This window comes from Pseudomonas sp. B21-019, from assembly GCF_024749225.1.
GTDB lineage: Bacteria > Pseudomonadota > Gammaproteobacteria > Pseudomonadales > Pseudomonadaceae > Aquipseudomonas.
Genome location: NZ_CP087193.1, coordinates 4,178,128 through 5,100,873, shown reverse-complemented (window position 1 = coordinate 5,100,873; position 922,746 = coordinate 4,178,128). Strand labels below are relative to the sequence as shown.

Sequence of the window (922,746 nt, the reverse complement as noted above, 5' to 3'; positions counted from 1 at the left end):
ATCCGCTGGCGTCGAAAGTGCGCTCTACATTGCGCCGCGACTACGGCTTCTCCCGTACCGTGACCCGTCACTACAGCGTGCCGTGCGTGTTTTCCACCGAGCAACTGCGCTATCCAAAACCCGATGGCAGCATTTGCCTGCAGAAGAGTTTTGTCGGGGACGGCGTGAAGCTCGACTGCGCCGGGGGCTTTGGCGCGGTGATGATGGTGACGGCGACGTTTGGCATGGTCGCGGCGACCAAGGCTGTGGATAAGATTGTGGCTGGGGTTCGACGCCCGGCGGATCGGGTCAAACCTCAGGTTTAATGGTTGTGGTTCGATCGTTCCCACGCAGAGCGTGGGAACGATCAGTGCGCTAGCTCACGCATCCGCTGCAACACCGCATTCAAGCCATTGCTACGGGACTGGGACAACTGGCGACCCAGCCCCAGCTGACTGAACCAATCCGCCAAATCCACCTGTTGCAACTCAACTGCAGACAACCCGTTGACCCGCGCCAGCAGCAACGCCACCAATCCGCGAATCAATCGCGCATCGCTGCTGGCGCTGAATTGCCAGTGTCCGTCCTGCAACGTGCCGACCAGCCAGACCTGGCTTTCACAGCCATGCACGCGGTTGGCGTCGACTTTATCCATATCGCTCAACGCTGGCAGACGGTCGCCCCATTGCATCAGCAACCGCGCCCGCTGTTCCCAGCTCGCCGCCTGCTGAAACGTATCCAGTGCTGTAACGGCATCGACGGGCAAGGTCATCGCAACAACTCCAGGGCCTGATCCAGTGCTTCGAAAAAGCGCTCAAGGTCTTCGGAGTCGTTGTACAGCGCCAACGACACCCGAATCGCCCCGGCCAGTTCAAAGCTTTTGAGCAACGGCATGGCGCAATGATGACCGGCGCGCACGGCGATGCCTTGTTCAGTCAGCAAATGCGCCAGATCCGAGTTATGCACACCCTCGACGACAAAACTGGCCAGGGCCAGTTGCGGTTTGCCCAGCAGGCGAATGCCGTTGCGCGCTTCCAGGCCTTTGAGTAAATAGTCATGCAGCGCCGCTTCGTGGGCGGACACGGCGTCCTGATCCAGCCCGGTCAGGTAGTCCAGCGTTGCGCCCAGGCCGATCACACTGGCGATCGGCGGCGTACCGGCCTCGAACCCCAGCGGTGCGGACCGAAAGCGAGCATCGTGGTAGTTGGCGTCCAGCACCATTTCGCCGCCGAACTGCCAGGGGCGCAGCTGTTGCAGCGCTTCGTTGCGCCCGAACAGCACGCCCAGGCCATCGGGGCCGTAGAGTTTGTGGCTGGAAAACACGTAGAAGTCGCAGCCCAGTGCCTGCACGTCGTGCCGACCATGAACCACGCCTTGGGCGCCGTCGATCACGGTCAGCGCGTTGTGTGCCTTGGCCATCGCCAACAGCGCGGGCAACGGTTGCCAGGCGCCCAGCACGTTGGACAGCTGGCTGACTGCCAGCAAACGGGTTCGCGGACCGATCAACTGCGCGGCGACATCCAGGTCGATCAAACCGTCGACATTCAGCGGCAGGATCACCAGCTTCAGGTCGCGACGGTGAGCCAGTTGCTGCCACGGCAACAGGTTGGCGTGATGCTCCAGAGCGCTGATGACAATTTCATCACCCGGATTGAAAAGGTGTTCCAGGCCATAGGCCAGGAGGTTCAGCGCGGAAGTCGCACCGTGGGTAAAGATAATCTGCCCGCAATCGCCGGCATTGAGCCATTGCGCAACTTTGCGGCGGCTGTCCTCGAACGCCTGGGTGGCATGGGCGCCGGGCAAGTGTTGCGCCCGATGCACGTTGGCCGCGCCGTTGGCGTAGTAATGCGCCAGGGCATCCAGCAGGGCTTGAGGTTTTTGCGTGGTGGCGGCGTTGTCCAGATAAGTCTGGTCTTGCCGTTGCAGTGCGGCGATGGCCGGAAAATCGGCGCGCCAGGGAGAAGGAATCATCATGTTGTTCGGCCCTGGTGACATGGGCGGGTGTACGCCTGACCTGTGTAGGAGCGGAGCTCGCTCCTGCACAGGTGATCGTTTGACGCTCTGCTTAGTTGTGAGCGTGCAGCGCTTCGTTCAGTTCGATAGCCGATTTGTGGGTTTTGCACTCCACGGCACCGGTTTCCGAATTGCGGCGGAACAACAGGTCAGGTTGACCGGCCAGTTCACGGGCTTTAACCACTTTGACCAGTTTGTTGTGCTCGTCCAGCAGCGCAACCTTGGTACCGGCCGTCACGTACAGGCCCGACTCAACGGTGTTGCGATCGCCCAACGGGATGCCGATACCGGCGTTGGCGCCGATCAGGCAGCCTTCGCCAACCTTGATCACGATGTTGCCGCCGCCCGACAGGGTGCCCATGGTCGAGCAACCGCCGCCCAGGTCCGAACCCTTGCCGACGAACACGCCAGCCGACACACGGCCTTCGATCATGCCCGGGCCTTCGGTGCCGGCGTTGAAGTTGACGAAGCCTTCGTGCATCACGGTGGTGCCTTCGCCCACATAAGCGCCAAGACGAATACGTGCCGCGTCAGCGATACGCACGCCGGCCGGTACCACGTAGTCGGTCATTTTCGGGAACTTGTCCACCGAGAACACTTCCAGCAGCTCGCCACGCAGGCGGGCTTCCAGTTGATGCTCGGCCAGCTCGGACAGGTCGATCGCACCCTGGCTGGTCCAGGCCACGTTCGGCAGCAGCGGGAAGATCCCGGCCAGGTTCAGGCCATGCGGCTTGACCAGACGGTGGGACAGCAGGTGCAGCTTGAGGTAGGCCTCAGGCGTGGAGGTCAGTTGCGCGTCTTCGGCCAGCAGTGTGGCAACCAGCGGCTTGTGGCTCTCGGCCAGACGGGTCAGCAAGGCAGCCTGAGCTGCGTCGACGCCTTTGAGCGCTTCAGCCAGTTGCGACGCCTGAGCGGTGCTGAAGGCGATGGCCTGATTGCCTTCGGTGTAGCCCAGGATCGGGGCAATGGCCGCGACCAGTTCGGCCGAAGGGTTGAGCAGTGGCTGCGCGTAAAACACTTCCAGCCATGCGCCTTGACGGTTTTGAGTGCCGACACCAAAGGCCAGGCTGAACAGGGTAGTGGACATGTTGATACCTCTAACAAAATGGAACGGGCTGCCTTACTTGAGTGCGGCCGCGTAGATATCTGGCTTGAAGCCAATCAGGGTTCGGTCACCGAGATCGAGCACCGGGCGCTTGATCATCGAGGGTTGTGCGAGCATCAGTTCGATGGCTTTCGGCTGGTCGAGATCGGCTTTGCGTTCGTCGTCGAGCTTGCGAAAGGTCGTGCCTGCACGGTTCAACACCACTTGCCAGCCGTGCTCCTCGCACCATTGGGTCAGGTGTTCACGGTCGATTCCGACCGCTTTGTAATCATGGAAGTCATAGCCGACAGCGTGTTCATCGAGCCAGTTGCGCGCTTTTTTCATGGTGTCGCAGGCTTTGATGCCGAAAAGGTGCAACGTTTTGCTTGAAACGGTCAAGGAATTGCCCCCTTTGCAGGTGCTGAAAATAAAAGGTGACGGATTATGCCATGACCCTTCAGTTAAAACCCAAAACCCTGTGTGAGCGGAGGTGCGACATTGGTGCGACGGTCAGCCGGCAGTCTAAGCGGCTAATATGGCACTTCAATGCTGTCGGTTGCTTGGGAGCCGTGCTTTATGCCAGGTGTTCAACGATTCGGCCGAAGCCCAGGCATGGGCCTTTGAGATGGATTTGTTGGAGCGGCGTCTGCGATTGAAGGCGCTGCGGGCGCAGCGCCTTGAGTTGTATAGCCTGAGCCATCATCACCAGATGGGTGATGACGTGTTGCGCGAAGTGTTGAGGGCGCGGATTTGAGTGAGGCTTGGATCAGGTCAAATTAGCGCGGCTCGTCAATGAGATGCTTGCTCGTTTTCTGCGGTGGGATATGGGTAAGCCTTGGACATGAACGCTTTGTCTTTTTCGCTGAGGACCAAGTTGAGGTGGATTTTGAAGTCGCCGTGAGTCCATTCCTGGTGGATGGCATAGTGCATGATTGACTGCGGATCATAGGGCGAGTAATTGACCTCGCTCGCGTCGAGTAGATTGAAGTAGCGTTGATCGACTTCGCGTCGTATGTAACTGTCCTCATCATCGTCTTCGCTAGTGCCATGAAGCTCGTAGACAGCTTGTTTGTTCCAAGGGATGTTCATTTCAGGGTGCAGGTGTTCGTGTTCGGCACCCAGAGCGTGGCCAAACTCGTGCATCACATTGGCAGCAAAAAAACCGGGCATGCGCAGATCCGGTGAGAGCAACATCGTCGGGCCTTCTGTTTCCAGTAAAGCGTTGGTGCCGATGTAGGACCAGTAAACCCCAGGCTCGCTACGGATGCGGATATCACCTTCTGTCCCTTCTACAAAATCGAACTTCAGATTGACATGGGGCAACCAGTTGTCCGCGGCTTTCTTGACTGCATCTTTGAACGCTTGATTGCCGTTCAAAAACGCAATGCGCAATGTGCGGCCTGGCGCCCAGAATTTAGTGTGTCGGGCCACCGCTCTTTTTTGCCGGCCGGAATGAGAGTCATGGCGATTGGCAGGGTTTTCTGCAATGGCGGCTTGGTAGGAAGCATTAATGTCCGTTGGCTTTTCGTTGAGGCAAAACAGTCCGTTGTTCATTATAAATTTCCCTGTTTTTTGAATTAAAGGTTGCAGTAAGTTGTGGGTGTCTTAGTCAGTTTGTGCTGTGCTGGATGCCAGAAGCGTCAGTGAGGGTTTTATTTAGGGTAAAGGCTTTGGATGGCGAAGATATCCGTAGTGCTGAGTTCCGAATTGATGCCCACTTCAAAAACGCCGTCAGTCAGCTCTTTGTCGACCGGATAATGCATGATGGAGGTCTGGTCATACTCTGTGATGGTCAGATTTCCATCCTGCAGTGTTTCAAAGAAGTTTGCATAAGTCTTGTCTTTGCTCCACCCCATCGATCTGCCCAATTCATAAACTTTTGCTTCATTCCACGGAATATTTGCCTTGGGATGCTGATGTTCGTGCTCCAGGCCCAGCGCATGACAGAATTCATGGAGGATCGTCTGCCTGAAAGCCGAGTCCCCTTGTTTTACTCCGAGGTACATCGTCGGTTGGTCCGCTTCGACAAGGAGTGCATCTGTACCTACGGCAGAGGCATTATGAGTTGTATTCGTTGAAATCCTGATATCGGCATTGTCCCCTTTGTACAAACCGAAGAGGAGGTTGACGTGTGGATCCAGTTCCCAGATAACTTTTTCGATAGCGTCCTGTAAGGCTTCTGGAGGGTTATCCATGAACTTGATGGTCAGCCATCGATGTTGTTTCCACAGCCTTGTATGGTCGGCCACCACGAGTAGCTGGAACTCGTCAGGATTTTTCTTGGGCGCGTTGTCTGGGTTTTCAGTTATCGCGGCAAGATACGATGCTTCTTTACTTGCAGGTTTAAGTGTTGCGCAGTAGTGCGTGCCCGTCATGGGGAACTTCCTTGTTCCGGTTTAAATGAGTTAGTGCCTTTTAGAAGACGAACGAATAGTAAGCAATGGCGGGTTTTTAATGAAGGGGTGTTTGTTGCGGAGTTGTTGCTTGTTGTTTTCGTTTGAATGTCGCCCCTCTTGTTGCAAGAGGGGCGACATTGCTTAGTTACTTGTGGCGGGTAATGAAGGCGCGAATCCGTTCAGCCGCCTCAACGCACTCCGCCAGTGGTGCGACCAGCGCCATCCGCACACGCCCGGCACCCGGGTTGACGCCATCCACCTCTCGGGACAGGTAAGAACCCGGCACGACGGTCACATGCTCTTGCTCGAACAGATCCCGGCAGAACGCCGCGTCGTCGCCTTCAACGCTTGGCCACAGATAGAAACCGCCATCCGGGCGCTGCACATCCATCACCGGGCTGAGGATTTCCAATACCGCATCGTACTTCTCACGGTACAGCGCACGGTTGGCCCGCACATGCACTTCGTCGTTCCACGCGGCAACGCTGGCCAGTTGCGTTTGAACCGGCATCGCACAGCCGTGGTAAGTGCGATACAGCAGGAAGCCCTTGAGGATGTCCGCATCGCCGGCCACAAAGCCTGAGCGCAGGCCCGGCAAGTTGGAGCGTTTGGACAGGCTGTGGAACACCACGCAGCGTTTGAAGTCCTTGCGGCCCAGCTCGACGCAGGCACTCAGCAGGCCCGGTGGCGGGGTTTGTTCGTCGAAGTACAGTTCGCTGTAGCACTCGTCAGCGGCGATCACGAAGTCGTATTCGTCGGCCAGGGCGATCAGTTTTTTCAGGGTTTCAACCGGGATCAGCGCGCCGGTGGGGTTACCCGGCGAGCACAGGAACAGGATCTGGCAACGCTTCCAGATGTCTGGCGAAACAGCGTCGAAATCCGGGTTGAAGCCGTTTTCGTCCAGGCATGGCAGGTAATGTGGCTTGGCTCCTGCCAGGAACGCCGCACCTTCATAGATCTGATAGAACGGGTTCGGGCTGACCACCAGCGCGTCTTCACCACGGTTGACCACGGTCTGGGTGAATGCGAACAACGCTTCGCGGGTGCCGTTGACCGGCAGCACGTTGCGCGCCGGGTCGAGCCAGCCATTCGGAACGCTGAAACGGCGTTCGCACCATGCGGCAATCGCTTCACGCAGGGCCGGGATGCCGAGGGTGGTGGGGTACACGGCCATCTGATCCAGATTGCTTGCCAGGGCTTCGGCGACAAAGCTTGGCGAGCGGTGCTTCGGTTCGCCGATGGACAACGCGATGGCGCGTTTGTCCGGGTTTGGCGTGACGCTGCCGAGCAGGGCGCGGAGCTTTTCGAACGGGTAGGGCTGCAACTGGTTCAGAGCGTTGTTCATGGGGGCCTCGTTCAATGTGGGAGGACTAATGTGGTGTAGGGGCTTGTTGTGGCGAGGGGGCTTGCCCCCGTTCGGCTGCGCAGCAGTCGTAAACCTTTGCATGCGGTGTATCTGATACATCGCGGTGTAGGTTTTGGGGCCGCTTCGCAGCCCAGCGGGGGCAAGCCCCCTCGCCACAACAAGCCCCCTCGCCACAGGCGCTCCCACAGGGGGAAATTGGTTAATTCAGATGCTGATGCGCGAATGTTTGATATCGGGTTCCTGGTTGACGCTCAGCTGTTCGACGATTGCATCCTGCAAACGGCTGCACAGCAACGGGTCGGATAGCGGCTGATTGTTGGCGTCGGTGATGAAGAACACGTCTTCCACACGCTCGCCCAAGGTGGCGATCTTGGCGTTCTGCAGCGACAGGTCGAACTCGAGGAAAATTGTACCGATCCGCGCCAGCAACCCAGGACGGTCGGGTGCGCTGAGTTCCAGCACGGTCACCGGACGCTGGGCATCGTTGTGGATCGTCACCTGTGGCGCAAAGGCAAAGTGCTTGAGCTGACGCGGCACCCGACGCTGGATAATCGTTGGGTAGTTGTCCGGGTTGCGCAGAGCTTCGGTCAGGCCTTCGCGGATCTGCTTGACCCGCGCCGGGTTGTCGCCGATCGAGTCGCCATCGGTGTCGAGCACGATATAGGTGTCGAGGGTGAATTGGCTGCTGGAGGTGATGACCCGGGCGTCGTGAATGTTCAGGTTGAGCTGGTCCATCGCCGCCACGGTCACGGCGAAGAAGTCGTGCTGGTCCGGCGCATAAATGAAGATCTGCGTACCGCCCTCGAACTCGCGCTGGGTGGTTTCCTTGATTAGCACCAGCGGGCCGCCGTCGGCCGGCTGCTGCAAGATTGCATCAGTGTGCCAGGCCACGTCGCCGGCTGTGTGACGCAAGAAGTAGTCATCGCCCAGTTGCGCCCACAACTGCTCGACGTCGTCCGGGTCGGTGCCGCCGCGCACCAGAATGTCCAGCGCTGCGCTTTGGGTCTGGCGGATCTGCTCTTCGCGATCCACCGGGTTTTCCAGGCCGCGACGCAAGGCGCGCTTGGTCTCGGTGTAGAGTTGGCGTAACAGGCTCGCGCGCCAGGAGTTCCACAGCGTCGGGTTGGTCGCGTTGATGTCGGCAACGGTCAGCACATACAGATAATCGAGGCGGGTTTCATCGCCGACAATCTGCGCGAAATCGTGGATCACATGCGGGTCGGACAAGTCCTTGCGCTGGGCGGTGGTCGACATTACGAGATGGTTTTGCACCAGCCAGACGATCAGGCGGCTGTCCCAGATCGGCAACTGATGGCGCTGGCAAAAGGCTTCGGCATCCACTGCGCCGATTTCCGAGTGGTCGCCATGCCGGCCCTTGCCGATGTCGTGGTACAGGCCGGCCAGGTAAATCAACTCCGGCTTGGGCAGTTTGGCCATGAGCTTGCTGGCCAGCGGAAATTTTTCCGACACCTGGGTGTACTGCAACTTACGCAGGTGCTTGATCAGGTTCAGGGTGTGCGCATCGACCGTATAGATGTGAAACAGGTCGTGCTGCATCTGTCCGACAATAAAGCCGAACTCCGGCAGATAACGCCCAAGAATCCCGTAACGGTTCATCCGCCGCAGGTTGCGGTGGACGCCGATCTTGCACTTGAACAATTCGATGAACAGGCTGGTATTGCGAATATCGTTGCGGAAGTCGTCGTCGATCAAATGACGGTTCTCGCGCAGCAGGCGGATGGTATCGGCGCGTACGCCTTTGATTTCCGGCTGCTGGGCCATCAGCACGAAGATTTCGAGCATGGCGAATGGTGTGCGGCGGAACACATTGTTGTTGCGCGCCTCGATGTAGCCATCGTGCAGCTGGAATCGCGAGTTGATCGGCTGGGGCGGTGCTTCGTCTTCGGGGGCCAGGATCACTTCTTCGAAGTGCTGGATGATCAAGTCGCTGAGCTGGGCAATGCTCATGACCACCCGGTAGTACTGCTGCATGAAGTTTTCGATGGCGTGCTTGGCGTCGTTGCCGACGAAACCCAGCAGCCCGGCAATCGTGCGCTGGTGATCGAACAGCAGGCGGTCTTCGGCGCGGCCGGCGAGCATGTGCAGCGCGTAACGCACTTTCCACAGAAATTCCTGGGACGAAGCCAGCAGGGCGTTCTCGCTCTCCACCAGGAAACCTTCGCCGGCCAGGGCCCGCAGGTTCAGGGTGCCGTACTCACGACGGGCGACCCACAGAATCGTCTGGATATCCCGCAGGCCACCGGGCGAGCCCTTGACGTTGGGTTCCAGGTTGTACTCGGTGTCGTTGTACTTGTGGTGACGGGCTTTCTGCTCGGCGCGCTTGGCCAGGAAGAACTCCTTGCTGGGCCACATGTGCGCGGTGCTGGTCACGTCCAGCATGCGCTGGCGCAGACGCTCGGGGCCGGCAATGGTGCGGCTTTCCATCAGGTTGGTGATCACCGTCAGGTCGGCGCGGGCTTCCTCGGCGCATTCGTCCACCGAGCGAACGCTCTGACCGACTTCCAGCCCTATGTCCCACAGCAACGTCAGAAAACGCTCGATGGAATCGCGGAAAATTTCGTGATCGGCGCCGTCCAGCAGGATCAGCAGGTCGATGTCGGAGTAGGGGTGCAACTCGCCACGACCGTAGCCGCCGACCGCGACCAGCGCGATGTCGGCTTCGAAGTTCCAGTTGAATTGCTCCCAGGCCTTTTGCAGGATGTTATCGACGAACCAGGCACGATCCTCGATCAACCGGCGAATCTCCCGACCGGCGCGAAACCGCTCGTCGAGCACTTCGCGGGCCTGACGGATCGCCTTCTTGAAAGCAGCGATAGGGCTTGCCTTCAGGGCCAGTTCAGCCTGGAACTGGCCGCGGTCGAAGAGTTCGGGATCCACCTGCGGCATCGATTAGCTTTCCTTTCTATAAGGCTGGGAACGGAGCGGGCGGGATCAGGCCGAAACGCGCGGGATGGTGTCGTCGCTGCGCAGGGTGAAGATCTCGTAGCCGGTATCGGTCACCAGCAGGGTGTGCTCCCATTGCGCCGACAACTTGCGGTCCTTGGTGATCGCAGTCCAGCCATCGCCCAGCACCTTGGTGTCGGCCTTGCCCTGGTTGATCATCGGCTCGATGGTGAAGGTCATGCCGGATTTCAGTTCCATGCCGGTGCCGGCGCGGCCGTAGTGCAGGATCTGCGGTTCTTCGTGGAACACCTTGCCGATGCCGTGGCCGCAGAACTCGCGAACCACCGAGAAACCGTTCTTTTCCGCGTGCTTCTGGATCACTTCACCGATATCGCCCAGGCGGCAGCCGGGCTTGACCAGCTCGATGGCCTTGTACATGCATTCCTGAGTCACCTGGGACAGACGCTCGGCCCAGACCGGCACGGTGCCAACGTGGAACATACGGCTGGTATCGCCGTGGTAGCCATCCTTGATCACCGTGACGTCGATGTTCAGCGTGTCGCCATCCTTCAACGGCTTCTCGTTCGGGATGCCATGGCAGACCACGTGGTTGATCGAGGTACAGATCGACTTCGGAAAGCCCTTGTAGTTGAGCGGGGCAGGAATGGCTTTCTGCTCGTTGACGATGTAGTCGTGGCAGATGCGGTCCAGCTCTTCGGTGGTAACGCCCGGTTTGACATAATCGGCAATCATTTCCAGCACATCGGCGGCCAATTTGCCGGCGATCCGCATTTTTGCGATGTCCTCTGGGGTTTTGAGGGTGACGGTCATACAGGCTCTCTCTGCGCTCAATGGCGCCTTCTAAAACGAAATGGGCACTGCGCGAACGATCGTCGCGGCCCTGAAAAACGCGATTCTACCAGACGATCAGGGCAAATCTGAGCTTCTGTGCATCGCTTCTCTCTATAGGATGGCGCATTCTTGGGGGATTCCAAGGGCGGGATCAAAAGCATTCGCCAGGTTTTCAGAATCCGGGTTCCGTTTTTTCCGGCCTTGTGGTATAAAATGCGCCGCTTTCCGGGGATACCCTGAAAAGCTTAAATCCACACACGTGTCGACACGATGACCTGGGTGCCTTCAGCTGATGCTGCTGGTTGGTCATTGGGATACGTGGAGGCCAAACCCGACTTATTAAGGAACTATCATGTCCCAAGTCAACATGCGCGATATGCTGAAGGCCGGTGTGCACTTCGGTCACCAAACCCGTTACTGGAATCCGAAAATGGGTAAGTACATTTTCGGCGCGCGTAACAAGATTCACATCATCAACCTTGAAAAAACCCTGCCAATGTTCAACGAAGCTCTGACTTTCGTAGAGCGTCTGGCCCAGGGCAAAAACAAGATTCTGTTCGTTGGCACCAAGCGTTCCGCTGGCAAGATCGTTGCTGAAGAAGCAGCACGTTGCGGTTCGCCGTACGTCGATCACCGCTGGTTGGGCGGCATGCTGACCAACTTCAAAACCATCCGTGCTTCCATCAAGCGTCTGCGTGACCTTGAAGTGCAAGCCGAAGACGGTACTTTCGCCAAGCTGACCAAGAAAGAAGCGCTGATGCGCACTCGCGATCTTGAGAAGCTGGATCGTTCCCTGGGTGGTATCAAGGACATGGGCGGTCTGCCAGACGCTCTGTTCGTTATCGACGTTGATCACGAGCGCATCGCGATCACCGAAGCCAACAAGCTGGGCATCCCGGTTATCGGCGTAGTCGATACCAACAGCAGCCCGGAAGGCGTTGACTACATCATCCCAGGCAACGATGACGCAATCCGCGCTATCCAGCTGTACATGGGTTCGATGGCTGACGCTGTTATCCGTGGTCGCAACAATGTTGCTGGCGGCACTGTAGAGTTCGTAGCTGAAGAAACTCAGGCTGCAGCTGAGTAATTGACGCCCTGGCGTTGACTCAGTAAGCAAAAAGGGGGCTTGGCCCCCTTTTTGCCACCTCGAAAACCATTTGTCGGCGCCCACTGCTTTATCTGTAACGTGCGGCAGCTAACAAGGGTGGTTCGGGAAGAATTGATCGCCCGTTCGATCGGGTGGAATGGTTGAAAACCTATCCAAGAGGAATTTGAAAATGGCAGAGATTACTGCAGCGTTGGTCAAAGAACTGCGCGAGCGTACCGGCGAAGGCATGATGGACTGCAAAAAGGCCTTGACCAAGGCTGGCGGCGACATCGAAAAAGCCATTGATGACATGCGCGCTTCGGGCGCCATCAAGGCTGCCAAGAAAGCCGGCAACGTTGCCGCTGAAGGCGCAATCGCTCTCAAGGAAGACGGTAAATCCGCCGTTCTGCTGGAAGTGAACTCGCAGACCGACTTCCTGGCTCTGCAGGACGACTTCAAGGCATTTGTTGCTGCCAGCATTGAAAAAGCGTTCGCTGACAAACTGACCGATGCTGCTCCGCTGATCGAAGCGCGTGAAGCTGATCGTCTGGTTCTGGTTGGCAAGGTTGGCGAAAACGTCAACATTCGTCGCCTGGCTCGCGTTGAAGGCGATGTTGTTGGTGGCTACCTGCACGGCAACAAGATCGGTGTTGCGGTTGTTCTCAAGGGCGGCGACGTTGAGCTGGCCAAAGACATCGCTATGCACGTAGCGGCTACCAACCCTGAATTCCTGCTGCCGTCGGAAGTTTCCGCTGAAGCGATCGAGCGCGAGAAGGGCGTGTTCCTGACCCTCAACGCTGACAAGATCGCTGGCAAGCCAGAAAACATCGTTGAAAACATGGTCAAAGGCCGTATCAGCAAGTTCCTGGCTGAAGCGAGCCTGGTTGAGCAGGCGTTCGTCAAGAACCCTGAAATCAAGGTCGGCGACCTGGCCAAGAAAGCCGGTGCTGAAATCGTTTCTTTCACCTACTTCAAAGTAGGCGAAGGCATCGAGAAGCCAGTAGACAACTTCGCAGAAGAAGTTGCTGCCCAGCTGGCTGCCAGCAAGCAATAAGACGGTTTTTTAACTGTCGCCCTGAAGAGGCTGCCCGCTTACGCGCGCAGCCTCTTTTCAGATGGGGTTGCCAATTTCATTTGGTTTCCTTTTGGAACTGGCTTACAAAGCCATGTTCCGATGGTGCTGAAGCAGCGCCAAGCTAGAGTGAACGCCAGCTGTAAACAGCTCGCAAAGAATTTTTAAAATACGCCGCAGGAGAGATTCGCAATGGCTCAGCAGGGCAGTGGTTATCAGGCTCGCTATAAACGCATTCTACTCAAGCTTAGCGGCGAGGCCCTGATGGGCTCGGAAGAGTTCGGGATCGATCCGAAAGTTCTGGATCGCATGGCACTGGAAGTTGGCCAGCTGGTTGGCATCGGTGTTCAGGTCGGTCTGGTGATCGGCGGGGGTAACCTGTTCCGCGGCGCAGCGCTCAGCGCAGCCGGCATGGATCGGGTCACTGGCGACCACATGGGCATGCTGGCCACTGTGATGAACGCCCTGGCGATGCGCGATGCGCTGGAACGTGCCAATATCTCGGCCATCGTGATGTCGGCCATTTCCATGGTTGGCGTGACTGATCACTATGATCGCCGCAAAGCCATGCGCCACCTGAACTCCAAGGAAGTCGTGATTTTCGCGGCCGGTACTGGCAACCCGTTCTTCACTACGGACTCGGCTGCCTGCCTGCGCGCAATCGAAATCGATGCCGATGTGGTGCTCAAGGCAACGAAGGTTGATGGCGTCTACACCGCTGACCCGTTCAAAGACCCGCATGCCGAGAAGTTCGATCATCTGACCTACGATGAAGTGCTGGATCGCAAGCTGGGTGTGATGGATCTGACGGCCATTTGCCTGTGCCGCGACCACAAGATGCCGTTGCGCGTGTTTAATATGAACAAACCCGGTGCCCTGTTGAATATCGTACATGGCGGCGCTGAAGGAACCCTGATCGAGGAAGTTCAACAATGATCAACGAAATCAAGAAAGACGCTAAAGAGCGCATGCAGAAATCCGTAGAATCGCTGGCGCACAACTTCGGCCGTATCCGTACCGGCCAGGCGCACCCAAGCATTCTGGAAGGCGTGATGGTTCCGTACTACGGCGCCGACACTCCGATCAAGCAAGTGGCGAACATCACCGTTAAAGACGCCCGTACCCTGCAGGTCGTTGCCTTCGAGCGCAACATGCTGGGCGCGGTCGACAAGGCCATCGGTAGCGCTGGCCTGAACCTCAACCCGACCAACCTGGGTGAGTTGCTGCTGATCTCCATGCCAGCCCTGACCGAAGAAACCCGCCGGGGCTTCACCAAGCAGGCTCGTGATGTGGCTGAGGATGCCCGTGTTGCCGTGCGCAACATCCGTCGCGATGCAAACAGCTCGCTGAAGGACCTGGTCAAGGAAAAGGAAATCAGCGAAGACGAAGAGCGTCGCGCCACTGGCGAGATCGACGATCTGACCAAGAAATTCGTGGCTGAAATCGACGCTAAGTTGGCGGAAAAAGAAAAAGACCTGATGGCCGTATAAGGGTCGAGTTTCAAATGGACAAGACCAAGCAGACTGCGCCGTCCGCGGTGCCGCGCCATGTCGCGATCATCATGGATGGTAATAATCGTTGGGCGAAAAAGCGCTTTATGCCGGGTGTCGCCGGGCATAAAGCGGGTGTGGATGCTGTTCGTGCGGTCATCGAGGTGTGTGCGGAGTCCGGGGTTGAGGTACTGACCCTGTTTGCATTCTCCAGTGAGAACTGGCAGCGCCCGGCCGATGAGGTCAGTGCCTTGATGGATCTGTTCTTCAGGGCGCTGCGTCGCGAGGCCAAGCGCCTGAACGACAACAACATCAGTTTGCGCATCATCGGCGACCGTTCGCGTTTTCATCCGGAGCTTCAAGCTGCCATGCGTGAAGCCGAGGCGATGACTGCCGGCGCCAATCGTTTTATCCTGCAGATTGCCGCCAACTACGGCGGTCAGTGGGACATCGCGCAGGCCGCGCAGCGTCTCGCGCGTGAAGTTCAGGCCGGGCATCTGCGCCCTGAAGACATCACTCCCGAGCTGTTGCAAACCTGTCTGGCGACCGGCGATCTGCCGTTGCCGGACTTGTGCATCCGTACCGGTGGCGAGCATCGCATCAGTAACTTCCTGCTGTGGCAACTGGCTTACGCCGAGTTGTACTTCTCCGACCTGTTCTGGCCGGACTTCAAACACGACGCCATGCGCAATGCGCTGGCTGATTTCGCTTCTCGCCAGCGTCGCTTCGGTAAAACGAGCGAGCAGGTCGAGTCTGGAGCCCGGGTTTAATGCTTAAACAACGAATCATCACGGCACTGATTCTGCTGCCGATTGCCCTGTGCGGGTTTTTCCTGCTTGAAGGGTCCGGTTTTGCGCTGTTTATCGGGCTGGTGGTGACGCTGGGGGCATGGGAATGGGCACGCCTGGCAGGTTTTGCTGGCCAAGCGATCCGTGTTGCTTTTGCGGCTGTGGTCGCGTTGATGCTGTTTGTCATGCATATCCTGCCGGGGCTCGCGCCTTGGGTGCTGGGCGCCTCGGTGCTCTGGTGGGGCGTGGCCACCTATCTGGTGCTGACTTATCCACGGTCCAGCGAACACTGGGCCAGCGCTGCCTGCAAACTGGCGATCGGTTTGTTGATTCTGCTGCCGGCCTGGCAAGGTTTGATCCTGATCAAGCAGGAGCCCTTGGGCAACTGGCTGATCATGGCCGTGATGGTGCTGGTCTGGGGCGCCGATATCGGTGCGTACTTTTCCGGTCGAGCCTTCGGCAAGCGCAAGCTGGCACCACAGGTCAGCCCTGGCAAGAGCTGGGAGGGCGTGTACGGCGGCTTGCTGCTGAGCCTGGTGATCACGGCAATCGTCGGTTTTGCGCGGGACTGGAGTTTCGCTCAGATGCTGATGGGCCTGTTCGGTGCTGCGATCATTGTGTTCATTTCGGTGGTGGGCGACCTCACTGAAAGTATGTTCAAGCGCCAGTCGGGGATCAAGGACAGCAGTAATCTGCTGCCGGGGCACGGCGGTGTGCTGGACCGCATCGACAGTCTGACAGCGGCGATTCCGGTGTTCGCCGTGCTGCTGTGGATGGCGGCATCGTGAGTCGCCCACAACAGATTACCGTGCTGGGGGCGACCGGCTCGATTGGTCTGAGCACTCTGGACGTCATCGCCCGTCACCCCGAACGCTATCAGGTATTCGCCTTGAGCGGTTTCACTCGTTTGAGTGAGCTGTTTGCGCTGTGCGTGCGTCATACGCCACGTTTCGCGGTCGTGCCGGAATCTGGCGCTGCCCGAGGCTTGCAGGACGAATTGCATGCGGCTGGCCTGTCGACCCGTGTTCTGGTGGGAGAGGAGGGCTTGTGTCAGATTGCCTCGGATCCAGAAGTCGATGCAGTGATGGCGGCGATCGTCGGGGCGGCGGGTTTGCGTCCGACCCTGGCGGCGGTCGAGGCCGGCAAAAAGATTCTTTTGGCCAATAAAGAAGCGCTGGTGATGTCCGGTGCGCTGTTCATGCAGGCCGTGCGTAAAAGCGGTTCGGTACTGCTGCCTATCGACAGCGAACACAACGCGATTTTCCAGTGCATGCCGCAGGATTTCTCCCGTGGTTTGGGTGCGGTCGGTGTACGCCGGATTTTGCTGACAGCCTCTGGTGGTCCATTCCGGCAGACGCCCCTGGCCGAACTGGCGCATGTTACCCCCGAGCAAGCGTGTGCTCACCCGAATTGGTCCATGGGGCGCAAGATTTCGGTGGATTCGGCCAGCATGATGAACAAAGGGCTCGAGCTGATCGAGGCCTGCTGGCTGTTCGACGCTACGCCCTCTCAGGTCGAAGTGGTGATTCACCCGCAAAGCGTGATTCATTCGCTGGTCGACTATATCGATGGTTCGGTGCTGGCGCAGTTGGGTAATCCGGATATGCGCACGCCGATTGCCAATGCCCTGGCCTGGCCAGAGCGGATCGACTCGGGTGTTGCTCCGTTGGACCTGTTCGCCATCGCTCGCCTGGATTTCCAGGCACCCGATGAAGAGCGTTTCCCTTGCCTGCGCCTTGCGCGTCAAGCCGCCGAGGCTGGTAACAGCGCGCCGGCCATGCTCAATGCCGCGAATGAAGTGGCTGTGGCGGCCTTTCTCGACGGACGGGTTCGCTATCTGGAAATCGCGAGTATTATCGAGGAAGTATTGAACCTCGAGCCTGTGGTTGCGGTTGATGATCTCGAGGCAGTGTTTACGGCCGATGCGAAAGCACGGGTACTGGCCGGGCAATGGTTGAGTCGTCACGGCCGATAAGTGCTGCAATACGTTGGCCCATGCAGCACCGATAGGATTGCGGAGAAAGTAGATGAGCGCGCTCTATATGATTGTCGGCACCCTGGTAGCGCTGGGCGTGCTGGTCACCTTCCACGAATTCGGCCATTTCTGGGTCGCACGTCGCTGTGGGGTCAAAGTGCTGCGTTTCTCCGTGGGCTTCGGCATGCCGCTGCTGCGCTGGCACGACAGCAAAGGCACTGAATTCGTGGTTGCCGCCATCCCGCTGGGTGGCTACGTGAAAATGCTCGACGAGCGCGAGGGTGAGGTGCCGGCCGATCAGCTCGATCACGCCTTCAATCGCAAGTCCGTCCGTCAGCGCATTGCTATCGTGGCAGCCGGTCCGATTGCCAACTTTCTATTGGCGATGGTGTTTTTCTGGGCATTGGCAATGCTGGGCAGCGAGCAGGTGCGCCCGGTTATCGGCGCGGTCGAATCCGGCAGTATCGCCTCCAGGGCAGGTTTGAGCCCGGGGCAGGAAATTATTGCCATCGATGGCGAGCCAACTTCCGGCTGGGCTGCGGTGAACCTGCAACTGGTCCGCCGCCTGGGCGAGAGCGGTTCCCTTCAAGTGCTGGTCCGCGAACAAGGCTCCACCGTGGATTCGCCTCGTGAGCTGGTGCTGGACAAGTGGCTCAAGGGTGCTAACGAGCCGGATCCTATTCACTCGCTGGGTATTCGCCCCTGGCGTCCGGCATTGCCGCCGGTGCTGGCCGAAATTGATCCGAAAGGGCCTGCGAAGGCTGCGGGACTGAAGGCCGGTGACCGTCTGTTGGCCCTTGATGGCAAGGCACTGGATGACTGGCAGCAAGTAGTCGACATCGTCCGTTTGCATCCAGATACCAAAATCATGCTGCGCGTTGAGCGCGACGGTGCTCAAATCGACGTCCCTGTGACGCTGGCCACGCGCGGCGAGAGCAAGGCACCCAGTGGCTATCTGGGCGCAGGGGTGAAAGCGGTCGATTGGCCACCAGAGATGATTCGCGAAGTCAGTTACGGTCCGGTGGCCGCGATTGGGGAGGGTGCCCGACGCACCTGGACCATGAGCGTACTGACCCTCGACTCGCTCAAGAAAATGTTGTTCGGCGAGCTCTCGGTAAAAAACTTGAGTGGACCGATAACCATTGCTAAAGTGGCGGGCGCTTCTGCCCAGTCGGGCGTCGCTGATTTCCTGAATTTCCTTGCTTATCTGAGTATTAGCCTGGGTGTTCTGAATTTGCTGCCCATTCCTGTACTGGATGGGGGCATTTGTTGTTTTATCTGATCGAGTGGGCGCGTGGTCGTCCCTTGTCGGATCGGGTGCAAGGTTGGGGGATACAGATCGGTATCAGTTTGGTGGTCGGGGTGATGTTGCTTGCTCTGGTCAATGATCTGGGTCGACTGTAACGCTTCGCTGAATTGCGAATCTGCCGCATTTTGCGGCAGTTTTTATTGCCAGTTGGAATAAGAAAGGACTTCATGAAACGTCTGCTGCTAACTGCGGTTCTCACCGTATTGATGATCGCCGAAGTTCACGCCGAGTCCTTCACTATCTCTGATATTCGCGTCAATGGCCTCCAGCGGGTCTCCGCGGGTAGTGTCTTTGGTGCCTTGCCGTTGAACGTCGGCGAGCAGGCGGATGATCGTCGCCTGGTGGAATCCACTCGTGCGCTGTTCAAAACCGGGTTCTTTCAAGATATCCAGCTGGGCCGTGAAGGCAACGTCCTGGTCATCACTGTAGTCGAGCGTCCGTCGGTCGCCAGTATCGAGATCGAAGGCAACAAGGCGATCTCCACTGAAGACCTGATGAAGGGCCTCAAACAGTCCGGTCTGGCCGAAGGCGAGATCTTCCAGCGCGCGACCCTCGAAGGTGTGCGTAACGAACTGCAGCGTCAATACGTCGCTCAGGGCCGCTACTCGGCTACCGTCGACACCGAAGTGGTACCGCAGCCGCGTAACCGCGTTGCCCTGAAGGTCAACATCAACGAAGGCACCGTAGCGGCGATCCAGCACATCAACGTGGTGGGCAACACGGTCTTTCCTGATGAAGACCTGATCGACCTGTTCGAACTCAAGACCAGCAACTGGCTGTCGTTCTTCAAGAACGATGACAAGTACGCCCGTGAAAAGCTCTCCGGTGACCTGGAGCGTCTGCGCTCCTATTACCTGGACCGTGGCTATATCAATATGGATATCGCTTCGACCCAGGTGTCCATCACCCCGGACAAGAAACACGTCTATATCACCGTCAACGTCAACGAAGGCGAGAAGTACACCGTTCGTGACGTGAAGCTCAGCGGCGACCTGAAAGTGCCTGAAGACCAGGTCAAGTCCCTGCTGCTGGTGCAGAAAGGCCAGGTGTTCTCGCGCAAGCTGATGACCACCACCTCCGAACTGATCACCCGCCGCCTGGGTAACGAGGGTTACACCTTCGCTAACGTCAACGGCGTGCCTCAGCCTCACGATGAAGATCACACGGTCGATATCACGTTCGCTGTCGATCCGGGCAAGCGTGCTTACGTGAACCGCATCAACTTCCGTGGCAACACCAAGTCCGAAGACGAAGTGCTGCGCCGTGAAATGCGTCAGATGGAAGGCGGCTGGGCTTCGACCTACCTGATCGACCAATCCAAGACCCGTCTGGAACGTCTGGGCTTCTTCAAGGAAGTCAACGTCGAAACGCCGGCCGTGCCGGGTGTCGACGATCAGGTTGACGTGAACTACAGCGTTGAAGAGCAGGCTTCCGGTTCGATTACCGCCAGCGTCGGTTTCGCCCAGAGCGCCGGTCTGATCCTTGGTGGTTCGATCACTCAGAACAACTTCCTGGGTACCGGTAACAAGGTCAGCATCGGCTTGACTCGCAGTCAGTACCAAAGCCGTTATAACTTTGGTTATGTCGACCCCTACTGGACTGCTGACGGTGTGAGCCTGGGTTACAACGCTTTCTATCGTACGACCGACTACAAAGACCTCGATGTCAACGTAGCCAGCTACGCCGTAGACAGCCTGGGCGCAGGTGTCAACGTTGGTTACCCGATCAGCGAGACTTCGCGTCTGACGTTTGGTTTGTCTGCACAACAAGACAAGATCAAGACGGGTCTTTACACCGTCGACGAAATCTTCGACTTCGTTAACAAGGAAGGTGATCAGTACCTCAACTTCAAGGCATCGGCCGGTTGGTCTGAATCCACCTTGAACAAAGGGGTACTGGCGACCCGTGGTCACTCCCAGAGCTTGACCGCGGAAGCCACGACACCGGGCAGCGACTTGTCGTTCTTCAAGCTCGATTATCGCGGTCAATTGTTCCAGCCGTTGTCTGAAAACTACACCATGCGCCTCCACACCGAGCTGGGCTATGGCGATGGTTATGGTTCGACCGACGGCTTGCCGTTCTATGAAAACTATTACGCAGGTGGTTTCAACTCGGTTCGTGGCTTCAAGGACAGCACCCTGGGGCCTCGTAGTACGCCGAGCCGGGGCGTGAACCCGGGCACCGCAACCGACCCGGACCAGGATCCACTGCCGTTTGGTGGTAACGTCCTGATTCAGGGTGGTGTAGAAGTTCTATTCCCTATGCCGTTCGTGAAAGATCAGCGTTCCTTGCGCACTTCGGTATTCTGGGACGTGGGTAATGTGTTCGATTCGACTTGCAAGCAGAGCACCAACGCCGATGGTTCCAAGTCCAATACTCAGTGTAACGACGTCAGCCTGAGCAATATGGCCAGTTCGGTGGGTGTCGGTGTGACATGGGTTACCGCCCTTGGTCCGTTGAGCTTCGCCTTGGCGATGCCGGTCAAAAAACCGGACAGCAATGCAGAGACTCAAGTGTTCCAATTCTCCCTCGGCCAGACGTTCTAAGCGTCTGACCCAAGATAATGACAATGGATTTTGTAGGAGTGCATCGTGCGTAAGTTGACTCAATTGGTTCTCCTGGCGACCGTGCTGGTTGCAGGTCCGGCTTTTGCCGACATGAAAATCGCCGTTCTGAACTATCAGATGGCACTGCTGGAATCCGATGCGGCGAAGAAATACGCCGTGGATGCCGAGAAAAAATTCGGCCCGCAACTGACCAAGCTCAAGAGCCTGGAAAGCAGCGCCAAGGGTATCCAGGACCGTCTGATGGCCGGTGGCGACAAGATGCAGCAAGGCGAGCGTGAACGTCTGGAGCTCGAGTTCAAGCAAAAGGCCCGTGATTTCCAGTTCCAGTCCAAGGAGCTGAACGAAGCCAAAGCCGTTGCCGACCGTGAAATGCTGAAGCAGCTCAAGCCGAAACTGGACAGCGCTGTGGAAGAAGTCATCAAGAAAGGTGCTTATGACCTGGTCTTCGAGCGTGGCGCAGTGATTGATGTCAAGCCTCAGTACGACATCACTCGCCAGGTTATCGAGCGCATGAATCAGCTGAAGTAACCCATGACAGCGACTATAAAGCTCGGCCAGCTGGCCGAGTTCCTCGGCGCCACCTTACGTGGCGACCCGGAGAAAGAAATTACTGGGCTGGCCACTTTGCAAGAGGCTGGCCCAGCTCAGTTGAGCTTTCTGGCAAATCCTCAATACCGTAAATACCTGGCTGACAGTCAGGCCGCAGCCGTGTTGCTGAAGGCCGCTGACGCTGAAGGTTTTGCTGGTGATGCGCTGGTGGTGGCTGATCCATATTTGGCTTATGCGCGCATTTCCCATCTGTTCGATCCCAAGCCCAAGGCGCCGGCCGGTATTCATCCGACAGCGGTAGTGGCAGTGGATGCGGTGGTCGATCCGGCGGCGAGCATCGGTGCCTTTGCGGTCATCGAAAGTGCGGCGCGTATTGGCGCCGGTGTGACCGTTGGTGCGCATTGCTTCATCGGTGCACGCTGCGAAATTGGCGAGGGCGGCTGGTTGGCCCCGCGCGTCACGCTGTATCACGACGTGCGCATCGGCAAACGGGTGGTGATTCAATCCGGTGCCGTGCTCGGTGGTGAAGGCTTCGGTTTTGCCAACGAGAAAGGTGTCTGGCAGAAAATTGCCCAGATCGGTGGCGTCTCGATTGGAGACGACGTGGAAATAGGCGTAAATACCGCTATCGATCGTGGCGCGCTGGCCGATACCGTCATTGGTAATGGTGTGAAGCTCGACAACCAGATTCAGATTGCCCACAACGTCCAGGTTGGTGACCACACGGCCATGGCCGCGTGCGTGGGAATTTCCGGCAGCACCAAAATCGGCAAGCATTGCATGCTCGCCGGTGGCGTAGGGCTGGTGGGGCATATCGACATTTGCGACAACGTTTTCCTGACCGGGATGACCATGGTGACTCACTCGATTACCGAGCCGGGTTCCTATTCTTCCGGTACGGCGATGCAACCGGCAGCCGAATGGCGCAAAAGCGCGGCACGTATCCGTCAGCTCGATGACATCGCGCGACGTCTGCGACAGCTGGAAAAGCGTGTAGGGGACGTGACCCCTGACGGTAATGCTTCATCAGATGGCTGATACCATTTCCATATCAAGTGTGCACAGCCGCTAGACTGCCTCCCTTGATTTGCTAGAGGAGTGCGCGTCAGTCGCGCGCTCCCAATCTTTACATAGGCTTCCCCCCGAAATGATGGACATCAACGAGATTCGCGAATACCTGCCTCACCGTTACCCGTTCCTGCTGGTGGACCGGGTCGTGGATCTGGATGTGGAAGGCAAGCGCATTCGCGCCTACAAGAATGTCAGCATCAACGAACCGTTCTTCAATGGTCACTTCCCTGCGCATCCAATCATGCCGGGCGTACTGATCATCGAAGCAATGGCTCAGGCTGCCGGGATCCTTGGTTTCAAAATGCTCGACGTGAAACCGGCCGATGGCACGCTTTACTACTTCGTCGGCTCCGACAAGCTGCGCTTCCGTCAGCCTGTGCTGCCGGGCGATCAATTGATTCTTGAAGCCAAGTTCATCAGCTGCAAGCGTCAGATCTGGAAGTTCGAATGCCAGGCTTCGGTCGATGGCAAGCCAGTCTGCTCCGCTGAAATCATCTGTGCGGAACGCAAACTATGAGTTTGATTGACCCTCGCGCAATCATCGATCCGACGGCCATCCTGGCCGACGACGTCGAAGTCGGCCCTTGGTCGATTGTCGGCGCAGGTGTGGAAATCGGCGAGGGGACAGTGATCGGGCCGCATGTGATTCTCAAGGGCCCGACCCGAATCGGTAAGCACAACCGCATCTACCAGTTTTCTTCGGTAGGTGAGGACACGCCCGATCTGAAATACAAGGGCGAGGAAACCCGTCTGGTCATCGGTGACCACAACGTCATCCGTGAAGGCGTGACGATTCACCGCGGGACCATTCAGGACCGTTCGGAAACGACCCTGGGTGATCACAACCTGATCATGGCCTATGCCCACATCGGTCACGACAGCGTTATCGGCAATCATTGCATCCTGGTCAACAACACCGCGTTGGCGGGGCATGTGCACGTTGAAGACTGGGCGATCCTGTCCGGCTTCACCCTGGTTCACCAGTATTGCCACATTGGCGCCCACAGCTTTTCCGGCATGGGCACTGCCATTGGCAAAGACGTTCCAGCGTACGTCACGGTATTCGGCAACCCCGCTGAAGCTCGTAGCATGAACTTCGAAGGCATGCGCCGTCGCGGCTTCAGCGAAGATGCGATCCACGCGCTGCGTCGTGCCTACAAGGTGGTTTACCGCCAGGGCCTGACAGTCGAGCAAGCGCTCGCCGAGCTGGCCGAACCCTCGCTGCAGTTCCCGGAAGTCGCGGTGTTCCGTGATTCCATCCAGTCTTCGACCCGCGGCATCACCCGCTAATCATGGCCAATCTGCGTATTGCGCTGGTGGCGGGTGAGGCTTCCGGTGACATTCTGGGTGCGGGTCTCATGCGTGCGCTCAAGGCACAGCATCCGGCGGTCGAGTTCATTGGTGTCGGCGGTCCGCTGATGCAGGCCGAAGGCCTGACCTCGTATTTCCCGATGGAACGCCTTTCTGTCATGGGGCTGGTGGAAGTGCTGGGCCGTTTGCGCGAGCTGTTGGCCCGTCGCAAGAAACTGGTTGCGGACCTGATCGCCGAGAAGCCGGACGTGTTCATCGGTATCGATGCCCCGGACTTCAACCTCAATATCGAACTCAAGCTGCGTCAGGCCGGGATCAAGACCGTGCATTACGTCAGCCCGTCGGTCTGGGCCTGGCGACAGAAGCGGGTGCTGAAGATTCGCGAAGGTTGCGACCTGATGCTGACGCTGTTCCCGTTCGAAGCTAAATTTTATGAAGAGAAGGGCGTGCCGGTACGGTTTGTCGGGCATTCCCTGGCCGATGCGATCCCGCTTGAGGCCGATCGTGCCGCCGCGCGGGCTGAGCTCGGTTTGCCGGACGGGCCGTTGGTTGCCCTGATGCCGGGCAGTCGTGGCGGTGAAGTCGGGCGCCTCGGTGCGTTGTTCCTCGACACTGCTCAGCGCCTGCGGGCCATGCGTCCGGGCGTGCGATTCGTCATGCCGTGCGCCAGTCCGGAGCGTCGGGCCCAGTTGGAAGAGCTGCTGGCTGGTCGCGATCTGCCGCTGACCTTGCTCGACGGCAAATCCCATCTGGCGCTGGCGGCGTGCGACGCGGTGTTGATCGCTTCGGGCACCGCCACTCTGGAAGCATTGCTGTACAAGCGGCCGATGGTTGTCGCTTATCGCCTGGCACCGCTGACGTTCTGGATTCTCAAACGGATGGTGAAGAGTCCCTACGTCTCGTTGCCGAATTTGCTGGCCCAGCGCCTGCTGGTGCCAGAGTTGTTGCAGGACGATGCGACAGTCGAAGCCCTGGCCCAGACTCTGTCGCCGCTGATCGAAGGTGGCGAGGAGCAGACCCGAGGCTTTGACGAAATCCACCGAACCCTGCGACTGGACGCCTCCAATCAGGCAGCGGACGCGGTACTGAACCTGATTGGCAGAGCATAATGAGCAAAGCAAGCAAGCAGCTGGGCCTGGATTTTATGCTGGTCGATGAAGTTGAAGATCTGGTGGCGGGTGTTGATGAAGTCGGTCGCGGCCCGCTATGCGGTGCCGTGGTGACGGCGGCGGTGATCCTCGACCCGAGCCGGCCGATCCTTGGCCTCAACGATTCGAAGAAGCTCACCGAAGCCCGCCGCGAAAAGCTCTACGACGAGATTTGCGAAAAAGCCCTGAGCTGGTGCATCGCTCGCGCCGAAGTCGAAGAAATCGACGAGTTGAACATTCTTCATGCCACCATGCTGGCCATGCAGCGTGCGGTCGAGGGCCTGCACATTCAGCCGAAACTGGCGATGATTGATGGCAACCGGTGCCCGAAGCTTTCGATGCGCGCCGAAGCGGTGATCCAGGGTGATGGCAAGGTCCCGGCCATTGCGGCGGCGTCAATTCTGGCCAAGGTCAGCCGTGACCGTGAAATGGCGGCGTTCGAACTGATTTACCCCGGTTACGGTATCGGTGGCCACAAAGGCTACCCGACGCCCGTTCATCTGGAAGCGCTGACGCGTCTGGGGCCGACACCGATTCACCGTCGTTCGTTCGCCCCGGTACGCCTGGCGTATGAAGCGCGGGAAAACCTGATCGAGGGTTAGTCGCAGGCTGATGTTTTACTCAAGGCCCGGTACAATCCGGGCCTTGTTGTCTTCACGTTTCTAGTTTCTAGACAGGATCACTATGCCGGCTTCATTCGTTCATCTACGCCTGCACACTGAATATTCCCTGGTCGACGGTCTGGTGCGGATCAAACCGCTGGTCAAGACCCTGGTCGGCATGAACATGCCTGCCGTGGCGGTCACTGACCAGAACAATATGTGTTCCCTGGTCAAATTCTATAAAGCCGCCATGGGCGCCGGGATCAAGCCGATCTGTGGCGCCGACCTGTGGCTGTCGAACAAGGATCCGGACAACCCCTTGAGCCGGATCAGCCTGCTGGCGATGAACGCCACGGGTTATCGCAACCTCACCGAACTGATCTCCCGTGGTTTCATCGACGGCCAGCGCAATGGTTCGATCATCATCGAGCGCGAGTGGGTGGCCGAAGCCAGCGAAGGCTTGATCATGCTGTCGGCGGCGAAAGAGGGTGAAATCGGTCTGGCGATGCTCGGCGGCAACCCGGACGAAGCCGAAACCCTGGCTCGCGAGTGGATGGCGGTGTTCCCGGATCGTTTCTACCTGGAAATCCAGCGCACCAACCGCCCCAACGACGAAGAACAACTGCACGGTGCAGTGGCCCTGGCCGAGAAAATCGGCGCGCCGCTGGTGGCGACCAACGACGTGCGCTTCATCAAGCAGGAAGACTTCGAAGCCCACGAAACCCGCGTTTGCATCGGTGAAGGCCGCGCCCTCGACGATCCGCGGCGTTCGAAGAATTACAGCGATCAGCAATACCTCAAAAGCGCCGAGGAAATGGCCGAGCTGTTCAGCGACCTGCCTGAGGCGCTGGAGAACACGGTCGAGATCGCCAAGCGCTGCAACATCGAAGTGAAGTTGGGCAAGCACTTCCTGCCCAACTTCCCGATTCCCGATGGCATGACCATCGACGAGTACTTCCGCAAGGTTTCCTTCGACGGTCTGGAAGAGCGCCTCACGGTTCTGCTGCCCAAAGACACCACCGAAGACTACGAAGCCAAGCGTCAGGTCTATGTCGACCGGCTGAATTTCGAGCTGGATATCATCATCCAGATGGGGTTCCCCGGTTACTTCCTGATCGTGATGGACTTTATCCAGTGGGCCAAGAACAACGGCGTGCCGGTGGGGCCTGGCCGGGGGTCGGGTGCCGGGTCGCTGGTGGCCTATGTGCAGAAGATCACCGACCTTGACCCGCTGGAATATGACCTGCTGTTCGAACGGTTCCTTAACCCGGAACGGGTTTCCATGCCCGACTTCGACGTCGACTTCTGCATGGACGGTCGCGACCGCGTGATCGATTACGTGGCCGAGAAGTACGGCCGTAACGCGGTAAGCCAGATCATCACCTTCGGTTCCATGGCGGCCAAGGCTGTGGTCCGTGACGTGGCGCGGGTGCAGGGCAAGTCCTACGGCCTGGCGGATCGTCTGTCGAAGATGATTCCGTTCGAAGTCGGCATGACCCTGGAAAAAGCCTACGAACAGGAAGAAATCCTGCGCGACTTCATCAAGGTCGATGAAGAAGCCGCGGAAATCTGGGAAATGGCGCGCAAGCTCGAAGGCGTTGTGCGTAACGTCGGTAAACACGCCGGTGGTGTGGTCATCGCGCCGACCAAGCTGACCGACTTCTCGCCGATCTATTGCGACGAAGCGGGCGACGGTCTGGTAACCCAGTTCGACAAGGATGATGTCGAGGCTGCCGGTCTGGTGAAGTTCGACTTCCTGGGGCTTCGGACCCTGACGATCATCGACTGGGCACTGAAAACCATCAACCGCGACCGCGCCAAGGTCAACGAACCGCCGCTGGACATTGCGTTCATCCCGCTGGACGACAAACCGACTTACACGCTGCTGCAAAAAGCCGAAACCACCGCGGTGTTCCAGCTCGAGTCGCGGGGCATGAAAGAGCTGATCAAAAAGCTCAAGCCCGACTGCCTGGAAGACTTGATCGCACTGGTGGCCCTGTTCCGTCCGGGCCCGCTGCAATCGGGCATGGTGGACGACTTCATCAACCGTAAGCACGGTCGCGCCGAACTCGCGTACCCGCACTCGGACTACCAGTACGAAGGCCTCAAGCCGGTATTGGCGCCGACTTACGGCATCATCCTGTATCAGGAACAGGTGATGCAGATTGCCCAGGTCATGGCTGGTTACACCCTTGGCGGTGCGGACATGTTGCGTCGAGCCATGGGTAAGAAAAAACCCGAAGAAATGGCCAAGCAGCGCGGCGGTTTCATTGAAGGTTGCGCCACCAACAATATCGACGCTGACCTTGCCGGTAACATTTTCGACCTGGTAGAAAAATTCGCCGGTTACGGCTTCAACAAATCCCACTCCGCTGCCTACGGCCTGGTGTCGTACCAGACCGCGTGGCTGAAAGCCCACTATCCGGCGCCGTTCATGGCCGCGGTACTGTCGGCGGATATGCACAACACCGACAAGGTCGTGACCTTGATCGAAGAAGTGCGGACCATGAAGCTGCGCCTCGACGCGCCGGACGTGAACACCTCGGAGTTCAAGTTCACGGTGAACGACGAAGGCCGCATCATTTACGGTCTGGGCGCGATCAAGGGCGTGGGCGAAGGCCCGGTCGAAGCGATTACCGAGGCGCGGCAAGACGGGCCGTTCAAGGATCTGTTTGATTTTTGCGCCCGGGTCGACCTCAAGCGTATCAACAAACGCACCCTCGACGGCTTGATCCGCAGTGGTGCCCTGGACCGCCTTGGTCCGTATTTCCACGATGAGCAGAAAGCCTATCAGGCCAACATCGACCGCAACCGCGCGGTGTTGTTGACGGCCATGGAAGAGGCGATCAAGGCTGCCGAACAAACCGCTCGTACCCACGACAGTGGGCATGCCGATCTGTTTGGCGGTCTGTTTGTTGAAGAAGACGCCGACGTCTACGCCAATCACCGCAAGGCCAAGGAACTGACCCTCAAGGAACGCCTGAAAGGCGAGAAAGACACCTTGGGCCTGTACCTCACCGGCCACCCGATCGACGAGTACGAAGGCGAGATCCGTCGCTTCGCCCGTCAGCGCATCATCGACCTGAAGCCGGCTCGCGACACGCAAACGGTCGCGGGCATGATCATCGCCCTGCGAGTGATGAAGAACAAAAAGGGCGACAAGATGGGCTTCATCACCCTCGACGACCGCTCCGGGCGGATCGAAGCCTCGTTGTTCGCCGATGCGTTCCATTCCGCGCAGTCACTGTTGCAGACCGATGCGATGGTGGTGGTCGAAGGCGAAGTCAGCAACGACGACTTCTCCGGTGGCCTGCGGTTGCGGGTCAAGCGGGTGATGAGCATGGAAGATGCGCGCACCAACCTGGCCGAAAGCCTGCGCCTGAAGTTGCATGCAAAGGACCTCAAGGGCGATCAGCTACGCTGGTTGGGCGAGTTGTTGAAGCGTCATCGCGGTGCGTGCCCGATCACCATGGACTACACCAGCCCCGATGCGAAGGCCTTGTTGCAGTTTGGCGAGACCTGGCGGATCGACCCGGCGGATGCCTTGATTCAAGCCCTGCGTGACCAGTTCGGGCGAGACAACGTCTTCCTCCAATACCGTTGACGGTCAGGCGCCATTCCTTACCATGGGAACACGCCTGATCCCGACCCGAATTTTTAATCTCGACCTGAACGCGCCTGTCCCTTAAGGTAGGGCGCGAATAGACAACCGGCCGGCCCAAGCTTTCTTGGACGCGACCCTAGACGGACGCCTATGAACCCGAATTTTCTAGATTTCGAACAGCCGATCGCCGACCTGCAAGCCAAGATCGAAGAGTTGCGCTTGGTCGGTAATGACAATTCGCTGAATATCGGCGATGAGATCTCCCGCCTACAGGACAAGAGCAGCACGCTGACCGAAGACATCTTCGGCAAGCTGACCAGCTGGCAGATCGCGCGTCTGGCGCGTCACCCGAAACGTCCGTACACCCTGGACTACATCGAACACATCTTCACCGAGTTCGATGAGTTGCACGGCGACCGTCACTTCTCCGACGACGCTGCCATCGTTGGCGGTGTTGCTCGCCTGGACGACCAGCCGGTGATGGTTATCGGTCACCAGAAAGGTCGCGAAGTGCGTGAGAAGGTTCGCCGCAACTTCGGCATGCCGCGCCCTGAAGGCTACCGCAAGGCGTGCCGCCTGATGGAAATGGCCGAGCGTTTCAAAATGCCGATCCTGACCTTTATCGATACCCCGGGCGCTTACCCTGGCATCGACGCCGAAGAGCGCAACCAGAGCGAAGCGATTGCCTGGAACCTGCGCGTCATGGCTCGCCTGAAAACCCCAATCATCGCCACTGTGATCGGTGAGGGTGGTTCCGGTGGTGCGCTGGCAATCGGCGTCTGCGATCAGCTGAACATGCTGCAATATTCGACCTACGCGGTGATTTCGCCGGAAGGTTGCGCTTCGATTCTGTGGAAAACTTCCGAGAAAGCCCCGGATGCCGCTGAAGCGATGGGCATCACTGCCGAGCGTCTGAAGGGTCTGGGCATTGTCGATAAAGTGATCGGCGAGCCGTTGGGCGGCGCTCATCGTGATCCGGCCGCTGCCGCTGCCTCGATCCGCGCCGAGCTGAGCTCGCAACTGGCGATGCTGAAGAAGTTCGACAACGACGCGCTGCTGGCCCGTCGTTACGAGCGTCTGATGAGCTACGGTCTCTGATCTGATCGCGCTATAGCCTTGTGGGAAGAGCCGGGCGACGTTCGTCTGCTCGCGATTGCGGTATAACAATCAACAAATATGTTGATTGTTAAGCAGCCTTCGCGAGCAGGCTCGCTCCCACAATGGGTCTATGTGAAGCGACTGACGTCTATGAGCCCTAAGACGATTGATTTGCCAGCCAGGCTTCTCCAGGGGCTGGTTCCGTGGCGTAACGCCACAACCTGGCGCATCGCCTTCTCCGGTGGTCTCGATTCCACCGTCCTGCTGCACCTTCTCGCGTACCTCGCAAAAACCGAATCCTTGCCGGCGCTCACCGCCATACATGTCCACCACGGCCTGCAGGCTGCGGCTGATGCGTGGCCGGAGCATTGTCAGTCGGTCTGTGATGCGTTGGGTGTGCCGCTGGAGGTTGTGCGTGTTCAGGTTGAACCCGGCGCGAGCCTTGAGCGTGCGGCGCGGGATGCGCGTTACGGCGCCTTCATCGCGGCGACTCACGCCGGTGAAGTGCTGCTCACAGGTCAGCACCGTGACGATCAAGCGGAAACCCTGTTGTTTCGGCTGATGCGCGGGGCAGGGGTGAGAGGTTTGTCGGGGATGCCGAGTGAGCGTCCTTTGGGGCATGGGCATCTGCTGCGACCACTGCTTGATGTCACTCGCGCCGAGCTTGAGGCCTACGCCACGGAATATCAGCTGAACTGGATCGAAGATCCGTCGAATCAGGACCGGCAGTTCTCGCGCAATTACCTGCGTCATCAGGTGTTCCCCGTGTTGACCGCGCGCTGGCCGCAAGCAGTGGCGACCATAGCTCGCAGCGCTGCGCATCTGAGTGAGGCGCAGGGGTTGCTCGACGACCTGGCGCAAATTGATCTGGCCCAGGCCGGCACCGTCAGTGATTTCGATTGGCTGGGGTTGCCGTCGCTGGAACTGGCGCCCCTGGAAAAGCTCTCTGATGCACGCCAGCGCAATGCCCTGAGTCATTGGCTCAAACCGCTGACATCTTTGCCAGACAGTGACCATTGGTCGGGTTGGGAGAGTTTGCGCGATGCGACCGGCGATGCACGTCCGATCTGGCGATTGGCGGCGGGCGAACTGCATCGCGCTGGTGGGCGTCTCTGGTGGTTGTCAGGTGGATGGTTGCGCACTCCGCCATCCCCGGTGTCCTGGGCTGACCCCGCGGTATTGCTGGCGTTACCGGATAATGGCGTGCTCACACTCACCGGCCAGATCCCCGATGGCCCGTTGCAGATCCGCTATCGTCAGGGCGGCGAAGTCATGAGTTTGCCCGATCGCGGTCACCGTGACTTGAAGCGTTTGCTCAACGAAAGCGGTGTGCCGGGCTTCGCCCGTGGCAGATTGCCGCTGGTCTACAAGGGCCCGCAATTGCTGGCGGTGGCGAACCTGCGGGGGCTGAATGGCAGTGAGTGCAGTGGCTGGTATTTGCATTGGCAGCCGCCGATCGAAGATCAAGGTTTGAGCTGAAAGGGGCTTTCCGGTAGACTACGCTCCCTTCTTGATACAACTTCTGTGGATTCGCCTGAATCGCAGGAGTTGCCGATTACCAAGCAGTCTTTGCTGGGCGATTCCAAAAAATGTGTAGCGAGCAACCTACCGGTGTTTCATCTTCCGGTCTGTCCCAACGCGGCGGTTTTTTTGAAAGGTGCACTGTGATTAATGCAGGTGATCGGGGGCTTCGGCCTTCCTTCGCTTTCCCCGGCGGCTCGGACCGCTTTAACGCAGACTTCTAGGGTTTTTCATGACGCGCTACATATTCGTCACGGGCGGTGTTGTTTCTTCATTGGGGAAAGGCATTGCCTCGGCTTCATTGGCGGCCATCCTGGAGGCGCGGGGACTTAAGGTCACCATGCTGAAGCTGGACCCGTACATCAACGTTGACCCGGGCACCATGAGCCCGTTCCAGCACGGTGAAGTGTTCGTCACCCACGACGGCGCCGAGACCGACCTGGACCTGGGCCACTACGAGCGGTTCATCCGCACGACCATGACCCAGAACAACAACTTCACCACTGGCCGTGTCTACGAACACGTCCTGCGCAAAGAGCGCCGTGGTGATTACCTGGGCGCAACCATTCAGGTGATCCCGCACATCACCGACGAAATCAAGCGCCGGATCATCAAGGGCGCCGGCGATGCCGACGTGGCCATGGTCGAGATTGGTGGCACCGTGGGTGACATTGAGTCGCAACCGTTCCTCGAGGCGATCCGTCAATTGCGTTTCGAAGTCGGCGCCAAGCGCGCGATGCTGATGCACCTGACACTGGTGCCGTACATCGCCACTGCCGGCGAAACCAAAACCAAGCCAACCCAGCACTCGGTCAAGGAACTGCGTTCCATCGGCCTGCAGCCTGACGTGCTGGTGTGCCGCTCCGATCACCCGATCGACATTTCTTCGCGTCGCAAGATCGCGCAGTTCACCAACGTTGAAGAACGTGCGGTGATCGCGCTGGAAGACGCCGACACCATCTACAAGATCCCGGGCATTCTGCACTCCCAGGGCCTGGATGATTTCGTCGTCGAGCGTTTCGGCCTGCAATGCGACAGCGCCGATCTGTCCGAGTGGGAAGCGGTGGTTGATGCCAAGCTGAACCCGGAGCACGAAGTCACCATCGCCATGGTCGGCAAGTACATGGAACTGCTGGACGCCTACAAGTCGCTGATCGAAGCGATGAGTCACGCCGGCATCAGCAACCGCACCAAGGTCAACCTGCGCTACATCGATTCCGAAGACATCGAAAACCAGGGCACTGCTCTGCTGGAAGGCGTCGACGCGATTCTGGTACCGGGCGGCTTCGGTCTGCGTGGTGTTGAAGGCAAGATCACTGCCGTTCAATACGCTCGCGAAAACAAGGTTCCTTACCTGGGTATCTGCCTGGGCATGCAAGTGGCCGTTATCGAGTTCGCTCGTAACGTCATGGGCTGGAAAGATGCCAACTCCACTGAGTTCGATCGCACCAGCGGTCACCCGGTGGTCGGTCTGATCACCGAGTGGGAAGATGCCACCGGCGCCGTCGAAACCCGTACCGAATCGTCCGATCTGGGCGGCACCATGCGCCTTGGCGCTCAGGACTGCCTGCTTGAGCCAGGTTCCCTGGTGCACGATTGCTACGCCAAGGATGTGATCGTCGAGCGTCACCGTCATCGCTACGAAGTGAACAACAACCTGCTGCCGCAAATCATTGAGGCCGGCCTGAAAATCTCCGGTCGTTCCGGTGATGGCGCGCTGGTTGAAGTGGTTGAAGCACCGGATCACCCATGGTTCGTCGCTTGCCAGTTCCACCCAGAGTTCACCTCGACGCCACGCGACGGTCACCCGTTGTTCAGCGGTTTCGTTAAAGCCGCTTTGGCTCAACACCAGAAGAAGGCGTAAACCTGATGGCGCAGAAGATCATCCGCGTAGGCGATATCGAGATTGCCAACGACAAGCCAATGGTGCTGTTCGGTGGCATGAACGTGCTGGAAAGCCGTGACATGGCGATGCAGGTCTGCGAAGAGTACGTAAAGGTCACCGAAAAACTCGGTATCCCTTACGTGTTCAAGGCCAGTTTCGACAAGGCGAACCGTTCTTCTGTGACCTCTTACCGTGGCCCTGGCCTGGAAGAGGGCATGCGGATTTTCCAGGACATCAAGCAAGCCTTTGGCGTACCGATCATCACCGACGTCCACGAGCCTGATCAGGCCGCGGTCGTCGCTGAAGTCTGCGATATCATCCAGTTGCCGGCCTTCCTGTCGCGCCAGACCGACCTCGTGGTCGCGATGGCCAAGACCGGCGCGGTGATCAACATCAAGAAAGCCCAGTTTCTCGCGCCTCAGGAAATGAAACACATCCTGAACAAGTGCGTGGAAGCCGGTAACGATCAGTTGATCCTCTGCGAACGTGGTTCGAGCTTCGGCTACAACAATCTCGTGGTCGACATGCTCGGCTTCGGCATCATGAAGCAGTTCGAATACCCGGTGTTCTTCGACGTGACCCACGCGCTGCAAATGCCTGGCGGTCGCTCCGATTCCGCCGGCGGTCGTCGTGCCCAGGTCACTGACCTCGCCAAGGCTGGCATGAGCCAGTCGCTGGCCGGGCTGTTCCTCGAAGCGCACCCGGACCCGGACAATGCCAAATGCGACGGCCCTTGCGCCTTGCGTCTGGACAAACTGGAGCCTTTCCTGGCCCAGCTCAAAGCATTGGACGAACTGGTGAAGAGTTTTCCGACGGTAGAAACCGCGTAAACCTCATTTCTCCGGTAAAGTACCGCACGGTATAAATGCTCAAGCCCTCGGGCTTGAGCCTTATCGTCCGCAAGCCTGCCCGTTGTCTGTCGCTTGCCGACGATAAAAGATTTCCTTCAGCTGCGTCGTTTTCGTCAACTTTGGAGTGTTTACAACAATGGCAAAAATCGTCGACATCAAAGGTCGTGAAGTTCTCGACTCCCGTGGCAATCCCACTGTGGAAGCAGACGTGCTTCTCGATAACGGCATCATCGGCAGCGCTTGCGCGCCATCCGGTGCTTCCACTGGCTCGCGTGAAGCGCTCGAGCTGCGTGATGGCGACAAGAGCCGTTACCTGGGTAAAGGCGTGCTCAAGGCCGTAGCCAACATCAACGGTCCGATCCGTGACCTGTTGCTGGGCAAAGACCCAAGCGACCAGAAAGCGCTGGATCACGCGATGATCAAGCTTGATGGCACCGAAAACAAAGCGACCCTGGGCGCCAACGCGATCCTCGCCGTTTCCCTGGCCGCAGCCAAGGCAGCAGCACAGGACCAGGACCTGCCGCTGTACGCTCACATTGCCAACCTGAACGGTACCCCGGGTGTTTACTCGATGCCGGTTCCGATGATGAACATCATCAACGGTGGCGAGCACGCCGATAACAACGTCGACATCCAGGAATTCATGGTTCAGCCGGTTGGCGCCAAGTCTTTCTCGGAAGGTCTGCGCATGGGCACCGAGATTTTCCATCACCTCAAAGCCGTTCTGAAGGCCCGTGGCCTGAGCACTGCCGTTGGTGACGAAGGTGGTTTCGCGCCGAACCTGGCTTCCAACGAAGACGCTTTGAAAGTGATCTCCGAAGCCGTGGCCAACGCCGGTTACAAGCTGGGCACCGACGTGACCCTGGCCCTGGACTGCGCGGCCAGCGAATTCTACGAAGATGGCAAGTACAACCTGTCCGGCGAAGGCCAGGTGTTCACTGCTGAAGGTTTCGCCGACTACCTGAAAGGTCTGACCGAGCGTTACCCGATCATCTCCATCGAAGACGGTCTGGACGAGTCCGACTGGGCTGGCTGGAAAATCCTCACCGACAAGATCGGCGAGAAGACTCAGCTGGTAGGCGACGACCTGTTCGTGACCAACACCAAGATCCTGAAAGAAGGCATCGACAAAAAGATCGCCAACTCGATCCTGATCAAGTTCAACCAGATCGGCACCCTGACCGAAACCCTGGAAGCCATCCAGATGGCCAAGGCCGCTGGTTACACCGCCGTGATCTCGCACCGCTCCGGCGAAACCGAAGATTCGACCATTGCCGACCTGGCCGTGGGCACCTCGGCTGGCCAGATCAAGACCGGTTCGCTGTGCCGTTCCGACCGCGTTTCCAAGTACAACCAACTGCTGCGTATCGAAGAGCAGTTGAATGGCAAAGCCAAGTACAACGGCCGTAGCGAATTCCGCGGCTGAGTGGTAAACGATAAAAAGACACCGGATTGTGTCGGAAAAATCGCGACAGCGACGGATTTGCCACTAATCTGATGCCTTAAGAGCACAAGCCTGGTTCTTCCAGGCTTCGTGCTATCAGAAGCTTCAAAGTTTGGCATGGCTGTCTTTTTTCACTGGATACCTGATATTCGATGCGCAGTCCCAATTGGTTGTTCCTCGTCTTGCTCTTGCTGCTGGCCGGCCTGCAGTACCGCCTGTGGGTGGGTAATGGCAGTCTGGCGCAAGTGGCCGAGCTGAAGCAGCAGATTGCGGATCAACACGCCGAGAACGAGGCGTTGCTGGAGCGCAACCGAGTGATGGACGCCGAAGTCAGTGAGTTGAAAAAGGGCATGGAGACCGTTGAAGAACGGGCTCGCCATGAGTTGGGCATGGTCAAGGATGGTGAAACCCTTTACCAGTTGGCCCAATGATTGAGTCGTTACCGGCCTTCTGGGCCGTGATTCCTGCCGCGGGCGTCGGTGCCCGTATGGCCGCGGACCGTCCCAAGCAATACTTGCAGCTGGGCGGGCGCACTATTCTCGAACACAGCCTTGGCTGTTTCCTCGACCATCCTGCCCTGAAGGGGTTGGTGGTCAGTCTTGCCATCGACGATCCTTACTGGCCGAACCTGGCCTGTGCTGCCGATTCGCGTATTCAGCGGGTTGAAGGCGGCGCCGAGCGTTCCGGATCAGTGCTCAACGCCTTGCTGCATCTGCATGCCCAGGGCGCTGACGATGAGGATTGGGTGTTGGTTCACGATGCCGCGCGACCGAATCTGGCGCGCGATGATCTCGATAAATTGCTCAGTGAACTGGCTGACGATCCGGTGGGCGGCCTATTGGCGGTGCCTGCGCGCGACACCCTCAAACGGGTCGACAAGCACGGGCGTGTGTTGGAAACAGTGGATCGCAGTGTGATCTGGCAGGCTTATACACCACAGATGTTCCGCCTTGGAGCATTGCATCGGGCGTTGGCGGATAGCCTGGTGGCGGATGCGGTCATCACCGATGAAGCCTCGGCGATGGAGTGGGCAGGTATGGCACCCCGTTTGATCGAAGGTCGATCCGATAACATCAAAGTCACTCGCCCCGAAGACCTTGAGTGGTTGCGCCAGCGCTGGGCTAACCGCCGTTAAAAGATCGCAGCCTATGCAGGAACTGCCGCAGGCTGCGAACTTTTGCTCTTAAACCCGATACTCCGGCCGTTCGGCCAACCCTTCCTTCAAATAATCCACTAACTTGCGCACTTTTGGCGACAAATGCCGCTGCTGCGGATAAAGCGCCCAAACCGCTGTGTTCGGCGGTTGGTGGGCTTCCAGCAGCGAGATCAATTCGCCGTTTTTCAGGTGCTCCAGCACGTAGTAGTCCGGTAACTGACACAACCCAACCCCTTGTAGCGCGGCATCCAGCACCGCCTGCCCACTGTTGCAGCGCCAGTTTCCCTGTACTCGCTGGGAAAATTCCCGGCCGTTCTGTTCCAGTTGCCAGATATCCGAGCTGCCGATAAGGCAGTTATGACGACTCAGCTCCGACAAACTGTGTGGGCGACCATACCGTTCCAGGTAGGACGGCGAGGCGCACAGATACATGCGCCGTGGTGCCAAACGGGTCGCGACCAATCTTGAATCCTGCAGGCGGCCGAGGCGGATGGCCAGGTCCAGCCCTTCATGCACCAGATCGAGCGGGCGGTTGCTCAGTTCGATGTCGACACGCAGTTGCGGATACATGCCCATGAAGCGAGTCACCAGCGGCACGATGAATCGTTCGCCGTAGGCCACGGCGCAAGTCATGCGCAGCATGCCCTTGGGTTCGCTGGTCAGGTCGCCGACAGCGCGCAACGCTTCTTCGCGGCCGTCCTGCAAACGTTGGCAATGTTGCAGAAAGGTTTGCCCGGCTTCGGTCAGCGTGACCCGGCGGGTGCTGCGATAGAGCAAGCGGGTTTGCAGGCGCTCTTCCAGTCGTACGATTTGGCGACTGATGTGGGAGGACGACACTCCAAGGCGTTCAGCAGCGGCGGTGAATTGGCTGCACTCGGCCACGGCGACGAACTCATCGATGCCTTCCCAGCGGTTTTCGGACATCAGGATTATCCCTGCATGGCAATAATGTTTTGCTTTTGTCCTGATTATTCATCGTATGCCGCTGTATTACACTCATTGTCTCGTTTTTATTCACTGGAGAGTCAGCATGATCAAGTCGCGCGCCGCCGTTGCCTTCGAGGCCAAGAAGCCCCTCGAGATCGTTGAAGTCGATGTCGCCATGCCCAAGGCGGGCGAAGTCCTGCTGCGCGTCGTCGCTTCCGGTGTCTGCCATACCGATGCCTACACCCTCTCGGGCGCGGACCCGGAAGGTATCTTCCCGTCGATCCTGGGCCACGAAGGTGGCGCGGTGGTCGAAGCGATCGGCGAGGGCGTGACCTCGGTTGCTGTGGGTGATCATGTGATCCCGCTGTACACCCCGGAATGTGGCAAGTGCAAATTCTGTCTGTCGGGCAAAACCAACCTCTGCCAGGCGATTCGTGCAACCCAGGGTAAAGGCCTGATGCCGGACGGCACTTCGCGCTTTTCCTACAAGGGCGAAACGATTTTCCACTACATGGGCACCTCGACGTTTTCCGAGTACACCGTGCTGCCGGAAATCTCTGTCGCCAAAATTCCTAAAGAAGCACCGCTGGAAAAAGTCTGCCTGTTGGGCTGTGGCGTCACCACCGGCATCGGTGCAGTGATCAACACTGCCAAGGTCAAACCGGGTGACACCGTCGCCATCTTCGGTCTGGGCGGCATCGGACTGTCTGCCGTGATCGGCGCGGTCAAAGCCAAGGCTGGCCGGATCATCGCCATCGACATCAACCCGGCCAAGTTCGAAATCGCCAGGCAATTGGGCGCTACCGACTGCGTGAACCCGAAAGACTTCGATCGTCCGATTCAGGAAGTGATCGTCGACATGACCGATGGCGGCGTCGACTTCTCGTTCGAATGCATCGGTAACGTGCAGTTGATGCGTGCCGCACTTGAGTGCTGCCACAAAGGTTGGGGCGAGTCGGTCATCATCGGTGTGGCCGGCGCAGGCCAGGAAATCTCCACCCGTCCATTCCAGTTGGTCACCGGTCGTGTCTGGCGCGGTTCGGCGTTCGGTGGCGTGCGTGGCCGTACCGAGTTGCCAAGCTATGTCGAAATGGCCCAGACCGGCGAGATCCCGCTGGATACCTTCATCACCCACACTATGGGCCTGGAAGATATCAACAAGGCGTTTGACCTGATGCATGAAGGCAAAAGCATCCGTAGCGTCATCCATTTCTGAGGTCGGTCATGAGCCTGGAAAATATCTCCTGCCAGAAAAGCTTCGGCGGCTGGCACAAGCGCTACCGGCACCGCTCCGACGTGCTCGGCTGCGACATGGTGTTTGCCGTGTACCTGCCGCCGCAAGCGGAGCAGGGCGGCAAGCTGCCGGTGCTGTACTGGTTGTCCGGCCTGACCTGCACCGACGAGAACTTCATGCAGAAGGCCGGTGCCATGCGCATGGCCGCCGAGCTGGGGCTGATTATCGTCGCACCGGACACCAGCCCACGCGGTCCCGAAGTACCGGGCGATCCGGATGGTGCCTGGGACTTCGGTCTCGGTGCCGGGTTTTATCTGAATGCCACGCAGGAACCGTGGTCGCGGCACTATCGGATGCATGACTATGTCGTGCAGGAATTGCCGACATTGGTCGAGGCGCATTTCCCGGCTTCGGAAAAGCGTGGCATCAGCGGCCACTCCATGGGTGGCCACGGTGCGCTGGTCTGCGCCTTGCGTAATCCGGGGCGTTACCAGTCGGTGTCGGCGTTCTCGCCGATCAACAATCCGATCGATTGCCCATGGGGGCAGAAAGCCTTTTCCCGCTACTTGGGTGAAGACCGGTCGAAATGGCGCGAGTGGGATGCCTGTGCATTGATCGCCGAGGCCGGCGAGAAGCTGCCGCTGCTGGTGGATCAGGGTGATCGCGACGATTTCCTCGCCACCCAGCTCAAGCCTGAAGCCCTGCAACAAGCGACCAAACTGGCCGATCATCCGCTGACGTTGCGTTTGCAACCGGGCTACGACCACAGCTATTTCTTCATCGCCAGTTTTATCGACGACCACTTGCTGCATCACGGACGCGCTCTAGGCCTCTAATGCAGGTAGAATCACGCCCTGACAAAAATCGGGGCGTTTTTTTATGCGTATTGGCCACGGCTATGATGTGCACCGTTTCGGTGAAGGCGATTTCATCACGCTGGGCGGTGTGCGGATTGCACACAGCTTCGGGCTGCTTGCCCATTCCGACGGTGATGTCCTGCTGCACGCCTTGAGCGATGCGTTGCTCGGCGCTGCCGCGCTGGGTGATATCGGCAAGCATTTTCCGGACACCGACCCGCAATTCAAGGGCGCCGACAGCCGTGCGCTGTTGCGTCATGTCGTCGCACTGATCCACGCCAAGGGCTGGAAAGTCGGCAACGTCGATAACACCATCGTCGCCCAGGCCCCGAAAATGGCCCCGCATATCGAATCGATGCGCGCGCTGATTGCCGCGGATCTTCAAGTTGAGTTGGATCAAGTGAACGTGAAAGCTACCACCACCGAGAAGCTTGGCTTTGTCGGTCGCGAAGAAGGTATTGCCGTGCACTCCGTTGCCTTGTTGCTGCGCGCATGAACGAGGCGCAATTGCTCGGCCCGCGGGCCTATGGTGACGCTCTCGGCAGCGCGGTGCTGAAAGCCACGGCGGAAGATTTCCAGGTCGATGAAGTCCTCGATATTCCCCTTAGCGGCGACGGCGAACACCTATGGATCTGGGTGGAAAAGCGCGGTCTGAATACCGAAGAAGCGGCACGGCGGATTGCCAAGGCTGCGGGCGTGCCATTGCGTACCGTCAGCTACGCGGGCCTCAAGGACCGTCAGGCGTTGACTCGCCAGTGGTTTAGCGTGCAACTGCCCGGCAAGGCTGATCCAGATCTGTCGGCAGCGGAAAACGACACGCTGAAGATTCTCAAGACCGGTCGGCACAGACGCAAGCTGCAACGCGGTGCCCATTCGGCCAACGGCTTCACGTTGCGCCTGACTCAATTCGCTGGCGACAAGGCAGCGATCGAGGAGCGTCTGCAACTGATCGCCAGGCAAGGTATTCCCAATTATTTCGGCGCCCAGCGTTTCGGGCATGACGGCGGCAACGTCGTCGACGCCCGTGCCTGGGCGGTGCGCAAGGCCCTGCCGGAGCAACGCAATGTGCGTTCGCGCCTGCTCTCAACCGCGCGCAGTTTTCTGTTTAATCAGGTGCTGGCGGCGCGTGTCGCCGATGGTACCTGGCAGCGTGCTCAGGTCGGCGATCTGCTGGCGTTCACCGATAGCCGCAGTTTTTTCCCGGCAGGTGAGGCCGAATGCAGCGACCCGCGCCTGGCGATTCTCGACCTGCACCCGACCGGACCGCAGTGGGGCGAAGGTGACTCGCCGGCGTCGGGGGCTGTCCATGAACTGGAGCAGGCAATCGCTGCGCGCGAAGCGGACCTGCGCGATTGGTTGATTAACGCCGGAATGAGCCACGAACGTCGCATCCTGCGGCTGCCCATTGGCGGGTTGACGTGGCATTATCCCGAGCCTGACATTCTGCAACTGGAATTCGTCCTCCCGGCCGGATGCTTCGCCACCGTATTGGTGCGTGAACTCGTCGATCTGGTGCCGGTGGGGCAGACGGACAGCCCATGCGTATTCTGATTTCTAACGACGATGGGGTAACCGCACCCGGTCTCGCCGCGCTTTATGCTGCGCTGGCGGATTACACCGAATGCGTGGTTATCGCCCCGGACCAGGACAAAAGCGGCGCCAGCAGCTCGCTGACGCTCGACCGTCCGTTGCACCCGTATACCTTGGCCAATGGCTTTATCAGCCTCAATGGCACACCCACCGATTGCGTGCACCTGGGCCTTAACGGCTTGCTGGAGTTTGAGCCGGACATGGTGGTTTCCGGTATTAACCTGGGTGCGAACCTGGGGGACGACGTGCTGTATTCCGGTACTGTGGCGGCCGCCCTTGAGGGCCGTTTCCTGGAACGTCCTTCGTTTGCCTTTTCGTTTGTCTCACGGCAAGTGGAGAACCTTCCCACGGCGGCCTATTTTGCGCGCAAACTGGTAGAGGCCCACGCGGACCTCGATCTGCCACCGCGCACGGTACTGAACGTGAACATTCCCAACTTGCCGCTGGAGCATATCCGCGGTATCCAGCTGACCCGCCTGGGCCATCGCGCCCGCGCTGCTGCGCCGATAAAAGTGGTCGATCCGCGTGGTAAATCCGGTTACTGGATCGCTGCAGCGGGGGACGCCGAGGATGGCGGCCCGGGCACCGATTTCCATGCGGTGATGCAAGGCTATGTTTCAATCACGCCACTGCAACTGGATCGCACCTTTAATGATGCCTTCAGTAGTCTCGATGGCTGGCTGGAGGGGCTGCGCTAATGGCTCGTGAACAAGACGATATTCTGCACCGCGGCATCGGGATGACCTCCCAGCGGACCCGTGAGCGTCTGATTCAGCGCCTCTATGAAGAAGGGGTGTCCAACGCCAAGGTGCTGGAAGTCATCCGCCGCACACCGCGTCACCTGTTCGTCGATGAGGCGTTGGCCCACCGCGCTTATGAAGATACGGCGCTACCGATTGGCCATAACCAGACCATCTCCCAGCCTTATATGGTGGCGCGCATGAGCGAGCTGCTGCTGGAAGCCGGCCCGTTGGACAAGGTGCTGGAAATCGGTACCGGTTCGGGTTACCAGACGGCGGTGCTGTCGCAACTGGTCGAGCGGGTTTTTTCCGTCGAGCGCATCAAGGTTCTGCAAGATCGAGCCAAGGAGCGCCTGGTGGAGCTGAACCTGCGCAATGTGGTATTTCGCTGGGGCGATGGCTGGGAGGGCTGGCCGGCGCTGGCGCCTTACAACGGCATCATTGTTACCGCCGTGGCCACCGACGTGCCTCAGGCGCTGCTCGATCAATTGGCACCGGGCGGGCGACTGGTGATTCCGGTCGGCTCTGGTGAAGTTCAACAATTGATGCTGATCATCCGTGAAGAGCAGGGCTTTTCCAGGCGTGTTCTGGGGGCAGTGCGCTTTGTGCCACTACTCAACGGGCCGCTGGCCTGAGCATTTGTTTCAGCGCGCTGAATTCTCTTCGATTGCCCGGGTCTTACAGCGGCATCGATGGGTTAAACAGAATTAATCGTCAGGCAGCAAACGTGTGCGTGAAGCGAATCCGCTTCATTAAAGGTAAAGCCTGTTCGGCCCGTTATACTTGCGACATTTCGTGCCGAAACACGGCAATTCATATTTTCAGCCACCACAAAGGGAGCGGCGGGTGAGTCTCACAGTCGTTGCGCAGCGAATGGGTATAACGAGCTTTCAGCGTCTGGTGACTGGTCTTGTCTTGAGTACCTTGCTGGTCGGTTGTTCCAGCACCAAATCGAGTAGCGCGGGAGTTGTCGATCGCAACAATGCGGTCGCCCAGCGTCCGGCCGTAACCACCGGCCAGTACGTTGTTCGACCCAAGGACACGTTGTTTTCCATCGCCTTTCGCTACGGCTGGGACTACAAAGCCCTCGCGGCAAGGAACAACATTCCTACGCCTTACACGATCCATCCGGGTCAGACGATTCGCTTCGACGGTCGCAACGATTCAACGCCGGCAGCGGTGGTGAGTTCGTCCAGTTCCTCGCCTTCGTCGTCGAGCAAAACCACGGTAATTCGGCGTCAGGCAAATGGCACAACGACCAGTACAACGGTGCTCGCACCGTCCGTCGCCAGCAAACCGGCACCCGCTCCACTGCCTCCTGCCGGTCCGGCCCCGACGGGCTGGGGGTGGCCTTCTAATGGCATTCTGATTGGAAAATTCTCTTCAAACGGTAGTTTGAATAAAGGAATTGATATCGCCGGAGATTTGGGACAGCCTGTTTTAGCTGCGTCTGATGGGACGGTGGTATACGCCGGGAGTGGCTTAAGGGGCTACGGCGAATTAGTCATCATCAAACACAGCGATACCTACGTCAGTGCCTACGGTCACAACCGCAGGCTGTTGGTTCGGGAGGGGCAGCAGGTCAAAGTCGGACAGACAATTGCCGAAATGGGGTCAACGGGTACAGACCGGGTGAAACTGCATTTTGAGATTCGCCGACAAGGTAAACCTGTAGATCCGCTGCAGTTCCTGCCACGTCGTTGATTTGTTAGCCAAGCCTGTTCCGTCACGTAGAGGGAACAGGCTCCAGCGTTGCCAGGGATCAAGGCGCCGCTTGAGCTTGAGGTCGAACTCACCAAAGGACTATAACAATGGCTCTCAGTAAAGAAGTGCCGGAGTTTGACATCGACGATGAGGTTCTCCTTATGGAGACCGGCATCGCTATGGATTCGATGTCGAATGATGAAGGGGATGCACCACCTTCCGTTCGTGCCAAATCCAGACACTCCGCTTCGTTAAAGCAACACAAGTACATCGACTACACCCGGGCACTCGATGCCACGCAGCTGTACCTCAATGAAATCGGCTTTTCCCCATTGCTCTCCCCGGAAGAAGAAGTTCATTTTGCGCGCCTGTCGCAAAGTGGTGATCCGGCCGGACGCAAGCGCATGATTGAAAGCAACCTGCGGCTGGTGGTGAAAATCGCCCGGCGTTACGTCAATCGTGGGCTGTCGCTGCTGGACCTGATCGAAGAGGGTAACCTCGGCCTGATCCGGGCAGTGGAAAAGTTCGATCCAGAACGCGGCTTCCGCTTTTCGACCTACGCCACCTGGTGGATTCGTCAGACCATCGAACGCGCGATCATGAATCAGACCCGGACCATCCGGCTACCTATTCATGTGGTCAAAGAGCTCAACGTGTACTTGCGGGCTGCACGGGAGCTGACTCAAAAGCTCGACCATGAACCCTCACCCGAAGAAATTGCCAACCTGCTGGAGAAACCGGTAGGCGAGGTCAAGCGCATGCTTGGCCTGAACGAGCGGGTTTCTTCGGTCGACGTCTCGCTGGGTCCGGATTCGGATAAAACCCTGCTGGACACCCTGACCGACGACCGCCCGACCGATCCATGTGAACTGTTGCAGGATGACGACCTGTCGCAGAGCATCGATCAATGGCTCTCGGAGCTGACCGACAAGCAACGCGAGGTGGTCGTACGCCGCTTCGGCTTGCGAGGTCACGAGAGCAGTACGCTTGAAGATGTCGGCCTGGAAATCGGCCTTACCCGGGAGCGGGTCAGGCAAATCCAGGTTGAAGGCCTCAAGCGTCTTCGGGAGATTCTCGAGAAAAATGGCCTGTCGAGTGAGTCGCTGTTCCAATAAGCCATTCGCTCAACCGGTAACAAAAAGCCCCGACTGGTTCGGGGCTTTTTGTTACCGGGAAGATGAGAGGTGCGTTGGTATTGGCGCCACCTCAGGTTTGTAGTCTCGTGGTGTAAGTCATTGCTTACTCTTTCGTAAGTGTTCATTATTTTTACACCCTGGTAGTTGTCTATTCGAAGGATGCTGTATTTATAAGTTATTGATTTATATATTTATTTTATTAAGTTAACAGCATATTGCAGATGATTTCAGCCATGGAGGCCGATTGCTCTTGGTGGGGAATCCTCTAGTATTTGAACTGTGTCGACGGATAGACACGCCCTTCAAGGAAGAGGGGAACGGACATCGCAGGATGCGATTCATCAGGACGATGAAAAGGAATACATGGAATAGGGAAAAAATGTGGGCGGGTCAAACCGCCCCTTTTTTTTGCCTGCAGAAAAGCAAAAAGGCCCGCAAGGGGCCTTTTCGGGAACGCGAGGGAAATCAGCGTTCGAGGTGTTCGATCTTGCCTGGCTTGCCATCCCATTCAGCGGAATCGGGCAATGGATCTTTCCGTTCAGTGATGTTTGGCCATACCTCGGCCAATTCCATGTTCAGCTGAATGAAGTTTTCCATGCCGGCGGGAACTTCATCTTCAGAGAAGATGGCCACGGCAGGGCATTCTGGTTCGCACAGTGCGCAGTCGATGCACTCATCCGGGTGAATCACCAGGAAGTTCGGGCCTTCGTAAAAGCAGTCCACCGGACAGACTTCTACGCAGTCGGTGTACTTGCACTTGATGCAGTTGTCGGTGACGACGAAGGTCATTTCTAATTTTCTCCTCAGGCGGCGGCAGCGGAGCCCCTTCAGGACGGGGTCGCCAGGTTCGGGAGCGATAGTCTGCAGGCCAGGCTATGAGCCTGCAGCATCCCAAACCGCGCGAGATTCTAACAGCTTGCAGGCAAGTGCGTTAGATCCGTGTCTTTAATGTATAGAGCATTTCCAAAGCCCTGCGTGGTGTCAGGTCATCCAGATCAAGTTTGGCCAGTTCATCCAGCACCGGATGCGGCAGGCTGGCGAACATGTCGCTCTGCTGCGGCGCAACGGATTTGCCTTTGGCCGGCGTCGGCACTTCATGGGGCAGCGCCGTGGATTCCAGCCGGCTCAAGTGTTCACGGGCACGCACGATCACTTCGCTCGGCACACCGGCCAACTGCGCAACCGCCAGGCCATAGCTCTGGCTGGCAGGCCCAGGCAGCACGTGGTGCAGGAACACGATACGTTCGTTGTGCTCGGTGGCATTGAGGTGCACGTTGGCTACTAGCGGTTGGGCTTCCGGCAGCACCGTCAGCTCGAAATAGTGGGTGGCGAACAGTGTGTAGGCCCGCAGCTGCGCCAGACGCTCGGCCGCGGCCCAGGCCAGGGACAGACCGTCGAAGGTGCTGGTGCCGCGACCGACTTCGTCCATCAGCACCAGGCTGCGCTCGGTGGCGTTGTGCAGGATGTTCGCGGTTTCGCTCATTTCGACCATGAAGGTCGAACGCCCGCCCGCCAGGTCGTCGCTGGAACCGATCCGGGTGAAGATCCGGTCGACCAGGGACAATTCGCAACTGGCTGCCGGCACGAAGCTACCGATATGCGCCAGCAGCACGATCAACGCGGTCTGGCGCATGTAGGTGGATTTACCGCCCATGTTCGGACCGGTGATCACCAACATACGGGTGCTGTCATCGAGGCTCAGGTCGTTGGCTACGAACGGCGTGGTAAGTACCTGCTCGACCACCGGATGACGGCCCTGGCTGATGCGCATGCACGGCTCGCTGACGAAACGCGGGCAGTTCAGGTCCAGATTCAGTGCACGCTCGGCGAGGTTGCTCAGCACGTCCAGTTCGGCCAGTGCGGCAGCGGTGTCCTGCAAGGGCGGCAATTGGGCGATCAGGTCTTCGAGCAATGCTTCGTAGAGCATCTTCTCGCGCGCCAGGGCACGGCTCTTGGCCGACAGCGCCTTGTCTTCGAACGCTTTCAGTTCCGGGGTAATGAAACGCTCGGCACCCTTGAGGGTCTGGCGACGGATATAGTCGGCGGGTGCCGATTCGGCCTGCTTGCTCGGCAACTCAATGAAGTAACCGTGAATGCGGTTGTAACCGACTTTCAGGTTGGCCAGGCCGGTGCGGGCCTTCTCCCGGGCTTCCAGATCGATCAGGAACTGCCCGGCGTTTTCGCTGAGCGATTGCAGCTCGTCGAGTTCGCTGTCGTAACCGGTTTTCAACACGCCGCCGTCACGGATCACCGCTGGCGGGTTGTCGATGATGGCTTTCTCCAGCAGCGCCGCCAGTTCCGGATAGGTGCTGGTGGTCGTTGCCAGTTGAATGATGTGCGGAGCTTCAAGCTCGGCCATTGCCACCTGCAACTCTGGCAGCGCGCCGAGGGCATCGCGCAGACGCGCCAGGTCACGAGGACGGGCATTGCGCAGGCCGATCCGCGCCAGAATCCGCTCGATGTCACCGATTTCCTTGAGCTGCGGTTGCAGTTTCTCGAAGCGATAACGATCAAGCAGGCAGGTGATCGAAGTCTGACGTGCCAGCAATACGGTCAAATCCCGCAGCGGACGGTTCAGCCAGCGGGTCAGCAAACGGCTGCCCATGGCGGTCTGGCAGCGGTCGACCACCGATTGCAACGTGTTGTCGCGACCACCGGCCAGGTTGGTATCCAGTTCCAGGTTGCGCCGGCTGGCGCCGTCGAGCACCACGGTGTCGTCCAGGCGTTCATGACGCAGGCTGCGCAAGTGCGGCAGGGCAGTGCGCTGGGTTTCCTTGGCGTAGCTGAGCAGGCAGCCAGCAGCGCCGATGGCCAGGGTCAGGTTCTCGCAGCCGAAACCCTTCAGGTCCTGGGTGGAAAACTGCTGGCAAAGACTTTTCAGCGCCGAGTCGCGCTCGAAATCCCACGGCGCACGGCGACGGACCCCACGACGTTTCTCCGCCGGCAAGTCCTTCGGCCAGTCGTCCGGGATCATCAGCTCAACCGGGTTGACCCGCTCCAGTTCCGCCAGCAGGTTTTCCCAGCCCTTGATCTCCAGCACCGTGAAGTTGCCGCTGGTGATGTCCAGCACCGCCAGACCGAACAGACGCTCGTCCCCCAGCACCGCAGCGATCAGGTTGTCCCGACGCTCATCCAGCAGCGCTTCATCGCTGACCGTGCCGGGCGTGATGATGCGCACCACCTGACGATCCACCGGGCCTTTGCTGGTGGCCGGGTCGCCGACCTGCTCGCAGATCACCACCGATTCGCCAAGCTTCACCAGTTTCGCCAGGTAACCTTCCGCAGCGTGGTAAGGAATCCCACACATCGGAATCGCCTGACCCGCCGATTGCCCACGAGCTGTCAGGGTGATGTCCAGCAACTTGGCGGCCTTCTTCGCATCTTCATAGAAGATCTCGTAGAAGTCGCCCATGCGATAGAACATCAGCTGGTCGGGGTGCTGATTCTTCAGGCGCCAGTATTGCTGCATCATTGGCGTGTGGGAGGACAGATCGGAGACGGCTTTATTCATCGGATATAGGCAAATTCGTTGAAAGGTGTGGGGCAAAGGAGGGGCATCGGCCCGGCTTTTCCGCGATGGGCGCAAGGTTACCATGGGCGGTCCGCCCGACGCAGGCATGAAAGCCTCAACGCTATTTTTCGTGGGTCTATGCACAAATTATGCAATTTGGCATTTGTCTTCCGAAAAAAGATCAAGCACTATTCGCGTTATGCAAAAACGCAATGTTTCTACCGTCTTAAGAGCGCTGCTCGATCAGCACGGGATCTCCCCCACGGAGCTTCACCGTCGCACCGGCGTGCCTCAATCCACTCTCTCGCGCATCCTCAGCGGGAAGATCGTCGATCCTTCGGATAAACATATCTCGAAGATTGCCGAATACTTTGCTGTGAGCACCGATCAATTGCGGGGCCGCGCGGATGTCGCGCCGGCCGCCAGCGCCGGGCGCGATCAATTGCATTCGGAACTCAAGGACATAAGCCTGTGGGACGACGATACGCCTGTCGATGACGACGAGGTGTCGGTCCCCTTTCTTCGCGAGGTTGAATTGGCTGCTGGATCAGGAAGATTCGTCATCGAAGAGAGCGAGCGCTCTAGCCTGCGCTTCGGCAAGCGCAGTTTGCGCCATAACGGTGTGCAGTTCGACCAGGCCAAATGCGTGACTGTGCGTGGCAACAGCATGTTGCCGGTACTGCGCGACGGTGCCACGGTGGGGGTGAATGCCGGTAAATGCGGGATTGGCGACATCATCGACGGCGACCTGTACGCCATCAACCACAACGGCCAGTTGCGGGTGAAACAGCTTTATCGCCTGCCGACCGGGATTCGCCTGCGCAGCTTCAATCGCGATGAGCATCCGGACGAGGACTACAGCTTCCAGGAAATCCAGGAAGAGCAAATCGTCATCCTTGGTCACGTCTTCTGGTGGGGCATGTACGCCCGCTAACCTCACCACTGTCAGATAAAACCCGTCGCCCGACGGGTTTTTTTTCGCCTGCCAAAAACCGCCAACGCCTTTGTCTGTGGGACTTTCATGCGCCTGTGCATTTCTTGTGCATAAATAAATGCATTTATGCATTGACTGTATATGCATCCATGCATATTCTTTGTCTCAAGCCGCTCAACAAAGCGGCTCGAAACGAAGCTCTTTAGTTCCACCACAAAGGCAGCGATGAATCGGCCTCAACGGTTCAGAGGGTTGGCAACTGACCCGGGTGTGCAGCGTAAAGCACCAGAAGCAGTTATCCGGCGGGCAGGGACCGCGGTCGGAAAAACAATTTGAATGGACTCGTACCGCGCCAGTAGCGCCGAAAAGTCAGCTTCCTTTTTGACACGGGATTAAAGGAAGGCGAAGGAGCGCATTACTGAAAAGCCCGGTTTCACACCGGGCTTTTTGGAATGCCTACCTGATGCAGGCAGATCAACGTGTGCCGGGATGCCCGGCGATCAATAAGGATATGAAAATGAAGAAATACGCACGTGTAGTAAACGGAAAAGTCGACAACATCTACGAGACGGTCAATCCGATCACTGACGAGTTCCCAGTCGATCAACTCTGGGTCGACGTCACCGGCAGTTCGAGCAATCAGGTTGACTACGGCTACAACGCAGTCAACAGCGATGGCCTCTGGTCGTTCAATTCCGGGTTCCCTTGGCCGCAATCTGCGCTAGGTGAACAAATGCGCAATGAAAAAACCAAGCGGCTCGACAGTGTCATGACCAGCGTGGCGTCGTCGGGATTGCAATTCAAAGTTGATCTGGGCGTGGCCACTGCTGCCGAGCAGGCTTACCTGACTGCCTTCAAGGAGTATTGCGTTGCCTTTACTCAGGTCAACAAACAGCCAGGTTTTCCGCTGACCATCGTTTGGCCTGAGCTGCCGTAAAAACGGAGCGCATTACTGAAAAGCCCGGAATGCTCCGGGCTTTTTGGAATGCCTACCTCAAGAGACATCGATTGAATCCAACACACATCACTCATCAATCACCCCAGGAGGCGTGACATGACAAACGAGCAACAAGCGTTGCTGGACATGCCGATCTGGCTGGTCATCCTCCTCGCCGTGGCGGGCGGGGTGTCCGGCGAAATGTGGCGCGCCGACAAGGAGGGCGCCCGTGGCTGGTCACTGCTGCGGCGCCTGGCCCTGCGGTCCGGGGCCTGCATGATCTGCGGCGTCTCGGCGATCATGCTGTTGTACGCCGCGGGCCTGTCGATCTGGGCCGCCGGCGCCTTTGGCTGCCTGACGGCGATGGCCGGGGCGGACGTGGCCATCGGACTTTACGAACGTTGGGCCGCCAAGCGGATTGGCGTTTGTGAAGTGCCACCGCGCGATTCTCGTCCCGATCAACAGTGAACCGGCGTCGCTGATCTTCGTATTGCCATAGGAATAGGAGGCCATTGATGCCTGCTGTCATCGAAAAACCGTCGCAGCTGTTTTCTGCCATTGCCGAGACGTTGCGTACCGCCATTCCCGGCTTGAAGGTCGGGAGTCATCAAGACTTCGACGGCACTGTCGATCTGCCCTGGGTGCTGATCGCCATCGAACGCGATGCGCCGGGCATCCGTGCCAACGACGGACGTATCGCTCATGTCCTGACGGTTTCCTTGCAAGCCGTGTTGCCCGGTGCAGGGTTGGCAGTGTGCGATCTGGCCAGTGAGTTGAAAAGCCTGGTCGTCGATAACCGCTGGAAACTGCCGGGCGAGCAATGCGATCTGCCGATGAACATTGATGGCATCCCGTCCACGTTTATCAGCGATGCACGGGAGTACACCGCCTGGACCGTTTCATTTACCCAAACCCTGTACCTCGGCCCGACGCTGCTCGAAGACCCGTTGGGTATCCCGAAATTTGCCCGTACCTGGGAGGTGTCGAACATCGACGACCCGGATCAATACACCGCACTCGAGGGCTGATCCATGTTTGATGCGCTGTTACGTATGCAACTGGGGCCGATCATCGAGCGTTTGGCCGAGATGGAAACCGAGCTCGAAGACCTGCACCGGCGTGCCGACAGTTTCTGTCGCATCGGCGTGTGTCAGGAAGTCGATGCGGCCAGCAATACCTGCAAGGTCCGTCATGGGGAACTGCTCACCCCGGCGATCCGGTTTTTCAACCCAAGCGCCGGGGCACAGAGCGAGTCGCGGATTCCTTCCGTGGGTGAGCAGTGTTTGCTGCTGAACCACGGCGGTGGCGAGGGCGGCGGGCAGTCGGTGGCGTTGTTCGGTCTCAACGGCGGTCAGTTCCCGCCCGTCTCGACACAGGCATCGCTGACGCGTCGCCTCTATCAAGACGGCACGGAAAGCGGTTACGACCACGCCAGTCATGTCTTGCGCTGGAAGAACGGCCCGGCGGCGTTCACCGGCTCCCGTGAATCCCTCGAGTTGAACATCGGCCCGGCGAGGCTGGCGATGAGGCCAGAGGCCATCGAATTGCAACTGGGCGCCGTCGGCCTGCGGCTCGACGCTTCCGGTGTGCATCTGAGCGGCCCGTTGGTGGATCACCAGGGTCGCGTCATCAGTACTGCATAAAGAGCTTCCCATGATCGGAATCGATAGAAACACCGGCACAACGGTCGACGACTGGCTGCAGTTCGTGCAGCGCGCCACCCGGGCGCTGACCACGCCGTTGGGCACACGTCAGAAGCGCCCTTTGTATGGTTGCGCACTCACTGAGTTGCTGGGGCAGAACCTCGGCGACGACCTGCTGATTCTCGCCCAGAGCCATGCGGCCCAAGCGTTTTACAACAAGTACAACGGCATCGACGATTTCGAGCCGCAGGTCATTGTGGCCAGCCGCTACGGTGCCGGGTTGTTATTGCGTTTCGCCGGCATCTGGAAAAACCGCCAACAGACCTTCGAGGTGGTGGCATGAGTATGTTGATACCTGGCCAGAACCAGTTGGCCGAACCGGCAATCGTCACGGTCGAAGTGTTCGAGGATCTGCTCGCAGAGTTCAAGACCTTCGTTGTCGAGTATGTCGGTGCCCGTTCCTCCGAGAGCGCGGCCAAGCTTGCGGTCAGCCTGGAAAACGAAAGCGAGTTGCTGACCCTGGCCCTTGAGGCGTTTTGTGTACGGCTGCAAACCCACGAACGCAAATACAACGCCCGCATCAAGCAGATGCTGGCGTGGTGGGCCACCGGCACCAACCTCGACGCCCGCCTCGCGGACATGGGGCTTGAGCGCCAGTTGCTGGACCCGGGCGATCCGGCGGCATTCCCGCCGATCGATCCGGTCTACGAGAGCGATGACGACGCCCGGTTGCGTTATTACCTGGCGCCCCATGCCCCGGCGGCGGGCTCGCGGATGCAGTATCGGCGCGAGATTTTCACCCTTGGCGAACGGCCTGCCGTGAAGGTGGAAACCACCGCGGCGGGAGTGGTGACGGTCACTTACACCTTCGACCCGGACGGCTATGTCGCGCAGGTCAAGGACGGCAACGGGCGCCGGACCGCGCCCGGCGAAGTCACGGTCACGGTGCTTTCCCGAGAGGGCGATGGCACGCCATCCCAAGCGCTGCTCGACGATGTTCGCCAGCATTTCGCCCGGCCTGATGTCCGGCCCGAAACGGACCTGGTCACTGTGCAGGGCGCGCAAATCAAGAACTACAAAATCCGGGTGATCGCGAAGATCAACCCGGGCCCCGATTCAGGGCTGACCAAGGTTGCCGCGCAACAGCAGCTGCAGGCGTATGCCGATGCCTGTCATCGCCTGGAAGGGCGAGTGGACCCGAGTTGGATCGACTACACGCTGCACAGCGCCGGGGCGGTTCAACTGCAGATCCTTGAGCCGGTAGCGCCGATTGTGACGAGCGCTTTTCAAGCGCCGTATTGCACGGGCGTCGAGGTCGAGGTGGATACGTTATGAGTGACGACACACCTCGCCCGAGCCTGTTGCCAGCCAACAGCTCACCACTGGAAAGGGCGCTTGATCTCGGTTTTGCCCGATTGCTTGAGCGTATCGACCCGCCGTTCCCCGAACTGATGAACCCCGCCAAAACACCGCTGGCATTCCTGCCGTACCTGGGCGCGGATCGCGGGGTCAGCGAATGGAGCTCCGAGGCGACAGAGGCGGAAAAACGCCTGACGGTGGAACTCGCCTGGCCTACCGCACGGCAGGCCGGGACGCGAAAAGCACTGGAAAATGCGGCCAAGGGTTTGCAATTGATGCCTGAGGTGCGCGCCTGGTACGAACAAACACCACCCGGCCCGCCTTACAGCTTTTCCGTCAGGGCCTTCACCGAACAGCCCTACAGCGAAGAAATCGACGCCCGTCTCGACCGACGCCTGGCCGATGCCAAAAGCGAACGCGACACCTTGAAGGTGTCCGTCGGCTTGAGCGCATTCGGCAGTCATGTCATCGGCGCCGCCACCGTATGCGGCGAGCTGACCACGGTTTATCCGATCGTCATCGAAGGGCTTGAAGCCTCGGGTCAGGCCTTTATGGCCGCAGGGCTCTACACCGTCGAAACCTCCACAATTTATCCTCAGGGGTCCTAAATGGCCGACTATTACACCCTGCTCACCAATGCGGGGATCGCCTACGAAACCGCCTGCAAGGCGGCGGGCACACCGATCAAGCTGTCGCAGATTTCCGTCGGCGACGGCGGCGGCGCGGTTTACAACCCGGCCGCAACCGCCACGGCGCTCAAGCGCGAAGTGTGGCGCGGGCCACTCAATGCACTGTTCCAGGATGAGAAGAATCCGAGCTGGTTGCTGGCCGAAGTGACTATCCCGCCTGAAGTGGGTGGTTGGTATGTACGTGAGGCCGGGATCTGGACTGATACCGGGATTCTTTACGCCATCGTCAAATATCCGGAGTCGTTCAAGCCGGTGCTGGCGACTTCGGGCTCGGGGAAAGAGTTCTACATTCGTTCGATTTTCGAGACCAGTAATGCGGCGCTGGTGACGTTGTTGATTGACGACACGGTGGTCAAGGCGACGCGGGCGTGGGTGATGGGCTATCTCGCTGATGAGTTGGCCAAGCTTGATGGTAAGCAATCAGTTCGCGCGGCGGCTACGGGCAATGTTGTGTTGAGTGGGGCTCAGCAGATTGACGGTGTCGCGTTGGTCGCCGGAGATCGTGTGTTATTGCCCTATCAGACATCGGCCAAAGACAGCGGCATCTGGGTTGTGTCCAATAGCGGTTGGTCTCGGGCTTTCGATGCCAATAGCAGTATCAAAGTAACGCCCGGCTTGACGGTCATGGTCGAAGAAGGGATAGCCAACGGCGACTCTCTGTGGCACCTGACAACCAATGGACCCATCACGCTGGGTACTACCGCACTGACCTTCGAAATGCTCGCGGGCAGGACTGGCATTCAGCCGGGTAGCTATCGAGGGCTGACCGTTGATAAGTACGGCCGGGCCATTGCGGGGGACAACCCGACCACGGTGGCAGGTTACGGACTGACAGATGTTTACACCAAGGCGCAGGTCGAGGCATTTGCACTTGGCGTGGCGGGTGATCGTGTGGGGGAGGTCACGCACTTCGCCATGGCAACGCCGCCGGCTGGCTTTTTGAAACGCAATGGGGCAGCCGTATCGCGAACGACCTATGCCGCGCTGTTTGCCAGGATCGGGACACTGTACGGGGCGGGGGATGGTTCTACGACGTTCAACCTGCCGGACTCTCGTGCTCATTTCGATCGGGGGCTCGATGACGGGCGAAACGTCGATCCGGGTCGTGTGCTCGGCAGTGCTCAGACGAGTCAGAACGCCGCTCACGTGCATGCGGGTAGTGCAGCAGTAGCCGGGAATCATACGCACTCGATTTGGATAAACCTGGATCGTGGGCCGGGCACCGACGGCAATGCGGTGTGGGGTGACGAGCCCTACTACGGGTCTGCGGGGGCGCCGACCAGTGCCGCCGGTGATCACACTCACGCGATCACCATTGCCAGTTCCGGTGGCACTGAAGCCAGGCCACTCAACACGGCTTTTCTCGCCTGTATCAAATATTAATCAGAACCACATTGGAGTTTTTGAGAATGTCAGACGAACGCATGGCCGTTGAAGGCGAGGTGTCCTGGTGGCTCGCCGATGAGGTCGCACCACCGACGATCTGTAATGTGCACCCCGTTACCGGTGAGTTCATCGGCGCGGGGGTAGCAGACCCGAGTCCTCTGGAACCTTTCACCTGGTTGATCCCCGCGCATGCTTATCAGTGTGAGCCGCCAACGCTGGAGCCTGGTCATACAGCGGTCAGGGTTTCAGGCGACGGGTGGAAAATTGTTGCGGACTACCGTGGAACGACGGTCTACAGCACCGAGACCGGTGAGGCGCAAGTCTGGGAGACGTTGGGTGACTTGCCCGAAGGTTATACACGTGAAGCTCCAGCGACCCAGTTCGATAAGTGGCAGGACGATCAATGGGTCGTCGATGAGGTCGCAACTACAGACGCCCTGAAAAAGAAAGCAGCCAGGAAGAAAGCGCTGCTGACGCAGTTCAGCACAAACATGATTGCCACATTGCAAAACGCAGTGGATTTGGATATTGCCACTGAAACCGAGATCGCGGATCTGCGCTCCTGGAAAATCTACGGCGTTGAACTCAATCGTGTCGATACCGTTGGAGGGGTACCCCAGGAATGGCCGATCAGCCCGAACGATGCCTTGGCGGCTGCCTGGCTGGTGGCTCAGGGCTTCGACGACCCACCTCGGGAAACCCTCACCGTTTCCGAGTAACGCCCCGCACCGTCGGGGCGTTTTCTTTTCCGTCAAGCACCCAACAACCCCTGACAGCCCCTTCCTCAAAAGGGGCTTTTTCGTATCTGGAGAACCCCAAATGGCACTACGCCAAACCTACACCGTGCTCGTCCCATTCCCCACCGGGGGTGGCCACTGGTCGAGCATCGGTCAAGAACTCGACCTGCTCGATGTGGAGGCCAGTGCGTTGCGCAGCGCTGGTCGTCTGGAGCTGAAAAAAACCGAGGCTGCCGAATCGGCCTCTACAACCACCCCGGCCAAAAAGGCCGCTGCCAAGAAGGCTGAATAACCATGGCTGAGGTTTTGAACTTCGAGCACAACGGCATTACCGTCAATGCCACTGAATCTCCCGAGGCCATGGGTGGCCTGGGCGACAACGTCATCGGTCTGGTCGGCACCGCGCCGAAAGCGGATCTGCTGATTCCGCGTAACGCCCCGTTCCGCATCAACAGCTTCACCACCCAGGCACTATTGGACCCGACCGGTACCGAGTCGGGCACGTTGTTCCACGCGGTATTCCAGATCCTCAAAGTGGTCAAGGTGCCGGTCTACGTGGTCATCGTCGAAGAGGGCGCAACCCCCGCCGACACCCTGAATAACGTGATCGGCGGCATCGAACCAGTGACCGGTCGCAAACTGGGTCTGGCCGCACTTGGCGGCGTGCCTGAAGACCTGACGATCATTGGTGCACCGGGTTTCACCGGCACCAAAGCGGTGGCCAGTGAGTTCGCCTCGTTCGGCAAACGTATCAAGGCTCGCGTGGTACTCGACGGCAAGGATGCGGCAGTCGCCGATCAAGTGACTTACAGCCAGGAGCTGGGCGGTGCGGACCTCGGTTTCGACCGTTGCCTGCTGGTGCACAACATGCCGTCGGTGTACTCCAAGGCGGCGAAGAAAAACGTGTTCCTGGCGCCATCGAGCCTGGCCATCGCCGCGCTCGCCAAGGTCAAGCAATGGGAGAGCCCGGGCAACCAAGTGACCTACGCCGAAGACGTTTCGCGCGTCGTGGAATACAACATCCTCGACACCTCCACCGAAGGCGATCTGCTCAACCGTTACGGCATCAGCTACTACGCCCGGACCATCCTCGGCGGCTTCTCGCTGCTGGGTAACCGCTCCGTCACCGGCAAGTTCATCAGCTACGTCGGCCTTGAAGATGCGATCAGCCGCAAGCTGGTGAAGGCCGGTCAGAAAGCCATGGCCAAGAACCTGACCAAGTCGTTCATGGATCAGGAGGTCAAGCGCATCAACGACTGGCTGCAAACCCTGGTCGCCGACGAAACCATCCCCGGCGGCAGCGTGTACCTGCACCCGGAATTGAACAGCGTCGAGAAGTACAAAAACGGTACCTGGTACGTGGTCATCGACTACGGCCGCTACGCACCGAACGAACACATGATTTATCAACTCAACGCCCGCGATGAAATCATCGAGCAGTTCCTGGAGGACGTTCTCTAATGTTTACCAACCGCGTAAGACAGGCCATCGCGGCCACCCTGCAAGGCCTGCCGTTGTCGGCGACCGTGGAAGAGTTCACACCGCCGAAGATCGAGTTCGACATGGAAAACATGGTCGGCGGCCGCTTCATCGTCGAGGAGATGGCCAAGAGCGCCAAGGCCCTGGGCGCCAAGTTGATCCTGCAGGGCGCCGGTCCCGAAGTGATGCTGGCGCTGGGCGTGAAGCTGGGCGACGACATCCTGCTGAACGTGCGTGAAGCCGGTCAGGATCAGGACGGTAACACCTGGTTCACCTACCACACCGTCGGCGGCAAGCTGAAGGTCCTCGAGGAAGCCATCGTGAAAATGGGTGAAAAACCCAAGACCACCCTGGAGCTCTCTTGCCGCACCTACAACCGCCTGGAAAACGGCGTTCCAGTGATCGATGTCGACGTGCGCACCCAGAAGTTCGTGCTCAACGGCGTCGACATTCTCGGTGATGCCCGCCGCGCCGTGTTGCTGCCGTAACACGAAGGCCAACCAAGGCGCACAACCTGTGGGAGCGGGCAGGCTCGCTCCCACAAGGATTGTGGCAAACAGATCCCTGCGCAGCAGCCTTTCATGAATCACCAAGGAATTTCTTACATGTCCTGGATACCTCCCAAGCATGTCCTGTTGTCACCAATTACCGGTGATGACGGATCCGAGATCGAGCAGATCCAACTCAAACCGTTGTACTACGCCGCGCAAAAAGAGGCCCTGGCCCGTGCCGGCGATGATGAGGACGATCAGTTCTTCGAGCTGGCCATATTGGCCACGGGGTTGTCGGTCAAGGAACTGGACCAGCTCAAACGCCCGGACTACGTGAGCATCGCGCAGTACGTGCATGAGATGTCGACTCGCCCGGCTTCGTACTTTCTGGAACAGCAAGCGCAGGGCGAACAATCGGTAGACCCCGATCAAGTGTCACTGCTGCAACCGCTCAACGTGGCAGGCCGCAGCATGACCTCGCTGACCCTGGAAATGCCGGTGCTGCGCGCCACCAAGGCGATGAAAAAACTGAAGACGGCCAAGGAACGCGCCGAGTTCATCACCGCCCATTGCACCGGGCTGATGCTGCCCGATCTGGACCTGCTGACCGTGCCCGACTGGACACAGCTTCAGGTACGCATCGACGATTTTTTAAACAAACCGGCGGACTTCTTTCGGAGCGCGACATCGAAGTAATCCTCGATGTGGTGCCGCTCATTTACTCGGTAAGTGAGGCGGAAATTCTGGAGTGGGACGCCGGCAAGGCATTGCGCCGCTACGACATCGCGATCACTCGCCTTGGCGTGAAACAGGAGTAGAGCAGGATGGCAGACAGTAAGTATTCGCTGTCCGGTGCGGCAAGCATCGAATTGCCGCAACTGGGCAGCGCCTCTGAAACGTCGGGCCTGAACCTGGCACTGACCACGGCCAGCCTCGACATCCGTCTGCTGGTGTCTGAACAGGTCAAGCTTCGCGAAGCGCTGGCGTTGTTGAACATTGCCCTGTCGTCGCAGCAGTCGCTGCTCAAGGCGAATGCTTCGGTGCCCGCGGCAAGCAGTGAACCAAAGTCCAAGTTAAAGGCTGAGGTTGATCAGCGCACGCCGCCGGATTTGCTCAAGTCGGCGATGGCGACCGAATTGGCGATGGTTGAGCTCAACCAAGTGCTGAAACTGGACAACGTCCAGTTGCAGAAACTGTCGGAGGCCAACCTGAAAATGGCCACTGACAAGCAGGTTGCTCCGAGCGGGGCAACGGCGGTTCAACTGGCTCAGGTCGAGTTGGCGGCGGCGAAGGCGGGTATCGGGGACGGGCTCGACCCGGCTAAAAAGCAGGACGAACTGCTGAACTTCACCCGAGATAGCGCGGTGACGGCGTCGGCGTTCAATCTCGACGTCAAGGCCGCCAGCGAGATGCTGTTGGGTTGGCGTAATTCGATGAAGCTGGATCGCGGACAAAGCCTGAGTCTGGCGGATGCAACCAACCATCTCGGCAACAGCGGTCTGAATGTCAAAGCGGCAGACATCGGTTCTGTGGTGCAACGCAGTGGCGAGGCGGGCATCGCCGCGGGCATGACGCCGGAACAGATGGCGGCCCTCGCGGCGGCGTTCTTGAACAGCGGCGCGGACAAGTCCGGTGCCGGTGAGGCTTTGAAAGGTTTCACCACGGTTTTGGCCAAGGGGGACGCGGCTTCACCGGAACAGCGCAAGGCTTGGTCTGACCTGGACGGCAAATTCAATCCAGGGATGTTGGCTGATGGCCTGCGCAAGGACGCGCCGGGAACGATCAACCTGGTGCTTGAAGCACTGAAGAAAAAACCTGCAGAAGAACAGCAGTCACTGACCAAGACATTGTTTGGTGATAACGCGGCGATTCTTGAACTGTTGAAAAAACCGGAAGACGTCCAAAAGGCTTTTTTACTGGTGTCCGAGCGGACATCCGACGGGACGTTGCCGAAGTTCAACGGTTCCGTAGCGAAATCCGCCGAGGCGCTTGGGGAAACCTCGCAAGGGCGCTGGAATGCGCTGGATGCGAGTAAGAACCGGATGTTCGCGGCGGGCGGCAATGCCCTGGCGCCGTTGACTGATGGTTTGATGGTGTCGCTCGGCGCATTGGCCGATGGCTTGAGCGGGGTCGCTGAAGCACAACCGAAAGCTACTGCAGGATTGCTGGTGCTCGCGGGAGCCATTGCGTTGGCGCGTGGTGCTGAAATCAAGGTCGCGATGGCCTCGGCCATCACCGCCGCAGCAACAAAACTTCTGGTTCTGGCAGGTGCGCGACCGATTTCCGAAACGGGGGATCTGACAGCCGATGCCAAGGAACGCGGTCGTAAGGGCAAAAAGCAATCCCGAGGCGCAAGGGCCGGAAAAAGCGCAGCTCCTGGAAAAGCCGCGATCAAGCCCATCCCAAAAAGCGCAGCCAAACTGCCACGTATGTCGACCGGGAGTCGCTTGCTGGGTGCCGCCAGAATGGGCTCGGCAGTCACCAAGCGGGTCGCGCCGCTGATGCTGCTCAGTGCTGGTTACGATGCCGTCAAAGGCTTGCAGGCGGGTGATACCAAAGCGGTCGGCGGGGCGCTGGGCTCGGCCGGTGGCGGACTCGCCGGTACTTATGCTGGCGCTGCTGCCGGCGCCCTGATCGGCAGCGTGGTGCCTGTTCTGGGCACGGCGGTCGGTGGCGTAATCGGTGGTTTGTTGGGGGGAATGGCGGGCAGTTGGGGAGGGGAATGGCTGGGTGAGAAACTCGCTACACCCGCCGACAAGCTCGCCGCTCCAGATCAGGTCAGCAAAGACCTGACCAACGCCCAGACGAGTAATCAACAGAACACGGTTAACGCGAACATCTACATCAACGGCCAGGATCAGGCCAGCGCCAGTCAATTGGCGAACCTGGTTGTGCAACAGATCACGGGTCAATTCGGACTCATGACCATGCCCAACTCACTCGCCATGCGAAGTGATGCGGCCCTGACTGATGGAGGTACGTGATGCGTCAGCAAATGGCACTCGGCAGTTTCATTTTCGGCCTGTCCAGAAACTTCGCTTACCACAGTCTGGTGCGCACCTCGGACGGCGGCTGGAAGAGCATCGACATCCTCACCAGCAAACCCAAATCCAGTCAGGTCGGCCAAGGCCTGCAAGGGCTGACGATAACAGGCAAGTCGATGTACGCGACCGCCATGGATCGGCTCGATGAGCTGCGTGCCTTGCAGGCGCTGCGCATCCCTTTGCCCTTGGTTGACGGCATCGGCCGCAACTGGGGTCTGTGGCAGATCAACAAGGTGTCGGAAACCCAAAACAACATCCTTGATGACGGCACCGCGATGGTGGTCGATTGGATTATCGAGTTGACGGAGTTCGCCAATGCGTAGGGTTCGAAGTATCGCCGGTGATTCGGTGAATCTGTTGCTGTACCGCGAGCTTGAGCGTGGTGACGATGCCACCGAAGAAGCGCTTTGGCGTCTTAATCCGGAGCTTGCCGAATGGGGGGCAATATTGCCGGCGGGGTTGTGGGTTGTGCTGCCGGAAGTGGATTCGAAACCCGTCGCACCCACACCGGTTTCGGCCTGGGATTAAGGAGGCAGCATGTCACTGGGTTTCACGCCTGCTGTGGAAATTTACGGCGCGAATGCTGCGCTGCTCAACGAACGATTAATCAGTTGGACACACATCGACGCAGCGGGAATTGAATCCGATCAACTGACGCTCGTGATCAGTCTGGATGGGCTTGAAGGGTTGCCCAGCCTGGGCGGAAAAATCGGCCTGCGGGTCGGTTATCTGGAATCGGGGCTGGTGGATAAAGGCGAGTTCGTCATTACCCGGCGCACGCCGACTCTGTTTCCCCTGCGTCTGACGCTGGTGGCCACGGCGGCGCCGTTCAGTGCGACGGATCAGACCGGGTTCAAACAGCGCCGATCGGTCAGCCATGGTCCGACGACCTTGGGTGCCTTGTTCCGCCAGTTGACATCCAGGCACGGGTTTTCCCCTCGTGTGGCCCCGGACCTGTCGCTGATAAAAATCGCGCACATCGACCAGTCCAACGAAACCGACATGGGTTTTCTGACGCGACTGGCCTACCTGCATGATGCCGTCGCCAAACCGGTCAACGAGCTGTATGTGCTGGCACGGCGCGGTCAGGCGAAATCGTTATCGGGCAAAGTTCTGCCGACCATAAAGCTGTCGGTGACGACCAACAATCGCCCAGGCGATCACGCCTTTATCTCCGCCGTCCTGGATGAAACCGCCCGGGCGAAATACCAGGGCTGCAAGACCAGTTGGTGGGACGCGGCGGCCGGTAAAGTGCGGGTCGAGGAGAGCGGCATCGCGCCGTTCAAGACCCTTCGCCAGCGGTTTCAGAGCGCGGACGATGCCCGGGCCGCCGCCGAAGGCGAGACCCGCCGGATGATGCGCGAAGCACTCAAGGTGACGGTCGAATGCCCTGGCAATCCGGGGTTATCCGCTGAAGGGATCGTTTTGCTGGACCCCACCTGGCCGGATTTCATGCGCGGGCGTTGGTCAATCGACAAAGTCACCGCCAGCGGCGACCGGGAAAAAAGCTATCGCTGCAAGATTGACGCGACCTGCCTGGACGCCAAGGCATAGCCCACACCCAAAATCACCCCCGCCCCGTAGCAGCTGCCGAAGGCTGCGTTCGGCTGCGCAGCAGTCGTAAATCCTGATACCCGGATTTGTCTGAAACACCACGTCGCCTGGTTCACGACTGCTGCGTCCGAACGCGGCCCGAGCCGAACGCAGCCTTCGGCAGCTGCTACAAAAATTTGCGTCGCTGCTCACTCATTTCATTCGATTCTGGAGCGCCCTCATGAAGATCACGCCGATCCTCACGCAGCTGCGTGAGCAATGCCCGACCCTGGCCAATCGTGTGGCGGCGGGCATTGACCTCACCACCCTGCAAGCCAACAACCCGCTCGCCACGCCTTGCGCCTACGTCGTCCCCATCGCCGATGTGGCGAGCAAAAGCGTGGCGCAACACCTGATGCTGCAACCGATCCGCGACCGCTTCGAAGTCACCCTGGTGCTCGACACCACGGACGCCGCCGCAGCGCTGGATCAACTGCACGACCTGCGCGCCGAACTGTGGCGCGCACTGGTGGGTTTCAAGCCCGGCAATGACTACAGCGCCATCGCCTACGACGGCGGCGAACTGGTTTCCATCAACAGCAGCCGCGTGCTCTATCGCCTGCGCTTTTTCGCCGAATTCCAGCTCGGCCGCAATCTGCCGGGGCAACCGGCGCAGAGCTGGCACGAGCGTGAACTGGACGGCTTGTCGTCCTTTACCGGGGTCACCGTGCGGGTCGATGCGATCGACCCGGCGGACCCCAATCTGCAACGCCCGGGCCCCGACGGGCGCCTGGAACTGACTTTCTCTGGAGACGTAACCCTATGAGCAAACGCATCACCGTGCTGCCGGCCCCGGGCCGTGTCGTGCCGGACCCGGAAGCGGGCGATCTGTTGCCCCTCGAGGGCCGTGAAGTGCCGGACAACGCCTGGTGGCGTCGACGTCTGGCCGATGGCGATATCACTACCAAAGCCGTGAAAGCGGCGAAACCACAGGGAGCCAAATAATGGCGATCGGATTCAGCAACATCCCCGCGGACATTCGTGTTCCGCTGTTCTATGCCGAAATGGACAACTCGGCCGCCAATAGCGCGTCGTCGGCCATGCGCCGCCTGATCGTCGCTCAGGTCAACGACAACATTGCGCCGGCCGATGCCGGCAAACTGGTGCTGGTGTCCAGCGTGGCGCTGGCCAAAAGCATTGGCGGCCAGGGCTCGATGCTCGCCTCGATGTACGAAACCTGGCGCAAGACCGACCCGATCGGCGAGATCTGGTGCCTGCCGCTGCACAGCACCGAAGGCAGCATTGCCAAAGGCGTGCTGACTCTGACCGGTGCGGCGACCCAAAGCGGCGTGCTCAACCTGTACGTCGGCGGCGTTCGCGTTCAGGCGGCTATCGTCAACGGCGCCACCGCGGCGCAAGCGGCCACCGCCCTGGCGTTGAAAATCAATGCCAGCGCCGATCTGCCGGTCACTGCGGCGGCGGTCGGAGGTGTGGTCACCCTGAGCGCCAAATGGACTGGCGACAGTGGCAACGACATCAGCCTGCAATTCAATCGCCTGGGCAAGAGCAACGGCGAAGAAACCCCGGCCGGCCTGACCTCGGCGATCACCGCCATGACCGGCGGCGCCGGTGTGCCGGATCAAGTGGCTGCCGTGGCGGCGCTGGGCGATGAACCGTTCGAGTTCATTTGCATGCCGTGGTCGGATCTGTCGACCCTCAACACCTGGCAAGCGGTCATGGATGACAGCACCGGTCGTTGGTCCTGGGCCAAGCAATTGTTCGGTCACGTCTACAGCGCCAAACGCGGCACCGTCGGTACGCTGGTGGCGGCAGGGCAAGCGCGTAACGACCAGCACATGACCATCCAGGCGCTGGAACCGGGCGTACCGCAACCGTTTTGGGTGCAGGCCGCCGCACTGGCTGCGCGCACCTCGGTGTTCATCTCGGCCGACGCCAGCCGTCCGACCCAAAGCGGCAGCCTGCCAGGTCTCGACCCGGCCCCGGCGAGCGAGCGGTTCACCCTGACCGAGCGTCAGTCGCTGCTCAACTACGGCATCGCCACCGCGTATTACGAAGGCGGCTACGTGCGCATTCAGCGTTCGATCACCACCTATCAGAAGAACGCCTACGGCCAGGCAGACAACTCCTACCTGGACAGCGAAACCATGCACCAGTCGGCGTTCATCGTGCGTCGTCTGCAAAGCGTGATCACCAGCAAATACGGTCGCCACAAACTGGCCTCCGACGGCACCCGTTTCGGCGCCGGCCAGCCAATCGTTACCCCGAGCACCATTCGCGGTGAGCTGATCGCCCAGTACGCCAAGCTCGAACTGGAAGGCCATGTGGAAAACGCCGAGCTGTTTGCCGAATACCTGATCGTCGAGCGCGACACCCAGGACCCGAGCCGGGTCAATGTGCTGTTCCCGCCGGACTACATCAACGGCCTGCGCGTGTTCGCGCTGCTCAACCAGTTCCGTCTGCAGTACGACGACGCAGCCTGATCGCTGCCTTTGACTGTGTGAATTCGGCCCACCGCGCGTGGGCTTTTTATTTGAAGGGAGAAACACCATGGGGCAACTGATTGCGGGCACCTGCTACGTCAAAGTGGACGGCGCTCAACTGACCATCAACGGTGGCTGCGAAGCACCATTGATGGCCGTTAAACGGGAAACCGTCGTGCCGGGCTTTTACAAGGAAACCGACATCGCGCCGTCGTTCAAAGTGACGGCGCTGCACACCGCAGACTTCCCGCTCAAGCAACTGATCGCAGGCTCCGACATGACCGTCACCTGCGAATTCAGCAACGGCAAAGTCTACGTACTGGCCGGCGCCTACCTGGTGGAAGAGCCGGTATCCAAAGGCGATGACGCCACCATCGAACTGAAATTCGAAGGCATCAAGGGGACCTGGCAATGAGCAACGCCGTGAAGCTTCAAGTTGCGATCGAAGCCCACGGCGAGCCCTTGACCGAGCTCAACCTGCGCCGCCCGACGGTGCAGGAAGTGCGGGCGATCAAGGCGCTGCCGTACAAGATCGACAAGAGCGAAGAGGTCAGCCTCGACATGGACGTCGCGGCCAAATACATCGCCGTGTGCGCCGGCATCCCGCCGTCATCAGTCAACCAGCTGGATCTGGCTGATCTCAACACGCTGAGTTGGGCGGTCGCGAGTTTTTTCATGAGTGCGGCATCGGAGCCATCACCGACCTGATCGCAGTCGCCTATGACCTGGCCTGGTTCTGGAAGGTTGACCCCGAACAGATGATGGCCAGGCCACTGGATGTGCTCCGCGAATCGCTGGAGCACGCGCAACGGATCAATGCGATGCAGCAGGTGCAGTGATGGCAGACACACAAACGAAAGGGAAAACATCGGTGCTGCTCACGGGCATCGACGAACTGTCACCCAAACTCGGCGCCCTTCGGGAAAAAGTCGAGAGCTTCAAGAAAAACCTGGAGCAGACCGGCCTCGGCAAACTGGACATCAGCGGTCTGTTCAAGGGCGGTAGCGTGATCACGCCGTTCGTGGATGCAATCAAGGTGTCCGACGCGTTCAAGGGCAAATTGACCGAGGTCAGCGAATCGGCTGAAGGCGTTGATTTACCGAAGGCGCCGGCAAGCGCTACGCAAAACATGAATGTGTTCAGTCGCTCGATGGAGCAGGTATCGATCGCGGCCAACACGGCCTTGCAGCCTGCTGTCGCGACCGTAACGGCAGGTCTTCAACCGTTGTTGGTTGGATTTGGCAGCCTGCTCGATGACAACCCGAAACTGGTCGAAGGGCTGGCGGCAGGTGCCATCGCATTTTCGGCAATGCAAACGGCCGTGACTGGCGCGACGCAAGTGTTCGATCTGATGAGCATGGTGCTCAAGACCAATCCGATCATGCTGATTGCCATGGGCATTGCCATGGCGGCCGGTGTGATCATTGCCAACTGGGAGCCGATTTCGACGTTTTTCGCCGGGCTCTGGCAAAAGGTTGTCGGTTATTGGGCTCCGATCAGCGGCGTTTTCTCGGCAATTTTTGATCAAGTCAAAGCAGTCGTGAGTGCGGGATTCGACTTCCTCAAGGCGTGGTTTGCCTGGACGCCCTACGGAATGATCCTGAACAACTGGGGGGCCGTTGTCGGTTTGTTTGCGGCGATCTGGGATCTGCTCGTGGCACTGACTGTGCCGGTGAAGGAGAAACTGCGCAGCCTGTTCGACTGGGTGCCGCTGGACGCCATTGCCGCCGCTTGGGATCAGGTCCCTGCCATGTTCTCGGGCTACTGGGAGTCGATCAAGCTTGGAGCGCAGGCGTTCTTTTCCTACCTCAGCGGGCTGTTCACTTGGTCGCCCTTGGATGCACTGAGCGAAACATGGGCATCTGTGGTTCAGTTTTTCAGTGAAAAAGCGGAAAAGCTCCGGGCCATTCTGGCGCCCATCCAGGAGATGCTTGGCGGTAGCTTTGGTGGTTTTATCGCCCAAATTACCGGCAAGGTCGAAAGCTTCACCGAGGTGCAAAAGAAAACCAATGCTGAAGGCAAGGGGGAGTTTGCGCCGGTGGCGGCGTTCATCAATGCCGCTTCCGAGCAGCCCTCAAACGCGCTGGCGACTCCCGGCAGTTTGCCGCTCAAGTCGTCGTTGTTGCAGCCCGGTTCTCTGACTCAAAACTCCAACGCCTTGATCCAACAAAGCGCCGCCAACAATCGCACGCAACTCGAAGGCGGCCTGACGGTTCGCTTCGAAAACGCGCCGGCCGGGCTGCGCACCGATCAACCGCAAACCAATCAACCGGGGCTGTCGCTCAACTCGCGCATCGGCTACCGCTCACTTTCCCTGGGAGGCTCCAATGAGTTGGCGTGACCGTTTGTTGCCGGCGTCCTTTCGCGGTGTCGGTTTCTGGGTCGATCAGGCGAAAACCCCGGTCGGTAAAAAGGGCCAGTTGCACGAGTATCCGCAGCGGGACCTGCCGTTTTTCGAGGGCCTTGGCCAGCAGGCGAAGATCCACGATCTGACGGCGTTCATCGTCGGCCCCGATTGCCTGGAGCAACGCGACAAGCTGCTCAAGGCGCTGGAGCAGGGCAGTGGTGAACTGGTCCACCCGTGGCTGGGACGGCTACAAGTCAAGGTCGGCGAATGCGACATGACCCACACCCGCCAGGACGGCGGGCTGGTGACCTTCGCGCTGAAGTTTTACCCCGATGAACCGCTGCCGTTTCCGACGGCCACGATCAGCACGCAGAAGGTGCTGCTGGCCAAGGCCGACACTTTGCTGGGTTCGGCGGTGGCGCGGTTCGAAGAGGTCATGATCCGGATCCAGGCTGCGCGGATAGGTATCAACAATCTGCGCAACAGCCTGACCGGGGTGTATGACGTGATCAAGGAACAGCTCAAACCGTTGATCGAGGAGTACCGGCAGATCACCGAGCTGGTCAAAGCGGTCAAGGAGCTGCCCAAGGAAGTGGCGGCGGAATTCAAGGGCTTGCTCGGCGATATCAAATCGCTCAAGGACTTCGCGAAGGAGGGTTATCGCGGCGTGATTGCCGACGTGTCCCAACAGCTCGAAGCCATCCGCAAGGCCGATGCGCCGAAGCTCACCACCGGCAAGGACACCACGGCCGCGGCGCAAGCCATGGCCGATCTGGTACAGGACACGCTGCTGGTCAAAGTGGCGCAATGGGTCGCCTCGATGCCGGTCGCGTCGACACCGGTGAAACTGTCGTCGACACCATCGCTGGAGCAGCAGGCGAACCTGCCGGTCACCCGGCAGGAAGTGCCGGTCACCGACGATTTGAAAGCGCTGCAAAAGGCGCTTGTCGAGGCGATCAACCCGATGCTGGACAAGGCCAGTCCCGCGCATTATCAGGCCATCGACGATGTGAAGCAGGCGCTGCTTGCGCATCTCAAGGCAGTGGCTTCGTCGGGTGTACGACAGGTCAGCAAGTCTTTTCAGGAAAGCCTTCCGGCGCTGGTCGTGGCGTACAAGCAATTTGCCGACGCAACGCGGGTCACCGAAGTGATTCAGCGCAACGGGATTGCCCATCCAGGGTACGCGCCGAACGATGTGAAAGTCTCCGGGAAGTGAACCATGAACGAGATGGATAACCGCGTCACGTTGACGGTCGGCGGCCTGGAATACGGTGGCTGGAAAAGCGTGGAAATCACGGCGGATCTGGAGCGTCAGTTCCGCACCTTTAAACTCAACATCACCTGGCAATGGCCGGGACAGACCGTGGACAAGCGCATCCAGCCCGGTGATGCCTGTGAAGTGCGCATCGGCCAGGATCTGGTGCTGACCGGGTATGTGTTCAAGGCGCCGATCAGTTATGACGGGCGACAGATCAGCCTGAACATCGAAGGCAGTTCTTGTACTCAGGACCTGGTGGATTGCGCCGCGACCAACCGCCCGAACCAATGGCATGAGCAATCGCTGTTGAGCATCGTCGAAGCGCTGGCGATTACCTACAAGGTCTTTGTGGTCAGTGAAATTCCCGAGACCGCCCGGCTCAGCAGTCACACCATCGTGCCGGGGGAAACGGTGTTTCAATCCATCGACCGATTGCTGACGTTGTTCCGGGTGTTTTCTACCGATGATGCCCAGGGCCGGTTGGTGTTGGCCCGGCCTGGCAGTGGTGGCCGAGCCAGCGATGCGCTGGAGTTGGGCAAGAATATTCTGTCGGCCAACGCGCCGATGGATTACAGCCAGGTGTTTTCCGAATACCGGGTCATCGGTCAGCAAAAGGGCACGGACAAGAAGAGCGGGGCGGCGGTCAGTGAGGTTGAAGCGGTGTCTGCCGACCTGAGCTACAAGCGTCGGCGGGTCACGGTGATCAACGAAGGCATGCAGATCAATCCCGATCTCGCCTTGCAACGGGCCAACTGGGAAAGCGCCACCCGCGTCGGCAAGGCCAAAACCACCACCTATCAGGTGCAGGGTTGGCGGCAATCCAACGGCGATCTGTGGCGGCATAACACGCTGGTGCGGGTCAAGGATCCGGTGCTGGGGTTCGATGACGACATGCTGATTTCCAAGGTGACCTACTCGTTGTCGGCGCAAGGTTCGGTCACCACCCTGCAAGTCGCACCGCCGCACACCTTCGATGCCAATCCCGAGCCCCCGAAGAAAACCTGATAGCCCCTTAAAAGGTCGCAGCCTTCGGCCTCGCCCCTCCAAGGAATTCAACATGAGCCTACTGACACGCCTCCTGGCGCGCGGCACTGTCGTGCTCGCCAACTCGGCCACCAAGCTTCAATCGCTGCAAATGCGCCTCACCGCCGGCGAAGTGAACGACGACATGGAGCACTTCGAACCCTACGGTTTCACCAGCAATCCACTGGCCGGTGCCGAAGGTGTCGCCACGTTTCTGGGCGGTGATCGCTCCCACGCCATCGTGCTGGTGGTCGCCGACCGCCGCTACCGCCTCCAGTCCCTGGCCGCGGGCGAAGTGGCGATCTACACCGACGAAGGCGACAAGATCCACTTCAAGCGCGGGCGGATCATCGACATCGAAACCGCCACCCTGAACATCCGCGCCAGCAGCGCGGTGAACATCGACAGCCCGGTGATCAACCAGACCGGAAAAATCGTCTCCACCGGCGATCAGATTGCCGGTGGCATCAGCCAGATCAAACACGTACACGTCGGCGTGCAAGCGGGCAGCGGCCAGACCGGCGTACCGGCGGGAGGGCAGTGATGTTGATCAGTCAAAACCTCCACGCCGCACTGACCCGCGCAGTTCTGATCAGCCTGTTCACCTGGCGCCGGGCCGCCGATGACGATGCCCTCGACGACGAAGAGCGTTTCGGCTGGTGGGGCGACAGCTTTCCTACGGTGGCCGACGACCGCATAGGTTCGCGGCTGTGGCTGTTGCGCCGGGTCAAGCTGACCCGCCAGACCCAGATGGACGCCGAGTTCTACGCCCGCGAAGCCCTGCAATGGCTGATCGACGACGGCCACTGCAGCGCCATCGACATCATCAGCGAACGCCTCGACGCCCAGCGCCTGAACCTGCGCACGGTCCTGACCCTGGCCGACGGCGAACGCCTGGACATCAACCCCGATAACAGTTGGCAGGTGATCTATGCCGTTTGAAACCCCTTCGCTGCCGGTGCTGATCAAGCGCACCCAAAGCGACCTGGCCAGCGATTCGCTGCGCCAGTCCGATGCGCAAGTGCTGGCCCGCACCCTCGGTGGCGCCGCCTACGGCCTGTATGGCTACCTGGACTGGATCGCCGAGCAGATCCTCCCGGACAAGGCGGATGAGTCGACCCTGGAACGGATCGCCGCACTGCGTTTGAACCAGCCGCGCAAATCCGCACAAGCGGCCAGCGGCAGCGTCAGCTTTACCGCCAGCGCCGGTGCCGTGCTGGATGTCGACACCCTGCTGCAATCAAGCGACGGTCGCACCTACAAAGTGACCGCCGCGCGCACCACCAGCAACGGCCTCAACAGCACCACCATCGCCGCGCTCGAAGCCGGTAGCCTGGGCAATGCCGAGGCCGGCATGACGTTGATTCCGGTGCAACCGATCCTGGGCATTGCCGGTAACAGTTTCACGGTGCTGGCACCGGGATTGACCGGCGGCATTGCGCGGGAAAGCCTGGAATCCCTGCGCTCCCGGGTCATCAGTTCCTATCGCATCATTCCCCATGGCGGCTCCGCGCAGGACTATGAAACCTGGGCGCTGGAATGCCCCGGCGTGACTCGCGCGTGGTGTCTCGGCAGCTACCTTGGTCCTGGCACCGTCGGGCTGTTCATCATGCGCGATAACGACCCGGAACCCATCCCGACCGCCGCGCAACTGGCCGAAGTTCAGGCTTACATCGAACCGCTGCGCCCGGTTACTGCCGAGTTGCACGTGCTGGCACCAGTGCAAGTGCCTGTCACTTACCGATTGAGCCTGACCCCGGACACCACCGCTGTGCGCGCCACTGTCGAAGCACAACTACGCGATCTGCATAACCGCGAGGCGGGCCTCGGCGACACGTTGCTGCTGACCCACATCGCCGAAGCCATCAGCAGCGCCACCGGCGAAAACGACCACAAACTCTTGTCGCCGATCGCCGATGTAGCAGCAGCCAACAACCAGTTGCTGACCTTTGGAGGTTGCGTATGGCAGGCATAAGAACCGCCGCGCAATACCACACCCAACTGCGCAGCCTGCTGCCCAGCGGGCCGGCCTGGGACCCTGAACAAGTTCCTGAACTCGAAGAAGTGCTCGAAGGTGTGGCACTGGAGCTGGCCCGCCTCGACGCCCGCGCCGCCGACCTGCTCAACGAAATGGACCCGGCTGGGGTCAGCGAACTGGTACCCGATTGGGAGCGGGTAATGAACCTTCCCGACCCATGCCTGGGCGCCACGCCACTGTTCGATGACCGCCGCCTGGCCGTGCGCCGGCGACTGCTCGCAGTCGGTAGTCAGACCATCAGCTATTTCGTCGAGATTGCCCGCACCCAAGGCTACCCGAACGCCACCATCACCGAACTCAGGGCGCCGCGTATTGGGCGCTCGCGTTTCGGTGCGGCGCACTTCGGTACCTTGCAGGCGCAGTTCATGTGGACCCTCAACACCGGCGGCCGCCTGCTGCTTGGGCGGCGTTTCGGTGCCAGCTACTGGGGCGAGCGTTTTGGCATGAACCCGGGCAATGCCTTGGAATGCTTGATACACCGCAGCGCACCAGCGCATACGCTGGTTTACATCAATTATGACTAGAGGATAGAAAAGTGGATTATCCAAAGAGTGTGCCCGGCGTTGGGCTAGTGAATGGACAGTTTGTGGATGAGAGCCCGGTCACCGGGACGCCGGGATCTTTGATTCCGTCGACATGGGGCAACGCAATCACGAGCGAGGTGTTGAATGTGATTGCAGCGGCGGGAATGGCACCCAGTGAAGTTGACCTGACGCAGTTGCTGAAAGCCATCGGTACCCTTGGCCAATCTGCTGCAAGCAGCTTTGCCATCGACACCGGCACGGCCAATAACTACGTCTGCAACTTCACGCCGGCGATCACCGCCCGCGTCGAAGGCCAGCCCCTGCGCTTCAAGGTCAAGACGGCGAACACTGGCGCCTGCATGATCAACGACGGCCTGGGGGCCGTCGCTATGGTTGGGGGTGCCCATTCAGCCCTTCGAGGTGGCGAGCTGGTCGCCAATGGTGACGCATGGGTGCAGTGGAACACCTCTATCGGCGGCGGCTCATACATCCTGCTGTTCTGCACTGGCGCGGCTGAGCAAATCGCTCCAGCAACGCAAAGCCAGCACGCGGCCCAACTGGGCCAGATAACCGGCAATGTCACCAGTATCAGTGCGGATACCACGCTGACCGCCGCGCAGAGGGGGTTGGTCATTATTGACGCGACGGCGTCTAACCGGACGATCACGCTGCCTGCCGCCAACACGGCACTTGGCGTGACTGACTTCATTGTTCGTCGCTTGGATAACACCGCCAATACTCTTGTTGTCACTGCGTCAGGGACCGACAAAATCAAATTTCACACCCACCTGAATGCGGCTGGATATTCATTCTTGGTCCTGATGGGGGCGTGCGATTACTGGCATTTGCGCAGTGATGGCGCGGGCAACTGGTGGCCGATAAGTCGTTACGACGGTACTCCGCTGGGTCGGTCGGTACTTGAAACCACGTCCTCGTTTAATCCCGGTGGTTACGGCGCCATGAACGGTGCGCTGTTGGCGCGGGCCTCCTTCCCCTGGTTGTGGGACCACGCGCAACAGTCAGGAATGCTGACCACGGAAGCCGCTCGCGCCGGCATGGAGGGTGGATGGACTTCTGGCGACGGTGCCACCACGTTCCGTTGTCCAGATGCCCGGGGGCGATTCCAGCGCCCCGCTGATGAGTCTCTCGGAATTGACCTGAATCGTGCGGCGGGTAGCTCGCAGGCCAGCCAACTCGGATCTCACAACCACTCCCTGCCCGGTGCAGGCACATTTGGCACGACAATGATGGGTGGTGGTACTAACAACTACGCGCAGTGGGTTGCCGGGGCCTCGGGGTACGCCGGAGGTTCTGAGACTCGCCCGATAAACATTGCCTACCCGGGCCGAATTAAATTGATCTGAGGTGTTTTATGTCCATTTACGTGTTTGATGCACTGGGTGTCTTGGTTGGCCCGGTTTCTCTTCCCGAAGTTCCCGGCTTGGGCTGTCAGTTGCCGAGCAATGCCGTCGAGCTGGCCGACTTGTTGCCGACGCCTGATCCGGGCAATGTTTGGGTGCTCGTCAACGCTGCGCCGGTTCAACTCGCCGATCATCGCGGGACGGTGTACAGCGTGACCACCGGCGCAGCGCAGGAGTGGTCCGAACTTGGCGAGCTCCCCAGCGAATATACGTTGCTCCCTTGTCCCGGTGCTTACTACGTCTGGAGCGGTACTGCGTGGCTGCTTGATGTCGCTGCGGTCGCTCAGGCTCAGTGCAATGCGCTAATGTCGGCGGCCAATCAAGTCACTGCCGGCATGGTTGACGCCTACATTGCCGGGTTGCTCGATGCAGCGGATACGGCGACCTTCGAGGCCTACGCGGCCTACCAGTTAGCGCTGAAAAAGATTGAGCAGCAACCTGGTTACCCAACCACTATTGCGTGGCCGACCTCTCCATAGCCGAGAGCGCAACTCCGATGCCCGCCAAGTGCCGGATTATTTTTTCCCGGAGAAAAGTATGCCCATCACCCAGCAGCAGTTGCTGCAGATCCTCCCGAACGCCGGCCCAGTTGCCGGCGTTTTTGTTCCTGTCCTGAATACAGCCATGGTCCGGTTTCAGATCATCACGGCTAGGCGTATTGCGGCCTTCATCGCGCAGATAGGACATGAGTCCGGACAACTCACCCGCGTCGTTGAGAACTTGAACTACGATGCGCCGGGTCTGATGGCGACGTGGCCAAGCCGGTTCCCGGCTGATTTGGCTGCTGCGCGCGCGCGTCAGCCGGAGAAGATCGCGAACATTGCCTATGCCTCGCGCATGGGTAATGGCAATGCCGCGAGCCGTGATGGGTGGACATATCGCGGTCGCGGTCTGATCCAGATCACCGGCCGAGCAAACTATCAGGAGTGCGGTGATGACCTCGGTATCGACCTTATCGGCAATCCAGATCTCCTGATACAACCGCAGTACGCCGCGCTGTCTGCGGCCTGGTTTTGGGAATTGAACGGTTTGAATGAACTGGCCGACCGCGACCAGTTCAACAGCATCACTCGTCGCATCAACAGTGGGCTTAACGGCCTGCAAGATCGTCTGTTGTTGTGGGCGCGGGCGAGGGCGGTGCTATGCCAGTCTTCGGTCTGATGCCGGTTTCTTGCCGGGCAATTGGGCTTGTTGTGTTTCTGGCTATGTTGGCCGGAAGCTCGGCGGCGCTGGCCTGGCACTTCCAGGATTGGCGGTATGGCCGGCAATTGGCGGAACAGGCTCGCGTGCACACCGAGACGTTGAGTCGGCTGGCGCTGGCAGCGGCAACGCAGCAACAGGCCGAGCAGGACAAGCGTCTGGCGCTTGAACAGCGTCTTTCAGCCAGTGAACAAACCCATTATCGAGCGCTTAGCGATGCCGAACGTGATCAAGGTCGCCTGCGCGATCGTCTTGCCACTGCTGATGTGCGCCTGTCAGTCCTCCTCGATGCCCATGACGCTGCCTCAACCTGTGCAGTGCCAGCCGCCTCCGGTGCCGGCGGCGTGGATCATGGCGCCGCACGAGCCCGACTTGACCCGGCGCATGCTCAACGAATTATCGCCATCACCGACGCCGGTGACCGTGGACTGATCGCGCTGGCTGCATGTCAGGAGTATGTGAAGACCATATCTGTCCGACAATGAAAGCAGTAGGTGAATTTTGATTGCACAAACGTTGATTTGCTACCGTTTGGTATTGTGTTCTAATTGATACATTCACAATGCCCTATCTCGCCCAAATGACCACATTGAAGGTGAGCGTTCCTTATTAAGAAAGGATGCTGTATGAGTCGTGTTGCGCTCGAACAAGAAAATAATAAGTTGTGGTTTTTGCAGTTTCTACGTGGCGTGGCCTGTCTACTCATTGTGTACGTGCACTGGCAGACATTTCTGATGAATCCCGGAGTGTTAAGCGGATTTATTTATCAGTCGGGAATGCCCGCAGATTACGTTGCCCCAGCGTTGGTCGGGGTAATCGGAAACATTGTAGATCAAGTCAAGCCATTTGAGATTAGGGAAGTCTACCTTGGGCTTGCGCTGTTTTTTATGATTAGTGGGTTTGTCATTCCTGTATCGCTTGAGCGCGGAACTAAGGCTAATTATATTATTCGAAGGGTTGCGAGAATACTTCCGACGGCGGTGGCGTGTACCATCCTAACCGCAGGTGTGATAGTCGTTGGGCGATACATGGAGGGGAATACCGTTGCACCATTTTCAATTAAGACGATCATTGCGAATGCTACGTTTGTTCGCGATATTTTAGGTCATCCATATATCGATACCGCGATATGGACGTTGGAGGTTGGGGTTCATTTTTACATAATTTGTTTTGTTCTCTCGTTTTTTTCGGGGCAAAAGAAGGCTTCCGTGATACTGGCACTGGCTCTGGCTTTTCTGCTGGTGAGCATCGCTCTTACAAAAGATATGGGTAAGTTTGAATACTATCGACAGTATATAAATCTTGTTGCGTTGAATGGGTGTTTTATTGTTCTTATGTTTGTTGGTATGGCTTTGTATAATTATCATTCGGGGAACTGGCCTGTTGCCAAGACTGCGTTTGTGACTTTTGCGCTGTTGGTTATGAATAATTTTACTCTTCAGTATTATTCGAGTGCTACGTCCGGGATGATGTATGCAAATCATGTGTATGCGGCTCTTATATTTATAGTTTTGATGCTGCTGGGGGCGAAGCTTCCATACTCCAAGTTTATCGACAAGGTCGCAGAAATTTCTTATCCGCTTTATTTGCTGCATGGTGCGTGTGGTTATGTTCTTTTTTATATGGCCTACAAATTTTTGCACTCAACCTATGCAGCATTTGCTTTGTCTGGGTTTGCAGTTGTCGTTTTAACGATTCTTGTTCATCTGATAATTGAGCGTCCCTCAACACCGGTAGGAAAGCGTATTGCAAAAATGGTTGAAGATTTTCGTTTTCCGATAGGTATTAGGTCTCGGGATACGTGACCAGATTATAATTTTCAAGTGCCGATCGGCGCCTTTTCTACGGGCAGAAGTAAAAGGGCGGAAACTACGCCATGAACCCCGCATTCAAGGCTGTAAATTGATACCGCATGCTGCCCGATTTCTTTTCGGAGCAACCCTCCCATGATGTGGCGCATGCTCAACGAATTATCGCTATCACCGACGCCAGCGACCGCGGACTTTGCCTTTGCAGGCCTGTCAGGCCTATGTCAGGGCTCTCGCTCACTAACATTTTGATCGATCCTGAACCTTGCAAGTGCGATTCGCTCGTGTACGGTAGGCCTCATTCCGCTCGATCAGGAGAGAGCCGTGAAAGAGATCACTCATCTGGCCGATCTACTCGGCAGACGCTTGCAGCTTCTCAATGCCCACGTCACTGCCGCCGAGTCCTGCACCGGCGGCGGGATCAGCGAGGCGATCACCCGCATTCCGGGGAGCTCGGCGTGGTTCGAGGCCGGTTATGTCACCTACTCAAACCGTCAGAAAACCCAGCAATTGAATGTCCCGGCCGAGTTGTTTTCAACCGTCGGGGCGGTCAGTCGCGAGGTGGTCGAGGCCATGGTCCGAGGCGCACAGGAAAAAAGCCGGGCGCGTTTTGCCGTGGCGGTCAGCGGTGTGGCGGGGCCGGATGGCGGTTCGCCGAACAAGCCCGTGGGCACGGTGTGGCTGGCCTGGGGCGTCGGTGAGCAGGTGTTCAGCGAGGTCCAGCACTTTGCAGGTAACCGCGACGAGGTCCGCCGACAAACGGTGAAGGCCGCGCTAGAGGGGCTGCTGCGGCATACCGCTGGAGAAATCTCAAATCAGGGGTAGGCGATCCTGAAACGCTGTGGAATAATACTGGCTACTTATACAGGTGTTGGCCGTCAGGCCTTATTGATTACGTGAGGACTTTAATGGACGACAACAAGAAGAAAGCCTTGGCTGCGGCCCTGGGTCAGATCGAACGTCAATTCGGCAAGGGTGCCGTAATGCGTATGGGCGATCAGGACCGTCAGGCGATCCCGGCCATTTCCACTGGCTCTCTGGGTCTGGACATCGCGCTCGGCATTGGCGGCCTGCCAAAAGGCCGTATCGTTGAAATCTACGGTCCTGAATCCTCCGGTAAAACCACCCTGACATTGTCGGTGATCGCCCAGGCTCAAAAAGCCGGCGCGACCTGCGCATTCGTCGACGCCGAACACGCTCTCGACCCTGAGTACGCCGGCAAACTGGGCGTCAACGTCGACGACCTGCTGGTTTCCCAGCCGGACACCGGCGAGCAGGCCCTGGAAATCACCGATATGCTGGTGCGTTCCAACGCCGTTGACGTGATCATCGTCGACTCCGTGGCCGCTCTGGTGCCAAAGGCTGAAATCGAAGGCGAAATGGGCGACATGCACGTGGGCCTGCAAGCCCGTCTGATGTCCCAGGCGCTGCGTAAAATCACCGGTAACATCAAGAACGCCAACTGCCTGGTGATCTTCATCAACCAGATCCGCATGAAAATCGGCGTGATGTTCGGCAGCCCGGAAACCACCACCGGTGGTAACGCGCTGAAGTTCTACGCATCGGTTCGTCTGGACATCCGTCGTACTGGCGCGGTGAAAGAAGGTGATGAAGTCGTCGGTAGTGAAACCCGCGTCAAAGTCGTGAAGAACAAGGTGGCTTCGCCGTTCCGTCAGGCCGAGTTCCAGATTCTTTACGGCAAGGGCATCTACCTCAACGGTGAGATGATCGACCTGGGTGTGCTGCACGGTTTCGTCGAGAAGTCCGGTGCCTGGTATGCCTATAACGGCACCAAGATCGGTCAGGGCAAGGCCAACTCGGCCAAGTTCCTGGCAGACAACCCGGAAGTCGCCGCGGCCCTCGAGAAACAGCTGCGCGACAAACTGCTGACCCCAGCACCGGACGTCAAGGCTTCGGCCGTCAGAGAGACCGAAGACGACCTGGCTGACGCTGATATCTGATCGATCCGATGACCGCCGTACTCGATACACTCGTCGCGGTGCGGCGAACCGCCATGGACCTGCTCGCGCGACGCGAGCACGGTCGAGTCGAGCTGACGCGTAAACTGCGTCAGCGCGGCGCCCCCCCTGAAATGATCGACACAGCACTCGACCGCTTGACGGAAGAGGGCTTGTTGTCCGAATCCCGTTACCTCGAAAGCTTCGTTTCCTACCGTGCGCGTTCCGGTTATGGCCCTTTGCGCATTCGCGAAGAGCTGAGCCAGCGTGGCCTGCAACGTACCGACATTGAGCTCGCCTTGCGCGAGAGTGGTATCGATTGGCAGGAGCAACTGGAAGACACCTGGCGGCGCAAATTTTCCGGGCATTTACCGATAGACGCTCGAGAACGTGCCAAACAGGGCAGGTTCCTGAGTTATCGGGGATATTCCATGGAAATGATCAGCCGCTTGTTCAGCGGCCGAGGGATGGACGATTGACTGAAACGGCTCGCTATTTCGATAGCGGGCCGTTTTTTTGCATCACGTTACCTTGGACGGTTCCCGTGTGCGTTGCTGCGCCTGGGGTCTGGACTGGACCCAGTTTTCCGGCAGGTTGATGTAATCCACCAATTCCCGCAGACGGCCATGATCACGAGCGTTGAAGGTAAAGGACAAGCGCGCCAGATGGCTGAACTGCGCTTCGTCGTGCTCCTCGCCACTGTAGGAATGCTGATGGAAATGATCGCTCAGGCACAGGTCGGCGAATGCCTCCTGCATGTGTTCAAGCGCTCGGTCGCTGAGCTTATGGTTCATGCGAATCACGAACTGATGCTTGAGCCAGCGGCTGGAGTGGAAGTTGCTGTAGAACTGGTTGATCTGCTCCACAGCCTCTTCGACGCTGTAGACCAGGCTCAACAGCTTCATGTCGGTCGGCAGGATGTAGCGATTTTCCTCCAGTTGATGGTGAATGAAGTCCAGCGCGCCTTGCCAGAACGTGCCGCCTGGTGCATCCAGTAACACCACGGGCACCAGCGGGCTTTTGCCGGTCTGGATCAGGGTCAGCACCTCTAGTGCTTCATCCAGAGTACCGAAACCGCCTGGGCACAGGACCAGCGCATCGGCTTCCTTGACGAAGAACAACTTGCGGGTAAAGAAAAAGTGGAAGGGCAGCAGGTTGGCGGTGCCATTGACCGTGGGATTGGCATGTTGCTCGAAGGGCAGGGTGATATTGAATCCCAGGCTGTGCTCCAGGCCGGCACCTTCATGGGCTGCCGCCATGATGCCGCCACCGGCGCCGGTGATGACCATCATGTCCGAGCGCGCCAGGGCGGCACCCAGTTCTCGGGCCTGAGCATACAGCGGGTGTTCTATCGGCGTGCGGGCCGAGCCGAAAACGGTAACTTTACGCCGTCCCTTGAACTGCTCCAGCACACGGAAAGCGTGCTCGAGTTCGCGCAGGGTTTGCAGGGTGATCTTGGCATTCCAGCGGTTGTGATCTTCCTGAGCCATGCGCAGCACGGTCAGGATCATGTCGCGGTAAATCGGGATGTTGGGGCTGTTGGGTGAAACCAGGTTGAGTTGTTCTTCGACCTTGCTGGTGAGGTCGTGGCCGCTTTCTTGAAAATGACGGCTCAGTAGGTCATTCGGTTGGTAAGGCATTCAACTTCTCCTTCTGCACAGAACCCTTGGCCCGACAAAACAATCGTCGGCGCCGCGACACCCCTTGTGTCGCTGTCTGCCCAAGCCCATGCCTGGGCGCTCTACCTGACTCGGTTGCAATCAAGTCATCCATACGGGCTCTGCTTATCCCTTGAATGAAAGAAACGTTCGCACAATAAGACACCGTAATGGGCAGCCCCTTTTCTGCCCTCGAAAAATCAACGTGAACACATTGAATTTAGACCCTCGCAACGATTTTCGCTGGCTTGATCATTGCGCCGCAAAGTCTTTCCTGGCAACCGCTTATTGACGATTTGCAAGGTGCTTTCACCGCTCGTCTGAACGCAAGCCGCATGTCTCGCGCTCTGATTTACTAAGTTACAGGCGTGACACGACAACTTTGCGTCAACGGCAGGACGCAACATTCAAGCAATTCAGGGATTTATCGCGTGATCAACGGCGATCAATGCATGCAGGGAGGCGGGAAACCATGCCCAGAGTGACTCTGGAGATCGATGCGCAACTGTATCGATTGCTGAAAGCATCAGCCGAGACCCATCATTTGAGTCTCGAAGAAGAGTGCTGCCGACGTCTGGAGGGTGGGGAGCGACGTTCGCGTTACTTGCAGGCGCTGTTGGCAGAGCTGCGCGCCGAGGATGAACAGCGGCGCGCCAATGCCAGGTAATTATTTCTTCTTCGCGGGAGTCTCTTTCGGGCAGTCCGAGTCCTGGAAGCTGGCGGAGCCGACCGGACGGTTGGTCTTCACCTCGGTGAAGTCGTAACGCATGATCGCGCCCTTGGCCATCAGCTTGCGGAACCCTGGGTTTCTGCATACGGAGGCGCCAAGCTGGAAGTACACAGCTTTGGGATCGGCGCGCATTTTTTCGGCGTGGCTGCTTTGCACGCTCAAGTGGTTGATCAGCACTTTTCCTTCGGCGGTGTAGCCCTGATCAAGAATGTCTTCGTTGATCGCCCGTGGAGTGCCAACGCTGCTTTGTACGGCGACGTTTCGCAGCTCTCTGTTGAGATTCTGCTCACTCAAGGATGCAGCCTGAGCGCTAAAGGACGACGCCAGCAAAATGGCAGCGGTGGGAACGATAAGGCGCAGCATGAAACTCTCCTGGTTCAGTGACTGGTGGTTCGACCAGGCACATGACTGTGCGTTCAGTGGCGGCGAATTATAGGGGAGGAGGTCTGAGCGGTACAGGCTTGCACCGGCTGCTCTGATAAACTGCCGCGACTTTTTGCCCTTGCGAGTGTTTTTCGTGTCGATTTTCCATCCACTACGGTGCTGCCTGCGATGAACCCTGTCACCCCGCGCTTTGCCGCAAACGCCGTCGCCCGCTTGCGCGATCAGCGAGAGGAGGAGGGCATCAAGCCGATTCAGGCCCGTGGCTGGAGGGCGCCGCGATGCCGTAATTGCCGCGTGATTGAAAGTCATTGCCTGTGTGCCTGGCGCCCATTGGTCGAGGCCCGCTCGGGCGTGTGCCTGATCATGACCAACAAAGAAGTGTTCAAGCCAAGTAACACCGGTTGGCTGATCGCTGATGTGGTGCGTGACAATCATGCATTCATCTGGTCGCGTACCGAGATTGATGAGCAACTGCTGGCGCTGTTGGCCGATCCGCAATGGCAACCGTACCTGGTGTTTCCGGGCGAATACGTCGAACCCGAGCGAGTTACCCACAGTGTCGCGGTCGATAGCACCAAGCGCCCGCTGTTCATTCTGCTGGACGCCACCTGGACCGAAGCCCGGAAGATTTTTCGCAAGAGCCCGTATTTTGATCGCTTGCCGATCTTGAGCCTGCTGCCCGAAAAACTGTCACGTTATCGACTGCGCCGTTCCACCCGTAGCGAACATTTATGCACCGCTGAAGTGGCTGCACTGTGTCTCGATCTGGCTGGTGATACCGAGGCTGCGTCAGCGCTGGACGCTTATTTCGACGTGTTCAGTCAGCATTATCTGGACGCGAAAAACCAGCTGGACATGAACCTCGCCACACCGGCCCACGCCGAGCTGATGCCGTTTGTTCATAACGACGTCCCCGCCATGTTCTGATTGTCGCCCATACTGCAAAGAACTGTACCGGTTATGTATCTTGACCACCCCGGTTTCGCTGGGCATGCTTGGCGCCGATTGGGGCGCGGCCATCGTTTGATACGCCGTATTTTTACGTGAATAGCCATGTGATTGGCGTTGAACGTGCCCTGTTGGTGCATCTGCGTGGCTGCACCTGGAGTTGTTTGAAAAACAGGATCATTTGAAAAATGGCCACATACGAAATCCTGATTGCCGATGACCACCCTCTTTTTCGTAGTGCCTTGCATCAAGCATTGACCCTGGGCCTGGGCCCGGATGTCCGGCTGGTGGAAGTGGCGAGCATTGCCGAGCTGGAAAACCGTCTGACCGAAAAGGCCGATTGGGACCTGGTGTTGCTGGACCTGAACATGCCAGGGGCCTACGGTTTTTCCGGGCTGGTGCTGTTGCGTGGTCAGTACCCGCAGATTCCGGTGGTGATGGTGTCGGCGCAGGAAGAAGCGTCGATCATGGTGAAGTCTCGTGAGTTCGGCGCCAGCGGTTTCATTCCCAAGTCCAGTGACTTGAGTGTCATTCAAAAAGCCGTGCGCGCGGTGCTCGATGGTGACGTTTTCTGGCCGCCCCAGGCCTTCGAAGCGGTCAGCGTTTCCGACGAAGCCAAGGCGGCCAGTGAAGGCCTTGCCAGCCTGACGCCCCAGCAGTTCCGGGTGTTGACCATGGTCTGTGAGGGTTTGCTGAACAAGCAGATTGCTTACGAATTGAGCGTGTCCGAAGCGACGATCAAGGCCCACGTCACGGCGATTTTCCGTAAGCTGAATGTACGGACCCGGACTCAGGCGGCGCTGCTCTTGCAACAACTTGAGTCAATTTCGAGCCACTAAGGTGTTATGTATTCACGCTTTTTTGACTTTGCTTAATCTAGCTTTCCCACTCCTTTTTGGTCAGTTGCTTACTCTATGTCACCTTTCAAAGGCCAGACCGGCCTAAAACGCATCCTCAACGCCTCCGGTTACTCCCTGGACGGTCTGCGCGCGGCCTTCACCGGTGAAGCGGCTTTTCGGCAACTGGTGTTGCTCAATGCGGTCCTGATTCCGCTGTCGTTCTTCCTGAGCGTCAGCCGTGTCGAGCGGGCGCTGCTGATTGCAGTCTGCCTGTTGGCGCTGATCGTCGAATTGCTCAACTCGGCGGTGGAAGCGGCCATCGACCGCATTTCCCTGGAGTTGCACCCATTGTCCAAGAACGCCAAGGACATGGGCAGCGCCGCTCAACTCGTAGCGTTGAGCATGATCGCGCTGGTGTGGGCGGTGATCCTGCTTTAAGCGATGGCGGGCAGAACGATCTCGTCGCTGCGCTGAACCCCGGCGGTGAAGGCGCGGCACAGTTCGAGGAACTCGCGCATCGCCGAGGTCTGATATTTCTGTTTGTGCCAGATGAAATAGAACTGCCGCGCCAGGTCCAGATCCGGTGTCTCCACCGGCACCAGGCTGCCACGACGGAACGCATCGCGCAGCGCCAGGCGCGAAATGCAGCCAATCCCCAACCCTGACTCCACCGCGCGCTTGATCGCTTCGGTGTGTTCCAGTTCCAGGCGAATGTTCAGCGCGCTGCGGTGGTGACGCATGGCCTGGTCAAAGGTCAGCCGCGTGCCCGAGCCTTGTTCTCGGAGAATCCACGCCTCATGACTCAGCTCCTCCATGGTGGCAATACCGCGTTGAGCCAGCGGATGTTGGGGCGCGCAGAACACCACCAGTTCATCTTCGACCCAGCTCTGTACTTCGATGTCCGGATGGCTGCAGTCGCCTTCGATTAGACCCAGATCAATTTCATAGTGAGCCACTTGTTGCACGATGTTGGCAGTGTTCTGCACATGCAGCTTCACCTGGCTTTCCGGATGACGCTGCATGAAGCTGCCGATCAGCAGGGTGGCCAGGTAATTGCCGATGGTCAGCGTCGCGCCGACCGCCAGGGAGCCGAAACCGGACTTGCCGTTGAGCAAGTCTTCGATTTCCTTGGCCTGATCGAGCAGGGCCACCGCTTGCGGCAACAGCTGTTTGCCGAGGGCGTTGAGGCTCAGCCGTTTGCCGGCGCGATCGAACAGCTGACAGCTGCACTGGCGCTCTAGCTCGGTGATCGAGGTGCTCGCCGCCGATTGCGAGAGGTTGAGCAGGCCCGCAGCACGGGATACGCTTTCCTGCTGGGCGACGGCGACGAATACTTGAAGTTGACGGAGAGTAAATCGCATATCGATATAACCGATAACCCTTATCTTAATAATCCATTTAACAGATATTGTCGCTGCCATTAGAATGCGATGCAATTGTGCACATCATTGGCGCAGGCAAAATCTCCAGGAGTCCCACGTACATGAGCAACATGAACCACGAGCGTGTCCTCAGTGTTCATCACTGGAACGACACTCTGTTCAGCTTCAAGTGCACCCGCGATCCGGGCCTGCGCTTCGAGAACGGTCAGTTCGTGATGATCGGCCTGCAACAGCCCAACGGCCGGCCGCTCATGCGCGCTTACTCGATTGCCAGCCCGAACTGGGAAGAGCATCTCGAGTTCTTCAGCATCAAAGTGCCTGATGGCCCGCTGACTTCCCAGTTGCAGCATCTGAAGGAAGGCGACGAGATCATCATCAGCAAGAAGCCTACTGGCACCCTGGTGCTGGATGACTTGAAGCCTGGCAAGCATTTGTACCTGCTCAGCACCGGTACCGGTCTGGCGCCGTTCATGAGCGTCATCCAGGACCCGGAAACCTACGAGCGTTTCGAAAAGGTGATCCTGTGCCACGGCGTGCGTTACGTCAACGAAGTCGCTTACCGCGAATTCATCACCGAGCACCTGCCGCAGAACGAGTTCTTCGGTGAGGCCCTGCGTGACAAGTTGATCTACTACCCGACCGTGACCCGCGAGCCGTTCGAAAACGAAGGCCGCCTGACCGACCTGATGCGCAGCGGCAAGCTGTTCAGCGACATCGGCCTGCCGCCGATCAACCCGCAGGACGACCGCGCCATGCTGTGCGGCAGCCCGAGCATGCTCGACGAGACCAGCGAAGTGTTGAACAGCTTCGGCCTGACTGTTTCGCCGCGGATGCGCGAGCCGGGTGATTACCTGATCGAGCGTGCGTTCGTCGAGAAGTAAGAACACCGCATCACTGAAAAGCCCCCATTGCCTGTGCAGGCAATGGGGGCTTTTTTATGCCGGACACAAACCTTGTAGGAGCTGTCGAGTGAAACGAGGCTGCGATCTTTTGATCTTGTTTTTAAAAGTAACATCAAAAGATCGCAGCCTCGTTTCACTCGACAGCTCCTACAGGTTGGAGGCGGGGATGACTTCCAGGACACGGATAACCCCGGCTTCGGGGTAATGCCAGCGCACATCCAGATCCCAGAACTGCGCGCCGTATTCGCGCTCAGGCGTAGGAATCTGGTACGCCGGGCGTGGGTCTTGTGCCAGGCATTGCTCGATCAACTCGACCAGAGGCTCGCCAAGCCGTTGAGCGTGGCCGTGGGCCTGTTGCAGGGCCGAGTCCGTCCACTGCACGGGAATCAGCAGCGGCGGGGCGCTGGCGATGTCGTTGGACGCCGTGTCGATGATGTCGGCGTAGGGCACGTAAGGTTTGATGTCGAGAACTGGCGTGCCGTCCAGCAAGTCGATGCCGGAGATCCACAGTCGATTGGCTTCGACCTTGTCCAGTTTGACCACCGACAGGCCGATGCCGTTAGGACGATGCGTCGCGCGGGTGGCGAACACGCCCATGGATTTGTTACCGCCCAGACGCGGAGGGCGGACTTTGAGGCGTGGCTTTTCTTCCAGCGCTTGATGGAACAGGAACAGCAGCCACACATGGCTGACCTGCTCCAGCCCCTGCACCGCATCACCCTGATCGAACGGCGCCACCAGCTCCAGTACGCCCCGAGCGGCCGGGGCCAGTTGCGGTTGACGCGGAATGGCGAACTTCTCCTTGAAGCAGGAGCGCACGAAGCCGATGGGGGAAACGCTGTAGGTCATGGTCTGGGGTCGAGGCCGGGATTAGGGCGGCATGATAACCCGAGCGGCCTCGAGATCGGTGCTGCCTATTACTCCGTCATCGCGGGCAAGCCACGCTCCCACAAGGTTCTCGAGTGAACGCAAATGTTGTGTACGGCATAAAACCTGTGGGAGCGTGGCTTGCCCGCGATAGCCGCGCCGCCGATCTAGAGACTAAACCCGCCATCCAAAGGAATGACATTCCCGGTCATATACGCCCCGGCCGTACTCGCCAGGCTAATCGCCAGCGCCGCCATTTCTTCCTCCCGGCCCCAGCGCTTCATCGGAATCAACGCCGTGTCCTCGGCCAGCGCCTGCTCATCGTTGCCGATGTGCTGAGTCATCTTGCTCGGGAAACGTCCCGGTGCGATTACGTTGACGTTGATGTGCTGGCTCACCAACTCTCGCGCCAGAATCCGCGACAGTTGGTGCAGGGCGGCTTTGCTCGGGCCGTAGGCATACGCCTGTTCGCCGAAGGAAGAAATCCCGGCCACCGAACCGATGTTGATGATCCGTGCCGGATTCGCCGCCGAACCGGCCTTGCGCAGCAGCGGTAGAAATTGCTGGATGCAGTTGAACACCGAGGTCACGTTGAGCTGCATGACCTTTTCCCAGCCCTTGACCGGGTAACTCTCCAGCGGCGCACCCCAGGTGGTACCGGCGTTGTTCACCAGGATATCCAGCTGACCGATCTGTTCGCTCAATTGCGCAGCCAGTTGTTGAATGCCTTCTTCATGAGCCAGGTTGGCGGCCACGGCGTGGCAAATCCCGAAGGCACTCAGCTCATCGGCAGTTTGCTGACAGGCTTCGGCATCCCGGGCGCACACGTACACGATGGCGCCGGCCTCGACATAAGCCTTGGCGATCATTTTGCCGATACCGCGGGTGCCGCCGGTCACCAGAGCGGTGCGGCCTTGCAGAGAGAAGTAGGGATGCATGGCGAGTCCTGAGAGCTGAGGGTCAATACACCCTAGTCTTCAGCCGCCGGAAGCGGAGCCACTATTTTTGCGCGGAATGGGGGGCTATACAGCCCTGCAGGAGCTGTGTAGGAGCTGTCGAGTGAAACGAGGCTGCGATCTTTTCTTCCAAGCGAAAGATCAAAAGATCGCAGCCTCGTTGCTCTCGACAGCTCCTACAAAGTAGATCCGTCTCGCACGTTACTGCGGGCGCACGCGCAGGGTCAGGCCCTTGAGGAAGTTGCGCAGCAATTGATCGCCGCACGGGCGGTAGTTGGTGTGGCCGAATTTGCGGAACAGCGCACTCAGCTCAGGCTTGGATACCGGGAACTCGGCGGCCTTGAGGATGGTGTGCATGTCGTCCTCCTTCAGTTCGAAGGCGACGCGCAATTTCTTCAGGATGATGTTGTTGGTCACCGGCACTTCGATCGGCTGCGGCGGACGGCTTTCGTCCTTGCCACGCTTGAAGATCACCAGGCCATCGAGGAAATGCGCCATGACTTCGTCCGGGCAGCGTACGAAACCTTCCTCGTCTTCTTCTTTCTTGTCGAGGTACGTCACCAGGTCTTCCAGCGTGACGTCCATGCCGCCGAGCTTGATGATCTCGATGACTTTCTTGTCGCTGATGTCGAGCATGTAGCGCACGCTGCGCAGTACGTCGTTATGAATCATGTGTGCAGTCCTGATATTTCGCTGTGGGCGCCGCATGAAGCTGCGGCGCCGAAATGTATGGCGGCGGGAAAAGCCTTAGAACTTCTCTTTGCCGGACAGGTAGCGCCATTGCCCCACGGGCACTTTGCCGATGGACACGCCGCCGATGCGGATGCGGCGGATGGCGACGACCTTGAGGCCGACGGCCTGGCAGAACAGGGCGATCACGCCCGGTTGTGGATTTTTCATGGCAAAGCGCAGGCGGTTTTCGTTCTGCCAGCTGGCCTTGACCGGCGGCAGTTCCTTGCCCTTGTACGTCAGGCCGTGGTTCAGGCGGTTGAGGCCGTGAGCCACCATGTCGCCTTCGACCTCGACCACATATTCCTGCTCGATCTTGCTGGCATCGGCGGTGAGTTTGCGCAGAATCTTCCAGTCCTGGGTGAACACCAGCAGACCGCTGGCGTTGGCCTGCAGGTCGGCGCTGGCGGTCAGGCGCAGGAAGTGGCCCTTGAGCGGACGTTTGCCGTAGCGGTGTTCTTCGCTCAGGGTCGCGGCACTGAGGGTCGCCATGGCGCTGTCCGCGTCCATGCCTGCCGGAACGTTCATCAGGATGGTCACCGGCTCCGGCGCAGTGGCCTTGGCCTCTGGGTCGAGCTCGACTTTCTGGGTGTCGACCTTGAACTGCGGCTCGTCGATGACTTCACCGTCGACGGTGACCCAGCCGCCCTCGATGAACAGCTCAGCCTCCCGACGGGAGCAGCCGACGAGTTCGATGAGGCGTTTGGAGAGACGAATCGGGTCAGTCATGACAGGGCCGTAACAAAAAAGGGGTGGGCATTGTACCTGCCTGGCGCCGGTTAATCGCGGGTCCATTTGCCTCATGTGTTTTTAATGCGTTGTGTCAGCCATGCTGTGAACGTTGCTGGCGCAAACGCATGTGCAGCAACGGATAGGGCTGGCCCATGCCGTCATGCTCCGAACGACCAATCACCTCGAAGCCCTGCTTGAAGTAAAAACCCAGGGCCTGTGGGTTCTGCTCGTTGACGTCCAGCTCATCGGCGTTCAGGTGTTCCAGGGCATAGCGCAGTAATTGCTTGCCCAGGCCTTGGCCACGGTGATCCGGATCGATGAACAGCATTTCGATCTTTCCCGCCGCCACGCCGGCGAACCCGGTGATGCGCTGGCGCGAGTCTTTGGTGCAGATCAGCATGACGGCGTCGAGGTAGCGGGTCAGCACCAGGTTCTTCAGCAGGTCGATGTAGCTGTCGGGCAGAAAGTCATGGGTAGCGCGCACCGAGGCTTCCCACACGTGGGTGAGCTCTTCGTAGTCGCTCTGTTTCGGTGTGTAAATGACCGAATGTTGGCGCATGGCCGCTTGCTCCTTCTGTTAAGAGCCGTTCCCGTAAGGCTGCGAGTTTTTTCTCCCACAAAACGATAGACGTAAAAAAGCCCCGCATCTCGTCAAGAGAGCGGGGCTTTTCGTATTTTTTGCGTTTAGATCTGTTCAGCCCACAGGTCGTATTCGTCGGCGTCGGTGACTTTGCACCAGACCTTGTCGCCCGGCTTCAGGTTGCTGCCGTTGTCGATGAACACGTTGCCGTCGATTTCCGGGGCATCGAAGAAGCAACGGCCGACCGCGCCTTGCTCGTCGACTTCGTCCACCAACACTTCGATCTCACGGCCGATGCGCATTTGCAGGCGTGCCGAGCTGATGGCCTGCTGGTGCGCCATGAAACGCTCCCAACGGTCTTGCTTGACCTCGTCCGGAACGATCTCCAGGTCCAGATCGTTGGCCGGTGCGCCTTCTACCGGCGAGTACTGGAAGCAGCCGACGCGGTCCAGCTGGGCTTCGGTCAGCCAGTTCAGCAGGTACTGGAAGTCTTCTTCGGTTTCGCCAGGGAAGCCGACGATGAAGGTCGAACGGATGATCAGGTCCGGGCAGATCTCGCGCCAGTTCTTGATCCGCGCCAGGGTCTTGTCTTCGAAGGCCGGGCGTTTCATGGCTTTGAGGACTTTCGGGCTGGCGTGCTGGAACGGAATGTCCAGGTACGGCAGGATTTTCCCGGCGGCCATCAGCGGGATCAGCTCATCGACGTGCGGGTATGGGTAAACGTAGTGCAGACGAACCCACACACCGAGGGTGCTCAGGGCTTCGCAGAGTTCGGTCATGCGGGTTTTCACCGGCGCGCCGTTCCAGAAACCGGTGCGGTATTTCACATCGACGCCATAGGCGCTGGTGTCCTGGGAAATCACCAACAGCTCTTTGACGCCGGACTTGACCAGGCGCTGGGCCTCGTCGAGCACGTCACCGACCGGGCGGCTGACCAGTTTGCCGCGCATCGAGGGGATGATGCAGAAGCTGCAGCTGTGGTTGCAGCCTTCGGAAATCTTCAGGTAGGCGTAATGACGCGGGGTCAGTTTGATCCCTTGCGGCGGCACCAGGTCGATCAGCGGGTTGTGATCCTGACGCGGCGGTACGACGTCGTGCACGGCGTTGACCACTTGCTCATACTGCTGCGGACCGGTCACGGCCAGAACGCTTGGGTGCACGTTGCGGATATTGCCTTCTTCCACGCCCATGCAGCCGGTCACGATGACCTTGCCGTTTTCCTTGATGGCTTCGCCGATCACTTCCAGAGACTCAGCCTTGGCCGAGTCGATGAAGCCGCAGGTGTTAACCACCACGACGTCGGCGTCCTGATAAGTGGACACTACGTCATAGCCTTCCATGCGCAGCTGGGTAAGGATGCGCTCGGAGTCGACCAGTGCTTTCGGGCAACCCAGGGATACGAAGCCAACCTTTGGATTGGCCGGCGCAGGAGTGGTGGACATGTCTAACCTCGGTATTTGTGACGCCTCCAGCCGATGACGGCAAGGCGACAGACGGGCGCTATGTTGCACCCTCTGGTCAAAAAGTGCGCAATTCTAACGATGGGCGGCGCACTTGACCAGCTTTATGCAGGGAAATACGACGAGTGCTGCGCTATGCTTCGCGCCGTTACGCTTTACCGATTTTTTACAGTCAATAAAACGTCTGTAACAACAAGTAAAACAGTGCATGCTGCACGATAAAAGCATAGTGCTTCTTCGAAGAAGCCCGGGTCTGAGTAGTAGGAGTGATGGATGGGGCAGGCAAGTAGTCAGGCGATAGCCGGCGGACATTCGGCGGCGAAGCCGATCGGCATGCTGGTCGCGGCGGTCGGAGTGGTTTATGGCGATATCGGCACGAGCCCGTTGTACACCCTCAAAGAAGTGTTTTCCGGTGGCTATGGCGTGCCCGTCAACCATGACGGCGTGCTGGGCATTCTGGCGCTGATCTTCTGGTCGCTGATCTGGGTCGTCTCGATCAAATACATGATGTTCGTGCTGCGTGCCGACAACCAGGGCGAAGGCGGGATCATGGCCTTGACCGCGCTGGCGCGACGAGCGGCGGGAGGGCATGCAAAATTGCGCACGCTGCTGGTGGTCTGCGGGCTGATCGGTGCGGCGCTGTTCTACGGCGACAGCATGATCACCCCGGCGATTTCCGTGCTTTCGGCGATTGAAGGGCTGGGGCTAGCCTTCGAAGGCATCGACCATTGGGTGGTGCCGCTGTCGCTCGTGGTGCTGGTGGCGCTGTTCTTGATTCAGAGCCACGGTACGGCGCGGATCGGCATTCTGTTCGGGCCGATCATGGTCACCTGGTTTCTGGTGCTCGGCGCGTTGGGCGTGTATGGCATCAGCCAGCATCCAGAAGTGTTGCAAGCGATAAACCCGGTGTGGGGCGTACGCTTCTTCATGGATCACCCAGGCATGGGCGTCACGATTCTTGGTGCCGTGGTGCTGGCGTTGACCGGTGCCGAGGCGCTGTACGCCGACATGGGCCACTTCGGTCGCAAGCCGATCGCTCGGGCCTGGTTCATCCTTGTGCTGCCCGCGCTGGTGCTGAACTACTTCGGCCAGGGCGCCTTGCTGCTCGGTGATCCGGAAGCCGCCCGCAACCCGTTCTATCTGCTGGCACCAAGCTGGGCGCTGATTCCATTGGTGGGGTTGTCGACCATGGCCACGGTGATTGCCTCGCAAGCGGTGATCTCTGGCGCATTCTCCCTGACTCGTCAGGCGATCCAGCTTGGCTACATTCCGCGCATGCACATTCAGCACACGTCGAGTGCCGAACAAGGGCAGATTTATATCGGCGCGGTGAACTGGTCGCTGATGGTCGGCGTGATCCTGCTGGTAATTGGCTTCGAGTCCTCCGGCGCCCTGGCCTCGGCCTACGGCGTGGCAGTGACCGGGACCATGCTGATGACCACGATTCTGGTGTCGGCGGTGATGCTGCTGCTGTGGAAATGGCCACCGGTTCTCGCAGTTCCGGTGTTGCTGGGCTTTTTGTTGGTAGACGGTCTGTACTTCGCCGCCAACGTGCCAAAAATCGTTCAGGGTGGTGCATTCCCGGTGATCGCCGGTATCGCACTGTTCGTCCTGATGACTACCTGGAAACGCGGCAAGCAACTGCTGGTCGATCGCCTGGACGAAGGCGGGCTGCCGCTGCCGATCTTCATCAGCAGTATCCGTGTGCAACCGCCACATCGGGTCCAGGGCACCGCTGTGTTCCTTACCGCTCGCCCGGATGCCGTGCCCCACGCGCTGTTGCACAATCTGCTGCATAACCAAGTGCTGCACGAGCAAGTGGTGTTGCTGACAGTGGTGTACGAAGACATCCCGCGCGTCCCGCCGCAACGACGTTTCGAGGTCGACTCTTACGGCGAAGGCTTCTTCCGGGTCATCCTGCACTTCGGTTTCACCGACGAGCCGGACGTGCCGCAAGCGCTGAAACTGTGTCATCTCGATGACCTGGACTTCAGCCCGATGCGCACCACGTACTTCCTCAGCCGCGAGACAGTTATCGCCTCCAAGCTCGAAGGCATGGCCCGCTGGCGCGAGGCGTTGTTCGCCTTCATGCTGAAAAACGCCAACGGCAACCTGCGCTTCTTCAATCTGCCGCTGAACCGGGTGATTGAGTTGGGTACCCAGGTCGAGATGTAAGCCCCCATGAGAAAGCCCCCGTTGCCATGAAGGTAGCGGGGGCTTTTTTGTGTCTGTGCCTTTACTTGCTTTCAGGCAACTCTTCTTCAGATTCGGTCTTTGTTCGGGCGGGTCGCGGTGTCAGTACCTTCACCACATCATCAATCACCGCCTTACTCATCGCCGTCAGGTAATGCGCGGCCCAGGCGTGGCGGTCGGTGTCTTTTGCGTAGGCTGCATCCTCGGTAAATGATCTGACGAGGAACAGCAGGTCGGAGGCTTGTGACAATGCATCAACGATGGGGACGCCGGCGCGGACGTTGAATAGCGCCTGATCCGAGCAGTAGATGAGAGGGGTGAAGCCGAGGGTTTTTAGTTCTGAAATCGCGGAAACATCAATTTTAGTCATAGTCAAAAATCCTAGTTGAGGAGCTGACTCATTCGTTTCCAAGCGAATGGGTGACAGCTGTACGCAGGTTGGAAACCGGGAACTAGGAAACCGGCACGCCCGAGGGCGTCCCACGCACAGCTGCCATAACTCATGATCACAAAAAGCGAATGCAATCATGAAAGGGCGCTGTTGCGGCTAGTATCCGACGGGTTTCCAAGCCCGATCGCTGAATGGTCAGCGACGTCCGGAGAGTATCCCGTCGAAGAAAAACGCAACAAGGCGGCAAAGTGCCCAAAAAGCGAGATTCGGAGTTTGCCTACAAGGTCTGCGGGCGTCATCCGATATTGCGATACCTTGAGTAAACGAAACTAAACGTGACGAGCGATTTTACAAGTCACTGAATTTTTGCGTTGTTGCGGCAGACGAATGAAACGGAGTTGTCACTACCCCCCAGCTGTTCGCGAATTAGCAGATGATTCGTAGGGTTTCCCAGTTAAACCTGATAAATCGAAAGGGCTTGACGGTTCGATATTTTCAATGAGGCAAGTGTCCACGTTTTATGGAATGTGGACACTCGGCGTTTCTAGCTTCATGAAGAGTCAAGACATTTTGCTTTTGTTCAAGATGGCCAGCCTGCACGCCCAGGAAGAAAATCTTTCTGGACAGATGGAATCTGAGTCGAATTCGAACATGGTTGAGGAATTGTTGAAGCCCCGGCTGATAAATTGAATGACGGCTGGTGGCGCTTCATGTTTGTACATGTAAAAAAGCCCCCGCAACCTTAAGGTTACGGGGGCTTTTTGTGTTCGGAAGCTCAGATCACTCCTGAGCCGCCGTCTCCTTCGTTTGACGCTTCACGATCGCATCCACCAACCGCTGGGCCAACGCCGGGTAGTTTTCGTCGAAGTGATGGCCGCCAGGCAGTTTCATCGCTTCGCCCACGGCGGTCTTGTCGGTGCAGCCGCTCTCGTCGACTTCTTCCTCACCGTAGATGCACACCACTTTCGCCGGCGGCAGCTTGGCCATTTCCGGGCCAGTGGCGGCTTCTTTGCCGGCGTTGCCGAGCCAGCCTTCGACTTCGATCTCGAAGCTGCCGGTGCGGGCGAAGGCCAGCAGGATGATTGCATCGACCCGCTGCTGTTCGGCTTCCGGCAGGCGGTTGTAGATGGCGGGCAGCACGTCGGCGCCGAACGAGTAGCCGGTCAGGATGAAGCGCTTGGTGCCCCATTTCTGCCGGTAGTGCTGCATCAGTTCGGTCAGGTCCAGGGCGCTTTGTTCCGGGCTCTTGTGCTGCCAGTAGTAGCGCAGGGTGTCGATGCCGACCACCGGGTAGCCGATCTTGGCCATCTCGCCGGCCACGTCGCGGTCCAGGTCGCGCCAGCCACCGTCGCCGGAGAGGAACAGGGTGACGGTGTCCTTGGCCTGACCGGCCGGCACTTCGACCACCGGGATCTGCAGGCCGCCGGCGGCTTTATCGCCACCGACGAGGGTTTTGCGCAGTTCGTTGTTCAGCACTTGCGGCAGGTTGATGTCGTAGTCGCTGATGCTGGTTTCGGCGTTGGGCTGGTCACGCACGAAGCCGGCGCTGGTGTCGTCCGGGTTGTCGTTCCAGGCCACCAGCCAGTGACCGTGGGCAGCACTTTTTGGCAACAGGTGGGTGCAGCCGGGTTTTTCCAGGGCCAGGTCAACCGAAATGGCCTGGGCCTTGTCGTCCTTCTGCTCGGACAGCCAGCGCCACGCCAGCACTGCGCCAGGGCCGATACCGCTGACCAGGGTTGCCGGGCCTTTTAGTTCTCTGAGGCCTGCTTGCAGGGCACGACTTTGCTGGATGCAGTCCTTGGGCAGAATCACCTGGACGATCTGCGCCGAGCCGCTGCGGCTCAGGGTCATCAATTGTTTATCGCTGAGCTTCTGCTCTTCATTGACCGCCACCAGCACCTGCGCGCGCGGCGTGGTGCCGGGGATGACGCGGGTCATCACGGCGCCATCGGCCGGCGTCAGCAGTTCAAGGGTCGGTTCTGGCGCCGGGCGTTTGAGGTACCAGTAACCGCCACCGACAATCAGGGCCAGCACTACCAGTGTGGCCAGTACGTACCGCAGGGAGCGTTGAATCATCAGCGTTTCACCAATCCAGTCAAGCCGCCCGCAATCAGGGCGGCAGTGTCGGCCAGGGCCACCAGCGGATCGAGTCCGGCGGGCACGGCCATATAACGGGGTTCCCAGTCAGGCTGGAACTTGTCTTTGAAGCGGCGCAAACCTTGGAAGTTATACAGCTGCTCACCACGGCGGAACACCATCGAGCCCAAGCGCTGGGTCAGTGGTGCGCCGCGCCGGGGTTGCAACCCCGACAATGGCACCATGCCCAGGCTGAAGCGCGCGTATCCATGATTTTTATAATGTTGAATCAGGCCGACCATCATGAATTCCATGGTCAGCTTAGGGGCGTCGGGGTGCGCGCGCATCAGGTCGAGGCTGGCCAGTTCATGGCCGTAGGTCTCGAGCAAGTTGGCGAACGCCACCGGGCGCCCTTCGAAACGAATCACCGCGACACGGAAGTGCTTGAGGTAGTCATCGCTGAAACGCCCGAGCGAGAAGCCTTTCTCGCGCACATTCTTGCCGGTCAGCCAGGCATCGGAAATCACCTTGAGCTCGTCCATCGGCGCTTGCCCCGGCTCATGGATCTCCAGCGACAGCCCGTCACGGGTGCCACGGTTCCAGGTGTAGCGCAGGTCCTTCATCTCTTTGCCTTTGGCTTCGAGATCGAAACGCTTGAGATCGACCCGGGCTTCTTCGCCGAGCTTGATCGCGGTCAGGCCGATGTCCATGTAGTACGGCAGGTTCTCGGCACGTACTTGATAAAACACAGGGCGAGCGTGATGGATATCGCACAGGTCACGGAACTGCCAGATCATTTCCGCCCGTTGCTGGGTCGGGCCGATCGGGTCATACAGCGCTACCAGGCTGCGGCCACGGCGGGCGTACATCAGGAACGCCTCATCGTTGGGGTGAAACAGCAGCGCTTTGTCACCGGTCAGGGCCAAGCCGCCATCCGGTTGGGAGGAGGCCATGAGGATATTAGCCGCGCGCTCCAGCTCATCGGAGGTTGGCAGGTGGATTATCGGACGCGCGGTGCGCAGCAGCCACGTCAGGGACACCACCACCAGCAGCACAGCGGCACCCAGCAACGAACGCAAACCTCGCGGGGCATCGGCGTCGAGGGTGAACTGCCACCAGAGCTGATGGCTGTACGGAACGTCCTGATAGGCGAACAGCAGCAACCAGATTGATGCGCCGAGTACGCAAAGACTCGACACCAGATACAGCGGCGAAAACGGCAGCTCGGTCAGGCGGCTGGGGCGGTAGAACGAACGCCGGAAAACCCCCAGCAAACTTGCTGTCAGGGTCATCAGGCTGGCTTCTTCCCAATCGAAGCCTTTGAGCAGAGAGAGCACGGCGCCGACCAACAACAGAATGGTGGTCAGCATCCACGCGGCCGACAGGCGGCGACGCAAGCCCTGGGCCAGCAGCAGGCAGAGAACCCCCACCAGGCTGGCGCCGAAGTGCGAGGCGTCGACCAGTCGATGCGGGATCAGAAAACCGATGTGTTCAAGGCGCGTATCGATCTCCGGCGTTACGCCAGAGAACAGCAACACTACACCGGACAGGAACACCAGCACCGCCAGAATCGGCGCGGCCAGGCCTGAGGCGGCGCGTAGCGTCTGGCGTGTCTGAAACAGGCGCTGGCCTTCGTTGATCAGCAGCAGTACGCAAGCCACCAGCAGCGGCAAGATCACGTAGATCAGGCGGTAGAGCAGCAGGGCGGCAGCCAGTGGCGCGGCACCGAGCTTGTCGGCGAAGGCCGCCAGCAAAATCGCTTCGAACACCCCGACACCGCCGGGTACATGGCTGAGCACGCCAGCGGCCAAGGCCAATAGATAGACCAGCAGGAACGCACCGAAGGGCGGCGCTTCGGGCAGCAACAGATAGAGCACTGTCGCGGCGGCGGCCACGTCCAGGGCGGTGATGACCAGTTGCAGGAAGGTCAGGCGGCGGCCCGGCAGGCGCAAGGTGCGGCGGCCGACCTTGACCAGCAGGTTGTCCGGGTAAGGCTGTTCCGGCAAGCGCCGGCGGTAGATGCCGATCGCCAGTACCGTGGCGAGCAGCAGCACGGCCACTGCAATCGCACCCAGCAACGTCTCGGAGAAACCCAGGGCCAGCGAGGCGGCGGGCAGGTTGCTGAGGGTGGCGAGGGCGGCCAGGGGCGGGAGGGCGCAGCCGAGCGAGAGGCTGGCAAACAGCGTCATGTGCGCGACTTCCGAAGCCCCCACGCCATGCCGTGCATATAGACGGTAGCGAACCGAGCCCCCCGACAGCAGCGACAGACCGATGGCATTGCCGATGGCGAAGGCGGTGAAGCCCCCCAGCGCCACGACTCGCGGCGCCAGCGTCACGCCGGCATAACGGCTGGCCGACCATTCGTAACCCAGCAGAATGATGAAGCCGACGACGGTCGCGCCCAGTGCTCCCAGCAAGGCGGGTCTCGGCACTTCCAGGATCGAGTCGTGCAGCGCGTACAGATCGAGTTCGCTCAGCAGGTGACGACAGGCAATCAGCGCGATGGCGAACAGCAGCAAAGTGACCGCCAGACCGATGGGTTGACGGTATTTGCTGATTCGATCCAGCAAGCGCAGACGCTCGGCTTTGATCGGTTGTGTCGCTGTGACGGTGTCTTGTGGATCAGACGAGTTGGCGCGCATCAATCACCTCTTGGATTGTGCGCGACAGGATGGGGGTATCCAGCCAAGTTACCAATCCCTGTAGAAAAAAATAATCACAAATATTAACGCGTCTCACCGGGTATCGGCGATGGCGCATCACCAGTCGTCGAGGGTTTTCCTTGCGGTTCAGCCTAGGTCTGAACTCACAGTCTGGCGACCCTGAACGGCTCACTGCACAGTGACAGATCATTGTTGCGAAAGGACTTTTTCAACAGATACAAAAAAGGCCACTCTTTCGAGTAGCCTTTTTTGATGTTTGGTTGCGGGAGCCGGATTTGAACCGACGACCTTCGGGTTATGAGCCCGACGAGCTACCAGACTGCTCCATCCCGCGTCTGTGTGGCGGCATTCTACAGGCGAATGCCGGAGTGTCAACCGTTAATCCAAGTATGGGTCAAATAAACAAGAATCAGCGCTGAACGGTCGCCGAGGAACGCTAAGTTTCGGAATCAGAAGGATTTCTCGTTTCTGCTCGGTAAGGCATGAAACGCTGATTTTTTATAAAATAGGCGCGCACAAAAAAGGCCACTCTTTCGAGTAGCCTTTTTCGATGTTTGGTTGCGGGAGCCGGATTTGAACCGACGACCTTCGGGTTATGAGCCCGACGAGCTACCAGACTGCTCCATCCCGCGTCTGTGTGTCGGCATTCTACAGAGGATCGCCGGGCTGTCAACCTTCAATCTCGGTAAAATCTGTTCCTGTTCAATCGCTTAGGTGAAAAAGTGGGGTGTGGATCGGGCTGAAACGCAGGCAGGGCAAGGCTTTCGGCTCTATCGGTAGGTGGCTTTCGATTGAGAAAATAAATTCCTCCAGTACTTTTCCTACCGCTTGAAAAGAAGATTCAGACTACTGGTGCTATATACAGGTGTCAGTGAGATACTGCCGGTACGACACGCCGATACTTCATTTCTTCGCCATGAACACCGCTTTTATATGACGCAGCGAAAAATCATCCACGTCGATTGTGACTGCTTCTACGCCGCCATCGAGATGCGTGACGACCCGCGCCTGGCTGGTAAGCCTTTGGCGGTGGGCGGCTCGGCGGATCGGCGTGGGGTGATTGCTACCTGTAACTATGAAGCGCGGGCGTATGGCGTGCGCTCGGCCATGTCTTCCGGACATGCCTTGAAACTGTGTCCGGACCTGACCATCGTCAAGCCGCGCATGGAAGCCTATAGAGAAGCGTCGAAGGAAATTCATACGATCTTTCGCGATTACACCGACCTGATCGAGCCGCTGTCCCTGGACGAGGCGTATCTCGACGTGTCGGACAGTGCGCATTTTGGCGGCAGCGCCACGCGAATCGCCCAGGACATTCGTCGCCGGGTGTCCAATCAGTTGCACATCACCGTGTCGGCCGGCGTGGCGCCGAACAAGTTTCTTGCCAAGATCGCCAGCGACTGGAAGAAGCCCAATGGCTTGTTCGTGATCACGCCTGATCAGGTGGAAGACTTTGTCAGCGGCTTGCCGGTGAGCAAGTTGCACGGTGTTGGCAAAGTGACCGCTGACAAACTGGGCAAGCTCGGCATCGTCGATTGCGCGCAATTACGCGAGTGGAACAAATTGGCGTTGGTGCGTGAATTCGGCAGCTTCGGCGAGCGACTCTGGAGCCTGGCCCGTGGGATCGATGAGCGGTTGGTGCACAACGACAGTCGTCGGCAGTCGATCAGCGTTGAAAACACCTATGACGTGGACCTGCCGGATCTGGTGAGTTGCCTGGATAAGTTGCCCGAATTGCTGGAGTCCCTGAATGGCCGCATGGCGCGGATCGACAGCAGTTATCGTCCGGGCAAGCCGTTCGTCAAAGTGAAATTCCACGATTTTACCCAGACTACGTTGGAGCAGGCCGGGGCAGGGCGGGATCTGGGGAGTTATCAGCTGTTGCTGACCCAGGCCTTCAATCGCGGCGGGAAACCGGTGCGGTTGTTGGGGATTGGGGTGAGGCTGGAAGATTTGCGGGGCGGGTTTGAGCAGTTGGAGTTGTTTGATCGGTGAGATTTAAAAGCAAAAGATCGCAGCCTTCGGCAGCTCCTACGCGCCTGTGGGCGCTGCCGAAGGCTGCGATCTTTTAATGGGGCTTAATTCGCCCCCGGATCCGCCACCAGTCGCCCGGCATCCTTGGTCAGTGACTTGAGGAACTCAGCCTGCAACTCGGGATCGTTGCGGGTCAGTTCGATCAGGCTCTGTTCCAGTTCGCTGGCCTCTTCTTCCAGACCCAGTTCCGACAGACGTTTGACCCGGTGCACCCACTGGCTCACTTCGTCGTCTTCGAGGTCGTCGTAAATCAGCTCATGCGCTTCGAGCAGCTTGCCGCGCAAGTTGTTGCTGATCGCCAGGGACGAGTCGGTGTGCACATCGTCCTTGTTGTCCTCGACACTGATCTGCAGCTTGCCCAGATGATTGAGGTCATGTTCGGCGAACGGGCTGTCCAGCAGGTTCAGGCGCAACACACCGTTGCGGTCGGTGTTCAGCTCGAACGTGTCCTTGCCGGCCTTGACCTGCACCGGACGCTCGCTCCAGGGCAGGCTCGAGTATTCCGTGCGCTTGTCACGCTGGACTTCGTCGATGCCCGCCAGGTTCTGCTGCGCGCGACCGTGAGACTGCACGTTCATGAACGGGTTGAGCCCGGCAAAACCATAGCTGAGCCAATCCTTCGTCACGCTGTCCGGCAGATTACCGAGGGCGAACACGTTGACCACGTTCGCACCGACGCCGGCCACTACGGCCACCGCCCCCAGCGGGATCTCATAGATCTCCCTCCAGGGTTGGTAAGGCGTGTAACGGTCATAGTGGCGTGTGACTTCGAATTCGGTGACTTCGAAGGTCTTCTGCTCGTGGATTTTCACCCGGCGTTGCGGCAGCTCCAGCACTTTGGGTTCGCCGACATCGATCTGCAGGCTGTGATCGAGCAACTTCCGCTCGACCCGCTCCTCGTGTTCGCTGCGTTGTGACATGTGATTGGCACAGCCGCTGACCAACAGGGTGCCGCACAGGGCGGCACCACCGAGGCCTAAGGTGTTTCGCTTGAACATGACGTCTCTATCTGGTGTCAGCGGCGGATACGGGCCTGGAGGAAAGACAGCACGTCAGCAACCGGCAGCGCTTGCGCCTCGGCTTCGGTGCGGCTCTTGTATTCCAGATTGCCGTCGGCGAGGCCGCGGTCACTGACCACGATCCGGTGTGGAATGCCGATCAGCTCCATGTCCGCGAACTTGATGCCCGGGCTGGTTTTCTTGTCGCGGTCGTCCAGCAGCACGTCGAAGCCGGCGGCAGTCAGTTCTGCGTAGAGCTTGTCGGTGGCTTCGCGAACCTGTTCGGTTTCGTAGCGCAGCGGTACCAGAGCAATCTGGAACGGGGCCAGAGCATCGCTCCAGATGATCCCGTTCTCGTCGTTGTTCTGTTCGATGGCGGCAGCTACTACGCGGGATACACCAATGCCGTAGCAGCCCATTTCCAGGGTCACCGGTTTACCGTTCTCGCCCAGCACTTCGCACTTCATCGCTTTGCTGTACTTGTTGCCCAGCTGGAAGATGTGCCCGACTTCGATGCCGCGCTTGATTTCCAGGGTGCCTTTGCCGTCAGGGCTCGGGTCGCCAGCGACAACGTTGCGCAGGTCGGCAACGGTCGGAACCGGCAGATCGCGCTCCCAGTTCACGCCAAAGTAGTGCTTGTCGTCGATGTTGGCACCAATGCCGAAGTCGCTCATCAGCTCGACGGAACGGTCGATGATGATCGGCAGCGGCAGGTTCAGCGGGCCGAGGGAACCGGCACCGGCGCCAATGGCGTCGCGCAGTTCGGCTTCGGAAGCCATGACCAGCGGGCTGGCAACGCCAGGCTGGTTGGCGGCCTTGATTTCGTTCAGTTCGTGGTCGCCACGGATGATCAGGGCAATCAGCTTGCCTTTCTCTTCAGCGTGCACCACCAGGGTCTTGATGGTTTTTTCGATCGGCAGGTCGAAGCCTTCGACCAGTTGCGCAATGGTCTTGGCGTTCGGCGTGTCGACCAGGCGCAGCTCTTCGGCAGGCAGCGGGCGAGAGGTTTCCCGCGGTACGGCTTCGGCTTTCTCGATGTTCGCGGCGTAGTCGGAACCGTTGCTGAAGACGATGTCGTCTTCGCCGGATTCAGCCAGCACGTGGAACTCGTGGGAACCGGCGCCACCGATGGAGCCGTTGTCGGCTTCAACCGGACGGAATTTCAGGCCCAGGCGGGTGAACACGTTGCAGTACGCCTGGTGCATGCGGTCGTAGGTGACCTGCAGCGATGCCTGGTCGGCGTGGAACGAGTAGGCGTCCTTCATGATGAATTCGCGGCCACGCATCAAACCGAAGCGTGGGCGGATTTCGTCACGGAATTTGGTCTGGATCTGATACAGGTTGATCGGCAGCTGTTTGTAGCTGCTCAACTCGTTGCGCATCAGGTCGGTGATGACCTCTTCGTGAGTCGGGCCGGCGCAGAAGTCGCGACCGTGGCGATCCTTGAAGCGCAGCAATTCAGGGCCGTATTCTTCCCAGCGACCCGATTCCTGCCACAGCTCAGCCGGTTGAGTGCTCGGCATCAACACTTCGAGAGAACCGGCGGCGTTCATTTCTTCACGCACGATGGCTTCGACCTTGCGCATCACTCGCAAGCCCATCGGCAGCCAGGTGTACAGGCCCGAGGCGAGTTTGCGGATCATGCCGGCGCGCAGCATCAGCTGATGGCTGATGACGACCGCGTCGGAAGGCGTTTCTTTCTGTGTGGCGAGCAAAAATTGACTGGTGCGCATGGTTGGCCGTTGTCGGTTGCTGATAACGAGAAGTAATGGGGCATTGTACGGGCGAGATCTGCTGGCGTACAGGCGTGCGGCCGGCTGTGTGGCTGGAGGGCGAGAATCTGCTCGCCCTCTGCGACCTGTATCAAAGAGGCTGCGATTCTTCCGTGACCGGGGTCTGAGCCGGTTCAGGCGTCGGGGTCGGACCGGCACGGCGGTTTTCCTGGAACCAGTGCAAGGCGATCAACAGCAGCGTCGGAACGCCCAGCAGGGCAGTGATCAGGAAGAAGTTGTGGTAGCCGAATTTTTCCACCATGACCCCTGAATAGCCGCCGATCAGGCGCGGCAACAAGAGCATGATCGAGCTGAGCAGGGCGTACTGGGTCGCGGAGAATTTGAGGTTGGTCAGGCTCGACAGGTAAGCGACGAACGCCGAAGTCGCCAGGCCCGAGCTGAAGTTGTCCAGGGAAATGGTGACGATCAGCATCTGCAGATTGGCGCCCATGTCCGTGAGCATCAGGAACAGCAGGTTAGTGGCCGCCGATGCGGCACCGCCGATGAACAGAATGGGCAGAATGCCGAAGCGCACGATGAGCAGGCCGCCCATGCCGGCGCCGACCAGCGTCATGATCAGGCCGAAAATCTTGCTGACGCTGGCGATCTGATCCTTGGTGAACCCTTGGTCGATGTAGAACACGTTGGCCATCACACCCATGACCGTGTCGGACATCCGGTAGGTGGCGATCAGCCCGAGCAGCAACAGGGCTTGCCAGCGGTAACGCAGAATGAAGTCGTTGACCGGTGTCAGCACCGGCGCCAGGCCACGGCGGCCCATGGCCGACAAGCACAGGGCGGTGAGCGTGGTATAGAGGATTGCCCGCAGGAATGCGCGGTCTTCGAGCAACAGGTCGAGCAGGCTGACACCGTTGAACAGTACGCTGGCGAAGTCGGTGTTGTAGAACTGGGTGAACATGGCCGGTACGGACACCAGCAGTACGATCAGCACGAACACCGACGCCAGCTGGTGCACGAAGCTGTAGCGTCCGGCTTGAAGCTGAGTGCGCAGTGGCACCGGCGGTTCGCGCATGAAGAGGGAGGTCAGCAGCGCCGGGATCATCAAGATGCCGAACAGCAGATAGGTGCCAGTCCACGCCGCATGTTTGTAGTTGAAACCGGTGGAGCCGAAGCCTTCGGCAAAAAACAGCGCACCCGCCGTTGCCAGCAGGGCCGCGACCCGATAACCGGCCATGTAGCTGGCCGCCAGTGCAGCCTGGCGGGTATCGTCGACGATTTCCAGGCGATAGGCGTCGATGGCAATGTCTTGCGTTGCCGAAGCAAAGGCGACTACCACCGCGATGGCGATCAGCCAGGACAGGTGTTTTTGCGGGTCGCAGAAACCCATGCCGATCAGGCCGAGGATCACCAGTGCCTGAGCCAGCACCAGCCAGGAGCGTCGTCGGCCAAGTTTGCCGAGCAGTGGCAGGCGCCATTGGTCGAGCAGCGGGGACCAGACCCATTTAAAGGCGTAGGCCAGGCCGATCAGGCTTGCATAGCCGATGGTTTCGCGGGCAACACCGGCCTCGCGCAGCCAGACTGAAAGCGTCGAAAACACCAGCATGTAGGGCAGGCCGGCGGCGAAACCAAGCAGCAACAGCACGAGCGTCGAGGGGCTGGCATAGGCGGCGAGCGCGGCGCGCCAGGTTTTACGGGGCATGGGCTGGAGTCTGCCTCAAGAATTACGGAAACAAAGCGCGCACTCTAACCGCTGTGCTCTACCGGGCGCCAGCCATGGCGCTGAATATCCACACGATTGTTCAGAACACTGATGCCTTCCATGCGCAATCGGGCCCGCTGTTCATCTCCCGAAGGGCTGCCTGCGGGCAGACTGATCCGACCACCGGCACCCAGCACACGATGCCAGGGCAATTTAGTGTCACCGGGCAGTTGGCTCAATGTTCGCCCGACCCAGCGGGCGGCGCGACCCAGTCCCGCCAGCTCGGCGAGCTGACCGTAACTCACGACTTTGCCCTCGGGCACTTGTGCCAGGGTCAAGTAGAGCGCCGTGCGTCGGATTTGCGCCGCGCTTTCGGTTTCAGCGGTTGAGTCGGTCACGTCCGGGGTTCCTGAAAAAAATGCGCATTGACCGTCTGTAGAGTAAATCCTTGATTGTCAGTTGAGAAATGAACTCAATAGAAATAGTCGGGTCAGTCCTTGCCAGGGCCTTATTTCCAAGAATAATGCCGACTTTTTTTCGCAAAGTTGAGCCTTTGATTCGCTTATGTTGTCCAGAACCTTGCTGTGCCTCGCTGTCGTCAGTGCTTCCACTCCCTTGCTCGCCGATACGGTCTGGTTGAAGAACGGTGACAAGCTGAGCGGCAAGATCACCCTCTTCGATGGCGGCAAGCTGTTGATCCAGACCGCGTATGCCGGTGCGGTCCCGATTGACTGGAAAGAGGTCAAAACCCTGGAAAGCGATCAGCAATTGCTGGTCAAGCAGGATGCCTACACCGGCGAAAAGGCCAAGTCGCTGCACGCGGCAGAGGACGGCAAGGTCACGCTGGCCAATGGCGAGACGCCCAAGACCGTGGAACTGGCCAGTATTCAGCAGATCCTCAAGCCCAAACCGGTGGTCGAGGATTTGGTGTTTAAAGGTAACGTCGACCTGGCGCTGGATTATCAGCGTGCAGAAAAAGATACCGATGATTACGACGTCGGCTTCAAAACCACCGCGCGTCACGGTCGGTGGCGTCATACGGCGGAAGGTGAGTACAACCGCGAGTTTCAGGATGACGTGGTTACCACTGATAACTGGCGTGCCGAGTATTCTCTCGACCGCTTCCTCACCGAGAAGTGGTTCTGGCAGGGGCGTTTGAATTACAAGCGCGACAAGGTCGAAGAGCTCTCCCGTCAGCGCACCGTCGGTACCGGCCCTGGTTATCAATTCTGGGATGACGAACTGGGTGCCTTCTCCCTGGGCTCGCTCCTCAACCGTACGGACTACGAATTTTCCGATGGCGGAAAGCAAAACTTCTATTCCCTGGCCGTGAAGTGGGACTACAACCGCTACCTGATTGGCAAGAAGGTCGAGTTCTTCACCAAAGGCGAAGTGGGCAAGCCGCTGTCGGGTGTCGCCGATTACGCACTCGATACCGAGGCCGGCCTGCGCTACAAAGTCACCGACTGGGCGTCGCTGAACCTGAAGGCCGAGAAAGACATCATCAGTGGTACTGACAATGCGGACCTGAACAAGACCCGATATACCGCAGGGTTTGGCGTGGCCTGGTAACACGCTCGAAGATCAAAAGATCGCAGCTTTCGGCAGCTCCGCACTTGTGGGCGCCGCCGAAGGCTGCGATTTTTTGTTGCCACACAAAACACACAGGCACAAAAAAGCCCCGCTTTTAAGGGCGGGGCCTTTTACTAAAGCAAGTACAAGTTAGATAACTTGAACTTCTTCAGCTTGCATGCCTTTCTGACCGCGGGTAGCGATGAAAGAAACCTGTTGGCCTTCTTTCAGGCTTTTGAAGCCGTCGGATTGGATAGCTTTGAAGTGAACGAACAGGTCGTCACCGGATTGTGGAGTGATGAAGCCGAAGCCTTTTTCATCGTTGAACCACTTAACGGTACCGGTTTGGCGATTAGACATGGTGTAACTCCTTGAACAAAGATAACTGCGACTCAGGAAGAACCCTGGCCGAGACTGAGTGCAAAGAGCAGGAAAAATTCTTGTAGATGGTTGGATCGAAATTCAACATATCGTGTAGAGATTCTCAGTGACACAAGCAGCACAGTGGCGCCACCTTAACCCTTTTTCCGGAACGTGCCAATGGTTCTTGCGAAGGTTTCTCTTTTTTAATGACTGACGGTTAATAACATGGCGGTGAGGCCCCGGAATTCACGGGGAAACGGCGAGAATTGTCTCCCGGACTTTGAACCCGAGCGACTGCCCGGTAAGATGCCGGACAGAATTTTTCCACCTCGCTATTCAGGACTCCCGCCATGAGCATCAAATCGGACAAGTGGATTCGCCGCATGGCGCAAGAGCACGGCATGATCGAGCCCTTCGTGGAGCGTCAGGTGCGCGGCAGTGACGACAGTCGTGTGATCTCCTATGGTGTGTCGAGCTACGGCTACGATGTGCGTTGCACCAATCATTTCAAGGTGTTCACCAACATCAATTCGGCCATCGTCGATCCGAAAAACTTCGACGCTGGCAGCTTCGTCGACATCCACAGCGACGTGTGCATCATCCCGCCAAACTCCTTCGCCCTGGCCAGTACCGTCGAATACTTCCGCATTCCGCGCAACGTATTGACCATCTGTCTGGGCAAGAGCACCTACGCCCGCTGCGGCATCATCGTCAACGTGACCCCGCTCGAGCCCGAGTGGGAAGGCCATGTGACCCTGGAGTTCTCGAACACCACCAACCTGCCGGCGAAGATCTACGCCAACGAAGGCGTGGCGCAGATGCTGTTCCTCGAGTCCGACGAGGAATGTGAAGTGTCCTACAAGGACCGTGGCGGCAAGTATCAGGGCCAACGTGGCGTGACCCTGCCGCGTACCTGAGTCAACCGTCTGACAAACCGTTGGAATTCCTGGGCGGGCGTACACTCTATGGGGTGTACTGCTCCGATTCGCGCAAGGCGGATCGGGCCATCGCTCAGGAGTGCTTCATGAAGATCGATCCGCGAATAAGTGCCGAACTGGCAAGGCTCGAGCCCAATCAGGTTGGCGTGCTGGCCTGGTCCTTGTTGGCGCATCCGCCAGTCAGCATGGCAGGGGGCATCCCCCATCAGCCTGATCCCGACAGCCCCAATGAAGATCCGACAGAACCTGGAGAGCCCACCCTGCCGGATGAGCCACCTCCCGCGCCTGTGGTCTGATACCCGCTTTTGTGGGGGCGAGCATCGCTCGCTCCCACGGGAAGGTGGCGTTTTACTTGAGGTTGCCGCTCAAAAACTGCTTCAACCGCTCACTCTTCGGATTGCCCAGCACGTCTTCCGGCGCGCCTTCTTCTTCCACCAGCCCCTGATGCAGGAACAGCACCTGGCTCGACACTTTGCGGGCGAAGCTCATTTCATGGGTGACCATGATCATGGTCCGGCCTTCCTCGGCCAGGCCCTGAATTACCTTGAGTACTTCGCCTACCAGTTCCGGGTCGAGTGCCGAGGTTGGTTCGTCGAACAGCATGACTTCCGGTTCCATGGCCAGTGCGCGGGCAATGGCTACCCGTTGTTGCTGGCCGCCCGACAGGAACGCCGGGTACTGATCCGCCACACGCGCCGCCAGGCCAACCTTGTCGAGGTAACGTCGGGCACGGTCTTCGGCTTCTGCCTTGCTGCAACCGAGCACCCGCCGCGGGGCCATGGTGATGTTTTCCAGCACCGTCATGTGGCTCCACAGGTTGAAGTGCTGGAACACCATGGCCAGGCGGGTGCGGATCCGTTGCAGTTCATGCGGGTCGGCCACATGGATGCCGTGACGGTCCTTGACCATGCTGATGTTCTGGCCGTCCAGGCTCATGGTGCCGTCGTTGGGCTGTTCGAGAAAGTTGATGCAGCGTAAAAAGGTGCTTTTGCCCGAGCCGCTGGCGCCGATCAGGCTGATGACGTCGCCGGTTTTGGCCTTGAGCGAAACGCCTTTGAGCACCTGATGATCGCCATAGCTTTTATGCAGGCCTTCGATGGTCAGTTTGTACATGGGGCATGCATCCTCAAGGCGAAAGTAGGTAGCCGCTGCGATAGGCTTCGGTGCCCGCGACGTGGGCGATTACCATGCCGGCAGTGGCCATGCGCCGCAGCGAACGGGCGTACATCAGCCCGGCGACGGTGCAATGAACAGGGGTGACGCGATCATTGATCGGGTCGATGACTTCGGCGATCAGTTGCCCGGCCTCCAGGTATTCCCCGGGCAGGGCGGTAAACACCAGCAGTCCGCCCACGGGTGTCGCTACCGGCTCGACGCCGGCCAGCGGCGTGGCCGGGTAGGGCAGTTCCGGTAAGGGCGCCGGCTCACCGGCAATCGCGCCGAAGTGAATCAGATAATCGATCAACGCCTGGCAATCGAGGCTGGCCAACGGGTGATTGACGTCGCCCTGGCCGCGTAACTCGACGGTGACCGAAAAGCTGCCCGGCGGAATATCGAAATGCTCGCCGAAGCGTTCTTTCAACTGCCACCAGAGCAGGGTGAAGCATTCATCGAACGACTGGCCACCAGAGTCGGTGGCCAGCAGGCTGGCTTCGGCACCGATGTAACGCGCCAGAGGCTCGACCTGAGGCCAGGCCTCGGGCGTGGTGTAGAGGTGCGCGACGGCTTCGAAATCGCAATGCAGGTCCAGCACCATGTCCGCATCGCAAGCCAGCCGTTGCAGGGTCAGGCGTTGGGATTGCAGTTGCGTGCCGGCGGTCTGGCGCGCCAATACGTTGCGCAGGCTGCTGCGGATCAGTTCGAGGTTGCGTTGTGGATTGTCGCCCAGCAGGCCTTCGATCTCATTGCCGACTTCTTCACTCAAGTCGATGAACCAGCGATTGAAGTTCTGCCCGCTTTCCAGCTCGTAACGGCCCAGTGGAACGTCCATCAACACTTGTTCCAGGCCGACCGGGTTGGCCACGGGCACCAGAACGATTTCGCTGCGCAGCCGGCCGGCGGCTTCCAGCTCCGCCAGACGCTGCTTGAGGTGCCAGGCCACCAGCATGCCGGGTAATTCATCGGCATGCAGGGAGGACTGGATGTAGATCTTGCCTTTGGCCGCCTGGGGGCCGAAGTGAAAGCTGTGGATCTGTCGCACGGTCCCCGGCAGTGGGGCCAGCAGGTCATGAATCTGGTGGCGCATGTACGAATTGTCCTAGTGAGTCGGCCCGAGGAAGGCCAGCCATCGGCGTTCGGCGAGGCGGAACAGGCCGACCAGCGCAAAGGTAACGGTCAGGTAGATCAGCGCGGCGATGCCGAACGACTGGAACGTCAGAAAGGTCGCAGAGTTCGCGTCGCGAGCAACTTTCAGGACATCCGGGATGGTCGCGGTGAACGCTACGGTGGTCGAGTGCAGCATCAGGATCACTTCGTTGCTGTAATAAGGCAACGAGCGACGCAGTGCCGACGGCATGATCACGTAGGCATAGAGCTTCCAGCCTGACAGACCGTAGGCCTTGGCCGCTTCGACTTCACCGTGAGCCAGGCTGCGAATCGCCCCGGCGAAGATTTCCGTGGTGTAGGCGCAGGTGTTCAGGGCGAAGGCCAGGATCGTGCAGTTCATCGCGTCGCGAAAAAACGCATCGAGAACCGGCTGGGCACGCACGGCCGCCAGACTGTAGATGCCGGTGTAGCAAATCAGCAGTTGGATGTAGAGCGGTGTACCCCGGAACAGGTAGACGTAAAACTGCACTGGCCAGCGGATGTAGAACCTGGACGAAACCCTGGCGATGGACAGCGGGATCGACACCAGAAAACCGATGCAGATCGACGCACTGAGCAGCCACATGGTCATGGCCAGGCCGGTGATGTTGTAGCCGTCGGTATAAAGGAAGGGTTTCCAGTATTCCTGCAAGAGTTCGATCATCGTACTGCCTCCCGGGCACCGGCGGCGTAGCGACGTTCGAGCCAGCGCAGGACAACGTTGGAGGCACTGGTGATCAGCAAGTAGATCAATGCGGCCAGCACCAGGAAGTAGAACAGTTGATAGGTGCTTTTACCGGCATCCTGCGCAGCCTTGACCAAGTCGGCGAGGCCGATGATCGAGACCAGCGCGGTGGCCTTGAGCATCACCATCCAGTTGTTGCCGATGCCCGGCAGGGCGAAGCGCATCATTTGCGGGAACACCACGAATCGAAAACGCTGGCCGCGTTTGAGGCCATAGGCGGTGGCGGCTTCGACCTGGCCCCGTGGCACGGCAAGGATCGCCCCGCGGAACGTTTCGGTGAAGTACGCGCCATAAATGAAGCCCAGGGTGATGACCCCGGCGCTGAATGGGTTGATCTCGATGTATTCCCATTCCATGAAGTCGGTAAACGAGGTCAGCCAGGTTTGCAGGCTGTAGAAGATCAGCAGCATCAGCACCAGGTCCGGTACCCCGCGAATCAGCGTGGTGTAGCACTGGGCCGGTATCCGCAGCAGTTTGACTTTTGACAGCTTGGCACTGGCGCCCAGCAGGCCGAGCAACACGGCCACCAACAGCGACATCACCGATAATTTGATGGTCATCCAGGTGCCTTCCATCAGCAACGGACCGAAACCCTGAAGGCTGAAGGCAGAGAGCCCCAAGTGTTGTAATAGGTTTTCGAACATAAATCAGCAACCTGATCGGATGAAAAAAGCGCCCACCGCGAGATGGGCGCCGGGCATTATTTGCCGCTGTACAGATTCAGATCGCCAAAGTGTTTCTTCTGAATGGTGGCGTAGGTGCCATCGTCGTGTAACGCTTTGATACCTTTATCCAGAAGTGCTTTCAGCTCTTTGTTACCTTTCGAGATACCGACTGCTGTTTTGGCCGGCAGCAATTCGCTGTCGACGGGCTTGCTGACTTCGTAATCGGCGCCTTTTGGCGATTTGATGAAGCCAAGTTCAGCTTGCAGCATGTCCTGGATCGCGGCGTCGAGACGACCGGAAGTCAGGTCGGAATACACCTGATCCTGGTTGGCGTAGGCCTGGGTTTTCACGCCGGCCTTGTCCAGCACGGCTTTGGCATAGGCTTCCTGAATGGTGCCTTGCTCATAACCGACGGTTTTGCCCTTCAATGAGGCGACGTCTGCGCTCAGGCCGGAGCCTTTCTTGAACACGTAGGCGGTAGGGCCGGAGAACAGCTCGCTGGAGAAGTCGATGACTTTTTCGCGGGCCGGAGTAACGGTCATCGAAGAGATCACACCGTCGAATTTATTGGCTTTGAGGCCCGGAATCATGCCGTCGAAATCGCTTTCGACCCATTTGCACTTAACCTTCAGCTCGGCACAGATTGCATTGCCCAGGTCGATGTCGAAGCCCACCAGGCTGCCGTCGGCTGCTTTGGACTCGAACGGCGCGTAGGAAGGGTCAACGCCAAAACGCAATTCTTTGTATTCCTTTGCCAGCGCGGAGCCGGCAGCCATGCACAACGCCAGTGCAGAAAGGGTCAGCAATGCTTTTTTCATTATTCAATCCCTAAGAACCAATATGAGCGCTTGTGGCGCAGAAGTACTGTTACTGAAAAGCGTAAGACCTATTAAAAGTAGCAATTTCCGAACCAGAGTCCCGAACAAGCGTTTTAAAAGGTGATACAAGAAATGGCAAAGTTCGATTTGTGCACGAAAACGGGCATTGCCAGATTCTTGCGTCTGGATGGTGCACAGGGAAGCTGATACCCATTAAATCTTGATGCTATTTATGTAGCAGCTGTCGAGCCTGCGAGGCTGCGTTCGGCTGCGCTGCAGTCGAAAAATCAGAACTTGCGGTGAGTCAGGCGGACCGCATCAGCTGGATTCACGACTGCTGCGCAGCCGAACGCAGGCTTCGCCAGCTGCTACAAAGGCAGGGCCACAAGAGTCGGGTCAAGCCAGTAAATCCTGCAACGTCGCCAGGCTGTCAGCTTCTTCCACCGACTTGTCCTGCCGCCAGCGCAATATCCGCGGAAACCGCACCGCAATCCCGCTCGGGTGTCGTTTCGACGGGGCAATGCTCTCGAATCCCAGCTCAAACACCAGGCTCGGTTGCACACGGATCACCGGTCCGGATTTTTCAATCGTGGTCTTGCGTACGATGCTGTCGATCTGGCGGATTTCTTCGTTGGTCAACCCGGAGTAGGCCTTGGCGAAAGGCACCAGTGTCCGCTCGCGGGCATAGGGTGGGCCGTCCCACACGGCGAAAGTGTAATCAGTGTAGAGACTGGCCTGGCGGCCATGACCCTGCTGGGCATGGATCAGCACTGCATCGACACTGAACGGGTCGACTTTCCATTTCCACCACACGCCCGTGTCTTTATTCCGCCCGACGCCATAATGCGCATCGCGGGCCTTGAGCATCATGCCTTCGACCCCCAGTTTGCGAGACGCTTCTCGTTGGCGGGCGAGGTCGAACCAGTCTTCGCCGATCAACATGGGCGAGGCACGTAACACCGGGTTTGCGCAGGCGGTGACGAGGTTTTCCAACTGAGCGCGGCGCACGGCCTGAGTCTGGTTGCGCAAATCCTGGCCCTGCCATTCCAGCAGGTCAAAGGCCTGGAGGACCACGGGCACCTCATGGAGGATTTTCTTGTCCAGCGTGTTACGGCTGCTGCGTTTTTGTAGCAGGGCGAAAGGCGCCACCGCCAGCGATGTTGGCGATTGCCGGTCAGAAGCGTTCCCAGAGCCCGAGGGCGCGGTTTTCCAGGCGACGATTTCACCGTCGAGCACCGTGCCGTCGGGCAAGTCGTGAACCAGGCTGCCCAGTTCGGGGAACCGTTCGGTTACCAGTTCTTCGCCTCGCGACCAGACCCACAAGTGCCCATCGCGCTTGACCACCTGGGCGCGGATGCCGTCCCATTTCCACTCCGCTTGCCATTGGCTGGCCGGGCCGAGCAGGACTTCGAACTGCTCAACCGGTTGCGACAACGCATGGGCAAGGAAAAACGGGTAGGGCTGGCCATCCCGTTGGGCGTGTTCATCGGGTGCTTCGGGGGCAATCAGCTTCAGGTAACTGGCGGCGTTCGGGCGGTGCGACGGGGCGGTGTAACCCACCAGCCGCTGGGCCACGTGTTTGCCGTCGAGCCCGGCCATAGCTGCCACGGCGCGGGTGACCAGCGATTTGGAGACACCGACACGGAAACTGCCGGTGATCAGTTTGATGCACAGCATCAGGCCCTGGCGATCCAGTTGCGCCCACAGCGCGGGCAGACGTTCGGCGAGGATCCGCGGGGGCGCGCTGCGCAGCGGCAACAGTTTGTCTTCAATCCACACCGTCAGTCTGTCGGTAGACGTGTGAGGCGTTTCGGGCAGCACCAGCGAAATGGTTTCCGCCAGATCACCCACCGCCTGGTAGCTTTCCTCGAACAACCAGGGCGAGAGCCCGGAACACGCGATTGCCATGTCGCGCAGCACCCGTACCGGCACCCATTGCCGAGACCTCCCGCCGGCCAGCAAATACACCGCCCAGGCGGCATCTTCGGGCGTGGCCTGGGCAAAGTAATGCTGCATCGCCGCCAGTTTGGCGTTGCTTGAGGTGGTGGCATCGAGTTCGGCATACAGCTCGGCGAAGGCTTTCATGCCTGCACCTCGGCGCTCTCGGGTTCGAAGGCTGCATTGTTCTCATCGTCGCCGTATTCGGTGCGCAATCCCATGGCATCGAGGCCCTGTTCACGCAGATGCCGCACCAGCACTCCGATCGATCCATGGGTGACCTTCACCTGCTCGGCTCCGGACTGTTCGATGGCCCAGAGCAGGCCGGGCCAATCGGCGTGATCGGACAGCACGAAACCACGATCCACGCCATGCCGCCGCTGCGTGCCGCGCAAACGCATCCAACCGCTGGCGAGGGCATCGCTGTAGTCGCCGAAGCGCCGTACCCAATTGCTGGTACCCGTTGCAGGCGGCGCGAGGACCAGAGCTTTGCGTATCATCGGATCCTGCTTTTTTACTTCGCTGGCATAAATCGTTGGCGGTAAATGAATGCCGCTCTGACGATAAAACTGATTGATCGGTTCAACCGCGCCATGCACCAGGATCGGACCCAGGCTGGTATCGAGGCCATGAAGAATCCGCTGAGCCTTGCCGAAGGCATGGCAGAGCAGCACGCTGGTTTTATCGACTGCGGCGTTGGCCCGCCACCACTGATTGATCTCGGCAAGGATCTGCGCCTGGGGTTGCCAGCGGTAAATCGGCAGGCCGAACGTCGATTCTGTGATGAAGGTGTGACAGCGCACCGGTTCGAACGGTGTACAGGTGCCGTCGGGCTCTGTTTTGTAATCACCGGAGGCGACCCAGACCTCACCGCCGCATTCCAACCGCACCTGGGCTGAGCCGAGCATGTGGCCTGCGGGGTGAAAACTCAGTTTTACGCCATGGTGCAGCAATTGCTCGCCATAAGGCAGCGTTTGCAGGTTGATGTGCTGGCCCAGCTGCGCGCGCAGAATGCCCGCACCCGGGGCCGCAGCCAGATAATGTTGATTACCACGGCGAGCATGGTCGCTATGAGCGTGGGTGATGACTGAACGTTCGACGGGGCGCCACGGGTCGATATAGAAATCCCCGGGCGGGCAGTACAAACCTTCAGGACGTGCGATAACAAGGTCCATATTGTTACCAGAATGGAGAGGCCTGTTAGCTAGGAGGTTTGCCCGAAACGAGAAGTTCTATTTATTTTTACAGAGATTAAAAACAAAAGATCGCAGCCTGCGGCAGCGCTTACAGATGGGGGCGAATGCCCTGTAGGCGCTGCCGCAGGCTGCGATCTTTGTTACTTGCCAGGCGTCAGCGTCAACCGCGTCTTGCCATACACCTTGTCAAAGTTCTGCGGCTGCATCGGCAAGCTCATGTATTGACCCTTGAGCCATGGATCGACGCTGTCGAGATAGTGCGGGCTGGCCGGGTTGCCGGATTGGCCGGTAGCGTTCTGACCCATCAGCGGTTCGGCCTGGCCGAAATCGACAATAAAGCGCATGGCCGGGGCCTGCGTGGTGTTGAAGTCCTGACCCCAGGCGAACGAGGCGGTGTTGAGCGTGGTGTGATCGCCGCCGGCCGCCAGCGGGCCGCGCACGGTCTGGCCGCTGGCGTTTTTCCACTCGTAGCGGTGCAGTTTGCCCCACTGCCAGGCTTTGTGATCGCCGCCCAACTGGCTGTCACCCGCGCTGATCGCCGCCGCCAGGCTACGGGCCAGGATCGCCGGTTTGTCTTCTTTCTGTGTGGTGCGCACGTCATCCCAGAACGGACTGTCCTCACGCCCAAGCAGGTGATCGGCCTGGGCGGCGTAGGATAATTTGCCGTTGGCGATAAAGGCTTTCCACGCCGGGCTGCTTTCCGGGCCCAGTTCGTCGAGGAAAATCTGTTTGGTGCTTTCCTGCAGGAACAACTCGTAAATCGCCGCGTCGGCGGAAGTCGGGCTGAGTTTGCCGTCGAAGGCCATCAAGCGGGTATACGCCTCGCGAGCCTTGCCGCGATCGGCCACCGGCAACGCTTCGATGGCCTGTTTGAGCGGCTGGGACATGCCCGGCGCTTCAAACATCTTCTTCAGTTTGGCGGCGAAAGTGGTGGTCTGGTCGTATTGCATGGCGATCAGGCTGCGGGTGTCGTGTTTGCCCACGCCCGCCAGTTCGGCCATGCGTTCGCCACGCTCCGGCGCCGCCCAGGAATTGGACAGCTGCATGCCGTAGCCATGGGGAATGACCCGCTGGTTGGCGGTGCCGAGCCAGCCCTGCGCCGGGTCCTGGTCATACGGATGGAGCATCGGGTCGGCGTAACCGTCCCAGTCGTAGCGACCTTCCCAGCCCGGCGACGGCAGCAAGCCTTCGCCTTCGCGACGATTCGGGTAGCGACCGGTGACTTGCCAGCCGATATTGCTGGCATCGGCAAACACCAGATTCAGGGCGATGGCGCGGATTTCACGGCTGGCGTCCGATGCTCTCTCGGTGCTTTGTGCCCGGGACAGGTCGAAAAACGCATCCAGGGTTTTGTCGTCAGTGAAGTCCGGCGCTTGCAGGGCCAGGCCGAAACCATTCGCCAGCGCCATGCCTTGGGCGCTGTTGAGCAGTGGCCCGTGGCGGGTTTCGTACACGGCTTCGCGAATCGGCCGCTGGCCTTTGACGAAATAGGTTTCGTTGCGCACGATCGCCGGCTGCCATTTGCCGCCCACTTCGTAGGAAAGGCCATTGCCCTGGCGTTTGATTTTTTCCAGGAACACGTCCTGGTTGTCGCCCATGACCGTGGTCATGCTCCACGCCACTTTGCCGTTGAAACCAGCGAGCACCATCGGTAACCCGGCAATGGTTATGCCGGAGGCCTGGTATTTCGGCGCGCGAATCTGCACGTAACTGAACAACGACGGGACGCCCAGCGGTCCGTGGCTGTCGCTGGCCAGCAGGCTCTTACCGCTGCGGCTGCGTTGCGGGGCGATCGCCCAGTTGTTCGAGGAGGTAGCGCCCAGCAGATTCAGATCCGACAGTTGACCAGTGGCTTTGCTGATTTCGCTCAGCCCCGGGATTTGCCCGGTGAGTTTGATGCCCTGAAGTTTTTCAGCTTCAGCCACCGGCAGTTTTTCGTCGGGAGCGGACGGGGTCAGCCACGCCAGTTTGTCGGTGCTGACGGTCTGGGCCAGCATCAGCGAGGAAATTTCTTCCGGCAGGTTCGCCGATTGGCTGAAGTTCAGCAGGCAGAACATCAGCGCCGAATCTTCCGGTTTCCAGTACTCAGGCTTGTAGCCGGTGGCCGCGAGGTCCGCCGGCAGCTTGTCGCGGTAGCGGAACAGATAGGCGTTGACCCCGCGGGCATAGACTTCGAAGAAACGCTTGAGGCGTGGCGACGAGGCCTTATACAGCTCATCCGCGCTTTTCTTCAGGTTGACCGCACGCATGTAGCGGTCGGCATCGAGCAGGTCCGCGCCGGACATCTCCGCCAGTCGGCCCTGGGCCAGCAGGCGCAGAGTGACCATTTGGCTGATGCGGTCGCTGGCGTGCACGTAGCCGAGGGTGAACAGCGCATCGTGGAAGCTGTTGCTCTCGATCAGCGGCATGCCCATGGCATTGCGGCGGACTGAAACGTTTTGCGCCAGGCCCTTCAGCGCTTGCACGCCAGAGGTGGGCGGGAGGGTGTCCTGGGCATTCCAGGTCTGACAACCGGTCAGGCTCAAAACACCGGCCACTGCTGCGGCAACGCCGAACCGGGGAAGAAAATGTGTAAGGGCTGGCGAGGCCATGGCAAAGCTCCTGCGGGGGTAGTGACGCGACGAAGGCGCTACGTTAGTGAGCAGGAGGTGGACGCGCAAGCGGCGGCTGGGTTATTTCTTTTCGGTGATCGCCGGCATCAGGTTGTCCTGTTTGCGTTTGATGGCTTGCCGGTAGCAAGAGGCGATGCTGAAGTGCGGCAAATTCAATAGCCTCGCATGGGAAAAGTCGGCATGGAACTTAAGACAAACGCGGCGCTGATCATCATCGATCAACAAAAAGGCATCCTGCATCCCAAGTTGGGCCGTCGAAACAACCCTCAGGCCGAAGAGCGCATCCTGGAGTTATTGGGGCATTGGCGTCGCACCGGGCGGCCGGTGATTCATGTGCAGCACCTGTCCCGCTCTGTGGATTCGGTGTTCTGGCCGCAGCAATCGGGGGTGGAGTTTCAGGAGCGCTTCCAGCCATCGATCGGTGAGTGGCTGATACAGAAACAAGTGCCGGATGCGTTTTGCTCGACCGGGCTGGAAGCGAGTTTGCGCGAGGCGGGGATCGATCAGTTGATCATCGTTGGCGTGGCGACGCACAACTCGGTGGAATCCACGGCGCGAACGGCTGGGAATCTGGGGTTTGAGGCGTGGGTTGTGGAGGATGCGTGCTTTACCTTCGACAAGGCGGACTTTTTCGGCAATGCCCATTCAGCTGAAGAAGTGCATGCGATGTCGCTGGGGAATCTGCATGGGGAATATGCGACGGTCGTTAGCGCCGCGAGCATTCTCATGATCGACTGAAACCTTGAACTGACCCCAAAATTAGGATTGGTGTCCAACTTTTGGGGTGCAGATCAACTTGTAGGAGCGAGGCTTGCCCGCGAAGAACGATGACGCGGTTTTTCTGATTGATCGTGGCGCCCTTTTCGCGGGCAAGCCTCGCTCCTACAGGGATTGGCGATTCAACAGGCGAAGAAGTTATTCGCCCGAATCCTCAAGCCCCGTGGCACTTCTTGAATTTCTTGCCGTTGCCGCAGGGGCAAGGGTCGTTGCGACCGACGTCTTTCAGGGCGTTGCGCACCGGTTCCTGGTGGGCGTGGCCGCAGTTTGGGCCGTGGACATGGCCATGGTCGTGATCATGGTGGTCGTGATGGTCATGATCGTGGTTGCAGTCAGGGCCATGGACGTGGGGTTGCTGGGTCATCGGGGTCACTCCGGAATTAAATCGGCGGCGATTATCACGCCATTGCGCGCCAGGTGCACGTAGTGCGCGATGAATAAACCGGTTTCAAGTGTGCCTTCCAGACGATAGGGAATCGGTTGCTCGGGTTTTTTCAGCAGTTTCACCACATCCCGAACCCTGGGCCACAGGTTGGTTCGGATCGGCACCTTGAAGTAGGCACTGTGCTTGGGGCCGACGGTGAACCAATGTTCGTGCTCGCCTTCGGTCAGCAGGACGTCCCCCAGATGAATGCGATATTCCAGGGCGCGCACCGTCAGGTCTTCGTCATTGGGGTTGTCGACGCGAAAATGCAGCAGGAATTTCTGCTCCAGCAACTTGGCCCGGACCACCTCGACCTTGACCAGATGCACTTGCGGGTCTGGCAAGTCGTTGCTGAACCATGAGGCGCAGCCGCCGACTCCTGAAAACAGAAGCAGCAAAGTGAACAGATAGAGCGCGAATCGTCCAGTGATCATGGTCGTGTTTCTCCCTTTGTAGCAGCTGCCTCGCTGTAGCAGTTGCTACGGCCGAACGCAGCTTTCGGCAGCTGCTACAGGGGGCACCTCAAGCGCCGAAATAACTCGCGCAGCACTTCTTGAACTTCTGCCCGCTGGCGCACGGGCACGCATCGTTGCGCCCGGCCTTGAGCGGCACCGTAGGGTCGATGAAGTACCAGCGGCCGGCGTTCTGCACGAATGACGAACGTTCGCGGTGGCTGTGTTCGCCGCTGCCGTCGTGCCAGCGAGCGGTGAAGGTGACGAAGGCGTGCTCCGGCTGGCCGCCGAAGACCTCGGCGCCTTCCACTTCCAGGCCCAGCCAGGTGCTCTGAGCGCTCCAGTCGCTGATCGACTGGCGATCCAGGCCGGCCTGTTGCGCGGGCAGGGTGGTCGCTACCAGATAATCGACCAGCCCCAGCACATAGGCGCTGTAGCGCGAACGCATCAGGACTTCGGCGCTGGGGGCCGGATGGCCGGCATGGTAATGACCGCAGCAGGCATCGAGCAGCGTGCCGCTGCCGCAAGGGCAAATGGATGTACTCATTGCGTTACCACCAGTATTTCCCGAAGTTTTCCGGATTGGCCCAGAAGCGTGAGTTGAGCCAGTCGGGTACCTGTTTGTAGTCAAGCAGATCGTAGGTAAACAACGTCAACACTTGATCGTCGCGCTGGAAGCGTTCGCTGGCTTGCAGGGCCAGGGAGAAAAAATCCGTCTCCTGCCAACCGCTGGCGGGCAAGTCGGCCAACACCGCAATGCGACTGGCATTGAGGTTGCGTATCCCGCCGAGCAGATTCAGGCCGTCGCGCTTGGGCAAGTGTTCGAGGCAATCGACCACCAGCGCCAGATCAAACCGCTGCGCCGCCAGTTCGGCCGGCAATGCTCCGGGTGCGGCAAAAGCCACGATGCTATCCGGGTGCGCGAGTTTGAATGCCTCGAGCGCGGGGAACTCACTGGCGCCAATCAGCAACAGACGCGTCGGGGCGTAACGATCAAGCAATGCGGCCAACGCCTGCTGGGGCGTGCGCGAAGAAATACTTGCAGTCATCGAAGATCCTCAATCAGAACGCCAAGATTAACGTGTCTTGTCGAGCGTGTTTAAGCAAAAAGCGCCGATCTTCCGTGAACATAAGGCAAAACAGCAATGGCCTATTGCTGGCGGAGATTAAAAGTCCGGTCTTTACTCCTTGAAATCGGTTATTAGCCGATCCCTCAGGAGAAAACTAGATGAGCATAGTTCGGACAGCATTACCTTTGGTTCTGCTAACCAGTGTGTTGACTGGTTGCGCAGGTTTGCAGAAAACCGACTGGCCGACCTGTGCTGCGGTCGGTGGTGTCGTCGGTGCAGGGCTCGGTGCGACAGAGAGCTCTTCATGGGCGGGGTATGGCGCACTGCTGGTCGGCGGCACGGCAGCGGCTTATTGCTGGGTGCATGGCGATGGCGACGAAGACGGCGATGGCGTGCCGGATAGCCGCGACAAGTGCCCGCACACACCGAGAGGCGTGCGAGTCGATGCCGACGGCTGCCCTCCACCCGCGCCTGCGCCGGTGGTCGAAGAGAAGGCGGTGGTCAAGGAAGAAGTCATCGTTATCCGTGATGTTCACTTCCAGTTCGACTCGTCCAAGCTCACCCCTTCCGATAAAGAGGTACTCAACACCGTCGCCACGCGTCTGAAACAGGAATCCGCCAGCGCCCGGTTGACCGTGACCGGTCATACCGACAGCGTCGGCAGCGATAAATACAACCAGAAACTGTCGGACAAACGCGCCCATTCGGTGGTGGAGTACCTGATTTCCCAAGGCGTGCCACGCAGCAGTTTCGTGTCTGTGACCGGTGCAGGTGAAAGCCAGCCTGTGGCCGATAACAAAACCGCTGAAGGCCGTGCGCTGAATCGGCGTACGGAAATCAAAATCGACCGCTAACCCCCTTGTATTCCGCGGCTTGTGCAGTCGCGGATGCGGGTCTTTACTCCTGTGTGACCGGTATGGGCCGGTGACACAGGAGCATTCACAATGAGCGTTCTCACAAGGACCGTCTTGCCGGTTCTACTGCTTGGCAGTCTTCTGACCGGCTGCGCGACTCACAGCGATGGCACCGCCCCCTTGAATCAACGTACCTGGCCGATCTGCAGTGTCATTGGCGGACTGGTTGGCGGCGGTCTGGGCGCGATCGAAAGTGGCGGTTGGGCGGCAGGTGGAGCGGCGCTCGGTATCTTGACCGGTGGCTTGGTCTGTTACGCCCAGGATGGCGACGAGGACGGTGACGGTGTTTTCGATCGGCGCGATCGTTGCCCCGATACGCCTGCCAATACACCTGTCGATCATCGCGGTTGCCCGCTACCGCAATATCCGGCCAGCGTAAAACCTGCTGAACCGCCGGTATCCGAAGTCATCACGCTGAGCAGTAATGTGTTGTTCGCGTACAACAAATCCGACCTGACGCCCGAGGCACGCAGCGAGCTGGATTCGTTGATGCCCAAATTGCAGAGTGCCGATGTGGTGAGCGTCAAGGTCGTCGGCCATACCGACAGTCAGGGTTCGGACGCCTATAACCAGAAACTGTCGGAACGTCGTGCCAGCAGCGTGGCGGCCTACCTGTTGAGCCGGGGGCTGGCGCCGAACAAACTCACCAGCGAAGGACGGGGTGAAACCCAGCCGGTGGCTGACAATGATACGGAAGAAGGGCGGGCAAAAAACCGTCGTGTGGAGTTGCACATCAATCGCTAGGCTCCGTGATCAAGAGGCCCGTGATAGAGCCGTCGGATGATCGTCAAGGTTGATCCGGCGGCCATTCGATGCCTTTCGGAAGAATTTTCCGTTGCCCTCTGGCTTATCCCGCGTGTAAGCCGTTACTGTGCGTGCAAATAATAATTCTCGACGGGGGAGCGTATGAAGGTGTTTTGGGGGCTGGGGAAGTTGTTGACCCTGCTGTTCTGGTTGGTGGTGCTGGTCAATCTGCTCATACCGTTTGTTCGTCCACTGCACCTGTTGGTCGATCTGGCTGGCAGCCTGTTGGCGCTGGCTCATCTTCTGGAGCTGGTGTTCTGCAATCGCAGCCTCAAAGGTCGAGCCCACCCCTGGCGTGATCGCCTGAAAATTGTCTTTTTCGGCGTTTTCCACCTGCAAACCATTCCGGCCCCTGCCACTGCGAAGGCTTCCCATGCGTAAACTCTGTCTGCTCGCCGCACTCATCAGCCCATTGGCCTGCGCTCAGGTGGTGAGTGTTGAAACCAACTCGCTGATGCGTTTGCCCAACACCGCCAGTTCCCTGCAACTGGAACGACTGGAAGTCGCCGATTACGGCACCTTGCTGATTCCCTCGAACGTGACCGAAGTGACGGTCGGCGAGCTGCACCTGGGACGCGAAGCGCGGATCGCCATTGTGCCGAGCGAACAGGCTCTGGCGTTGAAGGTCAGCCGGGCCGAATTGGCTGAAGGCAGCCAGATCACCGCGCGGGGCGCCCCCGGGACTTATCTCAAGGCTGCCCGCTCCGGGCGCAATCTGAATTTGCAGATCAAAGCGCTGAAAGCGCCGCAATTGTTGGTAGACGCTCGCGGTGGCGCGGGTGCCCCGGGTTTTGTCGGCCTCGACGGGGCCAACGGTCAAGCACCGGGTTGCACCTGGGGTCAGGCCGGTCACGGTTTTGATGGCAGTGACGGCAGCGACGGCCAGCCTGGTGCGCCGGGGGCGCTGGTTCGGCTGGAAGTGCCGCGTGACTATCCGGCGGAGCAGATCAAGGTCGAGGTGGCGGGCGGAGTCGGTGGCGCGGCCGGACCGGGTGGCAAACCGGGGGCGGGCGGCAAGGCCAAGGGCTGCATTGTCTATAAAGCCGATGGCGGCAAGAACGGTCGCCCCGGTGTCGACGGCCAGCCAGGGCCTGCTGGAGCGGCAGGTTCGGTGAGCATTCAGCGGTTGTAAGAGCGACCGAGAACCCCTGTGGCGAGGGAGCTTGCTCCCGCTGGGTCGCGAAGCGGCCCCAAAGCCGGCGACTCTGTTCTTTCAGAACGTGCGCAGTGATCGATTACGACTGCTGCGCAGCCGAGCGGGAGCAAGCTCCCTCGCCACAGAGACTATGCATTGCTCAGAACATCGGCCGAGCCGCAGCAATCGCCACCAGCGCCAACCCGACCATCAGGTTAATCCCCACCAACCGGCGAATCTTGCCCAGCGTCGCCGCGCCCGTCGGCCAATCCTGAGCCGTTACCGCCGTGCGCAGTTCCGGCAGCAGCAACGCCTGAATCCGGATAAACAACGCGGTCATCACCACATACAATCCCATCATCACCTGCACATACCGCGGCGCCGCTTCGAACCCGGCGAACTGCAAATGAATCATGCCCACACCGCTGATCGGCAAAAGCACCACCGCGACCCAGACCCAGCGGAAAAAACCTTGAAACACTTCTACCCACAGCTTCAACCGGGCAGGGCCTTCCAGCGCCTTCATCGCCGCGGGGCGCAGGACCATCCAGGCGAAAAACATGCCGCCGACCCATACCAGGGCGGACAGGACATGCAGGGTATAAACGATGCCAAAAGGTGTCATTGGGGTACTCCGTTCTGCGCGGGATTAATTAGCGGGGTATGATAGCGGCCGATCCCAACTACTGAAAATTTATCCAGCGTTTTTGCGCCCGACAATCCATGATCAGCACCGAACTAAAAACCACGATCCAGGGCGCCTACTCGCGTTTTCTCGAAGCCAAGAGCCTCAAGCCGCGCTACGGCCAACGCCTGATGATCGCCGAAATCGCCAAAGTCCTCGGTGACATCGACACCGACGACGAAGGCCGGCGCAGTGGCGACCCCGCGATTGTCGCGGTGGAAGCCGGCACCGGTACCGGCAAAACCGTGGCCTACAGCCTGGCGGCGATCCCCGCTGCCAAGGCCGCCGGCAAGCGTCTGGTGATCGCCACGGCCACGGTGGCCCTGCAAGAGCAGATCGTCTACAAGGATTTGCCCGACCTGATGCGCAACAGCGGGTTGAATTTCAGCTTCGCCCTGGCCAAGGGCCGGGGGCGCTACATGTGCCTGTCCAAGCTCGACATGTTGCTCCAGGAAGGTCACGCGCAAACCGCCACCGCGCAGCTGTTCGAAGAAGAAGGCTTCAAGATCGAGGTCGATGAGGCCAGTCAGAAGCTGTTCACCAGCATGATCGAGAAGCTCGCCGGCAATAAGTGGGACGGCGACCGCGACAGTTGGTCCACCGCGCTCGAAGACGCCGACTGGGCGCGCCTGACCACCGATCACAGCCAGTGCACCAACCGTCATTGCCCGAACTTCGGCCAGTGTGCCTTCTACAAGGCCCGCGAAGGCATGGGCAAGGTCGATGTGATCGTCACCAACCACGACATGGTCCTGGCCGACCTGGCCCTGGGCGGCGGCGCGGTTCTGCCGGACCCGCGCGATACGATCTACGTGTTCGACGAAGGCCATCACCTGCCGGACAAGGCCATCGGCCACTTCGCCCATTACACACGTCTGCGCTCCACCGCCGACTGGCTGGAGAGCACCGCCAAGAACCTCACCAAATTGCTCGCCCAACACCCGCTGCCGGGGGATCTGGGCAAGTTGATCGAGCAAGTGCCGGAACTGGCCCGGGAGATCAAGACCCAGCAGCAGTTCATGTTCAGTGCCTGTGAGCAGGTTGCCGACTTCAAGCCCGGCGAAGACGTCGAAGGTCGCGAGCGACCGCGTCACCGCTTCGTCGGCGGGGTGATTCCCGAACACATGCGCGAAATGGGCATCGAGCTGAAAAAGGGCTTCGCCCGGCTGACCGATCTGTTCACCCGGCTCACCGAACTGCTCAAGGAAGGCATGGACGGCGAGGTCAACATTGGCATCGCCAGCAACCAGGCCGAAGAGTGGTATCCGCTGTTCGGTAGCCTGCTGTCGCGTTCTTCGGGCAACTGGGAGTTGTGGACCGCCTTCACCGTCGAAGACCCGGAAGACAACCCGCCCATGGCCCGTTGGCTGACGCTGGCCGAAAGCGGTTCGCTGTTCGACATCGAGGTCAATGCCAGCCCGATCCTCGCGGCGGAAATGCTCCGGCGCAACCTGTGGAACGTGGCTTACGGGGCGCTGGTGACCTCGGCGACCCTGACCGCTCTCGGCACCTTCGACCGTTTCCGCATGCGCGCCGGCCTGCCTAAAACCGCCGTGACCGCAGTGGTCCCGAGCCCGTTCCATCATGCCGACGCCGGTGTGCTGCGGGTGCCGGACCTGAAAGCCGACCCGCGCGATGCACCAGCTCATACGGCGGCGATCATTCGCGACTTGCCGGAACTGGTCGAGGGCTCCCGTGGCACTCTGGTGCTGTTCTCCTCGCGTAAACAGATGCAGGACGTGTTCGACGGGCTGGATCGCGACTGGCGCAAGCAAGTGTTCATTCAAGGCAACCTGTCGAAGCAGGAAACCCTGAACAAGCACAAGGCTCGGGTCGATGGCGGGGATTCCAGCGTGCTGTTCGGCCTGGCGAGTTTTGCCGAAGGTGTGGATTTGCCCGGCGCCTACTGCGAACACGTGGTGATCGCCAAGATTCCATTCTCGGTGCCTGACGATCCGGTCGAAGCCGCGCTGGCTGAGTGGATCGAGGCTCGCGGCGGCAATCCGTTCATGGAAATCTCCGTGCCGGACGCCTCGCTGAAACTGGTCCAGGCCTGCGGTCGCCTGCTGCGAACCGAAGAAGACCGCGGCACCATCACCTTGCTTGACCGTCGTTTGGTCACGCAGCGCTACGGCAAAGCTATTCTCAATGCGTTGCCGCCATTTCGTCGTGAAATTTCCTGATGCGCCGGTGGGCAAATTTGCCCACCGCGTTGTCTACCTCACTGCCACTGCCTTTCCACTGGCCCATTGATGGTCGTTAGGGAGAACCACGTTCTTATGATTCGCCGTTCGTTGCCCGCTGTTTTTGCCTTGATGTTCGCAGCCCCTTTGCTGGCGGCCCCTGCCGGCCAGCAGACGCTGTTCAACTTTGTGCGTCCCGCCGACGTGGTTCAGGTGGCGACCCAGGACGCCAGCCTGCCGCAATCCAATGCGGAGCAAACGGCCGAAGGCGAAGTGTTGCGTCGCGTGACCTTCAACCCGGCTGCCCAGCCTACCTTGCGCCTGACACCACAGACCGGTGCCTGGGATTGGTCGCAGTCGGGCGTCATGAGCCTGCGGATCCAGAGCGCGATGAACTGGGCCGTGACCCTGTACGTGAAAATCCAGAGTAACGACGGCAAGACGCTGGTCAGCCGTGTCGATCTGCCGGCCGGCCCGGCGCAGACCTTGTTGGTACCGCTGCAGCCGAGTTCACCGCTGAGCCAGGGTATGAAAGCCGGCCCACCGATGCCGATCAATTTCGAAGGGCAGCGTGTATTGCTGGCCAGCAGTACCGGTGAGCTGGACCGCAGCCAGGTGGTGTCGGTGACCTTGTCGATGGATCAGCCGAAAGTCGCCCAAAGCATTCTGCTTGAGCGCTTCGGCGTGCAGGACGGCGAGGCCGTGACCAAAGCCGCTTATGGCGGTCTGGTGGACGCTTATGGCCAATCGACCCGGGCCAAATGGCCAGAGAAGATCAGCAGCGATGAACAACTGAAATCCGCCGCCGCCAAAGAACAGCAACAGCTGAAAACCTGGCTGGCCGAGCGTGAGAAGGCATCCCTGGACAAGTTCGGCGGCTTGAATAAAGGCCCGGTGTTCAAGGCCAGCGGCTTTTTCCGCACCGAAAAGCGTGATGGTCGCTGGTACCTGGTGACTCCAGAGGGGCATCCGTTCTATTCCCTCGGCGTCAACACCGTGACCCCGAGCGTCAACCAGACTTACGTCGCCGGGCGCGAGTGGATGTTCGAGTCCCTGCCCAAACCCGACGAAGCCTTGGCCAGCCACTATGGCGAAGGCGACAACCGTGGCGGCAATGGTGTTGATCAGGGCCGAGCCTACAACGCCGGTCGTTGGTACGATTTTTATGGCGCCAACCTGCAACGTCTGTATGGCGACCCTTGCGCGCCGGGCAGCGACACCAAGGCTGGTGTTGCCGAAGCAGCCAAGGCCGATGCGGTTGAGGCGACGGTCGATAAGGCCGCCGTCGAACCCTGCAAAGTGGCTTTCAACGAACAACGCTGGGCCAGTCATACCCTCGATCGCCTGCAAGCCTGGGGTTTCAACACCCTAGGCAACTGGAGCGCACCGGTGTTGGGTAACGCTGACCGTGTGCCGTACACCTTGCCGCTGTCGATCGTCGGTGATTACGCCAGCATCAGCACTGGCACCGATTGGTGGGGCGGCATGCCTGACCCGTTCGATCCACGTTTCGCCATGGCCACCGAACGCGCCGTGGCCATCGCCGCCCGCGACCATCGCGACGATCCGTGGCTGATCGGTTACTTCGCCGACAACGAGCTGGCCTGGGCCGGTCCCGGCAATGACCCGAAGGCCCGCTATGCGCTGGCCTACGGCACCTTGAAAATGACCACCGACGTGCCGGCCAAACGCGCCTTCCTCAAGCAACTGCGCGACAAGTACCGCAACCAGGCGGGGTTGTCGAAAGCCTGGGGCATTGATCTGCCGGCCTGGGAGTTGATGGAAGACCCAGGCTTCGTGCCGCCGGAGCCGAGCGCCGAACACCCGGAAATCGAAGCCGACTTCAAATACTTCCAGAAGGTCTTCGCCGACACCTACTTCAAGACCGTTTCCGATTCGCTCAAATGGCACGCGCCGAACCAGTTGTTGCTGGGTGGTCGCTTTGCCGTCAGTTCCCCGGAGGCAGTCGAGTCCTGTGCACAATACTGCGACGTGTTGAGCTTCAACATGTACACCCTGCAACCCCAGGACGGTTACGACTTCGCCAAACTGCGCAGTCTGGACAAACCGGTGCTGATCACCGAATTCAACTTCGGCTCGACAGATCGTGGCCCGTTCTGGGGGGGCGTGACGCAATTGGCGAAGGAGGAAGACCGCGGCACGGCTTACGCTCACTTCCTCAAACAAGCGATGAGCGAACCGTCGATTGTCGGGGTGCACTGGTTCCAGTACCTCGACCAGCCGGTGACCGGTCGTCTGCTGGATGGCGAGAACGGGCACTTCGGTCTGGTGGGCATTACTGATTTGCCGTTCCAGGGCTTTGTCGACAGTGTGCGTAAAAGCAATGTGCAGATCATCGATCAGCTTGGCAAAGAGGCGGAGAAGGCCAGCGCTGAAGCGGATAAAGCCAGTCACGATGTCGAGGGCGGCAGGAAAGGCGAGGCAGGCAAAGGCCCGGGCAAGGGCGCTGGGCATGCGGGTGGGCATTCTGCTAATGGCCATTGATTCCTGATCGACCTGTGGCGAGGGGGCTTGCCCCCGTTGGGCCGCGAAGCGGCCCCCATGCTTACAGATGCACCGCGAATACAGGTTTTTGCGACCGCTTCGCAGTCGAACGGGGGCAAGCCCCCTCGCCACGGGGATTGCATTGTTGATGTCTGTGGCATTTCCATAACCGGGCGACCACCCGGCCCAACCCTGTTCCCAAATCCCTCAAGGGCTGGAACAATGCGGGCCACTTTGTAGAGCGTTTATCCGGGAGAGTTGCGGGTGCAGATTCAGGGTCATTACGAGCTTAAGTTCGAAGCGGTGCGTGAAGCGTTTGCAGCGCTGTTCGACGATCCTCAGGAACGCGGCGCGGCGTTGTGCATCCGGATCGGTGGTGAAACCGTCCTCGACCTTTGGGCCGGTACCGCCGACAAGGACGGCCATGAGGCCTGGCACAGCGATACCATCGCCAACCTGTTCTCCTGCACCAAAACCTTCACCGCCGTGACGGCGCTGCAATTGGTGGCTGAAGGCAAGCTGCAACTCGATGCCCCGGTCGCCCGCTACTGGCCTGAGTTTGCCGCCGCCGGTAAAGAATCCGTGACGCTGCGCCACTTGCTCTGCCATCAGGCCGGACTGCCGGCCCTGCGCGAGTTGCTGCCCCCCGAAGCGCTTTACGACTGGCAGACCATGGTCGATGCCCTGGCCGCCGAAGCGCCGTGGTGGACGCCGGGCGAAGGTCACGGTTATGCGGCGATCACCTATGGCTGGCTGGTCGGTGAATTGCTGCGTCGTGCCGACGGTCGTGGGCCGGGCGAGTCCATCGTGGCGCGGGTCGCCAAGCCTTTGGGGCTGGATTTCCACGTCGGCCTTGCCGACAAAGAGTTCCATCGTGTGGCGCACATTGCCCGTGGTAAAGGCAACGTCGGCGATGCCGCGGCCCAGCGCTTGCTGCAGGTGACCATGCGCGAACCGACGGCCATGACCACTCGGGCCTTCACCAACCCGCCGTCGATCATGACCAGCACCAACAAGCCGGAATGGCGGCGCATGCAGCAGCCGGCCGCCAATGGCCACGGCAACGCCCGCAGCCTGGCCGGTTTCTACGCCGGACTGCTTGATGGCAGCCTGCTGGAAAGCGAAATGCTCGACGAGCTGACCCGCGAACACAGCGTTGGCGAAGACAAGACTTTATTGACCCGGACCCGCTTCGGTCTGGGTTGCATGCTCGATCAACCGGACGTACCCAACGCCACCTACGGCCTCGGCCCACGGGCGTTCGGTCACCCGGGTGCTGGCGGCTCCATCGGTTTTGCTGATCCGGAACATGATGTGGCCTTCGGTTTTGTGACAAATACCCTTGGGCCGTACGTCTTGATGGATCCACGAGCGCAAAAGCTTGTGCGAGTACTGGCCACTTGTCTGTAAATCACGTTTAAGGGGGCCAGGGCTGGAACCCGAAAGCCTTTGTGGTTTCAAAGCGTCAGTTTTGGCCGGGGTCAACCCGGTCTGACTTTTAATTACCTCATTTTGTGGATACCCAATGTCGTCCAATAAAACCCTCGCCCTGGCCCTGTGCTTCGCTATCACCGGTTGTGCACAAACCCCACAAAATGATGCCGCAGGTGGCAGCAGTTGGTGGCCGTTCGGCTCTTCCGACAAGGTCGCGACTAAAGAACCCGCCCCGGCCCCGGCGCCCCTGAAACCTGCTGCCGCAGCACCCGTCGCCAAGGCTGAAGCCGATACCGGTGGCAAATGGTGGTGGCCGTTCGGCGGCAAGGAGCAGAGCACCAGCACCGCCAAAGCAGCCGTGCCGATGCCCGATCCGAAAGTTACCCAAGCCTGGCTCGACGACTACGAACCGCGCCTGCGCGAGGCGGTCAAGGGCAGCAACCTGCAACTCGAGCGCCGTGAAAACGTGCTGGTCGTCACAGCTCCGGTAGAAGGCTCGTTCAACCCGGACCGCCCGGCCATGCTGCTGCCGGTGACCCTCGCTCCGTTCACCCGTGTCGCGAAAATCCTCGAAGCCGATCCAAAGACTGCCGTGCTGGTACTCGGTCACAGTGATACGTCGGGTGCCGCACCGGCCAACGTGAAACTGAGCCAGGAGCGCGCCCAGGCGGTGGCAGCGATCTTCCGTCTCAGCGGTCTGCAGCGTGATCGCCTGATGTTGCGTGGCATGGGCGGTGACGCACCGCGCGCCGCCAACGACAGTGCTGAAGGTCGTGCCTTGAACCGTCGCGTCGAGCTGTTGTTGACGCCGCAAAACACCATGGCCGCGCTGCTGAGCAAGTACAATATGCCGGCTCCGGCACCGGTAACCAAAGTCGTCGCGCAAGACGTCAAGCCAGTGGCCAAGCCTGTGACCCCGGAACCGGCTGCGAAAAAAGCGGCTGCCTCGTCGAAGAAAAAGGCACCGGCCAAGAAAGCGGCCGCCAAGGCTCCAGCCAAAAAGGCACCCGCGAAAAAGGCCGCACCGGCCAAAGCCGCTGTCGACTCGAAGAGCGCCACCGCCACCGATGCCACAAAGAAGTGATTCGTTAACCAAAAGGAATGCGCCATGACCCGGCCCTTGGCAGATATGCGTCGCGATTACACCCGAGATGGCTTGACCGAGGCGCAAGCCCCGGCCGAGCCGTTCGCACTGTTCCATCAGTGGTTTGCCGATGCGGTGAAAACCGAGCAAGTACCGGTGGAGGCGAATGCCATGACGCTGGCCACCGTCGACCAGGACGGTCGGCCGCATTGCCGCATTCTGCTGCTCAAGGGCCTGGACGAGCAGGGCTTTACGTTCTTCACCAACTACGAAAGCGACAAGGGTCAGCAATTGGCAGCCAATCCATTTGCGGCCATGACGTTCTTCTGGCCGGCCCTGGAGCGCCAGGTGCGCATCGAAGGGCGGGTGGTGAAGGTCACGCCTGAAGAGTCCGACGCCTACTATCAGGTTCGTCCTCTGGGCAGTCGTCTCGGTGCCTGGGCGTCGCCCCAGAGCCGGGTGATCGCCGATCGCGGCGAACTGGAAGCGCTGCTCAAGGACACCGAGCAGCGTTTCAGCGACACTCAGCCTCACTGCCCCGAACACTGGGGCGGTTATCGCTTGCTACCGGAACGCATCGAATTCTGGCAGGGCCGTCCGAGCCGTCTGCACGATCGCCTCAACTACCGCTTGCAGGGTGCGGACTGGGTGCGTGAGCGCCTGGCCCCGTAAACGGTCTACCGATCGGGATACCCTGCCGCAGCGGCCTCAAGCCACTGTGGCAGGTCCCGACGCTTGATCTTCTGCGCTTGAGCGTTCGCCAATTGCTGGAGCATGAAGGCTCTTTTTTGTTGGTCTTTACCCGCCAGTGACAACGCCAGATCGCGGTCCACCCAGCGTTTTATCCGCACGTACAACCACCAATGGAAATACAAACCGGCGATGGTCGTGACGACAATGATGAAGTAATCCATGATAATCCTTGGGTCAGCGGCGCAGATTTTGTAATTTGACGCTACTGTGGTGAGTTCGAGAAGTGCCTGTACCAGGCCTGAATGAAACCAATTTTATCCGGGCGATGCCGTGACAGGCGTCAAGCTGCGGGTTTTAATGGATACCTGTCCTATGGAGTTTGATGCTATGCGTAAGTCTGTTTTGCTGGTTGCTTCCTTTTCCACGATGGCGATGTTGCTCTCCGGTTGCCAATCGAGCCTGACCGGTGACTCCTACTCCCGTGACGAAGCGCGTCGCGTGCAGACGATTCGCATGGGCACCATCGAAGCTCTGCGTCCGGTGAAAATCGAAGGCACCAAAACCCCAATCGGCAGCGCTGCGGGCGCAGTCGTGGGTGGTGTCGGCGGTAGCGCCGTCGGCGGCGGTCGCGGCAGCATCGTTGCGGCGGTCATCGGCGCTGTAGCGGGTGGCCTGGTGGGCTCGGCTGCCGAAGAAGGCCTGACCCGTACTCAAGGCGTTGAAATCACCGTACGCGAAGACGATGGCAGCATGCGCGCCTACGTGCAGGAAGTTCAGCCAAACGAAGTGTTCCGTGTGGGTGAGCGTGTGCGGATTTCCACTGTGGGTGGGACCAGCCGCGTTTCGCACTAAGCGGGAATGTAGGGTAAAAGAAAACCCCGATCAGGTGACTGGTCGGGGTTTTGTATTTTTGGAAATTACCATACTTGCCGATATCGGAATGCAACCTGGTAATCATAAGCGGCACTATTGATTTTATGCGCGAACAGAGGCTGGAGTTCAGGTATCCAAGCCGGTAAAACATCAAATCTGCCGTCGTAGATTTCGCTTTCCGCCATCAGACCTAATGCATCGATTATTGATCCGTCATCACCGAGGTCAGCGGAGTATTCTTTTCCGGCTCCTATTTCCGTTTCTTTGTCATACCAGTCCAATCTGACCTTCAGTCCCATCTTGCCCTCACAAATACTTTTTAATGCTGCGGTTTTTTTTAGGTGGGTCTATTTGCTCGCCTGTTTATTGATCGTTCCCACGCTTTGCGTGGGAATGCATCTCGTGACGCTCCGCGTTACCAGTGCGCAGGATTCAAGCCTAACGTCGCCATCGGAGCGCAGAGCGTCCCCGGCGGCATTCCCACGCGGAGCGTGGGGACGGATCAATGTTCGAAAGTCCTTGGTCGTGTGAAATCTACCAGCTGTCACGATAGACAAACGCTACCTGATAATCATAAGAGGATAAGTTAATGATGTGATGGAAGTGGGGCTGAAGAATACTGACCCAGTTGGAATTCACATCAAACCCGCCGATATTTATATTGTTTTCAATTGGCATTCCCAATGCTTCAATTACCGAACCGTCATTACCAAAGTCTTTCGATAACTCCTCTCCTTGGCCTATTTCAGTCTTTTTGTCATACCATTCAAGTCTTATTTTTAGTCCCATAGAATCCTCATAAATATTTTTTGATGCTGCGGTTCTTCTTGGGTGGGTCTAGTTGTTCACCAGTTTTATGGTCGAATGAGCCTAGGTGACTGCCATCACTTGAGCGATACGCCTCAAGCTCGCCGTGTAGAAAGTCCCACTCGTAGATTGTTCTACCCTTTGCATCCATCCAGCGATCTCGGAGGCCTCCCTTGTACGGGGTTTTCTTTTTTACTCTCGTTAGGTCAGGAAATGCAGTGATGTCCTTGGTTTCGGGAGCCGGGTGGTAGGTATGACCTGCTTCGGCCGTACCTTTGCGGCGAACACTCACCACAATATAAACCGGCAACACCCCCGAATCCGCCGGAAACACCAGAATGAAATCCTTGTACTCAGGCGGATACACCGGGTTCACGATGATGCTGTCAGCCGCCTTCGTCGGCGGGTAAACCCAGATGTGCGGCGCTTGTGGCGCAGATTCCAAAGCGGGGATGCCGAGAATTTCTGAACCGTCCTCGGCCGGCGTCCAGATCAGCTCAACGCCGTCCCCGAGATCAGCCACTTGCTGACTGCCGCGCAAGCTGAATTGCACGACGTCGACCATCTCCCAGTCACGGTTCTTGCCGGTGTAGAAACCGTATCCCTTGAGACTGCCATCAGCCTGTTGCTCGACCCGCAGACGCACGCGAGTGCGGGCCTGTTTGAGGGATCGCAGTTGTTCTTCGGTGTAGAGAGAGCTGTCGCCAAGGCTTGACGGTATGACCAGAGCCACCAGGCCTGCCAAGGTAGCCGCAGCGGTGCTGGCGGCGACGGTGGGTAATGCGGCGAACGCTGAGCCACCCAGGGCGAAGCTGCCGAAACCCGCAGGGATGGCGGTGCCACTGATTTTCTTCAGCGGCACCACACCGGTTTCATCAGCCTCGCGGGCGCCGAGCAGAACCAGTTCGCCGTAGTCTTTCAGGCTGTCGGTCGGAACAACTCCGGAGGTGTTCGTGTAGTCGATGATTGCATCAGGCAGTTTGCAGGACTTGGCGAATACGCATCCCGCGCGGGCAACGTTGTCCTTTCTCGCTGCGACTTGAAGGCTGTCTTCGAAGGTTTGCTGCCTTGCGAGCATGGCGTCGTAGGCGTTTTGTCTGGCATCACGCTCGGCCAATTCGGTGGCCGTCATGAATCGGTGAGTGACGTGATGCCCGTCACCTGACGGTGGGTTTTGCACCCGGGGGATGTCCTTGTGGCCAGCCACTGATTGTCCTTTCGCTCGTCCATCGGCAGCCCCCAAAGAGGGGCTGCACGACGTTAACGAACGTGGCTAATCGTGGCTGTAGGACGAATCCTCAATGTCGCTAAGAGTGTTCTCTATCGCTCAGGAAGGCAGCGCAGCGCTCTTGCGACTCGCCGCCGCCGTCACTGCATAACCGATCAATGCCGCCAGGATCGAGCCGGTCAAAATCCCCATCCGATCCATCCCGGCGAATTCACTGGCGCCGGGCACGAAGGCCAGGGAGCCGACAAACAAACTCATGGTGAAGCCGATACCGCAGAGGATCGCCACCCCCATGATCTGGCCCCAGTTGGCGCCTTGGGGCAGGGCGGCGATGCCGATTTTTACCGCCAGCCAGGTCAGGCCGAAGACACCGACGGTCTTGCCCAGCAACAGGCCGACGGCGATGCCCATCGGTACGTGATGGGTGAAGCTTTCGACGGTCACGCCGCTCAGGGACAGGCCGGCGTTGGCGAAGGCGAACAGCGGCAGGATGCCGTAGGCCACCCACGGATGCAGGGCATGCTCCAGGGTCAGCAGCGGCGAAGGCTCGGCGTTTTTCGTGCGCAGTGGAATGCAGAAGGCCAAGGTCACACCCGCCAGCGTCGCATGCACGCCGCTCTTGAGCACGCAGACCCAGAGGATCAGCCCGATGATCATGTACGGCCCGAGTTTCACCACACCAAGTCGGTTCATTCCGATCAAGGCCGCGATGCAGGCCGCGGCCAGCGCCAGGGACAGGGTCGACAGAGCGCCGGAATAGAAGATCGCAATGATGATGATTGCGCCAAGGTCATCGATGATCGCCAGGGTCATCAGGAACAGTTTCAGCGACACCGGCACGCGTTTACCCAGCAGGGCCAGTACGCCGAGGGCGAAGGCAATGTCGGTGGCCGTCGGGATGGCCCAGCCACTCAGTGCGGTCGGGTTGTCGCGGTTGAGGAACCAGTAGATCAGCGCCGGCACCACCATGCCGCCAATTGCGGCCGCGCCGGGCAGGACGATCTGCGATGGTTTCGACAGTTGGCCGTCGAGGACTTCGCGCTTCACTTCCAGGCCGATCAACAGGAAGAACAGGGCCATCAGGCCGTCGTTGATCCACAGCAGCAGCGGCTTGGCGATCTTCAGCGCGCCGATCTGAGCCACCACGGGGGTGTCCAGCAGGCCGTTATAGAGCCACGACAGCGATGAATTGTTGATGATCAGGGCCAGGACAGCTGCGGCGATCAATAGCAGACCGCTGGCAGCTTCCAACTGAAAGAAACGCGTGAACGTGCTACGCAGAGGCAAGGTCGCTCTCCATCGATGAATTCAAAAGGTGACACACCCTAACCCGTACTGTTAGTTGTTAAAACAAAAGTTATATTCTTTTTTGTTATATGTCGTTACAACGTGGGCGGTCAGCAAAGGCCTGAGCCTAGCAGTTGCCGGACGTATTGGACCCCAGCTGTATCTGTGCGTGGTGTAGGTTTTTTCCTAAGCTTGTGGGCTGAGCCTTGCGACAAGGCCAACTCTTGCCCGATTCAACGAGAAAACCACCATGAGCGACAACCGACAGTGGTCCCGCGAAGCCATCCGAATCATCGAAGCCGACTTCCAGCGCAGCGCCGACACCCACCTGATCCCCTTGCCGCTGCCGGGGTTGCCGGGCATCGAGTTGTACTTCAAGGATGAGTCGAGCCATCCCACCGGCAGCCTGAAACATCGGCTGGCGCGCTCGTTGTTCCTCTATGCGCTGTGTAACGGCTGGCTCAAGCCCGGTGCGCCGGTGATTGAAGCGTCCAGCGGTTCGACGGCGATTTCCGAGGCGTATTTCGCCCGTTTGCTGGGTTTGCCGTTCATTGCGGTGATGCCCGCGAGCACGTCCAAAGAAAAGATCGCGCAAATCGCTTTCTACGGTGGCAAGAGCCATCTGGTGGACGATCCGACGCAGATTTACGCTGAGTCCGAACGCCTGGCTCACGAACACGACGGGCATTTCATCGACCAGTTCACCTACGCCGAACGCGCCACCGACTGGCGAGCGAACAACAACATCGCCGAATCGATCTTCCATCAGATGCGCTTCGAGCAGCACCCGGAGCCGAGCTGGCTGATTTCCAGCCCTGGCACCGGCGGCACCACCGCGACGCTGGGCCGTTACGTGCGCTATCGCCAGCATTGCACCCGTGTGCTGTGCGCCGATGCCGAGCGTTCGGTATTTTTCGATTACTACAAGACTGGCGACGCCAGCCTGCGCCTCGATCACGGGTCACGGATTGAAGGCATTGGACGGCCGCGTGTCGAAGCGTCGTTCTTGCCCAAAGTCATCGATGCAATGGTCAAGGTGCCGGATGCGTTGTCGCTGGCGGCCATGCATTATCTGGCGCAACGTTTGGGGCGACGGGTTGGCGGTTCGAGCGGGACTAACCTGATCGGCGCCTTGATGGCAGCCCAGCAGATGGCGACGGCGGGGGAGTCGGGATCGATCGTGGCGATTCTGTGCGATGGCGGCGAGCGCTATGCCGACACCTATTACGATCAGGCCTGGCTCAAGGCCCAGGGGTATGAGTTGAGTGGTTTGATGGACGCGGTGGCAGCCAGCGTCGAACGCGGCGAGCCGCTGCCAGCGACCGTGTTGCGCGCCAATATCTGAGGAAAGCTAAAAGATCGCAGCCTTCGGCAGCTCCTACAGGGAGTTCACCATCCCACGTAGGAGCTGTCGAAGGCTGCGATCTTTTGATGTTAAGGCTTAAGCCTCAAGCCCAAGAATGTCTCGGGCCACTGCTTCGGCAATGCGAATCCCGTCGACGCCCGCCGACAGAATCCCGCCCGCATAACCCGCGCCTTCACCGGCCGGGAACAAGCCCTTCACGTTCAGGCTCTGCATCGACTCGTTACGGGTAATGCGCAGTGGCGAAGAGGTGCGCGTCTCGATCCCGGTCAACACGGCGTCGTGCAGCGAGTAGCCACGAATCTGCTTCTCGAATGCCGGCAAGGCTTCGCGAATCGCTTCGATGGCGAACGCCGGCAGGGCCAGGGCCAAGTCACCCAAGGCAACGCCCGGTTTGTAGGACGGCTCGACGCTGCCCAATTCGGTGGACGGCTTGCCGGCAATGAAGTCGCCGACCAGCTGCGCCGGTGCTTCGTAGTTGCTGCCGCCCAGCACAAAGGCGTGGGATTCCAGGCGTTCCTGCAACTCGATGCCGGCCAGTGGGCCGCCCGGATAATCGACTTCCGGGGTGATGCCGACGACGATCCCGGAGTTGGCGTTGCGCTCGTTACGCGAGTATTGGCTCATGCCATTGGTAACCACGCGATTCGGCTCGGAGGTCGCCGCCACTACAGTGCCGCCCGGGCACATGCAGAAGCTGTAGACCGATCGACCGTTTTTGGCGTGGTGCACCAGTTTGTAGTCGGCAGCGCCGAGTTTCGGGTGGCCAGCATATTTGCCCAGGCGCGCGCGGTCGATCAGCGACTGCGGGTGCTCGATGCGGAAACCCACCGAGAACGGCTTGGCTTCCATGTATACGCCACGGCCGTGCAGCATGCGGAAGGTGTCCCGGGCGCTGTGGCCGAGGGCCAGAATCACGTGTTTCGAATGGATCTGTTCACCGCCATGGAGTTCGACGCCCACCAGTTGGCCGTCGTCGATCAGCACATCGGTCACCCGTTGCTGGAAGCGCACTTCGCCGCCCAGGGCGCGAATCTGCTCACGCATGTTTTCCACCACACCGGTCAGACGGAACGTCCCGATGTGCGGCTTGCTGACATAGAGGATTTCTTCTGGCGCGCCGGCCTTGACGAACTCGTGCAGCACCTTGCGACCGAGGAATTTCGGGTCTTTGATCTGGCTGTAGAGTTTGCCGTCGGAGAACGTTCCCGCGCCGCCTTCACCGAATTGCACGTTGGATTCGGGGTTGAGCACACTTTTACGCCACAGGCCCCAGGTGTCTTTGGTGCGCTGGCGCACTTCGGTACCGCGTTCGAGGATGATCGGCTTGAAGCCCATCTGCGCCAGCACCAGGCCGGCGAAGATCCCGCACGGGCCGAACCCGACCACGATCGGACGCTGGCTCAGGTCGGCCGGTGCCTGGCCGACCACTTTGTAGCTGACATCCGGCGCCACGTTGACGTTACGGTCATCGGCGAACGTGCGCAGCACCGCCGCCTCATCGCGAACGTTGAGGTCGATGGTGTAGATGAAACACAGTTCGGAGGACTTTTTGCGCGCATCGTAGCTGCGCTTGAACAAGGTGAAGTCGAGCAGGTCATCACTGGCGATGCCCAGGCGCTGCACGATGGCAGGGCGCAGGTCTTCTTCGGGATGGTCGATCGGCAACTTGAGTTCGGTGATTCGTAACATGGCGGGATCCGGTTCGCGGGGCGCACAACTGCGCCAAGGCGTTTGAAGCCCGCGATTATAAGCCTCAAAGGATGATTCCCGTGAGGCTAAAACGATCAGTCGTCACGCGATCCGCCGAAATACCCGCAGCCGCGTTGCACCTGGCCGTCGATACGCAACTCGGCGCTCATGTGCTGCACGCTGCCGGTGCTGCTGTCGACGCAACGTTGCGGCGCGACCCAGAGCTCGATGCGCTGATTATTGGCTTCGGTGCTGAGGTTGAAGCGGCCATCGCCCAGTTGCTCTTCAACGTACGGCAGGGCCAGGGGCGGCTGACCAGCGCGGTCGATGATCATGCCCTTGCCACTGACCTTGACGTTCCACTCCGGGCCGTGGCCGGCGGCGCGCAGGATCAGCTGCTTGAAATTGGGATCGTCGCACGCCGTGCCCGAGCGCTCGACGCGGTACAGCTGCGTAAGGTCGAGTTGGCTGTCAGCACCACTGGTAACGATCCGGCCGCGCACATCGGCGAACAGCTTGCCCTGATCATCGGCCAGGGTCGCGGCCTCTTGCAGGATGCTGGTGCCACCGATGTCATTGACCACGAAACTGCGCTGCTCATTACACGGCTGGAACAGCAGCTTGCCGTCGGCCGCCGTCAATTGGCCCTGCATGCGGGTCTGGCCCACATGGGAAGCACTTTGCCGTGGGCCATCGAGCAGTTGGCAAGCGGCGAACAACGGAAGCAGGGCAACAAGTACCAGGGATCGGGCAACACGCATCTTTGAGTCTCCAGACAAGTGTCGCCACGTTACTCAGCCTGACCGTTCATCACAACCCTGCGATGCCCTCGCTTTTCCGAAATCAAGATCAAAAGATCGCAGCCTGCGGCAGCTCCTACTGGGTGTACGCCGAGCCTTTTGTAGGAGCTGGCGAAGCCTGCGATCTTTTGATTCTGGTGGTTTAGCCGACGCGATAGGTCTGGCCGGTCTGCAGGCCTTCCACGCTTTTGGCGTAGGCCAATGCCACGTCGGCGGCGGGAACCGGTTTGAAACCACGGAAGTACGGCGCATAGCTGCCCATGGCTTCGACCAGCACGTTCGGGCTGACCGAGTTGATGCGCAGACCGCGTGGCAGTTCGATCGCCGCCGCACGAACAAAGGCGTCGAGGGCACCGTTGACCAGCGACGCGGAGCTGCCGGTACGAATCGGATCGTGACTGAGGATGCCGGTGGTGAAGGTGAATGACGCACCGTCATTGGCGAATTCCCGGCCGATCAGCAGCAGGTTGACCTGGCCCATCAGCTTGTCGCGCAAGCCGAGTTCGAAGTCTTGTTCGGTCATGGTGGCCAGCGGCACGAAGTTGACACTGCCGGCAGCGCAGATCAGCGCATCGAAGTTGCCGGTCTGTTCGAACAGTTTGCGGATCGAGGCGCTGTCACTGATGTCGACCTGGAAATCACCGCTTTTACGGCCGATACGAATGATTTTGTGGCGCTGGGACAGTTCATGGTCAATGGCCGAACCGACGGTGCCAGAGGCGCCAATCAACAGAATTTTCATCGTGCTGTTCCTTAAATGGGTTGGATTTAAAGTTAAGTCTAGTGTGGTTTTTTTTATAAATAAGCGTGCTAATGGGCAACCTTTGGTTTTCAAATGGAAACAATCCATGAGTGAAATGGACGATCTGGCAGCGTTCGCGGTATTGATCGAGGCGGGCAGTTTCACCTTGGCCGCCCAGCAACTGGGTTGCAGCAAGGGGCAACTCTCCAAGCGCATCAGCCTGCTGGAAACGCGCTTTGGCGTGGTATTGCTGCAACGCACCACTCGCCGCTTGAGCCTGACGGCGGCGGGTGCGGCGTTGTTACCGCAAGCCCAGGCACTGGTGGTGCAAGTGGAGCGTGCGCGTCAGGCGTTGGCGCGGCTGAAAGACGACATGGCCGGCCCTGTGCGGATGACGGTGCCGGTTTCACTGGGGGAAACGTTCTTTGACGGCGCACTGCTGGAATTTTCCCGGCAGTACCCCGAGGTGCAGATCGAGCTGGAGCTCAACAACCACTACCGCGACTTGTCCCGGGACGGGTTTGACTTGGCGATCCGCTCGGAAGTGGCCAACGACGAACGCCTGGTCGCCCGACCGCTGTTGGCCTGGCACGAAATGACCTGTGCCAGCCCCGCGTATCTTGAGCGATTCGGTGAGCCGCTGACGCCTCAGGCACTGGCCGAACACCGCTGCCTGCTCAACAGCCATTACAGCGGTCGCGAAGAATGGCTCTACCACCAACAGCACGAATTAACGCGGGTGCGAGTGTCGGGTCCGTTCGCCAGCAACCATTACAACCTCTTGAAGAAAGCTGCACTGACCGGTGCGGGCATTGCGCGTTTGCCGTCCTATCTGTTGCAAGAGGAATTGGCTGATGGACGTTTACGCTGGCTCCTGCGTGATTATCAAACCCGCAGCATGCCGATGTATCTGGTGCATCCGTATCAGGGCGGGCTGCCGAAGCGTACCCAAGTGCTGGCGGACTATTTGATCGGTTGGTTCAAACGCAGTGGTGAGGCGTTGGATCGGTTGTAGGGTTAACCGTGATTGGTGCAATTGGCTTGGCTGACGGTGATCGATGTATTTGGATCGGCTGATGGTAATCGGCGTAGGAGCTGCCGAAGGCTGCGATCTTTTGATCTTGCTCTTTTCGGAGCCGCTGAAAATCAAGATCAAAAGATCGCAGCCTTCGGCAGCTCCTACAAGGGGATCTCTATCCAGCGTTTAGTGGGCGTAACGCCGGGCAATCAGGTGATCGATCGACAACTTGCCAGGTCCAGTCGCCATCAAGTACAGCAACACCGCCGCCCAGGTGCCGTGGGTCGGATACGCATCCGGGTACACGAACAGCTGAATGGTCAGGGTCATGCCCAGCAGCGCCAGGGCCGAAAAGCGCGTGGCGAAGCCGATCAGGATCAGCACCGGAAAGAAATGCTCGGCGAAGGCCGCCAGGTGCGCCGCCAGTTCCGGGGAGAGCAACGGCAGGTGATATTCGCTCTGGAATAACGGGATGGTCGAGTCCGCCAGCCTTGGCACGCCGAGTTCAAAGGTGCCGTCGATCAAGTCGATGGCCAGGCCTTCCACCTTGGTTTGCCCGGACTTCCAGAACACCGCGGCAATGGAAAAACGCGCGATAAAGGCGATCAGGCTGTGGGGGATTTTTTCCAGCAGCACGATGGCGCGGGCGATGGGGTTGTGCTGAATGTTCATAGCGATACCTGGTTGTGGTGTAAATGAGTGATGGCGTTGTGGCTGATCAGCAGTGCCAGGGTTTGGCTGAGATCGAAGGCAGACGCGCTTTCCAACGCTTGGCTCAAGGGCTGGCCGAGTCGCAGGTTCTGAATGAAGGTGCTGGCGCCGTGGTCGATGGCGAAGACCTCAACCTCCAGTTCATTGCGCAACACCAGCGCGTTTTGCCCGTGGCCGAGGTCGATTCCGGCCAGCGTCGCGTCCTGTTGATGCGCTGCCCAGATCGAGACCACGGCGAAGGCTGAAGTCAGCAGATTGAGGGAGGGGTGAAGCCCAAGCGTCAGCTCGCTCAGTGCCTGTGGGTTCGACAGCACGGCGGCGATTTGCTCATGGCCCAAAGGCTGCGCATCAGCGGCGTGATAGGCCTGAACGCGCAAGCGCTCCAGCCGCGCCACATCGGCCAGATAAGGCACGCTGGCTGCCGGTTCAAAACTGTCGATGAACTCGGCGAAGTCCTTGCCGTAGTCGTTGAGGAGTGGGCTCTGCGGTGGGCAACTCTGCACATACAGCCGTGCCATCGCCCGGAAAAACTCATCACCGACCAGCTGCACAACCACCGGATAACTGTCGGCCAAGGCGTCGATCAGCGAGCTCTGCACATTGTTGCGATACACCGCGAAACGGCTGGCCGGATCGGCACCGTTGGCGCTGCACAAACCCTCGGGGCAGGACCGTTGCGGATCGAGCAGGGCGGCGGTAAAAGCGGCTTGAATGCTCATTGCCGGCTCCCGGCGCGGTGCAACAACTCATCGGCATGCCGGGCTTCGGCGTGCAGCACGTTGAAGGCCGGTAACCGGTTGTCGCGTTCGATCAACGTGGCGATCGGGCCGACCCGCTCCAGCACCCGCGAGTACAGCGCCCACACCGCGTTATCGACGGGCGCGCCGTGATCGTCGATCAGCAGTCGGTCACCAAGGCTGTCGGTGTCTTCGGCAAACCCCGCCAGATGAATCTCTGCCACCGCGTGCAGCGGCAGGGCGTCGATGTAGACCAGCGGATCTTTTTGGTGATTGATGCAGGAAACGTAAACGTTGTTGACGTCCAGCAGCAGGCCGCAGCCGGTGCGGTGAATGACTTCACCGATGAAGTCGGCTTCATCGATTGTCGAGTGCTGGAACGCCAGGTATGTCGCCGGGTTTTCCAGCAGCATCGGGCGTTTGAGGGTGTTCTGTACCTGATCGATGTGCTCGCAGACGCGGTTCAGCGTCGGCGCATCGTAGGCCAGGGGCAGCAGGTCATTGAGAAACACCGGGCCATGGCTGGACCAGGCCAGGTGTTCGGAAAAGGAGTGGGGTTGATAGCGCTCGATCAGCGCGGCCAGCCTTTGCAGGTGCCGACCATCCAGCGGACCTTCGGCACCGATGGACAGGCCAACACCGTGCAGCGACAGCGGATACTGCTCGCGGATCAATCCCAGAAAATGATGAAACGGGCCGCCGGCCACCATGTAGTTTTCGGCGTGGACTTCGAAGAAACCGATGTCCGGTTGTGCACCGAGCACTTCACGAAAGTGCTCGGTCTTGAGCCCCAGCCCGGAGCGGGGCGGGAGCCCGGAGAATGAATGGTTCATGGTCGACACTCAGGCTGGGGGACTGATTACGACTTGGCTTTGTAGGCTTCCATCTGGCCGAAACCGGTTGGCGAGGTCTTGCTCATTGTGGTGGCGCAGGTGCCCTTGGGGACGAGCTTCCAGGCGTTGGCCTGGTAGTCGGTTTTGGCGGTGCCAGCGCAAGTGGTGCCAGCACCAGCGGCGCAATCGTTATGACCTTTCATGGCCACGCCGAAGCATTTTTCCATGTTGGCGTCAGCGGCATGGGCCGTGGAGACAACGGCGATGCTCAGGGCAGAACCAAGGGCCAGAACCAGGGCGGTGGCGGACAGGGTGCGGGTGGTAGCAGTCATGATGTTTCTCCGAAATTGAGCTTGGGTTGGCAAGCGTTTGTGCTTGCTTACCGCTCTAGAGAAACGACAGGGCGAGGTGTTACAGCTGACTGCAGATTTTTTTCAAAAATCCTCAAAACACCATCAATCCCCTGTGGGAGGGCGCGCGATAGCGTCATGACATTTAGCATTGATGCTGACTGACAACGGATTCGTGCTATCGCGCCGATAAGACAGTCATGCAATGCTGATTTTATTAACGCTAGTGATCTGGCCGTTCCAGATCATCTCGTAGTGGGCTGTTTGAATGACTGATGAGACTGGTCTGGGAGTCATCAGCGCCCAGCAGTAGTTGCCATGCATACGCACGGAGTTGTATCGCAGGCCAAGGCCCCCTGCATCCTTGACTGCCTTACCCAAGCGATGTGAGTGCGTGTAGTCGACGGGATCGTAGATAGGATCGTGCATCGGAATGGATACGGCATCCCTCATTGCTTCGTCAACGAAAGTGCAGGATAACCCCCGGAAAACAAACCTCTCGTAATTGAGACTCTGGACATTCGACCAATACTGGTTTTGGTGATGCTGTACCTCAGCCAGAGCAGTTTCCATCGAGGCAGCCAAGTACAACACGCCGAAACTGCCATCGCTGAAACGCGAGCCAGTTGGGTTGACGTGGGTGAAAGGGGCTGTCGCATAAGAGCATCCAGGGATGCCAAAGGGAATTTCCGCACGCGGTATCAGCTCAAGCCGACCTACCTCATTTTGCAGCCTCGGATTTGTGAGGGCCTGTATCTGATACAGAACATCAAATTCGTTCGCGTCCGCCACGTCGTCAAACAACGCAATGGGCGGAAACTTTGAATTGATCAATCGGTAGGCCTGCAACTGCTCACCGGCCAATACTGGCAACTGGCTCACCATTACCATTGTGCGCCTCGCAGCACGTCGATCCGCCGAAACGTCTCGTACAAGGAAATCATATCCCCCTGGGACATGATTTCGAGCGGGGTACGCCCGTTGAAGAACTCGTTTTCGTTCGCCATCGTCGGAAAACCATAGACGTTCTCAGGGTTATCAAAGACAAGACGCAGAGCGGCATGGATGTTGAGAATAAAACTGATGCGCTGCATCTGGTCTGAATCCAGGTTTACGGACCAATCGGGATCGCGCTGTTTTGCCCGTGAGTACGTACTGCGGGAAATGCGCAGGATACGACAGGCCTGATCGCCCGATGCCTGCCACTTTTCGAGTATGCCTACAGCTGCTCGCAAACCAGTCACGCACTGGTCTTTGGTGAATCCTTGTGCCTGGGAGGTTGCTGTCATGGTGATCACTTCTTGTTTGTCTGTAGATACAAATATATTCAAGATGACTCTATAGATCAATGGCGTTTATGAGGCGGGGCTCCTCCGACAGGGCTTCTTCTTTATCATTCAGGTTGTGCTAAAGATACACAGCCCCCCGTAGAAGCAGCCTTCGGTGAGGTTTGTGCCAGGCACAAAAAACGGCCCGAAGGCCGTTTTTTGTTTACCGCAAAGGCTTAACCGCCGAGGTACGCTTCGCGCACTTTCGGGTCGGTCAACAGCGCTTCACCGGTCCCGCTCATCACCACCCGGCCGTTTTCCAGCACGTAGGCACGGTCAGCGATTTTCAGGGCCTGGTTGGCGTTCTGCTCCACCAGGAACACTGTCACACCGTCCTTGCGCAGCTGTTCGATGATGTCGAAGATCTGCTGGATGATGATCGGTGCCAGGCCCAGCGATGGCTCGTCGAGCAGCAACAGCTTGGGCTTGCTCATCAGCGCGCGGCCGATGGCGAGCATTTGCTGTTCGCCGCCGGACATGGTGCCGCCGCGTTGGGCAAAGCGTTCTTTCAGGCGTGGGAAAAGTCCCAGAACCTTGTCCATCTGTTCCTGATAGTCGCCCTTGTCGGTGAAGAACCCGCCCATGGCGAGGTTTTCTTCGACGGTCAGACGGGCAAACACCCGACGGCCTTCCGGAACCACGGCGATGCTTTTACGCATGATGTGCGACGAGTCCTGGCCGACGAGCTCTTCGCCCATGTAGCGGATGCTGCCGCTGTGGGCTTGCGGCGAACCGCAGAGGGTCATCAGCAGGGTCGACTTGCCGGCACCGTTGGCGCCGATCAGGGTCACGATCTCGCCCTGGCGGACTTCGACGTTGACGCTGTGCAGCGCCTGGATCTTGCCGTAGAAGGTGGAAACGTTTTCGAACTGCAGCATTTACGCTTCCCCCAGGTAGGCTTTGATCACTTCAGGATTGTCGCGGATCTGCTCAGGCGTGCCGTTGGCCAACGGTGTGCCCTGGTTGATCACGAAGATATGGTCGGAAATGCTCATGACCAGTTTCATGTCGTGTTCGATCAACAGCACCGTCACATTATGCTCTTCACGCAGAGTGCCGATCAGCGCCTTGAGGTCGTCGGTTTCCCGCGGGTTGAGGCCAGCGGCCGGTTCGTCGAGCATGAGGATGCTTGGACGGGTCATCATGCAGCGGGCGATTTCCAGGCGGCGCTGCTGACCATAAGCCAGGGTGCCGGCCGGACGGTTGGCGAACTCCTTGAGGTTGACCTTTTCCAGCCAGAACTCGGCGTATTCCATGGCCTCGCGTTCGCTGCGGCGAAACGCCGGGGTCTTGAACAGACCGGCCAGGAAGTTGGTGTTCAGGTGGCGGTGCTGGGCGATCAGCAGGTTTTCCACGGCGGTCATGTCTTTGAACAGCCGCACGTTCTGGAAAGTCCGCACCACGCCTTTGCCGGCGATCTTGTGGCCGGGCAGGCCTTCGATCGCTTCACCATTGAGCTGGATAGTGCCAGCGGTGGGTTTGTAGAACCCGGTCAGGCAGTTGAATACAGTGGTCTTGCCGGCGCCGTTGGGGCCGATCATCGATACCACTTGTTTCTCTTTGACGCTCAAGGCTACGCCATTGACCGCCAACAGGCCGCCGAAGCGCATGCTCAGGCCATCTACTTTCAGGATCTCTCTGCTCATTTACGCAGCTCCATGTGAGGGCGTTGCATGGGCAGCAGACCTTGAGGACGCCAGATCATCATCAGCACCATCAAGGCGCCGAACATCAACATGCGGTATTCGCTGAAGTCACGCATCAGTTCGGGCAACAGGATCATCACGACAGCCGCGAGAACCACGCCCAACTGCGAGCCCATGCCGCCCAACACCACGATGGCGAGGATGGTGGCCGACTCGATGAAGGTGAACGACTCCGGTGTGACCAGCCCTTGACGCGCGGCGAAGAAGCTACCGGCGAAACCGGCGAAGCAGGCACCCAGGGTGAAGGCCGACAGCTTGATCACGGTCGGGTTCAGGCCCAGGGCACGGCAGGCGATTTCGTCTTCGCGCAAGGCTTCCCAGGCACGGCCGATCGGCATGCGCAGCAGGCGGTTGATCACGAACAGCGCGAACAGTGCCAGCAACAGCGCCACCAGGTAGAGGAAAACCACCTTGCTGACCGGGTTGTACGTCAGGCCGAAGAACTCGTGGAAGGTCTGCATGCCTTCGGCGGCCGTTCTTTCGAAGGTCAGGCCGAACAGCGACGGTTTGGGAATGTTGCTGATGCCGTTCGGTCCACCGGTGAGGCCCGTCAGGTTGCGCAGGAACAGACGGATGATCTCACCGAAGCCCAGGGTCACGATCGCCAGATAGTCTCCGCGCAAACGCAGCACCGGGAAACCGAGCAGGAAGCCGAAAGTGGCCGCCATCAGCCCGGCAATCGGCAGGCAGATCCAGAAGCTCAGGCCGTAGTAGTGCGACAGCAGCGCATAGCTGTAGGCGCCCACGGCGTAGAAACCGACGTAACCGAGGTCGAGCAGACCCGCCAGACCGACCACGATGTTCAGGCCCAGGCCGAGCAGCACGTAGATCAGGATCAGCGTGGCGATGTCCACCGCACCGCGTGAACCGAAGAACGGCCACACCAGTGCCGCGACGATCAACGCCATGATGATCCAGCGCTGGGTGGTCGGCAGGGTCAGGAAGTGGCTCGCGCTGGCCGGGATCAGTTTGCCCTTGGGCACGGAGCTCATGGCCGCCGAGTATTCGCGGTCGAACAGCACACGCAGGAACATCAGCACCGAGCAGGTGGCGATGATGATCAGCGTGGAGGTGCTGGCGCCTTCCACTTCGAGGTTGATCCCGGCGATGGACAGTTTCAGGCCGAGTACCGGATAGGCCACGGCCCATACCAGCAGGGCGCTGAACAGCGCCTGTTTAAGATTCCTAGTCATACTTTCTCAACCTCCGGACGACCCAGCAGGCCGGTTGGCCGGAATAACAGCACCAGGACCAGAAGGCCGAAAGCCACCACGTCCTTGTACTGGTCACCGAATATATCGGCGCCGAATGCTTCGGCTACCCCCAGCACCAGACCACCGAGCATGGCGCCCGGAATGCTGCCGATGCCACCCAGTACCGCCGCGGTAAAGGCTTTGAGGCCTACCAGGAATCCGGCGTTAGGGTTGATCACGCCGTACTGCATGCTCAGCAGTACTGCCGCCACGGCCGCCAGGGCGGCACCGATGACGAAGGTCAGGGCGATGATGTTGTTGGTGTTGATGCCCAGCAGGTTGGCCATCTTGATGTCTTCGGCACAGGCCCGACAGGCGCGTCCCAGACGTGAACGCGAGATGAACTGGGTGAGACAGAGCATCACCACCAGGGTCACCACGAACACCAGGATCTGCATGTAGGAGATCAGCACTTCCTCTGCGCCGCCTGGACCGAAGCTGAAGCTGCCCGGAATCAGGTTGGGGATCGATTTGTCCTTGGAGTCCTGCGAGAGCAGTACGGAGTTCTGCAGGAATATCGACATGCCGATGGCCGAGATCAGCGGGATCAGACGGTTACTGCCCCGCAGAGGGCGGTAGGCGATCCGTTCGATACTGTAGCCGTAGGCACTGGTCACTACGATGGTCGCCAGGAAAGCGGCGGTCATCAACAACGGCAGAGAATGGATACCCAGCATGGCCAGTCCGGCAAGGACAATGAAGGCCACGTAGGAACCGATCATGTAGACCTCGCCATGGGCGAAGTTAATCATTCCAATAATGCCGTAAACCATTGTGTAGCCAATGGCTATAAGGGCATAGGTGCTGCCAATGGTCATCCCATTAACCAGCTGTTGGAAGAAGTGATAGATCTCAGGCATTACAGCGCTCCTAAAAACCTGATACGCATTTCACTGGTGGAGTCATGTTCCGGCCCGGGCTGTGTGGTCTGTGGCCACCTTCGCACGAGCGTTTGCCAGCGAACCGCTGGTGACGGTTTTAAGATTTTCAGGTAAGCCAACTCCCGGATCGCGGGACTCTGACTCATTAATCTCGTAAAACAAAGCCCACTGCTTGCGCAGTGGGCTTTATTAATCATGGAGCTAGCTTACTGAGGGGAAACTTCGGTTTTTGGTTTGCCGAAGTGCCACTCATAGACCACGAATTTGAAGTCTTTCAGGTCGCCCTTGCTGTCGAACGACAGATCACCGGTCGGGGTCTTGAAGGTGCCTTTGTGAATGGCTTCAGCCACCTTGGCGGTGTCTTCGCTCTTGGCAGCCTTGATACCTTCGGCAATCACTTCGACAGCCGAGTAGGCCGGGAACACGAACGGACCGCTTGGGTCCTGCTTCTTGTCGGCAAAGGCTTGTACCAGTGCTTTGTTGGCCGGGTCCTGGTCGAAGGATTTCGGCAGGGTGACCAACAGGCCTTCGGAAGCATTCTGGGCAATTTGCGAGATGGAGTCGTTGCCGACGCCTTCAGGCCCCATGAACTTGGCTTTCAGACCTTTTTCCTGGGACTGGCGCAGGATCAGGCCCAGCTCCGGGTGGTAGCCGCCGTAGTAGACGAAGTCGACGTTGGCTTGCTTGAGCTTCTGGATGATCGAGGAGAAGTCCTTGTCACCGGCGTTCAGGCCTTCGAACACGGCAACCTTGACGCCTTTCTTCTCAAGGGTCTGTTTCACGGCGGTGGCGATGCCTTCACCGTATTGCTGTTTGTCGTGCAGCACAGCAACGATCTTCGGTTTCACGTGATCGGCGATGTAGTTGCCGGCGGCAGGGCCCTGGGCGCTGTCCAGGCCGATGGTACGGAACACCAGCTTGTAACCACGGGTGGTGATGTCCGGGTTGGTGGCGGCCGGGGTGATCATGATCACGCCTTCGTCTTCGTAGATGTCCGAAGCTGGCTGGGTGGAGCTGGAGCACAGGTGGCCGACAACGAATTTCACACCATCGTTGACCACTTTGTTGGCGACGGCCACGGCTTGTTTAGGGTCGCACGCGTCGTCGTATTCCTTGGCTTCGAGCATCTTGCCGTCGACGCCGCCTTTGGCGTTGATCTGCTCGATGGCCATCTTGGCGCCGATGAACTGCATGTCGCCGTATTGAGTGACCGGGCCGGTTTTAGGGCCGGCGATGCCGATCTTGATGGTGTCGGCGGCGAACGAATGGCTGGCAACCCCGGCCAGAACCATAGCGGCAAACAGTTTGGAAATCTGCTTAGTAGCCTTAGTCATAGTGCTCCACTCTTGCTGTTGTAGTTTTTATAGTCCTGGCGCCGTAGCAGCAGAACCGGGTCAGATATCGTCGATATCCTCCGGAAAATGCCCCCGGCAACTGTACCGGTACAGTGTAGAGCGCCGATTGTTAGCCTGGGAAGCTGGCGCCAGGGGGCAAACCCTGAGGGTGTCGCTTTGTTGAAAGAAAAAGACAGAATCGCGGCAGGATGTTAGCTGGCTAATACTTGAAGCGACAGCATTCCCTGGCTTTCCCGGGTTTTTCAATCGGTGACGCAATTGCATCCGGGTTTTTCTGGCGCAATACCGACGTTATCATTCACATCGATTTCTTTTGCGGACAGCAACCCATGACTCAAGAACCTAGCACCCTCTATGCCAAGCTGCTTGGTGAAACCGCATCTATTACCTGGAAAGAGTTGGAGCCGTTCTTTGCCAAGGGTGCCCTATTGTGGGTCGATCCTGGTCTGGATTTGATCGCGGTGGCGGAGGCCGTAGCGACGGATGAAGGCGAGAAAGTCGCTGCCTGGCTGGCCGCCGACAAGGTCGCCAAGCTGTCTGAAACGCGGGCGCTGGATATTTTCGAGCGTGATCCGGAGCTGTGGGCCGTGGTTGTTTCGCCGTGGATTATGATCCAGGAAAGGGCGACGGCTTGAATGCTCGCACCGATATGGTGCTTGGTTTTGTCGGGCAAAAGTGTGTAGCCGAGTAGCGTGATGGCACGTTGCCGTGGAGAAAGGCCACAGAAAGGCCGGTATAACGGTGACGTAAACGTAACGGGAACAGTTTATTGAGCAGCCGATGGGCTGCTCAATTGTTTCTGGGTGTTGGAAAAAAAAGATCAAAAAATCAGATCAAAAGATCGCAGCCTGCGGCAGCTCCTACAGAGGAATTGCGTACACTCCGTAGGAGCTGCCGAAGGCTGCGATCTTTAAAGGCTCGACCTCAATAAGCCGTCTTGCCCGTATGGTTATTCAGCGAAATAACCTTGGTCTTGCCAATCCGGTGACGGTAGATCTCGCGTAGGTACTTGATCGCCTTCTTCACGCAATCGCGCGACAAACGAATGTCATTGATCGAGACGAACTTGTCCTTGTCGTTGATCAGCTCGCGGTACTTCTTCTCGTACATCGGTTTGATCGCGTACCAGTTGGTGTCGAGGATCTTCGCCGGGTTTTCGAATTCGTTGAGCAGGTCGTCGATCCGGTCTTCGTCGAAGTCTTCATGGATGATGAAGTCCAGGATCGAGTTATCCAGCGTTTCGTCGAAGCGATACGGATTTTTTGCGAAGCAACGCTTGATGAACGCCACGATCAGCGTCAGGAAGTCGTCCGACAGGCACGGGCTCTTGGCGATCAGGGTGGTCAGCGACAGGTTGGCCGAGGCGCCGATCACCAGTGCATAACGCTTGAGCGTGGTGTTGGGGAACAGGCTGTTGAGGTGGGTCTTCAACCGGTTCAGGTCCATGTAGGACAGCTTGTAGTCTTTCGGCAGGGAGACGATCGATACCACCGACGAGCAATTCTTGAAGAAGTGCAGGTCGTGCAGAGCGGCCGCGTCATAGCCCGAATTCTTGTACTGCTCGAGCGAGGCGCGGTAGCGCTTGGACTCGATTGGCAACAGGCTGATGCCTTCGATTGCCTGGGTGACTTTGTTGAAGTGCGGCAGGTCGATGGAGCGGAAGAACAGGTCGTCGATGTTCAGGCGCTGCGGCTCTTTGTCGAACACCTTGAACTTGTCGCTGCTTGGCGGCGGCGTTTCCGGCACCACGGACTCGGCGTAGGCAATGGCCACCGGGCCGGCCAGGCTCATGAACAGGTCGTTGGCGTCCAGGCGAATGGTTTCGCCGATGTCGATGCCGGCACGACGGAAATAGTTCTGGTCGTAGTCGGTGGTCACCGCCTGCGCTGTCAGAATGTTGAAGATCTGCTGTGAGATGTACTGGTTGGCGTGCTTTTCCATCGCGTTGACGTCGATGTTCTGGATGTTGCCGTCATCGCTTTCTTCGGCATAACGCATGATGTCGTTGGAGATCAGCATCATCGCGTTCCATGGGCGGATACGGCCCATGACGCTGGCTTCGCTGCTGTCTTCGTTGGCGAAGTTGTATGAGAAGTCCCATTCTTCCGACAGGTATTTGCACAGCAGGCGACCGGCGTTGATGTGCAGCGCTTCGGACATTTCACTGCGGTGATCGGAAATGTTCGGCAGTACGCAGATACCGCTGGTGAAGATCGGCTCGAAGACGAAGGAATGGCCGCTCTTGCCGTCGTGTTCGTCCATCGGCTTGGTGTCGAACGTCTTGTTCATGTACGAGTGCTGCTGGGCCAGGCCGAATTCCGAGGCCATGCCCGAACCGGTACCGCCACCGGCACTGAAGATCGAGAAGTACAGGCGCGACTGGTTGGCCTTGATCCCGCAGCTGTCGATCAGGTACGAGTGAATCATCTTCCAGTCGGGGCTGGAGAAGCGCTGGGTGTCCTTGTTCAGGATGATCTTGGCCAGGTACTGGCCGAGGATCGGCGCGTTACCGGCGCCACCAGCGTGGACTTCCGACAAGTCCATGATTTTCATTTTGCTGTAGTCGCGCAAAAAGCCGCTTTTTTCGCCCTTGCGCGAGAAACGGATGCGACCGGCGATGTCCTTGTCCAGGTCGCCGAGCATCACCAGCGGTTCCACCAGGAACACCGGTTTGGTGGCCTTGTTCGGCCCCAGGCGCAGGTTGTTGCGAATCCACTGCGCCGGGCTGTAGCCCTTTTCGGCGTAGCGTTTATCCGGCGACAGACGGTCTTCGTTGTTGAATTCGTTGAGGTAGAACTTGCGGGCGTTGTACACCAGCTCCGCCACGTCCAGCGCGATGTTCGAACCGCAGCGGCCCAGGCCGATCAGGCACACCGAGGGGAATTCCTGGTCGTTGTGCTGTTCGTTGTCGCCTTCCAGATGGGGCGGGCGCGGGAACACCAGGTCGCGCAGGCCGTCGAGGTTGTCGAGGATGCGGTCGGTATTGGTTTCGGTGAAGTACAGGTATTGCTGAGTCGACAGCGGACGCGACGGGGGCAATGGCTTCGACGATGAGGGGCTGTTCGCCGCGGGGCTCAGGGTCAGGTCGGATACCGCGGTGGCCGGATTGTTTTTAGAAGTCATTGTGCGCCATATACCTGGACTGGTCGGCTCGGCGACAAGTGTCATCGAGTCATCACGGAATGGGATCTCGCGTCTTTTTTTAGCGCGAATGTGGCCCAAGCGTCAGGGCCTTGGCCTGAACATCGCTCGGGGGAATCCTTTCCTTAACCATGATGAATCGGCCAATATTCGATGATCTTTAATCAAAGGGAGGCTAAATGATGGCAACGTTGCCTGCGCTGGGGTTCGCCGGAATCGGCCTGATGGGTTTGCCGATGTGCCGACGCCTGTTGGCGGCTGGTTATCCACTGACGGTGTGGAACCGCAACCCGGCCAAGTGTGCAGCGCTGGTCGAGGCTGGTGCGCGGCAAGTGGCGACACCGGCCGAGCTGTGTCAGCACGCCGACGTGGTGATGTTGTGCCTGGCCGATACCGCGGTGGTTCGTGAGGTGGTGTTTGGCGCGGCTGGCGTTGCCGAGGGGGCGAAAAGCGGCCAGTTGCTGGTGGATTTTTCCAGCCTGGAGCCCACCGCAACGCGGGAAATGGCCACAGCACTGGCCAATAAAACCGGGATGGGTTGGCTCGATGCGCCAGTGTCCGGCGGGGTGGTCGGCGCCGAGGCCGGCAGCCTGGCGATCATGGTCGGTGGCGAGGCGGCAGACCTTGCGCGCGTGCGGCCGGTGTTGCTGACCCTTGGCCAGCGCGTGACCCACATGGGTGCGGTCGGCGCGGGGCAGGTGACCAAGGCCTGCAATCAGATGATCGTCGCCTGCAATGCCTTGGTCATTGCTGAAGTGGTGGCCCTGGCCGAGCGCTCCGGGGTCGATGCCAGCCTGATTGCCGAGGCGCTGGCCGGTGGTTTCGCTGATTCAAAACCGTTGCAGATTCTCGCGCCGCAAATGGCCGAAAGTCGTTTCGAACCCGTGAAATGGCACGTACGCACGCTGCTTAAGGATCTCGATACCGCCGTGAAGTTTTCCCGCGAACGGGGTTCGGCCACGCCGATCAGCGGATTGGCCGCACAACTGATGCGCCTCCATGGGGGGCAGGGGTTCCTGGAAAAGGATCCCTCGACGTTAGTGCAGTTGTACCGTGAGCCAGACTCAACGGATTGACGGCATGCGTGTGCTGGTTGATTTCGGCCAGCACCGGCCGCAACTCGGCCAGCGGCACCGGATGGCTAAGCAGGTAGCCCTGGACGAAATCGCAGCCGTGGCGTTGGAGAAAGTCGTATTGCTCGAGGGTCTCGACACCTTCGGTGACGACCTGCAAATGCAGGGTATGGGCCATGACGATAATGGCCTGGACGATTTCCATGTCCTGGGTGGCCATGGGAATGTCCTGAATGAACGAGCGGTCGATCTTCAGCGTGTTTAATGGCAGGCGCCTGAGGTAGGCCAGGGATGAATAGCCGGTGCCGAAGTCGTCGATCGACAACGAAACACCAAGGGCGCGAATCTGCCGCAGCAACACCAGGGTGTTGGAAATATTGCCCATCAATGCATTCTCGGTCACCTCCAGCTCCAGTCGCTGGGGCGTCACCCCGTAGATGCGCAGGGCGTGTTCGATTTCATCGGCCAGTTCTTCTCGCGCCAGGTTCAGGGGCGAGCAATTCACTGCGATCTTGAGGTCTTCGCAATCGTGGCGGGACAGTTCGCCCAGGTCTGCACAGGCTTTGCGCAATACCCAATTGTCCAGTTCGGCGATCAGGCCGTTGGCCTCGGCGATGGCGATGAACCTGTCCGGCGTCAACAATCCGTGAACCGGGTGTTGCCAGCGGACCAGCGCTTCAAGTTTGCTGACTCGGCCGATTCTCAGGTCATAGATCGGCTGGTAATACAGCATCAACCCGGAGTCTTCGCGCAGGGCGTGACGCAGTTCTTCTTCGAGTTGCAACTCCAGGGTGGCGCGGGCTTTCAGGTTTGAACTGAAAAAGTGCAACCCGTTACGACCGCTGCCCTTGGACTGATACAGCGCCAGGTCAGCGTTCTTCAGCAGTTCTTCGCAGGTTTTGCCGTCTTCCGGAAACAGGCTGATGCCGATGCTGGTGGTCATGACCATGCGCCGTCCGGACAACTCGATGGGGTCCTTCATTTTCAGCATGATGCGCTGGGCCATGTGCCGCGCTTCTTCACGGTCGTACAAGTTGATGAGGAGGCAGAATTCGTCGCCTCCGAAACGCGCCACCACGTCTTCGTGGCTGCGCACCGAAGCCTTGATATGGCTGGCGAGGACTTTGAGCAATTCGTCGCCGGCGTCATGGCCAAGGCTGTCGTTGATCCGCTTGAAGTGATCGATGTCGAGGAATATCACCGCGAGCATGCCGCCTTCGTTGGTTTTTTCGATGAGTTTTTCGGCGAAGAGCTGGTTGAAGCCCCGGCGGTTGAGCAGGTTGGTCAAGGGGTCGTAATGCGCCACCTGTTGCAGCGACATGCGTGCCTGATCCAGTTGACCGAGCAGGGCGTTGACCCGCTGCAGGTCGGACTCCTTGTGTTGCAGCTTCTTGTCCGCCAGTGCGGCACTGATGCTGCTGCCGATGATCAACAGCGCCATCACTGCCACTGTCAGCCCCAGTTGCAGGTGATTGTTGTCGCCGGGCAGCGGTTGAAGGCTGTCATCGGGCAGCACCAGGTTGAGCGATGCCATGCCGGTGAAATGCATGCTGACGATGCCGGCCCCGAGCACCAGGCTGGCGGTGTATTTGAACAGTAGATGATACGCACCGGTGTCATCGCGCAAGTGACTGGAAATCAACAGGGCAGCCAGACTGGCACCGATGGCGATCACCACGGAGAGCACGAACAGGGCGGGTTGGTAATAGACCAGCGCATTCGATCGCAGTGCGGCCATGCCCACATAGTGCATGGTCGCGATGCCCAGGCCGATCCACACCGCGGCCCGCAGGTATTGCCAGAAATTCAGTTGGGGATGGCTCAGGGTGTACATGGCCAGCCACGAGGCGGTCAGGGCGAACAACAGCGAGATCAGGGTGGTGGGCAGGTGGTAATGGATTTCGATCGGCACCTGGAACGCCAGCATGCTGATGAAGTGCATGGACCAGATACCGCCCGCCAGACACCCGGCGCCGACCCAGCGCCAGAGTCGTTGAGAGGCGGACTTTTCCACATGACCCACCCGCTCGGTCATGTCCAGCGTGGCGAAACCGGCCGTGCAGGCGACCAGATAGGCCAGCAACACCAGAAACGGGTTATGGGTGCAATTGAGTATGACCTGCCCGCTTTCCGGCAGCCCGGTCATGAAATGCAAACCAAGCCACTCCATAGCATGTCCCGTCTGTGAGTCATCTTGGCCTGCGTCATGCGCGCTGGCGAATGCTGGCAGTATAGAGGGCTTACACGGAGCGCAAGGGATGATAGCGCAATGATGTCAAATATTTTTCGAATGGCTTGATTGCGGTCGTTGCCAAGCCTTAGGCGATCTGCTCAAAAGGCGTTTCGAATTCAGGTTGCAGGGCGGGTAGCCCGAACGCGGCCCGTGCCGCATCGCAATCCACGTTCGCCTCGCCATTGGCCCAAGAGGCGTCGAACTCCCGACAAGTGCTGGAACGCTGATCGTAAATCGAGCACTGCACGGTGCTGCCCACTTCACCCACCAGACCGACACAGCGAACAGGTTTGCAGTCTGTGCCCAGCATGGCCACCCGGCTGGGGCTGATGGATGCGACCAGTTCGTCAGGCACCGTGCCCCCGGCCGAGGTGCATTCACCCCAGAAAAAAGATACGCGGAAATGAGAACAGCAGGCACCGCAATTCAGACACGGACTGGCTTCGGACATGGGCAATGATCAAAGGAGGAATGGGAACGGGGTGGGCAGACAAGGCCGCTATTCTAGGCTTCGCCATGCCGTTGGGAAGGGGGGCGCAGAGGTATTTTTCCAGCCTGCGACTGATGGTGAAAAAACTGGCTTCCTGACAGCACTGATCCCACAGGTTATGCGTGGCGCCATGGGCTGATATCAGCCTTGCGAATAATGACAGACAGCCCTGACGGGCCTGACTAGATTGGAGGTTCCGGGGACAGTGACGGCCCCAACAACAATAAAAAGAGACGGACCCATGCAGAACTCGACCCAAGCGGCGAATGCCTGGCGCATTCTGTTCCTGTTGTTCCTGGCCAACCTGTTCAACTTCTTCGATCGCACCATTCCGGCGATCATCATCGAGCCGATCCGCATGGAATGGCACCTCAGCGACTTTCAGCTGGGGATCATCGGGACTGCATTCACCATCGTCTACGCCATTGCCGGCCTGCCTCTGGGGCGATTGGCCGATACTGGCTCGCGCAGCAAACTGATGGGCTGGGGCCTGGCGGCATGGAGCGGGCTGACCGCGGTCAACGGGTTGGTGGGCAGTTTCTGGAGTTTCCTGATCGTGCGGATGGGCATCGGCATCGGTGAAGCCAGTTACGCGCCGGCTGCCAACTCGCTGATCGGCGACTTGTTCCCGGCGCATCGTCGGGCGCGGGCCATGGGCATTTTCATGCTCGGCTTGCCGCTGGGCCTGTTGCTGGCGTTCTTCACCATTGGTGCGATGGTGAAGGCGTTCGACAGCTGGCGTGCGCCGTTCTTTATCGCGGCGGTGCCGGGGTTGATCCTGGCGGTCTTCATGTTCTTCATCAAAGAGCCGAAACGTGGCGCGGCGGAAAGCGTGCAGGTTTCACAGGAGCGCGTGGACCGGCCGATCCGTCGAGTGCTGGCGGTGCCGACTTTTCTGTGGCTGGTGATGGCGGGGCTTTGTTTCAACTTCGCCACCTATGCCTGCAACTCGTTTCTGGTGCCGATGCTGCAGCGTTATTTTCTGATGTCGTTACAGGACGCGGCGGTGGCGACCGGGCTGATCGTCGGAGTGACCGGGTTGTTCGGCCTGACATTAGGCGGATGGATTGCCGACAAGATTCACCAGCGGGTGGCCAACGGGCGACTGCTGTTCGCCGCGTTCAGCCTGATCATTTCGACGTTGTGCACGGCTTGGGCGCTGCATGCCGGGCGGATCGAGATCGGGGTATTTGTCGCGGTGTTCAGCCTGGGGTGGTTGTTCGCCTACAACTTCTACACCTGCGTGTACACGGCGATCCAGGACGTGGTCGAACCACGCCTGCGGGCGACGGCGATGGCGTTGTTCTTTGCCGGGTTGTATCTGTTGGGCGGTGGTTTGGGGCCGGTGGTGGTGGGCGGTCTGTCCGATCACTTCGCCCATACCGCGATGCTCTCGGCGGGTGCCGAGCAGATGACCGAGGCGTTCAAGGCAGTTGGCTTGCATGACGCGATGTACCTGATCCCGGTGGCGCTGTTTTTCACCATGGTGTTTCTGTTTTTGGCGTCGCGGTGTTTTGTCAGGGATGCCAAGCGGATGAAGGAAGGGTTGGTGGCGGTGGTTGAACCCGGGATTGCAGCGGCGCCCGCGGTTTAAGATCAAAAGATCGTCCGATCGCGGCCCGAGCCTTCGGCAGCTCCTACAAGGGCATCGTGATCGGCGCGGCCCCTGTAGGAGTTGCCGAAGGCTGCGATCTTGGCGGCGGTTGTTTCACCACAGATCCTCAGAAAGCAAAAAGGCCCGCATCGCTGCGGGCCTTTTCATTTTTGGCGATGGAGCAGGGCGGTTTAGCCCGCTACCAACACCCGAATCGCTTCCAGTCGCAATGCCGCTTTGTCGAGCATGGCCAGGCCTTGCTCGCGCTGCTTGCGCAGGGCAACCAGTTCGCTGTCGCGCACGGTCGGGTTGACCGCTTGCAAGGCGGTCAGGCGCGCCAGTTCTTCGTCGGTATCGGCCGCCAGGCGACGTTGTGCCTCGGCCACGCGCTCGGCGTGACGCGGGGTGATCTTCTCTTCGCCGGCGTTGATCCGTGGCGTCAGCTGGTCGCGCTGGGCCTGGATGAACTTGTTGGCGCTGGCGCGGGGCACGCTTTCCAGTTGATCGTTCAGGGTTTCGAACGACACCCGGGCCGACAGGTCATTGCCATTGGCGTCGAGCAGGCAGCGCAGGGCGGCCGGCGGCAGGTAACGGCCCAGTTGCAGCGAACGCGGGGCAACCACTTCGCTGACGTAGAGCAGTTCCAGCAACACGGTGCCCGGTTTCAGCGCCTTGTTCTTGATCAGCGCCACGGCGGTGTTGCCCATCGAGCCGGACAACACCAGGTCCATGCCGCCCTGAACCATCGGGTGTTCCCAGGTGATGAACTGCATGTCTTCACGAGACAGCGCCTGGTTGCGGTCGTAGGTGATGGTCACGCCTTCGTCGTCGCCCAGCGGGAAGCTGGCGTCGAGCATTTTTTCGCTGGGCTTGAGGATCAGCGCATTTTCCGAATGGTCTTCGCTGTCGATGCCGAAGGCGTCGAACAGGGTTTCCATGTAGATCGGCAGGGCGAACTGATCGTCCTGTTCAAGGATGTCTTCGACCAGCGCATCGCCTTCACCCGCTCCGCCGGAGTTGAGTTCCAGCAAGCGGTCGCGACCGGTGTGCAGTTCGTCTTCCAGACGCTCGCGCTCGGCGCGGGCCTCGTCAATCAGCGCTTTCCATTCGCCATCGTCGGTCTCTTCCAGCAGCGGCAGCAGGCGCGGGCCGAACTGATGCTGCAAGGCGTTGCCGGTCGGGCAGGTGTTGAGGAATGCGTTCAGCGCTTCGTGGTACCACTGGAACAGCCGCTCTTGCGGGCTGGTTTCCAGGTACGGCACGTGCAGTTCGATGACGTGCTTCTGGCCGATCCGGTCGAGACGACCGATACGTTGCTCCAGCAGGTCCGGGTGCGAAGGCAGGTCGAACAGCACCAGATGGTGCGAGAACTGGAAGTTACGGCCTTCACTGCCGATTTCCGAGCAGATCAGCACCTGGGCGCCGAATTCTTCGTCCGCGAAGTAGGCGGCGGCGCGGTCACGCTCAAGGATGTTCATGCCTTCGTGGAACACCGTGGCCGGAATACCGGAACGCACGCGCAGGGCGTCTTCCAGGTCCATGGCTGTTTCGGCGTGGGCACAGATCACCAGCACTTTGGTGCGCTTGAGCATTTTCAGGGTGTCGATCAGCCACTCGACGCGCGGGTCGAATTTCCACCAGCGTTCTTCTTCGTTGGCGTCCGGCTGGGACTGGAAGCTGACTTCCGGGTACAGCTCGATGTGATCGCCCAGCGGCAGTTCGAGGTATTCGGCCGGGCACGGCAGCGGGTATGGGTGCAGTTTGCGCTCCGGGAAACCCTGCACGGCGGCGCGGGTATTACGGAACAGCACGCGGCCAGTGCCATGGCGGTCCAGCAGTTCACGGACCAGACGGGCGCTGGCTTCGGTATCGCCATCGTTAACGGCGGTCAGCAGAGCTTCGCCTTCGTTACCGAGGAAGCCGTGAATGGTCTTGTGCGCTTCAGGCGACAGGCGCCCTTTATCCAGCAGCTCCTGAACGGCTTCGGCCACCGGGCGATAGTTTTCGCTCTCGGCGCGGAAGGCGTGCAGGTCATGGAAACGGTTCGGGTCGAGCAGGCGCAGACGGGCGAAGTGGCTGTCCTGGCCCAGTTGTTCCGGGGTCGCGGTCAGCAGCAATACGCCGGGAATGACTTCAGCCAGTTGCTCCACCAGGGAGTACTCAGGGCTAACCTGGTCTTCGTGCCACACCAGGTGGTGCGCTTCGTCGACCACCAGCAAATCCCAGCCGGCGGCGAACAGCGCGTCTTGGGCTTTCTCGTCTTCCACCAACCATTCGAGTGCAACCAGGGCGAGCTGGGTGTCTTCGAACGGGTTGGCGGCATCGCTTTCGATGAAGCGTTCTTCGTCGAACAGCGCAACTTGCAGGTTGAAGCGGCGGCGCATCTCCACCAGCCACTGGTGCTGGAGGTTTTCCGGCACCAGGATCAGCACTCGGTTGGCGCGGCCCGAGAGCAGTTGGCGATGGATCACCAGACCGGCTTCGATGGTCTTGCCCAGGCCCACTTCGTCGGCCAGCAGAACCCGCGGCGCGATACGGTCGGCGACTTCACGGGCGATGTGCAACTGGTGCGCGATCGGTTGCGCGCGCACGCCGCCCAGGCCCCAGAGCGATGACTGCAACTGGCGGCTGGTGTGTTCCAGGGTGTGATAACGCAGGGAGAACCAGGCCAGCGGGTCGATCTGGCCGGCGAACAGACGGTCGCTCGCCAGTCGGAACTGAATGAAGTTCGACAGCTGGGTTTCCGGCAGGGTGACCACTTCGTTCTGCCCATTGAGGCCGTGGTAGACCAGCAGGCCGTCGATGTCGTCGACTTCCTGTACGGTCAGTTTCCAGCCTTCGAAGTGAGTAATCGAGTCACCCGGCGAAAACCGCACGCGGGTGAGGGGCGCATTCCGTAGCGCGTACTGGCGAGTGTCGCCAGTGGCCGGGTAGAGCACGGTCAACAAGCGGCCGTCCTGTGCCAGAACGGTGCCTAAACCCAGCTCGGCTTCGCTGTCACTGATCCAGCGTTGCCCCGGTTGATACTGCTGCGCCATGCTGCCTGACTCCCACCTTGAAAAAGCGGGCTATCTTAACGGAATGAGCCTTCAGGGCCAAAGGATTACTCAGTAGGAGCTACCGAAGGCTGCGATCTTTTGATCTTCAAGCCCTGAAAAGATCGCAGCCTTCGGCAGCTCCTGTCTGTGCGTTGGGTTACAAGTTTTCGACCGATGGCTCAAGTCGCCATCCCCGCAGCCGACAGCCTGCTGACAGGAGACTAATAATATGCTGCCACCGATGCTCCCCTTGAGCGCCGTGCCGATCACTTCACAGCAGGATCCGATCCGCCAGCGCCCGGATATTCCCCCCGTGGTGCCGGTGCAGGAAAGCTCCAATGAAAGCACGATCGACCTGCAAAACCGCGACCCGGAAGAGGCGGGCCTGCAGCTGCGCGAGGAGCAGCGTCGGCAACAGGAACGGGAGCGGCGCCGTCGCGAGGCCGATGAGGATCCTGAAGAGCATCTGGCGATCCCCGGTAATGAGCTCAATGCCGACAATACCGTGCCGGTGGTGCCGTTGATGGAGAATCAGCCACGTCAGGGGTTGTGGGTCGATATTGAGATCTGAAGTGTCGGAGACTGGTCAGCGCCCGCGCCAGACCGCATTATTGGCGCAATCCTGTCGCCTTTAGCCGGCAGCTGAATTCATTTCCAAGCGATGCACTGAACGCCATGAGCCAAGATGACAAGCTGATCGACCTCAATTCTGAACGTGCCAAACGGGTTCATGACCTAAATGAAAAGCGCCTGAACGAAGTGCGCCAGGCATTTGAGCAGGCCATGCCGTTGGGTAAAGCGAAGAAAAAGCCGAAGAACAAACCGAAAAAGCGTTGAAACACCCTGCATCCGTTGATGCAGGTCAGTTATTTCCCTTCCTTTACGCCCAGTCTCGGGCGGCATTGATCCCGGTCAATTTTCTCTCCTGCCCGATTGGTTAACTTAGCCCCATCGCAACAGGGCAAGTCCAGGAGGCCAGTCATGTTTTTCGATAACGTGGTGATCGCCGGAGTGCTGACAGTCGGCCTCATGGTTCTGTTTTTTGCAGGGTTTGGATTTTTTATCTGGAAGGATTCGCATAAGCGGAGAAAACCGTAGTTCTTTCTGGAGCAATGAGCACGCAAGGCATTTTGGGCGACTTCGGTCGCCCTTTTTTTTTTGTGCGATCGAAAGGGACGCGGAGCGTCCCGGGCTGCATTCCCACGCAGAGTGTGGGAACGATCTAATACCGAAATGCGGGCAATAAAAAAGGCGCGAACCTCACGGAACGCGCCTTTTTCAGTAGCGGTGTATCAGCTACCCAGTGCCTTGGAGGCCAGCCAGAACAGGCCGGCCGACAGGCCTACGGTGGCTGGCAGGGTCAGGACCCAGGCCAGCAGGATGGTTTTGACGGTGCCGCCTTGCAGGCCGCTTTTGTTCGCGACCATGGTGCCGGCCACGCCTGAGGACAGGACGTGGGTAGTGGAGACGGGCAGGCTGAAGATGTTGGCCAGGCCGATCATGCTCGCCGTGGTGATCTGCGCCGACATGCCTTGGGCATAGGTCATGCCTTGCTTGCCGATTTTCTCGCCGATGGTCAGTACCACGCGCTTCCAGCCGACCATGGTACCCAGGCCGAGGGCCAGTGCGACCGCCAGAATCACCCAGAACGGGGCGTATTCAGTGGTGGTGGTCAGGTCCTTGCGCAGTTTGTCCAGGTCAGCCTTTTCACGGGCAGCGAGGCCAGGCAGCTTGCTGACTTTCTTAGCCGTGTCGTCCAGGCAGAGCAGGTAACGACGCACTTCGATGCGGCTTTCCGCCGGCAGCGAGTGGTAGTCGGCTACACCCTTGAGGGTGTCGAGCAGGGCGGCGATGGTCGGTTCGGTCTGTTGCGGGTTGCAACGGAATTTCTCCGGCAGATCACCTTCCACGCTTTTGCCCAGGGCCAGGAAATCACCCAGCGTATCGGCATTGCGCTTGTAGAACTGGCTCAGGTGCAGGGTTGCATCGCGCGTCCGTTCGATCTGGTAGGTGGTGCTGCCCAGGTCGAGTACGAATTGCGCCGGGACGATACCGATCAGCACCAGCATGATCAGGCCGATACCTTTCTGGCCATCGTTCGAGCCGTGCACGAAGCTGACCGCCATCGCCGAAATCACCAGTACCAGACGGTTCCAGAACGGCGGGTGTTTCTTGTCGTCGATCTTGCGGCGCTGTTCCGGTGTCTTGTGCATCTTGGACAGCGGACGCCACCATTTAAGGCCGATCAGCACCAGGGCGGCAACAAGGAAGCCGGCCATCGGCGAGAACACCAGGGACGCGCCGATGTCGATCGCTTTCTGCCAGTTCACGCCGTCGGCCAACGGAATGTCGTTGATCAGGGCGTTGGCCAGGCCGACACCGAGGATCGAACCGATCAGCGTATGGGAGCTGGAGGCCGGGATACCGAAGTACCAGGTGCCCAGGTTCCAGGTGATGGCGGCGGCGAGTAACGAGAACACCATGGCCAGCCCGTGACCGGTGTTCACATTGATCAACAGTTCTACCGGCAGCAGATGGACGATGGCATACGCCACCCCCACACCGCCCAGCAGCACGCCGAGGAAGTTGAACACACCGGAAAAGAACACCGCCAGATGAGGCGGCATGGCTTTGGTGTAGATAACAGTGGCCACCGCGTTTGCGGTGTCATGAAAGCCGTTGATGAACTCGAAGGCGAGGACAAAGGCCAGGGCGAGCAAGAGGCTCACAAGCACCCAAGCATCCAGTCCGCTGAATAAATCGATCATGAAGGTTTTCTGACCCGTTCGTAAGGGGGCGCGATTATGCCAGAAAAGACTGATAATCGATGCACTTGCTGCTCATCGGTTACATTCTTCAATGAATTAGTAGGTGGCAATCCCCTGAATCCCAGGGTTTTTCAGGGGCCTACAAGTCATTGAATTCGCTTGGAAAGGCAGCTGCCACAAGGGTTTCTCTCGTTGGGACGAGAGGCTTGAACGCTTGTGTGAAATATCTGAGAAGAAGGTCAGGCAAGAGCCGTTTGCCTCATCGAATGGATGAGGAAGCCGCTGCCCGCTTGTAGCGGGCGCGAAAAGCACCATCGATACAACCCGCTTTTAACGGGTGCAGACGCAGGCTCTTGAAAGGATTCAAGTCGAGGCGGTCATGGCTCTTCGGCTTTGAGTTCCTTTTCCATCTTCTGCAATTCCTGGGTGAAGGCCTGATCCTGAACGGTGGCGCGTTTACGCCAGGGTTTGCGTTCGGGTTCGGGCTGAGCGGCGTAGGTGGTGACTTCCCCGCCGTAAACTTCCTTGTAACGTTGTTCCTGGCGCTCAAGTTCCGCGCGCAGTTCGTCTTTCGTCACAGTGCTACCTGATTGAGTTGAGATTAATTCTGGTGAAACGCGCTGCATCGATCTATTGACCATGCTCGTCGAAAGGACAATGCCTGATACGACATCGTTCCCACGGCACAATCAATACTTCAATGTTGCAGGCGGCCACGGCACCAGAGCAAAACAGCTGACGCAGCATCAGTCTCCTGTTTCAGCGAGCGCGTTGGCGGAACATATTAAATGAGCGTCAAGCGCTTGCTGCGGACAGCGGCGATGGATATCGCGCTGCCGGCGGGCGGAATCGGTACAAAAAACCGGTCGCCTCTGAAATGCATTATAGCGGTCGATTCGAAGAACACTATCTCTTGGCAGTTAAAAGTAGTTCCTCATGTGTGATTGTTTTGTTGCTCGCAACTTGCCGGTAACTACGGTGGACTGATGCCAGTTGCAGTGGTGACTTTCTGGCGCCATTAAGCCGGACAAATTATTACATCGTTCTCCTTTAAACCAGTGACCGAAAATAACAACCGTATTGTGGGTGAGTGAAAGCAGGATGGCTGAATGTACGCAGCACGATTGCGATTATCGGCCTGTGGTTCGATAATCGCCCAATCCTGGCGGCCGCTGGCTTGTGTGTCAGACCGGGGCCGCTTGTAATAGTCGCTGATCCGAGTGGGGAACCTGATATGAACGATCAAATGCGCAATTCCTTCGCTTCAGTGGCGCCGCCGATCGTCGCCTCGCCCGCCAAGCGAATCCAGGCCCTGACCGGTGACCCGGATTTCATGACTTCCCTGGCCCGTGGCCTGGCGGTGGTGCAAGCGTTCCAGGAGCGCAAGCGGCACCTGACCATTGCACAGATCAGCCACCGTACGGAAATTCCCCGCGCCGCTGTGCGACGTTGCCTGCATACCCTGATCAAGCTCGGCTACGCCACCACCGACGGGCGCACCTATTCGCTGCTGCCCAAAGTCTTGACCCTGGGCCATGCCTATCTGTCGTCGACTCCACTGGCGGTGTCTGCTCAGCCGTACCTGGACCGCATGAGCGAGCAATTGCACGAGGCCTGCAACATGGCCACGCTGGAGGGCGATGACATTTTGTACATTGCGCGCTCGGCGACTACCCAGCGGCTGATTTCTGTCGACCTCTCGGTGGGTGGGCGCTTGCCGGCCTATTGCACCTCCATGGGCCGGATTCTGCTCGCCGCGCTGGACGACACGTCGCTGCGCGAATACCTCGACCATGCAGACTTGCAAGCCAAGACCAGTCGCACCCTGCATACCCCCGAAGCCTTGCTCGAATGCCTTCAAGAAGTACGGCGACAAGGCTGGTGCATCGTCGATCAGGAACTGGAGCAGGGCCTGCGATCGATTGCCGTGCCGGTGTATGACGCTTCTGGCCAGGTAGTGGCGGCGCTGAACGTCAGCACCCATGCCGGCCGGGTCAGCCGCAGCGAGTTGGAGCAACGTTTCCTGCCAGGTTTGTTGAGTGCCAGCCGCGACTTGAGTGCGCAGCTGTTCGCCTAAGCTCTTCGCCTAAGCTGTTCGATAAACGCACAGAGTCGCGTTTATCGAATTGACGCTGTTTCTCTCGGATCATTAATGTCGCGGCAGCGTCATCCGGCGCTGCTGGCCCTCGGCCGGTTGCCGGACGACGACCCAATAATAATGAGAAGAGGCATCGTCATGTGCACGTTTCCCCACTGTCGCTGTTCCCACCGGCTTAGCTGCCGAAACCGGATCGCCTGATCCCGACCTTCTTTTCTTGTGACAGCGTCAGCCTCGGCTGGCACTTGTTCGACTGCGTTCTTTGCGTGGAATAAAAATAATGAACCAGCCTCAGTCTGCTGTAGGGAACTGCCTCGACGTGCAGTCCTTCATCAACGCTCAACCCATTTCGCGCTACCAATGGCGGGTGGTGATCCTGTGTTTCCTGATTGTCTTCCTCGATGGCCTCGACACCGCGGCCATGGGGTTTATCGCGCCGGCATTGTCCCAGGACTGGGGCATCGATCGCGCCAGCCTCGGCCCGGTGATGAGTGCGGCACTGATCGGCATGGTCTTTGGCGCCTTGGGTTCCGGGCCGTTGGCTGACCGCTTCGGGCGAAAAGTCGTACTGGTAGGCGCGGTGTTGTTGTTCGGTGCGTTCAGCCTGGCATCGGCTTACAGCACTAATGTCGATCAACTGCTGGTGCTGCGTTTCCTCACCGGCCTGGGCCTGGGCGCCGGCATGCCGAACGCGACCACGCTGCTGTCCGAATACACCCCGGAACGCAAGAAATCCCTGCTGGTGACCAGCATGTTCTGCGGCTTCAACCTCGGTATGGCCGGGGGCGGGTTCATCTCGGCCAAACTGATCCCGGCCTTCGGCTGGCACAGCCTGTTGATGATCGGCGGGATTCTGCCGCTGATACTCACCGTCGTTTTGCTGTTGTGGTTGCCTGAATCGGCGCGCTATCTGGTGGTGCGCAATCGCGGTACCGACAAAGTGCGCAAGGCCCTGGCACCGATCGACCCAGCGGTGGTGGCCCAGGCTTCGAGCTTCAGCGTGCCGGAACAGAAAACCGTGAAGGCACGCAATGTGTTCGCGGTGATCTTCTCCGGCACTTACAGCACCGGCACATTGTTGCTGTGGCTGACGTACTTCATGGGGCTGGTGATTGTTTATCTGCTGACCAGTTGGTTGCCGACGCTGATGCGTGACAGCGGCGCGAGCATGGAGCAGGCCGCATTCATTGGTGCGCTGTTCCAGCTGGGTGGGGTGTTGAGCGCAGTGGGCGTGGGTTGGGCGATGGACCGGTTCAATCCGCACAAGGTCATCGGCACTTTCTACCTGTTGGCCGGAGTGTTTGCCTACGCGGTAGGGCAGAGCCTGGGCAACATCGCCGTGCTGGCGACCCTGGTGCTGGTGGCCGGGATGTGTGTCAACGGCGCGCAATCGGCAATGCCGTCGCTGGCGGCGCGTTTTTACCCGACGCAAGGGCGGGCGACCGGTGTGTCGTGGATGCTTGGGATTGGCCGCTTCGGCGCGATTCTGGGGGCGTGGATGGGCGCGACGTTGCTGGGCCTGGGCTGGAACTTCGAACAGGTGCTGACGGCGCTGGTGATTCCGGCCGCGTTGGCGACCACGGCGGTGGTGATCAAGGGCATGGTCAGCCATGCGGATGCGACCTGATCAGGTTTGAGATAGCGGGGTAGCAGAAAAGATCGCAGCCTGCGGCAGCTCCTACAAAGGAAAGCGAACACCCGTAGGAGCTGCCGCAGGCTGCGATCTTTTTGCAGGCGACAGAGAACGATAGTGAGGTAACAATCTGTTCGATAAACGAACACTCAGTCGATTATCGGATTGTTTGGGTCATTTCAGGGGCTTAATCTTCAGTCATTCCGGCGCTGCGCATCGGCGCCTTTTTCCCACACTGTCGGTTAATAATAAACGGGAGCCTGCCCCATGGCTGAAATCCTTTCGCTGCATGACGCGGTGAAGCAGTTCGTCAACGACGGCGATACCGTCGCGCTCGAAGGCTTCACTCACCTGATTCCTACGGCGGCTGGTCACGAAATCATTCGTCAGGGCAAGAAAGACCTGACCCTGGTGCGGATGACGCCCGACTTGATCTACGACCAGTTGATCGGTGCCGGTTGTGCTCGCAAACTGATTTTCTCCTGGGGCGGCAACCCCGGCGTCGGTTCGCTGCACCGTCTGCGTGACGCAGTCGAGCGACAGTGGCCGCATGCGCTGGAAATCGAAGAGCACAGCCACGCCGACCTGGCCAATGCCTACGTCGCGGGCGCTTCGGGCTTACCGTTCGCGGTGCTGCGTGCCTACGCCGGTTCCGACCTGCCGAAGGTCAACCCGCTGATCAAGACCGTCACGTGCCCGTTCACCGGCGAAGTGCTGGCGGCGGTGCCGTCGGTGCGTCCGGACATCACCGTGATTCACGCGCAGAAAGCCGACCGTCAAGGCAACGTGCTGCTCTGGGGCATTCTCGGGGTGCAGAAAGAAGCGGCGCTGGCGGCCAAACGCTGCATCGTCACCGTCGAAGAAATCGTCGACGATCTCAATGCACCGATGAACGCTTGCGTGCTGCCGACCTGGGCTCTGAGCGCGGTCTGCCACGTACCGGGCGGCGCGCATCCGTCCTACGCCCACGGTTACACCGAGCGTGACAACCGCTTCTACCAGGCCTGGGACCCGATTGCCCGCGACCGTGAAACCTTCACCGCGTGGATCAACGAGTACATCCACGGCTGCGCTGACTTCAGCGAGTTCCAGGCCAAGCTGGCCGCTGCTTCGGAGGCCAAGTAATGACTTACACCACCAATGAAATGATGACCGTCGCCGCCGCCCGCCGCCTGAAAAACGGTTCGGTGTGCTTCGTTGGTATCGGCCTGCCGTCGAAAGCCGCCAACCTGGCGCGACTGACGTCCTCGCCCGATGTAGTCCTGATCTACGAATCGGGTCCGATCGGTGCCAAGCCAAGCGTATTGCCATTGTCGATCGGTGACGGTGAGCTGGCGGAAACCGCCGACACCGTCGTCCCGACCGGTGAGATTTTTCGCTACTGGCTGCAGGGCGGGCGCATTGACGTCGGCTTCCTCGGCGCCGCGCAAGTCGATCGCTTCGGCAACATCAACACCACGGTGGTCGGCGACTACCATCAGCCGAAAGTTCGCCTGCCGGGTGCAGGTGGCGCGCCGGAGATCGCCGGTTCCGCCAAGAGCGTGCTGATCATCCTCAAGCAGTCGGCGCGTTCGTTCGTCGACAAGCTCGACTTCATTACCTCGGTCGGCCACGGCGAGGGCGGTGATTCGCGCAGACGTCTCGGCCTGCCAGGCGCCGGTCCTGTCGGCATTATTACCGACCTGTGCATCATGGAACCGGAAGCCGGCACCCATGAATTCGTGGTCACCGCGCTGCACCCAGGCGTGACCCGCGAGCAAGTGATCGCGGCCACCGGTTGGCCGATTCGTTTTGCCGACACGGTTGAAAACACTGCCGAGCCAACCGAGGTCGAGCTGACCGCGCTGCGAGATCTGGAAGCCCGCACTGCGGCGGCCCACGGCCAAGCACCCGGAGAAGCCTGATGCGTGACGTTTATATCTGTGACGCGATTCGTACCCCCATCGGCCGTTTCGGCGGTGGCCTGTCGGCGGTTCGCGCCGATGACCTGGCCGCCGTGCCGATCAAGGCGCTGATGGCGCGCAACCCGTCGGTGGACTGGAACGCGGTGGACGAGGTGTTCCTCGGCTGCGCCAACCAGGCCGGCGAAGACAACCGCAACGTGGCACGCATGGCGTTGCTGCTGGCGGGGCTGCCGGAAACCATTCCTGGCGTCACCCTCAATCGCCTCTGCGCTTCGGGCATGGACGCTATCGGCACTGCGTTTCGGGCCATCGCCAGCGGTGAGATGGAGTTGGCGATTGCCGGTGGCGTCGAATCGATGTCCCGCGCGCCATTCGTGATGGGCAAGGCGGACGCGGCGTTTTCGCGCAACATGAAGCTGGAAGACACCACCATCGGCTGGCGATTCATCAACCCGCTGATGAAAGCCCAGTACGGCGTCGATGCAATGCCGCAAACCGCCGATAACGTGGCCGACGATTACCAGGTTTCCCGCGAGGATCAGGACGCTTTCGCACTGCGCAGTCAGCAACGGACAGCCGCCGCGCAAGCCGCAGGATTTTTCGCCGAAGAAATCGTTGAAGTGCGCATTGCCCACAAGAAGGGTGAAACAGTGGTCAGCCAGGACGAACATCCTCGCGCCGATACCACACTCGAGACCCTGGCCAAACTCAAACCGGTCAACGGCCCCGACAAAACCGTCACCGCCGGCAATGCCTCCGGTGTGAACGACGGTGCTGCAGCGCTGATCCTGGCTTCGGCCGAAGCCGTGAAAAAACACGGCCTGACCGCCCGCGCCAAAGTGCTCGGCATGGCCAGCGCCGGCGTCGCACCACGGGTGATGGGTATCGGCCCGGTGCCGGCGGTGCGTAAATTGACTGAGCGCCTGGGCCTGGCGGTCAACGATTTCGACGTGATCGAACTCAACGAAGCCTTCGCCAGCCAGGGTCTGGCGGTGCTGCGTGAACTGGGACTGGCGGATGACGCGGCCCAGGTCAACCCGAACGGTGGCGCCATTGCCTTGGGCCATCCGCTGGGCATGAGCGGTGCGCGTCTGGTACTGACTGCACTGCATCAACTGGAAAAGACGGGCGGCAAGAAAGGCTTGGCGACCATGTGTGTCGGTGTCGGTCAGGGCCTGGCCCTGGCGATCGAACGGGTCTGACGCACAGAAGCGACTAATAAGAATTGAGGAAAGCGCAATGACTGACAAACCAGGTTACCGTCGCCCGCAGGCGGGCACTCAGCCGGAATACCTGCACCCTCCTTATCAATCCACCAACCTTCGCTCGCCGTCCAAGCCGTTGGTGTTTTTGCCTCATTCGCTGTCGGAAATCACCGGCCCGACCATCGGCGCCGAGCGTATTCAGGAGCGGGACAACGACCTGACCGCCCAGCACTCGGGCGAGCCATTGGGTGAACGGATCATCATCCACGGCCGTGTGCTGGATGAAGACGGTCTGCCGGTGCCGGGCATTCTGGTGGAGATCTGGCAGGCCAACGCCGCCGGTCGTTACAACCATGCCCGCGATCTGCACGACGCACCGATGGACCCGAACTTCACCGGCACCGGCCGCACCGTGACCGACGCCGATGGCTGGTACCAGTTCCAGACCATCAAGCCTGGCGCCTACCCGTGGGGTAACCACCACAATGCCTGGCGTCCGGCGCACATCCATTTCTCCCTGTTCGGGCCGAGCATTCTGACGCGCCTGGTGACCCAGATGTATTTCCCGGGCGACCCGTTGCTGGCTTACGACCCGATCTACAACTGCGTGCCCGATACCAGCGCCAAAGAGCGTTTGATCGCCAGTTTCGATCTGGAAAAAACCATCCCGTCCTATGCCCTCGCTTATCGTTGGGACATCGTTTTGCGCGGCCGCGACGCCACGCCGATGGAGAAATAAGATGACGCTGAACGCGACCACGTCCCACACCGTCGGACCGTACTACCACATCGGCCTGACCTGGCTGAACCGTGAAGACCTGACCGTTGAACAGACCCTCGGCGAGCGTGTGGCGATCACCGGGCAAGTCGTCGACGGCAATGGTGACTTCGTCAACGACGCCATGCTCGAAGTCTGGCAAGCCAACGCCGCTGGCAAGTACGACCACCCCGAAGACGATCAGGACAAACCCCTGGACCCGAACTTCGAAGGGTTTGGCCGGGTGCCGGTGGATGCGCAAGGGCGCTTTCGCTTTACCACGATCAAGCCGGGCACCGTGGAAGGCCTGAAGGGCACGACCCAGGCGCCGCACCTGGTGGTGCTGGTGTTTGCTCGCGGGTTGGTGAAACACTTGCTGACGCGGATTTACTTTGATGGTGAGCCAGCCAACGTGGCGGACCCACTGCTCGAATGCGTGCCCGCCGAGCGTCGTGGCACCTTGTTGGCGAAGCAGGATGCTGCGGGTGTTTATCAGTGGAATGTGATTCTGCAGGGGACGGATGCGGAGACGGTGTTCTTCGATTACTGAGTGATCGTTGCTCTTGTGGCGAGGGAGCTTGCTCCCGCTGGCTTGCGAAGCAAGCCCAAACCCGGCTGACATGATGTATCAGGCAAACCGCGCCAACCGGTTTTACGACTGCTTCGCAGCCGAGCGGGAGCAAGCTCCCTCGCCACAGAGATTGCATTGCTCTCAGGTTATGCATCCATCTGCGGAACGGGACTATTGCGAAATATGTCTAGACTCTCACGGTCCCCACAGAGTGAAAAAACAATGACAACCTCCACAGCTGTCTACACCGGTGAAGAACGCAGCAAAAGAATCTTTGCGATTGTCGGCGCCTCGTCCGGCAACCTGGTCGAGTGGTTCGACTTCTACGTCTACGCCTTCTGTGCGATCTACTTTGCCCCGGCCTTTTTTCCGTCCGATAACCCCACGGTGCAGTTGGTCAACACCGCGGGCGTGTTTGCCGCCGGGTTCCTGATGCGCCCCATCGGCGGCTGGATCTTCGGTCGGCTGGCGGACAAGCACGGGCGCAAGAACTCGATGCTGATCTCGATTCTGATGATGTGCTTCGGCTCGCTGCTCATCGCTTGCCTGCCGACCTACAACAGTATCGGTGTCTGGGCGCCGATCCTGCTGTTGTTCGCGCGCTTGCTGCAGGGCTTGTCGGTGGGCGGCGAATACGGCACCACCGCGACTTACATGAGCGAAGTCGCCCTCAAGGGCCAGCGTGGGTTCTTTGCGTCGTTCCAGTACGTGACGCTGATTGGCGGACAGTTGCTGGCGGTGTCGCTGGTGGTGATCCTGCAGCAGTTCCTCAACGAGGATGAATTGCGTGCCTACGGCTGGCGGATTCCGTTCGTGGTCGGTGCGGCGGCGGCGTTGATTTCGTTGTTCCTGCGTCGTGCGCTCAAGGAAACCAGCAGCAAGGAAATGCGTGAAAATAAAGACGCCGGCAGCATCGGTGCGCTGTTCCGCGATCATAAGGCCGCCTTCATCACCGTGCTGGGTTACACCGCCGGCGGTTCGCTGATTTTCTACACCTTCACCACGTACATGCAGAAATACCTGGTGAACACCGCCGGCATGCACGCCAAAACCGCCAGCTACATCATGACCGGCGCGCTGTTCCTTTACATGTGCATGCAGCCGTTCTTCGGCATGCTCGCCGACAAGATCGGCCGGCGCAATTCGATGCTCTGGTTCGGCGCTCTCGGCACGCTGTGCACCGTACCGATCCTGCTGAGCCTGAAAAGTGTCAGCAATCCATTCCTGGCCTTTGTGCTGATTACCGTGGCGCTGGCGATCGTCAGTTTCTACACCTCGATCAGCGGTCTGGTGAAAGCCGAAATGTTCCCGCCAGAAGTGCGCGCCTTGGGCGTAGGCCTGGCGTATGCGGTGGCCAACGCGATCTTCGGCGGTTCGGCGGAATATGTAGCCCTGAGCCTTAAAGCCGGAGGCATGGAAAACTCGTTCTACTGGTACGTGACGGTGATGATGGCGGTGGCGTTCCTGTTCAGCCTGCGTCTGCCGAAACAGCCGAAGTATTTGGAAAACGACCTTTGATCTTTATGCGGGGGCCTCACTGGCCCTCGCCTGCAAGGACTGTTTATGAATCAGCGACCGGGCAATCAATTGTTCGATGCCTACTTCACGGCACGCGATATGCGTGGGGTGTTCTGCGATCAGGGCCGGGTTCAGGCCATGCTGGATTTCGAAGCCGCACTGGCCCGGGCCGAGGCGCGGGTGGGCCTGATTCCGCAAGCGGCTGTCGCGTCTATCGAAGCGGCCTGTAAGGCCGAGCATTACGACTTCGCCGCTCTCGGCGAGGCAATTGCCACGGCGGGCAATTCGGCGATTCCGTTGGTCAAGGCGCTGGGCAAGCAGATCGCCAAAAGCGATGCTGAAGCCGAGCGCTACGTGCATCTGGGCGCGACCAGCCAGGACGTGATGGACACTGGCCTGGTGTTGCAATTGCGCCGCGCGCTGGAGCTGATCGAAGCTGATCTGGCGCAGCTGGGGGAAACCCTCGCGACCCAGGCCAAGCGATACGTCGCCACGCCGCTGGCCGGACGCACCTGGTTGCAACACGCGACACCGGTCACCCTTGGCATGAAGATCGCCGGTTGGCTGGGCGCGGTGACCCGCAGCCGCCAGCGTTTGCTGGAACTCAAACCGCGCCTGCTGGTGCTGCAATTCGGTGGCGCCTCCGGCACCCTCGCGGCCCTTGGTGAGCAGGCGATGCCGATTGCCGAAGTCTTGGCCGCGGAGCTGCAACTGACCTTGCCGGAACAACCCTGGCACACCCAGCGTGATCGTCTGGTGGAGTTCGGCGCAGTGCTGGGCTTGATCGCCGGTAGCCTCGGCAAACTCGGCCGCGACATCAGCCTGTTGATGCAGACCGAAGCTGGCGAAGTGTTCGAACCGTCGGCGCCGGGCAAGGGCGGTTCCTCGACCATGCCGCACAAACGCAACCCGGTGGGCGCGGCGGTACTGATCAGTGCGGCGACGCGGGTGCCGGGTTTGCTTTCGACTTTGTTCAGCGCGATGCCCCAGGAACACGAACGTAGCCTGGGCCTGTGGCATGCCGAATGGGAAACCCTGCCGGAGATCTGCTGCTTGGTGTCGGGCAGCCTGCAGCAAGCGCTGTTGGTGGCCGACGGACTGGAAGTGGACGCGATGCGCATGACCCGCAACCTCGACCTGACCCAGGGCCTGGTGCTCGCCGAAGCCGTGAGCATCGTCCTGGCGCAACGGGTCGGTCGCGACACCGCGCACCATCTGCTGGAGCAATGCTGCAAGCGCGCCGTGGCCGAGCAACGTCATCTGCGCGCGGTACTCGGCGACGAGCCGCAAGTGACCGCCGAGTTGTCGGACACTGAACTCGATCATCTGCTGGACCCCGCCCATTACCTCGGTCAGGCCCATACCTGGGTCGAGCGAGCGGTGGCTGAACATTTTGCGTTGACTGCCTGAAGGAGACTGCTGTGGCATTCGTACAACTCGCCGATGGCGAACTGCACTACCAAATTCAAGGGCCGCAACTCGACGGACCGGCGGATGCGCCGGTACTGGTGCTGTCCAACTCACTGGGCACCGACCTGCACATGTGGGACGCGCAGATCCCGGCGTTCGCCGAGCATTTCCGGGTGCTGCGTTTTGACACCCGTGGTCACGGCAAGTCATTGGTGACGCCGGGGCCGTACAGCATCGAGCAACTGGGCCGCGACGTGCTGGCGCTGCTGGATGCCTTGCACATCGAGCGCGCGCATTTCTGTGGTCTGTCCATGGGCGGGTTGATCGGTCAATGGCTGGGGATCAACGCCGGTCAGCGTTTGAACAAACTGATCGTGTGCAACACCGCGGCGAAAATCGGCGATCCATCGGTGTGGAACCCACGAATCGAAACCGTGCTGCGTGACGGCGCGGCGGCAATGGTGGCATTGCGTGATGCGTCGATTGCACGCTGGTTTACCCCGGATTTTTCCGCCGCCAATCCGGCAGCGGCGAAGCAGATCACCGACATGCTCGCGGCTACCTCGCCTGAAGGTTACGCGGCCAATTGCGCGGCGGTGCGCGATGCCGATTTCCGCGATCAGTTGTCCTCGATCAAGGCGCCGCTGCTGGTGATCGCCGGCACCGAAGATGCGGTCACACCGCCGTCTGGCGGGCATTTCATTCAGGAACATGTGCGGGGCGCCGAGTACGCCGAGTTCTACGCCGCGCACCTGTCCAACGTCCAGGCCGGCGCTGCGTTCAGCGAGCGGGTGCTGGCGTTTCTTTCAGGTCATTGAGGAATTTTTTGTGGACGAGAAACAACGTTACGACGAGGGCATGAAAGTCCGTCGCGCAGTGCTCGGTGACGCCCACGTCGACCGCAGCCTGAACGCGCTGACCGAGTTCAACTCGGAGTTCCAGGAGATGATCACCCGCCACGCCTGGGGCGACATCTGGACCCGTCCGGGCCTGCCGCGCCACACCCGCAGCCTGATCACCATCGCCATGCTGATCGGCATGAACCGCAACGAAGAACTCAAACTGCACCTGCGCGCCGCCGCCAACAACGGCGTGACCCGCAGCGAGATCAAGGAAGTGATCATGCAGAGCGCGATCTATTGCGGAATTCCGGCGGCCAACGCGACGTTCCACCTGGCCGAGTCGGTGTGGGATGAGTTGGGGGTTGAGTCGCGGGAATAGGGTTACGGCTAAAAAAGATCGCAGCCTGCGGCAGCTCCTACAGAGGAATGGTGAACCCCTGTAGGAGCTGCCGCAGGCTGCGATCTTTTGATTTATGTTTACAACAAACTGATCGGATAGCTGACGATCAAGCGGTTCTCGTCGAACTCGTTGTTGCTGAAGTCACGGCGGATGGTGGAGTTGCGCCATTTGACGTTGAGGTCTTTGAGTGCGCCGCTTTGCACGGTGTAACCCAGTTCGCTTTCGCGGCCCCATTCCTTGCCGTCGCTGGTGGTGGCGGTGTGGACGTTGTCGCCGCTGATGTAGCGGTTCATCAGGGTCAGGCCCGGCACGCCCAGAGCGGCGAAGTTGTAGTCGTGGCGCACTTGCCAGGATTTTTCCCTGGCGTTGTCATAGCTGGAGTTGTAGCTGTCGTTGGCCAGGGTGCCGCCGCTGGTGCCGTTGACCCGCATCCAGGCGTTGTCGCCGGTGAGTTTTTGCAGGCCGACGTAGAAGGTGTTGCCACCGTATTTGGCCGAGAACAGGCCCGACCAGGTCTTGTTGTCCAGCTCGCCCGCCCGGGCGCTGCCGTCATCCTTACCGTAGAAGAACCCGAGGTTGGCGCCCAGCGTCCAGTCGCCCAGCGGTTGGGTGTGGATCAGGTTGACGTATTGCTGGCTGTAGATGTCTTTGAGTTCAGCATTCCACAGGCCAATCTGAGTGCGCTTGTCGTTGAAGACGTATTCGCCGCCCTGGAAGTTGAAGCGGTCTGACTTGAAGGCCGCTTTGCCGGTCATCGACATATCGCTCATGCTGCTGTCGTCGCGCGGGCTGTTGGCGCGGAACTGGCCGCCGTAGAGCGTCAGGCCATCGATTTCCTTCGAAGTGATCTGGCCGCCACGGAAGGTCTGCGGCAGCGAGCGACCGTCGTCCGAACGCAGGATCGGCAGCACCGGCATCCATTCGCCGACCTTCACTTCGGTCTGGGACAGCTTCGCCTTGAACGCCACGTTGGCGCGACCGAAGTTGTCCGCCGGGCGACCATCGTGATCCAGCGGCAGCAACTGCGTCCCACCGGTGCCTTTACCGCCGTCGAGCTTGACCGAATACAACCCCAGCACGTCCATGCCGAACCCGACGGTGCCCTGGGTGAACCCGGATTTGGCGTCGAGGATAAAGCTTTGCGTCCACTCTTCAGCCTTGCCCTGGCTCTTGGTCGGATTGGTGAAGTTACGGTTGATGTAGAAGTTACGCAGGTTCAGGTTGACCTTGGCACCTTCGACAAAGCCTGCTTCCTCGGCCAAGGCGGGCAGGGCCGCGCCGGCCAGTGCGATGGCGATCAGACTGGGGAACAAATACTGCGTGGTGGAGGAAGTCATGGACTCGGGTCTCTCTAATTGTCAGGGATAAGGCAGTACACAGCCGCAACCAAGGGGTCGCAGACAAAAAATCGAATTCGGATAAGGGGGCGGGCGAGATCAGCCGGAGCGCAGAGGGCGCGTAGTCATGGTGTCGGACCTTGTTGTTATTGATTTTTGCAGGTGCGGACAATGGTGCGAGGGATGGGCGGGGGATTCAATTGGGGGGGGTGGGGTTTTGGGCGATTAACGAACACTAATCGACGCCAGCCTGGGCGCGGACGGTATGAGGCATTCTTAATAAAATCCCATAGTTATTCAGGTTGATAAGGGGTATCCACGGATGTGTTCTATTAATGGCGCCTTGTTGTTTTGTTGATGTTAGATGGAAGTGTTTATTGCTTTAGTTGTAAGACGTTTCCTACAGTGTTGGCTGTCATTAAAGGTAGATCAATAATCGCCGGTTAAACTTAAGAATTGGTGTTGTCGGTTATCGTAAAAAGATTTAAAGGGAGCCATGGGCTTGGCTGGAAAAGAAAAGAGGTCTTGCTATATTCAAATTCCTCAGGCGGGCAAAAGAAACTCTCTTGCTTCGTCAGGGGATGTTTTTCGTCATGCCGAAATAACAAGGAGAAGTACCATGGGTAATAAAGTCAATCAGGAACGTTTGGCCTCGGTTCTGGGACGGGCCGTGCTGGACGAAAAATTTGCCAGCGCCTTACACAGTGATCCGGCAGGGGCGGCTAAAAATATTGGCGTGCACTTAAGTACTGACGAGATCGCGGCGGTTAAAGGTATTGATGCTGCAAAACTGACGGCAGCTTCCTCCAGCATTCGGAACAACCTGGGGATACGCGCGGTATTTGATACACAGAACCAGCAGCAACAAGCGCGCATGGATTAACGGTGGGTGATGCCATTTGGCGTGCCACGAAAGGTGGGCTTTTACGGTGGTACGCCGAATGGCCTTATCAGACTCATGACCTGAAGCGCTCGGGCGCGGCTCGGGCGCGGAGTGAATGACGCATGTCTGTCACCTTGGCTCCAATGAATGACGCGGACTTTGTGACGTTCGCCGAAAGAGCCCTTGCTGAATATGGCGACGGGATGGTCGCCGCCGGCGAGTGGGGCCAGGAGGAGGCGTCGCAAAGGGCACGAAGTGTCTTCGAGCAATTGTTGCCGCAAGGGCGACTGACTGAAAAGAATCAACTCTGGGTGATCGAGGATCAAGCGCGGCGTATCGGTGAGTTATGGGTCGCCGAACGCCACGCTGGCGCCGGTCGGATCGCCTTCATTCTGGATATTTACATTGACCCCGGCGAACGCCGCCAGGGTTATGCAAAACAATCGCTGCTGGCCCTGGAGTCATGGGCGAGCCAGGCGGGATGCAGGGAAGTGCGGTTGCATGTCTTTGGTCGCAACGATGCGGCGCGTCGTCTTTATGAACAACTGGGTTATGGCATTGCCAGTCTGACAATGGCGAAGCCGTTGCCGCCAACCTAAGGGAAGGTTGAGAAATGGACATCGGTAACAGTGGTCAACGTGAGCTCTCGGTCGAGGATTTATTTCAGGGCACGACCTTCCTTGCGGATTCGGAGCCTTCGCGATTTGAAGTCTTGCTGGAGCGTGTCAGTCGAAATCGATACACCAGCTTTGTTGCGCTGTACACCGAACTTTTTCAGTTGTTTCCCAACGCTCCACATCTGGCAGAGTTCTTTGAACAGGCGTTTAATCTTATCGTTCCTCCGACCCGTGAACAGCGCTTGATTATTAATGATCCGGTGTTTCAAGTGTGGAATGTACTGACGGCTCATCATGCCAATCTGGTCATCACGAAAAAGACCGAGGACAGGAGTGAGCTGGAAAAAATGCTGTTTGAATTTCCAGAGATGTTAGTGCGTGTCAAAGCATCCGATAGTTCCCGCGTGAATCATTATTGCCCCCCTGTGCATCGGTTTGATGTCGATCCGCTGGTGGCGATAGTGATGCCGCCCAGCTATGAGTTTCCGGAGGATGAAGCCGTCCGCAAACAGTTGGAGCGTAGCGGTTACTCCGTACGGTTTTTTTGCGACGTGGTGAATATTGCCCTGTTGCGCATAGAGCACACATGGCCCGCCTGCCGTGAGCAAATCAAAAAACTGGTCAAGTCGATTTTTTATTTACCCGATGGTTCATTTCGAAGCTGTTCGGCGTCCCGTTTCACCGGAATCATCCTGTTGTCGAGCCGGGATGATTCGATACTCGATCTGGAAGAGTCCCTGGTGCATGAGGCCACCCATCAGTTGCTCTATCACATTGTCGAGGCGTGCCCGGTCGTTAAGGAAGAAACCTCGCGGGAGCCGTTGTACACCTTGCCGTGGTCGGGACAGAAGCGTGACTTTTATGGCTACTTCCACGCGTTTTACGTGTACATCGCATTGGTCAAATACCTGGGGCGGGTACGTTCGCGTTCGACCGAAGAGCTGCAACGGGCGCAAAACCGTCTTTTGTACATTCTGCGAGGCTTGATCAAGGCATTGCCGGACTTTGAGGCCAGCACTGAATTCACCCCACAAGGACGTCAACTTCTGGAAAACCTCGCCAAAGAGGTCAGAGCACAGGAAAACCAATATGCCGGGCTGTTGGCGATATCGGGGACTGATACTGAGCAACAACGCTTGCTGGGTCTGACCGCCTGAAGCCGGGGAGGCTCACATGGGGATGTTTGATGCCTCGTCCTATCCTGAGGCCGGAGTAGGGCTGGAATACCATTTGCCACGGCGCAGGGCACAGGATGACCGGTCGGAGGATGGACTTGACCCGACGGTCGAGCGAATTCTCGCTGAGGGTTTGCCGCATTTCGATTACGTCGAGTTTCAGCCGACGCACTGCATTCTTCAGCCTCGTTTACTTGACGTCAGCGCTCAAGTACCGAGCCTGCTGCATTCGTCCAGTTTGTCCCTGGGCAGCGTAGGCATCGCGATGGATCGCGAGTTTCTGCACATGACGCGGCGACTGTGCGACAAAACCCGCTCGCCGTGGCTGGCCGAGCATATTTCCTGGTCGCGTTTCCACGGTGGCGACACGCAGCATTTCATTTTGCCGACCCTGGCCCAAGAGGTGGCTGACACGGTGGTGGCCAATGCCATCGAATTGCGCGAGCTCACGGCCACACTGCTGGTGCTGGAAAACGCACCGCGGTTGTTTTCATTGTCGGGCGCACAAGAGCAGTCCGAAGGCGAGTTCATTTCCAGTGTGGTGGAGCGCAGCGGCTCGGGATTTTTGCTGGATCTCGACAGCGCGATCACGACCGCCAGAACCCAGGGTTACGACCTGAACGACTATTTGCGTTCGTTGCCGCTGGACCGGTTGATTGAAATTCACACCGGCCATCCGCGGCGGGATTGGGACATTTTGCGTGAACTGTTCAGGTCATCCCCGGTGAAAGCGATCACCCTGGAGTGGGATATTTCGCGCAAAACCGATGACGCGGAACTGTTGACCTTGATCAAGGCCATCAAGTCCTTGAGGCCCAAGGCCCTGTTCTGGCAGGGGCTTGATCAACAGGGCGATCAACAGACGCCGTCGGAGGGCGCGCAGACCCTGCTGAAACTCAGGGAAAGCACCTGGCTCAGCGTTGGCTCGGCGTCGTTTTTTATCCGGGACCGGCAGCAGGACCTGAGCCTGGAGTTTGACGTGACGTTGCTGCCGTTACTGCGCCACTTCCTGAGCCCGCAGACGCTGGAGAGTGCCTTGTTGCTGCCGGGGGTTTTGCAGAGTCCGGCACAGGACGACAACCTGGCATTCCTGAGAACGCTGGTCAGCCACGGTGTTTTGTTGCCCGTCGCCAATCAATCGGACAGCGCCCCGTCCGAGGAGGATAAACATCCGCTCAACCTTTGGAACCGCTGGGATGCGGCGCTGGAGTTTTACCTGAGTACCCGGACCGGCTCGCACACGCCCTACATCAGCGTTGCCGAGCTGGAAACGGAGCTGGAGCAAAAGGCTTCGGCGCAACGCCAGCCGTCGGCGTTCAAGGACTATTGGTCCCATCCGTTCATTGCCCTGGAAAACCCGCTGTTGCCTGCCTGCGCGATCGCTCAGCCGACGCTGCTGGACTCGCTGTGCAATCGCCGCACGTCGCGAACCTTCAGTGATCAGCCGTTGAGTTCGGCGCAGCTGTCTTTGTTGCTCTATTACACCTGGGGCGCGACGGTCATGGAGCACAACCGCATGGGCGACTACTTCCTGAAGAAAACCTCGCCGGCCGGCGGTTCGCTGCAGGGCACCGAGGTGTATGCGGTGCTGATGAATGTGCAAGGTTTCGAGCGGGGTCTTTACCATTATTCGGTGCGTCGTCACGGGCTGGAGCTGCTTTCCTTGGAAGACCCGCGAGCCTGGATCAGCGAGGCTTGTGGCAGTCAGACATGGATCAAGGATGCGGCAGCGGTGTTCGTTTCCACGGCGCGGGTCGAGCGAATGGCCTGGAAATACGAATTCAGCCGCGCACTGCGGGTGGCGCTGATGGATGCCGGGCATCTGAGTCAGACCTTTTCCCTGCTGGCCACCGCGCTGGGCCTGGGCAGTTTCACTACCGCAGCGTTACGCGACGAAATGTTCGAAAACCGCTTGGGGCTCGATTATCTGGAAGAGCCGGTGTTTCTGGTCAATGGCGTCGGGGTGTGAAGTGAACAGGCTGGTTTATTCACGGCCAACAAAAAGCCCACCAAGTGGTGGGCTTCGTGTTTACGGCGCTATCAGAACAACTTCATCTTCGGCGCTTCTTCTTTCAACGGCTCGTTCTTCGCCGTCTGTTCATTCCAGCCACCGCCCAACGCCTTGTACAGGTTGACCGCGCTGGTCAGCTGCGCCAAGCGGTCGGTGATCAGCGCCTGTTGGGCACTGAACAGCTGACGCTGGGCATCGAGGAAGGTCAGGTTGCTGTCGACCCCGATGCGATAACGACGCTCGGCCAGACGGTAGTAGTCCTGGTTGGCGCTGACGAAATCACGCTGAGCCTGCAACTGCTCGGTGTAGGTCTGGCGTGCAGCCAGGCCATCGGCGACTTCCTGGAAGGCCGTTTGAATGGACTTCTCGTAGTTCGCCACGCTGATGTCTTTCTGGATCTTGGAGTAATCCAGGCTGGCGCGCAGGCTGCCGGCGTTGAAGATCGGCAGGTTGATTTGCGGCTGGAACAACCAGGTGCCCGAACCACCCTTGAACAGACCGGACAGGTCCGGGCTCAGGGAGCCGGCATTGGCGGTCAGGCTGATGCTCGGGAAGAACGCCGCCCGTGCCGCGCCGATGTTGGCGTTGGCGGCCTTGAGGTTGTATTCGGCCTGGAGGATGTCCGGGCGACGTTGCAGCAAGTCCGACGGCAGGCCGGCTGGCACGTCGCTCAGCAGGTCGTCCGACAGTGGCTTGGCTGCTTGCAGATTGGCCGGGATACCGGTGCCGAGCAGCAACACCAGGCTGTTTTCATCCTGGGCGACCTGACGGGTGTATTTGGCCTGTTGCGCACGGGCGTTTTCCACCGAGGTACGTGACTGGGCCAGATCCAGCGCCGAGGCTACGCCCACTTCGTTGCTGCGCGAGGTGAGCTTGTAGCTCTCCTCGAAGGCACCGAGGGTTTCCTGGGTCAGTTTCAGCAGTTCCTTGTCGGCCTGCCAGGTCAGATAGGCATTGGCCACGCTGGCCACCAGACTGATCTGCGTGCTGCGCCGTGCTTCTTCAGTGGCGAAGTACTTCTGCAGGGCCTCTTCGCTCAGGCTGCGCACCCGACCGAACAGGTCGAGTTCATAGGCGCTGATGCCGACGGTGGCCGAGTAGGAGCTGCTGATGGTCGCATTACCGGACTGCGAGGACCGTGCCGGAACCCGCTGACGACTGCCGCTGCCGGTGGCCGAAACCGCCGGGAACAGGTCGGCGCGCTGGATGCGGTATTGAGCCGCATAAGCGTCGATGTTCAGCGCCGCGACGCGCAGGTCACGGTTGTTCTCCAGCGCGGTCTGAATCACCTGTTGCAGCGCCGGGTCGTGGAAAAACTGCTTCCAGCCCTGTTCAGCGGCGGCCTGGTTGGGCGCCTGGGCCGGCGAATACGCCGGGCCTTGCGGGTATTGGCCCGCCACCGGTGCTTCAGGCCGCTGATAATCGGGTATCAGCGAGCAGCCACTCAGCACGAAAGCGGTGACTGCCAGGGAGAGTAGCGACTTGCTCATTAGCCAGCCTCTTGAGAAGTTTCAATGGCGTCATCCTGGTCGGCGACTTTGCGCTGGCCCATGGACGACACGGTGACGAAGAATAATGGGACCCAGAAGATCGCCAGGATCGTGGCCGTGAGCATACCGCCAATCACCCCGGTACCGATCGCATGTTGGCTACCCGAACCTGCGCCCGTGGAAATGGCCAGCGGTACCACGCCGAGTACGAACGCGAGCGAGGTCATGATGATCGGTCGCAGACGCATCCGGCAGGCTTCGATCGCTGCATCGCGCAGGCTACGCCCTTGCTCATGCAGTTCCTTGGCGAACTCGACGATCAGAATGGCGTTTTTCGCCGCCAGACCGATGGTGGTCAACAGCCCCACCTGGAAATACACGTCGTTGGACAGGCCGCGCAGGCTGGTCGCCATCAGCGCACCGATGATCCCCAGCGGCACGACCAGCATGACCGCGATCGGGATCGACCAGCTTTCATACAACGCCGCCAGACACAGGAACACCATCAGCAGCGACAAGGCGTACAGCGCTGGCGCTTGCGAGCCGGACAGACGTTCTTCGTACGACAGACCGGTCCAGGAAATACCGACACCGGCCGGCAGTTTCTTGGCCAGGGCTTCGACTTCGGCCATGGCTTCACCGGTGGAATATCCGGGCGCCGGGGCACCGAGGATTTCTATCGCCTCCACGCCGTTGTAACGGGCCAGTTTCGGCGAACCGTAGATCCATTCACCCCGGGCGAAGGCCGAGAACGGAACCATGGTGCCGGCGCTGTTGCGCACGTACCACTTCTTCAGGTCTTCAGGGCTCATGCGAGCGCCAGGCAGGCCTTGCACATAAACCTTCTTCACTCGACCACGGTCGATGAAGTCGTTCACATAGCTACTGCCCAGGGCAATCGACAGGGTGTTGTTGATGTCGGTGAGGGTCACGCCCAAGGCGCTTGCCTTCTCATCGTCGATTTCCAGCTGGTATTGCGGCTCGTCGTTCAGACCGTTCGGACGCACTTGCGACAGGACCTTGCTTTGCGCCGCCATGCCGAGGAACTGGTTGCGTGCCTGCATGAGCTTCTCGTGACCGATACCTGCACGGTCCTGAAGGAACACGTCGAAACCGGTGGCGTTACCCAATTCCAGTACTGCCGGTGGCGCGAAGGCAAACACCATGGCGTCGCGGAAGGTAAAGAAGTGCTGTTGGGCACGGGCCGCCAGTTTGAACACGCTGTTGTCGGCGTTACGTTCGTCCCACGGTTTGAGCATGATGAACGCCATGCCCGAACTCTGGCCACGGCCGGCGAAGTTGAAGCCGGTCACGGTAAACACCGAGGCCACCGCATCGCCTTCGCCGCCATCCTTGCTCGGACGCAGCAGGAACTCGCGCATTTCATCCACGACCACCTGCGTGCGCTGGGAGCTGGAACCGGCCGGGGTTTGCACCTGGGCAAACAGTACGCCCTGGTCTTCTTCCGGCAGGAACGCCGTTGGAATGCGGGTGAACAGCCAGATCATGCCGACCACGATAATCAGGTACGCCAGCAGGTACGGAGCCTTGTACGCGAGCATGTTGCCGACGCCGCGCTCGTAGCTTTTGACGCCACGGTCGAAGTTGCGGTTGAACCAGCCGAAGAAGCCGCGTTTCGGCGTGCCGTGCTCGCCTTTCGGAATCGCCTTGAGCATGGTGGCGCAAAGCGCCGGGGTGAAGATCAATGCAACCAGCACCGACAAGGCCATGGCCGAAACGATGGTGATCGAGAACTGCTTGTAGATCACACCGGTGGAGCCACTGAAGAACGCCATCGGCAGCAGTACCGCCGACAACACCAGGGCAATACCGACCAGAGCACCCTGGATCTGCCCCATGGATTTCTTGGTGGCCTCCTTGGGTGACAGGCCTTCTTCGCTCATGACCCGTTCGACGTTTTCCACCACGACGATGGCATCGTCCACCAGCAAGCCGATGGCCAGCACCATACCGAACATGGTCAGGGTGTTGATGCTGAAGCCGAATGCCGCGAGGATCCCGAATGTACCCAGCAATACCACCGGCACGGTCATCGTGGTGATGACGGTGGCGCGGAAGTTTTGCAGGAACAGGAACATCACCAGGAACACCAGCACGATCGCTTCGACCAGGGTTTCAACCACACCCTTGATCGACTCGGTCACCACCGGGGTGGTGTCGTACGGGAACACCACTTCCATCCCTTGCGGGAAGAACGGCTTCAGGTCGTTGATGGTTTTGCGCAAGGCTTTTGCGGTGTCGAGGGCGTTGGCACCGTTGGCCAGCTTCACTGCCAGACCGGAAGCCGGGCTGCCGTTGAACTGGGCGCTGACGCTGTAGTTCTCGCCACCCAGGCCTACTTCGGCGACGTCTTTGAGGCGAACCTGCGAGCCGTCCTTGTTGACCTTGAGCAGGATTTCCTTGAACTGCTCGGCGGTCTGCAGACGGGTCTTGCCGATGATCGTAGCGTTCAGTTGCTGGCCGGGCAGGGCGGGCAAGCCGCCGAGTTGACCGGACGAGACCTGGACGTTCTGCGCCGCGATGGCGGTTTTCACGTCCACCGGGGTCAGGTTGAAGTTGTTCAACTTGGCCGGATCGAGCCAGATCCGCATCGCGTACTGGGCACCGAAGACCTGGAAGTCACCGACACCGGCGGTCCGCGAGATCGGGTCCTGCATGTTCGACACGATGTAGTTGGACAGGTCGTCCTTGGTCATGCTGCCGTCGCGCGACACCACACCGATGACCATCAGGAAGTTTTTCACCGACTTGGTCACGCGGATACCCTGCTGCTGCACTTCTTGCGGCAGCAGCGGGGTGGCCAGGTTCAGTTTGTTCTGGACCTGAACCTGCGCGGTATCGGAGCTGGTGCCTTGCTCGAAGGTCGCGGTGATGGTCATGCTGCCGTCGGAGTTACTTTCCGACGAGACATAACGCAGGTTGTCGATACCGTTGAGCTGTTGCTCGATCACCTGCACCACGGTGTCCTGCACGGTTTGTGCAGACGCGCCAGGGTAAGTAACGGAGATCGCAATGGCCGGAGGCGCAATGCTCGGGTATTGGTTGATCGGCAGCTTGAGGATCGATAAAGCCCCGACCAGCATGATCACCAGGGCAATTACCCAGGCGAAAATCGGACGGTCGATAAAAAATTTCGACATGGTTTACTCCCCTTTGCCGCCGACAGCGACTTTGGCTGCCTGTGCGGGGACCGGGCTCTTGGCGTTGACGTTGGTGGCTTCAGTGGCCTTGACTTCAACACCAGGTCTGACGAATTGCAGCCCTTCGGTGATCAGGCGATCGCCTGCCTTCAAGCCGTCTTCAATCAACCATTGGTTGCCGACAGTACGGCTGGCCTTGAGCTGACGCAGTTCGACCTTGTTGTCTGGCCCGACGACCAGCGCGGTCGGGGTGCCTTTGAGGTCGCGGGTCACGCCTTGTTGCGGCGCCAGAATCGCCGCGCTGTTCACGCCGGATTGCAACTGAGCGTGAACGAACATGCCTGGCAGCAGGGTGTGATCAGGGTTCGGGAACACCGCGCGCAGGGTCACGGAACCAGTGGTCTGGTCTACCGAGACTTCAGAGAACTCGAGCTTGCCGTCCACGGCGTACTGGCTGCCGTCTTCCAGGGTCAGCTTGACCGCGGCGGCGTTGTCGCCGGCCTTTTGCAGGCGACCGCTTTCCAGTTCGCGGCGCAGCTCAAGCAGCTCCACCGAGGACTGGGTCACGTCGACGTAGATCGGGTCCAGTTGCTGGATGACCGCCATGGCGTCGGTCTGGCCGCTGCTGACCAGTGCGCCTTCCGTCACCGACGAACGGCCGATGCGACCGGAGATCGGTGCGTAAACCTTGGTGTAGCGCACGTTGATCTGGGCGGTCTGCAGGGAGGCTTCCGATTGCAGGCGGTTGGCCAGTGCCGTGTCGTATTCCTGACGGCTGACGGCCTGTTCGTCGACCAGTTGCTTGTAGCGATCGGAGATCGACTTGGTCGAACGCAGGTTGGCTTCGGCGCTCTTCAGGGTCGCGTCATAGACCGACGGGTCGATCTGATACAGCTGCTGACCGGCCTTGACGTCGCCGCCTTCCTTGAACAGTCGCTTGAGAATGATGCCGTTGACCTGTGGGCGAACTTCGGCAATGCGGAACGCACTGGTGCGCCCCGGAAGTTCAGACGTCAGGGTGAAGGCTTGTGGTTGCAGGGTTACGACGCCGACCTGAGGGGTGGGTGCGGCAGGTGCCGCCTCTTCCTTTTTACATCCACTGAGCAGCGATGCCAGGGCGAGGGCAGTAACCAGAGCGGTAACAGCTGGCTTGAATTGCATGAAGATCCTCGGGTCAGGCGCGCAAGTTGCGCACAAGAAAGGTGGAAGGTTAAAAAATTTTACCGGGTGGATAAGTAGCTTGCTAAGGAATATACTTACATTCATGCTTGTTTGTAAATACCTTGGCGGCGTACCCACACCGTTACAAAAGCCGTCCAAAGATTTGAATTGTAGGCCTGGGACGAAGCCCGAAAGCGCTCGCCTCACTTCTATTCAGCGGATGTTCAGACATCGCTGAGGCACCCTGATTGAGGTTTTACTGCCATGGTCCGTCGCACCAAAGAGGAAGCTCAAGAAACCCGAAGCCAGATACTCGAAGCGGCAGAAAAAGCCTTTTTCGAGCGGGGCGTGGCACGCACGACGCTGGCGGATATCGCTACCCTGGCCGGGGTGACTCGCGGGGCTATCTACTGGCATTTCAGTAACAAGGCGGATCTGCTGCAGGCGATGCTCGATACCCTGCATGAGCCGCTGGATGAAATGGCCAAGGCCAGTGAAAGCGAAGACGAACTCGACCCGCTGGGCTGCATGCGCAAGTTGCTGATTCATTTGTTTCATCAAGTTGCACTGGACCCGAAAACCCGACGCATCAACGAGATTCTGTTTCATAAGTGCGAATTCACCGATGAAATGTGCGACCTGCGCCAGCAGCGCCGAACGGTCAGTCTCGATTGCAATGTGCGAATCGCGCTGGCCCTGAGTAATGCGGTGAATCGTGGGCAGTTACCGGAAAACCTCGACGCTGCCCGCGCGGCCATCAGCTTGCATGCCTACATCGATGGCATCCTGTATCAGTGGCTGTTGGCTCCCGACAGTTTTCAACTGCACATCGAAGCCGAGCGTTGGGTCGACACAGGTTTGGATATGCTGCGCTTGAGTCCCAGCCTGCGCAATTGAAACAAAATGCGTAATTGGATCCGTTTATGTCAAGGCATGACGCAGGGAATATCCCTGCTTCGCGCGCCTTTTTGCAATGGGATGCTTTTATATACGTACGTTCGCCAGGTTGATAGGTAGCGAGCTACGTATTTTGTAGGGATTTTGTGTCGAGTATGTGAATGAGTGTGAACGCCCCGGCTACAAGGGCGCCGAATAGCCGACCAAAGGCATCGCATTTGCCTCGGTGACCTTTGATCTTCCATACGCCAAAGCCCCGGCTCTTTCGAGTCGGGGCTTTTGCATTTCAACGGTCGAGGCTTACAGCGTCGGATAGTCGATATAACCGACCGGGCCCTTGCCGTAGAACAGTTCCGGGCGCGGCTCGTTCAGCGGTGCATCGGCCTTCAAACGCGCTGGCAGGTCCGGGTTGGCGATGAACGGCACACCAAACGCCACCGCGTCGGCCTTGCCACTGGCCAGCCACTCGTTGGCGCTGTCTTTGGTAAAACGCTCGTTGGCGATGTACGGGCCGCCGAAGGCTTCTTTCAATTGCGGGCCGAGGCTGTCGGCGCCTTCTTTTTCGCGCGAGCAGATGAACGCGATGCCGCGTTTGCCCAGTTCACGAGCGACGTAGGTGAAGGTCTCGGACAGGTTGTCGTCGCCCATGTCATGGGAATCGGCACGCGGTGACAGGTGCACGCCGACGCGGCCAGCGCCCCAGACTTCGATTGCGGCATCAGTCACCTCCAGCAACAGGCGCGCACGGTTTTCCAGGGAGCCGCCATAGTTATCGGTGCGCTGGTTGGTGCTGCTTTGCAGGAACTGGTCGAGCAGGTAACCGTTGGCGCCGTGGATTTCCACGCCGTCGAAACCGGCGGCCTTGGCATTCTCGGCCCCCACACGGTAAGCGTCGACGATGTCGGCGATTTCAGCGGTTTCCAGGGCGCGCGGGGTTGGGTAGTCGGCCAATGGACGAACCAGGCTGACATGGCCTTTAGGCTGGATGGCACTCGGTGCGACCGGTGCTTCGCCGTTCAGGTACGAAGGGTGGGAAACCCGACCCACGTGCCACAGTTGCAGGAAGATTTTGCCGCCCGCGCCGTGGATCGCTTTGGTCACGTTGCTCCAGCCGCGCACCTGGTCGTTGGACCAGATGCCGGGAGTGTCCGGGTAACCGACGCCCATCGGTGTGACTGACGTGGCCTCGCTGAGGATCAGGCCGGCAGAAGCACGCTGTACGTAGTACTCGGCCATCAGCGCGTTCGGCACACGGCCTTCATCGGCGCGGCAGCGGGTCAGCGGCGCCATGATGATGCGGTTGGCCAACTCGAGGTCGCCCAGTTTGATCGGATCGAAAATAGTCGTCATGAAATACAACCCTCGTGAGTGATTAGTTAATCAGTTAGTAACAGGGGCCAGTTCGGCATCGCCGCTCTGACGGAAAGTAATCAGGGTCACCAGCAGGGCGAGCACCGCCAGTGCGGCTGCCGCGAGTGGCACGCGAGTCAGGCCGAAGCCATGGGCGATGACGCTGCCGCCGACCCAGGCACCGAGTGCGTTGCCGACGTTGAAGGCGCCGATGTTCAGGGTCGATACCAGGTTCGGTGCCGCCTTGCCGAAGGTCACCACGTTGACTTGCAGTGCCGGCACGGCGGCAAAGCACGCGGTGGCCCAGAGGAACAGGGTGATTTCGGTCGGGATCAGGGCCACGCTGGTCCAGGTCAGCACGGTGGAGACCACCGCCATGGTGATGAACACGCCGATCAGCGTCGCCGCCATGCCTTTGTCAGCCAGCTTGCCGCCGATGATGTTGCCGACTGTCAGGCCCAGGCCGATGAGCACCAGGGTCCAGGTCACTCCACGCGGGGAAACACCGGTGACTTCGCCCAGCAGGGGAGCGACATAAGTGAACAAGGTGAAGACCGACGCGGCGAACAGGGCGGTCATGCTCAACGACAACCAGATACCGGCCCCCTTGAGGGCGCGCAGTTCGGCGCGCATATCGAGTTTCTCTTCATCGCGCTTGGCTGGCAGGAAGCGGATCAGGCCGATCAGCGCAATCACACCGATCACGGTCACTGCCCAGAAGGTCGAACGCCAGCCAGCTTCCTGACCGAGCGCGGTGCCCAGTGGTACGCCGAGGACGTTGGCCAAGGTCAGGCCGGTGAACATCAGGGCTACGGCCGACGCACGTTTGTTGGCCGGCACCAGGCCTGCCGCCACCACCGAGCCGATGCCGAAGAACGCGCCATGGCACAAGGCGGTGACTACACGGGCAAACATCAGGACGTTGTAGTCACTGGCCAGGGCGCAGAGCAGGTTGCCGATGATGAAAATCCCCATCAACGCTACCAATGCGGCCTTGCGCGGCAGCCTGGCGGTGGCCAGTGCCATGAACGGCGCACCGATGGCCACGCCCAGGGCGTAACCGGTCACCAGCCAGCCGGCGCCGGGGATCGACACGCCTAGGTCCGCCGCCACATCGGGCAGCAAGCCCATGATGACGAACTCGGTGGTGCCGATGGCGAAGGCGCTCAAGGCCAGAATGAGTAGCGAGAGGGGCATTATCAGTTCCTTGTCGGAGCGCTGAGCTCTTTGACGATGGCGTCGAGGAACGCCTGAATCACGTCCTCGTTGCGTTTGAAGAAGTGCCATTGACCGGCTTTCTGGCTGCTGATCAGTCCCGCCCGTTGCAATGTCGCCAGGTGGGCGGAGACGGTCGACTGCGACAGGCCGCAGCGTTGATCGATCTGTCCGGCGCAAATGCCGTACTCATGGTTGTGGATCTGTTCCGGGAACTGGACCTTGGGGTCTTTCAGCCAGATGAGGATGTCTCGGCGTACCGGGTGTGCCAGGGCTTTTATTATTTCGTCGAGGTCGAGGTTCATGGCTTGGGACTCGTGATGAGTAAAACGTTATATCGCGATGGGGCGAACTTTAAATCGGTATTTCGCGATATACCAATATGATTTCGGTCTGATGACTGCGTAAATCGGTATATCGGGTTATAACGATATGATGTATGTAAAGACAAGTATGGGCAGTGCTAAGCTGCGCGGATGAACTATCTCGCACATCTGCACCTCGGTGGCCAACGCCCCGGTCAAATGCTCGGCAGTCTGTATGGCGATTTCGTCAAGGGACGGCTGCAAGGGCAGTTCGATCCAGAGATCGAAGCGGCCATCCAGTTGCATCGCAGCATTGATGTCTTTACCGACCGTCATCCGTTGGTGGATGTCTCGTTGTCACGGTTTTCCATCACGCGCAGGCGTTATGCGGGGATCGTGCTCGATGTGTTTTTCGACCACTGCCTGGCGCGGGACTGGGCGCTGTACGCCGACCGTCCGCTGGGGCAATTCACCTCGGATGTTTACCGGGTGCTGCTGGCCGAGCCGCAGTTGCCGGAGCGCCTGGCGAAGATTGCGCCGCACATGGTGGCCAATGACTGGTTGGGGGCTTATCAGGAGTTCGAAGTGCTTGAGCAGGTGCTGCGGGGGATTTCACGCAGACTGACGCGACCCGAGGAGCTGGCCGCGGCAATGCAAGAGTTGCGGCGGTTGTATGAACCGTTGAGCGAGGATTTCCGGTTGTTCTATCCGCAGCTTCAGGATTTTGTGGCGCGTCGAGTGTAGAAAAGATCGCAGCCTTCGGCAGCTCCTACAGAGGTACGCCATTCCAATGTAGGAGCTGCCGAAGGCTGCGATCTTTTTCTATCAGGCAGCGATCAGCTCACCGGTACGCCGCGGCTCGGCAGGTTTCGCGACTTCACCAAACAACGCCTTCTGCACCGCCTGCTGTGCTTCGAATGCCAGCGCCGCGCGTTCCCGGTCCTGGCAAGCGATCGGCTTGAGCAGATGAATCTCCACCTCACCCCGATCATTGGCGAACAGGCGCATCAGGTGTGACAGCAAATCATCATCGCCAATGAACGGTGCCAGGGTATCCAGCTCGCCGTTGCGCAGATAACGAATCGCCACCGGTTGCAGCGCCACTTCGGAATCGATCGCCGCTGACAGCAAACGACCATGAAACGTGCGCAGCGAACGCCCATCGGTGGTGGTGCCTTCCGGGAACATCAGCAGCGGGTGTTCCTGTTCCAGATGGCGAGTCATCTGTTTGCGGATCAACTGACTGTCGCCTGAACCACGGCGAATGAACAGGCTGCCAGCCTTGGCCGCCAACCAGCCCGCCACCGGCCAGGTGCGCACTTCAGCCTTGGACAGGAACGACAGCGGCGTGAGCATGCCCAGCAGCGGAATGTCGGTCCAGGACACATGGTTGCTGACCCAGAGCATCGGCGCCTTCGGCAATTGACCATGGACGGTGACATGAAAGGGCAGGGCATTGCTCAGCCGCGCCATGAAAAACCGCGACCAGCGCTGGCGACGGACCATCGAATGGGCAATCCCCAGTCGTTCGAACGCGCCGAACACACTGGCCATGCTCAAGCCCAGCGCCACCACCATCAGCACTCGCGCAATTCGCGCGTACACCCGCAAGCGGCTCATTACACAGCCGCCTTGAAGTGCTTGGCGTAACGCGGGCAGAGCTCGTCGCGCTTGAGCAGGATGAACACGTCGGCCACCTGGAAGTCTTCGTCCCAGCACGGCTCGCCGCAGATTTTCGCGCCCAGGCGCATGTAGGCCTTGAGCAGCGGAGGCATTTCGGCGATGACGTTCGATGGAATGTCCAGCGTCGGCAATGGCTTCTTCGGCTCGGCCCGCAGGTGTTCGGTGCACAGGTAACGTTCGCGCAGGCGTTGCATGATCGCGTGGGCCTGGATGCCGCCGTCCTGCATTGGAATGCTCGCGCACCCCATCAAATAGCTGTAGCCGCCCTGGTTCAGCACTTCGGCCAGTTCACCCCAGAGCACGGCGATGGTGCCGCCGTTGCGGTAGGCCGGGTCGACACAGGTGCGACCGATTTCCAGGATCGGGCCTTTCAGATGGATCAGGCCATGCAGGCTGAATTCTTCTTCGCTGTAGAACTTGCCCAGGCTGCTGGCGGCTGTGTGGTCGAGCAAACGAGTGGTCGCCACCAAGCGCCCGGTGTTCAAGTCACGCACGCCGATGTGGGCGCAGTGAACATCATAGTCATCCATGTCCAGACCCAATTCCGCGCCTTTCAGCCTGGCGTTGAATTCGCCGCTGAACACGTTGAAGCGCAAGGCCTGGGCTTCCTGCAGTGCCTCGGCGCCCACCAGGCGTTCGGCTTGCAGGCGGCGTTCATTGCCGGTGTCGCTGATGCGGGCGATCTGAGTCATTGCGAATCTCCGTACGGGCTGGCCACCCGTCTTGGGTTGCAGCCGATCGACTTTCTTTATGCAGCCGTGTTGTGCAAAGTCAGGCTATGTAGCCCCGGTGTCATCGCCATGAAGCTTTGGTGATGCTTATATGACAGCCCACAAGGAGCCTCTTATGCCCTGGCAAACCCTGTTGAACCGCAGCGATCGCCTGCCCGCCGATACCGACCTTGGCGAAGGCTTCGCGACCTTGTTGCACCGCTTGGGCACGGTCACCCCGTTCGAATTGGCGGTGAACGGCGGACGGCTGATGGCGACTCCGGGGTTGGCGTTTCTGGTGGGGTATCAGGCGGCGTTGCGCATGCTCTGGCCGAGCGCGCCGCTGAGCCTCGGTGCGTTGTGCGCGACCGAACAGCGCAGTTTGCGGGTGGCGGACATGCAGACCCGGCTGCGGGATCTGCGTCTGAGCGGACGCAAGGATTTCGTCACCGCCGGCGATGCCGCCGACTGGCTGCTGGTCGCCGCTCGCAGCGAAGAGCCAGGCAGCGACCCGCGCCTGAGTCTGGCGGTGGTTTACCCCGGCGAACCAGGCGTGCGTCTGGAGAAACTCGCGCCGTTGCCGTTGATGCCCGAGATCAGCCACGGTCGGCTGTTTCTCGACAACGCGCTGTGCGAATTGCTGGCGGGGGACGGCTGGGATGCTTACGTCAAACCGTTCCGCACCCTGGAAGACATTTATGTGCTGAGTGCGATGACCGCGTGGCTGTTCGGCATCGGCCAGGACAACGACTGGCCGCACACCTTGCAACTGCGTTTGCTGGCGCTGCTGGCCGGGTGCGCGGAAGTCAGCCGCCAGGCGCCGAACAATCCGGCCGGGCATGTGTTGCTGGGCGGTTTGTTTGCACAGTTCGATGGGCTCAAGGCTGAAGTGAATCAGGCCATGACCGATGGCCCGCCCCAATGGGCGGCGGTGTGGCAGCGCGATCAGGCCGTGATGGATCTGGCGGCAGGGGCGCGGGGCAAGCGGTTGGCCAAGGCGTTGATGGGATCTTCGTTAGGGTGACGGGCCTCGCCGGATTCTGACGTTCCCCCGTAGGAGCTGCCGAAGGCTGCGATCCTTTGATCTTGATCTTTTCGAAACCGCTGAAGATCAAAAGATCGCAGCCTTCGGCAGCTCCTACAGTGACCGTGTTTAGCGTGAGACTGTCATGTATTTCGACTAGCGTGAGCAGATCTGTCTCCCGGGCACCCCACCATGTTCAAAGGCTTGTCCCTGACGTTCATCCTGCTGTTCAGCTTCACGGCCCAGGCCGAAAGCTGGCCGGCCGAGCAATGGTTGCCCGGCCCGACAGTCACCGGCCCGGCCGTTCAAGCCCTGGAAAACTACGCTTTCCCACTCCGCAACGACACCACCCGCGAGGGCATCCGCACCGATGCCTTGCTGGTGATCCATGACGGCCAACTCGTCTACGAGCGCTACGCCGGCCCGACCCGTGCCAACACCCCGCACCTGACCTGGTCGATCAGCAAAAGCCTGATGGCCACGGTGCTCGGCGTGGCTTATGGCGAAGGTCTGTTCAACTTGCAGGACCCGGTGGTGCAGTTCTATCCAGCGCTGGAAAAACACCCCGCCATGACCATGGCCGACTTGCTGCATTGGGCCTCGGGCCTGGATTGGCAGGAAGACTATGAGTACGCACCGTTGAAGTCCTCGGTGGTGGCCATGCTCTACACCCGAGGTCATCGCGACATGGCCGCGTTTACCGCCGACCACGACGCGTACGCCAGACCCGGTCAGGCCTTCCGCTACTCCAGTGGCGACAGCAACCTGCTTTCCGCTGCGTTGAAAAACATCGTCGGTCCCGCCCGTTATCCGGATTATCCGTGGACCGCATTGTTCGAACCCCTGGGCATTCGCGGCGCGGTTTGGGAAGCGGATGCCACGGGGACATTTGTCGCTTCGTCCTATGCCTACCTCACCGCCCGGGACCTGGCACGGGTCGGCCTGTTGATGGCGCGCGACGGTCGCTGGCGCGAGCGGCAGCTGCTGCCCAAGGCGTGGGTCGACTTCAGCCGTGAGCCGTTCGCCCACTACCGAGCCAACCAGGATGAAGCGGTGCCCGGCGGCCATTGGTGGCTCAATCGAGCGGTGGACGGTGCAGCACAACCCTGGCCCGATGCACCCGTCGACACCTTCGCTGCGCTGGGCCATTGGGGCCAGGCGATGTACGTGATTCCCAGCGTAAAGCTGGTGATCGTCCGCTACGGCGATGATCGCGATGGAAGTTACCGGCATAACGAACTGCTCAAACTCGCGCTCAAGGCGTTTGCCATGAAGGTGCAGCCATGAGCCGTCGCAGTTTCATTCGCCGTCGGCCGATCAGCGCATTGTTGCTGGTGCTGCTGATCGCTTTGCTCGGCTGGGGCTGGCAGGAACGTGTGGCGTTGTGGGCTTTTCCCGACATCATCAGCGCTTACACCGCCAAGGAGTACTGCTCGTGCCGGTATGTGATGAACAATCCGGCGGCGTATTGCCAGGGTTATGTGAAGCAGTATTTACCCACCAGCGGGTTCATCGATGATGCCGCGAGCAAGCGGGTGACGGTCGGCGGTATGGGGCGCAGCAATAGCGCCGCTTGGGTTGGCGAGCGGCAGGGATGTCGGTTGATCCCTTGAAAAGATCGCAGCCTTCGGCAGCTCCTACATTGACCGAGTGAAAACCCGATCCTGTAGGAGCTGCCGAAGGCTGCGATCTTTTGATCTTTTGATCTGCGCGGTTTGCAATGCGCCCACGGACAGTTAAGGTTCGCTCAGGTTTATCTGCCCCCGAGTTTCTATGTTCAAGCGGTTCGTCTACAAAACCCTCGCTTCCCTGCTGCTGGCCGGTGTCACCGTGTCGGCCCAGGCCAATTGGTATCTGGACGGCGAGTCCTCGCGGCTGTCGTTTGTCAGCACCAAAAACGCCAACATCTCCGAAGTGCAGCGCTTTCTGGTGCTGCATGGCAAGGTCGACCCCAAGGGGCTGGCCGAGGTGGAAGTCGAGCTGGAGTCGGTTAATAGTGGCATTCCGCTGCGTGACGAACGCATGCGCAAGGAACTGTTCCAGATCCAGACGTTTCCCGAAGCGCTGATCACCACGCAGATCGATTTGCGGCCAATCAACGACCTGGCGCCCGGTGCGCAACTGGAACTGCGCTTGCCGGTGACCGTCAACCTGCATGGCAAGCAACACCAATACAACGCCGAACTGCTGGCGACCCGTCTCGATGACCGGCGCTTTCAAGTGGTGACCCTCAAGCCTTTGGTGATCAGCGCCGAAGATTTCGACCTGGCCCCAGGCCTGGAAAGCTTGCGCAAGCTCGCCGGTTTGTCGGCCATCAGTCTGTCGGTACCGGTGGGTGCGGTGCTGATTTTCACGGCGCGCTGAAATGCGTGGTGCAATTTTTCCGTGGCGCGAAGGCAATCGCTTCGAACTGCTGATCGACGGCCCGCAGTTTTTCCCGCGCATGCTGGTGGCGATTGCCCGCGCCGAAGAACAAGTCGAGCTGGAGCTGTACCTGGTGGAGGCAGGGGCCTGCGCCGAGGCGATGGTTCAGGCGCTGGTCCAGGCGGCCGAGCGTGGCGTGCGGGTACGCTGTCTGTTCGATGACTATGGCAGCCTGGCCTTCACCCTGACTTTGCGTCAGCGCCTGATGGCCGCCGGGGTCGAGTTGCGTTTTTACAATCGGCTGAGCTGGCGACGCTGGGTGGGCAACTTCTATCGCGATCACCGCAAGTTGCTGCTGGTGGATCAATCCCTGGCGGTCGTCGGTGGCACCGGGGTCACCGATGAGTTCTGGTCACCGGGCGAAGACACCTGCGAATGGCACGAAGTGATGGTGGAAATCACCGGTCCCCTGGTGATCGACTGGCAATTGCTGTTCGACCGCCAATGGATCGCCAACCGCTATCGGCGCGCCTGGAAACCCGTTTCGCACTTCGGTTTACCGCGCCTGCCGCGAGTGCCGGTGATGGGCGAGGGCATGGGCCGGGTCGCTTATGCCGACGCACGCCAGCACCGGGACATTCTGCAATCGCTGATTCGCGCGCTGAACAGCGGCAAACAGCGAATCTGGCTGGCCACGCCGTATTTTCTGCCAACCTGGAAAGTCCGCCGCTCGCTGCGTCGGGCGGCGAATCGGGGCGTCGATGTGCGTCTGCTGCTGACCGGGCCGCGTACCGATCACCCGTCGGTGCGCTACGCCGGGCATCGCTACTACCCGCGACTGCTCAGGGCCGGGGTGAAGATCTTCGAATACCAGCCGTGTTTCCTGCACCTGAAAATGGTGTTGATCGACGATTGGGTGAGCATCGGCTCATGTAATTTCGATCACTGGAATCTGCGCTTCAATCTGGAGGCCAACCTCGAAGCCCTGGACCCCGGGCTGACCCGGGCGGTGGCGGCGAGTTTCGAGAATGACTTTGCCTTGAGCCAGGAGGTCAGTCTTGAGGCGTGGAAGCGCCGACCGTTGTGGCGGCGGGTCAAGCAAAGGGTATGGGGATGGGTGGATCGGGTGGTGGTGAATCTGCTGGATCGGCGGGGGTAGGTTCTTCAGGATCAAAAGATCGCAGCCTTCGGCAGCTCCTACACAGGTTAGCTGCCGAAGGCTGCGATCTTTTGCTTTCAAACGGGGTTACAGCAACTCAAAGCTCTGCTGCGTCACGTCCTGGGAGTCCAGGCCGATCTCCACGTTGAACTTGCCTGGTTCCGCAGCGTACTTGAGCTGGGCGTTGTAGAACTTCAGGTCATCCTCGGTGATGGTGAAGTGCACGACTTTCTGTTCGCCGGCCTTGAGCAGCACTTTCTGGAAGTTCTTCAATTCCTTGACCGGGCGGATCATCGAACCGGTCACGTCCTGGATGTACAACTGCACCACGGTTTCACCATCACGCTTGCCGGTGTTCTTCACCACGACGCTGGCATCGAGCTTGCCGGTCTTGTTCAGCGTGGTCGACGACAGCGCCATGTCGGTCAGGCTGAACTGGGTGTAGCTCAGGCCGTAGCCGAACGGGAACAGCGGCCCGGTGGTGTCTTCGAAATACTGCGAGGTGTAGTTGCCCGGTTTGCCCGGGGTGAACGGCCGGCCAATGCTCAGGTGGTTGTAGTAGGTCGGAATCTGACCCACCGAACGCGGAATGGTGATCGGCAGTTTGCCCGACGGGTTGTAGTCGCCGAACAGCACGTCAGCGATGGCGTTGCCGCCTTCGGTGCCGCTGAACCAGGTTTCCAGAATCGCGTCAGCCTGCTCTTTCTCTTCGAGAATCGACAGCGGACGGCCGTTCATCAATACCAGCACCAGCGGTTTGCCGGTGGCTTTCAACGCCCTGATCAGCTCGCGCTGGTTGCTCGGGATATTCAGATCGGTGCGGCTCGACGATTCGTGGGACATGCCACGGGATTCGCCCACCGCAGCCACTACCACATCAGCATCCTTGGCGGCTTTTACCGCTTCGTCGATCAACACGTTGGCCGGGCGCGGATCATCCACCACTTCCGGTGCGTCGAAGTTGAGGAAGTTCAGGTAATCGAGGATTTTCTTGTCGTCGGTGATGTTCGCGCCACGGGCGTAGATCAGCGTCGATTGCGCGCCGAGTGCGTGGGTCATGCCGTCGAACAGAGTGACCGATTGCGCAGGACGGCCAGCGGCGGCCCAGCTGCCCATCATGTCGATCGGAGCCTTGGCCAGTGGGCCGACCAGGGCGATTTTTGCGGTTTTCTTCAATGGCAGGGTGTCGCCCTGGTTCTTCAGCAGCACCAGGCTGCGGCGCGCGACATCACGGGCCTCGGCGCGGTGCAGGCGGCTTTCGGCGTAGGTGTCGGCCGGGTCATCCTCGGCCTTGCCGATGCGCAGGTACGGGTCTTTGAACAAGCCCATGTCGTATTTGGCGGCGAGCACTTCGCGCACGGCGTTGTCGATGTCTTTCTGTTCGATCTCGCCGGATTTGAGCAGCCCCGGCAGCTCTTTGCCGTAGAGCGTGTCGTTCATGCTCATGTCGATGCCGGCCTTGATCGCCAGCTTCGCCGCTTCACGACCGTCGCGGGCGACGCCGTGTTTGATCAGCTCGAAAATCGCCCCGTGGTCGCTGACCGCCAGGCCCTTGAAGCCCCATTCCTTGCGCAGCAGGTCGTTCATCAGCCAGGTGTTGGCGGTGGCCGGCACGCCGTTGATCGAGTTCAGCGCAACCATCACCCCGCCGGCACCGGCGTCGATGGCGGCGCGGTACGGCGGCAGGTAATCCTGGTACATCTTGACCGGGCTCATGTCGACGACGTTGTAGTCGCGACCGCCCTCGACCGCGCCGTACAAGGCAAAATGCTTGACGCTGGCCATGATGCTGTCGGCCGCGTTCGCACCGCTGCCCTGGAAGGCCTTGACCATCACACCGGCGATTCGCGAAACCAGGTAAGTGTCTTCACCAAAGCCTTCGGAGGTGCGGCCCCAGCGTGGGTCGCGGGAGATGTCGACCATCGGCGCGAAAGTGATGTCGAGGCTGTCAGCCGCGGCTTCCTGGGCGGCGATGCGCCCGGAGCGGCCAATGGCGTCCATGTCCCAGCTCGAGGCCAGGGCCAGGGGGATCGGGAAAATGGTCCGGTGGCCGTGGATCACGTCGTAGGCGAAGAACATCGGGATCTTCAACCGGCTGCGCATGGCCGCGTCCTGCATCGGACGGTTTTCGGCGCGGGTGATCGAGTTGAATGTGCCACCGATATTACCGGCCGCGATTTCCTTGCGGATCAGCTCCCGAGGCATTTCCGGGCCGATGCTGATCAGGCGCAACTGGCCGATTTTTTCATCGAGGGTCATTTGTTTCATCAGGTGGCTGATGAAGGCGTCCTTGTTCTCTATCGGTGCGGGCGTCGTGGCGGCCAATACAGTATGACTGGCCAGGCTGACGAACAGGCCCAGCAAACACAGCTTCTTCATGAATGTTCTTCTCAAAAGGCCCAAGCGGCAGTGAATACGCGCCGGTCAGCCAAAATTTTGGGAGCGACTATTGTTGTTTGGGTGTTGCTTAGAAAAATGCAGCACACTTCTTACTGTTTTTCCGCTGGGCATCTTTTAGCCCATTGGCTCGATGCAATCCAGTAGCGGCGCAGATTATGCCCCAAGAGCCGGGGTCAAAGTTCGCCGGTTGTTTTATCAACGTAGTGTGCAAGGGAGCATCAACCAGATGAATGTACGACACCCCTATCGGTCGAGCCTGCAGGTTGCAGCCTTGATGTTGCTGACCACACTGCTGGCGGGTTGCGGCATCAACACGATCCCGACCCTCGACGAACAGGCCAAGGCTGCCTGGGGCCAGGTACAGAACCAGTACCAGCGTCGCGCCGACTTGATCCCCAATCTGGTGGAGACCGTCAAGGGTTATGCCCGGCATGAGGAAGAAACCCTGACCGCCGTGGTCGAAGCCCGGGCCAAGGCGACGTCGATTCAGGTGGATGCCAGCACGCTGGACAATCCGGAAAAACTCAAACAGTTCCAGCAGGCGCAGGATCAGCTGACCGGCGCGCTGAGTCGGTTGATGGTGGTGTCCGAGCGCTATCCGGACCTCAAGGCCAACCAGAACTTCCTGGCGCTGCAATCACAACTCGAAGGCACCGAGAACCGCATCGCCGTGGCGCGTCGCGACTTCATCCTCGCGGTGCAGAAATACAATACCGAGCTTCGCACCTTCCCCGGTCGCTTGTGGCACACCGTGATGTACAGCGATTTGCCGATCCGCGAAACTTTCGAGGCCACCAGCCCCGGTGCCGAGAAAGCGCCTGAAGTGAAGTTCCAGTAGGCGCCGGACCGGGGTTTGAAGTGCCACCAAGGATGAGGTTGCCAATGCGCGTGATGAAAGTGGGCCTGATGCTGTTGCTCTGGGTCTTTGCCCTGTCGGCCCAGGCCGGGTTGAAGTTTCCGGAACTGACCGGACGGGTGGTGGACAACGCCCAAATGATCGAGCCAGCGGTCCGCGAGCAGCTGGTTCAGCAGCTTAATGCCCACGAGAAATCCACCGGCGAGCAGTTGGTGGTGGTCACGTTGCCGGACCTGCAGGGCGCCGACATCGCGGATTTCGGTTATCAACTGGGACGCTACTGGGGCATTGGCCAGAAGGACAAGAACAACGGCGCGCTGCTGATTGTCGCGCGTGCCGAGCGAAAATTGCGGATCGAAGTCGGTTATGGCCTGGAAGATCGCCTGACCGATGCGCAGAGTTCGGTGATCATCAATCAGGTGATCACGCCGGCATTCAAGGCCGGCAATTTCAGCAAGGGCATCAGCGATGGCGTTTCGGCGATGCTGGTGGTGCTGGGGGGCAATCCGCTGAACGAGCCGTCGACGGTGTATGAGCCGCGTGGCAATCAGGAGAGCGATTTCGTTGCGCGGCATCCGGGGGTATTCGTGTTCCTGGTGCTGCTGTTTATCCTGACGATCTTCGTCGGCCAGATGTTCGGTATTCTGCCGAGCGGAGGCGGGGGAGGCCGGGGCCGTTCGGGAGGTTTCGGCGGTGGAGGTTTTGGCGGCGGTGGCGGTGGCGGGGGCTTCAGTGGCGGCGGGGGCAGTTTCGGCGGCGGTGGTTCGTCGGGCGGCTGGTGATGACACGGCAGGAAACACAACAACAATAGCGAGCAGGCATTCATAAACATGGCATTACTGACTGAACACGAACAACGCAAAGTCGCCGAGGCGATTGCCCGGGTCGAGCGCGATACCGACGCCGAACTGGTGACGGTGCTTGCGGCCCGCGCCGACGACTATGCGTATATCCCGCTGCTCTGGGCCAGCCTGTTGGCGCTGGTGGTGCCGGGTATCGTGCATTACCTGACCGGTTGGCTGACCATGCACAGTTTGTTGCTGGTGCAATGGGTCAGCTTCATCGTGTTGTGCCTGGTGTTCCGGATTCCGAAAGTCACCACGCGCCTGATCCCGCGCTCGGTCCGTCACTGGCGTGCGTCGAACCTGGCGCGTCGGCAGTTCCTGGAGCAGAACCTGCACCACACCGTGGGCGGCACCGGCATGCTGATTTTTGTCTCCGAGGCCGAGCGCTATGTGGAGATTCTGGTGGATGAAGGGATTTCAAAACGGCTGGACAACAAGAATTGGGACGCGATTGTGGCGACGTTTACCCAGCAGGTGAAGCAGGGGCAGACGTTGCAGGGGTTTGTGACGTGCATCGAGGCGTGCGGCGAGTTGCTCAAGGTGCACGTGCCGGTGACCCAGGTGCGCAATGAATTGCCGAATCGGTTGGTGGTGTTGAGCTAAAAACCAGATCCCGGCAATGACGCGTTCTTGTAGCAGCTGGCGCAGCCTGCGTTCGGCTCGGGCCGCGTTCGGACGAAGCAGTCGCTAATTCGCCTGGATACGGTCTATCTGATACACCGCGTATTTTGATTTTACGACTGCTGCGCAGCCGAACGCAGGCTGCGCCAGCTGCTACGGATCGCACCGTTTGGTAAATAACTGCGTGTCCCGAACGGCCATCCCCCCTAAAATACCCGCCATTCCCCGATTCGCACCGCCCGAGGCCGTTTTTCCATGTCTGTCACCGCCACTCCCGCCAGCCTCGCGCCGGATCACCACGCCCAATTCATCGACCTGCTGCAAACCAGCCTCGACGCCAACGCCTTCATCAAACTGGTGCTGGCCAAGTACGTTGGTGGCGAAGCGGACTTGCAGCGGTTGATCATCAAGCAGCTGACGGTCAAGGATCAGCCGTGCCTGTCCTTCGTCTACCGCTACAAGACCCGCGACATCACCAAGAACCTGCCGATTGCCGAAGGTGTGGCGACCATTGCCGCGCTGTTGCCGGCATCGTTCAAAAATGCGCATTTACTGTCACTGACCGACGAAGCCCAGCTCGAATACAGCAAAAAGGGAAAATCTTCGCTGTTTAAGAGCAAACCACAGCAATTGCGCGAAGTGCCGTCCGCCGAGCACAACCGCGAGAAGAACCGCTTCCTCGACCTGAACCGGCCGTTCCTCAAAGACCTCGGCGTGACCAACGCCCAGCATGAGCTGATCCCGGCGATGTCGCGCAAGTGGAAGCAGATCAACAAGTTCATCGAAGTCTTCAGCCATGCGCTGACCTCCTCGCCGCTGGCGCTGGACAAACCGGTGCGGGTGGCGGATTTCGGCTCGGGCAAGGGTTACCTGACGTTCGCGATCCATGACTACCTGCGCAACACCCTGAAAGCCGAGGGTGAGGTGACCGGCGTCGAGCTGCGCGAAGACATGGTCACACTGTGCAACAGCGCGGCGGCGAAGCTGGAGCATCCGGGGCTGGTGTTCAAATGCGGTGACGTGCGCAGCGTGGCGCCGAGCGAGCTGGATGTGATGATCGCGTTGCATGCCTGCGACATCGCCACCGACTATGCGATTCACACCGGCATCCGTTCCGGCGCTGCGATCATCATGTGCTCGCCGTGCTGCCACAAGCAGATCCGCCTGCAGATCCAGAGCCCGGCGCTGCTCAAGCCGATGCTGCAATACGGCCTGCACCTGGGCCAGCAGGCGGAAATGGTCACCGACAGTTTGCGTGCGTTGTTCCTGGAAGCCTGCGGCTACGAGACCAAGGTGTTCGAGTTCATCTCACTGGACCACACCAACAAGAACAAGATGATTCTGGCGGTCAAACGCGCCGAGCCGGTGGACCCGGCTCAGTTGTTGGTGAAGATTCAGGAGCTGAAGGACTTCTACCACATCAGCGAGCATTGCCTGGAAACCCTGCTGCGGGCTGACGGGTTCCTGGTCGCTAAGGCTTGAGCTGAACCCCCGCCGGTAACGTGCCCGGTTGCGCCGGGCGCACTGCGGTCTTGCGCCCCAACATCACTGTCACGATCACCCCGGCCGCAAACAGCCAGGTAATCGGCTCGACGTGCTCACCGAAGAACAACGCCGAAAACGCGATGGTGAAGAAGATCTGCAGCAACTGGATCTGACTGACCCGGGCAATGCCGCCCATGGCCAGCCCGGCGTACCAGGCAAAGAAGCCGATGAACTGCGAAAACAGCGAGACATAACCGAAGGCCCACCAGGTCCTGGCCGAAATCTCGCCCTGATGTTGCAGTGCCAGGTACAACACCGGCCCGATCAGCAGCGGCGTCGACAGCACCAGCGCCCAGCAGATCACCTGCCAGCCGCCCATCTCCTTGGCCAACCGGCCGCCTTCGGCATAACCCAACCCGCCCACGGCAATCGCCCCGAGCATCAGCAAGTCACCGGCCTGAATGCTGCCGGCGCCGCTGATCAGCGCATAACCGAGCACCAGCGCACTGCCCAGCGCAGCGCAGGCCCAGAAGGCTTTCGACGGGCGCTCATGGGACAGCCACGCGGCATACAGCGCCACGCACAGCGGTTGCAAACCGTTGACCAGTGCGCCGTGGGAGGCGGGCAGTGTCTGCATGGCCCAGGCCGACAGCACCGGGAAGCCGAGGATGACCCCGGCGATCACCAGTGTCAGGCCTTTGACCTGTTTCCAGGTGGGCCATTTTTCCCGGCGCCACAGCAATAACAGCGCTGCCGGAATCGCCGCGAACAGCGCCCGGCCCAAGCCGTTGAGCAGCGGATGGAGTTCCTGCACGACGATCCGTGTGAAGGGTAGGGTCAGGCTGAAGATAACGACGCCGAGCAGGCCGAGGGCCATGCCGGTGTTTTCGCGCGAGGACATGATGGATGACCAGAATTCAGGGTGGCGGGAAGTTTCTTTATCTAGCCATAAACCTGAGGCTTTCCGCTGTTACAGCTGGGTGCAGAGTTATCCGTACAGTTAAGCGCGGTCCCTGTGGCGAGGGAGCTTGTCGGATCGCCGCACCGTCCCGTTCGGCTGCGCAGCAGTCGCAAAACCAGAGACCATCGATTGATTGACGAAGCCGGTAGGGCCGCTTCGCGCCCCAGCGGGAGCAAGCTCCCTCGCCACAAAAAGCCAATCCAGTTCATATCGTTCGTAGTAGTCGGTTATTACCCGACCCGCCGGATAAGGACTACCTTGAATACTCCTGCAGGCCCACGCATTTTCCAGAGGAGTCCTCCCCATGGCTGCTAAAAAAATTCTGATGCTGGTCGGCGATTACGTCGAAGACTATGAAGTGATGGTGCCCTTCCAGGCGCTGCTGATGGTCGGCCACACGGTGCATGCCGTTTGCCCGGACAAAACCGCCGGTCAGACCGTGCGCACGGCGATCCATGACTTCGAAGGCGACCAGACCTACAGCGAAAAACCCGGTCACCTGTTTGCCCTGAACTTTGATTTCACCAAGGTCGATGCGGCGGACTACGACGCGCTGCTGATCCCGGGCGGTCGTGCGCCGGAGTACCTGCGCCTGAACGAAAAAGTCCTGGCGCTGGTGCAAGCGTTCGACAAGGCTGGCAAACCGATCGCCGCCGTATGTCACGGCGCGCAATTGCTGGCCGCCGCCGGTATTCTTGAAGGTCGCGAGTGCAGCGCCTACCCGGCCTGTGCCCCGGAAGTGCGCCTGGCTGGCGGCACGTACATCGATATCCCGGTGACGGAAGGCCACGTTCAAGGCAATCTGGCCACAGCCCCGGCCTGGCCGGCGCACCCGAGCTGGCTGGCCGGTTTTCTCGGGTTGCTGGGCACCAAAATCACGCTGTAACGAGGGACCTGTCCATGTGCGAGCTCTACGTCAAGGCTGATCCGATTCTCTACGAGTCGCGCTCCCGCTCGCTGCGCATCTGCGGGGTGGTCACCACCCTGCGGCTGGAGAATCAGTTCTGGGATATCCTCAGCGAAATCGCCGAGGTCGACGGCATGACCACCAATCAGTTGATCGCCAAACTGTATGAAGAGGTGATGGACTACCGCGGCGAGGTGGTGAATTTCGCCTCGTTCTTGCGGGTCAGCTGCATGCGCTATTTGAGCCAGCGCCGGGTGCAGGCACCTGAGTTGTCGGTGGTGCGGGCGGTGGTGAAGTAGGGCGGTTTTTGTATCGATCCGACTTGCCCGCGAAGAGGCCGATACAGGCGACAGAAAACCTGGCTTGGTCTTTACTCTGAAGCGCGAAACCTCTCAATCGCCAAGGAGAACAAGCATGTCTGGATGGTACGAAGTGAGCAAAACCAGCAATGGTCAGTTCAAGTTTGTGTTGAAAGCGGCCAACGCCGAAACCATTCTGGTCAGTGAGCTGTACACCACGCGCGGTGCGGTCGATAGCGGAATCGCCTCGGTCCAGGCCAATAGCCCGCTGGACGAACGCTACGAGAAAAAAGCCACCAAGGATGGCCATCCTTACTTCAACCTCAAGGCCGCCAACCATCAAATCATCGGCAGCAGCGAGTCTTATTCATCCGATGCCGCGAGGGAAAAAGGCATCGCCAGCGTCAAGGCCAACGGCCCGACCACGGTGATCAAGGACAAGACCTTGCCGGTGTTCTAAACACACCGCATACCCAATGTGGAAGCGAGCCTGCAGGCTCGCTCCCACTGTTGTTTTGTGTGTTCCCGACGATCAGCGCAACGCGTTCAACAAACCCTGCAACTGACTGTGGCCAGTCTCGCCGAGTGCAAACACCGGCAACCGCGGGTCGCCCGCTTCCAGCCCGGTCAGGCGCAAACCAGCCTTGATGGTCGCCGGCAGACCGCCCTTGAGGATGAAGTCCAGCAACGGCAACTGGCGGTAGAACAGTTCGCGAGCCTTGCTCAGATCATTGGCCAATACCGCTTCGTACAAGTCGAGATTGAGCTGCGGGATAAGGTTCGGCGCCGCTGTGCACCAGCCTTTGGCGCCGGCCGCAAACGCTTCCAGCGCCAAGGGATTGCAGCCGTTATAGAACGGCACCCGGCCTTCGCCCAGCAGTTGCAGTTTGTGCATGCGCTGAATGTCGCCGGTGCTCTCCTTGACCATGGTGACATTGTCGACCGCGTTGAAAATCCGCAGGATCAACTCCACCGACATGTCGGTGCCGCTGGTGGCCGGGTTGTTGTAGAGCATGATCGGCACGCCGATGTTCTCGCCGATGGCGCGGTAGTGGGCAAGGATTTCCGCCTCGCTGAGTTTCCAGTACGACGCCGGCAGCACCATCACCACGTCGGCGCCGTGGGCCTCGGCAAAACGCGCGCGGCGCACGGCTTTGGCGGTGGTCAGGTCGGACACGCTGACGATGGTCGGGACGCGTTTGGCGACGTGGCGGATGCTGAATTCGCTGACTTGATCCCATTCCGCGTCGCTCAGGTAAGCGCCTTCGCCGGTGCTGCCCAATGGGGCGATGGCGTGGACACCGCTATCGATCAGGCGGTCGATGGAACGCCCGAGCGCGTCGAGATCAACGCCTTCGCCCTGGGCGGTGAACGGGGTGATGGTGTAGCCGATGATGCCGTGAATGTTTGCGGTCGACATAGCGTCTCTCCTGTCAGGAATGCGTGGGGTCAGTTCAGGCAATCGGCGTGTTGGCGCAGATTCTGCCGGGCGTAGTAGTTGAACGCGGCGGCGTGGCGCTTGGGCTTGGATATCCAGTCGTGGGCTTCACGGCCCAGCTCGGGAAGAATCGGTTTGATTGCACCGGCGGCCATGGCCAGCAACTGCAACTTCGCTGCACGTTCGATCAGTTGCGCAATGACACAGGCCTCTTCGATGGTCGCGCCGGTGGACAACTGGCCATGGTGGGAAAGCAGGATCGCCCGCTTGTCGCCCAAGGCCCCGGCAATCAGTTCGCCTTCTTCATTGCCCACGGGCACCCCCGGCCAGCCTTCGAGAAACGCGCAGTCGTCGTAGAGCGGGCAGAGGTCCATGTGGGAAATCTGCAGCGGTACTTCCAGCATCGACAGCGCCGCGACGTGAGTCGGGTGCGTGTGAATGATGCAGTTCACGTCCGGCCGGGCGCGGTACACCCAGCTATGGAAGCGGTTGGCCGGGTTGGGCATGCCATGGCCTTCAAGCACTTCCAGGTCTTCGTTGACCAGCAACAGATTGCCTGAAGTGATCTCGTCGAAACCCAGGCCCAGTTGCTGGGTGTAATAGGTACCCGGCTGCGGGCCGCGAGCGGTGATTTGCCCGGCCAGGCCGGAGTCGTGGCCGTTTTCGAACAGAATGCGGCAGGTCAGGGCCAGCTTTTGCCGGTCGGTCCACGTATTATCCGCCAGGGTGTTTTGCATCTGTGTCAGCGCTTGCTTGACCAGTTGCTCTTTGGGTAGTGCTAATGTCTTGGCCATATCGGTGTCCTTTGGGTGGGGCATGCAAATGACACTAAAGAGGCTATATGACACTTTGTGTCATTGGCAAGGACAAATCGTTGCCTCCTTGATGGATTAACCGTTCTACATGTCTATCCGTTTGAAATTACTGAGAAAAAAACTCGGCGTGACGCTGGAGGCCTTGGCCGAAAAATCCGGCATGACCAAGAGCTATCTGTCGAAAGTCGAGCGCGGGTTGAATACCCCCTCGATCGCCGCTGCGCTGAAACTGGCCAGGGCGCTGAACGTGAAGGTCGAGGAATTGTTTTCCGAAGACAACGTCAGCCTCGACAGCTACAGCCTGGTGCGCAGCGACGAACGCCAGTCCCTGGCCGCCAACGACCAGAGCCCGGGTTATGCGGTACTGGCCCATCAGGTCAGTGAGCGCAGCCTGTTGCCGTTCATCATTTACCCGCCGACCGAGTTCACCGACAAAACCTTCAAGGAACACCTGGGGGAAGAGTTTCTGTTCGTCCATGAAGGGCAGGTGGAAGTGGACTTCATGAACGAGCGGGTGCTGCTCAATCGTGGAGATGCGCTGCACTTTAATGCGCAGAAACCGCATCGCCTCAGGTCAGTGGGCGAGGTGCAGGCGCAGTTGTTGGTGGTGGTGCATAGCAGCGAGGAATGAGGTTATCGGGCCTTTGTGGCGAGGGGGCAAGCCCCCTCGCCACAGGTCAGACCTCGACCGGCACGGTCAGCTCAGGATTACCGAGCGCATGCGTCTTCGAATCAAAAAAACGCAACGCCACACCCGTCCCCTCGAACGCCTTCGCGTAATGCCGCTTCTGATGCTGGATGAACGCCTTGCTGCGCGGGTAAATCGAGATCGCTACGACTTTCGGCTTTGCCTGGCGCAACGCATGAGCGATGTGACTGTCCTGCTCGCCAAGGGCATGCCCGAAGATGCACAACCCGTCACCGTGGCCGAGTAACTGGTCGTAGCAGAACGACAGGTAATCCGAACTGCGAATGGTCTTGAGTTTGTCTTGCGCCGGGCCTTCGTTGACGAACAGCGGCACGTCGTCGAGGGTCTTGATCGTATTGTTGATCGCGAAATTGCCGAGCAACGTTCCCTCGGTCGACATCAACTTGCGCGCGGTGCCGTCCTGATTGCGCACCAGATGCAAGCCGCCGTGCAGGTACAGCAAACGCGGTTTGTCGGTGGCGCTGGCGCTCAGATCGAAGCCGGGTTCGGCACCCTGGAACAGGTCGGTCACGACGTCCGGCCGATGCTGGATCGCCCAATAGCTGAGCAAGTCGTAGTTGGTGGTGAACACCGTCCGATAGCTGCCCAGTTCCTGATTGATCGTCGCCAGCGTCGAAGGCTTCACCAGCCGCCACGGGATATGCACCGCGTGCACGGTGTTGATCAGCGCTTCCTTGATCGCGTAGTAGCGATTGCGCGGTGCTGCGGAGCTGACGGCCAGGGCCTTGTTGACCCGGCTGGTGGTCTTCAGCGCCCCAAGCACTTGTTCAAAACTGCGCGTCTGCATCGCGTCGAACACGCTCAGCTCGGACTGGCTCAGCGGTTTTTCTTCGACGGTGCGGGCATTTTCGAACAGCGAGTCGTAGCCGAAGTCGTCCCACACGGCGCGGCTGGCGCCGTTACCCACCAGCAGGCCGCCGAACGAGGCGGTGGTGCGCAAGGCGTTCCAGTCTTCAAGTTGGGCATCGACATCCTGGAAATCGGTCATTGCGTTTGTCGTCTCGAAGCAAAAGGTCTGATGGACGGCGACTTTATCACGCCCGGGCGTTGAGCCAGATCAACATACCGCGTGACTGATCGGTCGACCCTGTGCGCACCCGCCGAATCGGCATTGCCGATTTGGTTTCAGCCAGGAGACTCGCGCATGAGCAGTACGTTTTTCATCCCCGCCGTGAACATCATGGGCACCGGTTGCCTCGACGAAGCCATGGACGCCATTGGCAAGTATGGTTTTCGCAAGGCGCTGATAGTCACTGACGCCGGGCTGGCCAAGGCTGGCGTGGCATCGAGGATTGCCGAGAAACTGGCGTTGCAGGACATCGACTCGGTGATCTTCGACGGCGCCAAGCCGAATCCGAGCATCGCCAACGTCGAGCACGGCTTGGGCCTGCTCAAGGAAAGTCGCTGTGATTTCGTGGTGTCTCTGGGCGGCGGTTCGCCTCACGACTGCGCCAAGGGCATCGCCTTGTGCGCCACAAACGGTGGGACGATCCGTGACTACGAAGGTGTCGATCGGTCGGCCAAACCCCAGCTACCGTTGATCGCGATCAACACTACCGCCGGCACTGCCAGCGAGATGACCCGTTTTTGCATCATCACGGATGAATCGCGCCACGTAAAAATGGCCATCGTCGACCGCAACGTTACGCCGCTGCTGTCAGTCAACGACCCGGAACTGATGGTCGCCATGCCCAAGGGCCTGACCGCCGCCACCGGCATGGACGCATTGACCCATGCCGTCGAAGCCTACGTCTCCACGGCAGCCAACCCGATCACCGATGCCTGTGCGCTGAAAGCCATCACATTGATCAGCGACAACCTGCGCCAGGCCGTGCAGGACGGCAGTGACATGATCGCGCGGGAAAACATGGCCTACGCGCAATTTATGGCGGGCATGGCGTTCAACAATGCGTCCCTTGGTTACGTTCACGCGATGGCCCATCAGTTAGGCGGGTTCTACGACCTGCCCCATGGCGTGTGCAACGCGGTGCTGCTGCCTCATGTGCAGAGTTTCAACGCACTGGTTTGCGCCCCTCGCCTGACCGATATTGCCCACGCGATGGGGGCCGACATTCGCGGGCTCAGTCCGGAAGAGGGCGCGCAGGCGGCGATCGCGGCGATTCGCAGCCTGGCCAGGGATGTGGACATTCCCGCCGGTTTGCGTGAGCTTGGTGCCAGGCTCAATGACATCCCGGTCCTTGCCGGCAATGCCCTGAAAGACGCCTGTGGACTGACCAACCCTCGGGCGGCGGATCAGCGGCAGATCGAGGAGATTTTCCGCAGCGCGTTCTAAGCGGTTCGACGGCCGGGCGCGAGCGCTACGCAAAGCAACGCGCCCAAGGCCAGCAAGGTGCATAACAGCGACAACGGCCATGCCTGCTGGCTGGCTATCAGGCTGGCGATACCGCCGATAACGGCGGCCATCAGTTGATGAATGAAACCGCTCAACGCCATCGCATAAGCACCGCCGACCGGCGAACCGTGGTTGGCCAGGGACAAGCTGATCGGGTAAATCAGCGATTGGCCGAATACTGAAAAACAATAGGGCAACCAGAACAGCAGCGCGATAGACGTGCCTGCGAGGCTACCCAGCAACATGACTGCGCTGCCGGCCAGTATCAGCCCGACGCCCGCCGTCATCAGCCATTGCTGACCGGTTTGCAGTACGAAGCGATTGACCGCCACGGCCCCGAGAAAGTACGCCGCGCTGATGGGCCAGCCCAACAAGCCGTATTCCACTGCCGACCAGTTGAAGGCGCCTTGCAGAATCAGCGGTGCAGCGGTGTTGAACGCGACAATCACCCCATACCCCAAGCCACCGGCGAGGGCCGGTAACAGGAAGGCCCGATGACGCAGAATGTACCCGTAGCTCGTCCAGGCCGATGATGGTGTGTTCTCTTCTGCCAGCATCGGGAACGTGACCCGCGCCACCACCAGCGCCATCAACAGGCTCACACCACCCAATAAGTAGAAAATCGCTGACCAGCCCAGTGTCACCTGGATGATCGACCCCAGGTATTGACCGATACCCAGCGCCACCACAAAGGAAATCGATATCCAGGACAACGCCTTGGCCAGCAGATCGCCGCGAAAACTGTCGCGGATCAGCACCCGGGCCATGACTGAAATCCCGCTGGCGCCAATCCCCTGAATCAGGCGAAAAACCAGGAACGATTCAAGTGTCTGGCCCAGAGGCAGGGCCAGGTTGCCCAGCCCATAGAGGCCGAGCGCCGCGAGCAATACCGGCTTGCGGCCAATGCGCTGGCCCAGGCTGCCCCAGAACAGCATCGGCAGCGCCATGCCGATCAGATACACCGCCAACCCCCATGAAACCTGTGAAGCATCTGCGGACAGATCCCGGGCAATATCCGGCAGCGCCGACAGATAAATGCTCATGCCCAATTGGGCGAGAAAAACCGTACAGCAGGTGATCAGGAGGGTGGTGCTGCTCTTCATTTAATCTTCCCTGTTTTTTCAGCCGCCGATGTCCCGGCCGTGAGCACGTAAAAGCTCGGTGATGAGTCCACAGAAATGGCGGATCAGCGTCGTCCCCATGTCGGCGCGCAGGGTGATTCTGATGGCTGCCTTGCCTTGTGCAACCACCGGGAAAAAGACTGCCGAGGTGAAGAATCCGTGATTGGCCAGTTCAATGGCGATGTTGTTGGCCAGCGATGCCTCACCGCAATTGACCAGTCGAATCGCCATGTTGCTGTTGTGTTGTGCGGTTCGTATGAGGCTGTCAAAGAGGCGGATATTAACCTGAAGTTTTTCCTGCAGCGCGGCGAATTCCAGGGTGTGGTGTAGCTGGATGGATGCCCGGCCCGCGCCAATGGCTGCACTGTTCAGGCTTTGCGACCAGTTGTTGGGGCCGCCGTAACGCGCAATGAGCTTCTTCTGCCGTTCACTGCCCAGCATCACCAGACCGCCGCTGGCGCCGAACGACTTGGCCAGCGAGGCGACGATGAGGCAGTCATCATCCAGGGTATGCAGCCTGGGACGCACAAGACCGACGCCGAATGTTCCTACAGAGGAAAGCGCGTGGGAATCGTCCAGATAGAGAAACAGCCCATAGCGGTCCTTCAGATACAAAAGGCTGTCCATGTCCGCAACCCCGCCCATGCTGTAGGCGCCGTCGGCGACATACGCGACCCTGGTGTGTCGTTGACACAGCGTCTCGAGGAAGTCCATGTCGTTATGCGGGCACGTCACGACCTTCGTTTCATCGGCACAGGCGGCTTTGAGGTGATTCATCGAGTAATGCGCCAACCGGTCGAAAGCCATCACCGGAGGGCGATTTTCCGTGAATACGCCGCTGGCCAGCAGCGGCAGGATCCCGGCACTCGCCGCGCTGCACGACAGAGTGCTCAGGCAACTGGTGCCGAACAACTCGGACAGTTCGGTTTCGTATTGGTCCAGAATCGCCAGCTTGCAGCGGCTCCTGGAATTGGCGATGCGAAGTGTGCCGGTTTCCCACAGCGTGGTCATGGCACCGTCGAGAATATCGGGATGGTGATCCAGACCCAGGTATGACGTCGTACAGAAATGATGAAACGCTCTCCCGTACTGATCGAGCATGCGGTTGGCACTTTTTATCTCAACGTTGAGCCCCGCGATTTTTCCGGTTTCGGCGGTCTCCCAATCATGATCGGCCAATGAAACGAGTTTGCGGTAGTTGGTGAAAGTGTGCGCCGTGTACGGTATCTGGCTCATGTGTGAGTGACATTCCTTGAGTGAATCTATCCGTGGGTTTGTTGCAGTTTGTGTGTGTTGCCAGACTTTACAGAGAGTCCCGATGGGCTTTGAATCGGCTGTTTCCGGTAGTACTGAGAGTTGTAAGAGAATTAGTTGTAGGGCGATGCCCCGGAGTGCTGTGGGTAATTGGATGGCGGACACGAATCTAATCCGGGCTATCCTGCCGACTCAGTCGAACCGAAATCATCGAGCCCTGCCATGCTGCAAAAAAGCCTGATCCGCCGCCTCGACCTGATCACTCTCCAGCTGTTTGTGGCCGTCCACGAAGAGGGCACCTTGACCCGCGCCGCCGCCCGCGAAGCGATCGCGGTGTCGGCGGCCAGCAAGCGGTTGATGGAGCTGGAGGAGGCGCTGGGCATCAGCCTGTTCGTGCGCCAGGCCAAGGGCATGACGCTGACACCGGCCGGTGAAACCCTGCTGCACCATGCCCGGCAGATGCTGTTTAACGTCGAGAAAATGGGCCTCGAACTGGGCGAACACAGCCACGGTGTACGCGGTTATGTGCGGATGCTCGCCAACCTGTCGGCGATCATTCAATTCCTGCCCGAAGACCTGCGGGACTTTTCCGCGCGCCATCCGCAGGTCAAGACCGACCTCGAAGAGCGCCCCAGCAGCGGGGTGATCCAAGGCGTGCTCGATGGCGTGGCGGACCTCGGGATCTGCTCCAGCGACAGCGACGTCAAGGGGCTGCACAGTGTTGTTTATCGTCAGGACAAACTGGTCGTCCTGATGCCGGCCGATCATCCGCTGGCGAGTCGTTCGGCCTTGGCTTTTGCCGACACGCTGGACAGCGATTACGTCGGTCTGCATTCGGCCAGTTCCATCAACATGCGCACACATGCGGCCGCGCGCAAGGCCGGCAAGGTGCTGAGGTTGCGGATTCATGTGCCGGGGTTCGACGCCATGTGCCGGATGGTCCAGGCCAACATGGGCATCGGCATCCTGCCGCTAAAGGCCTACGAACTGTTTGGCCGGGCGCTGGGGTTGCACGCGGTGCCGCTGACGGATGACTGGTCGGATCGTGCGTTGATTCTGGTGGTGCGCGATGAAGTGGCGCTGTCGCCGGTGAGCCGGATGTTGTTTGAGCATTTGCGCGGCCAGGCCTGACAGTTTTCGATTGCATGGACGGGCCTCTTCCCGGGCAAGCCTGACTTGAGGTCGCGGTAATCTCCAGCCAGGCATTCGCGTTTCGCGAACGGTCGTTGCCAACAGAAGGTTGGATTCCATGCCACTCGGTCCTCTAGCCTTGGCGCATATTCCAAGAACAAGAGGTACCCCCGCGATGACTGCCCCCTTGAGTGCAATCAAAGTGATCGAGATCGGCACGCTGATCGCCGCGCCGTTTGCTGCGCGCATGCTGGCCGAGTTCGGCGCCGAAGTGATCAAGATCGAAGCCATGGGCCAGGGCGATCCCCTGCGTAAATGGCGCAAGCTGCACGAAGGCACTTCGTTGTGGTGGTACCTGCAATCGCGAAACAAGAAGTCCCTGGCGCTGAATCTGAAATCCCCTGAAGGCATCGAACTGGTCAAGCAACTGGCGAGCGACGCCGATGTGCTGATCGAAAACCTGCGCCCCGGCGCCCTGGAGAAGCTCGGCCTGGGCTGGGACGTGTTGCATGCCCTCAATCCCAACCTGACGCTGGTGCGCATTTCCGGTTACGGCCAGACCGGCCCGTACCGTGATCGTCCGGGTTTCGGGGCGATCGGCGAGGCGATGGGCGGGATTCGCTATACCACCGGTACTCCCGGTTCGCCGCCGGCCCGAGTGGGGGTCAGCCTCGGTGATTCCCTGGCTTCGCTGCACGCGGTCATCGGTGCCTTGATGTCGCTGCTGCGGGTCAAGACCGGGCAGGGCGGCGGGCAAGTGGTCGATGTGTCGTTGGCCGAAAGCGTGTTCAACGTCATGGAAAGCCTGGTGCCGGAATACGACATGCTCGGTCATGTGCGTGAGCGCAGTGGCGGGGCGTTGCCGGGTATTGCGCCGTCCAATACTTACCTGACTGCCGACGGTGCCTACGTGGTGATCGCCGGCAACAGCGACCCGATCTACAAGCGTCTGATGGCGGTGATTGGCCGGGCCGACCTGGCCGAAGCGCGGGAGTTTGCGCATAACGATGGCCGCGCCGCCAAAAGTAATGTGCTCGACGCAGCCATTACCCACTGGACCAGCAGCCTGCCGATTGATGAGGTGTTGGCGGCTCTGGAAGCTGCTGAAGTCCCGGCCGGGCGCATCTATTCGGTGGCCGACATCGTTGCCGATCCTCACTATCAGGCGCGGGGCATGCTGCTCAACGCCGAACTGCCCGGCGGTGCCTCGGTGAAGATGCCGGGCATCGTACCGAAAATGTCCGAGACCCCTGGTGGCGTGAACTGGTCGGGGCCGAGCCTGGGTCAGCACACCGACGGCATCCTCGCGGGGCTGGGCCTGACTGACCAGGACATCGAACGGTTGAAAGCTGAAGGGGTGGTGCAATGATCACTGATTATTCCCAGACCCTGATCGTTCAGGAGGTCTCCCCGCGTGACGGCTTGCAGATCGAGCCGACCTGGGTCGAAACCGCCGACAAGATTGCGCTGATCGATCAGTTGTCGCTGGCGGGGTTCAGCCGCATCGAAGCCGGCTCGTTCGTTTCTCCCAAGGCGATTCCGGCCCTGCGCGATGGCGAGCAAGTGTTCAAGGGCATCGCCCGACAGCCGGGCGTGATCTATGTCGCGTTGATCCCTAACCTCAAAGGCGCACAACGAGCACTGGACTCGGGGGCCGACGAGCTGAACCTGGTGATGTCCGCCAGCCAGACCCACAACCTGGCGAACATGCGGATGCGCTGCGAGGCGTCATTGGCTGCGTTCGGCGAGATCGTCGAGTTCGTTCGCGGCACGCCGGTGCGGCTCAACGGCAGCATCGCCACGACTTTCGGTTGCCCGTTCGAAGGCAAGATCGATGAGGACCGCGTGCTGCAAATTGTTGAGGCTTATCAGGAGCTCGGCATTACGGGGATTACCCTGGCCGACACCACCGGCATGGCCAATCCACGCCAGGTCGATCGCTTGGTGCGACGGGTGTTGCAACGGGTTTCACCGGCTGATCTGACCCTGCATTTCCACAACACGCGCGGCCTCGGTCTGTGCAACGTCCTGGCAGCTTACGAGGCCGGAGCCGGGCGCTTTGACGCAGCCCTCGGAGGCCTTGGCGGTTGCCCGTTTGCACCGGGTGCCTCGGGCAATATCTGCACCGAAGATTTGGTCAATCTGTGCGATGAAGTCGGCATTCACACCGGCATCGACTTGCCGTTGTTGCTGCGATTGTCGCGAGGCTTACCTGCATTGCTGGGCCATGAAGTGCCCGGGCAGCTCGCCAAGGCCGGACGTAACTGCGACCTGCACCCGACACCGTCCTGAACCCACCGAACAAACTCCTGAAAAAGCCGCAACGAACCAGACAACAAAAACAATCGGACGCCCACGGGACGTCTGCCTGGAGAAACCACGATGAGCCTCAATGTTCTGGAGGCGGGCGTGAGCCCGTCCGTTAGTCACGACGCCGAAAAAGCCCTGGTCCGCAAAGTCGCCTGGCGACTGATGCCGCTGATCATGGTCTGCTATCTGTTCGCATTTTTCGACCGCATCAACATCAGCTTCGCCAAGTTCCAGTTGCAGGCCGACCTGAGCCTGAGCGATACCGCTTACGGCCTCGGCGCCGGGCTGTTTGTAGTCGGTTATGTGATCTTTGAAGTGCCGAGCAACATGATGCTTTACAAGGTGGGTGCCCGGCGCTGGATCGCCCGGATCATGATGTCGTGGGGGCTCGCGACGGCGGCCATGGTCTTCGTCAACAGCGAATGGCAGTTCTACGCCCTGCGTTTCGTGATCGGTGCGATGGAGGCGGGTTTTGCGCCGGGCGTGCTGTATTACCTGACGCTGTGGTTCCCGCAGCACTATCGCGGGCGCATCACCTCGATGCTGTTTCTCGCGTCGGCATTTGCCGGGCTGGTTGGCGCACCGTTCTCCGGGTTGGTGCTGCAACACCTTGATGGCTTCCTCGATATGCGCGGCTGGCATTGGCTGTTTCTGCTCGGTGGCGTTCCTTGCATCGGCCTTGGCTTGTTGGTGCTGACCGTGCTCAAGGACCGCATCGAAGATGCCCATTGGTTGACCCCGTCGGAGAAGACACTGCTCGCCAGCCGTATCGCACACCACGAACCCCACAAGAGCGGCGGCTCCTTGCTGGCCGCACTCCGGATTCCGGGTTTCCTGATGCTGGGGCTGATCTACTTTCTGATTCAGGTGGCATCCTACGGCTTGAATTTCTGGGCGCCGCAACTGATCCGCAGTGCCGGCACCGAGAGCCCGGTGATGATCGGCTTGCTGACCGCCATTCCCTACATCTGCGGCGCCATCAGCATGGTGGTGATCGGGCGGTTATCCGACGCCACCGGTGAGCGGCGCAAGTTTGTCGCAGGTCTGGTGGCGGCAGGCGCGGTGGGTTTCTTCTGCGCAGGAATTTTCGCCAACCACACGACTTTCCTGATTGTTGCCCTGGGCTTGCTCGGTGCGGGGATCATCGCGTCCATCCCGAGCTTCTGGACCCTGCCACCGAAACTCCTGGCCGGTGCCGGGGCAGGCGCCGCTGGCGGGATCGCGGTGATCAATACCCTTGGCCAGTTCGGTGGGATCGTCAGCCCGGTCATGGTCGGGCGGATCAAAGACCTGACCGGCAGCACCACCCCGGCGCTGTACGTCATCGGCGTCGCCGCACTGATTGCCGCTGCATTGTTGCTGTGGGGGTTGCCGCAGAAGCTGCGCACGCTCGACAAGTTCTGAAACGTGCAGTGCTGGGCCGTATTCCATCGCGAGCAGGCTCGCTCCCACAAGGTTTGGCGTCGGACACAGATCCTGTGCCTGACGCGGTCAATGTGGGAGCGGGCTTGCCCGCGAAGACTGATTCACAGCCAACAAAGCCCTGGTGGTTCTACGCTTAAGGGCGTTTCAGTTGTACTCTCCGTTTGCAACCACCCAGAGCGACTCAAGGTTACTGGATCCATGCTGACCGGCCTCAACCACCTGACCCTCGCCGTCACTGACCTGAACCGCAGCGTGGCGTTCTATCGCGATCTGCTGCAACTTCAGCTTGAAGCCACTTGGGACACCGGCGCCTATCTCTCGCTACCCGGTCTGTGGCTGTGCCTTTCTCTCGATCCACTGCGCGAGTCCGCGCCGGCCGCCGACTACACCCATTACGCCTTCAGCCTCGAAGCTGTGGACTTCCTGCCGTTCGTCGAACGCCTGCGATCCGCCAACGTGCGGGAATGGCGGGATAACCGCAGCGAAGGTGCGTCGTTCTATTTTCTCGACCCGGACGGGCACAAGCTCGAGGCGCATGTCGGGTCTCTGGCGTCGCGGCTGGCGGCTTGTCGGCAGCGACCCTATGCGGGGATGAAGTTCTTCGACGATCAGTGAGTCGATGTTCGGCGTCCTGAGATAGAATTGCGCCCCTTCACCCGGCGTCCTCAGGAATTTCCATGACTCCATCGCTGCTAATGGCCGTTCTCGCCTCGGGCTTCATTTATGGCATTACGCCGGGGCCCGGTGTGTTGGCGGTGTTCGGCATCGGCGCGGCACGCGGACGGCGGGCCGGGGCGGGGTTTCTGTGCGGGCATTTGCTGGGCGACGTGGTCTGGTGCAGCACTGCACTGATTGCGATTGTCGGTGCGCGGGAAATCGGCAGCACTGCCTTCGATGTGCTGGGTGTGCTCAGCGGGCTTTACTTGTTCTGGCTGGGCCTGCGCGCGGTTCGCGCTCGTCGCGCCAGTGCCGAGGCGCCTCAGGGGCCGGCGCGGCAGCCGTTCTGGCACGGCATCCTGTTCGGCCTGACCAATCCCAAGGCTTATCCGGTGGCGGTGGCGACCTTTACTGCGCTGTTGTCCAGTCGAGCAGAGTTGCTGCATTGGTCCATGTTGCCCTGGTTGATCATGTTGAGCTTCATTGGTGGCCTTTTGGCCTACGCTATTCTCATTGGCATCGTCGGTGCGCGTCAGGTGCGCACGTTGTATCAGCGTCATGAACTGGCGATCACCCGCTTGTGCGGGGTCATGTTCATCGGTTTCGCCATCAATGCCCTGGTGCATGCGCTTCCGGGGCTGGTGACGAACAAGGCTTGAGGCTGAACGCAGGGAAGCGTCGGCTGCACAGTCATCGCTCGGGCGTATGACCGGTCAGGGAGGGTTGTTCAATGTTGCATTATCCGGACATGCTCTCGGCATCATGGAAACCAGAAATTCCGCGCCACTGGCGAGTTACATCGATCTCTTGCTGGACGCCGTCTGTGCGGTGGACAAACAAGGTCGCTTCGTATTTGTCAGCGCGGCCTGCGAGCGCATTTTCGGTTACACCCCCGACGAGCTGATCGGCCAGTCGATGATCGACCTGGTTCACCCTGCCGACCGACAGCGTACCCTCGATGCCGCGCGAGAGATCATGGGGGGCGAACCCAAGCTCAACTTTGAAAATCGTTACCTGCGCAAGGACGGCCGGGTGGCGCACATTCTCTGGTCGGCACGCTGGTCGGAGGTCGATCAGTTGCGTATCGCCGTGGCGCGCGACATCACCGAGCGCAAACAGGCCGAGTCCCGACAAGCGGCGCTGTATGCGATCTCCGAAGCGGCCCACGCGGCGGAAGATTTGCTGGCGCTGTTCAAACGCATCCATTCGATCATCGGCGAATGGCTGCCGGCGTTGAATTTCTCCGTGGCACTGTATGACGAGCACTGTGCGCAGCTGAATTTCCCCTATCACGTCGACGACCATGAGCTGCAACCCGAGGATCCCGGGACTGTTACCGGGCGTTTGTGCGCAGAAGTGATTCGCAGTGGCTTGCCGATTCTGCTGACCCCGGATCAGGACAATCTGCCGGAGGGGTTTGCAGCGTTGGTCGAGGGCCAGGATTCACCCTGCTGGCTGGGCGTGCCATTGAGTTCGCAGAACGGCACCATTGGCGCGCTGATCGTCAAAAGCGTGCCGGGTGGCGAGCGCTACACCGAACAAGACAAGGAGTTGCTGCAGTATGTTTGCGCCCAGGTCGCGACCGCGATCGAACGCAAGCAATTGCACGCCCGGCTCCAGCGCATGGCCCAGTACGATCAACTGACTCAGCTGCCCAATCGCGAATTGTTGCGCGAACGCCTCAAAGCTTCGCTGGCGCTGGCCCGGGCAGACTCCGGTCGAATGGCGTTGCTCTATGTCGACCTCGACCGCTTCAAGCAAGTCAATGACACCTTCGGTCATGCGGTCGGCGACATGCTGCTGCAAGCGGTCGCCAATCGACTCAAGGGCTGCGTGCGCGAAACTGACACGGTGGCGCGCATTGGCGGTGATGAATTTGTCGTGTTGTTGCACAACATCCACGCCGCCGAAGATGCCGAGAATGTGGCGGGGAAAATCCGCCAGGTGCTGGTTCAGCCCCTGCGTCTGGACGGGCACAACCTGACGATCCAGCCGAGCATCGGCGTCGCGCGATACCCCGAGCATGGCACCGAAGAAAAGCAGTTGTTCAGGCATGCCGATGAGGCAATGTACGCCGCCAAGCGCCAGCACCATTCACGTCTCGGGGTCTGAAAATCCGTCACCGTTCGTCGCGGCGTTGCCAGGTTTTCTAAACCTTTTTGGGCATGGAAATTCATATCCTATGCGGGCGATTGCTCGCTGTGATCATCACCAAGAGGATGAGAACCATGCCTACTTCAAAAAATCCGAACCCGGGAGGCTTCGCCAACGATCGAACCAAGGCGTCTGAAGCGGGTCGCAAAGGTGGGAAAACCACCACGACGACCGTTGATAAAGACCCTTCGAAAGGAAGCATGGGCCGCAAAGGCGGTCAGAAGTCTCGGTAACAGGTGAAGGTGGTTTTGTTTAATAGACGGGGGCGCAAGCTCCCGTTTGAATTTCAAGAAGGAGGGCGCGACCATGAGCTGGATGGCCACCCGTTTACGCAATGCCGGTTTTGCCACGTTATTGGGCCTGTGCGCCACCAATGCCTTTGCCCAGTCTCCCGCCGAATTCGTCAATGAGGCGTCGGCCCAAGGCATGGCCGACATCGAAGCCAGCCGCCTGGCGCACCAGAAAACCGCATCCAAGGAGGTCAAGGATTACACCATCGTGGTGATCAACGATCGCACCACCGCCAACCAGCATCTGGCGAAAATTGCCAGGCTACTCGATTTACCGGTCGCACCACGCGAAGAGGTGGTCGACAAGGCCAAAGCCTTGATACCGGAGATTAAGGACGATACCTCTTTCGATCAGGCGTACGTCGACAGTCAGGTAAAAACCACCCAAGAAGCCATCGAGCAACTTCAACAACAAGCGCAGACCACGGACGTGCCGCAAATCAAAGCGTTCGCCGAAGAAACCCTGCCCAAGCTGCAAAACCATCTGCAAATGGCCAGGGCGCTGCAAGCCAGTCGTTAGCTGCATGCCCCGCGATTGACGTTGGTCACTCGCGGGGGCATGGCTCAGCATTGATTCAAATCTCCAATTGGATCGGTTGATGAGATTTACGATTATTCGGACCACTTGAAGAAGACTGTTGGCTATTACGACTAGCACTGTTGGATGCGTACCATAAAAAGAACCGGCCTTTGAGGCCGGTTCTTTGTGGTGCGCCGTAGAGATATTGAATGCATCTTAGAGGCCTGACGTTTGACATGAGAGACTTGGCCAGGCTTGCCAGAACAGCCTTCGATGGAAGGGTTAGACCTCAGGGGGGCACACAGCGCTCTCAGCCTTAGGGGCAGGTAGCCAGAGGCCAACCGATGCGCGCAGCACGGAGGAGGCTGGCCTTAACAACCAAGCGGTGAAATGGGGCAATAACGAAGATGTAGGCCCGGCCTAGACGGTTGTGGCACTGGACCACGGTTGAAAAAACGAGTTGGCGACGGCCTTCTGGCTCTGCCCCTCCAGAACATAGGATCGATATCCGGAAGTCGAGGTGTTTGTCGTCCTCTCCCAACACGATTTCAGTCTGGTTCGTGCTGTAGACCTTGAAGATTCCAATCCGATTAGCAAGTGATGCCAAATGTTTGGCGGTCTTGAGACCAAAACAGGCAGCGATAGTGTCTCGGACTTTCATGAGCCATCCGATCCAGGATGGCTGGTGGGAAAGGATGAATCGAGCTAGCAAATCTGGATTGCCAGATGTGCCCGCTGGGAGCCGAATCGCAAAAGCGTCCGCCAGGTTCATCGACTTGTAAAGGTGGGTGATGCCGGACGTCGAGGGGACTGGCACGGACATAATGAGCTCAAATTCTCGGGGCATCGGGGATCTCTCCTGAGTTCTAACTACCAATTAGACGACATGCCATGTCGCGTTTCTTGTTGCGATGATGTTGTTGAGGCGCCAACTTCTCCTTGTCGGATACTGAGCCCGATCAAGGCATCATAGAGCTCTTGCTGCCCGGCTGGCAGAACAGGGAGCAACGTCGCACGGCGCTTGTCGACATCGAACCAGGATTCAACCAACCATCCCACCAGATAGAGCGCCGAAAGGCATCCGCCAGCGGTTGCAACGTTCCCCTGGCAGACAAGAGGCTGGTCCATGGACTCAAGTCCCAGAGCTTGCAAGTTCGATCGTGCATCCGGGTGTGTAGTTGCTTGGCCGCTGAGCAGCCCAAGCCGTTCGAGAATGAAAGCTCCGGCGCATATTGAGCCGATTCGCTGGCGTCTGGAGTCAAGTTCAAACGACGGCAGGAAATCTGGGGCGGCAAGTGCAGCGGGTATCCCTTCCTTGCCGCTGACGAACAATACCGCGTCGGCGCTATTGGCCTCGGAAAGCGGACCGTGCACCGAAACAGGCAGGCCGTGCGCCGATCTCACGATAGAGCTGGAACCCAATATTCGGACGTGCCAGTCCTCGGTGTTGCGGCCTAAGATGTCCCACATCAGGAATAGGTCGATATCAGTGAATTGGTCGAAAGCAACCAGAACGATTTTCTTCAAGGCGAGCTCCATGAAAAGTGCTGGCGTGCAAAACGCAACGGCCATCTTTGCTGGTGTTCGCAGCGTATCAATCGGTTGTGCACCATACACAGTCTGTATGGCGCTAAACATGGAGCGAAATAACGGGTGAGAAAACTAACTCGTAACCATTGGATCGCGGCTGGTTTTGAGGCCCTCGACCAAATAGGGCATATCGGCGTTTCGGCCGAGAGTCTATCGCGCCGATTGAATGTGACCCGCGGATCGTTCTATCACCATTTCCGCAATCGCGAAGACTTTGTCCGCACCTTGCTGGCCGCTTGGGAAGAAGACTACACGGAGCGCATGCTCGCTTATGCGGCGCAGGGTCGTAGCGCGGGCGAAACCTTGAAACGCTACTTGAGTATTGCCGCTGAGAAACAACCTGGGCGGGAAATTTCCATCCGAGCCTGGTCGCTGCATGATCCGTTGGTAGGCGAGTTTCAGCAGCGTGTTGATACAAGACGACTGGACTTCGCGATACGCACGTGCCGCCGCTTGGTCCATATGCCAGGCCAAGCAGAAGTGATTGCTCAGGTGGCCCATCTGTGCCTGATTGGTGGTCAGCAGGCAGGGCTGCGGCGTGATGCCGCTCGCTTCAACGGTTTCCTGCATCGAGCCTTTTCACTTTTCGAAGGGGCTCTTCCACCGTGGCGGGCCTAGGTCATGAGCTAAATGGGGTAACTGAATAAATAGAGTTCGCGTGCCACTGCAAATGCGCGCCACTGCTCTCCTGGGTCTAAAAACAGGACAAATGAGGTGAGGGTTGACTGGCGAATGCAATCAGGTGCGCAACTGGAGTGCAGTTTCGCACCTGAAAACTATTGGAGGTTGATTGACACTCCAAAGAGACCTGACGAAATGCTGGATTAATGCAATAACGAGCGGCGTCTCGCATAGGCGAAGTAGATCACCAGGCCAATTGCCAACCACGCCCCAAATGCCAGCCAGGTCGTCTGTTTGAGGAAGGTCATCAAGGTTACGCAGAACGCGATGGCGAGCAATGGAACAATGGGCACGCCCGGGCATCTGAATGCGCGAGGGAGATCGGGTCGGGTCTTGCGCAAGACGATCACTGCCACCGAGATCAGACTGAATGCGGCCAACGTACCGATGTTGATCAACTCGGCGAGGACGTTCAGCGGAATCAGTGCCGAGATCAGCCCGAAGACTATTCCGACCATCCAGGTGGCGAAAAATGGGGTGCCGAATCGTGTATGAACCCTGGAAAGGCGCTGGGGAAGCAGTCCGTCGCGCGACATCGCGTAGATGATCCTGGTTTGACCGTAAGCCATCACCAGAATGACAGTCGTCATGCCAACGATTGCGCCTAAATCAACGAACCCGGCAACCCAGCTTTCACCGGCATGTTGCAACGCCAATGAGACCGGATGATCAACGCCAAGGAATTGGGCATAGGGCACGATGCCGGTCATGATCATTGAAACGGCAACGTACAACACCGCACAAACGGCCAAGGAACCGATAATACCGATGGGGAGGTCACGCGCCGGTTTTTTCACTTCTTCGGCGGCAGAGGAAACCGCATCGAAACCAATAAAAGCAAAAAAAACCAAGGCAGAAGCACTCAAAATGCCATTGACGCCGAAGGGAGAGAAAGGTTGCCAGTTAGCCGGCTGAACATGTCGCGCACCAACGGCGATGAAGAGCAGCACCACGGCGATTTTGATGATCACCATCACGTTGTTTACGCGCGCGGATTCCTTGATGCCTATAGAAAGCATCCAGGTAATCGCCAGCATAATCACCAGCGCGGGTAGGTTGAACCAGGTTTCCACGCCAGGCAAAGAGCCTGGAGCCGCCGTAAGTACAACCGGAAGACTCAGCCCGAATCCGCTCAGCAGGGACTGGAAGTAACCCGACCACCCAACAGACACAGCCGAGCTGGCCAGTCCGTATTCGAGCATCAGATCCCAGCCGATCATCCAGGCCACCAACTCTCCCAGCGTCGCGTAGCTGTAGGTGTAAATAGAGCCTGCTACCGGTACAGATGAGGCGAACTCGGCATAACAGAGCGCTGCAAATGCACAGGCCAACGCCGCTAACAGGAATGAAACCGTGAGGGCTGGTCCCGCAGTCAATGCGCCGGTTCCGGTCAATACAAAGATGCCAGTCCCCACGATTGCACCGATACCAATCAGGACCAGATCCATCGGTCCCAGCACTTTTTTCAACCCGGCAGGAGCTCGGGTAGCAGCAATCATTGCGTCCAGGTCTTTTGTTCTGAAAATGCTCAATATTGCCTCCGTTGTTACTTATTTTTATTGTCAGAGCCAGTGGCTTGGGTGTCGGAAACGACAAGAAATTGTATTTCAGCGCCTCGAAAATTAGCTTTCGAAACGGCTCTGTATTTGATTTTTTTTCAGTCGTTAATTATCCAAAACGTGCTCTTTATGTAATTTTCTTTCTAATATTTGTAGTTTCTGGAAATGGATGCTTGATCAAGGACCTGCGGGATGGGGCCAATCGCCCTACCGCGTACTCATTGTTAAACGGAGAGAACACATGGCGGAAATGGATAAGGTTGATCGTTCAATTCTGGAAATTCTGCAAATGAATGGTCGCCTGACGAACGCCGAGATCGCCGCTCGTGTTTGCCTGTCAGCGCCAGCCTGCTGGAAGCGCCTGAAGCGCCTGGAAGAGGAGGTGATTGTCGGGTATCACGCGCACTTGAACCCGAAGACCATAGGGCTGGGACTTTTTGCTTTCATCAGCGTCACCCTCGATAGTCACTCCGAGCAAGCCATGGAACATTTCGAAGCGGGCGTCCTGGCGCTGCCCAACATTATTGCCTGTCACAAAGTGTCGGGGAAATACGACTACCTCCTGCAGGTAGTCGTCAAAGACATGGAGGCATTCCATGAACTCGCCATGCATCGCGTACGTACGCTCGGCAATATTAAGGAAATGTACACCGGTTTTTCGCTCAAGGAGATCAAGCACTGCAATACCTTGCCACTGTAAGTGCCTGGACTTGCTCGTCTCCGTACCTACGGTGGTGTGAGAGGACGACGGCTGTTAAGCCGCCTCCTACTCGATAATCTCTATTCACGCCGACAGCGTCACCTCGGTCTTCCAGCTGAAATACCCAAGCGCTTCGCAGCGCTGGTTGATCAGCATGAAGCTCAGTTCGCAGGTTGCCACGCCCGTGCTCAGTTGCGAGCACTCCCAATAATGATCATCGGCCTTGTGGCTGCCCGGCTGGTTCGGGTTGGCGGGGTCGGGCGCGGGGACGGTCTGGTCGCCATGGACGATCAGCTTGGGCGGAGAAAGGATCCCGGTATCGTCCACCGTGATGTTGTGGAATACCACGCTGTGTTCGGCCAGCAAACTGACGGTCCTGCCGCGAATATGAAAGACTTTTCCGTTGTTGGTGGTCAGTGTAATTTTGCTGTCATTTTTAATGTTTTCTGTGGCTGATGTAGCGCTGATGCCGAAGATGAAACCATCTTCAATCACGGTCGGCTTTTGCGGGTCAAGGCTGGGTTGCGGATAGCGCGAAAGCAGCGATTCGGCATCGACGACCAGCAGCACGCTATTGGCGGTCAGGGTACTCGCCGAAGGGGGGGTAATCGGTTCGGAAGTCATCATGGATTCCTTTCATGATGTTGACGCAAAACGGTAGCCGCTTCGGTTTCAAGCAAGACATCCTGTTCCAGCCGAGGCGGCAACGAACTGGGGTGACCCCTCGTTGCCGAGGGGTCGATTCCATCATCAGTTATGGATGGAAATGAATGGGTCCCACGAGCAGCAGCCGATGATCTGGCAGTTGCGGTCGACGATCAGGAAGTTGAAGTGGTAGGTCACACGACCACACGCCAGGGTTTCCGAGGACCAGTAATGGTTGTCGACTTTCTGGCAGCTAGGCACTGACGGATTGCTGGTGTTGGGGACTGCAACGCACGCGGTAGCGCGGCGCGGCGAGGGTGGGGAGATCAGCTCGTTGCCTGCGTTGCCGATGAACTTGTAGAAAATTACGGCGGTTTCGAAGCTCTGGGACAGGCTGGTTTCACGCCAGCGAATCAGATCGCCAACCTGGGCCTTGAGGTCCAGCTCGCCACCGGCCTGGCCGCTGACCACGTTGTCCTGATTGGTGACCATGTAGACGTGCTTCCAGTCGATCAGCGTCGGCGAAGCAGGGTTTTTGCTGATGTTCGGGTAGTTTTTCAGAATGGTTTCAGTGTCGATGGAAACAAGTACATCCGTGACTCGAGACATAGTGAAGCTCCTTTTAACATAGTGATTGTCTGGCTACTTACCAGGCACGACAACGCTTGTTTGCCTTGTGGCCGTTGCGAACACACTACTGGGGAACCCACTCGATCTCGGGGACGAGCTAGCCTTGCTCCTTGCCTTGAAATGACGAGTCGGGTTCCTTCCAACAGGCCGCGATAGGACTATAGATGCCATTTTTATACTGTCAAAACTGCTTTGCCGGTCGGTCGACGAACGGTCATTTTGGTTATGGCTTCCAACGATTTGGCGATAAAAAAGGCTCATCCAGATCCCCTGTGTTTTTCCGTCATCAAGTGATCCGGGTTCAGGCAATAGACAGATAAGACCTGTTAAAAAAGCAGTGAACCAGGCAGGAGCATGGTGAAAAAGGGGGGCGTTTTTTTGCTGGTTCACTCAACTTGGCTTTCAAGCCAGAGGAGGCGGCATGTTGTTACGTTACATGGTGTTGCTGGCAGTGGTGGTTAGCGCAGCGGGTTGTGTGCAGGAACGGGTTGTTCATGACCGGCGTCCGGTGGAGCGTGAATATGTTGAGGTCATCGCACCGCAGCCGCCACCGGAACGCGTTATCGAGGTAGAGCCCGCGGGGCGACCGGGTTACCTCTGGTCCAGGGGGTACTGGCGTTGGGAAGGCGGGCGTTATGTCGCGGTTCATGGCCATTGGGTCCCGGAGCGACCGGGGTATCGTTATGTGCATCCGCACTGGGAGCAACGTAACGATGGCTGGCATTGGCGGGTGGGGGCGTGGGTTAACTGACGCGGACGATGTATCGTAGCCAACCGGTTGTCTGCCCCTGGCGACAACAATGCACCCGACAGGAGAGCGATATGAGTTGGTCCGCCAAACAATACGTAGCTTTCGAAGATGAGCGCACGCGCCCGGCGCGTGACTTGCTGGCCGCCATCCCTGCGGTGGATGTCCGTTCGGCCATCGACATCGGTTGCGGCCCCGGTAATTCGACCGAGTTGCTGGTGCAGCGTTTTCCCGATGCCGCGGTGCGTGGGTTGGACAGTTCGACCGATATGATCGAGGCCGCCCGCAAGCGCCTGCCTCAGGTACGTTTTGACACCGCTGACATTGATACCTGGAACGAGACCGGCCCGTTCGATGTGATTTTCGCCAATGCGGTGCTGCAGTGGGTGCCGGATCACGCCAGGCTGCTGCCATCGCTGGTAAACAGGCTCACGCCCGGCGGCAGCCTGGCGATCCAGATGCCCGATAACCTCAACGAACCGTCGCACCGGTTGATGCGCGAGGTCGCAGCGAACGGCCCTTGGGCCGACAAGCTGGCAAAGGCTGCTGGCCAGCGAACGGAAATGGAGGGTGCAAGCGGCTACTACTCAATGCTGCGTGCTCACTGCCGCCGGGTCGATGTATGGCGCACCACTTACTATCATCCGCTCGCGGACGGCGCATCGGGCGTGGTCGAGTGGTTCAAGGGCTCCGGTTTGCGGCCTTTTCTCGAACCACTGGATGATGCGGAGCGGGCGCACTATCTCAAGCAGTATCAGACGGCAATCGAGCAGGCCTATCCGGCGCTGAGCGATGGTTCGGTGCTGCTGCCGTTTCCGCGGTTGTTCATGGTGGCGACGCGCTGACGAACAAAGGGACACGCTTGGTCGATTGTCCCATTGGTGGGTTTCGTAAAAGCATTCAAATGCGAATACGTATCAAAGGCTAACGATACGGTATATCATGCGCCGAAAATTATTGGCACGTATGCCGTCCCATTTGGCCTCTCCACCAAGGTTCATCATCAATGCGTCGTACTCTGTTTTCTATCTGTGTGCTCCAGGCGTTTTCTCCGTCTATATGGGCAGAGCAAGCCGCTACGGAAAACACCAGTCTGGAGTTGCAAGCGACTGACATCATCGGTACGACGGACTATGAAACGGCACAAGGGCCGGTGAAGGGGTATCACGCAACGCGCTCGGCCAGTGCGACACGAACCGACACTGCGATTCACGAAACGCCACAGTCCATTAGCGTGGTGTCCAAGGATGTTGTAGAGGACATCGGCGCAACTCGCCTTCAGGACGCACTCGATTATGCCGGCGGAGTGGGACGGGCCAACAACTTCGGTGGTCAGGGGCTGACCACCTTCACGGTGCGTGGATTCACCACCGGAGAGTTTTATCGCAACGGTTTTCCGATCAACCGTGGTTATCCGAACATGCCTGACGCAAACACCATCGAGCGACTGGAGGTGCTGCGCGGCCCAGCGACCATGCTCTACGGTCGAGGCGACCCGGGTGGCACGTTTAATGTGGTCTCCAAACAGCCGCTGGCTGAGCGCTCCGTCACTCTGGGGAGTCAGCTCGACGACCAGGGTATGCAGCGCGGTACGCTGGATGCCTCAGGCCCGCTCGATGAAGAAGGTCGCCTGGCGTATCGCCTGAATGTGGTGGGCGAGGGCGGGGAAACCTTCCGTGATCATGTCGAAACCGAACGTTATGGAGTGACGCCGGTTCTTTCCTGGCAGGCCAGCGACGACACCAAGGTGATTTTCGAGGGCGACTTCATGCGCAACAATCACCCTCTGGACCGCGGTCTGACGCGCTATCCGAATCAAATTGGCACAGCGTCCCGTGACACCTTCTTCGGTGAAAAAGACGCGGGCAAATTACACAACGACAACAACATGGCGCAGCTGCGGTTCGAGCACTTGCTAAGCGATAACTGGACATTGGGTGGCGGTTTTCAATGGCTCGATGGCACCTTGCAGGGCAACGCAATTGAAGCCAATGGTGTTGCCGCTGATGGGCGCACGCTGGGTCGTAACTTCAGTTACCGCAAGTTGGAGTGGACGGATAAAGACACTCAACTGAACCTCACCGGGCATTTCTCCACCGGCGGCTTCGAGCACACGCTGTTGACCGGTGTCGAGTACGAGGATTACGACTACAAGTCCATCATCCAGCGCTCCAGCGGAGCGGTCGGCGCCTATTCGATCGACCTCTTCAATCCGGTGTACGGCCAGCCGCGTCCAGCCTTGACCCGTACCCCGACCAACGACAAGGAAAACCTCAAGACATACGCAGCCTTCGTTCAGGATCAGGTGGCGTTGACCGAGCGTTTAAAAGTCTTGGCGGGCGCCCGCTTCGAGCGCTTTGAGCACGACTACGAAACTTTTGTGCCGGGTGGCAGGAGCTGGGCGGCGAGCGACAATGCGGTGACGCCGCGTCTTGGGGTGATTTACGATCTTACCGATACTGTAGCGGTGTATGCCGATGCAGCGCGCTCCTTCAAGCCCAATACGGGGGCCAGCCGTCAGGGCGGAGGTTTTGACCCGGAAAAGGGCAAGTCTTATGAGATGGGTATCAAATGGGAAGCCCTGGATCGCCAGTTGAGTGTTGATGCGGCGATCTACCAGATTGAAAAACGCAACGTCCTCACCACCGATCCTGTGGACTCTACATTCAGCGTAGCGGCCGGCGAGGTGCGCAGCCGTGGCTTTGATCTGAACGTGGCCGGCAATCTGACTCCGGAATGGCGAGTGATTGGCGGCTATGCCTATGTCGATGCCGAGGTCACCAAGGACAATGTGATCCAGTCGGGAACCCGGCTGATGAACATTCCGCGGAACAGCTTCAGCCTGCTCAACGTCTATGAATTCCAGGATGGCACGTTCAAAGGGCTAGGCTTGGGCGTGGGTGGTAAGTACGTCGATGAGCGTGCGGGCCAGACTGCTAACACGGCGTTTTCTATGGGCAGTTACACCGTTGTCGATCTGCTCGGTTTCTACAAGGTCAATGACAAGGTCAGGCTCAATCTCGATGTGAAGAACCTGTTCGACCGTGACTATGAAGAAGGCGCCTTTGGCAATGTCTATGCCTACCCTGGTGAGCCGAGAACCGTCCAGGTCGGTATTTCTTACACGCTCTAGCCGATCTTCAAGGCATCCTTGCGAGCAACACGCGCTCCCCTTCAAGAGGAATGCCAGTCAGGCTGACTGGCATTTTTATTTCCAGGCGGATACTTCGGGGCGCTGCTAAAGCAACTGATCAATCAAAACCGCATTGCTATAGATCAAGCTGCCATCGCTCGCTCGATGCCCGACCAAATGGAACTGACCGCGCTCGTCATGCAAATAGACGCGCATTTGGCAGTCGGACAAGGGAGCGTATCCCTCAGGCAAGATCAACTCCATTGAGCTCATGTCGACATCGACCATTGCTTCTCGCTCATGGGTCTTCTGCAGGCGTTCTTCAGCATCCTCCAGGCGCAGATGGAGGGGGCCGTCGACGTAAAAATGGATCTCACCGATCGGAATGGACTTCTGGTCGGGTCTGGGCTTGCACCAGCCTTCGATCGTCAGGGTACTCATGACGAAACCTCCGTCGTGGACTGCTGGACTCTGTGGCTCTTGTCTCCCCTCAAGGCCATCACTTTTCTGACTACTACGCATGGGCAGGGTTGGTCTTTTGAGCCGCTTCTGGCCGATCTCTGCCGTCCGTAATCTGAAATTGAGTATAGCTGGCAACCGGGCCTCGCTTGCCCACCTCACGGTACAGCCCGATGGCTCTATACTTCTTACTGACTTTGCCACCGGGATGGGTGGCAGTTGTCTGCCCTGCTTGGACGTCAGTGGCGATGCTTTGGCATAACCAATGAGCAACAGGAACAGGATGAAGAGAACATGGCAATAGCAATTATCTTGATACTAATCGTTATTGCATCAGTACTCTTCCATATACTCGCGCCTTGGCATGCAACACCGGCAGCTTCCAACTGGGGATCAATAGATACCACCCTGTTTATCACCCTGATCATTAGCGGGATATTCTTCATCGCCATTACGGTTTTTATGGCGGTGGCGGTGATGCGTTATCGTCACAAGGAGGGATCCAGGGCGCACTACCAACCAGAAAGTAAAAAACTGGAACTATGGTTAATTATCGTTACCTCCGTAGGTATTGCCGCCATGCTGGCGCCAGGCCTGGTTGTTTACGATGATTTTATCCGGGTACCGAAAAATGCCTATGAACTTGAAGTGATCGCCCAGCAGTGGCAGTGGGCCTTTCGTTTCCCTGGCCAAGACGGGAAGTTGGGTAAGTCGGATATCAAGTTTGTTGATTCCACCAACCCCCTCGGCCTTGATCCCAATGATCCTGCCGGGCAGGACGATGTACTGATAAAAAGCAATGAAGTTCGTCTTCCGCTCGATAAGCCGGTGAAAGTTTTACTGCGATCCAAAGATGTATTGCACGATTTCTATGTGCCGCAAATGCGCAGCAAGATGGACATGGTGCCAGGGATGGTGTCGTATTTTTGGTTTACGCCGACTAAAACCGGTAAGTATGAAGTTCTTTGCGCTGAATATTGTGGCGTAGGTCATTACAACATGCGCGGCCATATGATCGTGGAAGAACAGGACGTCTTCGATCAATGGTTGGCCAGCCAGCCGACGTTTGCGCAGACATTAGCGACAGCTGCCAGGCCCAGTCAGGACAGCGTGCTGGAAAAGGGCCGCCAGTTGGTCGAAAAATACGGTTGCGGGGCCTGCCATAGCCAGGATGGCAGTGCCAGTCTCGGCCCGGGATGGAAGGGCTTGTATGGCCGCACTGAACAGCTTGCCGATGGCAGCAGTGTGCAGGTCGATGAGGCTTACCTGAAAGAGTCGATCCTCGATCCGAAGGCTCGCCTGGTACAAGGCTACCCGCCGGTCATGGTGACCTATACTCTCAATGACGATGAACTGGGTGCGCTCGTCGCCCTGATCAAATCACTGGGTGCTGCGCGACAAGGCGACGAATCTGCTGCCGGCCAAGCGCCGGGCCCAGGTGAGGACCTGGCGGCGCAGGGACAGCAGTTGGCCGAATCGCTCGGCTGCCTGGCCTGCCACAGTGTCGATGGCAGCAAGGGCATCGGTCCCAGCTGGCAGGGTCTGTACGGCAAGACCGAAACCCTTGCCGACGGTACGAGCATCAAGGTCGATGAGGGCTATATAAAAGATTCGGTTCTTAATCCCGCTGCCAAAATCGTCAAGGGTTATGCACCCGTCATGCCGGTCTTTGCTCCCAGCGATAAGGAGTTGAATGCACTGATCGCTTTTATCAAATCCAAAGCGAATGCCGACGCTGATACGAGCAAGGCGCAGCCAGGGAAATAGCCGTAAGCAGCCAGCAGTACACCGAAACTTCGACAGGAGGATGACGTGATGGCCTATGCGGAGCAAGCCGAAACAGAAGCACTGCACGAGCCTAAAAGCTTCCTGACCAAATATGTCTGGAGTCAGGACCACAAGGTCATAGCCATTCAATATTCGTTGACGGCTCTGTTCGTGGGGCTTATCGCTGTGGTGTTGTCCGACTTGATGCGCTTACAGATAGGCTTCCCCGGCAGTTTGGCGTTCATGGACGCCAATACTTACTATCAGGCGATGACCATGCACGGCATGATCATGGTCATTTATTTGCTGACGGCCCTGTTTCTGGGCGGCTTCGGTAACTATCTGATCCCGCTGATGGTGGGCGCCCGCGACATGGTCTTCCCCTACGTCAATATGCTGAGCTACTGGTTCTACCTGGTGGCGGTACTGGTATTGCTCGCCGGTTTCTTTGTGCCGGGCGGTCCCACCGGGTCGGGCTGGACGCTCTATCCGCCACAGTCCATTTCTCAGGGGACACCGGGGGTCGAGTGGGGCATTGTCCTGATGCTCATCTCACTGGCGATTTTTATTGTCGCCGCCACCATGGGCGGTTTGAACTACGTCACCACGGTGTTGCAGGCGCGCACGCACGGCATGACCTTGTTTCGCATGCCGCTCTCCGTATGGGGAATCTTCATGGCCTCGATCATGGCCTTGCTGGCCTTCCCGGCGCTGTTTGTCAGTGCGGTCATGATGCTGTTCGACAAGCTGTTGGGCACCAGCTTCTTTATGCCGGCGATGATCTCGCTGGGGCAGCAGCTCAATCATCAGGGCGGTAGCCCGATCTTGTTCCAGCACCTGTTCTGGTTCTTCGGCCACCCGGAGGTCTACATCGTTGCTCTCCCTGCGTTTGGCCTGGTCTCCGACTTGATCAGCACCCATGCGCGTAAAAATATCTTCGGCTACCGAATGATGGTGTGGGCGATTATTGCGATTGGCGTGCTCAGCTTTGTGGTCTGGGCGCACCATATGTATGTCAGCGGAATGAACCCGTACTTTGGCTTTTTCTTCGCCGTCACCACCTTGATCATCGCGGTGCCGACCGCACTGAAAGTCTATAACTGGGTGCTGACCCTGTGGCGGGGCGACATTCATCTGACCGTGCCGATGCTGTTTGCCCTGGCCTTTATCGTCACCTTCCTGGTGGGTGGTCTGACCGGGTTGTTTCTCGGCAATGTGATTGTGGACATTCCGCTCTCGGACACCTATTTCGTCGTCGCCCATTTCCATATGGTCATGGGAGTCGCACCGGTACTGGTGGTATTCGGCGGCATCTATCATTGGTTTCCGAAAGTCACCGGGCGCATGTTTAACGACACCCTGGGCAAGCTGCATTTCTGGATTACCTTTCTGGGTACCTACGCCATTTTCTTCCCCATGCACTACTTGGGTTTCCAGGGTATGCCGCGCCGTTACTACGCCTATGAAAACTACGCGTTCATCCCGCAGTCGGCGCAAGAGTTGAATGCCTTCATTACGGTGGTCGCATTGATCGTCGGCGTTTCCCAGTTGCTGTTCGTGTTCAACCTGGCCTGGAGTGTATTTAAAGGTAAGCCCGCAGGCAGTAATCCCTGGGGCGCGGCCAGTCTGGAATGGCAAACGCCGAACACCCCACCGGTACATGGTAACTGGGGAGCGAAACTGCCGGTGGTGCATCGCTGGGCCTATGACTACAGCGTGCCGGGGATAGAGCAGGATTTCGTGCCGCAAACGGTCTCTGTCGAGGAGCTGGAGCAAATGCGGCAACTCAGTGCCGGAACCAAGATAGCGGACGTTAAAACATGAACAGACTGCTATTGAGAAATGCCGACGACGCTGACCCCGGCGGCAGTTGGAATCGCGATCCTGAAGGTATTCAGGCCGACGCCGATAGAAGCCGAACCGCAAGGGTAGGCCTGCGCTTGTTTCTGGCTGTGGTGAGCTCGTTATTCTTTCTCTTCCTGCTCGCCTTCATTGCCCGCTCACAAATGGCCGACTGGCTACCCCTGACAGACCCCTTGGCGCCGTTAGCCAACCCATGGCCGTTGTGGGTGAATTCGGCTTTTCTGGTACTGAGTTGCATCGCACTGCAGTGGTCGCGCATGGCCGCCCGACAGGCTCGACTGGACGCAACGGTCATGGGTTTTGTCGTGGGGGGGGTATTTGCAATTGCCTTTCTGACGGGACAAGTCTGGGTCTGGCAGCAGTTTGTCGCCTGGGGCTACTTTGTCGCCAGTAATCCGGCCAACAGTTTCTTCTACCTGTTGACCGGTGTGCATGGCCTTCACCTGCTGGGCGGGCTGATTGCCTGGGGCATAACCGTCGCTAAATTCCTGCGTCACGTGCCGTTGCCGCAACTGCGCGTCAGCGTAGAGCTCTGTACCACCTATTGGCACTACTTATTGGGTCTTTGGTTCGTGCTCTTCGCGCTGCTGACCAGCACGCCGCAAACCTATGAAGCCATCGCCAGATTCTGCGGCCTGAGGTGAAAAGCCATGGCATCGCACCCACAAGAAGCCCCAAGCGAGTCAAGTTCATCCAACCCACCAGGCTTGCCGCCTGCACCCGGATGGCAGGGCATCGCCAGTGACTGGGCCTCGGATAGGGAGGCTTTCAGGCAGGTCCCCTGGGGCAAGGCGATGATGTGGATATTCCTGCTCAGCGATACGTTTATATTCACCTGCTTTTTAACCGGCTACATGTCGGTCCGCATGACCATCACCGCCCCTTGGCCGAACCCCAGTGAAGTGTTTGCATTGACGATCGGCGGTAGAGAAATCCCGCTTATTCTGATTGCCATCATGACCTTTGTACTGATCAGCAGCAGCGGCACCATGGCCATGGCCGTTAACTTCGCCTATCGCCGTGATCGTGCGAAAACCACGGCCCTGATGCTGGCGACCGCGGCCTTGGGCGTGACCTTCGTCAGCATGCAGGCATTTGAATGGAGCAAGCTCATCGCCGAAGGCGTGCGTCCCTGGGGGAATCCCATGGGGGCGGCGCAATTCGGGGCCAGCTTCTTCATGATTACCGGTTTCCACGGGCTGCATGTGTCCATCGGCGCCATCTATCTCAGCATTGTGGCGATGAAAGTCATGCGAGGAGATTATGAGCGCTCCGGAAACTATCAGAACGTTGAGATAGCCGGGCTTTACTGGCACTTCGTGGATTTGGTGTGGGTGTTTATTTTTGCTTTCTTCTATTTATGGTAGAGGAGCACGGGTGATGGCGCATGCTCAGGGTCAACAACATCCGATTAGTTTGTACCTCAAAATCTGGGGGCTGTTATTCGTCCTCAGCACAATGTCGTATCTGGTCGACTATTTTCACTTCCATGGCTACCTTCGGTGGGCCCTGATTATCACTTTCATGTTGTTGAAGGCAGGTTTGATTGTCTCCATCTTCATGCACATGGCCTGGGAACGGTTGGCCATGGTCTACGCCATACTGGTGCCACCGTTGTGTTTGCTGGTGCTCGTCGGGCTGATGGCCACCGAGGCGGATTATGTTTTCCTCAGCAGGGTCATTTTCTTCGGTCAATAAGCAGCTTACGGATGGCCTTGAGCCTCCGGCGCTAACCCGCAATAGCAATAAATGGCGTTATATCGTTCGCTTGAACTGATGCCATTTGTGCAGCCAGGCGACTGTCCAGTGAGGGGATGCCGTACCCGTGCCGGCGATCTTCAGTTTTGGATGATGTTCAATGACCCGATCCAATACCGGCTCCTGATTCGGATCAACATCCACGAAGAAGATATGTTTGCCGTCTTCCACCATCTGTTTAAAGTTGCGGAAGTGCGCGTTAGGTACCTGAATACCAAAAAAGCCGCCTTCCCAGATGCAGAAGCCAAATATAACAATGGCAAGGAAGATAAAAGGTACCCAGCCTGCGGCGGTTTCGGTCCAGCCCAGCCAATAGGCACCGCCAAGGATCAGCGCTGCGAGTGGCACTCCAACCGCTGCACCAATCTCGCCAGAGTGAACAACATCCTGTTTCATCAACGAGTTGACCTCGTGGAGGTGATGTTCTTCAACATCAGCCACTTGTTCACTGAGCACATGAATTTGTTCGGTATTGATGCCGTTGGCTTCCAGTTCGGTTTCAAGGGCTTCGAGATCGTCGAGATTGTCACTGATGTAATAGTGTCGGTTCATGCCACACCTCCCATCTCGTGTTGGCCGTAGGCCTCCTCTGTCCCGCAGCCGTAAACTGAGATTTGCAGTCGGTATCTGCGCCCGTGGGGAACGTTGCACACTTCATGCAATCCGTAGGAAGTATAGCATTCGCTAGTATGCGGGGCCGGAGGTGGCAAGGTCTGGAGGGCCGCTAAACCACAGAGGGTTTCATCGTTTGAATCCTTCTCTCAGGTCGCAGGGCGAGTGAGGGGCGACGGCTTGAGCTTTGTGCAAGCAGCGGACGCAGCAATGGCAAATGTGTGGGAAATTCTGACACCCTTTTTGGGATGCACGAAGTTCCGGACTAGGAGAGCATTCCTAAGCGGAACATATTGGCGTTCCCCATCGAAGAGGAAATTTGTCTTGAGTGCACTGAGAATCAAGCTTGAGAAGCTGTACAGCTACACCCAAACATCCTTGGCCAAACGCATCGTCGCGTTCCTGGTTTTGCCCTATGTACTGCATAAGGTCGTGGAAAAATCGCATGAGGTTTTCCAAGCCACCGTTGATCTGGTTCAAACAATGGGCTTCTGGCAATCATTGCCCTATGCCGTGGCCTGCTCATTAGTGATGGTTATTACTCGTCAGGCGGTGGTCATTGGTCGCAATCTGCGTAAGGCTCTCATGCTGCGTTTAGGATCCCGCTAACCATTCGTTAAATGGACAGTTGGCGCTACCCAAGGTACTGTTCCCCCGGGTACAAAAAAACGGCTATCAAGGCCGTTTTTTCTAATCAACCCAGCGCCTTACCCAGATTCGCCGAAAAAACCTTCTTCGCCTGCACCCATCTCTCGATCCTCAAACGCAGAACGCACAGCCTCCACAACGCGTTCCGCCATGCGCTCATCTTCAAGCTGCGGGTACCCTTTCTTTAGCTTGCCGGACACCACCCAGCCGTTCTCCTTGATGGAGCGGATGATGCGGTTCGCATCCAGGTCTGGCATTTCCAGTACCTCTTTCAGCTGTTCCTGAGCTCGCTGAAAGATCACCAGTACTCTGGCTTCATCCGCCATTTCCTTTCGAATCGTGTGCTCGACGACACGTGCGGTGTACAGGACGTGTTCGGTCAGATCGGGATAGCGCCAGGCGAAACACGCGTCCTCGTATTCATCGAAGATGAAGTTGCTGCGAGTCCCGTCCTCGTAGGTCACGAGTTCGCCGAACCGATAGGCCGCTGCGTAACGTCGCATGAACGGTCGCGAGAACACTTCGAGCGTACGGTCGTAGCCGGCCCTGAAGTCGATCGAGCTCGTGATTGTGGCTGACACCGGCAGTATCACGCCGTCGGGCACTGCCTTATCCCGAATCAGGGTGTCGTTGATCAGGAAACGATGAATCCGGCCATTGCCATCGCGCATGGGATGGATGTACACGAAGCCAAAGGCCAACACAGCGGCACGTGCCAATGATTCCGCGCCACGCGTTGCAACTTCAAACTCGTTGAGTCCTGCCAATAGCTGAGCGAGATCCGCGAAATGTGGGGCAATGTAATGCACGATGTCCTCGCGCATCGTGGCTTGTCCCACAAACACCGGAGAGCGCCGCAGGCCCAGTCCAATGGCATCACGCCCCAGAATGCCGGCTTGCAGGGAGCGCAGGCTGTCGTTGCTCAACGGGTCTTTGATATGTCCGCAGTACTGGGCGATGACATGGGCAAACCGCTGGATACGATCGGCCTGGTCGGCTTCCTTTTCGATGAGAAAGCTCGCGCGCGATTCCTTGAACGTCAGCCAACTGGCGGTACGCATCAGGATGTCGGGGCCAAAGGCCTGATCCAATTCATCCAATGCCTCGCGTAGATCGAATTGCAGGGCCTCCTGCACTGGCACCGTACGACGAACCAAGGGGCAGAACTCAGCCGTCCCCGGCAGGTTGTTATTGACTCGCCAACGCCGAGTTCGCAGTGACTCGCGACGAGTCAGGTAATCTTTTGGCGAAAGTACATCAACATAGCCGCCATTGGTTACGTCTGGCACATCCAGACGTTGCCCTGTCAGCCATTCGTAGAGGAATCCCGTGCGACGGGCATACTGACCGAATGGCTCCCGTCGACACCAGTCTTCGACAGGCTGCGGACCTATGGTCGCAAACAGGCGGGCGAAGAACTCGAGATGGATCTCTTCGTACTTGAGGCCGAATTCGAAATGTCCTGCGAAATCGTCTGCGGGCCGATAGCTTACCGGATACCGGTTCTCCACATTGCCGTCACTTTCGCGACTGACACGTACAGTGCCGATCATCGAGTCGACTCGTAGAGGCTGTGCCAGTGCGATGTCGTAACGGTTTGCGAGGGTCTTGAAACCGACTTGCATTGACGAAATCCTTTACTGGGGCAAGAAAAACGCTAACAGAACGTCGATCATATGCGAAAACGCTAATTTCCGTAGATATGAAAATATTAACGCTTGATGAAATTCGATAATAAATCCGTATTTTTCGAAAAAAACGCTAACGGATTTCAGGATAGTCGCTAACGCCCCGAGAGCACTTACTCATCGATCAGCGAACAACGGACGACAAAGGGGAGATGCCTCATAGCCCGATTCCACCAAACCCCAGGCACAAAAAAACCGGCCATCAATGCCGGTTTTTTTTACCTGCATCCCCCGTCAAAAAACGACGTGAGACTGAAATCTGATTGGAGCGGGTGAAGGGAATCGAACCCTCGTTATCAGCTTGGGAAGCTGGAGTAATGCCATTATACGACACCCGCTCAGAGCGGCTGACTTTGTACCAGATGTGAGCGCGGATTTGAAGTTTTTCTTTATGCGCGATGGCTTTAGCGCCGGGTGAAACACAAACAGGGACCGCTTGGCGGTCATTCGCGGGCAAGCCTCGCGCCTACGGGAGTGCGTTCAACACAGTAGGGCGGGGCTTGCTCGCGATGACTCTGTTTCAGATTGCCAATGCATGGTGGTCCTGGACGTAGTGGTAACGCGGCCGGCTTTCGTGTTGCGTCGGCTTCAGGAAGCCCAGCAATGCGTTACGGCTGTCTTGGCAGGCAGTTTTATGTTCCATGTCGAGGAAGTGGCCGGTGGCCTGAAGGGTGCTGAAGGTGCTGTGTTGCACATGGCCGGCGAACAGCCTGGCATCGGCGGGGGCGGTGTACTCGTCCCATTCGCCGTTCATGAACAGCACTGGCACATTGATTTTCTTTGCCGCGTTCAGGTAGCAGTTGCGGTCGCTGTTGAGCACGTCGCTGATGTGAAAGTGCATCTGCCCGTATTCGTGTTCGGCCAACGAGCTGACGTGACGGTGGTTGAAGCGCTTGAACAGCGAAGGCAGGTGTTTGCCGATGGTGCTGTTCACCAGATGGCCGACGCGGTCACCGTCCCGGTTGCCGAGGTAATCGACACCGCGCTGAAGGTAGTCGAGCATGTGCTCGTTGACCACCGGCGAGAACGAACTGATCACAGCCTTTTCGATGCGCCGTGGCCGGTGGGCGAGGGCGACGAGCGTGGCGGCGCCACCAAAGGAAAACGACAGCACGTGTTCTGCCGCGAAGTGGTCGATCAGCTCCAGGAGGATCTGCCCTTCGATTTCCTTGGTCAGCATTTTCTCATGCAGGTTGTGGGCCTTGGACTTGCCCGCGTAGGGCTGGTCGTAGCACACCACATTGAACTGCGGATAAAGGTTTTTCACGGTTTGGGCAAACGACGCAGTCGTGGACATCGAGCCGTTGACCAGAATGATGGTCTTTTCTGCGGCGTCTGCGCGATAGAACTCCGTGTAAACCCGATACTGACCCTGTATATCCAGCACAGCGATTTCTGGCCTCATGACATAAGACTCCTGGCAAGCGGGTATGCGCGCAAATCAGATTGCACGAGCTTTGTGACAGGTAGGCATACGCCTGGAATTTTTGAAGGCCCATGTCGATCCATTGCAGGCCGGTCGACGGGTATTGTTATAAGCGGGCAGTTTGCCGGGGGAAGGCGGAACCTGAGGGTTCTCTGCCGGCAAAAAGTTTCTTAGAGTAGTTTTGGTGACTCGTCGGTCACATTTCGCGCCGACGTCCTGATTCAAGCAGGGGTCACGTCATCGCGCAAGTATCTTTCGAAAAATGTTCGACAACTTCTGCTGAGCGGTCGTCGGCTTAGATCAATCGGATCTCTTCGACGCTCAACGGCCGGTATTCGCCGGGCTTCAGCGCGTCGTCGAGCAGCAGCGGCCCCATGCGTTCGCGGTGCAGGCGCAATACCTTGTTGTCGAAGTGGCCGAACATCCGTTTTACCTGATGATAACGGCCCTCGACGATGCTCAGGCGCGCCGATTTTGCCCCGAGCAAGACCAGTTCGGCAGGTTGGGTTGTGAGGTCTTCGAAGGCGAAGTACAGGCCTTTGGCGAATGTGATCGCGTAGTCGGCAGTGATCTCCTGCTCCGTCTCGACGTAGTAGACCTTGGGCAGTTTGGTCTGCGGCTGGGTCAGGCGTCGCGACCAGGTGCCGTCGTTGGTGATCAGCATCAGGCCGGTGGTGTTGAAGTCCAGGCGACCGGCGATGTGCAGGTCATCCTTGTCCGCTTCATGGATCAGGTCGAGCACCGTCGAGTGTTGCGGGTCGCGGGTGGCACTGACGCAACCGGGCGGTTTGTGCAGCATGAAGTAGCGGGCCGGTTTGCCGACCTGCAGCACTTCGTCGTCGACTTCCACCCGGCTGAACTCGAGAACCTCGGCGTGAGGGTCGCTGACGATGTTTCCGTCGACCCTGACGCGCTTTTCCACCAGCAACAGGCGTACCTGCTTGCGGTTGAAGCGGGGCAGGTTGCTGAGGAAACGGTCAACGCGCATGGCCAGGGATCGGTGGGAAAAGGGCTGTGTATGTTACGTGATCGGCCAGGCGGCTGCTTGCAACTGCGCCTCGACCCGGGCGCAGGCCGGGCACAGGCAGGACTTGTCGCGCAGCTCGGCCGGCAGCGTTTCGAACACCGCCGGGTCGATGCTGACGCCGTAGCACCAGCAGGCACGATCGACGGTTCGTGGGTCGGCCAGGCTGCAGTCGTTGGAGGCGCCGCAGGCCGGGCAGAGATCAGGCTTATTCATGAAAGGGGCATTCGGTAATGGCCGGTTTGCTTGGCCCGAGCTGCGCATGATCGTCCCGCAAGCCGCCATGTGCAAGCTAACGCCCGCACATTCCTGAAGGAGTCTTGCCGGTGATCAGGCGATCAACCCAGGCTTTTCAAATACGCCCGCCACCCGCCCAAATGACTGATTTCCACCGCCCCGTCCAACCCATACGGCTCACAGATAAACCCGCTCTCCCAACGCCCATCCGCCAGTTGCACCTTGCCCAGCCCCAGCGGTGCCGGAATCCCGGTCAGGAACGAACCCAATTCACTGCTCGGCAATTCCCAGACTTCCACCGCAATCGCCACGCCGCCCTCTTTAACGCGGACCATGCCGGGGCGATACGGTGGGCCGCCGGCCAAGGCATACAGCTGATAGTCGGGAGAGCTCTGAGTTGTTTCTACCAGCCGCGCTCCACGCTGTTTGAGTTGCCAGTTCAGCGCCAGCCCCTCCAGGTGCGCGCCGCAGACCACCAGTCGTGCCCGGTCATTGTGCGCGATGGCGGCCGGTGCGGGTGACGCCAGGCCCTGCTGACGTTGCAGGGCATCTGCCACGCTCAACAGATACTGATCGGTAAACGCGCGACCAAACAAGGTCACGCCCCATGGCAAACCATTGCCCATCAATCCGCTGGGCACGGCGACGGCAGCGTAATCGAGCAGGTTCATGAAGTTGGTGTAGTAGCCCAGTTCCGAGTTGCGCAGTACCGGTTCGGCGGCAAGTTCCGCCAATGTCACCGGACGGCCAATGGTTGGCGTCAGCACGCAGTCGAGGCCCTCCAATACTCTGTCGCACAGCGCCTTCAAGGCTTGCAGTCGGTAGTGGGCGCGGAAGGTTTGCACGCCGGTCACTGCCGGGGCCTTGGCCAGCACGGCACGAATCACTGGCAATACGGCTTGAGGATTTTGCTCCATCAATTTGCCGGCCACGCTGTAACGCTCGGCCACCCATGGCCCTTCGTAGAGCAACCGCGCCGCTTCAAGGAAGGGCGACAAATCCAGTTCGACCGCTTCACCGCCTAGGGCTTTAAGCTGGTCGATGGCGTCGCCAAACAACAACGGGCCTTCAGGGCAGCCGAAGAACGCCAGGTCCTGCGCACGGGGCACACCGAAACGAAACGCGCGCGGCGTGCCGAAGGCCGAGCCGTCATTCCACAGCGGATTGCTGCGGCTGTATTCATCCCGTGGGTCGAGATGAGCGGTCAGTGCCAACAACTGACTGGCTTCCCGAGCCGTGGCCGTAAAGGTCGTGACGCAATCGAGCGTGCGACAGGCCGGAACCACCCCGGCCGTGGAGATCAGCCCTTTGGTGGCTTTCAAACCGACCAGATTGTTCAGCGCCGCCGGTACGCGTCCGGAACCTGCGGTGTCGGTGCCCAGGGCAAAACTCGCCACGCCGAGCGCCACCGCCAGTGAAGAGCCGGCGCTGGAACCGCCCGACGGATATTCCGGCAACACGCTGTTCGGGCAAGCGCCATACGGCGAGCGGCTGCCGTTGAGGCCGGTGGCGAACTGGTCGAGATTGGTCTTGCCCAGCGGGATCGCGCCCAGCGCCAGCAGTTGCTCGACGATGGTCGCCGAACGCTCCGGCACGTAGGCAAACGCCGGGCACGCCGCGGTGGTCGGAATGCCCGCCAGATCGATATTGTCCTTGATCGCGAACGGCACGCCGTACAGCGGCAGGCTGCCTGGGTCACGACCATCGAGGGCGGCGAGGTACGGTTCCAGTTCCTCCGCGCTGAGTAAATGGATGAACAAGTGATAGTCCGGGTTCAGCGCCGCGGCTTTTTCCCGCAGGCTCGGCAGCAATTGCCGAGGCGTGATGTGGCCATCACGGTAAGCGTTGCGCAGGGCGTCGAGTTGCAGATTGATGTTCATGGTTCAGATCCTTGTTGAAATGGCTTCAGTCGAGTTCCAGCACCACGACGCGTTGTCCGGCGCGCACTGGCGAGCCTGGTTGCACACGAATCTCGCGCACCACACCGGCCATGGGCGCGAGCAGCGGGATTTCCATCTTCATCGACTCCAGAATCACTAGCACATCTCCGGCGACCACTTGGCTGCCGACCTCCACCTGAACCTGCCAGAGGTTGCCGGCGATGTGGCTGTCGATGCTCTGCTGACCGTCGGCCAACAGTGCCTCTTCGGTCACTTGCGGCGCCGGTTCTTCACTGTCGAAATGCGCCTGACCGCTGGCAATCCAGCGCTCGCGCTCGGCGTTGAACGCACCTTTTTGCTGATCTCGAAACGCCGCAATGCTGTTGGCTTCCTTCGCCAGAAACGCCTGGTAATCCGCCAGGTTCAACTGACTGTGCTCGATGTTCAGCGCGAAGTGCCCGAGCGGGAAATCCCGTCGAATGCGCAGCAGTTCGTCGGCGCTTACCGGGTAGAAGCGGATTTGATCGAAGAACCGCAGCAGCCACGGTTTGCCATCGAACGCGGCGACCTCGCGGTAGCGATTCCACATCTGCAAGGTCCGGCCGACGAATTGATAACCACCGGGGCCTTCCATGCCGTACACGCACATATAGGCGCCACCGATGCCTACCGAGTTTTCGGCGGTCCAGGTGCGGGCCGGGTTGTATTTGGTGGTGACCAGACGATGCCGTGGGTCGAGCGGGGTGGCGACCGGAGCGCCGAGGTAGACATCGCCCAGCCCCATCACCAGATAGCTGGCGTCGAACACCGTGCGCTGCACTTCGTCGAGGTTCGGCAGGTCGTTGATGCGCCGGATGAACTCCAGATTGCTCGGGCACCATGGGGCGTCCTTGCGCACGGTGGTCATGTATTTCTCGATGGCCAACTGGCAAGCCGGGTCATCCCAGGACAGCGGCAGGTGCACGATGCGCGAGGGAACCTGCAAGTCTTTGGCGGCGCACACGGCGTCCCACTCACCGGCGACGATGCCCAGCAGATCGGCGAGCGGCAGTTGCTCCGGTTGGTAGTGCACTTGCAGCGAACGGATGCCCGGCGTCAGGTCGATTACCCCGTGCAGGCGTTTGCCTTCCAATGCCTGCATCAGCGCGTGGGCGCGGAAGCGCAGGACCAGGTCCAGTTCAGGTGCGCCGATTTCCAGTAACAGGTGAGTATCCCCCGACAACCGGGCGACCAACCGTGTATCTCCCTGGCCGATATCCAGCATCACAGGCGACACAACCCCCTGTGGGAGCTGGCTTGCCTGCGATGAAGCTGATGCGGTGTCTGATCGGGCCTCATCGCAGGCAAGCCAGCTCCCACAGGAATCCCATTTCAAGGCGAGGTTACGGGCGGTCTCGAGATCGACCGGTTGGAACTGCACCTTGTCTCCAGCCTTCAGTTGCCCGAGCTGCCAAAGATCCGCTTCGATCACCGTCACCGGGCAGACAAACCCACCGAGGCTCGGACCATCGGGACCGAGGATCACCGGCATATCACCGGTGAAATCCACCGCGCCAATGGCATACGGATTGTCATGAATATTCGACGGATGCAGTCCCGCCTCACCCCCATCGGCCCGCACCCATTCCGGCTTCGGCCCGATCAGGCGCACACCGGTGCGGCTGGAGTTGAAATGCACTTCCCATTGGGTGGCGAAGAACGTGCCGATGTAGTGTTCGGTGAAGTATTCCGGCGCGCCATGGGGGCCGTAGATCACCCGGATTTGCCGCACCGCCGGTAACTCGGTGACCTGTTCGTCAGGCAATTGAATACCCGCGCTACGGTCGATCAAGGCTGGTACATGCAACACGTCCCCGGCCCGCAACGCACGACCGCCATGGCCACCGAACTGACCGAGGGTGAAGGTGCTTTTGCTGCCCAGATAATCCGGCACTTGCAGGCCGCCGCGCAGGCACAGATAGCTGCGAGCGCCTGCACCGGTGATTGTGCCGAGATGCACTGTGGCACCGGCCGGAACCAGCAGCGAGGTGTTCATCGGCGCCGCTTCGCCGTTCAGCGTCAATGGAATCTGCGCACCGGTCACCGCCACAACCGCATCACAATTGAAGCGCAACATCGGCCCGCTCATGGTGATTTCCAGCGCTGCAGCACCCTCGTCGTTACCCAGCAAAAGGTTGCCCAAACGCAACGCTCGGTTGTCCATCGGCCCCGACGGCGGCACGCCGACCGCCCAGTAACCGAGACGCCCCGGATAATCCTGAACGCTGGTCTGGGTGCCGGCGCTGATCACCTCAAAGGTGTTGGCCTGGTAGACCAGCGCTTCCAGGCAACGGGTCCACGGCTGGCCGCTGGTAAAGGGCACATCGAGCAGAATTTGCCGCAGGTAATCACGGTTGGTTTCCACCCCGTACAGCAGGCTGTCGCCCAGGGTTTGAAGCAGATCGGCGCGGGCTTCTTCGCGAGTCGGCGCCCAGCGGATGACCTTGGCAATCATCGGGTCGAAGTACGGCGGGATCTCGCAACCGGCCTCGACCCACGTGTCGATGCGCAGGTGTTTGCCATCGGCGACGGGGAAACTTACCGCCGTCAGCAGGCCGGGGCTCGGTTGAAAATCCCGCCCCGGATCTTCGGCGTAGAGCCTTGCCTGGATCGCGTGGCCGTCGGCTTTCAAGCCTTGGCTCAATGCGTTCAATGGCGGTAAATCTCCGGCCGCCAGTTCCACCATCCAGCGCACCAGATCCACGCCCCACACTTGCTCGGTGACACCGTGCTCCACCTGCAAACGGGTGTTCACTTCAAGAAAATAGAAACGCTGGGCGTCACTGTCGAAGACGAACTCCACGGTGCCGGCGCTGCGGTAATTCACTGCCTTGGCGAGTTTGATCGCGGCAAGGCAGAGCGCTTCGGCCATGCCGTCGGGCAGGTTGGGTGCCGGGGTTTCTTCAAGGACTTTCTGGTTGCGCCGTTGTACCGAGCAGTCGCGCACGCCGAGGGCAATCACCTCGCCCTGGCCGTCGCCGAACACCTGCACTTCCAGATGTCGCGCGCGCTGGATGTACTTCTCGATGAACACACCGGCGTCGCTGAAGTTGTTCTGCCCGAGGCGTTTGACCGCTTCGAAGGATTCGCCCAATTCGGCGGCGCTGCGGCACACGCGCATACCGATGCCGCCACCGCCGGCGGTGCTTTTGAGCATCACCGGGTAGCCGACCTGTTCGCCGGCGATCAATGCCGCGTCAAGGCTGTCGAGCAGTTCGGTGCCTTCGAGCATCGGCACGCCGTGTTGTTTGGCCAGGGCGCGGGCGGTGTGTTTGAGGCCAAACACGCGCAGTTGCTCAGGCGTGGGGCCGATGAAGGCGATATTGGCTGCTTCGCAGGCCTCGGCGAACGCGGCGTTTTCCGAGAGGAATCCGTAGCCGGGATGGATCGCCGTAGCGCCGGTGGATTTGGCGATGGCGAGGATTTTGTCCACGGCAAGGTAAGTGCCGGCCGCCGCGCCTTCGCCCAGGCTGTGGGCTTCATCGGCTTGCAGGATATGCAGGCTGGCGGCGTCGGCTTCGGAGTAAACCGCGACGCCCTTGACCTGCAACTCTCGCAGGGTCCGCAGAATGCGGCAGGCAATGGCGCCACGGTTGGCGATGAGGACTTTTTTGAACATGGCATAACCCCTGGAGGCGATAGCGCATCAGCCTCGACCTGGGATGCGGGCCGTCCCGCAGTTTTTCGAGATGCACCCGGGCCGTCCCGGATGAACAAAATTCACGCTTTTTTGTGGCGAGGGAGCTTGTCGGATCGCCGCACCGTCCCGCTCGGCTGCGCAGCAGTCGCAAAACCTGCTGCTGTGGTCCGTCAGACATAGCGCGATAGCAGGGTTTGGGGCCGCTTCGCGACCCAGCGGGAGCAAGCTCCCTCGCCACAGGGATCAGCGTTGTTTGAGGCACTGGCCGGAGCGGGCCTGACACAGGGCAAACAACCACCGCCGCAAACGCGCAAGTTTCAGTTCCATACCAAAAGCTCCGCAGGCGTGGGGTTGTAGGCGTTGCACGGGTTGTTCAGTTGCGGGCAGTTGGAGATCAGCACGATCACGTCCATCTCGGCGCGCAGGTCGACGTATTTGCCGGGCGCTGAAATCCCGTCTTCAAACGTCAGCCCGCCATCGGCCGTCACCGGCACATTCATGAAGAAATTGATGTTCGGCCCGATGTCGCCCTTACCCAGGCGCCCGTCGTGGGCGCAGGCGCGCAGGTAGTTGTCGCGGCAGCTGTGCATGTAGCGTTTTTCCAGGGCGTAACGCACGGTGTTGCTCTCTTGTGCGCAGGCACCGCCGAGGGTGTCGTGACGCCCGCAGGTGTCTTCGACGATGGTCAGCATTGGCTTGCCGAGGTTGGAATAGAGCACGCTGCCAGTGCTCAGGTAGACGCTGTTCTGCCGACGCAACGTGCGTTGCACGTCATAGCGTTCCCTGGGATTGGCAAGGCTGTAGAACAAAGTGTCGACCGCCTGATTGCCTTCCAGGTCGAGGATACGCAGGGTCTGGCCGGCCTTGACCTCCATCAGCCAGGGTTCACCGGCCGGGATGGTGGCGCGGTAGACCGCTGTTTCTGGTTGCTTGTGGGCGGTGGCGATAGCGAGTGACATGGCAGCGATCCTCAGGCGAACAGACGGTCGGTGTTGATGAAGCCGCGCTCGTTTTCCGGGCGCGAGGTGCGGCAGTGTTCGGCGACGCTGGCATCGGCGTTCATCCAGCTCAGCTTCAGCGGTTTCGGTGCGTATTCCGGCGACGGATCCATCGGGTGTTGCAACGCGGTGAGTACCACCAGGGTGTCCATCGGCGCGTACAACTCGATGTAATCACCGGCCTTGGAATTGCCTTCGACGAAGTGGAAGCGGCCAGCCTCATCGACGTTCACCCGGCTGAACAGGTTGAGCGTCATCAGCAGGTCGGACAGGCCCAGTCCCCACTTGCCCAGCTCCACCAACAAGTTGTCGGTGCCGTTGCGGAAGAAGCCGTTGCGCAGTTCCTGATAGCGGCCCTGGCCATATTTTTGTGCGACTTCTTCAGCGCAGAGCACGCCGCCGAGGCTGTCGCTCCAGCCACAGGTGTCGGCGGTGATGGCCGCCAGCACGCGACCCATGTCCGAGTACAGGCAATGGCCGCTGGTGAGCTTGGCGGTGTGTTGGCATTTGAGGCTGTCGGGCAGGTTCAGGCGTTCGGTTTTTTCGTTGGCGTTGAGCAACGTCAGGCTGACGTTGGCACCGCCGCGCAGGTCAGTCAGGCGCAGCAATTGGCCGCGTTTCAGGACGAATGAACGATGGCCGCCGCCGGGGAGCATTTCTTCGGCGAACGGCGGGAACAGTTGGGTCGAATCAGTCATATGCAGATTCCTCTAAGCGATACGAAGCGTGCCTGCCAACTGAGCTGGCAGGGCGTCGACGGCGGCGCGGTTGGCGCGGCGGTCGCTGTTCAAAGGGATGTCGTAGGTGATGCGTGCGCCATAGGCGCCGGGGGCGTGCGGGTCGACACGGACCTTGTCGAACACCAGCAAACGGGTGCCGAGACTGAAACCTTCGGACAGGTCGTGGGTGACCATGAACACCGTCAGTTGCGTCTCGCGCCACAGCTCCAGCAGCAGGCTGTGCATGTCTTTGCGGATGCCCGGATCGAGGGCGCCGAACGGTTCGTCGAGGAGCAAGACCCGCGGCTTCATGATCAATGCCTGGGCAATCGCCAGCCGTTGTTGCATGCCACCGGAGAGTTGCGCCGGGTACTTGTCCAGCGAGTGACCGAGACCGACTTTGTGCAGCAACACTGAGGCGTGTTCGCGTGCCTCTTTTTTAGCGCTGCCGAACAACCGCCCCAGTAATGGCGAGCGCGGGAGTTCGAGGCCGAGGGCGACGTTGTCCAGCACGGTCAGGTGCGGGAACACCGAGTAGCGCTGGAACACCACGCCACGGCTCGAATCCGGTTCGCCAGCCAATGCCTGACCGTCCAACAGAATCTCGCCGCGACTGGCGCGTTCCTGGCCGAGCAATAGCCGCAGGAAGGTCGATTTGCCGCAACCTGACGCGCCGACCAAGGTGCAAAACTCACCTTCGTTGACGCTCAGGTTCAGCCCTTCAAGCACCACTTGATCGGCGTATTGCTGCCAGACGTTTTTCACTGTGATGAAGCTCATGCCCGCGCCCCTTCATAACTCATTTGGAGGCACCTTGGTGCCAGGGAAAGGCCCGTTGGGTCAGGCGCTTGAGGCCCCAGTCCATCAGCCAGGCGAGTAGGGTGATCCACACCACGTAGGGCAGAATCACGTCCATCGCCAGGTAGCGGCGCACCAGGAAGATCCGGTAACCCAAACCGTCCGTGGAGGCGATGGCTTCGGCGGCGATCAAAAACAACCACGCCGAGCCGAGCATCAGTCGCAACGAGATCAGCAGGCGCGGCAGCAATTGCGGCAGCACCACACGCAGCATCAGAGTCCAGGTTGAAGCACCGAGGGTCTGCGCCTTGATCAGCAATTCCACAGGAATTTCCCGGGCGCGCTGTTCCAGATCACGGGCCAGGCACGGAGTGATGCCGATCACGATCAGCATCACTTTCGACAACTCTCCCAACCCGAACACGATGAACAGAATCGGCAGAATCGCCAGCGGCGGCACCATCGACAGCACCGTCAGCACGGGCGACAACGGTGCGCCAAACAGCGGCAGCGTACCGGCGGCGATGCCCAGGCACAGCCCGGCCAACGCACTGATGCCGAGGCCGATGGCCAACCGCCGCAGGCTGGAGGCGGTGTCTTGCCAGAGCAGGTATTCACCGGTGCGGGTGTCGGCGGTGAAGGCCAGGCGCTTCACCGCGTCGGTCATCTGCACGGCACTGGGCAGCAGTTTGTCGTTGGGGTTGTCCATCAGCCGTTCGGCCGAGCCCATGAAGTAGGCGAACAGCACCAGGGCGAACGGCAGGATCACCAACAGCAGGCGACTCGGGCGATCCGGGTGGCGATTGATCAGGCGCATGGCCAGCTCCTCCTGTCTTACAGCTTGGCGTCGGCGGCCATCTGCACGTAAGTCGGGTCGAAGCGCAGCTTGAGGTTGCCTTTATCGCCGCTGGTCACGCCATTGGCGAAGGCCATGCCGATGGCGCTGGTGTCCTTGGCACCTTCACCCAGCAAGCCGTGCTGGAACGAGAACTCGGCGACCTTGCGCATGGTGTCGGGCAGTTGCTTGCTGGTGGAGAACGCCAGGGCTTCTTTGGGCGTGGCGAACAGTTTGGTGGTGTCGAGTTGCGCCTGGAAACCGGCCAGGTCAGTACCCGAGGCTTTGGCCATGTGTTCGAGGGCGGCTTGGCTGGCGGCGTTTTTCGCGTTCATCAACTCAACCACTTCGAACCAGGCGCCGGTCAGGGCTTTACCCAGGGCCGGGTTGTCTTTGAGGGTGGCGCTGTTGACCACCATCATGTCCATGATTTCGCCGGGGATCTGGCTGGAATTGAACACTTCGGTCACCGCAGGCTTGGCCTTGATGTCCGAGAGCATCGGGTTCCAGGTGGTGACGGCGTTGACCTGTTCGGTGTTGAACGCGGCGGAGATGTCGGCGTCGGAGGTGTTGACCACTTTCAGGTCTTTCTCGGTGAGGTCTACCGAATCCAGAGCACGGGCCAACAGGTAATGGGAGACAGACAGCTCAACCAGATTGACGTCCATGCCTTTGAGGTCAGCGACTTTCTTGCCTTCGCCTTTAAGCACGATGCCGTCGTTGCCATTGGAGAAGTCGCTGACGATCAGCGCCGTGCTGTCGACGCCACCGGCAGCCGGAATGGTCAGCGCGTCCATGTTGGTCATGGTGCAGCCGTCGAATTGGCCGGCGGTGTATTGGTTGATGGATTCGACGTAGTCGTTGAGCTGCACCACATCAATCTTGATGCCGTACTTTTTCGCCCATTTGTCGACGATGCCCTGGCTGCCGGCATATTCCCAGGGCATCCAGCCGGCGTAGATAGTCCAGCAGACGCTGAAATGGTCTTTCTGTGCGGCCTGGGACGAGACACTTACAAGAGCTGCAAAAGCAGCGGCGAACAGGGCGGGTAAACGAAGTCGGGACATGGGATGGTTCTCCAGTTGATCAAGGGCGGACAGGAAGGCAGCGGCACCGCGAACGGTGGCTTGTCTCCCGGGCTTTTGTCCCGCCGTGTAACCTCAACTGGAGGTCGCCAACTCTCGGACCAGTCACTCGCGATTGCGAGCCGGAACCCTAGTCAGCCATTGCAAATTGTGGTGCCGCGAACCTGTGATGACTCCTGCACGCCTTTGGTTAAGCGAGAGCCGTGCCAAGTTGGCTTGAGCGCTCTGGCTGGGGCATGGAAGGGTGGGGGGAGATCAAAGGGACAGGGCGCTTTGCCTTGTCATGGTGCGCTGCGCATGGGCATGCACCGTAGAAGGACGGCTAGCCGCTGATCTGAAGGTCGATGCGATCAGGCACTCGGAGCCTGTTTTAAAGTCAAAACAGGTGTGACTCGACTGCCGTTGCAGGTCTTTCAGGAGGCCTCCATGTTCTGTCAGAAAAAGCTCCGCCAAATACTGCTCAGTGTGTTTTTTGGTTTGGGTCTGTCCGGGTGTTACTACTACGTAGGTCCTGCCGATGCTTATCCGGCACCTTATTACTACCCCGGCTATTACTCGCCTTACTATTACGGCGGCTATTACGGGCCGCGTGTTTACGGTGGCTATCGCTATTATTACTACGGTGGACACGGACCTGGTCATTACGGCGGTGGATACAATCGCTGGCACCATTAATCAGCTCATGAATACAACGGCGCGTCCGTCTTGCGGAGGCGCCGTTTTCTTTTGCGCAGGATGAAAAACCTTTCATCGGCTACTTGTTTCTACGTGTTGCAGAAACGCACCAGATCCCGATTTCACTGTCTGATCTTTCGACAGTCGCCGAACAATTGACTGTCGCCTGCCAGCGTCGCTGGTATGGCTCACTCGCGGTCCAGGAGGCCGCCATGCTCTGTCGAAAACAGCTCCGCCATATTCTGCTGATCGTTCTATCGGGATTGTTTCTTGGTGCGTGCGTGCCCTATTCCGATGGCGACAGCTACTACCGCTCGGATGTCTACACGTCCCCGGCGCCGTATTACTCCGATGGTGGTTACTACACAGCTCCGCGCAGGTACTACTCGCCGCCTGCACGGTATTACCAGCCATCGCCACGTTATTACTACCAGCCGCGGGTTTATCAACCGGCACCGCGCTATTACGACTACCGCGGCAACCAGAATCGCGGATGGGACCGTCATGACCGCGGTGGTTGGGATGGTCGTCGCGACGGTTGGGGCGGCCATAGTCGCGGCAACTGGAACGACGATTCTCGGGGCCACAGTGGACGGGATCACCATGGCGGAAGAGGCGATCATGGCGATAACGATGGCCGAGGCGGCCGTCGCTAACTCCTCAATAGAAAGCGGCGCATGAAGCGCCGCTTTTTTGTGCCTGGATATCAGTATTCCGACAGATCCGCCAACGGATGCCGACCTTCCCAGACCTTGTGAAAATGCGCTTCCACCGCAGCTTCCGGCACCGTATTGATATCCGGCCAGTGCCAGTGAGGTTTCTGGTCCTTGTCGATCAACCGCGCACGCACGCCCTCGCTGAATTCCGGATGACGGCAGCAATTGAGGCTCATGGTGTATTCCATCTGAAAGACTTGAGCCAGTGACAGGTGCCGGGCGCGGGCGATCTGTTCCCACACCAGATGAGCGGTCAGGGGTGAGCCTTCGATCATGGTGCAGGCCGCACGACTGAGCAGCGGGTCTTTATGAACGCGTAGCGCACTGATGGCCTTCCAGGCACAACGAACATCGCTGACATCCAGCAACTCGTCGATCTGCTGGCGTCGTGGCAGCCACTGCGCTTCCGGCATTTTTACGAGTGCTTCTTGTTGCAAGGCCTTGAGCAGGCTGTTGAGCTGCATGGCGGTCTGTTCCTGCCAGTTCAATTGCAGCAAGCCTTCGATCAGCTCTTGCTGTTGTTCGTCGAGCAAAAAGCGATCGGCCAGGTCCAGATCGATCGCATCGCGACCGTTCATCCAGGCGCCGGTCAGGCCGAGAAACAACCCGAGCTTGCCGGGCAGCCGCGACAGAAACCAACTGGCGCCGACGTCCGGGTACAAGCCGATGCCAATCTCCGGCATCGCCAACCGGCTGCTCGGCGTGACAACCCGAATGCCCGCCCCTTGCAGCAGCCCCATGCCGCCACCCAACACGTAACCATGACCCCAGCAGATCAACGGTTTCGGGTAGGTGTGCAACTTGAAGTCGAGGCGATATTCTGCCGCGAAGAAGTGCGCAGCCAAGGGCGGTACTTCCCCGGGATGGGCGCGACACGCTTCCACCAGACTGCGCACTTCACCGCCAGCGCAAAAGGCCTTGTCGCCATTGCCGCGCAGCAGTACACAAACGATCTGTGGTTCCTTGGCCCAGGCGTCCAGTTGATCGCGCAAGGCGTTGATCATCGGCAAGGAGAGGGCGTTGAGGGACTTTTCGGCATCCAGGCTGGCGATGCCGATGCGTGCGCCGTCGGTGCCGGTGAGTTCTTCGAAGTGCAGATTCATCATGACCTCGATCGGGAATTTGAGCGTTCAGTATGATCGCTCTATAGGAAAATGCCGGATCTGCGTCAGATCAATTGACAAGCGTGATGGGCTTTCCTAGGGTTCGCCCCATTGTTTTTGCCGGATGTAACCATGACTGCTGACGACCGTATCAAACTCGAACCGAGCTGGAAGGAGGCCCTGCGTGCCGAATTCGACCAGCCTTACATGGCAGAGTTGCGCACATTCCTGCAACAGGAGCGCGCGGCGGGCAAGGAGATCTATCCGCCGGGACCGTTGATTTTCAACGCGCTCAATTCCACGCCGCTGGACAAGGTCAAGGTGGTCATCCTCGGGCAGGATCCATACCACGGCCCCGGTCAGGCCCATGGGTTGTGCTTCTCGGTGCAACCGGGCGTACCGGCGCCGCCGTCGCTGGTGAACATCTATAAAGAGTTGAAACGCGACCTGAACATCGACATCCCCAACCACGGCTACCTGCAGAGTTGGGCGGAGCAGGGCGTGTTGATGCTCAACACCACCATGACCGTGGAACGAGCGAATGCCAACGCCCATGCAGGCAAGGGCTGGCAGTATTTTACCGACCGGATTATCGAAGTGGTCAGCGAGCACCAGCCACATCTGGTGTTCCTGCTGTGGGGGGCGCATGCCCAGAGCAAGCAGAAACTCATCGATGCCACCAAACACCTGGTACTGACGTCGGTCCACCCGTCGCCGCTGTCCGCTTATCGCGGCTTCCTCGGCTGCGGGCATTTCAGTCGGGCGAACAAGTTTCTGGAACAGAATGGCGAGACGCCGATTGAGTGGCGCTTGCCGCCGGTTTGAGCGGCTTTGATGGCTGATTGTCCAGGTCGCAGGAATCAGGGTGTTAGCGATTGTTTCGTTAACAACGCTTTTATGATGAATCTTGCCATCGTTTCCGCAGCTGGATAGTCGGATTGACTGAGTGCAAAAAAGGCTGACACGCACGAACTGAACGGACTTTCGGGACCGCACATCAATGAGATTGTGTCGTCATACATCTGCTTGTCTTGTGGGTTGTTTTTGGACATTTGCAGTGCTAACCAAAGTGTCCTAATTTCTACGGCCCTGCGTGAAGTGAGATCTTCATGGTTAAGTTGGAAGAACTCGATATTGGTGACTGCACGCTCGTAGGCTGGTCCGGCGCTGTGTTTTGGAACTGCTAGCACCCCTTCAAAGGTGATGATGTCTTGAGGGTCGTCGGGGTCGGTCAATGAAACTGGATAGAGCAACAATGCCGACTCGCCCTGCATGTTCGCCGGATTGCCGTTCTGAGTGTCGCGGTTACCGCGAATCGGAAAATAGCTGGATTTAAGTGTCGAATTGCAGCGGGTGCAAGCAATGGCATAGTTCTGGGGATGGTACGCAAGCTTGTAGTAACCGATGTTGCTGGCTGTCCCAGTGGCCCAGGCAGGCGTAAAGTCTTTCCAGTGAACAACGTTGTGGTTGGGCCACGCCTTGACTTCACTTTTGGGTCGATAGTGTTCTACTTCGTGGACTTTGCTCGCCAGTACCGCCCCTTGAAGTTTGGTTTCGCAGTACGCGCATTTTTCATGCTGTAGCGTAATGTAGACCTGTTTGATCTCCCCCCAGAAATCCGTGTCATCGGTATAGCCGCCCGCAGCGATATAGCTCTGGATTCGTTGCTGGGCGCGACCCATCCAGCTTGGTTTTTCGCTGTTGATCAATGCAATCAGGTCAGACTCTGAGATGGCGTAACGAATCATTTTGCCGGCCTCGACGGCTTTTTGGGCGCGCGTCGAGCTGCGGTCGCCTTCGGTTTATCAGGTCCGGCCATTTCTTCGAAACTCATGCCTTCGGCGAGAATTCTCAGGTAGTCGACAGACGCTTTGGTATTTCCGGAAACAGCACTGCGCGCCAGTTGACTGAGGGCGGTTGCGGTGGGGGTGGCCCGGGTGCTTTCAAGGCCGAAATAAGGCGACAGCAGAATTTGCTCTGCGCTTTTTCCACGTACATGTTCAGGCAGACGTTTGACAATAGTCGAGCCGTTTTCCTCGGCCAGCACAAACAGGTTTTGCGACATCAATGAGCCGACAACCAGCGGACTATGGGTCGTCAGAATGAACTGAACGTTGGGGAGCGCCTTGGCCAGCGTGGGAACTACGCTGCGCTGCCATTCGGGATGAAGGTGCAGATCGATTTCGTCGACCATGACTATTCCACGCATTTCACGTAGTTTTAATCCGGATGCTACACCTTGGCAGACATGGAACAGCATGTCGCCGATCCAGCCGATATAGGCTCTGAAACCATCCGATAACGCTCCGAAAGGCAATGCAATGCCATTTATTTCGAATAGGTGTTCTCGTCCATACTGAGTCTGGGTTGCCGTTTTTTGAATTTTGCACTTTGCGGGAAGCAAATCGTTAATCAAGTTTATGACTTGCGTGTATCGCCCTTTGTTTTGTTCTGCAAACGCGGGAAGCCAATAAGAAAGCGGCATGAGCGTCACATGATCTTCAAATAGACTGGCGACGCGTTCATATCGACGAGCCCGTGACTTGGTCCGAGCACTCTCATCAACCCGCGATGAACTCTCCACCCGCCGGGTTGCCCCGTAACCGACTATGAAAAATGCAGGGGATTGTTCATCGAACTGCATGTGCTCGATGGCATCTATTGACGTTTTTGGTGAGATATTCCACGTCAGTCGCTCGGAGGTGCTAAGAGCGCGTATAGACGTTTTTATCGCATACCGTTCAGGCATGGACCATGATGTTTTTTTTGAGTTTTTTTCTTCTACCGTTGAAATGATGCCTGCATCAATGCTGGTTGGCTCATGCTTCGTGAGATCGAGGAGTGGTGCATTTTGGGGGCGGGGATGTTGCCGAATAAATCCTGCGGGGACGAATCCAGAGGAGCCGCTGAGGAGTGGACTCAAAACTGCTAAGGCCACCGCTCGCAGAACACTAGTCTTCCCCAGGCCGTTGTCCCCCAACAAGACATTCACATTGGGATATTGCAGGTTCTCGGTATCGGGCAGATTGAATTCGACGGTTGCGGTTTCGAAGCAACGAAAGTTTTGTATCTTCAGCGTTTGAATATGCATAGGTTCAACCTCTCCCGAAGCTAGAGATGGTAGCAAACTCTACGGCAGCAAGTATGAGATGCTCTGCTGAACCTCCGTTTTTTGTCATTCAGGGCTGCTTGGCCCAATACCTGAACAACGGCTCCGCCAAAAACAACACGAACAACAGCCGCATCACCTGCATCGCCGTCACCAGCGGCACCGACAATTGCAGGGTCTCAGCCGTCAAACTCATCTCGGCAATCCCGCCGGGCATCATGCCCAGCGTCAGCGAACGCAGATCCAGATGGGTCAATACACTCAAACCCAGCGCCGCCAGCGTGGCGATCAACATGGTCAAGACCGTGCCGATCAGGGTCCGGCCCATGAAGGACGGCGCCCGTCGGAAGAACTGTCGATTGAAGTGGCAGCCCAACCCGCTGCCGATCAGCCACTGGCCGATCTGACTGCCGCCGTTGGGCAGGCCGATGTGCAGGTCCCAACCAATGCTCACTGCCGTACTCACCAGCAACGGCCCGAACAGCCAGGGGTTGGGTTGCCGCAGGCGCTCCCAGATCCAGGCGGCCAGGGCGCCCGCCGGGAACAGAAGGGCCAGCCACCACCAGTTGACGGTCGCAGCATGCAAGACCGGCGCACCGTCGCCCAACAGATATTTGAACGCCGCCGGCACACACAGCACCACCACCAGCACCCGCAAGCTTTGCCCCGCGGCAACACGGCTGAGCACCGCGCCGTTGCGGGCGCCGAGGTTGACCATCTCCCCGGAGCCACCGGGCATGCTGGAAAAGAACGCTGTGGCGCGATCTTCGCCGGTACGCCGCATCAACCAGACCCCGACCACCGCGGACAGGCTGGTGACTAACGCACCGAAGAAGATCAGACCAAAGTGGCTCAGCACCTGCTCCATCACCACCGGGGTGAAGTGCAGGCCGATGCCGATGCCGACAACCCACTGGCCGCACTTGCGCCCGCCAGGGATTTCCGCCAATTGCCAGGGGGTCAGGCAGCGGACGAGGATAATCGCCAGTAACGAGCCGACCATCCACGGTAGAGGCCAGCCGATCTGGCTGGCGAGATAACCGCCCAGCAGACCGACCAGCGGTGTACCCCACCAGGCTTTGAAAGGTGTTCGATCAGACATCGGCGATAGCGCGCCGGGCGACCGAACGTTTGCGCCAGATGCGCAGCAGTGGCATCAGCAACATGATTGCAGTCAGCACCCAGCAACCGAATGTGATCGGGCTCGACCAGAGGATTTCCAGAGCACCGTTGGAAATCGATAGCGCGCGGCGCAGGTTCTGCTCCATCAGACCACCGAGGATGAAGCCCAGCAGCACTGGCGACAACGGGAAGTCCAGCTTGCGCAGGATGTAGCCGAAGATGCCGATGCCGATCATCAGGAACAGGTCGAAGGTTGTAGCGTGTACGGCGTAGACGCCGATCCCGGTGATGATCGCGATCACCGGCACCAGTGCCCAGTTCGGCACGGCGAGGATGCGGGTGAAGACGCGGATCATCGGGATATTGAGGATCACCAACATCACGTTGGCGATGAACAACGACGCAATCAGGCCCCAGACGATGTCCGGTTGCTGCTGGAACAACAGGGGACCCGGGGTGATGTTGTACAGCGACAGTGCGCCGATCATCACTGCCGTGGTACCCGAACCCGGAACACCAAGAGTCAACATCGGCACCAGGGCACCGCAGGCCGCGCCACCGATGGCGGTTTCCGGAGCCGCGAGGCCACGCATGTCGCCTTGGCCGAAAGTGCCCTTGGCACCGGCGATACGTTTCTCGGTCATGTAGGCCACCGCGCTGGCCAGCGTCGCGCCGGCACCCGGCAACACGCCCATGATGAAGCCCAGCAAACCGCAACGGATGTTCACCACGAACACCGCCGAGGCTTCCTTGAAGTTGAACATCATGCGCCCGGTGGCTTTCACCGCTTCCTGGCCACGGTGGGTTTTTTCCAGCAGCAACAGGATTTCGCTGATGGAGAACAGGCCCAATACCAGCACGACGAACTGAATGCCGTCCGTCAGATGAATGTTGTCCCCGGTGAAACGGTATACGCCGCTGTTGGCGTCGATCCCGACGCTCGACAGAAACAGACCGATCAGCGCTGCAATGAAGGTCTTGAGCGGTCGGTCGCCGGCCATGCCACCGAGACAGACAATCGCAAACACCATCAGCACGAAATACTCCGCCGGTCCGAAGGCAATCGCCCATTTCGCCAGCAACGGGGCGAACAGCACCATGCCGCAAGTCGCGATGAAGGCACCGATGAACGAACTCCACGCCGACAGCGACAGTGCCACACCCGCCAGCCCCTTGCGGGCCATCGGGTAACCGTCGAGGGTGGTCATGACGGTGGAGGCTTCGCCCGGAATGTTCAGCAGGATCGAGCTGATCCGGCCGCCGTATTCGCAACCCAGGTACACCGCCGCCAGCAGGATCAACGCCGACTCCGGTGGCAGGCCGAGGGCGAACGCAATCGGAATCAGCAACGCCACGCCGTTGATCGGACCCAGCCCCGGCAGCAGGCCGACGACGGTGCCGATCAAGGTGCCGCACAGTGCGGTCACCAGGTTGTACGGGCTCAGCGCAACGCCGAAGCCCTGACCCAAATAGCCAAGAGTATCCATATCAGTTCTCCAGAACGTCGAGCACGCCCAACGGCAGTGGCACGTCCATCAACTTGTCGAACAGCAGATAAAGACCGATGGCCATCAGGCTGATGATCACCGCGCTGGGCAGCCAGCGGCCGCCATACAGGCGTGCCATCGGGACCCCGATCAGAATGCTGGCGACGATGAAACCAAGGGGTTCGAAGGCCCCGGCGAACACCAGCAACAGCGCCACGCAGATGCCGATCTTGATCAGGGTTTCGCGGTCCAGTTTCGGGTCGTCATCGCTGTGCACGATCGGTGCCGGCCGAAACACCATGTACAGCAAAGCCAGGCCCATCAGGCCGAGCATCAGCAGGGGGAAGGCGCGAGGCCCGACCGGTTCGTAGGAAAAAGCCGCTTGATACGGCCACGCCATCAGCGCCAGGCCGACACAGGCCAGCAACAGCACCGAAGCAAAAATGCGTTGTATGAGCATGGGGAACTCCTGGGCCACGACCCCGAGAACCGGGGCCGTAGCCGCTAGACAGAGGCGATCACTGGATCAGGCCGAACTCTTTGGCCAGCACTTTGTAGTCCGCGACCTGCTTCTTCACGTAGGTGTCCAGCTCCGGGCCGGTCATGGCGAACGGGAACAGTTCACGCTGATCGCGCAGCTTGGCGAAATCCTCGGAGGCCAGCAGTTTGTCGAAGGCGTTTTTCCACCAGGCGTAGTCTTCGTCGCTGACTTTTGGCCCGAGGTAGAAGCCGCGAACCACCGGCCAGACGATGTTGTAGCCCTGCTCTTTAGCGGTCGGAATGTCTTTCATTTCCGGCTCGTCCAGACGCTTCTCGGAGAACACCGCCAGCAGACGCATGTCACCGCTCAGGATGTGTGGCATGGAGTCGGAGATATCGGTGCTGCCAACCTGGATGTGGCCGCCGAGCAGGGCGGTGGCGATTTCACCGCCGCCTTCGAGGGCGACGTAACGCAGGTCGCGCGGGTTGATCCCTGCTGCCTTGGCGATCAGGGCGGTTTGCATCCAGTCCTGGCTGCCGACAGTACCGCCGGAACCGATCACCACCGAGCTCGGATCTTTCTTCAGGGCTTTGACCAGATCGTCCAGGGTCTTGTAGGGCGAATCGCTTTTCACCGCGATGGCGCCATAACTGGTGCCAACGGCCGCCAACCAGCGCACGGCGCTTTCATCGAAACGCCCGAATTTGCCTTGCGCCAGGTTCAGCAGCGAACCGCTGGACCAGGCCACCAGCGTACCGGCATCGGCCGGGCGCTGAGCGACCACAGCGTTGTACGCCACCGCGCCGACACCGCCGGGCATGTAGGTCACGCGCATCGGTTTGGTCAGCAGTTTTTCGTTGACCAGCGCGCTTTGCGCCAGTTTGCAGGTGAGGTCGAAACCGCCGCCCGGCGAGGCCGGGGCGATGCATTCCGGGCGTTTGGGTTCGGCCATCAATTGGCCGGCGAGCAGCATGATGCCGGTGGCCAGAGCAACTTTACGCAGTGATAGGTTCATTCAAGTCTCCTTAAGTTTTTGTTATGGACGTACTGAATTACCAAAGGGCAACGCTATAGCTCACCAGCAGACGCACTTCATCGGCATCGCGAGCGGAGTAGTTGGAACGGTAGGTGGCATTGCGCAGGCGTACGGCAACGTCCTTGAGGGCGCCGCTTTGTACGACGTATTTGATCTCGGTGTTGCGTTCCCACTCTTTGCCTTCGTCGCCATTCTTGAGCTTGATGTTGTCACCGCTCACGTAACGACTCATGAAGCTCAGGCCGGGGATGCCGAGTTTGGCGAAGTCGTAATCGTAACGTGCCTGCCAGGAGTGTTCTTCGGCGCCTGCAAAGTCGTTGATCTGCACGAAGTTGACCAGGTACGGATCGCTGCCATCGACGTAGGGGAAGGCACTGTCGCCGGACATGTGCTGATAGCCGGCGCTGAGTTTATGCCCGTTCAAGGCGTAGCTCACCAGCCCGATCAGGGATTTGTTGTCGATTTTGCCGCCGCGGGCCGCGCCTTCGTCGTCGCTGATGGCAAATCGCAGATCGGTACCGAAAGTACCGGGGCCGAACGGTTGCGAAGCGACAACACCGAGGAAGTGCTGGTTGTAGACTTCATCGAGTTGAGCGAAGTGGTAGCTGCCGGTGATCTTGTCGGTGAACTTGTAGTCCACGCCGCCAAAATCAAAATGCTTGCCTGCCACGGTGCCGGCGAAGCGGCTGTTCTTGTTGTTGAGGGCGATGTCCTCGAAGTCGGTGCTGTCGCGGTCCTTGGCTTTCTCCAGACGCCCGCCGGTGAAGGTCAGGTTCTTGATCTCTTTGGAGGTCAGCATCCCGCCTTCAAAGGTCTGCGGCAGAATGCGGCCGTCGTTGGGCTTGAGGATCGGCAGTTCCGGAATCAGGCTGCCGATTTTCAGTTCCGTGGCGGAGATCTTCACTTTGCCGGTCAGGCCGAGCTTGGAATACTCGTTCGCCGCGCGCCCGTCGTCATGGGTTGGCAGCAGGCCGGTACCGGTGCGGTCCGGACTCGAATCGAGTTTTACCCCCAGCATGCCCAGCGCATCGACACCGAACCCCACGGTGCCGTCGGTGTAACCCGATTGCAGATTGAGCATGAACCCCTGGGCCCATTCGTCCCGCTTGGATTGCTGGGCGCTGGTGCCGTCGCGAAAGTCGCGATTGAAATACATGTTGCGGGTTTCGAAGGTTGCCTTACTGTCTTCGAAGAAGGCAGCCTGGCTCAACGGCGAAAAGCCGGCGAGGGCGGCGGCACTGACAAGGGCGGTCTGGCTGAGGCGGGAAAAACGAACAGGCGGGCGAGCCTGAAGCTGCATGGACAGCATGGTGACATACTCCGTTTATTGTTCTTATTTGGCGAAAACGCTTCGAGGCGTTTTTCGTACGCTATGTGCGGTAGCGACGGCAGTCGAAACTGTCCGTGGCTGGACTCTAACCGGCTTACCTTTCGCTAACCTTTCAGCTGACTTTCACGGTTTTCGGGCTTCACAGCGACGGATGCGGCTGTAAACTCCGCGCCAAAGAATGGCGTCGACCATCCCTGAATGAGGTAAAGATCCATGCGTGTTCTGCTCGTCGAAGACCATCTGCAGCTTGCCGAAAGTGTCGCCCAGGCGCTCAAGAGCACCGGGCTGACCGTGGATGTGCTGCACGACGGTGTGGCGGCCGACCTGGCCTTGAGCAGCGAGGAATACGCCATGGCGATCCTCGATGTCGGCCTGCCGCGCATGGACGGTTTCGAAGTGCTGGCGCGCTTGCGGGCCCGGGGCAAGAACCTGCCGGTGCTGATGCTGACCGCCCGCAGCGACGTCAAGGACCGGGTCCATGGCCTGAACCTGGGGGCTGACGATTACCTGGCCAAACCTTTCGAACTGACCGAACTCGAAGCCCGGGTCAAAGCCTTGCTGCGCCGCAGTGTGCTCGGCGGTGAACGCCAGCAGCGCTGTGGCGTGCTGGCCTATGACCTGGACACCCGGCGCTTCACCCTCGGAGAAGAGTTGCTGACCCTGACCTCCCGCGAGCAGGCAGTGCTCGAAGCCCTGATCGCCCGTCCCGGCCGGGTGATGAGCAAGGAGCAATTGGCGGCTCAGGTCTTCGGCCTGGACGAGGAGGCCAGTCCCGATGCCATCGAGATCTACGTCCACCGCTTGCGCAAAAAACTCGACGGCCAACCGGTGGCCATCGTGACCTTCCGTGGCCTTGGCTATTTGCTGGAAAGCCGCGATGCATAAGCTCAGCAGCCTGCGTTGGCGGTTGCTGTGGAACCTCGCGCTGCTGCTGGTGGTGTTGATGATCGCCAGTGGCTTGAGTGCGTACTGGAACGGTCGCGAAGCCGCCGACACCGCGTATGACCGGACCTTGCTGGCCTCGGCGCGGACCATCGCCGCCGGCCTGTCCCAGCGCGACGGCAGCCTCAGCGCCAACGTGCCCTACGTGGCCCTCGACACGTTCGCCTACGACAGCGCCGGGCGGATTTTTTACCTGGTCAACGACATCAATCAGAAGCTGATTTCGGGCTACGAAAACCTGCCGGCACCGCCACCGGGAACGCCGCGCACCGATGACTATCCGGCGCTGGCGCGTTTCTACAATGCTACCTATCAAGGGCAGAACGTGCGGGTGGTCAGCCTGCTCAAAGCGGTCAGCGAACCGAACATGAACGGCATGGCGGAGATCCGCGTGGCGGAAACCGATGAGGCGCGGGTCCGCATGGCGCGCAGCCTGATGGCCGACACCTTGTTGCGCCTGGGCATGCTGGCGATCGGTGCGTTGTTGCTGGTGTGGTTTGCGGTCAGTGCGGCGCTGCGTCCACTGGAGCGCTTGCGTACCGCGGTGGAAGAGCGTCAGCCCGACGACTTGCGGCCCTTGCCGCTGGTGGAAGTGCAGCACGAACTGGGGCCGCTGGTGCGCGCGCTTAATCACTTTACCGAGCGGTTGCGCGGGCAGTTCGAGCGCCAGGCGCAATTCATCGCCGATGCCGCCCATGAACTGCGCACACCGTTGGCAGCGCTCAAGGCACGACTCGAACTGGGCTTGCGCTCGAACGAACCCGAAACCTGGCGCAGCACCCTGGAAACCGCCGCCCAGGGTACGGATCGCCTGACTCATCTGGCCAATCAATTGCTCTCGCTGGCACGGGTCGAGAACGGCGCCCGGGCCATCGCCGAGGGCGGTGCGCAGTTGCTCGACCTCAGTCAGTTGGCCCGTGAACTGGGCATGGCCATGGCGCCGCTGGCCCATGCACGTGGCGTGGCACTGGCGTTGGAGGCTGACGAGCCGGTGTGGATGCGTGGTGAGCCGACGCTGCTGAACGAGCTGTTGAGCAATCTGGTGGACAACGCACTGGCCCACACGCCACCGGGCGGCAATGTGATTCTGCGGGTCACGGCGCCGGCGGTGCTGGAGGTCGAGGACGATGGTCCGGGAATTCCCCTTGAGGAGCGGGAGCGGGTGTTCGAGCGTTTTTACCGGCGTAACCAGCAGGTGGCGGGATCGGGATTGGGGCTGGCGATTGTCGGCGAGATCTGCCGCGCCCACCTGGCGCAGATCAGCCTGCACGATGGCGAGTTGGCGGGACTGAAAGTGCGGGTGAGTTTTATTGCGGGGGAGTGAACACACTCACACCTGTGGAGAGAGGCTTGTTGTGGCGAGGGAGCTTGCTCCCGTTGGGCTGCGAAGCGGCCCCAAGAAGGGACTGCTGCGCAGTCCAACGGGGGCAAGCCCCCTCGCCACAGAAATCAGTAAAACATCGACCGCGACTCTTCCAGATCCTTGCACATCGCCTCGTTCTCCGGATCGATTCCCAGCTTCTTGAAGGCTGGCACACTGAACGGGTCGATACGGGCCAGGGGATGATCGGTGTCCTTGTGGCAATACAGGCTGGCCACTTGCACCAGATCGACATAGTCGACCCGCGCCGATTGCCGCTTGAAATCCAGATACAGCCCCGGCAATTGCACCAGCATTTCCGGAAAATCCCAGACCCTGAGCAATTTATCGCCGAGCAGCGGATGGATGCGTTCGATCACATGGTTGAGGCTGACCGGGTCTGACAGCAATTCATAGTGATCTTCGGCGTAGGTCAGGATCGGCAGCACGCCAATCTGATGCACCAGCCCGCCGAGCGCCGCTTGATCAGGCTTGAGTTGTGTGTAGCTGCGGCACAACGCATAGCTGACGCCGGCGATTTCCAGGCTTTTGCGCCAGACCTCGCGCATTTTCTGTTCCACCACTTCGGAACGGGCATTGAAAATCTGTTCCATCACCAGGCCGATGGCCAGGTTGCTGCTGTAATTGACGCCCAGCCGGGTGATGGCCGTGTGCAAGTCAGTCACTTCCTGGGTCGCGCGCAGCAACGGGCTATTGACCACTTTGATCAGGCGCGCCGACAGCGCGGTATCGCGGCCGATCACTTTGCTCAGGGTGCTGACACTGATTTCCGGGTCTTCGGCGGCCTTGCGAATCTGCAGGGCCACTTCCGGTAATGTTGGCAGAACCAGGTCATCATTATCGATGGCCTCAACCAAATCCTGTTGGACCTTATCCGCCAGCTCACTCATTTCTTTTCTCTAGGGTATTGCGACAAGTGCTGCTGTTAACGCTGGATTTCGCGATCACGATCCAGTTGGTAAGGCAGGTCGAGCAGATGCAGGCCCGGACCTTCGAGTGCGCCAAGGTGCAGGTTGCCATCTTCTGCAGCTTCGGCTTGCAGCACGGCCAGGAGTTCAATGTTTTGCTCGGTGCGAGCCGCGATCACCACTTCACCAATCGAACTGCCGTGAGTCGGGGAGAACAGTGGTGTGCCGGGTTCAGGCAGTTCACTACCTTCCAGTTGCAAGCGATACAGGCGACGCTTGAGTTTGCCCAGGTATTGCATGCGCGCAACGATTTCCTGACCGGTGTAGCAACCCTTTTTGAAGCTCACGCCGCCGACGGCTTGCAGATTGAGCATCTGCGGGATGAACAGCTCGCGGGTGCTCGGCATGACCTGGCCGATCCCTGCGCGGATCTGGCCCAGCAGCCATTGATTCAGTTCGCCTTCGGCCAGCAGGGCGGACAGCTTGCCCTTGATGGTGTCGGCTTGATCGGCGTTCACCCAGAGTTCAGCGCGCTCAGGCGAGACGCGAAGGGCGATCAGGCCGTCATTACGCACAACGCTGTCGGTGTCGACCGGTAGCGCCAGGCCCAGGCTGGCCAGTGCCGCATCGCCATGCTCAAGGCCAAAACGAACCCAGCCGGCACTTTCGTCGGTCAGTTTCGATTTGGAGAACACTGCGTACTTTTTCAGGTCCGCCAGTTGCGGCTCCAGCAGTTCGCTGGCCATCGCCATGAGCACACCGTCGCCTTCCAGCAGAATGCGGAAGCTCGATTGCATCCGGCCTTTCTGCGTGCAGCGCGCACCAAGGCTGGCCTGTGTGTCGCTCAGGTAATTGAGGTTGCAAGTCAATTGGCCTTGCAGGAATTTGCTGGCATCCGAGCCGCGTACCGCGAGAACGCCTTCGTGAGACAGTGTGCAGAAAAAAGCAGAATCGGCCATGGGTCATCGCAGGGTAAAGAGTCTGAGGGACATCATAAGGGGACGCCCTTGAAATGGGTAGTTCACAAAGGATCGTCAGTGCCGACCAAAGCCGACTGTTCGGCTCGCCTCGGGGCTGTATACTTGCGGCCTATTTGAGGAGCGCTCCATGGTCGATAACGTTGAACTGAACCGCCTCTTTTGGCACAGCCGTCGCGGCATGCTGGAACTTGACGTGCTTCTGGTGCCGTTCGTGAAAGAGGTTTACGCGAATCTGAACGAGGTAGATCGCGCGCTGTATGTCCGCCTGCTGGAGTGTGAGGATCAGGACATGTTCGGCTGGTTCATGGAACGCGCCGAATCGGAAGATCCGGAGCTGCAGCGCATGGTTCGCATGATCCTGGATCGTGTCCAGCCCAAGTAACGCGTTCGAATGCCGCTGGCATGCCTCACGGCAGTTGCTGGCGGCTTATCTTCTCGCCCAGCTGTTCGCGTTGGGTTCGCTGTTTCTTCTCTCGATACCGCTCTGGGCCAACCTGTTCGGCGTAGCGTTGTGCGTGGCTCACAGCATGTGGGCATTGCCGCGACAGATTCTGCTGACACACCCACAGGCCTTTCGCGGCTTGCGTCGCGATGCCGATGGCTGGCAGTTGTGGAGCCAGGCGCAAGGTTGGCAACCCGTACAGCTACGGCCGGACAGCCTGGCGCTGCCGTTGGTTGTGGTGCTGCGCTTTCGTCTGCGGGGCGAGCGACGTATCAGGGCGATATGCGTGCCGCGGGATTCGCAGGCGGCGGATGTGCACCGACGCCTGCGGGTTCGGCTCAAGTTCAGTCGGCGTAGGTGGGCGGCACCAGAATAGTGTCCAGGGCGACCGGCAGCAGATTCGGGTAGTCGAGGGTGTAATGCAGGCCGCGGCTTTCCTTGCGCTCCATGGCCGACCGGATCATCAGGTCGGCTACCTGAGCCAGGTTCCTCAGCTCGATCAGGTCTCGGCTCACTTTATAGTTGCTATAGAACTCGTCGATTTCATCCAGCAACAACTGCACTCGGTGCTGGGCTCGTTGCAGGCGCTTGTTGGTGCGTACGATGCCCACGTAGTCCCACATGAATCGCCGCAGTTCGTCCCAGTTGTGCGCGATGATCACGTCTTCGTCGGAGTCGGTGACCTGGCTGGCATCCCAGACGGGCAGGGCGGTCGGAACCGACACTTCTGGCAACTGCTCAAGAATGTCCGCCGCCGCCGAACGGGCATAAACGAAACATTCCAGCAGCGAGTTGCTGGCCATGCGGTTGGCGCCATGCAGGCCGGTGAAGCTGGTTTCACCAATCGCATACAGGCCCGGCACGTCGGTGCGGCCCCGCTGATCGACCATCACGCCGCCGCAGGTGTAGTGCGCCGCCGGCACCACCGGAATCGGTTGTTTAGTGATGTCGATGGAGAATTCCAGGCAGCGTTCATAGACCGTCGGGAAGTGCGTCTTGATGAAGTCTTCGGGCTTGTGGCTGATGTCCAGGTAAACGCAGTCGATACCCAGGCGCTTCATCTCATGGTCGATGGCGCGGGCGACGATGTCCCGTGGTGCCAGTTCGGCCCGTGGATCGAAGCGCTGCATGAAGCGTTCGCCGTTGGGCAGCTTCAGGTGTCCGCCTTCGCCGCGCAGGGCTTCGGTGATCAGGAAGCTCTTGGCTTGCGGGTGATAAAGGCAGGTCGGGTGGAACTGGTTGAACTCCAGGTTCGCCACCCGGCAGCCGGAACGCCAGGCCATGGCGATGCCATCACCGCAGGCGCCATCAGGGTTGCTGGTATAGAGGTAGACCTTCGCCGCGCCGCCCGATGCAAGGATCACGAAGCGCGCGCCGTAAGTGTCGACTTCACCAGTGCTGCGGTTGAGGACATAGGCGCCAAGGCAGCGGTCGCCTTCAAGGCCCAGGCGCTTTTCGGTGATCAGATCGATCGCGACCCGCTGCTCCAGCAGTTCGATGTTGGGTCGCTGTATGGCTTGGTCGAGCAGGGTTCTGAAGATCGCCGCGCCCGTCGCATCGGCGGCGTGGATGATGCGTCGATGGCTGTGACCGCCTTCGCGGGTCAGGTGAAACTCGAAACCGCCGTCTTCGGTGCCGGACTGTTCGTCGCGGGTAAAGGGTACGCCTTGGTCGATCAGCCATTGAATCGCTTCTCTGCTGTGCTCGACGGTAAAGCGCACGGCGTCTTTATGGCACAGGCCACCCCCGGCGTTGAGGGTATCGTCGACGTGGGACTCGACAGTATCGGTGTCATCCAGAACGGCGGCGACACCGCCCTGGGCCCAGAAGGTCGAGCCATTGGCGAGGTCGCCTTTGCTCAATACGGCGATACGCAAATGACCGGGCAAGGTCAGCGCAAGACTCAAGCCGGCAGCGCCGCTGCCAATTACCAGAACATCGTGTTGAAACTGTTGGCTCATTTCAGGATTCCGCTCAAAGCGACCCGGGTCGGGGTGGCGCTGGACATCTGGACAGGCGAGGTCAGACAACCGCACAGCCCTCTAGTATATAGAGGGGGGGAGCGGCACAATAGTCGAGCCCACATGGCATTGTGAAACTACTGTGACGGAAAAGACTGGACGCTTCGTCGGAAGTTTTTTTGCATGCTTTGGCGACAAGGCGACTGTATCGTGGATTTAACAGTCTTTTTCGCTTCACGGTTGCACAATGTCGGTGTCAGGCGGCTATAAATATGGAACTTTTGCCAAAGGCTCAAGATCAATAGAAGGTTGCCTGAAACAAGGAACAGTGTCGGTTTCGGTGCGGGACTTGCGGTTAGGTCCTTGCTGACGAATCCGATGACAAGATTATTCGCGCAGCCTGGGTTTCCCGCGCTGCGTTTTTCGTGCGTGCCAAATCAGAGCCCGCAGGAAACTTGCTTGAAGGGGGAGAACTTTTGCGAAAAGCCCGAGTCTATGTTTGCAAGTCTGGTCGTTCAGTAATGCAAGCCTCCTTCGAGCTTATCGAGGAGTGTTCATGCTAACCCAGGAAGAGGATCAGCAGCTGGTCGAGCGCGTTCAACGCGGCGACAAGCGAGCTTTCGATCTGCTAGTGCTGAAATACCAGCACAAAATTCTCGGGTTGATCGTGCGTTTCGTGCACGACACCCATGAAGCCCAGGATGTCGCACAGGAAGCCTTTATCAAGGCATACCGTGCACTTGGTAATTTTCGCGGAGACAGCGCGTTTTATACGTGGCTTTACCGTATCGCCATCAACACGGCGAAAAACTATCTGGTTTCACGCGGCCGTCGGCCGCCGGATAGCGATGTCAGTTCCGAGGATGCAGAGTTCTACGATGGCGATCATGGCCTCAAGGATCTCGAGTCGCCAGAACGTGCATTGCTGCGGGATGAGATCGAAGGCACCGTCCATCGAACCATTCAGCAACTGCCAGAAGATTTGCGTACGGCTTTAACTTTACGTGAATTCGATGGTCTGAGTTACGAGGACATTGCCAGTGTCATGCAGTGTCCGGTGGGTACCGTGCGCTCCCGGATTTTCCGCGCCCGGGAGGCCATCGATAAAGCCCTGCAGCCGTTGTTGCAGGAAAACTGAGACAGCGGCGACAGCCAAGAGAGGAACGCCATGAGTCGTGAAGCCCTGCAGGAATCGCTGTCCGCAGTGATGGATAACGAAGCGGACGAACTGGAATTACGTCGGGTATTGAATGCCTTTGACGATGTTGAAACCCGCGATACCTGGGCTCGTTACCAGATCGCTCGAGCGGTCATGCACAAGGACCTGCTGCTTCCTCGTCTGGACATCGCCGCGGCAGTCTCTGCTGCGCTGGCTGACGAAGCCGTACCGGCAAAAGCCTCTCGTGGTCCATGGCGCAGCCTGGGTCGTCTGGCAGTCGCTGCTTCGGTGACCATTGCCGTGCTGGCAGGTGTACGTCTGTACAACCAGGACGAGATCGCAGGTGTCGAACTGGCTCAGCATTCGAATCAGCCAGGTCTGACCACTCCTCAGGTCAAGGGCCCCGCTGTATTGGCAGGCTACAATGAGAGTTCGGACGCCACTGGCCCAATGGCCAACGGCGTATTGCAAGGTCAGCCAGGCTGGCACGATCAGCGTCTGCCAGGTTACTTGCGCCAACATGCTCAACAGGCTGCACTGAAAGGTACTGAGAGCGCTCTGCCTTACGCTCGTGCAGCAAGCCTGGAAAACCGTTAAGGAGGATCATGCGCGCCATACCTCTACTTACGCTTCTGCTCAGTGGCTGGTTTATTGTTCCAGCCCACGCCGATGAAGCCCAGGACTGGCTGAAGCGTCTGGGACAGGCGGAGCAAACGCAGAGCTTTCACGGTACTTTCGTCTACGAGCGTAACGGTAGTTTTTCTACCCATAACATCTGGCATCGCGTCCAGGATGGCAAAGTCCAAGAGCGTTTACTTCAGCTCGACGGTTCGGCGCAGGAAGTCGTGCGCATTGATGGGCATACTCAATGCGTCAGCGGCACCCTGATAGCAGGGCTGGGGGACTCACCCAACTCCGCCGCTCGTGCACTCGATCCACAAAAGCTAAAGAATTGGTACGACCTTGCCGTCATCGGCAAGTCGCGTGTGGCCGGGCGTTCGGCGGTGATCGTCTCGTTGACGCCTCGCGATCAGCACCGCTATGGTTTTGAGCTGCATCTGGACAAGGAAACCGGCTTGCCGTTGAAGTCATTGTTGCTCAATGACAAAGGGCAACTGCTGGAACGGTTCCAGTTCACCCGGCTGGATACTGCCGAGGTGCCTTCCGACAGCGATTTGCAGGCAGGTTCCGAGTGCAAGCCCATTAACCTGGACAGTGACAAGGCGTCCGCCGTCAAGACTGCGCAGGTCTGGCATTCGGACTGGTTGCCGCCAGGTTTCGAACTGACCAGCAGTACCTCTCACAAGGATCCGGATACCAAAGTCCAGGTCAGCAGTCTGATGTTCGACGACGGTCTGGCCCGATTCTCGGTGTTCCTTGAGCCATTGAATGGGGCAACAGTCACCGACACCCGTACTCAGCTGGGGCCAACAGTCGCTGTGTCCCGTCGCTTGACCACTCCGCAAGGCGAAATAATGGTGACCGTGGTCGGTGAAATACCGATTGGCACCGCCGAACGGATTGCGCTGTCCATGCGCAACGATGCCGCGGCTACCAGCAAGCAGTGAGCTGATCAGCCATGCTCATCAATCGGGGCCGGATGGTGCGCAAGGTCGCAATGCTGCCCCGTCGTTGAGGCCTCGAAATGTTTTGCCGAGCATTTTCATTTGCAAATATCCCGAAAATTTTTTATAGGTCAGAGCCCCTCGGCTCTGGCCTTGTTTGTTGTTCCCGGAACAAAAATACCGGCGTATCTTTTCCGGTGTTCCTTGCTCCATATCGCTTAACCATGCTCGTCGTAACGGGAGCCGTATGTCGATACCACGCTTGAAGTCTTATCTCTCCATTTTTGCCACCGTGCTGGTGCTCGGTCAGGCGGTCACTGCGCAAGCGGCCGACTTGCCTGACTTCACGCAACTGGTCGAGCAGGCCTCGCCCGCGGTGGTGAATATCAGTACTACCCAGAAGTTGCCGGAACGCAAAGTGTCCAGCGAGCAAATGCCGGACCTTGAAGGCTTGCCGCCGATGCTGCGCGAGTTCTTTGAGCGTGGTATGCCGCAGCAGCCACGCTCACCTCGTGGCGATCGCCAGCGTGAAGCGCAGTCCCTGGGGTCAGGTTTCATCATTTCGCCTGACGGCTACATCCTGACAAACAACCATGTGATCGCCGATGCCGACGAGATTCTCGTGCGCCTCGCCGATCGCAGTGAGTTGAAAGCCAAGTTGATCGGTACCGATCCGCGTTCCGACGTCGCCTTGCTGAAAATCGAAGGCAAGAACCTGCCGGTTCTGAAGCTCGGCAAATCGCAGGATCTGAAAGCCGGTCAGTGGGTCGTGGCCATCGGCTCGCCGTTCGGCTTTGATCACACTGTGACCCAAGGCATCGTCAGTGCCATCGGTCGCAGCCTGCCGAACGAAAACTATGTTCCGTTCATCCAGACCGACGTGCCGATCAACCCGGGTAACTCCGGTGGTCCGCTGTTCAACCTGGCCGGTGAAGTGGTCGGCATCAACTCGCAGATCTACACCCGCTCCGGCGGCTTCATGGGCGTGTCGTTCGCGATCCCTATCGATGTGGCGATGGACGTATCCAATCAATTGAAAAGCGGCGGTAAAGTCAGTCGTGGCTGGTTGGGTGTGGTGATCCAGGAAGTGAGCAAGGATCTGGCCGAGTCGTTCGGTCTTGAGAAACCGGCCGGTGCGTTGGTGGCTCAGATCCAGGATGATGGTCCGGCAGCCAAGGGTGGCCTGCAAGTGGGCGACGTGATCCTGAGCATGAACGGTCAACCGATCGTCATGTCCGCCGATCTGCCGCACTTGGTGGGTGCGCTGAAAGCCGGCTCGAAAGCCAATCTTGAGGTGATCCGCGAAGGCAAACGCAAGAATGTCGAGCTGACCGTCGGCGCTATCCCTGAAGAAGGCAAAGAGCTGGACGCCCAGCCTAAATCTGGCGCAGAGCGCAGCAGCAATCGCCTGGGTGTTTCCGTGGCCGAATTGACTGATGAGCAGAAGAAAGCCTACGACCTTAAAGGTGGTGTGGTAATCAAGGACGTGCAGGACGGTCCTGCTGCCCTGATCGGCTTGCAGCCTGGTGATGTGATCACTCACCTGAATAACCAGGCGATCGGCTCCACGAAGGAGTTCACCGAGATTGCCAAGGCGTTGCCGAAGAACCGCTCGGTGTCGATGCGGGTTCTGCGCCAGGGTCGCGCCAGCTTCATTACCTTCAAACTGGCTGAATAAACCGGTTGTTGGCTGAATAAAAAACCGCCTCGAAAGAGGCGGTTTTTTTGTGCCTGAATTTTGACCTCGAAGCAGTCAGCCCATCATGTCCTTGACCATGCGTTCCTGCTCCATCAGCTCGCGTTGCCGTGCGTCTATCCGCGATGACAGCGGGAAGTTGCTGCCCGCCTTGCGCTTGGCGAAGTCCAGTTGCTGGATTGCCTGGCGATAATCGCCGATCAGTGCGAAGTACTCTGCACGAGCCTGATGCAGGCCGATGATGTTGCCCGACAGGCCGCGAGTCTCGGCCACCAGGTACCAGACGTCCGGATCTTCGGGGCGGGTCTTGAGCAGGTTCTCCAGCGCTTTTTCCGCATCGGCTGCTCGATTCTGCTTGAGCAGCAGATCGACACGCACCTGATTCAGTGGGTAGTTGCCCGGATACTGAGTCAGCATCCGGTCAACCCGTGACTGAGCATCGGGCAGACGATTATTGGTGATGTCCAGATCGACCTGCGCCAGGTTGTAGATGATCTCGTTCGGCGACTTGGTCAGCAGCTGCTTGAGGTTCTCGCGAGCTTCATTCAGCTGGCCGCCCTTGATCTGGGCGATTGCCAGGCCATAGCGCGCGACGTCGTTTTTCGGGTTTTCATCGAGTTGGGCGCGGAAGCGCTTGGCACCCAAGCCTGGGGTTTCTTCATAGATCAGCTGCACGCGTGCACGAATCAGCTGATAACGCATGCTGTCTTCGATACCGCCCGGTTTGGCCTGTTCGGCACGGTTGCGGGTGTCGGCGATACGCGATTCGGTCACCGGGTGAGTCAGCAGGAATTCCGGCGGCTTGGCATCGTAGCGGTACTGGCGCATCAGCCGTTCGAACATGGTCGGCATCGAGCGCGGATCGTAACCGGCCTTCTCCAGATTCATGATGCCGATACGGTCGGCTTCCTGTTCGTTCTGGCGCGAGAACCGTCGTTGTTCCTGCATCGCCGCCGCCTGGGTGCCGGCAATGGTTGCGATCCCGGCATCGCCTGCGCCGGCAGCGGCAATCACGATCCCGGCCAGCAATGCAGCCATCATAGGCACTTGCATGCGTTGCGAGGCTTCGACACCACGGGCGAAGTGACGCTGCGACAAGTGGGCCAGTTCGTGGGCCAGGACCGAGGCATATTCGCCTTCGGTCTGGGCGTTGAGGAACAAGCCGCCGTTGACGCCGACGATCCCGCCCGGCGCGGCGAAAGCGTTGAGCTGTGGGCTGTTGATCAGGATGAACTCCAGGCGCCGGTCATTGACCTGGCTGGTTTCCACCAGCCGATAGACGCTGGACTCGACGTAATCCTTGAGTTGCGGATCGTTGAGTTGCGACACCTGGCTGCGCAGCATCGCCAGCCACGCACGGCCCAGTTGGTATTCCTGTTGCGGCGAGACGATGGCAGAACTGGCGTCACCGAGTGACGGCAAGTCGTCGGCGAAGCCCGGTGAGGCGAGCAGGCAAGCGAGCGTCAGCAGGGTAGGGCGCAAAAAAGTCATGCACAAAGCCTTAGTCGACAAAGACGTTACTGTAGCCGGACACTACGCTTGGGACCAGATATTCTAGACGGCTAAACCCCCAGCCCCGGAGTGATTCGATGACTGACGCTGTAACCCACGACGCCGAGCTGGACGCCAGCGGTCTGAATTGTCCGCTGCCGTTGCTCAAGGCCAAGATGGAACTCAACCGACTGGCCAGCGGAGCGGTGCTCAAGGTGATTGCCACGGATGCGGGCTCTCAGCGCGATTTTCGCACCTTTGCCCGATTGGCCGGTCATACGCTGCTTCGTGAAGAAGATGAAGCGGGCGTTTACCGCTATTGGTTGAAAAAAGCCTGAAACCTGCTGTGTTCGTTCTTAAGGATTATTGATGTTCAAAGTGTTACGCGACTGGATTCAGCGCTACTTCTCGGATGAAGAGGCTGTGGTGCTGGCGGTGCTGCTGTTTCTGGCATTTACCGCCGTACTCACCCTGGGTGGAATGCTTGCGCCAGTGCTGGCCGGGATGGTGCTGGCGTATCTGATGCAGGGGTTGGTGGTGATCCTCGAGCGCCTGCGTCTGCCGGGTGCCGCGGCGGTGGGGCTGGTCTTCGCGTTGTTCATGGGGGGGCTGCTGGTATTCATCATCGTCGTGGTGCCACTGCTCTGGCATCAGTTGATCACGCTGTTCAACGAATTGCCCGGCATGCTCGCCAAGTGGCAATCACTGCTATTGCTGCTGCCCGAGCGTTATCCGCATCTGGTGTCGGACGAGCAAGTACTACAGGCCATCGAAGTGGCGCGGGGCGAGATCGGTAAATTCGGCCAGTGGGCGCTGACGTTCTCGTTGTCGAGCTTGCCGCTGCTGGTGAACATCATGATCTACCTGGTACTGGTTCCGATCCTGGTGTTCTTCTTCCTCAAGGACCGGGAAATGATCGGCCAGTGGGTGCGCGGTTACCTGCCGCGGGAGCGAGCGCTGATCACTCGGGTCGCCCAGGAAATGAACCGGCAGATTGCCAATTACATTCGTGGCAAGGTCATCGAAATCTTCATTTGTGGGGGCGTGACCTACATCGCTTTCGTGGCGCTGGGGCTCAACTATGCGGCGCTGCTGGCGTTGTTGGTGGGTGTGTCGGTAGTGGTGCCCTATGTCGGGGCGGTGGTGGTGACCGTGCCGGTGCTGCTGATTGCACTGTTCCAATGGGGCTGGAGCGATCAGTTCATCTATTTGATGGCGGTCTACGGGATTATTCAGACGCTGGACGGTAACGTGCTGGTGCCGCTGCTGTTCTCGGAAGCGGTCAACCTGCACCCGGTAGCGATCATCTGCGCGGTGCTGCTGTTTGGCGGGTTGTGGGGCTTCTGGGGCGTGTTCTTTGCGATTCCCCTGGCGACGTTGTTCAAAGCCGTGCTGGATGCCTGGCCTCGCAAGGAGCCGGAGGTGTCGCCGCTGCTTTGATCGTCGACTTGAGGGTCTCTTCGCGGGCAAGCCCCGCTCCCACAGGGTTCATACCATCCCAGTGGAAGCGGGCTTTCCCGCGAAGGCGTCCGAATAGACGCCCAAAAAATCAGGCCTTGTTCAGCGCCTGAGCAGCCGACAAAACCGCATCCACGTGCCCCGGCACCTTCACGCCGCGCCATTCCTGACGCAGCACGCCATCCTTGTCGATCAGGAACGTGCTGCGATCAACCCCCATATATTCCTTGCCGTAGAGCTTTTTAAGCTTGATCACGTCGAACAGCTGACAGATGGCTTCGTCCTTGTCGCTGATCAGCTCGAAGGGGAACTCCTGCTTGCACTTGAAGTTTTCGTGAGACTTCAGGCTGTCGCGAGATAGGCCGAACACCTCGGTGTTGGCCGCCTTGAACGCCGCATACTGGTCGCGAAAACCCTGGCCTTCGGTGGTGCAACCCGGCGTGCTGTCCTTCGGGTAGAAGTAAATCACCACTTGCTTGCCTTTGAGGGCCGCGAGGCTGACGGTCTGCCCGCTGGTGGCGGGTGCTTCGAAGTCGGCAACCGGTTGGTCGATGGCTACGGCCATGAAAGCTTCCTTACATTGGGTTTTGTGGGCGCCACGGTTCAATCAGTGCGTCCAGGTTCATGGCGTCGGCGAAATCCAGGAACTGGTCACGCAGCCAGCTGATCTGGGTGCCGGCCGGCAAGGTCACGGTGAACGTGGCGTTGAGCATGGTGCCGCCGGTCTGCGGAGCCTGATAGGTGTCGCATGTCAGATTCTCCAGCTCGACGTTGTGGTCCATGAAGAATTGGCACAGCTCGTTGATGATGTCCGGGCGGTAGGCCGAGCTGACGTAGGCGACGTACGGCAAGGCCTGGGGACGGTTCTCCAGGGCTGCGCTGCGCACCACGTTGACGGTGAAGGCGTGCCGTTTGGCCAGCACTGGCAGGCTGCCTTCGAGGCGCGCCAGGGCGTCCCAGCTGCCGGAGATCTCGAGGATCAGCGCGCTGCATTCGCCATGACGCGTCAGGCGAGAGGTGACCACGGCGCAGCGGTTTTCATGGCTGGCGCGGCACAGGACGTTAGTCAGCTCCATGGGGTTGGCGCCGAGGGCACTGATGACAAGGAATTGTTCGCGAACTGTGGGGGTGGACATGCAGCATTCCTAAAGCGATGAGCGGTCGATACTGTTTATGGGCATTTTTACCGGGGACGAGCCTGCGGATGCGAATTCACAAACCCCCAGCCGAAGGTTGCAACGTGCTCCAGTATGGCAAGAGCGAGGGGTGGCAACGCTGGATCGGGGCTTGTGATGCCGAAAATGGAGGCTGGAACCCGGCGTACGAGCTTATCAGTACCGATCAAAGTCTGAAGGGTAGCGAAAAGCAGCGCCAAGGGGAATGGCGGCAGCGCAGTACTTCGCTTGTACAAGCATCTTGGCGCCAGTACCATTACCGCTCTCTTTTTCCGGCAGGAGCGGTTGCATGATTGCGGGCAGTATGGTGGCACTGGTCACACCCATGGATGCACAGGGTCGTCTCGACTGGGACAGCCTGAGCAAACTGGTGGACTTCCACCTGCAAGAGGGCACCAACGCCATCGTGGCGGTCGGCACTACGGGTGAGTCGGCCACGCTTGACGTGAACGAGCACATCGAAGTGATTCGTCGCGTGGTTGCCCAGGTTGCAGGGCGTATTCCGGTGATCGCCGGTACGGGCGCCAATTCGACGCGTGAAGCGATCGAACTAACGACCAACGCGAAGAACGCTGGCGCCGACGCGTGCCTGCTGGTAACCCCTTATTACAACAAGCCGACGCAAGAAGGCCTGTACCTGCACTTCCGCGCCATCGCCGAAGCGGTCGATATCCCGCAGATTCTTTACAATGTGCCGGGTCGTACAGCGTGCGACATGCAGGCCGAGACGGTAATCCGCCTGTCGACCGTGAAGAACATCATCGGCATCAAGGAAGCCACGGGCGACCTGCAGCGCGCCAAGGACATCCTGGCCGGCGTGAGCAGCGACTTCCTGGTCTACTCCGGTGACGATGCGACCGCGGTCGAGCTGATGCTGCTCGGTGGCAAGGGCAACATTTCGGTGACCGCCAACGTTGCGCCGCGCGCCATGAGCGAGCTGTGCGCCGCTGCGATGGCCGGTGATGCCGTCAAAGCCCGGGCGATCCACGAAAAGCTGATGCCGCTCAATAAAACCTTGTTTATCGAATCCAACCCTATCCCCGTGAAATGGGCGCTGCATGAAATGGGCCTGATGCCGGACGGTATCCGTCTGCCGCTCACCTGGCTCAGTGCTGCCTGTCACGAACCGCTGCGGCAGGCCATGCGCCAGTCCGGCGTCCTGGTTTAATTGAGGAAGTACTACGCATGAAGCGAATGGCCGGACTTTCCGCACTTGCCTTGATTATCTCCAGCACCAGTGGCTGCGGATGGATCTGGGGCCCGGAAGGTTACTTCCGTGACCGTGGTAGCGATTACCTGGAAGCGCAACAGACTGCACCGATGCAACTGCCACCAAACGTCAGCACCTCCAAGCGTCTGGATCCACTGTTGCCGATCCCGCGCAATGTGGCTGACGATACAGCCAAGGGCGAATATGTCGTGCCTCGTCCGCAGCCGCTGTCGGCGGCGGCTGATATCAGCGCCTACTCCTTGCAGAAGAGCGGCGATTCGCGTTGGATCATGGCTCAGAACCCACCGGCCGAAGTCTGGCCAGTGGCCGTGCAGTTCTTCCAGGACAACGGTTTCCGTCTGGACGAACAGCGCCCGCAAACCGGTGAGTTCACTACCACCTGGCAGCATTCCGACGAACTGTCCGCAGCCATGGCCAAGCGCCTGAGCGCGGCCGGTGTCGGCGCCGACAGCGAAACCCGCGTGCGGGTGCGTATCGAGCCAGGTGTGCAGCGCAACACCAGTGAAGTCTACGTGGTCAGCGCCGAGCGTCCTGCCGGCAGCACCGCCAACGTCGATTTCACCAATCGTTCGGTCAACACCGGCCTGGACGCAGCATTGGTCGACGACATGCTCGCGAGCATGAGCCGCACTTCGGAGAAGGGCGGTTCGGTCTCCATGCTGGCCTCGCGTGATTTCGACACGCCAAGCCGTGTCAGCCTGACCGAGGATGGCAGTGGCAACCCGGTGCTCAACGTCGGTACCGACCTGGATCGTGCCTGGTCGAGCGTCGGTCGTGCGCTGGAACAGGGCGAATGGCGTGTTGAAGACATCAACCGCAGCCTGGGCCTGTACTACATCAACCTCGCCGAAAAGGCCGAGAAGAAGGATGAGCAGCCAGGTTTCTTCGGCAGCCTGTTCGGCAGCAAGCCGAACAAGGAAGAAGTTGAAGCCCGCGCCGAGCGTTATCAGGTTCGCCTGAGCAAGGTCGGCGAGAACGTACAAGTTACCGTCGAGAAAAACATCAACACCGTGGCGCCAGCAGACGTGGCGCGCAAAGTGTTGACCGTGATTCAGGACAACCTGGGCTGATCACATGCGTTTTGCCGTTCTCGGCAGCGGTAGCCAAGGGAACGGCACGCTGGTAGCCAGCGATGACACGTATGTGCTGGTGGATTGTGGTTTCTCCTTGCGGGAAACCGAAAAACGCCTGCTGCGCCTTGGGGTAAACCCTGCGCAGTTGAGCGCGATACTTGTGACCCACGAACATGCCGATCACGTGCATGGCGTGGGTTTGCTGTCTCGGCGATACAATCTGCCTGTCTACCTCAGTCGCGGGACCCTGCGCGGGATGCGCAAACCGATTGAACCCGCGGGCTTTCTGGCTGGCGGCGAGCAACTGCAAATCGGCCCTCTGAGCATCGGCGTCATTGCCGTGGCCCATGATGCACAGGAGCCGACGCAGTATGTCTTCAGCGACGGTCAGCGGCGTTTCGGCCTGCTGACCGACCTGGGCTCATACTGCAACAAGGTGCTGGACGGCTATCGGGACCTCGATGCGTTAATGATCGAGGCCAACCATTGCCGTGACATGCTGGCTCGCGGTCACTACCCGTACTTTCTCAAGCAGCGGGTGGGCGGTGAATTGGGACATTTGAACAACCATCAGGCGGCATTCCTGGTGGCCGAGTTGGGCTGGCAAGGCCTGCAACACCTGGTCCTGGCCCATCTGAGCAGCAAGAACAACCTGCCGCAGCTGGCCCGGCAATGTTTTGTCGACACCCTCGGGTGCGACCCGGACTGGCTGCAACTGGCCGATCAAGATTCAGGGCTCGACTGGCGACACATCGCCTAGCCCACCTACTTAGCAAGCGGAGCCCATCATGGAAAAACGTGAAGAACTCTACCGCGGCAAAGCCAAATCGGTTTACAAGACCGACGACGCTGACCGCTTGATCCTGCTGTTTCGCAACGACACCTCGGCGTTCGACGGCAAGCGTATCGAGCAGCTCGACCGCAAAGGCATGGTGAACAACAAGTTCAACGCCTTCATCATGCAGAAACTCGAAGCAGCCGGCGTGCCGACTCAATTCGACAAACTGCTGGGCGACAACGAATGCCTGGTGAAAAAACTCGACATGATCCCGGTCGAGTGCGTCGTACGTAACTACGCCGCCGGCAGCCTGGTCAAGCGCCTGGGCGTTGAAGAGGGCATGAAGCTCAACCCTTACACCTTCGAACTGTTCCTGAAGGACGACGCCAAGGGCGACCCGTTCATCAACGAATCCCACGTCGTGGCATTCGGTTGGGGCACCGCCGAGCAACTGGTTCGCATGAAAGAACTGTCGCTCAAGGTCAACGAAGTACTGAGCAAACTGTTCGACGACGCCGGCCTGCTGCTGGTCGACTTCAAACTCGAATTTGGCGTGTTCTCCGATGGCTCCATCGTTCTGGGTGACGAGTTCAGCCCGGACGGCTGCCGTCTGTGGGACAAGGCCACCAAGAAGAAAATGGACAAGGACCGCTTCCGTCAGGGCCTCGGTGACGTCATCGAAGCCTACGAAGAAGTCGCCAACCGTCTGGGCGTACCGCTTTAATCGACGCAAGCATCTGATAGCACGGAAAAAAATCGCTAAAGGGGGTTCGCTTCCGGCGATTGTGCTGTTATGATGCGCGCCGTTGGAGAGATGCCAGAGTGGCCGAATGGGACGGATTCGAAATCCGTTGTACCTTCACCGGTACCTAGGGTTCGAATCCCTATCTCTCCGCCATACATAGAAAAGCCCCGTAGATGAAAATCTACGGGGCTTTTTCGTTTCTGGTTTTTTGGTTTAGGGCATTTTTAGGGCAAGAGCGAAGGTTGGTTGGCTTGGTTACATCGTCGATGAAGGAGAAGGCCCAAACATAGTGCTGATGCGCTAAATGGAGCCGCATCCTTCCCCAGTAACTCATATTGCTCATAAGCGATCATGATGCCCGATGGCCCTAGGTGCGCGGCTGCTAGTTTTGATAGGCACACGTCAAATATGAAGATCATGAAATTTCATAATTTCCTTCCAAATGTACCTATAGCTGTAACGTAGCCACGTAACCTTTAGAAGGTCGAATGTGCGTCGCAACACACTGATCTCTCGTGCTTTGATTTCCTTCTCTATTTCGCTCAGTAGCCACTCATCCTTGAAACCTGTCCAAACAGGAGGGACTGGCGTCTCAAGGTTGCCGAAACAGACAGGCGCTACCTCTGAATACAGGATGTCCTCCACGACTTTCAGGTCATAGCCCCGGATTCGTTCCGCTATAGAGGCATAATCGACAGTGCTATCTACAAATGCCTCTGCCAACGCTATCTGAATGCGCGCTCTTTCTGCCGGGGTCAGAATATGTCCCAATGGGCCAGCTCCTCTAGCTCTGAGTCGAACGTATCGGCAGCGATCCCGCCCGCTATGCCACCGGCCATGCTTCCAATGAGCACCACGGCGATGGCGCAGGCAGGCGCTCCTGGACCGCAAATAGCCGAAATGCCCAAGCCAGCAAGAAATCCTCCCGCTGCACCGCCGCCCAAGATGGTTGCTTGATGAGCCGTTTCTTTGGCTTTGTCGTCAGCGTTCAGTATTTGGTAGGTGGCCAGCACTGCCGTCATGATGATGCCAACCTTGCCCATGACAGACATGATTTTGGTGCCGGAGGTGAACTTGGCATTGGCACTGCCTGAGCGCTCTAGTGCTCTGTACAGGACTTCTTTTTGTTGTGCTTTTGAAAGTTGCTCGTAGTTCTTATTAAACTGGGTTTGAGATTTTTCGTTCAAAACGTCAGTGTGCGTTCTGCCAGCTTTTTTCTTCTTTTGCACGATGGCCAGGCCCTGTGCAGATGTAAGCTTTCGGTGTTCGAACATGATCTTGTTGCGCATCTCATTGCTGAACTTTGTGCCATCTTCAACACTGATGTTGCCAGCTCTTACCTCAGCAAATATCTGCTGTGACATTCGTCGAATATTTTTCTCATAGCTTGCACGGACCCGTTCGTCTTTGATGGCATCGATGGAAAAACGACTTGCAGCTCCCTCCATACCCGCAACCGCCATCTCAAGGGGGGATTGATCGAGGGTATGTTCACTTTTGACGATATAGCTTCCGGTTACCAGGTTTGGTTCCGTCACGAGAAAATCCTTATCCCAAGATGTCGTTCAGTAGTCCGTCGATACCTGCGGTTGTGCAGGTGTTCTCGTGCTGGGCGAATGCCAATGTATGGCAAGCCTTTCCGGTGGGATTGGAGAATTTGACTGAGTTATTTGAGTCGAATACCCCGGACATTGAAGACCCGTCGTCAAAGTGAGCCGTGCAGGCAAATCCTTCATAGCTCTCTGTTGCGGGAATTTTAAAGCCGATCCAGTTCCCGTGGATGGTCATCGGGGTAGGCGGAATGAACGGTGCTGGCGTATGGGAGTCACCAATGATCACCGTGCCCGAGCCGCCAATCACGACGTCGCCATGGGTGCCGACAGTGCCGACCAGTGCGGCATTCTTACCATTGATGAACACGGTACCTGACACAGCCGAGGCTAAAGTACTGCCGCAGGTGCAGGTGTCGCCTTTGGTCGCGGCTGCAAGTCCATCGAAGAACACATCAGGAGAACCGGAGGCGATGGCTTTGGGGCCGTGCCCGGGCATGGGGCAACTGGTGGGGTCGGTGATACGTGCGGCGGGCTTTGCCATGTGTGACTTCCTGTCAACGAATTTACCGAGGCTGACTGTATCAGACTTGTTTTGGATGGTGGCTCACGGCTATGAACTCCAATTTATCTCCAAAATTTTTACTCGCACAGGTGCCGCAAAAGCTAGGGCAAGATCAGTATCGATTTGAGTCGCTTCTTTTTCGTTTGCACAGCTTTTTCCATCAGACCACTTTCGCATCCGTCCTGCTTTTCCCCGGGTTTTTGGTGTCGGAAAATTCAGCACAACAATGTAAGAAAGATATGTCCGTCCACAGGAAAAGTAACTCCACCAAGTCGTTCTAATTACCGTCCCCCGTATTCATTGATCGTTTCGGCAATCAAGGTTTTTCCTTCGAAATATCCCCTGACATTGAAAGACGTTGCCGCAAAAAATCCTCATCTACTCTGGTTTCGCAGGTCACTGATCTGTCGTAATCAGCCATCGCAAGGAGCGATCAATGTACTTTGAGATTTACAGGCAAACCCGTGGCACCTCACAGACCGGCAAGGGCCAATGGCGCTGGCGTTTGCGGGCGGGGAATCATGAAACGATTGCCAGTGGGGAGGCTTACGTCAACAAGTCTGATTGCGTGCATGCCATCGGTTTGATCAAAGGGACTCAAGAGCAGACACCGGTCAAGGAGATATAGGTTCCAGGCGGTGAAGCTGCTCAGTCAGGGCAGCTTCGTTTTAGCCGGGCGCTCTTGAGTTGTGAGCGCCCTCGGTTTTTATGGATCGGGTCGTTTGCCAACCTGCATAGACGCCGATCGCGACACCTCCCTAAACTGTCAGCCAGTCTTGGGGACCGGGGTGCAACGGATGAATCGCAACGAACTACGCAAGGCCGACATCAACCTGATGGTGGTGTTCGAGACATTGATGCTCGAACGCAACGTCACACGGGTGGCGGAGAAGCTGTTCCTCGGTCAGCCGACCATCAGTGCGGCGCTGAACCGCTTGCGGACGATGTTCAACGATCCGCTGTTCATTCGGGTCGGCCATCGCATGGAGCCAACAGCGCGGGCCGAGGAGATCATTCAGCACCTGTCGCCGGCACTGGATTCGCTGTCGGTGGCCTTGAGCCTGACCCACGATTTCGATCCGCTCAGCAGCACCATGACGTTTCGCATCGGTCTGTCGGACGATGTCGAGTTCGGTCTGTTACCGCCACTGCTGCGTTCTTTGCGCCAGGAAGCGCCGAAGGTGGTGTTCGTGGTCCAGCATGTCGACTACTGGCGCATTCCCGACTTGCTGGCGTCTGGCGATATCACCGTTGGTATCAGCCAGACCCGTGGCTTGCCGGCCAACGCCAAGCGCAAATTGTTGCGACATATCCAGCCCAGTATTTTGCGTGCAGACGCATCGGACACTCCGTTGACCCTCGATGAATATTGCGCGCGGCCGCACGTGCTGGTGTCCCACACCGCCAATGTCAGTGGATACGCCGATGAATGGCTGGCAGAGATCGGCCGTACGCGCCACGTAGTGCTGTCCGTTCCGCAATACAGCTCATTGCCAGCGTTGCTCGCCGGCACCGATTTGATCGCCAGCCTGCCGGATTACACGGCGGAGGCGATGGCCGCGTCAGGCCAACTGTTCAAGGAGCCATTTCCGTTCAAGACGCCGACCCTGGACCTGTCCATGGTCTGGCTCAGCCATGTCGACAGCGATCCGGCCGAACGCTGGCTGCGCTCGCGTCTGGAGGCGTTCATGAGTGAGCGTCCTATCCTTCCGCTGTCCAGTGAGTAGGGCGGCTCTATGTTATATCTACGACCTTTCTGCCAATCCTCAGGAACCCCGTCATGCCCCACCTGCACATGGAATACACCGCCAACCTGTCCGAACTGAATGCCGATGTGGCATTGATGCGACTCAATAACGCGCTGGTCGCTTCGGGGCAGTTTGAAGAGTTCGACATCAAGGCCCGTGCGGTGAAGGTCGAGACTTTCAGGGTGGGTACCGCACCGGGCGAGCGGGCGTTCATGCATGTAAAACTGTCGTTGTTGAGCGGTCGCTCGCCGCAGATCAAGAAGCAGTTATCAGACAGCCTGCTGGCGGTGGTGCAGGATGTGTGCGAATGGCCGGTCGGTGTTGAGGTCCAGCTATGTGTGGAAATCATCGACATCGATCGAGAGTCCTACACCAAGACTGCTATCGGCCTCTGAATTTCAGGCTATTTCCTGCTCGGCGCAGGCCTTGATCACTTGCTCACGCAGCCAGGTGTTGGCGCTGTCCTGGTCGACGCTTTGACTCCACTGCATGTTCAGGGTGAAGCCCGGCAAACCATTGGGCGCTTCGCAGTGATTGAAGATCGCCTCATTGGCCAGCAATTGCTGGATGCGCCGGGGCAAGGTCAGGATGAAGTCGGTGCCGGTGATCATCTTCAGTGCCGCGCTGTAGCTGTTGGAGCGCGCGACAATCTGGCGTTTGTGGGCCTGTTGAGCCAGCCAGCCGTCAACCATGTTGGTGGTGGACGTCCAGGGCGTCGGGAACACATGCCGACGTTCAGTGAACGCTTGCAGGCTCAAGCGCGGCTCCAGCGGCGTGGCGCGTTTGTCGAAGACGCAGACCAGATCGTCCTCCAGCAGCCGCCTGGAGTTGAAGTCGGTGTGGCTTCGATGAAAGTCCGGGCCGAAACAGATCACCAGGTCGAGGCTGCCGTCGCGCAGTTCTTCGGCCGGGATGTCGGTTTCGAACTTGTGCATGTTGACCATCACTGGCAAGTCGGCGAAATCGAAGCTCTTCAACAGGCGCGGCAGGACCAGTTGCTCGAAGTATTCCGGCGCGCAGATATTGAAGGTGACCGGTTGCAAGGTCGGATCGAACGTCGGTGTCCCGGCGTGACACAGGTTGATGCTTTCGAGAATCTTCAGCACATGGGCATACATGGTGCTGGCTTTGTAGGTGGGGCGCATACCCGTGCGGGTATTGATGAATAACTCGTCTTCGAAACTGGTGCGCAGTTTTTTCAGGCAGTAGCTCACGGTGGACTGGCTGACGCAAAGTGCCTCCGACACACCGGTGACGCTGCTTTGCTCATACACGGCGACAAACACCATGAGGTCTTGCATATCGAGCTTTCTAAGCAAGTTACTGTTCAGCATCCGTTCTGTCTCGCTGTGCTCCTTGCGCTGACCGTGCGCAAACGTGTGCGAATGATCTTAGCGGAACGATAGTACCAAGAGAATGCCTTGTAGGATGTTTCATGGTCAGTTGTGGGACAGATAGTGTTATGAACACGACCTGTGAATTCAATCCCCCGAAACATGGCCAGAGGCCTTCAGCGCTGATTGCTGTGCAGGCATCGCATCGCGGCTGGATATTAACAGCGCCAACATGCCGACGCCCACCAGCAACGCACCGATGATTTCCAGGGCGCGTGGCGACTGGCGTAGCCACAACCAGTGGAACAGTGTGATGAACAGGGTGCTCAGGTAGATGTAGGAAATGACTGAGGAAGGGGCGATCACGCCAATGGCTCGATGCAGCAGCCAGAAAGTCGCCAGGGTGGCGAACAGTGCCAGGTAGATCAACCACCAGAGATCGCTTGCGCTCAGCAACAATGCCGAACGCCAGCCGCCGCTGAACCCACAGAACACCAATAGAAACAGTGCGCCGAACAGCATGTTCCAGAAGGTCATGCCCACCGGACCGCGCCCCTTGAGGCTGTTGGCCTTGAGCCGTTGACTCAGGGGCGAGTAGAGCGCCATTGCCAGGCAACCGACCGCATACACCAATACCGCATACAGCGACGGCAGTTCGCCGGGGTCTGCGCCTTTCAATACCAGCAGCACGGCGCCGGCCGCGGCAACCAGCATGGGCAACACGCGTTGTTTCAGGCGGCTGTCGGGTGTCAGGATGGCTTCGAACAGCAGTGTCAGCAACGGCACCAGAGTGAACATCGTCCCGGTGTTCACCGCCGAGGTGTAACGCAGTGCTTCAAACAACGAGCCGAAGTACAGCGCCAGCAGCATGCCGAGCACGGCATGACCGAGCAGGCCGCGGGCGGTCATGGCGGTATCGCCCTTGAACAGCAGCAGGGGCAAAAACACCAGGGCGCAACACAACAGGCGCAACCCGGTCAGCAGAATCGGGTCGATGGCCTGGCTGACCTGGGCTGCCGCGGAAAACGAGACGGCAATCAACAGCGCCCATAGCAACATGCCGACGTGAGCGGCAGCAAAACCTGTGCGTTTCATGATGGGGGTTCCGGGTTAATGAATGTGTTTGGCGTAATGCCGCGGATCGAAACGCAGAACCATCAGGATCATCAGTGCCATGACGCCCATCAGTGACCACCAGGCCCATTCGAAACTGCCCAGTTGATCGCGAATCATCCCGGCGATCAGCGGCGAGAGGCCGGCGATCAGGTAACCGATGCCTTGCACGAAGGCGGTCAACCCGCCCGCGCGTTGGGGATTGTCCAGATGATCCAGCGACACGATCAGGCTCATCGGGAACAGCCCGCCGATGCCCAGTCCCAGCAGGCACGGCCACAGCAGGCTCAGGTGTCGTGGGCTTAGAATCAGCCCGCAAAAACCGGCCATGATCAGTGCCAGCAACACCACCAGCACCAGGCGCCGGTCACGGCTGCGGTTGGCGATGGCGGGTGTCAGCAACCCCGACAACACTTCCATGGCCGTCAAAAAGCCCAGCAACAAGCCGGCCTGTTGCTCGCTCCAGCCTTTTTCCACGTAGTACGGCGCCAGCCAGGCCAGCACACAGGTGTAGGACGCCGTGCCCAGGCCGAAGAAGATCGCGAGTAACCAGGCGCGGGAATTGCTGAAAAAAGATTCTTTGCGGGACGACTTTTCCCCCAATGTCGGCATTCCCGTGCGTTGAACGCACCAGAACAGCAACGCCGCCAGCGCCAGTGCCGCCCAGATCGCCAACCCCACTCGCCAACTGTCGGTGCGGGTCATCACCAGCGGCGCGAATGACGCCGCAATTGCCGCGCCAGCCATGATCGACGTCACATAGAGACCCATACACACGGAAACGTTGTCGCTGAAACGGGACTTGATCAGGGCTGGCATCAACGCTTGAATCAGCGCAATGCCGACGCCGGCCAGTACGGCGCTCAGGATCAGTTCCGCCGCCGAATCAAGGAACAACCGCGACACCGTGGCGAGGCCGATGATCAGCAGCGACAGCACTACGGTGCGCTGCTCGCCCAGGCGCTGACTGATGCCGATACCAAAGAACATCGCCAGTCCCATGGCCATGACTGGCAGCATGGTCAACAGCGAGGCCAGGCTGAAATTCAGCGGGATGTCACCGCGAATGGCAGACAGCAACGGGCCGACAGCGGCCATGGACGGACGCAGATTCAGGGCGACAAGAATGATGCTGAACATCAGCCAGAGGGCAGGGCGGGAGGTTGCGCGAACGTTTTCCATAATCGGACCTTCAGGAACAAGGAGCCGATTAGGCGCGCGAGCCTTGGAGGCGGCAAATCAGAAAGTCCGGAGCAGTATTTAGAAATTAAATAACTGTACCGCCCGCCTAATCCCCCGGTCGCGAATAGTCAATTGTTTAGCCAATCCACACCCAAGGTTCTTCAAATCCCGATTTAACGGCTTAACCGCCCGTGTGACGCTGCTGCGCATCTGTTTACTGCGGTCTTCTCTATGGACGGTTGTCCAGTCGCACTCCCTTCCGAACTCGCCTTCTGGGCCTTGTGGCACTGCCGTCACGCGCGCCCGCCGGATTCCTGCATCTCCCGCTGATTGTTCTGACAGGTCCCGCGCTGTGCGCCGGGATCAACCCGGCGGCGCCTGTGCGTTTGCCTGACGCGGATAGACGAGAATTCCCATGAGCTGTGCCACGACATCCTTCGCTACGAAAGAACAAGCCCTGACGTTTCTTGAACAGAACCCGGATATCGAAATGTTCGAGCTGTTCATCCTCGACAATAACGGTGTGCCACGCGGCAAATTGTTGCATCGCGATGAGTTGCTGGCGGTGTATGAAAGCGGTCGGCCACTGCCGAGTACCATCCTGGGACTGACCATCAATGGCGATGACGTGGAAAACTCCGGTCTGGTCTGGGACGTCGGTGATATCGATTGCCGCGCTTATCCCGTCAGCGGCAGTTTGCAGCGCATGCCGTGGCGATTGATTCCCACGGCGGCGGTGCAGGTCAGCATGCATCCGCAAGAGGGCATGCCCGCAACCATCGCCGACCCACGGCACCTGCTGGCCAAGGTCGTCGAAGGCTTGCAGGCCGAAGGTTATTACCCGGTGATGGCGGCGGAGCTGGAGTTCTATCTGCTGGATCAGCAGCGCGACGGCAACGGTCGGCCGCAACCGGCGCGGGATGCCGATGGCGGGCGGCCACGCGGGACTCAAGTCTACGGCTTGCGTGAACTGGAACAGATCGAGCCGTTTCTGGCCGACCTCTACAGTGCCTGCAAGCTCCAGGGCATTCCGGCGCGCACGGCGATTTCCGAATACGCGCCGGGGCAGGTGGAAATCACTCTCGAACACCGCACCGACGCTTTGCAGGCGATGGACGAAGCCGTGCGCTACAAGCGGCTGGTCAAGGGCGTGGCGCACAAGCACGGGATGACGGCTTGTTTCATGGCCAAGCCGTTCGATGATCTGGCCGGCACCGGCATGCACATGCATGTCAGCCTGGCGGACAAGGACGGCAATAACCTGTTCGCCAGCGAGGCCTCGGACGGCACGCCGCTGCTCAAGCACGCGGTCGGCGGGATGCTCGCCACATTGCTCGATGCGTTGCTGTTGTTCTGTCCGAATGCCAACTCGTACCGTCGTTTCCAGACCAACAGCTACGCACCCCTGGCGGCCACTTGGGGCGTGGACAACCGCACCGTGAGTTTGCGAGTGCCCGGCGGGCCGGCATTCTCCCGGCATATCGAGCACCGTATTTGTGGTGCCGACGCCAATCCGTATCTGGCGGCGGCGGCGATCCTGGCCGGTATTCATCGCGGCATCCGCGAGCAACTTGACCCCGGGGCGCCGGTGGAGGGCAACGGTTACGCCCAGGCTGCGCAATTGTTGCCGACCGACTGGTTGACCACGTTACGAGCGCTGGAAGGCTCGAATTGGGCCAGGGAAGCATTCGGCAGTGAGTTTCTTGGCGTCTATCTGGCAGTGAAACGAGCCGAATACCGGCAATTCATGGGCGAAGTCGGTGAGCAGGATTGGCGCTGGTATCTGCATCAGGCTTGAAACGGGTCGCCAGTATTGAAAGTTTTGGCCTAATGCCAGAAGCCAACTATTCGTTGGCTTCTTTTTCACGAAATATTGATGGTTGACTGATTAAGATTTGTGGCGTCTCGGTCAATGAAATTTTCACATTTGCCGCGGGCACTTCTTTTCAGGAACAGCCGATCACATGTTGAAGTTCAAAGCCGTGCGCCCCGAATGGGTGACGTTGGTTTCCAGTGCCTTTCTATTGGCAGGGTTCAATTTAGTTCTCTGGCAACACCTCTTCGATATCACCGCTGCAGACGGTCAAGGCATCGTCATGCGTGTCGCGTTCGGGCTGATGATCCTGGCGGCCTTCAACATTGTGCTGACCTTGCTGGCATTCCGACCCGTGATGAAACCCGTGTTGACGCTGATCTTTCTGATCAGTGCCGGTGTGGCGTACTTCATGAGCCAATATGGCGTGCTGATCGACGCCGGTATGTTGCGTAACTTCGCCGAAACCAATGCCACGGAAGTACGCGACTTACTCTCGCTAAAACTGTTTGTTTATATCGTGCTGCTCGGCGTCTTGCCGTCGTGGTTGTTGTGGAAAATCCCGGTTAATTATCGTCGCTGGCACCGTGAGTTATTAAGTAAAGTGCTGGTGAGTGTCGCGTCGGTTGCGGTGATCGGCGGTGTCGCATTGGTCAACTATCAAGGCCTGTCGTCGTTGTTTCGCAATCACCATGAATTGCGTCTGATGGTGGTGCCGAGCAACTACATAGGTGCCTCGTTCGGTTATCTGCGTGAGCAAGTGGTGTCTGCACGGCAACCATTCGCCAAACTGGGTGAAGATGCCCAGAAAAAACCGGCCTGGCAGGCCCATGACCGTAAATCCCTGACGGTACTGGTAGTGGGCGAAAGTGCCCGGGCCGAGAACTTCGGCATCCTGGGTTATGACCGCGACACCACGCCGAAACTGAGTAAGGAATCCGGCCTGATTGCCTTCACCGATGTGCATTCGTGCGGCACGGAAACGGCGGTGTCGGTGCCCTGCATGTTCTCCAACATGGGCCGCAAGGATTACGACGCCAGCAAGGCGAAGAACCAGGAAGGCCTGCTGGACGTGCTCAAGCGTGCCGGTCTCGAGGTGATCTGGCGCGATAACCAGTCGGGCTGCAAAGGCACCTGCGATCGGGTCACTGTCGACGACGTGAGTGACCTGAAAGACCCGGTGCTGTGCGCCAACAGTGAGTGCCGCGATGAAATTCTCCTGCAAGGCATGCAGCACTTCATCGACACGCTGAATAAAGACACCGTGCTGGTCCTGCACCAAATGGGCAGTCACGGTCCGGAATACTTCAAGCGCTACCCGAAAGAGTACGAACACTTCACGCCTGTGTGTGAAAGCAATGCGCTGAACAATTGCAGTCGCGAAAGCATCGTCAATGGCTACGACAATACGCTGGTGTATACCGACCACGTGCTGTCGACCCTGATCGATCTGTTGCGCAGCAACCAGGGCAAAGTCGATACCGCGATGCTGTATCTGTCGGACCACGGCGAGTCGCTGGGCGAATACAACCTGTTCCTGCATGGCACGCCTTACATGCTCGCACCGGAACAACAGAAGCATGTAGCGATGCTGGCGTGGTTCTCCGACAGCTATCAAAAGTCGTTCTCGGTGGACACCCATTGCCTGCAGCAGAATCGTGAAAAGCCCTTGAGCCAGGACAACCTGTTCCATTCGATGCTCGGTCTGCTGGAGGTCAACAGCACGGTCTACAACCCGGGGCTGGATATGTTCGCCGGATGCCGCGGCGCAATGGGCGACGGTGTGCTGGCCAAAAAATGAGCGACACGACCTTTTTTTCACGTAACGACCGCTAATCTGCGGCGCCTGGAACATCCAACAAGAGCCATTAAACATGTCCGCGCAGCCCCCATCCGCCTTCGAGCTTGAGTTCGCCCGGCGCTACGATCAGGAACACGCCCGCGTCTGTAAACAGCCGCGACCGCGCGGCCTGGCGGGGCGTTTGACGTTCTGGCGCGAAGAGCAATTGGTGCGTAACGCGCTGCAGGTCGCTGGCGAACCGGGATTGATTCTTGATGTGGCCTGCGGGGTCGGGCGTTTCTGGCCGGTGCTGGCCGAGCATGCGAACCGGGTGATCCTCGCGACCGATCCATCTCAGGACATGCTCGATCATGCTAGCACCCACCATCCGCAGAACCTGCTGAAACGGATCAAGACCTTTCAGAGTTCAGCCTTCACCATCGGCTTGTCGGCGAATGCGGTTGACTGCATTTTTTGCCTGCAACTGTTTCAACGCATCGCCTGTCCCGAGCATCGATTGGCCATGTTGCGCGAGTTCCACCGGGTCAGTCGCGATACGGTGATTGTGGCGGTGCGGGTTGATGGGCGTTTCAAGCTCGAGCGTTCGGACGTGGAGGGCGCACAGGCCCAGCCACAGGCCAGCAAGGCCGAGCTTGAGGCCGAGTTCAGGCAGGCGGGTTTCTGCTTGCTCAGTCACCAGGACTTGGTACCGGGTTGCACGCGGATGCGGGTCTACGTGTTGCGTAAGGACAGCTAGTCTCCAACTGTCAGACAATTCTTGCTGTTCGGCAGGTATTTTCGCTAAAGCTCTTGTTCAGTGAATGCGCGGAAATCGCCGGGGGCGATATATACTGCGCGCCATTCTTCAAGGGAGAGCCGTGTGGCCATCGATATTCACTGGATTCGCGACAACGATAGCCTCGGTCAGTTTTGCACCGAGTGGCAGCAGCTGCCATTCGTTGCCCTCGACACCGAATTCATGCGGGTCGACACCTTTTACCCGATCGCAGGCCTGCTGCAGATCGGCGATGGCGTACGCGCTTACCTGATTGACCCACTGACCATCGACAACTGGCAGCCCCTGGCCGCGTTGCTGGAAAACCCGGCCGTGGTCAAGGTCGTGCATGCGTGCAGCGAAGACCTCGAAGTCCTGCTGCGTCTGACCGGCAGTCTGCCGGCGCCGCTGTTCGACACCCAACTGGCCGCTGCTTACCTGAACCTGGGTTTCTCCATGGGCTATTCGCGGCTGGTGCAGGACGTGCTCGGCATCGACCTGCCGAAGGGCGAGACCCGTTCCGACTGGCTGCAACGTCCACTGTCCGAGACTCAGATCAGTTACGCGGCCGAAGATGCCGTGCATCTGGCGGAGGTTTTCGTACAGCTGCGTCCGAAGCTTTCTGACGAAAAATACGCGTGGGTCCTGGAAGACGGTGCCGAGCTGGTCGCCAATCTGCGGCGCGAGGTCGACCCGTACGAGGTCTATCGCGACGCCAAACTGGCCTGGAAGCTGTCCCGCGCCCAGCTCGCCGTGTTGCGTGAACTCTGCGCCTGGCGCGAGCGTGAAGCCCGCGCCCGTGATCTGCCGCGCAACCGCATTATCCGTGAACATTCACTGTGGCCGTTGGCACGCACCCAACCGGACAACCTCGGCGCACTGGCGAAAATCGAAGACATGCACCCGCGCACCGTGCGTCAGGACGGCGAATTTCTGCTTGATCTGATCAAGCGCTCTGGCAGTGTGTCGCCTGATCAGTGGCCGCCAGCGGTGCCGGAGCCATTGCCGGTGGAAGCCGCCGCGCTGGTCAAACAGCTGCGTGCCATAGGCCAGGCCGAAGCCGAGCGCCTGAACATCGCACCGGAGCTGATGCTGCGCAAGAAAACCCTGGAAGCGCTGCTCAAGAGCGGCTTCCCCAATGGTCCTTACCAATTGCCTGATTCGCTGCGTGGCTGGCGCCGCGAATTGATGGGCCAGGCGCTGCTCGACAGCCTGGCCACCGCCGGAGAACAGCCTTGAAACGTATTTGCTCGATTTATCGAAGCTCGAAGAAAAACGGGATGTACCTCTATGTGCTCAAAAGCGATGCACTGGAGCGCGTGCCTGAACCCCTGATGGCGGCTTTCGGCAAAGCCATCCACGCTTTCGACCTGGTGTTGACCCCCGAGCGCAAGCTGTCGCGCGAAGACATTGCTGTAGTACTGGAGAACCTCGACAAGCAGGGCTACCACCTGCAAATGCCACCGGCCGAGGATGAATACATCGAACACTTGCCGGAAGAATTGCTGCGCCGCAACGACCCGATGTAATCGGCAGACAGGCTCTGTTCAGAGCCTTATGAAACACTGGAATGATTTTGGCGATGGCCGTGACGATGGAGTGATCCTCCGTCGGCGGTCGTCTGCACTGTTTTTGAAAGGTTTGAAACATGCGCGTTCTGATTGCTGAACACGACCACCCTGTGTATGCCCAACTGTTGCGTCAGGCAGCGCCTGATCTGGAAGTATTGACCAGCGGCGACTCCGCCGAACTGGCCCGTCAGGCCGCCGACTGCCAGGTCTGGCTCGGTCAGCCGGACCTGCTGGCGACGCTGTTGCGTCAGGGCCACACGCCTGCATGGCTGCAGTCGACCTGGGCCGGTATCACGCCGCTGCTGGCCGATGGCTTGCCACGGCACTATCGGCTGACTCGCGCGGTAGGGATTTTCGGTCAGGTCATGGCTGAATATGTGCTGACTTACATGCTCGGCCACGAGCGCGAAGTGTTGGCGCGGCTGGTCAGCCAGGTCGAGCGCAAATGGGACAATCGCCAGGGTCAAAGCCTGGCTGGACGCAAGGTGCTGATTGTCGGCACCGGTGACATCGGTCAGACAGTGGCGCAGTTTCTGCTGCCGTTTGGCGTCGAGTTATACGGCATCGCCAGCACCGCCCGGGAGCAGGCGCCCTTTGTCGAAGTCGGCGCGCTGAGCGATTTGCCGCGCCTGGTCGGTGAGGTGGATTACGTGATCAATCTGCTGCCGAATACCCCCAATACGCACGACCTGTATGACGCTGCCCTGTTCAAGCAGTTCAAGGCGACCGGGTTGTTCATCAACGTCGGGCGCGGCGTTGCGGTGGTCGATGCGGATCTGGTGGAAGCCTTGAAGGAAGGGCATCTGGCCGGGGCTGTGATCGACGTCTGCCGTCAGGAACCACTGCCGCAACGTCATCCGTTCTGGACCGCGTGGGGCCTGCTGCTGACCGGCCACAGCTCGGCACCGACCTCGCCACCGGCGATGGTGAAGCTGTTTGTCGAGAACCTGCGGGCGTATCAGGCGGGTGAAGCGTTGCGTGGGGAAGTGGATTTCGCGCGCGGGTATTGAGGCGCAGCTGAAAAGATCGCAGCCTTCGGCAGCTCCTACAGGGTTTTGTGAACACCTGTGGGAGTTGCCGGAGGCTGCGATCTTTTGCTTTTACAGGGTGAAATCACCCTCGGCCGCCAACTCGCTCAGCGGACGACGCGGGCTTGGCTCTTCACGTGCTTGCAGGTACTCGGCCAGTGTCGCCTTGTCGCCCAGCTTGCCGATCGCCACGGCGGCGTGCAGCGCATAACCCTCAGGAATGTTCAGCTCCTTGCGGGTCAGCTCCTGATCGAAACCGGCCATGCCGTGGGTGTGCCAGCCGCTGATGCTCGCTTGCAACGCCAGGTGGCCCCAGGCGGAACCGGTGTCGAAGGTGTGCCACAGCGCCGGGGTTTCTTCGCTGGCGCCAGGTGCCACGAAGGTAGTTTTCGAGATCACGATCACCAGCGCCGAGGCGTGCTGTGCCCAGCTGCGGTTGAACTCGTTCAGCAGGCCCAGGTAACGCTCCCAGTTCGGCGTGTCGCGACGCGCATAGAGAAACCGCCAAGGCTGCGAGTTGTACGCCGATGGCGCCCAGCGGGCGGCTTCGAAGAAGCTCAGCAGGGTCTCTTCGGGGATGGTTTCGCCGGTGAAGGCGCGGGGCGACCAGCGATCGGTGAACTGAGGGTGAATGGCGTAGTCGGCAACGCGTGGATTAGCACTCATCAAGAGATTCCTTTACGTTTGAAAGTGAGGGTTGTCGTAAAAACCGGCAGATACAGTTGAGTTGAGCGCCAGGTTTTTTTGAGCCGGCAGTTCACCTGAATGCAACGCGGTTGAGCGTTAATGGCACTTGGGCAGGGTTCCTTGCGACTGGCAAAGCTACTGGGTGGCGCAGAAACTGACAAGTGCCGTCGTACCGGCAGTCGCCAATGCTTGGCCCGCCGGTGCCTTGGCACTAGACTGGCGGCCTTTTCACCACCTGATGTTGATGCTTGAGCCATGGCCGCCAAAGTCGAACCGTTCTGGATACGCAAAACCCTCGATCAACTCGATCAAGAGGAATGGGAATCGCTGTGCGACGGCTGTGGCCTGTGCTGCCTGCAAAAGCTCGAGGACGAAGACGACAACGCCGTCTACTACACGCGTATCGCCTGCAAACTGCTGGACCTCAAAACCTGTCAGTGTACCGATTACCCCAACCGTCGCGACTTTGTCCCCGATTGCATCCAGCTCACGCCGGGCAAGGCCGATGAGTTCAAATGGTTGCCGCCGACCTGCGGTTATCGACTGGTCAGCGAAGGCAAGGACCTGCCGCTCTGGCATCACCTGGTGTGCGGTGATCGTGATGCGGTACATCACGAACGTATCTCCCAGTCCGGGCGCATGCTCGCCGAAGGCAGCGTGGCCGAAGACGATTGGGAAGATCATCTGATTTTTCGCGCGGGTTAGTGCACAGCGCACACAAAATCGGCGGTAATTACAAGAAATTGGGGCCGCTACGCAGCCCAGCGCGAGCAAGCTCGCTCGCCACAATAGGAGTGTGTATGGCGGTGGGAGTGCTGCGGGTGTTGGCTGTAGGGCTGCTGGCCCTGAGTTCGCCCGTGTGGGCGGCGAAGAAAGTCGATCTGGATTATCACGTGCGCCTGTTGCCGCAAAGCGATCAGGCCGAAGTACGCCTGACCCTGGCCCAAGGCTCGGCGGTGCGCAGTCTGGATTTCGATTTGGGCGATGGCAGTCACTACAGCGATTTCAAGGCCGACGGCCAATGGCAGCTCAAACCGGGCACGCAGGCCCGTGGTGTCTGGCGCCCGGCCGCCGACAAGGCCAGCCTGACCTACCGCGTGCGCATCAGCCATGGGCGCAAGAACGGCAGTTTCGACACGCGCATGACACCAACGTGGGCGCTGATGCGTGGTGATGACCTGGTGCCCGCGGCCAAACTCGATCAGCAGGACGGTATCGAGCTGGTGTCACGCCTGGAATTCGAATTGCCCACGGGTTGGAAAAGCGTCGAAACCGGCTGGCCGCGGATCGGCAAAAACAAGTTCCGCATCGATAACGTCTCGCGCCTGTTCGACCGTCCTACCGGTTGGATGCTCGCCGGTAACCTCGGCAGCCGTCGCACGCGACTGGGGGAAACCGAAGTCACCGTGGCCTCGCCCCAAGGCCAGGGGATGCGCCGCATGGATGTGCTGACGCTGCTGACGTTCGTCTGGCCGCAAGTGCAGGAGGTTTTTCCGCGTCACCCCAGCAAACTGCTGATCGTCGGCGCCAATGACCCGATGTGGCGTGGCAGCCTCGCCGCGCGGGAATCGATCTATCTCAATAGCCGCCTGCCGCTGGTCAGCGAAAGCGGCACCAGTGCCTTGATGCGTGAATTGGCTCAGGTGTTCGGGCGGATCAACGATAGCCAGCGCAGCGACTGGATCAGCGAAGGGTTTGCCGAGTATTACGCCATCGAACTGGTGCGCCGAGCGGGCGGCATGAGTGATGAGCGGTATGAGAGCCTGCAGAGCAAATTGACCAAGGACAGCCAGAAGGTCACCACCTTGCGCGGGGAGCAGATCAATCCGGCGCAGGTGGCCAAAGCGGTGGTGTTGCTGCAGGAACTGGATCGCGAGATTCGCCTGAAGACCCGCAACAAGCGTTCGCTGGATGATGTATTGCGTGGGGCGATGCGTTTGGAGAGTGTCGATACCAAGGAATTCGTTCAGCTCAGTGAGAGCGTTATTGGCGAGTCTTCCAAGGTGCTCGATACCGGGTTGTTGCAATAGAAAATCAAAAGATCGCAGCCTTCGGCAGCGCCCACAGGCGCGTAGGAGCTGCCGAAGGCTAGGGCCGTGTTCGGACGATCTTTTGACCTTAAAAGGTTAAACCCCGGCTTTCGGCGACTTCAAAGAATCATTGCCCGTCACGGTCGCAGTTTTGGTCGCCGCCTCGGCATTGGCCTTCAACCGACTCAACTCTTCCCCGGCACGCTCAATCCTGGCCCGAGCGTTAACCATGTCCTGACGGCTCTTTTCCAGAAAGCTTTTCGCCGAACTGTGCCCGGTAATACCCCGCGCCATCGCTACGCCGCCAATGGCCACTTGAAGCAACCCGAACACACCACCGCGCCGCAGGCCTTTGCCGACCATTACCACGCCGCCGGCCAGGGAACCGATGCGCTCCCAACCCTGGACGTTCTGCGCGGGCTGAGTCTGGAACGGGGTGGATTCGATGCGCTCTACGCGTTTGAGGTCGCTCATGATCTGTCTCCAGGCTTCAAGAATGGATAATTAAGCTGACTGCCGAGGCGGTCGGCTCGTTCCATCGGATGTGCGGTGATTCAGCGGAATTTCGGGCCTGAGCGGGTGTTGTTGCCCTTGGCCATGCGGTCGTACAGCACCACGTTGACCGTGGCCGCCAGGTTCATGCAGCCGGTGGTCGGGATATAGACCACGTCTTCGCACCAGTCGCGGATCTCTTTATCCAGCGAACCGTCTTCGGGGCCAAAGATGTAGAGGGCGCGATCCGGGTGCGTGTATTCCGGCAGCGAGCGGGCGCCGTCGACCAGTTCCACGGCAACCGGTACACAACCCAGCGGCAGGATTTTCTTCAGGTCGTCAATGCCGATCAGGGGAATGTCGTAGTGGACTTTCTTGGTGTCGGTGACGAAATCAGCGGCGCGTTCATAGCGCTTGCCGGTGTAAAACACCGACGCCACGCCATAGCAACCGGCGGCGCGCATCACCGAACCGACGTTCTCCGGTGATTTGGGGTTATACAAACCAATGCAGCTGTACCGTTTGTCTGCCACGAGCGGGGTGCCTTCGGGAAAAAAGCGCGATTATACGGGGATTGGGGAGGGGTGTTCAGTTTGGAGATGATCGTACCCACGCTCTGCGTGGGAATGCCGCCAGGGACGCTCCGCGTTCCGCTTTCGAATGTGACGCAGAGCGTCACGGGATGCATTCCCACGCAGAGCGTGGGAACGATCAGCAGATCTTCAGTCTTCTTTCTTCATCAGTCCGGCCAACGCCGCAAACGGGTTATGCGTTGCCTTGGCGATCTTCGGCGTACTCAGCGAGCCTTCGTCGAAATACTGCTGATCGGTGTAACGCGAATGCTCGTTGTCATGGCAATACAGGCACAACAGCTCCCAGTTCGAACCGTCCTGCGGGTTGTTGTCGTGGTTGTGGTCGCGGTGGTGCACGGTCAGCTCGCTCAGGCGTTTACCGGAGAACTCACGGGCGCAGCGGCCGCACACGTGCGGGTACATCTTCAAGGCCTTGTCGCGGTAACCCATTTCCTTGTCGCGCTGGTTATCGGCAAGGATGCGGTCCAGCTTCGACGTGTTGGTTGGGGTGGACGAACTCATGGGTTCACCTTTGTAAAAGACTAATGACGGTTATGTGTTGAAGTTTAGCCTAGCCCTTGAGCTTCTCGGCAATCCAGATGGTGTGGCGGGTGCCTTTGTTGCCGTGGGCGAAGACCTGCACTTCTTCGGCCTTGAAGCCGGCCTTTTTCAGCTTGTCGGAAAACTGCCGGTCAGCGCTGGCCGACCACACCGCCAGCACGCCCTTGGGTCGCAGGGCCTTGGCGCAGGCGCTCAGGCCACCGGCGGAGTAGAGCCAGCTGTTGGCCTTCTGGGTCAGGCCTTCGGGGCCGTTGTCGACGTCGAGCATGATTGCGTCGAAACCCTGCGGCTCGGCTTGCAGCACCTTGGCCACGTCTTCCATGCGGATCACCGTACGCGAGTCGAGCAGCGGGTTGCCGGCTTTTTCGCCCAACGGCCCACGGTTCCACTCCACCACGCCGGGCACCAGTTCGGCGACCACCACTTCAGCGGTCTTGCCCAAATGCTTGAGCGCCGAGGCGAGGGTGAAGCCCATGCCCAGGCCGCCGATCAATACCCGCGAATTCGGCCGGCCGGCGACCTTGCGGCAAGGGATTTCGGCCAGGGCATCTTCGGAGCCGTGCATGCGGGTGTTCATCAACTGCCCGCCATCGCCGCCCTGGATCTTGATGACGAAGTCCTCGCCGTATTCGAACAGGCACAGGGCACCGCCGTTTTCAGGAATGGGGGTGGTGTCGAGCAGAACGAAACGTTTCATGGGGCTCTCTTGGGGGGAAATGGACAGACGGAAGAAGGCAAACGAACGCGGTTGGGAGTAGCCTGCAAAAGACCACAAGGCCAACGGAGCCATTGATGAAGCGCACCATTCTAACGGCCATTGCCCTGGCCGCGCTCTCGATAACTGCAGTGCAGGCCCAGGAGCAGCAAACCATCCCCACCGGCCCCACGCCGATACCCGGTTCGCCCGGCACTGCCACGCCGACGCCGTACCCGCAGATTACCCCGACCACTGTGCCCAAGACCGGCAACGGTGGGCCACCATTGTTGCCGCCGATCGAAATGCCCAACCCGCCCAAGGACCAGACCTTGCCGGGCCTTGAGCCGAGCACGACGAAAATCAAAACGCCGGGCGGATAGTGTCTAAATCTGCTGCGAGAGCAGTTGCCCGTCGGCCATGCGCAAGCGTTTGGAGAGGGAGACGGCGAGGGCGCGGATGATCTTGGCGGCGATTTTCGGTGCCTCGTTGAGCATCTTTTCCAGGGAGTCCTTGCCCAGGTTGAGCAACTGGCAGTTGCTCGCGGCCACACAACTGGCTGAGCGCCGTTCGCCGTCGAGCACGGCCATTTCGCCGAACGCCCGACCGCTGCGCAAGGTCGCCATGGTCACCCGTTGCCCTTCGCTGTTGGTCTTTTGCACCGCGACCTGGCCGGTGTGGATGATGCACATGAAACTGCCGGCATCGCCCTCATGGAAGATCTCTTCGCCTTCGGCGATGGTGCTGATGCTGAAGTAACCCGAAGCCGCCACGAAGTCCGCCGGCAGCAGTTGATCGAACAGGCCACAGTCCATCAGCCAGTCGCGAATTTCTTTGTTCAGTAAGGTCGGTTCTGACATATCGTCACGGTCTTTTTCTTGTGTCTGTTGCTGTTCCAGGCGCGCCCGGCGTCTGGTGTTAAGACCGGGACTCCGGGCCAAGTTCCTCAGGCAATGCCCAAAACCTTCAAAACAAATGCGTATTCGAGGGCTACGTCACGTAATCCCTGGTAGCGACCGCTCATCCCGCCATGCCCGGCGCCCAATTCAGTCTTGAGCAGCAGCGGGGTGGTGTCGGTTTTGGTCGCGCGCAATTTCGCCACCCACTTGGCCGCTTCCCAGTACTGCACGCGACTGTCGTTGTAGCCGGCGATCACCAGCGTTGCCGGATAGGCTTGCGCGGTGACGTTTTCATACGGGGCGTAGGCCTTGATCCGATCATAGACGTCTGGTTCTTGCGGGTTGCCCCATTCGTCGTATTCGGTGACGGTCAGCGGCAACTCCGGGTCGAGCATGGTGTTGAGTACGTCGACGAACGGCACTTCGGCAATCGCCACGCCGAACAGCTCCGGCCGCTGATTGAGCACCGCGCCGATCAGCAGGCCACCGGCGCTGCCGCCACTGATTGCCAGCTGCGATGAGGTGGTGAAGCCGTTGGCGATCAGGTGTTCGGCGCAGGCGATGAAGTCGCTGAAGGTGTTGTGCTTGTGTTCCTGCTTGCCGGCGCGATACCAGGCTTCGCCCAATTCACCGCCACCGCGCACATGCGCGATGGCAAACGCCATGCCGCGATCCAGCAGGCTCAGGCGGGCGTGGGAGAACCACGGGTCGAGGCTTTCGCCGTAAGCGCCGTAGCCGTACAGATAAAGCGGCGTCGGCTTGCCGAGGAATTCGCGTTTGACCACCAGGCTGATCGGCACTTGCGTACCGTCCGGGGCCGTGGCCCAAAGCCGCTGGCTGACGTACGCGTCGGCGTCGAACGGGCCGAGTACCGGGGTTTCCTTGAGCACTTTCTGCTCGCCGGTGGCCAGGATCAGTTGGCGGATTTGCGCCGGACGGTTCAAGGCCTCGTAGCGCAGACGGATTCTGTCGCTGATAAATTCCAGGCTGTTCTGCACATGCAGGCTGTAAGCCGCATCCGGTAATTGCACGCGATACGGCACCAAGTCCCGTGGGTAGACTTCGATGATCGGCAGGCCTCCTTCACGCAGGCTCAGGGTCATGGCCTCGGCGTTCAGGCTCATGCCATCGATCATCACCGTGTCGCTGTGGGGGATCAGGTTCTGCCAGTCGGCTTCGGTCGGCGCGACGCCGGTGTCGGCGGCCTGGTACAGGGCGAAGTTGATGCCGTCACGGTTGGTGCGGATCAACCACGTCCACTCGCCATCGAGTTTGCCGTGATCGACGTCGTATTCATGGTCTTCGACCCGCGGCGCCAGGCAGGTAAAGGCCTGGTGCGGCAGCGAGGCGTCGAGCGCCCAGACTTCACTGGTGGTCTTGCTGCCCAGTGACAGCAGCAATTGCCGTTCGGAACTTGAGCGGTAGCAATGCAGGAAGAATCGGCCGTCCGGCTCATGGAACACTTCTTCGGCGGCGGTGCCGTCCAGTCGATAGCGGAACAGTTTGTGCGGGCGATGGGTGTCGTCGAGTTCACCGAAGAACAGCGTCAGGCTGTCATTGGCCCAGGTCATGCTGCCGTCGCAGTCCTGGAATTCCAGTTCGCTGACGCGGCCGCTGGACAATTCCTTCACGAACAGCGTGTAAACCTCCTCGCCACTGGAATCGATGCTGTAGGCCAGGCGCTGGTGGTCCGGGCTGACGCTGAACGCGCCCAAGGAAAAGAAACCGCCCTTGGCCAGCACGTTCGGATCGAGCAGCAGGAGTTCCTGGCTTTCGTCGATGCGCAGGCTGCCATCGGTCGGACGTGGGCAGCGGTAATGGCGGGCGTATTCGTCGCCGGCCGTGGTGCGGGTGTAATACAGGTACGGGCCCCAGGGCGAGGGCAGCGACAGATCGGTTTCGAGAATCCGCCCCTTGATCTCTTCGAACAGGGTTTCGCGCAGCCCGGCCTGATCGGCGGTTTGCGCCTCCTGATAGCGGTTTTCAGCTTTCAAGTAATCGAGCACTGCGTCGGTGTCGCGCTCCTGCAGCCAGGCATACGGGTCATCGCCGTCGGCCTTGTGGGCAATGGGCGCGTCGGAAACGTTGGCGGATAAGGGCATGAATGGCTCTCGAACAAAGTACGGAATAGGGCTTCGCAACCTTTGGAAGCGGGCTTGTGTGGCGAGGGAGCCTGCTCCCGTTGGGCTGCGAAGCGGCCCCCAAAAAGGAACTGCTGCGCAGTTCAACGGGAGCAAGCTCCCTCGCCACAGACAAGCCCCCTCGCCACATCTGCCGCTCCCACATTGGGACAAGCCTGAAGTGCGAAAAGTCGTTACTATAAGCGCCTCTTTGCCTGCCTTGCCATGGACACCATGACCGAGAACGACTATCTGATCGCTTGGGGCCTCTACGCCTTTGCCGCTTTAGGCTGCCTGTTGGTGTGGATGCGCATCACCCGCTGGATGTGGCGCTGGCTGCGTGAGCCGCTGCGGCTGCTGATGGCGGTGTTGCTGTTCAGCCCGACCATCATCGACCCGGTGAAGGAAAAGGTCGCCCCTGCCATTGCCATTACTGCGCTGGATCTGCTGTTCAAGGTCGGCAACAACGCCTGGCGGGCGATTTCCGATCTGTTCATGTACGGCATGATTGCCTTCGGCCTTTACCTGGTGCTCGTGGCGATCCGTTTCCCGATCGAGCGCGCATCCAAGGCTCGCAAGGAGCGGGCGGAGGCCGCCAAGGCTGCGGCGCGGGCCGACGAGCCTGAAGGCGATCAACCGTTCGGCGGTGCCGGTGATGATCGTTACGGCCGGCCACCGGTACCGAGCAACCCGCAGCGTTTGCGGGTTGAACCACGTCTGTAACAGTGCCCCTGCCTTTCATCGAGAGTCCGAGCATGTGTGAGTTATTGGGCATGAGCGCCAATGTCCCGACCGATATCGTGTTCAGCTTCACCGGGCTGATGCAGCGCGGCGGCCGCACCGGACCGCACCGTGACGGTTGGGGCATCGCTTTCTATGAAGGCCGTGGCCTGCGGTTGTTTCAGGACCCGGCGGCGAGCAGCGAGTCGGAAGTGGCGAACCTGGTACAGCGCTATCCGATCAAGAGCGAAGTGGTGATCGGGCACATCCGCCAGGCCAATGTCGGCAAGGTCTGCCTGTCCAACACCCATCCGTTTGTGCGCGAGTTGTGGGGACGCAACTGGTGTTTCGCCCATAACGGGCAGTTGGCCGATTTCAACCCGACCGCCAGTTTCTACCGCCCCGTCGGCGATACCGACAGCGAAGCGGCATTCTGCGATTTGCTCAACCGGGTGCGTGCTGCGTTCCCTGAGCCGGTAGAGATCGAAGAACTGCTGCCGGACCTGGTGGCCGCTTGTGCCGAGTACCGCAGCAAAGGCGTGTTCAACTGCTTGCTCAGCGACGGCGACTGGCTGTTCTGCTACTGCTCGACCAAACTGGCGCAAATCACTCGCCGTGCCCCGTTCGGCCCGGCACGCTTGAAGGACGTCGATGTGATCGTCGACTTCCAGGCCGAAACCACGCCCAACGATGTGGTCACGGTGATCGCCACCGAACCCTTGACCGAAAACGAAACCTGGACCCGCTACGAACCGGGCCAATGGAGCCTGTGGCGACGCGGTGAATGCGTCAGCCAGGGCAAGACCGAATAAGGATCTCCCCCCCCATGTTGCTCAGTTATCTACGGCTGGTGTTGTTCGCGGCAGGCCTGTTGATCGGTGTCCAGGTGCCTGGTTTCATCAGTGACTATGCCAAGCGGGTCGAGGCGCATCTGATCGAGGCGCAAAGCGGTTTGAGCGGTTTTCAGGGCACTGCCAATCAGTTTTTCAAGGGCGATATGCAGGCGCTGGTGGCCCATTACCGTGCCAGCGAAGACCCGATCTTTCGCAGTGATGCCGACAGCCTGAGCGCTTTGCTCACCCGTCAACTGGCCCTCGACAAGCAATTCCAGGCCATGCAGGGCCCGTGGTACATCCGCTTCCTGCAAGTGGTGCTGGCGGCCGACCCGGACATTCGCAAGGAAACCTGGAATGGCTACAGCTACCAGATTCTGCTGACGCCGGAAGCGATGATCTGGGGCATGAGCGGCGCGTTGCTGCTGTCGTTCGGCATTGAATGCCTGTTCCGACTGATCGACTGGGTGGTGCTGGGCGGCAAACGCCTGCGCCAGAGCCGACCGATCGAAGAGCGGGATTTGCGCGGGTTGTAAGAAAAAGATCAAAAGATTGCAGCCTTCGGTAGTGCCCACAGGCGCGTAGGAGCTGCCGAAGGCTGCGATCTTTTGATTTTGATATTGATCATCAACGACTCAAAACAATGTAATCCTCACCCATCTGCCGCGCATACCGCTCCAGCACCTGCTGGCACAGTGCAACAATCTCCTCGACCCACTCCACGCCAACCCGCCATGACACCACCACCTGCAAATTCGGCGGCCGTTGATCGATGGCCAGCAAGGTCAACTCTCCTCGGGCCAGTTCCTCGGCCACCAGCACCGGTGGCAGGGCGCCTATACCGAAGCCGTCCCGCAGTAAACGGGTAATCGCCGACACTGAGTTCACGCAGTTCAGTCGTGGCGCCATGACCCCGTTGGCTTGCATCAGGCTCACGATGTCCTGGTGCGGACGGGAGTTTTTCGAATAGGTAATGATCCGCTCCCGCGCCAGGTCGGCGACACCTGAATACTCACGGTTGTAGATGGAATTGCTGGCCACGATCCAGCCCATCGGATGACTGGCCAGCTCCAGGCTGCGCACGCTTTCCTGGCGTAACAGGTCGGTTTGCAGAATCAGATCGAGAAAGCCTTTTTGCAGCTGATCGCAGAGGTTGAGCGCGGTATCGGCCACCAGCTCGATTTCCACCAGCGGGTAGTGATCCATCATCTGTGCCACCAACGGGCTGAGCCAAGTGTGGATCACCGTGTCCATGACACCGATCCGCACCCGTCCGGCCTTGCTCGAACGCGTCTCGATCGCCTGCTTGAGCGCCTGCATCGTGTCCATCATCTGCTCGGCATACTCGAGCACTTTCAGGCCTTCGGGGGTCAGGCTCACACCGCGGGAGTCGCGCAGAAACAGCTTCACCCCGAGCTCGCTCTCGAGCACGGCGATGCGGCTGGAAATCGACGCCTGGGTGGTGAAGAGCTTGTCTGCCGTCAGGCGAAAACTCTTGAGTCGGGCGACCCAGACAAACGTCTCGAGAAACTTCAGGTTCATGGGGGCAGCTCGTGGATAAAGTTTTTCTTATGTCTAGGGCGGGGTTTTATTAGTTGGACGCAGCGGGGCCAACCGCCCAAAAATCAGGCCATCCGGTTCCCACGATAGGCGTCGTCGGGGCTCAGAACAATACCAATAAAATATGCACGGAGATTTTGCCATGAGTGCGCCCGACACCCTCGATATCCCCAAGTCCACGGCTCGCCCGGGACCTTTTGACTGGTACCGCAACATCAACAAACAGGAGCGTCGCACGTTCTGGAGCTGCAAGATCGGCTATGGCCTGGATGGCATGGACACCCAGATGCTCAGCTTCGTCGTGCCGACCCTGATTGCCATGTGGGGCATCACCACCGGCCAGGCCGGGCTGATCCACACCAGCACCCTGATCGCCTCGGCCATCGGTGGTTGGGTGGCGGGGATTCTCTCCGACCGCATCGGTCGGGTGCGCACTCTGCAACTGACGGTGCTGTGGTTTGCGTTCTTCACTTTCCTCTGCGGCTTCGCGCAGAACTACGAGCAACTGCTGATTGCGCGCACCTTGATGGGCTTTGGTTTTGGCGGTGAGTGGACGGCCGGCGCAGTGCTGATCGGTGAGGTGATTCGCGCCAAGGACCGTGGCAAAGCCGTCGGCATGGTGCAGTCGGGTTGGGCATTGGGTTGGGGGCTGACAGCCATTCTGTATGCGCTGCTGTTCTCGGTGTTGCCGCCGGAAGACGCCTGGCGTGCGCTGTTCATCCTTGGCATCGTGCCGGCGATTTTCGTGATCTTCGTCCGTCGCCTGGTCAAGGATCCGGAGATTTACCGCGAAGCCAAAGCCAGGCAAGAGCCAAGCAACCCGGCGAAGTTTTACGAGATTTTCGCCCCTGGCATCCTCTTCACCACGATTCGCGCATCGATACTGACCACCGGCGCACTCGGCGGTTACTACGCGATCACCTCCTGGCTGCCGACGTTTCTGAAGAACGAGCGGGGCTTGAGCGTACTCGGCACGGGCGGTTATCTGGCGATGGTGATCATCGGGTCTTACGTCGGTTATGTAATCAGCGCGTATCTGACTGACATCCTTGGTCGTAAAAAGAACTTCATTCTGTTTGCCGTCGGCTCGTTCACCATTGTTTTGCTGTACACCCAATTGCCGGTCAGCAACGGCGTGATGCTCTGGCTGGGCTTCCCCTTGGGCTTCTTCGCTTCGGGGATTTTCAGTGGCATGGGGTCGTTTCTGACCGAGTTGTTTCCAACGCGGATTCGCGGCTCGGGCCAGGGTTTTTGCTACAACATCGGTCGGGCACTGGCGGCGTTGTTTCCGCTGCTGATCGGCTTGCTCAGTCAGAAGGTGCCGTTGAGCGTGGGAATCGGGGCTTTCGCGGCGGTGTCCTACGGGGTGGTGATCCTGGCGGCGCTCAGCTTGCCGGAAACCCGTGGTAAACAACTCGACGCCGAATAACCGAATGTCCGGTAACTGATAATCTGAGGGGCAGATGCCCTTCAGCTAAAAAGATAAAAGCCTACAGGAGTGTTCACCGTGAACCGCCTGCTATTGAACTGCGACATCGGCGAGAGTTTCGGCAACTGGACCATGGGTCTGGACGCCGAGGTCATGCCCTTCATCGACTGCGCCAACATCGCCTGCGGCTTTCATGCCGGCGACCCGAGCATCATGCGCAAGACCGTCAGCCTGGCCCTGAGCAACGGCGTGCAGATCGGCGCGCATCCGGCCTATCAGGATCTGGTCGGTTTCGGCCGCCGCTCCATGGTGTATACCGCCCAGGAACTGCAGGACCTGTTGCACTACCAGATCGGTGCCCTCGACGGCATTTGCCGGGCTCAGGGCGGGCGGGTGAGTTACGTCAAACCCCACGGCGCGATGTACAACGACATGATGGCCAACCCGGCGCAATTGCGTGCGGTGATCCAGGCCGTGGCGGCCTATGACCGGACACTGCCGCTGATGCTGATGGCCACTCGCGACAACAGCGCCGCCCAGCAGTTGGGCGACGAATACGGCGTGACCCTGTGGTTTGAAGCCTTCGCCGATCGCGCTTACGACAGCGCCGGAATGCTGGTCTCGCGGCAACTACCGGGGGCCGTGCATCACGATCCCGAGAAAATCATTGAGCAGGCGCTGATCATTGCCCGCGGTGACAACCTCACGGCCAGCGATGGCAGCGCCTTGCACTTGCAGGCCAATACCTTGTGCGTACACGGCGACAACGCCAGTTCGGTGGCCGCTGTGCAACGCATTCGCGAGGCCTTGAATCAGCAGAGCGCATCATGAAACCACGGGTGGAAGTGGTGGCGCTCGATTGCCTGATGGTGCGCCTGTTCGATGAAATTGCCGAGGCCAACATGCCGTGGATGCTGGCTGCCAGTGAGCGTTTGCGAGAAGCATTCGCCAGCCATTTGATCGATCTGGTGCCGTCCTACACGACGCTGATGGTGCATTACGATCTGATGGCATTGACCCCGGCCCAGGCCCGGGAGTTGATCGCTCAAGCCCTGATCGATCTGACGCCCAACGCTCGGGCCAAGGGGAAATGCCATGTGCTGCCGGTCTGGTATGACTTGAGCGTTGGGCCGGAGTTGAACCTGTTGTCCCAGCGTAGCGGCTTGGCGGTGAATGAAGTGATCCGCCGTCACAGCGAACACGAGTATCAGGTGTTCGCGTTGGGCTTTGCGCCGGGGTTCGCGTTCATGGGGTTGGTGGAAGAAGTGTTGGCCGCACCGCGTCTGAGTACCCCGCGCAAAAAAGTCGCCGCCGGCAGTGTCGGCATCGCCGAACGCCAGACGGCGGCTTATCCGGTAGTGTCCCCCGGCGGCTGGAACCTGATCGGTCGCACCCCGGCCAAATTGTTCGACCGTGAACGCGACGGCTACAGCTTGATGCAACCGGGCGACACGGTGCGCTTCGAGGCGGTCAGTCATGCCGAGTTCATCAACCTGGGCGGTGACGACACGCCGTTGGAGACCTTGGCATGAGCCGACTGACGATTGAAGCAAGTACACCGCTTTGCCTGTTGCAGGACGCCGGGCGATTTGGTGTGCGGCATCTGGGCGTGACCCAGGGCGGCGGGCTGGATTGGCGGTCGATGTCGTGGGCCAACTGGTTGCTGGGCAATGGGCTGGATGCATCGGTGATCGAAATCACCCTCGGCGGGTTCAGTGTGGTGGCCGAGGACGATTGCTTGCTGGCATTGGCGGGTGCCGATCTTGGGGCGCAGATTGATGGCCAGCCCCTGGCGCCGTGGCGCAGTTTCAAACTGGGCAAAGGTCAACGATTGCAATTCACGCAACCGTTGCTTGGCGCTCGGGCGTACCTCGCGGCACCAGGCGGGTTTGATGCGCCGAAGGTGCTGGGCAGCACTGCGACTGTGGTGCGTGAGGAACTCGGCGGCCTCGACGGCATGGGCCGGGCGTTGGCCAAGGGATCGTCGTTGAAGTACTCCACCGAGGCGCCGCTGCTGGTACGGGAACTGCCTCGCGAGCACGTTCCGGATTTCAACCTCGATACGCCGCTGGACCTGGTGCTTGGTGCGCAAATCGGTGAATTCAGCGGGCAGAGTCTGTTTGACACATTCAACAGCGTCTGGACCCTCGACAGTCGCGCCGATCGCATGGGCATTCGTCTGTTGGGAACGGCTTTGCAGTATCAGGGCAAGCCGATGATTTCCGAAGGCATCCCGCTGGGGGCGGTCCAGGTGCCGCCGGATGGGCAGCCGATTGTGCTGCTCAATGACCGGCAGACCATTGGCGGTTATCCACGGTTGGGAGCATTGACACCGTTGGCATTGGCGCGATTGGCGCAGTGTTTGCCGGGGGCGAAGGTGCGGTTGAAACCGGTGGTGCAGGATGTCGCGCATCGCGAACAAGTCGAGTATTTGCGCCGGTTTATTTGAGGATCAAAAGATCGCAGCCTGCGGCAGCTCCTACAGAGTTGTGTCCGCCCGATGTTTCACGGGTGTACGCAAATCTCCTGTAGGAGCTGCCGCAGGCTGCGATCTTTTTAGGCGGTTATTTGGAAAGAAACCGCATCCCTTCCTCCAACCCCCGCAACGTCAGCGGATACATCTGATCATCGATCAAGTCCCGCACGATGTTGGTCGACGAGGTGTAGCCCCAGGTGTCTTTCGGGTACGGGTTGATCCAGATGAGCTTCTTGTATTTTTCCTTGAAGCGCTGCATCCACACGTAACCGGCTTCTTCGTTCCAGTGCTCGACGCTGCCGCCGGCCTGGGTGATTTCATAGGGCGCCATGGCGGCGTCGCCGATGAAGATCACTTTGTAGTCGGCGCCGTACTTGTGCAGCAAGTCCTGGGTGGCGGTGCGCTCGGAGGTGCGGCGCATGTTGTTCTTCCACACCGATTCATAAATGAAGTTGTGGAAGTAGAAGTACTCCAGATGCTTGAACTCGGTCTTGCAGGCCGAGAACAACTCTTCGCATATCTTCACGTGGGCATCCATCGAGCCGCCGATGTCGAACAGCAGCAGCAACTTGACGGTGTTGCGCCGCTCCGGACGCATCTGGATGTTCAACAACCCGGCATCGCGCGCGGTGTGGTCGATGGTGCCGTCGATGTCCAGTTCTTCCGCCGCGCCCTGACGGGCGAATTTACGCAAGCGACGCAGGGCGACCTTGATGTTGCGCGTGCCCAGCTCCACCGAATCGTCGAGGTTCTTGTACTCGCGCTGATCCCAGACTTTCACCGCTTTGCCCTGGCGCTTACCGGCATCGCCGACCCGAATGCCTTCCGGGTTGAAACCGCCGGAACCGAACGGGCTGGTGCCGCCGGTGCCGATCCATTTGTTGCCGCCGGCATGGCGTTCTTTCTGTTCTTCCAGGCGTTTCTTGAACTCTTCGATCAGCTTGTCCAGGCCGCCGAGGGACTGGATCGCGGCCCGCTCTTCGTCAGTCAGGGAACGTTCGAATTCCTTGCGCAGCCAGTCTTCGGGGATCAACGCCTGAAGGTGATCGTCGAGCTTTTCCAGACCGTTGAAGTAGGCACCGAACGCCCGGTCGAACTTGTCGAAATGCTTTTCGTCCTTCACTAGAATCGCCCGGGACAGGTAATAAAACTCGTCCATGTCGGCGAAGGTCACGCGCTGCTTCAGCGCGTTGATCAGGTCCAGCAGCTCACGCACCGAGACCGGCACCTTGGCTGCGCGCATTTCGTTGAACAGATTGAGCAGCATGGCGATCGCCCTTATTGGTACTTAGCGAGTGCCGCGACGGCTCATGAACGCCAGACGCTCAAGCAATTGCACGTCCTGTTCGTTCTTCACCAGGGCGCCTGCCAGCGGCGGAATGGCCTTGGTCGGATCGCGTTCGCGCAGCACCGCTTCGCCGATGTTGTCGGCCATCAACAGTTTCAGCCAGTCCACCAGTTCGGAGGTCGAGGGCTTTTTCTTCAGGCCCGGCACTTTGCGCACGTCGAAGAACACATCCAGCGCTTCGCTGACCAGGTCTTTCTTGATGTCCGGGTAGTGCACGTCGACGATCTTTTGCAGCGTCACGCGATCGGGGAACGCGATGTAATGGAAGAAGCAGCGGCGCAGGAAAGCGTCCGGCAGCTCTTTCTCGTTGTTGGAGGTAATGATGATGATCGGACGCTTCTTGGCCTTGATGGTCTCGTCGATCTCGTAAACGTAGAACTCCATCTTGTCGAGTTCTTGCAGCAAGTCGTTGGGGAACTCGATGTCGGCCTTGTCGATTTCGTCGATCAGCAGAATCACCCGCTCTTCGGACTCGAAAGCCTCCCAGAGCTTGCCCTTTTTCAGGTAGTTGCGGACGTCGTGAACCTTGTCCACGCCCAGTTGCGAGTCCCGCAGGCGGCTGACCGCGTCGTACTCGTACAGGCCTTGATGCGCTTTGGTGGTGGACTTGATGTGCCAGGTGATCAACTTGGCGCCGAAGGACTCGGCCAGTTGCTCGGCGAGCATGGTCTTGCCGGTGCCTGGCTCGCCCTTGACCAGCAGTGGCCGCTCCAGGGTGATGGCGGCGTTGACCGCCAGCTTCAGGTCATCGGTGGCGACGTAGGCCTGGGTGCCTTCGAACTTCATCTGCTAATCCTCGAACGGTAACGCCGACCTGAACGAGGCAGGGCGGGGCGCAATAAATTGTCAGGCTCGACTATAACGCGCAGGTCGGTCGACTGTGAACGCAGACGGCTTATTCAGTCTCTGAATGGGGCGTCACATCTTGACTCAGTCTCGGCTGCTGGCCAGTATTGAGATATCGCCATTTTGGCGATAGCTTGCGGGGCATGTCTACTAAATATCGATTTCGCGATACGTACCGCATTCAATTGCGCGAGAAGGATCATCCGCCACCCCATGTCCACCTGACCGGTGGCGGGTTGGACGTGATGCTTAGCCTCGAAACTGTCGAAGTGATGAGGGGCAAGGCGCCGCCGCTGATTATCAAGGAAGCGCTGGAGTGGGTCAGAACTCATCAGGTGCAATTGTTGGAGGATTGGAAACGATGTTACCCATGAAACGACCACGGCTGTCGGCCGTGCTGGCGTTGCCGGATCACCGTCTGGCGCTGACTTTTATCGATGGCCAGCAACTGAGCCTCGATTTAAGTCGCGACCTGCGCTCATACCCGGGGTTGCAGCCATTGCTGGAGAGCGGTGCTTTTGAAGGCGCAACCCTGGGTGACGATGGCTGGAGCGTGGAGTGGCCCGAGCTGGATATCCAGATCGGCGCGGACACGCTGTACCTGGATGCGCTCGCGCAGAATGCAACGGATGAAAACACTCGTATTTTTATCGATTGGCGTGCTCGCACCGGGTTGCCGCTGAATCAGGCGGCCGAGGCGCTGGGAGTCAGTGCCCGCAGTATTAGTCGCTACAGCAGCGGTCGTGAAGCAGTGCCTCGGTCGCTGGCGTTGGCTTGTCTGGGTTGGGACTTTTTGCAGCAGCAATCGAACCCGGCGCGGGCGGCGGAAGAAACCGGTCGTTACACCGTTACACGAAAATCTTAGCCAGAATCCGGCTTGGATCGTTCGTACTGGGCATTGAATGCTTCAATGAAACCATTACGTAAAATCTGCAAAAAAGCCTCGAACGCGCTGATATCTCGCTGATGCACGTTGCCCTTGAGCTCGACGCGAGTGGCGAACTGGTTTTTCTGCTGGTTCTTCAGCACGTTCTCGGTGCCGCCGACGAGCGCTTCCCAGATGGAACGGAAAATCCCTTTGTCTTTGTTTTCCACGTCCTGTTGCCAATTGAATACATCGACGTCGTGCAACAGCGGTTTGATGTAGCCGGTGAGTTGACCCTTTTTGGCCTCGGCTTCGATGACCAGGTCACCATGGCCGGCATTGAAGTCGAACTTGCCGTAGGCCGCGGCGAAGTCGTTCATGCGTTTGAGTTCGAGGTCCTTGACGCGCAGGCGGAATTGGAAGTTTTGGAAGTCGCTCAATGGATCAAAAGTTGCCGTGGTTTCCAGCGGCGCATCCCCGAGCAACAGGGCCTTGCCGTCGAAACGTGCGTCGCGTTTGCCTTTTTTGTCGACCACGTTGGTCAGGTTGTAAATGGTGGCATTGACCTGGGTGGCATTCATATTGACAGGCGGTTTTGAATTGAAGTTACGAAAGGTGATCCGGCCATCGTTGATCCGCACTTCGTTCAGGGTGATCGGCAGCAATTTCTCCAATTGTGCTCGCCAATCGGTGCCTTCACCGGTCTGGGAGTTTTTCTTGTTGGCGCCACCATCGACGAAGTTCACTTCGGGTTTGTCGAACTCGGCCTCGCCCACCACGGCATGGTCGTACCAGAGCGAATGCCAACTGACGGAGAGGTCGATCAATGGCGCGTTAACGAAAGGCACCGGGACCTTGCCCTCGACCTTGACGACTTTCAGCCCATTGATTTTGTAGGCACCGCGCCACAGGGCCAGGTCCACGTCGGTAATCTGCCCGCGATAATCACCCATATTCGCCAATCGGTCGTTCAGGTAATCACGCACGATGTAGGGCAGGGCGATGTGCACGGCAACCAGCAGCATGAGGAGGCCCGCGAGGGTCACCAGGGGCCAACTGTATCGACGCTTCATGGCGGCAAATCTCTGGCGGTGTAAAGCGGTTGACTGCTGTGGCAGCCGGACGTTCGACTGACTGGACGACCACGAGCAACAGGCATACCTTGGTGGGCTAATTCAACGCGGTATAAGGACCCAGCCATGAGCCGTATCTATGCTGACAACGCCCACTCCATCGGCAATACGCCGCTGGTGCAGATCAACCGTATCGCCCCGCGCGGTGTCACCATTCTGGCCAAGATCGAAGGACGCAACCCCGGTTATTCGGTCAAGTGCCGAATCGGCGCGAACATGATCTGGGACGCTGAAAGCAGCGGTAAACTCAAGCCCGGCATGACTATCATCGAACCGACCTCGGGCAATACCGGTATCGGCCTGGCATTCGTTGCCGCCGCCCGTGGTTATCGGCTGATGTTGACCATGCCCGCGTCCATGAGTATCGAGCGACGCAAGGTGCTCAAGGCCCTTGGCGCCGAACTGGTATTGACGGAGCCGGCCAAAGGCATGAAAGGCGCGATCGAGAAGGCCGCCGAAATCCTCGCCAGTGACCCATCCACCTACTTCATGCCGGGGCAGTTCGAAAACCCGGCCAACCCGGCCATTCACGAAAAAACCACCGGGCCGGAAATCTGGAACGATACCGACGGTGCAGTCGACGTGCTGGTAGCGGGCGTCGGGACGGGTGGAACCATTACCGGGGTTTCGCGGTATATCAAGAATACCCAGGGCAAACCGATTCTCTCGGTGGCGGTGGAGCCGGTGGTGTCGCCGGTTATCACCCAGGCGATCGCCGGGGAAGAGATCAAACCGAGCCCCCACAAGATCCAGGGCATCGGCGCTGGTTTTGTGCCGAAGAACCTGGACCTGTCGATGGTCGATCGGGTGGAATTGGTCAGCGACGACGAATCCAAGGCGATGGCCCTGCGCCTGATGCAAGAAGAAGGGATTTTGAGCGGCATCTCTTGCGGCGCCGCCATGGCGGTGGCCGTACGCCTGGCCGAAACCCCGGAAATGCAGGGCAAGACCATCGTGGTGATCCTGCCCGACTCCGGCGAACGCTACCTGTCGAGCATGCTGTTCAGCGATTTGTTTACCGAGCAGGAAAATCAGCAATAACGTTTTATGACTGCTTTGCAGCCGAACGGGGGTTGATTCAGGTCAGCCCCCGTTCAGGAACCTTATGTTAAGAAGTGCTTTATTGCACAATCCTTAACACTGAATGTTGAGTTATGCGGGTTTTTCCCGAGGCCGGTAGTGTTTATCATGGCCGACTGCCACGTCGGGTAAATGACGTTGTGCGGAGTTTCCTATTCTCAAGGAGTCGTAGATGAGCTTTTCCTTTGTCGCGAAGGCGTCGGTGTTGCTGCTGTTCCTCGGCAGCACGCTCTATGTGCATTTGCGTGGCAAGGCGCGTTTGCCGGTCTTGCGTCAGTTCGTCAATCACTCGGCCCTGTTCGCGCCCTATAACGCCTTGATGTACCTGTTCTCCGGTGTGCCGTCCAAGCCCTATCTGGACCGCAGCAAGTTTCCGGAACTCGACGTGCTCAGGGACAACTGGGAAGTTATCCGCGACGAAGCCATGCACCTGTTCGACGAGGGCTACATTCGCGCCGCCGAGAAGAACAACGATGCCGGTTTCGGTTCGTTCTTCAAGAAGGGCTGGAAGCGTTTCTACCTCAAGTGGTACGACAAACCGTTGCCGTCGGCCGAAGCCTTGTGCCCGAAAACCGTGGCCTTGGTCAGCGGCATCCCGAATGTCAAAGGTGCCATGTTCGCGCTGCTTCCCGGTGGCAGTCACCTCAATCCGCATCGTGACCCGTTCGCCGGTTCCCTGCGTTATCACCTGGGGTTGTCGACGCCGAACTCCGACGATTGCCGCATCTTCGTCGACGGTCAGGTCTACGCCTGGCGTGATGGCGAAGACGTGATGTTCGATGAAACCTACGTGCATTGGGTCAAGAACGAAACCGAGCAAACCCGCGTCATCCTGTTCTGCGACATCGAACGCCCCTTGAGCAACCGCCTGATGACCCGCATCAACCGCTGGATCAGCGGCTGGCTGGGGCGCGCTACAGCGCCACAGAACCTTGACGATGAACGCGTTGGCGGGATCAACCAGGCCTATGCCTGGAGCAAGAGCTTCAGCGACAAATTCAGCGGTGTGGTCAAGCAGTGGAAGCGCCGCAACCCCAAGGCCTATCGCGTGCTGCGACCGGTGCTGGCGGTGGTGGTGTTGACGTTGTTGGGGTACTGGTTGTTTGGTTGAGGCTGACCATGGAATGAAAAAACCGCTCCTGGGGAGCGGTTTTTTATGAGGACAAGCTGAGAGATGCCCCGGCGAGAACACCGACAGGCTCTTCAACTATGGGGTTAGCCAGCGCCTCTTTGATACGACGCAAATGACTTTCGGGTAGCTCCATGGAAGGACGTTTCCGACTTGTCTTGATTGATTGTCTGTCTGAAGCATTGCTTTCAACGAGAGCTTTCATTGAACCTCCAGCGTTGATCGTTAAATGAACAATTGGTCCGATACTAGTCGCACTCTACGAGCATCACAAGCCGACCCTCTACGTTGAATTCGAAACCAAGTTTTTGGTATATCGCGATAGCACCTTCTAAGGGCTCCTGAATTTCGATCTGTTTGCTGCCAATGATTCGCGCATAGTGGGTAACTGCGGTCAATGTCAGCGTTGCAATCCGGCTCTTCAGGGGATGATCTTTATCTGGTTTACCTTCCAGTCGCACGATTTTTACCCTCAACCGGCTCTGGTTTGGATTCGCAAAGCAAAGCCCACATAACTCAAGGTCAAACCAGATCGCCAGGTCGAAACCCATCGGCTCTCTGGTCTTCCATCCAACGACTTCACTCCATGAAAAATGTGGATCGTTCCAGTGATCGTATGCATCCAGTGCCTGCGCGCTAATCGCTTCGAAGCGAACCCTGGATAAATCCACGTCGATTGGTCCTGCCTGACCCAACTCATGGTGCAGCCGAGCGATGGTAGCGGTGGCAAGCTTTCTAGCCCTTGACCGATACAACTGATACCGAAGATGAGTCCGTTCCCTTGGCATTTGATCTCTTGCATTCCATGACCCCCATAGCGGGCGATTCCATTTCTCCCAGAGTAAGCAGCACTTCCCTGGCTGTCGTTACTGGCCATTTGGTCAAGTCATTGCAATCCATGTCACGCGCTGGTTATAGTCGGCGCTCGGTGGTTTTCTGAGCCACCGTTCCACCCATCAAAAAAGATCAGCCCATGCCAGCTTCCCTTATCAACGCGGTAGTCGATTCAGCGGTCAACGCTGGCGTCGTGCCGTGCGGGAATCAGCAGCCTGCGCAGATCAGTCATTACCCTCCACCTGTCAGTAGCACGCCGGTGTGCGTCGTCGTATCACCGCCAGGCGTTGGCTTCTCGGGCTGATCAGCTTTTTCCGCTGTCCCCCTGTGCCCGTCTGAAAACGACTGAATTTCAGCTTCGGCTGAGTTGGCTTTTTGCCTGACTACAGGTGGTATTCATGTTTGTCCTTTCGAAAAAGTCCGCGCTTGCGGCGGCGTCCACGTGCCTGTTCGTTCTGCTGTGGAGCAGCGGGGCGATTTTCTCCAAATGGGGGCTGGCCCACGCCTCACCCTTTGCCTTTCTGCTGGTTCGCTTCGCCATCGCCTTATGCGGGTTGGTGCTGCTGGTGCCGTTGCTCAAGCTGAAGCAGCCCAAGGGCGGCAAGCCGATGTTGTATGCGATGGCAACGGGCGTGGTGTTGCTGGGGGCTTATCAGATTTTCTACTTGCTGGCCCTCGACTCGAACGTCACGCCGGGGGTGATGGCAACCATCATGGGCGTTCAACCGATTCTCACCGTAGTGATCATGGAGCGGCACCGATCAATAAGCCGAATGTTCGGCCTGGCGCTGGGCTTGGCCGGGTTGATCATGGTGGTCTATCAGGGCATTGGGTTGGCAGGCATGTCGTTGGCCGGGATGCTCTGCGGACTGTTAGCACTGGCGAGCATGACGTTCGGTTCGATCATGCAGAAACGCATCACCGACAATCCTCTCGGCACACTGCCGGTGCAGTACCTGGCCGGGCTGTTGCTGTGCGGGGTGTTTGTGCCGTTCCAGCCGTTTCACGTCGAACGCAGCACAGGGTTCATTGTGCCGGTGTTGTGGATGGGGTTGGTGGTATCGGTGCTGGCGACGCTGCTGCTGTATCGGCTGATTGCCCGGGGCAATTTGGTGAATGTCACCAGTCTGTTTTATCTGGTACCGGCGGTGACTGCGGTGATGGATTACCTGATATTCGGCAACCGGCTGGCGGCGTTGAGCCTGCTGGGCATGGGGCTGATCATTGTCGGTCTGGTGTTTGTGTTCCGTAAGACTGCTTGAAACAAACAAGGCCCGGGGCATGAGCTCCGGGCCTTGTAGGTGATCCGACTTGCCTGCGAAGGCGGTTTTATCGGGCAACCACCTCAACCGGCTTCACTACCGCCGGCTTCAACACCAGCCACAACGCCGCCGCAATCAACACTCCGCCATAGAGGTGCGCCATCGACAGTGGCTCATCCAGCAACAGCGCGCCCCACAACACCCCGAACGGTGGAATCATGAAGGTCACGGTCATCGACTTCACCGGGCCGATCGAGCTGAGCAAACGGAAGTAAACGATGTAGGCAAACGCGGTGCAGCCCAAGCCCAATCCCAGCAACGACAACCAGACACTCCAGCCGCCCCAGCTCGCCGGTGGCTGGTTGATCACGCTGTAGCCGAACAGCGGCAGCAAAAACAAGGTGGCGCCGAGCATGCTGCCCAGGGCCGACAGGCGACTGTCGAGGCCGCCGGCCTGGTCGAGCCAGCGGCGGGCGAGGAAGCCGGCAAAGCCATAGCAGGTGGTGGCCATCAGGCACGCCAGTGCGCCCATCAGCAGTTGCATATCGAACGCCACCGGACCTGCGCGGGTGAGGATGCCGACGCCGAACAGGCCGAGAAACACCCCGCAGACCTTCGCTCCGGTGAGTTTTTCACTGAAGAACAACCCGCCGATCAACACGCCCATCAACGGCGTGGTGGCGTTGAAAATCGCCGAATAGCCGGCCGGCAGCACTTGCGCGGCCACGGAATAGAGCGTCGCCGGAACCCCGGAGTTGATTACTCCGAGCAGCATCACCGTCTTGAGTTTGCCTTTGAAATCCCAGCTGATACGCAGCAGCCCGACGATCACCAGCAGCCCGACAGCGGCGATCGATACACGGAAAAAGGCAGTGGGGATTGTGCCAATCACTGGGGCGATAATGCGCATGAACAAGAAGCTCGCACCCCAGATAGCCGCCAACGACAGCAAACGAAAAATATCGACAGGGCTCACGGTGCACTCCTCTTGATGGGGACGAGAGTGTTGCCGAGTGCCTTATCGATGGCAACCGAAAAACGAGCATTGAATTCGCCGGTCGCGACAGCGCGGGTCTGGCTCGAAAATTAGGCTTTTCCTGCACCCGGTTCACTGGATAAGCTCAGCCTTCCGGAATATCCGCAGAGGTTCCATCATGCCGCAGCAATGGCCAGCCGCCGACATCGCCCGAATGATCCTCGATGGCTTTGACGATTACCGCGAGCATTTCCGTCAGATCACCGACGGTGCCCGAGGCCGCTTCGAGCAAGCCCAGTGGCAGGCGACACAAGTCGCGTCGGCGGCGCGGATCAACCTCTACGAAGAGAAAGTCGGCGAAACGGTCGGGCGCCTGCATCAGTCGTTCGCCGCCGATGTGCTGATGGACGTCAGCAGCTGGCCGTTGGTCAAAAGCGCCTATATCAGCCTGATCGACCTGCGCTTCGACGATGAACTGTCCGAGACCTGGTACAACTCGATTTTCTGCGGGCTGTTCAGCCACGACCTGATCAGCGATGGCTGCATGTTCATCCACACTACGCGGCCGAGTTTGCGCCGCGCCCGGGCGGCACAAACCCGCACTTACAAGCCCCATGGCCAGTTGTCGGGCATGCTCGCGAGCATCTTTACCGACTTCCGCTTCAGCGAGGACTACGCCGATTTGCCCGGCGACCTGCGCCGCCTCGAAGCGCAACTGCGCGAGAACCTGCCGGACTGGGTCTGCAAGGACCCGGAACTGAGTGTCGAGCTGTTTTCCTCGGTGCTCTACCGCAACAAGGGCGCCTATCTGGTGGGGCGCATTTATACTCAGGACGATCAATGGCCACTGGTGATTCCGCTGCTGCATCGCGAAGGCCGGGGCATCCAGATCGATGCCTTGATCACCGACGAGGCGGAGGTGTCGATCATCTTCTCCTTCACCCGTTCGTACTTCATGGTCGATGTGCCGGTACCGGCGGAGTTCATCGGCTTTCTCAAACGCATCCTGCCAGGCAAACACATCGCCGAGCTGTACACCTCGATCGGCTTCTACAAGCATGGCAAGTCCGAGTTCTACCGGGCGCTGATCAATCACCTGGCCAACACCGACGACCAGTTCATCATGGCCCCCGGCGTGCGCGGGATGGTCATGAGCGTGTTTACCCTGCCGGGCTTCAACACCGTATTCAAAATCATCAAGGACCGCTTCTCGCCGTCGAAAAACGTTGACCGTGCCACGGTGATCGAAAAGTATCGCCTGGTGAAAAGCGTCGACCGGGTCGGGCGCATGGCCGACACCCAGGAGTTCGCCGACTTCCGTTTCCCCCTGAGCAAGTTTGAGCCGGCATGCCTGGAAGAACTGCTTGAAGTGGCGCCGTCCACGGTGTCGGTGGAAGGCGATACGGTGCTGATTCGTCACTGCTGGACCGAACGCCGGATGACGCCGTTGAACCTTTATCTGGAACACGCCAACGAAGCGCAGGTGCGCGAGGCGCTGGAAGATTATGGCCTGGCGATCAAGCAACTGGCGGCGGCGAACATTTTCCCCGGCGACATGCTGCTGAAAAACTTTGGCGTCACCCGTCATGGTCGCGTGGTGTTTTATGACTACGACGAAATTTGCTTCCTGACCGAAGCCAACTTCCGCCACATCCCGCAACCGCGCACACCGGAAGACGAAATGGCCTCCGAACCGTGGTACTCGATCGGGCCACTGGATGTGTTCCCCGAGGAGTTTCCACCGTTCCTGTTTGCCGATTCCGGGCAGCGAAAGTTGTTCGATCAGTTGCACGGCGAGCTGTACAACGCCGATTACTGGAAGGGGCTGCAGGAAGCGATTCGGGCGGGGAAGGTGATTGATGTGTTTCCGTATCGGCGCAAGGGCCTGGATAACGAATAACATTACTCCCCTGTAGGAGCTGTCGAGTGAAACGAGGCTGCGATCCTTTGATCTTGTCTTTAAAAATCAAAATCAAAATCAAAATCAAAAGATCGCAGCCTCGTTTCACTCGACAGCTCCTACAGTAGAACCACCCGCAATCCCTGCCAAATCTGCGACAATCCGCCTCCTGCGCCACTAGACGACTTTTGCGTACCTGATGACTGACGAATCGCCTTCCATCGACAAACTGCTGAAAAACCTCGATCACGCCATGCTCGCCGACCGCCACCGGCTGCGGCGGCAGTTGCTTGAGCTGCGCAAGAAACCTGACGAGGCCAAGCTGGCCCAGTGGGTGACGCGCACGCAGGCGTCCTGTGATCAGGTGTTGGCGCGGCGCGCCAGCCTGCCGGTGATTCGTTACGACGACAGCCTGCCGATCGCCGCCAAGCGCGACGAAATCAAAGCGGCGTTGCTCAAACATCAGGTGCTGATCATTGCCGGCGAAACCGGTTCGGGTAAAACCACCCAGTTGCCGAAGATTTGCCTGGAAATCGGTCGCGGCCAGCACGGCCTGATCGGCCACACCCAGCCGCGTCGAATCGCCGCCCGCAGCGTGGCGAGCCGGGTCGCTGAAGAGTTGGCGACACCTTTGGGTGCGCTGGTCGGCTATCAGGTGCGGTTCGAGGATCAGAGCGATGCCAACACCCTGATCAAACTGATGACCGACGGCATCCTGCTGGCGGAAACCCAGAACGACCGCTACCTCGAACGCTACGACACGATCATCGTCGACGAAGCCCACGAACGCAGCCTGAACATCGACTTCCTGCTCGGTTACCTGAAAACCCTGCTGCCCCGTCGTCCGGACCTGAAGGTCATCATCACCTCGGCCACCATCGACCTGGAGCGCTTCTCCAAGCACTTCGACGATGCGCCGATTGTCGAAGTCTCCGGCCGCACCTTCCCGGTGGAAACCTGGTATCGCCCGCTGACCCTGGAGCAGGACGAGGAGGGCAACCGTGTCGAGGATGACCTGACCGTGGATCAGGCGATCCTCGCGACCCTCGACGAAATCGCCGCGTTCGAACGCAGTGAGCGCAAGAGCCCCGGCGACGTGCTGGTGTTCCTGCCCGGCGAGCGCGAGATTCGTGACGCGGCGGACATGCTGCGCAAGGCTCAGCTCAAGCACACCGAGATTCTGCCGTTGTACGCACGGCTGTCGCCGGCCGAGCAGCAGCGGATTTTCCAGTCGCATCCGGGGCGTCGAGTGGTTCTGGCGACCAACGTTGCGGAAACCTCGCTGACGGTGCCGGGCATTCGTTACGTGATCGACAGCGGCACCGCGCGCATCAGTCGCTACAGCTACCGCGCCAAGGTCCAGCGTTTGCCGATCGAAGCGATTTCCCAGGCCAGTGCCAACCAGCGTAAAGGTCGCTGCGGGCGGGTCGAGCCGGGTATCTGCGTGCGCTTGTACAGCGAAGAAGATTTCATCGGTCGGCCGGAATTCACCGACCCGGAGATCCTGCGGACCAACCTCGCGGCGGTGATTTTGCAGATGCTCCATCTGCGTCTCGGCGAGATCACTGATTTCCCGTTTATCGAACCGCCGGATGGCAAGGCCATCAGCGACGGTTTCAACCTGTTGCAAGAACTCTCGGCGGTGGATCGCAACAGCCAGCTGACCCCGCTCGGTCGGCAACTGGCGCGACTGCCAGTGGACCCACGCATGGGCCGCATGCTGCTGGAAGCGGCGAAACTCGGCAGCTTGCAGGAAGTGCTGATTGTCGCCAGCGCCATGTCGATCCAGGACCCGCGCGAGCGCCCGCCGGAGCGTCAGCAAGCCGCCGATCAGGCCCACGCCCAGTGGAAAGACGTGGACTCGGACTTCGCCGGGCTGGTCAATCTGTGGCGAGGTTTTGAAGAACAACGCCAAGCCCTGACGGCCAGTCCGCTGCGCAACTGGTGCCGCAAGAATTTCCTCAATTACCTGCGCCTGCGCGAGTGGCGCGACTCCCATCGCCAGTTGAGCCTGATCTGCCGCGATATGCAGCTGAGCCTCAACAAAGAGCCGGCGGATTACCCGAAACTGCACAAAGCCGTGCTTTCGGGTTTGCTCAGCCAGATCGGCCAGAAAACCGAAGACGGCGATTACCTCGGCGCCCGTCAGCGACGCTTCTGGATTCACCCATCCTCAGGCCTGGGCAAGAAGCGCCCGCAATGGCTGATGACCGCCGAGCTGGTGGAAACCACCAAGCTTTACGCGCGGATGGTCGCCAAGATCGACGCCGACTGGATCGAGCCGCTAGCCGGGCACCTGATCAAGAAAAATCACTTCGAACCCCATTGGGAGAAGAGGCGTGGACAGGTGGTGGCCTTCGAGCAAATCACCCTGTTCGGGCTGATCGTGGTCGGACGCCGGCCGGTGCATTACGGCCCGGTCGACCCGGTGGTGTCCCGCGAATTGTTTATCCGCGAAGCCTTGGTGCGCGGCGAGATTCAATCCAAAGCCAAGTGCCTGACAGCCAACAAGCAACTGCTGGAACAGCTAGACGAACTGGAAGCCAAGGCGCGCCGCCGGGACATTCTGGCCGACGAAGAAACCCTGTTCGCCTTCTACGATGCGCGCCTGCCGGCGGAGATCCATCAGACCGCGACCTTCGACAGTTGGTATCGGATCAACAGCCAGAAAGACCCGCAGCTGCTGATCATGCGCGAAGAAGACGTGCTGGCCCGCGAAGCCAGTGAAGTCACCGCCGCGCATTACCCCGACACCCTGCACATCGGCGACCTGGAACTGGCGCTGAGTTATCACTTCGAGCCCAACCATCCGCGTGACGGCGTGACCTTGCGCGTACCCGCACCGCTGTTGCCGATGCTGCCGCCGGAACGCCTGGAATGGCTGGTGCCGGGCGTGATCGAGGCCAAGTGCATTGCGCTGGTGCGCAACCTGCCCAAGGCCCTGCGCAAGAATTTCGTGCCGGTGCCGGATTTCGTCAAAGCCGCGATGCAGCGCATGACTTTTGGCGAGGGCTCATTGCCTCTGGCGCTGGGCCGCGAGTTATTGCGCATGACCGGCGCGCGGGTCAGCGATGAGGCCTGGGCCGAAGCGTCGCAGCAGGTCGAAAGCCATTTGCGAATGAACCTGGAAATCGTCGACGGCCAGGGCAAGTTCCTTGGCGAAGGGCGTGATCTGGCGGAGTTGACCGCACGCTTTGCCGAGGCCAGTCAGGCCGCCTTGGCCGTGCCGCAAACCGCGAAAAGTCAGCAACCGGTGGAGGCGAAGGTCTTTGCCGCCGTCGCCGAGAAAACCCAACAGAAGATTGCCGGGCTGTCGATGACGGTGTATCCGGCGCTGGTGGAAGAGGGCGGTACAGTCAAGGAAGGACGTTTCTCGACCCCGGCCGAAGCCGAGTTCCAGCATCGCCGGGCCTTGCAGCGCTTGCTGATGCAACAACTGGCGGAGCCGGCGAAGTTCTTGCGCGGCAAGTTGCCGGGGCTGACCGAGTTGGGCCTGATGTACCGCGAACTGGGGCGCATCGACAGCCTGGTGGAAGACATTCTGCTGGCCAGTCTGGACAGTTGCATCCTCGACGGTGAAGAGCCGTTGCCACGCGATGGCGCTGGATTGGCATCCCTGGCCGAGCGCAAACGTGGCGCCTGGACCGAGCACGCCGAACGTCTGGCCAGGCTGACTTTGGAGATTCTCAAGCACTGGCACGGCCTGCAAAAACGCTTCAAGGGCAAGATCGACCTGGCACAAGCCGTGGCCTTGAACGACATCAAGCAGCAGCTCAGCCATCTGGTGTACCCGGGATTCGTGCGGGAAACGCCGATGCTGTGGCTCAAGGAACTGCCGCGTTATCTCAAGGCCGTCGAGCAGCGTTTCGAGAAACTCGGCGCACAGGTGCAGAAGGACCGGGTCTGGAGCGGAGAATTGTCCGGGCTCTGGACCCAATACCAGACCCGTGCCAACAAACACGCTCAGGAAGGCAAACGCGATCCGCAGCTGGAGCTGTATCGCTGGTGGCTGGAGGAGTACCGGGTTTCGCTGTTCGCGCAGCAATTGGGAACCAAGGTGCCGATCTCCGACAAGCGCTTGAGCAAGCAATGGAGCCAGGTCGAGGCATAAACCCGATCTCCTTGAGCCTCTGCGGTCTACTGTAGGTATTGCATTACATCGCTTGGCAAAAGGGGCCAAAAGCCAGCGTTTATGGCAAACTTCGCGCCTATAAACGCCGGCCCCGCGGTTTTGAGCCTTCCGGGCCTGGGCGGATCGGAATAAAGCGATGCCAGGTTTGCGTCTGGAACCTGGAATAGACCCTTTGTGTGTTGGTACGTCGGTGCCAGCGCTTTCTGCCTGAACGGATTAGAGAAACGACCATGCATAACGTCGTCATCAGCGGCACCGGCCTATACACCCCGGCCAACAGCATCTCCAACGAAGAGCTGGTGCAGTCTTTCAACGCTTACGTCGCGCAGTTCAACGCCGACAACGCCGAGGCCATTGAGCGCGGCGAAATCCAGGCATTGACCGAATCCAGCGCAGCGTTTATCGAAAAAGCCTCCGGCATCAAAAGCCGCTTTGTCATGGACAAAGAGGGCATCCTCGACCCGCAACGCATGGCGCCACGCTTGCCCGAGCGCTCCAACGACGAGTGGTCGGTGCTGTGCCAGATGGCCATTGGCGCGGCCGAGCAAGCCTTGCAGCGTGCCGGCAAGACCGCCGCTGACATCGACGGTGTAATCGTCGCCTGCTCCAACCTGCAGCGCGCCTACCCGGCCATCGCCATCGAAGTTCAGGAAGCACTGGGTATCCAGGGTTTCGGTTACGACATGAACGTGGCGTGCTCCTCGGCAACCTTCGGCATCCAGGCCGCCGCCAACAGTGTGCAACTGGGCCAGGCCCGGGCGATCCTGATGGTTAACCCGGAAGTCTGCACCGGTCACCTGAATTTCCGTGACCGCGACAGCCACTTCATCTTCGGCGACGCCGCCACTGCGGTGATCATCGAGCGCGCCGACCTGGCGACGTCCAAGTACCAGTTCGACGTGGTCAGCACCAAACTGCTGACCAAGTTCTCCAACAACATCCGCAACAACTTCGGCTTCCTCAACCGCGCCGCGGAAGAGGGCATCGGTGCCCCCGACAAGCTGTTCGTCCAGGAAGGCCGCAAGGTGTTCCGCGATGTCTGCCCGATGGTCGCCGAGCTGATCGCCACGCACCTGGAAGAAAACCAGCTCAACGTCAGTGACGTGAAGCGTTTCTGGCTGCACCAGGCCAATCTCAGCATGAACCACCTGATCGTCAAGAAGCTGCTGGGCCGCGAAGCTACCGAAGCAGAAGCCCCGGTGATTCTCGATACTTACGCCAACACCAGCTCTGCCGGTTCGGTGATTTCGTTCCACAAGAATCAGGACGATCTGGTCAGTGGTTCGCTGGCCGTACTGAGCTCGTTCGGCGCTGGTTACTCGATTGGCAGCGTGATTCTGCGCAAGCGCTGATATAGCCTGAAAAGATCGCAGCCTGCGGCAGCTCCTACAGCATTGGATTTCAACCCGGTATCGTGGTTGGATACGATCGAACTGTAGGAGCTGCCGAAGGCTGCGATCTTTTTTTGTGTCCCCACTGATTCGGACAAGAGGCATCAATGGCTGCTGCTGACGACACCCTATTGCTCGAACGCCTGCTGACGGGCGAGCAGAAGGCTTTCAAGGAACTGGTCAGTACTTACCAGAGCGCCATGCGTGCGGTGGCTTATGCGATCGTCGGTAACCGGCATGCCGACGAAGTGGTGCAGGACGCATGGCTGTCAGTAGTGCGTAATCTGGGCGGGTTCGAGGGGCGTTCGAGTCTCAAGACCTGGCTGCTGACCATCACCGCCAACTCGGCCAAGAGTCGCTACAAGCAAAACCGCCGGGAAGTGTTGCTCGATGACCTGCCGTCGCCTCACGGTACGATCGATGACGATCGTTTTTCATCGAGTGATGGTCATTGGCTGGTGGCGCCGTTCGCCTGGCATCAGGACACGCCAGAGGCGCTGTTGACTGAAAACGAACTGCGCGAATGCCTGGAACACACATTGCTCAGCCTGTCGGAACTGCAAAGCAGTGTCTTGCTGTTGCGCGAGCGACAGGGGCTGGAGTTGGAAGAGATCTGTAATCTTCTGGAAATCTCACTCTCCAATGTTCGTGTGCTGCTGCATCGGGCACGGTTGAAGGTCTTTGCGACCGTAGAACATTTTGAGGAAACCGGCGAATGCTGACCTGTAAGGAACAAGTGGCGCGCTCCAGTGATTATCTCGATGGCCAGTTGAGTTTTCGCGAGCGTCTGATGATGCGGCATCACTTGATGTTTTGCCCCAATTGTCGGCGATTCATTCGGCAGATGCGGTTGATGCAGGCGACCTTGCGGGTGATGCCGCAGAAACCGGTCGAGGATGTGGAGGCACTGGCCGAGCGGCTGGCGGCGCAGCGGCGTAAAGATCGTTCCTGAAGGAAAGCACAGGCCGGCGCGGGTGAAACGAACGGATGATGGGGATCGTTGCCCCGCGCCAGACTGTTGAACCTCTTCAAACGACACGACCGTATGTAAACCGCATCGTTTGAAGTGTATTGCTTCGCAGCTTAGAACTTCGCTTCTGCGTCCAGTTGCAGCGTGTTGGTGTTGGCATCACGCTGGGTACGGCTGGAGAAGTCGGCTTTGGTCAGGAAGTAAGTGGCACCGAGGGCGAAGTTCTTGTCGATGTCGTAACCGACTTTGAACTTGTGACCGCGAGAACCGGTGGTGCCGTTGGCGAAGTCCGAGTCGGTGAAGGCACCGACCACGGCGTTACGCTGCACGTCGCGGTAGTTGTAGTCGAGGTTGAAACCGAAGACTTTCGACTTGGCACCGACCAGCCAGGCAGTGTCCTGATCGGTCACGGCATCGTTGTTCTTCACATACTGGCCGTAGAACGACAGTGGCATCGGCAGGCCGCCGATATCGATCTGGCTGAAACCTTCGTACAGACGGAACTCGTTGTTGGCGGAGTTGCCGTTGACGGCCAGGGCGCACGGCGTGGACGTGCCGGTGCAACGGCTGTCTTCGTCGTTCTGGTAGGCATAGACGCTGCCGCCGACGGTCAGTTTCAGGTTGTCGGTGATGGCGAAACGGCTGCCCAACTGGCCGGCGGTCAGACGCAGGTCGTGACGAAATTGCACGCCTTCGCCGTCGACGTTGTCCTTGAGGTTGTAGTTGCCCAGGCTACCGAACAGTTCGGCACTGCTGCCCAGTGGGTATTTGTAGGTCACTGCCAGACCTTCCGGGTTGATGTCGCTGTCCCAGATCACATCACCCATGCTGACCCATGGTTGCAGCATCTTGCCGCCGATCACATGCAGGTTTTTGATGGCGTCCGGGTGGTAGTCGATGTAGCCCAGATCCAGCCAGATCTGCTTCTTGTCGAAGTAGTTGTCCATGTCCTGGTTGGTCGAGCGAGCATCGTCACCGCCGCCGGTGGCAATGCGGATGCCGGTGTCCACTTGCGGGTTGATTTCGCTGTAGGCACCCAGACGGGCGCGGATGCGTTGACGATCCTTGTCACGGCCACCGTTGTTGGGTTCGCCGTCGATCTTGACCGTTTCCTGGCGTACGCGAACGTCGCCCTTGAACTGGGTCTTGGCGGCCCAGGCCAGTTTCTGGTCGAAGGCGCTCAACTCGTTGGCTTTCTTCGCGGCGACCGCTATTTGTTCGTTGGTCTCTTGCTGCGCCTGCTGCGCGATTTGCTGAGCCTTCTGATCCTTGGCAAGTTCGGCTTGCAGTTCAACGTACTGCGCCTGGGAAATAGAACCGTTAGCCTTGAGCATGTCGAGCAGTTTGGCGTCGACTGCGGCACTGGCCGGAACACTCATGGCCAGCAACAGGCCACCACACAAGGCCGCCGCAGTTTTCGTGGAAGCAAGACGCATAGCAATCTCCGAAGATGAGAGGGATGGCTGAACCATCCTGGACACAACCGACAGTTGAAGGTCGGAAAACAGTGGCCGGGTAGAACCCGACGCTCTAAAAACAGGCGCCAGTATCGCGATGGTTTATGACAGGTCAGTGGCGAAGTGATGGCAGGTCGATGACGATACAAACGTTTCTGAAATGCCCGATTCAGAGCCTTGTATCGGATTGACGCGTGTGGATCGCCCTGCGATCGGCGATACTCGTGGAGCTGTCACGCCAAGATGTGGAGAGGAAAATGCCGCTGCAATGTCTGCATACACTGTCGCAAATCGCACCCTGTACCTGGGATGCCCTGGTGCCGGAGAATCAGCCGTTTCTGCGCCATGCGTTCCTCGGTTCACTGGAAGACAGCGGCAGTCTGGGCCCGCATTCCGGCTGGCAGCCCGAGCATCTGCTGCATGTCGAAGGCGAGCGCCTGATCGCCGCGCTGCCCAGTTACCGCAAATGGCATTCCTACGGCGAATACGTGTTCGACCATGCCTGGGCCGATGCCTGTGAGCGTGCGGGCATCGACTACTACCCCAAACTGTTGACGGCGGTGCCGTTCAGTCCGGTCAGCGGGCCGCGATTGCTGGCGGCGACGATCGAGGACGGTTTCGAACTCTTGCAGAGCCTGCCGGGTTATCTGGAGATAGAAAAACTTTCCAGCGCCCACATCAATTTCACCGATCCGTTCACCGACGCTGCATTGGCCGAACAGCCAGGCTGGTTGCAGCGCATTGGCTGTCAGTACCACTGGCAGAATCGTGATTACCGGGATTTTCAGGACTTTCTCGACGCCCTCAGTTCGCGTAAGCGCAAGCAAATGCGCAAGGAGCGTGAGCAAGTGGCAGGGCAGGGCATCGACTTCGAATGGCTGGAAGGCCGGCAGCTGACCCAGGCGCAGTGGGACTTCGTGTACGCCTGCTACGCCAATACCTACGCGGTGCGTCGGCAGACGCCTTACCTGACGCGGGAATTTTTCAGTCTGTTGGCCGAGCGCATGCCGGAGTCGATTCGCGTGGTGCTGGCCAAACAAGGTTCACGGCCGGTGGCCATGGCCTTCAGCCTGGTCGGCGGCGACAGCTTTTATGGTCGTTACTGGGGTTGCCTGGCGGAGTTCGATCGCCTGCACTTCGAGACCTGTTTCTATCAGGGTATGGATTACGCCATTGCCAACGGCTTTCAGCGTTTCGACGCCGGCGCTCAGGGCGAACACAAACTGATTCGTGGCTTTGAACCGGTGATCACCCATTCCTGGCATTACCTACGCCATCCGGGCTTGAAGTCGGCGGTGAAAGACTTCCTCGAGCGCGAACGCGTCGGGGTGCTGGGGTATGCAGAAGAGGCGAAGACCGCCTTGCCTTATCGACAAGGCTGAGCTTCGCCGTTGATTGCAGGCTCAGTCGCGCAGATTAACTGTCTTCTTTGCCCAGCCAGCGATACATCACACCACCGATGACCGCCCCCAGAATCGGCGCCAGCCAGAACAGCCACAGTTGTTGAATCGCCCATCCGCCGACAATCAGCGCCGGACCCGTACTGCGGGCCGGGTTGACCGAGGTGTTGGTGACCGGAATCGAGATCAGATGGATCAGGGTCAGCGCCAGGCCGATGGCGATGGGTGCCAGCCCGGCCGGGGCGCGTTTATCGGTGGCGCCGAGAATGATCAGGATGAACATGGCGGTCATCACCAGTTCACTGACAAACCCCGCCGCCATCGAGTAGCCACCTGGCGAGTGTTCGCCGTAGCCATTGGACGCCAGGCCGCTGGCCAGTTCGAAGCCGGGTTTGCCACTGGCAATGAAGTACAGCAAGGCCGCTGCGATGATCCCGCCAATCACCTGGGCGATGATGTAGGCGGGCAGTTCTTTGGCAGGGAAGCGTCCGCCGACGACCAGTCCGACCGAAACCGCAGGGTTTAGATGACAACCCGAGATGTGGCCGATGGCGAAGGCCATCGTCAGTACCGTCAAACCGAATGCCAGGGACACCCCCAGTAAACCGATCCCCACGTTTGGAAACGCTGCCGCCAGAACCGCACTGCCGCAACCCCCCAATACCAGCCAGAACGTACCTACCAATTCTGTAGCCGAACGTTTGAACAAAGACATAGCGAGTTTCCCTATCGAGATAACACTGTCGTTGTGCATCCAGCAGATGGACTTCGGAACCTCCAGTACCTTGGCTGAGTACAGCAGGATTTTTACGGAACTCCAGTGACCATAAAAAACCGCCAGAGCCCGTGGTTGGCGGGTTCTGGCGGTTTCTGGTGTTCTGCTGTGTGGTTGATGGCGCCAAGATCTTTTGATCTTTTGATCTTTTGATCTTTTGATCTTTTGATCTTCGCGGGCTCAATCGATCCCGACAAACCCGCCGGTCTGGTGCTGCCACAACCGCGCATACAAACCGCCATGGGCCAGCAGTTCGGCGTGGCTGCCGGTTTCGGCGATCTTGCCGTTTTCCAGCACCACCAACCGGTCCATCCGGGCAATGGTCGAGAGACGGTGAGCGATGGCGATCACGGTTTTGCCCTGCATCAGGGTTTCGAGGCTTTCCTGGATCGCTGCTTCGACTTCCGAGTCCAGCGCCGAGGTGGCTTCGTCCATGATCAGGATCGGCGCGTCCTTGAGCAGCACCCGGGCGATGGCAATCCGCTGACGCTGGCCGCCGGAGAGTTTCACCCCGCGCTCACCCACATGAGCATCGAAACCGGTGCGGCCTTCGGAGTCCGACAGCAGCGGGATGAACTCGTCGGCACGGGCCTTGTGCACCGCTTCCCAGAGTTCGGCGTCGGTGGCGTCGGGTTTGCCGTACAGCAAATTGTCGCGGATCGAACGGTGCAGCAGCGAGGTGTCCTGGGTGATCATGCCGATGCGTTCGCGCAGGCTTTCCTGCCCGACTTCGGCGATGTTCTGGCCGTCGATGAGGATCCGCCCGCCCTGCACGTCATACAGGCGCAGCAGCAGGTTGACCAACGTCGATTTGCCGGCGCCGGAGGGGCCGATCAGGCCGATTTTTTCGCCGGGCTTAATGGTCAGGTTGAGGCCGCCGATGATCCCGCTCTTCTTGCCGTAGTGGAAATCGACGTGTTCGAAACGCACCTCGCCACGGGCCACCGCCAAGGGTTTTGCCTGTTCGCGGTCGGTGACGCTGACTGGTTGGGCGATGGTCTGCAAACCGTCCTGGACCATGCCGATGTTTTCGAAAATGCCGTTGACCACCCACATGATCCAGCCGGACATGTTGACGATGCGGATCACCAGCCCGGTGGCCAAGGCAATCGCGCCCACGCTGATCAGCGACTGCGTCCACAGCCACAGGGCCAGCCCGGTGGTGCCGACGATCAAGAGGCCGTTCATGCTGGTGATGACCACGTCCATGCTGGTGACCACACGGCCGGCCAGTTGGGCTTTTTCGGTCTGTTCCGCGATGGCTTCGCGGGCGTACTGCTGTTCGAAGTTGGTGTGGGCGAACAGCTTGAGGGTAGTGATGTTGGTGTAGCCGTCGACGATCCGCCCCATGAGTTTGGAGCGTGCATCGGAGGACACCACCGAACGCTCTTTCACCCGCGGCACGAAGTAGTAGAGCGCGCCGATGTAGGCAGCGATCCAGATCAGCAGCGGGATCATCAAGCGCCAGTCGGCTTCGGCGAACAGCACCAGCGAGCTGATCGCGTAGATCAGCACGTGCCACAGCGCATCCACCGCTTGCACGGCAGAGTCGCGCAGGGAGTTGCCGGTTTGCATGATGCGTTGGGCGATGCGCCCGGCGAAGTCGTTCTGGAAGAAATTCAGGCTCTGTTTGAGCACGTAACTGTGGTTCTGCCAGCGGATCAGGCTGGTCATGCCGGGGCTCAAAGTCTGGTGCACCAGCATGTCATGCAGGGCGAGGAACAGCGGCCGCAGAATCAGCGCAACCGCCGCCATCCAGGCCAATTCCACGCCGTGGACCTTGAAGAAGTCGACGTTGGATGTGCTCTGGGTCAGGTCGATGATGCGACTCAGGTAGCTGAACAGCGCCACTTCGATCAGCGCGCCGAACAGGCCGACGACCAACAAAACGGCGAAGATTGGCCAGACCTGCTTCAGGTAGTAGGTATAGAAGGAGAGAACCCGGCTCGGTGGAGCCGCCGTCGGGGCATCGCGGAAAATGTCGATCAGTCTTTCGAAACGGCGATAAAGCATCGGTTCTCCGCCCGCGTACGGGCTCTCCTTTAAACGATATGAGCGGCGCCGGATATCGACCGGCCACCGCTCAAGACTGCCGGTGTACTCAGTCGATGCGCTTGGCCGACTTGATCAGCACCGGGTCGACAGGCACGTTCTGCATGCCTTGTTTGGTGGTGGTCTGAGAGTTGACGATGATGTCCACCACGTCCATGCCCTTGACCACTTTGGCGAAGACGGCGTAACCGGCGTCGCGACCCGGATCGAGGAAGGCGTTGTCGGCCACGTTGATGAAGAACTGGCTGGTGGCCGAATCCGGGTTCGAAGTACGCGCCATCGACAGTGTGCCACGCACGTTATGCAGGCCGTTGCTGGCTTCGTTTTTGATCGATGCCTTGGTTTCCTTCTGTTGCATCTGTGCAGTGAAACCACCGCCCTGAGCCATGAAACCTGGAATCACACGGTGAAAAATCGTGTTGTTGTAGAAGCCACTGTCGACGTACTCAAGGAAATTCTTGGTACTGATCGGCGCCTTGACCGGGTCCAGTTCGATTTCGATCTGGCCGTTGGTGGTCTCCAGCAGCACGTGCGGTGCCTTGGCCGGCGTGGCGGCCATCAGGTTGGCGGCAAACAGAACGGAGCCGGCGACGAGGGCGATTTTTTTCAGCATGGGTCAGTGATCCTGAGTGGTGATGTCGACTGCGGTGAGAAACTCGAGCAGGGTTTGGTTGAAACGTTCGGGTTGATCCAGCGGGGTGGCGTGGCGCGAATCGGCGATCACCACCAGCCGCGCATCGGGCAGCAGTTTTACATAGGTTTCTTTCAGCGCGACCGGGGTGTAGTCACGGTCGGCGCTGACGACGAGGGTTGGACACGAAACCCTGGAAAGTCGTTCCTGAACCCCCCAGCCAACGATGGCATCGAAGCTGGCGAGATAAGCATGTTTGTCGTTTCTTGCCCAGCGCGCCGCTATTTTTTGTCGTAACGAAGCTTGTTCCGGCTTGGGAAACAGTTTGGCGCCCAGGGCCTTGCCGATGGTGCCCATGCTCAGCACGCGCATCAGGCTCCAGCGTTTGAACCACTGCCAATAGTCGTTGCGGCTGCGCCGTTTGACCTCGGGCGCGCTGTTGACGATGCACAGACTCTTGAGCAGTTGCGGCTGGTCCACTGCCAGTTGAAAAGCGATCATGCCGCCCATCGAAAGCCCCACAAGATGAGCAGGGCCAAGGTTCAAGTGTTCGATCAGCGCGATCAGGTCGGCGCTGAACCCGGCGATGCTGTAACGCTCGCGGGGCTTGTCGGAGCGCCCGTGGCCGCGCACATCCGGCACGATCACCCGATGGTGGGCGGCGAGCGCCGGGATCTGCATTTCCCAGTCCAGGGTGCTGGAGCCCAACCCGTGAACCAGCAGCAACGGCGTGCCGTGACCATATTCCTCATAGTGCAGGTTGCAACCTTCATGTTCGAAATAGGCCATGGGTACACTCCGTGTCAGGCTTGTTCGGGCGCGGCGAAGGGCGCATCCAGCGGCGCGGTGTCAAAGGTGCGCAGCAGTTCGATGAGAATCTGCGTGGCCGGGCCCAAGGGTTTGTCCTTGTTCGAATACAGATAGAAACTCGGGTTGCGGCTTCCGCCCTGATCCAACGGTAGCACTTTGAGCGTGCCTTCTTTAAGTTCGCGCTCGATCATGTGCCGGGGTAGCCAGGCGAAGCCCAGACCGCTGCTGACGAAGGTCGCAGCAGTGGCCAGGCTGCCGACGGTCCAGCGCTGTTCGGCACCGAGCCAGCCGACATCTCGCGGTTGCTGACGGCCTGAGTCGCGGATCACCACTTGCATCTGAGTCTCCAGGTCCTGGAAGTTCAGTTCGCGGTTCAGACGATGCAGCGGGTGTTCGGGGTGGGCGACCGCGACGAATTCGACGTCGCTCAATTCCGCGCCAAGGTAACCGGGAATACTGAGACCGGTGATGGCCAGATCGGCCACGCCTTCAAGCAGGACCTCTTCGACACCCGATAACACTTCTTCGCGCAGCCGCACCCGGCAGCCACGACTTTGCGGCATGAACGCGGTCAAGGCGCGGACGAGGCGGGCGCTCGGGTACGCGGCGTCGACCACCAACCGCACCTCCGCTTCCCAGCCTTGTTCCATGTGGTGGGCCAGGTCTTCCAGTTGGCTGGCCTGTTTCACCAGTTGCCGGGAGCGGCGCAGCAGCACGCCGCCGGCCTCGGTGAGCACCGCTTTACGGCCATCGATGCGCAACAGCGGCACGCCGAGCTGGTCCTGCATGCGCGCGACGGTGTAGCTGACCGACGATTGCGAACGGTGCAGCACTTCGGCGGCCTGGGCGAAACCGCCGTGATCGACCACGGCCTGCAATGTTCGCCATTGATCAAGGGTCACGCGGGGCGCTTTCATGTTGAGCTCCTCTTGTCCTAAGCTGGCAGTTCTTATTGGAGACTGCGGAATGAAAAAAATCTGTTGTGTGATGGCAGGGTGTGCGTTGTTGGCGATGTTGCCTCTGACTGCGTTTGCCTATCCGATCGATGTCAATAAACAGCTCAACGGTTTGAAGGTCGACTACAACGCCTACGACACGGACGCCGACATCGGCTCCATTCAGGTCAACAACTACGGCGACACCGACGTCACTTGCAAAGTGGTTTTCAATAACGGTCCGGAAGCGCCACGCACCCGCAAGATCGACGTACCCGCCGGCAAACACAAAAACGCCACGGCCAAGTTCACCCGCACCATCATCAAGCTGCGTATCGACCTGACTTGCACCCCGAAATGACCTCAAGCGGAGCATGTCGCCTGGGCATGCTTCGCTTATAAACGAATTTATCGATGCTTTATAGCAGTTATTTGCGCTTTTTCATCGATATGACTCTGTTTAACCTTCACTCCATCGACCTACAGCATTCTCAGATGGAGGCTACATCCCATGTCCCGCGTTCTGATCATCGAAAGCAGCGCCCGTCAGCAAGACTCGGTTTCCCGCCAGCTGACCCAGACCTTCATCAGCCAGTGGAAAGCCGCACACCCAGCCGACCAGATCACCGTCCGTGACCTGGCCGTCAACCCGGTGCCGCACCTGGACATCAACCTGCTGGGCGGCTGGATGAAACCTGTCGAACAACGCAACGAGATCGAACAGGCCTCGCTGGAACGCTCCAACCAATTGACCGACGAACTGCTGGCCGCCGACGTGCTGGTGATGGCAGCGCCCATGTACAACTTCGCGATTCCGAGCACCTTGAAAGCCTGGCTCGACCATGTGCTGCGTGCCGGCGTGACTTTCAAATACACCGAGACCGGTCCGCAAGGTTTGCTCAGCGGCAAGCGCGCCTACGTGCTGACCGCTCGCGGCGGGATCTACGCCGGCAGCACCGCGGATCATCAGGAACCTTACCTGCGTCAGGTCATGGGCTTTATCGGCATCCACGACGTCACGTTCATTCACGCCGAAGGCATGAACCTGGGCGGTGACTTCCAGGAGAAAGGCCTGAACCAGGCCAACGCCAAACTGGCCCAGGTCGCCTAAGCCGTTAATCGCCAGATAATCACTGGATGGTCTAGTGACCTGGCGCAACCCTTCAAGCCTGCACGCGCATCGAACCTCCCTTTGCACTTATTGCTCCTGAGTGCTCTAGCCCGATTGAACGCTTTAGCGAGATCGGGCTTTTTTTTGCCTGGGATTTAATGGGCACTGATGGACCTGTGGGCGCGGGCTTGTGTGTTGGCTGACCGTTCGCGATAACGGGCAAAAAACGCTATCGTCGCCGCCATTCAAAACGAGGCGAGCATGGGCTATCTACTTTTTGTCACGCTGATCCAGGCGTTTTCCTTCAGTTTGATCGGCGAATACCTGGCCGGTCATGTCGACAGCTACTTCGCAGTGCTTGTGCGAGTGCTGCTGGCGGGGCTGGTGTTCATTCCGCTGACACGCTGGCGTTCGGTCGAGCCGGCATTCATGCGCGGGATGTTGTTGATCGGCGCGCTGCAGTTCGGTGTGACCTATGTCTGTTTGTATTTGAGCTTCCGCGTGCTGACGGTGCCGGAAGTGCTGCTGTTCACCATCCTCACGCCGCTGCACGTGACCCTGATCGAAGACGCGCTGAACCGGCGCTTCAATCCGTGGGCCTTGATTGCGGCATTGGTGGCCGTGGCGGGTGCGGCAGTGATTCGCTACGACCGGATCAATCCGGACTTCTTCATGGGCTTTTTGTTGCTGCAACTGGCCAACTTCACCTACGCCGCCGGGCAGGTGCTCTATAAACATCTGGTGGCCCGCCATCCGAGCGATCTGCCGCATTATCGGCGATTCGGCTACTTCTATCTGGGCGCATTGGCGGTGGCGTTGCCGGCATTTCTGCTGTTCGGCAAACAGAACTTCCTGCCCGAAGCGCCGCTGCAATGGGGCGTGCTGCTGTTCCTCGGCCTGGTCTCGACCGCGCTGGGTTTGTACTGGTGGAACAAGGGCGCGTGCCTGGTGAATGGCGGGATGCTGGCGGTGATGAACAACCTGCATGTGCCGGTGGGGTTGCTGATCAATTTGCTGATCTGGAATCAGCATGAAGAGTTGGGGCGGTTGTTGTTGGGTGGATCGGTCATTCTGGCGGCGGTGTGGATCAGCCGGTTGGGTGTACGCCAACCCGTCATTGCACACTAAACCGGGTTAATTCGGCGCCAACTGCGCCACCAGAAACTCAATAAACGCCCGGGTCTTTTGCGGTACGCGACGCGAGGAAGGGTAAACCGCGTTGATGGTAATCGCTGGTGCCTGCCACTCGCACAGCACCGGCACCAGCCGGCCTGCCGCCAACGCGTCTTCCACAATGAAATCAGGCAGCAGGGCGATGCCCATCCCGGCTTCGGCGGCCTGAGCGAGCAAGTCGCCGTTGTTGGCGTGCAACGGGCCGGAAACGTTGACCCGTTGCGTCTCCTTGCCATTGCACAACTGCAGGCTCACGCCGCTTTGCAGATACCCGTAATTCAGGCATTGATGCGCGCGCAAGTCTTGCGGGGTCCGCGGTATGCCTGCACGCGCCAGATAGGCGGGGGAGGCCACCATGATCCGCGGTGCCGGTGCCAGTTGCCGGGCGATCATGGTCGAGTCTGGCATGCTGGCGATGCGAATCGTCACATCGAAGCCGCCACGCACTGGATCGACCTGTTGATCGCTGAGCACCAGTTGAAGCTCGATGTTCGGATGCTGCTCATGGAACAGCGGAATCAACCGTCCAAGGCGATGCAGGCCGAACGACATCGGCGCATTCACCCGCAACACCCCGCGTAGCTCGCCGATGCCGTCTCGAGCGCGCTGCTCGGCCTCGTCCAGCGCGGACAACACCTCCCGCGCCGCCTCGAAATACTCGGCGCCAGCCTCGGTCAAGTGCAGGCTGCGCGTGGTGCGCTGCAGCAATTGCACGCCGATTGCTTCCTCCAACGCCTGAATCTGTTTACTCACCTTTGATCGCGGCACGTCCATCGCGCGAGCGGCAGCTGCGAAGCCGTTCTCGCCAACCGTCACGACAAAGGCGCGCATGCATTCGATCCGATCCACGATTGTCCCTTTTTTAGAATCAATTATTCTCGATTTTAGGGAATTGTCCCTTTTTTATCTAGCCCGTAAAGTTACTTCCAAGCCAGCAAGCAAACAGCTTGAGGCAAGTGACTCACCCAATACTCATTAAACAAATCGACATCAAAAGGAACGCGCCATGTCTAACCGTGAATTGCTCAACCCAACCAACTCCGCCCTGATCCTGATCGACCACCAGCCGCAAATGGCGTTCGGCGTGCAGTCGATCGACCGTCAGACCCTGAAGAACAACACCGTGGGTCTGGCGAAGGCCGCGAAGATTTTCAACGTGCCGACGATCTACACCTCAGTTGAAACCGAAAGCTTCAGCGGCTTCATCTGGCCGGAGTTGCTGGCTGTTCACCCAGAGCAGAAGCCGATCGAGCGCACCTCGATGAACTCCTGGGAAGACAAGGCGCTGGTTGACGCGGTGAAAGCCACCGGCCGCAAGAAGCTGATCATTGCCGCGCTCTGGACTGAAGTCTGCCTGACCTTCCCGGCGCTGGAAGCCCTGGCTGAAGGCTACGAGGTGTACATCGTGACCGACGCGTCTGGCGGCACCACCAAAGAAGCTCACGACATGTCGGTGCAGCGGATGATTCAGGCCGGCGCGGTGCCGGTCACCTGGCAACAAGTGCTGCTGGAATACCAGCGTGACTGGGCACACAAAGACACTTACGAGGCGGTGATGGAACTGGTGCTGGAGCACAGCGGCGCGTATGGCATGGGCGTGGATTACGCCTACACCATGGTGCACAAGGCGCCGCAGCGTCAGGTCAAATAACACCGTTACCCTTGTAGAAGCATGGCTTGCCCGCGAAGGCGGAGTATCAGTCGATAACTATGTTGACTGATACTCCGCCTTCGCGGGCAAGTCGGATCGCCGCACCGCTCGCACAGGGGCGGTGTTTACATGATGTGTTTTTCCGGCTCCGGAATGTGGCTCGCGCCTAACATGGCCGGAAGCAATCCGGCCCTTAAATCCCCGCCACTCGGCTGCTGATAAAGACTCAATCCGAACTCCGGCAGTACCGCCAGCAGATAATCGAAAATATCCCCCTGAATCCGCTCGTAATCGGCCCACACCGTGGTGCGGGTGAAGCAGTAGATTTCCAGCGGAATACCCTGTGCAGTGGTCTGCATCTGGCGAACCATGCAGGTCATGTTCTGCTGAACCTCCGGGTGACTTTTCAGATACGCCAGCGCATAGGCGCGGAAGGTGCCGATGTTGGTCATCCGCCGACGGTTGGCCGCCATCGCCGCGACGTTGCCCTGGGCTTCGTTCCAGGCCTTGAGCTCGGCTGTCTTGCGGCTCATGTAGTCGGTCAGCAAATGTACCTGGGACAGTTTCTGCTCTTCATCATCGCGAATGAACCGCACGCCGCTGGCGTCGATGAACAGGCTGCGCTTGATCCGCCGTCCGCCGGACTGCTGCATGCCGCGCCAGTTCTTGAACGACTCGGACATCAGGCGCCAGGTCGGGATCGACACAATTGTCTTGTCGAAATTCTGCACCTTGACCGTGTGCAAAGTGATGTCCACCACGTCACCGTCGGCACCGACTTGCGGCATCTCGATCCAGTCGCCGACCCGCAGCATGTCGTTGCTGGTCAGTTGCACGCTGGCGACGAATGACAACAGGGTGTCCTTGTAGACCAACAGAATCACCGCCGACATGGCGCCCAGACCCGACAGCAGCAACAGCGGCGAACGGTCGATCAACGTGGCGACGATGATGATCGCGCCAAACACGAACAACACCATTTTCGCCAGTTGCACATAGCCTTTGATCGAGCGGGTGCGGGCGTGTTCGGTGCGGGCATAGATGTCCAGCAGGGCATTGAGCAACGCGCTGATGGACAGCACCAGGAACAGGATGGTGAACGCCAGCGCCACGTTGCCGAGGAAGTTCATGCTGGTCTTGCCCAACTCCGGCACCAGGTGCAGGCCGAACTGGATCACCAGCGATGGCGTCATTTGCGCCAGGCGATGAAACACTTTGTTGTGGCGAAAGTCGTTGACCCAGTGCAACGCCGGCTGGCGACCGAGCATTTTGGTCGCATGAAGAATGAGGTAACGCGCCACTCGTCCGAGCACCAGCGCCACCACCAGCAGCAACATCAGCGCGAGTGTGGAATGCAGGAGCGGGTGCTGATCGAGGGCACCCCAGAGGTCTTGGGCGTTGAGCCAGAGCTGTTTGATATCCATGGGTGAAAACGCTTCTTCTGTAGGGCGCGACGGGGCGATTAGAGCATTTAAGAGGTTGCGGATGACGTTTTGAGACAAATCAGGCAACAAAAAAGCCACTGTTTGCAGCCGTTTGTATAAAGAAACTCGGCCTTCGCGCTCGAAACCGTTACCCTATGCAGCTGTTTTTTTGTATTTCTTCGAGGTAGCACCCGTGTTTTCCCAATTCGCCCTGCACGAACGCCTGCTCAAAGCCGTGGCCGAGCTTAAATTTGTCGAGCCAACGCCTGTGCAAGCAGCGGCTATTCCGCTGGCGCTCCAAGGGCGTGACCTGCGGGTGACAGCGCAAACCGGCAGCGGCAAAACCGCAGCCTTCGTTTTGCCGATCCTCAACCGCTTGATCGGCCCGGCCAAAGTCCGCGTCAGCATCAAGACCCTGATCCTGCTGCCGACCCGCGAGTTGGCCCAGCAAACCATCAAGGAAGTCGAGCGCTTCGCGCAGTTCACTTTCATCAAGTCCGGCCTGATCACCGGCGGTGAAGACTTCAAGGTCCAGGCCGCCATGCTGCGCAAGGTGCCGGACATCCTGATCGGTACACCAGGCCGGATGATCGAGCAACTGAACGCCGGCAACCTCGACCTCAAGGAAGTCGAAGTGCTGGTGCTCGACGAAGCCGACCGCATGCTCGACATGGGTTTTGCCGAAGACGTGCAGCGTCTGGTGGACGAGTGCACCAGCCGTCAGCAGACCATGCTGTTCTCCGCCACCACCGGCGGTTCGGGCCTGCGCGAGATGATCGCCAAGGTCCTGAACAACCCTGAGCACTTGCAGCTCAACGCGGTCAGCCAGCTGAACGACACCACTCGTCAGCAAATCATTACCGCTGACCACAACCAGCACAAAGAACAGATCGTCAACTGGCTGCTGGCCAACGAGACCTACCAGAAGGCCATCGTCTTCACCAACACCCGGGCCATGGCCGACCGTATCTACGGCCGGCTGGTGGCACAGGAATACAAAGCGTTCGTCCTGCACGGCGAGAAAGACCAGAAAGACCGCAAACTGGCCATCGACCGCCTGAAGCAGGGCGGGGTGAAAATCCTCGTCGCCACCGACGTCGCCGCCCGCGGTCTGGACGTGGAAGGCCTGGACCTGGTGATCAACTTCGACATGCCGCGCAGCGGCGACGAATATGTTCACCGCATCGGCCGTACCGGCCGCGCCGGCAACGATGGCCTGGCCATCTCGCTGATCTGCCACGGCGACTGGAACCTGATGTCGAGCATCGAGCGCTACCTCAAGCAGAGCTTCGAGCGCCGTACCATCAAGGAAGTCAAAGGCACCTACGGCGGACCGAAAAAGGTCAAGGCCTCGGGCAAAGCCGTTGGCGTGAAGAAGAAAAAGGTCGACGCCAAGGGTGACAAGAAGAAAACCGGCGCCAAGGCTCCGACCAAGCGCAAGATCGCCAACCGCCCGAAGACCGACGCCCTGTCGCTGGTCAGCAAGGACGGCATGGCGCCTTTGAAACGCCGTAAGCCGGAAGCGCCGGCGGCTGAATAAAGCACCGTAGCGATTCAATAAAAACCCGGACAGTGTCCGGGTTTTTTTACGTCAAAAGATCTTGCCATCTAACCCCCGGCTTTGTTCTTCGCCGATTCCAACTCCTTCAAACGCTGATCGATCACCTGGCACTTGTCCGGCAAATCCTTGCTGGCCGTCTCCAGGTCCATCTTCTGCAACTCGTCATTGATCTCCTTGGCCTTGGCCGGGTTCTGCTCAGTGATCTTGGCGACTTCCTTGGCCAGTTGTTCACGCTTGGCGGTGGCTTCCTCGGGAGGGCACGCCCAGATGGGGAGGGTGCAGGTGAGGGTGGCGGCGAGGGTGGCGAAAAGTTCAGCTTCCGAGAGCCACAGGCATGTTTGCGGGGTTGGCATAGGAGATTTACTAATGCTTATCGCCAACCCTACCGTTCGTCGACCTCCCCACCAGAATGGATCCATTTGTTGACGTCAAAATAGTGGCCATCTAATATCGCGCCACTATTGTGCTATCAGTCTCCATTCGAGGGATCGAACATGTACCCACCCGCCCTCGTGGCGAGGTTGTGCCTGGCTTTGCTGTGCCTTTCTCCGCTGAATCTTGCTCACGCCGCCCCCACCCCCGGTGAAACCGATCTGATCCGCGAACGTCAGGATCGCTTGCTCGACGAGCAGCGTCGGCGTCTCGAGGAGCTCAAGGAATTACCCGGCAAGGCAGCCAAACCCGCGCCTCCGACGGCCCCGGCCGACGCCCGTTGTTTCCCCATTCAGGACATCGAGCTCAAAGGCGCCGACAGTCTTTCGGACGGCGAGAAAAATCGCCTGCTCAAGCCTTACATCGGCCAGTGCCTGGGCGTTACGCAGCTCAACGAGTTGCTGAAAGTCATCACCGATCTGTACATCGAGAAGGGCCTGGTCACCAGCCGGGCCTACTTGCCGCAGCAGGATTTGTCCGCCGGGCATTTGAAGGTACTGGTGGTCGAGGGCCGGCTCGAAGGGTTGAAGGGCGCGGAGGGCAGCCAGCTGTCGGACCGTGAACTGGCCATGGCTTTTCCCGGCAAGAGCGGGGAGCTGGTCAATCTGCGGGAAATCGAGCAGATGGTGGATCAGCTCAACCGCTTGCCGTCGAATCAGGCGCAGATGGAGTTGTCGCCGGGCAAGAACGTCGGTGGCAGTGAAGTGCTGGTCAAGAACACGCCGCAGAAGCCGTGGCGTGCCGGGTTGTCGCGCAGCAACGACGGCCAGCGTAGCACCGGCGAGCAGCAGTGGGGCACGACGTTCGATTGGGACAGCCCGCTGGGCCTGGCCGATCAGTTGATGCTGCGTGGTGGTCACGATGCGATGAGCGATCACCAGCACACCTCCAATAACGCGATGCTCAATTACAGCGTGCCGTGGGGCTGGTGGAACTTCAGTTACACCTACAGCCAGAGCGAATACCGCTCGCAAGCCCAGGCCAACGGTTTCAATTTCAAGCAGACCGGCGACAGCGAAAACCATCAGTTGCGCGCCGAGCGGGTGATCCATCGCGACGCCCTGAGCAAGACCTCCCTCAGCACCGGTCTCTCGTACCTGCGCACCAACAACTTCATCGAAGACAGCAAGCTCAAGCTGAGCAGCAACCGCATCAGCGAAGCGCAGTTCGGCATCAACCACGGTCGGCGGGTCGGCAGTGCCTTCGTCAACCTCGACCTGGGCATGCAACAAGGCATCGGCGCGTTCGACGCCCAGGGTAACGGTGATCCGGGCCCCGGCGAGCCGAACGCGCGTTACCGCAAATACACCGCCACTGCGAGTTATCTGCAGCCGTTCAAGCTGTGGGGCGAGTCCTTCAGTTTCAGCAGCCTGATGACCGGCCAGCGCAGTGAAGACGTGCTGTTCAGCCCGCAGCGCACCAGCCTCGGCGGGCAGTCGTCGATTCGCGGTTACAAGGACCAGTCGTTGTCCGGTGACAGCGGCGGCTACTGGCGCAACGACCTGCGCTGGAGCCGTCCGGTGACCCTGGAATGGCTGCGCCCGGTGTTCGCTGAATACGGCACCAGCCTCGGTTATGACCAGGGCGTGATCCGTGGCGACCGCTACAACGGCGATCAGCACGGGCGGATGTCCAGCGACTCCGTGGAGTTGTTCGCCCGGGGTCAGCATGTGGCCGCCAGCGTGACTTTTGCCCATTCCCTGGAACGCCCTGACGTGCTGACCGAGCGCGAAGCGCCGATCTACTTCCGCGTGGATTTCTTCCTCTAATTACGCCTCTTCGAGAACACTGACATGGACGTTCGCCATTACGCCTTCCTCGCTAGCCAGCCCTCGGCTGCGGTCAAAAATCGCGAGCACTTCTGGGGCATGCCCAAGCGCGGGTTGGCGTTCCTGTTGGCCAACGTCATGTTCTGGCAGCCGATGTGGGCGCAGGCCGACGGGATCGTGGTGGCTACGCCCGGCACCAGCCTCGGCCAGGCGGGCAATGGCGTGCCGATCATCCAGATCGCCACGCCCAATGGCACGGGTCTGTCGCATAACCAGTTCCACGATTACAACGTCGGCAGCCAGGGGGTGATCCTCAATAACGTCGCCGCGCAGACCGGCGCGACGCAACTGGGTGGGATCATTGTCGGCAACCCGAACCTGACCAACGGGATCGCGGCGCAAACCATCCTCAACGAAGTGGTCGGCGGCAGCCCCAGCCAGTTGCGCGGCTACACCGAAGTGGCGGGGCAGTCGGCGCGGGTCATCGTCGCCAACCCCTACGGCATCAGCTGCAACGGCTGCGGCTTCATCAACACCCCGCGCGTGACCCTGACCACCGGCAAACCGGTGCTGGACAACGGTCGTCTCGATCGCTTCCAGGTCGATCAGGGCAGCGTCTCCATCGACGGCGCCGGGCTGAACGCCAACAACGTCGACCGCTTCGAAATCATCACCCGCAGCGCGAAGATCAACGCCGAGATTCAGGCGAAAAACCTGACCATCATTGCTGGTCGCAACGACGTCAACGCCGACAGCCTCAACGCCACCGCCCGTGCCGATGACGGCAGTGCCAAACCACAACTGGCGATCGACTCTTCCGCGTTGGGCGGCATGTACGCCGGGGCGATCAAACTGGTCGGCACCGAAGCCGGGGTCGGGGTGAAACTCGACGGCAACCTGGCCGCCAGCGGTGGCGATATCCAGCTCGACGCCAACGGCCATCTCAGCCTGGCGCAGACCTCGGCGGCGGGGGCCGTGAACGTCAAAGCCGCCAGCCTCGATGCGCGCGGCCCGGTCTACGCCGGCACCGTCGTCAACGTGCAAACCCAAGGTAACCTGAGCAACCAGCAAACCCTCGCCGCGCGGGACAGCATCGCGCTGACGGCCGGTGGTGTGCTGACCAACAACGGCATCATCGAAGCCGGGGTCAACGCCGATACCAGCCGCAATGCCAGCGGCGATGTGAACCTGAATGCGCAGAATTTCACCAACACTGGCAAGAGCGTGGTGGCCAGCCGCAATCTGACGGTCAATACCGCGCAGACGTTGAATAACCAGGGCGGCACTTTAAGCGGGCAGAAAAAAACCAGCATCACTGCTACTACGCTGGATAACCAGAACAAGGGCCGAGTATTGGGCAGCGGCGCTCTGGAGCTAAAAGCTACGCAGGTCCTCAACACCCAGGGCGTCATTACCAGCAACGGCAACCTCACGGCCAATCTCGGCCACCTGAACAACCACGATGGTGAAGTTTCCAGCGCTGGCAACACCACCCTCACCGCAACAACACTGGACAACAGTGACGGCCAGGTCACGGGCGACGTTGCCCTGAACATTGGCTTGATCGGCGCCCTGAATAACCAGAACGGCGTGCTGGGTTCCGGCCAAAGCGTGAGCATCAGCGCCGCCAGCCTGGATAACAGTCATGGCGGCAGCCTGGTTAGCGATGGCAGCTTCACCGCACGCATCAATGGCTTGTTCGATAACCAGAATGGCGACCTGAGTGCCAAAGACGTGGTCGACCTGCAAACCGGCAGCCTCGACAACCGCAATGGCAGCCTGACCGGCAAGGATCGCCTGACCCTGCGCAGCGATTCGCTGGATAACCGCACCGGCAAAGTACGCGCTGGCAAAGACCTGCAACTGACCGTCGGACAACTCGATAACCGCCAGCAAGGTCTGCTCAACAGCCAGGCCGCCATCAACTTCAATGGCACTCATCTGGATAACCGCGGCGGCTTGCTCAGCGCGGCGGGGGCGGTGCAACTGCAGGCGGCCAGCGTCGACAACAGCGGCGGTCGTATCTCCGGCACAACCGATCTGACGGCCAAGGTTGCGCAATTCACCAACCAGGGCGGCGAGCTTGTCGCTCAAGGAACGTTGAGCCTCAATGGCAACGGACTCGATAACCGCAACGGCGGACTGGTAGGCGCGACAAAAGCGCTGAAACTCAATGTCGATGAGGTGGACAACCGCGGCGGCGAGATCTCCAGCGCCGTTGATGTGGCCATTGAAGGCCAAAGCCTGAACAACAGTGACAACGGCAAGATTCTGGCTGGCACCGAGCTGGGCCTGAAAGTGGCGCAGATCATCAACCAGACCAAGGGGCTGTTGTTCGGCAAGGGCGCCACGACGGTAACGGGGCAGAGTCTGGACAACAGCGGTGGCAGCCTGGTCACTCAGCTTGGGCTGGATATCCGCCTCGACAACGCGCTAAGCAACATCGAAGGCCTGATCAGCAGTGAAGGCACCCTGACGGTCAACGCGGCGAGCCTCGACAGCACCCGTGGCAGCGTGTCGAGCGCCGGCGCGTTGGCGCTGACGACGACAGGAGTGCTGAACAATCAGGGCGGGTCGATCACCACCGACAGCGGCTTGACCCTCAACAGCCAAAGCCTGAACAACAGCCAGAACGGCCTGATCAGTGGTAAGAGCGCGACCGCCGTCACCACGGGTACGTTCGACAACACTCAGGGCGGTCAATTGATCAGCGGCGATACGCTCGACCTGACCGCGACCCAGGTCAGTAATGGCGTTGCCAGCCGAATCGCCAGCGATAAGGCCCTGACCGCCAGTGTCACCGGTTTCGATCAGCAGGGCGGTCAGCTGTTCAGCAAAACCGTCCTGAGCCTGGACTTGAATCACGGCCAACTGAACAACCAGAACGGGCTGATCAATGCACCGTTGCTGATGTTGAAAAATCTCAAGGACGTCAACAACCGGAACGGTGAAATCTCCAGCGCCCAGGCCTTCACACTGGCCGCCCAGAACCTGGATAACAGTAACGGCAAGCTGATCAGTAATCAGGGTCTGACGCTGCACATCGATCAACTGCTCGCCAGCATCAAGGGCCTGATTTCCGCACAGACCCTGGAGGTGCGCAGCGCGCGCCTGGACAACACCGGCGGCTTGATCAGCAGTCATGGCACCCTCGGGATGACGGTGGACGGTCAGATCGTCAATCAGGATGGCACTTTCATCGCTGACGGTGATGTGCATCTCAGCGCCGATAGCCTGGACAACACCCATGGCCAGATCGCCGGTAAAGCCGATGTCACGGCCAACGTTGCGACCCTGAACAATCAGGGCGGTCAACTGATTGCCGCCGGTGGCCTGACATTGACCAGTACCAGCCTCGACAATCGCAACAGCGGCCTGGTTGGTGCAACCAATGCGCTGCAACTGAACGTTGGATCGGTCGACAACCGTGGTGGCGAGTTGTCGAGCAAGTCAGATGTGACCCTGGTCGGTAATAGTCTGGACAACAGCGATGGTGGCCAGGTATTCGCCGGCGGCGCTTTGTCCCTGACGGTCGAAAACATCATCAACCGCGCCAAAGGCCTGCTCTCGGGCAAGGCCGACCTGTCATTGACCGGCCGCGACCTCGATAACAGTGGCGGCTCGCTGTTGAGTCAGAAAAACCTGACGCTCGATCTCAGGGGGGACCTGAACAACAGCCAGGGTCTGCTCAGCGCTGAAGGCTCACTCGGGGTCACGGCCGCCAGCCTGACCAACACCCTGGGCAGTGTTTCCGCGGCAGGGCCGCTGACGTTGACCACCACCGGAGCCATTCTCAACCAGGGCGGCGAGATCGTCACGGATGCTGGCATCACACTCAACAGTGCCAGCCTCGACAACCGCAATAACGGCAGCATCAGTGGCAAGGGGGCGGTGATCGTCAACACTGGTGCACTGGATAACAGCCACACCGGTCGCTTGAACAGCGGCGCCAGTCTGGACCTGACCACCACTCAACTGACCAACCAGGACGGCGGCCGCATCGCCAGTGTCGGGGCCCTGACGGCCAGTGTCACCGGCCTGGATCAGCAAGGCGGGCAACTGTTCAGCAACACGTCTCTGACACTGGATCTGAACAAGGGTCAGCTGAACAACCAGAACGGTCTGATCAGCGCGCCGTTGTTGATGCTCAAAAACCTCACCGACGTTAATAACAACGGCGGCGAAATCTCCAGCGCCGAGGCTTTCACCATCGCTGCTCGCAGCCTGGATAACAGCAACGGCAAACTGCTGAGCAATCAGCCCCTGACCCTGCGCATCGATCAGGCGCTGACCAACCTCAAAGGCTTGATCGCCGCCGCAGCACTCGACGTCAAAGCCGCCAGCCTGGACAACAGTGGCGGCACGCTGACCAGCCGCGCCAACCTCGACCTGAACCTCGACGGGCTGCTGACAAACCAGAGCCAGGGACTGATCAACGCCACCACGGGGCTGACGGTCAATAGCAGTGGCCTGAATAACCAGAACGGTTCTTTGCTGGGCAGCGCCATCGCCATCGACTTCGGGGCGGCCACCGGCGACCTGAACAACGGCGCCGGGCTGATCACCACCACGGGTTTGCTGAGCCTCAAGCACCTGCGTGACCTGAATAACCGGAACGGCGAAATCTCCAGCAGCCAGAGCCTCGATCTGACGGCCCGTGCACTGGATAACAACAACAACGGCAAATTGATCAGCAATAACCTGCTGACGGTCAACGCCGACACGGTACTCAACCAGGGCGGTCTGATCTCCGGCTGGCAGGGCCTGAGCCTCACCGGCAACAGCCTGGACAACCGCAACAAAGGTACGCTGTCGAGTCATGACAGCGATGTGGCCGTCACCGTCAGCGGTGCCATTCTCAACAGCGGCGAAGGTGCACTGGTCAGCCGGAAAACCCTGAGCGTCAACGCGTCGAGCCTGGACAACAGCAACGGCGGCATTCTGTCCAGCGGCGGCAATCAGACCCTGACCCTCAGCGGCCTGCTGAACAATGCTCAGGGCGGCTTGATCGACAGCGGCGCAACCCTGGCGATGCAGGCGATGACCCTGGGTAATGCCGGCGGCACCGTCAACGCAAAACAGGACCTCAGTTTCACCGGCACCACACTGGATAACACCGGCGGCAATCTGATCGGCAACGGTGCCGTGACCCTCGACCTGCTCGGCGCCCTGACCAACACCAACGGCAAACTGGCCAGCGCCGGCCCACTGCTGGTGCAACGCGCCACGCAAATCAATAACCAGGGCGGTCAAATCGCCAGCCAAGGCTTGATGACGCTGCTCACCGGTGGCCTGGACAACCGCAATCTCGGCACCATCGCGGCCAATGATCTACTGACCATCACCACGGGCGGCACGCTACAGAACAGCGCCGACGGCCAGATCTACAGCCAGAATGGCGACCTGCAAATCCAGGCCGCCAGCCTCGTCAACGCCAAGGGCACTCTGCAAAGCCAGGGGGCTTTGAACCTCACCATCGGCGGCGATATCGACAACCAGAGCGGCCGCATTGTCGCCAAGGACGGTGACCTGTCGATCAAGGCCGGCAATCTCGATAACCGCGGCGGGGTGCTCGCCAGCCTGCAAGCTGCGTTCACGGCCAACCTGACGGGTGTGTTGAAAAACGGCTATGACCTGAACAACAACCGCCGCAGCGGCGTCACCCAGGCCCAGCGCCTGAACCTGACTGCGCTGGCCGGTATCGACAACTACGGCGGGCGTATCGCTGCGCAAAGCGGCGACGCGATTATTGCCACCGGTAACTTCGACAACCGCAATGGCGGCCTCTATGCCAAAGGCAAGGTCAGCGTCACCGGCAACAACTTTGACAACAGCGGCGACAACGACGGCCAGATCGCCGGTCAACAGATCGACCTCACCCTCAGCGGTGCCCTGAACAACCGACTGGGCATCATCGAGAGCGACAGCACCCTGTCGATCAAGGCTGCCAGCCTCGACAACCAGACCGGCCAACTGCGCGCCCTCGGCGACAAAGGCAAAACCAGCTTCCAGATCGGTGGCCTGTTCGACAACCGCAACGGCACCCTGGAAAGCGCCAACACCGACCTGACCATGGCGGTGGGCGGCTTCCTCAACGGTGGCGGCAGTCTGCTGCACGTGGGCAACGGTACTTTCGACATTTCCACCGCCAACGTCACCGGCGCCGGTGGCACCATCGTTACTCGCGGCGGCCTGACCCTCAACGCCGACAGCTGGACCAACAGCAACGTCATCCAGGCTGGACGCCTGACCGTTAACGTCAATAGTTTCACCCAGACGGCGAGTGGTCAGTTGCTGGCCTCGGATAGCCTCGTCGGTACCGGTGTCAACTGGTTCAACGAAGGATTGATTGCCAGTGACGGCAGCATGAACGTGGGGCTGAGCGGTGCTTACTGGGGTGCTGGTCGTCTTAGCAGCCAAGGGGCCCTTGGCCTGAATGCCGCGCAAGTGAGCCTCAATAGCGTCACCTCCAGCATCGCTGGCGGTGGCAACACCACGCTCAATGTCAGTGGTCAACTGGACAACGCCGGTCGCCTGACCTCAGGCGCCAACCTGACGGTTAACGCCGGCGGGATCAACAACTTCGGGACGCTGGCCAGTGCTCAACAACTGACTGCCACCACCGGATCGCTGGGTAACTACAGCGGGCTGATCTTCAGCGGCGGCAACATGGGCTTGCGGGTCAATGCGCTGAACAACAGCTACGCCAACATCTACAGCCTGGGCAACCTGACGATCGACCGTAACGGTCAAGGCGCCCAGGCCGCCAGCATCATCAACAGCTCATCGTCGATTCAAAGCGACGGCAGCATGAGTCTGGCGGCGAGCACGATTCAGAACATTCGCGCGGTGCTGACCACCAATAACCAGGGCATCTACACCGCCCGGATTGGCGAAATCACCTGTATCGAAGGGGTGAACGCGGGCGACTGCAGCGGCAAGCAAAACCATGTCTGGGAGATCGTGCAGCGCGACAAATTTGAAGTCACTGAGGCCAGTGCCGCGTCCAGCATCACGGCGGGCGGGGACCTTACCCTGACCGGCGGCGACCTGCTGAACCAGAGCAGCACCATCGCCACCGGCGGCAATCTGAGCGCCTCGCTGGTCAACCTGACCAACAGCGGTATCGAGACCGGCGAAACCGAGACCTCCCGGGTATTTCGCTCCGAACGAACCCGCAACGCAGGCGGACTGTACAACGCGGCCGGTAGTTTCACCGACAAGTACTGGTTCGAAAGCGCGGGCTACACCCCCAACGACCTGGGGGGGCTTGAGGCCGGGATGGCCAACTTTATTGGCATGACCGAAGCTGAACTGCCTCAGTTCGCTACGACCACAAAAATCTCGTCCAGCGACCAAAGTTACGCCGCCGTGATCCAGGCTGCTGGCGCGGTCAACATCAACGCCCAGAACAATATCGATAACAGTGTCGTACGCCCTGGCTACACCTACGTGGGCAGTGGTCCGCGCACGGGCACCGGTGCTGCGGGCAGCCAGTTCTCCACCCGCATCACCCTCAATCAACAATTGCCGCCCAACCTGGCCCAACAGCAAGTCAACCCGCTGGCCTTGCCCGGCTTCGCTCTGCCCACCGGGCAAAACGGTCTGTTCCGCCTGAGCGGCCAAGACAGCAGCACTCCAGTGGCCAGCGGTCCGCAAAGCTGGACCATGGGCGGCGGCAGCGTCAGCACGACCCAGCGTCAGCAACCGGTGGTTAACGTCCAGCCAAGGAACATTCTACCGGTCAGCAACACTCAGGCCTCCGCCAGCAGCGTTGACCTGAAGCCCGTTGATTATGTGGCGTCGAACGTGGGCGCCGGCGCCAGCGCGATCGACGTCAGCGCACCGGCTGCCAATTCAACCGGCTCGGCGCTGCCGGGTCGTTCCACGGCCTTTACCATCAATCGCGTCCAAGGGTTGCCGGCCAGCAGCGGCCAGTCCAAACCCCAGAAATACCTGATCGAAACCAACCCGGTACTTACCGACCTCAAGCAATTCATGAGCTCGGACTACCTGTTGTCGAACCTGGGCTACGACCCCGACCAAAGTGCCAAGCGCCTGGGCGATGGCCTCTATGAACAACGCCTGATCCAGCAAGCGGTAGTGGCGCGTACCGGTCAGCGCTTTATCGATGGCCAGACCAGCGACGAAGGCTTGTTCAAATACTTGATGAACAACGCCGTCGCCAGCAAAACAGAACTCAACCTGTCGCTGGGCGTCAGCCTGACCTCCGAACAAGTCGCGGCCCTCACCCACGACATTGTCTGGATGGAAAATGCCGAGGTAAATGGCGAGCAAGTACTGGTGCCGGTGCTGTACCTGGCCAACGCCAACAATCGCCTGGCCGCCAACGGTGCCTTGATCCAGGGCAGCGACGTGACCCTGATCGCCGGCAAAGACCTGAACAACGCCGGCACCTTGCGCGCTTCCAACAACCTGTCGGCCACCGCCACCAACGACCTGGTCAACAGCGGCCTGGTGGAAGCCGGCAATCGCCTCGACCTGAAAGCCGGCAACAACATAGTCAACAAGGCCGGCGGCATCATCGCCGGCCGTGACGTCACGTTGACCACCACCCGGGGCGACGTGATCAACGAACGCACCGTCACCACTCATGAAAGTGGCAGCGGCTATCGCGACGAGCGGACTGACTTCGCCGACAGCGCCGCGCGCATCGAGGCCGCCAACGACCTCACCGTGAAGGCGGGGCAAGACATCAACATTGTCGGTGGTGTCATGCAAAGTGGTCGGGACATGAGTCTGAATGCAGGTCGAGACCTCAATGTGGTCTCGACGCAGGTCACCAACAGTGTGTTCAAGGATAGCAATCACAACAGCAGCGACATCACTCAACTGGGCGCCAGCATCAGCGCCGGACGTGACCTGTCGGCGGATGCCAAGCGTGATATCAACGTCATCGCCAGCCAGATCGATGCCAAGCGCAACATCGCCATGACGGCGACCGACAACCTGACCATCAGCTCAGCAGCGGATGAAGAACACTCCCTGTCCAAGAGCAAAAAACTCACTGTCCAGGAAGACCACGTCAGCCAGGTCATGTCGGGTGTCACGGCGGGCGGCAACGTGAATTTGAAAGCCGGTGAGGATCTCGCCGTCATCTCCAGCCGCATTACCGCGGGCAATGAGGCTTACCTGGTGGCGGGTGACAGCCTCGATATTCTTGCGGCGAAAGACAGCGACTACTCGCTGTATGACATGAAGAAAAAGGGCTCCTTCGGCGCGAAGAAAACCAAACGTGATGAAGTTACCGACGTGAAATACATCGGCAGTGAAATCACCACAGGCGGCAACTTGACGCTGGCCAGCGGCGGGGATCAGCGCTATCAGGTGGCGAAGTTGGAGAGTGGCAAGGACATCACGCTGGACAGTGGTGGCTCCATCACGTTTGAAGCGGTCAAGGACCTGCATGACGAGAGCCACACCAAGAGCGACAGCAACGCTGCCTGGAACTCGATGAAGGGCAAAGGCAACACGGATGAAACCTTGCGTCAAAGTGAGTTGGTGGCCAACGGCGCGTTGGTGATCAAGGCGGTGAATGGTCTCAAAATCGATATCAAGCAAATCGATCAGAAGAGCGTCAGCCAGACCATCGATTCCATGGTGGCGGCCGATCCTAAGTTGGCCTGGTTGAAAGAGGCCGAACAGCGAGGCGATGTTGATTGGCACCGTGTGGAAGAAATCCACAAGAGCTTCAAATACTCAAGTTCGGGACTCGGCGTCGCCGCACAACTGGCCTTGGCAATCTTGTTGGCAGCGGTCACGGGCGGGGCAGGAGCCGGGTTGATAGGTGCCACAGCGGGTACCTTTTCAGCAGGCTTTGCCAACGCGGTATTGATCGCGGTGGAAACTACGGCAGCCAACAGCGCCATCAGTAACAAGGGCAACTTGGGGGCAGTCTTAAAAGACACCTTCAGCAGCGAAAGCCTCAAAGGTTACGTGCTCTCCGGGGTGTTGGGTGGAATTGGCAGCAGCACCAGCCTGGGTTATGACCCAAGCAAAATTGGGTTCGACTTGGACAGTCTTGGCCAAGTCGTTCTCAAGGCCAGTGCAGACACCGTGGCCCAAACCGTCCTCCAGGGCGGCAGTCTGAGCGACAACTTTGTCGACAACCTGCTGGGTGCCATCGTTAATATTGGTGGTGCCATTGCGGCCAATAAAGTCGGCAACCTGAATCTAGTCGACGGCAGCCCGACAAAGATCGCGGCGCATGCGCTGGTCGGTGGTTTGAAGTCGATGGCCATGGGGGGCGACTTCAAGACGGGCGCGTTGGCCGGCGGCGCCAACGAAGCGATGGTGCAGTACCTGGCGGATTTGATCCTTCCGGACAACTATGACCCGAACATGCCGGGTGCCGATCAGGCCAAAGCCAACTTGTTGGCGATGTCGCAGTTGCTGGCGGTACTCACGGCAGTCGTTTCAGGCACTGATCCCAACATTGCGGCGAACATCGCTGCCACGGCCACCCAATACAACTACCTGTCTCACTCGGATCTGGAGAGGGCGGCAAACGAGTTGAAGGGCTGCGGGAGTGACTCCGCATGTATAAACAAGGCGTATGCCGACTATCACGAACTGAGCCGCCAGCAGGATATTGATGCGGTCGCGCAATGTGCAGCGAATCCTGCCAACTGTGCTTCCATCTCCAAGCGTGTCGCCGAGGCTGAGAAGCAAACCCAAAGTCTCAAAGACATGGCCGCTTCGGCATCGCCTGAAGCCGTCAAGATCTTTGATCGGTTGATCACGGAGAACAACGGCTTCCAGAACATGCTCGCGGGAGTTACCGCCGGGCATTCGGTCGATGCGATTGCCGATACCCTTGTTCAAAAGTTTGGCTTCAGCCACGAGGCCGCCGTTGCTGCCGTCGAGAATTTTGCGACGTTCGTGGCCGGGTGGAATCCGATCGTCAAGCCTGTGGGGGTGGGTGGTGGTAAGGGCCCGACCAAAGAAGGCGGATCGGGGACGAAAGGTGGGACGGATGCTTCCGGGAATGGCACTGGTGGTGTAAAAGGCGGGGTACGGGAGCCAGTAGCCAACCCGACACCTGCGCAGGTTGCCACTGCTGATAAGTTGGGTGTTGATCCTCGGTGGGTGAAACCTGACGGAAGTCCCGATTGGCCAACAAAAGCAAATAATGGTTTTGACGGAGGGTTCAATGGGCCTCCGACGATTACTGCGCTTCAGCCGGGCCATACGTTTGACAGGTATGGTGGCCGTTTTGATGAGAAAGGTAACTTTACTGATCAGGGTAAATTTGTGGCCCCGATAGACGTGCCGTTTGATCAGCGCGCCTTGCCTGACTCAAGTCTGAAATCACCCTATAGGCAGTATGAGGTCTTAAAGCCTATCCCAGAGGTAAACTCTGGAAGCGCGGCTCCTTGGTTTGGAAAGCCTGGCATGGGGACTCAGTATCAATTACCTATGAGCATTGATGAGTTGGTGAAGGAAGGTTTCATCAGACCGATAAAATAACCTGAGGGTAGCAACAATGGATCTTGAGCAGTTAGCCGATTATTTTTTCAAATATGCGCGTGAGCAGGGAAATCCATATGAGAAATTTCCTTTAGGAACTGAAGTGGATGAGTTTGGTGCTCCCTATATTGAGATTTCTGAAGCTGGGAAGCTGTCCATTGTTGCGAAAGATCGCGGTGAAGAATGTCTAAGAAAAGAAACGACGTCACCGGAAGTGTTGGCCAAATGGGTGTATGAGATTTTCAATAGGGAATAATAAAGCGACTTAAAGGTAAGAAATGGGGGCGGATTTGAATGGCACTTACCTAACATGTTTAGCGTGCCCATTTTTCCTGACATCCACCCTTGCTGACCGACGTGATTTGGTCAGCAAGGGGTAGGCTTGAGGTCTTCGTTTTATGGCTCGCGGCTCGATACGACCGGGTTGGTTTCCAACGCGCCTTTGAGCGATCAGCGTCAATAAATTTGACAGGCCATCCTCTTCGTCAGAGCCGCCATATTGTCGCAGCGCCAGCCATAGCTGAAGGCTGTGTTTGAAGCTCAGTTCGCGAGGTAAGCAGTCAGCTAATAGAGCCGATTGAGAAAAACGGGGACAGCCCCTGAGAAATCCCCGCTTTTTCCTACGAGAAATCAAGAAGTTGGGAATTGTAGAGACCTGCATGGGGCGGCAGCTTGTATTGCACCACACAAAAACAAGATCCGAACCCATGCAGGCCATCCGATTCTTACACAGCGCGCTCGCTCAAGCACTTCCCACTGTCCATTCTCGTCGTCTGAAAACATTGATGTGTTGTGTCAGCGCATTACTCCAAGGACGTCGGCTCACTCTGACGGGGCTTGGTCGATTCATGTCAGGCAAGGCTTACCCCAAACACGCCATCAAACGAGTAGATCGGTTGCTGGGTAATCGGCATCTGCAAACCGAGCGCTCGCTGTTTTACTGGGTCATGTTGCGAGCCTTGCTGGGGTCGCTGAGACATCCGTTGATCCTGGTCGATTGGTCGCCGATCGATGCGGCTGGAGAGTTCTTTTTGTTGCGCGCTGCCATTCCTTTGGCAGGACGTTCGTTCCCCATTTACGAGAGTGTTCATGAACGCGAGGGTTGTCCGAAATATCAAAAACGGTTGTTGCAAACCTTGGCCGAAATGCTCCCCAAAGACTGCGTTCCGATCCTTGTCGCTGATGCGGGTTTTCGCCGGCCATGGATCAAAGCCGTCGAGGCGAAAGGTTGGTATTACGTGGGGCGAGTGCGTAACCGGGACCTTTACCGCAACGACGCACACACTTGGCTGCCGGTTAAAAACCTCTACGCTCTGGCGTCGTCCTCACCGAAATCACTGGGTCAGATCGAGATGACCCAAAGTGCTCCGCACTTCATCCATTTGTACTGCGTCAGGCATTCGGCAAAGGGTCGTAAACACCAGCGTGTCACCGGTTCAATCGCTAAAAACAAACTCAGCAGACAATCGGCTAATCGTGAACGAGAGCCTTGGTTATTGGCCAGCAACCTGCCGGAGGATCAATGGAATCCATCGAGAATCGTGGCCATTTACAAGCAGCGTATGCAGATAGAAGAAGGCTTCAGGGATGTAAAAAACGAGTACTTTGGAGTTGGCGTGGCTCGCCATCGGAGTCACTGCCCGCACCGAATCGAAGTGCTTTTACTGATCTCAGCTTTGGCTAACTACATCATTTGTTTAACGGGGTTGCAGGCCCGTGAAGCGGGTCATGAACATCGCTTTCAAAGCAATAGCCTTAAACGCCGACGGGTGTTGTCGCTGTGGCGGCTGGGTTTGGAATACTGGCGTAGCGGACGCGGCTCGAACTCTCGAAAAACCTTGGAGAGACTTGAGCACGTATTGCGAGCCGAGGTACATCAACAGGCGCAGGCGCTGGGGTAGATTTGTGGGGATCCCTCAGGGTCTGTCCCCGTTTTCCCGCAGGTGTTAGAAATACTGTAGAAACAGACATGTTTCCAAGGCAGTTAAATAATGCGCTGCAAAACGGGACTGCCGTGATCGTGCAAGTTAAAGCTGGTGATGGTTGCCACTTTATGATTGTTGATAGTGTTCGGGCTGAGGGAGGCGCGACATATTATATGACGCGAGATTCATATACCGGGCCACGTGGTGTCATGGCCAGTATCTTGGATGGTGCAATGTCGCATGGTGTCAATGCTATCGTGATAGGTAAGTGATTATGGATGTTAGTGAACTGTATGGTCGTGATCAAATAGAGCAGTTAATAAAGAGTAGGGAATTGGTGGAGGTAACAGGCTGGCTTGTCGTTATTGATGCTGAGTTGTATGTGATCGAAGAGCGGTTTCCTGATCCATATAAGTCTGGTAAAAAGATAAAGATAGCGAATTCCGATATCGCATTTTCGGTTCGAGATAGTATCTCTCCTTTGGGAGGAGGGAAGAGTTTTGTTTTTCATCGGGTCAAGGTGATAGGCTCTTTTTCGGAGGGGGATGGTGCGGTATTTGAAGTAAAAGCTTTGTCGTTGGAAGATGAGCGCTCGGCGTTTATAGAAATTAATCTAAAGCCAGAGTATGTTGAGCTGGCTAAAAATAAATATCCTGACCTGATGAAGAAAACGTTTATTGATTCGAATGATTGGTTGGACTATTTTTAATTTTAATGGCGAGAGGTGCTGAGAAAGAAAAGTGGGGAGGGCGCGCTTTTGGAGATGGCAGTCCCCCTATAGCGAACTCAGTGTTTATGACGCGCCGCTTTGACAGATATTTTCTCATCAGTCGACCATACGCTTTAAAGGGCATTCAGACGTGAAAAGAGTCAGAAAAGGAGTCAGAAAAGGGGACGGATTTATTTGTTTGGCTCGTGCGGTGGCTAGGAAATAAATCTGTCCCCTTTTCCCTTAACTGGGGCACCCTTTGTTCAGGCGGATGAGGTCTTAAAAACAGCAACGGCGGTGACCCCGGATAGGATGGCTGGATTCTATCGTTATACGAATGGTTCGATGGAGATGGTTTATAATCCTGTAACTAAAGAAGTTTGGCATATTCAGCCTTTAAGGTGGTTTATAAATGTGTGAAATCACCCTGCAGATTATTTATTTCTTATTTTTGCATCAAAAAGGAAGGCGGCTTCCTGTTCTAGAATTCTGCATAAATTATATCGATGGGAGCTTCGTTTTTTCGGAGGATTTTGTCCGTAACGAGCCTGCCATGTACCAGGAGCTTTTCTCTTCAGAGTGCAACGGTTATGTGCTAAATTTGCTGAAAAATCTGATGGCGGAGATGAAGGTGTTAACTTTTGAGGGTTCAGAAGATATTTTAGATGGGCTGGAGTTTATCCAGAATGTTGGCGCAACGGCGTTGTGGAAGTTTAATTGTGATATGGCTTCTGAGATGGAGAGCTTTGTCAGGGAGTTCGACCGGTTGGATGTTATTGGGGAAAGAGAAAGATTGTATTTGTTAACGCAATCTTAATGATGCAAAGACTAAAGAGGGTGGATTTATTTGAGTGCGCATAGAGAGCTCCCAAATAAATCTGCCTACTTTGTAATACGCCTTTTACAGGAAGATGGAGCCCGCTTTTGGCGAAGCTGGGTTGTTCAAATGGCGGATTGAATACGACGTCGCGAGGTTTCAATCCAGCCACTGGACCGTCGAAAGGGAAATAGCAATGAACACCGAAAATTTAACACCTGAACTCGCGTATCTTGCAATGTATGAATTTCTAGTAGATGTGTATAAGCGAACAAAGTCGGATGAGTTGGGTTCACTGTTGGGCAGTATGAGTTATCTTGCAGATGGTGAGACTGCCGATCCCGCAGTTTGGAAGGATTGGATGCGCTGCTTGAACGAAGTCTTGGCAGGGCAAGGCGATGCGCAACTGAAACTGGAGTGATTTTTGTCTAGGGAATTTGCATAGGAAAGGCTAGGAAAGGGGACGGATTTATTTGTTTGGCTCGTGCGGTGGCTAGGAAATAAATCCGTCCCCTTTTCCTGTTGGTCAATTAATAATGGCGAAGTTGAAGTGAGGTTGTTGGGGTGAATTCATTTGAGAGTTATGGTCCGGGGAAGGCGAGGGCTAAAGACAGGCTGGAGCACACCAAATCCCATCTAGATGGTGGGTTTGATGTGGATGGCTATATAGTCAATATTGAAAGCAATCAAGGTAATCCTGTTGCATGTGCAGGAAGGCTTTCGTCGTATGCTTTCGCGAAAGGCATATATGCGTGGTTTGAAGGCGCCGATCTTGAGGTTATGAAAAACTGGTTTTACGTCTCTGGATGTCTGCATAAATACCAGTTTATGCTTCAAAGCGATAAAATGAATTTGCTTCCAAAAACAATGGACTTTATGAGGGCGCTTGTCTCGGATAATGCTTCACTTATTGACTGGTTTTGTCACTGTAGTGAAATTATTGACGAAAAAAGAGTTCAGTCGACGACAACCGCAGATTTTTTAGCCTACCAGATAATCTTGGCAGTTAAAGGGGACTTTTCTCAATTAGTCGAGCGTTGCTTGCGGATGAGTGCCAATCCACCAAAAGGGCCGAAAAAAATGTTTTTTCTGGATAATGATTTCTTTATGGCGCTTGCGAACGGTGATGTAGCTGGAATGGAGGCTGCTTTGATAGAGTTAAGCTCGCCGGCTTCAATAAAGAAAAGACTCAGTATTGAAAGTGGCTTTTCCGAAGGTCTGATTTCTACTTTTGGCGTGATTTATGCCAAAATTGCCTGGCGTCATGGTTATGAAGTCCGGGTTGACACACCTTACATACCTGTTGAGTGGCTTCCGGTTAAACCCCTGGCTAATTACAATCCAATTTACAGTTTTCTGAAGTGAGCTTCTAATTGGCTCGGGAGCGTTATTATGAATAATCAGCCGGAGCAAGCGATACTTCGAAGTCGGCTATTTGAGTCCTTAGTGCAAAGATATGGCGCTGTATTGATTCCAGGTCAATATGGTGGAGACTTCAATAACGATCAGTTGGGATTCTCTGAGGTCGATGGGGAAGTGACTTTGCTTCTTGGATTGAAGATTCTTGATGATGACGGTGGGTTGCAGTTAGATAATTCATCTTTAGGCCCACATGTGCAATATTCGACATCCTGGTTAAAAGCCCTGGTTCAATGTCTGAAACTTGACTCTGAGACTATTGGATATTCTATGAAGATAGAGGCTGCAATGAGTAGGGGGGCTTTGGTGGCAGGTGTAATCTGTATGAATGGTAAGTCTCAAGAAATAAAAATGTTGCGCGTTGCAGTGTGATCACCAGTGCCGCCACTACGGGTAAAGATACGCAGAGCAATGGAGCTTTGAGCGGAAAAGTAGAAGAAGGTACGGATATATTTGTTTAGTTTTATGAAAAACGGGGACAGACCACGTTTATCCTGAGAATGGCAAAAAATGGGGCGGTGCCTTGTTCTTACTCTATATGCGATTGGACCTTAAAGGTCTGCATACGGAGAATTCAGAATTTATGAAACTCCGCTTTGACAGATATTTTCTCATCAACTGAACATACGCTTTAAAGGATATTCAGACGTGAAAAGAACCACATTACTAGCACTCACCCTGATTCTGGCATTACCGGGCTGCCATTCCAACGTCCGGGACTCTTCCCCCAGCCTGTTGACGGACGGTATTCAGCTGCACCAGAACAAAGTGGCCGTCGATGCGCAACACGCCAAGATCATCATGAAAGCATCAGGTAGCACTACCCCGGTAGAGTTCTCGATCCTTCGCGCAGCGGATCCCGACAAGCGTATGGAGGTGCTTGGAACCGTGGTGGACTCAGGTCAGGGCAAGGTCTTCGGCTGGATCGCCAAACTCAACGAAGCGGCCAACAGCGCCACGCTTAAACGCTTCCCGCAGCTGGAAGTGCAGGCGGATGTCGATCAGCCATTCCAGGTGTCGGGTTATTCGAATGGCGCGGGTGTTGGGAGTATCTATAGCTGCGGCCCGATCAAAACCACTTTCACACCAGAAAGAAGCAAGGTCTATTTGGTGGAGTTCCAGTTTGTTGGTAGCCGCTGTGAGCAGCATGTCTACGATATAACTCAGCTTCAGGAACGCATTCCCGTGAAGAGCATGCCTTCTGCGTAAAGGACACTCAGTTATTTGTAATCACTAGGCAAATTGGGCGACCCATATATCTATCCATGGGTGGAATCTCTGTCATAGATAGGGACTCTTTGTGGTTGGGTTGCCAAACCCGGTCGCCTTTTGGGCTACCGGGCTGACTATAGTCTTCATCCTTCAGCATTCCCCCCATGGCAGCAACTAGCTGACACCTTGTCTTCATACCGATCGTGATGCCTCACCCAATCCATGATCTCCTCTTCATTACGCCCCTTAGGCGTGAGGTCGAGGTAGTTGTAGGCGCCGACCAGCAAATCCAGGCCGCGGGCATACGTAGAATAGGTATGGAAAATCTCCCCCGCTTCGTTGCGATAAAACACGCTAAGCCCTGGAAGTTCTTCCTCAACGCCGTCAGTTTTTTCGTAGTTGTAAGTCGCTTTCCCGGCGGTGACGTCTTCGGCCCGGGCGCAGACACCGAAGTCGTAGTTGAAGTCGCAGCCTTCAGATGAGACCCAATCGAATTTCCAGCCCATGCGCTGTTTGAACGGTTGGAATTCGGCGAACGGTGCGTGGGAAACCGCGACCACGGCGACGTCGTGGTGGGCCAGGTGTTGGTTGGCGCCGTCGATGTGGTCGGAGAGGAACGAGCAGCCGGGGCAGCCTTCGTCCCAGCCGGCGGCGAACATGAAGTGGTAGACGATCAACTGGCTGCGGCCGCCGAACAGGTCGGTCAGGCTCAGTTCGCCGTTGGGGCCCTGAAAGCGGTAGGGTTTGTCGATTTTTACCCAGGGCAGGGCGCGGCGTTCGGCGCTGAGTTTGTCTCGTTCTTTGGTGAAGGCTTTTTCGTGGGCCAGGTGTTGTTTGCGGGCCGCGACCCATTCTTCCCGGGACACGACCGGATGATTCTGTATGTTCATGCTGATTTCTCCTGCTTGCTGTGGCGATAGTCGATCCGCGCAGAGGGGTAAACCGTCTTACACAGCCTAGTCGTTTGGCCTGCGCTCAAATCGACAGGCCGCCGGTCGGTTGGGGGAAAGAACTCGGCTGAACGGCTGCACTCCCTGTCGGTCACAACCTATGAAGGCCATTTCACTCGTGGGCACTGGAGGTTGATCAGGATGACGACTTATAACTGGGATTTGATCGAGCATTTACTGCACGAAGTGCAGAACAGTGCTGGCCGCAGTTTCACTCCACGGCCTTATGCCGAGCAGTATGCGGCGGCGAAAGCCTCCGCGGGCGAGCCGTTCGAGAATCTGGATCGCCTGAAAACGATGGCCGGTGAGTACGAAAAAATATTACTGTTGCGGGGGTATATCGAGCCTCGGCCGGAGGATCAGGGTGGCAATGGCGAGAATTACATTTTGACACCCCGGGGCTCGAGTTTGTTGAGCCTGATCGACAGCAGCATCCCGGGAAATGAGCATCCGCGCCAGGTGCTGGATGAGCAGGAAGATGCGCTGGATGAATTGACGTTTGATGAAGTGGCGTCGAAGGCTCAGATTGCGTGAAGCTTGCAGCTTTAGAACCTATCCTCGTTGCGCCGCTTTCAGACACTTCAAATCAGTGAAATCCTTGCGCATGTCCTCAATCTTTTGCAGCAACCGTTGACGCTGAAACGGCGTGCTCTCGGCCATCAAGTCCACCAGCAATGCCCGAGCCTGGGCTTCGGTGTTGGCATAGGCCACACGGTAAGCGGGGGTCCATAAACTCTCGCGATCAACCAGAAGTGTCTCGATTTGCTGTGGGAATTGCGGACTCTGACGTTGCGCTACCGCCGCGCTGAATTGCTGTTGCCAATGGACGCGGTTGGCAATCCATTCCTTGTTCTGATCCCCCAGGGCGTTCGACCAGGCCATCACCCGTTGCTGTTGGGTTGGGCTGAGTGGTCCGAGCCAGGCATTCAGGCGTTTTTCCATGCGCTTGCTTCGCTCTTTGATCTGTTGCTCTAGAGGTGGCTTGAGGTATTCCTCCTGGCGTTTGCGCAGGTCCTTGGCGAAAGCGTCGTTCATTTCCGCGACTTGCTTGTCATCCAGCCCTTGCAACAGTTCGATGGCCGATGGGGTGATTTCCCGGGCGGTTTCGGCGATGGCTTGTTTGGCTTCCTGGGTACGGGCTTGCAGCTCAGAGTCGGTGATCTGGTTGGTCTCGATCATGGTCTGTAAACGATTCAGCCAGTCGAGGTAACCGGGTAATTGTGTGGTGCAGTGCCAGCGCAGGTGTTCCTTGAGCCGCTCGTTCAACCAGTCTTTTTGCTGGCGGTTCATGTCCAGGTAGTCGCTGAGCGTCCAGGGAATGATCACGTCGAGGTTGCGGTAAGCCAGACCCACGCGGGTGCAGGCGGCGATGGTGAGGCTGAGCGTGAGGATGACGGTGATCTGTTTCAGCCAATGAGACATGGCGAGTCCTTGCGAAGACCTGGCTTCTTATTGGGTTCTCTTATGTGATCGTGGGGCGAGCCCGGCAGTTCAGCCGATTAGCCCAATTCGCGCTGGAAGACTTGCGCATGGGCGACCGAACACCACAACAGGCTGGCGAGCAGGAAAAGAGAGGGTTTGAGCATGCGTCACTCCATGAGCTGCGAGGAGCAGGTGGTGAAAACCTGCTGAAAGGCTTGATCCAGACACGTGCAAGCATACCGGCGAATGTTCGGCATCGAGGGCCGTTCGTCGATTGTTGAAATATTGATTTGTTTTATGGGGTGTTGCTGGAGGGTTCCAGTCCAAGCGCTTCGAAGCTCAAAGCGCTTAGGGACCAGTTAAAGCGGGGGAATTACTTTTTGCCCAGCGTGATCTGCTTGGACGGGCCGAACGTCTGGCCGCTGACGCCTTTGGCAATTTGCTGGATCTCGCCACCGGACTTGAGGAACGCAGCGATCTGATTGTTGATCGATTCACTGGTTTCAACGGCTGGAGCTGGCTTTGCTTTGCTGTTGGATGCTTTTACACGCATGGCGGCCATTAACCTGTAGAAATTAACTTGGCCAGGCATCGTACAGGAAATACTTGACAATTGCTTGGTAAATATCCTCCCGAAATACACACGGCAGGTGCGCGAATAATCGCAAGTTATTATTTGGAATAGTCCCCTAAGCTGCTGTTTTAACTAAAAACCTCAGTGGAAAAATAGTGCTTTTCGGATGGGCTGGCCACGGTCCAGACCGCCCGAACGGCCTGACGAGCGGCCAAACACGCCCGCCAAACCCAGGGAAATTAGGGCCTTGCGCGGATTTTCTCGCGCCACCGGGCCGGCCCGCCGAACGCCGCCCGCAAAACCGGGTAGAATGCCGCCCACGCAATGAGGGTATTGGACATGGCTTTAGTCGGGCGCTACAACAGTTTGCAAGTGGTTAAACACACTAACTTCGGTTTATATCTGGACGGTGGCGCGGATGGCGAAATCCTTCTGCCTAATCGTTATATTCCCAAAGATATTCCCAGCGAAGATGAAGATTGGCTCAACGTTTTTATTTATCTGGACAGCGATGACAAACTTATCGCCACCACCGAAAAGCCGAAAGTTCAGGTCGGTGAATTCGCCAGTTTGAAAGTCGTTGAAGTCAACAGCATCGGCGTGTTCCTGGATTGGGGCTTGCCGAAGGATCTGCTGCTGCCGTATTCCGAAGAAAAGCGCCAGATGACCGCCGGCGAATATGTCGTGGTGCACGTCTACCTCGACAAACACACCCGGCGCATCACCGCGACGGCACGTCTGGACCGTTACCTGGACAAGACGCCGGCCAACTACACCCCGGGCCAGGAAGTTGATTTGCTGGTAGCCGAAGCGACCGATATGGGCTTCAAGGCAATCATCAACAACAAGCACTGGGGCTTGATCCACAAGAACGAAATCTTCAAGTTCATGCGCGCCGGTAAAGAAGAGAAGGGCTTTATCAAAGAAGTCCGTGCCGACGGCAAGATCAGCTTGAGCCTGCAACCGGTGGGCGAAGCCGCCGCCACCAGTCTGAACTCGAAGATTCTCGCCAAGTTGCGCGACAACAACGGCACCCTGCCAGTCAGCGACAAGAGCGACCCGACGCTGATCAGCAGTATGTTCGGTGTCAGCAAGGGCAACTTCAAAAAGGCCATCGGTGCGTTGTACAAGAACGGCCAGATCGTCATTCACGCTGATCGTATCGAACTCAGCTGACCTTACGCCGGCCCCCGTAGGAGCTGCCGCAGGCTGCGATCTCTTTTAAAGTCAAAAGATCGCAGCCTGCGGCAGCTCCTACGGTAGCCGTTGGACGCAAAAAAACCGGGCTCACCACGAATTTCATGTGCGAGCGAGCCTGCTCGCGATCGACTGCGTAGCAGTCACCCATCTCTTTGTATACATAACGTCCTGCACCGTTTGCAGGCGCGGACGCCCTGTTCATGGGCATTATCACCCCCTCTACGTCTTGAAGGTTGTGCTCTGAACAGGGCCGAAAGCCAGATTTGTCACACCTTTAGATCGTATGGCACGCATTCTGCGTAGTAACTCGTATACAAACCATGCCGGCTCCCGTACGCAGTGTGGTCGCCGCATCAATCTCGGGGGCCGCGCCTGTACTTTCGAGGAGCCCCGCGATGACCGAACAATTGCCCAACGGCTACAGCCCACGCCTGTATAACCAGGACCTGGGGCCGCTGCCGCAGAAATGGAATTGGTACAACATCTTTGCCTTCTGGATGAGCGACGTGCACAGCGTCGGCGGCTATGTGTTCGCCGCCAGCCTGTTTGCGCTGGGGTTGGCGAGTTGGCAGGTGTTGATTGCCTTGCTCGGCGGGATTTGCATCGTGCAGTTGATCGCCAACCTGGTGGCCAAGCCGAGTCAGCAAGCCGCGGTGCCTTACCCGGTGATCTGCCGACTGGCGTTCGGGGTGTTCGGGGCGAATATTCCTGCGGTTATTCGCGGCCTGATTGCGGTGGCCTGGTACGGGATTCAAACGTACCTGGCGTCCAGTGCACTCATCATCGTCGTGCTGCGGTTTTTTCCTTCGATGGCGACCTACGCCGAACCGCACTTTGCCGGTTTGTCCTACCTCGGCTGGTTCGGTTTCCTCAGCCTGTGGTTCGTCCAGGCGCTGGTGTTCTGGACCGGCATGGAGTCGATCCGCCGCTTCATCGACTGGGCCGGCCCCGTGGTCTATGGCGTGATGTTCCTGCTCGCCGGCTGGATCGTCTGGCAGGCCGGCTGGAGCAACATCAGCTTCACCCTGGCGGAGAAATCCCTGTCTGGCTGGGAAGCCTTTGGCCAGGTGATCGTGGCAACGGCATTGGTGGTGTCGTACTTTTCCGGTCCGACCCTGAACTTCGGTGATTTCAGTCGCTACTGCCGCAGCATGAATGACGTGCGTCGCGGCAATTTCTGGGGGCTGCCGGTAAACTTTCTGGCGTTCTCGCTGGTGACCGTGGTGATCGTTTCCGGCACCTTGCCGGTGTTCGGTGAAATGCTTCACGACCCGATCGCCACCGTGGCGCGCATCGACAACAGCGTGGCGGTGCTGCTCGGCGCCTTTGCCTTTGTCACCGCGACCATCGGCATCAACATCGTCGCCAACTTTGTGTCCCCGGCGTTCGACTTCGCCAACGTCGCCCCGAGCAAAATCAGTTGGCGTGCGGGTGGCATGATCGCCGCCGTGGCATCGATCTTCATTACCCCGTGGAATCTGTTCAACAACCCTGAAGTGATTCACTACACCCTCGACGTGCTGGCGGCGTTCATCGGCCCACTGTTCGGGATTCTGCTGGTGGATTACTACCTGATCAAAAAGCAGCAGATCGACGTCGATGCGCTGTTCAATGACGGCCCGAGCGGGCGTTATTACTACAGCGGCGGGATCAACTGGACGGCGGTCAAGGCGTTGATTCCAGCCACCCTGATGGGCGTTGCGATCACTTTCATCCCGGTGTTGCAGCCGATGGCCAACTTCGCCTGGTTCACCGGCTGCTTCCTCGGCGGCGTCCTGTACTTCGCGCTGGCCAGGCGAGAGCAGGCACAGCAATCGGCGGCTCTGGTCATCGCTGGATGACGTACGTGGCGATTTAAAGGTCTTTTGCAGGCACCTTTTTCTGTCCATCTGGTTAATAATCGACAGCATAATTTTTCGCCCCGGCACCCTCTGTTCAGCAGGAACGCCGGGGCTTTGCTTTTACTGTCGAGTCACTGCCATGGATTGTGTTGTCGAGGTGTTCCGGTGAGCGCCACCCGGCGTAGCGCCGATGGGTTTGCCCTGCAAGTGATGGTCGGGCTGTGCCTGATCTGGGGTGTGCAACAGGTGATGATCAAATGGGCGGCGCCCGACATCGCTCCGGTCATGCAGGCGGCGGGGCGGTCGGGTATTTCCGCGTTGCTCGTAGGATTGTTGATCTGCTGGAAGGGCGGCTGGGATCAGGTCGGGACTACCTGGCGCGGCGGCTTGCTGGCCGGCGCGTTGTTTGGCCTGGAGTTCTTCTTCATTGCCGAAGGTCTGCAACTGACCACGGCGGCGCACATGTCGGTGTTTCTCTACACCGCGCCGATCTTTACCGCGTTGGGCGTGCATTGGTTGCTGCCGAGTGAGCGTTTAAGACCGGTGCAGTGGCTGGGGATTTTTCTGGCGTTCATTGGCATTGCCATTGCGTTTGCCGGTGGGGTGTCCTGGGACAATCTTGACCACCGCATGTTGATGGGCGATGCCCTGGGTGTACTGGCCGGCGCGTCGTGGGGCGCGACCACCGTGGTTGTGCGTGCCTCGCGTCTGTCGGAAGCGCCAGTGACCCTGACGCTGTTTTATCAACTGATCGTCGGCTTCGTCGGCCTGCTGCTGATCGCGATCCTCAGCGGTCAGGTCACCCATGTCAGCCTGACCACGGTGGCGGTGGCCAGCGTGCTGTTTCAGGGATTGGTGGTGTCGTTCTTCAGTTACCTGACGTGGTTCTGGCTACTGCGCCGTTACCTGGCGTCGAACCTCGCGGTGTTTTCGTTCATGACGCCGTTGTTCGGCGTCACGTTCGGCGTGGTGCTGCTGGGTGAAGAGCTGAGCCTGAACTTTGTGATCGGCGCGGTACTGGTTTTGCTCGGGATCACTTTTGTGAGCGCAGAGCAGTGGGTGCGCCGTCGTTTGCGCAAAGCACTTGGGCAACCCTGATCGGGCGCAGCAGCAAACCTGCGGCAATGATAAAACCGCCGCCGGCGATCACCAGCGCGGGTTGCAAGCCACCGCTGAAATGGCTGCTCAACGCGGCTAGCAACGGCCCGCTGAACTGACCCACGGCGAAGCACGCGGTCAGCAGCCCGGCATTGCGCTGGGTGGCGTGGGGCGCCAGTTCCCGGGAGCGCTGCATCACCAGTTGCATGCAGGCCAGGAACGGCCCGCCACACAGAATCACCCCCAGTGCCAGGCCGGCACCGCTGCCCAACATGCAAGCAAACACCCCGGCGGCCTGTAGCCATAGCGTCACCATCAGCCAATGACGAGTTGCGTTCGGGTTGTGCCGACGCAGGCTCACCAACACGACCCCGACCGCCGCCGCCAGACCAAAGCACGGCCAGAACAGATCGGCTTGCCATTGCCCATGGAACTGCGCGCTGGCCATTTGTGAGAGGAAAGTGGCCGGGATGATGTAGCCCAGACCGTACAACCCATAGATTACCGGTAAGCGTCCGACGCCTTGGGCGGCCGACTTGGTGGCAAGCGGTGTCACCCTTGAAGTGGCGGCCGGCTGCGGCAGGAACGGCAGAATCGCCAGCAGCATCACCAGCCCGACAGCGGCATACACCAACCACAAGGTCGCGGATGTTTGCCCCAGCAGGTTCGAGCCCAAGGCCAACAACCCTGTCAGAAAAATCCCCAGACCCGGTCCGGCAAACACCAAGGCGCCGAGTCGCGGACGACCGGCCGCCGCTGCCAGCGGTTGGCTCAACGCGGTAATCATCACCAGCACCCAGGCACTGGCCACGCCCGTGCCGAAACGCAGCGCCAGATGCGCCCAGAACCCGTTGGCCCAGAACGAGGCCAGGGTCAGCAATACACACAACCACAAACCGCCGAGCAGGCGCCTGCGAACCTGATCGGGGCGACGGGCGAACATCGCATCCACCGCGCCGACGAAGTAACCAAGGTAGTTGGCGGCGGCAATCAGACCAGCGGCAGTCAGGTCGATCTGACCCTCGCTGAGCAAGTGCGGCAGTTGTGGGGTGAGGGCGAAACGCCCGATGCCCATGGCCATCATCAGGGCGACAAAGCTGGCGGTTAAGCGAATCAGCGGGGACATGGTCTGAGTTCCGTTTCGAGGATCAATGACCGTCAGGCTAGGACTGATTGACTTTCTTTAAAAATGAATAATAGTGAGAAACTTGTTCTGATTTGGAGAATGGCGTGGAATTCAGCCAATTGCGGATCTTCCAGGCAGTGGCGGAGGAGGGGTCCATTACCCGAGCCGCCGAACGCCTGCATCGCGTGCCCTCCAACCTGTCGACCCGGCTTAAACAGCTCGAAGAGCAACTCGGTGTCGAATTGTTCGTGCGCGAGCGTCAGCGTTTGCAGTTGTCGCCTGCGGGAAAAGTCCTGCTGGACTACACCGCCAAGCTGTTCGCCTTGCACGACGAAGCCCACGCGGCGGTGCAGGGCGGGCAACCGGCCGGGGATTTTGTACTGGGCACCATGTACAGCACCGCCGCGATTCACTTGCCAGAGCTATTGGCGCTTTATCACCGGCGCTACCCGGCGGTGAATCTGCAAGTGCAGTCGGGGCCCAGCGGCGAATTGCTCGAAGGGCTGCTCACCGGGCGCCTCGATGCGGCACTGGTGGACGGTCCGCTGGAACTGGCCGGGCTCGATGGCGTGCCGTTGTGCGACGAACGGTTGGTGTTGATCAGCGAGGCCGATCATCCGCCGGTGCGCAGTGCGCTGGATGTCGAAGGGCGTTCGGTGTTTACGTTTCGCCAGGGCTGTTCCTACCGAATGCGCCTGGAAGCCTGGTTTGCCCATGACCATGCGGCGATGGGCCGGGCCATGGAGATCGAGTCTTATCCGGGAATGCTGGCCTGCGTGATTGCCGGCTCTGGCGTGGCGCTGATGTCGGAGTCGATGCTCGCCAGCCTGCCGGGGCGTGAAAGCGTGGCGTTGCACCCGTTGGCCGAGCCGTTTGCCAGCGCGACCACCTGGCTGATGTGGCGCAAAGGCATGGTCGGGGCCAATTTGAATGCGTGGATCGAGCAGCAGCAGGCGGTGTATCCGTCGGCAACGGTCCAGGCCCAGGCAAATGTTTGAACGAACGTCCAAGGATTTGGATCAATTCAGTAACAGATCATTGCGATCTTGAGCGAGCATTGCGTAGGACTTCGGACTATTATCAGTGCGAAGGGGCTACAGAACTTCGGCCGCTCGGCACGACCCTGAAGGGGGGCATCATGAAAGAGAAAATCCAAAACTGGCTGCATGACCTGGGTGTCGCACTCGGTTTGATTGAACCGCCTCTGCAACCGGTGCCAATTCGCACTGATGACGAACAACGTCGCCGCCAGCAGCGCCGTCGGTAAACGCCTGGGCCTATTTGGTTAGCTGGCTTGTTGTGGCGAGGGGGCTTGCCCCCGTTCGGCTGCGAAGCAGTCGTAAACCGGCGCACCGCATTCTGTCTGATACGCTAGGCTGAATGGTTTTGGGGCCGCTTTGCGGCCCAACGGGGGCAAGCCCCCTCACCACAGGTAATTGCATCCGCCACAAAAAATGTATTTAGCAATCCGTTTCAATACCGCCCAATCTCAATCAAAAACCGGGTCAAGTCATTCGCCGTCCTGGCCGTCTTGAGTATCCGGTCTTCTTCGGCGGTAAACGCCGTCAACCCCAACTGATCCTCCAGACGGAAGATCAGCTCTTCAATATCCTCTTTGTCCAATCCCAACTGCATCAGGTTGGTGTTGTCGTCGAAGTCATCCTGGTTTTCCAGCAGGCGGCGGATGCGACGATGCACGGCGGCGCGAACGGCGGCTCTTGTCATGAGGTCCTTCTTCGAGAACGTTATGAGGTCCCTGACGCTGAGTACAGCAGGCTTCAGGCGTGTCGGCGCTGCCACTCGTCAATCATCGAGCGCAGATACTTCCCGGAAAAACTCCCGAAATGCCCGCCGTGCACCGTGCGGATCGGCATCGCGCGCAAGCGTTGCAGGCTGCGGGCGTAGTCATTGAGGTTGGAGTGGTAGGCGTTTTCGATCAGCGGCCCGTCGTAGATGATGTCGCCACTGAACAGGGTTTCAGTCGCCGCTTCATACAGGCTGATGCCACCGGGTGAATGACCCGGCGTGTGCAGCACTTGCAGGACCCGATTACCGAGATCGAGCACGTCGCCGTCTTCGATAAAACCGGTGGCCGGCGCGGCTTTGACCCGGTATTCGGCGTAGCACAATGGGCAGTCGGGGTGAGCCTCGAACATGTCGTCACCGACGAAAGCCTTGCTCAGGGTGTTGTCTCCGTCGGGCTCGGCGAGGATCTGCGCTTCGGCCGGATGCACCAGCCGTTCGGGGAACTCGTGATGGCCAGCGATGTGGTCGAAATGGCAATGGCTGGCCACCGCTACCAGCGGTCGTTCGGTGAGCCATGGCAATTGCTCGCGCAGGCTGACCAGCCCGGAACCGCTGTCCAGCAGCAAGTCCTTGTCGCGGCCCTGAATGTGCCAGAGGTTGCAGCGGTAAAAAGGCCGAATGTATGGCTCGTGAATCAGGCGGATACCGTCGCTGAGCTGTTTGACCTCGAACCACTGATCGCGGCTGACGATCTTCATGGGCAAATTCCTTCAGGCGAAAAAAAACGGGTGTGGCAACCGACGCCACACCCGCCGAAGAAAGCATCAGGTCGTTATAGAAATCTTAGGCAGCGCTCGCCACTACGGCCGGGCGACGGGACAGAAGGCTGACCACCACGAAACTCACCAGGCCCACGCCGAGGCTGTAGTAGATCGGAGTATTGGCGTCCATACCGTCCTTGATCATGAACAACAGCGCAGTGGCAAAGCCCAGGCCCATGCTGGCGATGGCGCCGGCTGTGGTTGCGCGTTTCCAGAAGATCGCGCCGATCAGCGGGATCAGCATGCCGCCCACCAACAGGTTGTAAGCCAGGGTCAGCGCGCTGATCACGTCATGTACGACCAGAGCGATGCCGAGTACGACGATGCCGGTCAACAGGGTGAACAGGCGGTTCATGCCCAGGCTCGACTGTTTGCCTCCACGCAGTTTCGGCAGCAAGTCTTCGGTCAGTGTGGTGGCAGCGGCGAGCAGGCCGGCGCTGGCAGTGGACATCATGGCCGCCAGGGCCGCGGCGATCACCAGACCACGGATACCGTCCGGCAGGGACAGTTTGACGATGGCGGCGAAAGCGTTGTTGACGTTGTCCAGGTCCGGGATCAGCACGTGAGCGGCCATGCCGATCAGGGCGCAGGCCAGGCCGTAAAGGATGCAGTAGAAGCCTGCGAAGGTACCGGCGACCTGAGCCACTTTGGCGCTCTTGACGGTGAACACACGCTGCCAGATGTCTTGGCCGATCAGGATCCCGAAGAAGTAGATCATGAAGTAGGTGATGATGGTGTCCCAGCCAATCGTGGTGAAGCTGAAGGCAGTGGCCGGCAGTTTCAACACCAATTCATCCCAGCCGCCAACGCGGTACAGGCAGATCGGCAACAGGATGAACATCAGGCCCACGGTCTTGATCACGAACTGGACGATGTCGGTCAAGGTCAGGGACCACATGCCGCCGATCGCAGAGTAGATCACAACCACGCCACCGCCGAGCAATACCGAGACCCAGAACGGCAGGCCGAACAGCACTTGCAGCACGGTGCCGATTGCCAGGATCGAAACTACGCCGATCATCAGCGCATACGCCAGCATAATCACCGCGCTCGCGGAGCGGGCCATCGGGTTGTAGCGTTTTTCCAGCACTTGGGTAACGGTGTAGATTTTCAGTTTCAGCAGCGGTTTGGCGAGGAACAGGTTCAGCGCCACGATCCCGCAGCCGAGTGCCGCGCACAGCCAGAAACCGGAGATGCCATGGACGTAGCCCAGGCGCACGGTGCCGACAGTGGACGCGCCGCCCAGAACGGTGGCGGCCATGGTGCCCATGTACATGCTCGGGCCGAGGTTGCGACCGGCGACCAAAAAGTCTTCGTTGGTCTTGGCCTTGCGCATGCCGTAATAGCCGAGCATCAGCATCGCGGCGGCGTAGATGAGTACGACGAATAAATCCAAAGCCATGATGGCGTGTCTCCGATTGTCTTTTTTATGGTGAGGCTGAATAGCAGTGATGCGATGGAACACTTAATTGTGGCGAGGGGGCTTGCCCCCGTTGGGTCGCGAAGCGGCCCCAAAACCTGATAGCGCGGTTCTTCAGTCAGAACCGGTTGTTTGTATTGCGACTGCTGCGCAGTCGAACGGGGCGATGCGGCGTTCCGACAAGCCCCCTCGCCACAAAAGCTCCTCGACACAATTTCTGCGAGTTGAATCAGGCGGCTTGTCGCATCGCCGGTTTACCGAGCGAATCCGTGCCCTTGCTGCGTGCATCGTTGGGGCCGAACACCGCAGCCGATTCCGGGAACAGGCTCAGCAGCGTCAGGTACACCAGCGAGGCCAGGCCGAGGGTTACCGGCAGGCTGATGTCGATCCCGCCGGCCAGATCTCCGAGCGGCCCGACAAACTGCCCCGGCAGGTTCACGAAGCACAAACCGACCGCGGCACTCGGGATCCAGGCGCCCAGGCCACGCCAGTTCCAGCCGTGGGTGAACCAGTAGCGGCCACCTTTTTCGCCACGGGTGAACACTTGCAGGTCATCCGGGCAGTAGAAGCCGCGACGCACCAGCAGGCCGATGATCATGATCACCATCCATGGAGTGGTGCAGGTGATGATCAGCACGGCGAAGGTCGACACGCTCTGCACCAGGTTCGCCGCAAAGCGCCCGATGAAGATGAAGGCAATCGACATCACACCGATCAGCAGCGTCGCTTTAACCCGCGACAGGACCCGTGGAAACACACTGGACATGTCCAGCCCGGTGCCATACAGCGACGTGGTGCCGGTGGACATGCCGCCGATCACCGCAATCAGGCACACCGGCAGGAAGAACCAGCTCGGCGACACCGCCAGCAGGCCGCCGACGTAGTTGTTGGCCGCGATGTAGTCCGGTGCCTTGATCGCTACGATGGTGGCGGTGGCGAGGCCGAACAGGAACGGGATGAAGGTCGCGATCTGCGAGATCACCACGGCGGCCATGATCCGGCGCTTGGAGGTGTCACGCGGGATGTAGCGCGACCAGTCACCGAGGAACGCCCCGAAGGAAATCGGGTTACTCATTGCCACCAGCGCAGCGCCGATGAAAGCCGCCCAGAAACCCGGTTGACCGAGGCTGACGCTGCCGGCGTAGTTCACATCGAAAGGACCGGCGAAGGCGAAGACGCCCAGCAGGAACAACAGGCTGGCGCTCCACACCGCGATCTTGTTAACCCACAGCAGGAAGCGGAAGCCGTAGATGCACACCGTCAGCACCAGGATCGCGAACAGACCGTAGGCCAGGCCCAGGGTCAGGTCGGTTTCTGGCAGGCCGATCAGGCGTTTCGCACCACCGATCAACGCATCACCCGAACTCCATACCGAGAGCGAGAAGAAGGCGATAGCAGTCAGAAGCGACAGGAACGAACCGACGATCCGCCCGTGCACGCCGAAATGCGCACCGGACGACACCGCATTGTTGGTGCCATTGATCGGTCCGAACAGGCCCATTGGCGCGAGGATCAGCGAGCCCAGCAACACACCCAGCACAATCGCCCAGACGCCCGCCTGAAAAGACAGGCCGAACAGTACCGGAAAACTGCCGAGCACGGCGGTGGCGAAGGTATTGGAACCGCCGAAGATCATCCGGAACAAGTCCGTCGGGCCTGCGGTGCGTTCGTTGTCCGGGATCTGCTCGACCCCGTAGGTTTCAATTTGCGTAAGGCTTTGGTCTTTGTTGTTGTTATTCATGATCTGCTCCGATCATAAAGGCGCGCTCATCGTGCGTGAGCGTCACCTGTTTGGCTAAGGGGTTGGCAGCCCTTCCGGCATTGCGGACAAATGTTCGTGGCAGGCCAGCCATAGGCCTTGTTGTTCTTGGCCAGACGCCTGTTTCTTGAAAACAATCGTCTCGCGTTCCTGGCTGAAGTGTTGCTCCCCTTGCATGCGCAGCTCGGTGGCCACGTCATGGATGAAAATCGCCACGTCACCCTGCAGGCTGACAAAGGCGTTGCTCGAGGTGCACGACAGCACCTCGAAGCCGTCCTCGGCGCGCCAGCTGTCCCACAACGCCTGGTAGGCATCGCGCGACAGCAGAGGCTGCTCGAGGGTGTAGAACACGAAGCTTGAGTCGATGCTGAAAGCGCCGAAGTAGGCTTCGCGATCGTTTCGGGCAAAGGCCGACACCAGTTCGGCGGCGGCATTGAGTACCTGATCACGTTCGTTCATGACCGATCCTCAGCGATGGACCACGCCTGGCAGTACGCAGAGCATTTCGTACAACAGGTTGGCGCCCAGCAGCGAGGTGTTGCCGGTGGTGTCGTACGCTGGCGAGACTTCTACCAAATCGCAGCCGACCAGGTCGAGGCCTTGGCAGCCGCGCACGATTTCAATCGCTTGAATGGTCGTCAGACCGCCGATTTCCGGGGTGCCGGTGCCAGGTGCCCAGGCCGGATCGATGCCGTCGATATCGAAACTCAGGTACACCGGACCGTCGCCGACTTTCGCGCGAACTTCGGCCATCAGCGGCGCCAGGGATTTGTGCCAGCATTCTTCAGCCTGAACCACACGGAAGCCTTGATTGCGGCTCCAGTTGAAGTCATCAGCGGTGTAACCCTGAGCCCGCAGGCCAATTTGCACTACGCGGTCGCAATCCAGAAGACCTTCTTCTACAGCGCGACGGAAGGTGGTGCCGTGGGCGATTTTCTCGCCGAACATGTGATCGTTCACATCGGCGTGAGCATCGATGTGCACCAGGCCGACCTTGCCGTGCTTTTTATGGATGGCACGCAGGATCGGCAGGGTGATGGTGTGGTCGCCACCCAGCGTCAGGGGGATCACATCGTGTTCGAGGATATTGTCGTAGGCCTCTTCGATGATCCGCACGGCGTCCAGCAGGTTGAAGGTGTTGATCGCCACGTCACCGATGTCGGCAACCGACAGCGAGTCGAACGGCGCAGCGCCGGTGGCCATGTTGTACGGACGGATCATCACCGATTCAGCGCGGATTTCACGCGGCCCGAAGCGGGTGCCGGGGCGCAGGGACGTGCCGATGTCCAGCGGGATGCCGATAAAGGCAGCGTCCAGGCCGGCAGCAGATGGCAAATGGGGGAGTCGCAGCATGGTGGCGATGCCGCCGAAGCGCGGCATTTCATTGCCGCCCAGTGGTTGGTGAAGAATCTTGTCCACGGGTAAGGCCTCATCGTCGTTGTTTTATTTATGCAGGTAGCCGCTCGGGGAGAGACGGGTACCGCTGTGGGCCGATTCTGCGAAATGTAGTGACCGGGAAGAATCGCTACGGGCAAATACTTAGTTCAGATTTTTCTAAACTAATGGCGGGCGGAAAGATAGACTCCCCACCATGCACCGAACCCGTGTGGCGAGGGAGACCACTGTGGCGAGGGGGCTTGCCCCCGTTCGGCTGCGCAGCAGTCGTAAACCTGCCAACTCGGTCTGTCTGATTGCACCGGGGTGAATGGTTTTGGGGCTGCTGCGCAACCCAACGGGGGCAAGCCCCCTCGCCACAAAGCAACATGCACTACCTTGCAATGGAGCCCCCCATGGCCAACGCTTTACCCGACCTGAAACTATTGCGCATCTTCGTCAGCGTGGTCCGCCATCAGGGGTTCGCCAACGCCCAGCACGAGCTCAATCTCTCGACGTCGGCCATCAGCACCTATATGAGCCAGCTCGAAGCGGCCCTCGGCCTGGTGCTGTGCCATCGTGGTCGCGGCGGTTTCAGCCTGACCAGCAAGGGCGAGCTGTTCCATCAGGAAACCCTGCGTCTGTTGGCCGAACTCGAAGGTTTCGAACAATACGCCGCCGCCCTTAAAGGCGAGTTGCGCGGTACTTTGAACCTGGGGGTGATCGATTCCACCGTCAGCGACAAGGCCTTGCCGTTCGCCGAAGCCATCGGCGCCTACAGTCAGGAACACCCGGCGGTGCACTTGCATCTGTCGGTCATGAGCCCTTACGAACTGCAACTCGGCGTGCAGGACAACCGCCTCGACCTGGCCATCGGTGCCTTTTCCACGCGCATGAGCGGTCTGGTCTACATGCCGCTCTACCGCGAGCAGCACTGGCTGTATTGCAGCAGTCGTCATCCGCTGTTCAACGAGCGGCGCATCCCCGAGCAGGTCATCACCCAGCAACGCATGGTCGGTCGAGGCTATTGGAGCCAGGCCGAACTGGCGCGTCATGGTTTCAAGCACAGCGCGGCGACCGTGGAAAGTATGGAGGCCCAATTGATTCTGGTGCTGTCCGGCGCCTACATCGGTTACCTGCCGGAGCACTACGCCCAGGCCTGGGCCGATAAGGGGGATTTGCGCGTGCTGCTGCCGGCGACGTTCGGTTATCAGGCGCCATTCTCGATGATCGTGCGCCGTGGCCGTAGCCGCGAGCCGCTGATCCAGACTTTCCGTGATTTGCTCAAAGCACAGCTCAATCAGGCTTAAGAAAATGTCCAGAATCCAGTGTCCGCGCTGTCTTCGTCCGCAAACTCATTGTCTGTGCCCACTGATCCCGAGCCTGGATAGCCTCACGCGGGTTTTGCTGTTGCAGCATCCGAGTGAAGTGAACCATGCGTTGAACACCGCACGATTGGCTGCGTTGGGACTCAAGAATGCCGAGTTGATCGTGGGCGAGGTGTTTGAGGATTTGCCGGCATTGTTGAATCAACCGGGTTATCAGGCGCGGCTGTTGTTTCCCGGTGAAGATGCTCAGCCGATGCAGGCGTACACCGTGAGTGATAAGCCGCTGCTGCTGGTGGTTCCGGACGGTACCTGGCGCAAGGCGCGCAAGATGCTGCACCTCAATCCGTTGTTGGCGGCGTTGCCCAGAGTGACATTGGCCGAGGGCGGGGTGTCCCGTTATCGCTTGCGCAAGGCACCTGGGCCAGGGGCGTTGTCGACGGTGGAGGCGATTGTGCAGGCGTTGCAGACTCTCGAATCACCGAGCAGTTTCGAGCCGTTATTAAAGCCGTTCGAGGCGTTGATCGAGGGGCAGATTGCGGCGATGGGGGAGGAGACCTATCAGAAGAATCACGGGCAATGATTCCCTGTGGCGAGGGGGCTTGCCCCCGTTCGGCTGCGAAGCAGTCGTAAAACCGACTAACGTGGTTTACCTGTTACAACCGGGTTGAATGGTTTTGGGGCCGCTTCGCGACCCAACGGGGGCAAGCCCCCTCGCCACGGGGACAGCGTGAGACTTAGCGTTCGCGCATCGCCTCGGTCCGTGCTTTCAACACCGGTTTAAGCAGGTAATCCAGCACGCTTTTCTCCCCGGTAATAATGTCCACCGTCGCCACCATCCCCGGAATGATCAGCAGCGGTTTCACATCCCCGCCCAAGTGATTTTTGTCGGTCCTGACCTGAATCAGATAAAAGCTGTTGCCCTTGTCATCGGTGATGGTGTCAGCCCCGATCAACTCAAGCCTGGCACTCAACCCGCCATAAATCGTGTAGTCATAAGCGCTGAACTTGACCATGGCTTTCTGGCCCGGGTGCAGGAACGCCACGTCCTGAGGGCGGACCTTGGCTTCGATCAGCAGGTTGTCCTCCACGGGCACGATTTCCACCATGTCGCTGCCCGGCTGGACCACGCCGCCGATGGTATTAACCTTCAGCACTTTGATGATGCCGTGAACCGGTGACACCACGGTGGTGCGGGTTACCCGGTCGTCGATGGCAATGCTCGTGGCGGTGATTTTCGACAGGTCGGTGCGTTTCGTATTCAGATCCTTCGCCGCGTCCGAGCGGAAGGATTGTTCGGACTCGTCGATCTTGCTTTTGATTTCATTGATCGCCGATTCCGCCCGGGGAATCGCCAGGGTCGTGGCATTCAGCGAGCCGCGGATTTCCACCGCGCTGCGTTTTAGCCGCAGGATTTCCACCGGCGACACCGCCCCGGTGCCCACCAGCGGCGCCGACATGTTCATCTCTTGTTGCAGCAGCGCCAGGCTGGAACTGAACTGCCCCTGTTTGGAGCGGAACTCCGCCAGCTCCTGGGTTTTTTGCCGAAGTTGTTCGGTCAAGGTGCGCTGTTCGCTGGCCAGTCGGCGCTGGCGTTGTTCGTACAGCGAGCGTTCGTCCTCGGCCACTTGCGGAGCTTTGGCGATCACTTCCGGCGACAGCGTGAATGGCCGGCCTTCCGCTTCGGCGGACAGCCGTTCGACTTGCGCGATCAAGGCATAGCGGTCCGCTTCGCTTTCCCCCTTGTTCGACAGGAATCGCGTGTCATCCAGACGCAGCAAGGTGTCGCCCTTGTTCACCATTTGCCCTTCACGCACGAAGATCTCGGTGACTATGCCGCCTTCCAGGTTCTGGATCACCTGAATCTTGCTCGACGGAATCGCCTTGCCTTCGCCCATGGTGACTTCCTGCAACACCGCGAATTTGGCCCAGACCAGCGCGGTGATCAGCAGCGCCGCCGCCAGCCACACGGTGATCCGCGACCAGCGCGGTGAATCCTGCAACGAGGCGCCGGCGGTTTCCGGCATGAACTCGCTCTCGGCACTTTTGCTGAAACTGCCGAAGTAGCTTCGGGTCGCTGAATCCGGTGTTTGAGCAGACATGAGGCGATACCCGTCAGTTAAGAGAAATAAGGCCGATCAAAAACTTGTGGCGAGGGAGCTCCTGTGGCGAGGGGGCTTGCCCCCGTTCGGCTGCGAAGCAGTCGTAAACCTGCCAGCTCGATCTGTCTGATACAACGGGGTGAATGGCTTTGGGGCCGCTTCGCGACCCAACGGGGGCAAGCCCCCTCGCCACAGGAGCCCCCTCGCCACAGGTATGTATTGGCATCGAGTGGGCGCTCCTAGACCGTCGCAGAGCCGACACGGCCCTTGCGCAATGCATCGATCACCGCTTCTTTCGGGCCATCGGCGACGATCCGCCCGTTGTCCAGCACCACCAGCCGATCCACCAGGCTGAGCATCGAGCTGCGGTGGGTGACCAGCAGCACGGTTTTACCCTGGACCCAGCCATGGAGTTTCTGCCGTAGAAGGTCTTCGCTGCTGTTGTCCATGGCGCTGGTGGGTTCGTCGAGCAGCATGATTGGCGGATCGAGCAACAAGGCCCGCGCCAGCAACACCGCTTGCCGTTGCCCACCCGACAGCAACTGACCGCGCTCGCCTACTGGCCGATCAAACCCTTGTGGATGCTGACGCGCCAGTTCAGTCACGCCGGTGAGCTCAGCGACTTCAAGCATCCGGGCATCGCTGACATAACGGGCGCCGAGGGTCAGGTTGTCGCGCAGGCTGCCGGCCAGCAAGGGCAGGTCGTGGGCGACGTAGCCGATCTGTTGACGCAGGTCGGCGACGTCCAGTTGCCGCAGGTCCAGGCCATCGAGCAGCAACTGGCCTTCTTCGGGTGCGTAGAAACCCATCACCAACCGCGCCAGCGTGCTTTTGCCCGAACCGCTGCGGCCGATGATGCCGATCCGCTCGCCCGGCTTCATGCTGAAGCTGACATTGGCCAGGGCCGGCGCATTCTGGCCATTGTAGTGGAACGTTACGCCGCTGACGTCCAGGGCGCCTTGCAGTTGCGTGCGCTCCAGCGGCCGCTGCCTGGCGTCGCGTTCTTGCGGCAGCGACATCAGCGAATCGGTACTTTTCATGGTCAGTTGCGCTTGCTGGTAACGGGTGATCAGCCCGGCGATCTGCCCCAGCGGCGCGAGCACGCGGCTGCCGAGCATGTAGCTCGCCACCAGCGCACCGACGCTGAGGTTGCCGGCGATGATGCTGTAGACCCCGGCGACGATGGTCGCCATGCCGGAGAACTGCTGAATGAACAGGGTGCCGTTGGTGGCCAGCGCCGAGAGGTTGCGCGCATGGCTGTCGAGGCGGGTGAGGGCGCCGTGGGTGCTTTCCCATTTGTGCTGGCGCTCGCTTTCAGCGCTGCAGGCCTTGAGGGTTTCCAGGCCGCCGAGGGTTTCGATCAGCAGGGCCTGGCGTTCGGCACCGAGGCTCAGGCTCTTCTGCACGGTGTCGCGCAGGCGCGCCTGAATCACCATGGCGAAGAGAATCGTGATGGGGAAGGCCAGCAGTGGAATCACCACCAGCCAGCCGCCGAGCAGGCCGATCACCACCAGCATCAGCACAGCGAAGGGCATGTCGATCAGGCTGGTCAGCGTGACGGCGGTGAGAAACTCCCGCAGGCCCTGGAAGTCATGAATGCTTTGGGCGAAACCACCGATGGTTGCGGGTCGCGCTTTCATCGCCATGCCGGTGATGCGTTCGAACAGGGTCGCTGAAAGAATCACGTCGGTTTTCTTCCCGGCAGTGTCCAGCAAGTGCGCACGAACCACCCGCAGCACCAACTCAAAACCGGTGCCGATCAGCAAGCCGATCGACAGCACCCACAAGGTTGAAGTGGCCTGGTTCGGCACCACCCGGTCGTAGGTCTGCATCACGAACAGAGGCACCATCAGGCCCAGCAGGTTGATCAGGAAACTTGCCAGAATCGCATCGCTGTACAGCCATTTCGACAGCTTCAGCGTGTCGCGAAACCACGCCTCGACCCGCGGCACCAGCGGCGCGCGCAAGTCTTCGAGTTCATGCCGTGGCCGGGCGAACAAGGCCTGGCCGCTGTAGCTGGCGGCCAGCTCGTCCGTGCTGACCCACTGTTCTCCGCCGTCGGCTTCGCTGGGCAGAATCAGCGCCTGACCGTCATCGCCCCAACGGCGCAAGACCGCGCAGCGGCCATGGTTGAGGATCAGCATCACCGGCAGGTTGAGCGCGGAAATATCCGCCAGTTCACGGCGCAGCACCCGCGCCTGCAAACTGGCCCGGGCCGCTGCGCGCGGCAGCAGGTCCAGGCTCAAGCGTTGGTGTGCCATTGGCAGCCCGGCACTCAGGCTGGCGCGACTGACCGTCGCGCCGTGGAGTTTGCAGAGAATCAACAGGCCGTCCAGAAGCGGATCATCGAAGCTCAGACGCGGATCGACACCCGTGTTGCCGGTTTCCATGCTGGTCACATTGATCGCTCCTACACGGCGTTACTTCATTTGAGTTCAGGCAAGCGCGCTTCGTTTTTCACTTCGGTGGCGGCGATCGCATCGGCGGGCAGCACCACCCGTTGCTTGCTCAACAACTGGCCCATGTTCGCCAGCACGCGGTACATCGAGAACTCCTCGGTGTAGCGCACTTCGGTGTAGCGGCGGTTGGCGTTGTAGAGCTCGTTTTCGCTGTCGAGCAAATCGAGCAGGGTCCGTTGACCGAGACCGAACTGATCCTGATACGCCGCCCGTACACGGGTGGTGGTTTCGGCGTATTCACGGGCGGTCGGGGTTTGTTTCTTGGCGTTCTGCATGGCGTTCCAGGCCAGGTGGATGTTCTCGTTGAGCTGGCGCAATGCGTTGTTGCGGATGTCCATCGCCTGGTTGATCTGATGCGCATCGGAGGCCAACCGGGCCTTGTCGCTGCCGCCACGGAACAGGTTGTAGTTCATCACCACGCCCACTCGCCATTCGTTGTCGTGGCCTTGATCGCCCTGCACATTGTTATTGGCGCCCACCGCTGCTTCGGCGTCGAAGCGTGGGTAGAACGGCGACTTGGCGACTTCGTACTGGCTCTCGGCCGATTGCACGTCAGCCTGGGCGGATTTCAGGTACGGGTTGTTTTCCACCATGCTCTGTTGGGCTTCGGGCAGGGTGGCGGGCAGTTCGCCGCGGGTCGACGGCGGCGCTTCGAGTTCATCGGGCATGCGCCCCACGACGCTGTAGAAATTCGCTTCGGCATCGGCCAGATCGACTTCGGCGGTGTCGAGGTTGTTTTGCGCCAGTGCCCGGCGAGCGGTGGACTGGTCGGCGTCGGCGTTGCTGCCGATCCCACGCTGGGTACGCAGGCCGATCTGATCGTTGACCCGCATGTGCGCTTGCAGGTTGTTCTTGGCCAGGGTCACCAGTTCGCGGCGCTTGAGCACTTCGAGGTACACCTCGATGGTGCGCAGGGCCAGGTCCTGGGCGGTGCCTTGAGCGTAATAGGCCCGCGAGTTGGACACGCCTTTGGTACGCGCGACCTCGTTGGCGGTATTGAAACCATCAAACAGCATTTGCCGCAGGCGCAGTTCCGACTGGGTGTAGGTGAGGATTTCGGTGTTGTGATTGCCCCGCGACCGGGTGGTGGTGTTATCGCTGTAGCCGCGCCCGTAGGCGGCGTTCAAATCCACCGATGGATAAAAGCCCCCTTTAGCGACTTTAATCTGCTCGTCGGCCGAGAGCCGGGCATCGACCCGAGACGCCAGTTCCGGGTGGGTCGCAATGGTGCTCTGGATCGCCTCGGTCAATGACATCGCCTGAGCCTGAGAAGCGCAGGCCATGGCCAGCAGAATCGCACTGCAAAGGGGGGTTAAAACGCGCATGGGTGCATCTCCCTGATTCCTGATGGTGCTTAGCGGTCGCCATTTTTTTGACGATATTTTTAGATGAAACCGTTTCATGCCTGTAACAACAGAGCTAAGAACATCCTGAAGCGTAGCTAAGAAAAATTTTTCATAAGGGCTATGCCAAAAAAAACTTATGTACTCCGTAAAATCCGGCACATTGTTCAACTCGAAAGCCTTTGTTTTACGTGCTCTCGACAGTGCGGACAGGCTTGAAGACAGTTCCACTCACTTTGAGACATACAGCGGAGTAATGCTGAAGGGGAGGGACGCGTAACGGGTTTTGAGCGACATTTTTTTGTCACTCGGATGATTCACCACCGTTACGTAGCGCTCGCAGGCCTGCTGCACCGCAAGGCTTGCGAACGAACTGCCGAGGTGTGAGCGTCACCCGGCAACCCGGTTGAGCCATGGGCGAGCTTCGCAGACCAGTGCCGGCGCGGTGATCGGCAGCGGAGGAATGCACATGGCAACGCTCATCGGTATCGTCAGTAAGGTCATCGGTCAGGTGTACGCAGTGGCGGGTGACGGCACTCGACGGGCGCTGATCGAGGGCGATCGGCTGTTTGCCGGCGAGCAGCTGGTCACCGGGGCCGAAGGCGCGGTAGCGGTCCATTTGCATAACGGTCAGGAGCTGACGCTGGGGCGTGACAGCAGCCTGCAAATGACTGCCCAGCTACTGGCGCACCAGGTGCCGCATGTGGAAACCACCGATGCGGTGACGCCGAGCCAGGCGCAACTGACCGATGTCGAGCAACTGCAAAAAGCCATTGCCGCCGGTGCCGATCCGACCCAGACCGCTGAGGCCACCGCCGCCGGACCGGGCGCAACGGGCGCGCCCGGTGGTGCGCTGGGTGGTGGCCACAGTTTTGTGCTGCTGGAGGAAGTGGGCGGGCGGGTCGATCCCACGATTGGTTTCCCCACCGCCGGCTTCAACGGTATTCCTGAATTTCCCCTGGAGCGCCGGGACGCTGCGCCGGACAACGGCGATAAAGGCGTCGTTACGCCGTTTGCCGCGGACGCGCCGAATAACCCGGTCACCCTCACCGGCCTGTCGGTGGCGGGCGGCGAACTGACCCTCAATGAAGCCAACCTGGCGGACGGTTCGGCCAGCAACCCGGGAGCACTGACTCAGCACAGCACGTTCACGGTGTCTGCGCCCGACGGGCTGAGCAGCCTGAGCATCGGCGGGATCAGTGTGATCAGTGGCGGGGTGCCCATCGGTTTTCCTCAGTCGATCACCACTCAACTGGGCAACACCCTGACGATCACCGGCTACAACCCGGCCACCGGCGTGGTCAGTTACAGCTACACCCTGGTCGGCAACGAAACCCATTCCGCCGGCGATGGCGCCAACAATCTCACCGAACATTTCACCGTGGTCGCGAGCGACAGCAACGGCGATACCGCCACCGGTTCGCTGGACGTCAATATCACCGACGATGTGCCCAAGGCCATCGACGACACCAATACCCATACCGCCTCGGAAACCCTGCTGACCCTGACCGGCAGCGTGCTGCCCAACGACATCCAGGGCGCCGACCGCATTGCCACCGGCCCCGACAGCGGGCCGATCATCGGCGGCACCTTCACCGGGACGTTCGGCACCCTGGTGTTGAACGCCAACGGCACATACACCTACACCCTGAACACCAGCGACGCCGATTTCAAAGCCTTGCACGGCGGTGGCAACGGCACCGAAAATTTCGTCTACACCCTTACCGATTCCGATGGCGATACCAGCACCGCGACGCTGGTGCTGAACATCCATAACAACGACGACCTGGTGACGCTCGATGGCCTGAACGTCAACGGCGGCGAATTGACCGTCTACGAAAAAAACCTTAGCGACGGCAGCAGCCCCAACACACCGGCGCTGACCCAGAGCGGCACCTTCACCGTCACCGCGCTCGACGGTTTGCAAACACTGACGGTGGGCGGCATCGCGGTGGTCACCGGTGGCGTGGCCGCAGGCGTCCCGCAGTCGATCGTCACTCCGCTTGGCAGCACGCTGACCGTCACCGGTTACGACAGCGCGACCGGCGTGGTCAGCTACAGCTACACCCTGGTGGATCACGAAACCCACCCGAACGCCGACGGCACCAACAGCATCACCGAGAACCTCAACGTCGTCGCCACTGACGTCGACGGCAGCACGGCGTTGGGCCAGATCAACGTCAACATCGTCGATGACTTGCCCACCGCCAACCCGGATCACGCCTCAGTGGCCGAAGGCGCGACGGTCTCGGGCAACGTGCTGGGCAACGATATCGGCGGCGCCGACGGGCCGGCACTCGGTGGCGCGGTGGTCGGCGTGCGCGCCGGCAGCGACACCTCGACTTCAGCCATCGGTGGCTTGAACAGTCAAATCAACGGCACCTATGGCTACCTGACCCTGGATGCCAACGGCGATGCGGTCTATCACAGCAATCCAAATGCTGTGAACGGCCCTGGTGCTACCGACGTGTTCACTTACACCGTGCGCGATGCCGACGGCGATGAAAGCACCACCACCATTACCATCGATGTGGCCAACTGCACCCTCGTAGCTGCCACTGACACCGACGTGACGGTTAATGAAAAAGCGCTGGACCTGACCAAGGACGGGCAGGACCTGGCGGCGGGCACGGTCGTCGGCAGCGAGCCTGGCAACACCGGCGAAACCGCCTCGGGCACGCTGGTGGGCTCAGTCACCGGCACCAGCGACACCATCACGTACAGCCTGGTCGGCAGCGCCAACGGAACCTACGGGCAAATCCTGCTCAACCCGGACGGCAGCTACACCTACACCCTGACCTCGCCCCCCACGACCACCCCTCACGCCAACGACGGTGCGAACACCCTGAGCGAAAGCTTCACCTATCAGGCCACCGATTCTCTGGGCAACAGCGTCACCGGCAGCATCGTGATCAACATCGTCGATGACGTGCCAACCGCTCATGCCGATGTCGTCTCAGTGGCGGAAGGCGGCACGGTCAGCGGCAATGTGTTGGGCAATGATGTGCTCGGTGCTGACGGCCCGGCCTTGGGTGGCGCGGTGGTTGGCGTGCGCGCCGGCGGCGATACCTCGACTTCGGCTATCGGTGGTTTGAATACGCACATCAACGGCACCTACGGCTATCTCACTCTGGATGCCAACGGCAACGCCGTGTACCACAGCAATCCGAACTCGGTCGGTGAACCGGGCGCCACGGACGTGTTCACCTACACCGTGCGCGATGGCGACGGCGATGAAAGCACCACGACCATCACCATCGACATCTCCAACTGTTCCCTCGTGGTGGCCCCCGATAACGACGTGACCGTTTACGAAAAGGCGTTGGATCTGACCAAGGACGGCCAGGACCTCGCGGCGGGCACTGTCATCGGCAGCGAGCCTGACAACACCGGTGAAACTGCTTCGGGCACGTTGGTCGGTTCAATCAATGGCGGCACTGGTGCAATTACTTACGCCCTGGTCGGCAGCGCCACCGGCACCTATGGGCAAATCCTGCTCAACCCGGACGGTTCCTACACTTACACCCTGATTTCTGCGCCCACGACCACGCCGCACGCCAACGACGGACCGAACACCCTGAGCGAAAGTTTCACCTATCAGGCCACCGATTCTCTGGGCAACAGCGTCACCAGTACCATCGTGATCAACATCGTCGATGACGTGCCGACGGCCCATTGCGATTCGGTTTCGGTGGTGGAGGGCGGCACGGTCAGCGGCAATGTGCTGGACAACGATGTGCTCGGCGCTGATGGCCCGGCCTTGGGTGGGGCAGTGGTCGGCGTGCGTGCTGGCAGCGACACCTCGACTTCGGCCATCGGTGGCTTGAACACGCAAATCACCGGCACCTACGGCTACCTGACCCTGGATGCCAGCGGCAACGCCGTGTACCACAGCAACCCGAATTCGGTCGGCGAAGCGGGCGCCACGGACACCTTCACCTACACCGTACGTGATGCCGACGGCGATGAAAGCACCGCCACGATCACCGTTGACGTGTCCAACAACTGCCTCGTAGCGACTACCGATGCCGATGTGACTGTCTACGAAAAGGCGTTGGATCTGACCCAGGGTGGGCAGGACCTGGCGGCGGGCAGCGTCACCGGCAGCGAGCCCGGCAACACCGGTGAAACCGGCTCCGGTACGTTGGCAGGCTCGGTCTCTGGCGCCACTGGCGCGATCACCTACACCCTGGTCGGCAGCGCCACCGGCACCTACGGGCAGATCCTGCTCAATCCCGACGGTTCCTACACTTACACCTTGACCTCGGCGCCGATAACTTCGCCCAACGCCAACGATGGCGCGAACACCTTGAACGAAAGCTTCACCTACAAGGCCACCGATGCCATCGGCAACAGCACCACCGGCACCCTTGTGGTCAACATCGTCGATGACGTGCCTCACGCCGTCGCCTCGGAGCGGTCGGTGCCGGCGGTGCAGATCGACTCCAACCTGATGCTGGTGATCGACGTATCCGGCAGCATGGACGACCCCTCCGGCGTATCGGGCCTGTCGCGGCTGGAGCTGGCCAAGCAGGCGATCAGCGCGCTGCTCGACAAGTACGACAATCTGGGTGACGTGAAGGTACAGATCGTCACCTTCAGCAGCAGCGCCACGGACCAGACTTCGGTGTGGGTCGATGTGGCGACGGCCAAGTCGATCATCGCTACGCTGACGGCAGGTGGCGGCACCAACTACGACGCGGCCGTGGCAACCATGGAGAGCGCGTTCGATACCTCGGGCAAACTCACCGGGGCGCAGAACGTCGGCTACTTCTTCTCCGATGGCAAACCCAACGAAGGCGACATCGGCACTGCGGACGAGATCGCGCTCAAAGCTTTCCTCGACGCCAATGGCATCAAGAACTACGCCATCGGCCTGGGCAGCGGCGTCAATAACGCCAGCCTCGATCCGGTGGCCTATGACGGCAGCACGCACACCGACACCAACGCTGTGGTGGTGACTGACCTCAACCAACTCAACTCGGTCCTCTCGGGCACCGTGCAAGGCGCGCCGGTCACCGGGTCGCTGCTGGGCGAGGGCGGTACGTTCGGCGCCGATGGCGGATTCATCAAGACTCTAACGGTCGACGGCACCACCTATACCTACGACCCGAAAGCCAACAGCAATCAGGGTTCGCTGAACTTCAGCGGCGGCGCCAACCACGGCACCTTCAACACCGCCGACAACACCCTGAGCATCGCCACCAACAACAGCGGCACGTTGCTGGTGAACCTCGACACTGGCGAGTACACCTACACCTCGCAGAAAACCACGGCCGTGCAGATCACCGAAAACATCGGCTTCACCGCCAGCGACAACGACGGCGACCTCACCAGCTCGACCCTGACAATCAACGTGATTCCGAATTCGCCACCGGTGGCGGTCGATGATCACATCATCACCAACGTGCTGTCGGGCAGTATCGTGGTGCCGGGCGAGCTGCTATTGGCCAACGACACCGACCCCAACGGTGATGCGCTCACGGCATCGCCGACTACCTTCAACACGGGTTGGACGGCCAGGGGGGCGGACTTTACCGGCACCAACTCGAGCTTCAGTTTCACCGGCAATAACCTCCAGGCCGTGACCATCGCCCGCAGTGCATTCGTCGCCAACGCTGCCGCCATGACCGCCATGCTGGTGGTCAGCGGGGCATTGGGGTCGGTCAGCACCAACAATACCAACGATGAGGACCGCATCACCGTCAACCTCAAGCAGGGCGAAACCCTCAACCTGGACCACAACCTGGCGGCCGGCCACATCACCATGGAGTACTCGGTCAATGGCGGCGCTTACATGGCTCTCGCCGATGGCCAGACCATCACCGCCGCAGCGGACGGCACGTACCAGATCCACATCACCAACATCGACGACGGGGGACCTGGCAACAGCGGGAAGGGGGCGGAAAACTATCAACTGACCATGACCGTCAACTACGCCGGAGCCCAGGACTCTACGCCAGACTTCCACGGCACCTACACCGCCAGCGACAACCACGGCGGCAGCGACAGCGCGGCAGTCGACATCACCTATCAGGCTGGCCATACACTGACCGGCACCTCGGGCGATGACGTGTTGATCGCGGGCACCGGCAACAACATTATCAATGCGGGTGACGGCAACGATGTGCTCACCGCAGGCTCAGGCAATAACGAGATGCATGGCGGCGCCGGTAACGATCTGCTGTTCAGCGGGCCGGGCAACGATTGGCTCGACGGCGGCACCGGTAACGACACCGTGAGCTACGCCCATGCCACCGCCGGCGTCACTGTCGACCTCAGCCTGCTCACCGCGCAAAACACCGTTGGCGCAGGCACCGATACCCTGACCGGCATCGAAAACCTCGCGGGCTCGAACTTCAACGACAGCCTCACGGGCGACAACAACGGCAACATCATCAACGGCGGTCTGGGTAACGATGTGCTCAACGGCGGGGGCGGCGACGACTTCCTGATCGGCGGCCTGGGCGACAACACCCTCACCGGCGGCAGCGGCGCCGACACCTTCCAGTGGCTTAAAGGCAACAGCGGCCACGACGTCATCACCGACTTCACCCCGGGCACCGACAAACTCGACCTGTCGCAACTGCTGCAAGGCGAGAACGGCACCGCGGCATCGCTGGATGACTACCTGCACTTCAAAGTCACCGGCAGCGGCGCGACCCTGGTCACCAGCATCGACATCAGCGCCATGGCCGGCGCCACGCCGAGCCAGACCATCGACCTGGCGGGGGTGAATTTGGCCAGCCATTACGGCGTCACCCCCGGAGCGAATGGTGTGATTGCCGGCGGTCACGATACCGCGACCATTATCAACGGCATGTTGAACGACCATTCGTTGAAGGTGGATACCGTGTGATCTGAAACGACAAAACCCGCCATCCCGGTGAAAGGGGATGGCGGGTTTTTTGTTGTTTGGGGGGATCTGCCTACGCTGCATCCCGGCACACCTCCTGTGGCGAGGGAGCTTGCTCCCGCTGGGCTGCGAAGCGGCCCCAAAATCCGCAATCACGGTTTGTCTGGCAAACCGCATGCACAGGGTTTACGACTGCTGCGCAGCCGAGCGGGAGCAAGCTCCCTCGCCACAGGGATCAGCGTCTGACCTCAGGTCACAGGGCCGGGTCAGCCTTCAGCTCAAGACTATCCAGCGCCCGATTCACCGCCAGCTCACCAAACATGATGAGCTGAGCGACGCCCAATATCGTATTGCGCTGCGTCCCCTCCAGAAAACCGGCACAGTCACTGGCGATCACCTTGGCCGAGGCAAAGGACTCGCAGGCATTGGCCAGTAGCTCTTCGATGTTGATGTCCGGGGCAACGGTGTAAATCGTGCTCGGTTTGCGTGGGGGCTTGGGGGCGGACGGTTTGAGGTAGTAATCGAGGGCGCGCTCGGCGGCTTCGTTGAGTTTTTTGGAGTCCGGGGTTTCGTAAGGGGAAACGTCGTCGGTTTCGGGTGGGTTGGGTGTGATTTTGAACATGGTGAAACTCCTACAGGAAATGGAGCCACCAAGACCTGTCGCTAAACAGGTAAGGGTGGCGGCTGCACGCAGGTTAGCGAACCGGGTGTAGGCGCCCGGCAGACCCGAAGGTCTCCCGCGCACAGCCGCCATGACATCAATCGCAGACATGAACAATCTGCAAGAGAGTTTGGAGCGCTGTTGCGCCTACAAAGGTTCGGGTCGCTAAACCCGATCGCTGATTCGTCAGCGACCGGGAAACAATAGAACCCGACCCGAAAGCGCACAAGCCGGCGGATTCTGGCGCAGTCGTAGGCAGCGGCGCAAGGATGTGTAGCCTGAGTGAGTGTCTGGAGATGTCTTTTAAACATCGGCGTTTATTTCTCACTCAGGTAGCGTCGAGAGAGGAGTGATAAATATACCCCCTTTATTTCGTACGACCCATGGTGAAATAGTCAAAGGTAATCAAGTCATATACGCTCGTAATGATGTCAATAAACCAAATGGAGTTGGTTGAAGTGGAGAAGAAAACAGGCAGTGGGCCAGGGTTATTGACGAGATGTTGATCGGATAGACTTCTCCCGCTTTTATCCAGGAAACGAACCAATATCCCGTTGGTTTGAACAAATCTGTAGTAGAAGCCGACAGAAGAGTAACCCCAACGGAATTCGAGGCGCATATGTTGCCCGTGACCCAATATGTTCGTATGCATCTCCAAGACTTGTGCCGCGCTTTGGTTATGTATTGGGGGGTAAGGGCCGGTGAGTATTGTATTGATAGAGTTTATACCTAGAAGACCCTCTCCTCCGAGATGGTGTATCTTCATGCTGGGGATTGATATGGAACCACCCGATGATATAAAGCGAGAGTGTTCACTATCAAGGTTTTCTGACAGGATGGGAGGTTTGTTTTGAATGATATAGATTAAGGAGGCTGGGAATTTGAGTGTCCAGGGTGTAGTTTCTTTGAAGTGAACTTCTGTCTTGATATCTAGATTTGAACTGTCCTTGAGCAATAACAACTTTGCACGTGATAGTGTCCTGCTGAAACCATTTTGCTCCTCTGCAGGTGTTAGGGAACCTCTTTTGACAATTGAAATCACAAACGCATTTCCATTGGTATCAGTGCCTGTGATATTTATGTCAATGCTATAAACTCCACCCCGCAATGGCCAGTTCTTGTGAGAGACGGTGGCATCACCTTTGAATTCATTGGTGTCCACAATCCGTGCACTATCAGCCTGATCAATTACACCGACCTTTAATCGAGCATCCCCATTGGCGATTTTATTAATCGTGAGCACCAGCGGCAACGACTTGCCTACTGGCTGACCATTGCGTATCAACTGCCAGGACAAATTAACTTCGCGCCCCATCCAGCTCAATAGTAGCGCAGGGTTTAGTTTGAAGTTGGCTCTTTTGTTTTGATTGAACGGTCGCGCAGGAAACGGTTTGTCGTCGACGCCCGGATTCTCAATAATCAGAAGTGCTTGATCATTCAACTCCGCTGTCTGATGTTCAATTTGAACAGTGACTCCATCCGTGTAAGCCAATACATCAATTGGAGTCCTCGCCGGGGTCAACAAAATCGGTGTTTGCAACTTGATACGGTCGAGGTGGATGTCCAGTCGTTTCTCCGGGGATTTGACCCGATTGCCCAACTGATCGATGACATGGAACTCGGCCACCGCATTCAGGTTGTCGCCCGCCTTGCGGAACGTGTCGGTGAACAGGGTGTGGGTGATCGGCGCCGTGCTGTCGGGGACGTCGAACCTGACCTGGGTGTCGCCCAGCCGAAACTCGATGCGGTCATACTTGCGCCGGTTGGCATAGGTGAACCCGAACGCCACCCCTTGCGCCGCCCGTTCGGCGCTGACGCCGCCCTTGAGCACGTCGGCCGGGATCACCAGATTCAGGCTGTCCGCAGGCCGCAGGTGGTACAGCACTAGCAGATCCCGAGAGGGTTCACTGTTCCCGCTGACTCGGGTGACCACGTAATGCAACGTATTGACGCCCTGGTTCAGGTAACCATGTGGCAGGTACAGACGTAGACGCAGTTGTTCCTCCCCCGGTTTGACGGTCTGGCCTGCTCCTGGGACGAAATTGCCGTTGCAATACAAATCCACGCGATCATCGGCCGCCATGGTCCAGGAGCCCAGCAGTTCGATCAAGGGCTCGACCAGGCATTCAAGGCCCCGGACCTGGCCGTCATAAAGGGCATTGGGGATACCGCCGTGGGCGATGCCGTCCGGTTTCACCGGGGTGACCCAGCCCGGGATGATCACGGGAAACAGCACGAACAATTTGTTCAACTCGGCGGACTGGATATCCATCATGTTCTCCTGGAAGGTGACAAGCCCTGAGTCCTCTCGGGACGCGGGCTTATCACACACCAGGTAGGGAAGACTGGCTACTGTCAGATCTGACAGGTAGTGCATGGTTTAAGATGAACGGTCGAATCCCTCACATAGGCTCCGGCGGCCCAATCAACCGCCCCATCACCCCAAACAACCCCAACTCCCGAATTACCTCCAATTCCGCCTGCGTCTCCACCATCTCCGCAATCAACGGCAAATCAATGCTGTTGGTCGCGCGAAAAATCGCCTCGATGAACAACCGCTTATCACTCTGCTCATCGATACCCCGAATGTAGGCAGCATCGATTTTCAAGTAAGCCAACCCCAGTTGAGTCAGGTTGCCGATCTGGCTGAAGCTGCCGCCGAAATGCTGTAGACCGATGCGGTAACCGGTTTTGAGCAGGCTGTGGCTCAGGCGTTGCAGTTCTTCGGGGGGCGGCAGTTGGCGTTCGTCGATTTCCAGGGTCAGCAGAGGCGCCAGTTCCGGCAATGATTCGAGTATGTCGCAGATCAGTTTCAGCTGGGTCTGATCGCGCAGGGTGCTGCCGGACAGGCTCAGCGCGAGCGGCCAGCGGTTGGCGGCGAGGTATTCGAGGGTGGTTTCGAGCATCGCCAGGTCGAACCGCGCCGACCAGCCGAGGCGTTCGATCCACGGCAGGAAATGCCCGGCGGCAATCGCCTCGCCTTGCGGGTCGAGCAAGCGTGCGAGGACTTTGTGGTGCAGCACCTGGCTGGTGTCGGCGCACTGTACCACCGGTTGGAAATACAACTGCATCTTGCCTTCGGTCAGCGCGTCGTCGATCCAGTTGCGCCAATCATGCTGCGAGTGATTCGGCGCAGAATCGACCTGGGCCTGGTATATCCATGGCCGCTCGGGATGTTGCCGGGCCTGGGTCAGCGCCTGATCGAGGCGCAGCAGCACATCATTTGCCGGTTCGCCCGGGTGGTAGGCGACGATACCCAGATGTGCCACGGGCATGCAGTCGCTGGCGCCGGTCAGGCGCAGGTTTTCCAGGGTGGCGCTGATTTCGGAGGCCAGGCGCGCGGCATCCTTACTGTCCAGGCCCGGCGTCAGCAAGCTGAATTCGCCACCGCGATTACGCGCCGCGAGCCAGGTGCGACGTTCCGCGGGTTGCGTCAGGCGCTTGAGCAATTCGCCGACGGCGCTGATCAGGGCATCGGTGCGCTGGCCACCCAGGCGTTGATTGAGACCGATCAGGTCGTTGATCCGCAGCATCAGCAAATGACCGTCGCGGCTTTGCTCGGAATCCAGTAATTGGTCGGCCAGTTGTTCATCCAGCAAGCGCCGGTTGGCCAGGCCCGTGAGGTTGTCCTGATAGGATTCGGAGCGTAGTTTTTCGCTGCGCGCGGCCTCTTCGGCGAACAGCGCTTTGAGTTTTTCGACCATCTGGTTCATGGCCAGCACCACGCGTTTGAGCTCCGGCGTGCGCGGCAGTTTCGGCAAACTGCGGAACTCGCGTTTGCTGATGGCTTCCGCCTGTTTGACCATGTTGTCGAGCGGCCGCAGCTGCCGGCGCAACAGCCAGCCACCAAACACGGCGCTGAGCAGTCCGCAAATCAGCAGCCAGATCAGGCTGCCAAGGGTGCTGTCCCAGAGTTTGGCCAGGGCGAACTGCGGGTTGCTCAGCACTTCGACCCGGGCTGCCTGGTCCCAGCCACGCGTGATCAGCGCGTCGCCACCCTGTGGGTGCAGGTTCACCAGGCTGACGAACCAGTCCGGAACACCCTCGATTTGCGTCGGCACGCTGCGTTCCACCAACACCCGTTCATCCACAATACTGACGACCCGGATGTTGCTGAAATAGCCACTGTCGAAAATCGAGCTGACCATCAATTCGATCATCGCCGGGTCGTCGATCTGCGCGGTCAACGACAGGCCCAGCGCCGTGGCGGCGTCCTGGGCGTGGGAGCGCAATTGGCTGAGCATCTGTTCACGGGAGCTTTCCAGGCTGACAAAAAAACTGCCGCTGAAGGCCACCAGCAAGAACAGGCAAATGGCGAGGAACAACTGTTTGCGCAGTGACATGAAAACACTCCTTGCATTGGCGGCTAGCCTTCGCCCACGGCGAACCCTTCGATTTGCATCTTTTTCAATACGTCTTGCCAGCGCGACAGTTTTTTCGAGTCGCTGCTGCGTTTACCGCCATTGGCTCCCGGCAAGTACAGGCCTTCGGCGTTGAAGGCGTACACCGGCAGCAAGTCTTTGCGTTGGGAGGCGGGGCGGATCTCGTCGATCAGGTTGTCCAGCACCAGCGGATCGGCCGTGGGGCTGCTGTAGAAGGTCAACACCATGTGCGCCTGGTTCTGGGTCAGGGCCTTGACGTAGGTGATGCGCAGTTTTTCGCTGGGAATCCCGAGATGACGCAGGCTGAAATATTTCGCCAGGGCGTAGTCTTCGCAGTCGCCTGCGGCTTTGATCAAGGATTCCACGGGCGTGGCCCAGTAATCGGTCTGATGCCAGATGCGCGTGTCATCCTGAAAACTCAGTTGCTGATTGAAGAAGTGATTGACCGCGTTCAGCTGTTCGCGCTCAGGCTGGTTGCGTTCGCTTTGCAGCATTTGGCTCCAGGCCTTGATCCGCCCCTGTGCCTCGCCAAGGGGGCCGTAGCGTTTTTCGGCCGTTTGCAGGACCTGCGCAAAATCCCAGTCGGCCCAGACACTGCCCAACCCGGCCAGCAGAAAACTCGCCAGCAGCAGCCATCCGCCGAACCGAAGTCGGAGCGTTGACCATCCTGGACTACGCGGACTGCGGGGCATGTCTGGCTGCTCGGGTGCAGATGCCTGAAGTCTAGGTGGTGTTTACGGCGAGGGAGGGCAGGTCGTCGGACGAAAGGACGTCGACGGGTTGTTTTCCGTGGCGAGGGGGCTTGCCCCCGTTGGGTTGCGAAGCAGCCCCAAAACCTGCAACCCACCTTCTCCTGACACACCGCATTGATCGGATTGGCGACTGCTTCGCAGCCGAACGCAGCCTCGCTGGGGCTCGACAGCTGCTACGGGGATCAGGGTTGATGCAGGGTTTTCTGTTTGAGGATGTAGATCGTCACCAGCACCGCACTGGTCAGCATGAACCCGCGCGCCCACGGCAGGGGCACCAGGTAGCAGGAGAACAGGATGCTCGCCCACATCAACCCGATGGTGTAGACCTTGCCCTTGAGCGGAATGCCGTTGCCGTCCAGATAGTCGCGAATCCAGGGGCCAAGCCGTGGATGTTCAACCAGCCAGTGATAGAAACGCGGCGAACTGCGGGCGAAGCAGGCTGCCGCCAACAGCAGGAACGGTGTGGTGGGCAGCACCGGCAGGAAAATCCCGATCACCCCCAGCACTACGTTCAGCCAGCCGATGGCCAGCAGCACGTAGCGCAACATCAGGGGGCGGTTGCCTATGGGGTTGTCCATAGGCAAAACCTTAGTGGTGACGTGGCTTGAGGATCGCCGGTTTTTCGTCTGGCGCGTTGCACAGCAAGTACAGCGCGGTCAGGGCTTCCGGGATTTGCACGATCATGTCGTCCATCAGGTTGGCGTCGGCCGCGATGTCGGAGAACTCAGGCTGTTCGTCGAACAGACCCGAACCGACCATGATCGGCAGCAGCATTTCACTGACTTCGTCTTCGGCAGTTTCGAACCAGGCGGCCTCGCGCAGGAACACGCCTTCCATGAAACCGATGCACCAGCCACGCAGGTCGGAATCGTCCGGGTCATCGCCCAGGTCGAGGTCGCACGGCAGCTCGAACTCTTCGTCGGACGCCAGTTGGCGGGCGATGTGAGCCTTGAGCAGCACCAGGGTGGATTCGATCGCTTCACGCTCGGTGTCGTCGGCGTAATGCGGTTCTTCGGCGAACAGCGCATCGATCCATTCGCGGTCGGGAACGCTTTCGGAACAGATCGACAGCGCGGTGAGGTAGCCGTGGGCGGCCACGTAGTCCAGCGCCTCGTCATGCAGCTCGTCGGCGTCGAGGAAGACTTGCAGGCGGGTTAGTTGCTCAGCGAAGGACATTAAAGGGCTACCTTGGGGAATATACGATGCGGGAATTCTAGGCCTTCTTGAGCGCTCAGGCCAGCCGCGCGGCATATTTGCTCCCGCGGTTGGCTTGTGTGCGTCTTATCAGCGGCGCCCTTTGCAGGGGAGGGCTCGGGTATACTCGCGCGTTTTGTGATGCCCTGCTGGCGTCACGGCTGAAATATGCAGCGTCACGCAATGCGCACTTACGATTTGTCTGTGCAGCTTTCGTGGTTCTGAACCAGCCTTGCAGGGATGTTTCGGTGATTTTTGGAGTTTTTATGCTCGAACAGGCTCAACGCGTCCTCAAGGACATCTTCGGCTACGACAGTTTCCGTGGCCGTCAGGGTGCAATCATTGAGCGCGTGGCCAGTGGCGGCGACGCCCTGGTGCTGATGCCTACCGGGGGCGGCAAGTCCTTGTGCTTCCAGGTGCCGGCGCTGCTGCGCGAAGGCCTGGCGGTGGTGGTGTCGCCGCTGATCGCGCTGATGGACGATCAGGTCGCCACCCTCGAAGAGCTGGGCGTCGCCGCAGCGTCGTTGAACTCCACCCTCAGCGCCGAGCAGCAGCGTGATCTTGCTGCACGGATCAAGCGCGGCGAGGTGAAAATGCTCTACCTGGCGCCCGAGCGCCTGGTGCAGCCACGGATGCTGGCCTTCCTGCAAAGTCTCGAAATCGCCTTGTTCGCCATCGACGAAGCGCACTGCGTGTCCCAATGGGGGCACGATTTCCGCCGCGAATACCTGCAACTGGGCCAGTTGGCGGAATTGTTCCCCAGCGTCCCGCGCATCGCCCTGACCGCCACCGCCGACAAGCGCACCCGGGAAGAAATCGTCGATCGCCTGCATTTACAGGATGCCGAGCGTTTCCTGTCGAGTTTCGACCGCCCGAATATTTTCTATCGCATCGTGCCCAAGGAGCAGCCGCGCAAGCAGTTGCTGGCGTTCCTCGCCGAGCGGCGCAGCGATGCCGGCATCGTTTACTGCTTGTCGCGCAAAAAGGTCGACGAAGTGGCGGTGTTCCTCAGTGAGCAAGGCTTCCCGGCGCTGCCGTACCACGCCGGTCTGGCCAACGAAACCCGGGCGCATCACCAAAAACGCTTCCTCAACGAGGAAGGCCTGATCATGGTCGCCACCGTGGCGTTCGGCATGGGCATCGACAAGCCCAACGTGCGTTTTGTGGCTCACCTCGACTTGCCGAAGTCCCTTGAGGCGTATTACCAGGAAACCGGTCGCGGCGGTCGTGACGGTCTGCCGGCGGATGCCTGGATGGCGTACGGCCTGCAAGACGTGGTGATGCTCAAGCAGATGCTGCAAAACTCCGAAGGCGACGAACGCCACAAGCGTCTGGAGCAGCACAAGCTCGACGCCATGCTCTCGCTCTGCGAAGAAACCCGTTGCCGCCGCCAGACCCTGCTCGCGTACTTCGACGAAGACATGCCCGAGCCCTGCGGCCACTGCGACAACTGCGTCGACGGCGTGCAGACCTGGGACGCTACCGAGCCGGCCCGCCAGGCGCTGTCGGCGATCTACCGCACCGGCCAGCGCTATGGCGTCGGCCATCTGGTGGACGTGTTGCTGGGCAAGGACAACGAAAAGGTCCGCAGTTTCGGCCATCAGCATTTGTCGGTATACGGCGTAGGCAAAGCGCTGGGCGAAAGTGAATGGCGCTCCTTGTTCCGACAACTTGTTGCTCGCGGTCTGGCGGACATCGACCTCGAAGGCTACGGCGGGCTGCGCCTGAGCGATACCTGCCGGCCGCTGCTCAAGGGCGAAGTGACCCTGGAACTGCGCCGCGACCTCAAGCCGCAAACCACCGCCAAAAGCAGCAAGAGCCAGGCGAGCCAACTGGTCCGTTTCGAGGAGCGCGAACAGTGGGAAGCGCTGCGTGCCTTGCGCCGCAAACTGGCCGAAGAACATGGCGTGCCGCCGTATGTCATCTTCCCCGATTCGACGCTGCTGGAAATGCTCCGCAGTCAGCCGACCTCGCTGGCGGAAATGGCCACGGTCAGCGGTGTCGGCGCGCGCAAACTGGAACGTTACGGCGAGGCTTTCCTCGAAGTGCTCGGCGGTCAGGTCGAGGCGCCGAAAGTGGTGGCCGATGTGCGCCACGAGCTGATCACGCTGGCCCGGGCCGGCATGACACCGCTGCAGATCGCCGGTCAGCTGCAATGCTCGGAAAAGAACGTCTACACGATGCTCGCCGAGGCCATCGGCAAGCAGCAGCTGTCACTGGAACAGGCGCTGGACCTGCCCGAAGAGTTGATGGGCGAAGTTCAGGACGCCTTCCTCGACGGCGAAGGCGAGTTGCCGCCGGTGGCGGAGATCGCCGCGTTGTTCGCAGGGCGGGTGCCGGAAGGCGTTTTGTATTGCGTACGTGCCGCGCTGCAGTCGGAATTCGAAATTTGAATGGCCTGTCGCGCAGATGTAACGATTCAGTACAGAGCAAACCTTGCCTATAGCCAAAGGTCATGCTTAGCTGACTAATAATTAGTTTTTCTCTATTTCAGTCTAATCATGAGTGTTTTATGCCGTTAACCGATCAACACCGCTTTGGCATGCAACTGGCCCAGATGTCTCGCGGCTGGCGTGCCGAACTGGACCGCCGACTGGCTGGCCTGGGCCTGTCCCAGGCGCGCTGGCTGGTGCTGCTGCACCTGGCGCGTTTCGATGATGCTCCCACCCAGCGTGAACTGGCGCAAAGCGTCGGCGTCGAAGGGCCTACCCTGGCTCGGCTGCTCGATAGCCTGGAAAGTCAGGGCCTGGTGCAACGCCAATCGGTGCTGGAAGACCGTCGGGCGAAAAAAATCGTCCTCTGTGCCCCGGCCCGCCCCTTGATCGAACAAATTGAAACCATTGCCACGCAACTGCGCCACGAATTGTTCGAAGGCGTTGATGAGGCGGATTTGAAGGTCTGCATGCGTGTCCACGCGCACATCCTGGGCAACCTGGAAAAATCTTGAGGCACAACCACGCGTCGGACTTTTGAGATACCCCGTTGGGCAGACTATAAAGAACTACTAGGCAATATCGTGTTCGTACCGGATGTGCGAATGCATACAGGTTGGTTCTGGTTATCTAAGGGATGCTCATGCTCGAGAGTTGGCACGTTGTATTGCGGTGTTGCACCCGGCTGCTGCTGGTCGGTGGTGCCGTCACTTACTCGGCATTGGCCCCCGCGCTAGGCTTGGGTGAGATCACCCAGCATTCGGCGTTGAATCAGCCGTTCAGCGCCGATATCGCCCTGCTGGATGTCGGGGGGCTGGAGGAGGGCGAGCTGTCGGTCAGCCTGGCGACGGCGGAAGAATTCAGCCGCGCCGGTGTCGAGCGGGTGTTCTTCCTCAATAACCTGAAGTTCACGCCGATCCTGCGGGGCAACCGCAACCTGATCCGGGTGACGTCCAGTAAACCGGTCAAGGAACCCTTTCTGAATTTTCTGGTGCAGCTCAATCAGCCCAATGGGCGTTTGCTGCGCGAGTACACCGTGCTGATCGATCCGCCGGGTTCACCTGGGATTGTTCCCGTCAACGACGACCCCGCGCCGAGCCCTCAGGATTCCGCGTTCCCGTCTGTTGAACCGGCTGTTGCACCGCCACCTGCGGTGAATAGTTCGGCACCCAAGCCTGATGTCGATAAACCAGCCGCCACGCCGGCGAATGATCCTGTTGCCGAACAACTGGCCACCAGCGTGCTGCAAAACCAGCAGCTGCAAAAGACCATCGATGAACTCAATGCGAAGCTGCAGGCGCAGGACGAGCAGATCGCCGTTCAGAAAAAACAGGTGACTGAGCTGCAAACCCAACTGACGGAAGTCAAGCAGGCGTCGGCGGCGCCTGCCGCACCCGAGGTGCCGGCGCCGGTTCCGGTGGTTGTCGAGACGTCCGAAGCATCCCATTGGCCGTTGATCATCGGGTTGCTGTCGTTGGTGGCCTTGGTGTCGCTCGCAGTGTTCATTCGCCGTCAACGACAGCAGGTTCAGGCCTTACCCGAGCCGCTACCCGCGCAGTCGTCACGTCATGAACCGGTGCTCAACCGCACGGCAGAAACAGCCAGGCCAGCCACCCAGACGCAATCGGTGGCCGGCTCGGCGGATGAGACTGCTGCAGGCGACGTGCTGGAAGGGGTGAGTATCTACCTCGCCTATGGCCGTTTGTCCGAAGCTGCCGGTTTACTGCGAGAGGCGTTGGTCAAGGAACCCCAGCGCACCGATCTGGCCGTACAGCTGCTGGAAATTTTTGGCAAACAGGGTGATGTGCAAGCATATGACGCGCAGGAAAGTAACCTGCGTGAGGCTGGGTTTGACGCGCAGCAACTTCGGGACATTCGCGCTCGCCATCCGAAACTGATTGGCGCCGTCGCACCGGCGGTCGCTGCCGTAGCGGTGGCTCCACCGACGGTAGCCGCTCCTGAAGCGGCACCTGGCGATGAGTTCCAGCTGAACCTCGACGACCTGTCGATGGATGCGAACTGGGACCTGATCAGCCCCTTCGACAACTCACCGCCCAGCGCCAAACCGTCGAATCAGCCATCACCGGCAGACGAGCCCGGATTCACCTCGAACCTGCATGTGTTGCCCGATGTCTTCGAAATACCCGACGAGCCGACGCTGGATGAGCCCGAGCTTGAATGGGTCGCCGAACCTGACTCGCAATCTCTGGACGAGACCTTTCTCAACGAATTCAGCGATCCGGGCCAGTCGCTGGAGCTTGAACCGCTGACTGCTGAATTGATCGATCTTGAACCGGCCGAGCCGAGCAGCGCGGGCAAACTCGAACAGGCCCAGACCTGCATTGACGACGGCGATCTGGACAGCGCCATCGAGCTGCTGAACGAGTTGCTCAAGGAAGGCGACGAACCACTGAAGGAGACGGCCCGAACGCTGTTGGCGGGTATTCGCTGAAGATCATTTCGGTTATGCGGTTTATCATGGCGACGCCTTCAGGCAGAGGAGTTTTGCCAATCATGACCGCACGTAAACCGGAAATCGTCATCACCTACTGCACGCAATGCCAATGGCTGTTGCGCGCCGCCTGGCTGGCCCAGGAACTGCTCAGCACCTTCGGCGACGACCTGGGCAAAGTATCCCTGGTGCCCGGCACTGGTGGGGTATTCCACATTTTCTGCGACGATGTGCAGCTCTGGGAACGCAAGGCCGACGGCGGTTTCCCCGAGGCCAAGGTGCTCAAGCAGCGGGTCCGCGATCAGATCGATCCGGACCGCGACCTGGGCCACAACGACCGCACTCAGTGAGACGGCGCTTGCGCGGCAACGGTCTTGTGGCTTGAACCGCCGGACAACCGGCTGGAGACCACGATGGCCACGATGATCAACGCGCCGCCGATCAGCATGCGCAGCGTCGGGTTTTCATCGAACAACAACCAGGCCAGGGTGATGCCGTAAACCGGCTCCAGGGCAAACACCACTGACGCGGTCCGGGCCTTGATCACCGCCAGGCTGGCGACGAACAGGCTGTGAGCGACGCCGGTGCAGAACACCCCGAGCAGGCCAATCCACAGCCAGTCGATGGCGCGTACTTCGTTCAACTGCGGCATCGCCACCGGCAGCAGGCAGATCGCAACCACTACGTTCTGACACAGCGCCGCCTGCACCGGCGGGATTCGCCCGGAGCTGGCGCGGTTGGTCAGGGACAGCAGGGAGAACAGCAGGCCGGAGGCTACTGCCCACAACAGGCCGGTGGTGGCGCCGCTGGCCAGATCGAAGTCCGGTGTGACCAGTACCAAACCAATGCTGACCAGCACCACCAGCAGAATTTCATTGGCGCGGATGCGCTCGCGGAAAATCAGCCCTTCGAGGATCACGGTAAACGCCGGGAAACTGGCAAAGCCCAGGGTCGCGATCGCCACCCCGGCCACCTTCACCGCAATGAAGAAACTCACCCAGTGCCCGGTCAGCAGCAAGCCGCTGAGCAACAGGCGGCGCCAGTCCACGGCGTCGAGTGTCTGCCAACGGGTATTACTGGCGAACCGGGCGAAAAACGCCAAGGCGAGGACGGCAAACGCGGCACGACCGAACACGATGATTGCCGGTGAGGCAGCGGCAAGTTTGCCGAACACGCCGGTCAGGCCGAACATCAGTGCACCGATATGCAGAGCGCCAAGGGCGGTACGGGGAGTCATTGCAGTCCTTGAATAACGCATCGAATCTGGCCGACGACACCGTCGGCCCCTGTAGGAGCTGCCGAAGGCTGCGATCTTTTGACCTTGATCTCCAAAAGCAAGATCAAAAGATCGCAGCCTTCGGCAGCTCCTACATTGAATCGTGCTCAGCCGGTTATGTCTGTCGCCAGACTCGCGTCATTTGTCGCCAGCCTCGCGGCGCAATTTACCGGGTGAGGCGCCGAATTCACGTAGCACTGCTGCGGCGAATGCGCTCTGGGAGCTGTAGCCGACCCGACACGCGATCTCGCCAATGGGCAGCGCCGAATCGCGCAACAAGCGCACGGCGATGTGCAGCCGGCGACTGCGGATGTAGTCCATCGGTGTTTGCCCGCATTCCGCCACGAACCGCGCGTGCAAGCGAGCGCTGGACAGGCCGACAATGCGCGCCAGATCGGCGACTTGCAGTGGATAGGCCGCGTATTGATCGATGTGAGCATTGAGCGCCGCATACGGTAGACGCCGACCGCCGACCGTGTCGGGCTTGGCGTTGTTGAGGCTGGCCAGCAGTAACACCGCGCCTTGCTGGGCGATCAGCGGATCGCTGATCGGGCTGCCGGCCAGCCAGCTCACCAATTGGCTTTGCCCGGCGTCCAGCGACAGGCGCCCGGCGTTGTCGAGCAAGCGGCGGCTGGCCTCGGCGTGGTCCCCCAGTGACTGAGACACCCACTGATCGCTCGGCACATCCAGCACCAGGCAACGACTGCCATGGGCACTGTCGCAGGCATGATGCGCCCCGGACGGCACCACCACGAAACTCTGCTGAACCACCTGACTGCCAAGCCCCTCGACCTCGAAATCCAGTGCGCCCGACAGCCCGAATACCAGTTGCGCGTGGTCGTGGCTGTGGACGATCAGGTCGTGGGTGTATTGGCGCAGTGTGAGGATCGGTCTCATCGCAGGTCTCGTGGCGATATTGATGAGTGAAGCCGCCAGTCTACACCGAGGCCCTGCGTTCGCGCGTTGTCACAGGACTGACTTGCGATTGTCATGGGCAATTAACCCGACCGGCGCAAGCTTGCCAAAACTTGTCCAGAGGGTTGCCCATGACCAGCGCCGAGCTCGCCAAACCCAGCCGTAAGCAACGTGTGCGGACCTTATGGATTTCCGACGTGCATTTGGGCACACGGGACTGCCAGGCCGAACACCTGTCGCAGTTTCTCAAGGGCTACCATGCCGACAGGATTTACCTGGTCGGTGACATCATCGACGGCTGGAAGCTGCGTAGCGGCATGTATTGGCCCCAGGCGCACACCAACGTGATTCGTCGCCTGCTGACCATGAGCAAGCGCGGCACAGAAGTTATCTACGTCACCGGCAACCATGACGAATTCCTGCGCCGTTATTCGAAACTGATGCTGGGCAATATCCAGCTGGTGGACGAAGCCGTGCACGTGACCGCCGATGGTCGTCATCTGCTGGTGATTCATGGCGATCAGTTCGACGTGATTACTCGCTATCACCGCTGGCTGGCGTTCCTCGGCGACTCGGCCTACGAATTCACCCTGACCCTCAACCGTTGGCTCAACCATTGGCGGGCCCGTTATGGCTACGGCTATTGGTCGTTGTCGGCGTACCTCAAGCACAAGGTCAAGACCGCCGTCAGTTTCATCAGCGATTTTGAGGAAGCCATTGCCCACGAATGCGTCAAACGCGAGTTGCATGGCGTGGTGTGTGGGCACATTCACCATGCCGAGATTCGCAAGGTTGGTGAGGTGGATTACCTCAATTGCGGGGATTGGGTGGAATCGTGCACGGCGCTGATCGAGCATTGGGACGGCTCGATCGAGTTGTACCGGTTGGCCGATGCGCAGGCGCGGGAGGCGGAATTGAAGGCAATTAAAGTCGCTGAGCCGGCGTAAAAGCAAAATCAAAAGATCGCAGCCTGCGGCAGCTCCTACAGGAGATCGCATTCCCATGTAGGAGCTGCCGAAGGCTGCGATCCTTTGATCTTCAGGCTGGCGCTTGTTCTTCCATCGCCGCCTTGTAGATCGAGTTCTTCGGCTGCGCAAACAACCGTTCCATCATCGGTTCGAAGAAGCTCAGCGGCAGTGTGTCGTATGCCGGATCGAACGCCGCTGCATCGTACCGGGCGCAAAAATCGATGGTCGCCTGATACTGCGGATGAGCGCTGAATTGCTCGCGCAAGTGCCGGTCCATGCCCAGGTGATGGAAGAAGTAATAGCCCTGGAAAATCCCGTGTTTCTCCACCATCCACAGGTTCTCGGCACTGACGAACGGCTTGAGGATCGCCGCGGCGATGTCCGGGTGGTTGTAGGACCCCAGTGTGTCGCCGATGTCATGGAGCAAGGCGCAGACCACGTACTCTTCGTCGCGGCCATCGCGCCAGGCACGGCTGGCGGTTTGCAGCGAGTGGGTCAGGCGATCCACCGGGAATCCGCCGAAATCACCTTCCAGTAATTTCAAATGCGCCACGATCCTTGTAGGCAATTGCCGGGCATAGGCACTGAAGTCTGCGGCGATGATCGCCCAGTCTTGCTGCGTGCCGTCCTGCATGTGGGTAAAACGGGCGCGGGCATTCATCGGCTATCCTCTTGTTCTTATCGAAAGGGATGTTTGGAGTGTAGGACTCGGATCCAGAGCGCTGCACTGGCTGCACAGGACGCTTTTGTGGCCAAAGGAGCCTAGAACGGCACGCGACCTACAATCATGTCGCGGTACATGACGAAATCGCCGAGCAGGCTGTAAAAAGGATGCTGAAAGGTTGCAGGACGATTCTTCTCGAAGAAGAAATGCCCGACCCAGGCGAAGCTGTAACCGGCCAGCGGCAGGGCCAGCAACAGCCACCATGGGCCTTTGGCGATGGTCAGCGCCAAAATGAAAATAACCAGCGTGGTGCCGACAAAGTGCAATCGTCGACAAGTGCTGTTGCGGTGTTCGCTGAGGTAATACGGGTAAAACGCAGCGAAGCTGTTGAAACGTTTGATGTTTTCCACGACTGCGATCTCTGTGGTGTGTGCGCAGGCGACAAGTTGCGCTGCGGGTAGCCTATTTAAGTCTAGAGTGATCATTGGCATCAGCCAGTGACAATAGGCGCCACTTTAGTATCCTTCGGAATTGGGTCGTGGCATGCGGCCATCACGTAGTAAACGCCATGAGCGAAAGAACGACTTCTGCAAGCTGGGCGATGGGGATTGTCAAAGCACTGGAAATGGACGGCCTGGATTGCCGGGTTTTGTTCAAACAGCTAGGGCTCGACTATGCGGCACTGGATGATCCGGATGCGCGGTTCCCGCAAGATTCCATGACGCGGCTATGGCAGCGCGCGGTCGAGCTGTCCGGCAACCCGGCGATCGGCCTGAACATGGGCAAGGTGGTGCGACCGGCGTCCCTGCACGTCGCCGGTTATGCCTTGATGTCCAGCCGGACCCTGGCCGAAGGCTTTCAACGTCTGGTGCGTTATCAGCGAATCATCGCCGAAAGTGCCGATCTGAGTTTTCGCATACTGGACGAGGGTTATGCGCTGATTCTGACGGTGCATGGCGACCACTTGCCGCCGACCCGACAAAGCGCCGAAGCATCGATGGCCTGTGCCCTGGCGTTTTGCGGCTGGTTGACCGGGCGCACGCTGTGTCCGCGCAAAGTGCTGCTGCAGGGCGATCAACCCGACGACCTCGAACCGTATAAGCAAGCCTTCCACGCGCCGATGATGTTCAATGCGCCCTATGACGCCTTGATTTTCGAGCGCGCTGACCTGGAGGCGCCGTTGCCCACCGCCAACGAGGCCATGGCGCTGCTGCACGACCGCTTTGCCGGTGAATACCTGGCGCGGTTTGCCGAGAGCCGCGTGACCCACAATGCGCGGCAGGTGTTGTGCCGCTTGCTGCCCCAGGGCGAACCCAAGCGCGATGCAGTGGCGCAGGCGCTGCACCTGTCGCAACGCACCTTGCAGCGACGCTTGCAGGAAGAGGGCACGAGTTTTCAGTCGTTGCTGGATGACACGCGGCGTGAACTGGCCGAGCAATACCTGGCGCGACCAAGCATGACGCTACTGGAAATTGCCTACCTGCTGGGGTTTGCCGATCCGAGCAACTTCTTCCGCGCTTTCCGACGCTGGTTCGATACTACCCCCGGCGAATACCGGGCGCGGCTGACGGAAGCGCTCACGCCGGTCAGTGACGCCAGAACGCAGGGATACACAGAACAAACACCGTAATGATCTCCAGTCGGCCCAGCAGCATGCCGAACGAGAGAATCCACTTCGCGGCATCCGGCAGGCTGGCGAAGTTACCCGCCGGGCCAATGGTTTCGCCCAACCCTGGGCCGACGCCGGACACCGTGCTGGCCGCGCCGGTCAGGGCGGTCATCCAGTCCACGCCGAGCAGCGACAGCAGTAGAGCGATCACGCAAATGGTGATGGCGAAAAAGAACGAAAAGGTCAGGATCGAACGCACGATTTCTTCGTCGAGACGGTGGCCGTTGTACTTCTGCTTGATCACCGCGCGCGGGTGAATCAACTGGTTAAGGTTGGCCTTGAGCAGAATGTAGGCCACCTGGAAGCGGAAAATCTTGATCCCGCCAGCGGTCGAACCCGAGCAGCCGCCAACAAACCCCAGGTAAAAGAACAGCATCAGCGAGAAGTTGCCCCAGAGGCTGTAGTCCCCCAGTGCAAAACCTGTCGTCGTCACCACCGAAGTGACGTTCAGCGCCACATGCCGCAAGGCGTCCAGCCAATGCAATTGGGTGGTCCACCAGTACCAGGTGCCGAGCACCAGCCAGGTCACCAGCAGCATGCCGAGCAAGCCTTGCACCTGTTCATCCTTGATCAGCGCCCGACGGTTACCGCGCAATGTGGCGACATACAGGGTGAACGGCAGGGCGCCGAGAATCATGATGACGATCGCGACCCAATGCACCGCAGGCTCTGGCCACTTGGCCAAAGACTGGTCGGAGGTGGAAAACCCGCCGGTGGAAATCGCCGACATCGCATGGTTGATCGCGTCGAACGGGCTCATCCCGGCCCACCAGAACGCCAGGCTGCCGAAAATGGTGATGCCGACGTAGGTCGCAACGATCAAACGCGCCACCATGTGCGAACGGGGCATGACCTTTTCGGAACGGTCTGACGACTCGGTCTGAAACAGCCGCATGCCACCGATGCGCAGCAATGGCAGAATCGCTACCGCCATGCCGATAAAGCCGATCCCGCCGATCCAGTGCAGCAAGGAGCGCCATATCAGGATGCCGGGGGACATGGTGTCCAGGCCCGTGAGCACCGTCGAGCCGGTGGCGGTGATGCCGGACATGCTTTCGAAGAACGAGTCGGTGTAGCTGATGTTCTGGGTCAGCAGGAACGGCAGGGCGGCGAAGATGCACACCACCAGCCAGCTGCTGACGGTCAGCAGGTACATGTCTCGCGGGCGCAGATGGATGTGTTCGGGGCGCCCCGGAATCACCAGGGCCAGGCCGGCGACAAAGGTAATCATGCTGGCCCAGAGGAATGACGGCAGGTCGCTGGTGCGCTCGAAGATCACCAGGGTAGCCATGGGCACGGCCATGGAAATGGCCAGCGTGATCAGGAAGATGCCGATGATGAAACCAATGATCCGTAAGGTCGGCAACGCCATGAAGTCCGCTCGGGCTGAAGTAGGGAAGGGCGCCATTCTACCTGCGGGGCAGGGCATGTAAACCGACAGCCCTGTGCCGGATACCGCTAGAATAGGCAGACATTTTTTTCAGGAGGTGGCCGATGCAGGCTCTCGACGCTTTGCTCAACCGTGTTTCCGTTCCACGACTGCTTGATCCGGCGCCCACTGCCGAGCAACGCGAAGTGCTGTTTGCCGCCGCGATGCGTGCGCCAGACCACGGCCATTTGCAGCCTTGGCGCTTCCTGACAGTCGAAGGCGAAGCGCGCGAGCAAATGGGCGAGTTGCTGGCCGAAGCGGCGAAACTGCAAGACAGCGAGGTGTCAGAAGCCGCGCTGGACAAGGCCCGTAACGGCCCGCTGCGTGCACCGCTGGTGGTTGTGGTGATCGCGCGTTTGCAGGATCACGTCAAATACCCGAAATCCGAACAATTGTTGGCGGCAGGCTGCGCGGCTCACGGGATTTTGCTGGCCGCTTACGCGCAAGGCATTGGCGCCGTGTGGCGCACTGGTGAGCTGGCCTATTCGCCGCATGTAGCCAAAGGGTTGGGCCTGGCTGAAGGGGAAGAGGTGATTGCGTTCCTTTATCTCGGTACACCGCAGAAAGAACCGCGTGTGGCGGAGAAGGTTGATCTGGCCGAGTTTGTCAGCGCCTGGCCTGGTAAGGCCTGAAGATCAAAAGATCGCAGCCTCGTTGCACTTGTAGGAGCTGTCGAGTGAAACGAGGCTGCGATCTTTTTGCATCACCCCCGATTTACGGCTGCACCACCGCCCCCGGCACCAACGGCAATTCCAGGCTGGCAATAAACCCGCCCCCAGGGTGATTGGCCAGCACCAGGCTGCCGCCATGGCGTTCCGCCGCACGGCGTGCGATGGCCAGCCCCAGGCCATGCCCGGCCGTTGTCTGCCCCGGTGCCCGATAGAACGGCTCACCCAGCTGATTCAAATGCTCGTTTTCTACTCCGGGGCCGTGATCGCGCACGCTGACCACAATCCTGTCGCCCTGACGCGACGCCTGCATTTCGATCGGTTGCCCGACCGGGTTAAAGCGCTGGGCATTGCGCAGCAGGTTGTCCACGGCGCGCTCGATCATGGTCGGCCAACCTCTGAGGTTCAGTTGCGGCTCGGCCTCAAGGCGCACGTTCTGCTCCGGCGAACTTAGCTGAGCATCCTTTTGCAGGGTATTGAGCAGTGCATTGAGATCCACTTCTTCGGCACTGGCGTTGTCGGCATCGACCCGCGCCAACACCAGGATTTCGCTGATCAGTGCTTCCAGTCGATCACATTCACGGGTCAGGCGCGGCCAGAGTTTTTCCCGCTCCTGGGGATTGGCCCGCTCGGCCAGTGCCAGCGCAATGCGCAGTCGGGCCAAGGGCGAACGCAACTCGTGGGACACATCGCGCAGCAATTGCCGCTGACTGCCGATCAGGCTTTGCAGGCGCGCGCCCATGCGGTTGAAGTCGTTGGCCAGCACACCGAATTCATCGCGGCGGTTAGCCAGTTGCGCCAGGCTGTTTTGCTGATACGTCGTCTGCCCCAACTCATGCACTGCGCCACGTAAACGGCTCAGCGGTCGGGTGATGGAAAAGGTCACCAGCAGGCTGAACAGGGTCAGTACCACCAGGGCAATACCCAGCGCACTCAACGGCCAGAGCAGGCTCTCACGGTGCCAGGCGTCCAGTTCCGGGTGGGGAATGCGATAGATCAGCAGGTAGGTGTCGCCCGTCTTGGCGCTGGTGTATTCATCGGTCAGGCGTCGCCACGGCAGGCGCCGATCATCGTTTTGCTGCCGTGCTTCGAAGGCGGCTGCACGCCGAGGGAAGGTGCCGCGTACCACCGGGTCTCCTGCCTCGTTGAGCACCTGAACGTCGATGTGATATTGGCGCTTGCGCTGCTCCAGGATGTCCTGGGCGGCTTCTTCGCCCTGGCTTTCGTAGGTTTGCGTCCACTGTTCGGCCAGGGTATTGAGGCCCGGGTGGCGACTGAGAATCCACGCGTCCTGGTTGAGCATGTGCCCCAGCAAAATGGAAAGCCCTGCAACCAGAGCGATGGCCAGCCAGAAGCTGGCCAGGATACGCCAGAACAATGAGCGCACAGAAAATCCTCGAACAAGCCCAAATCAATGTGTGGCGAGGGGGCTTGCCCCCGTTGGGTCGCGAAGCGGCCCCGGCATCTCAACGCTAAACCGCATGCAACGGGTTTATGACTGCTTCGCAGCCGAACGGGGCGATGCGGCGTTCCGACAAGCCCCCTCGCCACACAATGAACTGAGTGACATCAGACCCAACGGTGATTAACCGTTGGGTCCGGGGTTAACGCATTATTGCGCTTTTTGCGCTTGCTGCGCTTTCCAGGCCTGGAACTCGGCCCATTCGGCGCGACGCTCAGCTTGTTTCTTCTGGATCTCGTCGAATTGCTTCTGTTGATCCGGTTTCAGCAGGGCGCGAACGTCGGCTTCGGCTTTCTTGTGCTTGGCCTCCATCTCGTCTTTCAGGGCTTTCTGGTCGGCTGGCGAGAGTTTTTCCAGGTACTTGTCGACCAGTTGCTGACGCTCGTGCATCTGCTCGCCCATGATTTTGCGGATCTGCTCGCGCTGTTCGCGGCTCAGGTCCAGTTGGCTGTAAGGGCCTTTACCGTGCATGCCGTGCATCTGACCGCCGTGGCGTGAGCCGTCCATGTGATCACCCATAGGGCCTGTGCCTTCAGGCATGGCCATGGCAACGGTCGGCAGGGCGGCAGCAAACATCAGAGCGATAAGAGTCTTGCGCATGGTGTATCTCCTTGTCTCGTTCCCGGTACGTTCCGGATGTGTGCAGATTACGCAGATCAAGGTCAACGGCGGTCAGCGGAGCGTAAAGCTTGGGTAAAGACGGTTTTCTGCCTTCCTGACAATTCCGACACGGTCCACGTAGGAGCTGCCGAAGGCTGCGATCTTTTGATTTTCGGCGTAAGTGATGACGCTGAAGATCAAAAGATCGCAGCCTTCGGCAGCTCCTACAGGGGGATCGCGTTGGATTCAGAGGCTGTAGTAGTAACCGCGACTGCGCAGGGCCACGATGCGTGGGCGGCCGTCGGGGTGTGGGCCGATTTTTTTGCGCAGGTTGCTGACGTGCATGTCCAGGCTGCGGTCATACAGGGTCAGTTTGCGACCGAGGGCGATTTGCGCCAGTTCCTGCTTATCCAGCGGTTCGCCGGGTTGCTTGAGCAGGGCTTCGAGCAGGCGGCTTTCGGAAACGGTGAGGGTGAATTCCTGTTCATCGATGCTGACCACCCCGCGCACCGGGCTGAAGCACAGGTCGCCCAGCTCGAGCTGGCTGGAGACCGCCGTCGGATGACTGCGGCGCAACACCGCGCGCAGGCGGGCGGTCAGTTCCCGTGGGTCGCACGGCTTGGCCAGATAATCGTCGGCGCCCAGTTCCAGGCCGAGGATGCGGTCCAGCGGTTCGCCACGGGCTGACAGCATCAGCACCGGCAAATCCGGATGGTCGCTACGCAGTTGCTTTAGCAGTTCCAGGCCGCTGCCGTCCGGCAGCATCACGTCCAGCACCACGGCCGCCGGAGACGTTTCGGCCAACGCGCGACGGGCGCTCTGGCCATCGTGGCAGGCGCGAACCTGAAAGCCTTCCTGGCTCAGCCAACTGCTCAGGAGCTCACACAGCTCCTGGTCATCATCAATTAGTAACAGCTCGCTCATGACTCACTCAATTTAGCCATTGCCTACGTTTTCTGGTGGCACCACTGGCGAAGATACCGCAGAGCAGGGCCAATAGCGCTACTGCCGCCCCAATAACGAACCACTGCTGCTGGTCGGTCAGCAGGCGCGGTAGCGGGCTGGCCAGGGCTTCCTTGAGTTGCAGCTTCAGGCGCTGATTCTCCTGGCGCAACCGGCTCAGCTGGGCGCTTTCGCGTTCGCCATCGGTGGTTTGCAATTGTTTGCTCAGTGTTTCTCGTTGCTGCTCGCTTTCTTTCAAGCGCTGCTGCAACTCGGTGATCTGGCTACCGGCGCTCAAGGACAGCGGCGTCGAATTACCGCCATTGGCGCTTTCTTCACCATGGGCGGGTGCCATGATCGACAACGTCACCAACATCAGACACAACGGACCTTTGCGCATCGCAACTCCTGATTCCAATACGAGTATTGGGCAGGTTGTCGGCCGGTAAACGAGAATAATGAGCGATTGAACGTGCGATGAATCAATGAGATTCACCGCACGCGAGAACTTTACGGCAGGACTTGCTTGAACGGCTTGACCAGAACATTGGCGTAGACGCCTGCGGCAACGTACGGATCGGCGTCGGCCCAGGCCTTGGCGGCGCTCAGGGACTCGAATTCGGCGACGATCAGGCTGCCAGTGAAACCGGCTGCGCCCGGATCATTGCTGTCGACCGCCGGGTGTGGACCGGCCAATACGATACGACCTTCGCCCTTGAGCACTTGCAGACGCTCAAGGTGCGCAGGCCGTGCGGCCAGTCGGGCTTCCAGGGAGTTGGCGACGTCTGTGGCAATGATTGCGTAAAGCATGTCAGTCCTCGGTTTTTGGCGTTTTGGTGTCGGCGTCGTGCAGGTGGCGGGACAGATAGATGCCCTGGCCGACCAGGAACAGCAAAGTCATGCCCAGGCTGCCGAAGACCTTGAAGTCTACCCAGTAGCTCTGGAAGGTGAACGCGACGAACAGGTTGGCGGCACCGCAAAACAGGAAAAAAACGATCCAGGCGATGTTCAGCCGGGTCCAGACCGGCTCCGGCAGGGTCAGCGCGTGGCCCATGATGCGTTTGATCAGCAGTTGGTCACCGACAAAGTGGCTGCCGATGAACGCGAGGGCGAACAGCCAGTTGACCACCGGGGCTTTCCATTTCAGGAAGGTTTCGCTGTGGAACGCCAGGGTCAGGCTGCCGAAGACCAGGCAGGCAATTAGGGTCAGCCACTGGCTCTTCTCCAGCTTGCGCTGCTTGATGTACAGCGTGCCGTAGACCACCAGGGAGCTGATGATCAGCATCGCGGTGGCGCTGTAAATACCACCGACAGACAGTTGATGACCGCCAATGTCGACGACCCGCGGGTCGATTTTGAAGACGATGAAAAACAGCAGAAGCGGGATGAAGTCGATGAATTGTTTCACAGTGGCAGCCAGAAGCAGGATGTGGCGGCATAATAACAAACATATTGACGCGCGATAGCGTCCGCTGATTTGAGGTTACATAGTCCTGTGAATGTTGATTTGCACTGCCATAGCACGGCCTCCGATGGCGCCCTGGCGCCTGCGGCACTGGTTGCGCGTGCGTTCGAGAAAGGCGTGCGAGTCCTGGCCTTGACTGATCACGACACCCTTGAAGGCCTCGACGAGGCCCGTAGCGCCGCGACGGCGCTGGGGATGCAACTGGTCAACGGCGTCGAATTGTCCTGCACCTGGGGCGGGGCGACCATTCATGTGCTGGGCTATGGTTTCGACGTCAATGCCGCGCCGTTGGTCGAGGCCATCGCCAAACTGCACGATGGCCGTTGGCTTCGGTCCGAAGAAATAAGCCGCAAGTTGGCGCTGAAAGGTATGCCGGGGGCGCTTGACGGCGCCCGGGCGATTCAGCAGGAGCTGGGCGACAGCGGCAACGCGCCGGCCCGTCCGCACTTCGCCGACTGGATGGTGCGCGAAGGTTTCGTCAAGGATCGCGCCGAAGCGTTCCGCAAATGGCTGGGCGCCGGCAAGCTGGGAGACGTCAAGCTGCACTGGCCGACCCTCGAAGACACCGTCGAGACCCTGCGCGCCGCGGGTGCCTGGGTCAGCCTGGCGCACCCCTGGCACTACGATTTCACTCGCAGCAAGCGTCGCCGCCTGATTTCTGACTATATTCAAGCCGGGGGCCACGCGATTGAAGTGGTCAATGGCCATCAGCCCGCCGAGCAAGTGGGCAGCCTGGCGATTCTTGCCCGCGAGTTTGGTCTGCTGGTCAGTGCCGGCAGTGATTTTCATGGCCCTGGAGGCTGGTCCGAGATCGGTGAATACCGCCCGCTCCCGGAGGATCTGCCACCACTGTGGTGTCGATTCAAACATGACCCAATTATTGCCGCCGTCTGAACAGGTAGAGAATGTGAGTCAATTTTTCCAGATTCATCCGGAAAACCCGCAAGCGCGCCTGATCAAACAGGCTGTCGAGATCATCCGCAACGGCGGGGTGGTGATTTATCCCACAGACTCTTCCTACGCCATTGGTTGCCAGATCGGTGACAAGACCGCCGTGGAGCGTGTGCGTCGTTTGCGTCAGCTGGATGAGAAGCACAACTTCGCGCTGATCTGCAGCGACCTGTCGCAGCTGGGGCTGTTCGCCAAGATCGACACCGGTACTTTCCGTTTGCTCAAGGCCCATTTGCCAGGGCCTTACACCTTCATTCTCAACGCCACCCGCGAAGTTCCGCGGCTGTTGCTGCACCCGAAAAAACGCACCATCGGCCTGCGCGTGCCGAGCCATCCGATTGCGTTGGCGCTGCTGGAAGAACTCGGCGAACCGCTGATGAGCGTGACCCTGATCATGCCCGGCGATACCGACCCGTTGACCGATCCCTACGAAATGCGCCAGTTGCTGGAGCATCAGGTGGACCTGATCATCGACGGCGGTTTCGGCGGGATCAAGGCGTCCACCGTGATCAACCTCGCCGACGGCGAGCCGGAAGTCATCCGTGTCGGTTGCGGCGACCCAACGCCATTCATGGCCGAGGCGTAGATGTCTGCAGTAGAACCAGAACCCGTCGACAGCCAGGCCGGCGCCCAGCAAGAACTGCCTTTCGCCATGGTCTATGGCCAGGCGGTCATGGAAATGCCGCTGGACCTGTACATCCCGCCGGATGCGCTCGAGGTCTTTCTGGAAGCCTTCGAAGGCCCGCTCGACCTGCTCCTGTACCTGATCCGCAAACAGAACATCAATATTCTCGACATCCCGGTGGCGGAAATCACTCGCCAGTACATGGGCTATGTCGAGCTGATGCAGTCGGTGCGCCTGGAACTGGCCGCCGAGTACCTGGTAATGGCCGCGATGCTTGCCGAGATCAAGTCGCGGATGCTGCTGCCGCGAGCCGAAACGATCGAAGACGAGGAAGACGACCCTCGCGCCGAACTGATCCGCCGCTTGCAGGAGTACGAACGCTTCAAGGCCGCCGCCGAAGGTATCGATGGCCTGAGCCGCGTCGGCCGCGATGTCGTGGTGCCCAAGCTCGACGCGCCGGAAGCCCGGGCGCGCAAGCTGCTGCCGGACGTGAGTCTGGAAGAGTTGCTGATGTCCATGGCCGAGGTCTTGCGCCGGGGCGACATGTTCGAAAGCCACCAGGTCAGCCGCGAGGCACTGTCCACCCGCGAACGCATGAGCGATGTACTGGAGCGGCTCAAGGGTGGCGGTTTCGTGCCCTTTGTCGAGCTGTTCACCGCTGAAGAAGGACGTCTGGGGGTAGTGGTGACCTTTATGGCGATCCTCGAACTGGTCAAGGAATCCTTGGTCGAGCTGGTGCAGAATGAGCCGTTCGCGGCGATACATGTGCGAGCCCGAGCCGAATAACGAGTTGAATCATGAACCTGACTGAACCCCGCGAGCTGGCGCCGCTGCTTGAAGCCTTTCTGTTGGCCTCGGGAAAACCGCAATCGCTTGAGCGCCTGTTCGAACTCTTCGAAGAAGGCGAGCGGCCCGAACCAGCGGTTTTCAAGAAAGCGCTGACAATTCTGGGCAAATCCTGCGACGGCCGAGCCTTCGAACTGAAGGAAGTCGCCTCCGGGTATCGCCTGCAGATCCGCGAAAAGTTCGCGCCGTGGGTCGGGCGCCTGTGGGAAGAACGGCCGCAGCGTTACTCGCGCGCCATGCTCGAAACCATGGCCCTGATCGCCTATCGACAGCCGATCACCCGGGGCGAGATCGAAGACGTGCGCGGTGTGGCGGTCAACAGCCACATCGTCAAAACCCTGCTGGAGCGTGAGTGGATCCGCATCGTCGGTTACCGTGACGTGCCCGGCAAACCGGCAATGTTCGCCACCACCAAGGCCTTTCTCGATCACTTCAACCTGAAGAACCTCGACGACCTGCCGCCGCTGGCCGAGCTTCGGGAGCTGGAGCCCGAGCCGATGCTCGAGTTCGACGACGCACCGGTGCCGGCCGGGTTGCAAGAGTTGGCAGATGCCAGCGCCGAGCCGGAAGAGCCCAAGGAAGAAACCAGCTTCCACACTTTGTTGCTGGAACTGGACACCATGGAGGAGGGGCTCAAGACTGATTTCGACGATTTGCTGCGCGATGGCGAGTTGACCGAGACTGAAGAGGTATCGGAGCAGCCGGAGCCGGAAGTCGAGCTAGAGCTTCAGGTTGAGGCGTCAGTTGCTGACGAAGAAGAGCAGGAACCAGAGCTTGAGGATGACATTCTTGGCGTTGCCGAGGCTCGCGAGAAACTGCTGGCCGCGGTTGCCGCGCTTGAACAACCCAAGCCCGAACCTGAACTCAGCGATGAAGAAGCCGAAGCCCGGGCCCTGGCCGAAGCGATCGAGGCCGAACGCCGCCAGTTCGAGGATTGAAGCCGTCAAAAGATCGCAGCCTGCGGCAGCTCCTACGGGGGCGGTGTTTACCCGCGATATTTCGGCGAACATCGATCCTGTAGGAGCTGTCGAGTGAAACGAGGCTGCGATCTTTTGATCTTGTTCCTCCATCCACCACCGGCCGGCGGAAAAACCAATAACTGACGGTCGATCAGCTAGTCTCTGATGCGCGAACGCTTCCATGAGCGTATGATTCGCGACCCTTTGACGATCCCTTCGTCAAACGACCAGATTTCACATCTTCAGGCCAAGGCCTGAACTTGATCACACCGGGAGGTGCCCAGATGAGTATCAACGACCAGAAAGACGACCAGGAAATCGGCCCAGCAGGCGAAAAACTGCAGAAAGTCCTCGCCCGTATCGGCGTCGGCTCGCGCCGTGACGTAGAAGCCTGGATCAGCCACGGCCGCATCAAGGTCAATGGCAAAGACGCCACCCTTGGCCTGCGCGTCGACCTGCATGACGCCATCACCATCGACGGCAAGGTGATCAAGCGCGAAGAAGCCGCCGAGTCGGTTCGCCGCGTGATCATGTACAACAAGCCCGACGGTGAAATCTGCACCCGTGACGACCCGGAAGGCCGTCCGACCGTGTTCGACAAGATGCCGCGCCCGAAAGAAGGTCGCTGGATCAACATTGGTCGCCTGGACATCAACACCACAGGTCTGCTGATGTTCACCACCGACGGTGAGCTGGCCAACCGCCTGATGCACCCGTCTTACGAAATGGACCGTGAATACGCCGTCCGTGTACGTGGTGAAGTCGACGACGAGATGATCGAGCGTCTGAAGGCAGGCGTGGTGCTCGAAGACGGCCCGGCCAAATTCACCGACATCAAGCAGGCACCAGGTGGCGAAGGTTTCAACCACTGGTACCACTGCGTGGTGATGGAAGGTCGTAACCGCGAAGTTCGTCGTCTGTGGGAGTCCCAGGGCCTGGTGGTCAGCCGTCTGAAGCGCGTGCGTTTCGGTCCGGTGTTCCTCAACTCCGACCTGCCGATGGGTCGCTGGCGCGAAATGAGCCAGCAGGAAGTCGACATTCTGAGTGCTGAAGTCGGCCTGACGCCGGTGGCGATGCCGCAAATGAACGCCAAAAGCAAAGACAAGCTCGAGCGTATGCAGCGCAAATCGTCCCGCCCGGTGGGCAAGACCGAACGCGTACGGACCTTGCGTCCAGCCGCTGGCGCTCCAGCTGCCGGCCCGCGTCCATCTCGCGAGCCGCAGATCGAAGGCGAGCGCCCGGCCCGCAAGCCAGCGCCACGCCAGGACGGCGAGCGCGGTCCACGCACGCCACGTCCGGCCAACGGTCGTACTGAGCGTGGCGAAGGCCGTGGCGCTCCGTCCGGTGGTCGTAGCGATCGCGGTGCGCCTGCCGGCCGTGGTACGCCAGTGGCAGACCGCCCGGCCGACACCAAGCGCCCGGCCAAGCCGGCGCCGAAGAAACGCCCAGGCATCGTGCTGGTCGACAAGGACGCGCCATCGGGCAAGCGCCGCGGCGCACCCGCCGGCTCCGGCCAGCGTCCGGGCTTCGGTCGTCGCAAGCCTGAGTAATCGGTAAGCGCCCCATGAAAAACGCCATCCCTCGGGATGGCGTTTTTTTGTGCCTGGCAGAACCGGTTCTCAATATGTAGGTAGAGTTGTGGCGAGGGAGCTTGCTCCCGCTGGGTCGCGAAGCGGCCCCAAAACCATTCACCTCGTTATGTCAGGCAAGCCGCGTCGGCAGGTTTTGCGGCTGCTGCGCACCCGAGCGGGAGCAAGCTCCCTCGCCACAGGGGCCGGTGTTGCTCAGAAGACAAACCGCCCATCAAACACCGGCTCATCATCCAGCGCCAGCACGCCGCCAGAGAAGATCAGGTCCAGATGATGGCTGCCCTTGGCGCCTCCGCCCAACCCCAAGTGCAAACCGCAATGTCGCTCTTCGAACCCGGCATTGCGCGCATACAACTCTTTCACACCTTCGTTGGTGCCGATCCCCAACTCCTCGATGCGCCGGTTGGACGGATTGGCGTCCAGGTATTTGTTGAAGTCATGTTCCAGTCCCGGCACATCGGTGGCGATTTTGCTGATGGTCGAGTTCTCGATCCACAACTCCAGCGGTGATTCGAGTACGCCGTACTTGCGGGCAAACGGAATCGTGCTGAGGAACGTCCCCATGAACTTCACCCGGCCATTAATCGCCTCGCTATGGGTGGCAATCTCGCCGGGCGCCAGGTCGAAGTTGCCGACACCATTGATGTCGGTCCACTTCTTGATACTGCTCAACGGTGTTTCGAACCACGAGCCATGATCATCTTTGAAACTTAAAGTGGTGGCCTGGGACATGCGCTGGATCAGGTGGCTGTTCAACCCGGCAATCCGCTGTGGGGTGACACTGAACGTGTCGTAGAAATAATCGCCGTAATCCTTGAACAGCAGCGACTTCTTCCAGTTTTCCGCCATCACGCCTTGCAGCGCGCGGACAAAGTCCGGGCCGTCGGGACGCGGGTTGGGCAGGGTAGAAGAGTCGTAGAAGAAAATGTACAGATCGCTGTCGGCAATCGCCTGGGCCAGTAATTCGGTGGGTTCGAGGTCCAGGCGCACTGCGCTGAAGCTGAACCTTGGGCTGTTGCCGGCCTGTTCGGCGATGGCGCCGGTCAGCGCCTCGTAATCAGCGGTATGGCCGAGCAAGACCTTCGCCGGGTTGATGCCGGCAACGGCTGGGTGATGTTCGAGGTAGTAAAGGAAATGCGAGATGGCGCGCTGCTTATCCATGGAGTCCTCCCTGACAAACCTGGTAAGTGGCGGGCACGACCGGCCGGATCGTACCCGCCGGGATGTCTTACAGAGGCCACATCGCCGTGCCGAACGGAACAACCGCGTCGGCTTGCATCATTTCAACGGCGGCTTCATGGGTCGGTGCTTCAAACCAATCGTCCAGTTGCAGTTCAGTGTCCAAGTCTTTGTCCAGTGCTTGCATGGTGAATCTCCTGAATGACTTTTTCGGTAAGAACAGCGGCGCGTTTTTCATTCATTGAAGAGCGCGTCAACTTGCCGGTCGATGCGGCTCGGCAAGTCGCTGAAAACCTAGTTCACAGGTTTTTGAAATGCAAAAAAATAATTAAACAATTTTCATTTGAACTAATTATTCCATTTTGTAGAAAGTAAATTTCTTAATAAAAAACAGAAAACTAAGTTGGAAAACTCCTTAGGAAGCTTCCTATCGTCAATTTACAGTCAGCGGGTCTCTGGATCTGATTTGGAAAACTTGCGTTACGCACTGTAAATAAATCCTTACGAAAAGCGCCCCCAAACCCCGTGGAATGCCGCTGAGGAAAGGGCTGTAAGGAAAACCTGCCGTCCGCCGCCGCGATGGTGCTGTTCAAGGGCTCTGGCGCGCTTGTCTCGGCCTCGATTGAAAGGTGAGATGCGCCCCATGCCTGTCGTGCAGGTGCATAACAAGAAGGAGGCGCAATGAACGCCGTGACTCATCTCCATCTCTCTCCGTGGGGCGATTTTTCCGCTGCCCCCGTCGAAGACCTGCAAAGGTCTGACTCAATTTTTGCAGCCGCCCGAGACCCTCGAGGCGGACACAGGCAATCCCGGCAACCGACGCGCTGATCCAGCGGTGTCTGGCAGCAGGGGGTTACAGGTGTACAATGCGCCGCGTTTTAACTGTGACCCTCTGCGCAACAGCGCAAACCTCAAGGCTATCCGCTTTGTTCACTCCGCCGCGTCACGAGCGTGTCGGGTTCGATTTCGTCACAGATAAAAACAAACAGGTGACGCATGACTGTCGTAAAAACGCTGAACTCCTGGTGCCTGCGCTGGGGTTTGATCGGCGCTGCTTGAAATCGCAACCGAGCAGCAACGTCTACTGAACATCATCAAACCTTGCGTGAGACCCTTTTCATGAGTGGACAAAACTCGCATTCAGGCGAGCTGAAACGCGGCCTGAAAAATCGCCATATTCAACTGATCGCCCTCGGTGGCGCGATCGGTACCGGGTTGTTCCTCGGCTCGGCCGGCGTGCTCAAATCCGCCGGCCCGTCGATGATTCTCGGCTACGCCATTTGCGGCTTCATCGCCTTCATGATCATGCGCCAACTGGGCGAAATGATCGTCGAAGAGCCGGTGGCCGGCTCCTTCAGCCACTTCGCGCATAAATACTGGGGTGGTTTTGCCGGTTTCCTGTCGGGCTGGAACTGCTGGATTCTGTACATCCTGGTGGGCATGTCGGAGCTGACCGCGGTCGGCAAATACATCCACTACTGGGCGCCGGATATCCCGACCTGGGTCTCCGCTGCTGCGTTCTTTGTGCTGATCAACGCGATCAACCTGGCCAACGTCAAAGTCTTCGGTGAGGCCGAGTTTTGGTTCGCGATCATCAAGGTCGTGGCGATCGTTGGCATGATTGCTTTGGGTAGCTATCTGTTGGTCAGCGGCCACGGCGGCCCGCAAGCCTCGGTGACCAACCTGTGGTCCCACGGCGGTTTCTTCCCGAACGGTGTCAGCGGCCTGGTGATGGCCATGGCGATCATCATGTTCTCCTTCGGCGGCCTGGAAATGCTCGGTTTCACTGCTGCTGAAGCCGACAAGCCAAAAACCGTGATCCCGAAAGCCATCAACCAGGTGATCTACCGGATCCTGATTTTCTACATCGGTGCGCTGGTGGTCCTGTTGTCGCTGACCCCTTGGGACAGCCTGCTGACGACACTGAATGCGTCTGGCGATGCCTATAGCGGCAGCCCGTTCGTGCAGGTGTTCTCGATGCTCGGCAGCAACACCGCCGCGCACATCCTCAACTTCGTGGTCCTGACCGCGGCGCTGTCGGTGTACAACAGCGGCACCTATTGCAACAGCCGCATGCTGCTGGGCATGGCCGAGCAGGGCGATGCGCCGAAAGCCTTGTCGAAGATCGATAAGCGTGGCGTGCCGGTACGTTCGATCCTGGCGTCGGCTGCTGTGACGTTGATCGCGGTGTTGCTGAACTACCTGATCCCGCAAAACGCGCTGGAACTGTTGATGTCGTTGGTGGTTGCGACCCTGGTGATCAACTGGGCGATGATCAGCTTCTCGCACTTCAAGTTCCGCCAGCACATGAACAACACCAAGCAGACGCCGCTGTTCAAGGCCCTGTGGTACCCGTACGGCAACTACATCTGCCTGGCGTTCGTAGTGTTCATTCTCGGCGTGATGCTGCTGATTCCGGGCATCCAGGTCTCGGTGTATGCGATTCCGGTGTGGGTCGCGTTCATGTGGATCTGCTACGGCATCAAGCACAAGCGCAGCGCCCAGCAGGCGTTGCAGGTTGCGGTGAAATAACGCAACGCGCAGAAACACCAAACCCGGCCAATGCGCCGGGTTTTTTGTGGGCGATGCAATACCTGTGGGAGCGTATTCCTTCTGTCTATTCGCGGTATCCTGCGCGCTCTGAATACGGACGCTTTTCCATGCTGGTGATTTCCAACAACGTGCATCTGCCGGATGCCGAGATCGAGTTGACAGCCATTCGCGCCCAGGGCGCCGGAGGGCAGAACGTCAACAAGGTTTCCAGTGCGGTGCACCTGCGCTTCGACATTCCGGCCTCGTCCCTGCCCGAGTTTTACAAGGAACGGCTGCTGGCGTTGCGCGACAGTCGCATCACCAGCGAAGGGGTGTTGATCATCAAGGCCCAGCAATACCGCACGCAGGAGCAGAACCGCGCCGACGCGCTGGAGCGTCTGACCGAGTTGATCCTCAGCGCTACCAAAGTGGAAAAGAAACGCCGCCCGACCAAGCCGACTCTGGGCTCGAAAAAGCGTCGGCTCGAATCCAAGACCAAGCGCGGCAGCATCAAGGCCGGGCGGGGCAAGGTGGATTTTTAGCGGGCCTCACGCTCTTCCCGATACTTGGGTGCCTGCCGGTACAAGTAAACGCTCAACATCAATCCGCTCAAAGCGGCGAGGGCGGCAAACAGGAAGATCGAGGCAAAACCAAATCCTGCAGCAATCGCACCCGCCAGCGGTCCGGTAATCCCCAGTGACAAATCGATAAACAGCGAATAGGCCCCAACGGCTGCGCCACGGCTGGAGGCCGGCACCAGATTGACCGCTTCCACGCCCAAGGCCGGGAACACCAGCGAAAAGCCGAAACCGCTCAGCGCCGCACCGGCCAGTGCCCAATGAGCATCTGGCGCCAGCCACAGCAGCAACAGCCCGAGGGTTTCCACCGAGAGGCAGGCAATCGCCACGCGAAAGCCGCCGAGGCGGTTGATCAGATTGCCGAACAGCAACCGTGCGCCAATGAAACTGGCGCCGAACAAACTCAGGGACAGCACCGCGTTGGACCAATGCTGAGTGGCGTAATACAGGGTGATGAAGGTCGCGATGGTGCCAAAGCCGATGGAGCCCAGTGCCAGGCCGCAGCCATGAGGGAACACCCGTCCCAGCACATGCATGAACGGCAAACGCTCACCGGCGACAATCGGCGCCGCGGTTTTCGGCCAGGCCAGCGCCACGCCCAGCACGGCGAGCAGCACGATGCTCACGCCCATGCTCCACAAACCCAATTGACTCACCAGCAGCACCCCCAGTGGTGCGCCGACCGCCAACGCGCCGTAACTGGCGATGCCGTTCCAGGAGATGACCTTGGCGGTGTTCGCCGCGCCGACCCGGCCGATGCCCCAGCCGATCGACCCGGAGCCGACCAGGCTTTCCGCGCTGCCGAGGATCAGGCGGCCAATCAACAGGCTGATCAAACTCAGCATCGGCAGGCTTTGCGTCCAGGCCGAAATCAGCATGAACACGCCGCTCAAACCACAGCCGGCGAGGCCATACATCACCGCCAGTTTGCTGCCCTTGTTATCGATGATGCGCCCTGCGTAAGGGCGGCTGAGAAGGGTGGCCAGGTATTGCACGCTGATCACCAGCCCGGCGATCACCGCGCCGAAGCCGAGGTCGCTGTGGACGTAGCCCGGCAATACGGCCAGGGGAATACCGATATTGAGGTAACCGATGAAAGTGAACAGGACGATGGAAACGACTTGCAGCGTGACCGCCAGGGGGCGCTGGGTTTCAGACATGGGTAAAAGGTCCACGGGGCAGCAGGATAGATAGGCTGCTTATGATAGCGGCGTGGACGGTCGCAGGGCGTGAAAAAGTAAAACTAATTGCCGAACGGGATGAATCAGGATTTTGCGGGGGCGACCAGTTGCGTCGTGACCAGGGCGGCCAGGGCATTTTCTTCGCTGCCGAAGCGGGTCAGCAGGGCGGCTTGTTTCTCGGGGGAAAGGCGATTCCAGATCTCGATCATCTTCTCGGCGGTGCCGATCAGGACGCTGGCCTGGGCTTCAGTGAAATCATCGCTCATGGTGCGGGCTCGCGGTTCAGGCAGTGTGGAAAGCGCATGTTAGCGCTTTCCACACGGTCTGGCATTGCAGGTGTATCAGTCTTCTCTGTCGGCCTGGCGGCGTTCAGGTGCTTCTTTCGGCTCGGGCTGTTGGGCGCCGGCTTGTTGCGTGGTTGTCTGCTCAGTTTCGTGCAGGCTTGGGAAGGGGAGATTAGGGATCTCGTGCATGTTTCGCGCTCCTCGCTAAGTCTGTTGATAGATCTGGTAGATCCGCGCTTTTAAAAAAGCCTGGGCAGGATACAGCAGGAAAAATGACAAATAGACTTTATATCCATTTGTTACGACGGATGGGATTGTCTAGACAGGTCTGCAGGAGGCAAAGACCCACTGTGGCGAGGGAGCTTGCTCCCGCTGGGTCGCTGAGCGGCCCCAATGCAGGCAATGGGTTCTTTGCGTTAGAAATCGGTTGCAGTTTTTGCGACCGCTACGCGCTCGAGCGGGAGCAAGCTCCCTCGCCACAGGGAGCTCGCCATTGCATCGTGTTACTTGCAGACGTCAGCGATGGCCTCGGCCAGCAGGTCCAGGCGTGTCGCATCGATCCCCGCCACGTTCGCCCGGCCCGAGCTGACCATGTACACACTGTGATGTTCGCGCAGTTGCTTGACCTGCTCCGGCGACAAACCGGTGTAGGAAAACATCCCGCGTTGCACACCAATGTGCGCAAACCGCTCGCGCAAGCCGTGGGGTTCGAGCGCTTCGACCAGGCCACTGCGCAGCTGGGCGATGCGCAAACGCATGGCTTCCACTTCGTCGGCCCAGCGGCTTTTCAGCTCTGGATCGCCAAGGATGGTCGCGACCACGGCGGCGCCGTGATCCGGCGGTGTCGACCATAGGTTGCGGGCGATGTTGGCCAATTGGCTGCGGATGTCCACCAGCTTGTCGGCGGTTTGTGCGCAGACAATCAGTGCGCCGGTGCGGTCGCGGTACAGGCCGAAGTTCTTCGAGCAGGAACTGGTGATCAGCACTTCCGGCAACTCGGCGGCGAACAGCCGGGTCGACCAGGCATCTTGCTCCAGGCCATCGCCGAAGCCCTGATAGGCGAAGTCGATCAGAGGCAGCAAGTCGCGACTGCGCACCACGTCCAGCACCCGGCGCCAATCGTCATGGGACAGGTCGAAACCGGTCGGGTTGTGGCAGCAGGCGTGCAGCAGCACCACATCGCCCTTCGGTGCTTGATTGAGCACCGCCAGCATCGCTTCGACATCGAGGCGGTTATCGCTGCCCACGTACGGGTAGTGACTGACCTTGACCCCGGCTGTCGCGAAAATCGTTTCGTGGATCGGCCAGGTCGGACTGCTCAGCCACACGCCACGGCCCGGCAGGCACTGGGCGATGAAGTCGGCGCTCAAGCGCAGTGCGCCGGTGCCGCCCGGCGTTTGCGTGACGCCGGCCCGTTGCTCGGCGATCAGCGCCGAATCAGCACCCAGCACAAGCTCGTTGATGACTTTGCCGAACGCCGCATCGCCGTGGCCGCCGATGTAAGTCTTGGTGGCCTGGCGATCCACCAGGCGCTGCTCGGCAAGCTTCACCGCTTCAGGGATTGGCGTCAGGCCCTGGGCGTCTTTGTAGACACCCACGCCAAGGTCGAACTTGCGCGGGTTAGGGTCCTGCGCATAGGCCTCCATCAGGCCGAGAATCGGGTCGCCGGGTACTCGGCCGATGGCGTCGAAATGCATTATTTGCGGCCCTCGGCGTCTTTGGCTACTTCGTCAGTGCGCGCGGCCATGATGAAGTCGTTGCGGTGCAGGCCCTTGATGGAGTGGCTCCACCAGGTCACGGTGACTTTGCCCCACTCGGTCAGCAGACCCGGGTGGTGACCTTCGGCCTCGGAGATTTCGCCAACGGCGTTGGTGAACGCCAGCGCGTGTTTGAAGTTTTTGAACAGGAAAACTTTTTCCAGCTGCATCACGCTGTCGCGCACTTCGATGTTCCAGTCAGGGATCTGCTTGATCAGGATCGGCAGTTCTTCGTCGCTGACCTGAGGGGCATCGGCGCGGCAGGCTTCGCAATGGGCTTGGTTCAATGTGGACATGATGGGTTCCTGAAATCGAATTATTGGAAATCGGCCGTCAGTGACACCACGCTAAACCAAAGCGCTGGTTCCTGACAGGCTCACTTGATTCTAAAAGCTGCGGGTCACGCAGCTTTTGGCGGAAATTTCGGTGCGTGCAACCCAAGCTGCATGCCTTGTTTGACCATGCCCATGATGTCTTCGTGGGCCAGATCGAACAGGCGCTTGAGGTTCGGCAGGACAAAGTACAGCGGCTGCAGAATGTCGATGCGATAAGGCGTACGCATGCATTCCAGTGGGTCGAAGGCCTGATGCTCAGGTGCGTCCGACAGGGCGTAAACAGTTTCTTTCGGCGAGGACAGAATGCCGCCGCCATAGATGCGCAGGCCTTGCGGCGTGTCGACCAGACCGAACTCGATGGTCATCCAGTACAGGCGCGCCAGGTACACGCGTTCTTCCTTGGAAGCCTGTAGGCCGAGTTTGCCGTAGGTGTGGGTGAATTCGGCGAACCAGGGGTTGGTCAGCAACGGGCAGTGGCCGAAGATCTCGTGGAAAATGTCCGGCTCTTGCAGGTAATCCAGCTCTTCGCGGGTACGAATAAAGGTCGCCACCGGAAACTGCTTGTTCGCCAGCAATTCGAAAAAGGTCTGGAAGGGAATCAGCGCGGGCACCCGGGCAACTTGCCAGCCGGTGGTTTCACCGAGGACTTTGTTGATTTCGCCGAGTTGCGGAATGCGGTCGTGGGGCAGACCGAGTTTTTCAATACCGTCCAGGTATTCCTGGCACGCACGACCCTCGACCACTTTCAGTTGGCGAGTGATCAGCGTATTCCACACCGCGTGTTCTTCAGCGGGGTAGTCGATAAAACCTTGCGCATCGGGCTCGCGAGCCACGTATTGCGTGTGCTTCATACTGCTCTCCTGCTAGGGGATACGTTCTTGTTTTATGTCCTGCTCTGGAATTAGAGATACGCCAAGGTGTGCGACTTTGCAGCAGGTGATCCGCGCGCTATGTAGGAAAAATCAAAGCTTTTCGTAAAGTATTCGTTACGGTTTTGCTGCTGTGGCGTAAGTATTGATATTTCCGTGTTTGAAATGGATCACGAGTGTCACATAATCTTGACGACTAACTTGGCGTTCGCGCAGAAATTTCCTTGCGTCGGGCCTCAATCACCCCTGTTACGGGCCTTTATATGCGTATCAAAGTTCACTGCCAGAACCGCATCGGTATCCTGCGCGACATTCTCAACCTGTTGGTCGAGTACGGGATCAACGTCGCTCGCGGCGAGGTGGGCGGTGAGCATGGCAATGCGATCTATCTGCACTGCCCGAACCTGATCAACATTCAGTTCCAGGCGTTGCGACCGAAGTTCGAGGCGATTGGCGGGGTGTTCGGCGTCAAGCGTGTAGGGCTGATGCCCAGCGAGCGTCGGCACATGGAGCTCAATGCCTTGCTCGGTGCTCTGGAGTTTCCGGTGCTGTCGATCGACATGGGCGGTTCCATCGTCGCGGCCAACCGTGCGGCGGCGCAATTGCTCGGGGTGCGGGTGGATGAGGTGCCGGGGATTCCGCTGTCTCGGTACGCCGAAGACTTCGATTTGCCGGAACTGGTGCGCGCCAACAAGTCGCGGATCAACGGCTTGCGGGTGAAGGTCAAGGGTGACGTGTTTCTCGCCGACATCGCGCCGCTGCAATCGGAGCATGACGAAAGCGAGGCCATGGCCGGTGCGGTGTTGACGCTGCACCGGGCGGACCGGGTGGGCGAGCGCATCTATAACGTGCGCAAACAGGAGTTGCGCGGCTTCGACAGCATTTTCCAAAGTTCGAAAGTGATGGCAGCGGTGGTTCGCGAAGCACGGCGCATGGCACCGCTGGATGCGCCGCTATTGATCGAAGGCGAAACCGGCACCGGCAAAGAGTTGTTGGCGCGGGCCTGCCACCTGGCGAGCCCGCGTGGGCAATCACCGCTGATGGCGCTCAACTGCGCCGGCCTGCCTGAGTCCATGGCCGAGACTGAATTGTTCGGCTACGGCCCCGGCGCCTTCGAAGGGGCGCGGGCCGAAGGCAAGCTCGGGCTCCTGGAGCTGACGGCGGGCGGTACGTTGTTTCTCGATGGCGTCGGCGAAATGAGCCCGCGCTTGCAGGTGAAATTGCTGCGCTTTCTGCAGGACGGTTGCTTCCGTCGTGTCGGCAGCGATGAAGAGGTTTATCTGGATGTGCGGGTGATCTGCGCGACTCAGGTGGACTTGTCCGAACTGTGTGCTCGCGGTGAGTTTCGCCAGGACTTGTACCACCGCTTGAACGTGCTCTCGCTGCACATCCCGCCGCTGCGCGAATGCCTCGATGGACTGGCGCCGCTGGTGGAACACTTCCTCGATCAGGCCAGTCGACAGATCGGTTGCCCACTGCCGAAACTGGCGCCGGCGGCGATGGAACGGCTCAGTCATTATCACTGGCCGGGTAACGTGCGGCAGTTGGAAAACGTGCTGTTTCAGGCGGTTTCCCTGTGCGAGGGCGGCACCGTCAAAGCCGAGCACATTCGTCTGCCGGACTACGGCGTGCGTCAGCCGCTTGGCGATTTCTCCCTCGAGGGTGGGCTGGACGAGATTGTCGGGCGCTTCGAGAAAGCCGTGTTGGAGCGCTTGTATTCCGAGTATCCGAGCAGTCGGCAACTGGGCAAGCGACTGGGGGTTTCCCATACCACCATTGCCAATAAGTTGCGCGAGTATGAGGTGGGTAAGGACAGCAGCATTTAAGATCAAAAGATCGCAGCCTTCGGCAGCTCCTACAGGGGGATCGCATTCCAATGTAGGAGCTGTCGAGTGCAACGAGGCTGCGATCTTTTGCTTTGTTGCCGCGAAGCGGCATGACACCGCCGGTTTTTCGTCTTTGATTCATTCCCCCAATCCCCTCTAAACCCCTCAAGTCCTTTGTTTGCCGGGCCCGGCGCCGCCAGAAAAAAGTTGGTCTGCAAATTGCTTATGGCTCAGCAGTACAGCGGTGGGCGGCAAACGTCCGGCATGCAGAGGAAAGAGTGTGGACAAGTACCTTTATGTGGCAATGACCGGCGCCAGCCAGAATGCACTGGCGCAGAAGGCCCATGCCAACAACCTGGCGAACATCTCTACCAATGGTTTTCAGAAGGACCTGGAGCAGGCCCGTTCGATGCCGGTGTTTGGTGACAGCTTTCCGGCGCGTGCGTTTGCCATGAGCGAACGTCCGGCCACCGACTTCTCCCCGGGCGCCCTGGTGCAAACCGGTCGCGACCTTGATGTCGCGGTGCAAGGCAACGGCTGGATCGCCGTGCAAAACCCCGATGGCGGTGAAAGCTACGTGCGCACCGGCAGCCTGAACGTTGACGCGCTGGGCGTACTGCGCGCCGGCAACGGCATGCCGGTGATGGGCAATGGCGGGCCGATTGCCGTGCCGCCCGAGCAGCAGATCGAAGTCGGCGAAGACGGCACCGTCAGCATCCGTGCGATGGGCGAGGGCCCGCGTGTGATGGCCGAAGTCGACCGCATCAAGCTGGTCAACCCGGACTTCAAGAACATGACCAAAGGCCTGGACGGTTCGATCCACACCAAGGACGGCAAGCCGGCGCAGGCCGATGCCGGCGTCAAACTGGTGTCTGGGTTTCTCGAGTCGAGCAACGTCAATGCCGTGGAAGAAATGACTTCGGTACTGGCGCTGGCCAAGCAGTTCGAGCTGCACGTCAAGATGATGAACACCGCCAAAGACGATGACCAGGCCATGGCTCGGGTCTTGCAGATCAGCTAATTATCAGAACGTCGCGCCGTAAAACAGGCGCACGAGGAGAAACGAATGCTTCCGGCTCTATGGGTTGCCAAAACAGGTCTGTCCGCCCAGGACACCAACCTCACCACCATTTCCAACAACCTGGCGAACGTATCGACCACGGGTTTCAAACGTGACCGCGCCGAGTTCCAGGACTTGCTGTATCAGATCAAACGCCAGCCAGGCGCCCAGTCGACCCAGGACAGCGAACTGCCGTCGGGTCTGCAAGTGGGTACCGGTGTGCGCATCGTCGGCACCCAGAAAAACTTCACCGCCGGCAGCCTGCAAACCACCGAGCAGCCATTGGACATGGCCATCGACGGTCGCGGTTTCTTCCAGATCCTGCAGCCCGATGGCACCACGTCCTACACCCGTGACGGTACCTTCCACCTGGATTCCAACGGTCAGATCGTCAACGCCAGCGGCTTTGCCCTGGAGCCGGCCATTGTCATTCCGAACAACGCCCAGACGTTCACCGTTGGTCGTGACGGCACCGTGTCCATCACCGTTGCCGGCAACCCCGCCTCCCAAGTGATCGGCAACCTGCAAACCGCCGACTTCATCAACCCGGCCGGTCTGCAAGCGGTGGGTAACAACCTGTTCCTGGAAACCGCTGCCAGTGGCGCGCCGCAAGTCGGCACCCCGGGCCTGGCCGGTTTTGGCACCACGCTGCAGAACACTCTGGAAACGTCCAACGTCAGCACCGTTGAAGAGATGGTCAACATGATCACCACTCAGCGCGCCTACGAGATGAACTCCAAAGTGATCTCCACCGCCGACCAGATGCTCTCGTTCGTAACGCAGAATCTGTAATCAAGTCTATGAGGCGGCCATGAGGTCGCCTGCAACACCGTGAGGTAGGGTCATGAATCGCTTCGTATCTGTTCTGGCACTGAGTGGGGTCGCCGCGCTGGCGGGGTGCGTCGGTCCGACGCCAAAGCCCAATGACCCTTACTACGCCCCGGTGTTGCCGCGCACGCCGCTGCCGGCTGCCGCCAATAACGGCTCGATCTACCAGGCCGGTTTCGAACAGAACCTGTACAGCGACCGCAAGGCGTTCCGGGTCGGTGACATCATCACCATCACCCTGAACGAGCGCACCCAGGCGAGCAAGAACGCCAACTCGCAGATCGACAAGACCAGCGACACCAGTGTCGGCCTGACCTCGCTGTTCGGCTCCAGCCTGACCACCAACAACCCGATCGGTGGCAACGACTTGAGCCTGAACGCCGGCTACAAAGCTGATCGTGCAAGCAAGGGCGACAGCAAGACCGGCCAGAGCAACAGCCTGACCGGTTCGATCACTGTGACCGTTGCCGACGTGTTGCCCAACGGCATCATCGCTGTGCGCGGCGAGAAGTGGCTGACTCTCAACACCGGTGACGAATTGGTACGGATTGCCGGCCTCGTTCGTGCCGATGACATCGCCACCGATAACACCGTGTCGTCGACCCGCGTCGCCGATGCACGCATCACCTATTCGGGCACCGGTGCGTTTGCCGATGCGAGTCAGCCAGGCTGGTTCGACCGTTTCTTCCTCAGCCCGCTGTTCCCTTTCTAGGTGGCTATGTTGAATCTTAAACACCTGATGGTGGGCGCTCTTTTGCTGTGCGCAGCCTTCGATGCTCAAGCCGAACGGCTGAAGGACATCGCCAGTATTTCCGGCGTGCGTTCCAACCAATTGATCGGCTATGGCCTGGTAGTCGGGCTTAACGGCACCGGTGACCAGACGACCCAGACCCCGTTCACCCTGCAGACCTTCAACAACATGCTCTCGCAGTTCGGCATCAAGGTGCCGCCAGGTTCCGGCAACGTGCAATTGAAGAACGTCGCGGCCGTGTCGATCAGCGCCGATTTGCCAGCGTTCGCCAAGCCAGGTCAGCAGATAGATATCACCGTAGCGTCCATCGGTAACTCCAAGAGCCTGCGCGGCGGCACCTTGCTGTTGACGCCGCTCAAAGGTATCGATGGCAACGTCTACGCCGTCGCTCAGGGCAATCTGGTGGTCGGTGGTTTCGATGCCGAAGGTCGTGACGGTTCGAAGATCACCGTCAACGTTCCGTCGGCCGGTCGCATCCCCGGCGGTGCGTCGGTCGAGCGTGCAGTGCCGAGCGGCTTCAATCAGGGCAACAGCCTGACCCTGAACCTCAACCGTTCGGACTTCACTACGGCCAAGCGCATCGTCGACAAGATCAACGACATGCTTGGCCCTGGCGTCGCTCAGGCCATCGATGGCGGCTCGATCCGCGTGACTGCGCCACTCGATCCGAGCCAGCGGGTCGACTATTTGTCGATCCTCGAAAACCTCGAAGTCGATCCGGGTCAGGCGGTGGCGAAAGTCATCATCAACTCGCGCACCGGCACCATCGTGATTGGCCAGAACGTCAAGGTTTCCCCGGCCGCCGTGACCCACGGCAGCCTGACCGTGACCATCACCGAAGACCCGATCGTCAGCCAGCCCGGCCCTCTGTCCAACGGGCAGACGGCGGTCGTGCCGCGTTCGCGGGTCAACGCTCAGCAAGAAGCCAAGCCGATGTTCAAGTTCGGCCCGGGCACCACCCTCGACGAGATCGTTCGTGCGGTGAACCAGGTCGGCGCAGCGCCGGGTGACTTGATGGCGATCCTCGAAGCGTTGAAACAGGCCGGCGCGTTGCAAGCCGACCTGATCGTGATCTGAGGACGGCGAACATGGATATGCGCAAAAGCGGTCTGGTCAGCAGCAGCGATTCGGGTTCTTACTCGGACCTGAATCGTTTGAATCAGCTCAAGGTCGGCGACAAGAACAGCGATGCGAACATGCGCAAAGTGGCGCAGGAATTCGAGTCGCTGTTCCTCGGTGAAATGCTCAAGTCCATGCGCTCGGCCACCGAAGCGTTGGGCAAGGACAATCCGCTCAACACGCCGGCGGCCAAGCAATACCAGGAAATGTACGACCAGCAGTTGGCCGTTTCCCTGTCCCGTGAAGGCGGCGGTATCGGCCTGGCTGACGTGCTGATGCGCCAGATGTCGAAGAACAAACCGTTGGCACCGGGTGAGGCTGCTGCAGCGTCTGCCGCCAAGCAAGCCGCCGCGAAGGCCGCCGTGGAAACACCGATTGCCGCCGGTACGGTCGCCACCAATGGGCCGCTGTCGCGCCTCAACGGCGAGCGCCCGTTGTGGGCTTCACGCGCGGTGCGGGCGCCGGCAGGTGCGGGCGAGGGCGCACACCGCAACGACATGGCGCTGATCAATCAGCGGCGTCTGGCGCTGCCACCGAAACTGGCCGACCGTTTGCTCGCCGGGCTGGTGCCATCGGCATCGACCACGGCAACGACCGCCTCCGCAACGCAAAACAAAATCCAGGTGCCGCCGAGCACCACGACCGGTTCCGGCCCGCTGTACAACGGCGACTGGCTGGCTTCCCAAACGGATACGACCTCCAGCGGGCGCCTGCAGATTTATGGTCGTGCCATGGCTCAAATCCCCCTGGCGCCGGCGAAGAAAGCCTTCAGCTCCGCCGACGAATTCGTCAACACCATGCTGCCAATGGCCAAAGAAGCCGCCGACCGTATCGGTGTCGATCCGCGTTACCTGGTGGCTCAGGCCGCCCTGGAAACCGGTTGGGGCAAATCGGTCATGCGCGCCCAGGATGGCAGCAGTAGCCACAACCTGTTCGGGATCAAGGCCAGCGGTAACTGGAAGGGCGATTCGGCGCGGGCAATCACCAGCGAATTCAGAAATGGCCAGATGGTCAAGGAGACGGCCGAGTTCCGTTCCTACGCCTCTTACAAGGACAGTTTCCATGACCTTGTGACGCTGCTGCAAAGCAACAATCGCTATCAAGATGTGCTGAAGTCGGCCGATAACCCAGAACAGTTTGTACGCGAGTTGCAAAAAGCCGGGTATGCAACCGACCCGGATTACGCAAGCAAGATTTCGCAGATAGCCAAGCAGATGACGAGTTACCAAAACTACGCTGCAGCGGGCGCTTCCACTACGCCTTTATAGGCACAAGGCATAAGGTTTGAATCATGAGTTTGCTCAACATCGGGATGTCGGGTTTATCCGCAGGCCAAAGCGCGTTGATGGTGACCGGTAACAACATTGCCAACGCCGACACCGCAGGCTACTCGCGTCAGCAAACCGTGCAGGGCAGCAAAGCCTCGAATCAGTTCGGCAATGTCTACATCGGCACGGGTACGACCTTGGCCGATGTGCGTCGGGTGTACAACAGCTACCTCGATGCGCAACTGCAAACCACCACCTCGCTCAACAGTGACTCGGCTGCCTATGCCGGGCAGATCAGCCCGCTCGATAAGTTGCTGTCGGACAGCGGTACCGGCCTCAACGGCGCCCTGACCAAGTTCTTCGCCTCGGTACAGAACGTCAACGCGAAACCGGGCGACGATGCTTCCCGCCAACTGCTGCTCAGCGATGCGCAAGCCCTGAGTAACCGTTTCAACTCGATCTCCAGCCAGTTGACCGCGCAGAACGCGGACATCAACGGCAACCTGACGAACATGGCCGATCAGGTCAACAAACTGGCGGCCACCGTGGCCCAGTTGAACCAGAAGATCTCCGAAGTTTCCAACGCCGGCGGCCAACCCAACGACTTGCTCGACGCGCGCAACGAGACCGTGCGCCAGTTGTCCACCTTCACCGGTGCGCAAGTGATCGAGCGTGACGGTAACCTCGACATTTACCTGGGCAGCGGTCAGCCGCTGGTCATGGGCAGCACTGCCAGCAAGCTGGAAGTGGTGCCGAGCAAAGACGATCCGTCGCGCTCGGCCATTCAGCTCAATCGCGGTTCGAGCACCATCGACATCACCTCGGTGATGACCGGTGGCGAAATGGGCGGCTTGCTGCGTTATCGCAGCACCGTGCTGGACCCGGCCATGAACGAGCTGGGGCGTGTGGCGCTGGTCGTCGCCGATCAGATGAACACCGTCCAGGCCCAGGGCATCGACAAGAACGGTGATTTCGGTTCGAACCTGTTCAATAGCATCAACACCGCAGCGCAAATGGCTCAGCGCAGCGTTGCCACGGTCGGCAACAGCGCCGGCTCAGGCAACTTCGATGTGAGCATCGAGGACAGCGGCAAGCTGACCATCAACGATTACAAGGTCACCTTCACCAGCGCCACCAACTACACCGTGCAGCGTCTGCCTGAAGGCACCGCCATGGGCGCGTTCAGCACGCTGACCACGCCACCGCCGGTGATCGATGGTTTCTCCATGACACTTTCCGGTGGCACAGCAGCCGCCGGCGACACGTTCAAGATCACCCCGACCCGCAACGCGGCGACCAACATCAAGACCGAGATGACCGACTCCAAACGTCTGGCCATCGCGGCACCGTTGGGCGCGGCCATTGCGGCGGGCGGCAGCGGCACGCTGACGATTCCGGCCAGCGGTCAACCGACCCTGACCACCAAGTTCGATATCTACGACACGGCGACCACCACCACAATCCAGAACGGCCTGAAGACTTCGACGCCGGTCAAGATCGTGTTCGGTGCGGCCGGTGGTACGACTCAGACTTACCAAATGCTCGATGCCCAAGGCAATTCGCTCAGCAGCGGCACCATCGTGCCGGGCCAGAACAATACGCTGAGCCTGACCATTCCGCTGGTCGACGGCACCGGTGCCGCGATCAATGATCCGGGACCGCCCGTTGTGCAGCGCACTGTGTCGTTCGACATGACCGTGGCCGGTTCGCCAGGTAACGGCACCGCGATCAACGTATCGCTCAGCCAGCCGGGTTCGCTGGATAACCGTAACGGCACCACACTGGCCGCCTTGCAGACCAAGCAGGCCGTGGACACCGGTTCGGCCAGCAACGGTATTTCCCTGAACGATGCCTACGGCAAACTGGTCTCGGGCGTCGGTGCCAAGGCCGCGCAAGGCAAGCTCGACAGTGCTGCGACCACCGCGATTTTGGCCAACGCCAAGGGCGCTCGCGACTCGTTGTCCGGTGTCGACCTCGATGAGGAAACCGGCAACCTGGTCAAGTATCAGCAGTACTACACCGCGTCTTCGCAGATCATCAAGGCTGCGCAGGAAATCTTCAGCACACTGATCAACAGTCTTTAAGGAGTCGTAGCCCATGCGCATTTCTACCGCCCAGTTTTACGAGTCCTCTGCTGCCAACTATCAGAAGAACTTTTCCAACGTGGTCAAGAGCAGCGAAGAGGCCAGCAGCCTGGTTCGCGTGAATACCGCGGCCGACGATCCGGTCGGCGCTTCGCGTTTGCTGCAATTGGGTCAGCAGGCTTCGATGCTTGACCAGTACTCGGCCAACATGACCACCATCAAAGGCACCCTCGGCCAGACCGAGTCGGTGATGACCAGTATTGGCAACGTGCTGCAGCGCGCCAAAGAGCTGGCGCTCGGCGCAGGCAACGCTGGCTATACCGATGCCGACCGTCAGGCGAACGCTTCCGAACTGGGGCAGATTGAAGAGCAACTGCTCAGCCTGATGAACACCAAGGATGAAAACGGCAAGTACATCTTCTCCGGGTCCAAGGGCGATGTGGTGCCGTTCACCCGCAACACCGATGGCAGCTACGCCTATAACGGTGATCAGGTCACGCTGGATCTGCCGATTGGCGATACCCAGTCGATGGCCACCAACAGCACTGGTTGGGATGTGTTCCAGCAGGCGATCAACACCAGCCGTACTCAGACCACGCTCACCGCGCCTGCGGTCGATGACGGTCGTGTGGTGTTGTCCAACGGTCAGGTCGGCTCCGATGTCACCTACAACGCCAAGTTCCGCAGCGGCGAGCCTTACACCGTGGATTTCGTCAGCGGCACGCAGTTGAAAATTACCGATTCGCTAGGTAACGACGTCACCGCCGAGGCCAGTCAGAACGGCGCGTTCAGCTCCACCAACGGTGCGGCCACACAGACTGTCAATTTCCGTGGCGTTGATCTGAAGTTGAACATCAACCTGCAAGCGGGTGACGTCCCGGGTACAGTGATCACCGGGCACAGTTTCACCCTGGCGGCCAAGCCGGACAGCTTCACTACGTCTCGCAGCCCGGGGAATCCTTCGGCGGCACTGGTCACCGGTACCGCGGTCACCAACAGCGCCAACTACCACGCCAGTTTCCCGAACGGTAGTGCGATCCTCAAGTTCACCAGCGCCACGAACTACGATTTGTACGCCGCGCCACTGACCGCCAGCAGCAAACCGGTGTCCAGCGGCACCATGGCCGGTGCCACGGCAACCGCGTCCGGCGTTACCTTTACGTTGGCCGGTACACCGGCTGCGGGTGACCAGTTCTCCGTTGCAGTCAACACACACCAGACACAGAACGTTCTGGATACCGTCAGCCAACTGAAGACCGCACTGGCGACACCGACCAACAACAACCCGATCGCCATCCAGCAATTAAACGCGGCGATCGGTTCAGGCATTGGCAATCTGTCCAGTGGCATCGACCAGTTGGCGGCCGGCATCAGTTCCGTGGGGGGGCGCGGTTCGTCATTGACTACTCAGACCGAGATCAACCAGAGTCTGGCGCTGGCCAATACCCAGACCCAGTCGTCGATTCGCGATTCCGATCCGGCCGAAGTGATGACCCGCCTGACCCTGCAGCAAACCATGTTGCAGGCCTCGCAATTGGCGTTCAGCAAGATCGCTCAGTTGGGGCTGTTCAACAAAGTCTGAATCTAGGCCTTCGCGATTTATCGCGAGGGTTGCAGATTGCCGAGTGCAAACCGTCTTTTTTCAGCGGTTCCGGGGGGCTCCACTCTTTTTAGAGTGAGCTTCCGCCGCTCGAGAGTTCCCCTGCCGTGAAACCAGTCCCTCTTGTCAGCATCGCCATCCCCGCCTTCAATCCGCAGTTCTTTCAGGCGGCGTTGCAAAGCGCGCTGAATCAAACCTACAGCAACCTCGAAGTGATTGTCTGCGACGACAGTGTCGGCGACGAAATCCGCCGGATCGTCGAGGATTGTGAGGTGCCGCAGTCGATCCGGTTACGTTATGTGCGCAATGATCGACGCTTGGGGTTTCAGGGTAACCTCATGGCTTGCGCACAAGAGGCCAGCGGCGATTATCTGAAGCTGCTGTGCGACGACGATCAACTGTTGCCTGAGTGCATCAAGCAGCAGATCGAAGGTTTTATCGATCGTGATGATGTGAATCTGGTCATCGCCCAGCGACAGTTTTGCGACGGCGATTACATCCTGTTGTCCGAGCGGCTGGAAAACTGCTGTTTTTCTACTGGCATCACGCTGTTCAAGGGTGAGGATCTGTTGGGGATTCTGGAAAGCACCCTGGTCAACTTCCTCAGCGGTTTGAGCGGGGCGCTGCTGCGTACCTGTCATGCGCTGGAGTATTTGCCGGCGTTGACCCAGGTCGGTGAAGGTTTCGTGGCTCGCCTGGACTTCGCCTTGTTTGCCTGTTTGTTACGTCGCGGCAATCTGGTTGTCGTCAGTCAGGTTCTGAGTCTCGAGCGCCTGCACCCGGCGCGATTGAGTAATCAGCCACACGTCAGGAATGCGCTGGCGACAGAGCTCGACTGGCTCAAACAGATGCTTGCATTGCGCAGTGGCGAGCCGGCACCTGCACCAGGCTGGGTGCGCTATATGGCTCTGGCCGATGCAGTCGATGGTCAGCCCTATGCCTGGGAAGAGTCGGGGTTGGGCCGATCCCTGAGTTTCATACACACCCTGGTGCTTTCCCGGGTGGGTGACGACTGCGACAGTTTTGTCGACCTGTATCGTGAATGGTTGTCTTGCCGCACATTGAACCCCGCTCAACAGCGTCTTTTGCCTGCCCGCCTGCAGGGGTGGGCCTGGCGTCCGCGGATTGTGCCGATCGTCATCGATAGCGAAGGTAATAGCGTAGCGCTGGAAGATACGCTCAAGAGCATTCGTCAGCAGGTTTATGCCGCCGAGCAGGTGGTGGTGATTTCCCGTTCGGAGCATGCGCCCTGCGAAGGTGTGCGTCATGTACGTTTGCAGGAAGAACCGGTCGCTCAGTTCAATCGACTGCTGAGGCAACTGGATGAGGCAGACTGGATCTATCTGGTCCGGGCGGGCGATCGTTTGAACGAGCTGGCCTTGTTGCTGCTGGCCGAGCGCATGGTCGAAATGCCGGACGTGCGCTGTCTCTATAGCGATGAGGGAGGGCTGCGCGATGAGGTGTCGATCGAGCCCGTGTTCAAGCCGGACTTCAATCTTGACTTGATGCGTAGTTATCCTTACATCGGCCGGGTCCTCGCTTTGCAGCGTCAGCGGGTGCTCGAGCTTGGTGGCATTGTTGCGGGCTACGATGAGCTGGGTGTTCACGATCTGGTCTGGCGTCTGGTGGAGAGCAATGGCCCGCACGCCATCGGCCATGTGAGCGAAGTGCTCGTGGAGTCTGCTTTGCGCCTGTCTCAGTGGCTCTCGCAACCCCAGGTCATCGAGCAGAATCCTCGGGTACTTGCCGCGCATCTACAGCGTATTGAGGCGCCACACCGCATCCGTAGCGGCAGTCTGGCGCTGATCAATCGTGTTGACTACCTCCATGACCAGCAGCCTCTTGTATCGATCATCATCTCCACCAGGGACCAGATCGGTTCTTTGCAGCGCTGTGTTGAAAGTCTGTTGGAAAAAACGGCCTATTCGCGTTACGAGATTTTGATTGCCGATAACGCCAGCATTGCCGCAGATGCCTGTAGCTGGCTGGCGGCCATGGAGCAAATGGGCAGCGACAAACTGCGAGTGCTGCGCTGTGACTATGGCGACAACCAGGCAGCGGTGCATAACTTCGCCGCGGCCCAGGCGCGGGGCGACTATCTGCTGTTGCTCAGCCCCCACAACATCATCGTCAATGCCGACTGGCTGGACGAGTTGCTGAATCACGGCCTGCGCCCAGAGGTCGGTGTAGTTGGCGGGCGGATGCTGAGTCCGCAGGGCCGGATCGAGGGTTCGGCACTGGTTCTGGGGTTGCGGGGGGCCATTGGTGTCCCCAATCGCGGAGAGTTGCTCAACGCCCCTGGCTACATGCAGCGTCAGCAAACCGTACAGAACTTCAGTGCGGTCGGCGTCGATTGTCTCCTGGTACGCAAGCAGGTTTTCGACGATTTGCAGGGGTTGGACGAACAACATTTGGCCCAGGCGCTTAATGGTCCTGATTTTTGTCTGCGTGTACGGCAGGCCGGCTACCTGGTGGTATGGACACCATACGCCGAGCTGGTGCAGGCGATCCCGGCTTCCACTGTCGGGCCTGCACCCAAAGTGCTGCAGGCTGAGCAGAAACACTTCTACCGGAACTGGTTGCCCCTGGTTGCCAGGGATCCGGCGTATAACCGGAACCTGAGTCTGGGCACCAGCAATTTCAGTCTGGAGCCTGGGTTCAAGGACGGGTGGGATCCCTTCACCCGTCAGCCCCTGCCCAAGATCCTGGCGATTCCGATCAACGCCACGGCGGTGGGGCATTATCGGGTCAGCCAGCCGTTCCTCGAGCTGGAGGCGGCGGGGCGAGTGGTAGGGCATATGACCTACCATACGCCGACGGACATTGAACTTGAGCGGTGTTCGCCCGACGTGATCATCCTGCAGGGGCGCTACAGCCAAGGGGCTGTCGATGAGGTCGAGCGAATCAAAAACTGTTCGCAAGCCTTCCGGATTTTTGAGCTCGACGATTACGTGATCGATGTGCCGAAAAAGAACGCACACATCCGCAAGGCCGAAGTGGGTGTCGACAAACTGGTGCGGCGTGGTGTCGGATTGTGTGATCGGGTCGTGGTATCGACTCAGCCGCTGGCGGATGCCTTGCGTGACATGCATCACGACATTCGGGTGGTGCCGAACATGCTTGCACCGCATCTGTGGACGGGGCTCACCAGTCATCGACGTACTTCGCGCAAACCCCGTGTAGGCTGGGGTGGCGGCACCAGTCATGACGGTGACCTGGCAATTATTGCCGACGTGGTGCGTCTGCTTGCCAATGAAGTCGAATGGGTGTTTTTCGGAATGTGCCCCGAGGCGCTACGGCCATTTGTGCATGAGTTTCACACGGGCGTCGCTCTTGAGGCTTACCCCGCCAAACTGGCCAGCCTGAACCTCGACCTGGCACTGGCTCCTCTGGAGTTCCACATCTTCAACGACTGCAAGAGCAACCTGCGTCTGCTGGAGTACGGCGCCTGCGGTTACCCGGTGATTTGCACCGACACCGAGGCCTATCGCGGTTATCTGCCGTGTACCAAAGTCGTGAGTAACAGTACCGAGGAGTGGCTTGAGGCAATCCGCATGCACCTGTCCGACCCTGATGCGAGCTACCGCATGGGCGATGCGCTGCGCGAAGAAGTGCTGCGCGATTACATGCTCAAGGGCAATAACCTCAACTACTGGGCCGAGGGTTGGTTACCGAACTGATTGAATCTGGATGTACAGCTGCAAGCGGTCTTGGGCCCGCTTTACGCTTAGGGACGAACCCGGTGTGCATGATCCGGATTCGTCCCTTTTTTGTGCCTTCTATCTGGATTCATGAGCTGGCGCGTTTCCTGCAAGTCCTCCTCATATCGCCATAAAACGAGCGCTTGCGGCCGGTACGCCAGCGCCTGACACGGCAGAGCGTTTTAGCCAGACAGCCCGAAAAAGCTTGAAACAGCTTGGCCGAGCTCTGTGAAGAACAAGAGGGGAGACGATGAAGGCAGTAATTCTGGCGGGTGGCCTGGGCACGCGCATCAGCGAAGAATCGCACCTGAAGCCCAAGCCGATGATCGAGATCGGTGGCAAGCCAATTCTTTGGCACATCATGAAACAGTACTCCGCCCACGGGATTCATGACTTCGTGATCTGCCTTGGCTACAAGGGCTATGCGATCAAGGACTTCTTCGCCAACTACTTCCTGCACACCTCCGACGTCACCTTCGACATGTGCAACAACCGTATGGACGTTCACCAGAATTACAGTGAGCCGTGGCGCGTCACGCTGATCGACACCGGTGAGGAAACCATGACTGGTGGTCGTTTGCGACGGGCCGGCCGCTATCTGGAAAACGAAGAAGCGTTCTGCTTTACCTACGGCGACGGCGTGTCTGACTTGAACATCAGCGCCCTGGTGGACTTTCACCTTTCCCACGGCAAGCTTGCCACGGTCACGGCGGTCCAGCCGCCTGGTCGTTATGGCGCCCTGGAGCGCGAAGGTTATCTGGTTCGCGGTTTCACTGAAAAACCTCGTGGGGACGGTGGCTGGATCAATGGTGGTTTCTTTGTGCTGTCGCCTAAGGTGCTGCCGCTGATTACCGCGGATGAGACGGTTTGGGAGTCCGAACCTTTGACCGGCCTGGCCAGCGATGGCCAGCTTGCTGCTTTCCAGCACGATGGCTTTTGGCATCCGATGGACACCCTGCGCGACAAGAATCACCTTGAGGCGCTGTGGCAGAGCGGGGAGGCCCCATGGAAGCAATGGGACTGAGTCCGCAATTCTGGCGCGGCAAACGGGTGCTGCTGACCGGCCACACCGGTTTCAAGGGCAGCTGGTTGACGTTGTGGCTGCAAAGCCTCGGGGCCGAGGTCAGCGGGTTTTCGCTCGATCCATCCACCGAGCCGAGCCTGTTCGATCTGGCGCGGGTGCACGAAGGCATCAATGATCAGCGCGGCGACCTGCGTGACCTCGGCGCCTTGCTGGAACTGATCGCCGAAACCCAGCCGGAAATCGTCCTGCACCTGGCGGCCCAACCGCTGGTGCGCGAAGGCTATCGCGATCCGCTCGGCACCTATTCCAGTAACGTCATGGGCACGCTCAATCTGCTCGAAGCGATCCGCCAGGTCGGCGGCGTGCGCGCCTGTGTGCTGGTGACCACCGACAAGGTCTACGCCAACAAGGAATGGCTGTGGCCGTACCGCGAAGACGAAGCCTTGGGCGGTCACGATCCTTACAGCAGCAGCAAGGCTTGCTGCGAATTGTTGGCGCAGTCTTACGCCGCATCGTTTTTCCCGGCCGACAAGTACGCCGAGCATGGCTTGGCGTTGGCCACCGCGCGTGCCGGCAATGTGCTGGGCGGCGGTGACTTCGCGCCTGAACGCCTGATTCCCGATGTGCTCAAGGCCTGGTCGGCCGACCAACCGGTAACCCTGCGCTACCCGCAGGCCGTGCGCCCATGGCAGCACGCCTTGGAGCCGCTGGCCGGTTATCTGCAATTGGCCGCCGGTCTCTATGAGCAAGGCCCGCAGTTTGCCGGCGCGTGGAACTTCGGCCCGAGCGAAGCAGACATGTGCAGTGTCGGCGAAGTGGTCGAGTTGCTTGCCAGCCGCTGGCCGCAAGCACGCGGATTGCGCATTGAACCGAGTGATTTGCATGAGGCCGGTCTGCTGCGCCTGGACAGCAGTCGCGCCCGTCAACTGTTGGCCTGGCAACCGCGCTGGTCGTTGCAGCAGTGCCTGACCCAGACCCTCGATTGGCATCTGGCGTGGCAGAACGGTGATGACATGCGTGAAATCACCCTGCGTCAGTTGAACCTGTATCGAGGCGCGCTGTGAGCGAGTTTTTATTGAAGACCTTGCCGCTGGCCGGACTGTTCAGCGTGCAGCACAAACGCTTCGAAGATGATCGCGGGCACTTCGCCCGGTTGTTTTGCGAAGGCAGCCTGAGCGCTTTCAGCCAGCCGTTTCATATCCGCCAGATCAACCACTCCTGCACCCGTGAGCGGGGCAGTGTGCGCGGTCTGCATTTTCAAAATTCCAATGCGCCGGAAGCCAAGTTGATTACCTGCCTGCGCGGCGAGGTCTGGGATGTGGCGGTGGACTTGCGCCCCGATTCCGAAACCTTTCTGCACTGGCACGCCGAGCACCTGAAGGCCGGTGACGGTCGCAGCCTGCTGATCCCGGCCGGGTTCGCCCACGGCTTCCAGACGCTGACCGATGACGCCGAATTGCTCTACCTGCACAGCGCCGATTACACGCCTGCGCACGAGGGCGGGTTGTCGGTGAACGATCCACGGCTGGCGATTGCCTGGCCGTTGCCTGTCAATAATCTGTCGGCCAGGGACTCCAGCCATCCCTTGATCGATGAACACTTCGCTGGAGTGCGTCTATGAACTGCCGTGGTTGCGGTACTCCTCTGGCCTTGCCGCTGATCGATCTCGGCACCTCGCCGCCATCCAACGCCTATGTGCACGCCGATCGCCTGGAACAAGCCGAGCAATGGGTACCATTGAAGGTCGCGGTGTGTCAGCAATGCTGGTTGGTGCAAACCGAGGATTACACCAGCGCCGACAGCCTGTTCGATGCCGAGTATGCGTATTTCAGTTCGTTCTCCAGTACCTGGCTGGCCCATGCCGAGCGCTATGTCGCGGAGATGGTCGAACGCTTCGGCCTGACGGCCGACAGTCGCGTGGTGGAAATCGCCGCCAACGACGGTTACCTGTTGCAGTACGTCGCCGGGCGCGGCATCCCTTGCCTGGGTGTTGAACCGACCCGTAGCACCGCGCAAGCAGCGCGGGAAAAAGGCCTGGAGATTCGCGAACTGTTCTTCGGTCGCGACACCGCCGCGCAACTGAAAAACGAAGGCTGGGCCGCCGACCTGATGGCCGCCAACAACGTGTTGGCGCATGTGCCGGACATTAATGATTTCCTCGGTGGTTTCTCCACCTTGCTCAAGCCGACCGGTGTGGCGACGTTCGAGTTTCCGCAACTGCTGACGTTGATGGCCGGGCAGCAATTCGACACGCTGTATCACGAGCACTATTCCTACCTGTCCCTGACCGCCGTGCAGACCTTGTGCGAGCGCAATGGGCTGGAAGTGTTCGATGTCAGTCTGCTGAGCACTCACGGTGGATCACTGCGGGTATTCGTGCAGCGTAAGGACGGTGAGCGCCGCGTGGTGCAACCGACCGTGCAGCAACAATTACAGGCTGAGCTGGACGCCGGGGTGAAAACGCCCGAGTACTACGCGACTCTCGCGCCCGCCGCTGAACGCATCAAGCACGAACTGCTGCGTTTCCTGCTGCAAGCCAAGGCCGACGGCAAGCGCGTGGTCGGTTATGGCGCGGCAGCCAAGGGCAACACCTTGCTCAACTACGCCGGGGTCAAACCGGACCTGTTGGCCTGGGTGGCCGATGCCAACCCGCACAAGCAGGGCAAGTATTTGCCGGGCAGTCGAATCCCGGTGGTTTCGCCCGACCGCATCGATCTTGAAAAACCCGACTACATCCTGGTTTTGCCCTGGAACCTGTTGACTGAAATCACCCAACAATTCGCCTCGGTCAAAGTGTGGGGCGCGCGGTTTGTTGTCGCCGTTCCGGAGTTGAGCATTCAATGAGCAGAATTCATTACACCAAGCCGAGCGTGGGCGAGTTGGAAGCCCGGTATGCCCTGGACGCCGTTCAGAACGGTTGGGGCGCACGTTGCTACGAATATCTGACGCGTTTCGAGCATGGTTTTGCCGAGCATCTTGGCGCCACCTACGCCATCGCGACCTCCAGCTGTACTGGCGCCTTGCACATGGGGATGGCGGCGTTGGACATTGGTGCTGGCGATGAGGTGATCCTGGGCAACACTAACTGGATCGCGTCGGCGGCGCCCATTACCTACCTGGGTGCCACGCCTGTATTCGTCGATGTTCTGGCGGATAGCTGGTGCCTGGACCCGGAGCAGGTCAGGCGTGCAATTACCCCGCGAACCAAGGCCATTCTCGCAGTGCACCTCTACGGTAACCTGTGTGATATGGACGCCTTGCTGGCGATCGGTCGGGAACACAATATTCCGGTGATCGAAGACGCCGCTGAGGCCATCGGCTCGCAATGGCGTGGTCGGGCGGCCGGTTCTCTAGGCGCATTCGGTGCGTTCTCGTTTCATGGCACCAAGACCATGACCACCGGCGAGGGCGGGATTTTCGTCACCTCGGACAAAGCCTTGTACGAGCGCGTCCTGACCTTATCCAACCATGGCCGGGTCGCTGGCAGCACCAAACAGTTCTGGCCTGAGTTCATCGGCTTCAAATACAAGATGAGCAACCTGCAGGCTGCCGTCGGTTGCGCTCAGGTCGAGCGTATCGATGAGCTGATCAATCGCAAGCGTGAGATTTTCGCCAATTACGCCCGCGCCCTGACATTACTGCCGGGTGTTTCCCTGAACCCTGAGCCTGAGCACTCGCGTAACGGCTACTGGATGCCGACAGTGGTGTTCGATGCCGAGACAGGGATTCGTCGGGATGAGTTGATCGCCGCTTTCCAGGCTGCCGATATCGATGCCAGGGTGTTCTTCTGGCCGTTGTCGTCGTTGCCGATGTTCAGCGAACACTCTGTCGACACACCGGTTGCTTTCGCCTTGCCGGAGCGCGCATTCAACCTGCCGAGTTATCACGATATGACCGACGCCGATCAGCAACGAGTGGTGGATGTCGTGCGTGCCCTGCTCGCAAAAAGGCAGCTGTCGTGAAGATTTATTTGCTGGGCGCGGCCAACCCCGAAGCGGTGCGCATGCTTCACGCGGTGAAGCGCAGCACCCCCAACGTCGAATTCGCCTTTCTGGATAACGACCCGAGCAAGCAGGGCACGCTGTTTTATGGGGTACCGGTGATCGGCGGCTCGGATCGGGTGAGCGAACTCAAAGGGCCTCAGGCGCGCTTCGTGAACCTGATCACCGGCAGTACCCGGCTGCGCTACGAGACCACCCGCCAACTGGTCGAGGCCGGCGCCACTCTGGGCCAATTCGTTCACCCGGGTATCGACCTGACCATGATTCGCATGGGGCAGGGCAGTTATCTACAGGAAGGCGTGCTCATGCAGGCCGAAGTAACGCTGGGTGACAACACCAGTATCAGTGCCGGCAGCGTGGTGGGGCATGAAGGACGGATTGGCCACTCGGTTTTCATGGCACCTGGGGTGTGTATCGCCGGTTGCGTGGAAATCGGCGACGGGACATTTATCGGTACCAACGCCACCATCCTGCCGCGCCTGCGCATCGGTCGCTGGGTCACCATCGGCGCCGGCGCCGTTGTCACCAAAGATGTTCCGGATTATTCGGTCGTGGCGGGCAATCCCGCCAGGATCATCAAGACCAACGCGGTGCCTTACCCCGACGGTAAGGTATTCAAGTAAGCCGTTTCCCTATTTTTCTGGAGAGTTGCGATGAATCCCCATGAGCAGTTTCGTGAAGAAGTAAAAGGCAACATCGAAGGTTTGAAGAAAGACAAAGCGCTGCAGGCCGAGTCCCTGGACTGGGTCGGCACCACGGCCAAACACAAGTACACCTACAACTTCAGCTGGATGGGCCGCCCGATCATTCAATTCCCCAGGACATGGTGGCCATGCAGGAAATCATCTGGAACTTGCGCCCGGATGTGATCGTGGAAACCGGGATCGCCCACGGCGGGTCGTTGGTGTTTTACGCCTCGATGCTGGAGCTGATCGGCCATGGTGAAGTACTGGGTGTCGACATCGATATTCGTCAGCACAACCGCGAAGCGATCGAAGCCCATCCGATGAGCAAACGAATCCAGATGATTCAGGGTTCGAGCATCGACACCGCGATCGTCGATCAGGTGCGCGAGCGCATTCAGGGCAAGAAAGTGCTGGTGGTGCTGGATTCCAATCACACCCATCAACACGTGCTGGAAGAGTTGCGTCTGTATGCACCGATGGTCTCGGTCGGCAGCTACTGCGTGGTCATGGATACGGTGGTCGAAGACATGCCGGAAGACGCCTTTCCGGACCGTCCATGGGGCAAGGGTGATAACCCTAAAACCGCCGTTTGGGCGTACCTGGAAGAAAACCGGGATTTCGAGATCGATCAGGCGATTCACAGCAAACTGCTGATCACCGTTGCGCCGGATGGCTACCTGCGCCGGGTGCGTTAAACGACAACTTCATTCAAGTGTTCATCAGGCAATAGGTCTGTGGCGGGGAAGGATATGCAAGGCATTTACGGTTCTGAAAACACGTTGCCCCTGAGTGAACTGTTCACTCTGGTGCTGATTACGCACAATCGTCCGGCGTTTTTGCGCAGGGCGTTGCAGTTCTACAGCACGCTGCCTTGCAGGATCCTGGTCCTTGATTCGTCAGCCGTTGCTCTGGATGGCGCGGCGACGGTTGCGGACACCATCGACTATCGGCATTTGCCGCAGTTCGGCTATTGGGGCATCCAGGCCAAGCTGGTATACGGTGTCGAACAGGTCACCACGCCGTACATGGTGTTCGCCTCCGACGATGATTTCCTGTTGCACGGTGCTCTCACCGAATCGGTGAACTTCCTCGAAGCCAACCCCGACTACGGTTTGTGCCACGGCTATTGCCTGATGTACCTGACCCACGCCAATTATGTGCAGTACTACCGTCGTGACAAGAAGGTGCAGGAGGACTACAACGCCGAGCAAGGCCAGGACCGTGTACTCGATTACATGGGGCAGTACATTCCGCCGTTCTATGCCGTGCATCGGACCTCGCTGTTGCGGGACTGGTACGCAGTGATGCCGGAAGGCACGATCTTCCAGTGGCAGGAAATCGGCCACGTGTACTACATGCTGGCGCGGGCCAAGGCGCGAATTCTCCCGGCACCCTATGTGGTACGTGAAGTCAATTACGGACGTTCGGATCACAACACCGAAATCATGACGACCTTGAGTTTCAAGGACGCCCGCTCTGTCGCCGAGCGCGAGCGCTTTGCCGGGTTCCTGTCATCGCTGCCGACGGGTATCACCGGTCTCGACCAACAGCAGACCGCCCAGTTGGCCCTGCAAAGCTTCGCCGCTTTGGCCGACAGCCTGACTGCCCGCAACGCGCTGACCATCGAACCGATATTCGAGTCTTACTGGACCGATCCGACGGTCGGCCCGAAGCGTGTCTTCGGCCCCGAGCAATACGTCGAGATGCCGTTCTACAACAGCGCCTTCTTCGAGCAACTGGCGGAGTGCGAGTTTCTGCTCCATGCAATGCCGGCCGGCCGTTTGCAACTCGAGGAAATGGAAGGGACATTGCTCAAGCAGCAGACACTGCAGCGTACTTACTCCAATGACAGTCCGGCGACGATCCAGACGCGCCTGCTTCAAGCCGTGGAACTCGGCGCCTTCAACCGTCGAGTCGTGCAAAAGCTCGCTCAGCAACTGGTGGACATGGGGGAAACGGCTGATGCCCAAGTGTTGGCCGATTGGGTGCAGCGCCTGGACAGTGTGCCGACCCACGACAGTCGTCAGTTGCTCGACACGATGCCGTCGGGACGTCTGCTCAACTGGTTGCAGGCACGGGAGCCAAATGAGACTGCGGTGAGGAAAATCAACCAGCATCTGGCAGCCAATGACGGTGGACCTCAGTTCGGCATTTTGTTGCTGGACCTGGACGCAGACATGGACAAGCTTCAGGCCAGCTTCGATAGTCTGATGGAGAGCGCGTTCCGGGCCTTCAAAGTGGTGGTCTTCACCACCGGCGATCTGCCGGCAGTCACCACCGAACAAAACACCCTGCATTTCGTCAAGGTCACCACCAGCAACTATGTCGATAAGCTGAACCAGATTGCTCGCCAGTCGACCTCGGACTGGTTGCTGCTGGCCGAGGCGGGCGACGAGTTCACCGCCGCGGGTCTGTTGCGTGCCAGCCTGGAGTTGCAGAACGCCGAGGGTTGCCGTGCGGTGGCGGTGGACGAGATTCATCGTCAGGCCAATGGCACGCTGGTCGATGTCTTCCGTCCCGCCTTCAACCTCGATTTGTTGCAGAGCCTGCCGGCGCTGACTGCGCGGCATTGGCTGATCCGGCGTGAGGTGTTGGTGGAAGTCGGTGGTTTTGCTCGTGAGTTCACTTCGGCGCTCGAGTTCGACCTGTTGCTGCGCCTGATCGAAGCCGGCGGCCTGGCCGGGCTCGCGCATCTGGCAGAGCCTTTGCTGATCACCCAGGCACCGCTGCCGGGGCCTATTGAACACGAACGCCAGACTCTGGTTCGTCATCTGGCGACCCGCGGATATCAGGCCCAGGTCAGTGCCGAAGCGTCGGGAGGCTACCGTATCGACTACCGTCACGCCGATCGTCCGAAGGTTTCGATCATCGTTCACAGCCAGGACAACCTGGAGTGTTTGCAGCGCTGCCTGGTCAGCGTGTTGCAACGCACGCGCTATCAGAACAATGAGATCGTGATCGTCGACAATCACAGCCAGTCCGCCGAACTGCTCGCCTGGCTGGAAAGCCTGGAGCAGAACGGTCGTGGCCGGGTTCGTCTGGTCAGGGCAGAGCAGCGTCTGAGCACTTCGGCACTACTTAACCTGGCTGTAGAACAGGCTCAGGGCGAATACCTGGTGCTGCTGGCGGCGGACGCCGAGGTCGTTAACGCCAACTGGATCGAGGCACTGCTTAACCAGGCGCAGCGTCCTGAGGTAGGAGTGGTCGGGGCCAAACTGGTGGATGCCAATGGCAATGTGACGGGGGCCGGTTTGATTCTGGGCCTCAATGGCGGGGTCGCTTCACCTTTCGCAGGCGAGAAAAAAGATGCCCAGGGCTACATGCGTCGCTTGGTCGTCGAACAGAACTATCAGGCGGTCTCTGGTGCTTGTCTGATGATTCGCAAGCAAGTGTTTGATGACGTCGGTGGATTGGACCAAGAGCATTTCGACGAGGCTTACGCCGATGTCGATCTGTGCCTGAAAGTTGCCGACGCAGGTTTGCTGACGGTCTGGACACCACAAGTGCAGATTACGCACCCCGGGACTTTGCCGGACAATTCGCAGGCGGCAGCTGCCCTGCGTGACAAGTGGCAGGCCCGTTTCGAGCAGGACTCAGCCTACAACCAGAACCTGGCCTTGACTGGCAAGGGCTTTACCCTCGGCGAACCGACCAGCATTGACTGGGCGCAGTTGCTCGCATAAGCCTGGCTGACAGGTAAAAGGACTCAAGGCATGTTCAACGGTAAATCGATTTTCATCTCTGGCGGCACCGGTTCGTTCGGGCGCAACTTCATCCGCCGCTTGCTGGAGCAATACCAGCCCAAGCGGGTGGTGGTGTTTTCCCGCGATGAGCTCAAGCAGTACGAGATGCAGCAGACGTTCAACGCGCCGTGCATGCGTTACTTCATCGGTGATGTGCGCGACGCCGACCGTTTGCGTCAGGCCATGCGCGGTATCGATTACGTGGTGCACGCCGCGGCGCTGAAGCAAGTGCCAGCGGCGGAATACAACCCCACCGAATGCATCCGCACCAACGTCAACGGCGCGGAAAACATCATTGCCGCGGCCATCGACAACGGCGTGAAAAAAGTTGTCGCGCTGTCCACCGACAAGGCTGCCAGCCCGATCAACTTGTACGGCGCGACCAAGCTGCTGTCGGATAAATTGTTCGTTGCTGCCAATAACATTGCCGGCGAACAACAGACCCGGTTTGCCGTGGTGCGCTATGGCAACGTCGCCGGCTCGCGGGGTTCGGTGGTGCCGTTCTTCAGCAAACTGATTGCCGAGGGCGCCAAAGAGCTGCCGATCACCGATGAGCGCATGACGCGGTTCTGGATCACCCTCGATCACGGCGTGAAGTTTGTGCTCGACAGCTTCGCCCGCATGCACGGTGGTGAAGTGTTTGTGCCGAAGATTCCGTCGATTCGCATCGTCGATCTGGCGCAGGGCATGGCTGAGCATTTGCCGCACAAACACGTCGGCATTCGTCCGGGTGAAAAACTCCATGAGCTGATGGTGCCACTGGACGACGCGCGCATGACCCTGGAGTTCGACGATCACTACACCATTCAGCCGTCGATCCGTTTCACCAGCGTCGACGTGGATTTTGCCGTGGACAAACTGGGTGAGCAGGGCCGGCCGGTGGGCGAAGATTTCGAGTACCGTTCCGATACCAACCCGCACTTCCTGTCAGTCGGCCAGATCGCCGACCTGCACGCGGAACTGTCGGCATGATTCCCTACGGTCGGCAAAGCCTCGATCAGGCGGACATCGATGCGGTGGTCGCCGTGTTGCAGTCTGACTGGCTGACCCAAGGGCCGACCATCGAGCGTTTCGAACAGGCGATGGCCGAGCGGTGCCAGGCCGATTTCGCGGTGGCGGTGTGCAATGCCACTGCGGCGTTGCACATTGCCTGTCTCGCCGCGGGCCTGGGGCCGGGCGATCGGTTATGGACCACGCCGAACACCTTTCTGGCCTCGGCCAATTGCGGTCGTTACTGCGGCGCCGACGTCGATTTTGTCGACATTGACCCGCTGACCTGGAACCTCGATGCCTACACCTTGGCGTCGAAGTTGGAAATCGCCGAGCGCGACGGCAAGCTGCCGAAAGTGCTGGTGGCGGTAGCGTTCTCCGGGCAGAGCTGCGATATGCGCATGATCGCCGAACTGGCCGAGCGTTACGGTTTCACGGTGATCGAGGATGCCTCTCACGCGGTCGGCGCATCCTATGCCGGGCGCCCGGTGGGTTGCGGTGAGTTCGCGGCAATGACCGTGTTCAGTTTCCATCCGGTGAAGATCATTACCAGCGCCGAAGGCGGCATGGTGCTGACCAATCGCCCGGAACTGGCCGAGCGCTTGCAGCGCCTGCGCAGCCACGGCATGACTCGTGACCCCGGGCAGATGACCGAACCCAGCCACGGCCCGTGGTACTACCAGCAAGTGGAACTGGGCTTCAATTACCGGATCACTGACCTGCAAGCGGCCCTCGGTCTGTCGCAGCTGAACAAGCTCGATGGCTTTATCGAGCGTCGACGCGAACTGGCGGCGCGTTACGACCGGTTGCTGGCGTACTTGCCGCTGACCTTGCCCAGCACGCAGCCTGAAGCCGAATCGGCGTGGCATCTGTACGTGGTGCGCTTGCAGACGGAGCGGATCAACCTCAGTCATCGACAGGTGTTCGAAGGCTTGCGAGCAGCCGGTGTCGGGGTGAATCTGCACTATATTCCGCTGCACTTGCAGCCGTACTATCGCGACCTGGGTTTTGCCGTGGGTGATTTTCCCCAGGCCGAACGTTATTACGCCGAGGCCATCAGCCTGCCGCTGTTTCCTCTGCTGAGCGATGAACAACAGGACTATGTGGTCGAGCAATTGCGACGACTGATCCTTGAGGAGTAGTGACTCTTGAGCTGTGTTGCGATCATTCCGGCCCGTGGTGGCAGCAAGCGAATCCCGCGCAAGAACCTCAAGCCGTTCGACGGCGTGCCGATGATCGTCCGTTCGATTCGCACGGCGCTGGAGTCGCACCTGTTCGACCAGGTGATCGTCAGTACCGACGATGAGGAAATCGCCGAAGTCGCACGAGCCAATGGCGCTCAGGTGCCGTTCATGCGGCCTGCGGCACTGGCTGACGATTTCACCGGGACTGCGGCAGTGATTGTGCATGCCTTGAATCAATTGCCGCCGTTCGACCATGCCTGCTGCATCTATGCGACGGCGCCGTTGTTGCAAGCGCGTTATCTGCGTCAGGGGCATGAGTTGCTGGTGCAGCACCCGGACAAGTCTTTCGCGTTTTCAGTCACCGGTTTTGGTTTTCCGGTGCAGCGTGCCTTGACCCTCGACGAGCAGGGCGCCCTGACCTCGCTCTATCCGGAGTTTCGTGACACCCGTTCCCAGGACTTGCCCGAAGCCTTTCAAGATGCCGGCCAGTTCTACTGGGGGCGCAGCGAGGCCTGGTTGCGTGGTGATGCACTGTTTTCGCCGGCGAGCCTGCCGGTGATTCTGCCGCGCTACCTGGTACAGGACATCGACACCCTTGAAGACTGGAAACGCGCCGAATACCTTTACGCCGCATTGAAGGCTGGTGGTGAGTTGCAATGAGGGTACTGATCCGCGCTGACGCGTCGCCAACCATTGGCAGCGGCCATATTGCCCGCTGCCTGACCCTGGCCAGGGTGTTGCGCAAGCAGGGCACGCACGTTGCCTTCGCCTGTCGCCTGCTGCCGGGGCATCGACTGGACAGCCTGGCAAGCGAGGGCTTCGAGACCTTCGCGCTGCCTGCGCGCTACCCCGATGAAGATCCGCAGCAGGCCATCGAATCGATGCTGCCGTGGCAGGCGGACATCGCCGCGCTGGCGCAAGCCTTGGAAAGCCATCCGGCTTTCGACTGGATCATCGTTGACCACTATGGCCTCGATCATCACTGGCAGACTGCGGCCCGTCGCTGGGCACCACGGATCGCCGCGGTGGATGACCTGGCCACTCGGCAGTACCGCGTCGATCTGCTGCTCAATCAAAATCTGTCGGGCACCCCAGAGGCTTATGCCACGCTGCTGACGCCCGACTGCCAGACCTTGCTCGGCCCACGTTTTGCGATGTTGCGCGATGAGTTCTGCTGCCCGGCGGTCGAAATCAAGCCTCGGGCCAGGCGAGTGTTGGTGAACTTCGGCGGCTTCGATGCGGCCATGCAGACCCACCACGCAATGTTGGCGCTGGCGGACCTTCATGAGCTGGAGGTCGATTTCGTGGCGGGGGCCGACAACCCGGCCTGGGAGCAGATGCAGGCGCTGGCGGCGTATCGTCCGAACTGGCGCCTGCACAGTTTTGTCAGCGACTTCTATCGGCTTATGACCGAGGCCGACCTGTTTATCGGTGCCGGTGGCGGTACCAGTTGGGAGCGGGCAGCCATGGGGCTGCCGACAATCTGCATTGCAGTCTCGAATAATCAGCAGGCCAACGGCGAGGTGATGGCGACCTCGGGCGCTCATGTGTTCCTGGGCAACCGCGAGCATGTCAGCGTCGAGCAATTGCGCCAAGCCATTGGTTTTGTCGTAGGCAATCAAGGTTTTCGTCAAAGTTTGGCCGAACGCTCACGGCAGTTGGTCGATGGCCGTGGCGCGCAGCGGGTGGCGGCAGCACTGGCGGGAGCGGTACTGCAGGTGCGTCGGGCCACTGCGGACGATGCGCATTTGTTGTTCGAGGGACGTAATGCCGAGGCGGTACGGCGCTGGTCGCTGGACACCCACGCCATCGATTGGCAACGGCACCAGGTTTGGCTGGCTGCGAGCCTGAACAATCCCCAGCGACTGCTGTTGATTGCCGAGGCGGATGACGGCCCGGTCGGTATGCTGCGCTATGACCTTGACGGTACTCGGGCCGAAGTCTCGATCTATTTGTTCGAAGGCCGATTCGGCCTGGGCTGGGGCAGGGCGCTGCTGGCGCGGGGCGAAGCGTTCGTCACGGCGCATTGGCCACAACTTGAGGCCATCACGGCTCAGGTGCTGCCGGCCAATCAGCCATCGCTGAAGGTTTTCCGCGAGGGTGGTTTTACTCAGAGTGCTTGCGCGTTCACGCGTGTATTGAAGGATCCAGAACAATGACCAGTTTCAAGATCGGCAACCGCTCGATCGGTGCCGATGCGCCGCCGTTCATCATTGCCGAGATGAGCGGCAACCATAACCAGTCGCTGGACATGGCGATAAAAATCGTCGAAGCCGCGGCCAAGGCCGGCGCCCATGCCTTGAAGCTGCAAACCTACACCGCCGAGACCATGACCCTGGACTTGTCCGAAGGCGAGTTCTTCATCAAGGACCCCAACAGCTTGTGGGCCGGTTCTTCGCTGTATGCGCTGTACGAAAAGGCCCACACGCCGTGGGAATGGCACGCGCCGATTTTCGCCCGGGCCAAAGAGCTGGGCATGCTGGCGTTTTCCACACCGTTCGATGACACCGCGGTGGACTTCCTCGAAAGCCTCGATGTGCCGGCCTACAAGATCGCCAGCTTCGAGAACACTGATCTGCCGTTGATCCGGCGGGTTGCGGCCACCGGCAAGCCGCTGATCATTTCCACCGGCATGGCCAGCATCGCCGAACTCGATGAAACCGTGCGTGCCGCCCGTGAGGCCGGTTGCAAGGACCTGGTGTTGCTCAAGTGCACCAGCACATACCCGGCAACGCCGGCCAACAGCAACGTGCGCACGATTCCTCATCTGCGCGAGTTGTTTGGCTGTGAAGTTGGTTTGTCCGACCATTCGATGGGCGTCGGGGTGTCTGTCGCCGCCGTAGCGCTGGGGGCGACGGTGGTGGAAAAACACTTCACCCTCGACCGTGCCGCCGGAGGTGTGGACGCCAGTTTCTCCCTGGAACCAGCCGAGCTTGCCAGCCTGGTGGTCGAAACCGAGCGCGCCTGGCAGGCCATGGGCCAGGTGCATTACGGCGTGACTGACGCCGAGCGCAAGTCCCTGGTGTACCGCCGGTCGCTGTATGTCACCCAGGACATGATCGCCGGTGAGCCTTTTACCGCCGCTAATCTGCGGGCCATCCGTCCAGGCCTGGGGCTGGCCCCGAAACACGCTGAAACCCTTCTGGGCCGCCGTGCCCGCCAGGCCATCAAGCGCGGAACGCCGCTGGACTGGTCGCTGGTCGAATAACCGCTTGTGGGGCTGATTCGGCAAAATAGCGTGACCTGCGAGTCATTACGCGCATCTTCACTGTATTGTATAAATAGGGAAGAGGGCGCCTGGCCTGCTTTTGGCTCAGTGATGGCCTTTTACTCTTCCCGCTGTCACCTCCTTGAGGGCGACGTTATTCGTTGTTTGTCGGCGCCCCTCGATTCCTTGCGAGCGGTGGTATTGGGCTGTTTATTATTGGGAAGCCGTAATGATTGGCATAAAGAGCATTGCGAGCTACGTTCCTGTAGCCGGCGTGGACAATTACGCACAAGGTGCAAAATTCGAGAAGGATGAAGAGTTCATCCTGGGCAAGATCGGTTCGGCCTTCCTGCCGCGCAAAGACGCCGGGCAAGAAACTTCGGACCTGTGTGTCGAAGCAGTCAACGCGCTGTTCGCCAACAACCCTGAATTGAAGCGTGAAGCGATCGACGTGCTGATCGTCGTGACCCAGAACGGCGACGAAGAAGGCCTGCCGCACACCGCCGCCATCGTTCAGGACAAGCTGGGCCTGCCAACGACTGTGGCCGCGTTCGATATTTCCCTGGGCTGCTCCGGTTACGTCTACGGCATCTACGCCATCAAGGGCTTCATGGAAGCCGCAGGCCTGAAGAATGGCCTGCTGGTGACCGCCGATCCGTATTCGAAGATCGTCGACCCGGAAGATCGCAACACCACCATGCTGTTCGGCGATGCCGCCACCGCCACCTGGATGGGCGAAGACGCGCCATGGCAGTTGGGCAAGGCCAAGTTCGGGACTGACGGTTCCGGCGCGCCGCACCTGAAGGTTACCGACGGGGTGTTCTTCATGAATGGCCGTCAGGTGTTCAACTTTGCGCTGCTCAAAGTGCCTGCGCATTTGCATGAGCTGCTCGCTGACTCGGGCCTGACGGCCGACGATATCGATGCTTTCTGCATTCACCAGGGCAGCGCGGCGATTGTCGATGCCGTGGCGCGACGCTTCGAGGGCGAGCCCGAGAAGTTCCTCAAGGACATGGTCGAGACCGGTAACACCGTGTCGTCGAGCATTCCATTGCTGCTGGAAAAGCACGTGCTCGACTCCAAGTGGAAGCGTGTGGCACTCAGCGGTTTTGGTGTTGGTTTGTCCTGGGGTTCGGCGATCATCTATCGCCCTTGATCTTCTAAAAGCCGGACACAAAAAAAGCGCTCAAGGTGTAACCTTGAGCGCTATTTTTTTGCCCGAATCACAGCGAGGCGCCATGAGCGAGTTTTTTCAACCCAACGCCGAACTCATCCAGCGTCGCTGGCCGGCCGTGGCTGAGCGTCTGCTGTCTGAAGATCCGGGCCCGTTGCAGGCCGATCTGGTGGAAGGGCTCGGCTCGACCCTGAGCATCAACGGCATTCAGCTGACCAGTCGCCATGACCGTACCCGCGAAGCGCAGCTTCAGGCCGCAAGCCTGCCGGTCGACAGCCCGGTGTTACACGTTTACGGCACAGGGCTGGGTGATCTGCAACTGGAGCTGCTACAGCGTTCGGGGCTGATTCAGTTACACGTACATATACTTAACGGCGCAGTGTTTGCGCTGGTGTTGCAATTGCTCGATCAGCAGTCGTGGCTCAGCGATTCGCGGGTCGAGCTGCACTACGCCGGTGATTTGGCTGAAATTTGTTTGCCGTTCTTTGCCCTGCCTTCAGAGCTGGTGCTGGCCGATGACTTCAACGCGAAGATCCGTGACCGCTTGGTCAGCGAAACCCATCTGACGTTCAACAACTGTGAGTTTGATCCGGACAATCCGGAAATCGCCGCGCGCTTGCTGGAAAGTGTCGAACAGATCCGCGTCGATAGCGACGCCGCACAATTGTTCGCCACACACGCTGGCCAGCCGATGTTCGTCATCGCCACCGGGCCGAGCCTGGAACAACACTTCGTAACCTTGCGATCAATTCGCGGCCAGACCCAGCGACCGCTGTTCGTTTGTGTCGATACCGCTTACCGGCCGCTCATCGAGAACGGTATCAAACCGGATGTCGTCGTCACGATCGACCAGCGTATCTCGCAGCGCCATCTGCCGCCCGAGGACAGCGCAGACATCACGCTGGTCTACATGCCGCTGGTGGCTCCTGCGGTCTTGCAGGCCTGGCAAGGCAAGCGCTATGTCGCCTACTCGGCAAGCCCGGTCTTTCGCGATCTGCGCAAGCAGCTCCCACGGGCAGGGTTGTTTGCAGGCGGCAGCGTGATTCATCCGGCGGTGGACCTGGCGGTGAAAATGGGTGCCAGTCAGATCACGCTGTTCGGGGCGGACTTCGCGTTCCCCAACAACAAGACCCATGCCGGTTGGGATGACGGCGACCTTGGCCCGCAATTGGTCGCGGCTCGTCATTGGGTGTTGGATGGGCATGGGCAGCGGGTCAAGACTCAGCTCAATTTCCGTAGTTACTTGTGTGAGCTGGAGCGCTATATCGCTGCGCATCCACACGTCGTCTTCTACAACAGCAGTCGAGCTGGGGCCATGATTGTCGGCACGACATTTCATCCGGAGTTCAGTCGATGAGCGAAGAGCTACTCGTTGATCAGGCCCGGCAATGTTCAGCGTTGTTTCGTCTGGGAAGGGATGTCGAGGCGGCGCTGGTCATGGTCGAGGTAGCGGAGCAGGTGCAGTCGCGGGTCGGCGGGGCAGACAGCCAGATCGCGGCCCGGTGGATGGCATTGCTGACAGGCATGCTGGATAGCCAGGAGCGACAGGACTGGCTGGCGCTCGCGGATTACCTTGAATACGAACTGGTTGATTTACTGATGGCTGTCAATTCCGCGTAATGCCGTGGCAGGTCAACGCAAGCGGGGCGTAAGGAAGGGTTGTGGCAGTTCTCTGGCGTCATTTTTTGGTGGTTGGATCGTCGCTATGGCTTGGTTTTACAGGGGGTGGCAGTGTGATGGCAAAAAATTTCAAAAATCCCCTCAAGCAACCTGCATTCGCGACGATAACTATTACGAAGGTTCTCTAGGCCATACCGGGCGGTTGCCAGGGCCGGAAGCCGTAGTACCCAACCAACGAGGAATTCGTCATGGCTTTAACAGTAAACACCAACACTACATCTCTGGGTGTTCAGAAGAACCTGAACCGTGCTTCCGACGCGCTGTCGACTTCGATGACTCGCCTGTCTTCCGGCCTGAAAATCAACAGCGCCAAAGACGACGCCGCCGGCCTGCAGATCGCTACCCGTATGACCTCGCAGATCCGTGGTCAGACCATGGCTATCAAAAACGCCAACGACGGTGTTTCGATCGCTCAGACCGCTGAAGGCGCTCTGCAAGAATCGACCAACATCCTGCAGCGTATGCGTGAAATCGCAGTTCAGTCGCGTAACGACTCCAACGGCACTGCTGACCGTACCGCTCTGGACAAAGAATACCAACAGTCGGTTGCTGAACTGACCCGTATCGCTCAGTCGACTAACCTGAACGGCAAGGCGCTGCTGGACGGTACCGCTGGTGCGATGGAGTTCCAGGTTGGTTCCAACACCACCTCCGACAACCAGATCACTCTGACCCTGGCTTCGAGCTTCGACTCCAGCGCCCTGGGCATGACCGGTACTACCATTTCCGGTACCTCCAACGCAGCCAACCACTCTGCTGTAGCGTCGGCTATCTCGGCTATCGACGCCGCTCTGTCGCGAATCAACAGCACTCGTGCTGACCTGGGTGCTGCACAAAACCGTTTCTCCAGCACCATCTCCAACCTGCAAAACATCAACGAAAACGCCAGTGCTGCACTGAGCCGCGTACAAGATACCGACTTCGCTGCTGAAACTGCACAGCTGACCAAGCAACAAACTCTGCAACAAGCTTCCACCGCAGTTCTGGCTCAGGCCAACCAACTGCCATCCGCTGTACTGAAACTGCTTCAGTAATAGCCGATGAGTTTTAGCGGGGGAGTGCGCTTGTCGCGCTCTCTCGCTTTTTACTTTAAGAGGTGATGGACATGGATATGAGCGTCAAGCTGAACTTGTCTTATCCTGCGGCCCAGCAGGCGACGACTGTTGCCGATAAGCCTGCGGAAAAGCCTCGAGCGGAAACTGCGCCAGTGGTTGCCGTCAAGGAAGAAGGTAAAAAAGACCAGACCGAGCAGGAAAAACTGAAGATGGCCGTTCAGGAAATCGAAAAGTTCGTTCAGTCGGTCAAGCGTAACCTGGAGTTCTCGATTGACGAGCCTTCAGGCAAAGTTGTGGTCAAAGTGATTGCCAGTGACTCCGGTGAGGTGATTCGTCAAATCCCCAACGAAGAAGTCCTTAAGCTGGCGAACAGTTTGAATGATGCAAGCAGTCTGTTGTTCAGCGCAAAAGTCTGACAACTGGCACGAATTTTGTTGCTATGTTCTTTTGGGCGTTGTAGTGGTCAAAAGGCCGGCGACACACTGAAGGGAGTTCCACATGGCAAGTCCAATTCTACCGGGCACGGGCTTAGGCTCCGGTATTAATACCGGTGATATCGTCAAGGCTCTGGTCAACGCCGACAAGGCGGCCAAGCAGAATCAGATCGATCGTCAGACGACCACCAATACTGCGCAGATTTCCGGTATTGGTACTCTCAAAAGTGTCCTGGCGAACTTCCAGGCTGCAATCAAGAAGCTGCAAGATACGCAAGCTCCGCAGTTCCTGGGTTACAACGCCACGTCCGCCGACGCGAAAGTATTGACCGCTGTGGCCAGCAACACGGCCGTCAACGGTTCCTACGTGGTCAAGGTCAATAACCTTGCGACCTCGTCCAAAGTGGCCACCGCGGCCTTTGCCGGCGGTGCCAGCAGTGCCGTTGCGAGCGGCACGCTCAATATCACGCAAAATGGCGTATCCAGTTCTGTCACCATTCCGGCCGGCGCGACGTTGCAGTCGGTTCGCGATGCGATCAACACCCAGCAGGGTGCGAACGGTTTCAGCGCGAACATCGTGACCGACTCGTTTGGCTCGCGTCTGGTGATGGGGTCCACGGCGACCGGTGCGGGCTCCGACATCACCCTCAGCGGTATCGCGGGTCTGGAGATTAATGCCGGCCAGCAAATGGGTGCAGCACCGACAGCGACTTCGGCGGGTGCCATCGGCGATTTCGCGGTGGACGCCAGTTTCACCGTGGACGGGCTCGCGCTGACTAGCAAAAGCAACAAGGTTGACTCGGCTATTTCCGGCTTGACCCTGAATTTGGTCGCCGGTGGTACCACGACGGTGACGGTTGGCCCGAACAGTGATGGCCTGAAAAAATCCATCCAAGCTTTCGTTGATGCCTATAACCAGGTTGTGACCAATGTTAATACGCTGACCAAGCCTTCCCTGGATAGCAATGGCAAGCCGACCGTTGCTGCAGCACTGACCGGTGACCCGTTGGCGCGCAGCGTTCTGGCATCGATTCGTACGCCGTTGGTCACAACGGGGGCGGGTGACAAACTCACTGTTCTGTCGCAATTGGGTATCACCACCAATCAGAAAACCGGTGCGCTGGATTTCGATAGCACCAAGTTCTCGACCGCGATGGATACCCAGAAGCTCGGTGGTGAAGTTCAGAAGCTGTTCCTGGGCGATCCGACGGCGACTGGCGATGCCTCCATGGGTCTGTTGACGCGCATGAACGATGCAATCACCCCTTACACGGTCACTGGCAGTGATGGGATCCTGGATACCCGTTCGACTAACCTGGCCAAGGCCAAGACGAATCTGGCCAGCCAGCAGGCAGCCCTGGATCGTCGGGTCGAGACGCTGACGGCGGTGTTGACCAAGAAGTACAACGACATGGATTCCCTTGTCGGCAAGCTGAAGGCAACGGCGAGCAATATTACTTCGATGTTCGATGCGATGAACGCACAGAAGAACGCTTCATAGCGCCTAAACGCCAAAAGCCCGGCAGCGGATTCCGCTTGTCGGGCTTTTTTAGTTTCGGATTAAAGATTTTTGACGCTATGTCGATAGCTTGATTATACGAATCACAGAGTTTTGGATGAGGTAAACATGAACCCGATGTTAGCCCTTCGGCAGTACCAGAAGATTGGCGCGCAAGCCCAGACTTCCGAGGCCAGTCCTCATCGTCTGGTGCAAATGCTCATGGAAGGCGGTCTGGATCGCATCGCTCAGGCCAAAGGTGCCATGGAGCGCAAGGACGTCGCCAATAAGGGTGTTTTTATCGGCAAGGCCATCGGCATTATCGGTGGTTTGCGAGAGGGGCTGGACCTGGAGAAGCAGGCGGAGTCCGTCAGTGAGCTGGATAGTCTCTACGCTTACATGATGAAGCGTCTGGCGGAAGCCAACCTCAGGACCGATCCAAAAATCCTCGACGAAGTCGCCGACCTGCTTCGCACGGTCAAAGACGGTTGGGATGCCATTGGCGCACCTGCTCCCCAGTTTTAAGGAGATCACCATGAGTCTTGTATTGCAGCGAATCGAGCATACCCGGGACGCCCTGGTCGAGGCATTGGCCGAGCGTAACTGGGAGGCCATCGGTGAATTGGACCTGGCTTGCCGTTCCTGCATGGAAGACGTCTTGAGTGAAGCTTCGGTGGACGAGACCGCGTTGCGCGAAAACCTGGAGGAGTTGCTGGGGGTGTATAAACAGCTCCTGGAAGCGGCGACGGGGGAGCGACAAGCGATAGTCGACGAGATGTCGCAGATCCACCAAGCACAGAACGCGGCAAAGGTTTACCATCTGTTTGGTTAATTAACCCTCAGTTAATCCAAACATAGTGCGCCATAAATTTGACTGTGCACGGTTTTTTGACTTAACTAGTGGCTGGTTCCAGATTTCAGGCGTCTACAGGCACAACGTGTCTGCAAGCGTCTAGCTTGCCCCTCATTTTGGGCATTGAGTTGACTAGGGAAGTTGCTATTGCATGTGGCGTGAAACCAAAATTCTGCTGATTGATGACGATAGCGTCCGCCGCCGCGATTTGGCGGTGATTTTAAATTTTCTTGGCGAAGAAAATTTACCCTGCGGCAGCCATGACTGGCAGCAGGCGGTCGGCTCTCTGTCATCAAGTCGTGAAGTAATCTGTGTCCTCATCGGGACGGTAAATGCTCCTGGTGCACTTTTGGGCCTGTTAAAGACACTCTCAACCTGGGATGAGTTCCTTCCAGTTTTGTTAATGGGCGATAATTCTTCCATTGACTTGCCGGAAGACCAGCGTCGCCGAGTGCTTTCGACGCTCGAAATGCCGCCCAGCTACAGCAAACTGCTCGATTCGCTGCACCGTGCCCAGGTCTATCGCGAGATGTATGACCAGGCCCGTGAGCGCGGTCGTCACCGTGAACCGAATCTTTTCCGCAGCCTTGTCGGCACCAGCCGGGCGATTCAACACGTCCGTCAGATGATGCAGCAAGTTGCCGACACCGACGCCAGCGTGCTGATCCTCGGTGAGTCCGGCACTGGCAAGGAAGTGGTCGCGCGCAATCTGCACTACCACTCCAAGCGTCGTGAAGCGCCGTTCGTTCCGGTCAACTGCGGGGCGATTCCGGCCGAGTTGCTGGAAAGCGAATTGTTCGGTCACGAGAAGGGTGCCTTCACCGGGGCGATCACCAGCCGTGCCGGGCGTTTCGAGCTGGCCAACGGCGGTACGCTGTTCCTCGACGAAATCGGCGACATGCCGCTGCCGATGCAGGTCAAGCTGTTGCGCGTCTTGCAGGAGCGCACGTTCGAGCGCGTGGGCAGCAACAAGACCCAAAGCGTCGATGTGCGGATCATTGCGGCGACCCACAAGAATCTCGAAAGCATGATCGAGATCGGCACGTTCCGCGAAGACCTCTACTATCGCCTGAACGTGTTCCCGATCGAGATGGCGCCGTTGCGTGAGCGCGTCGAAGACATTCCGTTGCTGATGAACGAGTTGATCTCGCGCATGGAGCACGAGAAGCGCGGTTCGATCCGTTTCAACTCGGCGGCGATCATGTCGCTGTGCCGTCACGGCTGGCCGGGCAACGTTCGCGAGCTGGCCAACCTGGTGGAGCGCATGGCGATCATGCACCCGTACGGGGTGATCGGCGTGGTCGAGTTGCCGAAGAAATTCCGCTACGTCGATGACGAAGACGAGCAGTTGGTCGACAGCCTGCGCAGTGATCTCGAAGAGCGGGTGGCCATCAACGGTCATACCCCGGACTTCACCGCCAATGCGTTGCTGCCGCCGGAAGGCCTGGACCTGAAGGACTACCTCGGCGGTCTGGAGCAAGGGTTGATTCAGCAGGCGCTGGATGACGCCAACGGCATTGTGGCGCGGGCGGCCGAACGGCTGCGTATTCGTCGCACGACCCTGGTGGAGAAGATGCGCAAGTACGGCATGAGTCGTCGTGATGGTGATGAACAGGCGGATGATTGACGCCTGTTTTTCAACTCCTTCATTTATAGGCAGTTTTTTTTAGGCACGGGTATTGCTACATCCCTCGCAACGTTCCGTTTAACTGACGGTCAACCACGCGAGAGAGCACAATGCCCCAAGCCGCCCAGATGTCTCCTGTCCCTGATGTTTCGGGGCAACCGTCGTCCGTAGAGCAGGCAAGCCGGCTTGGCCTTGAGCAGGCGTTTGCGCTGTTCAACCAGATGTCGAGCCAATTGACCGATTCCTACAGCATGCTCGAAGCCCGGGTCACCGAGCTCAAGGGTGAGCTGGCGGTGGTCAGCGCCCAGCGCATGCAGGAGCTGGCGGAAAAAGAGCGTCTGGCCAACCGGCTGCAAAACCTCCTCGATCTATTGCCCGGCGGCGTCATCGTCATCGACGCCCAAGGCATCGTGCGTGAAGCCAATCCCGCCGCGTGTGAGTTGCTCGGCTTGCCCCTCGAAGGCGAGCTGTGGCGTCATGTCATTGCGCGATGCTTTGCGCCGCGCGAAGACGATGGTCACGAAATCTCCCTCAAGGACGGTCGACGCCTGTCGATCGCTACCCGCTCGCTGGATGCCGAACCCGGTCAGTTGGTGTTGCTCAACGACCTGACTGAAACCCGTCATCTGCAAGATCAACTGGCCCGCCATGAGCGCCTGTCGTCGCTCGGTCGCATGGTCGCCTCGTTGGCCCATCAGATTCGTACGCCGTTGTCCGCCGCGTTGCTCTATGCCAGTCATTTGACTGAGCAGGAACTGCCGGTCGCCACGCAGCAGCGTTTTGCCGGCCGCCTGAAAGAGCGTCTGCATGAGCTGGAACACCAGGTGCGCGACATGCTGGTGTTCGCTCGCGGTGAGCTGCCGTTGACCGATCGCGTCACCCCAAAAATGCTGATGCAGTCGCTGCAGGCGGCGGCGCTGACTCATGTTCAGGATCTGCCGGTGCGCTGGCAATGCGACAGTCATGCCGGTGAGTTGCTGTGCAATCGCGACACGCTGGTCGGAGCGATCCTCAATCTGATCGAAAACGCCATTCAGGCCAGCGCCGGCAACGTCCGTTTGAAGGTTCACCTGTATACCCGCGACAACAACCTGCGCATATCGGTCAGCGACAGCGGCAGTGGTATCGACACGAAGGTGTTGGCACGTTTGGGCGAGCCGTTTTTCACCACCAAAACCACCGGTACCGGTCTGGGCCTGACCGTGGTCAAGGCAGTGGCCCGTGCTCATCAGGGGGAATTGCAGTTGCGTTCGCGGCCGGGTCGCGGCACTTGCGCGCAGGTGATCCTGCCGCTTTTCGCGGGTGAGCAGCCCAGCGCTCAGGGAGTGAAGTGAAGGATATGACCATCAAGGTTTTACTGGTCGAGGATGATCGCGCGCTACGGGAAGCACTGGCCGATACGCTGTTACTTGCCGGACACGATTACAAGGCGGTCGGTTCGGCGGAAGAGGCGCTGGCTGCAGTTGGCGCCGAGGCATTTAGCCTGGTGGTCAGTGACGTCAACATGCCGGGCATGGACGGTCATCAGCTGCTTGGATTGCTGCGGGCTCGTCAGCCGCAACTGCCGGTGTTGTTGATGACCGCTCACGGTGCGGTCGAGCGTGCGGTCGACGCCATGCGTCAAGGTGCGGCGGATTACCTGGTCAAGCCGTTCGAGCCCAAAGCCTTGCTCGACCTGGTGGCGCGTCACGCCTTGGGCAATCTCGGCGCGACCGAGAGCGAGGGGCCTGTGGCGTTCGAGCCGGCCAGTGCGCAATTGCTGGAATTGGCTGCGCGGGTGGCGCGCAGTGATTCCACGGTGTTGATCTCCGGTGAGTCCGGGACCGGCAAGGAAGTGCTGGCGCGTTACATCCATCAGCACTCCCATCGCGCCAGTCAGCCGTTCATTGCGATCAACTGCGCAGCGATTCCGGACAACATGCTTGAAGCCACTTTGTTCGGTCACGAGAAGGGTTCGTTCACTGGCGCCATCGCGGCGCAGGCCGGCAAGTTCGAGCAGGCCGATGGCGGGACGATCCTGCTCGATGAAATTTCTGAAATGCCCCTCGGCCTACAGGCCAAGTTACTGCGCGTATTGCAGGAGCGTGAAGTCGAGCGAGTCGGCGCACGCAAGCCGATCATGCTGGATATTCGAGTGGTCGCTACCACTAACCGTGACCTGGCCGGTGAAGTGGCGGCGGGGCGTTTCCGCGAAGATCTTTACTATCGCCTGTCGGTGTTCCCGTTGGCCTGGCGTCCGCTGCGCGAGCGCACCGCCGACATCCTGCCGCTGGCCGAGCGCCTTCTGGCCAAACACGTCAATAAAATGAAGCATGCCGCGGCAAGGCTTTCGCCTGAGGCGCAGGCGTGCCTGATCGGCTATCCGTGGCCGGGCAATGTGCGTGAGCTGGATAACGCGATTCAACGTGCCTTGATTCTGCAACAGGGCGGTTTGATCCAGCCGCAGGATTTCTGCCTGGCCGGGCCTGTGGCGTGTGCGCCATTGCCGGCATTGGCGCCGGTGCCTGCACGAGCAGTGGAAGTCGACACCGAATCGGCGGGCGCTCTCGGCGATGACCTGCGGCGCCGTGAGTTCCAGATGATCATCGACACCTTGCGCTCCGAGCGCGGTCGTCGCAAGGAAGCCGCCGAGCGACTGGGCATCAGCCCGCGCACCTTACGCTACAAGCTGGCACAGATGCGCGATGCCGGAATGGATGTGGAAGCGTATTTGTTCGCCACGTAACGGTCGGCAAAAAAAGCACATGAGAGCTTTTGTTTAGAGCGGCCACGGAGCTGGCACCCTTGTTGCTAACACCTCACTACTCGCCGAGTGAGTGTCAAAAAATTGCGAGTAGCCAAAGAGAGCAGACCATGAGCCAAGGTATTGAATTCAACCGGTTGATGCTGGATATGCGCGCCATGCAAATGGATGCCATGTCTGCGCCGAAATCGACTGCCGCAGTTCCTGAAATGGGTGGCAGCAGCTTTGCCGACATGCTCGGTCAGGCCGTCAATAAAGTGAACGACACCCAGCAGGCATCCAATCAGTTGGCCAGTGCCTTTGAGATCGGTAAAAGCGGCGTCGACCTGACGGACGTGATGATTTCCTCACAGAAGGCCAGTGTGTCTTTTCAGGCACTGACCCAAGTGCGTAACAAGCTGGTTCAGGCTTACCAAGACATCATGCAGATGCCGGTTTAAGGACGAGATTGAGTCATGGCAGAAGCAATCGCCGATAATGTTCCGGCCAAGGCCACTCCAATAGACGGCAAACCGCCGTTGTTCGGGTTGTCTTTCCTGGAAAACCTCTCCGAGATGACCATGTTGCGTCAGGTGGGCCTGTTGGTCGGCCTGGCTGCGAGCGTGGCGATTGGTTTTGCCGTCGTGTTGTGGTCCCAGCAGCCGGACTACCGGCCTCTATACGGCAGCCTTGCCGGCATGGACGCCAAACAGGTCATGGAAACCCTGGCCGCCGCCGACATTCCCTATACCGTCGAACCGAATTCCGGTGCCTTGCTGGTCAAGGCCGATGACCTGTCCCGTGCGCGGCTCAAGCTCGCGGCCGCTGGTGTCACTCCCAGCGACGGCAACATCGGTTTCGAGATTCTCGACAAGGAACAGGGGCTGGGTACCAGTCAGTTCATGGAAGCGACCCGTTATCGTCGCGGCCTCGAAGGCGAACTGGCCCGGACCATTTCCAGCCTGAACAACGTCAAGGGTGCCCGCGTGCACCTGGCGATTCCGAAAAGTTCGGTGTTCGTGCGTGACGAGCGCAAGCCAAGCGCTTCGGTTCTGGTTGAACTGTATTCCGGTCGCTCGCTGGAGCCAGGCCAGGTCGTCGCCATCATCAATCTGGTGGCGACCAGCGTTCCCGAACTGAGCAAATCGCAGATCACCGTCGTCGACCAGAAGGGCAACCTGCTGTCGGATCAGGCGGAAAACTCCGAGCTGACCATGGCCGGCAAGCAGTTCGATTACAGCCGTCGCATGGAAAGCATGCTGACTCAGCGCGTGCACAACATCCTGCAACCGGTGCTGGGCAACGACCGCTATAAAGCCGAAGTCTCGGCCGATGTGGATTTCAGCGCCGTCGAATCGACTTCCGAGCAGTTCAACCCGGATCAACCGGCGTTGCGCAGCGAGCAGTCGGTCAACGAACAACGTACCGCCAGCAATGGCCCGCAAGGTGTGCCGGGTGCCTTGAGCAACCAGCCGCCGTCGCCTGCCTCGGCGCCGCAAACCACTGGTGGCGCCACCGCGTCGGCCGGCATGGTGCAGCCAGGCCAGCCACTGCTCGATGCCAACGGTCAGCAAATCATGGACCCGGCCACCGGTCAGCCGATGCTGGCGCCGTACCCGGCGGACAAGCGTCAACAATCCACCAAGAACTTCGAACTCGACCGTTCCATCAGCCACACCAAGCAACAGCAGGGCCGTTTGAATCGCCTGTCGGTGTCGGTGGTGGTGGACGATCAGGTCAAGGTCAACGCGGCCAATGGCGAAACCACCCGTGCGCCGTGGAGCGCCGATGAATTGGCGCGCTTCACTCGCCTGGTGCAGGACGCGGTCGGTTTCGACGCCAGCCGTGGCGACAGCGTCAGCGTGATCAACATGCCGTTCTCCGCCGAGCGCGGTGAAGTGATCGCCGATATTCCGTTCTATTCCCAGCCGTGGTTCTGGGACATCGTCAAGCAAGTGCTGGGTGTGTTGTTCATCCTGGTGCTGGTGTTCGGTGTGCTGCGTCCGGTGCTCAACAACATCACCGGTGGCGGCAAAGGCAAGCAACTCGCGGCCTTTGGCAGCGACGTGGAACTCGGTGGCATGGGCGGCCTGGACGGCGAACTGGCCAACGACCGCGTCAGCCTCGGTGGCCCGACCAGCATCCTGCTGCCGAGCCCGAGCGAAGGCTATGACGCACAGTTGAACGCAATCAAGAGTCTGGTGGCAGAAGATCCGGGTCGCGTGGCCCAGGTCGTGAAAGAGTGGATTAACGCAGATGAGTGATAACCGAGCCGCTGTCGCCAAACTGTCCCGGGTTGATAAAGCCGCGATTCTGCTGCTGTCCCTGGGTTCTACGGATGCCGCACAAGTGCTGCGCCACATGGGGCCCAAAGAGGTCCAGCGTGTGGGCGTGGCCATGGCCCAGATGGGTAACGTGCACCGCGAGCAGGTCGAACAGGTCATGAGTGAGTTCGTCGACATCGTCGGCGACCAGACCAGCCTGGGCGTCGGCTCCGATGACTACGTGCGCAAAATGCTCACCCAGGCCCTGGGCGAAGACAAGGCCAACGGCCTGATCGACCGGATCTTGCTGGGTGGCAACACCAGTGGCCTCGACAGCCTGAAGTGGATGGAACCGCGCGCCGTCGCCGACGTGATCCGTTACGAGCACCCGCAGATCCAGGCGATCGTGGTGGCGTACCTCGATCCGGACCAGGCCGGTGAAGTGCTGGGCAACTTCGACCATAAGGTGCGGCTGGACATCATCCTGCGTGTGTCTTCGCTGAACACCGTGCAGCCGGCGGCCCTGAAAGAGCTCAACCAGATTCTCGAGAAGCAGTTCTCCGGCAACTCGAATGCCTCGCGTACCACCCTGGGTGGCATCAAGCGCGCGGCAGACATCATGAACTTCCTCGACAGCTCGATCGAAGGTCAGCTGATGGACTCGATACGCGAAGTCGACGAAGACCTGTCCGGTCAGATCGAAGACCTCATGTTCGTGTTCAACAACCTGTCCGATGTCGACGACCGTGGTATTCAGGCGCTGTTGCGCGAGGTGTCCTCGGACGTCCTGGTGCTGGCCCTCAAAGGCTCGGACGAGGGCGTCAAGGAAAAGATCTTCAAGAACATGTCCAAACGAGCGGCCGAACTGTTGCGCGACGACCTCGAGGCCAAAGGCCCGGTGCGTGTCAGCGACGTGGAAACGGCGCAGAAAGAAATCCTCACCATTGCCCGCCGTATGGCCGAAGCCGGAGAAATCGTTCTCGGCGGGAAGGGCGGCGAAGAGATGATCTAAGGTCACTATGTCGTCCAAACATGATGAGTCCCAGACCGACCTGATCCGTGGCAAGGACGTCGCAGGTTTCGACGTCTGGGCGCTGCCCAGCTTCGACCCGTTTGTGCCGGAACCCGAGCCGGAACCGGAACCCGAACCGCCGGAAATGGAAGAAGTGCCGCTGGAAGAAGTCCAGCCACTGACCCTCGAAGAGCTCGAAAGCATTCGCCAGGAGGCCTACAACGAAGGCTTCGCGGTTGGCGAGAAAGAAGGTTTCCACAGCACCACGCTCAAGGTCCGTCAGGAAGCCGAAGTGGCCCTGACGGCCAAGATCGCGGGCCTGGAACAGCTGATGGCCAACCTGTTCGAACCGATTGCCGAGCAGGACACCCAGATCGAAAAGTCGCTGGTCGACCTTGTGCAGCACATCACCAAACAGGTTATTCAGCGCGAGCTGGCCATCGACTCGACGCAGATCGAACACGTCATGCGTGAAGCGCTCAAGCTCTTGCCACTGGGCGTGGGCAATGTGCGGTTGTACGTCAACCCGCAGGATTTCGAACAGGTCAAAGCCCTGCGCGAGCGCCATGAAGAAACCTGGCGCATCGTCGAGGACGAATCCTTGTTGCCGGGCGGTTGCCGGGTCGAGACCGAACACAGCCGTATCGATGCGACCATCGAAACCCGTGTGACCCAGGTCATGGCCAAGCTGTTCGACCAACTCCACGATCAGGCGTTGCACCCGGCCGCGCCGGACCTCAGCCTGGAATTGCCGATCGACAAGAAGCCTGCCGTCACCCCGGTCGAACCGGAACTGGACGATCCCGATGCGCCTTGATCGCACCAGCTTCGCCAAACGCCTCGGCAGCTATGCCGAGGCCACGGAGCTGGCTGGCGCGCCGATCCTCGAAGGTCGCCTGTTGCGCATGGTCGGCCTGACCCTCGAAGCCGAAGGCTTGCGCGCCGCCATGGGCAGCCGCTGCATGGTCATCAACGATGACAGCTATCACCCGGTGCAGGTCGAAGCCGAAGTCATGGGCTTCTCCGGCAGCAAAGTCTTTCTGATGCCGGTCGGCAGCGTCGCCGGCATTGCGCCAGGCGCACGCGTGGTTCCCTTGGCGGACAACGGTCGATTGCCGATGGGCATGAGTATGCTCGGGCGGGTGCTCGATGGCGCCGGTCGTGCGCTGGATGGCAAGGGCGGGATGAAGGCTGAAGACTGGGTGCCAATGGACGGCCCGACCATCAACCCGCTCAAGCGTGACCCGATCAGCCAGCCGCTGGACGTGGGCATTCGCTGCATCAACGGTTTGTTGACGGTCGGTCGCGGTCAGCGCCTCGGGTTGTTCGCCGGTACCGGCGTCGGCAAGAGTGTGCTGTTGGGCATGATGACCCGCTTTACCGAAGCCGACATTATCGTCGTCGGGCTGATCGGTGAGCGGGGTCGAGAAGTTAAAGAGTTCATCGAACACATCCTCGGTGAAGAGGGGCTAAAGCGTTCAGTGGTGGTGGCGTCGCCGGCGGACGATGCGCCGCTGATGCGTCTGCGCGCTGCCATGTACTGCACGCGGATCGCTGAGTATTTTCGCGACAAGGGCAAGAATGTCCTGTTGCTGATGGATTCCCTGACCCGTTTCGCCCAGGCCCAGCGGGAAATCGCCCTGGCCATCGGCGAACCGCCGGCGACCAAGGGCTATCCGCCGTCGGTGTTTGCCAAGTTGCCGAAACTGGTGGAGCGGGCCGGTAACGCCGAAAAGGGCGGCGGTTCGATCACTGCGTTCTACACGGTATTGTCTGAAGGCGATGACCAGCAGGACCCGATCGCCGACTCGGCGCGGGGCGTGCTTGACGGGCACATCGTGCTGTCCCGGCGTCTGGCCGAGGAAGGGCATTACCCGGCCATCGACATCGAGGCATCCATCAGCCGGGTCATGCCATCGGTGGTCGGCATCAAGCACTTGAACCACGCACAGATGTTCAAGCAATACTGGTCGCGCTATCAGCAGAGCCGCGACCTGATCAGCGTTGGCGCCTATGTGCCCGGCGGGGACCGGGAAACCGATACCGCGATCAATCTGCAACCGGCCATGACCATGTACCTGCGTCAGGGCTTGAACGACAACATCAGCATGGGCGCCAGCGAAAACCATCTCGCGTCGGTCTTCGCGCCAGCGCCGGGCGGTTAACCGGTCATGGCCCCGAGTCGCGCAACACGTCTGGCGCCCGTGGTGGAAATGGCTGAAAAGGCCGAGAAAACCGCCGTCCAGCGCCTGGGGCACTTCCAGGGCCAGGTTCGTTTGGCAGAAAGTAAACTCGCCGACCTCGAAGCCTTCCGTCTCGACTACCAGGAACAATGGATCGTGCGCGGCAGCGGCGGCGTTTCGGGTCAGTGGCTGCTGGGCTATCAGGGTTTTCTCGCGCAATTGGGCACGGCCATCGACCAGCAGCGCCAGAGCCTGAACTGGCATCAAAACAATCTGAACAAGGCCCGAGAAGCCTGGCAGCAGGCGTTTGCCCGGGTCGAAGGCTTGCGCAAACTGGTTCAGCGCTACATGGATGAGGCACGGCAACTGGAAGACAAGCGCGAGCAGAAGCTGCTGGATGAATTGTCCCAGCGGTTGCCGCGTCAGGATTCGTATTGAGTGTTGGTCTCAAAGGATTGCAGCCTACGGCAGCACCTGCACGGGTGCATGCAAACCTGATTCCGGAGACGCTGTCGAAGGCTGCGATCTTTTGACCTTGCTCCAGCCCCCGGCAAGTGCTAAACCTTGTACACGTACGTTCGCCAATGACAAGGAAGCCGTGAAATGTCAGTCGTTACAGAAGTATCCCCGGATGGGCAAAAGTTGACGATTTCGGTTAAGGGGCGATTCGATTTCGGTCGTCATCAGGAGTTTCGTGAGTCCTACGAGCGACTCAACCAGAAACCCGAGTCCATCGTCGTAGATCTGAAGGAAGCCACCTATCTCGACAGTTCGGCGCTTGGCATGTTGCTTTTGCTGCGCGATCACGCCGGTGGCGACAACTCCGATATTCGTGTCGTCAACAGCAGTAGCGATGTGAAGAAAATCCTCGCCATCTCCAACTTCGACAAGCTGTTCGACATCAGTTGACTGTCATGCAGCCGCTCGAGCCGCTGACGATTCTGATCGCCGAAGACAGTGCGGCCGATCGTATGCTGCTGTCGACTATTGTCCGTCGTCAGGGGCATGAAGTGCTGACAGCCAGTAATGGCGCCGAGGCGGTCGAGGCGTTTCGCTCGCAGCGGCCGCACCTGGTGCTGATGGACGCCATGATGCCGGTGATGGATGGCTTCGAGGCCGCGCAGCAGATCAAGGCGCTGGCCGGCGAAACCCTGGTGCCGATCATCTTTCTGACGTCGCTGACCGAAAGCGAAGCCCTGGCTCGTTGTCTGGAGGCGGGGGGCGACGACTTTCTGGCAAAGCCTTACAACCAGGTGATCCTTGCGGCCAAGATCAAGGCAATGGACCGCTTGCGGCGTTTGCAGGCCACGGTGCTGGAACAGCGCGACCTGATCGCCAGGCATCATGATTACCTGCTCAACGAACAGCGAGTGGCCAAAGCCGTGTTCGACAAGGTGGCCCACTCCGGTTGCCTGAATGCGCCGAATATCCGTTATCTGCAATCGCCCTATGCGCTGTTCAACGGCGATCTGTTGCTGGCCGCGTTTACCCCGGCCGGCGACATGCATGTGTTGCTCGGTGATTTCACCGGTCATGGTTTGCCGGCCGCTGTCGGTGCCATGCCGTTGGCCGAAGTTTTCTATGGCATGACCGCCAAGGGTTATGGTTTGTCCGAAACCCTGCGCGAGATGAACGCCAAGCTCAAACGTATCCTGCCGGTCGACATGTTCTGCTGCGCGACCCTGTTGCGCCTGAGCTTTCAGCGAGGGTCGGTGGAGGTCTGGAACGGCGGGATGCCGGACGGCTATTTGCACAACGCCACCAGTGGCGAGCGTACAGCGCTCACGGCACGGCACTTGCCGCTGGGTGTGCTGAGCCCGCAAATCTTCGATGACCGCACCGAGGTGTTCCCGATGGCCGTCGGGGATCGGGTGTTCCTATTGTCTGACGGAGTGATTGATACCTGCGATGCCAATGAGCAGTTGTTTGGTGTCGAGCGACTTGAGCAGGTGTTTGCAGTCAATCGTCAGCCTGATGCGCTGTTCGAAGAAATCGAGCAGGCCCTGCGGGACTTTCGCGGCGAGGCTCGCGATGACGTGAGCATGGTTGAAGTCCGTCTGCTGGAAGCTGCGCAACTGAGCCCGCCGGCGCTGGTGTATTCCGACAGCGGCCAGTCGAGCCCGCTCGACTGGTCGGTAAGTTTCGAGTTCCGCGCCGCCACCCTCAAACGCTTCAACCCGCTGCCGTATCTGTTGCAATTGCTGTTTGAGGTGCATGGCTTGCGCGCTCAGAGTGGTGCGCTCTACAGCGTGCTGGCAGAGCTTTACTCCAATGCCCTGGAGCATGGCGTGCTAGGTCTGGATTCGAGTCTCAAACGCGATGCTTCGGGTTTTGCGCGTTATTATCAGCAGCGCAGTGCGCGCCTGGACGAATTGCAGGACGGCTATGTGCGCGTACATTTGCAGGTGACGCCAAAAGGCGAAGGCGGTTGCCTGACTGTTCGAGTCGAAGACAGTGGCAAGGGCTTCGATGTGGTACGGGTGATGGAGCGTCCCGTCGATGATGTCCGTTTGTCGGGACGTGGCGTCAGTTTGATCCGACAGTTGAGTCATCATGCGAGCTGGTCCGATAATGGGCGCAGTGCTCGCGTGGAGTTTTTCTGGGAGGCTCAGGCATAATCCCAGGCATTCTTGATCAAAGGAGTGAACAAGTGGACGACACACATCTGGATCGCGACGTGCTGAGCGCGTTGCAAGAAGTTATGGAGGACGGGTATCCAGAATTGCTCGATACCTTTCTCAGCGATTCCGAAGAGCGATTGAGCTTGCTGCGCAAGGCTGACGATGCCGATCGGTTAGGTGCCACGGCACACAGTTTCAAGGGCAGCAGCAGCAACATGGGCGCGACTCGGCTGGCTGAGCTGTGCCATGAACTGGAACAGCGAGCCAAAGAGAAAAAACTCGAAGGCATAGAAGCGCTGGTTGGAGAGATCGACGGCGAATTCGCGATTGTTCGACCGCTTTTCGAGGCAGAGCGCCAGCGCTCCCTGGCTGAATAAGACAACCACCAGTCACTACGGATTGCATTACAGCTTAACCATCCGGCGCTTTTGGCGGCCAGCGAACAAAGCTGGCTCGACCCTTGCAGTCAACTCACTCAACTGTACCTACGATCCCAGTGCAGCGGAGACCGTTCCATGCCCGTTACCCCAAACATTCTTCTTCAGGCCGCGGCTGCGGCCAAGACTCAAGCCGCGTCCGCCAATACCCCGGCGTCTACGGCCGAGCCCGGGGACAAGGCGTCCAGCTTCGCTCAGGTCTACGCCAATCAGGCCCAGAACAAGCCTTCGGTTACGGCGGACGGATCGGCTAAACCCGTACGTGACAAAGCCTCGGACAACACTGGCAAAAAGGACGTGGGCAACGACTCGTCTGCCGCCCAGGAACCGACGGTTGCCGATAGCGGCAAATCCTTGCCCGCCGATAAACCGGCGCAGACCGATGACAAGACCGCTAACGATGGCGCGCCCGATACCGCTGAGCCGACGACGCCGATAGCCGATAGCGCGCCTGTCGATCCAGCCCTTGATCCGGCGTTGATGCAAGTGGTGCAGCCGGTGCTGCCAGCCCCTGTGCCGGAAACCTCGCCGGTTGTCGCCGCCGTGCAGTCAACCGTTCAAACACCCGTCGCGGCCGCCGTTACCACGGCAGCGACGCAAGCCGCTGCGACCACCGATCCTGATTTCGATCCCGAAGCCGATCCTCTCGATGCACTGCCGGCCGTGCGCATGGCGATGGAGCAGAGCGGGCACGTTTCGGCCGCCAGCCAGGCTCAGCCAAAAGCGGCGCCGACTCAGGCTCACGTCGACGGCGAGCTGACCTCGGCACAGACTTTTGCCGCGGGCATGGCGAGCATGCTCGACGTGCAAGCCGATCAGGACAGCACCAGCCAGGGCGGCGAGAAGGCGTTCAGTGGCCTGATCGATGACGGCCTCAAGGATCTCAAGTCCGCCAGCAGCGACACCCGTGTCGATGACTTCGCCAATCGTCTGGCGGCTCTGACCCAGGCAGCAACACCCAAGACTGCCAATGCATTGCCGGTGAACCAACCGATCGCCATGCATCAGAGCGGTTGGACCGAAGAGGTGGTCAACCGGGTCATGTACCTGTCCAGCGCCAATCTCAAGGCGGCGGATATACAGTTGCAACCGGCCGAACTGGGACGCCTCGATATTCGGGTGAACATGGTTCCGGATCAGCAGACCCAAGTGACCTTCATGAGCGCTCACCCAAGCGTTCGCGAAGCACTCGACGGGCAAATGCATCGCCTGCGGGACATGTTCGCGCAGCAGGGCATGGGCCAGGTCGACGTCAACGTTTCCGATCAGTCCCGTGGCTGGCAGGGCCAGGGGCAGGGGCAGGAACAGGCTCAACAGGGGCAGGGCGGGCGCACCAATGCCAGTGGCGGTCGACTCGATTCGATGGATGAAGAGCTTCCTGCGACGGTCGCTGATGTGGCCGCCAACGCCACCAGCGTGATCGGCACCAGCGCGGTCGATTACTACGCCTGATAAATCAGGACGCCCCTCAAAAGATCGCAGCCTTCGGCAGCTCCTACAGGGTGTACACCATCCAGGTGTAGGAGCTGCCGAAGGCTGCGATCTTTTGATTTTCGGTGTCTGCCTGCTGTCGCCCATATGTCCCCAGACACTTCTGGCATAACACTTGCTCTTGCCTTGCCGTGCGACTGTGAAAACCCGAATAGTGACGGATTATTGGCATGGCGAAGAGTGAAGCAGTAGTAAAAGACCCCGCAACCAAAGGCAAAATCAAGCTGATCATTGTGATCGTCGTGGCCCTGCTGCTGGCGATCGGCTTGTCCGTGGGGGCGACCTGGTTCTTCATGCACGGCGCCCAGAGCAAGCCTGCCGCCGCGGCTGAAACCGCTGTGGTCGGCAAGCAGCCGGCGATCTTCGAGCCAATGGCTCCAGCCTTCGTAGCCAACTACACCCAGAACGGCCGTCAGCGCTACATGCAGGTGAGCATCACCATGCAGGGGCGTAATCAGGCTGATCTGGAGGCGCTCAAAGTCCACATGCCAGTGATCCGCAACAACCTGGTCATGCTGTTTTCCGGTCAGGATTTCGCCACGCTGGCGACCCCGGTTGGCCAGGAGATGTTGCGTCAGAAAGCCACGGCCAGCGTTCAGGAAGTGGCGCAGAAAGAGCTGGGCAAAGTGGTGATCGAACAGTTGCTTTTCACTAATTTCGTACTGCAGTAGGAACACGACATGGCCGTGCAGGACCTGCTGTCCCAGGATGAGATCGATGCGCTGTTGCATGGCGTCGACGATGGTCTGGTACAGACCGATAACGCTGCCGAACCCGGCAGTGTCAAAAGCTACGACCTGACCAGCCAGGATCGCATCGTCCGTGGACGCATGCCGACGCTGGAAATGATCAACGAGCGTTTCGCCCGCTACACCCGCATCAGCATGTTCAACATGCTGCGCCGCTCGGCGGACGTTGCCGTCGGTGGCGTGCAGGTGATGAAGTTCGGCGAATACGTGCACTCGCTGTACGTGCCGACCAGCCTCAACCTGGTCAAGATCAAACCGCTGCGCGGCACCGCGCTGTTCATCCTCGACGCCAAACTGGTGTTCAAGCTGGTGGACAACTTCTTCGGCGGCGACGGCCGTCACGCGAAGATCGAAGGGCGTGAATTCACCCCCACCGAACTGCGTGTGGTGCGCATGGTGCTGGAGCAGGCTTTCGTCGATTTGAAGGAAGCCTGGCAGGCGATCATGGAAGTGAACTTCGAGTACATCAACTCGGAAGTGAACCCGGCCATGGCCAACATCGTCGGCCCGAGCGAAGCCATTGTGGTGTCGACGTTCCACATCGAACTCGATGGCGGTGGCGGCGACCTGCACGTGACCATGCCGTATTCGATGATCGAGCCGGTGCGCGAGATGCTCGATGCCGGCTTCCAGTCGGACCTCGACGATCAGGACGAACGCTGGATCAACGCCTTGCGCCAGGACGTGCTGGACGTCGACGTACCGATCGGTGCCACCGTTGCCCGCCGCCAGCTGCGCCTTCGCGACATCCTGCACATGCAGCCCGGCGACGTGATCCCGGTCGAGATGCCGGAAGAAATGATCATGCGCGCCAACGGCGTGCCGGCCTTCAAGGTCAAGATGGGTTCGCACAAAGGCAACCTCGCGTTGCAAGTGATCGAGCCGATCGAGCGCCGCTGACAGGCGCTCGTACCCCCTACGCATTTAACTGAATTGTTGCCCGCCGAGGACAAATGATGAACGACGATATGAACGCCCAGGACGACCAGGCACTGGCCGACGAATGGGCTGCGGCCCTGGAAGAAACCGGTGACGCCGGGCAGGCCGACATTGATGCGCTGCTGGCGGCCGATGCCGGTACGTCGGGCTCCAACCGTCTGCCGATGGAAGAGTTCGGCAGCGTGCCGAAGAACAACGATCCAGTGACGCTGGACGGTCCGAACCTGGACGTGATCCTTGATATCCCGGTGTCGATTTCCATGGAAGTCGGCAGCACCGACATCAACATCCGCAACCTGCTGCAACTCAACCAGGGTTCGGTGATCGAGCTCGATCGCCTGGCCGGTGAGCCGCTGGACGTGCTGGTCAACGGCACGCTCATCGCCCACGGCGAAGTGGTAGTGGTCAACGAAAAGTTCGGCATCCGCCTGACCGACGTGATCAGCCCAAGCGAACGCATCAAGAAGCTGCGCTGAGTGAACAAGGTTCTTGCGGTTCTGTTGGCCTTGCCATCCAGCGTGCTGGCGGCCGAGTCGGTGACGACTGCTGCGACAGCGGCCGCCGCGCCAGCCGTCAGCAGCGGTGTGGCCGGGCAATTGACGCAGTTGGTGTTTGGCTTGCTGCTGGTGCTGGGGTTGATCTTCTTCCTCGCCTGGCTGCTGCGCCGGGTCCAGCAGGCCGGGCCGGCCGGCAAGGGGCAAGTGATCGAGTTGATCGGTTCCCGGGCCCTCGGCCCCCGTGACCGTTTGATGCTGGTACAGGTCGGCAACGAACAGATTCTGCTCGGCCTGAGCCCCGGTACCATCACCGCGTTGCATGTGCTCAAGGAGCCGGTACAAGTGCCGAGCACAAACGAGAAAGCGACTCCGGAGTTTGCCCAGCGTCTGTTGGAGATGCTTGGCAAGGATCAGAAGGATAAGAAGTAATGGGTGCGTTACGCATCGTCTTGACGCTGGCCCTGATGCTGGCTGCGCCACTGGCGTTCGCCGCCGATCCGTTGTCGATCCCGGCGATCACCCTGGGCACCAATGCCAATGGTGCCCAGGAATACTCGGTCAGCCTGCAAATCCTGCTGATCATGACTGCGCTGAGTTTCATCCCGGCGTTCGTCATGCTGATGACCAGTTTCACCCGGATCATCATCGTTTTCTCGATCCTGCGTCAGGCCCTGGGCTTGCAGCAGACACCGTCGAACCAGATCCTCACCGGTATGGCGCTGTTCCTCACCATGTTTATCATGGCGCCGGTGTTCGATCGGGTGAATCAGGATGCCTTGCAGCCGTATCTGGCGGAGAAACTCACCGCTCAGGATGCAGTCGCCAAGGCTCAGGTGCCGATCAAGGACTTCATGCTGGCCCAGACTCGCAGCAGCGATCTGGAGCTGTTCATGCGCCTGTCCAAGCGCACTGATATTGCTACGCCGGATCAGGCGCCGCTGACGATTCTGGTGCCGGCGTTCGTGACCTCGGAACTGAAAACCGCGTTCCAGATTGGCTTCATGATCTTCATTCCGTTCCTGATCATCGACCTGGTGGTGGCCAGTGTGCTGATGGCGATGGGTATGATGATGCTCTCGCCACTGATCATTTCCCTGCCGTTCAAAATCATGCTGTTCGTGCTGGTGGATGGCTGGGCGTTGATCATCGGCACGTTGGCCAGCAGCTTCGGCGGTGTTTCACCATGACGCCCGAAGTTGCCGTAGACATCTTTCGCGAAGCGCTGTGGCTGACCACCATGATGGTCGCCGTGCTGGTGATTCCGAGCTTGCTGGTGGGGTTGTTGGTGGCAATGTTCCAGGCGGCCACCCAGATCAACGAACAGACCCTGAGCTTCCTGCCGCGCCTGCTGGTGATGCTGGTGACGCTGATCGTTGCCGGCCCGTGGCTGGTGCAGACATTCATGGAATACATCCTGCAGCTGTACCACAGCATTCCTCAGGTCATCGGTTAAGCCATGTCGCTGCTGCAGCTGACCGATACGCAGATCAGCACCTGGGTGGCGACGTTCATGTTGCCGCTGTTTCGCATCGGCTCGTTGCTGATGGTCATGCCGATTTTCGGCACGACGCTGGTGCCCAAGCGCGTGCGTTTGTACTTCGCGCTGGCGATTACTGTGGTCATCGCGCCGGGTCTGCCGCCCATGCCTGCGGTCAATGCGCTGGACCTGAGCGCGCTGTTGCTGATCGCCGAGCAAATCATCATCGGCGCGGTGTTGGGCTTCTCCTTGCAGCTGTTTTTCCAGGCGTTCGTGGTCGCCGGGCAAATTGTCGCGATCCAGATGGGCATGGGTTTCGCTTCGATGGTCGACCCTACGAACGGTGTGTCGGTGGCGGTGATCGGGCAGTTCTTCACCATGCTGGTGACGCTGTTGTTCCTGTCGATGAACGGCCATCTGGTGGTGTTCGAGGTCCTCACCGAAAGCTTTACCACGTTGCCGGTCGGTGGTGGCTTGGTGATCAATCATTTCTGGGAGCTGGCCGGCAAGCTCGGCTGGGTATTCGGTGCGGCGCTGTTGCTGGTGTTGCCGGCGATCACTGCGTTGCTGGTGGTCAACATTGCGTTTGGCGTGATGACCCGGGCAGCACCTCAGCTGAACATCTTCTCGATCGGCTTCCCGCTGACCCTGGTACTTGGGCTGTTCATCGTTTGGGTCGGCCTGGCGGACATTCTCAATCAGTATCAACCGCTGGCCGTCGAGGCCTTGCAGTTGTTACGCGAACTGGCACAGGCGCGCTGAGTCATGGCTGAGAGCGAAAGCGGTCAGGACAAAACAGAAGACCCCACGGAGAAACGCAAAAAGGACTCCCGTGAGAAGGGCGAGATTGCGCGCTCCAAGGAGCTCAACACCCTGGCGGTCATGCTCGCCGGCGCCGGTGGGCTGCTGATTTTTGGTGGCGCCCTGGCCCAGGATTTGATGGAGCTGATGCGCATGAACTTCTCGCTCTCGCGAGAGGTGATTCTGGATCAGCGCTTTATGGCGACTTATCTGCTGCACTCGGGGCAGATCGCCTTGTACGCGATTCAGCCGCTGATGATTACCTTGCTGTTGGCCTCGCTGATCGGCCCGATTTCCCTGGGGGGGTGGCTGTTTGCAGCCGGCTCCATGGCGCCCAAGTTCAGTCGCATGAACCCCCTCGCGGGCCTGAAGCGGATGTTCTCGACCAAGGCGCTGGTGGAGTTGCTCAAGGCTCTGGCGAAGTTTTTCATCGTGTTGTTCGTGGCGTTGGCGGTCTTGTCGTCAGACATCGACGATCTGCTGCGCATCGCCCATGAGCCGTTGGACATGGCGATCATTCACAGCCTGCAAGTGGTCGGCTGGAGCACTTTGTGGATGGCTTGCGGGCTGATCATCATCGCGCTGGTCGACGTGCCGGTGCAGCTCTGGGAAAGCCACAATAAGCTGCTGATGACCAAGCAGGAAGTGCGTGACGAACACAAGGACCAAGAGGGGCGGCCGGAGGTCAAGCAACGCATTCGCCAATTGCAGCGCGAGATGTCGCAGCGGCGAATGATGGCCGCGATCCCCGACGCCGACGTGGTCATCACCAACCCGACCCACTACGCCGTAGCGCTCAAGTACGATCCGGAGAAGGGCGGGGCGCCGATGCTGATCGCCAAGGGTAGCGACTTCCTGGCCTTGAAGATCCGCGAAATCGCCGTGGCCAACCAAGTGCAGTTACTCGAATCGCCCGCCCTGGCGCGTTCGATTTACTACTCCACGGAACTGGATCAGGAAATTCCAGGCGGGCTGTATCTGGCGGTGGCTCAGGTATTGGCTTACGTCTATCAGATCCGCCAGTACCGCGCGGGCAAGGGCAAACGTCCGGATCCGCTGAAGGATGATTTGCCGATTCCGCCGGATCTGCGTCGCGATTCCTGATCGGGTCTACGGCTCTGAAATCAAAAAGATAGCCGCCTTCGGCAGCGCCTACGGGCGCTGATGCCGCCTATTGGCTTTTTCATTGCCGGGCTCTTTCGCAATACTGTTTTCCTGTTTCTTCCTGTCGTCCTGTTGCTTGGGCGCAACCAGATCGAAGCCTTTGGCATCGTTGAATGACTTGACCGCTTTCTTGGGCATGATCGCTGCTCCGGCGCTTGGTATTACCAACGCTGATGATCACCATCCAATACCCATAAGGCCGTTTTGGCTACTATCAAAACTTACGGCTGTGCAGGTCTCTGGACGAATGGCAGGGCAGTGAACTTGAGCGATGTCATGCCCCGCCTCTGATCCACCCTGTTCGTAGCAGCTGCCGAGCCTGCGAGGCTGCGTTCGGCTGCGCAGCAGTCGTAAACCTTTGCGAGGACTGCGTCCTCGAACGCAGCCTCGCAGGCTCGGCAGCTGCTACCCCGGGCTCAACAAATCTATCTATTTCCCTCCTTGGCAAAAGTTGGAAGGCTTCTTGCAATAGCCGCCCTGCGCCTGCTTCAGGCGTCAAAAGTTTGCTTTAAAGGAACGGGGAAAACCGGTGGATCGCTCTCAGTTAATCAACAGTGCCCGCACAAACGTCGCCGACCTCAGTCGGGGCAATCTGGGCGTGCCGCTGTTGCTGCTGGTCATGCTGGCCATGATGATGTTGCCGGTGCCACCGTTCCTGCTGGACGTGTTTTTCACCTTCAACATTGCCCTGTCCATCGTCGTGTTGCTGGTCTGTGTATACGCCTTGCGACCACTGGATTTTGCGGTGTTCCCGACCATTCTGCTGGTGGCGACGTTGCTGCGACTGGCGCTGAACGTGGCCTCCACGCGGGTGGTGATGCTCCACGGTCAGGACGGCCATGCCGCCGCCGGTAAGGTGATCCAGGCCTTCGGTGAAGTGGTGATCGGCGGTAACTACGTGGTCGGTATCGTGGTCTTCGCGATTTTGATGATCATCAACTTCGTCGTGGTAACCAAGGGCGCCGGGCGGATTTCCGAGGTGAGCGCGCGTTTCACCCTCGACGCGATGCCCGGCAAACAGATGGCGATCGACGCCGACTTGAACGCCGGCCTGATCGATCAGAACCAGGCGAAACTGCGCCGGATGGAAGTCGCCCAGGAGGCCGAGTTCTACGGTTCCATGGATGGTGCCAGCAAATTCGTGCGCGGTGACGCCATCGCCGGTCTGCTGATTCTGTTCATCAACCTGATCGGCGGCATGGCGGTGGGTATCTTCCAGCACGGCATGAGCTTTGGTGATGCCGGCAAGGTGTATGCGCTGTTGACCATCGGTGACGGTTTGGTGGCGCAATTGCCATCACTGCTGTTGTCGACCGCCGCCGCGATCATGGTGACCCGTGCTTCCGGCTCGGAGGACATGGGCAAGCAAATCAATCGTCAGATGTTCGCCTCGCCGAAAGCCTTGGCGGTGGCCGCAGGCTTGATGGCGGTGATGGGCCTGGTGCCCGGCATGCCGCACGTCTCCTTTCTGTCCATGGCAGCCCTGGCGGCCGGTGGTGCTTACCTGTTCTGGAAAAAGCAGAACGCGGTCAAGGTTCAGGCCCTGCAAGAGGTCAAGCGTCAGCAGGAGTTGCTGCCGTCGCCGGCTCGGGCTCAGGAAACCAAGGAGCTTGGCTGGGATGACGTGACGCCGATCGACATGATTGGCCTGGAAGTGGGCTACCGCCTGATTCCGCTGGTGGATCGCAACCAGGGTGGGCAGTTGCTGGCGCGGATCAAGGGGGTGCGTAAAAAACTCTCCCAGGACCTGGGCTTCCTGATGCCGACTGTGCATATCCGTGACAACCTCGACCTGGCGCCTAGCGCCTATCGCCTGACCCTGATGGGCGTGATCCTGGCTGAAGCGGAGATTTACCCGGAGCGCGAACTGGCGATCAACCCGGGTCAGGTCTACGGCACGCTCAATGGCATCACCGCCAAAGATCCGGCTTTTGGCCTGGAAGCGGTGTGGATCGAAATCAGCCAGCGTGCCCAGGCGCAATCCCTCGGTTACACCGTGGTCGATGCCAGTACGGTGGTAGCGACCCACTTGAACCAGATTCTGTACAAGCACTCCAGCGAGCTGATCGGCCACGAAGAAGTCCAGCAACTCATGCAATTGCTGGCCAAAAGCTCACCGAAGCTGGCCGAAGAGCTGGTGCCGGGGGTGGTTTCGCTGTCGCAACTGCTCAAAGTCTTGCAGGCGTTGCTGGCCGAACAGGTGCCGGTGCGGGACATCCGCAGCATCGCCGAAGCCATCGCGAACAACGCCGCCAAGAGTCAAGATACCGCCGCTTTGGTGGCCGCGGTGCGTGTCGGCGTATCCCGTGCAATCGTGCAAAGCATTGTAGGCACTGAGTCGGAGCTGCCTGTGATCACCTTGGAACCAAGGTTGGAACAAATATTGCTCAATAGTCTTCAGAAGGCAGGACAAGGCTCGGAAGAGGGCGTTCTGCTGGAGCCAAGCATGGCGGAAAAACTGCAACGCTCGTTGATCGATGCGGCGCAGCGTCAGGAAATGCAAGGTCAGCCGGTGATTCTGCTGGTGGCCGGTCCGGTTCGCGCGATGCTCTCGCGATTCGGTCGGCTGGCAGTGCCGGGTTTGCACGTGTTGGCTTACCAGGAAATTCCTGACAACAAGCAAGTGACCATCGTTGCGACAGTAGGGCCCAACGGCTGAGGTAGTGGTTTATGCAAGTTAAGCGTTTTTTCGCCGCCGATATGCGTCAGGCCATGAAACTGGTTCGTGATGAGTTGGGCGCTGATGCCGCCATCATTGGCAATCGCCGGATCGCCGGCGGTGTCGAGCTGACGGCTGCCCTGGATTACAAATTGTCGGCGCTGGCCCCACGTGTTCCGAACATGGAACTTGAGGATGAGCTGCGCAAGACCCAGTCGCGGATCGTCACCGCCCAGGCCGAACTGAGCCTGCGCGGCGATGGCGAGAGCGACAAGACCACCAATCGCCAGTTGTTCGCCGGCCTGCCGTTGACCGCTGCCGAACCGCTGATCGAACCGGCGCTCGCCGAACCTCGGCGTCCGGCCCCCGCGCCTGCTGCGGCGACCGGTGTCGATCCGCGCGCATTCGATTCGATGCGTTTCGAGCTCAACAGCCTGCGTGAACTGATGGAAGTGCAGCTTGGCTCGCTGGCCTGGAATCAGCTGCAAGGCAGCCGTCCGGCGCAGGCCAACCTCTGGCGTCGCCTGCAACGCATCGGCCTGTCCGGCCCGTTGTCGCGCGATCTGCTGGCACTGATTACCGACATTGAAGAGCCGCGTCAGGCCTGGCGCATGTTGCTCGCGCACCTGGCGCGGATGATCGCCACCCCGGAAGTCGAGCCACTGGAAGAGGGCGGGGTGATTGCCATGGTCGGCCCCGCCGGCATGGGCAAGACCACCACACTGGCCAAGCTCGCGGCCCGCTACGTGCTCAAGTACGGCGCGCAGAACATCGCGCTGGTGAGCATGGACAGCTATCGCATCGGTGCCCAGGAACAGCTCAAGACGCTGGGCCGGATCCTCAATGTGTCGGTGACCCACGTCGACCCGGGTCAATCCCTGGTGCAGGCGCTGGAGCCCTTGCTGCGCAAACGCGTGGTGCTGATCGATACCGCCGGCCTTCAGGCCAGCGACCCGGCACTGCGCATGCAGCTCGAGAGTCTGGCCGGGCGCGGCATCAAATCAAAAAATTATCTGGTTTTGGCAACCACCAGCCAGAAACAGGTTCTAACCGCCGCTTATCACAGTTACAAACGCTGCGGCCTCGCCGGCTGCATCCTGACTAAACTGGATGAAACGGCAAGTCTGGGTGAGGTGTTGAGCCTGGCGATCAGTCATGAGTTGCCGGTGGCTTACCTGACCGATGGTCCGCGGATTCCGGATGATTTACATCTGCCACGTCGTCATCAGTTGGTCAGTCGCGCCGTTAGCGTGCAAATGCAGGAAGAACCCAGCGAAGAAGCCATGGCTGACATGTTCGCTGATATTTACCACAGCCCGACCAAGCAGGTTGGCTGAGGTGTTAATGAACATTTTTTGTACCTACATCGATGGTCTGCCATGCATTGTTCCGATGGTGAACGCGCAGCCAGTAATGTGGCCTCCGTCTAAGTAAGACAAGGTAAAGAAATAACATGGGCAGCATGCATCCCGTACAGGTGATCGCGGTGACCGGCGGCAAAGGTGGCGTCGGGAAGACTAACGTGTCAGTGAACTTGTCCCTGGCTCTAGCTGAGCTCGGCCGGCGCGTCATGCTGCTGGATGCCGATCTGGGGCTGGCGAACGTCGACGTTCTGTTGGGACTGACACCCAAACGCACGCTGGCCGACGTGATCGAAGGCCGCTGTGAGCTGCGCGACGTGCTGTTGCAAGGGCCTGGCGGTATCCGCATCGTCCCGGCCGCCTCCGGCACCCAGAGCATGGTTCATCTGAGCCCGGCCCAGCATGCCGGCCTGATCCAGGCATTCAGCGACATCGGCGACAACCTCGACGTATTGGTGATAGACACCGCTGCGGGCATTGGTGACTCGGTAGTCAGCTTCGTGCGCGCCGCGCAGGAAGTCTTGCTGGTGGTGTGCGACGAGCCGACCTCGATCACTGACGCCTACGCGCTGATCAAACTGCTTAACCGCGACTACGGCATGAACCGCTTCCGCGTCCTGGCCAACATGGCGCAGAGCCCGCAGGAAGGCCGCAACCTGTTCGCCAAGTTGACCAAGGTCACGGATCGCTTCCTCGACGTCGCCTTACAATACGTCGGTGCGGTGCCTTACGACGAAAGCGTGCGCAAGGCCGTGCAGAAGCAACGCGCGGTGTATGAAGCCTTTCCGCGTTCCAAGTGCGCCCTGGCGTTCAAGGCCATTGCGCAGAAAGTCGATACCTGGCCACTGCCGGCCAACCCGCGTGGGCACCTGGAATTTTTCGTCGAGCGCCTCGTGCAACAAACGGCAGGACCCGTGCTATGACAGCCAGCGGTTACAACCTCTACAAGCAGTCGGCACGTGACGCGCAGTACGAGCTGATCGAGCGTTACGCGCCACTGGTCAAACGCATTGCCTACCACTTGCTGGCGCGTCTGCCGGCCAGTGTCCAGGTCGAAGACCTGATCCAGGCCGGGATGATCGGCCTGCTTGAAGTATCAACCAAATATGACGCCAGCAAGGGCGCGAGTTTCGAGACGTACGCGGGCATTCGAATCCGCGGCGCGATGCTCGATGAAGTGCGCAAGGGGGACTGGGCGCCACGTTCGGTCCACCGCAATACCCGCATGGTCAGCGACGCGATTCGCTCGATTGAAGCTAAAACCGGCCGTGACGCTAAAGATCACGAAGTTGCGGCCGAACTCCAATTGAGTCTCGACGATTATTACGGGATTTTGAACGACACCCTGGGCAGCCGGTTATTCAGTTTCGACGATCTGTTGCAGGACGGCGAACACGAAGGGCTGCATGAGGATGGCGCGAGTGCTCATCTCGAGCCGTCACGCGATCTGGAAGATGAACGCTTCCAGGCGGCGCTGGCGGACGCGATTGCCAATTTGCCGGAGCGTGAGCGACTGGTGTTGGCGCTGTACTACGACGAAGAGTTGAATCTCAAGGAAATCGGTGAGGTCCTGGGGGTCAGCGAGTCGCGGGTCAGCCAGTTACACAGCCAGTGCGCGGCCCGTTTGCGGGGGCGTTTGGGGGAGTGGCGAGCGCGCTGAAGGCAGTGTGGGGACACTGCGAATGGAGCCGGTGTGGGGTTGAACTGCACCGGTCTCGATCTGTTGTGCTCCAGACAGTCATTGAGTGCTTTGCCGGATTGATTGAAATGGCGCGTCCAGGTGCTGGGCGCGTTTAAGACTGCTTGGAGGTCGAATTGGACAAGAACATGAAAATCCTCATCGTTGATGACTTCTCAACGATGCGGCGGATCATAAAAAACCTGTTGCGTGACCTTGGGTTCACCAACACCGCCGAAGCCGATGACGGGCTGACCGGGTTGCCGATGCTGCAAAGCGGTAACTTCGATTTTCTGGTTACCGACTGGAACATGCCCGGTATGACCGGCATCGACCTGCTTCGTGCGGTGCGCGCCGATGAAAGGCTCAAGCACCTGCCGGTGCTGATGGTGACCGCCGAAGCCAAGCGCGAGCAAATCATCGAAGCGGCCCAGGCCGGTGTTAACGGCTATGTGGTCAAACCCTTCACAGCCCAGGCGTTGAAAGAAAAAATCGAGAAGATTTTCGAACGCATCGGCTGATGTACTGCGCACGGGGGAGCTATGGAGCATAACGAATCTTCACAGGGCGATTTTGAGTCGACCCTGAAAAAACACGCGGTCGAACTGGTCGACAGCCTTGAAAAAGGCAAGTTTGGCGACGCTGTGCAACTGATCCATGAGCTCAACCAGACCCGTGACCGCGGCCTGTATCAGGAAGTGGGCAAGCTCACCCGCGAGCTGCATAGCGCGATCGTCAATTTCCAGATTGACCCGCACATGCCGCAAGCCGAGGAAGTGTCTCAGATCACGGATGCCACCGAGCGCCTGTCCTATGTGGTCAAGCTGACCGAGGCCGCGGCCAACCGCACCATGGACCTGGTGGAAAACGCCACGCCGCTGATCAACAGCCTGAGCGATGAAGCCCAGGCGCTGAGCACGGATTGGGGACGGTTCATGCGTCGCGAAGTCGGGGCTGAAGAGTTCCGCGAGCTGGCCCGGCGGGTCGACGGTTTCCTGACACGCAGCAGTGAAGACAACCGCGTCGTGTCGAGCAACCTCAACGACATTCTGCTGGCCCAGGATTACCAGGACCTCACCGGTCAGGTGATCAAGCGTGTGACCCAATTGGTCACCGAAGTTGAAAGCAATCTGCTCAAGCTCGTGCTCATGGCCAGTCACGTAGACCGCTTTGCGGGTATCGAACACGACCGTGAGGCGATGCTTGCTGAAAAAGATCCACAAAAACATCTCTCTCAGGGTGAAGGTCCGCAGATTCATGCCGATAAAAGAGAAGACGTTGTGTCCGGTCAGGACGATGTGGACGATTTGTTATCCAGTCTTGGATTTTAGTTTTCTGGGTTTTTAGACCTGTAGGAGCACCCCCTTAATGAGCTTCGGCGCCGATGAAGAGATCCTTCAGGATTTCCTGGTTGAGGCCGGCGAGATTCTAGAGCAACTGTCCGAGCAGCTGGTCGAGCTGGAAAGCCGACCTGATGATGCGGACTTGCTCAATGCAATTTTTCGCGGTTTTCACACTGTAAAAGGGGGCGCCGGCTTCCTCCAGCTCAACGAGCTGGTGGAGTGCTGTCACATCGCCGAGAACGTGTTCGACATCCTGCGCAAGGGTGAGCGTCGCGTCGACTCGGAACTGATGGACGTGGTTCTCGAAGCGCTGGACGCGGTGAACAGCATGTTCAGCGAAGTCCGCGAACGCAGCCCGATCACAGCTGCCACGCCTGAATTACTCGCGGCGCTGGCCCGTCTGGCCGAGCCGCAAATGGAAGCCGCACCGGAACCGGTCGCTGAAGTGGTTGAAGCTCCGGTCGCCGAAAGCGAATCGGGCGACATTACCGATAACGAATTCGAACAACTGCTGGACTCGCTGAACGCCGTCAAGGCCCAGGCCGAGGCGCCCGTAGCGGCTGCGCAGCCTGTTTCGCAGCCTGCCGCCGATGCAGCAGCCAGTGACGAAATCACCGATGCCGAGTTCGAGTCGTTGCTCGATCAACTGCACGGCAAAGGCCAGTTCGCCGCCGATGCAGTGGCCGCAGCGCCCGCCGCACCGGCTGCTCCGAAAGCCGCCGGCGACAGCTCCGACATCACAGACGACGAGTTCGAAGCACTGCTCGACCAGTTGCACGGCAAAGGCAACTTTGCGGTCGATGCGCTGGAATCGGCAATCGCTTCGGCGCCAGCCCCGGCTGTGCCAACCGCCGCTGCGGCCGGTAGCGATCTGATCTCCGATCACGAATTCGAATCGCTGCTCGACGAATTGCACGGCAAGGGCAAGTTCACTGAAGTGGGCACTGCTTCTGCTGTTGCTTCGGTAGCGACTCCAGTTGCCAAGGCACCAGCACCTGTGGCCAAGGCACCCGAGCCAAAAGCCCCCGAGCCCAAAGCAGAAGCACCGAAGCCTGCTGCCGCCGCAGCGCCGGCTCCTGCTCGTGCCCCGGCCGCGCCGCCCGCGGAAAAGCCAACCAGCGAAGCCGAGACCACCGTGCGGGTCGACACCGCGCGTCTCGACGAAATCATGAACATGGTCGGCGAGCTGGTACTGGTGCGTAACCGCTTGGTCCGTCTGGGCCTCAACAGCGGCGACGAAGCCATGTCCAAGGCCGTGTCGAACCTCGACGTGGTCACGGCCGACCTGCAAACCGCGGTCATGAAGACCCGGATGCAACCGATCAAGAAAGTCTTCGGGCGCTTCCCGCGTCTGGTTCGCGACCTGGCTCGCCAGCTCAAGAAAGAGATCAACCTGGAACTGGTCGGCGAAGAAACCGACCTCGACAAGAACCTCGTCGAGGCCCTGGCCGACCCGTTGGTCCACTTGGTGCGCAACTCGGTCGACCACGGTATCGAAGAGCCGGCTGATCGCGAAGCGATGGGCAAGCCTCGCAGCGGCAAAGTGATCCTGTCCGCAGAACAGGAAGGCGACCACATCCTGCTGTCCATCTCCGATGACGGCAAGGGCATGGACGCTGACGTTTTGCGCGGTATCGCCGTGAAAAAAGGTTTGATGGACAAGGATGCGGCGGACCGTCTCAGCGAGTCCGATTGCTTCAACCTGATCTTCGCGCCGGGCTTCTCGACCAAGACCGAGATCTCCGACGTGTCCGGTCGTGGCGTGGGCATGGACGTGGTGAAAACCAAGATCGCCCAGCTCAACGGCACCATCAATATCTACTCGACCAAGGGCAAAGGCTCGAAGATCGTCATCAAGGTCCCGTTGACCCTGGCGATCATGCCGACGCTGATGGTCATGCTCGGCAACCAGGCGTTCGCGTTCCCGCTGGTGAACGTCAACGAGATCTTCCACCTCGACCTGTCGCGCACCAACGTGGTGGACGGCCAGGAAGTGGTGATCGTGCGGGACAAGGCGCTGCCCTTGTTCTACCTCAAGCGCTGGCTGGTCAGCTCCGCCGCTCACGAAGAGCAGCGCGAGGGCCATGTGGTGATCCTTTCGGTGGGCACTCAGCGGATCGGCTTCGTCGTCGATCAGTTGGTGGGCCAGGAAGAAGTGGTCATCAAGCCATTGGGCAAAATGCTCCAGGGAACCCCGGGCATGTCCGGCGCCACCATCACCGGTGACGGCCGCATTGCGCTGATTCTCGATGTTCCGAGCATGCTCAAGCGTTACGCCGCACGGCGTATTTGATTCTGGGGGAGCGGGGCGCCAGAGCCTCGCCCCGTCTAACGGAGTGTTTATGGCAGTCAAAGTCCTGGTGGTGGACGATTCGGGGTTTTTCCGCCGCCGCGTCTCGGAAATTCTTGCAGCGGATTCAAACATCCAGGTCGTCGGTACGGCGACCAACGGAAAAGAGGCGATCGATCAGGCCCTGGCCCTCAAGCCAGACGTGATCACCATGGACTACGAGATGCCAATGATGGATGGCATCACGGCGGTGCGGCACATCATGCAGCGCTGCCCAACCCCGGTGTTGATGTTCTCCTCGCTGACCCACGAAGGCGCCCGGGTCACCCTCGATGCGCTGGACGCCGGCGCGGTGGACTTCCTGCCGAAGAATTTCGAAGACATCTCCCGTAACCCGGAGAAGGTCAAACAGCTGCTGTGCGAGAAGATTCTCAGCATCTCGCGCAGTAACCGTCGTGTCAGTGCCTACACACCTCCGGCGCCGGTCGCCGCGCCGGCCCCGACGCCTGCTCCTGCGCCTTCGAGCGTCGGCAGCTATGGCGGCAGCGCACCTGCGCGTCCGGCACCGGCACCGATTCCGGCACGCACCCATGCTGCGGCGCCGTCGTCTCCTGCACCGAAACGCAAAGCCTACAAACTGGTCGCCATCGGTACCTCCACCGGCGGCCCGGTTGCGCTGCAACGGGTGCTGACGCAGTTGCCGGCCAACTTCCCAGCACCCATCGTGTTGATCCAGCACATGCCGGCAGCCTTCACCAAGGCTTTCGCCGAGCGCCTGGACAAGCTGTGCCGCATCAGTGTCAAGGAAGCCGAGGATGGCGACATCCTGCGTCCGGGCCTGGCGCTGCTGGCACCGGGCGGCAAGCAGATGATGATCGACGGCCGTGGCGCGGTGAAAATCCTGCCGGGCGACGAGCGTCTGAACTACAAGCCGTGCGTGGACATTACCTTCGGTTCCGCGGCCAAGTCCTACGGCGACAAAGTTCTGGCGGTGGTACTGACTGGCATGGGCGCCGACGGTCGCGAAGGCGCGCGTCTGCTCAAGCAGGGTGGCAGTGCGATCTGGGCCCAGGATGAAGCCAGTTGTGTGATCTACGGCATGCCAATGGCCATCGTCAAAGCCGAACTCGCGGACGCTGTGTACAGCCTCGACGACATCGGTCGGCACTTGGTTGAGGCTTGCATCTGATGGATGTGCTCAGCCTTATCGGGATCATCATGGCGTTCATCGCCATCATCGGCGGCAACTACCTTGAAGGCGGTCACCTCGGCGCGCTGGCCAACGGCCCGGCGGCGTTGATCGTCCTCGGTGGCACCATCGGTGCCGCGCTGCTGCAATCGCCGATGAGTGCCTTCAAGCGCGCCATCCAGATTCTTGCCTGGATTCTGTTTCCGCCTCGCGTGGACCTGGCCGGCGGCATTGATCGCGTGGTGAACTGGAGCCTGACCGCCCGCAAGGAAGGTTTGCTCGGGCTGGAAGGAGTGGCCGACGCCGAACCCGACAGCTACTCGCGCAAAGGCCTGCAACTGCTGGTCGACGGTGCCGAGCCGGAAGCGATTCGCAGCATTCTGGAAGTGGATTTCTACACCCAGGAAAGCCGCGACATCGAAGCCGCCAAAGTCTTTGAAAGCATGGGCGGCTATGCGCCGACCATCGGTATCATCGGTGCGGTGATGGGCCTGATCCACGTCATGGGCAACCTGGGCGACCCATCGCAATTGGGCAGCGGCATTGCCGTCGCCTTCGTCGCCACCATCTACGGCGTGGCCAGTGCCAACCTGGTGCTGTTGCCGATTGCCGCCAAGCTCAAATCCATCGCGTTACGGCAGTCGCGCTATCGCGAAATGTTGCTGGAAGGGATCCTGTCGATCGCCGAAGGTGAAAACCCTCGCTCTATTGAGTTGAAGCTTCAGGGCTTCATGGATTAAGGGACTAACCTCATGGCACGTCGTCGCCAGCATGAAGAACACGTCAATCACGAACGCTGGCTGGTGTCCTACGCGGACTTCATCACCTTGCTGTTCGCGTTCTTCGTGGTGATGTACTCGATTTCTTCGATCAACGAAGGCAAGTACAAGATCATTTCCGAGGCGTTGATCGGGGTGTTTACCGACACTGACCGCGCCCTCAAGCCAATTCCCATCGGCGAAGAGCGACCGAAGACCGTGACTCCGGCCAAGCCATTGGTCAAGGACAGCGAGCAGATCGACGCCGGCATCGCCCAGGCCGCCAAAGATCCACTCAAAAGCATCGCCGATGACATCAGCGCGGCGTTCGGCGACTTGATCAGTTCCAACCAGATGACCGTGCGCGGCAACGAGTTGTGGGTCGAGATCGAACTCAATTCCAGCCTGTTGTTCGGCAGCGGCGACGCGATGCCCAGCGACATCGCGTTCAACATCATCGACAAGGTCGCCGCGATCCTCCGGCCGTTCGACAACCCGATCCACGTCGAAGGCTTCACCGACGATCAACCGATCCGCACCGCGCAATACCCGACCAACTGGGAACTGTCCTCGGCCCGTTCGGCGAGCATCGTGCGCATGCTGGCGATGCAGGGCGTGAACCCTGGTCGCTTGGCATCGGTGGGTTATGGCGAATTCCAGCCAGTGGCCAACAACGCCACCGCCGAAGGCCGTGCGCGCAACCGTCGGGTGGTGCTGGTGGTGTCACGCAATCTTGATGTACGCCGTAGCCTCACCGGTACCGGAACGGCTCATGCACAACCGGATGCCGCATTGAAGCGGGCTGGCACACAAACTGCACCGACCCCGGTCAAGTCGCCGGGACGCGAGAGTGCCGTCAATTCTCCGTCACCCGCATTAATACGTTGAGCTATTTCTCGGTTGGCCTTTTCGACCGGGAGGAACAATCCGAATGAGAGTCTGGGCAGTTGCCAATCAAAAGGGTGGTGTCGGTAAAACCACTTCCTCCATTGCTTTAGCCGGTTTACTGGCGGAGGCGGGCAAGCGCGTGGTTGTGGTCGATCTCGACCCCCACGGCTCCATGACCAGCTACTTCGGTTACGACCCCGACAGCCTGGAGCACAGCAGCTACGACCTGTTTCTGCACAAGGGCAGCGTGCCGCAAGGCTTGCCCGGTCAGTTGTTGATGCCCACCAGTGACGAACGCATTTCCCTGTTGCCATCGAGCACCGCGCTGGCCACCCTTGAGCGCCAGTCGCCGGGCCAGAGCGGTTTGGGCCTGGTGATCGCCAAGAGTCTGGCGCAGTTGTGGCAAGACTTCGATTACGCCGTGATCGACAGCCCGCCGTTGCTCGGCGTGCTGATGGTCAATGCCTTGGCGGCCAGCCAGCAGTTGGTGATTCCGGTGCAGACCGAGCACTTGGCGGTCAAAGGCCTGGAACGCATGGTCAACACGCTGGCGATGATCAACCGCTCGCGCAAACTGGCGTTGCCGTTCAACATCGTGCCGACCCTGTTCGACCGCCGCACCCAGGCTTCGCTAGGCACTCTGCGCGTGTTGCGCGACAAGTACCCGGAAGAAATCTGGCAAGGCTACATCCCGATCGACACCCGCTTGCGTGACGCGAGCCGGGCAGGGCTGACGCCGTCGCAATTCGATGGCAAGAGTCGCGGCGTTCTCGCCTACCGCGCACTGCTCAAGCATCTGCTCGCTCAGCAACTTGTTCCGCAGGTGGCTTGAGATGAGCCTGATCCCTACGATGGTATTCGCATGACCCGGCCGGTGAAGATCACCTCGCGCCCGCAATTGGCCCTTCAGTCTTATCTGGATGGCTTGCTGCAGGACGCGACCGAAGAGCTGTTGCCTGAAGTCGAGGCGCTGCCCGAGGTTGTCGAGGCTGGAGCTGCCCTGGACGAGTTTCAGGCGGCGGTGCTCGAAGAGCAGGCGCGCGATGCGCAGAAGCCGGCAGTGGTCGCGGCCCCCGTTGTTGCGCCAGTGGCGAAGGCACCGGTGGCCGTGATCGAAGCGCCGGCACCGATTCTGGCGTCCGTGTCGACGATTGCGCCGTTGCTGCAAGCGTTGGTGCCGCCGGTGGTGGAAGTTCATCTGCCGCCGAGCAACACGCCGCCTCCGGTGGAAAATGACGATCGTCCGGCCTGGGCGGCCGAGCCGTTCGAATGCCTGTTGTTCGATGTCGCCGGGTTGACCCTGGCGGTGCCGCTGGTGTGCCTGGGCTCGATTTATTCCCTGGCCGGCCACGAGCTGACGCCGTTGTTCGGTCAGCCGGAATGGTTCCTCGGGATCCTGCCGAGCCAGGCCGGCAACCTGAAGGTGCTGGATACCGCACGCTGGGTCATGCCGGACCGCTACCGCGACGATTTCCGCCAGGGCCTGCAATACGTTATTTCAGTCCAGGGCTATGAGTGGGGGCTGGCGGTGCATCAGGTCAGCCGCTCGTTGCGCCTGGACCCGAATGAAATCAAATGGAGAAGTCACCGGGGGCAGCGGCCATGGCTCGCCGGCACGGTGATTGAACACATGTGCGCCTTGCTCGATGTCGCCGCACTGGCCGAATTGATCGCCAGCGGCGGGGCGAAGCACATGGGCGGCAGTAAGCCGAACCACAAACCGACATAAAAAACACGCATCGGCATTCAAGTGCCGGTGCACTGAATACACACCGCTAGGGCGGTTTTTCGAGGGGTCTGGGTATGAATGACAAGGCGACGGCGGCAAAAGGTTCCGAAGATCCGATCCTGCAATGGGTCACCTTCAAGCTGGACAATGAAACCTACGGCATCAACGTGATGCGCGTTCAGGAAGTCCTGCGCTACACCGAAATCGCACCGGTGCCGGGTGCCCCGAGCTACGTGCTGGGCATCATCAACCTGCGCGGCAACGTGGTCACCGTGATCGACACCCGCCAGCGTTTCGGCCTGGGCACGGTCGACGTCAGCGACAACACCCGCATCGTCATCATCGAAGCCGACAAGCAAGTGGTCGGGATCATGGTCGACAGCGTGGCTGAAGTGGTTTATCTGCGTCAGTCGGAAATCGAGACCGCGCCGAACGTCGGTAACGAAGAGTCCGCCAAGTTCATTCAAGGCGTGTGCAACAAGAACAATGAACTGCTGATCCTGGTCGAGCTGGACAAGATGATGAGCGAAGAAGAATGGTCGGAACTGGAGAGTATCTGATTGATTCTTGAGGTGGCTGTGATTGTCCTGTTCCTCTTGTGGGCAGGCACGCTGGCGATGTTCCTGGCGTACATCCGCGCTCAAAGGCAGGTCGCCGCACAACAGGCTTCGGGCGATGCGCTGCGTGATCAGCGCATCAAGGAGCTGGCCAAGCGCGTCGACGACTACCAGAACGGCAATGTGCGCATGGGTGAAGACCTGCACGAACTGCGTGCGGTGGTCGGGCCGTTGCCGGACAAGCTGGCGCAGTTGGAGCAGCGTGATCCATCGAGCCTTTCATTCGCCCAGGCCGCGCGTCTGGTGGGGATGGGGGCCAGCGTCGATGAGCTGACTCAGTCTTGCGGCTTGACCCAGGCTGAGGCGGAGTTGATGAGCAAGTTGCACAGAAACTGAGAAGAGCAAAAGATCGCAGCCTCGTTTCACTCGACAGCTCCTACAGGGCGTACACCATCCCAATGTAGGAGCTGTCGAGTGAAACGAGGCTGCGATCTTTTTACATTCAACAAAGATTCAATAATCACCCCCGCGCTCGGTGACGTCCTTCTCCACCGTCACCGCATGCGGATCATGCCCCGCCGGAAACTTGCCTTTCAGATTCCACGCAAACGCGATGATCTCGGCAATCGTGCGATACAACTCTTCCGGAATACTCTCGCCCAATTCCATCCGCGCCAGCAGTTTCACCAGTTCGGCGTTCTCGTAAATCGGCACTTCGTAGTCACGGGCAATCCGCAGAATTTCTTCAGCCAGTTCCTCGTCACCTTTGGCCGTAAGGGTAGGGGCGTGGCTGCCGTCGTATTTGAGGGCGATGGCCTGGCGCGGTGCGGTGGATTCGTTCATGCGGTTTCGTCGACCCAGCGTTGTTCGAGACGGGTTTGAGGGCCTTGTGGCGGTGTGCCGAGGTGGCAATCCAGATCGCCGACGTTCAGCCCTGACGCCAGCAGGCGTTCGCGCAGCGCGGCCAGATTGCTTTCAATCAGGCTCGCGGTGTAAGGCCGTTCGGCCCACAGCTGACTGGAGAGGCTGCCTTTGATCAGTTGGGCCTGAATCTGCAACGGCCCCAACGGTTCCATGTCGAACGCCAGCTCGACGCGCCATAGCGGTTGCTTGGGTTCGCGTTCATCGCGGCGTTCGCGCGGTTGTTCTTTTTCGGGGGCTTCTTCGCGCTGGAATTTGACCTGCAACGGCACGATGTCCTGCAGGTTGCGCATGGGGATTTCCAGTTGCCAGGTGCTCATCAACCGCCCGTCACTGGTGACGCCAGTCTGCTCAAGGCTCGACAGCTGATGACTTTGCAAACGTGAAACCGCCGCCGCAGCCAGGCGCAGCAGGTGCTCGAGATCATCTTCGCCTTCCGCGCTTTGCAGCAGGCGCTCGGGCAGCGGAAAACTGGTCGGTGACGGCTTGGCGCTGACTTGCCCGAGCATGCCGAGGGCATTGCGCACGAAACTCGGCATCGCCTGGGCCAGGGTGTTGGCGGCGATGATGGCGTTGAGATTGGTGTTGGCCGGCAGGCTCGGCGTCAGCTGGGCGATCAGCTTGAGCAGGTCGCCTTTCATGTCTGGCGCCAGCGTCGGGTTTTGTCCGGTCAGCAATTTGGCTTCGAGGAACAGGCCACTGTTGGCCAGTGCCTGGGCCAGGCCTTTGGGCGTACTCAATTGTTGGACGTCCGGCAGGCCGGAGAGCAATTTGTCCACGGCGGCGCGCAGGTCGCTGGAGGTCTGATCCGACGGCGGCAGGTTTTGCAGGAGCTTGATCAAGCCATCCAGAGAACCCTGGCGACTTTGCTGGCTGACCAGTTGTTGCGTCACCGCCAACTGTTCCTGACGGCTGCTCAGCGGCACGAATTTGAGTGTCTGGGTGTCCTGCACCAAGGCGCTCAGCAAGGTGCCGATGCGCAGCGGTGTCGGGCTGTCGATGCTCAACGTGTTGCCGCTCAGCGCGGTGTTGAGCAGGCTCACCATCGAGCGAAACACCGTCGGCTGGCCCGGCACCTGCGGCATCACCTGAGAGGTCAGCACTTTGCCTTGCAGCAGGGTGCCGACCGGCAGTTGCGCGGTATCGATACGGGTGAGGGTGGCGACGCTGGAGGCGATGGCCTGTTGCACCGTAACCGCCAGACTGCCCGCCGACGGCTGGGTGATCGACAGGCTGGTGCCCTGGGGCAACGGCTGAGTGCTGGTGGCCTGGACTGTGGTCTGGCGGCCGCTGTCGAGAGTGACCTTGAGCAACAGTTGAAAGGTCTGATCCGCCTGCTTGAGCGACAGCACTTCAGCCTTGGCGGTCTGACCGGGCGTGATCAGGCCCTCCATCGGCGTCAGCAGCTTGAGCAACTCGCCGCTGATCACCAAAGGGCGCGAAGTCGCCGGGGTGGTTGGCGGGAGCGGGAAGATGTTCATTTCGCCTGTCATACGCGGACACAACCTGAGGAAATTGCACTCTTGAGAGTAGGGAACGCCATGTATAATGCCGCCCGTCTTTCGCTGAGTGGCGAAAACATTGCAATTGATTGACGCAGCTCTCTAGAACAAGTCGTCATAGCATCTATGCTGCATCTCTTTAACGGCCGCGCCAGAGCCGACTTGAACCGCATAAGGCCCGTGAACCCTTGACCAGTCCTGTCCTGCAAACCGTTGCCCTTGCCTGTGAGCGAGACCTTCGGCTGCTCTTCGAAAATCTCGAATTGCGACTGGCCAGTGGCGAAATGTTACAGATCAGCGGCCCTAACGGCAGTGGCAAGACCAGCCTGTTACGTCTGCTTTGCGGCTTGATGCACCCGACCGCCGGTCAAGTGTTGCTCAACGGCCAGCCACTGAACGAACAACGCAGCGAACTGGCGCGCAACCTGCTGTGGATCGGCCATGCCGCCGGCATCAAGGACCTGCTGACCCCCGAAGAAAACCTCAGCTGGCTCTGCGCCTTGCATCAACCGGCCTCCCATGAGGCGATCTGGCAAGCACTGGCGGCGGTGGGGCTGCGCGGTTTCGAGGATGTTCCCTGTCACACCCTGTCTGCCGGCCAGCAACGTCGTGTGGCGTTGGCGCGGTTGTACCTGGACAGCCCGCCGCTGTGGATCCTCGACGAGCCGTTCACCGCGCTCGACAAACAAGGCGTGGCGCAACTCGAAGAACACCTGGCCGCGCACTGCGAGCGCGGCGGCATGGTGGTGCTGACCACTCACCACACGCTGAGCCGGATGCCGGCCGGCTATCGCGACATTGATTTGGGGAATTGGGCCGTATGAGTGTTTTCGGCCTGTTGGTCGCCCGTGAGGCTCGCTTGCTGTTCCGCCGCCCCGCCGAATTGGCGAACCCGCTGGTATTTTTCGCCATCGTTGTTTCCTTGTTCCCGCTGGCGGTCGGTCCCGAGACTCAATTGTTGCAAACCTTGTCTCCGGGGCTGGTCTGGGTGGCGGCGCTTTTATCGGTTTTACTCTCGCTGGACGGGCTCTTCCGCAGTGATTTCGAAGATGGATCCCTTGAACAGTGGGTCCTTTCGTCGCACCCCTTGCCTCTTCTGGTGTTGGCCAAGGTGCTGGCACACTGGGCCTTTTCCGGCCTGGCACTGGTTTTGCTCGCGCCGTTGCTGGCGCTGATGCTCGGTTTGCCTGCCGCTTGTCTGCCGGTGTTGCTGCTTTCTTTATTGCTCGGTACACCGGTGTTGAGCCTGCTCGGTGCGGTGGGCGCGGCGCTGACGGTAGGATTGAAGCGTGGTGGCCTGTTGCTGGCACTGCTGATTCTGCCGCTGTACATCCCGGTGTTGATTCTCGGCAGCGGCGCCTTGCAGGCGGCATTGCAGGGCATGCCGGCGACCGGTTATCTCTTGTGGCTTGGTAGCCTGACCGCCCTGGCGATAACCCTGGCACCTTTTGCAATAGCTGCTGGCCTGAAGATCAGTGTCGGCGAATAATGAGGTCTGGTTAAAATTTAACCAGTAAAGACCCTTTGGCTGTTTCGTGATAACGAACAGCAACCGTGATGGAAACAGCAATGAACTGGACCTGGTTTCATAAGCTCGGCTCGCCCAAATGGTTTTACGGCATCAGCGGCAAATTGCTGCCATGGCTGAGCGTCGCGGCGTTGCTGCTGATTAGCGTCGGCGTGGTCTGGGGCCTGGCTTTCGCGCCGCCGGACTACCAGCAAGGCAACAGCTTTCGAATCATCTATATCCACGTTCCTGCCGCCATGCTGGCGCAGTCGATCTATGTGATGCTGGCCGTGTGCGGCGTTGTCGGGCTGGTGTGGAAAATGAAGCTGGCCGACGTCGCCCTGCAATGCGCCGCCCCGATCGGTGCCTGGATGACCGCCGTGGCGCTGGTCACCGGGGCGATCTGGGGCAAACCGACCTGGGGTTCGTGGTGGGTCTGGGATGCGCGACTTACGTCCATGTTGATTCTGCTGTTTCTGTACTTCGGTCTTATTGCGCTGGGCAACGCCATCAGCAATCGTGACAGCGCGGCCAAGGCCTGCGCGGTGCTGGCGATTGTCGGCGTGATCAACATCCCGATCATCAAATACTCGGTGGAGTGGTGGAACACCCTGCACCAGGGCGCGACGTTCACCCTCACCGAAAAACCGGCGATGCCCGCCGAGATGTGGCTGCCACTGCTGCTGACGGTGCTGGGGTTCTACTGTTTCTTCGGCGCGGTGCTGTTGCTGCGCATGCGCCTTGAAGTGCTCAAGCGCGAAGCCCGGGCGAGCTGGGTGAAATCCGAAGTGCAGAACAGTCTGGAGGCCGCTCGATGAGTTTCGCTTCATTCGGCGACTTTCTCGCCATGGGCCATCACGGCCTGTATGTCTGGTCAGCCTATGGCATTTGCCTGGCGGTGCTGGCCCTCAACGTGGCGGCGCCGATCCTGGCCCGCAAGCGGTATCTGCAACAAGAGGCGCGTCGTTTGCGCCGGGAGAACGGCCAGTGAATCCGCTGCGTAAAAAGCGTCTTGTCATCATTCTCGCGATCCTGGTCGGTGTCGGCGCTGCCGTCGGCCTGGCCCTGAGCGCCCTGCAGCAGAACATCAATCTGTTTTACACCCCGACCCAGATTGCCAACGGCGAAGCGCCGCAAGACACGCGCATCCGTGCGGGCGGCATGGTCGAAAAAGGCTCGCTGCAACGTTCCGGCGATTCCCTGGACGTGAAATTCATCGTCACCGACTTCAACAAATCCGTGACCATCAGCTATCGCGGCATCCTCCCGGACCTGTTCCGCGAAGGGCAGGGCATCGTTGCCCTCGGCAAGCTCAACGCTGACGGCGTGGTGGTAGCCGACGAAGTGCTGGCCAAGCACGACGAGAAGTACATGCCACCGGAAGTGACCAAGGCGTTGAAAGACAGTGGCCAGTCGGCACCTACGCAAGCCAAGGAGGGCTAACGGATGACTTCCGCACTTTACAGTTCAGGGCTGTTCATTCCCGAACTCGGCCATCTGGCCATGATCCTGGCGCTGTGTTTCGCGCTGGTGCAGGCCGTGGTGCCGTTGCTCGGTGCCTGGCGCGGCGACCGTTTGTGGATGAGCCTGGCCCAGCCGGCCGCGTGGGGGCAGTTCGCGTTTTTGCTGTTCGCCTTCGGTTGCCTGACCTATGCGTTCATGACGGACGACTTCTCCGTCGCCTACGTGGCCAGCAACTCCAACAGCGCGCTGCCGTGGTACTACAAGTTCAGCGCCGTGTGGGGCGCTCACGAAGGTTCGTTGCTGCTGTGGGCGTTGATTCTCGGCGGCTGGACCTTCGCGGTGTCGGTGTTCTCCCGACAGTTGCCGCAAGTGATGCTGGCCCGGGTGCTGGCGGTGATGGGCATGATCAGCACCGGCTTCCTGCTGTTCCTGATCCTGACGTCCAACCCTTTCGCCCGGATCCTGCCGCAGATGCCGGCGGACGGGCGCGATCTTAATCCTCTGCTGCAAGACATCGGCCTGATCGTTCACCCGCCGATGCTGTACATGGGTTACGTCGGCTTCTCCGTGGCCTTCGCCTTCGCCATCGCCGCGCTGCTGGGCGGTCGTCTCGATGCGGCGTGGGCACGCTGGTCCCGTCCGTGGACCATCGTCGCCTGGGCCTTTCTTGGTATCGGTATCACGTTGGGTTCCTGGTGGGCCTACTACGAACTCGGCTGGGGCGGCTGGTGGTTCTGGGATCCGGTGGAAAACGCGTCCTTCATGCCTTGGCTGGTGGGCACGGCACTGATTCACTCGTTGGCGGTCACGGAAAAACGTGGCGTGTTCAAGAGCTGGACCGTGCTGTTGGCCATTGCCGCGTTCTCGTTGAGCTTGCTGGGGACCTTCCTGGTACGTTCCGGCGTGCTGACCTCGGTTCACGCCTTTGCGTCCGACCCTGAGCGCGGCGTGTTCATCCTGATTTTCCTGCTGTTTGTGGTCGGCGGTTCGCTGACGCTGTTCGCCCTGCGCGCCCCGGTGGTCAAGAGCCATGTGGGCTTTAACCTCTGGTCTCGGGAAACCCTGCTGCTGGGTAACAATCTGGTGCTGGTGGTGGCTGCTTCGATGATCCTGCTGGGCACCTTGTATCCGCTGATCCTTGATGCGATGACCGGTGCCAAACTGTCGGTCGGCCCGCCGTATTTCAACGCGCTGTTCATTCCGTTGATGGCGATCCTGATGGTGGTGATGGCGGTCGGCATGCTGGTGCGCTGGAAAGACACCCCGGTCAAATGGCTGATGAGCATGCTGACCCCGGTGTTGCTTGGCAGCGCCGCGTTGGCTGTCGTGGCGGGTGTCGCCTACGGCGATTTCAACTGGGCGGTGCTGGCGACCTTCATGCTGGCTGCCTGGGTGTTGCTGGCCGGTGTGCGGGACATTTTCGACAAGACTCGCCACAAAGGCCTGATCAAAGGTCTGCCGACCCTGACCCGCAGCTATTGGGGCATGCAACTTGCGCATTTGGGCATCGCCGTGTGCGCGTTGGGTGTCGTGTTGTCGAGCCAGAACAGTGCCGAGCGCGATCTGCGCCTGGCACCGGGTGAGTCCATGAGCCTGGCCGGTTATCAGTTTGTGTTCGAAGGCGCCAAGCACTTCGAAGGCCCGAACTTCACCTCCGACAAGGGCACCGTACGGGTGATCCGCGATGGTAAGGAAGTCAGCGTGCTGCACCCGGAAAAACGCCTGTACACCGTGCAGAACTCGGTGATGACCGAGGCCGGGATCGACGCCGGTTTTACCCGTGATCTGTACGTCGCACTGGGCGAGCCGTTGGGCGAGGGCGCCTGGGCGGTTCGGGTGCACGTCAAACCGTTCGTGCGCTGGATCTGGTTCGGTGGGCTGCTCACAGGTGTAGGCGGGTTGCTGGCGGCGCTGGATCGCCGTTATCGGGTCAAGGTAAAAAGCCGCGTGCGTGAAGCGCTCGGCATGACGGGAGCCACTGCATGAGACGTTGGTTGATGCTGTTGCCGCTGGCGATTTTTCTGGTGGTTGCTGTTTTTCTGTATCGGGGGCTGTACCTGAACCCGGCCGAGTTGCCCTCGGCGATGATCGACAAGCCGTTCCCGGAGTTTTCCCTGCCCTCGGTGCAGGGCGACAAAACCCTGACCAAAGCGGACATTCTGGGTAAACCGGCACTGGTCAATGTGTGGGGCACCTGGTGCATTTCCTGCCGGGTCGAGCACCCGGTACTGAACAAACTGGCCGAGAAGGGCGTGGTGATCTACGGCATCAACTACAAGGACACCAATGCAGACGCCTTGAAGTGGCTGACCGAGTTCCACAACCCCTATCAACTGGACGTCCGTGACGATGCAGGTACCCTGGGCCTGAACCTCGGCGTGTACGGCGCCCCGGAAACCTTTTTCATCGACGCGAAGGGCATCATCCGCGATAAATTCGTCGGGGTGATCGACGAACAAGTCTGGCGTGAAAAACTGGCGGCCAAGTATCAGGCGCTGGTCGACGAGGCTAAGCCATGAAGCGCTGGATTGCCGCCGCCGTTCTGGGGTTGAGCATGGCTGGCGTGGCCCACGCCGCCATCGATACCTATGAGTTCGCCAAAGAAGGCGATCGCGAGCGTTTTCGCGAGCTGACCAAAGAGCTGCGTTGCCCCAAGTGCCAGAATCAGGACATTGCCGATTCCAACGCACCGATCGCCGCCGACCTGCGCAAAGAGATTTTCCGCATGCTCGGCGAGGGCAAGGACAATCAGCAGATCATCGACTTCATGGTCGACCGCTATGGTGATTTCGTCCGTTATAAACCTGCTCTGAATGCCAAGACCGCATTGCTCTGGTTCGGCCCGGCCGGCCTGCTGCTGGGCGGTTTTGTGATCATCGCCGTGATCGTCCGCCGTCGTCGCGTGCAACGCGCTGACAGCCCGGACACGCTTTCTTTTGATGAGCGCGAGCGCCTCGACCACCTGTTGGATAAAACCAAGCATGATTGATTTCTGGCTCGCTGCAGGCCTGCTGCTTCTGGTAGCCCTGAGTTTTTTGCTGATCCCCGTTCTGCGCGGTCGTCGCGCCCAGCTTGAAGAGGATCGTACGGCGCTTAACGTCGCGCTGTATCAGGAGCGCGTGGCTGAGTTGCAGACTCAGCAGGAAGAAGGCGTACTCAACGCCGAACAAATGAATGCCGGTCGCGCCGAAGCCGCCCGTGAACTGCTTGCCGACACCGAAGGCGTCGAGGCACCGCGAGTGTCGCGCCTGGGCAAGCCATTGCCGTTGCTGGCGGCAATTCTGGTGCCTGTGCTGGGCCTTGGGCTGTATCTGCATTTTGGTGCCAGCGACAAAGTCGAGCTGACCCGCGAGTTCGCCCAGGCGCCGCAGTCGATGGAAGACATGACCCGTCGCCTGGAGCGTGCGGTTGCGGCCCAACCGGATTCGGCCGAAGGCCTGTACTTCCTCGGCCGCACTTACATGGCTCAGGACCGCCCTGGCGATGCGGCGAAGATCTTCGAGCGTACCGTGAACCTGGCCGGTCGCCAGCCGGAACTGCTCGGGCAGTGGGCTCAGGCCCAATACTTCGCCGATGGCAAGAAGTGGTCGGACAAGGTCCAGGCCCTGACTGACGAAGCACTGAAAGCCGATCCGAAGGAGGTCACCAGCCTCGGTCTGCTGGGCATCGCGGCCTTCGAAGGCGAGCGTTACCAGGAAGCCATCGACTACTGGAATCGTCTGTTGGTGCAACTGCCGCCGGATGACCAGTCCCGTGTCGCGCTGCAAGGCGGCATCGCCAAGGCCGCCGAGAAGCTTGAAGCCAGCGGTGGCAAGGTGGCTCAGGTTCAGGCTCCGGCAGTGAAGGTTGCAGCGCTGCTCAAGGTGCGTGTCGATCTGGCGCCCGACTTGAAAGCCAGGGTCCAGCCCGGCGACAGCGTGTTCATCTTCGCCCGCGCCATTTCCGGCCCACCCGCGCCGCTGGCCGCCAAGCGTCTGACCGTTGCCGACCTGCCAGCGACCGTCGAGCTGGGCGATGCCGATGCAATGATGCCCCAGTTGAAACTGTCGAACTTCCCCGAAGTCCAACTGGTTGCGCGCATCTCCCGCGCCGGCCAACCGACTGCCGGCGAATGGATCGGTCGTAGCCAACCTTTGGCCACCAGCACCAGCGCGCCACAAAAACTGACCATCGACAGCCCGGATAAATAACAGGAAACGCCACCATGACCGCCTTCGCTCGTATCACTCTCCTCAGCATGATGGTTTTGGGGCTAAGCGCGTGTGCGGTCCAGGAGTACGAACCGGAACGGTTGCCGCCAATCCCGCCCTCGCAGCCGAGCACCAAACCGACCACACCGAGCAAACCATCGAAGCCGGTGCCACGCACCTCCGCCAGCTTCGCCCCGCCACCGGGGGGCAACAGCCATTGGGATGCGAAACTCGGTGTTTACGTCCTCGACAATCAAACCAACACCTTCTACCGCCAGCGCACCTACTACCGCTGGGACAACGGCTGGAGCCGCTCGATCAGCCCTAACGGGCCGTGGGAAGAGACGGATATCCACGGTGTGCCGGGTGGGCTGGGCAGACAATTCGGGCAGTGAATGGAAACGGCGATCTTGGGATCGCCGTTTTGCTTTCTGAGATTTGAAAAGATCGCAGGCTTCGCCAGCTCCTACAGAATCGCGTACGACGATGATCGCGCGTGTACGCGGTTAATGTAGGAGCTGGCGAAGCCTGCGATCTTTTGATCTTGATTGAATGCTGCCTCAGACCTTCTCACCAACAACCCCTGCACATGGCCAACCCGATCAAATCAACACCCTGTAAAACAACCGAGCGTCGCGATCCGGATTTTTGTGCTTGAGTAAAGGTAACCCTAGGGTTATTTTTGTTGGGCCGGAGCAAGGAGGCTGGTGGTGCAGAGCAGGTTATTGATCAAGGAACTGATGGAGGCGGGCTGGACACTGGACCGGGTCACCGGCAGTCATCACATCTTCACTCACCGTTACAACCCTTACACGATACCCGTCCCTCATCCGAAGAAGGATTTACCGATCGGGACGGTCAAAAGCATCAGGAGGCGAGCCGGACTTTATTGCCCGGGAGCCAGTTTGGCAGGAGATCCATAATGCAATACCCAATCTGTATCGAGTGGGGCGACGAGAACACCGCCATCGGTATTCAGATCCCCGATATTCCTGGTGCCGTGACGGCCGGGGATACGTTTGAAGATGCTTACAACGCGGCAGTCGAGATTGCCCACATCATGCTGCAGGAGATCATGGCGGACGGGGAGTCAATTCCGATGCCGACCTCTGCGGCCGCGCACCGCGAGAATCCGGAATTTGCCGACATGGGTTGGGGAATGCTGGAGCTGGACATCTCGCCGTATCTGGGCAAGACCGAGAAGGTCAACGTGACGCTGCCTGGCTACGTGATTCAGCGCATTGATCGTTATGTGCGAGAGCACAAAGTCAAAAGTCGTTCCTCCTTTCTCGCGGATGCTGCGCTGGAGAAGCTGATTCGGCATTGAGGAGGGTCAGTTACATCGCCTTCGCGGGCAAGCCTCGCTCCTACAGGATTAATGCAAGACTTTGTAGGAGCGAGGCTTGCCCGCGAAGCTTTTAGCGTCTTAAGCAGTCGTCAATGCAGCCTTCTCCGACACACTCAAAAACCGCAACAACGCCAGCAACGGAAACACGCTGCCGACAATCACGATCCACAACCAGCCACCGTGTTCGTACACCGCACTGGCCACCGATGAGCCGAACGCGCCGCCGATAAAGATGCTGGTCATGTACAGCGCATTCAGACGGCCGCGGCTCTTGGCGTCGAGGGTGTAGACCGCGCGCTGGCCGAGGACCATGTTCATTTGCACACAGAAATCCAGCACCACGCCCGTCACGGCCAGACCGATGACGCTGTAGGCCGGGTGGATGAAGGCCGGCAGGAAGCTCAGGCTGGCGAACAGCATCGCCAGCAGCGAGGCGAGGCGGGTGTGGCCGGCATCGGCCAGTCGACCGGCGATGGGCGCGGCAATCGCGCCGATCGCTCCGACCAGGGCGAAGATCGCGATCAGGGTTTGCGACAAGCCATGATTGCGCGTCAGTTCCAGCGGCACGGCGGTCCAGAACAGGCTGAACGTGGCGAACATGCAGGCTTGGTAAAAGGCCCGTTGACGCAACACCGGTTGCTGGCGCAGCAGCGTCCAGAGCGAACCCAGTAACTGGCCATAAGAGGCGCTGTGATCAGGCTGGCGTTTGGGCACCGTCAGGGCCAGGACGATGCTGATTGCAGCCATCAACACTGCAGCGATGACGAACATCGCACGCCAGCCGAAGTGGTCGGCCACTACGCTGGACACCGGCCGGGCCAGCAGAATCCCCAGCAGCAAACCGCCCATGATCCCGCCGACCACGCGGCCACGCGACGCTTCCGGCGTCAGGTGGGCGGCCAGTGGAATCAGGATCTGTACCGACACCGAGCTGAAACCCACCAGCAACGAGATCAACAGAAACACGTTCGGCTGATCGGTGAACGCCGCGCCCATCAGACTGGCAATTGCCACCACGGTGGTGATGATCATCAAGCGGCGGTTTTCCAGCAGATCGCCCAGCGGCACCAGGAAGAACAGGCCCAGCGCATAGCCAATCTGCGTCAGCGAAACGATCAGGCTGGCCATGGTGTCGGTCAGGCCGATGTCCGGCGCGATCAGGCCGATGATCGGCTGGGCGTAGTAGATGTTGGCGACGATCGCGCCGCAGCAGAAGGCGAAAAGCAGCACCATGCCCCGGGTCATTGTCGCGGCACCGTGGGGCACCTGAGTCGCTGAATTCATAACGTGGCTCGCTGAGCAAGAAGAAAGTGAGCAGAGGCTAATCGGCTGGCTAGAGCGGCGGAAGAGGGTTTGGATTGATAGTAATCATTCCTTTGCGGAATGAGTGACGCCGGTATGCGCTGACTGCCGATGAACCATGCATCCGAACAATGGGATCCGATGATACATTCACTTACATCTTCTTCGATAGCGTGCTTATGTTCTCCTGCGCTCCATAAACCGGAAGGTACTTCGATATGAATGCGATGTTCCGTCACCTGATTCGCGGCGCTTGCGTTGTTACCTTGATCAGCTTGTTCACGGCAGGTCTTGCCCAGGCCGCCGATGTGCCGCCGGGAATGCGCATTGGCGTGCGCGGCGAGATCACCGGCATCAGCGCCGACGTCATGAAAGTCCATGTCAACAGCGGCGAAAACGTGGTGATCAGCCTGACCAAAGACACCAAAATCCGCGCCGTCACCCTGGCCAATATCGAAGACATCAAGCCCGGCAGCTACATCGGCTCGGCTGCCGTGCCGCAGGAGGATGGCACGCTCAAGGCGCTGGAAGTCCACGTCTTCCCGCCGGAACTGGCCGGCAGCGGCGACGGCCATCGGCCTTTTGATCTGGTCAAGGGCAGCAGCATGACCAACGGCAGCGTAGGCGATCTGGTGGTCAGCAACGGCCGGGTTCTGACCGTCAATTACAAGGGCGGCCAACAGACGATTCTGGTGCCGGAGGATGTGCCGATCGTCAATCTGGTGCCGGGGGATCGCAGTTTGCTGAAGGTGGGCGTGAAGATCGTGACGTTTGTGACCCAGAGTGCCGACGGGACACTGACCGCTCAATCCATTTCGGCCGGTAAGGACGGTGTGACACCGCCGATGTAACGGTATCCCACAAAAAAAGGCGACCTTCACAGGTCGCCTTTTTCATTTGAACTCAGTGATTACTGGCCGTTGTAAATCTGGTCGAAAACCCCACCATCATTGAAGTGAGTCTTCTGCACGGTGCGCCAGTCACCAAAGGTCTTCTCCACCGACAGGAAATCCACTTTCGGGAAGCGATCGGTGTATTTCGCCAACACCGCCGGGTCACGCGGACGCAGGTAGTTGGCAGCCGCAATTTCCTGACCTTCCGGCGACCACAGGTACTTCAGATATTCCTCGGCAGCCGCGCGAGTGCCTTTCTTGTCGACGGTTTTGTCGACCACCGACACCGGCGGCTCGGCTTGCGCGGAGACACTCGGGTAAATCACTTCGAACTGATCACGACCAAACTCGCGAGCAATCATTTCCGCTTCGTTTTCGAAGGTCACCAGCACGTCGCCGATCTGGTTGGTCATGAAAGTAGTCGTGGCGGCGCGGCCACCGGTATCCAGCACCGGCGCTTGTTTGAACAGTTTGCCGACGAAGGCTTTTGCCTTGTTTTCGTCACCGCCGTTTTTCAGCACATAGCCCCAGGCCGAGAGGTAGGTGTAGCGACCGTTACCCGAGGTTTTCGGGTTGGGGACGATCACCTGCACGCCGTCCTTGAGCAGGTCCGGCCAGTCTTTCAGGGCTTTCGGGTTGCCTTTGCGCACGATGAATACGGTGGCCGAAGTGAACGGCGCGCTGTTGTTCGGCAGGCGTGTGACCCAGTTGTCCGGAACCAGTTTGCCGTTGTCCGCCAAGGCGTTGATGTCGGTGGCCATGTTCATGGTGATGACGTCAGCCGGCAGGCCATCGATCACCGAACGCGCCTGTTTGCTGGAGCCGCCGAAGGACATCTGCAGCGTGATGTTTTCGTTGTGTTCGGCTTGCCAGTGTTTCTGGAAGGCAGCGTTGTAGTCCTTGTAGAAATCTCGCATCACGTCGTAGGAAACGTTAAGCAGGGTCGGTGCGGCCTGAGCCATGCTGCTCAAGGCCAGGCCAGCGGCCAGAAGTGAGGCGCCAAAGAGTTTTTTCACTGCGCATTCCTTGTTTTATCAAACGTGTTCGATGGAAAGTGTTGGCAATTTGCCAGCGACTATAGCCGGGCTCTCATAGTCGTTTAAAGATTAAAAAGCACTTTGCTTATTCCATTTTCTTGAACAGCGCATTGCCGCAACGAGAGCAGAACGCCGCGCTGTGTTCGTGGCTGTTTTTCTTGCAGGTCGGGCAATCGTGTTGCAGTTGTTCACCGCGCATGGCGTTGGCCAGTTCCGCGGTGAAGATTCCTGTCGGCACGGCGATGATCGAGTAGCCGGTGATCATCACCAGGGATGAAATCACCTGACCCAACGGCGTCTTGGGCACGATGTCGCCAAAACCCACGGTGGTCAGCGTCACGATAGCCCAATAGATCCCTTTGGGAATGCTGGTGAAACCGTGCTCCGGGCCTTCGATCACGTACATCAGCGTGCCGAATACCGTCACCAGGGTGCTGACGCTGAGCAGAAACACCACGATCTTCTGTTTGCTGCCGCGCAACGCCGACATCAAATAGTTGGCTTGTTTCAGATACGGGCTGAGCTTGAGCACGCGGAAAATCCGCAACATCCGAATGATCCGGATGATCAGCAGGTACTGCGCATCGCTGTAATACAGCGCGAGAATACCCGGCACGATCGCCAGCAAATCCACCAGCCCATAGAAGCTGAACGCGTAGCGCAGCGGCTTGGGCGAGCAATACAGGCGCAGGCCGTATTCGATGATGAAAATGACGGTGAAGCCCCACTCGATGTACGCCAGCACGTCGGCGTAGTTCTGGTGAACGCTGTCGATACTGTCCAGAACCACGATCACCAGGCTGGCGAGGATGATCAACAGCAAGATGCTGTCAAAACGCCGACCGGCCCGGGTGTCGGTCTGGAAGATCATGACGTAAAGCTCTTCACGCCAGTTTTTGCTGCTGTCCATGGATAACGCCTGAATCGAGAATCAGCGCAGCCTAGGGTGATTCTCCCCGCTAGCGCAAGGTGCGCTGTCCATGGCGGCCTGACGCAACACCCGAATGCCTGCGCGAATCAGCCAGCAGGCAAGGATGAACGGCGCGGTCAGCGTTGCCAGGCCCAGTGCGGCGAACCCCGGCGTGAGCAATACCGCGAGCAGAATGCCGAGCAGCGGCAGCCAGGGTTGGCGACGTTGCGGGCTGAAGGCGAGGGCGGCGAGTACCGCGTTGTAACCGCTCAAACCCTGCAAGGCATTTGAAGTTTCGCCATGCAGAAGGGCAAATCCGAGGCCGGCAGCGGAGCCCAGCAGCGCCCACACAAAGGCGTGGCGATCGGCGATCAGCAACCCGGTGGCAATCAGCGCGCCGGCCAGGGGATGGCCGAGAAACATGACTTGCCCCAGGCCTTTCAATTCGGCGACGAGCAGGTTGAGGGTGTTCAGTTCGATCAGCGGAACGGGTTGCTGTGGTGCGGCAAAGCCGAGCAATAACCAGCTCAACCCAACGAAGGGTGCGGTGTACGCCGGTAGACATTGATCATCGCGAGCACCTTTGAGCCATTGCTGAGTGAGCATGGCACTCAGGCCGCCGCAGGCGATGATCAGCGGTGGCAACAGTGCTGACCATGGGAAATACAGGCTCAGCAGCAGGCCGAGCAAAATACCGTTGTAACTGAACAGCCCGGCCTGACGATCCGCCTTGGCATACCCGCGACGTTGCGCGGTAAGCAACCCGGCGACACCGCCCAACAGCGCACCGCCGAGCAGAGCGGGCGCGGTGAAAAGAATCGCTAACAGACACAACAGCCCGCACAGCGGATGGCGCTGGAGAAAGATCTGGCTGAAGCCGTTAAGCAGGGCGGTCGCCCAGTCGGGGCAGTGGGTGTTGAAGTGGTTGGCAGGCATGGGTGGGGTCTAGGGCAGAGGAAAATCCAGGGTCTTGCACAAATCTGTGGCGAGGGAGCTTGCTCCCGCTGGGCTGCGGAGCAGCCCTGAAATCAGCAATGCGGTCTTTCTGTTGAAACCGTCATGCCAAAGCGACGACTGCTTCGCAGCCGAGCGGGAGCAAGCTCCCTCGCCACAGGGGTAGTTCTTACCGGAGTAGCTCTTACAGGGGTAGTTCTTTAGAGCAATGTCTCGATGCGCAACGAATTGGTTGACCCCGGCTGTCCAAACGGCACGCCCGCGGTAATCAGCAACGTATCCCCGCGCTGAGCCATCCCCTGTGCCTGGGCGATTTCCAGCGCCGTCGAGCACACTTCATCCACCTGGCGCAGTCGATCGTTGACCACCGAATGCACGCCCCACGCCACCGTCAATCGCCGGGCGGTTTGCAGGTTCGGCGTCAGGTTGAGGATTGGCACCGTCGGCCGTTCCCGCGCCGCCCGCAGGCTCGAGGTGCCGGACTCGCTGTAGTTCACCAGCACCGCCACCGGCAGCACGTTGCTGATGCGGCGGATCGCGCAGCTGATCGCGTCCGACACCGTGGCCTCGGCTTTTGGCCGGCTCACGTCCAGTTGGGTTTGATAGTCCGGGCCGTTTTCCACCTGACGGATGATCTTGCTCATCATCTGCACGGCTTCCAGTGGGTACTCGCCGGACGCGGTTTCCGCCGACAGCATCACCGCGTCCGCGCCTTCGGCCACCGCGTTGGCAACGTCGGTGACTTCGGCACGGGTCGGGGCCGGGGAGAAGCGCATCGACTCCAGCATCTGCGTCGCCACCACCACCGGTTTGCCGAGTTGGCGGCAAGTGCCGATGATATTTTTCTGAATCTGCGGCACGCTCTCGGCCGGCACTTCCACGCCCAGGTCACCGCGGGCGACCATGATCGCATCGCTCAATTCAGCGATTTCCCGCAGCTGAGTCACGGCCGATGGCTTCTCGATCTTGGCCATCAAGAACGCCTTGTCGCCGATCAGCGCACGGGCTTCGCGGATGTCCTCCGGGCGTTGCACGAACGACAGCGCGACCCAGTCCACCCCCAGCTCCAGACCGAAGCTCAAGTCGCGACGGTCCTTGGCGGTCAGCGGGCTCAGGTCGAGCACCGCTTGCGGCACGTTGACGCCTTTGCGGTCCGACAGCTCGCCACCGTTGAGCACCGTGGTGTCGATGGCGTCGGCGTACTTGGTCACCACCCGCAGGCGCAACTTGCCGTCATCCAGCAGCAGGTCCATGCCGGGCTCCAGCGCGGCGATGATTTCCGGGTGGGGCAGGTTGACCCGGCGCTCATCCCCCGGCGTCGCATCCAGATCCAGGCGCAGCGCCTGGCCGCGATATAGCTGCACTTTGCCCTGGGCGAATTTGCCGACCCGCAGTTTCGGGCCTTGCAGGTCCATCAGAATCCCCAGCGGATAATTCAGCTGGCGCTCGACTTCACGAATCCACTGATAGCGCTGCGCATGGTCGGCGTGATCGCCGTGGCTGAAGTTCAGGCGAAAGATATTGACCCCGGCCCGCACCAGTTCACGGATATCGTCGATCCCGTCGGTGGCCGGGCCGAGGGTGGCGAGGATTTTGACCTTCTTGTCAGGCGTCATGTTTAGGGCTCTCGAGAATCAGGATGGCGCGGAAGTCGTTGACGTTGGTGCGGGTCGGCTCGGTGACGATCAGTGCATCGAGCGCCTCGAAATAGCCGTAGCCATTGTTGTTATCCAGTTCATCGCTGGCGCTCAAACCGAGGGCGGCGGCACGGGCATAGCTGTCCGGAGTCATGACGGCGCCGGCGTTGTCTTCGGAGCCGTCGATGCCGTCGGTGTCACCCGCCAGGGCGTAGACGCCGGGCAGGCCTTTGAGGCTGTCGGTCAGGCTCAACAGGAATTCGGCGTTGCGCCCGCCACGGCCATTGCCGCGTACGGTGACGGTGGTTTCGCCGCCGGACAGAATCACGCACGGCGCCGCCAGCGGCTGGCCGTGCTGGACGATCTGCCGCGCAATGCCGGCGTGGACCTTCGCCACTTCCCGGGATTCACCTTCCAGGTCGCCGAGAATCAACGGGCTGAAACCAGCCTGACGGGCTTTCACCGCTGCCGCTTCCAGCGATTGCTGTGGGCGGGCGATCAATTGGAAATGACTGCGGGCCAGGCTCGGATCGCCGGGTTTGACCGTTTCCGACTCGGGGCTTTGCAGCCAGTTGCGCACCGAGGTCGGGACTTCGATGGCATAACGCTTGAGGATCGCCAACGCTTCAGCCGAGGTGCTTGGGTCGGCCACGGTGGGGCCGGAGGCGATGACCGTGGCGAGATCGCCCGGCACATCGGAAATCGCATAGGTGTAAACCGTGGCCGGCCAGCAGGCTTTGCCCAGACGCCCACCCTTGATCGCCGAGAGGTGCTTGCGCACGCAGTTCATCTCGCCGATGGTCGCGCCGGATTTGAGCAGCGCTTTGTTGATCGATTGCTTGTCGGCCAGGGTGATGCCAGCGGCGGGCAAGGCGAGCAGGGCAGAGCCACCGCCCGAGAGCAGGAAGATCACACGGTCGTCTTCGCTCAGGTTGCTGACCAGTTCCAGAACCCGTTTCGCGACGGCCAGACCGGCAGCGTCCGGCACCGGGTGCGCGGCTTCGACCACTTCGATTTTTTCGCACGGGGCGCCGTGGCCGTAGCGGGTCACCACCAGGCCAGACACCTCACCCTGCCAGCAGCGTTCGACCACCTGGGCCATGGCTGCGGCGGCTTTACCGGCGCCGATGACGATCACCCGACCGCTGCGGTCAGTTGGTAAATGGGCTTCAAGGACATGCTGCGGATGGGCCGCGTCGATGGCTGTGGCAAACAGCTCGCGCAGCAATTGTTGCGGATTGACCGACATGGCGGGCTCCCGGAATTCTTGTTATTGGAGGGCGACTCGGTTCCCTGTGGGAGCCCCCTCGCCACAGGCCCGCGCCCACAGGTTTTTGCGCAGGGCGTTACTTACCGCGAATCGAGAAATTCGCCATGTGTTCCAGGCCCTTGATCAGCGCCGAGTGATCCCAGTTACTGCCACCGATCGCCGCGCAGGTGCTGAACACCTGTTGGGTATTGGCGGTGTTCGGCAGGTTGATGTTCAGCTCGCGCGCACCGGCCAGGGCCAGGTTCAGGTCCTTCTGGTGCAGGCTGATGCGGAAACCCGGATCGAAGGTGCCTTTGATCATGCGTTCGCCGTGAACTTCCAGGATCTTCGACGAGGCGAAACCACCCATCAGCGCTTCACGCACCTTCGCTGGGTCGGCACCGTTTTTCGAGGCGAACAACAGCGCTTCGGCCACGGCCTGGATGTTCAGCGCGACGATGATCTGGTTCGCCACTTTCGCGGTTTGCCCATCGCCGTTGCCACCGACCAGGGTAATGTTCTTGCCCATGGCCTGGAACAGCGGCAGGGCGCGTTCGAAGGCATCGGCTTCACCACCGACCATGATGCTCAGGGTCGCAGCCTTGGCGCCGACTTCACCGCCGGAAACCGGGGCGTCGAGGTATTGCGCGCCTTTTTCGTTGATTTTGGCGGCGAAGGTTTTGGTGGCCGTCGGCGAGATCGAGCTCATGTCGATCACGACTTTGCCCTTGCTGACGCCCGCTGCAACGCCGTCGGCGCGGAACAGCACGTCATCGACCTGCGGGGTATCGGGAACCATGACGATGATGAATTCGGCTTCCTGGGCGACTTCTTTCGGGTTCGCCAGCGCGACGGCGCCAGCGGCCACCAGGTCGGCAGGCGCAGGGTCGTGGTGCGCCGACAGGAACAGGCTGTGACCGGCTTTCTGCAGGTTCAACGCCATTGGGTGGCCCATGATGCCGGTGCCGATAAATCCGATTTTAGCCATGAGAAAATCCTCTTGTTTTTGTGTCGCCAAATAATGTGCGCGTAGCGGAGGTAGACCACATTCTGTGGCGAGGGAGCTTGCTCCCGCTGGGTTGCGAAGCGACCCCAAACCAACCGCCGTGGTGTGCCAGATAAAACTTGCTCGCAGGTTTACGACTGCTTCGCAGCCGAACGGGGCGGTGCGGCGTTCCGACAAGCCCCCTCGCCACACGTCAGATCGCGTTATGGGTTTTCAACCAGCCCAGACCCGCTTCAGTCGTGGTCAGCGGCTTGTATTCACAGCCGACCCAACCCTGATAACCGATGCGGTCCAGGTGTTCGAACAGGAAGCGGTAGTTGATTTCACCGGTGCCCGGTTCGTTGCGCCCTGGGTTGTCCGCCAATTGCACGTGGTTGATCTCGTCCAGGTGCGAGGCCATGGTGCGAGCCAGGTCGCCCTCCATGATTTGCATGTGATAGATGTCGTATTGCAGGAACAGGTTGGCGCTGCCGACCTGTTCGCGAATCGACAGGGCTTGCGCCGTGTTGTTCAGGTAGAAGCCCGGAATGTCGCGGGTGTTGATCGCTTCCATCACCAGTTTGATGCCCGCCGCTTGCAGCTTGTCGGCCGCGTACTTGAGGTTGGCGACGAAGGTTTTTTCCACGGTGGCCTCGTCGACGCCTTGTGGACGAATACCGGCCAGGCAGTTGACCTGGGTGTTGCCCAGCACTTGGGCGTAGGCAATGGCCAGATCGACACCGGCGCGGAACTCTTCGACCCGATCCGGCAGGCACGCGATACCGCGTTCGCCCTTGGCCCAGTCACCGGCTGGCAGGTTGAATAGCACCTGGGTCAGACCGTTGGCATCGAGCCTGGCCTTGATTTCGGCAGAGCTGAAGTCATAGGGGAACAGGTATTCGACACCACTGAAGCCGGCCTTGGCGGCAGCGTCGAAACGGGCAAGAAAATCCTGCTCGGTGAACAGCATGGACAGGTTGGCTGCGAAACGCGGCATGGTGATCTCCTGTAAAAATATGTGCCTGTAGCAGCTGCCACGGCCTCGTGCCTCGGCAGCTGCTACAGGTGTCAGGTCATTCTTAATCGAGCAACGAAATCGCCGTTGGCGCATCGTTGCCGACCAGCGCCAGGTCTTCGAATTCGTTGACGGCGTTGATCTCGGTGCCCATGGAAATGTTGGTCACGCGCTCCAGAATGATCTCGACGATCACCGGCACCTTGAACTCCTCGATCATCTCCTGAGCCTTGCGCAGGGCAGGCTGGATCTGACCCGGTTCGAATACCCGCAGCGCCTTGCAACCCAGGCCTTCGGCGACCGCGACGTGGTCGACACCGTAGCCGTTGAGTTCCGGAGCGTTGAGGTTGTCGAAGGACAGCTGCACGCAGTAGTCCATGTCGAAACCGCGCTGCGCCTGACGGATCAGCCCCAGGTACGAGTTGTTCACCACGACGTGGATGTACGGCAGCTTGAACTGCGCGCCCACCGCCAGTTCTTCGATCATGAACTGGAAGTCGTAGTCGCCCGAGAGCGCCACCACCTTGCGGGTCGGATCCGCCTTGACCACACCGAGCGCGGCCGGAATGGTCCAGCCCAACGGGCCGGCCTGGCCGCAGTTGATCCAGTGACGCGGTTTGTAGACGTGCAGGAACTGCGCGCCGGCAATCTGCGACAGACCGATGGTGCTGACGTAGCAGGTGTCCTTGCCGAACACCTGGTTCATCTCTTCGTAAACGCGCTGCGGTTTGACCGGCACGTTGTCGAAGTGAGTCTTGCGCTGCAGGCTGGCTTTGCGTTGCTGGCAATCTTGCAGCCAGGCGCTGCGGTTTTTCAGTTTGCCAGCGGCTTGCCACTCGCGAGCGACTTCGATGAACACGGTCAACGCGGCAGCGGCATCGGACACGATGCCCAGGTCCGGGGTGAACACGCGGCCGATCTGGGTCGGTTCGATGTCGACGTGAATGAATTTGCGGCCTTCGGTGTAAACGTCGACCGAACCGGTGTGACGGTTGGCCCAGCGGTTACCGACGCCCAGCACCACGTCGGACTTCAGCATCGTGGCGTTGCCATAACGGTGCGAGGTTTGCAGTCCGACCATGCCGACCATCAGCGGGTGATCGTCCGGGATGGTGCCCCAGCCCATCAGCGTCGGGATGACCGGAATACCGGTCAGCTCGGCGAACTCCACCAGCAACTCGCTGGCGTCGGCATTGATGATGCCGCCACCGGCCACCAGCAATGGGCGTTCAGCCTGGTCGAGCATGGCCAGGGCTTTTTCCACCTGCACGCGGGTCGCGCTCGGCTTGGCCAATGGCAGCGGCTGGTAGGCGTCGATGTCGAATTCGATTTCGGCCATCTGCACGTCGAACGGCAGGTCGATCAGCACTGGGCCGGGGCGGCCGGAGCGCATCTCATAGAAGGCTTTCTGGAACGCGTAAGGCACCTGGCCCGGCTCCAGAACCGTGGTCGCCCACTTGGTGACCGGCTTGACGATGCTGGTGATGTCGACGGCCTGGAAGTCTTCCTTGTGCATACGGGCCCGCGGTGCTTGCCCGGTGATGCACAGGATCGGGATCGAGTCGGCCGAGGCGCTGTAGAGCCCGGTGACCATGTCGGTACCGGCAGGGCCCGATGTGCCGATGCACACGCCGATGTTGCCGGCCTTGGTGCGGGTGTAACCCTCGGCCATGTGCGAGGCGCCTTCAACGTGGCGAGCGAGGACGTGATCGATGCCACCGACCTTCTGCAAGGCGGAGTACAGCGGGTTGATCGCGGCGCCCGGGATGCCAAAAGCGGTATCGACCCCTTCACGGCGCATCACCAGAACGGCGGCTTCGATTGCTCTCATTTTGCTCATGGTTTTGTGCCTCTTACGTTTTGTAATTGTATACAAGTGGCTTTGCGCAGAGTGTATTCACGGCGGACGGCGCAGGTCAATCCATTTTCTCAAGCGGCTGTTTCATTCGTCGGAAGCCCAAATAACTGTGGCTTTTCGTCGCATGTCGCGCCTTTCGAAAATTATTGTATACAAAAAAATAATTCATTGTGTTCTATTTGTTGCATCGGATTGCGCAACACAAAGCAGTCCAACGGCTTTCCCTATAACAAAATGAGGACGGCACCATGAGCGCTTTAACCTTGAAAGTCGCAGTCAACCTGGCCGATCAGGCCATCACCGCGGGGCGGGCGATCTCTGCCGCGCCATTGACCGTTGCAGTACTGGATGCCGGCGGGCACCTGATTACGCTGCAACGTGAAGACGGCGCCAGTCTGCTACGCCCGCAGATCGCCATCGGCAAGGCCTGGGGCGCGATTGCCCTGGGCAAGGGCTCACGCCTGCTGGCACAGGACGCCCAACAACGCCCGGCCTTCTTCGCCGCGCTGAATAGCCTGGGGCAGGGCAGCGTCGTCCCGGTGCCGGGCGGCGTGTTGGTTCGGGATCAGGACGGGACTGTGTTGGGAGCGGTGGGCATCAGCGGGGATCTGTCAGATGTCGATGAGCAATGTGCAATCCGCGCGATCGAGGGGCAGGGGTTGAAGGCGGATGCGGGGGTGGCTGGTTGATCTTCGGAGCCTGATTTACCGCTTTCGCGAGCTTGCTCGCGAAAGCGTCTTGCGGACGAAAACAGCTTTTTAGCTGCCTGCTTTCTCCGTTGAAATTTCCATCCGGTAAATTCCGGTTTTTTAGAATTTTGTGCGAAACATTTGGCTGTTGCCGAATATTTTCGCAAGAAAATTCATAGGTATCACTCGTATCATTCTCTCGGAACAGGCCGAGAGCTTTACAATGAAAACAACACTGTCGTGGTGGGATATCAGCCCGCCTCTGAGCACCGCTACACCTACCTGGCCGGGTGACACACCTTTTCAGGAAGAGCGCGTCTGGAGCTTCGGACCCGAGTGTCCGGTGAATGTCGGGCGTATCACCCTGTCGCCTCACACGGGGGCCCATGTCGACGCGCCGCTGCATTACAGCGCAGACGGTGCGGCCATCGGCGATGTGTCGCTCGATGTCTATATGGGGCCTTGCCGTGTGCTGCATTGCCTGAACAGCGGCCGGCTGGTGCACCCCGAGCAGCTTGAAGGTCGCTTGCAAGATCTGCCTGAACGGGTGCTGCTGCGCACCTGGCAACAAGCGCCATTGAGCGCCTGGGATCCGGATTTCACCGCCGTCGCCAAAGAAACCATCGACCTGCTGGCGACCCTCGGTGTGCGCTTGATCGGTATCGATACGCCGTCGCTGGACCCTCAGCAATCCAAAACCATGGATTCGCACAATGCCGTGGCCCGACATGGCATGGCCATCCTCGAGGGCATCGTGCTCGATGACGTCCCGGAAGGGGACTATGAACTGATCGCGCTGCCGCTGCGTTTTGCCCATCTGGACGCCAGTCCGGTCAGGGCGATTTTGCGTCCACTGAATAAACCGCAACTTGAGGAGCCGACTCTATGAGCCAATGCCCCTATTCACCTGCAAACCAGACGGAAGAATGGCATAACGCCGAGCTGAATTTTTCCGACTCCATGAGCTACGGCGACTACCTGGATCTGGGGCGCATTCTCAGTGCACAGCATCCGTTATCTCCGGACCATAATGAGATGCTGTTCATCATCCAGCATCAGACGTCAGAGCTGTGGATGAAGTTGATGCTGCACGAGCTCAAAGCCGCTCGTGAACACATTCGACTCGCAGAGTTGCCGCCCGCGTTCAAGATGCTGGCACGGGTCTCGCGGATTTTTGATCAGCTGGTGCATGCCTGGACGGTGCTGGCCACCATGACACCCACCGAGTACCACGCGATACGGCCGTTTCTGGGGCAGTCATCGGGCTTCCAGTCGTTCCAGTACCGCGAGATCGAATTCATTCTGGGCAACAAGAGCGCGACCCTGTTGCGCCCCCATGCGCATCGGCCGGAACTGTTGCAGGCGCTGGAAAAGGCGATCGCCACACCGTCGCTGTATGACGAGGCGATTCGCTTGATGGCCAGCGCAGGCTTGACCATCGACCCACAGCGTTTCGAACGCGATCCGAGCAGTCCGACGGCGCATGATGCGTCGGTCGAAGCCGCCTGGCGCGAGGTCTACACCGACCCATCGCGTTATTGGGATCTCTATCAGCTGGCGGAGAAACTCATCGACCTTGAGGATTCGTTCCGTCAATGGCGTTTCCGGCATGTGACCACGGTCGAGCGGATTATCGGCTTTCAACCAGGGACCGGTGGCACAGAAGGTGTCGGTTATCTGCGCAAGATGCTCGATACCGTGCTGTTCCCGGAGTTGTGGCGAGTGCGCTCAACTCTTTAAATTACCGAGAATGATGTCTGAACGCTTAAACCGAGCGGCAATTGAGTAAATTGACGCATTCAAACCATGCCTGACCATAACAATTAGAAGGTAACCAGATGGCGGATGAAATCTTGAGGCAAGGCGAACTCAAGCGAGGGCTGAAAAATCGTCATATTCAGCTGATCGCATTGGGCGGAGCGATAGGTACCGGGTTGTTTCTCGGCTCTGCCGGAGTACTCAAATCGGCCGGGCCGTCGATGATCCTCGGCTATGCGATTGCCGGCTTCATCGCCTTTCTGATCATGCGCCAGCTGGGCGAGATGATTGTCGAGGAACCGGTGGCCGGCTCCTTCAGTCATTTTGCCCACAAGTATTGGGGCGGCTATGCCGGCTTTCTGTCCGGCTGGAACTACTGGGTGCTGTATGTGCTGGTGGGCATGGCCGAGTTGACGGCTGTCGGCAAGTACGTGCAGTTCTGGTGGCCGGAAGTCCCCTCCTGGGTCAGCGCGGCGGTGTTCTTCGTCCTGGTCAATTTGATCAATATGATGAACGTCAAAGTCTTCGGCGAGATGGAGTTCTGGTTCGCAATCATCAAGGTCGTCGCGATCATTGGCATGATTGTCCTGGGCTGCTACATGCTGTTCAGCGGAACGGGCGGCCCGCAGGCCTCGGTCAGCAATCTTTGGAGTCACGGCGGCTTCTTCCCCAACGGCACCACCGGATTGCTGATGTCCATGGCGTTCATCATGTTCTCCTTCGGCGGTCTGGAGCTGGTCGGCATCACCGCCGCTGAAGCCAGCGAGCCGGGTAAGGTGATTCCCAAGGCGATCAACCAGGTGGTTTATCGCGTGCTGATCTTCTACGTCGGCGCACTCACCGTGTTGCTGTCGCTGTATCCGTGGGATCAACTGCTGCAGACACTGGGCGCTTCGGGCGATGCCTATAGCGGCAGCCCGTTCGTGCAGATTTTCTCCTTGATCGGCAGTGACACCGCAGCGCACATCCTCAATTTCGTGGTGCTCACCGCGGCGCTCTCTGTCTATAACAGTGGCGTCTACTGCAACAGCCGCATGCTCTATGGCCTGGCCGAACAGGGCGACGCACCCAAGGCGCTGATGAAACTGAACAAGCAGGGCGTGCCCCTACTGGCGCTGGGTGTATCTGCGTTGATCACCATGCTGTCCGTGCTGGTTAACTACCTCGCCCCGCATCAAGCGCTTGAGTTGCTCTTTGCACTGGTGGTCGCATCGCTGATGATCAACTGGGCGATGATCAGCCTGACGCACCTGAAATTTCGCAAAATCATGGGCCAGCGAGGTATCGTGCCGGGCTTCAAGGCGTTTTGGTTCCCTTACAGTAATTACCTGTGCCTGGCCTTCATGGCCATGATCGTCTGCGTCATGCTGATGATTCCAGGGATACGCGCTTCAGTCTTCGCGATACCGGTGTGGGTGTTGATCATCTTCGGTTTTTACCGGATGCGTATGGCCAAGGATCGGGCCTTGCCGATAGTTCAATAGCCTTTGCCGTGGGTGCGCCGTGATGAGTAGCAACGCTGATCCGCAGTTTCGCGACATTCGTATCGATCACTATGACCTCGAGGGTGCGAGGAACTGGATGTCTGGTATCTGCGGGCCGCACCGCCTGCAGACTTCGACGCCCGAGCGGATCTGCTTTCATCACAGCGCCAATGTGTTCAAGTCGATGGCCACGACCCTGGGCACGCTCTCATACGGCACCGATGTCACCATCGATATCGAAGACGCCGAGCACTTCAGCAGTTACAGCCTGAGTTTGCCTTTGGTGGGCGAGCAGGAGCTGAGCAAGAACGGCAGTGTGTCGAAATCCAACCGCGACCAAGGGGTGATCATTTCCCCGAACGAGAACCAGATGCTGGCGATCTCCGGCGACTGTCGCAAAGTTCAGGTGGTGATCACCCGCGCCGCCATGAGCGAGTCGCTGGAGGGCATGCTGCAGCGACCGCTGGATACGCCGCTGCGTTTCGAGCCGGTGATGGATGCGGTGGACGGCGCGTCGGCCTCGTGGTGGCGCATGGCGCGTTATTTCATCGCGGAGCTGGAACGCAGCAATGAACTGTACGAACAGGTGGTCTTCACTCGGGACATCGAAAGCTCATTGATCAAAGGCTTGATCCTCGCCCAGCCGAACAACTACTCCGAAGAATTGCGCAACGTGCTCGGGGTGAAACTGCCGCACTACCTGATCAGGGCCAAGCAATACATTCACGACAATGCTCGCGAAGCCTTGCACCTGGAGGACATCGAGGTCGCGGCCGGGGTCTCGCGTTTCAAGCTGTGCGAGGCGTTCAAGAAGTACTTCGCCCTGTCGCCGATGGTCTACCTGAAAAAGTACCGGTTGAACGCTGTGCGCCAGGAAATCCTCGAACACGGCTCGGCGCGCAATATTTCCGCGATTGCCATGGGCTGGGGCTTTACCCATCTCGGACGTTTTTGCGCCGATTACCGCAAGCTGTTCGACGAGTCCCCCAGCATGACCTTGCAGCGTAACGAAGCCCGGCGCATGCGCGGGGGCTGAATATTTGTGGCGAGGGAGCTTGCTCCCGCTGGGCTGCGAAGCAGCCCTAAAGCCTGCGATGGGGTGTCTCTGATAAACCTCGGTTGCAGATTTCAGGACCGCTTCGCGCTCCAGCGGGAGCAAGCTCCCTCGCCACAATTGATCACCTGATAATCGATACCCATTAACTGGCGCTCACTTACGCACCACCAAATCAAGCAACGTCTCCCGCTCCTTGATTTTCTGCAACACGATTTCCGAGCGGATATCAGTCACCCCCGCCGTGCGGTTGAGGTGGTTGACGATGAAGTCGGAGAAGTGTTTGACGTTGCGCGCCTGGACCCGCAGCACATAGTTGCTCGCCCCGGTAATCACGTAGGCGGTGACCACTTCCGGCCACAACTGGACCTTCTTGATGAAGGTCTCGTGCCAGTCCTCGACGTCCTGTCGCAATGACACATGGACGATGGCTTCCAGTTCTACTCCCAGCTTTTCGGCGTTCAGCATCGCGCGATAGCCGGTGATGATTCCTTCACTTTCCAGCAGGCGTAAACGGCGCAAACAGGCCGACGGCGACAGTGCGACCTTCTCTGCCATTTCGTGGTTGCTGATACGGCCGTCCCGTTGCAAGAGGTGCAGGATCCGCAGGTCTGTCGGGTCGAGAGTCATGACTAGAATAAATCCGCGATATTTGGAGTTGGATTCGAATTTTCTTCGAGATAAATACTAGATGGCTGCTTACTTTGCACGAAAATTCTCTAAAGCTTCGTTCATTATTTCCTCACCGTGAAGGCGCAAATACCGCCTGAAACACGACACTCACACCCGACTATCGCGATTTGCCCGGACGGCACTTCTTTCAAAAAGCAGGACACCCAATGACTACAAGAAACGATTGTCTGGCGCTTGATGCGCAGGATGCTCTGGCCCCTCTGCGTCAGCAGTTTGCGCTCCCTGAAGGCGTGATCTATCTCGACGGCAACTCCCTCGGCGCGCGCCCGGTCGCATCGCTGGCGCGTGCTCAGGCAGTGATCGCCGATGAATGGGGCAATGGCCTGATCCGCAGTTGGAACAGCGCCGGCTGGCGCGACCTGCCTGAACGTCTGGGCAATCGACTGGCAGGGCTGATTGGCGCCGGTGACGGCGAAGTAGTGGTGACCGACACCACCTCGATCAACCTGTTCAAGGTGCTCAGCGCCGCCCTGCGCGTGCAGGCCACGCGGGCGCCTACGCGGCGGGTGATCGTCAGCGAGACCAGCAACTTCCCGACTGACCTGTATATCGCCGAAGGTCTGGCGGACATGCTGCAGCAGGGCTACACCCTGCGTCTGGTCGACAGCCCGCAAGAGCTGGCGCAAGCGATTGACCAGGACACCGCGGTGGTCATGCTCACCCACGTCAACTACAAGACCGGCTACATGCACGACATGCAGGCCCTGACCGCGCTGACCCATGAATGTGGCGCGCTGGCCATCTGGGACCTGGCGCATTCCGCCGGGGCGGTGCCGGTCGACCTGCATCAGGCGCGCGCCGACTACGCCATCGGTTGCACCTACAAGTACCTCAATGGCGGTCCGGGCTCGCAAGCTTTCGTCTGGGTTTCCCCTGAGTTGTGCGATCTGGTGGCGCAACCGCTGTCCGGCTGGTTCGGTCATTCGCGGCAGTTCGCCATGGAGTCGCATTACCAGCCGAGCAGCGGAATCGCCCGCTATTTGTGCGGCACCCAGCCCATCACTTCATTGGCGATGATCGAGTGTGGTCTGGATGTCTTCGCCCAGACCGACATGGCCAGCCTGCGCAGCAAGTCCCTGGCGCTGACGGACCTGTTCATCCAGTTGGTCGAGCAGCGCTGCGCCGCTCACGAGCTGACCCTGGTCACTCCACGCGAACACGCCAAGCGTGGCAGCCATGTCAGCTTCGAACATCCCCAGGGTTATGCGGTGATCCAGGCCTTGATCGCCCGTGGCGTGATCGGCGACTACCGCGAGCCGCGGATCATGCGGTTCGGCTTCACCCCGCTGTACACCAGCTTCACCGAGGTCTGGGATGCGGTGCAGATCCTCGGCGAAATACTCGATCAGAAAACCTGGTCGCAAGAGCAATTCCAGATCCGCCACAGCGTCACCTGATACCCCCCGACGCCTTTGTCTTGCTGCCGCGAATTTCCCGGCAGCAGGGCTTCGGTCGCCTCCGATAAGCACTTCTGTGAAAACACAATAATAAGGAACACGCAGAATGAAACTGTCCCTCTGGCCCGCCTTGCCGCTCGCCATTACCAGCTGTCTCGGCCAAGTGGCCTATGCCGCACCCGACAATGGATTCGTTGAAGACAGCAGCCTGACCCTGACCAATCGCAATTTCTATTTTTACCGCAACAACCTCAACAATCCGGGCGGCCAGAACTATCGGGAGGAGTGGGCCCACGGGCTCATGCTCGATTACCGTTCCGGCTATACCCAGGGCACTGTGGGTTTCGGAGTCGACGCCTACGCGCAGTTGGGTCTCAAGCTCGACAGCGGCAGGGGGCGTACCGGCACCGGTTTGTTGCCGGTCGATTCCGATGGACGCGCCGAGGATGAGTATTCCGAAGCGGGTGGCGCGCTCAAGGCGCGGATCTCGAAGACCGAACTCAAATACGGCAACCTGACACCGCTCAACCCGGTGTTCGGCACCGGCTCGGCGCGCCTGTTCACCACCTACGCCAATGGTTTCCAGCTGACCAGCAACGAGTTGAAAGGACTGCAACTCGATGCCGGGCACTTCACCTCAGGCAATGACAGTGCGTCGACCAACGACGATGGCGCTCTCAAGGCGCTGTATGCCGGGGTCGAGACCCGCAGCGTCGATTATCTGGGCGGCAGTTATGCCTTGAGCGATCAATTGAGCGTTAGCCTGTACGGTTCACAGTTCGCTGATATCTGGCGGCAGTACTACGCCAACGCCAACTACAGCTATGCCCTGAGCGAAAACCAGTCGCTGAACCTGGATTTCAACCTCTATCGCACCACCGACTCTGGTCAGAGCCTGGCCGGCAAGATCGACAACACCACCTGGTCGCTGGCCGCCGCTTACAAGGTGGGTGCACACCGCTTGACCCTGGCCTACCAACAGGTCGATGGCGATGAGCCGTTCGATTATCTCGGCTTCGATCAGCAGCCGGGCACCTCGGTATTCCTTGCCAACTCGGTACAGATCCTCGACTTCAACGCGCCCAATGAGCGTTCCTGGCAGCTGCGTTATGACCTGGACATGGCGCCCTTTGGCGTGCCGGGCCTGAGTTTCATGTCGCGCTATGTGAGTGGTGACCATATCGACGACAGCCACTACGACGGCGGCCCCAATGGTGCCTATGGACGTTACGGCAGTGACGGCAAGCGCTGGGAGCGTGACCTTGAAGCGCGCTACGTGGTGCAGGAGGGCAAGGCCAAGGACCTGTCGATACGTGTGCGCCAGGCCAGTATACGTTCCACCGGCCAGGTGGCCCGGGCGGACACCACCGACAACAACGAAGTCCGGGTGATCGTCGAGTATCCGCTGAATATTTTCTGATCCGTGGCTGATCCCCACCGGCAACCCAAACGATTTGCTCTCTTCAAGAAAGACAATATTCAGAGGAAAGAAAAATGACCGATAACGCCGGTTTTGAAAACATCTCCAAGCGTGAGCAGGGCCTACGGCGCCAGCTCACCTCGGGTCAGATGAGCATGATCGCCATTGGCGGCGCGATTGGCACCGGGCTGTTCATGGGCAGTGCCTACGCCATTGGTTATGCCGGGCCGAGCGTGCTGCTCAGCTACGCCATTGGCGCGATCATCACCCTGCTGTTGATGGGCTGCCTGGCGGAGATGACGGTGGCCCATTCGACCTCCGGCTCGTTCGGCGCCTATGCCGAATTCTATGTCAGCCCATTGGCCGGGTTCCTGGTGCGCTATGCCTATTGGGCGGCGATTGTGCTGGCAGTGGGTACGGAAGTGACGGCGGTGGCGATGTACATGAAGTACTGGTTCGCCAACGTGCCGGAATGGATCTGGATTGTTTCGTTCTCGAGCATGCTGATCGTGCTCAACGCCATCAGCGTGAAAACCTTTGGCACCTTCGAGTACTGGTTCTCGACCATCAAGATCGGTGCGATTGTCGGCTTCATCATCCTCGCGGTGTATGTGGTGTTCGGTTCCGGCAACGCGGATTACGGCATGCACAATTACACGGCCCACGGTGGCTTCTTTCCCAATGGTCTGCAAGGCATGTGGATTGCGGTGATCGTCTCGATCTTCAGCTATCTGAGCGTGGAAATGATCGCAGTGGCCGCCGGCGAGGCGCAGGACCCGGAGCGGGCGGTGAAGAAGGCCTTTCGCGCGACCATCGTGCGGCTGGTGGTGTTCTACCTGCTGACCCTGGCCCTGATGCTGGCGATTGTGCCGTGGGTCCAGGCCGGTCAAGCGCAGAGCCCATTCGTCACCGTCATGCAGACCATCGGCATTCCCGGCGCAACCGGCGTGATGAACTTCGTGATCCTGATTGCGGCGTTGTCGGCGATGAACAGTCAGCTCTACATCACCACCCGCATGATGTTCAGCCTGTCCCGCGGCGGTTATGCACCCAAGTCCATGGGGGTGTTGAGCAAGACCGGAATCCCGCTGAATGCCTTGTTGCTGTCGAGTTCCGGCATTGCCCTGGCAACGTTGCTCAATGTGCTGTACCCGGAAAGCTCCTTCACCTTGATGATGGCGATCTCGATGTTCGGCGCGATCTTCACCTGGTTCATGATCTTCCTGACCCACTACTGTTTCCGTCGCTACCACGAGCGCAACGGTGAACGGAAACTGTCCTTCCGCATGCGCCTGTTCCCGTACACCACGCTGTTGGGGCTGCTGCTGATGGGCGCGGTGATGATCACCACCTACTTCACCGATGCCTTCAAAATGACCTTGGTATTCGGTGTGCCTTTCCTGCTGATCCTCACGATTGTCTACTGGATCTTCTTCAGAAAACCCAGGGCAGCCGTGGCGTTGAATCCGCTGCCGAAGGTTTAGAGAGCGCAAACATGCAATGCCGACCGGCAGTTTTCATGGACTGCCGGTCGGCATTGATCCTGGGCCGCTATCAGTCCGGCTCACACCCTTTGAGCACCAACCGGATAATCGTCTGTGCCGCCGCCTCATAATCAGCCTCATCCAGCTTGGCCTTGCCGGTCACTGCAGAAATCTGCCAGTCGAAATCGGCGTAGGTCTGGGTCGCGGCCCAAATACTGAACATCAGGTGATTGGGGTCGATCGGGGCGATCTGGCCGCGGTCGATCCAGGTCTGGATGCAGTCGATGTTGTGCCTGGCCTGGCCGTTGAGCTGCTCGACCAGGTCGGGGCTCAAATGCGGGGCGCCGTGCATGATTTCGCTGGCGAACACCTTGGAGGCGAAGGGCAGGTCGCGGGAGATGCGGATTTTCGAGCGGATGTAGCCACTGAGCACTTCGCTGGGCACGCCGTCGGCGTTGAACGGCGTCGAGGCTTGCAGGATAGGCTCGATGATGCTTTCCAGGACCTCGCGGTAGAGGTTTTCCTTGGATTTGAAGTAGTAGTAGACGTTAGGCTTGGGCAGCCCGGCCTTGGCCGCGATGTCACTGGTTTTGGTCGCAGCGAAGCCCTTGTCGGCAAATTCTTCACTGGCGGCACGCAGGATCAGTTCTTTGTTGCGCTCGCGGATAGTGCTCATAAACCAAGGGGTTCCTTGCCTGTTCTGGCGGTTGCGCATGGTAGCACCGGCCTCGCGCGGCGCTCAAGAATGCCCCGTGTGGCCTCGGGTCGCGTTATGCTGCGCACCATTCATTCAAGAAGGAAACCCGATTCATGGCAGGAAGCAGTTTGCTGGTGCTGATCGACGACATCGCCACCGTACTGGACGATGTAGCGTTGATGACCAAAATGGCCGCGAAGAAGACCGCCGGTGTGCTGGGCGACGATCTGGCGCTCAACGCCCAGCAGGTTTCCGGCGTGCGTGCCGAACGGGAAATCCCGGTGGTATGGGCAGTCGCCAAGGGCTCGTTTCTCAACAAGCTGATCCTGGTGCCGTCGGCATTGGCCATCAGTGCGTTCATTCCGTGGCTGGTCACACCGTTGCTGATGGTCGGTGGCGCTTACCTGTGCTTCGAAGGCTTCGAAAAACTCGCCCACAAATTCCTGCACAGCAAAGCCGAAGATCAGGCTGAACACGCAGAGCTGGTCGAGGCCGTGGCCAATCCGGCAGTCGATCTGGTGGCGTTCGAGAAGGACAAGATCAAAGGGGCGATTCGTACCGATTTCATCCTCTCGGCGGAAATCATCGCCATCACCCTGGGCACGGTGGCTGACGCTTCGCTGACTCAGCAAGTGATCGTGCTTTCGGGCATCGCCATCGTCATGACTATCGGCGTCTATGGCCTGGTTGCCGGCATCGTCAAGCTCGACGACCTTGGCCTGTGGCTGACCCAGAAGCCGGGCCAGATGGCTAAAAGCATCGGCGACGGGATTCTGCGCGCGGCGCCGTACATGATGAAAAGCCTGTCGGTGATCGGCACGGCGGCGATGTTTTTGGTTGGCGGCGGGATTCTGACCCATGGCGTGCCGGTGGTTCATCACTGGATCGAGAGTGTCACCGCAGCGTCTGGTGGGGCCGGGTTTATCGTGCCGACGTTGCTCAATGCAGTGGCCGGGATTGTGGCAGGGGCGGCGGTGCTGATTGGGGTAATGGCTGTCAGCAAGGTTTGGAAGACAGTGAAAGCCTGAAGCCTCGCTCCTACAGTGATTGGTGGTGTTTGATACGCCGCGCATGAAAAAAGGCCATTCGACGCAAATCGAATGGCCTTTTTTATTGCCGATGAAGTTACTCGGCGATCTGCAGCTTGCGCGCCTCGGTATACACGTAACGCACTTTTTCATACTCGAACGGTGTGTTCATCTGCCCGTAGCGGAAGCCGTTCTGATAGCGCTTGTCGATGCCGCGCAGTACCCAGATTTCCGGGTGGTTGGAACTGACTTCGGACACGTTCAGGAAGTTGATCGCCGATTCGCCGGTGTAGTCGACCGCCAGGCCTGCGGTGTCACGCAGGTTCGACGGGCCGAGGATCGGCAGCACCAGGTAGGCGCCGCCCGGTACGCCGTAGAAGCCCAGGGTCTGGCCGAAGTCTTCATTGCGGCGCGGCAGGCCCATGGCGGTGGCCGGATCCCACAGGCCGGCGACACCGATGGTGGTGTTGAGCAGCAGGCGAGCGGTGGTGTCCAGCGAGCGCTGCCCCTTGAATTGCAGCAGGCTGTTCACCAGGTTCGGCACATCGCCGAGGTTGTTGAAGAAGTTGCTGACGCCGGTGCGCAGGAAACTTGGGGTGACGTAGCGATAGCCGTTGACCACGGGCAGGAACACCCATTCGTCGAACCGGTAGTTGAAGTGGTAGACGCGGCGGTTCCACTCTTCCAGCGGGTCATAGACGTTCAGTGCGTTGAGCGATGAGCGTTCGAACTCGCGCTGGTCCAGCCCCGGGTTGAATTTGAGTTTGCTCAGCGGTTCCTTGAAGCCGTCTTTATCGATAACCACTGGGGCGTTGGCTTTGCTGTTGTCGGCATTGGCGACGCCTGCACAGAGTAACGCTGCGATCAGCAGGAGGTATTTAGCCACGGAAAAACTCCAGCATGGCGTCGCTGTTGACGCGATAGTTGAGGTTGCCGCAATGGCCGCCCAATGGATAAACAGTCAAGCGGTCGCCAAAGGTGCGGCGCAGAAAGCCCAGGTCGCCAGGGCCGAGGATCACGTCGTCGGCGTTGTGCATGACGGCGATTTTCGGGCTGTCGTGCAGGTAGTCCTTCAGTGCATACAGGCTGACCTGATCGATCAGTTGCAGCAGGCTGCCACCGTCGGTGCGGGCGCGCCACATCGGGATGACCTGCTCGGTGATGTAGCAATCGAAGTCGCACTGCAGCGCGCGTTTAAGGAACGGCGTGAGGGTGGTGCCTTCGGTGATCGGGAATTTCGGTGGCGTGATCAGGCCGCGACGGTTGATCAGGTCCGAGGTAAAGGCGATGTCCGCCGCCGAGAAACGGAACGAAGTGCCGATCAGCATTGCCATCTGCTCGTTGCTCAGGTGTTGCTTGGACTGCTGGAAGTCGTAGAGCAGGGCATCGTTGAGGTCGATGTAGCCCTTTTGCTGGAAGTAGCGGGTCAGTTTCCCCAGCACCAGCTCATAGAAAGTGGTGGTGTTGTTGATGCCCTTGACCTCGGTCTGTACCAGCTTGTCCAGGTTAGTGACCGAGGTGTAAAGATTGACCGGCGGGTTGAGCAGCAAGACTTTCTTGAAGTTGAAGCTGCGACGGGTTTCATCCAGGTGTGCAACGAAAGCCGCATCCAGGGCGCCGAGGCTATAACCGGTCAGGAAATAATCGGTGACCGGCAGTTTCGGGTTTTGCGCCCGCACGGCCTGCATCACCCGGTACATGTCTTCGGCATCTTCCTTGGTTACGCCCGGGGTGGCGAAGCGCGAGGCGGCGCTCATGAAGTCGAAGCTGGTGGGCGACGACAGCTGCACCACGTGATAGCCGGCCTTGTAATAGAGCTTTTTCAGGTATTCGTTGAGGGTGCTGTCATAGCGTGCACCGGTGCCGGAGATCAGGAAGATCAACGGTGCGGCATGATCCTGCGTGGCGATGCGATAGGTGAGTTTTTTCACCGGCCAGAAGTTGTCCGGCAGATTGAACTCACGCTCCGGGCGCATCGTGACACTGCGGTCTGACTGATTGATGTCTTCATCCAGCGGCAATTCCGGGCGCAAGTCGGGCGGTGTCGTGGCGATGGTCGCCTCGAACGGGTTGGTCAGGGGGTAGCCATAACTGGCGGCGTCAATATCGGCCGCCAGTACGGACGCACTTAAAAGCAAGCCGCCAAACAGGGCGACGAAGCGCAAGGAACGGAGCATGACTAGATCCCTTAGAGGAAGGTGCCAGATGAAGTTCGCAGGCTATGACCATCGGATTTGGGCCAAAGTGCCATGCATTGGCCGCAAACAGGCCTGATTTCGGAGCAACGGTAGCGGGACGATACACTTTGCAGTTATTTCATGAACAGTTAATTGATGTTATTTGCTTACCACGGGCGGGGGATTAAGCTGGCGGCCGATTTCGTTTATTGGAGTGCTTCATGTCCCGCCGTCTACCCGTGATTCTGCTGCTCGTTCTTCTGCCATTGTGGCTGGCCGCCAGTTATGGCGCGCGTTATGGCTTCATGGAGGATGCTCAATGGGTCGGCATCTGCGTTGACGAGGCCAGTCGCTGGGAATGCCAGGTGCGCTCGAACCTGGGCTTGATGATTCACTTCAAGGTGCTGGGCTGGGCGGCAGTGGCGGCAGCCGTGACCGGTTTTGTGCTGTCGGGGCGGGCAGGGTGGTGGTTGGCGGTATTGGCGCTGGTGTTCGGGTTTCCGGCGCTGGCGTTGTACACCACCACGTTGGCGGTGTTTGCGGTGGTGATTGCTGCTTTGCGTCTGGTCCGGGCTTCTCGTAGCGTCTGATAAAAAAGATCGCAGCCTTCGGCAGCTCCTACAGGGAAACGCATATCCCCGTGTAGGAGCTGCCGAAGGCTGCGATCTTTTGATCTTGCTGTGTTGATTACCCTTTGCGAACCCGCAAACTGCGCCACAACGCCGCGACCATCAACACACTCACCAGCGTCCAGCCCCAAGCCTGCTGATTCTGCAGACCTTCACGAAACAGCTGCGGCGCAATGCCGGCGCCGATGATGAAGGTCAGCGCGGCGATTTCCCGACGCGGCACGCTCACCGGCCGGCACAGGTACACCAGCGCCGGCAGGATGAAGGCGACACTCGGGAAGCTGCGATAACGCGGGTCGAACACCAGTTCCAGCATCATCACCGCCGCGGCAAAACCTGTCGCTGCCAGCCACCAGCCGGCTCGACGTTCGAGTGCATTGAAGGCGCGCCCACGCCAACCGGTGCGGGCGCTCAAGGTCAGCGCGGCATGGGCCAGCACCAACAGGTTCAACCCCGTCAGCAACGCTACCCACAACCATTCACTGGCAAAACGGGTGGTGACGCGGGCCAGGTCGCCCCAGGCGCCAATCGAGCAGGCCGCCAGGGCACCGAGCAGTGGCAGCACCAACGCTGCGCGGGTGCTGCGAACTAGACCGCCGAGGATCAGCGTGCCGATGAAGATCAAGCCACCCACCGCCAGCCATTGCGACCAGTACGGCACGTTCGAGACCGGCCCGGCGAGCACGCCCTTGTCCTGGCGATCGGCGTCGAACAGTCCCCAATAACCGCCCACCGCACCTTCGCTGGCGCGTTTCCAGGGCTGGTCGAACGCCTCGATCAGGTTGTAATGCCAGCCTTGCTGCTCGGCCATGATCACAAAGCTGCGAATGAACTTGGCTTCATTGACCCGGCTCGGCAGCGCCGTTTCGCGCTGACGACCTTCGCTCGGCCAACCGGTTTCGCCAATCAACACGTCCTTGGGCGCGAACTTGTTGCCGAACACCTGGCGCACTTCTGCCACATGTTGCAGCGCGGCGTCGATGTTCGACGGATCGTCTTCCCAGTACGGCAATAAATGGATGGTCAGGAAATCCACTGCCGGGGCGACTTCCGGGTGTTTGAGCCAGAACTCCCAGACGTCGGCGTAGGTCACTGGTTGCTTGATCCGGCTTTTGACTTTATTGATCAGCGTTGCCAGTTGCGCGCCGGTGACTTCCTTGCGCAGCAGGGCTTCGTTGCCGACGATGACCGAGGTCACCACATCCGGGTTGGCATTGGCCGAGGCGATCAGCAGGTCGACTTCCTTGGCGGTGTCCACCGGGTTGCTGTTGACCCAGGCGCCGATCATCAGCTTCAAGCCGTGCTTGCGCGCCAGGTCGGGCAGATCCTGGAGGCCGGTCATGGAATAGGTGCGGATGCATTCGAAGCGGGTCGCCAGCAGGGCGAGGTCGGCGTCCATGCGCTCGGGGCGCAGTTTGAACGGCACGTCGAATGGCGATTGGTCCTTGTCGAACGGGGTGTAGGAGGCGCATTGCAGCTTGTGCGTTGCGCTGGCCACGTCCGGCAGGATCACTGGTTTGCCGAGGCCGTACCAGAAGCCGCCGAGGGCAAACAGCCCCAGCAGGCAAGCGAAAAGATAAGCCAAAAAAGGAAAGCGTGATGTCGCGGGCATGTTCAGGCCGTCTGGGAGCAAAGCCGGGCATGTTACCTGCATTTGGCCTACGCTTGGTGGGCTGCTTGGTTTTGACATGCAAAGTTCAGGCGGGATGGCCTGTGCATTTTTAGCGGTCGCGATTAATGGCCTTCTGATGTCGTTTCTCGATGTCTTGAGGTCGCTGGCAGAGCAGGTCACTGTTGGCGTCAGGTTGATGATCGACACGTCAGTACTCCACTGATAATCGAGCGAGTTTGCGGTCGGCGTGATGGGGGCGCTGTGCACCATAAAAATACGTTGAGCGACTCGGCATCCGTCGAGTGCAGCACTTTCGGGGAAGTAACGATGAAGATGCGACGACTCTTGGGCGCAGGTGCCGCTTTGGTGCTGGCAATCAGTTCTACCGTAGCCAGCGCTGAAGGCAAGGCAGTAACGATCGGTTATGTGGACGGCTGGTCGGACAGCGTCGCCACGACCAACGTGGCTGCTGAAGTGATCAAACAGAAACTCGGTTATGACGTGAAACTGCAAGCGGTTGCCACCGGGATCATGTGGCAAGGTGTGGCCACCGGCAAACTCGACGCCATGCTGTCGGCGTGGCTGCCCGTGACTCACGGCGAATACTGGGCGAAGAACAAGGATCAGGTCGTCGACTACGGCCCGAACTTCAAGGATGCGAAAATCGGCCTGATCGTGCCGGAGTACGTCAAGGCCAAGTCCATTGAGGATCTGAAAACCGACGAGAGCTTCAAGGGCCGTATCGTCGGCATCGACGCCGGTTCAGGCGTGATGCTCAAGACCGATCAGGCCATCAAGGATTACGGTCTGGACAATTACACCCTCAAGGCCAGTTCCGGCGCCGGCATGATTGCCGAGCTGACCCGTGCCGAGAAGAAAAACGAATCCATTGCCGTCACCGGTTGGGTGCCGCACTGGATGTTCGCCAAGTGGAAACTGCGCTTCCTGGAAGACCCGAAAGGCGTTTACGGCGCAGCTGAAACCGTGAACAGCATCGGCAGCAAAGAACTGGCAACCAAAGCGCCTGAAGTCGCGAAGTTCCTGAAGAACTTCCAGTGGGCGTCGAAAGACGAAATCGGTCAAGTCATGTTGGCGATTCAGGACGGTGCCAAGCCTGAAGCCGCAGCGAAAGACTGGGTAGCCAAACACCCGGATCGCGTTGCCGAATGGACCAAATAATTTGAGCTGAAGCGTCTGGTCAGCACTTCTCAAGGCCCCTTGGCTTAAATGCCAAGGGGCTTTTTGCTTTCTGTGGGAGCAAGGCGGGGCGAAACAGTCATGTCGTTCTAATACTAAGGTCGTCTGGAACCTGTCCGGTAGCCGCATAGAGTGGATAACGTTCCAACTAAAATCTGTGCTGCGAGGATAAAAACAATGAACGACAGCATTTACCTCTCGATTCAAAACAGCCCGCGCTTCAAGGAGCTGGTTAGCAAGAGGGAACGATTCGCCTGGATTCTTTCAGCGATCATGCTTGGGCTGTACTCCGGATTCATCCTGTTGATTGCTTACGGGCCGCATATTCTGGGCGCGAAAATCAGCCCCGAGTCTTCGATTACCTGGGGCATTCCGATCGGTGTCGGGCTGATTGTTTCGGCCTTTATCCTGACGGGCATCTACGTGCGACGCGCCAACGGCGAATTCGACGACTTGAACAATGCGATTCTCAAGGAGGCTCAGCAATGATCCGGCGTCTAATCGCTCTCTTGAGCATCGCAGCCTTTGCACCGGGCGCCTGGGCGGCTGAGGCCCTGACGGGTGCAGTGCAGAAACAACCGCTCAACGTATCCGCGATCATGATGTTCGTGGTGTTCGTCGGGGCAACCTTGTGCATCACCTATTGGGCGTCCAAGCGCAACAAATCGGCCGCCGACTACTATGCGGCGGGCGGCAAGATCACCGGTTTCCAGAACGGTCTGGCGATTGCCGGTGACTACATGTCCGCGGCGTCCTTCCTGGGTATTTCCGCCCTGGTGTTCACCTCCGGCTACGACGGCCTGATCTACTCGATCGGCTTCCTGGTGGGCTGGCCGATCATTCTGTTCCTGATCGCCGAGCGTCTGCGTAACCTGGGCAAGTACACCTTTGCCGACGTGGCGTCCTATCGTCTGGGGCAAACTCAGATCCGCTCGCTGTCGGCGTGCGGTTCGCTGGTGGTGGTGGCGTTCTACCTGATCGCGCAAATGGTCGGTGCCGGCAAGCTGATTCAGTTGCTGTTCGGCCTGGACTACCACGTTGCGGTGATCCTGGTCGGTATCCTGATGTGCCTGTACGTGCTGTTCGGCGGCATGCTGGCGACCACCTGGGTACAAATCATCAAGGCAGTGCTGTTGCTGTCCGGTGCCTCGTTCATGGCGCTGATGGTGATGAAACACGTCAACTTCGACTTCAACACACTGTTCTCCGAGGCGATCAAGGTTCACGCCAAAGGTGAAGCAATCATGAGCCCGGGCGGCCTGGTGAAAGACCCGATCTCGGCGTTCTCCCTCGGCCTGGCACTGATGTTCGGTACCGCTGGCCTGCCGCACATCCTGATGCGCTTCTTCACCGTGAGTGATGCGAAAGAAGCACGTAAAAGCGTGCTGTATGCAACCGGCTTCATTGGCTACTTCTACATCCTGACCTTCATCATCGGCTTCGGCGCGATCCTGTTGGTGAGCACTAACCCGGCCTTTAAAGATGCAGCTGGCGCGCTGTTGGGCGGCAACAACATGGCGGCGGTGCATTTGGCCAACGCGGTGGGTGGCAGTGTGTTCCTGGGCTTCATCTCGGCGGTGGCGTTTGCGACCATTCTGGCGGTGGTGGCTGGCCTGACCCTGGCCGGTGCCTCGGCAGTGTCCCATGACCTGTATGCCAGCGTGATCAAGAAGGGCAAGGCCAACGAGAAGGACGAAATCCGCGTCTCGAAAATCACCACCATCGCTTTGGCGGTGCTGGCGATCGGCCTGGGCATTCTGTTCGAGAAGCAGAACATCGCGTTCATGGTGGGCCTGGCGTTCTCCATCGCGGCGAGCTGCAACTTCCCGGTGCTGCTGCTTTCCATGTACTGGAAGAAACTGACGACTCGCGGTGCGATGATCGGCGGTTGGTTGGGGCTGGTCAGTGCGGTTGGCTTGATGGTGCTGGGGCCAACCATCTGGGTGCAGATCATGGGTCACGAGAAGGCGATCTTCCCGTATGAATACCCGGCGCTGTTCTCGATGATCATTGCCTTTATCGGGATCTGGTTCTTCTCGATCACTGACAAATCTACTGCGGCTGACAATGAGCGGGCGCTGTTCTTCCCGCAGTTTGTCCGTTCGCAGACCGGGTTGGGGGCGAGTGGGGCGGTTTCGCACTAAGGCTTCTTATATATAAGCTGCACTGACACGAATGCCCCGGTCGAGAGATCGGGGCATTTTTATGGGTGGTTATCGCCCTTTGTGTGTACATATCCGTTTCTGAGGTAACGGCCGCCTATGGTTTCGCTCTTACAGCGAGTCACTTTCGAAAAGCGCGAAAGTAACCAAAGCGCTTTTGCCCCTTTCGTTCGGTGCCTCGCCCGGGCTCGGCATGCCCTCGCTCCGGTCCTGCTCCGTGGGCCCGCCGCCATCGGCCATCCATGGCCGGGGGCGGCTAACCCGGCATCCATGCCGGGTTGCCCACTGCGCAGAACCTCCACTCGGCCTCTCGAGGGGGCGTGCACCGCAAAAGCAAAAGCGAGGCGGCCTACCGGCCGGCCTGACTTCAAGTGAACGCGTTCCCCTGTAGGAGCTGCCGAAGGCTGCGATCTTTTGATCTTGCCGTTGCTTTGGCTTTTGATCTGTCTGCCCCTTTCCCGGAGGTCGAGCCGCCGTTACCGAAGAAACGGATATGCACACAACCAAAGCGCACAAACAAAAACGGCCTCTATCTACATAGAGGCCGTTCTCGGTGCAACTTAAGACGTTATCGCAAGACAGGTCTTATTTGCGGTCTTCAAGCGGGGTGATGTCACGCGACTCGTAACCGGTGTACAGCTGGCGCGGACGGCCGATCTTGTACGGGCTGGAGAGCATTTCTTTCCAGTGGGAGATCCAGCCGACGGTCCGCGCCAGGGCGAAGATCACGGTGAACATACTGGTTGGAATACCGATCGCCTTGAGGATGATCCCCGAGTAGAAGTCGACGTTCGGGTACAGCGAGCGTTCGATGAAGTACGGGTCGGTCAGGGCGATCTCTTCCAGGCGCATGGCCAGTTCGAGTTGCGGATCGTTGGTGATGCCCAGTTCCTTCAACACTTCGTCGCAGGTCTGCTTCATGACGGTAGCGCGTGGGTCGCGGTTTTTGTAAACCCGGTGACCGAAGCCCATCAGTTTGAACGGATCGTTCTTGTCCTTGGCCTTGGCGATGTACTTGTCGATGTTCGAGACATCGCCAATTTCATCGAGCATGGTCAACACGGCTTCGTTCGCACCGCCGTGGGCAGGGCCCCACAGTGCAGCGATACCGGCGGCGATACAGGCGAACGGGTTGGCACCCGACGAACCGGCCAGACGTACGGTGGAGGTCGATGCGTTCTGCTCGTGGTCGGCATGGAGGATGAAGATCCGGTCCATGGCCTTGGCGAGTACCGGGCTGATCGGTTTGATCTCGCACGGGGTGTTGAACATCATGTGCAGGAAGTTTTCCGCGTACGACAGGTCGTTGCGCGGGTACATCATGGGTTGGCCCATGGAGTACTTGTAAACCATTGCAGCCAGGGTCGGCATCTTGGCAACCAGACGGATCGCGGAGATTTCGCGATGCTGCGGGTTATTGATGTCGAGGGAGTCGTGGTAGAACGCCGAGAGGGCGCCAACTACACCGCACATGACGGCCATTGGGTGGGCGTCGCGACGGAAGCCGTTGAAGAAGGTCTTCAACTGCTCGTGGACCATGGTGTGGTTCTTCACGGTGCCGACGAACTGGGCCTTCTGTTCTGCGGTCGGCAGCTCGCCGTTGAGCAGCAGGTAGCAGGTTTCCAGATAGTCCGACTTTTCAGCCAGCTGTTCGATCGGGTAGCCGCGGTGCAGCAGAATACCGTTGTCGCCGTCGATGTAGGTGATCTTCGACTCGCAGGAGGCGGTCGACATGAAACCAGGGTCAAAGGTGAAACGGCCCGTGGCCGTCAGGCCCCGAACGTCGATAACATCGGGACCAACGGTGCCGGTTAAAATGGGCAGCTCGACGGGGGCTGCGCCCTCGATGATCAACTGCGCTTTTTTGTCAGCCATGTGGCCTCCTATTTATGCTTGAAATCATCAGACAGACCCCCCACGCAGGGCCCGCACCACTATAGTGAGATAAATTCGAATGTCAATTTGCCTAAAGTCTTGCTCCAGAAGGCTTTAACCGGACTTTTTTCTCGAAATTGCCTGCCGTTTACGCCTTTTATATCACTTGTGCAATCCGCTATTAGGGGAAGGTGAACGCGTTGTCATTAGTAGCCTAACTGTCTATACTCGGCCACCGACCGCCAGGGGCTTTTGGGCCTGCTTTATTGGGGGTCGCATCCCTGGGTGGTGGTTACCTGACCAGTGCACTCCCCAACAACTTTGCCCTGATTGTTAGGGGCTCTTCAGTGTGAAAAAAAAGCCGTGAAAAGCCAACGACCTGTAAACCTAGACCTAAGGACCATCAAACTCCCCATCACCGGCGTTACGTCGTTTCTTCACCGTGTTTCCGGCATCATCCTCTTCCTGGGCCTTGGCTTCATGCTTTATGCATTGGGCAAGTCTCTGGGTTCCGAGGAAGGTTTTGCCGAGGTGAAGGCATGCTTGACCAGCCCGCTGGCCAAGTTCGTAGCATGGGGCCTCCTGTCCGCTCTTCTGTATCACCTGGTAGCCGGTGTGCGCCACTTGATCATGGACATGGGCATCGGTGAGACGCTGGAAGGCGGCCGCCTGGGCTCGAAAATTATCATCGCCGTTTCCGTGGTGTTGATCGTTCTGGCAGGAGTTTGGATATGGTAACCAGCGTTACGAACCTTTCGCGTTCGGGCCTCTATGACTGGATGGCGCAACGTGTGTCTGCGGTTGTTCTCGCGGCTTATTTTATTTTCCTGATCGGATACCTCGCTGCGAATCCTGGCATTGGCTACGCCCAATGGCATGGCCTGTTCGCCCACAACGGGATGCGTATCTTCAGTCTGCTGGCCCTTGTGGCCCTGGGCGCTCACGCCTGGGTCGGCATGTGGACCATCGCGACCGACTACCTGACGCCGATGGCGCTGGGCAAGTCCGCGACTGCAGTACGTTTCCTTTTCCAGGCAGTATGCGGCGTTGCGATGTTCGCTTACTTCGTCTGGGGTGTGCAGATTCTCTGGGGTATCTGATCCATGGCTAACATTCCAACGATTTCTTTCGACGCCATCATTATTGGTGGTGGCGGTGCCGGCATGCGCGCTGCGCTGCAATTGGCACAAGGCGGTCACAAGACTGCCGTGATCACCAAGGTTTTCCCGACTCGTTCGCACACCGTATCGGCCCAGGGTGGCATCACCTGCGCCATCGCGTCTGCCGACCCGAACGATGACTGGCGCTGGCACATGTACGATACCGTCAAGGGTTCCGACTACATCGGTGACCAGGATGCTATCGAATACATGTGTCAGGAAGGCCCGGCTGCCGTTTACGAGCTGGACCACATGGGTATGCCGTTCTCGCGTACCGAGCAAGGTCGTATCTACCAGCGTCCGTTCGGCGGTCAGTCGAAGGATTACGGTAAAGGCGGGCAGGCTGCCCGTACTTGCGCCGCTTCCGACCGTACCGGTCACGCGCTGCTGCACACCCTTTATCAGGGCAACCTGAAAGCCGGCACCGTGTTCCTGAACGAATACTACGCTGTCGATCTGGTAAAGAACGGTCAAGGCGAGTTCGTCGGTGTGATCGCGATCTGCATCGAAACCGGTGAAACCACCTACATCCGTGCCAAGGCCACCGTACTGGCCACCGGCGGTGCAGGTCGTATCTACGCTTCGACCACCAACGCCCTGATCAACACCGGTGACGGCGTTGGCATGGCGCTGCGTGCCGGCGTACCGGTACAAGACATCGAAATGTGGCAGTTCCACCCGACCGGCATCGCCGGCGCCGGTGTACTGGTAACCGAAGGTTGCCGTGGTGAAGGTGGTTACCTGATCAACAAGCACGGCGAGCGTTTCATGGAGCGTTATGCTCCGAACGCCAAAGACCTTGCCGGTCGTGACGTGGTTGCCCGTTCGATGGTTAAGGAAATCATCGCCGGCAACGGTTGCGGTCCGAATGGCGACCACGTAATGCTCAAGCTCGACCACCTGGGCGAGGAAGTGCTGCACAGCCGTCTGCCAGGCATCTGCGAACTGTCCAAGACTTTCGCGCACGTTGATCCGGTCGTCGCTCCGGTTCCGGTTGTTCCGACTTGCCACTATATGATGGGCGGCGTTGCCACCAACATTCATGGCCAGGCGATCACTCAGGACGCCGAAGGCAAGGACACCATCATTCCTGGCCTGTTCGCGGTTGGTGAAGTGGCTTGCGTATCGGTTCACGGTGCCAACCGTCTGGGCGGCAACTCGTTGCTCGACCTGGTGGTTTTCGGTCGTGCGGCCGGTCTGCACCTGGAAAAAGCGCTGACCGACGGTATCGAATACGACGACGCCACCGACGCCGACATCAATGCGGCCCTGTCGCGTCTGTCCGCTCTGAACGAGCGTACCGATGGTGAAGACGTGGCAACCCTGCGTCGCGAGCTGCAAAGCTGCATGCAGAACTACTTCGGTGTATTCCGTACTGGCGAATACATGCAGAAGGGTATTGCTCAACTGGCTGACCTGCGTGGCCGTATCGCCAACGTCAAGATCAACGACAAGAGCCAGGCGTTCAACACCGCGCGTATCGAAGCGCTGGAACTGCAGAACCTGCTGGAAGTGGCCGAAGCTACCGCCATCGCTGCAGAAGTGCGTAAAGAGTCCCGCGGTGCTCACGCCCGTGAAGACTTCGAAGATCGTGACGATGAAAACTGGCTGTGCCACACCCTGTACTTCCCGGGTGAGAAGCGCGTTGCCAAGCGTGCAGTGAACTTCTCGCCGAAGACTGTTCCGACTTTTGAACCTAAGATTCGGACTTATTAAGGGTGGCCACCATGTTGAAAGTCAGTGTTTATCGTTACAACCCTGATCAGGACGCTGCGCCGTTCATGCAGGAATTCCAGGTTGATACCGGTGGTAAAGACCTGATGGTGCTGGACGTGCTGGCCCTGATCAAAGAGCAGGACGAAGGTTTCTCCTATCGTCGCTCTTGCCGTGAAGGTGTTTGCGGTTCCGACGGCATGAACATCAACGGCAAAAACGGTCTGGCGTGCATCACGCCGCTGTCTGCCGTCGTAAAAGGTAACAAGCTGATCGTTCGTCCTCTGCCAGGTTTGCCGGTTATCCGTGACCTGGTCGTCGATATGAGCATCTTCTACAAGCAATACGAAAAGGTTAAGCCATACCTGCAGAACGACACGCCGGCTCCGGCCATCGAGCGTCTGCAGTCCCCTGAAGAGCGTGAAAAGCTCGACGGTCTGTACGAGTGCATCCTGTGCGCTTGCTGCTCGACTTCGTGCCCGTCCTTCTGGTGGAACCCGGACAAGTTCCTGGGCCCGGCTGCCCTGCTGCAAGCGTACCGCTTCCTGGCAGACAGCCGCGACACCAAGACGTCCGAGCGTCTGGCTTCGCTGGATGACCCGTTCAGCGTATTCCGCTGCCGGGGCATCATGAACTGCGTCAACGTTTGTCCGAAAGGCCTGAACCCGACTAAGGCCATCGGTCACATCCGTAACATGCTGCTGCAAAGCGGCGTGTGATTCAGCTGCTGTACCCGTAGAACCGCTGTACCCGTAGATGCTGCGGCGCAGGCTTCAACCGGCGCCGTAGTTTTAACCTGAGCAGCAGCCCATAAGGCTGCGGCTCTTATTTTGAAGAAATGAGACAAGCAGGGGCATCCGGGCTGGTACCCGGACTATCAGCGTGATCCTAAGTGGCTTGTTTTAGTCGCTGCATTCGGACTTCTGCAAGTTTGCTCGGTGTCGACGCCGGTGGTGTTCCCCTAACCGAGGGTGACCAAGCATGCAAGAAAGCGTGATGCAGCGCATGTGGAACAGCGCCTACCTTTCCGGTAGTAACGCTGCCTATGTGGAAGAGCTCTACGAGCTCTACCTGCACGACCCTAACGCTGTGCCAGAAGAGTGGCGCACCTACTTCCAGAAGTTGCCTGCTGATGGCAACACTGCCACCGATGTTTCGCACTCCACAATTCGCGATCATTTCGTCTTGCTGGCAAAGAACCAGCGCCGCGCCCAACCGGTTTCCGCCGGTAGCGTGAGCAGTGAGCACGAGAAGAAGCAAGTTGAAGTGCTGCGATTGATCCAGGCCTACCGTATGCGTGGCCACCAGGCAGCCCAGCTTGACCCGCTGGGGCTGTGGCAGCGTCCTGCACCTGCAGACCTGTCAATCAATCATTACGGCTTGACCAATGCCGATCTTGATACGACCTTCCGTGCCGGCGACCTGTTCATCGGCAAAGAGGAGGCGAGCCTACGCGAAATTCACGAAGCGTTGCAGCAGACATATTGCCGCACCATCGGCGCTGAATTTACGCACATCACCGATTCCGAGCAGCGCCAGTGGTTCCAGCAGCGTCTGGAAAGCGTGCGCGGCCGTCCGACGTACTCCGCCGACATCAAGAGTCACCTGCTCGAGCGCGTCACTGCCGGCGAGGGTCTTGAAAAATACCTCGGGACCAAGTATCCGGGTACCAAGCGTTTCGGTCTGGAAGGCGGCGAGAGCCTGATTCCGATGCTCGATGAACTGATCCAGCGTTCCGGCTCCTACGGCACCAAGGAAATCGTCATCGGCATGGCCCACCGTGGTCGTCTGAACGTGCTGGTCAACACCTTTGGCAAGAACCCGCGCGAGTTGTTCGACGAGTTCGAAGGCAAGAAGAAGGTCGAGCTGGGTTCCGGTGACGTTAAATATCACCAGGGCTTCTCGTCCAACGTCATGACCACCGGCGGTGAAGTTCACCTGGCCATGGCTTTCAACCCGTCTCACCTGGAAATCGTTTCTCCAGTGGTCGAGGGTTCGGTCCGTGCCCGTCAGGATCGTCGTAACGATCCTACCGGTGAAAAGGTTCTGCCGATCTCCATCCACGGTGACGCGGCATTCGCCGGTCAAGGTGTGGTCATGGAAACCTTCCAGATGTCGCAGACCCGCGGTTTCAAGACCGGCGGCACCGTGCACATCGTGATCAACAACCAGGTCGGCTTCACCATCAGCAACCCGCTGGACTCGCGCTCCACCGAGTACGCGACCGACGTTGCGAAGATGATCCAGGCGCCGATCCTCCATGTGAATGGTGATGATCCGGAAGCCGTGTTGTTCGTGACCCAGTTGGCCATCGACTACCGCATGCAGTTCAAGCGTGACGTGGTGATCGATCTGGTCTGCTACCGTCGTCGCGGCCACAACGAGGCTGACGAGCCAAGCGGTACCCAGCCTCTGATGTATCAGCAGATCACCAAGCAGCGCACCACCCGTGAGCTGTATGCCGATCGTCTGACCCAGAGTGGTGTACTGGACGCAGAGCGTGTTCAGGCGAAAGTCGACGAATACCGCAATGCGCTGGACAACGGTCTGCATGTTGTAAAAAGCCTGGTCAAAGAGCCGAACAAAGAGTTGTTCGTGGACTGGCGTCCGTATCTGGGCCACGCCTGGACCGCGCGTCACGACACTCGCTTCGATCTGAAAACCTTGCAGGAACTGTCTGCCAAGCTGCTGGAAATTCCGGAAGGCTTCGTGGTGCAGCGCCAGGTCTCGAAAATCTACGAAGACCGTCAGAAGATGCAAGCCGGCGGCCTGCCGATCAACTGGGGTTACGCCGAAACCATGGCGTACGCGACCCTGGCGTTCGAAGGTCACCCGATTCGCATGACGGGTCAGGACATCGGTCGCGGTACGTTCTCGCACCGTCACGCTGTCTTGCACAACCAGAAAGACGCGGGTACCTATATCCCGTTGCAAAACCTCTACAAGGGGCAGCCACGTTTCGACCTGTACGATTCGTTCCTGTCTGAAGAGGCGGTTCTGGCGTTCGAATACGGTTATTCGACCACCGAGCCAAACGCTCTGGTTATCTGGGAAGCCCAGTTCGGCGACTTCGCCAACGGTGCCCAAGTGGTTATCGACCAGTTCATCACCAGTGGCGAGCACAAGTGGGGCCGTCTCTGCGGTCTGACCATGCTGCTGCCGCACGGTTATGAAGGTCAGGGTCCTGAGCACTCCTCGGCTCGTCTGGAGCGTTACCTGCAGCTGTGCGCCGAGCACAACATTCAGGTAGCCGTGCCGACTACGCCGGCCCAGATCTACCACTTGCTGCGTCGTCAGGTGATTCGCCCGCTGCGCAAACCATTGGTAGTCCTGACTCCGAAGTCGTTGCTGCGTCACAAGCTGGCCATCTCGACCCTGGAAGATCTGGCCGAAGGTTCGTTCCAGACCGTGATCCCGGAAATCGATGCGCTTGATCCGAAAAAGGTCACTCGCATGATCCTGTGCAGCGGCAAGGTCTACTATGACCTGCTGGAAAAACGCCGTGCCGAAGGTCGTGAAGACATCGCCATCGTGCGTATCGAGCAGCTGTATCCGTTCCCTGAGGACGACCTGATGGAGGCGCTCGCCCCTTACACCAACCTCGAAAACGTGGTTTGGTGCCAGGAAGAGCCGATGAACCAGGGCGCCTGGTACAGCAGCCAGCATCACATGCGTCGCAGCCTGACCAACCATAAACAAGGCCTGGTCCTGGAATACGCTGGTCGTGAGGCGTCTGCCGCACCTGCTTGCGGTTACGCTTCGATGCACGCCGAGCAGCAGGAACAACTGCTGCAAGATGCTTTCACTGTTTAACGCCTTCGCGCACCTGAAACCGAATTTAAGGACCCACAGATAATGGCTATCGAAATCAAAGCCCCCACTTTCCCGGAATCGGTTGCCGATGGCACCGTTGCCACCTGGCACAAAAAACCGGGCGACGCCGTCAAGCGTGACGAACTGATCGTCGACATTGAAACCGACAAAGTCGTACTGGAAGTTCTGGCCACCGCTGATGGCGTGCTGGGCGCGATCGTCAAGAACGAAGGCGACACCGTTCTGTCCGACGAAGTTCTGGGCTCGATCGGTGAGGGCGGTGCTGCTGCCGCTCCAGCCGCTGCTGCACCTGCCGCTGCTGCCGCTGCTCCTGCCGAAGTAGGCGAAGACGATCCTGTTGCTGCACCGGCTGCTCGCAAGCTGGCTGAAGAAAACGGCATCAACATCGCTTCCGTTGCCGGCACCGGCAAAGGCGGTCGTGTGACCAAGGAAGACGTGGTAGCCGCTGTTGCCGCCAAGAAAGCCGCTCCGGCTGCTGCGCCTGCCAAGGCTGCTGCACCTGCTGCCGCTGCTCCGGTATTCGCTGCTGGCGACCGCGTAGAAAAACGCGTTCCGATGACCCGTCTGCGCGCCAAGGTTGCCGAGCGTCTGGTTGAAGCTCAATCGAACATGGCCATGCTGACCACTTTCAACGAAGTCGACATGACCGAAGTCATGGCCCTGCGTTCGAAGTACAAGGACCTGTTCGAGAAGTCCCACAACGGCGTACGCCTGGGCTTCATGTCGTTCTTCGTGAAAGCGGCTACCGAAGCGCTGAAACGCTTCCCGGCTGTCAACGCGTCGATCGACGGTGCCGACATCGTTTACCACGGCTACGCCGACGTTGGTGTAGCTGTTTCCAGCGACCGCGGTCTGGTTGTACCGGTTCTGCGTAACGCCGAACTGATGAGCCTGGCTGAAATCGAAGGCGGCATCGCTACCTTCGGCAAGAAAGCCCGTGACGGCAAACTGTCGATGGAAGAAATGACCGGCGGCACGTTCACCATCACCAACGGCGGTACTTTCGGTTCGATGATGTCGACTCCGATCGTCAACCCGCCACAGGCTGCGATTCTGGGTATGCACAACATCATCCAGCGCCCTATGGCGATCAACGGTCAGGTAGTTATCCGTCCGATGATGTACCTGGCGCTGTCCTACGATCACCGTCTGATCGATGGCAAAGAAGCTGTGACCTTCCTGGTGACCATCAAGAACCTGCTGGAAGACCCGGCTCGTTTGCTGCTGGATATCTGATTTCGTTGCACGGGCCGTTCAATGATGGACGGCCCTTCTGTAATGACCAGCTTCGTCCCACGACGGTCCTCAAAAGGGGCCGTCCGGTTTGATTCGAGAAGGAATGACACATGACTCAGAAATTCGACGTGGTAGTGATTGGTGCGGGCCCTGGCGGCTACGTGGCTGCCATTAAAGCAGCGCAACTGGGCCTCACCACTGCCTGCATCGAGAAATACACCGACAAGGAAGGCAAACTGGCCCTCGGCGGTACTTGCCTGAACGTCGGCTGCATTCCATCCAAGGCGCTGCTGGACAGCTCCTGGAAGTTTCACGAAGCGCAAGACGGCTTCGCGATCCACGGTATCAACCACGCTGGCGTGACCATGGACGTGCCAGCAATGGTCGGCCGTAAAGCCAACATCGTCAAAGGCCTGACCTCCGGCGTTGCAACGCTGTTCAAGGCTAACGGCGTCACTTCGATCCAGGGCCACGGCAAACTGCTGGCTGGCAAGAAAGTCGAAGTCACCAAGCCTGACGGTTCGGTTGAAGTCATCGAAGCCGAAAACGTCATCCTGGCTCCGGGCTCGCGTCCGATCGACATTCCACCGGCTCCGGTCGACCAGAATGTGATCGTCGATTCGACTGGCGCTCTGGAATTCCAATCCGTACCAAAACGCCTGGGTGTAATCGGCGCTGGTGTTATCGGTCTGGAACTGGGTTCGGTATGGTCCCGTCTGGGCGCTGAAGTCACCGTTCTCGAAGCACTGGATACCTTCCTGATGGCAGCGGACACCGCTGTTTCCAAGGAAGCGCTGAAAACCCTGACCAAACAGGGTCTGGACATCAAGCTGGGCGCTCGCGTGACCGGTTCCAAAGTGAACGGCGACGAAGTCGTTGTGAACTACACCGATGCCAACGGCGAACAGAACATCACTTTCGACAAGCTGATCGTAGCCGTTGGTCGCCGTCCGGTGACCACTGATCTGCTGGCTGCCGATTGCGGCGTGACCCTGGACGAGCGCGGTTTCGTGCACGTTGACGATCACTGCGCCACCACCGTACCGGGCGTTTACGCCATCGGTGACGTGGTTCGCGGCATGATGCTGGCTCACAAAGCCTCGGAAGAGGGCATCATGGTTGTCGAGCGCATCAAGGGCCATAAAGCCCAGATGAACTATGACCTGATCCCTTCGGTTATTTATACTCACCCGGAAATCGCGTGGGTCGGTAAAACCGAGCAGGCCTTGAAAGCTGAAGGCGTAGAAGTTAACGTCGGCACCTTCCCGTTCGCAGCCTCTGGCCGTGCCATGGCCGCCAACGATACCGGTGGTTTCGTCAAGGTCATCGCTGATGCCAAGACTGACCGCGTATTGGGCGTCCACGTGATTGGCCCGAGCGCCGCAGAACTGGTTCAGCAGGGCGCGATCGGCATGGAATTCGGCACCAGCGCTGAAGACCTGGGCATGATGGTTTTCTCCCATCCGACCCTGTCTGAAGCCTTGCACGAAGCAGCGTTGGCAGTGAATGGCGGCGCCATCCACATCGCCAACCGCAAGAAACGCTAAGCGGATAATAAGAAACCACGGCGGTACGGCCCGTCGTGAGCCTTGCGAGCAAGACTCACCGCGGAATGTCCGCTGGACGCAGTCTTGCGTAGCTGCACCGGGTACCCGGAAAGGTTACGCAAGCAGCAGTCACAGGTGGTGCGGCACTTGAATGAGTGCAGCACCGAATGCGCAGTACCTAACGAAGACGGTAATAAGCATGAATCTTCACGAGTATCAGGGTAAGCAGCTGTTCGCTGAGTACGGCCTGCCAGTATCCACCGGTTACGCGGTAGACACCCCGGAAGCAGCAGCAGAAGCTTGCGACAAAATCGGCGGCAGCGAATGGGTTGTCAAAGCCCAGGTTCACGCCGGTGGTCGCGGTAAAGCGGGCGGCGTAAAGCTGGTTCGCAGCAAAGAAGACGCTAAAGCATTCGCACAGCAGTGGCTGGGCAAGCGTCTGGTGACTTACCAGACTGACGCCAATGGTCAGCCAGTCACCAAGATCCTGGTTGAATCGTGCACTGATATCGCTAAAGAGCTGTACCTGGGCGCTGTCGTTGACCGTTCGAGCCGTCGCATCGTGTTCATGGCTTCCACCGAAGGTGGCGTGGACATCGAGAAAATTGCTCACGACACTCCAGAAAAAATTCTGAAAGCCACTATCGATCCACTGGTTGGCGCTCAGCCATTCCAGGGTCGCGAGCTGGCATTCCAGCTGGGTCTGGAAGGCAAGCAAGTTGCTCAGTTCGCCAAGATCTTCGTAGGTCTGGCCAAGCTGTTCAAGGATCACGACCTGGCTCTGCTGGAAGTGAACCCGCTGGTGATCAAGGCTGACGGCGATCTGCACTGCCTCGATGCCAAGATCAACATCGACGCCAACGCCATGTACCGTCAGCCTAAGCTGAAGACTTTCCACGATCCGTCGCAAGACGATCCGCGCGAAGCGCACGCTGCCAAGTTCGAACTGAACTACGTAGCACTGGAAGGCAACATCGGTTGCATGGTCAACGGTGCTGGCCTGGCCATGGGTACCATGGACATCGTCAACCTGCATGGCGGCAAACCAGCCAACTTCCTCGACGTGGGCGGCGGTGCTACCAAAGAACGCGTTACCGAAGCGTTCAAGATCATCCTGTCCGACACTAACGTCGCTGCAGTACTGGTCAACATCTTCGGCGGCATCGTTCGTTGCGACATGATTGCCGAAGGCATCATCGGCGCTGTGAAAGAAGTCGGCGTGAAAATCCCGGTTGTTGTTCGCCTTGAAGGCAACAACGCTGAGCTGGGCGCTAAAGTACTGGCAGAAAGCGGTTTGAACATCATCGCTGCTACCAGCCTGACCGACGCTGCTCAACAAGTTGTCAAAGCTGCGGAGGGCAAATAATGAGCGTCCTGATCAATAAAGACACCAAAGTTATCTGCCAGGGTATTACCGGTTCGCAAGGTAGTTTCCACACCCAGCAAGCCATCGAATACGGCACCAAGATGGTTGGCGGCGTAACTCCAGGCAAAGGCGGCACCGAGCACCTGGGTCTGCCAGTGTTCAACACCGTGAAAGACGCTGTAGCTGCCACTGGCGCCACCGCCAGTGTGATCTACGTTCCAGCTCCTTTCTGCAAGGACTCCATCCTGGAAGCAGCCTTCGGCGGCATCAAGCTGATCGTTTGCATCACTGAAGGCATTCCTACCCTGGACATGCTGGATGCCAAGGTCAAGTGCGACGAGCTGGGCGTAGTCCTGATCGGTCCTAACTGCCCAGGCGTGATCACTCCAGGCGAATGCAAGATCGGTATCATGCCAGGTCACATTCACTTGCCAGGCAAGGTCGGTATCGTTTCCCGTTCCGGCACCCTGACCTACGAAGCTGTGAAGCAGACTACTGACGCCGGTTTCGGTCAGTCGACTTGCGTCGGCATCGGTGGTGACCCGATCCCGGGTTCGAACTTCATCGACATCCTGAAGCTGTTCCAGGAAGACCCGAAGACCGAAGCGATCGTGATGATCGGCGAGATCGGCGGTTCGGCTGAAGAAGAAGCGGCTGCCTACATCAAGGCACACGTGACCAAGCCGGTTGTTTCCTACATCGCTGGTGTGACTGCTCCTCCGGGCAAGCGCATGGGCCATGCTGGCGCAATCATCTCTGGCGGCAAAGGCACTGCAGACGAGAAATTCGCTGCTCTGCAAGACGCAGGCGTTAAAACCGTGCGTTCGCTGGCAGACATCGGCAAGGCCCTGGCCGAGCTGACCGGTTGGGCCGTCAAGTAAGCCTCGCGCTTAACTGACGCTCCACCAAACAAAGGCCACCTTCGGGTGGCCTTTGTCATTTCCGAAGATCAAAGATCGCAGCCTTCGGCAGCTCCTACAGTTGGAATGCGATCCCATGTAGGAGCTGCCGAAGGCTGCGATCTTTTGATCTTTGCTGTTTTCGATGAAATTTAGATATGTAAACACGACACTGAAATGTCGCGTATCGGATAGTTCGCCCTGTAATAGTGCGTTTGGCGGGCAAATTCGGTAGGCTAGCCGCCATTTTGCGTTTGCGGCCCACAAGGCTGCGGCGCGCTAAACGGGTCAGTCCTATACGGATCGACAGCATTTCCCTCACCCATAAGGGAAATCCCTCTCTAAATTCCGATTCAGTAGTGTGGTATTTCCTTAATGAAAGTGTTGAAAGGCCAGGACATCCTGGCACTGGGCTTCATGACATTTGCCCTGTTCGTCGGGGCTGGCAACATCATCTTCCCGCCTATCGTCGGTTTGCAGTCCGGGCCTAATGTCTGGATGGCGGCGCTGGGTTTTCTGATCACCGCAGTCGGTCTGCCGGTGATCACCGTGGTCGCCCTGGCCAAGGTCGGCGGTGCAATGGATGCCTTGAGCAGCCCGATTGGTAAAATCGCCGGGGGCCTGCTGGCAGCCGCGTGTTACCTCGCTGTCGGCCCATTGTTCGCGACACCGCGCACCGCGACCGTGTCGTTCGAAGTGGGTCTGGCGCCGCTGACTGGCGAGAGCCCGCTGGCGCTGTTTCTCTATAGCTCGGTGTACTTCCTGCTGGTGTTCTTCATCTCGCTCTATCCGGGCCGTCTGCTGGACACCGTAGGACGGTTCCTCGCACCACTGAAGATCATCGCCCTGGCCGTTCTCGGTATAGCAGCGTTCGCGTTGCCGGCCGGTAACATTGGCGTGGCTACCCCTGAATATGTGGCGGCACCGTTCTCCCAGGGCTTCATCAATGGTTACCTGACCATGGATACCCTGGGTGCGCTGGTATTCGGCATTGTCATCGTCAATGCGATCCGCTCCCGTGGCGTGGAATCGCCGGTGTTGATCACCCGTTACGCGATCATCGCCGGGCTGATTGCCGGTGTAGGTCTGGCGCTGGTTTACGTCAGCCTGTTCCGTCTCGGCTCGGGCAGCCATGAAGTGGCCGCCGGTGCCACCAACGGCGCGGCGGTATTGCACGCCTACGTGCAGCACACCTTCGGTTCGCTCGGCAGCGGTTTCCTCGCGGTGCTGATCTCCCTGGCCTGCCTGGTGACTGCGGTCGGTCTGACCTGCGCCTGTGCCGAATACTTCAGCCGTGTGCTGCCACTGTCCTACAAGACGCTGGTGATTATCCTGGCCGCGTTCTCCCTGCTGGTGTCCAACCTGGGCCTCACCAAGCTGATTGCGTTCTCGATTCCGGTACTGACCGCCATCTACCCGCCGTGCATCGCCCTGGTGGCCCTGAGCTTCTGCAAGGACTTCTGGCATGAGCAGGGTCGCATCGTCGGTCCGGTGATGCTGGTGTCGTTCATTTTCGGCATGATCGACGCGCTCAAGGGCGCCGGCCTGGCCGACTGGATGCCGGCTCAACTGGCTCACCTGCCGCTGAGCGAGCAGGGCCTGGCGTGGCTGGTGCCGTCGTTCATGACCCTGGTAGTTGCCGTGGTTTGCGACCGTCTGCTGGGCAAGCGCGAAGAAGCGCTGGCTTAAGTTGCTTCATGGCCCGCCACAAGCGGGTTTGAGCTACAAATGGAAATGCCCCGTATCAATCGATACGGGGCATTTTTTATGGATGCGGTGCAGTGTCTTTTTCCTTGGGCTAACGTCGAAGCACTATCCGAAGGTTTCATCATTGTCTACACATCACAAGGAACTGCATGTCGTTCATCCACGCCAATCTGATCCACATCCTCGCCGCGCTCTGGTTTGTCGTCTGCTGGGGTGGCTACACCCGTTACGCGACATGGAAGGGCCGTGACACCGCATGCCTGGCCAGTGTGCTGCACCTGTACCGCGAAGACTGGATGCGCCGCATGCTGTTGCGCGACAACCGCATCGCCGATGCCAGCGTGATCGGTAACCTGGAGCGCAACGCCTCGTTCTTCGCTTCCAGCACGTTGATTATCCTGGCCGGTATTCTCACGGTGTTGGGGGCGTCCGAAAGAGCCGTGTCGTTGCTGGCGGATATCCCGATGGTGCAACAGGCTTCCCAAGGCATGTCGGAGATCAAGTTGTTGTGCCTGGCGCTGGTGTTTGTCTATGCGTTCTTTACGTTCAGCTGGTGCATGCGTCAGTACAACTTTGCGGCCATTCTCGTGGGTTCGGCGCCAATGATTGGTGAGCGGCATGTGTCCGAGCAAGAGCGTAACGCCTTTGCTTCCCGAGCCGCCCGTGTCATCTCCCTGGCGGCCAACCAGTTCAACTTCGGTCTGCGTTCCTATTACTTCGGCATGAGCATGCTGGCGTGGTTTGTCAGCCCCTGGTTGTTCATGTTGATGAGCGCCGGTGTCGTGTTTGTGTTGTATCGCCGCGAGTTTCACTCCGACGTTCTTGACGTGATGGTCTATACACCTACAGAGGCGCCATTGCCTGAGCTGAACAAAGAGGCGGCTTGATGAGTATTTGCCTGGCAGCGCAGTCTGGTGTGGTTTCTGGATTTAGTGTGTTCGTTGTTGCTGATGATTAGTCCGACTTTTAGAACCGTTTTGCTCTAATGCACCAAGTAACAGGCAAAAGAAAACCCGCACATGGCGGGTTTTCTTTTATCACGCTAAAAACTGTTTTAGTTTTTAGGTGCTTCTGTAGGCGCTGCCGGAGCGGCTGCGTTCGATTCGGTCTGAGCTTTGGCAGCTTCAGCGTTTTCTTTTGCTGCTTCGTTCACTTTATCCTGAGCTTGGCTCATTTTTTCCTGAACTTGCTCGGTTTGTTTGGTGGCATCTTGAGCTTTGTCCTCGGGTTTTTTACCGCAGGCGGCGAGACCGAGGGAAGCGGTCAACATCAAGGCAATAGCTAAAGTCTTACGCATGGGGTGTTTCTCCTGATGGAAAATATCTACTGGCCTTTCGAGCACCGTTATCAGGGTTAAGTTCCTCAATTCACACAGATATATATGTTTGTTTTGCAACGGAACTTTTGCCCGCTAGCCTGCTACTTTGTCCGGACACTAAGAAGAGTTTTATCAAATGGCCGAAAACCCCGTTTTTGAGCGTGCGACGCGATTCCTGTCGGCGTTGCGCCATTGTCAGGTACTCGGCATGCGCGTTCACAGCGCCAGCAGCGAAGGGCTGACGGTGATTCTGCCGTACAGCCCGCGGATCGTCGGTAACCCGCAAACGGGGGTGATTCATGGCGGTGCGCTGACCTCGCTGATGGACACTGCCTGCGGCATGGCCACCCTCTGCGTGCTGCCTGAGTTCGAAGTCTGCCCGACGCTCGACTTGCGCATCGACTACATGCACGCCGCCGAGCCACACAAGGACGTTTACGGCTTCGCCCAATGCTACCGAGTGACTACCGATGTGATTTTTGCGCGCGGTTTTGCCTATCAGGACGACCCCGAACAGCCCATCGCCCACGTGGTGGGCACCTTCATGCGCATGGGTAAGGGCATCAAAGGTACCAAAAACTTTGGCGGTGTCATTGCCGGTGCCATTGTTGGAGTTGCGAAATGACCGACACGTTCAAGGAACAGCTTCAACAGGCCCATGCTCAGGGGGACTACGCCGCGCTGCTGCAGCTGATTCCTTACGCCGAGCTGATCGGCGTCGAATGTTCGCGGGTAGGAGATGAGCTGCTGTTTCGTCTGCCGGCCAACAAGGACAACATTGGTAACCCTTTACTGCCAGCGATTCATGGTGGGGTGATTGCCGGGTTCATGGAGCTCTCGGCAGCGCTGCACCTGTTGATTTTCACCGGCTCGCCCGGTGTGCCGAAGATTATCGACTTTTCCCTCGACTACCTGCGCGCAGGGCAGTTTCGCGATACCTGGGCCCGATGCCAGGTTTGTCGCCAGGGGCGGCGGGTGGCAAACGTGGCGATTACCGCCTGGCAAAGCACCGAAGCCGAGCCCATTGCCACGGCCCGGGCCCACTTCAAAATCGAAGAGCCCTTGAAATCCTGATCTCAGCCCCCAACTCTGAGGACAACCCGCCGCCGACCCTCAAGGTCGCGGCCACTGCCATCTGATTGGAGTTTGATGACCATGAGTGTGGAAACTCAAAAGGAAACCCTGGGCTTCCAGACCGAGGTGAAGCAGCTGCTGCACCTCATGATCCATTCGCTGTATTCCAACAAGGAAATCTTCCTTCGCGAATTGATCTCGAACGCCTCTGACGCTGTCGATAAATTACGTTTTGAAGCGCTGGCCAAGCCTGAATTGCTGGAAGGCGGCGCTGAACTGAAAATCCGTGTGAGCTTCGACAAGGACGCTAAAACCGTCACCCTCGAAGACAACGGCATCGGCATGAGCCGTGAAGATGCGGTCACTCACCTGGGCACCATCGCCAAGTCCGGCACCGCCGATTTCATGAAGCACCTGTCTGGCGATCAGAAAAAAGACTCGCACCTGATCGGTCAGTTCGGTGTCGGTTTCTACTCGGCGTTCATCGTCGCCGATAAAGTTGATGTATTCAGCCGCCGTGCCGGCCTCGCTGCCAGCGAAGGTGTGCACTGGTCGTCCAAGGGCGAAGGCGATTTTGAAGTTGCCACCGTTGATAAAGCCGAGCGCGGCACTCGCATCGTTCTGCACCTGAAGTCCGGTGAAGACGAGTTCGCCGATGGCTGGCGTCTGCGCAACATCATCAAGAAGTACTCCGACCACATCGCTCTGCCGATCGAGTTGCCGAAAGAAGTGGCAGCCGTTGAAGGCGAAGAGAAGCCTGCCGTTGAGTGGGAAACCGTCAACCGCGCCAGCGCCCTGTGGACTCGCCCTCGCACTGAAGTGAAGGACGAGGAATACCAGGAGTTCTACAAGCACGTCGCTCACGATTTCGAAAACCCGCTGAGCTGGAGCCACAACAAGGTCGAAGGCAAGCTCGAGTACACCTCGCTGCTTTATGTGCCGACCCGTGCTCCGTTCGATCTGTACCAGCGTGAAGCGCCGAAAGGCCTGAAACTGTACGTGCAGCGCGTGTTCGTCATGGATCAGGCTGAGTCGTTCCTGCCGCTGTACCTGCGCTTCATCAAAGGCGTGGTTGATTCCAACGACCTGTCGCTGAACGTGTCGCGGGAAATCCTGCAGAAAGACCCGATCATCGACTCCATGAAGTCGGCGCTGACCAAGCGCGTTCTGGACATGCTGGAAAAACTGGCGAAGAACGAGCCTGAGCAATACAAAGGCTTCTGGAAGAACTTCGGTCAGGTCATGAAAGAAGGCCCGGCAGAAGACTTCGCCAACAAAGAAAAAATTGCCGGTCTGCTGCGTTTCGCGTCCACTCAGGGCGACGACGGCGAGCAGGTTGTAGGTCTGGCCGACTACCTGGCCCGTGCCAAGGAAGGTCAGGACAAGATCTACTACCTGACCGGCGAAACCTACGCGCAAGTCAAAAACAGCCCGCACCTGGAAGTCTTCCGCAAGAAAGGCATCGAAGTGCTGCTGCTGACCGACCGTATCGACGAGTGGCTGATGAGCTACCTCAACGACTTCGACGGCAAGAGCTTTGTCGACGTGGCGCGCGGTGACCTGGACCTCGGCAACCTGGATTCGGAAGAAGACAAGAAAGCCGCGGAAGAAGTCGCCAAGTCCAAAGAAGGTCTGGTTGAGCGTCTCAAGACCGCTTTGGGTGAGTCCGTTGCTGAAGTGCGGGTTTCCCACCGCCTGACCGATTCCCCGGCGATTCTGGCCATCGGCGAGCAGGACCTGGGCCTGCAAATGCGTCAGATCCTGGAAGCCAGCGGTCAGAAGGTTCCGGATTCGAAACCGATCTTCGAATTCAACCCGGCTCACCCGCTGATCGAGAAACTCGACAACGAGCAGAGCGACGAGCGCTTCGGCGACCTGTCGCACATTCTGTTCGATCAGGCAGCCCTGGCGGCCGGCGACAGCTTGAAAGACCCGGCCGCTTATGTGCGTCGTCTGAACAAGCTGCTGGTTGAACTGTCGGTTTAACCATGTTGTATAAAAACCCGCTTCGGCGGGTTTTTTCATTCTGGTGCTTTTTTACTGGGAGTCAGTCATGAGCCAAATCACTGTTCGATCCGTCGCCTATCAGATCGACGGCCAATCGTATGAAAGCCGTCTGGCCTTCGATGCCGACCATAAAGGCCCGCGTCCGGGTCTGTTGATGGCGCCGAACTGGATGGGCGTCAGCTTTGGCGCCGAGGAGATTGCCAAATCGGTGGCATCCAAGGGTTATGTGGTGCTGATCGCGGATCTGTACGGGCAATCGGTTCGTCCGCAGAACGGCGACCAGGCAGGCGCGGCGATGATGCCGTTGAAGAATGATCGCGCCTTACTGCGCAAACGCATGCAGGCAGCTTTCGAACAACTGCAAGGGCAGGGCGAGGCGGCGGTCGATACCTCGAAACTGGCGACCTTTGGTTTCTGCTTCGGTGGTTGCTGCGCGCTGGAATTGGCGCGTAGCGGTGCGCCGGTGAGAGCGGCGGTGTCGTTCCACGGCACACTGGATACGCCGAACGTGAACGATGCGAAAAGCATCAAGGGTTCGGTGCTGGTGCTGCATGGCGCTGCCGATCCGTTGGTGCCGAAAGAGCAACTGCCAGCGTTTGAAGCTGAGATGAATGCCGCCGGTGTGGATTGGCAATTGCTGAGCTATGGTGGCGCGGTGCATTCGTTCACCGACCCGCATGCCAACGTGCCGGGCACGATGATGTATGACGCGAAAACCGCGGCTCGCGCGTTCACGTCGATGCATAACTTGCTGGATGAAGTGTTCAAGGGCTGATTGCCCCTCGGATCAAAAGATCGCAGCCTCGTTTCACTCGACAGCTCCTACAGGGGGCGCGTACCTCTGTAGGAGCTGCCGAAGGCTGCGATCTTTTGATGTTTACGCGCTACGGCAACTCAATCCGCTCACTTTCCCCCGGCACCGTCGGCCAATCCCCGGCCGCCCAGCGCCGACGTGCTTCATCAATCAATGCCGGATCGCTGGCCACGAAGTTCCAGTTGATCCGTCGTGGCCCGTCCAGTGGCGCTCCGCCAAACAGCACGGCATGGCAGTCACTCTCGGCGAACAGCGTCATCTCTTCCCCGGCCGGCAGCACTACTAGCGTGTAGGGCTCCAGCAGCTCGCCATCAAGCTGCGCCTCGCCGCTCAACACATACAGCGCCCGTTCTTCATGCTCGGTGGGAATCAGCAGCGTGGTTGCCGTTTGCAGGTTCAATTCGGCATATAGCGTAGGCGAAAGCACCGGGACCGGCGATTCGAGGCAAAAGCCCGTCCCGGCGATCATCCGTATCTTCACTCCAAGGTTTTCGCTGACGGGCAGCGTGGCAGCGGGATGGTGGCTGTAGTGTCCCGGGCCGTGTTCACGGTCCTTGGGCGAAGCCAGCCAGATCTGTAAGCCGTGCATCGTACCGCCGCTGTCCCTCAATGCTTCGGGCGTGCGTTCGACATGAGCAATCCCACTGCCGGCGGTCATCCAGCTGACATCGCCGGCATTCACCACCTGATCGGAACCGAGGCTGTCCTTGTGCTGGATTTGCCCTTCGAACAGGTAGGTGAGGGTGGACAGGCCGATGTGCGGGTGCTGACGGATGTTCATGCCTTTGCCCGGTGGATAACGGGTTTCGAGCATGTGGTCGAAAAACACGAAGGGCCCGACGTTGCGGCATTTGGCTGACGGCAAAGGGCGAAGGATCGGCTGGCCTTCGACATCTTCGGCGCGGGGACGGATCACGAGCGGAGTGTTCATGGTGCATTCCAGGCTGAGCGGGTGACGCAGGGAGCATAACCCGCTTGCGCAGCCGTTGCCGCTATTGGCTGAAGGCGCCTTCGGACAGATGAGTCTCGATGCTGACTTCAGAGGTGGTCATCAGCTTGTGTACCGGGCAGTGGTCGGCCACGCGGTGCAGTTCGTCGCGCTGGGCGTCGGTGAGTACGCCCTTGAGCGTGAGTTTGACGTGCAGGGCATATTTGCCTTTCAGCTCTTCACTGTTGTCTCGCTTGACCTCGACCCCGACGCCGGTCAGTGGAATGCCCTTCTTTTTAGCATACAGTTTCAAGGTCAGGGCCTTGCAGGCACCGAGGGCTGCGTCGAAATAGTCATGGGGTTCAGGCGCCGTGCCTTCGCCACCGCTGGATTTGGGGACATCGGCAAACAGTTCATGGTCATCGATCTGGACGCTGTGACGAAAGCCTTCGGCGGAGACAGTATTGACGGTAACAGTCATGGGAAACCTCGCTGGGATCAGGAAAAAGTCATTCGATCAAAAAAGACCCTGAATTTATAGAGCATTCCTTCACGTTCGCGTTCCACTTTCTTGCCTGACGATTTGGCCACAACATCTGTGGCGAGGGGGCTTGCCCCCGTTGGGTTGCGAAGCGGCCCCAAAACCAGGCAACGCGGCGAATCAGGGAAAACGCGGACACAGGATTTACGACTACTGCGCAGCCGAACGGGGGCAAGCCCCCTCGCCACAGTTCAAAGTTGTTTAAGCACCAGACGAAAAAAAGCCCCGCGTTTGCGGGGCTTTCATGTCGGTCCGGATCAGCTGCCTTTGACCGTCTTGCCGTTGACCGTACCGTCGAGGAGCATGATGTTGTACTCCTTGCCGTCGGTTTCGACCTGTTGCAGACGGACCAGCAGGTAATCCCAATCCTTGGCGAACCACAGCACGGTGATGCGCTTGCTTTGTGTCGGATCGCGCACGCGCTCGACCTTGACCGCATCGATCTGGCCTGCCTTGGTGTCGACTTTCTCCGAACCCAGCACGCGGAAGTCATAGGTATCGACTTCGCCGGCATCGACGACCTGATAGCTCATGCTTTTCTTGCCGGAGGCCACGTCATGCTGCAGCGCCAGCTGATAGGTGGACTTGTCGACCATGCCGCGGTTGAGCGGGAGCTTGACGGCGTCACCGCGATCGGTGCCGGTGACCATTTTGTTGGTCCAGTCGAAATCCAGATCAGCCTTCTTGGCTTTGCCCAGGCCACCGCGTTCGAAGTGGTAGGACTGCGGCAGCAGCGTGTCCTTGTCCAGGGTCAGGGTGCTTTCTTCGGTCAGGCTAGCGATCATCATCGACGCCTTGAAGCTGAGTTTCCAGACGCCGTTGGCTTCCTTGGTCAGGCTGCGTTCGGCGGTGCCGCTCATGGGCAGTTGCTTCCAGTCGGCGGTGTAGCTGGCGGAGAAGGGTTGAAGGTCCGCGGCCTGCGCAAACGGCAGGGCGAGCAGAGCGCAAGCGAAGAGCAGGGCACGACGCATAAAATCTCCTAGGTTCGAATCAAGTGGCCGCTGGCCGCGAGTAACTGTCCGTCCAGTAAAGCACCTTGTTCGCCGAGTGATAAACGGCCTTCGGCAAACCAGCGTACGGCCATCGGGTAGATCAGGTGTTCCTGGGTGTGGACTCGCTGCGCCAGACTCTGCGGCGAATCGTGCAACTCTACCGGTATTACTGCCTGTACGACCAGTGGTCCGCCATCGAGTTCCTCGGTGACGAAGTGCACGGAGCAGCCGTGTTCCGTATCCCCGGCCTCCAGCGCGCGCTGATGAGTGTGTAACCCTTTGTATTTGGGCAACAGCGAGGGATGGATATTGAGCAGGCGACCCTGGTAATGGCGCACGAAGCCAGCGCTGAGAATGCGCATGAAGCCGGCCAGTACCACGAGTTTGGGGTTGAAGGCGTCGATCAGTTCGATCAGCGCGGCATCGAAGGCCTCGCGGCCCTCGAAAGCCTTGTGATCCAGGGTGCGGGTGTCGATACCCGCGTCCCTGGCGCGTTGCAGGCCGTAGGCATCGGCGCGGTTGGAAATCACCGCAGCAATGCGGGCCGGGCTGTCGCCGGTCCGCGTGCTGTCGATCAAGGCCTGCAAGTTACTGCCGGTGCCAGACAGCAGCACCACCACATCACAGGTCTGGGACATTAATGAGCCTTGAGGTTCTTCAGTTCGACCTGGGCCGCGCCTTCGGCAGCGGTGGCGATCTGACCGATAACCCATGGCTGCTCGCCAGCTTCACGCAGGACATTCAGCGCGGTTTCAACGTGTTCTTGAGCCACGCAGATAACCATGCCGACGCCGCAGTTCAGCACGCGGTGCATTTCGGTTTCGTCGACGTTGCCTTTCTCTTGCAGCCAGTCGAACACCGCCGGGCGGGTCCAGCTCGCGACGTCAACCACCGCTTGAGCGCCTTTTGGCAGTACACGCGGGATGTTGTCCAGCAGGCCGCCACCGGTGATGTGGGCCATGGCTTTGACGGCGCCGGTGTCCTTGATCAGCTTGAGCAGCGGCTTCACGTAGATACGGGTCGGAGCCATCAGCAGGTCGGTCAGCGGTTTGCCGTCGAGCTGGATGTTCTCGATGTCGGAACCCGACACTTCGATGATCTTGCGGATCAGCGAGTAGCCGTTGGAGTGCGGGCCGGAAGACGGCAGGGCGAGCAGGGCATCGCCGGCAGCGACTTTCGAACCGTCGATGATTTCGGATTTTTCCACGACGCCGACGCAGAAGCCGGCCAGGTCGTAGTCTTCACCTTCATACATGCCAGGCATTTCAGCGGTTTCGCCGCCGACCAGGGAGCAGCCGGACAGTTCACAGCCGGCGCCGATGCCGGTTACAACCTGAGCAGCGGTGTCGACGTTCAGTTTGCCAGTGGCGTAGTAGTCGAGGAAGAACAACGGCTCAGCGCCGCAGACCACCAGGTCGTTCACGCACATGGCCACCAGGTCGATGCCGATGCTGTCGTGCTTGTTCAGGTTCAGCGCCAGGCGCAGCTTGGTGCCGACGCCGTCAGTACCCGAGACCAGCACCGGTTGTTTGTAACCGGCCGGGATTTCGCAGAGGGCGCCGAAACCGCCCAGGCCGCCCATGACTTCCGGGCGCGCAGTGCGCTTGGCGACGCTCTTGATGCGTTCGACCAATGCTTCACCGGCGTCGATGTCTACACCGGCGTCCTTGTAGCTCAGGGAGGGTTGCTTGCTCATGATCCAGGCCTTTAGGGGGGATTCAGGGGTAACGACCGAGTTCAGCGGGCCTGTCGAAATTGATGAGGCAATTGCCTCACGCGCTATTTCGACACCACCCGGCTGTAGCCGGTCTGCGAAGGCGCGCGATTTTATCAGGCTTGAGGGGCAGCGGCCATCCTCGTGCCGACGGGCAGGGGCATATCGCGTTAAAAAAACTGATATTGCCCGTGTTGGCGGCGTCCCACATGGCTGTATAAGGTACGACGTTAACCGTCTATCGTTATGACAGTGCGAAAACTTACCGCGATCGTGTGAATGTTTTGCTTGGGCGTGTGGTCACAGCCCTGGCTCAATCGTCTTCATGCGGTCTGTTCCAGCCGCTCTTGTCGTCAGGAATCTTTCATGCGTTTTCTTAAATTCTTGTTCGTGGGCTGTTTATCCGTGGTCAGCCTGGCCAGCCATGCCGAAACCGTCAAAGGCCTCTATCAAGTGCGCCAACCGGTCAGCGGCCAGACACCGGAGGAGCGCGATCAGGCGACTCAGCAGGCGCTGGAAACGCTGGTGTTGCGCTTGACCGGCGATCCCAAGGCGGCGCAAAGCCCAGGGCTTGCGGCCGTGCGCAAAGACCCTCAGCAGATCATCAGTCAGTTCGGCTACGACGCCGGGCCACCGCAAGTGCTGAAAGTCGATTTCGATCCGGCCACCACCGAGCAGGCCTTGCGTCGTGCCGGGTTGGCTGTGTGGGGGGCCAATCGGCCGTCGATCCTCGGCTGGTGGTTGAACGATTCCACCGAAGGTTCGAGCCTGGTCGGTGATGGTCAGGCCAGCGCTGCGCCCCTGCGTCGGGCGGCTCAGCACCGTGGCCTGCCGCTGCGTTTGCCGCTGGCTGACCTGAATGAACAGATCGTCGCTACGGCACCGAATCTGGAAGGCGCCGACCCTGCGCCATTGCGCAGTGCCTCCGATCGTTACAATGCCGATGCCTTGCTGGCGGTGCATGCCCGTGAAGAAGGGGGGCAATGGCAAGCCAAGTGGCGACTGTGGCTGGGCGATCAGAAAGAGGCCGGTAGCGTGCAGGGCGCCGATACCGCCGCCGTGGCCGATGCGGTGATGCTGGCGGTCAGCGAGCGTCTGGCGTCGCGTTTCGTCGCCAAGCCAGGTGCGTCGGGCGAGCAATTGTTGGAAGTGCAGGGCATGAATCTGGAGCGTTATGCGACGCTTGGGCGTTTGTTGGAGCCTTTTGGCGCGCGTCTGCAAAGTGTCGATGGCGACCGCGTGCTTTATCGCGTCAACGGCAGCGCCGATCAGCTGCGAGCTCAGTTGTCCCTGGCGCAATTGCAGGAAGTTCCGGCCAGTCAGGCGCCGGCACCTGTTCAGCCGGTGACTGCGGGTTCGGCGCCGGCCGCAGCGCCAGCGCCTGCCCCGACGCCGGAGTTGCATTTCCGTTGGTGAGTTTTTTCTTTATATAGAAGCAGGAGTGGTACATGGCCGATACGCGGCGTTGGTTCTGGCTCGGTGGGGTGGCCCTGCTTTGCGCGTTTGTTTACCTGTTGCATCCGATCCTGACGCCGTTCCTGGTGGCGCTGTTGCTGGCCTATCTGTTCGACCCGCTGGTGGATCGGCTGGAGAAGCTCGGCTTGTCCCGGACATGGGGCGTGGTGGCGGTGTTCGCGTTGTTCACGATGGTCCTCACCACGCTGTTGTTGGTGTTGGTGCCGATGCTCGCCAAGCAGCTGTTTCGCTTGTATGAACTGGCGCCGCAGATGCTCGACTGGTTGCAGCACACCGCGTTGCCGTGGGCGCAATCGAAGTTGGGTTTGTCGGAGGGCTTCTGGAAGTTCGACAAGCTCAAGGCGGCGATCAGCGAGCACATGGGCCAGACCACCGACATTGTCGGCGTGGTGCTGAGTCAGGCGACGGCTTCAGGCCTTGCGCTGATCGGCTGGCTGGCCAATCTGGTGCTGATCCCGGTGGTGAGTTTTTATCTGCTGCGCGACTGGGACCTGATGATGGCCAAGATCCGCAGCTTGCTGCCGCGTGATCGTGAAGAGCGGGTCATGACCCTGGCCGGGGAATGCCATGAAGTGCTTGGGGCGTTCGTGCGCGGACAGTTGCTGGTGATGCTGGCGCTGGGTGTGATCTACGCCGCTGGCTTGATGATCGTCGGACTGGAGTTGGGGCTGTTGATCGGTCTGATTGCCGGTCTGGCGGCGATCGTGCCGTACATGGGGTTTGTCATCGGGATTGGCGCGGCGTTGATTGCCGGTCTGTTCCAGTTCGGTGGCGATCTGTATCCCATGATCGGTATCGTCGCGGTGTTCATGGTCGGCCAGGCGCTGGAAGGCATGGTTCTGACGCCGTTGCTGGTGGGTGATCGGATCGGCCTGCACCCGGTGGCGGTGATCTTTGCGATTCTGGCCGGCGGCGAGCTGTTCGGTTTTACCGGTGTGCTGCTGGCATTGCCGGTGGCGGCGGTGATCATGGTCCTGGTGCGCCATGTACATGATTTGTATAAAGATTCGGATATCTACGGTGGTGTCGACGAGTCTGAGAAGTAAGGCTTCTTGATCGCTCGTCGCGGGCAGCCTGGTTTCACACCGGGTTTGCCCGTATCCCTCGCGCGGCTGTCACATGCACCGCCAAAGAAACTGTCATAAAACCAGCATGTTAACGCAAACCTTTGATTTTGCTTGTGGTCTGTCGCATTGTGCCGTCAGCTTCACGGGTATAAACTTCGCAAACTTTACACAGAGGCCACTAACGGTTCCTTTGGAACTGTTCAGTCAGCATGAAACCGATTCAGCTGCCCCTAGGTGTGCGTCTGCGTGATGACGCCACCTTTATCAATTACTACCCAGGCGCCAATGCCGCTGCACTCGGCTATGTCGAGCGGCTGTGCGAAGCCGACGCCGGCTGGACGGAAAGCCTGATTTACCTCTGGGGCAAGCACGGGGTAGGGCGCACGCATTTGTTGCAGGCGGCTTGCCTGCGTTTCGAGCAGATGGGTGAACCGGCGGTGTATCTGCCGCTGGCTGAGTTGATGGACCGCGGCATCGAAATCCTCGACAACCTCGAACAATACGAACTGGTTTGCCTGGATGATTTGCAGGCGGTCGCCGGCAAAGCGGATTGGGAAGAGGCGTTGTTCCATCTGTTCAATCGTCTGCGTGACAGCGGTCGGCGTCTGCTGATCGCCGCCTCGACATCCCCGCGCGAACTACCGGTGAAGCTGGCGGACCTCAAGTCTCGGCTGACACTGGCACTCATCTTCCAGATGCGTCCGCTCTCTGACGAAGACAAGTTGCGTGCCTTGCAGTTGCGCGCCTCCCGTCGTGGCCTGCACCTGACTGACGAAGTCGGTCATTTTATTTTGACTCGCGGTACTCGCAGCATGAGTGCGCTTTTCGAGCTGCTTGAACGTCTCGATCAGGCCTCTCTTCAAGCTCAGCGCAAGCTGACAATCCCGTTCCTGAAGGAGACGTTGGGCTGGTAAAGGCCAGGTTTTTCGCGGGTTCCGGCATATTCCAGGCGTCAACAAATCCGCTTTCCTGCAGGGGGCAGGCTGCGCAAAGGTTCAAAATGGGCTTAAGCGCTTAGATGGAAACGAGAAACCGATAAGTCACATAAAGATCGATTGAATTTGCAAATGAGATCGATAGCGGGCATAGTCTCGGCTTCTTTACAACTATCAGCCACGGTCGTGCCCATGCTAAATCGCTTCGCACCCCTCGTGCCTCTCGCACTCGTCACCCTGTTGTTCGGTTGCGCTGCTCACTCTCCAGTGTCCCAGCAAGAGCCACAGCATCAGGTTTCAAATTCAGTTACCGCACAGTCTTCTTCCGTTCTTTTCCAGGAAGAGCTAGCAACCAATAAAGAACTGGCAGACTTCGCCGGCGGCAAGTCGTACCAGCTTCCGGTTCTGGCTGACAGCATCCTCGAACGTGGCATGTCCCTGATCGGTACCCGTTACCGTTTCGGCGGCACCTCCGAGGCAGGCTTCGACTGCAGCGGCTTCATCGGTTATCTGTTTCGTGAAGAGGCTGGCATGAACCTGCCGCGCTCCACTCGCGAAATGATCAACGTTGACGCTCCGCTGGTGGCTCGCAGCGCCCTCAAGCCGGGTGACCTGCTGTTCTTCGCCACCAATGGCCGTCGCGGTCGTGTCAGTCATGCCGGGATCTATGTGGGTGACAACCAGTTCATCCACTCCAGCAGCCGCAAAAGCGGTGGTGTCCGGGTCGATAGCCTGGGCGACAGCTACTGGAGCAAGACCTTCATCGAAGCCAAGCGTGCACTCGCAATGGCACCGGCTGCAGCGCCTATCGTCACTGCGCGCAAATAAGCGGACAGTTTACAAGGCGAACTTAAAGTCTTACTTGAAGTTTGCCGCGTAGCCGCTAGAATCCTGATCTATTATTGATGGCAAACCGCCTGCGTTCTGCGCAGGCGGTTTTCTTTTCTGTCTTTGTGGCAGAAAAAAGCCGCAGCCAGATCAGGATGTTCTGTTTATGACGATGTCGGCCCGCCTCGCACTCATGTTCTTCGCAGCGCTGCTCAGCGCCTGCGCCAGCCGCACACCGCCTCCTGCGCCGGTGGTTCGTGCACCGATTGTTTTCGGCTCTCCCCAAGCCTTTTCCCCTGCGGCAGAAGACGTGCTGTTTCGCGCGCTCGGTCTGGTGGGGACGCCTTATCGTTGGGGCGGCAACACGCCGGATTCCGGGTTCGATTGCAGCGGTTTGATCGGTTACGTCTATCGCGATGTCGCAGGCATTTCCTTGCCGCGGTCCACACGCGAGATGATCGGCATGCAGGCTCCCAACGTCGGCAAGGAAGGCCTGCAAACCGGCGACCTGATTTTCTTTGCCACCAATGGTGGCTCCCAGGTCAGCCATGCCGGGATCTATGTCGGTGAAGGGCGCTTCGTCCATGCGCCAGCCACGGGCGGCACGGTCAAGCTGGACAGCTTGTCCAAGGCTTACTGGCAGAAAGCCTACCTGAGCGCCAAGCGCGTCCTGCAGCCCGAGCACTTGGCACATAATCCATAGCGTAGGCGCCTGTTGAAAAAAGATCGCAGCCTTCGGCAGCTCCTACATTGGATGACGTACACCCTGTAGGAGCTGCCGAAGGCTGCGATCTTTTGACGTTTATTTAGCCGCGGAAACGCGCCACACCTTGTTCCCCACATCATCCGCCACCAACAAGCCGCCCTGCTGATCGATCACCACACCCACCGGCCGACCCATGGCTTTTCCCTCGTCGTTGAGGAAGCCGGTAAGCACATCCAGCGGCTGCCCGCTCGGTTTGCCGGCGCTGAATGGCACGAAAATCACTTTGTAGCCGCTGTGCGGTTTGCGGTTCCACGAGCCATGCTGGCCGATGAAGGCGCCTTGGGTGAACGGAGCGGGCAACTTGCTGCCTTCGGCGAACGTCAGGCCCAGCGATGCGGTATGGGGGCCCACTGCGTAGTCCGGTGCAATGGCCTTGGCGACCAGATCAGGGTTTTGTGGCTCGACGCGAACATCGACATGTTGCCCGTAATAGCTGTAAGGCCAGCCATAGAACCCGCCGTCCTTCACTGAAGTGATGTAGTCCGGCACCAGGTCGCTGCCGATTTCGTCACGCTCGTTGACTGCGGTCCACAGAGCACCGCTTTGCGGCTCCCAGGCCAGCCCGTTCGGGTTACGAATCCCCGAGGCGAAGATTCGATGGTTGCCGGTGGCGCGATCGACTTCCCAGATCGCCGCGCGGCCTTCCTCCTGATCCATGCCGTTTTCGCCGACGTTGCTGTTCGAGCCCACGGTGACGTACAGCTTGCTGCCGTCCTTGCTGGCGATGACATTTTTGGTCCAGTGGTGATTTTGCGTGCCGCCCGGCAAATCGACCACTTTGATTGGCTGTGACTTGATCGCTGTCTCGCCGTTTTCATAGTGAAAACGCAGCAAGCGGTCGGTGTCGGCGACATACAGGTCTTTGCCAACCAGGGTCATGCCGAAAGGCGAGTTGAGGTTTTCCAGGAACACCGTGCGGGTTTCGGCGACGCCATCGTGGTCCTTGTCCCGCAGCAGAGTGATGCGGTTCGGGCTGGGGACGCCGGCCCCGGCGCGACCCATGACTTTGCCCATGATCCAGCCGCGAACGCCGTTGCTGTCATCGGATTTGGACGGTGCGTTGGTTTCGGCCACCAGTACGTCGCCGTTGGGCAGCACGTAGAGCCAGCGCGGGTGTTCGAGGTTTTCGGCAAACGCTACTACTTGAGTGCCTGCGGCGGCGACGGGTTTTTTACCTTGAGGCCAGCCGATCGCCGGGGCGATGTTCACCGTCGGGATCAGGGTTTTGTTCGGTTCCGGCAGCTTGGGCGACGGTCCGGTGCCGTCCGAAACTTGCAGGCTGGAGGTTTCACCACAGGCGGCGAGCCCTCCGGCGAGCGCGATGATGAAAACGAGCTGAGGTTTGTGCATTACTGATCTTCCCTATGAATGCATTGACGTAATCATAGAGAAGCGTAAACACCCGATGGTTCAACCGGTCAGCCGCGGGCTTCCTTGAACAGTACGGCGATCCCCGGATGGTAGTTGCCGGCTTCATTGCGCAACTTGCGATAGGCGTAAGGGAAATACCAGGCCACGGCGCAGGTGTGTTCCTTTTGCAGGTCGTCGAGCATGTCCTGGAGTTCTTCCGGGGTGGCGCTGTGCTGGGCTTTTTGTGGGGCGACAAACAGGCAGCCGAGTTTCAGGTCGCTGGCGTAGCTGATGCGCTTCGCGTCGCTGGTGATGTCCGCCAGTGCCTGCGTCAGGTTCAAGCTATTGACCCGTGGCCAGCGCTGGGTGGCCTGCAGGTACGCGCGTTCTTCGCTGGTGGCGATAAACAGATCGGCGCGGGCGTTGCGTTCGCCTTCTTCGGTCTGTTTGCGCGACGGTGTTTGCTGCAGCGTGACCATTTCCGCCATCCAGGCCGCGGCAGAGAGCAGGCCGAGGTTGGCGTTTTCGTCGTACCAGTAAGGCGTATCGTTATCGCCGCGCACGGCGTTGTAGCGGTCGATACAGTCAAACCAGCGTTCCAGCACCGGGCGCAGGAATTCCAGCTTCGGATTGCTGATGATCATGCCTTGCATGTGGCTCACCCTTGTTATTGTGTTATGAGGTTGTGGCTCTTTGATATCACTGCTGGCAGTGTGGCACAAGATTGGCGTCAGATAATTGATCGGCGGCAGTTATTCGCCGGAAGGCGTCCCGTCTTTAATTGACGCTCCACCCCCAACCCTCTAACCTTCGCGGCTTGTTTCAGGTGCTCTGTGGCCTTGGTCGACAGAGTGAAACAGGGAAGCCGGTGAGTGGATTTCTTCCTGCGAAGAATGATCACGATCCCGGCGCTGCCCCCGCAACGGTAAATGAGTGAAGACTGCGCCTAGAGCCACTGTGTCGAGTTTCGACATGGGAAGGCGCGCAGTTGGCCTTGAGGCCGCTCATGAGCCCGGAGACCGGCCTGATCCATTCAGCGGCATCACGGTGGGCGATGCCAGGCTTCTTGCCGTCTATTCTTGTGCCTGCCCGCCGTTATCCAGCCTCAACGGAGAGCTCCCCCATGACTGATACCCCTGATCGTGACGAACGCCATCTGGCGCGCATGCTGCGCAAAAAAGCCGTGATCGACGAACGCATCGCCAATTCGCCGAATGAATGCGGCCTGCTGCTGGTGCTGAGCGGCAACGGTAAAGGCAAAAGCAGTTCGGCGTTCGGCATGCTTGCGCGCTCCATGGGCCACGGCATGCAATGCGGCGTGGTGCAGTTCATCAAGGGGCGCAGCAGCACCGGCGAGGAGCTGTTCTTCCGGCGTTTCCCGGAGCAGGTGCGTTTTCATGTGATGGGCGAGGGCTTCACTTGGGAAACCCAGGACCGCCAGCGTGACATCGCCGCTGCCGAAGCTGCGTGGGCGGTGTCCCGCGAACTGCTGAGCGATCCGTCGATCGGCCTGGTGGTACTTGATGAGTTGAACATCGCCCTCAAGCACGGTTACCTCGATCTCGATCAGGTGCTCAGCGACTTGCAGGCCCGTCCGCCGATGCAGCATGTGGTGGTCACTGGCCGTGGCGCCAAACCGGAGATGATCGAACTGGCTGACACCGTCACCGAAATGGGCATGATCAAGCACGCCTTCCAGGCCGGGATCAAAGCGCAAAAAGGCGTCGAGTTGTGATTCAACCACATCATTGCCCGGCGGTACTGATTGCCGCGCCGGCTTCCGGTCAGGGCAAGACCACCGTCACCGCCGCGCTCGCCCGTTTGCATCGCAATCAGGGGCGCAAGGTGCGCGTGTTCAAATGCGGCCCGGACTTTCTCGATCCGATGATTCTCGAGCGCGCCAGTGGTGCGCCGGTTTATCAACTGGACATGTGGATGGTCGGCGAGCAGGAAAGTCGTCGGCTGTTGTGGGAAGCCGCTGGCGAAGCCGACCTGATTCTCATCGAAGGCGTCATGGGGCTGTTTGACGGTACGCCGTCCAGCGCTGACCTGGCGCGGCACTTCGGTGTGCCGGTGCTCGGCGTGATCGACGGCACCGCGATGGCGCAGACCTTTGGCGCGCTGGCGTTGGGCTTGGCGCGCTATCAGCCCGATTTGCCGTTTGCCGGCGTGTTGGCCAATCGGGTCGGCACCCTGCGTCATGCACAATTGCTCGAAGGCAGCCTGACGGAAGGCTTGCGCTGGTACGGCGCGTTGTCCCGGGAAACCGGCATCGAATTGCCGAGTCGGCATCTCGGCCTGGTTCAGGCCAGTGAACTGAATGACCTCGATCTGCGCCTCGATGCGGCGGCCGCCTCACTGGCCAGCAGCTGCGATGTGGCGTTGCCGCCGGCCGTGGAGTTCGCCGCGCCTGAAATGATTGCCGCCGAACCGTTGCTGGCCGGTGTGCGGATTGCCGTGGCCCGGGACGAAGCCTTTGCGTTTACCTACGGCGCGAGCCTGGATCTGCTGCGGGCGATGGGCGCCGATTTGTCTTTCTTCTCGCCGATTCGCGACCGCGAGTTGCCGGAGGCAGACAGCCTTTATCTGCCGGGCGGTTACCCTGAATTGCACCATGTGGCGTTGTCACAAAACACGCCAATGCTGACCGCCATCCGCGCTCACCACGCAGCGGGCAAACCGTTGCTGGCCGAGTGCGGCGGCATGTTGTACCTGCTGGATTCGTTGACCGATGTCGAGGGCACTCGCGCTGAACTGGTTGGCTTGCTGACCGGTGATGCGGTGATGCAGAAGCGTTTGGCGGCGTTGGCCTTGCAGGCGGTGGAACTGCCTGAAGGTTTGCTGCGTGGACACACTTATCACCACTCGCTGACCAGCACCGAGCTTGAGCCGATTGCGCGTGGCCTGAGCCCCAATGGCGGGCGAGGGGCAGAGGCGGTTTATCGTGAGGGGCGGATGACGGCCTCTTATGTGCACTTTTATTTTCCGTCCAATCCGGCGGCGATTGCTGCGTTGTTGGCGCCCGATCGTGAACCCGCCATCGCGAGCAGGCCATGACGGACAACGCCTTTTCCGAAGCTGAGCGCGATGCGGTCTACCGAGCCATCGGCGAACGCCGTGACATGCGCCACTTCAGTGGCGGCACGGTCGAGCCCGAGTTACTGAGGCGCCTGCTCGAAGCCGCGCACCAGGCGCCGAGCGTCGGCCTGATGCAGCCCTGGCGGTTCATCCGCATCAGCGACCGGGCGCTGCGCGGCAAGATCCAGCAACTGGTGGAAGAAGAACGCATCCGCACCGCCGAAGCCCTCGGCGAGCGCTCCGACGAATTCATGAAGCTCAAGGTCGAAGGCATCCAAGACTGCGCCGAAGTGCTGGTCGCTGCGCTGATGGACGATCGCGAACGGCATATCTTCGGCCGTCGTACGTTGCCGGAAATGGACATGGCCTCGCTGTCCTGTGCCATCCAGAACCTTTGGCTGGCGTCCCGCGCCGAAGGCCTGGGCATGGGCTGGGTGTCGCTGTTCGAACCGCAAGCCTTGGCGAACCTGTTGGGTTTACCAGTCGGGGCCAAGCCTTTGGCCGTTCTTTGCCTGGGGCCGGTCAAGGAATTCTATCCAGCGCCGATGCTGGTACTCGAAGGCTGGGCGCAAGCGCGTCCGCTCAACGAGTTGCTGTATGAAAATTATTGGGGAGTGAGTCAATGAGTGTGGCGTTGTTGAGTGTCGCCGCGGTCGCGCTGGATGCGCTGCTGGGTGAACCCAAACGCTGGCATCCGCTGGTGGCGTTCGGTCGTTTTGCCGATCGCATCGAACAACGTTTCAACTCCGCTGGCCGCGGTTGGCGCAGTCACGGGGTGACGGCCTGGGTGATGGCGGTAGTGCCGCTGACCTTGCTGGTCACCGCGCTGTCCTGGGCACCTTATGTTGGCTGGATCGTCGAGATTCTCGCGCTCTATTGCGCGCTTGGCATGCGCAGCCTCGGCGAGCATGTCGAGCCGGTGGCCAAGGCCCTGCGCAGCGATGATCTGGTTGAGGCGCGCACACGCGTCGGTTATCTGGTCAGCCGTCAGACCAGCGAACTGGACAAAACCGAAGTCGCCCGCGCCGCCACCGAATCGGTGTTGGAGAACGGCAGCGATGCAGTGTTCGCCGCGCTGTTCTGGTTTGCCGTGGCGGGTGCGCCCGGTGTGGTGCTCTATCGTCTGAGCAACACCCTGGATGCGATGTGGGGTTATCGCAACGAACGCTTCGAGCGTTTCGGCTGGGCTGCCGCAAAGATCGACGATGTCCTGAACTACATTCCTGCACGCCTGGTGGCGTTGACCTACGCACTGTTGGGCAAAACCCGACTGGCGCTGAAATGCTGGCGCACCCAGGGCCCGACCTGGGACAGCCCGAATGCCGGGCCGGTGATGGCGGCTGGTGCCGGTGCGTTGGGTGTCGAGTTGGGCGGGGCGGCGATTTATCACGGCGAACTGCATCAGCGTCCGCAGTTGGGCGAAGGCGTGCCGGCGGATGCCGATTCCATCGACCGTGGCTGGCAATTGGTCCAGCGCGGGGTATGGTTATGGCTGCTGATTCTCTGCGTGGGGGCTGAATTCTATGCTTGAACACGGTGGCCGGTTGCGCAAGGCAGCACTTGAATACGGTATCGCCGAAGCCGATTGGCTCGACTTGTCCAGTGGTCTTGCGCCCTGGCCATTCCCGGTTCCGGATATCCCGCTGCGGGCCTGGGCACGCCTGCCGGAAACCGATGACGGTCTGGAGCAAGCCGCCTGCGACTATTACGGTGCGGCCCAGGTGTTGCCCGTGGCCGGTTCGCAAATGGCGATTCAGTTGCTGCCGCGTTTGCGCCGGGCCGGCAAGGTCGGTGTGCTGTCGCCGTGTTACGCCGAGCACGCCGAAGCCTGGCGTCGCAACGGTTATGTCGTGCGTGAAGTCCTGGAGTCGGAAGTCGATTTCTTTCTCGACAACCTTGATGTGCTGGTGGTGGTCAATCCGAACAATCCCACGGGTCTGAGCCTGACCCCGGCCCGCCTGCTGGATTGGCATGCGCGGCTGGCCCAGCGCGGTGGCTGGCTGGTGGTGGACGAGGCGTTCATGGACAACACACCGCATTTGAGTCTGGCGCCGTTCACCAACCAGATCGGCTTGATCGTGCTGCGTTCCTTCGGCAAGTTTTTCGGCCTGGCCGGTGTGCGGCTAGGGTTTGTGCTGGCCGAGCGCAAGTTGCTCAAACTGTTGGCCGAGCAGGTCGGACCTTGGGCGGTCAGTGGGCCGACCCGCGTACTGGGCCAGGCTTGCCTGACGGATACGGACGGGCACACCCGACAGCGCATTCGCACTGACGAAGCTGGCGAGCGTCTGGCGTTGCTGCTTGAGCAGTATGGTTTCAAGCCTCAGGGCGGTTGCGCGTTGTTCCAGTGGCTGATCACCGAGCGCGCCCAAGCGCTGCATGAATTCATGGCCCGGCGTGGCATTCTGCTGCGGTTGTTCACCCACAACAGCAGCCTGCGTTTTGGTTTACCTGCGGATGAAGCGGACTGGTCGCGCCTCGAACAAGCCCTGCAAATCTATGCCAAGGAAAACCCATGACAACGTTGATGGTGCAAGGCACCACATCCGACGCCGGTAAAAGCACACTGGTGACGGCGCTGTGTCGCTGGGTCACGCGCCAAGGCGTGAGCGTGGTGCCGTTCAAGCCGCAGAACATGGCCCTCAACAGTGCGGTGACCGCCGACGGTGGCGAGATCGGTCGTGCTCAGGCGGTGCAGGCCCAGGCTTCAAACCTTGAACCGCACACCGACATGAACCCGGTGCTGCTCAAACCCAACAGCGATACCGGCGCCCAAGTGATCATTCATGGTCGCGCCGTCACCACCATGAATGCTGTCGCCTATCACGACTACAAAGCCATCGCCATGCAGGCGGTGCTGGCCTCCCATGAACGCCTGAGCGCGGCGTATCCGCTGGTGATGGTTGAAGGGGCGGGCTCGCCGGCCGAGATCAACCTGCGCGCCGGCGACATCGCCAACATGGGGTTTGCCGAGGCGGTGGACTGCCCGGTGGTGCTGATTGCCGACATCAATCGCGGCGGAGTTTTCGCGCATTTGGTCGGTACGCTGGAGCTGTTGTCGCCGAGCGAACAGGCGCGGGTCAAAGGCTTCATCATCAACCGCTTTCGCGGCGACATCGCTTTGCTGCAACCGGGGCTGGACTGGCTGGAGGCGCGCACCGGCAAACCGGTGATCGGCGTTTTGCCTTATGTGATGGACCTGCACCTGGAGGCCGAGGACGGCCTCGATCAGCGTCAGACCGACAAGGCCGATCAAGTGCTCAACGTGGTGGTGCCGGTACTGCCGCGCATCAGCAATCACACCGATTTCGATCCACTGCGCCTGCATCCGCAAGTGGACCTGCAATTCATCGGCCCTGGCCAGGCGATTCCATCGGCCGACCTGATAATTCTCCCAGGTTCGAAAAGCGTACGCAGCGACCTCGCGTACCTGCGGAGCAACGGCTGGGACTCGGCGATCGCGCGGCACTTGCGCTACGGCGGCAAAGTGCTGGGAATCTGCGGCGGCCTGCAAATGCTCGGCGAGCAGGTGCATGACCCGCTGGGCCTCGAAGGCGCGCCGGGTTCTAGTGCCGGTTTGGGTTTGCTGGCATTCGAAACGCAGCTCGAAGAAGAGAAGCAGTTGCGCAACGTACGTGGGCGTCTGGCGCTGGAGGATGCGCAGGTCAGCGGCTATGAAATTCATGCCGGCGTGACCACCGGGCCGGCGCTGGAAAACGCCGCCGTGCAGCTGGACGATGGTCGCTGCGATGGTGCGCGAAGTGCCGATGGGCAGATTTTCGGTACGTACCTGCATGGCCTGTTCGAATCACCGGCGGCGTGCAGTGCACTGTTGCGCTGGGCTGGTTTGCAGGAGGTGCAGGAGGTGGATTACCACGGGTTGCGCGAGCGCGATATCGAGCGGTTGGCGGATCTGGTGGAGAAGCATCTGGATACCTCGCTGTTGCGTGAACTCTGCGGGTTTTGAGGTGGCTGCACTGGCCTCATCGAAGATTTTAAGGAATGAACCATGCTGCAACTGATCCTCGGCGGCGCCCGCTCCGGCAAAAGTCGTCTGGCTGAAAAGCTGGCGACTGACAGTCAGCTCCACGTCACTTACATCGCCACCAGCCAACCCCTGGACGGTGAAATGAACGAGCGGGTGGCCCATCACCGTGCCCGTCGTCCGGCCAAATGGGCGTTGATCGAGGAACCGCTGGAGCTGGCCCGCGTACTGCGCGAAAGCGCCAATGCCGATCGTTGCTTGCTGGTGGATTGCCTGACGCTGTGGCTGACCAATCTGCTGATGCTCGACGACGCCGAGCGCCTGTCGGCCGAGCGCGAAGCCCTGCTGGACTGCCTGGCGTCGTTGCCGGGTGAAATCATTTTTGTCAGCAACGAGACCGGAATGGGTGTCGTGCCGCTGGGCGAATTGACTCGCCGCTATGTCGATGAAGCCGGTTGGCTGCATCAAGCCTTGGCCGAGCGCTGCGAACGTGTCGTCCTGACCGTCGCCGGCCTGCCCCTGACTTTGAAAGGAACTGCGTTATGACTCACACCTGGTGGCTGAACCCGTGCAAGCCAATCGATACGCAAGTGGTCGAACAGGCGCAGGCACGTCAGCAGCAATTGACCAAGCCCGCCGGTTCCCTCGGCCAGCTCGAAGCGGTGGCGGTGCAACTGGCCGGGTTGCAGGGGCAGGTCAAGCCGACCCTCGATCAGCTGTGGATCGCGATTTTCGCCGGTGACCATGGCGTGGTCGCCGAAGGGGTGTCGGCGTTTCCGCAGGAAGTCACCGGGCAGATGCTGCACAACTTCGTCAGCGGCGGCGCGGCGATCAGCGTGTTGGCGCGGCAGTTGGGGGCGTCCCTTGAAGTGGTCGACCTCGGCACCGTTACGCCGTCGTTGAATCTGCCGGGTGTGCGTCACCTGAACATCGGCCCGGGCACGGCGAATTTCGTCCAGGGCCCGGCGATGACTCAGGCCCAGGGCGAACTCGCCTTGCAGGCTGGTCGCGACAGTGTGCAGCGCGCCATTGCAGCAGGCGCGCAGTTGTTCATCGGCGGCGAAATGGGCATCGGCAACACCACGGCGGCCAGCGCCTTGGCTTGTGCTTTGCTCGATTGCCCGGTGGTGCACCTGGCCGGGCCGGGCACCGGCCTGAACGCTGCAGGTGTCAGCCATAAAGCCCAGGTCATCGAACGCGCCTTGGCGTTGCATGGCGCTCAACGTGGCGATGCGCTGCAAACCTTGTTCAACCTCGGCGGTTTCGAAATCGCTGCGCTGGTTGGCGCGTACCTGGCTTGTGCTCAGGAAGGTGTCGCGGTGTTGGTCGACGGGTTTATTTGCAGCGTCGCCGCGCTGGTGGCGGTGCGTCTGAATCCGGCCTGTCGTGAGTGGTTGCTGTTCGGTCATCGTGGTGCCGAACCTGGTCATCGCCATGTGCTGGAAACCCTGAACGCCGAACCGTTGCTGGACCTCGGTCTGCGGTTGGGCGAGGGCAGTGGTGCGGCATTGGCCGTGCCATTGCTGCGCCTGGCCTGCGACCTGCACGGGCAGATGGCAACATTCGCCGAAGCCGCAGTGGCGGATCGCCCGGCATGACCTTGCGCCTGGACCTGTTGCGTCATGGCGAAACCGAACTCGGTGGCGGCCTGCGCGGCAGCCTCGATGACGCGCTGACCGGCAAGGGCTGGGAGCAGATGCGCGCTGCGGTGGTTGAGCAGGGCCCTTGGGATCGCTTGGTCAGCTCGCCGTTGCAGCGTTGTGCACGCTTTGCTGAAGAGCTTGGGGCGCAACTGGGGTTGCCGGTGCAGCTGGAAAAGGATTTGCAAGAGCTGCACTTCGGCGCCTGGGAAGGGCAGAGCGCCGCGGCGTTGATGGAAACCAGTGCCGAGGCGTTGGGCTTGTTCTGGGCCGATCCCTATTCGTTCACGCCGCCTGATGGTGAGCCGGTTGCCGACTTTTCGACGCGGGTGTTGGCAGCTATCGAGCGGCTGCACGCGGTCTATGCGGGTGAGCGGGTCCTGCTGATCAGCCATGGCGGCGTCATGCGATTGTTGCTGGCGCAAGCGCGCGGATTGCCGCGTGAGCAGTTGCTCAACGTTGAGGTTGGCCATGGCGCGTTGTTCTCGTTGACGGTTGAATCTGGCGCCTTGTTAAGGGAAGCGATCTGATCATGTTGCCGTTCTGGATCGCCCTGCAATTTCTCAGCAGCCTGCCGATTCGCCTGCCGGGCATGCCAACACCCGAGGAATTGGGCCGGTCGCTGCTGTTTTATCCGCTGGTCGGCGTGCTGTTCGGTGCCATTCTGTGGGCGTTGAACGGGCTGTTGCAGGGCGCGCCATTGTTGCTTCACGCGGCGTTGCTGCTGACCGTGTGGGTGTTGCTCAGTGGCGCATTGCACCTGGATGGCCTGGCTGATAGCGCCGATGCGTGGCTCGGCGGTTATGGCGACCGTGAGCGCACTCTCACGATCATGAAAGACCCGCGCAGCGGGCCGATCGCGGTGGTAACGCTGGTGCTGGTGCTGCTGCTCAAATTCGCCGCGTTGCTGGCGTTGATTGAGCAGCAGCACAGCGTAGTGTTGATCATCGTTCCACTGATTGCTCGCAGCGCGCTGTTGGGATTATTCCTGACCACACCTTACGTGCGTCCCGGTGGATTGGGGCAGGCGCTGGCCGATCATCTGCCGCGTTTGGCCGGGAAACAGGTGTTGCTGATCAGTGCGGTGACCTGTGTGTTGATCGCGGGCCTCAGCGGTGTGTGGGCGCTTGCGCTGGCAGCTGTGGTGTTTGTCTGGTTGCGGCAAGTCATGATGCGGCGATTGGGCGGGACGACTGGCGACACTGCCGGGGCGTTGCTGGAATTGCTGGAAGTGGCGCTGCTGGTGGGGTTGGCGCTGCTCTGAATCCCCGTCGAGAAAATGTGTCGAAATATTTGCTTTCATTTAACCGCGGGTATATACACGCACCATGCTTCCTTCTCAATGTTTGTGCACTAACCTGCGTCGCGCCGCTCGTGGCGTCAGCAGGCATTACGACGGCGCGCTCGACGGCTTCGGGATCAACGTTGCCCAGTATTCTCTGCTGTGCAACCTGCAGCGTCTGGATCAGCCGAGCATCTCGACACTGGCCGAGGCCATGGGCCTGGATCGCAGCACCCTGGGGCGCAATCTACGGGTGCTGGAAGGTGAAGGTCTGGTGACGCTGGTCGAGGGCGAAGACATGCGCAATCGCATCGTCCTGCTCACCGAGACAGGGCGCGAACGTCTGGCAGCTGCCTTGCCGGCCTGGGAAGCGGCGCAGCAGCGGTTGATCGACCGCCTGGGTGCCGAGAAGCGTGAAACCTTGCTGAAACTGCTGGACGAACTGGCTTGAGGCCAGTTTGTTCGATCTTAAGCGGGTATATACCCGCTACCGGAGAACAACAATGACATCGATGTGGCGTACGTGCGGTTGGGTGCTGTTGGGCAGTGCGCTGATTCTGGCGTTGTCCCTTGGGGTGCGACACGGCTTCGGGTTGTTTCTGGCGCCGATGAGTGCCGAATTCGGCTGGGGCCGCGAAGTGTTTGCCTTCGCCATTGCCCTGCAGAACCTGATCTGGGGCCTGGCGCAGCCATTCACCGGCGCATTGGCCGACCGCTTTGGCGCCGCAAAGGTGGTGTTGATCGGTGGTGTTCTGTACGCCCTGGGTCTGGTGTTCATGGGGTTGTCCGATTCGGCGGTGACCTTGTCCTTGAGCGCCGGGTTGTTGATCGGTATCGGTCTGTCCGGCACCTCGTTCTCGGTGATTCTCGGCGTGGTCGGCCGTGCCGTACCACCGGAAAAACGCAGCATGGGCATGGGGATCGCCAGTGCTGCCGGTTCCTTCGGTCAATTCGCCATGTTGCCTGGCACGCTGGGGCTGATCGGCTGGCTGGGCTGGTCTTCGGCATTGCTGGTGCTGGGCCTGCTGGTGGCGCTGATCGTGCCGCTGGTGAGCATGCTTAAAGACAAGCCGTTGCCGGTGCTCGGGCATGAGCAAACCCTCTCTGAAGCGCTACACGAAGCCTGCTCCCATTCAGGGTTCTGGTTGTTGGCGTTCGGCTTTTTTGTCTGCGGTTTTCAAGTGGTGTTCATCGGTGTGCACTTGCCGGCGTATCTGGTGGATCAACACCTGCCAGCCTCCGTCGGCACCACGGTGCTGGCGCTGATCGGGCTGTTCAATATCTTCGGTACCTATACCGCAGGCTGGCTTGGCGGACGGATGTCCAAACCGCGCTTGCTCACCGGTCTGTATCTGTTGCGGGCGGTGGTGATTGCACTGTTCCTCTGGGCACCCGTCACTCAGGTCACGGCCTATTTGTTCGGCATGGCCATGGGTTTCCTCTGGCTGTCGACGGTGCCCTTGACCAACGGCACGGTGGCAACCTTGTTTGGTGTCCGAAATCTGTCCATGCTGGGTGGGATTGTTTTCCTGTTCCATCAGCTGGGCTCGTTCCTCGGCGGCTGGTTGGGCGGGGTGGTGTATGACCGAACCGGGAGCTACGACTTGATCTGGCAGGTGGCGATTCTCTTGAGTCTGATGGCCGCAGCCTTGAACTGGCCAGTGCGCGAGCAGCCGGTGGCGCGCCTGCAAACCCAGGTGAGTGCCGCATGAACAGTCTTTGGCCGCGGATGGCAGCCATCGCCGTCGGCGTATTGCTGCTGGCCCTGGTTTGGTGGGGCTGGCATCAGGGTGGGCTGGCATTGATGCAGCTGGGCATGGGGGCTTGCTAGCGAGCTGCTTGCTAGCGAGCGGCGAAGGCGAGTAGTTTCGCGTTCTGACGATTGCTCAAGGATGCACCGACATGCCGATGCGCTGGCTTGCAGTTCCTGCGTTGCTGATGGTTTTTTCCGGGCTGGTTCAGGCAGCAGAATGCCCGGAGCTGTTGCAAGGCTCATTGCCGAAGCTGCGCGCCAAGGAATCCATCGATTTGTGCCAGCGCTTCGCCGGCAAACCGCTGGTGGTGGTCAATACCGCAAGCTTCTGTGGCTTCGCCCCGCAGTTCAAAGGTCTTGAGGCGCTGTATCAGCGCTACAAGGATCAAGGGCTTGAGGTGGTCGGTGTTCCATCCAATGACTTCAGGCAAGAGTCCAAGGATGGCGCAGAGACTGCCAAGGTCTGTTACGTGAATTACGGCGTGACCTTCACCATGACCGAACCGCAGAAAGTCCGCGGCGATGATGCCACGCATTTGTTCAAGGTCCTTGCCGAGCAAAGCAGTTCGCCGAAGTGGAATTTCTACAAATACGTGGTCGATCGCCAAGGCAACGTGATCGCCAATTTTTCCAGCCTGACCAAGCCCGACAATCCCGAGTTCATTGAGGCGGTGGAGAAAGCCCTGGCCTCGAAACCCTGATCGACGCGCACTAAAAAGCCCCGCCTCTGTACAAGAGTGCGGGGCTTTTTCAATTCAGGCGGCGAGGGGTTCAGGTTCGCCGTGAATGATCAGAAACGGTAGGTCGCGCCTACACCGAAACCGTTCGCCCAGTTTTCATACTTGGCGTTGTAGCTCTGGCGGCCGTTGCTGTTGTTGACCTTGACCGACTCTTCGCGCAGGTACGAGTACGCTACGTCGATGGTCAGGTCGTCGGTCGGACTCCAGCCCGCGCCAAGGCTGAAAATCTTGCGATCGCCAGTCGGAATGCGCGGGGAGCGGTTTTCGTTGTTGGTTGGTGCCTGGTCGACGGACAGACCGGTACGCAGAACCCATTGTTTGTTCAACTGGTACGAAGCACCGATGGCGTGAGCCCAGGTGTCATGCCAGTTCTGTTCTTCGGTGATGGTACCAAAACGGCCGTTCAGGGCAGCAGGAACGCCACTGTTCTCAACGGAGATTTCTTTCAGGCGGCTCCAGCGAGTCCAAGTGCTGCCCGCGTAGAGGGTCCACTTGTCATCCAGTTGATGAGTGAGCGAGATATCAACCGATTCAGGAGTCGTTATGTCCAGGGATGCATCGTACTTCTGGTTAGGGTTCTGACCCAGAGCCCCGAGGAGGCTGTAGTTGACCTTGGTGTCACCTTCGAGCTTGTACTTCACTTTCGAGTGATAGGTCAGGCCAACGCGAGTGCTGTCGGTCGCTTGTACCAAGATGCCGATGTTGTACCCCAGCGCGGTGTCGTCACCCTTGATCTTGACGTTACCGTCCGCTGCGCGCGGGTTTAGCGACAGGTTCGATTCCAGGGTGCCGTCAATGCGGTTGATGGTCGGACCGAAACCGATCGACACCTTGTCGTTGAAGGCATAGCTGATGGTTGGCTGGAGAGTCACGATTTTGACTTCGCTTTTACTGCCGAAGTAACGGCCGGCGAAGCCGTTCTCGTAGTCGGTCACCAGACCGAATGGAGCATAGACGCCGAAACCGACTGCCCACTGGTCATCGAGTGGCTTTACGTAGTAGCCCATGGGCACGCCCATGAAAGGGACCATGTCACCTTTGTTGGTACCACCATTCGGGCGGGAGCTGGCATCACTGATGTCAGCGTGCGCGTCGATAAATGCAACACCGCCGGTCACTTGTTCGCGCTTGAGGCGAGACATGCCGGCAGGGTTACCAAAAACAGTGGATGCGTCGTCGGCAGAAGAAGATCGCCCGGCAAAACCTGTCCCCATCCCGCTGATGCTTTGTTCGTTGAGGGCAAAGCCACTGGCGAAGATCTGGGTGGATGCCAAGGCAACGGCGAGGCTAAGGGTGGTTTTGAGCATTACTTTTTTCATTATTAGAACTCCTGGTGATCACCGGAGCGAAAATTACCAACATTTTCGTCCGGGCGCCATAGCCCGTATCGCTTGATTTAGAGCGGTTTTGTAGGACAATCCGACCAAAATCGCGACCTGTTGGGCGATCTTCGGAAATGGGGGGGATCAGCAGGCGACCTGATTCAACGATGAAACACAGGTTTGCCAGGCGTAAGTGAAGTCTCGCAAACGACCTTGGGGCTGGAAGGTCTGGCGCCAGATTCGGGCCATTCCCAGCAAGTCATCGGAGGCGGGGAGGGGAGTGTTCTGTTCTTCTACCAGCAGCCAGGCGATGGCTGTGGCGTAACGCAGGTTGACGGTCAATTCCAGGTGCGGTCCGCTGAGAAAAGCATGCTGGCTGGCCAAGCCGCGAACCAGGCTCGCCCGCTCCGGGTCCAGGGCCAGGTAGTGATCCCAGAGGGCCTGGTGGCGGGGTTCGGCGATTCGGTACAAGCCGTGTCCACGGCGGTCATGCAGGGCTGAACCAAGGGCTGACTGGCTGGCGGCGATGCCCAGCAGCAGGGATTCGGCAGTCGCGCTATGGCGTCCGAGGTAGATCAATGTCGGACGGATCACATAACGGCACAGTTCGCTGGCAGCGATACCCATAACACCCTCGAAACATGAAGTGGTCGGCGATACCTGAAGGGGGCCTTGGCAGCTGTGGATCGAATCAGGCTCGCCGGAAGCGGATCAAGCCGCTTGAGTTGAAGTGTAGTGTCATTATTTTGCTGTAAAGGACTGTTTTTAAAATATTTCTGGCTTCGAGTTATAACCGTTATATCGGTTGGTGCTTAAGCAATGGCGGCTAAAAGAGAAATATCGGGCGATAAAAACCCCGCTTTTCAGGGTAATGCTGTTCACCTAAGCGGAGCCGCCTTACGGTCCATTGGAAACCGGGTCTTTGATATTTTCACCGTCCTTGGCCTTGAAGGCCTTGGGCGGTGCAGACGCGACCCACTCTATGGGGATGTTTTGGATGAGGGTGCTCAGGAGTCGGCGTACGCGGCTACGAAGCCCTGGAAGGAGTTGTCCTTGCTCTTCATGTTGACATTGCAAAAGCAAACAGCGACGACACCAGAATCAGCGACACGGTCAGCAGCAGCGTGTAGTCCGGCAACTTGACCGGGCATTCATAGGGTTTGTTGATTTACGCGCCTTTTCATGAATATTTTTTTTCTTGGATAAATTGCAGGTGCTTCATTTGACATTTGGGATCCAATGTCTAGAATCGATCGCATGAGCCCCTCGGATGGGCCAGAAAGAATAAAAGTAAAAAGGAAGATACAATGCATGGAAGCTATCCGTATCAGCGTATTGCAGTCTGCAATACCTTCAAATTGCATCTCGCAAAAATCATCACTGAATTTCCCGCCTCGTCGCATTGTGCTGTGAATTATTTTGCTCGCGCACGGTTTTAATTAATTTCGACCTTCATGCATCTAACAGTTTGGATTGTTGATATCCCAAACTTATGGTGCCTGGCTTGCTGTGGGCCGTTATTGGCAGGTTCGCACTTTCGATATTAAATAATCGAAGTGGACGTTCGTCCCAAAAAAAGTTGGCTGATCAAATGGAATTCCGATTCTCGCTAAAGGAGTGGCTTGGCCATGTTTAAAAGACGCAAGCGCACCGCGCTGGATGATCCCAGTCTGGAACGTGTGAAGTTAACACCCCAGATGCTCACCTACGATCAATTCGCCAGTCGCAGTCGTTCCCAGTACTTGCCTTATGTGATGGGTTTCAATGCCGCCGATTACCGTTCGGAAGCGATCAATACCGATCGGCTCGGATTTCGCCTGGCCTATGATGCGCAAGGTCGGCCGGTCAGTGTCGGCACCCTCGAGGCCAGCACGCTATCAGAGGTGAATTTACTGGTCGGGGCCTCGTCAGCCTTGGGTTACGGGGCTTCCAGTGATGCCGCCTCGGTCGCGAGCCGCCTGTCCACGCACGATCCCGACGCTACGCCATGGCTGAATTTCGCGGGGCATACCTTTAATGCGACCCAGGAATTGATGCTGTTCGTGCTGCATGCTCATCGACTGCCCAAAGTGCGACGCATCGTGATCATGGGCGGCTTCAATACTCTGGTCATGGCGCGTCTTCCTGAGTTCATTCGAGGTGATCTGCCACCGTTCTACTTCTGCGGTGACTATTACGAAAAGTTTGATGAAATTGCTGAGGAAAATGGTGCAGAACTGCCGCCTGGCAAACTTCCAAAATGGCCGAACGAAACGACTGAGGTTCCGCCTGTTTCGCAAACTCTGGTACGCGCTCTGCAAGACACCATGAATTGTCTGACTACCTGGAAACGCCTCGCGGATTCTTTGGGTGCAGAACTTACGTTTGTTCTCCAACCCTTGGCGACTTGGGTAAGAACGCCGTGTGCCGAAGAGCAGAAGCTGTTCAATGAGCTTGATCGGATTTCCCGGTTTGGTACCTGGCAGCATTTATATGGCGACATATCCGCTCCCACTGTCGCGGAATATTACGCCGATAGTCTGGCCAACAGTTGTCATGACTTGGGTATTCGATTTGCCAGTTTGATCGATGATTTTAGAGAGCGTCCGGATGATGAATGGTTATACGTTGATCGCGCGCACTTTACCGACCTTGGCAGTGATGTCGTAGCACGCGCCATTCATCGATACCTGCAATGAAAATTTAGGGGGCTCTATGTTAAAGCGAATTCGCAAGGCACTTGGTTCTTTGTTCAAGAAAAAGAAAAAAGCCAAGAAGAAAAACAATTCCTCCATATATCCAATGCACTGATGAAAACTAATAGGCAAATCTTTTCCAGCTTCCTCGGGGCAGAGACCGGGGGAGAGGCCAGGCGCATGTTCACGCCGGTCAACCTGCGCACTTGCCTGGGTGCGGTGCATGGGACGGACTTGGTGGACGTTGACTTCACCAGCCCGGCGGCTTTGGCGGGGCTGGCGAGCGGTGCATGCGAGCGGCTTGGGCCGTTGCGGGACGGATTCCGAAGGTTGGCACAGACAATCGAGGGGAGCGAAGCGAATGCCCAGGCGTTGCGTGCCAAGGCGGCGTTGGAGTCGGCTCCCTTTCTGATCGGCAGTCAGCACCTGATTCATGGGGTGTGCGGCAGCTGGAATAATGAAGCGCGCCATGCCATGGCAGCGCTGAGTATCCATGCGGCGGATGTGGGTGCCGGTCAGCCAGGGGCCAGTCGTATCCAGCGCTACCTGGAATTGCTGCGTCAGCATGCGCTGGCAGATGCTGGCGAAGATCTCTTGCGGGCAGTGGCCGACCCAAGGATCTCGGACGGAGCCTTCAACTTTGCCTCGACCCTGCTCGTATTGGGGCATTTTCCGGAGTCGCTGACGGCCCAGATCCTGGGGATCAACCTTTACCTGCGTCATTGCGGGCTGTTGCCCTCGTTTGAGTTCATCGCCCATAACGAGCCGTCTGCCCGCCAATTTCTCGATCTGCGTCGCGATCCCGCTGGTAGTGCCGATGATCTTGCCGTGCTCGCCGAAACGGCAGTCCGGGAATTTCTCGTGCAAATGGGCGCTGCCGGAAACGATGGGGTACGCCAAGGCTACCTGTGGGCGCGCCGGCAGGCCGAGGAGATGAACGAAGCGCTGCTCGATGTGCTTGAGCGCTGGCTCGATCCGAGAGAGGCGGCGCGCCACCTGATCAGCCGACGTCGGCTGGATGCTTGTCAATACCATGACAAGACTCAGTTGAATAAGGTGCCGATGAAGCCCTTGCTCGCAGTCGACGACTCCTTGAAGTTTCTCGACCATCTTGCCGCCAGCGCCTACGTGCGGGCGGGCAGGCCGGAATCGAGTCCACTGCTCACCAGCCTGATTTCGCCGCGGGGCAAGATGTTCCGAATCTTCAGTCGCGACGATATTGCCATTCTTCACCGCTGGATCTGCGGCTTGCCTTACTCCGATGCGCCCAGGCAGACCCCGGCTTTCCAGGTATGGAAAGACGACGGCAAACTCGCCGGGGCTCTTCGCGATGTCGCTGAAACCCAAGCGTTGGTCGCCAGATTCAGCCCGCGACAGGCCTATCCGCGCCTGTTGCGAATGGAGCTCACGCCGTCGGAGGAATCCTATGCCGGTCACTACGTGAAGAGCTGGCTGGCCAGGGCCGCCCGTGGCGTCACCAAGGGGCATTGCTCGTTGCCGGAGCGTTGGGCTCCCGGTGTCCTGCAGCAGTGGTTGCAGGGCCAGCATGAAGCTTCCAACCAGGCACTGGAGCCGGACGAAGAGCTGCCGTCTCGCGATGAGGTGGTCGCCGATATCCTGTCCCTGGCGCCGCTGACAATGATCGACGGGGCCTGGCTGGCCGGGTTCGCCCACCCGGCTGTAGCCTCCACGGCGTACGGCAGCAGACTGTTCGAAACGCTTTTCGATGAGTTGGGCAACGGAATCGAGGCGCAGAACCATCCCGTCATCTACCGCCATCTGCTCAAGGCAGTACATGGCGAGTTGCCGGCCACCGCTGACCCCGGATACGCCAACGCCGCTTGCTTCAACGACGAGAACTTCGAGCTGCCCGTGTTCTGGTTGTCTATCGGGCGATATCCCCAAACCTACTGCCCGGAGATTCTCGGGCTGAACCTGGCGATGGAGCTGTCCGGAGTAGGGGGCGGTTATCGGCGTACCCACAAGGCGTTGGTTGCCTACGGCTATCCGACGATGTTCGTCGATCTGCACAACTCCATCGACAACATCTCCACCGGGCATACGGCATGGGCTGCCGCGAGTCTGGATACCTACCTTTGTGCTTTTTCTCGTAGTGACCGTGATGAACTCTGGGCGCGCGTCCGTAATGGATTCGTCGCGCTCAATCCACCCAGGGAGCAAACAATGCTGGATAAGTTTCGCGAAAAAGTGAGGTCGCTGCTATGACGATTACGCTTGGCATCTCTGCCTTTTATCACGACAGCGCGGCCACTCTGGTAGTGGACGGCAAGATCGTTGCCGCGGCCCAGGAAGAGCGTTTCAGCCGGCTACGGCATGACCCGGGTTTTCCACGCAAGGCCATCGAGTACGTCCTGAGGAACGCAGGTATAAACCTGGCCGATGTCGACCATGTCGCCTATTACGAAGACCCTGCACTGAAGTTCCGTCGGGTACTCTCGACGGCCGCCGTGGCCGGGTTTTCGGCAGCGCGCACCTACGCACCGGTGCTTGGCGAATGGCTATCAACCAAGCGCCGGATGGACCGTGAGGTCGTGCGTCATCTCAGAGCGATGGGAGACCGGGACGGTCGCCGAATCGAAGTGCATGGTCACCACGAGTCCCACGCCGCATCGGCATTCTTCCCCAGTCCTTTCGAGAGCGCCGCGATCCTGTGTATCGACAGTGTCGGCGAATGGGCGACGACCACCATCTGGCACGGCAGGCCAGAAGGTATCAAGCTGGTTGCCGAGTTGTCCTTTCCCCATTCGCTGGGCCTGCTCTATTCGGCCTTCACCTATTTCTGCGGCTTCAAGGTGGACTCCGGCGAATACAAACTCATGGGACTTGCGCCATATGGCAAGCCTCATTACGTCGACACGATCCTCTCGCATCTGATCGATGTGAAGCCCGATGGCAGCTTCAGGCTCGACTGGACCAAGTTTGAGTTCATCAAAGGCCAGGTCATGACGGGCGATGCCTTTGAGCAGCTGTTCGGTGGCCCCCGGCGCTTGCCCGAGGCCCCCCTTACCGATCGCGAGTTCGATTTGGCCGCATCGGTGCAGAAAGTCACGGAGATCGTCGTTTCGCGCCTGGCCAAGACCGCCCGTGAGCTCACTGGCGAGACCGCGCTGTGCATGGCCGGGGGCGTTGCCCTTAACTGCGTAGCCAACGGCGTGATCTCGCGTGAGCGGATATTCGACCGTCTGTGGGTGCAACCGGCGGCTGGCGATGCGGGTGGCTCGCTGGGCGCCGCGCTGCTGACTGACCGCAAGCATCGCAGGGTGGCAAGCCGCGAACTGCCTGCTGGCGTGCGTGATGGCATGAGCGGAGCATTGCTTGGGCCGGAGTACAGCGAAGAGCAGATCAGGGATGAACTGGAAGCCTGCGGCGCTGTTTTTCACAGGCTTTCGCCGGAAGAGCTCGACCAGCGGGTGAGCACCAGCATCGAGGACGGCGGGGTCATCGGCTGGTTCCAGGGGCGAATGGAGTTCGGTCCGCGATCGCTTGGCAGCCGTTCGATCCTGGGTGATCCGCGCCGTTCGGACACCCAGTCAAACATGAACCTGCGCATCAAGTTCCGCGAGTCCTTCCGCCCCTTCGCTCCCGTGGTGCTTGAGGAAAAAGCGGCAGACTACTTCGACATCGTCGAGGAAAGCCCCTACATGCTGGTGGTCTCGCCAATTGCAACGGGCATTCGCAAGGCGATCCCACAGGAGAGTGCGCGGCTTACCGGGATCGACTTGCTCAAGTTGGTGCGTAGCGATCTGCCGGCAATCACCCACGTGGACTTCTCGGCAAGGGTGCAGACCGTGGACCGGGAGCGCAACCCGCGGTTCCGGGCGCTGCTTGAACACTTCTATCAGCGTTCAGGGTGTCCTGTATTGGTCAACACCTCGTTCAACGTGCGCGGTGAGCCGATTGTGAACACACCGTTCGAAGCTTATCGCTGCTTTATGCGTACCAACATGGATGTGCTGGCGATTGGCGACTTCTACCTCGATAAATCGGAGCAGCCTCAGTTCGAGGAGGCGGTCGACTGGCGCGAGACAGTACCGCTGGATTAACTCTTTCATACACTAGGGAAGGTGCACTATGGATTATGTTCTGCTCTACCTGATCCTGCCGTTGGGGATGTTTATCCGACGAACCAAGGCGTTCGCCCATCAGCCGGACCCCAAGGTCACCTCATACCTGAACCGCAAATCATGAGCGTCATGGCCATGGATGTTCAGGAGGCTTCATTGGTACAGGTGGTGGTCGTCAATGATCCCGACCTGACCGGGCTGGAGGGCTGTCGCGTGAGGCTGGCCGAAACGCCGCACTGCGCTGAGAGTGTGGGAGCAGTCGGCGGGGATTGGCTCGGCACAGTGTTGGGCCGGGACATCGTCGAGGCAATTCGCGCATTTCCTGACAGCCCGCACAAAGCGCTGCTCATCAGAGGCATTTCGCTCTCTACGGACGTCGCGACGCCGCGCAATGGTTTCCTGCCCAACGCCGAGTGTGTTCTTGACTTCGATCTGCTGCACTTTGGCATGTTGTGGCTGCTGGGTGTCAGGCCGCATGCAGTCGAGTATGAGAACTTCGGCAAGCTGGTCAGAAACGTCGTTCCGGTTCCGGAGGCCGCGGGCACCACCAGCTCTTGGGGCGCGGATGTGGAGTTTTTCTGGCACACCGACAATCCCAACTGGCCCTTCGCCGATCAAAGCCGAAATGTCGCGACCGCGGTGCCGAACTTCTTGGCCTTTACCGCCGTGCGCAACTTTGAAGGCGCCTCCACCGACATTGTTTGTGTGGATCATGTCCTTTCAAAGCTGCCCGGCTGGGCGATCGCCCAGTTGCAGAAGTCTGCCTACACCTTTGGTGCCCCTGCCTCCAACGAGGGCTTCGATGGCCAGCCGAGGGTGCTGCCGGTGCTGGAGCACGATGAGGGCGGTTATCGCCTGCGCTTTGACGATGGCATCGTGGCCGCCCTCGACCTGGACAGCGAAAAGGCACTTGGGCTCCTGCGCCAGTGCCTGCGCGATGCCCAGGGTATAGAGGTGGTGTTGCAACCAGGCGACTTCTTCATTTTCAAAAATGCCCGCGTGCTGCACCGCCGCAAGGCGTTCCAGCCTCTGCTCAACGGCAAGGCGCGCTGGCTGCGCCGGGTGTACGGCAGTTGAGCCTTTGCTTCAAGAACCATCACACAACAAACATCACAGTAGACAGGGAGTTCATGCATGAATAAGCGTATCGCAGTAGTCGGTGGTCGTCCCTCGCCCATTCATGGTGCCAAGGAGCTGGGCATCGACGTAGTGCTGGTGCATCAGGAGGGTGACTACGAGCAGGAAATCCTCGCCCATTGCGAGCAGGTGGTGCATGCCAGGATTGACGACGCCGAGGCCATCATCAAGGTCCTCGAGCCCCTGCACCGCGACCGTCCGTTCGATCGCATCATGACCACTACCGAAGTGGCCGGCGAGTCAACGGGCAAAGTGGTCGATCACTTCGGCCTCACCGGGGTTTCCTATAAGACTGCGCGCCTGCTCAAGGACAAAGTGGCCATGCGCGAGTTGCTGGTCGAGCACAACCTGAGCCCGGTTGCCTATCGCCATGTCACCCGTGCGCAGGATGCCGTCGCGTTCGTCAAAGAGCATGGCAAGTCGGTTCTCAAGCCCGCCGAAGGCGTGGCCAGCCTGCATATACATCCCTGCGATGACGCAGCCTCTGCTTCCAAGGCCTGGCAGGCGCTTCAGGATGCCGACGTCAAGCACATTATCATCGAGGAGTACCTGGAGGGGCCGGTCGTCAGCGTCGACTCCTTCTCGTTCAAGGGGCGCCACCTTCCCATTGGTTACTCCCAGTACCGCATGAACGACAAATATGTTGAGTGGGAAGTCAGCACGCCGAGCACCGAGGCCAGGAAATGGCTGAGCGAGCTGAAAGAAATGACCTGCCGCCTGCTCGACGCCGTAGAGCTGGAAGAGGGGCCCTCTCATAGCGAGTTCGTGCTGACCCCCAAGGGGCCTCGTGTACTCGAATCCCATGCTCGCCTGGCGGGCTCGGGTGCCCCTGAACTGGTGCGGCGTGCGTTCGGCCTGGACCTGAACCGCATGTTCCTGACTGTGCCGCTGGGTATCGACACTCTGCCGGATGTGTCGCCCGAGCCGAAAGCGGGTGCCGCGATCCAGTTCTTCGTACCGACACCTGGCAAGGTCAGAAAGGTCGAGCTCGATCTCAAGCCTGACGTCGATGTGCGCCATACCAAGTCAGGCGAGACTCCACGGGTGTTCTTGCCGTTCCTGTTCGAACTGGGAGCAGCCGAGCGTGCCGTAGTCATCCAGAAGCATGAGGGCGATACGATTCCACCGCTCGACACCGTTGCCGACTGCGTTTCAGGGTATGTCCTGGCAACTGGCACCTCGCGCGAGGATGCCGTGCGTATCGGTGACGAACTGGTGGCGGCGGTCAACTTCATCGTGGATCCCACGGCATGAAATATGTCCTCTGCTTGCACCGTTGGGTCGGTAGCCAAGCGCTATACGACCGATACGAACTGCCGGCAGGAATGCAGATTCGGGCGATCTGTACGCCCGAATCCTGCGCGTCCCTGCCAAGCGAGCGCCTGGCGTCAAGCTCGGTGCTCGTCTCACTGGACGATGCTGAGGCGGTCATGGCTGAGGCCGAGCGTCTGGTCGAGCAACATGGGGTTCCAGCGCTGGTGGTTGCCCTCAATGAGGGCGACCTGCTCAATGCGGCTTCTATCCGTGAGCGATGGCAGGTACCGGGAGATCTTGTCGCGTGGACCGAGCGGTTCCGCGACAAGCTCACCATGCTGGAGGTCGCAGGCCGGCAATCGTCGATCGGCGTGCTGCCCGCGTCGCCTGCTGATTCCCGCGAAGCGGTGGAGCGACTGGCCGCTGAACACGGCTATCCGCTGGTGCTCAAGCCGCGCTACGGCACGGCGAGTCGCGGCGTAAAGTTTCTTCGTGGCCCAAGGGATCTTGATCAGATCAGACAGGCCACGGAGCCGATGATGGTCCAGGCTTGCTGCGCGGCCCCCATCCTGCACGTTGACGGCTGGTGGGATGGGCAACGGATTGTGGTAGTCACGGCGTCGCGTTATGTGAACAGCTGTGCCGATTTCGGTCCGGATAGCCCGCTGGGCAGTATCGAACTCGAGGAGGGCGACGACGAACGGCGGATTGCGGGGCGCGTCGAACAACTGCTGGCAGTCTTCGCGCCTGAGCGAGAAATCGTCTTCCACCTCGAACTGTTCGACCTGGATGACAAATTGCTGTTCCTGGAAATCGGTGCCCGGGTCGGTGGCGCCGAAATCCCGTTCCTCTGGCGAGAGGTTAGGGATATCGACCTGCTGGGGATCGCTTGGGAAATCCAGACCGGGGCGTCTACCCGCTACCGGGACCTTGCGCGCAGCCTTAGCAAGGAGGGCAGGCCATTGCACCGCGAGCGGGGGGCATGGGTGATCGCCCGCCGCAACAGCTCGCCGCGTGAAGGCTTGGGTACCCTGTACTGGGCTCAACCGCAGAACCTGGATCGCTTCGCCAGCGGTGTTTATGAGGGCGCTGGCACGCGCCTTCGTCTGCGCAGCTTCGATCGTCCCGCGCTGGTACGTGACGTGGGGAAGATTTTCGAACAGTTATCCGAATCATGGGGAGCTCAATCTTGAAAACAGCAGTTGTTACCGGTGCAAGCAGTGGCATTGGCGAGGCATGCGCTCGTACCTTGGCCAGTCGTGGTTGGCGGGTATTCCTTGTGGCGCGCAGGGGGGATCGGCTCGAGCAGATTGCCGGCGAAACCGGCGGACGCGCCATTGTGCTGGATGTGACACAAGCGCGAGAGGAGGACTTGGTGCAGGTTTCCGAGTGCGATCTTCTGGTGAACTGTGCGGGCGGGGCGATCGGCCTGGATGGGGTAGACGCGGCCAGTGCCGAGGACTGGACGAACATGTTCAACAGTAACGTCCTTGGGACTTTGCGGATGACCCAACTGCTATTGCCTAGGCTCATCGCGTCCCAAGGGTGCATCATCAATATCACCTCAACGGCTGCGCTAGCCGGTTATGAGGGGGGAGGCGGCTATTGCGCGGCCAAGAGTGCCCAGCGCGCACTGACCCATTCCTTGCGACTGGAGATGAAGGGTATACCGGTGCGCATCACCGAAGTGCTCCCCGGCATGGTGCATACGCCAGAGTTTTCCTTGAATCGTTTTCGCGGCGACGCCGAACGGGTCAGTGCCCTCTACAAGGATGTCGACCGGCCTTTGAGCGCGGACGATGTCGCCCAGGTCGTGGCTTGGGTTGCCGATCAGCCCGCACATGTCAATGTCGATGAAATCGTGGTTCGGCCAGTGGCACAGCGTGCTCAGCATGCGCTGTTCCGCGGCAGCCTCGGCTGGTTCGAGCCGCAGCGGGCCGACACATCCCCTTTGAACGATGGAGCACGCCAATGATGGCGCTGGAAAGCCTGGCCGGTGTGGCCATCATCTCCTTGGGCATGGTGCTGACACCGGGTCCCAATATGGTCTACCTGACCTCGCGGGCGATTTCCCAGGGGCGGCTGGCCGGGATGATTTCGCTGGCGGGTGTGGCGCTAGGCTTCGTGTGCTACTTGTTGGCGGCGGGACTGGGACTGGCCGCTTTGTTCAAGGCAGTGCCAGTCGCCTACGATGTCGTCAGGATCGCAGGCGCATTTTATCTGGGCTATCTGGCCTGGAACATGCTGAAGCCCAGGGGGAGTTCCCCCTTCGAGGCGCGGGAGCTGCCACCTCACTCGCGGAGACGGCTGTTCACCATGGGGCTTGTGACGAACCTGCTGAATCCGAAGATTGCGCTGATGTATTCCGCGCTGATCCCGCAGTTCATCGACCCTTCCGCAGGATCTACCTTCCAGCAATTCATCCAGATGGGGCTGGTACAGATCACCATTGCCGTCACCGTGAACGGCATGATCGTTCTCGCCGCCTCCCGGGTCAGTGGATTCCTGGCCAAGCGACCTTCTGCCATGCGCACCCAACGCTGGGTGTCCGGGACTGTCCTGGGCGTCTTCGCGGTCGATATCCTGCTGCGCAAACCGCTCACCTGATAAGGAGCGAGTGTTTCGCCTGACCGTAATGCTGTTCACTTGAGTATTTGAGCCTCAGCCGGACTTCCTCGAAAATCCGATGCCAGACCTCTGGCGTCGGATTTTTATGGGTGCGCCAGGCATGGGCGTAATCTTGTGCGTAGATCCGGCGGTTGTGCGGGGACATTGCCATGCAACTGATCGTGATGGCCGCGGCCAACCCGATTTCAGGTACAGGCAGATGATTGGCAGAGTTGAGAACCGGTATCGGAGGGGTGTTTCTGGATCACCGTCCAAGGCCTTCAAGGCCTGGGACGGTGAAAATATCAAAGCCCCGGTTTCCAGTGGACCGTAAGGCTGCTCCGCTTAAGTGAACAGCATTACGCTTTTCAGCAGGGCTTTTGAGGTTTTCAGCCTTTCTGGCGTCTCAGGCAACCAGTGCCTGGCGAGTACGCTCGATCACTGCCTGCAGCGGCTCGGCGCTGGAGTATTGATCGGGGTACAGGCGTTCGCTGTGACGAGCGATGCCGTGTTCGTTGACCAGAGTGAAGCTGAAGCAGCCTTTGCGAGCGGCCATGATCAGGCAGTTCATTGGTGCAAAAGCGTTGGTTAGGGTGCGAATGGCATCCTGAGTGTGGATTTGAGTAGACATAATCGGGTGTTCCTACAAGCGACACGGATAAGAGCCGTGCAAAATTAAAACGTTCCAGTGACGACGACCACCATTGGTCGAACGAAGAACCCGACTGGAACAAAGCAGCCAGTTTGAAGCGCTGATAAGTTGGCGCGCTTGGGCTGGCAGGTAGGTACTTAGGAGGGCAGGCAACACATCAGGGGCAAAGGTTCTGGGCCCGGGGTGAAGATCCTGATCAATTTGCAGGTTGGTTCGGTCAGAGTAAGTGAACTTCGCAACACCCTTTGCTTTCGATTCAAAGGCTGTGTTGACGCAAGATTTACCTGGAAACCATCGAGGTGGTCGATCCCGCTTTGTCGGTGAAGGCTTCTCTCAGGGAAGGCTGACCGGGGGGATTTGTTCGACCAGAATTGACTTTCAGCTTGGTACTAACGCCGCGGATACTAACGGATTGAATGGCCGAAGGGAAGCCTGCTCGCAAAAAAACACTGAAGTGCCGGCCGACCACATCCGCAAGTGCTGTCGGAAAATGTCATCGGCCGACACGTGCCCCGCAATCGCCCAAAAAACGGCCGTTGATCCGAGAGGGCGATCGAGCCAGGATCAATCTGTGGCGCGGGTTGCGGGGTTTATCCCCAGGCGTTACCGTAAAAACGCGCCGAAAAAGCGCACCGATATAACCGCCTCGCAGGTACTTGTGCACATTAGTTGCACGCACTGTCATCCCACTGTCATCCTCGCTTCACCGAGGGTGGGTGCCTGTAACGAAAATTTAAGTCAATGAAAAACATCGCTTTTTTTTACTGGTGAAAAAATCGTCAGTTTGACTGCGAGCCCCATTCCACACGGCTTTGCGCGACTTCAAGGGCGGTTGTCCACTGAGTTATCCACAGCTTCTGTGGATTGTCCCGAGCGCTTGCTCTAGGACGGGCGTGCAGGCTTTTTTCGACTTTACCTGTGCGAAAAAAAGAGTAGAGTGGCGCGCCTTCCGATTTGCCCCACAGTGCTTTATGAAGTTTCGCTCAGTACCAGTCTCTGCTGCCTCAGCACCCTCCAGCATTAACCCACCCAAGCGCTTTTCGATGCGTGTGGCCGAGTGGCTACTGGACAGCCCGCGCCTGGGCGAAAACCCCAACGTCAAACACTTCGCCGGACGTTTACTCAAGCAACCTGCCCGTGAAGGCGTAGTGGCCGCGCAAAGCCGCCTCGGCCAATTGATGTGCCGCGAATGCGGGAATGCCCGGGATCGCCGTATTGGCCAGGACCTGTTGCGCCAGGCTGCGCGCGCCGGGGACCGACGCGCCCAGCAGGAACTCGGCCTGATCGAAGACTGAGCTGTCCAAGACCTGACGCCTTGGTTAACCTTCACGCTTTATCTAATCGGCAGGAGTGGCTATGGCGATGGACTTGACCAGCGCATTGCTGGGGCTGGCGGGCGCTGCACTGCCGTTGCTGGTACTGGCCTGGCAACTTCAGCGTCGGGCGAGTACGGGGCAGGCCGAACTGGCATTGCTGGAAGAGCGCCTGGCCATGGCCCAGCTGACGCAGGATGGCTTGAACGCCCAGCTCGACACCTGCCGTGATGAAGTCGCTGACCTGAGCCAGGCCAACGCCGCCAAACAAGCCGATCTGGCAGCCCTGCGCCGTGAAGTCGAGTTGCTGCAGATCGAACGCGACGATGCCCGCGACGCAGCCCACGCCTGGAACATCGAACGTGCCGGCAAAGAAGCTGAGTTGCGTCGCCTGGACGCTCAGGCTGCCTCCCTCAACGCCGAGTTGCGTGAGCAGCAGGAAAGCCATCAGCAGCGCCTCAACGACCTGCAAGGCTCGCGAGACGAGCTGCGAGCGCAATTCGCCGAGCTGGCGGGCAAGATCTTCGACGAGCGCGAACAGCGTTTTGCCGAAACCAGTCAGCAGCGTCTGGGGCAATTGCTCGACCCGTTGAAGGAGCGCATCCAGTCATTCGAAAAACGCGTCGAGGAAAGTTACCAGGCCGAAGCCCGCGAGCGCTTTTCCCTGGCCAAGGAACTGGAGCGTCTGCAACAACTGAACCTGCGCCTGAGCGACGAAGCCACCAACCTCACCCGCGCCTTGAAAGGGCAGAAAACCCAAGGCAATTGGGGTGAACTGATTCTTGAACGGGTGCTTGAACACGCGGGCCTGGAGAAGGGGCGCGAGTACCAGACCCAGGTCAATCTAAAGGGGCCGGACGGCGAGCGATTCCAGCCGGATGTGATTATTTACCTGCCTGGCGACAAGCAGGTCGTGGTCGATTCCAAGGTCAGCCTCACGGCTTATCAGCAATATGTGGCCGCCGAAGACGACGGCATCGGCCAGATCGCCATCAAGCAGCACGTGCTGTCCCTGCGCAATCATGTCAAAGGCCTGGCCGGCAAGGACTACAAGCGGCTCGACGGGTTGCACAGCCTGGATTTCGTCCTGCTTTTCGTCCCGATCGAAGCGGCGTTTTCCGCGGCGTTACAGGCAGAGCCGACGTTGTTTCAGGAGGCCTTCGACCGCAACATCGTGATCGTCAGCCCGACCACGTTGCTGGCCACTTTGCGGGTCATCGACAGCCTGTGGAAGCAAGAGCGCCAGAGCCAGAACGCTCGGGAAATCGCCGAGCGCGCCGGATGGCTGTACGACAAGTTCGTGTTGTTCATTCAGGATCTGGATGAGGTCGGCAATCGCTTGCAGCAACTGGACAAGGCCTACAGCTCTGCCCGCAATAAGCTGACAGAAGGCCGTGGCAACCTGGTCAGTCGCAGCGAACAGCTCAAATTGCTTGGCGCGCGGGCCAGCAAGAGCTTGCCGGCGGACCTGCTGGAGCGGGCCATGACGGATGTCGATGGCTTGGCCGAGTTGCCCGAATAAGCCATCTTTTACGATGGCATCTGTGGCGAGGGGGCTTGCTGTGGCGAGGGAGCTTGCTCCCGTTGGGCTGCGCAGCAGCCCCCGTTTCCCGTAAAGCAATCCGCGTTGCGTGTTTTGCGACTGCTGCGCAGTCTAGCGGGAGCAAGCTCCCTCGCCACAGGTTCTGGGCTAGCCAGACGCATTTATTACAACGGCAAATGCCGACTCAACAACGCTCGCAACGCTGCCGGCTTCACCGGTTTGGCCAGGTAATCCAGGCCCGCTGCATGCACCTGGGCCACGGTCTCCGGCCGTCCATCGGCGCTGATCACCACCCCCGGCACCGGCTCGCCCAATTGCGTGCGCAACCACGCCATCAAGTCGGTTCCGGTCTCGCCATCGTCCAGGTGGTAATCCACCAGCGCCAACTGCGGCCGCATCCCGTCGTTGAGCAGCGTCGCGCATTCATCACGGTTGCGCGCGGTCCAGACCTGGCAACCCCAGCGCGTGAGCAGGCTGTTCATGCCGATCAGAATGCTGTCCTCGTTATCGATGCACAGCACCTGCGCGCCGCCGAGCAAATGGCCATTGAGTTCGGCAACCTTGGCCGGCACCGCGGCTTGTGCCCGAGCCAATGGCACGCTGACACTGAATACACTGCCGCGTCCCGGCCAGGAGCGTACGCGCAAAGTGTGACCGAGCACGCGGCACAGTCCATCGGCAATCGCCAGTCCCAGGCCCAGGCCTTTCTCGGCCCGGGTCTGGTGGCTGTCGAGGCGTTTGAACTCTTCGAAAATCACCTGTTGTTTGTCTTTCGGAATACCCGGTCCACGGTCCCAGACCTCCAGGCACAGCTCGCCGTTGCGCCGCCGAACGCCGAGCAGCACGGGGCCTCTGGCGTAGCGGAAGGCATTGGTCAGGAAGTTCTGCAAGATCCGTCGCAGCAGTTTGATGTCGCTGTCGACCCGTAGCGTGCTGCCCCGGACGCGGAATTTCAGCCCCTGTTCCTGAGCAAGTGCCTTGAACTCGGCCCCCAGCGTGTCAAACAACTCATTGAGCACGAAGGGCTTGCGATCAGGGTTGATCTTGCCGCTTTCCAGGCGGGAAATATCCAGCAGATCACTGATCAGGTCTTCGGCCGAACGCAGTGAGCTGTCCAGGTGATGAACCAGCTTCTGCGCTTCGCTGGACAAACCCTCTTCCTGATGGGAGAGGGCGGCAGAGAACAGCCGCGCGGCGTTCAGCGGTTGCATCAAGTCATGGCTGACGGCGGCCAGGAAACGGGTTTTCGACTGGTTGGCCGATTCGGCGGTGCCCTTGGCTTCGGTCAGGGCAAGGTTGAGTTGCGACAGTTCGTGGGTCCGTTCGGCGACCCGCCGCTCAAGGCCTTCATTGGCTTCGGTCAGCGCCTGCTCGGCTTCGCGGAACGCGGTGATGTCGGTGAAGCTCATGACGAAACCGCCGCCGGGCATCGGGTTGCCGATCAGCTCGATCACTCGGCCATTGGGGAATAGTCGTTCGGAGGTGTGGGCGCGGCCCTGACGCATCCAGTGCAAGCGGCGGGCGACATGCACCTCAGCTTCGCCGGGGCCACACAGGCCGCGTTCGGCGTTGTAGCGAATGATGTCGGCAATCGGCCGGCCGACGCTGATCAAACCGTCGGGGTAGTTGAACAGCTCCAGGTAGCGCCGGTTCCAGGCCACCAGTTTCAGCGACTGGTCGATCACGCTGATGCCCTGGGTGATGTTCTCGATGGCGCCTTGCAGCAGGGCGCGGTTGAATTGCAGCACTTCCGAGGTTTCGTCGGCGATCCGTACGACGTCCTCCAGTTGCATTTCTCGACCTTCGATGGCTGCTTTTACCACCGCCCGAGTCGAAGAGGCACCGAGTACACCGGCCAGCAAGCGTTCGGTATGGGCGATCCATTCACCGTCGGCGTTCTGGTTCGGGTTGAAACCTTTGCCCTGGCGGTAGGCGAAACGGATGAAGCTCTGACGGGCCCGTTCTTCGCCGACAAACCGGGCAGCCAGTTGCAGCAAGTCGTCGATCTGTACCGCCAGCATCGAGCGGGCGCTGGGGCGGGGGCTGATTTCCTGGCCGATGAAACGACCGGCCTGCCAGTGCTCCGAAACCCGCGTGCGTGACAGCACCGAGACCCAGGCGAATAAGGTGAAGTTACCCGCCAGGGACAACACCACGCCTTGAGTCAGCGGCGTGATCGGCAGGTTCAGCGGGTTGCTTTGCAGCCAGGCCAGGCCCGGAAAACTGCTCAAGGGCAAGCCGAGGCTGTTGGCGGCAACCGGCAACACCAGGGTGTAGAACCAGAGGAATGTCCCGGTGGCCAGCCCGGCGAACACGCCACGGCGGTTAGCCTGTTTCCAGTACAGCGCGCCGAGCATGGCCGGGGCCAGTTGGGTCACGGCGGCGAATGCTATCTGGCCGATGGTCGCCAGGCTCGCGGTCGAGCCCAGCAGGCGATAGCTGACGTAGGCCAGCAGCAGAATGACCACGATGCTCACCCGGCGCACCGAAAGCATCCACTGGCGGAACACTTCGAATGGCCGTTCAGCGTTGTTGCGCCGCAGCAACCATGGCAGCAGCATGTCGTTGGAGAGCATGGTCGACAGCGCCACGCTGGCGACGATCACCATGCCGGTCGCCGCCGAAGCGCCGCCAATGAACGCCAGCATCGCCAGGGCAGGGTGAGATTGGGCCAGAGGCAGGCTGATAACGAATGAGTCCGGCAGCACCGAACTGGGCAGCAACATCTGACCGGCCAGTGCAATCGGCACCACAAACAGCGCCGCCAGCGCCAGATACGTCGGGAACACCCACTTGGCCAGGCGCAAATCCTGGGGGTCGATGTTTTCCACCACGGTCACATGGAACTGCCGGGGCAGGCAGATGATCGCCATCATCGCCACACCGGTCTGCACCACCATGGACGGCCAGTTGATGGTTTCCTTCCAGTACTCTTCCAGGCGCGGGGCGAGCATGGCCTGGTCGAACAGGTCGTCGAAACCGTCGTACAGGCCGTAGGTCACGAACGCGCCGACCGCGAGAAAAGCGAACAGCTTGACCAGCGATTCAAAGGCAATCGCCAGCACCATGCCGCGGTGGTGTTCCGTGGCGTCGAGGTTGCGGGTACCGAAAACGATGGTGAACAGCGCCAGCACCAAAGATACGATCAGCGCCGTGTCCTGCGCGCGCGTGCCCATGGCGTCGGCGCCGGCGCCGATCAACAGGTTCACGCCCAGCACGATGCCCTTGAGCTGCAAGGCGATGTAGGGCAGCACGCCGACCAGGCAAATCAGCGCGACGACTACCGCCAGGGACTGGGATTTACCGTAACGGGCGGCGATGAAGTCGGCGATGGAGGTGATGTTCTCCTGCTTGCTGATCATCACCATTTTTTGCAGGACCCACGGCGCGCACACCAGCAGCAAGATCGGCCCGAGGTAGATCGGCAGGAAGGACCAGAGTTGTTCGGCCGCCTGGCCCACGGCGCCAAAGAACGTCCAGCTGGTGCAATAAACCGCCAGCGACAGGCTGTACACCCAGGCACGCACCCGTGGCGGCAACGGCGTGCTGCGACGGTCGCCGTAAAAGGCGATGGCGAACAGGATGGCCATATAGGCCAGGGCGACAGTGGCGATCAGCCCGGTGGACAGCGACATGGTAACTCCAGACAAAAGACATCCGGGACTGTGCCCGATCCAGACAGTCTCGCATGACCGCCTGAGTTAGTCAGTGTCGACCAAGGTCGTGGCGTGGCGGGGTGTCGCAGGTTGGCAGTCAGTTGGATTGCTGGAGTCTTTTCGGGCCTCTTCGCGGGCAAGCCTCACTGACTCAACGCAATATCGATCAGCCGATGCAACTCTTCAACCTCCAGCGCCTGCGCCGCAAACAGGATGCGAAACACCGTCGGTGCCACCACCATATTGATCAGCCGGTCGACACTTGGCCGTGGTTGATCGGGATAGCGATCCAGAATCGTCTGCAACTGCCCGCCAATGATCGTCACGCAATAGCCCGGCGTGGCGCTGGATTGCACGTCGCGCATCATGTTGCGCCCGGGTTCGGAACTCATTTCATCCAGATACTGCTCGGCCCAAGCCCGCACGTCCCCGCGCAAGCTGCCGGTATTGGCCGGCTCACTGTCGGGGCGCATGCGGGCGAGGGCGACATCAGCCAGCAGTGCTGACAAATCACCCCAGCGCCGGTAAATAGTCGACGGCGTCACCCCGGCCCGGGCAGCAATCTGCGGCACAGTCACGCAGGCGCGGTCCTGCTCTTGGAGGAGCGTGCGGACAGCCGAATGAATCGACTCTTGAACCCTGGCACTTCTGCCACCAGGGCGTAAACCTTCTTTAATAGCCATGCGGCGGACCTTAACACAAAGAATTTGCTTTAAGCGCTGACCAGTAGCAGACTCCGCAAAAGCAAAAAATTAGCTTTTGCGGAGTGTGCTCATGTCTCTTCCAGCGACAAATCGTTCCAGCCTGTGGTTTCTGGCGATCACCTTACTCAGTTTTCTCGCCGCTTCCACCGCGCCGACCCCGTTGTATCACCTCTATCAGGAACACCTGCAATTCTCGGCTGCGATCCTGACCCTGATTTTCGGTGTCTACGCCCTCAGCTTGCTGGCGGCGCTGCTCACGGTCGGTTCGCTGTCGGATTATCTGGGGCGCAAACCGGTGATTTTTACCGCCGTGTTGCTGAATATGCTGGCGATGTTGCTGTTCATCAACGCCGACAGCGTCGCCTGGTTGATCGGAGCGCGGGTACTTCAGGGGTTTGCGACGGGAATGGCCACCGCCGTCTTGAGTGCGGCGCTGCTGGACACTGATCGCCAGCAAGGACCGATGGTCAACAGTGTTGCGCCGTTGCTGGGCATGGCGCTGGGGGCCATGGGTTGCGGATTATTGGCCGAGTTTGCGCCCCTGCCGCTGCAATTGACCTATTGGGTGTTGTTCGCGCTGTTTGTGATGCAAGCGCTGTACGTCTGGCGCCTGCCGGAAAGCGTCAGCCGACAACCGGGTGCCTGGGCCTCGCTGCGCCCGACCCTGCATGTGCCGATTCAGGCGCGGCGTATGTTGTGGCGCGTGCTGCCGATAGACCTCGCTGTGTGGGCGCTCGGTGGCTTTTTCGCCTCCCTGGCGCCGTCCCTGGTGCGGACAGCCACCGGGTCCACGTCGAACCTGATTGGCGGTGCGACGGTGGCCGTGTTGACGGTGACCGGCGCCTCGATGATCTACACCTTGCGCAATCGGCCGGCCGACAAGGTCTTGCTGCTGGGCGCGAGCTTGCTGCCCGCAGGCGTTGCGCTGATTTTGTTGGCGGTCCACAGCGCCAGCCTGCCATTGTTTTTCTTCGGCACGCTGGTGGCGGGCGGCGGTTTTGGTGCGGGTTTCCTGGGTGCCTTGCGCAGCCTCGTGCCGCTGGCCTTGCCCCATGAACGGGCCGGGTTGATGTCGGCGTTTTATGTGCTCAGTTATCTGGCGTTCTGCTTGCCGTCGTTGCTGGCCGGTAATCTGACCCGCACCTTTGGGCTGGTAGCGACCACCGACGGTTACGGCGCGATACTGATCATCCTGTCGCTCGCTGCGCTGATCGGCTTGCTTCGTGAGCGGCCCGTCAAAGCCTGTGGCGTCGATGTTCGATGACCGTTAGCCTAGGCACCGCCATTCATTTCGACGGACCGACCCATGAAGATCATCCGCAGCAAATCCTTCACCGGTGACCGCGCCTGGGCAGCGCTGGATATCGCCAACATGAACGGCATCACCACCCGTTTGCACTGGACCGATCAGCCGTATAAATGGCACGTCAACGATGGTCAGGAAGTGTTCGTGGTGCTCGACGGTCAGGTGCAGATGCGTTATCGCGAAGCAGGCCTCGAAAAGGAAACCCTGCTGGAGGTCGGCGATATTTTTTATGCCTCGGTGGGCACCGAACATGTGGCTCATCCGCAGGGCGTGGCGAGGATATTGGTGATCGAGACTGAGGGCAGCGTCTGATGCTATATCTGTAAAACAGATAACAGTTAGAGAAATTACCCGTTATATCGATATTCTATTCAGATCTATCATGAGCGCCTACCTCATTAGAGGACAGGAGTTCACCATGACCTGCACCCGTAGCGTTAAACCCGGTATCAAACCGCTCAGTCATCTGCAGCACCCAAGAGAAGCCATCCGCCAATTCACCCCGAACTGGTTCGCCGCGACCATGGGCACCGGGGTATTGGCACTCGCGCTCGCGCAACTGCCCCTCGCAATACCCGGCCTGCGTGAGTTGGCCGAAGGTTTGTGGCTGTTCAATATTGTTCTGTTTGCGTTGTTCACGGCCATGTATGCCGCGCGTTGGGTCATGTTCTTCGACGAGGCGCGGCGGATTTTCGGCCATTCCACGGTTTCGATGTTTTTCGGCACCATTCCCATGGGCCTGGCGACCATCATCAATGGCTTTCTGCTGTTCGGCCTGCCGCGTTGGGGCGACGGTGTGATTCATCTCGCCGAAGTGCTGTGGTGGCTGGACGTGGCGATGTCGCTGGCCTGCGGCGTGCTGATTCCCTACATGATGTTCACCCGTCAGGAGCACAGCATCGACCAGATGACCGCCGTTTGGCTGTTGCCGGTGGTGGCGGCGGAAGTGGCGGCTGCCAGCGGTGGCTTGCTGGCGCCGCACCTGGCCGATGCTCATTCCCAGTTGGTCGTGCTAATAACCAGCTACGTGCTCTGGGCTTTTTCCCTGCCGGTGGCGTTCAGCATTCTGACCATCCTGTTGCTGCGCATGGCGTTGCATAAATTGCCCCACGAAAACATGGCCGCCTCGAGCTGGCTGGCGCTTGGGCCGATTGGCACGGGTGCGCTGGGCATGTTGTTGATGGGCGCCGACGCACCGGCGATCTTTGCCGCCAACAGTCTGCCGGGGATCGGTGAAATAGCTGAGGGGCTTGGGTTAGTCGCCGGTATCACGCTGTGGGGCTTCGGGCTTTGGTGGATGCTGATAGCGCTGCTGATCACTGTGCGTTACTTGCGCGCCGGTATCCCGTTCAATCTCGGCTGGTGGGGGTTCACTTTCCCGCTGGGTGTCTATTCCCTGACTACGCTGAAACTGGCCAGCACCTTGAACCTGACGTTTTTCAGTGTCTTTGGTTGCGTGTTGGTGGCCATGCTGGCGGTGATGTGGCTGATTGTCGCCAAACGCACGGTACAGGGCGCGTGGAAGGGCGAATTGTTTGTCTCGCCGTGCATCGCAGGATTAAACAAATAACCGGCAAAGATTAGGTAATGTGTGTGGCCTGGATCGACGTTCGACATTCCAATAACAGTATCCACGCCGCTCTCTACCCAAAATCAGCTACCCAATATCAGGGACACATGGAAGATGAGTCACCCCTCGCAGTTCACCTTGCTTCGCACTCGGCGCTTCCTGCCTTTTTTTGTCACGCAGTCCCTTGGGGCCTTTAACGACAACATCTTCAAGCAGTCGCTGATCCTCGCCATTTTGTACAAGCTGACCATCGAGGGTGACCGTTCGATCTGGGTCAACCTGTGTGCGCTGCTGTTTATCCTGCCGTTCTTCCTGTTCTCGGCCCTGGCCGGTCAGTTCGGGGAGAAGTTCGCCAAGGACGCGCTGATTCGTCTGATCAAGATCGGGGAAATCGTCATCATGACGGTGGGCGCGGTCGGTTTCATGTTCGATCACCTGTCGCTGATGCTGTTGGCGCTGTTTGCCATGGGCACCCACTCGGCGCTGTTCGGGCCGGTGAAGTACTCGATCCTGCCGCAGGCCTTGCGCGAAGAAGAGCTGGTGGGTGGCAACGGCCTGGTGGAAATGGGCACCTTCCTGGCAATTCTCGCCGGGACGATTGGCGCCGGGATCATGATGTCTACCAGTAACTACGCGCCGGTGGTGTCCACGGCAATCATCGGCATCGCGGTGCTCGGTTACCTGGCCAGCCGCAACATTCCCCGGGCCGCGGCGGCATCGCCGCAAATGCGCCTGAACTGGAACATCTTCAGCCAGTCCTGGGCTACGTTGAAGCTGGGCCTGGGGCAGACCCCTGCGGTCTCGCGTTCGATCGTCGGCAACTCATGGTTCTGGTTTGTCGGGGCGATTTATCTGACGCAGATCCCGGCGTATGCCAAGGAATGGATGCACGGCGACGAGACCGTGGTGACGCTGATTCTTACAGTGTTCTCGGTCGGTATCGCACTGGGTTCGATGCTCTGCGAGAAACTCTCCGGGCGCAAAGTCGAAATCGGTCTGGTGCCGTTTGGCTCATTCGGTCTGACGGTATTTGGCCTGTTGCTGTGGTGGCATTCCGGTGGAATTCCGGACAGCGTTACCGGCCATGGCTGGATCGAAATCCTTGGGTTCGGTCACACCTGGCTGGTGTTGATCGACATCCTCGGGCTTGGAGTTTTCGGCGGTTTCTACATCGTGCCGCTGTATGCGCTGATCCAGTCCCGCACTGTCGAGAACGAACGGGCCCGAGTGATCGCCGCCAACAACATTCTCAACGCCCTGTTCATGGTGGTGTCGGCGATTGTGTCGATCGTCTTGCTGAGCATCGCCAAGCTGTCGATCCCGCAGCTGTTCCTGGTGGTGTCGTTGCTGAACATCGGCGTTAACGCCTACATCTTCAAAATCGTCCCCGAGTTCAGCATGCGTTTCATGATCTGGCTGCTCGGCCATTCCATGTACCGCGTCGAGCATCGCAACCTTGAACTGATTCCCGATGAGGGTGCCGCGCTGCTGGTTTGCAACCATGTGTCGTTCGTCGATGCGTTGTTGATTGGCGGCGCAGTGCGTCGGCCGATTCGCTTTGTGATGTATTACAAAATCTACAACCTGCCGGTGCTGAACTTCATCTTCCGCACGGCCGGGACGATTCCGATAGCCGGGCGCCAGGAAGACATTCAGATCTACGAAAAAGCCTTCACCCGCATCGCCCAGTATCTGAAGGATGGCGAGTTGGTGTGCATTTTCCCTGAAGGCAAGTTGACCGCCGATGGTGAGATCAACGAGTTCAAGGGCGGGCTGACGCGAATTCTCGAAGAAACGCCGGTGCCGGTGATTCCGCTGGCGTTGCAGGGGTTGTGGGGGAGTTTCTTCAGCCGCGATCCGAACAAGGGCTTGTTCCGTCGGTTGTGGTCGCGGGTGACCTTGGTGGCAGGGCCGGCGGTGGCGGTTGAAGTGGCGGAGCCAGCGAAGTTGCAGGCGTTGGTGGGGGATTTGCGTGGGGCCGTTAGATAGTTGGTAAGTGGGTGGGCGCCATCGCGGGCAAGCCCGCGATGGCGCCATAAGCCTAAGCGCTAACCTTGAGCCCGACCAGCCCGGTAATGATCAATGCCACACTGGCCAGCCGAAACAGCGCCATGGACTCACCAAACAGAATGATCCCGGCGATCACCGTGCCCACCGCACCCACGCCGGTCCAGATCGCATAGGCCGTGCCCAGCGGCAATTCCTTCATGGCAAGGCCCAGCAGGCCAAGGCTGATCGCCATGGCGGCAACGGTCAATGCGGTAGGGAGAGGGCGGCTGAAGCCGTCGGTGTATTTCAGGCCAACGGCCCAGCCGACTTCGAACAGGCCGGCGAAAAACAGAATGATCCAGGACATGGAAGACCTCCATCGATGGATGGGGTCGTCCCCGGATTAAGCACTCGATCGAGCCGCGAGGTCGTCCCCGCGTTGCGCAATAGAGTGCCCATCATTAACCCGAGGATCAAGTTTTCGGATCAGTCAGCCACCTGCTGAGCAGCGATTTTCCGATCCTCTTTCTCGCTCATGCGACGGAAATACGTCGAGAGCAGCGCCCCGGAAATGTTGTGCCAGACGCTGAACAGCGCGCTCGGCACCGCCGCCAGTGGCGAGAAGTGCGCACTGGCCAGCGCCGCACCCAGGCCGGAGTTCTGCATACCGACTTCCAGTGCCAGGGATTTGCGTTGGGCCAGCGGCAGGTTGAACAGGCGCCCGGTGAAGTAACCCAGCAAGTAGCCGAAGCTGTTGTGCAGCATCACCACGGCCATGATCAGCAGACCGGATTCGGCAATCTTCGCCTGGCTGGCAGCCACCACGGCCGTGACGATGATCACGATGCTCACCACCGACACCAGTGGCAACACTTCTACCGCGTGACGAACCCGATCACCGAGCACGCGTTGGGCAACCACGCCAAGTACGATCGGCAACAGCACTACTTGCAGGATCGACCAGAACAGCTCCATGAACGACACCGGCAACCAGGCCGAGGCCAGCAGCCAGATCAGCGCCGGTGTCAGCAATGGCGCGAGGAGGGTGGTGACGGCGGCAATGGCCACCGACAACGCCAGGTCGCCGCGAGCCAGCCAGGTCATCACGTTCGACGAAGTGCCACTCGGGCAGCAGCCGACCAGAATTACCCCGACGGCAATCTCTGGCGGCAGGTGGAATACCTGGCAGAGCAACCACGCCATGCCGGGCATGATCACGAAATGGGCGACCACGCCCAGGGCCACGCGCCACGGATGGCGAGCGACTTCGGCGAAGTCTTCGAGCTTGAGGGTCAGGCCCATGCCGAACATCACCAGCCCCAGCAGCGGCACGATTGCGCCTTTCAAGCCGATGAACCAGGCCGGCTGCAGAAACGCCACGATGGCGAAAATCAGTACCCAGTAAGCGAAGGTGTTGCCGACAAAACGACTCAATGCAGCGAGTGCGCGCATGGCCTGATCCTTGTTATGTGTTTAAAAGCGGGTAGGGCTTGGAACTTGGGTTGCCTGCAAAAAGATCGCAGCCTTCGGCAGCTCCTGCATTTGAAATGCGATCCTCTGTAGGAGCTGCCGAAGGCTGCGATCTTTTCTTACCAGGCGCCGCCGATCAAGGCCGGCGCCCTAAGGCAATCAGATACCCTGTGGGGTCTCTTCACCACCCAACGCATCAACCAGTGCCGGCAGGAAGTCGCCGAAGGTCAGCATCATCAGGGTGAAGCTGGCGTCCAGTTGGCCCAGAGCTTCGTCGCCACCGTCCTGTTCCGCCTGATCTTGCAGCAGGTCTTCGAACTTCAGGCGCTTGACCACCATTTTGTCGTCGAGCACGAACGACAGTTTGTCCTGCCAGGCCAGCGACAGTTGAGTGACCACTTTGCCGGTGCTCAGGTGCAGCTGGATTTCTTCGCTGGTCAGGTCCTGACGCTTGCAACGCACGATGCCGCCGTCTTCGTGGGTGTCGCGCAGTTCGCACTCGTCCAGCACAAAGAAATCGTCCGCAGCTTTCTGAGTGGTAACCCACTCGGTCATGGTCGCGGTCGGGGACATCTTCACTGTCAGCGGACGTACCGGCAGCGAGCCGATCACTTCACGCAGGGTGGACAGCAGGTCTTCGGCACGTTTCGGGCTGGCCGAGTTCACCAGGATCAGGCCCTGTTTCGGCGCGATGGCGGCGAAGGTCGACGAGCGACGGATAAAGGCGCGGGGCAGGAAGGCCTGGATGATTTCATCCTTGATCTGATCGCGCTCCTTTTTATAGACCTTGCGCATTTGTTCGGCTTCGATCTCTTCGACCTTTTCCTTCACTGCGTCACGCACGACGCTGCCCGGCAGAATGCGTTCTTCTTTACGGGCGGCGATCAGCAGGAAGTCTCCGCTGACGTGTACCAGCGGTGCGTCTTCGCCCTTGCCGAATGGCGCGACGAAACCGTAGGTGGTCAACTCCTGGCTTGCACATGGACGCGCCAGTTTGGTGGCCAGTGCAGTTTCCAACGCCTCGGCATCAAAAGGCAGATCTTGGGTCAGGCGATAGATAAGCAGGTTTTTGAACCACATGGGGTGAGTCTCTCCTTTATACAAAGGGGGGCATTATTGTCTTCGCCGGGTCATAGGCCAACCCTTCTCTAAGCCTTTGGAAGGCCTGAGAAAATTATTTAAAAAAGTGCTTGCCAGAGGTTGGGTCGCTCCGTAGAATGCGCGCCACACCGAAGCGAAGGGTGATTAGCTCAGCTGGGAGAGCGTCTGCCTTACAAGCAGAATGTCGGCGGTTCGATCCCGTCATCACCCACCATTCGTTTCAAGTGTTTAGCGCAGCGGTAGTTCAGTCGGTTAGAATACCGGCCTGTCACGCCGGGGGTCGCGGGTTCGAGTCCCGTCCGCTGCGCCATATTCGGTAACCTGGAACACTGAACGCCAGGTCACTACGGAAAAACCCGCTGATGCGGGTTTTTTTCTGTCTCAAGTTTGTACCTTGTTCAATCGGGTTGTGTCGTTTCACCGGTTTTCGGATTTTTTTGAAAAAAACTTCAATTAAATCAACACTTTACGAAAACTTGTGGCATAATGCGTCCCGTAACGAAGCGAAGGGTGATTAGCTCAGCTGGGAGAGCGTCTGCCTTACAAGCAGAATGTCGGCGGTTCGATCCCGTCATCACCCACCATTCGTTTCAAGCGTTTCGCGCAGCGGTAGTTCAGTCGGTTAGAATACCGGCCTGTCACGCCGGGGGTCGCGGGTTCGAGTCCCGTCCGCTGCGCCATATTCGGTATCTGGAACACTGAACGCCAGATCACCACAGAAAGCCCGCTTAATGCGGGCTTTTTGCTGTCTGGGATTTGGCTTTTTACCGGATTCACTGAATAAAGCGACCTGTTCCGGTCGCTTTTTTCGTTTCTGCCTTATTTATTGTTCGGCGTTGCGGCTGTGTCGATAGTCGCTGACGGCCTCGTACACCGCTTTGCGCAACCGGTTGATCCCACCAATCGGCCGATGGGCTTCAAGGCCGAACCATGGATTGAACGACAGGTTGTCGCATTGCAGGTTCAGCGCCGGGGTGTCGAAATCCTGGGCGGGCAGCTTGATCCTGGCCACGGTTTCAAAGGGCGCGTCTCGTTCACGCCACTCGATGCTGGTGTCTTCGATCGGCATGTATTGGCTCGGATCCTGGCGCTGGACCTGTAACACGAAGCAGGCCGGCACCCGATCAGTCGACAGCTGCTGGTTCAGCGCACTGCGCAGGAAGTTCGGCAGGTTTTGATTTTGCGTGGGCAGCGTGTAGGTCGGGCAGCTCTCCGGATCCGGTATTACCCGGAATTTGACGTTGGCCTCACCAAACTTGTACGGCGAAACCGAAAAGTAGGTGGTCTGGGTCGGGCTCGCCGGGGCAGGGGAGAGTGTCGCCAGCGCAATAAACAGATGACGAACCTGCCAGGTGCGCGGGTCCCAAGCCGGGAAGAACGCCATTATCGTTTTGCCGTCAGCCTGAGCGGCCACATTCTGACGATACTCGGCGACATCGCTGACAAAGAAGTTCGGATGGTTGAACATCACGAAATCCTGTTCGCTGCGCCCTTGTCGATCACTCAGCAACTGTTTACCCGGCACATTGAACAACTTGATCGCCATGCCCCGGGCATCGCGGATGCTGTCGAACTGCGGATAGGCATTGCCGTTGGACAGCCGCATCGTCGCTTGCCAGGTTTTGCCGGGTTCGCTGAACACGCCTTGGCGCAACGCCGTCGCCAGATCCGGCAGCACCTGAACCTCGGCCTTCACGCAGCCATGGGCCTTGGCGTGAGCGTCGCGCAGATAGCGAGTACTTTCGCGGTGTTGATCGACGATCCGTACCGCCGTCTGGATGATGTCCCGGGTCATCGCCGCTTCGCCGTCCGGAATCAGTTCTTCAGCCGATACCGGGCCGCGATGTTGCCAGGCGAGCCATGCCATGGTCAGCGCCCAGCCGAGGACCCCCAACCCCAGCAACCACAGCAGGGTTTTACCAAGGAAGGCACCCAGACGCAGCCAGAGCGTGATCAGCATGGGTCATTCCTTTTGACTGATGAGGTGGTCTGGCAATTGCGACTCCAGCGGGCCGCCCAACACTTTCAGGTATTCCAGCAGCGCCCAGCGTTCCTGCGGCTGCAGCAGACGACCGATCACGCCATTACCGCGCTCGCCGTCGCGGAATTCGTGGCCGCTGTTGTGATTGCCGGTAATACGCGTGTCGAACACAAAACCGTTGGTGAAGGCTTCGGTGCGATAGCCCAGGTGTTTGGGGTCGTATTCGAAGGTGCCCTTGTAGAACGTTGTTGCGCGTTCATCCTGGGGCGAGAGCAGTTGATAAATGCTCGGCACCGAACCGTTGTGCAGAAACGGCGGCGTGGCCCAGACGCCTGCCAGTGGTCGGGCTTTATAGCTGCGTAATTCCTGGACACCGATAGGCAGGCCGAAACCGTCCAGGTTCGGACGCTCCGCCGGTGTCACATTGGCAGCGCGATAGGCCTGGTTCCCCACGAAAGCAGTGACGTAGGCCAGCCCCTTGGCCACTGACAACTGGCTCAAATCCAACGGTTCCGTGGGTTTTGGATGCAGTTGCACGTCCAGTTGCGCAAGCTCTGCCGGATCCCACTTCAAGGCCGTCAGGTCGAAGCGATGGTCGGCAATATTGTTGGCGGCGCCGGGGTCTGTGCCAATCACCTCCACGGGCAGCAATTTCAGATGTTGCACCGGTCTGCCGTCGCTTTGGGTGACGCGGGGGACGTGGCACCCAGCGCAGTTTTCGGTGAATAGTGCGCGGCCTTTTGCGGCCAACGGCTTGTCGATGGTGCCCAGCAAGGCTTCCGGCCAGACGGGCGGCTTGAGTCGTTGCAGGGTTTGTTCGATCCGGTGCAGATTGCGCACCCGGACGCTGGACGGATAGCGGTCGTCGCCCTTGAGGGGCTGCCCGCTGGCGTCGAAGAAATTCAGCGTGGCGCCAACACCCAAGGCCTCGCCGATGTTGCGGGCCATCGGTTGCTGCGCCGAGCCGTTCCACTGCACCCAGTCGAAGGTCCACATGTCCCACAGTTGCGGGTAGTCCACCGGCGCGTTGGCCACGCGGTAGTTGGCGGGCGAAATGGCGTCGCCGAAGCTGGCGTTGGCAATGCGCCCGAAGGCGTCGGTACGGCCGGGGCCTTCTTCGGTGGGGTAGAGCCCGCGATGGGTATCGTTCCAGGCCACTTTCAAGAAGGTATCGAGTGAGCTTTTAAAGTCCTGGCGTAGCTGTTGATGCCGGGCGTCATAGTCCTGGCCCAGAACGTTGCGCGCGAAACGTTCGAATTTCCACGGGTTGTAGTAAGTCGAGGCAAGGCTGGCCACCAGTGCCTGGCCGAAGCTGCCGCCGCGCAGGGTCGGGACGCTGGACGGCAACACATGCTGGGCCGAGCCGCCGTCGATGCGCACGGCCTGGCCATTGAAGCGTAATTCGCCGGTGTGGCAGGCGGCGCAAGTGATGTCCAGAAACTCTTCCTGGCTGCCCGGATTCTGATGACGGGCGAAACCGACGGGCAGGTTGCCAGGGTTGTCTGGCGTGGCTTTCTGGCCTGGATCGATCAGAAAACCAAAGCGTGCGAGGTATTCGGGGGCGGCGAATCGTTTTTGCGAGAACGGCAGTTCCAGGGCGTTGAACCAGTCATAGCGCAAGCCTTTGACTTGGGTGCCTTGGGGCGTGAAGTAGTAGGCCTGGCGGTCTGCGGCGCTCCATTGCTCCAGGTAATGCACCTGTTGCGCCGGTGACCAGGCCGGTAATTTCGGGTTGGCGACGTAGTACAGCACCACGGCGAGGCCTAGCCCCAGCAGTGCTACGATCAGAATCAGCAAGCGGATTATGAGGCGCACGATAAACATCCTTGTCAATTTGTAGCTCTCTTATGCCTCAGCTGATGAAGTGCGGCAAGAGGCCATTACGCCAAGGGCTGTGGGAACCGGCGTCGGGGTCTGTGAGAGCCAGATGACAGAAGCTTCATCGTTCTAATCCCGAAATGCGTTTAAACACCTGAACTTATCGGAAGTTTCCTGCTCTCATGCCGGTAGCCATTGGTCGTGGCCGCCTGATAAGCTCGCGGCTTTACTCGATTGCCCTTTAGGCGCATGAACAAGGAAATAGCATGAAACAGCATCGGTTGGCGGCGGCGGTGGCCCTGGTTGGCCTGGTACTTGCGGGTTGTGATTCGCAGACCAGCGTAGAGCTGAAAACCCCGGCGCAAAAAGCTTCCTACGGCATTGGCCTGAACATGGGCAAAAGTCTGGCTCAGGAAGGCATGGATGATCTGGACTCCAAAGCCGTAGCCCAAGGCATCGAAGATGCCGTCGGCAAGAAAGAACAGAAACTGAAGGATGAGGAACTGGTTGAAGCCTTCGCAGCGCTGCAGAAGCGTGCCGAAGAGCGTTTGGCCAAGATGAGCGAAGAGTCGGCAGCCGCCGGCAAGAAATTCCTCGAAGAGAATGGCAAGAAAGCCGGTGTCGTCACCACGGCTTCCGGCCTGCAATACGAAGTGGTCAAGAAGGCCGATGGCGCACAGCCTAAGCCGACCGACGTAGTGACTGTTCACTACACCGGTAAACTGACCAACGGCACCGTTTTCGACAGCTCCGTCGAGCGCGGCAGCCCGATCGATCTGCCGGTCAGCGGTGTGATTCCGGGTTGGGTCGAAGGCCTGCAACTGATGCACGTTGGCGAGAAGTACAAACTGTACATCCCTAGCGACCTGGCTTACGGCGCCCAAAGCCCTAGCCCGGCGATTCCAGCCAACTCGGTGCTGGTATTCGACCTGGAGCTGCTGGCCATCAAGGATCCAGCCAAACAAGACGACGCCAAGTAATCCGCGTCTGCTCGAAAAAACAACGCCTCGCTTATGCGGGGCGTTGTTGCATCTGGGGTTTGGTGAAGGTAAACAAAGCGAACGGATGCGGTACGCTGGAGTCATAGCCAGTGAGAGTGCCCGAGCTAGACGGACCGGTGCGCCAAGTCAATGAAATCTTGGGTTTTTTTATGTGAGTAAAAAACGCCCGATCTGAGCAAGACCCTTGTGAAACGGGGCTTCCAGCGGTGAAATGCAGCTCTGTTCACAAGGTTATCCACAATTTGTGTGGATAACATTTCAGTGGGAGGAAAAGATGAAAATGCCCTGGAATTTCGCCCGCTTCCTGCCAATGGCCGGGCGCCTGCTCGCCCGTGGTCGTTTGCCGACCCTGCTGTTCGCGGTTGCCAGCAAAGGCGCGAGCCAAGGTAATCGTCTGGGCAAACTTAAGGACGATCTGCGCTTGTTACAGGCACTCTGCCTGGCCTACTGGCGTGGCGAGTACCGGGCCATCAGCCCGAAAGCGATGGTTTCGGTGGTGGCCGGCCTGATGTATTTCCTGAGCCCGGTGGATGCGATCCCGGATTTCATCCCGGTGTTCGGCATGCTCGACGACATTGCCGTGCTGGCCTGGTTGATGAAAGTCCTCGATGACGAACTCAACGCCTTCCGCGCCTGGCGCAAACATCAGGCGCCGGAAAAACTCGCGGTGGTTGAACGCCTGCCCGATACCCCGGAACAGCTGCAACTTCAGGGCCCGAAAAAAAACTGAACCGATTCAGGATCATCCATATTCATACCCCCCCGCGACCTTGGCCGCTGTTAGGATTACACTTCTAGGGAAAAGTGCCGACTCGCTACGTGTCGTTGTCCTACGGGGTAGTCATGGATATTCAGATAATTACACGCGAAGGCGAACCAGAATATGCGGTTCTGCCATGGGCTCAGTATCAGGCTCTACTGAAAGCAGCAGGCATCAACGAACAACCACCGCGCGAAGCCTCAGTGCGTCCCGCGGCCACATCAGACCAGACTCTTCCGGGTCTGGATCAACTACGCAGTTTGCGCGAAGGGAAGGGCATCGCCATTGAGGCGCTTGCCCGCACGGTAGGCATCAGCCCGTCATATCTCGCCTTGATCGAAAGCGGTGAGCGTCAACCTGACGCTGCTATTCGCCGCAGCCTCGCCTGGGAATTGACGGTGCCGGGATGGAGGGATGAATCGTGAGCGTACGCATCAGTCGTCAACATTGGGATGGATTGTTGGGGGAACTGGATCAGGCGCGCCGTCAGCGCCATCTTTTGACTTATCGGGCGTTGCTGGAGCGTTTGCAGCTACCCACGCCCGCCATGCAAACCCTGACCGCCGCCCTTGAACACCTGGCCGCGCTGGATGCCAAGGCCGAGCAGCCGCTGCGCAGCTCACTGGTAATCAGCCAGGGCGCCAGCCGCTTGCCGCGCACCGGCTTCTTCGAATGTGTCGAGCGCCTCGGGCGCTTCTCCGGACCGTCCGATGGCGTGGCTGCCGCGTCCTGGCATGCCTCGGAAGTGGTGCGGGTGTTCGAATACGAGTACCCCGAGTCGGCGGAAGCCTGAGTGTTTCTACGACTCAAGGCGCGGACCGGTTACTGGCTGGCCCGCCGTTTGTTCCACTGGTCGTGGTTTGTGCGCCAGCCACGAGGCTGGCGCTGGCTCGAAGGCCAGTTCGCGCGCATGGCGAACCTGGGCGACGTCGGCGCCCAGAGCTTCTACGGCCACATCCTGACCTTTCGCGGTGTCGGTCTTGGGGCTCGCGAGGAAGGCGTACGACTACTGCGCCTGGCTGCGTTGGCGGGGGATGGCAAGGCGGCGTATCAAGTGGGCGTGATCTGCCTCGCGGGGACGCCGAGCAAGGCGCCGGATCCGGTGGAAGCGGCGCGGTTTTGGCGTATTGCCTTGAAGGCCGGGCATCCGTTGGCTGAGATTAAGTTGAAAGGGTTGGCGAGTGGTGATGTTGAGCAGTGATTCGATGTTCTTCGATGAGCAAGCGTTGTGGGGGGATCCTAACGATGGTCAATTATAAATTCTATGGTGAGCTGCTTTCGGCTAATTGCAGCCCTTAGTAACAGCCAGCAATCGGCCATTTCCGCTACCGGCTAGTCTCACCCCAATATTTTTTTACTACAGCGAAGGGCTTGTACCTATATCTAAGTATGTCAAAGATTTTTTTGCCCGAGCACTAAGCTCGTCCCTCATCTAGCCCCCATTGCTAACTTCTGAATCGCGCGAACCATTTTTCTATAATCCAAGCGCTTCGTTAACCTTGTCAATGACGTTGTCCCCAATCACAAGCCTAAATGGCATGCCTGGTACGCTCAATATTTTGCTCGAAAGCGATACTTCGAGGATGTCCTGTGATACTTTAAATTCAAAGAGTTTTGCTTTATCTCCGACCAGTGATTGAGCCAAGATTTTGAGTTCATCACCTTGGGCATTAGAATGAAGTCCCGCCAAAATTGGCGCGACAACTGATAACAAGATATTGCGTATTGACTCACTCTCGTTAATTGGCAGTGTATCTGCTGCAAATACAATACATCTAGCAATGTCAGCGTAGTGATCTTGGATCTGCGCGGGCTCAAGTTGATCTATATATTCCATTTCTACTGCAGCTGCGCTTGGTTTTTCTTGCGATGTTAATTGATCGGAGGACTGATAATAAGACTCAATAGATCCCCGGCGTAGTACAAAACAATCTGCACTCTCTAACAAAACCAGTAGTGCCGACAGCCGGCTTTTCATACCTAACCAAACCTGCCTATTATCTAATGTAACCAACTGTGCATCTGAGTTAATAAATAACGTGCAAAATGCTGCACGTCGCTTCGCTTGCTTTTCATCTTCGGCAGAACGATTTATCCAATACGGGTGAGTCTCTGCCATAGATCTAAGCGCCGTCCACTCCACATCCACGAAATCGCAAAAATCCGAAAATATAGTTTTCGCCATCCTCAATGCAGTGGGAAAACCATTAATGCTGGCTCTAGCATCTGCGACGGTATTTTCGAAAAGCACATCTGATATCAATTCCATACCATCAGCGATAGCGTCTGCGTCTACTAGAATAACTGGTTGTTTCCCAAGCAATTGTAGCAGTTTTCTAGTAACTGGCATTTGCCCCTTACCGACTACTGGCAATAATTGCGAACCAGCAGCTTCCAAGTGCATATCCATTTTTGCAGCAATTGCTGTACAAATAATTACATCTGAGGGGCCTTCTACTAACAAGGGACGTTTACAAAATAAAGACAGCTTATGTTCTTGTCCAAGGCGGGCAACCAGTGCTTTTATTTTTTTTCCTTGTAGTTCATCAGTGGAGGGAGCTAACTGAATGGGGTTTTCTTTTACGTCATAACAAAACACCAAATTAGATAAGTCACTTGGTTTAGTGATATGAAGCATTTCCGTGGAATGGGTTGCTATCACGACAAGTTTTTTGGTGGGGCCTTCTTGCGGTAACCCCGCGACTAATCTAATTTCCTTTGCTAGAAAGGCCTGCAATTGTGGATGGAGAGAAACCTCTGGCTCATCGATGAGCAATGATCCTACCTCATCATCATAAAGCGCTGTAAGTATCCCAATAAGATGTAACAATCCTGACGCTTCCCGGCCAGAAGAGTATGGTTTTGCGCCAGCTTCAAGCCTGGCAAATCTAACATTTAAATTGCCACCATCCCAATCGACAATCAAATCACGACGAAAAAGTTTTTTAAGTCGCTCTTGTATTTTTACTTGAATATCTGGCCGCTGTGAAAGTGTTTGAAAATCACCATTCAACGTTTCATTGATGTGGCGTCTTTCTATATCGCTCTTACTTCCAAAATTTGCTTGGTCATACATGATGCTATTTGTGCGGTGGCCGTCGTAATTAGAGCGATAAGTCTCAATGCTTCCTATTCGGCCGGCAGATATAAAGCGGACCTTTCGATCTGCTGAGTATTTAGCGATATCTCCAATCAACCCGCGGAGCAATTGAGTTTTACCTGATCCATTTGCTCCCAAAATCACAGTTAGGCCACTGTTTAGCGTAATCATTCTTTTATAAGTTTCACTATAGCCAGGAATTGTAGCATTTACCGATAATGGAAAAGTCACAGGATATCCTTTCAGAGTGGTCAGATGATTTAGTGTAGAAACGGGGACAGATCTATTTCTTTACGCGATCATATAAATAAATCCGTCCTGTTTGTTTCTCAGGCAACGTCCGTAACTCTCAGCTTTCGATGTACTCAGTGCGTTTTCACACAGCCTGGACCCACAGCGGACGGTGGCGCGTCTAGCAAACCTGGGGGATTCACCGCGCAAGGTTATCTCAGATGAATTCGTGATCAACCTGTAATCCACCCTAGGCACCATTGTGATTCGCCGTGCTGCATCTCGGCGTCCATCATGAACAGCCAGTCTTTGCTGATTGGCATTCCTGCACGGTTGCTAGAATTGACCCTGACCTTGTATGAGGCTGATGGAACCCCTTTTACGACCTGCGGCTTCAAATCCCATGCCGGTAGAATTTCGTAGCTCCTCACTGCGAAGAGATCAGCAGCAAGAATCCTGTTGGCTTTGCAGAACCTCACACTCAATGCACCGCCGCGCACCGCATCATCTAAAAACTCTTCAAGCGCCACCTTTGCTTCCTTTTGGGGAAGGGAAATACCATTCGTGGCAGGTGCTACTGGTGCGGGAGCAGCCTGTGTTGCTACTACGGCTTTCGATGCAACTGGTGCGGTTGGCACAGTCGCAATATCATTCGGCGTAGTCAATTTCGCCTTGGAAAGCTGTGTAGGTTTTAGGTCATTGCAATTGTTGAACAGCGCATCGCATTTGTAAGTATTAGCTGCTGCTAGCGTGTAATAGGTTTTTGCAGCATCTGGATAGCCAAGCTTTTCTGCTGACTGGGCGAGATAGTAGTAGGTAAGGTCGGAGCCATAGCCAATTTCCATCACTTTGTCAGCTAACATTTTCCAGCTTTTCAGCTCGTAGAAAGCAGCGGCTTCTTTCCGATTCGCACCCCAGCGGCCTGAACACATAATTTCGCATTCCAGGCGAACCATGCCAGTTTCAAAATGCTCTTGCGTGTTAGCGCTTGAGGTTCCGCCTGTGTTCGTAGGGCCAGCCGCAGAGCACCCCGCAAGGACGAGAGCGGTCAAAATCAGTGCTTCCTTACGCATTTTTTCCTCCTATTTCCTGTCGCGGCGGTATGTCGGATAACGCTCCTTTTCATCCTATAAACCTTTGTTATTCCACACGGTGCTCACTGGGGACGCGACACCGTTCGAGGAGAAATACGACATGGACGACAAGCCCAGGCTGCTCAAATCGATTCGGCAGCAGACCAAGCTTAGCTACTAATTTGCCATTAGCTTGTCCACCGACCGCTTTTGGCCGATTGCTGCCTGTCGCGGAGGGCAGCAATCGACCCAATGCAGCCCTTCTTTTTCATTGTGTCTGTAACTGTCGGCTCTCGACAGGCCCGGCGCATCGGGCTTGCATTGAACTACTTGCGCTTCAATTGCTGCTGGGACTGTTTCACTCGAAAGGTTAGGTCAGGACTTAGGATGCGGCTGAGCGATTCTTTCCCTGCGTACACGGATTAAAAATCTGGCGAATACTCTCGCTGGTTCCTACATAGGTTTTGGTACCTGGTGCCGCCACAGCCGAGTAATTCTTGCGATCGGTGACCTGAATAAAATTTCCTTGCGCAGCCGTGAAGCTCTCAGTGTTTGGCGGCACTGGCACGCTCAGGAACTGGGCTTTCTTGTCGAGGGCCAAGGCACCTCCCACGGTAATTGGCGCCAGCATGGCGGCCCAACGTTCACTGAATAGGTAGAAGGTATCGGCTGCGGTTCTGCCACTTTGCAGGTGGGCACACTGCACATCGCTGGCGTTGATGACTTCAGCTTGCTGGTAGATGCCGCCCTTATAGAAGGCCAGCACTAGCTTGCTCTTGGTCAGCACACCCATGCCTTGCTTGGGTCTGCACACTTGCAAATCACCATAGGGAGATAAGCACTAGTTGGTTTCGGTGATAGTGACGATTTCGTCTGCGCTGAGCTTCAGATCGCGTTCAATATTGGCGCGGGCTTCCGGGGTTTCGTAAGGGATTGCGCATGCGCTCAATAGAGCTGCGAGGGTAAGGGCGATTCATTATACAGATCGCGCTGAGTTTAAAGAGCTGTTGGAAAATCTGCTAAAACTCGTCGTTTGAATTTCTCGACAGTTAGCGCGCGACTGAGATCCATTTTGGGTCAGACGCCGCGTCGTGCGCTGGCGTCCAAAAAGCAGCTATCGTGAGAGTCCGCTTTTGGCCGATTCTGTTGAAAAAGTCGGCCATGGTTTCCACGGTAGAAAAATACGCGCGTGAGATTAAAATCTTTGCATTGAACAGAGGAATTCCAGGCTCAGATTTCGCATAGCGGCGCGCAAAAAAGGCATTTTCGGCGGTCAGTATGCAAGCGGTCTGGAAGAACCGACTTTTTCAACAGAATCGGCCGAAAGCGGACGTTCAATGGTGTCTGTCTAAGCAGAAGCGATTCATTGTTTATCTGCGCTCAATCAAAATCTGGATCGCTCTCATAGCTATCAACGTTAGCTTGGTCTATAGCTGATTGAGACATCCTCACACCCACCTCAATGTTGGCCCAATCCTTTACGCTCTTCGCTACCCCGTGATAACCGGGGAAGAGTGTCGACCCATCAACCCCAAGTTTTGAACAAAGCAGTAACAAAGTGGGGGCTTCGAATAACGGTAATGTAATTTTGAATAGCGCGCTTACGGTATTGCCTACCCCGTAAATCTCCTGAACGTCTTCTAGTGCTTCTGGCTGATAGTAGTCTGTGAAGCCTGGTTCTCTGACATTGTGCGTAGTGAACAATCCAGACTGAGCAGCTTGGTTTCTACTTGTGCCGCCCGGCGTTCTAATGATTGACACCGTTTCCCAGTGGTTCGAATGCGTGGTATCCAATGCCCAAATGACTATTCTTGGCATCTTGCTACTGTCTACTTCGAAATTTGCAGAAGAAGCTGCGAAGTAACAGGCGACAAAGCTTCTTTCAGTCCAGTCTAGCAACCGAGTGGGTACATCGTAATGCTGGGCGACAGCCATGATTTCGTACATCTCCGGTTGAGGCCACAATCTATGTGCACTCAAGAAGGAATCTCGTTCATGGGCAAGCTTTCGTTTGATTTCCTTTGTGTATCCCGGCACAACAAGACCCGACCGATCACATCCGTCCAAGAATCTGCTGATAACTTCTAGTTCGTAGTGAATCTGACTAGAAACGGTGTCTGCAAATGCCTTTCGAGGCGAGCCATGCCCAAACGATCCCTCACCTCTACGGAAAATAGACGGTGTGAGTTTATAATTATCACTTGGCTGCCCCCTGAAGATATGTTGCCCAGAATCCCAAATGGGATTTAGGGGAGAAACGAAGCTCAGCAGCTCTTCTGCTGTTTCAAAGGGAATCTCAGTTGGGCTTGCCATCGTTCCTTGTCCCCAGCTCCGTTAGAAATGTCTCAGTGTACTGACCGCCGATCAAGAGCAGTAACCTTCTAGGAAGCGCTATGAGGTGTTTTGAGCATGGGCTGCATCGTAGCTCCTACCGCCGCTACTGCGCATGCGAGAAGCGCAAGAGGCCAATTCATACGTTTGTGTTTAGCAGGACATTGTTGACTAGATCGGTGATCTGATCTTCCGCCTGGATCGATGAGAAAACTGCTGACGAGGGATGGGCTGCAGAGTTTCGCCGGTCAAGTCGACTGGTAAGGATTTTACAGACAGTGGCGTCAAAAATTCGAGCGCCGCGGCAGATCTCGATGACGTTAGATTCCTTATAATCCTCGAAATCAGTTCGCTTGGTTAGCTCAGGCATCTTTGGAAAAACTTTGATACGTTGGGTATTAAACACAATAAGATGTACACCGAAAATTTGGTCGCAAACGTGCGAGTACGCAAGGTTCCACGCCATGATAGTTGCCGCACGATATGCGCCACTGTTAAAGCAAGCGATAGTTTCGTTCAGGAACGACTTCTTTGAGATATCCGTCACATGAGGGATCAGGCCGGACAGCAATGAGCTAGTCTGCACTCCTACAGGTCTAGCCAAGATGTTGCCGAGTTTTACGCGAATCGGCGAGGCCAAACGATAGCCCTGCGCATCTTTCAAAAGGTGTGCGGGTTTTTTGTCGCACAGCTGCCTCAGCAGATTACGGATGTTGCTCGGTTTCTGGCAGTGTGTTTCTTCGAAACATTGAGCGATATCGCTCACCGCGAATTTCGCCTTACCGTCAATTTCATGCAGGTACCAACCAAAAATTTCGATCTTGGAAATAAATGTCCTACTGTCGAAGTTCGGAATGCTCTGCGTGAAGTTAACAATACTCGTCACGCTCCACGTCCCATTTTTGTCGCTACCCATCCCTCACCTATGTGATTAATAGAGTAATGGCCTCTTTCTACTCCCTTACTGAAGCGTCCGTCACGGGTGGCAGCAAGCTCGCGCATCGGTTGAACGGCTTTTGCGGGCAGCGCCCAGCTTTGTGACCGGTATGCCGTGTAGATGTGGTCGATGCTAACCTCATGCACGTCCTTATGTATCTTCAGCCAATACGCCGCGCAAAGGTATTTCTGCATGTCATTTTTGGGGTCCCGATCAGCTACGAAGTCAGTGAACGTCGGATTTACATCGTCGAAACGTATTGCAACGAGGTTGGGGGCAACAGGCTTTGAGGGTTTCCTAGGCTTCCGAGTAATAATCGGAGCTGACGTCTCCAAGGGTGGTGCATCGTCCAAATATTCGAAGTCGTCTAGTTCCTCGTCAGCAATTGATTCTCCGTTATGCAAAGGCGCGCCAGGCTTGTTGGATTCGATTCGCGCAGTTGATCGGGGCGGCGGTGCGAGGTTTGGTCGCGATAGTGCCGCAGCGATGCTTTTGAGGCTTTCCTGTAATGAAAGATCACTCCCCTCCATCTCAAACTCGATTATTCGAACTTTTACCTTGCCGTTTTGCCCTTCTGTCCTCGGAGGAAGCTTCGCCATTTAGTTGCCCCTGACTTAGTAGACATATCCCAGTATTAAAAATGACGCTCATAACGAGGTGAGTCGATCCTAGCTTAGTACATGCTTTGAGTGTCCGCTTTTGGCCGATTTCTGCCTGTCGCCACCGGCAGCTATAGGTCGAAACGGGCCAACCCCCGGTGGAGAAATCAAGCCAGGCTTCAGCGAAGCCTTCCGCCACGTTCGCCTTTTTTGAGCGAAATTTCTGGGCAAGGTCTTCGGAAGTTTCCTTCAAGTTGTGGCGGTTTTCGTGAACTGGTGCGCAGTGAGTTCAATCGATAGGCTTTGGTGGTCACTGAATATCAGTGAGGGGGTGTAGGAACCCTTTAAGCATCGGTAATGCGTTAGCAATCGAAGTCAGATTTGCGGCCGTCTATGTGCGTCCGTAATATCTGTCGCGGCGGCTATGCGCGGGCACGCTTCGGCGTGGTCGAGTTTCCGATGCTCGGTATTCCTACCCCGCGTATAGCTGCCACCCAAGCCTGTAGGAAGGCTTTTGGCAGCTCCCATTTTCATCGGAAGGTCTCAAATGCCAACACTTCATCCTGATCCACCCTACGAAAAACCAATCCCCCACCCCAAAAACCGCTTCATGGCGTTGACCAGTAATTGCACTGAAATGCCCACCCTGTTCGTCGACACCCACGCGCCGCTGGATATTCTGACCGAAGCCGCCAGCTATCGAATTCGCGCCGTCACCCAAGTGCTTGAGAACTTGTCCATGCGTGGCTCAGTCGAGTGCGATTCGATGATTCTCAGTGATTTTGCCTTGCTCTGCGCCATTCCACTGCGCGATGGCTGTGATGTGCTGGATGTGATTGGGCGGCGGTTGCGGGCTCGGTCTTCGGAGTAGCGTCTAGCGGCTTTTTGTGGCGAGGGGGCTTGCCCCCGTTCGACTGCGAAGCGGTCGCCAAACCAAGCCCCGCGGTGTACCTGACAAATCCGGAATGCAGGTTTTGGGGCCGCTCCGCAGCCCAACGGGGGCAAGCCCCCTCGCCACAGGGTGGAGTTGTGGTGGTTGGGGCTGCTGCGCAGCCCAGCGGGAGCAAGCTCCCTCGCCACACAAGAGCAAGATCAAAAGATCGCAACCTTTGGCAGCTCCGCGGCTGTGGGCGCTGCCGAAGGCTGCGATCTTTTTGGTGATCACCGCCGGCCTGAGATCAGTGTCTCTTCGCCGACTGGCACCGCCAGACTATCAATCACATGCACGCTATACCCCGGCACATTCTTCGCGTGGTGTTTGGCCTGCGAGGCCATTTCCGCTAGTTGGCTTGCATCGAGCTGTCCGCAGGCCTGTGGATGCAGGTGCACCACGCCGATGGACAGTGACAGCAGCGGAAATTCCTGCCGCACGCCCTGGCGGTTGGGGGCGATGAAGCAGCCGGCTTCGAGGTGTTCGCTGCGGTAGAAGCGTCGGCATTGGCTGTGGAAGTCGTCCAGCAGTTGGTTCAGGCGTTTGCGCCAGTCTTCCGGGCCGAGCACCAGCAGGAAGTCGTCGCCGCCGATATGGCCGACGAAGTCGCGGGACGGGTCGACGCGGTCGTTCAGGCATTGCGCCAGGCACAGTAGGACTTCATCCCCGCGACCGTAGCCGTAGATGTCGTTGAAGGGTTTGAAGCTGTCGATGTCCACGTAGCAGATCACCGATTCCCGTTCCTGTTGCAGCAGCCGTGTCAGGCATTGCTGGATCGGCACGTTGCCTGGCAGCAGGGTCAGCGGGTTGGCGTAGCGGGCTTGCTGGATTTTCAGTTCGGTGATCAGTTTGAGTACGTCGATCACTCGGCCCAGGCCCAGATAGCCGCCATTGAGGGTGATGATGAAGTCTTCTTCGATGCGTTGGCGGGCGCGGCTGGTGATCAAGCGGCTGACCTGTTGCAGCGACTGGCTCAGTTCCACGGCGAGGAAGTCGTCGCTCATCAAGCGGCTGATCGGTTTGCGGGCGAACAGGTCGGTGGCGAAGGGCTTGAGCAGGGCGTCCGAGAGTGAGTGACGGTGAACAATGCCGCACGGCCTGCCTTGCTTGTCGAGCACCGCCAGGGAGTTCAGGTTGGCCTGGCGGCGGAAGGCTTCCAGTACGGTGGCGGTCGGGGTGTCGCTGGCCATCGCCGGTTGGTCGTTGAGCAGGGCGCTGAGGTCACTGGCGTCCTCGTTCAGCATCGCTGCGGCGCTGGTTGGTTTGGGCATCAAGGTTCGGGCATCGCGGGGCGGATGCTCCTGGGGCCGGCAGAGCAGATAGCCTTGCACAAGATCGACGCCCATTTCGGTCAACACGGCGAGTTCTTCTGGCAATTCAATGCCTTCGGCGATCACTTTTGCCCGCGAAGCCTTGGCGATTTGCAGGATCGAGCCGACGAATTCACGTTTGAGTGCGTCCTGATGGATGCCGTCGATGAAGTGCCGATCAATCTTGACGTAATCCGGGCGTAATTCCGACCACAGCCGCAAGCTCGAATAACCCGCGCCCAGATCATCCAGCGCAATCGAAAAACCCATCGCCCGATAGTGATGCAGGGCGGTTTGCAGCGACTGGAAATCGTCGGTCGGGGTCTGTTCGGTGAGTTCGATCACCACTTGGCTCGGCGGTATGCCGAAATCCTGCAGCAGTTGCAGGGTGCGTCCGGGCTGGTGGGCGGCTTCGAGCAGGGATTCCGGGGACACATTGAGGAACAGTTTGCCGGGCAGTTGCTGTTCATTGAAGCGTCGGCAAGCGCTTTGGCGGCACGCGATCTCCAGTTCGCTGAGGCGACCGGCCTGGCGGGCTACCGCGAACAGGGCGATGGGGGAGTGCAGCGGGCTGTTGGAGGGGCCACGGCTGAGGGCTTCGTAGCCGATGATTTGTCGTTCGGAGAGAGAAATGATCGGCTGGAACAGGCTGTGCAAACCGCTTTGAGTCAGTATTGAGCTCAAGGCACTCAGCTGTTCGGTTGTGGTCATGGCGATCTCTGGCGATAAAAAAAGGACCGGGAGCGCAAAGCTCCCGGTCCTTTATTTCACGACAGAATGATGTCTATTTGATGACACTCCGGGGAGCGTCAGCATTAAATTGCCATCATCCTGATTGTCACCACTCAGTGCTTGGCGACCGCGGTGTTGAGTTTCAAGTAATCCAGCAGAATCCGCCCGGTCTCGCTCAGGTAGGCGTCGTCTTCTGGCTTGGTCTTGTCCGGCTCGGCCGCGATGGCATCTTCGTCTTCTTTCTTCAGCTCTTTGAGCGGCTCTTCACCCTTGGCCTTGCGACGGATGTTTTCCATGGCCAGTTGCTTGGCTTCGATATCGGCGTGTTGTGCACGACGGTCGGCTTCATTGAGGCTGACGGTTTTTTCGGCCATCAGCTTCTGGGCCAGGGCCAGTTTGTCGCGGATGAACACGAACTCCGCGTCTTTGGCCGAGCGCACGTCATGCTCGGACTTGAGCTGCGTGATGTACGGTTTGAACGGGTCGACCGCCGGCTTGATGGCCGCACGGATAGTGTCCCACGGCATGGCTTCCGGCAGGGCGCTTTCGCCGATTTCCTTGGTGTCGATGATCGACGGGTAATCGATGTCCGGCAGTACGCCCTGATGCTGGGTGCTCTGACCGGAAACCCGGTAGAACTTGGCCAGGGTCAGTTTCAGTTCGCCATGGTTCAGCGGCTGAATGGTTTGCACGGTGCCTTTGCCGAAGGTCTGGCCGCCGATGATCAGTGCACGGTGGTAGTCCTGCATCGCACCGGCGAAGATCTCCGACGCCGAGGCGGACAAACGGTTGACCAGCAACGCCATCGGGCCTTTGTAGAACGCGCCCGGGTTTTCATCTTCCAGTACATCGACCCGGCCGTCGGCGTTACGCACCAGCACGGTCGGACCTTTGTCGATGAACAGGCTGGTCAGCTCGGTGGCTTCCTGCAAGGAACCGCCGCCGTTGTTACGCAGGTCGATGACCACGCCGTCGACCTTGTCTTTCTGCAGTTCGGTCAGCAGCTTCTTGACGTCGCGGGTGGTGCTCTTGTAGTCCGGATCGCCGGCACGGAAGGCCTTGAAGTCCAGGTAGAAGGCCGGGATCTCGATGACGCCGAGCTTGTAGTCCTTGCCATCCTGCTTGAGGCTGAGGATCGACTTCTTCACCGCCTGATCTTCAAGCTTCACCGCTTCGCGGGTGATCGGCACGATCTTGCTGGTCTGGTCATTCGGCGCATTGCTGGCCGGAATCACTTCCAGGCGCACCACGGTGCCTTTCGGCCCACGAATCAGTTTGACCACTTCGTCCAGGCGCCAGCCGACCACGTCGACCATCTCTTTGTTGCCCTGGGCCACGCCGATGATCTTGTCGGCCGGTGCCACCTGCTTGGTCTTGTCGGCCGGGCCGGCAGGCACCAGGCGCACGACTTTGACTTGATCGTTATCGCTCTGCAACACGGCGCCAATGCCCTCCAGGGACAGGCTCATGTTGATGTCGAAGTTCTCCGCGTTATCCGGCGACAGATAGTTGGTATGCGGGTCGTACGACATGGCGAAGGTGTTGATGTACGCCTGGAAGATATCTTCCGCGCGGGTCTGGTCCAGACGCGCCAGCTGATTCTTGTAACGCTTGGTCAGGGTTTCCTGAATCTGCTTCGGCTCTTTGCCGGAGATCTTCATCCGCAGCACTTCGTCCTTGACGCGCTTGCGCCACAGGTCGTCGAGCTCGGCGGTGGTCTTGAGCCAAGGGGCATCCTTGCGGTCGACCAGCAAGGTTTCCTTGGTGGTGAAGTCGATCTTGTCGACGCCCTTGTTCAGCTCGGCAAGGGCAAAGTCCAGACGCGCCTTGACGCGGTCCAGATAGCGCTTGTACATGGTGAACCCGGCGTTCAGGTCGCCGCTCTTGAGGAAGTCGTCAAACTGGGTTTTCCATTTGTCGAATTCGGCAATGTCACTGGCCATGAAGTAGCTGCGCGATGGATCCAGCAGCTTGAGGTAGCTGTCGTAGATGATCGCGGAGCGCGCATCGTCGAGCGGCGGCTTGCTGTAATGGTGACGCTTGAGCAACTCGACGACGTTCAGACTGGCGATGACTTCGTCGCGATCGGGCTGAAGCTTGTCCCAGCTGTTGGCTGCGAACGAATTGCTCGACATCGGCAAGAGACCGAGACCAATGACAAGAGCGAGGGCGGTGCTGGGGAAAAAATGCTTCATGCTGATTCGACGCGGGGACAATTGATCACGCATATTAGGCCGTCTTTGAAGTCGCCGGTTCCCACAAGGGCCGGTCGCATAATGCAAGAAAGCCCGGCGCTATAGCTTCGGGCTCAGTCCAGACTCACTATGGAGGCACTGTGAAAGCATTGCAAGGCGTTGAGGGGCGAGTGGAGTGGGTTGAGGAGCCGAGTCCTACGTGCGATGTAGGACAAGTTCGTATCCGAGTGGCGGCAGCGGGACTCAATCGAGCCGATTTGTTGCAGAAAGCGGGCCTGTATCCGCCGCCGCCGGGAGCCAGTCAAGCACTGGGTCTTGAGTGTTCGGGGGTGATCAGCGAGGTCGGCCCGGGCTCGTCCTGGCAGGTCGGAGATCGGGTTTGCGCCTTGCTGGCCGGGGGTGGGATGGCCGAAGAGGTAGTTGTCGACGGACGGCATGTGTTGCCGGTTCCCGAAGGATTGTCCCTGGCCGAGGCCGCGGCGTTGCCGGAAGTGTATGCGACCGTCTGGCTGAATTTGTTTCAACTGGCTGCGCTCAAACCGGGTGAGAAAGTTCTTCTGCATGCCGGAGCAAGTGGAATTGGTTCAGCTGCCATTCAGCTGTGCAAGGCGTTTGGTAACCCGTGCTGGGTCAGCGTCGGCTCCGAGGATCGTCTGGCCTACTGTGAAGCGCTGGGTGCCCAGGGTGGAGTGGTGCGCAATAAGGATCTGGACCGCCTGAACGATCTGGGGCCGTTCGATGTGATCCTGGATCCGGTGGGCGGTAACTATGCGGCGCTGAACCTCAAGCTGCTGGCTCGCGATGGCCGTTGGGTGTTGATCGGTTTGATGGGCGGTCGTGAAGCGCAGCTGGATCTGGCGCAGGTGCTGGCCAAGCGCGTGCAACTGCTGGGTTCGACCCTGCGCAATCGCGACGAGCAGTTCAAGGCCGATTTGTTCAGCGATCTCAGCCAGCACGTCTGGCCGCTGTTTGCCGAAGGGCGTTTGAGCCCGCAACTGGCCAGGACGTTTGCGATCGAGGACGCCGAAGCGGCGTTTGCGGAGCTGGCGACCAATCAGGTGTCGGGCAAGCTGGTGCTGGTGATTGACGACAGCCTGAGCTGAAATCGGGTTGGCTGCTAAAAGATCGCAGCCTCGCTTCGCTCGACAGCTCCTACAGAATTTGTGCCGCCCGATGATTCACGGGTGTACACGATTTCCATGTAGGAGCTGCCGAAGGCTGCGATCTTTTGCTTTTACTTCCAGATATGGATCGGCCAGCCGGCTTTTTCGGCGTGTTCGAGCAACACTGGGTCTGGATTCACCACATGCGGGAAATCCACCTTCAGCAGCAGTGGTAAATCGTTGCGTGAATCGGAATAGAAACTCGCGCCTTCAAGGTTTTCCTCTTCGGCATCCAACCATTCCAGCAAGCGGGTGATTTTGCCTTCGCGGTAGGTCAGGGTGCCCACCGTGTTGCCGCTGTACACCCCGTGCGCCACTTCCAGCTCGATGCCGAGAATCTCGTCGATGCCCAGACGGTCGGCAATCGGCTTGACCAAATGCGTGCCCGAGGCCGAGATCACCAGAATCCGGTCACCGGCCTTGCGGTGGGCGGCGATGGTTTTGGTGGCGTCGCTGAAGATGATCGGTTCGATGAAGTCTTCCACCCAGGGCGCCACCAAGTGCTCGAGCTCTTGCGGCGTGCGACCGATCAGCGGCTCCAGGCTGAAGGCCATGTAGTCCTCCATGGCCAGGTGGCCCCTGCCGTACGCATCCATCAATTCCTTGTCGCGACGCAGGAAGGATTCGCCATCGACCCAGCCGAGGCGGGCCATCTGTTCGCTCCATAGCGAGGCGCAGTCGCCGTGGATCAGGGTTTCGTCCAGATCAAAAATTGCCAGGGCCATCAGTACGGTTCTCTCTTCAACATCAGCAAGGTCATCAGGCTACCTCACACAGGGCTGTCGGATCGATGGAAAGTGCCAGGCGCTGACCATCGGGATGCAGGTCGGACGCCGAGCGGTTCAGCACATCCACCACCAATTCCACCCCCGAGCTTCCACCCGATAGCGAATCACGTTGCCCAACAGGCTGTGGCTGCGCACCTGCGCGTCGAGTTCGCCGTTCAGGCTCAGTTCGATGGCCTCCGGGCGAATCGCGATGCGGTGGGTGATCGGCCGTTGCAGCAGTTTGCTGGCACTGTCGGCGTCCAGCAGGTTGTAGTTGCCGATGAAGCCTGCGGCGAACACGTCGACGGGCGCGGTGTAGAGGGTTTCGGCATCGCCACTCTGTACGATCTTTCCCTGATTCATCAGGAAGATTCGGTCAGACATGGTCAGGGCTTCTTCCTGATCGTGAGTGACGAAGATCGTGGTCAGGCCGAGTTCGCGCTGGATCTGACGGATCTGTTCGCGCAAGTGCTTGCGAATCCGCGCATCCAGCGCCGACAGCGGCTCATCCAGCAACAACAGCCGAGGCCGGGTCACCAACGAACGAGCGAGAGCGACACGCTGGCACTGGCCACCGGACAGCTGATGCGGGTAGCGGGCGGCGAAGTCATTGAGCTCTACCAGTCTCAGCACTTCGGCGACGCGTTTTTGGCTGTCGTCGGCGTTGACCTTCTGCATACGCAAACCGAAGGCGACGTTCTGCTCCACGGTCATGTTCGGGAACAGCGCATAACTCTGGAACACCATGCCGATCCCACGTTTCTGCGGGCTCAGCGGGACGAGGTCGTGACCTTCCAGCAGAATCTGGCCGCCGTCCACCGAGGTCAGGCCGGCGATGCAACGCAGCAGCGTGGACTTGCCGCAACCGGACGGGCCGAGCAGGGTGACGAATTCGCCTTTTTTGATTTCGCAGTTGATGTCGCTGAAGACGGTGGTGCCTGAGTAATCTTTCTGAAGATGTTGGACGCTTACATAGCTCATTCGCTTTTGTCCTTGTTCAAGATATTGGCCACCCAGGTCAGAACCAGCACAAAGAAGAAGTAGGAAATCACCAGCGCACTGGTGAAGTGGCCGCTGCTGTTACGCATGTTGTTGAGGTAGACCTGCAGAGTTTCGTAGCGGGTGCCGACAAGGATGTTGGCGAACACGAACTCACCGAACAGGAACGAGAAGGACAGCAGCAACGCTACCATCAGCCCCTTGCGCAGGTTCGGCAACACCACCAGGAAGGCTGCTTGCCAAGTGCTGGCGCCGAGCAGTTGTGCGGCGTCCATCAGGTCGCGCAGGTTGATCGCTTGCAGGTTGTTGGTGATCGCCCGGTACATGAACGGCAGCGCCACGGTGAAGTAGCAACCGATCAGAATCCACGGCGTACCCACCATCGCGAACGGCCCCGAACCGTAGAGCTGCAACAGCCCCACCGACGACACCACCGGCGGCACCGCGAAGGGCAGCAGAATCAGGATGTTCATCAGCGCATCGAGCTTCGGGAAGTGGTAATGCACCACGAACAACAGCGGCAGAATCAGCACCACCGACAGAATCAGCGAGCCGATACAAACCAGCAACGACTGACCGAATGCATCGAGAAAGCGCGGATCGCTCCACAGCTGGATGTACCACTTGAAGGTAAAGCCGCTGGGCATAATCGTCGCCGACCAACTGCTGGCGATCGAGTAAATCAAGGTTCCGAGCAGCGGCAATAACAGAATGGCAAACAGCAAATACACGATGACCCGGTGGTAGATACCGACGGGCCCCAGTTCAGCGCGAGACATGGTAGCTCCTCTTCAACAGCAGCTGATGCACGATGGTCACCAGGGTCATCAACGCCACCAGCACCACGGCCAAGGCGCTGGCGAGGTTCGGGTCGAGGGATATGTCGCCGGACACCATGGCCGCGATGCGGATCGGCAACACGTTGAAGTTGCCGGTGGTCAGCGCGTAGACCGTGGCGTAGGCGCCCAAGGCGTTGGCCAGCAGAATCACGAACGTGCCCAGCAGCGCCGGGGTCAGCACCGGCAGACCGATGTGTCGCCAGAATTGCCAGCCATTGGCCCCGAGCAGCGCGGCAGACTCACGCCAGTCTTCGCGCAGGGCATCGAAGGCCGGATAGAGCAACAGCACGCCCAGGGGAATCTGGAAGTAGGTGTAGAGAATGATCAGCCCGGTTTTCGAGTACAGGTTGAAATCCTGAATGATTCCGGCCTGTTTCAGCATGATGGTGAAGGTGCCGTTGAACCCCAGCAAGATGATGAACGCGAAGGCCAGGGGCACACCGGCGAAGTTGCTGGTCATGTTGGCGAAGGCATTCACGAAGTTGCGCAGCTTCGAGTCGACCCGGCGCAGGGAATAGGCGCCGAGTACGGCAATGACGATGCCGAATACGCTGGACCAGAAACTGATCTCAAGGCTGTACTGGATCGCCTGCAAATAGAACTTCGAGTTGAAGATTTTGCTGAAGTTGGCCAGGCCCCAACCGAACTCTTCCGATTGCAGGCTGTTGATCATCACCCAGAGCAGCGGGGCGATCTCAAACACGAAGAAGAAAATTGCGAAGGGCACCAGGCACAGAGCGGCCAGCCATTTACCGCGGGTCATGGCATTCACTTGAGCAGCTCCCGGCACACAGGTTTGTCGTGGGGCACGCCCAGCAGTTCGCAGACGGTGCCGCACAGTTCGGTTTGTTTCGGTGCTGCGCTTTGGCTGAAGCTGAAGGCATCGCCGAGGACGAACAGCGGCACTTCGCGTTCTTCAGGCAGCAGGCCGTTGTGCGAGCGGTCGTTGTTCATGCCGTGGTCGGCGGTCACCAGCACCTGGTATCCGGCGTCGAGCCAGCCTTGCAGGTAGTCGGCGAGGATGACGTCCGCCGAGCGGGCGCTGTTGCGGTATTGCGGGGTGTCGAGGCCGTGCTTGTGCCCGGCGTCGTCGATGTTCATGGGGTGGACCAACAGAAAGTTCGGCGCATGGCGCAGGCGCAGGTTTTCCGCGTCGGCGAACAGGTGCGAATCCGGGTAGTGGTCGTTCCAGTAGAAGTGACCGTGCTGGATCGGTAGTTTCGGGTCGTCGGTGTGACGGTCCCGGGCAGCCACGAACGGTGAACGGTTATACAACTCGCTGACCCAGTGATAGGCCGCGGCGGCGGTTTTCAGACCAGCGTCGGTGGCGTAATGGTAGATGCTGCGCTGGTTGGACAGGCGCGAGACGTTGTTGTGAACGATGCCGCTGTCGATCGGCGCAACGCCGGTCAGGATGCATTCGTAAAGTGGTCGGGACAGGGCCGGCAGTGCACATTCCAGTTTGTAGAGTGCCGCGCGTCCTGCGCCAACGTAAGCCTGCAGATGCCCCATGGCGTGGCGCGCGACTTCGTAATTGAGGCCGTCGAGCACGACAAGGATGACGTTGTGCTTCATAGGGGGCGAAGACTCCGAAATCGAAACTGAACGTCGTAGGAGCTGCCGCAGGCTGCGATCTTTTGATCTTTCACTTGAAACTCAAGTGACCCCAAAAAAGATCGCAGCCCGTGGCAGCTCCTACGGCTGTTTTATTACGGCATATTGATGATGACTTCTTCCTGCCACTTCTGCGGCAGCGACTTGGAGGTCTTTTCCCACGCGTCGGCGTCTTTGATCGGCGTGACCTTTTTGTACTGTTCGTTAGGCAGCAGCTTGGCCTTGACCTCTTCCGGCAGAGTCAAATGCTCGGCGCGAATTGGACGGGCGTTGCCTTTTGCCAGGTTGATCTGGCCAGCGTCGCTGAAGATGTATTCGCGGGCCAGTTTGGCGGCGTTCGGGTGCTTGGCGTATTTGTTGATGATGGTGGTGTAGCCGGAAATCACCGAGCCATCGGATGGAATCAGCACGGTGTAGTCATCCGGATTCGCCATCTTGGCCTTGTAGCTCAGGCCGTTGAAGTCCCAGACCACGCCGACTTCGATTTCACCCTTTTCCATGGTGGCGATCGTCGGGTTGGCCATGGACAGGCGGCCTTGCTTGGCGATATCTGCGAACAGCAACAGGGCCGGCTGAATGTTTTTCTCGTCACCGCCATTGGCGAGGGCGGCGGCCAGTACGCCGTTGGCAGCCTGGGCTGCGGTGCTTACGTCACCGATGGAGACTTTGTACTTGCCGCTCTTGAGGTCGGCCCATTTGGTCGGTGCTTCGGAACCGTGCAGCAGCTTTTTATTGATGATGAACGCGATGGAGCCGGTGTAGGCCAGTGCCCAGTTACCGTCCTTGTCCTTGGCCCAGTCCGGAACCTGTGCCCAAGTACTCGGCTTGTAAGGTTGCACCACGCCTTGCTTGACCGCGATCGGGCCGAAGGCGGCACCGACGTCGCCGATGTCGGCTGTGGCGTTGTCTTTTTCGGCGGCGAACTTGGCGATTTCCTGGGCCGAGCTCATGTCGGTGTCGATGTGTTTCAGGCCGTATTTCTTGGCCAGGTCTTCCCAGGTGCCTTTCCAGTTGGCCCAGTCATCGGGCATGCCGACGCTGTTGACGGCGCCTTCCGCTTTCGCAGCGGCTTCGAGTGTTTTCAGATCGGTATCCGCCGCCATGGCGGCAGTGCACAGGGCAATGGTCGAGCCTAACAGTGATGCCAGGAAAAACTGTTTCATCCGAAGCTCCTTTGGGCGTTTTCAACGCTGCGATTGCGGTTGTGTTGGTCTAGGTCAGCAATACCTGAGCCAATTTAGGCGTCCTGGATGACATTTTGATGTCGACGACCGGTCGGCCTGAATTTCCTGCGCTCGGATACGCGGGGTGCGAGATAAGCGTAGACCATGGCTAAAGGGCTGATATGAAAGGGACTTGGCCATGAAATTGCAGGTGTCTGAAGCAACCGTTCGGCGGCTTTGTCATCTGTCAGTCATCTGCAGTGCCTAGGCTTGCAGGCAATTGATGGAGCCCGGTTTCAATCGCGGCTCTGCCCTGAATCAGTGCTGGTCTAGTCCAGATAGGTAACGTTGATGCGCATCGAGACAACCAAAGCGGTGACAGCGATCGGGCAGGTTCTGCAAGAACAGCTCGACCACGGGCTGTTGGCGCCCGGGAGCAAGTTACCGGCCGAGCGCAAGCTCAGTGAGTTGTTCGGTACCACGCGGATTACCGTGCGTGAGGCGTTGTTGCAGTTGGAGGCACAGGGCCAGATTTATCGCGAAGAGCGGCGCGGCTGGTTCGTGTCGCCACCGCGGCTGGCCTATAACCTGATGCAGCGCAGCCACTTTCACGCGATGGTCAGCGCCCAGGGGCGGGTGCCGTCCACCGAGGTGATTTCCGCGCGTTTGCAACCGGCGTCAGCGGCGGTGTGTGCCTGGCTGCAGCTGCCAGCGCTGTCGAGCGTGATCCAGATCTGCCGCTCGCGACGGATTGACGGGCGATTGGTGCTGTATGTGGAGCACTACCTGAACCCGCAATATTTTCCGGGGATCCTGGACTTCGATCTGAATCAGTCGATGACCGAACTGTATGCGCGGCATTACGACTTGCACTACGGGCGGGTACGCTTCGAGATCGTGCCGACCGCGCTGTCGGTGGACGCCGCGGCGGCTTTACGGGTGTCGGTGGGCAGCCCGGGGTTGCGGATTGCCCGGGTCAACTACGATCAGCATCAGCGGCTGATCGATTGTGACCTGGAGTTTTGGCGCCATGATGCGATTCATGTCGGGGTGGATGTGGTCTGAACCCCACCTACGCAGATTGTTCGCCACCGGGGGTGATCACCTGAATGCTCATGCGCGGTGTCGCCAGATCCAATCCGGCCTCGTCCAGATGCCGCTTGAGTGACAGGTTGAACGCCCGGGACACTTCCCACTGCTTGATCGGCGCGGTCTTGAAGCGCGCGCGAAGAATCGCATTGCCTGACTCGAAACTTTCGACCCCCTGGATCTCCAGCGGCGACCAGATGTTGCGCCGTTGCAGCGGGTCGGTGCGCATTTTCTGGCCGACGTCGCGCATCAGCTTGATTGCCTCGTCGATGTCCATGTTCGAGGGCACCGCCACCCGGAAGATCGCGTAGCCGAACTCCCGGGAGTAGTTCTTGATGCTTTTGATTTCACTGAACGGAATGGTGTGGACGATGCCGTCGATGTCCCGCAGACGCACGGTGCGGATGGTCAGGCCTTCGACGGTGCCCAGGTGGCCGCCGACGTCCACGTAGTCGTCGATGGCCAGGGAGTCTTCGATGATGATGAACAGCCCGGTGATCAAGTCGGCCACCAGCGATTGCGCACCGAAACCGATGGCCAGACCGATCACACCGGCGCCGGCCAGCAGCGGCGTGACGTTCATGCCCATGTTCGCCAGGGCGACGATGAGCGCAATGATGAAAATCGCCACGAACAGCACGTTGCGGATCAGCGGCATCATCGTCTGCGCGCGGGCGTTGGCCAGGCCTTTGCGCGAGCGGGTGAGGGCGTGATGCACGGCGGTGTCGCTGAGGATCCAGATCAGCCAGGCAAAAATCAGCGTACCGCCGAGGCTGAACAGTTTGACGCTGACTTCATGGCCTTCGCCTTCGGTGAAGCGAATCAGCGACATGCCCCAGACCCGCAGGCCGAGCTCGATGAACGCCAGCCACACCAGCAGATGGGCGAGGGTGTAGAAGAAGCTTTTCAGGCGATCCGAATACAGCGCATGGCGCTTAGGGCCGCGTTGTGGCTTGAGTGCATGACGGCGCACCAGCCCGTTGATGACCATGCACAACACCAGCAACACGGTGCAGATCAGCGACTGACGCAACGCGGTGCTGGTGTCGCCGGCAGAGACGAAGGTGGCGAACAGCGAAATGCCCACCAGCACCAGCGCCGGCAGATACCAAAAGGTCCCGAGGATTTCGATCGTGTCGCTCAAGGCGCGGCGGGTCAGGCGCCGGGACAGCGGCTGGTTGCGGATCAGGTGCGCGATGGGCCGGCGGAAACGCAGGATGAAAAAACCTGTGAAGATCGCCGCCAGTACATTGGCGAACGTCGCCGCCGTGTGGGCCAGATGCTCACCGAGGCTGGCGATCAGGCGCGGGTCGTTCAGGGCTTCACCGAAGGCGGCGAAACTGCCGATCAGCCACAACGGGCGGAAGGCCTGATGCCGCAGGATGTACAGGGCGCGATGACGATGCGGGCCATCGAGCAGGGAAAACGCGATGACGCAGATCGCCGAGAAACAGGTACCGACCACCAGCGCATAAGCCAGCACCATGGCCAGGCTTTTGCCCAGTGACGAGGGCAGGGCGTAGGTCATGTAAACCGTCATGACCAGGGCGATCATCCACGGCCCGAGTTTGCGCAAGGCAAAGCGCAGCATGTCCAGGGCCTTGGGGTGTTGCGGCAGTTCTTCGGTGAGACCGAAGCGCATGCGCACCCGGTGGCCGAGCCAGATCAGGGCGGCGGCCAGCAGGCTCCAGACCATCAGGATCATGGCGAAGGCAAAAATGATTGGCAGCCATTCATTGGCCGGCAGCATCAGTGCCACCAGTTCATCCTTGGCCAGGTTGACTTCTTCGGACCAGCGAGTGAGGGGGCTGTCGGCGCCGGAAAATTGCTTTTCGAAACTGGCCAGGGTGCCGCCGATAAGGCCCAGCACGCCTTCTTCTGTGGTGGGTTGGGCTTTTTTGCTGACGTCGCGCAGCTTTTTCAGGTCCGCCAGCAGTTTGGTCCGCTGCTGATCGTTTTCCAGCGACTTGATGACTTCGTCCAGCGACTGCCCCAGTGGAGCTTGCGCTTCGGGCTGGGTTTTCGCCGAGCCGCTGAGCAGCCCCGGCAAGCCGACCGCCTGGGCAGGCGTCAGCGGCAGCAGCGTCATCAGGCAGACAAGGAACAAACAAGGCAGGGCAAAAAGACGAGCGAACACTAGGCGGTCAACCTCGGATGAGCGAATCGGCCGAGTGTACGAGCCCGTCAAAATCAATGCGAGCCGGGCGTAAGGATTTATTCGTTGAGTTTGGCGAGGATTTTGTAGATCACGGTGGCGAGGATCATCAGCATGCCGACCCACATCGCGAACACACCAGCGTTCTTGTCGCGAAAGTTGAAACCGATGGCCAGCATGATCATCCCGGAAAGAATCGGGATCAGCATGGCGTGAAACGAAGACATCGAGATCATGGTGACAGCCTTGTCGGAGGGGTTACTGCAAGTCTAGGCGGCTTTCGGGCGGGCGTTGGTGATGTGTGGCAGGGATGGGGTATGACTGTTGCTTGAGCAACGAGCTTCCTGTGGCGAGGGGGCTTGCCCCCGTTCGACCGCGAAGCGGTCGCAGTGCCGGCTCATGCGCTGTGCCAGACAGAACGCAATGGCAGGTTTTGGGGCTGCTTTGCAGCCCAACGGGGGCAAGCCCCCTCGCCACAGGGACTGGGTTATGGCAATTCCTGGCAGGCGTAGAACGCGCTCAGCACTTTGACCAGGTGTGCCAGGTCATGACTGCCGCACAGCTCGCGGATCGAGTGCATGGCGAACGTCGGCAAACCGATGTCCACGGTGCGCACGCCCAGGTGGCTGGCGGTGATCGGGCCGATGGTCGAGCCGCAGCCCATGTCGCTGCGCACCACGAAGCTCTGCACCGGTACTTCTTCGGCCATGCACAAATGACGGAAGAACCCGGCGGTTTCGCTGTTGGTGGCGTAGCGCTGGTTGCTGTTGACCTTGATTACCGGGCCGGCGTTGAGTTTCGGGCCGTGGTTGGCGTCGTGCTTGTCGGCGTAGTTCGGGTGTACACCGTGGGCGTTGTCGGCCGAGACCAGCAGGGATTTCTGAATGGTCCGTACGAATTCATCCCCTTCGGGCAACAGGCGACGCAGGGTTTGCTCAAGCATCGGACCGTCGGCGCCACAGGCCGAGCAGGAACCGACTTCTTCGTGATCGTTGCAGACCAGCACGCAGGTTTCGTCGGTTTCGGTCGTCAGCAATGCTTGCAGGCCGGCGTAGCACGACAGCAGGTTGTCCAGGCGAGCGCCCGCGATGAAATCGCCATGCAGGCCGATGACCGCAGCACTTTGGGTGTCGTAGAAGCTCAGCTCGTAATCGAGCACCACATCGGCGTTCAGGCCATGTTCGCGGGCCAGCTGATCGGTGAGCACGGCGCGGAAGTCCACGCGTTCGTCACCGGCGAATTGCGCGAGAATCGGCGGCAGCTCGGTCTGGGCATTGATCGCCCAGCCCATGTTGGCTTCACGGTTGAGGTGAATGGCCAGGTTCGGAATGATTGCAACGGGAGCCTTGAAGTCGATCAACTGGCTCTCGACCTTGCCATCGCGACGGAAGGTCACGCGGCCGGCCAACGACAGATCACGGTCGAACCACGGCGCCAGCAGTGCACCGCCATAGACTTCGACGCCCAATTGCCAGAAGCCCTGGCGTTGCAGTTCCGGCTGGGGTTTGACCCGCAGGCACGGGCTGTCGGTGTGTGCGCCGACCAGGCGAATGCCGCCATGCAGGGGCGAATGACGGCCCATTTTGAACGCGACGATCGAAGAGTCGTTACGGGTGACGTAGTAACGGCCATTGGCTTCGGTGGCCCACGGCTCACGCTCGTCGAGGCGCACAAAACCGGCCGCTTCCAGGCGCTGGACAAGGCTGGCGGTGGCATGGAACGGGGTAGGGGAGGCCTTGAGGAAGTCGATCAGGCCTTGGTTCAACTCTTCGCGCATAAGAAGCTCCAGACAGCAGTGGCGCCAGTTTAACGTATTGAAAGCGCAAAGTGCGGCGGGCCTGATGTTGGCGGCGCGTGAGATTTAATGTGGCGAGGGAGCTTGCTCCCGCTCGGCTGCGCAGCGGCCGCAAATCCTGCTTGCACGGTGTGCCCGACAGAATACGGTCGCTGGTTTTGGGAGTGCTCCGCACTCCAGCGGGAGCAAGCTCCCTCGCCACAACAGCCCCCTCGCCACACAGCGCACTCGCTACAGAGGCTCCCTAGGCACAGTCAGAACGGTGCCGGGCACTCGAAGCGCAGGCGTTCGCCGCTTTGCGGATGAGTGAAGCTCAGCATGCTCGCGTGCAGGCACAGGCGTGGCCAGGCAGCCAGGGCTTGCGGATGGGCGTAGAGCCCGTCACCCAGCAGCGGGTGGCCGATGGAGAGCATGTGCACGCGCAACTGGTGAGAACGGCCGGTGATCGGTGTCAGCTCGACGCGGCACCAGTCGCCACAACGCTCCAGTACACGCCAGAAGGTCAGGGCGTGCTTGCCGAATTCGTGGTCCACCACATGCCGTGGCTTGGTCGGCGGATCGTAGCGCAGGGGCAAGTCGATGCTGCCACTGTCCAGTTCCGGTTGTCCCCAGCACAGGGCGGTGTAGGCCTTTTCGGTTTCGCGGTCGTGAAATTGCCGAGACAGCTCGCGATGAGTGTCCGGGTCACGGGCCAGCAGAATGATGCCGGAGGTTTCCCAGTCCAGCCGATGGACAATTCGCGCTTCCGGGTAGCCGTTTTCTTGCAGGCGCGTAATCAGGCAGTCCTTGTTGTCATCGGCCCGTCCGGGGACGGAGAGCAACAGGGTCGGTTTATCCACCACCAGTACGGCGGCGTCCTGATAGATGATGCGGATGTTGGACAACGGCATTAAAACAGCCTCGTAACAAACGCCAACGGCGACTCAGGCCCCCTCCAGTCATGGAAGGGCCCTGAGCCGCCGTGGCTCCCGCCGGATCGACTCAGCGATCGGGCAGGGTGATATTGAGTTCCAGAATCGAGCAGCTGCCCTGGTTTTCCAGAGCGACGTGCACGTCATCGGACCCGATATTGACGTACTTGCGGATCACTTCCACCAGTTCCTTCTGCAAGGCTGGCAAGTAGTCCGGCGTACTGCGTTGGCCGCGTTCATGCGCCACGATGATCTGTAGACGCTCTTTCGCTACCGAGGCGGTACTTGGCTTTTTGTTGGCACGAAAGAAGTCAAAAAGGTTCATTACCTACCTCCAAAAAGTCGCTCGAAGAATCCCTTCTTCTCGACATCGAGGAAACGATGGTCCACGGTCTTGCCCAACAGACGATCGACCGCATCGCTGTACGCCTGGCCGGCGTCGCTCTGGTCGTCGAGAATCACCGGCACGCCCTGGTTGGAGGCCTTGAGGACGGCTTGCGATTCTGGAATCACGCCCAGCAGGGTCACCGCGAGGATTTCCTTGACGTCTTCGACGCCGAGCATTTCGCCGTTGCTGACGCGAGTAGGGTTGTAGCGGGTCAGCAGCAGGTGTTCCTTGATCGGGTCTTCGCCGTTTTCGGCGCGACGGGACTTGCTGGCCAGCAGGCCCAGCATGCGGTCCGAGTCACGTACGGAGGAGACTTCCGGGTTGGTCACGACGATCGCTTCATCAGCGAAGTACATGGCCAGGTGGGCACCTTTCTCGATACCGGCCGGGGAGTCGCAGACCACGAATTCGAAGTCTTCTTTCAACTGCATCAGGACTTTTTCTACGCCTTCCTGGGTCAGCGCGTCTTTGTCGCGGGTCTGACTGGCGGCCAGCACGTAGAGGTTTTCCAGGCGCTTGTCTTTGATCAGGGCCTGTTGCAGGTTGGCTTCGCCGTTTACCACGTTGACGAAGTCATACACCACGCGGCGCTCGCAACCCATGATCAGGTCGAGGTTACGCAAGCCGACGTCGAAGTCGACGATAACTGTTTTGTGACCACGCAGAGCGAGGCCGGTACCGATAGCGGCGCTGGTGGTGGTCTTACCCACACCACCCTTGCCGGATGTAACCACGAGAATCTTGGCCAAGGTGTTTTACCCCTAAGGAAAAAGGACGTTTAGCCCCTGAAAAACATCTCTTGAAAAACTACTGCAGTCGGACAGCCTTGGCTGGAATCCGGTTTTGAGCGGTGTCTACCCCCGGTAAACACTGCTTTTAGCCTTTTTCCTACTTCGTTTGAGCCGTTTTCGCTACGTTTTAGAGATGCTTGGAAAATGCGGCAGTATCCGTTAAAGCCGAATGATGTTCAACACGTCACCCGACAGGCTGACTTGTACTCCGGCGCCCCACAATGGATCGCGGCGCAGGTCCTCGGAAACCTTGTAGTGACCGGCGATGGAGACCAGTTCAGCGGTCATTTGCTGACAGAAAATCCTGGCTTTCGTATCACCTTTGACGCCGGCCAACACACGACCGCGCATCGCGCCGTATACATGGATGTTGCCGTCGGCGAGAAGTTCCGCCCCCGGGCTGACCGACGAAATCACCACCAGATCGCTGCCCTGGGCATAAATCTGCTGGCCACCACGTACTGGCGACGTGATGATTTTTGTCGGTTTGATGGTCGGCTCCGGTGGTTTTTCGGGTTTTTTCGCTACGACGCCTTCGAGCGGGTCGAGCGGGCGTTCCCGCGCGCCGGACGGCGGCAGCACTGGCAGATCGACCGCAATGGCCGCTGCGATGTCTTCGATGCGGCTGGCACGGATCGCCAGGGTGCGCAGGCCATGCTGGCGGCAGATGCGCATCAATCCCGGCAGGTCGACCGAGCCTTCGCTGGCCGGGAGTTTGTCCAGGGCCAGTACCAGCGGCGCGTTACTGAAGAAGTTGGGCGCCTGGGCGACCTTGGCGGCCAGTTGCCGATCAAGGTTCTCGAGGTCGTTACGGGCCAGTTCCAGCACCGTAATGGCCAGCATGCTGCCCTTCAACTGGAACACGGGATCTTGGTCTAGCGGTTCGGTTTGGCTCATGGTCGGCATACAACGGCTTGTCACTAAAAGTGCCGAGACTTATAACGAGAACGCCCGCAGGCCGCAAGCCGGGTCGAACGATGTAGAATGCGCGGCCATTAACTTTCCGGAACCTTTAATGGAACGCCCGCGATTTCGAACAGCATTTCTTTCTCCGCGTTTCTGGCCGCTGTGGTGTGGCCTGGGGCTGTTGTGGCTGATTGTGCAGTTGCCGTATCCGGCGTTGCTGGCGATTGGTCGCGCCCTGGGCGCATTGATGTACCGAGTGGCCGGCGACCGACGGCGCATTGCCAAGCGCAATCTTGAGCTGTGTTTCCCTGAAAAGTCCGCTGCCGAGCGCAAACGCCTGCTCAAGGAAAACTTCGCGTCCACCGGCATCGCCTTCTTCGAGATGGCCATGAGCTGGTGGTGGTCGCGCAAGCGTCTGGCGAAACTGGCCCATGTCGAAGGCCATGAGCATTTGAAACAGGCTCAGACGCAAGGCAAGGGCGTGATTCTGATGGCTGTGCACTTCACCACGCTGGAGATCGGCGCAGCGTTGCTCGGTCAGCAACACACCATTGATGGCATGTACCGCGAACACAAGAATCCGCTGTTCGACTTCATCCAGCGCCGTGGCCGCGAGCGGCATAACCTCGACTCGCTGGCGGTGGAGCGCGACGACGTGCGTGGCATGCTCAAACTGCTGCGCGCAGGGCGAGCGATCTGGTACGCACCGGATCAGGACTACGGCGCCAAGCAAAGTATCTTCGTGCCGCTGTTCGGGATTCAGGCGGCGACCGTCACCGCCACCAGCAAGTTCGCACGGCTGGGCAAGGCGCTGGTGGTGCCGTTCACCCAGGAGCGCCTGGCTGACGGCAGCGGTTATCGACTGGTGATTCATGCCCCGCTCGAAGGCTTTCCCGGCGAGACGGAAGAGGCCGATTGCATTCGGATCAACCAATGGGTGGAAGGTGCGTTGCGCGAATGTCCGGAGCAATATCTCTGGGCGCATCGCCGCTTCAAGAGCCGCCCACCGGGCGAGCCGAAACTGTACGCCAAACGCGGTTGAGTCACCGATCCCTTTAAGCACCATGGAGTGTTGCAATGAGTCCTGCTGAACCGGTTACAGGGTTGATTCTTTCCGGCGGTGGGGCTCGCGCGGCCTATCAGGTAGGCGTGCTGGCGGCGATTGCCGAGCTGCTGCCAATGGGGGCGGCGAATCCGTTTCCGGTGATCGTCGGCACCTCGGCCGGTGCGATCAATGCGGTCAGCCTGGCCAGTGGGGCGATGGATTTTCGTGGCGCGATCGAGCGTCTGACGGCCTTCTGGCAAAGTTTTCGCAGCCATCTGGTGTTGCGTAGCGACTGGCCGGGGGTGATCCATCAGGCCACTCGCTTTATCAGTCACAACCTGATGGGCATTGGCTCGCCGGTGCCGGTGGCCCTGCTTAACAGTTCGCCGCTGCGCCGCTTGCTCAATCACAAACTGCACATGCCCGGGATCGCCGAAGCGATTGCACAAAAGCAATTGCGGGCCGTAGCGGTTACAGCGTTCGGCTACGAGTCCGGTCAGGCCGTCACGTTTTATCAGGGCGGCGGCACCATCGAATCCTGGTTGCGCCATCGGCGGATCGGCGTACCGACCCAGCTGACTGTCGACCATCTGCTGGCCAGTTCCGCGATTCCATTGCTGTTCGCACCGGTAAAGATCGGCGAAGAATATTTCGGCGATGGCGCGGTGCGTCAATCGGCACCGATCAGCCCGGCGCTGCACCTGGGCGCCAGTCGCGTGCTGGTGGTGGGCGTCAGCGGCAACCCGCGCGGGATCGATCCGCAACAACCACTGCAACGTGCCTACACCGGTCAGCAGCCGACCCTGGCGCAAGTCGGTGGGCACCTGCTCAATAGTACGTTCATTGACAGCCTGGAAAGTGACATCGAGTTGTTGCAGCGTCTGAACCAGTTCAGCCATCTGCTGCCCGATGGCATCGCGAGTCGTGCATTGGGAGCGGCGCCAGTGGATGTGTTGGTGATTTCACCGAGTCAGCCAATCGATGAAATTGCCGCGCGGCATCGCCAGGAACTGCCGGCAGCCTTGCGCCTGTTTTTACGCGGGCCGGGGGCGACCAAGACCAGCGGGGCGGGGGTGCTGAGTTATCTGCTGTTCGAGGCGGGGTATTGCAGCGAATTGATCGATCTGGGACGGCGCGATGCGTTGGCCAAGCGCGATGAGTTGTGTCGGTTTCTGGGGTTGCCATAAAGCAAAAGATCGCAGCCTGCGGCAGCTCCTACCCCGGATGCGCACGTCCGTAGAAGCTGGCGAAGCCTGCGATCTTTTGACTTTAAATCAGAAGTGGAACTTCACCAGGAAGCTCGTGTTGCTCTGATCGGTCTTGAAGTACTGGCTGTCCCTGATCCCGTACTTGTCCGACCAATAGTCGTACTCGACACCCACATACAACTGCTTCTCGCCAATGTTCAGCGCTTTGCCCAAGTCGTATTTGATCTGCGGGTTGAAGTGCAGGTTGGCGTGGTAGGTGCCTTTGCTGTTCTGGTCGTTGTCGACCACCCAGTCCATGAAGCCATCGATCAGGATGTTCGAATCGCCCACCGGAATGGTGTAGGACCAGACTGGGGTGATCTGCCAGACGTTGTCACCCGGGCGGCTGCCTTCGGTGTGACGCTGGTAGAAGTTCAGCTGGAAGTAGTCGAAGCCAGGAATCGCCAGGTCGAAACCAGGACCGATCAGGTAAGACTCGGTATCGCCTTCACCGAACTCGTACGTCATGGCCAGCAGCACGTCCTTGACCGGGCCGAACTCCAGTTTCTGGTCGAAGATCTTGCCAAACGACAAGCGTGGGCTGATTTCGCCGTAGTAGGTGTTCGAACCGACGCCGGGGTCGTCCTTGCCGTTGTAGAAAATCTTGTCGACGAACACGAAGTTGTCGCCGTATTTCCATGCATCGGCGTGCTCGAAAGTGACGGTTTGCTGAATGCGCGGGTTGACCTGGAAGTCCTTGCCATAGAGGTAGGTCAGGCTGTTGTTCTGCCATTGCAGCAAGTCGCCGGCCATGGCCTGGCCCCCGGCCAGCAAGGATCCCGCGAGCATCAGGCTGGTGCACGTACGTTTCATTCGGTTGCTCCCAAAAAGTAGGTGGTTCCACGTTATTTTTCTAAGGTCGGCGCTCTGGTGTGGCGCCTTTTCTTGCTGCTGTAAAAAATCATCCATGCGGTCAGCTTTGGTGCTGTTAGCAAGAGCTGAGCCAAGGCTTTCAAAAAGCCAAAGAACGCCCGTTCGGCTGTTCGAAAACAGTCGATCGAGCGTTATTTTTGAATGCCTTGATACTGCCCAGAGCCGGGGTAAGTTGGCTTTCTGGTCAGGAATTAAATCCGGGCTTTTTTTTAGACCGGATTCGGGCGGCCGCGGAGAATACTGACTCCTTGGCCAGGTCTCAAGTGCCCCGCAACAGAGCACTGGCGACAGGTGTGGGGCACAGTTATGGGCGGTCAGCCCGGCGTCGCTGAACGACAGGCTTGTCGGGGTACGAATCATCTGTTGCTCCCTCTTGTTTTTATTGTTTTGTGGCGAGGGGGCTTGCCCCCGTTGGGGCGCGAAGCGGCCCCGGTATTTCCCCAGCCATACCTTGTCAGCAGGTTTTGCGACTGCTTCGCAGCCGAGCGGGGGCAAGCCCCCTCGCCACAGGGAGCGCCTTCACAGGTTCGATTAGTGCGTGTGGGCGTGGCAGTCGTTGACGGCTGCGCGTTCGTGACCGCCGAGGATGTTGAACAACAGGTTCAATGCCAGGGCGCTAAGCGTGGCCATGGCGATGCCGCTGTGGGTGATCGGGCTCATCCACATCGGCAGGTGCGCGAAAAACTCCGGACGCACCACCGGGATCAGCCCCATGCCGATGCTCACCGCCACCAGCAACTGGTTGCGCCGGTCACCGATGTCGGCTTCCTGAAGAATCTTGATCCCGGTGGCGGCGACCATGCCGAACATCGCGATTGCCGCACCGCCCAGTACCGCCGGCGGAATCGACGCCACCAGGAACGCGGCTTTCGGCAGCAGGCTCAGCACGATCAGTAAGCCGCCGGCGACGATGGTCACCGAGCGGCAACGCACGCCGGTCATCTGCACCAGGCCGATGTTCTGAGCGAATGAGGAGTGGGTGAAGGTGTTGAAGAAACCGGCGAAAAACGAAGCGCCGGCATCGCACAGCAAGCCGCGACGCAGCATCCGCGGCGTGACGTCCTGGCCGGTGATTTTGCCCAGCGCCAGGAACATCCCGGTGGACTCGACGAAGATGATTACTACCACCAGGCACATGGACAGAATCGGTGCGAGTTCGAATTTCGGCATGCCGAAATGCAGCGGGGTGACGATTTGCAGCCACGGCGCCTGGTCCATGCCGCTGAGGTCGACCATGCCGATCACGCCGCAAATCGCGTAACCCAGGCACATGCCGATCAGCACCGAAATGTTGACCCAGAATCCGGCCATGAAGCGATGGACCAACAGAATGGTGGACAGCACCAATGCGGCAACGGCCAGGTAGACAGGCGAACCGAATTGAGCCGCGCCAGCACCGCCACCGGCCCAGTTCACGGCGACGGGGAACAGCGACAAACCGATTGAGGTGATGACGGTGCCGGTCACCAGCGGCGGGAAGAAGCGTACGACCTTGGACATGAACGGTGCGATGAGCATGCCGAAGAAGCCGGCGGCGATGGTCGCGCCGAAAATCCCTTGCAGGCCGATGCCGGGCATCCCGGCCATGGCCACCATGCTGCCGACCGCGGCGAAACTGGCGCCCATCATCACCGGCATGCGGATGCCCATCGGGCCGATGCCCAGCGACTGGACGATGGTGGCGATGCCGGCAACCAGCAGGTCGGCGTTGATCAGGAAGGCGATTTCTTCACGGTTCAGGCCGGCGGCCTGCCCGATGATCAGCGGCACTGCAATGGCGCCGCCGTACATCAGCAGAACGTGTTGCAGACCGACCAGAATCAGTTGCACAAGGGGTAAACGTTGAATAGCGGGTGCGTCGGGGATGCGCGCTTCGGATAGCTCGGACATGCAACACCTCGGATCTTTTTTATTCTTGTGATTTTTGTATCAGGGGGACCTGTGGCGAGGGAGCTTGCTGTGGCGAGGGGGCTTGCCCCCGTTGGGCTGCGAAGCAGCCCCCAAACCCAACAATCGCGTTCTATCTAGAGGACCGCATCTGCAGGTTTTGCGACCGCTTCGCGGTCGAACGGGGCGGTGCGGCGCGCCGACAAGCCCCCTCGCCACACAAACCCTATCTCCACAATGGCTTATTACTTACTTGGTCGGAGCTCCCTGAACAATCCACGCGCCGATCAGGTCACGTTCCTGCTGGGTCATCTGGGTGATGTTGCCCAGTGGCATGATCTGGCTGGTGACCGCTTGAGCCTGGATGCGAGCGGCGTTTTGGTGGATCTGTTCTGGCGTATCGAACATCACGCCGGCCGGTGCGGCACTGAACAGCGGGCTGGTGGGTTTGGCCGAGTGACAGACCGCGCAACGTTCCTGAATGACGCTGTGAACCTTGTCGAACGTCGGGCCCTGATTCGAGGCTTGGGCCGGTGCAGCGGCGGGCGCATCAGGTTTCGCCGCTTCAGGTTTGGCACCACCGCCCAGGGCGGTTTCCGGCAGCGGCTGGTACTCGATGGTCCCAGGAGCCTTGGCCACTTCAGGTGCGCTGGACATCGGCGCCGGGCCGGTCACGTAGGCCAGGCAAATCATGCCGACCGCCGCAACGGGCAGGGTCCAGGCGAATTTGTGGCTGTCGTGACGGGTGTTGAAGTAGTGACGCACCAACACCGCCAGCACCGCGATCCCGGCCAGGATCAGCCAGTTGTACTGGCTGCCGTACGTGCTCGGGAAGTGGTTGCTGATCATGATGAACAGCACCGGCAAGGTGAAGTAGTTGTTGTGCCGCGAACGCAGCAAACCTTTGGCCGGCAGCGCCGGATCGGGCGTGCGGTTTTCGGCGATCGCTGCGACCAGGGCGCGCTGGGCTGGCATGATGATGCGGAACACGTTGCCGACCATGATGGTGCCGATGATCGCGCCGACGTGCAGGTAAGCACCACGACCGCTGAACACTTTGCTGAAGCCGTAGGCGGCGCCGATGATCAGCACGAACAGGATTGCGCCTAGCAGGGCAGGGCGTTTGCCCAGGGCCGAGTCGCAGAGGAAGGAGTAGATGAACCAGCTGATGAACAACGAGCCGAGGCCGATGGCCACGCCTTCAGGGCCGCTCAGGGTGCTGCCCGGAGCCAGCAGGTACAGCGTCGGGTTGGAGTAGAACACTACGCACAGCAGTGCGATCCCCGACAGCCAGGTGAAATAGGCTTCCCATTTGAACCAGTGCAGGTTGTCCGGCATGGTCGGTGGAGCCAGTTTGTATTTTTCCAGGTGGTAGATACCGCCGCCATGGATCGCCCACAAATCGCCCGCCAGCCCGTTTTTCGGGTTGACCCGATTGAGGTTGTTTTCCAGCCAGACGAAATAGAACGACGCGCCGATCCAGGCCACGCCAGTGATCATGTGAACCCAGCGCACGCTCAGGTTCAGCCATTCCAACAGATGTGCTTCCACAGTCTTTACCTCTCGCCTGTCACCCTTGTTGTCGAGTGATCAGACCTTCTCTTATTGGTGGGGGGCGAGGATCAAACACTCATCCTCTTGGAAAAAATGCTCATCGCAGTTATTGCCTGTGCCACTGCGATCAACCACCAGGAAGTCATCCCGCTTTTCGATCGTCAGCACCGGGTGGTGCCAGACGCCGCGATGGTAATTAATGCCCTGCCTGCCGTTGGTGACGAAGGCGCGGACCAAGCCTGATACAGGTGCATCGCCAAGTGGCGCGACCACGATCAGAAAGGGGTTGCCGAGCAGCGGAATGAACGCCTGGCTGCCCAGCGGATGACGCTCCAGCATGCGCACGGTCAGCGGCATGTCCTGCGCGTCGGCGCGGAAGATGCTGATGATCGCCTTGTCCTCTGGCGTGGCGGTTTCCACCGTCGCCAGTTTGTGGAAGCGCATGGTCGAACCGTTGTTGATCATGAAGTGATCGCTGCCGTCGGTTTCGATCACGTCACCGAAAGGGGCGAAGGCTTCTTTGGTCAGCGGTTCAATCGTCAATGTGCGCATGCTGGTCTTCTTATCCAAAATTCTGTGTTGTTTATTCTGCTTTTGTGGCGAGGGAGCTTGCTCCCGCTGGGCTGCGAAGCGGCCCCAAGAAAGATGGGAGCGCTACGCACTCCAGCGGGAGCAAGCTCCCTCGCCACAGGGTTCAACCTTATTTAGCGACCTTGCCCAAAACGCGCAGGCGGCTCACACCACCATCCGGGAACACGTTCAGGCGGATGTGGGTGATCGGGCCCAGCGCCTTGATCTGCTCGGCGAAGGTGTGTTCGGCGTGCATTTCCAGCTTCTGGCTTGGCAGCAGTTCGCGCCAGAACAGCGATTGGGTTTCGATCTGGCTGTCGGTACCGCCCTTCACGAATGCGCCCTGGATCGAGCAGCTGTCCGGGTAGTTGCCCTTGAAGTGCAGGGTGTCGACGATGACTTTCTCGACTTCACCCGCATGACCCAGCGCGACGATCACCCAGTCATTGCCCGGGGTACGACGACGTGCGGTTTCCCAGCCATCGCCCATGTTGATGCCACGGCCCGGGTTGAGGATGTTGCTCATGCGGCCGAAGTGTTCGTCGGAGCAGGCGAGGGCGCGACCGCCGTTCAGGGCTGCAGCCAGGTCGACTTGTTCGTTGTCGCCAACGGCCGACCAGTCGCGGAACGGGATGCCGTACACGCGCAGACGGGCCACGCCACCATCCGGATAGATGTTGAAGCGCAGGTGGCTGAACGCCTGGTCGTTATTGATTTCGTGGTAGTGGTGGCTGTTGCCCTGCAGCTCGACGGCCGACAGTACTTCAGTCCACTGGGTGTTTTCGTCCGGCTCGCCCGAGGCCAGGAAGCAGGCTTCCAGGGAGGCCGATGGCGGGTAGTTGCCGGTGAAGAATGAAGTGTCGATGTCCACGCCTTTGATCGAACCCGGTACGCCCAGACGGATCACCGCGCTGTCGTAGCCTTCGAAGCGCTTGCGGCGCGACTCCCAGCCGTCCATCCACTTGCCGTTGTCATCGAACACGCCCTCCTTCCACACGGCCGGGGTCGGCTGGAACAGACGGTTGGCGTCTGCGAACCAGTCATCGGTGACCGAGATGATTTTGGTGCCCAGACGGGCGTCGGCCAGGTTGACGAACTTCTCGAAAGGTACGGCGTAAGCTTTCATTCTTCTTGTCTGCCTTTAAATAAGTTGGCTTGGGATGCTTGCAGGGCCCGGGGCGTTTTTTGCGTTCGTCAACGTCGGGCCAGGCTTGCTATAGGGTCAGTAATCGGAACAACGCGATCTTGTTGATCTCCGCCAGCGCGCATTTGAATTCGGTGTCGACCGGGTTGTGAATGCGCGTTTCGAACGCCGCGAGGATCTGATGCCGGTTGCTGCCTTTTACCGCCATGATGAAGGGAAACTTGAACTTGGCCTTGTAGGCGTCGTTCAGCTCGGTGAAGCGCTCAAACTCTTCGGCCGTGCATTGGTGAATACCGGCGCCAGCTTGTTCATGGGTGCTGGCTTCGGTCAGTTGGCCCTGGACGGCAGCTTTGCCGGCCAGGTCCGGGTGCGCGTTGATCAGGGCCAGTTGGCTGGCGTGATCGGCGCTCAACAGGATGTCGCTCATGCGCTGGTGCAGGGTTTCGATCTGGTCGATCGAAGCGTCCTGGCCCAGGTCGAAGGCCTTCTCGGCCACCCATGGCGAGTGTTCGTAGATGTCGGCGAAGGCGGCGACAAACGCGTCGCGGCTCAGGGTCGATGGCTTCAGTGTCTGGAAGTGGCTCATTTGGCAGCCCCTTGATACGGATGGGTTTGCTGCCAGTGGCGAGCGATGTCGACGCGGCGGCTGAACCACACCTGTTCATGACTTTTAGCGTATTCGATAAAGCGCTTGAGCGAGGCCAGACGCGCCGGGCGGCCGATCAGCCGGCAGTGCAGGCCGATCGACAACATCTTCGGTGCCTCGGCGCCTTCGGCATACAGCACGTCGAAAGCGTCTTTCAGGTATTCGAAAAAGTCATCGCCCTTGTTGAAGCCCTGGACCTGGGTGAAGCGCATGTCGTTGGTGTCCAGGGTGTACGGGATCACCAAGTGCGGCTTGCCGGTCGGGTTGTTCGGTTCCCAGTAGGGCAGGTCGTCGTCGTAGGTGTCGCAGTCGTAGAGGAAACCGCCTTCTTCCATCACCAGTCGACGGGTGTTCGGGCCGGTGCGGCCGGTGTACCAGCCCAGCGGGCGCTCACCGGTGATTTCGGTGAGGATGCGGATCGCTTCGAGCATGTGCTCGCGTTCCTGCGCTTCGTCCATGTATTGGTAGTCGATCCAGCGATAGCCGTGGCTGCAGATCTCGTGGCCGGCCTCGACCATCGCGCGGATCACGTCCGGGTGACGCTGGGCGGCCATGGCCACGGCGAAGATGGTCAGCGGGATGTCGAATTCCTTGAACAGTTTCAGAATCCGCCAGACGCCGGCACGGCTGCCATACTCGTAAAGGGATTCCATGCTCATGTTGCGCTCGCCTTGCAGCGGCTGCGCCGAGACCATTTCCGAGAGGAAGGCTTCGGACTCTTTATCGCCGTGAAGGATATTGCGCTCGCCACCTTCCTCGTAGTTGAGCACAAAGGACAGGGCGATGCGGGCATTGCCCGGCCAGTGTGGGTGAGGAGGGTTACTGCCGTAACCGATCAGGTCGCGTGGGTAGTCAGCGCTCACTGCAGTCTTCCTTCTTGTTCGTGTCGACTTGTTCAAAGTCAGGGTGTGTGTGGCAGCCTGGCGATGAGAGGGCAGGCTGGCGTCACAGCGATGGAGTGATTGTATACAACTTTATATTCACTTTGTAAGCCTGATTTTTTGCATTTTTCACTGACTGCTCTCATTGGAGGGTACTGCAAGAAACCTGCCTGACTGGTCAGCTAATGGATAGAAGGTCCACTGATCTTATGGTTTGGCGCAAGATTCGCCTGCAAACCATGAATGCCATTGGTGGCAGTAAAAATGTCGTTTTTATTGTGTACAATTTTTTTGAAAAATGTCTTAATCAGTCGCTCGCCGCAACTTTTCGTGCTCCGGAACGGTGCGGTCTCCTTTTCAACTGACTTCGGGAGGCGCGAGGTCTGACTGCTCCACGCAGGCAGGCGCGCAGAATCAATGGGACGTTTGACTACACACGTTTTGGACGCTGCACACGGTTGCCCGGGCAGTTCGATCAAGGTCGAGCTGTACCGCGTCGAAAGCTCGCAGCTGGAACTGGTCGCCACGGTGCTCACCAACAGCGACGGCCGGGTCGATGCGCCGCTGCTGCAAGGCGATGACTACCGTACCGGGGTCTATCAGTTGCAATTTCATGCGGGCGATTACTACCGCGCCCGTGGCGTTCAGTTGCCTGAGCCTGCGTTCCTCGACGTGGTGGTGCTGCGGTTCGGCATCTCTGCCGAACAGGATCACTACCACGTGCCGTTGCTGATTTCGCCGTATAGCTATTCGACCTATAGAGGAAGCTAGGACTTTCCCCCCAAAAATCCTGCGCATATAGCTTCTTTGGTCTTTTGCCCGCTCACACTGCGGGCTTTTTTTTGCTTGTAGAAAAGTCAAAAGATCGCAGCCTTCGGCGGCGCCCACAGGCGCGTAGGAGCTGCCGAAGGCTGCGATCCTTTGATCTTGCTTTTACTCAACGGCTCAACAATGACGCCGCACCAGCCCCGCTGAACAACCCGGCACTGACCCGGTTAAACCAGCTCTGCCCCTTGCCACTGCGCAGATACCGCGCAGCACCATGAGCCCCCAGCCCATAAGCCAGCTTGCACAGCAGATCCAGCACGGTCCAGGTGGCAATCATCACCAGCAACTGCGGCAGGAACGGTTGTTCGGCACTCAAAAACTGCGGCAGGAACGCGGCAAAGAACAAAATGTCTTTCGGGTTGCTGGCGCCGAGCATGAATGCGCGCCCGAACAGTGCACGAAAGCGCGGCACCGGCGCAGCCTGGGGCACTTCAGCGCCCTGGGAGGGTTGGCGTGATTGCTGCCAGCTCTGCCAGGCGAGGTAGAACAGATACAGCGCACCGACGATTTTCAGGGTGCTGAACAGCTGTTCCGACGCCAGCAGCAATGCACCCAGGCCGAGCGCCGAAGCGCTGAGCAAGCAGATCGAGGCAAACACGCCCCCGAGAAACGCCGGGTAAGAACGGCGCAAACCGTAATTCAGACTGTTGCTGATCATCAGCAAAGACAGTGGCCCCGGTATCAGGATTACCACCAGCGCAGCGCCGCTGAACAGCAGCCAGGTTTCCAGACTCATCACTTTCCTCCCTATGCACAAAAGCCCCACCCGACGGGGTGAGGCTGGTTTGAAACGCGTACCGCGTGACGCTTACAAGAAGATGAACTTGGCGATGAAGATCGCGCAGAGCACCCACAGGCTCACCGAAATTTCCTTGTACTTACCGGTGCCGGCCTTCAGCGCCACGTAGGTGATGAAGCCCAGCGCGATGCCGTCGGCGACCGAGAAGGTCAGGGGCATCATGATCGCGGTGACGATCGCCGGAATGCTGTCGGTCGCTTCGTCCCATTCGATGTGCGCCATGCCGCCCATCATCAGCATCGCTACATAAATCAGCGCACCGGCGGTTGCATAAGCGGGGATCATGCCAGCCAGCGGTGCGAAAAACATTGCGGCAATAAATAGCACACCTACGGTCACGGCGGTAAGACCAGTCCGACCACCCGCTGCTACGCCAGCGGCACTTTCCACGTAACTGGTGACCGGCGGAACACCCACCACCGCCCCGAAAACGCTGGAGGCGCTGTCGGCTTTCATGGCGCGGGACAGGTTTTCGATCCGGCCGTCTGCGTTCACCAGGTTGGCGCGCTGGGCGACGCCCATCAAGGTGCCGGCGGTGTCGAACATGTGCACAAAGAGGAAGGCCAGCACCACGCTGATCATACTGACGTTGAACACGCCGGCGATGTTCATGGCCATCCAGGTCGGTGCCAGGCTTGGCGGGGCCGACATGATGCCCTCGTAGTGCACCAGGCCCAGGCCCCAGCCGGCGAGGGTCACGGTGATGATGCTGATGAGGATCGCGCCGAACACTTTGTGGTAGCTGAGCACGGCGATCATCAGGAAGCAGATGGCAGCCAGCAGCGGGCCGGGCTCGCGCAGGGAGCCGAGCTTGATCAGGGTGGCCGGGCTATCGACGACGATACCCGCGGTTTTCAGGCCAATCAGCCCCAGAAACAGCCCCACACCAGCGCCCATGGCAAAGCGCAGGCTCACCGGAATGCTATTGAGCAGCCATTCGCGAATCCGGGAAAAGGTCAGGAACATGAACAACACACCGGACACGAACACCGCGCCGAGGGCGGTTTCCCAGTTGTAGCCCATGGTGCCGACCACGGTGTAGGTGAAGAACGCGTTCAGGCCCATGCCCGGCGCCAGGCCCACCGGCCAGTTGGCGTACAGGCCCATCAACAGGCAACCCAGCGCGGCGGCGATGCAGGTGGCCACGAACGCGGCACCGTGATCGATCCCGGCGTCGGCCATGATGTTGGGGTTGACGAAGATGATGTAGGCCATGGTGATGAAGGTTGTCAGACCGGCGATCAGCTCGGTCTTCACCGTGGTGCCGTGCAAGCTGAGTTTGAAGATGCGCTCCAGCCAGCCATTGCGTAACGGCGGCGAGAGTTCCAGCGTCGAGGCTTCGGATTTGCGGCTTTCCACAGCGAGTACTCCTCAAGAGTTTTATTGTTATTTCCAGGGCCGGACCCATGAGGGTGGCAGCGACCCTTTGAGGTACTTGCGAATTTGTTGACCTGATGGTCAGGAACTCGCACGAAGCGAATTATGCTTTTGTATACAAATAAAGCAAATAATGTTTTTGATTTTGTAGACGAAAAAAATGGCAGGCGGGGTATATAGATATGAAATGTGATGTGTAGCGAGTTTTTTGTGGCGAGGGAGCTTGCTCCCGCTGGGGCGCGCAGCGGCCCGACTCAGGCGGTGGCAATTTTTCAGGCGTACTGGCGTTATCGTTCTTTGCGACTGCTGCGCAGCCGAACGGGAGCAAGCTCCCTCGCCACAGTCAGGTGTCGTCCCGGTCAACTCTGGTTACTTCCCCCAGCGCCAGATTCACCGCCAACCACCCATTCACCGCCGTCTCCCCAGCCTCGGCAAACACCCGCTCGAGCAATTTCACCTGCTCGCGCCGCAACGACTGCTCGAACCGCGCGCCTTCCACGGTCAGTTCCAGCAGCCGCTTACGCTTGTCGGTCTGGGACGCGACGCTGTTCACCAAGTGCATTTCCACCAACTGCCGCAGCGGAATGTTCAGCGCCTGCTTGGTCACGCCGAGCAACGCCAGCAACTCCTTGACGCTCAGGTTCGGATAACGCGCGATGAAAAACACGATGCGCTGATGCACCCGGCTCAAGCCGCGACGCTCGAGCATTTCATCAGCCTTGGCGGTGAAGGCCTGATAGCCGAAGAAAAACGCTTCCATGGCTTGTTGCTGGGTGGTGGGGTTTTTAAGGTCAAGCATGTTGACGTATCCGCTCGGTCTGTCGTAATTTCGGTCAATCAGTTTGACTCATTTTCCTCAGGCCTCGCTACCGGTGACCCCCATGGCTTTTTCCGAACGTGTCTCGCGCCTTAAAAGTTCTTTGATCCGTGAAATCCTCGCCGCCGCCCAGCGTCCGGAAGTGATGTCGTTCGCCGGCGGTTTGCCAGCCGAAGCCATGCTGCCGAAAGTCGAGTGGGCGGACATGCCGCTGTCCATGGGCCAATACGGCATGAGCGAAGGCGAGCCGGCGTTGCGTGAAGCGTTGGCGGCCGAAGCCCGGGCGTTGGGCGTGCCGTGCGAAGCGAGTCAGGTGCTGGTGGTCAGCGGTTCGCAACAAACCCTCGATCTGGCGGCCAAGCTCCACATCGACAAAGGCACCGAAATTCTGCTCGAGGCGCCGACCTACCTGGCGGCGTTGCAGATTTTCCAGCTGTTTGGCGCCGACTGCATCACCGTCCCGCTGGAGGCCGATGGCCCGAACCTGGCGCAACTGCGCAGCCGTCTGGAACAACACAAGCCAGCGTTCATCTACCTGATCCCGACGTTTCAGAATCCGTCGGCGGTGCGTTACAGCGAAGCCAAGCGCGACGCGGTGGCAGCGTTGCTCGATGAATTTGGCGTGACCCTGATCGAAGACGAACCCTACCGCGAACTGACCTTCGACGGCGGCAGCGCCACGCCGATCGTCAGCCGCTTGACCAAGGCCAGCTGGATCTACACCGGCACCGTGTCGAAAACCCTGTTGCCGGGCCTGCGGGTTGGTTACTTGATTGCCAGTCCGGACCTGTTCCCGCATTTGCTACGGCTCAAGCAATCGGCCGATCTGCACACCAACCGCATCGGGCAGTGGCAAGCGCTGCAATGGATCGGTACTGAAAAGTACCAGCAGCACCTGGGCGAGTTGCGGGACTTCTACCGGGTTCGTCGGGATGCGTTCCAGTCAGCACTGGAAAGGCATTTTTCCGATCTGGCGGATTGGAACGTGCCGCAGGGTGGGCTGTTTTTCTGGCTGACGCTCAAGCAGCCGCTGGATACCCGCACGCTGCTCAAAGCGGCGCTGGCAGCAGATGTGGCGTTCATGCCGGGCGAACCGTTTTTCCCTGAGCCGGATAACAACCCCGGCCATCTGCGGCTGAATTTCAGCCACATTGACCCGGCAAGGCTGGACGAAGGGCTCAAGCGATTGGCGGCGGTGGTGCGTCAGGCCCTGGCGGCAGAAGCGGCCTGAGGCTGTTGGTGGGAGAGGGTGCAGAAACGAATAAACCGGCCAATCGGCCGGTTTATTTTTGTCTGGATTTTGCGGTGTTTACACCGGTGCAACAGAGGCGTCAGACCGCAGCAAACCGCTTATCCAGATAATCAATGATCACCTTGGACTCATACATCCAGGTGGTCTGGCCATTTTCTTCGATGCGCAGGCACGGCACCTTGATCTTGCCGCCTTGCTCCAGCAGGGCCTGGCGATCCTGTTCGTTGTTCTTGGCATCGCGCAAGGCCACCGGAACGTTCAGGCGACGCAGGGTGCGGCGGGTTTTCACGCAGAACGGGCAGGCGTGGAACTGATACAGCGTCAGGTCCTTGGCGGCCGCTTCCACTTGGGCCTGAGCGGCGGCGGGGCGCTGCTTCTTACCTGGACGGGTGATGAAGTCGATGAAGATGATCAGTTGGCCGAGGCCGATACGAAGCGCTTTGACGAACACGGTATAAGTCTCTCAGGGCAAACAGAAGGCGCGCAGCTTACCTGATTTTTCGCAGGCGAAAAAAAACCGGCGATCAGTGCCGGTTTTCTTCGTGCTGCGAATTACTTGATCAGGCTGAGAAACTCGCTGCGGGTGGCGGCGTTTTCGCGGAACTCACCGAGCATCACCGAGGTGATCATCGTCGAATTCTGTTTCTCCACACCGCGCATCATCATGCACATGTGCTTGGCCTCGATCACCACCGCCACGCCCAGGGCGCCGGTGACTTGCTGGACCGCGTCGGCGATCTGGCGGCTGAGGTTTTCCTGGATCTGCAGGCGGCGGGCGTACATATCGACGATCCGCGCGACTTTCGACAGTCCCAGTACCTTGCCGCTCGGGATGTAGGCAACGTGCGCCTTGCCGATGAACGGCAGCAGGTGATGCTCGCACAACGAGTAGAGCTCGATGTCCTTGACCAGCACCATCTCGCTGTTGTCGGAGCTGAACAAGGCACCGTTGGTGACCTCTTCCAGCGTCTGTTCATAACCGCGGCAGAGGTACTGCATGGCTTTGGCGGCACGTTTTGGCGTGTCGAGCAGGCCCTCGCGGGACACGTCCTCGCCCAATTGGCCGAGAATCGCGGTGTAATTCTGTTCCAGGGACATGAAACTACCTGTGGGATTTTACGCAAAGGGCAAGGGTACGGTGGCAAACACGGCGCTGCAAGCGTGAAGCGACAGCTTTACTCGTCACGACCTTCCATCATGGTTCGTTTAAGCATCACGTAAACCGCTCCAGCGCCGCCGTGTTTCGGCTGGCACGAGGTGAAGCCGAGCACCTGTGGATGCTGACGCAGCCAAGTGTTGACGTGACTCTTGATCATCGGCCGCTTGCCGTCCAGACGCACGGCTTTGCCGTGGGTGACGCGCACGCAGCGGATTTCGAATTTAGTTGCTTCGGCCAGAAACGCCCAGAGGGTTTCACGGGCCTTTTCCACGTTCATGCCATGCAGGTCAAGGCTGCCTTCGAACGGAATCTGTCCGATCTTGAGCTTGCGCATCTGGCTTTCCTGAACACCGTCACGCGCCCACATCAGCTCGTCTTCCGGGCCGACATCAATCACAAACTGATCGGACAGCCCGTCAACGGTGGTCGCATCGGTGCGCACAGTGGCGGCCTGGCGCAGCTTGGCGATTTGCGCGCGGTCGGCCTTGGGTTTGCCGGTTTCGGCGCGATCGTGCTTGATCGGCTTGACGCCTTGGATCGCGCTTTTGAACAGGGAAAAATCGTCGTCTTGCATGTCAGCCTCCGCGAAGGGGGGCAGTTTACCCAAGTCGGAGCGCTATCCATAACAATTGAGGCCCGTCAAAACGCCGGGCCTTTGATTCAGTCGTGTTTTTTCATCAGGTGCGGGGCTATGTTCAGTTCTCGCGACTGGCGCGAACGGCGACGGCAGCGGCGCCATAGCAACACGCCGAGGTACAGCACGAACACGCCCACCGCCAGAATGATCGACGAGCCCAGCGGGCTGGCATTCAACTCGCCCAACGCCGGTGGCCGCCCCAGCAGGCTGGCCGCGCCGGCCATCGCCAGCAATACGCCGCACATCGCCAGCAGGGCAGCGAACGCTGCGCCGAAGCGAAATCGCCAGTTGCGTTGGCCCTTGGGCCGCAAGCGGCGTGCATCAAAACCATCGGATAACTTCATTCCGACCTTCCTCAATGGGTATCGGCCCTTCGACCGGGAGTTGACCGGGATGTTCCTGAGGCTAGGGCAATTACGGCAAATGAGAGGCTTTTGCGGATGAGCGGCGGTATGGGCCGCTCATCGACGGTCGATCAGATCAGATCAGATCGCGGGTCAGGGCGAGGGTGGCGAAGTTGTCCGCCATGATCGCCATTTCGGTCTGCTGAACGTGTTCGGCGCTGAGGATCCCGCCCTTGCAAGGCAAATCCCGCGTCGCGCAGGCGTCTTCCACCAGGGTGCAGCGAAAGCCCAGGTTCTTCGCCGCACGCACGGTGGTGCTGACGCTGGAGTGACTCATGAAACCGCAAACGATCAGGTCGAGCGAGCCCAGTTGTTGCAGGCGATCGTACAGTTCGGTGCCGTGAAACGCGCTTGGCAGCAATTTGCCGATGACGGTTTCGTCGCCCTGTGGCTCCAGGCCCGGGATGAACTCACCGCGTTCGCCCTGGGGATCGAACAGCCCACCGACGGTGCCGAGGTGACGCACATGCACGATTGGCCGACCGGCTGCACGGGCAGCGGCCAGCAGGTGTTTGATGTTCGCGACGGCAGCATCCATGCCGCTCAGGGCCAGCGGACCACTGAGGTATTCTTTCTGGGCATCGATGATGACTAGGGTCGCATGACCCAGATTGGCCGCTGCGTAACCACGGCCGCTGAGTTGAAACATCGTTTTTGGAACGGACATTCTGGGGCTCCTTCGGGTGGGGCTTTTGCGACATTCTCCTCTGGCTGAGCGCTTCTGTGAATCGCTACCATCGTAGGCACCGCCGTTGCTGGCTCGCAGCCTTGTCAAGATACTCGTTCTGTTCAATAGCTCGCTGAAAAAATAGAAGAGTCCTACATCTGATACGGTGTTTTTCCTGCGTCGTCGTGGCGCCGTTTGGCTGTTAGAATCGCCAGTCGTTTTTTCTGGAGTTTATCCCGTGACCACTTCCCGACTTCGTACCCTGCGTGACCATATCCGTTGGGCCGTCAGCCGCTTCCATGGGGAGGATCTGTTTTTCGGCCATGGGACCGACAACGCCTGGGACGAAGCCCGCCAACTGGTATTGGGCGCGTTGCACTTGCCGTGGGAAATCGCCGACAGCTATCTGGACTGCCGTCTGGAAGACGACGAACTGGCCCATTTGCAAAACTTGCTCAAGCGCCGTATCGAAGAGCGCATTCCGACCGCTTACCTGCTGGGCGAGGCCTGGTTCTGTGGCTTGTCGTTCATCGTCGACGAACGCGTACTGATCCCGCGTTCGCCGATTGGCGAGCTGATCGAAAAGCGTTTCGAGCCGTGGCTGGGCGCCGAACCTGCGCGCATTCTCGACTTGTGCACCGGTTCCGGTTGCATCGGTATTGCCTGTGCCTATGAGTTCCAGAACGCCGAAGTGGTTTTGGCTGACCTGTCGTTCGAAGCATTGGAAGTGGCTAACCAGAACATCGAGCGCCACGGTGTCGACGAGCGCGTGTTCACCGTTCAGGGCGATGGTTTCGATGGTTTGCCAGGGCAACGTTTCGACCTGATCGTGTCGAACCCGCCTTACGTCGATGCGGAAGATTTCGCCGACATGCCGGACGAATATCAACACGAACCCGAGCTGGGCCTGGCCTGTGGCGACGACGGTTTGAATCTGGTGCGCCGCATGCTCGCCGAAGCGGCGGATCATCTGACCGAGAAAGGTTTGTTGATCGTCGAGGTGGGTAACAGCCAGGTTCACGTCGAGGCGTTGTACCCGGAAGTCGATTTCGCCTGGCTGGAGTTCGAGCGCGGTGGGCATGGGGTGTTCATGCTGACAGCCGAGCAGTGCCGCGATCATCAGGCGCTGTTCGCTTCTCGCGTCTGACCCCTTATAAAAGCAAAAGATCGCAGCCTTCGGCAGCTCCTACAGGTGTATACCGAACCAATGTAGGAGCTGCCGAAGGCTGCGATCTTTTCTTGCGACTAACGCCGGTTTACCGGTGCGTGGCAATCCAGATCAACAACCCCGCCTGAAACACCGCAAACGCCACCAGACAGGTAATGGTAAAACGCAGTCCAGCGTCTTCACGCTTGTACTTGCTGACCTTTTCTTCGTGTTTCTTCAGTTTGACTTCCTGTTCCGCCAGGTTCTGCTCGGCTTGCTGGAGCATCTGCGCGGCTTCGAGGATTTCCACCTGTTGCAGCTTTTCGCTGTTCCAGTCGCCCAGCAAATCACCGATCTGCACCTCTTTGACGCTGCCCTTCAAATGCTGGGCATCGGCGTAGGCCACGTCAAAACCGTGCACCCGCAGAAAGTGGTCGCGGCGCAGGCGCGTGTCTTCGTTCAACGCGTCCTTGTTGTTCAGGTCGGTGCCGTCGACGGTGTAGGCGGGCCATCGTTTCTTTGCCCACGTGACACCCTGAGATGCCATATAGCGCCCGATGCCACGGTTCATCGGCTCTATCTGCAAGCCGCTTTCCGGAGCGAAATGCACGCGTTTGGCGGCGTGATCGACCCACACATCCAGATGATTCTGTTCTTTGCGTACCCGTTGGCCTGGCAGCTTGATGGCCATGCGCAGCAGGCTGTGCTCCTTGCTGTTGCGTTCGGCGTAACCGAATTCGACAAAGCGCAGCGGTCGGCCGCCGGTGTTACGGTCGGTTTGCAACGGCGCCAGGCGGAGCATTTTGTGGTGCTCGACGTGGACGTCCGCCCACGGCAGCTCGACCGCTGGCGGTGTGTCTTTTTCAGCGGTGGAGTCGGGTGAAGTCTGGGTATCAGTCATAACGGCGAGATCCTGTCCAAGCCCTGTTGCCGCCAGTCATAGCGCTGGCGACAAAGGCTTATCGGCCGTTTTTTTCAGGACTGGAGCTTAACTGGGGCGAAGTCCGTCAATAAATCCGAGGATTCGTGCGCCGAGTTCCGCCGCCAGGGGCAATTGCGGATCTTTATAGGAGGCCAATTGCCGCTTCACGTCGTTGGGCACGATGCGCATGACGTGGTTCATGCCTTCGATTAGTGCCAGTTCGGCGTCCGGTTTGGCGGCTTTGAGCGCCCTGGCGTCACCCACGCCGACCTGGATGTCGTTGCTGCCCTGAATGATCAGTGCCGGCATCGTCAGGTTAGCGAAGGCTGCCGCCGGGTCCTGGCGGAACAGCGAAATCAGGTACGGCTGCACGCTGGGGCGGAAAATCACCTGCAACTGCGGCGGCACGTTGTCGTCAGTGTGGCCGGCCTTGAGGCTGTCTAGCAGTTCATTGCTGCGCAGCATCAAGGCTGGCGGCAGGCGATTGCTCAACTGCTGGCGCAGCACTTGATCGATCGGCCGGGCGCTGCCGGACAGGGAAATCACCGCCGCGGCGTCGACACTTGGCGCCGCCAGGCTTGCAATCAACGCACCTTCGCTGTGGCCCAGCAAAATCAGTTTGCCCAGGCGCGGGTCGGCCTTGAGCTTCTGCCCCCAGGCCACGGCATCGGCCACATAGGCTTCCACCGACAGATTGCGTTCATCCGGCGTTGCCGCAAGGCTCGCCGCCACGCCGCGTTTGTCGTAACGCACACTGGCGATGTTGTGTTTGGCCAGCACCCAGGCCAGCCGTTTGAGGCTGTCGTTGCGCCCGCCGTCGGGGTTGTTTCCGTCACGATCCGTGGGACCGGAGCCGGAAATGATCAGGACGACCGGTACCGGCGTGTCGGACTTGGGCAGCAACAGCGAGCCGAAAAGCTCGCCACTGCCGGTGTCCAGGGTGATCGGGCGTTGCAGGACTGAAGCCTGTACAAAACCGGTAAACAGGGTAAGGCTCAAGGCTAGAACTCGCAGCATCATCACGCCATCATCAACAAGGTGCCGGTTGGACTCGCAGGCACCCATAAGGTTCGAGGATGAACTACTTGGGTAGCCTGCGTATACTGGCGCGCATTACGTATTTTAGGTTCGATTTCACGGAGCGTCCTGCATGTCCGGCAATACCTACGGCAAGCTGTTCACTGTCACCACCGCGGGCGAAAGCCATGGTCCGGCGTTGGTCGCCATTGTCGATGGCTGCCCGCCGGGCCTGGAGATCTCCCTTGAGGACCTGCAGCGCGACCTGGACCGCCGCAAGCCCGGCACCAGCCGCCACACCACCCAGCGCCAGGAAGCCGACGAAGTCGAGATCCTTTCCGGCGTGTTCGAAGGCCGCACCACCGGTTGCGCCATCGGCCTGTTGATCCGCAACACCGACCAGAAGTCCAAGGACTACTCGGCGATCAAGGATCTGTTCCGTCCGGCCCACGCCGACTACACCTACCACCACAAATACGGTGAGCGCGATTACCGCGGCGGCGGTCGCAGTTCGGCCCGTGAAACCGCCATGCGCGTAGCCGCCGGCGCGATTGCCAAGAAATACCTGGCCACCCAGGGCATCGTCATTCGTGGCTACATGAGCCAGCTCGGCCCGATCGAAATCCCGTTCAAGACCTGGGATTCGGTGGAAGAGAACGCTTTCTTCAGTCCCGACCCGGACAAAGTGCCGGAGCTGGAAGCCTATATGGACCAGTTGCGTCGGGACCAGGATTCGGTCGGCGCGAAGATCACCGTGGTCGCCGAAGGCGTGATGCCGGGCCTCGGCGAGCCGATCTTCGACCGCCTCGACGCCGAACTGGCCCATGCGCTGATGAGCATCAACGCGGTCAAGGGCGTGGAAATCGGTGCCGGTTTTGCCAGCATCGCCCAGCGTGGCACTGAACACCGCGATGAAATGACCCCGGAAGGTTTCCTCAGCAACAACTCCGGCGGCATTCTCGGTGGCATTTCGTCGGGTCAGCCGATCGTTGCGCACCTGGCGCTCAAGCCTACATCGAGCATCACCACGCCGGGCCGTTCCATCGATATCCATGGCAACCCGGTGGAGGTCGTCACCAAGGGCCGTCACGACCCGTGCGTCGGCATCCGCGCCACGCCAATCGCCGAAGCGATGATGGCCATCGTGCTGATGGACCACTTGCTGCGTCACCGCGGGCAGAACGCCGATGTGCGCGTGAGCACTCCGGTGTTGGGGCAGCTTTAATGGCTGATCTGAAAGCCGCTACAGTCTGATGGCAGCGGCGGCGCTCCCGTACTGGCGGCTTTCCAGCTTCTACCTGTTCTATTTCGCCTTGCTCGGTTCGACAGCGCCGTTTCTGGCGCTGTACTTCGATCATCTGGGCTTCAGCGCCGCACGCATTGGCGAACTGGTGGCGATCCCGATGCTGATGCGTTGCGTGGCGCCGAATATCTGGGGCTGGCTCGGTGACTACACCGGGCGACGGCTGGCCATCGTGCGTTTCGGCGCCGCCTGCACCTTGCTGACCTTCTCACTGATTTTCGTCAGCAAAAGCTACGCGTGGCTGGCGATGGTCATGGCCTTGCACGCGTTCTTCTGGCACGCGGTATTGCCGCAGTTCGAGGTCATCACCCTGGCTCATTTGCGGGGGCAGACCTCGCGCTACAGTCAGATTCGCCTGTGGGGTTCCATCGGTTTCATCATCACCGTGGTGGCGCTGGGCCGATTGTTCGAATGGCTCAGCCTCGACATTTACCCGGTGGCACTGGTGCTGATCATGGCCGGGATCGTCGTCAGCAGCTTGTGGGTGCCCAACGCGCAACCAGTTCAGGGTGAACGGTTGGCGGGGGACGGATTCCTCCAGCAATTGCGCAACCCCGGAGTATTGGCGTTTTACGCGTGCGTGGCGCTGATGCAGATGAGTCACGGGCCGTATTACACCTTTCTGACCTTGCACCTTGAGCGACTCGGTTACAGTCGCGGGCTGATCGGCATGCTCTGGGCGGTCGGCGTGGTCGCCGAAGTCTTGATGTTTCTGTTCATGAGCAAGATTCTCGCGCGCTTCTCGGTACGCCGGGTGCTGCTGGCGAGTTTCCTGCTGGCGGCTTTGCGTTGGTTGTTGCTCGGCTCGTTTGCCGAGTTTCTTTGGGTGTTACTGTTCGCCCAGGTGCTGCACGCCGCCACCTTCGGCAGCTTTCACGCCGCTGCCATCCAGTTCGTGCAACGTAGCTTCGGCGCGCGCCAGCAAGGGCAGGGCCAGGCGTTGTATGCGGCGCTGGCCGGCACCGGCGGTGCACTGGGCGCGTTGTATTCCGGCTACAGCTGGAATGCCCTCGGCGCCACATTGACCTTTAGTATTGCCAGCCTCGCAGCCTTTGCCGCTGCCGTTATCATTGCCACACGTATGCAAGAGGACAGGCCATGAGCCTTACCCGTGAACACCTCGCCCAGGAAATCATCGATGCCGGGCGCTTTCTGTATGGTCGCGGCTGGTCGCCGGCCACCAGCAGCAATTACTCGACCCGCCTGTCGCCGACCGAAGCCTTGCTGACCGTGTCCGGCAAGCACAAGGGCCAACTGGGCCCGGACGATGTGCTGGCCACCGACTTGTCAGGCAACAGCCTGGAGCCAGGCAAGAAGCCGTCCGCCGAAACCTTGTTGCACACCCAGCTCTATAGCTGGCGTCCGGAGATCGGCGCGGTGCTGCACACCCATTCGGTGAACGCCACGGTGCTGTCGCGCCTGACGCCGGAAGATTTCATCGAGTTCGAAGACTACGAACTGCAAAAGGCCTTCAGCGGCGTTTCGACTCACGAGTCCCGCGTTCGCGTGCCGATTTTCGACAATGACCAGGACATTGCGCGGCTGGCCGCCAAGGTGCAGCCTTGGCTCGACGCCCATCCTGATTGCGTCGGTTACCTGATTCGCGGTCATGGCCTCTACACGTGGGGCGCGCGCATGAGCGACGCACTGCGGCAGATCGAGGCTTTTGAATTTTTGTTCGAGTGCGAGTTGAAGACGCGCTCGCTCTTTAACCGTAATGCATGAACTGTTAAGGAGTTGCCCTGATGAGCAGCCTGTCCGTTTACCACGTCTCAAGCCCTGACATTCCGAACAAGGTGCTGACCCACTTTGAAGACATCGCCTCGACCCTGGCCGAGCAGGGCGTGCGTTTCGACCGTTGGCAAGCCGCAGCGAAAATCCAGCCTGGCGCCAGTCAGGAAGAAGTGATCGCCGCGTACCAGGAGCAAATCGACAAGCTGATGACCGAGCGCGGTTACATCACCGTCGATGTGGTCAGCCTGAACAGCGATCACCCGCAAAAAGCCGAGTTGCGTGCCAAGTTCCTCGATGAGCACCGTCATGGCGAAGACGAAGTGCGATTTTTCGTCGCTGGCCGTGGCTTGTTCACCCTGCACATCGACGATTACGTGTACGCCGTGCTCTGCGAGAAGAACGACCTGATCTCGGTGCCTGCCGGCACAAAGCACTGGTTCGACATGGGTGAAAACCCGCATTTCGTCGCAATCCGCCTGTTCAACAACCCCGAAGGCTGGGTGGCCAACTTCACCGGCGATGACATCGCCAGCCACTTCCCGTGTCTTGAGGACTGAACCGATGCCGATCAAAGCGATTCTCACCGACATCGAAGGCACCACCAGCGCGGTGAGTTTTGTGTTCGACGTGTTGTTTCCGTACGCGGCCAAACACCTGCCGGACTTCGTTCGCGAAAATGCCGAACGTGCTGACGTCGCCGAACAGCTTGCCGCCGTTCGTCGTGACAGCGGTGAACCACAAGCCGACGTCGAGCGGGTTATCGAAAACCTCTTGGGCTGGATCGCCGAAGACCGCAAGGCCACGCCGCTCAAGGCGTTGCAAGGCATGGTCTGGGAGCAGGGGTATCAGGCCGGGCAGTTGAAGGGTCATGTTTACCCGGACGCCGTTGAAGCGCTGAAACGCTGGCATCAGGAAGGCTATCAACTGTTTGTTTATTCCTCTGGGTCGATTCAGGCGCAAAAACTGATTTTCGGTTGTTCGGAGGCGGGGGATCTGTCGCCACTGTTCAGTGGCTATTTCGACACCACTTCAGGGCCCAAGCGCGAAGCGCAGTCCTACCAGCGCATCACCCAGGCGATTGGTGTCGAGGCTTCGCAGATTCTGTTTCTGTCCGACATCGTTCAGGAACTGGACGCGGCGCACACGGCCGGCATGGCAACCTGTGGCCTGGCCCGCGAGGGCGGGGAATTGGCAGGGCATGTGACGGTGGACAGTTTTGCCGGGATCAATCCTTCTGCCTTTTAAGCATCAGCCGTAGAAACAACTCAGGCCGTGAAGCGAAAGCTCTCACGGCCTGATCGTTTATAGCGCTGTTACGGGTTACGCCGAGTGATAGGTCGGCAGCGCGAACCGTTGCTGGCTTTGCAGCATGGAAATCTGCGGCAGTTCACTGGCCTGTTCGGCGACGTCACGGCGAATCGCGCTGATGACCCATGACAGCTGATCGCCGGCATGCAATTGCTGGTAGGAAATCGAACGTTTGAAGACTTTACCGTCGTGGCTGCGCAGGGTCAGCAGAATGCCGCCATCCGGCCGGGGCTGGGTGGTCACTTCGAAGTTGGAGAACAGCGACGAAAATTTTTCCTGGATCAGGCTCATGTCTATCAGCTCCATTTTGTGCTTGAAGGGCAACATGGAGGGGTAGTTGCAGTGATTGTGCCAGCACCTATATTTTTAAAATTTCATATAAATCAGTAAGTTATATTTTTATGATTTTTTGGCTTTCGTGCAATTTGCATGAATGGCCATCGTGCATCCTGCATTTTGCGAGATCGGCGACAATTGGACGGAACCAATTGCAACGCCGGAGTTCCGGCTTCCCAAGTATTCGGCTGTGGATACAAAACATTGCAAAAACCGCGTGTACAGCTCAAGAAGCCCTGACGTATTTTCGGCCTCAATCAACGCCACCCGACAATAAGAAGATCGAACGGGAGCAACCATGAGCCGCACGCTGCACGACACGATTACCTGGGGCATGATGCTCCGCAAGCTGCCTTCCATTGCCAAAGCCATCCCTCGCGTGGTGAAGGGCATGAAAGTCGCCAACGTCAAGGACCCGACCCAACCGTGTGGTCTCGGCTGGAGCTTCGAGCAGGCGACGTTGCGCAATCCCGATGGCCCGGCATTGCTGCAGGGCGACGTGATACTCACTTATGCACAGGCCAATCAGTGGGCCAATCGCATCGCCCATCACCTGATTGCCCAAGGCATCGGCAAGGGCGATGTGGTCGCGGTGTTTATCGAGAACCGTGTGGAACTGCTGGTGACGATATTGGCGGTGGCCAAGGTCGGTGCGATCAGCGCCTTGCTGAATACCTCCCAGACCCGCGATACCCTGGTTCATAGCCTGAATCTGGTGGCGCCTGTAGGGATTGTGGTCGGAGAAGAGCTGGTTCCGGCCTTCAATGCGGTCCGCGAGCGGGTGGCCATCGATGTGGCGCGCACCTGGTTTGTCGCCGATCAAGACACTGACCGTGATCCGGGCAAAACGCCCGATGGTTTCATTAACCTGATGGCGGCCAGCTGCGACGCGCCCAGTGACAATCCCGTCAGCAGCCGGCAGGTTTTTTTCGACGACCCTTGTTTCTATATCTACACCTCGGGCACTACCGGGTTGCCCAAGGCCGGGGTGTTCAAACACGGCCGCTGGATGCGCAGCTCCGCCAGCTTCGGGCTGATCGCCCTGGACATGCAGCCGCAGGACGTCGTCTATTGCACCTTGCCGCTGTACCACGCCACCGGGCTTTGCGTGTGCTGGGGCTCGGCGATCAGCGGGGCGTCGGGGTTTGCCATCCGCCGCAAGTTCAGCGCCAGCCAGTTCTGGAGCGACGTGCGCAAATACCGGGCGACCACCCTCGGGTACGTTGGCGAATTGTGTCGCTACCTGGTGGATCAACCGCGTAGCGTCGACGACAGTCGGCACAGCGTGAGGAAGATGATCGGCAATGGTCTGCGCCCCGGCGCGTGGAGCGAGTTCAAGACGCGGTTTGCCGTCGACCATATCTGCGAGCTGTACGCCGCCAGCGACGGCAATATCGGCTTCACCAACATCCTCAACTTCGACAACACCATTGGCTTTTCCCTGATGTCCTGGGAGCTGGTGGCGTACGACCACGACAGCGGCGCCCCCACGCGGGATGCCAAGGGGTTCATGCGCAAAGTGGCCAAGGGCGAGCAGGGGCTGTTGTTGGCGAGGATCGACGATAAGGCGCCTCTGGACGGCTACACCGATCCGCAGAAGACCGCAAAAGTGGTGCTCCACGATGTGTTCGTGAAGGGCGACCGTTACTTCAATACCGGTGACCTGCTGCGCAACATCGGTTTCGGTCACGCGCAGTTTGTCGATCGCTTGGGGGACACCTACCGCTGGAAGGGCGAAAACGTCTCTACCACCGAGGTCGAGAACATCCTGTTGCAACACCCGCACATCGCCGAAGCCGTGGCCTATGGCGTGGAAATCCACAATACCAACGGGCGGGCGGGAATGGCGGCCATTACACCGGCCGAATCCCTGGCGACCCTGGATTTCAGTGAGTTGCTGGCGTTCGCCAGGCAACAAATGCCGGCCTATGCGGTGCCACTGTTCCTGCGGGTGAAAGTGAAAATGGAAACCACCGGGACCTTCAAATACCAGAAGACCCGGCTCAAGGACGAAGCCTTCGATCCGAGCAAAACCGGCGATGACCCGATTTATGCCTGGCTGCCGGGCACCGAAACCTACGTGCGAGTCACCGAGCAGGTGCTGGCGGATATTTACGGAGGCAGGCATCGCTATTGAAAGGGTCGCTATTGAATATCGCTATGACCGTCCATGAGAAAAAACAAGTGACAGGTTCCGGAACGCTCGGGAAACTATCGGCTTTCCGATTGACCGAATGTGGAGTCCCCAATGTCAGACAAAAGCCGCCAGATGACCCCCGAAGAGGCTGCTGAATTTGCCGAACAGGTGTTCAACAAAGCGCGCGAGGGCGATGCGGCCATGATGGCTGCGCTGCTGACCAAGGGCCTGCCGCCGAACCTGCGCAACCACAAGGGCGACACTTTACTGATGCTCGCCGCGTACCACGGCCATGTCGACACCGTAAAAGTCCTGCTCGAACACAAGGCCGATCCCGAGATTCGCAACGACAACGGCCAGAGCCCGATTGCCGGCGCGGCATTCAAGGGTGATCTGGCGGTGGTCAAGGCGCTGGTTGAGGGTGGCGCTGAAGTGGAAGGTTCGTCCTTCGACGGACGCACTGCGTTGATGATGGCGGCGATGTTCAACCGCGTCGAAATCATCGACTACCTGATCAGCAAAGGCGCCGATCCGAAAGCCAAGGACGCCAATGGCGTGTCTGCGCTGGACGCGGCCAAGACCATGGGTGCGGCGGATACCACGGCTCAACTGCAAAAACTCCTGGCCTGACCTCTGTGGTGTCGCGGGGCTTTTGTGGCGAGGGAGCTCTGTGGCGAGGGGGCTTGCCCCCGTTGGGCCGCGAAGCGGCCCCCTTTTGGTATCTCAGTCAAACCCAGTTCTCTGGTTTAACGACTGCTTCGCAGCCGAACGGGGGCAAGCCCCCTCGCCACAGGCCCGCAATCCACCCTTGAATGCGTTATCCTTCGCGCCCTCAAAATTCCCTCGCTACAGGATCCACCTCATGAAAGCCGCACTCGTCGAACTCATCAGCAAAATCAGCTCCGGGTGCATGGGCGAGGACGAAATCCTGAAAATCGCTGACGAAGCGGCTCAGGCCTACGCCGATCCCGAGGCTTTTCTGGCGGCCAACCCAGATATCAACTACGACGACACCTTTCCGATCCCGTTGGGCGAGTGGGTTGTCGTCGGCAGTCTGCCGGAAACCGTGTTGTTCCAGGCCGACACCTACATGGACCTGTTCGCGCAGATCGTCGCCTCGTTCGGCCCCGGCGTTGAGTTCAACATCAAGCCCAAGCAACTGGCCAAAACCGAAGCCCTGACGGCGCTCAATCGCATTCAAGTGCAGATGAGCAGCCTGAACAAGGAAAACGGTGGCTACACCTTGATGAATTTCAGCCAGTTGCTCGACGACGAACTGCAAGTGGTGCTGGTCTATGGCAACGACGTGCCACGGGTGTTGGAACTGTGCGCCGAAGTCGGCATCGCCGCCGCGCCCTCCCTGGAAGCCCTGAAAGTGGCCATCCACGTCTGAAACCGTCTACAACGGTAATAAAACGGAACCCTCGCCAGGCCCGACTATCCTAAGAGTGCCTACCATTTTTTTGGAGCGACACCATGGGTTCCACGTTCAACACCCTGATCGGCCTGATTATCTTTGCCCTGGATATCTGGGCCATCATCAACGTGCTTAAAAGTGGCGCCGAAACCGGGATGAAAGTCCTGTGGGTGCTGTTGATCCTGCTGTTGCCGGTGCTGGGCCTGATCATCTGGGCCATCGCCGGGCCAAGAGGTGATGTGCGGATCTGACGATCTTCATCGCAGGAGCGAGCATCAGAAGGTTCGACCTGTCATGTTCCGCGACGTAGAATGCGCGCCTTTCCCGGTCAATCAAGGCGATCGATTGGCCATCATGGGCGGGTAACCGTCCGTTGCCACCCGCATTCATCGGAGCACTTCCCATGAGCAATACCCCAACCAGCGATTACCTGGAAACCCTCTACGAAGGCTATGGCCAGCGTTTTCGCATGGAAAAACTGCTGCACGAAGTGCGCACCGAACACCAGCACCTGGTGATCTTCGAAAACCCGCGCATGGGCCGGGTGATGGCGCTGGATGGCGTAATCCAGACCACCGAAGCCGACGAATTCATCTACCACGAAATGCTCACCCACGTGCCGATCCTCGCCCATGGCACCGCCAAGCGCGTGCTGATCATCGGCGGCGGCGACGGCGGCATGCTGCGTGAAGTGGCCAAGCACCGCAGCGTCGAGCACATCACCATGGTCGAAATCGACGGCACCGTGGTCGACATGTGCAAGGAATTCCTGCCGAACCACTCCAAGGGTGCGTTCGATGATCCACGCCTGAACCTGGTGATCGACGACGGCATGCGTTTCGTCGCCACCACCACCGAAAAGTTCGACGTGATCATTTCCGACTCCACCGACCCGATCGGTCCGGGCGAAGTGCTGTTCTCCGAAAACTTCTACCAGGCTTGCCACCGCTGCCTGAACGAAGGCGGCATTCTGGTGACCCAGAACGGCACCCCATTCATGCAAATCGAAGAAGTCAAAACCACCGCCGGTCGCCTGCGCAGCCTGTTCCCGGACTGGCACTTCTATCAGGCGGCCGTGCCGACCTACATCGGCGGCGCGATGACCTTCGCCTGGGGCGCAACCGATACCGCTTATCGCAAATTGTCCCGCGAAATCCTGCAACAGCGCTTCGCCGGCAGCGGCATCATCACTCGCTACTACAACCCGGAAATCCACATTGGTGCCTTCGCGTTGCCGCAGTACGTGCTGCAAGCGGTGAACAAACCTAGCAACGACTGATGCTTCGTCGATAAGAAAGGCCGTCGCCGGTGTGTGAGACACGCGGGTGACGGCCTTTTTTCATGTCTCGCTTTTAGGATCCCTTGGAACGATCGGCCAATGCACGAGTCGAGATAGATGTAAGCCCATCCATGGGTTTTACCGAGGAGGCACCGATGCAAAAGTGGAAAATCACTTTCGTGGATGAACACGGTGAATCAGTCGACGAACTCTTCGAGTGCGAGGAATGCCCGAATAGCGAGCAAGCCGCCAAACTCATTCGTGCCCGGCGCCTGCCGGTCGCAGCTGAACTTGATCTCAATGATCTGGAGGGGCGTACCGCTGATCCGACTGTCAAAAGTCTGAAATCCCAAAACAGCATTGAAATCCTCAGCATTACTCCAATTTGATACATCTCCTGTCACATTCACCACCAGGCCTTGGCAGCGGCTCTGTGTTGAGGCTACTCTGCAACCGAGATCAGCGAATGACTCGCTAAGGTCTGGTCTTGTCAGCTACATGCTTGTTTCCCGGCGGCAACCTCTGTTGTCGTATCGCTTTCATCAATCGATTGAAAGTGCAGGGAATACGGAAAGTCTATCCATCAGTCTGAGGGGGACGTTTCATGAGCACAGCCTATCAAGAAGACATCAGCAGCAGCGTGCTGCGCCGCATGAAAGAAGGCGGTTTCGATTTTTCACGATTCCATCCCATCGAGTTCTACGCCATTTTCCCGGACGAGGAGCGGGCACGCAGGGCGGCAGGTCATTTTTGTGGTGAATCCTTGAATGCCCAGATCAGCGCGCGTGACGACGGCGCGTGGTCGCTGGAACTGAGCAAAGTGATGTACGCCACCTACGACGGGATCGGCGACTTCGAGCAGGACTTCGAGGCGGTGGTCGAGCCTCTGGGCGGCATCATCGAGGGATGGGGCGTCAAACAGGAGATACGAGGGCTACTCGCATAAGCTTATGAACAGTGACACTTAGTAACGGCTGACCTTTGGGTTGGCCGTTTTTGTTTGTGGGTTTGGAAAGATCAAAAGATCAAAAGATCGCAGCCTTCGGCAGCTCCTACAGGGTGTACGCCGTTCCAATGTAGAAACGCTATCCCAATGTAGGAGCTGCCGAAGGCTGCGATCTTTTGATCTTGTTTTTATTTCACAACATTTCAGACAGGCAAAAAAAAAGCCACCTGAACAGGCGGCTAAAGGGAAGTTCGGTCATCTTTCCAGCGAATGCACGGATTATCCGCATCTCCCTCCCGAGCAGTGAAATCAACTCTGACTATGCTGCTGATAGGCGACAGCATTGCTTCGCCATGAAGCGGGGGCGATCAGGGTGGGGCATTTACCGCACAGGATTGGTGCGGTGCGCGCAGCGACATTATCCAACTGATTGATATCAAAGCGTTTCTGCCTATGGCACGGGCCTTGCGAAGGCCTGGATGTCCGTGTGACAAGGAGTACGGCATGATCCGCACCTTTTTTGATGAAATGTACGATGCCGGCGGCCAGGTCCGTCCGCATTATCGGGAGTTTGCCCGTTGGCTGGCCGAAACGCCTGACGAGCTTTTGGCACAACGGCGACGCGAGGCCGATCTGTTATTTCATCGTGCCGGGATTACCTTCACGCTCTATGGTGATGAGCAGGGGACAGAGCGCCTGATTCCCTTCGACACCATTCCCCGCAGCATCCCCGCCAGTGAATGGCGGGTCGTCGAGCGTGGCTGCATCCAGCGGGTAAAGGCATTGAACATGTTCCTTGCCGACCTCTATCACGAGCAGCGCATCATCAAGGCCGGCATCATCCCGGCCGAGCAAGTGCTGGCCAACGAGCAGTATCAGTTGGCGATGCAAGGGCTGGATCTGCACCGCGATATCTATTCGCACATATCCGGCGTCGACCTGGTGCGCGATGGCGACGGCACCTACTACGTGCTCGAAGACAACCTGCGTACCCCCAGCGGCGTGAGCTACATGCTCGAAGACCGCAAGATGATGATGCGCCTGTTCCCCGAGTTGTTCGCGGCCCAGCGCATCGCACCGATCGACCACTACCCGAACCTGTTGCTCGACACCCTGAAAAGCTCCAGCCCGATCGACAACCCGAGCGTGGTGGTGCTGACGCCGGGGCGTTTCAACAGCGCGTTTTTCGAGCATGCGTTCCTCGCTCGGGAAATGGGCGTTGAACTGGTGGAAGGCGCCGACCTGTTCGTGCGCGACGACAAGGTGTTCATGCGCACCACGGACGGGCCGAAAGCGGTCGATGTGATCTACCGTCGCCTCGACGATGCCTTCCTCGATCCGCTGGCGTTCAACCCCGACTCGATGCTCGGCGTTCCGGGGCTGCTGTCGTCCTACCGCTCCGGCAATGTGGTGCTGGCGAATGCCATCGGCACCGGGGTCGCGGACGACAAGTCGGTGTATCCCTTCGTCACGGACATGATTCGTTTCTACCTCGATGAAGAGCCGATCCTGAAGAACGTGCCGACGTGGCAGTGTCGTAATCCTTCGGAACTGTCCCACGTGCTGGCCAACCTTCCGGAGCTTGTGGTCAAGGAAACCCAAGGCTCCGGCGGTTACGGAATGCTGGTGGGGCCGGCGGCGACGGCGGCGGAAATCGAATCTTTCCGCGAGCGGATCAAAGCCAAACCCCACGCGTACATCGCGCAACCGACGTTGTCTTTGTCGACCTGTCCGACCTTTGTCGAAAACGGCATCGCACCGCGCCACATCGACCTGCGTCCGTTTGTATTGTCTGGCCGCGAAACCCGGGTTGTGCCCGGCGGTTTGACCCGAGTCGCCTTGCGCGAAGGCTCCCTGGTGGTGAACTCCTCCCAGGGCGGCGGAACCAAGGACACCTGGGTGGTCGAGGATTGAAGGAAGCTTTCCATGTTAAGTAGAACTGCCTCGGATCTGTATTGGATGTCGCGTTACCTGGAGCGGGCGGAAAACCTCGCGCGGATGCTCGACATCAGTTATTCGCTGTCGCTGATGCCCCAGGACGGTCGTGGCGACGGCTTGCACGAACTCGCGATGCCGTTGCTGATCACCGGCACGCTGGACGATTACCTGGAGCGCCACGGCGATCTGCATGCCGAACGGCTGCTGCATTTTTTCGCCCTGGACGCGGCCAACCCGGCGAGCATCTACAGCTGCCTCGGTGCCGCGCGAGCCAGCGCCCATGCGGTGCGTGGGCGAATCACTGCCGACATGTGGGAAAACGTCAACGCCACCTGGCTGGAAATTCGCGGGATCGCCGAACAGGGCTTGGGTCGCTACGGCATGAGCCGCTTCTGTGAGTGGATCAAGGAGCGTTCCCACCTGTTCCGCGGCGCTTCCTACGGCACGATCATGCGTAACGACGCGTTCCGCTTCATTCGTCTGGGCACCTTTATCGAAAGGGCCGACAACACCTTGCGCCTGCTCGATGCCCGTTACGAAATGGCCGGCGATCAGGCCGAAGCGGTCAGTGACGGCACGGCCCACGCCTATTACCAGTGGAGCGCCTTGCTGCGGGCCTTGTCGTCGTTCGAGGCCTACACCGAAATCTACCGCGACGCCCCCGGCGCCCGGCATGTCGCCGAGCTGTTGTTGCTGCGCGCCGATGTGCCGCGATCCCTGCGAGCCTGCACCGAAGAGGTCGACCAGATTCTCGCTCAACTGCCGGGGGCCAACGGCCGTCCCGCACAACGCCTGGCGGCGGAAATGGACGCGCGCCTGCGCTACACCGGTATCAACGAAATCCTCGACGAAGGCCTGCACGCCTGGCTGACCGAGTTCATCCCGCTGGTGCGCCAGTTGGGCAATGCCATACACAGTTCCTATCTGGAGGCTGCATGAGACTTTCCATTAGCCACGAGACCGCCTATCACTACGAAGATCAGGTGCGGGCGAGCATCCAGTACCTGCGACTGACACCTCACGACAGCGAGCGCCAGCACGTGCTGAGCTGGCAACTCGACCTGCCGCGCCCGGTGCGCGCGCAACTCGATCCGTTCGGCAACATCCTGCATGTGCTGACCCTGGATGAGCCGCATGAAGCGATCATCATCGGCGCACGTGGCCAGGTCGACATCGACGAGCTGCGCGAAGCCGAGCACGAGAGCCAGTCGGCGCTGCCGTTTTTGCGGTTCACCCGGCTGACCGAAGCCGACGAAGCCCTGCGTGCGTTTGCCGCGAAGGCGTGCAAACAACGCCGGGACCGTACGGCGCTGATCGATTTGATGCATGGCCTGAACCAGCACATGACCTACACGCCAGGTGCCACTGAAGTGGAGACCAGCGCCGCGCAAGCGTTCGCCGGGCGTTCCGGGGTCTGCCAGGACCATACCCATGTGTTTCTCGCCTGCGCCCGCAGCCTGGGCGTTCCTTCGCGTTATGTGTCGGGGTATTTGTACAGCGAGAACAGCGAGCACCTGGCCAGTCACGCCTGGGCGGAAGCCTGGCTGGATGACGCCTGGTATAGCTTCGATGTAACCAACGAACTGGCCCGCCCTGAGCGTCACTTGAAACTGGCCGTGGGCCTGGACTACCTCGACGCCTGCCCGGTGCGCGGCATGCGCCGTGGTGGTGGGTACGAGCAGATGCATGCGAAGGTGTTGGTCTCACCGACGCCTGCGCCGGTGATCTCCGTCCAACAGCAGTAGCAGTCATTCATTGTGGCGAGGGAGCTTGCTCCCGCTCGGCTGCGCAGCAGTCGCAAACCCGGCGAATGCGGTTTGCCTGACGGATCGCGTCGCCTGATTTGAGGGCCGCTTCGCGCCCCAGCGGGAGCGAGCTCCCTCGCCACAGGTGGATGTTTACTTGGCCGTAGACACCTTGCGTCCCGCCATGTGCTTCAAATACCCCACCAACAACTCCAGATCCCCCTCCGGCAACACCGTCGGCGAGAACCCGGGCATCTTCGCCTGCGGCCACTGGCGCAAGCTCTGCGGGTCACGGATGTAACGCTTGAGGAAGTCTGCGCCGAAATACTCGGTCGGGTTGAACGGAATATTCAGGTCCGGCCCGAACTGCGCGTCCCCCGCGCCATTGAGTCGATGACAGGCCAGGCAGTTCTTCTGAAACAGCGCAAAGCCCTTGTTCACCGGATGGTCCGCCTTCAATGCAGGATCGGGTAACAGGGCAGGGAAGCGCTCATCCACCGGGGCCATGCGCTTGATGCTCGCCACTTCGAACGGCCATTGCTCGGGGCTGATATTGCCCGCCTGCGGATCGGTCCAGACCAGATAGAACGGCCCGGCACTGTGTTTGCCCTCGGACAGCGGCGGCCACGGCTTGGCCGGGTCTTCAATCGCCAGCCAGGCCCGCGCGCCTTGGGTATTGAGCAACGGCGCGGCGGCCAGTTCGGCGGCAAAACCGTCCAGGGCCACGGCTTGCAAGTGGTCGTCAGGCTTGATGCCCGTCAACAACGCTGCCAACGGCACGGCGCGATAGCTCATGTCCCGTTTGTAGGAAACGTCGTTAGTGATCGTGATGGTCTGAACCTGAGGATGCTTGAGCAATTCCTCGGTCTGCCAGGTGCGAGGGTTCGCGCCCAGCTCAAGATTCAGCTGCGCGGCAGACAGAGGCGTGCTGAGCAGCAAGGCCCCAAACAGAATGAGCGCTTTCAATTGATCGTCGTCCCTGTCGTGGAAGTGCCGCAAAGGTTGGCACAGCCACGCCGGCCCGGATAGCGAGCCAGTCACATTTTTATCAGGCGAAATGAAAACCCCCGCTGCTCGATCAGCCAAGCACCTTGGTCAGGTTCGGCAAAATCAACAACAGCGTAGTAGCAAATAGAATGAGCCCGGCTTGACGTACTTTCGAATGTTTGAACATGGCTTGACCGCCTTTTTTGTTATTTCCTGGTTGCCTGCCTGCATATCTCCATGACGGCAGAGCGCTGCACTTCCTGTAGGACGAGAGCCTCGGCAAAACCCGACGACAACTTCGTACAGGTTTACATTAGGGCCCGCGTCACGCTTGGCTTAGATCCATTTCGTATGGCATTAGCAATAATCGCTGCCAAAAAGACATGAGGCCTATGGCCAGCTTCTTGGGCGCCCGTTGGCTAGACAGCTTGGTGACACGAATCGATTAATCCGATAGCTGACTACCGTTCGTCTGAGCGTGACCGTCAACGCCAATGAGCACTGTGGTCATTGAATCCACGGCTGCTCGGCATAAGGTGAGGGTATAGAGATCACCCTCAGGTTCGAGAACGCCATGACCCAAGCTTTGATATTCGACGCGTTACGCACGCCCCGTGGCAAAGGCAAGGCCAATGGCGCCTTGCACAGCGTCAAGCCAGTGAACCTGGTGGCCGGGCTGCTGACGGCGTTGCAGCAGCGCACCTCCCTGGACACCAGTCAGGTCGACGACGTGGTGCTTGGCTGCGTGACGCCTATCGGTGATCAGGGCGCCGACATTGCCAAGACCGCCACACAAGTGGCCGATTGGGACGTCAGCGTGGCGGGTGTGCAACTCAATCGCTTCTGCGCGTCGGGGCTGGAAGCAGTGAACCTGGGCGCGATGAAAGTGCGTTCCGGCTTCGAAGATCTGGTGGTGGTCGGTGGCGTCGAGTCGATGTCCCGCGTGGCCATGGGCAGCGACGGCGGGGCCTGGGCGCTGGACCCGGAAACCAACTTGCACAGCCATTTCACACCCCAGGGCGTGGGTGCTGACCTGATCGCGACAATCGAAGGTTTCAGTCGTCAGGACGTCGATGCCTTCGCGTTGCACTCGCAGCAGAAGGCGGCGCGGGCGCGGGCGAATGGTTCCTTCAACAAGTCGTTGGTGCCGGTGCAGGACCAGAACGGCATCATCCTGCTCGATCATGATGAGTTCATTCGCGCCGATTCGACGATGGAAGGCCTGGGCAAGCTCAAGCCGAGTTTCGAAATGATCGGGCAAATGGGCTTCGACGCCACGGCATTGCGGGTGTACAGCCAGGTCGAGCGGATCAACCACGTTCACACACCGGGCAACAGTTCCGGGATCGTTGATGGCGCGGCGCTGATGCTGATCGGCTCCGAAGCGAAGGGCCGGGCGCTGGGCTTGCAGCCACGGGCGCGGGTCGTCGCCACGGCGGTCACCAGCACCGACCCGACCATCATGCTCACCGGCCCGGCGCCGGCCACCCGCAAGGCACTGGCCAAGGCCGGGCTGCGGGTCGAAGACATCGACCTGTTCGAAGTCAACGAAGCGTTCGCCTCGGTCGTGTTGAAGTTCATCAAGGACATGGCCATCGACCCCGACAAGGTCAACGTCAACGGCGGCTCCATCGCCATGGGCCACCCGCTCGGCGCCACCGGTTGCGCGATTCTCGGCACGCTGCTCGATGAACTGGAAACCCGGCGCCTGCGCTATGGCCTGGCGACATTGTGTGTCGGCGGCGGCATGGGCATTGCCACCATCATCGAACGCCTCTGAGCCTGCGTTTAAGAAAATCCGACTCAAGGAAAATTGCCATGACCCAAGCCATTCGTTACGAAAAGGGCCAGGACCGGATCGTCGTCCTGACCATCGACATGCCGGGCCAGAGCGCCAACACCATGAACGCGGTCTACCGCGAGGCCATGGCCACCTGTGTCGAGCGGCTGGTCGCCGACAAGGATGCGATTGCCGGCGTGATCATCACCTCGGCCAAGAAAACCTTCTTCGCCGGTGGCGACCTCAATGAACTGATCAAGGTCGGCAAGCCCGAAGCCCAAGCCTTTTACAACATGGTGCTGACCCTCAAGGGCCAGTTGCGCACCCTGGAAACCCTCGGTAAACCGGTGGTTGCCGCCATTAACGGTGCGGCGCTCGGCGGCGGTTGGGAAATCTGCCTGGCATGCCATCACCGTGTAGCGCTCGACAACCCGTCGGTGCTGCTTGGCCTGCCGGAAGTCACCCTCGGCCTGTTGCCGGGCGGCGGCGGGGTGGTGCGCATGGTGCGCATGCTGGGCATCGAAAAAGCTCTGCCGTATCTGCTGGAAGGCAAGAAAATCCGCCCACAACAGGCGCTGCAAGCGCGGTTGATCGACGAGTTGGCCGCCGATCACGATGAATTGATGGCCAAGGCGCGGGCGTGGATTGTCGCGCACCCGGTGGCTGTGCAGCGTTGGGACGTGAAGGGTTATCAGATCCCTGGCGGTACGCCGTCGGATCCGAAGGTCATGCAGATGCTGGCCATCACGCCGTCGATCCTGCGCAGCAAAACCCAAGGCTGCCTGCCCGCGCCGGAGAAAATCCTCTGCGCTGCCGTGGAGGGCGCCCAGGTGGATTTCGACACCGCGCATCTGATCGAAACCCGCTACTTCACCGAACTGACTACGGGCCAGGTGTCGAAAAACCTCATCGGCACCTTTTGGTTCCAGCTCAATGAGATCAATGCCGGCGGTTCGCGACCTCAGGGCATAGCGCCTTACGTGACGAAAAAAGTCGGCGTGCTCGGCGCCGGGATGATGGGCGCGGGCATCGCGTTTGTCAGCGCCTCGGCCGGTATCGATGTGGTGCTCAAAGACATCAACCTCGCTGCGGCAGAGAAGGGCAAGGCCCACTCGGCGGCGTTGCTGGACAAGAAGGTTGCGCGCGGCCAATTGAGTCGGGAGCAGCGCGAGGCGATTCTGACGCGAATCCATACCACCGAAAATGATGCGGATCTGGCTGGTTGCGATTTGATTATCGAAGCGGTGTTTGAAGATCGCGAGCTTAAAGCCAGGGTCTCATCGGCAGCGCAAACCGTTGTCGGCCCGGACGCGGTGATCGCCTCCAATACCTCGACGTTGCCGATCAGTGGCCTGGCTACCGCCGTGCCAGACCAGAGTAAATTCATCGGCCTGCATTTCTTCAGTCCCGTGGAGAAAATGCCGTTGGTGGAAATCATCAAAGGCGTCCATACCAGCGACGAAACCCTGGCTCGCGGGTTCGATTTCGTCCTGCAAATCAAGAAAACTCCGATTGTGGTGAACGACAGTCGCGGCTTCTTCACGTCGCGTGTGTTCGGTACCTTCACCAACGAAGGCATCGCGATGCTCGGCGAAGGGGTGAGTGCGCCGATGATCGAGACCGAAGCGCGCAAGGCCGGCATGCCTGTCGGGCCTCTGGCGATCTCTGACGAAGTTTCCCTCAGCCTCATGAGCCATATCCGTCAGCAAACTGCCAAAGACCTGCAAGCGGAAGGGAAACCGCTGATTGAGCACCCGGCGTTCGCCGTGATTGACTTGCTGCTCAAGGAATTCAAGCGTCCGGGCAAGGCCGCTGGAGGTGGTTTCTACGATTACCCGGCCGCCGGGCAGAAACATTTGTGGCCGGAGCTGAAAACCCGCTTCGAGAAAGCTGATGGGCAGATTTCGCCTAAGGATGTGCGTGATCGACTGCTGTTCATCCAGGCCATCGAAACCGTGCGCTGTGTGGAGGAGGGCGTGCTGACCTCGACGGCGGATGTCAACGTCGGCTCGATCTTCGGCATCGGCTTCGCGGCCTGGACCGGCGGTGCGCTGCAATTCATCAACCAGTACGGCGTGAAAGACTTTGTTGCCCGCGCCCAGTACCTGGCCGAGCAATATGGCGAACGCTTCACGCCGCCTGCGCTGTTGCTGGAGAAAGCCGCCAAGGACGCGCTGTTCTGAGGAGGCGTTCTAAGGGACCGATGACGCCTTCCGGGGCTTGCCTTGCCACCGTGTTTCAAGGCAGGCTCTGGGGTGTGCATTATTCCCACCATGTGTCAGGTATTTTTTATGTCGTTACGCATCTGCATTCTGGAAACCGACATCCTGCGTCCGGAACTGGTCGATCAATATCAGGGTTACGGGCAGATGTTCCAGCGTCTGTTTTCGCAGCAACCCATCGCGGCCGAATTCACCGTATACAACGTGATGCAGGGCAATTATCCCAGCGATGACCTGACCTTCGATGCGTATCTGGTCACTGGCAGCAAGGCTGATTCCTTCGGCACCGATCCGTGGATTCAAACCCTCAAGACGTATCTGCTGAAACGCTACGAGCGCGGCGACAAGCTGCTGGGCGTGTGCTTCGGCCATCAACTGTTGGCGCTGCTGTTGGGCGGCAAGAGCGAGCGGGCGACCCAGGGCTGGGGCGTCGGCACCCACAAATACAAACTCGCGGCCAAGGCGCCGTGGATGAGCCCGGTGAGGGAAGAACTGACGTTGCTGATCAGTCACCAGGATCAGGTCACCGCGCTGCCGGAAAACGCTACAGTGATTGCTTCTAGCGATTTCTGCCCGTTCGCCGCGTACCACATCAACGATCAGGTGCTGTGCTTCCAGGGGCATCCGGAGTTCATTCACGATTACTCACGGGCGTTGCTGGATATTCGTCAGGAAGCGCTGGGCGAGCAGATTTATTCGAAAGGTATGGCGAGTCTTGAACACGAGCATCACGGCACTACCGTCGCAGAGTGGATGATGCGGTTTGTGGCGCACAAGCCTGAGACTGACTCGGTTAAGCCTTAAAAGCTTCGCGGGCAAGCCTCGCTCCTACGGATAACCCTGTATGAGCGAGGCTGCCCGAGAATTTTGCAGACGCCTAGGTTCCGACTATAACCACCCAGACTTTTTGAAGCTTGCCCACAAACCGACGCACCCAACGGTGATAAACCCCAGCACCGCGAAATACCCGTAATGCCAGCTCAACTCCGGCATGTTCTGGAAGTTCATCCCATAGATCCCGGCCACCGCGGTCGGGAATGCCAGAATCGCCGCCCATGCCGCAAACTTGCGCTGCACCACGCTCTGCCGTGACGCCTCCAGCAACACCCCGACCTCAATGGTCTGGCTGGCAATGTCCGCCAGGGTCGTCAGGTCTTCCATCTGCCGCGTGACATGAATCTGCACATCGCGGAAATACGGGCGCATGTTTTTGTCGATGAACGGAAAGCTCAGCTTTTGCAGTTCTTCACCGATCTCCACCATCGGCGCCGCAAACCGGCGCAAGCGCAATACATCGCGGCGCAGGCCGTGGAGTTTCTGGATGTCGCGCTCGTTCAGGGAACCGCAGATGACATTGCTCTCCAGCTCATCGATCTCGGCATGAATCGCTTCGCCCATCGGCTGGTAGTTTTCAATCACGAAATCGAGGATGGCATAGAGTACGAAATCTTCCCCATGCTCCAGCAACAGCGGACGTGCCTCACAGCGTTGTCGGACATGGGCGTAGGACGCCGAGTGACCATTGCGCGCGGTAATGATGTAACCCTTGCCGGCGAAGATATGCGTCTCGATGAACTGCAATTTGCCTTCATGGCGGATCGGCGAATACGTGACGATGAACAGCGCATCGCCGAACGTTTCCAGCTTCGGTCGACTGTGTTTTTCCAGGGCGTCTTCGATGGCCAGTTCGTGCAGGTTGAACTGGCGTTGCAGGTTGAACAGCTCCTGCGCATTGGGCTCTTCGAGGCCAATCCACACAAAGTGGCCAGGCTTGGCAGCCCAGGCAGCGCCTTCGTCGAGGGTGATGTTGGTGACTTTCTTACCGGCGCTGTAAACCGCAGCAGCAACGACTCTACCCATGATGATTCACTTCTTATCGGTCGCTTTCTATTGGTAAAGACTGGCGGTGCCAGGCAGGTTTCAGCTTAACCTTGTCTACTGCTTGAGAGTCAGCAAAATCGGTAGAGTTCGCAGGCAAAAGAAAACCCGCACAGGGCGGGTTTCATTCAGGCGGCTTGCAGTTGCCGATCCATCGAGTCGATGCACTCACGCATCTGTTCGCGGCACTGGGCGATCAACATCGGCATGTCATCCAGACTCAATCCAGCCGTAGGAATTGCCGGCAGCGAACGGATCAGAATCTTCCCACTGCGCCAGCGGTTCAATCGCATGTGTTTGACGTAACTGCTGACACACACCGGCACGATTGGCACGCCGGCGACAATCGCCATCTGGAACGCGCCTTTCTTGAACGGCAGCAGCTCTTCGCCGAGGTTGCGGGTGCCCTCGGGGAAGACCCAGATCGAGGTGTCTTCATTTTGCAGGGTGTGAGTGGTGGTCAGCATCGACTGGCGTGCCTTGTGCGCATTGCCGCGATCGATCAACACATTGCCCGCCAGCCAGAACAACTGCCCGAACAGCGGCACCCACTTCAGGCTCTTTTTGCCGATGCACACGGTGCGGCGGGGCACCACGTTGCCGAACACAAACAGATCGTAGTTGGACTGGTGGTTGGCGATGATCACGCAGCTGTCGGGTTTATCCATCAACGGCCCGACATCGGCCTTCACCCGCAAGCGTAAAATACACATTGCCGGCCACGCATACAGACGGGCGCACAAACGGCTGTTGTCCGGATTGAACGGACGGCACAGCCCGAGAATCACTCCGAGCACACCGGCCAGAATAAAGTGCAGGCCCATCAATAACATACGAAACACAAACAGCATTTAAAGGCCCACCGGGACAAAAGGTGGCGCAGTGTACGGATGTGCACTGTTTTCGGCAATTGCCGCTATAGAAGTGGGAGATAGCCGATTTTTTAGCGCATGTTTCCGACTTGTGGGTCAGATGCGGCCTAGAGCGGTTGTAAGGTTTTAAACCAGACGCCCAAGAAAAAGCCCGACACGACGGTCGGGCTTTTCGGTGCAACGCGTTCGGGCTTAGCCCATGTGCTCCTGATCCAGGATGATCGCGTTGTCCAGCGTCTCCAGCAGCGCCTTGCGCGTTTTCAACTTGGTGTTCTTGTGGGCGATCATGTTGAGCTTCTTCAACTGACGAGCCGCCGCCAGCGCCGCGTCTTGCAGCTCTTCGGCCGACACCACCTTATCGAGGAAGCCGGCGTCCACGGCGCTTTGTGGGTTGAACATCTCGGCGTTGATCACCGCGCGATGGAACGCCGACTTGCGCAGACGATCACGGGCCAGTTCGATACCGGCATGGTGCATGGTCATGCCGATCTGCACTTCGTTCAGGCCAATGCTGAACGGGCCATCGACACCGATGCGGTAGTCAGCCGACAACAGAAGAAACGCACCCTTGGCCACTGCATGACCAGGACACGCCACGACCACCGGGAACGGATGCGACAACAGGCGACGAGCCAGGGTCGAACCTGCAGCCACCAGCGCCATGGCCTCGTTAGGGCCGGCCGTCATCACCTTCAAATCATAACCACCCGACAAAATTCCCGGCTGACCGGTAATGATCACCACCGCCCGATCCGCTACCGCCCGATCCAGCGCAGCGTTAAACGCGACAATCACGTCTGGAGAGATGGCATTGACCTTGCCATTGCTCAAGGTCAGGGTCGCGATACCGTCTTCGAGATGGTAAGAAATCAACTCACTCATGACGCCAATCCTTCTAATAAAGTAGGGCAGACGTTACCCACCGCTGTAGGCCAGGTAAAGCGCCGTGACTGACCCGCCAGTCACCCTTTTCCGGCCCTCCAGGCATTGTCCGCCCCGCCCATCGTGCATTGGCTTCTATATAGAAGGGGAGGCGAAGCCGGAGATTGGCAGGTTTGCCATGCCCTTGAACGCCCCCAAAGCGCTAATCGCGTTAAGCGCATGAAAATTCTGAAAAAAATGTTTGCCATCAGAAAAGCTTTCGACTACATTAGCGCGCCTCGACAGACTGAATAAGTTTGACGAGATACGGTGAAGTGTCCGAGTGGCTTAAGGAGCACGCCTGGAAAGTGTGTATACAGGAAACTGTATCGAGAGTTCGAATCTCTCCTTCACCGCCAAATTCGATATACACAAAACCCCTGATTTCGAGAGAAGTCAGGGGTTTTGTGGTTTCTGGCGTCTGGATTTTATGCATGGCGGTATCAGCGAAGGCGCTTCCGAAATTGATGTAGGACGATGGATAGGCGTGTGGGAAGCAATGCTGGAAAGCCATATGGTTTGGGGGCTTTCATAGGTTTTGGCACCTCGCATGAGCCGCATCGGAAGGGGGTATTCGTTTTGCGCCTTTAAGGTACAAAATGACCCAAAGGGCAGCGCACACGACGCGCCCCATTATCCGGAATGGACGCACGCACGTTATGCAGGAATTCACCATGAAGCAGGCGGAGCTGGAAAAGGTTCACGTGGAAATCGTCAAGCTGATGGCTGAGCAGCGCAAGCTGAATGCCGAAGCGGGCAAGATGACCCGTGAAACTTTTTGGTACCCGGTAGCTGTTGCGACTGGCTTGATCGGTACGGTGGCGACTGTCACTGCGGTGTTGATCAAGCTGCTCTGACCCATCGTTATCCCAAGCTCAACAGGTGCCGGGCTTTTTGTTTTCATCACCTGGCTACCGAGGAATAATGCGCGCTTCTATGAACAAGGACATCTCATGATCACCACTACAACTCACACCATCGAGGGTCGACAAATCACCGCCTACCTGGACATCGTCAGCGCCGAGTCGGTGCAGGGCGTTAACGTGATTCGCGATATGTTCGCCGGGATGCGGGATTTTTTTGGTGGGCGTTCTCAGACGTTGGAGCGGGCATTGAAGGAGGCGCGGGTTCAGGCGACCGAGGAGATCAAGGAGCGGGCGCGGGCGCTTCAGGCGGATGCGGTGGTGGGGCTCGATTATGAGATCAGCATGCCTGCCGGCAAGGGTGGAATGGTGGTGGTGTTTGTGACCGGGACGGCGGTCAAGCTGAGGTAGGTTGCTCGGTACTGGCCATTCGTCGGGCATGTAACGATCTGAATCACAAGTCTGGGAATGACCGGCTAGTCTCAAAAACCAGGGTGGTCGATATTTTTCAGGCAAAAAGGGCTTGCCGGTATCGACCCGTTTTGAGAGGAGCGAAGATATGGCTGAGCCGTATATCGAAGACGACGGTGCAGAGTTTCCAATCAATGATTGCGTGCAGTGTGGTCAGACGGACTATGTGCCGAGCTTCGGCGAAGACCGTATCAAAATCAACAAAATCAAATCTGCAGTGCCCCGGACCCGAGGGCCGAAATCGAAATTTATGCCCAAGCTGGGGGCGCCCTCCAGGAAGTAAACCGATCACAGCACGAACCCCGTCATTGAGCGGGGTTTCTTGTTTCTGAAGGGCAGGAAGGGTGGCTCGGTGGCAATGCTGAGAAATGTCCTACAACTTTGCGAGCACTGGTATTTTTTTCACAAACTTTTCACACCGGCCTACGTAGGCTCAACTCATCCGTTAGAAAGCAGTACCCTGGCCCGTCTCCCCAGCGGGCTTTTTTTTGCCTGTCATAAAACCTTTTGCATAAACGCTGTCCAACCGTCGCCAATGGCGAGGTTGTTCTGGTTTTGTGTCTGGACTTTCCCTCCGCTAAAGCATTCAATCTGCGGCCTTTCGGTTTCCACTTTTTTGAGGTTCTTGTTATGCGTTTGACACTGCCTGCTCTGGTTCTGGGCCTTTTGGTTGCTCAAGGTGCGATGGCTGCCGGCGACGGCACGGCCGCGCTCGGTGGTGGTCTGGGTGGTGCGTTGGGTAACGTGGTTGGCCAAAAAATGGGCGGCAGCACTGGCGCAGCGATTGGTGCGGGCGTAGCGGGTGCAGCCGGCAGCGCTGTTGCCGCACGTAAAGGCAGCCGCACCAAAGCGGCCATCGGTGGCGGTGTTGGCGCGGCGGGCGGTTCGATAATCGGTAACAGCTTGGGCGGCAAGAACGGCTCCACCATCGGCGCAGGCCTGGGTGGCGCATTGGGCGGCGGCGTAGGCAGCAACCTGTCCAAAAAACGTCATTGATCCTGAAGGTCAGCTGAAAAAGCCCGGCTCAATGCCGGGCTTTTTCGTTTTGGAACGTTTCTGCATCATGTGGCTCAAATCTCATACAGTCGGCATTGGTTCTCTGTATAACAGACCCAGATGCAGGCTGATGCCTATCCGCGGCACGTTTCTTCCCCCAATGCGGAAATTAGAGGTGCATATCATGCGTTTCATGCGTTTGACATTGTCCACGGTGTTTTTGGGGCTTTTGGTCGCTCAGGGCGCAATGGCGGGCGGCAACGGTGACGCTGCAGTCGGCGGTGGTCTTGGCGGTGTGTTGGGCAACGTAGTCGGCGGGCAGTTGGGCGGCAGCACCGGGGCCGCGGTGGGCGCTGGCGTCGGCGGTGCGGCAGGCAGTGCGGTAGGTGCGCGCAAGGGCAGTCGCACAGAAGCAGCCGTCGGCGGTGGTCTCGGCGCGGCGGGTGGTTCGGTGATCGGCAACAGCCTGGGTGGCTCCACTGGTTCGGCCATTGGCGCAGGCCTGGGCGGCGCAGCCGGTGGCGCGGTGGGCAGCAACATGGGTGATGACCGCGGCAGTTCGCATTCCGGTGGTGGCTACTACAAACACAAGCATAAAAATAAGTACAAGAATCACTAACTCGATATCGAGTGACAGTAAAAACCCGGCCGAGTGCCGGGTTTTTCGTTTCTATCAATAGGACCCCGGAACGATTGGCCGTAGGACGTCTCGAACTTAATATACACACTGAACGTTGTGAGGCATGCCATGACTCCGGAAACTGAAGACAAGGAAGAAGAAGGTCCGATCAACGATCCTGGCAACGAAGATCCGGGGTCTCTGATGGACGACGCCACGGTGCCGCTCAACGATGCCGATGACGCAGGCGATGTGGGCAACCTGGAGAATGATGAGTATGACGAGGAAGACGACGAGTGATTTTGCGGTCGGGCCGACCTCGATCCCTCTGATCGAACCGCGTCTATCGTGTTGGCCTCGAAAGACAAGGATCTGCTTTTCAGGTCCAATGAGAGGTGCGTTATGAACGCCGATCCGAAAGACTCCGATATCGACGATACCCCCGAATATCCGCTGCCTTCGCCCACCAACTCCCTGCGCCGTGACCAGCGCCCGCCCGACGATGACGACACCGCTGTGGAGCAGGTGCCCGCCGATGATGTGAGGCGCGGGAATGTGGAAGCCGACCCGGAAGACCCGGACATCGCCGGTGATGACGCCTCGGGCGAACCGAGCTGAAGCCTGCGCGGTGGTGCATCGCCGCTTGTCGATAGCACGGCACCTTTAAAAAGCGATCACTGCCAGAGATCAGGTAAAGCACTCTTTAAAGGAGATGCACCATGATCAGATCAAAATGGACGGCGCTGACGATAGTCGGCTTATTGTCGATCAGCTCATTGGCGGCGTTTGCTCAATCTACTGGTCGCGACGCACCGGTCGATAAGGGGGGGATGCCGCCCTACTCGGAAATGAATGCAGGTACCTCGGATGGGAAGGCGCTGCTACCGGACACCCTTGGTGGTGGGAATGGTGGTGATACCAACGGGAGGAGCATCGACTCGGGGAAGCGCAGCGGGTCGGTGAGTGGTGGAAGTTCGATGGGGAGTGGTTCTGGAAGTGGGTCTGGAGGATCGGGTGGTTCTGGGAGTATTGGGACGGATAGGACAGATGATAGCGCGGGAGGTTAGAGTTCCTTAAGCTGATTTAGCCCGGACGTGAACCGGGCTTTGATGGTTAGATCTTTTCTGATTCAATCCAGCATCTGTAGAAAGATCGCTGTTCATTTGGATCGTTTGTTAGATTGCTCTCATCATAATCAAAAATATAAACTACATCGGTGAGTGACGACGCTTTACCCAATGTCAGTTCATATGCTTTCAACCCAAGAGACATTTGTGATGACATGCTGGAAGGATGCACGTTGATTTTTGATCCCTTACAGAGAAATTGTATATTGGGATTGTCCTCTCGGACACGTGCGAAGCATCTATAAAAGTCACTGTCCGAATATTTTTTGTTAAAGCCATTTTTCATTGTGAAAGTTATGGTTGTTTCTTTGTTGTCGCATATAAGGTTGGCGACTTCCTTTATGCCGTCAATGCTTATGGTGATTTCAACCTTTGATATCATTTTTTTATTTTCCTGTACGGATTTGGTATGGAATAGCCGAGCTCTCTGCCGTCATCTATGATTAGCGTTGCGCCAAGTACGTCGACATTATCTATACGGTTAGCTATGGCTATCTCTTTTTCTGGTCCGAAAAGATAAGCTTGTCCAAGCTCTTTTTGTAAGTCATACCCATCTATTTTTTGAAGAGTATAGAGGTAACCTACTTTTGTGTGATATCCAGTGGCGAAAAGCTTGCCAACATTTCGCGACGGTGATGTGCTGATAAAATTACTGGGTGGATTTTCACTGTCTATAGAGTGGAGCAATAAATCATTGCTTTTTCCTTTGCTTCTAAAACCATTTTGAAATACATCATCAGGCTCTCGCTCGTCCCCGCGATATAAGTAATCCTCTTCTCTTTTGGGGGAGGGAGTTTTTGGCTCCCCCTCATCAACCCCCGCTTTACCCGCCGGATCCTCATCCCCAAACGACGGCTTCTTACACTCATCCCCCCCAGGGCACTCACTCAACCCCAACGGATCAACCCAACCCGCCGGATTGCGCGTGTACTGATAGCTGTTTAACCCGCCTGCCAACTTGCTCGGGTCCGGCGTCAGGTACCGTCCGACATCCGGATTGTAGTAGCGATGCCGGTTGTAATGCAGGCCGGTTTCCGCGTCGAAATACTGCCCTTGAAAGCGCAGCGGTTGATCGAGGACCTGGTGGGTGTCGCGGTTGAGGCGGGTGAGGCGGCCATAGGCGGTGTATCGGGCGGCCCAGATGATGTCGCCACTGTAGTCCGTGAGTTCTTGCGGGGTGCCGAGGTGGTCGAGCTGGTAGTAGAAGGGACATGCCTTACGCGGGCCTTTGCCGTCGAGCATGGCCAGCGGGCGGAAGGTGCCGGGTTCGTAGACGTAGCTGCGATGGTGGTCCTGGCTGTGTTCGGCAACGAGGTGGTCGCCTTGCCAGAAAAACTCGATGGTTTTGCCGTCGACGGTTTTGGCGATGCGGCGGCCGAAGGCGTCGTAGCGATAACTTGAATAACGACCGTCCGGCGTAGTGACGCCGACCAGCCGATGCTGGCAGTCGTAGCGGTATTCGGTGACGAGTTTCTGCCCGGTGCCACGGCGCTCGCGGATCAGGTTGCCGAAGGTGTCGTAGTCGAAGTGGCGATCGCCCTGTATCAACAGGCGATTGCCTTTGACGGTCGTCGGGCCGGGGCGGTCCTGCATCAGCAGGTTGCCGGCTGGGTCGTGGGCGTAGCTTTCCGGCTGTTGGTCGCGGGAGTGGCGCACGCGGATCAGTCGATTGAGCGGGTCGTACTGATAGCTGCGCTGGCCATGGCGGGTGTCGGCGATGCTGTCGAGATTGCCATTGAGGCTGTAGGCATAGTCGCGGCGGTAGAGCGGATGTTGGTGCTGGCCGACAGCGTGGGCCTTCAGACGGCCCTGTTCGTCGTAGGCATATTCACTGAGCAGCAGGCCTTGTTGACGGTTTTGTTCGCGACCGGCGAGGAACGTATGCGAGGTCAGTCGTGCGCCATTGAGGTCGATGGCCGTCAGCGCACCGCCCTTGGCGTGGCGGTAGTCGAGTTTGCTGCCGTCCGGCAGGCGCAGGCGGTTGAGCTGCCCGTAGGCGTCGTAGCCATAACGCAAGGTGCCCCAGCCCTGATGTTCGGTGATCAGCCGGTCCTGCTGGTCGTACTCGAATTCCAGCGGATGATCGTGGCCGTCGTCGACGCTGGTCAGCCGGCCCAGCGAGTCGTAGCGGTATTCGACCTGGATGCCGTCGGGCAACGTTTTGACCAGCAACCGTCCGGCCGAATCCCGTTGATAGCCAGTGACCAACTGCGAGCCGTCATCGCCGAACTCGGTTTTTTCCAGCAGATGGCCATTGAGGTCGTAGGCGTAGGCAGTGCGGCGACCGTCGAAGCCGGTTTCCTGTCGGATCAATCCGCTGGGCGTGTAGTCCAGCTGATATTTTTCGCCGGATTCGTTTTCGATTTCCGTCAGCAGCAGCTGCGCATTGTCGTAGCGGTACTGAAGCTGGGTGCCGTCGGGATTGATCCGGCGGCTGACCAAGTGCAGGTCGTCGGCGTATTCGTAGCGGGTGACGCGGCCCAGTTCATCGCGTTCGGCGGTGATCTTGCCGTAGGCGTTGTAGCTGAATCCGCGCGTGGCCCCGGTAGGCAATGTGGTCTGGATCAGTCGGCCGACGGCATCCCATTGGTACTGGGTAACGGCACCGTGTTCGTCCTGACGGGTAATCTGCCGCCCCAGCGCATCGTAGGAAAACCGCCGCTGCCCACCGTCCGGCAAGGTCTCTTCGAGCAACTGCCCCAAGGCATTCCAGACGAACACATGGCGACTGGTGTCCGGGTAGCGGACCGACAGCAGCCGGCCTTGTCCGTCGTAGTGGTAATGGGTGACCTGCCCGTCGGGATCGGTCGCCTCGGTGACATCGCCCTGAGCATTGCGCTGGTATTTCCACACCGCCTGACCGCGATAGCGCGCATGCAGGAAACCGTTGCGATACTCGTAGGACGTCGGTTCGTCTTCCGGTGGAATCAGCGTTACCAGCCGTCCGACGTCGTCGTAACGGTATTCGGTGACGGCCCCCAGCGGATCCTGCTCGGCCACCAACCGGCCCTGCTCGTCGTAGGCCTTGAGCTGTTCGCCGCCATCCAGCCCAACCCGGCGCACCAGTCGCGCCCGGTCGTCGTGGACGTAAACCTCTTCACTGCCGTCGATGTTCCGGACCGTGACGCTGCCCTGATCATCCCAGACATAGCGCGTGTCCATCTGCGCAAACGACGCCCAATGCCGCACGCAGCGCGCCGACTTGCCGGACCGTTCCCACTCCCAGAAGAAACTCGCGCCACCGGCCAGCTGCCGCTGCAAAATTACGTGGTTGTCGTCGTAGTCGTAACGCTCGCTTTCGCCGGCGGCATTGATCGCTTCGATCAAGCGCTGGCGGGCGTCATAGCGGTAGAAAGCCAGTGTTTGCTCTGTACGCCAGGCTTCACCCAAGTCATCGCTGGGGCAAAACGACTGGTATTCGACGGCAACCAGGTGCCTGCGCTCGTAGCGCAACAGCAAGGCACGACCGGCACCGTTGTCGAGGCGTTGAATACGCTCCTGTCGGTCGCGAGTGATGCGCAGGCGGTTGTTGTAGGCGTCACTGATCGCCGTCAGTCGACCGTTATGAAAGTGATAGAACCGGCTCGTCTCGCCGGCTAGCGCGAGGATCAGTTCCTCGGGGTCATCACCGAGATAAATCGCCGCGCGCGAAAGGCTGTTGTGGATCGCGGGGCGTTCGTTGCTCGGCAGCGGGAACGTGGTGCGGCGGTTTTCATGGTCGATCCAGACAACCTGTTCAACGCCCAGCTCCAACCGCTGCGCCAGCGAATGGCTCCACCCCCAGCCCAGCCCGCAATCGATCTCCACCGCGCTGGTGCGGTACAACCGGGTGAAGGCAAACGGCAGCAGCCCGTCCAGCGCACCGTCGGTCAGGGTCAGCAGTTCTTCGCCGCTAACCATCGACACAGGACAGCCGTTGGTGCAGGTCAGTGCCGCGCAATCGGCGCTGTCGCCATTGGGATTTTTCGCTTGATTCGGTGCGTCGTCGTGGGGTTCGTGACGGCCCAACCGGGTCTTGGCTGCAGACTTGTCGCGGGCAATGGCGAGCGGATTGTTCACCTGCACAGCCGGTGAGTTGCCGGCGCTGATCTGCAGTGGAACCGTCGGTGCAGGTCTCAGCGGTGCATTGCGCGCGCTGACCACGAGCGGTTTGAGGACGCCAGCGTGGGCTGTCAGATCGGATTTGGCCGTCAGTTCGGCCAGTCGCAAACTGGCAGTCGCCAACCATTGTCGAGCCCGATGGGACTTGATCTTGTCCAGCACTTTGGCGCTCATGCCGAGCTTCAGGCCCGTAGGACCTGTGAGACGCACCAGCAGGAAGCTGATTAATATTTCCGTACGAACTTGTGCCACGACTTCGGCGATGTACTGCGGCGGCAACATCCTCAGCCAACTGGTGAAGGCGGCGAGATGGATGAACATCAACGGCTCATCGCTCAACATCAGCAACACATTGGCAATGGTTTCAGCCGAAGCGTTCAGCAGCGTCTCAAGCTCGCCTTGTGTCAGGTACTCAAGGAGTTGTTCGCTGCTGCCTTGCAGGTCCGCCACCAGGGCGTAGACCTGCTTCACGTCATCCCACAAGCCGTGCAGCGAACGCTCGAAACCGTGCCAGTCAGCCTGTTGCAGCAGGCCGTAGCGTTGGGTGAAACCTGCTTTGGAAAAATCTGCCCATAAAGGTTCGAATTCGCTCGTCCATTCGTTGCGCAACCAGCCTTCCAGCTCGCCGATCACTCCCTGATAGGAGGCGTAGAGTGCTTTAACGTGTTCAGTGGAAACATTGGGAAAGAAGGTGATGCGATAGCGATGGCCGCGCCAACATTCGGGGATTTCGAGAATGCCGCTGGGGCCGATGGTTACGTGGACGGGCTCACCGAACGTGAGCTCACCGTTGTGCAGGGAGATAACCGGCTCGAGCATCACCGGCGTATCGCCGATTGGCACGAAACGCGCGGCTTCAAACATATGCACCAGGGTCAACGGACCGCTGGTCGGGCACATGGCGAGTGTCGAACTGACAGGCGCGGTGGAGTCCTTCGGTGCGCTGAGCCGGACTTCGTTGCCGACCTTGAACACTTGCTCGACGTTCAGCGCCCCAGCGGTCCAAAAGTTTTCCGCCCAGGCCTCGTAGTCGTTGAGGCAGAGTCGGAAATCACCGAGCAGCGCTTCGATGTTCGGCTGCTCGGGGTTCATGGCGGCGACCACCAGCAGACCGATGGCGTTGTTCAAGGCCAGGACCTTGTCAGGTTCGAACATTCGCAATCCCTCGCGCTGATCAATGTGGAGCGAGAGACTTTGCGGGGGATCAAAAAGGAAAGAAGTCGGGAAAGGAGGTGTTTGGTGTAGGGGAAATCGCTAAATCATCACGGCGCCCTCGGCAGAGGATTTTATATCCGCCAGGCATTGCCCGTTGCTCTCGACCAATCGCGCTCGCTATGCTGCTGAACCCTTTAATCCATCACGGATCCGGCCGTACCTGAGCCGTCCTGGGATGTCATGAGAAAACGGATCAGATGCGATGAGTGCACCCTTGGATGAGTTCGGTCCGATCAAGGCCGTGATTTTCGATATGGACGGTTTGCTGCTGGACACCGAGGGCATTTACACCGAGGTCACGTCCATCATTGCCGAGCGTTATGGGCGGACCTTCGACTGGAGCGTCAAACAGAACATCATTGGCCGTGGCGCGGGAGATCTGGCGCGCTATGTGGTCGAGGCGCTGGACTTGCCGATCACCGCCGAAGAGTTTCTGGTGATCCGCGAGCCCTTGATGCGCGAGCGTTTTCCGACGGCGCTGGCGATGCCCGGAGCAGAGGAACTGGTTCGGCACTTGAAAGCCAACAACATTCCTATCGCGGTGGGCACCAGTTCTTCGCGTCAGTCGTTTGGTCAGAAAACCACTTTGCACCGCGACTGGTTCGCGCTGTTTGACTTCATTGTCACCGCTGATGACCCGGAAGTGGGGGCGGCGAAACCGGCGCCGGATATTTTCCTGACGGCGGCACGACGTCTTGGGGTCGCGCCCCGGGATTGCCTGGTATTCGAGGATTCGCCGTTCGGCGTCACTGCAGCCAAAGCGGCAGGAATGACGGCGATTGCGGTCCCGGATGCGGCGATGGCCGACGAAAAATACGCACACGCCGACGGCATTCTTCGTACGTTGAAGGCGTTCAAGCCCAGCGCATGTGGCTTGCCGGCGCTTGAATGGGCGTGATCATTCGATAATCTCTGACACAAAAAAACGCCGGCAATCGATTGCCGGCGTTTTTTTGTGTCAGTCGAGCGGTGTATCAGGCGCCGAAACCACCGTCGATGGTCAGGCTGGCACCGGTGATGTAGCCAGCTTCGGGACCTGCGAGATAAGCGACGAAGCTGGCGATTTCTTCCACGTTGCCGTAACGACCCACGGCCATCAGCGGGATCAGGCTATCAGCGAAGTCGCCGCTGGCGGGGTTCATGTCAGTGTCGACCGGGCCTGGTTGCACGTTGTTGACGGTGATACCCCGCGGGCCAAGGTCGCGAGCCAGGCCTTTGGTCAGGCCGACCAGCGCCGATTTGCTCATGGCGTACGGGCCGCCACCGGCGAAAGGCATGCGCTCGGCATTGGTGCTGCCGATGTTGATGATGCGACCGCCTTCGGTCATGTGGCGGGCGGCTTCCTGGGTGGCGATGAACACGCTGCGTACGTTGATGGCCAGGGTCTGGTCGAAGTCTTCGAGTTTGAAGTCCTCCAGCGGTGCGACGGCCAGAACGCCTGCGTTGTTGACCAGGATGTCCAGGCGGCCGAAGGTCTCGACGGTGGCGTTGACGGCATTGCGAATAGCAACGGCATCGGCGCTGTCGGCCTTGATGGCCAGGGCTTTGCCGCCGGCGGAGATGATGCTGTTTTGCAGGTCTTCGGCTTTGGCGGTAGAGCTGACATAGGTGAAGGCGACGGCTGCGCCTTCTGCGGCCAGGCGTTTGACGATGGCAGCACCGATACCGCGTGAACCGCCTTGAATCAGAGCTACTTTACCGCTGAGGTGTTGAGTGGTCATGTCGATCTCCAGAAGTTCAAGGCAGGCTGCCTTGTTGTCGGAGTCGAGTATCGGCTTCGCATTACCCGGCGGGTAGACCGTGATTGCTATAGTCTGTGTAAACCAGAAGTTTATAGTGGTGCTTATGGAAACCTTCAGCAGTATCGAATGCTTCGTGCGCAGCGCTGAGGTCGGCAGCTTCGCCGAGGCTGCGCGGCGCTTGAGCCTGACGCCTGCTGCGGTGGGCAAGAGCGTCGCCAAGCTGGAGGCGCGACTCGGTGTGCGGCTGTTCCAGCGCAGCACGCGTAGCCTGACGCTGACCGAGGCCGGTCAGCTGTTTCTCGGCGAAGTCAGCGCCAGCTTGCATACGATCCAGAATGCCGTGGCCAACCTGGCCAGCGCCGAAGGACGTCCGGCGGGAACGCTGAAGGTCAGCATGGGCACGGTGTTCGGGCGCTTGTACATCGTGCCGTTGCTCGGAGAGTTTTTGCGACGCTTTCCAGCGATCAACCCGGACTGGCATTTCGATAACCGTCAGGTCGACCTGATCGGCCAGGGGTTCGATGCGGCGATTGGTGGTGGATTCGACCTGCCCCAGGGCGTGGTGGCGCGCAAGCTGACGCCCGCCCATCGAGTGTTGGTGGCTTCAGCCGGGTATCTGGCGGGGCACGAAGCGATCATCGAGCCCGATGACCTCCAGCGCCACGATGGCATCCTGATACGGTCGCCGCAGACGGGGCGCGTGCGTTCCTGGCAATTGACCTGTCGCAACCGGCAACACAGCCCGCTGACGCTCAAGGCGCGAATGACCATGAGCGATTCGGAAGCGGCCTGCGCTGCGGCGACCCAGGATTTGGGCATTGCATTGGTGAGCATGCCGTTCGCCGTGGGCTATCTGGACGCCGGGACCTTGCAGCGGGTGTTGCCCGACTGGTACGTCGACGATGGCAACATCTCCATCTATTACGCCGAGCACAAACTGCTGCCGGGCAAGACCCGGGCGTTTGTCGACTTCATCATTGAACAGTTTGCCGAGCAGGGGTTGGGGCAGCGGTTCAGTGCAGTTTGAGCCCGGCTTGGGACCAAGGGGAGGCCATCGCGGGCAAGCCACGCTCCCACGGAATGATGCAAAAGCCTGTGAGAGCGAGGCTTGCCCGCGAAGATCGATAACGCGGTCTACCGCCCAAACCGCCCAGGCCAACCAATAATGGTCTTCGGCCGCGGCGTCGCATACGTCCGTACTTTCGACGTCGACAACCCCAGCCGCACCAGTGATTCGGCAATGGTCACCGCTGCCGTCACGCCATCCACCACCGGTACGCCGGTGCGCTGACGAATCTGTTCATCCAGTCCGGCCATGCCGCCACAGCCCAGGCAAATCACCTCAGCCTTGTCCTCGCTCACCGCCAGTTCCGCCTGACGGACAATCGCCTCCAGTGCACGTTCCGGATCGGATTCCAGCTCCAGCACCGCGAGCCCGCTAGCCCGCACCGACGCGCAGCGGTCCCAGAGCCCGGACAATTTGAGGCGATCCTCGATCAGCGGCACGGTGCGGTCGAGAGTGGTGACCACCGAATAGGCATGGCCGAGGAACATCGCGGTGCTGGCGCCGGCATCGGTGATGTCCACCACCGGCACGTTGAGCAACTCCTGCAAACCTTCGCGGCCGTGCTCGCCGTAGCCGGCCTGGATTACCGCATCGAAGGGCTGATCGTAGGACATGACCCGGTCCATCACGGCGATGGCGGCCAGGTAGCTTTCGAAATTGCCTTCAATGGAGTCGGCGCCGAAATGCGGGGTCAGGCCAATGATTTCCGTGCCGGGCGCGGCCACGGACTGCGCTTGGCGGGCGATGGCCTGGGTAATGGATTCGGTGGTGTTGACGTTGACCACGAGAATTCGCATGGGAGGTCCTTATAGCGAGGTGGTTTGCGGCCCGATGTCACCGGGCCGCCAAGAGGATTAATGGCTGACGTTATCGACCGCGATGGTTTCACCGCTGACATCGGCGTAGTAAGGCTGCCGTTTGGCGATGATCAGGTAGAGCATCCCTGCAATCCCGGCGCCAATCAGCCAGGAGAATGGCGAGACACTGTCGAAACCTGGCACCAGGGCCAGGACAATGGCGATCAAGGCTGCCGGAATGAACGCCGCCACGGCGCGCAAATTAACCCCACGGCTGTAGTAATAATCGCCATCGGGATCTTCGCTGTACAACTGCGGCACGTTGATCCGGCCTTTTCGTACCTGCCAGTAGTCGACCATGATCACCCCGTACAACGGGCCGAGCAGGGCGCCGAGGCCAGACAGGAAATACACGATCACCAGCGGGCTGTTGTAGAGGTTCCACGGCAGGATCAGCACTGCGATGGTCGCGCTGATCAGCCCGGCGCGGCGAAAGGTCAGGTATTTGGGCGCCAGATTGCTCAGGACAAAGGCCGGGGCCACGAAGTTGGCCATGATGTTCACCGCCACGGTGACAATCAGGAACGCCAGGCAACCGAGTACCAGAAAGAAGGTATTGGGAATCGATGCGATGATCTCGGTCGGGCTTTCGATGATCCGGCCATTGATCTGAAATTGCGCACCGCACAGCAGGACGGTGATCCCGGCGAATACCAGAATGTTGACGGGCAGGCCCCAGAAATTTCCGACCCGGATGGTCTTGCGGCAGGGAGAAGAGCGGGCGAAGTCGCAGAAATTGAGGATTAGCGTGCCGTAGATCGACAGCCACAAGGCGCCGCCGGCAAAGATATTGCGCCACATCTCACCGCCACTCAGCGGTTCACGAATCGACCAGGCGATGGTGGCGTTGGCCTGGAAGTACATCCAGCCGGCGAGGGCGGCGACGGTCAACAAAATCACCGGGCCGGCAAACGCCTCGTAGCGTCGCACCATTTCCATGCCATAGGCCAGGATCGCCAACTGCACGAACCAGATCGCCACGAAACACACCCAGCCCAGGCTCGACAGCCCGAGTATCGAATTGTGGTCGTAATCGGCGAGTCCGGGATGCACCGCCGTCAGCAATACGCGAAAGACCACTGACGCCAGGTACGTCTGAATTCCGAACCAGGCAATGGCGATAACGGCGCGAATCAATGCAGGAATCTGCGCGCCATGGATGCCGAAACTGATCCGGCTGATCACCGGAAACGGCACCCCGGTTTTCTGGCCCATGTAACCGGAAAGGTTCATGAAGCAATACACCAGCGCCGCACCGATTCCCAGGGACAGCAGAATCTGCCAGCCGCTCAGGCCCAGTGCATACAAGCCAATGGCAAAGGAGTAGTTGGCAATGTTGTGCACATCGTTTGTCCACAGGGCAAAGATGCTGTAACGGCCCCAGCGTCGACCTTCGGCCTTGGTCGGCGCGAGGTCCTTGTTGTGCAGGCGGGGGCTGAGCACGACGGGTGGTTGAAACGTTTGATCGTGAATCACTGAGGTAGAAAGCGGAGAGGGCAGATCCAGCGCAATATTGTTATTGGGGAGGCTAGTACGCATTCCGGCAGGCTCCTGAAGCTCGTTGCCGCGATGACTGTGCATGAGCGTGGGCTCGAAAAATCTTCGTCGCGGGTGGGAGAGCATCATTGGTTACGGGGCATCTGCAGCCTGTACGGGATAGGGCGCTTCAGGCTTGCGGATCTAAAGTGTGTGTATGTTTTTGTATTTATTGTATACAAAACATGTGTTCACTTAAGCCAGATATGTGCCAGTCGGTGATCTATAAAATTTAAGGCTAATTTCGTTTTGTTATTGAATGAAGATAAGTAGTTGAAAAAAAGACGATATAAATTGACCGATTGAACAGGTATTTATTTTGGGCGGGGTTTTGTCGGAGTGTTCGACTGAGGAAGTCAGGACAGGGGAATGTAACTTTTTGGGGCACTGAAACTAAAAGTGCACACAGATATGGCACTTATGGTGACATTTCTGTGTACACTTTTTTAAAGTAAAACCATCACAGGCTTCGCCAGCTCCTGCAGGAGCTGCTACGGGCCCGATCTTTTAAGCTTTGGACTTGCTGATGATGTTCCCGGCATGCAGCCCGCATTCTTTCTGCGTGGCTTCTTCCCACCACCAACGACCTTCGCGCTCATGCTGGTTCGGCAGCACCGGACGGGTGCAAGGCTCGCAACCAATGCTGATGAATCCGCGTTCATGCAGGCTGTTGTACGGCAGCTCCAGCATGCGGATGTAACCCCAGATCTCTTCGCTGGTCATCTGTGCCAACGGGTTGAACTTGTACAGGGTACGTTCCGGGGTGGAAAACGCGGTGTCGATTTCCAGCACCGCGACGGCGCTGCGTGTGCCCGGGCTCTGGTCCCGACGCTGGCCGGTGGCCCAGGCGGTCACGCCAGACAGTTTGCGGCGCAGCGGCTCGATCTTGCGAATGCCGCAGCACTCGCCATGGCCATCCTTGTAGAAACTGAACAGGCCTTTTTCCTTCACGAAAGGTTCGAGCTTGCTGTAGTCCGGCGACACCACTTCGATATCGATCTTGTAGTGCTCGCGCACCTGCTCGATGAAGCGGTAGGTCTCGGGATGCAAGCGGCCGGTGTCGAGGCTGAACACTTTGACGTTCTTGTTCAGCTTCCAGGCCATGTCCACCAGCACCACATCCTCGGCGCCGCTGAAAGATATCCACAGGTCATCGCCGAACTCGGCGAACGCGAGTTTCAGGATGTCCTGGGCGGATTTGTTGGCATAGGTCGTGGCGAGTTCCACGACATCGAACGATGGGCTCATCAGGGCGGCTTCCTACAGGTCGGTGGCGCTGGGCGCTCTATATGCGTCGATGGTAACAAAATCCTGCGGTGGCTGGCGCGTCCTCTGCGTTGCACGGAGGGGGGCGAGTCGCTAGAGTTCGGCAGTCCTTTTGCTCGCTCGACTCATAAATAATACTAATGGGAGTGTCTTGTGGAAATTGCCTGTCTGGATCTTGAAGGTGTGCTGGTCCCGGAAATCTGGATCGCCTTTGCCGAAAAAACCGGGATCGAGTCCCTCCGGGCCACCACTCGGGACATTCCCGACTACGACGTGTTGATGAAGCAGCGCCTGCGGATTCTCGACGAGCACGGCCTGAAGCTATCTGATATCCAGGAAGTGATTGCCACGCTCAAGCCTCTGGAAGGCGCCAGCGAATTTGTCGACTGGCTGCGTGAGCGCTTTCAGGTGGTGATTTTGTCGGACACCTTTTACGAGTTTTCCCAGCCGCTGATGCGTCAACTGGGCTTCCCGACGTTGCTTTGCCATCGTCTGATTACTGACGATGTCGGTCGGGTCACGGGCTATCAGTTGCGTCAGAAAGATCCCAAGCGTCAGTCGGTTTTGGCGTTCAAGAGCCTCTACTACCGAGTGATCGCGGCGGGGGATTCCTACAACGACACGACGATGCTGGGCGAGGCGGATGCCGGGATTCTGTTCCATGCGCCGGACAATGTGATTCGCGAGTTCCCGCAGTTCCCGGCGGTGCACAGCTTTGCCGAGTTGAAGCAGGAATTTATCAAGGCTTCGAACCGCAATCTGAGCCTGTAAACCCGATCCCTGTAGGAGCTGCCGCAGGCTGCGATCTTTTGATTTTGCTTTTAAAACAAGATCAAAAGATCGCAGCCTGCGGCAGCTCCTACAGAGGATGGTGTTGGCCAGTAAAAGGATTACAGGTTCTGCAACGTATCGAGCAACACCTTCACCTTGGTGATCGATTCCTGATACTCCGCCTGCCAATCCGAATCCGCGACGATCCCCCCGCCGCCCCAGCAGCACACCTGCCCATCCTTGACCAACAAACTGCGAATGGCGATGGAACTGTCCATCTCCCCGCGCACGTCCAGATACAGCAATGAACCGCAATACAACCCGCGACGGGTCGGTTCCAGTTCATCGATGATCTGCATGGCGCGAATCTTTGGCGCGCCGGTAATCGAGCCGCCGGGGAAGCTGCCGGCGATCAAATCCAGTGCGTCCTTGTCATCCGCCAGTTCGCCGGTAACGCTGCTCACCAAGTGATGCACGTTCGGATAGCTTTCCAGGCTGAACAGCTCCGGCACCCGTACGGAGCCAATGCGGCAGGTACGACCCAGATCGTTGCGCAGCAAGTCGACGATCATCAGGTTTTCCGCGCGGTCCTTGGGGCTGGCCAGCAGTTCGGCGGCGTTCGCCGCATCTTCGGCAGCGGTCAGCCCGCGGGGGCGGGTGCCTTTGATCGGGCGGGTTTCGACGTGGCGCTCGCTGACTTTGACGAAGCGCTCCGGCGACAGGCTCAGCACCGCGTCGCCGTCGGGCAAGCTCTGGAAGCCGGAAAACGGTGTCGGGCAAGCCGCCCGCAGCGCGCAATAGGCCGCCCACGGATCGCCCTGGCATTGGGCGCGAAAGCGCTGGGCGAAGTTGACCTGATAGCAGTCGCCAGCCTGGATGTACTGCTGAATGCGTTCGAAGGCTTGCCGATAGTCGTCAGCGCTCAGGTCGGCGCTCATCGGGCTGTCCAGTTTGAATGGCTGGATGTTCTCGGTGGTGGGCTGAGTGAACAATTCGATCAGCCGTTGTCGCTCGCTTTCGATCAGTGTCGGGTGGAACACCAGTTGACTGGTGGCCTGGTGGTGATCGCTGATCAGCGCCCAGTCATACAGCCCGAAGCGTGCGTCGGGCAATTGCAGATCGTCCCGCGCCTGGCTCGGCAGGTTTTCCAGGTGCCGGCCGAAGTCGTAGCTCAGGTAGCCGATCAGGCCACCGGCGAAGGGCAGGTCGTCAGGGACGGTTGCTTCACCGAGCCGTGTAAGGTTGTTGCGAAGGCGTTGCAGGAAATGGCTGCCGCTTTCATCCGGCAACACGGCCAGTTGCTCCAGCGGCCAGGCGCTGAGCAGGTCAAAACGCCCACGTTCGGCACTCGGCCGGCCGCTGTCGAGCAGCACGGCACCAGGGGCATGACGAATCGCCGCGAAGTACTCGGCAGGGTTGGCGCGATAGGGCAGCGGGTGTACAGAACAGGTCAACATGGGCGGGGCAGATCAGCCAACGAGGCGGGGGAGCGATTGTAGTCCTCCGCAGGATTTGCTCCTAGAGGGGATGTCGGGGATTGGCAGGTTGAAAGCGGCTGCGCAAGACCTGTGGCGAGGGGGCTTGCCCCCGTTGGGTTGCGCAGCGACCCCACGTCATTCTCCCCCGGTGTACCAGATAACCCGCATTAGCCGGTTATACGACTGCTGCGCAGCCGAACGGGGGCAAGCCCCCTCGCCACAGGTCAGCCCTCAACCGCCGGAATATGCCCGAACAATTCCTGAACGAACTCCACGCGTTCCTGCACTGTTTCGGTGATCCCGCGCGCCTTCAGCTCTTCGAGTCGCGCTTCGACCGCGTGGGTGCGCGACGTCAGCCCGCAATCGTTGGCAATCTGAATGTTCAACCCGGGCCGGGCGTTGAGCTCAAGAATCAGCGGCCCTTTCTCCTGGTCGAGCACCATGTCGACACCGATGTAGCCCAGCCCGCACAGCTCATAACAGCCGGCGGCGAGTTTCATGAAACCGTCCCAGTAGGGCAGTTGCACGCCGTCTACCGCATTGGTGGTGTCCGGGTGTTTGTTGATGATGTTGTTCAACCAGGTGCCGCGCAATGTCAGGCCGGTGGCCAGGTCGACACCGACGCCAATGGCGCCCTGGTGCAGGTTGGCCTTGCCACCGGACTGGCGGGTCGGCAGGCGCAGCATGGCCATCACCGGATAACCCATCAGCACGATGATGCGGATGTCCGGTACACCTTCGTAGCTGATGCTTTTGAAGATCTGGTCCGGGGTCACGCGGTATTCGATCAGCGCACGGTCGCGGTGCCCGCCCAGGGAATACAGGCCGGTGAGGATGCTCGAGATATGGTGCTCGAGTTCCTCATGCTCGATGATCTTGCCGGACACTGTGCGATAGCGCCCCTCGAACCGGTCGGCAACCACAATGATGCCGTCGCCGCCGGCGCCCTGGGCCGGTTTGATCACGAAGTCGGTGCGCCCGCCGATGATCTCCTTGAGGTTATCGATTTCCTTCTCGGTGGAGATCACGCCGTACAGCTCCGGCACGTGGATGCCGGCGGCGATGGCGCGCTCCTTGGTGATGATCTTGTCATCGACGATCGGGTACAGGCTGCGCTTGTTGTACTTGAGCACGTAGTCGGCGTTACGCCGATTGATCCCCATGATGCCCCGGGCCTCCAGGGCTTTCCAGGTCTTCCAGAGACCGAACATCAGGCGTCAGCCTCCTTCAGGAAAGCCTTGAAACGCACCAGTTCGGTCAGGCGATAACCGCGATAACGACCCATGGCCAGCATGAAGCCCACCAGGATCAGCAGGACCGCCGGGAAGGTGAACACGAAGTACACCAGCTCCGGCACGCTCATGATCAGGTGCCCCAGGGAGGCGGCGAACAGCGTGCCGATCGCCACTTTCATGGCATGGCCGCCGCCGCGCTCTTCCCAGGTGATCGACAGGCGTTCGATGGTCATGGTCAGAATCACCATCGGGAACAGCGCCACCGACAACCCGCGCTCCAGCCCGAGTTTGTGGCTGAACAGGCTGATTGCTGCGATCAGCACCACCACGAAGGTCAGCACCACCGACAATCTCGGCAGCATTTGCAGTTTCAAGTGCTCAAGGTAGGAACGCAGTGACAGCCCCAGCGCCGTGATGATGGTAAACAGCACGATGCCGAAGCCGAGCTGGGTTTCCCGGAAGGCGAGGGCGATCAGCACCGGGGTAAAGGTGCCGAGTGTCTGGATGCCGATCAGGTTGCGCAGGATCAGGATCACCAGTACGCCGATCGGGATCATCACCATGATCATGAAGGTCTGCTGGGTTTGCAGCGGCAGGCCGTACAGCGAGTAATCGAGGAAATTGGCGTCGGAGTTCTCGTCGGTCAGCTTGGCCAGGCGAATGGCGTTCATTTCGCTGTTGTTCAGGCTGAAGGTGACGTTGGCTTTCTTGCCGCCATCGACGGTGATCAGGTTTTCATCGCCGGTCCACCACAGCAAGCGGTCGGTGGGCAGGCCCTGTTCGCCGGTTTCCGGGTTGAAGTACAGCCAGTCGGTGCCGTTGAAACTGCGCAACCAGAGTTCAGGCGTTTGCGGCTGATCGGCCACCAGGCGGATGGTGTGGACCTTTTCCACCGGCACGTGGGCGATGGACAGAACCAGCTCGACGATTTTGGCTTTGTTCGCGGTGGACGGATCGCCGGCCAGCAGCAGTTTCACGTTGTCGTCGTTGAGGTTGTTGACACGCTTGATGGCTTCGCCGATGAAAGTTTCGACGTCAGCCGAATGCTGGCGGATCGGCGCGAGCAAGGCTTCGGCGGCGATTTTTTCCGGACCTTCGACGGCGATGCTGTCGCGGAAGGTCGCCCCTTTGACCTTGGATTTTTCGCCGGTGTAGCGCTTGGTCAGCACCAGGCGGTAATAAAGGGTCTGGTTGCCCTTGGCCCGACGCGCCGACCAGGTGACCTTGCGGTTGCCGTCGACACGGTTCACTGCCACACCGTAGTTATTGGAAATGAAACTCTCGTTAAGGCTCACGTAGTCGCGGCTCAGCGGCGGCACGAACATCTGGATCTTGATCGGGTCTTTGGCGTTGGCGACGAACTCGACCTTGGCGTCGATGTTCCACAAGTCATCGGTGGCGTCTTCAGTCACCGGAATACCGAGCACGAAAATCTGATAGGCCGTAACTGAAATGCCCAGCACCACCAGGATGGCGATCAGCAATTTCAGATGGAGGGTAAGAGAGCGCATTGGAATTACTCTGCGGTATGTGCGTCGGTGGCGCAGGCAGGTTTGCCAGCAGCGTATTTAAGACTTGGATCGACCAGCGCATCGAAACGCTTGAGTGCCTCGGAGCCGATCAAGAGCGGGTATTGGAAGGCACTGCGGTCGGTCAGGTTCACTTCAATACTGCGTAAAGCCGACCCCATGCAGATATCCAGCTCGATGACCGGACGGGCGGTGTACTTCTTGCCTTCTTCCGGGTCGTAGTCGCCGGCCCGGCGCTTGATCTTGCTGACACGGGCCAGCGGTCGTTCGATCGGGTACGAATGCGCGGCGTCGATGGCCAGATAGAAGCGCACCCAGGATTCACCATTGCGTTTGAAACGTTTGATGTCGCGGGCGCTCAGCGAGGCGGTTTTCGCCCCGGTGTCGAGTTTGGCGGCAACTTCCAGGTTGATGCCATCCAGCGACGCGTACTCATTGAGGCCGTACACAGTCTTTTCCCCTGCCGCGGCAAAACCTGACAGGCCAAGAAGACAAAGAAATGTGGTGAAGAGCTTGAGTCTCATAAATCCTGATGCGCAGCGGTCCGTTCTTCAATTCAAGGCCCTGGCATTGCTGCACAAGCTCCCTCGTATGCCTATCCTTTTTTTATGACAGGCAATGCAGATGACAAGCAAATGCGGGCGGCATTCTAGCACGGTGGTTTTATGGCGCCAGCGCTGGCGGACGGCTGTAACCGGGGGTGCTGCTTCGTTATGGTGCAAGCGGTTATTAGACGATTGTCGACAATGTCTATTTATCCTTTGACGTAACCGGCCTTATTCGCTAGTTTTTGCGGCATTGCTTTTAAAGGTGTCGACAATATGCTGGATCAACTCGATCCCCCGGTCACGGTTCAGGACGACTCGGAAACACTTTCCGAAAACGTCTTCCGACGCATTCAGGCGGCCATCGTCAAAGGCGAGATCGCCCCGGGCAGCAAGATCTCCGAGCCGGAGCTGGCGCGCACCTATGGCATCAGCCGCGGGCCGTTGCGTGAGGCGATCCACCGTCTGGAAGGCCAGCGCCTGCTGGTTCGCGTGCCGCACGTCGGGGCGCGGGTGGTGTCGTTGAGTCACGCCGAATTGCTGGAACTCTACGAAATCCGCGAATCCCTGGAAGGCATGGCGTGCCGTCTGGCGGCTGAACGCATGACCGTTGAAGAAATCGACGACCTGCGCCGGGTGCTGGAAACCCACGAGCGCGATGCGGCGTTTCAGGCAGGCGTCGGCTATTACCAGCAGGAAGGCGATTTCGACTTTCATTACCGGATCATCCAGGGCAGCGGCAACCGCACCCTGACCCAGATGCTCTGCGGCGAGCTCTATCAACTGGTGCGCATGTACCGCATCCAGTTTTCCACCACGCCCAATCGGCCACGCCAGGCGTTTGCCGAGCACCACCGCATTCTCGACGCCATCGCCGACCGTGACGGTGAACTGGCCGAGTTGTTGATGCGCCGTCACATCGGCGCTTCCAAACGCAATATCGCCCGTCACTACCAGGACGGCGCTAACCCGACAGCCACTGAACGAGGTGAGTCATGAGTTCCAACAAGAGCACTCCAGGCCAGCGTTTCCGCGATGCGGTCGCCAGCGAGCATCCGCTGCAAGTGGTCGGCACGATCAATGCCAACCACGCGCTGCTGGCCAAGCGCGCCGGTTTCAAGGCTATCTACCTGTCGGGGGGCGGGGTGGCTGCCGGCTCCCTCGGCGTGCCGGACCTGGGCATTACCGGCCTGGATGACGTGCTGACCGACGTACGCCGCATCACCGACGTTTGCGACCTGCCGCTGCTGGTGGACGTGGACACCGGTTTCGGCTCCTCGGCGTTCAATGTCGCTCGTACCGTGAAGTCGATGATCAAGTTCGGCGCGGCGGCGATTCACATCGAAGACCAGGTCGGCGCCAAGCGCTGCGGTCACCGTCCCAATAAAGAGATCGTTTCGCAGCAGGAAATGGTCGACCGCATCAAAGCCGCTGTTGATGCGCGCACCGACGACAGCTTCGTGATCATGGCCCGCACCGATGCCCTGGCGGTGGAAGGTCTGGAGTCTGCACTGGATCGCGCCGCCGCGTGCATCGAGGCCGGCGCCGACATGATCTTTCCGGAGGCCATCACTGAACTTGAGATGTACAAACTGTTCGCCAGCCGCGTGAAAGCGCCGATCCTGGCCAACATCACCGAGTTCGGCGCGACCCCGCTGTACACCACCGAGCAGCTCGCCGGTGCCGATGTGTCGCTGGTGTTGTACCCGCTGTCGGCGTTCCGCGCGATGAACAAGGCTGCCGAAAACGTCTACACCGCGATTCGCCGCGACGGCACGCAACAGAACGTCATCGACACCATGCAGACGCGCATGGAGCTTTACGATCGCATCGACTACCACACGTTCGAGCAGAAGCTCGATGCGTTGTTTGCGGCAAAGAAATGAAATAGAGATCAAAAGATCGCGCAGCCCCTGTAGGAGCTGTCGAGCGAAGCGAGGCTGCGATCTTTGGGCATCACCCAATAACCTGATGAATCACAATTTGCCGATTCCCTAACAAATTCAAGAAAACTGGAGACAGCAATGGCCGAAGCAAAAGTACTCAGTGGCGCCGGGCTCCGTGGCCAGGTTGCCGGGCAAACCGCACTGTCCACCGTGGGCCAGTCGGGCGCCGGCCTGACCTATCGCGGCTATGACGTTCGCGAACTGGCGGCGGACGCACAGTTCGAAGAGGTGGCTTACCTGCTGCTGTACGGCGAACTGCCGACCCAGTTACAACTGGCCGGCTATACCGAGAAACTGAGCAAGCTGCGCGACCTGCCGCAAGCGCTGAAAGAAGTGCTGGAGCGCATCCCCGCCGACGCCCATCCGATGGATGTGATGCGCACCGGCTGCTCGTTCCTGGGCAACATTGAGCCGGAGAAGGATTTCTCCGAGCAGCACGACAAAACCGACCGCCTGCTGGCCGCGTTCCCGGCGATCATGTGCTACTGGTATCGCTTCAGCCACGACGGCAAGCGCATCAACTGCGTGACCGACGAAGCCTGCATCGGCGGCCATTTCCTGCACCTGTTGCATGACAAGAAACCGAGCGAATTGCACGTCAAGGTGATGAACGTTTCGCTGATCCTCTACGCGGAACACGAATTCAACGCCTCGACCTTCACCGCCCGGGTGTGTGCCTCGACGCTGTCGGATCTGTATTCCTGCATTACAGCCGCCATCGGTTCCCTGCGCGGCCCGCTGCACGGCGGGGCCAACGAAGCGGCGATGGAAATGATCGAGCGCTTCAGCTCGCCGGAAGAGGCGGTCGAGGGCACCCTCGGCATGCTGGCACGCAAGGACAAAATCATGGGCTTCGGCCACGCGATCTATAAGGACAACGATCCGCGCAATGAGGTGATCAAGGGCTGGTCGAAAAAACTCGCCGACGAAGTGGGCGACACGGTGTTGTTCCCGGTTTCAGAAGCCATCGACGCAACCATGTGGGAACAGAAGAAATTGTTCCCGAACGCCGACTTCTACCACGCCTCGACGTACCACTTCATGGGCATCCCGACCAAATTGTTCACACCGATCTTCGTCTGCTCACGCCTGACCGGCTGGGCGGCGCATGTGTTCGAACAACGTGCCAACAACCGCATCATCCGTCCAAGCGCCGAGTACGTCGGCGTCGAACAGCGCAAGTTCGTGCCAATCGAACAACGCTGACCGAGGAGGGCGCCGGTACTGGTTACTGAATCCCGACCTCTGTAGGGGCGGGGTTCAGCCCGGTGCCAGGCGCCCACCTTTTGAAATTACCGTGACCGAGTCCTGACGATGAACACTGAATTCCGCAAATCGCTGCCCGGCAGCTCTCTGGATTATTTCGACGTCCGTGCGGCGGTCGATGCCATTACACCCGGCGCCTACGACACCCTGCCGTACACCTCCCGCGTGCTGGCGGAAAACCTCGTGCGTCGCTGCGACCCTGCCACGCTCACCGATTCCCTGAAGCAACTGATCGAGCGCAAACGCGACCTCGACTTCCCGTGGTTTCCGGCCCGCGTGGTGTGCCACGACATTCTCGGCCAGACCGCCCTGGTGGACCTTGCCGGCTTGCGCGATGCCATTGCCCTGCAAGGCGGCGACCCGGCGCAAGTGAACCCGGTGGTGCCGACGCAATTGATCGTCGATCACTCGCTGGCCGTCGAGTCCGGCGGCTTCGATCCCGAGGCTTTCGAAAAGAACCGCGTCATCGAAGACCGTCGTAACGAAGACCGTTTTCACTTCATTAACTGGACCAAGAAAGCCTTCAAGAACGTCGACGTGATCCCGCCGGGCAACGGGATCATGCACCAGATCAACCTGGAGAAAATGTCGCCGGTGATCCAGGTGCGCGACGGCGTGGCTTTCCCTGATACCTGCGTCGGCACCGACAGTCATACCCCACATGTCGATGCACTGGGTGTGATCGCCATTGGCGTTGGCGGTCTGGAAGCGGAAAGCGTGATGCTCGGCCGCGCGTCGTGGATGCGTTTGCCGGAAAGCGTTGGCGTCGAGCTTACTGGCAAGCTGCAACCGGGCATCACCGCCACCGACATGGTGCTGGCGCTGACCGAATACCTGCGCAAACAAAAAGTCGTTGGCGCATGGCTGGAGTTCTTCGGCGAAGGCGCTTCCGCGCTGACCCTCGGCGATCGCGCGACCATTTCCAACATGGCCCCGGAATACGGCGCTACGGCAGCGATGTTCTACATCGACCAACAGACCATCGACTACCTGAAACTCACCGGCCGTGAAGACGAGCAAGTGCAACTGGTCGAGAACTACGCCAAACAGACCGGCCTGTGGGCCGACAGCCTCAAAGGCGCGCAGTACGAGCGTGGGCTGAGCTTCGACCTGTCCTCGGTGGTGCGCAACATGGCCGGCCCGAGCAATCCGCATGCGCGTGTCGCGACCTCGGATCTGGCCGCCAAAGGCATCTCCGGCCAATGGGACGATGTACCGGGGCAAATGCCCGATGGCGCGGTGATCATCGCCGCCATCACCAGCTGCACCAACACCAGCAACCCGCGCAACGTTATCGCCGCTGGCCTGCTGGCGCGTAACGCCAACAAACTCGGGCTGACCCGCAAGCCGTGGGTCAAGTCGTCCCTGGCACCCGGTTCGAAAACCGTGGCGCTGTATCTGGATGAAGCCGGCCTGACCAAAGAGCTGGAGCAACTCGGCTTCGGCGTCGTGGCCTTCGCTTGCACCACGTGCAACGGCATGTCCGGCGCGCTGGATCCGGTGATCCAGCAAGAGATCATCGACCGCGACCTGTACGCCACCGCCGTACTCTCCGGCAACCGTAACTTCGACGGGCGGATTCACCCGTACGCCAAGCAGGCGTTCCTCGCATCGCCGCCATTGGTGGTGGCTTATGCCATCGCCGGCACCATCCGTTTCGACATCGAAAAAGATGTACTGGGCGTGGTCGATGGCAAGGAAATCCGCCTGAAAGACATCTGGCCGAGCGACGAAGAAATCGACACGGTGGTCAAGGCCTCGGTCAAGCCGGAGCAGTTCCGCCAAGTGTACATTCCGATGTTCGCCATCCACGAAGACACCGGCCCGAAAGTCACGCCGCTGTACGACTGGCGCGAGATGAGCACCTACATCCGTCGTCCGCCGTACTGGGAAGGCGCGCTGGCCGGCGCGCGTCCGCTCAAGGGCATGCGCCCGCTGGCGGTGCTGCCGGACAACATCACCACCGATCACCTGTCGCCTTCGAACGCGATCATGCTCGACAGCGCAGCGGGTGAGTACCTGGCGAAAATGGGCCTGCCGGAAGAGGACTTCAACTCCTACGCCACGCACCGCGGCGACCACTTGACCGCGCAGCGCGCAACCTTCGCCAACCCGAAACTGTTCAATGAAATGGTGCAGGAAAACGGCAAGGTCAAGCAGGGGTCTCTTGCCCGCGTAGAGCCGGAAGGCAAAGTGATGCGCATGTGGGAAGCCATCGAAACCTACATGGAGCGCAAACAGCCGCTGATCATCATTGCCGGCGCCGACTATGGCCAGGGTTCGTCCCGGGACTGGGCGGCCAAAGGCGTGCGTCTGGCGGGGGTGGAAGCGATTGCCGCCGAAGGTTTCGAGCGCATTCACCGCACCAACCTGGTGGGCATGGGCGTGCTGCCGCTGGAGTTCCAGCCGGGCACCGATCGTAAAACCTTAGGAATAGACGGCAGCGAAACCTATGACGTGATCGGCGATCGCACCCCGCGCGCGACTCTGACGCTGGTGATCAACCGCAAGAACGGCGACCGCGTCGAAGTGCCGGTGACCTGCCGCCTCGACACCGCCGAAGAAGTGTCGATCTACGAGGCCGGCGGCGTGTTGCAGCGTTTCGCTCAGGACTTCCTCGAAGAGTCGGCGGTTGCCGTTTAACACGACGAGCCGCGCGGGATTTCAAGTCCCGCGCTGGCCATACAGGATCAATATGGCTCACGCATCTCAGATAAAAATCCCTGCCACCTACATGCGCGGCGGCACCAGCAAAGGCGTGTTCTTCAGCCTCAAGGATTTGCCCGAAGCGGCGCAGATGCCAGGCACCGCCCGCGATGCCTTGTTGCTGCGCGTGATCGGCAGCCCCGATCCGTACGAAAAGCAAATCGACGGCATGGGTGGCGCGACATCCAGCACCAGCAAAACCGTGATCCTGTCGAAAAGCATCAAGGCCGATCACGACGTCGATTACCTGTTCGGTCAGGTCGCCATCGACAAACCTTTCGTCGACTGGAGCGGCAACTGCGGCAACCTGTCGGCGGCGGTCGGTTCGTTCGCCATCAGCAATGGCCTGGTGGATGCCAGCCGCATTCCGCACAACGGTGTGGCGGTGGTGCGCGTGTGGCAGGCCAACATCGGCAAGACCATCATCGCTCATGTACCGATCACCAATGGCGAGGTGCAGGAAACCGGTGATTTCGAACTCGACGGCGTGACCTTTCCGGCGGCCGAAGTGCAGCTCGAATTCATGGACCCGGCGGCGGAAGAAGAGGGTGGCGGTGGTTCGATGTTCCCCACCGGCAATCTGGTGGATGACCTCGAAGTGCCGGGTGTCGGTACGCTCAAGGCAACCCTGATCAACGCTGGCATCCCGACCATTTTCATCAACGCCGAAGACATCGGCTACACCGGCACCGAGTTGCAGGGCGCGATCAACAGTGACCTGGAGGCTTTGGCGATGTTCGAAACCATCCGCGCTTACGGCGCGCTGCGCATGGGGCTGATTCAGCATCTGGACGAAGCCGCCAAGCGTCAGCACACGCCGAAGGTGGCGTTCGTTGCCCCACCTGCGGATTACATCGCGTCCAGCGGCAAGAAGATCACTGCCACCGACATTGATTTGCTGGTGCGCGCGCTGTCCATGGGCAAGCTGCACCACGCCATGATGGGCACGGCCGCGGTGGCGATCGGCACGGCGGCGGCGATTTCCGGCACCTTGGTCAACCTGGCGGCGGGCGGTATCGAACGCAACGCCGTGCGCTTCGGCCATCCGTCCGGCACCTTGCGCGTGGGCGCCGAGGCCACTCAGGTCAACGGTGAGTGGACGGTGAAAAAAGCCATCATGAGCCGCAGTGCCCGGGTGTTGATGGAAGGTTACGTTCGCGTGCCGGGGGATTCTTTCTAGCTTGATGTATCCCCCGTAGGAGCTGCCGAAGGCTGCGATCTTTTGATTTTGCTTTTCAGGATCAAGATCAAAAGATCGCAGCCTTCGGCAGCTCCTACAGTTGATCCTGTTGCCAAAATAAGAAAGTAGTAACTGACAGAGACTACCCTGAACCGAGGTCCCATCAACGAACCACTGACCGAGTGAATCGAACATGAGCGCCAACGTCGACCTGAACACCCGCCCCGACTACGACACGGTTCTGCAGGACATCGCCGACTACGTCCTCAATTTCAACATCCAGTCGCCCGAGGCGCTTGATACCGCCCGCAATTGCCTGATGGACACCCTCGGCTGCGGCTTGCTGGCGCTGCGTTTCCCCGAATGCACCAAACACCTGGGTCCTATCGTCGAAGGCACTGTCGTCCCCTGCGGCGCCCGCGTGCCCGGCACCAGCTATCGTCTCGACCCGGTCAAGGCCGCTTGGGACATCGGTTGCATCGTCCGCTGGCTCGATTACAACGACACCTGGCTCGCCGCCGAATGGGGCCATCCGTCCGATAACCTCGGCGGTATTCTCGCGGTGGCCGACCACCTGTCGCAAAAGCGCCTGGCCAATGGCGACGCCCCGTTGACCATTCGCGCTGTGCTGGAAGCCATGATCATGGCGCACGAGATTCAGGGCGTGATCGCCCTGGAGAATTCGTTCAACCGCGTCGGTCTTGATCACGTGATTCTGGTGAAAGTCGCCTCGACCGCCGTCACTGCCAAACTCATGGGCGCCAATCGCGAGCAGCTGCTGTCGGCGTTGTCCCATGCCTTTGCCGACGGCCAGGCGCTGCGCACTTACCGACATGCGCCGAACGCCGGATCGCGTAAATCCTGGGCGGCCGGAGACGCGACCAGTCGGGGCGTGCGTCTGGCGGACATTGCGATGCGTGGTGAGATGGGCATCCCCGGCGTACTGACCGCCAAGCAATGGGGTTTCTACGATGTACTGTTCAGCCACACCAACAACGACCTGGGGCTCAAGCCTGAAGGCAAGCGAGCTTTCAGTTTTTCCCGGCCGTTCGGCAGCTATGTGATGGAAAACGTGCTGTTCAAGATCAGCTTCCCCGCTGAGTTCCACGCGCAAACGGCCTGCGAGGCTGCCGTCACCCTGCATCCATTGGTCAGGAATCGCCTGCATGAAATCGACAGGATCGTTATCACCACCCACGAATCAGCGATCCGCATCATCTCCAAGGTCGGCCCGCTGGCCAACGCTGCGGACCGCGATCACTGCCTCCAATACATGACCGCCGTACCTCTGGTATTCGGCAATCTGGTGGCCGAGCAGTACGAAGACGACTTCCACGCCGCGCACCCGATTATCGATTTGCTGCGCGACAAAATGGTCATTGTCGAAGACCCGCGTTTCACCCGCGAATACCTGGAGGCGGACAAACGCTCCATTGCCAACGCGGTACAGGTGTTCTTCAAGGACGGCTCCAGCACCGATAACGTGATGGTGGAGTACCCGATCGGTCATCGCCGGCGCCGTGCTGATGGCATTCCGTTGCTGGAAGACAAGTTCAAGGCCAATCTGGCGACGCGCTTCACGGCTCAGCGAAGCGCCGAGATCCTTGCGCTGTGCAAGGACCCGGCAGCACTTGAGGCGACACCGGTGAACCGGTTTGTGGATTTGTTTGTGATCTGAACCGGGTGTACACGACACTCGGTAGGAGCCTGCGGCAGCTCCTACTTAAAGCGCCGCTCCACACCTTTCTCCACCAGAATCTTCGCCGAAATTTCTTCCACGGAGAAATGCGTGGAATTGATGTGGGGAATGTTCTCGCGTCGGAACAGATTCTCCACCTCGCGCACTTCGAATTCGCACTGCGCGTAGCTCGAATAGCGGCTGTTGGGCTTGCGTTCGTTGCGGATTGCGGTGAGGCGGTCCGGGTCGATGGTCAGGCCGAACAGCTTGTGCTGATGGGCGCGCAGGGCGGTCGGCAGTTGCAGGCGCTCCATGTCGTCTTCGGTCAGCGGGTAGTTGGCCGCGCGGATACCGAATTGCATGGCCATGTACAAACACGTCGGTGTTTTGCCGCATCGCGACACGCCTACTAGTATCAGATCAGCTTTGTCGTAATAGTGCGTGCGGGCGCCATCGTCATTGTCGAGGGCGAAGTTCACCGCCTCGATGCGCTCCATGTAATTGGAGTTATGGCCGATGGAGTGGGATTTGCCGACGGTGTAGGAAGAATGCTCGGTCAGCTCCTGTTCAAGGGGCGCCAGGAAGGTCGAGAAAATGTCGATCATGAAACCATTCGACGTTGCGAGAATCTCACGAATGTCCTGATTGACAATGGTGTCGAAAATAATCGGACGAAAACCATCGTTTTCGGCGGCTTTGTTGATTTGTTGTACCATTGCCCGCGCTTTATCAGCGTCGTCGATGTACGGTCGTATGATTTTGCTGAAGGTAATGTTTTCGAACTGCGCCAGCAGGCTTTGGCCGAGGGTTTCGGCGGTAATGCCGGTGCCATCGGAGATAAAGAAAGCAGATCGTTTCATTTGCACCTTGGGCCTTAAGCTAGTATCGATTCTTGGATATAGTAGGCGCGATTTGTCGGCCACCGATGGCCCGCATTCTCACTTATTTTCCAGGTCCAGGCCATACAGCCGGCAAAGGCTCCCCCGAGTCGCCGGCTTCTGAGCTTTTCCAACACAGTTAGTGGAGAGATCACCTTGGTAGAGTACGTAGTTTCCCTCGATAAGCTCGGCGTCCATGATGTAGAGCATGTGGGGGGCAAGAACGCATCCCTGGGCGAGATGATCAGTAACCTTGCAGGCGCCGGTGTATCGGTGCCAGGTGGCTTTGCCACGACAGCTCAGGCTTATCGTGATTTTCTGGAACTGAGCGGCCTGAACGATCAGATCCATGCCGCCCTCGACGCCCTGGACGTCGATGATGTAAACGCCTTGGCCAAGACCGGCGCCCAGATCCGTCAATGGATCATGGAAGCCGAGTTCCCCGAGAAGCTCAACGCCGAGATCCGCACCGCGTTCGCCACGCTGTCGGCCGGCAACCCTGACATGGCCGTGGCCGTGCGCTCTTCCGCTACCGCCGAAGACCTGCCGGACGCTTCCTTCGCCGGTCAGCAGGAAACCTTCCTGAACATCCGTGGTGTCGAAAACGTCATTCGCGCCGCCAAAGAGGTGTTCGCCTCACTGTTCAACGACCGCGCCATTTCCTACCGCGTCCACCAGGGCTTCGACCACAAGCTGGTGGCCCTGTCGGCCGGTGTGCAGCGCATGGTCCGCTCCGAAACCGGCACTGCCGGCGTGATGTTCACCCTCGATACCGAATCGGGCTTCCGTGACGTGGTGTTCATCACCGGCGCCTACGGCCTGGGTGAAACCGTCGTACAAGGTGCGGTGAACCCGGATGAGTTCTACGTCCACAAAGGCACGCTGGAAGCCGGCCGCCCGGCCATCCTGCGTCGCAACCTGGGCAGCAAAGCCATCAAGATGATCTACGGCGACGAAGCCAAGGCTGGTAAATCGGTCAAGACCATCGACGTGGACAAGGCCGATCGGGCACGTTTCTGCCTGACCGACGCCGAAGTCAGCGAGCTGGCCAAGCAGGCGATGATCATCGAGAAGCACTACAAGTGCCCGATGGACATCGAATGGGCCAAAGACGGCGATGACGGCAAGCTCTACATCGTGCAGGCCCGTCCGGAAACCGTGAAGAGCCGCACCCAGGCCAACGTCATGGAACGTTACCTGTTGAAAGAAACCGGCACCGTGCTGGTGGAAGGTCGCGCCATCGGCCAGCGCATCGGCGCCGGCAAGGTGCGGATCATCAAGGACGTGTCCGAGATGGACAAAGTCCAGCCGGGCGACGTTCTGGTTTCCGACATGACCGACCCGGACTGGGAACCGGTCATGAAGCGCGCCAGCGCCATCGTCACCAACCGTGGTGGCCGTACCTGCCACGCGGCGATCATCGCTCGCGAGCTGGGCATCCCGGCCGTGGTCGGTTGCGGCAACGCCACCCAGCTGTTGAAAGACGGCCAGGGCGTGACCGTTTCCTGCGCTGAAGGCGACACCGGTTACATCTTCGAAGGCGAACTGGGCTTCGACATCAAGAAAAACTCCGTGGATGCCATGCCGGAGCTTCCGTTCAAGATCATGATGAACGTCGGCAACCCGGACCGCGCCTTCGACTTCGCGCAGCTGCCGAACGCCGGTGTGGGCTTGGCCCGTCTGGAATTCATCATCAACCGCATGATCGGTGTGCACCCCAAGGCGCTGTTGAACTACGGCGGCCTGCCGCAGGAAATCAAAGACAGCGTCGACAAGCGCATTGCCGGTTACAACGACCCGGTCGGCTTCTACGTCGACAAACTGGTCGAAGGCATCAGCACCCTGGCGGCAGCGTTCTGGCCGAAAAAGGTCATCGTGCGTCTGTCGGACTTCAAGTCCAACGAATACGCGAACCTGATCGGCGGCAAACTCTACGAGCCGGAAGAAGAAAACCCGATGCTGGGCTTCCGTGGCGCTTCGCGTTACATCAGCGAATCGTTCCGTGACTGCTTCGAGCTCGAATGCCGCGCCCTCAAGCGCGTGCGTAACGAGATGGGCCTGACCAACGTTGAAATCATGGTGCCGTTCGTCCGTACCCTGGGCGAAGCGAGCCAAGTGGTCGATCTGCTGGCTGAAAACGGTCTGGCCCGTGGCGACAACGGTCTGCGCGTGATCATGATGTGCGAACTGCCGTCCAACGCGATCCTGGCTGAAGAGTTCCTCGAGTTCTTCGACGGCTTCTCCATCGGCTCCAACGACCTGACCCAGCTCACCCTGGGCCTGGACCGTGACTCCGGGATCATCGCGCACCTGTTCGACGAGCGTAATCCTGCAGTCAAGAAGCTGCTGGCCAACGCCATTGCCGCGTGCAACAAGGCCGGCAAGTACATCGGCATCTGCGGTCAGGGCCCTTCGGACCACCCGGACCTGGCCAAGTGGCTGATGGAGCAGGGCATCGAAAGCGTTTCGCTGAACCCCGATTCGGTACTGGAAACCTGGTTCTTCCTGGCTGAAGGTCAGGCTCAGGCCTGATTCGTGAATGAAGCCTCGGTCAAGTGGCCGAGGCTTTAAGGTTCAAGTAGGGCGGGCTCCATGTGGATGCCGCCCTTTTTTGTGCAAGAGCATATGCAAAGTAGCAGCAACCTATTTCCTGTCGCCCTGATCAGCGCCGAGCGGCGCGGCGATCTGAGCGAAGACGTCTATCGTTTGAAACCCGGCAACAGCCCCGACGGCACCGTTGAGCTGGCTGTGACACGCCTGGGCCTGGCCGATGAGCCGGCGGTGCGTGGCGTGCCGGTGATTCTGCTGCACGGCAGCTTTTCCAATCGGCGGTTCTGGTTCTCTCCCAAAGGCTTGGGCCTGGGCGCTTACCTGACGCGTCTGGGATTCGATGTGTGGATTCCGGAAATGCGTGGTCACGGCCTGTCTCAACGCAACCAGAACTATCGCAAGAACAGCGTCGCCGACTATGCGCGTTACGATTTGCCGGCCATTGGCGCGTTCGTGCGCGAGCAAAGCGGCCAGATCCCGCACTGGATCGGCCATTCGCTGGGGGGCATTACCCTGGCCGCGGCATTGGGCGGCCAGTACCTGGGCGAGCCCGCCGTGGCTTCCGCGGCGTTTTTCGGCACGCAAGTCAGCCGTACTTACTGGCCGTTGAAGTTTCCACCGGTGGAGTGGAGCGGGCGCTTCATTCTCAAGCGTTTTGCCCAATTGTCGGGCTCTCGGCTCAAGCGCGGCCCGGAGGACGAGCCGATAGGCCTGGCCCTGGAAAGCATGCGTTGGTACGGGCTGTTCGGCCGCTTCGGCGATGCCGACAAAGACTGGTGGGCGGGTTTGGCCGAGGTGCAATTGCCGGTGCTGGCCGTGAGTGCCGCGGGCGATCATCAGGACCCGACCTGGGCCTGCCATAAGTTGTTTGATCAAGTCGGCTCCGAGCACAAGCAGTTCATCACCCTTGGCCGCGAGCACGGCTTTGGCGATAATTTCGGTCACGTGGAAATGCTGGTCAGCAAGGCTGCGCAGGCTGAAGTCTGGCCGTTGGTGGCTCGCTGGCTGGCGGATCAACAGACACCTTTACTGGGTGAAAAGCCGGATTTGGCCACAGCGATTTGAGCCTGATGCTCTAACAAGGGCATTTCTCTCTGGTCGGCTTGCGGCTAATATGTGACGCATTGAGTGGTTCTGGTCACTTTGAGTGGCTGATGCGGTCGCTGGGTTCGTGCGAGCGGAGCGATTTGCAACCGTCCAGCCTTGGCCCGAGTATGCTGCATACTCGATTGTCTTCCTTGTTACAGGAGTTTCTCGATGAACCATTACCTCACGCCTGACCTGTGCGACGCCTATCCGGAGCTGGTGCAGGTGCTGGAACCGATGTTCAGCAATTTCGGCGGCCGTGATTCTTTCGGCGGCGAAATCGTGACCATCAAATGTTTCGAAGACAACTCGCGGGTCAAGGAGCAAGTCGAGCTCAAGGGCAACGGCAAGGTGCTGGTGGTCGACGGTGGCGGTTCCCTGCGCCGCGCGCTGTTGGGCGACATGCTGGCCGAGAAAGCCGCGAACAACGGTTGGGAAGGGCTGGTGATCTACGGTTGCATCCGCGACGTCGACGTCATCGCGCAAACTGATCTGGGGGTTCAGGCCCTGGCCAGTCACCCGATGAAAACCGACAGGCGCGGTGTTGGCGATCTCAACGTTGCCGTGACCTTCGCGGGCGTGACCTTTCACCCGGGCCACTACGTTTATGCGGACAACAACGGCGTGATCATCTCGCCAAGCCCGCTGAAAATGCCTGAATAAGCGCTGCTGGCTTTTTGTTTCAAGATTAGGGGTGAGGATGTTCGAGGAAGAAAACGCGCAGTGGGGGCTGGTGCATGCCCTGGTGCTGGACGGTAAAGGCGGTGCGCGTTCGATAGCCCGGACTGAACTCGATGACTTGCAGCTGCAGGCCCATGAAAGCCTGTGGCTGCACTGGGATCGCAGTCACCCGCAAACCCAGACCTGGCTGCGTAAATCCAGCGGGTTGAATGAATTTAGTTGCGACTTGTTGCTGGAAGAAAACACCCGACCGCGTCTTTTGCCGCTGCCGGACTCTGAACTGCTGCTGTTTCTGCGCGGGGTCAACCTGAATCCGGGCGCGGAGCCGGAAGACATGGTCTCGGTGCGGATCTTCGGTTCGGCCCAACGGGTGATTTCCTTGCGTTTGCGGCCGTTGCGTGCCACCGAAGAGTTGTTGGTGCAACTGGCCGACGGCAAAGGACCGAGAAGCGCTTCCGAGCTGATCCTGTATATGGCGCAATACCTCACCCATAAAGTGCAGGATCTGGTCGGCGACCTCTCGGAAGTTGTCGATGAGGAAGAAGAAAAGCTGGATGCCGACGAACGGTATACACCTGAGCATGGGGCTGTTTTGCAAATCCGCCGCAGGGCAGCTGGACTGAAGCGTTTTCTGGCGCCGCAGCGGGATATTTTCGGTCAGCTGACGCGGATAAAACTGCCGTGGTTCTGCGAAGACGATGGCGATTACTGGAACGAATTGAACAACAGCCTGACCCGGTATCTCGAGGAGCTGGAGTTGACCCGTGAGCGCGTGGGGCTGGTCCTGGAGGCTGAAGACCGGCGTTTGAGCGTGCGCATGAACCGCACGATGTACCGCTTCGGGATCATCACCGGGATCTTTTTGCCGATGAGTTTTCTGACCGGTCTTTTGGGCATCAACGTCGGTGGTATTCCGTTCTCTGCCAGCCCCTACGGCTTCCTGATCGCCTGCCTGTTGATGGTCTTGGTGGCGCTGGGGCAGTGGTGGTTATTCCGACGTTTGCGTTGGGTCTGACGATGAGCCATGTGACCCGACCAAATTTAACCGCGTCTTTGACAGACATCACGAGAGGTGCGTATGCACGATCCGTTTGAACAGTCTTTGCGTGACATGCTCAAAGCATCGCCGTCCAGCCGTGACGACGATGCCTGTCTGGGGCGTGTACTGAAAACCGCCAACCGCCAGGTCGGTGCCGGCGATCTGTTCAGCCTGCTGGGCCGTTGGCTGCCCGCGCTGATGATCGCCCTGAATAACGGATCGGCCCATGTCGCGCCGGTTTCTCGTCTGCGTAAACCTACCGCTCGCACTGCTGATAAGGCTGATTGAATATGGAACTTGATCTCTGGACTCAGAGCCTCGTCACTGCAATGACTGCGTTGTGGACCAAAGTTGCGAACTTCATTCCGAACCTGTTTGGCGCACTGGTTGTGCTGCTGCTGGGTTTTGTCGTGGCCAAGCTGCTGGACACGCTGCTCTCAAAATTGCTCGCCAAATTGGGCCTTGATCGCCTGATGGGTGGCACCGGACTGACCAAATTGTTGTCTCGTGCCGGCCTCCAGGTGCCTATTTCGACGCTGATCGGCAAAATTGTCTATTGGTTCGTCCTGCTGATTTTTCTGGTTTCTGCCGCAGAGTCCCTTGGGCTTGAGCGAGTTTCGGCTACGCTGGACATGCTGGCGCTGTATGTTCCGAAAGTATTCGGCGCGGCGCTGGTGCTGCTGGTAGGTGTCTTGCTGGCGCAACTGGCCAATGGGCTGGTGCGTGGCGCGGCAGAAGGCGTAGGGCTGGATTACGCCGCGGGACTGGGGCGGATTGCCCAGGGCCTGGTGATCATTATCAGTATTTCGGTTGCGATCAGCCAGTTGGAGGTCAAGACAGACCTGCTCAACCACGTGATTGTGATTGTCTTGATTACCGTTGGTCTGGCGGTTGCGCTGGCCATGGGGTTGGGAAGCCGGGAAATTGCCGGTCAGATTCTTGCGGGAATCTATGTGCGTGAGTTGTATCAGGTTGGGCAACAAGTGCGTGTTGGCGAGGTCGAAGGGCAGATCGAAGAGATCGGCACGGTGAAAACCACGGTGCTGACCGACGAGGGTGAGCTAGTCTCTCTCTCGAATCGGATTCTCCTGGAGCAGCATGTGAGTAGCCGCTAACCCGGCAAATCCTGCTAATGTATGCCGCCGCAAATTGCCCTGAAGGGCTGCGGCGGACATTGACCTGACTGTCGGCCAGACTTGTTTTGAATAAAGCTCAATCGCTCTCCACGCGCTACGACCCCCGCGAGCTCTCTGATGAGGAGTTGGTCGCGCGCTCGCACTCCGAGCTGTTTCACGTAACGCGCGCCTATGAAGAACTGATGCGGCGTTACCAGCGAACATTATTTAACGTTTGTGCACGATATCTGGGGAACGATCGTGATGCAGACGATGTCTGTCAGGAAGTGATGTTGAAGGTGCTGTACGGCCTGAAGAACTTCGAGGGCAAATCGAAGTTCAAAACGTGGCTCTACAGCATCACGTACAACGAGTGCATCACACAGTATCGGAAGGAACGGCGTAAGCGTCGCTTGATGGACGCTTTGAGTCTGGACCCCCTCGAGGAAGCGTCTGAAGAAAAGGCGCCGAAACCCGAGGAGAAGGGCGGACTTGATCGCTGGCTAGTGTATGTGAACCCGATTGACCGTGAAATTCTGGTGCTACGTTTTGTCGCAGAGCTGGAGTTTCAGGAGATCGCAGACATCATGCACATGGGTTTGAGTGCAACAAAAATGCGGTACAAACGCGCTCTAGACAAATTGCGTGAGAAATTTGCAGGCATTGCCGAAACTTAGTTTGGCGCAAATATCTCTTACGTGTAGGCAAGTTCTGATAGACTTGCCGCCGAGTTGTCCCCCGGTTTGCGGGACTGCTTCACAATCACCAGATGGGGATTTAACGGATGAAACTGAAAAACACCTTGGGCTTGGCCATTGGTTCTCTTATTGCCGCTACTTCGTTCGGCGCGCTGGCACAAGGCCAAGGCGCAGTTGAAATCGAAGGCTTCGCCAAGAAAGAACAGTACGACAGCGATCGTAACTTCAAGAACAACGGCAACCTGTTCGGCGGCTCGGTTGGTTACTTCCTGACCGACGACGTAGAAGTGCGTCTGGCCTACGACGAAGTGCACAACGTACGTGCAGATGATGGTCGCAACGTGAAGGGCGCTGATACCGCTCTGGACGCTCTGTACCACTTCAACAACCCAGGCGACATGATCCGTCCATACGTTTCTGCCGGTTTCTCGGACCAGAGCATTGGCCAGAACGGTTCGGGTCGTAACCGCTCCACTTTCGCCAACGTTGGCGGCGGTGCCAAGCTGTACTTCACTGAAAACTTCTACGCCCGTGCTGGTGTTGAAGCTCAGTACAACATCGACCAGGGCGACACCGAGTGGGCTCCTAGCGTCGGTATCGGTGTGAACTTCGGTGGCGGCTCCAAGCCTGCTGCTGCTCCAGTTCCAGCACCAGCTGAAGTGTGCTCCGACAGCGACAACGATGGCGTTTGCGACAACGTTGACAAGTGCCCTGACACCCCAGCCAACGTAACTGTTGACGCTGATGGCTGCCCAGCAGTTGCTGAAGTTGTTCGTGTTGAGCTGGACGTGAAATTCGACTTCAACAAGTCGACAGTCAAGCCTAACAGCTACGGCGACATCAAAAACCTGGCTGACTTCATGAAGCAGTACCCAAACACCACTACTGTTGTTGAAGGTCACACTGACTCCGTCGGTCCTGACGCTTACAACCAGAAACTGTCTGAGCGTCGTGCAAACGCCGTTAAGCAAGTTCTGACCAACCAGTACGGTGTTCAGTCGTCCCGCGTTCAGTCTGTTGGCTACGGCGAATCCCGCCCAGTTGCTGACAACGCCACTGAAGCTGGCCGTGCTGTAAACCGTCGCGTAGAAGCGAAGGTTGAAGCTCCAGCTAAGTAATTAGCTCGCAGCTCAAGAAAAGCCCGGCTTAGGCCGGGCTTTTCTTTGTCTGCGATTTGGTGAAGAGGGAGTAATAGGTAGGGTTCAGGCTGATTGATCGGCCACCATCGCGGGCAAGTCGCGCTCCCACAGAGATGAAGTTGCACAGGCTGCCACGGCACCGATCACCAGGATCGCCGGGCTTTTCAACTGAAAGCTGAGGGCATCCTCTTCCATTGTTGTCAGGTTGCTCCGGCATTCCCGTTGGTGCGGCAGCGAAGCGTTTTCGATCATTGCCACGGGTGTGTTGGCTGCCATTCCGCCGGCCAGCAGTTGTTCGCGGATCTCACTGAGTTTCGCCACGCCCATGTAGACCACCAGTGTGGTGCCGCCTTGAGCCAGAGCCTGCCAGTTCAGGCTACTGTCATCCTGAGTGTGCGCCGTGACCAGTGTCACGCCACGGGCGACGCCCCGCAGTGTCAGCGGAATATCACATTGGGTCGCGCCGGCAAGGCCAGCGGTGATGCCATTGACCAATTCAACCTCGACCCCTCGTTCACGTAACCACTGCGCCTCTTCACCGCCGCGCCCGAAGATGCACGGATCGCCACCCTTGAGCCGCACCACGCATTTGCCGTGGCGGGTATAACGCAACATCAGGCGATGAATGAAGGCTTGAGGCGTGGAGCGACAGCCGCCGCGCTTGCCCACAGGAATAATTCGCGCATTCGGGCAATGCTCCAGTACCGCAGGATTGACCAGATCGTCGATCAACACCACGTCCGCTTCGCGCAACGCACGAACTGCCTTGAGGGTCAGCAATTCCGGATCGCCGGGACCCGCACCCACCAGCCAGACTTTTGCACTCATAGTGTTTTCCTCACGAGGTGACGGCGACTGGCTGCGCAGTGGCGGCCAGCAAACGCTTGATTTCCGGGACGCAGGAACCGCATTGCGTGCCGCAGCCCAATTCTTGTTTCAAACCCTGCAAGTCCAGGCCACGACCAATGCCGGCACAGACTGCGTTCTGGCTGACGTTCATGCAGTTGCACAGGATTTTGCTGCCGGATGCAGGGGCGCCAGCGTTGCCTGGAGGCGCACTCAACGGAGCCAGTAGCCAACGGCGCAGCTGTTCGTCGGCGCGACCTTCGAGCCATAGGCTTTGCAGCCAATGTTGGGCGAGTGTTTCACCGGCCAGGCGAATCGCGGTGATCCGGCCGTTCTCGATACGCACCCGCTTACCGATCGAGCGCCGGGGATCGTCATAGGCCAACACCGGGCCGTCGTTGAGCCCCAGGCATTGATCGATATCACGCAATAGCTGTGGCTCTGGCGCGGTGGCGCTGGCAGCGCGTATCAGCAGCGCAGGGCGTTCACGGCCGGCGAGGCTGAGGCTGGCGTAGGAAAACGCCTCACAGAGTGGTCGCAGTGTCTCCAGGTGCTGTTGAACATCGCCTTCAATCAGGGCGAAAAGCTGCCAAGGCAAATTCACTGGCTCGAGTCGCACGCCGCTATGTTTGAGTTCCGGCTGTTTCGACAATGGATCGAAGGCGGGAAGGGTGAGGGTATTCACGCCGCCCTTGAGAAAACGGTCGCCCCAATGCATCGGCAGGAAAGCCTGGCCCGGACGTACGCTGTCGTCGCTGCTGACCGGCAGGATCACCGCGCCCCGGCGACTTTTCAGATTGATCAGGTCGCCAGGTTGCAGGCGATGCCGACGCAGTTCATCCGGGTGCAGGCTCAACACGGCTTCGCTGACATGGCCGAACAGCTGCGCGGCGGTGCCGGTGCGGCTCATGCCGTGCCATTGGTCGCGCAGGCGGCCGGTGATCAGGGTCAGCGGGAAACGCGCATCGCGTTGTTCCTTGGCGGCGCGATAGGGGTCGGCCACGAACTGCGCACGCCCGCTGGCGGTCGGGAAAACCCCTTCAAGGTACAACCGCGGGGTGCCTTCGCGGGCTCCGGCGGGGAAGGGCCATTGCTGCGGTCCGAGCTGGTCGATCAACTCATGACTGATACCTGACAGGTCGAGGTCGCGGCCGCGAGTCAGTTGTTTGTATTCGTCGAAGACCTGTGCCGGGGTTTCAAAGGCAAACAGGCTGGAGGCTCCAGGACGCAGGTGTTTTTCCAGGCGCTGTGCGAAATCCACCGTGATCGCCCAATCGGGCCGAGCTTCACCGGGGGTGCCGATAGCTCGGCGGACGTGGGAAATACGTCGCTCGGAGTTGGTGACCGTGCCGTCCTTTTCACCCCAACTGGCAGCGGGCAGCAGCAGATCGGCGAACGCGGCGGTTTCGGTGGTGTGGAAGGCTTCCTGCAGCACCACGAACGGGCAGGCTTGCAGCGCCTCGCGCACAGCGGTCTGGTCCGGCATCGACTGGGCAGGGTTGGTGCAGGCGATCCACAGGGCTTTGATCTTGCCGCTGCGCATCTGCTCGAACAGTTCGATGGCTGTTAGCCCGGTGTTTTCGGGCAGTTGATCGACGCCCCAGTAGGCGGCCACTTGCGCGCGGTGTTCGGCATTGGCCGCTTCACGATGGCCTGGCAGCAGGTTCGACAAACTGCCGGTTTCCCGACCGCCCATGGCATTAGGCTGACCGGTCAGCGAGAAAGGTCCTGCGCCGGGCCGGCCGATTTGCCCGGTAGCCAGGTGCAGGTTGATCAGCGCGCTGTTCTTCGCGCTGCCGGCAGTGGACTGATTCAGCCCCATGCACCACAGCGACAGAAAGCTCGGTGACGTGCCGACCCATTCCGCGCATTGCTGCAGTTGCTCGACGCTGATGCCACAGAGTTGCGAGACCATTGCCGGGGTGTAGTCGCGTACCAGGTTTTTCAGCTCGGCCAAGCCTTCGGTGTGGGCCTTGATGAAGTCGCGGTCGATCCAGTCTTCCCACAGCAGCAGGTGCAAAATCCCATGGAACAAGGCGACATCGGTACCGGGCAGAATCGCCAGGTGCAGGTCAGCCAAATCGCAGGTGTCGGTGCGCCGTGGGTCGATGACGATGACTTTCATCTGCGGACGGCGGGATTTGGCCTCTTCCAGGCGACGAAACAGGATCGGGTGGGCGTAGGCCATGTTGCTGCCGACGATCATCACGCAGTCGCTCAGTTCCAGGTCTTCGTAGTTGCAGGGCGGAGCGTCGGCGCCGAGGCTGCGTTTGTAGCCGACCACCGCTGAAGACATGCACAGCCGTGAATTGCTGTCGATGTTGTTGGTGCCCACCAGCGCTCGCGCCAGTTTGTTGAAGGCGTAGTAATCCTCGGTCAGCAATTGCCCGGAGATATAGAACGCGACGCTGTCCGGGCCGTGTTCGGCGATGGTTTGGGCGAAGACGCTGGCGGCGTGATCGAGGGCGCTGTCCCAATCGGTGCGGCTGCGGGCCAGGCCCTTGCCCAGGCGCAGTTGCGGGTATAGCGCCCGGGCCGTCAGGTCGCCAGTCAGATGCAAGGTCGAACCTTTGCTGCACAATTTGCCGAAGTTGGCCGGGTGCGCCGGATCGCCGCTGACGCCGAGAATGCGCTCGCCGTCGTGCTCGATCAGCACGCCGCAGCCGACCCCGCAATAGCAGCAGGTAGAGGCGGTGATTTGGCGGTCCATCAGCTTGCTTCCCGCAAGGCCAGCAACACCCGGCCATTCTCGACCCGTGCCGAATGATGGTGGGCGCAGCCGATATCGGGAGCCTGGGCCTCGCCGGTTTCCAGGTCGATCTGCCAGTTGTGCAGCGGACAGGCGACCCGTTTGCCGTAGATCAAACCCTGGGACAGCGGTCCGCCCTTGTGCGGGCAGCGGTCGTCGAGGGCGAAAACCTCATCGTCGCTCGTACGAAAAATCGCGATGTCGCCTTTCGGGCCGGCGACGATCCGCGAGCCAAGGGTGTTGATCTCTTCCAGTGCGCAGATATCCAGCCAGTTCATACCGACACCTCCAGGTTCTTCACGGGAATGACCTCGAATTCTTTTTTCAGCAGTGGTTGTTCGAGGCGTTCCTTCCACGGGTCCTGTTCGAACGACAGGGAGAATTGCAGGCGTTCGTTCAAGGCCTTGCGCCGTACCGGGTCTTCCAGCACGGCTTTCTTGATGTGTTCCATGCCAACCCGTTGCAGGTAATGCACGGTGCGCTCGAGGTAGAAGGCTTCTTCGCGGTACAGCTGCAGGAAAGCACCGTTGTATTCGCGCACTTCTTCGGCGGTTTTCAGCTTGACGAAGAATTCCGCGACTTCGGTTTTGATCCCGCCGTTGCCACCGATGTACATCTCCCAGCCGGAGTCCACGCCGATAATTCCGACGTCCTTGATCCCTGCTTCCGAGCAGTTGCGTGGGCAACCGGAGACGGCCAGTTTCACTTTGTGCGGCGACCACATGTTGAACAGGTCATGCTCAAGCTCAATGCCCAGTTGTGTGGAATTCTGGGTGCCGAAGCGACAGAACTCACTGCCGACGCAGGTTTTCACGGTGCGGATGGATTTGCCGTAGGCGTGGCCGGACGGCATGTCCAGGTCTTTCCAGACGCCCGGCAGGTCTTGCTTTTTGATCCCCAGCAAGTCGATGCGCTGGCCGCCGGTGACCTTGACCATCGGCACGTTGTACTTGTCGGCCACGTCGGCGATGCGCCGCAGTTCTGAAGGATTGGTCACACCGCCCCACATCCGCGGGACGACAGAGTAAGTGCCGTCTTTCTGAATGTTGGCGTGGGCACGTTCGTTGATCAGGCGCGATTGCGGATCGTCCTTGGCCTCGCCGGGCCAGGTGGAAATCAGGTAGTAGTTGAGCGCCGGGCGGCAGGTGGCACAGCCGTTCGGGGTGCGCCAGTTCAGGTAGCTCATGGTGCCGGCGATGGTCAGCAGGTGCTGGTCGCGGATGGCTTGGCGGATTTGCCCGTGGTTGAGGTCGCTGCACCCGCAGATGGCTTTTTCGCTTTTCGGTTTGACGTCTGCCGCACCGCCCACGGTGTTGATCAGGATCTGTTCGACGAGGCCGGCGCAAGAGCCGCAGGAGCTGGCGGCCTTGGTGTGTTTCTTCACGTCGTCGACGCTGAACAGCCCGTGTTCCTGAATGGCTTTGACGATGGTGCCTTTGCACACGCCGTTACAGCCGCAGACTTCGGCGGTGTCGGCCATGCTCATGGCTTTGTCCTGGCCTTGATGTCCTACATCGCCTAAAGCATTTTCGCCAAACATCAAGTGATCGCGGATCTCGCCGATGGCATGGTTCTCACGGATCTGCCGGAAATACCAACCGCCGTCTGCCGTATCGCCGTACAGACAGGCCCCGACCAGCACGTCATCCTTGATCACCAGTTTTTTGTACACCCCGCCGATCGGGTCGGAGAGGGTGATGGTTTCGGTGCCTTCGCCGCCCATGAAGTCGCCAGCGGAGAACAGGTCGATGCCGGTGACTTTCAATTTGGTCGACGTCACCGAGCCCTTGTAGGTGGCGAAGCCCAGTTGGGCGAGGTGGTTGGCGCACACCTTGGCTTGTTCGAACAGCGGCGCGACCAGGCCGTAGGCGGTGCCGCGGTGGCTGGCGCATTCGCCGATGGCGTACACCCGAGGGTCGTAGGTTTGCATTGTGTCGTTGACCAGAATCCCGCGGCTGCAAGGGATGCCGGCTTTTTCCGCGAGTTCGGTGTTGGGGCGAATACCGGCGGCCATCACCACCAGGTCGGCGGGGATGATGTCACCGTTCTTGAACTGCACCGAGCCGACCCGGCCATTGCCGGCGTCGTGCAAGGCCTGGGTCTGTTCGCACAGGCGGAAATGCAGGCCGCGGGCTTCCAGGGCGGTTTGCAGGAGTTGGCCGCTGGTTTTGTCCAGTTGGCGCTCCAGCAGCCATTCGCCGATGTGCACCACGGTGACGTGCATGCCCCGCAGCATCAGGCCGTTGGCGGCTTCAAGGCCCAGCAGGCCGCCACCGATGACCACGGCGTGCTTGTGGGTCTTGGCGGTGTCGATCATCACCTGGGTGTCGGCGATGTCGCGGTAGCCGATCACGCCCTGCAAAGTATTGCCGGGGATCGGCAGGATGAACGGGGTCGAGCCGGTGGCAATCAGCAGGCGGTCGTATTCAGCCTCAGTGCCGTCTTCGGCGATGACCCGGCGTTTGACCCGGTCGATCTCCACCACTTTGCGGTTGAGCAGCAGCTTGATGTTGTTTTCCAGGTACCAGTCCAGATCGTTGAGCACGATCTCTTCGAACGTCTGTTCGCCAGCCAGCACGGGCGACAGCAGGATGCGGTTGTAGTTGGTATGCGGTTCGGCGCCGAAGACCGTGATGTCGTACAGCTCATTACTCAGCTTGAGCAGTTCTTCCAGGGTACGAACCCCGGCCATGCCGTTGCCGATCATCACCAGTTTTAGTTTTTTCATCAGGTTCTCCGGGGAGCTCGGGCCTGCCTCATCAGGGCATTCAGGCCTTGCTCGACAAAATTTTGCGCAAACAAAAAAAGGCGTCCCGCTAGCTAACTAGCGAGGACGCCTTTGTCCTTGTCCCGTTCTCTCGGGCAGCGCAGCCTTCTACGTTGAAGGCCGGGCTTTATGTCTGTTGGGAAAGGTAATGCAGTGGTTGTGCCAAGTCTCGCAAGGGCCGGATTTATGGGCTCTCGTCATGGGAGGAGGGTGTTTGCGTGCACCGGTTCAAGGCGCGACGCCCGGTTTTGAAGCAGAAAAATCAAAAGATCGCAGCCTGTGGCAGTTCCTGCAGGAGATCGTGGGCACCCGTAGGAGCTGCCGCAGGCTCGGGCCGCGTTCGGACGATCTTTTGATCTTTTAACCGTGAAACAACAAAAACAGCAGCACCAGATTCACCAGTAACGACACCAGCGCCAACGTCCGCCAAACCTTCAACGGTTCGCGCTCCAGCAACGGTCTGGGGCGCACGCTCAAACTGCGTCGTTCTCCCTGTTCCAGCAGCAACAACCATTCTTCGGCCGTTTCAAAGCGCTGATCCGGGGTTACCGCCACCGCGCGCTCCAGACTCTGCGCGATCCATTCCGGCAGGTCGGGCCGGTAGCGACTGGCGCTGACAGGCACGCCAAACCGTGGGCGCTGGAACGCTTCGATTTCGCCGTAGGGATAATGCCCGGTGAGCAGGTAATACAAGGTCACGCCGACGGCATACAGATCCTGTTGTGGTGTCGGCGGGTCGCCGCGAAACGCTTCCGGCGCGATATAGCTGGGCGTTCCAGGCAGGGCGAAGGCTTGATCTTCGGACAGCCCCGGACAGTAGGCGAGGCCGAAATCCAGCAGACGCAACTCGCCGTCGTCCCCCAGCAGCAGGTTCTCCGGTTTGATATCGCGATGCAGAATCTGCCGTCGATGCAGGATGCCGACAGCCCGCAGCAAGCGTTCGGCCAGGTCCTGCCATTGCGCCAGTGGCAGTGTTGTGACGCGCTCATGCAACTCGGCCAGGGTCGACCCGGAATATTCACGCATCACGTAGTACAAATGCTGACGCTGACTGGCGGCATGGACTTCAGGGAAATGCCGACCGGCCACGCGCTTGAGAAACCATTCCTCCGACAACAAGGCCTGTCCGGCCTGGTGATCGTCACGCAGAGCGCCGGGCAAGGTTTTCAGCAGCCAGGGCTGTTGTTGTCCGTCGCGCACCCGGTAGAGCAGCGATTGCTGGCTCTGGCCGAGGACCCCTTCGACCTGCCAGCCTTCGAAGGTCTGGCCCGGTTTCAGTGCAGGTGGGAGCGGCCATTGCTGCAAATGAATCAGCGCATCGCCAATGCTGGTTTCGCCGAGGGCATCGACTCGTACCAGTAGAGCACTGGCATTGTCTTGACTGCCGGCCAGGTGCGCGGCGCTGACCAAGGTCTGGGCGGCACTGTTGAGGTCCGGTTGGTCGCGCAGAATCGCCGCGATGGCAGTGTCGCCCAGCACGGCCCAGATGCCGTCGCTGAGCAGCACGAAACTCTCGTTCAGGCGCAGTTCGCCATCCAGAAAGTCCAGCACCAGATGTTGATCCAGCCCCAGGGCCCGTTTGAGCACATGCTGCATGCCCGGTTGGTCCCAGACGTGATCCTCGCTCACCCGTTGCAAGGTGTCGGCGTGCCAGCGGTAAACCCGGCAATCGCCGACATGCGCCAAAGTGAAACGCCTGCCGCGCATCACCAAGGCACTGACCGTGGTCAGCAGCGGCTGCCCGCCGCCGTTGGCCTGCAACCAGCGGTTTTGCGCCAGTAGCAGACGATCGAGTGCCTGGGCGACACCCCAGGTTTCCGGGGTGGCGTAGTAGTCCAATGCCAGCGCCTGCAAGGTCGAACGGGCCGCGAGACCGCCATCGGCGCATTGGCTGACGCCGTCGGCGATGGCGAACAGGTAACCCTTGCTCGCCGCCAGTGCCGGGGCCGGAGTGACCAGGCGCAGGGCGTCCTGGTTCTCTTCGCGAGGCCCGATGGCGCTGGCTTCGGCAAAACTCAGTTGCAGGCTCATTCAGCCCTCACACTCGAGCAGCGGTGACGGCTGCCGAACCCCAAGTGGTTCTCCAGCGACGTTTCACCCCGTGCAGACCGAACCAGGCGAGTACGCCGAGGCTGGCGAACAACCACAAGGCCATTTGATAGCTGCCGGTACTTTGCTTGATCGCGCCCATGCCGGCCGCCAGTGCGAAGCCACCGATGCCGCCGGCCATGCCGATCAAACCGGTCATCACACCGATCTCCCGACGAAAACGCTGTGGGACCAACTGGAATACTGCACCGTTACCTGCACCTAAACCGAGCATAGTGCAGACGAAAAGCGCCAACGCTGCGTAGGAACTCGGCAGATTGAAACCCACTGTTGCAATGCAGATCGCTGCCACGGTGTACATCGCCAACAGGGTGCGAATCCCGCCGAAGCGATCCGCCAGCGCGCCGCCCAATGGGCGCATCAGGCTGCCACCGAATACACACGCCGCGGTGTAGTAACCGGCAGTGACCGGGCTCAGGCCGTACTGGTCGTTGAAGTAGCCGGGCAGGGCGCTGGCCAGGCCGATGAAACCGCCGAAGGTCACGCTGTAGAAAAACATGAACCACCAGCTGTCGCGGTCACCCAGGGCCTTGAGGTAGTCGGCCATGGACTTGGCTTTCGGCCGCTCAGGGGCATTCTTGGCCAGCCAGGCGAAGACGATCAGGGTCAGGATCAACGGAATCAGGGCGAAGCCGAACACGTTGCTCCAGCCATACGCGGCGGCCAGCACCGGGGCGATCAGGGCGGCGAGCACGGTGCCCGAGTTACCGGCACCGGCGATGCCCATGGCTTTGCCTTGGTGCTGCGGCGGATACCATTGCGAGGCCAGCGGCAGGGCGACGGCGAAGGACGCACCGGCCATGCCGAGGAACAGGCCCAGCAACAGCGCCTGCTCGTAACTGTGGATGCCGACTTTCCAGGCAACGAGCAGGGCGCTGATGACGATTATCTGGCCGATGATCCCGGCGGTTTTTGGCGACAGGCGATCAGCCAGCAGGCCCATCGCAAAGCGCAGTACGGCGCCGGCCAGAATCGGCGTGGCCACCACCAGCCCGCGCTGTTGGGTGGTCAGGTGCAGGTCAGCGGCGATCTGCACCGCCAGGGGGCCGAGCAGGTACCAGACCATGAAGCTCAGATCGAAATAGAGGAAGGCTGCGAACAGTGTCGGGGTATGGCCGGATTTCCAGAAGCTTGAATTCATCGCGCACCTCAGCTGTCAGGCGTATCAAGAAGGAGTCATGAGCTTGCAGGTGGGGCGCCGCAACGGCCGCACCACCAGCCCCGGTCTCTGGGGCCAAAACGTAAAAACGCCGCTACCTGATTCGCAAAAGGGGGCGAATGAGGTGAGCGACGTCTTTGTCGTAGGTGGGGCAACCGCCGTTGGTTACCTTGCAGGGATTACTTAGCGAGATCTGTGCCAACAAGGGAAACCGAGTCGAGGCCTTCAGCCAAGCAACTCACTCATGGCAATGATCTGCTCCGCCACCTGTATCAGCTTCTGCTGGCGGCTCATGGCCTGGCGGCGCATCAGGGTGTAGGCCTCTTCTTCGTTGCAGTCCTTCATCTTCATCAGCAGCCCCTTGGCCAGCTCGATGCGCTTGCGCTCGGCCAGTTGCTGGTCGCGGGCGTGCAGTTGCGCGCGCAGGGCCTGGTCGCTTTCAAAGCGCGCCATGGCCACATCGAGAATCGGCTGCAAGCGTTGTGCGTGAATACCTTCAACGATGTAGGCACTGACGCCGGACTTGATTGCCTGGCGCATCACGCCGGGGTCGTGCTCGTCGGTGAACATTACGATTGGCCGAGGTTGATCACGAGTCACCAGCACCACTTGCTCCATCACATCGCGGCTCGGTGACTCGGTATCGATCAGAATCACGTCCGGACGCACCGTTTCGACGCGCGCGGGCAGGTCAATGGTCAGGCCGGACTCGTCGATGACCTCGAACCCGGCTTCGGTCAGGGCCGCTTTCAGACGCCCGACTTTTTTCGCGGTGTCATTGATCAGCAGGATACGCAACATATTCGCAGGCTCCTGTCAGCGGCTGGCGAGAAGGGGAGCGCTGTCGCTCATGGCGTGCAGCGTGAAGCTGCGGGCATAGCCGGTCGGGTCCGAGCCGTCCCAAATTTTGCCGTCGATCAGTTGACTGCTGCGCATTTCCTGAGCCTGGGCGGGTACACCGACAGCGGTGGCGGCCTCTCGGTACAAGTCTAGTTGCTGGACCTGACGGGCCACGCCGAGGTAATCCGGGTCGTCGCGCAATAAGCCCCAGCGACGGAACTGGGTCATGAACCACATACCGTCGGACAAATACGGCAGATTGACCTCGCCGCCACCGTGGAAACGCATCGCGTGCGGGTCTTGCCAGTGATTGCCCAAACCGTCGATGTAGTCACCGAGCAAGCGCGGTTCGATGCAATCGAGCGGGGCATCGAGGTATTCGGGGGCGCTCAACAATTGCGCGGTGCTGCGGCGATTTTCGCGGTTGGCTTCGATGAAGCGGCTGGCCTCGAGGATCGCCATCACCAAGGCCCGGGCGGTATTGGGGTATTGCTCGACGAAGGCGCGGGTGCAGCCGAGGACTTTTTCCGGGTGATCGGGCCAGATGGTCTGAGTGGTGGCCATGGTGAACCCGAGATTCTGTTGCACCGCGCTGGCAGCCCACGGTTCGCCGACGCAGAACCCGTCGATGCGCCCGGCTTGCAGGTGCGCGACCATTTGTGGCGGCGGCACCACCACGCTGTCGACATCCTGCAACGGATGAATGCCCTGACTCGCCAGCCAGTAATACAGCCACATGGCGTGGGTGCCCGTGGGAAATGTCTGGGCGAAGGTCAGTTTTGGGCGACTTTGGTGCACGTGGTGGTCCAGTGCTTCAGGACTGGTCACACCCAAGGCCTGCAAGCCGTGGGAGAGGTTGATGCTCTGGCCGTTCTGGTTCAGGCCCATGAGCACGGCCATGTCGGTGGACGCTACGCCGCCGATGCCCAGGTGCACGGCGTAAATAAGGCCGTACAGGCTGTGGGCGGCGTCCAGTTCGCCGCTGACCAGTTTGTCCCGCAGGTTGGCCCAGGACGACTGGCGCTTGAGGTTCAGGGTCAGGCCGTAAGGCTGGGCGAAGCCCTGGGTGGCGGCGACTACCACTGAGGCGCAGTCGCTCAGGGCCATGAAGCCAAGGTTTATTTCGGTTTTTTCCGGGGCATCGCTGCCGTTGACCCAGGCCAGTGGGCCGGCTGATGGTTCATTCATCGATTTGCACCTTCCAAAAAAAACGTCGTCCCATGGCCTCTGCGCGAGCAGAGCCGGTGACGACGCCATTGTCCTGCCACTCATCCCGTCGTTGGCATGAGTGCTGATGACCATGTTGGTGCAAGGCATATGCCATCGCCGGCTGATTTTGTCGCGCGCCTCGCGTGAAGCTCTGATGCACGGCTATAATCGCCGCCTCTCATCGCCAACCGAGTCAAGCCTGCCCATGTACACCCTGGCCCGTCAGCTGCTGTTCAAACTTTCCCCGGAAACCTCCCACGATCTGTCCCTGGACCTGATCGGCGCGGGCGGGCGTTTGGGCCTCAACGGCTTGCTGTGCAAGGCACCGGCAAAAATGCCGGTGACGGTCATGGGCCTGGAATTCCCGAACCCGGTGGGTCTGGCGGCCGGTCTGGACAAGAACGGCGCGGCGATCGACGGATTTGCCCAACTGGGTTTCGGTTTCGTCGAAATCGGCACCATCACCCCGCGCCCGCAACCGGGTAATCCGAAACCACGGATTTTCCGCTTGCCGCAAGCCGAGGCGATCATCAACCGCATGGGTTTCAACAACCTTGGCGTCGATCACTTGCTCGCTCGCGTGGCCGCGGCCAAGTACAAGGGCGTGCTGGGTATCAACATCGGCAAGAACTTCGATACGCCGGTTGAACGTGCGGTCGACGATTACCTGATCTGCCTGGACAAGGTTTACGCCCATGCCAGCTACGTGACGGTCAACGTCAGCTCGCCGAACACGCCGGGCCTGCGCAGCCTGCAATTCGGCGACTCGCTCAAGCAATTGCTCGCCGACCTGGCCACGCGCCGGGCGGAATTGGCCCAGCGCCACGGCAAACATGTACCGCTGGCGATCAAGATCGCGCCCGACATGAGTGATGAAGAAACCGCTCAAGTCGCCCAGGCGTTGATCGAAACCGGAATGGATGCGGTGATCGCCACCAACACCACCCTGAGTCGCGTTGGTGTCGAAGGTCTGGAGCATGGTGACGAGGCGGGCGGGTTGTCCGGCGCGCCGGTTCGCGACAAGAGCACCCACACCGTGAAGGTGCTGGCGGCGGAACTGGCCGGTCGCTTGCCGATCATCGCCGTGGGCGGTATCACCGAAGGCAAGCACGCGGCTGAGAAAATCGCTGCGGGTGCGAGCCTGGTGCAGATATATTCGGGCTTTATCTATAAAGGCCCGGCACTGATTCGTGAATCGGTAGATGCCATCGCCGCGTTGTGCTGAAGGCAGTGTAGGGGCCTTGTGCTGAGGGCTTTTGTGGCGAGGGAGCTTGCTCCCGCTCGGCTGCGAAGCAGTCGTAAATCCTGCAACCGCGTTTTACCTGACACACCGGGTTGATTGGTTTTGGGGCCGCTTCGCAGCTCAGAGGGAGCAAGCTCCCTCGCCACAGAAACGACTTCACCACCGTAGTTCTTTGCAGGCATAAAAAAGGGCTCCTCGAAGGAGCCCCTGGGCCGAAGCCCGCCGTCCGGATAGGACGTGCGTGGTTAAGTCGTAGCGTAATCAGATTGTCGTGTCGGAGTGTGTGCCCTGTATTAGCCGACGGCGTGAAGTTCGTTGAGTCTGTGGATTCCCGCAGTGCCGGTCATACCGTCCCAATTGTCGCCGCGTCCTTCTCGCCAGCCATTGATCCAGGCTTGGCGTACCGACGGTAGAGTAAAAGGGCAAAGCTCACGGGATTTACCACCAACGCCATATTGATATCCGCGCAAAAATGCTCTTTCCAACGGATCACGCTTAAGTCTTCTCATAGGGTGTTTCCCTCACTTGTTGACTGTATGTATCGCGTCGACCTCAATCGAGGTCAGGCAGAAAAATTCTGCCGTTGGTGGCTCGCTGCCGGCGTCGCGAGCCAAGGTGTTGACGCCGTTGCGACGTCAACCTGAGTTGAGTTCTAACCAATGCGTCACATCGAGGGAATGACCGTTTTGTCATAAGAACGTAACCATAAAGATGGTATGGCCATAAGTAACACGATATTTGTCCCGTGTTTCTTGGCCAAAGCCCGGTATGATCGGCCCTGCGCTGGATGGTGGGGGTTGCGCCTTTAACGAGAATGACACCTGTTGCCCTTGGGGATTATTCGACGAAGGGTCGACTTATGACATTTTGTTGCATCAACTTTTTAATCTGCCCTGGCATCTAAGCTCTTTTAACCCGAGCAGTCGGGGTGGGACGGCACACCTTCGTGCCACGCGGGCGTTCTGTTAGAAAAACGCCTGATTGAAATCCGGATCGGCAACGCGTTGTCGGTTCACTTAGCTAAAGGCTCTGGAATTACCATGTCCGATCGTTTCGAACTCTTCCTCACTTGCCCCAAAGGCCTTGAAGGTCTGCTCATCGAGGAAGCCGTCGGGCTTGGCCTTGAGGAAGCACGCGAGCACACCTCGGCTGTGCGCGGCATGGCCACCATGGAAACCGCTTATCGCCTGTGCCTGTGGTCGCGTCTGGCGAACCGGGTGCTGCTGGTGCTCAAGCGCTTCCCGATGAAGGACGCCGAAGACCTCTACCACGGCGTGCTGGATATCGAGTGGCAAGACCACATGCTCAACGACGGCACCTTGGCCGTCGAATTCAGCGGTCACGGCTCTGGCATCGATAACACGCACTTCGGCGCCTTGAAGGTCAAGGATGCCATCGTCGACAAACTGCGCACCCCGCAGGGCGATCGCCCGTCCATCGACAAGCTCAACCCGGACCTGCGCGTTCACCTGCGTCTGGACCGTGGCGAAGCCATCCTGTCCCTCGACCTGTCCGGGCACAGCCTGCACCAGCGCGGTTATCGCTTGCAGCAAGGTGCTGCGCCGCTGAAGGAAAACCTCGCGGCAGCGATTCTGATCCGTTCCGGCTGGCCACGCATTGCCGCCGATGGCGGCGCGCTGGCTGACCCGATGTGCGGTGTCGGCACGTTCCTGGTGGAAGCCGCGATGATCGCCGCTGACATGGCGCCGAACCTGCGCCGTGAGCAGTGGGGCTTCACCGCCTGGCTCGGTCACGTGCCGGCGCTGTGGAAAAAACTCCACGAAGAAGCCACCGAACGCGCCGCGGCCGGCCTGGCCAAGCCACCGCTGTGGATTCGCGGTTACGAAGCCGACCCGCGTCTGATTCAACCGGGCCGCAACAACGTCGAACGTGCCGGCCTGAGCGAGTGGATCAAGATTTACCAGGGCGAAGTGGCAACGTTCGAGCCGCGCCCGGACCAGAACCAGAAAGGCCTGGTGATCTGCAACCCTCCGTACGGCGAGCGTCTGGGCGATGAGGCGAGCCTGCTCTACCTCTACCAGAACCTCGGCGAGCGCCTGCGTCAGGCGTGCTTGAACTGGGAGGCGGCGGTATTTACCGGCGCTCCGGACCTGGGCAAGCGCATGGGCATCCGCAGTCACAAACAGTATTCGTTCTGGAACGGCGCGTTGCCGTGCAAATTGCTGCTGATCAAGGTCACGCCAGACCAGTTCGTCACCGGCGAGCGTCGCACCCCGGAACAGCGTCAGGCCGAGCGTGAACAGGCGGCCTACGATGAAGCACCGAGCGAGCCGCTAGAACGCAAGTACAACAAAAACGGCAATCCGATCAAACCGGCTCCGGCACCCGCCCCGGTGATCGAGCAGCCGCGCCTGAGCGAGGGCGGGCAGATGTTTGCCAACCGTCTGCAAAAGAACGTCAAGGCGCTGGGCAAGTGGGTCAAGCGTGAAGGCATCGACTGCTACCGCGTCTACGATGCCGACATGCCGGAATATTCCATGGCCATCGACCTGTATCACGATTGGGTCCACGTTCAGGAATACGCCGCGCCGAAATCCATCGATCCGGAAAAAGCCTCGGCGCGGATGTTCGATGCCCTGGCGGCAATCCCGCAGGCGTTGAACATCGACAAGAGCCGCGTGGTGGTCAAGCGTCGCGAACGTCAGAGCGGCACCAAGCAGTACGAACGCCAGAGCGCCCAGGGCAAGTTCAACGAGGTCAACGAAGGCGGCGTGAAGCTGCTGGTGAACCTCACCGACTACCTCGACACCGGGTTGTTCCTCGACCACCGGCCGATGCGCATGCGGATTCAGAAAGAGGCGGTCGGCAAGCGCTTCCTCAATTTGTATTGCTACACCGCGACCGCCAGCGTGCATGCGGCCAAGGGCGGCGCGCGCAGCACCACCAGCGTCGACCTGTCGAAAACCTACCTGGACTGGGCGCGTCGCAACCTGTCGCTGAACGGCTTCTCTGACAAGAACCGTCTGGAACAGGGCGATGTGATGGCCTGGCTCGATGCTTGCCGTGACGAATACGACCTGATCTTCATTGACCCGCCGACTTTCTCCAACTCCAAGCGCATGGAAGGGATCTTCGACGTGCAGCGTGACCAGGTGCAATTGATTGACCTGGCCATGGCGCGACTGGCACCGGGCGGGGTGTTGTATTTCTCCAACAACTTCCGCAAGTTCCAGCTCGAGGAAAACCTCACCGAGCGTTATGCCGTTGAAGAAATCACGGCCCAGACCATCGATCCGGATTTCGCCCGTAATGGCAAAATCCACCGTGCCTGGAAGATCACTGCTCGCTGACACTTGAGCTGATTGGATCCACAGAGCCTTGATTTTTAAAGGCTCTTTGGTTCTTTCAGTGCTGGTCAAATTAGTGGCTAATAGCTATAACTCAACTCATGGCCAATGGGCTTTCCGGCACCTGGCGTTATGAGTTGCGTTTATGTCGTTACACGCCGTGCGCCCCAAGATCCTGGGTTTTATCAGCGAAGATGTCTCGGCCTGGCTGGTCGCGCTGCTGGTATTGCTCGTCGGCGGGATTCTTACGGGGTTACTGGCCTGGGCCACGCTCAATCAGTTTCATCAGCAAATGCGGCAACGTTTCCAACTGCTCGCCAGTGAACGCTACAGCCGTATCGAAGAACGTTTCGAAGATCAGGAGCAGCGCCTCGATGGCCTGCGCCGGTTCTTTGCCAATTCCGAGTCGGTGTCCCGCGAGGAATTCGACGGTTACGCCAAACCTCTTCTGCGGCGCACCCAAGCCTATTCCTGGGCACCACGGGTTTCCCGCGCCGAACGCCCCTTGCTTGAACGCTTCGTGCATGACGAAGGCTTGAGCAATTTCACCTTTCGCGAACTCACCGCCGACGGCCAGTTGCAACCGGCCGCGGAGCGGGACGAGTACGTGCCGGTGCTCTATACCCAAACCCAGAGCCGACTGCCCACGCCGCTGGGTTACGACCTGCTGGCTCAGCCCCTGCGCCGTTCGACCCTGGAGCGTGCCGATCGAACTGGCCGCATGGCTGTCTCGCAACCATTGCATCTGGTAGGCATTGAGCCTGCCTATTCACGGGGGGTGTTGCTGGTGGCCCCCGTCAGCCGTCAGCACCTGCCGGACACCACGCCCGTCGGGTATGTGATGGCGGTGATCAGCATGCGCCAGCTGCTGGCGGACGGGCTGCCGGAAGAGAATCATGATTCTCTCTCGGTGCGCATTCTCGACTTGTCCACCGATGACCAACACGAAGTGCTGTACGAGTCGACCAACCCGGCGGGGGCCAGTGACTTGTCCTCCACGCGCTTGCTGCGTCTGGCCGACCACGATTATCAAGTGGATATGCGCCCCAGTGCGGCGTTCCTGCAAGCCAACCATTCCTCGGTGACCAGCCAGGTGGTGCTGGGTGGTTTACTCAGCTTGCTGCTCAGCGTGTTTCTCTATGTGTTGGTCAGCCAGCGGCAACGGGCGCTGAAAATGGTCGAGCAACGGACCGAGGAACTGCACGCCCGTGAGCAAGAGCTGCGCGGCACGCATGGCCAATTGCGCGGCGTGCTGGATGCTGCGACTCAGGTGGCGATTATCGCCACCGACCTGCGCGGGATCGTCAGCACTTTCAACGCCGGTGCCGAGCACATGCTCGGTTACTCCAGTGCGCAGGCCGTGGGCCACATGACCCTGGAAAACCTGCACCTGCCCCGGGAGCTCGAGGCGCGGTCGGCGGAGTTGAGCGCGCGCTATGGCAAGCCGATTCCGACCTGTCAGGCCATGTTGGTCGAAGGCGGAGAAGAGGGCGGTCACGAAGCCCGGGAGTGGACGCTGGTGCGCCGCGACGGCAGCCATTTGACGGTGAACATGCTGGCGACCCCGGTTCTCGACGAGCAGGGTTTGTGGGTCGGGCACTTGGCGATCTGTATCGACATCACCGAGCGCAAGCGCGTTCACGAGGCCCTGGCGGCGCGGGACTTGTTGTTGAAGAAACTCAGCGCCCATGTGCCCGGCGGGATTTACCAGTTCAAGATGGAGTTCGATGGGCGCTTCAGCGTGATCTACGCCAGCGACGGGATGCGCGAGATCTACGAACTCGAATTGGAGGTACTGCTGAGCAATGCCGAAGCGGTGTTCTCGCGGATTCATCCTCAGGACTCGCGCCGGGTCCGCGCATCGATCCAGGTGTCGGCGGACAACCTCAGCCCATGGCGCGAAGAGTATCGCGTGCAATTGCCCGAGCGTGGCCTGCGCTGGGTTCGCGGCGAAGCGACGCCGGAGGAGCTGCCCGGTGGCGGCGTGCTGTGGCATGGCTACATTTCGGACATTTCCGACCTCAAGCGTGTTGAAGAGGAATTGCGCGCGCTGTCGGTGACCGACTCATTGACCGGAATCCATAACCGCCGCTATTTCCAGGAGCGCCTGACCACCGAAATGGCCCGGGTCGAGCGCGGCGGTGGCGAGTTGTCGGTGATCATGCTCGACATCGACCATTTCAAACGCATCAATGACCAGCACGGCCATGCCGTGGGCGATCGGGTATTGCAGGCAGTGTGTGAACGCATTGGCCGTCGTCTGCGGCGCACCGATGTGTTCTGTCGCCTGGGGGGCGAAGAGTTCATGGTGCTCTGCCCGGACATCGACGGCGAACAGGCGCATGTGTTGGCCTTGGAACTGTGGCAAGGGTTGCGCAGTTCGCCGATCGACGAGGTGGGGATCGTTACCGCGAGTTTCGGGATTGCCAGCTGGCGGGTCGGGGAAGGCGCGGATGCGTTGCTGTTGCGGGCGGATTCGGGGGTTTACGCGGCGAAGCAGGCGGGAAGGGATCGGGTTGAAGGGCAGATGAGCTAGGTCAGGCGGGATGTTTGTGTGGACAGAAAAAGATCGCAGCCTTCGGCAGCTCCTGCATGGGAATGTGTACACCCTGTAGGAGCTGCCGAAGGCTGCGATCTTTTGACTCTAAAGGCTTACAACACCGATGCCGTGGTCGGCAGTTTCGGCTGGCGATACAGGTCCAGCAGCACCTGATCCAGCACCGAAGACGCGCCAAACGGAGCCTTGTCGTTAAGAATCGCCACCACCGCCCAGGTATTGCCATTGACATCGCGGCTGAAGCCGGAGATGGCACGCACGGTGTTCAGGGTGCCAGTCTTGACGTGGGCTTCACCGGTCATGGCCGTGTGTTTCAGGCGTTTGCGCATGGTGCCGTCGGTGCCGGCAATCGGCATCGAGCTGATGAACTCGGCGGCGTACGGGCTGCGCCAGGCGGCTTGCAGCATTGCGGCCATTTCACGTGCGCTTACCCGTTCGGCGCGGGACAGGCCGGAACCGTTCTCCATCACCAGGTGCGGTGATGTGATGCCTTTCTGCGCCAGCCACTGACGCACCACACGCTGGGCCGCTTTCGCGTCATCACTGTCGGCGTCGGTGCGGAATTTCTGGCCCAGGCTCAGGAACAACTGCTGAGCCATGGTGTTGTTACTGTATTTGTTGATGTCGCGAATGATTTCCGCCAAGTCTGGCGAGTAGGCCCGGGCCAGCACCTTGGCGCTGCTCGGCGTCGGTGCCAGACGATCCTGGCCCTGGATGCTGCCGCCCAATTCCTTCCAGATCGCGCGCACGGCGCCGGCGGTGTAGGTCGCGTGGTCGAGTAGCGACAAGTAGGTCTGGGAGCTGCAACCTTCGCCCAACTGGCCGCCGACGGTCACGGTGACGCTGCCATCAGCCTGGGTCACCGGGTTGTAGCGCACGCCCCCGGTGCACTGCTTGGAGTTGAGCGCCTTGACCTGATTGTCGATGCGGATGCTGGCAATCGGCGGCTCGACCGACACCAGAACCTTGCCCGAGTCGTTGCGAGCCACGAAGCGCAGGGCCTTGAGGTTGACCAGCAGTGCGTCGGGCTTGACCAGGAACGGTTTGTTCTCGTCATTGCCGTCGTCGTTGAACTCGGGCAGTTGCGGTTGCACGAAGAAGCCGCGGTCCAGCACCAGGTCGCCGGTGACCTGGGTCACGCCATTGGCGCGCAAGTCGCGCATCAGCAGCCAGAGTTTTTCCATGTTCAGCTTCGGATCGCCGCCACCCTTGAGGTAGAGGTTACCGTTGAGGATGCCACCGCTGAGGGTGCCATCGGTGTAGAACTCGGTTTTCCACTGGTGGTTCGGGCCAAGCATTTCCAGCGCCGCATAGGTGGTGACCAGTTTCATGGTCGAGGCCGGGTTGACCGAAACGTCAGCGTTATAAACGGTTGGGGTGCCCGGGCCGTTAAGCGGGATCATCACCAGCGACAAGGCGCTGTCCGGCAATTTGCTGGCCTTGAGGGCCTTTTCAACGTTGGGCGACAGGGCGGTGTTGATTGGCGCGGCGGAAACGGGGAGGGCCAGGGGCAGAAGAAGACTGGCCAGCAGCAATGGACGCAAAGATTTGATCATCTGAAATAAAACCCTACAGCCGAGGGGGAAAAAGACGAGGGCACGGTGATAAATTCCCTCAGCGGTCATGAAAGTGTCGGCATTATGCCCCAAGGTGCAGGGGCTTGTGCCGCACCTTGGTCGACTAATCCGCTATTTTTTTACCGACGGTAGACGTCGCGCCGTTCTGAGGCGGGTAATCGGCGCCTTAAACTGCTAAAGTGCCGCCCGTTATTACTTATGAGGATTGTTCCAATGGCGACTAACCGTTCCCAGCGTCTGCGCAAAAAACTGTGCGTCGATGAATTTCAAGAGCTGGGTTTCGAACTGAACCTGGATTTCAAAGAAGATTTGGCTGATGAAGCCATTGATGCTTTCCTCGACGCGTTCCTGAAAGAAGCCATGGAAGCCAACGGTCTGGGTTATGTGGGCGGCGATGACTTCGGTCTGGTGTGCCTGCAGAAGCGTGGCTCGGTGACCGAAGCACAGCGTGCCGCTGTTGAAGCCTGGCTCAAGGGCCGTAGCGAATTGACCAGCGCTGAAGTCAGCCCGCTGATCGACGTCTGGTACCCGGAAAAGCCGATCAATCCGGTAGCCTGATGTTCTAAAAAACGGCGACCCAAGAGGGTCGCCGTTTTTTTTTGTGAAGATCAAAGGATCGCAGCCTCGTTTCACTCGACAGCTCCTACGCAGCACCCACCATCGGATGCGTTGCCCTGTAGGAGCTGTCGAGTGAAACGAGGCTGCGATCTTTTTAGCTTTTACGCCAGTTCAAAATCAGCAACGTCAGCACACCCGCAACAATCCCCCAGAACGCCGAGCCGATGGAAAACAGCGTCAGCCCCGATGCCGTCACCATAAAGGTAATCAGCGCCGCTTCGCGTTCCTGCACTTGCGCCATGGCAATGCTCAGACCGTTGATGATCGAGCCGAACAGCGCCAGCGCGGCAATCGACAGCACCAGTTCTTTAGGCAACGCGGCAAACAACGCCGCCAGCGTCGCGCCGAATACCCCGGCAATCCCGTAGAAAATCCCGCACCAGACCGCTGCCGTGTAGCGCTTGTTGCGATCCTCATGGGCGTGCGGCCCGGTGCAGATCGCTGCGCTGATGGCGGCCAGGTTGATCCCGTGGGAACCGAACGGCGCCAACAGCAACGAGGCAATCCCGGTGGTGGTGATCAGCGGCGAGGCCGGCACGTTGTAGCCGTCGGCGCGCAAAACGGCGATGCCCGGCATGTTCTGCGAGGTCATCGCCACCACGAACAGCGGGATGCCGATGCTGATGGTCGCGGCCAGGGAGAAATGCGGCGTGGTCCAGACCGGCGTCGCGACTTCCAGGTGAAAGCCACTGAAATCCAGCAACCCCATGAAACCGGCCAGTGCGGTGCCAATCAATAGCGCCGCGAGCACGGCGTAGCGCGGTGACAGGCGCTTGACCAGCAAATACGTGAAGAACATCCCCAGGACCAGCCCGGTGCGGTGCTGGGCGGCGACGAAAATCTCGCTGCCGATCTTGAACAGAATCCCCGCCAGCAACGCTGCCGCCAATGAGGCCGGAATCTTTTTCACCAGCCGTTCGAAACTGCCCGTCAGGCCGCACACGGTCACCAACACTGCGCAAGTAATGTAGGCGCCGATGGCCTCGCCATAGGAAACACCGCCCAGGCTGGTGATTAGCAACGCCGCGCCGGGGGTCGACCAGGCGATGGTAATCGGGGTGCGATAGCGCAAGGACAGGCCGATCGAGCACACCGCCATGCCGATGGAGATTGCCCAGATCCACGACGAAATCTGCCCGCTGCTCAGGCCCGCCGCTTGCCCGGCCTGGAACATCAGCACCAGGGAGCTGGTGTAACCGGTCATCATGGCGATGAACCCGGCGACAATGGCCGAGGGCGACGTGTCGGTCAGGGGACGAAGCTGCGTGTGCGTGACGTCGGTCATGACAGCGGTGTTCCTTATACGGGTGAAGATGTGTAGGAGCTGTCGAGTGAAACGAGGCTGCGATCTTTTGATCTTGGAAAATCAACATCAAAGATCGCAGCCTCGTTTCACTCGACAGCTCCTACAGGATTCTGCGTTCAAGCCTAAACTGAAACGTAACCGGTCGTTGCGATACAGCAAAGGCGACAAACAGCCGTACAGTCGTGTTGCCACCCGCCATTGTGTACAATTGCAGTGTTTTTTACGCGATACTTGCCAGCGACCCACTGTGCCGTATTACAGTCACGGTCAATTCGCCGCAGTTCTCCCGACTCGAGTGCCCATGAACGAACAGTTGCAACCCCTCAAGAAACAACCGCGAGCAGGCAAAGCCGGCCGCAGCGGTACCCAGGACGATATTGTCTACGCGCATATCTTCGAGGCCATCCTCGAACAGCGTCTGGCGCCCGGCACCAAGTTGAGCGAAGAAGCGCTGGGGGAAATTTTCGGGGTCAGTCGCACCATCATTCGCCGCGCGCTGTCGCGTCTGGCCCATGAAGGCGTGGTGTTGCTGCGGCCGAATCGCGGCGCTGTGGTTGCCAGCCCGAGTGTCGAAGAGGCCCGTCAGGTGTTTATGGCGCGGCGTCTGGTGGAGCGGGCGATCACTGAGTTGGCGGTGCAGCACGCCACTGCCGAGCAGATTGCCGACTTGCGGCAGATGGTCAACGACGAGCGCGACAGCTTCTCCCGTGGCGATCGCGGTGCCGGTATTCGTCTGTCGGGCGAGTTTCACTTGAAACTGGCCGAAGCGGCGAAGAACGCGCCGCTGATCAGCTTCCAGCGCAGCCTGGTGTCCCAGACATCGCTGATCATCGCCCAGTATGAGAGCGGCAACCGTTCGCACTGTTCCTACGATGAACACACCCAGTTGATCGATGCCATCGAAGCGCGGGACGCGACGCTGGCAGTGGACCTGATGATGCATCACATGGACCACATCGACAGCAAACTCAACCTCGACGAAGAAAGCGCGTCGGATGATTTGCATGCGGTGTTCTCGCATCTGTTGCAGACCAAGAAGCCAGGGCGCTCGACTGCCAAGCTCTGATTTGTCGGGGCCGCCGAAAAGATCGCAGCCTTCGGCAGCTCCTACAGGGGCAATGCGTACACCCGTAGGAGCTGCCGAAGGCTGCGATCTTTTGGCATTCTGACAGGCAAAAAAAATCCCCCGCAACCAATCATTGCGGGGGATTTTTTATGCCCTGAAAACCTTAACGCTGATGCACCAGATTCCCCGCCGCGTACGTCTGCAGAACAGTCCGGTCATCCCCCAGCGTCATCAACACAAACAACGTCTCGGCAATGTTATTGGCCTGCTTCAGGCGATAGCTCAGCAGCGGCGTCGCGTTGTAGTCCAGCACCAGGAAGTCCGCGTCGGTACCCGGTTGCAGGGTGCCGATCTGGTCTTCCAGCCGCAGCGCGCGGGCGCCGCCGAGGGTGGCGAGGTACAGCGACTTGAACGGGCTCAGCCGTGCGCCTTGCAGCTGCATGACCTTGTACGCTTCGTTCAGGGTTTGCAGCAGCGAGAAACTGGTGCCGCCACCGACGTCCGTGCCCAGTCCGACATTCAGTTTGTGCTTCTCGGCCATCGGCAGGTTGAACAAGCCGCTGCCGAGGAAGAAGTTCGAGGTCGGGCAGAAGGCAATCGCCGATCCGGTCTGTGCCAGGCGCGCGCATTCGTCGTCGCACAGGTGCACACCGTGGGCAAACACTGAGCGCTCGCCGAGCAGTTGGTAGTGGTCGTAGACGTCCAGATAGCCCTTGCGCTCCGGGAACAGTGCCTTGACCCACTCGACTTCCTTGAGGTTTTCGCTGATGTGGGTCTGCATGTACAGATCCGGGTATTCGCTGAGCAACTGACCGGCGAGGGTCAGTTGCTCCGGGGTGCTGGTCGGGGCGAAGCGCGGGGTGACGGCGTAATGCAGGCGGCCCTTGCCGTGCCAGCGCTCGATCAGCGCCTTGCTTTCGACGTAGCTCGATTCGGCGGTGTCGGTCAGGTAGTCCGGCGCGTTGCGATCCATCATTACCTTGCCGGCGATCATCCGCAGATCCAGTTGCTCGGCAGCCTCGAAAAACGAGTTCACCGATTGCGGATGCACGCTGCCGAAGACCAGGGCGGTGGTGGTGCCGTTGCGCAGCAGTTCCTTGATGAAAATATCTGCCACTTCATCGGCGTGAACCTTGTCGGCGAACTGGCTTTCGCACGGAAAGGTGTAGGTGTTCAGCCAGTCCAGCAGTTGCTCGCCGTAGGCGCCGACCATGCCCGTTTGCGGCAGGTGAATGTGGGTGTCGATGAAGCCGGGGGTGATCAGTGCGTCCTGATAATGGGTGATCTCGATGTTGGCCGGCAGCGTTGGCAGCAATTCGCTGGCGTGGCCGATGGCGTTGATCTGGCCGTTCTCGACCACCAGCAGGCCGTCTTCGAAATACTCATACGAGGCTTCGATACCCACTTCGGCAGGGTCGGCGATGCTGTGCAAAATGGCGGCGCGGTAGGCTTTGCGAGTCATTGGCATGGGGTTCTCAATTAGTTCAAAGCTTTTCAGTTAGAAGCTTGGCTGCGGCGTGAAGCAGGCAGCAGTTTGGCGATCGATGATCCGGCGCTGGCGGTGTGCTGGCCGAAATTCGCGTTGTAAGTGGCGATGATTTCGCCGGCGATGGATATGGCGATTTCCACAGGCAACTTGCCTTTGACTTCGCCCAGCCCCATCGGGCAGCGCATGCGTTGCAGCACGGCGCTGTCGAAACCACGATCACGCAGGCGGTGTTCGAACTTCACCCGTTTGGTCTTCGAACCGATCAGGCCGAAGTAGGCGAAGTCGTTGCGCTTGAGGATCGCGGCGGTGAGTTCGAGGTCGAGTTGGTGGTTGTGAGTCATGACAATGCAGTAGCTGCCAGCGGGCAGGTCATCGACTTCATCCAGCGGTTCTTCGGTGACGATTTTGCGCACGCCGTGGGGGATCTGTTCGGGGAATTCGGCTTCCCGCGAATCGATCCAGCGCACCCGGCAGGGCAGGCTGGCGAGCAGCGGCACCAGCGCCCGACCGACGTGGCCGGCGCCGAATACAGCAATCTGCGCTTGCACCTGGCCCATCGGTTCGAACAGCAGCACGGTCACGCCGCCGCAGCACTGGCCCAGGCTGGCACCGAGGCTGAAGCGCTCCAGATGGGTGTCCTGCCGACCGCTGGCAAGCATCTCGCGGCCGATCTGCATGGCCTTGTATTCCAGATGCCCGCCACCAATGGTGTCGAATGTTTGCGTGGCGCTGATGACCATCTTCGAGCCGGCATTGCGCGGCGTTGAGCCGAGCTCTTCGATAATGGTCACCAACACACAGGGTTCACCCCGGTTTTGCAGGTCGGCGAGGGCGTCGATCCAGTTGTACATGGTTCACCTCAACATCTCTGTTGTCTGTTCGGGCCTCATCGCGGGCAAGCCACGCTCCCACAAGGAATGCATCGTACCTGTGGGAGCTTGCTTGCTTGCGATGGCCGCGCCTAGGTCTTACAGCGAAGCCAACTCGGCTTCAGCCTCAACAGGCTTCAAAGCCTTCAACCGGCGCATCTGCTCACACCCCCACAACACCCGCTCCGGCGTCGCCGGCGCGTCGATTTTCGGTTGATGCCGGTAGTCGCCCAAACTCGCCACGGCGTCCTTGATCGCGCACCAGACGGCGATGCCAAGCATGAACGGCGGCTCACCCACAGCCTTGGAATGGAACACCGTGTCTTCCGGGTTCTTGCGGTTTTCCACCAGCTTCACCCGCAGGTCCAACGGCATGTCCGCCACGGCCGGGATCTTGTAGCTGGCCGGGCCGTTGGTCATCAGTTTGCCTTTGTCGTTCCACACCAGTTCTTCCATGGTCAGCCAACCCATGCCCTGGATGAAACCACCCTCGACCTGACCGATGTCGATGGCCGGGTTCAACGAGGCGCCGACGTCGTGGAGGATGTCGGTGCGCAGCATCTTGTACTCGCCCGTCAGGGTGTCGACGATCACCTCGGCGCAGGCCGCGCCGAAGGCGTAGTAGTAGAACGGCCGACCGCGAGCCTGGCTGCGGTCGTAGTAGATTTTCGGAGTCTTGTAGAAGCCAGTGCTCGACAGCGATACCTGGGCGAAATACGCCTGCTGGATCAGCGCTTCGAACGTCAGGATGTGATCGCGAACCCGCACATGACCGTTGTGGAATTCCACGTCTTCTTCGCTGACCTTGTATTGCCGCGCGGCGAATTCCACCAGGCGTTTCTTGATGATCTCCGCGGCATTCTGTGCGGCTTTACCGTTGAGGTCGGCGCCGCTGGAAGCGGCGGTCGGCGAGGTGTTCGGCACTTTGTCGGTGTTGGTCGCGGTGATCTGCACCCGGTCCATTTCTACCTGGAATACTTCAGCCACGACTTGCGCAACCTTGGTGTTCAGGCCCTGGCCCATTTCGGTGCCGCCGTGGTTCAGGTGGATGCTGCCGTCGGTGTAGACATGCACCAGCGCACCGGCCTGGTTGAGGAAACTGGCGGTGAAGGAAATACCGAATTTGACCGGGGTCAGCGCCAGGCCTTTTTTCAGGATCGGGCTGTTGGCGTTGTAGCGACGGATCGCTTCGCGGCGCTCGGCGTACTGGCTGCTGGCTTCCAGTTCGGCGGTCATTTCCTCGAGCATGTTGTGCTCGACGGTCTGGTAGTAATGGGTAACGTTGCGCTCGGTCTTGCCGTAGTAGTTGGCCTTGCGCACCGCCAGTGGGTCGAGGCCCAGATGGCGGGCAATCGCGTCCATCACTTCTTCGATGGCGACCATGCCTTGCGGGCCGCCGAAACCACGGTAAGCGGTGTTCGACGCGGTGTTGGTCTTGCAGCGGTGACCATTGATGGTCGCATCGCCCAGGTAGTACGAGTTGTCGGCATGGAACATCGCGCGGTCGACAATCGAGGCCGACAAATCCGGTGAGCAACCGCAGTTACCGGCCAGCTCCAGGGCGATGCCGTGCAGGCGGCCGGTGCTGTCGAAGCCCACGTCGTACTCGACGTAGAACGGGTGACGCTTACCGGTCATCAGCATGTCTTCAACACGCGGCAGACGCATTTTGGTGGGTTGTCCGGTCAGGTGCGCGATCACCGCGCACAGGCACGCCGGGCTGGCCGCCTGGGTTTCCTTGCCGCCGAAACCACCGCCCATGCGGCGCATGTCGACGACGATCTTGTTCATCGACACGTCCAGCACTTCCGCCACCAGTTTCTGCACTTCGGTGGGGTTCTGGGTCGAGCAGTAAACGATCATCCCGCCGTCTTCAGTCGGCATCACCGAAGAGATCTGGGTTTCCAGATAAAAGTGTTCCTGGCCGCCGATGTGCAGCGTGCCTTGAATGCGATGCTCGGCAGTGGCCAAGGCATTGGCCGAATCGCCACGCTGATGGGTGTGGCTGTCGAGTACGAAATGGCGTTTGCGCAGGGCTTCGACCACGTCCAGGACGGGTTCGAGGTCTTCATATTCGATGATCGCCGCCATCGCGGCTTTGCGCGCGGTTTCCAGGTCTTTCGCGGCGACGGCGAGCACTGGTTGACCGACGAATTGCACGTCATCGATGGCCAGCAGCGGATCGCCCGGCAACAGCGGGCCGATGTCTTTCAGGCCCGGCACGTCTTCGTGGGTGATGGCGATGCGCACGCCTTCGAAGGCGTAGCAGGGCTTGGTGTCGATGCTGATGATTTTCGCGTGGGCGCGGTCCGACAGCCGTGCATAAACGTGCAGCTGATTGGGGAATTCCAGCCGATCGTCGATGTACTGTGCTTCACCGGACACATGCTTGGCGGCGCTGTCGTGCTTGACGCTGCGGCCGACTCCGGTGGTCAGGTCCTTGGCGAACAATTCAGCCAGTTCGGCTTGGGTCTTCTCTACGGCGTGATGATTAGACATAAGCGGTCACCCGAGTCTCGATGTGCGGTGTTTGCAGTTCGATGAAGTATTTGCGCAGCAGGTTCTGCGCGCTGAGCAGGCGGTATTCCTTGCTGGCGCGGAAGTCCGAGAGCGGTGTGAAATCTTCGGCCAGTGCGGCGCAGGCGCGTTCAATGGTGGCGTTGTTGAACGGTGCGCCAACCAGCGCGGCTTCGCAGTTTTTCGCACGTTTGGGGATGGCCGCCATGCCGCCGAAAGCAACGCGGGCGTCGGCGACTACGCCATTGTCGATGCGCAGGTTGAATGCTGCGCAGACTGCGGAAATGTCGTCGTCCAGACGCTTCGACACCTTGTAGGCGCGGAACAGTTGTTCAACGCTGGCGCGAGGCACGATGATCTTCTCGATGAACTCGCTTTCCTGGCGCGCGGTGACCCGGTAATCGATGAAGTAATCTTCCAGGGCCAGGGTGCGGCGAGTCTCGCCTTTGCACAGCACGATCTGCGCGCCAAGGGCGATCAGCAGCGGTGGCGAGTCACCGATCGGCGAGGCGTTGCCGATATTGCCGCCGAGGGTGCCCTGGTTGCGAATCTGCAACGAAGCGAAGCGCTGCAGCAATTCGCCGAAGTCCGGGTACTCGGCCTTCAAAGCGTCGTAACAGTCGGAGAGGGCGGTGGCGGCGCCGATTTCCAGGCGCTCGTCGAAGCGTTCTATGCGCTTCATTTCGGCGACGTTGCCGACGTAGATCATCACCGGCAAGGTGCGGTGGAATTGCGTGACTTCCAGCGCCAGGTCGGTACCGCCGGCCAGCAGGCGGGCCTGTGGATAAGCGTCGTAGAGGTCGGCCAGATCGGCCACGGTCAGCGGCACCAGGCAGCGTTTGTCGCCACTGTTGAGTTCACCGATGTCGGTGGGGGCGATGGCTTTCAGGCGAGCGATGGTGTCAGCCTCACGGGCATCGAACTGGTCCGGTTGCTTGCCGCAGCAGGATTGCTCGGCGGCGGCCAGGATCGGCCGATAACCAGTGCAGCGGCAGAGGTTGCCGGCCAGGGCTTCATGGGCCTTGTGGGAGTCCGGTTGATCGCTGTTCTTTTGCAGGGCGAACAGCGACATGACAAAGCCCGGGGTGCAGAAACCGCATTGCGAGCCATGGCACTCGACCATGGCTTTTTGCACGCTGTGCAGTTGGCCTTGGTGCTTGAGGTCTTCGACGCTGATCAGTTGCTTGCCGTGCAGCGACGAAACAAAGGTCAGGCACGAGTTGAGGCTGCGATAGCGAATGTGTTCGCGGCCATCGTCATCCGTCTGCAGCTCGCCGACCACCACAGTGCACGCGCCACAGTCACCGCTGGCGCAGCCTTCTTTGGTGCCGGGTTTGCCCACATGTTCGCGCAAGTAATTGAGCACAGTCAGGTTCGGGTCCAGGGCGTGCTCGCTACGGAGTTCCTGGTTGAGTAAAAACTGGATCACGGATGGCCTCGCAGACTCATTATTGTTGTTAACCGACATGAACCGAATTTATCAGGTCTGACTTTCCGGTCAATGATTTTCTGACTTAAAGGTCAGGAAATAGCGTTTTGTCGATCAACGACTCGTTCCTTCATTATTGACCCTCACGGGATAGCCTGCTTTTTGCTTGAATCGTGCCAAAAACCGCTGGGTGGGCACTCCGCCATGACCCCTCAATTGCGCTACACTGCGCCGCTTGTGCAGATCGAAGAGTTTGAAGGACAACCATGACGTTCAAGGCGCCGGACAGCCTCGCCGAGCAAATCGCTCACCACCTCGCCGAACGTATCATTCGCGGCGAAATGAAGCCGGGGGAGCGCATCCAGGAACAGAAGGTCACGCTGGCCCTCAATGTCAGCCGCGGTTCAGTCCGTGAGGCCTTGCTGATCCTCGAACGCCGCCACTTGATCGCGATTTTGCCGCGACGTGGCGCCCACGTGACCGAACTGACGGCGCACAAGGTGCAGAGCCTGTGCACGCTGATGAGCGAGTTGTACATATTGCTCGGCAACGCCGTGGCCAGCGGTTGGCAAGTCCAGGCCGACATGGTGCCATTCCTGCAGATCCAGCAGCGCCTGACCGCCAGCTACGAACGCCAGGACATCCGCACGTTCGTCGACGACAGCTTCAGCGTGATGCGCGCCGCGTATCCGTTCGCCAACAACCCGTACTTGCAGGAAACCGTCGAGAATCTGCAGCCGGCCATGAGCCGTGCGTATTTCCTGGCGTTGGAGCAGCGCAAGGCCTCGATGAGCGAGTTCCTGGAACTGTTCGAACGCCTGCTGGCCGCCGTGCTGGCCCGTGACTTTGCGCAGATCCGCGTGGTGCTGACGGCGTATGCCCAGCGCAGTTGCGATCTGGTGGTTTCTGCCTTGACGGTCGCTTAAGCGTGCGGCTCAAGTGCATTAAACTGGCGGGGTTCAAATCCTTCGTCGACCCGACCACGGTGAACTTCCCCAGTAACATGGCGGCGGTGGTCGGGCCCAATGGTTGTGGCAAGTCGAACATCATCGACGCCGTGCGTTGGGTGATGGGCGAGAGCTCGGCCAAGAACTTGCGCGGCGAGTCGATGACCGACGTCATCTTCAACGGCTCAACCAGCCGTAAGCCGGTGAGCCAGGCGAGCATCGAACTGGTGTTCGATAACTCCGACGGCACCTTGCTCGGCGAATGGGCGGCCTATGCGGAAATTTCCATTCGCCGCAAAGTGACCCGCGACAGCCAGACCACCTATTACCTCAACGGCGCCAAATGCCGCCGCCGCGATATCACCGACATTTTTCTGGGTACCGGCCTCGGCCCGCGCAGCTATTCGATTATCGAGCAGGGGATGATCTCCAAGCTGATCGAATCCAAGCCCGAAGACCTGCGCAATTTCATCGAAGAAGCGGCGGGCATCTCCAAGTACAAGGAGCGTCGACGCGAAACCGAAAACCGCATCCGCCGCACCCACGAAAACCTGGCCCGCCTGACCGACCTGCGCGAAGAGCTCGAGCGTCAGCTTGAACGCTTGCACCGCCAGGCCGAGGCGGCCAAGAAGTATCAGGAATACAAGGGCGAAGAGCGTCAGCTCAAGGCCCAGTTGTCAGCCCTGCGCTGGCAGGCGCTGAACGAGCAGGTTGGCCAGCGCGAAGCGATCATCGGCACCCAGGAAATCACCTTCGAAGCCCTGGTGGCCGAGCAGCGCAACGCCGACGCGGCCATCGAACGCCTGCGTGACGGGCATCACGACCTGTCCGAGCGCTTCAATCTGGTGCAGGGGCGCTTCTATTCGGTCGGCGGCGACATCGCCCGGGTCGAGCAGAGCATCCAGCACGGCCAGCAGCGCTTGCGTCAATTGCAGGACGATCTGAAAGAAGCCGAGCGCGCGCGGTTGGAAACCGAATCGCACTTGGGCCATGACCGCACCTTGCTGCTGACCCTGGGCGAAGAGCTGGACATGCTCACGCCGGAACAGGAAGTCACCAGCGCCGCCGCCGAAGAAGCCGCCGCCGCACTGGAAGAATCCGAAACCACCATGCACGGCTGGCAGGAGCAGTGGGACACTTTCAACCTCACCGCCGCCGAGCCGCGTCGCCAGGCTGAAGTTCAGCAGTCGCGGATCCAGCAGCTGGAAACCAGCATGGAGCGATTGGCCGATCGCCAGAAGCGTCTGGCCGAAGAGCGCGCGCTGCTCTCGGCAGACCCGGAAGACGCGGCGATCATGGAACTCAGCGAGCAGTTGGCCGCATCCGAGGCGACGCTGGAAGACTTGCAGGCCAGTGAAGAAGCGCAAGTTGAACGCCTCGAGCAACTGCGTCAGGAATTGCAGCAAGCGCTGTCGGCACAGCAACAAGCCCAAGGTGATTTGCAGCGGCTCAACGGTCGGCTGGCATCTTTGGAAGCCTTGCAGCAAGCCGCGCTCGATCCGGGCACCGGCACCGCCGAATGGCTGCGCGAACAGCATCTGGCGGATCGTCCGCGTTTGGCCGAAGGCCTGAAAGTTGAAGCGGGTTGGGAGCTGGCGGTGGAAACCGTGCTCGGCGCCGACCTGCAAGCGGTGCTGGTGGACGACTTCGGTGATTTCGATCTGGCCGGGTTTGCCCAAGGCGATCTGCGCCTGCTCAGCCCGGCCAGCGATGGCGTGCGCATGCCCGGCAGTTTGCTCGACAAGGTCGAGGCGCAGATCGATCTGTCGCCTTGGCTGGGGCAGGTCAAGCCGGTCGACAGCCTTGAACAGGCCTTGGCCTTGCGCGGGCAATTGGCTGCCGGCCAAAGCCTGATCAGCCGCGACGGTTACTGGGTCGGCAGGCACTTTTTACGCGTGCGTCGGGCCAGCGAGGCAGAAAGCGGCGTGCTCGCCCGTGGCCAGGAAATCCAGCGGCTGGGGCTTGAGCGCGAAGAGCGCGAAGCCACGGTTGAAACTCTGGAAACCCAGCTTCAGAATCTCAGGGCGCAACAGCGTCAGCAGGAAAACGGCCGCGAACATTTACGCCGTCTGCTGCAAGACGAAGCGCGTCAGCAGGGTGAGTTGAAAGCCCAGTTGTCGGCTGGTAAAGCCAAGGTCGAACAGTTGACCCTGCGCCGCAGCCGTCTCGATGAAGAACTCACCGAGCTCAGCGAACAGCGCGCCCTGGAACACGAAAACATCGGCGAAGCGCGCCTGCAATTGCAGGAAGCCCTCGACAGCATGGCGGTGGATACCGAGCAGCGCGAGTTGCTGCTGGCCCAGCGCGACAGCCTGCGCGAACGCCTCGACCGGGTGCGCCAGGAAGCCCGGCAGCACAAGGACCATGCGCATCAATTGGCGGTGCGCCTGGGGTCGCTGAAGGCGCAACACGATTCCACCCGTCAGGCTCTTGAGCGGCTGGAAATGCAGGCAGAGCGCCTGACCGAGAAGCGCGAACAGCTGAGCCTCAACCTGGAAGAGGGCGAGGCGCCGCTGGAAGAGCTGCGGCTGAAGCTCGAAGAGTTGCTCGACAAACGCATGACTGTCGACGAAGAGCTCAAGACCGCGCAAATCGCCATGGAAGACGCCGACCGTGAACTGCGCGATGCCGAAAAGCGCCGGACTCAGGCCGAGCAGCAATCCCAGTTGATTCGCAGCCAGCTCGAACAGCAGCGCATGGAATGGCAAGCGTTGACGGTGCGACGCAAGACCTTGCAGGATCAATTGCTCGAAGACGGCTACGATCTCAATGGCGTGCTCGCCACACTGGTGGCCGGGGTCAGCGAGAAAGACGCCGAAGAAGAACTCGAGCGTATTGCCGCGCGGATTCAGCGCCTCGGCGCGATCAACCTCGCGGCCATCGACGAATACCAGCAACAATCCGAGCGTAAACGTTATCTGGATGCCCAGAACGACGATCTGGTGGAAGCACTGGACACTCTCGAGAACGTGATTCGCAAGATCGACAAGGAAACCCGGAACCGCTTCAAAGATACCTTTGATCAGATCAATGGCGGTTTACAGGCCCTTTTCCCAAAAGTTTTCGGTGGAGGCAGCGCCTATTTGGAACTGACGGGCGAAGATCTACTCGATACAGGGGTGACGATCATGGCGCGGCCGCCAGGAAAGAAGAACAGCACCATCCATTTGCTCTCCGGTGGCGAAAAAGCCCTGACCGCATTGGCCCTGGTATTTGCCATCTTCAAGTTGAATCCGGCGCCGTTCTGCATGCTCGATGAGGTTGACGCACCATTGGATGACGCTAACGTTGGACGCTACGCGCGGCTGGTCAAAGAGATGTCGCAGACGGTGCAGTTCATCTATATCACCCACAACAAGATCGCCATGGAAATGGCCGATCAATTGATGGGGGTGACGATGCACGAACCGGGTTGCTCGCGTCTGGTGGCAGTGGATGTGGAGGAGGCGATGGCCATGGTGGACGCCTGAGTCATTGCATGTAGGGCAGGTAATTTTGAGCTGTAGGGCTTTTTTACCTGGCTTGACTTGCTGGCCAATCGACATATTCGCGCAAGCCAATGTGACAGACGGTGTAAAGTTATCTTTGGTCGTGCTAGTTTAATGTCAATTTTTCGTATGCGTGGGCAAAACGCCTGTCAGAACATAGAGTTGGCGCCACGTTTTAAAGCGGTTTACACAATGTAAACCCCTTATTTTTCAGCATTTTTTATAGAGGCACGGGATTACATGGAAATCGGTCTGCGCGAGTGGCTGATCGTCATCGGCATTATTGTCATTGCCGGTATTCTTTTCGATGGCTGGCGTCGCATGCGCGGCGGCAAGGGAAAACTGAAATTCCGTCTTGACCGAAGTCTGTCCAACCTGCCCGACGAGGACACCAGCGCCGAGCTGTTGGGCCCGCCCCGCGTGCTGGACACCCAGAAAGAACCGCAACTGGACGAGCACGACTTGCCGTCGGTGAGCATGCCTGCCCGTGAACCGCGCGAATCGGGTTCCAAGCGTGGCAAGCGTGGCCATGGCGAGCCGTCGCAAGGCGATATGAACCTCAGCCTGGACCTGGACGGCGGCCCGAGCTTCAGCAGCCGTGACAACGATTTCCCGGATGACAGCAAGTCCGCCAGCTCGCCTGAAAAAGATCAGCCACAAGCCGAAGAAGTGCTGGTGATCAGTGTGATCTGCCGCGACCCGGCCGGCTTCAAGGGCCCGGCGCTGTTGCAGAACATTCTGGAAAGCGGTCTGCGTTTCGGCGAGATGGACATTTTCCACCGCCACGAAAGCATGGCCGGTAACGGCGAAGTGCTGTTCTCCATGGCTAACGCGGTCAAGCCGGGCGTTTTCGATCTGGATGATATCGACCACTTCAGCACCCCGGCGGTGAGCTTCTTCCTCGGCCTGCCAGGCCCGCGTCATCCGAAGCAAGCCTTCGACGTGATGGTAGCGGCGGCGCGCAAGCTGTCCCAGGAGCTGAACGGCGAGCTGAAAGACGACCAGCGCAGCGTGCTGACCGCCCAGACAATTGAGCACTACCGTCAGCGCATCGTCGAATTCGAACGCCGCGCATTGACCCAGAAGCGCTGAGGTCAAAGGATCGCAGCCTCGTTTCACTCGACAGCTCCTACAGGGTTCGCGATTTTCTGTAGGAGCTGTCGAGTGAAACGAGGCTGCGATCCCTTGATCTTGATGAAATGAGATTGAGCAGCCTCGGCTGCTCTTTTGCTTTATGAGAGAACACCCATGACTGCCGCCGAAACCCGCATTCTAGAGCTGCGCGCCGAGCTCGATCAGCACAACTATCGCTACCATGTGCTGGATGAGCCGAGCATTCCGGACGCCGAATACGATCGCTTGTTCCATGAGCTCAAGGCCCTTGAAGCGGCCCATCCCGAGCTGATCACCAGTGACTCGCCGACCCAGCGTGTCGGCAGTGCGGCGCTGTCGGCGTTCACTCAGGTGCGTCATGAAGTGCCGATGCTCAGCCTTGGCAACGCCTTCGAAGAAACCGACATGCGCGAGTTCGACCGTCGGGTGACGGAAGGGCTGGACCTGCCGGTCGGCGACCTGTTCGGTGGCGGCGCAGCGGTGGAGTACAGCTGCGAACCCAAGCTCGATGGCCTGGCGGTCAGCCTGCTGTATCAGGACGGTATGCTGGTGCGCGGCGCCACTCGCGGCGATGGCACCACGGGCGAAGACATCAGCGTCAACGTGCGCACCGTGCGCAATATCCCGCTCAAGCTGCATGGCAGCGGCTGGCCGGCGACCCTGGAAGTGCGCGGCGAAGTGTTCATGTCCAAGGCCGGTTTCGAGCGGCTCAACGCCACGCAACTGGAAGTCGGCGGCAAGACCTTCGCCAATCCGCGGAACGCGGCGGCAGGTAGCTTGCGGCAGCTGGATTCAAAGATCACCGCCAACCGTCCGCTGGAATTCTGCTGCTACGGCATCGGCCAGGTTTCCGCCGATATCGCCGACACGCACATTGGCAATCTGCAGCAACTCAAGATCTGGGGTATGCCGATCAGTCATGAATTGAAATCGGCTCGTGGCATCGATGAGTGCCTGGATTACTACCGCGACATCGGCGAACGCCGCAATGCGCTGCCCTATGAAATCGACGGCGTGGTGTTCAAGGTCAACAGCATTGCCTCCCAGCGCGAGTTGGGTTTTCGTGCTCGCGAACCGCGTTGGGCTATCGCGCATAAATTCCCGGCGATGGAAGAACTCACCGAGTTGCTCGATGTGGAGTTTCAGGTCGGCCGCACCGGTGCCGTGACGCCGGTGGCACGCTTGAAACCGGTCAAGGTCGCCGGCGTTACCGTGGCCAATGCGACGCTGCACAACATGGATGAGGTTGCGCGGTTGGGGCTGATGATCGGCGACACCGTGATCATCCGTCGCGCCGGTGACGTTATTCCGCAAGTGGTGCAAGTGGTCATCGAGCGTCGTCCTGAGGATGCACGACCGGTACAGATTCCCGAGCAGTGCCCGGTCTGCGGTTCGCATGTCGAGCGTACGCAGCTGGTCAAGCGCAGCAAGGGTCGCGAGACTGTCAGCGAAGGCGCGGTGTATCGCTGCGTCGGCCGTCTGGCCTGCGGTGCGCAACTCAAGCAGGCGATCATTCACTTCGTTTCGCGTCGCGCCATGGACATCGAAGGGCTGGGCGAGAAGAGCGTCGAGCAACTGGTGGATGAAGGTCTGGTGAATTCGCCAGCCGATTTGTACGCATTGACCTTCGAACAAATCGTCGACCTTGAAGGCTTTGCCGAGCTGTCGAGCAAGAACCTGCTCGGCGCTATCGAAGACAGCAAGCGGCCGAGTCTGGCGCGGTTCATCTATGCCTTGGGTATCCCTGATGTCGGCGAAGAGACGGCCAAGGTGCTTGCGCGGTCTCTCGGCTCGCTGGAGCGTGTTCAGCAGGCGTTGCCGCAAGTGCTCACGTACCTGCCGGATGTCGGGCTGGAAGTGGCTCACGAGATTCACAGCTTCTTTGAAGACCCGCATAATCAGCAGGTGATCGCCAATCTGTTGAAGCACGGCCTGCAGATTCAGGATCAGGGAGCGTTGGCTGCCGAATTCGCTGCAAGCACCACGCTTGGCGGTTTTCTCGACAAGCTGAACATTCCTTCGGTCGGGCCGGGCGGGGCGCAGAAGCTTGCCGACAAATTCGGCTCGCTTGAAGCGGTGATGAATGCTGACTGGCTGGACATGCGTCAGACGCTGCCGGAGAAACAGGCAAATTCGGTGCGTGAGTTTTTTGCGGTCGCAGAAAATCGTCAGCTCGCCGAGTCCGCTGAAAAGCAGCTGCGCGATTTTGGCATGCATTGGCAGAGCGAGAAAAAAGTCGTCGAAGGATTGCCGCTGGCCGGGCAGACCTGGGTGCTGACCGGTTCGTTGGAACTGATGAGTCGCGACGTTGCCAAGGACAAACTTGAAAGCCTCGGGGCCAAGGTGGCCGGTTCGGTATCGGCCAAGACTCATTGCGTGGTCGCCGGGCCGGGCGCAGGTTCGAAGCTGGCCAAGGCCAATGAGCTGGGGTTGAAGGTGCTGGATGAAGAGGCGTTTGTCGAGTTTCTGAAGAAGCACGGTATCGACGTTTAAGATCGCCAAAAGATCGCAGCCTTCGACAGCTCCTACGGGTGTACGCCTTTCCACTGTAGGAGCTGCCGAAGGCTGCGATCTTTTGATTTTACCCAGGCAGAGCGTGGGAACGATCATTGCAGAGGAATGATCTAGTCTTGGCAGTCCCCAAAGAGAGATCGCCATGTACCGCTTCTTCGAACAGCTCAGCTCGCGCATCGCCGCGCCCTTTATGGGTGAGCATTCGCGCAACAGCAAGGTCTGGCATTGTCGCTGCGGGCAGTCGCTGTTCTTTCGCAACAGCCAGTGCCTGGCCTGTTCGGCGGCGCTGGGCTATCAGTCGCAGCAAAGTCGCTTGTCGTCGCTGCAACCCGGCCCGCAAGCGGATACCTGGTTGCTTGACGCCGACCCTGACGCCGGTATTTTCCGCCGTTGCGCCAATCTCGACTCCCCGGCTGCGTGCAACTGGTTATTGCCGGCCAATCATCACGATGGGTTGTGCATCGCCTGTAGCCTGAATCGCACCATCCCCGACCTGTCGATTCCCGAGAACCACGAGCGCTGGGGCAAAGTGGAAACCGCCAAGCGTCGTCTGGTGGCGCAGTTGCTCAGCCTGGGCTTGCAGGTCATTCCCAAAACAGTAGACGAAGAGACTGGTCTGGCCTTCGATTTCATCGGTATCGACCTCGAAGGCAAGCCGCCGACCACCGGGCACGCCAACGGCCTGATCACCCTCGATATCAAAGAAGCCGACGACGCCCACCGCGAGCAGGTTCGCGTGCAGATGCACGAGCCCTATCGCACGCTGCTCGGTCACTTTCGGCACGAGACAGGGCATTACTACTGGGACCGACTGATCGCCAACAGTGCCTGGCTGGAACCGTTCCGCGGCCTGTTCGGCGACGAGCGTGCCAGCTACGCCGAGGCCCTTGAACAGCATTATCAACAAGGTGCGCCGCTCGACTGGCAGCAACATTACGTCAGCGCCTACGCCACCATGCACCCTTGGGAAGACTGGGCGGAAACCTGGGCTCACTACCTGCACATGATGGATGCGGTGGACACCGCCCTGTGTTTTGGCATGAGTGCGCGGGAAATGGATTTCGACTATCAGCCGTTTCCACCTAGCACGCTGTTTGATCCGCAGCACCCCGGCGGTCCGGCGTTCCTGTCGTTCGTCAATGCGTGGATCGAGCTGGCCGGCATGCTTAACGAGCTGTCACGCAGCATGGGGCAGCCGGATTTCTATCCGTTCGTCTTGCCGCCGGCGGTGATCGCCAGGCTGCACTTCATTCACCTGGTGATCCAGCAAGAGGGCGGCCGGGCAGATGAAGTGTTGGTGCAATAGAAGATCAAAAGATCGCAGCCTTGTAGCAGCTGCCGAAGGCAGGCTGCGCCAGCTGCTACAGGTCGCGATCTTTTCAGGCCTGCGCATGTCCTTGAAGCGGCTCATGTTTTTTAATCCGCCCGAACGGTTGTAACTTCGTCTCAGATAGGTACAATGGCGCGGCTCGCCGTCAGGTGAGCGTCGTTATGGTGACCCCATCGGTCCCCCCGCAACGATTACCCGTGAACCTGGTCAGATCCGGAAGGAAGCAGCCACAGCGGGAACATTGTGTGCCGGGGTGTGGCTGGTGGGGTTGCCTCCATAACGCAACACGAACCCTCTTTCGTGTGTTCTATCTAAAAATACTGTTTTGCTTTCCCTGCCATGGAGCTCATCCAGGGCGGTTTATCGCGTTTCCGAATGAAACAGCGGGATATAAAAAAGGAGGCCGATCTGTCGCATTCGACAGGTCGGCCTCTTTTTTTTGTTTGTTAGCATCAAGGCTTGGACAAGGCCTGGTCAACCGCTGCGATCAGCTTTCCCAGATCCTTCGGGGTGGCTTTGTGTATGACGCTGAACAGGTACGCTCGCTGTTCATCTTCGTCGCCTAGATCTGCGAAAAAGGCTTTCAGCTTCACACCCAGCACGTCGGCAAGCAGGAACAATGCTTCCACGCTGGGGGTATAGGTGCCAGTTTCGAAGCGGCTGATGGTTTTGGGGTCAAAACCGGTTTTTTCGCCGAGTTCAGCCTGAGTAAGCCCTGCGACCTTGCGGTAGCGTCGGATGGCTGGACCCAAACTTGAAATTTGCATCGCTCAATTCCCATTTAGAATCAAGAACTTAACGATAGATTTTTGCATTAGGCAACTGCATGATCCATCACCTTGCTTTGCAAAATGTGATGCATTTCGTAGAATCGCCGCTTCGGAGGGGGGTTTGATGATCTGCTGTCTGAAGTTTAGGCGATATGAAACAGCCAGCATTGTCTTCCCTTGCCGGGTGTGCAGAGAAGCCGTTGGCGGTCTGAAACCCTCGCGAAATGTTACCAGAGTCGGTGTTGCTACCTTGCCCGAGACTAGTTGATCTTCGGCGGTCCGGGGGCCATCAAATGCTGTTCATGGAGTGATAACGTGTCTCTGCGCTGTACGTCTCAAAACATCTCTTCCGGGCATCCTGCACTGGTCGAGCGGTACCTCCGCTAGCGACAGTGAGCCTCACTCATGGATGAGAAATACCGCAGGGCCGTGGATGCCGCCGCAATTTTTTCCGAGACTGATCTGAACGGCCGGATTACTTACGTCAACGATCAATTCTGCGTCGTGTCCGGCTACAGCCGCGAGGAATTGCTGGGGCAAAACCATCGCCTGCTGAACTCCGGCCTGCATTCCGCCGATTTCTTCGCTGCCATGTGGCGCACCATTGCCCTGGGCAATATCTGGAAGGGCGAAATCTGTAATCGCGCCAAGGATGGCAGGTTGTATTGGGTCGACAGCACCATGGTGCCGGTGCTCGACGACACCACCGGGCTCGTTGATCGATACCTCTCGATTCGTTTCGACATCAGCGAAAAACGCCAATTGCTGCAATCCCTGCAATGGCGGGTCGGGCATGACGTGCTGACCGGGCTGCCCAATCGGGCGTTCCTGTCGGATTTGCTGGATCAGGCGCTGGAGTTTTCCCGGCAGGAAAACATTCCGCTGGCAGTGTGCATGCTTGACCTCGACGGGTTCAAAGCGGTCAACGACGGCTACGGTCACGCCAGTGGCGATATGTTGCTGGTGGAAGTGGCCAAGCGTCTGCGTGACATTGTGCGCGGCGAAGATGTGGTGGCGCGATTGGCCGGTGACGAGTTCGTGCTGGTGTTGCGTTACGTGCGTGATCTGCCGGAATTGCGCGCAGCGTTGAGTCGCGTGCTTGGGGCGATCTCGGCGCCATACACATTGCACGGCAAGGACATCAATGTGTTTGCCAGTATCGGCGTCACCCTGTTTCCCCATGACAACGAAGATGCCGAAACCCTGCTGCGCCATGCCGACCAGGCGATGTATGTGGCCAAGCAGCGCGGGCGAAACCGCTTTCATCTGTTCGATGTGTCCCGGGATCAAGAGGTCAAGGCCACGCACCAGACCGTCGAGCGGGTGCGTCAGGCGCTGGTCGCCGGTGAATTTCGCCTGCACTTTCAGCCCAAGGTGAACATGCGTCGTGGCGAGGTCGTCGGTTTCGAGGCCTTGCTGCGTTGGCAGCACCCGCAAAACGGCATGGTGCCGCCTCGGGAGTTTTTGCCGCTGGTAGAGGATACCGACCTGATCATCGATATCGGCGAATGGGTGATGGACCAGGTGCTGGCGCAGTTGCACCGCTGGCAGCAAGCGGGGCAGGGCTGGCCGATCAGTATCAACATCGCGGCGCGACATTTTCAGCGCGCGGATTTCGTCGACCGGCTCAGAGAGGTACTCGCTCGGCATGCTCAGGTTGCCCCGCGGATGCTCGACCTGGAAATCGTCGAGTCGGTGGCGATCGAGAATATCCAGCATGTCAGCGCCTGTTTGCAGGCCTGTCAGGCGTTGGGGGTGCAGTTTTCCCTGGGTGATTTCGGCACCGGCTATTCGTCCCTGAGTTATCTCAAGCGTTTACGCACCCAGACTATCAAGATCGATAAGTCATTTGTGCGTGACATTCTGAATGACCGGGATGACCTGGCCCTGACCACGGCGGTGATTGGCCTGGCCCGCGCATTCGGTCGGCAGGTGATTGCCGAGGGGCTGGAAAGCCTTGAGCACGGTGAGTTGTTGTTGCGGCTGGGGTGCGAAGTCGCTCAAGGCTATTTCATCGCCCGTCCGATGCCGCCCTCCGAGGTGCCGGCCTGGGTGGCGGGGTTTGTCGCCCCGTCGCAATGGCAGGCACTCGATCAAATAGCCTGACTCGCTCTATATAGCAGCCTTCGGCAGCTGCTACGGGGGCGGGTTACCGGTATAGAGCCGGATGATGTCATTGATCTCCCCCGACGTTTTCATTTGCTGCAACGTACGCAAAATGCGTTGTACCGGCACTTTCGGGTCATTGCGCACGTAACAACTGATAGGCTGTTCCTGCACCAGCGCAACGCTTTTCAGTTGCTGGTCGGGCAGCAGGCGCTGGTTGAACCAGTCCAGGGTCCATTGGTTGCTCACCGCGTAGCGATAGCGTCCAGCCAGCAGCTTTTCCAGCACCTGTTCCTGATTGCGTGCGTCCTCGCGGTGCAGCCGGTCGGCGTCGAACAGTGGTTGCAGGGTCGGGTAGCTATAGCCGAGGACGGTGCCGATCGACTGTTGTGGCAGTTCCGCTGGATTGACAGAATCGGGTGGGCCTTGCCGGCCAATCAGCATGTCGCGCTGAACCAGCAGCGGAACGCTCCAGATATAGTCGCCGGACGGGGTCGGCAACCAGTCTTGTGAGACGAAACAGCGCACATCGGCTTCGCCGTGTTCCATGGCGTTCTGTACTCGCGGCCGAGGCAACACGTGAAATTGCGCCGGCGCGCCGACCTGAGTCGCCAGGCTAAGCATGATGTCGTGCAGAATTCCCTGGGTCGGCCGGTCGCGCTCGATTTGCACCAAGGGCATGGCCCAGCTGTCCGGCACGACAAAGCGCAACGGCACTTCGGCGGCCGCGACGCTCAGGCTGACTAATAGCAGTGCCCCCAAGGCAAAGTGCATAAATGCTCCGGTACGGCTCAAGCCTGAGCTGATAAAAGCTCCTCAAAGTGCAGCTTAGCCAGAATAGACGAGCGCACCGGATGCAATTTTGGCCTTGCTCCGCTAGCATTAGCCGCTTCTGCTTCCTTCGCTGCGACGGTTTTCGATGAGTTATCAGGTTCTTGCACGTAAATGGCGTCCGCGCTCGTTCCGCGAAATGGTCGGCCAGACCCATGTGCTCAAGGCTCTGATCAATGCCTTGGACAGCCAGCGGCTGCACCACGCCTACCTGTTTACCGGTACCCGCGGGGTCGGCAAGACCACCATCGCGCGGATCATCGCCAAATGCCTGAATTGTGAAACAGGTATCACTTCGACGCCCTGTGGCGAGTGCTCGGTGTGCCGCGAAATCGATGAAGGCCGCTTCGTCGACCTGATCGAGATCGACGCCGCGAGCCGGACCAAGGTCGAAGACACCCGCGAGCTGCTCGACAACGTGCAGTACGCGCCGAGCCGCGGGCGCTTCAAGGTCTACCTGATCGACGAAGTGCACATGCTTTCCAGCCATTCCTTCAATGCGCTGTTGAAAACCCTCGAAGAGCCGCCGCCCTACGTCAAGTTCATCCTGGCTACCACCGATCCGCAGAAACTTCCTGCAACGATTCTCTCGCGGTGCCTGCAGTTCTCCCTGAAGAACATGACCCCTGAGCGGGTGGTCGAGCATCTGAGCCATGTGCTGAGCGTCGAGAACGTGCCGTTCGAAGACGATGCGCTGTGGCTGCTGGGTCGCGCCGCCGACGGTTCGATGCGCGATGCCATGAGCCTGACCGACCAGGCCATCGCCTTCGGTGAAGGCAAGGTTCTGGCCGCCGACGTGCGGGCGATGCTCGGCACCCTCGATCACGGCCAGGTCTACGACGTCCTGCATGCGCTGATCGAAGGCGATGCCAAGGCGTTGCTCGAAGCCGTGCGCCATCTGGCCGAGCAAGGCCCGGACTGGAACGGCGTGCTCTCGGAAATTCTCAACGTGTTGCACCGTGTTGCCATCGCCCAGGCCCTGCCTGAAGGTGTCGACAACGGCCATGGCGACCGTGATCGCGTATTGGCACTGGCCCAGGCACTGCCGGCCGAAGATGTGCAGTTCTATTACCAGATGGGCCTGATCGGTCGCCGGGATTTGCCGCTGGCACCGGATCCGCGCGGCGGCTTCGAAATGGTCCTGCTGCGAATGCTCGCATTCAGGCCAGCAGACACCGAGGACGCTCCGAGGCAACCGCTAAAGCCAGTGGGGATCAGCCAGGCCACAGTTGATTCCGCAAACTCAGTGGCTGCCGCGCCGATTGTTGCGCCGGTAGTCGCTGCGGCCGTGGCACCGGTTCCAGTGGCGCCCGTGGTTGCACCAGCACCTGTCCCGGCCGTTGCGCCTGAACCCGTCGCGCCGGTGGCGGTGCCTGAGCCCGAGCCAGTGGTCGAGCCCGTAGCGGTCGAAGAAGTCGTCGATCTGCCCTGGAACGATCCGGTAGAGCCCGAGGTTGTCCAGCAGCCTGCTGTCGAGCCGGTGCTGGAGACGGCCGGTGAACAACCCGAATTACCGCCGATGCCCATGCCGACGCCCGACAGCGTGGTGCCGGATGCGCCTGAGTGGGCCGCTGCGCCGATTCCGGAACCGTCCGTGGCCGAAGTCGATGCCGCCACGCCGGGCATCGACCTGGATGACGAACCGCCGCTGGACGAGGACTACATCGAGCCGGACATGGATTCGGCCTACAGCTACCTCGACGATCTGGCCAGTGAGCATACCGCCGAACCTGCGGCGCAGCCCGAGCCTGAACCGGCCGCGATGCCGGCCACCGGCCTGGCCCTGCAATGGCTGGAGTTGTTCCCGAAATTGCCGGTGTCCGGCATGACCGGCAGCATCGCCGCCAACTGCACGCTGATCGCCGTCGATGGCGACAATTGGCTGTTGCACCTGGACCCGGCCCACAGCGCCCTGTTCAACGCGACGCAACAACGTCGCCTCAACGATGCGCTGAACCAGCATCACGGGCGTACGCTGACCCTGAGCATTGAGCTGATCAAGCCCGAGCAGGAAACCCCGGCCCAGGCGGCGTCCCGGCGTCGTGCCGACCGTCAGCGCGAGGCCGAGGAATCGATCCATGGCGATCCGTTCATCCAGCAAATGATGCAGCAGTTCGGGGCGGTGGTCCGTCACGATACTATTGAACCTGTCGAGGCCCTGGTCAGTCAGGGCTAATAACTGAAGGCGCCTGGCCGCACTCGCCGGGCGCTGTTTTTATCCAAGTACTTTTGAGGTGATTCCCATGATGAAAGGTGGCATGGCCGGCCTGATGAAGCAGGCGCAGCAGATGCAGGAAAAAATGGCCAAGATGCAGGAAGAGCTGGCCAACGCCGAAGTCACCGGTAAGGCCGGTGGCGATATGGTCACCGTGGTAATGACCGGTCGTCACGACGTCAAGCGCGTGACCATCGATCCAAGCCTGGTCGAAGGCCTGAGCGAAGACGACAAAGAGATGCTGGAGGCTGTATTCGCCGCCGCCGTCAACGATGCCGTGCGCAAGATCGAAGCCAACAGCCAGGACAAAATGGGCAGCATGACCGCTGGCATGCAACTGCCACCGGGTATGAAATTGCCATTCTGATTCGCCAGCGCGGGTCGGATGGGTTAAAAAAAATGCCAGGCATCGCGCCTGGCATTTTTGTTTCTGCCTGCGGTTTACCCTGTGGTGAGGGGGCTTGCCCCCGTTGGCTCGCGAAGCGGGCCCAGCATTGAAAGCTGTATTGACTGATTTAACGACTGCTGCGCAGCCGAACGGGGGCAAGCCCCCTCGCCACAGGGTAATTGACGCTGCTATTTGACGCTAAACAGAGGCGCGGGTATAAACCGCGTCTCGTTGTTATGTCGGACTTTTCCCCATGAGCTTCAGCCCTTTGATTCGCCAACTGATCGATGCCCTGCGAATTTTGCCGGGTGTGGGTCAGAAAACTGCCCAGCGCATGGCGTTGCAACTGCTTGAGCGCGATCGCAGCGGCGGTTCGCGACTGGCCCAGGCGCTGAGCCAGGCCATGGAAGGGGTGGGCCACTGCCGTTTGTGCCGCACGCTGACCGAAGACGATCTGTGCCCGCAATGCGCCGATCCACGCCGCGACGACACCTTGCTGTGTGTGGTGGAAGGTCCGATGGACGTGTACGCGGTGGAGCAGACCGGTTTCCGCGGTCGCTACTTTGTGCTCAAGGGCCACCTGTCGCCTCTGGACGGCTTGGGGCCGGAAGCCATCGGCATCCCACAACTGATGGCGCGGATCGAAGAGGCGGGCACATTTACCGAAGTCATCCTCGCCACCAACCCGACGGTGGAAGGCGAAGCCACGGCGCATTACATCGCCCAACTGCTCAGCAACAAAGGCCTGGTTGCCTCGCGTATTGCCCATGGCGTGCCGTTGGGTGGCGAGCTGGAACTGGTGGATGGCGGGACATTGGCGCATTCGTTTGCCGGGCGTAAGCCGATTTCGCTGTAACCGCATCTTCAATCCTCACTTGAATACCAAGCAAGCGCTCGGTTAACTTCGCTGAACCTTCAGTGGAGTTCGCCGATGCCTGCCTTCCAGGAATACTTCGACCCCAGCCACCAATTGGTCCGCGACAGCGTCAGACGTTTCGTCGAGCGCGAGATTCTTCCGGACATCGATCAGTGGGAAGAAGCTGAAAGCTTCCCTCGTGAGCTCTACCTCAAGGCCGGCGCGGCGGGGATTCTGGGCATCGGCTATCCCGAAGCCTTGGGCGGTAGCCACGAAGGGGATGTGTTCGCCAAGATCGCCGCCAGTGAAGAACTGATGCGCTGCGGTTCCGGTGGTCTGGTCGCGGGGCTGGGCTCGCTGGACATCGGCCTGCCGCCGATCCTCAAGTGGGCCAGGCCCGAAGTCCGCGATCGCGTAGTGCCTCAGGTGCTGGCGGGCGAGAAGATCAGCGCCCTGGCCGTCACCGAGCCCAGCGGCGGCTCCGACGTCGCTAACCTGCAAACCCGCGCCGTGCGTGATGGCGACTTTTACCGGGTCAGCGGTAGCAAAACCTTCATTACCAGCGGCGTTCGCGCGGATGTCTACACCGTGGCGGTGCGCACCGGCGAGCCGGGATTCGGCGGCATCAGTTTGCTGCTGATCGAGAAGGGCACGCCGGGTTTCACCGTCGGTCGTCAGTTGAAGAAAATGGGCTGGTGGGCGTCCGACACCGCCGAGCTGTTTTTCGATGATTGCCGGGTGTCGGCCAGCCATTTGATCGGTGCCGAAAACGGGGGCTTTGCCTGCATCATGGGTAATTTCCAGAGCGAGCGTCTGGCTCTGGCGCTGATGGCCAACATGACCGCAGAGTTGGCGCTGGAGGAGAGCCTGAAATGGGCTGGTCAGCGTGAAGCCTTCGGCAAACCCATCGGCAAGTTCCAGGTGCTCAAGCACCGCCTCGCGGAAATGGCCACGGCATTGGAGGTGTCTCGGGAATTCACCTACCGCCAGGCGGCGAAAATGGCAGCCGGGCAGAGTGTGATCAAAGAGATTTCCATGGCGAAGAATTTCGCTACAGACACGGCAGATCGCATTACCACCGACGCGGTGCAGATTCTGGGTGGTATGGGTTACATGCGTGAAAGTCTGGTGGAGCGGCTGTACCGCGATAACCGGATTCTGTCGATTGGTGGCGGGACGCGGGAAGTGATGAACGAGATTATCAGCAAGCAGATGGGGCTGTAGTTGGTGGTGTGGCAACTGACGCCATCGCGGGCAAGCCCGCGAAGGCGTCCTTCCAGACGCCGCTTACTTATCGCTCAACGCAAACTGCGTCAGACAGAAAGTCGCAATCCCCATGTCTTCCAGCCGTTGCGAACCACCCAGCTCCGGCAAGTCAATGATCGCCGCCGCTTCATGCACCCGCGCGCCCATGCGCCGAACCAGGTTGGCCGCCGCAATCAGCGTGCCGCCGGTGGCGATCAGGTCATCGAACAGCACCACCGAATCCCCCTCGCACAGGCTGTCGGCGTGGACTTCAAGGAAGGCTTCGCCGTATTCGGTCGCGTAACCTTCGGCCAGCACGTCGGCAGGCAATTTGCCCTGCTTGCGGAACAACACCAATGGCTTGTTCAACTGATACGCCAATATCGAACCGATCAGGAACCCGCGCGCGTCCATGGCGCCGATGTGGGTGAAGTCGGCCTCGACGTAGCGATGGGCAAAGCTGTCCATCACCAGGCGCAGGGCCGTGGGCGACTGGAACAGCGGGGTGATGTCGCGAAAGATCACGCCCGGCTTGGGAAAGTCGATCACGGGGCGGATCAGGGATTTGATGTCGAAGGAGTCGAAGACCATCGTCGAAGTGTCCTGGCGGGCTGCAAACGTCGCAGTATAACGGCGGCTGAACCGTTTCGCTCAGCCACCGTGAAAGGATCAACCTTCGATCGAGCCACCGGCCAGGGCGCAGAGCTGGATCGGGTCGAGGATGTGCACTTCCTTGCCCTCGGCGGCGATCAGTTCGTTTTGCTGGAAGCGGGTGAACACCCGGGACACGGTTTCCACCGCCAAGCCCAGGTAATTGCCGATTTCGTTGCGCGACATGCTCAACCGGAACTGGTTGGCCGAGAACCCCCGGGCGCGGAAACGGGCCGACAGGTTGACCAGAAAGGTGGCAATGCGCTCGTCGGCGGTTTTCTTCGACAGCAGCAACATCATTTGCTGATCGTCACGAATCTCGCGGCTCATCACGCGCATCAACTGACGGCGCAGTTGTGGCAGTTGCAGGGCCAGTTCGTCGAGGCGCTCGAACGGGATCTCGCACACCGAAGTGGTTTCCAGGGCTTGCGCCGAGACCGGATGCTTTTCGGTGTCCATGCCTGACAGGCCGACCAGTTCACTCGGCAAATGGAAGCCGGTGAGTTGCTCTTCGCCGCCATCGCTCAGGCTGAAAGTCTTCAGGGCACCGGAGCGGACTGCATAAACAGAATCGAACGTGTCGCCCTGGCGAAACAGAAACTCGCCTTTTTTCAGCGGGCGACCACGTTTGACGATTTCGTCCAGCGCATCCATGTCTTCCAGATTCAGAGAAAGTGGCAGGCAGAGAGGGGCCAGGCTGCAATCCTTGCAATGGGCCTGGTTATGAGCGCGCAGTTTTACTGGCTCGGACATTTCTTTAATCCTTGTGGGAAAACACGCATAAGACGTAAGGGTACCCCACGGGAGGACATTCGGGCCAGCCTGCGACAATTTAACCTCATACTCTAAATTACGCGTGAGAAACGCTGGCGATTGCTGTGTCCCAGATAAGCATCGAACACCATGCACACCGAACGCACCAGCAGCCGGCCTGCGGGCAGCACGGTGATTCTTTCATTGTCCAACACGATCAGTCCGTCCTCGGCCATGTCCTGCAGTTGTGGCCAAAGCTCGCCGAAGTAACCGCGAAAATCGATATTGAAGGCCTGTTCGATGTCCGCGAATTCCAGGTTGAAATGGCAAATCAGTTGCTGAATCACCGCCCTACGCAAGCGATCGTCGGCATTGCACAGCAGGCCACGGTTGGTGGCCAGTTGCGCGGACGCCAAAGCGTTCTGGTACTGGGTCAGGTCGCTGCTGTTCTGGCAGTACAGGTCGCCGATCTGGCTGATGGCCGATACCCCCAGGCCGATCAGATCGCAATGACCGTGGGTGGTGTAGCCCTGGAAGTTGCGTTGCAAGGTCGACTCTTCCTGGGCAATCGCCAGTTCATCATCGGGCAGGGCGAAGTGGTCCATGCCGATGTAGCGGTAACCGGCGGCCGTCAGTTGTTCGATGGTGCGCTGGAGCATTTCCAGTTTCTGCGCCGGCGCCGGCAGATCGTTGCTGTTGATCCGCCGTTGCGGCATGAAGCGCTCTGGCAGATGGGCGTAGTTGAACACTGAGAGCCGGTCCGGTTGCAGGCTGATGACTTCGTCGACGGTGCGGGCGAAGTTCTCGGGCGTCTGCTTCGGCAAGCCGTAGATCAGATCGATGTTGATCGAGCGATATTGCAGGGTCCGGGCGGCGTCGATCACCGCACGGGTTTCTTCCAGGCTTTGCAGGCGATTGACCGCCCGCTGTACCGCCGGGTCGAGGTCTTGCAGGCCGATGCTGACCCGGTTGAAGCCCAGTTCCCGGAGCAGGCCCATGGTCGACCAGTCGGCTTCGCGCGGGTCGATCTCGATGCCGTAGTCGCCGGAATCGTCGTCCAGCAGATTGAAATGCTTGCGCAGCCGGGCCATCAGCTGACGCAGTTCATCGTGGCTGAGAAAGGTCGGTGTGCCGCCGCCGAAATGCAGTTGCTCGACTTTTTGCATGGGGTCGAGGTGGCAGGCGATCAGCTGGATTTCCTGTTCCAGGCGCTGCAAATAGGGCAGGGCGCGGCCGCGGTCCTTGGTAATGACTTTGTTGCAGGCGCAGTAGTAGCAAATGTTCGCGCAGAACGGCACGTGCACATACAGGGATAACGGCCGCAGCGCCTTGCGGCTGTCGCGCAGGGCATGAAACAGGTCGAAGGTGCCGACCTGGCTGTCGAATTGCACGGCCGTCGGATACGAGGTGTAGCGTGGCCCCGCCAGGTCGTAACGGCGGATCAGATCTGTGTCCCAACGAATGGCGTCGAGCATGCGGGCATTCCCCCGGATAGGCTGGCAGTGTCGGCGAGTCTAGGGGCTGCGACGTTGCGGCATCTTGATTTGCATCAACGGGTGTCAAGATCAAGATCTTTTGCCCTTTAATGCCCCATCAACCAATGCTGATGCGGCCCCGGAAAGGTCCAGATGCCGAACACCATCACCAACAAGCCGCCGGTCATGCGCACGCTGCGTTTGCGCAACAACGCCGTGACCCGCTCGGCGGCCAGGCCTGTGGCGAGCAGCACCGGCCAGGTGCCCAACCCGAACGCCAGCATCAGCAACGCACTGTCCAGCGCATTACCCTGACTCGCCGACCACAGCAATGTGCTGTAAACCAGCCCGCATGGCAGCCAGCCCCACAGCGCGCCGAGCAGTAAGGCGCGGGGCAGGTTCGACACCGGCAACAGTGTGTTGGCGATAGGCTGGATATGCCGCCACAGGCCGCGACCGAGGCTTTCGATGCGGGTCAATCCGCTCCACCAGCCGGCCAGGTACAGCCCCATGGCGATCAGCAGCAATCCGGCGAGGATGCGCATGAACATCGCCGCCGGGCTATTGGCCACGGCCCAACCGGCCAGGCCGATCAGCAGGCCGGCCGCGGCGTAGCTGAGAATCCGCCCCAGGTTGTAGGCCAGCAACAATCGGAAGCGTCGGCTGCGTTGTTCCTTGGGGATCGCCAGGGTCAACGCGCCCATCAAGCCGCCGCACATGCCCAGGCAATGGCCGCCACCGAGCAAGCCGAGGATCAGCGCAGAGACCAGAAGCGGTGCCAACTCAAGCATGGGGTGGCGCCTTGTCGTCCGGTTTGACCGGATGGCCGCTGGCCTCGTCGACTGCTGCCGTGTGCTTCGGGTCCTGGTCATCGAACAGGATGCTGTGGGCCGGGCCGTCGAGGTCGTCGTACTGACCGCTGTCGACCGCCCAGAAGAAGATGTAGATAGCGATGGCCACGATCAGCAGCGCGGCCGGGATCATCACGTAGAGAGCTGGCATCTGGACTCCATGCCCGCGCGGCTCAAGCCGGCAGCGGACGGGTTTCTGGCGTGGCGCTGGTGGCTGGCGCGCTCGGCAGGCGAGTCAGGCGCAAAGCATTCAACACCACGGTCAACGAACTGATGGACATGCCGACCGCGGCCCATACCGGAGTGATCCAGCCGAGGGCGGCGAATGGCAACATGAGGCCATTGTACAGCGCTGCCCACAGCAAGTTCTCGATGATGACCCGACGGGTGCGACGGGCCAGGCTGAAGGCTTGCACCAGCGCGTCGAGTCGGTTCGACAGCAACACCGCGTCGGCACTGGTTTTTGCCAGATCGGTGGCCGAGCCCATCGCGACGCTGATGTCGGCGGCGGCCAGCACCGGCACGTCGTTGACCCCGTCACCGAGCATCAACACCTTGCGACCTTCCAGGTGCAGCTGTTGCAGCACCTGCAATTTATCGTCCGGGCGCAAACCGCCACGGGCCTCGTCGATACCCAGTTCGGCGGCGACGCTGGCGACCATCGGCGAGCTGTCGCCGGACAGCAGCAAGGTGCGCCAGCCGCGTGCCTTGCATGCCGCCAGCAGGGCGGGGGCGTCGGCGCGCAAACGGTCATCGAGGACAAACCACGCCAGTGGTCCCTGGCTGTCGCCGAGCAGCAGCCATTGGCCGGGTTCATCGGGCATCATCGGCAGTTGAGCACCGCTGAGCTCGCAGACAAAACCCGGTTGGCCAATGCGCAGGAGTTGCGCGCCGACCAAGCCTTCAAGGCCCAGGCCCGGCGTGCTGTGGACCTCTTCGGCGGCCAGCGGCGCGCGGCCAAAAGCCCGGGCGATCGGGTGTTCGGAACGGTTTTCCAGGGCGGCGGCGAGGCTCAGGCATTGATCGCTCGCCAGAGCCCCAAGCGGCCGGATCGAACGCAAGGCCAGACGACCTTCGGTGAGGGTGCCGGTCTTGTCGAAAATCACCGTATCGATCTGGTTCAGGCCTTCCAGTACATGGCCGCGCGTCAGCAGCAAACCGAGTTTGTGCAGTGTGCCGGTGGCGGCGGTGAGGGCGGTCGGCGTGGCCAGGGACAATGCGCACGGGCAGGTCGCAACCAGCATCGCCAGGACAATCCAGAACGCTCGCGATGAATCCAGCTCCCACCAGAGCAGGCCGATGGCGGCCACTGCGATAAGCGTCAGCAGCAAGAACCACTGCGCGGCGCGGTCGGCGATTTCCGCCAGCCGCGGCTTTTCGGCCTGGGCGCGATCCAGCAGGCGGACGATGGCCGACAGGCGCGTGTCCTGACCCAGCGCCAGGACTTCTACGGTCAACGCACCCTCGACGTTCAAGGTGCCGGCGGTGACCGCGTCGCCCAGGGTCCGTGGTTGCGGCAGGTATTCGCCGGTGAGCAGGGATTCGTCGATGCTCGACTGACCGTCGAGGATCTTGCCGTCGGCCGGCAGGATCGCGCCGGGGTGCACCAGCACCTGATCGCCCACGCGCAGCTCGCTGAGCAGAATTCGCTCGCTCTGGCCGTCGGCACTCAGCCGCAGGCAGGAGGCGGGCAACAGATTGACCAGTTGTGCGGTCGCGGCGGCGGTTCGCTCCCGGGCACGGCGTTCCAGGTAGCGCCCAGCCAGCAGGAACAGCGCAAACATTCCCACCGCATCGAAATACAGCTCGCCAACCCCGGTGATCGAAGTCCAGATCCCGGCAATATAGGCACTGCCGATTGCCAGTGACACCGAGACGTCCATGGTCAGGTGCCGGGTGCGCAGATCGCGCATTGCCCCTTTGAAGAACGGCGCGCAGCTGTAAAACACGATCGGCGTAGTGAGAAACAATGCGACCCAGCGCAGGATGGTGTGCAGTTCGGGGCTGAGGTCGATGTTGAATTCCGGCCAGGTGGCCATGGTCGCCATCATCGCTTGAAACCACAGCAGTCCGGCAACGCCGAGTTGGCGCAGGGCCAGGCGGTTTTCGCTGGCCAGTTGTTCGCTGGCGCGGTCGGCCTGATAAGGGTGAGCGGCGTAACCGATGTGGCGCAATTCGCTGAGCACCTGACTCAACGGCAATTGCGCGTCGGCCCAGCGCACGTGCAAGCGATGGTTGGACAGGTTCAGGCGCGCCTCGGCCACTGCCGGCAGGCTGCGAAGATGTTTTTCGATCAGCCAGCCGCAGGCGGCGCAACTGATGCCTTCCATCAACAGGGTGGTTTCGGCGAGTTCGCCTTCGTGGCGGACAAAGGGTTGCTGCACATCGGCGCGATCATACAGCGCCAACTCGTCGACCAACTGCACCGGCAAGGCTTCGGGGTTGGCCGAGGCTTCGCTGCGATGCTGGTAATAACTTTCCAGCCCACCGGCCACGATGGCCTCGGCCACCGCCTGGCAACCCGGGCAGCAGAATTCGCGGGTATCCCCGAGGACGGCGGCGGTAAAGCGGCTACCGGCCGGGACGGGCAGGGCGCAGTGGTAGCAGGGGGTTGGAGTGGTCATGTTTGTTGCCATGGAAACCATTGTGGCAGGCCCAAAGGCCTCTGTGGCGAGGGGGCTTGCCCCCGTTGGACCGCGCAGCGGTCCCAAAGACAGTCAGCGCGAACTTCTCGATAGATCGAGTAGACAACCTGCGGCTGCTGCGCAACCGAACGCGGGCAAGCCCGCTCGCCACAGGAGATCGTTGTGACTATTTTTTCAGGTCTTCAGCACCTTGCAACGGCTCATCACCGAGCAACAGATCCTTGGCATGGCTGACCTGTTCTTCTTCGAACATGCGCCAGGTCTTGTCATCCTGCACACCCAACAACTCAACGAAACGCCGGCCTTCAACCTTGTCGCTCAGCTGGCCGATGTAGCGGCCCTGTTCGGTTTCGCTGCGGGCCAGGGTGATCTTGCGATCCTTCTCTGGCTGGGTCGGCGAAATCAGATTCAGCTCAAGGGTTTTCGGTTGGCTGTTGCCGCTCAGGCGCAGGTCGACTTCGCCGGTCAGCTCATCCAGGTGCACGCTGGCTCGCAGTTGCAGGGTCTGGGCCAGCAGTTCCCGGTCCAGGGAGCGGTTGATGCCTTTGCCCGCCTCGTAATAGTTGTCGTTGACCAGGTTGTCCGGGTGATTCACTGCGATGGTCACCATCGACAGGGTCAAGGTCACCGAACAGGCCAGGATGGCGATGATGATCCACGGCCAAAGGTGCTTGTACCAGGGACTTGCGGCAGTTGCTGCGGGCATGATCACTTCTCTCAACGAATTTGTGGGCCGATGAATCGGCTCTTGGCTTCAACGTGGACGCTGGCGTCATCGGCATCCTTGAGGATGAATTTCACCTCGTTGGTGCTTGACGGCAGTTGCTCCGGTGAGCTGGACAACTCGACCGGCTGGCTGAAAATTTCCCCGGCCGCGACTTTGATCTCGCGCTTGCCTTGCAGCTTGAGGTCCGGCAGGCCGGTGGCTTCGAGCACGTAGGTGTGGTCGCGCTGATCCTTGTTCATGATCTTCAGGCTGTAGACGTTTTCGATCCGGCCTTCGGCGTTCTCGCGGTACAGCACGCGGTCCTTGCTGACATCGAAACCGACCAGCGAGCGCATGAAGAACGCGGTCACCAGCAACGCGATCATGGTCAGCAACACCAAGGCGTAGCCGATCAGGCGCGGGCGCAGTTTATGGGTTTTTTGCCCCGACAGGTTGTGCTCGGTGGTGTAGCTGATCAGGCCGCGCGGGTAATCCATCTTGTCCATGATGCTGTCGCAGGCGTCAATGCAGGCCGCGCAGCCGATGCATTCGATTTGCAGGCCGTCGCGGATGTCGATGCCGGTGGGGCAGACCTGGACGCACATGGTGCAGTCGATGCAATCGCCCAGGCCCTGAGCCTTGTAGTCGATGCCTTTCTTGCGCGGACCACGGCTTTCGCCACGGCGCGGGTCGTAGGAGACGATCAGCGTATCCTTGTCGAACATTACGCTCTGGAAGCGTGCATAAGGGCACATGTAAATGCACACCTGTTCGCGTAACCAGCCGGCGTTGCCGTAGGTGGCGAGGGTGAAGAAACCGACCCAGAAATACGACCAGCCATCGGCTTCACCGGCGAAGAAGTCGATCACCAGTTCACGAATCGGCGAGAAGTAGCCGACGAAGGTCATGCCGGTCACGAAGCCGATCAGCAGCCACATCGTGTGCTTGCTGAATTTGCGCAGGAATTTGTTGGCACTCATCGGCGCCTTGTCGAGCTTGATGCGCTGGTTGCGGTCGCCTTCGGTGACCTTTTCGCACCACATGAAGATCCAGGTCCAGACGCTTTGCGGGCAGGTGTAGCCGCACCAGACCCGACCGGCATACACGGTAATGAAGAACAGGCCGAAGGCGCTGATGATCAGAATGCCCGAGAGCAGGATGAAATCCTGGGGCCAGAAGGTCGCGCCAAAAATGAAGAACTTACGCTCCGGCAGGTTCCACCAGACGGCCTGATGACCGCCCCAGCTCAGCCACACCGTGCCGAAATACAGCAGAAACAGTGCGGCACCACCCGTCATCCGCAGGTTACGGAACAGACCGGTGAAGGCGCGGGTGTAGATCTTTTCTCGAGAGGCGTAGAGGTCGACGCTGTTGTTCGCGTTCTTGGCAGGTGGAGTGACGTCGTGTACCGGAATCTGATTGCTCATCATTGCATCCCACGGCAGTGGAAAAATGCCTCGGTCAGTACGTGCCGACCGCGGTCAAAAAGAGGTGTTGCAGTGGCGCAATGATACGCCTGTAGCTCTAACTCAAGGGTGCGACCTTTGGTCACGTTGGTGGAAATCAACTGACAGTGTAATGACTTGAATCAATTGACTTGTGAATTATGGACGGTTACGCGAGTGTTGGCGCTCAATCGGCCCATGGATTGATCAGGGCAACACCACTGGATTGAAAATCGCTGATGTTACGGGTGACCACTGTAAGGCCATGAACCAGCGCGGTCGCTGCGATCAGGGCGTCGCTTTCGTTGGCGCGGTCCGGAACATGCAGGCTGGCACAGCGTAGCGCCACAGCGGCGTCGACCGGCAAGATTCTGGCATCGAAAGCCGGAATGACATGTCGCTTCAGCCACGCACGCAAAACCTTCCCTTGCGCGGGGTCACGTCGCTCCATTCGTAATACCCCTGTCTCCAGTTCCTTCAAGGTAATGGCCGAAATAAACATACGTGGTGCGATGACACTTTTGGCCCAGGCGACGACGTTTACATCGGCCTGGGGTTTGCGTAGTTCAGAAATCACGTTGGTGTCGAGTAGAAACATCAGGACAGGTCCACGGGGCGATGAATGATCACGGCACGCTCGGTTTCGAATTCGATGTCGGCTGCTTCTGGCATCACCAACAGATCGACGATGTTGGCGTTTATGCCAGTCAATTTTTGGTACTCCTCAATGCTTAGCAGTACGTGAGCGGGCTTGCCACGGTCGGTGATGATAACCGGCCCCTGACGCGTGGCTTTTTTGGCACTACTTGTGTCCTGATTGAATTTACGGCTGGAAATGGTGGTGATGGCCATCATGGTTGACCCTCTTGAAAGTACTTTGTAGAAACGTTACTACTCGGCAGATCGTATCGCAACCTCATGGGTGACGGGTCCGCTACCACTGGTCGGTAGGGGGCAGGCAAGAGTGTCTAAAACAAAACGGCCCCGCCAATTCTCATTGGCGGGGCCGTTTTTTGCTTCAAGCATTTGCCTTACTGGGCGTCTGCCACCGGCGCTTTCTCACCGTGAGAGAGGCTATAGACGTAAGCGGCCAACAGGTGAACCTTGTCGTTGCCTTGCAGCTGTTCTTGCGCAGGCATCTGGCCCTGACGGCCGTAACGGATGGTCTGCTGCAGTTGAGCGAAGCTCGAACCGTAGATGAACGCTGCCGGGTGAGTCAGGTTAGGGGCGCCCATGGCCGGGGTGCCTTTGCCTTCCGGACCATGGCAAGCCACGCAGTTGGCAGCGAACAGCTTCTGGCCGGCAACCGGGTCAGCCTTGGCGCCTTCCGGCAGTTTGCGGCCATCGAGGCTGGTCAGCACGTAAGCGGCAACGTCGCTGACGCCTTGTTCGCCGATCACTTCGGCCCAGGCCGGCATCACGGCGTGACGACCGCCCATGATGGTGGTCTTGATGGTTGCCGCTTCACCGCCCCAGCGCCAGTCGGCGTCGGTCAGGTTAGGGAAGCCATAAGCGCCCTTGGCGTCGGAACCGTGGCAGACCGAGCAGTTGGAGGCGAACAGGCGGCCACCCATCTTCAGGGCTTGCGGGTCCTTGGCGACTTCTTCGATTGGCATGGAAGCGAACTTGGCGAAGATCGGGCCGAACTTGGCGTCCGACCTGGCCATTTCCTTTTCCCACTCGTGGACGCCGGTCCAGCCGGTCTGGCCGTTGGCGAACGCGGTCTGCTTGTCGTTATCGAGGTAGCTGTAACCCGGCAGCAGGCCTTTCCAGTTACCCAGGCCCGGGTACAGGACCAGATAGCCAAGGGCGAAGATGATGGTGCCCACGAACAGCATGAACCACCATTTTGGCAGTGGGTTGTCGTACTCCTCGATCCCGTCGAAGGAGTGGCCGACCGTCTCGTCGGTCTGCTCGGCGCGCTGGCCCTTGCGGGTGGACAGCAGCAGCCAGGTCAGGGCGAAGATGGTGCCGAGACTGAGGACTGTGACGTACAGACTCCAGAACGTAGTCATTCTTTGTTACTCCTAGAAGCTTGCTCGACGTGCTTGATGGCTTCGGGATCATCCGCGAAAGGCAGCAAGGTCGCGTCTTCAAACTCCGACTTGCGCTTGGGGCTGAATACCCACAACGCCAGACCGATGAAGGCCACCATCACAACAACGGTGCCCAGGCCACGAATCATCCCGATATCCATCTAAATCACCGTTTGCTTTTGATGATGGTGCCCAGGCCTTGCAGATAGGCCACCAGCGCGTCCATTTCGGTTTTGCCCTTCACAGCATCCTTGGCGCCGGCGATGTCTTCGTCGGTGTAAGGGACGCCGAGCGTGCGCAAGACTTCCATTTTCTTGGCGGTGTCTTTGCCGTCGAGCTTGTTTTCCACGAGGAACGGGTAAGCCGGCATTTTCGACTCGGGCACCACGTTGCGCGGGTTGTACAAGTGCGCACGCTGCCAGTCATCGGAGTAACGACCGCCGACACGGGCCAGGTCCGGACCGGTACGCTTGGAACCCCACAGGAACGGGTGGTCCCAGACGCTTTCACCGGCGACCGAGTAGTGGCCGTAGCGTTCGGTTTCAGCGCGGAACGGGCGGATCATCTGCGAGTGGCAGCCGACACAACCGTTGGCGATGTAGATGTCGCGGCCTTCCAGTTCAAGGGCGGTACGAGGCTTCATGCCCTCGACCGGCTTGTTGGTAACGTCCTGGAAAAACAGCGGAACGATCTGGGTCAGGCCGCCGATGCTGACGGCGATAACCATGAAGAAGGCCAGCAGGCCAATATTCTTCTCGACTGCTTCATGCTTCATCAGTGAGCTCCAACTACAGCAATCTTGGCGGCGGCTTCAGCTTCAGCCGGGTCCGAGGCACGAACGGTACGGAACACGTTGTAGGCCATCAACAGCATGCCGCTGGCAAAGAACGCGCCGCCCAGGGCACGAACGATGAAACCAGGGTGGCTGGCTTGCAGCGCTTCCACGAACGAGTAGGTGAGGGTGCCGTCGTCGTTGATTGCACGCCACATCAGGCCCTGGGTGATGCCGTTGACCCACATCGACGCGATGTACAGCACGGTACCGATGGTCGCGAGCCAGAAGTGCGCGTTGATCAGGCCGGTGCTGTGCATTTGTGCACGGCCGAACAGTTTCGGGATCATGTGGTAGATGGCGCCGATCGAGATCATCGCTACCCAGCCCAAGGCGCCGGCGTGTACGTGGCCGATGGTCCAGTCGGTGTAGTGCGAGAGCGAGTTGACGGTCTTGATGGCCATCATCGGGCCTTCGAAGGTCGACATGCCGTAGAACGCCAGCGACACGACCAGGAAACGCAGGATCGGGTCGGTGCGCAGCTTATGCCAGGCGCCCGACAGGGTCATCATGCCGTTGATCATGCCGCCCCAGCTCGGAGCCAGCAGGATGATCGACATCGCCATGCCTAGGGACTGAGCCCAGTCCGGCAGTGCGGTGTAGTGCAGGTGGTGCGGACCGGCCCAGATGTACAGGGTGATCAGCGCCCAGAAGTGCACGATCGACAGGCGATAGGAGTAGATCGGACGCTCGGCCTGCTTCGGCACGAAGTAGTACATCATCCCCAGGAAACCGGTGGTCAGGAAGAAGCCCACGGCGTTGTGGCCGTACCACCACTGGATCATCGCGTCGGTCGCACCCGCGTAGGCCGAGTAGGACTTGAACAGGCTGACCGGCAGCGACATGTGGTTGACGATGTGCAGCATCGCGGTCACGACGATGAAGGCACCGTAGAACCAGTTACCGACATAGATGTGCTTGGTCTTGCGCTTGACGATGGTGCCGAAGAACACCAGACCGTAGGTGACCCAGACGATGGCCAGCAGAATAGCCAGGGGCCATTCCAGTTCCGCGTATTCCTTGGTGGTGGTGAAACCCATCGGCAAGGTCACGATCGCGCCGACGATCACCGCTTGCCAACCCCAGAAGGTGAAGGCCGCGAGGCTGTCGGAGATCAGTCGCGTTTGGCAGGTTCGCTGCACGACGTAATAAGAAGTGGCAAACAGAGCACAACCACCGAAGGCGAAAATCACCAGGTTGGTGTGCAACGGGCGTAAGCGTCCAAAAGTCGTCCACGGCAGACCGAAGTTCAATTCCGGCCATACGAGCTGTGAGGCGATGAAGACACCAAGCCCCATGCCAAGGATCCCCCAGACCACCGTCATGATGGCGAACTGGCGGACTACCTTATAGTTATAAGCAGTCGGACTGATTGCTGTGCTCATTCTAAGGTTCCACGGTTTGGGTGTTTTATTAGGAGTAAAAATCGGCCGCAAGTATGGAGAAAGCGGGGGGTCATTGCAACGCGCCATGACCTGGGTCAATGCTTTCAAAACCTGATTCTGCGGCCTTTCCATGCGCCGCGTAAGGACAAAATTGCCCTCTGACAAAATGTCGCAGCGGATGAAAAAGGCGAGGGGTTCAAGTCAGATGTAACGGGGTGTGTTCAAACGTAACGATCGAGGGACAGACGGCAATTTGCGCGACAGCCGGTATCTACCAGCCTTTGCGGCCTGTCATCGAACAGAATCGTCGAACACATCGGGTAAAATCGACCTGGAACCGACTCATGCCAGTCCGCACCGAGCAAGCTTAGACCCGAATCTGGTGAACCGAAAGGAAGGGGAACGGGAGGGTGCGACAATGGGTCGCAAAGAGGCAGGGAACTGCCGCATTCCGCAGAATGCGGCAGCAGAGCGGTCAAAAATTATTCGCTTTTGCCTTGTGCCTGCAAACGCTCGGTGCCGACTCCGTGGGACAAGCTGTACACATAAGCGGCCAGCAATTGCACCTTGTCGTTGCCCAGCAGTTCGTTTTGCGCCGGCATGTGGCCCTGGCGACCATGGCGAATAGTCTGTTGCAGTTGCGCCAGGCTGGTACCGTAGATAAAACCGGCCGGGTGCGTCAGATTCGGCGCGCCCATGGCTTCAGTGCCCTGGCCGTTTGCCCCATGACAGGCTACGCAGGTGGTGCTGAACAGTTGCTGTCCGGCTTGCACGTCGGCACCACTGTCGGCTGGCAGCGGCAGGCCGGCCAATTCGTGACGCACGTACGCGGCGACGTTCTTCACCCCGGTCTCACCCAACACTTCACCCCAGGCCGGCATGGCCGCCATCCGGCCACCCATGATGGTGGTCTTGATGGTCTCGGCACTGCCGCCCCAGCGCCAATCGCTGTCGGCCAGGTTGGGGAAGCCGAACGCGCCCTTGGCATCCGAGCCGTGGCACACCGAGCAGTTGGAGGCGAACAGGCGGCCGCCCATTTTCAGCGCTTGCGGGTCTTTCGCTACTTCTTCCACCGGCATTGCTGCGAATTTGGCGAAGATCGGCCCGAATTTGGCGTCCGCCTTGCTCATCTCCTTTTCCCATTCGTGCACGCCGGTCCAGCCGTTTTCATAACCGGGCAGGATGCCTTTCCAGTTGCCCAGGCCCGGATAAAGAATCAGGTAGCCGACCGAGAACACCAGGGTGCCGGCGAACAGCATGAACCACCACTGCGGCAGTGGGTTGTCGTACTCCTCGATGCCGTCGAAGCTGTGGCCCATGGTCTGGTCGACGCTGCCCTTGGTTTCGCCCCGGCGAGTGCCGATCAGCAGCCAGGTCAGGCCGATCAGGCTGCCGATGGTCAGTACGCAGATCCACGCACTCCAGAAGGTGGTCATGGCCGGGCACTCCTTGTTGTTGCAGATTCTTGGGTAGTTTCGGGTTGCGGCTCGTCAGCGAACGGCAGCAGGCGCGCTTCGGCGAATTGCGGATTGCGCTTGCTGTTGAACACCCACAGGGTCAGGCCGACGAAGGCCACGAACACCACGACTGTGCCGAGGCCGCGGATCAGGCCTGTGCTCATATCAATGACCATGACTCACCTCTTGCTCTTGATGGCAGTGCCGAGCACTTGCAGGTAGGCGACCAGCGCGTCCATCTCGGTCTTGCCCTTGAGCGAAGCGACTGAGCCTGCAATGTCTTCGTCGGTGTACGGCACGCCGAGGGTGCGCATGGCGCGGATCTTGGTTTCGGTGTGGCTGCTGTCGAGCGGGTTGGCCACCAGCCATGGATACGCCGGCATCTTCGATTCCGGCACCACGTTGCGCGGGTTGTACAAGTGCGCGCGGTGCCAGTCTTCGGAGTAGCGCCCGCCGACTCGCGCCAGGTCCGGCCCGGTGCGCTTGGAGCCCCAGAGGAACGGGTGATCCCACACGCTTTCCCCGGCTACCGAGTAATGGCCGTAGCGTTCGGTTTCGGCGCGGAACGGGCGGATCATTTGCGAGTGGCAACCGACGCAGCCTTCGCGGATGTAAATGTCGCGACCTTCCAGTTGCAGCGCGGTGTAGGGCTTCATGCCTTCCACCGGTTTGTTGGTCACGTCCTGGAAGAACAGCGGGACGATCTGGGTCAGGCCGCCGATGCTCACGGCGAACACCATCAGCAACATCAGCAGGCCGACGTTTTTCTCGATTGTTTCGTGTTTCATGGCGGACTCCTCAGGCGATCTGCGCGGCAGCGACGGCTTCGGCAGGCTGCGAGGCCCGCACGGTGCGCCAGGTGTTGTAAGCCATCAGCAGCATGCCGCTGAGGAAGATCGCGCCGCCCACCAGTCGCACGATGAAGCCAGGATGGCTGGCCACCAGGGTTTCGACGAAGGAGTAGGTCAGCGTGCCGTCCTCGTTGACTGCGCGCCACATCAGGCCCTGGGCGATGCCGTTGACCCACATCGAGGCGATGTACAGCACGGTGCCGATGGTGGCGAGCCAGAAGTGCGCGTTGATCAGGCCGATGCTGTGCATCTGCTCGCGGCCGAAGACTTTCGGGATCATGTGGTACAGCGCACCAATGGAAATCATCGCCACCCAGCCGAGCGCGCCGGCGTGAACGTGGCCGATGGTCCAGTCGGTGTAGTGGGAGAGGGCGTTGACCGTCTTGATCGCCATCATCGGCCCTTCGAAGGTCGACATGCCGTAGAACGCCAGGGACACCACCAGGAAGCGCAGGATCGGGTCGCTGCGCAACTTATGCCAGGCACCCGACAGGGTCATCATGCCGTTGATCATCCCGCCCCAGCTCGGCGCCAGCAGGATCAGCGACATCACCATGCCCAGCGACTGCGCCCAGTCCGGCAGCGCGGTGTAGTGCAAGTGGTGGGGACCGGCCCAGATGTACAGGGTGATCAGCGCCCAGAAGTGCACGATCGACAAGCGATAGGAATACACCGGGCGTTCGGCCTGTTTCGGCACGAAGTAGTACATCATTCCGAGGAAACCTGCGGTGAGGAAAAAGCCTACGGCGTTGTGGCCGTACCACCACTGCACCATGGCATCGGTCGCACCGGAGTACAGCGAGTAGGACTTGGTCAGACTCACCGGCAATTCCAGGTTGTTGACGATATGCAGGATTGCCACGGTGATGATGAATCCACCGAAGAACCAGTTACCGACATAGATGTGCTTGGTCTTGCGCTGCATGATCGTGCCGAAGAACACGATGGCGTAGGCCACCCAGACGATGGTGATCAGGATGTCGATCGGCCATTCCAGTTCGGCGTATTCCTTGGAACTGGTGTAACCCAGCGGCAGGCTGATCGCCGCCAACAGGATCACCAGTTGCCAGCCCCAGAAGCAGAACGCGGCGATTTTCGGCGCAAACAATCGAGTCTGGCAGGTACGCTGTACCGAGTAGAACGAACTGGCGAACAACGCGCAGCCGCCGAAGGCGAAGATCACCGCGTTGGTGTGCAGCGGGCGCAACCGGCCGAAACTGGTCCATGGCAGATTGAAGTTGAGTTCGGGCCAGACCAACTGGGCGGCGAGAAAAACCCCGAGCCCCATGCCGACGATGCCCCACACCACCGTCATAATGGCGAATTGGCGGACCACCTTGTAGTTGTAGGCGGTACTGATAGAAGTGTTCATGGTTCCCCATCCACGGTTCAGCCGAAGTGAGGGCCTGTCTTTGCGAGTAAGCCGCAAGGCAGACGCTCCCTTCGCCTGGAGTTATAGGCAGACTAAAAGCGAGGCAAGCATGGACAAACAGCACAAGGCCAGTATTGACGGGGATCAATGGGCGCAGTGCGTGCGGGATCACGGATGGCTGTGGAATGCCGCCTCGGTGCCGGCCTCGGCGACACTGATTCTCGCCCATGGCGCCGGTGCGCCGATGGACAGCGGCTGGATGAGCGACATGGCTGCACGCCTCGCCGATCAAGGCGTCAACGTATTGCGCTTCGAGTTTCCGTACATGGCCCAGCGGCGAGTGGACGGCGGCAAGCGCCCACCGAATCCAGCGCCGAAGTTGCTGGAATGCTGGCGCGAGGTGTACGCCGTGGTGCGACGCCATGTCACTGGGCGTCTGGCCATTGGCGGCAAGTCCATGGGCGGGCGGATGGCCAGTCTTTTGGCCGATGAGCTGGAAGCGGATGCGCTGGTGTGCCTCGGTTATCCGTTTTATGCCGTCGGCAAACCGGAGAAACCTCGGGTTGAGCATTTGGCTGCGCTAAAGACACGGACGTTGATTGTGCAGGGCGAGCGCGATGCGCTGGGCAATCGTGAGGCCGTTGAGGCTTATACGTTGGCGCCGGGTATCGAGGTGTTCTGGCTGGAGGCGGCGGATCATGATCTGAAGCCGTTGAAAGCTTCAGGGTTTACGCATGAGCAGCATTTGGACGCGACAGCGAAGAAGGTCGCCGGGTTTCTGTGAGAAGCAAGATCAAAAGATCGTCCGAACGCGGCCCGAGCCTTCGGCAGCTCCTACGGGGTGTACGCCGTTCAAATGTAGGAGCCGGCGCAGCCTGCGATCTTTTGACTTTGTTGTCAGCGGTTAAACCGCTCCACCAACGAATACTGTGTATTCGCGGTTTTGGTCAGTTCTTCACTCAGCAGCGCCGAGTTCTGTGCCTGTTCCGAGGTCTGGTCTGCCAGTTGTGAGATGTTGCTGATGTTGCGGCTGATTTCTTCGGCCACCGAACTTTGCTCTTCGGTCGCGGCAGCGATTTGGGTGGTCATGTCAGTGATGTGGGCCACCGCTTCGCTGATGCCCACCAGCGCCTGATCCGCTTCCAATACCCGCGCAACACCTTCTTCAGCCTGGCGATGACCGGCCTCCATGGTTTGTACCGCCGTGCTGGCGGTTTGTTGCAGCTTGGCGATCAGGGCGTGGATCTGCCCGGTGGATTCGCTGGTGCGCTGCGCCAATTGGCGCACTTCGTCGGCCACCACCGCAAAACCACGGCCCATCTCACCGGCACGTGCGGCTTCGATCGCAGCGTTCAAAGCGAGCAGGTTGGTCTGGTCGGCAATACCTTTGATCACATCGACCACGCCACCGATTTCGTCGCTGTCCTTGGCCAGTTGCGTAACGGTCAGGCCGGTTTCACCGACCACCACCGACAGGCGTTGGATGGCTTCGCGGGTTTCGCCGGCAATGTCGCGACCGCGCCCGGTCAGGCGATTGGCTTCCTGAGTGGCGTCGGCGGTGCGCTGCACGTGACTGGCGACTTCCTGAGTGGTAGCGGCCATCTGATTGACGGCGGTCGCCACTTGCTCGGTTTCGACGCGCTGACGTTCCAGGCCGGTGGAGCTGTTGTGGGCCAGGGTGTCGGACTGTTTCGCTTGTTCGTTCAGATGCTCGGCGGTGTCTTGCAGGCGCGTCAGGCAGGTTTTCAGGCGAGCTTCCTGGCTGAGAATGGACATTTCCAAGCGTGCCTGGGCACCGCGGCTGTCGGTGTACATCTGCGCGATCAGCGGGTCGGACGTGGTCTGTTCGGCCAGGCGCAGCAAACGCTTGATGCCGCGCTGTTGCCAGCTCAAGCCCATCAAGCCCAACGGCACCGAAAGACCGGCGGCGAGGGCGAAGCCCCATTGCGACGTCAGGGTGGCGCCGATCATGAAGCTCAACTGGCTGACCAGAATGAACGGCAGCCAGTCCTGAAGCACCGGCAACCACTTATCCCTTTGAGGAACGGCTGACTTGCCCTGATTGATGCGTTGGTAGAGCGCTTCGGCACGGCGGATCTGCTCGGCGGTGGGCTTGACCCGCACCGACTCGTAGCCGATCACCTGATTGCCTTCGAACACCGGTGTGACATAGGCGTTAACCCAGTAGTGGTCACCGGTCTTGCAGCGATTCTTGACAATGCCCATCCATGGCAAGCCTTGTTTCAGTGTGCCCCACATGTGCGCGAACACCGCAGCCGGGACGTCGGGATGACGAACCAGGTTATGCGGCGCACGGATCAGTTCCTCACGCGAAAACCCGCTGATTTCGATGAAAGCATCGTTGCAGTAGGTGATCATGCCCTTGGCATCGGTGGTGGAAATCAACCGTTGCTGCGCCGGGAAGGTCCGTTCGCGTTGTGTAATGGGCTGGTTGTTACGCATGGCTTTTTCAATCCGCAAGGCTTTGATGGTGTATCGGCATCGTCAGGCATTTATTGAAGTTTTTTTTCAATAAATCAGTAACGCGTCGCAAAACGACCGCTGCGTCATCATCCCGCGAGCATCGGATACGTGAACAAGCCGAAATGCAGCAGATTCAAACCAAAATGGGTGGCGATGGCGGCGGCCAACCCACCGAAACGGTAAGCCAGGCCATAGCCGACACCGGCCAGGCTGGCCAGTAACACCCATTGCCAGCCTGCGCCCAGATGAACGAGGCCAAATAGCAATGATGCGAGCACCAGCGCGAGGCTTTCGCCATAAGGCAGGTGTTTGAACTGCCGGCTCAGACCGCCCTGGATGTAGCCGCGAAACAGCGCTTCTTCCACCAGCGTCACCAGCAACAGATTGTTCAGCATCCACAGCCAGGCCTGATCCGGCCATTTCGGTGCCCAACTGATCACGCCCAGCAATAGCGCACCACCCAGAGCCAGTACGGCACTCACGGTCAGGGCGAGGGCGGTGGCATACACGGACAGGCGCAGGGAGCGCCGGCCGATAATCCACGGACAAACCAGCAACAGCCAAAAGCCGATCAGGGGTTTGTCCTGATTCAGGTACATGGCGAACCGCACGGCATCGTCGGTGAAACGCAGGGGATCGATAGCGCGACCGTTGTAGAAACCGGGAAGCCAGTGTGTCGCCAGCGCCACCGCCAGGACGATGAACAAGCCGTGGCCGAGGTGGCGGCCGAGGGGAATCTGTTGTTGGCGAACGGCGAAACCGGCGATCAGCAGTAACCCGAAAGAAATGGCAGCCAGCCAGCCGAGATGGCCGTAGATCAAAGCCAGGCTGTAGCCGAGCGAGAGAAGTGCCAGATAGATCCATGGCAGAGCGATCATTTGAAGTCCTTGAGGGCGGAGGTGCCTGTTTTCTTGGGGCGCGCAATTATAGAGACATACGTCGCCCAAACAAAAACACCGCCCGAAGGCGGTGTCGTTGTCAGCTGGCTGTTACGAGGCAATCAATTGCCGCAACACGTAATGCAAAATCCCTCCGGCCTTGAAGTACTCCACCTCGTTCAGCGTATCAATCCGGCACAGCACCTCGACCTTTTCCTTACTGCCGTCTTCACGGGTGATGACCAGTGTCAGGTTCATCCGCGGAGTCAGTTCGACGCCCGTCAGGCCAAGAATGTCCAGGGTTTCCTTGCCGGTGAGGTTCAGGCTTTTGCGGTTCTGATCCAGCTTGAACTGCAGCGGCAACACGCCCATGCCCACCAGATTTGAACGGTGAATCCGCTCGAAGCTTTCTGCGATGACGGCTTTGACCCCCAGCAGGTTGGTGCCCTTGGCCGCCCAGTCACGGCTCGAGCCGGTGCCGTATTCTTGCCCGGCAATCACCACCAGCGGCGTGCCCGACGCCTGGTAACGCATGGCCGCGTCGTAGATCGGCAGCTTCTCCCCGGTCGGAATGTAAATCGTGTTGCCGCCTTCTTCACCACCGAGCATTTCGTTGCGAATGCGGATGTTGGCGAAGGTGCCGCGCATCATCACTTCGTGGTTGCCTCGACGCGAGCCGTAGGAGTTGAAGTCCCGCGGTTCCACCCCTTGCTCACGCAGGTAACGGCCGGCAGGGCTGTCGACCTTGATGTTGCCGGCGGGGGAGATGTGGTCGGTGGTTACCGAATCGCCGAGCAGCGCGAGGACTTTCGCTCCTTCGACATCCTTGACCACTGGCGCAGGGCCGCCAATGTCATCGAAGAAGGGCGGATGCTGGATATAGGTCGAATCGTTGTTCCAGACATAAGTTGCCGCCTGCGGCACTTCGATGGCTTGCCACTGCTCGTCGCCGGCGAACACTTCGGCGTACTCCTTGTGGAACATCGCGGTGTTCACCTGAGTCACCGCGTCGGCGATTTCCTTGGTGCTCGGCCAGATGTCTCGCAGGTAAACCGGGTGGCCGTCCTTGTCGTTACCCAAGGGCTCAGTGCTGATGTCGATGCGCACCGTGCCGGCCAATGCATAGGCGACGACCAGGGGCGGGGAGGCCAGCCAGTTGGTTTTCACCAGCGGATGCACACGGCCTTCGAAGTTGCGGTTGCCCGACAGCACCGAGGCGACGGTCAGGTCAGCTTTCTGGATGGCTTTTTCGATCGGCTCCGGCAACGGCCCGGAGTTGCCGATGCAGGTGGTGCAGCCATAACCGACCAGGGCAAAGCCGAGTTGGTCGAGGTAGTGGGTCAGGCCGGCTGCCTTGTAGTAGTCGGTGACCACTTTCGAACCGGGGGCCAGCGAACTCTTGACCCAGGGTTTGCGCTTGAGGCCTTTTTCCACGGCTTTTTTTGCCAATAGTCCAGCCGCCATCATCACGCTGGGGTTGGAGGTGTTGGTGCAGGAGGTGATCGCGGCAATCACCACCGCACCGTTTTTCAGCCGATGCGTATGGCCTTCGTGGGCGTAGTCCGCTTCACCGATCAGATCGGCGTTGCCTACCGCGACGCCACCGCCGCCCTCACTTTCGAGGCGACCTTCTTCCTTGCTGGTCGGTTTGATTTGCAAGCCGAGAAAGTCGGTGAACGCTTGCGCGACATTCGGCAACGAGACACGGTCTTGTGGGCGTTTCGGCCCGGCGAGGCTGGCCTCGACGCTGCCCATGTCCAGGGCCAGGCTGTCGGTGAACACCGGCTCTTTGCCAGGTAGGCGCCACAGGCCTTGAGTCTTGCTGTAGGCCTCCACCAGTTTCACGGTTTGTGCTGTGCGGCCGGACAGGCGCAAATACTCCAGTGTCACTTCGTCTACCGGGAAGAAGCCGCAGGTGGCGCCATATTCCGGAGCCATGTTGGCAATAGTTGCGCGGTCGGCCAGCGGCAGGTCGGCGAGGCCGTCGCCATAGAACTCGACGAATTTGCCGACCACGCCTTTCTTGCGCAGCATCTGGGTGACGGTCAGCACCAGGTCGGTGGCGGTGATGCCTTCCTTGAGCTTGCCAGTGAGTTTGAAGCCGATCACTTCCGGAATCAGCATCGACACCGGTTGGCCAAGCATCGCCGCTTCCGCTTCGATCCCGCCGACGCCCCAGCCGAGTACGCCGAGGCCGTTGATCATGGTGGTGTGGGAATCGGTGCCGACCAGGGTGTCGGGGAAGGCATAGGTGCGGCCGTCCTCATCCTTGGTCCAGACGGTGCGACCCAGATATTCAAGGTTTACCTGGTGACAGATGCCGGTGCCCGGCGGCACCACGCTGAAGTTGTCGAAGGCGCTCTGGCCCCAGCGCAGGAAGGCGTAACGCTCGTGGTTGCGCTGCATTTCGATGTCGACGTTCTGTTCGAAGGCGCTACTGCTGGCGAATTTGTCGACCATCACCGAGTGGTCGATCACCAGGTCCACCGGCGACAGCGGATTAATGCGCTGCGGGTCGCCACCGGCCTTGGCCATGGCGGCGCGCATGGCGGCCAGGTCGACTACGGCCGGGACACCGGTAAAGTCCTGCATCAATACCCGCGCGGGGCGGTATTGGATTTCGCGGTCGGAGCGACGCTCCTTGAGCCAGGCGGCAATCGCCTTGAGGTCGGCGCCGGTGACGGTTTTCTCGTCCTCCCAGCGCAGCAGGTTTTCCAGCAACACTTTCAACGACATCGGCAGCTTGTCCAGATCGCCCAGGCTCTTGGCGGCTTCGCGCAGGCTGAAATAGTGATAGGTCTTGTCGTCGACTTGTAAGGTTTTAAGGGTTTTCAGGCTATCGAGGGACGGCATTGAAATGACTCCTTTAAGTCCACACGGCTACGGACTGAGGGAAGGGCAGAGGTTTAAACCTAGTCCTGTTTGGTGCTTAAGGCTAATAACTGGACCCTAAGGGCAAGTCCAAGGTTCCGAACTCGGCTATCATGCGCCGGTTTTCGTGACAGGCTTTGCTTCAACGCAAGTCTGGGCATCGCGCAGTGGCGCAATTTTTCCGCCAACTGCCCAGGAGTAAGAATGAACACCCTCTTTATGCATTGCCGGCCGGGCTTCGAAGGCGAAGTCTGTTCCGAGATTTCCGAACATGCCGCGCGGCTGAACGTGGCCGGTTATGCGAAGGCCAAGACCGCCAGCGCCTATGCCGAATTCATCTGCACCGAAGAAGACGGTGCCGAGCGCCTGATGCGTGGCCAGCGTTTCGCCGACCTGATCTTCCCGCGCCAGTGGGCCCGCGGGATCTTTATTGATCTGCCGGAAACCGACCGCATCAGCGTGATCCTCGCGCACATGGCGGACTTCCCGCTGTGCGGCAGCCTGTGGCTGGAGATGGTCGACACCAACGATGGCAAAGAGCTGTCGAACTTCTGCAAGAAATTCGAAGTGCACCTGCGCAAGGCGCTGATGGCGGCCGGCAAACTGGTGGAAGACGCCAACAAGCCACGGCTGTTGCTGACCTTCAAGAGCGGCCGCGAAGTGTTCATGGGGTTGGCGGAGTCGAACAACTCGGCGATGTGGCCGATGGGCATTCCACGCCTGAAGTTCCCCCGTGAAGCGCCGAGCCGTTCGACGTTGAAGCTGGAAGAGGCCTGGCATCACTTCATTCCCCGCGACCAGTGGGATGAGCGTCTGCACAGCGACATGACCGGTGTCGACCTCGGCGCCGCCCCTGGCGGCTGGACCTGGCAACTGGTCAATCGCGGCATGCTGGTGACCGCCATCGACAACGGCCCGATGGCCGAAAGCCTGATGGATACCGGTCTGGTGCAGCACTTGATGGCCGACGGTTTCACCTTCAAGCCCAAGCAGCCGGTGGACTGGATGGTCTGTGACATCGTCGAGAAGCCGGCGCGCAACGCGGCGATGCTGGAAGAATGGATTGGCGAGGGGCATTGCCGGGAAGCGGTGGTCAACCTCAAGCTGCCGATGAAACAGCGTTATGCCGAAGTGAAGCGCTTGCTGGAGCGTATTGCCGATGGGTTCAAGGCGCGGGGCATTCGGGTTGAAATCGGCTGCAAGCAGCTGTATCACGACCGTGAAGAAGTGACCTGCCATTTGCGCCGGCTTGACGTGAAAAAACCGAAATCCCGCTGATACACCCGAATTAATGTGCGGACTTGTGTGGCGAGGGAGCAAGCTCCCTCGCCACATACCCGGCAATGCGCGACAATGCCGGCAAGTTTCAGGAGTAAACCATGAGTGAAATGATCGATACGCCGGTTGACGGCACCCTCGACGCCACCGGCCTCAATTGCCCGGAACCGGTGATGATGCTGCACCAGCACATCCGTGATCTGGTGCCCGGCGGCCTGCTGAAGGTGATCGCCACTGACCCGTCGACCCGTCGCGACATTCCCAAGTTCTGCGTGTTCCTTGACCACGAGTTGGTGGCGCAGCACGAAGAGGCAGGCACCTACCTGTACTGGATCCGCAAGAAACTCGCTTAACGGGCACAAAAAAAGGGCCTGCATAGCCAGCTGCATAGCCAGGCCCTTTTTTGCGCTCGCTTAACCGGCCGAACGGCTAATGCGGATCCGCTTGCGTGCGCTGCGCGCCAGGCGGATCGACAGCATCAGCGCCGCGCAACTCAAGCCGACGATCAAGCCCTGCCACAGCCCGCTCGGGCCGCTCGGCGCACCGAACCAATCGGTCAGGCCCAAGGCGTAACCCACCGGCAAACCGATGCCCCAATAAGCGAACAGCGTCAGGATCATCGTCACTCGCGTGTCTTGATAGCCGCGCAGTGCACCGGCCGCCGTCACCTGGATCGCATCGGAAAACTGGAACAGCGCCGAGTACACAATCAGCATCGCGGCCACGTGAATCACCGTCGGGTCGGCGGTGTAGATCGCGGCGATGGGTTCACGCAGCAACAGCATCATGCTTGCGGAAATACACGCATAAGCCAGTGCCGTGCCCATGCCGACTCCGGCGGCGAAGCGTGCTTCGCGTGGTTCTTCACGGCCCAGTGCCTGGCCGACCCGCACGGTCACGGCCATGCCCAGGGAGTAGGGGATCATGAACACCAGTGAACTGAAATTCAGGGCGATCTGGTGCCCGGCGACCACCGTGGCGCCGAGGCTGCCGATCAGCAGGGCGATCACGGCAAAGATGCTCGACTCGGCGAAAACGGCGATGCCGATCGGCAGGCCGATGCCCAGCAAGCGTTTGATCACCGCCCACTGGGGCCAGTCGAAACGGCTGAACAACTGGCTCGACTGATAGGCCGGCGCCCACCGTTCCCAGCCGGCCATCCCCAGCGCCATCACCCACATCACGATTGCCGTGGCCCAGCCGCAGCCGACACCACCCATCGCCGACACACCAAAGTGACCATAGATGAAGATGTAATTGAGCGGAATGTTCAGCGTCAGCCCGCACAAGCCAAGGACCATGGCCGGACGCGTGCGACCCAGGCCATCACTGAAACAGCGCAATACGTGATAGAACGCGACGGCGGGCAGGCCGCTGGCGATGCCGTGCAGGTACTGCATGCACGGGCCGATCAGCTCGGGATCGACCTTCATGATATGCAGGATCGGTTCGGCGCTGAACAGCAGGCCGGTCGCCATCAAACCCACCACCAGCGCCAGCCACAAGGCCTGACGCACGATCGGGCCAATCTCGCTGTGAGTGCCGGCACCGAAGCGCTGGGCGACTTTCGGGGTGGTGGCCAGCAGCGTACCGGTCATCAACAGAAACACCGGCACCCAGATCGAGTTGCCTAACGCGACGGCCGCAAGATCGCGAGGCCCGACCCGTCCCGCCATCACCGCATCGACGAAGCCCATGGCGGTGGTCGCCAGTTGCGCGATCATGATCGGCAACGCCAGGCCGAGCAGGTTTTTCAGCTCCAGGCGAACCCGGGCCGGGCGGTTGAGGGAAATAGCGGCGGTGTGATCAGTCACGGAATTCAAGGCGAAACGTCCAAAGGATTTTGATGCGCGAGGCGGCGCATTCTACGCCTTGACGCAATGGTCAGGAAAAATCCTGTGTTACCGATTTGTAAATGGTTTCGAACGTTGCGACATTCTCTGTGGCGAGGGGGCTTGCCCCCGTTCGGCTGCGAAGCAGTCGCCAATCCATTGCACCTGGTGTGTCTGTAGTTGCACGCGCAGCTTCAAGGGGGCGCTTCGCAGCCCAACGGGGGCAAGCCCCCTCGCCACAGGGGCGGTGCTGTCTCATCACTTCGAGCTGCGCAATGCCCGCTGGCCCATGACGGTCATCTGCGCCTAAACTGCCGGTCCGCCAAAGGAGCCTGCCATGTTGATTGTTGCCGACGAAAATATCCCGCTGCTCGATGCCTTCTTCGAAGGTTTCGGTGAAATCCGCCGAGTGCCGGGACGTTCCATCGACCGCGCCACTGTCGAGCAGGCCGATGTGCTGCTGGTGCGCTCGGTGACCAACGTCAACCGTGCATTGCTCGAAGGCAGCAACGTGCGCTTTGTTGGCACGTGCACCATCGGCACCGATCATTTGGACCTGGACTACTTTCAGCAGGCCGGCATCACCTGGTCCAGCGCGCCAGGCTGCAATGCCCGGGGTGTGGTCGATTACGTGCTGGGCAGTCTGCTGACCCTGGCCGAAATCGAAGGAGTCGACCTGGCTCAGCGCACTTACGGCGTGGTCGGCGCTGGCGAGGTGGGCGGGCGGCTGGTCAAGGTTCTGCAAGGCCTGGGTTGGAACGTGCTGGTTTGCGATCCGCCACGGCAAGCCGCTGAAGGGGGCGATTACGTCAGTCTCGAGCAGATCATCGAGCAATGCGATGTCGTCAGCCTGCACACGCCGCTGGACAAACAGGGCCCTCAGGCAACCTGGCATCTGTTCGATAAAAACCGTTTGAACCAACTCAAACCCGGCACCTGGCTGATCAACGCAAGTCGTGGCCCGGTGATCGACAACGCCGCCCTGCGTCAGGTGCTGTTGCAGCGTGAAGATCTGCAAGCGGTGCTGGATGTCTGGGAGGCTGAGCCTGAAGTCGATGTAGCGCTGGCGGAGTTGTGTGTCATCGCGACGCCGCACATTGCCGGCTACAGCCTCGACGGCAAACAGCGCGGGACGGCGCAGATCTATCAGGCGTTTTGCAAATTTCTTGGGCAACCGGAACAGGTCAGCCTGAACGATTTGCTGCCAGCGCCATGGCTGTCGGCTGTTACGTTGAATGCTGATACCGATCCGGCCTGGGCGCTGGCGATGTTGTGCCGTGGCGTGTACGACCCGCGCCGTGATGACGCGGATTTCCGTCGCAGCCTTGTAGGCAATGTGAGTGAACAGCGTGCGGCGTTCGATGCGCTGCGCAAGCATTACCCGCTGCGGCGTGAGATCGATGGATTGAAAGTGCGGATTGACGGGGATTCGCCGGCGTTGCAGCAGATCGTGGCGGCCTTGGGCGCAACCTCGGCCTAGCAAACTGACCGGACCCCTGTAGGAGCTGCCGAAGGCTGCGATCTTTTGATCTTGCTTGTAATCCTCGGAAATCAAAAGCCAGGATCAAAAGATCGCAGCCTTCGGCAGCTCCTACACAAGCTACGCGAAACAGGCACCCATAAAAAACCCGGCCAACAGGGCCGGGTCAAGAAGACGGTGGCTATATCACTTTTGTTCGGCAGGCTTGACCAATCGCTTTTCCAGTTCGCGACAAGCGTCCTGGATCATGCTTTCAGTGATCGGTACTTCGCGTCCTTCCTCATCGATAATCGAGCAACCCAGAGACTGGTCTGGCTGTGTGCGGATCACTTGAATCTTGTCATCGCTGCTGTTTTGCAAGGACATGGCCTGTCTCCTCATCAGGTTGTGCGCTTACTGTAAAACCGCCAGGTGACCGGGCTGTGACAATTCCCTGCGATCTTTCAGGTCGGCATCTTCAGTCCATCAGAAATACCCTGATGTTTCCACCCGGACTTTAGACCAATAATCTCTAGCTACTAGTCTAGGCGGTCATAATTAACCCGACTCATTGTGATTTACAGCGTTCAATCCGATTGAGCAGTGTAGGCTTGATCGGGTCAAAGCAATGGGTTAAGCCTTCGGATGATCTTCATGCTCTCTGCCCGTCACCGCCGCGCCATTCGCCTGGCCAGCCGTTTCATCTCGCCTTACCGTTGGCCGGCCTTCGGCGCCTTGCTGGCGTTGATTGTCACTGCCGGCATCACCTTGTCCATGGGGCAGGGGATTCGCCTGTTGGTGGATCAGGGCTTCATGACCCAGTCGACGCATTTGCTCAATCAATCCATCGGCCTGTTCATGTTGCTGGTGATCGGTCTGGCGATCGGCACCTTTGTGCGCTTTTACCTGGTGTCGTGGATCGGCGAGCGCGTTGTCGCGGACATCCGTCGTCGGGTGTTCAACCACCTGGTCTATCTGCATCCGGGTTTTTATGAAGACAACCGCAGCTCCGAGATCCAGTCACGACTGACTGCCGACACCACGCTGCTGCAATCGGTGATCGGTTCTTCGCTGTCGCTGTTCCTGCGCAACGGGCTGATGGTAATCGGCGGGATTGTCTTGCTGTTTATCACCAACCCCAAACTCACCAGCATCGTGGTGATCGCATTGCCGCTGGTGGTCGCACCGATCCTGATTTTTGGCCGCCGGGTGCGCACCCTGTCGCGACAGAGCCAGGACCGGATTGCCGACATTGGCAGTTATGTTTCCGAAACCCTGAGTCAGATCAAAACCGTGCAGGCCTACAACCATCAGGTGCAGGACGAGCAGCGTTTTGCCGCGACCGTGGAAGAGGCTTTCAATACTGCCCGCAAACGCATTTTCCAGCGGGCCTGGTTGATTACCCTGGTGATCCTGCTGGTGTTGGGCGCGGTCGGGGTGATGCTCTGGGTCGGCGGCATGGACGTCATCGCCGGGCGGATTTCCGCGGGTGAGTTGGCAGCGTTCGTCTTTTACAGCCTGATCGTCGGTGGCGCCTTCGGCACACTGAGTGAAGTGATCGGCGAACTGCAGCGAGCAGCAGGAGCGGCGGAACGGATTGCCGAGCTGTTGCGTTCGGAAAACATCATCCAGCCACCGACCCATGGGCTGGTGACCTTGCCTGAACGGGTGAAGGGCGATCTGGTGCTGCAAGATGTGCGCTTTTCCTACCCGTCGCGTCCTGAGAGCTATGCCGTCGATGGTTTGAGTCTGACGATCAACGCCGGCGAAACCCTCGCCCTGGTCGGGCCGTCAGGTGCCGGCAAATCGACGGTGTATGACCTGCTGCTGCGCTTTTACGACCCCGCTGAAGGACGCATCCTGCTGGACGGTGTGCCGCTGACCCAACTCGACCCTCTGGACCTGCGTCGCTGCTTCGCCCTCGTCTCGCAAACCCCGGCGCTGTTCTTCGGCAGCATCGAAGAGAACATTCGCTACGGCCACCCGACGGCGACTTTGGCCCAGGTCCAGGAAGCCGCGAAAATTGCCTACGCCCACGACTTCATCGAGCAAATGCCCAACGGCTACCAGACCCACCTCGGCGACGCGGGTCTCGGTTTGTCCGGCGGTCAACGCCAGCGCTTGGCCATCGCCCGGGCACTGTTGGTGGACGCGCCGATCCTGCTGCTCGACGAAGCCACCAGCGCCCTCGACGCCCAGAGCGAGCATCTGATCCAGCAAGCCCTGCCCAGCCTGATGAAAAACCGCACCACACTGGTCATCGCCCATCGACTGGCGACAGTGAAAAACGCTGACCGAATCGCGGTGATGGACCAAGGGAAACTGGTGGCGGTGGGGACGCATCAGGAGTTGATTGCGAGCAATGCGTTGTATGCGCGATTGGCTGCGTTGCAGTTCAACGATGGCAAGGTTGAAACTTCAATCGTAGGAGCTGCCGAGTGAAACGAGGCTGCGATCTTTTGATCTTGCTTTGAGACCACAACAAAAAATGCCCGCATCGATTGATGTGGGCATTTTTTTTAAAGCAAGATCAAAGGATCGCAGCCTCGTTTCACTCGACAGCTCCTACCAGCTCCTACGTAGCTCCTACGCAGCTCTTACGTAATCGGCATTTTATTGATCGTCAAAGTAACGTTCATGCCAATCCACCAGCGGCTGCGGTGAATTGAGCTTCTGGCCGTAGATCACCGAATACGACAGCACGTTCTGCACGTACTGGCGGGTTTCGTCGAACGGGATGCTTTCCACCCACACATCGAAGCTCAGGTGGTCGGCGCCGCGCAGCCATTGACGCACGCGGCCGGGGCCGGCGTTGTAGGCAGCGGAGGCGAGCACGCGGTTGCCGTTGAACTGGCTATGGACCTGGCTCAGATAAGCGGCGCCGAGTTGGATATTCTTGTCCGGATCGAGCACTTGCTGCGGCGAGGCCAGGGGAATGCTGAACTTGCGCGCGGTTTCCTTGGCGGTGCCGGGCATCAGTTGCATCAGGCCGCTGGCGCCGACGCCGGAGCGGGCGTCGTCCATGAAGGCGCTTTCCTGACGAGTGATCGCGAACACCCAGCTCGAGTGCAGGCCACGGACCTTGGCTTCACGCACCAGGGTATCGCGGTGAGCCATCGGGAAGCGGATGTCCAGGTCGTCCCAGTACTGCGCCTTACTGATGGTGCGGATTGCCGGGAAATACCATTTCAGGTCATAGGCCAGTTTCGCCTGGGCGACCATTTCGTCACGACTGAAATGCTGGCTGACGTGGTACCACTCGCGTCGGCCATCGACGATCTGCCCGCGGGCATGGAACTCCAGCGCGCGGCGCACACCTGGGGTATTGCGCACCTTGTTGATCAGCGCCTGGCTGAGCACCAGCGGTTTGTTGATCAGCGAATAGGGAGACTGCGAGCGATCGGCTGCCAGGAAACCGTAGAAGTCGCGTTCGCGAGCCAAGCCCTTGTAAAGCGTTTGTGCTTGCGGATTCTGTGGCTGCGCCAGTTCCAGGGTGCGAGCCTGCCAGTAACGCCAGCGGTTGGTGGTGGCCAGGTCCTGAGGCAGGCGGCGAGTCAACTGATAGGCATCGTCCCAGCGGGCCAGACGCAACAGCAGGCGCAAGCGCCATTCGGAAACGGTGTTGTCCCGCAGTTCCGGGTCGTATTTGGTCATCACGTCCAGCGCGCGGCTGTCGAAACGTCGAGCGAGGGTCAGCCCGATTTCCCGGGCGATCGCGACTTTTTCATCACGGGAGAAGTGCATGGTGCTGGCGTAACCGTCGAGCAGGGCCATAGCCCTGTCCGGATCCTGACGGGCCAGGCGGCGCAGGCCAAGGCTGACGATATCGGACATCGGCTCATCGGCCGGGATAAAGCGCGACGGCTGATTCAGCAGTTCGGGTTTCTGCGCCACATCCACCAGCAGGCGACCGCGCGGGGCGAGGGTCGTCAGGCCATTGATCAGGCTGTTGGCCAGCGGGTAGTTGCTGGCCTGGGCGGCGAGCTTGGTGCGTTCCCAGCGTTTCTGTTCAGTCAGTTGACCATCGGCGGCCCACATGCCGAACGCTGCATCGCATGCCTCGGGCCGGGTTTTGCCGCTCAACCAGAGCTTGTCGGCGCTGGCGTAGCCTTCGGCCTTACGGTTATGGCTGATCAGATACTGCGCGTTCAGGCAGTCCAGTTCGGTGAAATTGAGCTTGGGGTCATAATATTTGACGAAGGTCGCCCAATCGCCGCGTTCGGCCAGCCAGCGCAGCCAGCGCAATTTCATCCAGTTGGCTTGCGGCAGGTCACCGTGTTCGGCGAGGAAGTTCTCGATTTCGGCATTGCTCGCGGTTTTCAGCCGCGCGGTCAGTTCGTCATAAGCCAGGTAGGGGGTCAGCGGATAATCGCTGAGCGCCTGGCTATAACGGAAATAAGGGCCGGAATCGCCCTTGGCCAAGGCACGCTTGGCTTCGTCGTAATACTGGCGTTGGGTAGACAGGTCTACCGCCTGGGCGGATTGAACGGCAGCGGCTGTAAGAAGCAAACACGAAAAAAGACTGAAAAGGCGACTGCGCATGAGACGTCCGGGCAGAGAAATCATGACAAGTGCCAGCAGGAGCGGCACTGAATTGTCTGTAGCTTAGCCTTTTGCCAGCAACGGGCGAAAGCTTTGCCGAGCTGTCGGCACAAGTTCGCAACAATTGTTGTGCAGAGTGCTTCGACATTGAAATTGCCGGCCTTCTGTAGCCTCAAGTCAGGTAGAATGCGCGCCCGGTTTTTGGAGAAGCTCATGACCCTGCTCAAATTCAGCGATGTGTCCCTTGCTTTCGGCGCTATGCCGTTGTTGGACAAGGTGTCCTGGCAGATCGCCCGTGGTGAGCGGGTGTGCATCATCGGCCGCAACGGCACTGGCAAGTCCAGCATGATGAAGCTCGTCAAGGGCGACCAGAAGCCTGACGATGGCTCCGTTTGGCGCGCGCCCGGCCTCAAGATTGGCGAATTGCCGCAAGAATTGCCGGTAGCCGACGAGCGGACTGTGTTCGACGTGGTTGCCGAAGGCCTCGACGGCGTTGGCGCGTTGCTTGCCGAATATCATCACCTGAGCCAGAACATCGTCACCGACGCCGATCTGGACAAGCTGATGCACGTCCAGCACGACCTCGAAGCCCGCGATGGCTGGCGCTTGCAGCAACTGGTCGACAGCACCTTGAGCCGTCTGCAGTTGCCTGCCGACAAGACCCTCGCCGAATTGTCCGGCGGCTGGCGTCGTCGCGTCCTGCTGGCTCAGGCGCTGGTTTCCGAACCGGACCTGCTGCTGCTCGACGAACCGACCAACCACCTGGATATCGGTGCCATTGCCTGGCTTGAAGAAGCGCTGAAGGATTTCCAGGGCGCCGTGCTGTTCATCACGCACGACCGTTCATTCCTGCAGAACCTTGCAACCCGTATCCTGGAACTGGATCGCGGTGGCTTGATCGACTGGAACGGCGATTACGCCAGCTTCCTCGTGCACAAAGAGGCCACGCTGGCCGCTGAAGAAACCGCCAACGCGCTGTTCGACAAAAAACTGGCCCAGGAAGAAGTCTGGATCCGCCAGGGCATCAAGGCGCGTCGCACCCGTAACGAAGGCCGTGTCCGTGCACTGAAAGCCCTGCGCGTCGAGCGTAGCGAGCGTCGTGAGCGTACCGGCAAGGCCAACATTCAGCTCGATACCGCCGACAAGTCCGGCAAGCAGGTGATGGTGCTCGAGAACGTGAGCTTCGCGCACCCGGGCGGCCCGTTCCTGATCAAGGATTTCTCGATGGTCCTGCAGCGCGGCGACCGCATCGGTCTGCTCGGCGCCAACGGTACCGGCAAGACCACGCTGTTGAAGCTGATGCTCAACGGTCTGCAACCGACCAGCGGCACAGTGGAAGAGGGGACGCGCATCGACGTGGCCTATTTCGACCAGTTGCGCCATCAGTTGGATCTGGAAAAGACCGTGATTGACAACGTCGCTGAAGGTCGCGACTTCATCGATATCGATGGCCAGAGCCGTCACGTGCTGAGCTACCTTGGCGACTTCCTGTTCAGCCCGCAGCGTGCCCGCACGCCGGTCAAGGCGCTGTCCGGTGGTGAGCGAGCGCGTCTGCTGCTGGCGAAACTGTTCAGCAAGCCGGCGAACCTGCTGGTGCTCGACGAACCGACCAACGACCTCGACGTGGAAACCCTCGAACTGCTGGAAGAGGTCTTGCTGACCTTCAACGGCACTGTGCTGATGGTCAGCCACGACCGGGCATTCCTCGACAACGTGGTCACCAGCACCCTGGTCTTCGAAGGTGAAGGCAAGGTTCGCGAGTACGTCGGTGGTTATCAGGACTGGCTGCGTCAGGGCGGCTCGCCGCGCCTGCTGGGCGTGACCGAGAGCAAGTCCGGCAAGGCCGACCTGAACTCGGCTGTCGTGACGGCCGAACCTGCGCCGGTTGCTGCAGTGGAAACGCCAGCGCCGGTGGCGAAAAAGAAACTCAGCTACAAGTTGCAGCGTGAGCTGGAAGCCTTGCCTGGCCAGATCGAAGCCATGGAGCAGCAGATCGCGGTGGTTGAAGCGCAGATGGCGGACGCCGGCTTCTACCAGCGTCCTCCTGCCGAGACGGCTGCAGTGATCGCTCAGCTTGAGCAGTTGCAGGCTGAACTCGACGTGATGGTCGAGCGCTGGGCCGAACTGGATGCCTGATTGATCCGGCTATAAAAAAGCCCGGCTTCACTCGTGTGAATGCCGGGCTTTTCGTAACGGTTTAATTGTTGCTTGTTGTCAGCTTTTTTGCAGGCGCACGGCAAGTACATCGCAAGGCGCGCCGTGCAGCACGTCATTGGCAGTGGAGCCGAGCAACAGTGCCAGGCCATGCCGGCCATGACTGCCCACCACGATCAGGTCGCACGTTTGCTCCTTGGCGAGATGGTGAATCTCCTGTCGCGGCTGGCCGTAGGTCAGGTGGCTGTATTCCTTGGAGAGCTCCGGGTATTTCAGGATCAACCGCTCAAGGCGCTCCTTGGCCTGATCGAACTGTTGCTGTTGCAACTGGGAAAGGTCCATCGGCACGTCGCCGCCAAAGGCCATGGCCATCGGCTCGACGATATGCACCAGGGACAGCTTTGCGCCATTGCTCACCGAAAGTTCGCGGGCGCGGTGGATTACAGGATCGCACTCTTCGGTTAGATCTACAGCGACCAGAATATGGTGGTAGGGCATGAGGTGCTCCTCCTGAGGATTGCAATATTGGTAAGTATGGCTGGTTTCAAGCGCATTGGTTTCAACGTGACCCAATGGGCTCATCAAGAATCGGGAGTACAGATATGACGGTCTGGATAGTGGTGTCAATCCTGCTGGTGGTGCTGAGCCCGCTGGCCTGGTTGCGACCGTCTCGTGTCCAGAGCGGTCGCATGGCCCTGCGCATGGAGGCGCGGCGCATCGGCCTTGCCATGCAATTGGCGCCCCAAGAGTGGCCGCACTGGCTGAGCCAGGAGCCGCCAAGCCCTTGCGCCCAGTACCACCGACCGCGCCGTGGCACTCAGCCGGCGTGCTGGAGCTATTGGCAGAAGACGCCGGGTGTGTGGGTCAATCAGTGGCAGGAAGTCTGCGAGGATGGAGTGCTGCTGAATCATTTCGAAAAATTGCCTGCCAACGTCTACAAGGTCGAGGCAGACAAGCAAATGATTGCCCTGTATTGGGGCGAGAAGGGCGAAGCCGAGGTTCTGCAACAGATCGACGCTACGCTCAAGGCACTCGCCTGAACCCCGATCTGCTGCGGAAGGCAATAAAAAGCCCGACATCATCATCGGGCTGGGGTTGGCCAGGCAGGCCGGTAATTCTTTGTGGCACAGATCTTACGCTTGGCATTCGTCAAAAGCGTTCAATTTTTTCTTCAGGGTCCCGCCAGCGTAGCCTGTTAAACACAGGTTGCCGCGAATTAGGGCGACTTTTCTAACTATTGATTCTATGAATGGCCTCACATGCATCCGCGTGTTGCAGGGCTTCGTGGTACGGAAGTGACCGGAAAGTCGCGTTTCAACCAGTATTTTGGGCGATTGACAATTGCCGGAAATTCCGTGAAGGTGACACACCCAAATCAAACGGGCGTATGAATTGAGCGTTTGTATTACAGACTGCTCCTACAGAATCCCGACTATCGCGTTGGCGGGTGTGCCGGGTGAGTTGGCGTTAGCATTGACGATAAACGTCCCTGCCGAGCCAGCCGCCTGCGTCCGACGTGTACTGTTCAGCTTCCATATCGTGGAGATCAGTTGATGATTTACGAAGGTAAAGCCATCACGGTTAAGGCTCTTGAAAGTGGCATCGTCGAACTGAAGTTCGACCTCAAGGGTGAGTCCGTCAACAAGTTCAACCGTCTTACCCTGAACGAACTGCGTCAGGCTGTAGACACCATCAAGGCAGATGCTTCGATCAAGGGTGTGATCGTCAGCAGTGGCAAGGACGTATTCATCGTCGGCGCCGACATCACCGAATTCGTCGACAACTTCAAGCTGCCGGATGCCGAGCTTGTTGCTGGCAACCTCGAAGCCAACAAGATTTTCAGCGATTTCGAAGACCTCAACGTCCCGACTGTTGCCGCGATCAATGGCATCGCACTGGGTGGCGGTCTGGAAATGTGCCTGGCAGCGGATTTCCGCGTCATGGCCAGCACCGCCAAAATCGGTCTGCCGGAAGTCAAGCTGGGCATCTACCCAGGCTTCGGCGGTACCGTGCGCCTGCCGCGCATCATCGGTGCCGACAACGCCATCGAGTGGATTGCCGCCGGTAAGGAAAACCGCGCTGAAGACGCACTGAAAGTCGGTGCCGTCGACGCGGTGGTCGACTCGCAGAAGTTGCACGAAGCGGCGCTGAACCTGATCAAGGGCGCCATCTCCGGCACGTTTGACTACAAAGCCAAGCGTCAGCCGAAGCTCGAAAAGCTCAAGCTCAACGCCATCGAACAAATGATGTCGTTCGAAACCGCCAAAGGTTTCGTGGCCGGCCAGGCGGGCCCGAACTACCCGGCGCCGGTCGAAGCGATCAAGACCATCCAGAAAGCCGCGAACTTCGGTCGCGACAAGGCCCTGGAAGTTGAAGCCGCCGGTTTCGTCAAACTGGCCAAGACCTCTGCCGCGCAGAGCTTGATCGGTCTGTTCCTGAACGATCAGGAGCTTAAGAAAAAGGCCAAGGCCTACGACGAAATCGCTAAGGAAGTGAAGCAGGCCGCCGTATTGGGCGCCGGCATCATGGGTGGCGGTATCGCTTATCAGTCGGCCTCCAAAGGCACGCCGATCCTGATGAAGGACATCAACGAGCATGGTATCGAGCAAGGTCTGGCTGAAGCCGCCAAGCTGCTGGTTGGTCGCGTTGATAAAGGTCGCATGACCCCGGCGAAGATGGCCGAAGTGCTCAACGGTATTCGTCCGACCCTGTCCTACGGCGATTTCGGTCACGTCGATCTGGTCGTCGAAGCCGTGGTCGAGAACCCGAAGGTCAAGCAAGCCGTTCTGGCCGAAGTCGAAGACAAGGTCAAAGAGGACACCATCCTCGCGTCCAACACCTCGACTATTTCCATCACCTTGCTGGCCAAAGCCCTCAAGCGTCCGGAAAACTTCGTCGGCATGCACTTCTTCAACCCGGTGCACATGATGCCGCTGGTTGAAGTGATCCGTGGCGAGAAGTCCAGCGAAGTGGCCGTTGCCACCACCGTTGCCTACGCCAAGAAAATGGGCAAGAACCCGATCGTCGTCAACGACTGCCCGGGCTTCCTGGTCAACCGCGTGCTGTTCCCGTACTTCGGCGGTTTCGCCAAGCTGGTCAGCGCCGGCGTGGACTTCGTCCGTATCGACAAGGTCATGGAAAAATTCGGCTGGCCAATGGGCCCGGCATACCTGATGGACGTGGTCGGCATCGACACCGGCCACCACGGTCGTGACGTCATGGCTGAAGGCTTCCCGGATCGCATGAAGGACGATCGCCGTTCGGCCGTCGACGTGCTCTATGAAGCCAAGCGCCTGGGCCAGAAAAATGGCAAGGGCTTCTACGCCTACGAGACCGACAAGCGCGGCAAGCAGAAGAAAGTCGCCGATCCGTCGGTGCTGGAAGTGCTCAAGCCGATCGTTTTCCAACAGCTTGAAGTCACTGACGAAGACATCATCAACTGGATGATGATCCCGCTGTGCCTGGAAACCGTGCGCTGCCTGGAAGACGGCATCGTCGAAACCGCCGCCGAAGCCGACATGGGTCTGGTCTACGGTATTGGTTTCCCTCCATTCCGTGGCGGTGCGCTGCGCTACATCGATTCGATCGGTGTTGCAGAGTTCGTTGCCCTGGCTGACCAGTACGCTGATTTGGGCGCGCTGTACCACCCGACCGCGAAGCTGCGTGCAATGGCCAAGAACGGTCAGAGCTTCTTCGGTTAAGCGCCCACACTAGAGCGAGAGTGAAAGTATATGAGCTTGAATCCTAGAGACGTCGTGATTGTCGACTTCGGTCGTACGCCGATGGGCCGCTCCAAGGGCGGCATGCACCGCAACACCCGCGCCGAAGACATGTCGGCACACCTGATCAGCAAATTGCTGGAACGCAACGTCAAGGTCGACCCGAGCGAAGTCGAAGACGTGATCTGGGGCTGCGTGAACCAGACCCTGGAGCAGGGCTGGAACATCGCCCGCATGGCGTCCCTGATGACTCAGATCCCGCACACCTCGGCCGGCCAGACCGTCAGCCGTCTGTGTGGCTCCTCGATGAGTGCGCTGCACACTGCCGCACAAGCAATCATGACCGGCAACGGTGACGTGTTCGTCGTTGGCGGCGTCGAGCATATGGGTCATGTGAGCATGATGCACGGTGTCGATCCGAACCCGCACATGTCCCTGTACGCGGCGAAAGCCTCGGGCATGATGGGCCTGACTGCAGAAATGCTCGGTAAAATGCACGGCATTACTCGCGAACAGCAGGACGCCTTTGGCGTGCGCTCCCACCAACTCGCCCACAAGGCGACCGTGGAAGGCAAGTTCAAGGACGAAATCATCCCGATGCAGGGCTACGACGAGAACGGTTTCCTGAAACTGTTCGACTACGACGAAACCATTCGTCCGGAAACCACCCTGGAAAGCCTGGCGGCTCTGAAACCAGCGTTTAATCCGAAGGGCGGCACCGTGACCGCTGGTACTTCGTCGCAGATCACCGATGGTGCTTCGTGCATGATCGTGATGTCGGCACAGCGTGCCCAGGACCTGGGCATCCAGCCGCTGGCGGTGATTCGCTCGATGGCAGTGGCAGGTGTGGACCCGGCGATCATGGGCTATGGTCCAGTACCGGCAACGCAGAAAGCATTGAAGCGCGCGGGCCTTGGCATCAACGATATCGACTTCTTCGAGCTCAACGAAGCTTTCGCTGCACAGGCCCTGCCAGTGCTGAAAGATTTGAAAGTGCTCGACAAGATGAACGAGAAGGTTAACCTGCACGGCGGCGCGATCGCCCTGGGTCACCCGTTCGGTTGCTCCGGTGCACGTATTTCGGGCACCTTGCTGAACGTGATGAAGCAGAATGGCGGCACCTTCGGGGTGGCCACCATGTGCATTGGTCTCGGCCAAGGTATCTCCACCGTCTTCGAACGCGTTTAAGCGTTTCGTCGATGGAAGCCGGGGCCAAGTGCCCCGGTTTTTGTTTTTCCGGATTTATTTTTGTTTTTATTTTGAAAAAATTTGAGTGAGGGCCAAAGCATGCCGATACAACCTGGGCTCTACCAACATTACAAAGGTCCGCAGTACCGCGTATTCAGTGTTGCGCGGCATTCGGAGACCGAAGAAGAAGTGGTCTTCTACCAAGCCCTGTATGGCGATTACGGCTTTTGGGTGCGCCCCTTGAGCATGTTCCTGGAGTCGGTCGAGGTTGACGGCGAACAGGTGCCACGCTTTGCTTTGGTGCAAGCCGAACCGAGCATTTTTCCGCAGCCATAAGGGGAGTGCGCGCAGAACCCTGCGCTTGACCTCACCTTGTAGCCACTATATATAGCGGTGCCGCGTCAGGCGCCAACCGCCTTTCACTTCTAGAATTCAGGAATTTTCTGATCCATGGGCAAATCGCTGGTCATTGTGGAATCCCCGGCTAAGGCCAAGACCATCAACAAGTATCTGGGTAACCAATACGTGGTGAAGTCGAGTATCGGCCATATCCGAGACCTGCCCACCAGCGGTTCGGCTAGCGCCAGCAAAGAGCCTGCCGCCAAGCGTGGCAAGGCCGCCGCAGGCGAAGGTCCGGTGCTCACGCCGAAAGAGAAAGCGCGCAAGCAGCTGGTCTCGCGCATGGGTGTCGATCCCGATCATGGCTGGAAAGCCAAGTACGAGATCCTCCCGGGCAAGGAAAAGGTTATCGAAGAGCTGCGCCGGCTCGCCAAAGATGCTGACACCATCTATCTCGCAACCGACTTGGATCGCGAGGGGGAAGCCATTGCCTGGCACCTGCGCGAAGCCATCGGTGGTGACGACAGCCGCTACAAGCGCGTGGTGTTCAACGAAATCACCAAAAAAGCGATCCAGGAAGCTTTCTCCCAACCGGGCGAGCTGGACATCGATCGCGTAAACGCCCAGCAGGCGCGTCGCTTCCTCGACCGCGTGGTGGGTTACATGGTTTCGCCGCTGCTGTGGGCCAAGGTCGCCCGTGGCCTGTCCGCCGGTCGCGTGCAATCGGTTGCCGTGAAGCTGGTGGTTGAGCGTGAGCGTGAAATCCGCGCGTTCAACCCGGAAGAGTACTGGGAAGTTCACGCTGACCTCGGCACCGCCAAGGGCGCGACTGTGCGCTTCGACGTGGCTCGCGAGAAAGGCGAAGCCTTCAAGCCGCTCAACGAAGCCCAGGCCATGGCCGCGCTGGAGAAGCTCAAGGCTTCCAGCTACAGCATCGTCAAGCGCGAAGACAAACCGACCAGCAGCAAGCCGTCGGCACCGTTCATCACCTCCACCCTGCAGCAGGCCGCGAGCAACCGCCTGGGCTTCGGTGTGAAGAAAACCATGATGATGGCCCAGCGTCTGTACGAAGCCGGCTACATCACTTATATGCGTACCGACTCCACCAACCTCTCGGCCGATGCCGTGACGATGGCGCGTACTTATATTGAAGGCGAATTCGGCAAGAAGTACCTGCCGGAAACCCCGAACGTCTACAGCAGCAAGGAAGGCGCACAAGAGGCTCACGAGGCGATTCGTCCGTCCGACGCCAATACCGAGCCAAGCAAGCTGTCGGGCATGGAGCGTGATGCCGAGCGGCTTTACGAGCTGATCTGGCGCCAGTTCCTCGCCTGCCAGATGCTGCCGGCCCAATACCTGTCGACCACGGTCACCGTCGGTGCCGGTGACTTCGAGTTGCGGGCCAAGGGCCGCATCCTGAAGTTCGACGGTTACACCCGCGTCATGCCGCAAATCACCAAGCCTGGCGATGACGACGTGCTGCCGGACATGGCTCAGGGCGATGCGATGAAGCTGATCAAGCTTGATCCGACCCAGCACTTCACCAAGCCGCCGGCGCGTTACTCGGAAGCGAGCCTGGTAAAGGAAATGGAAAAACGCGGCATCGGTCGTCCTTCGACCTACGCGGCGATCATTTCGACCATCCAGGACCGCGGCTACGTGGCGCTGCACAACCGTCGTTTCTATTCGGAAAAGATGGGCGACATCGTCACCGAGCGTCTGGCCGAGAGCTTCTCCAATCTCATGGACTACGGCTTCACCGCCGGCATGGAAGAGAATCTCGATGACGTGGCCCAGGGCGAGCGCGACTGGAAAAACGTGCTCGACGAGTTCTATGGCGACTTCAAGAAGAAGCTCGAAGTGGCCGAAAGCGCCGAAGGCGGTATGCGCGCCAACCAGCCGGTAATGACTGATATTCCTTGTGTGGTGTGCGGTCGTCCGATGCAGATTCGTACTGCATCGACCGGCGTGTTCCTCGGTTGCTCGGGTTACAGCCTGCCGCCGAAAGAGCGCTGCAAGGCCACCGTCAACCTAGTGCCGGGCGACGAAATCGCTGCGGACGACGAGGGCGAGTCGGAGTCGCTGGTTCTGCGCGGCAAGCACCGTTGCCCGATCTGCAGCACGGCGATGGACGCTTACCTGCTCGACGAGAAGCGCAAGCTGCACATCTGCGGTAATAACCCGGATTGCGCAGGCTACGAGATCGAAGAGGGCACTTACCGCATCAAGGGCTACGAAGGTCCGAGCCTGGAATGCGACAAGTGCGGCAGCGAGATGCAGCTCAAGACCGGCCGTTTCGGCAAATTCTTCGGTTGCACCAACGCAACCTGCAAGAACACCCGCAAGCTGCTGAAGAGCGGTGATGCGGCGCCGCCGAAGATGGATCCGGTGAAGATGCCTGAGCTCAAATGCGAAAAGGTCAACGACACCTACATCCTGCGTGACGGTGCTTCCGGCCTGTTCCTGGCGGCCAGCCAGTTCCCGAAAAACCGCGAGACCCGTGCGCCATTGGTCGTCGAGATCGTGCCGCACAAGGATGAGATCGATCCGAAGTACCACTTCCTCTGCGAAGCGCCGAAGAAAGATCCTGACGGTCTGCCAGCAGTGATCCGTTATAGCCGCAAGACCAAAGAGCAATACGTGCAGACAGAAGTCGACGGTAAGCCGACTGGTTGGAAAGCGTATTACGATGGCGGCAAGTGGACGGTTGAAGACAAGCGTCCAGCAGCCAAGGCTTAAAAGCCGCTGTACATAAAAGGCCGCATGACAACCCTCGGGTTTTCATGCGGCCTTTTTGTTTTGGGCTTGCGGTGAGCTTGGGTGATCCACGACACTGTCAGACCTGCGTGAAGCAATTATTTCGTTGTGGAGGCTGCCGTCATGGCCCACGAACTCTATACCCGTACCAACCAGAAGATTTATTTCGCCGGCCTTTCGCTGGAAGCGCTCGCCAAGGCTGAAGAGGGGCGGGCGATGAACTCCCTGGCACTGATTCAGGCCGGGCGCGAATCGGCGTTGTTTCACCTGTACGGAGCGCTGTTGGGGCTGTGCCATGAAATCGCCGGTTTCTATCGCTTGCCTCAGGCCAATGCGCCGCGGGCAGAGATGCTGCTGACCCGCGAAGTGCTCGAAACCATCGCTATTCCGGAAATGGCCGAGATGGTCGAGTTGGCGCAAAACCCTGAAACCTGGCTGGCCAAACTGCTGTCGGCTTATGCCGCACTGTTTCAGCCGCCTCGTGCGCCGCACAAACCCAAGGGTGATGTGACGCAACCGCTCATTCTGGCGGTCAATCTGGACGAAGAAGAGGCGCCTGAAGAGCTGAGCCGGGAAGAACTGGAGAGCTGGCGCCAGAGTCTGAAAAGCCTGGCGATCCGGTTTCGCGAAGGGCTGAACGAGTGCTGAAGGATTGAGTGCTTGGCGAATGGCCCGCTCAAAGAAGCATGATGTCAGAAATTTCTCTTCGTGATGGCATCTGGTCAAGATCCCGAGCGAAGCTTGGCCGATGCCTATATAATCCCTGCCTTTCGTGGAGAACAGTCCTTTATGCCAACGTCCTTTCTAGAAATTGTCGAGTTACCAGACGGCCGAATCGAGCTGCGTAGGGCCGAGGACGAGGGTTCCCTGGTTACTTTGGATTTCTCCGAGGATGCCAAGGCTTTCCTGCAAGGCCAGCACGTGGAAGTCGCCAAGGCGATGTTGAGCGTCGGTGTTCAGATGGCAGGACGCCTGGTTGAAGGCGAATTTGATAAGGAAGAGGGGCCACGGGTTCTTCATTGATCCCGCCCGTCGGATTTTGCGGATACCTCTACAGACCGGCTTCTCTATCCTTGGAGAAGCCCCGCGCTGTTCAGTGCAAACACTGTTTTGTCAGTTAACCCAGCCGAATATTCAGACTTTGCGCATCCCCGGTACGGGCGGCACTGATCAGCTGTTGCCGCGACGATGTGCTCAACGGGTTTAGCCAGCTGACGACCGTATGGCTGCGGCCAAGTCGCAAAGCTTCACAGGTCAGCTGTTGAGCGCTCTGCGTGCCGCGTGGTTGCAGCAGCAGAATGCGTTCACGGTTCAGGCCGGCGTCTCGCAGCCAGGCTTGGGTCAGGCTGGCGGGCGGGGCGATCAGAGTCAGCCAGCGAGCGTCCTGGTCCTGACTCAGTTCCCTGAGGATGGGTGCCAGAAGGTTCAGGCAGTTCCCGGCCGCGCCACGCAATGACAGCTCGCTGAAGACTTCGGGCTCGGCGCTCCAGGGCGACTCGACCACGTCTTTCAGGATCGGCGCCAGCGGCTGCGCCATGAACGCCTCGAACAACGGGAGTTGGGCTTGCTGTGAAGTGTGTGGGAACTGCATAAAGCCTCCTTTAGCGGCGAATCACGCCGACGCTCAAGCCTTCGATCACCAGTTCCTGATCTTTCAGGTTGACTTCGATAGGGGCGAATTCAGGGTTTTCGGCAATCAGCCAGACTTTGCTGCCGTCGCGCTTGAAGCGCTTGACGGTCACTTCATCGCCAATCCGCGCCACCACGATCTGACCGTTACGGGCTTCGCGGGTGGTATGGACGGCCAGCAGGTCTCCGTCGAAAATGCCGACGTCCTTCATGCTCATGCCATGGACCCGCAACAGATAGTCAGCGCGAGGGTGGAAGAACGAAGGGTTGATGTTGCAGGATTCTTCGATGTGCTGCTGGGCGAGGATCGGAGCGCCCGCTGCCACTCGGCCGATGATCGGCAGGGTAGATTCGTCGGCCTTGGCTTCGAAGCCGGGGATGCGAATGCCGCGGGAGGCGCCCGGGGTCATCTCGATCGCGCCCTTGCGGGCCAGTGCCTTGAGGTGTTCTTCCGCCGCGTTGGGCGACTTGAAGCCCAGTTCCTGAGCGATTTCCGCGCGGGTCGGCGGGTAGCCGTTGTCTTCGAGGCAGCGTTTGATGAAGGCCAGAATCTCTGCTTGGCGTGGCGTCAGCTTTAGCATATTGATCGCTCTGTCTTTTTATACAGTGACTGGGATTATATACAGTGAACCGGTCTTGGCAATGCCCCTTTTTTTGCCGGCCGCTGGACGGTCATTCAGCTCGCCGATTGAAGCGCCAGTGTTGTATGGTTAAATAGCTGACCGACCATTCCCAAAACGAACCCGCCAGACTTGACAAGGCCTGGGCTGAAACGTATGTTTCAAACAAGTGTTTGTCAGGCGGAGTAGCCATGGCCCAGTCGGAAACCGTTGAACGCATTCTCGATGCTGCCGAGCAATTGTTCGCGGAAAAAGGTTTCGCTGAAACCTCGTTGCGTCTGATCACCAGCAAGGCCGGTGTCAATCTGGCGGCGGTGAACTATCACTTCGGATCGAAGAAGGCGCTGATTCAAGCGGTCTTCTCGCGTTTTCTCGGGCCGTTCTGCCTCAGTCTCGATAAAGAGCTGGAGCGCCGTCAGGCCAAACCCGAGAACAAACCGACCCTCGAAGAATTGCTGGAGATCCTCGTCGAGCAAGCCCTGGTGGTGCAACCACGCAGCGGCAACGACCTGTCCATCTTCATGCGTTTGCTGGGGCTGGCTTTCAGTCAGAGCCAAGGGCACTTGCGTCGTTATCTGGAAGATATGTACGGCAAGGTTTTCCGCCGCTACATGCTGCTGGTCAACGAAGCCGCGCCACGCATTCCACCGATTGAACTGTTCTGGCGCGTGCACTTCATGCTCGGTGCCGCGGCGTTCAGCATGTCGGGGATCAAGGCCTTGCGCGCGATTGCCGAGACCGATTTCGGCGTCAACACTTCCATCGAGCAAGTGATGCGTCTGATGGTGCCATTCCTGGCTGCGGGCATGCGTGCCGAAACCGGCGTCACCGACACCGCCATGGCTACCGCACAGTTGCGTCCACGCAGCAAATCGACCCCGGTGGCCGCCAAGGTTTAACCGCACACGGGTGGGCGCGGCAGCTGACATCCGCTAAGCTAGCCGCCCATGCCGACTCTCGTTTTGAACCCCCTCATTGATATCGCCGACCTGCCGGGCTCAGCCCATGGCGGCGAATTCGTGCGAGCCGGGTTTATCGTAATCAAGGAACTTCTATGACTGCTGGCCTGCAAGGCTCGTTGATGGTGGACGTCGCCGGTACCTGGCTGACGTCTGAAGATCGCCAATTGTTGCGCCAGCCCGAAGTGGGCGGCCTGATCATTTTTGCCCGCAACATCGAACACCCGCGTCAGGTACGCGAGTTGAGCGCCGCGATCCGCGCCATTCGTCCTGATCTGCTGCTGGCGGTGGACCAGGAGGGCGGTCGGGTTCAACGGCTGCGTCAGGGCTTCGTGCGACTGCCCGCCATGCGCGCCATCGCCGACAATCCGAATGCCGAATACCTGGCCGAGCAGTGCGGCTGGATCATGGCGACCGAAGTGCTCGCGGTCGGTCTCGACCTGAGCTTCGCCCCGGTGCTGGACCTGGACTACCAACGCAGTGCCGTTGTCGGCACTCGTTCGTTCGAAGGTGATCCCGAGCGCGCAGCCTTGCTCGCCGGTGCATTCATCCGTGGCATGAACAGCGCCGGGATGGCTGCCACCGGCAAGCATTTCCCCGGTCATGGCTGGGCCGAGGCCGATTCCCACGTTGCGATTCCCAACGACGAACGCAGCCTTGACGAAATCCGCGCCAACGACCTGGTGCCATTCGCGCGATTGAGCAAGCAATTGGCCGCCGTCATGCCGGCCCACGTTATTTATCCACAAGTCGATTCCCAGCCTGCCGGTTTCTCCCGTCGCTGGTTGCAGGACATCCTGCGCGGCGAGCTGCAGTTCGATGGCGTGATCTTCAGTGACGACCTGTCGATGGCCGGTGCACACGTGGTGGGCGATGCCGCCAGTCGCATCGAAGCGGCGTTGACCGCCGGTTGCGACATGGGCTTGGTGTGCAACGACCGCGCGGCTGCCGAGTTGGCTTTGAGTGCCGCCCAGCGGTTGAAGGTCAAGCCTTCGGCGCGTATCGCGCGGATGCGTGGGCAGGCGTACGCCAGCACCGAATACCGTCAAGACCCGCGCTGGCTGACGGCCGTCGGCGCGCTCAAAGAAGCTCAATTGATTGATTAAGGACTTTTCGTTATGACGGTTTACGCGATTATCGGTGGCACCGGCCTGACTCAACTCGAAGGCCTGAGCATTCGCCAGTCATTGGCGGTGGACACCCCTTACGGTGCGCCTTCAGCCGAGGTGCAGATCGGTGAGTACGCCGGCAAGGAAGTGCTGTTTCTCGCACGTCACGGCCACCCACACCGCTTCCCGCCGCATCAGGTGAACTACCGCGCCAATCTGTGGGCCTTGAAGCAGGCCGGTGCCGAAGCGATTCTCGCGGTCAACGCCGTGGGCGGGATTCATGCCGCGATGGGCACCGGGCATTTCTGCGTGCCGCATCAATTGATCGATTACACCAGCGGTCGCGAACACACCTATTTCGCCGATGACCTGGAACACGTTACACACATCGACTTCAGCTATCCCTACAGCGAACCCCTGCGTCAGCAATTGATCGCGGCGTTGGCGGCTGAAGGCGTCGGCTACAGCAGCCATGGCGTGTACGCCTGCACTCAAGGGCCACGTCTGGAAACAGTTGCTGAAATCGCGAGGCTGGAACGTGACGGTTGCGATATCGTCGGCATGACCGGTATGCCAGAAGCCGCATTGGCGCGTGAACTGGAACTGGACTATGCCTGTCTGGCGCTGGTGGTGAACCCCGCGGCGGGCAAATCGACGGCGGTCATTACCATGGCCGAGATTGAACAGGCACTGCATGATGGCATGGGCAAAGTGAAGTCGACGTTGGCGCGGGTATTGAAAGGCTAAGCTCGACACTCTCGAGCGCCAGTCTCGACGGGCTGCTGGCTAGCAATCGGTTGTTGATCGATGCGGCGATGCCGGCCATCGACTATCTGGCCGATCGCCAAGGCAAGGAAGGGCTGATCATCCTCGCCAATTCCGACGCCACCATCCTCGCCGTCGAAGGTCGCGCCGACCGTCTCAAGGGCAGCGGCCTGCAAGACATCACCCTTGGCGCAGGGGCATGGTCTGGCCGTCGGGCGGCCTCGACCCAGTCACCGCCAATGAGCATGCGCGGTGCGCGCTGGATGAACGCCGAGGTGGCGGGAAGCAGATAAGGGAGGGGCATGGCAAGACCTCTTGTTGTGCGTGAAAACGGGGGCTTGCTCACTGTTTGGCAATGGCTGTGCCAAGTGTCGGGAAGGGGCTGATAGCTCAGTGACAGCGGGGTTTTGAGTGATGCGAGGGGGCGGGCGACTCGCTTGGAGGTGTCGCAAATCGCGACAGCCCGATGAGACGACGAGCAACCTGTCACAGCCTTGAGACACCCGCTAATGAGGATTAGAATTTTCAGGCTAAAGGGTGAAATGACGGAGCATTTGCCCGGCATCCATCTGGCGTGAGGGAGGTAGCGATGTTCCTATCACCCCTGGAAATCCAAAACATCATCGAGCAAAGTTTTCTGCCCGCCGTGTGCACCTGTAGCATGGAGGCAGACCAGTTCCTGACGATTCGGGTCTGCGATTGCATGACCGGCAAAGTGGATCTGGTGGCCACTCACGTACCGGTATGGACACTGGACAGTCCCCATGCAATTGCATCGCTGGTGGCTGATATGCGGTTGGAAATCGAGGCTCACAAAGGCGTTCACCCGACGTTCTACAGCTGAACCGATGTCACGCCGCACCTGTCGATGGTGCGGCGTGCGTCTGTCATGTCAGGACGGGATTTTTCGGGAAATCTCATCGAACGTGTCGTTGTCTACAGCCGCCAGCAACCTTCTTCCATCCTTGAGTGTGGCCAGAAAGGTTACCTCGGTTTCCTTGCCAGCCAACATGAAGCCGGCAATTGCGCCGATAGGCCCCAGCAACATGGCCCCCGCCACGCCGAAGCCGATGACATCCTTGATGTTGTTGATCGAATCCTCGTTGGCCACTTCTACACTCTTGAACAATGAGAGCGGGAGGGTGATGCCGGGCCACGGGTGAAGCGACGTCCTGAGCGTGAAAACGCCGTCTGTGTACTCTCCATCACCCTGCAGAAAGTCCCCCGCCAGGACCGTTATGCTTGCCATGTTCTTACCCTCTGACTGGCAATCGGTGAACCCACATTTCGCGCCTGCACTGCAGCATCGTCAATCGCCGGGCGATGAAGTGTTCCGGCCGGGGGCCTCTATGCTTGTCTCACACTGCAACAGGTATCGCGATATTAGACGCGGGCGATCTCGTTCAGACGCGCCCATAAGCCAGTTATTTCAAGTAACTGATTGATTTTTATAGTGATCGTTAAGCTGGCACGCGGCGGCATCAAGAACGCCGCCGCATCACGCCTCAGGCACCGGGCAACTCAAATCCCCTTCCTTACACTTCAAGTAAGTCTTGAAGGCTTCGACCCGCGCCTTGGTCAGCGCCGTGGTGCAGTTGCTATAGATCAGCGGGTAAACACTGCCTCCCTCCACTCCGGACGCCGAGAACTTGCACTCGGCATCGCGAAACGCAATCCATGAGCGCTGGGCACCGACCAACAGCTTCTTGGCGTCAGGGCTGTCCTTCAATCGCGTGGTGATCTGCTGGTAAAGCGCATTCAGCTCCTTGTCGGCGGCCTTGTTCTGCTGCGCTGCGCACTGATTCATCGTCGTCTGGTCGGTGGCGTTGTCGCAGTCGACGGCATGCGCAAGAGGGGTGAACAGCAGCGGCGTCAGTGCCAGGAGCAAGCGTGGGTGCATGGGAATTCTCGCTGTGACAATTGAAAAGAGGAGGTTGCAGTGTAGCGAAGACGCAGGCTTCAGCTTGTAGAAAGGGCGCCTGAAGCCGCGAGTAACTGGTCCGCACAAACCTGGATGTCAGCGCGCCTGTGCAACTTCGCCAGCCAGCCTTCAGGGATGGCCTGCGCACCATAGTGAGCCCCGGCCAACTGACCGACGATGGCGGCAGTGGTATCGGCGTCGTCACCCAGGTTCGCGGCTTCGAGGATGGCGGCTGCAAAACTGTCAGTGTGGTGAAAGCACCACAAGGCCGCTTCCAGTGATGCAACGCAGTAGCCGCTGCCCCGGATATCGTCTTTGGACTTGTCGAGGTAGTCGCCTCGGGCGATGGCCATGACTTTTGGTTCCAGGAATATTGTCTCTGGCAGGCGCTGCAAATCCGGCTTGGTGGCGCCTAGCAATGCCTTGCGGAGCAGTTCGGCAAGCAACTGACAGCATTCAAGTGCCTCCGGCGCGGCATGGGTAGTACGCGAACTGTCTACGGAAAACGTCCTGATCCGGTCGCGGTCGGGAAAGTAGTACAAGACTACCGGCGCCAGCCGCATCAGCGAACCGTTGCCCGCCGTGTCGGGATCGGAGGAGCCTGCGAATGGCTGACCGGTTTTCTGATAACGAACCAGCGCGTCACGTACGGTCATGCCAATGTCGAAGCATTCGCCGGTCGAACTCTGGTAACCCCATTGCCACCAGTTGAGGTAACGGCCCATCTGGTCAGCCGCATCAAAACCTTTTTTGTTCAGCAGACTTTCAGCCAGGCAAAGTGCCATGGATGTGTCATCGGTCCATTGCCCCGGCTTCAGATTGAACGGGCCGCCGCCAACCATATCGGTCAGGGGCTCGAACGAGCCGCGTGGCTGGAATTCGACACTGGTGCCGATAGCATCTGCGCAAGCAAGCCCAAACAGGGTTGCGCGATAACGCTCCGTGAGTGAAGGCTGCATGAATCTTCCTTGTAAGGTTGCACGTCGTTGCAAACGTTAGCAGTTTCAATCCGTTGACTGTGCCTTTCAAACCAGAACTTATGGCCAAAATCGAGGCCGAATATTTCAGGTACGGTTGATTGCATCAGCCGTTTGATACAACTTTTAGGTTGGTCTTCTGGTCTTTACGGGCCTACTGTTCAATACAGGAGGTGACTTATGAACCCAGCATCAGATCGCATCGAAAGGAAGATCCTGCTCAAGGCGCCGCGCTCGCGGGTCTGGCGCATGCTGGCCAATGCCGAAATGTTCGGACAATGGTTCGGCGTGGCACTCGAAGGCAAGCGCTTTGTCGCCGGCGAGTGGACCCAGGGGCAGATTACGTATCCTGGTTATGAGCACTTGTTGTGGAATGTACTGGTGGAGCGGGTCGAGCCGGAGCGGGTGTTTTCGTTTCGCTGGCACCCGTATGCGGTGGAGCCGGAAGTCGATTACTCTCAGGAGCCCACCACGCTGGTGAAATTCGAACTCCAGGACATGGACGAAGGCACGCTGTTGACGGTCGTCGAGTCCGGTTTCGATCACGTTCCCCAGTCGCGCAGGCTCAAGGCTTTCCGCATGGACAGCCGTGGCTGGGATGAGCAGATGAACAACATCGAACAGTTTCTGGCAGAAAACACCAAGGCCCACGAGCGTCAGGGAAGTTGATGGCTGCAAGCCGCGAAATTCGCGGCTTCGGCCCGTGATGGTTGATACGTCTAAGGGTTTTCGGAAGGGCGGCTATAGCGAATGTCTTACACGTGGTAGTAGCTATATCGTCTATTGCTGATTGGATCCGAAGCGTAATCTAGCCCCATCAACTGAAGCACAGGAAGTGCTCAGGGTCACGGATGATCGACCATAAGCAAGGATTGCTGCCGACAGGGAGTCGATATGGTCTTGGGAAAACCCGCTTCGGCGGGTTTTTTTTCGTCTGCAGGAAACTGCGACCGATCTCCCGTACCTGTACCCGTGCTAGTAGCAGCTGCCGAACGCAGCCTTCGGCAGCTGCTACAGGGGCTGCTTTCAGGCGCTGAATGGTCAATGGCTTACACGCAGCCGCTGTTATGTCGTCTTTTGAAGCTTCATCGATGTGTTTAATCTGGATCCATCAACTGAACACAGGACGTGTTCAGGATCACGGATGATCGACCATACGCCAGGATGGCTACCGACAGGATGTCGTAATGGTCTTGAGAAACCCGCTTAGGCGGGTTTTTTTATGGGTGTCAGAAAAGTCCGTCAGATGTCCACGACTGCACGCAGAGTCTCCAAGGCGCGCTTCAACACGTCGAGGCTGATCGATCCCATGGCCACCCGCAGTGCAGGAGGCACATGAGTGGTCGTGGCAAAGGGATCGGCGCTGGTCACCTGCACGCCTTTACGTTCCAGCTCGGCAACCACCGTTTCGGCCCGCAAGCCTTCGGGCAATCTGAGCCAGAGGTAGTAGGACGCGGGATGCGCCACCAGTTCGCAATTTTTCAGGATTTGCCGAGCCAGGTTCTGTCGCTGCCGGGCGTCCAGGCGCTTTTGCTCTTCGAGGTTGTCGACTTCGCCGCTATCGATCCAGCGGCAGGCCAGCGCGACGGTCAGCGACGGGGTGCTCCATGTCGACACGCGAATGGCTTGTTCCAGCGCCGGCATCATCGCTTTCGGTGCAACGATGAAACCGATGCGCAGGCCTGAGGCAACGCTTTTCGACAGGCCGCTGATGTACAGCGTGCGCTGCGGGGCCAGGGTAAACAGCGGTTTGGGTGCCGGTTCTGCGAGGAAGGCATAGGCGCCGTCTTCGATGATCAGAAAGTCGTAGCGTTCGGCCAATTGCACCAGGCGCTCACGGTCGGCGATGGACATCACCGTCCCCAGCGGATTGTGCATCGTCGGCATGCTGTAGAGCGCCCGCACGGGGCGCCGCTTGCACAGTGCTTCCAGGGCGTCGAGGTCGGTGTGTCCGGCGATTTGCGGCAGGGCTTCGAGGTCCAGCCGATGGGCCTGGGCCAGGGTTTTCAGGCCGGGGTAGGTGAGGGCGTCGAGGGCCAGAATATCTCCCGGCTTGAGCAGTGCCATCAGCGTCACGGCAAGACCTTGCTGGGCGCCGTTGACGATCAGAACCTGATCGCCCCCCACTCGAATGTCCCGATTGCGTAAATGCCGGGCCGCCGTCTGCCGTTCATGCGGCCGCCCGCCCTGAGGCGCGGAATGCAATAGCGCATCGATATCCCCGGAGGCGGCAATCGCTCGCAAACCCTCGCGCAATAACTCGTCCTGGCCGGGTACCGACGGGTAATTGAAGGTCAGGTCCACCATGCCGACGCCCAGTGGTTGCTGTTCCAGACCCAGTCCGCGTGGCAAGGACGTGTCGCGCACAAAGGTGCCACGACCGATTTCGCCAACCACCAGGCCGATCGCTTCCAGCTCGTGATAGACCCGCAATGCCGTGGCCAGGGCGATCCGTTCGCGCTGCATCAATGCGCGAATGGTCGGCAATTGCGTGGCGGGTGGCAGTTCACCGCTGCGAATCTTCCCGGCGAACTGATCCACCAGGCGTTTGTAGCGAATACGGGTCATGGGTGAGGGCTCTTTGTATCTGGATCAATTTTTTGTTTGTATCAGATTGGCGCTCTAACCTACAGGCTTTCCAGGAGGGAGACTGCGCTGTGATTGACCTTGCGACCTTATCGATTTTCGTCGGCGCGGTGATGTTGTTGTTGCTGTCACCCGGACCGAACATGGCCTTCGTGATCAGCCATGGCGCCAGTTATGGCTGGCGCGGTGGTGTGGCGTCGGGATTGGGCATTGGCCTGGCCGATCTGATCCTGACGGCGCTGACCGCGATGGGCGTTACGGCACTGGTTGCCAGTTGGCCGCCGGCCTTCGACCTGATCCGTTATGCCGGTGTCTTGTACCTGCTGTGGCTGGCGCTCAAGGCGTTGCAAAAGCCATCGGCCGGCGGCATGTCGGATGTTGCGCAGGTGCCGCTCAAGACCCTGCTGATCCGGGCGATGCTCAACAGCCTGTTGAACCCCAAGGCCTTGCTGTTTTTCATGGTGTTCCTGCCGCAATTCGTTAACACGCAACGAGGCTCGATTGCCGTACAGCTGGTGCTGCTGGGCATGGTGCTGACCCTGGTCAGTGGCGTGTTTCACACCCTGCTCGGGGTTTTCGGCAGCACGGTCAGCCGGCGTATTTCCAGCACGTCGACATTCGCCAGATGGCAGTCATTGGGGCTGGCCGCGGTATTGCTGTTGCTCGCCGTCCGGCTGGCCCTGATGACACGTCCGGCCTGACTCATTCACTGAAAAGGAACCTCTGCATGTACATCGCATCGTTTATCTACAAACCCGGGCAACGAGACGAGGAGTTCAACCGGTTGAGCACGTTGATCGACGAAGTCGCGATCAGCATCGAAGGGTTCGTCGGTACCCAGTCCTGGTGCTCGGCCGATGGTGAGTTGGTCAACGCCAGTTACTACTGGCAGGACGAAGCTTCTATCCGGGAATTCGCCAGCCATCCCAGACACCTGGAGGCCAAGCGTCAGTACCGCAAGTGGTATGCGGGTTATCAAGTGGTGATCGCTAAAGTGGAGCGGGCTTATGGCGATGACTCGTTCGAGCTGTTTGTGCCGAATGGCCGGCGTGCGGCGAATGCTTGAGCGAGGTTTTCCGCGACGGATTCCCGGCCTGAATGACTGACTGCGGGGGGATAGCCCCCCGCGGCCATCTCTTTCACTGGAGATCGAGTTTCGCCGCTGCACGTTCGGTGATTTCCGTACGTAATTTCAACGACCCGGCAGCGCGTTTACGGGCTTCCTCCAGCACGCTGGCTGGCGCCGTTTCGGGGCTGCCCGACGCAAACGGCGGTGCCGGGGCGTATTCCAGCTGCAATTGCACCAGTTGCGCGGTGTCCTTATCGAACAATTCAGCGGCCAGGGTCAGGGCAAAATCGATGCCTGCGGTGATCCCGCCACCGGTCAGCAGATTGCCGTCGCGCACCACCCGATCCTTCACCGGGATCGCCCCCAACAGCCCGAGCAATTCGTGATACGCCCAGTGAGTGGTGGCGCGCTTGCCCTTGAGCAACCCCGCCGCGCCAAGCACCAGGGCACCGGTGCAGACCGAGGTGACATACCGCGCCGTCGCGGCCTGAGCCTTGATGAAGGCCAGGGTTTGTTCATCCTCCATCAATGGGCCGACGCCGCCACCTCCGGGAATGCAGATCACATCCAGCGGCGGGCAATCGTCGAAGGTGATGGTCGGTTTCAACACCAGCCCGGTACTCGCGGTGACGGGCACCAGGTCTTTCCAGATCAGATGCACCTTCACGTCCGGCAGCGAGGCCAGCACGTCATAAGGGCCGGTCAGGTCCAGTTGTTGAACCTGTGGAAACAACAGTAAACCGATCTGCAACGTCATGGCGTTTTTCTCCTGATTGGGGTGGACGGCTTCACTGTAGGCTCGTAGGATTTGGCGAATACGCCAATAACCCCACGAATTACGCCAAACATGCCAAGCCACCCGAAAACCATTCATGTGCTGGCCTTTGCCAACGTGCAAGTGCTCGATGTCACCGGGCCGTTGCAGGTGTTTGCCTCGGCCAACGACATTGCCCGCCAGCAAGGTTTGCCGCCGCCCTATGCGCCGTCAGTGATTGCCAGCGGTGGCGGGGCAGTGATGTCGTCGGCGGGGTTGGCGCTGTTGGCGGAGCCGCTGCCGGATCGGGGCAGCGACACCTTGATCATTGCCGGTGGCTGGGGCGTTTACGCGGCAGCGCAGGACGTGTCGCTGGTGGCGTGGGTGCGTGAGCATGCGCGAGATTGCCGGCGGGTGTCGTCGGTGTGCACCGGGGCGTTTTTGCTGGCGGCCAGCGGCTGGCTTGATGGTCGACGGGTGGTGACGCACTGGACCCGCTGCGAGCAATTGGCGCAGCAGCATCCCAAACTGCAGGTCGAACCCAACCCGATCTTCATCAACGACGGTCCGGTCTGGACCTCGGCCGGGGTTACCGCAGGCATTGACCTGGCGCTGGCCATGGTCGAACAGGATCTCGGCCGAACCATGGCCCTCGAAGTCGCTCGGCAACTGGTGGTGTTTCTCAAGCGTCCGGGGGGCCAGTCGCAGTTCAGCGTGACCCTGTCGTTGCAGAAAGAAGGCAACCGATTCGACGAGCTTCACGCCTGGATCAGCGAAAACCTCACCAAGGACCTCGGCATTCCGACCTTGGCCTTGCAGGCCGGAATGAGCGAGCGCAGCTTCGTCCGTCACTACCGCGCCGACACTGGCCAGACCCCGGCGCGGGCCATTGAGCTGATTCGGGTCGAGACCGCGCGACGACTGCTCAGCGACACCGGCGTACCGATCAAACGGGTCGCGGTGCAATGCGGGTTTGGTAGCGAAGAGACCCTGCGCCGCAGTTTTCTGCGGGCCATGGGCGTGACACCGCAGGCTTATCGCGAGCGGTTTTCCGTCAGTCCTCCAGCAGATCCAGTATTGCCTTGAGCGTCGCCTCGGGTGCTTCCTCGGGAATGTTATGCCCGACGCCCGCCAACACTCGGCGTTCGTAAGGGCCGGTAAAATGCTCGGCGTCTTCATCGATGTCCGGCGCGGGGCCCACGCCATCATCGGCGCCGCACAGGGAAATCGTCGGCACGCTGATTGCCGGTTGTCGGGTCAACGCTTCTTCCATCCACTCCAGCGCCGGGTCGCCGGGCGCATACATGAACCGGTGCCGGTACGAGTGAATTACTACGTCGACGAAATCCGGATTATCGAAGGCTGGCGCGCTCAAGGGATATCGTTCGACATTTTGCGCCCAGGTCGGCGACCACAGGCGCCAGAGCAGTTCGCACAGGGCCCGGCGGTTTTGGGTCAAGCCTTCCACGCCGCGTGGGGTGTGGAAGTAATACTGATACCAGAGACGATGTTCGGTCTGCGGATCCAGAGGCTCGGTGGAGCGGGGAATGTTCTGCAGGTTGTAACCGTCCCCGGTCACCAGGCAGCGCACCCGCTCTGGCCTTAGCGCCGCGACAATGCACGCCGCCCGACCGCCCCAGTCGTAACCGCACAGCGCGGCTTGTTTGATGGCGAGAGTGTCCATCAGGTCCAGCAAATCCTGGGCGAGGGCGGCTTGCTGGCCGGAGCGCAGGGTGTCGGGGGCGTTGAAACGGGTCGGGCCGTAGCCGCGCAGGTACGGGACGATGACGCGGTAGCCCTTCGCAGCGAGGGTTGGGGCGATTTCGTCGTAGGCGCGGGGGGAGTAGGGGAAGCCGTGCAGAAGAATGATCGGGTCGCCGGTGCTGGGGCCGTGTGTTTCGCAGGCAATATCGAGGTTTGGCGTCAGGACATGTTGGGTCTGCATTCGATGCTCCATAGGCTGTCTATCAACGGCTGATTCAGATCGACCCGGGCCCTTTCCTCAGGCTTCCACGTCCATCTGATTGAAGTACTTCGACCGGTCCGGCGTATACGTCACGACCATTTTGGTCCTGGAACAGGTCAGCGCCCGTTCTGCGCTCAGATCAATATCCAGATCTTCCCCGCGCAACCCCTGCCATTGGGCGAGGTATTTGAGGGATCCGTATTTTTCGAGTTTCTTCAGGCTGCGGCTGACGCCACCTTTCCAACCCAGCACCGGGAGTTCGCCGGTTAGGCATTGTCGGGCGAGGTCGGGGAAGCGGGCGGCGCGTTGGCGACCGATCTCCCAGCATTTGATCAGGCCTTTGTCGTGGCCCTCCCATAGTTCAGTCCGGTTCAGGCCTGATCGGAGTGGGGTATCGATGCTGCGATGGATGCGCTGGGTCATTCTGGTTCCTTGAATTCGGGTTTTGTTGGACAGCTCCGCTGTGCCCGTTGAGCGTGGATGGTAGGGATGGATATAGGCGCTGGCAACAAGGTATTTCCGGATGTAGGAATCAGTTACCAGGTGTTGATTGGGCTGGTTTGTTTAGTGAATGTAGGCGATTGGCCTACACACTCTTGTGGCGAGGGGGCTTGCCCCCGTTCGGCTGCGTAGCAGTCGCTAAGCCAGTAAATACGGTGCTTCTGGAGGAATGTGGTTGAGCATTCGAGGGGCCGCTACGCGACCCAACGGGGGCAAGCCCCCTCGCCACGGGAGGTCAATAGTGGCTGGCGGTGCGTGTTTAAGTTCATCGCGGGTAGGTCTTGATCCTACAAAAAGTGTCGTAAAAGTGGATATTTCCGACGAGTTTTGACGGTTGTAGTTGAGGAACGGGAGCAGCAAGCCATGTGTTGAGGCTGGTGGCCCTTTCGCGGGCAAGCCTCGCTCCTACAGCGAAGCCAGCACCTCAGCCTCAAGGCTGCCAGAAGTTCTTCTCCCCACTCAACTTCCGATCCAGAAAGCTCGCCGCGCTGATCAGCGCCAGGTGCGTCAGTGCTTGTGGTGTGTTGCCCAGGTGTCGGGCGTGGCTGTCGAGCTCTTCGGCGTACAGCCCCAGCGGGTTGGCGTACCGCAGCAATTGCTCGAACTCCAGATGCGCCTTTTCCACCTGGCCGGCGCGGGCCAGGCATTCGACGTACCAGAACGAGCAGGCGGCGAAGGCGCCTTCGGTGCCGGGCAGGCCGTCGATCTGGCTGTCGTCGTTGCGGTAGCGGTAGACCATGCCCGCGCGCACCAGGGTTTTTTCGATGGCTTCGAGGGTCGCGATCCAGCGTGGATCCTTGGCACTGACGAAGCGCACCAGCGGCATCAGCAGCATCGAGCCGTCGAGGCCGGTGCCGCCGATGTGCTGGACGAAATGCCCGCGCTCTTCGTTCCAGAAGTTGCTCCAGATGTCGGCGTAGATCGCTTGACGAGTCTGGTCCCAACGGGCGAACGGGGCGGGCAGCGAGCGTTTGGAGGCCAGCCGGATGGCCCGATCCAGCGCCACCCAGCACATCAGTCGCGAGTGCAGGAAATGATGCTGCTCGCCGCGCATTTCCCAGATGCCAACGTCCTTTTGCTGCCAGGTTTCGCAGACCTGATCGACCACTTCCACGGTGTGTTTCCAGCCCTCATGGGAGATCGCTTCACCGTACTTGTTGACCAGGTACACCGCATCCATCAGCTCACCGAAGATGTCGAGCTGGATTTGTTCGTACGCCTGATTGCCGATGCGCACCGGCGTCGCGCCGCCATGGCCGGACAGGTGCGCAAGTTCGGTTTCCGGCAACTCCTGGCGGCCATCGATGGCGTAGAGAATGTTGAGTTTCATCGGCTTACCGTGGCAATCGCTGACCCTGCCACGCAGCCAGCGCATGTAGGCGTTGGCTTCCTCGACGAAGCCCAGGCGCATGAAGGCATAGACGGTGAACGAGGCGTCGCGGATCCAGGTGTAGCGGTAGTCCCAGTTGCGTGCGCCGCCGGGTGTTTCCGGCAGGCCGAAGGTGGCGGCGGCGAGGATGGCGCCGTGTTTGCGCGAGGTCAGCAGCTTCAGCGCCAGGGCCGAACGATTGACCATTTCCCGCCATCGCCCGCGGTAATTGGACTGGCCGATCCAGTCGCGCCAGAACTTCAGGGTGCGCTCCAGGCACAGTGCAGCGGCGCCTTCCTTGAAGCGCGGATCGTCAACGCCGCCGAGCAGAAACTCGGCGCTCTGGCCCTGTTCGAGGGTGAACTCGGCTATCGCCGCATTGCCTTCGACGCGCAAGGGCTGATCCGAACACAGCTGCATGGGTGGCTGACCGGAGGCCTCGAAATACACACTCCGACCACGCGCCCGGGCCTTGGTGTGAGCTCGCGCATAGTCATGACGCAGGTTGCAGAGCATCTGTATCGTCGCTTGACCGCTGACCACGCGCACCCGGCGCATCAACATCGGCAAATCATCCTCGCTGTCGCCGATCGGCAGCAGGTCGATGACTTCGACCACTGCGTTATCGCTGAGCCAGCGGGTTTGCAAAACGTTGGTGTCGGGCAGGTAAATCTGCTCGCGGCGGGCGTCGGGCAGGTCCGGGGCCAGTTGGAAAATGCCGGCATCGGGGGTATCCAGCAGCGAGCAGAAGATCGACGGACTGTCGAATTCCGGCCAGCAGAAAAAGTCCACGCTGCCCTTGTCGTTGACCAGCGCCGCGCTGCGCATGTCGCCAATGATGCCGTGGGCGTCGATCGCGCTTTGTCGTTCGGAATGATCAGCCATTGCCGCAGAACTCCGGGATTCGAGGGCCTAACCAGCTGACTGGTTTAAGCCACAGAGAGTTCATTTGGCGACGAACCGGCGTTCACACTCAACCAATAATTCGACGCTTTCTCCCTGGCGGGATTTACCGGCGCCGACTAATTTTCGCCCCTCGTGGGTCGTCTTCCCATACAGACGACTTTTTGAGGTAAACGTGGTGACCAAGTTGACCCTGCTGTGTCTGCCGTATTCTGGCGCCAGTGCCATGGTCTACAGTCGCTGGCGGCGCAAGTTGCCGCAGTGGCTGCAGTTGCAACCGGTGGAGCTGCCGGGGCGGGGCGCACGGTTCGGCGAACCGTTGCACACCGACATGCGCGCGCTGGCGATGCAATTGGCCAAGGAGTTGCGTTCGACGCTCAAGGCGCCTTATGCCTTGTTTGGTCATAGCTTGGGCGCCTTGCTCGCGTGTGAACTGGCCCACGCCTTCCGTGCGTTGGGTTGTCCGGAACCGGTGGCGCTGTTTGCCTCGGGAACGGCGGCGCCGACGATGCGGGCCGATTACGACCGTGGTTTTGCCGAGCCGAAAACCGATGCGCAGTTGATCGAGCAGCTACGAACGCTCAATGGCACCAGCGAAGAGGTGCTGGCCAATGAAGAGCTGATGAGCCTGACGCTGCCGATTCTGCGCGCGGATTTTCTATTGTGCGGGCGTTTTCAGCCGGTACAGCGGCCATTGCTCAAGTGCCCGGTGCATGTGCTGGGTGGCAAGGCCGACAAGGCCACCACCGAACAGTTGATCGGCTGGAGCAAGGAAACCCACGGCAGTTTTTCGGTGGACATGCTGGCCGGTGGGCACTTCTTCATTCATGAACACGAAGCCAAGGTGCTGCGGCTGATCAAGGATCAGCTGGGGGGGCATCATCGGCGGCATGCCTTGGCGGCTGTCGGTTAACACGATGCTTCAGTTTGGTGATTTCTGTGGCGAGGGAGCTTGCTCCCGCTGGGTTGCGAAGCGACCCTAAAACCTGCGACCTCGCTGTGTCAGGAATACCGCATTCGCCGGTTTACGACTGCTGCGCAGCCGAGCGGGAGCAAGCTCCCTCGCCACAGGTCTGTGTTCGGCCGTCATTTCTTCGCCGCACCGCCGATTCCAGCCGCTTCGACCTCCCTTCCTGATACTTGTTCTCAAACGCTAATTTTTCCGGTCTGCATTCGTTTCATAGGGACGACGTGCCTTTGTGCTTCCTGCCTACTGATCCGGATGCTAAGAAATGAATGCTGAAGACTCCTTGAAACTTGCTCGCCGGTTTATCGGGTTGCCCCTGGAAAAGCGCCAGATGTTCCTTGCGGCCTTGCACAAGGAGGGCGTGGACTTCGCCCGTTTTCCGATTCCGCAAGGGGTCGAGGCCGAAGACCGGCAAGCGCTGTCCTACGCCCAGCAGCGCATGTGGTTCCTCTGGCAACTGGACCCGCACAGCGGCGCCTACAACTTGCCGGGCGCAGTGCGCCTGACTGGGCAACTGAACCTGCCGGCCCTGGAGCAGGCGTTCGCCAGCCTGGTGGCGCGTCATGAAACCCTGCGCACGGTGTTCCAGCGCCAGGCCGACGAGTCCCTGCAACAAGCGCCGACCCATGCGCCGCTGGTGATCGAGCAGGTCGATTTCAGCGCGCTGCCAACCCTTGAGCGCGAACAGGCCGTGACCGAGGCCGCCCAGCAGCAATCGTTGCTGCCGTTCGATTTGGCCGTCGGGCCACTGCTGCGGGTCAAGCTGCTCAAACTCACCGAGCAGGAGCACGTGCTGCTGCTGACCCTGCACCACATCGTTTCTGATGGCTGGTCGATGAACGTGCTGATCGACGAGTTCATCCGCTGCTACGACGCCCATGATGCCGGCGCGCAACCGCAGCTCGCGCCGTTGCCGATTCAATACAGCGACTACGCCTTGTGGCAACGCCGCTGGCTGGAGGCCGGGGAGCAGGCGCGGCAGTTGGAATACTGGCAAGCCCAATTGGGCTTCGAGCATCCGGTGCTGGAGCTGCCCACCGATCACCCGCGCCCGGCGATGCCCAGCTATCGCGGCACGCGTTACGAGTTCGGCGTCGACGGCCCACTGGCCGAGCAACTGCGAGCCACCGCGCAGAAGCACAACATCACCTTGTTCATGCTGTTGCTTGGTGCGTTCAACGCGTTGCTGCACCGTTACACCGGGCAGACCGACATCCGCGTCGGCGTGCCGATCGCCAACCGCAATCGCGGCGAAATCGAAGGCCTGATCGGTTTCTTCGTCAACACCCAAGTGCTGCGCACCCGGCTCGACGGCCAGACCCGCGTGGCCGATTTGCTCAGTGACATCAAGGAAACTGCCCTCGGCGCCCAGGCCCATCAGGACTTGCCATTCGAGCGGCTGGTGGAAGCGTTGAAGTTGGAGCGCAGCCTCAGCCACACGCCGTTGTTCCAGGTGATGTACAACCATCAGCCGCAAGTGGCGGACATTTCCACGGTGACCACCGCCTCGGGCCTGGAGCTGGGCGTGATCGAATGGGAAGGGCGCACCACCCAATTCGACCTGACGCTGGATACGTATGAAAAGGCCGGCACACTGCATGCCGCGCTGACCTATGCCAATGATCTGTTCGATGCGCCGACCATCGAGCGCATGGCGCGGCACTGGACCCATTTGCTGCACGGCATGGTCAACGACAGCCAGCAGCGCATCAGCGATTTGCCATTGCTTGAAGCCGAGGAATACCAACGCATCGTCCATGACTGGAACCGCGCTGACGAAGGTTTCGCCGATGATCTGTGCATTCATGAGCTGATCGCCAGACAGGTCGCGACCATGCCGGACGCGTTGGCGGTGACCTTTGCGGCCAGACAACTGACTTACGCCGAACTCGACAGCCGCGCCAACCAACTCGCCCACAAGCTGATCGAGTTGGGCGTGGGCCCGGAAGTGCGGGTCGGCGTGGCGATGCAGCGTTCCGACAGTCTGTTGGTGGCGTTGCTCGCGGTGCTCAAGGCCGGCGGCGCCTACGTGCCGCTGGACCCGGATTACCCGGCCGACCGCGTGGCCTACATGCTTGAGGACAGCCGTGCATTGGTGCTGCTGACCGAGCAGGCCGTTGGGGCAACATTGAGCATCGCTGCCGAGACACAAGTGTTGTTGATGGACAGCGCCGAGCCATGGCTGGCCGCTTACCCAAGCAGCGCACCAGTCACTCGCGTCACGCCGGATAACCTCGCCTACGTGATCTACACCTCCGGCTCCACCGGCAAGCCCAAAGGCGTGGCCATCGCCCATCGCAACGTGCTGGCGCTGATCGACTGGTCGCAATCGGTGTACAGCCGCGATGACATTCAAGGTGTGCTGGCCTCGACCTCGGTGTGTTTCGACCTGTCGGTGTGGGAGTTGTTTGTCACACTGGCCAACGGTGGTTCGGTGATCATCGCTCGTAACGCCCTGGAGCTGCCGCAACTGCCGGCCCGCGATCAGGTGCGCCTGATCAACACGGTGCCATCGGCGATCAATGCGCTGCACAGTGCCGGGCAGATTCCGCCGAGCGTGCGCATCATCAACCTCGCCGGTGAACCGCTGAAGCAAAGCCTGGTGGAGGCGTTGTATCAGCAGCCGACCATCGAGCACGTCTACGACCTCTACGGTCCATCGGAAGACACCACCTATTCCACTTGGACCCGCCGCCAGTCCGGCGGCAGCGCCAACATTGGCCGACCGTTGAAGCACACCGCCAGCTATTTGCTCGACGCCGATCTGCAACCGGTGCCGCAGGGCGTATCGGCTGAGCTGTACCTGGCCGGCGCGGGCATCACCCGGGGTTACTTGGCGCGACCGGGCATGACCGCCGAGAAATACGTGCCGAACCCGTTTGCCAGCAACGGCGAGCGTCTGTATCGCACCGGTGACCTGACCCGCTATCAGGTCGACGGCGCGTTGCAATACGTCGGTCGCATCGACCATCAGGTCAAGGTTCGTGGCTTCCGGATCGAGCTGGGTGAAATCGAAGCGCGGCTGTTGCAGCAGGACGCGGTACGCGAACTGGCGGTGCTGGCCCAGGATGGCGTTAGCGGTCAACAACTGGTCGCCTACATCGTGCCCACCGATGTAGCAGTGTTGGCGGACAATGCCGATGCTCAAGCGAACCTGCGCGAAACCCTGAAAGCTGCGCTGCGCCAACATTTGCCGGACTACATGGTCCCGGCGTATCTGCTGTTCCTCGAACAATTGCCGTTGACCCCCAACGGCAAGCTCGACCGCAAGGCCTTGCCTGCGGTCGACGGCACCCAGCAGCAACGTGAACACGTGGCGCCACGCACGGCCCTGGAAAAGTCCCTGGCGGCGATCTGGCAGGACGTCCTGGCCATCGACACCGTCGGCCTGGAAGACAACTTCTTTGAGCTGGGCGGCGACTCCATTGTGTCGATGCAAGTGGTCAGCCGCGCGCGTCAGGCGGGCATCCTGTTGAGCCCCAAAGACCTGTTCCAGTACCAGACCCTGCGCAGCCTGGCGCAAGTGGCCCGCAGCGGTGAGCAAAACCTGATCGATCAAGGTCCGGCTGTTGGCGCGGTAGCCCTGAGCCCGGTGCAGCACTGGTTCTTCGAGCAAGCCATTCCTGAGCGTCATCACTGGAACCAGTCGCTGCTGCTGGTGCCGCGCGAAGCGCTGGATGCCGGGGCGCTGGATCAAGCGTTGGCGCGGTTGCTCCAGCATCACGATGGGTTGCGTCTGCGTTATCAACAGACCGATGCCGGTTGGCTGCAGGCCTATGACGCAGCGACTGTTGAGTCGTTGCTGTGGCAACGCTCGGCGCAATCGCTCGAAGAGCTGAATGCCCTGTGCGATGAAGCCCAGCGCAGTCTTGATCTGGGCAACGGCCCGTTGCTGCGAGCGTTGTCGGTGCAGATGGCCGATGGCACTCAGCGGCTGCTGCTGGTGATTCACCACTTGGCGGTGGACGGTGTGTCGTGGCGGGTATTGCTGGAGGATCTGCAGCAGTTCTATCGCCAGGCACGCGACGGCTCGACGCTGACGACGGCGACGAAAACCAGTTCATACCAGCGCTGGGTGGCGCGTCTGCAAAGCCATCTGCCAACGTTCCAGCACAGCGTCGATTATTGGCAGGCGCAACTGCGCGATGCAGCGCAAAACGACTTGCCGTGCGACCGCCCTGACGGCGCGCTGCAAAACCGTTTCGAGCAGAAAGTCGAACTGACCTTCGACGCCGAGCAAACCCGCAAACTGCTGCAACAGGCGCCGGCGGCGTATCGCACGCAGGTCAATGATCTGCTGCTGACCGCGCTGGCGCGGGCCGTGTGCCACTGGACCGGGCAGAGCAGCACGCTGATCCAGCTCGAGGGTCATGGCCGCGAAGACCTGTTCGACGACATCGATTTGACCCGCACTGTCGGCTGGTTCACCAGTCTGTTCCCGGTCAACCTGAGCCCGGCCGGCGACCTCGGCGCATCGATCAAAACGGTCAAGGAGCAACTGCACGCGGTGCCGGACAAAGGTCTGGGCTACGGCGCGCTGCGCTACCTGGCCGAGCCACAGATTGGCGCCGCGCTGGCGGCCTTGCCGCAACCGCGCATCACCTTCAACTACCTTGGGCAGTTCGACCGTCAGTTCGACGATGCGGCGTTGTTTGTGCCGTCCAGCGAAGGCAGCGGCGCAGCCCAGGATCCGTCGGCACCGCTGGCCAACTGGCTGACGGTCGAAGGCCAGGTGTACGGCGGCGAGCTGTCGATGAGCTGGGGCTTCAGCCGCGAGATGTTCGACACCGCGACCATCCAGCAGCTGGTTGATCAATACGCTGTCGAACTCAACGGTTTGATCGAGCATTGCTGCACCCTCGAAGCGCCACAGGCCACGCCGTCGGACTTCCCGTTGGCGCGCATCACCCAGGCGCAACTCGATGCACTGCCGGTGGCCGTCGGCCAACTCGACGACCTCTATCCACTGTCGCCGATGCAGCAGGGGCTGTTGTTTCACACCTTGTACGAGCAGGCGGCGGGAGAGTACATCAATCAGTTGCGGGTGGATGTGCAAGGCATCGAGCCCGAGCGTTTCCGCGCCGCCTGGCAGGCCACGCTCGATGCTCAGGACATCTTGCGCACCGGTTTTGTCTGGCAGGGCGAACTGGAGCAACCGGTGCAGATCGTCCACAAACAGGTGCAGTTGCCGTTCACCGTGCTCGACTGGCGTGAGCGTGGCGATCAGCTTCAGGCCTTGAATGAACTGGCTGATGCCGAGCGCCAACAAGGATTCGATCTGAGCCAGGCGCCATTGCTGCGACTGGTGTTGGTGCACACCGCAGCCGATAGCTGGCAGCTGATTTACACCCATCACCACATCCTGATGGACGGCTGGAGCAACTCGCAGCTGCTCGGCGAAGTCTTGCAGCGTTACAGCGGTCGCCCGCCGATAGCTACCGGCGGACGCTATCGCGATTACATCGCTTGGTTGCAGCGTCAGGATGGGCAACTGAGCCAGGACTTCTGGCGCGAGCCGTTGGCCTCCTTGCAAGAGCCGACCCGACTGGCGCGGGTGATGTCCGACAACGAAACCCTGAGCGGGCATGGCGATCACTTCCAGACCCTGGACGTCAGTCGCACCCAAGGCCTTGAAGCCTTTGCCCGGCAACAAAAAGTCACCCTCAACACCTTGGTGCAAGCCGCGTGGCTGTTATTGCTGCAACGCTACACCGGTCATGAAACCGTGGCCTTCGGCGCCACGGTGGCCGGGCGCCCGGCAGACTTGCCCGGCATCGAGCAAGCGGTCGGCTTGTTCATCAATACCTTGCCGGTGATCGGCGCGCCGCGTCCGGACCAAAGCGTCGGCCACTGGTTGCAAGCGGTACAGGCGCAAAACCTAAGCCTGCGCGAGTTCGAACACACGCCGCTGGCGGACATTCAACGCTGGGCCGGGCAGGGCGGCGAAGCGCTGTTCGACAACATTCTGGTGTTCGAGAACTACCCGATTGCCCAGGCGCTGCAACAGGGCGCGGAGCAAGGCGTGGTGTTCGGCGATGTCGCCAACCTTGAGCAAACCCATTATCCGTTGAGCGTCGCCGTGACATTGGGCCAGACCCTAGCGCTGCATTACAGCTTCGACCGGGCGCATTTCGCAACGCCGGCGATCGAACGCATCAGTGCGCACCTGCTGCAACTGCTGGAGCAGTTCGCCGAGTCGGCTGAACGCAACCTCGGTGAAATCGCCCTGGCCAGCGCCGCCGAACGGGCGCAGCAACAGGCCAATAACCAGCCGCAGCCGTACCCGGTGAACGTCGCCGTGCACCAGCGCATCGCCGAACTCGCCGCCCTGCGCCCGGAACGCACGGCGGTGATCTTCGCCGGCCAGCGGTTCAGCTATGGAGACATTGACCAACGCGCTAATCAGTTGGCCCATGCGCTGATCGCCCGGGGTGTCGGCCCGGAAACCCGGGTCGGCGTGGCCTTGCCACGCAGCGAAGGGGTGATCGTCGCGCTGCTGGCGGTGCTCAAGGCCGGCGGTGCCTACGTGCCGCTGGACACCAGCTACCCGCGCGAACGCCTGGCCTATCTGATCGAGGATTCGGGGCTGGCGTTGTTGCTCAGCGATTCGTTGGTTTCGGCGCAGTTGCCGGTGGATGATTCGGTCCCGGTGCTGGAGCTCGACCGTCTCGATCTGCGCAGCCAATCCCTCACTGCGCCCAAGGTGCAGCTTGATCCGCAGAACCTCGCTTACGTCATCTACACCTCCGGTTCCACCGGTAACCCCAAAGGCGTGAGCGTCGCCCATGGCCCGCTGGCGATGCATTGCCAGGCCATCGGCGAACGCTATGAAATGCGTGACAGCGACTGCGAATTCCACTTCATGTCCTTCGCCTTCGACGGTGCCCATGAGCGTTGGCTGACAAGCCTGACTCACGGCGCTTCGCTGCTGATTCGCGACGACAGCCTGTGGACCCCGGAACAGACCTACAACGCCATGCGCGAACACGGCGTGACGGTGGTGGCGTTCCCGCCGGTCTACCTGCAGCAACTGGCCGAACACGCCGAGCGTGAAGGCCACCCGCCGAAGGTGCGGATCTACTGCTTCGGCGGCGATGCCGTGCCCAACGCCAGTTTCGAGCGGGTCAAGCGTGCGCTCGATCCGGACTACATCATCAACGGCTACGGCCCGACCGAAACCGTGGTCACGCCGCTGATCTGGAAGGCCGGGCACGACGTACAGTGCGGCGCAGCCTACGCGCCGATCGGCAGTCGCATCGGGGACCGCAGCGCTTACGTGCTGGACGCCGACCTGAACCTGCTGCCCCAAGGCATGGCCGGTGAGCTGTACCTGGGCGGCACCGGCCTGGCCCGGGGTTACCTGAACCGTCCCGGCCTGACGTCTGAGCGGTTTGTTGCCGATCCGTTCAGCGCGGTTGGTGGCTTGCTGTACCGCACCGGCGACCTGGTGCGGCAGCGTGCCGATGGCACGTTCGATTATCTGGATCGCATCGACAACCAGGTGAAAATTCGCGGTTTCCGCATCGAACTGGGGGAAATCGAAGCGCGCCTGCAAGCCCTCGATGGCGTGCGCGAAGCGGTGGTGGTCGCTCAGGAAGGCACCGCCGGCAGCGGCAAGCGCCTGGTGGCTTTTGTGGTCACCGATGTGTTCAATGCCGAACGGGCTGATTTCGCCGACAGCCTGCGCGAGCAACTTAAAGTCGCGCTGCCGGCGCACATGGTCCCGGCGTATTTGCGGCTGCTTGAGCGCCTGCCGCTGACCCCCAACGGCAAACTCGACCGCAAGAACCTGCCCAAGCCGGACGTCAGCCAATTGCAGCAAGCTTATGTGGCGCCGCAAAGTGTTCTGGAGCAGCAACTGGCGACGATCTGGCAGGACGTGCTGAAACTCGATCAGGTTGGTTTGAGCGACAACTTCTTCGAACTGGGCGGCGATTCGATCATCTCGATTCAAGTGGTCAGCCGTGCTCGTCAGGCGGGAATCCGCTTCACGCCAAAAGACCTGTTCCAGCACCAGACCATCCTGGCACTGGCCACGGTGGCGCGGTTGGGTGAGCAGGCTCAGGTCATCGATCAAGGGCCGGTGACCGGCGAACTGGCGTTGTTGCCAGTGCAGCAGGTGTTCTTCACGCAGGCCATCCCCGAGCGTCAGCACTGGAATCAGGCGGTGATGCTCAAGCCGACGAAAACTCTGGAGGCTGCGCTGCTTGAGCAGGCGTTGGGCGCACTGGTTACTCACCACGATGGCTTGCGCTTGAGTTTCGTCGAACAGGTCGAGGGCTGGCAGGCACAGTACCGTGCGCCGGGCAGCCAGACCGAGGCGTTGCTCTGGGCGGTCGACGTTGCCGACGCCACGGCGCTGGAAGCGGTGGCCAACGAAGCGCAACGCAGCCTGAACCTGCAACACGGGCCGCTGCTGCGCGCGGTGCTGGCGAATCTCGATGACGGCACTCAGCGCCTGTTGCTGGCGATCCATCATTTGGTGGTGGACGGCGTGTCGTGGCGGATTCTGTTTGACGATCTGCAAACCGCTTACCGTCAGTTGTTGAGCGGCGAGCCCCTGCAATTGCCGGCCAAAACCAGTGCGGCCAAGGTCTGGGCCGAGCACCTGCAAACCTACGCCCGCAGTGCTGAACTGCACAGCGAACTGGCCTGGTGGCAACAGCAGTTACACGGCGCCGACGTGGCGTTGCCGGTGGACAATCCCGAGGGCGGGCAGCAGAACAAGCATGCACTGACGGTGCGCACGCAACTGAACAAGGAACTGACCCGGCAACTGCTGCAAGACGCTCCGGCGGCGTATCGCACTCAGGTCAACGACCTGCTGCTGACCGCCCTGGCCCGCGTCATGGTGCGCTGGACCGGGACCGACAGCGCGTTGATCCAGCTCGAAGGTCATGGCCGTGAAGAGCTGTTCGACGGCGTTGACCTGACCCGCACCGTCGGCTGGTTCACCAGCCTGTACCCGGCGAAACTGACGCCGGTCGTGGACCTCGGTGGCTCGCTGAAACAGATCAAGGAACAGCTGCGCGCGATCCCGAACAAGGGTCTCGGTTTTGGTGCGCTGGCCCATCTGGGTGACGACGCTGCACGTCAAATCCTCAGCCAATTGCCGGTGCCGTGCCTGACCTTCAACTACCTGGGGCAGTTCGACGGCAGCTTCACCGAAGCCGACGGCGCCTTGTTCGTTCCGTGCAGCGACGCGGCCGGCGATGAACTGGATGCTCGTGCGCCATTGGCCAACCAGTTGGCCCTCAATGGTCAGGTGTATGGCGGTGAACTGAACTTGGGCTGGACCTTCAGCCGCGAACGGTTCAATGAGTCGACCATTCAAGCGCTGGCCGACGATTACGCACTGGAACTGCAAGCGCTGATCGCCCATTGCTGCCAGGTCGGGCAGCACGGGGTTACCCCGTCGGACTTCCCGCTGGCGCGCTTGAGCCAGGCCCAACTTGACGGCTTGCCGCTGGCGCCGCAATCGATCGAAGACCTGTATCCGCTGTCGCCGATGCAGCAGGGCATGTTGTTCCATGCCGTGTACGAGGAAACCACCGGCGATTACATCAACCAGATTCGCCTGGATGTGGAAGGGCTCGACCCCGAGCGTTTCCATCAGGCCTGGCAAGCGGCGGTGGAGGCCCACGATATTCTGCGCACGCGCTTTGTCTGGCAGGGCGAACTGGAAAACCCGGTGCAGGTGGTCTGCAAGCACGCGCAGATGCCTTACAGCCTGCACGATTTACGCGCCCATCCGCAGCGCGATCAGGCCTTGCAGACGCTCGCCGACACGGAACGCCAAGCCCTCAACTTGAGCGCACCGACCTTGTTGCGGTTGGTGATTGCGCGCATCGACGACCACCGTCATCACCTGATCTACACCAACCATCACATCCTGATGGACGGCTGGAGCAACTCGCAGTTGCTCGGCGAAGTGCTGCAGCGTTACAGCGGCCAGTTCAACGGCGCACACAACGGACGTTACCGTGATTACATCGCCTGGCTGCAACGCCAGGACTCGGCGGCCAGCGAAGCGTTCTGGACCCCGGCGCTACACGCGCTGGACGAGCCGACGCGCTTGGCCCAGACCGTCGCGAAACCTCAAGCGTCTATCGACAGCCAAGGTTATGGCGATCATTTCCAGGTGCTGGAGGCCGATCTGACTCTGCGTCTGGGCGAGTTCGCCCGGGCCGCGAAAGTCACCGTCAACACGCTGGTGCAGGCGGCCTGGTTGCTGTTGCTGCAACGCTACACCGGCAAAACCACCGTGGCCTTCGGCGCGACGGTCGCTGGTCGTCCGGCCGACTTGCCGGGTGTCGAGCAACAGATCGGGCTGTTCATCAACACCTTGCCGGTGATCGCCAGCCCTCGGGCCGAGCAATCGCTTACTGGTTGGCTGCAAGCGGTGCAAGGGCAAAACCTGGCGTTGCGCGAGTTCGAACACACCGCGCTGTTCGATATCCAGCGCTGGGCCGGGCAGGGCGGTGAAGCGCTGTTCGACAACATTCTGGTGTTCGAGAACTACCCGATTGCCCAGGCCCTGGAGCAGGGAGCCCCGCAAGGGCTGCGCTTTGGTCCGGTGGCCAGTCGCGAGCAGACCAACTATCCGTTGACCTTGCTGGTGAGCCTCGACACGCAACTGTCGATGCACTTCAGCTATCAGCGCGGCAGTTTTGCGCCGACGACAGTGACGCGATTGGCGACTCATTTGCAGCACTTGTTGAGCCAGATGATCGACGCCGGTGAACGCTGCCTCGGCGAGCTGGTGTTGCTGGATAAAACCGAGCAGCAACAAGTGTTGCTGGACTGGAACCCAGCTGACGAAAGTTTCGCCCAGGAGCTGTGCATTCACCAGTTGATCGACCGCCAGGTCGCCGCCCAACCGGACGCGCTGGCGGTGACCTTCGCGGCCAGACAACTGACTTACGCCGAACTCGACAGCCGCGCCAACCAACTTGCCCACAAGCTGATCGAATTGGGTGTGGGCCCGGAAGTCCGCGTTGGCGTGGCGATGCCGCGTTCCGACAGCCTGCTGGTAGCGCTGCTGGCGGTGCTCAAGGCTGGCGGCGCCTATGTGCCGTTGGACCCGGATTATCCAGCCGACCGCGTGGCCTACATGCTCGAAGACAGCCGCGCTTTGGTGCTGCTGACCGAGCAGGCTATTGCGGCAACATTGAGCATCGCTGCCGAGACACAAGTGTTGTTGATGGACAGCGCCGAGTCGTGGCTGGCCACTTACCCAAGCAGCGCACCGGTCACCCGTATCACGCCGGATAACCTCGCTTATGTGATCTACACCTCCGGCTCCACCGGCAAGCCCAAAGGCGTGGCCATCGCCCATCGCAACGTGCTGGCGCTGATCGACTGGTCGCAATCGGTGTACAACCGCGACGACATTCAGGGTGTACTGGCCTCGACCTCGGTGTGTTTCGACCTGTCGGTCTGGGAGCTGTTTGTCACCCTGGCCAATGGTGGCTCGCTGATCATCGCCCGCAATGCCCTAGAGCTGCCGCAATTGCCGGCGCGGGATCAGGTGCGCCTGATCAACACCGTGCCGTCGGCGATCAATGCGCTGCACAGTGCCGGGCAGATTCCGCCGGGCGTGCGCATCATCAACCTCGCCGGTGAGCCGCTGAAGCAGTCGCTGGTCGACGCGTTGTATCAGCAACCGACCGTGGCGCATGTCTACGACCTCTACGGTCCGTCGGAAGACACCACCTATTCCACCTGGACCCGTCGCGAGGCGGGTGGCAGCGCCAACATTGGTCGGCCGTTGAAGCACACCGCCAGTTACCTGCTGGATGCCGACTTGCAGCCGGTGCCGCTGGGCGTGTCGGCCGAGCTGTATCTGGCCGGTGCCGGTATCACCCGGGGTTACCTGGGGCGGCCGGGCATGACCGCCGAGAAGTACGTGCCGAATCCGTTCGCCAGCAACGGCGAGCGCCTGTACCGCACCGGCGATTTGACCCGTTATCAGGCCGATGGCGTGCTCGAGTACCGAGGCCGAATCGATCATCAAGTGAAGATCCGCGGCTTTCGCATCGAGCTGGGTGAAATCGAAGCGCGCCTGCTGGAGCAGCCCGCGGTCCGCGAAGTGGCGGTGCTGGCGCAGGAAGCCCTGGGCAATCAGCAATTGGTGGCCTACGTCGTTGCGCCGCAACTGGACCTCGATGCCGCCGACGATCAGCAGTCCCTGCGCGATGAACTCAAGACACGGCTCAGGGCGTCCCTGCCGGAATTCATGGTCCCGGCGCACCTGTTGTTCCTCGAACAATTGCCGCTGACGCCCAACGGCAAACTCGACCGCAAGGCGTTGCCGACGGTGGAGGGCGGTCATTTGCAGGTGCGTTATGTCGCCCCGCAGAGCGAGCGGGAGCAGCAGGTCGCGGCGATCTGGCAGCACGTACTGCAAGTCGAGCGTGTCGGCCTGCTGGATCACTTTTTCGAACTGGGCGGCCACTCGTTGCTGGCCGTCAATGTGGTTTCACGCCTGCAACTGGAACTGGGCTTGAAACTGACCCCACAACTGATTTTTCAACACCCCGTACTCACGGATTTCGTCAGCAGTCTGGCAACCGCAGGTGAGCAGGTCGATACGTTGAAACTGAGCAAGCTGGACGCCCTGCTTGACGAAATGGAGGAAGCTTGATGGATACCAATGTCGCTTTGAAGATCGCCCGGCGCTTCATTACTTTGCCGCTCGACAAGCGCAGGGTCTATCTGCAGAAGATGCTCGAGGAGGGCGTTTCGCCGGCGAACCTGCCGATTCCCGAAACACAGTCGCAGTTCGATCCGGTGCCGCTGTCTTTTGCTCAGGAGCGCCAGTGGTTCCTCTGGCAGATGGACCCCGACAGCGCCGCCTACAACATCCCCAGTGCCATGCAATTGCAGGGTGAGCTTGACGTGGCGGCGCTCGAGCGCGGTTTCAATGCGCTGATTGCCCGTCATCAAAGCTTGCGCACGACGTTCCGGCAGCAGGATGAGCAAGCGGTGCAAGTGATTCATCCGCACATGAACCTGACCGTCGCCGTGCATGAACTGGATGAAAGCCCCGATGCCCTGCCGCCAGAGGCGCAGATTCAAGCGTTCGTCGCCGAACAGACCGGGCAGCCGTTCGACCTGATCAACGGGCCGCTGCTGCGCGTCAGCCTCTTGCGCCTTGGCGCGCAGGAGCATGTGCTGACCCTGACCCAGCACCACATCGCCTCGGATGGCGCGTCGATGCGGGTCATGGTCGATGAACTGCTGCAACTGTATAGCGCTTACCGCCAGGGCCACGAACTCGCTTTGCCGCCACTGTCGATCCAGTATGCCGACTATGGCATCTGGCAACGGCACTGGATGGAAGCCGGGGAGCGCGAGCGGCAGCTGGAGTATTGGCAGGCGCACTTGGGCGGCGAACATCCGCTGCTGGAATTGCCCACCGATTACCCGCGCCCGGCGGTGCAGAGCCTGCGTGGCGCCCGTCATGAACTGGCATTGCCGCCGGCACTGGGCGAGCTCCTGAGGGCGTTGGCCAAAAGCGAAAACGTCACCCTGTTCATGCTGTTGCTGGCGTCGTTCCAGACCTTGTTGCATCGCTACAGTGGCCAGGCCGACATCCGCGTCGGCGTGCCCACTGCTAACCGCAACCGGGTCGAGACCGAGCGGCTGATCGGCTTCTTCGTCAACACCCAGGTGCTCAAGACCGAGTTCGATGCTCAGGCCACGTTCAGCACGCTGCTGGCCCAGGTCAAGCAGACCACGATGGCCGCCCAGGCGCATCAGGACCTGCCTTTCGAGCAATTGGTCGAGGCCTTGCAGCCGGAACGCAGCCTGAGCTACAGCCCGCTGTTCCAGGTCATGTACAACCACCAGAGCACCGGCGCCAGCCAAAGCCGCCAGGGCACCGGCGAGTCAGCGCTGACGATCCGCCACTTGCATCAGCCATCGCGCACTGCGCAATTCGACCTGACCCTGGAAACGTTCGACGGCCCCGAGGGCCTCGGCGCACAACTGACCTACGCCACCGACCTGTTTGACGGCGCGACCATCGAACGGCTGGCACGGCATTGGCAAAACCTGCTGGGCAGCCTGGTTGCCGATCCACAGCAGCGGGTGGGCGAACTGGCCCTGCTCGATGAAGCCGAAAAACAGCAGGTGCTGGTCGACTGGAACCGCAGCGCCGCCGAATACCCGACTGACCGCTGCATCTATCAATTGATCGAAGCCCAGGCCCTGCGCACGCCAGAGGCCACGGCGTTGGTGTTCGACGGGCAATCGCTGAGCTACGCCCAGCTCAATCGCCAGGCCAATCAATTGGCCCATCGGCTGATCGAACTGGGCGTCGGCCCGGATCAGTTGGTCGGTATCGCCATCGACCGCAGCCTGGAAATGCTGATCGGACTGTTGGCGATTCTCAAGGCGGGCGGTGCCTACGTGCCGCTGGACCCGCAATACCCTGAAGACCGTCTGGCGCACATGATCGAGGACAGCGGTCTGCAACTGCTGCTGACCCAGGCGCATTTGACCGGGCACTTGCCGATTCCGACCGGCGTGCAAACCCTGTTGCTCGACCCGCAAGGCGAACACGCCCGCGGTTACAGCGAAGCTGATCCGCAGGTATCGCTCAGCGGTGAACACCTGGCGTATGCGATTTACACCTCCGGCTCCACCGGCAAGCCTAAAGGGGTGATGGTGCGCCATCAGGCGCTGGTGAATTTCGTGGTGAGCATGGTCAAGGCGCCGGGCATTGATGCCCGGGACCGCATGCTGTCGCTTACCACGTTCTCGTTCGATATTTTCGGCCTGGAAATCTACGGCCCGCTGCTCAGCGGTGCCCGCGTGGTGCTGGTGGACAAGCAAACCGCGCAGGATCCGCAAGCGCTGCTGGAGATGATCCGGCAACAGGAGGTCACGGTGGTGCAAGCCACGCCGTCGACTTGGCGCATGTTGCTCGACCACGAACAGGCGCCCATCCTCCAGGGTTGTAAATTCCTCTGCGGCGGCGAAGCGCTGGCCGATGACCTGGCCCAGCGCATGCTCGGTCTGGCGGGGCAGGTCTGGAACCTTTATGGCCCGACCGAAACCACCATCTGGTCGGCGGCCTGGCAGTTGACCCGCGAGCAGCGCCAGCCGTACCTCGGCAAACCGATTGCCAATACCACGCTGTACATTTTGGGCGACGATCTGGCGCCGAACCCGGCGGGCTCGATTGGTGAACTGCTGATCGGTGGAGACGGCCTGGCCCGTGGGTATCACCACCGTGCGGCAATGACCGCCGAGCGCTTCCTGCCCGACCCGTTCGGCAACGGCGCGCGGCTGTACCGCACCGGCGACCTGGCGCGCCATCGTCACGACGGCGTACTCGAATACATGGGGCGCATTGACCATCAAGTGAAGATCCGCGGTTTCCGCATCGAACTGGGTGAAATCGAAGCGCGTCTGCTGGAGCAGCCAGCGGTCCGCGAAGTGGCGGTGCTGGCGCAGGAAGCCCTGGGCAGCCAGCAACTGGTGGCCTATGTGGTCGCACCGCAACTGGACCTCGATGCCGCCGACGATCAACTGCGTCTGCGCGATGAACTCAAGACGCGGCTCAAGGAATGCCTGCCGGAATTCATGGTTCCGGCGCATGTGCTGTTCCTCGCCAGCCTGCCGCTGACGCCTAACGGCAAACTCAATCGCAAGGCGTTGCCGGCGGTGGACGCCAGCCAGTTGCAGGCGCGGTATGTCGCGCCGCAGAGCGAACGGCAACAGCAAGTCGCCGCCATCTGGCAGGACGTGCTGAAGCTGGACCGCGTGGGCCTCACCGACAACTTCTTCGAGCTGGGCGGGCACTCTCTGCTGGTGACCCAAGTGGTGTCGCGGGTGCGGCGGGTGCTGGACATCCAGGTGCCGTTGCGCAGCCTGTTCGAGCACAGCACCCTGGAGGATTTCGTCCAGGCACTGGGCGCCGAACCGGGCGAGCAGTCGCCGCCGATGACTCGGGTTGACCGTAACCAACCGCTGGCGCTGTCCTTTGCCCAGGAACGCCAATGGTTCCTGTGGAAAATGGACCCCGACAGCGCCGCCTACAACATCCCGACTGCGCTGCGGATGCGCGGCGAGCTGGACAAAAACGCCCTGCAACGCAGCTTCGAGGCGTTGGTGGAGCGCCACGAAAGTTTGCGCACGGCATTCGTCGAGGAAGATGGCCACACCTGGCAGGTGATCCGCCCGCAAGGTCGCATCAGTTTTGTCGAGCAACGTCTGGCTGCCAGCGATGAAGCGAGCATCAGGGTCTTCGTCGAACAGGAGACGCAACGCCCGTTCGATGTGCTCGACGGCTCGTTGGTGCGCTTCGTTCTACTGCAGGTGGGCGAGCAGGATCACGTGCTGATTCTGACCCTGCACCACATCGTCTCCGACGCCTGGTCGTTGCAGGTGATGATCGATGACCTGATGGCCCTGTATGCGGCGATCAGCCAAGGCCGGCCGGCTGAACTGCCGCCATTGCCGGTGCAGTACGCCGACTACGCGGTGTGGCAGCGTCAATGGATGGCCGCCGGCGAACGGGATCGGCAGTTGGCCTACTGGCGCGAAAAACTCGGCAGCGAACAGCCGCTGCTGGAGCTGCCACTGGATCATCCGCGTCCGGCGCAGCAAAGTTTTCGCGGGGCGCGTCTGCCGATCACCCTCGACGAATCCCTGAGCAATGCCCTGAAGGCCTTGGCCCGGCGTGAAAGCGTCACGCTGTTCATGCTGTTGCTCGGCTCGTTCCAGACCTTGCTGCATCGCTACAGCGGCCAGGCCGATATCCGCGTTGGTGTACCGATTGCCAACCGCAACCGCCTGGAAACCGAGCGTCTGATCGGCTTCTTCGTCAATACCCAGGTGCTGCGCGCCGAGTTCGACGGCCAGCTGACGGGCGCGCAATTGCTGCAACAGGTGAAGCAGACGGCCATGGCGGCGCAGATGCATCAGGACCTGCCGTTCGAGCAACTGGTCGATGCGCTGCAACCGCAACGCAACCTGAGCCACAGCCCGCTGTTCCAGGCGATGTTCAACCATCGCAGCGAAGCGGCCTCAACGCTGGCCGAATCGTTGCCGGGCATCGAGCTGGCAAACCTCAGTTGGGAACACCGCACCGCGCAGTTCGACCTGACCCTGGACACCAGTGATAACCCGCAAGGCCTGCACGCCTCGCTGACCTACGCCACTGATTTGTTCGAGCCATCGACCATCGAGCGCATGGGCCGGCATTGGCTGAACCTGTTGCAGGGCCTGGTCGAGGACATCCACCGTCCGGTCGGGCAATTGGCGTTGCTCGATGACCGCGAGCGACAACTGACAGTCGTCGACTGGAACGCCACCGCCGTCGACTACCCGTTGCATCGCAGCGTGCAGGCGCTGATCGAAGAACAGGTCGGTAAAACCCCGCAGGCGTGTGCGCTGGTGTTTGCCGAGCAACGCTTGAGCTACGCCGAACTCAATGGCCGCGCCAACCAACTGGCTCACGTGCTGATCGAGCAGGGTGTCGGCCCGGATGTGCTGGTGGGCATCGCGGTCGAGCGGTCGGTGGAAATGGTCGTGGGCCTGTTGGCGATTCTCAAGGCCGGCGGTGCTTATTTGCCGCTGGACCCGGAGTACCCGCAGGAACGTTTGGCCTACATGTTTGAAGACAGCGGCATCCAATTGTTGCTGACCCAGAGCCATTTGCTTGAGCAATTGCCGATTCCGGCCGACATTCGCAGCCTGGTGCTGGATCAGGACGGTGACTGGCTGGAAGGCCGCAGCGACGCCAACCCTGGCATTGACCTCGACGGCGAAAACCTCGCTTATGTGATCTACACCTCGGGCTCCACTGGCAAACCCAAAGGTGCGGGCAACCGTCATTCGGCACTGGTCAATCGCCTGTGCTGGATGCAACAGGCCTATCGGCTCGACGCCACGGACAGTGTGCTGCAAAAAACGCCGTTCAGTTTTGACGTGTCGGTCTGGGAGTTCTTCTGGCCGCTGTTGACCGGTTCGACCCTGGTGGTGGCTGCGCCGGGTGTTCATCGTGATCCGGCGCAGTTGATCGAATTGATCACCGCGCAACGCATCACCACGCTGCACTTTGTGCCGTCGATGTTGCAGGCGTTCCTGCAAGACCCTTCGGTGGGCCAGTGCAGCAGCCTGACCCGCATCGTCTGCAGTGGTGAAGCCCTGCAAGTGGATGCGCAGCAGCAAGTGTTTGCCAAGCTGCCGAATGCCGGTTTGTACAACCTCTATGGCCCGACGGAAGCGGCCATCGACGTCACGCACTGGACGTGCATCGAGGAAGGGCGCGACAGCGTGCCGATCGGCCAGCCGATCGCCAACCTGGGCACTTACATTCTCGATCACGAGTTGTCGCCGGTGCCGGTGGGCGTGGTTGGCGAGTTGTACCTGGGCGGCGAAGGCCTGGCCCGGGGTTATCACCGTCGCCCGTCGCTCACGGCGGAGCGCTTCGCGACCAGCCCGTTCGGTGACGGCCAGCGTCTGTACCGCACTGGCGACCTGGCGCGTTATCGCGCCGACGGGGTGATCGAATACGCCGGGCGCATGGACCATCAGGTGAAAATCCGTGGCTTGCGCATCGAGTTGGGCGAGATCGAAGCGCGCCTGGCCGAACACGCCGAAGTCCGTGAAACCGTGGTGATCGCCCAGGACGGCACGCTGCTGGTGGCGTATGTGGTGCCGGCCCGCGACGCATTGCTGCACGCCGACGACGAAACTCGCAACGCCTTGCAGCGCAGCCTCAAGGAACACCTGAGCCAGACATTGCCGGACTACATGGTCCCGCAGCATTGGCTGTGGCTGGAAAAAATGCCGGTCAGTCCCAACGGCAAACTGGAACGCAAGGCGTTGCCCAAGGCCGACACCACGGCCAGCAGCAAGGCTTACACCGCACCGACCAGCGCTATCGAACAAGCGCTGGTGGAGATCTGGCAAAGCGTGCTGGGTCGGCCGCAGGTGGGAATCAGCGACAACTTCTTCGAGCTGGGCGGCGATTCGATCATCTCGATCCAGGTGGTCAGCCGGGCGCGTCAGGCGGGGATTCATTTCAGCCCCAAAGACCTGTTCCTGCACCAGAACGTACAAAGCCTCGCGGCGGTGGCGAAGGTCGGCGACAGCGGCTTGCGCATCGACCAGGGCCCGGTCACTGGCGATACGCCGTTGCTGCCATTCCAGCAGTTGTTCTTTGAGCGCGAGATGGCCGAGCCGCACCACTGGAATCAGTCGGTGCTGCTCAAGCCAGCCAAACCGCTGCACGCCCAACACCTGGAGCGTGCGTTGCAGGCACTGGTCAGCCATCACGACGCGTTGCGTCTGGCGTTCACCCGTCAGGGTAATAAATGGACCGCGCAGCATCGCTCCCCGGCCGAGCAACAGGCGCTCTGGCAACAGTCGCCGCTGCTGTGGACCGCCGATGTCGCCGATGCGGCGGCACTCGAACAGTTGGGCGAACAGGCACAGCGCAGCCTCGAACTGGCGAACGGTAATCTGCTGCGCGCGGTGCTGGCGAACATGGCCGATGGCAGTCAGCGTCTGCTGTTGGTGATCCATCACCTGGTGGTCGACGGCGTGTCCTGGCGGATTCTGCTCGAAGACCTGCAACAAGCCTACGAGCAGTTGCAGGCGGACCAAACGCTCAAATTGCCGGCCAAGACCAGCGCCACCCAGGCCTGGGCGCGACGCTTGCAACAACACGCCGACAGCCCGGCGATGCAGGCTCAGCTGAGGTTCTGGCAAGGGCAATTGCAGGATGCGCGCAATGACTTGCCCTGCGATCGACCGCAGGGCGAGTTGCACAACCGCCACGCCTTGCATGTGCACACCCGCCTGGACAAACAGCAGACCCGCCAGCTGTTGCAGGAGGCACCGGCGGCCTATCGCACGCAGGTCAACGACCTGTTGTTGACGGCGCTGGCGCGGGTGATTGCGGACTGGACGGGCGACGCCTCGACCCTGATCCAGCTCGAAGGCCACGGTCGCGAGGCGCTGTTCGACGAACTCGATTTGAGCCGTAGCGTGGGTTGGTTCACCAGTCTGTTCCCGGTTCGGCTGACCCCGGCGAGCACGCCGCAGGACTCGATCAAGACGATCAAAGAACAACTGCGGGCGATCCCCGATAAAGGCCTGGGCTTTGGCGCGTTGCGCTACCTGGGCAACGACCGCACCCGCCAGGCGCTGCAAGCCTTGCCCGTGCCGCGCATTACCTTCAACTACCTCGGCCAGTTCGATGCCGGGTTCGGCGACGAGGCGGGCGCACTGTTCACCCCGGCCAGCGAATCGGCGGGCGCGGAGCAAAGTCCGCTGGCACCGCTGGACAATTGGCTGACCCTCAATGGCCGGGTGTATGGCGGCGAATTGAGTATCGGCTGGACGTTCAGCGGGCAGATGTTCGATCAGTCGACCATCGCCCGATTGGCGCAGGCTTATGCGCAGGAACTGGGGCTGTTGATCGAGCACTGCTGTGAGGCTCGGCATCAGGGCCTGACGCCGTCGGACTTCCCGCTGGCCGGGTTGACGCAACGCCAGCTCGATGCGTTGCCCGTGACGCCACGCCAGGTCGAAGACATTTACCCGCTGTCACCGATGCAGCAAGGCATGCTGTTCCATACCCTCTACGAGCAGCAGGCCGGCGATTACATCAATCAGCTGTGCGTGGACGTCGAAGGCTTGAACGTCGAGCGTTTCCGCGAGGCCTGGCAAGCGGCAATGGATGCGCACGATGTGCTGCGCAGCAGTTTTGTCTGGGACGGCGAGTTCAAGCGTCCGTTGCAGGTGATCCACAAGCAACTGGCCGTGCCGTTCACCTTCCATGACTGGCGCGCCCGGAGCGATGTGGCCATGGCGCTCAGCGAACTGGCGGCCGCGCAGCGCCAGCAGGGTTTTGACCTTGCCGCCGCACCGTTGCTGAACCTGACGGTAGTGCGTCTCGACACCGCGCGTTTTCACCTGATCTACACCAGCCATCACATCTTGATGGACGGCTGGAGCAATTCGCAGCTGCTCGGGGAAGTGCTGCAACGCTACAGCGGCCAGGTGCCGGCGAACACGGCGGGGCGTTATCGCGACTACATCGAATGGCTGACGCAACAGGACGCGCAGGTCACCGAAGGTTTCTGGAAGGGCCAGTTGGCCGCGTTCGATGAGCCGACCCGGTTGGCCAAGGCGCTGGTGTGGACCGGCAGCGATGCGGCCAACACCGCTCAAGGCGAGCACTTCCTGACCCTGGACCAGGCGCAGACCGCCGGGCTCAATGGCTTGGCGCGGGAACAGAAAGTCACCCTCAACACCCTGGTGCAAGCCGCCTGGTTGCTGCTGTTGCAACGCTATACCGGGCTGGACACGGTCAGCTTCGGCGCCACGGTGTCCGGACGTCCGGCGCAACTGGCCGGGGTCGAACAGCAGATCGGCCTGTTCATCAACACCTTGCCGGTGGTCGCCAGCCCTCGGGCCGAACAGCCGCTGGCGCAGTGGTTGCAACAGGTGCAGGCGCAGAACCTGGCCTTGCGTGAGCAAGAACACACCGCGCTGTTCGACATCCAGCGTTGGGCCGGGCAGGGCGGCGAAGCCCTGTTCGACAACATACTGGTGTTCGAGAACTACCCGATCTCCGAAGCCCTGCAACAGGGCGCACCGCAAGATCTGCGCTTCGGTGAAGTGGGTAACTTCGAACAAACCAATTACCCGTTGACCTTGTCGGCAAACCTCGGCGCCGAGTTGTCGTTTCAACTGAGTTTCGATCGTCAGCAGTTCGATGACGCCGCGATTGAACAACTGGCCGGGCATCTCGCGCACCTGCTGTTGCAGATGGTCGAGGCACCTGCCGCCAGTGCCGTGGGCGATCTGGCCCTGGTCTCGACCGCTGTGCGCGAGCCGCTGGCGCTACCGGTCGATGAGGTGTGCGTGCAGCGTTTGTTTGAGCTGCAAGCCGAACGCACGCCGGACGCATGGGCGCTGATTTTCGACGAGCAACGCCTGAGTTATGCCCAGCTCAATGCCCAGGCCAACCAATTGGCCCGCGTGCTGCTGCAACACGGCGTCGGCCCCGAAGTGCTGGTGGGCATTGCGGTCGAGCGTTCGACGCAGATGATCATCAGCCTGCTGGCGGTGCTCAAGGCCGGTGGCGCCTACGTACCGCTGGATCCGGAGTACCCGGCCGAGCGACTGAGCGCGATGATCGAGGACAGCGGTCTGCGCGTGCTGTTGACCCAAAGCCACCTCGCGCCGAAGTTGCCAGAAGCTGCGGGTGTGACCGTCCTGCGCCTGGATCAACTGGATTACCCTACCCGGACCGACAATCTGCCGCAGCGCAGTGGCCCGCAAAACCTGGCGTATGTGATGTTCACCTCGGGCTCCACCGGGCGCCCGAAAGGCGTTGGCATCACTCAATCGGCGCTGACCCGTCATGCCCGGGTGGCCCTGGATTTCCTCGGGCTCACGCCGCAGGACCGCTCGCTGCAATTTGCCACGTTCAACTTCGATGCCTTTGTCGAGCAGCTTTACCCGGCGCTGATTTGCGGTGCCTCGGTGGTGCTGCGCGGGCCGGACATCTGGGACAGCGAAACCTGGTATCGCGAATTGCTCGACAAGCAGTTCAGCGTCAGCGACCTGACCACTGCCTACTGGAATATGTTGGCCAAGGACCTCGCGGCGGCGGGTCATCGTGACTATGGCGCGTTGCGCCAGGTGATCGTCGGTGGCGAAGCCATGCCGCCGGAAGGTGTTGCCGCCTGGGGCCGGGCCGGGCTGGGTCATGTGCGCCTGCTGAACACCTACGGCCCGACCGAAGCCACGGTCAGCGCCACGCTGCTCGATTGCAGCGACTACGTGTCCGGCCGCAACCCGTTGCCGGTGACCATGCCTATTGGCCGGGCGTTGGGCGGCCGGGCGATTCATGTACTCGACACCCAGGGCCAGCCGGCGCCGGCCGGTGTGGTCGGTGAACTGGTGATTGGCGGTGAGCTGCTCGCACGGGGCTACTTCCAGCGCCCGGAATTGACCGCCGAGCGCTTCATTCCCGACCCGTTCGATCCACTGGGCGGTGGCCGCGTGTACCGCACCGGCGACCTCGCGCGTTATCGCGCCGACGGCGTGATCGAGTACGTCGGGCGGGTCGATCATCAAGTGAAGATTCGTGGTTTGCGCATCGAGCTCGGTGAAATAGAAACCCATCTGCTGCGGGTTCCTGCGGTGCGTCAGGCACTGGTGGTGGCGCAACCGGGCGCCATCGGTCAGCAATTGGTGGCGTACGTGGTGTTCGACGATCCGGCGCAAGCCAGTGCCGATTCGTCCACGCTGGCGGCGTTGCGCGGTGACATCAAGGCACGCCTGAAGGCCAGCCTGCCGGATTACATGGTTCCGGCCCATGTACTGTTCCTCGAATGCCTGCCCCTGAGCCCGAATGGCAAGATCGATCGCAAGGCCTTGCCGGGCGTCGATGCCAGTCTGCTGGCGTCGGACTTTGTCGCGCCTGAAGGTGCATTGGAACAGCAGATCGCCACGGTCTGGCAGGACGTACTGGAACTGGACCGGGTCGGCCGCGACGATCACTTTTTCGAACTGGGCGGGCATTCCCTGCTCGCGACGCAAGCGGTCTCGCGCCTGCGCAAACTCACGGACTGTACCTTGAGCCTGCGCGACCTGTTCAGCCATCCGCGACTCAAGGACCTGGCGGAGTGGATCGCGCGGCAGCAGGGCACACCTGAGCCGAACGGCCACGGTGTGGTGCTCAAGGCCCATGACAGCCGGCACAGCGCACCGTTGTCGCTGGTGCAGCGTCGCTTGTGGATCGCCGAGCAATTGTCCGGCGGCACCGCGGCCTATGGCATGCCGATGGCCTTGCGTTTGCGTGGTGAGTTGTCGGTGGAACGGCTGATCAGCAGTTTCGCCGAGGTGGTGCGCCGCCATGAAGTACTGCGCACCGCGTATACCCAGGACGATGAAGGTGACCCGATTGCCGTGATCGCCGAGCAGGTTGAACTGGATTTCCCGGTGATCGATTTGTCCGGTCTGTCCCGCAGTGCCCAGGAAGAATGGGTGGCACAAGCGGCACTGGAAAACGCGCGCACGCCGATTGATATGGAACACGCACCGCTGTTGCGTGGGCGGATCCTGCACCTGGGGCCGACCGAGCATGTGATGCTGTATGCGATGCACCACATCATTTCCGATGGCTGGTCGATGGGCTTGCTGGTCAACGAACTGGTGCAGATTTACCACCGCACCAAGGCCGGTGACCTGACCCCGTTGCCGGCGCTGGAGGTGCAGTATTCCGACTTCGCGCTGTGGCAGCAGGAGCTGGAACAGCAAGGCGTGCTGGCGCGTCAGGCCGAGTACTGGAAAGCGCGGCTCGCGGGCTATGACGGGCAACTGAAGTTGCCATCGGACAACCCCCGTGGCTTGACACCGTCCTATGCGGGTGACTCGGTGCAGTTCCAGCTCACCACGCCACTCAGCACGGCCTTGCGCCAGTTGTCGATGGACGCGGGCGTCACGCTGTACAGCACGCTGCTGGCCTCGTTCCAGGTGTTGTTGCACCAGGTCAGCGGCGTTGCGGATGTGTTGGTCGGCGCCGACGTGGCCGGGCGTGAACAGCCGGAGCTTGAACGGTTGATCGGCTTCTTCGTCAACGTCTTGCCGTTGCGTTCGCAGTTCGACGCCACCACGCCGTTCGCCCGATTCCTGGGCCAGACCCAGGAATCCCTACTCAGTGCCCTGGAGCATCAGGACCTGCCGTTCGACATGATCGTTGACGCCTCGGACGTGCCGCGGCACAAGGGCATGAACCCGCTGGTGCAAGTGTTGTTCGTGATGAACAACCTGCCGGGACGCACCCAGGCCATCGGCGGTTTGAGCGTGGAATCGCTGCCGGCGCTGGAGACCCATTCTAAATTCGACATGGCGTTGTTCGTTGACGATGAAGCAGGGCAATTGCTGGGTAATTGGCAATTCGCCACAACCTTGTTCGGACACGAGCGCATCCAGTACCTGGTGAAGGCCTGGATAGCCCTGTTGGAACAGATCGTCGCTGATCAGGACATTCAATTGGGAGCTATCAGCATGCCAGTCGACAATTTAGCGGTGGCCACCAAGCCTGCCGTCCCCGGACCCAAGGCCGACAAACTCGGTAAGTTCCTCAAGCGCGGCGCCGCCCCGGCGGCCAAGGCCCGACCGACGCCGATCCGCGAATCGCTGATCGCTGCGCCACAGCCGTTCCCGCTGCTGCTGGAACCGAATGAGCCGCATCTGGACTTGATCGAGTGGATCAACAACAACCGGCCGCTGATCGAAGAAAAACTCGCCAGGCACGCCGGGATTCTGTTCCGTGGTTTCGAACTGGACGGCATTCAGGGCTTCGAGGCGTTTGCCGAAGCGATCCAGCCAGGGCTTTACGGCCAGTACGGCGATCTGCCGAAGAAAGAGGGCGGCAAGAACACCTACCGCTCCACGCCGTACCCGGAACGCAAGATGATCCTGTTCCACAACGAGAGCTCCCATCAGGACCGCTGGCCGCGCAAGCAAATGTTCTATTGCGAGCAAGCCGCGCCCATTGGCGGTGCGACTCCGGTGGTGGATTGTCGGTTGATGTACGAAAAACTGCCGGCGGACCTGCGCGACAGGTTCGAGGAAAAAGGCCTGCTTTACGTGCGCACCTTCACCGACAACCTCGACGTGTCCTGGCAGCACTTCTTCAAGACTGAAGACCGTGCCGAAGTCGAGGCCCGTTGCCGGGCCGGCGGCATCGAATGGCGCTGGCTCGAGAACAACGAATTGCAAACCCGCACCCCAGGCCCGGCCATCATTCGTCACCCGGTGACCGGCGCCAAATCGTTCTTCAACCAGGTGCAACTGCATCACATCTATTGGCTGGAGCCGGACGTGCGGGAAGACCTGTTGTCGATGTTCGGCCTGGACCGCTTGCCGCGCCACGTGTTCTACGGCGACGGCACGCCGATCGAAGACGAAGTGATGCAACGCATCGGTGACTTGTACGAAGAATGCGCGGTGCGTTTCGACTGGCAAAAAGGCGACGCCATCCTGCTGGACAATATGCTGGTGGCCCACGCCCGTGACCCGTTCGAAGGCCCGCGCAAGATTGTCGTGGCCATGGGCGACATGTTCGACCGCAGCGCCCTTGAACGCGAAATGAACACCGAGGAAACCGGAGCATGAACGAGGTATCGATGGACCAGCAGGACCTGGGTTACGCCTTGACGCCTGAACAGCAACGGTGGCTGGAGCAGTTGCCCAAGGCCCCGGCCTGTGGTGATGCGCTGCATTTCCTGGAGATCGAGATCCGCGGCGCCCTCGATCCGCAGCGGGTGCAAAACGCACTGGATCGCTTGCTGGCGCAACAGCCGATGCTGGTTGCGCGGCTGGGCAAGGCGCCGGGATTCCATGGTGTCCGACAGTTCGTCGGGGGGGCGGAGCGCTACCCGCTGAGCGTGCAGGCGCGGGTCGATACCCCGGCCGGTATTCAGGCTCAGCTCAGCGAATGGGCGGAACGTGCTTTTGTCGTCGGTGAATCCGAAGGCGCGCAAGCGGTGCTCTATCGCCTGGCCGATGATCAATGGAAATTGGTCTTGGGCCTGGCCCGGCACAGCCTCGATCAAAGCGGCGTGCGGTTGCTGTATCAGCAATTGGTGCGGGCCTATGGGCAACAGTCGGCGGCGGACGACGAAGAGACCGGTGAATTCACCCAGTACCTGGAATGGCGCAGTGAAGTGGTGCTCGACGAAGACGCGGCCGGCGCACGTACTTACTGGCAGGAACACCTGCAAGGCGCCGATCCCGATTTGAGTACTCCGTGGCTGGCCTATCGCAACGCGAATCCTGGATTGTCGTCGGCCACTGAATCGCTGGCGCTCACGCTCGATCCGGCACTGCGCAGCGGTTTGCAGCAAGTGGTCGGGGCGTTGGAGCAATCGCCGAGTGTGGTGCTGCAAGCGGCCTGGTGGCTGTTGCTGGGTCGGCTCAGCGGGCATCAACAGGTGCTGGTCGGGGTGCGGCATGACAGTCGCGAAGATTACCAATACTTCAGTAATGCCGTGGGCGTGTTCGAGAAAACCCTGCCGCTGAACCTGTCACTGACGGCGAATGCAGCATTCAGCACTTGGGTGGCGGAGTTGGCGGCGCGCCTGGATGAGCACCGTACGTGGCAGGAATACTGGTCGCCTGAACTGGCGCCGACGGCGGCTCGCCCGGCCTATGGTTTTGCCGTGTGCCGGGCCATGCAAGCCGCGACGTCCGCTGATCTGCAATGGACTCCGCGTTTGGCGGTGCGCGAAGCACGGTTTGAATTAATGCTTGAACTGGAAACGGACGAGGCGGGCAGCGCCCACGGGTTCCACCTGCATTACACCCCGTCCCGTTACTCGGTTCAGGCGATGGAAGGGTTGCTGGAGCAGCTGCGCGTATTGCTCGAAAACATCGTTGCCAATCTTCACGCCGAACTCGGTCAACTGAACGTGTTGGGAGCCGCCGAACAACAGCGCTTGCTGTCGATAAACCCGCCAGCGCGAGCACGGGTCGATAGCCGGTTCTTGCCGCAGCGCATTGCCGACTGGGCCCGGACCACGCCGCAAGCCATCGCCTTGACTGACGGCGATCGACGCCTGAGTTACGGGCAGTTGCAGACGAAGGTCGAGGTGTTGGCCCAGGCATTAAAAGCCCAGGGCATGGCGCCGGGGGCTATCGTCGCGCTGGCCTTGCCACGCTCGGCGGAGCTGGTGATCGCCATGCTCGCGGCGTGGCGCATCGGCGCCGCGTACCTGCCGCTGGACCCGCAATGGCCGCAAGCCCGTCAAGCCTTGATGCTGGAACAGGCCGGCGCTGCGTTGCTGCTGGTGGACGCCGGGCACATCGCGCAATGGCACGATTATCCGTTGCCTCTGGCGACCGTGGATCGTGTGCTGCAATCGACCCCGGCGAGCACGTCGGCCATCACCCACGATACACAGGGCGATCAGGCGGCGTACGTGCTGTTCACCTCCGGCTCCACCGGTATGCCGAAAGGCGTGGTCATCGAGCACCGGCAATTGCTCAATTACACCGCTCACGTCAGCCAGGCCCTGGGGCTGGATCAATGCCAGCAGTTTGGTTTCACCTCCACGGTGGCGGCGGACCTGGGCAACACGGCGCTGTTCGGCGCCTTGTTCAACGGCGCCGCGCTGCATGTGGCCAGCGATGAGCAAATGCAGGACGGCAATTTGTTTGCCGACTTCCTGCAACGGCAAGCCATCGATTGCCTGAAGATCGTTCCGTCGCACCTGGCCGCGCTGCTCGACAGCGAACGCGCGCAACTGCCGCGCACGCTGGTGCTGGGCGGTGAGCCGATTGCCCAGGCATTGGTGCAACGGATCGCCGGTTTGCGCAGTGATTGCCGGGTGTTCAATCACTACGGCCCGACCGAGGCCACGGTTGGCGTGCTGGTTCATCCGCTGGATCTGGAGGCGGCTGTGCCTGACGCCGGCGTGCTGTCCCGGGTGTTGGGCAACAATCAGGTGTTTGTACTCGACGATAACCTGCAACTGGCACCGGTCGGTGTGCTGGGCGAGTTGTACCTCGGCGGCGCGCAGTTGTGTCGTGGCTACGTGAATGTCGAGGCCGATTCGCAAGTGTTCATCCAGAGCCCGTTCAATCCGCAGGAGCGCCTGTACCGCACCGGCGACCTGGCCCGCTATCGCCCGGATCTGGCGATTGCGTTGCACGGTCGGCGCGATCAGCAAATCAAGGTACGGGGTTTTCGCATCGAACTGGCAGAGATCGAAGCCGAGTTACTGCGTGTGCCGCAGGTCGCGCAAGCACTGGTGTTGCCGGGGCCGTCCGCACAAGACGGGATGCTCGCGTTCATCGTGCCGCATCAGGCGCCTTCGGCGACTTTGCTCGATGCCGTTCGCGACGAACTGGCGCTGCGTCTGCCCAGTGTGATGCTGCCGCAGCACTTGCAGTTGATCGACAGCTTCCCGCGACTGGCTAACGGCAAGGTTGACCGCAAGGCCTTGCAACAACTCGCGTCCACCTCGGCTGACGATGAAGGCATGCAGCCCCGCGATGCTCTTGAACAATTGCTGGTGACGCGCATGGCGCAGTTGCTGGGGGTTGGGCGTCTGGGCATCGACCGGGATTTTTTCGCCGCCGGGGGCCATTCCTTGCTGGTGATCAAACTGGTGGCCGGCATTCGCAAGTTGTTGCAGTGCGAAATCCAGCCGGGCGTGGTGTTTGACCATCCGACCGTGGCGGGTCTGGCGGCGGCGTTGCGCTCCCGAGAAAGCAGTCCGGGTCAGTTGGAGAAAATCGCCCAGGCGCGGTTGCGTCTGGACAACATGAGCCCCGAAGAAAAAGCGTTGCTCACCGAAAAAGCCCGGCAACTGCAGAACGCCAAGGCTGCACAAAACGGTTGAAGTAGCAGAAAAAAAGGCCGACGCCCAATGCGTCGGCCTTTTTTTTGAATTTTTGCGCAAATGATAAATAAACTCATTCCGGTTTTTGCACGGTGCTGCGTCTTACTTACGTAAGCAGATAAATCGAGCCGGGCAGGGTAGCCACAGGGTTCAGTTTTTCCCAGCCGTACACATTTTTACCGCTGCCCGGACAAACGATCGAGCCCGGGGAGGGGCCGGTCATCGACTTGCGACGTGTTGCCCGAGATGGCAGCCGATCCAGGCGGTTCACAGGTCCAGGCAGCGGCAGGGCACTCGGTTGCCCATGGATCCTATCCATTTCAATTAAAAATAGAGAGCACGATGTCAGCAATTCATGAGTTGAAACCTCTGTTCAAGGCCTTGGTCATTGCCCGAACCCTGCGCTCGCGTCGCTCGTTGGCCGGCCTGGGCATGGCTTGCCTGCTGCCGCTCAGCGCGCAGGTCCACGCCGAAGACTTCACCCTCGACATTCCTGCCCAGCCTTTGCCCCAGGCGCTGCAGGCGTTTGGCACGCAGACCAATCAGCAGGTGATCTACAGCGCCGATGACATGGCCGGCCTGCGCAGCACACGCGTCAGCGGCAAGTTGAGCAGCGAAGCGGCGATTGCCCAATTGCTCAAGGGCACGGGCGTGCACTACAGCTTTGAAGGCAACACGCTGATGGTGGTACGCGGCAGTTCGACCGAGGGTCTGGAACTGGGCGCTACCACCATCAACGCGCAACAGGTGGGCGCGACCACCGAAGGTTCGAATTCCTACACCTCGAATGCCGTGACCATCGGCAAGGGCACCCACACCCTCAAGGAAATCCCGCAGTCGGTCACGGTGATGACCCGCAAGCAAATGGATGATCAGGAAATCGTCGATCTCAAGGACGCGGCCAACAAGACCACCGGACTGGTTGGTGCCCAAGGCGTTGGCAGAGGTTTGATCCTCTCTTCGCGCGGTTTCCAGATCGATGACTGGCAGTACGACGGTGTGCCGATCCCGCGCAACACTTACGCGCTGGGCAATTGGGCCACGCAGGACTTGATTTTCTTCGACCGCATGGAAGTGCTGCGCGGTGCGTCGGGCTTGCTGCAAGGCACCGGCAGCCCGGGTGGCGCAGTCAACCTGGTGCGCAAGCGCGGTCAGGCCACACCGACCGTGACCCTGACCGGCAAGGCCGGCTCCTGGGATCACTACGGTCTGCAACTGGACGCCGGCGGGCCGTTGAACCAGAACGGCACCATTCGTGGACGCTTCGTGGCCGATCAGGACGACACCCACACGTTCGTTGATTCCGAATGGTACAAGACCACCTCGCTGTACGGCGCGCTGGACTTCGATCTGAGCGAAGCCACCACCGTGGGCGTGGCGGTCAGCCAGTCCGACGGCGAATCGCGCTCGAATGTCCGCGGCTTCCCGCGTTACTCCGACAGTAAACCCATCGACCTGCCGCGCAGCACGTACACCGGGGCGAAGTGGAACCATTCGGATATCGACGTCACCACGCTCTACACCGATCTGGAACACCGTTTCAACGACGACTGGGCCTTCAAGATCGGCGCCGTGCGCATGACGGAAACCAACAAGGCGAAGAACCAGCGGGTGCAATCCACCGGCGATGGCATCAATCCCGATGGCAGCGGCGTGCAATACGCGGACTTCGTGACGGACATGGACTCCACCAAAGTCGCTCTGGACATGAACCTCACCGGCAAGTTCGAAGCCTTGTCCATGCCGCAGGAAATCATGGTGGGCGGCAACTATTCCAAATACACCTCGGACGACAAATACGCCCGAACCTTCAATGACAGCTCCGACAATATCTTCGACATTGATCACAACCGTCCGGAGATCAGCTACGAAGGCTTGATCAATAGCCCCGGTGGTCGTGGGACTCCCAGCCAATACGACATCCGCCAGAAAGGCCTGTACGGCAGCTGGCGGGTCAAGCCTGTTGAAGACCTGACCCTGGTGCTCGGCTCGCGCGTCAGTTGGTACGACTACAATTACAAGTCTTCGACCCAGACCGCGACCGGCATTACAGAAGATCCAAAAAGTACCGCCACCGAAACCGGGGAAGTCACGCCCTATGCCGGTGTCGTCTATGACCTGAGCCGCGAATGGGCGGTCTACGCCAGTTACACCGACGTATATACACCGCAGACCGAACGCGATACCGCCGGCGCGGTACTCAAACCGATTATCGGCAGTAACTACGAGATTGGTCTCAAGGGCGAGTTGATGGATGGCCGGATCAATACCTCCGTGGCCCTGTTCCGTTACGACCAGGAAAACCGTGCCGTTCTCGATACGCAGGGTGCGCAAACCTGCGACGGTTGGTTTTGCTCGACGGCATCGGGCAAAGTGCGCAGCCAGGGTCTGGACGCCGAAATCAGCGGCGAAGTGATCGACAATCTGCAACTGTTTGCCGGCTACACCTACAACACCACCAAATACCTCGACGACCCTGACAACGAAGGCAAAATCTTCAGCTGGTGGACGCCTAAACACATGCTGCGTGTGTGGGGCAATTATCAGTTGAGCGGCGACTGGAGCCGTGTGAGTACAGGCCTGGGCTTTACCGCACAAACCCACACGATAGGTTTCGACCACTCCGTCAACGTTCCGGGTTACACCGTGTGGAATGCCCGCGTCGGTTACCAGCTCACCCCGGAAATCGAGCTGGCGATGAACGCCAACAACCTGTTTGACAAGACCTACTTCGCAGCGGCCTACAACCAGATCAACGGCAACAACAACTACGGTGATCCACGCAACGTGATGTTCAGCGTGAAATACACACCGCAGTTCTGAGTCCTTTGCACTAGCGTCAAAGTCCCGGTCCGCGCCCTTTTACCAGGGGCGCGGGCTAATCTTGTAGCAGCTGCCGAGCAGCGCGAGGCTGCGTTCGGCTGCGCAGCAGTCGTAGACCCTAAATGCACGGTGTATCTGACAGACTGCAGTGCCTGATTTCACGACTGCTTCGCAGCCGAACGCAGCCTCGCGCTGCTCGGCAGCTGCTACGGTATTGCCGGAAGCACAAACAAAAACGCAGAAGCCATGGCTTCTGCGTTTTTGTTTGCCGTCGCTTGGTCAGCTACATGACTCGCCCTGGCAGCCGAGGAACACTTCGGTAAACGACTCCAGTAGCGACTCGCTGTAGATCATGCTGCGGTGCGGCAGTGGTGAGTGGATCGAGGTGTGCAATTGGCCTGTCACGTTGTGGGCCATGAGCAGTTGTTCCGAATACAGCACTTGCTCCAGGGTTTTATGCGACAGCGACCACCAGCAACTGGCCTTGACCTTGAGCAGCGGCAGCGAGAAGGCATTGAACGCGTCCACCAGGCGATCGTGAATCGCATAGGCCTGGGCGTTCATGATCTCCTGCTTGATACCTTCCAGGGTCGCGATCATCTCTTGCTCGCCGGTGGCCGTCTGTTCGCTGGCCCAGCGATAGAAGGCCTTGAGGTCGGCCGTCGGGTTCCGGGCGATGAAGCTCGCCGCCGCCGGTTCCAGATGCGCGAACATCAGGTTGAATACTTCCAGTGCCGCCAGCAGTTCGTTTTCCACGCTGAGGTGGTTCGGGTTGTCTTCTTCCAGAGGCTTGCGCGGCAGGTCGGCAGGCAGGTCACGTTCCGGCAGAGTGGTGTCGACGAGGCCGAGGAAGGTCACTTCCTTGCCCTGGCGTTCCAGGTGGGCGGCGACGTCCATGGCAATCGCGCCACCCAATGACCAGCCCATCAATCGATAGGGACCGTGGGGCTGCTTCTCGACGATCTGTGCGCTGTAGTCGGCAATCATCTGCGCCCAGCTCTGTGCGTTCGAGTCTTTGTCGGCAAAGCCTTTGTGCATCACGCCGAAGGTCCGGGCATGGGCACTGAGTTTTTTCGCCAGCGGCTGATAACAGAACACGATACCGCCGCTGGGGTGCAGGCAGAACAGTGGCGGTGCCGACGCTGTCGAGGCATTGAGTTCGACCACGCATTGCACATGCTGCTGATGCTCCAGGGCGATGAATCTGGCCAGTGCCTGGACATTGGGGTGAGCCAGCATGTGTTGCAGCGCCAGTTTGATGCCCAGGCGCGCGTTAAGGGTCGAGATGAATTGAATGGCCAGAATCGAATGGCCACCGAGTTCGAAAAAGTTGTCGTCCAGGCTGACACGCTCGACCTGCAACGCTTCTTGCCAGAGTTCGGCGAGCGCCTTTTCCAGGGGCGTTTCAGGAGCAATGAAGTGCCGCTGCGTCTGGCTGAGGTCGGGCTGCGGCAGGGCCTTGCGGTCGAGCTTGCCGTTGGGGCTCAACGGCATGGCGGCCAGTACCAGCAGATGGTTGGGCACCATGTAGTCCGGCAGATTGGCCTTGAGCTCAGCCTTGAGGGTTTCGCGCAGGTCGAGTTGTTGCTGCTCGCTCAGCGAGTCGCTTTGGGCCACGACATAGCCGACCAACTGCAAACCCACCGCGCCTTCCCGGGCAACTACTAACGCTTCGCGGACCTGCGGCGATTGCAGCAGGCATGACTCGATTTCCCCGAGTTCGATGCGGAATCCGCGGATCTTCACCTGGTGATCCAGCCGGCCTGCATACTCGATCACACCGTCGGCGCGATAGCGCGCCAGATCGCCGGTGCGATAGAGACGACCGCCGCCCTGAACATCGAACGGGTCGGGGATGAAGCGCTCGGCCGTGAGCTCAGGTCGCTTGAAGTAGCCGCGTGCGAGCAGGTCGCCGGCAATCACCAGTTCACCGACGACGCCCACCGGCACTGGCTGGCCGCCGGCATCGAGCAGGTAAATCGCCCGTCCGGCCAGAGGCTGGCCGATCGGCATGCTTTTGGGCAGGGCGATTTGCCCTGTCACGTAGTCGCTGCAATCCAGCACCGTGGCGCTGACTGTCGTTTCCGTCGGCCCGTAGGTGTTCAGCAGCTTCACGTGCCCAAGGCCGGCCTTGCCCCAGGCCGCCACGCCCTCCGGTGGCATCGCTTCGCCACCGACGATCACTTGCCGCAGTGCACCGTAGTCGCGCTGACCGGCAGCGGCGAAGTCCTTGGCCAGCATGTTCCAGTAGGTGGTGGTCAGGTCGCTGACGCTGAACTGTTTGTCGAGCAGTTCGCGGTACCAGGTTTCACTGTCCCAGATATCCGGCCCGCGCAGCACCACCGAGGCGCCGCAGATCAACGCCGGGTAAAGCTGCTCGACAAAGGCATCGAAGTTGAACGTGGCGAACTGCAGGGACCGGTCCTGTGCGGTCAGGCCGAGAAACTCCAGCGCCACCTGGGCGTGACGGGTCAACGCCGCCTGGGTGATGCCGACCCCTTTGGGACGACCGGTAGAGCCGGACGTGAACATCACATAGGCGAGGTTTTGGCCGGTGGTGCGGCAGGGCGGGTCAAGTGCGGGCAGCGTCCCCCGGACATCGATGTCGTCGACGCAGCGTCGCTGGACGCCGGGCATCGATGGCAGCCGACCAAGCAGCGAACGCTGACTCAGCAACACGCTCAGGCCACTGTCTTCAATCATCCAGGCCAGGCGTTCCTGCGGATAATCGGGATCCAGCGGGACATAGGCGCCGCCAGCCTTGAGCACCGCCAGCAGGCTGATGATCATCTGCGCCGAACGCTCCACGGCAATGCCCACCAGCACTTCCGGTCCGACACCCTGTGCAATCAAGGCGTGGGCCAGACCATTGGCGGCGGCGTTGAGCTGGGCGTAACTGAGCTGAAGATCGTCGCAGATCAGCGCCACCGCGTGCGGTGTGGCCAGCGCCTGGCGTTCGAACAATTGATGCACGCCTTCCTCGGGTTGGGCCGACACGGGCGGGTTCCACTGCTGCAACTGCACCTGTCGCTCATCCTCGCCCAGCAACGGCAGGTCGCCGAGCGCGCGATCAGGATCATCGACCAGTGCCTGTAGCAGATTCTGCCAGTGCCGGGCCAGACGCTCGATGGTTACAGGGGTGTAGAGATCGCGGCTGTATTCCAGGCTCGCTGCCACGCCGTGTGGCGAGTACGTGACGTCCAGTGACACATCGAATTTGGCCTGGCTCGACCCCGCGTCAAGGAACTCCAGCGTCAGTCCGTCCAGATCGATGTGCGCCGGCTCTGCGCTGTCGGCACGCCAGTTGAACAGCACCTGGAACAGTGGATTGGCTTGCGCGCTGGCCTGCAATTGCAGGGCATCGAAACTCAACTCCAGCGGGTAATCCGCGTGGTCCAGCGCCGCCAGGGATTCACGGCGCAGGCGCTGCAGGAAATCGCTGGCGGACAGCAACGGATCAAGGCGTACGCGGTACACCTGACTGCTGACAAAGAAGCCGACCAGCGCTTGGGTTTCGCTGCGATTGCGCGTGGCATTCGGCACGCCGACGGTAAAGTCCTGCTGACCGCTGTAACGGCTCAACAACAGTTGCCAGGCCCCGAGCGCGACTACGAACGGCGTCAGGCCCTGTTGCTGGCAGAAGCGGTTCAGGGCAGCCGAAAGTGACCCCGGCAGTTCGAACTCATGCTGGCCGGCCGGATGGCGGTGTTGCGCGCTGCGGGGGAAATCCACCGGCATATCCAGGGTCGGCAACGGAGTGCCGAGGTAGTTTTGCCAGTAGTCGGCGCTGTTGGCGCAGGTTGCGCTATGCAGGTAGTCACCGCGTTGCCAGGCGGCGTAGTCGGCGTATTGAATCGCCGGACGTGGCAGCGGCGGGGCGTCTGCGTCGCTGGCCTGCGCGAAGGCACGGTTCAGGTCCTGCATCAGTATCGCGTTGGACCAGGCATCGGAGACGATGTGGTGCATGTTCATCAGCAACAGCTGTTCTTCGGTGCCGATCTTGAGCAAGGTCGCGCGCATCAGCGGCGCCTGGCGCAGGTCGAACGGCGTGCCGGCCTGGGTCTCGATACGTAGCGCGATCCGATTGGTGCGGGCTTCGTCCGACAAACCTGACAGGTCTTCATGGCCGAGCACCAGTGTTGCCTGCGCATCGACCACCTGCATGGCGCAACCATCGATTTCGACGAAGGCACTGCGCAAAATATCGTGACGCTCAAGCACCTTGTTCAGGGCTGTTTCCAGCCGCCGGGGCGCCAGGGGGCCGGTGATGCGCATGACACGGGGCAGGTTGTAGGCGGCGTTGTCCGGTGACAGTTGCTGGAGAAACCACAGCCGCTGCTGGGCGAAAGACAGCGGCGCCGGGCGCTGGTTGGCGCGGGCGGTTATCCCTTGGGGTTGATCACCGGCATCGGCCAGCAACAGCGCCAGTACATCATCATCGATCAAGTCGTTCATCGGGGCTCTCGTAGTCGGCGGTGGATCGTTCAGGCGGTCGCCAACGGTTTTTTTTGCGCGACGAGCTTGCCGCCTTCCATTCGCACCAATTGGTCGGCGACATCGAAGTAACGGTCGTCGTGGGAAATGACGATGATGGTCTTGCCCAGGTATTTGAGTTCCGGCAACAGCTCGGTGTAGAAGATGCGCCGGAAGGCCGGGTCCTGGTCGGCCGCCCACTCGTCGAACACCAGCACCGGGCGTTCTTCCAGCCAGGCGTTCAACAGGGCCAGGCGTTTGCGCTGGCCGGTGGACAGGTCGGTGGTGCTGAAGGCGCCATCGCGGATGCTGACCTTGTGCGAGATTTCCAGGCGTTCCAGGTAACGGTTGGCGTCTTCGGGAACGTTCTGCTCGCCTTGCACCAATTCGTCGAACAGGTAGTAGTCGGCGAAAATCGTGGTGAACAACTGGCGATAGTCGTCGCGGCTATGCGCCAGGACCGGCTTACCGTTAAGGATGATTTCCCCGCCCTGGGGCGCATACAGCCCCAGCAACAACTTGATCAGCGTGGTCTTGCCGCCGCCATTCTCGCCGACGATAAACACGATCTCGCCCTGAGCGATGGACAGGTTGACCGGTCCGAGGGCGAAGGGCTTGCTGCCGTCCACCGCCGGGAAGGCGAAATGCACATCGCGCATTTCAAGGTGTTCGACCACCGGTTTCGGCGCGTCTTTGTCACTGAGCAGCAGGTGCGGTTCCGGCGAGGAAAACTGCTCCGCCAGGTCGGCAATGCGCTTGAACGCAATGTTGGCGCGGCTGACCACCGGCAGGGTGGTGACCAGGTATTCCATCGGGCCTTTCATGTACAGCAGCACCAGCACGAACCCGCTGAGCACCGCTTTATCGGTGCCCAGCCACAGCGATTGCAGGGCCAGCGCCAGGCCGATCACCACGAAAAACAGCATCGAGCCAAGGGTCTTGGCCACCACGAAGGTGTTGACCGCGCGGATGTGCGTGTTGCAGATGAAATCAGCGGTGCCTTCGATACGTTGGCTGAACATGCGTTGGCGGCGCGGACGATGGATACGCAGTTCCTTGGCGCCGGCGGCAATCGCGCTGTAGTGCTTTTGCAGTTCGTCCTCGGCTTCGCGAGCCGCCTGGAAACCCTTGATGCCCTTGGTCCGGGCCACGTATTGCAGCGCGGTGCCGATCACCAGGGCCACCAGCAACAAGGCAAACATCGGCAACGACAGGTAGGCCAGGTAGCTCAGGCAGCCGAGGGTGACGGTGAACGCAATGGCCAGCGGCGCGAAGGAAAAGGCGAAATCACTGACGGTGTCGACGTCATGGGTCAGCACCGGAATCAGTCGATAACTGCGGAAGCGCTCGATCTGTTCGATCGGTGCCAACAGGACTTTTTCCCCCAGGGATTTACGCAGCCCGGCAATGATGTGTTGCCCGACATGGTTGGTGCCGATGTCCGACAGGATCGACGTCAGCAACGCCACCGCGCACAGGCCGATAAAGGTTGCCAACACTCGGGTTGACGGGGTGGCGGCGGCGTTCAGCGCGTCATTGATGGTCGCCAGTAACGCGGTGATGCTGAGGCCGCCGAGCATGCCGAGCATGATCGACACCACAACGATGACCCGGAAAGGCCTGAGCAGGCCGAGGACTTCACTGAAGGCTCCGCGGGATTTTGAGGTCATGGAAGTTTCCGCTTCAAGTGCCGCTAAAGGGCAAAGGTTCAAGAGTTTGGCTGCTTAAAAGACGAAACCCGTGGGCGACGATTTAGCCGCGCACGGGTTTGTTGCAGGTCATGCGACAGCAGGTGGGAGCCTCAAAGATCCCGCGCGACGCGAAAACCGATCCAGTCGCCACGGGTGTCGGGGTAGGTGGCATTACGGTTGCCCGAACGCGAGAACACCGGAGCTTCGCCCCAGTCATTGCCGCGAATGCGCCGGGCCGTGCATTCGCCGGTCAACCAGGCGCTGCCATCGCTGGGTGCACCGACGTAGTTGTCGTTGTAGCAATCGGCGGTCCACTCGTAGACGTTGCCGTGCATGTCGTACACGCCGAAGGCGTTGGCCGGGAAACTGCCCGCCGGAGAGGTGAAGTTGTAGCCATCGGCGGCGCCGTAGGTGTTGGCGTGTTTGGCGATGCTGTATTCCTTGCCTTCATCGAACGGGAAGGGGAACGGGCCGCTGCTGCCTGCGCGGGCGGCATACTCACGCAGCGATTCGCTGACCAGTCGATAGTGTTTGCCGGTCTTCTTCGAGAGCCAGGCCACGTAGGCATTGACCTCGGGGAAGTTCATGCACACCGCCGGATGCCTGGCCGTACGTTCATAGCGCGGCACGCCAGCCTTGCACTCGCGGCCTGGCCGGGTGTCGCCGTCGGGCATGACGTAACCGCTGTCGCGCAGGTACGCGTCCCACTCGCCGGCCAGCACCTGAAAGCGACTGATGGCCAGCGGTTTGGCGAAGGTCACCGGGTGCAACGGACCTTCGTCGGGCTCGCGACCCACCTCATTGTCCGGGGTGCCCATGGTGAAGGTCCCGGTGGGCAGCACGACCATCTCTGGGCAGTCCTTGCAGTCCTTGAACACCTTGCCGGGCTGGGCGGGTGCGGCAGCCTGAGCGGCGCCGGGCAGCAGGCCTGCAACCACGGCGGCGAAGGCCAGTGCGGGGAGCGTCTTCAGGGAAAAGCTACGCAGCTCACTGTTCATCATTGCTCTCGATAAAAAGTTGAAAGGAATCAGGGGGGCAACTTCCGCCGCGACACAAATCTCTGTAGCAGCTGGCGAAGCCTGCGTTCGGCTGCGAAGCAGTCGTAAAATCAGAAACTGCAGTGCGTCAGGTAGACCGCGTTAGCCGGATTCACGACTGCTTCGCAGCCGAACGCAGGCTTCGCCAGCTGCTACAGATCGCATTACGACATTAACCATGGGGCTGGCGATCAGAGCTGTTTGCCGAGCAACGCGATGAAGCGGTCGACTTCAGCTTCGGTGTTGAGCAGCCCCGGTGCCGTGCGGATCACCGGGCCGACGTCGCGCTCCACGGCATCGGCGATCACGCGGTGTTGCATCAACCAGGCGGCGATCTTGTCGCTGTCCTGGCCCTTGACCCGGAAGAAGCTGAAACCGGATGACAGCTCGGGGCTCAGGGGCGTGACCAGTTCGATCTGCGGGTGCGCTTGCAGGCGTTTTTTCATATAGCTGTTCAGCGCGTGGATACGCGCCTGAACATCGGCCTTGCCCCATTGCAAATGCAGCTTGAAGGCTTCGTTCAGTGCCCAGCGGTGCTCGAACGAGTGGTAGCCGCCCGGTGTCATGGTGGTGGAGAACGCCGTGGCTTCGGAGAAGGTCGGGATGATCGGCGTGACGTATTTGACCTGTTCACTGCGGCTGCAAACGATGCCGGTGCCACGGGGGCCGAACAGCCATTTGTGGGTGCCGGCGATGAAGAAGTCGCAGTTCATGGCGGGAAAACTCAAGTCCTCGACACCAAAACCGTGCACGCCGTCGACCAGGTAAATAATGCGGTCCTGGTCGGCACGGCCGCGGTTGTGCTTGTCCACCAACGCACCGATGTCGGCGATCGGCAGTTTCACGCCACTGCCGGAGTGCACCCAGGTCATGCCAAGCACACGGGTTTCGGGTTTGATGTTCTGGTCGATCGAGGCAAGGATCTCCGCTTTGGACACCGTCTGCGGATCCTTGAACAACCTGATCTTGCGCACCCGGGTGCCGTCCCGCTGAGTGCGCAAGTCGAGAATGGTGTGGGTCGCGTAATGCTCGTGGGCGGTGGTGAGGATTTCCTGGTCGGGGCGCACATGAACGCCGCCGTAAATCATCGCCAGGCCTTCGGTGGTGCTGCCGGTCAAGGCGATCTGTCTGGCATTGGCTTGCAGGTAGCGACCGGCCCAGACACGCACCTCTTCTTCACGCTGCTCGATCACGCCCAGGTCCCAGTCCATCGCCAGCCCGGGGTTTTTATCGAGGGCGGCACGGTGCATCTCGATCGCTTCACGCACAGGTTTTGGGTGCGAGGTGATCAGGAAGTTGGAGAAATGCAGGTAATCCGGTTCCTGGTCGAACAGTTGCCGCAGTTGCGCCCATTTGTCCCCAGGCAGCGAGGGCAGTGGTGTGGCGTTGGCGACGTTGTCCAGGCCGGCAGTCAAGGGCAGGCCGGCGGCGAGGATCCCGGCCTGTTTCAGAAAAGTGCGACGATCGCTCATGGTGTGCTCGTGCCTTGTTGTGAAATCAGCGCCGGCTTGGCGGCTTTCTGTACCTGATCCCAGACTCGCAGGAAGTTGCCGCCCCAGAGCTTGGCGATGTCTGCTTCGGAGTAGCCGCGCGAGATCAGTTCCGCCGTGACATTGCGAATGTCGCCGACGTTTTCCCAGCCTTTGACGCCGCCTCCTTCGTTGAAGTCGGAGCTGATGCCGACATGATCGATGCCGATTTTTCGCACCGTGTAATCGATGGCGTCACCGAGGTCCTTGAGGCTGGCTTTGGGTTCTTCTTCAAGAATTGCGTAGAGACGGCTGGCGTACTGGCCGAATTTTTTCTCGGGCCAGGCAGCGATGACCGGGTCGCCCGGCATCAATGCCATGGCGAGGTTCGGCAGGGGCGGCAGGTCGAACTCTTTGCGCAGTTCGTTGAGTTTGTCCTGGGTGGTCTGGGTCAGCGGGCGCAGGTATTGAGAGAAGCCGACTACTTGCACCACGCCACCGCTGTTCTTGATCAGCTGCATTTCCTTGTCGCTGAGATTGCGCGGGATATCGACCATCGCCCGTGGCGCCGAGTGCGAAGCGACCATCGGCGTGCGGCTCAATTGCGCGACTTGCTCCAGGGCCTTGGTCGACATTTGCGACACGTCGATGATCACGCCCAGGTCATTCAGGCGATGCACCGCTTGCTTGCCCAGGTCCGAGAGGCCGTCGAGGGCATCCGGCGAATCGTTGAAAAACGGCAAGGGACGCGAAGAGTCGGCCCAGTCGTTATTGCCGATATAGCTGAAGCCGAACATGCGCATGCCGCGTGCCGCCCACAGATCCAGCAGCTTCAGGTCGTGGCCCAGCGGGTAGGCATTGAGCATGCTGATGAAAATCGCGAACTTGCCTTCGCCGTGCAAACGACGGAAATCGTCGGGGGTGTAGGCAATGGCGACCTGATTGGGAAAGTCGCGGACCATCCCGGAAATAATCTTGTAGCGGATCTCCTGCTGGTTGCGTGCCTCTTCGACAAAACCGGCGGTGGGCTTGTGCGGCGCGTTGGCGCCATTCCACAGTTCCGGCCAGCCGAAAATCGTCAGGGCCGCGCCGGACAGGCGTCCGCGGTTGGCCTTGACCAGGTCGAACTGGCCCTCGCCATCCTTATCGGCTTCGTTGCCCTGGGTGCCGAAGTTCTGCATCAGGGTGATGTGGCTGTCGAAGGAGAGCATGCGCTCGTGCAACTCGTCGGCCTGTTGCATGACCTTGATCGGGTAACCGGGGTTGTCCTTGAACCCGTAATACCAGACTGCGAAGCCCGCGCCGGCGCTGATCGCCAGGGCCAGCGGCAGGCCGATGTAAAGAGCCTTTTTCGAACGTGGTTTTGTCATTGCCATCTCTGTCAGGTTCGCCGCCCCGGTGCAGGCGCAGGGGCCTTTGCTATCTGGGAGGAACGAGTGGCTGGCCAGGGAATTTAGGTGGCTTGCAAAAGATCGCAGCCTTCGGCAGCTCCTACAAATGCACGGCGTACACCTGTAGGAGCTGCCGAAGGCTGCGATCTTTTAAGGCCCCATAAATTTGTAGCGGCAACAAACGTTCTAGCTTGGATAAAGCCTGCTTCATGGCTGACACAGGTAGGGCAATGACGATTTCTCGACGATGGTTCATGGCAGGCCTGGCGCTGACTGGCGCTGCCGTGCCTGCGGCTTATTATGGGCATCGCGAATGGACGAAGCCGGACCCGACGATCACCCCCGGCGAAGCGACGGTCGACCTGGCGGACACCGCGGGTCAGCAGTTGGCCAACTCGCTGCGGGGGATCTGGGATATCCGTTTCGAAGGTTCGCAAGCGGGCCTCGACGGGTTACCGCAGCACGGGCTGGAGCTGTTTCTCGACATCGCCCAGCGCGGCCGCGGTTTGCGTGGTTGCCTCGATACCGCGCAGCAGTTACGCAGCGCAGCCGAGCCGCGTTACCGGCTGATCGGCGACCTGGTGTCGCCTGACGCCAGCCAGCTGTACTGGCGCCTGATCGATCGGCAATCGGCCAACGGCGCACCGACTTATGAGCTGGCGGTCACGCTCGATGAGGTCTGGGCCGATTTCGGCAATGCCGGCAGTGGCACGCTCAGCGGGCGGATTCTGCGTCTGGATCGCCCGCTCGGTTTGCCGGAACTGGACAATCGCTTTGTCGCGCGCAAACGGCTGTTTCCCGAAGCCCGTGAGCGTGTCGGTCTGAATCCGCCGTTGCTGGCGTGGCTGATATCCGCCGAACACCGCTTGTTCCACCAGCTCTGGCACGCCTCGCGGGACAAATGGCACAAACTCTCCAAGGACCAACAGGGCGCCTTGCGCGGCATCGGCTGGCAGCCGGGCCCGCGAGGCAATGAGCGCGATGCCCGGGGGCCGCGCAAAGACCGTAATGGCTCGGGGGGCGACTTTTTCTTCATGCACCGACACATGCTCGGCACGGCGCGTTCGATGCAGGACCTGCCGTCCTGGTCGAGCTTCCCGATGCCGCAGCCGGAGCTTGAGCGCGACCGTCAGGGCTTCGCCCGCTATTTCGACAATCACGATGGCACGGCGCTGCCGCCTACCTGGCTGGCCGCCGAAGACACCGAGTACACCCAGTGGGTCAGCGACATCAAGACTGCCGAGACCTACCACAGCAATTTTCAGGTGTGGGAATCCCGTTACCGCGACCCGCGTTATCTGTCGAAGCTGACCCTGGGGCAGTTCGGTTCGGAGATCGAGCTGGGGCTGCATGACTGGCTGCACATGCGCTGGGCCTCGGTGCCACGCGATCCTTCCAACGGTCAGCCGGTGCCTTTCGCCAGGGATCCGGCGGACTTTGCCGCGCGTTGGTATGCGCCGGAAAACGATTTCCTCGGTGACCCGTTTTCATCCCACGTGAACCCGGTGTTCTGGCATTTCCATGGCTGGATCGACGATCGTTTGGAAGACTGGTTCCGCGCCCACGAGCGTTTCCATCCGGGTGAACTCAGTCGGCTTGAGGTCAATGGCGTGCCCTGGTTCGCCCCGGGACGCTGGGTTGAAGTCGATGATCCATGGCTCGGCCCGAGCACCCACGGTTGCAGCACCACGCCGGGATTGCAGGTCGGCAAGTCGGTGGAAATGGACCCGGAAACCATGAAGCTGGCGCTGCGCATTACCTTCGGCACGGATGAAAAGAAACTCGCGGATTTGTTCCGGCGAGTGCCGCAACGGCCGTGGTATGCGCGGAATCTGAAGGTCAAGCCGCTGAGGTCGTAAGCCAGGCACTTGTGGCAAGGGAGCAAGCTCCCTCGCCACATAGTTTTGGGTGACAGATAACCTCGATCAAAGCACCTGCCACCCCCCACCCAACGCCTTGTACAGCGCGATGCTCGCCTGCACCCTCGACAACCGCAGTTGCACATTCGCATCCTGCGCCGCATACAGCGTGCGCTGCGTTTCCAGCACCGTCAGCCAATCCTCGGCCCCAGCCTGATAGCGGCTTTGCGCAATGTTGAACGCGGCCTGGGCCTGGTTCAGCTCTTCGCGTTGCCACTGCCGCTGCTCATCCAGGCCGCGAATGCTGTTGAGGGCTTTTTCGACATCGGCAAAAGCATTGATGATTGCGCCTCGGTAGGCTTCCAGCAGTTCTTGTTGGCGGGCCGTGGCCTTGTCGCGCTCGGCGCCGAGGCGGCCGTTGTTGAAGATCGGCGCGACCAGCCCGGCGGTGAGGTTGTAGAACGGGCTGCGCAGAATATCGCTGGCCGTGTTGGCGCCCGAGCCGATGTTGGCGCTGAGGGTCACGGCGGGCAACATGGCGGCGCGTGCGACCGTGACGTTGGCCTGGGCGGCGGCCAGTTGCGCTTCGGCGCGGGCGATATCCGGGCGGCGGCTGAGCAATTCGCTGGGCAGCCCGGCACCGATCGCTGGCCACTGCAGTTGATCAAAGGATTCCTGACTGGGTGGTAGTTGCTGAACCGGCCGGCCGAGCAGGGCGGCGAGGCTGATCCGGGCGTCTTCGGCTTGCTGGCGAATCAGCGGCAGTTGCCGTTGTTGCGCCGCCACCAGGCTTTTCTGTTGCGCCAGTTCCAGTGCGGTGGCCGAGCCTGAGTCGAAGCGAGTCTGCACCAGTTTCAAAACGTTCTGCGCGTTGGCCAGGTTCAGCCCGGCAATGCGACTTTGTTCATCCAGCGACAAGGCTTGCGTGTAGCTGTTGGCCACCCCGCTGAGCAAGGTCAATTCAACCGTGGCCTGATCGAACTCGCTGGCGCGCAGCCCGAACTGCGCACTGTCCCGGGACGCGCGTTTGCCGCCCCAGAAGTCGATCTCGTAACTGGCGCTGAGGTTGGCGTCAAAGTAGTCCACGGCCTTGTTGCTGCTGTCGGCATCGAGTTGACTATAGCCGCTGCCGCGCAGCAATTTCTGGCGGTTGGCGTTCATGCCGGCCTTGATCTCCGGCAACTGCGAGCCGCCGGCAATCACCGTGTCGGCCCGGGCCTGATGCACCCGAGCGATGGCGGCGGCGAGGTCATAACTGCCGACGCGGGCCTGTTCGATCAGGCGATCAAGCTGCGGGCTGCCGAACTGCGTCCACCATTGTCGACTCGTCCGGGAGGCACTTTCATCGTGTGGCGATTGCCAGGCCGACGGTGGTGGAATGCCGCTGTCCGGGCGCGCAGCCGGGTGGCTGCACGCGCCGAGTACCAGGCAAAGGGTCAACAGGCTCAGTTGCGGTTTCATAGATCGATCATTCACTGGTAAGGGCCGTGACCGGGTCGAGCCGGGCAGCTTTGCGGGCCGGCATGAAGCCGAAGACAACGCCGGTGATCAGTGCGCAGGCGAAGGCGCCGATGACCGCCGCCAGGGAAAAGGCCACAGCGACTTTGCTGAGCACCAATACGCCGCCGACGATCAGCGCCAGGGCAATGCCGGCGATCCCGCCGACCACCGAGAGCATCACTGCTTCGGTGAGGAACTGACGCAAAATATCGCGTTGACGGGCGCCGGTGGCCATGCGGATGCCGATCTCGCGAGTTCGTTCGCGCACGGTCATGAGCATGATGTTCATCACGCCGATGCCGCCCACCAGCAGAGAAATCGCCGCAATCGAACCGAGCATCAGCGACAGCGTATTTTGCGTGCGCGCCTCGGCCTGAATCATCGCGGCGTTGTTGGTCAGTTCGAAATCGTGTTTTCCGTCGTGCAGGCGCAGCATCAACTGCTCGATGGCCTTTTCGGTCTCTTTGACCTTGCGCGCATCGGCCGCGGCAATGGCCACGTATTCGGGGTTGTGGGTGCCGAACAACCGGACACTGGCGGCCGAGTAGGGCACGGCAATCCGGTTGTCACTGTCGGAGTCGCCGGAACTGGCGCCTTTTTCCGCAAGCACGCCGACGACCTGAAAGGGCACGTTTTCGATGAGGATGTATTGGCCGATGGGGTTGGCGACATCCTTGAGCAACTTGCTGCGCACCTTGTGGCCGATCACCGCGACCGCTGCGGCGTTGCGTTCATCGGCCTCGGTGAAGTAGCTGCCCTCGACCACCGGCCAGTTGAAGATCGCCGGAAAGTTGGTGTCGTTGCCGCCGACGTAGCTCAGGTGGTCGAGGTTGCCGAAGCGCACCCCGGCTTCGGCGCCGTTGACCGGCATGATCCGCATGACCTGCGGCAGGCTGGCCAGCGCCGCGACGTCATCCAGGGTTACGATACCGGGCGGCGTGCGCGGGTTGGGAGCGGAGCCGCTGAGGTAAATGATGTTCGAGCCGAACGCGCCCATCTGCGCCATGACCTGACGCTTGCTGCCTTCGCCGACGGCCAGCATCACCACCACCGAGGCGACGCCGATGATGATCCCCAACAGCGTCAGGGCGGTGCGGAAACGGTTGATCCACATCACCCGCCAGGCCGCGTGTACGGCATCCACCAATTCACCTTTCCAGGCTCCGGTGGCCTCGCTGCCTTCGCTCAGCCGCTTGCGCAAATCCACCGCTTGCAACGCACCGGGATTGGCCGAGGCCTGCACGGCGGGGTTGTCGCGGGCGCTGTCGCTGATGATCAGGCCGTCACGGATCTCGATCACGCGTTTGGCCCGCGCCGCCACGTCGCGGTCGTGGGTGATGAGGATCACCACATGGCCCTGGCTCGCCAGTTCGTCGAGCAGTGCCATGACCTCGGCGCCGCTGTGGCTGTCGAGGGCGCCGGTGGGTTCGTCGGCGAGGATGATGTGGCCGCCATTCATTAATGCGCGGGCGATGGACACCCGTTGCTGCTGGCCGCCGGAGAGCTGGTGCGGACGGTTGCCGGTGCGTTCGGCCAAGCCCAGACGGTCGAGCAGGGCGGCGGCGCGGGCGTGGCGTTCGACCGCTGGGGTGCCGGCGTAGATTGCCGGCATCTCGACGTTTTCCTGAGCCGAGCCGGACGGAATCAGGTGGTAGCCCTGAAACACGAAACCGAAGGCCTCGCGGCGCAGCCAGGCCAGCTCATCGCTGTCGAGTGCCGCGACATTTTCGCCGGCGAACCGATACTCGCCGGACGTTGGCCGGTCGAGGCAGCCGAGGATGTTCATCAGCGTCGATTTGCCGGAGCCGGAAGCGCCGACGATCGCTACGAATTCCCCGGCGTGGATCGACAGGTCGATGCCGCGCAACACATGAACTTCAGGCGCGTCGCCGCCACCGTAGGATTTACGAATGTCCTGCAGGTCGATCAGAGGCGTTTGCATTCAACCTCCGCTGCCGTCGGCGGGGCCGATCAACAGGTGATCGCCTTCGGCCAGTCCGTCGAGGATCTGCACCTTCAGGCGATCGCTGATGCCGGTGCGCACAGTCCGTTGTTCGATGCTGCCGTTCTGGGCGACCACCCGAGCGGTTTGACTGTCCGCTTGCGGGCCGCCCTGCAACGCCGCGACCGGAGCGGTAAGGACGTTGTTTGCCTGATTGGAAACGAAGAACACTTGGGCGGTCATTTCCGCCATCAGCGCGTTGTCGGCGTTGTCGACGTCCAGCAGCACCGTGTACAGCACCACGCGGGCCGTCCCGCTTTTACTGGAACTGGCCGGACTGCCGCCGCCCTGGCTGGTCTGATCCAGTGGTTTGGGCGGTATCGGCAAAATCTGCCGCACCGTGCTGCTCCAGCGACGGTTACCGCCGCTGAGCGTGGTGAACCAGGCGCTCATGCCGGGTTTGACGTGGCCGATGTCAGCCTCCGAGACCTCGGCCCAGACCGTCATCGGCGACAGTTTGGCGATGCGCAGGATCAGCGGCGTTTGCTGCTGGGCGTTGAGGGTCTGGCCTTCGCGGGCATCGAGGGCCACGACCGTTCCGCTCATCGGCGCGTAAATGCGCGTATAGCCAAGTTCGGCCTGATCGCTGCGCAGGCTGGCCTGGGCCTGACGGATCTGCGCCTCGAACATGTCGATGCGCGCCTGAGTGGTGCGCAGTTCGGCCTGGGCCGTTTGCACATCTTCGTCGCGTGTCGCGCCGCCGGCGGCGAGGTTCTGCTGGCGCTGATATTTCTGCCGGGCCAGGTCGTGTTGTGCCCGTTGTTCCTGCAGCTGCGCCTTGAGGTTGTCGATGGAGAAACGCCCGGCGTCGAGTTTGGCCTGTTGGGTGGAAGGGTCGATTTCCACCAGCAACTGGCCTTCCTTGACCACGTCACCGACCTCCACATGGATCTTGTGGATCTGCCCGGAGGCCTGGGCGCCGACATCGACATACCGCCTCGGTTGCAGGGTTCCCAGTGCCGTGACGCTGCTTTCAATGTCGCCGCGCGCGACCTGGACCGTAGCGAAGCGGTCACGACCCGCTGGCAAAACCTGCCAGGCCGCGATGGCGATAACGGGGATCAGACAAAGGGCAACAAGCAGGGCGCGTCGGGTGTGACGGGGACGTTTCATGCAGGGTTCCGGCCAATAGGATTCGGCCCGTCATTCAGCAGGCGTGCCAAACCTGGCGACAGCTGAACGCTGTCGGAGGACCAACAGCCACGGGGAGCTGTCCTGTAGACGAGGGACGGGGTGGGGAATTTAAGCGTTGAGGCTTTGAGTGACAGACAAAGTCAAAGGTATAGGACAGCACTATTTAGCAGGCAAATAGAAACAGCGCTTTAAATCTATATGAGAATTACTATAAATTACACACTCGAAATCGCCATCATCGTGCCACTGCCTATTTGGGCGATGGCGGATCTGGTTCAAGGATAGAAACCGCACCCCGTGCGGCCGGGAGTCATGTTGGAAAACTACTATCGCGAGCTGGTGTGTTTCCTGAACGCCAGGCTAGGCAACCGCCAGGTGGCCGAAGATGTGGTGCATGACGCGTATCTGCGGGTACTGGAGCGTTCCAGCGACACGCCGATCGAGCAACCCCGGGCGTTCCTTTATCGCACCGCGCTCAACCTGGTGATCGACGACCATCGACGCAATGCCTTGCGACAGGTCGAGTCCCTGGACGTGCTCGACAGCGAAGAACGCTACTTCATCCCTTCGCCCCACAACAGCCTCGATCACGGTCAGCGCCTGGACATGCTCCAGCGCGCGCTGGCGGAGTTGCCACGGCTGTGTCGCGAGAGCTTTCTGTTGCGCAAGATCGAAGGCCTGTCACACCCGCAAATCGCCGAACGCCTGGGGATTTCCAAGGCGCTGGTGGAAAAGCACATCGTTAACGCCATGAAGCATTGCCGGGTACGCATGCGCCAGTGGGATGTCGCTTAAATCAGGCCTCGTTAAATTTTTTTTCATTGTCCTCGTTCCTATTCAACAGACGATCTGCTGCCGCCAAAGGCCGGTCAGGTCACCCAGGCTTTATCCCCGCAGCTGCGGGGTTTATCCAGAGGACACTGGAAATGACACAGGCAATTGCATCGCCCATCGTTCACGACCTGATCGGCGTTGGTTTCGGCCCTTCGAACCTGGCCCTGGCCATCGCCCTGCAAGAGCGCGGGCCGAGCCAGGGCGAGCTGGATGTGCTGTTTCTCGACAAGCAGGCGGACTACCGCTGGCACGGCAACACCCTGGTCACCCAGAGCGAACTGCAGATTTCTTTTCTCAAGGACCTGGTGACGCTGCGCAACCCGACCAGCCCGTATTCCTTCGTCAACTATCTCAAGCACCACGGTCGTCTGGTGGACTTCATCAACCTCGGCACCTTCTATCCGTGCCGCATGGAGTACAACGACTACCTGCGCTGGGTCGCCGGGCAATTTACCGGGCAGAGCCGCTACGGCGAGGAAGTGCTGACCATCGAGCCGGTGCTGCACAACCAGCAGGTCGAGGCGTTGCGGGTGATCTCGCGTGATACTCAGGGGCTGCAGCATGTGCGCACCACCCGTTCGGTGGTGGTCAGCGCCGGCGGTACACCGCGGATTCCCGAAGCGTTCAAGGCACTGAAGGATGACGGTCGGGTGTTCCACCATTCCCAGTACCTGGAGCGCATGGCCGAGCAGCCATGCCTGAACAACCAACCGATGAACATCGCGATCATCGGCGGCGGGCAGAGCGCGGCGGAGGCCTTCATCGACCTTAACGACAGCTTCCCGTCGGTGCAGGTGGACATGATCCTGCGCGGTTCGGCCCTGAAACCGGCCGATGACAGCCCCTTCGTCAACGAAGTGTTCTCGCCGGAGTTCACCGACCTGGTGTTCCAGCAGGCCAGCAGCGAACGTGAACGTCTGGTCAACGAGTACCACAACACCAACTATTCGGTGGTGGACATCGACCTGATCGAACGCATCTACGGGATCTTCTACCGGCAGAAAGTCTCGGGCATCGCGCGCCATGCGTTCCGCACCCTGACCACTATCGAAAAAGCCACCGCCACCGAACGCGGTATCGAGCTGGCGATGCGCAACAACGCCACCGGTGAAGTCACGGTTCACCGCTACGACGCCGTGGTGCTGGCCACCGGTTACGAGCGTCAGATGCACCGAAAGTTGTTGGCGCCGCTGGAACAATACCTGGGTGATTTCGAGGTCGATCGCAACTACAGGCTGATCACCGACGAGCGTTGCAAGGCCGGTATCTACATGCAGGGCTTCTGCCAGGCCAGCCACGGCTTGAGCGACACCTTGCTGTCGATCCTGCCGATCCGCGCCGATGAAATCGCCGGCTCGTTGTATGACCATGGCAAATCCCGTGGGCATGGCCGGTCGGTGAGGGATTTGTTGTTGGCTACAGCTAGCTGATAAGGGGGCCTCGAAAAGATCGCAGCCTTCGGCAGCTCCTACGTGGAATCGCGTACACCCATGAAATATCGGGTGGACACAAATTCTGTAGGAGCTGCCGCAGGCTGCGATCTTTTGATTTTCATGGCCGGAAAAAAACCAATCCTGAACCCTTCCTGAAGAACCCTGCGATTCCCCCCATCACACCCCTGTGCAGCGTTTACTCTCTAGGTATCGCGGCGTAAGCTTCGCGCGTTTTCATCAATTAGCGGAGACCCACAGTGGGTACTTGTTCGAGTGACAGTTGTCGGCCGGTCTCGGTAACCGGCATTTTCCCGGCAAGATAACGCGCAGCCTTTTTGTGCCGTTGTCTCGCCGTAAAGCGAGCAGCGGCATCCCGATCGTGGCCGGTTTGGCCCGACTCCCGACGTCCTCTCATCGACGCTGAACAGCGTGTGATGTTCGACCCCGTGTCGTCATCGCAGCGCCTCGACACGCCTGCTCGACGGTTTCCCGGCTGACCCTGGGGGGCACTGCCATGAACCTGACCTGGCTGAAAGAATTCTTCGCCGGATTCCTGCGAAACCGTCACATCGCCCGGCACTTCCGTCGACTGGCGTTGCTGGAAAGCTTCATCGACACCACGGTCAGCCGTGAAGTCCCGCCGACGCTCGCGCAAACCCTGGTCGCCGCCGCCAACAGCGACACCGGCCAATTGCTGGATAACCTCGGCAGCCACCCTGACGGCCTGACTGAACCCGAGGCCGATGCGCTGCGCGAACAGTACGGCCTCAACGAAGTCGAGCACGAGCAACCGCTGCCGTGGTGGACGCACCTGTGGCACTGCTACAAAAACCCGTTCAACCTGCTGCTGACGTTGCTGGCGGTGATCTCCTGGCTGACCGAAGACATGAAAGCCGCCATCGTGATTTTCTCGATGGTGGTGCTCTCGACCTTGCTGCGTTTCTGGCAGGAAACCAAATCCAACCAGGCCGCCGACGCGCTCAAGGCGATGGTCAGCAACACCGCCACGGTGATGCGTCGGGAGGTGGCGAACAACGGTGCGCAACGCCTCGAATTGCCGATCAAGCAACTGGTGCCGGGTGACCTGATCGTGCTCTCGGCCGGTGACATGATTCCTGCCGATTGCCGAGTGCTCAACGCCAAGGACCTGTTCGTCAGCCAGGCCGCGATGACCGGTGAATCGATGCCGGTGGAAAAATTCCCTCGTCAGCAAGACAACCGCACCCACAACCCGCTGGACCTCGACAACATCCTGTTCATGGGCACCAACGTGGTGTCCGGCACGGCGATGGCGCTGATTCTCACCACGGGCAACAACACCTATTTCGGCGCGCTGGCGCAGCGGGTCGGCGCTACCGATCGTGCGCCGACTTCGTTTCAGACCGGGGTCAACAAAGTCAGTTGGTTGCTGATCCGCTTCATGTTCGTCATGGCGCCGCTGGTGTTGTTCATCAACGGTTTCACCAAGGGTGACTGGACCGAAGCGTTGCTGTTCGCGCTGTCGATCGCCGTGGGCCTGACCCCGGAAATGTTGCCGATGATTGTCACCTCGACCCTGGCCAAGGGCGCGGTGTTCCTGTCGCGCAAAAAAGTCATCGTCAAACGTCTCGACGCGATCCAGAACTTCGGCGCCATGGACGTGCTCTGCACCGACAAGACCGGCACGCTGACCCAGGACAAAATCTTCCTCGCGCGCAACGTCGATGTCTGGGGCAACGATTCCGATGACGTGCTGGAAATGGCCTACCTCAACAGCTACTACCAGACCGGCCTGAAAAACCTGCTGGACGTGGCCGTGCTGGAGCACGTGGAAATCCACCGTGAACTGAAAGTCGGCACGGCGTTTCGCAAGGTCGACGAGATTCCGTTCGACTTCACCCGTCGGCGCATGTCGGTGGTGGTGGCCGAGCGTGATCAGCCGCATCTGCTGATCTGCAAAGGTGCGGTGGAAGAAGTGCTGGCGGTGTGCACCCGGGTGCGCCACGGCGATGCCGACGAGGCGCTGAGCGATGAATTGCTGGCACGGATTCGCCAGGTCACCGCCGCCTTCAATGCCGAAGGCCTGCGGGTGGTGGCGGTGGCGGCGCGGCCGATGATCGAGGGCCGCGACACTTACAGCCTGGCCGATGAACAGGCGCTGACGCTGATCGGTTACGTGGCTTTCCTCGATCCACCGAAGGAAAGCACCGCGCCGGCACTCAAGGCCCTGGCCGCGCACGGTGTGGCGGTGAAAGTGCTGACCGGCGACAACGAACTGGTGACCGCGAAAATCTGCCGCGAAGTCGGGCTGGAGCAGCAAGGCCTGCTGATGGGCAACGACATCGAGCGCATGAGCGACGCCGAGCTGGCGGTGGCGGTGGAGACCACCAACGTCTTCGCCAAACTCACGCCGTCGCACAAGGAACGCATCGTCCGCCTGCTCAAGGGCAACGGCCATGTGGTCGGTTTCATGGGCGACGGCATCAACGATGCGCCAGCCCTGCGCACTGCCGACATCGGCATTTCGGTGGACAGCGCGGTGGACATCGCCAAGGAAGCGGCGGACATCATCCTTCTGGAAAAGAGCCTGATGGTGCTGGAGGAGGGCGTGCTGGAAGGGCGGCGGACCTTCGCCAACATGCTCAAGTACATCAAAATGACCGCCAGCTCGAACTTCGGCAATGTGTTCTCGGTGCTGGTGGCCAGTGCGTTCATTCCGTTCCTGCCCATGCTGCCGATGCACCTGCTGGTGCAGAACCTGCTCTATGACATTTCGCAGATCGCCATCCCGTTCGATAACGTCGATGAAGACATGCTGAAACAACCACAACGCTGGCAGCCGGCGGACGTCGGGCGCTTCATGCTGTTTTTCGGCCCGATCAGTTCGATCTTCGACATCAGCACCTTTGCCTTGATGTGGTACGTGTTCGATGCCAACGCCCCGGACCACCAGACCCTGTTCCAGTCTGGCTGGTTCGTGGTCGGGCTGCTGACCCAGACGCTGATCGTGCACATGATCCGCACGCCGAAGCTCCCGTTCCTGCAAAGCCGCGCCGCCACGCCGCTGCTGGTGATGACGGGCATCATCATGGCCGTGGGGATTTTCCTGCCGATGGGGCCGCTGGCGCACTACTTCAAACTGCAGGCGCTGCCGTCGCTGTATTTCGTGTTCCTGCCGGTGATTCTGCTGGCGTACATGGCACTGACCCAGGCGGTGAAAGGCTTCTACATCCGCAGGTTTGGTTGGCAGTAATGCTGCCAAACGTAGGAGCTGCCGAAGGCTCGGGCCGCGTTCGGACGATCTTTTGATCTTGCTTCAATAAAAATCAAGAGATCGCAGCCTTCGGCAGCGCCTACACAGGCTGCGATCTCTTGATCTTCAAGTCGGACAGAACCCTCTATTTTTAGGAAAAGTCCTACAGAGCGCTCCCCGAGTCTTCCGTAGCCTTGCCGCCTCACTCATCAGCCATTGACCTGGAGGCCCGCGATGACCAATAAAGCCTTGCGCATCCTGATCGCCGACGAACAGCATTTTCACCGGCTGAAAACCGAGCGGTTGTTCAATCAGCTCGGTTATTACCGGGTGGCACCGGTGCACAGCCTTGCAGATATGCTGAACCTGGTGGAGTACGGTTGCGAGCCGTTCGACCTGGTGGTCGTCAATGCCTCATTGGCGGATGGGGCGTTGGACCTGCCTGGGTTCTTCCTCGATAACTCTCAGGTTCATTACTCCTTGATCTACGATGACCACACGACGCTGCCGGATTTAGCGTCCATCCGACGGCTGATGGCGCTCATCGATCCGCCTGCGTGTGAAGCTGCACCGAGTCTGGATCACGAGCGGAATCGACAACGGATCGGTTGAGTCCCGGGTTGCCGTTCGTCGGTACTATCATTTCTGACAGGTACATTCTTCCAGCATTCCGTGCAAAGTCATTGCGCAGCCGCTGCGTCTATCCCGGCGGTTAGCGGCGGGCAATCGTTGAGTTTTTGCACAAGGAATTGCCATGAAGTCAGCGCTGATTGTGGACGATCATCCGGTGGTACGTACCGCAGTCAAAATCGTATTGGTGAATGAGGGTTTCGAACGGATTTACGAGGCTTCCAGCGGTAGCGAGGCGTTGTCGATGATCCGTGAGCATTCACCCACGTTGGTGGTGCTGGATCTGGTCATGTCCGAAGGCGACGGGCTGGATCTGCTGGAACGGATCAAGGCCAGTGACCTGTCGTGTCTGGTACTGGTTTTTACTTCCCTGGATCCGCTGTTTTTTCAAGAGCGTTGCATGCGCGCCGGGGCCATGGCTTATGTCGCCAAGACCCGCTCCTTGCAACAATTGCAAAAAGCCGTGCACGCCGTCATGGCCGGTTACACCTTTTTCGCGCGGTTGCCTGCGGGATCGCAGGACCCCCGGCAACGCAGCGAAAAAGAGATGATCGACAAACTTTCCAACCGTGAACTGACAATCCTGCGGTATTTGGCCCAGGGCATGAGTAACAAGGCTATCGCCGAGCTTATGCACTTGAGTCACAAGACCGTCAGCACCTACAAGACCCGCTTGATCGAAAAACTGGGGGTGAATGCAGCGGTGCACCTGCGCGATTTCGCCAAGCGCAATAAGCTGATCTGAGTGAACCCGACCGTGCGCATCTTCCTGTGGGTGTTGATGCTGTGTCTTGTATCGCAGGCCCTGGTCGCGGTAGCCGACGAGCCTAGGTCATTGCGTCTGCTGGGGCGCTCCACGGTGGAGAGCAACGCTGTCCAGCTGGATGTGGATGATCGCAATTGGCTGATCAGCAAGCGGGTGTTGCGCGTCGGAGTAACGGGGCCGGACTACCCGCCCTTCGAATTGACGCGCAATCACGATGAACTGGAGGGCATTACCGCCGATTACGTCGGGCTGCTTGCGCAACTGCTGCACGTCAACGTCGAGGTGCTGCGCTATGGCACACGCGAGTCAGCGATGGCGGCACTCAAACGCAAAGACCTGGATCTGCTGGGAACCTCCAACAGCTTCGAGGCCGCCGATCCCGAACTGAATCGAACCAGCGCCTATGCCGAAGATCAGCCGATGCTGGTCACCAGACTGGACGAGCGCATGCCCGAGGATCTGGCTGGTAAACGCATTGCCATGGTCGCCGACTATCTGCCGGAGCAGACCGTCAAAGCCTTCTATCCCAAGGCTGATCTGCAACGTTACTCATCGCCGCTCGATGCACTCGGAGCCGTGGCATATGGGCAGGATGATGTGTATCTCGGGGATCTTATCAGTGCCAATTACCTGATCAACAACAACTACCACAATAACGTTCAGTTGATGGGGCCATCCGGCCTTGACGCCAACCCGTTCGGTTTCGCATTGGCGCGGGACAATACGCGCCTGAAAAACATTGTCGACAAGGCGCTGGCGGCGATCCCGATGGAGCAACGCTCTGCCATCGAGCAACGATGGAGTGCCGGCCGTGCCAATCGGCTGGGTCTGCAGCGAGTGAGTCTGAGCGCCAGTGAGCAGCAATGGCGTGCTCGGCATCCGACGGTGAGCGTCGGAGTGGTCGGGGACTTTGCGCCTTTGACTTTCTATGATGCCGAAAGGCGATTCAGCGGGTTGACCGCGCAATTGTTGACGCTGATCAGCCAGCGTAGCGGTTTGAACTTTGACGTGCAGCGGGGCCAATCCCTGGACGAGCAGATCCAGCGACTCAAGGCTGGCGAGATCGACATACTGCCGGCGCTCATCCCCACGACTGAAGGTGTGGCCGGGCTGCGTTTTACCAGCCCTTACGTCACCAATCCATACACGCTGGTCAGTGCAGTCACCCCCGGCAGCCCGAGAACTCTGGAGGATCTGGCCGGCAAACGCCTGGCGATCTATCACAGTCATCCAATGCGCGCATTCATTCTTGCCAGGGCACCGCAGGTGCGGATGCTGGATGTGCAAAGCCCGGCCCAAGGCCTGGAAATGGTCATGAAGGGGGAAGCTGATGCCGCGCTCAGTTCGTTGTTCATGACCCGCTACCTGATTGCCCGGTATTACGGCGGGCGTCTGCGCATCAGCAGTACTGTGGGCGATGAACCGGCACGCATCGCTCTGGCGACTGGAAGTGATGCGCTGGAGCTGCACTCGATTCTGAACAAGGCATTGCTGAGTATTTCGCCGCAGGAAATGGACGATCTGGTGGCGCGCTGGAGCCATGACGTGGTGGTGGATGACAGCTATTGGCTGCGTCATCGCCAGGGCATTCTTCAGGCCTTTACCGTGGCTGGCGCCTTGCTGTTGCTCGCCCTGGTCTGGATTGCCTGGCAGCGCCGACAGATTCGCCAGCGCCAGCAATGGTTGCAGCAATTGCAGGACGCCAAGGACGTGGCGGACGACGCCAATCGCGCCAAAACCACCTTTCTGGCGACCATGAGTCATGAGATCCGCACACCGATGAACGCGCTGATCGGCATGCTTGAACTGGCCCTGATGCGCGCGGATGAAGGCGTCATCGACCGTTCTGCCATTGAGGTGGCGTCCAGTGCCGGCCAACAATTGCTGGCGCTGATCGGCGACATCCTGGATATCGCGCGTATCGAGTCAGGGCATTTATCCCTGACCCCTGAGCGCGCCAATCTGCGGGGGCTGGTGGAATCGGTGTGTCGGGTTTTTGAAGGCCTGGCACGGCAGAAAGAGCTGGCGTGGCGAATCGATCTGGACGAACACAGTGACTGTGATGTGTTGATCGATCCCACACGCTTCAAACAGGTGCTGTCCAATCTGCTGAGCAATGCCATCAAGTTCACCCATGAGGGGGAGGTGAGCCTGACGCTGCGGGTAGCGCCCGTTACGGCGGGGCATCTGGCGGTCAGCGTACGCATTGAAGACACCGGCATTGGCATCAGCACCGTCGACCGCCAACGATTGTTCAGCCCGTTTATCCAGGCCGATAACGGCCGACAGTCAGCCCGAAGCGGTTCTGGCCTGGGATTGGTGATCAGTCGCACGCTGTGCGAAATGATGGGCGGGCGGTTGCAACTCGACAGCGTTCCTGGGCAAGGCACGCGGATCGACATCAACCTTGAGCTGATCGCATTGCAACCGTTGCCTTCTAGTGTGGGGGGCGATATCGGGTTGCAGGCGCCGACGCGGTCACTGACGATTCTGGTGGTCGACGATCACTCGGCCAATCGATTGTTGCTTTCACGACAACTGAGCCACCTGGGGCATCATGTTCTGGAGGCCGAAGAGGGCACACGGGGGCTTGAACTGTGGCGTGAGCATGGCTTTGATCTGGTCGTCACCGACTGCAATATGCCCAAGCTCAGTGGTTATGAACTGACCGGTGCCATACGCGATGAAGAGCGCGCCCAGGGATTGTCGCCAACGCTGATTCTGGGGTTTACCGCCAATGCGCGGCCCGAGGAGAAGTTGCGCTGTCTGGAGGCAGGCATGGACGACTGCCTGTTCAAACCCATCCTGCTGGCGGATTTGCACGCTTGGCTGGCGTCCAGGTTTGCCAGTCAGGCGCCAGAGCACATCGACGAACCATCTACGCCCGAGATGGACCTGAGTGGCCTGGAGCAATACGTCGGTGCAGACCGCACACTCCTTAATCGCCTTTTGCATGAAGTGACGCAGACCAACCGGACGGACCTGGATGATTTGCTCCAGGCGCACGCCAATGGCAATCACCGTGTGCTGTTCGACCTGGCGCACCGCATCAAGGGCGGTGCGCGCATGGTTCGGGCACAGCGCTTGATCGAGGGCTGCGAGCAACTGGAGCTTGTCATCAACGGGGGAGATCCGGTGCTGCTCAAGGAAGCTGTCGATCAGTTGCAGCGCGCGATGTCATCGCTGGATAAACGCTTGAGCCAAGATTTAAGTCAGGGCTGAAACTCAATCCCACTGCGGCGCAATGCCGTTGGGGCTGGTCAGCCGCTGGCCGCGATCCAGGCCCGCGATCAGCGCCATGTCGGCGTCGTTCAGGGTCAGGGTGCAGGCGTGCAAATTGCTTTGCAGGTTGGTGCGTTTGGTGGAAGAGGGGATCACCGCGTACCCCAGTTGCATGGCCCAGGCCAGGGTGACTTGGGCCGGTGTCGCCTGCAGGCGATCGGCGATCTGCTGGATGAGCGGATCTTTCAGCACTTCGCCATAGGCCAGGGTCATATAAGAGGTGATCTGGATGCCCTGGCTTTGCGCAAATTCGACGACCTTGCGGTTTTGCAGGTACGGGTGCAGCTCGATCTGGTTGGTGGCGATGTTCTCGGCGCCGACCGCAGCGATGGCTTGCTTCATCAGGTCGACCGTGAAGTTGGACACGCCGATCCGACGGGTCAGGCCCAGTCGTTTGGCCTCGAGCAACGCCCCCATGAACTCTTCGACCGGCACCTGATCTTCCGGCGACGGCCAGTGGATCAGGGTCAGGTCCAGATAGTCGGTTTGCAGCTTATCCAGGCTCTCTTTGAGGCTGTCGATCAATCGGTCTTTGGCGTAATTGGCGACCCAGATTTTGCTGGTGATGAAAAGCTCTTCACGGGCAATGCCGCTGGCAGCGATAGCCTGGCCGACCTCGGCTTCGTTTTCGTAGATTTGCGCGGTGTCGATGACCCGGTAACCCAGCTCAAGACCGGCGCTTACCGAATCGATGACCACTTGGCCTTGCAGGCGAAACGTACCAAGACCGAATGCGGGAATAGACATCAATGACTCCAGGGGTTGCAGTGGGAATGGGCGGGAGTATCCCCGGCTGCACCCTTGAGAAAAACCGCTGGTTTGGCAAAGCACTGTTTACCGCAAGTCATGAATGGGCTGTTGGAAGATCAAAAAATCTTCCTCCATCGTTCTCCAGATAGAACGATGAGGCTGATTTTTGCAGTCTAGTGCGCCAAAGGTCATGGTTTTAAGCTTTATCCATCGCGTCACACAACAGATTCAGAGGCCAAGATGAAAAACATCATCGGTATCTACACCAGTCCACGACCTCATTGGGTCGGCGACGGTTTTCCGGTTCGCACGCTGTTTTCCTACGACAACCTGGGCAAACACATCAGCCCGTTCCTGCTGCTGGATCACGCAGGCCCCGCCGAATTCACTCCGACCACCGAGCGTCGTGGCGTGGGTCAGCATCCGCACCGCGGGTTCGAGACCGTGACGATCGTCTACAAGGGCGAGCTGGAACACCGTGACTCCACCGGCAGCGGCGGCAAGATCGGCCCCGGCGATGTGCAATGGATGACCGCAGCCTCGGGGATCATTCATGAGGAGTTTCACTCCGAAGGTTTCGCCAAAACCGGCGGCACCCTGGAAATGGTGCAGCTGTGGGTCAACTTGCCGGCCAGGGACAAGATGGCCGAGCCCGGTTACCAGACGATTCTCGACGGCGACATTGCGCGTATCCCGCTGAAAAACAATGCCGGCAGCCTGCGCTTGATTGCCGGTGAGTTCGACGGTCACAAAGGCCCGGCGCGGACCTTCACGCCGATCGACGTATGGGATGTGCGCTTGAACGCCGGCAAGTTGCTGACCTTGGATCTGCATGAAGGACGCAACACCGCACTGGTGGTGCTGCGCGGTACGGTTCAGGTCAATGGTCAGGAACTGGTGCGTGACGGGCAGTTGGCGTTGTTCGAACGCAACGGTGATCAGCTCAGCCTCGAAGCCGACAACGATGCAGTCGTGCTGCTGCTCAGCGGCGAGCCGATCGACGAGCCCATCGTCGGCCACGGCCCGTTTGTAATGAACACCGAGCAGGAAATCCATCAGGCCTTCAGCGACTTCCAGTCGGGCCGGTTCGGCCGGATGAGCGGTTGAATACGACGCAGTAGTGGGTTGCTCTGCAACCTGGTATCTCCCACATCGGCTTTGTGGTGTTTTGCAGATCGCAGGCTTCGCCAGCTCCTACAATCTGTGAGATCTTCACGCCATTGGCCTTTGTTGGAGTTGCTTGATGCTGTCACTGCTCACCAATCACCCGTTGCTTAGCGCGCTGATCCTGATCCTGATCGATCTGGTGTTGTGGCGTTTGATCACGGCCAGCGGCAGCAACTGGAAACTGGCCGCGCGGCTGGTGATTTTCTCGCTGTTCAGCGTGCTGCTGTTCAACGAAGGCTTGAACCCCATGGCGCCGGCGCCCTGGGCCGATAATGTGCCGTTGCACCTGGCGGCAACCGGTTTGCAGATCGGTTGGTGGCTGTACGCGGCGCGCACCCTGACGGTGTTGCTCGGTGCGGTGATGATGCAACGGGTCGGGCACACCGGGCGCTTGTTGCAGGACCTGCTCGGCGCGGTGATTTTCCTGATCGCGGTCATCGCCGCACTGGCATACGTGCTCGAGTTGCCGGTCAAGGGCGTGCTGGCGACGTCCGGTGCGTTGGCGATCGTCGTCGGCCTGGCCCTGCAAAGCACCCTCAGCGACGTGTTCTCCGGGATCGTCCTGAACACCACCAAACCCTATCAACTGGATGACTGGATCTCCATCGATGGCACCGAAGGCCGGGTCACCGACATTGACTGGCGCGCCACGCGCCTGCAAACCGCGCAAGGCAGCATGGCGGTGATTCCCAACTCCCTGGCGGCCAAGGCCAAGATCGTCAACTTCAGCCGCCCAAGCGACATTTTCGGTGTCTCGATCAGCCTGCAAGTGAGCCCCCATGCTCGTCCGCAAAAAGTGGTCGATGCATTGGAACGGGCCATGCAGGGGTGCCGTTTTCTGTTGAGCAAACCGGCGCCGAACGTGGCGTTGAAAAGCTCCGGCAGCACTGGCGTGGAATACGAAATCAGCGGTTTCGTGGTGTCCATGGATCAGAAACGCATGGTGCGTAATCAGTTGTTCGACCTGGCGTTCCGGCATTTGCAGGCATCCGGTATCAGCCTGTTGTCGAGCGTCGAGCCTAACGCGCCTGCTGCCTTGTCTCGGCCGCGGGCGCTGCTGGACAGCTCGAACATTTTCTCGACTCTGCGTCAGGAAGAGAAAGAAACCTTCAGCCAGAACATGACGCTACAAACCTTCCGCGCCGGCGAAATGATCCTGCCGGCGGGGGAGGTCAGCGATCACCTGTTCATCATCGAGTCCGGAGTGGTGTCGGTAGCCCTGAACCGCGGCGGCACCAAGTTCGAAGCCGCGCGCATGGGGCCGGGAGAGGTGATTGGCGAGGCCGGGGTTCTTTCCGATGAATCGGCGCTCGCCGACTTTACGGCCAAGACCTTTTGCACGCTTTATCGCATCGAGAAGGAATACCTCAAGCCGTGCCTGGATGCGCGTCATGACATCAATGAGGCGATGAAAGCCTTGCTGGATTTCCGTATGCATACGGCTCAGACGCTGATGCAGGAAACACCCAAGGTGGTGGCGAAGAAGGGGTTTTTGCAGTGGTTGCGCAGCCGTAGCCACTGATAGGTTGATTGCCTGTACCGACGCCTTCGCGAGCCTGTTCGCGAAGGCGTCGGTACCATCACTGAAGTCTTCTGGTCTATTGGCATCCTCAACTTCCCAATAATTGGCTATTTGTTCAACCGCAGGTCCGCATTAACGTAGCGCCAACACCCATTGTGATTGGAGCTCGCCATGCAAACCCGTATCGATTTCTACACCGCCTCCCCTGACGCCCTCAAGGCCATGATGGCCCTGGAAACCGCGGTCTCGAAACTACCGCTGGAAAAGTCGCTGATCGAACTGGTCAAGCTGCGCGCGTCGCAGATCAACGGTTGTGCCTTCTGCATCGACATGCACACTGCCGATGCCATCAAGGGCGGGGAAACGCCACGTCGGCTGTTCGCCGTGACAGCCTGGCGCGAGGCGCCGTTTTTCACCAATCGCGAGCGCGCCGCACTGGCCTGGACCGAGTCCATGACCCAAGTGAGCCTGACCCACGCGCCGGACGAAGACTATGCGCTGCTCAGCGCCGAGTTCAGCCCCAAGGAAATGGTCGACCTGACTGTGGCGATTTCCACCATCAACAGCTGGAACCGCCTGGCTGTGGGTTTCCGCAAGATGCCTCAGGCCTGATTTTTTGAAGTGCCGCCAGGCTCAATGAGCATCGGCACTCGGCGCGGCTGGTGGTTGTACCTTGCGCATCAGGGGCACCATCGCCGTGGCGAGAATGAAACAGACCATGATCATCAGGAACGCGTCGCCGTAGGTTTGCGTCTGCGCTTCGCGGTAGGTCAGCAGCCACAGTTGATGCAGGCTGGCGGTGACGCCGATGTCACCGCTCTGGCCGAGGGCGGCGAAGTTATGGCCGACCTGGGACAGCCACTGATTGAGTGCTTCGTTGGTGCTGTTGAGGTTCTCTGCCAACCGGGTGAAGTGCAGGTTGGTGCGGTCATTGAGGATGGTCGCGCACGCAGCGATCCCCATTGCGCCGCCGAGGTTACGCATCAGGTTGAATAATCCCGAAGCATGTTTGAGCCGCGCCGGTGCCAACCCGCCAAGGGTCAGGGTCACCGCCGGCGGCACCGCCAGTTGCTGCGCGATCCCGCGCAAGGCCTGCGGCAGAATCAATTCTCTAGCCCCCCAGTCATGGGTGATCGGGCTGAAATCCCACATCGACAGGGCGAACAGCCCAAGGCCGGTCATCATGATCCAGCGCAGGTCGATGCGATTGGCCAGAAAGGCATACAGCGGAATCGCCATTATCTGGAACACCCCGGTGGAAAAAACCGCTAGGCCAATGTCCAGCGCGCTGTAGCCGCGCACCCGGCCGAGAAACAGCGGCGTCAGGTAAATCGTCGCGAACAGGCCGATCCCGGTGACGAACGAAAAGAAACAACCGAGGGCGAAGTTGCGGTCCTTCAAGGCGCGCAGATCGACGATCGGATTAGCCACGTGCAAGGTTCGACCGATGAAGGCCAATCCGGCCAGGCCGCTGATCCACGCGGTGGTCAGAATCGTGCTGTCGCTGAACCAGTTCCAGCGCGGGCCTTCTTCGAGGGTGTATTCCAGGCAACCGAGAAACACCGCCATGAACAGCATGCTCAGGTAGTCGGCGCCTTTGAGCAGCGACAATTCCGGCTGGTCGATTTTCACCAGCATCGGCACTGCCACCGCGACGAAAATCCCCGGCACCAGGTTGATGTAGAACAGCCAGTGCCAGGACGAAATGTCAGTGATCCAGCCACCGATTACCGGCCCCAGCGTCGGCGCCAGCGAGGCCACTGCGCCGATGGTTGCGGCGGCGATCACCCGTTGCTTGCCGGTGAAGAAAAAGAAGGCGGTGGTGAACACCAGCGGAATCATCGAGCCACCGAGAAACCCTTGCAGGGCGCGGAAGGCGATCATGCTCTGGATGTTCCAGGCCACGCCGCAGAGCAGACTGGCCAGGGTGAAGCCAATCGCCGAGGCGCAGAACAGCCAACGGGTCGAGAACACCCGGGACAACCAGCCCGACAGCGGAATCACGATGATTTCGGCGATCAGGTAACTGGTCTGCACCCAGGCGGTTTCGTCAGTGCCGGCCGAGAGCCCTCCGCCGATGTCACGCAGCGACGCCGAGACGATCTGGATATCCAGCAGCGCAATGAACATGCCGATGCACATCGTGGCGAAGGCGAACACCTTGGTCGCCGTCGCCATGTTGGCGGCGTTGAACGGTTGCGCGGGGGCGGCAAGGGCGCGGCTCATGGCGCGCGGGCCACGGTTGGGGTTTGCGCTTCAGGCTCGGCGCGGGTGTCCACTTCGGCCGTCACCGACAGGCCTGGACGCAGATGACCGAGTACGCCATCCGCCGGGTCGAGCAGGATCCGCACCGGCACCCGCTGGACGATTTTGGTGAAGTTACCGGTGGCGTTTTCCGGTGGCAGCACGCTGAACTGCGAACCGCTGGCCGGCGCGAGGCTGTCCAGATGCCCGTGGAATTCACGCCCCTTGAGCACGTCGGCATGCACGATCACACGTTGGCCCGGCGTCATCCGCGCTAGCTGATCCTCCTTGAAATTGGCATCGACCCACAATCCGCTGGCCGGCACCAACGACAACAGTTGCGAACCGGCCTGGGCATAAGCGCCGACCCGCGCCCGACGATTGCCGATCACGCCGTCGACGGGGGCTTTCAACTCGGTGTAGCCGACGTTCAACTGCGCCAGATCACGCTCGGCCCGCGCCTGTACCAATGCGGCACGGGCTTGTTGTTTCTGGGTTTCGATCACGTTCAACTGGCGTTGCGCGGCCAGCAGTTCGGCCTGGGCCCGGGCACTCTGCGCCTGGGCCGTCTTGAAGGTGGCGTCGGCCCGTTGCGCGCTTTCCACCGAGACGGCATTGCTGCCCACCAGGCGTTTGTAGCGGGCATTGTCGTCCCGCGAGCGCGCGGTTTCGGCGCCCGCAGCATCGATGCCGGCGCGGGCCTGGCCGATCACCGCGTGTTGCAGTTGTTCGGTGGCGTCGAGGTTGGCGAGCAGCGCTTCTTCAGCGGCCACCGCGCCTTCGGCCTTGGCCAGGTTGGCGCGATAGTCACGGGCGTCGATCCGGATCAGCACATCGCCGGCCTTGACCCTCTGGTTGTCGGTCACCAGCACTTCTTCGATATAGCCGGCGACTTTCGGGCCGATTACCGTGACGTCGCCACCAATGTAGGCATCGTCGGTTTCTTCGATGAAGCGCCCGGCAGTCCACCAATGGTTCGCGTACAGCCCGATGAACACCAGGGCTGCGATGGCTGCCGTCAGCAGCACCAGCCGTTTCAACAGGGGAGGCTTGGGTGGGTTCACTGCGACAGCAAGGTCGGGTTCAAGGCTGGGCATGCTGGTCATGGACAAATACCTGTGGGAAACGGCGCTTTATTACAAGTGTAATATGATGCAAGTAATATTTTGTGGCAATGGATTTTTGCTACCGGTCGTCTGGCACTTCCACGAACCAATCTGGGGAGTCGATGTGGGGGAGGAATGATTTGCCGGCATTAATAGGAAGCATTACTATTCGCACCTCCCCCCCACAGCACGCCGCAATGACCCCCAAGCTGCCCCGCAGACCCGGCTTTTTCGAGTATTACGAAGAGTTGATCGGCACCTGGACCCGTCGCCTGAGAAATCGTCAGCAGGCCGAGGACCTGGCCCATGACACCTTCGTGCGGGTGCTCGAGTCCGATTCGGCGGCGGTGCAGCAACCTAGGGCGTATTTGCACCAGACCGCGCGCAACATCGCGGTGGACGGTTATCGGCGTGAGGATCGGCGGGGCGCCATGGAGTCGGAGGCGATCGATCACAGTGTGTCGTCGTCCGGCGACCCGGAGCATTTCATGCACGCGATCCAGTTGGCGGATTCCATCGAGCGGGCGCTCGCCGAGTTGCCGCTCAACTGCCGCAAGGTGTTCGTCTGGCAGAAGATCGAAGGCCTGACCCAGGCCGAAATCGCCGAGCGCCTGGGGCTGTCCAGGAACATGGTGGAAAAGTATATGATCCGCACCCTGCGGCATCTGCGTGATCGTCTGGACGGGGCACAGCCATGATGGATACTCGTGATTGTGCGTGCGGGCAAACAACGGTTCGCGACGACGCGGCGCGGTGGTTTGTGCGTTTGCAGGAACCTGCCGCCAGCGCCGAAGAGCAGCGCCGCTTCGAGAGCTGGCTGGACGAACACCCTCAGCATCGCAACGAATATCAGATACTCCAGAACCTGTGGGTGGCGGCCGATCGATTGCCGGCCAAGCGTCTGCACGCCTTGTGTGAAACCCCGGCGGTGCGCAGTAAACGTCGTCCGCTGGTGCGTTACGCGGTGGCCGCCAGCGTGTTGGCGGTGGTGCTCGGCCTGGGGCTGTTCAGCGGCTTGAACCCTCCGGCGACCTACACGGCTGAATATTCCACGGCCCTTGGCGAGCGTCGTCATGTGGCGTTGCCGGACGGTTCGGTGATTGATCTGAACAGCCGCAGCCGGGTGCAGGTACGCTATGAAAAGGACCGTCGCGGCATCGAGTTGATGCAAGGCGAGGTGATGTTCAGCGTCGAGCACGACAGCAGTCGACCGTTCGTGGTCGAGGCGGGCAGCGGCAAGGTCACGGTCACCGGCACCCGGTTCGATGTGCGCCGCGACAGCGCCGAAACCCGGGTCGCGGTGGAGCAGGGCACGGTCAGGGTTCAAGGGAGCGGCGACGATTTCGTCAGCCTTACCGCCGGCTTCGGCACTTGCATCAATGCCCAGGGCAAAGTGACCGCTGCTTATGCGGTCAATCCTGCGGAGCTGACCGCATGGCGCAGCGGCAAACTGGTGTTCAACAACGCCAGCCTCAGCGAAGTGGCCGAGGAAGTGTCGCGCTATCGAGAGAAACCGCTGACGGTCGGCAGTGCCCAAGTGGGCAACCTGCGCCTGACCAGCGTGTTCAAATCCGACAACACCGACGCGCTGCTCAAGGCCTTGCCGAGCATTCTGCCGGTGGCCATCCGCACCCTCGGTGACGGCAGCCAGGAAATAATCTCCCGATAGATTCAGGTTTTTTTCGAGTTCTTCGTCTTCTTGTCCAACTGCAACTGGTTTGCATTAACAGACGCACACTCTTGCGATCCACAGGACAACGTTCGACGTGAAGAAAACCACCGCTAAGAATAACCAATCATCCTGGCTGCCCCTCGCTCTCGCCCTGGCGGTCAGCTCGGCGCTGCCCCAGGCGTTTGCTGCCGATGCCATTCATATTCAGGCGCAGCCACTGGGCCAGGCCTTGAGTCAGTTGGGCCAACAAACCTCGCTGCAGGTTTTTTTCAGCCCGGAACTGGTGGCCGGCAAACAGGCCCCGGCAGTCGACGGCAACCTCTCGCCGGAACAGGCCTTGCGCCAATTGCTGCAAGGCAGCGGTCTGCAATACCAGATCGATGAAGGTTCGGTCACGCTGATGCCGGCCCCGACTTCCGCCTCAAATGGCCCGCTGGAATTGGGCGTGACCGACATCAAGGTGGTTGGTGACTGGCTCGGCGATGCCAATGCCGCTGTGGTGCAAAACCATCCCGGCGCGCGCACGGTGATCCGCCGTGAAGCGATGGTCGAGCAGGGCGCCATGAATGTCGGCGACGTATTGCGGCGTGTTCCCGGCGTGCAAGTGCAGGACGCCAACGGCACTGGCGGCAGCGACATTTCCCTGAACGTCGGTGTGCGCGGCCTGACCTCGCGCCTGTCGCCACGCTCCACCGTGCTGATCGACGGCGTGCCGGCTGCCTTCGCCCCTTACGGCCAGCCACAGCTGTCGATGGCGCCGATTTCCTCCGGCAACCTCGACAGCATCGACGTGGTGCGTGGCGCCGGTTCCGTGCGTTATGGGCCACAGAACGTCGGTGGCGTGATCAACTTCGTCACCCGCGCGATCCCGGAGAAAGCCACCGGTGAAATCGGCACCACCCTGGAAACCACCCAGCGCGGTGGCTGGAAACACATCGACACCGCGTTTCTCGGCGGCACCGCCGATAACGGCTTGGGCGTGGCGCTGTTGTATTCCGGGGTGAACGGCAACGGTTATCGCAAAAGCAACAACGGCAACGACATCGACGACGTGATCCTCAAGACCCACTGGGCGCCCACCGATCAGGACGATTTCAGCCTCAATTTCCATTACTACGATGCCAGCGCCGACATGCCCGGCGGCCTGACGCAGAAGCAGTACGACGCCGATCCGTTCCAGTCCGACCGCGACCATGACAACTTCAGCGGCCGCCGCAAGGACGTGTCGTTCAAGTGGGCGCGGCAGATCGACGACCGGACCCAGGCCGAAGTGCTGACCTACTATTCCGACAGCTTCCGTGGCAGCACCATCGCCGCTCGCGACCAGAAAACCCTCAGCTCTTATCCACGCACTTACTACACCTTCGGCATCGAGCCGCGAGTGTCCCATGTGTTCGACCTGGGCCCGACCACGCAGGAAGCCAGCGTCGGTTATCGTTACCTGAAAGAAGGCATGCACGAAGAGTCGAGCCGTCTGGCGCTGGTGAACAATCAGCCAGTGGTCAGCAAAACGTCCGATGGCCATGTGTTCCAGGACCGCACCGGCGGCACCGAAGCCCACGCCGTTTACATCGATGACAAGATCGATGTCGGCAGCTGGACCGTGACCCCCGGCATCCGTTTTGAAAGCATCAGCACCGAATGGCACGACAGGCCGGTGCTCGACACCGCTGGCAAACGCGTGCAGGAAAAACGCCGCAGCATCGACAGCAACGAACCGCTGCCGGCCTTGAGCGTGATGTATCACCTGTCTGACGCCTGGAAACTGTTCGCCAACTACGAAACCTCGTTCGGCAGCCTGCAATATTTCCAGCTCGGCCAGGGTGGTTCGGGTGACAACACCGCCAACGGCTTGAGCCCGGAAAAGGCCAAGACCTACGAGATCGGTACGCGCTACAACGATGACGTGTGGGGCGGGGAAGTGACGCTGTTCTACATCGACTTCGATGACGAACTGCAATACATCAGCAACGACGTGGGCTGGACCAACCTCGGCGCGACCAAGCACCAGGGCCTTGAAGCGTCGCTGCATTACGACATGTCGGCGCTCAACCCGATGCTCGACGGCCTGACCGCCAACGCCGGTTTCACCTACACCCGCGCCACGTATGAAGGCGAGATCCCGGGTTTCAAGGGCCGTGATCTGCCGTTCTACTCGCGTCAGGTGGCCACCGCCGGGCTGCGTTACGACATCAACCGCTGGACCTACAACCTCGATGCCTTTGCCCAGTCCAAACAGCGTTCACCGGGGACCGGTGTGAACGCCGATGGCAGCTTCAGCGGCAACTACATCACCGAAGGTTCCGCAGACGGGCAGTACGGTGACATTCCGGGTTACGTGACCTGGAACGTGCGCGGTGGTTATGACTTCGGTTCGCAATTGTCGAACCTGAAAGTCGGCGCCGGGGTGAAAAATATCTTCGACAAGCAGTATTTCACCCGTTCCAGCGACAACAACTCGGGGATGTACGTCGGCGCACCACGCACGTTCTTTGTGCAGGCCAGCGTCGGGTTCTGATGAGTGACTGGTCGGCAATTCCGGGTTGCCGATCAGTTTCTGATAGGTGTCAACACAGGCTTACGGGGCGGCGTCTGGCAGTCGGAAGTCGATGACAGGCGAAGGGTTGCCTGCCATGTCCACGGTCTTGAGGCAGACTTTTTTCTCGCCGTCGGTCGTGTCCACTTCAAAATCCAGCAGGGGCGGCCTGACCGGCCTATACCCCTCGGCTTGTTGGCAATCAATGGTTGCCGGTGTACCGATCTTGTACTGATGCTTTGTCACATCCAGATCGGGCGTGACCTGAAAAGGCGTTACAGAAAATACGCCCTTACCTTGATTCGTGATGTGGAATATCGGCGCCATTTGAGTTGGCTCTGCCAATGCCCACCGCCAGTAAATCCTGGCGTTTCGCGCATCCCATTTCCCGGGTGGTCCCGCCTGACGGTTTTGCCCCATCACGCACAAGAAATACAGCCCGGGTCCCTGGCGCAGTTCATTGCGTAATTCGTTATCGCCGCCCGGGTCAGTGGTACGCACCTCACTGTAATCCCTGATATCCGCACAATTTTTGACAGTGCGCGTGTACTTGAAGCGAAAGAAGGGTTGATCGCTCGAAAAACGAAGCTCCCACAACAACGGCAGGTAGTTTCCCTGTGCATCGCGGGGCTGCTTGAGGAAGCTATCGCCGTAGTTCGAGCCGAATTCCGACACGGGCCCCAGTACACAGGACTCGCGGTTCCCGACGAAGCGCCCCCCGATAAAACAGGTGTCCAGGCCATTGGTGGGCGTCGCGTAATTGGTGTCTTGCGCTTTATTGGGCATGCCTTCGATCACTTCGCAAGGTGCGCTGATACTGCATCGCGATCGCCCGCTGTCGCGCGTGGTGGTGCCAATCACCGCGACGATTTCGTTGGTGTAGCGATTCAGAAGTGGAGAGCCAGAGATTCCATTGATGACCCCCAGGCATTGATTGCTGATTTGATCCACCCAAATCCACCCGGCTTCGAGAATTCCTGCGCGGTGTTCCTGCGGACATGCCGAGCGCTGGATGAAACCATCGACAGCGGCGCCAACCGCCAGAGTATCGGTGCCTTCGGTCAGGGCATGGCTCGCAACTTTCAAGGGCTGGATGCCGTCGTTCATCACTTGGCCGAGGGTGCGATCGAGTACCAGCAGCGCAATGTCCTGGCCACGCAGGGTGCTCCAGGCGATTCTGCTGATAGGGTAGTTTTTTTGTTGTGGAATCGTGTCCTGGAAAAAATTGAAAGTCACCTGTCCGGTAGCAGGCTCGTTCACGACAAACCGACCGACATTACCTTTTGCACAATGACCTGAGGTGAGCACATACGCTGGGCCGCTGCGATCATCGTTTGCTCCACGGGTATCGATCAGGCTGCCGCTGCAGATCCGGTCTCCATCAACCTTGACCCTGGCGATGGACTGCCAATGGTCGTATCGCCCATTAGCATTGGACAAGAGACGTGCCGGTGCGAAATTTTCAATGCCTTCGCCCCAGTCATGTTGGGTAAGCGGCGATTTGCTGCAACCGTTCGCGCCCATCAGCAGCAACAAAACCAGCAGTACCTTGAGGTTGAACGTGTTCATGAGAAGTTCACCCGTCTGGGATATTCAACTCATGGTGCGATCCGCAGCCAAAACGTGTCTACTGTCAGAACTGATAGTAAAACGGCGAAAAATGCGACCTCCTGTCGTTTTTCGTGCTGCTGAGCGTTAGACCTTCAGCACTTTCCCTCCAATCGCCACCGCCACCAGCAGCACCGCCATTAGACCGAACGCGAAGCTCAGGCTGCTGCCATGAGCCACGAAACCGATCGCCGCCGGTCCCGCCAGAATCCCCGCATAACCCAGGGTCGTGATGGCCGGCACCGCGATGCTTTGCGGCATCACCGTCTGCTTGCCCACGGCGGTGTACAGCACTGGCACGATGTTCGAACAACCGGCACCGACCAGCGCATAACCGAGCAGTGCGGCTTGCCATCCCGGTGTGAAGGTCGCCAGAAACAATCCTGCCGCGGCCATCAGTCCGCCGAACAGAATCACCCGCGTGGCGCCCAGGTGCCGGACAATCGCGTCACCGGTCAATCGCCCGGCGGTCATGGTCAGCGCAAATGCTGCATAACCCAGCCCGGCATACGCGGTGTCGATCCCGCGTTCCTGCGTCAGGAACACCGCGCTCCAGTCGAGCGCCGCACCTTCGGCCAGGAACACGATGAAGCACATCCCGCCGATAAACAGCACGATGCCATGGGGCACGGCAAATGCCGGGCCGGAGCTTTCACTGCCGTAAGGCAGCAAGTGCGGCGCGGCTTTAAGCAATGCCAGCACCAGAATCACGATCACCACCAACATCGCCCCCAGCGGCGAAAAGCCCAAACCGAGCAGGGCGCTGACACCCGCCGCGCCAACGATCCCGCCGAGGCTGAACAGCCCATGAAAACCCGACATCATGGTCTTGCCGCTGGCCCGCTCGACGATCACCGCTTGCAGGTTCACCGTCGAATCCACCGTGCCCAGGCCGGCGCCGAACATGAACAACGCCGCGATCAATGCCGGAATCGAAGACACCGTCGCCAACAGCGGCAGCGCCGCGCAGATCAACAAGGTGCCGCCGCTCAACACCCGACGGCAGCCGAAACGCGTCGCCAGAATCCCGGCCATGGGCATCGCCAGAATCGAACCCACCCCCAGACACAACAGCAACAGCCCGAGGGTGCCTTCATCCAGCCCGGCCCGCGCCTTGGCGTAAGGCACCAGCGGCGCCCAGGCCGCGATGCCGAAACCGGCGATGAAGAAGGCGATGCGCGTGGACATCTGTTCCAGGCGTCCGGGGACGAAGGCGGCTTGGGTGTTGAGGCTGGTCATATCGATCCTTGGCAAAAAACGTCGCGTCCCCAAAGGACAGTGAACAACCGCAAAGGGTTCGATCACCACGTTCAGGTGGGGGCAGCAGTCAGGCAGGGTGACATCCTTGCACAGCCAGCCGCTGTTTCGCGATATTGTCGACGCATCAATTGTTCATAGGGGGGGCGCCATGACGCGGATGTACGATGCTCGAGGCAATATCTACGTGGTCGTGGCGCCTGACGCCCTGCGCCGCAGCGGTATCGACCTGCCTGAACTGGCCAGCCAGGCGGCGCAAACCCGTGAGGCCTGGGCGTTGTCGGCCATCGAGGCATTCTGCGGCTGGGCTCCCGGGACACAACCGCCCGGCAGCAAGGCGCATCGTTGCGATGGCTTGCTGGTGGGGCCGTTTCAATCTTCGCCGCCGTTTGACCTGCTGATCGTCAACACCGACGGCAGCCTGGCCGAGCGCAGTGGCAATGGCCTGACGATTTTTTCCCAAGCCCTGAGTGAACAAGGGCTGATGCCGAGGGAGGAGGCTTGCTTGCTCAGGGTTCATCACGACAAGCGCGATGCGCTCTCGCCAGTGGCGACTTCGGTGAAACCCGCCGAAATCGATGGCGTGCAAGGGTTCTGGCTGGACTTGGGGCAGCCTTCGTTCGGGCCTGAAGCGGTGGGTGCGCAAGGGGTCGAAACCGTGGTGTTGAACGGGTGCGATGTCAGTCACGTGCGGCCGTTGTCGACGCTCGACCCTGCCTGGAACCGCAGCCAGTTCGTGCGCATCGGTAATCCCCATTGTGTGACGTTAGTGACAGGCACCGATGCCTTGCCGAGCAACGCGCAAATGCGTGACCCGGAGTTGTCTGGAGGGTTGACCCGCATCGCTTACGCCACGCCAGCCGGGGCAGGGCAGCCGTGTGCGGCCGGGGTGAACCTGCAATGGGCGATGCTTGAGTCCGAAGGGCGAATCGTTGCGCGGGTGTTCGAGCGTGGCGAAGGGCCGACCGCGTCGTCGGGCACCAGCGCCAGTGCGGTGGCGTGCGCGGCGTGGCGAGTGGGTTGGGTGGCGGCCGGGGAAGTGAAGGTGGTCATGCCCGGCGGCACGGCACCGATTCTGCTGGAAGAACGGGAGGGCGAATTGAGTCGGGTCAGGTTGTTTGGGACGGCGCGGTTGATGGGGTGATTTTGAGACCGTCATCGCGAGCCTGCTCGCGATGGCGCCCAAACGGTCAGCGAAGATTCAGAGCCGATCCGCCCACTCAACCACCGGCATCTGCCGCTTCATCAACACCTTGCCCCCGCGAATCGAATACAGCGGCAGACCCTGGCTGCGAATCACCTCGTAATCGCTGTCCGCCGACAGAATCAGCAGATTCGCCGGCCGGCCCCGTTCCAGACCATAGCGATCGCCCAGGGTCATCGCCTTGGCACTGTTGTCCGTGACCAGGTCCAGCGCACTCTGCAAATTGCGATAGCCGAGCATGTGGCAGATGTGCAAACCGGCCTCGAGCACCCGCAGGATGTTGCCATTGCCCAGTGGATACCACGGGTCGACGATCGAGTCCTGACCGAAACACACGTTCATCCCCGCTTCGAGCAACTCATTCACGCGAGTCACGCCACGGCGTTTCGGGAAGTTGTCGAAGCGGCCTTGCAGGTGAATGCTTTCGGTCGGGCAAGAAACAAAACTGATCCCCGAGTGCCCGAGCAAGCGAAACAGTTTCGCGCAGTAAGCGTTGTCGTAGGAGCCCATCGCCGTGGTGTGGCTGGCGGTGACGCGCGAACCCATGTCGCGGCTGCGGGCTTCTTCGGCCAGTACCTCAAGGAAGCGTGAGTGCGGGTCGTCGGTTTCGTCGCAATGCACGTCCACCAGACAGCCCGTGCGTTCGGCCAGGTCCATCAGGAACTTCACCGAGCTTACGCCCTGGTCCCGGGTGTATTCGAAATGCGGAATGCCTCCGACCACATCGGCGCCCAGGCGGATAGCTTCTTCCATCAGCTCGCGCCCGTTGCGGTACGACTCGATGCCTTCCTGGGGGAACGCGACGATTTGCAGGTCGATCAGGTGGCGGCTTTCCTCGCGGACTTCGAGCATCGCCTTGAGCGCGATCAGTTCCGGGTCGGTGACATCGACGTGGGTGCGCACGTGCTGAATGCCGTGGGCGGCGAGGGTCTGGATGGTTTTTTTGGCGCGGGTCTTGGTGTCTTCCTGAGTGATGGTGGCCTTGCGCTCGCCCCAGCACTCGATGCCTTCGAACAGCGTGCCGCTCATGTTCCAGCGCGGTTCGCCGGCAGTCAGGGTGGCGTCGAGGTGAATGTGCGGTTCGACGAAGGGCGGCACCACCAGATTACCGCCGGCGTCCAGGTCATCCGGCCCCAGTGACGGGGCTTCGGTTTGCCGGGCGATGCTGTGTATCAGGCCGTTTTCCAGGTGCAACTCATGCAGGCCTTCTTGGTTGCGCAGGCGGGCGTTGATGATGTGCATCAGGCGAGTCCTTTTAGAGATCTTGTAGTGGTGCTTCGGCGGTACGGGCACCCAGTACGCCGGTCAATAACACATACGTTAGCGCGGCAGTGGCAATCCCTACCAGCGGCGCGATCCACGGGGAGCTGAATGCCGCGACGGTGCCGACCGCATAAGCGCTCAGGCCAGGCCAGTTGAACGCCGGCAACCGGGCATCGGCCAGGCGTGGATATTGTCCACGGTAACGGAAGAAAAAGTCCGCCATGATCACCCCGCCAATCGGCGGAATCACCGTGCCCAGCAAAATCAGGTAAGGCACCAGCATGTCGTACATGCCCAGCAGCGCCAGCAGCGTGCCAATCACCGCGCCGGCCAGGGTCACGGTTTTGCGCCGGCCGGTGCGCAACAGGTTGCAGCCGGCGACGGCGAAGTTGTAGATGGTGTTGTCCTGAGTGCTCCAGATGTTGAGCAGCAACATCGCCATTGCGGCCATGGCGAAGCCTTGCAGCAACAGGACTTCGACCACGTCCGGTTGCTGATAGACGATCGCGCCGTAGGCACCGATCAACACCATCAGGCCGTTGCCGATGAAAAAACCGATCAGGCTTGCCAGCACCGCGACCCGCGCCGAACGGGAGAAACGTGTCCAGTTGGTCGCCTGGGTCGCGCCACTGACAAAGGTGCCGAACACCAGGGTAATCGCGGTCGACCAGTCCAGTGTTGCCGTCGGCACCACGGCGAGCAAACCCTCGAGCCCGCCGACCTTCACCGTCGCGACCCACATCGACAGCATCAGCAGCAACATCATGGCGGGTACGGCGATGTACGACAGAATCTCCAGCCCGCGATAGCCGATATACGCCGTGGCGCAAAAGCCCAGGCCGAACAGCACCATCAGCCCCAGAACGGTGCTTTCGCTCAGTTCGAAATATTTGCCGAGTACGACGGCTGCGGTCGCGGTGCCCCAGGCGTACCAGCCGATCTGGGTGAAGCCGAGGATCAGGTCGCTGAGCTTGCTGCCCACTTCGCCGAAGCAGAAACGGCCCATCAACACCGAATTGAGGCCGCTTTTGAAGGCGATGTAGCCAAGCCCGGCTGCGTAGATTCCCAACAGCAGGTTGCCGGCGATGATCACCGCCAGCATCTCGCCGAAACTGAACGCCACCCCCAGCTTGCCGCCGGCAAACATGGTCGCCGTGAAGAAGGTAAAACCCAGCAGCACCATGGCCGTGGAGGCGAGCCCCTTGCGGGCGTGCATCGGAACTTCGCTGAGGGGGTAATCATTGCCCGGATCGTTCTGCGTCATGTGGCATTCCTTGCTGGATGGAGGACGCGAGGGTGTTGCAGTGCTCGTGCCAATGGCGCGAGGGTGTTGTTCTTTATAGCCGAGCCGGCGGATTTAGCCTGAAGAGGGGCACGAAAGCAGTGCGGCTGTGGTTCAAATTGGGACGCAGCAATCAGGTAGTCACAAAACCTTGTGGCGAGGGGGCTTGCCCCCGTTCGGCTGCGCAGCAGTCGCTAATCCAGGCAACCCGGTGTGTCTGTAGGCATATAGGGGGCTGCTTCGCAACCCAACGGGGGCGAGCCCCCTCGCCACAGGGTCTCCGTCGATCAGGCGTTCTGTGCCAACGGTAAAAACCGCAATATCGCCGCCATGATCGCCTCCGGTGCATCCTCCTGCACCAGATGCCCGGCATTCGCAACGGGATGAAACTGCGACCCCGCAATCATCTGATGCAACGCCCGCCCGCGTTCAATGGGAATCCATTGATCGTCTTCCCCCCAGAGAATCTGCACCGGGCAGCGAATCGTCGGGTACAGCGCTTCGACCTCGCGGGTATAACGCTCATCCATCTGCGCGATCTGCCGATAGAACGCCGCTTGCCCCGAATCACCCAGCCAGGGCTGCACGTAAGGCGCCAGCTCCTGATCGGAAATCTCGCGCTTGATCGCGCCACGAATATAGGTCGGCACAATCGCCCGTTGAATGTAATCAGGCAGCCCGCTGAACGCCGCTTCATGCTGACGCACATGCTGCACGAACGGCGAACCCCAGGGCGACAGCGCCACCGGGTCAATCAGCGTCAGGCTGCGGTAATCCTTGCCATCGAGCAGATGCGCGCGCAACACAGTGGCGCCGCCGAAATCGTGGGCTACCACGTCTGGCCGTTCCAGGCCCCAGTGCTCCAGCAATTGCGCCAACAGTTGGTTCTGTACGCCCAGCGACACATCGCCGTCCGGCTGTGCGGACTGCCCGTAACCCAGCAAATCGAAGTAATACACCCGGTGCGTGGTGATGAAGTGCGGCGCGATCCGGTGCCACACATGAGAAGAGAAGGGCGTGCCATGCACGAACACCAGCGGCGGACCGTCGCCACGTACGGCGTAGCGAACGGAGTGCCCGTTGAAACGATAGGTCTGAGCCAGCGGCCAGTCAGTCATGGGTGCGTCCTCTTGGCGTGTGCGAGCCCAAAAGCATAGGCATAAAAAAACAGCCATTGAAGGCTGTTTCTCTATTCACTGACGAAACGCATTTCCCTTTGCGGGAGCGTCCGTGCCTGGGATCGGCTTACTCACCGCGATAGATGCAACCGCTGGTGCAGGTCTCGTGGATGCGGATCGCGCTGAGTTCCGGCAACAACGGCTTCAACTCATTCCAGATCCACTTGGCCAGCACTTCGCTGGTCGGGTTTTCCAGGCCGGGAATGTCGTTCAGGTAGTTGTGGTCCAGACGCTCGTACAGCGGCTTGAAGATCTCTTTGATTTCCGAGAAATCGCGGATCCAGCCGGTGTGCGGATCGAGGTCGCCGCTCAGGTGAATCGCCACTTTGAACGAATGACCGTGCAGGCGACCGCACTTGTGGCCGTCCGGTACGTGGGGCAGGCGATGGGCGGATTCGAATGTAAATTCTTTGAAGATTTCCACAGTGATGTTCAGCTCTTTCAGGTGGCGATCGCCGCGGCGATGTGGGCAGGTGGCGAGTTTACCAGAGCTCCGGGCAAAACACTGACTAAAGGGTCAGCAAGCGCTCGCCGAGGCGACCGTTGGCGGTCAGTTCGAGGAACTCATCGCCCAGGCGACGGCTTTCATCCATCGTTGCGCGCCAATACTTCTGTCGGCTCGGGGCATCGCCTATGAAGCGCTTGAAGTCGTTGCGGTCCGGCAGTTTGCCGTAGGGCAGGCGTGCCAGGTATTCCTTCGACGGTGCCAGCAGCAGAACATCCTGCAAGCGCCCGGGGCAGGCACGGCGCCACGGCAGGGTCTTGTCGAACCAGCCGGGGATCACCCGGTCGGTGAAATGCGGATACAGCACGATGTCGTTGCCGCTATAGGGCAGGTCGAGGTGATAGTCCAGCAGACCACCATCGCGGAACGTC

Annotated in this window: 822 protein-coding genes, 9 tRNA genes, 1 other RNA gene, 10 pseudogenes and 2 riboswitches (2 of these 844 cut by a window edge); of the genes and pseudogenes, 496 read left to right on the top strand and 346 right to left on the bottom strand. The window is 59.6% G+C overall.

Going from position 1 to position 922,746, the window contains the following annotated elements; all coding sequences use genetic code 11:
* On the top strand, positions 1-305 hold the 3' portion of the coding sequence (gene tcdA, locus LOY36_RS22825) for a tRNA cyclic N6-threonylcarbamoyladenosine(37) synthase TcdA (RefSeq protein ID WP_371929203.1). 508 nt of this gene lie to the left of the window's left edge; only the last 305 of its 813 coding nucleotides appear in the window; the start codon falls outside the window, past its left edge; it ends in the stop codon at positions 303-305.
* Between the two features lie 41 nt (positions 306-346).
* Here tcdA and LOY36_RS22820 read toward each other — a convergent pair whose 3' ends face one another.
* The 4 genes from LOY36_RS22820 to LOY36_RS22805 form a co-directional block, all read right to left on the bottom strand.
* The gene (locus LOY36_RS22820; protein WP_258671063.1) at positions 347-751 is read right to left on the bottom strand and encodes a SufE family protein; all 405 of its coding nucleotides are present in this window, start codon (positions 749-751) and stop codon (positions 347-349) included.
* Positions 748-1,953 (bottom strand): aminotransferase class V-fold PLP-dependent enzyme, encoded by a 1,206-nt coding sequence (locus LOY36_RS22815; RefSeq protein ID WP_258671062.1) that lies wholly within the window; start codon positions 1,951-1,953, stop codon positions 748-750. Before LOY36_RS22815 ends, LOY36_RS22820 begins: the two co-directional genes overlap by 4 nt.
* A 91-nt stretch (positions 1,954-2,044) precedes the next feature.
* On the bottom strand, positions 2,045-3,079 hold the full coding sequence (dapD, locus tag LOY36_RS22810) for a 2,3,4,5-tetrahydropyridine-2,6-dicarboxylate N-succinyltransferase (protein WP_258671061.1): 1,035 nt from the start codon (positions 3,077-3,079) through the stop codon (positions 2,045-2,047).
* 33 nt (positions 3,080-3,112) lie between these two features.
* The gene (locus LOY36_RS22805; RefSeq protein WP_258671060.1) at positions 3,113-3,475 is read right to left on the bottom strand and encodes an ArsC family reductase; all 363 of its coding nucleotides are present in this window, start codon (positions 3,473-3,475) and stop codon (positions 3,113-3,115) included.
* Between the two features lie 184 nt (positions 3,476-3,659).
* On the opposite strand from LOY36_RS22805, the gene LOY36_RS22800 reads away from it, so the two are divergent.
* Positions 3,660-3,830: a hypothetical protein gene (locus LOY36_RS22800; RefSeq protein ID WP_019647801.1), complete on the top strand. Its 171-nt coding sequence runs from the start codon at positions 3,660-3,662 to the stop codon at positions 3,828-3,830.
* A 35-nt stretch (positions 3,831-3,865) separates the two neighbouring features.
* Here the strand turns inward: LOY36_RS22800 and LOY36_RS22795 are convergent, their stop codons facing one another.
* The 5 genes from LOY36_RS22795 to map all read right to left on the bottom strand — a co-directional run bounded on the left by LOY36_RS22795 (position 3,866) and on the right by map (position 10,573).
* Positions 3,866-4,630 (bottom strand): hypothetical protein, encoded by a 765-nt coding sequence (locus LOY36_RS22795; protein ID WP_258671059.1) that lies wholly within the window; start codon positions 4,628-4,630, stop codon positions 3,866-3,868.
* Positions 4,631-4,728: 98 nt separating this feature from the next.
* Positions 4,729-5,451, bottom strand: coding sequence for a peptidase M12 (locus tag LOY36_RS22790; protein ID WP_258671058.1), 723 nt, complete (start codon positions 5,449-5,451; stop codon positions 4,729-4,731).
* Between the two features lie 166 nt (positions 5,452-5,617).
* Positions 5,618-6,817, bottom strand: coding sequence for a succinyldiaminopimelate transaminase (dapC, locus tag LOY36_RS22785; protein WP_258671057.1), 1,200 nt, complete (start codon positions 6,815-6,817; stop codon positions 5,618-5,620).
* A 225-nt stretch (positions 6,818-7,042) separates the two neighbouring features.
* Complete coding sequence (locus tag LOY36_RS22780) at positions 7,043-9,745, bottom strand: [protein-PII] uridylyltransferase (protein WP_258671056.1); 2,703 nt, start codon at positions 9,743-9,745, stop codon at positions 7,043-7,045.
* 45 nt (positions 9,746-9,790) lie between these two features.
* The gene (map, locus tag LOY36_RS22775; RefSeq protein ID WP_258671055.1) at positions 9,791-10,573 is read right to left on the bottom strand and encodes a type I methionyl aminopeptidase; all 783 of its coding nucleotides are present in this window, start codon (positions 10,571-10,573) and stop codon (positions 9,791-9,793) included.
* A 373-nt stretch (positions 10,574-10,946) separates the two neighbouring features.
* On the opposite strand from map, the gene rpsB reads away from it, so the two are divergent.
* From rpsB to ispD, 23 genes and pseudogenes are all read left to right on the top strand, one after another.
* The gene (rpsB, locus tag LOY36_RS22770; RefSeq protein ID WP_018927019.1) at positions 10,947-11,684 is read left to right on the top strand and encodes a 30S ribosomal protein S2; all 738 of its coding nucleotides are present in this window, start codon (positions 10,947-10,949) and stop codon (positions 11,682-11,684) included.
* Positions 11,685-11,874: 190 nt separating this feature from the next.
* Positions 11,875-12,738 (top strand): translation elongation factor Ts, encoded by an 864-nt coding sequence (gene tsf, locus LOY36_RS22765; protein WP_018927018.1) that lies wholly within the window; start codon positions 11,875-11,877, stop codon positions 12,736-12,738.
* Positions 12,739-12,948: 210 nt separating this feature from the next.
* The gene (gene pyrH / locus LOY36_RS22760; RefSeq protein ID WP_003198235.1) at positions 12,949-13,692 is read left to right on the top strand and encodes a UMP kinase; all 744 of its coding nucleotides are present in this window, start codon (positions 12,949-12,951) and stop codon (positions 13,690-13,692) included.
* A complete protein-coding gene (gene frr, locus LOY36_RS22755) occupies positions 13,689-14,246 on the top strand; it encodes a ribosome recycling factor (protein ID WP_007940501.1) in 558 nt (185 codons plus the stop codon). Before pyrH ends, frr begins: the two co-directional genes overlap by 4 nt.
* Before the next feature lie 14 nt (positions 14,247-14,260).
* The gene (gene uppS / locus LOY36_RS22750) at positions 14,261-15,016 is read left to right on the top strand and encodes a polyprenyl diphosphate synthase (RefSeq protein ID WP_007940503.1); all 756 of its coding nucleotides are present in this window, start codon (positions 14,261-14,263) and stop codon (positions 15,014-15,016) included.
* A complete protein-coding gene (locus LOY36_RS22745; protein WP_018927016.1) occupies positions 15,016-15,822 on the top strand; it encodes a phosphatidate cytidylyltransferase in 807 nt (268 codons plus the stop codon). The genes uppS and LOY36_RS22745 overlap by 1 nt, the downstream gene beginning before the upstream one ends.
* Positions 15,819-17,009: a 1-deoxy-D-xylulose-5-phosphate reductoisomerase gene (gene ispC, locus LOY36_RS22740; RefSeq protein ID WP_019647806.1), complete on the top strand. Its 1,191-nt coding sequence runs from the start codon at positions 15,819-15,821 to the stop codon at positions 17,007-17,009. The genes LOY36_RS22745 and ispC overlap by 4 nt, the downstream gene beginning before the upstream one ends.
* A gap of 52 nt (positions 17,010-17,061) precedes the next feature.
* Positions 17,062-18,413: pseudogene (rseP, locus tag LOY36_RS22735) on the top strand (RIP metalloprotease RseP).
* 72 nt (positions 18,414-18,485) lie between these two features.
* The gene (gene bamA / locus LOY36_RS22730) at positions 18,486-20,864 is read left to right on the top strand and encodes an outer membrane protein assembly factor BamA (protein WP_018927013.1); all 2,379 of its coding nucleotides are present in this window, start codon (positions 18,486-18,488) and stop codon (positions 20,862-20,864) included.
* 45 nt (positions 20,865-20,909) lie between these two features.
* A complete protein-coding gene (locus tag LOY36_RS22725; protein WP_007940508.1) occupies positions 20,910-21,413 on the top strand; it encodes an OmpH family outer membrane protein in 504 nt (167 codons plus the stop codon).
* A gap of 3 nt (positions 21,414-21,416) precedes the next feature.
* Positions 21,417-22,472, top strand: a complete 1,056-nt coding sequence (lpxD, locus tag LOY36_RS22720) for a UDP-3-O-(3-hydroxymyristoyl)glucosamine N-acyltransferase (protein WP_258671054.1) — start codon at positions 21,417-21,419, stop codon at positions 22,470-22,472.
* 109 nt (positions 22,473-22,581) lie between these two features.
* Positions 22,582-23,022: a 3-hydroxyacyl-ACP dehydratase FabZ gene (gene fabZ / locus LOY36_RS22715; protein WP_007940511.1), complete on the top strand. Its 441-nt coding sequence runs from the start codon at positions 22,582-22,584 to the stop codon at positions 23,020-23,022.
* Positions 23,019-23,795 (top strand): acyl-ACP--UDP-N-acetylglucosamine O-acyltransferase, encoded by a 777-nt coding sequence (lpxA, locus tag LOY36_RS22710; RefSeq protein WP_007940512.1) that lies wholly within the window; start codon positions 23,019-23,021, stop codon positions 23,793-23,795. Before fabZ ends, lpxA begins: the two co-directional genes overlap by 4 nt.
* A 2-nt stretch (positions 23,796-23,797) precedes the next feature.
* Positions 23,798-24,925: a lipid-A-disaccharide synthase gene (gene lpxB, locus LOY36_RS22705; protein ID WP_019581019.1), complete on the top strand. Its 1,128-nt coding sequence runs from the start codon at positions 23,798-23,800 to the stop codon at positions 24,923-24,925.
* Positions 24,925-25,566: a ribonuclease HII gene (rnhB, locus tag LOY36_RS22700; protein WP_258671053.1), complete on the top strand. Its 642-nt coding sequence runs from the start codon at positions 24,925-24,927 to the stop codon at positions 25,564-25,566. The genes lpxB and rnhB overlap by 1 nt, the downstream gene beginning before the upstream one ends.
* Positions 25,567-25,648: 82 nt before the next feature.
* The gene (gene dnaE, locus LOY36_RS22695) at positions 25,649-29,170 is read left to right on the top strand and encodes a DNA polymerase III subunit alpha (RefSeq protein WP_258671052.1); all 3,522 of its coding nucleotides are present in this window, start codon (positions 25,649-25,651) and stop codon (positions 29,168-29,170) included.
* A 150-nt stretch (positions 29,171-29,320) separates the two neighbouring features.
* Positions 29,321-30,268, top strand: a complete 948-nt coding sequence (locus LOY36_RS22690; protein ID WP_018927007.1) for an acetyl-CoA carboxylase carboxyltransferase subunit alpha — start codon at positions 29,321-29,323, stop codon at positions 30,266-30,268.
* Positions 30,269-30,418: 150 nt separating this feature from the next.
* Complete coding sequence (gene tilS / locus LOY36_RS22685; RefSeq protein ID WP_258671051.1) at positions 30,419-31,747, top strand: tRNA lysidine(34) synthetase TilS; 1,329 nt, start codon at positions 30,419-30,421, stop codon at positions 31,745-31,747.
* Positions 31,748-32,021: 274 nt separating this feature from the next.
* Positions 32,022-33,653 carry a CTP synthase gene (locus LOY36_RS22680; RefSeq protein ID WP_258671050.1) on the top strand — a complete coding sequence of 544 codons (1,632 nt, stop codon included), beginning with the start codon at positions 32,022-32,024 and terminating at the stop codon, positions 33,651-33,653.
* Positions 33,654-33,658: 5 nt separating this feature from the next.
* Positions 33,659-34,504: a 3-deoxy-8-phosphooctulonate synthase gene (gene kdsA, locus LOY36_RS22675; RefSeq protein WP_015093773.1), complete on the top strand. Its 846-nt coding sequence runs from the start codon at positions 33,659-33,661 to the stop codon at positions 34,502-34,504.
* Between the two features lie 157 nt (positions 34,505-34,661).
* Positions 34,662-35,951 carry a phosphopyruvate hydratase gene (gene eno, locus LOY36_RS22670; RefSeq protein ID WP_007940523.1) on the top strand — a complete coding sequence of 430 codons (1,290 nt, stop codon included), beginning with the start codon at positions 34,662-34,664 and terminating at the stop codon, positions 35,949-35,951.
* 170 nt (positions 35,952-36,121) lie between these two features.
* Positions 36,122-36,400, top strand: a complete 279-nt coding sequence (gene ftsB, locus LOY36_RS22665) for a cell division protein FtsB (RefSeq protein WP_007907178.1) — start codon at positions 36,122-36,124, stop codon at positions 36,398-36,400.
* A complete protein-coding gene (ispD, locus tag LOY36_RS22660; protein WP_258671049.1) occupies positions 36,397-37,104 on the top strand; it encodes a 2-C-methyl-D-erythritol 4-phosphate cytidylyltransferase in 708 nt (235 codons plus the stop codon). The genes ftsB and ispD overlap by 4 nt, the downstream gene beginning before the upstream one ends.
* Before the next feature lie 48 nt (positions 37,105-37,152).
* Here the strand turns inward: ispD and LOY36_RS22655 are convergent, their stop codons facing one another.
* The gene (locus tag LOY36_RS22655; RefSeq protein WP_019647811.1) at positions 37,153-38,049 is read right to left on the bottom strand and encodes a LysR substrate-binding domain-containing protein; all 897 of its coding nucleotides are present in this window, start codon (positions 38,047-38,049) and stop codon (positions 37,153-37,155) included.
* A gap of 106 nt (positions 38,050-38,155) precedes the next feature.
* Between LOY36_RS22655 and LOY36_RS22650 the strand changes: the two genes are divergently transcribed.
* The 8 genes from LOY36_RS22650 (at position 38,156) to rpoS (ending at position 45,292) form a co-directional block, all read left to right on the top strand.
* The gene (locus LOY36_RS22650; protein ID WP_018927002.1) at positions 38,156-39,268 is read left to right on the top strand and encodes an S-(hydroxymethyl)glutathione dehydrogenase/class III alcohol dehydrogenase; all 1,113 of its coding nucleotides are present in this window, start codon (positions 38,156-38,158) and stop codon (positions 39,266-39,268) included.
* Positions 39,269-39,276: 8 nt separating this feature from the next.
* Positions 39,277-40,122 (top strand): S-formylglutathione hydrolase, encoded by an 846-nt coding sequence (fghA, locus tag LOY36_RS22645; RefSeq protein ID WP_258671048.1) that lies wholly within the window; start codon positions 39,277-39,279, stop codon positions 40,120-40,122.
* A 43-nt stretch (positions 40,123-40,165) separates the two neighbouring features.
* Positions 40,166-40,639: a 2-C-methyl-D-erythritol 2,4-cyclodiphosphate synthase gene (ispF, locus tag LOY36_RS22640; RefSeq protein ID WP_018927000.1), complete on the top strand. Its 474-nt coding sequence runs from the start codon at positions 40,166-40,168 to the stop codon at positions 40,637-40,639.
* Positions 40,636-41,694, top strand: a complete 1,059-nt coding sequence (gene truD / locus LOY36_RS22635; RefSeq protein ID WP_258671047.1) for a tRNA pseudouridine(13) synthase TruD — start codon at positions 40,636-40,638, stop codon at positions 41,692-41,694. The genes ispF and truD overlap by 4 nt, the downstream gene beginning before the upstream one ends.
* Complete coding sequence (surE, locus tag LOY36_RS22630) at positions 41,682-42,431, top strand: 5'/3'-nucleotidase SurE (RefSeq protein WP_258671046.1); 750 nt, start codon at positions 41,682-41,684, stop codon at positions 42,429-42,431. Before truD ends, surE begins: the two co-directional genes overlap by 13 nt.
* 41 nt (positions 42,432-42,472) lie before the next feature.
* A complete protein-coding gene (locus tag LOY36_RS22625; RefSeq protein WP_173861137.1) occupies positions 42,473-43,108 on the top strand; it encodes a protein-L-isoaspartate(D-aspartate) O-methyltransferase in 636 nt (211 codons plus the stop codon).
* A 211-nt stretch (positions 43,109-43,319) separates the two neighbouring features.
* Positions 43,320-44,177 carry a peptidoglycan DD-metalloendopeptidase family protein gene (locus LOY36_RS22620; protein ID WP_026345674.1) on the top strand — a complete coding sequence of 286 codons (858 nt, stop codon included), beginning with the start codon at positions 43,320-43,322 and terminating at the stop codon, positions 44,175-44,177.
* A 107-nt stretch (positions 44,178-44,284) separates the two neighbouring features.
* Entirely contained in the window at positions 44,285-45,292 is a 1,008-nt protein-coding gene (gene rpoS, locus LOY36_RS22615) for an RNA polymerase sigma factor RpoS (RefSeq protein ID WP_007940534.1), read from the top strand.
* Positions 45,293-45,778: 486 nt separating this feature from the next.
* Here rpoS and fdxA read toward each other — a convergent pair whose 3' ends face one another.
* On the bottom strand, positions 45,779-46,102 hold the full coding sequence (fdxA, locus tag LOY36_RS22610) for a ferredoxin FdxA (protein WP_007940535.1): 324 nt from the start codon (positions 46,100-46,102) through the stop codon (positions 45,779-45,781).
* 142 nt (positions 46,103-46,244) lie between these two features.
* Positions 46,245-48,824 carry a DNA mismatch repair protein MutS gene (gene mutS, locus LOY36_RS22605; RefSeq protein WP_026345675.1) on the bottom strand — a complete coding sequence of 860 codons (2,580 nt, stop codon included), beginning with the start codon at positions 48,822-48,824 and terminating at the stop codon, positions 46,245-46,247.
* Between the two features lie 199 nt (positions 48,825-49,023).
* Between mutS and LOY36_RS22600 the strand changes: the two genes are divergently transcribed.
* From LOY36_RS22600 to recX, 38 genes and pseudogenes are all read left to right on the top strand, one after another.
* A complete protein-coding gene (locus LOY36_RS22600; protein ID WP_026331839.1) occupies positions 49,024-49,758 on the top strand; it encodes an XRE family transcriptional regulator in 735 nt (244 codons plus the stop codon).
* A gap of 517 nt (positions 49,759-50,275) precedes the next feature.
* Positions 50,276-50,695 (top strand): tail fiber assembly protein, encoded by a 420-nt coding sequence (locus tag LOY36_RS22595; RefSeq protein WP_018926993.1) that lies wholly within the window; start codon positions 50,276-50,278, stop codon positions 50,693-50,695.
* A gap of 117 nt (positions 50,696-50,812) precedes the next feature.
* Positions 50,813-51,163 carry a phage holin family protein gene (locus LOY36_RS22590; RefSeq protein ID WP_018926992.1) on the top strand — a complete coding sequence of 117 codons (351 nt, stop codon included), beginning with the start codon at positions 50,813-50,815 and terminating at the stop codon, positions 51,161-51,163.
* Between the two features lie 47 nt (positions 51,164-51,210).
* A complete protein-coding gene (locus LOY36_RS22585; protein WP_258671045.1) occupies positions 51,211-51,723 on the top strand; it encodes a hypothetical protein in 513 nt (170 codons plus the stop codon).
* 3 nt (positions 51,724-51,726) lie between these two features.
* Complete coding sequence (locus LOY36_RS22580) at positions 51,727-52,338, top strand: phage baseplate assembly protein V (RefSeq protein WP_258671044.1); 612 nt, start codon at positions 51,727-51,729, stop codon at positions 52,336-52,338.
* 10 nt (positions 52,339-52,348) lie between these two features.
* Positions 52,349-52,681 (top strand): phage baseplate protein, encoded by a 333-nt coding sequence (locus tag LOY36_RS22575; protein ID WP_258671043.1) that lies wholly within the window; start codon positions 52,349-52,351, stop codon positions 52,679-52,681.
* Positions 52,678-53,673 (top strand): baseplate J/gp47 family protein, encoded by a 996-nt coding sequence (locus LOY36_RS22570; protein WP_258671042.1) that lies wholly within the window; start codon positions 52,678-52,680, stop codon positions 53,671-53,673. Before LOY36_RS22575 ends, LOY36_RS22570 begins: the two co-directional genes overlap by 4 nt.
* Positions 53,670-54,305 (top strand): phage tail protein I, encoded by a 636-nt coding sequence (locus tag LOY36_RS22565; protein WP_019647821.1) that lies wholly within the window; start codon positions 53,670-53,672, stop codon positions 54,303-54,305. Before LOY36_RS22570 ends, LOY36_RS22565 begins: the two co-directional genes overlap by 4 nt.
* Positions 54,306-55,550 (top strand): annotated as a pseudogene (locus LOY36_RS22560) (phage tail protein); the annotation flags it as partial. It abuts the gene before it with no gap.
* A gap of 245 nt (positions 55,551-55,795) precedes the next feature.
* Positions 55,796-56,491 carry a tail fiber assembly protein gene (locus LOY36_RS22555; protein WP_258671041.1) on the top strand — a complete coding sequence of 232 codons (696 nt, stop codon included), beginning with the start codon at positions 55,796-55,798 and terminating at the stop codon, positions 56,489-56,491.
* Between the two features lie 100 nt (positions 56,492-56,591).
* On the top strand, positions 56,592-56,801 hold the full coding sequence (locus LOY36_RS22550; protein ID WP_258671040.1) for a hypothetical protein: 210 nt from the start codon (positions 56,592-56,594) through the stop codon (positions 56,799-56,801).
* Between the two features lie 2 nt (positions 56,802-56,803).
* Positions 56,804-57,970: a phage tail protein gene (locus LOY36_RS22545; protein ID WP_258671039.1), complete on the top strand. Its 1,167-nt coding sequence runs from the start codon at positions 56,804-56,806 to the stop codon at positions 57,968-57,970.
* On the top strand, positions 57,970-58,476 hold the full coding sequence (locus LOY36_RS22540; RefSeq protein WP_018926982.1) for a phage major tail tube protein: 507 nt from the start codon (positions 57,970-57,972) through the stop codon (positions 58,474-58,476). The genes LOY36_RS22545 and LOY36_RS22540 overlap by 1 nt, the downstream gene beginning before the upstream one ends.
* Positions 58,477-58,593: 117 nt before the next feature.
* Positions 58,594-59,175, top strand: a complete 582-nt coding sequence (locus LOY36_RS22535; RefSeq protein ID WP_258671038.1) for a phage tail assembly protein — start codon at positions 58,594-58,596, stop codon at positions 59,173-59,175.
* A gap of 128 nt (positions 59,176-59,303) precedes the next feature.
* Positions 59,304-61,463 (top strand): phage tail tape measure protein, encoded by a 2,160-nt coding sequence (locus tag LOY36_RS22530; RefSeq protein WP_258671037.1) that lies wholly within the window; start codon positions 59,304-59,306, stop codon positions 61,461-61,463.
* Positions 61,463-61,846, top strand: a complete 384-nt coding sequence (locus LOY36_RS22525) for a phage tail protein (protein ID WP_019647827.1) — start codon at positions 61,463-61,465, stop codon at positions 61,844-61,846. The genes LOY36_RS22530 and LOY36_RS22525 overlap by 1 nt, the downstream gene beginning before the upstream one ends.
* On the top strand, positions 61,839-62,051 hold the full coding sequence (locus LOY36_RS22520; protein ID WP_018926977.1) for a tail protein X: 213 nt from the start codon (positions 61,839-61,841) through the stop codon (positions 62,049-62,051). Before LOY36_RS22525 ends, LOY36_RS22520 begins: the two co-directional genes overlap by 8 nt.
* A 9-nt stretch (positions 62,052-62,060) precedes the next feature.
* Positions 62,061-63,077 carry a contractile injection system protein, VgrG/Pvc8 family gene (locus tag LOY36_RS22515; protein WP_258671036.1) on the top strand — a complete coding sequence of 339 codons (1,017 nt, stop codon included), beginning with the start codon at positions 62,061-62,063 and terminating at the stop codon, positions 63,075-63,077.
* A gap of 220 nt (positions 63,078-63,297) precedes the next feature.
* Positions 63,298-63,882, top strand: a complete 585-nt coding sequence (locus LOY36_RS22510) for a hypothetical protein (RefSeq protein ID WP_258671035.1) — start codon at positions 63,298-63,300, stop codon at positions 63,880-63,882.
* Positions 63,879-64,061 carry a DUF2635 domain-containing protein gene (locus tag LOY36_RS22505; RefSeq protein ID WP_007907211.1) on the top strand — a complete coding sequence of 61 codons (183 nt, stop codon included), beginning with the start codon at positions 63,879-63,881 and terminating at the stop codon, positions 64,059-64,061. Before LOY36_RS22510 ends, LOY36_RS22505 begins: the two co-directional genes overlap by 4 nt.
* Positions 64,061-65,557 carry a phage tail sheath subtilisin-like domain-containing protein gene (locus LOY36_RS22500; protein WP_258671034.1) on the top strand — a complete coding sequence of 499 codons (1,497 nt, stop codon included), beginning with the start codon at positions 64,061-64,063 and terminating at the stop codon, positions 65,555-65,557. Before LOY36_RS22505 ends, LOY36_RS22500 begins: the two co-directional genes overlap by 1 nt.
* A 67-nt stretch (positions 65,558-65,624) precedes the next feature.
* On the top strand, positions 65,625-65,972 hold the full coding sequence (locus LOY36_RS22495; RefSeq protein ID WP_018926973.1) for a phage tail tube protein: 348 nt from the start codon (positions 65,625-65,627) through the stop codon (positions 65,970-65,972).
* Positions 65,969-66,265: a phage tail assembly protein gene (locus LOY36_RS22490; RefSeq protein WP_018926972.1), complete on the top strand. Its 297-nt coding sequence runs from the start codon at positions 65,969-65,971 to the stop codon at positions 66,263-66,265. Before LOY36_RS22495 ends, LOY36_RS22490 begins: the two co-directional genes overlap by 4 nt.
* A gap of 130 nt (positions 66,266-66,395) precedes the next feature.
* A complete protein-coding gene (locus LOY36_RS22485) occupies positions 66,396-67,898 on the top strand; it encodes a phage tail protein (protein ID WP_258671033.1) in 1,503 nt (500 codons plus the stop codon).
* Positions 67,885-69,120: a DNA circularization protein gene (locus LOY36_RS22480; RefSeq protein ID WP_258671032.1), complete on the top strand. Its 1,236-nt coding sequence runs from the start codon at positions 67,885-67,887 to the stop codon at positions 69,118-69,120. The genes LOY36_RS22485 and LOY36_RS22480 overlap by 14 nt, the downstream gene beginning before the upstream one ends.
* 3 nt (positions 69,121-69,123) lie before the next feature.
* Positions 69,124-70,167 carry a phage baseplate assembly protein gene (locus LOY36_RS22475; protein ID WP_258671031.1) on the top strand — a complete coding sequence of 348 codons (1,044 nt, stop codon included), beginning with the start codon at positions 69,124-69,126 and terminating at the stop codon, positions 70,165-70,167.
* A gap of 52 nt (positions 70,168-70,219) precedes the next feature.
* On the top strand, positions 70,220-70,729 hold the full coding sequence (locus LOY36_RS22470; protein ID WP_019647835.1) for a phage baseplate assembly protein V: 510 nt from the start codon (positions 70,220-70,222) through the stop codon (positions 70,727-70,729).
* Positions 70,729-71,127, top strand: coding sequence for a phage GP46 family protein (locus LOY36_RS22465; protein ID WP_003222234.1), 399 nt, complete (start codon positions 70,729-70,731; stop codon positions 71,125-71,127). The genes LOY36_RS22470 and LOY36_RS22465 overlap by 1 nt, the downstream gene beginning before the upstream one ends.
* The gene (locus LOY36_RS22460; protein ID WP_258671030.1) at positions 71,117-72,160 is read left to right on the top strand and encodes a baseplate J/gp47 family protein; all 1,044 of its coding nucleotides are present in this window, start codon (positions 71,117-71,119) and stop codon (positions 72,158-72,160) included. Before LOY36_RS22465 ends, LOY36_RS22460 begins: the two co-directional genes overlap by 11 nt.
* Entirely contained in the window at positions 72,148-72,747 is a 600-nt protein-coding gene (locus LOY36_RS22455; protein ID WP_258671029.1) for a YmfQ family protein, read from the top strand. Before LOY36_RS22460 ends, LOY36_RS22455 begins: the two co-directional genes overlap by 13 nt.
* 11 nt (positions 72,748-72,758) lie before the next feature.
* Positions 72,759-74,111: a phage tail protein gene (locus LOY36_RS22450; RefSeq protein ID WP_258671028.1), complete on the top strand. Its 1,353-nt coding sequence runs from the start codon at positions 72,759-72,761 to the stop codon at positions 74,109-74,111.
* Between the two features lie 8 nt (positions 74,112-74,119).
* On the top strand, positions 74,120-74,647 hold the full coding sequence (locus LOY36_RS22445; protein WP_258671027.1) for a tail fiber assembly protein: 528 nt from the start codon (positions 74,120-74,122) through the stop codon (positions 74,645-74,647).
* 58 nt (positions 74,648-74,705) lie between these two features.
* Positions 74,706-75,329, top strand: a complete 624-nt coding sequence (locus tag LOY36_RS22440; RefSeq protein WP_258671026.1) for a glycoside hydrolase family 19 protein — start codon at positions 74,706-74,708, stop codon at positions 75,327-75,329.
* The gene (locus LOY36_RS22435) at positions 75,311-75,853 is read left to right on the top strand and encodes a lysis protein (protein ID WP_258671025.1); all 543 of its coding nucleotides are present in this window, start codon (positions 75,311-75,313) and stop codon (positions 75,851-75,853) included. Before LOY36_RS22440 ends, LOY36_RS22435 begins: the two co-directional genes overlap by 19 nt.
* A 141-nt stretch (positions 75,854-75,994) precedes the next feature.
* Entirely contained in the window at positions 75,995-77,173 is a 1,179-nt protein-coding gene (locus tag LOY36_RS22430) for an acyltransferase (protein ID WP_258671024.1), read from the top strand.
* A gap of 327 nt (positions 77,174-77,500) precedes the next feature.
* Positions 77,501-78,001: a CinA family protein gene (locus tag LOY36_RS22425; RefSeq protein WP_019647843.1), complete on the top strand. Its 501-nt coding sequence runs from the start codon at positions 77,501-77,503 to the stop codon at positions 77,999-78,001.
* A gap of 83 nt (positions 78,002-78,084) precedes the next feature.
* Positions 78,085-79,137, top strand: a complete 1,053-nt coding sequence (gene recA / locus LOY36_RS22420) for a recombinase RecA (protein WP_258671023.1) — start codon at positions 78,085-78,087, stop codon at positions 79,135-79,137.
* An 8-nt stretch (positions 79,138-79,145) separates the two neighbouring features.
* Positions 79,146-79,613 (top strand): recombination regulator RecX, encoded by a 468-nt coding sequence (gene recX, locus LOY36_RS22415; RefSeq protein WP_026286484.1) that lies wholly within the window; start codon positions 79,146-79,148, stop codon positions 79,611-79,613.
* A 42-nt stretch (positions 79,614-79,655) separates the two neighbouring features.
* Here recX and LOY36_RS22410 read toward each other — a convergent pair whose 3' ends face one another.
* Positions 79,656-80,774: a TIGR00730 family Rossman fold protein gene (locus tag LOY36_RS22410; protein ID WP_019647844.1), complete on the bottom strand. Its 1,119-nt coding sequence runs from the start codon at positions 80,772-80,774 to the stop codon at positions 79,656-79,658.
* A gap of 490 nt (positions 80,775-81,264) precedes the next feature.
* Between LOY36_RS22410 and LOY36_RS22405 the strand changes: the two genes are divergently transcribed.
* The gene (locus LOY36_RS22405; protein ID WP_018926957.1) at positions 81,265-81,459 is read left to right on the top strand and encodes a hypothetical protein; all 195 of its coding nucleotides are present in this window, start codon (positions 81,265-81,267) and stop codon (positions 81,457-81,459) included.
* Here LOY36_RS22405 and LOY36_RS22400 read toward each other — a convergent pair whose 3' ends face one another.
* Complete coding sequence (locus LOY36_RS22400) at positions 81,460-81,885, bottom strand: PA3611 family quorum-sensing-regulated virulence factor (protein ID WP_018926956.1); 426 nt, start codon at positions 81,883-81,885, stop codon at positions 81,460-81,462.
* 189 nt (positions 81,886-82,074) lie between these two features.
* On the opposite strand from LOY36_RS22400, the gene LOY36_RS22395 reads away from it, so the two are divergent.
* The 3 genes from LOY36_RS22395 to LOY36_RS22385 all read left to right on the top strand — a co-directional run bounded on the left by LOY36_RS22395 (position 82,075) and on the right by LOY36_RS22385 (position 84,131).
* The gene (locus LOY36_RS22395; protein WP_019647845.1) at positions 82,075-82,833 is read left to right on the top strand and encodes a tRNA-uridine aminocarboxypropyltransferase; all 759 of its coding nucleotides are present in this window, start codon (positions 82,075-82,077) and stop codon (positions 82,831-82,833) included.
* Positions 82,834-83,042: 209 nt separating this feature from the next.
* A complete protein-coding gene (erdR, locus tag LOY36_RS22390) occupies positions 83,043-83,693 on the top strand; it encodes a response regulator transcription factor ErdR (protein ID WP_019647846.1) in 651 nt (216 codons plus the stop codon).
* A gap of 75 nt (positions 83,694-83,768) precedes the next feature.
* The gene (locus LOY36_RS22385) at positions 83,769-84,131 is read left to right on the top strand and encodes a diacylglycerol kinase (protein ID WP_019647847.1); all 363 of its coding nucleotides are present in this window, start codon (positions 83,769-83,771) and stop codon (positions 84,129-84,131) included.
* Here the strand turns inward: LOY36_RS22385 and LOY36_RS22380 are convergent.
* Positions 84,128-85,054 (bottom strand): LysR family transcriptional regulator, encoded by a 927-nt coding sequence (locus LOY36_RS22380; RefSeq protein WP_018926952.1) that lies wholly within the window; start codon positions 85,052-85,054, stop codon positions 84,128-84,130. The two genes, LOY36_RS22385 and LOY36_RS22380, sit on opposite strands and share 4 nt — an antisense overlap.
* A 122-nt stretch (positions 85,055-85,176) precedes the next feature.
* On the opposite strand from LOY36_RS22380, the gene fpr reads away from it, so the two are divergent.
* Complete coding sequence (fpr, locus tag LOY36_RS22375; protein WP_002554680.1) at positions 85,177-85,956, top strand: ferredoxin-NADP reductase; 780 nt, start codon at positions 85,177-85,179, stop codon at positions 85,954-85,956.
* Positions 85,957-86,124: 168 nt separating this feature from the next.
* Here fpr and tsaA read toward each other — a convergent pair whose 3' ends face one another.
* From tsaA to rimO, 6 genes are all read right to left on the bottom strand, one after another.
* A complete protein-coding gene (tsaA, locus tag LOY36_RS22370) occupies positions 86,125-86,826 on the bottom strand; it encodes a tRNA (N6-threonylcarbamoyladenosine(37)-N6)-methyltransferase TrmO (protein WP_258671022.1) in 702 nt (233 codons plus the stop codon).
* Between the two features lie 185 nt (positions 86,827-87,011).
* Positions 87,012-87,782: an SDR family oxidoreductase gene (locus LOY36_RS22365; protein ID WP_019647849.1), complete on the bottom strand. Its 771-nt coding sequence runs from the start codon at positions 87,780-87,782 to the stop codon at positions 87,012-87,014.
* 219 nt (positions 87,783-88,001) lie between these two features.
* A complete protein-coding gene (locus tag LOY36_RS22360; RefSeq protein ID WP_019647850.1) occupies positions 88,002-88,472 on the bottom strand; it encodes a DUF1456 family protein in 471 nt (156 codons plus the stop codon).
* Between the two features lie 75 nt (positions 88,473-88,547).
* Complete coding sequence (locus LOY36_RS22355; protein ID WP_019647851.1) at positions 88,548-89,258, bottom strand: rRNA pseudouridine synthase; 711 nt, start codon at positions 89,256-89,258, stop codon at positions 88,548-88,550.
* A gap of 94 nt (positions 89,259-89,352) precedes the next feature.
* Entirely contained in the window at positions 89,353-89,820 is a 468-nt protein-coding gene (locus tag LOY36_RS22350; protein ID WP_258671021.1) for a GNAT family N-acetyltransferase, read from the bottom strand.
* 125 nt (positions 89,821-89,945) lie between these two features.
* Entirely contained in the window at positions 89,946-91,283 is a 1,338-nt protein-coding gene (rimO, locus tag LOY36_RS22345) for a 30S ribosomal protein S12 methylthiotransferase RimO (RefSeq protein ID WP_258671020.1), read from the bottom strand.
* 291 nt (positions 91,284-91,574) lie between these two features.
* Between rimO and LOY36_RS22340 the strand changes: the two genes are divergently transcribed.
* On the top strand, positions 91,575-93,476 hold the full coding sequence (locus LOY36_RS22340) for a potassium transporter Kup (protein WP_258671019.1): 1,902 nt from the start codon (positions 91,575-91,577) through the stop codon (positions 93,474-93,476).
* Positions 93,477-93,537: 61 nt separating this feature from the next.
* Here LOY36_RS22340 and LOY36_RS22335 read toward each other — a convergent pair whose 3' ends face one another.
* A complete protein-coding gene (locus LOY36_RS22335; RefSeq protein ID WP_064619972.1) occupies positions 93,538-93,864 on the bottom strand; it encodes a DUF3077 domain-containing protein in 327 nt (108 codons plus the stop codon).
* Positions 93,865-94,410: 546 nt separating this feature from the next.
* Here LOY36_RS22335 and LOY36_RS22330 point away from each other — a divergent pair.
* Positions 94,411-94,560: pseudogene (locus LOY36_RS22330) on the top strand (MarR family transcriptional regulator); the annotation flags it as partial.
* Between the two features lie 105 nt (positions 94,561-94,665).
* Here LOY36_RS22330 and LOY36_RS22325 read toward each other — a convergent pair.
* The 4 genes from LOY36_RS22325 to LOY36_RS22310 form a co-directional block, all read right to left on the bottom strand.
* Positions 94,666-95,961 carry a virulence factor family protein gene (locus LOY36_RS22325; RefSeq protein ID WP_019580974.1) on the bottom strand — a complete coding sequence of 432 codons (1,296 nt, stop codon included), beginning with the start codon at positions 95,959-95,961 and terminating at the stop codon, positions 94,666-94,668.
* On the bottom strand, positions 95,961-98,603 hold the full coding sequence (mprF, locus tag LOY36_RS22320) for a bifunctional lysylphosphatidylglycerol flippase/synthetase MprF (protein WP_258671018.1): 2,643 nt from the start codon (positions 98,601-98,603) through the stop codon (positions 95,961-95,963). The genes LOY36_RS22325 and mprF overlap by 1 nt, the downstream gene beginning before the upstream one ends.
* A 278-nt stretch (positions 98,604-98,881) precedes the next feature.
* Positions 98,882-98,958: transfer RNA gene (locus tag LOY36_RS22315), tRNA-Met, on the bottom strand.
* A gap of 221 nt (positions 98,959-99,179) precedes the next feature.
* A tRNA-Met gene (locus LOY36_RS22310) sits at positions 99,180-99,256 on the bottom strand.
* Between the two features lie 301 nt (positions 99,257-99,557).
* Between LOY36_RS22310 and dinB the strand changes: the two genes are divergently transcribed.
* On the top strand, positions 99,558-100,619 hold the full coding sequence (gene dinB, locus LOY36_RS22305; RefSeq protein WP_258671017.1) for a DNA polymerase IV: 1,062 nt from the start codon (positions 99,558-99,560) through the stop codon (positions 100,617-100,619).
* Between the two features lie 83 nt (positions 100,620-100,702).
* Here dinB and LOY36_RS22300 read toward each other — a convergent pair whose 3' ends face one another.
* From LOY36_RS22300 to LOY36_RS22285, 4 genes are all read right to left on the bottom strand, one after another.
* A complete protein-coding gene (locus tag LOY36_RS22300; protein ID WP_019647858.1) occupies positions 100,703-101,656 on the bottom strand; it encodes a hypothetical protein in 954 nt (317 codons plus the stop codon).
* Positions 101,657-101,673: 17 nt separating this feature from the next.
* Complete coding sequence (locus LOY36_RS22295; protein ID WP_258671016.1) at positions 101,674-103,389, bottom strand: proline--tRNA ligase; 1,716 nt, start codon at positions 103,387-103,389, stop codon at positions 101,674-101,676.
* 130 nt (positions 103,390-103,519) lie between these two features.
* A complete protein-coding gene (locus tag LOY36_RS22290) occupies positions 103,520-105,088 on the bottom strand; it encodes an AmpG family muropeptide MFS transporter (RefSeq protein WP_096479615.1) in 1,569 nt (522 codons plus the stop codon).
* Positions 105,089-105,132: 44 nt separating this feature from the next.
* Positions 105,133-105,486 carry an MGMT family protein gene (locus LOY36_RS22285; protein ID WP_018926938.1) on the bottom strand — a complete coding sequence of 118 codons (354 nt, stop codon included), beginning with the start codon at positions 105,484-105,486 and terminating at the stop codon, positions 105,133-105,135.
* A 166-nt stretch (positions 105,487-105,652) separates the two neighbouring features.
* On the opposite strand from LOY36_RS22285, the gene LOY36_RS22280 reads away from it, so the two are divergent.
* Positions 105,653-106,660, top strand: coding sequence for a DUF481 domain-containing protein (locus LOY36_RS22280; RefSeq protein ID WP_258671015.1), 1,008 nt, complete (start codon positions 105,653-105,655; stop codon positions 106,658-106,660).
* Positions 106,661-106,810: 150 nt separating this feature from the next.
* Here the strand turns inward: LOY36_RS22280 and LOY36_RS22275 are convergent, their stop codons facing one another.
* Positions 106,811-107,020: a cold-shock protein gene (locus LOY36_RS22275; RefSeq protein ID WP_002554837.1), complete on the bottom strand. Its 210-nt coding sequence runs from the start codon at positions 107,018-107,020 to the stop codon at positions 106,811-106,813.
* Between the two features lie 353 nt (positions 107,021-107,373).
* On the opposite strand from LOY36_RS22275, the gene dcd reads away from it, so the two are divergent.
* Positions 107,374-107,940: a dCTP deaminase gene (gene dcd, locus LOY36_RS22270; RefSeq protein ID WP_007904652.1), complete on the top strand. Its 567-nt coding sequence runs from the start codon at positions 107,374-107,376 to the stop codon at positions 107,938-107,940.
* A 107-nt stretch (positions 107,941-108,047) separates the two neighbouring features.
* Positions 108,048-108,257, top strand: coding sequence for a hypothetical protein (locus LOY36_RS22265; protein WP_019647862.1), 210 nt, complete (start codon positions 108,048-108,050; stop codon positions 108,255-108,257).
* Between the two features lie 52 nt (positions 108,258-108,309).
* Here the strand turns inward: LOY36_RS22265 and LOY36_RS22260 are convergent, their stop codons facing one another.
* The 8 genes from LOY36_RS22260 to LOY36_RS22225 all read right to left on the bottom strand — a co-directional run bounded on the left by LOY36_RS22260 (position 108,310) and on the right by LOY36_RS22225 (position 118,218).
* Positions 108,310-109,074, bottom strand: a complete 765-nt coding sequence (locus LOY36_RS22260) for an ABC transporter ATP-binding protein (protein ID WP_258671014.1) — start codon at positions 109,072-109,074, stop codon at positions 108,310-108,312.
* A gap of 13 nt (positions 109,075-109,087) precedes the next feature.
* A complete protein-coding gene (locus tag LOY36_RS22255; RefSeq protein WP_258671013.1) occupies positions 109,088-110,206 on the bottom strand; it encodes a succinylglutamate desuccinylase/aspartoacylase family protein in 1,119 nt (372 codons plus the stop codon).
* 12 nt (positions 110,207-110,218) lie between these two features.
* The gene (locus tag LOY36_RS22250; protein WP_258671012.1) at positions 110,219-110,929 is read right to left on the bottom strand and encodes an ABC transporter permease; all 711 of its coding nucleotides are present in this window, start codon (positions 110,927-110,929) and stop codon (positions 110,219-110,221) included.
* Complete coding sequence (locus LOY36_RS22245; protein ID WP_019647866.1) at positions 110,926-111,654, bottom strand: ABC transporter permease; 729 nt, start codon at positions 111,652-111,654, stop codon at positions 110,926-110,928. The genes LOY36_RS22250 and LOY36_RS22245 overlap by 4 nt, the downstream gene beginning before the upstream one ends.
* A 56-nt stretch (positions 111,655-111,710) precedes the next feature.
* The gene (locus tag LOY36_RS22240; protein ID WP_019580963.1) at positions 111,711-112,493 is read right to left on the bottom strand and encodes a transporter substrate-binding domain-containing protein; all 783 of its coding nucleotides are present in this window, start codon (positions 112,491-112,493) and stop codon (positions 111,711-111,713) included.
* A gap of 396 nt (positions 112,494-112,889) precedes the next feature.
* Positions 112,890-114,578, bottom strand: coding sequence for an ATP-dependent DNA ligase (locus LOY36_RS22235; RefSeq protein WP_258671011.1), 1,689 nt, complete (start codon positions 114,576-114,578; stop codon positions 112,890-112,892).
* Positions 114,575-115,606, bottom strand: coding sequence for a ligase-associated DNA damage response exonuclease (locus tag LOY36_RS22230; protein WP_258671009.1), 1,032 nt, complete (start codon positions 115,604-115,606; stop codon positions 114,575-114,577). The genes LOY36_RS22235 and LOY36_RS22230 overlap by 4 nt, the downstream gene beginning before the upstream one ends.
* Before the next feature lie 161 nt (positions 115,607-115,767).
* Positions 115,768-118,218 carry a penicillin acylase family protein gene (locus tag LOY36_RS22225; RefSeq protein ID WP_258671007.1) on the bottom strand — a complete coding sequence of 817 codons (2,451 nt, stop codon included), beginning with the start codon at positions 118,216-118,218 and terminating at the stop codon, positions 115,768-115,770.
* Between the two features lie 201 nt (positions 118,219-118,419).
* Here LOY36_RS22225 and LOY36_RS22220 point away from each other — a divergent pair, with 201 nt between their 5' ends.
* A complete protein-coding gene (locus LOY36_RS22220) occupies positions 118,420-118,977 on the top strand; it encodes a cysteine hydrolase family protein (protein WP_258671006.1) in 558 nt (185 codons plus the stop codon).
* A gap of 193 nt (positions 118,978-119,170) precedes the next feature.
* Here the strand turns inward: LOY36_RS22220 and LOY36_RS22215 are convergent, their stop codons facing one another.
* From LOY36_RS22215 to LOY36_RS22200, 4 genes are all read right to left on the bottom strand, one after another.
* Positions 119,171-119,380 carry an SEC-C metal-binding domain-containing protein gene (locus LOY36_RS22215; protein WP_007906737.1) on the bottom strand — a complete coding sequence of 70 codons (210 nt, stop codon included), beginning with the start codon at positions 119,378-119,380 and terminating at the stop codon, positions 119,171-119,173.
* Positions 119,381-119,385: 5 nt separating this feature from the next.
* Positions 119,386-119,874, bottom strand: coding sequence for an LEA type 2 family protein (locus LOY36_RS22210; protein WP_064619955.1), 489 nt, complete (start codon positions 119,872-119,874; stop codon positions 119,386-119,388).
* 88 nt (positions 119,875-119,962) lie between these two features.
* Complete coding sequence (locus LOY36_RS22205) at positions 119,963-120,439, bottom strand: YchJ family protein (RefSeq protein WP_018926923.1); 477 nt, start codon at positions 120,437-120,439, stop codon at positions 119,963-119,965.
* Between the two features lie 4 nt (positions 120,440-120,443).
* On the bottom strand, positions 120,444-120,941 hold the full coding sequence (locus tag LOY36_RS22200; RefSeq protein WP_018926922.1) for a DUF6231 family protein: 498 nt from the start codon (positions 120,939-120,941) through the stop codon (positions 120,444-120,446).
* Positions 120,942-121,120: 179 nt separating this feature from the next.
* On the opposite strand from LOY36_RS22200, the gene LOY36_RS22195 reads away from it, so the two are divergent.
* From LOY36_RS22195 to LOY36_RS22180, 4 genes are all read left to right on the top strand, one after another.
* The gene (locus LOY36_RS22195) at positions 121,121-121,816 is read left to right on the top strand and encodes an OmpA family protein (RefSeq protein WP_258671004.1); all 696 of its coding nucleotides are present in this window, start codon (positions 121,121-121,123) and stop codon (positions 121,814-121,816) included.
* Between the two features lie 90 nt (positions 121,817-121,906).
* A complete protein-coding gene (locus LOY36_RS22190; protein WP_258671003.1) occupies positions 121,907-122,620 on the top strand; it encodes an OmpA family protein in 714 nt (237 codons plus the stop codon).
* A 162-nt stretch (positions 122,621-122,782) separates the two neighbouring features.
* Entirely contained in the window at positions 122,783-123,061 is a 279-nt protein-coding gene (locus LOY36_RS22185; RefSeq protein ID WP_018926919.1) for a DUF1145 domain-containing protein, read from the top strand.
* Positions 123,054-123,812 carry a collagen-like protein gene (locus LOY36_RS22180; protein ID WP_258671001.1) on the top strand — a complete coding sequence of 253 codons (759 nt, stop codon included), beginning with the start codon at positions 123,054-123,056 and terminating at the stop codon, positions 123,810-123,812. The genes LOY36_RS22185 and LOY36_RS22180 overlap by 8 nt, the downstream gene beginning before the upstream one ends.
* A gap of 163 nt (positions 123,813-123,975) precedes the next feature.
* On the opposite strand, the gene LOY36_RS22175 is transcribed toward LOY36_RS22180, so the two are convergent.
* The gene (locus LOY36_RS22175; RefSeq protein ID WP_258671000.1) at positions 123,976-124,440 is read right to left on the bottom strand and encodes a CopD family protein; all 465 of its coding nucleotides are present in this window, start codon (positions 124,438-124,440) and stop codon (positions 123,976-123,978) included.
* A gap of 98 nt (positions 124,441-124,538) precedes the next feature.
* On the opposite strand from LOY36_RS22175, the gene dinG reads away from it, so the two are divergent.
* The 5 genes from dinG to pdxH all read left to right on the top strand — a co-directional run bounded on the left by dinG (position 124,539) and on the right by pdxH (position 132,378).
* On the top strand, positions 124,539-126,683 hold the full coding sequence (gene dinG, locus LOY36_RS22170) for an ATP-dependent DNA helicase DinG (RefSeq protein ID WP_258670998.1): 2,145 nt from the start codon (positions 124,539-124,541) through the stop codon (positions 126,681-126,683).
* A 96-nt stretch (positions 126,684-126,779) separates the two neighbouring features.
* Positions 126,780-129,188, top strand: a complete 2,409-nt coding sequence (locus LOY36_RS22165; RefSeq protein WP_258670996.1) for a beta-galactosidase — start codon at positions 126,780-126,782, stop codon at positions 129,186-129,188.
* A gap of 264 nt (positions 129,189-129,452) precedes the next feature.
* The gene (locus LOY36_RS22160; RefSeq protein ID WP_258670995.1) at positions 129,453-130,598 is read left to right on the top strand and encodes a serine hydrolase domain-containing protein; all 1,146 of its coding nucleotides are present in this window, start codon (positions 129,453-129,455) and stop codon (positions 130,596-130,598) included.
* Positions 130,599-130,713: 115 nt separating this feature from the next.
* On the top strand, positions 130,714-131,706 hold the full coding sequence (locus LOY36_RS22155; RefSeq protein WP_258670993.1) for an OmpA family protein: 993 nt from the start codon (positions 130,714-130,716) through the stop codon (positions 131,704-131,706).
* Between the two features lie 24 nt (positions 131,707-131,730).
* Entirely contained in the window at positions 131,731-132,378 is a 648-nt protein-coding gene (pdxH, locus tag LOY36_RS22150; RefSeq protein WP_258670991.1) for a pyridoxamine 5'-phosphate oxidase, read from the top strand.
* A 5-nt stretch (positions 132,379-132,383) separates the two neighbouring features.
* Here pdxH and LOY36_RS22145 read toward each other — a convergent pair whose 3' ends face one another.
* Complete coding sequence (locus LOY36_RS22145) at positions 132,384-132,620, bottom strand: hypothetical protein (protein WP_258670989.1); 237 nt, start codon at positions 132,618-132,620, stop codon at positions 132,384-132,386.
* A 166-nt stretch (positions 132,621-132,786) separates the two neighbouring features.
* On the opposite strand from LOY36_RS22145, the gene LOY36_RS22140 reads away from it, so the two are divergent.
* Positions 132,787-133,251: a glycine zipper 2TM domain-containing protein gene (locus LOY36_RS22140; RefSeq protein ID WP_019647884.1), complete on the top strand. Its 465-nt coding sequence runs from the start codon at positions 132,787-132,789 to the stop codon at positions 133,249-133,251.
* A 65-nt stretch (positions 133,252-133,316) separates the two neighbouring features.
* Here LOY36_RS22140 and LOY36_RS22135 read toward each other — a convergent pair whose 3' ends face one another.
* The 4 genes from LOY36_RS22135 to nhaA all read right to left on the bottom strand — a co-directional run bounded on the left by LOY36_RS22135 (position 133,317) and on the right by nhaA (position 136,594).
* A complete protein-coding gene (locus tag LOY36_RS22135) occupies positions 133,317-133,571 on the bottom strand; it encodes a cloacin immunity family protein (protein WP_258670986.1) in 255 nt (84 codons plus the stop codon).
* Between the two features lie 235 nt (positions 133,572-133,806).
* Positions 133,807-134,061 carry a cloacin immunity family protein gene (locus LOY36_RS22130; protein WP_258670984.1) on the bottom strand — a complete coding sequence of 85 codons (255 nt, stop codon included), beginning with the start codon at positions 134,059-134,061 and terminating at the stop codon, positions 133,807-133,809.
* Between the two features lie 7 nt (positions 134,062-134,068).
* A complete protein-coding gene (locus LOY36_RS22125) occupies positions 134,069-135,286 on the bottom strand; it encodes an S-type pyocin domain-containing protein (RefSeq protein WP_258670982.1) in 1,218 nt (405 codons plus the stop codon).
* Positions 135,287-135,406: 120 nt separating this feature from the next.
* A complete protein-coding gene (gene nhaA, locus LOY36_RS22120; RefSeq protein WP_258670979.1) occupies positions 135,407-136,594 on the bottom strand; it encodes a Na+/H+ antiporter NhaA in 1,188 nt (395 codons plus the stop codon).
* 250 nt (positions 136,595-136,844) lie between these two features.
* On the opposite strand from nhaA, the gene LOY36_RS22115 reads away from it, so the two are divergent.
* The gene (locus LOY36_RS22115) at positions 136,845-137,939 is read left to right on the top strand and encodes a PLP-dependent cysteine synthase family protein (RefSeq protein ID WP_019647886.1); all 1,095 of its coding nucleotides are present in this window, start codon (positions 136,845-136,847) and stop codon (positions 137,937-137,939) included.
* Between the two features lie 96 nt (positions 137,940-138,035).
* Here the strand turns inward: LOY36_RS22115 and LOY36_RS22110 are convergent, their stop codons facing one another.
* The 3 genes from LOY36_RS22110 to LOY36_RS22100 form a co-directional block, all read right to left on the bottom strand.
* Positions 138,036-139,649 (bottom strand): NAD(P)/FAD-dependent oxidoreductase, encoded by a 1,614-nt coding sequence (locus LOY36_RS22110; RefSeq protein ID WP_018926906.1) that lies wholly within the window; start codon positions 139,647-139,649, stop codon positions 138,036-138,038.
* Positions 139,650-139,744: 95 nt separating this feature from the next.
* Complete coding sequence (locus LOY36_RS22105) at positions 139,745-140,410, bottom strand: COG3650 family protein (RefSeq protein ID WP_258670975.1); 666 nt, start codon at positions 140,408-140,410, stop codon at positions 139,745-139,747.
* Positions 140,411-140,591: 181 nt separating this feature from the next.
* Positions 140,592-141,191 (bottom strand): short chain dehydrogenase, encoded by a 600-nt coding sequence (locus LOY36_RS22100; protein WP_258670973.1) that lies wholly within the window; start codon positions 141,189-141,191, stop codon positions 140,592-140,594.
* A 106-nt stretch (positions 141,192-141,297) separates the two neighbouring features.
* Between LOY36_RS22100 and LOY36_RS22095 the strand changes: the two genes are divergently transcribed.
* On the top strand, positions 141,298-142,206 hold the full coding sequence (locus LOY36_RS22095) for a LysR family transcriptional regulator (RefSeq protein WP_019647889.1): 909 nt from the start codon (positions 141,298-141,300) through the stop codon (positions 142,204-142,206).
* A gap of 189 nt (positions 142,207-142,395) precedes the next feature.
* On the opposite strand, the gene LOY36_RS22090 is transcribed toward LOY36_RS22095, so the two are convergent.
* The 11 genes from LOY36_RS22090 to LOY36_RS22040 all read right to left on the bottom strand — a co-directional run bounded on the left by LOY36_RS22090 (position 142,396) and on the right by LOY36_RS22040 (position 151,342).
* Positions 142,396-142,881: a DoxX family protein gene (locus tag LOY36_RS22090; RefSeq protein ID WP_258670969.1), complete on the bottom strand. Its 486-nt coding sequence runs from the start codon at positions 142,879-142,881 to the stop codon at positions 142,396-142,398.
* Positions 142,878-143,639, bottom strand: coding sequence for a DUF2063 domain-containing protein (locus LOY36_RS22085; protein ID WP_258670967.1), 762 nt, complete (start codon positions 143,637-143,639; stop codon positions 142,878-142,880). Before LOY36_RS22085 ends, LOY36_RS22090 begins: the two co-directional genes overlap by 4 nt.
* Complete coding sequence (locus tag LOY36_RS22080) at positions 143,636-144,490, bottom strand: DUF692 domain-containing protein (RefSeq protein ID WP_258670965.1); 855 nt, start codon at positions 144,488-144,490, stop codon at positions 143,636-143,638. The genes LOY36_RS22085 and LOY36_RS22080 overlap by 4 nt, the downstream gene beginning before the upstream one ends.
* 26 nt (positions 144,491-144,516) lie before the next feature.
* Positions 144,517-144,822 carry a DUF2282 domain-containing protein gene (locus LOY36_RS22075; protein WP_258670963.1) on the bottom strand — a complete coding sequence of 102 codons (306 nt, stop codon included), beginning with the start codon at positions 144,820-144,822 and terminating at the stop codon, positions 144,517-144,519.
* A gap of 216 nt (positions 144,823-145,038) precedes the next feature.
* Positions 145,039-145,731: an RES family NAD+ phosphorylase gene (locus LOY36_RS22070; protein WP_026345678.1), complete on the bottom strand. Its 693-nt coding sequence runs from the start codon at positions 145,729-145,731 to the stop codon at positions 145,039-145,041.
* Positions 145,725-146,129 (bottom strand): antitoxin Xre-like helix-turn-helix domain-containing protein, encoded by a 405-nt coding sequence (locus LOY36_RS22065; protein ID WP_019647893.1) that lies wholly within the window; start codon positions 146,127-146,129, stop codon positions 145,725-145,727. Before LOY36_RS22065 ends, LOY36_RS22070 begins: the two co-directional genes overlap by 7 nt.
* Positions 146,130-146,344: 215 nt before the next feature.
* Positions 146,345-147,046, bottom strand: a complete 702-nt coding sequence (locus tag LOY36_RS22060; RefSeq protein WP_007935860.1) for an ABC transporter ATP-binding protein — start codon at positions 147,044-147,046, stop codon at positions 146,345-146,347.
* Positions 147,047-147,814, bottom strand: coding sequence for a high-affinity branched-chain amino acid ABC transporter ATP-binding protein LivG (gene livG, locus LOY36_RS22055; RefSeq protein WP_018926895.1), 768 nt, complete (start codon positions 147,812-147,814; stop codon positions 147,047-147,049).
* Positions 147,811-149,067, bottom strand: a complete 1,257-nt coding sequence (locus LOY36_RS22050) for a high-affinity branched-chain amino acid ABC transporter permease LivM (RefSeq protein ID WP_019647894.1) — start codon at positions 149,065-149,067, stop codon at positions 147,811-147,813. Before LOY36_RS22050 ends, livG begins: the two co-directional genes overlap by 4 nt.
* Positions 149,064-149,987, bottom strand: coding sequence for a high-affinity branched-chain amino acid ABC transporter permease LivH (gene livH, locus LOY36_RS22045; protein ID WP_007935857.1), 924 nt, complete (start codon positions 149,985-149,987; stop codon positions 149,064-149,066). Before livH ends, LOY36_RS22050 begins: the two co-directional genes overlap by 4 nt.
* Positions 149,988-150,214: 227 nt before the next feature.
* On the bottom strand, positions 150,215-151,342 hold the full coding sequence (locus LOY36_RS22040) for a branched-chain amino acid ABC transporter substrate-binding protein (protein WP_019580926.1): 1,128 nt from the start codon (positions 151,340-151,342) through the stop codon (positions 150,215-150,217).
* Positions 151,343-151,692: 350 nt separating this feature from the next.
* Here LOY36_RS22040 and LOY36_RS22035 point away from each other — a divergent pair, with 350 nt between their 5' ends.
* Positions 151,693-151,998 carry a DUF2288 domain-containing protein gene (locus LOY36_RS22035; protein ID WP_309475245.1) on the top strand — a complete coding sequence of 102 codons (306 nt, stop codon included), beginning with the start codon at positions 151,693-151,695 and terminating at the stop codon, positions 151,996-151,998.
* A 289-nt stretch (positions 151,999-152,287) separates the two neighbouring features.
* On the opposite strand, the gene LOY36_RS22030 is transcribed toward LOY36_RS22035, so the two are convergent.
* Complete coding sequence (locus LOY36_RS22030; protein ID WP_019647896.1) at positions 152,288-154,486, bottom strand: hypothetical protein; 2,199 nt, start codon at positions 154,484-154,486, stop codon at positions 152,288-152,290.
* A 197-nt stretch (positions 154,487-154,683) separates the two neighbouring features.
* On the opposite strand from LOY36_RS22030, the gene LOY36_RS22025 reads away from it, so the two are divergent.
* A complete protein-coding gene (locus tag LOY36_RS22025) occupies positions 154,684-155,580 on the top strand; it encodes an NAD(P)-dependent oxidoreductase (RefSeq protein ID WP_258670955.1) in 897 nt (298 codons plus the stop codon).
* Here the strand turns inward: LOY36_RS22025 and LOY36_RS22020 are convergent.
* Together LOY36_RS22020 and LOY36_RS22015 are read right to left on the bottom strand one after the other, a co-directional pair.
* Positions 155,471-157,747, bottom strand: a complete 2,277-nt coding sequence (locus tag LOY36_RS22020; protein ID WP_258670952.1) for a bifunctional diguanylate cyclase/phosphodiesterase — start codon at positions 157,745-157,747, stop codon at positions 155,471-155,473. The two genes, LOY36_RS22025 and LOY36_RS22020, sit on opposite strands and share 110 nt — an antisense overlap.
* Before the next feature lie 148 nt (positions 157,748-157,895).
* On the bottom strand, positions 157,896-158,261 hold the full coding sequence (locus LOY36_RS22015; RefSeq protein WP_007935843.1) for a YkgJ family cysteine cluster protein: 366 nt from the start codon (positions 158,259-158,261) through the stop codon (positions 157,896-157,898).
* Between the two features lie 262 nt (positions 158,262-158,523).
* Here LOY36_RS22015 and LOY36_RS22010 point away from each other — a divergent pair, with 262 nt between their 5' ends.
* Complete coding sequence (locus tag LOY36_RS22010) at positions 158,524-159,894, top strand: MFS transporter (RefSeq protein ID WP_258674212.1); 1,371 nt, start codon at positions 158,524-158,526, stop codon at positions 159,892-159,894.
* A 191-nt stretch (positions 159,895-160,085) separates the two neighbouring features.
* On the opposite strand, the gene rapA is transcribed toward LOY36_RS22010, so the two are convergent.
* Positions 160,086-162,932, bottom strand: a complete 2,847-nt coding sequence (gene rapA / locus LOY36_RS22005) for an RNA polymerase-associated protein RapA (protein WP_258670949.1) — start codon at positions 162,930-162,932, stop codon at positions 160,086-160,088.
* A gap of 229 nt (positions 162,933-163,161) precedes the next feature.
* Here rapA and LOY36_RS22000 point away from each other — a divergent pair, with 229 nt between their 5' ends.
* The 3 genes from LOY36_RS22000 (at position 163,162) to ccoM (ending at position 164,030) form a co-directional block, all read left to right on the top strand.
* Entirely contained in the window at positions 163,162-163,503 is a 342-nt protein-coding gene (locus tag LOY36_RS22000) for an aspartate-semialdehyde dehydrogenase (protein WP_138866218.1), read from the top strand.
* A 104-nt stretch (positions 163,504-163,607) separates the two neighbouring features.
* Entirely contained in the window at positions 163,608-163,769 is a 162-nt protein-coding gene (locus LOY36_RS21995) for a hypothetical protein (RefSeq protein ID WP_007935839.1), read from the top strand.
* 144 nt (positions 163,770-163,913) lie between these two features.
* On the top strand, positions 163,914-164,030 hold the full coding sequence (gene ccoM, locus LOY36_RS28990) for a cytochrome c oxidase subunit CcoM (protein ID WP_018926882.1): 117 nt from the start codon (positions 163,914-163,916) through the stop codon (positions 164,028-164,030).
* 194 nt (positions 164,031-164,224) lie between these two features.
* Here the strand turns inward: ccoM and LOY36_RS21990 are convergent, their stop codons facing one another.
* Together LOY36_RS21990 and LOY36_RS21985 are read right to left on the bottom strand one after the other, a co-directional pair.
* Positions 164,225-165,700 (bottom strand): inorganic phosphate transporter, encoded by a 1,476-nt coding sequence (locus LOY36_RS21990; protein ID WP_028939255.1) that lies wholly within the window; start codon positions 165,698-165,700, stop codon positions 164,225-164,227.
* Between the two features lie 377 nt (positions 165,701-166,077).
* The gene (locus LOY36_RS21985) at positions 166,078-166,278 is read right to left on the bottom strand and encodes a hypothetical protein (RefSeq protein ID WP_007935837.1); all 201 of its coding nucleotides are present in this window, start codon (positions 166,276-166,278) and stop codon (positions 166,078-166,080) included.
* A gap of 656 nt (positions 166,279-166,934) precedes the next feature.
* On the opposite strand from LOY36_RS21985, the gene pcaR reads away from it, so the two are divergent.
* The 11 genes from pcaR to pcaC all read left to right on the top strand — a co-directional run bounded on the left by pcaR (position 166,935) and on the right by pcaC (position 178,017).
* Positions 166,935-167,777, top strand: a complete 843-nt coding sequence (pcaR, locus tag LOY36_RS21980; RefSeq protein ID WP_007935836.1) for a pca regulon transcriptional regulator PcaR — start codon at positions 166,935-166,937, stop codon at positions 167,775-167,777.
* 301 nt (positions 167,778-168,078) lie between these two features.
* Positions 168,079-169,425, top strand: a complete 1,347-nt coding sequence (locus tag LOY36_RS21975) for an MFS transporter (protein WP_019580917.1) — start codon at positions 168,079-168,081, stop codon at positions 169,423-169,425.
* A gap of 273 nt (positions 169,426-169,698) precedes the next feature.
* Entirely contained in the window at positions 169,699-170,556 is an 858-nt protein-coding gene (locus LOY36_RS21970) for a CoA transferase subunit A (RefSeq protein WP_018926877.1), read from the top strand.
* A complete protein-coding gene (locus LOY36_RS21965; RefSeq protein ID WP_258670943.1) occupies positions 170,556-171,335 on the top strand; it encodes a CoA-transferase subunit beta in 780 nt (259 codons plus the stop codon). The genes LOY36_RS21970 and LOY36_RS21965 overlap by 1 nt, the downstream gene beginning before the upstream one ends.
* Positions 171,332-172,537, top strand: a complete 1,206-nt coding sequence (pcaF, locus tag LOY36_RS21960; RefSeq protein ID WP_172901227.1) for a 3-oxoadipyl-CoA thiolase — start codon at positions 171,332-171,334, stop codon at positions 172,535-172,537. Before LOY36_RS21965 ends, pcaF begins: the two co-directional genes overlap by 4 nt.
* Before the next feature lie 37 nt (positions 172,538-172,574).
* Positions 172,575-173,279, top strand: coding sequence for a protocatechuate 3,4-dioxygenase subunit beta (gene pcaH / locus LOY36_RS21955; RefSeq protein ID WP_111455066.1), 705 nt, complete (start codon positions 172,575-172,577; stop codon positions 173,277-173,279).
* Position 173,280: 1 nt separating this feature from the next.
* Positions 173,281-173,847, top strand: a complete 567-nt coding sequence (gene pcaG, locus LOY36_RS21950) for a protocatechuate 3,4-dioxygenase subunit alpha (protein WP_018926873.1) — start codon at positions 173,281-173,283, stop codon at positions 173,845-173,847.
* Between the two features lie 243 nt (positions 173,848-174,090).
* Positions 174,091-175,386, top strand: coding sequence for an MFS family transporter (locus LOY36_RS21945; protein ID WP_019580913.1), 1,296 nt, complete (start codon positions 174,091-174,093; stop codon positions 175,384-175,386).
* A gap of 45 nt (positions 175,387-175,431) precedes the next feature.
* Complete coding sequence (locus LOY36_RS21940) at positions 175,432-176,796, top strand: 3-carboxy-cis,cis-muconate cycloisomerase (protein ID WP_258670940.1); 1,365 nt, start codon at positions 175,432-175,434, stop codon at positions 176,794-176,796.
* An 11-nt stretch (positions 176,797-176,807) separates the two neighbouring features.
* Positions 176,808-177,614 (top strand): 3-oxoadipate enol-lactonase, encoded by an 807-nt coding sequence (gene pcaD / locus LOY36_RS21935; protein ID WP_019647905.1) that lies wholly within the window; start codon positions 176,808-176,810, stop codon positions 177,612-177,614.
* A gap of 10 nt (positions 177,615-177,624) precedes the next feature.
* Positions 177,625-178,017 (top strand): 4-carboxymuconolactone decarboxylase, encoded by a 393-nt coding sequence (gene pcaC / locus LOY36_RS21930; protein ID WP_007935810.1) that lies wholly within the window; start codon positions 177,625-177,627, stop codon positions 178,015-178,017.
* Between the two features lie 98 nt (positions 178,018-178,115).
* On the opposite strand, the gene LOY36_RS21925 is transcribed toward pcaC, so the two are convergent.
* Positions 178,116-179,375: an OprD family porin gene (locus LOY36_RS21925; RefSeq protein ID WP_019647906.1), complete on the bottom strand. Its 1,260-nt coding sequence runs from the start codon at positions 179,373-179,375 to the stop codon at positions 178,116-178,118.
* Between the two features lie 619 nt (positions 179,376-179,994).
* Here LOY36_RS21925 and LOY36_RS21920 point away from each other — a divergent pair.
* The 4 genes from LOY36_RS21920 (at position 179,995) to LOY36_RS21905 (ending at position 184,019) form a co-directional block, all read left to right on the top strand.
* The gene (locus LOY36_RS21920) at positions 179,995-180,258 is read left to right on the top strand and encodes an Os1348 family RiPP precursor (protein ID WP_019647907.1); all 264 of its coding nucleotides are present in this window, start codon (positions 179,995-179,997) and stop codon (positions 180,256-180,258) included.
* 122 nt (positions 180,259-180,380) lie between these two features.
* Positions 180,381-180,857, top strand: coding sequence for a GNAT family N-acetyltransferase (locus tag LOY36_RS21915; protein ID WP_026345682.1), 477 nt, complete (start codon positions 180,381-180,383; stop codon positions 180,855-180,857).
* A gap of 14 nt (positions 180,858-180,871) precedes the next feature.
* Positions 180,872-182,032: an aKG-HExxH-type peptide beta-hydroxylase gene (locus LOY36_RS21910; RefSeq protein WP_258670932.1), complete on the top strand. Its 1,161-nt coding sequence runs from the start codon at positions 180,872-180,874 to the stop codon at positions 182,030-182,032.
* A 16-nt stretch (positions 182,033-182,048) separates the two neighbouring features.
* The gene (locus LOY36_RS21905) at positions 182,049-184,019 is read left to right on the top strand and encodes a DUF692 family multinuclear iron-containing protein (protein WP_258670930.1); all 1,971 of its coding nucleotides are present in this window, start codon (positions 182,049-182,051) and stop codon (positions 184,017-184,019) included.
* Between the two features lie 71 nt (positions 184,020-184,090).
* On the opposite strand, the gene emhC is transcribed toward LOY36_RS21905, so the two are convergent.
* Genes emhC through LOY36_RS21890 form a run of 3 tightly spaced genes read right to left on the bottom strand, consistent with a single transcriptional unit; the run spans position 184,091 to position 189,873 of the window.
* Positions 184,091-185,551: an efflux RND transporter outer membrane subunit EmhC gene (gene emhC / locus LOY36_RS21900; RefSeq protein WP_019647911.1), complete on the bottom strand. Its 1,461-nt coding sequence runs from the start codon at positions 185,549-185,551 to the stop codon at positions 184,091-184,093.
* Positions 185,551-188,712, bottom strand: coding sequence for an efflux RND transporter permease subunit EmhB (gene emhB / locus LOY36_RS21895; RefSeq protein WP_258670926.1), 3,162 nt, complete (start codon positions 188,710-188,712; stop codon positions 185,551-185,553). Before emhB ends, emhC begins: the two co-directional genes overlap by 1 nt.
* A 3-nt stretch (positions 188,713-188,715) precedes the next feature.
* Positions 188,716-189,873, bottom strand: a complete 1,158-nt coding sequence (locus LOY36_RS21890) for an efflux RND transporter periplasmic adaptor subunit (RefSeq protein ID WP_258670925.1) — start codon at positions 189,871-189,873, stop codon at positions 188,716-188,718.
* A 264-nt stretch (positions 189,874-190,137) separates the two neighbouring features.
* On the opposite strand from LOY36_RS21890, the gene emhR reads away from it, so the two are divergent.
* A complete protein-coding gene (emhR, locus tag LOY36_RS21885) occupies positions 190,138-190,770 on the top strand; it encodes an efflux system transcriptional repressor EmhR (protein ID WP_019647913.1) in 633 nt (210 codons plus the stop codon).
* 300 nt (positions 190,771-191,070) lie between these two features.
* Here emhR and LOY36_RS21880 read toward each other — a convergent pair whose 3' ends face one another.
* From LOY36_RS21880 to LOY36_RS21870, 3 genes are read right to left on the bottom strand one after another with little or no spacing between them, the layout of a single operon-like run.
* Positions 191,071-192,120 (bottom strand): alkene reductase, encoded by a 1,050-nt coding sequence (locus tag LOY36_RS21880; protein WP_019647914.1) that lies wholly within the window; start codon positions 192,118-192,120, stop codon positions 191,071-191,073.
* Positions 192,121-192,150: 30 nt separating this feature from the next.
* Positions 192,151-193,317, bottom strand: coding sequence for an MFS transporter (locus tag LOY36_RS21875; protein WP_019647915.1), 1,167 nt, complete (start codon positions 193,315-193,317; stop codon positions 192,151-192,153).
* Positions 193,318-193,319: 2 nt separating this feature from the next.
* Positions 193,320-193,640, bottom strand: coding sequence for a helix-turn-helix transcriptional regulator (locus tag LOY36_RS21870; RefSeq protein ID WP_019647916.1), 321 nt, complete (start codon positions 193,638-193,640; stop codon positions 193,320-193,322).
* Positions 193,641-193,811: 171 nt separating this feature from the next.
* Here LOY36_RS21870 and LOY36_RS21865 point away from each other — a divergent pair, with 171 nt between their 5' ends.
* The gene (locus LOY36_RS21865; protein WP_019647917.1) at positions 193,812-194,384 is read left to right on the top strand and encodes an ACP phosphodiesterase; all 573 of its coding nucleotides are present in this window, start codon (positions 193,812-193,814) and stop codon (positions 194,382-194,384) included.
* A gap of 81 nt (positions 194,385-194,465) precedes the next feature.
* On the opposite strand, the gene LOY36_RS21860 is transcribed toward LOY36_RS21865, so the two are convergent.
* Complete coding sequence (locus LOY36_RS21860) at positions 194,466-195,260, bottom strand: 1-acyl-sn-glycerol-3-phosphate acyltransferase (protein WP_258670918.1); 795 nt, start codon at positions 195,258-195,260, stop codon at positions 194,466-194,468.
* Positions 195,260-196,015 (bottom strand): L-ornithine N(alpha)-acyltransferase, encoded by a 756-nt coding sequence (gene olsB / locus LOY36_RS21855; protein WP_007935781.1) that lies wholly within the window; start codon positions 196,013-196,015, stop codon positions 195,260-195,262. Before olsB ends, LOY36_RS21860 begins: the two co-directional genes overlap by 1 nt.
* A 154-nt stretch (positions 196,016-196,169) precedes the next feature.
* On the opposite strand from olsB, the gene LOY36_RS21850 reads away from it, so the two are divergent.
* The 5 genes from LOY36_RS21850 (at position 196,170) to LOY36_RS21830 (ending at position 200,580) form a co-directional block, all read left to right on the top strand.
* The gene (locus tag LOY36_RS21850) at positions 196,170-197,057 is read left to right on the top strand and encodes an acyl-CoA dehydrogenase family protein (RefSeq protein ID WP_258670916.1); all 888 of its coding nucleotides are present in this window, start codon (positions 196,170-196,172) and stop codon (positions 197,055-197,057) included.
* A 192-nt stretch (positions 197,058-197,249) separates the two neighbouring features.
* Positions 197,250-198,344: a serine hydrolase gene (locus LOY36_RS21845; protein WP_258670914.1), complete on the top strand. Its 1,095-nt coding sequence runs from the start codon at positions 197,250-197,252 to the stop codon at positions 198,342-198,344.
* Positions 198,341-198,670, top strand: a complete 330-nt coding sequence (locus tag LOY36_RS21840) for an amidase (protein ID WP_258670912.1) — start codon at positions 198,341-198,343, stop codon at positions 198,668-198,670. Before LOY36_RS21845 ends, LOY36_RS21840 begins: the two co-directional genes overlap by 4 nt.
* A 160-nt stretch (positions 198,671-198,830) precedes the next feature.
* Entirely contained in the window at positions 198,831-199,421 is a 591-nt protein-coding gene (locus LOY36_RS21835) for a YceI family protein (protein WP_258670910.1), read from the top strand.
* 1 nt (position 199,422) lies between these two features.
* On the top strand, positions 199,423-200,580 hold the full coding sequence (locus tag LOY36_RS21830) for a phosphatidylserine/phosphatidylglycerophosphate/cardiolipin synthase family protein (RefSeq protein WP_018926849.1): 1,158 nt from the start codon (positions 199,423-199,425) through the stop codon (positions 200,578-200,580).
* An 87-nt stretch (positions 200,581-200,667) separates the two neighbouring features.
* Here the strand turns inward: LOY36_RS21830 and bglX are convergent, their stop codons facing one another.
* Positions 200,668-202,959: a beta-glucosidase BglX gene (bglX, locus tag LOY36_RS21825; protein ID WP_019647924.1), complete on the bottom strand. Its 2,292-nt coding sequence runs from the start codon at positions 202,957-202,959 to the stop codon at positions 200,668-200,670.
* A gap of 247 nt (positions 202,960-203,206) precedes the next feature.
* Here bglX and LOY36_RS21820 point away from each other — a divergent pair, with 247 nt between their 5' ends.
* From LOY36_RS21820 to LOY36_RS21805, 4 genes are all read left to right on the top strand, one after another.
* Positions 203,207-203,818 (top strand): LemA family protein, encoded by a 612-nt coding sequence (locus LOY36_RS21820; RefSeq protein ID WP_258670907.1) that lies wholly within the window; start codon positions 203,207-203,209, stop codon positions 203,816-203,818.
* A 44-nt stretch (positions 203,819-203,862) separates the two neighbouring features.
* Positions 203,863-204,618 carry a YgcG family protein gene (locus LOY36_RS21815; protein ID WP_258670905.1) on the top strand — a complete coding sequence of 252 codons (756 nt, stop codon included), beginning with the start codon at positions 203,863-203,865 and terminating at the stop codon, positions 204,616-204,618.
* Between the two features lie 48 nt (positions 204,619-204,666).
* On the top strand, positions 204,667-205,284 hold the full coding sequence (locus LOY36_RS21810) for a TPM domain-containing protein (protein ID WP_018926845.1): 618 nt from the start codon (positions 204,667-204,669) through the stop codon (positions 205,282-205,284).
* 273 nt (positions 205,285-205,557) lie between these two features.
* Positions 205,558-206,784, top strand: coding sequence for an SAM-dependent methyltransferase (locus LOY36_RS21805; protein WP_258670903.1), 1,227 nt, complete (start codon positions 205,558-205,560; stop codon positions 206,782-206,784).
* Here the strand turns inward: LOY36_RS21805 and LOY36_RS21800 are convergent.
* The gene (locus LOY36_RS21800) at positions 206,774-207,688 is read right to left on the bottom strand and encodes a DMT family transporter (protein WP_019647927.1); all 915 of its coding nucleotides are present in this window, start codon (positions 207,686-207,688) and stop codon (positions 206,774-206,776) included. The genes LOY36_RS21805 and LOY36_RS21800 overlap by 11 nt on opposite strands.
* Positions 207,689-208,052: 364 nt before the next feature.
* Here LOY36_RS21800 and LOY36_RS21795 point away from each other — a divergent pair, with 364 nt between their 5' ends.
* The 3 genes from LOY36_RS21795 to LOY36_RS21785 all read left to right on the top strand — a co-directional run bounded on the left by LOY36_RS21795 (position 208,053) and on the right by LOY36_RS21785 (position 209,414).
* Positions 208,053-208,634 carry a DJ-1/PfpI family protein gene (locus LOY36_RS21795; protein ID WP_018926842.1) on the top strand — a complete coding sequence of 194 codons (582 nt, stop codon included), beginning with the start codon at positions 208,053-208,055 and terminating at the stop codon, positions 208,632-208,634.
* Positions 208,635-208,648: 14 nt separating this feature from the next.
* Complete coding sequence (locus LOY36_RS21790) at positions 208,649-208,954, top strand: ribbon-helix-helix domain-containing protein (protein WP_007935755.1); 306 nt, start codon at positions 208,649-208,651, stop codon at positions 208,952-208,954.
* A 115-nt stretch (positions 208,955-209,069) separates the two neighbouring features.
* Positions 209,070-209,414, top strand: a complete 345-nt coding sequence (locus LOY36_RS21785) for a YegP family protein (RefSeq protein WP_019580886.1) — start codon at positions 209,070-209,072, stop codon at positions 209,412-209,414.
* 72 nt (positions 209,415-209,486) lie between these two features.
* Here LOY36_RS21785 and LOY36_RS21780 read toward each other — a convergent pair whose 3' ends face one another.
* Together LOY36_RS21780 and LOY36_RS21775 are read right to left on the bottom strand one after the other, a co-directional pair.
* Positions 209,487-210,374, bottom strand: a complete 888-nt coding sequence (locus LOY36_RS21780) for a dihydrodipicolinate synthase family protein (RefSeq protein WP_258670900.1) — start codon at positions 210,372-210,374, stop codon at positions 209,487-209,489.
* 29 nt (positions 210,375-210,403) lie between these two features.
* Positions 210,404-211,186, bottom strand: coding sequence for an aldolase (locus LOY36_RS21775; RefSeq protein WP_258670897.1), 783 nt, complete (start codon positions 211,184-211,186; stop codon positions 210,404-210,406).
* Between the two features lie 109 nt (positions 211,187-211,295).
* On the opposite strand from LOY36_RS21775, the gene LOY36_RS21770 reads away from it, so the two are divergent.
* On the top strand, positions 211,296-211,838 hold the full coding sequence (locus LOY36_RS21770) for a helix-turn-helix domain-containing protein (RefSeq protein ID WP_019647930.1): 543 nt from the start codon (positions 211,296-211,298) through the stop codon (positions 211,836-211,838).
* 46 nt (positions 211,839-211,884) lie between these two features.
* Here LOY36_RS21770 and LOY36_RS21765 read toward each other — a convergent pair whose 3' ends face one another.
* On the bottom strand, positions 211,885-212,904 hold the full coding sequence (locus LOY36_RS21765) for a DUF4917 family protein (protein WP_258670892.1): 1,020 nt from the start codon (positions 212,902-212,904) through the stop codon (positions 211,885-211,887).
* A 156-nt stretch (positions 212,905-213,060) separates the two neighbouring features.
* Between LOY36_RS21765 and yiaY the strand changes: the two genes are divergently transcribed.
* On the top strand, positions 213,061-214,209 hold the full coding sequence (yiaY, locus tag LOY36_RS21760; RefSeq protein ID WP_019647932.1) for an L-threonine dehydrogenase: 1,149 nt from the start codon (positions 213,061-213,063) through the stop codon (positions 214,207-214,209).
* On the opposite strand, the gene LOY36_RS21755 is transcribed toward yiaY, so the two are convergent.
* Positions 214,206-215,372 (bottom strand): MFS transporter, encoded by a 1,167-nt coding sequence (locus LOY36_RS21755; RefSeq protein WP_258670887.1) that lies wholly within the window; start codon positions 215,370-215,372, stop codon positions 214,206-214,208. The two genes, yiaY and LOY36_RS21755, sit on opposite strands and share 4 nt — an antisense overlap.
* A gap of 18 nt (positions 215,373-215,390) precedes the next feature.
* Entirely contained in the window at positions 215,391-216,626 is a 1,236-nt protein-coding gene (locus LOY36_RS21750; RefSeq protein WP_258670884.1) for an aminotransferase class I/II-fold pyridoxal phosphate-dependent enzyme, read from the bottom strand.
* Between the two features lie 240 nt (positions 216,627-216,866).
* On the opposite strand from LOY36_RS21750, the gene LOY36_RS21745 reads away from it, so the two are divergent.
* The 9 genes from LOY36_RS21745 (at position 216,867) to LOY36_RS21705 (ending at position 225,131) form a co-directional block, all read left to right on the top strand.
* Positions 216,867-217,775, top strand: coding sequence for a LysR substrate-binding domain-containing protein (locus LOY36_RS21745; RefSeq protein WP_019647935.1), 909 nt, complete (start codon positions 216,867-216,869; stop codon positions 217,773-217,775).
* Between the two features lie 175 nt (positions 217,776-217,950).
* Positions 217,951-219,144 (top strand): CaiB/BaiF CoA-transferase family protein, encoded by a 1,194-nt coding sequence (locus LOY36_RS21740; protein WP_258670881.1) that lies wholly within the window; start codon positions 217,951-217,953, stop codon positions 219,142-219,144.
* Positions 219,141-220,067, top strand: coding sequence for a hydroxymethylglutaryl-CoA lyase (locus LOY36_RS21735; RefSeq protein ID WP_258670879.1), 927 nt, complete (start codon positions 219,141-219,143; stop codon positions 220,065-220,067). Before LOY36_RS21740 ends, LOY36_RS21735 begins: the two co-directional genes overlap by 4 nt.
* A gap of 90 nt (positions 220,068-220,157) precedes the next feature.
* Positions 220,158-221,489 carry an MFS transporter gene (locus LOY36_RS21730; protein ID WP_019580877.1) on the top strand — a complete coding sequence of 444 codons (1,332 nt, stop codon included), beginning with the start codon at positions 220,158-220,160 and terminating at the stop codon, positions 221,487-221,489.
* Positions 221,490-221,708: 219 nt separating this feature from the next.
* Complete coding sequence (gene fos, locus LOY36_RS21725) at positions 221,709-222,125, top strand: fosfomycin resistance glutathione transferase (RefSeq protein WP_258670875.1); 417 nt, start codon at positions 221,709-221,711, stop codon at positions 222,123-222,125.
* 62 nt (positions 222,126-222,187) lie between these two features.
* Positions 222,188-222,826, top strand: coding sequence for a LysE family translocator (locus tag LOY36_RS21720; protein ID WP_026345683.1), 639 nt, complete (start codon positions 222,188-222,190; stop codon positions 222,824-222,826).
* Between the two features lie 103 nt (positions 222,827-222,929).
* The gene (locus LOY36_RS21715) at positions 222,930-224,279 is read left to right on the top strand and encodes a diguanylate cyclase domain-containing protein (RefSeq protein WP_026345684.1); all 1,350 of its coding nucleotides are present in this window, start codon (positions 222,930-222,932) and stop codon (positions 224,277-224,279) included.
* A gap of 116 nt (positions 224,280-224,395) precedes the next feature.
* Entirely contained in the window at positions 224,396-224,554 is a 159-nt protein-coding gene (locus LOY36_RS21710) for a KGG domain-containing protein (protein ID WP_081499461.1), read from the top strand.
* Positions 224,555-224,627: 73 nt separating this feature from the next.
* Positions 224,628-225,131 (top strand): DUF4142 domain-containing protein, encoded by a 504-nt coding sequence (locus tag LOY36_RS21705; protein ID WP_258670867.1) that lies wholly within the window; start codon positions 224,628-224,630, stop codon positions 225,129-225,131.
* Positions 225,132-225,447: 316 nt separating this feature from the next.
* Here the strand turns inward: LOY36_RS21705 and LOY36_RS21700 are convergent, their stop codons facing one another.
* Both LOY36_RS21700 and LOY36_RS21695 read right to left on the bottom strand, forming a co-directional pair.
* Positions 225,448-225,978 (bottom strand): DUF2867 domain-containing protein, encoded by a 531-nt coding sequence (locus tag LOY36_RS21700; RefSeq protein ID WP_019647946.1) that lies wholly within the window; start codon positions 225,976-225,978, stop codon positions 225,448-225,450.
* A gap of 23 nt (positions 225,979-226,001) precedes the next feature.
* Complete coding sequence (locus LOY36_RS21695; RefSeq protein WP_026345685.1) at positions 226,002-226,658, bottom strand: DJ-1/PfpI family protein; 657 nt, start codon at positions 226,656-226,658, stop codon at positions 226,002-226,004.
* 126 nt (positions 226,659-226,784) lie between these two features.
* Here LOY36_RS21695 and LOY36_RS21690 point away from each other — a divergent pair, with 126 nt between their 5' ends.
* Positions 226,785-227,339 carry a TetR/AcrR family transcriptional regulator gene (locus LOY36_RS21690; protein WP_082920900.1) on the top strand — a complete coding sequence of 185 codons (555 nt, stop codon included), beginning with the start codon at positions 226,785-226,787 and terminating at the stop codon, positions 227,337-227,339.
* Between the two features lie 206 nt (positions 227,340-227,545).
* Here the strand turns inward: LOY36_RS21690 and LOY36_RS21685 are convergent, their stop codons facing one another.
* Complete coding sequence (locus LOY36_RS21685) at positions 227,546-228,934, bottom strand: amino acid permease (protein WP_026345686.1); 1,389 nt, start codon at positions 228,932-228,934, stop codon at positions 227,546-227,548.
* A 268-nt stretch (positions 228,935-229,202) separates the two neighbouring features.
* Here LOY36_RS21685 and LOY36_RS21680 point away from each other — a divergent pair, with 268 nt between their 5' ends.
* Positions 229,203-229,661, top strand: coding sequence for an Lrp/AsnC family transcriptional regulator (locus tag LOY36_RS21680; protein WP_019647950.1), 459 nt, complete (start codon positions 229,203-229,205; stop codon positions 229,659-229,661).
* An 84-nt stretch (positions 229,662-229,745) separates the two neighbouring features.
* On the opposite strand, the gene LOY36_RS21675 is transcribed toward LOY36_RS21680, so the two are convergent.
* Together LOY36_RS21675 and LOY36_RS21670 are read right to left on the bottom strand one after the other, a co-directional pair.
* A complete protein-coding gene (locus LOY36_RS21675) occupies positions 229,746-230,285 on the bottom strand; it encodes an AidA/PixA family protein (protein ID WP_019647951.1) in 540 nt (179 codons plus the stop codon).
* A 126-nt stretch (positions 230,286-230,411) separates the two neighbouring features.
* Positions 230,412-230,915 (bottom strand): inclusion body family protein, encoded by a 504-nt coding sequence (locus tag LOY36_RS21670; protein WP_008074518.1) that lies wholly within the window; start codon positions 230,913-230,915, stop codon positions 230,412-230,414.
* 442 nt (positions 230,916-231,357) lie between these two features.
* Here LOY36_RS21670 and LOY36_RS21665 point away from each other — a divergent pair, with 442 nt between their 5' ends.
* The 3 genes from LOY36_RS21665 (at position 231,358) to LOY36_RS21655 (ending at position 234,817) form a co-directional block, all read left to right on the top strand.
* Positions 231,358-231,687: a YXWGXW repeat-containing protein gene (locus LOY36_RS21665; protein WP_081628180.1), complete on the top strand. Its 330-nt coding sequence runs from the start codon at positions 231,358-231,360 to the stop codon at positions 231,685-231,687.
* Between the two features lie 71 nt (positions 231,688-231,758).
* Positions 231,759-232,529: a trans-aconitate 2-methyltransferase gene (gene tam, locus LOY36_RS21660; RefSeq protein WP_258670862.1), complete on the top strand. Its 771-nt coding sequence runs from the start codon at positions 231,759-231,761 to the stop codon at positions 232,527-232,529.
* Between the two features lie 161 nt (positions 232,530-232,690).
* Positions 232,691-234,817, top strand: a complete 2,127-nt coding sequence (locus tag LOY36_RS21655) for a TonB-dependent siderophore receptor (protein WP_258670859.1) — start codon at positions 232,691-232,693, stop codon at positions 234,815-234,817.
* A 105-nt stretch (positions 234,818-234,922) separates the two neighbouring features.
* Here the strand turns inward: LOY36_RS21655 and LOY36_RS21650 are convergent, their stop codons facing one another.
* Positions 234,923-235,258 carry a hypothetical protein gene (locus LOY36_RS21650; protein WP_019647955.1) on the bottom strand — a complete coding sequence of 112 codons (336 nt, stop codon included), beginning with the start codon at positions 235,256-235,258 and terminating at the stop codon, positions 234,923-234,925.
* 312 nt (positions 235,259-235,570) lie between these two features.
* Between LOY36_RS21650 and LOY36_RS21645 the strand changes: the two genes are divergently transcribed.
* From LOY36_RS21645 to LOY36_RS21625, 5 genes are read left to right on the top strand one after another with little or no spacing between them, the layout of a single operon-like run.
* Complete coding sequence (locus LOY36_RS21645) at positions 235,571-237,043, top strand: cytochrome c oxidase subunit II (protein ID WP_258674210.1); 1,473 nt, start codon at positions 235,571-235,573, stop codon at positions 237,041-237,043.
* A 48-nt stretch (positions 237,044-237,091) separates the two neighbouring features.
* A complete protein-coding gene (gene ctaD, locus LOY36_RS21640) occupies positions 237,092-238,867 on the top strand; it encodes a cytochrome c oxidase subunit I (RefSeq protein WP_258674209.1) in 1,776 nt (591 codons plus the stop codon).
* Entirely contained in the window at positions 238,864-239,550 is a 687-nt protein-coding gene (locus LOY36_RS21635; protein ID WP_258670854.1) for a cytochrome c oxidase subunit 3, read from the top strand. Before ctaD ends, LOY36_RS21635 begins: the two co-directional genes overlap by 4 nt.
* 6 nt (positions 239,551-239,556) lie before the next feature.
* On the top strand, positions 239,557-240,273 hold the full coding sequence (locus LOY36_RS21630) for a heme-copper oxidase subunit III family protein (RefSeq protein ID WP_007935710.1): 717 nt from the start codon (positions 239,557-239,559) through the stop codon (positions 240,271-240,273).
* Between the two features lie 13 nt (positions 240,274-240,286).
* Positions 240,287-240,604, top strand: coding sequence for a cytochrome C oxidase subunit IV family protein (locus tag LOY36_RS21625; RefSeq protein WP_007935708.1), 318 nt, complete (start codon positions 240,287-240,289; stop codon positions 240,602-240,604).
* A 57-nt stretch (positions 240,605-240,661) separates the two neighbouring features.
* Here the strand turns inward: LOY36_RS21625 and LOY36_RS21620 are convergent, their stop codons facing one another.
* Entirely contained in the window at positions 240,662-241,216 is a 555-nt protein-coding gene (locus LOY36_RS21620) for a hypothetical protein (protein ID WP_019647959.1), read from the bottom strand.
* Positions 241,217-241,600: 384 nt separating this feature from the next.
* Here LOY36_RS21620 and LOY36_RS21615 point away from each other — a divergent pair, with 384 nt between their 5' ends.
* On the top strand, positions 241,601-241,885 hold the full coding sequence (locus LOY36_RS21615; protein WP_258670848.1) for a hypothetical protein: 285 nt from the start codon (positions 241,601-241,603) through the stop codon (positions 241,883-241,885).
* Between the two features lie 98 nt (positions 241,886-241,983).
* On the opposite strand, the gene LOY36_RS21610 is transcribed toward LOY36_RS21615, so the two are convergent.
* From LOY36_RS21610 to LOY36_RS21555, 12 genes are all read right to left on the bottom strand, one after another.
* Positions 241,984-243,549 (bottom strand): Fic family protein, encoded by a 1,566-nt coding sequence (locus tag LOY36_RS21610; RefSeq protein ID WP_258670846.1) that lies wholly within the window; start codon positions 243,547-243,549, stop codon positions 241,984-241,986.
* A gap of 327 nt (positions 243,550-243,876) precedes the next feature.
* Positions 243,877-243,950: transfer RNA gene (locus LOY36_RS21605), tRNA-Gly, on the bottom strand.
* Between the two features lie 182 nt (positions 243,951-244,132).
* Positions 244,133-245,017 carry an alpha/beta fold hydrolase gene (locus LOY36_RS21600; protein ID WP_019647962.1) on the bottom strand — a complete coding sequence of 295 codons (885 nt, stop codon included), beginning with the start codon at positions 245,015-245,017 and terminating at the stop codon, positions 244,133-244,135.
* Between the two features lie 316 nt (positions 245,018-245,333).
* Positions 245,334-246,026, bottom strand: coding sequence for a pseudouridine synthase (locus LOY36_RS21595; RefSeq protein WP_258670842.1), 693 nt, complete (start codon positions 246,024-246,026; stop codon positions 245,334-245,336).
* Positions 246,027-246,059: 33 nt separating this feature from the next.
* Complete coding sequence (locus tag LOY36_RS21590) at positions 246,060-246,278, bottom strand: cysteine-rich CWC family protein (protein ID WP_019580865.1); 219 nt, start codon at positions 246,276-246,278, stop codon at positions 246,060-246,062.
* A gap of 122 nt (positions 246,279-246,400) precedes the next feature.
* The gene (gene atzF / locus LOY36_RS21585; RefSeq protein ID WP_258670839.1) at positions 246,401-248,179 is read right to left on the bottom strand and encodes an allophanate hydrolase; all 1,779 of its coding nucleotides are present in this window, start codon (positions 248,177-248,179) and stop codon (positions 246,401-246,403) included.
* Positions 248,180-248,204: 25 nt separating this feature from the next.
* Positions 248,205-251,837, bottom strand: a complete 3,633-nt coding sequence (gene uca / locus LOY36_RS21580) for an urea carboxylase (RefSeq protein WP_258670836.1) — start codon at positions 251,835-251,837, stop codon at positions 248,205-248,207.
* A gap of 338 nt (positions 251,838-252,175) precedes the next feature.
* Positions 252,176-252,817, bottom strand: coding sequence for an urea amidolyase associated protein UAAP2 (locus LOY36_RS21575; protein WP_019580862.1), 642 nt, complete (start codon positions 252,815-252,817; stop codon positions 252,176-252,178).
* Positions 252,818-252,828: 11 nt separating this feature from the next.
* Positions 252,829-253,554, bottom strand: coding sequence for an urea amidolyase associated protein UAAP1 (locus LOY36_RS21570; RefSeq protein ID WP_096479655.1), 726 nt, complete (start codon positions 253,552-253,554; stop codon positions 252,829-252,831).
* Positions 253,555-253,566: 12 nt separating this feature from the next.
* Positions 253,567-254,355, bottom strand: coding sequence for an ABC transporter ATP-binding protein (locus tag LOY36_RS21565; protein WP_258670831.1), 789 nt, complete (start codon positions 254,353-254,355; stop codon positions 253,567-253,569).
* Positions 254,356-254,374: 19 nt separating this feature from the next.
* Positions 254,375-255,190, bottom strand: a complete 816-nt coding sequence (locus LOY36_RS21560) for an ABC transporter permease (RefSeq protein WP_019580859.1) — start codon at positions 255,188-255,190, stop codon at positions 254,375-254,377.
* 17 nt (positions 255,191-255,207) lie between these two features.
* A complete protein-coding gene (locus LOY36_RS21555; RefSeq protein WP_258670828.1) occupies positions 255,208-256,275 on the bottom strand; it encodes a putative urea ABC transporter substrate-binding protein in 1,068 nt (355 codons plus the stop codon).
* 62 nt (positions 256,276-256,337) lie between these two features.
* Positions 256,338-256,438: riboswitch (guanidine-I (ykkC/yxkD leader) on the bottom strand.
* 281 nt (positions 256,439-256,719) lie between these two features.
* Here LOY36_RS21555 and LOY36_RS21550 point away from each other — a divergent pair.
* Both LOY36_RS21550 and LOY36_RS21545 read left to right on the top strand, forming a co-directional pair.
* Positions 256,720-256,968 carry a hypothetical protein gene (locus LOY36_RS21550; protein WP_019647972.1) on the top strand — a complete coding sequence of 83 codons (249 nt, stop codon included), beginning with the start codon at positions 256,720-256,722 and terminating at the stop codon, positions 256,966-256,968.
* 212 nt (positions 256,969-257,180) lie between these two features.
* The gene (locus tag LOY36_RS21545; protein ID WP_258670826.1) at positions 257,181-257,624 is read left to right on the top strand and encodes a hypothetical protein; all 444 of its coding nucleotides are present in this window, start codon (positions 257,181-257,183) and stop codon (positions 257,622-257,624) included.
* A 50-nt stretch (positions 257,625-257,674) separates the two neighbouring features.
* On the opposite strand, the gene LOY36_RS21540 is transcribed toward LOY36_RS21545, so the two are convergent.
* Positions 257,675-258,787 (bottom strand): enoyl-CoA hydratase/isomerase family protein, encoded by a 1,113-nt coding sequence (locus tag LOY36_RS21540; RefSeq protein WP_258670821.1) that lies wholly within the window; start codon positions 258,785-258,787, stop codon positions 257,675-257,677.
* Positions 258,788-258,919: 132 nt separating this feature from the next.
* Between LOY36_RS21540 and ung the strand changes: the two genes are divergently transcribed.
* Entirely contained in the window at positions 258,920-259,612 is a 693-nt protein-coding gene (gene ung, locus LOY36_RS21535; protein ID WP_007941426.1) for a uracil-DNA glycosylase, read from the top strand.
* Between the two features lie 35 nt (positions 259,613-259,647).
* Here the strand turns inward: ung and LOY36_RS21530 are convergent, their stop codons facing one another.
* From LOY36_RS21530 to LOY36_RS21500, 7 genes are all read right to left on the bottom strand, one after another.
* Positions 259,648-260,535, bottom strand: a complete 888-nt coding sequence (locus tag LOY36_RS21530) for a hypothetical protein (protein ID WP_258670817.1) — start codon at positions 260,533-260,535, stop codon at positions 259,648-259,650.
* Positions 260,532-261,878 (bottom strand): AAA family ATPase, encoded by a 1,347-nt coding sequence (locus tag LOY36_RS21525; protein ID WP_258670814.1) that lies wholly within the window; start codon positions 261,876-261,878, stop codon positions 260,532-260,534. The genes LOY36_RS21530 and LOY36_RS21525 overlap by 4 nt, the downstream gene beginning before the upstream one ends.
* Before the next feature lie 88 nt (positions 261,879-261,966).
* Positions 261,967-262,998, bottom strand: a complete 1,032-nt coding sequence (locus LOY36_RS21520; protein ID WP_258670812.1) for an AbrB family transcriptional regulator — start codon at positions 262,996-262,998, stop codon at positions 261,967-261,969.
* Positions 262,991-264,505, bottom strand: coding sequence for a tripartite tricarboxylate transporter permease (locus tag LOY36_RS21515; RefSeq protein WP_007941428.1), 1,515 nt, complete (start codon positions 264,503-264,505; stop codon positions 262,991-262,993). The genes LOY36_RS21520 and LOY36_RS21515 overlap by 8 nt, the downstream gene beginning before the upstream one ends.
* Before the next feature lies 1 nt (position 264,506).
* Positions 264,507-264,965, bottom strand: coding sequence for a tripartite tricarboxylate transporter TctB family protein (locus LOY36_RS21510; RefSeq protein ID WP_018926792.1), 459 nt, complete (start codon positions 264,963-264,965; stop codon positions 264,507-264,509).
* A 58-nt stretch (positions 264,966-265,023) separates the two neighbouring features.
* The gene (locus LOY36_RS21505) at positions 265,024-266,001 is read right to left on the bottom strand and encodes a tripartite tricarboxylate transporter substrate binding protein (RefSeq protein WP_019647978.1); all 978 of its coding nucleotides are present in this window, start codon (positions 265,999-266,001) and stop codon (positions 265,024-265,026) included.
* A 37-nt stretch (positions 266,002-266,038) separates the two neighbouring features.
* A complete protein-coding gene (locus LOY36_RS21500; protein ID WP_258670808.1) occupies positions 266,039-267,331 on the bottom strand; it encodes an OprD family porin in 1,293 nt (430 codons plus the stop codon).
* Between the two features lie 234 nt (positions 267,332-267,565).
* On the opposite strand from LOY36_RS21500, the gene LOY36_RS21495 reads away from it, so the two are divergent.
* A complete protein-coding gene (locus tag LOY36_RS21495) occupies positions 267,566-268,237 on the top strand; it encodes a response regulator (RefSeq protein WP_007941432.1) in 672 nt (223 codons plus the stop codon).
* Positions 268,230-269,618, top strand: a complete 1,389-nt coding sequence (locus LOY36_RS21490) for a sensor histidine kinase (protein ID WP_258670806.1) — start codon at positions 268,230-268,232, stop codon at positions 269,616-269,618. Before LOY36_RS21495 ends, LOY36_RS21490 begins: the two co-directional genes overlap by 8 nt.
* A 125-nt stretch (positions 269,619-269,743) precedes the next feature.
* On the opposite strand, the gene LOY36_RS21485 is transcribed toward LOY36_RS21490, so the two are convergent.
* Positions 269,744-270,565 (bottom strand): HDOD domain-containing protein, encoded by an 822-nt coding sequence (locus LOY36_RS21485; protein WP_018926787.1) that lies wholly within the window; start codon positions 270,563-270,565, stop codon positions 269,744-269,746.
* Positions 270,566-270,600: 35 nt separating this feature from the next.
* Entirely contained in the window at positions 270,601-271,542 is a 942-nt protein-coding gene (locus LOY36_RS21480) for a folate-binding protein YgfZ (protein WP_018926786.1), read from the bottom strand.
* 148 nt (positions 271,543-271,690) lie between these two features.
* Between LOY36_RS21480 and LOY36_RS21475 the strand changes: the two genes are divergently transcribed.
* Positions 271,691-271,945 (top strand): succinate dehydrogenase assembly factor 2, encoded by a 255-nt coding sequence (locus LOY36_RS21475; protein ID WP_007941436.1) that lies wholly within the window; start codon positions 271,691-271,693, stop codon positions 271,943-271,945.
* Complete coding sequence (locus LOY36_RS21470) at positions 271,929-272,381, top strand: protein YgfX (protein WP_258670802.1); 453 nt, start codon at positions 271,929-271,931, stop codon at positions 272,379-272,381. Before LOY36_RS21475 ends, LOY36_RS21470 begins: the two co-directional genes overlap by 17 nt.
* Here LOY36_RS21470 and nadB read toward each other — a convergent pair.
* A complete protein-coding gene (gene nadB, locus LOY36_RS21465) occupies positions 272,350-273,966 on the bottom strand; it encodes an L-aspartate oxidase (protein WP_258670800.1) in 1,617 nt (538 codons plus the stop codon). The two genes, LOY36_RS21470 and nadB, sit on opposite strands and share 32 nt — an antisense overlap.
* Positions 273,967-274,522: 556 nt before the next feature.
* Here nadB and rpoE point away from each other — a divergent pair.
* From rpoE to LOY36_RS21445, 4 genes are all read left to right on the top strand, one after another.
* A complete protein-coding gene (gene rpoE / locus LOY36_RS21460) occupies positions 274,523-275,104 on the top strand; it encodes an RNA polymerase sigma factor RpoE (protein ID WP_003172477.1) in 582 nt (193 codons plus the stop codon).
* Positions 275,105-275,134: 30 nt separating this feature from the next.
* Positions 275,135-275,722 (top strand): sigma-E factor negative regulatory protein, encoded by a 588-nt coding sequence (locus LOY36_RS21455; protein ID WP_019580842.1) that lies wholly within the window; start codon positions 275,135-275,137, stop codon positions 275,720-275,722.
* An 8-nt stretch (positions 275,723-275,730) separates the two neighbouring features.
* Complete coding sequence (locus LOY36_RS21450) at positions 275,731-276,693, top strand: MucB/RseB C-terminal domain-containing protein (protein ID WP_007941442.1); 963 nt, start codon at positions 275,731-275,733, stop codon at positions 276,691-276,693.
* Between the two features lie 244 nt (positions 276,694-276,937).
* A complete protein-coding gene (locus LOY36_RS21445) occupies positions 276,938-278,368 on the top strand; it encodes a DegQ family serine endoprotease (protein WP_019647985.1) in 1,431 nt (476 codons plus the stop codon).
* Between the two features lie 75 nt (positions 278,369-278,443).
* On the opposite strand, the gene LOY36_RS21440 is transcribed toward LOY36_RS21445, so the two are convergent.
* A complete protein-coding gene (locus LOY36_RS21440; RefSeq protein ID WP_018926780.1) occupies positions 278,444-279,877 on the bottom strand; it encodes a M48 family metalloprotease in 1,434 nt (477 codons plus the stop codon).
* Positions 279,878-279,975: 98 nt separating this feature from the next.
* On the opposite strand from LOY36_RS21440, the gene LOY36_RS21435 reads away from it, so the two are divergent.
* Together LOY36_RS21435 and LOY36_RS21430 are read left to right on the top strand one after the other, a co-directional pair.
* On the top strand, positions 279,976-280,215 hold the full coding sequence (locus tag LOY36_RS21435) for a sulfurtransferase TusA family protein (RefSeq protein ID WP_007941445.1): 240 nt from the start codon (positions 279,976-279,978) through the stop codon (positions 280,213-280,215).
* A 31-nt stretch (positions 280,216-280,246) separates the two neighbouring features.
* Positions 280,247-281,317 (top strand): AI-2E family transporter, encoded by a 1,071-nt coding sequence (locus LOY36_RS21430; RefSeq protein ID WP_019647986.1) that lies wholly within the window; start codon positions 280,247-280,249, stop codon positions 281,315-281,317.
* 109 nt (positions 281,318-281,426) lie between these two features.
* Here the strand turns inward: LOY36_RS21430 and LOY36_RS21425 are convergent, their stop codons facing one another.
* Entirely contained in the window at positions 281,427-281,900 is a 474-nt protein-coding gene (locus LOY36_RS21425) for a peroxiredoxin (protein ID WP_019647987.1), read from the bottom strand.
* Between the two features lie 10 nt (positions 281,901-281,910).
* On the bottom strand, positions 281,911-282,471 hold the full coding sequence (locus tag LOY36_RS21420) for a glycine cleavage system protein R (RefSeq protein WP_007898662.1): 561 nt from the start codon (positions 282,469-282,471) through the stop codon (positions 281,911-281,913).
* 328 nt (positions 282,472-282,799) lie between these two features.
* Here LOY36_RS21420 and dapA point away from each other — a divergent pair, with 328 nt between their 5' ends.
* The 5 genes from dapA to LOY36_RS21395 all read left to right on the top strand — a co-directional run bounded on the left by dapA (position 282,800) and on the right by LOY36_RS21395 (position 286,490).
* Positions 282,800-283,678 (top strand): 4-hydroxy-tetrahydrodipicolinate synthase, encoded by an 879-nt coding sequence (dapA, locus tag LOY36_RS21415; protein ID WP_007941448.1) that lies wholly within the window; start codon positions 282,800-282,802, stop codon positions 283,676-283,678.
* 17 nt (positions 283,679-283,695) lie between these two features.
* Positions 283,696-284,811 (top strand): outer membrane protein assembly factor BamC, encoded by a 1,116-nt coding sequence (bamC, locus tag LOY36_RS21410; RefSeq protein ID WP_018926776.1) that lies wholly within the window; start codon positions 283,696-283,698, stop codon positions 284,809-284,811.
* Positions 284,812-284,815: 4 nt separating this feature from the next.
* On the top strand, positions 284,816-285,574 hold the full coding sequence (locus LOY36_RS21405; protein WP_019580834.1) for an MBL fold metallo-hydrolase: 759 nt from the start codon (positions 284,816-284,818) through the stop codon (positions 285,572-285,574).
* A gap of 28 nt (positions 285,575-285,602) precedes the next feature.
* Positions 285,603-286,316: a phosphoribosylaminoimidazolesuccinocarboxamide synthase gene (gene purC / locus LOY36_RS21400; protein WP_018926775.1), complete on the top strand. Its 714-nt coding sequence runs from the start codon at positions 285,603-285,605 to the stop codon at positions 286,314-286,316.
* Positions 286,317-286,400: 84 nt separating this feature from the next.
* Positions 286,401-286,490, top strand: a tRNA-Ser gene (locus tag LOY36_RS21395).
* 249 nt (positions 286,491-286,739) lie between these two features.
* Here the strand turns inward: LOY36_RS21395 and LOY36_RS21390 are convergent.
* Genes LOY36_RS21390 through LOY36_RS21380 form a run of 3 tightly spaced genes read right to left on the bottom strand, consistent with a single transcriptional unit; the run spans position 286,740 to position 288,431 of the window.
* Entirely contained in the window at positions 286,740-287,108 is a 369-nt protein-coding gene (locus tag LOY36_RS21390) for a hypothetical protein (protein WP_258670792.1), read from the bottom strand.
* Complete coding sequence (locus tag LOY36_RS21385) at positions 287,093-287,875, bottom strand: hypothetical protein (protein WP_019647989.1); 783 nt, start codon at positions 287,873-287,875, stop codon at positions 287,093-287,095. Before LOY36_RS21385 ends, LOY36_RS21390 begins: the two co-directional genes overlap by 16 nt.
* A gap of 10 nt (positions 287,876-287,885) precedes the next feature.
* Positions 287,886-288,431 (bottom strand): PAAR domain-containing protein, encoded by a 546-nt coding sequence (locus LOY36_RS21380; RefSeq protein ID WP_019647990.1) that lies wholly within the window; start codon positions 288,429-288,431, stop codon positions 287,886-287,888.
* A gap of 457 nt (positions 288,432-288,888) precedes the next feature.
* Here LOY36_RS21380 and LOY36_RS21375 point away from each other — a divergent pair, with 457 nt between their 5' ends.
* The 3 genes from LOY36_RS21375 (at position 288,889) to LOY36_RS21365 (ending at position 290,595) form a co-directional block, all read left to right on the top strand.
* Entirely contained in the window at positions 288,889-289,080 is a 192-nt protein-coding gene (locus LOY36_RS21375; RefSeq protein WP_007941456.1) for a DUF1508 domain-containing protein, read from the top strand.
* Positions 289,081-289,249: 169 nt separating this feature from the next.
* Positions 289,250-290,179: a LysR substrate-binding domain-containing protein gene (locus LOY36_RS21370; RefSeq protein WP_019647991.1), complete on the top strand. Its 930-nt coding sequence runs from the start codon at positions 289,250-289,252 to the stop codon at positions 290,177-290,179.
* A 53-nt stretch (positions 290,180-290,232) separates the two neighbouring features.
* Positions 290,233-290,595 (top strand): 5-carboxymethyl-2-hydroxymuconate Delta-isomerase, encoded by a 363-nt coding sequence (locus LOY36_RS21365; RefSeq protein WP_019647992.1) that lies wholly within the window; start codon positions 290,233-290,235, stop codon positions 290,593-290,595.
* A 3-nt stretch (positions 290,596-290,598) separates the two neighbouring features.
* On the opposite strand, the gene LOY36_RS21360 is transcribed toward LOY36_RS21365, so the two are convergent.
* The 3 genes from LOY36_RS21360 to LOY36_RS21350 all read right to left on the bottom strand — a co-directional run bounded on the left by LOY36_RS21360 (position 290,599) and on the right by LOY36_RS21350 (position 293,829).
* Positions 290,599-291,534 (bottom strand): LysR family transcriptional regulator, encoded by a 936-nt coding sequence (locus LOY36_RS21360; RefSeq protein ID WP_258670784.1) that lies wholly within the window; start codon positions 291,532-291,534, stop codon positions 290,599-290,601.
* 147 nt (positions 291,535-291,681) lie between these two features.
* Positions 291,682-292,629 carry a DMT family transporter gene (locus LOY36_RS21355; protein WP_019647994.1) on the bottom strand — a complete coding sequence of 316 codons (948 nt, stop codon included), beginning with the start codon at positions 292,627-292,629 and terminating at the stop codon, positions 291,682-291,684.
* 15 nt (positions 292,630-292,644) lie between these two features.
* A complete protein-coding gene (locus LOY36_RS21350) occupies positions 292,645-293,829 on the bottom strand; it encodes a cyanate transporter (protein ID WP_258670781.1) in 1,185 nt (394 codons plus the stop codon).
* Positions 293,830-294,244: 415 nt separating this feature from the next.
* Between LOY36_RS21350 and LOY36_RS21345 the strand changes: the two genes are divergently transcribed.
* The 6 genes from LOY36_RS21345 to LOY36_RS21320 all read left to right on the top strand — a co-directional run bounded on the left by LOY36_RS21345 (position 294,245) and on the right by LOY36_RS21320 (position 300,778).
* Positions 294,245-295,627 carry a glutamine synthetase family protein gene (locus LOY36_RS21345; RefSeq protein WP_258670779.1) on the top strand — a complete coding sequence of 461 codons (1,383 nt, stop codon included), beginning with the start codon at positions 294,245-294,247 and terminating at the stop codon, positions 295,625-295,627.
* A gap of 166 nt (positions 295,628-295,793) precedes the next feature.
* A complete protein-coding gene (locus LOY36_RS21340; protein WP_019647997.1) occupies positions 295,794-297,443 on the top strand; it encodes a phosphoethanolamine transferase in 1,650 nt (549 codons plus the stop codon).
* Between the two features lie 73 nt (positions 297,444-297,516).
* Positions 297,517-298,179, top strand: a complete 663-nt coding sequence (locus tag LOY36_RS21335) for a class I SAM-dependent methyltransferase (protein ID WP_019580826.1) — start codon at positions 297,517-297,519, stop codon at positions 298,177-298,179.
* A 123-nt stretch (positions 298,180-298,302) separates the two neighbouring features.
* The gene (gene rnd / locus LOY36_RS21330; RefSeq protein WP_064619698.1) at positions 298,303-299,436 is read left to right on the top strand and encodes a ribonuclease D; all 1,134 of its coding nucleotides are present in this window, start codon (positions 298,303-298,305) and stop codon (positions 299,434-299,436) included.
* On the top strand, positions 299,433-299,726 hold the full coding sequence (locus LOY36_RS21325; RefSeq protein ID WP_258670774.1) for a YcgL domain-containing protein: 294 nt from the start codon (positions 299,433-299,435) through the stop codon (positions 299,724-299,726). Before rnd ends, LOY36_RS21325 begins: the two co-directional genes overlap by 4 nt.
* A 119-nt stretch (positions 299,727-299,845) precedes the next feature.
* Complete coding sequence (locus LOY36_RS21320) at positions 299,846-300,778, top strand: D-2-hydroxyacid dehydrogenase (RefSeq protein WP_018926763.1); 933 nt, start codon at positions 299,846-299,848, stop codon at positions 300,776-300,778.
* A 90-nt stretch (positions 300,779-300,868) separates the two neighbouring features.
* Here the strand turns inward: LOY36_RS21320 and LOY36_RS21315 are convergent, their stop codons facing one another.
* Positions 300,869-301,462 carry a nitroreductase family protein gene (locus LOY36_RS21315; protein ID WP_019648000.1) on the bottom strand — a complete coding sequence of 198 codons (594 nt, stop codon included), beginning with the start codon at positions 301,460-301,462 and terminating at the stop codon, positions 300,869-300,871.
* A gap of 276 nt (positions 301,463-301,738) precedes the next feature.
* Here LOY36_RS21315 and LOY36_RS21310 point away from each other — a divergent pair, with 276 nt between their 5' ends.
* Complete coding sequence (locus LOY36_RS21310) at positions 301,739-302,188, top strand: YcgN family cysteine cluster protein (protein WP_007942199.1); 450 nt, start codon at positions 301,739-301,741, stop codon at positions 302,186-302,188.
* A gap of 95 nt (positions 302,189-302,283) precedes the next feature.
* On the top strand, positions 302,284-303,513 hold the full coding sequence (locus tag LOY36_RS21305) for a hypothetical protein (RefSeq protein WP_258670771.1): 1,230 nt from the start codon (positions 302,284-302,286) through the stop codon (positions 303,511-303,513).
* 96 nt (positions 303,514-303,609) lie between these two features.
* On the opposite strand, the gene LOY36_RS21300 is transcribed toward LOY36_RS21305, so the two are convergent.
* The 4 genes from LOY36_RS21300 to LOY36_RS21285 form a co-directional block, all read right to left on the bottom strand.
* A complete protein-coding gene (locus tag LOY36_RS21300; RefSeq protein ID WP_019648002.1) occupies positions 303,610-303,987 on the bottom strand; it encodes a DUF2892 domain-containing protein in 378 nt (125 codons plus the stop codon).
* 80 nt (positions 303,988-304,067) lie between these two features.
* Positions 304,068-304,538 carry an RNA methyltransferase gene (locus LOY36_RS21295; protein WP_007942196.1) on the bottom strand — a complete coding sequence of 157 codons (471 nt, stop codon included), beginning with the start codon at positions 304,536-304,538 and terminating at the stop codon, positions 304,068-304,070.
* Between the two features lie 189 nt (positions 304,539-304,727).
* Positions 304,728-305,099: a YajD family HNH nuclease gene (locus tag LOY36_RS21290; protein WP_007898702.1), complete on the bottom strand. Its 372-nt coding sequence runs from the start codon at positions 305,097-305,099 to the stop codon at positions 304,728-304,730.
* Between the two features lie 49 nt (positions 305,100-305,148).
* The gene (locus LOY36_RS21285) at positions 305,149-305,835 is read right to left on the bottom strand and encodes a spermidine synthase (RefSeq protein ID WP_019648003.1); all 687 of its coding nucleotides are present in this window, start codon (positions 305,833-305,835) and stop codon (positions 305,149-305,151) included.
* Positions 305,836-305,930: 95 nt separating this feature from the next.
* Between LOY36_RS21285 and LOY36_RS21280 the strand changes: the two genes are divergently transcribed.
* Positions 305,931-306,215, top strand: coding sequence for a hypothetical protein (locus LOY36_RS21280; RefSeq protein WP_019580818.1), 285 nt, complete (start codon positions 305,931-305,933; stop codon positions 306,213-306,215).
* Between the two features lie 3 nt (positions 306,216-306,218).
* Here the strand turns inward: LOY36_RS21280 and LOY36_RS21275 are convergent, their stop codons facing one another.
* Positions 306,219-306,692 (bottom strand): cyclic nucleotide-binding domain-containing protein, encoded by a 474-nt coding sequence (locus tag LOY36_RS21275; protein ID WP_019648005.1) that lies wholly within the window; start codon positions 306,690-306,692, stop codon positions 306,219-306,221.
* A gap of 86 nt (positions 306,693-306,778) precedes the next feature.
* The gene (locus LOY36_RS21270) at positions 306,779-308,833 is read right to left on the bottom strand and encodes a S9 family peptidase (RefSeq protein WP_258670768.1); all 2,055 of its coding nucleotides are present in this window, start codon (positions 308,831-308,833) and stop codon (positions 306,779-306,781) included.
* A gap of 243 nt (positions 308,834-309,076) precedes the next feature.
* On the opposite strand from LOY36_RS21270, the gene LOY36_RS21265 reads away from it, so the two are divergent.
* From LOY36_RS21265 to LOY36_RS21255, 3 genes are read left to right on the top strand one after another with little or no spacing between them, the layout of a single operon-like run.
* Positions 309,077-309,574 carry a hypothetical protein gene (locus LOY36_RS21265; RefSeq protein ID WP_019580815.1) on the top strand — a complete coding sequence of 166 codons (498 nt, stop codon included), beginning with the start codon at positions 309,077-309,079 and terminating at the stop codon, positions 309,572-309,574.
* Between the two features lie 32 nt (positions 309,575-309,606).
* The gene (locus LOY36_RS21260) at positions 309,607-310,383 is read left to right on the top strand and encodes a class II glutamine amidotransferase (protein ID WP_007934123.1); all 777 of its coding nucleotides are present in this window, start codon (positions 309,607-309,609) and stop codon (positions 310,381-310,383) included.
* 14 nt (positions 310,384-310,397) lie between these two features.
* Positions 310,398-310,940 carry a DUF2937 family protein gene (locus tag LOY36_RS21255; protein ID WP_018926754.1) on the top strand — a complete coding sequence of 181 codons (543 nt, stop codon included), beginning with the start codon at positions 310,398-310,400 and terminating at the stop codon, positions 310,938-310,940.
* 91 nt (positions 310,941-311,031) lie between these two features.
* On the opposite strand, the gene LOY36_RS21250 is transcribed toward LOY36_RS21255, so the two are convergent.
* Entirely contained in the window at positions 311,032-311,946 is a 915-nt protein-coding gene (locus LOY36_RS21250) for a LysR family transcriptional regulator (protein ID WP_019648010.1), read from the bottom strand.
* A gap of 160 nt (positions 311,947-312,106) precedes the next feature.
* Here LOY36_RS21250 and LOY36_RS21245 point away from each other — a divergent pair, with 160 nt between their 5' ends.
* From LOY36_RS21245 to LOY36_RS21230, 4 genes are all read left to right on the top strand, one after another.
* On the top strand, positions 312,107-313,393 hold the full coding sequence (locus LOY36_RS21245; RefSeq protein ID WP_258670764.1) for an MFS transporter: 1,287 nt from the start codon (positions 312,107-312,109) through the stop codon (positions 313,391-313,393).
* A gap of 78 nt (positions 313,394-313,471) precedes the next feature.
* Entirely contained in the window at positions 313,472-314,224 is a 753-nt protein-coding gene (locus LOY36_RS21240; RefSeq protein ID WP_258670761.1) for a 5-oxoprolinase subunit PxpA, read from the top strand.
* Positions 314,221-314,925: a 5-oxoprolinase subunit PxpB gene (pxpB, locus tag LOY36_RS21235; RefSeq protein ID WP_258670759.1), complete on the top strand. Its 705-nt coding sequence runs from the start codon at positions 314,221-314,223 to the stop codon at positions 314,923-314,925. The genes LOY36_RS21240 and pxpB overlap by 4 nt, the downstream gene beginning before the upstream one ends.
* Entirely contained in the window at positions 314,922-315,842 is a 921-nt protein-coding gene (locus tag LOY36_RS21230; RefSeq protein ID WP_258670756.1) for a biotin-dependent carboxyltransferase family protein, read from the top strand. Before pxpB ends, LOY36_RS21230 begins: the two co-directional genes overlap by 4 nt.
* A 115-nt stretch (positions 315,843-315,957) precedes the next feature.
* Here the strand turns inward: LOY36_RS21230 and LOY36_RS21225 are convergent, their stop codons facing one another.
* Together LOY36_RS21225 and LOY36_RS21220 are read right to left on the bottom strand one after the other, a co-directional pair.
* Complete coding sequence (locus tag LOY36_RS21225) at positions 315,958-317,136, bottom strand: VWA domain-containing protein (protein ID WP_030132618.1); 1,179 nt, start codon at positions 317,134-317,136, stop codon at positions 315,958-315,960.
* Positions 317,137-317,157: 21 nt separating this feature from the next.
* Positions 317,158-318,003 carry a MoxR family ATPase gene (locus tag LOY36_RS21220; protein WP_019580803.1) on the bottom strand — a complete coding sequence of 282 codons (846 nt, stop codon included), beginning with the start codon at positions 318,001-318,003 and terminating at the stop codon, positions 317,158-317,160.
* Between the two features lie 203 nt (positions 318,004-318,206).
* On the opposite strand from LOY36_RS21220, the gene LOY36_RS21215 reads away from it, so the two are divergent.
* Entirely contained in the window at positions 318,207-318,437 is a 231-nt protein-coding gene (locus tag LOY36_RS21215; protein WP_258670752.1) for a DUF4160 domain-containing protein, read from the top strand.
* A complete protein-coding gene (locus LOY36_RS21210) occupies positions 318,425-318,928 on the top strand; it encodes a DUF2442 domain-containing protein (protein ID WP_258670750.1) in 504 nt (167 codons plus the stop codon). The genes LOY36_RS21215 and LOY36_RS21210 overlap by 13 nt, the downstream gene beginning before the upstream one ends.
* Here LOY36_RS21210 and LOY36_RS21205 read toward each other — a convergent pair.
* The gene (locus tag LOY36_RS21205; RefSeq protein WP_258670748.1) at positions 318,925-320,001 is read right to left on the bottom strand and encodes a DUF748 domain-containing protein; all 1,077 of its coding nucleotides are present in this window, start codon (positions 319,999-320,001) and stop codon (positions 318,925-318,927) included. The two genes, LOY36_RS21210 and LOY36_RS21205, sit on opposite strands and share 4 nt — an antisense overlap.
* 126 nt (positions 320,002-320,127) lie before the next feature.
* Here LOY36_RS21205 and cysK point away from each other — a divergent pair, with 126 nt between their 5' ends.
* Both cysK and LOY36_RS21195 read left to right on the top strand, forming a co-directional pair.
* The gene (cysK, locus tag LOY36_RS21200; RefSeq protein ID WP_007934098.1) at positions 320,128-321,102 is read left to right on the top strand and encodes a cysteine synthase A; all 975 of its coding nucleotides are present in this window, start codon (positions 320,128-320,130) and stop codon (positions 321,100-321,102) included.
* Between the two features lie 211 nt (positions 321,103-321,313).
* Positions 321,314-322,252: an aspartyl/asparaginyl beta-hydroxylase domain-containing protein gene (locus LOY36_RS21195; RefSeq protein WP_258670745.1), complete on the top strand. Its 939-nt coding sequence runs from the start codon at positions 321,314-321,316 to the stop codon at positions 322,250-322,252.
* Between the two features lie 266 nt (positions 322,253-322,518).
* Here LOY36_RS21195 and LOY36_RS21190 read toward each other — a convergent pair whose 3' ends face one another.
* A complete protein-coding gene (locus LOY36_RS21190) occupies positions 322,519-323,058 on the bottom strand; it encodes a hypothetical protein (RefSeq protein ID WP_258670743.1) in 540 nt (179 codons plus the stop codon).
* Between the two features lie 444 nt (positions 323,059-323,502).
* Here LOY36_RS21190 and LOY36_RS21185 point away from each other — a divergent pair, with 444 nt between their 5' ends.
* Positions 323,503-324,366 (top strand): DMT family transporter, encoded by an 864-nt coding sequence (locus tag LOY36_RS21185; protein WP_258670740.1) that lies wholly within the window; start codon positions 323,503-323,505, stop codon positions 324,364-324,366.
* Between the two features lie 67 nt (positions 324,367-324,433).
* Here the strand turns inward: LOY36_RS21185 and LOY36_RS21180 are convergent, their stop codons facing one another.
* The gene (locus tag LOY36_RS21180) at positions 324,434-325,342 is read right to left on the bottom strand and encodes a DMT family transporter (protein WP_258670737.1); all 909 of its coding nucleotides are present in this window, start codon (positions 325,340-325,342) and stop codon (positions 324,434-324,436) included.
* 178 nt (positions 325,343-325,520) lie between these two features.
* Between LOY36_RS21180 and aceK the strand changes: the two genes are divergently transcribed.
* The 5 genes from aceK to LOY36_RS21155 all read left to right on the top strand — a co-directional run bounded on the left by aceK (position 325,521) and on the right by LOY36_RS21155 (position 333,717).
* Positions 325,521-327,242 (top strand): bifunctional isocitrate dehydrogenase kinase/phosphatase, encoded by a 1,722-nt coding sequence (aceK, locus tag LOY36_RS21175; protein ID WP_258670734.1) that lies wholly within the window; start codon positions 325,521-325,523, stop codon positions 327,240-327,242.
* Positions 327,243-327,441: 199 nt separating this feature from the next.
* Positions 327,442-331,353, top strand: coding sequence for an ATP-dependent RNA helicase HrpA (gene hrpA, locus LOY36_RS21170; protein ID WP_258670731.1), 3,912 nt, complete (start codon positions 327,442-327,444; stop codon positions 331,351-331,353).
* Positions 331,354-331,604: 251 nt separating this feature from the next.
* Positions 331,605-332,726 carry a beta-ketoacyl-ACP synthase III gene (locus LOY36_RS21165; protein WP_019648021.1) on the top strand — a complete coding sequence of 374 codons (1,122 nt, stop codon included), beginning with the start codon at positions 331,605-331,607 and terminating at the stop codon, positions 332,724-332,726.
* Between the two features lie 146 nt (positions 332,727-332,872).
* The gene (locus LOY36_RS21160) at positions 332,873-333,487 is read left to right on the top strand and encodes an RNA polymerase sigma factor (protein WP_258670728.1); all 615 of its coding nucleotides are present in this window, start codon (positions 332,873-332,875) and stop codon (positions 333,485-333,487) included.
* Entirely contained in the window at positions 333,481-333,717 is a 237-nt protein-coding gene (locus LOY36_RS21155) for an anti-sigma factor (protein WP_007934080.1), read from the top strand. Before LOY36_RS21160 ends, LOY36_RS21155 begins: the two co-directional genes overlap by 7 nt.
* A 131-nt stretch (positions 333,718-333,848) precedes the next feature.
* Here the strand turns inward: LOY36_RS21155 and LOY36_RS21150 are convergent, their stop codons facing one another.
* On the bottom strand, positions 333,849-335,171 hold the full coding sequence (locus tag LOY36_RS21150) for a putative porin (RefSeq protein WP_018926736.1): 1,323 nt from the start codon (positions 335,169-335,171) through the stop codon (positions 333,849-333,851).
* Between the two features lie 278 nt (positions 335,172-335,449).
* On the opposite strand from LOY36_RS21150, the gene LOY36_RS21145 reads away from it, so the two are divergent.
* Positions 335,450-336,574 (top strand): GNAT family N-acetyltransferase, encoded by a 1,125-nt coding sequence (locus LOY36_RS21145; RefSeq protein ID WP_258670725.1) that lies wholly within the window; start codon positions 335,450-335,452, stop codon positions 336,572-336,574.
* Positions 336,575-336,608: 34 nt separating this feature from the next.
* On the opposite strand, the gene aqpZ is transcribed toward LOY36_RS21145, so the two are convergent.
* The 5 genes from aqpZ to LOY36_RS21120 all read right to left on the bottom strand — a co-directional run bounded on the left by aqpZ (position 336,609) and on the right by LOY36_RS21120 (position 341,777).
* Positions 336,609-337,307, bottom strand: a complete 699-nt coding sequence (aqpZ, locus tag LOY36_RS21140) for an aquaporin Z (protein WP_018926734.1) — start codon at positions 337,305-337,307, stop codon at positions 336,609-336,611.
* 240 nt (positions 337,308-337,547) lie between these two features.
* Positions 337,548-339,380 carry an ABC transporter ATP-binding protein gene (locus LOY36_RS21135; RefSeq protein WP_258670722.1) on the bottom strand — a complete coding sequence of 611 codons (1,833 nt, stop codon included), beginning with the start codon at positions 339,378-339,380 and terminating at the stop codon, positions 337,548-337,550.
* 88 nt (positions 339,381-339,468) lie between these two features.
* Positions 339,469-340,032: a peptidylprolyl isomerase gene (locus LOY36_RS21130; RefSeq protein WP_258670719.1), complete on the bottom strand. Its 564-nt coding sequence runs from the start codon at positions 340,030-340,032 to the stop codon at positions 339,469-339,471.
* Between the two features lie 3 nt (positions 340,033-340,035).
* Positions 340,036-340,839: an alpha/beta fold hydrolase gene (locus tag LOY36_RS21125; protein ID WP_258670717.1), complete on the bottom strand. Its 804-nt coding sequence runs from the start codon at positions 340,837-340,839 to the stop codon at positions 340,036-340,038.
* Between the two features lie 14 nt (positions 340,840-340,853).
* A complete protein-coding gene (locus LOY36_RS21120) occupies positions 340,854-341,777 on the bottom strand; it encodes a LysR family transcriptional regulator (protein WP_007934048.1) in 924 nt (307 codons plus the stop codon).
* A 49-nt stretch (positions 341,778-341,826) separates the two neighbouring features.
* On the opposite strand from LOY36_RS21120, the gene LOY36_RS21115 reads away from it, so the two are divergent.
* From LOY36_RS21115 to LOY36_RS21105, 3 genes are all read left to right on the top strand, one after another.
* On the top strand, positions 341,827-342,156 hold the full coding sequence (locus LOY36_RS21115; RefSeq protein ID WP_258670715.1) for a 3-phosphoglycerate kinase: 330 nt from the start codon (positions 341,827-341,829) through the stop codon (positions 342,154-342,156).
* A gap of 150 nt (positions 342,157-342,306) precedes the next feature.
* Positions 342,307-342,906 (top strand): FMN-dependent NADH-azoreductase, encoded by a 600-nt coding sequence (locus LOY36_RS21110; protein ID WP_019580787.1) that lies wholly within the window; start codon positions 342,307-342,309, stop codon positions 342,904-342,906.
* Between the two features lie 261 nt (positions 342,907-343,167).
* Positions 343,168-344,034 (top strand): carboxylate/amino acid/amine transporter, encoded by an 867-nt coding sequence (locus LOY36_RS21105; protein ID WP_258670711.1) that lies wholly within the window; start codon positions 343,168-343,170, stop codon positions 344,032-344,034.
* A 6-nt stretch (positions 344,035-344,040) separates the two neighbouring features.
* Here LOY36_RS21105 and LOY36_RS21100 read toward each other — a convergent pair whose 3' ends face one another.
* Positions 344,041-344,928, bottom strand: coding sequence for a LysR family transcriptional regulator (locus tag LOY36_RS21100; RefSeq protein ID WP_026331831.1), 888 nt, complete (start codon positions 344,926-344,928; stop codon positions 344,041-344,043).
* Between the two features lie 157 nt (positions 344,929-345,085).
* On the opposite strand from LOY36_RS21100, the gene LOY36_RS21095 reads away from it, so the two are divergent.
* Entirely contained in the window at positions 345,086-345,730 is a 645-nt protein-coding gene (locus LOY36_RS21095) for a hydrolase (RefSeq protein ID WP_007934054.1), read from the top strand.
* A 125-nt stretch (positions 345,731-345,855) separates the two neighbouring features.
* On the opposite strand, the gene LOY36_RS21090 is transcribed toward LOY36_RS21095, so the two are convergent.
* Entirely contained in the window at positions 345,856-347,154 is a 1,299-nt protein-coding gene (locus tag LOY36_RS21090; RefSeq protein ID WP_258670708.1) for a mechanosensitive ion channel family protein, read from the bottom strand.
* A gap of 193 nt (positions 347,155-347,347) precedes the next feature.
* Between LOY36_RS21090 and LOY36_RS21085 the strand changes: the two genes are divergently transcribed.
* Positions 347,348-348,694, top strand: a complete 1,347-nt coding sequence (locus LOY36_RS21085) for a DEAD/DEAH box helicase (protein WP_258670705.1) — start codon at positions 347,348-347,350, stop codon at positions 348,692-348,694.
* A gap of 68 nt (positions 348,695-348,762) precedes the next feature.
* Here the strand turns inward: LOY36_RS21085 and LOY36_RS21080 are convergent, their stop codons facing one another.
* Positions 348,763-349,068 carry a hypothetical protein gene (locus tag LOY36_RS21080; RefSeq protein ID WP_258670701.1) on the bottom strand — a complete coding sequence of 102 codons (306 nt, stop codon included), beginning with the start codon at positions 349,066-349,068 and terminating at the stop codon, positions 348,763-348,765.
* Between the two features lie 141 nt (positions 349,069-349,209).
* Between LOY36_RS21080 and LOY36_RS21075 the strand changes: the two genes are divergently transcribed.
* From LOY36_RS21075 to LOY36_RS21065, 3 genes are read left to right on the top strand one after another with little or no spacing between them, the layout of a single operon-like run.
* Positions 349,210-350,916: a ShlB/FhaC/HecB family hemolysin secretion/activation protein gene (locus tag LOY36_RS21075; RefSeq protein WP_258670698.1), complete on the top strand. Its 1,707-nt coding sequence runs from the start codon at positions 349,210-349,212 to the stop codon at positions 350,914-350,916.
* Positions 350,917-350,940: 24 nt separating this feature from the next.
* Positions 350,941-362,406 (top strand): glycohydrolase toxin TNT-related protein, encoded by an 11,466-nt coding sequence (locus tag LOY36_RS21070; RefSeq protein ID WP_258670695.1) that lies wholly within the window; start codon positions 350,941-350,943, stop codon positions 362,404-362,406.
* 16 nt (positions 362,407-362,422) lie between these two features.
* Complete coding sequence (locus tag LOY36_RS21065; protein WP_028939943.1) at positions 362,423-362,662, top strand: hypothetical protein; 240 nt, start codon at positions 362,423-362,425, stop codon at positions 362,660-362,662.
* 45 nt (positions 362,663-362,707) lie between these two features.
* Here LOY36_RS21065 and LOY36_RS21060 read toward each other — a convergent pair.
* Positions 362,708-362,989 (bottom strand): annotated as a pseudogene (locus tag LOY36_RS21060) (IS4 family transposase); the annotation flags it as partial.
* A 124-nt stretch (positions 362,990-363,113) separates the two neighbouring features.
* Here LOY36_RS21060 and LOY36_RS21055 point away from each other — a divergent pair.
* The 7 genes from LOY36_RS21055 (at position 363,114) to LOY36_RS21025 (ending at position 368,485) form a co-directional block, all read left to right on the top strand.
* Positions 363,114-364,307 (top strand): IS4 family transposase, encoded by a 1,194-nt coding sequence (locus LOY36_RS21055; RefSeq protein WP_258670692.1) that lies wholly within the window; start codon positions 363,114-363,116, stop codon positions 364,305-364,307.
* Between the two features lie 298 nt (positions 364,308-364,605).
* The gene (locus tag LOY36_RS21050) at positions 364,606-365,040 is read left to right on the top strand and encodes a hypothetical protein (RefSeq protein WP_258670690.1); all 435 of its coding nucleotides are present in this window, start codon (positions 364,606-364,608) and stop codon (positions 365,038-365,040) included.
* A 412-nt stretch (positions 365,041-365,452) separates the two neighbouring features.
* On the top strand, positions 365,453-365,857 hold the full coding sequence (locus LOY36_RS21045; RefSeq protein WP_258670686.1) for a hypothetical protein: 405 nt from the start codon (positions 365,453-365,455) through the stop codon (positions 365,855-365,857).
* A 196-nt stretch (positions 365,858-366,053) separates the two neighbouring features.
* Entirely contained in the window at positions 366,054-366,278 is a 225-nt protein-coding gene (locus LOY36_RS21040; RefSeq protein ID WP_258670683.1) for a hypothetical protein, read from the top strand.
* Between the two features lie 143 nt (positions 366,279-366,421).
* The gene (locus tag LOY36_RS21035; protein WP_258670681.1) at positions 366,422-367,222 is read left to right on the top strand and encodes an immunity 49 family protein; all 801 of its coding nucleotides are present in this window, start codon (positions 366,422-366,424) and stop codon (positions 367,220-367,222) included.
* A 27-nt stretch (positions 367,223-367,249) separates the two neighbouring features.
* Positions 367,250-367,648, top strand: coding sequence for a hypothetical protein (locus LOY36_RS21030; RefSeq protein WP_258670678.1), 399 nt, complete (start codon positions 367,250-367,252; stop codon positions 367,646-367,648).
* 276 nt (positions 367,649-367,924) lie between these two features.
* Positions 367,925-368,485 carry a hypothetical protein gene (locus tag LOY36_RS21025; RefSeq protein ID WP_258670676.1) on the top strand — a complete coding sequence of 187 codons (561 nt, stop codon included), beginning with the start codon at positions 367,925-367,927 and terminating at the stop codon, positions 368,483-368,485.
* 146 nt (positions 368,486-368,631) lie between these two features.
* Here LOY36_RS21025 and LOY36_RS21020 read toward each other — a convergent pair whose 3' ends face one another.
* Positions 368,632-369,378, bottom strand: a complete 747-nt coding sequence (locus LOY36_RS21020) for a thioredoxin family protein (protein WP_258670674.1) — start codon at positions 369,376-369,378, stop codon at positions 368,632-368,634.
* A 201-nt stretch (positions 369,379-369,579) separates the two neighbouring features.
* On the opposite strand from LOY36_RS21020, the gene LOY36_RS21015 reads away from it, so the two are divergent.
* Positions 369,580-369,972 carry a hypothetical protein gene (locus tag LOY36_RS21015; protein ID WP_018929896.1) on the top strand — a complete coding sequence of 131 codons (393 nt, stop codon included), beginning with the start codon at positions 369,580-369,582 and terminating at the stop codon, positions 369,970-369,972.
* An 18-nt stretch (positions 369,973-369,990) separates the two neighbouring features.
* Here LOY36_RS21015 and LOY36_RS21010 read toward each other — a convergent pair whose 3' ends face one another.
* A complete protein-coding gene (locus LOY36_RS21010; protein ID WP_258670671.1) occupies positions 369,991-370,860 on the bottom strand; it encodes a DUF6279 family lipoprotein in 870 nt (289 codons plus the stop codon).
* Positions 370,861-371,233: 373 nt separating this feature from the next.
* On the bottom strand, positions 371,234-371,422 hold the full coding sequence (locus LOY36_RS21005) for a hypothetical protein (protein ID WP_017337097.1): 189 nt from the start codon (positions 371,420-371,422) through the stop codon (positions 371,234-371,236).
* 351 nt (positions 371,423-371,773) lie between these two features.
* On the opposite strand from LOY36_RS21005, the gene LOY36_RS21000 reads away from it, so the two are divergent.
* From LOY36_RS21000 to LOY36_RS20990, 3 genes are all read left to right on the top strand, one after another.
* Positions 371,774-372,610: a S1 RNA-binding domain-containing protein gene (locus tag LOY36_RS21000; RefSeq protein ID WP_007942143.1), complete on the top strand. Its 837-nt coding sequence runs from the start codon at positions 371,774-371,776 to the stop codon at positions 372,608-372,610.
* A 419-nt stretch (positions 372,611-373,029) separates the two neighbouring features.
* A complete protein-coding gene (locus LOY36_RS20995; protein WP_019648041.1) occupies positions 373,030-374,475 on the top strand; it encodes an NCS1 family nucleobase:cation symporter-1 in 1,446 nt (481 codons plus the stop codon).
* A 165-nt stretch (positions 374,476-374,640) separates the two neighbouring features.
* Positions 374,641-375,573: a DMT family transporter gene (locus LOY36_RS20990; RefSeq protein WP_258670667.1), complete on the top strand. Its 933-nt coding sequence runs from the start codon at positions 374,641-374,643 to the stop codon at positions 375,571-375,573.
* Here the strand turns inward: LOY36_RS20990 and LOY36_RS20985 are convergent.
* A complete protein-coding gene (locus LOY36_RS20985) occupies positions 375,509-376,699 on the bottom strand; it encodes an MFS transporter (RefSeq protein WP_258670665.1) in 1,191 nt (396 codons plus the stop codon). The two genes, LOY36_RS20990 and LOY36_RS20985, sit on opposite strands and share 65 nt — an antisense overlap.
* A 104-nt stretch (positions 376,700-376,803) precedes the next feature.
* Between LOY36_RS20985 and ptrR the strand changes: the two genes are divergently transcribed.
* Together ptrR and LOY36_RS20975 are read left to right on the top strand one after the other, a co-directional pair.
* Complete coding sequence (gene ptrR / locus LOY36_RS20980; RefSeq protein ID WP_258670662.1) at positions 376,804-377,697, top strand: putrescine utilization regulator PtrR; 894 nt, start codon at positions 376,804-376,806, stop codon at positions 377,695-377,697.
* Between the two features lie 140 nt (positions 377,698-377,837).
* The gene (locus LOY36_RS20975; RefSeq protein ID WP_007914492.1) at positions 377,838-377,966 is read left to right on the top strand and encodes a PA1414 family protein; all 129 of its coding nucleotides are present in this window, start codon (positions 377,838-377,840) and stop codon (positions 377,964-377,966) included.
* Between the two features lie 206 nt (positions 377,967-378,172).
* Here LOY36_RS20975 and LOY36_RS20970 read toward each other — a convergent pair whose 3' ends face one another.
* The 6 genes from LOY36_RS20970 to speB all read right to left on the bottom strand — a co-directional run bounded on the left by LOY36_RS20970 (position 378,173) and on the right by speB (position 383,864).
* A complete protein-coding gene (locus LOY36_RS20970) occupies positions 378,173-378,424 on the bottom strand; it encodes a phosphopantetheine-containing protein (RefSeq protein WP_026345692.1) in 252 nt (83 codons plus the stop codon).
* 53 nt (positions 378,425-378,477) lie between these two features.
* Complete coding sequence (locus LOY36_RS20965; RefSeq protein ID WP_258670660.1) at positions 378,478-379,203, bottom strand: MBL fold metallo-hydrolase; 726 nt, start codon at positions 379,201-379,203, stop codon at positions 378,478-378,480.
* Positions 379,204-379,288: 85 nt separating this feature from the next.
* Positions 379,289-380,668 (bottom strand): sodium:solute symporter, encoded by a 1,380-nt coding sequence (locus LOY36_RS20960; RefSeq protein WP_007942152.1) that lies wholly within the window; start codon positions 380,666-380,668, stop codon positions 379,289-379,291.
* A 247-nt stretch (positions 380,669-380,915) separates the two neighbouring features.
* The gene (locus LOY36_RS20955; RefSeq protein ID WP_258670657.1) at positions 380,916-382,427 is read right to left on the bottom strand and encodes a cytosine permease; all 1,512 of its coding nucleotides are present in this window, start codon (positions 382,425-382,427) and stop codon (positions 380,916-380,918) included.
* Between the two features lie 54 nt (positions 382,428-382,481).
* Positions 382,482-382,904 (bottom strand): nuclear transport factor 2 family protein, encoded by a 423-nt coding sequence (locus LOY36_RS20950; RefSeq protein WP_258670654.1) that lies wholly within the window; start codon positions 382,902-382,904, stop codon positions 382,482-382,484.
* Positions 382,905-382,913: 9 nt separating this feature from the next.
* Complete coding sequence (gene speB / locus LOY36_RS20945; protein WP_019648049.1) at positions 382,914-383,864, bottom strand: agmatinase; 951 nt, start codon at positions 383,862-383,864, stop codon at positions 382,914-382,916.
* 371 nt (positions 383,865-384,235) lie between these two features.
* Between speB and LOY36_RS20940 the strand changes: the two genes are divergently transcribed.
* Both LOY36_RS20940 and LOY36_RS20935 read left to right on the top strand, forming a co-directional pair.
* The gene (locus LOY36_RS20940; RefSeq protein ID WP_007938472.1) at positions 384,236-385,129 is read left to right on the top strand and encodes a LysR family transcriptional regulator; all 894 of its coding nucleotides are present in this window, start codon (positions 384,236-384,238) and stop codon (positions 385,127-385,129) included.
* Positions 385,130-385,133: 4 nt separating this feature from the next.
* Positions 385,134-385,727, top strand: coding sequence for a tRNA-uridine aminocarboxypropyltransferase (locus LOY36_RS20935; protein ID WP_258670650.1), 594 nt, complete (start codon positions 385,134-385,136; stop codon positions 385,725-385,727).
* Between the two features lie 154 nt (positions 385,728-385,881).
* Here LOY36_RS20935 and LOY36_RS20930 read toward each other — a convergent pair whose 3' ends face one another.
* The 3 genes from LOY36_RS20930 to LOY36_RS20920 all read right to left on the bottom strand — a co-directional run bounded on the left by LOY36_RS20930 (position 385,882) and on the right by LOY36_RS20920 (position 391,030).
* Positions 385,882-387,246 (bottom strand): HlyD family type I secretion periplasmic adaptor subunit, encoded by a 1,365-nt coding sequence (locus LOY36_RS20930; RefSeq protein WP_258670647.1) that lies wholly within the window; start codon positions 387,244-387,246, stop codon positions 385,882-385,884.
* Between the two features lie 239 nt (positions 387,247-387,485).
* Positions 387,486-389,645 carry a type I secretion system permease/ATPase gene (locus LOY36_RS20925; protein WP_019648052.1) on the bottom strand — a complete coding sequence of 720 codons (2,160 nt, stop codon included), beginning with the start codon at positions 389,643-389,645 and terminating at the stop codon, positions 387,486-387,488.
* Between the two features lie 26 nt (positions 389,646-389,671).
* Positions 389,672-391,030: a TolC family outer membrane protein gene (locus LOY36_RS20920; protein WP_019648053.1), complete on the bottom strand. Its 1,359-nt coding sequence runs from the start codon at positions 391,028-391,030 to the stop codon at positions 389,672-389,674.
* A gap of 487 nt (positions 391,031-391,517) precedes the next feature.
* Here LOY36_RS20920 and LOY36_RS20915 point away from each other — a divergent pair, with 487 nt between their 5' ends.
* Entirely contained in the window at positions 391,518-397,907 is a 6,390-nt protein-coding gene (locus LOY36_RS20915) for a retention module-containing protein (protein ID WP_258670643.1), read from the top strand.
* Between the two features lie 250 nt (positions 397,908-398,157).
* Here the strand turns inward: LOY36_RS20915 and LOY36_RS20910 are convergent, their stop codons facing one another.
* The 6 genes from LOY36_RS20910 to LOY36_RS20885 all read right to left on the bottom strand — a co-directional run bounded on the left by LOY36_RS20910 (position 398,158) and on the right by LOY36_RS20885 (position 404,875).
* Positions 398,158-398,526: a DUF6124 family protein gene (locus tag LOY36_RS20910; RefSeq protein ID WP_258670640.1), complete on the bottom strand. Its 369-nt coding sequence runs from the start codon at positions 398,524-398,526 to the stop codon at positions 398,158-398,160.
* Positions 398,527-398,932: 406 nt separating this feature from the next.
* Positions 398,933-400,837: a hypothetical protein gene (locus tag LOY36_RS20905; protein ID WP_258670639.1), complete on the bottom strand. Its 1,905-nt coding sequence runs from the start codon at positions 400,835-400,837 to the stop codon at positions 398,933-398,935.
* 130 nt (positions 400,838-400,967) lie between these two features.
* Positions 400,968-402,908 (bottom strand): cyclic di-GMP receptor LapD, encoded by a 1,941-nt coding sequence (gene lapD / locus LOY36_RS20900; protein WP_258670637.1) that lies wholly within the window; start codon positions 402,906-402,908, stop codon positions 400,968-400,970.
* A 23-nt stretch (positions 402,909-402,931) separates the two neighbouring features.
* The gene (lapG, locus tag LOY36_RS20895; RefSeq protein ID WP_019648059.1) at positions 402,932-403,639 is read right to left on the bottom strand and encodes a cysteine protease LapG; all 708 of its coding nucleotides are present in this window, start codon (positions 403,637-403,639) and stop codon (positions 402,932-402,934) included.
* A 242-nt stretch (positions 403,640-403,881) separates the two neighbouring features.
* Entirely contained in the window at positions 403,882-404,277 is a 396-nt protein-coding gene (locus LOY36_RS20890; RefSeq protein ID WP_019648060.1) for a YbaN family protein, read from the bottom strand.
* Between the two features lie 10 nt (positions 404,278-404,287).
* Positions 404,288-404,875 (bottom strand): YecA family protein, encoded by a 588-nt coding sequence (locus LOY36_RS20885; protein ID WP_007938492.1) that lies wholly within the window; start codon positions 404,873-404,875, stop codon positions 404,288-404,290.
* Between the two features lie 284 nt (positions 404,876-405,159).
* Here LOY36_RS20885 and recQ point away from each other — a divergent pair, with 284 nt between their 5' ends.
* From recQ to LOY36_RS20865, 4 genes are all read left to right on the top strand, one after another.
* On the top strand, positions 405,160-407,286 hold the full coding sequence (gene recQ, locus LOY36_RS20880) for a DNA helicase RecQ (RefSeq protein WP_019648061.1): 2,127 nt from the start codon (positions 405,160-405,162) through the stop codon (positions 407,284-407,286).
* Between the two features lie 119 nt (positions 407,287-407,405).
* Positions 407,406-407,840, top strand: a complete 435-nt coding sequence (locus LOY36_RS20875) for a MarR family transcriptional regulator (RefSeq protein ID WP_018929920.1) — start codon at positions 407,406-407,408, stop codon at positions 407,838-407,840.
* Positions 407,841-407,968: 128 nt separating this feature from the next.
* The gene (locus LOY36_RS20870; RefSeq protein ID WP_258670633.1) at positions 407,969-409,777 is read left to right on the top strand and encodes a FimV/HubP family polar landmark protein; all 1,809 of its coding nucleotides are present in this window, start codon (positions 407,969-407,971) and stop codon (positions 409,775-409,777) included.
* A gap of 62 nt (positions 409,778-409,839) precedes the next feature.
* Complete coding sequence (locus LOY36_RS20865; RefSeq protein ID WP_007895010.1) at positions 409,840-410,127, top strand: SelT/SelW/SelH family protein; 288 nt, start codon at positions 409,840-409,842, stop codon at positions 410,125-410,127.
* Here LOY36_RS20865 and LOY36_RS20860 read toward each other — a convergent pair.
* A complete protein-coding gene (locus LOY36_RS20860) occupies positions 410,121-411,014 on the bottom strand; it encodes a DMT family transporter (protein WP_258670630.1) in 894 nt (297 codons plus the stop codon). The genes LOY36_RS20865 and LOY36_RS20860 overlap by 7 nt on opposite strands.
* A gap of 177 nt (positions 411,015-411,191) precedes the next feature.
* Positions 411,192-411,950 carry an AraC family transcriptional regulator gene (locus LOY36_RS20855; protein WP_258670629.1) on the bottom strand — a complete coding sequence of 253 codons (759 nt, stop codon included), beginning with the start codon at positions 411,948-411,950 and terminating at the stop codon, positions 411,192-411,194.
* A 149-nt stretch (positions 411,951-412,099) separates the two neighbouring features.
* Between LOY36_RS20855 and LOY36_RS20850 the strand changes: the two genes are divergently transcribed.
* Entirely contained in the window at positions 412,100-412,915 is an 816-nt protein-coding gene (locus LOY36_RS20850) for a UDP-2,3-diacylglucosamine diphosphatase (protein WP_018929924.1), read from the top strand.
* Positions 412,916-413,006: 91 nt separating this feature from the next.
* Here the strand turns inward: LOY36_RS20850 and LOY36_RS20845 are convergent, their stop codons facing one another.
* Both LOY36_RS20845 and LOY36_RS20840 read right to left on the bottom strand, forming a co-directional pair.
* Positions 413,007-413,597, bottom strand: a complete 591-nt coding sequence (locus LOY36_RS20845; RefSeq protein WP_258670627.1) for an HD domain-containing protein — start codon at positions 413,595-413,597, stop codon at positions 413,007-413,009.
* A gap of 101 nt (positions 413,598-413,698) precedes the next feature.
* Positions 413,699-414,010 (bottom strand): Mpo1-like protein, encoded by a 312-nt coding sequence (locus tag LOY36_RS20840; protein ID WP_258670625.1) that lies wholly within the window; start codon positions 414,008-414,010, stop codon positions 413,699-413,701.
* A gap of 158 nt (positions 414,011-414,168) precedes the next feature.
* Here LOY36_RS20840 and LOY36_RS20835 point away from each other — a divergent pair, with 158 nt between their 5' ends.
* Positions 414,169-415,230, top strand: coding sequence for an AraC family transcriptional regulator (locus tag LOY36_RS20835; RefSeq protein ID WP_218187014.1), 1,062 nt, complete (start codon positions 414,169-414,171; stop codon positions 415,228-415,230).
* On the opposite strand, the gene LOY36_RS20830 is transcribed toward LOY36_RS20835, so the two are convergent.
* Positions 415,187-416,641 (bottom strand): TrkH family potassium uptake protein, encoded by a 1,455-nt coding sequence (locus tag LOY36_RS20830; protein WP_018929928.1) that lies wholly within the window; start codon positions 416,639-416,641, stop codon positions 415,187-415,189. The two genes, LOY36_RS20835 and LOY36_RS20830, sit on opposite strands and share 44 nt — an antisense overlap.
* Positions 416,642-416,763: 122 nt before the next feature.
* On the opposite strand from LOY36_RS20830, the gene LOY36_RS20825 reads away from it, so the two are divergent.
* Positions 416,764-417,330 (top strand): NAD(P)H nitroreductase, encoded by a 567-nt coding sequence (locus LOY36_RS20825; protein WP_258670621.1) that lies wholly within the window; start codon positions 416,764-416,766, stop codon positions 417,328-417,330.
* A gap of 82 nt (positions 417,331-417,412) precedes the next feature.
* Here LOY36_RS20825 and LOY36_RS20820 read toward each other — a convergent pair whose 3' ends face one another.
* The 6 genes from LOY36_RS20820 to LOY36_RS20795 all read right to left on the bottom strand — a co-directional run bounded on the left by LOY36_RS20820 (position 417,413) and on the right by LOY36_RS20795 (position 421,778).
* On the bottom strand, positions 417,413-418,753 hold the full coding sequence (locus tag LOY36_RS20820) for a cell wall metabolism sensor histidine kinase WalK (protein ID WP_258670618.1): 1,341 nt from the start codon (positions 418,751-418,753) through the stop codon (positions 417,413-417,415).
* A gap of 225 nt (positions 418,754-418,978) precedes the next feature.
* Positions 418,979-419,428 (bottom strand): LTXXQ domain-containing protein, encoded by a 450-nt coding sequence (locus tag LOY36_RS20815; protein WP_019648068.1) that lies wholly within the window; start codon positions 419,426-419,428, stop codon positions 418,979-418,981.
* 246 nt (positions 419,429-419,674) lie between these two features.
* On the bottom strand, positions 419,675-420,352 hold the full coding sequence (locus LOY36_RS20810) for a response regulator transcription factor (protein ID WP_008010984.1): 678 nt from the start codon (positions 420,350-420,352) through the stop codon (positions 419,675-419,677).
* Between the two features lie 7 nt (positions 420,353-420,359).
* Complete coding sequence (locus LOY36_RS20805; protein ID WP_018929933.1) at positions 420,360-420,770, bottom strand: hypothetical protein; 411 nt, start codon at positions 420,768-420,770, stop codon at positions 420,360-420,362.
* Between the two features lie 110 nt (positions 420,771-420,880).
* Positions 420,881-421,180 carry a YciI family protein gene (locus LOY36_RS20800; protein ID WP_019579534.1) on the bottom strand — a complete coding sequence of 100 codons (300 nt, stop codon included), beginning with the start codon at positions 421,178-421,180 and terminating at the stop codon, positions 420,881-420,883.
* A 1-nt stretch (position 421,181) separates the two neighbouring features.
* Positions 421,182-421,778, bottom strand: a complete 597-nt coding sequence (locus tag LOY36_RS20795) for a septation protein A (protein ID WP_258670613.1) — start codon at positions 421,776-421,778, stop codon at positions 421,182-421,184.
* An 87-nt stretch (positions 421,779-421,865) separates the two neighbouring features.
* On the opposite strand from LOY36_RS20795, the gene LOY36_RS20790 reads away from it, so the two are divergent.
* The 5 genes from LOY36_RS20790 to rluB all read left to right on the top strand — a co-directional run bounded on the left by LOY36_RS20790 (position 421,866) and on the right by rluB (position 426,766).
* Positions 421,866-422,729 carry a PHP domain-containing protein gene (locus LOY36_RS20790; RefSeq protein ID WP_018929935.1) on the top strand — a complete coding sequence of 288 codons (864 nt, stop codon included), beginning with the start codon at positions 421,866-421,868 and terminating at the stop codon, positions 422,727-422,729.
* Between the two features lie 13 nt (positions 422,730-422,742).
* Positions 422,743-423,372 carry an L-threonylcarbamoyladenylate synthase gene (locus tag LOY36_RS20785; protein ID WP_007938530.1) on the top strand — a complete coding sequence of 210 codons (630 nt, stop codon included), beginning with the start codon at positions 422,743-422,745 and terminating at the stop codon, positions 423,370-423,372.
* Positions 423,373-423,438: 66 nt separating this feature from the next.
* Positions 423,439-424,197 carry a ScpA family protein gene (locus tag LOY36_RS20780; protein ID WP_253548957.1) on the top strand — a complete coding sequence of 253 codons (759 nt, stop codon included), beginning with the start codon at positions 423,439-423,441 and terminating at the stop codon, positions 424,195-424,197.
* A gap of 11 nt (positions 424,198-424,208) precedes the next feature.
* Positions 424,209-425,195: an SMC-Scp complex subunit ScpB gene (gene scpB / locus LOY36_RS20775; RefSeq protein WP_258670611.1), complete on the top strand. Its 987-nt coding sequence runs from the start codon at positions 424,209-424,211 to the stop codon at positions 425,193-425,195.
* 305 nt (positions 425,196-425,500) lie between these two features.
* Positions 425,501-426,766, top strand: coding sequence for a 23S rRNA pseudouridine(2605) synthase RluB (rluB, locus tag LOY36_RS20770; RefSeq protein WP_018929938.1), 1,266 nt, complete (start codon positions 425,501-425,503; stop codon positions 426,764-426,766).
* A gap of 234 nt (positions 426,767-427,000) precedes the next feature.
* Here the strand turns inward: rluB and LOY36_RS20765 are convergent, their stop codons facing one another.
* Positions 427,001-427,966 (bottom strand): leucyl aminopeptidase, encoded by a 966-nt coding sequence (locus LOY36_RS20765; protein WP_258670609.1) that lies wholly within the window; start codon positions 427,964-427,966, stop codon positions 427,001-427,003.
* Between the two features lie 67 nt (positions 427,967-428,033).
* Positions 428,034-428,171, bottom strand: a complete 138-nt coding sequence (locus LOY36_RS20760; protein ID WP_007938535.1) for a hypothetical protein — start codon at positions 428,169-428,171, stop codon at positions 428,034-428,036.
* A 932-nt stretch (positions 428,172-429,103) separates the two neighbouring features.
* Here LOY36_RS20760 and LOY36_RS20755 point away from each other — a divergent pair.
* Both LOY36_RS20755 and arfB read left to right on the top strand, forming a co-directional pair.
* Positions 429,104-430,516 (top strand): amino acid permease, encoded by a 1,413-nt coding sequence (locus tag LOY36_RS20755; RefSeq protein ID WP_258670606.1) that lies wholly within the window; start codon positions 429,104-429,106, stop codon positions 430,514-430,516.
* 128 nt (positions 430,517-430,644) lie between these two features.
* Positions 430,645-431,058 carry an alternative ribosome rescue aminoacyl-tRNA hydrolase ArfB gene (gene arfB / locus LOY36_RS20750; protein WP_007938537.1) on the top strand — a complete coding sequence of 138 codons (414 nt, stop codon included), beginning with the start codon at positions 430,645-430,647 and terminating at the stop codon, positions 431,056-431,058.
* On the opposite strand, the gene LOY36_RS20745 is transcribed toward arfB, so the two are convergent.
* The 6 genes from LOY36_RS20745 to phhA all read right to left on the bottom strand — a co-directional run bounded on the left by LOY36_RS20745 (position 431,055) and on the right by phhA (position 435,502).
* Positions 431,055-432,254 carry an MFS transporter gene (locus LOY36_RS20745; RefSeq protein WP_204125154.1) on the bottom strand — a complete coding sequence of 400 codons (1,200 nt, stop codon included), beginning with the start codon at positions 432,252-432,254 and terminating at the stop codon, positions 431,055-431,057. The genes arfB and LOY36_RS20745 overlap by 4 nt on opposite strands.
* Before the next feature lie 104 nt (positions 432,255-432,358).
* The gene (locus tag LOY36_RS20740; RefSeq protein ID WP_258670602.1) at positions 432,359-432,541 is read right to left on the bottom strand and encodes a hypothetical protein; all 183 of its coding nucleotides are present in this window, start codon (positions 432,539-432,541) and stop codon (positions 432,359-432,361) included.
* Positions 432,542-432,616: 75 nt separating this feature from the next.
* On the bottom strand, positions 432,617-432,748 hold the full coding sequence (locus tag LOY36_RS20735; protein ID WP_007938543.1) for a hypothetical protein: 132 nt from the start codon (positions 432,746-432,748) through the stop codon (positions 432,617-432,619).
* Positions 432,749-433,062: 314 nt separating this feature from the next.
* The gene (locus LOY36_RS20730; protein ID WP_408981095.1) at positions 433,063-434,256 is read right to left on the bottom strand and encodes an amino acid aminotransferase; all 1,194 of its coding nucleotides are present in this window, start codon (positions 434,254-434,256) and stop codon (positions 433,063-433,065) included.
* Complete coding sequence (locus tag LOY36_RS20725) at positions 434,256-434,612, bottom strand: 4a-hydroxytetrahydrobiopterin dehydratase (protein WP_007938547.1); 357 nt, start codon at positions 434,610-434,612, stop codon at positions 434,256-434,258. The genes LOY36_RS20730 and LOY36_RS20725 overlap by 1 nt, the downstream gene beginning before the upstream one ends.
* Positions 434,613-434,716: 104 nt before the next feature.
* The gene (gene phhA / locus LOY36_RS20720; protein WP_258670597.1) at positions 434,717-435,502 is read right to left on the bottom strand and encodes a phenylalanine 4-monooxygenase; all 786 of its coding nucleotides are present in this window, start codon (positions 435,500-435,502) and stop codon (positions 434,717-434,719) included.
* 281 nt (positions 435,503-435,783) lie between these two features.
* Here phhA and LOY36_RS20715 point away from each other — a divergent pair, with 281 nt between their 5' ends.
* The 51 genes and pseudogenes from LOY36_RS20715 to flhB all read left to right on the top strand — a co-directional run bounded on the left by LOY36_RS20715 (position 435,784) and on the right by flhB (position 491,211).
* Positions 435,784-437,346, top strand: coding sequence for a sigma-54-dependent transcriptional regulator (locus LOY36_RS20715; protein ID WP_258670595.1), 1,563 nt, complete (start codon positions 435,784-435,786; stop codon positions 437,344-437,346).
* Positions 437,347-437,626: 280 nt separating this feature from the next.
* Positions 437,627-438,367 (top strand): flagellar basal body rod protein FlgF, encoded by a 741-nt coding sequence (locus LOY36_RS20710; RefSeq protein ID WP_026345695.1) that lies wholly within the window; start codon positions 437,627-437,629, stop codon positions 438,365-438,367.
* A 45-nt stretch (positions 438,368-438,412) separates the two neighbouring features.
* Positions 438,413-439,198: a flagellar basal-body rod protein FlgG gene (gene flgG / locus LOY36_RS20705; RefSeq protein WP_018929947.1), complete on the top strand. Its 786-nt coding sequence runs from the start codon at positions 438,413-438,415 to the stop codon at positions 439,196-439,198.
* A gap of 52 nt (positions 439,199-439,250) precedes the next feature.
* Positions 439,251-439,946 carry a flagellar basal body L-ring protein FlgH gene (flgH, locus tag LOY36_RS20700; protein ID WP_007938561.1) on the top strand — a complete coding sequence of 232 codons (696 nt, stop codon included), beginning with the start codon at positions 439,251-439,253 and terminating at the stop codon, positions 439,944-439,946.
* A 6-nt stretch (positions 439,947-439,952) separates the two neighbouring features.
* Complete coding sequence (locus LOY36_RS20695; protein ID WP_018929948.1) at positions 439,953-441,062, top strand: flagellar basal body P-ring protein FlgI; 1,110 nt, start codon at positions 439,953-439,955, stop codon at positions 441,060-441,062.
* 11 nt (positions 441,063-441,073) lie between these two features.
* Entirely contained in the window at positions 441,074-442,372 is a 1,299-nt protein-coding gene (gene flgJ / locus LOY36_RS20690) for a flagellar assembly peptidoglycan hydrolase FlgJ (protein WP_019648079.1), read from the top strand.
* A 23-nt stretch (positions 442,373-442,395) separates the two neighbouring features.
* Positions 442,396-444,456 carry a flagellar hook-associated protein FlgK gene (flgK, locus tag LOY36_RS20685; protein WP_019648080.1) on the top strand — a complete coding sequence of 687 codons (2,061 nt, stop codon included), beginning with the start codon at positions 442,396-442,398 and terminating at the stop codon, positions 444,454-444,456.
* Positions 444,457-444,469: 13 nt separating this feature from the next.
* Positions 444,470-446,038, top strand: a complete 1,569-nt coding sequence (locus LOY36_RS20680; RefSeq protein ID WP_019648081.1) for a flagellar hook-associated protein 3 — start codon at positions 444,470-444,472, stop codon at positions 446,036-446,038.
* A gap of 125 nt (positions 446,039-446,163) precedes the next feature.
* Positions 446,164-449,736, top strand: a complete 3,573-nt coding sequence (locus LOY36_RS20675) for a glycosyltransferase (RefSeq protein ID WP_019648082.1) — start codon at positions 446,164-446,166, stop codon at positions 449,734-449,736.
* A gap of 271 nt (positions 449,737-450,007) precedes the next feature.
* Entirely contained in the window at positions 450,008-450,781 is a 774-nt protein-coding gene (rfbF, locus tag LOY36_RS20670) for a glucose-1-phosphate cytidylyltransferase (RefSeq protein WP_019648083.1), read from the top strand.
* The gene (gene rfbG / locus LOY36_RS20665) at positions 450,763-451,845 is read left to right on the top strand and encodes a CDP-glucose 4,6-dehydratase (protein ID WP_258670587.1); all 1,083 of its coding nucleotides are present in this window, start codon (positions 450,763-450,765) and stop codon (positions 451,843-451,845) included. Before rfbF ends, rfbG begins: the two co-directional genes overlap by 19 nt.
* Complete coding sequence (locus tag LOY36_RS20660) at positions 451,842-452,402, top strand: dTDP-4-dehydrorhamnose 3,5-epimerase family protein (RefSeq protein WP_258670584.1); 561 nt, start codon at positions 451,842-451,844, stop codon at positions 452,400-452,402. Before rfbG ends, LOY36_RS20660 begins: the two co-directional genes overlap by 4 nt.
* Complete coding sequence (locus LOY36_RS20655) at positions 452,399-453,625, top strand: class I SAM-dependent methyltransferase (RefSeq protein WP_019648086.1); 1,227 nt, start codon at positions 452,399-452,401, stop codon at positions 453,623-453,625. The genes LOY36_RS20660 and LOY36_RS20655 overlap by 4 nt, the downstream gene beginning before the upstream one ends.
* Positions 453,622-454,743 carry a DegT/DnrJ/EryC1/StrS aminotransferase family protein gene (locus LOY36_RS20650; RefSeq protein WP_258670580.1) on the top strand — a complete coding sequence of 374 codons (1,122 nt, stop codon included), beginning with the start codon at positions 453,622-453,624 and terminating at the stop codon, positions 454,741-454,743. Before LOY36_RS20655 ends, LOY36_RS20650 begins: the two co-directional genes overlap by 4 nt.
* On the top strand, positions 454,740-455,405 hold the full coding sequence (locus LOY36_RS20645) for an acetyltransferase (protein ID WP_018925023.1): 666 nt from the start codon (positions 454,740-454,742) through the stop codon (positions 455,403-455,405). Before LOY36_RS20650 ends, LOY36_RS20645 begins: the two co-directional genes overlap by 4 nt.
* Positions 455,406-455,435: 30 nt before the next feature.
* Positions 455,436-456,163: pseudogene (locus LOY36_RS20640) on the top strand (cephalosporin hydroxylase family protein).
* Positions 456,164-456,217: 54 nt separating this feature from the next.
* The gene (locus tag LOY36_RS20635; protein WP_258670577.1) at positions 456,218-459,151 is read left to right on the top strand and encodes a TIGR00180 family glycosyltransferase; all 2,934 of its coding nucleotides are present in this window, start codon (positions 456,218-456,220) and stop codon (positions 459,149-459,151) included.
* Positions 459,152-459,181: 30 nt separating this feature from the next.
* On the top strand, positions 459,182-460,183 hold the full coding sequence (gene pseB, locus LOY36_RS20630) for a UDP-N-acetylglucosamine 4,6-dehydratase (inverting) (RefSeq protein WP_019579558.1): 1,002 nt from the start codon (positions 459,182-459,184) through the stop codon (positions 460,181-460,183).
* Entirely contained in the window at positions 460,180-461,343 is a 1,164-nt protein-coding gene (gene pseC / locus LOY36_RS20625; RefSeq protein WP_019648090.1) for a UDP-4-amino-4,6-dideoxy-N-acetyl-beta-L-altrosamine transaminase, read from the top strand. The genes pseB and pseC overlap by 4 nt, the downstream gene beginning before the upstream one ends.
* A 6-nt stretch (positions 461,344-461,349) precedes the next feature.
* Positions 461,350-462,045: a pseudaminic acid cytidylyltransferase gene (gene pseF / locus LOY36_RS20620; protein WP_258670573.1), complete on the top strand. Its 696-nt coding sequence runs from the start codon at positions 461,350-461,352 to the stop codon at positions 462,043-462,045.
* Positions 462,042-463,544: a UDP-2,4-diacetamido-2,4,6-trideoxy-beta-L-altropyranose hydrolase gene (gene pseG, locus LOY36_RS20615; RefSeq protein ID WP_258670570.1), complete on the top strand. Its 1,503-nt coding sequence runs from the start codon at positions 462,042-462,044 to the stop codon at positions 463,542-463,544. The genes pseF and pseG overlap by 4 nt, the downstream gene beginning before the upstream one ends.
* On the top strand, positions 463,541-464,593 hold the full coding sequence (gene pseI, locus LOY36_RS20610; protein WP_064619507.1) for a pseudaminic acid synthase: 1,053 nt from the start codon (positions 463,541-463,543) through the stop codon (positions 464,591-464,593). Before pseG ends, pseI begins: the two co-directional genes overlap by 4 nt.
* 229 nt (positions 464,594-464,822) lie before the next feature.
* Positions 464,823-465,749, top strand: coding sequence for a ketoacyl-ACP synthase III (locus LOY36_RS20605; RefSeq protein ID WP_019648094.1), 927 nt, complete (start codon positions 464,823-464,825; stop codon positions 465,747-465,749).
* 82 nt (positions 465,750-465,831) lie between these two features.
* Positions 465,832-467,124: a motility associated factor glycosyltransferase family protein gene (locus tag LOY36_RS20600; RefSeq protein ID WP_258670565.1), complete on the top strand. Its 1,293-nt coding sequence runs from the start codon at positions 465,832-465,834 to the stop codon at positions 467,122-467,124.
* A complete protein-coding gene (locus tag LOY36_RS20595; RefSeq protein ID WP_258670564.1) occupies positions 467,121-467,387 on the top strand; it encodes a hypothetical protein in 267 nt (88 codons plus the stop codon). The genes LOY36_RS20600 and LOY36_RS20595 overlap by 4 nt, the downstream gene beginning before the upstream one ends.
* Positions 467,388-467,635: 248 nt before the next feature.
* Positions 467,636-468,481: a flagellin domain-containing protein gene (locus tag LOY36_RS20590; protein ID WP_018925034.1), complete on the top strand. Its 846-nt coding sequence runs from the start codon at positions 467,636-467,638 to the stop codon at positions 468,479-468,481.
* Positions 468,482-468,552: 71 nt separating this feature from the next.
* Positions 468,553-468,918 (top strand): flagellar protein FlaG, encoded by a 366-nt coding sequence (locus LOY36_RS20585; protein WP_026286326.1) that lies wholly within the window; start codon positions 468,553-468,555, stop codon positions 468,916-468,918.
* A gap of 82 nt (positions 468,919-469,000) precedes the next feature.
* Entirely contained in the window at positions 469,001-470,437 is a 1,437-nt protein-coding gene (fliD, locus tag LOY36_RS20580) for a flagellar filament capping protein FliD (protein WP_018925036.1), read from the top strand.
* Positions 470,438-470,563: 126 nt separating this feature from the next.
* On the top strand, positions 470,564-470,959 hold the full coding sequence (fliS, locus tag LOY36_RS20575) for a flagellar export chaperone FliS (RefSeq protein ID WP_018925037.1): 396 nt from the start codon (positions 470,564-470,566) through the stop codon (positions 470,957-470,959).
* A gap of 10 nt (positions 470,960-470,969) precedes the next feature.
* Positions 470,970-471,266, top strand: coding sequence for a hypothetical protein (locus LOY36_RS20570; protein WP_019648098.1), 297 nt, complete (start codon positions 470,970-470,972; stop codon positions 471,264-471,266).
* Positions 471,267-471,438: 172 nt separating this feature from the next.
* Positions 471,439-472,914: a sigma-54 dependent transcriptional regulator gene (locus LOY36_RS20565; RefSeq protein WP_026345697.1), complete on the top strand. Its 1,476-nt coding sequence runs from the start codon at positions 471,439-471,441 to the stop codon at positions 472,912-472,914.
* 128 nt (positions 472,915-473,042) lie between these two features.
* Positions 473,043-474,248: a PAS domain-containing sensor histidine kinase gene (locus tag LOY36_RS20560; protein ID WP_258674207.1), complete on the top strand. Its 1,206-nt coding sequence runs from the start codon at positions 473,043-473,045 to the stop codon at positions 474,246-474,248.
* Between the two features lie 5 nt (positions 474,249-474,253).
* The gene (locus LOY36_RS20555) at positions 474,254-475,639 is read left to right on the top strand and encodes a sigma-54 dependent transcriptional regulator (RefSeq protein ID WP_258670561.1); all 1,386 of its coding nucleotides are present in this window, start codon (positions 474,254-474,256) and stop codon (positions 475,637-475,639) included.
* A gap of 128 nt (positions 475,640-475,767) precedes the next feature.
* Positions 475,768-476,097: a flagellar hook-basal body complex protein FliE gene (fliE, locus tag LOY36_RS20550; protein ID WP_019648102.1), complete on the top strand. Its 330-nt coding sequence runs from the start codon at positions 475,768-475,770 to the stop codon at positions 476,095-476,097.
* A gap of 15 nt (positions 476,098-476,112) precedes the next feature.
* Positions 476,113-477,900: a flagellar basal-body MS-ring/collar protein FliF gene (gene fliF / locus LOY36_RS20545; protein WP_018925043.1), complete on the top strand. Its 1,788-nt coding sequence runs from the start codon at positions 476,113-476,115 to the stop codon at positions 477,898-477,900.
* A complete protein-coding gene (gene fliG / locus LOY36_RS20540) occupies positions 477,893-478,912 on the top strand; it encodes a flagellar motor switch protein FliG (RefSeq protein WP_003184041.1) in 1,020 nt (339 codons plus the stop codon). The genes fliF and fliG overlap by 8 nt, the downstream gene beginning before the upstream one ends.
* A 7-nt stretch (positions 478,913-478,919) precedes the next feature.
* Complete coding sequence (gene fliH, locus LOY36_RS20535) at positions 478,920-479,729, top strand: flagellar assembly protein FliH (protein ID WP_019648103.1); 810 nt, start codon at positions 478,920-478,922, stop codon at positions 479,727-479,729.
* The gene (gene fliI, locus LOY36_RS20530; RefSeq protein WP_019648104.1) at positions 479,719-481,077 is read left to right on the top strand and encodes a flagellar protein export ATPase FliI; all 1,359 of its coding nucleotides are present in this window, start codon (positions 479,719-479,721) and stop codon (positions 481,075-481,077) included. The genes fliH and fliI overlap by 11 nt, the downstream gene beginning before the upstream one ends.
* Before the next feature lie 6 nt (positions 481,078-481,083).
* Complete coding sequence (gene fliJ / locus LOY36_RS20525) at positions 481,084-481,533, top strand: flagellar export protein FliJ (protein WP_026345699.1); 450 nt, start codon at positions 481,084-481,086, stop codon at positions 481,531-481,533.
* A 165-nt stretch (positions 481,534-481,698) separates the two neighbouring features.
* The gene (locus tag LOY36_RS20520; RefSeq protein WP_019648106.1) at positions 481,699-482,004 is read left to right on the top strand and encodes an STAS domain-containing protein; all 306 of its coding nucleotides are present in this window, start codon (positions 481,699-481,701) and stop codon (positions 482,002-482,004) included.
* A gap of 5 nt (positions 482,005-482,009) precedes the next feature.
* Complete coding sequence (locus LOY36_RS20515) at positions 482,010-483,713, top strand: SpoIIE family protein phosphatase (protein ID WP_258670554.1); 1,704 nt, start codon at positions 482,010-482,012, stop codon at positions 483,711-483,713.
* Between the two features lie 32 nt (positions 483,714-483,745).
* Positions 483,746-484,093, top strand: a complete 348-nt coding sequence (locus LOY36_RS20510) for an Hpt domain-containing protein (RefSeq protein WP_019579577.1) — start codon at positions 483,746-483,748, stop codon at positions 484,091-484,093.
* A 138-nt stretch (positions 484,094-484,231) separates the two neighbouring features.
* Entirely contained in the window at positions 484,232-485,605 is a 1,374-nt protein-coding gene (locus tag LOY36_RS20505) for a flagellar hook-length control protein FliK (protein ID WP_258670550.1), read from the top strand.
* A 209-nt stretch (positions 485,606-485,814) separates the two neighbouring features.
* Positions 485,815-486,315 (top strand): flagellar basal body-associated protein FliL, encoded by a 501-nt coding sequence (fliL, locus tag LOY36_RS20500; protein ID WP_019648109.1) that lies wholly within the window; start codon positions 485,815-485,817, stop codon positions 486,313-486,315.
* Between the two features lie 9 nt (positions 486,316-486,324).
* On the top strand, positions 486,325-487,293 hold the full coding sequence (gene fliM, locus LOY36_RS20495) for a flagellar motor switch protein FliM (protein ID WP_007938639.1): 969 nt from the start codon (positions 486,325-486,327) through the stop codon (positions 487,291-487,293).
* A gap of 56 nt (positions 487,294-487,349) precedes the next feature.
* Positions 487,350-487,808 (top strand): flagellar motor switch protein FliN, encoded by a 459-nt coding sequence (gene fliN, locus LOY36_RS20490; protein ID WP_007938642.1) that lies wholly within the window; start codon positions 487,350-487,352, stop codon positions 487,806-487,808.
* The gene (fliO, locus tag LOY36_RS20485) at positions 487,809-488,258 is read left to right on the top strand and encodes a flagellar biosynthetic protein FliO (protein WP_258670546.1); all 450 of its coding nucleotides are present in this window, start codon (positions 487,809-487,811) and stop codon (positions 488,256-488,258) included.
* Positions 488,258-489,016 (top strand): flagellar type III secretion system pore protein FliP, encoded by a 759-nt coding sequence (gene fliP, locus LOY36_RS20480; RefSeq protein ID WP_007938646.1) that lies wholly within the window; start codon positions 488,258-488,260, stop codon positions 489,014-489,016. The genes fliO and fliP overlap by 1 nt, the downstream gene beginning before the upstream one ends.
* A complete protein-coding gene (gene fliQ, locus LOY36_RS20475; protein WP_007938648.1) occupies positions 489,013-489,282 on the top strand; it encodes a flagellar biosynthesis protein FliQ in 270 nt (89 codons plus the stop codon). The genes fliP and fliQ overlap by 4 nt, the downstream gene beginning before the upstream one ends.
* Positions 489,283-489,285: 3 nt before the next feature.
* Positions 489,286-490,068: a flagellar biosynthetic protein FliR gene (gene fliR, locus LOY36_RS20470; protein ID WP_019648110.1), complete on the top strand. Its 783-nt coding sequence runs from the start codon at positions 489,286-489,288 to the stop codon at positions 490,066-490,068.
* A 3-nt stretch (positions 490,069-490,071) separates the two neighbouring features.
* Positions 490,072-491,211 carry a flagellar biosynthesis protein FlhB gene (gene flhB, locus LOY36_RS20465; RefSeq protein WP_019648111.1) on the top strand — a complete coding sequence of 380 codons (1,140 nt, stop codon included), beginning with the start codon at positions 490,072-490,074 and terminating at the stop codon, positions 491,209-491,211.
* Positions 491,212-491,259: 48 nt separating this feature from the next.
* On the opposite strand, the gene LOY36_RS20460 is transcribed toward flhB, so the two are convergent.
* On the bottom strand, positions 491,260-491,409 hold the full coding sequence (locus LOY36_RS20460; protein WP_019648112.1) for a hypothetical protein: 150 nt from the start codon (positions 491,407-491,409) through the stop codon (positions 491,260-491,262).
* A 391-nt stretch (positions 491,410-491,800) separates the two neighbouring features.
* On the opposite strand from LOY36_RS20460, the gene flhA reads away from it, so the two are divergent.
* The 14 genes from flhA (at position 491,801) to LOY36_RS20390 (ending at position 506,119) form a co-directional block, all read left to right on the top strand.
* A complete protein-coding gene (gene flhA / locus LOY36_RS20455) occupies positions 491,801-493,930 on the top strand; it encodes a flagellar biosynthesis protein FlhA (protein WP_007938653.1) in 2,130 nt (709 codons plus the stop codon).
* An 11-nt stretch (positions 493,931-493,941) separates the two neighbouring features.
* Positions 493,942-495,267 (top strand): flagellar biosynthesis protein FlhF, encoded by a 1,326-nt coding sequence (gene flhF, locus LOY36_RS20450; RefSeq protein WP_018925058.1) that lies wholly within the window; start codon positions 493,942-493,944, stop codon positions 495,265-495,267.
* Positions 495,268-495,383: 116 nt separating this feature from the next.
* Positions 495,384-496,214, top strand: coding sequence for a flagellar synthesis regulator FleN (gene fleN, locus LOY36_RS20445; RefSeq protein WP_003222917.1), 831 nt, complete (start codon positions 495,384-495,386; stop codon positions 496,212-496,214).
* Positions 496,211-496,951, top strand: coding sequence for an RNA polymerase sigma factor FliA (gene fliA / locus LOY36_RS20440; protein ID WP_018925059.1), 741 nt, complete (start codon positions 496,211-496,213; stop codon positions 496,949-496,951). The genes fleN and fliA overlap by 4 nt, the downstream gene beginning before the upstream one ends.
* Before the next feature lie 167 nt (positions 496,952-497,118).
* Entirely contained in the window at positions 497,119-497,490 is a 372-nt protein-coding gene (locus tag LOY36_RS20435; RefSeq protein ID WP_167331167.1) for a chemotaxis response regulator CheY, read from the top strand.
* A gap of 21 nt (positions 497,491-497,511) precedes the next feature.
* Positions 497,512-498,300 (top strand): protein phosphatase CheZ, encoded by a 789-nt coding sequence (locus tag LOY36_RS20430; RefSeq protein WP_018925061.1) that lies wholly within the window; start codon positions 497,512-497,514, stop codon positions 498,298-498,300.
* Between the two features lie 37 nt (positions 498,301-498,337).
* Positions 498,338-500,605, top strand: coding sequence for a chemotaxis protein CheA (locus LOY36_RS20425; RefSeq protein WP_258670541.1), 2,268 nt, complete (start codon positions 498,338-498,340; stop codon positions 500,603-500,605).
* A gap of 49 nt (positions 500,606-500,654) precedes the next feature.
* On the top strand, positions 500,655-501,791 hold the full coding sequence (locus LOY36_RS20420; RefSeq protein ID WP_258670539.1) for a chemotaxis response regulator protein-glutamate methylesterase: 1,137 nt from the start codon (positions 500,655-500,657) through the stop codon (positions 501,789-501,791).
* Positions 501,791-502,531, top strand: coding sequence for a flagellar motor protein (locus tag LOY36_RS20415; RefSeq protein WP_019648116.1), 741 nt, complete (start codon positions 501,791-501,793; stop codon positions 502,529-502,531). Before LOY36_RS20420 ends, LOY36_RS20415 begins: the two co-directional genes overlap by 1 nt.
* A 12-nt stretch (positions 502,532-502,543) precedes the next feature.
* Positions 502,544-503,437 (top strand): flagellar motor protein MotD, encoded by an 894-nt coding sequence (gene motD / locus LOY36_RS20410; protein ID WP_019648117.1) that lies wholly within the window; start codon positions 502,544-502,546, stop codon positions 503,435-503,437.
* Between the two features lie 43 nt (positions 503,438-503,480).
* Positions 503,481-504,269: a ParA family protein gene (locus tag LOY36_RS20405; protein WP_007938661.1), complete on the top strand. Its 789-nt coding sequence runs from the start codon at positions 503,481-503,483 to the stop codon at positions 504,267-504,269.
* A 30-nt stretch (positions 504,270-504,299) separates the two neighbouring features.
* Positions 504,300-505,166: a CheW domain-containing protein gene (locus LOY36_RS20400; protein ID WP_258670530.1), complete on the top strand. Its 867-nt coding sequence runs from the start codon at positions 504,300-504,302 to the stop codon at positions 505,164-505,166.
* 74 nt (positions 505,167-505,240) lie between these two features.
* Positions 505,241-505,726, top strand: coding sequence for a chemotaxis protein CheW (locus LOY36_RS20395; RefSeq protein WP_007938663.1), 486 nt, complete (start codon positions 505,241-505,243; stop codon positions 505,724-505,726).
* Positions 505,727-506,119 (top strand): DUF2802 domain-containing protein, encoded by a 393-nt coding sequence (locus LOY36_RS20390; protein WP_258670528.1) that lies wholly within the window; start codon positions 505,727-505,729, stop codon positions 506,117-506,119.
* Positions 506,120-506,236: 117 nt separating this feature from the next.
* Here the strand turns inward: LOY36_RS20390 and LOY36_RS20385 are convergent, their stop codons facing one another.
* Entirely contained in the window at positions 506,237-506,566 is a 330-nt protein-coding gene (locus tag LOY36_RS20385; RefSeq protein ID WP_019648120.1) for an EscU/YscU/HrcU family type III secretion system export apparatus switch protein, read from the bottom strand.
* Positions 506,563-508,137, bottom strand: a complete 1,575-nt coding sequence (locus LOY36_RS20380; protein WP_258670525.1) for a flagellar hook-length control protein FliK — start codon at positions 508,135-508,137, stop codon at positions 506,563-506,565. The genes LOY36_RS20385 and LOY36_RS20380 overlap by 4 nt, the downstream gene beginning before the upstream one ends.
* 197 nt (positions 508,138-508,334) lie before the next feature.
* Here LOY36_RS20380 and ccmA point away from each other — a divergent pair, with 197 nt between their 5' ends.
* The 12 genes from ccmA (at position 508,335) to LOY36_RS20320 (ending at position 516,634) form a co-directional block, all read left to right on the top strand.
* Positions 508,335-508,970 carry a cytochrome c biogenesis heme-transporting ATPase CcmA gene (ccmA, locus tag LOY36_RS20375; protein WP_007939196.1) on the top strand — a complete coding sequence of 212 codons (636 nt, stop codon included), beginning with the start codon at positions 508,335-508,337 and terminating at the stop codon, positions 508,968-508,970.
* Positions 508,967-509,635 carry a heme exporter protein CcmB gene (ccmB, locus tag LOY36_RS20370; protein WP_007939195.1) on the top strand — a complete coding sequence of 223 codons (669 nt, stop codon included), beginning with the start codon at positions 508,967-508,969 and terminating at the stop codon, positions 509,633-509,635. The genes ccmA and ccmB overlap by 4 nt, the downstream gene beginning before the upstream one ends.
* An 80-nt stretch (positions 509,636-509,715) precedes the next feature.
* Positions 509,716-510,471 (top strand): heme ABC transporter permease, encoded by a 756-nt coding sequence (locus LOY36_RS20365; RefSeq protein WP_007939194.1) that lies wholly within the window; start codon positions 509,716-509,718, stop codon positions 510,469-510,471.
* Positions 510,468-510,644, top strand: coding sequence for a heme exporter protein CcmD (gene ccmD, locus LOY36_RS20360; RefSeq protein ID WP_007939192.1), 177 nt, complete (start codon positions 510,468-510,470; stop codon positions 510,642-510,644). The genes LOY36_RS20365 and ccmD overlap by 4 nt, the downstream gene beginning before the upstream one ends.
* Positions 510,641-511,096 carry a cytochrome c maturation protein CcmE gene (gene ccmE, locus LOY36_RS20355; RefSeq protein ID WP_019648123.1) on the top strand — a complete coding sequence of 152 codons (456 nt, stop codon included), beginning with the start codon at positions 510,641-510,643 and terminating at the stop codon, positions 511,094-511,096. The genes ccmD and ccmE overlap by 4 nt, the downstream gene beginning before the upstream one ends.
* A 3-nt stretch (positions 511,097-511,099) precedes the next feature.
* The gene (locus tag LOY36_RS20350; protein ID WP_258670522.1) at positions 511,100-513,103 is read left to right on the top strand and encodes a heme lyase CcmF/NrfE family subunit; all 2,004 of its coding nucleotides are present in this window, start codon (positions 511,100-511,102) and stop codon (positions 513,101-513,103) included.
* Positions 513,100-513,636: a DsbE family thiol:disulfide interchange protein gene (locus LOY36_RS20345; RefSeq protein WP_258670519.1), complete on the top strand. Its 537-nt coding sequence runs from the start codon at positions 513,100-513,102 to the stop codon at positions 513,634-513,636. Before LOY36_RS20350 ends, LOY36_RS20345 begins: the two co-directional genes overlap by 4 nt.
* On the top strand, positions 513,633-514,106 hold the full coding sequence (locus LOY36_RS20340; RefSeq protein ID WP_018925074.1) for a cytochrome c-type biogenesis protein: 474 nt from the start codon (positions 513,633-513,635) through the stop codon (positions 514,104-514,106). The genes LOY36_RS20345 and LOY36_RS20340 overlap by 4 nt, the downstream gene beginning before the upstream one ends.
* On the top strand, positions 514,099-515,307 hold the full coding sequence (gene ccmI / locus LOY36_RS20335; RefSeq protein ID WP_258670516.1) for a c-type cytochrome biogenesis protein CcmI: 1,209 nt from the start codon (positions 514,099-514,101) through the stop codon (positions 515,305-515,307). The genes LOY36_RS20340 and ccmI overlap by 8 nt, the downstream gene beginning before the upstream one ends.
* Positions 515,308-515,321: 14 nt before the next feature.
* Complete coding sequence (locus LOY36_RS20330) at positions 515,322-515,702, top strand: hypothetical protein (RefSeq protein WP_258670514.1); 381 nt, start codon at positions 515,322-515,324, stop codon at positions 515,700-515,702.
* A gap of 315 nt (positions 515,703-516,017) precedes the next feature.
* A complete protein-coding gene (locus tag LOY36_RS20325; protein WP_019579596.1) occupies positions 516,018-516,230 on the top strand; it encodes a type II toxin-antitoxin system HicA family toxin in 213 nt (70 codons plus the stop codon).
* Complete coding sequence (locus LOY36_RS20320; RefSeq protein WP_258670509.1) at positions 516,230-516,634, top strand: type II toxin-antitoxin system HicB family antitoxin; 405 nt, start codon at positions 516,230-516,232, stop codon at positions 516,632-516,634. Before LOY36_RS20325 ends, LOY36_RS20320 begins: the two co-directional genes overlap by 1 nt.
* 99 nt (positions 516,635-516,733) lie before the next feature.
* On the opposite strand, the gene LOY36_RS20315 is transcribed toward LOY36_RS20320, so the two are convergent.
* Positions 516,734-517,939, bottom strand: coding sequence for an MFS transporter (locus LOY36_RS20315; protein WP_258670506.1), 1,206 nt, complete (start codon positions 517,937-517,939; stop codon positions 516,734-516,736).
* A gap of 236 nt (positions 517,940-518,175) precedes the next feature.
* Between LOY36_RS20315 and LOY36_RS20310 the strand changes: the two genes are divergently transcribed.
* Positions 518,176-518,808 carry a hypothetical protein gene (locus LOY36_RS20310; protein ID WP_258670503.1) on the top strand — a complete coding sequence of 211 codons (633 nt, stop codon included), beginning with the start codon at positions 518,176-518,178 and terminating at the stop codon, positions 518,806-518,808.
* 59 nt (positions 518,809-518,867) lie between these two features.
* On the opposite strand, the gene LOY36_RS20305 is transcribed toward LOY36_RS20310, so the two are convergent.
* The 8 genes from LOY36_RS20305 to gcl form a co-directional block, all read right to left on the bottom strand.
* The gene (locus LOY36_RS20305; RefSeq protein WP_019648130.1) at positions 518,868-519,866 is read right to left on the bottom strand and encodes a sulfate ABC transporter substrate-binding protein; all 999 of its coding nucleotides are present in this window, start codon (positions 519,864-519,866) and stop codon (positions 518,868-518,870) included.
* Between the two features lie 106 nt (positions 519,867-519,972).
* Positions 519,973-520,797 carry an ion transporter gene (locus tag LOY36_RS20300; RefSeq protein WP_019648131.1) on the bottom strand — a complete coding sequence of 275 codons (825 nt, stop codon included), beginning with the start codon at positions 520,795-520,797 and terminating at the stop codon, positions 519,973-519,975.
* A 21-nt stretch (positions 520,798-520,818) separates the two neighbouring features.
* Positions 520,819-521,733, bottom strand: a complete 915-nt coding sequence (locus LOY36_RS20295) for an urea transporter (RefSeq protein ID WP_258670499.1) — start codon at positions 521,731-521,733, stop codon at positions 520,819-520,821.
* Between the two features lie 218 nt (positions 521,734-521,951).
* Positions 521,952-523,367: a pyruvate kinase gene (gene pyk / locus LOY36_RS20290; RefSeq protein WP_019648133.1), complete on the bottom strand. Its 1,416-nt coding sequence runs from the start codon at positions 523,365-523,367 to the stop codon at positions 521,952-521,954.
* Positions 523,357-524,637 (bottom strand): glycerate kinase, encoded by a 1,281-nt coding sequence (locus tag LOY36_RS20285; protein WP_258670496.1) that lies wholly within the window; start codon positions 524,635-524,637, stop codon positions 523,357-523,359. Before LOY36_RS20285 ends, pyk begins: the two co-directional genes overlap by 11 nt.
* A 97-nt stretch (positions 524,638-524,734) precedes the next feature.
* On the bottom strand, positions 524,735-525,625 hold the full coding sequence (locus tag LOY36_RS20280; protein ID WP_258670494.1) for a 2-hydroxy-3-oxopropionate reductase: 891 nt from the start codon (positions 525,623-525,625) through the stop codon (positions 524,735-524,737).
* A gap of 211 nt (positions 525,626-525,836) precedes the next feature.
* Positions 525,837-526,619: a hydroxypyruvate isomerase gene (hyi, locus tag LOY36_RS20275; RefSeq protein ID WP_258670492.1), complete on the bottom strand. Its 783-nt coding sequence runs from the start codon at positions 526,617-526,619 to the stop codon at positions 525,837-525,839.
* A gap of 82 nt (positions 526,620-526,701) precedes the next feature.
* Positions 526,702-528,477 carry a glyoxylate carboligase gene (gene gcl / locus LOY36_RS20270; RefSeq protein ID WP_018925088.1) on the bottom strand — a complete coding sequence of 592 codons (1,776 nt, stop codon included), beginning with the start codon at positions 528,475-528,477 and terminating at the stop codon, positions 526,702-526,704.
* Between the two features lie 266 nt (positions 528,478-528,743).
* Between gcl and LOY36_RS20265 the strand changes: the two genes are divergently transcribed.
* The 5 genes from LOY36_RS20265 to LOY36_RS20245 all read left to right on the top strand — a co-directional run bounded on the left by LOY36_RS20265 (position 528,744) and on the right by LOY36_RS20245 (position 533,462).
* Positions 528,744-529,184, top strand: a complete 441-nt coding sequence (locus LOY36_RS20265) for a heme-binding protein (RefSeq protein WP_007939170.1) — start codon at positions 528,744-528,746, stop codon at positions 529,182-529,184.
* Between the two features lie 223 nt (positions 529,185-529,407).
* Positions 529,408-530,073 carry an arylformamidase gene (gene kynB / locus LOY36_RS20260; protein ID WP_258670490.1) on the top strand — a complete coding sequence of 222 codons (666 nt, stop codon included), beginning with the start codon at positions 529,408-529,410 and terminating at the stop codon, positions 530,071-530,073.
* Positions 530,070-530,924, top strand: a complete 855-nt coding sequence (gene kynA / locus LOY36_RS20255) for a tryptophan 2,3-dioxygenase (protein WP_258670488.1) — start codon at positions 530,070-530,072, stop codon at positions 530,922-530,924. Before kynB ends, kynA begins: the two co-directional genes overlap by 4 nt.
* Before the next feature lie 98 nt (positions 530,925-531,022).
* A complete protein-coding gene (locus tag LOY36_RS20250) occupies positions 531,023-532,426 on the top strand; it encodes an amino acid permease (protein ID WP_086945846.1) in 1,404 nt (467 codons plus the stop codon).
* 22 nt (positions 532,427-532,448) lie between these two features.
* The gene (locus tag LOY36_RS20245; RefSeq protein ID WP_258670485.1) at positions 532,449-533,462 is read left to right on the top strand and encodes a helix-turn-helix domain-containing protein; all 1,014 of its coding nucleotides are present in this window, start codon (positions 532,449-532,451) and stop codon (positions 533,460-533,462) included.
* Positions 533,463-533,636: 174 nt separating this feature from the next.
* Here LOY36_RS20245 and LOY36_RS20240 read toward each other — a convergent pair whose 3' ends face one another.
* Positions 533,637-534,110 (bottom strand): Lrp/AsnC family transcriptional regulator, encoded by a 474-nt coding sequence (locus LOY36_RS20240; protein ID WP_018925093.1) that lies wholly within the window; start codon positions 534,108-534,110, stop codon positions 533,637-533,639.
* A gap of 209 nt (positions 534,111-534,319) precedes the next feature.
* Between LOY36_RS20240 and kynU the strand changes: the two genes are divergently transcribed.
* The 3 genes from kynU (at position 534,320) to LOY36_RS20225 (ending at position 538,474) form a co-directional block, all read left to right on the top strand.
* The gene (gene kynU, locus LOY36_RS20235; protein WP_258670482.1) at positions 534,320-535,570 is read left to right on the top strand and encodes a kynureninase; all 1,251 of its coding nucleotides are present in this window, start codon (positions 534,320-534,322) and stop codon (positions 535,568-535,570) included.
* Positions 535,571-535,676: 106 nt separating this feature from the next.
* Positions 535,677-536,990, top strand: coding sequence for an OprD family porin (locus tag LOY36_RS20230; RefSeq protein WP_258670479.1), 1,314 nt, complete (start codon positions 535,677-535,679; stop codon positions 536,988-536,990).
* Between the two features lie 74 nt (positions 536,991-537,064).
* Complete coding sequence (locus LOY36_RS20225) at positions 537,065-538,474, top strand: amino acid permease (protein ID WP_258670474.1); 1,410 nt, start codon at positions 537,065-537,067, stop codon at positions 538,472-538,474.
* A gap of 70 nt (positions 538,475-538,544) precedes the next feature.
* Here LOY36_RS20225 and LOY36_RS20220 read toward each other — a convergent pair whose 3' ends face one another.
* Entirely contained in the window at positions 538,545-539,150 is a 606-nt protein-coding gene (locus LOY36_RS20220) for a TetR/AcrR family transcriptional regulator (protein WP_007939160.1), read from the bottom strand.
* 134 nt (positions 539,151-539,284) lie between these two features.
* Between LOY36_RS20220 and LOY36_RS20215 the strand changes: the two genes are divergently transcribed.
* Positions 539,285-540,199, top strand: a complete 915-nt coding sequence (locus LOY36_RS20215) for a DUF808 domain-containing protein (protein ID WP_111454379.1) — start codon at positions 539,285-539,287, stop codon at positions 540,197-540,199.
* Positions 540,200-540,296: 97 nt separating this feature from the next.
* On the opposite strand, the gene LOY36_RS20210 is transcribed toward LOY36_RS20215, so the two are convergent.
* Both LOY36_RS20210 and LOY36_RS20205 read right to left on the bottom strand, forming a co-directional pair.
* The gene (locus LOY36_RS20210) at positions 540,297-541,085 is read right to left on the bottom strand and encodes a VacJ family lipoprotein (RefSeq protein ID WP_018925098.1); all 789 of its coding nucleotides are present in this window, start codon (positions 541,083-541,085) and stop codon (positions 540,297-540,299) included.
* Positions 541,078-542,376: a serine protein kinase PrkA gene (locus LOY36_RS20205; RefSeq protein WP_018925099.1), complete on the bottom strand. Its 1,299-nt coding sequence runs from the start codon at positions 542,374-542,376 to the stop codon at positions 541,078-541,080. The genes LOY36_RS20210 and LOY36_RS20205 overlap by 8 nt, the downstream gene beginning before the upstream one ends.
* Positions 542,377-542,597: 221 nt before the next feature.
* Here LOY36_RS20205 and LOY36_RS20200 point away from each other — a divergent pair, with 221 nt between their 5' ends.
* Positions 542,598-542,966, top strand: a complete 369-nt coding sequence (locus LOY36_RS20200) for a hypothetical protein (RefSeq protein WP_258670468.1) — start codon at positions 542,598-542,600, stop codon at positions 542,964-542,966.
* Between the two features lie 97 nt (positions 542,967-543,063).
* Here the strand turns inward: LOY36_RS20200 and LOY36_RS20195 are convergent, their stop codons facing one another.
* The gene (locus LOY36_RS20195; protein WP_258670465.1) at positions 543,064-544,659 is read right to left on the bottom strand and encodes a beta (1-6) glucans synthase; all 1,596 of its coding nucleotides are present in this window, start codon (positions 544,657-544,659) and stop codon (positions 543,064-543,066) included.
* Positions 544,660-544,944: 285 nt separating this feature from the next.
* Here LOY36_RS20195 and LOY36_RS20190 point away from each other — a divergent pair, with 285 nt between their 5' ends.
* The 3 genes from LOY36_RS20190 (at position 544,945) to LOY36_RS20180 (ending at position 547,958) form a co-directional block, all read left to right on the top strand.
* On the top strand, positions 544,945-545,796 hold the full coding sequence (locus LOY36_RS20190) for a glycine betaine ABC transporter substrate-binding protein (protein ID WP_019648148.1): 852 nt from the start codon (positions 544,945-544,947) through the stop codon (positions 545,794-545,796).
* 195 nt (positions 545,797-545,991) lie between these two features.
* A complete protein-coding gene (locus tag LOY36_RS20185) occupies positions 545,992-546,303 on the top strand; it encodes a DUF485 domain-containing protein (protein ID WP_008026759.1) in 312 nt (103 codons plus the stop codon).
* Positions 546,300-547,958, top strand: coding sequence for a cation acetate symporter (locus LOY36_RS20180; RefSeq protein WP_019579621.1), 1,659 nt, complete (start codon positions 546,300-546,302; stop codon positions 547,956-547,958). Before LOY36_RS20185 ends, LOY36_RS20180 begins: the two co-directional genes overlap by 4 nt.
* A 603-nt stretch (positions 547,959-548,561) precedes the next feature.
* Here LOY36_RS20180 and gltA read toward each other — a convergent pair.
* Positions 548,562-549,851, bottom strand: a complete 1,290-nt coding sequence (gene gltA, locus LOY36_RS20175) for a citrate synthase (protein ID WP_018925105.1) — start codon at positions 549,849-549,851, stop codon at positions 548,562-548,564.
* 363 nt (positions 549,852-550,214) lie between these two features.
* Here gltA and sdhC point away from each other — a divergent pair, with 363 nt between their 5' ends.
* The 12 genes and pseudogenes from sdhC to LOY36_RS20115 form a co-directional block, all read left to right on the top strand.
* Positions 550,215-550,589 (top strand): succinate dehydrogenase, cytochrome b556 subunit, encoded by a 375-nt coding sequence (sdhC, locus tag LOY36_RS20170; RefSeq protein WP_015096190.1) that lies wholly within the window; start codon positions 550,215-550,217, stop codon positions 550,587-550,589.
* On the top strand, positions 550,583-550,951 hold the full coding sequence (gene sdhD, locus LOY36_RS20165) for a succinate dehydrogenase, hydrophobic membrane anchor protein (protein WP_003210573.1): 369 nt from the start codon (positions 550,583-550,585) through the stop codon (positions 550,949-550,951). The genes sdhC and sdhD overlap by 7 nt, the downstream gene beginning before the upstream one ends.
* 3 nt (positions 550,952-550,954) lie before the next feature.
* On the top strand, positions 550,955-552,727 hold the full coding sequence (gene sdhA, locus LOY36_RS20160) for a succinate dehydrogenase flavoprotein subunit (RefSeq protein WP_258670461.1): 1,773 nt from the start codon (positions 550,955-550,957) through the stop codon (positions 552,725-552,727).
* 11 nt (positions 552,728-552,738) lie between these two features.
* Complete coding sequence (locus LOY36_RS20155; RefSeq protein ID WP_007936040.1) at positions 552,739-553,443, top strand: succinate dehydrogenase iron-sulfur subunit; 705 nt, start codon at positions 552,739-552,741, stop codon at positions 553,441-553,443.
* Between the two features lie 262 nt (positions 553,444-553,705).
* Positions 553,706-556,537, top strand: coding sequence for a 2-oxoglutarate dehydrogenase E1 component (locus tag LOY36_RS20150; RefSeq protein ID WP_018925108.1), 2,832 nt, complete (start codon positions 553,706-553,708; stop codon positions 556,535-556,537).
* Between the two features lie 42 nt (positions 556,538-556,579).
* Positions 556,580-557,794: a 2-oxoglutarate dehydrogenase complex dihydrolipoyllysine-residue succinyltransferase gene (gene odhB / locus LOY36_RS20145; protein ID WP_019648152.1), complete on the top strand. Its 1,215-nt coding sequence runs from the start codon at positions 556,580-556,582 to the stop codon at positions 557,792-557,794.
* Between the two features lie 110 nt (positions 557,795-557,904).
* Positions 557,905-559,341 (top strand): dihydrolipoyl dehydrogenase, encoded by a 1,437-nt coding sequence (gene lpdA / locus LOY36_RS20140; RefSeq protein WP_018925110.1) that lies wholly within the window; start codon positions 557,905-557,907, stop codon positions 559,339-559,341.
* A gap of 199 nt (positions 559,342-559,540) precedes the next feature.
* Positions 559,541-560,707: an ADP-forming succinate--CoA ligase subunit beta gene (sucC, locus tag LOY36_RS20135; RefSeq protein WP_007919879.1), complete on the top strand. Its 1,167-nt coding sequence runs from the start codon at positions 559,541-559,543 to the stop codon at positions 560,705-560,707.
* Positions 560,707-561,588: a succinate--CoA ligase subunit alpha gene (gene sucD / locus LOY36_RS20130; RefSeq protein ID WP_007919877.1), complete on the top strand. Its 882-nt coding sequence runs from the start codon at positions 560,707-560,709 to the stop codon at positions 561,586-561,588. Before sucC ends, sucD begins: the two co-directional genes overlap by 1 nt.
* A 393-nt stretch (positions 561,589-561,981) precedes the next feature.
* Positions 561,982-563,295 carry a branched-chain amino acid transport system II carrier protein gene (gene brnQ / locus LOY36_RS20125; protein ID WP_018925111.1) on the top strand — a complete coding sequence of 438 codons (1,314 nt, stop codon included), beginning with the start codon at positions 561,982-561,984 and terminating at the stop codon, positions 563,293-563,295.
* Between the two features lie 167 nt (positions 563,296-563,462).
* Positions 563,463-564,200: a DUF599 domain-containing protein gene (locus LOY36_RS20120; RefSeq protein WP_019648154.1), complete on the top strand. Its 738-nt coding sequence runs from the start codon at positions 563,463-563,465 to the stop codon at positions 564,198-564,200.
* 9 nt (positions 564,201-564,209) lie between these two features.
* A pseudogene (locus LOY36_RS20115) lies at positions 564,210-564,299 on the top strand (MAPEG family protein); the annotation flags it as partial.
* A 68-nt stretch (positions 564,300-564,367) separates the two neighbouring features.
* Here LOY36_RS20115 and LOY36_RS20110 read toward each other — a convergent pair.
* Positions 564,368-564,610, bottom strand: a complete 243-nt coding sequence (locus LOY36_RS20110) for a hypothetical protein (RefSeq protein ID WP_258670455.1) — start codon at positions 564,608-564,610, stop codon at positions 564,368-564,370.
* A gap of 157 nt (positions 564,611-564,767) precedes the next feature.
* Here LOY36_RS20110 and LOY36_RS20105 point away from each other — a divergent pair, with 157 nt between their 5' ends.
* The 4 genes from LOY36_RS20105 to LOY36_RS20090 all read left to right on the top strand — a co-directional run bounded on the left by LOY36_RS20105 (position 564,768) and on the right by LOY36_RS20090 (position 568,487).
* Positions 564,768-565,256: a PaaI family thioesterase gene (locus LOY36_RS20105; protein ID WP_258670452.1), complete on the top strand. Its 489-nt coding sequence runs from the start codon at positions 564,768-564,770 to the stop codon at positions 565,254-565,256.
* Positions 565,253-565,705, top strand: a complete 453-nt coding sequence (locus LOY36_RS20100) for a PaaI family thioesterase (RefSeq protein ID WP_019579626.1) — start codon at positions 565,253-565,255, stop codon at positions 565,703-565,705. The genes LOY36_RS20105 and LOY36_RS20100 overlap by 4 nt, the downstream gene beginning before the upstream one ends.
* An 81-nt stretch (positions 565,706-565,786) precedes the next feature.
* A complete protein-coding gene (gene htpG, locus LOY36_RS20095; protein WP_258670450.1) occupies positions 565,787-567,691 on the top strand; it encodes a molecular chaperone HtpG in 1,905 nt (634 codons plus the stop codon).
* A gap of 67 nt (positions 567,692-567,758) precedes the next feature.
* On the top strand, positions 567,759-568,487 hold the full coding sequence (locus LOY36_RS20090; RefSeq protein WP_258670448.1) for a dienelactone hydrolase family protein: 729 nt from the start codon (positions 567,759-567,761) through the stop codon (positions 568,485-568,487).
* Positions 568,488-568,596: 109 nt separating this feature from the next.
* Here the strand turns inward: LOY36_RS20090 and LOY36_RS20085 are convergent, their stop codons facing one another.
* The 5 genes from LOY36_RS20085 to purM form a co-directional block, all read right to left on the bottom strand.
* On the bottom strand, positions 568,597-569,457 hold the full coding sequence (locus LOY36_RS20085) for a pirin family protein (RefSeq protein WP_258670446.1): 861 nt from the start codon (positions 569,455-569,457) through the stop codon (positions 568,597-568,599).
* 61 nt (positions 569,458-569,518) lie between these two features.
* On the bottom strand, positions 569,519-569,935 hold the full coding sequence (locus LOY36_RS20080) for an OsmC family protein (RefSeq protein WP_258670444.1): 417 nt from the start codon (positions 569,933-569,935) through the stop codon (positions 569,519-569,521).
* A 317-nt stretch (positions 569,936-570,252) separates the two neighbouring features.
* Positions 570,253-570,966, bottom strand: coding sequence for a DUF3108 domain-containing protein (locus LOY36_RS20075; RefSeq protein ID WP_258670441.1), 714 nt, complete (start codon positions 570,964-570,966; stop codon positions 570,253-570,255).
* A gap of 8 nt (positions 570,967-570,974) precedes the next feature.
* Positions 570,975-571,625, bottom strand: coding sequence for a phosphoribosylglycinamide formyltransferase (purN, locus tag LOY36_RS20070; protein ID WP_008013876.1), 651 nt, complete (start codon positions 571,623-571,625; stop codon positions 570,975-570,977).
* Positions 571,625-572,683 (bottom strand): phosphoribosylformylglycinamidine cyclo-ligase, encoded by a 1,059-nt coding sequence (gene purM, locus LOY36_RS20065; protein ID WP_007936066.1) that lies wholly within the window; start codon positions 572,681-572,683, stop codon positions 571,625-571,627. The genes purN and purM overlap by 1 nt, the downstream gene beginning before the upstream one ends.
* A 384-nt stretch (positions 572,684-573,067) precedes the next feature.
* On the opposite strand from purM, the gene LOY36_RS20060 reads away from it, so the two are divergent.
* The 5 genes from LOY36_RS20060 to LOY36_RS20040 all read left to right on the top strand — a co-directional run bounded on the left by LOY36_RS20060 (position 573,068) and on the right by LOY36_RS20040 (position 577,710).
* Positions 573,068-574,117: a DUF2066 domain-containing protein gene (locus tag LOY36_RS20060; protein WP_258670437.1), complete on the top strand. Its 1,050-nt coding sequence runs from the start codon at positions 573,068-573,070 to the stop codon at positions 574,115-574,117.
* 32 nt (positions 574,118-574,149) lie between these two features.
* The gene (locus LOY36_RS20055) at positions 574,150-575,223 is read left to right on the top strand and encodes an AI-2E family transporter (protein WP_018925123.1); all 1,074 of its coding nucleotides are present in this window, start codon (positions 574,150-574,152) and stop codon (positions 575,221-575,223) included.
* A gap of 230 nt (positions 575,224-575,453) precedes the next feature.
* Complete coding sequence (gene hda, locus LOY36_RS20050) at positions 575,454-576,158, top strand: DnaA regulatory inactivator Hda (protein ID WP_007936072.1); 705 nt, start codon at positions 575,454-575,456, stop codon at positions 576,156-576,158.
* Between the two features lie 213 nt (positions 576,159-576,371).
* A complete protein-coding gene (locus LOY36_RS20045; RefSeq protein ID WP_019579634.1) occupies positions 576,372-577,007 on the top strand; it encodes a C40 family peptidase in 636 nt (211 codons plus the stop codon).
* A gap of 166 nt (positions 577,008-577,173) precedes the next feature.
* A complete protein-coding gene (locus tag LOY36_RS20040; protein ID WP_019579635.1) occupies positions 577,174-577,710 on the top strand; it encodes a C40 family peptidase in 537 nt (178 codons plus the stop codon).
* A 99-nt stretch (positions 577,711-577,809) separates the two neighbouring features.
* Here the strand turns inward: LOY36_RS20040 and LOY36_RS20035 are convergent, their stop codons facing one another.
* Both LOY36_RS20035 and LOY36_RS20030 read right to left on the bottom strand, forming a co-directional pair.
* A complete protein-coding gene (locus LOY36_RS20035; protein WP_258670436.1) occupies positions 577,810-579,123 on the bottom strand; it encodes a sorbosone dehydrogenase family protein in 1,314 nt (437 codons plus the stop codon).
* A gap of 68 nt (positions 579,124-579,191) precedes the next feature.
* Positions 579,192-579,776, bottom strand: coding sequence for a hypothetical protein (locus LOY36_RS20030; RefSeq protein WP_019579637.1), 585 nt, complete (start codon positions 579,774-579,776; stop codon positions 579,192-579,194).
* A 154-nt stretch (positions 579,777-579,930) separates the two neighbouring features.
* Positions 579,931-580,166: riboswitch (cobalamin riboswitch) on the top strand.
* Between the two features lie 80 nt (positions 580,167-580,246).
* On the opposite strand from LOY36_RS20030, the gene cobO reads away from it, so the two are divergent.
* The 14 genes from cobO to LOY36_RS19960 all read left to right on the top strand — a co-directional run bounded on the left by cobO (position 580,247) and on the right by LOY36_RS19960 (position 591,559).
* On the top strand, positions 580,247-580,858 hold the full coding sequence (gene cobO / locus LOY36_RS20025; RefSeq protein ID WP_007936078.1) for a cob(I)yrinic acid a,c-diamide adenosyltransferase: 612 nt from the start codon (positions 580,247-580,249) through the stop codon (positions 580,856-580,858).
* A complete protein-coding gene (locus tag LOY36_RS20020; protein WP_258670431.1) occupies positions 580,855-582,180 on the top strand; it encodes a cobyrinate a,c-diamide synthase in 1,326 nt (441 codons plus the stop codon). The genes cobO and LOY36_RS20020 overlap by 4 nt, the downstream gene beginning before the upstream one ends.
* Positions 582,177-582,827, top strand: coding sequence for a 5,6-dimethylbenzimidazole synthase (gene bluB / locus LOY36_RS20015; protein WP_258670427.1), 651 nt, complete (start codon positions 582,177-582,179; stop codon positions 582,825-582,827). The genes LOY36_RS20020 and bluB overlap by 4 nt, the downstream gene beginning before the upstream one ends.
* Entirely contained in the window at positions 582,824-583,732 is a 909-nt protein-coding gene (cbiB, locus tag LOY36_RS20010) for an adenosylcobinamide-phosphate synthase CbiB (RefSeq protein WP_018925130.1), read from the top strand. The genes bluB and cbiB overlap by 4 nt, the downstream gene beginning before the upstream one ends.
* Positions 583,725-584,717, top strand: a complete 993-nt coding sequence (cobD, locus tag LOY36_RS20005; RefSeq protein ID WP_258670425.1) for a threonine-phosphate decarboxylase CobD — start codon at positions 583,725-583,727, stop codon at positions 584,715-584,717. The genes cbiB and cobD overlap by 8 nt, the downstream gene beginning before the upstream one ends.
* Positions 584,714-586,165 carry a cobyric acid synthase gene (locus tag LOY36_RS20000; protein WP_258670422.1) on the top strand — a complete coding sequence of 484 codons (1,452 nt, stop codon included), beginning with the start codon at positions 584,714-584,716 and terminating at the stop codon, positions 586,163-586,165. The genes cobD and LOY36_RS20000 overlap by 4 nt, the downstream gene beginning before the upstream one ends.
* A gap of 42 nt (positions 586,166-586,207) precedes the next feature.
* Positions 586,208-586,729, top strand: a complete 522-nt coding sequence (gene cobU, locus LOY36_RS19995; protein WP_258670419.1) for a bifunctional adenosylcobinamide kinase/adenosylcobinamide-phosphate guanylyltransferase — start codon at positions 586,208-586,210, stop codon at positions 586,727-586,729.
* The gene (cobT, locus tag LOY36_RS19990; RefSeq protein ID WP_019648167.1) at positions 586,726-587,781 is read left to right on the top strand and encodes a nicotinate-nucleotide--dimethylbenzimidazole phosphoribosyltransferase; all 1,056 of its coding nucleotides are present in this window, start codon (positions 586,726-586,728) and stop codon (positions 587,779-587,781) included. Before cobU ends, cobT begins: the two co-directional genes overlap by 4 nt.
* Positions 587,778-588,353 (top strand): alpha-ribazole phosphatase family protein, encoded by a 576-nt coding sequence (gene cobC / locus LOY36_RS19985; protein ID WP_019648168.1) that lies wholly within the window; start codon positions 587,778-587,780, stop codon positions 588,351-588,353. Before cobT ends, cobC begins: the two co-directional genes overlap by 4 nt.
* Before the next feature lie 2 nt (positions 588,354-588,355).
* Complete coding sequence (locus LOY36_RS19980; RefSeq protein ID WP_258670414.1) at positions 588,356-589,087, top strand: adenosylcobinamide-GDP ribazoletransferase; 732 nt, start codon at positions 588,356-588,358, stop codon at positions 589,085-589,087.
* A gap of 64 nt (positions 589,088-589,151) precedes the next feature.
* The gene (locus LOY36_RS19975; RefSeq protein WP_007898923.1) at positions 589,152-589,556 is read left to right on the top strand and encodes a MarR family winged helix-turn-helix transcriptional regulator; all 405 of its coding nucleotides are present in this window, start codon (positions 589,152-589,154) and stop codon (positions 589,554-589,556) included.
* Between the two features lie 52 nt (positions 589,557-589,608).
* On the top strand, positions 589,609-590,817 hold the full coding sequence (locus LOY36_RS19970; protein WP_258670411.1) for an MFS transporter: 1,209 nt from the start codon (positions 589,609-589,611) through the stop codon (positions 590,815-590,817).
* Positions 590,814-590,936, top strand: a complete 123-nt coding sequence (locus tag LOY36_RS19965) for a hypothetical protein (protein ID WP_007936107.1) — start codon at positions 590,814-590,816, stop codon at positions 590,934-590,936. The genes LOY36_RS19970 and LOY36_RS19965 overlap by 4 nt, the downstream gene beginning before the upstream one ends.
* A gap of 71 nt (positions 590,937-591,007) precedes the next feature.
* A complete protein-coding gene (locus tag LOY36_RS19960) occupies positions 591,008-591,559 on the top strand; it encodes a glutathione peroxidase (RefSeq protein WP_258670409.1) in 552 nt (183 codons plus the stop codon).
* A gap of 89 nt (positions 591,560-591,648) precedes the next feature.
* Here LOY36_RS19960 and LOY36_RS19955 read toward each other — a convergent pair whose 3' ends face one another.
* The 3 genes and pseudogenes from LOY36_RS19955 to LOY36_RS19945 all read right to left on the bottom strand — a co-directional run.
* On the bottom strand, positions 591,649-592,917 hold the full coding sequence (locus LOY36_RS19955) for an OmpP1/FadL family transporter (protein WP_019648172.1): 1,269 nt from the start codon (positions 592,915-592,917) through the stop codon (positions 591,649-591,651).
* A 147-nt stretch (positions 592,918-593,064) separates the two neighbouring features.
* The gene (locus LOY36_RS19950) at positions 593,065-593,547 is read right to left on the bottom strand and encodes a hypothetical protein (RefSeq protein WP_007936111.1); all 483 of its coding nucleotides are present in this window, start codon (positions 593,545-593,547) and stop codon (positions 593,065-593,067) included.
* A gap of 392 nt (positions 593,548-593,939) precedes the next feature.
* Positions 593,940-594,064 (bottom strand): annotated as a pseudogene (locus tag LOY36_RS19945) (phosphatidylcholine/phosphatidylserine synthase); the annotation flags it as partial.
* 484 nt (positions 594,065-594,548) lie between these two features.
* Between LOY36_RS19945 and LOY36_RS19940 the strand changes: the two are divergent.
* The 9 genes and pseudogenes from LOY36_RS19940 to LOY36_RS19900 form a co-directional block, all read left to right on the top strand.
* Positions 594,549-595,598 carry a hypothetical protein gene (locus tag LOY36_RS19940; protein ID WP_258670406.1) on the top strand — a complete coding sequence of 350 codons (1,050 nt, stop codon included), beginning with the start codon at positions 594,549-594,551 and terminating at the stop codon, positions 595,596-595,598.
* A 177-nt stretch (positions 595,599-595,775) separates the two neighbouring features.
* A complete protein-coding gene (locus LOY36_RS19935; RefSeq protein WP_258670404.1) occupies positions 595,776-597,821 on the top strand; it encodes an iron-containing redox enzyme family protein in 2,046 nt (681 codons plus the stop codon).
* Complete coding sequence (locus LOY36_RS19930) at positions 597,818-599,659, top strand: carbamoyltransferase (protein WP_258670401.1); 1,842 nt, start codon at positions 597,818-597,820, stop codon at positions 599,657-599,659. The genes LOY36_RS19935 and LOY36_RS19930 overlap by 4 nt, the downstream gene beginning before the upstream one ends.
* Positions 599,660-599,800: 141 nt before the next feature.
* Positions 599,801-600,757, top strand: coding sequence for a TauD/TfdA family dioxygenase (locus LOY36_RS19925; protein WP_018925146.1), 957 nt, complete (start codon positions 599,801-599,803; stop codon positions 600,755-600,757).
* Positions 600,758-600,814: 57 nt separating this feature from the next.
* Positions 600,815-602,071 carry an ATP-grasp domain-containing protein gene (locus LOY36_RS19920; RefSeq protein ID WP_258670396.1) on the top strand — a complete coding sequence of 419 codons (1,257 nt, stop codon included), beginning with the start codon at positions 600,815-600,817 and terminating at the stop codon, positions 602,069-602,071.
* Complete coding sequence (locus LOY36_RS19915) at positions 602,068-603,264, top strand: acetyl-CoA carboxylase biotin carboxylase subunit family protein (RefSeq protein ID WP_258670393.1); 1,197 nt, start codon at positions 602,068-602,070, stop codon at positions 603,262-603,264. The genes LOY36_RS19920 and LOY36_RS19915 overlap by 4 nt, the downstream gene beginning before the upstream one ends.
* On the top strand, positions 603,261-604,046 hold the full coding sequence (locus tag LOY36_RS19910) for an SDR family oxidoreductase (protein ID WP_258670390.1): 786 nt from the start codon (positions 603,261-603,263) through the stop codon (positions 604,044-604,046). The genes LOY36_RS19915 and LOY36_RS19910 overlap by 4 nt, the downstream gene beginning before the upstream one ends.
* Positions 604,043-604,678: a LysE family translocator gene (locus LOY36_RS19905; RefSeq protein ID WP_018925150.1), complete on the top strand. Its 636-nt coding sequence runs from the start codon at positions 604,043-604,045 to the stop codon at positions 604,676-604,678. Before LOY36_RS19910 ends, LOY36_RS19905 begins: the two co-directional genes overlap by 4 nt.
* A gap of 155 nt (positions 604,679-604,833) precedes the next feature.
* Positions 604,834-605,031 (top strand): annotated as a pseudogene (locus tag LOY36_RS19900) (IS4 family transposase); the annotation flags it as partial.
* A 53-nt stretch (positions 605,032-605,084) separates the two neighbouring features.
* Here LOY36_RS19900 and LOY36_RS19895 read toward each other — a convergent pair.
* A complete protein-coding gene (locus LOY36_RS19895) occupies positions 605,085-605,309 on the bottom strand; it encodes a hypothetical protein (RefSeq protein ID WP_007898912.1) in 225 nt (74 codons plus the stop codon).
* Between the two features lie 992 nt (positions 605,310-606,301).
* On the opposite strand from LOY36_RS19895, the gene LOY36_RS19890 reads away from it, so the two are divergent.
* The gene (locus LOY36_RS19890) at positions 606,302-606,625 is read left to right on the top strand and encodes a hypothetical protein (RefSeq protein ID WP_081628185.1); all 324 of its coding nucleotides are present in this window, start codon (positions 606,302-606,304) and stop codon (positions 606,623-606,625) included.
* Positions 606,626-606,800: 175 nt separating this feature from the next.
* Positions 606,801-608,165, top strand: a complete 1,365-nt coding sequence (gene rmuC, locus LOY36_RS19885) for a DNA recombination protein RmuC (protein ID WP_169342498.1) — start codon at positions 606,801-606,803, stop codon at positions 608,163-608,165.
* Positions 608,166-608,350: 185 nt separating this feature from the next.
* Here the strand turns inward: rmuC and LOY36_RS19880 are convergent, their stop codons facing one another.
* Both LOY36_RS19880 and LOY36_RS19875 read right to left on the bottom strand, forming a co-directional pair.
* Positions 608,351-611,821 (bottom strand): PAS domain-containing hybrid sensor histidine kinase/response regulator, encoded by a 3,471-nt coding sequence (locus tag LOY36_RS19880; RefSeq protein ID WP_258670386.1) that lies wholly within the window; start codon positions 611,819-611,821, stop codon positions 608,351-608,353.
* Positions 611,822-611,985: 164 nt separating this feature from the next.
* Complete coding sequence (locus LOY36_RS19875) at positions 611,986-612,525, bottom strand: TetR/AcrR family transcriptional regulator (protein WP_258670384.1); 540 nt, start codon at positions 612,523-612,525, stop codon at positions 611,986-611,988.
* Between the two features lie 91 nt (positions 612,526-612,616).
* Here LOY36_RS19875 and LOY36_RS19870 point away from each other — a divergent pair, with 91 nt between their 5' ends.
* From LOY36_RS19870 to LOY36_RS19855, 4 genes are all read left to right on the top strand, one after another.
* Positions 612,617-613,810: an MFS transporter gene (locus tag LOY36_RS19870; protein ID WP_258670382.1), complete on the top strand. Its 1,194-nt coding sequence runs from the start codon at positions 612,617-612,619 to the stop codon at positions 613,808-613,810.
* A gap of 42 nt (positions 613,811-613,852) precedes the next feature.
* Complete coding sequence (locus LOY36_RS19865; RefSeq protein WP_007936125.1) at positions 613,853-614,164, top strand: cupin; 312 nt, start codon at positions 613,853-613,855, stop codon at positions 614,162-614,164.
* Positions 614,165-614,270: 106 nt separating this feature from the next.
* Complete coding sequence (locus tag LOY36_RS19860) at positions 614,271-615,422, top strand: TDT family transporter (RefSeq protein ID WP_258670379.1); 1,152 nt, start codon at positions 614,271-614,273, stop codon at positions 615,420-615,422.
* Positions 615,423-615,536: 114 nt separating this feature from the next.
* Positions 615,537-617,411 (top strand): MFS transporter, encoded by a 1,875-nt coding sequence (locus tag LOY36_RS19855; protein WP_258670376.1) that lies wholly within the window; start codon positions 615,537-615,539, stop codon positions 617,409-617,411.
* Between the two features lie 52 nt (positions 617,412-617,463).
* On the opposite strand, the gene sugE is transcribed toward LOY36_RS19855, so the two are convergent.
* From sugE to rdgC, 3 genes are all read right to left on the bottom strand, one after another.
* Positions 617,464-617,778, bottom strand: a complete 315-nt coding sequence (sugE, locus tag LOY36_RS19850) for a quaternary ammonium compound efflux SMR transporter SugE (protein ID WP_018925158.1) — start codon at positions 617,776-617,778, stop codon at positions 617,464-617,466.
* Positions 617,779-617,897: 119 nt separating this feature from the next.
* Complete coding sequence (locus LOY36_RS19845; protein WP_018925159.1) at positions 617,898-618,863, bottom strand: bile acid:sodium symporter family protein; 966 nt, start codon at positions 618,861-618,863, stop codon at positions 617,898-617,900.
* Positions 618,864-619,040: 177 nt separating this feature from the next.
* Complete coding sequence (gene rdgC / locus LOY36_RS19840) at positions 619,041-619,961, bottom strand: recombination-associated protein RdgC (protein ID WP_258670374.1); 921 nt, start codon at positions 619,959-619,961, stop codon at positions 619,041-619,043.
* 159 nt (positions 619,962-620,120) lie between these two features.
* Here rdgC and LOY36_RS19835 point away from each other — a divergent pair.
* The 4 genes from LOY36_RS19835 (at position 620,121) to LOY36_RS19820 (ending at position 620,662) form a co-directional block, all read left to right on the top strand.
* Positions 620,121-620,196 (top strand) — tRNA-Val (locus tag LOY36_RS19835).
* Positions 620,197-620,215: 19 nt separating this feature from the next.
* A tRNA-Asp gene (locus LOY36_RS19830) sits at positions 620,216-620,292 on the top strand.
* Between the two features lie 198 nt (positions 620,293-620,490).
* A tRNA-Val gene (locus tag LOY36_RS19825) sits at positions 620,491-620,566 on the top strand.
* Positions 620,567-620,585: 19 nt separating this feature from the next.
* A tRNA-Asp gene (locus LOY36_RS19820) sits at positions 620,586-620,662 on the top strand.
* Between the two features lie 143 nt (positions 620,663-620,805).
* Here LOY36_RS19820 and LOY36_RS19815 read toward each other — a convergent pair.
* Together LOY36_RS19815 and LOY36_RS19810 are read right to left on the bottom strand one after the other, a co-directional pair.
* Positions 620,806-621,942, bottom strand: coding sequence for a catalase family protein (locus LOY36_RS19815; RefSeq protein WP_258670371.1), 1,137 nt, complete (start codon positions 621,940-621,942; stop codon positions 620,806-620,808).
* Positions 621,943-621,945: 3 nt separating this feature from the next.
* Entirely contained in the window at positions 621,946-623,778 is a 1,833-nt protein-coding gene (locus LOY36_RS19810) for a cytochrome c (protein WP_258670370.1), read from the bottom strand.
* Between the two features lie 269 nt (positions 623,779-624,047).
* Between LOY36_RS19810 and LOY36_RS19805 the strand changes: the two genes are divergently transcribed.
* The 5 genes from LOY36_RS19805 to LOY36_RS19785 all read left to right on the top strand — a co-directional run bounded on the left by LOY36_RS19805 (position 624,048) and on the right by LOY36_RS19785 (position 626,743).
* Positions 624,048-624,761, top strand: a complete 714-nt coding sequence (locus LOY36_RS19805; RefSeq protein WP_019648192.1) for an FKBP-type peptidyl-prolyl cis-trans isomerase — start codon at positions 624,048-624,050, stop codon at positions 624,759-624,761.
* Between the two features lie 295 nt (positions 624,762-625,056).
* Positions 625,057-625,512 (top strand): YkvA family protein, encoded by a 456-nt coding sequence (locus tag LOY36_RS19800; protein WP_019579662.1) that lies wholly within the window; start codon positions 625,057-625,059, stop codon positions 625,510-625,512.
* 113 nt (positions 625,513-625,625) lie between these two features.
* Positions 625,626-625,967, top strand: a complete 342-nt coding sequence (locus LOY36_RS19795; protein ID WP_019648193.1) for a helix-turn-helix domain-containing protein — start codon at positions 625,626-625,628, stop codon at positions 625,965-625,967.
* Positions 625,964-626,335, top strand: coding sequence for a hypothetical protein (locus tag LOY36_RS19790; protein ID WP_003223109.1), 372 nt, complete (start codon positions 625,964-625,966; stop codon positions 626,333-626,335). Before LOY36_RS19795 ends, LOY36_RS19790 begins: the two co-directional genes overlap by 4 nt.
* The gene (locus tag LOY36_RS19785) at positions 626,336-626,743 is read left to right on the top strand and encodes a sel1 repeat family protein (RefSeq protein ID WP_258670365.1); all 408 of its coding nucleotides are present in this window, start codon (positions 626,336-626,338) and stop codon (positions 626,741-626,743) included. It abuts the gene before it with no gap.
* A 273-nt stretch (positions 626,744-627,016) separates the two neighbouring features.
* Here LOY36_RS19785 and LOY36_RS19780 read toward each other — a convergent pair whose 3' ends face one another.
* The 6 genes from LOY36_RS19780 to LOY36_RS19755 all read right to left on the bottom strand — a co-directional run bounded on the left by LOY36_RS19780 (position 627,017) and on the right by LOY36_RS19755 (position 633,813).
* Positions 627,017-628,873: an ATP-dependent endonuclease gene (locus tag LOY36_RS19780; RefSeq protein ID WP_258670363.1), complete on the bottom strand. Its 1,857-nt coding sequence runs from the start codon at positions 628,871-628,873 to the stop codon at positions 627,017-627,019.
* A 233-nt stretch (positions 628,874-629,106) separates the two neighbouring features.
* A complete protein-coding gene (locus tag LOY36_RS19775) occupies positions 629,107-629,946 on the bottom strand; it encodes a hypothetical protein (protein ID WP_258670361.1) in 840 nt (279 codons plus the stop codon).
* A 382-nt stretch (positions 629,947-630,328) separates the two neighbouring features.
* Positions 630,329-630,739, bottom strand: coding sequence for a hypothetical protein (locus tag LOY36_RS19770; protein ID WP_258670359.1), 411 nt, complete (start codon positions 630,737-630,739; stop codon positions 630,329-630,331).
* A 587-nt stretch (positions 630,740-631,326) separates the two neighbouring features.
* Positions 631,327-632,259, bottom strand: coding sequence for an FRG domain-containing protein (locus LOY36_RS19765; protein WP_258670356.1), 933 nt, complete (start codon positions 632,257-632,259; stop codon positions 631,327-631,329).
* Between the two features lie 157 nt (positions 632,260-632,416).
* Positions 632,417-633,193 (bottom strand): hypothetical protein, encoded by a 777-nt coding sequence (locus tag LOY36_RS19760; protein WP_258670353.1) that lies wholly within the window; start codon positions 633,191-633,193, stop codon positions 632,417-632,419.
* Positions 633,160-633,813: a hypothetical protein gene (locus tag LOY36_RS19755; RefSeq protein WP_258670350.1), complete on the bottom strand. Its 654-nt coding sequence runs from the start codon at positions 633,811-633,813 to the stop codon at positions 633,160-633,162. Before LOY36_RS19755 ends, LOY36_RS19760 begins: the two co-directional genes overlap by 34 nt.
* A gap of 547 nt (positions 633,814-634,360) precedes the next feature.
* Here LOY36_RS19755 and LOY36_RS19750 point away from each other — a divergent pair.
* Positions 634,361-634,684 (top strand): hypothetical protein, encoded by a 324-nt coding sequence (locus LOY36_RS19750; protein ID WP_258670347.1) that lies wholly within the window; start codon positions 634,361-634,363, stop codon positions 634,682-634,684.
* A gap of 290 nt (positions 634,685-634,974) precedes the next feature.
* Here LOY36_RS19750 and LOY36_RS19745 read toward each other — a convergent pair whose 3' ends face one another.
* Both LOY36_RS19745 and LOY36_RS19740 read right to left on the bottom strand, forming a co-directional pair.
* Complete coding sequence (locus tag LOY36_RS19745) at positions 634,975-636,765, bottom strand: bifunctional diguanylate cyclase/phosphodiesterase (RefSeq protein WP_258670344.1); 1,791 nt, start codon at positions 636,763-636,765, stop codon at positions 634,975-634,977.
* Between the two features lie 134 nt (positions 636,766-636,899).
* Positions 636,900-638,981, bottom strand: a complete 2,082-nt coding sequence (locus LOY36_RS19740; RefSeq protein ID WP_177324930.1) for a carboxy terminal-processing peptidase — start codon at positions 638,979-638,981, stop codon at positions 636,900-636,902.
* Positions 638,982-639,121: 140 nt separating this feature from the next.
* Here LOY36_RS19740 and LOY36_RS19735 point away from each other — a divergent pair, with 140 nt between their 5' ends.
* The gene (locus LOY36_RS19735) at positions 639,122-640,084 is read left to right on the top strand and encodes a zinc-binding dehydrogenase (protein WP_258670337.1); all 963 of its coding nucleotides are present in this window, start codon (positions 639,122-639,124) and stop codon (positions 640,082-640,084) included.
* 131 nt (positions 640,085-640,215) lie between these two features.
* On the opposite strand, the gene LOY36_RS19730 is transcribed toward LOY36_RS19735, so the two are convergent.
* From LOY36_RS19730 to LOY36_RS19705, 6 genes and pseudogenes are all read right to left on the bottom strand, one after another.
* A complete protein-coding gene (locus tag LOY36_RS19730) occupies positions 640,216-640,869 on the bottom strand; it encodes an HAD family phosphatase (RefSeq protein ID WP_007936171.1) in 654 nt (217 codons plus the stop codon).
* Positions 640,870-640,903: 34 nt separating this feature from the next.
* Positions 640,904-641,892 (bottom strand): annotated as a pseudogene (locus LOY36_RS19725) (ABC transporter ATP-binding protein).
* Entirely contained in the window at positions 641,889-642,689 is an 801-nt protein-coding gene (locus LOY36_RS19720) for an ABC transporter permease (protein WP_064619278.1), read from the bottom strand. The pseudogene LOY36_RS19725 and the gene LOY36_RS19720 overlap by 4 nt, the downstream one beginning before the upstream one ends.
* Positions 642,676-643,512 (bottom strand): ABC transporter permease subunit, encoded by an 837-nt coding sequence (locus LOY36_RS19715; protein WP_167331172.1) that lies wholly within the window; start codon positions 643,510-643,512, stop codon positions 642,676-642,678. The genes LOY36_RS19720 and LOY36_RS19715 overlap by 14 nt, the downstream gene beginning before the upstream one ends.
* A gap of 5 nt (positions 643,513-643,517) precedes the next feature.
* Positions 643,518-644,324, bottom strand: coding sequence for an alkaline phosphatase family protein (locus tag LOY36_RS19710; protein WP_258670333.1), 807 nt, complete (start codon positions 644,322-644,324; stop codon positions 643,518-643,520).
* A gap of 134 nt (positions 644,325-644,458) precedes the next feature.
* Positions 644,459-645,526 (bottom strand): ABC transporter substrate-binding protein, encoded by a 1,068-nt coding sequence (locus LOY36_RS19705; protein ID WP_018925177.1) that lies wholly within the window; start codon positions 645,524-645,526, stop codon positions 644,459-644,461.
* 351 nt (positions 645,527-645,877) lie between these two features.
* Here LOY36_RS19705 and LOY36_RS19700 point away from each other — a divergent pair, with 351 nt between their 5' ends.
* The gene (locus LOY36_RS19700) at positions 645,878-646,591 is read left to right on the top strand and encodes a UTRA domain-containing protein (RefSeq protein WP_007940851.1); all 714 of its coding nucleotides are present in this window, start codon (positions 645,878-645,880) and stop codon (positions 646,589-646,591) included.
* Between the two features lie 7 nt (positions 646,592-646,598).
* Here the strand turns inward: LOY36_RS19700 and LOY36_RS19695 are convergent, their stop codons facing one another.
* The 7 genes from LOY36_RS19695 to minC form a co-directional block, all read right to left on the bottom strand.
* Positions 646,599-648,752, bottom strand: coding sequence for a mechanosensitive ion channel family protein (locus tag LOY36_RS19695; RefSeq protein ID WP_258670330.1), 2,154 nt, complete (start codon positions 648,750-648,752; stop codon positions 646,599-646,601).
* Positions 648,753-648,829: 77 nt separating this feature from the next.
* A complete protein-coding gene (locus LOY36_RS19690) occupies positions 648,830-649,006 on the bottom strand; it encodes a hypothetical protein (RefSeq protein ID WP_008005668.1) in 177 nt (58 codons plus the stop codon).
* A gap of 251 nt (positions 649,007-649,257) precedes the next feature.
* Positions 649,258-650,547, bottom strand: coding sequence for a M18 family aminopeptidase (locus LOY36_RS19685; protein WP_258670328.1), 1,290 nt, complete (start codon positions 650,545-650,547; stop codon positions 649,258-649,260).
* A 272-nt stretch (positions 650,548-650,819) separates the two neighbouring features.
* Positions 650,820-651,455 (bottom strand): RluA family pseudouridine synthase, encoded by a 636-nt coding sequence (locus LOY36_RS19680; RefSeq protein ID WP_018925180.1) that lies wholly within the window; start codon positions 651,453-651,455, stop codon positions 650,820-650,822.
* A 91-nt stretch (positions 651,456-651,546) separates the two neighbouring features.
* Complete coding sequence (minE, locus tag LOY36_RS19675) at positions 651,547-651,801, bottom strand: cell division topological specificity factor MinE (RefSeq protein WP_007940845.1); 255 nt, start codon at positions 651,799-651,801, stop codon at positions 651,547-651,549.
* Positions 651,801-652,613 (bottom strand): septum site-determining protein MinD, encoded by an 813-nt coding sequence (gene minD / locus LOY36_RS19670; RefSeq protein WP_253420511.1) that lies wholly within the window; start codon positions 652,611-652,613, stop codon positions 651,801-651,803. The genes minE and minD overlap by 1 nt, the downstream gene beginning before the upstream one ends.
* A 201-nt stretch (positions 652,614-652,814) precedes the next feature.
* A complete protein-coding gene (gene minC, locus LOY36_RS19665; protein ID WP_026331736.1) occupies positions 652,815-653,552 on the bottom strand; it encodes a septum site-determining protein MinC in 738 nt (245 codons plus the stop codon).
* A 118-nt stretch (positions 653,553-653,670) separates the two neighbouring features.
* Here minC and LOY36_RS19660 point away from each other — a divergent pair, with 118 nt between their 5' ends.
* Both LOY36_RS19660 and LOY36_RS19655 read left to right on the top strand, forming a co-directional pair.
* Positions 653,671-654,603: a lipid A biosynthesis lauroyl acyltransferase gene (locus LOY36_RS19660; protein ID WP_258670322.1), complete on the top strand. Its 933-nt coding sequence runs from the start codon at positions 653,671-653,673 to the stop codon at positions 654,601-654,603.
* Between the two features lie 35 nt (positions 654,604-654,638).
* Positions 654,639-655,793 carry a patatin-like phospholipase family protein gene (locus LOY36_RS19655; protein ID WP_258670319.1) on the top strand — a complete coding sequence of 385 codons (1,155 nt, stop codon included), beginning with the start codon at positions 654,639-654,641 and terminating at the stop codon, positions 655,791-655,793.
* Positions 655,794-655,880: 87 nt separating this feature from the next.
* On the opposite strand, the gene LOY36_RS19650 is transcribed toward LOY36_RS19655, so the two are convergent.
* The 7 genes from LOY36_RS19650 to puuE form a co-directional block, all read right to left on the bottom strand.
* Complete coding sequence (locus tag LOY36_RS19650; protein WP_258670316.1) at positions 655,881-656,666, bottom strand: outer membrane protein OmpK; 786 nt, start codon at positions 656,664-656,666, stop codon at positions 655,881-655,883.
* A 591-nt stretch (positions 656,667-657,257) separates the two neighbouring features.
* The gene (locus LOY36_RS19645) at positions 657,258-658,616 is read right to left on the bottom strand and encodes a nucleobase:cation symporter-2 family protein (protein WP_258670312.1); all 1,359 of its coding nucleotides are present in this window, start codon (positions 658,614-658,616) and stop codon (positions 657,258-657,260) included.
* A gap of 246 nt (positions 658,617-658,862) precedes the next feature.
* Positions 658,863-660,164 carry a urate hydroxylase PuuD gene (locus LOY36_RS19640; RefSeq protein WP_258670311.1) on the bottom strand — a complete coding sequence of 434 codons (1,302 nt, stop codon included), beginning with the start codon at positions 660,162-660,164 and terminating at the stop codon, positions 658,863-658,865.
* Positions 660,165-660,215: 51 nt separating this feature from the next.
* Entirely contained in the window at positions 660,216-660,719 is a 504-nt protein-coding gene (locus LOY36_RS19635; RefSeq protein ID WP_018925187.1) for an ureidoglycolate lyase, read from the bottom strand.
* 148 nt (positions 660,720-660,867) lie between these two features.
* A complete protein-coding gene (gene alc / locus LOY36_RS19630; RefSeq protein WP_007940834.1) occupies positions 660,868-661,863 on the bottom strand; it encodes an allantoicase in 996 nt (331 codons plus the stop codon).
* Between the two features lie 88 nt (positions 661,864-661,951).
* A complete protein-coding gene (gene uraD / locus LOY36_RS19625) occupies positions 661,952-662,467 on the bottom strand; it encodes a 2-oxo-4-hydroxy-4-carboxy-5-ureidoimidazoline decarboxylase (protein WP_258670307.1) in 516 nt (171 codons plus the stop codon).
* Positions 662,464-663,390, bottom strand: coding sequence for an allantoinase PuuE (gene puuE / locus LOY36_RS19620; protein WP_007940832.1), 927 nt, complete (start codon positions 663,388-663,390; stop codon positions 662,464-662,466). Before puuE ends, uraD begins: the two co-directional genes overlap by 4 nt.
* 435 nt (positions 663,391-663,825) lie before the next feature.
* Between puuE and uraH the strand changes: the two genes are divergently transcribed.
* Positions 663,826-664,179 (top strand): hydroxyisourate hydrolase, encoded by a 354-nt coding sequence (uraH, locus tag LOY36_RS19615; RefSeq protein WP_019648215.1) that lies wholly within the window; start codon positions 663,826-663,828, stop codon positions 664,177-664,179.
* 166 nt (positions 664,180-664,345) lie between these two features.
* Here the strand turns inward: uraH and LOY36_RS19610 are convergent, their stop codons facing one another.
* From LOY36_RS19610 to LOY36_RS19600, 3 genes are all read right to left on the bottom strand, one after another.
* Positions 664,346-664,972: a LysE family translocator gene (locus LOY36_RS19610; RefSeq protein ID WP_258670303.1), complete on the bottom strand. Its 627-nt coding sequence runs from the start codon at positions 664,970-664,972 to the stop codon at positions 664,346-664,348.
* A 72-nt stretch (positions 664,973-665,044) separates the two neighbouring features.
* Entirely contained in the window at positions 665,045-666,394 is a 1,350-nt protein-coding gene (locus LOY36_RS19605) for an NCS2 family permease (RefSeq protein WP_019648216.1), read from the bottom strand.
* Positions 666,395-666,755: 361 nt separating this feature from the next.
* A complete protein-coding gene (locus LOY36_RS19600) occupies positions 666,756-667,211 on the bottom strand; it encodes a MarR family winged helix-turn-helix transcriptional regulator (RefSeq protein WP_019648217.1) in 456 nt (151 codons plus the stop codon).
* 82 nt (positions 667,212-667,293) lie between these two features.
* On the opposite strand from LOY36_RS19600, the gene LOY36_RS19595 reads away from it, so the two are divergent.
* On the top strand, positions 667,294-668,460 hold the full coding sequence (locus LOY36_RS19595) for a PLP-dependent aminotransferase family protein (protein ID WP_258670298.1): 1,167 nt from the start codon (positions 667,294-667,296) through the stop codon (positions 668,458-668,460).
* A gap of 100 nt (positions 668,461-668,560) precedes the next feature.
* Here the strand turns inward: LOY36_RS19595 and LOY36_RS19590 are convergent, their stop codons facing one another.
* The 5 genes from LOY36_RS19590 to LOY36_RS19570 form a co-directional block, all read right to left on the bottom strand.
* The gene (locus LOY36_RS19590; protein ID WP_258670296.1) at positions 668,561-668,932 is read right to left on the bottom strand and encodes a glutathione S-transferase N-terminal domain-containing protein; all 372 of its coding nucleotides are present in this window, start codon (positions 668,930-668,932) and stop codon (positions 668,561-668,563) included.
* A 101-nt stretch (positions 668,933-669,033) separates the two neighbouring features.
* Positions 669,034-669,579: a GTP cyclohydrolase I FolE gene (gene folE / locus LOY36_RS19585; RefSeq protein ID WP_007988130.1), complete on the bottom strand. Its 546-nt coding sequence runs from the start codon at positions 669,577-669,579 to the stop codon at positions 669,034-669,036.
* Positions 669,580-669,656: 77 nt separating this feature from the next.
* Positions 669,657-670,214, bottom strand: a complete 558-nt coding sequence (locus LOY36_RS19580; RefSeq protein ID WP_008005647.1) for a Smr/MutS family protein — start codon at positions 670,212-670,214, stop codon at positions 669,657-669,659.
* A gap of 86 nt (positions 670,215-670,300) precedes the next feature.
* Positions 670,301-670,621 carry a hypothetical protein gene (locus tag LOY36_RS19575; RefSeq protein WP_019579704.1) on the bottom strand — a complete coding sequence of 107 codons (321 nt, stop codon included), beginning with the start codon at positions 670,619-670,621 and terminating at the stop codon, positions 670,301-670,303.
* Between the two features lie 136 nt (positions 670,622-670,757).
* Positions 670,758-671,348 (bottom strand): cysteine hydrolase family protein, encoded by a 591-nt coding sequence (locus LOY36_RS19570; RefSeq protein WP_007940817.1) that lies wholly within the window; start codon positions 671,346-671,348, stop codon positions 670,758-670,760.
* Positions 671,349-671,586: 238 nt separating this feature from the next.
* Here LOY36_RS19570 and prmB point away from each other — a divergent pair, with 238 nt between their 5' ends.
* A complete protein-coding gene (gene prmB / locus LOY36_RS19565; protein ID WP_258670292.1) occupies positions 671,587-672,495 on the top strand; it encodes a 50S ribosomal protein L3 N(5)-glutamine methyltransferase in 909 nt (302 codons plus the stop codon).
* A 109-nt stretch (positions 672,496-672,604) separates the two neighbouring features.
* On the opposite strand, the gene LOY36_RS19560 is transcribed toward prmB, so the two are convergent.
* Together LOY36_RS19560 and LOY36_RS19555 are read right to left on the bottom strand one after the other, a co-directional pair.
* On the bottom strand, positions 672,605-673,396 hold the full coding sequence (locus LOY36_RS19560) for a hypothetical protein (RefSeq protein ID WP_258670289.1): 792 nt from the start codon (positions 673,394-673,396) through the stop codon (positions 672,605-672,607).
* An 87-nt stretch (positions 673,397-673,483) separates the two neighbouring features.
* Positions 673,484-674,482 (bottom strand): alpha/beta hydrolase, encoded by a 999-nt coding sequence (locus tag LOY36_RS19555; RefSeq protein WP_019648221.1) that lies wholly within the window; start codon positions 674,480-674,482, stop codon positions 673,484-673,486.
* Positions 674,483-674,567: 85 nt separating this feature from the next.
* Here LOY36_RS19555 and aroC point away from each other — a divergent pair, with 85 nt between their 5' ends.
* From aroC to mtnC, 5 genes are read left to right on the top strand one after another with little or no spacing between them, the layout of a single operon-like run.
* Complete coding sequence (gene aroC / locus LOY36_RS19550; RefSeq protein ID WP_019648222.1) at positions 674,568-675,659, top strand: chorismate synthase; 1,092 nt, start codon at positions 674,568-674,570, stop codon at positions 675,657-675,659.
* A gap of 28 nt (positions 675,660-675,687) precedes the next feature.
* Positions 675,688-676,839 (top strand): MFS transporter, encoded by a 1,152-nt coding sequence (locus tag LOY36_RS19545; protein ID WP_258670284.1) that lies wholly within the window; start codon positions 675,688-675,690, stop codon positions 676,837-676,839.
* Positions 676,836-677,462, top strand: coding sequence for a methylthioribulose 1-phosphate dehydratase (locus tag LOY36_RS19540; protein ID WP_019579710.1), 627 nt, complete (start codon positions 676,836-676,838; stop codon positions 677,460-677,462). Before LOY36_RS19545 ends, LOY36_RS19540 begins: the two co-directional genes overlap by 4 nt.
* A 20-nt stretch (positions 677,463-677,482) precedes the next feature.
* Entirely contained in the window at positions 677,483-678,028 is a 546-nt protein-coding gene (locus LOY36_RS19535; RefSeq protein WP_018925203.1) for an acireductone dioxygenase, read from the top strand.
* 4 nt (positions 678,029-678,032) lie between these two features.
* Positions 678,033-678,716, top strand: coding sequence for an acireductone synthase (gene mtnC, locus LOY36_RS19530; RefSeq protein ID WP_258670281.1), 684 nt, complete (start codon positions 678,033-678,035; stop codon positions 678,714-678,716).
* Between the two features lie 75 nt (positions 678,717-678,791).
* On the opposite strand, the gene LOY36_RS19525 is transcribed toward mtnC, so the two are convergent.
* Positions 678,792-679,070 carry a DUF3509 domain-containing protein gene (locus LOY36_RS19525; protein ID WP_018925205.1) on the bottom strand — a complete coding sequence of 93 codons (279 nt, stop codon included), beginning with the start codon at positions 679,068-679,070 and terminating at the stop codon, positions 678,792-678,794.
* Between the two features lie 343 nt (positions 679,071-679,413).
* On the opposite strand from LOY36_RS19525, the gene LOY36_RS19520 reads away from it, so the two are divergent.
* The 10 genes from LOY36_RS19520 (at position 679,414) to LOY36_RS19475 (ending at position 688,577) form a co-directional block, all read left to right on the top strand.
* The gene (locus LOY36_RS19520) at positions 679,414-681,252 is read left to right on the top strand and encodes a long-chain-acyl-CoA synthetase (RefSeq protein WP_258670280.1); all 1,839 of its coding nucleotides are present in this window, start codon (positions 679,414-679,416) and stop codon (positions 681,250-681,252) included.
* 111 nt (positions 681,253-681,363) lie between these two features.
* Positions 681,364-681,882, top strand: coding sequence for an ankyrin repeat domain-containing protein (locus LOY36_RS19515; protein ID WP_019648228.1), 519 nt, complete (start codon positions 681,364-681,366; stop codon positions 681,880-681,882).
* Between the two features lie 232 nt (positions 681,883-682,114).
* Positions 682,115-682,645, top strand: a complete 531-nt coding sequence (locus LOY36_RS19510; RefSeq protein ID WP_007940803.1) for a hypothetical protein — start codon at positions 682,115-682,117, stop codon at positions 682,643-682,645.
* An 83-nt stretch (positions 682,646-682,728) separates the two neighbouring features.
* Positions 682,729-682,920, top strand: a complete 192-nt coding sequence (locus LOY36_RS19505) for a PLDc N-terminal domain-containing protein (RefSeq protein WP_007940802.1) — start codon at positions 682,729-682,731, stop codon at positions 682,918-682,920.
* 152 nt (positions 682,921-683,072) lie between these two features.
* Positions 683,073-683,948, top strand: coding sequence for a polyamine aminopropyltransferase (speE, locus tag LOY36_RS19500; protein ID WP_258670278.1), 876 nt, complete (start codon positions 683,073-683,075; stop codon positions 683,946-683,948).
* A gap of 155 nt (positions 683,949-684,103) precedes the next feature.
* A complete protein-coding gene (locus LOY36_RS19495; RefSeq protein WP_019648231.1) occupies positions 684,104-684,337 on the top strand; it encodes a hypothetical protein in 234 nt (77 codons plus the stop codon).
* A gap of 215 nt (positions 684,338-684,552) precedes the next feature.
* Positions 684,553-684,894, top strand: coding sequence for a ribonuclease E inhibitor RraB (locus LOY36_RS19490; protein WP_018925210.1), 342 nt, complete (start codon positions 684,553-684,555; stop codon positions 684,892-684,894).
* Positions 684,895-685,398: 504 nt separating this feature from the next.
* Positions 685,399-686,808: a circularly permuted type 2 ATP-grasp protein gene (locus LOY36_RS19485; protein ID WP_018925211.1), complete on the top strand. Its 1,410-nt coding sequence runs from the start codon at positions 685,399-685,401 to the stop codon at positions 686,806-686,808.
* Between the two features lie 12 nt (positions 686,809-686,820).
* Positions 686,821-687,771 carry an alpha-E domain-containing protein gene (locus LOY36_RS19480; protein WP_258670274.1) on the top strand — a complete coding sequence of 317 codons (951 nt, stop codon included), beginning with the start codon at positions 686,821-686,823 and terminating at the stop codon, positions 687,769-687,771.
* Positions 687,768-688,577 carry a transglutaminase family protein gene (locus LOY36_RS19475; protein ID WP_258670272.1) on the top strand — a complete coding sequence of 270 codons (810 nt, stop codon included), beginning with the start codon at positions 687,768-687,770 and terminating at the stop codon, positions 688,575-688,577. The genes LOY36_RS19480 and LOY36_RS19475 overlap by 4 nt, the downstream gene beginning before the upstream one ends.
* Before the next feature lie 153 nt (positions 688,578-688,730).
* On the opposite strand, the gene LOY36_RS19470 is transcribed toward LOY36_RS19475, so the two are convergent.
* Positions 688,731-689,543, bottom strand: coding sequence for a cytochrome c (locus LOY36_RS19470; RefSeq protein WP_258670269.1), 813 nt, complete (start codon positions 689,541-689,543; stop codon positions 688,731-688,733).
* Between the two features lie 595 nt (positions 689,544-690,138).
* On the opposite strand from LOY36_RS19470, the gene LOY36_RS19465 reads away from it, so the two are divergent.
* The 3 genes from LOY36_RS19465 to LOY36_RS19455 all read left to right on the top strand — a co-directional run bounded on the left by LOY36_RS19465 (position 690,139) and on the right by LOY36_RS19455 (position 694,370).
* Positions 690,139-691,344, top strand: coding sequence for an acetyl-CoA C-acetyltransferase (locus LOY36_RS19465; RefSeq protein WP_019648234.1), 1,206 nt, complete (start codon positions 690,139-690,141; stop codon positions 691,342-691,344).
* A gap of 38 nt (positions 691,345-691,382) precedes the next feature.
* The gene (locus tag LOY36_RS19460; RefSeq protein ID WP_258670266.1) at positions 691,383-693,527 is read left to right on the top strand and encodes a 3-hydroxyacyl-CoA dehydrogenase NAD-binding domain-containing protein; all 2,145 of its coding nucleotides are present in this window, start codon (positions 691,383-691,385) and stop codon (positions 693,525-693,527) included.
* A 108-nt stretch (positions 693,528-693,635) separates the two neighbouring features.
* Positions 693,636-694,370, top strand: a complete 735-nt coding sequence (locus tag LOY36_RS19455) for an amidotransferase (protein WP_258670264.1) — start codon at positions 693,636-693,638, stop codon at positions 694,368-694,370.
* Between the two features lie 84 nt (positions 694,371-694,454).
* Here LOY36_RS19455 and LOY36_RS19450 read toward each other — a convergent pair whose 3' ends face one another.
* The 3 genes from LOY36_RS19450 to LOY36_RS19440 all read right to left on the bottom strand — a co-directional run bounded on the left by LOY36_RS19450 (position 694,455) and on the right by LOY36_RS19440 (position 697,198).
* Positions 694,455-695,426: a magnesium and cobalt transport protein CorA gene (locus tag LOY36_RS19450; RefSeq protein WP_019648237.1), complete on the bottom strand. Its 972-nt coding sequence runs from the start codon at positions 695,424-695,426 to the stop codon at positions 694,455-694,457.
* A 146-nt stretch (positions 695,427-695,572) separates the two neighbouring features.
* Positions 695,573-696,295 (bottom strand): 1-acylglycerol-3-phosphate O-acyltransferase, encoded by a 723-nt coding sequence (locus LOY36_RS19445; RefSeq protein WP_019648238.1) that lies wholly within the window; start codon positions 696,293-696,295, stop codon positions 695,573-695,575.
* A 213-nt stretch (positions 696,296-696,508) separates the two neighbouring features.
* Positions 696,509-697,198 carry a crotonase/enoyl-CoA hydratase family protein gene (locus LOY36_RS19440; protein WP_019648239.1) on the bottom strand — a complete coding sequence of 230 codons (690 nt, stop codon included), beginning with the start codon at positions 697,196-697,198 and terminating at the stop codon, positions 696,509-696,511.
* A gap of 308 nt (positions 697,199-697,506) precedes the next feature.
* On the opposite strand from LOY36_RS19440, the gene LOY36_RS19435 reads away from it, so the two are divergent.
* The 8 genes from LOY36_RS19435 (at position 697,507) to LOY36_RS19400 (ending at position 700,804) form a co-directional block, all read left to right on the top strand.
* Positions 697,507-697,596 (top strand) — tRNA-Ser (locus LOY36_RS19435).
* A 315-nt stretch (positions 697,597-697,911) separates the two neighbouring features.
* Entirely contained in the window at positions 697,912-698,094 is a 183-nt protein-coding gene (locus LOY36_RS19430; RefSeq protein WP_007940783.1) for a hypothetical protein, read from the top strand.
* 96 nt (positions 698,095-698,190) lie between these two features.
* Complete coding sequence (locus tag LOY36_RS19425; protein WP_019648241.1) at positions 698,191-698,511, top strand: YbjQ family protein; 321 nt, start codon at positions 698,191-698,193, stop codon at positions 698,509-698,511.
* A 148-nt stretch (positions 698,512-698,659) separates the two neighbouring features.
* Positions 698,660-698,854, top strand: coding sequence for a hypothetical protein (locus LOY36_RS19420; protein ID WP_007940781.1), 195 nt, complete (start codon positions 698,660-698,662; stop codon positions 698,852-698,854).
* A gap of 347 nt (positions 698,855-699,201) precedes the next feature.
* Complete coding sequence (locus tag LOY36_RS19415) at positions 699,202-699,567, top strand: glycine zipper domain-containing protein (protein WP_019648242.1); 366 nt, start codon at positions 699,202-699,204, stop codon at positions 699,565-699,567.
* A gap of 193 nt (positions 699,568-699,760) precedes the next feature.
* Positions 699,761-700,186: a glycine zipper domain-containing protein gene (locus LOY36_RS19410; protein WP_026286342.1), complete on the top strand. Its 426-nt coding sequence runs from the start codon at positions 699,761-699,763 to the stop codon at positions 700,184-700,186.
* A gap of 129 nt (positions 700,187-700,315) precedes the next feature.
* A complete protein-coding gene (locus tag LOY36_RS19405; RefSeq protein WP_007940775.1) occupies positions 700,316-700,486 on the top strand; it encodes a hypothetical protein in 171 nt (56 codons plus the stop codon).
* Positions 700,487-700,588: 102 nt separating this feature from the next.
* Positions 700,589-700,804: a hypothetical protein gene (locus tag LOY36_RS19400; RefSeq protein WP_018925239.1), complete on the top strand. Its 216-nt coding sequence runs from the start codon at positions 700,589-700,591 to the stop codon at positions 700,802-700,804.
* Between the two features lie 495 nt (positions 700,805-701,299).
* Here the strand turns inward: LOY36_RS19400 and LOY36_RS19390 are convergent, their stop codons facing one another.
* Together LOY36_RS19390 and LOY36_RS19385 are read right to left on the bottom strand one after the other, a co-directional pair.
* Positions 701,300-701,695 (bottom strand): hypothetical protein, encoded by a 396-nt coding sequence (locus tag LOY36_RS19390; RefSeq protein WP_258670254.1) that lies wholly within the window; start codon positions 701,693-701,695, stop codon positions 701,300-701,302.
* On the bottom strand, positions 701,692-706,569 hold the full coding sequence (locus LOY36_RS19385; protein WP_258670252.1) for an RHS repeat-associated core domain-containing protein: 4,878 nt from the start codon (positions 706,567-706,569) through the stop codon (positions 701,692-701,694). The genes LOY36_RS19390 and LOY36_RS19385 overlap by 4 nt, the downstream gene beginning before the upstream one ends.
* 262 nt (positions 706,570-706,831) lie before the next feature.
* On the opposite strand from LOY36_RS19385, the gene LOY36_RS19380 reads away from it, so the two are divergent.
* Entirely contained in the window at positions 706,832-707,527 is a 696-nt protein-coding gene (locus LOY36_RS19380; protein WP_007942158.1) for an HAD-IA family hydrolase, read from the top strand.
* 76 nt (positions 707,528-707,603) lie between these two features.
* Here LOY36_RS19380 and LOY36_RS19375 read toward each other — a convergent pair whose 3' ends face one another.
* A complete protein-coding gene (locus LOY36_RS19375) occupies positions 707,604-708,350 on the bottom strand; it encodes a 3-oxoacyl-ACP reductase family protein (protein ID WP_018925243.1) in 747 nt (248 codons plus the stop codon).
* A 124-nt stretch (positions 708,351-708,474) separates the two neighbouring features.
* Here LOY36_RS19375 and LOY36_RS19370 point away from each other — a divergent pair, with 124 nt between their 5' ends.
* Positions 708,475-709,398: a LysR family transcriptional regulator gene (locus LOY36_RS19370; RefSeq protein ID WP_019648249.1), complete on the top strand. Its 924-nt coding sequence runs from the start codon at positions 708,475-708,477 to the stop codon at positions 709,396-709,398.
* 107 nt (positions 709,399-709,505) lie between these two features.
* On the opposite strand, the gene LOY36_RS19365 is transcribed toward LOY36_RS19370, so the two are convergent.
* From LOY36_RS19365 to LOY36_RS19355, 3 genes are all read right to left on the bottom strand, one after another.
* Complete coding sequence (locus LOY36_RS19365; RefSeq protein WP_007942162.1) at positions 709,506-710,234, bottom strand: aspartate/glutamate racemase family protein; 729 nt, start codon at positions 710,232-710,234, stop codon at positions 709,506-709,508.
* A 57-nt stretch (positions 710,235-710,291) separates the two neighbouring features.
* Positions 710,292-711,833 carry an NCS1 family nucleobase:cation symporter-1 gene (locus LOY36_RS19360; RefSeq protein ID WP_258670247.1) on the bottom strand — a complete coding sequence of 514 codons (1,542 nt, stop codon included), beginning with the start codon at positions 711,831-711,833 and terminating at the stop codon, positions 710,292-710,294.
* Positions 711,834-712,337: 504 nt separating this feature from the next.
* Positions 712,338-713,078: a phosphoadenylyl-sulfate reductase gene (locus LOY36_RS19355; protein WP_007942164.1), complete on the bottom strand. Its 741-nt coding sequence runs from the start codon at positions 713,076-713,078 to the stop codon at positions 712,338-712,340.
* Positions 713,079-713,249: 171 nt separating this feature from the next.
* On the opposite strand from LOY36_RS19355, the gene thrH reads away from it, so the two are divergent.
* Positions 713,250-713,867 (top strand): bifunctional phosphoserine phosphatase/homoserine phosphotransferase ThrH, encoded by a 618-nt coding sequence (gene thrH, locus LOY36_RS19350; RefSeq protein WP_019648252.1) that lies wholly within the window; start codon positions 713,250-713,252, stop codon positions 713,865-713,867.
* A 119-nt stretch (positions 713,868-713,986) separates the two neighbouring features.
* On the opposite strand, the gene pabB is transcribed toward thrH, so the two are convergent.
* From pabB to LOY36_RS19330, 4 genes are all read right to left on the bottom strand, one after another.
* A complete protein-coding gene (gene pabB / locus LOY36_RS19345; RefSeq protein ID WP_258670242.1) occupies positions 713,987-715,324 on the bottom strand; it encodes an aminodeoxychorismate synthase component I in 1,338 nt (445 codons plus the stop codon).
* 245 nt (positions 715,325-715,569) lie between these two features.
* Complete coding sequence (locus tag LOY36_RS19340; protein WP_258670239.1) at positions 715,570-716,556, bottom strand: alpha-L-glutamate ligase-like protein; 987 nt, start codon at positions 716,554-716,556, stop codon at positions 715,570-715,572.
* On the bottom strand, positions 716,556-718,091 hold the full coding sequence (locus tag LOY36_RS19335; protein WP_019648255.1) for an inactive transglutaminase family protein: 1,536 nt from the start codon (positions 718,089-718,091) through the stop codon (positions 716,556-716,558). The genes LOY36_RS19340 and LOY36_RS19335 overlap by 1 nt, the downstream gene beginning before the upstream one ends.
* Positions 718,092-718,096: 5 nt before the next feature.
* Positions 718,097-718,633 (bottom strand): ATP-dependent zinc protease, encoded by a 537-nt coding sequence (locus LOY36_RS19330; RefSeq protein WP_258670236.1) that lies wholly within the window; start codon positions 718,631-718,633, stop codon positions 718,097-718,099.
* A 297-nt stretch (positions 718,634-718,930) separates the two neighbouring features.
* Between LOY36_RS19330 and LOY36_RS19325 the strand changes: the two genes are divergently transcribed.
* From LOY36_RS19325 to prpD, 6 genes are all read left to right on the top strand, one after another.
* Positions 718,931-719,653, top strand: coding sequence for a GntR family transcriptional regulator (locus LOY36_RS19325; RefSeq protein ID WP_019648256.1), 723 nt, complete (start codon positions 718,931-718,933; stop codon positions 719,651-719,653).
* A complete protein-coding gene (gene prpB, locus LOY36_RS19320; RefSeq protein ID WP_018925250.1) occupies positions 719,650-720,540 on the top strand; it encodes a methylisocitrate lyase in 891 nt (296 codons plus the stop codon). The genes LOY36_RS19325 and prpB overlap by 4 nt, the downstream gene beginning before the upstream one ends.
* Before the next feature lie 138 nt (positions 720,541-720,678).
* Complete coding sequence (prpC, locus tag LOY36_RS19315) at positions 720,679-721,806, top strand: 2-methylcitrate synthase (protein ID WP_018925251.1); 1,128 nt, start codon at positions 720,679-720,681, stop codon at positions 721,804-721,806.
* 108 nt (positions 721,807-721,914) lie between these two features.
* A complete protein-coding gene (gene acnD, locus LOY36_RS19310; RefSeq protein WP_258670232.1) occupies positions 721,915-724,509 on the top strand; it encodes a Fe/S-dependent 2-methylisocitrate dehydratase AcnD in 2,595 nt (864 codons plus the stop codon).
* Between the two features lie 52 nt (positions 724,510-724,561).
* On the top strand, positions 724,562-725,752 hold the full coding sequence (prpF, locus tag LOY36_RS19305; RefSeq protein ID WP_258670229.1) for a 2-methylaconitate cis-trans isomerase PrpF: 1,191 nt from the start codon (positions 724,562-724,564) through the stop codon (positions 725,750-725,752).
* 193 nt (positions 725,753-725,945) lie between these two features.
* Entirely contained in the window at positions 725,946-727,430 is a 1,485-nt protein-coding gene (gene prpD, locus LOY36_RS19300) for a 2-methylcitrate dehydratase (RefSeq protein WP_258670227.1), read from the top strand.
* A 41-nt stretch (positions 727,431-727,471) separates the two neighbouring features.
* On the opposite strand, the gene LOY36_RS19295 is transcribed toward prpD, so the two are convergent.
* Positions 727,472-728,290 carry a pyruvate, water dikinase regulatory protein gene (locus tag LOY36_RS19295; RefSeq protein WP_019648260.1) on the bottom strand — a complete coding sequence of 273 codons (819 nt, stop codon included), beginning with the start codon at positions 728,288-728,290 and terminating at the stop codon, positions 727,472-727,474.
* Between the two features lie 174 nt (positions 728,291-728,464).
* Here LOY36_RS19295 and ppsA point away from each other — a divergent pair, with 174 nt between their 5' ends.
* The 8 genes from ppsA to LOY36_RS19255 all read left to right on the top strand — a co-directional run bounded on the left by ppsA (position 728,465) and on the right by LOY36_RS19255 (position 736,595).
* Positions 728,465-730,840, top strand: coding sequence for a phosphoenolpyruvate synthase (gene ppsA / locus LOY36_RS19290; protein ID WP_258670222.1), 2,376 nt, complete (start codon positions 728,465-728,467; stop codon positions 730,838-730,840).
* A 93-nt stretch (positions 730,841-730,933) separates the two neighbouring features.
* A complete protein-coding gene (locus LOY36_RS19285; protein WP_019648262.1) occupies positions 730,934-731,923 on the top strand; it encodes an alpha/beta fold hydrolase in 990 nt (329 codons plus the stop codon).
* 192 nt (positions 731,924-732,115) lie between these two features.
* Positions 732,116-732,607 (top strand): ribonuclease E activity regulator RraA, encoded by a 492-nt coding sequence (rraA, locus tag LOY36_RS19280; protein WP_018925259.1) that lies wholly within the window; start codon positions 732,116-732,118, stop codon positions 732,605-732,607.
* A gap of 37 nt (positions 732,608-732,644) precedes the next feature.
* Positions 732,645-733,640, top strand: a complete 996-nt coding sequence (locus LOY36_RS19275; protein WP_258670219.1) for a zinc transporter ZntB — start codon at positions 732,645-732,647, stop codon at positions 733,638-733,640.
* Positions 733,641-733,703: 63 nt separating this feature from the next.
* A complete protein-coding gene (locus LOY36_RS19270) occupies positions 733,704-733,952 on the top strand; it encodes a hypothetical protein (protein WP_007940635.1) in 249 nt (82 codons plus the stop codon).
* A 2-nt stretch (positions 733,953-733,954) separates the two neighbouring features.
* Entirely contained in the window at positions 733,955-734,779 is an 825-nt protein-coding gene (locus LOY36_RS19265) for a mechanosensitive ion channel family protein (protein WP_007940637.1), read from the top strand.
* A gap of 86 nt (positions 734,780-734,865) precedes the next feature.
* On the top strand, positions 734,866-735,456 hold the full coding sequence (gene sigX, locus LOY36_RS19260) for an RNA polymerase sigma factor SigX (protein WP_026331741.1): 591 nt from the start codon (positions 734,866-734,868) through the stop codon (positions 735,454-735,456).
* Between the two features lie 107 nt (positions 735,457-735,563).
* On the top strand, positions 735,564-736,595 hold the full coding sequence (locus LOY36_RS19255) for an OmpA family protein (protein ID WP_258670214.1): 1,032 nt from the start codon (positions 735,564-735,566) through the stop codon (positions 736,593-736,595).
* An 84-nt stretch (positions 736,596-736,679) separates the two neighbouring features.
* On the opposite strand, the gene cobA is transcribed toward LOY36_RS19255, so the two are convergent.
* From cobA to LOY36_RS19215, 8 genes are all read right to left on the bottom strand, one after another.
* Positions 736,680-737,444, bottom strand: a complete 765-nt coding sequence (gene cobA, locus LOY36_RS19250) for a uroporphyrinogen-III C-methyltransferase (protein WP_258670211.1) — start codon at positions 737,442-737,444, stop codon at positions 736,680-736,682.
* Between the two features lie 10 nt (positions 737,445-737,454).
* The gene (locus tag LOY36_RS19245) at positions 737,455-740,172 is read right to left on the bottom strand and encodes a nitrate reductase (RefSeq protein WP_258670208.1); all 2,718 of its coding nucleotides are present in this window, start codon (positions 740,170-740,172) and stop codon (positions 737,455-737,457) included.
* Positions 740,172-740,489 (bottom strand): nitrite reductase small subunit NirD, encoded by a 318-nt coding sequence (gene nirD, locus LOY36_RS19240; RefSeq protein ID WP_018925265.1) that lies wholly within the window; start codon positions 740,487-740,489, stop codon positions 740,172-740,174. The genes LOY36_RS19245 and nirD overlap by 1 nt, the downstream gene beginning before the upstream one ends.
* Positions 740,486-742,939: a nitrite reductase large subunit NirB gene (gene nirB, locus LOY36_RS19235; RefSeq protein ID WP_007940642.1), complete on the bottom strand. Its 2,454-nt coding sequence runs from the start codon at positions 742,937-742,939 to the stop codon at positions 740,486-740,488. The genes nirD and nirB overlap by 4 nt, the downstream gene beginning before the upstream one ends.
* Before the next feature lie 399 nt (positions 742,940-743,338).
* Positions 743,339-745,009: a bifunctional protein-serine/threonine kinase/phosphatase gene (locus LOY36_RS19230; RefSeq protein ID WP_258670205.1), complete on the bottom strand. Its 1,671-nt coding sequence runs from the start codon at positions 745,007-745,009 to the stop codon at positions 743,339-743,341.
* 7 nt (positions 745,010-745,016) lie between these two features.
* Positions 745,017-746,228, bottom strand: coding sequence for a NarK/NasA family nitrate transporter (locus tag LOY36_RS19225; protein WP_018925267.1), 1,212 nt, complete (start codon positions 746,226-746,228; stop codon positions 745,017-745,019).
* Between the two features lie 243 nt (positions 746,229-746,471).
* Positions 746,472-747,047, bottom strand: a complete 576-nt coding sequence (locus LOY36_RS19220) for an ANTAR domain-containing response regulator (RefSeq protein ID WP_018925269.1) — start codon at positions 747,045-747,047, stop codon at positions 746,472-746,474.
* A gap of 15 nt (positions 747,048-747,062) precedes the next feature.
* Entirely contained in the window at positions 747,063-748,274 is a 1,212-nt protein-coding gene (locus tag LOY36_RS19215) for a CmpA/NrtA family ABC transporter substrate-binding protein (protein ID WP_258670202.1), read from the bottom strand.
* 226 nt (positions 748,275-748,500) lie between these two features.
* Here LOY36_RS19215 and LOY36_RS19210 point away from each other — a divergent pair, with 226 nt between their 5' ends.
* Positions 748,501-749,520, top strand: a complete 1,020-nt coding sequence (locus LOY36_RS19210; protein ID WP_258670199.1) for a quinone-dependent dihydroorotate dehydrogenase — start codon at positions 748,501-748,503, stop codon at positions 749,518-749,520.
* A 311-nt stretch (positions 749,521-749,831) separates the two neighbouring features.
* Here the strand turns inward: LOY36_RS19210 and rmf are convergent, their stop codons facing one another.
* On the bottom strand, positions 749,832-750,047 hold the full coding sequence (gene rmf, locus LOY36_RS19205; RefSeq protein WP_003223300.1) for a ribosome modulation factor: 216 nt from the start codon (positions 750,045-750,047) through the stop codon (positions 749,832-749,834).
* A 531-nt stretch (positions 750,048-750,578) separates the two neighbouring features.
* On the opposite strand from rmf, the gene rlmKL reads away from it, so the two are divergent.
* Entirely contained in the window at positions 750,579-752,849 is a 2,271-nt protein-coding gene (gene rlmKL / locus LOY36_RS19200; RefSeq protein ID WP_258670197.1) for a bifunctional 23S rRNA (guanine(2069)-N(7))-methyltransferase RlmK/23S rRNA (guanine(2445)-N(2))-methyltransferase RlmL, read from the top strand.
* Between the two features lie 142 nt (positions 752,850-752,991).
* A complete protein-coding gene (locus LOY36_RS19195; protein ID WP_258670195.1) occupies positions 752,992-755,382 on the top strand; it encodes a diguanylate cyclase in 2,391 nt (796 codons plus the stop codon).
* 116 nt (positions 755,383-755,498) lie between these two features.
* Here LOY36_RS19195 and dacB read toward each other — a convergent pair whose 3' ends face one another.
* The gene (gene dacB, locus LOY36_RS19190) at positions 755,499-756,959 is read right to left on the bottom strand and encodes a D-alanyl-D-alanine carboxypeptidase/D-alanyl-D-alanine-endopeptidase (RefSeq protein WP_019579764.1); all 1,461 of its coding nucleotides are present in this window, start codon (positions 756,957-756,959) and stop codon (positions 755,499-755,501) included.
* Positions 756,960-757,193: 234 nt separating this feature from the next.
* Between dacB and LOY36_RS19185 the strand changes: the two genes are divergently transcribed.
* On the top strand, positions 757,194-757,538 hold the full coding sequence (locus LOY36_RS19185; protein WP_018925275.1) for a YggL family protein: 345 nt from the start codon (positions 757,194-757,196) through the stop codon (positions 757,536-757,538).
* 154 nt (positions 757,539-757,692) lie between these two features.
* On the opposite strand, the gene LOY36_RS19180 is transcribed toward LOY36_RS19185, so the two are convergent.
* Positions 757,693-758,883: a benzoate/H(+) symporter BenE family transporter gene (locus LOY36_RS19180; protein ID WP_019648272.1), complete on the bottom strand. Its 1,191-nt coding sequence runs from the start codon at positions 758,881-758,883 to the stop codon at positions 757,693-757,695.
* A gap of 322 nt (positions 758,884-759,205) precedes the next feature.
* On the opposite strand from LOY36_RS19180, the gene LOY36_RS19175 reads away from it, so the two are divergent.
* Positions 759,206-759,970, top strand: coding sequence for a GntR family transcriptional regulator (locus tag LOY36_RS19175; protein WP_007941070.1), 765 nt, complete (start codon positions 759,206-759,208; stop codon positions 759,968-759,970).
* Positions 759,971-760,133: 163 nt separating this feature from the next.
* Here LOY36_RS19175 and guaD read toward each other — a convergent pair whose 3' ends face one another.
* The 4 genes from guaD to xdhA all read right to left on the bottom strand — a co-directional run bounded on the left by guaD (position 760,134) and on the right by xdhA (position 766,274).
* Positions 760,134-761,432, bottom strand: coding sequence for a guanine deaminase (gene guaD / locus LOY36_RS19170; protein WP_258674206.1), 1,299 nt, complete (start codon positions 761,430-761,432; stop codon positions 760,134-760,136).
* Between the two features lie 32 nt (positions 761,433-761,464).
* Entirely contained in the window at positions 761,465-762,310 is an 846-nt protein-coding gene (gene xdhC, locus LOY36_RS19165; RefSeq protein WP_019579882.1) for a xanthine dehydrogenase accessory protein XdhC, read from the bottom strand.
* Positions 762,311-762,427: 117 nt separating this feature from the next.
* The gene (gene xdhB / locus LOY36_RS19160) at positions 762,428-764,827 is read right to left on the bottom strand and encodes a xanthine dehydrogenase molybdopterin binding subunit (protein ID WP_258670190.1); all 2,400 of its coding nucleotides are present in this window, start codon (positions 764,825-764,827) and stop codon (positions 762,428-762,430) included.
* Entirely contained in the window at positions 764,820-766,274 is a 1,455-nt protein-coding gene (gene xdhA / locus LOY36_RS19155; protein WP_258670188.1) for a xanthine dehydrogenase small subunit, read from the bottom strand. Before xdhA ends, xdhB begins: the two co-directional genes overlap by 8 nt.
* Before the next feature lie 266 nt (positions 766,275-766,540).
* Here xdhA and LOY36_RS19150 point away from each other — a divergent pair, with 266 nt between their 5' ends.
* The 6 genes from LOY36_RS19150 to ffs all read left to right on the top strand — a co-directional run bounded on the left by LOY36_RS19150 (position 766,541) and on the right by ffs (position 775,934).
* Positions 766,541-767,200 (top strand): GntR family transcriptional regulator, encoded by a 660-nt coding sequence (locus tag LOY36_RS19150; protein WP_019648276.1) that lies wholly within the window; start codon positions 766,541-766,543, stop codon positions 767,198-767,200.
* A 2-nt stretch (positions 767,201-767,202) separates the two neighbouring features.
* Entirely contained in the window at positions 767,203-770,691 is a 3,489-nt protein-coding gene (gene smc / locus LOY36_RS19145) for a chromosome segregation protein SMC (protein ID WP_258670185.1), read from the top strand.
* A gap of 258 nt (positions 770,692-770,949) precedes the next feature.
* Positions 770,950-771,801, top strand: a complete 852-nt coding sequence (gene zipA / locus LOY36_RS19140) for a cell division protein ZipA (protein WP_019579886.1) — start codon at positions 770,950-770,952, stop codon at positions 771,799-771,801.
* A 156-nt stretch (positions 771,802-771,957) separates the two neighbouring features.
* The gene (gene ligA, locus LOY36_RS19135) at positions 771,958-774,315 is read left to right on the top strand and encodes an NAD-dependent DNA ligase LigA (RefSeq protein WP_258670182.1); all 2,358 of its coding nucleotides are present in this window, start codon (positions 771,958-771,960) and stop codon (positions 774,313-774,315) included.
* 163 nt (positions 774,316-774,478) lie between these two features.
* On the top strand, positions 774,479-775,642 hold the full coding sequence (locus tag LOY36_RS19130) for a putative zinc-binding metallopeptidase (protein ID WP_258670179.1): 1,164 nt from the start codon (positions 774,479-774,481) through the stop codon (positions 775,640-775,642).
* Between the two features lie 195 nt (positions 775,643-775,837).
* Positions 775,838-775,934, top strand: an RNA gene (ffs, locus tag LOY36_RS19125) — signal recognition particle sRNA small type.
* Positions 775,935-776,118: 184 nt separating this feature from the next.
* Here the strand turns inward: ffs and LOY36_RS19120 are convergent.
* Complete coding sequence (locus LOY36_RS19120) at positions 776,119-776,433, bottom strand: helix-turn-helix domain-containing protein (RefSeq protein ID WP_007933342.1); 315 nt, start codon at positions 776,431-776,433, stop codon at positions 776,119-776,121.
* Positions 776,434-776,841: 408 nt separating this feature from the next.
* Here LOY36_RS19120 and LOY36_RS19115 point away from each other — a divergent pair, with 408 nt between their 5' ends.
* Complete coding sequence (locus LOY36_RS19115; protein WP_258670175.1) at positions 776,842-778,542, top strand: bifunctional diguanylate cyclase/phosphodiesterase; 1,701 nt, start codon at positions 776,842-776,844, stop codon at positions 778,540-778,542.
* Between the two features lie 30 nt (positions 778,543-778,572).
* On the opposite strand, the gene LOY36_RS19110 is transcribed toward LOY36_RS19115, so the two are convergent.
* Positions 778,573-779,316, bottom strand: a complete 744-nt coding sequence (locus tag LOY36_RS19110; RefSeq protein ID WP_258670173.1) for an ABC transporter substrate-binding protein — start codon at positions 779,314-779,316, stop codon at positions 778,573-778,575.
* Positions 779,317-779,461: 145 nt separating this feature from the next.
* Between LOY36_RS19110 and dnaX the strand changes: the two genes are divergently transcribed.
* From dnaX to LOY36_RS19090, 4 genes are all read left to right on the top strand, one after another.
* A complete protein-coding gene (gene dnaX, locus LOY36_RS19105) occupies positions 779,462-781,549 on the top strand; it encodes a DNA polymerase III subunit gamma/tau (RefSeq protein WP_019648282.1) in 2,088 nt (695 codons plus the stop codon).
* Positions 781,550-781,616: 67 nt separating this feature from the next.
* On the top strand, positions 781,617-781,955 hold the full coding sequence (locus LOY36_RS19100; RefSeq protein WP_007933349.1) for a YbaB/EbfC family nucleoid-associated protein: 339 nt from the start codon (positions 781,617-781,619) through the stop codon (positions 781,953-781,955).
* Positions 781,956-782,229: 274 nt separating this feature from the next.
* Positions 782,230-782,832 carry a recombination mediator RecR gene (recR, locus tag LOY36_RS19095; RefSeq protein ID WP_019648283.1) on the top strand — a complete coding sequence of 201 codons (603 nt, stop codon included), beginning with the start codon at positions 782,230-782,232 and terminating at the stop codon, positions 782,830-782,832.
* Positions 782,833-782,907: 75 nt separating this feature from the next.
* Complete coding sequence (locus LOY36_RS19090) at positions 782,908-784,056, top strand: acyl-CoA dehydrogenase family protein (RefSeq protein WP_258670169.1); 1,149 nt, start codon at positions 782,908-782,910, stop codon at positions 784,054-784,056.
* A gap of 63 nt (positions 784,057-784,119) precedes the next feature.
* On the opposite strand, the gene LOY36_RS19085 is transcribed toward LOY36_RS19090, so the two are convergent.
* The 18 genes from LOY36_RS19085 to ccoN (LOY36_RS19000) form a co-directional block, all read right to left on the bottom strand.
* The gene (locus LOY36_RS19085; protein WP_019579893.1) at positions 784,120-784,668 is read right to left on the bottom strand and encodes an adenine phosphoribosyltransferase; all 549 of its coding nucleotides are present in this window, start codon (positions 784,666-784,668) and stop codon (positions 784,120-784,122) included.
* Between the two features lie 78 nt (positions 784,669-784,746).
* Positions 784,747-785,481: a fumarate/nitrate reduction transcriptional regulator Fnr gene (fnr, locus tag LOY36_RS19080; RefSeq protein WP_258670165.1), complete on the bottom strand. Its 735-nt coding sequence runs from the start codon at positions 785,479-785,481 to the stop codon at positions 784,747-784,749.
* Positions 785,482-785,573: 92 nt separating this feature from the next.
* Positions 785,574-786,956 (bottom strand): oxygen-independent coproporphyrinogen III oxidase, encoded by a 1,383-nt coding sequence (gene hemN, locus LOY36_RS19075; protein ID WP_258670163.1) that lies wholly within the window; start codon positions 786,954-786,956, stop codon positions 785,574-785,576.
* 107 nt (positions 786,957-787,063) lie between these two features.
* Positions 787,064-787,747 (bottom strand): sulfite exporter TauE/SafE family protein, encoded by a 684-nt coding sequence (locus LOY36_RS19070; protein ID WP_258670160.1) that lies wholly within the window; start codon positions 787,745-787,747, stop codon positions 787,064-787,066.
* Positions 787,740-787,958, bottom strand: a complete 219-nt coding sequence (gene ccoS, locus LOY36_RS19065) for a cbb3-type cytochrome oxidase assembly protein CcoS (RefSeq protein WP_019648288.1) — start codon at positions 787,956-787,958, stop codon at positions 787,740-787,742. Before ccoS ends, LOY36_RS19070 begins: the two co-directional genes overlap by 8 nt.
* A 22-nt stretch (positions 787,959-787,980) precedes the next feature.
* Entirely contained in the window at positions 787,981-790,431 is a 2,451-nt protein-coding gene (locus LOY36_RS19060; protein ID WP_258670156.1) for a heavy metal translocating P-type ATPase, read from the bottom strand.
* A gap of 187 nt (positions 790,432-790,618) precedes the next feature.
* Positions 790,619-791,158, bottom strand: coding sequence for a FixH family protein (locus LOY36_RS19055; protein ID WP_019579898.1), 540 nt, complete (start codon positions 791,156-791,158; stop codon positions 790,619-790,621).
* Positions 791,159-791,169: 11 nt separating this feature from the next.
* Positions 791,170-792,585, bottom strand: coding sequence for a cytochrome c oxidase accessory protein CcoG (gene ccoG / locus LOY36_RS19050; protein WP_258670154.1), 1,416 nt, complete (start codon positions 792,583-792,585; stop codon positions 791,170-791,172).
* A gap of 205 nt (positions 792,586-792,790) precedes the next feature.
* A complete protein-coding gene (locus LOY36_RS19045; RefSeq protein ID WP_258670152.1) occupies positions 792,791-793,201 on the bottom strand; it encodes a type II toxin-antitoxin system VapC family toxin in 411 nt (136 codons plus the stop codon).
* Positions 793,201-793,455 carry a type II toxin-antitoxin system Phd/YefM family antitoxin gene (locus tag LOY36_RS19040; protein ID WP_258674205.1) on the bottom strand — a complete coding sequence of 85 codons (255 nt, stop codon included), beginning with the start codon at positions 793,453-793,455 and terminating at the stop codon, positions 793,201-793,203. Before LOY36_RS19040 ends, LOY36_RS19045 begins: the two co-directional genes overlap by 1 nt.
* A 179-nt stretch (positions 793,456-793,634) precedes the next feature.
* Positions 793,635-794,618, bottom strand: a complete 984-nt coding sequence (gene ccoP / locus LOY36_RS19035; protein WP_258670150.1) for a cytochrome-c oxidase, cbb3-type subunit III — start codon at positions 794,616-794,618, stop codon at positions 793,635-793,637.
* The gene (locus LOY36_RS19030) at positions 794,615-794,800 is read right to left on the bottom strand and encodes a CcoQ/FixQ family Cbb3-type cytochrome c oxidase assembly chaperone (RefSeq protein WP_003175465.1); all 186 of its coding nucleotides are present in this window, start codon (positions 794,798-794,800) and stop codon (positions 794,615-794,617) included. Before LOY36_RS19030 ends, ccoP (LOY36_RS19035) begins: the two co-directional genes overlap by 4 nt.
* Positions 794,801-794,805: 5 nt before the next feature.
* On the bottom strand, positions 794,806-795,414 hold the full coding sequence (gene ccoO, locus LOY36_RS19025; protein ID WP_018925301.1) for a cytochrome-c oxidase, cbb3-type subunit II: 609 nt from the start codon (positions 795,412-795,414) through the stop codon (positions 794,806-794,808).
* Positions 795,414-796,856, bottom strand: coding sequence for a cytochrome-c oxidase, cbb3-type subunit I (ccoN, locus tag LOY36_RS19020; RefSeq protein ID WP_007942208.1), 1,443 nt, complete (start codon positions 796,854-796,856; stop codon positions 795,414-795,416). The genes ccoO (LOY36_RS19025) and ccoN (LOY36_RS19020) overlap by 1 nt, the downstream gene beginning before the upstream one ends.
* Before the next feature lie 482 nt (positions 796,857-797,338).
* A complete protein-coding gene (gene ccoP, locus LOY36_RS19015) occupies positions 797,339-798,292 on the bottom strand; it encodes a cytochrome-c oxidase, cbb3-type subunit III (RefSeq protein ID WP_018925302.1) in 954 nt (317 codons plus the stop codon).
* Positions 798,289-798,489 carry a cbb3-type cytochrome c oxidase subunit 3 gene (locus LOY36_RS19010; RefSeq protein WP_018925303.1) on the bottom strand — a complete coding sequence of 67 codons (201 nt, stop codon included), beginning with the start codon at positions 798,487-798,489 and terminating at the stop codon, positions 798,289-798,291. The genes ccoP (LOY36_RS19015) and LOY36_RS19010 overlap by 4 nt, the downstream gene beginning before the upstream one ends.
* 3 nt (positions 798,490-798,492) lie before the next feature.
* The gene (ccoO, locus tag LOY36_RS19005) at positions 798,493-799,101 is read right to left on the bottom strand and encodes a cytochrome-c oxidase, cbb3-type subunit II (RefSeq protein WP_007942211.1); all 609 of its coding nucleotides are present in this window, start codon (positions 799,099-799,101) and stop codon (positions 798,493-798,495) included.
* Positions 799,102-799,111: 10 nt separating this feature from the next.
* A complete protein-coding gene (gene ccoN, locus LOY36_RS19000; RefSeq protein WP_007942213.1) occupies positions 799,112-800,536 on the bottom strand; it encodes a cytochrome-c oxidase, cbb3-type subunit I in 1,425 nt (474 codons plus the stop codon).
* A gap of 109 nt (positions 800,537-800,645) precedes the next feature.
* On the opposite strand from ccoN (LOY36_RS19000), the gene LOY36_RS18995 reads away from it, so the two are divergent.
* Positions 800,646-801,320, top strand: a complete 675-nt coding sequence (locus LOY36_RS18995) for an alpha/beta family hydrolase (RefSeq protein WP_258670145.1) — start codon at positions 800,646-800,648, stop codon at positions 801,318-801,320.
* Positions 801,321-801,433: 113 nt separating this feature from the next.
* On the opposite strand, the gene LOY36_RS18990 is transcribed toward LOY36_RS18995, so the two are convergent.
* The 3 genes from LOY36_RS18990 to acnA form a co-directional block, all read right to left on the bottom strand.
* Complete coding sequence (locus LOY36_RS18990) at positions 801,434-802,999, bottom strand: PAS domain-containing methyl-accepting chemotaxis protein (RefSeq protein WP_019579905.1); 1,566 nt, start codon at positions 802,997-802,999, stop codon at positions 801,434-801,436.
* Between the two features lie 107 nt (positions 803,000-803,106).
* Positions 803,107-803,898 (bottom strand): CPBP family intramembrane glutamic endopeptidase, encoded by a 792-nt coding sequence (locus tag LOY36_RS18985; RefSeq protein WP_019648296.1) that lies wholly within the window; start codon positions 803,896-803,898, stop codon positions 803,107-803,109.
* Between the two features lie 111 nt (positions 803,899-804,009).
* On the bottom strand, positions 804,010-806,751 hold the full coding sequence (gene acnA, locus LOY36_RS18980; RefSeq protein ID WP_258670141.1) for an aconitate hydratase AcnA: 2,742 nt from the start codon (positions 806,749-806,751) through the stop codon (positions 804,010-804,012).
* Positions 806,752-806,973: 222 nt separating this feature from the next.
* Between acnA and rlmM the strand changes: the two genes are divergently transcribed.
* Together rlmM and tusA are read left to right on the top strand one after the other, a co-directional pair.
* Positions 806,974-808,047 carry a 23S rRNA (cytidine(2498)-2'-O)-methyltransferase RlmM gene (rlmM, locus tag LOY36_RS18975; RefSeq protein WP_258670139.1) on the top strand — a complete coding sequence of 358 codons (1,074 nt, stop codon included), beginning with the start codon at positions 806,974-806,976 and terminating at the stop codon, positions 808,045-808,047.
* Positions 808,048-808,148: 101 nt separating this feature from the next.
* Complete coding sequence (tusA, locus tag LOY36_RS18970) at positions 808,149-808,400, top strand: sulfurtransferase TusA (RefSeq protein WP_007907805.1); 252 nt, start codon at positions 808,149-808,151, stop codon at positions 808,398-808,400.
* Between the two features lie 60 nt (positions 808,401-808,460).
* Here tusA and LOY36_RS18965 read toward each other — a convergent pair whose 3' ends face one another.
* Entirely contained in the window at positions 808,461-809,870 is a 1,410-nt protein-coding gene (locus LOY36_RS18965; RefSeq protein WP_258670138.1) for an MATE family efflux transporter, read from the bottom strand.
* A 346-nt stretch (positions 809,871-810,216) separates the two neighbouring features.
* On the opposite strand from LOY36_RS18965, the gene pdxB reads away from it, so the two are divergent.
* Complete coding sequence (gene pdxB, locus LOY36_RS18960) at positions 810,217-811,359, top strand: 4-phosphoerythronate dehydrogenase PdxB (RefSeq protein ID WP_258670137.1); 1,143 nt, start codon at positions 810,217-810,219, stop codon at positions 811,357-811,359.
* Between the two features lie 186 nt (positions 811,360-811,545).
* On the opposite strand, the gene LOY36_RS18955 is transcribed toward pdxB, so the two are convergent.
* The gene (locus LOY36_RS18955; protein WP_019648301.1) at positions 811,546-811,725 is read right to left on the bottom strand and encodes a PA1571 family protein; all 180 of its coding nucleotides are present in this window, start codon (positions 811,723-811,725) and stop codon (positions 811,546-811,548) included.
* Positions 811,726-811,983: 258 nt separating this feature from the next.
* Between LOY36_RS18955 and LOY36_RS18950 the strand changes: the two genes are divergently transcribed.
* Positions 811,984-813,780 carry an ABC transporter transmembrane domain-containing protein gene (locus LOY36_RS18950; protein WP_258670134.1) on the top strand — a complete coding sequence of 599 codons (1,797 nt, stop codon included), beginning with the start codon at positions 811,984-811,986 and terminating at the stop codon, positions 813,778-813,780.
* A gap of 171 nt (positions 813,781-813,951) precedes the next feature.
* On the opposite strand, the gene LOY36_RS18945 is transcribed toward LOY36_RS18950, so the two are convergent.
* Entirely contained in the window at positions 813,952-815,880 is a 1,929-nt protein-coding gene (locus LOY36_RS18945) for a transglycosylase SLT domain-containing protein (protein WP_258670131.1), read from the bottom strand.
* A gap of 213 nt (positions 815,881-816,093) precedes the next feature.
* Here LOY36_RS18945 and LOY36_RS18940 point away from each other — a divergent pair, with 213 nt between their 5' ends.
* Complete coding sequence (locus LOY36_RS18940) at positions 816,094-818,016, top strand: ATP-binding cassette domain-containing protein (protein ID WP_018925314.1); 1,923 nt, start codon at positions 816,094-816,096, stop codon at positions 818,014-818,016.
* A gap of 78 nt (positions 818,017-818,094) precedes the next feature.
* Here LOY36_RS18940 and LOY36_RS18935 read toward each other — a convergent pair whose 3' ends face one another.
* On the bottom strand, positions 818,095-818,532 hold the full coding sequence (locus tag LOY36_RS18935) for a universal stress protein (RefSeq protein ID WP_007933196.1): 438 nt from the start codon (positions 818,530-818,532) through the stop codon (positions 818,095-818,097).
* A gap of 104 nt (positions 818,533-818,636) precedes the next feature.
* Here LOY36_RS18935 and LOY36_RS18930 point away from each other — a divergent pair, with 104 nt between their 5' ends.
* The 7 genes from LOY36_RS18930 to LOY36_RS18900 all read left to right on the top strand — a co-directional run bounded on the left by LOY36_RS18930 (position 818,637) and on the right by LOY36_RS18900 (position 827,060).
* Positions 818,637-819,074, top strand: a complete 438-nt coding sequence (locus LOY36_RS18930) for a hypothetical protein (protein ID WP_258670129.1) — start codon at positions 818,637-818,639, stop codon at positions 819,072-819,074.
* 513 nt (positions 819,075-819,587) lie between these two features.
* The gene (gene fadB / locus LOY36_RS18925; protein ID WP_258670126.1) at positions 819,588-821,735 is read left to right on the top strand and encodes a fatty acid oxidation complex subunit alpha FadB; all 2,148 of its coding nucleotides are present in this window, start codon (positions 819,588-819,590) and stop codon (positions 821,733-821,735) included.
* Between the two features lie 30 nt (positions 821,736-821,765).
* Positions 821,766-822,941: an acetyl-CoA C-acyltransferase FadA gene (gene fadA / locus LOY36_RS18920; protein WP_007933190.1), complete on the top strand. Its 1,176-nt coding sequence runs from the start codon at positions 821,766-821,768 to the stop codon at positions 822,939-822,941.
* A gap of 99 nt (positions 822,942-823,040) precedes the next feature.
* Positions 823,041-823,277, top strand: a complete 237-nt coding sequence (locus LOY36_RS18915; protein ID WP_007933188.1) for a DUF1653 domain-containing protein — start codon at positions 823,041-823,043, stop codon at positions 823,275-823,277.
* A 114-nt stretch (positions 823,278-823,391) separates the two neighbouring features.
* Positions 823,392-826,019 carry a type I DNA topoisomerase gene (gene topA / locus LOY36_RS18910; protein WP_019648305.1) on the top strand — a complete coding sequence of 876 codons (2,628 nt, stop codon included), beginning with the start codon at positions 823,392-823,394 and terminating at the stop codon, positions 826,017-826,019.
* Positions 826,020-826,160: 141 nt separating this feature from the next.
* Positions 826,161-826,685, top strand: coding sequence for a DUF6586 family protein (locus LOY36_RS18905; RefSeq protein WP_258670124.1), 525 nt, complete (start codon positions 826,161-826,163; stop codon positions 826,683-826,685).
* 141 nt (positions 826,686-826,826) lie between these two features.
* The gene (locus LOY36_RS18900) at positions 826,827-827,060 is read left to right on the top strand and encodes a hypothetical protein (protein WP_007933173.1); all 234 of its coding nucleotides are present in this window, start codon (positions 826,827-826,829) and stop codon (positions 827,058-827,060) included.
* A 94-nt stretch (positions 827,061-827,154) separates the two neighbouring features.
* Here the strand turns inward: LOY36_RS18900 and sulA are convergent, their stop codons facing one another.
* On the bottom strand, positions 827,155-827,628 hold the full coding sequence (gene sulA, locus LOY36_RS18895) for an SOS-induced cell division inhibitor SulA (protein WP_007933172.1): 474 nt from the start codon (positions 827,626-827,628) through the stop codon (positions 827,155-827,157).
* Between the two features lie 10 nt (positions 827,629-827,638).
* Positions 827,639-828,247, bottom strand: coding sequence for a transcriptional repressor LexA (gene lexA / locus LOY36_RS18890; RefSeq protein ID WP_007933171.1), 609 nt, complete (start codon positions 828,245-828,247; stop codon positions 827,639-827,641).
* Positions 828,248-828,477: 230 nt separating this feature from the next.
* On the opposite strand from lexA, the gene LOY36_RS18885 reads away from it, so the two are divergent.
* The 5 genes and pseudogenes from LOY36_RS18885 (at position 828,478) to LOY36_RS18865 (ending at position 831,963) form a co-directional block, all read left to right on the top strand.
* On the top strand, positions 828,478-829,185 hold the full coding sequence (locus LOY36_RS18885; RefSeq protein WP_019648307.1) for a TetR/AcrR family transcriptional regulator: 708 nt from the start codon (positions 828,478-828,480) through the stop codon (positions 829,183-829,185).
* 155 nt (positions 829,186-829,340) lie between these two features.
* A complete protein-coding gene (nagZ, locus tag LOY36_RS18880) occupies positions 829,341-830,351 on the top strand; it encodes a beta-N-acetylhexosaminidase (RefSeq protein WP_258670118.1) in 1,011 nt (336 codons plus the stop codon).
* Between the two features lie 12 nt (positions 830,352-830,363).
* A complete protein-coding gene (locus tag LOY36_RS18875) occupies positions 830,364-831,101 on the top strand; it encodes an S-methyl-5'-thioinosine phosphorylase (protein ID WP_007991412.1) in 738 nt (245 codons plus the stop codon).
* An 11-nt stretch (positions 831,102-831,112) separates the two neighbouring features.
* Positions 831,113-831,325: pseudogene (locus tag LOY36_RS18870) on the top strand (sigma-54-dependent Fis family transcriptional regulator); the annotation flags it as partial.
* 383 nt (positions 831,326-831,708) lie between these two features.
* The gene (locus tag LOY36_RS18865; RefSeq protein WP_018925324.1) at positions 831,709-831,963 is read left to right on the top strand and encodes a DUF1652 domain-containing protein; all 255 of its coding nucleotides are present in this window, start codon (positions 831,709-831,711) and stop codon (positions 831,961-831,963) included.
* Between the two features lie 48 nt (positions 831,964-832,011).
* On the opposite strand, the gene LOY36_RS18860 is transcribed toward LOY36_RS18865, so the two are convergent.
* From LOY36_RS18860 to LOY36_RS18850, 3 genes are all read right to left on the bottom strand, one after another.
* Positions 832,012-832,368, bottom strand: coding sequence for a hypothetical protein (locus tag LOY36_RS18860; RefSeq protein ID WP_018925325.1), 357 nt, complete (start codon positions 832,366-832,368; stop codon positions 832,012-832,014).
* Positions 832,369-832,617: 249 nt separating this feature from the next.
* The gene (locus tag LOY36_RS18855) at positions 832,618-833,019 is read right to left on the bottom strand and encodes a lysozyme inhibitor LprI family protein (RefSeq protein ID WP_018925326.1); all 402 of its coding nucleotides are present in this window, start codon (positions 833,017-833,019) and stop codon (positions 832,618-832,620) included.
* Between the two features lie 59 nt (positions 833,020-833,078).
* Positions 833,079-833,999, bottom strand: a complete 921-nt coding sequence (locus LOY36_RS18850; RefSeq protein ID WP_086945118.1) for an ADP-ribosylglycohydrolase family protein — start codon at positions 833,997-833,999, stop codon at positions 833,079-833,081.
* 198 nt (positions 834,000-834,197) lie between these two features.
* Here LOY36_RS18850 and LOY36_RS18845 point away from each other — a divergent pair, with 198 nt between their 5' ends.
* Positions 834,198-834,686, top strand: coding sequence for an SRPBCC family protein (locus LOY36_RS18845; RefSeq protein WP_018925328.1), 489 nt, complete (start codon positions 834,198-834,200; stop codon positions 834,684-834,686).
* 573 nt (positions 834,687-835,259) lie between these two features.
* Here the strand turns inward: LOY36_RS18845 and LOY36_RS18840 are convergent.
* Positions 835,260-836,585 carry a PLP-dependent aminotransferase family protein gene (locus tag LOY36_RS18840; protein ID WP_258670111.1) on the bottom strand — a complete coding sequence of 442 codons (1,326 nt, stop codon included), beginning with the start codon at positions 836,583-836,585 and terminating at the stop codon, positions 835,260-835,262.
* Positions 836,586-836,674: 89 nt separating this feature from the next.
* Between LOY36_RS18840 and LOY36_RS18835 the strand changes: the two genes are divergently transcribed.
* Both LOY36_RS18835 and LOY36_RS18830 read left to right on the top strand, forming a co-directional pair.
* Positions 836,675-837,304 carry a LysE family translocator gene (locus LOY36_RS18835; RefSeq protein WP_258670108.1) on the top strand — a complete coding sequence of 210 codons (630 nt, stop codon included), beginning with the start codon at positions 836,675-836,677 and terminating at the stop codon, positions 837,302-837,304.
* Between the two features lie 26 nt (positions 837,305-837,330).
* Positions 837,331-837,669, top strand: coding sequence for an antibiotic biosynthesis monooxygenase (locus tag LOY36_RS18830; protein WP_019648322.1), 339 nt, complete (start codon positions 837,331-837,333; stop codon positions 837,667-837,669).
* Between the two features lie 73 nt (positions 837,670-837,742).
* On the opposite strand, the gene inhA is transcribed toward LOY36_RS18830, so the two are convergent.
* On the bottom strand, positions 837,743-838,429 hold the full coding sequence (gene inhA, locus LOY36_RS18825) for an isonitrile hydratase (RefSeq protein WP_258670106.1): 687 nt from the start codon (positions 838,427-838,429) through the stop codon (positions 837,743-837,745).
* A gap of 90 nt (positions 838,430-838,519) precedes the next feature.
* Here inhA and LOY36_RS18820 point away from each other — a divergent pair, with 90 nt between their 5' ends.
* On the top strand, positions 838,520-839,512 hold the full coding sequence (locus tag LOY36_RS18820; RefSeq protein WP_019648324.1) for a GlxA family transcriptional regulator: 993 nt from the start codon (positions 838,520-838,522) through the stop codon (positions 839,510-839,512).
* Here LOY36_RS18820 and LOY36_RS18815 read toward each other — a convergent pair.
* From LOY36_RS18815 to LOY36_RS18805, 3 genes are all read right to left on the bottom strand, one after another.
* Positions 839,481-840,371: an alpha/beta fold hydrolase gene (locus LOY36_RS18815; RefSeq protein WP_019648325.1), complete on the bottom strand. Its 891-nt coding sequence runs from the start codon at positions 840,369-840,371 to the stop codon at positions 839,481-839,483. The two genes, LOY36_RS18820 and LOY36_RS18815, sit on opposite strands and share 32 nt — an antisense overlap.
* A 57-nt stretch (positions 840,372-840,428) precedes the next feature.
* The gene (locus LOY36_RS18810) at positions 840,429-840,815 is read right to left on the bottom strand and encodes a hypothetical protein (protein WP_258670101.1); all 387 of its coding nucleotides are present in this window, start codon (positions 840,813-840,815) and stop codon (positions 840,429-840,431) included.
* A 508-nt stretch (positions 840,816-841,323) separates the two neighbouring features.
* Positions 841,324-843,147: a glycoside hydrolase family 15 protein gene (locus LOY36_RS18805; RefSeq protein WP_258670098.1), complete on the bottom strand. Its 1,824-nt coding sequence runs from the start codon at positions 843,145-843,147 to the stop codon at positions 841,324-841,326.
* Positions 843,148-843,340: 193 nt separating this feature from the next.
* Here LOY36_RS18805 and LOY36_RS18800 point away from each other — a divergent pair, with 193 nt between their 5' ends.
* The 5 genes from LOY36_RS18800 (at position 843,341) to LOY36_RS18780 (ending at position 876,348) form a co-directional block, all read left to right on the top strand.
* Positions 843,341-844,078 (top strand): thioesterase II family protein, encoded by a 738-nt coding sequence (locus tag LOY36_RS18800; protein ID WP_258670095.1) that lies wholly within the window; start codon positions 843,341-843,343, stop codon positions 844,076-844,078.
* A gap of 319 nt (positions 844,079-844,397) precedes the next feature.
* Positions 844,398-856,778: a non-ribosomal peptide synthetase gene (locus LOY36_RS18795; RefSeq protein ID WP_258670092.1), complete on the top strand. Its 12,381-nt coding sequence runs from the start codon at positions 844,398-844,400 to the stop codon at positions 856,776-856,778.
* Complete coding sequence (locus LOY36_RS18790) at positions 856,778-870,295, top strand: non-ribosomal peptide synthase/polyketide synthase (RefSeq protein ID WP_258670087.1); 13,518 nt, start codon at positions 856,778-856,780, stop codon at positions 870,293-870,295. Before LOY36_RS18795 ends, LOY36_RS18790 begins: the two co-directional genes overlap by 1 nt.
* Positions 870,292-873,525, top strand: coding sequence for an amino acid adenylation domain-containing protein (locus LOY36_RS18785; RefSeq protein WP_258670069.1), 3,234 nt, complete (start codon positions 870,292-870,294; stop codon positions 873,523-873,525). Before LOY36_RS18790 ends, LOY36_RS18785 begins: the two co-directional genes overlap by 4 nt.
* A gap of 342 nt (positions 873,526-873,867) precedes the next feature.
* Positions 873,868-876,348 (top strand): TonB-dependent siderophore receptor, encoded by a 2,481-nt coding sequence (locus tag LOY36_RS18780; protein WP_258670066.1) that lies wholly within the window; start codon positions 873,868-873,870, stop codon positions 876,346-876,348.
* A 279-nt stretch (positions 876,349-876,627) separates the two neighbouring features.
* Here LOY36_RS18780 and LOY36_RS18775 read toward each other — a convergent pair whose 3' ends face one another.
* The 5 genes from LOY36_RS18775 to pvdM form a co-directional block, all read right to left on the bottom strand.
* The gene (locus LOY36_RS18775) at positions 876,628-880,803 is read right to left on the bottom strand and encodes a non-ribosomal peptide synthetase (protein WP_258670063.1); all 4,176 of its coding nucleotides are present in this window, start codon (positions 880,801-880,803) and stop codon (positions 876,628-876,630) included.
* A 29-nt stretch (positions 880,804-880,832) separates the two neighbouring features.
* On the bottom strand, positions 880,833-882,491 hold the full coding sequence (locus LOY36_RS18770) for a cyclic peptide export ABC transporter (RefSeq protein WP_258670049.1): 1,659 nt from the start codon (positions 882,489-882,491) through the stop codon (positions 880,833-880,835).
* 131 nt (positions 882,492-882,622) lie between these two features.
* Positions 882,623-883,510, bottom strand: coding sequence for a formylglycine-generating enzyme family protein (locus LOY36_RS18765; RefSeq protein ID WP_258670023.1), 888 nt, complete (start codon positions 883,508-883,510; stop codon positions 882,623-882,625).
* 230 nt (positions 883,511-883,740) lie between these two features.
* Entirely contained in the window at positions 883,741-885,021 is a 1,281-nt protein-coding gene (locus LOY36_RS18760) for an aminotransferase class V-fold PLP-dependent enzyme (RefSeq protein WP_258670020.1), read from the bottom strand.
* Positions 885,018-886,388, bottom strand: a complete 1,371-nt coding sequence (pvdM, locus tag LOY36_RS18755; RefSeq protein ID WP_019648337.1) for a pyoverdine-tailoring dipeptidase-like protein PvdM — start codon at positions 886,386-886,388, stop codon at positions 885,018-885,020. The genes LOY36_RS18760 and pvdM overlap by 4 nt, the downstream gene beginning before the upstream one ends.
* A gap of 251 nt (positions 886,389-886,639) precedes the next feature.
* Here pvdM and LOY36_RS18750 point away from each other — a divergent pair, with 251 nt between their 5' ends.
* Positions 886,640-888,268: a PvdJ/PvdD/PvdP-like protein gene (locus LOY36_RS18750; RefSeq protein ID WP_258670017.1), complete on the top strand. Its 1,629-nt coding sequence runs from the start codon at positions 886,640-886,642 to the stop codon at positions 888,266-888,268.
* A gap of 66 nt (positions 888,269-888,334) precedes the next feature.
* Here LOY36_RS18750 and LOY36_RS18745 read toward each other — a convergent pair whose 3' ends face one another.
* Genes LOY36_RS18745 through LOY36_RS18735 form a run of 3 tightly spaced genes read right to left on the bottom strand, consistent with a single transcriptional unit; the run spans position 888,335 to position 892,883 of the window.
* Positions 888,335-889,729, bottom strand: coding sequence for an efflux transporter outer membrane subunit (locus tag LOY36_RS18745; protein ID WP_258670014.1), 1,395 nt, complete (start codon positions 889,727-889,729; stop codon positions 888,335-888,337).
* 7 nt (positions 889,730-889,736) lie between these two features.
* Complete coding sequence (locus LOY36_RS18740; protein ID WP_258670012.1) at positions 889,737-891,710, bottom strand: MacB family efflux pump subunit; 1,974 nt, start codon at positions 891,708-891,710, stop codon at positions 889,737-889,739.
* The gene (locus LOY36_RS18735; protein ID WP_258670009.1) at positions 891,711-892,883 is read right to left on the bottom strand and encodes an efflux RND transporter periplasmic adaptor subunit; all 1,173 of its coding nucleotides are present in this window, start codon (positions 892,881-892,883) and stop codon (positions 891,711-891,713) included.
* 333 nt (positions 892,884-893,216) lie between these two features.
* Here LOY36_RS18735 and LOY36_RS18730 point away from each other — a divergent pair, with 333 nt between their 5' ends.
* The 6 genes from LOY36_RS18730 to LOY36_RS18705 all read left to right on the top strand — a co-directional run bounded on the left by LOY36_RS18730 (position 893,217) and on the right by LOY36_RS18705 (position 903,021).
* Positions 893,217-893,699 (top strand): sigma-70 family RNA polymerase sigma factor, encoded by a 483-nt coding sequence (locus LOY36_RS18730; RefSeq protein WP_309475220.1) that lies wholly within the window; start codon positions 893,217-893,219, stop codon positions 893,697-893,699.
* 131 nt (positions 893,700-893,830) lie between these two features.
* Positions 893,831-895,168: a lysine N(6)-hydroxylase/L-ornithine N(5)-oxygenase family protein gene (locus LOY36_RS18725; RefSeq protein WP_258670006.1), complete on the top strand. Its 1,338-nt coding sequence runs from the start codon at positions 893,831-893,833 to the stop codon at positions 895,166-895,168.
* 517 nt (positions 895,169-895,685) lie between these two features.
* Positions 895,686-898,403 carry a magnesium-translocating P-type ATPase gene (mgtA, locus tag LOY36_RS18720; protein WP_258670003.1) on the top strand — a complete coding sequence of 906 codons (2,718 nt, stop codon included), beginning with the start codon at positions 895,686-895,688 and terminating at the stop codon, positions 898,401-898,403.
* 234 nt (positions 898,404-898,637) lie between these two features.
* The gene (locus tag LOY36_RS18715) at positions 898,638-899,015 is read left to right on the top strand and encodes a response regulator (protein ID WP_258669995.1); all 378 of its coding nucleotides are present in this window, start codon (positions 898,638-898,640) and stop codon (positions 899,013-899,015) included.
* 142 nt (positions 899,016-899,157) lie between these two features.
* A complete protein-coding gene (locus LOY36_RS18710; protein ID WP_258669992.1) occupies positions 899,158-899,778 on the top strand; it encodes a response regulator transcription factor in 621 nt (206 codons plus the stop codon).
* Positions 899,779-903,021, top strand: coding sequence for an ATP-binding protein (locus tag LOY36_RS18705; RefSeq protein ID WP_258669989.1), 3,243 nt, complete (start codon positions 899,779-899,781; stop codon positions 903,019-903,021).
* A 3-nt stretch (positions 903,022-903,024) separates the two neighbouring features.
* Here the strand turns inward: LOY36_RS18705 and dkgB are convergent, their stop codons facing one another.
* Entirely contained in the window at positions 903,025-903,828 is an 804-nt protein-coding gene (gene dkgB / locus LOY36_RS18700; RefSeq protein ID WP_258669986.1) for a 2,5-didehydrogluconate reductase DkgB, read from the bottom strand.
* Between the two features lie 243 nt (positions 903,829-904,071).
* Between dkgB and LOY36_RS18695 the strand changes: the two genes are divergently transcribed.
* From LOY36_RS18695 to LOY36_RS18685, 3 genes are all read left to right on the top strand, one after another.
* Positions 904,072-904,938: a pirin family protein gene (locus LOY36_RS18695; protein ID WP_018925360.1), complete on the top strand. Its 867-nt coding sequence runs from the start codon at positions 904,072-904,074 to the stop codon at positions 904,936-904,938.
* Between the two features lie 136 nt (positions 904,939-905,074).
* Entirely contained in the window at positions 905,075-906,520 is a 1,446-nt protein-coding gene (locus tag LOY36_RS18690; protein ID WP_258669982.1) for a mechanosensitive ion channel family protein, read from the top strand.
* A gap of 171 nt (positions 906,521-906,691) precedes the next feature.
* Complete coding sequence (locus LOY36_RS18685; protein ID WP_258669979.1) at positions 906,692-907,132, top strand: carboxymuconolactone decarboxylase family protein; 441 nt, start codon at positions 906,692-906,694, stop codon at positions 907,130-907,132.
* 21 nt (positions 907,133-907,153) lie between these two features.
* Here LOY36_RS18685 and LOY36_RS18680 read toward each other — a convergent pair whose 3' ends face one another.
* Together LOY36_RS18680 and LOY36_RS18675 are read right to left on the bottom strand one after the other, a co-directional pair.
* The gene (locus LOY36_RS18680) at positions 907,154-908,746 is read right to left on the bottom strand and encodes a DHA2 family efflux MFS transporter permease subunit (RefSeq protein ID WP_258669976.1); all 1,593 of its coding nucleotides are present in this window, start codon (positions 908,744-908,746) and stop codon (positions 907,154-907,156) included.
* Positions 908,743-909,870 (bottom strand): HlyD family secretion protein, encoded by a 1,128-nt coding sequence (locus LOY36_RS18675; RefSeq protein ID WP_258669971.1) that lies wholly within the window; start codon positions 909,868-909,870, stop codon positions 908,743-908,745. The genes LOY36_RS18680 and LOY36_RS18675 overlap by 4 nt, the downstream gene beginning before the upstream one ends.
* 197 nt (positions 909,871-910,067) lie before the next feature.
* Between LOY36_RS18675 and LOY36_RS18670 the strand changes: the two genes are divergently transcribed.
* The 3 genes from LOY36_RS18670 to LOY36_RS18660 all read left to right on the top strand — a co-directional run bounded on the left by LOY36_RS18670 (position 910,068) and on the right by LOY36_RS18660 (position 914,060).
* Complete coding sequence (locus LOY36_RS18670; RefSeq protein WP_258669969.1) at positions 910,068-910,568, top strand: sigma-70 family RNA polymerase sigma factor; 501 nt, start codon at positions 910,068-910,070, stop codon at positions 910,566-910,568.
* Entirely contained in the window at positions 910,565-911,539 is a 975-nt protein-coding gene (locus LOY36_RS18665) for a FecR family protein (RefSeq protein WP_258669965.1), read from the top strand. Before LOY36_RS18670 ends, LOY36_RS18665 begins: the two co-directional genes overlap by 4 nt.
* A gap of 97 nt (positions 911,540-911,636) precedes the next feature.
* Positions 911,637-914,060: a TonB-dependent receptor gene (locus tag LOY36_RS18660; protein ID WP_258669961.1), complete on the top strand. Its 2,424-nt coding sequence runs from the start codon at positions 911,637-911,639 to the stop codon at positions 914,058-914,060.
* Positions 914,061-914,120: 60 nt separating this feature from the next.
* Here LOY36_RS18660 and LOY36_RS18655 read toward each other — a convergent pair whose 3' ends face one another.
* Complete coding sequence (locus LOY36_RS18655) at positions 914,121-915,647, bottom strand: trypsin-like peptidase domain-containing protein (RefSeq protein WP_019648356.1); 1,527 nt, start codon at positions 915,645-915,647, stop codon at positions 914,121-914,123.
* Positions 915,648-915,773: 126 nt separating this feature from the next.
* On the bottom strand, positions 915,774-916,925 hold the full coding sequence (locus LOY36_RS18650) for an MFS transporter (protein WP_258669957.1): 1,152 nt from the start codon (positions 916,923-916,925) through the stop codon (positions 915,774-915,776).
* A 169-nt stretch (positions 916,926-917,094) separates the two neighbouring features.
* Here LOY36_RS18650 and LOY36_RS18645 point away from each other — a divergent pair, with 169 nt between their 5' ends.
* Positions 917,095-918,087, top strand: a complete 993-nt coding sequence (locus LOY36_RS18645) for a diaminopimelate epimerase (protein ID WP_258669952.1) — start codon at positions 917,095-917,097, stop codon at positions 918,085-918,087.
* Between the two features lie 57 nt (positions 918,088-918,144).
* Here the strand turns inward: LOY36_RS18645 and codA are convergent, their stop codons facing one another.
* The 5 genes from codA to LOY36_RS18620 form a co-directional block, all read right to left on the bottom strand.
* Positions 918,145-919,389: a cytosine deaminase gene (gene codA / locus LOY36_RS18640; protein WP_258669948.1), complete on the bottom strand. Its 1,245-nt coding sequence runs from the start codon at positions 919,387-919,389 to the stop codon at positions 918,145-918,147.
* 13 nt (positions 919,390-919,402) lie between these two features.
* A complete protein-coding gene (codB, locus tag LOY36_RS18635; protein WP_258669945.1) occupies positions 919,403-920,674 on the bottom strand; it encodes a cytosine permease in 1,272 nt (423 codons plus the stop codon).
* Positions 920,675-920,979: 305 nt separating this feature from the next.
* Positions 920,980-921,810: an alpha/beta fold hydrolase gene (locus LOY36_RS18630; protein ID WP_258669942.1), complete on the bottom strand. Its 831-nt coding sequence runs from the start codon at positions 921,808-921,810 to the stop codon at positions 920,980-920,982.
* A 127-nt stretch (positions 921,811-921,937) separates the two neighbouring features.
* Complete coding sequence (queD, locus tag LOY36_RS18625) at positions 921,938-922,294, bottom strand: 6-carboxytetrahydropterin synthase QueD (RefSeq protein ID WP_007933061.1); 357 nt, start codon at positions 922,292-922,294, stop codon at positions 921,938-921,940.
* Positions 922,295-922,379: 85 nt separating this feature from the next.
* Positions 922,380-922,746, bottom strand: partial view of a patatin-like phospholipase family protein gene (locus tag LOY36_RS18620; protein ID WP_258669940.1) — the final stretch only. Its footprint extends 713 nt past the window's final position; the window shows 367 of its 1,080 coding nt (coding positions 714-1,080); its start codon lies off the right edge, out of view; the stop codon is at positions 922,380-922,382.

Coding starts and splice junctions, on each gene's coding strand:
- LOY36_RS21310 (WP_007942199.1), top strand. CDS start 301,739: ATGGCCGCCAAAGTCGAACCGTTCTGGATACGCAAAACCCTCGATCAA.
- LOY36_RS21785 (WP_019580886.1), top strand. CDS start 209,070: ATGTCTGGATGGTACGAAGTGAGCAAAACCAGCAATGGTCAGTTCAAG.
- lpdA (WP_018925110.1), top strand. CDS start 557,905: ATGACTCAGAAATTCGACGTGGTAGTGATTGGTGCGGGCCCTGGCGGC.
- LOY36_RS22140 (WP_019647884.1), top strand. CDS start 132,787: ATGCGTAAGTCTGTTTTGCTGGTTGCTTCCTTTTCCACGATGGCGATG.
- LOY36_RS18775 (WP_258670063.1), bottom strand. CDS start 880,803: ATGAACGACTTGATCGATGATGATGTACTGGCGCTGTTGCTGGCCGAT.
- rlmKL (WP_258670197.1), top strand. CDS start 750,579: ATGTCCGATCGTTTCGAACTCTTCCTCACTTGCCCCAAAGGCCTTGAA.
- pyrH (WP_003198235.1), top strand. CDS start 12,949: ATGGCTCAGCAGGGCAGTGGTTATCAGGCTCGCTATAAACGCATTCTA.
- LOY36_RS19115 (WP_258670175.1), top strand. CDS start 776,842: ATGGATGAGAAATACCGCAGGGCCGTGGATGCCGCCGCAATTTTTTCC.
- brnQ (WP_018925111.1), top strand. CDS start 561,982: ATGAAAGTGTTGAAAGGCCAGGACATCCTGGCACTGGGCTTCATGACA.
- cbiB (WP_018925130.1), top strand. CDS start 582,824: ATGAGTGTGGCGTTGTTGAGTGTCGCCGCGGTCGCGCTGGATGCGCTG.
- LOY36_RS19485 (WP_018925211.1), top strand. CDS start 685,399: ATGATCCGCACCTTTTTTGATGAAATGTACGATGCCGGCGGCCAGGTC.
- emhB (WP_258670926.1), bottom strand. CDS start 188,712: ATGTCGAAATTTTTTATCGACCGTCCGATTTTCGCCTGGGTAATTGCC.
- LOY36_RS20695 (WP_018929948.1), top strand. CDS start 439,953: ATGTTGAATCTTAAACACCTGATGGTGGGCGCTCTTTTGCTGTGCGCA.
- LOY36_RS19940 (WP_258670406.1), top strand. CDS start 594,549: ATGTTTAAAAGACGCAAGCGCACCGCGCTGGATGATCCCAGTCTGGAA.
- LOY36_RS20905 (WP_258670639.1), bottom strand. CDS start 400,837: ATGGATATCCAGTCCGCCGAGTTGAACAAATTGTTCGTGCTGTTTCCC.
- cobC (WP_019648168.1), top strand. CDS start 587,778: ATGACCTTGCGCCTGGACCTGTTGCGTCATGGCGAAACCGAACTCGGT.
- LOY36_RS19355 (WP_007942164.1), bottom strand. CDS start 713,078: ATGAGCCCATCGTTCGATGTCGTGGAACTCGCCACGACCTATGCCAAC.
- fliG (WP_003184041.1), top strand. CDS start 477,893: ATGAGTGATAACCGAGCCGCTGTCGCCAAACTGTCCCGGGTTGATAAA.
- LOY36_RS20595 (WP_258670564.1), top strand. CDS start 467,121: ATGAGCGAAGAGCTACTCGTTGATCAGGCCCGGCAATGTTCAGCGTTG.
- minE (WP_007940845.1), bottom strand. CDS start 651,801: ATGAACCTTTTTGACTTCTTTCGTGCCAACAAAAAGCCAAGTACCGCC.
- olsB (WP_007935781.1), bottom strand. CDS start 196,015: ATGACTCAGATCGCCCGCATCAGCGACACCGGCAATGAACGCCGCCTG.
- LOY36_RS19845 (WP_018925159.1), bottom strand. CDS start 618,863: ATGCGCGCACTCGCTGCATTGAGTCGTTTTGTCGGCAACACCTTCGCT.
- LOY36_RS21505 (WP_019647978.1), bottom strand. CDS start 266,001: ATGAACCTATCACTGCGTAAAGTTGCTCTGGCCACCGGCATCATGCTG.
- LOY36_RS22515 (WP_258671036.1), top strand. CDS start 62,061: ATGTCACTGGGTTTCACGCCTGCTGTGGAAATTTACGGCGCGAATGCT.
- LOY36_RS20590 (WP_018925034.1), top strand. CDS start 467,636: ATGGCTTTAACAGTAAACACCAACACTACATCTCTGGGTGTTCAGAAG.
- LOY36_RS19195 (WP_258670195.1), top strand. CDS start 752,992: ATGTCGTTACACGCCGTGCGCCCCAAGATCCTGGGTTTTATCAGCGAA.
- LOY36_RS20520 (WP_019648106.1), top strand. CDS start 481,699: ATGTCAGTCGTTACAGAAGTATCCCCGGATGGGCAAAAGTTGACGATT.
- LOY36_RS21595 (WP_258670842.1), bottom strand. CDS start 246,026: ATGCGCGTTGACCGTTTCCTCAGCAACCTGCCCCGCTTCAACCGCAAG.
- LOY36_RS19745 (WP_258670344.1), bottom strand. CDS start 636,765: ATGACCACAACCGAACAGCTGAGTGCCTTGAGCTCAATACTGACTCAA.
- LOY36_RS21670 (WP_008074518.1), bottom strand. CDS start 230,915: ATGTCTCGAGTCACGGATGTACTTGTTTCCATCGACACTGAAACCATT.
- flgG (WP_018929947.1), top strand. CDS start 438,413: ATGCTTCCGGCTCTATGGGTTGCCAAAACAGGTCTGTCCGCCCAGGAC.
- LOY36_RS21365 (WP_019647992.1), top strand. CDS start 290,233: ATGCCCCACCTGCACATGGAATACACCGCCAACCTGTCCGAACTGAAT.
- pvdM (WP_019648337.1), bottom strand. CDS start 886,388: ATGACAAAACCACGTTCGAAAAAGGCTCTTTACATCGGCCTGCCGCTG.
- LOY36_RS19660 (WP_258670322.1), top strand. CDS start 653,671: ATGGAACGCCCGCGATTTCGAACAGCATTTCTTTCTCCGCGTTTCTGG.
- sugE (WP_018925158.1), bottom strand. CDS start 617,778: ATGTCCTGGATCATTCTGTTTTTCGCCGGCCTGTTCGAAGTCGGCTGG.
- fliF (WP_018925043.1), top strand. CDS start 476,113: ATGGCAGAAGCAATCGCCGATAATGTTCCGGCCAAGGCCACTCCAATA.
- LOY36_RS18850 (WP_086945118.1), bottom strand. CDS start 833,999: ATGCAGCCTTCACTCACGGAGCGTTATCGCGCAACCCTGTTTGGGCTT.
- LOY36_RS22130 (WP_258670984.1), bottom strand. CDS start 134,061: ATGGGACTAAAAATAAGACTTGAATGGTATGACAAAAAGACTGAAATA.
- LOY36_RS22145 (WP_258670989.1), bottom strand. CDS start 132,620: ATGGATTACTTCATCATTGTCGTCACGACCATCGCCGGTTTGTATTTC.
- LOY36_RS19270 (WP_007940635.1), top strand. CDS start 733,704: ATGCACGATCCGTTTGAACAGTCTTTGCGTGACATGCTCAAAGCATCG.
- LOY36_RS22500 (WP_258671034.1), top strand. CDS start 64,061: ATGGCGATCGGATTCAGCAACATCCCCGCGGACATTCGTGTTCCGCTG.
- yiaY (WP_019647932.1), top strand. CDS start 213,061: ATGAGCAGTACGTTTTTCATCCCCGCCGTGAACATCATGGGCACCGGT.
- LOY36_RS20650 (WP_258670580.1), top strand. CDS start 453,622: ATGAGCAGAATTCATTACACCAAGCCGAGCGTGGGCGAGTTGGAAGCC.
- LOY36_RS21830 (WP_018926849.1), top strand. CDS start 199,423: ATGCGTGGTGCAATTTTTCCGTGGCGCGAAGGCAATCGCTTCGAACTG.
- tilS (WP_258671051.1), top strand. CDS start 30,419: ATGAGCCCTAAGACGATTGATTTGCCAGCCAGGCTTCTCCAGGGGCTG.
- htpG (WP_258670450.1), top strand. CDS start 565,787: ATGAGTGTGGAAACTCAAAAGGAAACCCTGGGCTTCCAGACCGAGGTG.
- LOY36_RS21925 (WP_019647906.1), bottom strand. CDS start 179,375: ATGACTTCCTCCACCACGCAGTATTTGTTCCCCAGTCTGATCGCCATC.
- topA (WP_019648305.1), top strand. CDS start 823,392: ATGGGCAAATCGCTGGTCATTGTGGAATCCCCGGCTAAGGCCAAGACC.
- LOY36_RS19540 (WP_019579710.1), top strand. CDS start 676,836: ATGAGCCTTACCCGTGAACACCTCGCCCAGGAAATCATCGATGCCGGG.
- cobT (WP_019648167.1), top strand. CDS start 586,726: ATGACTCACACCTGGTGGCTGAACCCGTGCAAGCCAATCGATACGCAA.
- LOY36_RS19765 (WP_258670356.1), bottom strand. CDS start 632,259: ATGGCAAGCCCAACTGAGATTCCCTTTGAAACAGCAGAAGAGCTGCTG.
- LOY36_RS21205 (WP_258670748.1), bottom strand. CDS start 320,001: ATGAAGCGTCGATACAGTTGGCCCCTGGTGACCCTCGCGGGCCTCCTC.
- LOY36_RS18860 (WP_018925325.1), bottom strand. CDS start 832,368: ATGGCAAGCATAACGGTCCTGGCGGGGGACTTTCTGCAGGGTGATGGA.
- LOY36_RS21905 (WP_258670930.1), top strand. CDS start 182,049: ATGGGGATGTTTGATGCCTCGTCCTATCCTGAGGCCGGAGTAGGGCTG.
- LOY36_RS20835 (WP_218187014.1), top strand. CDS start 414,169: ATGAGCGAAAGAACGACTTCTGCAAGCTGGGCGATGGGGATTGTCAAA.
- LOY36_RS19330 (WP_258670236.1), bottom strand. CDS start 718,633: ATGAGACTCAAGCTCTTCACCACATTTCTTTGTCTTCTTGGCCTGTCA.
- LOY36_RS19600 (WP_019648217.1), bottom strand. CDS start 667,211: ATGCTTGACCTTAAAAACCCCACCACCCAGCAACAAGCCATGGAAGCG.
- LOY36_RS22680 (WP_258671050.1), top strand. CDS start 32,022: ATGACGCGCTACATATTCGTCACGGGCGGTGTTGTTTCTTCATTGGGG.
- LOY36_RS20385 (WP_019648120.1), bottom strand. CDS start 506,566: ATGAACGAATCCACCGCACCGCGCCAGGCCATCGCCCTCAAATACGAC.
- LOY36_RS19390 (WP_258670254.1), bottom strand. CDS start 701,695: ATGATATCAAAGGTTGAAATCACCATAAGCATTGACGGCATAAAGGAA.
- rimO (WP_258671020.1), bottom strand. CDS start 91,283: ATGTCCACCACTCCTGCGCCGGCCAATCCAAAGGTTGGCTTCGTATCC.
- LOY36_RS21315 (WP_019648000.1), bottom strand. CDS start 301,462: ATGAGTGCTAATCCACGCGTTGCCGACTACGCCATTCACCCTCAGTTC.
- flgJ (WP_019648079.1), top strand. CDS start 441,074: ATGGATATGCGCAAAAGCGGTCTGGTCAGCAGCAGCGATTCGGGTTCT.
- LOY36_RS22205 (WP_018926923.1), bottom strand. CDS start 120,439: ATGAGTACATCCATTTGCCCTTGCGGCAGCGGCACGCTGCTCGATGCC.
- LOY36_RS21345 (WP_258670779.1), top strand. CDS start 294,245: ATGAGCTGTGCCACGACATCCTTCGCTACGAAAGAACAAGCCCTGACG.
- LOY36_RS20320 (WP_258670509.1), top strand. CDS start 516,230: ATGCAATACCCAATCTGTATCGAGTGGGGCGACGAGAACACCGCCATC.
- LOY36_RS19425 (WP_019648241.1), top strand. CDS start 698,191: ATGATCACCACTACAACTCACACCATCGAGGGTCGACAAATCACCGCC.
- LOY36_RS20930 (WP_258670647.1), bottom strand. CDS start 387,246: ATGTCTGCTCAAACACCGGATTCAGCGACCCGAAGCTACTTCGGCAGT.
- LOY36_RS22175 (WP_258671000.1), bottom strand. CDS start 124,440: ATGACACCTTTTGGCATCGTTTATACCCTGCATGTCCTGTCCGCCCTG.
- LOY36_RS21445 (WP_019647985.1), top strand. CDS start 276,938: ATGTCGATACCACGCTTGAAGTCTTATCTCTCCATTTTTGCCACCGTG.
- pcaR (WP_007935836.1), top strand. CDS start 166,935: ATGAACGATCAAATGCGCAATTCCTTCGCTTCAGTGGCGCCGCCGATC.
- LOY36_RS20265 (WP_007939170.1), top strand. CDS start 528,744: ATGAGCGCTTTAACCTTGAAAGTCGCAGTCAACCTGGCCGATCAGGCC.
- LOY36_RS21185 (WP_258670740.1), top strand. CDS start 323,503: ATGTTTGTCCTTTCGAAAAAGTCCGCGCTTGCGGCGGCGTCCACGTGC.
- LOY36_RS18795 (WP_258670092.1), top strand. CDS start 844,398: ATGAATGCTGAAGACTCCTTGAAACTTGCTCGCCGGTTTATCGGGTTG.
- dnaX (WP_019648282.1), top strand. CDS start 779,462: ATGAGTTATCAGGTTCTTGCACGTAAATGGCGTCCGCGCTCGTTCCGC.
- LOY36_RS20950 (WP_258670654.1), bottom strand. CDS start 382,904: ATGAACGAACGTGATCAGGTACTCAATGCCGCCGCCGAACTGGTGTCG.
- LOY36_RS18790 (WP_258670087.1), top strand. CDS start 856,778: ATGGATACCAATGTCGCTTTGAAGATCGCCCGGCGCTTCATTACTTTG.
- LOY36_RS20890 (WP_019648060.1), bottom strand. CDS start 404,277: ATGGACAACCCCATAGGCAACCGCCCCCTGATGTTGCGCTACGTGCTG.
- ftsB (WP_007907178.1), top strand. CDS start 36,122: ATGCGCAGTCCCAATTGGTTGTTCCTCGTCTTGCTCTTGCTGCTGGCC.
- rnhB (WP_258671053.1), top strand. CDS start 24,925: ATGAGCAAAGCAAGCAAGCAGCTGGGCCTGGATTTTATGCTGGTCGAT.
- LOY36_RS19185 (WP_018925275.1), top strand. CDS start 757,194: ATGGCGACTAACCGTTCCCAGCGTCTGCGCAAAAAACTGTGCGTCGAT.
- LOY36_RS20955 (WP_258670657.1), bottom strand. CDS start 382,427: ATGAATAACAACAACAAAGACCAAAGCCTTACGCAAATTGAAACCTAC.
- LOY36_RS21030 (WP_258670678.1), top strand. CDS start 367,250: ATGAATAATCAGCCGGAGCAAGCGATACTTCGAAGTCGGCTATTTGAG.
- LOY36_RS22565 (WP_019647821.1), top strand. CDS start 53,670: ATGAGTGACGACACACCTCGCCCGAGCCTGTTGCCAGCCAACAGCTCA.
- rfbG (WP_258670587.1), top strand. CDS start 450,763: ATGGAAGCAATGGGACTGAGTCCGCAATTCTGGCGCGGCAAACGGGTG.
- ispF (WP_018927000.1), top strand. CDS start 40,166: ATGCGTATTGGCCACGGCTATGATGTGCACCGTTTCGGTGAAGGCGAT.
- LOY36_RS21665 (WP_081628180.1), top strand. CDS start 231,358: ATGTTGTTACGTTACATGGTGTTGCTGGCAGTGGTGGTTAGCGCAGCG.
- LOY36_RS21080 (WP_258670701.1), bottom strand. CDS start 349,068: ATGCCAACCCCGCAAACATGCCTGTGGCTCTCGGAAGCTGAACTTTTC.
- LOY36_RS18915 (WP_007933188.1), top strand. CDS start 823,041: ATGCCGATACAACCTGGGCTCTACCAACATTACAAAGGTCCGCAGTAC.
- LOY36_RS21525 (WP_258670814.1), bottom strand. CDS start 261,878: ATGCATATTCAAACGCTGAAGATACAAAACTTTCGTTGCTTCGAAACC.
- LOY36_RS20340 (WP_018925074.1), top strand. CDS start 513,633: ATGAAGCGCTGGATTGCCGCCGCCGTTCTGGGGTTGAGCATGGCTGGC.
- LOY36_RS20220 (WP_007939160.1), bottom strand. CDS start 539,150: ATGAGCACTATCCGCGAGCGCAACAAAGAACTGATCCTGCGTGCCGCC.
- LOY36_RS21285 (WP_019648003.1), bottom strand. CDS start 305,835: ATGAAACGTTTCGTTCTGCTCGACACCACCCCCATTCCTGAAAACGGC.
- LOY36_RS21860 (WP_258670918.1), bottom strand. CDS start 195,260: ATGAGCCGCTTGCGGGTGTACGCGCGAATTGCGCGAGTGCTGATGGTG.
- LOY36_RS19650 (WP_258670316.1), bottom strand. CDS start 656,666: ATGAAACGTACGTGCACCAGCCTGATGCTCGCGGGATCCTTGCTGGCC.
- LOY36_RS18690 (WP_258669982.1), top strand. CDS start 905,075: ATGCTGTCACTGCTCACCAATCACCCGTTGCTTAGCGCGCTGATCCTG.
- LOY36_RS22525 (WP_019647827.1), top strand. CDS start 61,463: ATGCGTCAGCAAATGGCACTCGGCAGTTTCATTTTCGGCCTGTCCAGA.
- LOY36_RS21720 (WP_026345683.1), top strand. CDS start 222,188: ATGACTCCATCGCTGCTAATGGCCGTTCTCGCCTCGGGCTTCATTTAT.
- LOY36_RS19905 (WP_018925150.1), top strand. CDS start 604,043: ATGATGGCGCTGGAAAGCCTGGCCGGTGTGGCCATCATCTCCTTGGGC.
- LOY36_RS21530 (WP_258670817.1), bottom strand. CDS start 260,535: ATGATTCGTTACGCCATCTCAGAGTCTGACCTGATTGCATTGATCAAC.
- LOY36_RS20460 (WP_019648112.1), bottom strand. CDS start 491,409: ATGCCCAAGAAAGCGGTCAAGTCATTCAACGATGCCAAAGGCTTCGAT.
- emhC (WP_019647911.1), bottom strand. CDS start 185,551: ATGAGCAAGTCGCTACTCTCCCTGGCAGTCACCGCTTTCGTGCTGAGT.
- LOY36_RS19715 (WP_167331172.1), bottom strand. CDS start 643,512: ATGACCCGCGGTAAATGGCTGGCCGCTCTGTGCCTGGTGCCCTTCGCA.
- kynU (WP_258670482.1), top strand. CDS start 534,320: ATGACTACAAGAAACGATTGTCTGGCGCTTGATGCGCAGGATGCTCTG.
- rpoE (WP_003172477.1), top strand. CDS start 274,523: ATGCTAACCCAGGAAGAGGATCAGCAGCTGGTCGAGCGCGTTCAACGC.
- LOY36_RS22260 (WP_258671014.1), bottom strand. CDS start 109,074: ATGTACAAACTGACCATCGAAGGCCTGCATAAAAGCTATGGCGATCAT.
- LOY36_RS22195 (WP_258671004.1), top strand. CDS start 121,121: ATGAGCATAGTTCGGACAGCATTACCTTTGGTTCTGCTAACCAGTGTG.
- LOY36_RS20585 (WP_026286326.1), top strand. CDS start 468,553: ATGGATATGAGCGTCAAGCTGAACTTGTCTTATCCTGCGGCCCAGCAG.
- LOY36_RS21735 (WP_258670879.1), top strand. CDS start 219,141: ATGATCACTGATTATTCCCAGACCCTGATCGTTCAGGAGGTCTCCCCG.
- ccoO (WP_018925301.1), bottom strand. CDS start 795,414: ATGAAGCATGAAGCAGTCGAGAAGAATATTGGCCTGCTGGCCTTCTTC.
- LOY36_RS22065 (WP_019647893.1), bottom strand. CDS start 146,129: ATGACAGCAACCTCCCAGGCACAAGGATTCACCAAAGACCAGTGCGTG.
- fadB (WP_258670126.1), top strand. CDS start 819,588: ATGATTTACGAAGGTAAAGCCATCACGGTTAAGGCTCTTGAAAGTGGC.
- LOY36_RS18840 (WP_258670111.1), bottom strand. CDS start 836,585: ATGACCCGTATTCGCTACAAACGCCTGGTGGATCAGTTCGCCGGGAAG.
- rdgC (WP_258670374.1), bottom strand. CDS start 619,961: ATGTGGTTCAAAAACCTGCTTATCTATCGCCTGACCCAAGATCTGCCT.
- LOY36_RS20435 (WP_167331167.1), top strand. CDS start 497,119: ATGAAAATCCTCATCGTTGATGACTTCTCAACGATGCGGCGGATCATA.
- hyi (WP_258670492.1), bottom strand. CDS start 526,619: ATGCCGCGTTTCGCAGCCAACCTGTCCATGCTGTTCACCGAGCAGGAT.
- LOY36_RS19370 (WP_019648249.1), top strand. CDS start 708,475: ATGGAAACCTTCAGCAGTATCGAATGCTTCGTGCGCAGCGCTGAGGTC.
- LOY36_RS20655 (WP_019648086.1), top strand. CDS start 452,399: ATGAACTGCCGTGGTTGCGGTACTCCTCTGGCCTTGCCGCTGATCGAT.
- LOY36_RS18750 (WP_258670017.1), top strand. CDS start 886,640: ATGACGATTTCTCGACGATGGTTCATGGCAGGCCTGGCGCTGACTGGC.
- LOY36_RS18730 (WP_309475220.1), top strand. CDS start 893,217: ATGTTGGAAAACTACTATCGCGAGCTGGTGTGTTTCCTGAACGCCAGG.
- LOY36_RS22465 (WP_003222234.1), top strand. CDS start 70,729: ATGTTGATCAGTCAAAACCTCCACGCCGCACTGACCCGCGCAGTTCTG.
- dacB (WP_019579764.1), bottom strand. CDS start 756,959: ATGATCAAATCTTTGCGTCCATTGCTGCTGGCCAGTCTTCTTCTGCCC.
- LOY36_RS20920 (WP_019648053.1), bottom strand. CDS start 391,030: ATGCGCGTTTTAACCCCCCTTTGCAGTGCGATTCTGCTGGCCATGGCC.
- LOY36_RS21405 (WP_019580834.1), top strand. CDS start 284,816: ATGCGTTTTGCCGTTCTCGGCAGCGGTAGCCAAGGGAACGGCACGCTG.
- LOY36_RS21065 (WP_028939943.1), top strand. CDS start 362,423: ATGGATCTTGAGCAGTTAGCCGATTATTTTTTCAAATATGCGCGTGAG.
- LOY36_RS22210 (WP_064619955.1), bottom strand. CDS start 119,874: ATGATCACTGGACGATTCGCGCTCTATCTGTTCACTTTGCTGCTTCTG.
- LOY36_RS22095 (WP_019647889.1), top strand. CDS start 141,298: ATGAGTGAAATGGACGATCTGGCAGCGTTCGCGGTATTGATCGAGGCG.
- pxpB (WP_258670759.1), top strand. CDS start 314,221: ATGAAACCACGGGTGGAAGTGGTGGCGCTCGATTGCCTGATGGTGCGC.
- LOY36_RS22135 (WP_258670986.1), bottom strand. CDS start 133,571: ATGGGACTGAAGGTCAGATTGGACTGGTATGACAAAGAAACGGAAATA.
- LOY36_RS22360 (WP_019647850.1), bottom strand. CDS start 88,472: ATGATTCATAACGACGTACTGCGCAGCGTGCGCTACATGCTCGACATC.
- LOY36_RS19335 (WP_019648255.1), bottom strand. CDS start 718,091: ATGCGCTCTCTTACCCTCCATCTGAAATTGCTGATCGCCATCCTGGTG.
- LOY36_RS22470 (WP_019647835.1), top strand. CDS start 70,220: ATGAGCCTACTGACACGCCTCCTGGCGCGCGGCACTGTCGTGCTCGCC.
- fliA (WP_018925059.1), top strand. CDS start 496,211: ATGACAGCCAGCGGTTACAACCTCTACAAGCAGTCGGCACGTGACGCG.
- LOY36_RS20800 (WP_019579534.1), bottom strand. CDS start 421,180: ATGCTTTACGCAATCATTGCCACAGACGTCGCCAACTCCCTGGAAGCC.
- map (WP_258671055.1), bottom strand. CDS start 10,573: ATGACCGTCACCCTCAAAACCCCAGAGGACATCGCAAAAATGCGGATC.
- LOY36_RS22255 (WP_258671013.1), bottom strand. CDS start 110,206: ATGCGCCACCAGATTCATGACCTGCTGGCCCCACTGCCGGGGACCGTG.
- LOY36_RS20855 (WP_258670629.1), bottom strand. CDS start 411,950: ATGAGACCGATCCTCACACTGCGCCAATACACCCACGACCTGATCGTC.
- LOY36_RS20805 (WP_018929933.1), bottom strand. CDS start 420,770: ATGCGCAAAGGTCCGTTGTGTCTGATGTTGGTGACGTTGTCGATCATG.
- LOY36_RS21745 (WP_019647935.1), top strand. CDS start 216,867: ATGCTGCAAAAAAGCCTGATCCGCCGCCTCGACCTGATCACTCTCCAG.
- purC (WP_018926775.1), top strand. CDS start 285,603: ATGGAAAAACGTGAAGAACTCTACCGCGGCAAAGCCAAATCGGTTTAC.
- LOY36_RS19870 (WP_258670382.1), top strand. CDS start 612,617: ATGTCTCTTCCAGCGACAAATCGTTCCAGCCTGTGGTTTCTGGCGATC.
- LOY36_RS21280 (WP_019580818.1), top strand. CDS start 305,931: ATGAAGCGCACCATTCTAACGGCCATTGCCCTGGCCGCGCTCTCGATA.
- uraH (WP_019648215.1), top strand. CDS start 663,826: ATGGGACGTTTGACTACACACGTTTTGGACGCTGCACACGGTTGCCCG.
- LOY36_RS19180 (WP_019648272.1), bottom strand. CDS start 758,883: ATGACCGACGTCACGCACACGCAGCTTCGTCCCCTGACCGACACGTCG.
- LOY36_RS21440 (WP_018926780.1), bottom strand. CDS start 279,877: ATGACTTTTTTGCGCCCTACCCTGCTGACGCTCGCTTGCCTGCTCGCC.
- codA (WP_258669948.1), bottom strand. CDS start 919,389: ATGCACATCATCAACGCCCGCCTGCGCAACCAAGAAGGCCTGCATGAG.
- LOY36_RS20085 (WP_258670446.1), bottom strand. CDS start 569,457: ATGAACACTCCGCTCGTGATCCGTCCCCGCGCCGAAGATGTCGAAGGC.
- LOY36_RS20975 (WP_007914492.1), top strand. CDS start 377,838: ATGAAAGAGAAAATCCAAAACTGGCTGCATGACCTGGGTGTCGCACTC.
- LOY36_RS20075 (WP_258670441.1), bottom strand. CDS start 570,966: ATGCGTCGTGCCCTGCTCTTCGCTTGCGCTCTGCTCGCCCTGCCGTTT.
- LOY36_RS20515 (WP_258670554.1), top strand. CDS start 482,010: ATGCAGCCGCTCGAGCCGCTGACGATTCTGATCGCCGAAGACAGTGCG.
- LOY36_RS19255 (WP_258670214.1), top strand. CDS start 735,564: ATGAAACTGAAAAACACCTTGGGCTTGGCCATTGGTTCTCTTATTGCC.
- LOY36_RS20970 (WP_026345692.1), bottom strand. CDS start 378,424: ATGACAAGAGCCGCCGTTCGCGCCGCCGTGCATCGTCGCATCCGCCGC.
- tam (WP_258670862.1), top strand. CDS start 231,759: ATGAGTTGGTCCGCCAAACAATACGTAGCTTTCGAAGATGAGCGCACG.
- mprF (WP_258671018.1), bottom strand. CDS start 98,603: ATGCGCGCCAACTCGTCTGATCCACAAGACACCGTCACAGCGACACAA.
- LOY36_RS22110 (WP_018926906.1), bottom strand. CDS start 139,649: ATGTTACGAATCACCGAACTCAAGTTGCCGATCGACCATCCCGAAGAA.
- fliQ (WP_007938648.1), top strand. CDS start 489,013: ATGACGCCCGAAGTTGCCGTAGACATCTTTCGCGAAGCGCTGTGGCTG.
- LOY36_RS19955 (WP_019648172.1), bottom strand. CDS start 592,917: ATGAAAAAAGTAATGCTCAAAACCACCCTTAGCCTCGCCGTTGCCTTG.
- ccmB (WP_007939195.1), top strand. CDS start 508,967: ATGAGTGTTTTCGGCCTGTTGGTCGCCCGTGAGGCTCGCTTGCTGTTC.
- eno (WP_007940523.1), top strand. CDS start 34,662: ATGGCAAAAATCGTCGACATCAAAGGTCGTGAAGTTCTCGACTCCCGT.
- LOY36_RS21115 (WP_258670715.1), top strand. CDS start 341,827: ATGAAAAAAATCTGTTGTGTGATGGCAGGGTGTGCGTTGTTGGCGATG.
- LOY36_RS18935 (WP_007933196.1), bottom strand. CDS start 818,532: ATGCCCTACCACCATATTCTGGTCGCTGTAGATCTAACCGAAGAGTGC.
- LOY36_RS19760 (WP_258670353.1), bottom strand. CDS start 633,193: ATGGGTAGCGACAAAAATGGGACGTGGAGCGTGACGAGTATTGTTAAC.
- LOY36_RS18645 (WP_258669952.1), top strand. CDS start 917,095: ATGACGCGGATGTACGATGCTCGAGGCAATATCTACGTGGTCGTGGCG.
- fpr (WP_002554680.1), top strand. CDS start 85,177: ATGAGCAACATGAACCACGAGCGTGTCCTCAGTGTTCATCACTGGAAC.
- LOY36_RS22155 (WP_258670993.1), top strand. CDS start 130,714: ATGTCGTCCAATAAAACCCTCGCCCTGGCCCTGTGCTTCGCTATCACC.
- LOY36_RS21970 (WP_018926877.1), top strand. CDS start 169,699: ATGGCTGAAATCCTTTCGCTGCATGACGCGGTGAAGCAGTTCGTCAAC.
- flhF (WP_018925058.1), top strand. CDS start 493,942: ATGCAAGTTAAGCGTTTTTTCGCCGCCGATATGCGTCAGGCCATGAAA.
- LOY36_RS19755 (WP_258670350.1), bottom strand. CDS start 633,813: ATGGCGAAGCTTCCTCCGAGGACAGAAGGGCAAAACGGCAAGGTAAAA.
- LOY36_RS20215 (WP_111454379.1), top strand. CDS start 539,285: ATGGCAGGAAGCAGTTTGCTGGTGCTGATCGACGACATCGCCACCGTA.
- LOY36_RS22815 (WP_258671062.1), bottom strand. CDS start 1,953: ATGATGATTCCTTCTCCCTGGCGCGCCGATTTTCCGGCCATCGCCGCA.
- LOY36_RS20760 (WP_007938535.1), bottom strand. CDS start 428,171: ATGCAAGCACTGGACAAAGACTTGGACACTGAACTGCAACTGGACGAT.
- LOY36_RS21675 (WP_019647951.1), bottom strand. CDS start 230,285: ATGACTTCCGAACCGATTACCCCCCCTTCGGCGAGTACCCTGACCGCC.
- LOY36_RS21565 (WP_258670831.1), bottom strand. CDS start 254,355: ATGAGCTTCATCACAGTGAAAAACGTCTGGCAGCAATACGCCGATCAA.
- LOY36_RS20030 (WP_019579637.1), bottom strand. CDS start 579,776: ATGCAAGGCATGATCATCAGCAATCCGAAGCTGGAATTCCTGCGCCCG.
- LOY36_RS21430 (WP_019647986.1), top strand. CDS start 280,247: ATGTTCAAAGTGTTACGCGACTGGATTCAGCGCTACTTCTCGGATGAA.
- LOY36_RS22485 (WP_258671033.1), top strand. CDS start 66,396: ATGGCAGACACACAAACGAAAGGGAAAACATCGGTGCTGCTCACGGGC.
- LOY36_RS21800 (WP_019647927.1), bottom strand. CDS start 207,688: ATGTCCTCGCGCGAAAACACCGGCATGGCCCTCGGCCTGCTCGGCGTC.
- LOY36_RS21055 (WP_258670692.1), top strand. CDS start 363,114: ATGCAGGCCATCCGATTCTTACACAGCGCGCTCGCTCAAGCACTTCCC.
- LOY36_RS18815 (WP_019648325.1), bottom strand. CDS start 840,371: ATGCAGACCCAACATGTCCTGACGCCAAACCTCGATATTGCCTGCGAA.
- LOY36_RS22475 (WP_258671031.1), top strand. CDS start 69,124: ATGAACGAGATGGATAACCGCGTCACGTTGACGGTCGGCGGCCTGGAA.
- LOY36_RS21645 (WP_258674210.1), top strand. CDS start 235,571: ATGGCAATAGCAATTATCTTGATACTAATCGTTATTGCATCAGTACTC.
- LOY36_RS22350 (WP_258671021.1), bottom strand. CDS start 89,820: ATGCGCCAACATTCGGTCATTTACACACCGAAACAGAGCGACTACGAA.
- LOY36_RS21765 (WP_258670892.1), bottom strand. CDS start 212,904: ATGACCGATTTCCAGGATGTCGATGCCCAACTTGAAGACTGGAACGCC.
- LOY36_RS22795 (WP_258671059.1), bottom strand. CDS start 4,630: ATGAACAACGGACTGTTTTGCCTCAACGAAAAGCCAACGGACATTAAT.
- cobD (WP_258670425.1), top strand. CDS start 583,725: ATGCTTGAACACGGTGGCCGGTTGCGCAAGGCAGCACTTGAATACGGT.
- LOY36_RS19855 (WP_258670376.1), top strand. CDS start 615,537: ATGAGTCACCCCTCGCAGTTCACCTTGCTTCGCACTCGGCGCTTCCTG.
- LOY36_RS19520 (WP_258670280.1), top strand. CDS start 679,414: ATGAGCCGCACGCTGCACGACACGATTACCTGGGGCATGATGCTCCGC.
- inhA (WP_258670106.1), bottom strand. CDS start 838,429: ATGACGTTGCAGATCGGTTTACTGTTGTTTCCACAGGTTCAACAACTG.
- LOY36_RS21380 (WP_019647990.1), bottom strand. CDS start 288,431: ATGGCAAAGCCCGCCGCACGTATCACCGACCCCACCAGTTGCCCCATG.
- LOY36_RS22225 (WP_258671007.1), bottom strand. CDS start 118,218: ATGGCCTCGCCAGCCCTTACACATTTTCTTCCCCGGTTCGGCGTTGCC.
- LOY36_RS21490 (WP_258670806.1), top strand. CDS start 268,230: ATGCATAAGCTCAGCAGCCTGCGTTGGCGGTTGCTGTGGAACCTCGCG.
- LOY36_RS20155 (WP_007936040.1), top strand. CDS start 552,739: ATGTTGAAAGTCAGTGTTTATCGTTACAACCCTGATCAGGACGCTGCG.
- LOY36_RS20345 (WP_258670519.1), top strand. CDS start 513,100: ATGAGACGTTGGTTGATGCTGTTGCCGCTGGCGATTTTTCTGGTGGTT.
- LOY36_RS19465 (WP_019648234.1), top strand. CDS start 690,139: ATGACCCAAGCTTTGATATTCGACGCGTTACGCACGCCCCGTGGCAAA.
- LOY36_RS21915 (WP_026345682.1), top strand. CDS start 180,381: ATGTCTGTCACCTTGGCTCCAATGAATGACGCGGACTTTGTGACGTTC.
- LOY36_RS18655 (WP_019648356.1), bottom strand. CDS start 915,647: ATGAACACGTTCAACCTCAAGGTACTGCTGGTTTTGTTGCTGCTGATG.
- LOY36_RS19100 (WP_007933349.1), top strand. CDS start 781,617: ATGATGAAAGGTGGCATGGCCGGCCTGATGAAGCAGGCGCAGCAGATG.
- bluB (WP_258670427.1), top strand. CDS start 582,177: ATGACGGACAACGCCTTTTCCGAAGCTGAGCGCGATGCGGTCTACCGA.
- LOY36_RS19925 (WP_018925146.1), top strand. CDS start 599,801: ATGAGCGTCATGGCCATGGATGTTCAGGAGGCTTCATTGGTACAGGTG.
- nagZ (WP_258670118.1), top strand. CDS start 829,341: ATGACTGCTGGCCTGCAAGGCTCGTTGATGGTGGACGTCGCCGGTACC.
- fliN (WP_007938642.1), top strand. CDS start 487,350: ATGAACGACGATATGAACGCCCAGGACGACCAGGCACTGGCCGACGAA.
- LOY36_RS20060 (WP_258670437.1), top strand. CDS start 573,068: ATGCGTTTTCTTAAATTCTTGTTCGTGGGCTGTTTATCCGTGGTCAGC.
- LOY36_RS21230 (WP_258670756.1), top strand. CDS start 314,922: ATGAGCCGACTGACGATTGAAGCAAGTACACCGCTTTGCCTGTTGCAG.
- LOY36_RS22290 (WP_096479615.1), bottom strand. CDS start 105,088: ATGCCCCGTAAAACCTGGCGCGCCGCGCTCGCCGCCTATGCCAGCCCC.
- fliD (WP_018925036.1), top strand. CDS start 469,001: ATGGCAAGTCCAATTCTACCGGGCACGGGCTTAGGCTCCGGTATTAAT.
- LOY36_RS20680 (WP_019648081.1), top strand. CDS start 444,470: ATGCGCATTTCTACCGCCCAGTTTTACGAGTCCTCTGCTGCCAACTAT.
- mutS (WP_026345675.1), bottom strand. CDS start 48,824: ATGAATAAAGCCGTCTCCGATCTGTCCTCCCACACGCCAATGATGCAG.
- pdxH (WP_258670991.1), top strand. CDS start 131,731: ATGACCCGGCCCTTGGCAGATATGCGTCGCGATTACACCCGAGATGGC.
- LOY36_RS21710 (WP_081499461.1), top strand. CDS start 224,396: ATGCCTACTTCAAAAAATCCGAACCCGGGAGGCTTCGCCAACGATCGA.
- emhR (WP_019647913.1), top strand. CDS start 190,138: ATGGTCCGTCGCACCAAAGAGGAAGCTCAAGAAACCCGAAGCCAGATA.
- phhA (WP_258670597.1), bottom strand. CDS start 435,502: ATGAAGCACACGCAATACGTGGCTCGCGAGCCCGATGCGCAAGGTTTT.
- LOY36_RS19950 (WP_007936111.1), bottom strand. CDS start 593,547: ATGGGTATCGCTGCCAGCGAACTGTGCCGTTATGTGATCCGTCCGACA.
- LOY36_RS21045 (WP_258670686.1), top strand. CDS start 365,453: ATGTGTGAAATCACCCTGCAGATTATTTATTTCTTATTTTTGCATCAA.
- LOY36_RS21590 (WP_019580865.1), bottom strand. CDS start 246,278: ATGAATAAGCCTGATCTCTGCCCGGCCTGCGGCGCCTCCAACGACTGC.
- LOY36_RS21780 (WP_258670900.1), bottom strand. CDS start 210,374: ATGTCGACCGCAAACATTCACGGCATCATCGGCTACACCATCACCCCG.
- LOY36_RS20120 (WP_019648154.1), top strand. CDS start 563,463: ATGTCGTTCATCCACGCCAATCTGATCCACATCCTCGCCGCGCTCTGG.
- LOY36_RS22400 (WP_018926956.1), bottom strand. CDS start 81,885: ATGCTGCGCCTTATCGTTCCCACCGCTGCCATTTTGCTGGCGTCGTCC.
- LOY36_RS19795 (WP_019648193.1), top strand. CDS start 625,626: ATGGATATTCAGATAATTACACGCGAAGGCGAACCAGAATATGCGGTT.
- LOY36_RS20055 (WP_018925123.1), top strand. CDS start 574,150: ATGGCCGATACGCGGCGTTGGTTCTGGCTCGGTGGGGTGGCCCTGCTT.
- LOY36_RS20400 (WP_258670530.1), top strand. CDS start 504,300: ATGACCCGGCCGGTGAAGATCACCTCGCGCCCGCAATTGGCCCTTCAG.
- LOY36_RS21655 (WP_258670859.1), top strand. CDS start 232,691: ATGCGTCGTACTCTGTTTTCTATCTGTGTGCTCCAGGCGTTTTCTCCG.
- cobU (WP_258670419.1), top strand. CDS start 586,208: ATGCTGCAACTGATCCTCGGCGGCGCCCGCTCCGGCAAAAGTCGTCTG.
- LOY36_RS22530 (WP_258671037.1), top strand. CDS start 59,304: ATGGCAGACAGTAAGTATTCGCTGTCCGGTGCGGCAAGCATCGAATTG.
- LOY36_RS18675 (WP_258669971.1), bottom strand. CDS start 909,870: ATGACCAGCATGCCCAGCCTTGAACCCGACCTTGCTGTCGCAGTGAAC.
- LOY36_RS22435 (WP_258671025.1), top strand. CDS start 75,311: ATGCCAGTCTTCGGTCTGATGCCGGTTTCTTGCCGGGCAATTGGGCTT.
- LOY36_RS21105 (WP_258670711.1), top strand. CDS start 343,168: ATGGGCTATCTACTTTTTGTCACGCTGATCCAGGCGTTTTCCTTCAGT.
- LOY36_RS20080 (WP_258670444.1), bottom strand. CDS start 569,935: ATGACTGTTACCGTCAATACTGTCTCCGCCGAAGGCTTTCGTCACAGC.
- motD (WP_019648117.1), top strand. CDS start 502,544: ATGGCACGTCGTCGCCAGCATGAAGAACACGTCAATCACGAACGCTGG.
- lexA (WP_007933171.1), bottom strand. CDS start 828,247: ATGCTAAAGCTGACGCCACGCCAAGCAGAGATTCTGGCCTTCATCAAA.
- LOY36_RS22385 (WP_019647847.1), top strand. CDS start 83,769: ATGTCACCTTTCAAAGGCCAGACCGGCCTAAAACGCATCCTCAACGCC.
- cobA (WP_258670211.1), bottom strand. CDS start 737,444: ATGAGTGCAAAAGTCTGGCTGGTGGGTGCGGGTCCCGGCGATCCGGAA.
- LOY36_RS20430 (WP_018925061.1), top strand. CDS start 497,512: ATGGAGCATAACGAATCTTCACAGGGCGATTTTGAGTCGACCCTGAAA.
- LOY36_RS20225 (WP_258670474.1), top strand. CDS start 537,065: ATGACCGATAACGCCGGTTTTGAAAACATCTCCAAGCGTGAGCAGGGC.
- LOY36_RS21335 (WP_019580826.1), top strand. CDS start 297,517: ATGTCCGCGCAGCCCCCATCCGCCTTCGAGCTTGAGTTCGCCCGGCGC.
- purM (WP_007936066.1), bottom strand. CDS start 572,683: ATGAGCAAGCAACCCTCCCTGAGCTACAAGGACGCCGGTGTAGACATC.
- LOY36_RS22555 (WP_258671041.1), top strand. CDS start 55,796: ATGTCAGACGAACGCATGGCCGTTGAAGGCGAGGTGTCCTGGTGGCTC.
- LOY36_RS19385 (WP_258670252.1), bottom strand. CDS start 706,569: ATGTTCGAACCTGACAAGGTCCTGGCCTTGAACAACGCCATCGGTCTG.
- LOY36_RS20280 (WP_258670494.1), bottom strand. CDS start 525,625: ATGGCTAAAATCGGATTTATCGGCACCGGCATCATGGGCCACCCAATG.
- LOY36_RS22100 (WP_258670973.1), bottom strand. CDS start 141,191: ATGAAAATTCTGTTGATTGGCGCCTCTGGCACCGTCGGTTCGGCCATT.
- pcaH (WP_111455066.1), top strand. CDS start 172,575: ATGACTGACAAACCAGGTTACCGTCGCCCGCAGGCGGGCACTCAGCCG.
- LOY36_RS19915 (WP_258670393.1), top strand. CDS start 602,068: ATGAAATATGTCCTCTGCTTGCACCGTTGGGTCGGTAGCCAAGCGCTA.
- LOY36_RS18855 (WP_018925326.1), bottom strand. CDS start 833,019: ATGCACCCACGCTTGCTCCTGGCACTGACGCCGCTGCTGTTCACCCCT.
- LOY36_RS19815 (WP_258670371.1), bottom strand. CDS start 621,942: ATGCTGATCACGCTCTGGCTGCGTCTGGGTGCCTTCCTTGGTAAAACC.
- bamC (WP_018926776.1), top strand. CDS start 283,696: ATGAAGCGAATGGCCGGACTTTCCGCACTTGCCTTGATTATCTCCAGC.
- LOY36_RS19525 (WP_018925205.1), bottom strand. CDS start 679,070: ATGAGCCTGATCCAGGAAAAATTTTCGTCGCTGTTCTCCAACTTCGAA.
- LOY36_RS20100 (WP_019579626.1), top strand. CDS start 565,253: ATGACCGACACGTTCAAGGAACAGCTTCAACAGGCCCATGCTCAGGGG.
- LOY36_RS21920 (WP_019647907.1), top strand. CDS start 179,995: ATGGGTAATAAAGTCAATCAGGAACGTTTGGCCTCGGTTCTGGGACGG.
- LOY36_RS22580 (WP_258671044.1), top strand. CDS start 51,727: ATGTTTGATGCGCTGTTACGTATGCAACTGGGGCCGATCATCGAGCGT.
- fliI (WP_019648104.1), top strand. CDS start 479,719: ATGCGCCTTGATCGCACCAGCTTCGCCAAACGCCTCGGCAGCTATGCC.
- recR (WP_019648283.1), top strand. CDS start 782,230: ATGAGCTTCAGCCCTTTGATTCGCCAACTGATCGATGCCCTGCGAATT.
- LOY36_RS21940 (WP_258670940.1), top strand. CDS start 175,432: ATGAATCAGCGACCGGGCAATCAATTGTTCGATGCCTACTTCACGGCA.
- LOY36_RS21975 (WP_019580917.1), top strand. CDS start 168,079: ATGAACCAGCCTCAGTCTGCTGTAGGGAACTGCCTCGACGTGCAGTCC.
- pseC (WP_019648090.1), top strand. CDS start 460,180: ATGATTCCCTACGGTCGGCAAAGCCTCGATCAGGCGGACATCGATGCG.
- kynA (WP_258670488.1), top strand. CDS start 530,070: ATGAGCCAATGCCCCTATTCACCTGCAAACCAGACGGAAGAATGGCAT.
- LOY36_RS22550 (WP_258671040.1), top strand. CDS start 56,592: ATGGCACTACGCCAAACCTACACCGTGCTCGTCCCATTCCCCACCGGG.
- LOY36_RS22430 (WP_258671024.1), top strand. CDS start 75,995: ATGAGTCGTGTTGCGCTCGAACAAGAAAATAATAAGTTGTGGTTTTTG.
- LOY36_RS22215 (WP_007906737.1), bottom strand. CDS start 119,380: ATGACCCAGCAACCCCACGTCCATGGCCCTGACTGCAACCACGATCAT.
- atzF (WP_258670839.1), bottom strand. CDS start 248,179: ATGAACATCAATCTGCAACTCGACGCCCTGCGCAACGCTTACCGTGAT.
- flgK (WP_019648080.1), top strand. CDS start 442,396: ATGAGTTTGCTCAACATCGGGATGTCGGGTTTATCCGCAGGCCAAAGC.
- arfB (WP_007938537.1), top strand. CDS start 430,645: ATGCTGGTGATTTCCAACAACGTGCATCTGCCGGATGCCGAGATCGAG.
- fliR (WP_019648110.1), top strand. CDS start 489,286: ATGTCGCTGCTGCAGCTGACCGATACGCAGATCAGCACCTGGGTGGCG.
- LOY36_RS22015 (WP_007935843.1), bottom strand. CDS start 158,261: ATGTCCGAAGCCAGTCCGTGTCTGAATTGCGGTGCCTGCTGTTCTCAT.
- acnA (WP_258670141.1), bottom strand. CDS start 806,751: ATGCCGTCCCTCGATAGCCTGAAAACCCTTAAAACCTTACAAGTCGAC.
- LOY36_RS22190 (WP_258671003.1), top strand. CDS start 121,907: ATGAGCGTTCTCACAAGGACCGTCTTGCCGGTTCTACTGCTTGGCAGT.
- dnaE (WP_258671052.1), top strand. CDS start 25,649: ATGCCGGCTTCATTCGTTCATCTACGCCTGCACACTGAATATTCCCTG.
- LOY36_RS21050 (WP_258670690.1), top strand. CDS start 364,606: ATGGATGTTAGTGAACTGTATGGTCGTGATCAAATAGAGCAGTTAATA.
- sucC (WP_007919879.1), top strand. CDS start 559,541: ATGAATCTTCACGAGTATCAGGGTAAGCAGCTGTTCGCTGAGTACGGC.
- LOY36_RS18950 (WP_258670134.1), top strand. CDS start 811,984: ATGATCTTCATGCTCTCTGCCCGTCACCGCCGCGCCATTCGCCTGGCC.
- ispD (WP_258671049.1), top strand. CDS start 36,397: ATGATTGAGTCGTTACCGGCCTTCTGGGCCGTGATTCCTGCCGCGGGC.
- LOY36_RS19060 (WP_258670156.1), bottom strand. CDS start 790,431: ATGACCACTCCAACCCCCTGCTACCACTGCGCCCTGCCCGTCCCGGCC.
- LOY36_RS21570 (WP_096479655.1), bottom strand. CDS start 253,554: ATGACTGATTCGACCCAACTGTTCCCGCCGTTCGCCGAAGAAATGCTC.
- LOY36_RS21630 (WP_007935710.1), top strand. CDS start 239,557: ATGGCATCGCACCCACAAGAAGCCCCAAGCGAGTCAAGTTCATCCAAC.
- LOY36_RS22440 (WP_258671026.1), top strand. CDS start 74,706: ATGCCCATCACCCAGCAGCAGTTGCTGCAGATCCTCCCGAACGCCGGC.
- LOY36_RS21545 (WP_258670826.1), top strand. CDS start 257,181: ATGCTCTGTCGAAAACAGCTCCGCCATATTCTGCTGATCGTTCTATCG.
- LOY36_RS22060 (WP_007935860.1), bottom strand. CDS start 147,046: ATGCTGCAGTTCGAAAACGTTTCCACCTTCTACGGCAAGATCCAGGCG.
- lpxD (WP_258671054.1), top strand. CDS start 21,417: ATGACAGCGACTATAAAGCTCGGCCAGCTGGCCGAGTTCCTCGGCGCC.
- fliS (WP_018925037.1), top strand. CDS start 470,564: ATGAACCCGATGTTAGCCCTTCGGCAGTACCAGAAGATTGGCGCGCAA.
- fos (WP_258670875.1), top strand. CDS start 221,709: ATGCTGACCGGCCTCAACCACCTGACCCTCGCCGTCACTGACCTGAAC.
- LOY36_RS21210 (WP_258670750.1), top strand. CDS start 318,425: ATGTTACCCATGAAACGACCACGGCTGTCGGCCGTGCTGGCGTTGCCG.
- LOY36_RS21575 (WP_019580862.1), bottom strand. CDS start 252,817: ATGTCACTCGCTATCGCCACCGCCCACAAGCAACCAGAAACAGCGGTC.
- LOY36_RS19535 (WP_018925203.1), top strand. CDS start 677,483: ATGAGCAGCCTGTCCGTTTACCACGTCTCAAGCCCTGACATTCCGAAC.
- LOY36_RS22185 (WP_018926919.1), top strand. CDS start 122,783: ATGAAGGTGTTTTGGGGGCTGGGGAAGTTGTTGACCCTGCTGTTCTGG.
- LOY36_RS20315 (WP_258670506.1), bottom strand. CDS start 517,939: ATGAATTCAGCGACTCAGGTGCCCCACGGTGCCGCGACAATGACCCGG.
- LOY36_RS21620 (WP_019647959.1), bottom strand. CDS start 241,216: ATGAACCGACACTATTACATCAGTGACAATCTCGACGATCTCGAAGCC.
- LOY36_RS21965 (WP_258670943.1), top strand. CDS start 170,556: ATGACTTACACCACCAATGAAATGATGACCGTCGCCGCCGCCCGCCGC.
- aroC (WP_019648222.1), top strand. CDS start 674,568: ATGTCCGGCAATACCTACGGCAAGCTGTTCACTGTCACCACCGCGGGC.
- LOY36_RS22520 (WP_018926977.1), top strand. CDS start 61,839: ATGCGTAGGGTTCGAAGTATCGCCGGTGATTCGGTGAATCTGTTGCTG.
- LOY36_RS19265 (WP_007940637.1), top strand. CDS start 733,955: ATGGAACTTGATCTCTGGACTCAGAGCCTCGTCACTGCAATGACTGCG.
- odhB (WP_019648152.1), top strand. CDS start 556,580: ATGGCTATCGAAATCAAAGCCCCCACTTTCCCGGAATCGGTTGCCGAT.
- kdsA (WP_015093773.1), top strand. CDS start 33,659: ATGGCGCAGAAGATCATCCGCGTAGGCGATATCGAGATTGCCAACGAC.
- LOY36_RS21375 (WP_007941456.1), top strand. CDS start 288,889: ATGTACTTTGAGATTTACAGGCAAACCCGTGGCACCTCACAGACCGGC.
- LOY36_RS19495 (WP_019648231.1), top strand. CDS start 684,104: ATGCAAAAGTGGAAAATCACTTTCGTGGATGAACACGGTGAATCAGTC.
- dinG (WP_258670998.1), top strand. CDS start 124,539: ATGATCAGCACCGAACTAAAAACCACGATCCAGGGCGCCTACTCGCGT.
- nirB (WP_007940642.1), bottom strand. CDS start 742,939: ATGAAAAAACTAAAACTGGTGATGATCGGCAACGGCATGGCCGGGGTT.
- LOY36_RS22540 (WP_018926982.1), top strand. CDS start 57,970: ATGTTTACCAACCGCGTAAGACAGGCCATCGCGGCCACCCTGCAAGGC.
- LOY36_RS20910 (WP_258670640.1), bottom strand. CDS start 398,526: ATGTTCAAAATCACACCCAACCCACCCGAAACCGACGACGTTTCCCCT.
- dcd (WP_007904652.1), top strand. CDS start 107,374: ATGAGCATCAAATCGGACAAGTGGATTCGCCGCATGGCGCAAGAGCAC.
- LOY36_RS21160 (WP_258670728.1), top strand. CDS start 332,873: ATGGCTGCTGCTGACGACACCCTATTGCTCGAACGCCTGCTGACGGGC.
- LOY36_RS20190 (WP_019648148.1), top strand. CDS start 544,945: ATGAAGATGCGACGACTCTTGGGCGCAGGTGCCGCTTTGGTGCTGGCA.
- xdhC (WP_019579882.1), bottom strand. CDS start 762,310: ATGTACAACTGGATCGACGCCCTCGCCGACCTGCAAAACCGGGGTGAA.
- dapD (WP_258671061.1), bottom strand. CDS start 3,079: ATGTCCACTACCCTGTTCAGCCTGGCCTTTGGTGTCGGCACTCAAAAC.
- dapA (WP_007941448.1), top strand. CDS start 282,800: ATGATTGCGGGCAGTATGGTGGCACTGGTCACACCCATGGATGCACAG.
- mtnC (WP_258670281.1), top strand. CDS start 678,033: ATGCCGATCAAAGCGATTCTCACCGACATCGAAGGCACCACCAGCGCG.
- LOY36_RS21255 (WP_018926754.1), top strand. CDS start 310,398: ATGTTGCTCAGTTATCTACGGCTGGTGTTGTTCGCGGCAGGCCTGTTG.
- LOY36_RS20560 (WP_258674207.1), top strand. CDS start 473,043: ATGTCTCCTGTCCCTGATGTTTCGGGGCAACCGTCGTCCGTAGAGCAG.
- LOY36_RS21625 (WP_007935708.1), top strand. CDS start 240,287: ATGGCGCATGCTCAGGGTCAACAACATCCGATTAGTTTGTACCTCAAA.
- LOY36_RS22265 (WP_019647862.1), top strand. CDS start 108,048: ATGAAGATCGATCCGCGAATAAGTGCCGAACTGGCAAGGCTCGAGCCC.
- LOY36_RS20200 (WP_258670468.1), top strand. CDS start 542,598: ATGTCCCGCCGTCTACCCGTGATTCTGCTGCTCGTTCTTCTGCCATTG.
- prpD (WP_258670227.1), top strand. CDS start 725,946: ATGAGCGCCAACGTCGACCTGAACACCCGCCCCGACTACGACACGGTT.
- purN (WP_008013876.1), bottom strand. CDS start 571,625: ATGTCCCAGACCTGTGATGTGGTGGTGCTGCTGTCTGGCACCGGCAGT.
- uppS (WP_007940503.1), top strand. CDS start 14,261: ATGGACAAGACCAAGCAGACTGCGCCGTCCGCGGTGCCGCGCCATGTC.
- LOY36_RS19505 (WP_007940802.1), top strand. CDS start 682,729: ATGGGTTCCACGTTCAACACCCTGATCGGCCTGATTATCTTTGCCCTG.
- LOY36_RS22585 (WP_258671045.1), top strand. CDS start 51,211: ATGCCTGCTGTCATCGAAAAACCGTCGCAGCTGTTTTCTGCCATTGCC.
- LOY36_RS18715 (WP_258669995.1), top strand. CDS start 898,638: ATGACCAATAAAGCCTTGCGCATCCTGATCGCCGACGAACAGCATTTT.
- pdxB (WP_258670137.1), top strand. CDS start 810,217: ATGTTGATTGTTGCCGACGAAAATATCCCGCTGCTCGATGCCTTCTTC.
- fliL (WP_019648109.1), top strand. CDS start 485,815: ATGGCGAAGAGTGAAGCAGTAGTAAAAGACCCCGCAACCAAAGGCAAA.
- LOY36_RS20350 (WP_258670522.1), top strand. CDS start 511,100: ATGACTTCCGCACTTTACAGTTCAGGGCTGTTCATTCCCGAACTCGGC.
- LOY36_RS22105 (WP_258670975.1), bottom strand. CDS start 140,410: ATGCGTGTTGCCCGATCCCTGGTACTTGTTGCCCTGCTTCCGTTGTTC.
- LOY36_RS22780 (WP_258671056.1), bottom strand. CDS start 9,745: ATGCCGCAGGTGGATCCCGAACTCTTCGACCGCGGCCAGTTCCAGGCT.
- prpB (WP_018925250.1), top strand. CDS start 719,650: ATGAGTTCCAACAAGAGCACTCCAGGCCAGCGTTTCCGCGATGCGGTC.
- LOY36_RS19750 (WP_258670347.1), top strand. CDS start 634,361: ATGCCAACACTTCATCCTGATCCACCCTACGAAAAACCAATCCCCCAC.
- fabZ (WP_007940511.1), top strand. CDS start 22,582: ATGATGGACATCAACGAGATTCGCGAATACCTGCCTCACCGTTACCCG.
- LOY36_RS20035 (WP_258670436.1), bottom strand. CDS start 579,123: ATGCACAAACCTCAGCTCGTTTTCATCATCGCGCTCGCCGGAGGGCTC.
- LOY36_RS22545 (WP_258671039.1), top strand. CDS start 56,804: ATGGCTGAGGTTTTGAACTTCGAGCACAACGGCATTACCGTCAATGCC.
- LOY36_RS21215 (WP_258670752.1), top strand. CDS start 318,207: ATGTCTACTAAATATCGATTTCGCGATACGTACCGCATTCAATTGCGC.
- LOY36_RS19975 (WP_007898923.1), top strand. CDS start 589,152: ATGCTTCCTTCTCAATGTTTGTGCACTAACCTGCGTCGCGCCGCTCGT.
- LOY36_RS18680 (WP_258669976.1), bottom strand. CDS start 908,746: ATGAGCCGCGCCCTTGCCGCCCCCGCGCAACCGTTCAACGCCGCCAAC.
- LOY36_RS20825 (WP_258670621.1), top strand. CDS start 416,764: ATGCAGGCTCTCGACGCTTTGCTCAACCGTGTTTCCGTTCCACGACTG.
- LOY36_RS21815 (WP_258670905.1), top strand. CDS start 203,863: ATGCGCGTGATGAAAGTGGGCCTGATGCTGTTGCTCTGGGTCTTTGCC.
- LOY36_RS22020 (WP_258670952.1), bottom strand. CDS start 157,747: ATGGAGTGGCTTGGTTTGCATTTCATGACCGGGCTGCCGGAAAGCGGG.
- LOY36_RS20205 (WP_018925099.1), bottom strand. CDS start 542,376: ATGCTCCGTTCCTTGCGCTTCGTCGCCCTGTTTGGCGGCTTGCTTTTA.
- LOY36_RS22490 (WP_018926972.1), top strand. CDS start 65,969: ATGAGCAACGCCGTGAAGCTTCAAGTTGCGATCGAAGCCCACGGCGAG.
- LOY36_RS21130 (WP_258670719.1), bottom strand. CDS start 340,032: ATGCTGAAAAAAATCGCCCTCGTCGCCGGCTCCGTTCTGTTTGCCGCC.
- folE (WP_007988130.1), bottom strand. CDS start 669,579: ATGTCCCTGGAACAGAATTACACCGCGATTCTCGGCCAATTGGGCGAG.
- LOY36_RS21680 (WP_019647950.1), top strand. CDS start 229,203: ATGGCGGAAATGGATAAGGTTGATCGTTCAATTCTGGAAATTCTGCAA.
- LOY36_RS20365 (WP_007939194.1), top strand. CDS start 509,716: ATGAACTGGACCTGGTTTCATAAGCTCGGCTCGCCCAAATGGTTTTAC.
- LOY36_RS19325 (WP_019648256.1), top strand. CDS start 718,931: ATGCTGGATCAACTCGATCCCCCGGTCACGGTTCAGGACGACTCGGAA.
- LOY36_RS19085 (WP_019579893.1), bottom strand. CDS start 784,668: ATGGTCTTCGACTCCTTCGACATCAAATCCCTGATCCGCCCCGTGATC.
- LOY36_RS20885 (WP_007938492.1), bottom strand. CDS start 404,875: ATGTCCTTCGCTGAGCAACTAACCCGCCTGCAAGTCTTCCTCGACGCC.
- LOY36_RS19175 (WP_007941070.1), top strand. CDS start 759,206: ATGAACGAACAGTTGCAACCCCTCAAGAAACAACCGCGAGCAGGCAAA.
- LOY36_RS21195 (WP_258670745.1), top strand. CDS start 321,314: ATGAGCTTTTCCTTTGTCGCGAAGGCGTCGGTGTTGCTGCTGTTCCTC.
- LOY36_RS21775 (WP_258670897.1), bottom strand. CDS start 211,186: ATGGCCAAGACATTAGCACTACCCAAAGAGCAACTGGTCAAGCAAGCG.
- LOY36_RS19960 (WP_258670409.1), top strand. CDS start 591,008: ATGCCGATGCGCTGGCTTGCAGTTCCTGCGTTGCTGATGGTTTTTTCC.
- livG (WP_018926895.1), bottom strand. CDS start 147,814: ATGAGCAGAGAGATCCTGAAAGTAGATGGCCTGAGCATGCGCTTCGGC.
- LOY36_RS20230 (WP_258670479.1), top strand. CDS start 535,677: ATGAAACTGTCCCTCTGGCCCGCCTTGCCGCTCGCCATTACCAGCTGT.
- LOY36_RS21480 (WP_018926786.1), bottom strand. CDS start 271,542: ATGGCCGATTCTGCTTTTTTCTGCACACTGTCTCACGAAGGCGTTCTC.
- LOY36_RS22655 (WP_019647811.1), bottom strand. CDS start 38,049: ATGTCCGAAAACCGCTGGGAAGGCATCGATGAGTTCGTCGCCGTGGCC.
- LOY36_RS19860 (WP_258670379.1), top strand. CDS start 614,271: ATGACCTGCACCCGTAGCGTTAAACCCGGTATCAAACCGCTCAGTCAT.
- LOY36_RS21355 (WP_019647994.1), bottom strand. CDS start 292,629: ATGAAACGCACAGGTTTTGCTGCCGCTCACGTCGGCATGTTGCTATGG.
- LOY36_RS20850 (WP_018929924.1), top strand. CDS start 412,100: ATGACCAGCGCCGAGCTCGCCAAACCCAGCCGTAAGCAACGTGTGCGG.
- LOY36_RS20045 (WP_019579634.1), top strand. CDS start 576,372: ATGCTAAATCGCTTCGCACCCCTCGTGCCTCTCGCACTCGTCACCCTG.
- LOY36_RS19215 (WP_258670202.1), bottom strand. CDS start 748,274: ATGAATGAACCATCAGCCGGCCCACTGGCCTGGGTCAACGGCAGCGAT.
- LOY36_RS21005 (WP_017337097.1), bottom strand. CDS start 371,422: ATGGCCGCCATGCGTGTAAAAGCATCCAACAGCAAAGCAAAGCCAGCT.
- LOY36_RS18830 (WP_019648322.1), top strand. CDS start 837,331: ATGTACATCGCATCGTTTATCTACAAACCCGGGCAACGAGACGAGGAG.
- pabB (WP_258670242.1), bottom strand. CDS start 715,324: ATGTTGACCTGTTCTGTACACCCGCTGCCCTATCGCGCCAACCCTGCC.
- zipA (WP_019579886.1), top strand. CDS start 770,950: ATGGAAATCGGTCTGCGCGAGTGGCTGATCGTCATCGGCATTATTGTC.
- LOY36_RS21840 (WP_258670912.1), top strand. CDS start 198,341: ATGAGCCGTCGCAGTTTCATTCGCCGTCGGCCGATCAGCGCATTGTTG.
- LOY36_RS19475 (WP_258670272.1), top strand. CDS start 687,768: ATGAGACTTTCCATTAGCCACGAGACCGCCTATCACTACGAAGATCAG.
- LOY36_RS20845 (WP_258670627.1), bottom strand. CDS start 413,597: ATGAATGCCCGCGCCCGTTTTACCCACATGCAGGACGGCACGCAGCAA.
- LOY36_RS22245 (WP_019647866.1), bottom strand. CDS start 111,654: ATGTTCGAAAACCTATTACAACACTTGGGGCTCTCTGCCTTCAGCCTT.
- flhB (WP_019648111.1), top strand. CDS start 490,072: ATGGCTGAGAGCGAAAGCGGTCAGGACAAAACAGAAGACCCCACGGAG.
- LOY36_RS21890 (WP_258670925.1), bottom strand. CDS start 189,873: ATGCAATTCAAGCCAGCTGTTACCGCTCTGGTTACTGCCCTCGCCCTG.
- LOY36_RS21455 (WP_019580842.1), top strand. CDS start 275,135: ATGAGTCGTGAAGCCCTGCAGGAATCGCTGTCCGCAGTGATGGATAAC.
- LOY36_RS21500 (WP_258670808.1), bottom strand. CDS start 267,331: ATGCTGTCCATGCAGCTTCAGGCTCGCCCGCCTGTTCGTTTTTCCCGC.
- LOY36_RS21520 (WP_258670812.1), bottom strand. CDS start 262,998: ATGTCTGATCGAACACCTTTCAAAGCCTGGTGGGGTACACCGCTGGTC.
- LOY36_RS22080 (WP_258670965.1), bottom strand. CDS start 144,490: ATGAACCATTCATTCTCCGGGCTCCCGCCCCGCTCCGGGCTGGGGCTC.
- LOY36_RS20380 (WP_258670525.1), bottom strand. CDS start 508,137: ATGACAGGCGAAATGAACATCTTCCCGCTCCCGCCAACCACCCCGGCG.
- LOY36_RS18945 (WP_258670131.1), bottom strand. CDS start 815,880: ATGCGCAGTCGCCTTTTCAGTCTTTTTTCGTGTTTGCTTCTTACAGCC.
- LOY36_RS21070 (WP_258670695.1), top strand. CDS start 350,941: ATGGACGTTCGCCATTACGCCTTCCTCGCTAGCCAGCCCTCGGCTGCG.
- LOY36_RS19400 (WP_018925239.1), top strand. CDS start 700,589: ATGAACGCCGATCCGAAAGACTCCGATATCGACGATACCCCCGAATAT.
- recX (WP_026286484.1), top strand. CDS start 79,146: ATGACCGCCGTACTCGATACACTCGTCGCGGTGCGGCGAACCGCCATG.
- LOY36_RS19920 (WP_258670396.1), top strand. CDS start 600,815: ATGAATAAGCGTATCGCAGTAGTCGGTGGTCGTCCCTCGCCCATTCAT.
- LOY36_RS19865 (WP_007936125.1), top strand. CDS start 613,853: ATGAAGATCATCCGCAGCAAATCCTTCACCGGTGACCGCGCCTGGGCA.
- LOY36_RS21515 (WP_007941428.1), bottom strand. CDS start 264,505: ATGGATACTCTTGGCTATTTGGGTCAGGGCTTCGGCGTTGCGCTGAGC.
- LOY36_RS21880 (WP_019647914.1), bottom strand. CDS start 192,120: ATGACGACTATTTTCGATCCGATCAAACTGGGCGACCTCGAGTTGGCC.
- LOY36_RS21945 (WP_019580913.1), top strand. CDS start 174,091: ATGACAACCTCCACAGCTGTCTACACCGGTGAAGAACGCAGCAAAAGA.
- LOY36_RS21635 (WP_258670854.1), top strand. CDS start 238,864: ATGAACAGACTGCTATTGAGAAATGCCGACGACGCTGACCCCGGCGGC.
- LOY36_RS21555 (WP_258670828.1), bottom strand. CDS start 256,275: ATGTCCCGACTTCGTTTACCCGCCCTGTTCGCCGCTGCTTTTGCAGCT.
- LOY36_RS19690 (WP_008005668.1), bottom strand. CDS start 649,006: ATGATCTCGATGTCTTCGTTTCACGCCATGCTGATCCCGATTCTTTCC.
- LOY36_RS18665 (WP_258669965.1), top strand. CDS start 910,565: ATGATGGATACTCGTGATTGTGCGTGCGGGCAAACAACGGTTCGCGAC.
- LOY36_RS21155 (WP_007934080.1), top strand. CDS start 333,481: ATGCTGACCTGTAAGGAACAAGTGGCGCGCTCCAGTGATTATCTCGAT.
- LOY36_RS20935 (WP_258670650.1), top strand. CDS start 385,134: ATGTCCAGAATCCAGTGTCCGCGCTGTCTTCGTCCGCAAACTCATTGT.
- LOY36_RS22570 (WP_258671042.1), top strand. CDS start 52,678: ATGAGTATGTTGATACCTGGCCAGAACCAGTTGGCCGAACCGGCAATC.
- LOY36_RS20565 (WP_026345697.1), top strand. CDS start 471,439: ATGTGGCGTGAAACCAAAATTCTGCTGATTGATGACGATAGCGTCCGC.
- LOY36_RS21090 (WP_258670708.1), bottom strand. CDS start 347,154: ATGGATATCAAACAGCTCTGGCTCAACGCCCAAGACCTCTGGGGTGCC.
- LOY36_RS20185 (WP_008026759.1), top strand. CDS start 545,992: ATGAACGACAGCATTTACCTCTCGATTCAAAACAGCCCGCGCTTCAAG.
- LOY36_RS18650 (WP_258669957.1), bottom strand. CDS start 916,925: ATGACCAGCCTCAACACCCAAGCCGCCTTCGTCCCCGGACGCCTGGAA.
- ccoG (WP_258670154.1), bottom strand. CDS start 792,585: ATGAGCAATCAGATTCCGGTACACGACGTCACTCCACCTGCCAAGAAC.
- LOY36_RS22495 (WP_018926973.1), top strand. CDS start 65,625: ATGGGGCAACTGATTGCGGGCACCTGCTACGTCAAAGTGGACGGCGCT.
- LOY36_RS20870 (WP_258670633.1), top strand. CDS start 407,969: ATGCTCGAGAGTTGGCACGTTGTATTGCGGTGTTGCACCCGGCTGCTG.
- fdxA (WP_007940535.1), bottom strand. CDS start 46,102: ATGACCTTCGTCGTCACCGACAACTGCATCAAGTGCAAGTACACCGAC.
- LOY36_RS21730 (WP_019580877.1), top strand. CDS start 220,158: ATGAGCCTCAATGTTCTGGAGGCGGGCGTGAGCCCGTCCGTTAGTCAC.
- LOY36_RS18900 (WP_007933173.1), top strand. CDS start 826,827: ATGCCAACGTCCTTTCTAGAAATTGTCGAGTTACCAGACGGCCGAATC.
- LOY36_RS21150 (WP_018926736.1), bottom strand. CDS start 335,171: ATGCGTCTTGCTTCCACGAAAACTGCGGCGGCCTTGTGTGGTGGCCTG.
- truD (WP_258671047.1), top strand. CDS start 40,636: ATGAACGAGGCGCAATTGCTCGGCCCGCGGGCCTATGGTGACGCTCTC.
- LOY36_RS20000 (WP_258670422.1), top strand. CDS start 584,714: ATGACAACGTTGATGGTGCAAGGCACCACATCCGACGCCGGTAAAAGC.
- LOY36_RS20830 (WP_018929928.1), bottom strand. CDS start 416,641: ATGGCGTTGCCGACCTTACGGATCATTGGTTTCATCATCGGCATCTTC.
- LOY36_RS20425 (WP_258670541.1), top strand. CDS start 498,338: ATGAGCTTCGGCGCCGATGAAGAGATCCTTCAGGATTTCCTGGTTGAG.
- LOY36_RS19775 (WP_258670361.1), bottom strand. CDS start 629,946: ATGCGTAAGGAAGCACTGATTTTGACCGCTCTCGTCCTTGCGGGGTGC.
- frr (WP_007940501.1), top strand. CDS start 13,689: ATGATCAACGAAATCAAGAAAGACGCTAAAGAGCGCATGCAGAAATCC.
- LOY36_RS22335 (WP_064619972.1), bottom strand. CDS start 93,864: ATGACTAAAATTGATGTTTCCGCGATTTCAGAACTAAAAACCCTCGGC.
- LOY36_RS19570 (WP_007940817.1), bottom strand. CDS start 671,348: ATGTCCGTTCCAAAAACGATGTTTCAACTCAGCGGCCGTGGTTACGCA.
- LOY36_RS22325 (WP_019580974.1), bottom strand. CDS start 95,961: ATGATTCAACGCTCCCTGCGGTACGTACTGGCCACACTGGTAGTGCTG.
- rpoS (WP_007940534.1), top strand. CDS start 44,285: ATGGCTCTCAGTAAAGAAGTGCCGGAGTTTGACATCGACGATGAGGTT.
- LOY36_RS21290 (WP_007898702.1), bottom strand. CDS start 305,099: ATGAGTTCGTCCACCCCAACCAACACGTCGAAGCTGGACCGCATCCTT.
- LOY36_RS22220 (WP_258671006.1), top strand. CDS start 118,420: ATGGAACTTAAGACAAACGCGGCGCTGATCATCATCGATCAACAAAAA.
- LOY36_RS19555 (WP_019648221.1), bottom strand. CDS start 674,482: ATGGGTGCCTGCGAGTCCAACCGGCACCTTGTTGATGATGGCGTGATG.
- ccoN (WP_007942213.1), bottom strand. CDS start 800,536: ATGAACACTTCTATCAGTACCGCCTACAACTACAAGGTGGTCCGCCAA.
- LOY36_RS19510 (WP_007940803.1), top strand. CDS start 682,115: ATGAAAGCCGCACTCGTCGAACTCATCAGCAAAATCAGCTCCGGGTGC.
- pseB (WP_019579558.1), top strand. CDS start 459,182: ATGTTCAACGGTAAATCGATTTTCATCTCTGGCGGCACCGGTTCGTTC.
- sucD (WP_007919877.1), top strand. CDS start 560,707: ATGAGCGTCCTGATCAATAAAGACACCAAAGTTATCTGCCAGGGTATT.
- LOY36_RS20765 (WP_258670609.1), bottom strand. CDS start 427,966: ATGGATAAGCAGCGCGCCATCTCGCATTTCCTTTACTACCTCGAACAT.
- LOY36_RS22600 (WP_026331839.1), top strand. CDS start 49,024: ATGCAAAAACGCAATGTTTCTACCGTCTTAAGAGCGCTGCTCGATCAG.
- LOY36_RS22035 (WP_309475245.1), top strand. CDS start 151,693: ATGACTCAAGAACCTAGCACCCTCTATGCCAAGCTGCTTGGTGAAACC.
- LOY36_RS20605 (WP_019648094.1), top strand. CDS start 464,823: ATGATTGGCATAAAGAGCATTGCGAGCTACGTTCCTGTAGCCGGCGTG.
- LOY36_RS21000 (WP_007942143.1), top strand. CDS start 371,774: ATGGCTTTAGTCGGGCGCTACAACAGTTTGCAAGTGGTTAAACACACT.
- LOY36_RS19030 (WP_003175465.1), bottom strand. CDS start 794,800: ATGGATATCGGGATGATTCGTGGCCTGGGCACCGTTGTTGTGATGGTG.
- LOY36_RS19710 (WP_258670333.1), bottom strand. CDS start 644,324: ATGAAGCACAACGTCATCCTTGTCGTGCTCGACGGCCTCAATTACGAA.
- lpxB (WP_019581019.1), top strand. CDS start 23,798: ATGGCCAATCTGCGTATTGCGCTGGTGGCGGGTGAGGCTTCCGGTGAC.
- LOY36_RS19340 (WP_258670239.1), bottom strand. CDS start 716,556: ATGTTCGGTCTCTGGAAGACCTGGAAAGCCCTGGAGGCCCGGGGCATC.
- LOY36_RS18810 (WP_258670101.1), bottom strand. CDS start 840,815: ATGACCCAGCGCATCCATCGCAGCATCGATACCCCACTCCGATCAGGC.
- LOY36_RS19275 (WP_258670219.1), top strand. CDS start 732,645: ATGTTCGAGGAAGAAAACGCGCAGTGGGGGCTGGTGCATGCCCTGGTG.
- LOY36_RS22590 (WP_018926992.1), top strand. CDS start 50,813: ATGACAAACGAGCAACAAGCGTTGCTGGACATGCCGATCTGGCTGGTC.
- LOY36_RS19110 (WP_258670173.1), bottom strand. CDS start 779,316: ATGCACTTTGCCTTGGGGGCACTGCTATTAGTCAGCCTGAGCGTCGCG.
- LOY36_RS19895 (WP_007898912.1), bottom strand. CDS start 605,309: ATGTCTACTCAAATCCACACTCAGGATGCCATTCGCACCCTAACCAAC.
- cobO (WP_007936078.1), top strand. CDS start 580,247: ATGACTGATACCCCTGATCGTGACGAACGCCATCTGGCGCGCATGCTG.
- LOY36_RS20965 (WP_258670660.1), bottom strand. CDS start 379,203: ATGAAGATCGTCAGCCGCGATCAGTGGTTCGAGGTCAAACAGCTCAGC.
- tsf (WP_018927018.1), top strand. CDS start 11,875: ATGGCAGAGATTACTGCAGCGTTGGTCAAAGAACTGCGCGAGCGTACC.
- LOY36_RS21600 (WP_019647962.1), bottom strand. CDS start 245,017: ATGAGGCCAGAAATCGCTGTGCTGGATATACAGGGTCAGTATCGGGTT.
- LOY36_RS21095 (WP_007934054.1), top strand. CDS start 345,086: ATGTCTAACCGTGAATTGCTCAACCCAACCAACTCCGCCCTGATCCTG.
- LOY36_RS19980 (WP_258670414.1), top strand. CDS start 588,356: ATGTTGCCGTTCTGGATCGCCCTGCAATTTCTCAGCAGCCTGCCGATT.
- LOY36_RS20300 (WP_019648131.1), bottom strand. CDS start 520,797: ATGGACAGCAGCAAAAACTGGCGTGAAGAGCTTTACGTCATGATCTTC.
- LOY36_RS21700 (WP_019647946.1), bottom strand. CDS start 225,978: ATGCCCCGAGAATTTGAGCTCATTATGTCCGTGCCAGTCCCCTCGACG.
- fliH (WP_019648103.1), top strand. CDS start 478,920: ATGTCGTCCAAACATGATGAGTCCCAGACCGACCTGATCCGTGGCAAG.
- LOY36_RS19680 (WP_018925180.1), bottom strand. CDS start 651,455: ATGCCGTTGTCCAACATCCGCATCATCTATCAGGACGCCGCCGTACTG.
- LOY36_RS20150 (WP_018925108.1), top strand. CDS start 553,706: ATGCAAGAAAGCGTGATGCAGCGCATGTGGAACAGCGCCTACCTTTCC.
- LOY36_RS21770 (WP_019647930.1), top strand. CDS start 211,296: ATGTCTATCCGTTTGAAATTACTGAGAAAAAAACTCGGCGTGACGCTG.
- LOY36_RS22050 (WP_019647894.1), bottom strand. CDS start 149,067: ATGACTAGGAATCTTAAACAGGCGCTGTTCAGCGCCCTGCTGGTATGG.
- LOY36_RS18930 (WP_258670129.1), top strand. CDS start 818,637: ATGACGGTCTGGATAGTGGTGTCAATCCTGCTGGTGGTGCTGAGCCCG.
- LOY36_RS21845 (WP_258670914.1), top strand. CDS start 197,250: ATGTTCAAAGGCTTGTCCCTGACGTTCATCCTGCTGTTCAGCTTCACG.
- LOY36_RS19245 (WP_258670208.1), bottom strand. CDS start 740,172: ATGGACCGCCAAATCACCGCCTCTACCTGCTGCTATTGCGGGGTCGGC.
- LOY36_RS22280 (WP_258671015.1), top strand. CDS start 105,653: ATGTTGTCCAGAACCTTGCTGTGCCTCGCTGTCGTCAGTGCTTCCACT.
- LOY36_RS21995 (WP_007935839.1), top strand. CDS start 163,608: ATGAGCCAAGATGACAAGCTGATCGACCTCAATTCTGAACGTGCCAAA.
- sdhA (WP_258670461.1), top strand. CDS start 550,955: ATGGCTAACATTCCAACGATTTCTTTCGACGCCATCATTATTGGTGGT.
- tusA (WP_007907805.1), top strand. CDS start 808,149: ATGAGTGAAATGATCGATACGCCGGTTGACGGCACCCTCGACGCCACC.
- tsaA (WP_258671022.1), bottom strand. CDS start 86,826: ATGACCTACAGCGTTTCCCCCATCGGCTTCGTGCGCTCCTGCTTCAAG.
- LOY36_RS18745 (WP_258670014.1), bottom strand. CDS start 889,729: ATGAAACCGCAACTGAGCCTGTTGACCCTTTGCCTGGTACTCGGCGCG.
- LOY36_RS21010 (WP_258670671.1), bottom strand. CDS start 370,860: ATGTCTCATTGGCTGAAACAGATCACCGTCATCCTCACGCTCAGCCTC.
- fliE (WP_019648102.1), top strand. CDS start 475,768: ATGAGCCAAGGTATTGAATTCAACCGGTTGATGCTGGATATGCGCGCC.
- LOY36_RS21870 (WP_019647916.1), bottom strand. CDS start 193,640: ATGAACCTCGACCTCGACGAAATAATAAAAGCCCTGGCACACCCGGTA.
- uca (WP_258670836.1), bottom strand. CDS start 251,837: ATGTTCAAAAAAGTCCTCATCGCCAACCGTGGCGCCATTGCCTGCCGC.
- LOY36_RS19935 (WP_258670404.1), top strand. CDS start 595,776: ATGTTCACGCCGGTCAACCTGCGCACTTGCCTGGGTGCGGTGCATGGG.
- LOY36_RS20755 (WP_258670606.1), top strand. CDS start 429,104: ATGAGTGGACAAAACTCGCATTCAGGCGAGCTGAAACGCGGCCTGAAA.
- aqpZ (WP_018926734.1), bottom strand. CDS start 337,307: ATGTCTTTGTTCAAACGTTCGGCTACAGAATTGGTAGGTACGTTCTGG.
- rraA (WP_018925259.1), top strand. CDS start 732,116: ATGAACCATTACCTCACGCCTGACCTGTGCGACGCCTATCCGGAGCTG.
- prpF (WP_258670229.1), top strand. CDS start 724,562: ATGGCTCACGCATCTCAGATAAAAATCCCTGCCACCTACATGCGCGGC.
- LOY36_RS22405 (WP_018926957.1), top strand. CDS start 81,265: ATGCCCAGAGTGACTCTGGAGATCGATGCGCAACTGTATCGATTGCTG.
- LOY36_RS19410 (WP_026286342.1), top strand. CDS start 699,761: ATGCGTTTGACATTGTCCACGGTGTTTTTGGGGCTTTTGGTCGCTCAG.
- LOY36_RS20245 (WP_258670485.1), top strand. CDS start 532,449: ATGAGTAGCAACGCTGATCCGCAGTTTCGCGACATTCGTATCGATCAC.
- LOY36_RS21650 (WP_019647955.1), bottom strand. CDS start 235,258: ATGAGTACCCTGACGATCGAAGGCTGGTGCAAGCCCAGACCCGACCAG.
- LOY36_RS20180 (WP_019579621.1), top strand. CDS start 546,300: ATGATCCGGCGTCTAATCGCTCTCTTGAGCATCGCAGCCTTTGCACCG.
- bglX (WP_019647924.1), bottom strand. CDS start 202,959: ATGAAGAAGCTGTGTTTGCTGGGCCTGTTCGTCAGCCTGGCCAGTCAT.
- sdhD (WP_003210573.1), top strand. CDS start 550,583: ATGGTAACCAGCGTTACGAACCTTTCGCGTTCGGGCCTCTATGACTGG.
- LOY36_RS22250 (WP_258671012.1), bottom strand. CDS start 110,929: ATGATCGAACTCTTGCAGGAATACTGGAAACCCTTCCTTTATACCGAC.
- fnr (WP_258670165.1), bottom strand. CDS start 785,481: ATGTCCGAGCCAGTAAAACTGCGCGCTCATAACCAGGCCCATTGCAAG.
- LOY36_RS21425 (WP_019647987.1), bottom strand. CDS start 281,900: ATGGCCGTAGCCATCGACCAACCGGTTGCCGACTTCGAAGCACCCGCC.
- LOY36_RS19970 (WP_258670411.1), top strand. CDS start 589,609: ATGACATCGATGTGGCGTACGTGCGGTTGGGTGCTGTTGGGCAGTGCG.
- LOY36_RS19450 (WP_019648237.1), bottom strand. CDS start 695,426: ATGGGTAGAGTCGTTGCTGCTGCGGTTTACAGCGCCGGTAAGAAAGTC.
- LOY36_RS20110 (WP_258670455.1), bottom strand. CDS start 564,610: ATGCGTAAGACTTTAGCTATTGCCTTGATGTTGACCGCTTCCCTCGGT.
- LOY36_RS21350 (WP_258670781.1), bottom strand. CDS start 293,829: ATGGAAAACGTTCGCGCAACCTCCCGCCCTGCCCTCTGGCTGATGTTC.
- LOY36_RS20745 (WP_204125154.1), bottom strand. CDS start 432,254: ATGTCTGAAACCCAGCGCCCCCTGGCGGTCACGCTGCAAGTCGTTTCC.
- LOY36_RS22200 (WP_018926922.1), bottom strand. CDS start 120,941: ATGACTGCAAGTATTTCTTCGCGCACGCCCCAGCAGGCGTTGGCCGCA.
- speE (WP_258670278.1), top strand. CDS start 683,073: ATGAGCAATACCCCAACCAGCGATTACCTGGAAACCCTCTACGAAGGC.
- rluB (WP_018929938.1), top strand. CDS start 425,501: ATGAGTATCAACGACCAGAAAGACGACCAGGAAATCGGCCCAGCAGGC.
- LOY36_RS21120 (WP_007934048.1), bottom strand. CDS start 341,777: ATGAAAGCGCCCCGCGTGACCCTTGATCAATGGCGAACATTGCAGGCC.
- LOY36_RS18735 (WP_258670009.1), bottom strand. CDS start 892,883: ATGAAACGTCCCCGTCACACCCGACGCGCCCTGCTTGTTGCCCTTTGT.
- LOY36_RS19560 (WP_258670289.1), bottom strand. CDS start 673,396: ATGACTGATACCCAGACTTCACCCGACTCCACCGCTGAAAAAGACACA.
- LOY36_RS18770 (WP_258670049.1), bottom strand. CDS start 882,491: ATGACCTCAAAATCCCGCGGAGCCTTCAGTGAAGTCCTCGGCCTGCTC.
- LOY36_RS21225 (WP_030132618.1), bottom strand. CDS start 317,136: ATGCTGCTCAATCTGTTCAACGAAATGCGCGCAGCCAAGGTGCCGGTC.
- LOY36_RS21420 (WP_007898662.1), bottom strand. CDS start 282,471: ATGTCCACCCCCACAGTTCGCGAACAATTCCTTGTCATCAGTGCCCTC.
- LOY36_RS20940 (WP_007938472.1), top strand. CDS start 384,236: ATGGCCAACGCTTTACCCGACCTGAAACTATTGCGCATCTTCGTCAGC.
- LOY36_RS20250 (WP_086945846.1), top strand. CDS start 531,023: ATGGCGGATGAAATCTTGAGGCAAGGCGAACTCAAGCGAGGGCTGAAA.
- LOY36_RS21875 (WP_019647915.1), bottom strand. CDS start 193,317: ATGCCCCTCTCGCTACTCATTCTGGCCTTGAGCGCCTTCGCCATCGGC.
- dkgB (WP_258669986.1), bottom strand. CDS start 903,828: ATGTCTATTCCCGCATTCGGTCTTGGTACGTTTCGCCTGCAAGGCCAA.
- LOY36_RS18875 (WP_007991412.1), top strand. CDS start 830,364: ATGACGGTTTACGCGATTATCGGTGGCACCGGCCTGACTCAACTCGAA.
- LOY36_RS21040 (WP_258670683.1), top strand. CDS start 366,054: ATGAACACCGAAAATTTAACACCTGAACTCGCGTATCTTGCAATGTAT.
- LOY36_RS22820 (WP_258671063.1), bottom strand. CDS start 751: ATGACCTTGCCCGTCGATGCCGTTACAGCACTGGATACGTTTCAGCAG.
- LOY36_RS20040 (WP_019579635.1), top strand. CDS start 577,174: ATGACGATGTCGGCCCGCCTCGCACTCATGTTCTTCGCAGCGCTGCTC.
- LOY36_RS19770 (WP_258670359.1), bottom strand. CDS start 630,739: ATGGGTGTGCTGACCAAGAGCAAGCTAGTGCTGGCCTTCTATAAGGGC.
- hemN (WP_258670163.1), bottom strand. CDS start 786,956: ATGCTCGACGCCATTCGTTGGGACACAGATCTGATCCGCCGTTACGAC.
- LOY36_RS22340 (WP_258671019.1), top strand. CDS start 91,575: ATGGGGCAGGCAAGTAGTCAGGCGATAGCCGGCGGACATTCGGCGGCG.
- LOY36_RS20420 (WP_258670539.1), top strand. CDS start 500,655: ATGGCAGTCAAAGTCCTGGTGGTGGACGATTCGGGGTTTTTCCGCCGC.
- LOY36_RS22180 (WP_258671001.1), top strand. CDS start 123,054: ATGCGTAAACTCTGTCTGCTCGCCGCACTCATCAGCCCATTGGCCTGC.
- LOY36_RS19230 (WP_258670205.1), bottom strand. CDS start 745,009: ATGAGCCTGCAACTGAGTTTTGCCGAAGCCAGCGCCATCGGGCCTCGC.
- LOY36_RS21270 (WP_258670768.1), bottom strand. CDS start 308,833: ATGCCCTTATCCGCCAACGTTTCCGACGCGCCCATTGCCCACAAGGCC.
- LOY36_RS19455 (WP_258670264.1), top strand. CDS start 693,636: ATGTCGTTACGCATCTGCATTCTGGAAACCGACATCCTGCGTCCGGAA.
- cysK (WP_007934098.1), top strand. CDS start 320,128: ATGAGCCGTATCTATGCTGACAACGCCCACTCCATCGGCAATACGCCG.
- LOY36_RS21135 (WP_258670722.1), bottom strand. CDS start 339,380: ATGCTTTATCGCCGTTTCGAAAGACTGATCGACATTTTCCGCGATGCC.
- rmf (WP_003223300.1), bottom strand. CDS start 750,047: ATGAGAAGACTTAAGCGTGATCCGTTGGAAAGAGCATTTTTGCGCGGA.
- LOY36_RS21485 (WP_018926787.1), bottom strand. CDS start 270,565: ATGAGTGAGCTGGCGGATAAGGTCCAACAGGATTTGGTTGAGGCCATC.
- LOY36_RS19545 (WP_258670284.1), top strand. CDS start 675,688: ATGGCAGCGGCGGCGCTCCCGTACTGGCGGCTTTCCAGCTTCTACCTG.
- LOY36_RS22445 (WP_258671027.1), top strand. CDS start 74,120: ATGTCCATTTACGTGTTTGATGCACTGGGTGTCTTGGTTGGCCCGGTT.
- LOY36_RS20330 (WP_258670514.1), top strand. CDS start 515,322: ATGACCGCCTTCGCTCGTATCACTCTCCTCAGCATGATGGTTTTGGGG.
- LOY36_RS21850 (WP_258670916.1), top strand. CDS start 196,170: ATGCCCTGGCAAACCCTGTTGAACCGCAGCGATCGCCTGCCCGCCGAT.
- LOY36_RS19220 (WP_018925269.1), bottom strand. CDS start 747,047: ATGTTGCGTATCCTGCTGATCAATGACACCGCGAAAAAAGTCGGGCGT.
- LOY36_RS19040 (WP_258674205.1), bottom strand. CDS start 793,455: ATGGCCATCACCACCATTTCCAGCCGTAAATTCAATCAGGACACAAGT.
- pcaG (WP_018926873.1), top strand. CDS start 173,281: ATGACGCTGAACGCGACCACGTCCCACACCGTCGGACCGTACTACCAC.
- LOY36_RS21475 (WP_007941436.1), top strand. CDS start 271,691: ATGGTCGATAACGTTGAACTGAACCGCCTCTTTTGGCACAGCCGTCGC.
- LOY36_RS21015 (WP_018929896.1), top strand. CDS start 369,580: ATGACGACTTATAACTGGGATTTGATCGAGCATTTACTGCACGAAGTG.
- LOY36_RS19705 (WP_018925177.1), bottom strand. CDS start 645,526: ATGAAACAGTTTTTCCTGGCATCACTGTTAGGCTCGACCATTGCCCTG.
- LOY36_RS19150 (WP_019648276.1), top strand. CDS start 766,541: ATGACGTTCAAGGCGCCGGACAGCCTCGCCGAGCAAATCGCTCACCAC.
- fliJ (WP_026345699.1), top strand. CDS start 481,084: ATGGCCCCGAGTCGCGCAACACGTCTGGCGCCCGTGGTGGAAATGGCT.
- LOY36_RS21165 (WP_019648021.1), top strand. CDS start 331,605: ATGCATAACGTCGTCATCAGCGGCACCGGCCTATACACCCCGGCCAAC.
- hda (WP_007936072.1), top strand. CDS start 575,454: ATGAAACCGATTCAGCTGCCCCTAGGTGTGCGTCTGCGTGATGACGCC.
- LOY36_RS20415 (WP_019648116.1), top strand. CDS start 501,791: ATGGATGTGCTCAGCCTTATCGGGATCATCATGGCGTTCATCGCCATC.
- LOY36_RS19365 (WP_007942162.1), bottom strand. CDS start 710,234: ATGCGAATTCTCGTGGTCAACGTCAACACCACCGAATCCATTACCCAG.
- codB (WP_258669945.1), bottom strand. CDS start 920,674: ATGACGCAGAACGATCCGGGCAATGATTACCCCCTCAGCGAAGTTCCG.
- LOY36_RS19440 (WP_019648239.1), bottom strand. CDS start 697,198: ATGAGTGAGTTGATTTCTTACCATCTCGAAGACGGTATCGCGACCCTG.
- fadA (WP_007933190.1), top strand. CDS start 821,766: ATGAGCTTGAATCCTAGAGACGTCGTGATTGTCGACTTCGGTCGTACG.
- LOY36_RS22395 (WP_019647845.1), top strand. CDS start 82,075: ATGAACCCTGTCACCCCGCGCTTTGCCGCAAACGCCGTCGCCCGCTTG.
- LOY36_RS19430 (WP_007940783.1), top strand. CDS start 697,912: ATGAAGCAGGCGGAGCTGGAAAAGGTTCACGTGGAAATCGTCAAGCTG.
- LOY36_RS20310 (WP_258670503.1), top strand. CDS start 518,176: ATGAATGCGATGTTCCGTCACCTGATTCGCGGCGCTTGCGTTGTTACC.
- LOY36_RS20285 (WP_258670496.1), bottom strand. CDS start 524,637: ATGTCGGTCAATCCGCAACAATTGCTGCGCGAGCTGTTTGCCACAGCC.
- ccoS (WP_019648288.1), bottom strand. CDS start 787,958: ATGCCAGCTCTCTACGTGATGATCCCGGCCGCGCTGCTGATCGTGGCC.
- bamA (WP_018927013.1), top strand. CDS start 18,486: ATGAAACGTCTGCTGCTAACTGCGGTTCTCACCGTATTGATGATCGCC.
- nadB (WP_258670800.1), bottom strand. CDS start 273,966: ATGAGCCAACAGTTTCAACACGATGTTCTGGTAATTGGCAGCGGCGCT.
- LOY36_RS19405 (WP_007940775.1), top strand. CDS start 700,316: ATGACTCCGGAAACTGAAGACAAGGAAGAAGAAGGTCCGATCAACGAT.
- LOY36_RS18985 (WP_019648296.1), bottom strand. CDS start 803,898: ATGATCGCTCTGCCATGGATCTATCTGGCACTTCTCTCGCTCGGCTAC.
- LOY36_RS19730 (WP_007936171.1), bottom strand. CDS start 640,869: ATGGCCCTGGCAATTTTTGATCTGGACGAAACCCTGATCCACGGCGAC.
- nirD (WP_018925265.1), bottom strand. CDS start 740,489: ATGAACTGGCTGGATATCTGCGCACTGGAAGAGATCAACACCCTTGGC.
- ccoO (WP_007942211.1), bottom strand. CDS start 799,101: ATGAAACACGAAACAATCGAGAAAAACGTCGGCCTGCTGATGTTGCTG.
- LOY36_RS21510 (WP_018926792.1), bottom strand. CDS start 264,965: ATGCTCATACAACGCATTTTTGCTTCGGTGCTGTTGCTGGCCTGTGTC.
- LOY36_RS22505 (WP_007907211.1), top strand. CDS start 63,879: ATGAGCAAACGCATCACCGTGCTGCCGGCCCCGGGCCGTGTCGTGCCG.
- prpC (WP_018925251.1), top strand. CDS start 720,679: ATGGCCGAAGCAAAAGTACTCAGTGGCGCCGGGCTCCGTGGCCAGGTT.
- LOY36_RS19460 (WP_258670266.1), top strand. CDS start 691,383: ATGACCCAAGCCATTCGTTACGAAAAGGGCCAGGACCGGATCGTCGTC.
- LOY36_RS22790 (WP_258671058.1), bottom strand. CDS start 5,451: ATGACGGGCACGCACTACTGCGCAACACTTAAACCTGCAAGTAAAGAA.
- LOY36_RS19120 (WP_007933342.1), bottom strand. CDS start 776,433: ATGCAAATTTCAAGTTTGGGTCCAGCCATCCGACGCTACCGCAAGGTC.
- LOY36_RS19595 (WP_258670298.1), top strand. CDS start 667,294: ATGGCTTTTTCCGAACGTGTCTCGCGCCTTAAAAGTTCTTTGATCCGT.
- LOY36_RS19580 (WP_008005647.1), bottom strand. CDS start 670,214: ATGCAAGACGACGATTTTTCCCTGTTCAAAAGCGCGATCCAAGGCGTC.
- LOY36_RS19880 (WP_258670386.1), bottom strand. CDS start 611,821: ATGTCGCTGTCCACCGGGCTGATCGCCACTGTCGCCCTGGCCTATATG.
- LOY36_RS21020 (WP_258670674.1), bottom strand. CDS start 369,378: ATGAACATACAGAATCATCCGGTCGTGTCCCGGGAAGAATGGGTCGCG.
- LOY36_RS20815 (WP_019648068.1), bottom strand. CDS start 419,428: ATGCGCAAGACTCTTATCGCTCTGATGTTTGCTGCCGCCCTGCCGACC.
- LOY36_RS22745 (WP_018927016.1), top strand. CDS start 15,016: ATGCTTAAACAACGAATCATCACGGCACTGATTCTGCTGCCGATTGCC.
- LOY36_RS19930 (WP_258670401.1), top strand. CDS start 597,818: ATGACGATTACGCTTGGCATCTCTGCCTTTTATCACGACAGCGCGGCC.
- LOY36_RS22410 (WP_019647844.1), bottom strand. CDS start 80,774: ATGCCTTACCAACCGAATGACCTACTGAGCCGTCATTTTCAAGAAAGC.
- rlmM (WP_258670139.1), top strand. CDS start 806,974: ATGAACACCCTCTTTATGCATTGCCGGCCGGGCTTCGAAGGCGAAGTC.
- LOY36_RS18955 (WP_019648301.1), bottom strand. CDS start 811,725: ATGTCCTTGCAAAACAGCAGCGATGACAAGATTCAAGTGATCCGCACA.
- LOY36_RS22295 (WP_258671016.1), bottom strand. CDS start 103,389: ATGCGCACCAGTCAATTTTTGCTCGCCACACAGAAAGAAACGCCTTCC.
- lpxA (WP_007940512.1), top strand. CDS start 23,019: ATGAGTTTGATTGACCCTCGCGCAATCATCGATCCGACGGCCATCCTG.
- LOY36_RS22090 (WP_258670969.1), bottom strand. CDS start 142,881: ATGAACATTCAGCACAACCCCATCGCCCGCGCCATCGTGCTGCTGGAA.
- LOY36_RS21715 (WP_026345684.1), top strand. CDS start 222,930: ATGGAAACCAGAAATTCCGCGCCACTGGCGAGTTACATCGATCTCTTG.
- LOY36_RS22025 (WP_258670955.1), top strand. CDS start 154,684: ATGATGGCAACGTTGCCTGCGCTGGGGTTCGCCGGAATCGGCCTGATG.
- LOY36_RS20195 (WP_258670465.1), bottom strand. CDS start 544,659: ATGCAGGTAACATGCCCGGCTTTGCTCCCAGACGGCCTGAACATGCCC.
- LOY36_RS19635 (WP_018925187.1), bottom strand. CDS start 660,719: ATGCGCACATTGACGATTGAACCGCTGACCAAAGAAGCCTTCGCCCCT.
- uraD (WP_258670307.1), bottom strand. CDS start 662,467: ATGAGCCACTTCCAGACACTGAAGCCATCGACCCTGAGCCGCGACGCG.
- LOY36_RS22650 (WP_018927002.1), top strand. CDS start 38,156: ATGATCAAGTCGCGCGCCGCCGTTGCCTTCGAGGCCAAGAAGCCCCTC.
- LOY36_RS19380 (WP_007942158.1), top strand. CDS start 706,832: ATGAGTGCACCCTTGGATGAGTTCGGTCCGATCAAGGCCGTGATTTTC.
- LOY36_RS21110 (WP_019580787.1), top strand. CDS start 342,307: ATGTCCCGCGTTCTGATCATCGAAAGCAGCGCCCGTCAGCAAGACTCG.
- LOY36_RS18710 (WP_258669992.1), top strand. CDS start 899,158: ATGAAGTCAGCGCTGATTGTGGACGATCATCCGGTGGTACGTACCGCA.
- LOY36_RS18940 (WP_018925314.1), top strand. CDS start 816,094: ATGACCCTGCTCAAATTCAGCGATGTGTCCCTTGCTTTCGGCGCTATG.
- LOY36_RS21865 (WP_019647917.1), top strand. CDS start 193,812: ATGAACTATCTCGCACATCTGCACCTCGGTGGCCAACGCCCCGGTCAA.
- LOY36_RS21265 (WP_019580815.1), top strand. CDS start 309,077: ATGGACACCATGACCGAGAACGACTATCTGATCGCTTGGGGCCTCTAC.
- LOY36_RS18905 (WP_258670124.1), top strand. CDS start 826,161: ATGGCCCACGAACTCTATACCCGTACCAACCAGAAGATTTATTTCGCC.
- LOY36_RS21495 (WP_007941432.1), top strand. CDS start 267,566: ATGCGTGTTCTGCTCGTCGAAGACCATCTGCAGCTTGCCGAAAGTGTC.
- LOY36_RS21820 (WP_258670907.1), top strand. CDS start 203,207: ATGAATGTACGACACCCCTATCGGTCGAGCCTGCAGGTTGCAGCCTTG.
- LOY36_RS18695 (WP_018925360.1), top strand. CDS start 904,072: ATGAAAAACATCATCGGTATCTACACCAGTCCACGACCTCATTGGGTC.
- LOY36_RS21790 (WP_007935755.1), top strand. CDS start 208,649: ATGTGCGAGCTCTACGTCAAGGCTGATCCGATTCTCTACGAGTCGCGC.
- LOY36_RS21275 (WP_019648005.1), bottom strand. CDS start 306,692: ATGTCAGAACCGACCTTACTGAACAAAGAAATTCGCGACTGGCTGATG.
- LOY36_RS22115 (WP_019647886.1), top strand. CDS start 136,845: ATGAGCGACAACCGACAGTGGTCCCGCGAAGCCATCCGAATCATCGAA.
- LOY36_RS21990 (WP_028939255.1), bottom strand. CDS start 165,700: ATGATCGATTTATTCAGCGGACTGGATGCTTGGGTGCTTGTGAGCCTC.
- LOY36_RS20740 (WP_258670602.1), bottom strand. CDS start 432,541: ATGAGCGATGATTTCACTGAAGCCCAGGCCAGCGTCCTGATCGGCACC.
- mgtA (WP_258670003.1), top strand. CDS start 895,686: ATGAACCTGACCTGGCTGAAAGAATTCTTCGCCGGATTCCTGCGAAAC.
- LOY36_RS19210 (WP_258670199.1), top strand. CDS start 748,501: ATGTACACCCTGGCCCGTCAGCTGCTGTTCAAACTTTCCCCGGAAACC.
- LOY36_RS19655 (WP_258670319.1), top strand. CDS start 654,639: ATGAGTCCTGCTGAACCGGTTACAGGGTTGATTCTTTCCGGCGGTGGG.
- fleN (WP_003222917.1), top strand. CDS start 495,384: ATGGGCAGCATGCATCCCGTACAGGTGATCGCGGTGACCGGCGGCAAA.
- LOY36_RS22460 (WP_258671030.1), top strand. CDS start 71,117: ATGCCGTTTGAAACCCCTTCGCTGCCGGTGCTGATCAAGCGCACCCAA.
- flgH (WP_007938561.1), top strand. CDS start 439,251: ATGAATCGCTTCGTATCTGTTCTGGCACTGAGTGGGGTCGCCGCGCTG.
- LOY36_RS22275 (WP_002554837.1), bottom strand. CDS start 107,020: ATGTCTAATCGCCAAACCGGTACCGTTAAGTGGTTCAACGATGAAAAA.
- ccmI (WP_258670516.1), top strand. CDS start 514,099: ATGATTGATTTCTGGCTCGCTGCAGGCCTGCTGCTTCTGGTAGCCCTG.
- LOY36_RS19415 (WP_019648242.1), top strand. CDS start 699,202: ATGCGTTTGACACTGCCTGCTCTGGTTCTGGGCCTTTTGGTTGCTCAA.
- dinB (WP_258671017.1), top strand. CDS start 99,558: ATGACGCAGCGAAAAATCATCCACGTCGATTGTGACTGCTTCTACGCC.
- LOY36_RS22230 (WP_258671009.1), bottom strand. CDS start 115,606: ATGGACCTTGTTATCGCACGTCCTGAAGGTTTGTACTGCCCGCCCGGG.
- LOY36_RS21550 (WP_019647972.1), top strand. CDS start 256,720: ATGTTCTGTCAGAAAAAGCTCCGCCAAATACTGCTCAGTGTGTTTTTT.
- LOY36_RS18865 (WP_018925324.1), top strand. CDS start 831,709: ATGTTCCTATCACCCCTGGAAATCCAAAACATCATCGAGCAAAGTTTT.
- LOY36_RS19375 (WP_018925243.1), bottom strand. CDS start 708,350: ATGACCACTCAACACCTCAGCGGTAAAGTAGCTCTGATTCAAGGCGGT.
- LOY36_RS18725 (WP_258670006.1), top strand. CDS start 893,831: ATGACACAGGCAATTGCATCGCCCATCGTTCACGACCTGATCGGCGTT.
- LOY36_RS18805 (WP_258670098.1), bottom strand. CDS start 843,147: ATGGCTGATCATTCCGAACGACAAAGCGCGATCGACGCCCACGGCATC.
- kynB (WP_258670490.1), top strand. CDS start 529,408: ATGAAAACAACACTGTCGTGGTGGGATATCAGCCCGCCTCTGAGCACC.
- LOY36_RS18780 (WP_258670066.1), top strand. CDS start 873,868: ATGTCAGCAATTCATGAGTTGAAACCTCTGTTCAAGGCCTTGGTCATT.
- alc (WP_007940834.1), bottom strand. CDS start 661,863: ATGAAAGCTTACGCCGTACCTTTCGAGAAGTTCGTCAACCTGGCCGAC.
- xdhB (WP_258670190.1), bottom strand. CDS start 764,827: ATGTCTAATCATCACGCCGTAGAGAAGACCCAAGCCGAACTGGCTGAA.
- LOY36_RS19805 (WP_019648192.1), top strand. CDS start 624,048: ATGAAACAGCATCGGTTGGCGGCGGCGGTGGCCCTGGTTGGCCTGGTA.
- LOY36_RS18740 (WP_258670012.1), bottom strand. CDS start 891,710: ATGCAAACGCCTCTGATCGACCTGCAGGACATTCGTAAATCCTACGGT.
- LOY36_RS19700 (WP_007940851.1), top strand. CDS start 645,878: ATGCGCATCGAGACAACCAAAGCGGTGACAGCGATCGGGCAGGTTCTG.
- ccoN (WP_007942208.1), bottom strand. CDS start 796,856: ATGAGCACAGCAATCAGTCCGACTGCTTATAACTATAAGGTAGTCCGC.
- LOY36_RS21190 (WP_258670743.1), bottom strand. CDS start 323,058: ATGCCAAGGGAACGGACTCATCTTCGGTATCAGTTGTATCGGTCAAGG.
- LOY36_RS22480 (WP_258671032.1), top strand. CDS start 67,885: ATGAGTTGGCGTGACCGTTTGTTGCCGGCGTCCTTTCGCGGTGTCGGT.
- LOY36_RS18785 (WP_258670069.1), top strand. CDS start 870,292: ATGAACGAGGTATCGATGGACCAGCAGGACCTGGGTTACGCCTTGACG.
- LOY36_RS18760 (WP_258670020.1), bottom strand. CDS start 885,021: ATGAGCGATCGTCGCACTTTTCTGAAACAGGCCGGGATCCTCGCCGCC.
- LOY36_RS19090 (WP_258670169.1), top strand. CDS start 782,908: ATGCCTGCCTTCCAGGAATACTTCGACCCCAGCCACCAATTGGTCCGC.
- ccoM (WP_018926882.1), top strand. CDS start 163,914: ATGTTTTTCGATAACGTGGTGATCGCCGGAGTGCTGACAGTCGGCCTC.
- LOY36_RS21560 (WP_019580859.1), bottom strand. CDS start 255,190: ATGCGCCTGATCAATCGCCACCCGGATCGCCCGAGTCGCCTGCTGTTG.
- ctaD (WP_258674209.1), top strand. CDS start 237,092: ATGGCCTATGCGGAGCAAGCCGAAACAGAAGCACTGCACGAGCCTAAA.
- LOY36_RS19740 (WP_177324930.1), bottom strand. CDS start 638,981: ATGAAGCATTTTTTCCCCAGCACCGCCCTCGCTCTTGTCATTGGTCTC.
- LOY36_RS22070 (WP_026345678.1), bottom strand. CDS start 145,731: ATGGTAATGGTGAGCCAGTTGCCAGTATTGGCCGGTGAGCAGTTGCAG.
- LOY36_RS20810 (WP_008010984.1), bottom strand. CDS start 420,352: ATGAGCGAGCTGTTACTAATTGATGATGACCAGGAGCTGTGTGAGCTC.
- LOY36_RS20240 (WP_018925093.1), bottom strand. CDS start 534,110: ATGACTCTCGACCCGACAGACCTGCGGATCCTGCACCTCTTGCAACGG.
- LOY36_RS22380 (WP_018926952.1), bottom strand. CDS start 85,054: ATGCGATTTACTCTCCGTCAACTTCAAGTATTCGTCGCCGTCGCCCAG.
- LOY36_RS20865 (WP_007895010.1), top strand. CDS start 409,840: ATGACCGCACGTAAACCGGAAATCGTCATCACCTACTGCACGCAATGC.
- LOY36_RS19890 (WP_081628185.1), top strand. CDS start 606,302: ATGAAGTTTCGCTCAGTACCAGTCTCTGCTGCCTCAGCACCCTCCAGC.
- LOY36_RS21245 (WP_258670764.1), top strand. CDS start 312,107: ATGAGTGCGCCCGACACCCTCGATATCCCCAAGTCCACGGCTCGCCCG.
- ccoP (WP_018925302.1), bottom strand. CDS start 798,292: ATGACCACCTTCTGGAGTGCGTGGATCTGCGTACTGACCATCGGCAGC.
- LOY36_RS19130 (WP_258670179.1), top strand. CDS start 774,479: ATGTACCGCTTCTTCGAACAGCTCAGCTCGCGCATCGCCGCGCCCTTT.
- LOY36_RS20555 (WP_258670561.1), top strand. CDS start 474,254: ATGACCATCAAGGTTTTACTGGTCGAGGATGATCGCGCGCTACGGGAA.
- LOY36_RS18885 (WP_019648307.1), top strand. CDS start 828,478: ATGGCCCAGTCGGAAACCGTTGAACGCATTCTCGATGCTGCCGAGCAA.
- LOY36_RS20715 (WP_258670595.1), top strand. CDS start 435,784: ATGCGTATCAAAGTTCACTGCCAGAACCGCATCGGTATCCTGCGCGAC.
- gltA (WP_018925105.1), bottom strand. CDS start 549,851: ATGGCTGACAAAAAAGCGCAGTTGATCATCGAGGGCGCAGCCCCCGTC.
- LOY36_RS22355 (WP_019647851.1), bottom strand. CDS start 89,258: ATGACTGACCCGATTCGTCTCTCCAAACGCCTCATCGAACTCGTCGGC.
- lapG (WP_019648059.1), bottom strand. CDS start 403,639: ATGCCCCGCAGTCCGCGTAGTCCAGGATGGTCAACGCTCCGACTTCGG.
- LOY36_RS22535 (WP_258671038.1), top strand. CDS start 58,594: ATGTCCTGGATACCTCCCAAGCATGTCCTGTTGTCACCAATTACCGGT.
- pseG (WP_258670570.1), top strand. CDS start 462,042: ATGAGGGTACTGATCCGCGCTGACGCGTCGCCAACCATTGGCAGCGGC.
- lapD (WP_258670637.1), bottom strand. CDS start 402,908: ATGTCACTGCGCAAACAGTTGTTCCTCGCCATTTGCCTGTTCTTGCTG.
- LOY36_RS19445 (WP_019648238.1), bottom strand. CDS start 696,295: ATGCTGTTTGTGTTTCGTATGTTATTGATGGGCCTGCACTTTATTCTG.
- LOY36_RS22365 (WP_019647849.1), bottom strand. CDS start 87,782: ATGCATCCCTACTTCTCTCTGCAAGGCCGCACCGCTCTGGTGACCGGC.
- rapA (WP_258670949.1), bottom strand. CDS start 162,932: ATGGCGCAGCAGTATCAACCGGGGCAACGCTGGATCAGTGACAGCGAA.
- ccoP (WP_258670150.1), bottom strand. CDS start 794,618: ATGACTACGTTCTGGAGTCTGTACGTCACAGTCCTCAGTCTCGGCACC.
- LOY36_RS20780 (WP_253548957.1), top strand. CDS start 423,439: ATGGTCTATGGCCAGGCGGTCATGGAAATGCCGCTGGACCTGTACATC.
- LOY36_RS19360 (WP_258670247.1), bottom strand. CDS start 711,833: ATGCGTACTAGCCTCCCCAATAACAATATTGCGCTGGATCTGCCCTCT.
- LOY36_RS22625 (WP_173861137.1), top strand. CDS start 42,473: ATGACCTCCCAGCGGACCCGTGAGCGTCTGATTCAGCGCCTCTATGAA.
- acnD (WP_258670232.1), top strand. CDS start 721,915: ATGAACACTGAATTCCGCAAATCGCTGCCCGGCAGCTCTCTGGATTAT.
- LOY36_RS21910 (WP_258670932.1), top strand. CDS start 180,872: ATGGACATCGGTAACAGTGGTCAACGTGAGCTCTCGGTCGAGGATTTA.
- rpsB (WP_018927019.1), top strand. CDS start 10,947: ATGTCCCAAGTCAACATGCGCGATATGCTGAAGGCCGGTGTGCACTTC.
- LOY36_RS21795 (WP_018926842.1), top strand. CDS start 208,053: ATGGCTGCTAAAAAAATTCTGATGCTGGTCGGCGATTACGTCGAAGAC.
- LOY36_RS21220 (WP_019580803.1), bottom strand. CDS start 318,003: ATGAAGTTCGAAGGCACCCAGGCCTACGTCGCCACCGATGACCTGAAG.
- LOY36_RS19720 (WP_064619278.1), bottom strand. CDS start 642,689: ATGTCTCGCGCTGAACTGGGGCCCGTCGGTATCTACCACCGGGTCATC.
- LOY36_RS21075 (WP_258670698.1), top strand. CDS start 349,210: ATGTACCCACCCGCCCTCGTGGCGAGGTTGTGCCTGGCTTTGCTGTGC.
- ccmD (WP_007939192.1), top strand. CDS start 510,468: ATGAGTTTCGCTTCATTCGGCGACTTTCTCGCCATGGGCCATCACGGC.
- LOY36_RS22075 (WP_258670963.1), bottom strand. CDS start 144,822: ATGACTGCTACCACCCGCACCCTGTCCGCCACCGCCCTGGTTCTGGCC.
- LOY36_RS20875 (WP_018929920.1), top strand. CDS start 407,406: ATGCCGTTAACCGATCAACACCGCTTTGGCATGCAACTGGCCCAGATG.
- LOY36_RS21370 (WP_019647991.1), top strand. CDS start 289,250: ATGAATCGCAACGAACTACGCAAGGCCGACATCAACCTGATGGTGGTG.
- LOY36_RS21125 (WP_258670717.1), bottom strand. CDS start 340,839: ATGGCCTATTTCGAACATGAAGGTTGCAACCTGCACTATGAGGAATAT.
- LOY36_RS19685 (WP_258670328.1), bottom strand. CDS start 650,547: ATGCGCGAAGAGTTGAACCAAGGCCTGATCGACTTCCTCAAGGCCTCC.
- recQ (WP_019648061.1), top strand. CDS start 405,160: ATGCTCGAACAGGCTCAACGCGTCCTCAAGGACATCTTCGGCTACGAC.
- LOY36_RS21540 (WP_258670821.1), bottom strand. CDS start 258,787: ATGAATCTGCACTTCGAAGAACTCACCGGCACCGACGGCGCACGCATC.
- LOY36_RS19800 (WP_019579662.1), top strand. CDS start 625,057: ATGAAAATGCCCTGGAATTTCGCCCGCTTCCTGCCAATGGCCGGGCGC.
- LOY36_RS22690 (WP_018927007.1), top strand. CDS start 29,321: ATGAACCCGAATTTTCTAGATTTCGAACAGCCGATCGCCGACCTGCAA.
- sulA (WP_007933172.1), bottom strand. CDS start 827,628: ATGCAGTTCCCACACACTTCACAGCAAGCCCAACTCCCGTTGTTCGAG.
- LOY36_RS19875 (WP_258670384.1), bottom strand. CDS start 612,525: ATGGCTATTAAAGAAGGTTTACGCCCTGGTGGCAGAAGTGCCAGGGTT.
- LOY36_RS19295 (WP_019648260.1), bottom strand. CDS start 728,290: ATGAAACGATCTGCTTTCTTTATCTCCGATGGCACCGGCATTACCGCC.
- LOY36_RS21320 (WP_018926763.1), top strand. CDS start 299,846: ATGCGCGTTCTGATTGCTGAACACGACCACCCTGTGTATGCCCAACTG.
- LOY36_RS19515 (WP_019648228.1), top strand. CDS start 681,364: ATGTCAGACAAAAGCCGCCAGATGACCCCCGAAGAGGCTGCTGAATTT.
- livH (WP_007935857.1), bottom strand. CDS start 149,987: ATGCCTGAGATCTATCACTTCTTCCAACAGCTGGTTAATGGGATGACC.
- LOY36_RS21250 (WP_019648010.1), bottom strand. CDS start 311,946: ATGAACCTGAAGTTTCTCGAGACGTTTGTCTGGGTCGCCCGACTCAAG.
- ligA (WP_258670182.1), top strand. CDS start 771,958: ATGACTGCCGCCGAAACCCGCATTCTAGAGCTGCGCGCCGAGCTCGAT.
- LOY36_RS20600 (WP_258670565.1), top strand. CDS start 465,832: ATGAGCGAGTTTTTTCAACCCAACGCCGAACTCATCCAGCGTCGCTGG.
- LOY36_RS21360 (WP_258670784.1), bottom strand. CDS start 291,534: ATGCTGAACAGTAACTTGCTTAGAAAGCTCGATATGCAAGACCTCATG.
- LOY36_RS19285 (WP_019648262.1), top strand. CDS start 730,934: ATGCAAAGTAGCAGCAACCTATTTCCTGTCGCCCTGATCAGCGCCGAG.
- LOY36_RS21435 (WP_007941445.1), top strand. CDS start 279,976: ATGACTGACGCTGTAACCCACGACGCCGAGCTGGACGCCAGCGGTCTG.
- LOY36_RS21145 (WP_258670725.1), top strand. CDS start 335,450: ATGCCGCTGCAATGTCTGCATACACTGTCGCAAATCGCACCCTGTACC.
- LOY36_RS18765 (WP_258670023.1), bottom strand. CDS start 883,510: ATGAACAGTGAGCTGCGTAGCTTTTCCCTGAAGACGCTCCCCGCACTG.
- LOY36_RS20090 (WP_258670448.1), top strand. CDS start 567,759: ATGAGCCAAATCACTGTTCGATCCGTCGCCTATCAGATCGACGGCCAA.
- surE (WP_258671046.1), top strand. CDS start 41,682: ATGCGTATTCTGATTTCTAACGACGATGGGGTAACCGCACCCGGTCTC.
- LOY36_RS20985 (WP_258670665.1), bottom strand. CDS start 376,699: ATGTCCCCGCTGATTCGCTTAACCGCCAGCTTTGTCGCCCTGATGATG.
- LOY36_RS19645 (WP_258670312.1), bottom strand. CDS start 658,616: ATGTCCGAGCTATCCGAAGCGCGCATCCCCGACGCACCCGCTATTCAA.
- LOY36_RS21835 (WP_258670910.1), top strand. CDS start 198,831: ATGTTCAAGCGGTTCGTCTACAAAACCCTCGCTTCCCTGCTGCTGGCC.
- LOY36_RS21810 (WP_018926845.1), top strand. CDS start 204,667: ATGGCATTACTGACTGAACACGAACAACGCAAAGTCGCCGAGGCGATT.
- LOY36_RS22165 (WP_258670996.1), top strand. CDS start 126,780: ATGATTCGCCGTTCGTTGCCCGCTGTTTTTGCCTTGATGTTCGCAGCC.
- LOY36_RS22595 (WP_018926993.1), top strand. CDS start 50,276: ATGAAGAAATACGCACGTGTAGTAAACGGAAAAGTCGACAACATCTAC.
- LOY36_RS19055 (WP_019579898.1), bottom strand. CDS start 791,158: ATGCCCGCAGCAACTGCCGCAAGTCCCTGGTACAAGCACCTTTGGCCG.
- LOY36_RS21305 (WP_258670771.1), top strand. CDS start 302,284: ATGGCGGTGGGAGTGCTGCGGGTGTTGGCTGTAGGGCTGCTGGCCCTG.
- LOY36_RS18990 (WP_019579905.1), bottom strand. CDS start 802,999: ATGCGTAACAACCAGCCCATTACACAACGCGAACGGACCTTCCCGGCG.
- LOY36_RS20395 (WP_007938663.1), top strand. CDS start 505,241: ATGAATGACAAGGCGACGGCGGCAAAAGGTTCCGAAGATCCGATCCTG.
- LOY36_RS20295 (WP_258670499.1), bottom strand. CDS start 521,733: ATGCCTGCCAACCACTTCAACACCCACTGCCCCGACTGGGCGACCGCC.
- LOY36_RS19575 (WP_019579704.1), bottom strand. CDS start 670,621: ATGAAGTTATCCGATGGTTTTGATGCACGCCGCTTGCGGCCCAAGGGC.
- aceK (WP_258670734.1), top strand. CDS start 325,521: ATGCCGCAGCAATGGCCAGCCGCCGACATCGCCCGAATGATCCTCGAT.
- LOY36_RS20915 (WP_258670643.1), top strand. CDS start 391,518: ATGGCAACGCTCATCGGTATCGTCAGTAAGGTCATCGGTCAGGTGTAC.
- LOY36_RS20730 (WP_408981095.1), bottom strand. CDS start 434,256: ATGCATTTCGACGCCATCGGCCGAGTACCCGGCGACCCGATTCTCGGC.
- LOY36_RS21705 (WP_258670867.1), top strand. CDS start 224,628: ATGAGCTGGATGGCCACCCGTTTACGCAATGCCGGTTTTGCCACGTTA.
- LOY36_RS21610 (WP_258670846.1), bottom strand. CDS start 243,549: ATGCAAGTCGGTTTCAAGACCCTCGCAAACCGTTACGACATCGCACTG.
- LOY36_RS20105 (WP_258670452.1), top strand. CDS start 564,768: ATGGCCGAAAACCCCGTTTTTGAGCGTGCGACGCGATTCCTGTCGGCG.
- LOY36_RS21805 (WP_258670903.1), top strand. CDS start 205,558: ATGTCTGTCACCGCCACTCCCGCCAGCCTCGCGCCGGATCACCACGCC.
- LOY36_RS20505 (WP_258670550.1), top strand. CDS start 484,232: ATGCCCGTTACCCCAAACATTCTTCTTCAGGCCGCGGCTGCGGCCAAG.
- recA (WP_258671023.1), top strand. CDS start 78,085: ATGGACGACAACAAGAAGAAAGCCTTGGCTGCGGCCCTGGGTCAGATC.
- LOY36_RS22575 (WP_258671043.1), top strand. CDS start 52,349: ATGATCGGAATCGATAGAAACACCGGCACAACGGTCGACGACTGGCTG.
- LOY36_RS20735 (WP_007938543.1), bottom strand. CDS start 432,748: ATGCACGAGATCCCTAATCTCCCCTTCCCAAGCCTGCACGAAACTGAG.
- LOY36_RS20995 (WP_019648041.1), top strand. CDS start 373,030: ATGACCGAACAATTGCCCAACGGCTACAGCCCACGCCTGTATAACCAG.
- LOY36_RS19010 (WP_018925303.1), bottom strand. CDS start 798,489: ATGGTCATTGATATGAGCACAGGCCTGATCCGCGGCCTCGGCACAGTC.
- LOY36_RS21340 (WP_019647997.1), top strand. CDS start 295,794: ATGTTGAAGTTCAAAGCCGTGCGCCCCGAATGGGTGACGTTGGTTTCC.
- minC (WP_026331736.1), bottom strand. CDS start 653,552: ATGAGCCAAACCGAACCGCTAGACCAAGATCCCGTGTTCCAGTTGAAG.
- LOY36_RS21450 (WP_007941442.1), top strand. CDS start 275,731: ATGCGCGCCATACCTCTACTTACGCTTCTGCTCAGTGGCTGGTTTATT.
- scpB (WP_258670611.1), top strand. CDS start 424,209: ATGAACCTGACTGAACCCCGCGAGCTGGCGCCGCTGCTTGAAGCCTTT.
- LOY36_RS20725 (WP_007938547.1), bottom strand. CDS start 434,612: ATGTCCACATTGAACCAAGCCCATTGCGAAGCCTGCCGCGCCGATGCC.
- LOY36_RS18845 (WP_018925328.1), top strand. CDS start 834,198: ATGAACCCAGCATCAGATCGCATCGAAAGGAAGATCCTGCTCAAGGCG.
- LOY36_RS22000 (WP_138866218.1), top strand. CDS start 163,162: ATGCTGCCACCGATGCTCCCCTTGAGCGCCGTGCCGATCACTTCACAG.
- LOY36_RS22300 (WP_019647858.1), bottom strand. CDS start 101,656: ATGTTCAAGCGAAACACCTTAGGCCTCGGTGGTGCCGCCCTGTGCGGC.
- LOY36_RS21300 (WP_019648002.1), bottom strand. CDS start 303,987: ATGAGCGACCTCAAACGCGTAGAGCGCATCGAATCCACCCCGTTCCAG.
- LOY36_RS19045 (WP_258670152.1), bottom strand. CDS start 793,201: ATGTTTCTACTCGACACCAACGTGATTTCTGAACTACGCAAACCCCAG.
- fliM (WP_007938639.1), top strand. CDS start 486,325: ATGGCCGTGCAGGACCTGCTGTCCCAGGATGAGATCGATGCGCTGTTG.
- LOY36_RS22030 (WP_019647896.1), bottom strand. CDS start 154,486: ATGACTTCTAAAAACAATCCGGCCACCGCGGTATCCGACCTGACCCTG.
- LOY36_RS19225 (WP_018925267.1), bottom strand. CDS start 746,228: ATGAATTCAAGCTTCTGGAAATCCGGCCATACCCCGACACTGTTCGCA.
- LOY36_RS21755 (WP_258670887.1), bottom strand. CDS start 215,372: ATGAAGAGCAGCACCACCCTCCTGATCACCTGCTGTACGGTTTTTCTC.
- fghA (WP_258671048.1), top strand. CDS start 39,277: ATGAGCCTGGAAAATATCTCCTGCCAGAAAAGCTTCGGCGGCTGGCAC.
- LOY36_RS18670 (WP_258669969.1), top strand. CDS start 910,068: ATGACCCCCAAGCTGCCCCGCAGACCCGGCTTTTTCGAGTATTACGAA.
- LOY36_RS20635 (WP_258670577.1), top strand. CDS start 456,218: ATGCAAGGCATTTACGGTTCTGAAAACACGTTGCCCCTGAGTGAACTG.
- dapC (WP_258671057.1), bottom strand. CDS start 6,817: ATGAACAACGCTCTGAACCAGTTGCAGCCCTACCCGTTCGAAAAGCTC.
- LOY36_RS18685 (WP_258669979.1), top strand. CDS start 906,692: ATGCAAACCCGTATCGATTTCTACACCGCCTCCCCTGACGCCCTCAAG.
- LOY36_RS19610 (WP_258670303.1), bottom strand. CDS start 664,972: ATGAGTCTGGAAACCTGGCTGCTGTTCAGCGGCGCTGCGCTGGTGGTA.
- LOY36_RS19420 (WP_007940781.1), top strand. CDS start 698,660: ATGGCTGAGCCGTATATCGAAGACGACGGTGCAGAGTTTCCAATCAAT.
- LOY36_RS19070 (WP_258670160.1), bottom strand. CDS start 787,747: ATGCTTGAGTTGGCACCGCTTCTGGTCTCTGCGCTGATCCTCGGCTTG.
- LOY36_RS21750 (WP_258670884.1), bottom strand. CDS start 216,626: ATGAGCCAGATACCGTACACGGCGCACACTTTCACCAACTACCGCAAA.
- LOY36_RS18630 (WP_258669942.1), bottom strand. CDS start 921,810: ATGACTGACTGGCCGCTGGCTCAGACCTATCGTTTCAACGGGCACTCC.
- LOY36_RS22085 (WP_258670967.1), bottom strand. CDS start 143,639: ATGAGCATTCAAGCCGCTTTTACCGCCGCCCTGCTCGATCCGCAACGG.
- LOY36_RS21740 (WP_258670881.1), top strand. CDS start 217,951: ATGACTGCCCCCTTGAGTGCAATCAAAGTGATCGAGATCGGCACGCTG.
- LOY36_RS19965 (WP_007936107.1), top strand. CDS start 590,814: ATGAACAGTCTTTGGCCGCGGATGGCAGCCATCGCCGTCGGCGTATTG.
- LOY36_RS20960 (WP_007942152.1), bottom strand. CDS start 380,668: ATGGCTTTGGATTTATTCGTCGTACTCATCTACGCCGCCGCGATGCTG.
- LOY36_RS22240 (WP_019580963.1), bottom strand. CDS start 112,493: ATGAAAAAAGCATTGCTGACCCTTTCTGCACTGGCGTTGTGCATGGCT.
- hrpA (WP_258670731.1), top strand. CDS start 327,442: ATGACTGACGAATCGCCTTCCATCGACAAACTGCTGAAAAACCTCGAT.
- erdR (WP_019647846.1), top strand. CDS start 83,043: ATGGCCACATACGAAATCCTGATTGCCGATGACCACCCTCTTTTTCGT.
- LOY36_RS18995 (WP_258670145.1), top strand. CDS start 800,646: ATGGACAAACAGCACAAGGCCAGTATTGACGGGGATCAATGGGCGCAG.
- LOY36_RS19480 (WP_258670274.1), top strand. CDS start 686,821: ATGTTAAGTAGAACTGCCTCGGATCTGTATTGGATGTCGCGTTACCTG.
- LOY36_RS20405 (WP_007938661.1), top strand. CDS start 503,481: ATGAGAGTCTGGGCAGTTGCCAATCAAAAGGGTGGTGTCGGTAAAACC.
- LOY36_RS18820 (WP_019648324.1), top strand. CDS start 838,520: ATGCCAAGCCACCCGAAAACCATTCATGTGCTGGCCTTTGCCAACGTG.
- LOY36_RS20860 (WP_258670630.1), bottom strand. CDS start 411,014: ATGACTCCCCGTACCGCCCTTGGCGCTCTGCATATCGGTGCACTGATG.
- LOY36_RS19490 (WP_018925210.1), top strand. CDS start 684,553: ATGAGCACAGCCTATCAAGAAGACATCAGCAGCAGCGTGCTGCGCCGC.
- LOY36_RS21260 (WP_007934123.1), top strand. CDS start 309,607: ATGTGTGAGTTATTGGGCATGAGCGCCAATGTCCCGACCGATATCGTG.
- LOY36_RS22040 (WP_019580926.1), bottom strand. CDS start 151,342: ATGACTAAGGCTACTAAGCAGATTTCCAAACTGTTTGCCGCTATGGTT.
- LOY36_RS20570 (WP_019648098.1), top strand. CDS start 470,970: ATGAGTCTTGTATTGCAGCGAATCGAGCATACCCGGGACGCCCTGGTC.
- ung (WP_007941426.1), top strand. CDS start 258,920: ATGACTGCTGACGACCGTATCAAACTCGAACCGAGCTGGAAGGAGGCC.
- rfbF (WP_019648083.1), top strand. CDS start 450,008: ATGAAGGCAGTAATTCTGGCGGGTGGCCTGGGCACGCGCATCAGCGAA.
- LOY36_RS22455 (WP_258671029.1), top strand. CDS start 72,148: ATGGCAGGCATAAGAACCGCCGCGCAATACCACACCCAACTGCGCAGC.
- gcl (WP_018925088.1), bottom strand. CDS start 528,477: ATGAGCAAAATGAGAGCAATCGAAGCCGCCGTTCTGGTGATGCGCCGT.
- LOY36_RS22510 (WP_258671035.1), top strand. CDS start 63,298: ATGAAGATCACGCCGATCCTCACGCAGCTGCGTGAGCAATGCCCGACC.
- LOY36_RS22235 (WP_258671011.1), bottom strand. CDS start 114,578: ATGAAAGCCTTCGCCGAGCTGTATGCCGAACTCGATGCCACCACCTCA.
- pseI (WP_064619507.1), top strand. CDS start 463,541: ATGACCAGTTTCAAGATCGGCAACCGCTCGATCGGTGCCGATGCGCCG.
- pyk (WP_019648133.1), bottom strand. CDS start 523,367: ATGACGCCTGACAAGAAGGTCAAAATCCTCGCCACCCTCGGCCCGGCC.
- fliP (WP_007938646.1), top strand. CDS start 488,258: ATGGGTGCGTTACGCATCGTCTTGACGCTGGCCCTGATGCTGGCTGCG.
- guaD (WP_258674206.1), bottom strand. CDS start 761,432: ATGACTCGCAAAGCCTACCGCGCCGCCATTTTGCACAGCATCGCCGAC.